The organism is Hydrogenophaga sp. PAMC20947 (assembly GCF_004795855.1).
Classification (GTDB): Bacteria; Pseudomonadota; Gammaproteobacteria; order Burkholderiales; family Burkholderiaceae_C; genus Hydrogenophaga.
Window position 1 is genome coordinate 344,505 of sequence record NZ_CP039252.1, and the last position, 922,746, is coordinate 1,267,250.

Here is a 922,746-nt window from a genome sequence, read left to right on the forward strand (position 1 = left end):
CTTGCTGCCGTCTGAGGTGGCAGGCTGAGGAGGACTCTGCGCATGGCTTTGCTGGCCCGGCGGAGTGAAGCATGCGTTTGGCCGGCCTCAAGAGTGGCCGCCAGATGTCGAAAGAGAGAGAAACGAGACATCTCTACATCTCTATGCACAAAGCTGTTCATCTGTCACATGCGTCGAGCGTTGCACGCTCTGCCGCCTGCTTGCTGTTATGCGCCGGCCTAACGGCCGCGTTTCCGGCCGGAGCCGCCACAGATGTGACCACACTGAGCCTGGAGCAGCTGCTCGACCTGACGGTGGTGGGGGCTTCCAAGTACGCGCAGAAACAAGGGGAAGTCGCTGCCGCCGTCAGCATCATCACGCGCGATGAGATTCGTGCGTTCGGGTGGCGCACCCTCGACCAGGCCCTGGCGACGCTGCCGGGCGTTTACACCACCTACGACCGCCAGTCCAGCCACCTGGGCACCCGAGGTTTCAGCGTGCCGGGGGACTTGAATACGCGCCTGCTCGTCACGATCAACGGCAATCGCGTCAACGACCTGCTTTTTGACACCGGTCCCACCGGTCGGGATTTTCCGCTCGATCTCAATCTGGTCGAACGCATCGAGTTCATTCCTGGCCCGGGCAGCGCCGTCTACGGACAGAACGCCATGTTCGGTGTGGTCAACGTGGTCACACTCACTGGCGCTGCTTTGGACGAGGGACAAATCGCGGTGGGGGTACAGCACCCCCAGGGCATGAGCGAGGGTCGAGCCACCTGGGGCAAGCGGCTTGACAACGGCCTTGATGTGCTGGTTTCTGCTTCGGGCATGCGCGCCCATGGCGAAGACCGCTTCATGGAATATGGTGCCACCGGCCTATCGGGGACAGCTCAAGGCCTGGACGGCGAACGCGACCAGGAATTTTTCGGTCGCCTGGGTTACGGGCCATGGACACTCGAACTGGTCCACGGGGACCGCCGCAAGGACGACCCCACCGGTATCTACGGATCCGATCCGCTCGTGGCCGGCCAGTACCAGGGCAACCTGTATACGCTGGCGCAGGCGCAATACGACGGCCGGTTTCGCGACGATACCCTGCAAGTGATGGGGCGCCTGTTTGTGGGGCAGAACCGTTACAGCAGCCGGTTGAACTATGGAACGCCATTCGATTTTCCGGGCGTGGGTGACTGGACCGGTGGCGAGCTCCGCCTGCTGTCCACGGCACTGAAAGGGCACAAGCTGATGCTGGGACTGGAGGTTCAGGACATCACCCGCATCGACCAGGCGGTCATTGATCCGGCTGATCCGGCCAACAACTTCCTGATCCAGAGTCCCTCCAGACGAATCGGTGTGTATGGCCAGGACGAGTGGCGCTTTGCCGATACCCTGACCGCCACGTTGGGCGTGCGCCTGGACCACAACAGCACAACCGGCGGCAACACCAGCCCCCGCGTGGCTTTGATCTGGCAGGCGGCTCCCACGACAAGCTTGAAGGCCTTGGCCGGACGTGCCCACCGGGCGCCCAACGCCAACGAACGCGACTACTACGACAACCTGGTGCTTGTGGCCAACCCTGCGCTCAAGGACGAAACCGTTGACACCATGGAGCTGGTCGCCGACCACCGAGTCAGCGACGACTTGCGCATACAAGCAGCGGCGTACCGCTGGATCATGCGAGACCAGATCGTGCCGGGTGTGGATCCGGTGAGCGGGCTGTCGCAGTTCCAGCCGGGCGGGAAGGTCTTGGCCAACGGCCTGGAGCTGTCGGCTGACAAGACCTGGTTCTGGGGTGGCCGATTGCGCGGCAGTGTGTCTTTGCAAGACGCCCGGATGGCCGATGGCGACAAGCTCGCCAACTCGCCGCAGCGCATGGTCAAGCTCAATTTTTCTGCACCCTGGCGAGCCGCCGGTGTGTCCCTGGGCTACGAATTGCAATACGACAGCCAGCGGCAGACCCTGGACAGCACCTGGCTGGGTGGCCGGGCCCTATCCAATCTTCATGTCCGCACCGACCGATGGGTCGAGGGAGTTGAATTGGGGCTGAGCGTGCAAAACCTGTTCAACAAGCGTTTCGCAGTGCCCGGTGGGACGAGCAATTGGCAGAACGCCCTTGAGCAGGATGGCCGCAGCTTGCGCCTCGAAGCGCTGGTCCGTTTCTGACGTTTTTCCGAAGCGGTCGGGCGGCTGTTGCTTTGGAGAACCACTGCGCGGTGCGGCAACAGGCCCTGTTGAAGGCCTTCCGATCACTTCGAATCCTGTGTCCGACTCCGATGTGCCTGCGGGGCCGTACCCAGGACCTGGCAAGCCTTATGCTGTTTTGGGGGACTCGGTCCGCGCTGCTTCGGCGGGAGAGGGGACACCCTGCCCCAATGCATCCAGCACATCCCAGCAAGCCCCAGCCGTGTGGTAGTCCACCTTGCCGGCCGGGCTTTTTTCATCGCTGATCTTGCTGTTGTCCGCGCGCAAGATACGCCACCAGGCGCCGTGTTCGTGGTCCACAAAGTGTTCCCAAGCGTAGGTCCAAATGCGATCGTAGATGTCCCAGTATTTGGGCTCGTTGAGCACAATGGCCAGACGGGCCGCAGCCGCGAGGGACTCGGCTTGAACCCAAAAATACTTGTCGGTATCGCAGGCGCTGCCGTCGGGCGCAAAGCCGTAGAACAGGCCGCCGTGTTCGGTGTCCCATGACTTTTCCATGGCCACATCGAAAAAATGGCGGGCACGCGCAACATGGTCTGTACGAGGGCGGCGCTCGTTGAGCAACAGCAACAGCTTGGTCCACTCGGTGAGGTGACCGGGCTGAAATCCCCAGGGACGGAAGATGTTGGACTTGTCGTCGCGGTTGTAGTCCCAGTCCACCGACCAGTCAGCGCGGTAGTGTTCCCAGATCAGGCCGTCGGCCAGCGCCGCCTGGCGGATGCAGATGTTGTCGGCCAACTGCTCGGCGCGATCGAGGTAACGCGCTTCGCCGGTGGCGTCAAAGGCCGCCAGCAAGGCTTCGCACAGGTGCATGTTGGCATTCTGACCCCGGTAGGGTTTGAGCTGCCATTGTGCGTTGGCCTCGTCGGCGTACAGCCCGTGTGCAGGCTCCCAAAACCGTTTTTCCAGCAATTCGAAGGTGGCCAGAATGCCGGCATGGGCGTTGGCAAGGCCGGCCATGTGGGCGTGCGAATGGGCGAGCAAGACAAAGGCCAGGCCATAGGCGTGGTTGGTGTCGTCCAGCACGGTTTTATGGCCATCGCGCCAGTCCAGCGACCAGGCATAGCCTCCCGATGCCGGGTCGTGGTGGACTTTGAGGAAATCAAACGCCTGCCGCAATGCCTGCAGGGCGGTCTCATCGCCGCCGCTGCGCACGGTCATGGCCATCGTGTACACAAAGCGGGTGCTGCTCACCAGGTGGCGTGTGTGGCGGTCGTAAATGCTGCCGTCGTCGCGCAGAAAATGAAACAAGCCGCCGGTGGTGTCTAAGGCCCTGGGCAGGTAAAAGCCCATGGTGTGGCGAACATGGGTGCGCAGGAACTCGGGGGAGCGGAAGTCGGGCAGGTGGGCGGGCATAAGGAATGGACGCAGGCTGGGTGGTTTGGGTGAAGCAGCGGCTGGCGCGGCCGTGTTGCGAGCGTTGGCGGTTTTCAGTTGCGGTATCGATCGGACATCCGAGGGGCGTTTGATTCCGTCAATTTGGCTTGATGGGTTTCAGCGCAAGGTGATTTTGTGTGCATCGTAGTTGAAGCCCAAAAAAGGCCAGGTGGGGCCCCCTTCAACCAGCCACAACGGGTGATTCGAAAGCCAGTTCCAGCAACCTGCATCGCTGTGGGTCAGGGTCGCTCAGAGCAGGCGGGAGAAAAGGCGGCGTTCGCATTCGGGGTCGCTGCACCGCTCGCAGGACCAGGCCGCTGCAGCGCTCTCGATCGACGGTTGTTTGGGGCTCAACGGGGGTTTCAACGCCTGTTCCACGATGCGCAAGGCTGCCTGGAGGCGGGCAGGACCCAACCCGTACACCGTGTGGAACGGCAAATCGGCGGTTTGCAGCTGATGTCTGAGAACTTCGTCTGTGCGCTCTCTGAGGGCCGGGCCATCTCGAAACAGGCCGTCGGGTACCCAGGGCACATCGAGCCCCATCAAAAGATGGAGGTCGGCATGCCGTTGCCAAGCCAGGGCCGCGGGATACAGCGAAGTGTCCTGAAAATAGAGCTCGCTGTACGCGGCGATCATCAGGGGCGTGGTGTCTGCGATGACGACCTGCACAGGGGGCTCCGAGCGCACTGCTGCGTCGACCTGATGGCCCTGTTCCCCAGCCAGCCGGGCCTGATCGGATTGGCTGGGGGCCCGACCTTGGGTTGCACACCACGTGCGCAAGTTCTCAGTGACGAGCGCCGTGGCGATGCCCTTTTTCGTCAGTGCTGTCTTCAGATCTGCGGCGAGGGTGGATTTCCCGGTGGATTCACCGCCGAGCAGCGCGATGACCAGCACCACACGCGGGAGATCAGGGCTTGCCGTGGGCAATCTGAACAAAAATCTCGTTGGGCTTCACCATGCCCAGATCCTGGCGAGCCAGCTCTTCCACCATGTCCAGTCCGTCTTTCAGGTCACGGACTTCGTTGCCGATCTGGCTGTTGCGCTGATCGGCCTCGTGGTTGCTGAGCTCCAGTTGGGCCAGTTCTTTGCGCATGTCACTGACCTGCGGCACGCTGCCCCGACCCACCCACAGCTGCGCTTGCACGATGACGAGCAGGGTGATCAGAAAGGCTGGGACGAAGCGGGACGCCATGGCTGGAGTTTAGCGCGAGCACATGTGAGGGCAAGAGGCACACGCGCTACATCAAGTCGGCGCGTGTGAAATCGATCACTTGAGGTTGTAAAACGCCGACCGACCGGGGTACACCGCGACTTCGCCCAGGTCTTCTTCGATGCGCAAGAGCTGGTTGTATTTGGCCATGCGGTCAGAGCGGCTGAGCGAGCCGGTCTTGATCTGGCCGGCGTTGGTGCCCACAGCGATGTCGGCAATGGTGCTGTCTTCGGTTTCGCCCGAGCGGTGGGAAATCACGGCGGTATAGCCCGCACGCTTGGCCATTTCGATAGCAGCGAAGGTTTCGGTCAGCGTACCAATCTGGTTGATCTTGATCAGGATCGAGTTGGCGATGCCTTTGTCGATGCCTTCTTTCAGGATCTTGGTGTTGGTGACGAACAGGTCGTCGCCCACGATTTGCACCTTCTTGCCCAAGCGGTCGGTCAGGATCTTCCAACCATCCCAGTCGCCTTCGGCCATGCCGTCTTCGATGCTGATGATCGGGTACTTGTCCACCCAGGTGGCCATCATGTCGGTCCACTCCTGGGCGGTGAGGCTGAGGCCTTCCCCGGCCAGCTCGTACTTGCCGTCTTTGTAGAACTCGGAGGCCGCGCAGTCCAGGCCCAGGGCGATTTGTTCGCCAGCCACGAACCCGGCTTTGTCGATAGCTTCCAGAATCATCTGGATCGCTGCTTCGTGGTTGGCCACGTTGGGCGCAAAGCCGCCTTCGTCGCCCACCGCGGTGCTGATGCCACGGTCATGCAAGATCTTCTTGAGCGCGTGGAACACCTCGGCGCCGTAGCGCAGCGCTTCGCGAAAGCTCGGCGCGCCGATGGGGATGATCATCAGCTCTTGCAGATCGAGGTTGTTGTTGGCGTGCTCGCCGCCGTTGATGACGTTCATCATGGGCACCGGCATTTGCACCGCGCTCATGCCGCCAAAGTAACGGTACAGCGGCAGACCGGCTTCTTCGGCCGCGGCGCGGGCCACGGCCATGGACACCGCCAGCATGGCGTTGGCGCCCAGGCGGCCTTTGTTGTCGGTGCCGTCCAGATCGATCAGCGTCTTGTCCAGGAAGGCTTGCTCGGAAGCGTCCAGACCCAGGACGGCTTCGCCGATTTCGGTGTTGATGTGTTCAACGGCTTTGAGCACGCCCTTGCCGAGGTAGCGGCTCTTGTCGCCATCGCGCAGCTCGATGGCTTCGCGCGATCCGGTGGACGCGCCCGATGGCACGGCCGCACGGCCCATGACGCCGGATTCCAGCAACACATCGCATTCCACGGTGGGGTTGCCGCGGCTGTCCAGAATTTCACGACCGACGATGTCAACAATGGCGCTCATAGTGATCCTTCAAAAAATCCAAAATAGACAAGAACAAACTGCCTCAGGACGAATACGTAAACCATCCCGGCGGATGGTTTACACGCCCTCGACCGCAAACATGCGGATGGAGCCAGCCCCTTCACGCACCTTGCGCGCCTGGGTGTAGGTTTCCGAATGGTAATAAGCCTGCGCCGCGTCAAGATCATCGAACTTCAACACCACGACTCGGCTGGGCGCCCAGTTTTCTTCCAGGGGCACCACTTTGCCGCCGCGGACCAGCACCTCGGCGCCATGCTCCTGCATGGCGCGCGAGCTCCACTCGCGGTACTGTTTCATTTGCTCTTCGTTGGTGACGGTGACTTCGGCAATGATGTAGGCAGGCATAGGAGGTTCAGGCTTGAAAGTGGTTTTCCAGGAAACCGTTTTTCTTGGTGACGGTGTCGAGCGCGAGCAAGGTTTCCAGCAAGGCTTTCATGTGTTTGAGCGGCACTGCATTGGGCCCATCGCTCATTGCCTTGGCTGGATCGGGGTGGGTTTCCATGAACAGACCCGCCACGCCCACGGCCACCGCAGCCCGCGCCAGCACCGGCACCATCTCGCGTTGCCCGCCGCTGCTCGTGCCTTGACCGCCTGGCAGCTGGACACTGTGGGTCGCATCAAACACGATGGGCGCGTTGGACTCGCGCATGATGGCCAGCGAGCGCATGTCGCTCACCAGGTTGTTGTAGCCAAAGCTGGCGCCGCGTTCGCAGGCCATGAAATTGTCTTCTTCCAGGCCCGCTTCTTTGGCCGCTGCACGCGCTTTGTCGATCACGTTTTTCATGTCGTGCGGGGCGAGAAACTGGCCCTTTTTGATGTTCACCGGCTTGCCCGACTGGGCCACAGCGCGGATGAAATCGGTCTGGCGGCACAGGAAAGCAGGGGTCTGCAAGACGTCGACCACCTGTGCGGCGGCGGCAATGTCGTCTTCGGTGTGCACGTCGGTGAGCACCGGAATCCCCAGCTCGCGTTTGACCTTGGCCAGGATTTCCAGCCCCTTTTCCCGGCCCGGGCCACGGAAGGTGGTGCCGCTGCTGCGGTTGGCCTTGTCAAAGCTGCTCTTGAAGATGAACGGGATGCCCAGGCTCGCGGTGATCTCTTTGAGCTGACCGGCCACATCCATTTGCAGTTGCTCGGATTCGATCACGCATGGGCCTGCGATCAGGAAGAAGGGCCGGTCCAGGCCGATGGGGAATCCGCAGAGCTGCATGGGTGCTGTCTTTCCTTCAGGCCACGGCCTTGAGTTTCTGTTCGCTCTTGTGGTCCAGCGCCGCACGGATGTAGGCATTGAACAGCGGATGGCCATCCCAGGGGGTGGATTTGAACTCCGGGTGGAACTGCACGCCCACGTACCAGGGGTGAACGCTCTGCGGCAACTCCACCATTTCGGTGAGGTGTTCGCGCTGCGTCAGCGCCGAGATGACCAAGCCAGCGTCACGCAGGCGGTCCAGGTAGTGTTCGTTGGCTTCGTAGCGGTGGCGGTGGCGCTCGGTGACCACGGGGCCATAAATCTGATGGGCAATGGTGCCTTCGGACACATCCGAACTCTGTGCGCCCAGGCGCATGGTGCCACCCAGATCCGAGTTGGCATTGCGTTTCTGGATCGAGCCGTCAGCGTCTTGCCATTCGTCGATCAAAGCGATCACGGGGTGGGGCGTGCTGGAGTCGAATTCGGTGCTGTTGGCGCCCTTGAGGCCCGCGACGTGGCGCGCGTATTCGATGGTCGCCACTTGCATGCCCAGGCAGATGCCCAGGTAGGCCACTTTGTTTTCCCGGGCGTACTGGGCCGCGCAAATTTTGCCTTCCACGCCCCGGGCGCCAAAGCCGCCGGGCACGAGAATGGCATCGAAACGGCCGAGTTTCTGGGCCACGTTGCCAGCATCGATGGTTTCGGAGTCCACGTACTCGATCTGCACCTTGGCATGGTTTTTCATGCCCGCATGGCGAAGCGCCTCGTTCAGCGATTTGTAGCTGTCGGACAGGTCAACGTATTTGCCCACCATGGCCACCGACACCGTGTACTGAGGGTGTTCGACTTCGTAGACCAGATCGTCCCATCGCTTGAGGTTGGCGGGTGGCGTGTTGAGGCGCAGCTTGTCGCAAATCAGGCCGTCGAGGCCTTGCTCGTGCAGCATGCGCGGCACTTTGTAGATCGTGTCCACGTCCCACATGGAGATCACGCCCCATTCGGGCACGTTGGAAAACAACGAGATCTTGGCGCGCTCTTCATCGGGCACCGGGCGGTCGGCGCGGCACAGCAGCGCGTCGGCCTGGATGCCGATGGCGCGCAGCTCTTTGGCCGTGTGCTGCGTGGGCTTGGTCTTGAGCTCGCCGGCGGCGGCCAGCCAAGGCAGGTAAGACAGGTGCAGGAACGCCGAATTGTTGGGCCCCAGGCGCAAGCTGAGCTGGCGCACGGCTTCCAGGAACGGCAGCGATTCGATGTCACCCACGGTTCCACCGATTTCCACGATGGCCACATCCACCGCTTCGGGCGTATCAACGCCTGCACCGCGCTTGATGTAATCCTGGATTTCGTTGGTGACATGGGGAATAACCTGCACGGTCTTTCCCAGGTAGTCGCCACGGCGCTCTTTTTCCAGCACCGACTGGTAGATCTTGCCAGTGGTGAAGTTGTTGGATTTCCTCATGCGCGTTTCGATGAAACGTTCATAGTGACCCAGATCGAGATCGGTCTCGGCGCCGTCGTCGGTGACGAACACCTCCCCATGCTGGAAAGGCGACATCGTGCCCGGATCCACGTTGATGTACGGGTCGAGCTTGATCAGGGTGACTTTGAGGCCGCGCGACTCTAGGAGCGCGGCCAAGGATGCTGCAGCAATGCCCTTGCCCAGAGAGGACACGACACCGCCGGTAACGAACACAAATTTGGTCATGTCTCGGGCGAGCCGGTGCTCGCAGGAGGTGGAAATGGGGATTATAAAGGGCGACCTCGCGCCAGCCGCCGTATCCCCTGCAAAGGGGGTGGCTGGTTCAGCCTCGGTTCACTGGCGGCCGCGAACTTGCAGCACGAAACTGCGGGTCAATTTCCCCTTGCCGTCGACCACCTGGGCCGTGACATTGATCTTGAAATGCTCGGGGTTGACGTTTCGGTTGTAGTAACAGTCTGGAAATCCCGAGCAGAATTGCGTGATCAAACCGGTTTCGGTGTCGATCTTGAGGTTGTTTCTCAGCTCGGTGACCGCAGCGGACGTGGCGCCAATGCCCTCGATGTCGATGGCGTAGCTCAGTGTGCTGTCGCTTTGGGCGGTCGTGGCAATGGCCCAGCGCGAGTTGAGTTTGTCGTTGGGTTTGAAGGCCGGGTTGACGGTGCCAAAGTCAGCCTCGGCGCCGGTAAAGAGGCTGCCATTGGCCCGCGATTTGTCCAATGGGAAGTAGCCGTCGTTGTCGGCAAACCAGACGTCGGCCAGCGCCTCGCCGGTGGGGTCGTTTTCGCTGCTGTCGCTGGAGCCACCGCCACATGCGGAGATCAAAGCGATTGCGCCGCCGAGCGCCAAGGACTTGAGGGAGCGGGAGAATTTCATGTGTACTTCTGGGTTGGGGCCAATGACGCTTCATTATCGATGGTACTGACAAGCGCGCTGTATCACCCCTTTGGGGCTGCCCGAACGGGTTTCAAACTGATACATTGGGCCCATGAACGAACTCGCCGGAAAACACGTGGTCCTGGGGCTCTCAGGCGGTATTGCTTGTTACAAGGCGGCTGAGTTGTGCCGCAGCCTTGTCAAGGCGGGTGCCACGGTCCAAGTGGTCATGACCGAAGCCGCAGAGCAGTTCATCACGGCGGTGACCCTGCAGGCCCTGTCGGGCAGACCGGTCTTTACCTCGCAGTGGGACGCACGCACTTCGGGCGGGGTCGACAACAACATGGCCCACATCAACCTCAGCCGAGAGGCCGATGTGATTCTCATTGCGCCGGCCAGTGCGGATTTCATGGCCAAGCTGATCCATGGGCGCGCCGACGACTTGCTCAGCCTGATGTGTCTGGCCCGTCCTCTGGACAAGGTGCCCCTGGTGCTGGCGCCGGCCATGAACCGGGAAATGTGGGCCCACCCGGCCACCCAACGCAATGTGGAGCAGTTGCGCTCCGATGGCGCCACCGTGCTGGATGTGGGCGCGGGTGACCAGGCCTGCGGTGAAACCGGTGACGGCCGCATGCTGGAGCCCGAGGAGCTGCTCTATGACATGGTCCGGTTTTTTTCGCCCAAGGTGCTGGAGGGTCAGCATGTGCTGGTGAGCGCCGGGCCTACTTTCGAAGCCATCGATCCCGTGCGGGGGCTGACCAACCTGTCCAGCGGCAAAATGGGGTTTGCGGTCGCGCGGGCCGCGCACGAGGCCGGTGCCCATGTGACCCTGGTCGCTGGCCCCGTCAGCTTGCCCACACCGCGCGGGGTGGGGCGCATCAATGTGAAGTCGGCGCTCAACATGCAAAAGACGCTCAACGTGCTGAGCCAGACGGCCACGGTGTTTGTGTCCACGGCAGCCGTGGCGGACTGGCGACCGGTGGAAGCAGCCGAACACAAGATCAAGAAAGATGGTTCGGGGCAGGTCCCGACCTTGTCGTTTGTTGAAAACCCCGACATCCTGGCCGGAATTGCGGCGGGGGCCCGGGCGCGCAACCGCCAGCTCTACTGTGTGGGCTTTGCGGCTGAGAGCGAAGACCTGCTGGCCCATGCGCAGGCCAAGCGCGAGCGCAAAGGTGTGCCGCTGCTGGTGGGCAACATTGGCCCCGATACCTTTGGGCAAGACGACAACGCCTTGTTGCTGGTCGACGAAGCCGGCGCGGTGGAGATGCCGCGGGCGTCGAAGCTGCAGCTGGCTCGGCAGCTGGTGGCCGAGATCGCGCGGCGGTTGGCGGCCTGATTCCGTCCCGCCATCTGGGTTGCTTGGCGGGGTGTTGTGCTCAGCGCACCATGGCCACGCCCTTGATCTGAGCGAAAACCTCGGACCCGGGCGCCAGCGACAGGTGCTGCGCTGAGTACTGGCTGATCCTGGCAAGCAAGACCACGGCGCTGGTTGCCTGACCCAATCTGAGGTGAACGAGCAACTGACCGGGCCCGTCTTCGTGCAAGGCTGTCACGGTGGCCGGCAGGATGTTGAGCACGCTGGTCTGTGTCGGGTGTTGCAACGACAGGCTCACGTCTCGGGCCTGGATGCGAAGGCGCACCGATTGCCCAGGCGCTTGCACAGACACCGCGCTGTCGGGCATCAGCAGCTCGCCAGCGGCAAATGTCAACACACACAGGCCCGGCCTTGGCGGGTGTGAGGCCACTTTTGCGGTGATCATGGCGCAGGCCTGGTCGCCGAACGCGAGGGGCAGGTCGGCACGCGCGAGCATGTCGGTCACCGGCCCGCTGGCCAGCAGCTTTCCCTGCTCCAGCACCACGAGGTGATCGGCCAGGCGCACCACTTCATCGATGGAGTGGGTCACATAGACCACCGGGATGTCCAGGTGCCGGTGCAGTTTCTCCAGCCAGGGCTGGATATCGGCCTTTCGCTGGGCGTCGAGTGCGGCCAGGGGCTCATCCATCAGCAGCACCCTGGGACTGGCTGCCAAGGCGCGGGCAATGGCCACCCGTTGGCGTTCACCACCCGACAGGGTCTGGGGTCGGCGTGACAGCAAATCGGTGATGCCCAGCAAGACCAGGCCATGGTCCCAGGCATACCGCCTGTCCTGGGCTGGCGTGCGCTGGTAGCCAAACTTCAGGTTGCCTTCTACCGTGAGGTGGTCGAACAGGCTGGCTTCCTGAAACACATACCCGATGGCGCGCTCGTGGACCGGGCGGAACACGTTGAATGAGCTGTCTTGCCAGACTTCGCCGTTGACCGCCACGCGTCCGGTGGCCCGGGGTTCCAGGCCGGCGAGCACACGGAGGCAAGAGGTTTTGCCTGAGCCCGAGGCCCCCCAGAGCACGCTGACCCCTTGGGCCGGCAAGCTGAGGTTCACGTCCAGCGAAAACCCGCCGCGCACCAGCTGGCATTGCAGCTGAATACCCGTGTTGTGTGCCGCGGTCATGCGGTGGCCCGCCGGCGCTGCGGGTTCATCCACTGCAGGGCGAGAAGCACGACAAAACTGAAGCCCAGCATCACGGCGGCCAACCGGTGGGCATCGCTGTATTCGAGCGCCTCTACGTGATCGTAGATCTGCACCGACACCATTCGGGTCACGCCCGGGATGTTGCCGCCCACCATCAGCACCACGCCAAATTCGCCCACCGTGTGGGCAAAGCTCATGATGGCGCCTGTGATCAGACCGGGTTTGCACAGCGGCAGCACCACGTGCACAAACCGGTCCAGGGGCGAGGCGCGGAGTGTGGCGGCCACCTCCAGCGGCCGATTGCCCATCGCCTGCATGGCGTTCAGCACCGGTTGAACCATAAAAGGCAGCGAGTAGATCACTGAGCCGACCACCAAGCCGGCAAAGGTAAATGGCAGCACACCCAGGCCCAACGCCTGGGTCCACTGGCCGACCCAGCCTTGCGGCCCCATCAGGACCAGCAGGTAAAAACCAATCACGCTGGGCGGCAGCACCAGCGGCATGGCCACCAAGGCGCCGACGGGCTTGCGCCAGATGGAACGGGAGCGCGCCAGCCACCAGGCCAGCGGCACGCCGATCGCCAGCAGGATGAGGGTGGTCAGGGCCGCCACCTGGAGGGTGAGGCCGATGGCTTGCAGGTCTGAGGGGGTGAGTCCCATGCGACTGAGGATCAAGGCTCGTAGCCGTAGGCGCCGATCAGCGTCTGGACCTCAGGGCTCTTGAGCAGTTTCATCAGGGCCACGGCGGCCGGGTTGTCGGATCCCCGCTGGAGCAGCACCGCGTCTTGTTTGATGGGGGCGTAGAGGTTTTGGGGCGGCTGCCACATGGAACCACCCTTGAGTCGGCCGCCCTCCAGCACCTGAGAGAGGGCCACAAAGCCCACGTCGGCGTTGCCGCTGTAGACAAACGTGTAGGCCTGCCCGATGCTTTCGCCCATGACGAGGCTCGGCGCCAAGGTCGCGCTCAACCCGAGGGCGTCCATCACCTGAAGGGCCGCCGCGCCATAGGGTGCGGTTTTGGGGTTGGCGTAGGCCACTTTGCCCAGATCCGGTCGTTTGAGCACCGCGCCGCTGGGGTCAACCCGGTCGGGGCGGGATGACCACAGCACCAGTTTGCCCGTTGCGTAGGTGAACCGGCTTCCCGGTAGGGCCAAACCTTCGTTTTCCAGGCGCTCGGGCGCCTCGGTGTTGGCGGCGAGAAAGGCGTCAAACGGTGCACCGTTTTTGATCTGCGCATACAGCTTGCCGGTGGATCCCAGCGTGATTTGCACGGTATGGCCGGTGGTTTTGTTCAACAGTTCCGCCACGGCCTTGATGGGCTGGGCGAAGTTGGCCGCTACGGCGATCTGGGCCTGCGCGGCGGTTGCATGACTCGACACGGCAGAAGCGAGCACTCCGGAGAGGAAGTAGAGACAATGGCGGGTGAGGGACATGGGCAAACGGTCCTGTAAACCACAAACAGGCGCTATTCTAAATTGGAATAGCGCCTGTTTGTGGTTTACCGGCATGGGGGCTTGCCCGGTGGCCAGCGGCGGCTGCCTGACAAGTGTCCCAGCGCATGCAGAAAGCAGCCGCGGGCGACTGCCTCTGCCGATCGGATGCCGTTTTCGGGTTCAGGGCTTGATGTAGGCGTAACGATCGCGAAATTGCAGCTGGCCGATGCGGACCACGCCCGAGGGGGTGAACCCCGCGTCCAGCACAAACTGGTCTTTCTTCAGGTCCATGGCGCGCATGGTGAGTTCGCAAATTTCGAAGGTCACGCCTTTGGCGACGAGGTCGGAAATCAACGGGCCGTATTGGAGGTCGTTGTTCTTTTTGTCCTTGGCACCCTCCAGCAGGAAACGCACGCCGTCGCCCAGGGCCACGACCACGATTTGGGTGTCGGGCGCCGTGTCCATGTAGTTGCGCAGCGTGCGCAAGCCTGCGGTGGCCTGGGCCTCGGTGTTGTCGAAGTGGTAGACCACTTTGACCTTGTCCTGGGCCAGGGCAAAGCCCACGCTGAGCATGAGTGTCAAGGCGGTCAGGAAAGAGCGGATGGACATGGTGGGCTCCGATGCAAAAAAGGGGGTGAAAGTAAAAGCGATGCTTCGCTACAAAACACCGAATTGCTGAAGTCTAGTCCCCTTGATCGGTGCGTGGGCTCGACTGCCACAATGCGGCCATGCATCCAGACGCCTTGAACGAAGCCTTGGGCCACACCAGCAGCGACAAACGGCTGGAGGTGTTGCGCCGGGTTGCGCAGTCGGGATCGATTTCCCAGGCGGCGCGGGAAACCGGTGTCAGCTACAAAGCCGCTTGGCAGGCGATCGACACGCTCACCACCTTGAGTGGAGCAGAACTGGTGGAACGAACGGTGGGCGGCGCTGGCGGCGGTGGCGCCAGGATCACACCAGACGGCTTGCAGCTGTTGGCGCTGGCCGACGAACTGGCGCAGGCCCGCCGACACGTGTTGGCGCAATTTTCTGGACATCCGGGGCTGGCAGGGGGCTTGGGTTTGCGCACCAGCATGCGCAATCAGTTGCCCTGCACGATTCTGGCGGGGATAGAGCAGGCCGATGCCGGTCTCCTGGTCACGGTTCGGTTGCGCACTGCAGGTGGGTTTCACCTGTCAGCGAGCGTGACACGGGAGAGCTCGGACTTGCTTGGTCTGCATGCGGGACTGTCGGTGCTGGTCATGTGCAAGGCGACGGCAGTGGCTGTGCACCCAGCTGTGCACGACGCGTTGCCCACCGCGGTGAACGAAATGTGCAGCCTGCCAGGGCGCGTACAGCGTTGTTCATCTGGAGCGCGGCGCCAGGAGGTTTCTTTGGCGCTTGACGGAGGCGGGTCCTGGGTCGGATTCACTGAGCAGGGTTTGAGCTTGCAGGTGGGTGACGCGGCGTGTGCCTGGATGGCTGCATCGGCCCTGGTCATTGGTTTGTCCTGACTGGATCGGATGGGGATGCCTCGAGCGCATGGCGTTTCACACCCGATCGCGGTGGTCCGGCACCGCAAAGTATGGCCAGGCTGGCTGCTTTATCGTTGCCTTTACAGGCCCTTTTTCTCCAGCTGGCGCATCACCTCGGCTTGAAAGTCCTGCCCCTGAGCGGCGGCCATGAAGTCGGGCAGGGTGCCATCAAACCGCACCGAGCCCTGGTGCAGCAACAACAGCCGGTCGGCCACTTGCGCCTCTTCAATCAAGTGGGTGGCCCAGAGCACTGCCATGCCGCGCTCGCGGCAAAGGCCGCGCACGGTCTCGAGCAACTGCTGGCGCGAACCCGGGTCCAGGCCCACGGTGGCTTCGTCCATCAGCAGCACCTGGGGGCGGTGCAGCAGGGCGCGCACCAGTTCCACCTTGCGTCGCGTGCCGCCTGAAAGGCTGCGCACCACGGCGCGAGCCTGATCGTTGATGCCCATGGTGCTCAGGCCTTCGTCGATGCGTGCGCGGGCGATTGCGCGCGGTATGCCATGCAAGTCGGTGTGGAACAACAGGTTGGACATCACGGGCAAATCCATGTCCAGCGCGCTTTGCTGGAACACCACGCCCAGGCCTGAGAGCGCCTGTGCCGGGTGGGTGCGCATGTCATGGCCGAGCACTGTGATGCGCCCTTGATCGGGGCTGAACAGGCCCGTGAGGAGTTGCAGCAGCGTGGACTTGCCAGCACCATTGGGGCCAAGCAGAGCGCACATTTCGCCCGCCTCTAGCGACAGATTCACGCCTTTGAGCGCGGGCTTGCCGTTGTAGGCTTTGTGGAGGTCGGTGGCCTGGAGCAGGGCGGATATTGTCATTGAGGGGGCTTGGCCAGCAGGTTCATGCGGCCCAGCAGTTGTCGTTCTTGTTCCACCGTTTGTAGCACCGCAGCCCGGTAGTCAGCGGTGTTGAGGTAGTTGATCGATTGGTCAAAGCGGGCCAAGGCTTCGCGGTGGCGTGGGCTGAACACGGCTTGACGAAAGGCATCGTGCAGCTTGGCAATGACATCAGGGGGCGTGCCTTGCGGCGCGGCGAGGCCCCAGGGTGAGGTGTAGACCGCCTGCGGGTAACCCAGCTCGCGCATCGTAGGCACCTCGGGCCAGCGCGGGCTGCGCTCGGCGCTGAAGAGGGCAAGGATGCGCATCTTGCCCTGATCGACCCAGGGCGCGAACCCTGTCGAATTGACGCCCGCCATGAGACGGCCGCTGGCCACGGCCAGCATCTGGTCGGCCGTGCCTTTGTAGGGAACGTGTACGTATTCAACCTTGTGTTGCCGCAGCAGTTCCTCCGTGGCAAGGTGGGCGGTGGTGCCCACGCCGGTGGAGCCGAGGATGAGTTCGCCTGGGTGCTTCTTGGCCCAGGCGACCAGATCCGCCCAGCTGTTCCAGGCGCTGCTGCTCGGGACCAGCACGCCAAAGCTCACGCCCGAGACCTGCAAGATGGGGCTGAGGTCTGCCACCGGATCCCAGAGCACGTTGTGCATCAGCGCGTAGCGGTAGACCGTGATCGGCACCTGGCCGATGGTGTAGCCGTCGGGATTGGCCATCTTGAGCGCCGGGGCCACCTGCGTGCCTCCGGCGCCGGGTTTGTTCATGACGACGATGGCTTGCCCCAGCCATTTTTCGGCCTCGTCAGAGAGGATGCGCAAGGTGAGGTCGGTCTGGCCGCCAGCGGGCCAGGGCACGATCAGGGTGATTGGCCGCTCAGGCCATGAGCGGTGGGTCGCCGCCCGGGCCGGCCATCCTGCGGCGGCGAGCACAGCGCTGCCCAGGCCCAAGCCCAGCCATTCGCGGCGCGAGGTTGGCCGGGTGCCTGCGTAGGGTGGTCGGGGGCTTGGAAAATCGGTGCGGCGCATGGGCGGCCTTTCGGTGTAGCGTTGTCTCGGTGTTGTGTGGCTGCGCGGCAGTCTTGTGGTGCCGGGTGTGGGCCAGTTTTGTCTCTGTGCTTCTGGCACTGTACTTGCAGCCCGAGTGTCCCGTGGCGGCACAGGCGACAGGCGAATCCAGACAGGGGTGGCGCCAGCCGGTACGATCATCGATGACAAAAAACAAGGAGACAAGCTGGATGACAAAGACCATTCATCGATCCGCCCCGGCCCGGCGCGCCTGGGCTTTGTGGGCCGTGTTGTGTGCTGCTGTTGCCAGCGGGGCTCAGGCACAGGGCGCAGGCACGGTGTATGTGTCCAGTGAGAAGGACAACGCCATCTACGTGTTCAACGCGCAGGGCGATCGCCAGGGCCAGATCGATGTCTGCAAGCGCCCGCGCGATATGGCCTTCAGCCCGGACCACAAGCAAATCATGGTGGTCTGTGGCGACAGCAATGCGCTCGGGCTGGTCGATGTGGCAACAGGCCGCTTGGCGGGCAGTGTTCCATTGGGGGACAGTCCGGAAATGTTTGCGCTCAGCCCAGACGGCAAACTGGCCTATGTGTCGATTGAAGACGAGAACGTTCTGGCTGCCTACGACCTGGCCACGAAAAAGCTGGCGTTCGAGGTCCAGACCGGTGGGGAACCCGAAGGTGTGCTGGTGACACCTGATGGCAAGACGGCCTATGTGACCTCCGAGGTGGCCAATCTGGTTCATGAAATCGATCTCACGACCCACAAGGTGGTCAAGAACATCAAGGTGGGCAAGCGGCCGCGCCGCTTCGTGCTCGCCGCCGGGGGCGCCGAGCTGTGGGTGACCAACGAGCTGGATGCGTCGGTGAGCGTGGTCGACACCAAGACCCGTTCGCTCAAGCAAACCATCCAGTTTGAGGTGAAGGGCATGCGGACCAGCGACATCACGCCAGTGGGCATGACCATCAGCCCCGATGGCCGCTCGGTCTGGGTGGGCCTGGGCAAGGCCAATCACGTGGCCGAGGTCGACGCCGCCACGCACGCCGTCAAGCGGCTGGTGCTGGTGGGCAAACGGGCCTGGGGGTTGCGTTTGCATCCCGACGGCAAGACGCTGTACGTGGCCAATGGCCTGTCCGATGACTTGACCCTCATCGACACCGCCAGCGGCAAGGCGATCAAGACGGTGCCGGCTGGTCGCGTGCCGCACACGGTATTGGTCAAATGACCGGCTCCCCCCCTTCGCTTCGCTCCGCCCCACAAGGGGCAACGCTGGCGGCCCGGCGGAGCCGGTTCCACGGCGTTCTGGGTTGGTGGTACTCGCGCGCCGTCGTTGTGGCGTTGCTCTCGGCCGCTTGCTTTGTCTCGACTGCTGCAGAGGCCGTCACCAAGGTCACAGTTGCCGTGATTTCTCTGGCCGACGATGCGCGCTATGGCGCGCGGCGAGAGGAGCGTGCTTACCCGGGCCATCCCGCGGGCCGGGCGGTTGATGGGGCGCGGTTGGGTGCGGACGATTCATCGTTCGAGCTGGATGCCGAGGGCATGGCGCTGGAGGTGCGCGATGTGGTACTGCCCAACGCGGCAGCTTTGCCCAAAGCCCTGGCGGAGCTGAAGGCGGCCAAGGTACAGCATGTGATCGCCGACTTGCCCTTGGCCGCCATGCGCCAGCTGGTTCAGACGGCGCCGGCCGCGCTGGGCGGCGCGGTGGTGTTCAACGCCGGACTGGACGACGACAGCCTTCGCGCCGAAGACTGCGCCGCCGCCTTGCTGCACACCTACCCCAGCCGACTGATGATGAGCGATGCGCTGGCGCAGTACCTGGCCGCGCGCAACTGGCGCAAGGCGCTGGTGTTGCAGGGCCCGCTGCCGGGCGACGCGTTGCAGGGCCAGGCCTGGGCGCGCTCGGCCAAGCGTTACGGCATCAAGACCACGCAAACGCGGCCTTTCAAGCTCAGCGGTGATCCGCGCGAACGCGATCTGGCCAACACACGCTTGCTCACCGGCGACCGCGATCACGATGTGGTCGCCGTGATGGACAGCGATGGCGAGTTCGCGCGAGCCTTGCCCTATGCCACGCAATGGCCGCGTCCGGTCGTGGGCGCCAACGGGCTGATGGCGATGGCCTGGCATCCGCAATGGGAGCGCTACGGTGGACCGCAACTCTCGCGCCGCTTTTTCAAGCTGGCGCAACGCCCCATGCGCGGGCAGGACTGGGCGGCCTGGATGGCGGTGCGCTCGGTGACAGCCGTCTTGGTGGACAACCCCAAGGCCACTGTGGGCCAGCAGCTCAAGGCCCTGCGCGGCGGTACGGTTTTTGTGGACGGTTTCAAAGGGACGCGCCTGTCGTTTCGGCCCTGGGACGGGCAGTTGCGCCAGCCGTTGTTCCTGAGCCATGTGGACGGCGTGGTCGCCACCGCTCCGGTTGACGGCGTCTTGCACCCGGTTGAGGTGCTCGACACCTTGGGGGTTGATCAAAAGGAAAGCACATGCAAAGCCCAACCCTGACCTCCGATCTCGCGGCGCCTTCGCTGCCCATGCATCTGGCGCGGGCGCTGCGTGCGGTCGTGGGCCGTGAACTCAACCGCTTTTTGAGACAGCCTTCGCGTCTGGGCTCGGCGCTGGTTCGGCCGCTGTTGTGGTTCGTGGTGTTCTCGGCGGGTTTCAGCAATGTCTTTGGTGTGGCCATCGTGCCACCCTATGAAACGTACATTGAATACAAGGCTTACATGGTGCCCGGCCTGCTGGGTATGGTGGCTTTGTTCAACGGCATGCAGAGCTCGCTTTCCATGGTGTACGACCGCGAAATGGGTGTGATGCGCCTCCTGCTGACGGCGCCGCTGGCGCGCGCCTGGCTGCTGGCGTTCAAGCTGCTGGCGGGCACCTGCCTCTCGGTCTTGCAGATGGGGGTGTTTCTGGTGATCGCCGCGCTGTTCGGCGTGGAAATACCCTGGGCCACAGTGCCACCGCTGCTGTTGGCCATGATCAGCGCGGCCACCATGTTGGCCGCGCTGGGGCTGATGTTGTCGGTGTATGTGCGGCAGCTGGAGAACTTCGCGGGCACGATGAACTTCGTGATCTTCCCTATGTTCTTCATCAGCTCGGCCCTGTATCCGCTGTGGAAACTGGAGGAATCGGGCGCCTGGTGGCTGCTGAAGCTGGCGGAATTCAACCCGTTCACCTACGCCGTAGAAGCCATCCGCTACGCCAGCGTGGGCCAGTTTCATGGTCTGTCCTGGGCGGTGGTGCTGGGTTGTGGGGCGGTGTTTTTTGTGCTCGCGCTGTGGGGCTACGACCCGCAGCGGGGCTGGATTCGGCAAAAAGGATCGGCCTGATCGGCGGGGATCGCCGAGGCTTCTATGGGCTACTGGCGTGAAGGCATTAGGGCTGCGCCCCCGGCGCTAGCGGCTCACCAACAAGTGACTGGCCGTGTCAGGTGTCTTTTGCGGCCGGGTGCAAATGGCGCGATGCATCGTCGCTTCGGAACACAATGGGGATGTTGCGTCGCGCGGGGGCTTGCTTCACCAGCTGAACCACCTTGTCGTGGTGGGGCGATTTGCTGCACACCGGGTCGGCTGCTGCTGCATCGCCGGTGATCATGAAGGCCTGGCAGCGGCAACCGCCAAAGTCTTTGTGGCGCTCATCGCAGCTGCGGCAGGGGGCTTTCATCCAGCTGTCGCCCCGGAAGGCGTTGAAGGCATTGCTGCGCTGCCAGATTTCGGCGATGGAGGTGTCCTTGATGTTGGGCAAGGCGAGGTTGGGCAGGTCGCGCGCGTTGTGGCAAGGCATGGCCAGGCCATCGGGTGCGATGCTGAGAAAAACCGAGCCCCAGCCGTTCATGCAAGCCTTGGGGCGCTCCTCAAAATAGTCGGGCACCACGAACAGCACGCGCGTTTTGGGCCCGGCTTTTCCTTCCTGGCTTTCGCGAAATCGGGTGACCACGGCCTCGGCTGCTTCCAGTTCTTCTCGCGTGGGCATCAGGTGGTCCCGATTGACCCAGGCCCAGCCGTAGTATTGGGTGTTGGCGAGCTCCAGGTATTCGGCCTCGAGCGCCACGGCCATCTCGATGATCTTGCCCACATGGGGCAGGTTGTGGCGGTGCAATACGCAGTTGAGCACCATGGGCCAGTCATGCTCCTTGATCAGGCGCGCCACGCGCTGCTTGAGTTCAAACGTTTTGGTGTGGCTCAGAAAGTCGTTGAGTTCCTGGGTGGAGTCTTGGAACGAGAGCTGTACGTGGTCAAGTCCGGCGTCTTTGAGCGCTTGCGCCTTGGCGGGCGTGAGGCCGACGCCTGAGGTGATGAGGTTGGTGTAGTAGCCCAGGCGGTGCGCTTCTTGCACCAGTTCCACCAGGTCGTCGCGCAACAGCGGCTCGCCGCCTGAGAAGCCCAGCTGCGCCGCGCCGAGCTTGCGCGCCTGCTGCATCACGCTCACCCATTGCCCAGTGGTGAGCTCTTCGCGGATGTGCGCTTGCTGTGTGGGGTTGTAGCAAAACACGCAATGCAGCGGGCATTTGTAAGTCAGCTCGGCGAGCAACCACAGGGGGGGGCCGGCAGCAACAGGCGATGTGTTCACAGCTTGGGTTCCTGGGCCGAGCGCGATGGCGTAGCCGAGGCGGTCACGGTGCTTTTATTCGATCCAGCCACGGCGCTGTCCTTCCTCGAGCAATGACACGACTTGTGGCTTCAGGTCTTGAGCGCCGAACGCCGTTTCCAGCTCGGCAACAATCGCCTGCAAACTGCGCAGGCCATCGCAGCGCTTCAAGATTTCCGCCGCGCTGTCGTTGAGCTGCACCATGCCCTCGGGGTAGAGCAACACCCAGCGGCTTTGCGCTTCTTCATACTGCAAGCGGAAGCGGCGCGAAAGCTTGGGCCGATCAGGTATCAAAGAAGTTTCACTCATTTCGTATTCCAGATTGTTGTGCCAACGCATGGGGTGCGACCCAGCACACACCGTGGAACTGGCTTTTCCCAGGCCACCGGTGTGGTCCCCCTTGCAGGGGGAAGACGCAAAGCGGCACAGGGGAACTCATTGTTGACTGGCTTTTTCAATCGCATCCAGCATGGACCACAAAATGTCCAGCTTGAACTGAAGGATGTCGAGGGCGCGGTGTTGCTGGGCGCGGGTGGTGAAGTGTTCCAGCGTGACGCGCAGGCCGTGTTCCACATCGCGACCGGCGAGCGGGATGCGGCTGCGGAAATAGGTGAGGCCGGTGGCTTCGATCCACGGGTAGTGCTTGGGCCAGGTGGCCAGCCGGTCTTTGTGGATTTGCGGTGCGAACATTTCGGTCAGCGAGGAACAGACGGCTTCTTGCCAGGGTGCCTTGGCGGTGAAATTCACGTAGGCATCGCATGCGAAGCGCACGGCGGGCGCCACGCCTTGCAACGACCACAGGTCTTCGCGCGAAATACCCACAGCTTCGCCCAGCCGGGTCCAGGCTTCGATGCCGCCGGCGGCATCGCCTTCAAAATCACCATGGCCATCGTGGTCAAGGATGCGCTCTATCCATAGGCGGCGGTGGGCGCGGTCGGACATGTTGGCCAGGATGGCCGCATCTTTGCGCGGGATGCAGATCTGGTAGTAGAAGCGGTTGGCCACCCAGCAGCGGATCTCGTCGGGTGTGCAGCCACCCGTGTTCATGCGCACGTTGAATGGATGGTGAATGTGGTAGCTGCGGCCTTTGTCGCGCAGCTGTGCTTCAAATGCGGTTGGATCCCAGGCGGGCAAGTGGCCGTCGGTGCGAATGGAATGGGCAAGCTCCACGATCGGATTCCTGTCGAGATGTATTTTGAGGGCGGCGGCGGTCAACGGAGCTTTCAATTCATGCTTTGGGACGGACCTTTGGCCCGCTCATGGCCACAGTCCCTCCGAGGCGACGCAGGGGCGTCACAGCACCACCTCCATGCCATCGAAAGCGACTTCGATGCCGTGTTCGGTGAGCAAGGCGCGCTCTTTCGAGTCTTCGATCAACATGGGGTTGGTGTTGTTGATGTGAATGAGAATCTTGCGAACCGATTTGGGCAATTTGTCGAGTTGCTCGATCATGCCGCCTGGCCCGCTTTGCGGCAGGTGGCCCATGTCGAGTGCGGCCTTTTTAGAGAGGCCTTCCCGTTGCATTTCGTCGTGGGTCCAGAAGGTGCCATCGACCATGATCACATCACAGCCACCCATGATGTCGAGCAGCTCGGGCGTGACGGCGGCCAGGCCGGGCGCATAGAACGCTTTCGCACCGGTGGCAGGGTTGTGCACCAGCAGGCCGATGTTGTCGCCCGGGCGAGGGTTGCCACGGAAGGGCGAGTACGGTGGAGGCTTGGATGACAGCGCCACGGTCTGCACCTGCACGCCGGGCAGGCCGGGAATATCGGTGGTGCGGCCATCGATGGGCAGCTCGGTGGGGGCCACCTTGCAATAGTGCGAGAGGATGCGGGTGATCGGAAAGCCATCGGAAATGTCGGACAACACTTCGGGTGTGGCCAGCAGCGGAAGCGGGGTCTGCCGCTCGCGCAGCATGAGCAGGCCGGTGACATGATCGATCTGGGCGTCCATCAGCAAGACGGCGGCGATGCCACTGTCGCGAACGGCGCGGGCGGGCTGCAGCGCCGGCGTTTGCGCGATTTGCTGGAGGATGTCGGGCGATGCGTTGACCAGCAGCCAGTCTTGGCCGGTGGCGCTGATGGCGATTGACGATTGGGTGCGCGCGCGGGCCTGAATGCGGCCTTGGCGCAGACCATCGCAATTGGTGCAATTGCAGTTCCACTGCGGGAAGCCGCCGCCCGCGGATGAGCCGAGTACCTGGATGCGCATAGACTGCCTTGAACCTCTACAAGTGAATCGGGAAAATCAAAAAGAGAAAGCGCACGCGTTGTACACCCGTGCGCTTTTCAAAGAAACCGCTGAATTTCAGCGGTTCGCGATGTACATCGTGATTTCGAATCCGAAGCGAAGGTCGGTGAAGGTCGGGGTGGTCCACTGCATAGTCGGTCTCCTGTTGAAGCTGGCTTGAAACATGAATGTTTGCTTGACTGCAATTTTGCTGGGCAAGCGCTTTCAATATACGCAACATCAAAGGCAGAAACCACCCCCGTCGTGACTTCTCAGGGTAACTACTCAGATTGACCGAACATGCCCTCTCCATCTTCATCATTCACCACTTGGCCTGCACCCGAATTTCTCGCTGTTGCGCCGCTCCATCGCATGGCTTATCGTGTGGTGGGCAACCGCGCCGGCGAGCCCTGGTTGCTGTTGCATGGGGGGCCGGGCGCGAGCGCTCAACCGGGCATGTTGCGGCCCCTGGATCTCACCAGGCATTGGGCTATCGCACCCGATCAACGCGGCGCTGGCGCCAGCAAACCCAAGGGTCGAACGGTCCGAAACACAACGGCTGCGCTGGTTTCCGACCTCGAAACATTGCGCCAAAACTTGGGTGTTGAGCGGTGGAATGTGATCGCCGGATCGTGGGGCACCGTGGTGGCATTGGCTTATCTGCTGCGCCACCCGCAGCGCGTTGAGCGCATGGTTTTGCGAGGCGCGTTTGCGGTCAGCCGGCGCGAGCTGGCGGGGCTGTTGCAACCCAGGCAGCGTGTGGCGCAAGTGGCAGGGCCGGATGCGGGCTGGCCGCGCGCGCCGGGCTATGGCGTGCCAGGGGTTTTAGCTGTTTTGCGCCGACTGGTTCAAAGTGGAACACTTGGTGTTGCATCGCTGCGCGCTGTGCGTCGGTGGAACATCCTGGAGATGGCCTGCGCGGTGCTGGGTTTGCGCCGCAGCCTGCGCCATGCTGCGGCGCAAGGTGATGCGCGACTGGGCGTGCGCATCCGGCGCGACGCGGCGGCTTTGAGCCGCGGCCTGCGCCGCGCCAAGGCGCAACGCGCGTCGCCGCGCAGCTCGCCCATGGACCGGCGGCTGCGCGCCAAATATCGCGTTCAAGGGCATTACCTGAGCAAGCGCGGCTTTGTGCGGCCGGGTGAGCTGGACCGCGCGGTGCGCACTGCGGTCGAGGCTGGCGTGGCGATCGACTGGGTGCATGGCCGGTTCGACGCGGTTTGTCCCAGCGCCAACAGCCAGGCGTGGGCCGCCATGGGGTCGCGCATCGCCGAAATCCAGCGATTGCACCTGACCCGATCCGGCCACCTGGGCACTGAGCCCGATACGCTGGAGGTGTTGCGCCGTGTGGTTCGCCGCGCAGGAACGGGCTTGCCATGAGTGGTAGGGGCCCCTGGCGTGGCGTGGTTCGCTGAAGAGGCTTCATCAACAGGGCATGGCCCCCGCCGCACCGTGACGCCGTGCAGCTGATCGCTCAGCTCAATGGTTTTTTTGACTGCAAGCGGCGGTAGACCGTGGCGCGGCTGATGCCCAGCACCCGCGCTGCGGCTTCGACATTGCCTTGTGCGTCTTCCACAGCCTTGCGGATGATCGAGGTTTCGTGGTCCCTCAGCGGCACGGCCTGGCCAGGCATGCCGTGGCCTATGGGCGCTGACGAGTGGGGTTGGGCGAGCGCGAACAGGCGCAGACCCGACCACAAGGGCACTTCAAAGGCCCCCCGATGCTGGTTGGCGGCATCGAACAGTTCCGCGCAGTTGATCGCGAACACGCTGTCCGCGTGCGCCGCCATGGTTGCCGGCGTTGCGCTCAACATCTCGGTCGCTGACCGGTTCATGCCGGTGAGGTAACCATCGGCGTCCAGGCACACCAGCCCGTCGCTGTCGTCGCCCAGGACGCGACCCGGCCAGTTCAGGCGCAAAAGCAAGCGGTGGGGTTGCGCCAGGGTGAGCGCGTTTTCAATGCTGCGGGCCGATTGCGTGACCAGGTGCTTGAGCGCGGGTTGTTCAACCACATTGATGCCGGTGAGGTCGAGCATGCCCACGCAGCGGCCATCGGGCCCGCAGATTGGCGCGCCTGCGCAGCTGAATACCACGTTGTCCTGGAAAAAATGCTCGCCCCGGTGCAGCCAGACGGACTGCTGTTCGGCCAAGGTGGTACCGATCGCCGTGGTGCCGACGGCCGTTTCCGACAGGTCAATGCCCAAGCGGGCCAGAGCGGCCGCGGGTGGATCGCTGCGGTTCACCGGGCCATGCACATCGATGACCACGCCGTCGGCGTTGGTCAGGATGGCGAAGTAGCGGGTGTGCAGCATGGCCCGGGTGAGCGTGCGCACCACCGGAGCCGCCGCCTGCAGCAGAAGGCGGCTGGCATCGAGTGCGCGCCGGGTGCTGCCCTCGGAAACGGCGTTGAAGGTGACCGGGCGATCGGGTTCGTGCCCCATCGCCAGGCAGCGTCGCCACGACCGCTCGATGCCTGCGGCCAGACTCGGCGGGGCACGGTCGCTTCGGGCACGCAGCACTGATTGCCGGGCCTGTTCGATGGCGTCCAGCCGTTGAGGCTCGGTGGACAGTGTGGGGCTGCTGTGGGGCATGCGAAAGTGCGGCTCTTTTGGATGGATCAGCCTGGGTGTCGGCGCGGTAGAAGGCGCATCGGTTGCAATCCACGATAAACCAGTCTCCTGCGGTACCCCCTGCTGCGCCCAGAGGCCCACCCTGGGCTTGTCGGTAGCACCACACAATCCTCGGTTTTCGCGCATTTTGCTTCGATGCCTTCTGCCGCGCAGGCTCCCGGCCCTGTCAGAAGCAGGTCGACTGACATTTAATCAGTTTTGTGCGGCTTGTGCATGGGCCTGCGCGCGCTGTTGATCAAGGGTTTTCCCGGATTTTGTCCGGTATTGGGGGCCATTTTCGGTCCTGCCCTGTGGCGTCTCTCAACGCTTGCAACTCGACATGGCATTCAAGATTGCAGGTGTTTGGCGCGCCATTGTTTGATTCTGCAAAGCTGGCCCGCCGCCACCGCCCTGGACTTGCGTTCAGAGCACGATCACCGTTCGATTTGCTTGCAGCCTGGATGAGGCGAGGCGCCAGCGCTTCTGACTGGACTGGCCGCTGGCATGGATAGCGCCTGTTGGCTGCTGCCTTATCCCCGAACCCGCGACAAGGATCACGATGCAGGGCGCGGGCGGTAGTGCTGATTTCAAGCGGCCCGTTGGCTGGAGAAACACACGGCTGCCGAGCCGGTTCCCGGGTGCAGTTGTTCCTTCGCGGGGCCGACCTGCATGTCGCGCGGCAGGGGGACGGCGTTCTTCAGAGCCAGGACTTCGGCCATCACACTCACCGCGATCTCGGGGGGGGTCTTGCTGCCGATGTAGATGCCGATGGGGCCGCGCATGTTGGCCAGGCTTTCTTCGGTCTGCTCGAAGTGTTCAATCATGCGGGCGCGTCGGGCTTCGTTGTTGCGGCGCGACCCGATCGCGCCCACATAAAAGGCTTCGCTGCCCAAAGCTTCCAGCAGGGCGAGATCGTCGAGCTTGGGGTCGTGGGTGAGGGCAATGACACAGGTGCGCCGGTCGAGATTGAAAGCGGCAACCACGTCATCAGGCATGCCCGCTTCGAGCTTCACCCCCGCCACCTGCCAGTTGCCGCGGTATTCCTCACGCGGGTCGCACACGGTCACGGCAAAGCCGCAAAACAACGCCATGGTGGCGAGGTATTCGGTGAGCTGACCGGCGCCGATCAACAGCATTCGGTACTCGGGGCCGAAGCTGTTGCGCAGGGTGGTGCCATCGTCGTGCAGGGCCTGCGGCTGGGTGGCGGGCACCAGGGTGACTTGCCCTGTGGCGATCTGGGTGTGGCGCTCCATCATGTGACCTTCGGTCAGCGTCTGCACCAGGGTCTCGAGCGGCGCCACATCGGGGTTGAATTCCAGCAGCAACTCCAGCGTGCCGCCGCAAGGCAGGCCGAACCGGTGGGCTTCGTCGGCGGTGACGCCGTAGGTCACACGCTCGGGTGGGCCTGCAGGGATGTCGTGGGTGATGCCCACCACAGCAACCGATCCCTCTGGCGTGTTGGCGCGGCTGTAGCGGTAGATGAGGTCGTCTTCGATGCAACCGCCCGAGACCGATCCCACCACGGCGCCGCTTTCGCACAACGCCATGATGGAGCCGACCGGGCGGGGGGATGAGCCCCAGGTGCGGACCACTGTGGCCAGCAAGGCCTTTTGCCCTTGACGGCGCCATTGCAGGAGGTGACGCAGAACGGTGAGATCGAGGTTTTCCATGTCGGTGGTTTTGGTCTTGTCAGCGGGAGGCGAGCCAGATGATGACAACAAGGGCCACGGCGCCTGCAGCCCATACCCAGGTGGGCATGCCGCCCACACCGCTGCTGGAGGAGACGATGGCGGTTTGTGCCGCGCCATTGTCGGCCGCCCCGGCATTGTCTGCTGGTGGGAAACGCTTTTCCAGTTCGGCCTCAAAGCGTTTGAAGAAGTCTTCGGCCATGTTTTTCGCCACACCGTCGATCAGGCGCTGCCCCATTTGCGCGATCTTGCCGCCCACGGTGGAGTGCACGGTGTAGTTGAGTTCACAGCCGTCGTCCAGCGGTTTGAGTTCGACCGACGACTCGCCTTTGCCGAAGCCGGCCACGCCGCCTTGGGCGTCGAAGTTGAGCTTGTAGCTGGTGGGGGCCACGATGTCGGTGAGTTGTACGTTGCCGTTGAAAGTGGCGGCCACAGGGCCAATCTTGATGCCCGCGGTGACGGTGTAGGCGTTGTCGCCAGCAGGTTCGAATTTCTTGCAGCCAGGGATGCAGGCTTTCAGGATCTCGGGGTCGTTCAAGGCTTCCCAGGCTTGTTGCTGGGAGGCCTTGAGTACGCGTTGTCCGGTCATGTCCATGGTGGGTATCTCCAGTTGGATCGATTGTGAGAATATGGGGTCAGCGCCGCATGAGCTGGGCCATGGCTTGCGCCAAGTCTTCCAGGCGGCTGAGGTTGTGCACGGCGAGCATGCCATCGGCGTGTTGGTGCAAGACCTGAGCACCACTCGCCAAAGGCGCGTAGCCATCAAAGCGCAGCAGCGGGTTGAGCCACAGCAGCTGTCGGCAGTGGCGCTTGAGCCAGACCACTTCTTGGTTCAGGGCCTCGGGCTCACCAGTGTCCAGACCATCGCTGATGAGCAACACAACCGTGCGCCGGCCCACCAGTGTGCGCGCATGGCGTTCGCGCAAGGTGGTCAGCGATGCGCCCAGGCGGGTGCCCCCGGCGAAATCGGCGATGGCGGCATTGGCCATGTCCAGCATGTGGTCGGTGTCGCGTTGGCGGAAAGCCGGCCGCAGATCGGTGAGGTCGGTGCCGAAGGCAAAAGCGGCGCGCGGGCGGCCGTGTGTGGCGTTGTGCAGAAAAGCCAGCAACAAGCGCGCGTAGCGTTCCATGGAGCCAGAGATGTCCACCAGCACCAGCAGGGGCAAGGCTTGAGGGCGGCGGGACCTTTTGGGCAACCAGAGCAGCTCGCCCTCGAAGCGCCGGGCTTGTTGCAGGGCGGCGGCCCAGTGTGGGCGCTGGCCCCGCGTGCCCGCCCGCGTGCGCCGGCCGGGCACCGGGGGCAAGGGCATGGGCACATCGCGCACCAGCCGTTCGATCAGGTGGAATTCGCTGGCGTTGAGCGTGGCAAAGTCCGCATGGCGCAGGCGCTGCTGATCGCTCGCAGTCATGGCCGCATCCAGCTGAATTTCGCTCTCTTTGCGCGGACCTTCGGCGGGCGTCCTGGCCGCAGCCAAGGCTTCCTGCACGCGGGCCTTGCGCTTTGGCGGCTGGCCCTGGCGCACCTTGGGCAACATCTGGGCGAGCAGCTGTTGCGCAAGCTCTGGATTGCGAAAGAGGGCATCAAACAACTGATCAAAGACCTCAAGGTCTTGTTGGCGGCTCACGAAGACCGCGCGCAGTGCCGCGTGCAGATCGTCTTTGCGCTCGATACCGACCAGACCGACGGCATCGATGGCCAGGGCGATGCGGCTGCTGTCCACCGGCACACCCGCGCGGCGCAGCGCACGGCCAAAACCAGTGATGTTGTCGGGCAGCTTGCCGCTGCGGGCGTCGCCGAGCTTCATCATGGGGATGGCGCTTCTATGCGGGATCGGGTTGCAGCAACTCGTCGATCAGTGGGATGAGCGCGGCCACGTCTTCACGCTGTTTGAACAAAATGCCGGCCGTGTCTTGCACCACCTCGGGGTCGAGCGTGAGCGTGTCCAGCGCCACCAGTGCTTTGGCCCACTCCACGCTCTCGGCAATGCCGGGGCTGCGCTGAAAGGCATTGACAAATGGCATGGAGCGCAAGCGCGAGACGAATTGCGTGATCTGCTCGGTGAGCGCTGGCCCGGCTTCGGGCACCTGGCTTTGCACGATGGCCAGCTCGCGTTCGCGCTCCGGGTAGTCCATCCACTGGTACAGGCAACGGCGTTTCACGGCGTCGTTCAGGTCGCGCGTGCGGTTGCTGGTGAGAATGGTCAAAGGGGCGACTTCGGCTTTGATTGTGCCCAGCTCCGGGATGCTCACCTGGTATTCGCCCAGGTACTCCAGCAGGAACGCCTCGAAGGGCTCGTCGGCCCGGTCGACTTCGTCTATCAGCAACACCGCGCCCGGCGCGGGCGCCTGCAACGCTTGCAGCAGCGGTCGGCGAATCAGGTAGCGGGGCTGGTACACCTCGCGCTCGATCTCATCGGCGGTGTTGGTGTCTTGTGCCGCGCGCATGTGCAGCAGCTGTGCCGTGTGGTTCCATTCATACAAGGCCTCGCGCTGTTCCATGCCGTCGTAACACTGCAGTCGCAACAGCGGTCGACCCAGCACTTTGGCCAGCGCCTTTGCCAGCTCGGTTTTGCCCACGCCCGGCTCGCCTTCCAGCAGCAGCGGGCGCTGCAGCTTCATGGCGAGATAAACGGAAGTGGCGAGCTGGCGCGGCGCGTGGTAACCCACGCCTTGCAGGGCGTGGGTCAGTTCATCGATGCTTGCAAATCCGGAAACAGGTTCAACCATTGGCTTGCTGCACTGCTTTCTGGGTTTGAACCTTGACCAACTGCGCGCGGTAAGCGGCACTGGCGTGGAGGTCGCCATTGAGCTCACCTGCATCGATGGCCACGCCTTCAACCGCCTCAGGGGTGAAGCTCTTGGAAAGGGCCGCTTCCAGCCCCGCATGGCGGAACACGCCATTGCCTGCGCCCGTGATCGCCACGCGCACACCGTTGGCCGTTTGTGCGACAAACACGCCGACCAGTGCAAAGCGCGAGGCCGGCTGGCGGAACTTGGCGTAGGCCGCTTTTTGCGGGGCAGGGAAGTGGATCGCGGTGATCAGTTCGCCTTCTTCCAGCGCGGTTGTGTACATGCCTTGAAAGAAGTCATCGGCGGCGATGCTGCGTTTGTTGGTTTGCACGGTGGCACCGAGGCCGAGCACGGCGCTGGGGTAGCACGCAGCCGGATCGTTGTTGGCCACCGACCCGCCCATGGTGCCCATGGCCCGCACCTGGCGGTCACCGATGCCGCCTGCGAGTGCGGCGAGCGCGGGGATCATGGCTTGCACATCGGCGCTGTCGGCCACGGTCTCATGGCGCGTCATGGCACCAATCACCAGTGAGTTGCCGTCTTTTTTGATGCCGCTGAGCTCGGCGACGCCGGCCAGGTCGATCAGACTTTCCGGCTGGGCCAGACGCTGCTTGAGCGAAGCGATCAGGGTCTGCCCACCGGCCAAGGCTTGGCCACCGGCCGAGATCTTGGCCAGCGCGTCTGCCATGGAGGCGGGGCGTTCGTATGCGAATGCGTACATGTGTATTCTCCTCAGGCTTTTGCGTTTTGGATGGCTTGCCAGACCCGGTTCGGGCTGGCGGGCATGTCGATGTCTTTCACACCGAGCGGCGCCAGCGCGTCAAGCACGGCGTTGATGACGGCAGGCGGTGAACCGATGGCCCCCGCTTCGCCGCAACCTTTGGTGCCGAGCGGGTTGGTGGTGCAAGGCGTGCACACATGGCCGATCACGATGTTGGGGAAATCATCGGCGCGAGGCATGGTGTAGTCCATGTAGGAACCGGTCACGAGCTGGCCCGTTTCGCGGTCGTATACGCAGTGTTCCATCAGCGCCTGGCCAATGCCTTGCACCACACCGCCGTGCACCTGGCCTTCAACCACCATCGGGTTGATGATGGTGCCGAAGTCATCCACAGCCGTGAAACGGTCCACGCGCACCACGCCGGTGGCGGGGTCGATCTCCACTTCACAGATGTAGGTGCCGGCCGGAAAGGTGAAGTTGGTCGGATCGTAGAACGCGGTTTCGTTCAGGCCCGGCTCCAGCTTGTCGAGCGGGTAGTTGTGTGGCACGTAGGCGGTCAACGCGACCTGGCCGAAAGTGACCATCTTGTCGGTGCCTTTGACCTTGAATTCGCCGCCGGCAAAGTCGATATCGGTGTCGCTGGCCTCCATCAGGTGGGCTGCAATTTTCTTGGCCTTGGCTTCGATTTTGTCGAGCGCCCGCATGATGGCCGCGCCGCCCACCGAGATGGAGCGCGAGCCATAAGTGCCCATGCCGAAAGGCACGCGACCGGTATCGCCGTGAACAATATCAACCTGGTCGGGCGTGAGGCCCAGGCGAGCGGCCACAACCTGCGCGAACGTGGTTTCGTGGCCTTGGCCATGGCTGTGCGAGCCGGTGAACACCGTCACGCTGCCCGTGGGGTGCACGCGCACTTCGCCACACTCGAACAGGCCAGCGCGCGCGCCCAGCGCACCCGCCACGTTGGACGGAGCCAGACCGCACGCTTCGATGTAGCTGGAGTAGCCCACACCACGCAGCAAGCCTTTGGATTTCGACTCAGCCTTGCGAGCCTCCAGACCGGCGACATCGGCCAGCTCCTGGGATTTGTCCATGCAGGCGTTGAAGTCGCCCGTGTCGTATTGCAGCGCCACCGGGGTTTGGTAGGGGAACTCGGTGATGAAGTTGCGCCGGCGAATTTCGTCTTGCGACAGACCCATTTCCCAAGCCGCGCGGCTCACGATGCGCTCCAGCAGGTAGGTGGCCTCAGGGCGCCCGGCGCCTCGGTAGGCATCCACGGGTGAGGTGTTGGTGAACCAGGCGTCTACCTCCACATACACCTGTGGCGTCTTGTACTGACCGGCCAGCAGCGTGGCGTAAAGAATGGTTGGCACCGCCGGCGCAAAGGTGGACAAATACGCGCCCATGTTGGCGTCGGTGTGCACACGGAAAGCGAGAAACTTGCCGTCTTTGTCCATGGCCAGCTCGGCGTGACTCACATGGTCGCGGCCATGCGCATCGCACAAGAACGCTTCCGAGCGGTCACAGGTCCATTTGATGGGGCGGTTGAGCTTTTTTGATGCCCAGGTCAGGCACACGTCTTCGGCGTACAGGAAAATTTTCGCTCCGAAACCACCGCCCACGTCGGGCGCGATCACGCGCACTTTGTGCTCGGGCAGGCCCATCACGAACGCCGTCAACAGCAGCCGCTCGACGTGGGGGTTTTGGTTGGCGACGTACAACGTGTAGTCGTCACCGGCCCGGTTGTAGTGCCCGATGGCCGCGCGGGGCTCCATGGGGTTGGGGGCGAGGCGGTTGTTGACCAGGTCGAGCTTGGTCACATGGGCAGCGCCCACAAACGCCTTGTCCACTTCCCCTTTGTCGCCAATGGCCCATTTGTAGCAATGGTTGTCGGGCGCGATTTCGTGCGAAGCTGGCGCACCAGCGGCCTGTGCATCGCGCACATCGACCACGGCGCCCAGTGGCTCGTAATCGACTTCGACCAACTCAGCCGCATTGCGCGCTTGCTCGAGCGTTTCGGCCACCACCATGGCCACGTGGTCGCCCACGTAGCGCACGGTGTCCAAAGCCAAAATGGGGTGAGCGGGCTCTTTCATCGGCTGGCCGTCGGTGCTGGTGATCAGCCACCCGCACGGCAACCCGTTGATCTTGTCGGCGGCCACATCCTGGCCGTCCAGGATGCCGATCACGCCGGGCGCGGCCAGTGCAGCGGTTTTGTTGACGCTGCGGACTTTGGCGTGGGCGTGGGGCGAGCGCACGAAGTAGCAATGGCTCATGTTGGCCAGCACGATGTCGTCGGTGTATTGACCGGCGCCGGTCAGAAAGCGGTAGTCCTCCTTGCGGCGGACGGATTCCCCGATGTGGGGCAAATTGGCAAAGTCGGAAGCACCCATGTTTGTTCTCCTTAAGACTTCATGGCCGCTGCACCCTGCAGCACGGATTTGACGATGTTCTGGTAGCCAGTGCAACGGCAGATGTTGCCCTCCAGCCCCTCGCGCACCTGTTGTTCATTGGCGTTGGGCTGGCGTTCGCACAGGTCCATGGCGCTCATCACCATGCCGGGCGTGCAGAAACCGCATTGCAGGCCGTGGCATTCCTTGAATGCAGCTTGCATCGGGTGCATGGTGCCGTCGGCTTCGGCCATGCCTTCAATGGTTTTGACTTCAGAATCCGCTGCTTGCGCGAGCAGCATGTTGCAAGACTTGACCGCCTTGCCGTTCATGAGCACCGTGCAGGCGCCACATTGCCCCGTGTCGCAACCCACATGGGTGCCGGTGAGTTTGAGGTGGTCGCGTAGCGCTTGAACCAGCAGCGTATTGGGCGCTGCGTCGATGGCCACGGCTTTTCCGTTGACCTTGAGTTGAACCTGCATGCTTGTCTCCTGTTGGTGGAATTCCTACAACAGTGAAACATGGCTCACATCAGGTGACCTTGGGTGTAACCCTTGGGTGGGCCAACCTGGGCGCAAGTTTTCTCAAATTGAGACGGCGCCCGACCCCAAGGTGGGCTCGCGCTTGCCCAGGCGGGCGCGGCAAGCTGGCCGCGCCGGTGGGGGCATCAGACCGTTTCGACTTCCGGCTCGGGCAGGGCGACCGAATCGTCGGTGGAGAACTGGTAGTCCTTGAACACGTGTTCGGCGGTCAGCAGCTGGTAAGTGCCATCGTCCTTGCGCAAGGATGTGTCCTTGAGGCGCCAGGCACTCTGGCCGCAGGTCCAGATGTCGAAATTGCGCATGTGGGTGCACAGACAGGTTTTGTCTTTCACCGCAAAGCGCTTTTCGTCTGGGTGCAGCGCCAGCTCGCGGTTGTACGAGGTCACGTAGGCACATTTGCCGTTGGCGTCCAGCAGGTAGCCGTAGGCTTCGCAGTTGGGGCGGATGCCGTCGCCAATGCCCGGACTGGCCTTGATCATGCGCATGGGGTAGCCCGTGGGCGAGATCTCGTTGACTTCCAGATCGTCTTCCTCGGCCTTGAAATACTCTTGCTTGATGTCATCAGGCAAGCCGCATTCTTTGGTCACCGTGAAGCGCGTGGCGACCTGCACACCTGAAGCGCCGAGCTCCATGAAGCGCACAGCATCGGAGCCGGTGAAGATGCCGCCGGCGGCGATCACCGGGATGGCGAGCCCCTCGGCTTTCATCCAGGTCACGATCTCGGTCACGATGGTTGCCAGGTCGTATTCGGCCCAGTCCATGCCAAAGCCCAAGTGTCCACCAGCCAGCGGGCCTTCAACCACCACGTAATCCGGGTTGCGTTCCAGGCGGCTGTTCTTCTTCAGGAACAGCTGCAAGGCGCGCAGCGAAGAAACGATGATGCCGATCTTGGCCTCGCGAAAGCGGGGATGGTCGGCAATCAGGGCCATGGAGCCCAGGTGCAGGCCAGCGGCCAGGGTGATGCCGTCGATGCCTGCGTCCAGCGCGGAATTCATGCGCACCTTCAAGGTCTCCTTGGGCGCGTTCATGGTCAGTTTTTCCATGCAGTTGATGAAGATCAGGCCCGAGCCTGTCTTGCGCTCCATGGTCTTTTCCACGTGCATGCGGGTGGCTTCGGCCAGGTGTTCCAGATCGAACTTCACGTCCGACTTGTCTTCCGACGCCACGTTGTACTGGTATTGCTTCTGCTTGGCTTTGACGAATTTCGTCTTGTAGCGGCGATCGGTCACGGTTTTCACCATGGCGTCGCTGATGTGGCCCACGCCACCCAGGCGCGCGGCTTCCAACGCCAGATCCGACGAAGAAATGTCCACACCCATGCCGCCAATCATGATGGGCACCAGCTCGTGGCTGCCCATGCGCATGCGGTAGTCGTCCAGTTGTCTCGTCATGTGTCCTCAGCTTTGTAACGGCACGTCAAGCTTAACCGCATCGGTGTCCGGGTTGACCCCCATAAGCGCACCGGCGCCGTGGGTATCGAACAGGCCGATTCAGCGGTCGGCAGGAACGCCAACCAGACAGCATTTTCGGACAAAGTTGTGACAGTTGCGCGCGCGTCCCAAAGAGTTCTTGCGGCAGGTCAAATCAACGGCCGTTTTTCAGCGCTAGGCTTGTTGTGATTCAACGCCTTCTCAGGAGATTTTTCATGAGCGAAAACGCCAGCGTCACCATCACCCGCCAGTCGGGCTACCAGTTTTTGGTCGATTTTGGGCACGATTTGCCCACTTTATTGGCCGATGAGCCCACACCCCTGGGCGAGGGCAGCGGCCCAGCCCCTGACCACATGCTGCTCGCCGCCGTGGCCAACTGCCTGAGCGCCAGCCTGCTGTTCGCGCTGCAAAAATTCAAGCAAGACCCCGGCACCCTGGTCGCCACCGCCACGCCAGTGATGGGGCGCAACGCCGAGAAGCGCCTGCGCATTGAAGCGATCAACGTGAAACTGGAGCTGGGCCAGCCTGCCAGCGACATTGAACACCTGGACCGCGTGCTGGATCAGTTTGAAGCGTTTTGCACGGTGTCCATGAGCGTTCGCGAGGGGATCGCGATCAATGTGCAGGTGCAGGATGGGGCGGGGGTTTTGATCAAAGGCTGACCGGCCACAGGCTGGCGACCGAGCGCATGCCGGCCCAAGTGAGCAACAGTGAGCCGAATACATGCAAGCTGGTGGTGCCCATCGCCAGCATCCAGCGCCCGTGCTGCAACATGCTCACCACTTCCACAGAGAACGTGGAAAACGTGGTCAAAGCACCCAGAAAACCGGTCACGATGGCCAGGCGCCAGACCGGGTCGATCTGGGTCTGGTTCTGGAAATAGACCACCGCCATGCCGATGATGTAAGCGCCCACCCAGTTCGCGACCAGCGTGCCCCAGGGGATCAGGGCGTGGCCGTGGTTGAACCACAGGGCCAGCCGCCAACGCGCCAGAGCGCCCAGCGAAGCACCGAGACAGATGGCGATGGCGGCGGGCATGGTGGCGGTGGCTCAGTGGGCAAGGGAATCAGAAGGGTGCGTCGCCTTCGCCCACCGCGGTCACGGCTTCGCCGTGGGGCTTGCGGGCGTTGGGGCTGGCTTCAACTGCTGACCCGGTGGTTCCGGTGGGCATTTCGCCAAAGGCGAGTTCGCCACCCAGGGCTGCGATCAGCTCGGGGATGAGCTTTTGCAGCTCGCCGGTGCTGAGCGCCACGTCGGTGTCGAATCCGCTTTCGTCGTCGCTGGCGCGGTCGTCGAACACGCCTTCCAGAAAGGCGATCTTTTTCAGCTGCATGGCTTCGGTGAGCATGAACCCAATGCGGCCTTCCCAGCTCATGGCCAGTTTGGTGGGCAGCTTGCCCTCGGTGATGTGTTTGCGCACCTCTTCGGTGGCGAGGTTGTGGCGGGTGAATTTGACGACCGACTTCTCTTCGTCGCCCGACTTGAGCTCACATTCCCGCTCAATGTTGAAACCCTTGGGCCATTCGTCGGGCGATTCGGCAGACAGCCAGTTCGTCATGGACGTTTGCGGCGTGACGGCGGTTTGCAGCAGGGTGACGTTCAGGTCGTTGAACACGTTGACTAGGGAGGTCACCAGTTCGTCCACCTTGCTTTGGCTGCTGGCGTCGGTGACCAGCAGGCCGTTGACCGGGTCGATCCAGACCCACACGCTGCCGCGGCGCGGAAAAGCCATGGGCAGCAAGGCCTGCAGCGCGTCTTCGCGCAGGCTTTTGGTTTCTTTCTTGCCAGGCTTGCGGCCGGTGGTTGCTTCGATGTGGTCGGCTTCTTCCTGGGCTTTTTCGCGCACGATGTCGCCGGGCACGGCCTTGGTTTCCATCACGAATTTCAGGATGCGCTGGCCAGCGACCGATTCCACCAACGGGCCATGCGCTTCTCCGCGTGGCTCCGTCCAGCCCACCGATTTGTCTTGGGAGGCCCCACAAGGCACAAAGCGCAGCGCGTCGAGTGCGGCTTCCATGGCCTCCAGTGTCGGGGCCCAGCCGGGCGCGATGCGGTAGACGGTCACATTTTTGAACACAATTTTCCTTTGATTTCTTGGCGGTGGACTTCCCGATGGAAGTGCAATGGGTTGATCTTAGAGGATCGAGCAGGGTGGTTTCGCGTGCGCTCGGCTGTGGGGGCATGCGGGGGCGCCTTGGCGGCCAAGCAAAGCCCGACCTTCGGTGCCCTCGAACGACTTCCTCTCAAAGGGTGGAAGACCGGCGCGACGTGATGCCGATGTCAGGATGCCGTGGAACCGCCCTTCGACAAGCTCAGGACGGGCCGCCAGCATCGCCCCTGTGGGTGACGCCTAAGGCGGCGCGGGGGGTCACAATTCTTCGACTCTTCTGGCCGGGTAGCTGTCCCAGCTTTGGCAGCCTGGGCATTGCCAGAAGTGCTGGCGCGCTTCAAACCCACAGGCTGCACAGCGGTAGCGTTTGAGTGGGTTGCTGGCTTGTTCCAGCGCATGGAGCACTTGCTTTTGGGCCTGCGGATTGGACAGGGTTTCGCCCGTTAACCACTGCGTGGCGATCACCAGCGAAGGCTCGCGTTCGAGGTGACCGAGGTAGCGTGCACGGGCGGTGGACGCATCCGGCGCGAGTTTGGCCAGTGCTTCCGTGATGTCGAGCGAGGGCGCATGTTCATGCGCCGCTTGGAGCAAGACCGTGGTTTCCGTCTCTTTGTGCAACTGCTTCGCCAGTTCGGCCAAAGGCGCTGCCGCCAGGGGCAGTCCTTGAGGCGCTTGTTGGGCCAGACGCAGCAAGACGCTGTAGGCCCCCGCAGCGTCACCCTTCTGGGTCTTGATCGCTGCGAGCGCGAGCCAACCCCGCGCCAGTTGAGGCGCACGGCGGGTGGCGTCTTCGAGCAAGGCCAGCGCTTTCTCTGAATCTCCGTTGGCGCGCGCGAGCTCGGCTTCTTCACAGAGGTAGTGAGCGAGTCGGGGCGTGAAGGAGCCCTGCTCAGCGGCTTCGAGCTTTTGGGCCACCACTTGGGCTTGGGGCCAGTCGCGCGACCGCTCGTAGATCGACAGCAGGGCCAGCAGCGCCTCGCCCTCAAAGGCGGTGCCATCGAGCTTGTGCAAAGCCGCTTCGGCACGGTCCAGCAGGCCAGCTTTCAAAAAATCGAGCGCCAGGGCATGTTGGGCGCGATCGCGGTCTTTGTGGTTGATGTCTGCGCGGGCCAGCAAATGCTCGTGTACCCGCACAGCACGGTCGTAGTCGCCACGCCTGCGGAACAAGTTGCCGAGGGCAAAGTGGAGCTCTGCGGTGTCTGGATCGCCTTGTACCGCCTCGATAAAGGCGTCGATGGCCTGATCCTGTTGCTCGTTGAGCAGGTGGTTCAGACCACGGAAGTAGGCTTTGGGTGTCTGGCGGCTCTCAATGCGCCACTGGCGCAGATCCAATCGGGAGGCCACCCAGCCCAGAGCGAAAACCACGGGCAATCCCCACAGCAGCCAGGTGTAGTCGATATCCATGTGGCGTCAGAGCGTGGGCGAAGCAGAAGCGTCGGTGGACTGGGGCGTGTCGTTGGGTTTCAGGGCGGGGGGCTTGGGTGAAGCCGGTTTTCGTGCCCGCAACCACAGAGGCAGCATCACGAAGACGCCAAGGCCTACGCCGACCAGCAAAGCCGAAAACAGTGCGAGCACCAGCGGTACCTGCCATTGCGCACCAAAGAACAGGTGCACCGTGATGGCTTCCTGGTTGTTCAGCGCGAAAGCGAAGAGTGTAAAAAAAATGGCTGCGTTGAGCAGCCACATCAGGTATTTCAAATCATTCCCTCAGTGGTGGAACGATTGTAGCGATCCCAGCCGCGCCTTCAACTGGGCGTCTCGGAGTCTCGGGCGCTCGTCTGAGTATTTCGGCCGTCTTGGCGTCGACCTGTTCACGCAAGGCCTTGCCTGGCTTGAAATGGGGCACCCGTTTTTCCGGAATCATCACGCTTTCTCCCGAACGCGGGTTGCGCCCGATGCGGGGCGCGCGTCGGTTGACGGAGAAGCTGCCAAAACCACGGATCTCGATGCGATGACCTTTGACCAGCGCATCGCCCATGGCGTCCAGAATCGCCTTGACGGCAAATTCGGCATCGCGCTGGGTCAGTTGGCTAAAACGGGCAGCCAATGCCTCGACGAGGTCGGATCGGGTCATGGGATGGACTTGGCGGAGCTGAACTGTATTTATTCAATGGACCGGCCACCTGGCCGCCCCCGATGCGCAGGGCATCAGAGGCCGCCAGGCGGCCAGGTTCAAGGCTTTATCAGCTGTTGTTGTCCAGCTTGGCGCGCAACAGAGCGCCCAGGCTGGTGGTGCCGGCGTTTTCGCGGGAAGACTGCTGGCTCAGGGTCGACATGGCTTCTTGCTGGTCGACAGCATCTTTGGCCTTGATCGACAGCTGGATGTTGCGGGTCTTGCGATCCACGTTCATCACCACGGTTGACACTTCGTCGCCCTCTTTCAGCACGTTGCGCGCATCTTCCACGCGGTCACGGCTGATTTCGGAAGCACGCAGGTAACCCAACACGTCTTCGCCCAGGTCGATTTCAGCGCCCTTGGCATCCACGGTCTTGACCTTGCCGGTCACGATGGAGCCCTTGTCGTTGATCGAGACGAAGGTGGTGAACGGGTCGCCATCCAGCTGCTTGATACCCAGAGAGATGCGCTCGCGCTCGACGTCGATCGCCAAAACGATGGCGTCCACTTCCTGGCCCTTCTTGAAATTGCGCACAGCGGCTTCGCCGGGCTCATTCCAAGACAGGTCAGACAGGTGCACCAGGCCGTCGATACCGGCAGCCAGACCCACGAACACGCCGAAGTCGGTGATCGACTTGATCGGGCCCTTGACGCGGTCACCGCGCTTGGTCTGCTCGGCAAACTCGTGCCAAGGGTTGGCGCGGCATTGCTTCATGCCCAGGGAGATGCGGCGCTTGTCTTCGTCGATGTCCAAAACCATGACTTCGACTTCGTCGCCCAGCGACACCAGCTTGGAAGGCGCAACGTTCTTGTTGGTCCAGTCCATTTCGGACACGTGCACCAAGCCTTCGATGCCTGGCTCGAGTTCAACAAATGCGCCGTAGTCGGCGATGTTGGTGATCTTGCCGAACATGCGCGTGCTTTGTGGGTAGCGGCGGGCCACACCCATCCAAGGATCGTCACCCATCTGCTTCAAGCCCAGAGAAACGCGGTGCTTCTCGGTATCGAACTTGAGAATCTTGGCGGTGATTTCCTGACCAGCCGTGACCACTTCCGATGGGTGGCGAACGCGGCGCCATGCCATGTCGGTGATGTGCAGCAGGCCGTCGATGCCACCCAGGTCCACGAACGCACCGTATTCGGTGATGTTCTTGACCACGCCGTTGACGATGGCGCCTTCTTTCAGGGTCTCCATCAGCTTGGCGCGCTCTTCGCCCATGGAGGCTTCCACCACGGCACGGCGGCTCAGCACCACGTTGTTGCGCTTGCGATCGAGTTTGATGACCTTGAATTCCAGGGTCTTGTTCTCGTAAGGCGTGAGGTCTTTGGTTGGACGGCTGTCCACCAGTGAGCCTGGCAGGAAGGCACTGATGCCGTTGACCATGACCTTGAGGCCGCCCTTGACTTTGTTGCCGGTGGTACCGGTCACGAAGTCGCCGGACTCCAGGGCTTTTTCCAGAGCCATCCACGAAGCCAGGCGCTTGGCCTTGTCGCGGGACAGCAGTGTGTCGCCAAAGCCGTTTTCCACGGAGTCGATGGCCACGGCGACGAAGTCACCGACTTGCACTTCGAGCTCACCTTGGTCGTTCTTGAATTCAGCCAGAGGCACATAGGCTTCCGACTTCAGACCTGCGTTGACCACCACGTGGCTGTGTTCGATACGAACGACCTCAGCGGTGATGACTTCGCCTGAGCGCATTTCGGAGCGCTTCAGGGATTCTTCAAAGAGGGCGGCAAAAGATTCAGACATTGAGTTTCCTAAGACCGCTCATCGTCGGGACGCACCAGCTCTCCAGGAGATCCGGGCGAGGGTAACGACAGACAAAACGGTGTTGACGTTGCGGTGCAAAGCACCGCGGGGTTAAGTAAAAAAACAACCCTCCGGCCTGCGGGTTGGGAACACCCGGCTGTGCCTTTGGGGCCATCAATAGTGGCGATCTCAGGGGACTGAGAACGCCGATCGGCTTTGCCACCAGTCCAACACTTGCTGCACCGATTGCTCGATGCTCATGTGGGAGTTGTCCAGTTGCAAGGCATCTTCAGCAGGCTTGAGCGGCGCATGGGTGCGGGATGAATCCCGGACGTCGCGCGCCATCAAATCCGCCAAAAGACTTTCAATATTAGCAGGAATTCCCTTTGAAATCAACTGCTTATGGCGCCGTTGGGCCCGCTCCTCAGCGCTGGCGGTCAAAAACACCTTGAGCGCAGCCTCAGGGAAGATCACCGTGCCCATGTCGCGCCCGTCCGCCACCAGCCCGGGCAGGCGCCGAAAACTGTGTTGCAGGCGCAACAGCGCCTCACGAACTTCAGGCAAGGCAGACACCCGAGAGGCCGCCATACCGGCTGACTCGGTTCGCAAGGCGTCGGTGACGTCTTCGCCGTCAAGCCAGATGCGCTGCTGCAAGAAGCGCACTTGCAGGCTGGCGGCCAACGCACCCAGACGCTCTGCGTGAGCCGGTTGCTGCAGCGTGAGGTCGTCTGTTGCCAGACCTTGGCGGTCGGCAGCCAGGCCGACCAAGCGGTACAGGGCGCCGGAATCCAGCAGGTGGTAGCCGAGCCGATTGGCAATGTCTTCGGCCAGCGTGCCTTTGCCGGAGGCTGTCGGACCATCGATGCACATCACCGGAATCTGGTTGGGTGCCGCCTCGCAAACCGAGAAGAGGGTTTCGAAGTAGTCCGGGAAAGTCTTGCCCACACATTTGGGGTCTTCGATTCGAACCGCCAGCCCCGCCGGATTGAATGCTGCCAGGGAAAAACACATGGCGATCCGATGGTCGTCATAGGTGTGGATGGACGCGGCTTTCCAGTCTTGAACACTCGCCGGAGGCGTGATGCGGATGAAGTCGGGCCCCTCTTCGATCACGGCACCCAGCTTGCGCGACTCGATGGCCATGGCCGCGATGCGATCGGTTTCCTTGACCCGCCAGCTGGCAATGTTGCGCAGGATGGTGGTGCCATCGGCGAAGAGCGCCATCACCGCCAGGGTCATGGCCGCATCGGGGATGTGGTTGCAGTCGAGGTCAATGGCCTTGAGGGGCCAGCTGCCGCGGCTGATGTGCAAGCGGTTGGCTTCGCTGCGAATATTTGCGCCCATGAGGCGCGCTGCTTCCACAAACCGGATATCGCCCTGGATGGACGATTCGCCGACGCCTTCAATGGTGATGCCGGTGTGGCCGGGCAGGGCGGGGGCAAGGGCGCCCAGCGCAATGAAATAACTGGCCGAAGACGCATCGCCCTCCACTGCAATGCGGCCCGGGGATCTGTAGCGACTGCCCGCCGGGACCACAAAACAGGACGGGCCTTCGGTGCGGATATCCACACCGAATTTGCGCAACAGGTTGAGCGTGATGTCGATGTAGGGGCGGGAGATCAATTCCCCGACCACTTCAATCACCACATCCTGGGCCTGGGCCACCAAAGGCAAAGCCAGCAGCAGTGCAGTGAGGAACTGGCTGGAGACATCGCCCCGAACCCGGATCGGTGCGTCCAGCGACAGGCGGTGCTGATGGCCGTCGCCCAGTTTGAGAGGTGGGAAGCCTTCGAGCGCCAGGCATTGCACCGGGCATCCCAGCTGCCGCAATGCATCGACCAGATCGCCAATGGGGCGCTCGTGCATGCGGGGTACGCCGCTGAGCTCGAAGCTGGCACCCTGGGTACTGGCCAGCAGCGCCAGCGCTGCCGTGAGCGGGCGCATGGCGGTGCCCGCGTTGCCCAGGAACAGCGATGCCTCTGAGACCTTGAGCTGTCCGCCCAGGCCACCGATGCGCAAGATGCCCTCGGCCGGGCGATCGATCGGGCAGCCCAGTTGGGTCAGGGCCTGCAACATCACGCGGGTATCGTCCGAATCGAGCAGGTCAACAATGTCGGTCTGGCCTTCGCTCAGTGCGGCCAGCAGCAAAACACGGTTGGAAATGCTCTTGGAGCCGGGCAGGCGGACCGTGCCGCCAGCCATGGCAAGGGGAGGGACGTCGAGGTGGTCGATGGAATACATGCGCTCGGGATTGGGGGGCAGGGCGCCCAGGGCGTTGTTGGGCGTTTTCAGCTCTTGGGTTTGTTGGTACTCATGCGCCAGTGCGCACGAGCCTGGCTGGCCTGGTCGATCAGGGTTTCCAGGGCCTCGGCGTTGCTGCCAGAGAGGGTCTGCTCCAGCGCGTAAAGTGCGCGTTGAAAATGCCGGGATTGGGCCAGCAGCTCTTCCCGGTTGGAGATCAGGATGTCCCGCCAGACGTGTGGATCGCTGGCGGCTATGCGCGTGAAGTCCCTGAAACCAGGGCCTGCCAGCGACAAAAATTCATCTGCCTCGGCCTGTCCTTTGATGGCGTTCATCATGGCGAAGGCGATCATGTGAGGCAGGTGGCTCACGGCTGCGTAGGCAGCGTCGTGCGCCTCGGGCGACATGAGTTTGACGTCACAGCCCAAGGCTGTCCACAGCTTTTGCGCTTTGTCGATCTGCGTGGTGAGGGTGCGTTCGATGGGCGTGAGAATGACCTGGCGACCGCGGTACAAATCGGCGTCGGCGTGTTCAACACCGGCCAGCTCCTTGCCCGTGATGGGGTGGGCCGGAACAAACACGCCCACCTGGTCGCGCAGCACCCGCCGCGCCGCATCAATGACTTCGCGTTTGGTGGAGCCGACATCCATGACCAGGGTGTCCTTGGTCAGCAGGTGCCGAATGGCTTTGAATGTGGCTTCAGTGGCCGAAACCGGGACCGCCAGCAATACCAGATCGGCCCCCGACACGGCCAGCAGGGCCGAGGGTGCCTCGACGTCGATCACCCCCATCAGCCTCGCGCGCTCGGTGGTGGATGGCGATTTGCTGTAACCCACAACGCGCTTGACCAGGCCGGCGCGTTTGAGCGCCAGTGCAAACGAACCACCCATCAGGCCGCACCCGATCAGGCCAAGTTGATCAAACATGGGACTCCATCCACAGCTGGCCGTGCGCGCTCAACAGGCGCGAGGCCGTGGTTTTATTCAGGCAACAAGACAGGGGCATCATTCGCTCACCGGGTACGCACCCAGCACCTTGTAGAAGGCGCAAAGGCCTTGCAATTCTTTCAAGGCTGCGGCGACGTTCGGCTGCGAGGGGTGCCCGGCCAGGTCGATATAAAAATAGTATTCCCACTGGCCCGATTTGGCCGGGCGAGATTCAAAGCGGGTCATGGAAACGCCGTTGGTTTTCAACGGAACCAGCAGGTCGTGCACAGCACCTGGGCGGTTGGGTACCGAGACCACGAGGCTGGTGCAGTCCTTGCCCGAGACCGGTGGCATGGCCATGGTCTGGGGCAGGCTGATGACGGCAAAACGCGTGCGGTTGTAGGCCTCGTCTTGCACCGCGTGGGCCACGATGTGCAGCGCAAACTGGGCTGCGGCTCGCTCGCTTGCCAGGGCGGCCCAGGTGGGATTGGTCGCAGCCAGTCGGGCCCCTTCGGCATTGCTCGATACAGCGCGGCGCTCGGCGTTGGGCAGGTGTTGTGTCAGCCAGTTCTGGCACTGAGCCAGGGCTTGGGGGTGGGCCAGGACCACCTCAACGCCGTCAAGCGAATTGGTCTGGCGCAGCAGGTTGTGGCGGATCAGCAGGCTGACCTCGCCGACCACGTGCACGGGTGATCGCAGGAAGAGGTCAAGCGACCTCGCCACCACGCCTTCGGTGGAGTTTTCCATGCCCACAACGCCATACTGGGCCGTGCCCGCAGCGGTGGCGTGAAACACCTCGTCGAAATTGGCGCAATAGATGAGGTTGGCTGCACCGCCGAAAAACTCCACCGCAGCCTGCTCGCAGAACGTACCGGGGGGCCCCAGGACGGCCACGCGCTGAGGGGCTTCCAGAGCCAGGCAGGCCGACATGATCTCGCGCCAGATCGAGGCCACATGCTGGTTCAGCAGGGGCCCGCGGTTGGAGTCCTGAATCTTGTCGATCACCTGCGCCACGCGATCGGGCCGGAAAAAGGGCGAGCCCTCGGCGCGTTTGATCTCGCCCACCTGTTCGGCCACACGTGCACGCTGGTTCAGCAGCGACAGCAGTTGTTGGTCGAGGGAGTCGATTTGAACGCGCAGACCTGCCAGCGCGTTGGATTGGGTCGGTTGCGTCATGGGTCAGGCCTGGGTCTTCTCAAAATCGCTCATGTGGTTCACCAACGCCTGCACGCCTTCGATAGGCATGGCGTTGTACAGGCTGGCCCGCATGCCGCCGACCGACTTGTGGCCCTTCAGCTGCAGCAAACCCGCAGCCTGTGCGCCGACCAAAAAGGCTTCGTTGCGCGACTCGTCGCGCAGGAAGAAGGGCACATTCATGCGCGAGCGGCATCCGGTGGCGACGGTGTTCCGATAAAGCTGCGAACCATCGATGAAGTCGTACAGCAGGGCTGCTTTGGCGATGTTGCGTTGCTCGATGGCTGCTATGCCGGAGGCGCTGTCTGCGGTCTGGCGCTTGAGCCACTGGAAGGTCAGGCCCGCCATGTAAATGGCATAGGTGGGAGGCGTGTTGTACATGGAGCCGTTGTCGGCCACCATCTTGTAGTCAAACGCGCTGGGGCACGCGGCCAGCGCATGGCCCAGCAAGTCTTCGTGCACCACCACCAGCGTGAGCCCGGCAGGCCCGAGATTTTTCTGTGCACCACCAAAGGCCAGACCGACACGCGACCAGTCCACCGGGCGCGAAGCCACGTGGGATGAAAAATCGATCACCAGCGGCGCTTCGCTGCCCAGGGCCTTGAGGTCGGGCAGTTCGTGAAACTCCACGCCGTTGATGGTCTCGTTGCTGCAAATGTGCACGTACTGCGCGTCGGCGCTGATTTGCCATTCGGCCGGGGAGGGCAGGCGGGTGTGTGCATCGGCTTCGTTGCTCGCCACCACCTTGGCTGTGGCGTATTTGCGGGCTTCCTTGGCAGACTTCTGGCTCCAGCTGCCAGTGACCACAAAATCAACCACGCCGCCCCGCGAGAGGTTCATGGGGACGATTGCGTTCTCCGCCAGTCCGCCACCTTGCATGAACAGGATGCGGAAGTTGGCGGGCACCGCCAGCAGCTCGCGCAGGTCCCGCTCAGTGGTTTCGATGATGGACATGAAAGCTTTGCCGCGGTGGCTCATCTCCATCACGCTCATGCCGCTGCCTTGCCAGTCGAGCATCTCGGCGGCTGCTTGCTGCAACACCGCCTCGGGCATGGCGGCAGGACCGGCTGAAAAATTAAACGGTCGCCGCATCATTCGGCATCCGTTCCTTCGCCGTCCGCTGCCGGTTCCTGGCTTTCTTCGTTTTCGGCGGCCTCGCTGCCATCGGCGATTTCGGGCACATTGGCGTCGTTTTCAACAATGCGTTGCAGGCCAGAGAGTTCAGACCCATCGTCCAGTGCGATCAGGGTGACGCCTTGCGTGGCCCGGCCCATTTCGCGGATCTCGCTCACGCGGGTGCGCACCAGAACACCGGTGTCGGTGATCAGCATGATTTGATCGTCGCTGTGCACCAAGGTGGCCGCAACCACCTTGCCATTTCGCTCGCTTTGTTGAATGGCGATCATGCCTTTGGTACCCCGGCCATGGCGGGTGTATTCGCCAATGGGTGTGCGCTTGCCGTAACCGTTGATGGTCGCGGTGAGCACGCTGGTGCGCGCAGAAGCAGCATCCTCACCCTGCGGCTCGTCGCTTTCGGCGACCAGCATGGCGATCACGTTTTGTGTTTCATCGATGGCCATGCCACGCACACCGCGCGCATTGCGGCCCATGGGGCGCACATCATTTTCATCGAAGCGCACGGCCTTGCCGCCGTCGCTGAACAGCATCACGTCGTGCTTGCCGTCTGTCAGCGCTGCCCCGATCAGGAAGTCGCCCTCATCCAGGCCCACGGCAATGATGCCGGCCTTGCGGGGGTTGCTGAAGTCGGCCAGTGGTGTCTTTTTCACGGTGCCCATGGAGGTTGCCATGAACACATATTGGTCGTCGGGGAACTTGCGCGCCTCGCCGGTCAGCGCCAGCACCACGTTGATCTTTTCGCCTTCGTCGAGAGGGAACATGTTCACGATGGGGCGGCCACGTGATCCGCGCGAACCCGCAGGCACTTCCCAGACCTTGAGCCAATACAAACGCCCACGGTTGGAGAAACAAAGAATGTAGTCGTGCGTGTTGGCGATGAAGAGCTGATCGATCCAGTCGTCTTCTTTGGTGGCCGTGGCCTGCTTGCCGCGGCCACCCCGCTTTTGCGAGCGGTATTCGGAGAGCGGCTGGCTCTTGATGTAACCGCTGTGGCTGAGCGTGACCACCATATCGGTGGGCGTGATCAGGTCTTCGGTAGAGAGGTCTTGAGCGCTGTGCTCGATTTCGCTGCGGCGGGCACCCAGCTTGGTCTGGCCGAATTCGGTCTTCACTTCAATCAGCTCGTCGCCAATGATGATGGAGACGCGCTCGGGTTTGGACAGGATGTCGAGCAGATCATCGATCACGCTCATGACATCCTTGTACTCCACCACGATCTTGTCCTGCTCCAGGCCGGTCAGGCGCTGCAGGCGCATTTGCAGAATCTCTTGCGCCTGGGTCTCTGACAAGCGGTACAGCCCGTCGCTGCCCATGCCAAATTCCCGCTCCAAACCATCGGGGCGGTAGTCGTCGGCGTTGATCACATCGCCATCGGCCTTGGCGCGGGTGAGCATTTCGCGCACCAGTGCGCTGTCCCAGCTGCGGGTCATCAGCTCGGCCTTGGCGACCGGCGGCGTGGGCGACTCGCGGATGATCTTGATGAAGTCATCGATGTTGGCCAGTGCAACCGCCAAGCCTTCCAGCACATGGCCGCGCTCGCGGGCCTTGCGCAGGTTGAACACGGTGCGCCGCGTCACAACTTCACGGCGGTGCTCCAGGAAGACCTGAATCAGGTCTTTCAAGTTGCACAACTTGGGCTGCCCGTCGATCAGGGCCACCATGTTGATGCCGAAGGTGTCTTGCAGCTGCGTTTGTTTGTAGAGGTTGTTGAGCACAACCTCGGGCACTTCGCCGCGCTTGAGCTCGATCACCAGGCGCATACCCGATTTGTCGGACTCGTCCTGGATGTGGCTGATACCTTCGATCTTCTTTTCGTGCACCAGCTCGGCAATGCGCTCTTGCAGCGTCTTTTTGTTGACCTGGTAGGGCAGCTCGTCAACGATGATGGACTGGCGCTGGCCTTTGTCGATATCTTCAAAGTGGCACTTGGCGCGCATCACCACACGACCGCGCCCTGTGCGGTAGCCGTCTTTGACGCCCGTCATGCCGTAGATAATGCCGGCCGTGGGGAAATCGGGGGCGGGGATGATTTCCATCAGCTCATCGATGGAAGCTTCCGGGTTCTTGAGCAGGTGCAGACAGGCGTCGATGGACTCGTTCAGGTTGTGCGGAGGGATGTTGGTGGCCATGCCGACCGCGATGCCACCCGAGCCATTGACCAGCAAATTGGGGAAGCGCGCGGGCATCACCAGCGGCTCTTTTTCCGAGCCGTCGTAGTTGGGGCCGAAGTTCACTGTTTCTTTGTCGAGATCGGCGAGCAACTCGTGGGCGATCTTGGACATGCGAATTTCGGTGTAGCGCATGGCGGCAGCGTTGTCGCCGTCAACCGACCCGAAGTTGCCCTGACCATCCACGAGCATGTGGCGCAGTGAAAAATCCTGCGCCATGCGAACGATGGTGTCGTAGACCGCGCTGTCGCCGTGCGGGTGGTATTTACCGATCACATCGCCCACGATACGCGCCGACTTTTTATAGGGGCGGTTCCAGTCGTTGTTGAGCTCGTGCATGGCAAACAACACGCGCCTGTGCACCGGTTTCAAGCCATCGCGGGCGTCAGGCAGAGCCCGGCCCACAATCACGCTCATGGCGTAATCCAGATAGCTGCGGCGCATCTCCTCTTCCAGGCTGATGGGCAGGGTTTCTTTGGCGAACTGTGTCATGTGATGTATTTGGAATGCGTGGCAAGGTCCGGAAACAACCTTTCATTTTAGGCGCCCCGCCGAACCCGCTCAAAAAGCCCTTTTTGTTGCTGCGACGCAACATTCTAGGCTGATGAGAACAAACTCGTTACACCCCCTGCCCGGGGGCGACCTTGTTTGTAACCGGGCTTGTGGCACAATAAATTAAGCGTTTTTAGTGGTGGTCACTTCAAGCGTCCATGTTGATTTACAGCCCTGACGGCTGCTCACTCCAAGAGGAAAACCATGAAAAAACTGAATAAAGTGGCAATGCTGATTGCATCCGCAACCGTGGCGTTCGCTGCCAGCGCTCAGTCCAACGACAACTGGGTGAACGGCAGTGGCGACCTGCAGTGGAAAAACGGCGACGGTTCGCTGTGCTGGCGTGATGCCGCCTGGACCCCAGCCACGGCTGGCAAGGGTTGCGATGGCGCCATCGTTCCTGCAGCCGCTCCGGCTCCAGCACCGGTCGCAGCCGCACCCGCTCCTGCTGCAGCTGCACCCGCACCTGTTGCCGCTCCAGCACCCGCTCCTGCCGCCACCAAGGTGACCTACGCTGCCGATGCCTTCTTCGACTTCGACAAAGCCGTGGTCAAGCCAGAAGGCAAAGCCAAGCTGGACGACCTCGCTGGCAAAGTCGGTGCGATCAACCTGGAAGTTGTGATCGCTGTCGGCCACACCGACTCGGTGGGTTCGTCCGCTTACAACCAGGCTCTGTCGGTTCGCCGTGCTGAAGCTGTGAAGGCTTATCTGGTGAGCAAGGGCATCGAAAGCAACCGCGTTTACACCGAAGGCAAGGGCCTGACCCAGCCAGTGGCTGACAACGCAACCCGCGAAGGCCGCGCTAAAAACCGCCGCGTGGAAGTTGAAGTTGTGGGCACCCGCGCCAACTGATGCTTGAAAGCTTCCTGCGTCGCTGACGCAGAAACCCCAGAATTCGTTCTGGGGTTTTTTTTCGTCCTCAAGTGTCTCTCCGTCACCTGTTGAAGGCCGTGGTCAGGCGAGCCGGTCTTCATAGATTCGGGAAACAACAACCCTGTCTGACGGGAATCACCACCGGTGGCGTGTAAAAATCGGGTCTATGAACACTGTCAATGCCGATCCGGCCGAACTGGCCAAATTCTCAGAGCTGGCCCATCGCTGGTGGGATACAGAAAGCGAATTTCGCCCCCTGCACCAGATCAACCCCTTGCGGCTGAACTGGATCGATGGTCTGGCCCCGCTGGCAGGCAAGCGTGTCCTGGACATCGGTTGCGGCGGCGGCATATTGTCGGATTCGATGGCGCGCAAGGGTGCGGAGGTGACCGGCATTGATCTGGCCGCCAAGGCGCTTCGCGTGGCGCAACTGCATGCGCTGGAGGCCAGTACCACGGGGGTGACCTACCGGGAAATCAGTGCTGAGGCCATGGCCGAGGAGCAGCCTGCATCGTTTGATGTGGTGACTTGCATGGAGATGCTGGAGCACGTGCCGGACCCTGCGTCGGTTGTCAAAGCGTGCGCCCAGTTGGTCAAGCCGGATGGCTGGGTCTTTTTCTCAACCATCAACCGAAACGCCAAGGCCTTTCTGATGGCCATCGTCGGAGCGGAGTACGTGCTCCAGATGATCCCCAGGGGCACCCACGAATACGCCAAACTGATCAAGCCCAGCGAGCTGGCAAGCTATTGCCGGTCGGCTGGGCTTGAGCTGGGCCTCACGCGTGGTCTGGAGCACAACCCGCTGACGCAGCGCTATTGGCTCAGCGATGACACCAGCGTGAACTACATGATTTCCACCCGCAAGCTGTAGGAACAACATGTCGACTGTGATGCGTGGTGTTCGCGCCGTGTTGTTTGACCTGGACGGCACCTTGCTGGACAGCGCTCCAGATCTGGCCGCTGCGGCTGACCAGTTGCGGGTGCGTGGCGGTTTGCCGTCGTTGCCGTTGAACCAATACCGTGCCCATGCGGGAGCCGGTGCCCGGGGCATGCTCCGTGTCGCCTTTGATATCGGTCCGGAACACGCAAGCTTTGATCAACACAAGGCGGCGTTTTTTTCCCTCTATGAACGGTCACTCACCGAGCGCACAGTCGCGTTTGACGGGGTGGACGCCATGCTGGCGGCCTTGAACGCAAGTGGGCTGGCCTGGGGCGTGGTGACCAACAAAGCGCAGCGCTTTGCATTGCCGTTGACCGGAGCGATGCCCATGTTCAACGGGGCGGCTGCGATTGTGTGTGGAGACACCACGCCACACGCCAAACCCCACCCGGAGCCGGTGCTGGAAGCTGCGCGGCGGGTCGGCTTTGCCCCGGCAGACTGCATCTACGTGGGCGACGACTTGCGGGACATCCAGGCGGGCAAGGCGGCGGGTATGCGCACCGTGGCTGCTTGCTATGGTTATCTCGGTCCGGACGCTGATGTGGACACCTGGGGTGCAGACGCAAAAGTGAATTCTCCCCTTGAGCTATTGAAATTGCTGGATCTGCCTTAAACTAGAGGTTCAGGGGCTGCACTGGTTTCGACGTGGGTTCGGACGCGTGGCAGGGCATGTCGAGGTTCTGTTACCTCGTAAAACCGCAGAAAAAAAACTAACTGCAAACGACGAACGTTTCGCACTCGCCGCTTAATTGCCGGTGAGCTTTGCAACAGCAGGCCTATGGGCTGGGCAAGGGTTCGAACGGCGCAAGCCGCGAGAGTCCAGGCTGCAAAGATAATTTAGTAGGCTGGTCGTGCGTCGGGTAACTTGGCGTGCGGTGAGATCTAAGGTTGCTGGCTTTCCTTTCAGCGTGTCGCTGCGCGGCTTGGGAAGTGAGACTCAAATCAGACGACTACACATGTAGAACTGTACGAAGAAGGCTTGCGGACGGGGGTTCAAATCCCCCCAGCTCCACCATACCCTGTGACAAAGGCCGCTAGGAATAACCACCTAGCGGCCTTTTTCTTTGGAAAATCAACGGCTTAGCGTGCAATGGCGTCTAGGGGCGTACATGGACAGCTAACCCCCGTTTCGCGCGCGCAGGGGTGACCTCGCTGTTCGCTTAAGGCCGCTTCGCCCAGTCGCGCATTCGCTTCGAACCGTGCCGCGGGCGTCCCGGGGGTGGTGCCCGTGATTCAAGTTGCTCGGGCTTCTTGCCGATGGTTGAAGGAAGCTCCCCAGGGTTTTCGCCTTGTGCGCCAAGTGCGCTTTCGAAATGGTCCTTCAAGGCGAGAGCTCGGCGGCCGCTACTTGCATCGCCGCTTGTGCCTTCGCGCATGCCTGTGTGCGGCACCCTTGCGGCGCGCTCGGAGCTTGCTCAATCAATCACACAAAGGAGTCGTCATGGATGTATCGCCGGCATTGTTGGTCGATCGTGTCCTTCAGACTCAGCAGGGCAGTACCGTTCAAGCGGGGCAGTTTCGTCTGATGAAGGAGGCCATGAACATGCAGGAATCGGCAGCCCAGTCCTTGCTGAACGCTGTGGCTGGGGACTTGCCCCTGGCCACCGATGGCACCTTGGGAACCCAAGTCAACACCATGGCCTGAAGCGGGACGGGAGGAGCACGGTTTGTAGACACTGGCCTGGGTGCAGAGGCATCCTCACCTAAAATGGAGCCCCCCGCAGGCCGGGACAACGCTTAGCTTCGCCGCCGATCCCTGGATTGTGGCGAAGCTTTGAAAGGTGCTCGCCTGTCTCTATTCATCCAATCGATCGTTCGACATGCTGGCGCTCCAGGACATTCTTTTTTCACAAGGTTTTGGTACCCGCCGTGTTTGTTCGGGGCTGGTGCAGCAGGGATGGGTGCAGGTGGGTGAGGGGCGCGAGCCTTGCAACGATCCTGTGCAAGGCTTCGATCCGCAGGGCTTTGTCTTCTGGGTGCAAGATCAGCGCTGGACCTACCACGCGCTGGCGTACCTGGTCTTGAACAAGCCGGCGGGTTATGAGTGTTCGCAAAAGCCGAGCACGTATCCCAGTGTGTACACCCTGCTACCAGGGCCGTTGCGTGAACGGGGTGGCGGTGCGGCGGCTGGCGTCCAGGCGGTCGGCCGACTCGATCAGGACACCACGGGCTTGCTGCTGATGTCGGACGATGGCAAATTCATTCACCGGATGACGTCACCCCGGCACCATGTGCCCAAAGTCTATGAAGCGCAGCTCAAGCATCCGATCACGCCTGATCAGGTGACCCGTTTGCTGGAAGGGGTGGTGCTGGACGACGATCCCAAGCCGGTGAAGGCCCAGGCTTGTTCCGCCGAAGGCGAGCGGCACTTGCGCTTGACTCTGACCGAGGGCAAGTACCACCAAGTGAAGCGCATGGTAGCGGCTGTTGGCAATCGCGTTGAATCGTTGCACCGCTCCACAATTGGAGGACTGAGTCTGGAGGGGGGGTTGGCCGAAGGGCAGTGGCGATGGCTGACCGATGCGGAGATTCAGGCGCTGACGCTCAAAGTGCCGCCCCAATCGACTTCACCCGTTCAGCCCACTGCCTGACCTGGAATTAGAGCAGGTCGCCCTTGCGGCTGTCGAGCGGGATCAGGAACGAGTTGTCTTGCCACTGGGAGCCCAGATCGCCGGCCCGTGTGTCGCCAGTGGTGCTGCTGGGCCAGTTGGACAGGGGGCTGAAGTCGCTGTTGCGGCTGCCGCGTTGTTTGTTGAGCGCCGACCTCAAGTTGGCCTGTGCAGAGATAAGGGCGCGCTCTTCCAGCTCCCGTTCGCGCATGGTTTGCGCCGTGGGCGTCTCGCCGAGAAATTCGCTCCGAATTTCAGTGACGGTGGGCAGGCTGCTGGATCTGACCACCCAGTAGGGCAGCTCACATTGCGTCAGCAAAGAGTGTTTAAGCAAACGGGTGCTGCGCGGCAAGGCATTTTTGCCTGGCACATCCAGGCAGCCCACCACACGACCATCGGCCTTGCAAATGGTGAAGGTGCAATACACCCCGCCGAGCAAGCTGTACCAGTCCATGCCTTGTTCTTGCTCGCGGGGCATGGTGAAGCGGGTCACCGGCAGCTTGATCATCACGTGATGATCGTAGAAGGCCCGCGACAACCAGTGCCACACGCGGGCTTCTTCGCTGTTGGTGATCGAGCGCACGCTCAGTGGCCAGTGTTTGGGAATGCGTCTGCGTGACTGGATTTTCCGTTTGTTCCAGACGTGGTGCAGCCCAGCTCCGAGCACCAAGAGTGCCGGTGCCAGTACAGCCAGCAGCCAGGGGTTGTTCCACACAGTCGTTTACGGGCGCACGGCCCATCCTTGTAATAGTTGTATCAAATGTAATCAATTGCTCGAGGTTTCGAGCGATTGCGGGCCCGACGAAGCGCCATTAGCGTGAAATCTTTGGTGAAAGGTGGGGTCTTGTGGACCTTCTTTGCGCTCGAGGGCGTGTTTCGTCGCGAGTGCTGTCCAGTTTTATGGGCGTGGTGCGTTGAGAGGAGGGCAGAAAGGGCCGTTCAAACACCTGAAAAACCGGATTTGGGGCGGAGGAGGTCTGATTGTGCCGAGGGTGGGCGGGTGCGGCTATCCCCCAAACAGGGCAGCAAAGCTGGCGCCAGACTTACGGGCAGCTGTCCACGAAAGCACGAATGGCTTCAATCGCGGCGTCTGGCGCGTCCCGGTGCGGGCTGTGGCCACAACCGGGGAGGAGTCGCGTCTGGGCTTGGGGTGCTGCCTGGGCGATGTCATGCAGTTGACGCAATGAGCCGTATTCGTCGTCCAGTCCTTGCATCAAAAGCAACGGTGCGGTGAGTGCGCGGCAGTTTGGGCGGATATCGAAGTGGCGAAAAGCTGCGCTGAGCCAGATGTCGTTCCATTGCCAGAAGGCGTTGTCTGCGTCGAGGTGGTGGCGCGCGAGCTTGGTCCGCAGCGTTGCGTTGTCTGCCAGAAAACTGTCTCGGGCATGCTCGATGGACCGGATGGTCATGTCTTCAACGAAGGCATGGGGTGCCATGGCCACGCAGGCGCTGACGGAGTGGAGGCTGGCGTGGATCAAGGCAATGGTGGCGCCGTCGGAATGACCGACCAGGAGTGGGGCGGTGATCCCCAGCGTTTTGAACAAGGCGGGCAAAACGCCCACGGCTTCACGGTGCATGTAGTCGGGCGCATGACGGCCCGTGGACCAGAGCGGGGATGTGCGGTCCGGGGGGTGATGCGGGCTGCGCACATCGGGGACGGGGTCTGACTGCCCGTAGCCCCGCCTCGAGTACAGCCATCCGGCCCGTCCGGTGGCTGCGCACAGTTCGGCTGGCCAGTTCCGCCCGCGTTGCGTCCACGTGGAAATGCTGCCCAGGCCCTCGTGCAGAAAGACCAAGGGCGATTTTGCGCTGGGCCCGGCGATGTGGGCCACCTCGATGTGGACGCCTTCGAGCTCGATGTGGGTCATGCGCGCATCTTAGTGGTCTGCCCTCGGCGCATTGCCCGGGGGCTCTCAGGTCCATCGCCGTCTGTGGGCTGGACGTGCGGGCCCCTGTCGGGCCGTCCGAAAACCTGTATTCTTCTCCGCATGAAACTGATGTTGGATTCGTTCTGGCGGGCGGCGGCCTATTGTGTGCATCCACGGGTGATCGGCCTGTCTTTTCTGCCGCTGGTCTTGATGGTGGTGGCGTCGTTTGGGCTGGGGTATTTTTTCTGGGAAGACACGGTGGCGTCGGTGGCTGCCTGGTTGGAGAGCTACCAGCTGATGCAGGCGTTTCTGGGGTGGCTGGAGCGCATCGGCATGGAATCGCTGCGCACCGTATTTGCACCTTTGTTTGTGCTGATTCTGGCGACGCCGGTCATCGTTGTCGTTTGTTTGCTGCTGGTCGCGGTGTTCATGACGCCCACGATGGTGGCCATGGTGGGGCGCCGGCGTTTTGCCGGCCTGGAGCTCAAACAAGGGGGCTCGCTGGTGGTGAGCATTCTCTGGTCCCTGGGATCGACGTCGCTGGCCGTGCTGGCGCTCGTTGTGTCGATGCCTTTGTGGTTGATCCCTCCGTTGGTGCTGGTGTTGCCTCCGGTCATTTGGGGGTGGTTGACCTACCGGGTATTTGCCTTTGACGCGCTGGCCAGCCATGCCAGCGTCGAAGAGCGCAAGACCCTCTTGCGCGAGAATCGCAGCAGCCTCTTGCTGATGGGGATACTGAGCGGGTACATGGGCGCAGCGCCCAGTCTGCTGTGGGCATGGGGCGCCTTTGCGATCGTGCTGGCGCCTGTTTTGGTCCCCGTGGCGATCTGGATATACACCTTGGTGTTTGCCTTTGCGTCGTTGTGGTTTGCCCACTTCTGCCTGGCGGCCCTGGCCAAGCTGCGCGGCCTCGGGGACGTTGACGTGCTGGATGCCGACCCGACGCAGGCGGCGGCTCGCCCGGAGCTGCCATTGTTGGAGCGGGTACCGCCGCAAGACGCAGACGGTGCTACTGCGCGTTAAAAAAAATTCATTTGCATGTTTCTGCTGGTTCTATGACTGCTTCTTCTGCACCGGCCTTCGGCCTGATCATCATTGGTGACGAAATCCTGTCGGGCCGACGTGCCGACAAACACCTGCCCAAAGTCATCGAGTTGATGCAAGCGCGGGGGCTTAACCTGTCTTGGGCGACGTGTGTCGGGGACGACCGGGCCCGCATCACGGCCACTTTGCGCGATGCGTTGGGCTCAGGGGACGCCGTGTTTTCCTGCGGTGGCATCGGGGCGACACCCGACGATCACACCCGTCAGTGCGCCGCAGCGGCGCTGGGCAGCGAGCTGGCCTTGCACCCCGAGGCGCGCACCTTGATCGAGCAGCGCATGCGGGAGGTGGCGCTGGAGCAGGGGAAAGTGTTTGATCCAGACCGAGCCGACAACGTGCACCGGTTCAACATGGGCGTGTTTCCGCAGGGCGCACGCATCATCAACAACCCGTACAACAAGATTCCCGGTTTTTCGTGCGATGGGCCGGGTGGCGGTTCGGTGCATTTTGTTCCGGGTTTTCCGGTGATGGCCTGGCCCATGATCGAATCGGTTCTTGACACCGAGTACAGCGCCTGGCACCGAGCCGACGCCTGGCAGGAACGCTCTGTCGTCGTGATGGGGTCCATGGAGGCTGCGCTCACGCCCTTGATGGAGCAGATCGAGCGGGATCACGCGGTGAAGGTGTTCAGTCTGCCGAGCGTGGACCACCCGCAATACGGGCGCCATATTGAATTGGGGGTCAAGGGGGATCCGGTCGCTGTGGGCGTGGCGTTTGACGTGCTGCTGGTTGGCCTGGCTGCACTGGGCGCCGAGTTGGGCCCCGAAATGGTGCGTTGATCGAAATTCACCAAATGGGTGCGTTTCAGGTTTTTCGCTCTTTTTTGGTGCATTTGGACGGCGGGCGGTCCTTGGTCATCGAAAGCGGTGCAATGCGCCCGTGTCCAGAGTGGCTGCGCCCTGTGTCTGCGCGATAATTCTGAATGAAGGTCGTCTGCGCCGGTTTGCCAGCGTGCACGGTCAGAGGGCTGGCACAGAAACTGCGTGTCATGCCAAGTCGTAAGTTCAATCCCTCATTCAGAAACAGGAGTATTTGATGGCCAAGACCGTCGCAGACGTGATGCAAATGGTGAAAGACAACGAAGTCAAATTCGTTGATTTCCGTTTCACCGATACCCGTGGCGCACAACAGCACACCACGGTGCCAGTGTCCCATTTTGATGAAGAGAAATTCACCTCGGGTCATGCGTTTGATGGCTCGTCCATTGCTGGCTGGAAGGGCATCGAAGCCTCTGACATGCAGCTGGTTCCCGATCCCAGCACTGCCAATATTGATCCCTTCTACGAAGAGACCACGCTGATCCTCACCTGCGACGTGATCGAGCCCACCGATGGCAAGTCGTATGACCGCGATCCGCGTTCCATCGCCAAGCGCGCTGAGGCTTACCTCAAGGCCTCCGGTCTGGGCGATACCGCTTTCTTCGGACCAGAGCCAGAATTCTTCTTGTTTGACGGCGTGCGCTGGAGCACGTCTCCAGGCCACACCTTCTACGAAATCGAAGAGTACGAAGCTCCCTGGAACAAGGGCGCCAAGCTCGAAGGCGGCAACCGCGGCCACCGTCCCTCGGTCAAAGGCGGCTATTTCCCTGTGCCTCCCGTCGACAGCACGCAAGACATGCGCGCCGAGATGTCGCTGATTCTCGAATCGTTGGGCATTCCGGTCGAGGTGTTCCACCACGAAGTGGCTGGCGCCGGACAGAACGAGATCGGCACGCGCTTCAGCACCTTGGTGCAACGCGCTGACTGGACGATTTTGCAAAAGTATGTGGTGCACAACGTGGCCAATGCCTATGGCAAAACCGCGACCTTCATGCCCAAGCCCTACGCCGGCGACAACGGCAGCGGCATGCACGTGCACCAGTCGGTCTGGAAAGACGGCAAGAACCTGTTCGCTGGCGACGGCTACGCGGGCCTGAGCGAATTCGCGTTGTACTACGTGGGCGGTATCATCAAGCACGCCCGTGCACTCAACGCCATCACCAACCCGGGAACCAACAGCTACCGTCGTTTGGTGCCTCACTTCGAAGCACCTGTGAAGCTGGCTTACTCGGCGAAGAACCGCTCGGCTTCGATCCGCATTCCTTACGTGGCCAACCCCAAGGGCCGCCGCGTGGAAGCCCGCTTCCCCGATCCACTGATGAACCCCTACCTGGGTTTCGCCGCGCTGTTGATGGCCGGTCTGGATGGCGTGGAAAACAAGATCCATCCGGGCGAAGCCGCCACCAAGGATCTCTACCACCTGCCACCCGAAGAAGACAAGTTGATCCCGACCGTGTGCCACAGCCTGGACCAGGCGCTGGAGTACCTTGACAAGGATCGCGCGTTCTTGACCAAGGGCGGTGTGTTCACCGACTCCATGCTCGATGCCTACATCGAACTGAAGATGGCCGAAGTGAACCGCACCCGCGTGGAAGTGGCACCTGTCGAATACGACATGTACTACAGCCTGTGATGCAGGGCCCGGCGCCTGCCGGGCCATGAGCGGCACTTTAGTGACCGCGACACCCCTAAAAAGGGACGGTGCAAACCGTCCCTTTTTGCATGGAGTGCAGCATATTCGCAACCCGTCAGGGGCAAACTGGCACTTTTTCGGCGGAATTCGGTCATACTGAAAATTGATCGAATTTGCGCTGTTGGGCGCCCGGAGATGCTGTGAAGTTGATGTCTGTACAAAAAATGTCCCCCTGTTCATGGATGGCTGCCGCCCTTGCGGCGGCAGCTGGCTTGATGCTCGCGACTGCGGTGCAAGCCCAGGAAAAAATTTATCGCTGTGGCAACGAGTACATCAACAACGCCAACGAAGCCAAGAACCGGGGTTGCAAGCCCATGGAAGGCGGCAACATCACCATCATCCAGGGCACCGCACCCCAGCGCGCCAGCGCGCCCAGCGCGTCTAAAGCGAGCTCGGCGCCACGTGCCAGCGGTTCGAGAATCGACACGTCAGAACAGCGCTCACGCGACAGCGATGCCCGGGTCATTCTGGAGTCGGAGCTGAACAAGGCCGAGGATCGGCTGGTGCAGGCCAAAAAGGCCTATGCGAATGGTGAGCCCGAGAAAGAGGGCATTGAGTCGCGCAACTACCAGCGCTACCTCGATCGTGTCGCGGAGCTCAAGGCGGCCGTGGCACGGGCTGAAAGTGATGCGATCAGCATTCGCCGCGAATTGGACCGCCTCGGCCCGGCAAAAGAGGCCAGTTCTGCCGCAAAATAGGCGGCTTGAAAAAGCCTGACCCCACCCCCGAAATCCCCTCTGCCGCTCGCCGCCGCACGGTGACCGCTCCTCGCGCTTCGCGCGCAAAGACGGTGCCTGCTGTGCAACGGTTCCAGACCCTGGACTTGTTGGCCACGCTGGTGGCGGTGGTGGCCTATGACGGCACGGTCCTGTTTGCCAATGCGGCGCTGGAAGATGCCCTGGGCATGTCGCGCCGCAGCATCGGTGGGTCGCGCTTTCAAGAGCACCTGACCGAGCCCGCTCAGCTTGATAGCGCACTGCAGGGCGCGAGTGGAAACGAGTTTGCGGCCATGCGCTACGACGGCTGGCTCAGGCGTCCGGGATACGAGGCGCTGCCCGTGCACGTGGTGGTCGCGCAAACCGATACCGATGGCGAGGTGATCGTGGAACTGTTGCCCCTGGAGCAGCAAACCCGCCAGGAACGCGAAGAGCGCCTGATGGATCAGGCCCAGGCCAACAAAGAATTGATCCGCAACCTCGCCCATGAAATCAAGAACCCGCTGGGCGGCATCCGTGGGGCGGCGCAACTGCTGCAGATGGACCTGGAGTCCAAGGATCTGATCGAATACACGCAGGTGATCATTCACGAGGCGGATCGCCTGCAGTTGCTGGTGGACCGATTGCTGGCGCCCCACCGCAGTCCGCACGTGGTGGGCGATGTCAATATCCATGAAGTGTGTGAGCGGGTGCGCTCGCTGATCCTGGCCGAGTTTCCCAAGGGTCTGCGGGTGGTGCGGGACTACGACGCGTCCATTCCGGAGTTCAGGGGTGACCGGGAGCAGTTGATCCAGGCCGTGCTGAACATCGTCCACAACGCCGCACAGGCGCTTGCAGACCGCATTTCAACGCAGGATGCGCAGATCATTTTGCGCACGCGGGTCGGGCGCCAGCTGACTTTCGGCAAGCAGCGGTACCGCCTGGCATTGGAATTGCATGTGATCGATAACGGGCCTGGCATTCCAGACTCGATCAAGGACCGCATCTTCTATCCCCTGGTCTCGGGGCGCGACGGTGGGTCTGGCCTGGGGCTGACGCTGGCGCAGACGTTTGTGCAGCAACACCACGGCTTGATCGAGTGTGAAAGTGTGCCGGGCCAGACGGATTTCAAGATCTTGATTCCGTTGCCTTAAAACGATCAACACGCTCGCTGCCGAGCGAAGGGAAACACACACATGAAGCCCATCTGGATAGTGGATGACGATCAATCGATCCGCTTCGTGTTGGAAAAAGCCCTGTTGCGCGAGAACCTGCCCACCCGCAGCTTCACGCACCCCCAAGAGGTGCTCAAGGCGCTGAACGATTCGCCTGAGAGCGAGGGGCCACAAATTCTGGTGAGTGACATCCGCATGCCGGGGGGCTCAGGGCTGGATTTGCTCGCCCAGGTGAAAGAGAAATTGCCAAGCTTGCCGGTGATCATCATGACGGCGTTTTCCGACCTGGACAGCGCGGTGTCGGCCTTTCAAGGGGGCGCATTCGAATACCTGCCCAAACCGTTTGACTTGCCAAAAGCGGTGGAGCTGATCCGGCGTGCCGTCGAGGAGAGCCAGCGCGAAGAGGTCGCGGAGGAGCGCATGACCGCAGCGCCCGAAATGCTGGGGCAGGCGCCGGCCATGCAGGACGTGTTTCGTGCCATTGGTCGCTTGAGCCAGAGCCAGGTGACGGTGTTGATCACCGGGGAGTCGGGTTCGGGCAAAGAACTCGTGGCCCGTGCCTTGCACAAGCATTCGCCCCGGGCGGGGGGGCCATTTGTGGCCATCAACACGGCGGCCATTCCCAAAGATTTGCTGGAATCCGAGCTCTTCGGCCATGAACGTGGGGCCTTCACGGGTGCCCAGGCGATGCGCCGAGGGCGTTTCGAACAGGCCGATGGCGGCACCCTGTTTCTGGACGAAATCGGAGACATGCCGTTTGAATTGCAGACGCGCTTGTTGAGGGTGTTGTCCGACGGGCATTTTTACCGGGTTGGCGGCCACAGCGCGGTGCGCACCCATGTGCGGGTGATTGCCGCAACCCACCAGCATCTGGAGCAGCGGGTCAAGGAGGGGAGTTTTCGCGAAGACTTGTTCCACCGCCTCAATGTGATCCGCCTGCGGTTGCCGGCCTTGCGCGAGCGCCGTGAAGACGTGCCCATGCTCTCGCGGTTTTTCATGCAACAGAGCGCCAAGCAACTGGGTGTCGATCCCAAGCGCATTTCCGAAGGTGCACTTCGCTTGTTGTCCGGCTTTGACTTCCCGGGCAACGTGCGTCAGCTGGAGAATCTTTGCCATTGGCTGACCGTGATGGCACCGGCCCAGGTGGTTGAGATCAAGGATTTGCCCCCCGAAGTGCTGGCGGTTGCGCCCGCTGCTGTGGCCGCGGCGGCAGACCTCTTGCCCGCTTCTGCTGCGGTCGCCTCCGCCGCTTCCAGGCCTGTTGCGGAGGCTTCAGCCGAACCCGCCACCGGTGTTCAGCCCGCCGGTTCCGAACAGCCCCTGATGCCCGAGGGGGGTGCTGGGGGCGCGCCTCAGCCAGCTTTGGACTGGGCTGCGGGACTTCAAGTCGAGGCCGCCGCGCTGCTGGAGTCGGGTTGCCCTGAGGTTTGGGATGTCTTGACGCGGCGGTTTGAATCGCGCTTGATTCAGGCAGCCTTGGCCCATACCGGTGGCCGGCGCATCGAAGCAGCCCAGAAGCTGGGCATCGGGCGCAACACCATCACCCGCAAGATCCAGGAGCTGGGGCTGGACGAGGCCTGAGTTGCGCGCCGACACGGTTCAAGGGGCCTCTGAAGATGGGCCTGAATTGGCGCGCACGCCCCACCGTACACGGGCCCACAAGCGTTCGTGGATCACATAAGTGACCAGGCCCATGCCGGTGAGCAGGGCCGACAAGCCCATGCTTTGTTGCAGATTGCCCAGAAACAGGTAATTCACGCCGATCATGATGATCAGGCCAGATGTTTGCCAGGTGAGGGCTTTGGCCCAGGTGCGTTTGTTGTTTTCCATGAAGGCAGTTTGGCAAAAATGCCATCGTGAATCAACGTTGCGTTTGCAATCAAAACGCCGCATACGGTGATAATGGTCACCATGAGTGAGCCGTCCCAACGTATGACCCGCAGCGAGCGGGCCCGCCTTTTCCGAGACCGGTTGAGTGAAACGATGCAGTCGCAATGGCTCAACCGGAGCACGCTGGCCGAGCGTGCGGGGGTGGACCGCTCGACGGTCTCGTTGCTGCTGTCGGAGCAGCAGACGCGCCTGCCTTCCGGGCATGTGGTCGCAGACCTGGCCGCGGCATTGAATGTGACCACCGACTGGTTGCTGGGGCTGACCACGACCACGCGGGCACCCGGCGAAATCTTGCGTGAATCGATGCAGGTGGCCGAGAGAGCGCCCGGCCGAAGTGACGCCAACATCGAACGGTGGTTGAAGGACGCGGGCGATGCCAAGGTGCGCAATGTACCGGCATCGCTGCCCGAATTCATGAAAACCGAGGCGGTGATGACCCTGGAGTACGCAGACTACGCAGGTAAATCACCCCAGCAGGCGCTGGCGGAAACCCAGGCCCGGCTCACCATCAGCCGCATGCCTGGGAGCGATGTTGAGGTGGTCTTGCCTCGACAGCGCCTGGAGGACTTTGCGCGGCGCGCCGGTATCTGGGCCGACTTGAGCGTTGAAGACGTGCGCGAACAACTGGACCACATGGCCAATCTGTGTGATGAGCTGTACCCGAGCGTGCGTCTGCACCTCTTCGACCAGCGCCAGCACTACAGCGCCCCCATCACCGTGTTTGGCCAGCGCCGCGCCGTGATCTATGTGGGCAGTTCGTACTTCGTGTTCAACACCCAGGAACATGTGCAGGCACTCACCCGGCATTTTGACCAACTCGTGAGAGATGCCCGCGTGCTCAGCCATGAGGCTTCGGCCTGGTTGCGCTCGCTGAGCGCCCAAACGGGGTGATCAGTCTGCGAGCGTGATGACCACGGGGGCGTGGTCGCTCGGGCGTTCGTTTGCGCGCGGCACTTTGTCGACCACACAAGCGGTGGCACGGCCTCTGAGCGCCTCGGAGATCAAGATGTGGTCGATGCGCATGCCCTGGTTGCGGCGAAAACCACCGTTGCGGTAGTCCCACCAGCTGTAGTTCTTCTCGGGCTGGGGGAACTGGCGCACAGCGTCGGTGAGACCGAGGCCGATCAGTGCCTGAAGATGGGTGCGCTCTTCGGTGGTGCAGTGAATGGATTCACGCATGCCCACGGGGTCCCACACGTCGGCGTCGTCGAAAGTGATGTTGTAGTCGCCCATGAGCACGAGGTTGGGGTGCTGTTCTATCTCGGCGCGAACCCAGTTGCGCAGGGCGTCGAGCCAGCGCATCTTGTAGACAAATTTGTCGCTGTCGGGGGCCTGTCCATTGGGGAAATAGGCCCCGACCACACGCACGCCACTGACTGTGGCACACAACACCCGAGATTGTTCGTCGGGAAATCCGGGAATGTTCTTGATCACATCGGTGGCGGGTGTCTTGCTGAGCAGCGCCACACCGTTGTAGGTCTTCTGGCCAAACCATTGCGACTGGTAGCCCGCTTCGCCAAAGGCAAGCGTGGGGAACTTGTCGTCGGTGAGCTTGAGCTCTTGCAATGCCAGCACATCCACCGGGTTGGCGGCCAGCCATTCCAGGACTTGCGGCAGGCGCACATTGAGAGAGTTGACGTTCCAGGTGGCGAGTTTCAAAGTAATCCTAAGTAATTGTTTTTATTGAAGTTTTTAATTCAGATTTGAAGAGATACCCCCACACATACCCCCAAAAAACCTTGCTGCGAACCCGATTGACGCTATGGTCCTGAAATTAGATGTCGCAATCTTGCCAGCGGTCGCCTGAACCTGCTCCTAAATTCAGGTCATGGCGAGATGATGCCTCAAGAGCCGGTGACCGCTGCGCGGAAGTCAAGGGACACAGCATCCGGAGCCGACTCAGCAAAGACCCTGATGGCCACCCCAAACTGCTCCACTTATGGCCGGTCAAACTGCTCCAGGCAGGACGGGCGAATGATGACTATACGGGAGTGATGGCGATGCGTGTGGCGGCCTCCTTCAAACGGTAACTCTTGCCCTCGAACTCCAGCATCGCGCAGCGGTGCATGAGTCGGTCCAAGATGGTGGTGGCCGTCAGGGGGAAGGGCGGTGATTTCGGGGCGACTTTGAATGTCCGGTCCCTCTGCAGTCGGACTCACGCAGTCGACCCTGAACTGCCGGTCGATGTCCTGCCATCAAGGACGGGAATGCAGCGATTGCCGTCGGTCGCGGCCGGGAGCTGGGTTCACGGTGCTTGGCACGAAGCCGTCATTGGCTCAGCCGGCAGCGAGGCGACATGAATGACTGGTATCGAGCGGGCTGCAGTCATCCAGCTTGGCAGGCCGCAGGTACCCCTTCAAATCGCGGTCGAATGTCAGCTGCTCGAAGGGCTGAACTCACACTGTCGACCCCAAGCAGACAATTCCGCACTTTCTGCAAAGCGGTCAACCAAACCTGCAGCCTATGAAAAACCGTACCCAACACGCATAGACCTGCACGGTGCTGAGGCTATAGTGCATCTACCGAATACGCGAGATCAACTTGACCAAAATTCAGGTGCACTTCATCGGAAGGCTGCTGGATTTCACGGAATTTTTCTAACTGGACGTATATCCGGCATATTTGCGAGCCAGCCAAGCTGCAAGTCCCTTTCAAGAGGAATCAATTCCCAACTTATAGAGCCGGTTTTGCTCTGGACATAGCATTTAGCCTAAGGACAAACTCTCTTGCCGCTCTCAGCACTTTCTTCAGCCCCAGATGACTTCGACTTTGTTGTCGGAGACTGGTTTGTAAAACATCGTCGCCTCGATAAGCGCTTGGCAAACTGTCACGACTGGACGGCGTTCGATGGCGAAATGTCAACCCACAAGGTACTTGGAGGCTTCGGCAACCTTGAAGACAACCTGCTGAAATTCCCAGGCGGGGAATTTCGCGCCATTGCCTTACGCGCTTTCGACAAAGAGTCAGGAACTTGGGCCATTTGGTGGTTGGATGGTCGCTTCCCTGGCCAATTAGATGTGCCGGTAAAGGGCCGCTTCAAAGATGGCGTCGGCAGCTTCTACGCGGATGACATCCAAGACGGAACTGCGGTCAAGGTTCGTTTCCTTTGGTCCCGTTCAGGCCTCAACACTTTGCGCTGGGAGCAAGCATTCTCAGCGGACGACGGTGTAGTTTGGGAGACCAACTGGACAATGGACTTCACGCGAAAGCCATAGGTCCAAAAAAACGTTCGAGGCGCACTGCTGCGCCGCAGCTCAATTCCATCCTTGAACGGCTGCTCTCCCGTTTGAACACCGACCGCTCATGGCCGGCAGTGTGAGTAGGAAACTGAACCCGGAAGCTGACCTTCGATTCGCAGGTCCCGTTAGGCCGAAGTCAGGTTTTCGCAGTCGCAATGGAAACCCGGTTTCGGCCATGAACAGCCCTTGAGACCACCAACTTGAGCGTCGGGTCAAGACTGACTGCGGTCGGTCAATTTCTGACGATAAGTGACAGTTGCGGCCGCGACCTGCCACTCACCATCACGCGAGCCGTCTGACTGCTGTTCATCAGGCGCCTGAAAGTCAAGCGCGATCAAGCCCAAGAACGGATCACTCAGGCGCACATCGCCGACCAAAGGCAGCTTTCTCAGAAGTTTACGAGGGCTACCGACCGGCCTCCGCCAGGCAAGACATTGAAACTCAGCAGCAAAGCTGGCATCGTTGAGCGTTAGCTACTCGCCATGAAAACGGACCAGGCTTAAGCGCCGTTGTGCCAAGGCGCCTTGAGCTTGAAAACGCCTTGTCCGGCATTCTAGGTATGCACACCTGCGCGTTTTCGGGGCGGATCATCCTAAAGTGCACAGCAGAGTCTGGCGCTATGGAACGACAGAATCACATCCGGCGCCGGCTGGCACGTCTGCAAATACCCACTTCCAATGAAGCAACAATCTCCCTACTGGCGGTGCCGGTTAGTTTGACACTCTCACGCTCGCCGCGCACGATGCAGATGCGTCAGACATCCGCCGATGTAGAACTCGCACCCCCTCAAGATCCTTAAGTTGCATTGGTTCCTTTCATGCCCTGGCGCAGAAAGGCAATCTCGTGTTCAACAAGAACATCAGCGACCCGAAGGTCTATGAACTCACGATCACGCTGCTCGGAAATAGCGAACTGATCGAAGATGCAGAGTTCGGCCGGCCAGCCGGCTTCGTGCTGAATTCGGCAGCGTCCGGCGCAACGCAGCAGGCTGTGACGCTGGTAGAAAAGCGCCGCACGACACGCATGAAGGTTCTCCCTACGCCCCCGCAGTTGAATGGTGAGGCCGGCACCGCGGTCGCCGCCAACGTCACGCGCTTTTCGGCTTGCAGTTGTCGATATCCTCCCTTCATCCTCACACCTCACCGGTTGGCTAGGTGTTGCACTTCAAGCTTGAGACCGATCTCCCTATCCTCCGACATATTTTGTTGTGATGTGGCAGTGTGACTAAAAACGAGAGGACATCAATGGCCGCCGATCAAACCGACACAGCGCCGACATTCCGGGCCACAGGCCTTGTGGTTGAATCTGAAACTCGCGAAGGGTTGCCTAGTCTGATTGTCACGCTCTATCAGACCGAAAAGCCTAGCGGCGCGTTTGGTCTAGCGGGTGCCGCAAGGCTTGCGGAAACTGGGCACCGCCTGGGTAGTGTGATGACGGATGCTGATGGTGTTTTTCAAATAGCGTATGTGCCTCGTCTGAGTGACGCGGGCGGGCCGCATCTGGTTTTGGTCGTGGCTGGGCCGGACGATGGTTTGGCAGAGGGTGACGGCGTGCTGCATGTGTCAGCCAAAGCGCGACGCAGCGCAGGACGGGTTGAAACCTTCAGCATCGCCATTGCAGGCAAGCAGTTGGCCCTCTCTGGGCTGGGCGTGCGGCCCACAACCCAAAGCCGCGTCGCCTCATACAAAGATGACTGGGCCGCCGAGCAGAACTTCTCTGCGGACATCGCTGACTTCCACAAAGAAGAAGTCAAGGCCGAGATCGAGGACCGCGAGCAGTTCCGCAAAGAGTTGCTGGATCAGGTGGCGACCGACACCTCGATTGCGACGTTCCCCGGCGCGGTTGTGACCGACAACAAGATCGATGAAAGCCTGAACGCGGTGATCGAACGCTCGGTTACCAAGGCCAACAGCACGATTGCGAACGCGCGCGGCGTTCCAGTCAACCTTTACCTCACCGCAGATGACCGCTCTAGGCTGCAACCATTTTTTGACGCCGCCGTTGACGGGTTTGCCGCCATCCCTGAAACCGCGCTGCGTGACATTTTGTTTCGCGCTCAAGCCTCGGAAAACCCAGGCACGCTGCTGATCCACAACAACCCCATTGCGCGGTTCTGCGCCGAGCAGACCTTTGGCGAAATCTGCGCCTCGCGCCACACCGATTTGGCCGAACCAGTTGACGTGGAAGGGGATGACACGGTTGATGATAGGGGCGGGCAGGGAGATGACACAGTCCCCGCCATCGCTCCTCTGACCAACGAGACTGTGCCGCTTTATGCCGCACGGTTTCTGGACGGTGCTCGCTCGCCCGATGACGTACTCTCGGAGACGTTGTCTGGAAAGCGGCTCAGCAAGGAAGGTCTGGAGGATGCGGTTGATGGGTTTTCGCTACGCGTCGGCCCCGCCGATGTGCCCGCCTACTACGATTTTCAAAGCCTGCAGATCGCCTTTGATCACGTCTGGAAGGTGTTGCTCGACGAAGAGGTGGTCGACACCGCCGTGCGGCTGAACAAGGCCTATAAGAAGAAGACTGGCTTCAGCTTGTCGCAGCGCTTTGGCGGATCAATAGTGGAAACGGTCAATTCGCCGCAAGTGGCTTATGAATCTGTGCCCCGCGTGGTGCCTGCGGTGGTCATGGCGCAGTTTGACATCACGCTGCCAGAATGGACCGATCTGAACGCCACCTATCAGGCGAAACTGCGCGAGATTGCGACCGAGCTTGAGGAGGGCTGCAAGACCACCAGAACATCTTCACTTTCAAACGACGGCCGGACCCAGACAAATATCATTAACACCATCGGTTCGTCGCATGCCTGCGAAAAGCGCCGTCAGGATCGGCGTGAACAGGGCGAAAGGCTGATCGACAGCGTGCGGCACGATGATTACTACACGCTTCACAAAACCCTGCGCGACCTTAAGGCGCGGCTGGATGCGGATTACGAATTTACCGTGTTTGCGGCCAACCGTTCAAGCCAGGCGGTGAATTTTGGCCTTCTGAATGACTACCGGCAGGAATGGACGCCGATCAATTACCAGGCGGGCAAACTGGTCAAGACCATCCCGCTGACCCCCAAGGAGGAGCGCCGCTATTCGATGAAGGTCATGCGCAAGCTAAGCCATTCCCAAAAAGAGGCGGTCAAAAACAACTCATCTGTGTCTGCCGAGCAAAGCTCAACCTCGCGGGTCGAGTCTGAGATCATGGAGAAGGCGCAGAACAAGACGGATTTCAATTTGAACGCGTCGGGCAGTTACAACGTCGGTGTATCCAAGGGCAAACAGACCACAACCTTTGGCGTTGAAGCGCAGCAGGAATCGTCATCCGCGCGCAAGGATTTCCGCGAAGCGGTGCTGAAGGCCACGCAGGAATACAAGGACGAACGCAGCGTCCAGATAGACACCGAAGAATCGGAAACCAGCGAATACACCGAGTCCGGCATCATCATTAATCCCAACGATGAGCTGTCGGTCACCTATCTGTTCTACGAGTTGCAACGCCGCTACCGCGTGTCCGAACAGTTGCACCGCGTGCAGCCGGTGGTACTGGTGGCGCAAGAGGTTCCCGCCCCACATCAGATCACCGAAAGCTGGGTGATCTCGAATGACTGGATCATCAACCGCGCGCTGCTTGATGACAGTTTCCGCATGGCGCTTAGCTATTTGGGCACCAAAAGCGTGGGTGACGATTTTGCCCTGCGCGAATTGCGTCGCAACCTGCGCCAGCAGCGCAATCTGGTGGAAACGCTGCGCCTTGAATACGCGATGGCAAGTCGGGAGGCCGAGAACCGCTATGCTGCGCTGGAAGGGGCGATCTCTTCGCGGATCGGCGAAGAGGAAGAAGAGGCAACCGACGGCTGGTTCAGCGATATCGGTGATTTCTTCGGGGGCGGCGGGCAGGATCCCGAGGCCGCCAAGGCGCGCGAACTGGCTGCTAAGGATGCCCACCAGCGCGCGCTGGAGCGGGCCGAGAAACAGGGTGCGGCGCTGAAAGGCGAAGTGCGCACGCTGCATTCCATCACCCGCGAATACAACGAAACCCTGCGCACCCATCTTGACAATGAGACCCGCGTAAAACGGCTGCTGGTGCATATCCGCAAGAATATCTTTCATTACATGCAGGCGATCTGGCGGATGGAGCCGCCGGATCAGCGTTTCATGCGGCTGCACAAGGTCAAGGTGCCCACCGTTGAACTGGCCACGGTGCCCGATCCTCAGAACCCCGCCATTCAGGTGCCCAACCGCACCTATTTTGTCGACGTAGTCGCGCGCGAGGATATCTTTGCCGATTTCCGCCCCGCAGGCACCACCAAGCACCGGGCCTTCATGTCGGGCACGGTCCGAAAGGGCCTTGCACCGCGTCCGTTGGTCGAGGTGGCGGATCTGGACTCGATGCTGGGGTTCAAGGGCAATTACATGATCTTCCCGCTGAAAGAGCACAACGCCCTGACAGAGTTTATGGCAGCACCCTATATCGACGCCGCCTTCGGCGCGATGGACCCGGACGAGCTAAGCAATGTCAGTTTGAAGGATTACAGCCGCTATGTCTGCTGCCTGCATGACACGCTTTCGGAAGAGGCGTTCACCGCGCTCAAGCCCAATCTGAAGAAATGGCTCAAGGCGCTGCTGTCCGATCCGCTGCGCAATGGCGATGAGATCGTCGTGCCGACCGGGTCTTTATTCATAGAATCGCTGCCGGGCACGCATCCGCTGCTCGAAGACTTCAAACTGCGCCACCGCGAACTGGACGTCTACAAAGCGCAGAACGAGGTGCGCCATGGTGGGCTTGAGGCGCTGCGTCTGGCCGCTCGGCTGGTCAATTCCGAACGCGGTGATCCCGATGTGGACAAGACCATCGTCGTCGAGGGCGGGCTTGCGCCACATATCGGTGTCGAAGACGCGTGAGGATGACGGGCGCTTGCGTCAGCGCGGAGGTGCCCCATGGCGGATAACGACGCGGATGACGCAGCCGCAAAGACGGTTGCGCCGACAGATGCCGAACGCGGCACCAATACCGCTTGGCTTGGCATCCCCTACAAGCCTGTCGAGACGTTTCTCAGTGTCTATGACGCCAAGGCGGGCACCATGGTTGTGTGCCACGATGTCACGTTGGACATGCTGGAAAATAGGGCTGCCGCGCTGCCACGCGGCCCTGTCAATTGGCCGCGCGAGCAACCGGAGATCCTTTACGGTCGGAGGGAGCTGGACAGTCTCCTGTTTCACGGCTGGCTGGCCACAGCCCTGACCGGCCCTACCCCGTGCCTGTTTCGCCTGCTGTGGCTTGTGGATGACGCGCTGACCATTTCTACCCACGCGACCTATCCGCGCAAGTTCATGGACCTGGCTGACATGGCCCTGCGCATCGCCGCCACGATTGAGGCACGGACCTCCAAACCCTACCGGGTGTCTTTTCGTGACAATCCGGCCCTTGATCCCGCGATCCTCAAGGTGCCGCCGATGGACCGGCTGCCCGACTGGCAACGCTTTGCCGATCTACGCAGCGGACGGGCACGCTCTGCTGTGACGAAGGACACCTCGGCCGCAAAAATAACGCTGGAAGACCGCGAAGCGTGGGCGGATCTGATGGACAAATTCGCCGATGAGTTGCGAAACACCATCGGCAAGGGCCGTATCGCTGTTGAAACCCGCGGCACGCGCACACCGGTCATCTCGCGCGCGCTTGCCACATTGCGCGGGCTCACCTTTGGCGATGCGGGAAAATCCTCGCACTTGCGCGTCACGGCACAGTGGGCAGACAAACCCATCGGCTCAACCGTCGGCATCATCCTTTACAGCAGCGTCTATTCGGTGGTGCTGGACGGACGCGGCGAGCCGGTGACCCTACCCGGCATCGCGCCCTATTCGCTGCTTATTCAGGGGCCGGGGGAAAACATGCTGCGCAGGCTTCCTCACCCGGGGCTTTATGTCAGCCTTGGGATACTTGCCAGCTATCAGCTGCGCGTGACCGGGCCACACAAGACACAGGTGCTGGTCCATGGCAGTATGTTCGGATTGCAGCGTGAAGTCATGGGGTTCAGCCGGCAAGGGCTGGGCGCAGAGGCCTCGACACACCCGCTGCAGAACCGGTTGCAGAATTATCTGGACCGCACACATCGCGGACATACGCTGGTATCGATTGTCACGCCGGACGCCTTCGCCTCAGGCTCGCTCAGCTTCGCCAGGCTCAAGAGTACGATCTACAAGCTGATCCCGCTGATGGCGGAGTTTGCGCTGAAATACGTCAAGGCCGAGCTTGCCAAGCTGCCCGAGACCTACAAAGACAAGATCGCGCAGATCGCCGCCGATTTCATCCCCGATGCCGTCAAGGATGCGGTCCGCGCTTGGGCGATCAATTGGCTGATCAAGAAAGTTGGTAAAACGATCATTCCCGGGGTCAACCTGATCTCTGCCATCGCCGACGCGATTGATGATGACGGAGATGCCGAGCGTATACGCAATATCGCCGCCTGCCTGACTATGGCAACTCTCAGCGGCAAGTCCGATGACATGGTCATCACCTCGAAAATCCTGTCAAAAATTGCCGTGAATGAGGTTGGCAAGCGGATTGTGCAGAAAGTCATCGCCGAGACCGGCAAGCAGGTAAGCAAGCAAGTTGGCAAACGCATGGCTGCAAGGGACACAGGTCAAATCGAAACAGACCAGATCGACGCGCCGGATGTTGAGGGTGCGCCGCCGCCAAGGGCCGACGCGCCCGTACCGTCGGCGCCGGAAACCCTGCCGCCAGAGATGCGAGCCCCCGCTCAGAACCCACCACGCGCCAAAGCGCTCGCGCCGAATGCACCTGATCCTGGTGCGGATCCGCGTGGCAAGGAGCCGCCCAAGCCGCCCGCGTCAAGCCCACCCGCAGATCCCGATGCTGCCCGCAACATCCAGGATCGCGGGTTGGGTAAACCCGAAGAGGCCGCCGAAAAGCGCGGCGTGGCCGCGAAAACCAGAGCCAATACGCCGAGCACTGAGGCGCCCCAACCCGCTGCGAAAAAAACCAATGGCACGCCACCGACCCGCCGTCGGGGTGCTGAGGCCGCAGAGGCGAAAAAACACCGCGATGCTGAGAAGGCGGAAGGCGACGCGCTCCTGAAACGCGCCAAGGCCCATGAGGCGGCCATGCGCGCAGAAGACGCCCGCGCGCGCGGCGAAACCGCCGCCGATACTGACCTGCGCGAAACCCATGACGCCCATACTGAAGGCACAGGGACGGGGCAGGCGCGCAAGGCCATCGGTCATCGGGAAAAGGAAGATCAGGGGCTTGGCGTCATAGACAAACCCAAAAAGGGGGAACCCACGGGCAAGGACAGCGGGTTGATCGGCGAGGGGCGGGAACAAGAAAATGCCGGTATCAAACGTGAGGTTCCGGAGTATTCGAAAGCGATCTCGGGGCCCACCAAGAAAGACCTGCGACGCGAGATCCTAGTCAGTGTAGCGCGCGGCAAACGCGATGGTCTGATCAAGTTCGCAGAGAAAATCGGGCTATCGAAAGACGGGCTTCGCGAAGTTGAAATCCCGGCTCCGCATGGCACCCGCAAGGTACGTCGCTATGACCGCGCCTACCGCGATGACAAGGGGGTCGTGCTGGTCGAGGCGAAAAACTACATGAAATCAACTCTGCGTCCGATCGACATCAAACAGCAACTGGCCAATGATCAGGCGATCATGCAAAGCCACGACGTGCGCATCGAGATGTATCTGGAAGGCAATGTTCATCCCGATACGATGGATCGATTAAATAGGATCGAAAAGAAATTTCCGGAACAATTCCTCATCCGCAAGGGCGAAACCTTCGAATATAAGCCCAAGAGGGAGGCCCTAAAGAAATACAGGGAGCGACGTCGGAAAGGCAAAGAAAAAAAATAGCCCCATGGTGTTATCGGAAATGGAACCGTTCGGCGAGGCCATGCTTGAGGGCGAAGTGGACCAGCTCGGCGTCGGTGTGCAGGCCCAGAGTTTCCATCATCTGGTACCTGTGGAACTCCACAGTGCGCGGCGAGATCCCGAGAACTGACGCGATCTGCTTCGCCGGCTGGCCTTTGACCGCGAGTTACAGTGCCTCGCGCTGCCTCGCGCTGCCTCGCGCTGCCTCGGCGCGAGGCAGCCGAGTGATCCGCTGCCATGCGCCGCTAGCTGGTACGTGAGATAGGTCTTGCAGTCATGCGCGGACCGCAAGGTCAACGCCAGTTCGACCGTCGAGGCTCGCCGTGGTAGATCTGCTCTCAATTGAGGTCCAATTCTCCGCGGTGACTGGCGATGTCGGCAGCACGTCGAAACCGGCCACCGGGAGCTAGCAATCGTCGAGTCTTGGATGCCCGCTTGGCCTCCAAAACCGTGAGTTCAGTCGACGAGGGCGGCCTACTGCAACCGCTGCATTCCCGTCCTTGGTGGCAGGACATCGACCGGCAGTTCAGGGTCGGGAGCACCAGTTCACCTTCGGCGTGAGCAGTCGTTCCAGCGATCTTGTCTGCCTGGCCTCAGTTGGATGACCGGTCTGGGTGGTCAACCGGCCGCTCGGTGCCTCGTTCCGCGAATGACAGGTTACGAAGCTCGCGAGCGTTCAGGCGTCAACGTCCTATGTCCGCACCCAGCCTTTACTCGCCACTCAGCTTGCTGGTCTCAGGTGCCGTTCATGGTCGCAATCGCTGACGAGCTTATCCGTTTGTCTTTGGATCCTTGGCCCCGGCGGTGCCCACAGATCAACGGCTTTTGCGTAGCGCTGGTGACGGCACCACGCCCAGCGCTTGCTTCATCCAGGCCGTCATCGGCTTATCGGTGGCGAGCGTTTGGGCGATGGTGGCCTGGGCTTGTTCGGTTTGCTGGGTATTGCTTGCCGCGTCGATGGCGAGTCGGTGGGCCTCCTGCACATCCAGGCTGGTGAGTTCGTAGCCGTGGCCGGTCGACATCCAATGCAGGGCGGCCAGGGCGCACTGCATCGCAAAGGTTGGTTGGGTTTTCAGGTGGTCGCGTGCGGCACGGGTCAGGGTCTTGGGGTCACAGGGTGAGGCCCAGGCCAGCTGGGTGGCCTGATCAAACAGTTTCAGCGTCTTGGCGGTGGCGAACCACTTGCCGGGCGCATGGGGGGTGGACCCGACCAGGTGGCCCAGCAGCTTGTCTGGCGCCAACTCGGGGTATTTCTTCGCCAAGGCCCTGAACGTCGCGAGGTGGGTGTGGGCCTGGTTGGCCCTCAGCGCGTACTGGTCGAAGGCTTCATCCCGCCGGCCGGCCTTGAGCAGCAGGTCTTCGGCAAAGCGGGCGAGGACTTCTTCGTTGGTGTGGATGCCCGCTCGATCGCGAGCATAGGCGATGGCCTCATCGATTTGGCCTCTGGCGGCCAGCACGCGGGCGCCCCAGATCAGATAGGACCAGATCGGGTGGCGGTCTTGGCTCAGCAGTTGCAGGATTTCTTCGTGGCGGCCAGCCTTGAACAGGGCGCTGTAGCACAGGCTTGTTCCCGCAAAGTACGCAAACGTGTCGCTGGCGCGCTCGCGCAGCACGTTGATCTGGCTGGGCAGCAACCGGTCGCTCCAGTCCGAGGCCAGTTCCTTCGTGGCGCAAAGGTCGCCCCAGTGATCACCGAGGGATTCGATGTAGGGGGGATCGTCTTCCTGGATGGCCTCAAACAGGCGGTCCAGCCATTTCTGGCGCACGGAGGTGCTCACCGGTGCGTTGCTGATCAGCGGTGCCAGTTCTTGCACGGCCGCATGGGCAGCGCTGCCCAGGGCGCCCGACGAGCTGTCGACCTGGCACAGGGCGGGCGAGAGCTTTTCCAGCAGGAACACGGCCCCTTCGCCCGCACGGGCGGGGTCGATCCGGGCTGCCGCCCGGATCTCGATCAGCGCCTCGTGGATGCGTTCAATGGCCAGCCGGGAGGCTTTCCAGCCGAAGGCGCTGCGGCGAAACCGGGTGCGGAAGGCCCAAGGGGTGGCGGCAGCGGTGGTAGTGGGGACTTTCTTCATGGCGTGGGGCGCTTGCTTTGATGGGATTGTCTTCGGTGGCGTTGGCTGCGGCCGTTGGCGTGAGTCGATTGTCGTCATTGCGTCCCGGCGTGCCGCCGTCGGGCTCTGCGGGCTGTGCCCCGCGCCCCGTGCCGGGTCGCGGCCATGCGGCTGCGATCCCTGACGCCTACCGCCGTCGGTGGGCCCTCGGCCTGCGCGCTGCGCTTGCCTGTCTCACGCGGGCTTGTGTGGTGGGGCTGGCTTGCTGTTCCCTTCATCCTTGCACACCGTTCTCGCCGTCAAGGTCTGCGCGCACGGTGTGCGCTGGCGGCCTGGCGGCCGTCTTCGAACCTGTGACTGCTGCGCTGCGGCGTGCCGGTTCCGGTCTCGGGCAATCCCGCCCGATCACTGGAGTTCGTCATGCAGCACGATCTGTTTTCTTCCCTCGATTCTTTTCAGACTCTCTCGGTGGGCGCTTCTGCGCTGTTGGTGCGCGATGTCGCCGGTGGGTACCGTGCGGCCGAGGCCGACGAGGTGCTGTTGGCCGCGCAGCGCTTGCTGGCCGCGCATGTGCGGGGCAGCGACGTGATGTCTTCGCCTGCGGTGGTCAAGGACTTCCTGCGCACGCGCCTGGGGACTTTGCCGCACGAGGTGTTTGCGGTGGTGCACCTGGACGCTCAGAACCGCGTGCTGGACTACGTCGAGATGTTCCGGGGCACGGTAAGTCAGACATCGGTCTACCCGCGCGAAGTAGTGCGCGATGCCCTTCTTCGCAACAGCTGCGCTCTGTTACTCGTGCACAACCATCCTTCGGGCGTGGCCGATCCTTCTAAGGCCGACGAATTCCTGACGCAAACGCTGAAGCAGGCTGCAGCGCTCATCGATGTGCGGGTGCTGGACCACTTCATCGTGGCGGGCAGTGCGGTGCAGTCGATGGCCGAAAAAGGTCTGGTCTGACCCATGGGCCCTCGGGCCCATTTTTGTTTTGTGTTCAACAGCGCGCGGTGCGCGGGCACAGGGGAGGGCGGAGCATGGCCGGATCCCCTGTTCGCCTTTCCTCGCACCGACTGCTTTGTCACTCCGAGTGACAAGTCGACTGGGTTTGCCATTGTGCAGCGCAAATGCGATACACTGAATTTATGAAAACCGCCACCATCCCCTCCGTTCGCGTGGACCCCGAGTTCCGGGCCGAGGTTGAGTCGTTGCTTGGCGACGGCGAGACGCTCTCCGAGTTCGTCGAGGCCTCGGTGCGGGCCACCGTGCAGCGCCGGCGTGTCCAGGCCGAGTTCATTGCCCGCGGCCTGCGTTCGCGCGACGAAGCACAACGCACCGGCGACTATGTCGACGCTGATGTTGTGATCGAACAATTGCAGCGCAAGCTGGACGCCGCACGCACCCGCATCGCGAAGACAAAGAAGTGAGCTTTAGGGTTCGCTTCACCCGCGAGGCCCAGGCCGATCTCGAACGGCTGTTTGACTTCGTGCTGGAGCGGGAACTGGCGCGCGACGGTGGCGACCTGGCCCTGCCCGAGCGGGCCTTGCTGGCCATTCGCGCCGGCGTTGCCACCTTGCAGACTTCGCCCTTCACCTGCCGCAAGGCGGGGAACAGCCCTTTCTTGCGCGAGCTGATCATCCCGTTTGGGCGAACGGGTTATGTTGCCTTGTTCGAAATCGAAGGCGCCGCCGATGTGGTGGTCACCGCTTTGCGCCATCAGCTCGAAGACGACTACCACTGAGTCGCCGTGCCAGGAGAACGACCGGCGCCTTTGGCACAGACCACCTCGGAGCAGCAGCCAACCCGTGAACCCGGCTGGCTTTGTCCATCGGAGTGACAAGTCTGCGGTTCAGCGCTACCTCGCCAATATGGAAAGTCGCGTCAGTCATGTCTGGACGGGGCCAGTGTTGTCACTCCGAGTGACAAACCGCGGTTCAGCCAAGCCCTGTACTGGATGGGCGGGTGCGCTTTGGGCCCGCCTGCATGGGGCCAGCGTTGTCACTCCGAGTGACAAACCACGGTTCAGCCAAGCCCTGCGATCGATGGGAGGGTGCGCTTCAGGACGGCCTGAACGGGGCCAGTGTTGTCACTCCGAGTGACAAACCGCGGTTCAGCCAAGCCCTGTACTGGATGGGCGGGTGCGCTTTGGGCCCGCCTGCATGGTCCAGCGTTGTCACTCCGAGTGACAAACCGCGGTCCATCCTAGCCTTGTGCTCGATGGGTGGGTGCGCTTCAGGGCAGCCTGAACGGGGCCAGTGTTGTCACTCTGAGTGACAAACCACCGCTCAGCCAAGCCCGGGGCGCTTCAGGGCGTGTGCGCTTCAGGTCAGCCTGCACGGGGCCACTGTCACTCCGAGTGACAAGCTGGGCCTCTCGAAGTGGTTGTCCTTCCGATGGTTCGTCGAAAGAAAGCTGCCCTCAAAACTCGGTCCACTTTTGGGCCGGTTTCAGTCCGCTTTTGGGCCACTTTCGGTCCGCTTTCGGTCCACTTTCGGGCCAGGTGACCCGCGTGTCACAGCGGCAGTCCGATGATTTCTCGAGCGGAATCATCGATCCTGAGACCGCGATTGCCGCCAATACTGAATGCGTAGGTGAGTGCAGGATAGGCGCGGTGGCGCCGGTTGTCTGACACGCTCACCCAAGGGGTGATCAGTTGTCAGGAGGCTCGGGATGGAACCCTCGTCACGGAACCGCATCAGCGTCGACTTGCATGGCCTGAAGGCCTTGCTCATGGAGCGCGCTCAAGCCCTCGGCGTGTCGCCTTCGGAGCTGGTTCGAAAGGCACTGGCGGACGAACTGGACCGGTCTGCAGAGAACATGACCGAGCCATCCGAAAAGTACACAGTGAGGCGCGCAAGCGAGCGTGCGCGCCTTTGCCTGCGCATGGGGAGCGACGAGTCCGCTGCAACGTTGGCAGCGGCACGGCGGGCAGGATTGAGCCCAGGGCGCTACGTGGCCCAACTGGTGGCAGGCGTGCCCGCGATCCTGGAAGGTGGGCGGCATGCCGACCATGTTGCGGCGCTGATTGCCGACAACGCTGAGCTGTGCACCCTCAGCCGCAACATCCACCACCTGACCCACCTGCTGCGCCAGGGTGATGTGGTGCCAGCGCTGGCCTATCGAGACATGCTCAACACACTGGACGGGGACATCCGGCGCCACCTGGCACTCGCTGCTTGCGCACTGGCCGATCTGCGCCCGCGCAGCCATCAAGCCCGGCCAGCACAACAACGCAACCATTGACGAAGAAGGAGCAATCCATGGCCCAAACCCCCAACCTCGATGGCGTCCTGATCCAGTGGGGCGACCGGTTGTTCTATCCGGGCAACCGGGTGGTGAAAGTCAAGCCTCAGCCCAGGCTGGACGCCGGGGCGATGCGGCAGAGGGCTGCGGCCATCCGAGAACGCATCGAAGCCACAGTGGTGCGGCGTGCACCCCAGGTGATGGTCAAGGTTACCGGGGGAGGGCGGGGCATGCAAGCCATTGCCGCCCACTTTCGCTACATCAGCAAGAACGGCCGGCTCGACATGGAAGATGAACGGAGCGAAACCCTTCGGGGCCAAGATGCAGTGCACGAACTCACCGAAGACTGGCGCTTTGGCGGCAGCTTGATCGACGAAGTTGGGTACCGGCGCGAGGCCTTCAACATCATGCTGTCCATGCCGTGCGGCACCGACCCGCTGATCGTGCAGCGTGCGGCGCGCGAATTCGCGCAGGCCGAGCTGGCCGACCACAAGTACGTGATGGTGCTGCACGACCACCAGGCCAATCCGCATGTGCACATCAGTGTGCGGGCTGAGTCCAGACATGGGCGGCGCCTCAACCCCAGAAAAACCGATCTGCACCGCTGGCGCGAGACCTTTGCCGATAAGCTGCGTGGGTACGGGATTGAAGCGGAGGCCACTCGGCAGGCAACGCGTGGTCAGAACATGAGTCATCCCGACCTCTGGCGCCTGAAGGCCAAGGAAGATGGGCGATTGAGAAAGGTTCGTCCCACCATCAGTTCTGGCGACAAGGTGGGCGCCAGCAGGGCGGAAACCTTGAAGGGCTGGATGCACATCGGGCAAGCCCTGGCGGGATCAACCGATGCCCGGGACGTGAAGCTGGCTGGATCAATTGCTGCCTTCATCCGGGAGGCGACTTCGTCGTGGAAGCGGCGGAATGAGTCGCACGAGATTGGCAGAGAGCTGCAACGTTCAGCTCTCGTTGTCGATCCCCAGATTCGCCGTTGACGCCGTAAGTATCCTTGCCCCCAAAAATGTTTCAAACTGGCCGGCAGGTTAAGGCTGACTGCAGGCATAGGAAATTGACGCCTGAACGTTCGCGAGTTTCGTAACCTGTCATTCGCGGAACAAGGCCCCGAGCGACCGGTTGACCACCCAGACCGGTCACCCGACTGCAGCCAGGCAGACAAGGTCGCTGGAACGACTGCTCACGCCGAAGGTGAACTGGAGCTCTCGACCCTTATGGGTCTCAACCATACGTGGTTGAAACCTACGCATAGGGTTCACTGTGGACGGCTTTGTTTGCATAGCGACCCAACGCCGACATTCGTTTCGCTCGATTGGGCGCGTGCCCGTCACCCCTCCCGTCTAACACCTTGCGCCGAGGCGCAGATGGCTCACCGCTAACGCCAGGCACAACGGCCTATGTTTTTCTCCCAATGTGCGCGTTTTTGTCAAATATCAGACAGTGCCGGCAGGCGTTGCTGAATACACTTGCACCCCCAAGCCCATCAACCGGCAAGCCCGGCTGTGTCTGTGGCTGCCAGGTGCCGGGAGCTTGTCCCCATAACCGCAACCTGCCGCCATGAACCACACATACCGCTCCGTCTACAACGCCGCCCTGGGCACCTGGGTGGCCGTCTCTGAAGCCGACGGCGCCCGGCGCAAAGGCAAACGCCTGCGCAGCAGCGCCGCCGTGCTCGCAACGGCCCTCACGCTGTCCGCCCACGCCGGGCCCATTGGCGGCACCATCGCCGCAGGCACTGGCAGCGTGGAACAGACCGGCTCCACCACCACCATCAACCAGGGCAGCCAGAACCTCTCGCTCAACTGGCAAAGCTTCAACACCCAGGCGCAAGAGACGGTGAACTTCGTGCAGCCGTCGGCCAGCGCCATCGCGGTCAACCGCATCGCCGACACCAACGGCACACAGTTTCTCGGGCGCTTGAATGCCAACGGACAGGTGTATCTGATCAACCCCAACGGCATCCTGTTTGGCCAGGGCGCACAGGTCAACGTGGGCGGCCTGGTGGCCTCCACGCTCGACATCAACGACGCCAGCCTGAACAGCGCCAGCCGCAGCTTCGCCGGCAGCGGCACCGGCAGCGTGGTCAACCAGGGCACGATCAAGGGCCACTATGTGGCGCTGCTGGGCAACACCGTCAGCAACCAGGGCAGCATCACCGCGACCTCGGCCGCCGGCCAACCGGGCGCCGTGGCGCTGGGCGCGGGCAGCGCCGCCACGCTCACCTTTGCCGGCAACAGCCTGGTCCAGATGCAGGTGGACGAGAGTACGCTGAACAACCTGGCCGACAACGGCGGGCTGATCAAGGCCGACGGCGGCAAGGTGCTCATGAGCGCGGGCGCCAAAGACGCTTTGCTGGCCAGCGTGGTGAACAACACCGGCGTGATCGAAGCGCGCACGGTGGACGACCAGGACGGCACCATCATCTTGCTCGGCGGCATGGCGGCGGGCACCACCCAGGTAGGCGGCACGCTGGACGCCAGCGCGCCCGATGGCGGCAACGGCGGCTTCATCGAAACCTCCGCCGCCCATGTCAGGGTGCTCGAGGGGGCACAGATCACCACGCTGGCCGCCAGCGGCAACGGTGGAAAGAGCGGAAAGAGTGGCACATGGCTGATCGACCCGGTGGACTTCACCATTGCCGCCAGCGGCGGTGACATGACCGGCACCCAGGTAAAAACCGCCCTGGAGGGTGGTAACTTCACCATACAAAGCACCCAAGGCGCCACCGGCACAGCAGGCGACATCAACATCAACGCCACGGTGAGCTGGACCGCCAACAAGCTCACGCTGAACGCGCAGAACAACATCAACATCAACGCCACCCTGGACGTCAGAGGAGGCGCCAGCCTGGCGCTGGAATACGGCCAGGGCGCAGTGGCTGCGGGCAACACCAGCAAGGTCATCACCACTGGCGGGGCCGTCTCCCTGCTAGCGGGCACCACCAACTTCACCACCAAGCAGGGTTCGGACGGTGCGGTCAAGAACTACACCGTCATCACCAGCCTGGGCGCAGCGGGCAGCACCACGGCCACCGACTTGCAAGGCATGAACGGTGCACTGAACGGCAACTACGTGCTGGGTGACGATATTGACGCATCCACGACTTCAGGCTGGAACGCGGGCGCAGGCTTTTCACCCGTGGGCACCCTTTCCACTGGCTTCACCGGCACTTTCGACGGCCTGGGCCACACCATCAGCGGTCTCACCATCAGCCGGTCTTCGACAGATTACGTCGGCCTGTTTGGCGCAACCAACACGGGCGCCGTCATCCAGAACATCGGGTTATTGGGTGGCAGCGTGAGCGGAAAAGACTACACCGGCGGGCTGGTGGGCAGCAACAACGGCACGATCAGCGAAAGCCACGCCACTGGCATCGTCAGCGGGAAGACGAACGTCGGCGGGCTGGTGGGCTACAACGGCAGCAGAATCAGCGACAGCTACGCCACGGGCAGCGTGACCGCGACGGGAGTCCCCCTCGGTTTTGGTAGCAACTTGTCGGCGTTCGGCGGGCTGGTGGGCAGCAACGACAGCGGCACGATCAGCAACAGCTACGCCACGGGCAACGTGACCTTCGCGACTTCTTTAGCCGTCGTCAGCCTGGGAGGACTGGTGGGCAGCAACGACAGCGGCACGATCAGCGACAGCTACGCCACGGGCATCGTCAGCGGGAAGAGGAACGTCGGCGGGCTGGTGGGCAGCAACAGCACCAACGGCACGATCAGCGACAGCTACGCCACGGGCAAGGTCAACGGAAACGAATACACCGGCGGGCTGGTGGGCAGCAACAGCACCAACGGCACGATCAGCGACAGCTACGCCACGGGCATCGTCAGCGGAAACTTATTTACCGGCGGGCTGGTGGGCTTCAACAGCGGCACGATCAGCGACAGCTACGCCACGGGCATCGTCAGCGGAACCTCCCCCGTCGGCGGGCTAGTGGGCAGCAACAGCAGCGGCACGATCAGCAACAGCTACGCCAAAGGCAACGTCAGCGGAGCCACCTCCGTCGGCGGGCTGGTGGGCAGCAACAGCAGCGGCACGATCAGCAACAGTTACGCCACAAGCATCGTCAGCGGAAACTCCTCCGTCGGCGGGCTGGTGGGCATCAACAACACCAACGGCACGATCAGCGACAGCTACGCCACAGGCAGCGTCAACGGAAACGACTACACCGGCGGGCTGGTGGGCTACAACAGCGGCACGATCGACAACAGCTACGCCGCAAGCAGCATCAGCGGAACCACCTCCGTCGGCGGACTGGTGGGCATCAACAACAGCAGCGGCACGATCAGCAACAGCTACTGGGACACCCAAACCTCAGGGACGACCCTCTCCGATGGCGGCACCGGCCTGACCACCGAGCAGATGCGGCAGCAGAGCAGCTTTGTGGGTTGGGACTTCGCCAACACCTGGGTCAACTACGACGGATTCACCTCGCCGCTGCTGCGCAACTTCCTCACCCCCTTGACGGTGACCGCCAACGACACCACCAAGGTCTACGACGGCGCAACCACTGTGGCCACCGGTGTGAGCTATTCCAGCACCCCCAACGCCGACCTGCTCGGTAGCTTCAACTGGGGCGGTGAGACCGATGTGGGCAGTTATGCCCCCAGTGGCCTGTACTCGAACCAGCAGGGCTACCTCATCAGCTATGTCGGCGGCAACCTGACCGTGACGCCGACCAGCACAACGCCTCCGACGACACCAACGATACCGGTTACTCCAGTTACTCCAGTTACGCCATCGACGCCCGTCACCCCCACACAACCCACCGACCCTGCCGCCAGCGTGGCCGCACCCGTGCAACCCACGCCCGCATCGCCAACGCCCACCCCCCAGGCGGTCAACGGCGTGCGGACCTTGTTGGCGAACCTGCTGCCTCCTGTACCCGGTCCATCCACCACCCTGACCGTGCAGCAAATCAACAGCGCCGGCAACGGCATCAGCCCCGACAGCGCGCTTGTTGTGGCGTCTGGCGACAGCCCTGCAGGCGATCCCACCCTCGGGACCGCTGGACCAGGCCCCACGCTGCGCGTTGTTGACGGCGGCGTGAAGCTGCCCAGTACCGTGATCTACATCCAAAAATAAAACCATCCCCATGCAAGCCTCCCTCCTCTCCGGCTTTCCTCGCCGTCCCACCGCCGTCGCCACCCCACCGCTGCCGGTTCTGCTGATCTCGCTGCTCGCCCTGTCCACGCTGGGCGGCCAGAGCGCCCTGGCCGCACCCGCCGCGCCAGACGCCGGCGCCATCTTGCAGCAGGTCAATCCGCCCCAGCCCGCGGCCCCTTCGTCTGTCGCTGCGCCCTTGAGCATCGAGCGCGAAGGCGCTGCCGTGCTGCCGCCGTCGGCCCCCTTTGAGGTCAAACGCATCGAGGTCTCGGGCAACACCCTGTTCGATGCCGCCACCCTGCACGCCCTGGTGAGCGACGGTGAAGGCCAGAGCCTCACCCTCATCCAGGTCGGCGAGCTGGCCAGCCGCATCACGGCGCATTACCGCAGCCAGGGCTACCCGCTGGCGCGCGCCTTCATCCCGGCGCAGACGATCCGGGAGGGTGCCGTGCGCATCGAAGTGCTCGAAGCGCGTTACGGCAAGGTCCAGCTCGACAACCGCAGCCAAGTCAGCGACGCCTTGCTGGCGGCCACCCTGCAGCCGCTGCAAAGCGCAGACTTCATCGCCCAGACCACGATGGAGCGCTCTTTGCTGCTGCTGTCGGACATCCCGGGCGCCCAGGTCAACGCTGTCTTGAAGCCCGGTGAGGCCACCGGCACTTCCGACTTGCTGGTGGGCGCTGCGCCCGGCCCGGGCGTCTCGGGCCAAGTGACGCTGGACAATTCCGGCAACCGCTACACGGGCAGAGCGCGCATCAGCGCCACGGCCAACGTCCTCAACCCGCTGCACCACGGCGACGTTCTGAGCGTGACCGGGCTCAGCTCGGGCGAGGGCTTGAATTACGGGCGGGTCAGCTATGAGTCGCTGATCAATGGCCAGGGCACCCGGCTGGGCGGATCGTATTCGGCGCTGCGCTACACCTTGGGCGACCAGCTCGCATCCCTGGATGCGAACGGCACCGCCAAGGTGACGAGCCTGTGGGCCAAGCACCCTTTCGTGCGCAGCCAGGAGGTCAACCTTTATGGAACGCTCCAGTACGACGGCACCCAACTGCGCGACCACATTGAATCGAGCGCGCTTTACACGGACCGCAGCCTGAAGAGCTGGACGGCCAGCCTCTCCGGGGATGCGCGCGATGCGTTTCTGTTGGGCGGCGTGACCGCCTGGCGCCTGGGCGTGACAGCGGGTGATGTGGGCTTTGACGATGCGCAAGCGCAGAGCTCGGATGCAGCCACCGCCAACACACAGGGCGGGTTCTCCAAATGGAATGCGAACCTCACCCGCTTGCAGGGCCTGGGTTCAAAGGACTCCCTGTACCTGGCCTACACCGGCCAGTGGGCGAACGACAACCTGGATCCGGCTCAGAAAATGACCGCAGGCGGCCCCTACACCGTGCGCGCCTATGACGCCGGTGCCCTGTCGGGCGACAGCGGGCACCTGATCAGCGCCGAATGGCGACACGATCTGGGCGCAGCCTGGCAGGGCCAATGGCAGACCGTGGCCTTTATCGACAGCGCCCAGATCAGGGTCAACAAGGCGCCTTGGGCCACCGGGGTCAACAGTGCGAGCCTGAGCGGCGCGGGCGTAGGCCTGAACTGGTTAGGCGCCAAACGGTGGAACGCCAGGCTCAGCATCGCCACCCGGATCGGCTCGGTGCCCAAATTGCTCGCCAGCGGCGCGAGCACCCGCGGTTGGATCGAAATCGGTGCGAGCTTCTGAGCGGTCAGCCAGTGCCCTGTGCCGCTTGAAGCCGCATGGCGAACATGGCGGTTCCGGGAGCAGCCCATGACACGCTCGGGCCGTTGCGCCGGCACCACCTTGTGATCGTTGGCCACTTTGCGCATCTTGGCCTGGTTGTTACCGCTGCACGCTTGCCGATCTCTTGTTTCAAATCGGCGCTCAGTCGCTCCTGACCATGCGTGCCTGGCAGACAACGTGCTCTGATCAAGGGAGGTTGTAGACAAAGTCTACGAAGTTGCCGTCAGGAAATCTGCTGGCGCAGCTGGCCGCACAGGCTTGCCAAGCGGCTCAAGGTGATGCGGCGTCAACCTGCTCCCGGGAACCCTATGACCGAAGTACCTCATACAGCGGCCATTCGGGCCAGCTCAGGTCGCTGTACCCAACTGCTGCTCTTTGGCAGTCAGCGTGAGTACGCCTGATGGCAACCACCGGCAGCAATCGCTGCAGACCAGTTGCTCAGGCGGGTGGCGCCACCAGCGCAGCGGGTATGAATCCCTCGTCCGTCAGCGCGCGCACCACACCACGCAACAGCATGTTGTGGCTGAACCCGATGCTGTATTGCCGTGCCCCGGGCTTGGTGGGCTGCAGCATGCCGCTGTCCACCAGCTTGCGAAGCTGGTAGGTGCGCTGGTTGGCGTTGAGGTCGGGCATGGCCGCTTCTAGGTCGCCAGCCTTTACCGTGCCAGCTTTAATGGTGGTGGTCAGCACCGCCTGTTCCAGGGGGGTGATCAACTGGCGCTCGCGGGCGTGGTTCACTGCAGGCAGTAGGACCTTGGCTTTGAGGTGCTCGTAGTTGGCCAGTCTGTCTACCTTGGTTAGCTCGTCGCGCACGCCAGAAAGCACATACACACACCAGCGCTCCAGCGCCGGCTCGGTGCCTGCATCAGCATCGCCCAGCCTTGCATAGTAGGCGTTGCGGTCTGCACAAAAAACCGCGGCCGGGTTGAGCAACCGCCCTTCGGCGTTTACGCGAAAACCGTACTTGATCAGCATGGCGTAGGTGAGCAGACGCACCACCCGACCATTGCCGTTGCCAAATGGATGCACCCAAGCGAACCGGTGATGCGCCAGCGCCACTTTCATTAAGTCGTATTTGGGCGGATCCGCCCGGTTAATGAATGCCACCAGCTCGGTCATGTAGTCCGGCACCTGGGGCGCTTCGGGCGGCAGGTGTTCGGCCTGGGCAATCTTTACCGCACCTTGGCGGTAGGCGCCAGGGTTGGTGTCGCCCTCGCGCTTGAGGCCATCCACCGTGGTGGCGTGCAGGCCGCGCAGCATGTGCTCGGTCACCGGTGCTCCGGGCTCCACGCTGTCTTCGACCTGCTGCATGGCGCGCTCGATGTTCGCGATCTCCTGCAGTTGCTCGGTCCGGTTCGGGCCGTCCAACACTTTGGCTTCGACGTAATCGGCCAGTGTGGTGTGGTTGCCTTCGATGCGCGCCGAAGCCAGGCTCTCCAACACGTGGAACACCTGCTTGAGCTGCATGAACACCGGCAGTGGCGTAGTGACCTGGATTTGCAGGCGTCGCAGGTGCTCCAGGTCTGTCAATACATCCAGTAATGGCGAGTCAAAGCTCGGGTTGAGCAGCCGAAGAGGATGGTGAACAAACTGAACCATGGTTGCTAGCATCTGAAATGAAAATAAATGGTATCTGTACTTTAAGGCAAAAAGTCGTTTTTAAACAAAGTGTTTATGGTCTTTCCTGATTCAGGATATCTTGAAATATCCCGGTATCGGAAGTGGAAGAAATCTAATCAGGAAACTGGAAGTGCCCGCACGGGGTTCCCCGCCGTGCCGGCCATCACGGCGGGTGGTACCGATTGAGCCTTCAGTTGGCGCTGCGGCAGAGCGGGCAAGTCGCCGAGCGTTGGGCTCCAACTCCAGGAAGGGATGTCGGGGTTGGGTGTGGGCACTGTGAAATCGGCCAGCAAGAGCGCAGCCGAGTAGTGATCGCGGTCAATGCACAAAGGGCAGAGCGAATCACCGCAGTCCAGCAGGGTGGCACAGACCAGCGCCTGGGTGCCCGGCGTGTTGTACCGCAGGATTTTGACAAAGCTGCGCCCCTGACGCACCAGCGCTCCAATCAGTTGCTGGTCCCAACCGTCGTCCACCGGCAGCCACTGCGCGGTGGTCAGCATGAGGGACAGTTCCAGAATGTCAGGCGTGCCAGCCTCGATCACCACGAAAAGTGGCGATCATGATCAGGTGCAGGTCGGGCTCCGTGCCCCAGAGGGTGAGTTCGCTTTCAAAACTTCTGCACAGGCGTCAGTACAGCACATCGTCCAGAGCGAAGACCTGGTCAGGGAGGTGTTTGATGACGGCTTTGTGCCCGAAGCGTGAAGGCGAAATCTCTCTGACTGATGTACTTCAGGAGTCACGGCGCCCGGGGCGTTTGCAGATAAGCTGGGCTAGCTGCTCACTGGTGACCATCGGTCACTGTTCGAGTAGTGTTTAGAAGTCCATGAGACCACTTGAGCTCCACCGACCACACATCATGCGAGTCTTGTTTATGAAAACCCATCACGGTGTGAGCCGAGCACTGCGCTGTGCGCTGCTGGCTTTGACGCTGGTGATGGTTCTTGGGTACGGGGTGCGTGTGACGCTGACAGCCGTGTTGGACAGGTTGCCGTCGCTCGTGGAGATGATCAGCGTTGCGTTGCTGCTGGGCTTGCTGGTGGTCGTGGCAGTGAGATGGCACCACAACCGGCGCATGCGGCGGGTGACCGTGGACTTGCAAGACTCTGCGCTTTGGTGATTCGGCATGACGTCACCTGGGGCGAACCGCGCCCAGGTGGGGCAGGGCGCATTTTCGTTGCGGCGCGCATGCAACGGATCTTGAATTTTGTTGACGGCCATTCATGGATCGTCAAACTGGCACCAGACTGGCACCAAGCCCTTCCAGAAAACAAAAAAGTCAGCAGGCGCTAACCTGCTGACTCTCTATTTACTTGGCTCCCCGACCTGGACTCGAACCAGGGACCTGCGGATTAACAGTTCGCTTTCGATTTCGAGCTTGGTGCCGGTACTTTGGACGGCAAACCGGAGCGCAACTGGTCCACGCACGTGGCCCAAGCCTGGAGCATCTCGCGGCGCTCGGCCCGATACCCATGTCGGTTGTACGCCGCACGCACCCGATTGCCGGGTACATGGGCAAGGCAATGCTCGATCACGTCGATGCTCGCGCCAATCGCGTTGAAGTGCGTGCTGAAGGTAGCGCGCATGCCATGAGGGGTGCCGTCGCCGCTGAAGCCCAGTCGTTCCATCAGCGCATTGAGACTTCTGTTTGCCATCGGACGATCAGGATCGAGGCGATTGGGAAACAGGTAGACGTTTTCCTCTGGAACGAGTGCCCGTAGTTTTTGAAGCAACTTCACAGCCTGGCGGGAAAGGGGCACCCAGTGGGCTCGCCCAGCCTTCATCCGTTCGGCAGGGACCTCCCACTCTGCTGCCTTCAAGTCGATCTCGCTCCACTTTGCACCGGTGACTTCGGCCTTGCGACAGGCCGTCAACACGACGAGCAGCATCGCGATCCGGGTCTGCTCGTAGATCGTGTCTATGGCATCCAGCTTGCGCAGGAACTTACCGAGCAACTCGAGCGAAAGGGCAGGGTGGTTCTCCTGGTTGCGCTTGCGGAGCACGCGAACTGGCGGCACGGGGTTGTCAGCGATCAGCCCGGAGTCGATGGCGTGCTCGAAGATGCCCCACAGGTAGTTGCGCAGGTTCCGCGCGACCTCGGGCGCTCGCGCCTCTACCTCCTTTAGTGCAGTGGTCAGCTCGAGGCGCGTGATCTTCGAAATCGGCCGGTCCTTGAAGTGGGGTGACAGGTCCTTCTCGATCTCCCGGTTGCGCTGCAAGACCGTCGCTGGCCGAAGGTCCGCGCCCGTCGCGGTTTTCCAGTCGGCGCACACCGCGCCAAAGCTGCCCTTGACGCGGTGCAGTTCCTCCTGGGCGCGGCTCTCGCGTTCTTCGCGTCGAGCCTGGACGGGGTGAATACCCTTGGCTATCAGCTTGCGCGACTCTGCGTGCGCGTGCCTCGCGTCGGCTAGCGTGACCTCGGGAAAAGCACCCAACGCTTGCAGACCTTCCACACCGTCCAGCCTGAACTTGTAGCGCCAGAGCTTCGAGCCGTTGGGCTGAACGAGGACGAACAGGCCGCCCGCATCAGCCAGCTTGAATGCTCGTTCCGCCGGCTTGGCCGACTTTATTTGTAGAGTGGTCAGCACTTGGGGGTATGGGTCAATCCGTACCCCCAACCTTACCCCCAGGCGATCGGGATTTCAAGAGATCAACTGGAAAGGCCTGAGACAATATGTGTCGCTAAGTTATTGTCACGTATAGGGTTTTTCGGACGATCTGGGACATCCTGAAATCGCCTGAGACTCCCATGCACAGTTCAGGTGGCGAGTTGCATGGGGTGTTGAGCGGGGCTTCAGGCCGCGCGGGTGTAGGTCACGAAGGCGAACAGCAAGCCGTTCACGGCGGTGTGGGGTTCGCGGCGGGTCTCGGTCCACTCGGGCCCGAGCCTGGGGGCGAACGCATCACCTTCGTAGTGGTGGCCGATTTCGGTGACCACCACCGTCGTTGCCAGGGGCAAGGCCAGCGCGTAGATCTGTTCACCGCCAATGACCCAGGCATCGCTGCCGGGCTCACAGAGCGACAGGGCGTGATCGATGGAATGGGCCACCTTGGCGCCAGAGGCCCGCCATTGGCCATTGCGCGTGATCACGATGTTGTCGCGCCCAGGCAGTGGGCGGAAGCGCTCAGGCAATGAATCCCAGGTTTTTCGACCCATGAGCACGGCGCACCCTTGGGTGGCGCGCTTGAAATGGACCATGTCTTCCGGCAGGTGCCAGGGCAGGCCGTTGTTTTTCCCGATCACGCCGTTGGAAGCGCGGGCGTAGATCAGGTGCAGGCGGGCCGGTGCTTGAGGGGAATGTGTATCAGGCATGTGTCGATTGTGCCGCGCTCAGCGATTTCGTGCGACGGGCAGGCCACAACACGCTGGCGATGGCCATCATCACAAAACCCATGGCCAGCCAGTCGCGCCAGTGGGGCACCTCACCCAGGATGAAGGTGGCGCTGAGGGTACCGACCAGCGGAATGGCCATGATGCTCATGGCACTGGTGGCCGGTGGCAACGTGCGCGCCATGCCGAACCAGATCAGTTGGGCGAAGCCGTAGTTGATCACCACGCCGTAGACCAGGCTGACCCACATGGGCAGGGAGAACCCCGAGATGTCAGGCAGGGGCTCCAAAGCCAGGGCCAGCGCCCAGACCGCCACGCTGCCGAGCAGCAGCATCCAGACGGTCACCACCAGCGGGGCGAGGGTGAACTGCGCACGGCGAAACATCAGGGTGCCCAGCGCCCAGCAGACGGCCGCGCTCAGCATCCAGGCGATGCCGGCCGGGCGACCACTGATACGGGCCACCTCGTGCCAGAGCAGCAGGGCGATGGCGATGGAGGCGCAGACCACGGCGACCCGCACGCGCGGCGTGATGCGCTCACCAAAAAAGGCGGCGCCGAGCAGCACCGTGAAGATGGGCATGGTGAAGCCCAGGATGGCGGCGCGCCCCGAGGCCAGCTCCTGCACGCCAAAGATCGACAGCGTGTGCCAGCCCAGTACGTTGGGCAGGGCCAACACGGCGATGGCGGCCCACTCCCGGCCCGCAGGCCACATGCGTTCACCGGAGCGGTTGACGTAGAAAAACAGCCAGCCCGCGCCCAGCAGCATGGTGGTAGCCCGGAAGAAGAGCGGGCTCATTTCCTGGAGTGAGAGCTTCATCATGGGCCAGTTCACGCCCCACATGAGGGTGAGGGCGAGCAGGGCCCAGACTTGTTTGCGGGACAACATGGTTTGAAGCGGGTGGTGGCGTCGGGTGGGGGCAGGCGTGCAAAACACCTGCGCCTGGGGTCAAGTTGGGGGCGCGCTGCGCGGCGGCAGAGGGTCAGACCGCGACCGGTGCCTTGATGGCGGGGTGGTGGTCGTAGTCCAGGACCTCGAAGTCCTCGAGGTTGTAGTCGAAGATCGAATCGGGACGGCGTTTGATGTTGAGCGTGGGGTAGGCCATGGGCGAGCGGCTCAGCTGGCGCTCGACCTGCTCATGGTGGTTGCTGTAGATGTGGCAATCGCCACCGGTCCAGATGAAGTCGCCCACGTCCAGATCGCATTGCTGGGCCACCATGTGGGTGAGCAAGGCGTAGCTCGCGATGTTGAAGGGCACGCCCAGGAAGATATCGGCGCTGCGCTGGTAGAGCTGGCAGCTGAGCTTGCCCCGGCCGCCCGGGGTGGTGGGCGGGGCGACATAAAACTGGAAGAACGCGTGGCACGGCATCAACGCCATTTGCGAGAGCTCGGCCACATTCCAGGCGCTCACGATGATGCGCCGCGAATCGGGGTTGGTCTTGAGTGTCTGAATGACGTCGGCGATCTGGTCGATATGGCCGCCGCCAGGCGTAGGCCAGCTGCGCCACTGCACGCCATACACAGGGCCCAGGCTGCCGTCTTCGCGGGCCCATTCGTCCCAAATCGAGCAGCCCCTTTCCTGCAGCCATTTCACATTGCTGTCACCGCGCAGAAACCAAAGCAGTTCCACGATGATGGCCTTGAGGAAAACCTTTTTGGTGGTCACCAGGGGAAAGCCTTCGTTCAGGTCGAAGCGCATCTGGTGACCGAAAACGCTGGTGGTGCCGGTGCCGGTGCGGTCACCCTTCTGTACGCCCGTGGTGAACACGTGGCGCATGAAATCTTCGTATTGGGAGCGGACGGGGTGGGCGGCGGCGGTATCGGTCATGGCAGCAGTCAAATTGAAGCAGAGGGCTAGCCTGAATTGTGCCTTGCAGCGCGACAGCGGTTGGGCCGCACCGACTTCAACCTTTTTCAGTGCGCCAGAATCGCTCCATGGAGAGGTAGGTGAAGGACGCGGACCAGGCAATCATCAGCAAGCCAGCCAAGGCCTCCGTGCCCACCAGCATGCGCACCGGCCCGACCGGAGTGAGATCTCCGAAGCCCAGCGAGGTGTAGGTTTCCGCTGAAAAATACAGACAGGTGGTCCACGAAGACCCGGCCAGTCCTGTCAGCTGGCCCGCCCCCCACCAGGTCACCAGCGCGTAGAAAGTGGCACCATACAAAAGCATTTCCAGCAGGTGTGCCGCGAATGCGCCCAGGATGACGACCACCACTTTCAACCGGTCGGGCACGCGCATGGATGGCAAGCGGTTGTTGAGGGTGCGCAAAACCTCATAGTGCAGCAGGGTGCATGCGATCAGAAGCATCACGCAGGCGAAAAGGGATTGCAGCATGGGGGAGGCTCCGGTCGTTGGCAAAGCTCAATTTCAAGGTGCGATGGTGGTGGCTTTCGCTTAGCATGGGCTGAAGTGCGACAGTTTTCGCGTTCATGTTCCAACTTTTTCAGGAGTCCACATGGGTCAACTTCAGCTCTACACCAACCCCCAGTCCCGTGGCCGAATCGCTCACTGGATGATGGAGGAGTTGGGCTTGCCGTATGAAACGGTTTGGCTGGAATATGGCACCACCATGAAAGCGCCCGACTACCTGGCGATCAATCCCATGGGCAAGGTGCCAGCCTTGAAGCATGGCAGTGCGGTGGTCACTGAGGCGGCGGCCATTTGTGCCTATGTGGCCGATGCCTTCCCTGATCAGGGGTTGCGGCCCACGCCGGGGACTCCTGAGAGCGCCGCTTACCACCGGTGGCTGTTTTTTGCGGCGGGACCGCTGGAACAAGCGGTGGTGGCGCGCTCGCTGGGGTGGGCGGTGCCTGAAGGGCGAAACGCCATGGTGGGTTTTGGCAGCTACGAAGACACGCTGAACGCGCTGGAGCGGGCCTTGAGTGCCGCGCCGTATGTGTGTGGGGAGCGATTTACGGCGGCGGATGTCTATGTGGGGTCCAGCGTGAGCTGGGGCCTGCAGTTTGGCACCATCGAGAAGCGACCGGTCTTTGAGGCGTATGCCCACCGCTTGCAAATCCGGCCGGCAGCGATTCGGGCGCATGCACTCAATGAAGCGCACCTGGCTCATCAGGGCTGAGCGTGCGGGACAGGTGGTTCAGCTCAGCTGGTTGAGCCGGCGCACCGCGAGTGCCAAAACGATCAACATCAACACCACCATGGGCATGACCGCCTCCAGCCCCAGCCAGGTGGCGATCAGTCCAAAGGCTGCCGGGATCACCGACCCCCCGGCATATGACGCCATCATTTGCCAGGCGATCACTTTGCGCGCCACCTCGGGCGCAAAGCGGCGGGCGGGTTCATGCATGAGCGAAGGAAACACCGGCGCACAGCCCAGCCCCATCAACACCAGGCCCGCGAGGTTCAACGCATGGGGCAGTGTGGGTAGGGCGAACAGAAGTGCACCCACGGTGGCCAGTGCAATGCCCAGCGCGATCAGGCGCCGGTTGCCCAGGTGGTTGGCGAACAAGCCAGCACTGAACCGGCCGAGGGTGATGGATGCAAAATACACCGACACCCAGATGCCCGCCTCGGGCAGGCCGATGCCCCGGTTGCCCACCAACAGGCTTGCCGCCCAGAGGTAGGTGCCCATTTCCGCAGCAACGTAGAGCAAAAAACACAAGGGCGACAGCCACAGCGCTTGCATTGCCAAGGGCTTGAAGGCCTTGGATGCTCCGCGAATGGGCTTGTCGTCTGGGTCATTCGATGCCGAAGATTTGCCCGGGCTGTGGCGCCACAAGGGCAAAGCAAACCACAACACAACACCCAGGCCCAGCTGGATCAGTCCGATGTGGCGTGCACCCACCGCCCAACCCCCTGCGCTGGCGAGGGCCAAACCCATGACCACAGGGCCTGTTGCGGCGCCCATCCCCCAAAAACCGTGTAGCCAGTTCATGTGGCGCGACGTGTAGTGCGCCGCCACGAACTGGTTCATGCTGGCGTCGACAGCCCCGCCCCCTGCGCCCAGTGGAACTGCCAGCAGCACCAGCCAGCCAAACGAGGGTGCGACCGAGAAGCCGCACAGCGCGAGACCGGTCAATGTGCAACTGCCCGCCACCACCGCGCCTGTGCCCACCACCGCCACCAGGCGCGGTGTGAGCCAGGCGCTGGTGACCGCGCTGGCCATCAGGGTGATGGTGAGAATACCCATGGCAGCCAGGGGCTGGCCCATCTGCAGGCGCATGGCCGGCCACGCCACGCCCATCACCGCATCGGGCAAACCCAGGCTCACAAAAGACAGGTAGACGATGCCCAGCAGCAGGATGCTGGCGGCCCGCGCAGAGGCCGCGGGCGGCATCGAGGTCATCGCGAAGGGTTCAGCGGGTGCAGCACGCGCCCTGGGTTGAGCAGGTTGGCGGGGTCAAGCGCGTGTTTGATCGATCGCATCAGAGCGAGCGCCACGGGATCCTTGAATTCGGGCAGCTTGTCGGCCTTGAGGCTGCCGACGCCGTGTTCGGCACTGATCGAACCATCAAAGCGGGCCACTTGCTGGAACACCAGCGCGTTGACCTGCGCTTCCTGCTGGCGCAGGAACGTGGCCGCATCGCCATTTTCAGGGGCTTGCACGTTGTAGTGCAGGTTGCCATCGCCCAAGTGGCCGAAGTTGACCAGCCGCACGCCGGGGATTTCCCGCTTCAGCAGCGCATCGGTCTCAGTGCAAAAAGTGGGGATGCGGGAGACGGGGATGCTGATGTCGTGTTTGATGTTGAGGCCTTCTTCGGCCTGCGCCAGCGGGATGCTCTCGCGGATGTGCCAGAGCCCCTGGGCCTGTGCCAGGCTCTCGGCCACCACGGCATCGCCCACCACTTCCTGTTCAAAAGCGGTTTCCAGCAAGCGCTCCAGTCGGCTTCTTGCATGGGCTTCGGACTCGCTGCTGCTGTTCTCCAGCAGCACGCCGTAGCAGGGCGCCTGTGCGGCTCCAGCGGCCATGAACGGCACGCGCAGTGCCGGGAAATGCTTGTTGACCAGGCTGAGTGCGAACTGCCCCATGACCTCAAAGCCGGTCAGGCCTGCGCCGAGCTGCTGATGGGCCAGGCCCAGCAATGCAACGGCTGCGTCCAGCGACGGGACGGCGGCCCATGCCGTGAGTTGCGCGGCAGGCTGGGGGTAGAGTTTGAGCGTGGCCGCGGTGATGATGCCCAGGGTGCCCTCACTGCCGATGAAGAGGTCCCGCAGGTCGTAGCCGGTGTTGTCTTTGCGCAGGCCGCTAAGACCATGCCAGATCTCGCCTTGGGCGGTCACGACTTCCAGTCCCAGGCAGAGGTCGCGGGCATTGCCGTAGCGCACCACCTGGGTGCCACCCGCATTGGTGGCGAGGTTCCCGCCAATGGTGCAGCTGCCTTCGGCGGCGAGGCTGAGCGGAAACAGAAAGCCTGCGTTGTCGGCGGCTGTTTGGAGGTTTTGCAGGATGCACCCGGCCTCGACCGTGATCGTGAGATTGGCGGCGTCCAGAGATCGAACAGCCTGCATGCGACCCAAGCTCAGGACCACCTGGGTACCCGTGTCGTCGGGCACCGAGCCCACGACCAGACCGGTGTTGCCACCCTGGGGCACGATGCTGGCGCCGGCCGCGGCGCAGGCCTTGACCACGGCGGCCACTTCGGCCGTGCTGCCGGGGCGAACGATGGCCAAGGCGCGCCCTTGGGCCCGTTTACGCCAGTCGTTTTCCCAGGCGCTGAGATCGGCTGTCGGGTCTTCGTGGGTCAGAACGTGGGCATCGCCCACGGTGGCGCGCAGTTGTGCGATCAGGGTGGGGTTCATGATTTTACGGGTTTGATGGGGTCGGCGGCTGCGCCAATGGCGGCGGCGTGGCGCAGTTTGTCGGCCTCAACAGCGGCTGGACCGGCCGCTTTCAGGCGCGTGCGCACATGCAGGGCGCAGGCAACAAACAAAGAGACGCAAAGGGCAACCTCGATCCCGGCCAGGGCTGCCGACAAACCTTTGTCGCTCCACGCACGAACCACACCTTCGGTGAAGTAGATCCAGACGATCAGACTCACCCAGCGGTAGGTGTACATGCGGTTTTTCAGCAAACCGGCGAGTGGCAGCGTCAGGGGCAACACCTTGAGCACCAGCCAGGAACCGCCCGGGCGCAAAGGCGCAAGCCACATTTCCCACAACAGACCCAACACGATGAGGCCCACCAGGCTGCCCACTGCGAGCGTGCGCGTGAACGCGACGGTGCGGGCTGTGGCCGCGGAGGTGGGTAAGGGTTGTTGGCTGGTTTCTGGCATGGGTCGGTAGATCGGTAGCAGCAGGGGCAGGGGCAGACGGTCGGGGATGTGGACAGAGGGCGATGTGGGGGGTGAATCCATGCGACTGGAGTGACCGTTCCAACGCAGCCCGTCGCCCACTGGGTCCCTGAGTACTCCGCGTGCAGGGGAGGACAATCTGGGATGATACCGGGATGACCCTGAACGAACGTTGGCAGCAGCTGGAAACCCTGCTGCAGACCTTGTGGCGCGACACGCTCAATTTCCCCTGGCGCAACACCGCGGCGACGCTGCGCGAGCGCTTCGACGAAGACCAGTTGGGTGTGACCGCCAGCAGCCTGACTTTCACCACCACGATTTCGCTGGTGCCGCTGTTCACCGTCGCGCTGGCCATCTTCAGCGCTTTTCCCATGTTTGCGCGCATGCAGGACAGCGTGCAGAGGTGGTTGATCCAGAGCCTGGTGCCCGACAACATCGCCAAACAGGTGCTGAGCTACCTCAACCAGTTCGCGGCCGCGGCGGGCGAAATGGGGTGGGCGGGCGCCATCGCCCTGCTGGTCACGGCGCTCGCGCTGATTCTCACCATTGATCGCAAGCTCAACGACATCTGGCGGGTGCGCGAGAGCCGGCCTTTCACCCAGCGGGTGCTGGTTTACTGGGCCGTGCTCACCTTGGGTCCATTGATCCTGGCGGGCAGTCTGAGCTTGACGTCTTATGCGCTGTCTGCATCCAAGGGTTTGGTGACGACCTTGCCGGGCGCAGTGAAGTTCTTGCTGAGCACCTTGCAGTTTGTGTTGATGGGCGTGGGCATGGCGGCGCTGTACCGCTATGTGCCCAACACCCGGGTGCGCTGGAGCCATGCGCTGGTGGGGGGGCTGTTTGTCGCGGTGGGGCTTGAGCTCGCCAAAAAACTGCTGGCGTGGTATCTCACGAGCGTGCCCACCTATTCGGTGGTGTACGGGACGTTTGCCAGTGTGCCGATCTTGCTGGTGTGGATCTATCTGGCCTGGGTGATCGTGTTGCTGGGTGCGGTGGTGACCGCCTATTTGCCGAGCTTGTTGTCGGGCATTGCGCGCCGTGCCGACACGCCGGGCTGGAATTTCATGCTTGCGCTGGAGAGCTTGCAGTTGCTGCGCCAGGCCCGGTCGAACGACGATCGAGGCATGAGCCTGGAGGCGATTGCCCAGAGGCTGCGGGTTGATCCGCTGAACCTCGAAGGTCCCGCCGGCCACATGGTGGCACTGGACTGGCTGGCCCGCTTGAATGAAGAGGATGAGCGCTATGTGCTGTTGCTTGACCTCGAACACATGCCCTTGGCTGCATTGGCCGAGCGCCTGTTGCTGGGCCGCGTAGCCAGCACCCAGGTGTTTTGGACAGCCAGTGGCTGGAACCACATGAGCGTGGCCGATGCGCTGGCGCCGGGGGCTCCCATGCAAATGCCCTTTGCCCGTCCGACCACGACCTGAAGGAAGGCGAACAACCTGTTGAAGGAATTGCGAGCCGCCATTGACCCTGCACCCTGATCAGGCGGAGGCCAAGGCCTTGTGCGGCCTGACGACCGTTCTTGTGGGATGTGGGTGGTGGTGGCATCCGGGTCGCAGCACAAAACCCATTTGGCCATCGGTTGGGGTTTGGCCAGCACCCCGGTCTCGACCCTTCAAGCTTGCATTGAGGCCCGGGCCTGTTTGCCGGCGCGGGGCTTCAGAGCTTGACGTTGCCCAACCACATGTCCTTGTACATCACCCAGTCGCCCATGAAGCTGTAGAGCGGGCGTTTGAAGCTGGCGGGTTTGTTTTTTTCAAATACAAAGTGACCAACCCAGGCACACGCATAGCCCGCCAGCAAGCCGTAGGCGAGGTACTGCAGTGAGCCGGTGTAAAACACCAGGGCCAGGCACACCAGTCCCAGTGAGCTGCCCAGAAAGTGCAGCCGGCGGCAGTTTGTATCACTGTGTTCGCCCAGGTAGAAGGGGTAAAACTCGGCAAAGGTCTGGAAATGCTGAGCAGAGGGTGCTGCTGTTTCGGAGGTGGCTTCGTTCATGGATCTCTCCTGTTGTTGTTCTGCAAAACGGGCTGATGAGCGACGATACCGTCCAACGTGTGCTGCCCATGACACAGGGTTTGCACCGCGTCACACTCAGTCAGCACGTTTTCAGTTTAGACCGTGGCGAAAGGGGCGTGCAAGAAACCCCTGAAACGTGCGCGACCGCCTCGCACGGGTGGCGCTGTCAGGTGGTAGCCGGGAAACCGTTGCAGAAAGCGACCGATGGCGATCCGCCCTTCGAGTCTGGCCAAGCTCAGGCCTGCGCATTGGTGGATCCCGAAACCAAAAGCCAGGTGCTTGTTGGGGGAGCGCTGCAGATCGAGCGTTTCGGGCAACGCGAATGCCGCTGGATCGCGGTTGGCTGCACCAATGCACAGGGTGACCAGGCTGCCGACCGGCAAATCCACGCCACTCAACTGGGTGGCGTGGACCACGCGGCGGTTGCCCAGCTGGTTGGAGGATTCGTACCGCAAGAACTCGTCCACCGCTGCCGAGAGCACGGCTTCGTGGGCCGCTGCATCGTGGTCCACTGCGGCCATGTTGCGCAGCAGCTTGTCTTTGGTTTCTGGAAACTCCTGCAGCAGGATCAGGCCATTGCCGATCAGATTGGTGGTGGTTTCATGGCCGGCGTTGAGCAAGAAGATGCAGTTTTGCAGCAACTCGACTTCGCTCAATTGTTCGCCGTTCGCCTCGCCCTGGACCAGGCGGGTGAGCACGTCGCGCTCGGGGTCACCGGGGCGAAGCCGTCGCTCGGCCACAAGACCTTTGAGGTAGGTCAGCATGGCGGTCACGCTGCGGTCGCCTTCGACCTGCTGCGCCGGTGTGATCACGGGTTCCAGGGCCCCCAGAATGGACAGCGACCATTGGCGCAACGGGCCGCGCTCGCCCTCGTGAATACCCAGCAAATTGCCGATGATATCCACGGGAATGGCGGAGGCGAAGTCTTCGATCAGGTCGCCACCCCCCTGGGCTTCGATGCGATCCAGCAGCTTGTCAACGAGCTGGATGAGGCCGGGCTCCATGTCGGCAATGGCTCGGCGGGTGAGCGCGCCCATGATGAGTTTGCGCACGCGGGTATGCAGCGGCGGATCGTTGAACACGAGGCTGGTGGTGTGGTGCTCAAACAGCGGCGAGCCAGCGCCGTATTTGGGCGCGAATTCCACGTGTTTGTCGGAACTGAAGTGCTGAGCATCGCGGTACACCGCCATCAGATCCGCATGGCGGGTCAGAAAGACCGAACCGTCGGGCATGCGCTTGATGGGTTCGGTCTCCCGGAGCTCGGTGTAGACCGGGTAGGGGTTGGCCAGGAAATCGGGTGGCAGGGCCCGCAGGTCAAAGCCGGATGCAACGGCCTGAGCGCGTTCCCGGGTCATGGCGGGCGTGATGGTTTGTGGGGCGAGGGGCGTGGTCATGGTGCCATTCTGGCAGTGCTGACCGGTTTTGCCGCACAAGGCCGGTCAACCGCGGGCGCGCCCGAGACTGCAAAACCCCTTACCATCCGGGCCCTCTTGTCTGCTGGGGTGTATGGCGGTGTAGGCTTCGGTTTCTCTACCGTGATGGTTTCCCGCATGGTGAATAATTCACTCACTTTTCTCGCCTGTTGTTTGCCATGCCTCCCCCTGCTCCCGAGCCACCCATCGACATCGTTTACCTCTGGGTAGATGGCAACGACCCTGTCTGGCGGGCCAAGCGGCACCAGGCAGCCTTGTGCATGGGTGCCGCAGAAACACAGGCGCTGGCGCCCTTTGGCAATGTGGAGGGACGGTTTCGGGACAACGACGAGCTGCGCTACAGCCTGCGAGCACTGGAGCGGTTTTTCCCCGGACATGGCCATGTCTACCTTGTGACCGATGGGCAGACGCCGCCGTGGCTGCGTGCCTCCAGCCGCCTCACGTTGGTGGGCCACAAGGACCTGCTGCCGGCCGACCGCCTGCCCACGTTTGATTCCGGCAACATCGAGTCCTACATCCATCGAATTCCGGGGCTGTCCGAACGCTATTTTTACCTCAACGACGACGTTTTTTTTGGGGCCCCCGTGCAGCTGGACCACTGGTTCTGGCGGGACGGCTTCTATGCCGCTTGGTCTGACGATCCAGACGTGCCTGAAGGCCCGATGCGTCCCGACGACAACTCGCTGGAAAATGCCAGCCGCTTGTCGGGACAGTGGCTGAACGATCTGCCTTCGCTCATGGCCGCGGACTATTGCCACACGCCCCGCACCTTTGCGCATTCGCCCCGGCCCATGCTGAAGTCGCTGCTGTTTCGGCTGGAAGCCGAAGCGCCCGAGCTGTTTGAACGGGTGCGTTCGGGCGTGTTCCGCGCCTGGGACAATCCGACCCTGGTGTCCGACTTTGTGCTGCGCTGGGCGCTGGCGCACGGCGTGGCCAAGATTCGGGAATACGCGCACCTGTACGTGGCCACAGGCGATACCGATCAATCGGACCAGCTCGCTGCGCTGGTGCGAGACAGTGGGCGGCTGGACTTTTTTTGCGTCAACGACACCACCGACGATGCACATGGCCAAGACCCCCGGCTGGCCCAGGTGAAGGCCTCGTTGCAGAGCCTTTTTCCGCAGGCCTCGCAATTCGAAACCGACCAGAGCCTGGGCGTTGTGCATGCCACGCACAAAGGGACGCAGCACACCCGGGCACACCCGCCCCGGCAGCCAGAGAAACCTGGCCAGCGGGTGCGCCGATCAGGGTCTTGATCTTTTGCCCCGTTGTTCGGGCGCTCGAGCTTGCCGCGCGTGACTCGCCCGGCGGCGCTGGGTGGCGGGGTGGCGCTGCGTGGCGTGATTGGTGGTGCGGCCCGCCATCCGCTCGCGCCACATTTTGAATGAGCGCAGCTTCAATTCCTGCCGCGCAAGGACCACCTCGGCGGTCTCGTTGAGCCGAAACCGACGCTCAATGGCTTCAAGTGGCGTCCGGTCTTCTTACGCCATTTCAATGACCCGAGACACTTCGGCTGGGCACCGCGGGCCAGCTGGCGGGTTGCTCATGTTTTCAGAAAGTCTCGAATCGCAGCCAGGGTTTCGTCGGGCGCTTCGGTCATCTGGTTGTGGCCGACCGGCACTTTGACCACTTGGTGAATCTTGCCCGCTGATTGAGCCACCTTGATCAAACCCTGGGCGGCTTTGGGGTGGTCATCTGGTCGACGGCGCCCAACAAGAACAGAACAGGGCAGGTCACCTTCTCCATGGCTGCCTCGCCGCCCGCGTAGGTGTCGCAGGCCACAAAGCCTCGGTGAAAGACGTTGACCTGGGTATTGCTGGCGAGCACGCGGCGGCCCAGTGCCATGCCGGCGCCATAGACCCAGGTACCAGGGCCCAGCGCGGACGGTGGGGGGGCCAGCGTGCTTCGAGAAAACACGTTGACCATGGTCATGGCTTTGACCGGATCGTTCAGCGACGCTTCGATCAGCGCCGGAGACACTTTCATGGGGTAAGCCGTACCGACCAGCGCCAGATGGCTCACCCGTTCTTTCAGGCGTGCGGCGGCTTCCAGCGCGATCAAAGATCCCCAGCTGTGGCCGACCAGTGCGGCCTTTTGCACGCCGGCCGCGTCCAGCAGGGCCGCAATGAAATCAGCCGCTGCCTCGACCGTGGCGGGCGCTTCGCCCTCGCTCTTGCAGTGGCCGGGCAGGTCAACGGCCAGTACGTTCCAGCCGTGGTGGGCCAGGTAACGGCTTTGCAGTATCCAGACGCTGTGGTCGTTGAGCACGCCGTGGATGAAGACCACGGTGGGCTGGGCGGGGTCGAAGGGCTTGCCGCCGGTGTAGCAGTAGGTTGGGGCGCCGTTGACTTGGAGGAACATCAGACACCTGCCTTTTCTGCGGCCTTGAGCGCGCGCTTCAAATCATCGATCAGATCGTCGGCATCCTCCAGCCCGATGGACAGGCGAATGGTGCCCGGGCCGATGCCGGCCCCCGTCAGTGCGTCGTCGCTCATGCGGAAGTGGGTGGTGCTGGCGGGATGGATCACGAGTGAGCGGCAGTCGCCCACATTGGCCAGGTGGCTGAAAATTTTCAGCGCTTCAATGAAGGCCTTGCCCTGTTCGCGCGAGCCCTTGATGTCAAAGCTGAACACGGCGCCTGCGCCTTTGGCGCCGTGGCGCAAGAGCTTGTTGGCCAGCGCATGGCTGGGATGTGTTTCCAGGATCGGGTGGCCCACGCGGCTCACCAAGGGGTGGCTGGCGAGGAACTGCACCACTTTTTCCGTGTTGGCCATGTGGCGGTCCATGCGCAGCGACAGGGTTTCGATGCCCTGCAGGATGAGCCAGGCGCTGTGGGGCGAGAGGCAGGCGCCGAAGTCGCGCAGGCCTTCTCGGCGGGCGCGCAGCAGGAAAGCGCCGACGGTGCTCTCTTCGCTGAACACCATGTTGTGAAAGCCTTCATAGGCTTCGGTGAGCTCGGGGAATTTCCCCGATTTTTCCCAGTCGAAACTGCCGCCATCGACCAGCACGCCGCCGATCACGGTGCCGTGGCCGCTGAGGAATTTGGTGGCTGAGTGGTAGACGATGTCGGCGCCGTGATCGAGCGGCTTGATCAGGTAAGGCGTGGTCAGGGTGGAGTCGACCAGCAACGGCACTTTGGCTTCGTGCGCGATCTGCGCCACGGTCGGGATGTCGAGCACATCCAGGCCCGGGTTGCCCACGGTCTCACCAAAAAACAGCTTGGTGTTGGGCCGCACAGCGGCGCGCCAGCCATCGATGTCACCCGGTTTCACAAACGTGGTGTCGATCCCGAATCGGCGCAGCGTGTAGTGCAGCAGGTTCTGGCTGCCACCGTAGAGCGCGGTGCTGGCAACGATGTGTGAGCCCGCTCCCATGAGCGTCGCAACCGCCAGGTGCAGCGCGGCCTGGCCGCTGGCGGTGCTGATGGCGCCAATGCCGCCTTCGAGCGCGGCCATGCGCTGCTCGAACACGGCGTTGGTCGGGTTGCTGATGCGGCTGTAGACATGCCCGGGTCTCTCCAGATTGAACAGGGCCGCCGCGTGGTCACTGGATTCAAAGACGAAGGACGTCGAGAGGTGAATCGGCACGGCACGGGCACCCGTGGCGTCGGGCGCTGCACCCGCATGCAGGGCCAGCGTGTCGAAGCCGGGATCGGAATATCCGGACATAGGTCTGTGTCTCCAGAAAGGTTTCAAAGGCTTCACGAAGACGCTCTGGCCCGGGAGCCGCCATGGGCAGCAAGGGCCATGGTCGCGCAGGCGGCGGCTCTTCGTGGGTTTTTCCACGATTGTGGGCTATATTCGTTCCCATGCCAGACGGGCTGGCGACAACGCACCTCAGAGGAGAACAGCCATGAAAGTCAGTGACATCCTTCGCGTCAAAGGCGGAACCCTGTTCACATGCCACCCCGACGATCCCCTGACCAAGGCAGTGGAAAGCATGGCCGATCGCGATATCGGCTCGCTGGCGGTGATCGAGCACGGGGAGCTGGTGGGGATGTTGACCTTCCGGGAGTTGATTCATACCCTGGCGAAGAACGGCGGCAACGTGGGCGACCAATCGGTGCGGGCGGTGATGGACGATCACCCCATGAGCTGCACGCCCCAGACCGAGCTGGAACAGGTTCGCCCCTTGATGCTGGAGCGCCACACCCGATACATGCCGGTGATGGACAACAAGATGCTGATGGGCGTCATCAGCTTTTACGATGTGGCCCGGGCCGTGGTGGATAGCCAGAATTTTGAGAACAAGATGCTCAAGGCGTATATCCGTGACTGGCCCCAGGAAGAAACCACGGATGGCAAAAACGAACCCAACTTCCCCTGACGTTTGAGCGCAGCTGGAAACAGAAATGCCCCGTTTTCCGGGGCATTTCTGTTTCTGAGACGATTGAGTTCAAGCCGCGTTGGCGTGAATCATTTCCCTGACCCGCGGGTAAATCTGCTGATTCCATCGGCGCCCGCTGAACACGCCGTAGTGACCGACACCCGTTTGAACATGGTGCGTCTTGCGGTAAGGGCGCACGCTGCTGCACAGGTCTTGTGCGGCAACTGTCTGACCGACGGAACAGATATCGTCCCGCTCGCCCTCTACCGTCATGAGCGCGGTACGGCGGATGGCGGCTGGATTGACCGTGCGGCCCTGGTATTGCAGCGCGCCGCGCGGCAGATCGTAGGTTTGAAAGACTTTTTCCACGGTATCCAGATAGAACTCGGCCGGCAGATCGTTGACCGCCAAGTATTCCTCGTAAAAATTCTGGATGGTGGCGGCTTCTTCGGTGCGCCCGTTTTCCAGGTGGTCGTAGATGTTGCGAAACGACTGTTTGTGGCGTTCCGGGTTCATGCTCAAGAAAGCGCTGAGTTGCACGAAACCGGGATAAACGCGGCGCATGAACCCTGCGTGGGGCAATGGCACATGGCTGATCAGATTCTTCTTGAACCACTCGATGGGCTTGCTGGTGGCGAGCCTGTTGACTTCGGTGGGGTTGACACGGCAGTCCACCGGGCCGGCCATCAGCGTGAGACTGCTGGGTTGGGCCGGGTTGTCGTCTTCGGCCATGATGGCGGTGGCCGCCAATGCCGCCACGCAGGGCTGGCAGACCGCCACCATGTGCACGCCTGGGCCGATGGCCTCAGTGAACCGGATCATGTAGGTGACGTAGTCGTCCAGACTGAAGGCGCCGTGGCGCAAAGAAACATCGCGGGCGTTGTGCCAGTCGGTGATGTAAACATCGTGGTCCTGCAACAGGGTGCGGGCAGTTTCGCGCAGCAGGGTCGCAAAGTGGCCCGACAGCGGGGCCACCAGCAACACCGGGGGGTGCGAGGGCAGTGTGCTGTCGTCTTTGCGGAAGTGCAGCAGCGACCCAAAAGGCAGGGTGAGCACACATTCTTCCACGATGGGCACCTCGCTGCCTTCAGAAACCACACGCTGGATGTCATAAGGAGGGCGGCTGTGTGTGAGTCGCAGGCGAGATAGCACGTCGCAAGCGGCGGTCACTTTGCGCAACACGCTGCGCTCGGTTTTTTCCATCCAGAGCGACTGACTGAGGTGCTGCGCCGTGAGGCGCATCGGTGACATCAGGTCGGACTGCAGTTGGTAAGCCTGATACAGCATGGGTGTCTCCGTTGATCGATATGGGGGTCTCACGCAAGGATCAGGCCAAGTTTGTATGCCCCAATTTTGTGCAAATGGCGGTCAAATCGTGGCACAGGGCTTGCTCAGTGTGTCGCTTCTCAAGGAGAAATCAATGACCAAAGCGGTTTTAACGATCAGCAGCAAGAACTACGGGGCATGGGCATTGCGGGGGTGGCTGATGGCGCGCCTGGCCAAGCTGGATTTCGAAGAGCACGTGATTTCCCCGGACGACCCTGCCATGAAGGCGGAGATGTTGTTGCTCTCCGCTTCCATGCGCGTGCCGTCACTGGATCATGACGGCGTGCATGTCTGGGACACGCTGGCCATTGGCGAATACCTCAATGAAATCAAGCCCAAAGCCGGGTTGCTGCCGATGGATCGCAAGGCGCGTGCCCATTGCCGGGCGATTTGCGGCGAAATGCACTCGGGGTTTTCAGCGCTGCGTGCCTCGTTGCCCATGAACATCAAGGCGCATTTCCCTGGATTCAAGGTGTGGTCACGTGCCCAGACTGACGTCGAGCGCGTTGAGGCGATCTGGAGCGAATGCCTGACGACCTATGGCGGGCCATTTCTGTTTGGTGCAAAGCCGTGCATCGCAGACGCAATGTTTGCGCCCGTGGTCACACGGTTCATGACCTACGACGTGCCACTGGATCCCCCTTGCGTGGCTTATTGCGAAGCCGTCATGGCGCTGCCCGCCGTGAAAGAGTGGGTGGCTGCGGCCGAAGCCGAGTCGGATGAGATCGACGAGCTGGACGCGGAGTTTTGATTTTTCTGGCCACATGGGCTGCTTGCGGCCCCTCGAAGGGGGCTGTGTCTTTGACCCGGAAACGCCGAGGTCAAGGCCATGTTGCTGGGGGTTTGGCGTCTTGCCCCAGCGGTACACCGGTGCTTACTTCCAGGGCGCGGGCTCAGGAATGTCGCACGCTGGTGCCTCGACGCTGACCGTTTTGAAATCGGCGGGCGAAACGATTTCGAGGTATTCCATATCGGGTGAGTAATCGAACAGGAAGTGGCGGATACCGGGGCGCTGGTGCACGCAGTCGCCCGCTTCAACCAGCGTGACCTTGTCTTCGTACATGAATTTGGCCCAGCCTTTGACCATGATCACGATCTGAAAATCGGCTTCGTGGCGGTGCCATCCTGTGCCTTTGTCGGGGGCTTGATTCGCCTTCACCAGATGGGCAATGACCTTGCCATGGGTGGCTTCTGCGATACCGAGATCGCGGTAAAGGAAAAAGTCGCGCAGGCCACCGGCCACGTAATCTGTGTCGGCAGGTTTGACGTGGGAGAACTGGGTGGTGGTTCGGTCCAACATGGTGCACTCCTAGGGGAAGACAGCAGCGATCTTGCTGCAATGCAGCATAAAGCACATCTCATGCCGCAGGATGTTGACGGGTCAAATGTGGCGGGCGACTTCAAGCGCTTCCTTGATCAGCGGCGAAAACACGGCGCGAGGTTGGTCTTGCACAGGCAACCTGGCACCCTGAATGCCTCTTGGGCTGAGCGCGGACACAAAAATGGCGCCCCTTGGCGCCATTGTTTGAGCCCTGGGGGCACCCAGACTGACGCGATGATCAGCCCAGAAAACGCCCGTTTCTCGACAGAATGCCCAAGTCGACATAGTCCGAACCCACACGGGTGGACGGCGCCGAATAGTCGACCCGGAAACCGCCGAGGTCCATGTTGCGGATGTCGCCAATGGCCTCGCGGATTTTGCTTCGGTTGGGGTTGGTGCCCGCTTTTTTCAGGCCTTCAATCATCAGCTGGGCATTGACGTAGCCTTCAAGGCTGCTGGGATTGAAGTCGGACTGGTCCAGGGCGCGCATGGCTTTTTGGTAGCGCCGCACAATCAGGTGTTTTGCAGCCTGCGCGTCGGGCATGATCATCGTGAGGGCAATCCCCGAAGCGCTGTCACCCAGCTGGGTGATGCCGGCCGCGGTATACGTGACGCTCAAGCCTGCGATCGGCAGCCCTGGCGAAACTTTTCGGGCCGCTGCAGTGAGGGCGGCAGACACGCTGCCCGCCGTGAACAACAGCACAGCTGAAGGTTTGGAGGCCAGGATTTCGTTCACGGCGCTGTCGACGTTTTTGCCATCGGTGGCGACCGCCACCTGTGCCACGGCCTTGAGGCCTTTGGCGGACAGCGCGGTCAGGCCTACCTGCAGCAGCTCTTTGCCGAAGCCGTTGTCCAGGTAGGCAATGGTCAGATCGCGCAAATTCATCGACACCAGGTTGTCGACCAGGCGCTTGACTTCGTCGTTGTAGCCTGCGCGCACATGGAAGACGTTTTTGATGGACGGTTTGCGCAGGCTGGCTGCCCCTGTCAGAGGACCCAGGTGCACCACGTCGCTGGCTTCGATCAGCGGCATGATGGCGGTGTTGTTGGGGGTGCCCATGCAACCCATCAGCGCCAAGACCTTGCTGCTGGACAGCAGTTGTTTAACGTTGTCGACACTGCTCTCGGGCTTGTAGGCGTCATCGATCAATTCAAAATGCAGCGGTCGGCCGTTGATGCCACCCTGCTCGTTGACTTCGGCAAAGGCAGCGTTGACACCTTGTTGAATACCCTGCCCAAAGCCGGCCAACGGGCCAGTCAGTGCGGCCGAGCAGCCAACGATCATTGCGTTGTTGGGGGGGGTTGTGGCGGCTCGGGCGAAGCGTGTGCAGAAAACGGCGGGCAAGGTCAGCGCAGAGGCGCTTGCAAGGAAATGTCGGCGTTGCATGGGTTTGAAGGTGGGTCAGTGAAGTCTGAGGGCCTGCGTTGGCGGTAAAGACGACCGCGCGCCGGACGGATGAACCGCTGGTGCAGATTGCATCTGCTCAAGGGCTAAGGGGGTTTTGTTCCCAATCCGGCATTCTCTGTGGCTTTTCACACGCTGGTTGCCTAAAAAGGGGTGGCCGGACGTTCTGGCACGACACGCGGCACGGGTTCTTTGTACAGAGGGCGCCTCTGGGATAATCCATGCATATGAGCGGCAACACCTTCGGCACCCTATTTGCAGTCACCAACTTTGGTGAATCCCACGGCCCGGCCATCGGCTGCGTGATCGACGGGTGTCCACCCGGCATGGCGCTCAGTGAGGCTGATATCCAGGCGGATCTGGACCGCCGCCGCCCGGGCACCAGCAAGTTTGTGACCCAGCGCAACGAGCCCGACGCAGTGGAAATCCTGTCGGGGGTTTATGAGGGCAAAACCACGGGCACGCCCATTGCGCTGCTGATCCGCAATACGGACCAGCGCAGCAAGGACTACGGCAACATTCTGCAGACGTTCCGCCCGGGACACGCCGACTACACCTATTGGCAAAAATTTGGCATCCGCGATCCACGCGGTGGAGGGCGCTCATCCGCTCGCCTGACCGCGCCCACCGTGGCGGCGGGGGCGGTGGCCAAAAAGTGGTTGAAGGAGAAATTCGGCACCGCGTTTCACGCCTGCATGACGCAGATCGGCGACGTGGTGATTCCCTTTGAGAGCTGGGACCACGTGCCTCAAAACCCGTTTTTTGCGCCCGTGGCCGATGTGTCGGCGCTTGAGGCCTTCATGAACGAGCTGCGCAAGAGCGGCGATTCGTGTGGTGCGCGCCTGCGTGTGGTGGCCAGCAACATGCCCGTGGGGTTAGGGCAACCGCTGTACGACAAGCTCGATGCCGACATCGCCTACGCGATGATGGGTCTGAACGCCGTCAAGGGCGTGGAGATTGGCGCGGGCTTTGCCAGCGTGAGCGATCGGGGCAGCACACACGGCGACTCGTTGACCCCCGGTGGCTTCCAGGGCAACAAAGCCGGTGGCGTGCTCGGTGGTATCAGCACAGGGCAAGACCTGGATGTGTCGGTGGCCATCAAGCCCACGAGCTCCATCCTGATCCCGCGCGATTCGATCGATGTGAGCGGAGCGCCCACCGAAGTGATCACCAAGGGACGCCACGATCCCTGCGTGGGCATTCGCGCCGCTCCGATCATGGAAGCGTTGCTGGCCCTGGTGGTGATGGACCACGCCTTGCTGCACCGGGCCCAGTGTGGCGACGTGAAGGTGGGCACGCCCGATATCGCTGCCGCCGGGCGCGGCTGATGGGGTGACCCGGCCTTTCTCAACAGGCTGGGATTCGGTCCCGTTGCCTCCAGTCCTGAGTGTGCGCGCGGCCAGTCGGTACGCCAGCATGCGTCGGCACAGAGCTTGGGCCGCCGCATGACAACCCGGCGGCAGTTGTTGCCCTTTGCGGCTTTGTCGGCCAGCTATTTCGCGCACATCGGTTTCTTCAATCCCTACCTGCCTCTGTGGCTCAAGGACCTGGGTTTCAGCCTGATCGCCATCAGCGTGCTGACTTCGGTGCAGTCGGCCACACGCCTGTTTGCGCCTTACGCCTGGGGCACGCTGAGCGATCGCACCGGCGAACGCGTGAAGCTTTTGCGATATGGCGCGACCGTGGCCTTTTTGCTGTCGCTGGCTCTGTGGACACCGCTGGGTGGGGTGGGGCTGTTCTTTGTGTTGTTGCTCATGTTCACGCACACCAGCGCCATGATGCCCATGAGCGAAGCTGCGCTGGCGCACCTGGTCAGCCAGGACGGAATTTTTGATGCCCGGCGCTACGGGCGTGTGCGGCTTTGGGGGTCGCTTGGATTCCTGGTCACGGTGGTGGTGGCGGGCTGGTGGTTCGAACGCTATGGCATGGGGCACTTCCCGGGATGGACGCTGGCCACGCTGAGCGCCGTGTTGATCAGTGTGTGGTGTTTGCCGGATTTCAAAGAGGCCTCAACGACTGAGTCCGTTCACCCGGACATTCGTCCCGTGCTGCGACAGCCCGCTGTGCGCTGGTTTTTTGCGGCGGCCTTTTTCCATGTGTTGGCGCACATCTTCATCTATGTTTTTTTCTCGCTCTACCTCGACGAATTGGGGTACAGCAAGACCGTGATCGGTTTGCTGTGGGCCGTGTCGGTGGTGATCGAAATCGGCTGGTTTTTCACGCAAGGGCGTTGGTTGCCCAGGCTTGCACTGTCGAGCTGGCTGGTGCTGGCCGCCGCCTTGATGGCGGTGCGCATGGCGCTGACCGCCGGTTTGCCGCTGGTGTGGCCTCTGTTGCTGCTCGCGCAGGCGATGCACGCGATCACGTTTGCCGCGCACCACACGGTGTGCATCGCCCTGTTGTCCCACCATTTTCCGGGCCGCCTGCGCGGGCGGGGCCAGGCGCTCTACACCGTGGTGGCCTATGGGTTGCCGGGTGTGCTGGGTGGCGTGGGTGGGGGGGTATTGAGCGCATCTTTGGGCTTGTCCAGTGTGTTCTGGTTGTCCTCAGTTTGTGCGGTGGTGGCCGCTTTTTGCGCTCTGCGCATGCGCGGGCTGGATCGCGCGCGGCAAGCACCGTTGCCTTGAGCGATTCAGGGTGGCCGGCGCGATGCGGCGTCAACCCCGCATCTTGCGCAGCAGCAGGTCCCGCATGGCATGGATCGGCGCCTCGCGACCACGGCCGCGCCGGGTGACCAGCGAGAACTGCGACTGGAAGCCGAAGGCCGCAGGCAGCAGCACCCGCAGGCGGGCCTGGTCGACCCAGGGCTGGGCGAAGTGCTCGGGCAGGTAGCCGACGTAGGCACCGGACAAGATCAGGATCAGCAGGGCCTCCATGCTCTCCACCGTGGCCACACTGCGCTTGAAACCATGGCGCCCCAGTTCGGCCTGGCTCCAGTAGCTGCGCCGCACCACGTTCAGCTCCGACACCAGCGCCTCCGGAATCTGGCGCTCCTTGTACAACGGGTGCCGGTCGCTGCAGTACAGCCACTGCTGCTCACGGTAGAGCGGATGGAACACCAGGCCGGGCGCGCGGCTGGGGAAAAAGCCCACGGCCAGGTCCAGGTCGTTGTTCAGCACGCCTTCCTGCAGCTCGTACGGGCTTTTCACGAACAGGCTCAGGTGCACCGCCGGATGGCGCTGGAAGAAGGTCCCGATGGCCTCGGGCAGGGGCAGGGTCTGGTCGGTCACGGTGGAGTCCAGCACACCGAGCTTCAGGTTGCCCGACAAATCGCCTTTGAGCGAGGACGCATAGGCGCCGAACCCGTCCAGTTCACCGATCAGGCGCTGGGTTTCCACGAGCAGGCGTTCGCCTTTTTCCGTGAGTGAGAAGCCGCTTCGGCCCCGCTCGCACAGCTTGAACCCCAGTTGGGATTCAAGCTGGCCCATGTAGGTGCTGATCGCCGAGGTGCTGAGGTTGAGATCCTGCTGGGCTTTTGCAAAGCCCTGGTGGTGGGCAACGGCGACAAAGATGCGCAGCAGTTTGAGATCGGGTGGGTGGAACATGGCGATGGGATGGTTTTGATTTTTCAGAACTGAATATTTGGTTCTGAGCATTTGTCGTGCCAGCACATGCTTCAAAAATGCAATCCAAGCGATTCATTTGTTGATGTGCCAGGAGCCCGACCGACATGACACCCACCCTGAACCAGCCGCAGAGCGGCAACGAAATGCCCCGATTTGCCGGGCGCGGCACCATGTTGCGGCTGCCCGCCGCTGACAGCCCGCAAGGGCTCGATGTGGGTTTTATCGGTGTGCCGCTGGACATCGGTACCTCGCTGCGCGCCGGCACCCGGTTTGGTCCGCGCAGCATCCGCAACGAGTCGGTGATGATCCGCCCCTACAACATGGCCACGGGTGCTGCCCCCTTTGATGCGCTGCAGGTGGCCGATCTGGGCGACGTGCCCATCAACACCTACAACCTGCTGGAATCGGTGCGCATCATCGAAGCCTATTACGAGGCGCTTTCTCCGTTCCCGGTGGTGCCCTTGACGCTGGGCGGAGACCACACCATCACGCTGCCCATCCTGCGTGCGCTGGCCCGCAAGCATGGGCCGATCGGCCTCATCCATGTGGATGCCCACACCGACACCAACAACGACATGTTCGGCGAGAAGATCGCCCATGGCACGACGTTCCGGCGCGCGGTGGAAGAGGGCCTGCTCGATTGCCAGCGCGTGGTGCAGATCGGCCAGCGCGCCCAGGGCTACACCAGTGATGACTTCCAGTGGGGCGTGAACCAAGGCTTCAAGCTCTTCACGGCAGAGCAGTGCTGGCACCGCTCGCTCAACCCGCTCATGGAAGAGGTGCGCACCACCTTGGGGCAGGGGCCGGTCTACCTCAGCTTCGATATCGACGGCATAGATCCTGCGTGGGCTCCTGGCACAGGCACGCCGGAAGTGGGGGGCCTCACCAGCATCCAGGCGCTGGAGATCGTGCGGGGCTGCAAGGGCTTGCAACTGGTCGGCGGCGACCTGGTGGAAGTTTCTCCCCCTTACGACGTCAGTGGCAACACATCGCAACTGGCGGCCAACCTCCTTTTCGAAATGCTGTGCGTCTTGCCCGGCGTGGCCTATCGCTGATCCCAGGAAACCTTCACCATGACTTCATCCACCTACCCCCAACCCGAAGACGCTGCTCAGATCCCGCGCTATGCGGGGCTGCCCACCTTCATGCGCTTGCCCATGTGGTCCATGGACCGCTTGTCCGAGCTGGACATCGCCTTGCTCGGCATCCCCTGGGATGCGGGCACGACGAACCGGGCAGGTGCGCGCCATGGCCCACGCGAGGTGCGCAACCAGTCGAGTCTGATGCGGCGTGTGCACCATGTGAGCCACATCGCACCGTACGACCTGGCGCGCGTGGCCGATGTGGGCGACATTCCCCTCGCACCGATGGACGTGCAGGCCGGGTTGGACAGCATTGACGCCTTTGTGTCCAGGCTCAACAAAGCCGGGGTTCGACCCTTGTCGGTCGGAGGCGATCACCTGATCACCTTGCCGGTGTTCCGCGGCATCGCACGTGGAGAACCGCTCGGCATGGTGCACTTTGATGCGCACTCCGACACCAACGACAGCTATTTTGGTGGCCAGCGCTACACGCACGGCACGCCGTTCCGCCGAGCGGTGGAAGAGGGCTTGCTCGATCCCAAGCGCACGGTGCAGATCGGCATTCGCGGCTCGATCTACGATGCCGAAGACCTGGCATTTGCCCGCGACACCGGTATTCACGTGATCTTCATGGAAGAATTTGCCCGTCGTGACATGGACGATGTGATTGCGCAGGCGCGTGACATCGTGGGTGATGGGCCCACTTACGTGAGCTTCGACGTGGACTGTCTCGATCCCTGTTACGCACCCGGAACCGGCACGCCGGAGATCGGGGGCATGACCACCTTGCAGGCGCAGCACATGGTGCGCGGCCTGCAAGGGCTGAATCTGGTGGGGGCCGATGTGGTGGAGGTGAGCCCGCCGTTCGACCTCGGGGGGGCGACGTCCCTGGTGGGCGCGACCATGGCCTTCGAACTGCTGTGCCTGCTGGCCGACGCCCACGCGACCCGGGGGCGTTTGCCTGTGCTGGAGGCTGCAGCATGAACATTGATCTTTTCCGTTCTCTCTGGGGCTGGCAAGGCGATTGGGGCCAGTGCGCGGCCGAGCTGCGTGCCGTTGGTTGCATGGGTGTGGAAGCCCGCTTGCCCATCGAAACCGGTGCTGTTCAGGCGCTGCGCCACACGCTGCAGCAGGAAGACCTGGCGTACATCGCCGTGGTGTTCACCGGCGGCGATGTGATTCCCGACCAGCGCTGGACGATGGAGCAACACTGGGACCGGTTGCGCGCGGCGCTGGATGCCGCGCAAGTTGCCCAGCCGCGTTTCCTCAACATCCTGGCGGGCAACGACCGCTGGAGCCTGGATCAGCAAGTGGCGTTTTTCGGACACGCTCTGGAACTGGCCGATGTGGCGGGCGTGGTGTGCAGCTTCGAAACCCACCGCGCCACCTCGCTCTACAGCCCCTGGCTGACGCTGGACCTGATCGCCCAGTTGCCCCAGCTGCGCTTCACCACCGACATCAGCCACTGGGTGGTGGTGTGTGAGCGCCTGCTGAACGATCCCGTGGACGATCTCACGCCTTTCATCGAGCGCGTGCACCACGTGCAGGCCCGCGTGGGCTATGCACAAGGCGCGCAGGTCCCGCACCCGGCGGCGCCGGAGTACGCCAGTGAGCTGGCTTTCCACCAAGACGTGTGGGAGCGCGTCTGGGCATCGCAGCGCGCCCGAGGCTATTCGGTGACCACGCTCACGCCCGAGTTCGGCCCCGATGGCTACACGTTCCGGCTGCCGTTCACGCAGGCGCCAATCGCCGACGTCTGGACGCTCAACCAATGGATGACCCAAACCGAAGCCGAGCACTTCGCGCGCTGGAGCGCCGCCACTTCGGCGACCACTTCTGCCTTGAATCGTTAAAAACCCGCACCACACCATGACTCAAAACGCTCAACCCAACTTCGAATCGCTGCCGGTCATCGATATCCGCGGCCTCTTCAGCGAAAACGTGGCCGACCGGCAAGCCGTGGCCGATCAGCTCGGCGATGCCGCGCGCAACGTGGGCTTTTTCTACATCAAGGGCCACGGCGTTCCCGCCGAGCACATCCGGGGTCTTCGCGACGCCGCCGTCCGGTTCTTCGCACAGGACCTCGACTGGAAAATGGACCACTACATCGGCCTGGGCCGTGGCCACAAAGGGTTTGTGCCCGAGGGTGAAGAAATCTACGGCATGGGCAAGCCCGATCACAAAGAGGCCTATGACATCGGGTTCGATGCCGGCGACGACCACCCCATGGTGCAAGCAGGCCTTCCCTTGATCGGGAGCAACAAATGGCCTGAATTGGCCGGCTTTCGTGAGGAAACTTCCCTCTATTACGACAGTGTGTTTGGCTTGGGTCGACGGCTCATGGGGGCCTTTGCCCTTGCACTGGGTCAAGCCGAAGATGCGTTTGACGCCTATGTCACCTGTCCGCCCTCCAAGTTGCGTTTGATCCACTACCCGGTGGATGCCACGGCGGAAGACACCCCGGGCATCGGCGCCCACACCGACTACGAGTGCTTCACGCTGCTGCTGGCCGACCAGGATGGGCTGGAGGTGCTGAACGACCAGGGCACCTGGGTCGATGCGCCGCCCCTGACCGTGGATGGCGAAGAGCTGTACGTGATCAACGTGGGCGACATGCTGGAGGTGATGTCCGCCGGTGCCTTCGTGGCCACCACGCACCGGGTGCGCAAGGTGCGGCACGAGCGCTACTCGTTCCCGCTGTTTTTCGCCTGCGACTACGACACCCGCATCGAGCCGCTGCCGGCCTTCGACCCGACAGGCGAAGCCCGCGCCCGCTATGGCGACATCACCATCGGTGAACACATGTGGAGCATGGCGCTGCAGACCTACACCTACCTGCGCGAGCGCGTCGCCAGCGGTGAGCTGCAACTGCCGGCCCAGGCTCGCGGCACCACCAGCTTCGGCCAGTTCAAGACCCTCAAAGACGCACCGGCCGCCGAGGCCCTGGCGCCCTGAGCACGGTCCGTAACCCCTTCTTTGTTCGGTTTCCCCTCTGTCTCTTCCTTTGTCTTTCCTTGTTGTTCCCTTCTCTACAGGAGTTCTTGCCATGTCCCAACTGACCACTTCCTTCACCCGCACCGCGCTGGCCACCCTCATCGGTTTCGGCTGCCTCGCTGGGGCTCAGGCGCAGACCCTGGCGCCCGGCGTCCTCAAGGTGGGTATGGAGCCCACCTACCCACCCTTCGAGTCGTACGACGGTGACAAGATCGTCGGCTTCGACCCGGATATGGCCGCCTTGTTGGCGCGAGAGATGAAGCTCAAGCCCGCACTGACCGACGCCAAGTTTGTCAGTCTGGTCCCTGGCCTGGCCGCAGGTCAGCACGATGCCGTGATCTCCGGGCTCTACATCACGCCTGAGCGTCTGGCGCAGGCCGATGCGGTTCCCTATGCCAGCACTGGTGCCCTGATCATGGTGGCCAAAGACAGCAAGGTGCTGCCCAAGACCGAGAAGGATCTGTGCGGCCTGAAGGTGGGTCTGCAGGCTGGTACCTCCTGGGTCAAGCAACTCCAGACCCTGTCCGATGAATACTGCAAGGCCAACGGCAAGAGCGCCATCAAGGTGATGGAGTTCCCGACCGCCCCCGAAGTTTCGCAGGCCATGATGTCGCGCAGCGTCGACGCGCAAATGGAGATCGCGGGTGCGGCCAAGATCATCGTGGAAAAAACCAAGGGCCGTGTGGCGATCAGCTCGCCCGGCCTGGTGTACCCGCAGACCCTGGGCATCTACGTGAAGAAAGGCAATGCCGAGCTCAAGCAGTCGTTCGAAACCGCAATGGCGGCGATACACAAGACCGGCGAGTACGACGCGCTGATCAAGAAATACGAACTCACGCCGGTCAAGTAAGCCGCCCACCCGCCAAGCCTCAGGACGCTCGCCATGCAACTGGACTGGACCTACTTCTTTTCGCTGTTCTCCATGGGGGCGTTCTACCGGGCCAGTGCGACCGTGATCGCGCTGGGCTCCTTGTCGTGGCTGTTCGGACTGGTGCTGGGCTTCGGCCTGGCCCAGGCCGATGCCTCACACGCGCGCTGGTTGCGCTGGCCGGCCCGCTGCTACATCTGGTTCTTTCGCAGCGTGCCGTTGCTGGTGCTGCTGGTGTTTGTCTACAACTTGCCGCAGATTTTTCCCGCCACCGGGGTGGTGCTGAGCATTCCGTTTCTGGCCGGTCTGGTTGGCCTGGTGTTGACCGAAGCCGCCTACATGGCCGAAATCCACCGAGGCGGCTTGCAGTCGGTGGTCAAGGGGCAGCGCGAGGCGGCCCATGCCCTCGGGCTGGGCTGGTTGGCCACCCAGGTGCGCATCGTGTTGCCGCAGGCATTTCGCATCGCCTTGCCATCGCTCATCAACGAGTTCGTCACCATCATCAAGCTCACCTCACTGGTGTCGGTGATTTCCCTGCCCGAACTGCTGTTGACTGGCCAGCGGCTGTACACGCAGAACTTCCTCATTCTTGAAACCCTGCTGGCTGTGGCCGTTTACTACGTGGCCATCGTGACGGTGTTCGGGGCCATGCTCAATGCGCTGGAGCGCCGCCTGGAGCTGGGTCGCCGCCAGCCCGATGCATTGCTCGAGCCCATGCTGTCCGAGCTCCGCGCGGGCCTGGGCAGCGCGCCGCTGGTCGCTGCTGCCGTGCCCGGCAGCGGGGCGCCACCGGCGCTGGAGCTGCAGAACATTCACAAAGCCTACGGCGCTCACGCCGTGCTCAAGGGCGTGAATCTGAAGGTCTCCACCGGCGATGTGATCAGCATCATTGGCCCCTCGGGTTCGGGCAAGACCTCACTCATTCGCACCGTCAATGCGCTGGAGCGCATCGACCAAGGCGAGATCGTGCTGTTCGGCGAAAGCTACATCAAGGGCGGCGCACCGGTCGATGCCCAGCGCACACGGCAAGGCATCCGCCGCATCGGCATGGTGTTCCAGAGCTTCAATCTGTTCCCGCATCTGACCGTGCTGCAAAACATTCTGATGGCGCCTGGCCTGCATGGGCAGGGCAGCCGCGACGAGCAACGGGCCGCAGCCTTGCGCCTGCTCGACAAGGTGGGCTTGCTGGCCCATTCCAGCAAGTACCCGCACCAGCTTTCGGGCGGGCAGCAGCAGCGTGTGGCCATCGCGCGGGCACTGGCGTTGCGCCCCGACGTGATGTTGTTCGATGAACCCACGTCAGCGCTCGACCCCGAACTCGTGGGGGATGTGCTCAAGGTGATTCAGGATCTGGCTGCGGAAGGCATGACCATGCTGATCGTGACGCACGAGATGGAGTTTGCGCTGCAGATCTCGCGCCGCATCGTGTTCATGGAGAACGGCTTGCTGCAGGTCGATGTCACACCCGACCAGTTGCGCCATTCCGGTGCGGAGCCGGGCGACGCGATGGCGCGTGTGCGCCGTTTCATGGGCCTTGAGATGGTTGCCCAGTAGGCACCGCCACTGGCCCGCAACACCCCATCATTCTCAGGAGGCACCATGCCCGCGATCGCGGCTCAACCCTTTGATTTTCCTTACGATGGTCGCCTGGACCCGAAGACCACAGCGCTGGTCGTCATCGACATGCAGCTGGACTTTTTGTCGCATGAAGGCTATTTCGCCCGGCAGGGCTACGACCCGTCCCGGCTGCGCGCCATCATTCCGGTCGTGGCTGAACTCATCGACGCCTGCCGCACGGCCGGTGTCCGGATCATCCACACCCGCCAGGGCTATCGGGCCGACCAGGCCGACATGACGCCCTACGAACAATGGCGACGCCGACAGCGCGGCCTGGAGGGTGTGTTGTTGCGTTCCAGTCCCGGTTTCCCGATCATCCCCGAGCTGGACGTCCGGGACGAAGACATCATCGTTGACAAGACTTGCAACAGCGCCTTCACCTACACGGATTTCGAGCACATCCTGAGAGCACAGGGGATCACCCATTTGCTGTTCTCGGGGTGCACCACCGATGTTTGTGTCCACACCACACTGAGGGATGCTTGCGACCGAAACTTCCAATGCCTGACGGTGGCGGATGCCTGCGCAAGCGGTGACGCCTATGCCCATGAAGCGGCTTTGCATATGGTGACGGTGGAGTTTGGTATCTGGGGCACGCTGGCCGATTCGGCGGCGGTGTTGCATGGATTGCGCACGCTGCAAGCCAGCGCCACCTGACCTTTTTTGGAGTTCACATGAGATCGATTTCGAGTACCCAAGAGGCTGGCTTGCGGCGCGATCTGGCGGCTGCCTACCGTCTCGCAGCCCGGTTCGGCTGGGACGACACGCTGTACACCCACTTTTCGGTGCGCCTGCCGGCGACCCGGGCCAAGAAAGAGCGGTTCCTGATCAACCCGTTCGGCCTCATGTTCGACGAGGTGCGGGCCAGCGACCTGATCGTGGTGGACCTGGACGGACAAGTGGTTTCCGGCGACGCTGCCTGCAACCCAGCGGGTTTCACCATCCACAGCGCGGTGCACATGGCCCGCGAGGATGCGAATTGTGTCATCCACACGCACACGCTGGCCGGAATGGCGGTGGCAGCCTGCGAACAGGGCCTGTTGCAGCTGAATCAGATTTCTGCTGAGTTCTATCAGTCGGTCGGTAGCCACCCCTATGAGGGCGTGGCGTTCAACCATGAAGAGCGTTCGCGCATCCAGACCGCATTGGGCGACAACATGGCGTTGATCCTGCGGCACCATGGATTGCTGAGTGTCGGGCCCACTGTGGCCGATGCCTTTTGCATCATGTTTTATCTCAATCGAGCTTGTGAAATCCAGCTCGCTGCTGCCCAGTTGGCATCGCTGGCAGGCCCAGTCACCCGCATTCCGCCCACGGTAAGTGCCTATGTGCGCAAACAGTTCAAGGGGGTGGAGCACGAGCGTTCCCAGGTGTGGGCAGCCTGGTTGCGCCGGCTCGATCGAACGGATCCCGGCTACAAGGACTGACATGACTTTGCAGGCGCCCCTTTTTAATCCCCATCCGACCTTGCTCCTGTGCAGCGAGACCGATGACCTGGGGGACTTGCTTCCCCACTTCGAGCAGGCGGCGGCCGAACTGTGCCCGGAACTGAACGTGGCGCTGTGGTCCGAGCGCGAGCCATCGGGGGGAGTGAAACCGGAGTCTGTCGTGTGCCTGGCCAGTTGGTTTGCGCCTTTGGGCTTGCCCGCTTCCCTGAGTGGGTTGGGATTGATCGCTTCAATCGGTGCAGGCGTTGAGCACGTGTTGCGTGACCCCGGTTTGCCCGCTGGCTTGCCGATAACCCGTATCGTGGATGCAGCGCAGACCCAAGGCATGGTCGACTTCGTTTTGTGGGCAGTGCTCCACTACCACCGCGGCATTGATCGGGTTCAGCAACAACAAGCGCAGCACCTGTGGCGCATGCCAGTCCAGCATGCTACGGCGCGCACGCATGTCGGCGTGATGGGTTTGGGCACCATGGGGGCCGAGGTTGCCTTGGCCCTGGCCGCGCACGGATTCACGGTGAGTGGCTGGTCGCGAACCCAGCGTGAGCTGAACGGTGTCGCCACATGGGCTGGAGAGGCAGCACTGGAGCGTTTTTTGCAGCCGCTCGATGTCGTGGTTTCCCTGTTGCCCTTGACGCCCGAAACCCGCGGCCTTTGCAATGCAAGGTGGTTTGACCAACTCAAGCCAGGCGCCGCGTTTGTCAACTGTGGACGGGGAGAGCAGGTGGTGGTGTCCGATCTGCTGGAGGCACTGCGCAGCGGTCATCTGCGGGGAGCCGTGCTGGACGTTTTTGAACATGAGCCATTGCCACCCGATCATGATTTGTGGGATGAACCTCGGGTTGTGATCACGCCGCATATGGCGTCTTCGGTTTCCCCGGAATTGATGGCCCGCCAGATTGTGGCCAGCACCGCCGGTGTGTTGGCGGGTCGCCAGCCATTGAACGTCGTGGACCCGAAGCGCGGGTACTGAGGCGTTCGGTGCTGGGCCTGTCGCCGGCATTCGGCTTGGCAGACGTTCTGGTTCTGTGGCGGTCGTTGCGCCGAAGCCAGGCTTCCGAATATGCCTGCTCGCACACCAGCGCAGCCAGTTGGGCAGGTCCACCTCGCGCAGGCGCGAAGCGGGGGATCAGCGTGGTGTTTATTCAGTGGGAGTCACTGCACTGGAGTGTTGAACACCATCGGAAAATTGTCACAGGAGTGGGCGTTTTTAGCTGCAATTGCACGACACCGCCAGTGAATACATCACGGTTTTGAGCGGCCTCATCTCACAGAACTCTTTGCGCTGCGGCCGTAAGCTTTCCCCATCAAAACGAGGGAGGAGGGCGTCATGCAGATGGGTACACCATTCCGCCACTTTGATCCTCCTGTGGCCTCGAAGCTTGCCGGCGATCGCTGCAAAGCCAGTTGCTTGGCTGTCTTCCATTGCATCGGATCAACGCATTTCGGTCAAGCGAAGTCCAGAGGTGCAGAAATGCCATGGACCGTGTCAATGTCCGCAATTCCTGGTCGTGGTCCGTGCCTGGCGATTCGTCATGAGTGATTCCCGGGCCTTGCCGTCCTACCTGAGTCCGGATGCGTCCGCTCGCGAGGAGCGGAGTGCGGTCGTCTCGGAGCCGCAGGCCCAGCCTTCAGGCCACCACACCCAGTTCCTTCAGTTCGCCGGGCTTTCCGCGGGCTATTTCGCTCACATTGGGTTCTTCAATCCCTACCTGTCTTTGTGGCTCAAGGAGTTGGGCTTCGGTTTGATCGCCATCAGCGTGCTCTGCTCGGTTCAGGCTGCAACCCGACTGTTTGCGCCCTATGCCTGGGGAGCGCTGAGCGATCGCACTGGGGAGTGCGTCAAGCTCTTGCGGTATGGCGCCTCCGCGGCCCTGGTGTTTTCAACCGCTTTGTGGTTTCCGCTGGGCGGCATGGGCATGTTCATCGTCTTGCTGCTCCTGTTCATCCACACCAGCGCCATGATGCCCATGATTGAAACGGCGCTGGCGAATCTGGTCAGCCAAGGCGGCGCCTTTGATGCCGGGCGCTATGGCCGGGTGCGGCTGTGTGGTTCGCTGGGATTCCTGATCACGGTTCTGGCGGCAGGCTGGTGGTTTCAGCGCTTTGGCATGGCGCATTTTCCGGCTTGGGCAGAGGTCACTTTGATCGCGGTTGTGGTCAGCGTCTGGCGCTTGCCCGATCACAAAAAACCGGCCCCCAGCAAAGACAGTCACCCCGATATCGGGCCGGTGCTGCGCCTGCCGGCGGTGCGCTGGTTTTTCGCGTCGGCATTTTTCCATGCGTTGTCGCACATTTCAGTTTTCATTTTCTTCTCGCTGTACCTTGACTCGCTCGGCTACGACAAGTCGGTGATTGGCCTGTTGTGGGCGGTGTCTGTGGTGATTGAGGTGGGCTGTTTCTTCACACAGGGGCGTTGGCTTTCCAAGCTGCCGCTCACCGCCTGGCTGGTGCTGGCTTCGGCGCTGATGGTGTTGCGCATGGGGTTCACAGCGGGGTTGCCTCTGGTGTTGCCCATCTTGTTGCTCGCACAAGCGATGCACGCCATCACGTTTTCTGCACACCACACGGTCTGTATTGCCTTGTTGTCTCGCCATTTTCCGGGCCGAATGCGGGGGCGAGGGCAGGCCCTGTTCACCGTGGTGGGCTACGGATTGCCAGGCGTCATCGGTGGGCTGGGAGGCGGACTTCTCAGCGCTTCTATGGGTCTGGACAGTGTGTTCTGGCTCTCGGCAGGCACCGCAACGCTGGCTTTGGGATGTGCCTACAAGCTTTGGCGCCTGCAACGCGCTGGCGGTGAAGCAGGATGAAGGCGCTCACCCCGACGCAAGGGCCGTCTGGTGCGATGGCTCGCACAACCCGCCCCGCACGTCACCCGCGTTGAGGGAAACGCGGTGCTGGAAACGCAATGCGCCCATGGGGTGTTTCGTTCGCCCTTTCCCAGGGGGTTCTCAGCCCTGCGCAGCCGCTCTGCGCACAAGAGCGTCCAGCGCCATGGCATAACCGTCCGTTCCGAAACCAACGACGATGCCCGCCGCTGCCGGCGAAATGTACGAGTGGTGGCGGAAGGCTTCTCGCGCATGCACATTGGAGATGTGGACCTCGATCACCGGCAGCGGTTTGACCCCCTGAATGGCATCGAACAAAGCGATCGAGGTGTGTGTGAACGCGCCGGGATTGAACACCACGCCCAGCAAATCACCCGCCGCGAAGCGCTGGCCTGCCGCGTGAATCTGGTCGATCAGCGCGCCTTCGTGGTTGCTTTGAAAACACTCGGCCTGAAAACCCTGAGACCGGGCTTGCACCGTGAACTGGGCTTCGACATCGGCCAAGGTTGCCGAGCCGTAGACGCCGGGTTCGCGGGTGCCCAGCAAATTGAGGTTGGGGCCGTTGAGCAACAGGAAGGATTTCATGGCGAGTCCGTAAGTGAGATCAGATTCGAGCTTAAACGAGCGGCACAGTCAATTGCTTTATCACAGGTGCGGTGTCGGGGCGCACGCCACGCCACCAGGCAAAGGCCTCGGCTGCCTGCTCCACCAGCATGCCCACGCCATCAGCCACCTGCTGCACACCAGCTGCCTGTGCTTGCTTCAGGAAAGGCGTGAGGCCTTTGCCGTAGACCATTTCGTAGGCCAAGGCACCGGGTGCGAACACGCCGAAGGGCAAGGGCAGGGTGTTGTGCGACAGACCGGTGGACGTGGCGTTGATGATCACGTCAAAGCATTCACCTGCCAATGCTTCGTAGCCGCCAGTCTGTAGCCGGGCATGGCCGGAAAAATCGTTGGCCAACTGGTGTGCGGTTGCTGCGGTGCGGTTGGCGACGGCCAGCAGAGCGGGCTTTTGCTGGGCGATGGGCAGGATTGCGCCACGCGTGGCTCCGCCTGCACCGCAGATCAGTACGCGCTTGCCCGCCAAAGCCCTGCCCAAATTGAGCTGGAGGTCGTTGACCAGACCCACGCCGTCGAAGTTTTCAGCCCAGATGCGATCGCCTTCAAATTTCAGTGCGTTGGCCGCACCCGCCAGGCGGGCGCTGTCGGCAGGGTCTGTGGCCAGTTCGAACGCTTGCAGTTTGAACGGCATGGTCACATTGGCCCCCAAACCGCCAGCAGCACGAAACTGGTTCAACACGGCAGCGAACCCGTCGACTGGGGCTTCGATGGCGGTGTACTCCAGGGTTTGCGCCGTGGCTTGCGCAAACAGGCCGTGGATCAACGGCGATTTGCTCTGAACGATGGGGTGGCCAAATACGGCGTAGCGGTCGGTCATGGACGCATGGATGAAAAGTGGGCGGGCGGTGGTCATTGTCACCCAAGGCCCCATGGGTACCCGGGTTTTCTGGACAAACCCGCCGCCTTGTGGCTTGGCGCGGGCGTACCATCGTGGGATGACTACTTCACTCAAAATCGATTTTGTCTCGGACGTTACCTGCCCCTGGTGCGCAGTGGGACTGGGCGCCCTGGAGCAGGCGCTGGGCAAGCTGAAAGCCGAAGTGTCGGCCGACATCCATTTCCAGCCCTTTGAGCTCAACCCCCACATGGGCGCCGAAGGCCAGGACGCCAGCGAGCACCTGACCGAGAAATACGGATCCACGCCAGAGCAGCAAGCCCAGATCCGCGAAACCATCCGCCAGCGTGGCGCGGAAGTGGGTTTTGGATTCAAGGCCGAAGGCCGTGGCCGCGTCTGGAACACGTTCGACGCCCACCGCCTGCTGCAGTGGGCTGAGGTAGAGGGCGCCGCTGGCCAGCAGCCTGCGCTGAAGAAGGCCTTGCTCAAGGCCTGTCACGGCCGCGCGGAAAACATGTCGTCCCACGCGATCCTGGCCGACGTGGCCGAGTCTGTGGGCCTGGACCGTGCGCGGGCCGAAGCCATTCTGGCCAGCGACGAATTCGCGGCCGAGGTGCGGCAGCGTCAGCAGTTTTATGCCAGCCAGGGCATCCGCTCGGTGCCCGCCGTCATCATCAACGACAAGCACCTGATCTCGGGCGGCCAGCCGGCTGAGGTGTTTGAGCAGGCGCTGCGGCAGATCGCTGCCGAAGCCTGAAGCCCGAAGGCGCCGGTCATGCTGGCCGGACCGCTGGCTTGCCGTTTGTAGCGGGAAGGCGTTGCGGTTTGTTCTTCTGAGTCGGTTCACGTTTTGTGTTGGGCGACTCGTCAAGCCGCCGATCGGGCTCAAGGCGCTTCTCCAGCTGGAGGGCGGTGGCGCATTGGGGCTGTGTTGTTGAAAGCGCGTTCGGCTGTGCCCACAGTTCCCGTTAGGTTTTAAGGATCGATCTTGAGCACTGAACCCAATTCCACCCGTTTTGGTAGCGGCCAGGCTGTGCGCCGCCTTGAAGACGAGAGCCTGTTGGCGGGCACCGGCCGGTACGCCGATGACCTGAGCCTGCCTGGACAGGCCCATCTCGCTTTCGTTCGTTCGCCGTACCCCCACGCGGCGATTCGCTCCGTTGACACCGACGCGGCAGCGGCCATGCCCGGCGTGCTGCGCGTGATCACAGGGGCCGATCTGGTGGCCGCTGGCGTCAAGCCGATGCCCGGTGCGCCCGCCTTCAAGCGTGCCGACGGCGCCGATGGAGCAACGCCGCCCCGGCGAGCCCTTGCGCACGGGCGCGCCCGCTTCGTCGGTGAGCCGGTTGCGGCTGTGATCGCCGAGACGCTTCAACAGGCCCGGGATGCCGCCGAGGCCGTGGTGGTCGATTACGACGATTTGCCCATGGTGGTTGACCTCAAGGGTGCCACCGCCGAAGGCGCGCCGCTGCTGTGCGACGAGGGCACCGGCAACATCGCCGCCGAGGTGCGCTACGGCAGCGCCGACGCCACGGCCGCCGCTTTCGCCCAGGCCAGCCACGTGGTCAAGCTGGACATCACCAACCAGCGTGTGGCCGCGCTCACCATCGAGCCGCGCACGGTGTCCGTCGACTACGACGCCTCCACCGGGCGCCTCTTGATCCGCATGAGCACGCAGATGCCGTCGGGCGTGCGCGACGCGGTCTGCAACGCCATCGGCCTGGCGAAAGAAAGCGTGCGCGTGGTGGTGGGCGATGTGGGGGGTGGCTTCGGCATGAAAACCGGTGCCTACCCCGAAGACATTGCGGTCGCTTATGCCGCTCATGCCTTGCAGCGCCCCGTGAAATGGGTGGCCGATCGCAGCGAAGAATTCGTTTCTTCATGCCATGGCCGAGATGTTGAATCCCACGCCGAACTGGCGCTCGACGCCAGCGGCAAGATTCTCGGCCTGCGGGTGAAGTCGCACGCCAACGTGGGCGCCTATGCCACGGGCACCGGCGTGGCGATCCAGCTGCTGCTCGGGCCCTGGGTGCAAACCAGCGTTTACGACATCCAGACCATCGATTTCCATATCAAGGCCGTGCTCACCAACACGGCACCCACCGGGGCCTACCGCGGCGCCGGCCGGCCTGAAGCCATCTTCATCATCGAGCGCCTCATGGACGAAGCCGCCCGCCAGACCGGTATCGACCGCGTTGAACTGCGCCGCCGCAACTTCATCCAGCCAGAGCAGATGCCCTACAAAATCGCCATGGGGCAGGTTTACGACACGGGTGCCTTCGAGTCCATCATGGACCAGGGCCTGGCGCTGGCCGACTGGAGCGGGTTCGACGCCCGCGCCGCCGCTTCGGCGAAACAAGGCAAGCAGCGCGGCCTGGGCATCGCCACCTTCCTGGAGTGGACCGGCGGCAACGTGTTCGAAGAGCGCGTCACCGTGGCGATCAAAGCGGGCACCACGCCCGAAGACGACGGCACCATCGAAATCTTCACCGCTGTCAACGCCATGGGGCAGGGCATTGCCACCTCGCTCGCGCAACTCGCGGTCGATGCCTTTGGCGTGCCGATCGAGCGGGTGCGCATCGTGTTAGGCGACACCGACCGGGGCGACGGTTTCGGCAGCGCAGGCTCGCGCTCGCTGTTCACCGGCGGCTCGGCCGTGCGGATCGGCGCCGAGCGAACCATTGATAAAGCACGGCAACTCGCGGCCAAAGAATTTGAAGCCGCCGCCGACGATGTGGTGTACGCCAATGGCGTCTTCACCGTCGCCGGCACCGACCTCACGCTCGACCTCTTCGCGCTGGCCGGCAAGCAGCCCGAGAGCGAAATTTTCATGGAATCGACCAGCGCCGTCGCCGGCCCCTCCTGGCCCAACGGCTGCCACATCTGCGAAGTCGAAATCGATCCGTCCACAGGCGAGGTAGCCGTGGTGGCCTACAGCTCGGTCAACGACGTGGGGCGCGTGGTCAACCCCATGATCGTGCGCGGCCAGCTCGAAGGCGGTGCCGTTCAAGGCATCGGCCAGGCGCTGTATGAACACATGGTGTACGACGTGGAAACCGGGCAACCGATCACCGGCAGCCTGATGGACTACGCCGCGCCGCGCGCCGATGTGCTGACCTCGATGTTCCGCATGGAAATGGACGAATCGACGCCCTGCAAAAACAACCCGCTGGGTGTGAAAGGCGTGGGCGAACTCGGCACCATCGGCGCCACGCCGGCCATCGTCAACGCGGTGGCCGACGCCTTCGCGCGCAACGGGCTTGCAAAGCAAACGCCGCACCTGCAGATGCCGCTGAGCCCGGCGCGCCTTTGGCAGGCGATGCAGCTACCGTCGAACTGAGTTCTACGATCGGCGGACCAGCGTCAGTCGCCGCTCGTGGCCTTTGTGTCGCAAATTAAGGGATGCGCTATCGGCGAGGGCTTCTGTGCGGACGCTTGGTCAGATATCGACCCTAAACGGTCATACAAGGACCCAAAGAGTAGCGGTCACTGGGCAAAAGTGGCTGCCGGGTTTCGTGGTTTACTTATACCTGTACGAAGAATGGAACCTAGCCTTTAACCTGTTGATCTGGTTGTTTTTTTAGGAGGTTGAGATGGCCAACTTATGGAGCAGGTTCTGCTCTGGACATTACGTTAGGTTTCACAACTCATGACTTCCGCACTCTTCATCAATGGTGTCTTCGAGTCCACTCTGGCCGAGATCGAGAAGACGCAACAGAACACCGCTGGGAAGCGTTGCTATCTTCAGCCCTATGCCAGTGAGCGCATTAAGCTACTTGTCGACAACTCTCCGAGCCCTGAAAATCCGATAACCCTGTATCTCTCCCTAACGGACTCTTTGTCGTATGTCTCTTTTCGCGCAAAGATAGTCGGTTGGCAAGACAAGCGAGAACTCGCGAAGGATCAAACTGCACTCGATGTTCTCAACCAACACATCAAGGCGTATCAACCATCGGAGAACGACATCTACTTGACTACCGACGACGGAAAGCCCTGTGTCAATCTAATTGCCATTGTAGAAGTCCATCGTCTCGAAACGAAGATACCAGTCTCCTGCTTCGTGAAGATCAGCGATGGAACGCCGCTGAGTATGAAGCGCTCACGTGCCGGTGGATGGTCTCCAGTACGCGAACAGTATGAGTGGCTTGGAACCAGTACTGAAGCCGTGAAGGACGACCTTGATGCATCGCTTCAAAGTGAAGTTCTCAAGTCCCTCAACGACCCCTCGGCTGCAAGGCAAGAACGCCTGGCGGCGGCCGCAAAGCTGCCAGCGTCTATTCAGGTCATTTCGCGCGCATTTCTACGCAACCCTGATGTAATTGCCGAGGTCTTGGTACGTGCGGATGGCACTTGTGAAGAGTGTCTCGCTCCAGCCCCATTCATACGCACCGCAAACAACACACCCTACCTGGAGGTTCATCACCGCAAAATGCTCTCGGAGGGAGGAGAAGACTCTGTCGCCAATGCCGTTGCGCTTTGCCCAAACTGTCATCGCAGGCTTCACTTTGGCGTTGGCTGAGCCGCGATGAGTGAAACCTAACCCAACGTATATGGACTCCCCCACAAGGGCAAGAAACTGATTGATGTTTTGGCTGTTGGGGAATCGCCTGCAGTCGTATATCCGGCATCTGAGGTGGACTCTGTTGTGGTCCGTGCCAGCATGGAATCTGCGGGACCGGCGCGCCAATCGTTACAAGCGGCAGGCAAGCTGCCGGAAGGGTTATCGGCGTCAGACGGTCTGGGGTGTGCCCGGTTGGCCATGTGGGTCAATCAATCTCGTCGCAAGCGGCGTGGGTGGAAACAAAACTCTTTTTGGGTGACGGCTGTTCGGTGGGTGTCTGCCACTCAGGCAGGCATCACAAAACTCTCTCGGTTGATCTTTCTGCTCAGCCGTTCGGTTTCACCGAACGGTACCTTGTCCCTGAGCGTGGCGTAGCAAATACGCGCCAGCTTGTTGGCCAGCGCACAGGCCGCCTTGTTGTGGTTCGACCGACGCTGCACATCCAATGCCCAGCGGCGCACCCCACACACCTCGCGCTCTGCTGCCTCAGCCACCTTGGCCGCTCGCAACACGCTCCTGGCGCCGTGCGTGAGCAACATGCGCAAATAGCGGTCCCCACGCTTGGAGATCGAGCCAAGAAAGCGATTGCCTCCAGATGAATGCTCGCGCGGCGTGAGACCGAACCAACTGGCAAAGTGGCGCGCATCCTTGAAGTGCGTCACATCACCCGAGGTGGCCGCCACCAGCGCCGTGGCGGTGAGCAAACCGATCCCCGGAATCGAGAGCAGCGTGGTGCAAGCTGGGCTCAGCCTGGCCAGGGCGGCCAGCTCCCGTTCCAACTGGGCGATGCGAGCTTCGAGCAGGCGCACTTCTTCGACCAGCAAGCGGGCCGTGCCCCGGATCAGCTCAGGCACAGCGGAACCCGGATCGGCCAGCACCCGGCTGATCGCCTCCAGCCCGGTGCGAGCACCCACGGGAACCGCGATGCCAAACTCACGCAGGAAACCGCGCAAAGCGTTGATGCGCGAAGTGCGCGTGCCCATCCACAGCGAGCGCACGCGGTGCAAGCCTTGCAAAGCTTGCTGCTCGACCGACTTCACGCGCACCGGGCGCATGTCGGAAGCGCGGGCGGCTTCGAGCAAAGCCGCCGCATCGGTGGCATCGGTCTTGTTGCGGCGCACATAGGCGCGCACGTATTGCGCGGGCAGCAGGCGAACCTCAATGCCCAGGCCATTGAGCCAGCGCGCCCAGTGGTGGGCCGAGCCGCAGGCTTCCATGACAACGAGAGATACAGCCCGATTTGCGAACCAGCGCTCGAACTGCAAACGCGTGAGACGCTGCGTTTCAACGATGCGCCAATGCTCATCGGCCACAGCTATTTGGAAAACGGATTTGGCCAGATCGACGGCCACAGTAGTAGCATTCATGTCGGACTCCTTTCGTTTGGATGAAGACCTGATCCCCACGCCCATGAAGACCAGAGCGCGAATGTCGCGCAAACAAACGGGGGAGTCCATCCCATCATTCAACCGGACCGCCAACGGCTTGCTGCCAGGGCCACGCTGCAGTGCAGGGGTGCATTTTCTGCAGCGTGGCCCTGGCAGCAAGCCGTCGTCGGCCGGTTAACTCTACGTTGAACTCGCCAATGCCGACTGATACCCTCAACATTCACATCGACCTGAGCGCGCTGCAAGCGACCTTCTTTCGTCGTCTCCAGCATCAGCTAGATGTGACCAAAGTGCTGCAAGTCGGCTGCGAGCAAGTGACTGCCGAGCAAGTTGCGGAATACGGAGAGTTTGGCACCTTCGTGCCGGCCAATGGCGCGCAACTCAAACACGACGACGCCAAAGCCGAAGCCCAAGATTGGCTGCTACGCGGATTCCTTCGAGACGCGATTGAAGGAGCGGGCTTGTTTCTAGACGAGTGCCTCCAAGTCTGCGAGGTACTACCAATGGCGGCGAAAGGTACAGCGAACGCCGCTGAGCTTCATCGGGTCCTCCACGAACTGCCTCGCTCAAATCACAAGCTGCACTTCCCACAAAAGCTCGAGAAGCTCGAGCGACAGTTCGGAATAGCAACTCGTTTCAACGCGAACGTCTTGAGCCTCAACAAGGCTCGCACATGTGTAGTCCACAGACTTGGGGCGGTATCGCCTCTCGACGTTGACGACACAGGGGTCCTAAAGATCACCTTCCAGCATGCAAGGTTCGTTGCCCGAGGACAAGAGACTGGCCAAGAACTCGTACTTGACCGGCCAGGCATAGTAACCACGGAAGAGTCCATGCTCGAGCTGCACTTCGTAGACAACGAGCGGCAATTCAAGATTGGCGACCGTGTGCGGTTGCAGGCTCACGAGTTGTACGACACGATCATTACCCTCTGGCGCTTCGGACTTGCCGCAGCACAGGAAATAGAAGCCTATGGCAAGTCACTCGGCATACAGTTTCCGGTCCCGCCGAGCGAGGCCTAACTCGAACGTTGAGCGACTGCTTTCCCATTTGAGCATCGGCCGCTCCTGGCCGATTTCGGTCGTATGTGGGCTTCCATCTTCAGACCGGAATTCACAATCGCCCTGCCGAAAGCGCTTCCCTTTGTGAAGGTGTCGTTCCGCTGCCCGGTGCTCAGTCAACCCTGCTGAGCCAGCGCCTTGCCAATCCGCCCGCGCTTGACGGTGGACCGGGGCACTTGCATGGGCAGGTGCTCAAACCAGCGCCGCACGTCGTCTTCCACGCACAGGCCGTGCATGTAGTTGTAGATGGCTTTGCGCAGTCCGGCGCCCAGGGCGTCGTGGTCTACGCCGGTGGGGTCGATGAAGCCGATGTCGTTCTTGGCGAAGGTGACCGGCGGCAGCGGGATCAGCTCGATGCCGTAAGCGGCCGGGTCCTGGCCCACGGGGGAGTGCACGGTGCAGCTGAAGCGGTGGAAGAAGCCGCTCTGGATGCAGCCATTTTCAAACAGTTGCCGCACGTATTCGAGGGCGTCCACGGTGTCTTGAACCGTTTGCGTGGGAAAACCGTACATGAGGTAGGCGTGCACCAGGATGCCCGCGTCTGAAAAGCCTTTGGTCACCTGCGCCACCTGCTCCACGCTCACGCCTTTTTTCATGAGCGTCAACAGCCGGTCGCTGGCCACTTCCAGGCCGCCGCTCATGGCGATGCAGCCGCTCTGGGCCAGCAGCTCCGCGAGTTCGGGGGTGAAGGTTTTTTCAAACCGGATGTTGCCCCACCAGCTGATGTTGAGGTCGCGGCGGATGAGCTCTTTCGCCAGGGCCTTGAGCGCTTTGGGCGGGGCGGCTTCGTCCACGAAGTGAAAGCCGGTCTGACCGGTTTCTTCGACGATCTGCTGGATGCGATCCGCCAGCTTCTCGGTGGAAGCGGTTTCATAGCGGCCGATGTAGTCCAGGCTCACGTCGCAGAAACTGCACTTTTTCCAGTAGCAACCCTGGGCCACGGTGAGCTTGTTCCAGCGCCCATCGCTCCACAGGCGGTGCATGGGGTTGAGCATGTCGAGCAAGCTCAGGTAGCTGTGCAACGGCAGGCCGTCCCAGGTGGGGGTGCCCACCTCTTCAAATGGGATTTCGGGCTCGGCGAAGTTGATGTATTGCACCTGGCCTTCGCTGTTGCGAACGAAGCAACGTTGCAGGCGCTGTGGGCCGCGAAGGCCATTCAGGTGCTCGATCAGCGAGAGCACCGGGCGCTCGCCCGAATCCAGGGTCACGAAATCCACGAAGTCGAACACGCGCGGGTCTTTGAGCTCGCGCAGCTCGGTGTTCACATAACCACCGCCCAGCGCAATCTTGACCTGGGGGTGTGCTGCCTTGATGGCCTGGCCCATGCGGAATGCCGCGTAGACCGAGCCGGGGAAGGGCACCGAGAGCAGCACCAGGGTGGGTTGGTGCTTGGCCACCTCGGCCAACGTGAGTTCGGTCAACAGATCGTCGATCAGCGTGGTGGGTGCGGCCAGCGCTTTGGCGAGGGGGTCAAAGCTGGGCTGGCTGCTGGCCAGCGATTCGGCGTAGCGCACGAATTCAAAGCGTTTGTCGACCGCGTCGCGCAAGACGTCGGCCAGATCGTTGAGGTAAAGCGTGGCGAGGTGGCGGGCTTTGTCTTGCACGCCCAGGGCACCGAAGGCCCAGGCCAGCGGATCACCGGTACCGCCATCGCCGAGGTCCACGTCTTCGTACACATCCAGCGGGACGAAGCGCGGGCCCTCGGGCAATAGGCCTCGCGCGGCGATGCGGTGGGCCAGGGTGGAGTCACCACCTTGCAGGAAGCGGATCACGGGGCCGATGGTGGCGCGGTAGGCCGCGAACTGGTCGATGAAGGCATGCACGCTGCCCGACCGGTCGGCCTCGGGCTGGGCTTGGGCGCAGGCCTGCACCTCATCCAGTCCCTGAGGCGTGAACAGCCGCAACACCAAGGCCAGCGCCAGATCGGCCTGCTCCGCGTCGATCCCGCGCGAACGCAGGAAGCCGGTGAGGTAGGCGGTAGAAGGGTAGGGCGTGTTGAGCTGCGTCATCGGGGGGATGAGGCTCAGCACGCGCTGGTGGGTCTGGGGCATGGCTGGCGAAAAAAGGGGTGTCAGGGGTTGATCTTACGGGTAGGGGCTTACCTTGTTGGTGCGCAAGGCCGCCTTAAACTGGTGTGATGAACCGAATGAACACATGGCCAGCTTTGCGCGGGGGGGTGTTGGCCCTGGCGGCAGCGGCCCTGTTTGGACTCAGCACGCCCCTGGTGCAGCGTTTTGGGGTTGGTCTGGGCGCTTTCACCACGGCCGCTTTGTTGTACGCGGGTGCCACGCTGGTGGCGTTGTTTTCGCGCCGGCAGGCGGACCAGGAAGCGCCCTTGCGCCGCTCCGATGGGGGCCGGTTGTTGGCGATGGCTGCATTTGGGGCTGTGCTGGGGCCGGTGGCGCTGGCCTGGGGTTTGCAACACACCAGTGGATTCAGCGCCTCGTTGATGCTGACCCTGGAGGCGCTGTTCACCGCGGTGCTGGCCTGGCGCTGGTACGGCGAAGCCATGGACAAGCGCATTGCGACGGCCATGCTGATCTTGCTGGCCGGTGGATTGGTGTTGGTGGTGGAGCAGGGCAGCTCGGGCGGCACACAAATGCTGGGTTTGCTCGCGGTCTTGCTGGCCACGGCGGCCTGGGGCGTGGACAACGCCTTGTCCCGCGGGGTGGCTGATCGCGATCCGGGGCAGGTGGTTTGGGTCAAGGCGGCGCTCGGCGCGGGAGCGACGGGCTTGCTGGCCTGGTGGTGGGGCGATCCCTTGCCCGACCTCGGCCCGGCGCTGGCCCTGGTAACGATCGGTGTCACCGGGTATGGTTTGAGTTTGCGTTTTTACCTCCTTGCACAGCGCGCTTTTGGTGCTGCGCGCACCGGCTCGGTGTTTGCCTTCGCCCCCTTTATTGGTGCCATGGGGGCTTTTTCCCTGGGTGAGCGCGCAGGGTCCTGGGGCATGTTGCTGGGCGGGGGGCTGATGCTGGTGGGCGTGGTGCTGCATTTGTCTGAATCTCATGCCCATGGCCACGCACACGAAGCGCTTTCACACGAACACGCGCACACCCACGACGATGGGCACCATCTGCACTCGCACGATCCCATGCCAGCGGGCGCTCACAGCCATGGGCACAAGCACGTGGCCCTGGAGCATGAGCATGCCCATGTGCCCGACGCGCACCACACCCACAGGCATTGATCCTTGAAAGAGGCGGTGCTGGTCAGCACTCCACGATGTTCACGGCCAGGCCGCCGCGAGCGGTTTCCTTGTATTTGGTCTTCATGTCGGCACCGGTTTCGCGCATGGTCTTGATGACTTTGTCGAGGCTCACATGGTGGGTGCCGTCGCCGCGCAAGGCCATGCGCGCGGCGTTGATGGCCTTGACCGAGGCGATGGCATTGCGCTCGATGCAGGGGATCTGCACCAGGCCGCCCACGGGGTCGCATGTGAGCCCCAGGTGGTGTTCCATGCCGATCTCGGCGGCGTTTTCCGCCTGGGCGGGTGTACCGCCCATGACGGCGCACAGCGCCCCTGCGGCCATGGAGCAGGCCACGCCGACTTCGCCCTGGCAGCCCACCTCGGCGCCGCTGATGCTGGCGTTTTCCTTGTAGAGGATGCCGATGGCGGCGGCGGTGAGCAGGAAGTCGATCACGCCTTTGTCGCTGGCTCCCGGCACAAAACGGGTGTAGTAGTGCAGAACGGCGGGCACGATGCCTGCGGCACCGTTGGTGGGGGCGGTGACCACGCGGCCACCGGCGGCGTTTTCTTCGTTCACGGCCAGCGCGTAGAGGTTGACCCAGTCGAGCACTTGCAGCGGGTCGCGCAGGGCCGCTTCAGGGTTGGCGCACAGGTCCGTGTACAGCTGCGGTGCACGCCGCTTCACCTTGAATCCACCGGGCAGCACGCCGGGCGTGTTGCAGCCGCGGACCACGCAGTCTTGCATGACCCGCCAGATGTTCAGCAGACCGCTGTCGATGTCTTCGTCGGTTCGCCAGTGGCGCTCGTTGGTGCGCATGACCTCGGCGATGCTGCAGCCGTGTTGCTGGGTCAGCGCGAGCAAGTCGTCGCCACTTCGAAACGGCAGCGGCAAAATGGCTGCGTCGGGGGCAATGGCTTTCATCTTGCTGCCGTCAGCAGCCACTTCGTCGCTCACCACGAAGCCACCGCCCACCGAGTAGAACACCCGATTCACCAGCTCCACACCCGCCGCGTCGAAAGCTTGCAGGCGCAAACCATTGGTGTGAAAAGGCAGGGTTTCGCGCCGGTAAAACAGCAGATCGTCGCGCTCCTTGAACGCGATTTCGTGCGTGCCGGCGAGGCGGAGTCGGCCGGTTTCACGCACCTGACTCAGCAAGGCTGGAACCAGGTCCACATCCACGGTGTCCGGAGCATGCCCTGCCAGGCCCAGCAGCGCCGCCTTGTCTGTGCCGTGGCCTTTGCCCGTGGCGCCCAGGGACCCGTACATGGAGCAGACCACACGGGCCGTCTGCTCCAGCTGGCCGCTGGACTGCAAGCCCCCCACAAAAAGCCGGGCGGCGCGCATGGGCCCGACCGTGTGCGAGCTGCTGGGGCCGATACCGATCTTGAACAGGTCAAACGCTGAAATCGCCATATGGGCTCCTGGAGGGGTCGGACGTCAGGGGGTTGCCGTGACCGGTGTCGAGACCGGTCTTTTCTGCAGCTGGGCCTGGAGCATCTGCTCGGCCACCATGTCTGCGGTGACGGCAGACAGGGTCCAGCCGAGGTGCCCATGCCCCGTGTTGTAGAACACGTTGGCACGGTTGCCAGCGCCCACGCGCGGCATCATGTTGGGCAACATGGGTCGCAGGCCCGCCCAAGGCACCACATGGCGCGTGTTGATGCCGGGGAAGCACTGGTTGACCCATTCGGTCAGGGGGCGGATGCGGTCGGCGCGGATGTCTCGGTTGGCGCCGTTGAACTCGGCGGTGCCTGCGACGCGAAAGCGGTCGATGCCGAGGCGGCTGGTGACGAGTTTGGTTTCGTCATCGAGCAGGCTCACATTGGGTGCGGCCTGCTGGCTGGCGGCATCGGGCAGGCTCACGGTGATGGAATAGCCTTTCACCGGGTAGACGTTGACCCGGTCGCCGAGCTGGGCGGCGAAGTCGCGGCTGCCGACGCCTGCGCACACCACCAGCGCATCAAACGTGCGCACGTGCTCACCCTGGTCGTCGCGGGCGGTGACGGTGGCCTGTTGGCCATCGCTGTGCAGGTTCACCACGTCTTTGCCGTAAAGGCACTTCACGCCCAGGCGTTCGGCTGCGGCTGCGAGTCCCACGGTGAACTTGTGGATGTCACCGGTGGCATCGCTTTCGGTGTAGAAACCGCCGAAATACGTGCCGGCCAATGCGGGCTCGATGGTGCGCATTTCTTCCGGTGTCACCGCTTGGCGCGGCAGACCGCCAAGTGCCAGCATCTTGGAGACCTCGGCCGCGTGGTCGAAGCCCTTTTTGTCGCGGTAGATATGCAGGATGCCTTGTCGCTTGAGGTCAAAATCCACGCCTTCGGCTTCGGCCCAGGCAAACAGATGATCGCGGGCTGCGATGGCGAGTTTGGTGGTCGCGATGGTGTTGGCGCGGTAGTTCGGGATGTTGGCGATGAACTCGGCGAACCACGAAATTTTGTGCCAGCTGGGCTTGGGGTTGACCAGCAAGGGGGCGTCGCTTTTGAGCATCCACTTCAGGCCCTTGAGGATGGTGGACGTGTGGTTCCACACCTCGGCGTTGGACGCCGAGAGCTGCCCGCCGTTGGCGAACGAGGTTTCCATCGCGGCGTAGCGGTGTTGCTCAAACAGGGTGACGTCGAATCCGCGCTTGGCGAGTGCGTAGGCTGTGGTGACACCGGTGATGCCACCGCCGATAACGGCGATTGATTTCATGTGAAAAGCTCCAGACGTCAGAAGGGTTGGGTGTGACTAGCAACATGCGCGCCACACGCCCCCTCTGTTTGGAACCTGAGAGATTCACAGCACGCTTGGGCGCTGCTTGCTCCTGCGGTGAGCCGATCGACGAAACCGGCTGCTCTTCAGAGATTCAATGCTGTCGACCGGTCCTTTTGCCTGAGAGTTTCCGGGGCGGTTGCTCCTTCGGCGCTGGTGCGGCTTGGCCGTCCAGTCTCTCCCGATCGATGCCGGATTGTAGGCGGGGCTTCGCAAAGCGCAAAGCCCCTTTTCCCATCAGGTGGTCATGCGAGCTCGCTGATCGGCACGCAGCTGCAGAACAGGTTGCGGTCGCCATACACGTTGTCCACACGCCCGACCGGTGGCCAGTACTTCTGGTTGGCGCGGGTCGAGGTGCTGGCCGCACCCACTTCGCGCGAGTAGGGGTGGGCCCATTCGCTGGTCAGCAAGCTGGCGGCGGTGTGCGGCGCGTTCTTCAAGGGGTTGTCGTCTTGCGGCCATTCACCGGCTTCGACCTGGCGGATTTCGTCTCGGATGGCGATCATGGCGTCGATGAACCGGTCCAGCTCTTCCAGCGTTTCGCTTTCGGTCGGCTCGACCATCAAGGTGTTGGCCACGGGGAAGCTGAGCGTGGGGGCGTGGAAGCCGTAGTCCATCAGGCGCTTGGCCACGTCTTCGGCCATCACGCCGCTGGTCTCTTTCAACTGGCGCAGATCGAGAATGCACTCGTGGGCCACGTGGCCGTTGGCCGACGCGTACAGCGTGGGGTAGTGGTCTTTGAGGCGCTTGCTGATGTAGTTGGCGCTCAGGATGGCGGTTTCGGTGGCGTGCTTAAGACCCTCGGCTCCCATCATGCGGATGTACATCCAGCTGATCGGCAACACCGCTGCATTGCCCAGTGGTGCTGCACTGACGGCGCCGACACCGCTCTTCAAACCGCTGGTCTCGTGACCGGGCAAGAAGGGCACGAGGTCTTCCACCACGCACACAGGGCCCACACCCGGGCCGCCGCCGCCGTGGGGGATGCAGAAGGTCTTGTGCAGGTTGAGGTGGCTCACATCGCCACCGAACTCGCCTGGCGCGGCCACGCCGACCAATGCGTTCATGTTGGCGCCGTCCACATACACACGGCCGCCGTGCTGGTGCACCAGGGCGCAGAGTTCTTTGACCGTGGTCTCGAACACGCCGTGGGTGGACGGATAGGTGATCATCGCGGCGGCCAGGTTGGCGCTGTGCTGTTCGCACTTGGCCTTCAGGTCGGCCATGTCCACGTTGCCGTTTTCGTCGCACTTGGTCACCACCACCGTGAGGCCCACCATTTGCGCGCTGGCGGGGTTGGTGCCGTGGGCAGAGGAGGGGATCAGGCAGATGTTGCGGCGGCTTTCGCCCTTGGATGCGTGGAAGGCACGGATGGCCAACAGGCCGGCGTATTCGCCTTGCGAGCCTGCGTTGGGTTGCAGGCTGATGCCGGCGTAGCCCGTGGCCTGGCAGAGCCAGGCGCGCAATTGCTCGTCGAGCTCGGCGTAGCCCAGCTGCTGATCGGCGGGCGCAAAGGGGTGCACATTGGCGAATTCGGGCCAGGTGATCGGGATCATCTCGCTGGTGGCGTTGAGCTTCATGGTGCAGCTGCCCAGCGGGATCATGCTGCGGTCGAGCGCCAGGTCTTTGTCGGACAGCGCGCGAATGTAGCGCAGCATGCCGGTCTCGGAGTGGTGGCTGTCGAATACCGGGTGTGTCAGGAAGCCGGTGGTGCGGCGCAAGGCGACCGGAATGCGGGGCTCGATGCCGTTTTCAGATTCCACGAAATTGGGCAGTGCCTGGCCATGGTGCGCGAAGACGTTCCACAGCAATGTGATGTCTTCGCGTGTGGTGGTCTCGTCCAGCGAGAGGCTCACGTACTCATTCCACGACAGGCGCAGATTGACGCCCGCGCCGCGGGCCTTGGCCATCAAGGGTTGGGCTTGCTCGCCGCACTTGAAGGTGAGGGTGTCGAACGACGACGTGGACGTGGCTGTCCAGCCCATCTGCTCAAGGCCTTTGGCCAGAATGGCGGTGTACGACGCCACGCGCTGGGCAATGCGGGTCAGGCCCTGGGGGCCGTGGTACACCGCGTACATGCTGGCGACCACGGCGGGCAAGACCTGCGCCGTGCAGATGTTGGACGTGGCTTTTTCGCGGCGAATGTGTTGCTCGCGCGTTTGCAGTGCCAAGCGGTAGGTGGGTTGCCCATGGACATCAACGCTAACGCCCACCAGGCGGCCGGGCAGCGAGCGTTTGAAGGCGTCGCGGCAAGCCATGTAAGCGGCGTGCGGGCCGCCGGCGCCCATGGGCATGCCGAAGCGCTGGGTGGTGCCGACCACGATATCGGCGTCAAATTCGCCTGGGGGCACGAGCAGCGTGAGCGCCAGCAAATCGGCGGCCACGATGAAGGCGGCGTTCTTTTCGTGCACCTTTGTCACATCGGCGCGCAGGTCGTCGATGCGGCCGCTGGTGCTGGGGTACTGCGCCAGCACGGCAAAGTAGTCGTCGCCATTCAGCGCAGCGTGCCACTCTTCGGCTGAGTTGGCCAGCTTGACCGTGACGCCCAGCGGCGCAGCGCGTGTCTGGATCACTTCAATGGTTTGCGGGTGGGCATCACCGGCCACCACGAAGGTTTGCCCTTTGGATTTCACTGAGCGCATGGCCAATGTCATGGCTTCGGCCGCGGCCGTGGCTTCGTCGAGCATGGAGGCGTTGGCGATGTCCATGCCGGTGAGGTCCGTCACCATGGTCTGGAAGTTCACCAGGGCTTCCATGCGGCCTTGCGAAATTTCGGCCTGGTAGGGCGTATAGGCCGTGTACCAGGCGGGGTTTTCCAGGATGTTGCGCAGGATCACGCCGGGCGTGTGGGTGCCGTGGTATCCCTGACCGATGAAGCTCTTGAGCAACTGGTTTTTCTGCGCAATGGCTTTCAGCTCAGCCAACGCAGCCGCCTCGCTCGCGACCGCTGGCAAGTCCATGCCCTTGCTGCGCACGATGGAGCGCGGCACGATGCTGTCGATCAAAGCGCGGCGCGAGGCCTCACCGATCACGGTCAGCATGTGGGCTTCTTCGGCGCCGCTCACGCCGATGTGGCGGGCGATGAATTCGGACGGGTTTTCGAGTTCGATGAGAGCTTGGGTCATGGTCAGGAGGCTTGCTGGGCTAGGTAGGGGTGCTGCCAATGCGGCAGTTGGCTCATGTCCGACAACCAGCGTCGCACATGGAGAAAGGGTTGAAGGTCAAGGCCTGCTTCGTCGGCCCAATGCAGGTAGCTGGCGCAGCTGATGTCGGCGATGGAAAAGCCCGAGGGCAACAGGTAGGTTTGGCTCGCCAGATGCCGATCAAGCGTGGCGAGATCGGCGAGGGCTCGCTGGGTCAGGTAATCGATCACCGGCTCAGGCTGTGGCGCCCAACGCTTCGCAAAACGCAGGTTGGGCACGGCAAAGTTGATGCGGTTGGGCTCCCAAAACAACCACTCGACAATGGTCTGCCATTCGCCCTCCGCACCACTGAACTGGCCCGTTTTCTGGGCCAGGTGCATGAGGATGGCGTTGGACTGGCAAAGCACCTGCTCGCCGTTCATCAATACCGGCACCTCGCCAAACTTGCTCACCGCCTGAAACGCCACCGGGCGCTCGGCGCGCGGTTGGCTCAGGTCGATGCGCTGGTATTCATGGGCCACCTGTGCCATGAGCAAAAACAGCCTGACTTTGTAGGCATGGCCTGAGTCTTCGTGTCCATAGAGCAGCATGGCAGGGCAGGCCAGTGGATCAGGCGTTGGCCGAGAAGGCGTTGTAGGCGGTTTCGTCGAGCAAGGCGTCGACTTGGGCAGGCGCTGACAGCTTGACCTTGAAGAACCAACCGGTTTTCAGCGGGTCGCTGTTGGCCAGCGAGGGGTCGGCGCGCAGCGCTTCGTTGACTTCGGTGATCTCGCCGCTGATGGGCATGTACACGTCGGCGGCGGCTTTCACTGATTCGACCACGCCAGCGATGTCTTTTTGCTCAAACGACTTGCCCACTTCGGGCAGGTCGACAAACACCACGTCGCCCAAGGCATCTTGTGCGTGTACGGTGATGCCAACGGTGGCGATATCGCCGTTCACGCTGATCCATTCGTGGTCTTCGGTGTATTTGGTGGTCATGGTGGGCTCCTAAAAAGAATTGAAAGTTGCGAGCGAAGGTGGAATTCGTTTCGGGGGCTACCGCAGAACCGGCTTTGCCGGGCTGTTGGTGGCGTCCCCCTGTCAGGGGGAAGACGCGAAGCGGCGCAGGGGGTTATCCCCTGAAATACCGGTTGGGCACAAACGGCATGGCACTCACCTCCATGGGTACAGCTTTGCCTCGCACGATGGCGTTGATGCGGGTGCCCATGGTGGCGTGCTCGGGGCTCACATAGCCCATGGCCACTGGTTTGTCGATGTTGGGGCCGAGCAGGCCACTGGTCACTTCGCCGATGACCGTCCCGTCCAGCGATTGCAGCTCCACATGTTCGCGAACCGGGATGCGCTCCTGCGCGATCAGGCCCACGCGCTTTTTCATCAGCGGATCGGTGCCGTCGAGTTGGGCCAGCACACGCTCTGCACCCGGGAAGCCGCCGGCGCGCGCGCCCCCGGTGCGGCGCACTTTTTGCATGGCCCAGTTGAGCCCGGCTTGGACAGGTGTGGTGGTGGTGTCGATGTCTTGCCCGTAGAGGCACAGGCCCGCTTCGAGGCGCAGTGAGTTGCGAGCGCCCAGGCCCACAGGTTTCACTTCGGGCTGTGCGAGCAGGGCTCGGGCGAAATCGGTGGCGATGTCGGCGGGCAAGGAGATTTCGAAGCCGTCTTCGCCGGTGTAGCCGCTGCGGGTGACGTAGAGATCACCGCCGGCCCACTCAAAGGCGGCGCCTGTCATGAAGACCAGCTTTTCAACGCCCGGCAGGATGCGCTCCAGGGCAGATACCGCTAGCGGGCCTTGCAAGGCGAGCAGGGCGCGGTCAAATTGTGCGTTCACATGGCACAGCGAACCGATGGTGGCCTGTATGTGGGCCAGGTCGTCGTGTTTGCAGGCACCGTTGACGATGACGAACAGGTCGCCCCCATTGGCCACGTCGCGGTTGACGAACATGAGGTCGTCGATGATGCCGCCTTCTTCGGTGAGCAGCAGGCCGTAGCGTTGCTTGTTGATGCCCAGATCGACCACATCCACCGGCATCAGGGTCTCGAAGGCCGCCGCCGCATCAACACCCACCAGCCGCAACTGGCCCATGTGGGAGACGTCAAAGAGGCCTGCGGCCTGACGGGTGTGCAGGTGTTCCTGCATCAGGCCCATGGGGTACTGAACGGGCATGCTGTAACCCGCAAAAGGCACCATGCGGGCGCCCAGTTCGAGGTGCAGGGCGTGCAGTGGCGTGTGGAGCAGTTTGGCGGTGTCGGACATGGCGGACTTTCAAAAAATGAAATGGAGGCTGACCCGATGTGGGGTGCTCTTGCAGAACACCGCCCGGGTCACCACGGTTCATCCGTGGGCTGCCTCACTGTCCGCTTTACCTGAGAGATTCACGCGGGCGATGCCGCATTTGCTCCTTCGGTGGGCTTTCCAGAAGAAAGCCTCTCTCCAGTGGGGAACACCGCCGTTCAAGGCGGTGGTTGCCAGTCCTTTTGCCTGAGCGTTCTAGAACCAAGCGAACCAAGCAGCCCACTGTCATTCTCTGCGCCTTCGGCGAATCTGGCCATGTCCTGAACCAGATTTCTCTCCTGACGACGCGAAGTTTACCGGAACGCGGCCGTCCCCAAGACGGCTACAGATCAGAAAATTGGTAAATTGCCTGCGCTTCATTCCAGTGGACCTGCCTGTGCGCTCTTGGCGCACTGGCTTCGACCACTTGTGCATTGAGTGCATCGTTGTTGGCAATCCAGTCCATCGATTGCGCCCGGCTGCGACCAAATTGCATGTGGCGCAGTACCAACCGCTCCAGCCGCAGAGCGGGTGCGACGCTCAGAAACCAGACTTCGTCGAGCAGCCCGGTCACAGGGGCCCACGGACCCTCTTCGAGCAGCAGGTAGTTGCCTTCGGTGATGACGAGTGGCGTCTGGGCAAAGACAGGCAGCGTGCCGGCGATAGGCTCTTCAAGGTCGCGGCGAAAATCGGGGGCATACACCACCTCGCTCGCGGGCTGTTGCTTCAAGCGCCGCAGCAACGCCGAGTAACCCGCGGCATCAAAGGTGTGCGGCGCCCCTTTGCGATCCGCGGTACCCAAACGGATCAGTTCGGATTGCGCAAGGTGGTAGCCGTCCATGGGAACGGCTTGAGCGCGTTCGCCCAAGGCCTGTACCGCCAGCGTCGCGAGAGTGGACTTCCCCGACCCTGGTGCGCCGACGATACCCAGCAAACGCCTTGAGCCGCTGCTGAGCTCCTGCAGCCGCTGCAGCAGGCTGGGGTGCAGGGAGGCGGCGGTCACATGCCCGCGTAGTTGGGTCCACCGCCGCCTTCAGGGGTGACCCAGACGATGTTTTGTGTGGGGTCTTTGATGTCGCAGGTTTTGCAGTGGACACAGTTTTGCGCGTTGATCTGCAGACGGTCCTTGCCATCTTCGGTCTTCACGAATTCGTAAACCCCTGCTGGGCAATAGCGCGCTTCGGGGCCCGCGTACTTGGCCAGATTGATGCTCACCGGCACGCTGGCATCCTTCAGCGTGAGGTGGGACGGCTGTTGCTCTTCGTGGTTGGTGTTGGAGACAAACACGCTGGAAAGGCGGTCGAAGGTCAGCTTGCCGTCGGGCTTGGGGTAGCTGATCTGCGGCATCTCGTTGGCCGGGCGAAGCATGGTGTGGTCAGCCGCGGTGTGGTGGATGGTCCACGGCGGGGTGCTGACGCCGATCTTGGGCAAGAACCACTGTTCGACACCAGTCATGAGCGCGCCGATCGTGCTGCCTTTTTTGAACCATTGCTTGAAGTTGCGTGACTGGTGCAGTTCGGTGTGCAGCCAGCTCTTTTCGAACGCGGCGGGGAAGGCCGTGAGTTCGTCGCTGGTGCGGCCAGCGGCCACGGCCTCGAAAGCGGCTTCTGCCACCATCATGCCGCTCTTGATGGCGGCGTGGCTGCCTTTGATGCGGGCGGCGTTCAGGAAACCCGCATCGCAGCCGACGAGCGCACCGCCTGGGAACACGGTTTTGGGCAAAGACAGCAGGCCGCCGGCCGTGATGGCCCGGGCGCCATAGCCGAGGCGTTTGCCGCCTTCGATGTGGGCCTTGATGGCCGGGTGGGTTTTCCAGCGCTGCATCTCTTCAAAAGGCGAGAGCCAGGGGTTCTTGTAGTCCAGGCCCACCACAAAACCCAGCGTGACCTTGTTGCCCTCGAGGTGGTAGAGGAAACCGCCGCCATAGGTTTCGCTGTCCATGGGCCAGCCGGCGGTGTGCACCACCTTGCCTGGCTGCGCTTTGTCTGCGGGAATTTCCCAGAGTTCTTTGATCCCGATGGCGTAGCTCTGAGGATCCTTGCCTTCGTCCAGCTTGAACTTGGCAATGAGCTGTTTGCCCAGGTGGCCTCGCGCACCTTCGGCGAACACGGTGTATTTGGCATGCAGCTCCATCCCCAGCTGAAAGTTGCCGGTTGGCTCGCCGTCTTTGCCCACACCCAGGTTGCCCGTGGCCACGCCCTTGACGGAGCCGTCTTCGTTGTAGAGCACTTCTGCGGCCGCAAAGCCGGGGAAAATTTCCACGCCCAGGGCCTCCGCCTGCTCGCCCAGCCACTTGGTGACAGCGCCCAGGCTCACCACGAAATTGCCGTGGTTGTGGAAATTGCGCGGCACCAGGGCGTCGGGGGTGCGCTTGTGGCCACTCTCGGAAAGGAACAACACGTCATCACCAGAGACGGGTTGGCTCAGCGGCGCGCCAAGTTCTTTCCAGTTGGGAAAGAGTTCGGTGATGGCCTTGGGGTCCATCACCGCGCCGCTCAAGATATGGGCGCCCGGCTCGGACCCTTTCTCCAGCACACAGACGTTCAGCTCGCTGCCCTTCTCGGCAGCGAGCTGCTTGAGGCGAATGGCTGTGGACAGGCCGGCGGGGCCGCCACCGATCACGACCACGTCGTACTCCATGGCTTCGCGTGGGCCGTAGGTGCTCAGGATTTCGTCGTGGGTCATGGTGTCAAGCCTCTGTTGTCGGATTCGTGGGCATGCAGAACCGGTGGCCGGTCTGCAAGGCGTGAAGACAAGGCGGAACCGGCCCGCTTGTCGTGGTTGCGACCGATTTTAGTGGTCCAGGGGGCACAATCAGTGTCACACACGCCGCGCGGGTGTGTGAGAACCGCATTTTTGAGAGAGGACTCTAAATGGCATACAGCTTGGATCTATCGGGGCGCGTCGCGCTTATCACGGGCGCTTCGGGTGGCCTGGGTGAACAATTTTCCAAGACCCTGGCCAAGGCCGGCGCAGCGGTGGTGCTCGCCGGGCGGCGCACAGACCGTCTGATGGCCCTGCGCGCACACATTGAGGCCGATGGGGGGGATGCTCATGTGGTGGCCCTGGATGTGACCGATCTGGCGTCGATCAAGGCGGCGATCGCCCACGCGGAAACGGAAGTTGGCGGGATTGATATCCTCGTCAACAATTCGGGTGTGAGCACCACTCAGCGCCTGCAGGATGTGACCGAAGAAGACTACGATTTTGTCTTGAACACCAACACCAAAGGTGCCTTCTTTGTGGCTCAGGAGGTTGCGAAGCGCATGCTGGCCCGCGCCAAGGGTTCGGCGCCGGGCACCTATGTGGGCGGGCGCATTGTGAACATCGCCTCGATGGCCGGTCTGAAGGTGCTGCCGCAGATCGGTGTCTATTGCATGAGCAAGGCCGCTGTGGTGCACATGACCAAGGCCATGGCCGTCGAATGGGGCAAGTACGGCATCAACGTCAATGCACTCTGCCCTGGCTACATCGATACCGAGATCAACCACAAGCATTGGGAGACCGAGCAAGGCCAGAAGCTGATCAGCATGTTGCCTCGCAAACGCGTGGGTCAGCCGTCGGATCTGGATGCGGTGCTGGTCATGCTGTGTTCCAACGAAAGCCACTTCGTCAATGGCGCTGTGATCGCTGCTGATGATGGATTCGGCGCTTGAAGTTCCCCCCGCGCCGGCTTCGCGGCATCCTCGGCTTTGCTGCCCTTCTTTGACCGCGTTGACGGGGCTGCGGTGAATGCATCGGTGGTTTCTGTGAGGCCAGGCCTCTCGCCCGGCATGGGCACGGGCATCTTGGCTGGCTTGGGGGCGGGTGCTTTTTGGGGCATGGCTTTTGTCGCGCCCCTGATGGCGCCCAACTTCAGCTCGGTGGATATCACAGCAGGGCGGTACCTGGCTTGTGGGCTGGTGTCGCTGCTGCTGATGCTGTGGTCGGGTGCGCGCCGGCAACGCATCTGGCCCACCTGGCGCCAGGCGGGGGCGGCGTTGTGGCTGAGCGTGCTCGGGTACACGGGTTATTACCTGTTGCTGTCGCTGGCGATTCAGACGACTGGCGCCACCTTGCCGGTGTTGGTGATTGGCACGATTCCGCTGTGGATGATGTTGCTGGGCAAACCTGAAGGCCTGCTGTGGCGCAAGCTGGTCCCTGGCTTGTTGCTCACCGTCATGGGCATGGCGCTCATGATGCACGCCACGGCGAGTGGGTTGGGGGCGGTGGGCGCGGGCGCTGATCTGTGGCTGGGTGTTTTTTATGCGGGATTGGCCGCAGCGTCCTGGGTGCTGTTTGGCTTGCTCAACAAGCGTTGGCTCCACCAGCACCCCGAAGTGAATTCCACCATGTGGGCCAACTGGATGGGTGTTGCCGCTGGCCTGGGCGCTGTCCCCATCTGGTTGTGGGCGGGCAGCCCGCTGCAAATCATGGTGGATCGCGATGGTTTTGGCACCTACGTTTTGGTGTGCGGTATCACGGGCGTGGGTGCGGCGTGGGTCGCTTCGGTGTTGTGGAACATGGCCAGCCGCCGCCTGAGCGCCAGCCTGGCGGGGCAGCTCATTGTGAGCGAGACGGTTTTTGGCCTGCTGTATGGCTTTGTCTGGAATGCGCACTGGCCGGCTGCGATGCAGTGGCTGGCTTGCGTGTTGTTTGTGGCGGGTATCTTGGCTTCGATCAAGGCCCATCGATAAGGATGGAAGTATGAAACTCGAATTGCCGGAAAAAAAACGCCTGGTGCACAGCGTGGTAGCGAACATCCGTTGGGGCGACATGGACGCCATGGGCCATGTCAACAACACCATTTACTTCCGCTACATGGAGATGGCGCGGCTGGACTGGTTTTTTGGCATGGGGCTGCCCGCCAAGCCCCAAGGCGAAGGCCCCGTGATCGTGAATGCGTTTTGCAATTTCATCAAACAGCTGGAGTTTCCGGGCGATGTGCTGGTGCGCACCTATGTGGGTGAGATGGGTCGTACATCATTCGACACGTACCACGAGCTGTTGCGCACCGATGACCCTGACACGGTGTGCGCCAGCGGTGGTGCAACCGTGGTCTGGGTGGATTTCCCGAAACAGAAATCTGTGCCGATGTCTGATCATGCCAGGGCGTTGATCCAAGGATCGGGTCAGCCGCCCCGGCTTTCCGCGTCCTGATTTACTTCACCTTCGGCACCCGACCCATCAGGTAAAACTCGGGGTTGGGCATCATGCCAGCGAAGTTGGCCATGCGGTTGGACAGCCCGAAGAAGGCCGTGATGGCGGCGATGTCCCAGGCGTCTTCATCGCTGAAGCCGTGGACTTGCAGCGCCTCAAAGTCGGCGTCTTCAATGGACTGGGCGTCCAGGCAAACCTTCATGGCGAAATCGAGCATGGCACGTTGGCGGTCGCTGATTTCGGCCTTGCGGTGATTGACGGCCACTTGGTCGGCCACCTGCGGCTTCTTTTCGTAAATGCGCAGGATCGCTCCATGGGCCACGACACAGTAGAGGCAGTTGTTGGCCGCGCTGGTGGTGGTCACGATCATTTCTCGATCGCCCTTGGTCAGGCCCGAGGTGCGCCCTGCCGTTTCTGGCGTCATGAGGGCATCGTGGTACGCGAAGAAAGCGCGCCACTCGGCTGGGCGGCGGGCGAAGGCCAGAAACACGTTGGGCACGAACCCTGCTTTCTCCTGGACTTCGAGGACTTTGGCCTTGATGTCATTCGGGAGGCTGTTGATGTCGGGCAAAGGGAAACGGGGGGTATTCATGATGGAGTCTCCTGTTGTGGTTCTTGAGGTCAAGCCTCAGTTTATCCTTGGACTTTTCAACCGCCTGACACTTGGAGCACCGCATGCAAGACCAACAATTCCACAAGGGCCTGGCCACCCGTCGCGAAGTCATGAGCGATGAGTTTGTTGACCGGGCATTCGCCCAGGCAACGCCTTTCACGATGCCGATACAGGAGCATATTTCCCGCAACGCCTGGGGCGATGTGTGGCAGCGTGAAGGGCTTGACCGCAAGACCCGCAGTTTGGTGACCGTGGCAATGTTGACGGCGCTGGGCAAGCAACATGAGCTGAAAGGCCATGTGCGCGGCGCTCTGAACAACGGCGCCACAGTGAGTGAGATTCAGGAGGTGTTGCTGCATGCTGCCGTGTATTGCGGCATTCCCGCGTCGGTCGATGCGTTTCGCACTGCGGCCGAGGTGGTCGATGCACCCGCGACGTGACAAAAAGCCGGTTGGATGCTCCAGGCCACGGCTTCAGCGATTTTGATTTGATTTTTTGCACAGTTCAGGAGTATTCATGAGTCGTTTCCGTCGAACCTGGCTGCAGCACAGCCTTCGGGCTGCGCTGGCCTTGGGCGCCACATTTTCGCTGGGGCTGGGCAACGCACAGGCCGCGAGCACCACCAAGATACTGGTGGGATTTCCTGCGGGGGGCGGCTCAGATGCCATTGCACGCATCCTGGCCGAGCGCATGCAGATCGAGCTGGGCAGCAACGTGGTGGTGGACAACAAACCCGGCGCGGGCGGGCAGATCGCTGCTCAGGCCCTCAAGGCCGCAGCACCCGATGGGCAGACGCTGTTTCTCAGTCACGACCACAGCATCACTATCTTGCCCATGGTGACCCGGAATCCGGGCTATGACTCGGCCAAGGACTTTGTGCCTGTGGCGGGAATCGCCACGTTCGTCAACGCGTTTGCCGTCTCGGGCGGGACGACAGCCAAGACTTTCCAGGCCTATGTGGCGCAGGTGAAGCAGCAGGGCGGTGGCAAAGGGGTGGTGGGCATTCCGGCGCCGGGTTCCGTGCCTCAGTTTCTGGTGCAAGTCATTGCCCGCAAAAATGGACTGGACCTGGTGGCTGTGCCTTACCGGGGCAGTGCGCCGATGATGTCCGACATGCTGGGCAACCAGATTCCTGCAGGCGTGGCCTCCATTCCGGACTTCATTGAAAACCACAAGGCCGGCAAAGTGCGGGTGGTTGCGGTGATGGGCACCCAGCGCCAGGCATCGATGCCCGAAGTACCCACCTTGGCCGAACTGGGTCTGAGCGGGTTTGAAGAGGTGCCTTTTTACGGCGTGTTTGCGCCGGCTGGGACACCGAAGGCCACGCTCGACAAATTGGCATTGGCGATTCAAAAAACCATCGCCCAACCCGACGTGCGCGACAAGCTCACCACCATGGGCCTGAGCGTTGGTTTCATGTCTTCCGACGAGCTGGCCGCGCGTGAGCGCAGCTACGCCAAGGTGTGGGCCAAGATCATTCAGGAGAGTGGTTACCAGCCGAACTGAGCAAGGGGAGGGCCAGCCAGGGCCCCTGGTTTGCCAGACCTCTTCAGCCTGCCAGCAACCGGTGCACCAGGTCTGGCGTGCTGTGGGCCTCGTACTTGCGCATCAGGCGGGCGCGGTGGATTTCCACCGTGCGGTGGCTGATGCCCAGCGCTTTGCCGATCTCTTTGCTGGTGAGGCCATCCATCAACAAGGCCGCCACTTCGCGCTCGCGCCCCGTCAGCTCGGAGCGGACCGCGCGCCTTGAGCTGAGGTCTTCGAAGCTCCAGATGCCCGCTTCGTGTGGGGCCCCAAGGTGCAGGGCCCGCCCGGTCACATGGCACCAGAACGGCTCACCTTTGAATCGGCCGTCTGCGCGTTTCATCACGCGGTCGTCCGCATAGGTGCCGTTGCGGCCCAGGATGGGTTCGATTCGGGCGCCGGTGCGCTCGTATTCGGCAACGCTGGGGTACAGCAGTTGAAAGCTCTGGCCGACGAGCTGCTCGCGCGAGGTGCCGAACATTTCGCACAGGGCCTGGTTGCAGTCCACCATGGTGCGCTGGCGCGAGAGCGCCATGCCCAGTGGCGCCAGGTCGAAGGCGAGCCGGTAGTCAATGTCGGGCATGGGCATGGGCGGGGGCGTGTTCGGGTTAGCCATTAGGTCAAACTACGTATGCAGTTACGTAGTATCGTAGCGGTTTGCAGAGCACACTCCCGTGTTCATCCATGGAGCCAACGACGTGAACAAGATTTACCCCAGCGCTGCCGAAGCCCTCAAAGGCGTGGTGGCTGATGGCCAACTGATCGCCGTGGGCGGCTTTGGCTTGTGTGGCATTCCCGAAGCCCTGATCGACGCGCTGCGTGATTCGGGTGTGAAGAACCTGACCGCGATTTCCAACAACGCTGGCGTGGACGATTTTGGCCTGGGCAAGTTGCTGCAGACGCGTCAGATCAAGAAGATGATCTCCAGCTACGTGGGCGAAAACAAGGAGTTCGAGCGACAGTACCTGGCGGGGGAGCTTGAGCTTGAATTCACACCGCAAGGCACGCTGGCTGAGAAGCTGCGCGCCGGTGGTGCCGGCATTCCTGCCTTCTTCACGAAGACGGGCGTGGGCACGCTGGTGGCCGAAGGCAAGGAGTTGCGCGAGTTTGACGGCGAAACCTACGTGATGGAGCGCGCGCTGATGCCTGCGGTTGCGCTGATCAAGGCTGATGTGGCCGACATGTCGGGCAACTTGCGTTTCAACAAGACCGCCCGCAACTTCAACCCTGCCGCTGCGACTGCCGGCAAGATTTGTATCGTGGAAGTTGAGCGCATCGTGCCCACGGGTGACATCGAGCCAGACGACGTGCACCTGCCGGGCATTTATGTGCACCGCATCGTGCTCAACGCTTCCCCTGAGAAGCGCATTGAGAAACGCACCGTCCGCGACCGCAAATAAGGAGAAAAAAATGCCTTGGACCCAAGATCAAATGGCCGCGCGTGCGGCGCAAGAGTTGGAAGACGGTTTCTATGTGAACCTCGGAATTGGTATCCCCACTCTGGTGGCCAACCACGTACCCGACCATGTCGAGGTGTGGCTGCAGAGTGAAAACGGCATGCTGGGCATCGGCCCGTTTCCGTACGACGATGAAGTGGATGCCGACCTGATCAACGCCGGCAAACAGACCGTCACCACCATGAAGGGCTCGGCCATTTTCGGCAGCGATCAGTCATTTGCCATGATCCGTGGCGGCAAGATCAACTTGTCCATCCTCGGCGCCATGCAGGTCAGTGCCAAGGGCGATTTGGCGAACTGGATGATCCCCGGCAAGATGGTCAAAGGCATGGGTGGTGCCATGGATCTGGTGGCGGGCGTCAAGCGCGTGATCATCCTGATGGAGCACGTGGCCAAGAAAAAAGACGGCACCGAAGATTTGAAGATCATCCCCGAGTGCACCTTGCCACTGACGGGTGTGGGTGTGGTCAATCGCATCATCACCGACCTCGCGGTGATGGACGTGACGCCAGAAGGTTTGAAGGTCGTGGAGATGGCGCCCGATGTCACCCTTGAATTTTTGCAGTCCAAGACCGGCGTGACGCTGATCTGACACCCTTGCTGCCCTTTTGAACAAGGCGCTTTAGGGCGCCTTTTTCACGCTTGCGTGGGTCCGCTTTTGTCAGCGCTGAACAGCGGGCGAGGGTGCCAGGCGGCCCGTGGCCACGCTGAGTTGCGTGAGGCTGGTGATGCGTTCGACTTGAGCGGCCACCCGCTGGCGGCGCGCGTCGGCCAGCGCCGATTGGGCATCGAGCACCTCAACCACCGATCCCACACCGGCCTTGTAGCGCCCCTGTGCGACCTGAAACGTGCGCTCGGCCGAGGTGAGCAGGCTGGCGCTGGCCTGCAGGCTTTCCTGGCTCACCATCACCGCCTGGTGCGCTTGCCATAGCTGGTTTTGTACGTCGCGTTTCAGCGCCTCCATCTCGGACTGCCGCACGGTGATCTGGGCTTGCACCTGGGCTTTCAGTGCCTGCGTTTCACGACCGTTGAACAGCGGGAAACTGGCCACAATCGCGCCATTGGTGGTGGGCAAAATGCCCTCGCCAGCAGCACCCCAGTTTTTGGAGGTCCCGGCGCTGGCACTGATGCTGACGCTGCCTTGGGATGCCCCGGACACCACCCTCAAGCGGGCTTCCAGTGCCGCCACCTGGGCTTTGACGTTCTTCAGGCGTGGGTGCTGTTCCAGCGCTTCTTGGTTCAAACGGTCAAGGTTGTCCGGGGGCGGCGTTGCCCGGCCCCAGGTTTCCCAATCGCTCAATTGCAGGGCTTGACTGGGGGCGGCCCCCAAGCTGAGCGCAAGCGCTGCCCTGGCGTTTTCCCACACGCCTCGGGCGCGGACCCGCGCCAGTTGCGCCTGGGCCAAAGCGGTTTGCGCCTGCAGCCATTCGATCTGGTTGCCCACTTTCGCGTCGTACCGTGCCTGGGCTGCTGCTGCCGTCTGGCCTGCGGCATTGAGCGCCTCGGTGGCTGCTTCGAGCGCAGCGGACGCGGTCACCGCTTCGCCATAGGTCAGAACCATGGCATTGACCGCTGTGAGCACGGTGCTGCCCTGGGCGGCCATCGCGGCCGTCAAGGTGAAGCGCGCGGCCTGGATACTGGCGCTGCGCTGACCGAAGTCGAACAGGATCCAGGACAAGCCCAGAGAGCCACCCAGGGTCCGGCCAGAGCTGCCGCTGGAGTTGAAGTTGCGTGACGCGCTGTAGTCGGCGTTGGCACTGAAGCGGGCGGATTGTTCGATCTCGGCGAGTTCCACGCCCGCAGCCTGTTCGCTCACATCGGCCAGGGCCTGGCGCAAACCCGGGCTTTGGCACAGCGTGTGGGCCAGGGCCGCGCTCAGCGTGAGGTGGCTCCAGGGCGGAGAGCCCTGTTCATCGCAGTCGCTGCCGCCCGGTATCCAGCGATCCGCATGGCTGGCCCAGTGGGGGTCGGGGGTTGAGGGGCCGGAAGGGGCGAGCGTCGGCACCTGCCTGAGCTCGGTCGTGAGGCGCAAAGAGGCGCCCGGTTCTTCGGCCTGCACAGGCGTTGCGCCGAGCACAGCCAGCAAAGCCGACGCGATCGGCACACAACGCCGAACCCAGCGCTTGGACCGGCCTGTCATGCGGGCGCTCGCGTAGGCAAGCCCAGATGTGCAAAGTAGGCGTCGGGTGTACCGTCAAAGCTGACCTGTCCCGCGTGAATCTCCAGCACACGGGGGGCAGACCGGATGGTCTCGGGACGGTGGGCCACCACAATGCGGGTGATGTTGAGCGAGGTGATGGCTGCGTTGACCTGCGCTTCGGATGCGACGTCGAGGTGGCTGGTGGCTTCGTCCAGAATCAGCACCTGAGGCTGTTTGTACAGCGCGCGAGCCAGCAGCAGCCGCTGTTTCTGGCCACCGGAGAGCACGGTCCCCATGTCGCCGACCAGGGTCTGGTACCCCATGGGCATTTTTTCGATGTCGTCGTGCAGCGCGGCCATTCGGGCGCATCCGACCATGCGCTCAAAATCAGGGTGGATGTCAAAGAAACCGATGTTGTCGCTGATCGAGCCGGCAAACAGGGTGTCGTCTTGCATCACCGTGGCCACGCCCTGCCGCCAGCGGTCGATGCCAATTTGCGCCAGGGGCACGCCATCGGCCGTGATGTGGCCTTCCAGCGGCTGGAACGTTCCCAGCAGCAAGTTGACGAGGGTGGTCTTTCCGCAGCCGGAACGCCCTGTGATGGCTACGACTTCCCCCGGAGCGATGCGCACAGTGAGTCCGTCGAGCACCCAGGGCGTATCGTCGCTGTAGCGGTACCGAATGTGGTCCAGCACCAGATCGGGGCTGCTGCGATCGGCCTCGCCGGATGCCCGGCCAGCGACCAGCTCCCGCGCGCTCAGGCGCCCGGCCTGAGGGGTGGCCGGGGTCAAGACCACGTCGGCCAGTCGTTCGGCGTGCAGCCGCAACATCTTCAGGTCAATGGCCTTGTCGATCAGCGAAATCACGCGACTTTCGAACTGGCTTCGGTAGGCCATGAAGGCCATCAGCATGCCCACGGTGAGCTCGGTGGCCACAATCTGCCGAGCTCCCAGCCAAACGATAAGCAAAGCCATCAGGCCGCCGAGGATGCCCCGCACCAAGCCATAGAGGATTTGCAATTTTTGCACTTTCAGCCGTGCGTTGGTGGCGCTCACCTGCAAGGTTTGCCAGGCACCTTGGCGCTCGGTCTGGCGCCCGAAGAGCTGGATCGCGCGCATGCCCCGGATCGATTCCAGGAAGTGGCTCGCCTGGTTGGCGTCGCGCACCAGGGTTTCTTCCGAGGCGGTGTACAGGGGGCGGTACCAGATCAGCCGGATGATGAGGTACAGGGCGACCGCGATCAGCGCGATCCAGCTCAACTGCGGGCTGTAGACAAACATCAGCACGAGGGTGAGCACGACCAGCAGCCCGTCAAAAAGGGCTTCGACAAAGGTGGCCGTCAAGGTGCGCTGGATTTCTTCCACCGAGTTGGCCCGGGACACGATGTCACCCAGGTGGCGGTTCTGAAAATACGACAAGGGCAGGCGGGTCATGTGGGCGAAGACATTGGCCTTCCACTGTAGGCCAACGGAGGTGTTGATCACCATGAGAAGCCAGGAGCGCACGAGTCCGGTGGCTTGTTGCACCAGCATCAGCAAACCGAACCCCAGCGCCAGTGTGGTGAGCAACTGCAGATCGCGGGAGACCACCACGTTGTCGAGCACCCACTGCATGAACAGGGGCGATGCCAGACCGAACACCTCGAGCGCCAACGAGAGTAGCAACACGCGGGCCAGGGTGGGCCAGAACCCCGAAATCTGACCGATGAGCTGGGTCAGCCGCACCCGGGTTTTTTCTTCGCGCGGCGCAAAGCCGGGGTTGGGCCATAGTTCGAGCGCCACGCCGGTGAAATGGCGTGAAGCGTCTTCCAGGGTCAGGCGCCGCTCGCCAAAAGCCGGGTCGTGTATGACCACGTGATCGCGTCCCACCGATTTGAGCACCACAAAGTGGTTGAGATCCCAATGCAGGATGGCAGGCAGACGCAATTGCGGGAACTCGTTGAGCTCCAGCCGCAGGCCACGGGTCCCCAGTTGCTCTTTTTGCGCCATGTCGGTGAGCGTGCTCAGCGTCATGCCTGTGAGCGAGACGTGATGGCGCGTGCGCAGGGCGGACAGGTCGGTTACGACACCATGGTGATTGAGCACCATGGCCAGGCAGGCGAGTCCACATTCGGCGGCCTCGGTCTGCAAGATGACGGGCAGGCGGCGGCCCAAGCCAAAAGAGAGTCGGTCGGTCCAGGTCAAAGGGTTCTCCAGGCGCTGGTGTTCAAGGCTCAACGCGCCGGGTGACGCTGAACAGCGGCTCCAGCATCCATTCGTAGAGTTTTCGTCGCTCCTGCAGGATGTCTGCCTCCAGCAGCATGCCCGCCTGAAGCGCCCGGGCTTGTCCGTTGGCGTCGATGGTGTTGCTGTGAAGCTGGACCTGGATCGCAAACATGGGCTCGGTGGTGGTCGCGGGCGCGCTCGGCAAGCTGCCGAGTTCGCTGGCGCTCACCGCTGAGGTCGAGACGGTTTTCACCACACCGACTTGCTGGCCAAACTTCTGATACGGGAAAGCCTGGTACCGCAGCAAGACCGTGTCGCCGGGTTGCACGAAGCCGATGCTGCTGCTGGGGGCATACAACCGCGCCTCGAGGTTGCCGTCAGCGGGCACCAGAGTGACCAGGGGTTGGTTGGTGTCAATGGTCTGGCCCACCTCGGCGGTCACGAGCGTTGTGCGGCCACGCTCAGGTGCCACGATCACAACGCGGCGCCGGCTCTCTACTTCGGTGAGCTGCTGGTCGGTGCTGGATATCTCGCGCTGCAGCTGTGCCACGGCGTTGTCGTGGCGAAGCTGGCTGCTGTCCATGTCTTGTTGCAGTTGCACCAGTTCGCGCTGCACGCCCAGGGCTTCCCGTTCCAGCCCGCGCAAGCGGGAGCGTTGCTCGGTCAGGTCGATTTCCTTCTGCAGAAATTCCTCCTGCGCGATGTAGTCGCGGTCGGCCAGGCTCTTGTAGCGGCGGCTGGCATCTTCGGCCAGTCGCAGGCGCGCTTGCTGCTGCGCGACCTGGGCGGCAATGGCCTGGCTCTCTGCGCGAAGCGTGTTCGCACGGCGCTTCAAGCTGAAGAGTTCCTCGGTGTGCATGCGCTGCGAGCGCTGAATTTCGATTTGCAGCGAGGTTTTGCGCTCGCCCACCTGCCGCGCAATCTGGGCTTGAATCTGTTGGCTGCTGTCGCCTGGTCGGTCGCTGCTGAGCACATACATCACCTCGCCCTTGCCCACGTCTTGCCCGTCGGTCACCCGCTTGTCCAGCACGACGCCTGCCTGTGGCGTGTGCACCCGGATGAGTCCACCCTGAGGCATGAGCTGGCCTGAGACCGTGACGCGGCGTGTGTGGCTGCCCAGGGCCAGAAACGCCACCACGGCGAGGGCGATGGCCGCCGCTGCGAGGCTGAGCCAGAGGGTGGAGAGCCGGGGCGTGAGGATGATGCTGCCGAGCAACTGGGTGCGCTGGTTGTCCAGCGCCTCTGGCCGGAACAGGCGGTTGGCGGCGTGGGGGTCGGCTGGCATGGTCGAGGAGATGAGGGGCGCGAGGTAACAGATCGAAACAATTGCTGTAATCGAAAGTGTACGGGCATTCAGCGATGCCGGGCGCTGGGTCGGGCTTTGTACCCACCTCGTCGGGGTGTGGGGTGCGCCAATCGGTGGGTCTTGAAGCGCGGGCTACGGGCTGCCGTTGCTGTCGCAGCGCCAGGGGACAGGCGCAAAAAAGGCCCGTGAAGGGCCTTTGACGTGGAATTCCGCTGGAGCGGGTGAAGGGAATCGAACCCTCGTCAGTTGCTTGGGAAGCAACAGCTCTACCATTGAGCTACACCCGCGAAGCTGTGGATTATAGAAGCCTCTGGGTGCCCACTCAACAAAGTAGTCAGGGGCGGACGTAGCTCCAACCTTCTTTTTGCCGCTTCATGATCTCCACCACGCCGGCTGGCACGTAGCCGACACTGGCTTGCATATCGGTTTTGGTGAGCTTGAGGGCGTCCATGGTGTTCTGGCAGGCGACCACATTGACGCCGGCCTTTGCGGCCTCAGCGACACGGTTGCTGGTCACGCTGTCGGCCTTGAGCATGTGGATCCCGGGGCCGTAGGCGACAATTTCGATATCAACCTGGTCGGCACCGTAGTCGGCCTGCACATTGCGGGCGTTGTTCAGTGCCAGGTTCCATTTGGCCGGATCGTTGTCGCTGACCTGGAACACCACGGCTGGGCGCTGGCTGTGGTTGCGGGCGTGTTGTCCGCCTGGGCCGTGCATGGCGCAACCTGCAAAGGCTGTGACGCCGATGGTCAGCAGGCTGGTGCGCAAGAAGGTGGCTCTGTTCATGGGGTCTCCTCGGAGTGGAAAGGTATCGCAGTGCTCCCTGCATCTGTGCATCGTTGAATCGGTGTCTGCTTATATTTTGAGCGGGTCGGGCAACACCGGGAAGCGGTGTTTGCCCTGATGCTGTGCTTTTTAGGGCGCGCTGTGGACGGTGCGCCGAGCGGGCTGGGTGCCTGCCACGAAGTAGGTGGCCGTTGAACGTGGCAGCGGTGCGCGGCCCCTGATCTTGTCGGCGATTTTTTCGGCCATCATGACCGTCGGTGCGTTCAGGTTTCCGGTGGTGATCTCCGGCATGATGGACGCGTCCACGACCCGCAGCCCCTGCAGGCCATGCACACGGCCTTCGCTATCGACCACCGCCATGTCGCCCACGCCCATGGCGTTGGTGCCACAGGGGTGGTAGGCGGTTTCGGCGTGTTGGCGCACATAGGCATCGAGCTCGGCGTCGCTTTGCGCGGGCTCACCGGGCGTGATTTCGCGGCCAGCGAAGGGCTTCAACGCTGGCTGGCGCATGATTTCGCGCGTGATGCGGATGCCGGCGCGAAACTCCGCCCAGTCTTGTTCGGTGGACATGTAGTTGAACAAAATGCTCGGGTGCTGGTGCGGGTCTTTGGAGCGAAGGTGCACACGACCCCGGCTCGGTGAGCGCATGGAACCCATGTGGGCCTGGAAACCGTGGATCTTGATCGGGTTGCTGCCGTTGTAGTTGATGGCCACGGGCAGGAAGTGGTACTGGATGTTGGGCCAGTCAAACTCATCCGAGGTGCGGATGAACCCGCCGGCTTCAAAGTGGTTGGTGGCACCGATGCCCCGGTTGAGGAACAACCATTCGGCACCAATGGCCGGCTGGTTCCACAGCTTCAGGGCGCCCACCATGGAGACGGGTTGCAGGCACTCGTATTGCTGGTAGATCTCGAGGTGGTCTTGCAGGTTGGCGCCCACGCCGGGCAGATCGTGCACCACCGGAATGTCCAGCGACTTCAGCAGCGGTGATGGCCCAACGCCGGAGCGCTGCAGGATCTGGGGTGAAGCGATGGCACCCGAGCACAACAGCACTTCACGCTTGGCATTCGCTGTCACAGCCTGATCACCGAGCAAATAGGCCACGCCGATGGCGCGCTTGTCAGCAAACAGGATGCGGTCGGTCAGCGCGTGGGTGACGATGGTGAGGTTGGGGCGCTGGCGGGCCAGGTCCAGGTAACCACGGGCCGTGCTGGCGCGGCGGCCTTTGGGCGTGGTGGTGCGGTCCATCGGGCCGAAGCCTTCTTGCTGAAAGCCATTCAAGTCGTCGGTGCGCGGGTAGCCGGCTTCAACGCCGGCGTCGACCATGGCCTTGAACAGCGGACTGTGGTCTGGTTTGGGCGTGGTCACGCTCAGCGGGCCGCTGTCGCCGTGGTAGTCGTTGCCACCGATGTCGCGCGATTCTGCCTTGCGGAAATAGGGCAGGCAATCAAGGTAGGTCCAGTCTTCCAGGCCGTCGCGCTTCGCCCAGCCGTCATAGTCCATGGCGTTGCCACGGATGTAGCACATGCCATTGATCAGCGACGAGCCACCCAGGCCTTTGCCGCGCCCGCATTCCATGCGGCGGTTGTCCATGTGGGGTTCGGGCTCGGTCTCGTAGGCCCAGTTGTAGCGCCGGCCCTGCAACGGGAAGGCGAGTGCCGCGGGCATCTGCGTGCGGAAGTCGAGGCGGTAGTCGGGGCCGCCTGCTTCGAGCAGCAAGACGCTCACGTCGGCATCTTCGGTCAGGCGCGTGGCGAGCACGTTGCCCGCCGAGCCGGCGCCGATGATGATGTAGTCAAATTCTTTGTTGGCCATGGGGCTTCGTTCTTTCTATCGGGCTTAGAACACCGACGCGTACGCGCCGAGTTCGACCTGAATGGACTTGTTGCGGGTGTAGGCCTTGAGCGTTTCAATGCCGTTTTCCCGGCCCACGCCCGATTGCTTGAAGCCTCCCACCGGCATTTCGGCGGCGGACTCACCCCAGGTGTTGATCCAGCAGATGCCGGCTTGCAACTGGTGGATCACACGGTGCGCTGTGTTGAGGTCTTGCGTGACCAGGCCAGCGGCCAGACCATAGGCCGTGTCGTTCGCGCGGCGGATCACCTCGGCTTCGTCGTCAAAGGCAAAGATGGCCATGACCGGTCCGAAGATTTCGTCACGCGCGATCTTCATCGTGTCGGTGCAGTCGGTGAAGACCGTGGCTTGCACGTAGGCGCCTTTGGCCAGGGCCCCCTCGCTGGCGCGTTCGCCGCCCACCAGCAGCGTGGCGCCTTCAACCTCGCCCGATGCGATGTAACCCAAGACCTTTTCCATGTGTGCGTGGCTCACCAAGGGACCAAAATTGGTGTTTTCATCTTGGGGATTGCCCAGGCGGATGCGCTTCACGCGCGCCACGACTTTCGCTTCAAAAGCCACCTTGATCGAGCTGTGCACGAACACACGGGTGCCGTTGGTGCACACCTGACCCGAGCTGTAGAAGTTGGCCATCAGCGCGATGTCGGCCGCGCGGTCCAGATCGGCATCGGCGAAGACGATCAGGGGCGACTTGCCGCCCAGTTCCATGGTCACGTCCTTGAGCGTCGAGCTTGAGGCGCTGGCCATGACCTTTTTGCCGGTGACCGTACCGCCCGTGAACGAGATCTTTTCGATGCCCGGGTGCTCGGTCAGCCACGTGCCCACGGCGGCGGCGCCGTTGACCACGTTGAACACGCCATCGGGCAGGCCGGCCTCGGTGTAGATTTCGGCCAACTTCAAGGTGGTCAGCGGGGTGACTTCGCTGGCTTTGAAGATCATGGCGTTGCCCGCTGCCAGTGCCGGTGCGGATTTCCAGAGTGCGATCTGGATGGGGTAGTTCCAGGCGCCGATACCTGCCACAACCCCGATGGGCTCGCGACGGGTGTAGACGAAGGCGCTGTCGCGCAGCGGCACCTGCATGCCTTCAATGGCGGTGGCCAGTCCCGCGTAGTACTCGAGCACATCGGCACCCGTGACGATATCGACAAAGCGCGTTTCAGACACCGGCTTGCCGGTGTCCAGCGTTTCCAGATCGGCGAGTTCGTCGTTGCGCTCGCGCAGGATGTCGACCGCTTTGCGCAGCACGCGTGAGCGCTGCATGGCCGTGTAGCCAGCCCATATCCGCTGGCCGGCTTGGGCGCTGGCTACAGCCGCGTCCACGTCTTGCTTGGAAGCGCTTTGCACGGTGGCGAGCACAGCGCCAGTAGCGGGGTTGATGGTGTCGAAGGTGTCACCACTGGTGGCGTCCACGCGGGCGCCACCGATGTAGAGTTGTTGCAGGGGAATGGCAGACATGGGCGTCTCCTTGTTCGGTGTTCAAAAATGCAAAAAGGCGAAACAAAAAAGCGAAACGGCCCTTGACGGGCCGGTCGCCGGGGCAGACACGGAGGTCAGCCCATGGCTTTGCCCAGCAGAGCGTGGTAGAGCTCACGGTCACCCAGGATGCCGACCAACTTGTCGCCATCGTTGAGCAGCAACTTCTGGCCGGTCTGATAGCGAATGTGCAGCGCATCGCGCATGCCAATTTTGGCGTTGACCACGGTAGGCTGTTGCGGCTTGAGCGCCTCAATGGTGTCACCGGCAGACCAGTGCTGCAAGCTGAGGGCCTCGGTGCCACGGCGTGCGCCTTGCAATGCGCCCTGGCCATCCAGCTTGAGCCAGATATCGGCCTCGTTGTCGAGACAGATCTCGCCATCGTGTTGCTCGCATTCGGCCAGTGGTCGCATCAAGCTGTGGCCGCTGAGCACGTTCAACGGGTTGGTGTGCGCCACAAAGGCGCGCACATAGTCGTTGGCCGGCTTCAGCACGATGTCTTCAGGCTTGCTGTGTTGAACGATCAGGCCGCCCTTCATGATCACAATGTTGTTGCCCAGCTTGAGGGCTTCATCCAGATCATGGCTCACGAAAACGATGGTCATGTTCAGTTGGCGTTGCAGATCGAGCAGTTCGTCTTGCAGGCCCTGGCGAATCAGCGGATCGAGCGCCGAGAAGGGCTCGTCCATCAGCAGGATGTCGGCGTCCATGGCCAGTGCACGGGCCAGGCCTACGCGTTGTTGCATGCCGCCCGAAAGCGCATCGGGGCGTTTGTCGCGCCATTGGCTCAAGCCCACCAGTTCGAGCTTGTCGTTGATGCGCTTCTTGCGCTCGCCGCTGGGCAATCCCTGCATCTCCAGGCCCAGGCTCACGTTCTCGGCCACGGTGAGCCATGGCATCAGGGCGAATTTCTGGAACACCATGGCAATGCGCTGAGTGCGCATGGCTTTCATCTGTGCGGCCGAGCAATTGGCAATGTCCACCTTGGCACCTTCGTGTTCGATCAACAGGCGGCCACGGCTCACGGTGTTGAGGCCGTTGATGCAACGCAGCAAGCTCGACTTGCCCGAGCCCGACAAGCCCATGAGCACGCAGATTTCACCGCGTTCAACCGAGAGGTTGGCCTTTTCAACGCCGACGATCAGGCCGGTCTTTTTAAAGATCTCATCGCGCGACAGGCCTTGGTCGAGCAGGTCGAGCGCGGGTTTTGGCGAGTTGGAAAAGACAACGTCGAGGTCTTGAATTTGAATCAGGCTCATGCGGCACCGCCCTTCGATGGGGAGCGCTGTTTGCAGACGCGGTCCAGCACAATGGCCAGCAACACAATGGCGAGACCGGCTTCAAAACCCACCGCAATATCCGCCGTGTTCAAGGCGCGAACCACGGGCTTGCCCAGGCCATCAGCACCCACCAAAGCGGCGACCACCACCATGGACAGCGACAACATGATGCACTGCGTGATGCCAGCAGAAATGCTGGGCATGGCGTGGGGCAATTCGATGCGGGTGAGCAACTGGGTGCGCGAGCAGCCAAAGGCTTTGCCGGCGTCCATCAGGTCGGTGGGCACATCGTGAATGCCGAGGTAGGTCAGGCGAATGGGCGCGGCCAAGGCAAACACCACGGTAGAGATCAGGCCGGGCACCACACCCAGGCCGAACAGGGTCAGGGTAGGGATCAGGTAGACAAAGGTTGGCACCGTCTGCATCAGGTCCAGCACCGGCTGCATGGCCATGTAGAAGCGGGGCTTGTGGGCTGCGTAAATGCCGAGCGGAACACCAATGATCACGCACACCACGGTGGCGAACAGCACTTGTGCCAGCGTTTCGATGGTTTCTTGCCAGTACCCCAGATTCAGGATCAGCAGAAACGAGGCAACGCAAAAGAGGGTCAGCATCCATTTGCGTTGGATGCCGTGGGCGATCAAGCCAAAAATGGCGATCAGCGCCACAGGGTGGAACCAGAGCAGCGCCTGGGTGGACCCGTTGATGGCCGCGGAGAGGGTGTCGGCGAAGGCGTCGAAATAGTCGGCGCCGTGCAGCGTGAGCCAGTCGATGAAGCTGGCGATGTAATCGCCAAGCGGTATTTTTGGGATGTCCATGGAGTAGAAGCAGGTCGCCGCTGGGGCGGGCTCACCCAGGGATGCGGGTGAGAATTTAAAAACCCCATGCTGGCTTGTGGCCATCATGGGGTTCAGGGCAAAAGCCTTACTTGGCCAGTGCGGCCTTTACCACGTCGATGGCGGGCTTGCTGCCATCAAAGGTGGTCACGCCGTTGAGCCAGGCTTCCAGCACTTGCTGGTTGGCCTTGAGCCAGGCGGTGGCTGCGGCACGGGGCTTCTTCTTGTCGTTCAAGACGGCGCCCATCAAGTCGTTTTCCATCTTCAGGCTGAACTCGAGGTTGTTGAGCAATTTGCCCACGTTGGCGCACTCTTCAACATAGCCCTTGCGCACGTTGGTGTAAATGGTGGCGCCGCCAAGGTTGGGGCCGAACACATCGTCACCACCTTCGAGGTACTTCATCTTGACCTGGCTGTTCATGGGATGTGGTTCCCAGCCCAGGAACACCACCCACTTGTTGCGGCGCTCAGCACGCGACACTTGCGACATCATGCCGGCTTCGCTGGACTCGACGATCTTGAACTCGCCCAGGTCAAACTTGTTGTCGTCGATCATGCCTTGAATCAAACGGTTGCCGTCGTTGCCGGGCTCGATGCCGTAGATCTTGCCGCCCAGTTCCTTCTTGAACTTGGCGATGTCGGCGAACGACTTCAGGCCGGCGTTGTATGCCGCTTCAGACACGGCCAGCGTGTACTTGGCGCCTTCGAGGTTGGCGCGCACGGTTTCCACACTGCCTTTTTCGCGGTAGGGGGCGATGTCGGCTTCCATGGTGGGCATCCAGTTGCCCAGGAACACGTCGATGTCCTTGTTTTCCAGCGACTTGTAAGTCACAGGCACCGAGATCAGGCTGGTCTTGGTTTTGTAGCCCAGGGTGTTCAGAATCTTGCTGGTGACTGCGGTGGTGACCGTGATGTCGGTCCAGCCCACATCGGCGAAACGAACCCTCTTGCAAGAAGCGGGTTCAGCGGCTTGAACCACCAGAGGCGCGCAAAGCGTGGCGGCGAGCAGCAGGGTGCGGGACATAGTCATACAGAGTTCCTTTGAAATAGCCATGCACGGCATGCAGGCGCACGCCGTTGGCACGTGAAAAAATTTGACCCGTCAATGCAAGGTAAGCATGGGCCGCCGCAGCAACAAGGTGCTGGCAGCGACGTCAAACCGATGGACGCGGGACACAAAACAGCAAAAGCGCTGCTAAAAAATCGGTCAGAAATCTGGGGCAAAGCTGCGCCAGCGTTCATGACCAGGTCACTGGGCAGCTACCGCTACCGCTATCGAAAATCGCCAAAAAATGACGGGTGATAGGTGACCAGCTTCAGACCCAGAGTTACCGGGCGGAAGCAATCGGAAACATCTATTTTAACACCGCGGCCCCAAAACCATGGCCCTGGTGGCTTGGCGCGGGCCACCAGGGCACATGGTCCAAACGCGGATCTGCCATGAAAAAGGGCCCCGACGGGGCCTCTTTTCTGGGGGGGTAGAGCTGGCTTATTGAAGGATATCGCCCACGCAGAGGTACTTGATCTCCACGTAGTCGTCCATGCCGTGGTGAGACCCTTCGCGGCCCAGGCCCGACTGCTTCACACCGCCAAACGGCACGTGCTCGGTGGCCAGGATGCCCACGTTGATGCCGACCATGCCGTATTCCAGCGCTTCGGCCACGCGGAATATGCGGCCCACGTCGCGGCTGTAAAAGTAACTGGCCAGGCCAAACTCGGTGTTGTTGGCCGCGTCGATGGCTTCTTGCTCTTCTTCAAATTTGAAGACAGGGGCAAAAGGCCCAAAGGTTTCCTCTTTGGCGCACAGCATGTCGGCCGTGGCATCGGCCACCACCGTGGGCTCGAAGAACTGGCCGGGCAGGCGCTTGCCGCCGGCCATGACGCGCGCGCCTTTGGCGACGGCGTCGGCCACATGGCGCTGCACCTTTTCCAGTGCCGCCTCTTCGATCAGCGGACCCTGGTTCACGCCGTCTTCAAAGCCATTGCCCACCTTGGCTGTTTTCACCTTGGCCGTGAATTTCTCAACGAACTCGTCGTACACACCGCTTTGCACGTAAAAGCGGTTGGAGCAGACACAGGTCTGGCCGGCGTTGCGGTACTTGCTGGCAAAGGCGCCTTCGACGGCGCTGTCGATGTTGGCATCGTTGAAGACGATGAAAGGCGCGTTGCCACCCAGCTCCAGCGACATTTTCTTGACCGTGGGGGCGCTCTGCGCCATCAGGATGCGGCCCACTTCGGTGGAGCCGGTGAAGGAAATGTGGCGCACCACATCGCTGGCGCAAATGACCTTGCCCACCGCGATGGACTGGTCGGCGTCGGCCGTGATCATGTTGAGCACACCGGCGGGAATGCCGGCGCGCATGGCCAGCTCGGCGGCGGCCAGCGCTGTGAGGGGGGTCAGCTCGGCGGGTTTGATGATGACGGTGCAACCGGCGGCCAGGGCCGGGGCGACCTTGCGCGTGATCATCGCCAGCGGGAAGTTCCACGGCGTGATGGCCGCGCACACGCCAATCGGCTGCTTCAAGACCATGAGGCGGCGGTTGTTGTCGAACGTGGGCAGGGTCTCGCCGTTGATGCGCTTGGCTTCTTCGGCGAACCATTCCACGAAGCTGGCGCCATAGGCCACTTCGCCTTTGGCTTCGGCAAACGGTTTGCCCTGTTCGGCGGTCATGATGCGGCCCAGGTCTTCCTGGTTGGCCATGAGCAGGTCGAACCACTTGCGCAGGATGATGCTGCGCTGCTTGGCGGTCTGGGCACGCCAGGCGGGCCAGGCGGCGTTGGCGGCGGCAATGGCGGCCTCGGCGTCGGCTGGGCCCAGGTTGGCCACGTCGGCCAGTTTGCGGCTGGTGGCAGGGTCGGTGACATCAAAGCGGCTGCTGCCTTTGATCCACTCACCGTTGATCAGCGCATCGGTCTTGAGCAGGCTGGGGTCTTTGAGTTGGGCCAGTGGGGAGGTCTTCATGTCCATGGAATATTTCTTCGAAAGGTTGGAATTCACTTCAGCAGATCAGCGGAGTTCAATTTCAACGAACACGACTTCGTGCCCGGTGGGATTGATGACATTGTGTTCGACACCCTCATTGCGGGTGTATGACTGCCCTGGGGTGAGCGGTGTGGTCCGGTTGCCTTCGGGCATTTCCAGCAGCAGCTCACCACCTGTCATGGGCACGACCACATAGTCGTGACCGTGTTTGTGCCAACCGGTTTCCGCGCCTGGCGGAAAACGCCATTCGGTGACGATAACGCGTTCGTTGGAAATCTGCACGGTCGGGACGGCTTGGGGACGGGACATGTAAGGGGTATCCAGGTGTTAACGGTAGGCCACGCCAGGCAGCACGCAGAGCATTTCAAACAGCAGGTTGGCGCCGAGCAGGGCGGTATTGCCGCTGGCGTCATAGGCGGGAGCCACCTCAACCAGATCACAGCCCACCAGGTTCAGGCCGCGGCACCCTCGCACGATCTCCAGCGCCTGGGGCACGGTCAGACCGCCGACTTCGGGTGTGCCGGTGCCGCCGGCGTAGGCTGGGTCGATACCATCGATGTCGAAGCTGAGGTAGGTGGGGGTGTCGGGGCCGATCTTGTCGCGGATCTGAGCCATCAGGGGCGAGAGTGACTGCCACCAGACTTCGTGTGCCGGCACCACGGTAAAACCTTGCTGGCGCGGCCAGTCAAAATCTTCTGCCGAATAGCCACTGCCGCGCAGGCCGATCTGCCAGACCTTGTTGCCCTGCAGCAGCCCTTCTTCCACCGCGCGGCGGAAGGGCGTGCCGTGGGCGATGCGTTCACCGAACATGTCGGGGTTGACGTCGGCATGGGCGTCGACATGAACCATCGCTACCGGCCCGTGTGTGGCTTTCAAGGCGCGCAAGATGGGCAGGGCAATCGTGTGGTCACCGCCGAGCGTGAGTGGAATGCAGCCCGCTTCAATGATGGGCCGGTAGTGTTGCTCGATGATGTCAACCGACTTCTGCAGGTTGAAGGTGTTGATGGCCACATCACCCAGATCGGCCACCTGCAGCGCGTCAAACGGCGCCGCGCCTGTGGCCATGTTGTAGGGCCTGATCAGGCAGGATTCGGCGCGGATCTGGCGCGGGCCGAAGCGGGCGCCGGGCCGGTGGCTGGTGCCGATGTCCAGTGGCACACCGATGAAGCCGGCATTGAGACCGGCCGGGCTCAACGTTGCGGGCAGGCGCATCATGGTGGCCAGCCCGCCGAAGCGGGGCATTTCGTTGCCGCCTTGCGGCTGGTTGAAGCGTGTTGGGGTCATGGTCGGGGCTTGCGCAATTGGTGGTCGAGGTGGGCACTCACCGTGGGCCACTCGCTGGCGACGATGCTGTAGACGCAGGTGTCGCGCAAGGTGGCGGGTGCATCGGGGTGTTTGTTGACCTGGTGGCAGCGCAAGGTGCCGTCGAGTTTGGCCCCCAGGCGCTCGATGCCTTTGCGGCTGGCCTGGTTGAAAAAGTGGGTGCGAAACTCCACCGCGATGCAATCGAGCCGCTCAAACGCCTGGGTGAGCAGCAAGCGTTTGCACTCGGTGTTCAGCGGGGTGCGTTGCATCGACTGGCGGTACCACGTCGAGCCGATCTCAACCCGGCGGTTGGCCGCATCGATGTTCATGTAGGTGGTCATGCCGACCGCGCGGCCGTTGGTGCCGAGCACGGCGAAGGGCAGCATGCTGCCCGCCTTTTGCAAGGCCAGGCGGCGCTGGATCTCTGAGGCCATGGCCTCAGGTGCCGGAATGGCGGTGAACCAAAGTCGCCAGAGCTCGCCGTCTTTCACCGCGTCCACCAGATCGTCGTGGTGTTCGGAGCGCAAAGGGACCAGGCTGGCATGCTGGCCGCTCAGGGTTGTATCGGCGGTGAAAGGCATGGTGGTGGGTACAAAGGCTGCGGCGGTGAATCCCTGGGGCCGCAGGGTTGACCGGAGGACTATTTGCGGCGTCCGCGCAGCCACTCCAGTGTCAGCATCAAGGTGGTGGTGAAGAGGATCAGCAGCGTGGCCACCGCGGCGATGGTTGGTGAAATGTTCTCACGAATACCGGTGAACATCTGGCGCGGGAGCGTCACCTGATCGGGACCGGCCAGGAACAGCGTGACCACGACCTCGTCGAACGAGGTGGCAAAGGCGAACAGCGCGCCCGAGATCACGCCGGGCGCGATCACCGGCAGCGTGACGCGGAAGAAAGTTTCCAGCGGGCTGGCGCCCAGACTCATGCTGGCTTTGACCAGGTTGTGGTTGAAGCTTTGCAAGGTGGCCAGCACGGTCGTGACCACAAACGGTGCGCCCAGTGCGGCGTGCACCAGGACGAGGCCGAGGTAGGTGTCGTTCAGGCCCAGCTTGGCGAAATAGAGATAGCTGCTCACGCCGACCACCACCACCGGCACCACCATGGGTGCGATCAACAAGCCGGTGATGAAGCCTTTGCCGAAGAACTGGGTGCGTGCCAGACCCATCGCGGCCAGCGTGCCCAGCGTGGTCGCGAGCAAGGTGGCCAGGGGGGCGACGATGAAGCTGTTCTTGGCCGCGCGGATCCATTCGTCGGCGTGCCACATTTCTTCGTACCACCGCATCGACCAGCCTTCGATGGGATAGGCCAGAAACGAGCTGTCGCTGAAGGAGAGCGGAATGATGACCACCACCGGCAGCAACAGGAATACCAGCACGCCGATGCAGCCAAGGCGCAGCGCATACCAGCCGATCTTGTCGAGCAGGGTGTAGTAAGCGGGGAAGGTGGGGAACATGGCGGAAAACATGATGGCGTCCGTGGGTCAATGGCTTCGCGCTACAGCGCAAGCGGGTGAGGGAGCTCCACCGCGCACACCGTGGAGCCGCCCTTCGACAAGCTCAGGACGGGCCACTGGTGGGGTGCCCCTTTCCAGAGGGGAAGACGTGAAGTGGCGCAGTGCGGTCATGGGGTTATCCGAGGCTCAGTTCGGCCTTGCCCAGCTTGCGGTAGAGCGCATAGAGCACCATGGTGCAGGCCAGCAGCACCGAGCCCAGCGCGCAGGCCATGCCCCAGTTCACCACGACGTTGGTGTACTGGGCCACGTAGTAACTCAGCATCTGATCGGCCGGGCCGCCGAGCAGGGCGGGCGTGACGTAGTAGCCAATGCAGGTGATGAAAACCAGCAGGCCGCCAGCCGCCACACCGGGGTAGGTCTGCGGCAGGTAGACGCGGAAAAAAGCGGCCAGCGGCGAACTGCCCAGCGAGATCGCCGCACGCAGGTAATTGGAAGGTACAGATTTCATGACGCTGTAGAGCGGGAGGATCATGAAGGGCAGCAGGATGTGGACCATGGCGATGGTCACGCCCAACCGGTTGAAGAGCAACGGAATGGGGGCGTCGGTGATGCCGATCCACATGAGAAAGCGGTTGATCAGCCCGTTGTTTTGCAGCAGCACGATCCAGGCGGCGATGCGCACCAGCACCGAGGTCCAGAACGGCAGCAACACCAAAATGAGCAGGATGTTGGCCTTGCGGTCGCCCAGGGTGCTTAGCCAGTAGGCGAGCGGGTAGCCCAGCAGCAGGGCGGACAGGGTAACGATGGCGCTGATCTTGAAGGTGCGCACCAGGATGTCGCTGAAGGCGGCCGCATTGGGCCCCACCTTGACAATGTTGCCTTGCGCGTCGCGTTTCAAGTCGATGGAGGCGAGCAGGTAGTCGGGCGTCCAGCGGGAGCTGTTTTTGGCAATCGTTTGCCAGTAGCGCAGGTCGGCCCATCGCTCGTCTTGTTCGAGCAGTTTTTCGCGGGCTTGTTCGGGGCTGAGATTTTCTCCCAGCGGCAGGGCGCGGTAGGTGCCCATGACCAGCGAGCGGGCGCCGGCCACTTCGCTGTTGAGCCGGCGCGCCAGGGCGCCGGCTTCAGCGGTTTCTTCAAAGGCGGTGAAATCGTCGAGCAGGGCCGCATAAGCGACGGCTGGCGGCGCGCTTTTGCGGTCCCAGCCGGACAGTGCCTGCCCCGTGCGGGGCAGGGCGTCGGCCACTTCCGGGTTTTCCACGGCCCGGATGAGCAGGGATGCCAGCGGCACCAGAAAGAACACCACCAGAAAGGCCAGCAGCGGCAGCGTGAGCGAGAGCGCACGCAGCTTCCTGCGGCGCTCAGCGCGCCGCAGTTGCGCGGCCAGGCTGTCACCTGACAGGGTTGGGGTGTTGTTCATCGTGGTTCCGCTGGCCATGCTCATTTCGCTGCCCAGGCCGAGAAGCGTTTCTCCAGGGCCTCACCCTGGTCGGCCCAGAAGGCAACGCCGAACTGCAAGGCTTCTTTGCTGTTGGCCGGCGACGTGGGCAACATGTCCAGCACTTTGGCATCGAGCTTGGCCAGCGCCTTGTTGTTGGTGGGGCCGTAGCTGATGTTCTTGGCGTATTCGGCTTGCGCATCTGGCGAACTGGCCATGGCAATGAACTTCAGCGCTGCGGCCTTGTTCGGCGTGCCTTTGGGCATGACCCAGTAGTCCAGGTCGTAGATGCCGCCGGTCCAGGTGATCTTCAGGTTCTTGCCCTCGCGCTGGGCAGCGTCGATGCGGCCGTTGTAGGCGGTGGTCATGGTCACATCCCCGGCGACCAGGAACTGGGGAGGCTGGGCACCGGCTTCCCACCACTGGATGTTGGGCTTGAGATCGGTGAGCTTCTTGAATGCGCGCTCAGCACCGTCTTTGGTGGCCAGCATCTTGTACACGTCCGCTGGCTTGACGCCGTCGGCCATCAGAGCGAATTCCAGGTTGTAGCGTGCACCTTTGCGCAGGCCGCGTTTGCCGGGGAATTTTTTCACGTCCCAGAAGTCGGCCCAGGTGGTGGGCGCTGTTTTGAGTTTGTCGCCGTCATAGGCCATCACGGTGGACCAGACGAAGGTGCCCACGCCGCACTCGTGCACGGCGGCTTTCTGGAAGTCGGCCTTGTTGCCGACTTTGCTCCAGTCGATGGTCTCGAACAGGCCTTCGTCGCAGCCGCGGCTCAGGTCTGGGCTCTCAACTTCGACCACGTCCCAGGTGACGTTCTTGGCTTCGACCATGGCCTTGATCTTGGCTTGCTCACCGTTGTATTCCACGGCGGTGACTTTGCCGCCCGCTTTTTCGAAGGGCGCCATGTAGGCCACTTTCTGAGCAGCGCCGTTGGCGCCACCAAAGTTCACCACGGTGAGGTTCTCGGCCATGGCGGGCAAGGCGAGCAGGGCCGAAACGGCCAGCAGGATGGGTTTGAGTTTCATGTGACAAGACTCCTAGGGTTTTTTGAGGGACAGGGGAAATGGATAGCGAAAGAGGAGGGGGGAGATGGAGCGGCAGGACACGGGAGCCGGTTGAAGCTCAGCGGTAAATGCGCAGGTGTTCTGGGGGCACGTGCAGTGTCACGGTGGTGCCCTCGTGCAATTGCCCGGCGAATTGCAGGGGCAGCTTGACGCTGAGTTCGGGCTGATCGCTGGTCTGGCAGCGCAGCCGCAGGTGATCGCCGAAATAGATCACGTCGGTGACTTTGGCCTGCAACTGGTTGCCGGTGGCGCTGGCGTTGGCGCCCAGGCCGATGCGCTCGGGACGCACGCTGCATTGCACGTTGTCGCCGACTTTGACCTGGTTGACATTGATACCGGTCAGGCGCGCGCCATCGGTGAGGGTGACTTCACACTGCTCGCCGCTGGCTTGCGTGACCTTGCCATCGAGCACCGAGTTGTCGCCCACAAAGCTGGCCACAAACCGGTTGACTGGTGTTTCGTAGAGGCGGTCCACCGGATCGACCTGCTGGATCACGCCTTCGCTGAACACGGCCACGCGGTCGGACATGGTGAGCGCTTCGGACTGGTCGTGGGTGACGTAGACAAATGTCACACCCAGGCGGCGGTGCAAGGCTTTGAGCTCCAGCTGCATGTGCTCACGCAGTTGTTTGTCGAGCGCCCCCAGGGGTTCGTCCATCAGCACCAGCTGGGGGTCAAACACCAGAGCGCGGGCCAAGGCCACGCGTTGCTGCTGCCCGCCTGAGAGCTGGCCTGGGTAGCGTTCGCCCATGTGGCCCATTTGCACCATGTCCAGGGCATTTTTCACCTTGTCTTCGCGCGCCGATTTCCCCAGTTTTCGCACCGTCAAGGCATAGGCGATGTTGTCGGCCACGGTCATGTGCGGGAACAGCGCGTAGTTCTGGAACACCATGCCGAAGTTGCGCTTGTGGGGCGGTGTGCGGGTGATGGGCACGCCGTCCAGGCTGATTTCGCCGGCCGTTGGCGACTCAAACCCGGCCAGCATCATGAGCGTGGTGGTTTTGCCCGAACCGGAAGGGCCGAGCAAGGAAAGGAATTCACCTTTCTGGATCTCCAGATTCAGATCACGCACCACCAAGATGCGGCCGTCATACGTTTTTTGCACACCGGTGAAGGTGACGAGTGCGTTGCTCTGGGACATGGATGAGGGCGTTCGTTCGTACAAGTTTGGGTTCACTGGGCAGGGGTTTGCCAACAGGCTGTGTGGGCATTGAGTCCGGGGGGTGGCTGGTTGGAGACCAGGCGATGACCATCCATCAGCATGGGGTTGGCCACCATGGGCGGATATAGGGGTTCACCCGAGTCCATCCGCAATTCGCGTGCCAGGACGTGCGGATGCGACATCACTTGCGCGATATCCAGAATGGGCGAGCAGGGCACGCCGGCCTTGTCGAGCAGCGACACCCAGTCGCTGGTGGTTCGCAGCAAGGTCCAGCCCGTGATCAGGGGCACCAGGGCGTGCCGGTTGCCCACCCGGGCCGGGTTGGAGCAGTAGCGCACGTCCCGCGAAACGGCGGGGTGGCCCGCTGCGTCGCAGAGGCGTGCGAACTGGCCGTCGTTGCCCACCGCCAGCACCATGTGACCATCCTGCGTTGGAAACACCTGATAGGGCACGATGTTGGGGTGGGCGTTGCCCATGCGGGCCGGGGTTTTGCCACCCACCAGCTGGTTGGCGCCCTGGTTGGCCAGCATGGCGACTTGGACATCGAACAGCGAGGCGTCGATGACCCGCCCGCGCCCGGTGGTTTGGCGCTCAAACAATGCCGCCAGAATGGCCGTGGTGGCATACACGCCGGTCATCAGATCGGTCACGGCCACGCCCACTTTTTGCGGTTCACCATCGGGTTCACCCGTGATGCTCATCAGACCGGCTTCGGCCTGAATGGCAAAGTCATAGCCGGCTTTGTGCGCCAGCGGTCCGGTTTGCCCATAGCCCGTGATCGAGCAGTACACCAGGCGCGGGTTGAGTGTTTGCAAACTTGCCGCGTCGAGGCCGTACTTGGCGAGTTGACCCACCTTGTAGTTTTCGATCAAGACATCGGCATCGCGGGCGAGCGCTCGAACCTGCTGCAGGCCTTCAAGGCTGGATAAATCGATGGCTACAGACCGTTTTCCACGGTTGGCGCACGTGAAATAGGCGGCCACCCGGGTGTCCCCCTCACCCCACCAGGGCGGGCCCCAGGAGCGGGTGTCGTCGCCGGTGCCCGGACGCTCGACCTTGAGCACATCCGCACCGTAGTCCGCCAGCAATTGCCCAGCCCAAGGGCCGGCCAGCACGCGGGACAGGTCCAGGACGCGCACGCCGGCCAATGGTTTGGGTGGTAATGCCGGTGCGTGGTTGGCACCGCCCCGAGCCGGATCAGCCCCCTCGGGGGGCAGCGACCCGTGCAGCGGTGGAGCGTGGGGGTGCAAGCGATCCGGCGCCGGGCCGCCCCGAGCCGGATCAGCCCCCTCGGGGGGCAGCGACCCGTGCAGCGGTGGAGCGTGGGGGCTCATCCCACCAGCAGAGAGTCGAGGGAAGCCGCGATGATGGCGAGGCCTTCGTCGAGCAGGGCATCGCTGGCGGTCAGGGGCACCAGAATGCGCACCACGTTGCCATAGGTGCCGCAGGTCAACAGGATCAGGCCGCGTTTCGTGGCCTCGGCCGCAATGGCCTTGGTGAGGTCGGCATCGGGCTGGTGCGGGTCGCCGTTCTTGCAGATTTCCATGGCCACCATGGCGCCCAGACCACGCACCTCTGCGATGCATGTGTGTTTCTTCGCCATGGCTTGCAGGCCTTTGGTCAGGCGGGCCCCCACGTCTTTGCTGCGCTGCAACAGGTTGTGCTTCTCAAACTCGTCGAGCACGGCCAATGCCGCCACGCAAGACATAGGGCTGCCAGCGTAGGTGCCACCCAGGCCACCGGCGGCGGGTGCGTCCATCACCTCGGCGCGGCCGATCACGGCGGAAATCGGGAAACCCCCGCCCATGGACTTGGCCATGGTGATCAGATCGGGCGCGACGCCCGAATGTTCGATCGCCAGCCAGGTACCCGTGCGCCCGGCGCCCGTTTGCACTTCGTCGACGATGAGCAAGATACCGTGTTGATCACACAGTGTGCGCAGGCGTTTGAGCAATTCGGGTGGGGCCACGTTGAACCCGCCTTCGCCTTGCACGGGCTCGATCACGATGGCTGCCACACGCGTGGCCTCGATGTCGTTCTTGAAGATCTGCTCGACCGAAGAAATCGCGTCGTTCACGGTCACACCGTGCAGTGCGTTCGGGAAACGTGCGTGGAAAATGTCGCCAGGGAAAGGCCCGAAGCCGGCCTTGTAGGGCATCACCTTGCCGGTCATGCCCAGGGTGAACATGGTGCGACCGTGGTAACCGCCGGCGAAGGTGATCACGCCGGAACGACCGGTGTGCGAACGGGCGATCTTGACCGCGTTCTCCAGCGCTTCCGCTCCGGTGGTGAGGAACAGGGTCTTCTTGGCGAAGTCCCCAGGCGCCTTGGCGTTGAGGCGCTCAGCGAGCTCCACATAGGGCTCATAGGCCAACACCTGGAAGCAGGTGTGGGTGTACAGGTCGAGCTGTGCCTTGACGGCTTCGATGATGGCCGGATTGCGGTGGCCGGTGTTGAGCACGGCAATGCCACCGGCAAAGTCGATGTAGCGCCGACCCTCCACATCCCAGATTTCGGCGTTTTCGCCTTTGGCGATGAAGATCTGGTGGCTGTGGCCCACGCCTCGCGGGATGGCGGCGTTGCGGCGGGCCATGAGCATGGCGTTGGTGGCTTGGGATTCGCGTTGCATGGAAACTCTCCGCAGAGGTAAAACAAAGGATCAATTGACTGAGCGACACTCTAGGCACAAGTGGCCGCCGGTACCATATACAGACAGCCGATTGCTGCCAATGCACTGTGCTGCTGATGCTGCCGCTACACAGAAACCCTAGGTATGTGCCATGTTCACCGTTGACCCCAAAGCCGCATCGCCCCTGGTGGCACAAATCGTCGAGGGATTTCGCGAAGCCATCCAGCGCGGTGACCTGCGTCCCGGCGCCAAAGCGCCGTCGATCCGCCAGTTCGCCCATGCCCAGGGCGTGAGCGTGTACACCGTGGTGGACGCTTATGACCGCCTGGTGGCACAGGGTTACTTCGCCTCACGCCCACATTCCGGGTTTTTTGTGCGCCAGCGTGAAGCGTTGGCCAGGTTGGGTCCCGATCAGACGCCGGTTGAGTCCGTCAACCACAATTTTGATTCCATGTGGTACCTGCGCCGGGTGTTTGAGAACCGGGCGCTGCGCATGAAACCCGGCTGTGGCTGGATCCCCGGCGACTGGCTGTTCCAAGACGGCTTGCGCCGCAGTCTGCGCTCGCTGGCCGCCGACAACGCCGAGCTGGGCGGCTACGGCGAACCCAAGGGTTACCCCCCGTTGCGCCAACTGGTGCGCGATCTGCTAGCCGAGCAGGAAATCGCGGTGACCACCGATCAGGTCTTGCTCACGCATGGCTCCAGCCAGGGGCTTGATCTGGTCGCGCGCTGCCTGGTGCGCGCTGGCGATGTGGTGCTGGTGGACGATCCGGGTTATCCCAATCTGCTGTTTTCGCTGCGCTTTCTCGGTGCGAAGCTGGTGGGCGTGCCCCGCACGCCCCACGGCTACGACCTGGCGGCGTTGGAAGCGCTGGTGATCGAACACCAGCCCAAGGTGTTTTTCACCCAGCCGCGCCTGCAAAGCCCAACCGGGTCGGTGGCCAACCTGGCGCATCTGCACCGTGTGCTGCAACTGGCTGAAAAGCACCACTTCACGGTGGTGGAAAACGACATCTACGCCGATCTCGATCCCGAGCCTCGCCCGTCGCTGGCCAGTCTGGACCAGTTGCAGCGTGTGGTCTACCTCAGCAGCTTCTCCAAGACCATCTCGCCCAACCTGCGTGTGGGCTTCATGGCCGCACCGCCCGATTTGCTGGAGGATTTTGCCCAGCTGAAAATGATTTCGGGGTTGACCTCGTCCGAATTCAGCGAGCGCCTGGTGTGTGGCGCGCTGCTGGACGGGCGCTGGCGCAAACACCTGCGCGGCCTGCGCGACCGTTTGGCCGCAGCCCACCAACGCGTGGCGCAAGCGCTGGAAAACAAAGGTTTTGAGATCTTTGCAGAGCCCAAGGCGGGTTTGTTTCTGTGGGCGCAGCACCCCGATATACACGACGCTGCCGAACTGGCCTACAAGGCCGCCGAACAAGACATTTCGCTCGGCCCGGGCCACTTGTTCACCCCCAACCTGACACCCAGCCGGTGGCTTCGTTTCAATGTGGCCTACTCCGATGAGCCGCAGGTTTGGGCCTTTCTGAAAGAGCAAACTAAGGCTGCCTGATCCCGCAACGGCCCTCTTTCGACCGATGCCCCCACAGTTTGCGAAAATACAGGGGTTTATGGGCGCCAATGCCCACCCTCGTCTCCGACTCCTCACAAGGCCACCATGACCCGCCCCGTCACCGCTGTTGCATCTGTTGCCGATATCCGCAAGACCTTCCTGGACTTCTTTGCCTCCAAGGGCCACACCATCGTGCCTTCCAGCGGCCTGGTGCCCGGCAACGATCCCACGCTCATGTTCACCAACTCGGGCATGGTGCAGTTCAAGGATGTGTTTCTCGGCACCGACAAGCGCCCCTACACGCGCGCCACATCGGTGCAGTCTTGCCTGCGGGCGGGCGGCAAGCACAACGATCTGGAAAACGTGGGTTACACCGCGCGCCACCACACCTTCTTCGAGATGCTGGGCAACTGGAGCTTTGGCGACTATTTCAAGCGCGAATCGCTGAAATGGGCCTGGGAGCTGCTGACCGAGGTTTACAAACTGCCGGCTGACCGCCTGCTGGCCACGGTTTACGAAGAAGATGACGAGGCCTACGACATCTGGACGAAAGAAATCGGCCTGCCACCCGAACGCGTGATCCGCATCGGTGACAACAAGGGTGGGCGCTACAAGAGCGACAACTTCTGGATGATGGCCGATACCGGTCCCTGCGGTCCCTGCTCGGAGATCTTCTACGACCATGGCGACCACATTGCGGGCGGCCCCCCCGGCAGCCCTGATGAAGACGGCGACCGCTTCATCGAGATCTGGAACAACGTGTTCATGCAGTTCGACATGGCCGAAGACGGCTCGGTCAAGCCGCTGCCCGCACCCTGTGTGGACACCGGAATGGGCCTGGAGCGCCTGGCTGCGATCTTGCAACATGTGCACAGCAACTACGAAATCGATATCTTCGACGCCCTGATCAAGGCGGCTGCGCGTGAGACCGGTTGCACCGACCTGGCCAACCCGTCGTTGAAAGTCATTGCCGACCACATCCGCGCCACCGCTTTCCTGGTGAGCGATGGCGTGATCCCGAGCAACGAAGGCCGGGGGTATGTGCAGCGCCGCATCATCCGCCGTGCCATTCGCCATGGCTACAAGCTGGACAAAAAAACGCCGTTTTTCCACAAGCTGGTCGCCGATCTGGCGAAGCTCATGGGCGGGGCCTATCCCAGCCTGGCCTCGCAGGAGCAGCGCATCACCGAGGTGCTCAAGACCGAAGAAGAACGTTTCTTTGAAACGCTGGCCACCGGTATGGAAATACTGGACAGCGCTTTGGCGGGAGGGGTAAAGCAATTGCCCGGCGAAGTGGCCTTCAAACTGCACGACACCTACGGTTTTCCTCTCGACCTCTCGGCTGACGTGTGCCGCGAGCGCGGGCTGTCGGTTGACGAAGCCGGCTTCCACGCGGCCATGGCCAAACAAAAGGCCGCCGGCCGCGCCGCAGGCAAGTTCAAGATGGACAAGGCGCTGGAGTACACCGGCGCTGGCAATGAATTCGTTGGTTACGAAAAACTGGAGGCGCCGGGCAAGGTGGTGGCGCTGTACTTTGAAGGCACGGCTGTGGCCGAGTTGAAAGCCGGTCAGAGCGGTGTGGTGGTGCTCGACACGACGCCTTTCTACGCTGAGAGTGGTGGCCAGGTGGGCGACGAAGGGATGATCCTCACGGGCGAGAAAGCCGCGCTCGCGCGCTTTGAGGTGGCCGATACGCAGAAGATCAAGGCCGATGTCTTTGGGCACCACGGCACGCTGGAGCTGGGAACCCTGGCGGTGGGTGACTCTGTGACGGCTCAGGTGAACACCGCGCGGCGTGGCGCGACCATGCGCAACCACTCGGTCACCCATTTGATGCACAAAGCCCTGCGCGAAGTGCTGGGCACCCATGTGCAGCAAAAGGGCAGCCTGGTCGACGCCGACAAGACGCGCTTCGACTTCACCCACAACGCCCCGGTGACCGACGAGCAGATTCGCGAAATCGAACAACGGGTGAACACAGAAATCGTGGCCAATGCGGCGACGCAGGCCCGCGTGATGGACATCGAGGCCGCCCAGAAAACCGGCGCGACCATGTTGTTTGGTGAGAAGTACGGCGAGACCGTGCGCGTGCTGGACATCGGGTCCAGCCGCGAGCTGTGCGGTGGCACCCACGTGGCTCGTACGGGCGACATTGGTTTCTTCACCATCACCGCTGAAGGCGGCGTGGCCGCGGGCGTGCGCCGAGTGGAAGCCGTGACGGGCATGAATGCGGTGAACTACGTGCAAGGCATGGAAACCACCTTGGGTGGCGTGGCCGGTACGCTCAAAGTCACACCGCAAGAGGTGCCCGCCCGCGTCGGCGCCTTGCTGGAGCAGATGCGCGATCTGGAGAAGGAAATGGGCGCGCTCAAGAGCCGCCTGGCCTCTGCCCAGGGCGATGAGCTGGTCGGCCAGGCGGTGGATGTCAACGGGCTGAAATTGCTGGTCGCGGTGTTGCCCGGCGCTGATGCCAAGGGCCTGCGCGAGACCATGGACAAGCTGAAAGACAAGCTCAAGACGGCGGTCATCGTTTTGGCCGCAGTCGATGGCGACAAGGTGCAGATCGCTGCGGGCGTGACCGCCAACAGCGTGGGCAAGGTCAAGGCCGGCGAGCTGGTGAATTTTGTGGCCCAGCAGGTGGGTGGCAAGGGTGGCGGCAAGCCCGACATGGCCATGGCCGGTGGCACCGATGCCAGCGGTTTGCCCAAGGCCCTGGCTTCGGTGCAGGCCTGGGTGGCCGAGCGGGCTTGAAGCTTTTTAACCTCGCGGGTGTGTGAGATGCGAACGGCTGTGACGCGCTTTGGCCTTGGGTGGCCGCTCATGGCGATGTTGATGCTGGGCAGTTTGAGCGGCTGTGCCGTGGTAGCGGTGGTTGACACCGCTGCCTCGGCGGTGATCGGTGTGGGCGGCCTGGTGGTGGATGCGGCCGTGGGCACGGTGCGCATCGGCGGCAAGGTGGTGGGCGCCGGTGCCGATATGGTGCTGGGCTCCGACAGCGACGAGTGAGTTCAGAGCGGGGCCTGGAGCCCGTTTGCCCTCATGGCAGTAGCTGCATTGTTCGGCCTTGCGGTCCTGCACCACGGTCTGAGGGCGCTCGCTGTTTTCTCACTTTGAATTGAGCCCGGTTTGAGCCGCATCCTTGGGCCACTCCAGGTTTCGCTCGCTCTGAAACGCCCGCACGGCTCCGGTGATCGGATCGGTGAAACCGATGTGCTGGGCCAGCAGCTGCAACGGTTTCGAAAAATCCTCCAGATCGTCGGGTCCGTGCTGCACGGTCGGGTAGAGCTGGTCGCCTGCAATGGGCAGGCCCAGGGCGTTCATGTGAACCCGCAACTGGTGCCGTTTGCCCGTGACGGGTGTCAGTTGATAGCGTGCCCAGTTGCCCCGTTGCTCCAGCAGGTTCACGTGTGTTTCGCTGTTGGGCGTTGAAGTTTCGTCGGCCTCGCACATGCGGTAGAACTCGGTCGGGTGCTCCACCAGGCGGCTTTGGCGGATATGGGGCCAGGTCAGTGCGCAAGTCGCGGCCGCGATGGCCTCGTAGGTTTTGTGCATTTCGTGTCCACTGAACAGCGCATGGTAGGCGCCGCGTTCTGCGGGTTGCACGGCGAACAGCACCAGCCCGGCGGTTTCCCGGTCAATGCGGTGCAAGGGCGCGAGCGCTGGCAGGTTCAGGCGCCGTTGCAGACGCACCAGCAGCGTTTCCTGCACAAATCGCCCGCCCGGCGTCACCGGGAGAAAGTGGGGTTTGTCGGCGACCACCAGGTGCTCATCCTGAAACAGCACGGTTTCCTCGAAGGGCACCGCTTGTTCGTTCGGCAGTTCGCGGTAGTAATAAACGCGGTGCCCCCCTCGAAACGGCTCGGTGGGCAGCAGCGCTTCGCCGTTCTCAGAGAGCACCAGGCCGCGGGCAAATCGCTCGGTCCATCCGTTGTGCGAAACCGCCGGCATTCTGTGGGCCAGGTAGTCCAGCACGGTGGCCCATGGCGCGGGCTTTGTGGTGGGCAGGGCCACGCAGCTGGCGGCCACGCCATGGAGCGCCGGGATATTGGGGTTGCCGGGACTGCGAGACATGCGGTGGGTTCAGGGAGATGGCCGTGAAAGCGGCCTTGTGCCGACCTGAGCCGTCAGACCCGCTGGTAAATCAGATCCCAGACCCCGTGGCCGAGTTTGATGCCGCGGTTCTCGAATTTGGTCAGCGGACGGTAGTCGGGCTTGGGGGCGCAGCCGTGGGGGCCAGGCTCGGCAGCGGTGTTGACCAGCAGCGGCTCGGCCTTCAACACCGCATGCATCTGCTCCGCGTAGGGCTCCCAGTCGGTGGCCAGGTGGAGGTAACCGCCCGGTTTGATGTGGCGCGCCAGGCGGTTCACAAACGGGCCCTGGATCAGGCGGCGCTTGTGGTGACGGCTTTTGTGCCAGGGGTCGGGAAAGAAGATGTGCACCCCGTCCAGGCTTTGTTCGCCGAGCATGTGGTCCAGTACTTCCACCGCATCGTGGCGGAAGATGCGGATGTTCTCGATGCCGTTTTCGCCGATCAGTTTGAGCAGGGAGCCCACGCCCGGCTCATGCACTTCACAGCAGATGAAATTGTCGTCTGGTCGCACCTGGGCGATGTGCGCGGTGGCGCCGCCCATGCCGAAGCCAATTTCCATGAACAGAGGCGCGCTGCGGCCAAACGCCGTTTCGACGTCCAGCGGCTCAGGCTGGTAAGTCAAGAGGTATTTGGGGCCGTGCTGCTGGTAGGCCCTGGCTTGCCCCGGGCCCGTGCGCCCGGCACGCAGCACGTAGCTCTTGATCACCCGCATGTAGGGCTTGTCGCCGTCGGGAGCCCCTGCTGGCGCTGGTGTGGTCTCTTCGGGGGAGGGTGGGGCGGACGAGGGGTTTTCGTGTTCGGCGTTCATGGCAGGGGAGAGAGGTCGACCCCGATTGTAGGCGGGGCCGCGATCTTCACGCCCACGCCCACGCCCACAAAGATGCACAAGGCACCGACCCAGGTTCAGGCGGAGCCAACTGCATGGCCTGGCAAGACGGAGCCTTCGGGCAGGTGCATCACCATCTTTCGGGAATCGGCGCCCAGCAGGTCCAGCGATTTCTCCAGATGCGAGAGCACGCGGCGCTCGTCCGGCGCTTCGGTGTGTTCCAGGATGGCTGCACCTGCGGGCAGCAGGATCGACACCATGCGAAACCGCAAGTCCAGGTCGCCCGGCAATATGGAGGTTCTTTCCAGCCCCTTGACGACAAAGTGCTGGGCGATGAGTTTGATCTGTGGCAAGGCCACGGGGCCTTCAATCAGAATGGTAAACCGGGTATTGGCCATCCGGCAGACCGTGTCCACATCGCGCACCACGCGTGAAAGCTTGGACGCCGCGATCACCAGCGCCCTGTCCCCCACTTCCCGCCCTTCGACCGCCACAATTTCCGCGTGGTTGGCCAGCTCGACGACCAGCACGGCGCATTGGTGCCCATAGCGCTCCGCCCGGCGCATGGCGTCGCGCATGCGCAGCCGGAGCACGGGCATGACGGTCAGGCCCGTCAGGGGATCGGTGCTCTCCAGCGTGCGCAGCCGGGCCCGGTTTTCGTTGAAGTGCTTCGCCCGGTGGTGGAGGATGTAGAGCAGCACCGGGATTTCAATGGCCGAACCGATCAACACACTGTATTGCGTGGCCCAGCTGTCTGTGATCAGGCCTGCCGCGCGCAGGGCGGGGAAAAAGTAGCCTATTTGCAGCGGCAGGAAGCCCAGTGCCAGCCAGCCCGCGTAACGTTCTCCCCGGCGCCAGGCCCAAATGGTCATGACGGGGCCAATCACAACCGTGAGCAGGCCGTAGAGATTGAGAAGCAGCAGTGCAGTGGCGTTGTTCAGGGTTAGGTACACCACCGGGTACAGCAGGCCCACCACAGAGAAAGCCAAAGCCGCTGTCGCCGCTCGCTGGCTGTAGCGAGCGATGGCACACACTTCGGCCACAAACCAGTTGCCGGTAGCGGCCAGCCAGAGCATGAAGACGGCGGGTGAGGCGTTGTTCCACCAGGCCCAGTCTGGCCAGAAAAACAGGCCCCCGATACCCGTGAACGCGAGCTGAAATCCCAGCATGCAGCCCACGTAGACCATGTAGATCACGAACGCACGGTCGCGGTAGAGGCGCGCGTGCACCCATCCCAGGAACATCACCAGCAACCCGAAGCCCAGGTAGCCGCCGAGCATCAGATAGGTCCAGTGGCGCTTGCTTTGAAGATCCGACTGCGAGATGAGGTGGTAGCGCGGGCTCAGCGGGGTGGGCTTGCTGGCCATGCGCAGCCACGCGGTGTAGCCACCGGCACCCACTTCGAACACGGGAGATCGGTCGGGGATGGACCATTGCGCCACCGGCAGTGAGTCGCCCGCCCGGTTGATCTTCCATCCTGCGTTTCCATCGGGCAGGTACAGGTTCACGCTGTCGATGAAGGCTGAAGAATCAAACAGGAGGTGCCAGCGTTCGGTGGGGTCCAGGGGGGGCAAATCCAGCCGCACCCAGAGTGCAGCTTCGCCCAGGCGAAACGCCTGATTCGGTTGCAAGGCTTGAAATTCGGTGGGCGCAAACTGGGCCACCTGCTCGATGGTGGCTTGCCCGGAGGCATCCACCCAGTAAGGGCTTTGCGCCGCGATGTTGTGAGGCGCAGCCCCGGCTGCCGATGCCAGCCCGGGCCACCACAGTGCGATGCTGGCCAGCATCAGCAAAAGGACGAATCGGGCAGGAAAGAACACAGTGGAGCGGATGTGCATGGTTCGAAAGGGCCGCATCAGGTGTTGCGCCAGGGCCCCGCCGTGGTGAAACGGTCTTCAAGGCGGTTGAGCCAGGGCAGCGCATGGGGATCGTCGCTCCATTGGGACACGGTGTCTTGCATGGCATTGATCACGTGGATCGGCAAACGCAGTGGGCGGGTCTGGTCAAGCAGAAATCGGGTGAGCAGGTGGTAGCCGATGATGCGTGTCAGGAGGCGGGAGAGGGAGAACCTGGGGGACACCCAGCGGACCACGGTGTCGATCGCGCGCGTCAAACCCAGGCCGAGCAGGAACACCACCCAGGTGAACCACGGCACCTGCTGGTTTATGCCGACGGACTTCGCTGTTTTCATGCCAATGAGCCACTGGGTCAGCGGCACCGGGATGTGCCGGATCACCGGCAGCTTGATGGCATCGGCCATGGTTTGCATGAGCGCTTGTCCGAGGGCCGGGCGCGGATCGGGTGCTACGCGCTGCTCACGCGCCTGTGCGTGCTGTCGAATGCGCTCGAACAACGCCTGCGCTTCGGCCACCGTGTGCACCATCAGCTCGCGCCGGATTCCCAGCACATGGCCCATGACATTCCAGGTATGCAGATAGGCCTCTTCGTCTTGGGGTGACAAAGGCAGGCCCAGACGGCGCATGCCTTGCAGAAAACTGTAGCTGAAGGTGAGCAGGGTATAGGCCAGTTCCACCTGGTTGCACGGCAGGCCCTGGGTGTCGGTATTCCACCCGTGCGACATCAGGGCTGCGTAAAGGTTGGGCTGAGGCGTGTGGGTGTTCACGGGGGGCATTGCACCGATGACCGAACCGGGATGCCCCCGCAAGATGAGGTGCCGGATGGTCGCGTGAATCAGCCGGACCTTGAGGACCTGGGCCACGCCGGAGCCCTCAGGGCTCAATAGTCCGCCGCGCATCATGACCGGAAACACCATGGCGGCGGTCTGGCGAATGCGGTGCTCGGTGTGCGCTTCCAGCTGGCCCGCAATGTGCAGCACTTCGGCCAGGTCGGGCAGCACGTAGCACTCGGGCAGGCTGGTGCAGAACAGCAGGGTGCACGACAGTGGGCCGTGGTCCATGAACAGCTTTTCGGCTCTGGCCACTTTGGCAGGGTCTGCCCACTCAGGCAGGACCGCACCTTCGGCCAGGTAGTCCTGCAGGGCCTTCACGGTGTGTGGGTCGGTTGCAGCACCTTCGGGCTGCCAGCCGCTCAGCGCGCCATTGGTGGTCCAGCTCGCCATGAGCCGGGTGGCCAGTGTCAGCCCGGTGGTGTCCAGCGGATCATGGGTTGCCATGAAGGCGGCCACGGCGTCATCGGCCAGGGGATCGGCCATCCGTTCCAGCGATTCGATCAGGGGGATGGGGTTCACGCAAGGGTTCCTTGTGTTTCTGGGACGGCGACCGGAGCGATTCCCTCGGCCTCGGCGAGGCAGGTGAATATGTTACAGGTTGTTCGTGCTGGGGCCGTCAAAGTGTTGCCGGGTGTTTGTTCGTTGCCGGTGTACAAGCCCAGTCTTTCAGCCAGGTTTGCAGGCTTTCAGGCACGGTGCCCGGGCAGGACGGTAACCCCAGATGCGCAGCTGCCTGACGGAGCGACCCCGCGGGGTCGTTGAGATCGAGTGCCTGTGCACCGTTTTGCTTGCTGAGCTTTTCACCGTTCTCGCCCAACACCAGGGGAATATGTCGGTAGCGGGGTTGTGGCACCTCCAGCAGCAACTGCAGCACGATCTGACGGGGGGTGTTGTCGAGCAAGTCCTGACCGCGCACGACATGGGTGATGCCTTGATCGGCGTCGTCCACCACCACCGCCAGCTGGTACGCCCACAGGCCGTCGGCGCGTTTGAGCACAAAGTCACCAACGGCCTTGCCCACGTTCTGGTGCTGCGGACCCAGTTGCAGGTCGGTCCAGGTGATATCAGACGGCTCAGGCACGGCCAGACGCCAGGCTCGGGCGGGTTTGCCTTTCAGGCCACCGTTTTCAGGCCTGCAAGTGCCAGGGTAGACGGCTGAGTGGTGTCGATCCGTGTGCAGACCCCGTGATGCCAGGGTCTCTTCGATGTCTTTCCGGGAACACCCACAGGGGTAGGCATGCTGGTGCTGCATCAGGCGGTCAAGTGCGCGCTGGTACATCGATGCCCGTTGCGATTGGTACAGCACCGGCTCATCGCTCACCAGCCCACAGGCTGCCAGTTGTTGACGGATGAGCGCATCGGCGCCAGGGATGCAGCGCGGGGTGTCCACGTCTTCCATGCGCACGATCCAGGTGCCGCCATGGGCGCGTGCATCCAGCCAGCTGGCCAGCGCCGCCACAAGGGAACCCGCGTGCAGCGGGCCTGTGGGGGAGGGGGCAAATCGTCCCCGGTAGTTCATGACAATGCCCCCACGCTCCGCCGCTGCGCGGGTCGCTGCCCCCCGAGGGGGCTGACCTGGCTTGGGGCGGCCCTGCGCTGCGGTCGATGGGCCCCCACGCTCTGCTGCTGCGCGGGTCGCTGCCCCCCGAGGGGGCTGACCTGGCTTGGGGCGGCCCTGCGCTGCGGTCGATGGGCCCCCACGCTCTGCCGCTGCGCGGGTCGCTGCCCCCCGAGGGGGCTGACCTGGCTTGGGGCGGCCCTGCGCTGCGGTCCTGGCACCCCCACGCTCCGCCGCTGCGCGGGTCGCTGCCCCCCGAGGGGGCTGACCTGGCTTGGGGCGGCCCTGCGCTGCGGTCGATGGGCCCCCACGTTCCGCCGCTGCGCGGGTTGCTGCCCCTCGAGGGGGCTGACCTGACTTGGGGCGGCCCTGCGCTGCGGTCGATTGGCCCCCACGTTCCGCCGCTGCGCGGGTTGCTGCCTCTCGAGGGGGCTGACCTGGCTTGGGGCGGCCCTGCGCTGCGGTTGATTGGCCCCCACGCTCCGCCATTGGGTGGGTCGCTGCCCGCGAGGGGGTTGACTTTCTTTGGGCCGGCTCTGCGTTGGGATTGATCGCCCCGCTGAAGAACGAAGATGGCCTGGGTCTGATCCCGCGCCAAAAGGATCGCAGCCTGCGGGACTCACGCCATCGCCAGCGCCAGCTCCAGTCCGGAGACGAAAGCGTCTTCTACGCGGTGGCCCAGGCACCAGTCGCCACACAGGCCGATGCCCAGTTCGGCGTCCAGGATGAAAGGCCGGCCCAGTGGTTTTTGGGTCTGGGCGAAGCGCCAACGGTGCACCACGGCATGGGCCGGGGTCACCCGGATGCCGGTGATTTCGGCGAAACCCTTGAGGAGCTTGGCTTTGACGCGCTCGGCGTCGTCTTCCAGGTGTTTGGCGGACCAGGCAGGGCTGGCCTGGATGGTCCAACGCTCAATGCGTTCACGGCCAGGCTTGCTGTTTTCCCGGGCCAGCCAGCTGATGCGGTGGTGGGTGCTTCGTGCAGCGTTCCACTGGGGCCCAATGTGTGGCAGGTTAGGCTGCATCGCGTTCGGGTAGGCCACCATCAGGGTCCAGCAAGGCGCGACTTGCACCGGCTTGAGTTGCTGGCGCAGTTCGGGCGAGTGGCCCGAGGCCAGCAGCAGATCGTGGGTTTGCAAATGGGGCATGGCCAGCACCACCCGGTCGAAGCCCCCCACAACTTGCTGGCCGCCATCGTCGCCTTCAGCGCGCAACTGCCATTGTTCGGGATTGAGCGCATCGCGCTCGATGAGGGTGACCCGGACGCCGGTGAGTGTGGTGGCCCCCGTGACGTTGTGGCGTTCCGGATAAACCAGGGGCTGGGCCCAGTGGTTCACCAGACCGCTCATGCCCGGCACCGCCACGAAATGGGGCTCGGTGGGCGGTGGTGCGCTGGCGAGCACATGGCCCAGTTCGTCGAGCACCCTCACGGTGCTCACGCTCCAGGCCTTGACCTGGTCTTGCGCGGACAGCAGCACCTGGGCGAATCGTTTATCGCGCACGGTGAAGTACTGTGCGCCATGATCAAAGCCACCGAACTCGGTGCTGCGTGTTGCCATGCGCCCACCAAATCCCTGGCTCTTTTCAATCAGCGTGACACGGTGTCCCGCTTGCAGCAGCGTTCGGGCGCACACCACGCCAGCCATGCCGGCGCCGACCACGGCGATGTGCATGGGCGTTTTCACCGCTGCGGGTTTCTTTCGGGCGGTCGATTTGACCGGGGTTTTTCGCGGGGTTCTGGACGGGGCACTGCTGGGCTTGCTCTTGTTCATGTCTCTTTGCCGGTTGACCTATGTGGGTCTGACTGTATCAGCCCTGACGCGCGCACGAACACAGTGGAAACAAGAAAGTGACGGGCTCAGCTCTGGTGGTGGTTGTGGAGCAAGGCTTCGCGGGTTTTTGCGTGTTGCAGTCGGGCCAGCCACCAGTTGAGGGCGCGACCCCTGTCGCCGGCGTTGCGTGTGTTGCGCCAGGCGTAATTGAGGCGGAAGGGATCTCGGGGTTGCTCCACCGCTTTGACGATCAGACGCCCGGCAGCAATGTAGGGTTGTGCCAAAGGCAATGGCAAGTACCCTGCACCGATGCCTCGAAGCTGGGCTTCAAGTTTGTGCTGCATGGTGGGCACGGTGAGCACGTCCTGCCCTGCAAACAAGTTGTGGGTGATGCCGCTGCCTTGCCGCGCCGTGTCCGCGACAGCCACCGCGCGGTGGCTGCGCATCTCTTCATCGCACAGCGGATGGTCCAGCGCCGCCAGAGGGTGGTGGGGTGCCACTGCGTACACGAATTGCACGGTGCCCAGCAGGGCTGTGTGGATATCAGGTACAGCTTCGGCGGCACCCACACCCAGCGCCAGGTCGGCTTGACCTCGCTGCAAAGCTTCCATGGTGCCCGACAAGGTTTCTGCGCGAATCTTGATGCGGGTGGGCGCACCCTCCGCATAAAAAGCCTCACACAATTCAAACAGGGTGGCCCGCGCGACGATGGCGTCGACCGCCAGCGTGAACTGGGGCTCCCAGCCCGTGGCGACACGCTTGACCCGCTCGGCCACGGCATCCAGCTCCAGCAGCAAGGCCTGGCCAGCCCGAAGCAGCTCTGCCCCCGCCGGTGTCAGTTGGGCGCGGCGCGCGCTGCGATCGAACAGCAAGACGTCCAGGGCATCTTCCACCTGCCGCACGCGGTAGGTCAGCGCGCTCGGCACCATGCCGTATTCCCGTGCAGCAGCGGCCATGCTGCCCAGCCGGTGAATGGCTTCAATCAAGCCCAGGTTTTCCGGGGACAGGGCTGCACGTGAATTGGGCTTGGACATGTATGAAGAGCGGTTGTTTGTTCAATTAATTTGAATGATGCCATCAACCGCGTGCCCCCTAAGTGGGCCTCGACGATTTCACAATGGATCTCAGTCGCTCTGGTTCAGTCACCGGTCTTTCACCGGCAAGCCAGGCGCACCCAGAAGGACTGTTCACCATGATGCACATTCGCCGTTCCGAAGCCCGAGGTTTCGCCGATCATGGCTGGTTGAAGAGCCAGCACTCATTCTCCTTTGCCGATTACCATGATCCGCAGCGGATGGGCTGGGGCAATCTGCGTGTCATCAACGAAGACCGCATCGCTCCGGGCATGGGTTTTGGCGAACATGGCCACAAGGACATGGAAATCATCAGCTACGTGCTGCAGGGCAACCTGGCCCACAAGGACAGCATGGGCAACGTCAAAGGCATTCCCCCCGGCGATGTGCAGCGCATGAGTGCAGGGCAGGGTGTGCGCCACAGCGAGTTCAACCACGCGCCGGACCAGACCACGCATTTCCTGCAGATCTGGATCGAACCCAATGTGCGCGGCATCGCGCCGGGCTACGAACAGAAGACATTTGCCGACGCTGAGAAACAGGGCCAGTTGCGGCTGGTGGCCGCGCCCGATGGCGCTTCGGGGGCGGTCACCATCCATGCCGACGCAGCCCTGTACGCAGGTTTGCTGAACGAAGGCGATGTGGTGAATCTGCCGTTGGACCCTTCGCGCAAGGCCTATGTCCATCTGGTGCGCGGTGCGCTCAGTGTCAACGGTGAGGCCCTGAAGGCGGGTGACGCCGTCGCACTGGCCCACGAGCCTTTGCTGAAGCTGGATGCCGCGGACCAGGCCGAAGTCCTGGTGTTCGACCTCGCGGCTTGAGGCGTTGGCCCGTGCGGCTGCTGCCTGGCAGCCGCTGACTTTTTCGTTTTTTCTCAACCAGCACGTCGACCGATGTGCATCCCTGGAGTCTTCCCTGTGAGCAAGATTGTTGTTGTTTTCCATTCCGGCTACGGCCATACCCAGCGCATGGCCCAGTCGGTGGCCGATGGCGCCAACGCCGAGTTGCTGGCCATCGATGCCGATGGCAACCTGCCAGAAGGCGGCTGGGAGCTGCTGAGCGAGGCCGATGCCATCATCATGGGCAGCCCGACTTACATGGGCTCCGTGAGCTGGCAGTTCAAGAAGTTCGCGGACGCCTCCAGCAAGCCCTGGTTCAGCCAGCAATGGAAAGACAAGCTCTTCGCCGGTTTTACCAACAGCGCCGCCATGAATGGCGACAAGCTGTCCACGTTGAACTACCTGTTCACGCTGGCCATGCAGCACGGCGGCGTGTGGGTGGGCTTGGGCATGTTGCCCAGCAACAGCAAGGCGGCCCAGCGCAACGATGTCAACTATGTGGGTTCGTACAGCGGGGCCATGGCCCAGAGTCCTTCGGATGCGGGCGCCCATGAAATGCTGCCGGGGGATCTGGAAACAGCGCGCCTGTTTGGCGAACGCGTGGCGACCACGACGGCCCGGTTCAAGGCCTGATCAATCGTTTGGCGTGCCCGTTGCGGCGACCGGGCTCAAGGGCTCGGGCGCCAGCATCGCGGATGTGTAGCTGGGATCCGGTTTGACACCTTCACAGACCTGGATCGCCAAACGCGCCTGATCGCGCAAGCGGATGTTGTCAATGACCTCTCGGGCCTCAGTCTCATCCAGCCCGAGGTGCTCCAGGGCTGCGCAGCCGAGCGAAAGGGCCGATTCCAGTGTCTCGCGCATCTGAACGTCGGCGCCGGCCTGGAGCAGCTCGATGGCGTGGTACCGGTCGTAGGCGCGGGCCAGCACGGCGGCCTGCGGGAATTCGCTTTTGACCAGCTCGACAATGTGCTTGCAGGCATCGCGGTCGTCGACGCAAACGAGGACCACCTGTGCATGTTGTGCACCCGAGGCATGCAGGATGTCCAGGCGTGCGCCGTCTCCGTAATACACCTTGTAGCCAAAACGCGCGGCATCCCGAATCCGGTCGGGGTTGTTGTCGATGGTGGACACTTCGTATCCACGCGCCAGCAATCCCTGGCTGGCGATCTGGCCAAAGCGGCCAAAGCCGATCAGCAAAACTTTGCCTTTGAGGTCTTGGGCCGCTTCCGTCTCGTGCATGGACGGCGTTTCGGCCGGCGTCAGTCGTTTGGCCAACAGCAGCACCAGCGGCGTCAGGGCCATGGAGAGAATGATCACGGCCGACAGCAAAGCCTGTGTTGGCGCATCGATGAGGCCTTGTGTTTGTGCGGCTGCGAACAGGACGAAGGCGAATTCCCCGCCCTGAGCAAAGAGCGTCATGCGCGCCAGCGCCACGCGCCGGTTGCTGCCAAAGAGCCGTGCCACAGCGTAAATACCCAGCGCCTTCACCGCCATGTAACCCAGCAGAATGACGATGATGGTGTGCCACTGTTGTGCGACCAGAGCCAGGTCCAGTGACATGCCCACGGCCAGGAAAAATAGCCCCAGCAAGATGCCCTTGAACGGCTCGATGTCGACCTCGATCTGGTGGCGGTAGCTGGAGCCCGAGAGCAACACCCCCGCCATGAAGGCGCCCATGGCCATGGACAAACCGCTGGCCTCCATGAGCAAGGCCGCCCCGAGCACCACCAGCAGGGCACCTGCCGTCATCACTTCACGCACCCGCGACGCGGCGAGCAACGCGAACACCGGGTTGATCACCCACCGGCTGGCCGCGACCAGCAGGCCCACCGCCGCCAAAGCCACGCCCAACGAGCGCCACTCGCTGCCAGGTGTGGCGACATGGTCGGGTGCCAGAAACGCCACCAGAATCAGCAGCGGAACCACGGCCAGGTCTTCCAGCAGCAGGATGGACACCGCCTGCTGTCCCGCGATCGTGTGGGTCTCGCCGCGCTCGTTGAGCACCTGCGCCACCACCGCAGTGGAAGAGAGCACGAAACCTGCAGCGCCGACAAAAGCCACCAGGGGCGAAAGGTTCAGGAGCAGGCCCAGCGCAGTGAGCAGGGCCGTGCACAGCAGCACCTGCGCCAGGCCCAGGCCAAAAATGTCGCGGCGCATGCTCCAAAGCCGTTGCGGGCGCATCTCCAGACCGATGATGAACAGAAACATCACCACGCCCAGCTCTGAGAAATGCAGGATGGCCTGGGGATCGGTGAACAGGCGCACGCCCGAAGGCCCCACCAGCAAGCCCGCCGCAAAATAGGCGAGCACCGAGCCCAGCCCCAATTTTCGGAACAGGGGCACGGCGATCACTGCAGCCGACAGCAGGGTCACGATGGGCCCCAGAGTGGCGGAGACGTTGCTGGACATGGTTTTCCTCGGAAAGGTATTGGGCGTCAGGCCGCGATCGGCGCTTTTCCCCATTGCAAAGACCGCAGAGACAGCCAGGCAAACAGAGTGCCAACCGCCGCTCCGGCGATCACATCCCAGGCCACGTGCTGGCGGGTGGCCATCGTGGACCAGGCGATGGCAGCGCAATGCACCACATTGATCCAGCGCAACCAGGCTGGCGCGTTCACGGTGGTGAGCACCCGGTGCAGCCAGAAGGCGGAAAACACGGCAGAGCCCACGTGCAGGGAGGGCAGGGCGTTGCCCGCTGCGTCCATGCCCTTGATCAGGGAGAGGCCAGGGTAGAGGCTCCAGTCGATGTCCAGGACAGGCGTTTGCGTCGGCACACACCAGAAAATGGCCAGACAGAACAGGCACAGTGCCGAGACCCAGAGGCCGTAGTGCAGCAATGCGCGGAGGTTGGAGATCAGCGCCGGCGCCAGTGACACATACACCCACAGTGAAATGTAAACAGCGAAAGCAGCAGGCGCCAGCGGTACCCAGGCGTCAAGCCACAGGGTGGGCACCACCACAGGTTCCCGCAACGGATGCTCAAGAACCGTGAAGTAAGCCCAAAAGAACAAGGTCATGAACGCGGCGGTGCCCACCATTTTGAGCAGCCAGAGCGTGCCCATGCGGTGCGCTATGGCGCGGGTCCAGTGAGTGGTCATTGTCTGCCCCGATGCAGTGTGAGGGGCAGGGGGGGCGGCGAGAGAATTGCGTATCCAGCGGAAGAGGCCATGGGCGGGCGGTGGCGGGGTGTTGGGTTGGGGAAACCGGGAGTGGCTGACTGTACAATCAACTGCTTAAAAAATACGCAAACGATGCGCCTTCCGGGGCGTTTTCCATGGGGCCTCACGGTTCGGAACCGTCCTTGGGCGTGGCTCGATGCCATTTCCTGGGGATCCGTCCGGCGGCTCACGCTCAAATGTATGCCATGCAATCGATCGAACTGATACGCAACTTTCTGCAGGACCGGCTAGGTGCAGACCCAGAGCAGGTGGTACCCGCCGCTGTGCTGTCCGACCTGGGAGTCGACTCCCTCATGCTCGCTGAACTGATGTTTGAAGCCGAAGACAATCTGGGCATTTCCATCGATTCCAGCGTTGAAATCCCCAAAACCGTGGGTGAGATGCTTCGGTTGCTCGACAGTTTGATGGCCGCCAAAGCTGCTGCTCCATGACGCGCCGCCGTGTGGCTGTCACGGGCCTGGGCGTGGTGAATCCTTATGGTGACGGCGGGGTGCAGGCGTTTTTCGACCACCTGGTCGCAGGCGATTCCGCCATTCGCCTGCTGGTCACGCAAGACAAGCCTCGACCCTTGAACATGCCTTTTGGGCTGTGTGCCTCTTTCGATCCTGAACAGGTCTTGGGCAAGCCCTTGGCCAGCATGATGGAACGGTTTTGCCATCTGGGCGTGGCCGCAGCTTTCGATGCCTGGGCCGATGCGGGCCTGGTGCGCGGCGTCCAGCCCGATGGTCAACGCGATGACTGGGCCTGCCTGTGGGGTACGGCGCTGGGCGGCATTCTTGCGTTTGAAAAAGGCTACCGCGACATGTGGCAAAACGGCCGCGAGCGGCTGTCGCCTCTGGGTGTTGTGATGGGCATGAACAATGCCGTCAATGCCCATGTGTCCATTCAGCTGGGGCTGGGTGGCGCCAGCTCTAGTCACACGGCCGCCTGCGCGTCGGCTTCGGTCGCCATTGGCGAGGCGTTTCGCCGGATCCGTGCCGGTGATGCCCAGGTGGTGATTACAGGCGGATCCGACGCTTCTCATGCCTACGGTGTGGCGCGCGCTTGGGAAGCCATGCGCTTGATTGCTCCGGGTGACGCCGACACCGCGCCCATGGCATGCCGCCCCTTTGCGGCCGACCGCCGAGGGCTGGTGCTGGGTGAAGGTGGCGCGGCGCTGGTGCTGGAAGACTGGGACCACGCGGTGCAACGCGGTGCCCGCATCCACGCGGAAATGGTGGGCTATGGTGCCACCTGCGATCACAGCCACCTGGTGCGCCCGGATGCTGCCGGGCAGGTGCGCGCGATCCGCGGGGCCTTGCTCGATGGTGGCCTGTTGCCTGAGGACATCGGGTATGTCAATGCACACGGCACAGCGACGACGGAGGGGGATCCCACCGAAATTGCGGCACTCAAAATCGTGTTCGCAGAACGTGCCGCCGCCTTGCCGGTGAGCGCCACGAAATCCATGCACGGTCACCTGCTGGGTGCCGGCGGCGCCATTGAGGCGGTGGCCACTGTGATGAGCCTGCGCGAACAGGCGATTCCACCCACGGCGCATTTGGCCGGCCGGGTGGATCCCGCCTGCGAAGGCGTGGATCATGTGTTCGAAGGCCGGCGCGGTGTGCCTTTGCGCGCAGCGCTGTCGAATTCCTTTGCCTTTGGTGGCAGCAATGCGGTGCTGGCCTTTCGCCGCGCAGAAGTCGAACCTCGTGAAGGCCAATCGTGATCGAATTGAATGCGCCAGCTGACCTTGACGAACTGATCCCTGAAGTGGCGGCCTTGATCGTCGAAGCTTTGAATCTCGATGTGGCGTCGGACGAAATCGAACCCGATGGTGCCTTGTATGGCGACACCCTGGGACTCGATTCGATCGACATGCTGGAGATGTCATTGACGGTATCAAGGCGCTACGGATTCCAGCTTCGCTCGGACGGCGAACAGAATCAGTTGGTTTTTGCATCCCTGCGCTCTCTGTGTACTCACATCGCCCAACACCGCACGAAATGAGGGTGATTTTCGTGAGCCTGTTTCCTGGAGTCTTGAGGTGACCACAACTTTGCTGCCACTGGTCAGCAGCTTGACCCTTGACGATGTTCTGGCGTTTCGCCCGGAAGGACCCGTTCTGGTGCGGGATTTTCTGGCCGATGCCTGCCGGGTCGCCAAAGCCTTGCCACCACCCGCCTGGGTCGTGAATCTTTGCGAAGACCGTTACCACTTTGCCGTGGTGTTTGCTGCCTGCCTGTTGACGGGAAAAACCAGTTTGCAACCCGCTTCACAGTCCAGCCAGACGCTGGGGCAGCTGGCCCGGGACCACGCGGGCGCCTTCGCGGTCACTGACAGCGGTTTTGAAGAGCTGCCACTGCCGCGTGTGGCGTTTGCCGGCCTCAACACGGGCGAGGCTGAGCCCGTTCTCGAGATACCGATGATTGCCGGCGACCGCGTTGTTGCGGTGTTGTTTACCTCGGGCTCGACGGGTTTGCCCCAGGCGCACGGCAAAACCTGGGCCATGTTGGTGGCCAACGGCCGCGCGGAGGCCGAGGGTCTGGGGCTGCTGGGCAGCCACACCGCGCTGGTGGGCACGGTGCCGGTTCAACACAGCTACGGATTCGAATCGACGTTTTTGATGGCGTTGCACGGCGGCTGTGCGTTTTGGAGCGGGCGACCCTTTTATCCCCAGGACGTGGTCGAGGCGGTGCAAGCCGTGCCGAGACCGCGCATGGTGGTGACCACCCCCTTTCACCTGGCCAATTTGCTGGCCTCGGAAGCGGTATGGCCTTCGGTTGACGCATGGCTGTCCGCCACGGCGCCGCTGGAGGCGTCGGTGGCAATACGGGTCGAGGCACGGAGCGGTGCGCCGGTATTTGAGATCTATGGTTCCACCGAGTCGTCGCAACTCGCCTGGCGCCGGACCACAGACGGACCCGTCTGGCGCTTGCTGCCCGACGTGCGGTTGGTGCAAAACGGGGATGAGACCTGCGCCGAAGGCGGGCATGTGGGCGGCAGCGTGCCCTTGTCGGACCTGATCGAGCTGCAGGCTGATCGGCAGTTTTTGCTGCACGGCCGCCATGCCGATTTGATCAACATCGCAGGCAAGCGCACCTCGCTGGCCTATCTCAACCACCAGCTGCGCGCCATAGATGGGGTGGACGATGGCGCTTTTTATATGCCCGATGAGCCCGCTGAAGGCGCAGGTCTGCATGTGGTGCGGTTGGCTGCATTTGTGGTGGCGCCTCAGCTGGCGCGGTCGGGGCTGGTGGCTGCCTTGCGCGAGCGAATCGATGCGATCTTCATGCCGCGCCCGCTGGTCTTGATCGATGCCTTGCCGCGCAACAGCATGGGCAAGCTACCGCGCTCGGCTCTGCAGTCGCTGTACGAGCAAAGCAAGATGGCTTCGACATGAGTGAGCGGTGCTTCGTCTGGCAGGTGCCTCTGGCGCATCCTGCGTTCGCCGGCCATTTTCCTGGTCGGCCCATCTTGCCGGGCGTGGTCTTGCTCGACCAGGCCATTCTTTTCGCCCAAGCGCAGGTGAATGCGACGGTGGGCGTGGACGAGGGCCATGGCGGCATGGACAGTTGGACGGTGTCGCAGACCAAGTTCTTGAGCCCTGTTGCGCCGGGAGAGAGTCTCACTTTCACCCTGACCCCTGACCTCCGTGGCGGTTGCAAATTTGCCATTCATGCATCCGATGCGCGCGCCGTGGCCACCGGCAGTCTGGCACCACGCAAGGCATGACCGAAGACGGGCAAGCCGACTGGATGCAGCAAGAGGAACGCAGCCACGCGCTGGTGCTGCGCTTCATGGTCTGGCTGTCGCTCACGTTCGGCCGGCGGCTGGGGCGCGTCGTGCTGCACATCATCACGGCTTACTTTGTGCTGTTCGCGCCCAGCGCGCGCCGCGCAAGCCGCCATTACCTGGAACGGGCCCTGGGGCGGCCCGCGGGCTGGCGTGATGGCTACCGACACGTGCTGGGTTTTGCCAGCACGATTCACGACCGCATTTACCTGCTCAACGACCGCTTTGCCGATTTTGACATCAAGGTCTACGGTGTGCAGGAAGTGCGTGGCACGCTGTCGGATGGCGTCGGCGCACTGCTGATCGGTGCACACTTTGGCAGCTTCGAGGTTTTGCGCGCCGTGGGGTGGGGGGCTGGCGGGCTGAAGGTGGCCATGTTGATGTACAAAGACAATGCCCGCAAGCTGAACGCATCCCTGGCCGCCATCAACCCCAAGGCCATGCAAGATATCATCCCTTTGGGCCGTATCGAGTCGATGCTGGAGGTGCGCGACAAGCTGGACCATGGCTACATGGTGGGCATGCTGGCAGACCGCACGCTGGGTGATGACGCCATGAAAATGTTCGATTTTCTGGGGCATCCGGCGCCGTTTCCTGTCGGACCATGGCGGTTGGCAGCGATGTTGAAGCGCCCCGTGTTTTTCATGACCGGGCTCTACCTGGGCGGCAACCGATATGAGCTGCATTTTGAGCCGTTGGCCGATTTTTCCCAGGTCGAGCGCGCGGATCGCCAGGCCGCGATTGAGCAGGCCATGGCGCGTTATGTCAGTTGTCTGGAGCGTTATTGCAAGCGTCAGCCCTACAACTGGTTCAACTTTTTCAATTTTTGGCGTACGAAATGAATCGATTTTTTCGGTGGGCTGTTTTGGGGCTGGGCCTCGTGGGCTCTTTGGCGCATGCCGCCTACAGCGTGGACCAGTTGATGGCCGATCTGGCCCAGAACAAGGGCGGACGGGCGCGCTTTGTGGAGACGCGGTATGTCGCGCTGCTGGACAAGCCGGTACAGGCTTCGGGGGAGATGGTGTACAGCCCGCCCGACCGCTTGGAAAAACACACCTTGTTGCCCAAAATGGAGTCCATGGTGCTGGACAAGGACACCCTGAGTCTGGAGCGCGACAAACGCCGCATGTCCATCAACCTCTCCAGCCGGCCTGAGGCGCAGGCGTTCGTCGAGAGCATCCGCAGCACGCTGGCCGGCAACCGCCAGGCGCTGGAAGCGCACTACAAGCTGGAGCTCACGGGAGAAAGAGCAGACTGGATGCTCACCTTGCTGCCCACGGAGCCCGCCATCGCCGCCTTGTTGCAGCGCATCAAGGTCAGCGGCAGCAAGAAGCAGGTGCGCAAGATCGAGTACTTTCAGGCCGATGGAGACCGTTCTGAGCTCGCCATCGAGCCGATCGACCAGCCATGATGTCACCGAGGGTGCGGGTGTTCCTGGTCTGGCTGGTGCTGATGTGCGCTGGCGTGGCTGTGGTGTCCCAAAGCCGGTTTTCGGCTGATATTTCGTTTTTTCTGCCTTCACGTCCGACGCCAGAGCAACAGGTGCTGGTTGCGCAACTGAAAGACGGCTCGGTCTCCCGATTGCTCATGGTCGCCGTGGGCGGCGGTGACGCCAAACAGCGCGCACAGGCATCACAAGCCATGCGGCAGCAACTGGCCGGCGGGGGTGGATTCTTGTCGGTGCAAAACGGTGCGGCGGCAGCCATGGACAGCGAGCGTGACTTTTTCCTGCGCCACCGCTACCAGCTCAGCCCTGCGGTGAACGCGGAACGTTTCACAGAAGCCGGCTTGCGCGATGCGGTGGGAGAGACGATTGACGGCTTGTCCTCTCCATTGGGCATGATGGTCAAGCCTTTTCTGGCCCAGGATCCGACCGGCGAGTTGATGGCCATACTGGAGCAGTTCAACCCAGGCGCACAACCCGAGATGCGCGCAGGCGTGTGGGCCTCTCGCGATGGCGAGCGGGCCATGCTGTTGCTTGAAACACAGGCGCTGGGTTCCGATATCGACGGACAGGCGCAAGCGGTGGAGCGGGTGCAAGCGGCTTTCGACACAGCCAAGGCCAAGGTTGAGGGCACACCGAACCTCGACCTGCAACTCTCGGGCCCCGGGGTCTTTGCCGTGAAGTCGCGCGAATCGATCAAGGCAGAGGTTTCCCGCTTGCTGGTGATCAGCACCATCGGCATCGTGGGCGTGTTGCTCTGGGTCTACCGCTCGCCTCGCCTGCTGGCACTGGGCCTGCTCCCCATGGTGAGCGGTGCGCTGGCGGGTGTGGTGGTGGTCAGCCTGGTGCATGGTGAGGTGTTTGGCATCACGGTGGGCTTTGGCTCGGCCTTGATCGGGGAGGCGGTGGACTATGCCATCTACTTCTTTGTTCAATCAGGTCGCATGGGGCTGTCCACCTGGCGCCAGACTTTCTGGCCCACGATCCGGCTGGGCGTGATGACTTCGGCGCTGGGATTTGGCGCCTTGCTGTTTTCGGGTTTTCCTGGCCTGTCGCAACTGGGCTTGTACGCCTTGTCGGGGGTGGTGACGGCGGCGCTGGTCACGCGCTTTGTGCTGCCCACGCTGGCTGGGCAGGTGGTGAGTGTGCCCGAGCCAGGTCCCTGGGTGCACCGTGCGCTGGGCTGGTTGGGTCAGGCCTACCGGCTTCGGGTGTGGGTCGCCATCGCGGCCGTTCTGGCGGGTGCATACCTCTGGCAGCAGCGCGACAGCTTGTGGGACGCCAATTTGTCGGCGCTCTCCACCGTGAGCGCGGACGAAGCCGAAGCCGATGGCCGCCTGCGAACCGATCTGGCTGCGCCCGATGCGCGTTACCTGGTGATGGCTTCGGGCGCAGACCAGGAGGCGGCGTTGCAGGCCGCGGAGCGCGTTGGCGCCCGGCTGGATGCGCTGACCGAGGAAGGTGTCATAGGGGGCTACGACAGCCCGGTTCGCTTCCTGCCCAGTGCCCGGAGCCAGCAGGCCCGTCTGAACCATTTGCCCGACCGCGCCGTGCTGGAAGTCCGCTTGAGGGCGGCTTTGGTCGACGCGCCCTTGTCAGCGGACAAGCTGGGCCCGTTTCTGGACGGCGTGGCCGCAGCCCGTGAGGCGGGGCCTGTGCGGCGAGCCGATCTCGACGGGTCGGCCATGGCGCTGGCCGTGGATGCGATGCTCACGCCAGGTGCCAAAGGGTGGAATGTGGTGATTCCCCTGCGGCCGCCGGCCGCCGGTGTCGACATGCCGGTGGACCGTCTTCAGGCGGCGCTGGCAGGCAGTGGCGCTTTGTTTGTGGACCTCAAAGGCGAGTTTGACACCTTGTATGGGGGTTATGTGGGTGAGGCGGTGCGCCTGGCGCTGGCGGGTTGTGCCTTGATCGTCTTGTTGCTGGGTGTGACTTTGCGATCGGTGGGGCGTCTCGCGCGCGTGCTGATTGCCTTGGCGCTCACGGTGGTCGGCGTCCTTGCGGCTTTGCACCTGGCGGGCGAACGCTTGCACTTGCTGCACCTGGTGGGCATGTTGCTCATCGTGGCTGTGGGCTCCAACTACGCGCTGTTTTTTGACCGCGCGGCGGGTGGTGAAGCGCTGGACGCCGCCACCCTGATGTCGTTGGGCGTGGCCACCCTCACCACCGCGATCGGGTTTGGCACACTGGCGGCCTCTCACGTGCCGGTGTTGCAGGCGATCGGTGTCACGGTCGGGCCCGGCGCCTTGCTGGCGCTGCTGATGGCGGCGGTGTTTGTGTATCCACCCCGTCGCACATGAGCCGCCCGGACGCCCTGACCGCATTGCGCGGCGGATCTGCGCTGATGGTGTTGTTGCCCGGGGCCTTGATGAAGCCTCAGCACATGGTCGATGCCGGGATGTTCGATGCGGTGGAACAGCGCCACCTTGATCTGGATCTGATGGCGGTGGATTTGCAGGCCTTGGGGGGCTGCAACCGACAGGCTTTGCAGGTCTTGCGCGATGACGTGCTGGCGCCAGAGCGCGCCCGTTACGCGCAGATCTGGCTCGCTGGCATCTCGCGCGGCGGACAACTGGCTTTGTCGTGTCTGGCCGAAGAGACGGCGCCGGTGGATGGCGTCTGTTTGCTGGCCCCTTACCCGGGCAGCCGGCTGACCATCAACGCCATCCGGCGCGCAGGCGGACTGGATACTTGGGTGCCCGATGCCACCGAGCTGGAGGACCCCGAGTTCCGGCTGTGGCGCTGGCTCAAACAACCCGTGCTCGAAATGCCTTTGTTCGTGGGCTACGGTGCCCAGGACCGTTTTGCGGACAGCATGCACACCCTGATAGAAAGGCTTCCCATGGCGCAAAGGGTCGAGGTCGAAGGGGGACACGACTGGGCTGCCTGGATGCCGCTGTGGTCACAGTTTCTGGACGTCGGACATTTTGGGAGGCAGTCTTGAGTCGGCCCTCATTCTGGACACCAGCGTTGCAGGCGTCTGCAGCGCTGCACGGCGCGGCCGCGCTGGGTGCTGCGTTGGTGCCTGGGGCATGGCCTTGGGGGCTCGCCGCCGTGGTCGCCAACCACGCCACCTTGACGGTGGCGGGTTTGCTGCCACGCTCTCAGTTGCTGGGCTCCAACTGGGTTCGTTTGCCTTCCAGCGCACAAGCCCGGCGCGAAGTGGCCATCACCATCGATGACGGCCCCGACCCAGAGGTCACACCGTTGGTGCTGGATCTGCTCGACGCTGCTGGTGTGAAAGCGAGTTTCTTTTGCATCGGTTGGCGCGCCCGGCAGGCGCCTGATCTGTGCAAAGAGATTGTCGCGCGAGGGCACCGGGTGGAAAACCACGGGGATTCACATTCCCATGCCTTTTCGCTCTTTGGCCCTCGGCGCATGCGGGCGGACATCGCAGCCGCGCAAACCACGCTGACCACGCTCAGTGGGCAAGCACCCCGGTTCTTCCGTCCGACGGCCGGGTTGCGCAACCCGTTTCTCGATCCGGTCTTGCAAGGGCTGAATTTGCAGTTGGCGGCCTGGACTCGGCGCTCGTTCGACACGCGCCGGTCCGATCCAGATCAAGCACTGAGCCTCCTCACGCGGGGGCTCGCCGCGGGCGATATCCTGCTGTTGCACGATGGCCACGCAGCGCGGGGCGCCGATGGGCAGCCCGTCATCCTGGCGGTTTTGCCACACCTCCTGCGCGCCATCCAGGAAGCGGGGTTGCGCCCTGTCACGCTGGAGGCCGCTCTGCGATGAGGCCCTTTTCCGGGCCTTTGACGACGGGGCGCCGACCCGCACATGGCCTGATTTTGGTGCGCGCAACAACCCCATCCTCTAAGATCAGCGTTTTGAACGACCGGTTGTGCCTGTGTATCCCTTGTTACTCTCCGCCTACACCCTGACCACCTGCCTGGGCCAAGGTCTGGACGCCCACCGTGATGCCCTGAAGTCCGAACGATCGGGTTTGAAGCGATGCGACTTCGAGTCGGTCACGCTTGACACCTGGATTGGCGAGGTCGAGGGCTTGAACCAGGTGCAGTTGCCCGAGGCGCTGGCGCGCTTTGATTGCCGCAACAACCGCCTGGTGCAGTTGGGCCTGGAGGCAGATGGTTTTGCGCAAAAGGTGCGCGCGGCGTCTGAGCGTTATGGTGCGGACCGGGTGGGCGTATTTCTGGGAACCAGTACCGCCGGTATCTTGCAAACCGAGCTGGCCTACCGACAGCGTGATCCGGTGTCTGGTGCGTTGCCCGAGGGGTTTGACTACGGTGGAACCCATAACGCCTTTTCCCTGGCCGCATTCGCCCGGGAATACCTGGGCCTCGAGGGCATGGCCATGGCCGTCTCGACCGCCTGCTCTTCCAGCGCCAAGGTGTTTGCCGCCGCCGCGCGCCAGATCAAATTGGGCACCATTGATGCAGCCGTGGTCGGCGGAGTCGACACGCTGTGCCTGACCACCTTGTACGGGTTTGCATCCCTGCAGCTCACCTCAACGTTGCCGTGTCGCCCCTACGACCCAGAACGGGATGGTCTTTCCATTGGTGAGGGGGCCGGTTTCGGCCTGCTGGAGAGGGCCGACAACGCGACACCGGGTGCCTTGCTGGTGCTCGGCGTGGGGGAATCCAGCGATGCGCACCACATGTCCGCGCCCCACCCGGAAGGCCTGGGCGCCCGCATGGCCATGGACGCCGCCTTGAACAGCGCTGGCCTTGGCGCTGGCGATATTGACTACATCAACTTGCACGGGACCGCCACGCCGGCCAATGACGCGGCAGAAGGGCTGGCAGTGAGCACCGTGTTTGGCGACCGCGTGGCCTGCAACTCAACCAAAGGCGCCACGGGCCACACGCTCGGAGCGGCTGGGGCCATCGAGGCGGTCATCTGCGCGCTGGCACTGACCGACGGGCGCATGCCCGGGAGTCCGGGCACCGGGTCGGTAGACCCGGCCTTGCCGCTGCGTTACCAGCGACACAGCGAAGCAGCGCCTTTGCGCCGAGCTTTGTCGAATTCGTTTGGCTTTGGCGGCAGCAATTGCAGCCTGATTCTGGGAGTGCAGGCATGAGCACCGTGACCCACGCCCCCCTGCGCGCCTGGATACAGGGCATTGGATTGATCGCGCCGGGTATGCCCGACTGGCCCACGGCCCGTGCCGTGCTGGCAGGCGAGCAGGCGTATGTGCCCGCGCCGTCGGTGCTGCCCGTGCCCAGCTTGTTGCCCACGGCGGAGCGCCGCCGCGCCAGCCGGGTGATCAAACTCAGTCTGGGTCTGGGCCTGGAGGCTGTGGCCCATGCGGGTGCCGACGCCAGTACGCTGGCCACCGTCTTCAGTGCGTCGGGTGCCGATGGCCACAACTGCCATGCCTTGTGCGAGCAGTTGGCCAGCGATGATCGACAGGTCTCGCCCACCCGTTTTCACAACTCGGTGCACAACGCCGCCGCTGGCTATTGGGGCATTGCGACCCGCTGCATGGCGCCGTGCCAGGTGATTGGTGCGTTTGACGCCAGCCTGGGCGCGGGTCTGCTGGATGCCATGGCACAAGTGGTCTGCACGAATGAGCCGGTCTTGCTCGTGGCCTACGACAGCGAGTACCCTCAACCGCTGTTTGCCAAGCGTGACACACCCGATTGCGCTGGCGTGGCCTTGCTGCTGACGCCTCAGCCGTCAGGACAATCCTTGGCCTCCATCGCGTTGCGCACCACCCGCGCCGCGGCCGCCACCTTGCAAGATCCCGGGCTGGAGCAATTGCGCCAGAAAGTGCCCGCCTTGCGCTCCTTGCCTTTGCTGCAGCGGCTGGCGCAGAGGTTGGCCGGCCCCGTGGTGCTGGATTACCTTGCACCCCAGCAGATTGAGCTGGATGTGCAGCCGTGTTAGACCATGCCTGGATCGCCGCCCACATCCCGCACCACGGCAACATGTGCCTGTTGCATGCTGTTCGGGAATGGGACGAGCACCACATCGTGTGCGAAGCGCTGAGCCATGAAGCGGTCGACAACCCATTGCGTGCGTCCGGGCGCCTGGGGGTCGCGACCGGTGTCGAATACGCTGCACAGGCCATGGCGGTGCACGGGGGGCTGCTGGCGCCCGCTGGCGCCGCGCCCACCCAGGGCTACCTCACCAGCGTGCGCGGCCTGACTTTGTACGTGCCGCGCCTTGACGACTGCGCCGGCCCTTTGCGTGTCTCGGCCGAGCGCCTCTCGGGTGATGCGCGGCTCATCCTGTACCAGTTCCAACTCCACCACCGGGACCGCTGCCTGCTTGAAGGCCGGGCATCGGTGGTGCTCGACGCCTCTTCCTTAGCGATATGAACGATACAAAAAAACCCAAACGTGCGCTGGTCACTGGAGGCAGTGGTGGCCTGGGCCGGGCGATTTGCCAGCAGCTGGCGGCGGACGGTTTTCACGTGATCGTGCACGCCAGCCTAAGCCTGGACAAGGCGCAGGGGGTGGTGGACCAGCTCCGCACCGCCGGCGGCAGCGCCCAGGCGGCGGTCTTTGATGTGACCGACCGGGTCGGCACAGCGGCCGCCCTGGCGGGCCTCACCGAAGAGGGCTCGGTGCAGGTGATCGTCAACAACGCAGGCATCCACGACGATGCCGTGTTCCCGGGCATGAGTGGTGATCAATGGGACCGCGTGATCGATGTGTCGCTCAATGGTTTTTTCAACGTGACGCAGCCATTGACCATGCCCATGCTGCGCACCCGCTGGGGCCGCATCATCAGCATTTCATCGGTGGCCGCAGTCGCTGGCAACCGGGGGCAGGTCAACTATGCGGCGGCCAAAGGTGCTTTGCACGCGGCCAGCAAGTCGCTGGCGCTGGAGCTCGCGAGCCGCAACATCACGGTCAACGTGGTGGCGCCTGGCATCATCGACAGCGGCATGGCCGAGGGGCAGTTCGATGCCGATGTGATCAAAAAAATGGTGCCCATGCAACGCGCCGGGCGAGCCAGCGAAGTCGCCGATTTGGTTTCCTTTCTCGCCTCAGATCGTGCTGGGTACATTTCAGGCCAGGTGATTTCGATCAATGGCGCCATGATTTGAGCCTTGGGCGGCTTATTAGAAATTTTGGTTGACAATAGAGGGTTGTGTTCGCCAATGGGTGGTCCGTGTTTCCACCTGCGAATGCCTTTCCTTTCTGTCATCCCACGAGGTCGATGACGGCGCTTCAATTAAGCCTGCCTGACATGATCTTGAAAAAACGCGTGCTGGTCCTGCTCTATTCGCAAACAGGGCAGCTCTCCGACGTGGTCGAACAAATGCTTGCCCCTTTGAAGGCGGACCCTGCCATCGAGGTGAGCGTGCATGCGTTGCGACCGGTCAAGCCGTTTCCCTATCCGTGGCCATTTTTTCCCTTCATGGATGCTTTCCCTGAGTCGGCATTGATGCGCCCTTGCGCGATGGAGCCGTTGGACATCGCAGAGGATGCGTCATTTGATCTGGTGATCTTGCCGTATCAGGTGTGGTACCTGGCGCCCTCATTGCCAGTGATGTCGTTTCTGAAGAGCGAACAGGCGGCTCGATTGCTCAAGGGCAAGCCCGTGGTTACCGTGATCGCTTGCCGCAACATGTGGTTGATGGCCCAGGAAAAGGTCAAAGGCTTGCTGCTCGATGTGGGCGCGAAGCTGACCGACAACGTCGCCTTGACCGATCTGAGTCCCACACTCGCCACACTCATCACCACCCCCCGCTGGCTGTGGTTTGGCAAAAAAGCCGGGTTCTGGGGGCTGCCCCCGGCGGGTCTGACCTCCGATCAGGTTTCGGGCTCACGCCGGTTCGGAAGAGCCTTGTGCGAAGCACTGCGCAAGGATGAGGAACAGACCGGCGCACCCATGTTGTCGGGCCTGGAGGCCGTGCAGGCCAATCCTCATTTGCTGGTGAGCGAGCGCGCCGGAACCCACAGCTTCCGCATCTGGGGCGGGTGGATCAGCGCCCTGGGCGCTCCGGGTGCACCGCAGCGCAAGCCGTTGCTGGCTACCTATACAGCTTTTTTGATTCTGCTCATCATCACGGTGGTTCCGATCAGTTTGGCGGTGCAGGCACTGCTTCGTCCCTTCATGAGCAAGCGCTTTGCCAAACTCAAAACCGAATTTGAACTGCCATCAGGCAGCTCCGGCGAACGTATGGCGATGTTCAGTGATGCAGCAGAGGCATTGTTGCCAACCTCGAACGCGGCTTCCAAGTCCGGCAGTCTGCTGGAAGAAGAGCAACCGCATGCCCATCCGTTGATATGAGTACCCCCGTTTACATCACGCGCACCGCAGCCTATTTGCCCTTTGCCCCGGTGGGCAATCACGAAATGGAGTCGGTGTTGGGCAGGGTGGCCGATCGTCCCTCGAGGGCCCGTGCCTTGGTGCTGCGCAGTAACGGCATCACGTCTCGCCATTACGCCATTGACCGTGCCACGGGCCAGACGGCCATGAGCAACGCACAACTCACTGCCAATGCCATTCGCGCTTTGGGCGATGCCGAAGGGATTGAGGTGCTTGCGACAGGGACTTCAACGCCGGATCAGCTGTTGCCCAACCATGCGGTGATGGTGCACGGCGAGCTCGGTTGGCCACGCCTGGAAGCGGTGGCTTGTGCGGGCATTTGTTTGTCTGGCATTGCGGCGCTCAAACATGCGTGGATGTCGATTGCCGTCGGGGGCGCGAACAAGGCGGTGGCCTGCGCGTCAGAGCTGGTGTCGCCCATGATGCGAGGACACCGGTTTGAGGCGGAGGTTCAGCACAAGGTGCAGGCGCTTGAGCAGCGCCCGGAGATCGCCTTTGAAAAAGATTTTCTGCGCTGGATGCTGTCGGATGGCGCAGCCGCGTTGATGCTGCAGAGCACGCCCGGTGCTGGCTTGTCTTTGCGCATTCGGTGGATCTCGCTCTCATCCGCGGCCCATGAGCTGCCGACCTGCATGTACGCGGGCGCCGACAAGGCATCCGATACCGATGCCCTTCAAGGCTGGTTGGCGTTCACGCCGCAACAGCATCAAGAGCGCTCGGTGTTTGCCATCAAGCAAGATGTGAAATTGCTCAATGCCAACATCGTGCGGGCCACACTGGCCGAGCCCCTGGAAACGTTGGCGAAAAAGCATGGACTGAAGGCCGACGACATCGACTGGTTCTTGCCCCACATTTCATCCATGTATTTTTATGAACCGGTCATGCAGGCGCTTGCGGCAATCGGCTTGCCCATTCCCCGCGAAAGGTGGTTCACCAACCTGACCAGCAAGGGCAACACAGGCTCGGCCGCCCCTTACATCATGCTCGACGAATTGTTTCAGTCGGGGCGCATTCAGCGGGGCCAGACGATACTCATGTTCATTCCCGAGAGCGGTCGTTTCTCCAGTGGATTTGTTTTCATGGAGGCTTGCTGATGGATCTCCAGGAGGTACCCCAGGAGCGCAACACCACGCTGGATGGCCAACGCAAGGTGGTTTACGCGAAAGACGCGCAAGGGCGCCTGCGGCTCGCACCCAGTCAAGGCTGGGAGGTTGAAGAAATCGTCACGACCCAAGCGCTGTCCAGCTTGCACCATCTGTCGACCCAGGCGCTGGAGCAAGTGCGAACTGGCCAGGCGTCGTCATTGGCCTACTGGATGCATGAGCGGCGCATGGATGAAGCGCTTTTGGCGCAGAGCACGGGGTTTTGGCGGTGGCGCGTGCGCCGGCACCTGAAACCACAGCCCTTCGCCAGCCTGAGTGCCTCCCAGCTTGAGCGCTATGCGCAGGCCCTGGGCCTTTCTGTCAACGCCTTAAAAACTGTTCCGACCTGAGCAGGTGAATGCCATGAAACGCCACCACGACCTATGCTGACTCCCACGCGTCCGCGCACCCATGCGGAGTTCTCCCATCAGCACGCCGGGCATTGTGAAAGCGGCGTGGCCTCGGCCTTGCTGCGGCACAGTGGTTTCGATATCTCTGAGAGCATGGCTTTTGGCCTGTCCTCTGGTTTGGCGTTTGCCTACCTGCCTTTTGTGAAGCTCTCGGGTTTGCCCCTGATTGCCTACCGCACACAGCCCAGGGCCTTGATCAAGGGATTGCGCAAACCGCTGGGTGTCGATTTCTCCTTTGAGACCTTTTCAGGTCCCGAACGTGGACAGGCCCGTTTGGACGAGTTGCTTGCCCAGGGCCATGTGGTGGGGCTGCAAACCTCGGTCTATTGGCTACCGTATTTCCCGCCTGAAATGCGGTTTCATTTCAACGCACACAATTTGCTGGTGTACGGAAAAGAGGGCGACGAATACCTGATCAGTGACCCCGTGTTCGAGGCCCCTGTGCGTTGCAAGGTGGAGGACCTGAATCGCTCCCGTTTCGCCAAAGGCGTGTTGGCGCCAAAGGGGCTTTTGTACATGTTGAATCGGCCGGCTGACCAGACGGAAGTCAGCCCCGCTGCATTGAGAAAAGCCGTCGCCAAGACCTGCCGGGGCATGTTGGCGCCGGTCCCCATTGCAGGGGTCAAGGGCATGCGTTTGCTGGCCAGCAAGTTTGAGAAACTGCCCAATGCCGACCCTGCCACGGCCGACTTCATCGGCCATCTGGTGCGCATGCAAGAAGAGATCGGTACCGGTGGGGCAGGGTTTCGCTTCATCTACGCAGCGTTTTTGCAAGAGGCGGCCGATCGGGCGGGCAACAACGCCTGGGCGGATTCTGCCGATCGATTGATTGAAATTGGCGATGGCTGGCGCGCCCTGGCATTGTCCATCGCGCGAATGATCAGAGCGAGGGATCCGATGGACACCGGGCGGTTGGCGCAGATGCTCAGAGGCCAGGCCGATGCGGAAGAGGCGTTGTTTCGAGCGCTCGCCAAGACCACAGGCTGAGCGCCGCAAACATCGATGGCTATCACGGCGCGTCCCTTGTTGGAGATCTTGCATCTGGGTTTTCGGTACCCAAGCGCGTCAAAGGCTGCGTTGACCGATGTGTCGTTGAAGGCCGATCGCGGTGAGATCCTGGGACTGCTCGGCCCCAACGGCGCCGGGAAAACCACCCTCATTTCGCATTTGTCGGCGGGGCTGGCTGTGCAAACCGGATCGATCAGCATCGATGGGCAAGCGTTTGCACAGGTGCACAAAGCCCATCCGACACGGGTATCGGTGGCGCCTCAGGAGTATGCGTTTTACCCCATGCTCACCGTGCGGGAGAACTTGCAATGTTTCTCGGCGGCGTGCGGACTCGCTTCAGCACCGAGGCGCCAGCGGGAACAGGAAAGTCTTGACTTTGCCCAGTTGAACCAGTTTCAGAAAACACAAGCCAAAAACCTCTCTGGTGGGTTAAAGCGCCGGTTGAACCTGGCCATCGCGGTCTTGCCAAAACCCGACCTGTATGTGTTCGATGAACCCACCGTGGGGGTGGACCCCCAGTCGCGCGCCTTCATTCTGGACGCCATCAAAGCGCTTGCGCAGCAGGGATCCGCCGTGATCTACACCTCGCACTACATGGAAGAGATTGAGGCGGTCGCAGACCAGGTGGCCATTCTTGATGGGGGCCGGATTCTGCGCAACGACAGTTTGGCCAACCTGTTGCAAGCCGGGTCGTTGACCGTGCGCTTCACTTCGAACAAGGCGTTGTCGCCCCCCGTCCAAGAGGCGCTTGCCGCGATGGGGGCGGTGACACAACAGGGGTCCATCATTGAAATTCGCCCGAACACCCACACCAAGCTCAGCGCCATCATTTCGACGCTTGAAGCCAGCGACCAGGATGTCAGCGATTTGCAGGTGGGCAGGGCAACCCTGGAACAAGTTTTCCTAGCCTTGACCGACCGCCAGCTGAGGGACGAATGATGTCCCTGCTGATGGCCTTGATCAAAAAGGAAATACTGGCCTTGCTGCGCGATGTGCACGGATTGGCCGCATTGCTGCTGATGCCGGTGTTGTTCATCGTGATCATGTCGCTGGCGTTGAAAGACGTTTACAACCCGCCGAGCCAGGTCTTGTCTTACGCTGTGGATTCCAAAGATGCTGGCACCCTGGCGCCAAGCCTGCTGGAACACTGGGCGGTGGACCACGGAGCCGCCAAAGCCTTGCCGGCCGACTGGAACCAGGCGCTGCTCTCCGGTGAGTTGAAATATGTGATCGTGCTGGACGCCGGTACATCGGACCGCCTGATGCCCGCGTTGTCCGCTGACATCAGCGAAACCCGGGCACCGCCCATTCATCTGGTGGTTGAGCCGACGATGGACAAGGCGTTGTTGTCCAGCCTGCAGGCCCAGATGACGGGCCTGGTTTCGGCGGTGCAGTTGCGCACCCTGGGTGTTGTGGTGAAGGCCATGTCGGGCGGTGGAACGCCGTCAAGCGCAGCGCTCACTGCCGAGGAACGGGGGCCGTGGACGCCGCTGGTCGAAGTGAAGCGCACAGGGAGCCTGCAGATCAAGCCCACTTCGGTGCAGCAAAACGTGCCGGCATGGCTGGTGTTTGGCATGTTCTTTGTGATGTCGGCCGTGTCCGGCCTTTGGCTGGTGGAGCGGGACAACGGCGTCATGGCGCGCCTGCGCAGCTTTGGTGTGCCCGACCACGCGATACTGCTGTCCAAAATACTGCCTTACCTGGGTGTCAATGCGCTGCAAGCGGCCTTGATGCTGGCGGTCGGTGTGTGGCTCATGCCGTTGCTCGGTGCCGATGCACTGCAGTTGGGCGGTATCCATTGGCCGGCCTTGTTGTTGGTGCTGGCGTCGATCAGCGCTGCCGCTGTGGGGCTCGCCATTCTGGTGGCCTGCCTGGTTCGAACCCAGGCGCAGGCCGGCGCTGTGGTGCCGATCGTGAATGTGTTGATGGCCGCGATCGGCGGCATCATGGTGCCCAAGTTCGTGATGCCTTCGTTCATGCAACAACTGGCCGAGCTTTCACCCATGAACTGGGGGCTGGAAGGCTTGTTGACGGTGTTGCTCCGTGACGGAGATGCCAGCGCCGTGTTGCCCTATGCCTCCCGACTCCTGTGGTTTGCTGGCCTGACCTTTGTTTTCGCCTTGATGCTGTTGCGAAGCAGCCGTTTGAAAAATGCATGACGACACTTTTGTTTCGGCGCTGAAGGCGCTCGTACTGGAAGCCGCCGAAAAGCCCGAACCACCGGGGGGCTTGTTGGACGACGAGCCCTTGTTTGGGCGCCACGCCCGAGTAGATTTCGACTCGCTCGACGCTTTGCAAATTTCCATGGCCATTCAGAATCGGTACGGTGTTCGAATGAACGACAGCAAAGAGACGCGCCGGGCGATGGAAACCATCGAACACCTGGCCGCGTACTTGCAAAAAAACATGCCGAAGAAAAACCCGGATGCAGCAAACCCGTCATGAGCGAGGTGTTCCTTTGTGGCGCAGGATTGCAATCCTGCCTAGGCAGCAGCCTTGCCGCATCTGTTCAAGCCCTCTCGGGCAAGGCGGTCCAACCATTCAAGGTAGGACTTCCGGGTGAACAAAGCCGCCCTTATTGCCTGATGGCGGGGGGGGAGGCCGCAGCTTCGCAAGGGCCTGGCCGTTCGGATTGGCCAATCAGGGCCATTGACTCGGTGCATGCGGTGGTTGAAGAGTGTCTGGGATCGCGCGCTGCTGCATTCGACGGTAGCGCCGTCTTTCTCGCATCTTCGTCCCTCGACCGTGGAGATGCCCATCAGGTGTCAGGTCAGGTCGTGCCGCTGAGCGGGTTTGCCCTTCAACTGGCCTTGGCTGAAGGGTGGCCTGAGACCCCCATGATTGTGAATACCGCTTGCACGTCGGCATTCAATGCCTTGCACCAGGCGGCCATTCAAATCGCTGCCGGGCACCAAACCGAGGCTTTGATTCTGGGTGTTGAGACTTTCAATCCCTACGCGCTGTTTGGCTTTGAATCCATGCAGTTACTGGCGCCTGAACGCGCCGAGCCGTTGGGCAAAGACCGCCAAGGGATGGTGCTGGGCGAGGCGGTTGCCGCCTTGCGGTTGACCAGCAAGCCTTCCCTTGCCGACTATGCAAACCCGTTGGGGGTGTGGAGGGTCCTGGCTTACGCGAATGTGGTTGACGGCACCAACCCCACGGGCGCAACCGAAGCAGCTTTGCTCGAAGCCTGCCAGTCGGCCTTGCGCGACAGTGGCTTGGAGGGATCCGATATTCACCTGATCAAGCTTCAGGCGGCGGGGAGCCCCATCAACGACGCGGTGGAAATGGCGGCGTTGCGCCGCCTGTTTGAGGTGCTGCCACCTTGCGTGTCTTTCAAATCGGTGCTGGGCCACACGCTGGGCGCCTCTTGCGCAGCAGAAACCGCCCTGTTGCTGGCCTGCCTGGAGCGCGGTTTTTGGCCTCAACTGAACTACGTCTTGGAACCAGACGCGGACGGCGTTGTGGTGTCTTCAGATCGACCCTTGGCCGCCGCCGGCGTTGACACTGTATTGCTGGTGGGCCTCGGTTTTGGTGGTGGCCACAGCGTGTTGATTTTGAAACGGCACCCGGCATGATCGATCGCGCCCCCGCCGCCATCTCAAGCACCGGCGCCGAGCCAGACCGTGTGGCATTGCCAGCCGATTGGCGCGAACAGCTTGTCGAACGGTTGGGAACGCGCCCGCGGCGCATTGGCCTTTGGGCGGAAATGGCGCTGTTTGGTGCTCGCCAGTGCCTTGACTCGAACGGGATTGACAGACTGCCCAGTCACGCCGTCGTGCGGGTGACCAGCTCTTCGGGGCCCTTCGAAGCGTTGGCTTTGGTGGGGGAGGCTTGCGAAGCCGGCCTCTTGCCCATGCCGTTTGATTTTTTGCAGAGCCAACCCAGCCAGATGTTGGCGGCGCTGAGTTTGCATCTGCAGTGGCGAGGCGATGCCTCCTTTGTGGCCCTGAACGATGGGTGTGCGCTGTTGGCACGGGGAGAGGTGGAAGCGGCGGTATTGAAGCGGCGCGCTGTGCAAGCAAAAAGGCCTTGGGCTGGGCTGCTGTTGGGTCGGGTTGATCTGGGGCCTGTTCCCAGAAGTCAGTGGCTTTGGATGGCATGAACAAGACCCATTGGCCACCGATTCAGGTCGCCGCTTTTGTGCTGCTTTCGGGGGTGTTGATATTCCTCTCAAGAAATTCGCTGCGCGACAAGGCGGCACACGGGTTCACGCGGTTTTTTGCTTGGGAGGCGATTCTGGCCTTGCTCGTCTGGAATGCACCGGTCTGGCACGACGACATGTTTTCGGTGAGGCAAATCGCTTCGTGGTCCCTGCTGTTTACCTCGCCCGTGTTCGCTATTCTGGGTCTGCGCGCCTTGAAGACCGCTGGGACGACCACTGAACTCAGGCAAGACAAAACGTTGTACGCATTTGAAAAGACAGGGCATTTGGTGACCACTGGAATATTTGCACGCATTCGCCATCCCATGTACGCGGCTTTGATTCTTCTGGCGTGGGGTGCCTACCTGAAAGGTGTGACCCCTTGGACCACCGGCCTGGTGGTGTTCGCCAGTTTTTCGATGTGGGTGACCGCCAGGCGAGACGAGGCTGAGTGCCGGGATTTCTTCGGTGAGGCGTATGTCGAGTACATGAAGTCCACCAAACGTTTTATTCCGTACATCATTTGATGCCCTCCCCCTGAATTGAGCAAGGGCGACCGATTTGTTGAGGGCTCTTGCTTCCGGGTGGGTGGGCTATATTTGAAGGCAGGGGATCGCTATCAGTGCCACCATATTTGAGCGCTGGTCTGCGCGAATCGCCGCAAGAAAACCATCGCACATGAACCTCACGATCTTTGCCCGCTCCTTTGTTCGGTTGGCCGCTTTGTCATCGTTGATGCTCCCGTTGGGGGCTGCACATGCTCAATCCGTTGTGCGGGTGGCAGACGATGCCTTCGCCTTGAACGGCTGCCTCACAGCATGGGGCAACCATCCATTTGGCAGCCACCCGGTCTACACCCGCTTTTCCACGTCGGTGAAGATCTCAGGTGTGGGCATGGCGAGCGAAGATCGCTCGGTCACCGATCACCCCAGCCTGATCCTGGTGGATCCCTTGGTGAATGTGCAGGGGGATGCCAGCCTGGCGCTCACCAACCCCAACGGCTGGTATTGTTTGCGCGCCCCGGCGAATGAGCTGGGGGCTTTGAACATCCAGCTGCATTGCCGTGCGCGCATGGCCGCAGCCTCTGGCGGAGCGACGGTCTGGGGCTCCGGCCATGGTGCACCTGGCGTGACGATGATGGGCCCCATGCAGGTGGAACGCATCGGCTGCGACGGCTCCTGAACGCCGACAGGGCGATCGATCGGGGCGGGACTCAGGGGCGAATTTCTGGCAGCTGCTGTGTGGGCACCTGCTCCGCGTCGTTTGCTTCCAATGCATCCGGGATGGCCCGCTGACCCGGGAGGCGGCGGGCGACCATGGGCACCGTCAGCATGGTGCTGGCCACCGCCATCAAGAGCAGGGCTGTGAAGCTCGCGTCGGTGATGACCTGCTTGTCCAGCAGGATGTTGGCGAAGATGATCATGATCAGTGCCTTGGTCTGCAGCAACCAGCCTATGGTGCGGGCTTCACCCGGGGCCCAGCGAAGGATGCGGCCGGCGAGGTGCACGCCCAGCAGCTTGCCGCCGACCGAGGCAGCGAGCAACAGCGCAGCGGCCGCCAAGACTTCAACGCCGCCCATGCTCCAGTTGGTCCGCAACCCGGTCGAGAGGAAAAACACCGGCATGACCACCAGCAGCACATGGTGGCGCAGCAGGTCCATGCGGGTCTGGTCAAACCAGTGCGCGTCCATGACCGCGCCCGCCAGGAACGCGCCCACCATGAAATGCAAGCCGGCCCAATCGGCGCCCAGGCTGCACAAAGCCAGCCAGGCCAGCGCCAGATACCAGCGGTCGGCCTCGGGCAAACGTGCCATCAGGCGTCGAAAGGCCCAACCCACCACGGCGAAGGCGAGCAGGAAGCCCACTTGTTTGCCCACCCGGGTCCAGTCCATCAGGATGAGCGCGAGCACGCCCCAGATGGCGATGTCGTCCAGACTGGCGTAGCGCAGGATGCGCTGGCCCAGTGGCTGGCGCAGGATGTCGAGTTTTTCCATCAGCAGCATCAGGATGGGCAGGGCTGTGACCGCACACGCCATGCCGATGCCCAGCACAAACTGCCAGCGCTGTGCGCCGGCGCCTTGCCAGCCACCGAAACCCAGCATGACGCCGGCGGCGGCGCAGCCCATGAGCAGGGGAACGCCCAACGCCAGTCCTGCGGTGATGCCACTTTCGCGTCGATGGGCCCAGGTGGCCTTCAGATCCAGCTCGATGCCCGCGATCATGACAAACAGCATCACGGCCCACCAGGCGATGCCGTTGAGCGATTGCACCACCTGGGGCGTGAACACGAAGCCATACGCGTCAGGAAACCACCGCCCCAGCACCCCCGGGCCCAGCAGAATGCCGGCGATGATCTGCACCACCACCAAGGGTGCGGCATGGTCGGTTCGGCCCACGCGCCAGATCAGCCAGGGCAGGCTGAAAATGACCAGCATGGCCAGCAGAAAAACTTCGGTGGTGCTCATGACTGTGGTCAGCCTCGGGGTTTAAGACGGTCGGTCTTTGAGGCGCCGCGCGATGAGCAGCGGCAGTCGAACCAGAAATCCGAGAAACAGGCGCGTGTGCATCCAGGTCAGCAGGATGTTGTCGCGCAGGTACTTGAAGTGGGAGACCCCGCCTTCTTCGGCCGACAGGTAGCGCACCGGTGCGTCCAGGTTGACCGGGGTGACACCGGCCCAGCACAGGCGCACCACCGCTTCGGGATCAAAGTCAAAACGGCGCATGAACGCGTTGTTTCGCATGATCTTTATCAGCGGCTGAATGGGGTAGACGCGAAAGCCGTACAGCGAGTCGCCCACGCCCATCCACAGGGTTTCCAGATTGGCCCAGCCGTTGGACACCTTGCGACCGTTGACGCGCAGGGCAGGGGCTTCAGGGCCAAACACCGGCTTGCCCAGCACCATGGCCTGGCGCCGGGCTTGTGAGGTGGCCATGAAATGGGGGATGAGATCGGCGGGGTGTTGGCCGTCGCTGTCCATGGTGAGCGCGTGGGTGAAGCCCGCCTGGGCCGCGCGGCTGATGCCTTCGAGCACGGCGGCCCCCTTGCCCTGGTTGTGGGGCAGCAGGATCACTTCCAGCCCGGCGTCCTGCGCGGCCAGCGTTTGCAGCTGCTGGGCCGTGCCGTCGGTGCTGCCATCGACCACGACCCACACGGGGTTCCATTGGGCGCGTGCCTGGCGCACCGTCTCCAGCACTTGGCTGCCCGGGTTGTAGCTGGGGATCAAGACCAGGTGGGTGGGGTCGGGCTGGGCGTGTGGCTGTGGGGCGTTGAGGTGATCAGACATGGGCATCATTGGACTTGGTCCAGACTGGCTGGGCCTCGCGCCGGAAATACGCTTCCAGCTCGTCGGTGAAACGGTTGTGGTCGGTCATGGCCTCAAACCGCTGTCCCAGCCGAGCGCGGCAGTGGAGCGGCAGTTTGGGGCGGCGAAAAAGGGGCCAGTTTTTGCCCAGGTACGGCGTGGAAAACTCCAGGAACACCGTCTGTACGGCAACGCCGGACCGCCATGCGATGAGGCCCAAACTGGGGGTGAAAAGATCGACTGGAAAACGTTGCGTACGTGATCCTTCGGGAAACATCACCAGCTGCGCGCCTTCGGCCAGTGAATCGCGGCTGTTCGTGATCATGGGCAATGCGCCGTTGTTGCGCACGTAGCCCGCGAGGCGAGCGGCAGCACCCAGCAAGGGGTTGTCCATCAGGCTGGCTTTCATCACACAAATGGCATTGGGCAGGCGCGAGACGATCAGCACCGCGTCGAGCAGCGAAGGGTGGTTGGCGGCCACGATCAAGGGGCCTTGATGGCGCAAGCTGTCCAGCTCAGACAAATCCAGCCGGCAGGCACACAGGCGGGAGAGGATGCGCAAATACAGCCGGAACCCGGCCGAGATCACGCGCCGTCCGATGGCCTGACCCAAGCGGCGCGGCAAGATCAGCTGCAACGCCAGCGCGGGCGGCAGCCAAAGCAGGCACAGCAGCCCCAGGCTGCCCAGCCCCACCACCATGGCGATGGACTCGTAGAGGGTCCAGAGGATGGAGGCGTGGCGCCGCTGCTCACTCATCGGCCATCACGCGGGTGGAAGACTGGCCCAGCACCCATGAGATGGCCACACCGGCCGCCACGTAATTTTTGGTGCGCACCAGTGGGCTGCTGGCAAAGGTGGCTCCGCTCAGGTTATCGTAGCGGAGGAAGGCACCGACCCAGTGGCTGTCAAAGCGTTTGGACACACCCACGAGGTATTGCATGCCCGCGAAACCGCTGCGCGCTTCGTATGCGGGCCTGTCGTTCGTGGCGTAGGCGGAGTCCACGCCGTAAAAATACTGGTGCTGCCGTCGATCGCCAAACAGCGCGCCGGCTTGCAGGCCTACGTTCCAGCCCGGCAGGGCGGGCAAGCTGCCCATGTCAAGGTTCAGCTTGGGATGGAACACCCAGCCGATGCTCTTGGGTTGGCTGTTGAGCGTGAACGCCGCGCGCAACGGCAGCAGCAGCTTGAGTTGGCGCGATCCGTGTTCGGCCTCCCACAGTTTCAGGTTCAACTGGGGTCCAAACTCAAGGTTGGCATCCAGATCGGGCATACCGAGTCGAACCCGAATATCGTCGCTGGAGGCGGGCGGTGACAGCGCGCCCGAGACCGTGAGTTCTGCGAGGTCCGATTCGAACAGCTCGGCGCGCATGCCCTCTCGGTCTGCTTTGAGGAATTCGCCCCGGTAAACGAAGTAGGGGGTGGGCAAGACAAACAGGCTGCGCTGGTCAGAACCCCGGTAGGCCGGAAAACTCACAGCCGCCACGCCGAGACCGGCTTCCCACAGGGGTTTTTCTTCGGCTGCTTGCGCGGCCAGGCTCGGCAGGCCGAAAGCCAGGGCTGTTGCAAGCGCCAGCGTTGCGCCGGACAGGGGGTGTGGTGGTGATGGGTTCATGGGGATTCAGGCGTTGTAGAGGGCGGTGTCTTCGACCGCGCGGATGTTGTGCCGGCGGCGTTTCCAGGCGGTATAAGCCCGGAAAGGCTGGACGAAGTTGCCAGCGTAATAGATCGCCTTGAAGGCGAAGAGGGACGGCCAGATGGGCGTTTTGCCGAAAATGTCGCCGGCCAAAACCGACAGCAGCGCTTCCTTGACCCGGAAGTCGTTGCGTGGCGTCATCAGCAGATCCCGCATGATGGGATTGGTCATGCGGTAAATGATCCAGGAGAACGCCCTGGGACCGTGTCGCATCACCCTGTCGAAGCGTTTGAGCGCAGCCTGGGCTTGCTGGGGTTGCCGCAAGCAGGTGTCGATGGTTTGTGCGCCCACCAACCCGCTGTGCATGGCCAGCCAAACGCCCGACGAAAACACCGGATCGATGAACGCATAGGCATCGCCCAGCATGAGGTAGTTGGCCCCATGACAACGCTTCGAAATGTAGGAAAAATTGCCGGTCGCTTCGACTTTGCTCACCAGCTGGGCATGGGTCAATCGCTCCTGGAGCTTGGGAGATTGGGCGATGTTGTCGAGAAAAAACTGCTCGAGGCTGCGCTGGCCGCGCGATTTCATGTGGTGAGGCCAGGTGACCATGCCGATGCTGGTGATGCCATCGGCCAGCGGGATGAACCAAAACCAGCCCTGTTCAAACCAGTGGACCGCGATGTTGCCCTCAATAGCGCCTTCATTGCGCACGGCATTGCGGAAATGACCATACACGGCCGAGCTGTTGTGGCGGGGATTGCGTTCTTTGATTTTGAACCGGTTGGCCAGGAACGTGTCTCGACCTGAGGCATCCACCACAAAGCGCGCTGCCCATTGGCGCTCAACCCCATCGTCGTTGCGCGCCGTCACGGTGGCGCCTTCGCCATCACCTTGAAACTCAACACCGATCACCTTGCAGCCTTCGTGCACAGTCGCGCCTTTTCTGGCCGCGTTTTTGATCAGAATATGGTCGAACGCGGCCCTGGGCACCTGGTAAGCATGGGGCATGGATTTGTCCCACGCCTCAGCGAACTCGATACGCTGGGTCCAGCGGTGGTGAGGCGAGACAAACTCGGCTCCCGCTTTGTACATGCCGATGGCTTTGACTTCGTCGGCAATGCCCATGCGCTCGAACAAGGGCAAATTGGCGGGCAGCAGCGATTCGCCTATGTGGAATCGGGGATGATGGGCCTTTTCAAGCAAGACCACCTGGTGTCCTTGCTCGGCCAAGAAGGCGGAGACGGTGGAGCCGGCGGGCCCGCCGCCAATCACCAGCACATCGCAGGTGCTGACTGTGGAGGTTTCAGAGGCTGGGGTCATGCGCGTTGAACGTTTCGTGTCTTTGGGAAGCGTAGCCGCCTGCACCACGCTTGCGGATGCGTGGGGATGATAGACCGGGCAGGCGTCTGTTCTCTCGGCAAATCATGTCACTGCCATGGCGCATGGCAGCATGGTTTCAAAACCGCCCCCTGGTGGAGAGCTCGCGGCACTGCGGGTGGCTTCGGTCGATCGGCGCAGCGGTGTGAGGTCAAAAGCGGGCAGGTCGGGGTGGTCTTCGTGTGCGCGCTGAACAATTTCTGCAGCCAGCCGGCTGAGCTGCGCATTGGCATCGCGGATGCGCTGGACAAAACTGGGGGCGTCCAGCGTGTCCGAGAGACTGCGGTTGAGTTCGGCGAACCAGGGCATCTTCGCCTGGTCGAGCATCACGGCGGGGTTGCGTTTTTCACTGACCGCAGACCAGGCGCGCAGGAAGTCTTGTACCGAGCGGTTGAGCTGCTGGCAGTGGTTCAGTTCGCTGCGCAAGGCGGCCAGACTGGAAAGATCGGTCAATCGGTCGTGGAAGAAAAACTGGGCCAGCACGCCCCAGTAGTAGGTGTAGTCCCACACCACCTTGACGGGCAAAACCTCGGGATCACCAAAAATGGGGTATTGCCCCTGATACAGCGCCAGGGTGCCTTCGTAAAACGAATGAAGCACCTGGTCAAAGGCCGATGCCCGTGCGCGCAAGCGTTGCCCCTGGCGATCCAGCGTGACCAGCTCGGTGATGTAGGTGTTGCTGATGGCGATGAAATCGCTGCCTGGGGAGTAAAACGGGTCAATGAACAGACCGGCTTCGCCCGTCAACGCCCATCGGTCGGCCGAGAACACCTGCTTGCAACCGTAAGAGAACCGCTTGAAGAACGCGAAATCTTGTAACAATTCGCGCCGGATATCGAGTGCATCGAACAACAGGGGCTGGTACTCGGCCAACCATTCCATGGCTTTGTCGAAGCTGCTCATGCGCTCCAGCGGGTGGATCGCAGGGTCGGCCACGATGCCAATGGAGTGCGAGCCGCAAGACAGAGGGATCAGCCAGACCCAGTAGCCAGCGCCCATCAGGTGGTTGGTGGACAGCCACCGGGTCTGAGGGGGGCAGCGTTCGCGCCAGAGGGGGTTGTCGCTCCATTCATCCAGGTTGATGCGGTCTTTGATCCGGAACCACACGGCATGACACGCGTGGTCGTTGGGTTCGGCCAGGTCGAGTTTGCGTTTGATCAGGCCGGCACGACCACAGGCGTCCACCACCCATCTCGCCTGAACAGTGTGGGTTTGGTCTTCGCGGGTGTACGTCACCTCGTGTGGAGCCTGCGGACCCAGGTTGTCTTCGGTGAGCGAGAGCTGGCGCACGGTGGCCCCTGTCACGACTCCAATGCCGCGGGCACAGGCTTCTTTGGCCAGGTAGTTCTCGAAGATGCCACGGTCGATCTGGTAGCTCGGCATCGTCAGATGCCGGCTGGGGCCGACTTCCGTGACCTGGTCAATGTCCCTTCGGCCTTCCGAGAAGAAAAAGCGAAAACCGAATTTGCGCAGCTGTTGCTGTTGCAGGTGTTCTTTGAGGCCCAATACCTCGCCGAAATAGTGGGCGCCGATCTCGACGGTGGATTCCCCGACTTTGTGGATGGCTTCGGGTGCAGGGGTTGCTCTGCGTTCCAGGACGAGCACGTCGATCGCCGGATCTCTGCGTTTGAGTTGTAAAGCGAGGGTCAAACCAGCCAGACCACCGCCAAGCACCACCACATCGTGGCTGTTGAGCGTGTTTTGCATCCCCCAAGTATCGCTGTTTGAGCTTGCCTGGAGTGACCCTGTGCGGCCCAGATGCCCAGCTGCGGGTGGCGTGCGTGATCGCGCGGGGTGAAATGTGCAACCATTTGTTAAATGAGCGGGTCCATCGAGCGTTTCGCTGCGCTTTCAGCGGTCAAAATGCTGGAAAAAGGGCCGTGCCTGGGGCATGCCATTGGACGGCCAACTGCGCCCTGCAAGGGGTTGCGGCTCAGATACTTGTGTGGCTGGTTGCCGCAGGATCCCGTCTGTTGGGTCCATGGCCGGGTTGCTTGGCCAAGGATTTCGCGCATCGCACCCCATCCCGAAAAAGCCACGCCGCGCACCGCGTGGGCTGTGCTGATCTTCCCCGGACGGCGCCCGGTAAAATCACGGGCTTAGTTCTTTGCCCCGGAATGCACTCAATGGTGTTTCAAGCGGGCGCTCAATTTGGACCTCTATGCCCCACGAAATTTCTTCCCCCGCCGTTGAGGCGTTGATTCCTGAGGTGTCCGCCTTGATCGTTGAGGCGCTGAACCTGGAGGTGGCGGCGGCCGACATCGATCCCGATGCGTCCTTGTTTGGCGAGGGTCTGGACCTGGACTCGATCGATGTACTGGAAGTGGCCCTGGTCGTGTCCAAGAAATACGGTTTTCAGATGCAAGCCGATGATGGCAACAACGAAGCGATTTTTGCGTCGTTGAGGGCACTGACCGCCCACATCGCCAACCATCGAACGGTCTGAGCGTGCGGATGTGGCCGGTGGTGCGCGCGGTGAGCGCCGGCCTGATGGCGGTGGCCTGGGCCATTGCGTCCTATTTCAACAGCGCCAGTGGTCAAGCCTCCCACTGGGGTGTTGCCTTGGCGCTGGCGCCGCTCAGTCTGGTGATTTTTTTGGGCTTGTGGCGCATGCCGCAGCGCCTGCTGGCGGCGGCTCTGGGCTTGGTGCTGGTGGGCGTGCTGGTTGGCTTGTGGCCCTTGCTGACCCAACGCATCGCGACGCTGTATTTCCTGGAGCACATGGGCGTGTACACCTTGCTGGCGGTGTTCTTCGCGCGCACCCTCACCGGTCCCGGCGAGTCGCTGGTGACGCAAATGGCACGGCGCGTACATGGCGGCGTCTTGAGTGAAAACCAACTGCGCTATACCCGGCAGGTCACCCAGGCTTGGAGCCTTTTTTTCGCGGCCATGGTGCTGGTTTCGGTGGGCTTGTTCATTTGGGCGCCTTTGCCGGTCTGGTCGGCGTTTGCCACGTTGCTGGGCGGCCCATTGATCGGGGTGATGTTTGTCGGCGAATTGCTGGTGCGGCGCTGGATCCTGCCCAATGAGGTAAATGCCTCCCTGGGGGAGACGGTTCGGGCTTGGCGCACCCATCGTTCAGAACACGAGCAGTGAACCGAGCAAGTCTTTAGACCTTCCCAGCCGGTTGCAAGGCCTTTGATCTGAGAAAATGGGGGCATGTTCATACACCTGCGCCTGCACACCGAGTTTTCTGTCGTCGATGGAACCAACCGCATCGATGAAGTGGTGGCCGCGGCTGCGGCCGATGGCCAGCCAGCCTTGGCCATCACCGACCTCAACAACCTGTTTGGCGCGGTCAAGTTTTACAAAGAGGCGCGCGGCAAAGGGGTGAAGCCCCTGCTCGGCGCTGAAGTGTTGCTGCAGGGCTTCACCGAGCAGACGCTCAATGCCATGCCCGGGAGCCATCAACCGGCTGCGCCCAAAGTGATTTTGCTGGTCCAGGACACGCAGGGTTACCTCAACCTGTGCGAATTGCTCGCCCGAGCCTGGACACGAACCGACGGGCGCGGGCCTGCGGTGTTGCAGCGAGCGTGGCTGGAAGAGCTCAATGGGGGCCTGCTGATGCTTGCCGGTGCCCAGGCGGGGCCGGTGGGACAGGCACTCCTGCAAGGAGATACCCAGCGCGCGGCCGATGTCGCCTTGCAGCTGTCCAGCCTTTTTACCCACCGCTTTTATATTGAAGTGCAGCGGGCGGGTCGACCGGACGATGAGCGCCATGTGACCGCTGCGGTGCAGCTGGCGGCCCGCCTGCATTTGCCTGTGGTGGCCACCCATCCGGTGCAGTTCCTCACCGAGGAAGACTACGAAGCGCATGAAGCCCGGGTGTGTATCTCCGATGGTGAAATCCTGGGCAACCGGCGCCGGGTGCGCCGCTTCACCCGCGAGCAGTATTTCAAGAGCGCAGAGCAAATGACCGCTTTGTTTGCCGATCTCCCCTCGGCTGTGGCCAATACGCTGGAAATCGCCAAGCGCTGCACGCTCACGCTGGTGTTGGGCAAGCCGCAGCTGCCTGATTTCCCCACGCCGCTGATCGATGGTGTGCCCATGCCCATGGCGGACTTCTTCCGCCAGTCATCGTTTGAAGGCCTGGAAGATCGCCTGGTCCACCTGTACCCGGATGCGACCAAACGCGAAACCGAGCGTCCTCGTTATGTGGCGCGTCTGGAGTTTGAGATCAACACGATCCTGAACATGGGCTTCCCCGGCTACTTCCTGATCGTGGGCGATTTCATCATCTGGGCCAAGAAAAACGGTTGCCCGGTCGGACCTGGTCGAGGTTCGGGCGCCGGTTCACTGGTGGCTTATGCGCTGAAGATCACCGATCTGGATCCGCTGCAATACAACCTGCTGTTTGAGCGCTTTCTGAACCCGGAACGGGTGTCCATGCCCGACTTCGACATCGATTTTTGCCAAAGCAACCGCGATCGGGTGATCGATTATGTGAAGGACAAATACGGCAAGAACGCCGTGAGCCAGATCGCCACCTTCGGCACCATGGCAGCCCGCGCCGCCATCCGCGACGTGGGTCGTGTGCTTGATTTTTCCTACGGCTTTTGTGACGGCATCTCCAAGCTGATCCCGAACAAGCCGGGCAAACCCATCACCATCCAGTACCCGCCGCCAGACGTCAAGGACGATGACAGGGAAAAGTACGCCATGCTGGCAGAGCCCATGCTGGCCGAGCGGATCCAGAAAGAGGAAGACGTCAAAACCCTGATCGAGCTGGCCCAGAAGCTCGAAGGCATGACGCGCAACATCGGCATGCACGCCGGGGGCGTTTTGATCGCGCCCGGCAAGCTGACCGACTTCTGCCCACTCTATGCCCAGCCGGGCAGTGATTCGGCGGTGAGCCAGTACGACAAGGACGACGTGGAGGCCGTCGGCCTGGTGAAGTTCGACTTCTTGGGCTTGGCCACGCTGACCATCCTGGAGATCGCCCGCGAATTCATCGCCACGCGCCACAAGGGACAAGAGGATTTTTGCTTCGAAAACGTGCCGCTGGACGATGCCAGAACCTATGCGCTGTTTTCCCGCGGACAAACCGAAGCGGTGTTCCAGTTTGAAAGCCGGGGCATGCAAGGGATGTTGCGCGATGCCAAACCGTCGCGCCTGGAAGACCTGATCGCGCTCAACGCCTTGTACCGGCCCGGGCCTATGGACCTGATCCCCAGCTTCGTGGCCCGCAAGCACGGGCGCGAGGTGATCGAGTACCCGCACCCGCTGGTGGCCAATATGCTGTCGGAGACCTACGGCATCATGGTCTACCAGGAGCAGGTGATGCAGACCGCCCAGATCCTGGGCGGCTATTCGCTGGGTGGCGCCGACATGCTGCGCCGTGCCATGGGCAAGAAGAAGGCCGAAGAAATGGCCGAGCACCGCACCATCTTCCGCGCCGGTGCGGCGAAAAACGGTATCGATGAGAAAAAGGCCGACGAAATCTTCGACTTGATGGAGAAGTTCGCGGGCTACGGCTTCAACAAGTCCCACGCCGCCGCTTACTCCCTGCTGGCGTATCACACGGGCTGGCTCAAGGTGCACTACGCGGCCGAGTTCTTCTGCGCCAACATGACGGTGGAGATGGACGACACCGACAAGCTCAAGGTGCTGGTGGACGACGCCCACAAAATGGGTCTGAGCTTCGAAGCGCCCGATGTGAACCGCAGCTTCTACCGCTTTGAGCCCATCACCGACAAGGCCATCCGCTATGGCCTGGGCGCCATCAAGGGCACCGGGCAACTGGCCATTGAGGCTATCGTGGCCGCTCGCGAGGGCCGCGGCGAAGGCGCCAGCGGCAGCGAGGAAGGCCCGTTCAAGAGCCTGTTTGATTTCTGCCGGCGGGTGGACCGCAGCCGCTTGAACAAGCGCACGGTTGAAGCACTGATCAAGGCCGGCGCCTTTGATTCGCTGCACCTGAACCGCGCCGAGGTGCTGGCTTCGGTGGAGCGCGCGTTCAACTTTGCCGCTGCCCAGCAGGTGAACGTCAATCAAGGCGGGCTGTTTGACACGATGGGTGCCGACGACCATGGCTCCAGCACCCAGGAACCCGATCTGGTGCCCACCACGCCCTGGGGTGTGAAAGAACAGCTGACGCTGGAGAAGACCGCCATGGGCTTCTACTTCTCGGGGCACCTGTTTGACGAGGTGCGACGGGAGGTGCGGCGGTTTGCCCGCACCGCGCTGGAAGATGTCAAGGAAAGCCGCGACCCGGTGATTCTGGCGGGCATCGTCAACGACTTTCGCGTGATCAACGGCCAGCGCGGCCGCCTGGCCCTGTTCAAGCTGGACGACAAGACGGCGGTGCTGGAAATCAGCGCCGATGAAACCCTCATCAACTTGCACCGCAACCTGCTCAAGGACGACGAGCTCATCGTGGTGCAGGCCGTGGCGCAGCCTGATCGCTTTTCAGGGGGCTTGCGGTTGAAGATCCAGCAGATCTGGGACCTGGCTTCGGCGCGTTGCCGGTTTGGCAAGTACCTGCGTGTCGCCGTCAACGGGCATGCGCCTTCGGTGGTGCAACTGGTGCGGGACTTCCCGCCCAAGCGGGAAGTGACCGATCAGGGGGAGCTGGTGCGTGGCCTGCCGGTCCGTCTGGCCTTGATGCGCGAAGGTGCCCAGTGTGAATTGCAACTCGACGACAGGGCCTTGTTTTTCCCCACAGACGCGGCCTTGGCGAGCTGGATGGCGCAGGCACACGAACAGCGGGCCGAGATCGTCTTTGATTGATCCTATCGGCAGCTCAATGAGCTGCCCCAAAGCCAAGCCGATACCCCCGGGTGTTGCAAGGATCTGACGGGCCGATGGTTCAAAACGCGATCTAAAAATGGCGCATTGAATATTTTTAAGTTATCACCGATAACCTAAGAATGTTCTCCATTCGCTATAAAGCTTGGGCGCTGGTGGTTGTCACGGTAGCTGTGCTGACCACTGTTGCAGTCTGGTTTTCAAGTCAAAGCATTTCCACCTCTTTCTTGGTGCTGGAGAAGGCGCGCGCTGAGCAAGATGGTGAACGGGCGCGGCGGATGCTCCAGCAAAACCTTGCCAACCTCTCCGCATCGGGTAGGGACTATGCCTTCTGGGTCGACACGGTTCGTTTCGCCACCGGCAAAAATCCCAGCTTCTTGAAGGACAACTTTCCCTCGGAGACCATGCAATCGCTGCGGTTGTCCGGCGTGCTGGTATACGACGCAAAGGGTGTCTTGGTCGGAGGCACATCGTTGACCGCTGAGGCCACGCTGGTGAAGCCCAGCCCAGAGGAAGAGCAAGTGGCCCATGCACTGATTGGCTCCGTGTTGAGCGATCCCCACAGTGAGACTTTGATCGAAACCTACCGACAGATTGATGGCACGTTGTACTTGTTGTCGGTGGCTCCGGTGCGAGAACAGTTGGCTGTCGGGACCCCGCCCAAAGGCGCGCAAGTGGTGTTTCGCCGTTTCGGCGCATTCGAACATGAGCGCTTTGCGCAGGTGATGCTGAACCCGGTGGACTTTTCCTTTGACACCGGTCAAGTGAGATGGGTCGACCTGGAACTGCGGGTCTTGGGCGATAGCCGCGCAGAAGCGAGGGCGGGGGTGATGGACCACCAGAACCAACCAGTGGCCCATTTGGTGGTCAGCCTCGACCGTTTGCTGCATCAAAAAGGGCAATCGCTGATTTGGGCCACGGCGGTGCAGGTGGCCCTGGCGGGGCTGGTGATGGGTGCCTTGTTGGTGCTGTTGCTCGATCGGCTTTTGTTGCGGCGGCTCAAGCGCATGCACCAGCAGCTCATCGCCATTGGCGAGCAGGGTGCCCAGACCGGAGTCCCGATCGAAGAGTCTGGCCATGACGAGCTCAGCGATCTGGGTCGCGGGCTGAACGAGGTGCTGGTTCTCTCCCGCCAGATGGTCATGCAGCGAGAAAACCACGCTGTGCAGGAAGCTGAACAGGTCAAGCTGGCTCAAACCGAGAAGGCCGAAGCGCTTCACCGGTTCGTTGGCGGCATCGCACACGACTTCAACAACGCCCTCGCAGGCATATCGGGCTGGACTCGGCTGGCGATGGAGGATCTGGACAAAACCCATCCTGCCTATGAATCGCTGCAGCATGCGCTCAAGGGATCGCGCCACGCCTCCAACCTCATCCGGCAGTTGCAGGCCTACAACCGCAAGGCTGCGCCTGTGCTGCAGTGGCTGTCGCTTGGCGATCTGATTCAACCCTCTTTCAGCCTGCTGGATCCGTCCCAAGCACGGCGCTGTGAACTGCAGGTTGTCAGCCTGAACGGGCACGCGTGGGTCAAGGCCGACCCGACGCAAATGCAGCAGGTGCTGACCAACCTGCTCGCCAATGCAGCAGACGCCATGAACGGTACAGGCAAGATCACGGTGACCGTGGATCATGTTGACCTGCCTGCCCCATCGGGTGTTTTGATGGTGGCAGAGGCCGCTGTCTTGCCCGCAGGCCGCTACGTTTTGCTCTCGGTGGGCGATGAGGGGCCCGGTATTGCCCCCGGGAATCTGCACCGCATTTTCGACCCTTTTTTCACCACCAAGTCGGTCGGGCGAGGCACTGGCCTGGGGCTTTCGGTCTCGCAAGGCATTTTGTCGCGGCATGGCGGCGTCATCGGCGTGGTCAGCCAACCGGGGCAGGGCACCACTTTCCATGTGTACCTTCCCGCTTGTCTGGAGCCCGGTGAGCTGGCGGTTCCTTTGCCGGCATCGGATGCGCTTGTGTGTGGAGGGCGGCTGTTGTTTGTGGACGATGACCACCTGGTCCGGACCGCCTGGTCGGCCTTGCTGGAGCGAGCAGGATGGGATGTCACCCAGGCCGTCGATGGCGAGGCTGCCTGGGCGATGTTTCAGCAAGGCGACCAGCGCTGGGATGTGGTGTTGACCGATCTCGCCATGCCCCGTCTGGATGGCGTGGAGCTGGCGCGACGCATCCGCAGCACGTCCGGTGCGCCGCCCATTGTTTTGATGAGTGGCAATGTGGGGGCCGAGGAGGGTGCTCGGCTGGTCCGCGGGGACTTTGCCGCCGTTTTGCACAAGCCGGTGGATCCGGAAGCCCTGAACAAGGTCCTCGCCGAGGTACTGACGAAGGCCACCTCCCTTTAGAGGGTGTTCGCGCACCTGACACAACCCGGGTTCAGCCCCCGGCTTTGGCGTTGTGTCGCGCCTCGCCACGCACGGTCCGGCCCGTGGGTCTGCGAGGTTTGTCAGGGGTCTTCGGGTTGCCGATGAAATTCCTGGGAATAATCGCGCCCTAAATGGGTCACCGGGGTTGATGCACCCTGCTTCAGGCGACCCGGGCTGCTGCTTTGCCCGGGTATGGGTTGCGGCACCCGGATGACCCTCCATGGCATTCAGGGAGTCAACACATGTCCGAAGTTTTGTCCGAGCCTGGGCAGGCGCGCCTGCTGGAGGCGTTTTCTGATGCCCGTCTGGGCTTTCATCTGGGCCGCCACGCCTTCAAGGTGTTCCGACTGGGGTCCTGGCAGCGCCTGAATTCTGGTGAACCCCTGGCCCAGCGCAGCCCCTGGTCGGTGCATGTGCTGCTCTCGGGGCGCCTGATGGGGGCCAAGAGCCTTTGGCTCGGGCCAGGCAACCACTTTGCGGCCTCGCGCGAGCCGCTGCTGGCCCTGGATCACGACACCTGGGTCTGGACACTCGAGACCAGCCAGGCGGTTTGGCGGGCGCCTGACAACCGTGAGTTGCGGACCATCTGGGCCCGAGCGGTGGCCGCCGCGCAGACCGATGAGTCGGCGGCAGGCCCGCCGGCCACGCTGCCCGATTCCGCCGCCCTGTGCGATCTGGAGCACCCGGCCATTCAGACCTTGGCGGGTCAGCTTCGCAAGGACACGCCGGCGGCCACTGCCGAAGCCGTGTTCCACACCATCCAGCGCATGCCCTACCGTTTTGGCTTGTGGCAGGAGACCGCTTCTCGAACCTTGGCGCGTGGCAGTGGCATGTGCACCACCAAAGCCAACCTGCAGGTCGCGTTGTTGCGGGCGCTGGGCCTGGAGGCGGGATTCGTCGAAGTGCCGCTGGAGATCGGGGTGCTGGGGGTGTTGATGCCCGACGCTTGGCGTGGCCTGATGCGCAGCCACGTCAAACACTACTTTGCAGCGGTCAAACTCAATGGCCGATGGCATCCCGCCGATGCTTCGTTTTGTGAAACGAGCTGTATGCTGTTCACCGATGCTGTGCCCGATCTCGCAGCCCTGGTGCCGGCGTGGTTCCAGGAAGGGCGACCCTACCATCCGGTGTCGCGCATCCAGGGCTCGGATCCGTTTGCCATTGAGGTGCTGCCCCACCTGCATGCGGAAATGGGCAAGGCCAGCCGATTCCTGCCCAGGCACTTTGAGGCCATGAACACGCAGCTGGATCGGCGCGCTCGGAGCGGGCTTGTGGATGGCCCTGCCCGCACCGAAATACCTGCACCAATCAAAGACCAAGGACACCACGCATGAGCCGATACGACTGGGATTTTTCCGCGCCCACGCCCAGCCCCATGGGGGACCACGATGTCCCCATGGTGTCGCAGCGCCTGGCCGGCCGGCGCATCGCGCTGCTGGTGACGGGTGGCATCGCGGCCATGAAGACGCCGCAGTTGGCGCGAGGCCTGCGCCGCCACGGTGCCGAAGTTGTGGCGTTTGCTTCGGACGATGCCCTGCGGTATGTGGCCCGAGAAGCGCTGGAGTGGGCCACCTGTGCGCCCGTGGTCACAGGCCTGACCTGGGCCGCCGAACACCTCTCCGATGGCGCGCCCTTTGATGCCTATCTGGTGGCTCCCGCCACGCACAACACCATCGCCAAGATGGCCTGTGGCATTGCCGACACGGTGGTCACCTCGGCGCTGGCATCGGCATTGGGTCGCATGGAGCAGGGGCGCACACGCATCGTGGTCGCGCCGACCATGCACGGCACCCTGCACAACAGCGTGCTGGTCGACAATGCGCGAAAACTGGCTGGCATCGGGGTTCAGTTTGTGGCACCCCACGACGCCTACGGCAAACACAACTTGCCCAGCACCGAAACCCTGTGCATTGCCGTTGGTCGGGCGCTCAGCGACTCACCGCTGGCAGGGCGCCACATTCTCGTGACAGCAGGCCCCACCCCGGTGCCCATTGACGGCGTGCGCCGCATCGTGAACCGCTTTCGCGGGCGCCTGGGCGCCGATATCGCTGATGAACTGATCTGGCGCGGAGCCGAAGCCGAGTTGCTCCTGGGTGACGGCGCCTGGCGGCCCTCTGCCCCCTTGCCCCTCACCATCGCCCGTACCTTCGACGAGTACCGGGACACCGTGGTCAAACGTGCGCAAGGCGGGCTCTTTGCCGGGGTGTTTTCGGCTGGCGTCGCCGACTACCGCCCGCGCCAGGCGGTGCAGGGCAAGATTCCCTCGGGTCAGGCCAGCCTGCAGCTGGATCTCGAACCCACCGAAAAGGTGATTGATCTGGCGTGTGCAGCCGATCCCGCCATGGCGTGTGTGGCCTTCAAGTACCTGGAAGGCGTGAGCGAAGCCGAGTTGCTGCAAGTGGCCGCTCGCCGCCTGGGCCGGGCCTCGCTGGTGGTGGCCACCCGCGGCGAAGACACACGCGGGTCGGCACAGCGGGCTTTCATGGTGCAGGCCAGCGGCGTCACACCGATGGAGGGCAAGCAGCAAATCGCCGCGTTTGTGGCCGATCACCTGGAAGGCTTGGCCCGCCGCTGATCGCCGCGTTGGGCCTCCGAACCTGCCCCATGGGCGCGGCCTTGCGCCGTGCCAGAGGCGGTGCTGCGGGCGTTTTTGGTGGTTATTGGCTGGATACCGTTAAAATCGAAGGTTGGGTCCGCTGACTTTAAGGCCCTGTGTTGAACCCAACTCGCGCCTTATCGGCTTGTGGTCAGGGTCACTTCCGGTCTTGCTCAAGGTGGCGCTACTGGTGGTCCGGATGCTTCAGGGCCTTGTCTCTGAACCCAGGTCCTTTTCCCGGTTGAAGTCGATCGCGGAGATCGGGTCGTCAAGGCGTTTCGCGCCATTCACCGGCATTTTTCTCATCTGTTGAGCTCCCGGCAATGTGTCGCACACGCTGCTGCGGGCTGGAGTACTGGATTTGTTCCAAAATTTTCGCCAAGACTGGCTGTCCAACGTCCGCAACGACGTGCTCGCAGGCCTTGTGGTCGCGCTGGCGCTGATCCCCGAGGCCATTGCGTTTTCCATCATTGCGGGTGTGGATCCCAAGGTGGGGCTCTATGCCTCGTTTTCGATCGCGACCATCATTGCCTTCATGGGTGGGCGCCCCGGCATGATCTCGGCGGCCACAGGCGCCATGGCGCTGGTGATGGTTTCTCTGGTCAAAAGCCACGGACTGGACTATTTGCTGGCCGCCACCGTGCTCACGGGTGTGTTGCAGGTGATCGCCGGCTGGGTGCGGTTGGGGGTGCTGATGCGCTTTGTTTCGCGCTCGGTGGTGACGGGCTTTGTCAACGCCCTGGCGATCCTGATTTTCATGGCCCAGTTGCCTGAGCTGACCAACGTGACCTGGCATGTGTATGCGATGACAGCAGCCGGCCTGGGCATTATTTACGGGCTGCCTTATCTGACCAAGGCCGTGCCCTCCCCGCTGGTGACGATCGTGGTGCTGACGGCGTTCGCCATGCTCATGGGTCTGGACATTCGCACGGTGGGTGACATGGGCGAATTGCCCGACAGCCTGCCGGCTTTTTTGATTCCTGACGTGCCTTTCACCTGGGAAACGCTGCAGATCATCTTCCCGTACTCGCTCACCCTCATGGTGGTGGGCCTGCTGGAGTCCCTGATGACGGCGACCATCGTCGACGACCTCACCGACACCAAGAGCGACAAGAACCGCGAGTGTGTGGGGCAGGGCGTGGCCAACGTGGCCACCGGCTTCATCGGAGGCATGGCCGGCTGCGCCATGATCGGCCAGAGCGTGATCAATGTGAAGTCGGGTGGTCGCGGGCGTTTGTCCACGCTGGTCGCCGGTGTGGTGTTGCTGATTCTGGTGGTGTTCCTGGGCGAATGGGTCAAGCAGATTCCCATGGCTGCTCTGGTGGCCGTGATGATCATGGTGTCCATCGGCACCTTCAACTGGGGTTCGTTCCGCAACCTGGGCGAGCACCCCAAGAGCTCCAGTGCCGTGATGATCGCCACCGTGATCGTGACTGTCGCCACGCACGATCTGGCGAAAGGCGTGCTCACGGGTGTGCTGTTGTCGGGCTTTTTCTTTGCCCACAAGGTCGGCCAGATCCTGCGCGTGAACTCACTCGCGCAAGACGAAGGACGTCAGCGCAACTACCGCATCAGCGGCCAGGTCTTTTTTGCTTCGGCCGAGCGTTTCATCAACGCGTTTGATTTCAAGGAAGTGATCGATCGGGTGCAGATCGACGTCAGCCGGGCCCATTTCTGGGACATCACGGCGATCAGTGCGCTCGACAAAGTGGTGATGAAGTTTCGCCGCGAGGGCACCGAGGTGGAGGTGGTCGGTCTCAACGAAGCCAGCGCCACGCTGGTGGACAAGTTCGCCGTACACGACAAGGACGGCGCCGCCGACCTGATCACCGACCACTGACCGGAGCTCCACATGACACCCGAACAACGCGTTATCGCCTGCGTCGACCAGTCTGCGTATGCGGACACCGTGACCGACCACGCCGCCTGGGCCGCCTTGCAGATGGGCGCCCCTCTGGAGCTGCTGCACGTCATTGACCGCCATCCCGAGACAGCGCAAAGCAGCGACCGCAGCGGGGCCATTGGCCCCGATGCGCAGCAGGCATTGCTGACCCAGCTGAGCCAGGAAGATGAAGCGCGCGTCCGCGCCGCCCGCGAGCAGGGGCGGCTGTTTCTCAACCGCTTGCGCGAGCGTGCGCTGGCCGCCGGTGTGCCTGTGGTGGATGTCCGCCAACGCCTGGGTCACCTGGATGAAACCTTGCAAGAGGTGCAAAACGAGGCCCGCCTCGTGGTCATGGGGCGCCGCGGCGCATCAGCTGCCGAGGGTGAACGCTCGCTGGGCAGCAACGTTGAGAGTGTGGTGCGCGCCTTGGCTCGCCCCATCCTGACGGTGGGGCAAAAAGCCTTCAAAGCACCCGAGCGTGTCTTGCTGGCTTTTGATGGCAGCGCCATCACCCGCAAAGGTGTCGAGATGGTCGCTGGCAGCCCGCTGTTTCGCGGCCTGCCGGTCCACCTCGTGATGGCGGGGCTGGATGCTTCAAGCGGTCAAAAGGACATGGACTGGGCCATTGCGCATTTGCGAGAAGGCGGCATCGATGCACAAGGCGTCTGTGTGCCCGGGGATCCCCAGGAGGTCATTTTGCGGTCCATGGAAGCGCAGGGCGCCGACTGGCTGCTGATGGGTGCCTACACCCATTCACCCTGGCGCAAGCTGTTTTCCAAAAGCCGCACCAGTGGCTTGTTGGCATCCGTGGGCAAGCCGACGCTGTTGTTGCGCTGAGCGGGCCGCGCCGGAACTCGTCCGGGGCTCTGCGTTTCTTCAGTCGCGGGGCCGCATCACTATGGTCAGCTGCGAAGGCACCCGGCCGTCCACGTCGCGTGGCATCTTGCCCGTGCGATCGATCGCCGCCAGCGCGGCTTTGTCCCATGCGGCATTGCCGCTGCTGCGATCCAGGCGCCGCGAGATGATCGTGCCATCGGGTGCGCTGCGCACCTCAATCTCAGCCTTGGGGTTGCCAGGCGTATCTTCGGTCCACAGCACATTGGGCCGGACTGCGGCGTTGACCCGACCTGCGTAGCTGCTTGAAGGGCCGCTCGAGCGCTGGGCAGTGCCGGTGGCATTGGCGTCGCCGGTGGCGCCCGCCTGGCCCATCATGCGGCGCATGTTTTCTGCGCGCAGTTTTTCAGTCGCCGCTGCGGCCTGCTGTTCGCGCTTGGCCTTGTCGTCAGCTTTTCTTTGCTGATCGGCCAGTTTCGTTTCTTTCTCTTTCTCTTTATCCAGCCGTTCCTGTTTGGCTTTCTCCGCCTTTTCGGCCTTTTCGGCTTTGTCCTTCTCAGCCTTGTCTTTTCGAGCTTTCTCCGCCTTTTCGTCCGCGGCGCGTTTCTGATCTTCGAGCTTTTTCTTTTTCGCTTGTGCCGTGGCGATATCCGCAGCCCGGGTGTCGGGCTCTGGAGCCTCTACCTTGGGCTCAGGCTTGGGTTCGGGTTTTGGCTCGGGCTTGGGTTCAGGTTTCGGCTCGGGCTTGATCTTGGGCTCACGAACCGGCGGCGGTGGCGGTGGCTCGACCGCGCGGGGTGCTGCGCGCTGGGCCACGGCCGACCACAGCTCAACGTCAAAACTCACCGGTTCCGCATCCGTCTTCCAATGCACGCCCCAGGTCAAGGCACCGATCAGCAAGGCATGGGCGGCGAGCGCCAGCACCAGCGGCATCGACCAGCGCGAGGTACGTGGTGGTTTGAGGTCGAGGGTGTCGGCGGTGATCTGCATGCAGTGTGTCGGGGCTGGATCGGGTGTCAGCGCGTGGTTTGCACCGACAGGCCAATGCGGCTCATGCCGGCGCGTTGCAGGGTGTCCATGGCTTTCACCACGGTTTCGTATTTGATGCTCTTGTCGGCGCTGATCACCACGGGCACCTGGCTGGCTTCAACGCCTTCACTGGCGGCCGCTGTCTGCAGAGCCTTCACCTCTTCGGCCAGCCGATCGATCTTGATTTCGCGGCCGTCGCCTTTGGCATTGCCTTCGCTGATCTCAATGATTTCGTCTTTGTCGATGCTCACGCTGACAAACGTTTTCGGCGTTTCCTTGCCTTGCCCCACACTGGGAACTTCAATCTGGCTCGGCGAGATCAGGGGGGCTGTGACCATGAAAATGATCAGCAGCACGAGCATGACATCAATGAACGGGACCATGTTGATCTCGTTCTTGGTGCGGCGCACCCGCCCGCGGGCGTATCCAGAAGCCATATCAGAAGCTCACAATCCAGAAAAAGGGGCGTTGGCTTGTCTGCGCCATCCTCAATGACCTGACGCCGACTGGTGGTTGCCCAGGTTGCGCTGCAGGATGTTGGAAAACTCTTCCATGAAGGTTTCCATGCGGTTGGCCACGCGGTCGATATCGGTGGCAAAGCGGTTGTAGGCCACCACGGCCGGGATGGCCGCAAACAAGCCGATGGCGGTGGCCACCAGTGCTTCGGCGATGCCGGGGGCCACGGTAGCGAGGGTCACTTGGGTCATGGCGGCCAGGCCGGTGAAGGCGTGCATGATGCCCCAGACCGTGCCAAACAGGCCCACGTAAGGGGCGACCGAGCCCACCGTTCCGAGGAAGGACAGGTTGGTTTCAAGCACGTCGAGCTCGCGCTGGAAGCTGGCGCGCATGGCCCGGCGGGCGCCGTCAAGCAGTGTGGGGTTGTCGGCGATCTTGCGCTCACGCAGTTTGTGGTACTCACGCATGCCGCTGGCGAAAATACGCTCCATCGGGCCACCGTGGCGGGCGCTCTGCGCTGCGGCCGCATACAGGTCATTGAGGTTGGCGCCCGACCAGAATTCGCGGTCGAAATCTTCGTTGTGGGCGTTGACGCGCTTGAGCGCGAAAACCTTGCGGAAGATGGCGGCCCAGCTGACGATGGACACCAGCATCAGAATCGCCACCACGGCTTGAACCACCCAGCTCGCGTTGAGCATCAGCTGGACGATAGAAAGGTCTTGGTTCATGTGGGATGGGAGCGGTTGAGAAGGAAAAGGTTCAGGATACCAAGTGGCGCCAGTGGCACCAATGGATCAGTCGGCAGAAACGGCACCGGGCACGATCTGGCGCAACACCGCTGTCGGAATGCGCCGGGGCCGCATGGCAGCGCCGTCCACCCACCCAATGCGGATGGTGCCTTCGCAGAGCACGATGTTAGCGTCTCCAGCGTGCTCGGGTTTCAGGAGCACACGCTGCACCATTGTGAGGGATGCGCGGCCGGCTTCTTGAACGTGCGCCGTAACCAAAAGCAAATCGTCGAGCCGTGCCGGACGCAAGTAACGCAGGTGTGTGTCGGTGACCACAAACATGCCACCGGTTTCATCTCGCAGGCGCTGCTGCCCTATGCCCAGGCTGCGCAGCCATTCGGTGCGTGCACGCTCGAAAAACTTGAGGTAGTTGGCGTAAAAGACGATCCCGCCGGCGTCGGTGTCTTCCCAGTAGACCCGTACGGGCCAGGTGAATGTTGCCCCCACGCTTGCCGCTGCGCGTGGTTCGCTGCCCCCCAAGGGGGCTGAGCTGGCTTGGGGTGGCCCTGCGCTGCGCTCGGTCGCCCCCACACTTCCCGCTGCGCGTGGTTCGCTGCCCCCCAAGGGGGCTGAGCTGGCTTGGGGCGGCCCTGCGCTGCGCTCGGTCGCCCCCACACTTCCCGCTGCGCGTGGTTCGCTGCCCCCCAAGGGGGCTGAGCTGGCTTGGGGCGGCCCTGCGCTGCGCTCGGTTGCTCTCTCGCTCTGCGCTGCGATGAGCGGCGTCTTCACAGAGCGGACTCCAGGCGGGCGATCGCTTCGCGCAGCTGATCCATGCTGTTGGCGGTTGAAAACCGGAGGTAACGCCCCGGATCAGCCTGGCCAAAATCCCGCCCGGGCGTGGTGGCCAACTGGCAGCGCTGCATCAGCTCGAAAGCGAGGGCCCAGCTGCCACCTTCGGGCCGATCGGCCGTGGCGGGCGGCAAACCCCAGCGTTCGCACAGAGCCGAGACATCGGCCCAGGCGTAAAACGCACCATCGGGCATCACGGGTACCGTCAGGCCCAGGCGGTTGAGTTCCGGTATGAAGTAGTCGCGTCGGGCTTTGAAGGCGGCACGGCGGCGTTCGTATTCTTTGAGGCTTTCAGGATCGAAGCAGGCCAGCGCGGCGTGTTGCGCGATGGTGCTGGCGCAGATGAACAGGTTTTGTGCCAGGCGCTCGGCCACGGGCACCAGCGCCGGCGGCAGCACCAGCCAGCCCAGGCGCCAACCGGTCATGTTGAAGTATTTCGAGAAGCTGTTGATGCTGATCACATCATCGCCCAGCCCATCGGGCAGGCCCAGCGCGCTGTGGCCGTAGGCATCGTCGAAGCTCAACCCTAGGTAGATCTCATCGACCAGGGTCACACCGCCGCGCTCGCGCACGAAACGGGCGATTTTCTCCAGCTCCTGCCGTGCGATCGAGGTGCCCGTTGGGTTGGACGGCGATGCCAGCAGCACCCCCCGTGTGGCGGGGCCCCAGGCCTGCTCCACCTGGGCCGCACTGAGCTGAAAGCGCTCTGCGGGCCCGGAAGGAAGCAAGACCGCGCGGCCTTCCGCTGCCTGCACAAACTGCCGGTTGCAGGGGTAGCTCGGGTCGGGCATGAGCACTTCATCGCCCGCTTCGACCAGGGCCAGACACGCCAGCTGCAGTGCGGCCGAGGCGCCTGCGGTGACCACGATGCGCTGGGGGTCGATGTCCAGTCCAAAACGGCTGGCATACCAGCCGCTGATCGCGCGGCGCAAGGCTGGCAGGCCGGTGGCCTGGGTGTATTGGCTGCGTCCGTCGCGAATGGCACGGTTGGCAGCCTCTTGAACCAAGATGGGCGCGGTGAAATCCGGTTCGCCGATGTTGAGGTAAATCATCGGCCGCTGGTCCGGTCCGGCCTGAGCGGCCATGTCTGCCGCAGCTTTGGCCAGCTCCATCACATAAAACGGCTCCACGCGCTGAGCGCGCTGTGTGATGCGCATCGCCGGGGAGGACTCAGGCGCTCTGGCGTTCAAAGGTTGCTGCCTTCAGGGGCCGGCGCTGGTTTGCCACGTGGTGCTGCCGCTGCGACCTCCAGCGGACGCAACTGGGCGGCGAGCTTGTGCAAAACGCCGTTGACGTATTTGTGGCCATCGGTGCCACCGAAAGATTTCGCCAGCTCGATGCATTCGTTGAGCACCACGCGCCAAGGCACGTCCAGGCAATGCTGAAATTCGTAGGCGCCCATCCACAGGACCCCGCGCTCAATCGGCGACACCTCCACCAGCGGCCGGTCGAGCATGGGTGTGATCAACGCGTCGAGCGAATCGGCCTGGGCGATGCAGCCGTGCAACACAGCGTCGTAGTGCACGCTGTCGGCCTTGTGAAAGCCCGCCAGATCGCGTGTGAACAGATCGATATCGGTGGCATCGTTGCGACCCACGATGTATTGGTACAGCGCCTGCAGCGCAAATTCACGGGCGCGGGTACGGGCCGATTTGTCGGATGCCTTGCGCGCCTTGGGCGTGCTATCGGCGTGGGAATCGGTCATGTTCATTATCCAATCTGTTCCAGCACATGGGCCATTTCAACCGCCACGCGTGCTGCGTCACGGCCTTTGTCTACCTGGCGGGCCACCGCCTGCTCCAGGTTTTCAGTGGTGATGATGGCGTTGGCGATCGGCACCTGGTAGTCGAGCGACAAGCGTGTCACACCGGCGCCCGATTCGTTGGCCACCAGCTCGAAGTGGTAGGTTTCACCGCGGATGATGCAGCCCAGTGCAATCAGGGCGTCGAAATCATCGCGTTCGGCCATGGCCTGCAGCGCCACGGGAACTTCCAGTGCCCCGGGGACCTTGACGTGGGTGATGTGTTTTTCCAGCACACCCAGCTGGAGCAATTCATCGTGGCAGGCTTGGAAGAGCGCATCGGTGATGCCCTCGTTGAAGCGCGCTTGAACGATGCCGATGGAGAGCTTCTTGCCATCGAGCAGGTTGGAGGTGCCTTTGTCTGCGCCAAACATGGTCAGTTCCGTTTCTTGTTGTAAGGGGGTCAGGCAGCGTCGCGCGCCAGGTAACCCGTGATTTCCAGGCCATATCCCGTCATGCTGGGCATGCGGCGGGGATTGCCCATGAGCTGCATTTTTTGCACGCCGCATTCGCGGAGAATCTGGGCGCCCACACCGTAAGAGCGCAGGTCCATGCGGCCCCGCTCAGGTGCGTGTGCCGACCGCGCTGTGCCGTCAAATTGGGCCATCAACTGATCGGCGGTTTCGCCGCAGTTGAGCAAAACCGCCACGCCCGCGCCCGCTTCACTGATGTGGCGCAGGCTGGCCTCAAGGCTCCAGCTGTGCATGGAGCGGCCGACTTCCAGCGCGTCCATTGCCGACAGCGGTTCGTGCACCCGCACGGCAACGCTGTCCTCCGCCGTCCAGCTGCCTTTCACCAGAGCCAGGTGCAGGGCGCCGCTGGGCTGATCGCGAAAGGCCGTCGCGGTGAAGTTGCCAAACGCCGTTTCCAGCGCACGGCTGCTGACCTTTTGCACCAGGGACTCGGTGCGGCTGCGGTGTTCGATCAGATCAGCGATGGTGCCGATCTTCAAACCATGTTCTGCGGCAAACAGCTGCAGGTCGGGCAGGCGTGCCATGGTGCCGTCATCTTTCATGATCTCGCAGATGACGGCCGCCGGCGAGCAGCCAGCCATGGCTGCCAAATCACAGCCCGCTTCGGTGTGGCCGGCGCGCATGAGCACCCCCCCCTCGACCGCTTGCAACGGGAAAATATGTCCGGGCTGCACCAGATCGGTCGGCAAGGCCCCAGACGCCACAGCGGCCTCGATCGTGCGCGAGCGGTCGGCCGCCGAGATGCCGGTGGTCACGCCTTCCGCCGCTTCAATCGACACGGTGAAGGCCGTGCCCTTTTTGTCGCCATTGCGGGCCACCATGGGCGGCAACTGCAGGCGCTCGCAGCGTTCGCGCGTGAGTGTGAGGCAGATCAGGCCGCGCCCGAAACGGGCCATGAAATTGATGGCCTCCGGGGTGACCTGATCGGCCGCCAGCACCAGATCGCCTTCGTTTTCACGGTCTTCTTCGTCGACCAGAATGACCATGCGGCCAGCTCGCATGTCGGCCACGATGTCTTCGATGGGTGAGACTGCAACCGGCGTGTGGTGCGCCATCGATTCGGGTGCGTTCATTCGGATGGGTCCTTGCGTTGGAAAGTGGTGGTCCCGGCGCTGAGCATGCGCTCAACGTAGCGGGCCACAGTATCGATTTCGAGGTTGACGCGGCTACCGGCCTGAAGCTGGCCCAGCGCGGTGTTTTCCACGGTGTGGGGAATGAGGTTGATGCTGAATTCACAGCCTTCGGCGCTGTCAGCGACCTTGTTGACCGTGAGGCTCACGCCATTGATGGTGATCGAGCCTTTGTAGGCCAGGAATTTGCCCAGCTCAGCGGGCGCCATCACGCGCAGCTCCCAGCTCTCGCCCACTTGGGCGAAACGGGTTATTTTGCCGATACCGTCTACATGGCCGGACACAATGTGGCCGCCCAACCGGTCGTTTGCCCGGAGCGCCTTCTCGAGGTTGATGCGGCTGCCGACATCGGCCAGGCCGCTGGTGCGGGCCAGCGATTCAACAGAAATGTCGATGGTGAAGCGTTGCTGGGGCAGATCCAGCGAGGTGACGGTCATGCAGGCGCCATTGAGCGCAATGCTGTCGCCCAGGCCCGCGTCGTCGAGGTAGCCCGGAGGCGCCTCTAGGGTGAGTCGCTTGCCGTGGTCCAAAGAGCTGCCCAGGTCGTGGAGGGCGGCGATCCGTCCCACGCCGGTGATGATGCCGGTAAACATCCGGCTATTTTCGCAGGGTTTCCAGGCCCTTTTGGTCGGACAGGCCTTCAAGGGAGGAAATAAACCCGGGGGGACGGCCGGATGAGGGGCGTCAAGGCTCGCCGGAAGCCACCTCTCAATCGAGAAAGCTGTCGTGTCCGGCTGTCCGAGCCAGCACCCTCAGGTCTTCACCGACCCTGTCGACGGCGTGAAAGCGCAACGACAGCCCATCTTCCAGTCGGGTGAGGGCTGTCATGTGCGACATGCCCATCCCTGGCCCCAGCAGTTTGGGCGCCAGATAGACGAGAAATTCGTCCACCAGCCCTTCGCGCACCAGCGATCCATTGAGCTTGTGCCCGGCCTCCACATGCAGCTCATTGACCTCTCGACGGCCCAGATCCAGCAGCATGGCGGCCAGATTCACCTTGTTGCGGGTGGCCTCGGTGAGTCCAGGCAAATGGATGACGGTGGCGCCCCGTTGCTCCAAGGCCGCGCGCCTTTCAGCATCGTCTTGGGCACAGTAAATCCAGATCTGGCGTGGGATGGCCCCTTGGGCGGGCTCGCCTTCGGTGTCAAACAGCTTGGCCGACACAGGCGTTTCGAGGCGGCTGTCCACAATGACCAGATGGGGCTGGCGTGGGGTGTCCACCAGACGCACGTTCAGGCGGGGGTCGTCTTCGATCACCGTGCCGATGCCGGTGAGCACCGCGCAAGCCCGGGCACGCCAGGCGTGGCCATCGGCCCGGGCCTCAGCCCCCGTGATCCATTGGCTGACGCCATTGTTCAAGGCGGTGGTGCCGTCCAGGGATGCCGCGGTTTTCATGCGCACCCAAGGCTTGCCCCGGACCATGCGGCTGAAGAACCCCAGGTTCAGTTCCCGGGCTTCGCGGGCGGGTGCGCTGTCGGTCGGCATGACTTCAACGTCAATGCCGGCCGCCCGCAAACGCGCGAGGCCTTGGCCGGCGACCAGCGGGTTCGGGTCCAGTGTGGCGATCACCACCTTGGCAACACCCGCCTTGATGAGCGCATCGCAGCAGGGCGGGGTCCGACCATGATGGGAGCAAGGCTCCAGGGTCACATAGGCGGTGCAGCCTTGCGTGGTATTGCGCCGTTCTTGCGCATCGCGCAGGGCCATCACTTCGGCGTGAGGGCCGCCTGCACGCTGGGTGGCGCCTTCTCCGATCACTTCACCATTTGCGGCGAGTAGAACGCAGCCCACCCGGGGATTGGGGTTGGACAGGGACAGGCATGTGCGGGCATGCCGCAGTGCTGTCAGCAAAGGCGAGGGGGACTGATGCGCAGAAGTGCCGCTCAACGCTTCCAGCACTCATCCGTGGTCAAGGAGCCCGAGACCGTGCGTGCGCCGGTATTGCTCAGGGTCATGGTGCCGCATTTGTCGGCGGTTTGTCCGTCAACGCCGGTGGCCGTGAGGGTATATGTGTTGGCGGCAGACACCACCGTCATGGTGTAGCGGCCACCCTCAACGGTCAGCACGCCCGACGGAACATTGGCTGTGACCGGGTAGGCGCCTTGCGCAGTCGCGGCACGCTCCATCCATTGGGCGGTTTGCTGCAGCCCTGATTTGGCCTTGGCGCGGTTTGAGCGCAAGATGTATTCGGAGTAGCTGGGGACGGCAATGGCGGCCAGAATGCCAACCACCGCCACCACAATCATCAACTCGATCAATGTAAAACCACGCTGGCGCAAAAAACCAGAGGAGCCGAATTTTGAATGCTTCATATGGGGCTTCCAGAGATTAGCGGAGCTCACGCCAGTCGGTGCGGGCACCAAAGAGACCAGGGATGCAAAGATCAGCGATCGCCCCTGGGATCACTGTGCCACAGGTGCTCGAGATACAACTCGATCCGGTGCAGGCGCAATCGGCTCCTACGCACTGGCACAGTTTGCTGTTGCACACACAGTCGGCACCGCTGCAGGTTCCACCACAGTTTTCACCAGCGGGGCAGGTGGGGCCATCACAGCCTGTACCGGCTTCACAGTAGGCACCGCCGGTGCCGGTGCCCGTACCGGAGTTGGAACTGGTCGAGCAGTCCGAGCCCGTGCAATTGGCGTCGCTTGATATGGCCCTCTGGCGGCCATTCTTGATGTCGGTCAGCGAGGCGAATTCACCCGTACCAAACGCGGTTCGAGTGGCTGTGGGCGCGGCTTCGCCGAACAGGGGTGTAGAGCCTGCTTTGCCGCTGATGGCGTTCAACGCGGTGATGTAGCCTTTGTCCACAGCGGAAGACAGATCGCAGGTTTCGCCCTCAATGGCCTCTTTGGGCACCACGCTGCCCACCAAGACGGTCGACTCACCGAGGTACAGCGGGTTGGACAAAACCCGCTCGCCCGAGATGGGCAGATCGAGGTACCAGCCGCGTTTGGCGCTGCTGTCGGTGAGGGAGTAGGCGACGGTGTTGCTCGAGGTGCTCACATAGCCGCTGCTGTCGGTGGAGGTCACGGTTTGTGCGACCAGGGCACTGCGCCCGGTAGAGATGCTCGCACCCGACCCCTCGGAGCTCAACACGCTGGTGCCGCTCAGGGCGTAAGTGGTTTTGTCCCAGACCGAATAGGTGGTCTGGACTTGCGGCGAACTGGCGTCCCGGTCAGAGGCAATGAGGTCCTTGCCGGTACCGAACACGACCTGCTTGCCACCGTAGGGGTGGTTCAGCACCACGGGTGCCGCTGTGATGGGCTGGGTAGCGCCACCGGATGTCTTCGCGACATACAGTGGCTGGCATGAGGTGGAGTTGGAGCACACCGAGTCGCCAGACCAGGCACTCACGCCCCAATTGGTGTCACTGGTCTTGATGAGGTTGAACTTCCAGAGGTTGCCTTTGAGGTCACCAGCGTAAACGACGTCCATGGTGCCGTTGCCGTCAACATCCACCGCGCGGGGTGCACCGAGGCCGTTGGTTTGTCCTGTGCTGCTGTTCGCGACAATGGGCTTCAGTTCCTTGGCGCCGTCCAGGTACTGGATCAGCAAAACGGGGCGTTCGTTGGTGCTGTTGTAGCCATTGCCCATGAGGACGGCCCAGCGGCCGTTGTTGAGCTTTACGATTTGCTGAGAAATGCTTTGGGTTCCGTTGTCCAACGTCGGGGCCGCGAAAATATGTCCGATATCCGCGTGCGTCGTGGCGGTGTTGTCCAGGATCACGACGGAACTGTCGCCCGTGCCGGGGTCGGTGAAAGCTGGGCTGGTCACGTCCAGGATGAAATAGCCTTTGCCGCCTGCGCCAAGCGCGCCCACCAAATAGGTCTTCCAGCTGCTGCCGTTGTAGGCATCGCCCGTGAACGGGTGGCCGTCAACGAAATAGCTGTGTGAATAGTCTGTCTGTGTGAAATTGCGCAAATTGGCATAAGCGCCGAGTGGCACATAGGCCAGCACTTCCTTGCCGGTGCTGGCATTGAAACCGTGCAGCATGCCGTCGTTGGCGCCCACATACAAGACCGGCGTCCGGCCGGAGTTGGACGAGCGGAAACTGGCGTGCCCGGTGTAATCGGTGTCCATGCGCAATGGCTTGCCGGTGTACCAGATGTTGGAATTGACAATATCACCCAGACGGGAGTCTCGGTTGCGAAGATAACCGCCGGTTTCGCGCTGTTCTTTGGTGCGATCCCCCCGGAGGAAGTCCACGCGCGCTTCGCCCACCGTGGTGGTGTCGCTGGTCCCATTGCGCAGGACGCTCTTTTGAGTGGCGTCGAGATTGGCCCATTTGAAGCCTTTGCCCACCGTGCCATTGTGTGTCAGCACCACCCGGGTCGATGGGTTAAAGACCGACAGGTCGGTGCTGTTCATCAGCGTGCTGGCGGTCCATGTCGCGGATGTGCTGGGCAGGCCTGTCTTGCTCGCAATGGCATAAGCGGAGAGATCGCCCGTCCAGTTCTCGGAATTGAACTTGGCGATGTAAGCAAATGCACCTGTGGTCAGGCGGGTAGAGCTGGTGGCGATCGAGACCAGCGGCTTGGCCGTTTGCGCGAGAATGTTGCTGAGGATGTCCTGGAAAGCGGCTTGAAGGTCGCTCGGGGTGCGCGCCGGGTAGTATTTACCGCGCCCATTCAAGGCTGCGTGCCAGAGATCAGAAGCGCGTCGTGTGTCGGAACCGGACATCACATCAAGCCAACTCACGGTGCCGTTGAACAGATTGGCGTAGTCGCCACCGTAGTTATCGTCCGTCGTTGCATCCCAGACAGGCGTGGCGCCCCAACTGGTGGCATCGTCGCCAAAACCAATGGTGTATTGGGTAACACCTTGCCAGGTCATGGGGTTGTTTTTAGGGTTCCAGTAAGTGCTGACCGATAGGGCGCCGACCGTTTGTGCCGTGGTGACATCTTTGATGGCGCGAACATCGTTCGCCAAACTGGACTGGAAGTCGGTCGCCCAGTTACGCATGGCCCAGTCGGCCAGTGTTCCCTTGCTGCCACCAAAGCTGTCTCTGTAGAGGCCAGTCTGAGGGTCGGTTGTGCTGTAGGTGGTACCGTCAGGCAGGGTGCGGGTTGTGCCGTCGTAGTTGCCTGCATTGGGTGAAGCCGAACCTGTGTTGTTCCATGCACCGTCGGTCATCAGGATGTGATAACTGCGTCGGCAGGAAAGGTACGGGCTGGCCGTTACCGTGGGTTCCTTGGCAAACAGACTGTTCACCCCTGTTGGGGTCGACATATAGCCATAGACATTCGCCAGCATTTTGTGAGATGGGGTGCCGTTGCTGGGCGTCAGACTGGTGATGAAGTTGTTGAAGTTCGTCCGGTGTGTGCCCGAAAATACTTTGACACTGTTGATTGCGCCTGCACTCAGCGTGGATTGATCGTTTCGTTGGTCCGACGGGCGCGAGTATCGCCCGTTGTCCCACATGGTTTGCCAGCCCAGGCGAATCCGGTCATCGACAATGATGCCTTTGGTGCCGGCAGTGGGGTTTCCAAACGTGTTGATCATGGCCGCTTTCAGGCTGGTCATGCGGGTGGGGATGTCCCAACCCATGCTGCCCGAATCGTCCACCGATACGATGATGTTGGGTGCAGGCTCCCGGGCTCCAGCGCCAGGAGGGGTCTGGCTGAAGGTCATCTGCCCGGCGTGCGCCGAGCTGGTGGCCATCAAGAGAATGGCCGCTGCGGCCAAGTGGTGTCGTTTGAAACGATTCATGGCTGGAATTCCTGTTTTCATCTTTTTCTCCCACTTAAGAGCCGGTGGAGACATTGGGCACAAACAACGAGCGGAGCACCACGCGTGTACCCGGTTTGAGGCCGTTCACCATGGCCGTGATCCGGTAAACAAAGGGTTGGCTGTCGGCCGGTATGGGCACACCCGCAACGGGTACGCCTACCGCAGAATCTGTGTTGTAGGGCAATACCTCAACCCAATACCAGGCGGCAAAGTTGCCATCTGCGCGTTGCCTCAGCAGCGGGTTGCCGGTTTGTCCGGTGCTGTCTGACAGGTTGGCGCGGGTGTACTGCCCGTAGTTCGCGGGCACGCCGGCCGCTGTCATGGCGGTCACTCTGGCCGCGTCGTTCCACCAGTTTGCGCCCAAGGCCAAGTCGGTGGCCGGATCGGAAATGCAGATGCCGTTGCGGCACTGTGCGCCTGCGAGATTGGCCACGGCATCGTCGAGATCGTAGGTTTTTGTGGATGGAAAGAAGGGCAAGCTGTTGCCGCGGTCCCTGCAGCCGTCAAATCCGGCATCCGTGCGGCAAAGCGCGCCGCCCAATAAGGTGCCGCGGATATCCGTTTCGGCGTCTCCAATGAGGGCTTCTGCCGCCGTATAGGCACGCTGGTAGTCGCTTTCGTTGCCCACCAGCGACTCGTTGAGCCAGTTGGTGCGGGAGGCGCTCAACACGAGGATGGTGCCCAGCAAGAGCATCACCATCACCACGATGAGCGAAATCCCCCGTTGTGATTGGGTAGGGCGGAGTGAATGGCGGGTCATGACAGGGACTGGAGGTTGCGCAGGGTGAAGACCTGCCGGAACACGCGGCGGATGCGTCCGTCGTCTGCGATGTTTTCGTTGTTGCAGCCCACCGTGACCTGGCCACCTGTGGCGTTGTTGGCCGTGGTGCCCGTCATGCGCACACAGACTTGAACCGCCTCGACTGCGGTCCAGTCGGCGACGGTGTTCGCAGCGCGGTACTGGAGCTGGCTGGGTGTCACGCCTGCCACACGCACCGCGTACCAGAACTGAAGGTCTTCGACGTTGTCCAGGAAAGGTTGGTTTTGCGCGGCCGCAGCGCCCGTGACCGGTGTAGCGCACCGGAATGCGCCGGCCAAGACCTGGAAGATGCTGGTGATGTTGGTGGCGGTTGCGTCGGGTGTTTGACCGAAACAGTTGCTCACGCCGGCGGCACCATTGGGCGAAACGCTGTAACTCACCGTGAGCTCGTCGGGCGCACCGTTGGTGCCGGAGACGGAAACGGGACTGGCCGCAACAGGGATCACCCCCGCAATGCCTGAGTAGGTGCCCAGGTACTTGAACTTGCCGAAGCCGCTTTCCACCACCGGCACAGCACCCGCCTGTTTCAACTGACGGCCAATGACCCGCATGACGGTGGCGGCGTCTTGTTGGAGGCGCACGGTGTCGCTGACCGTGGTGGTGGCAACGCGGTTGTATATCAGGGTGCCGACGGCGGCGATGGACACCAGCAGGCCGATGGTGATGCCCACCATCAACTCCACAAGCGTGACGCCGCGCTGCTTGTGCATCGCCCCCGTGGGTCGGCTGAATGATTTTTGGCGGATCATAGTGGTCGGATCACGGTCAGGTGACACAGCGAATTGGCGGGGCAGGCCACGCCAGCTACATTGGTGTTGGTGGCGAATGGCGCCACATAGTCCGCCAGATCGGCGTCTGCGGCCGTACTCTGGTTGTTCGTCCAGCTCACCAGCACGCCGAACTGCCGGGTATCGTCGGGGGATGCAAAAACGCGAGCATCACCGCCTGGCAGAGCAGTAGAAAGGGTTGCCTTCCATTGGGCTATATCGAAGGCGGCGAGCTGGGCGGCGGTACAGGCGGCGGTGTTGCAGTCCACGGGTGCAGCAGCGGCAGCACCGAAATCCACCAGGTAAGGATTGGGCGCCAGGGACTGGGCCTCAACGTTGAGCTTCATGCGTTCCTGGATGTCACTGGACATGCGGATGGCGGCGGCACGGGCATTGGTCAACCGGGTATCGGTCAAGGTACGGGTCTGTATGCCCGCCAGGCCGAGAATGCCCAGGGCCAAAACCAACAAAGCCACCAGGGACTCGATCAGGCTGATGCCGCGCTGTGCACGGCGCAAAGTCGGGGTTTTCATGGAATGGTCGCGCATGGGTTTATGGGCACTCGCCGGTGCCGGTCGTGCGGTTCACCCGAAGCAGGATGCTGAGGGCCAGACTCGCGCAACCAATCGAGCTTGAGTTGTTCACAGGCCCGAACCTCAGGGTCTGAAAAGCATTGGGTGCCTGGCCGAAATTGTTGATGACAATGGTGTCGGGCGTTCCGCCATTGCTGGTGATGGAAACGCTGGGTTGCACATCGGTGGTTTGCAACAACAGGTCGTCAGTGGGGTTCGGGCCCGGCTCTAGGGTGAGGTTGCTGTTGACGTCCCGGAATACCTGCCATCCGCAACCCCAATTGTTGGTCGCGCATCCGACCTGCCGCCTAATGACAACTTGTTGGTTGGATCGAATGGCTTCGACCCGGGCCAATTGCAGGCTGGCATTGAATTCGTCTACGGCCGCGTCGACCCGGTAGCGTTCAAAGAAACTTTGAAAGCTGGGCGCTGCCAGAGCAGTCAGGACGCCCATGATGCCAATGGCCACCATCAGTTCAATCAGTGTGAAGCCTGATTGCAGTGTTGCGGAGCGACGGATGCCGGAGGGGTAAACGGGTGACATGGTGCAAATGTAGTCCCCCCTGTTTGGGTGGGAACGGTCAGGGGCCGACCGGGCGCAATCACGCGACGGGCGGTCATAAGTATTCGCTTTTGTGACGGAAATCACTCAGCGTTTCACCTCATCCACCAGCGCACGGAAGTCATCGATGTCTTCGAAACTTCGGTACACGCTGGCAAAGCGGATGTAGGCGATCTTGTCGAGCTTTTTGAGTTCGCGCATGACCATTTCACCCATTTTGTGGGCGGGGACTTCGCGCACACCGAGGTTGAGCAGTTTCTCCTCGATGCGCTCGATCGCCGCGTCCACCTGTTCGGTGCTGACGGGCCGTTTGCGCAGGGCGAGCGCAAACGATGCGCGCAGCTTGGCGGGAATGTAGTCGACCCGGCGACCGTCTTTCTTCACCACGGCCGGGAAGCTGACTTCGGGTCGTTCGTAGGTGGTGAACCGTTTTTCGCAATGGCCACATTGGCGTCGGCGGCGAATGAAGTCGGCGTCTTCAGATATGCGGGTCTCCACAACCTGGGTTTCGAGGTGGCCGCAAAATGGGCATTTCATGGTCTGACTACCCTGAAGGAAGTGGAGCTGCTTCCCGGTATCCCTGAAAAGCAACCTCGCCAATGGAGCGCCCCAGCCGGGCTGTCGATGCCAAAAGCTGGGGCGGGGACTTTGCCGTCAAGCCTTTTGGGCTGAGATCTTATTTGTAGACAGGGAAGCGCGCGGTCAGGGCGTTGACCTTGGCTCGCACCGTTTCGATGTTGGCCGCATCGCGCGGGTTGTCCAGCACGTCAGCGATCAGGTGGGCTGTTGCTCGGGCCTCTTCGTCCTTGAAGCCGCGAGTGGTCATGGCGGGGGTGCCGATGCGCACGCCGCTGGTGACCATGGGCTTTTCGGGGTCGTTGGGGATCGCGTTTTTGTTGATGGTCATGTGGGCGCTGCCCAGCACGGCCTCGGCTTCCTTGCCGGTGATGCCTTTGGAGCGCAGGTCGACGAGCATAAGGTGGCTCTCGGTGCGGCCGCTGACGATGCGCAGACCGCGCTCGGTCAGGGTTTCAGCGACGATCTGGGCATTTTTCAACACCTGGGCCTGGTAGACCTTGAATTCAGGGGCGAGCGCCTCCTTGAAGGCCACGGCCTTGGCTGCGATCACATGCATCAGGGGGCCGCCCTGCAGGCCGGGGAAGATCGCGCTGTTGATGGCTTTTTCAAACTGGGCCTTCATCAGGATGATGCCGCCGCGAGGGCCGCGCAGGCTCTTGTGGGTGGTGGAGGTCACCACATCGGCGTGGGGCACGGGGTTGGGATACACGCCAGCGGCAATCAGGCCGGCGTAGTGCGCCATGTCGACCATGAAGATCGCGCCCACGTCTTTGGCCACCTTCGCAAAGCGTTCGAAGTCGATGCGCAGGCTGTAGGCCGAAGCGCCGGCGATGATGAGCTTGGGTTTGGATTCGTGGGCCTTGCGCTCCATCGCGTCGTAGTCAATGGCTTCGTTCGCATCGAGGCCATAGCTGACGACATTGAACCACTTGCCGCTCATGTTGAGGGGCATGCCGTGGGTGAGGTGACCGCCTTCGGCCAGGCTCATGCCCATGATGGTGTCGCCGGGTTTCAGGAAGGCCAGGAACACGGCTTCGTTGGCCGATGCGCCGCAATGGGGCTGCACGTTGGCAGCGTCGGCGCCAAAAATCTGCTTGACTCGATCGATGGCGAGCTGTTCTGCCACGTCCACGTGTTCGCAGCCGCCGTAGTAGCGCCGGCCGGGGTAGCCTTCGGCGTACTTGTTGGTCAGCTGCGTACCCTGCGCGGCCATGACGGCGGGCGAGGCGTAGTTTTCGCTGGCGATCAGCTCGATGTGCTGTTCCTGGCGCGCATTTTCTGCCTGGATGGCGGCAAAAATCTCGGGATCGGTTTGCTCGATGAGGATGTTGCGGTCGTACATGGTGTTGACGGTCTTGGGTAACGTGGATCCATAGCAGAGGTGCGTGGGTGCACCACTGCAAGGAGTTGCCCAGGCGAACGGCTGATCGCCCGGGCACTTGAATGTTGTCGGGCGGTACGCTTCCCAGTGGTTGTCCCGGCGGTGGCGCGAGCGCCAGCAGGGGGGCCACGTCAGCACCCAAGCATCAGAGTCTCGCTCCGGTGCCAGGGCGCCTATCGCCAGTTGCGTACCCCGCGAGTTTAGCCGAGGTGGGTGGTTGGCGTGGCGCAATCCGCAGCGGGGTCGCGCCTGTCAGGAGCGCAGGGGGGCGGTGTCGGCCGTCGGTGCCTGGGGCTTCACCAGGGCCTCGGCATCGAGGACCGGGACAATTCCAGACGCAGCGGCCGTTGACGCTTCGGTTTCTGCGGGGGCGACGACCGGAATGGGTCGGTACACCGGGAAGCTGCGGGGCATGGGTTTGCCCAGGGCCACGCTCTGAATGCGCAGGTGTTCCGCAATCACTTTGTTGATATAGCCGCTGCCATCGGTGGTGACCGCGCCCACGTACAGCTTCAGCCCTCCCTCGACGGACCCCCCAGCGCGCTGGATGCATTCGCGCAGCACCTGCGCGCCAACACGCAAATTGGTGACCGGGTCGAATGCAGCGAGCTGTCCGCCGAAATCATCGTACTTGTCGGTGTGGACCCGGGTGAGCACCTGCATCAGCCCTTGGGCGCCCACAGGACTCTGAGCAAAGGGGTTGAATCGCGACTCGATGGCCATGACCGCCAGGATCAGTGTGGGGTCGATGCGGGCCTTTTCGCCCACTTCGAAGGCTTCTGCCACCAACACACCCAGTGGCTCGGGGGCGACGCGGTATTTGCGGCTCAACCAGTAAGCCACGTTGGCTTGCTGTTTTGGTAGGGTGCTGGTGTGCAGGGCGGTGACGCGGTCGATGGCGTCTGGGTCGGGCGAAAAGGCCGCAGCGCTATCAATGGCAGGCTCATGGCGTTCTTGAAGCCAGGTGAGGGCTTGTTGTTCGATGTTTTCGCGCCAGTCGCCACGGGTCGTGAGGGTGAGGGCGCCCACCACCAGTCCGAGACCCACGAGGGCGAGGCCGTTGTGGGTCAAGTCAATGAAGCCTCTGTAGGCGTCTTGGGTGATGGTCTTCAGCGGCGCGACTTTGTGTCGCTTTTGGCCGCTATCCGTTTGGGATGTTTGGGTCATGTGTCTCTCCTGCATGTCGAGGGTCTGAGGCGTCGGGCGTGTCCCAGGATGGGGGCACGTCTGCCAAGCCTTGTGGGCCTGGCGCTCGAATCGATCTGCCTCAGGGTGGGACGACTCGGGTAAACCCGTATGGGTCAAGCCGGCGAATGTTATGTGGGGTTTCATACCAAGTCAATGGTTAAGAATGAATTTCTTATAACTTATAGATCTTAAAAGGGGTCTAAATCCGCCAGGATAAACAAAATGACTAGCGCGAAAATCAACCTGCCGGGGCGTTTCACGGGTGCGTGCAGAGGGATGGGCTTCGGTTGTGAAAGCTTCGCCGCCTGTCGGGGATGGGCACGATCAAACAACCCCATGAACGTGATTGAAAAACGTCATCGCCTCTGGGCGGAATGTGCTTGCTTCCTGCGCATCGGAGGCGTAGGCTGCATTTACCGGTCCCAGACTGGTATTGGCTGAAAGCCTTGTTTGCCGCAAATGCGGTGGTTGGGGTGATCGGTCGTTTACGGAAGCAATCTCTTGCTTCCAGGTTGGTGAGACATCTAACTCTCGCCACCAAAATCGACGGCAAGTGCAGATTGCCCGCCGTCAACCCCGGTGAGCCTGGCTCACCGGGGTTTCTTGTTTTCTGGGCTTTGCACAGCATTGGTCAAACAGCGGCGACAATAGAAGACTTGACCCGCTGCTGGTGCAGCTTGGGGTCGATTCCTCTTGTGAGCCCTGCCTTCATGTCGCTGTTTTCTTTGCGCAATCCTTTTTCCTCCACCTCTGCCCCGGAATCTGCTGTGAATCCGTCTGAATCGACCAAACCTTCGTCCACCGCGCCCCATCCTCTCGATGGGTTGACTGGTGGGGCTTTTTCCGCCCCGACATCTGGTGAGCGGGCCTCTCGTTTGCGTGACTGGCTGTTGACCGAGCCCACCCATGAGCAGATGAGCGAGGTGTACAAGGAGCTGTCCCAGCGCGATCGGGGCGCAGCCAAGCCGCTCAAGGAAAAGCTGGACGAGCTCAAGCGGCAAAAGGCTCAAGAACTGATGGCGGCCGAATGGACGCAAAAGGCTGAAGGCCTGTTGTTGCAGTCCCGTCTGAACCTGGCCGATGCCATGGCCTGGCAGCGTGATGCGGCGCGCGCTGGCGCACCTTTGTCCCGCGAGCCGCTGGCCGGGCTGAAGCAGGCGCTGACCGAGCGTGTGAAGGCTGTCGAAGATGTGCAGCATCAGGTGCAGGTCGAGCGAGAGTCTGCGGTGCTGATGGCGCAGCGCATTGAAGTCATGTCCACCAAGCCCTGGCGCGATGCCCAGCACAATGCTGACGGTTTGCGCTCGGACGTTGCAGCCTGGCAGAAGCACGCCGCCAAACTGACCGAAGACCCCCAGTGGGCGAGCGTCGAGCCCAAATTCTTGACCATGCTGGACAGCTCGCGCAGCCAGTTGCAGCTGGTCTGGGATGCTTTTGATGCTGCATTGGGGCAGGCGGTTGCGGCCGACGCCAATGCGCAGGCGCCGCTTCCAGCCGTGCCGGTGTGGGCCGACGAATTGCGTGTGGCCCGCGGAGAGCCGGCGCTGGCCGCTGCCGAGAAGGCTGCAGGGGACAAGCAGGCGAATCAGGAGCGTCGGGCCAAGGTCGTGGCAGAGCTGGAGCGCGCCTTGGGCGTGCTGGAGCGCGAGCTGGGCGAAGGGCACGGAAAAGCCACCCCGAAGGCGGCGGCCGATGTGCGGTCGGTGCTGAAGTCACATGGCCGCCTGATCGGCGTTGAGCTGGAGACGCGTGCTCATGCCGCACTGACCCAGGCGGGTGACATGGAGGATTGGCAGCGCTGGCGGGCAGACCAGCTGCGCGAAGAACTGGTCAAAAAAGCCGAGGCTTTGCTGCAGCCTCCAGAAGGGCAGCGCCTGGGCGGGCGAAAGCTGCAGGAGACCCTGCGCCAGCTCCGTGACCAGTGGAAGACCACCGATCAAGGCGGTCCTGCCAACCATGCTTTGTGGAAGCGTTTTGACGAGGCTTGCACCGAGGCCCATAAAGGTGTCGAAGTCTGGCTCGCTCAGGTGCGCCAGCAGGCAGACGCCCACAAAGCCCAGCGTCTGGCCATCATTGATGAGCTCAAGCAGTGGACCCAGGCCCACGAGAGCCACACCGAGTGGAAATCCCAGATCCGTGAACTCCATGCGTTTTCCGAGCGTTGGCGCTCAGCGGGGCATTTGAGCGAAAAAGCGTTTGCAGAGTTGCAGCCCGTGTGGAAAGCCGCGATGTCGCAGGCCCATGCCGGTCTGGAAGGGGCCCAAAAAGAGAGCCTCGATCGCCGCCGCGCGCTGATCGACGAAGCCGTGGCCTTGGGTGCTGCGCCACAGCTGCGCATTGACGCGGTCAAGGCCCTGCAGCAGCGCTGGCAAGCTGAGGCGCATGCGGTGCCTCTGGAGCGCAAGCAAGAGCAAAAACTGTGGGAGGCTTTCCGCCAGCCTCTTGATGACGCCTTTGCCCGCAAGAGCAGTGAGCGCGAACGGGCCAGTACGGAACTCAACGCTCACGATCAACGTGTGCTGGAGGCTTCTCAGGCTTTGGACGCGGCATCCGCTGCCGGCGAGGCACAGCAGATCAAGGCGGCCATGGATGCGCTGGACACTGCCTTGCGAGGTCAGGCCGAAGCCCTTGCCGCCGAAGGTGGCGCCACGAGTGCCTCAGCTGCTGGGGCAGTGGTTCCAGCCGAAGCCAGCGGAGCGGACGGCACCGAAGGTGTGCAGGCCGAGGCTGCGCAGCCAACCAAGCCGGCGCCGGCGAAAAAGCTGGTGGCGATGCGCGGCGACGACCGCCCCGGCATGAAAAAAGCGGAGCCCGCTGGGCGCGATGATCGCCGTGGCCAGGGCCGCGATGGTCGGGGTGATGCACGGGGTCCTGGTGCTGGGCGGCCTGGCCGCGGTGCACCCGGGGATACCCGTCCTTCAGGACGCTTTGACCGTTTTGACCGAGGTCCTGTGGCCCCGCGGCTGGGCGATACCGCATTCAGGGCCCAGCGCCAGGCGGTTGAGCAAGCCGAGGCGACCCTGCGCAAACTGGCCGCTCAGGCACACGGCGAAGTGCTGGTGCAGGTGCTGAAGGCCTGGGAAGAGCGCGACCCCGCTCAGTTGCCCGTGGCCCAGGCGTTGGGTGCTGGGGTGAATGCGGCGACCCGCACCCAATGGACCCAGCGGCTTTCGGCGGCGCCAGAAGCGGTGCCGGCAGAAGCCTTGCTCCGATTGGAGATGGCCGCTGAGGTGCCCACGCCGGCTGAACACCTGAGCGAGCGGCGCATGTTGCAGCTCCAGTTGCTCACCCGGCGCCACGCTGCGGCACCTGCCGAGACCTGGACCGAGGACGTGGGCCAGATGTTGGCTACGCCGTTTGATGCGGCCGCAGCGCGTCGCTTGCAAACGGCTTTGAAGGTGCTGCTCAAGCGCTGATACGGGGGGCTTGCCTTTCCCGGCCTCTCTATGGTGGGCGGGCTTGGTTGGGCTTTCCGGGTTCCTCATATCGCCGATTGGAGGGACCCCGGGGACCCCAGGTGCACTCAGCAAACCGGCTTGAAGAACCCGTCGTACAGGCGAAGAAGGGCTGGGAACTCCTGCTCGAACTTGGCGCGATTGACGAAGTACGCCTCGCAAGTCACCGCAAAAAACTCGGCCGGGTGGGTGGCGCCATAAGCATCCAGCCAGGGCCGTTCAGCGCCGAAACGCTCGGCCATGGACAGGGCCTCACGAAAATGCTGGTAAGCCTCGCTCATGGTTTCGCGCCAGTGGGTGCGGGCGGCTTCGCCGCTGAGGCTGCCCAGGCAACCGTGTGACCAGTCGGGTGCGCCGTCTGCGGGCTGGCCTACCCGGGTGCCTCGCATGTCCATTTTGTGGATGAACTCGTGGATCACGACATTGCTGCCTTGCGCAGCAGCAGCCGGTGCGCGTTGAACTTCGGTCCAGCTCAGCATCACCGGGCCGCCTTGCATGGCTTCTCCCGCCAAGGCCTCTCGGTAGTGGTGCACAACGCCACTGGCATCGGTGATTTCACGCTGCGCGACGGCTGCACCGGGTTGCACCACAATGCCGACAAAATCGTCGTACCAGTTCAAGGCGTCCAAACGATCGAGACCCACGGTCGTTTGCCCCGGACCGGGGAGGTGCAGCAGTGGCCGGCATGCTTGTGCTGCGATGGCGATCGCCATTGAATCTGTGATGGTCAGGCCGTGGGCACCGTAAAACTCTTTCTCGTGCAGGAAGTGCGCGACCAGCCGCTGCAGCATCGTTTTTTCCGCATCGGTCAGGGCATGCAAGAACGGATGGGTTCTCAGCGTGGATTGCCAAAGACGCTCAGGCAGCGCAGCAACCCGTCGCCATGGACGGGGCAGCCAGGTTTGTACCCAGTCAGGCAGCCAGACTGCCATACACCGAATGGCGTTTTAGGCCTTGTGTGGTGAGCCGCAAGTAGTCGGCCCGGGGTGGCATGGCGTTGGCGTCCCAGTCGCTGAGCACGACGCGCTCACACCCCTGGCCGAGTTCGTGCCGGTTTGCCCGGTGGGTATGGCCGTGGATCAAGGTGGTGGCACGGGCCGCAGCCAGCCATGCGAGGGCAGCTTCGCCATCCACGTCAACCCAGGCCGCTGGATCGCGGCCTGTGGTCTGTTTGTGGGCTTCGCTGCGTTCACGCAGTTCCCGGGTGATCGCAAGGCGTTCGGACAGCGGCTTGGCGAGAAACTGGCTTTGCCAGTCGGGCGATCGAACCATGGCGCGAAAGCGCAAGTAGTCGGTGTCTGCGAGACACAATGCGTCGCCGTGGCTGAGCAAGTACCGCTCGCCATGAAAATCGAGCACGGTTGGATCATCGAGGAGCGTCAACCCAGCGGTGCTTGCGGCAGCGGCGCCCAGCAGGAAATCGCGATTGCCGTGCATGAAGTAGACCGGTCTCTCGCTGCTGTAACGCAGAAGCACCCCAAAGCAGGTGCGCCAGAAATCGCTGTCGCCGACGCCAGCATCGGCTCGCAACAGGTCATCGCCGGCCCAGACTTCCAGAAAGTCGCCGAGGATGACCAGCGCATCGGGTTGTTCATGGGCTGGGCGTTCCATGAACGCACGCCACAGCTGGAAAGTGGCAGGCTCTGAGGCCTGCAGGTGCAGATCGGAAATGAAATCGACCGCTTGCCAATGCGCGGGTGCGCGCAGAGGAGTCCAGCGGTCGAGAGCGGTCAAAGACATGGGGCCGGGCCGTGGGCAACGGCCCCATTGGCTGTTTAGATGACCACAGCCTTTTCGATCACAACGTCTTCCTTGGGCACGTCGTCGTGAAAGCCTTTGCGCCCGGTAGGCAGGCCTTCGATTTTTTTCACAACGTCCGAACCCGAAACCACTTTACCGAACACGGTGTAGCCCCAGCCTTGGGCGCTGGGTGCTGTGTGGTTGAGGAAGCCGTTGTTGGCGACATTGATGAAGAATTGCGCCGTCGCCGAATGGGGGTCGTTGGTGCGAGCCATGGCGAGCGTGTAGAGCTCATTCTTGACGCCGTTGTTGGCTTCGTTCTGGATCGGCGCATCGGTTGGTTTCTGGGTCATGCCGGGCTCAAAGCCACCGCCCTGAACCATGAAGCCTGGAATCACGCGGTGAAACACGGTGTTGTTGTAGTGGCCCTTGTTCACGTACGACAAAAAATTGGCGGCAGACAGCGGCGCCTTTTCAGCGTCGACCTCAACGGTGATGACGCCATGGTTGGCGATGTGCAATTCGACTTTGGGGTTGGCCATGTTCATTTCTCCAATGTGGCTTTGAGGATGGTGATCGGCGTGGTGGGCACGTTTTGAAACATGCCCTGGTTGCCGACCGGAACCGATTTTATTTTGTCAACCACGTCCATCCCGGCAATCACTTTGCCGAAGACGGTGTAACCGTACCCATCGGGACTGGGCGCATTCAAAGGCGCGTTGTCCACCAGGTTGATGAAAAACTGCGAGGTCGCTGAATTGGGGTTGGATGTGCGGGCCATGGCGACTGTGCCACGGTCGTTTTTGAGCCCATTGCTGGCCTCCAGGGCCACCGGCGCGCGTGTCGCTTTTTGCTTCATCTGCGTTGTGAAACCACCGCCCTGGATCATGAAGTTGTCGATCACGCGGTGAAACACCGTGCCTTCGTAGTGTTTGTCCTTGACGTATTGCAGGAAGTTCTCTGCCGACAGGGGGGCTTTGGTTGCGTCCAGTGCGATGACGATGTCACCCATGGATGTGGTCAGGCGCACACGCGGTGAAGCATCCTGTGCCCAACCCACCGCAGGGATGGCGAGCGCCAAGGTGGCGCCTGCAATCAACCGATTCAGGCGGCGGCGGGCAGAGGCGGGGGCGACGGGCTTCAAGGTGGCGCTGGCCAGGAAATCGTGACGAAACATCAAACCGGTCCTTCGTAAAAAATCTTCCATTGGTCTTCTTCCCGAATCCAGTACTGGCGTTTGGTCAGGCCGCGTGTCTGGCCTTGGGCCACTTCGCCGAATGTGACCACCATGGTGTCGTCTTTGTCGCGCCAGTTGAGCATGGACAGGTCCTTGAGCTGGACTTCGCGGGCACCCTGCGCCTTGACCTCGCTGGTCATGTGGGGCCACCAGTCATTCAGGTTTTGCCCCTGGTTGTTGAACTGCTCGGAATAGTGCGTGCGCAACTGGTCGAGGTTGCCTTTGCTCTTGGACTGCCGCCAGGCTTCCAGCGATGCCTCAAAACGGCGGCGGTCCTGATCCAGGGCCGAGGGATCCACCCAGTTCAACTCGTTGGCGATCACCACAGGGGTGGTCCGGGTTTCAACCCGCGCCAAAATGCTTTCGAAATCGGGGTTGGACAACACCACACAGCCTTCGGAAGCCAGTGGAGGGCGCGCAAATTGCTCGGAAGGAGAGCCGTGCAACCAGATACCGCTGCCCGTCTTGCCCCGTTGGACATCGAGCGCATTGGGGTAGTTGATGGGCAAGGCTCCCGATCCGTACAGATCGGGGAGTCTGCTGGGGTCGAGGCTGCTGGTGATGTAGTACACCCCGACAGGGGTGCGCAGATCCCCTTCCAGCAGCTTGTCGATGCCGGATTGGCCCACCGAAATGTAGTAGTCCCCAATCAACTTCAGGCGGGCCGGGCTTTGCGTTTTGTCTGCACCACCATCGGCTCTGACACTGATGTTCTCAAACAGATACAGGCGGGAGCGAGAGGCATCTACTGCAATGGCATGGCGACTCTGGGTCGACAGGCTGAGGAACTGCGTGGGAACGGCGCCCTCGGGTGGGCGCTCGGTCAAAGCGAGCAGCCTGCGCCGCGATTGCTCGCGCAGTACGCTCAGTTGTTGTTCCGCGGCCAGGGCCTTGGTGTCTGGCACGTCGCCCAACGTGCGAAGTGGCCGGGTTTGCAGGGTGAGTAAATCGCCCAGAACCAGCTGGGCCAGCTGGAAGTTGGGGAGGTCCTTGGTGAGGGCCTCGGCCTGCTCCAGAGCTTCCCGGTGGCGGGCCTGTCGAATCAGTTCGTAGATGCCCACCAGACGCGCCTCGGCCTTGCCCATCAGGGGTTCCGTGCGTTTGAGCGAGTCTTCTGAGAGATCCACGCTCATCAAGCCCGATGCCCGGGTTGGACTGCGCTGGATCTTGGCAAGGGCACTGTTGAGCAGGGAGGGGGCCGGAGCGGATGCGTCGGTTGACGGCGCGCCGCTGGCCATGGGGGCAGCAGCGTCGTTCGTGCTTTCCCTACCCAGATACGACGAGATCAACCACATGGCCGCAGCAGCAGCGGCCAAGCCACCCACACCCACGGCCCAGCGGTAGGATCCGCCGTGGCCCGAACCGGGGAAAGTGGCGGAAACGCTGGCGTGGCCTCTTTGGAAATACCGGCGACCTGCCATCAGGACCCCGTGGCTTCGCGAACGATCAACCAACGCCCGCCACTCTTGACGAAGTCCAGGGTCTTGCGGCTGGTGACGTTGAAGGTATCTGAGCTGTAGTCCTGGCGGAACTGGGCGGAGGCCCGGTCACCGGTGACGGTCACGCTCAGGTCGGTCACTTCGACTTCGATGCGTGAGCGCGGGACGATGCGGGCTTTGCGTTCAGCTTCCCAGGCGCTGCGCGACTGGCCATCGCCTGGCGTGAAATTGGGGGCATAGGCACCCAGATAACCGGTCATGTTGCGGCTGGACCACGCTTTGGCCCAGACGGCGACCGCCGTTTCCACGTCGCCCTGTGCATTGCCAGCGTCGGCCTTGGTTGCGGCGGGCGCAGGCGCAGTGGCCGGCTTGGCGACCGGGGCCGCAGCTGGTGTGGCGGCCGCCACGGTGGCAGGAGCTGGGGCACGGGCGGTCTTGCTGTCCGCGCTAAACAGGTTGCGGATCAAGCTGAGCTTGGGAGCTACGGCGGTGTTGCCGGCGTCCAGTTGCAAGGCCTTGCTGTAGGCCTGGCTGGCGAGCTTGGCGTAGACATCACCCAGGTTTTCATGAGCGGTGGCGTAGCTTGGGTTGGTGCGGATGGCCATCTCCAAGGCCGCGCGGGCCTTGTCAAACTGACTCTGGCCTGCGTACAGCACGGCAAGGTTGTTGTAGGGCTCTGGCAGCTCAGGGAATTCCTCAGTCAGCTTCGAAAAAGTGGCGATCGCATCGGCGGGTTTGCCGCTCTCGGTCTGGATCACGCCTTTGAGAAAGCGCATCTGGGGATCTTTTGGTTTGGCAACCAGGTAGGCATCTACCTTGGTCTGGGCGTCGCTGAGCTGGCCAGCACGCATCAGGCGGTTCACTTCTGCGTAGTCGTCGGACTGTGCCATGGCCAGCGGAGCGCTCAAGGCTGCTGCGACCGCTACCGAGAGCGCCATCAGGCGCAAAGGGGCAGAAATCAGGGCTCGGTGGTGGCTGCGAACCGAGCGTGACAGAAAGGACAGGTGTTGAGCGGGTTGGGACATGGGACCTCAGATGGCGAATGCGGGCAAACCGAAGACCGCGAGCGGGTCGGAAGAGGAACTATAGCCGCTGGAAGGACGCTGGGGCGCAGCCCGGCTGGCTATACTGAAGGATTGTATCTGAGGGTGTAAGTCCAACGACCTCCCAGGTGGCAACGATCTGTCAATGGGCCGCACGTCCGGTGCCGCCATCCCCGGGCTCTGCTGGCTGTTCCCAAGGCCGCGTGGCTTGTTCGTCGCGGGGTTTTGGTTTTTCAGCAACGCCCGGCAGCTGGTTGATCAAGGCGTTGGGCACCGTTACATATTCTTCTCAGGCAACCCCTTCAAGCCTTTCCATTTCTCATGACCCTTCGCCTTTTTAATTCCTTGTCGCGCCAAGTCGAGGATTTCCAGTCCATCGAGCCCGGTCACGTGCGCATGTACGTGTGCGGCATGACCATCTATGACCTCTGTCACATTGGCCATGCCCGGATGATGATGGCGTTCGATGTGATTCAGCGCTGGTTGAAGGTCAGTGGCTACCGCGTGACGTATGTCCGCAACATCACCGATATTGACGACAAAATCATCCAGCGTGCCGTGGCCAGGGGGATTACGCTCAAGGCGCTGACCGAAGAGATGACCGCCGCCATGCACCAGGATATAGCGGCCTTGGGCATTGAGCCACCGTCGCTGGAGCCGCGCGCGACCGCCTATGTGCCGCAGATGTTGTCCCTGATTGAAACGCTGGAAGAGCGGGGCCTGGCCTACCGTGCCACTGATGGTGATGTGAACTTCGCTGTGCGCAAGTTTCCAGGTTACGGCAAGTTGTCCGGCAAATCTCTGGACGATTTGCGGGCGGGCGAGCGGGTGGCTGTGGCCAGCAACAAACAGGACCCGCTGGATTTTGTGCTGTGGAAAGCGGCCAAAGCGTCGGAGCCTGCTGAAGCCCAGTGGGACAGCCCCTATGGGAAAGGGCGTCCCGGCTGGCACATTGAATGCTCGGCCATGTGTGGCGCCTTGCTGGGAGAGACCTTTGACATTCATGGCGGCGGAGCAGACCTGCAGTTCCCTCACCACGAAAACGAAATTGCACAGTCCGAAGGCGCACACGGCAAGCCTTTGGCGCAGTACTGGGTGCACAACGGGTTTGTGCGCGTGGACAATGAAAAAATGTCCAAGAGCCTGGGCAATTTCTTCACGATTCGCGAAGTGTTGGAGAAATACGATGTGGAAACGGTGCGGTTCTTCATCGTTCGAACGCACTACCGCAGCGCGCTGAACTACAGCGATGCGCACCTCAATGACGCACGCGCTTCCTTGAAGCGCCTGTACACAGCATTGGGCAGCGTGCAACCTGCGGAGGTGACGCAAATCGATTGGCAGCAGGACCATGCCCGGCGCTTCGCCAGCGCCATGAATGAAGACTTTGGCACGCCGGAGGCGGTGGCCGTGTTGTTTGAGCTGGCGGCCGAAATCAACCGCAGCGCTGATGTGGCCTTGGCTGGGTTGTTGAAGGCATTGGGCGGCACGCTCGGCCTGTTGCAGGGCGATCCCCAGGCCTTTTTGCAAGGTGGGGGTGCATCTTTGGGCGCGGGTCTGGATGAAGCGGCCATTGCCGCCTCGATTTCGGATCGCGCCGCGGCCAAAGCCGCGAAAAAGTTCGCGGAGGCCGATCGCATCCGGCAGGTTTTGCTCGCGCAAGGCGTTGTATTAAAAGACAGTGCAATCGGCACGACTTGGGAGCGCAACTGATGGCGCCCACCGGTTTGTCCGAATTTGGCGCGGATGCGCCCCCTTATTGGGCAGAAGCCTGCCGCCACCTGATGAAGCGCGATCGGGTGATGAAGAAGCTGATACCGCTGCACAGCGGCGTGAGCCTGCAGTCCCGCGGGGATGCCTTTGTGACCTTGGCACGCAGCATCGTGGGGCAGCAAGTTTCGGTCAAATCCGCGCAATCGGTCTGGGAGCGCTTTGTTCTGTTGCCCAAGAAGCTGGTGCCGGCCCAAGTGTTGAAGCTGAAGGTTGACGACATGCGCGGCGCTGGCTTGTCTGCCCGCAAGGTGGAGTACCTGGTGGACTTGGCGCTGCACTTCGCCAACAACCAGGTGCATGTGGATGGCTGGGCAGAGATGGACGATGAGGCCATCATTGCCGAGCTGATAGCGATACGGGGCATTGGTCGATGGACGGCCGAGATGTTTCTGATCTTTCACCTGATGCGGCCCAACGTGCTGCCGCTGGACGACAACGGTCTGCAAAACGGCATCAGCCGTTGTTATTTCTCGGAGGAACCTGTGAGCCGCAGCGAGATTCGCGAAGTCGCGGCGTCGTGGGCACCGTACTGCAGTGTGGCGACTTGGTATATTTGGCGCTCGCTGGATCCAGTCCCTGTGGCTTACTGAGCAGCTTTTATCGCTGTTTCACCGCAATACTGCGCGGCATTTGATGCATGAACCCCGTGGCCGGCCGCTGGAGCTGCCGAGCGCTGGGTCCAGGCAAGACCAAGATTTTGGAGTGACACCTTGGCCAAAAAGAATTTTCTCGACTTTGAGCAACCGATTGCTGAGCTCGAGAGCAAGATCGAAGAGCTGCGTTATGTGCAGACCGAGTCGGCGGTCGACATCTCTGCGGAGATCGAGCAGTTGGCGGGCAAGAGCCTGCAGCTGACCAAAGACATTTACAGCCATCTCACGCCTTGGCAGATCACCAAGATTGCTCGCCATACAGACCGCCCTTACACCCTTGACTATGTGCGCGACATCTTCACGCACTTTCAAGAGCTGCACGGTGACCGGCATTTTTCCGACGATCTGAGCATTGTGGGCGGGTTGGCCCGTTTCAACGGCCAGCCCTGCATGGTGCTCGGCCATCAAAAGGGCCGCGACACCAAGGAGCGTGGTTTGCGCAACTTCGGCATGACCAAGCCCGAGGGTTACCGCAAGGCGCTGCGCTTGATGAAGCTGGCTGAGAAGTTCAAGTTGCCGGTGTTCACCTTTGTGGATACCCCGGGCGCTTATCCGGGTATCGATGCGGAAGAGCGTGGGCAGTCCGAGGCCATTGGCCGCAACATTTTTGAGATGGCCCAGCTGGAGGTCCCCATCATTTCCACCATCATTGGTGAAGGGGGTTCGGGTGGTGCGCTGGCGATTTCGGTGGCCGATCAGGTGTTGATGTTGCAGTACTCGGTGTACTCGGTGATCAGCCCGGAAGGCTGTGCGTCCATTTTGTGGAAGACCAGTGACCGGGCCAGTGATGCGGCCGATGCGCTGGGCATCACCGCGCACCGTCTCAAGGCGTTGGGGCTGGTCGACAAGATCGTGAACGAGCCGGTGGGCGGCGCGCACCGCGATCATCGTCAGATGGCGGCCTTTCTCAAGCGCGGTCTGGCCGATGCCTGGCGCCAGCTGTCCGATCTCAAGGTGAAAGAGCTGGTTGACCGACGCTATGCGCGCCTCAACAGCTACGGTCGCTTCACCGACACCAAAGCCGACAGCAAATCGGACAAGCGTTGACGTGAACAGGTCGGCCAACCCCTGCGATGGGGCGCTGGCCCAGTGGTGTGAGCGCTGGCAGTTCCACCCGGATGGCGAAAGCACCATTGTCGCTGTGGCCTTCAGTGGGGGAGCAGATTCAACGGCTGTGTTGCTGGCGGCCCACCGGCGTTGGCCGGGCCGGGTTGTTGCATTGCACATTCACCATGGCTTGCAGGTTGCGGCCGACGATTTTGTGCGACACGTGCGGCAGGTGTGTGGGCAGTTGGGCGTTGAGCTGCTCGTAGAGCACGTTCAAGCCCATGCTGGGCCAGGGGAGAGCCCCGAAGATGCGGCCCGCCGTGCGCGCTATGCGGCCTTGAGCCGCATGGCGAGCGCAGCCTCGGTATCTTGTGTGCTGCTGGGGCAGCATGCGGACGACCAGGCTGAGACTGTGGTGCTGGCGCTGAGCCGGGGCTCTGGCTTGCCGGGAATGGCCGGGATGTCCGAGCGGTTTGTGCGCGAAGGGGCAAGCTTCGGGCGACCTGTTCTGGCGGTGCCCGGCAGTGCCTTGAGATCCTGGCTGGACGAGGCTGGGCAGACCTATGTTGACGACCCCACCAATGCCGATGAGCGTTTCACCCGCAATCGGATCCGTGGCCGCCTGATGCCAGCCTGGGCCGAAGTGGCACCCGGGTACTGTGAAGCTTTGGCGCGAAGCGCGCGCCATGCGGCGCAAGCACAAGCGTTGCTCGACGAGCTGGCCGATCTGGATCTGGCGCACCTGGGCTGTCCGCCACGGATTCGGGAATTGCAGTCCCTGAACCGCAACCGGCAGGGCAATGCCCTGCGTCGATGGCTCAAGCAGGGCTGGGGAGTGGCCCCCAGTGAGGTGCAGTTGCGTGAGCTGTTGCACCAGGTGGGCGCCTGCCGCACGCGCGGACATCGGATCGACCTCAAAATTGCCAATGGGCGCATCACACGCGAAGGCGATCGGCTGGATTACGCCCCACCGATATAATTTAGAGCTTTGTCCGAGGCCGGCTACTGGGTACACAATGCCTGACAAGCTGGCTGATTTTCGAGCTGACAACTGGTTTCATTTTTTAAATCAACCCGACTCCCAACCGATGGCATTGATAGTTCACAAGTACGGCGGCACCTCGATGGGGTCGACCGAGCGCATCCGAAACGTGGCCAAGCGCGTGGCCAAATGGCACCGCGCCGGTCACCAGATGGTGGTGGTTCCCAGCGCCATGAGCGGCGAGACCAACCGCTTGCTGGGTTTGGCCAAAGAGCTGGCACCCTCGAATTCTGGCGATGCTTACGGACGAGAACTCGACATGCTGGCCGCCACCGGTGAACAGGCTTCTTCGGCTTTGCTGGCCATTGCCTTGCAGGCAGAAGGTCTGGCGGCAGTCAGCTATGCGGGCTGGCAGGTGCCCATCAAGACCAACAGCGCTTTCACCAAGGCGCGGATCGAGTCGATTGATGATGTGCGTGTACGCGGCGATCTGGATGCGGGCAAGGTCGTGATCGTGACCGGTTTTCAGGGCGTTGACCCCGATGGCCACATCACCACGTTGGGGCGGGGCGGCAGCGACACCTCGGCTGTGGCGGTGGCCGCGGCGCTCAAGGCGGCCGAGTGCCTGATATTCACCGATGTGGACGGTGTCTACACGACCGATCCACGCGTCGTGCCTGAGGCGCGACGCCTGTTGCGTGTGAGCTTTGAGGAAATGCTGGAGATGGCCAGCCTGGGCAGCAAGGTATTGCAGATCCGCTCGGTGGAATTTGCGGGCAAGTACAAAGTGCCGTTGCGTGTGCTCTCGAGCTTCACGCCCTGGGATATTGACCTGAATGAAGAAGCCGCATCCGGCACCCTGATCACTTTTGAGGAAGACGAACAAATGGAACAAGCCGTCGTTTCCGGCATCGCATTCACCCGCGACGAAGCCAAAATTGCTGTGTTGGGGGTGCCCGACACCCCAGGCATTGCCTATCAGATTCTTGGCGCGGTGGCCGACGCCAACATCGAAGTCGATGTGATCATCCAGAACGTGAGCAAGGAAGGCAGGACCGACTTCAGCTTCACGGTGCACCACAATGACTTCCAGAAGGCGATGGACCTGCTCAAGTTGCAGGTGTTGCCCAAGCTGGGTGCAGCCGAGGTGGTGGGCGATCCACGTATTTGCAAGGTGAGCATTGTCGGTATCGGCATGCGCAGCCACGTGGGCGTGGCCAGCCGCATGTTCAAGTGCCTGAGCGATGAAGGCATCAACATCCAGATGATCTCGACGTCGGAAATCAAGACTTCAGTGGTGATCGACGAGAAGTACATGGAGCTGGCGGTGCGTTCTTTGCATCGAGAGTTCGATCTGGATCAGCCGGTTGACACCATCACCGCTTGATTTTTTTGATTGACCGGGCCAGATTTTTGGCGCGGATCTGAGGCATAATGTGAGGCTCCGGAGCGATGACCGAGTGGCCGAAGGTGCTCCCCTGCTAAGGGAGTATGGGCTTTAAATCCCATCGAGGGTTCGAATCCCTCTCGCTCCTCCAGATACGACAACCCGCCTGCGTCCAAGATGCAGGCGGGTTTTCTTTTGGGGCTTTGCGCAAGCGACACCCCTTTGGCGCTGGGGGTGTGGACAATCGCGCCATGTCTGCGCCACCCACCCTATCGCCTCGCCTCACGGGCACCGCTTTTGCCACGCTGCTGTTGATCGCCTTCATGATGGGCGCCAATCACGTGGCGGCTCGCCTGGCGTTTGATCATGGCGTGGAGGTGGTCACAGCCGTGGCGTTTCGCAGCGGTGTGACCGCTGTGGTGGTTGCGTTGCTGGTGTTGTGGCAGGGCGTGAGCTTGGCGCTGACGCGGAGACACCGGCAGGTCTTGCCCGTGATTGGCGCTTTGGTCGCGATTCAAAGTCTGTGCCTTTATGCGTCTGTGGCGAGGCTGCCCGTGGCGCTGGCTTTGCTGGCGTTCAACACCTATCCTTTGTGGACGGCGCTCTGGGCGCGACTGATCTATGCGCACCGACCTGAAGGGCGGGTGTTGCGTGCCATGCCTTTGATGCTGGTGGGGCTGGCGCTTGCCCTGGACGTGTCTGGTGCGGCTTCGGGCCTGGGGCTTTCAACCCAGTGGGCCCAGATGGGCGCGGGGGTGGCCTTCGCGCTGGCTGCAGCTGCCACGTTTGGCCTCGCGTTGGTGTTGACACAGCATGAAGCGGCGGATGTGGACGGACGGCTTCGCACGGCCATCACGATGGCGATGGTCGGATTGCTTGCGCTCGGGGGCGTGGCCTGGCAGGGCGGTTTCCACTTGCCTCAAGCACCCTTGGGGTGGGTGGGGCTGATGGGGCTGACGGTTCTCTACGGCACCGCTTTCACGGTGATGTTCACGGTATTGCCCCGTCTGGGCGTGGTCGGTAACTCGGCCATCATGAATGTAGAGCCGATTTTTGCACTGGTGCTGGCCTGGCTGGTGTTGGGACAGACCATTGCGCCCTTGCAGGTGGCGGGTGGTCTGCTGGTCGTGGCCACGGTGATGTGGCTGGGTCTGGCTCGACGGTAAAGGCAAAAAAAGGCGGCCCGAAGGCCGCCATGGGGGTTTGCATCGATTTCAGGTCAATCGGATGTACCGTCGTTGTGACTTTCGGGGATCACCATGCGCTTGGGGGTCACGAACTTGGCAATGAAAATCGGCAAGACGAAGCCAGCAATTGCCATCGCCAGGAAGGTGACTGCCAGCGGTGAGCCATAGAGGATGGACATATCGCCATCGGAAATGGTCAGGGCCCGGCGCAGGTTCTTCTCCATCAGCTCACCCAGCAAGATGCCCAGGATCACCGGCACCATCGGGATGTTGAGCTTGCGCATCAACCAGCCAAAGACACCAAAAGCAATCATCAGCATCAGGTCAAAGGTGGAGTTGGTCAGCGCATAGATGCCGATGAAGGAGATCATGGCGACGGCCGGCATCAGGTAGTAAGGCGGAATGCGCAGGATGCGCGCAAACAGACCCACCATGGGCACGTTCAGCAGCAACAGCATGATGTTGGCGATGAACAGCGCGGCGATCAGCCCCCAGACCACATCCGGGTTGTTGGTGAACAGCAGCGGGCCTGGCGTGATGTTGAGCGAGAGCAGCATGGCCAGCAAGACCGCTGTGGTGCCGGAGCCGGGCACGCCCAGTGCCAGCATGGGCACCAGTGCGCCACCAGCGGCAGCGTTGTTGCCCGCCTCGGGAGCGGCGACACCGCGAGGGTCTCCTTGGCCAAATTTGCCGTTTTTGCCGACGACTTTCTTTTCCACCGTGTAGGCCAGGAAAGAGCCCAGCGATGCGCCTGCGCCTGGCAGAACGCCGGCGATGAAGCCCAGAACGGTGCCGCGCGCCATGGAGCCACTGGTTTGCTTGAGCATGGACCAGGGTGGAATGGAACGACCAATCGAGGTGACGGGCTGGGTGGAGGTGCTGTTCTTCTGGCCGCGCTCTTCGATGAAAACCAGAACTTCGGACAGCGCAAACATGCCGACGATGGCGATCAGGAAATCGATGCCGTCGTAGAAGTGCACATTGCCGAACGAGAATCGGGGCACACCGGTCTGGCCGTCCACGCCGACAAAAGCCAGCGCCAGTCCGATGGCCGCGGCAAAGGCGGCTTTGGCCTGGTTGGCACTGGTCACACCGCCCAACGTGGCAAAGGCGAGGGTGAACATGGCGAAGTACTCGGCAGGGCCGAACAGCAGGGCCAGATCGACGAGCTGGGGGGCGAGAAACACCAGACCCCAGGTGGCGAAGAATGCACCGACGAAAGACGCGATACCGGAGATGGCCAAGGCTTCGCCGGCTTGCCCGGCGCGCGCCATGGGGTAGCCGTCCAGCGTGGTCATGAGCGCTGGCTCATCGCCGGGGATGTTCAGCAGGATAGAAGAGATACGGCCGCCGTACATGGCGCCGTAGTACACGCTGGTGAGCAGAATGAGCGCAGGCGTGGCGGGCAGGCCGAGGCTGAAGACCACGGGGATCAGAATGGCCACGCCGTTGGATGGGCCCAGGCCGGGCAGGGCTCCGATCAGTGTGCCCAGGAAGCAGCCGATCAAGGCCAGAAACAGGTTTTGCCAGGTGAGCGCAATGGCAAAACCATTGGCCAGGGAGTTGAAGGTATCCATGAGTGTGTTGCCTGTGAAAGGTCAGAAGCCCCAAGGGCCCTTGGCCAGGTTGAGACCCAGAACGTGCTGAAAGACGGCGTAGATACCGACAGCGATCACGACGCCACCGATCAGCGATTGGCGGGTTGTGCCGCCCAGGCGCCAGACGAGGAACGCCGTGGCCACGGCAGTGCTCAGGACGAAACCTGCGATGGGCAAGGACTGGGCGTACGCAACAAAGACGCCCACCGTTGCCACCAATTCGGCCAGTTTGACCAAGCCGGGCCAATGGGGCTCAGCGTCGGGCTTGAAGATCATCACCAGGCCCGACAGGCCCATGATGCCGGCGATCACCAGGGGGAATGCTTTGGGCCCCAAGGGGTCCTGGATAAAGCTCTCTTCGATCAGGCCGGTGGCCCACACCATCAGCAGCGAGAGCACGATGGTTGCGCTGCCAAAAATTCTGTCACTCATGGCTGTTCGCCTCGGGTTGTAGTGAAAAGAGGAGGTTCGAAAAAAAAGGATCGTGCCACCACAGCACAGTCCCTTTTTTTGCTGATCGTCTTATTTCTTGACGATGCCGATTTCGACCGACAGTTCGTGGATTTCGTCTACGGACTCTTTGACGAATTTCTGGAATGCGACGCCACGCAGATTCAACGGCGCCATGCCGTTGTTGAGCATGACTTCTTTCCACGCTTTGGAGTCGTAGGCCGCGCCGATGTTCTTCACCCAGTAGTTGTAGGCGTCGTCGCTCATCTTGCCTGGGGCGTAGAAACCGCGCCAGTTGGCGCCCACCACGTCAAGGCCTTGCTCTTTGGCCGTGGGGTACTTGGCAAAGTCACCGGCCAGGCGCTCGGGTGCCAACACGGCCAGCACCTTGATCTTGCCGGCGTCGACGAAGCCTTTGACTTCAGAGATGTCACCGGTGAAAGCCTGCACGCTGCCGGCGAGCAACTGCGTCACGGCTTCGCCGCCGCCGTCAAACGCCACGTATTTGATGGTGCGGACGTTGGTCACGCCAGCCTTGCGCGAGGCCATCAGCACCTTGAGGTGGTCCCAGCCACCCACTGCAGAGCCGCCGGCGAAGGCCACCGTGCTGGGATCGGCTTTCACTTTGGCCATCAGTTCGGGCAGCGTCTTGATCGGCGAATCGGCGGCCACGGCGATCATGCCGTAGTCGGCGCCCACGGCTGCGATCCAGCGCACCTGGTCCATGGTGTTGCCGGGGTAAGCACCTTGCCCCAGGCGGGTTGACGTGGCGGCCGAAGCGGCAACGATCAGGTTGTTTTCGGTGTTGCGTTTGTTGACCACTTCGGCAAATGCCACGCCGCCGCCGCCGCCGGCCTTGTTGGTGACTTGCATGGAGCCGGGGAACAGCTTGAGGTCTTGCATGGTCTTGCCGACCATGCGGCAGGTCATGTCCCAGCCACCGCCAGCGCCTGCAGGGGCGATGCACTCGGTGCTGCCGGGCTCAAAGGCGCTGGCAGGCATGGAGACCGCTGCGAGCGTGATTGTGATCGGGGCAGCCCAGCGGGCCAGGGGTTTGAAATGGGTCATGAATGTCTCCAGTCGGAATCCGCCGGTTGGCGAAAAGGGGTGAACAAGTTCCGGGAAATGACAGCAAAATGCCAGTTCCCGGTCATGTAATGGCATGTCACCATGCACACTTGATATGGTCGGCAACCAAACTGTCAATCACCTGTCCATCGCTTGGGGTTTTCCCTGATGGATGACCGAATCGCTGGATTTTTTGCACGTCCACCAAGCCATGAAGCTGCTGTTGATCGAAGACGACCCTTCCCTGCGGACCACGCTGGCGCGCACGCTGGGGCGCCGCGGCTGGGACGTGGCCACATGCGAAGACGGTGGGTTGGCCTTGCAGCAATGGGATGCCGTGCAGCCCGATGTGGTGGCGCTGGACCTCACCTTGCCGCATGTGGATGGGTTGCAGTTGCTCACGATCGCGCGGCAACGGGGCTGGTTGACCCCTGTTTTGATCCTCACGGCTCGGGGCACGGTCGGGGACAGGGTCATGGGCCTGAACACGGGCGCCGATGACTACCTGGCCAAGCCTTTTGACCTGGATGAGCTGGAAGCACGCCTGCGCGCTTTGTGCCGCCGGAGCGTGGGCGTGGCGGCGGCGGGCGCCACAGGTGGCGTGGTTGACCGCGGTCATGCGCTGGGAGCGCTGCGGCTGGACCCAGAGAGTGGAGCGGCCTATCACGGCGATGCCATTCTCGACATGCCTCCCAGAGAGCTGGCCCTGTTGCAGGCGCTGATGGCGCGCCCGGGACGGGCCGTGGCCAAGGAGCGGCTGTTTGAGCTGGTCTTTCCCGGTGCGCTCGATGTGCAATACGAGGCCATTGAGGTCGTGGTTTACCGCTTGCGCAAGCGCCTGGACAGCACGGGCGTGGCCTTGGTGACTTTGCGTGGCCTGGGGTATTTGCTCAAGGTCGATGCATGACCTCATTGCGTGCGTCGCACCCGCCTTCGCTGCGGCGGTATTTGCTCGTCGGCATCCTCGTGCCCGTGCTCGGGCTGGTGGTCCTCAACACGGTGAGCCTGTACCGCGAGGCGCTGACCACTGCCACCACCGCCTACGACCGCACCTTGCTGGCCTCGGCCAAGACGATCAGCGAGCAGCTGGATGTGCACGGGTACGATGCGCAGGCCCGGTTCACCGCGCGGGTGCCCTACGCTGCGCTGGAGGCTTTTGAGACGGACAACCAGAGCCGCATGTACTACAAGGTGTCGACGCTGTCGGGCGAGATGGTGTCGGGCTATGAAGACCTGCCCTCCTGGACGGGCAAGGTGCCGTTGCAGCCGGCCTACGCAGCCTTGGTGGATTTTTACGATGCGTCCTACCGCGACAGTCCGGTGCGGGTGGCGGCACTGGTACAACCTGTGGCCAGTGTGCAGGGGCGGGGCATCGCGCTGATCCAGGTGGCCGAGACGCTGGAGTTGCGTGAAACGCTGGCGCGCGAAATGCTGATCGACACGCTGTGGCGGCAGGGCTTGCTGGTGCTGGTGATTGCGCTTGTGGTGGTCTGGGTGGTGCAGCGTGCGACCCGGCCCGTGCGGGATTTGTCCGAGCAACTGAGGCGGCGCCCGGACAACGACCTCCAATTGATCCGCACCGAGGGTTTGCCTCGCGAGTTGTGGCCCCTCACCAATGCCACCAACCAGCTCATGGAGCGCCTGAGCCAATTGCTGGAGCACCAGCGGCGCTTTGTGCGGGACACCTCGCACCAGTTGCGCACACCCCTGGCTGTGCTCAAAGCACAGGTGCAATCGGCCCAACGCGGGGATCAGCCGGCACAAGAGGCTTTGTCGGAAATCTCGCAAACGGTGGACCGGGCCACCCGGATGGCGAACCAGATGCTGGCGCTGGCCAAGGTGGAGCAATTGCGCGACCAGGCGCAGAGCCTGCCGAGCCAGCTGGATCGGCTTGTGCGCGAGGTGGCGCTGGATCTCGCCCCATTGGTGGCGGCCAAAGACATTGATTTTGATATCCGCACCGAGCCTGTGACCGTGCAGGCGCACGAGTGGATGCTCAACGAGCTTTTTCGCAACCTGTTGCACAACGCGATCAAACACACGGCGGCTCACGGGCGGCTGCTGGTCGAGGTGGCGCTGTCGCCGGGTGAACAGGCCTTGTTGCGGGTCCGGAACGAAGGCCCGGCTTTGTCCACGGCCCAGGTCGAGCGCTTGTTCGAGCCCTTTGCGGCCATGGGTGGGCAGCAAGGTGCGGGATTGGGTCTGGCGATTTGCCATGGCATTGTGCAAGCGCTGGATGGGCGAATCGAGCTGCTCAGCGCAGAGGCCACGCCTGAGGAGCCCGCTGGCGTGGAAGCCCGCGTGTGGCTGCCCTTGCGCCGGGCTGATTTCAGGCCAATCCGGCCTTGAGCAGGACTTCCCGCAAACTCTCGAATTCCCGGTCGACGAAGTCTTCGAAGGCCTGCCCGATCAGCGGGTCGGGCAACCACTGGTGCCGTTGCACCGCCGATTGCCAAGCCTGCGACAGCAGGGCTTGGCGGATGGCATCCTGCGCCGCCAGCAGTTCGGAAGGGCTCAGGCCCGCTGGCGCGCACAGGCCGCGCCAGTTGCCGATCACCACATTGACGCCCAGCTCGGTGAGGGTGGGTGCACCGGTCCCTGGCAGGCGCAGGCTTGAGGTGACTGCGACTGCGCGCATGCGCCCGCTGGTGATGTGGGGCAGGAATTCGCTGAACCCGCTGCCGCCAACCGTGACATACCCGGCCATGACAGCCGCCGCCGCTTCGCCGCCGCCTCTGAACGGCACGTAGTTGATGCGGTTGGGCGCAACGCCCATGGCCTTGGCCAGCATGTGGATGGCGATGTGTTCGGTGGAGCCGCGGGAGCCACCGCCCCATTTGATGCTGCGCGGGTCGTTGCGAAACTGCTTCAGCACTTCCGCCATGTCCGCAAACGCTGACCCGGGCGGCAGCACAAACACGTTGTATTCGTTGGTCAGTCGGGCGATGGGGCGCACCTGGGCCAGCCTCACAGGCGGGGCGCCGGTGATGATGCCGCCGAGCATGACCGATCCCATGACCATCAAGGCATGGGCATCGCCTCTGTAGCCGTTGGCGAACTGGGCCAGGCCGATGGTGCCCGCCGCGCCACCGCGGTTTTCAAAGCTCACCTCTGATGCCTGCCCGCTGGCGATCAGCGCCTGGCCCAAGGCCCTGCCTGTGAGGTCCCAGCCTCCCCCTGCATTGGCGGGGATGAGAATGCGAAACCGGGGGGGCGTTGGCTGGCCCGACTGGGCGTACGCCGCAGTCGATGCCAGGGCCACACCGGCGCCCAGGGCTTTCAGAAAAGCGTTGCGGTTCAGCCTCATTGATCGTCGAGCGAGGCGCTCCAGCGCGCATCCCAGTCGGGCAACCGGGGTTCATCGCGCAGGGTGTTCATGTCGCGCCGGTCGCGCTTGGTGGGTCGACCCTGTGTCATGGAGAGGGCGGGCTCCGGCGCGAGCCGACGGGATTCGGCCGCAACCTGGCGCAGCTTCACCGACTGTGCCGTTTCTTCATAGAGCAGGGCCGCAACAGGAGCAGGGCCGCGGACACCCGACAGCGCCTTGACGATCACGGTGCGCAGGATGGGACCCTGGCGGAGCTCCAGGGTGTCTCCGACCTTCACCTCTTTGGCGGGCTTGGCGTGCTGACTGTTGACCAGCACCCGGCCTTTGTCGATCTCTTCGCTGGACAGCCCGCGCGTCTTGTAGAAACGGGCAGCCCACAGCCATTTGTCCAGACGAACCTTGCCTTGGGAGTCATTTGGAGTGGCCATGAGAGGGGTTGCGCGGGGGCTTTCGATGGAAGTTGGGAGAATAGGCATTGTGCCTCGCCTGAAATTGTGCGAGTGGCTTCGTTGCGCGGTTACCATGCCGACATGATTCCGGACGACCGCCTGCCGCGCGACGCACAAAGCATTCTCGAACTCGCTGCGAGATCGATGTTCGACCTGTTTGCCAACGCCAGCGAGGGCATGATGCTGGTCGATCGCCATGCGCGGGTGGTCTGGATCAACGACCTGTACCGCCGTTACCTGCCAGCGCTGGGCTTTGACCGCGAAGAAGATTTCGTGGGCCATCCGGTGTCCAACGTGGTGCAGAACACGCAGATGCACCAGGTGCTGGCCACCGGCAAACCCATTCTGATCGACCTGCTGACCAACAGGGCTGGTACGTTCGTGGTGAGCCGCATTCCTTTGCGCGATGACGCTGGTGAAGTGATCGGTGTGTTGGGCATTGTGCTGTTTGACCACCCTGAAACCACGCTGCAACCCCTGATTGCCAAATTCGCGCGGCTGGAGCAAGACCTGAACGATGCGCGCCGGGAGCTGGCCAGCCAGCGGCGCAGCAAATACACCTTCGCCAGTTTTGTCGGAACGTCGGCAGGCGCGATGGAAGTGAAACGCCAGGCGCGGCGCGCGGCGTTGTCGTCGAGTCCGGTGCTGCTGCTGGGCGAAACCGGTACCGGCAAGGAGTTGCTGGCCCATGCCATCCACGCCGCGTCGCCCCGGGCCGGACGGCCCTTTGTGAGCGTCAACATGGCGGCGGTGCCCGAGTCGTTGCTGGAAGCCGAGTTTTTCGGCGTGGCGCCGGGCGCCTACACCGGAGCAGAGAAAAAGGGACGCGACGGCAAATTCAAGCTGGCCGACGGAGGCACGCTCTTTCTGGATGAGTTGGGCGATATGCCGCCTTCGGTGCAAGTTAAATTGTTGCGCGCGTTGCAGGAAGGTGAGGTTGAGCCGCTGGGGTCCAACAAGCTGGTGCAGTTTGATGTGCGGGTGGTGGCAGCGACCTCGCGCGATCTGCGCCAGATGGTGCGCGACGGCAGCTTTCGCGAAGACCTTTTTTACCGGCTCAATGTGTTGCCGATTCGCGTCTCGCCTTTGCGTGAGCGGTGCAGCGATATCCCTTTGCTGACCGAGACGCTGTGCGAAGACATCGCCGTGCGCAGCGGCGGCCACCACATGGAACTGAGCGTCGAGGCCCAAGCCCTGCTGGCTGCACAGCCCTGGAGAGGCAACATCCGTGAGCTGCGCAACGTGCTGGAGCAGCTGGCTTTGCGTTGTGATGCGCCGTTGATTGATGTGGCCGATCTTCACAGTGTGCTGGAGGCCGGTGGGCAGGCGCCTCAACCCGTGAAAATTGGGCCACCCGGTGGCGGGGACCGGCCCGCATCAAGTTTGAGTGGGCGAGAGATACGGCCACTGGCTGAGCGCATCGCCGAGCTGGAGCACGCGGCCATTGCCGAGGCGCTGCTCCACACGGGGGGCAACCGGACTGCGGCGGCGAAAGCGCTGGGCATCTCCCGCGCCTGCTTGTACGACCGGCTGGAAGCCATGGGCGATTTGTCTGAAAAAAACACAACCGTCTGATAATTGGGCGCATTAAAGTGACTGAAAAACAGGCGGCTCGAATGGATTGTCAAAAAAACCCTTTTGAATCAACGTGATTTGAGGTGGCATGAATTCTGCGTAGTGTTGGCGCGGCGCTCAGCGCTGTGATTATTCCAACAGGAGACAAGACATGACCCTCACCAACCGCCGCCTCGCGGTGATCGCACTCGCCTGCTCGGCATCGTTTTTTTCCACCGCCGTACTGGCGCAATCGGGCGGTGAAATCCGCATTGCCCACGTGCACAGCCTGACGGGCCCACTGGAAGCCTACGGCAAGCAGACCACCACGGGTTTCCAGATGGGCCTGGAATACGCCACCGGCGGCACCATGATGGTGGCCGGCAAAAAGCTGGTCGTGATCGAGAAAGACGACCAGGGCAAGCCTGATCTGGGTCGCAGCCTGCTGGCCACGGCCTATGCGGATGACAAGGCCGACATTGCCGTGGGCCCAACGTCTTCCGGCGTCGCGCTGGCCATGCTGCCGGTGGCCGAGGAATACAAGAAAATTCTCGTGGTTGAACCCGCTGTTGCCGACTCGATCACCGGAGAGAAGTGGAACAAGTACATCTTCCGCACCGGTCGCAACAGCTCACAAGATGCGATTTCCAATGCCGTCGCCCTGGACAAGGCCGGCGTGAGCGTGGCCACGCTGGCGCAGGACTACGCGTTCGGGCGTGATGGCGTCTCTGCTTTCAAATCGGCGCTGAAAAATGCCAAGCTGGTCCATGAGGAATACCTGCCCACCGGCACGACCGACTTCACGGCAGGTGCCCAGCGCCTGATTGACAAGCTCAAGGACCTCCCCGGGCGCAAGGTGATCTTCATCATCTGGGCCGGCGCAGGCAACCCGTTCAAGATCGCCGATCTGGACCTGAAGCGCTACAACATCGAAATCGCCACCGGCGGCAACATCTTGCCCGCCATGGCCAGCTACAAGAACTTCCCTGGCATGGAAGGCGCGACCTACTATTACTTTGGCATCCCGAAAAATCCGGTGAATGAGGCCTTGGTAGCGGCGCACTACAAGCAGTTCAAGAGCCCGCCCGATTTCTTCACCGCCGGTGGGTTCGCGTCTGCGATGGCCGTTGTGACTGCACTCAAGAAGACCAACGGTGACACCAGCACCAACAAGCTCATCAAGACCATGGAGGGCATGAGTTTCGAGACGCCCAAAGGCACCATGACCTTCCGCAAGGAAGACCACCAAGCCATGCAGAGCATGTACCACTTCAAGATCAAGGTCGATCCGGCCTTTGCCTGGGGTGTGCCAGAACTGGTGCGCGAGATCAAGCCGTCTGAAATGAACGTGCCGATCCGCAACCAGCGATAAAGCGGCACGAGCAGGCCCACCGGCGCAGGCCTGCTCTCTCCCTAACGAAGACCCGGTTTGCGTGGCCCGGTGTGCAGGACTTTGATCCTGCACCGCCGGGTTCTTTAGCGCGCGGGGCGGCCGCCCCTTTTTTCCAGTGACCAGACGAATGAACCCCCGGGCACATGGGGGTGGGTAAGTGCTTTCCCAACTATTCCAGGAGACAAGACATGACCTTCCCTCGGTTTTCACGGGTATTTATAGCGGCGGCCGCCACAGCGTTGACATCGGGCGTGGCGCTGGCCGCCATCACGCTGCCTCAGTACAACATCGACACCAGCAAGATCAGCGTGTCGGGCCTGTCTTCGGGTGGGTTCATGGCCAACCAGCTGGGTGTGGCGTACTCCACCACCTTCATGGGCGTGGGCATTTTTGCCGCCGGCCCTTACATGTGTGCCGGCCACAACAATTACACGGCCTGCATGTACAACGCCAGCATCAGCGCGAGCCAGCAGACCACGTTGCAAAACAGCCTCAACAGCTTCAGCAGTGCAGGCACCATCGACAACAAATCGAACATTGCCAGCCAGAAGATTTACATCTTCACCGGCACGAGCGACACCACAGTGGGCCCCAACCAGACCACTGCGCTGCAGACCCAGTACCTCAACAATGGCGTGCCCGCAGCCAACATTTCGTATGTGCAGCGCGCCAGCACGGCGCATGTGTTCCCGACGGACTTTGACAGCACCGGCAACAACAGCTGCAGCAGCGCCCTGTCACCCTTCATCAGCAACTGTGGCTACGACGGCGCCAAGGCCGCACTCACGCACTTTTATGGCGCACTCAACCCGCGCAATGACACACCCGCGGCGGGCAATTACATCGAGTTCAATCAGAGCACGTACACCGCCAGCAATCCCGGCATGGCGGCCAACGGTTGGCTGTATGTGCCCTCCAGTTGCGCCACTGGCAGCACCCAGTGCAAGCTGCATGTGGTGCTGCACGGCTGCCAGCAAAGCACCGACAAAATCGGCGACAAATATGTGAAGAACACGGGCTATAGCCGTTGGGCCGACACCAACAACCTGATCGTGCTGTTCCCTCAGACCAAGGTGGACAACACCAGCCGCAGCACCGCAGCCAGCGGGTCGCTTGCCAACCCCAACGCCTGCTGGGACTGGATCGGCTGGTATGGCAGCAACTTCGCCAAAAAAGCCGGTCCGCAGATGGCCGCCATCAAGGCCATGGTGGACCGCATTGCGTCGGGCCCAGGCTCGGGCAACGGTGGGGGTGGCACCAACCCCCCTGCGGCCTTGCCTGCGCCCACGGGCGTCAGCACTTCGGGCGCCACGGCCAACAGCATGGTCATCGGCTGGAACGCCGTGACCGGTGCCGCCAGTTACAACGTGTACCGCAGCGCCAACAAGGTCAACGCACTGCCGGTGTATGGCGCCAGCTACAGCGACACCGGACTGGCGGCATCCACCGCGTACAGCTGGACGGTTCGCGCCGCTGACGCCGAAGGCGCCGAAGGCGCCACGTCCTCTGCGGCATCGGGCACCACGCTGGCAGGCTCAGGCGGTGGCACGGGCGCCTGCACGACGGCGAGCAACTATGTCCATGTCCAGGCAGGCCGGGCCTACCAGCAGGGCGGCTATGCATACGCCAAAGGGTCGGCGCAGAACATGGGCTTGTGGAACCTGTATGTGACCAAAACCCTGAAGAACACGGGGCCGAACTATTACGTGATCGGTACCTGCCCGTAATCTCGCAGGGGCGTGTGGCGGTGGCCCCATGGGCCTTGGACGCACGTCCCCCTTCAACCCTCATTTCTGATTGATGGCGACCGTGAAAGTGAACATCCACCCATGAGCACCTTGGCCACCAAGGACTTGACCATCCGCTTCGGCGGCCATGTGGCAGTCAATGGCGTGACCTGCTCGTTTGAGCCGGGCACGCTGACCGCCATCGTTGGCCCCAATGGTGCGGGCAAGACCACTTATTTCAATCTCATTTCGGGCCAGCTCAAGGCTTCGGCCGGGGGGGTGAAACTCAATGGCGTCGACATCTCTTCGTTGGGCGCCCCAGCGCGTGCCCGAGCTGGCCTCGGCCGGGCCTTTCAGTTGACCAATCTGTTTCCCAATCTCACGGTGCGTGAAAACGTGCGGCTGGCTGTGCAGGCGAAAGCGGGCGCCGGGCTGAACCTCTGGCGCATCTGGAGCGACCGGCGCGATCTCGTTTTGAGGGCCGACGAGGTGCTGGAAGCCGTGGCTTTGGCCGACAAAGGCGACCAGCTCGCGTGCAGTCTGCCGCACGGCGACCAGCGCAAGCTGGAGGTGGGCATCTTGATGGCACTCGAGCCACAGGTGTTCATGTTCGACGAACCGACGGCAGGCATGAGCGTGGACGAGGCGCCAGTGATCCTGAACCTGATCCGCAACCTCAAGGCCGACAAAACCAAAACCATTTTGCTGGTGGAGCACAAGATGGATGTGGTGCGTGAGCTGTCGGATCGCATCATCGTCTTGCACAACGGCGAACTCGTGGCCGATGGCGAGCCTGCGGCCGTGATTGCTTCACCGGTGGTGCAGCAGGCCTATCTGGGCATCAACCCGGAAGAAGAGGAGTTGGCATGAACCACCAAGGCCAGCGCGGAACCGGGATTGCCGGGCCGCAGATGGCGCCCCCCGGGGGGGTGACGCCGAAGGCGGCGCGGGGGGGCTTCTTGTCCTGACCGATGTGCATACGCACATCGGCGCGTACCACATCCTGCATGGTGTGAACCTCACCGTGCCCAAGGGTGAGCTCACCATGCTGCTGGGCCGCAACGGCGCCGGCAAAACCACCACGCTGCGCACCGTCATGGGCCTGTGGCATGCCAGCCAGGGCCGTGTGATGCTCGACGGGCAAGACATCACGCAACGCCCCACACCCGACATCGCGCAAGGGGGGGTGGCTTATGTGCCCGAGAGCATGGGCATCTTTTCTGACCTGTCGGTGAAAGAAAACATGCTGCTGGCCGCGCGCGGGGCGAGAACGATTGACGACATCGACACCACGCGCCTGGAATGGATCTTTGGCCTCTTTCCAGCCATGAAGAAATTCTGGAACCACCCCGCCGGCAAACTCAGCGGCGGGCAGAAACAGATGCTTGCGGTCTCGCGCGCCATCGTTGAGCCTCGCCAGTTGCTGCTGATCGATGAGCCCAGCAAGGGCCTGGCACCCGCCATCATCCAGAACATGATCGAGGCCTTCCGCCAGCTCAAGGCGGCACAAACCACGATCTTGCTCGTTGAGCAGAACTTCAATTTTGCGAAGCAGCTGGGTGACAGCGTGGCCGTGATGGACGATGGCCGCGTGGTGCACAGCGGCTCCATGGCTGAACTGGCCGCTGACGAAAATTTGCAGTCCAAATTGCTTGGCCTGTCGCTTGGAGCGCATCAATGAGCCCCCACGTTCATCACTTCGTGTATTCACTGCCCCCCATGGGGGTGCGCGTCACCCTTGGGGCGGCCCTGCGGGAGACGCATCCATGATCACCCTGAAAGAACTCGACTGGAAGCCGATGGCGTTGGTCCCGGTGCTGGCGTTGATGGCCTTGCCCCTCACGGGCAGCGCTTCGACCTGGCTCACGCTGACTGTGGCGGGCCTGGCCATGGGCATGATCATCTTCATCATCGCCTCAGGCCTGACGCTGGTGTTCGGACTGATGGATGTGCTCAACTTTGGGCACGGGGTGTTCATCGCGCTGGGCGCCTTTGTCGCCACCACCGTGTTGGCCAGCATGCAGACCTACACCACGGCCGACAGCCTGTGGCTCAACCTCCTGGCGCTGTTTCCAGCCATGCTGGCCGCGATGGCGGTGGCGGGTGCCCTGGGCCTGGTGTTCGAGCGCCTGATCATTCGCCCCGTCTACGGCATGCACTTGAAGCAGATCCTGATCACCATGGGCGGCATGATCATTGGCGAGGAGCTGATCAAGGTGATCTGGGGCCCCGCGCAGATTCCGCTGCCTTTGCCCGAAGCCCTGCGCGGCTCGCTCATCTTTGGCGATGCCGCGGTCGAGAAATACCGCATCCTGGCCGTGCTGGTGGGCACGGCGGTGTTCGCCGCCATGGTCTGGACGCTGAACCGCACCAAGGTTGGCCTGCTGATCCGGGCCGGCGTGCAAGACCGCGAGATGGTCGAGTCGCTGGGTTACCGCATCAGGCGGTTGTTTGTGGGCGTGTTTGTGGCGGGCAGTGCGTTGGCCGGCCTCGGCGGCGTGATGTGGGGCCTGTACCAGCAAAGCGTGATCCCGCAGATGGGTGCACAGGTCAACGTGCTGATCTTCATCGTCATCATCATCGGCGGCCTGGGCTCAACCCTGGGTGCCTTGATCGGTGCTTTGCTGGTGGGGCTGATGGCGAACTACACCGGTTTTCTGGTGCCCAAGGTGGCGATGTTTTCGAACATCGCGCTGATGGTGGTCATCTTGCTGTGGCGGCCGCAGGGTGTTTACCCGGTCACGAACCGGTAATGGGCTCCCCCCCGCGTCGCCTCCGGCGTCACCCCAAGGGAGCGCAGCCTGTGGCCCGGCAAAGCCGGCTCCACGGCTGCTGCTGGGGGACGGCACGCCTTGTCCAACACCCGTCATTCAATTTGAGAGAACTTGCGCATGATTCGACGACTCCTCTCTGACGACATGCCGCGCAGCCGCTGGCTCGCCGCCTTGTTGATCATCCTGTTCCTCGGGCTGGCATTGGCGCCGTTCCTGTTCCCGGGTGTCAAGGCCCTCAACGTCGCAGCCAAGGTGCTGATTTTTGTGGCGTTGGTGGCGAGCTTCGACTTGCTGCTTGGCTATACCGGCATTGTGAGCTTTGCGCACACCATGTTTTTTGGCATCGGTGCCTATGGGGTGGCGATCTCCATGTCATCGGTGGAAGAACCCACCTGGGGTGCTCTGGCGCTGGGCGTGGGTGCGGCCTTGCTGGTGTCCTTGTTGCTTTCGTTGTTGATCGGCTTGTTTTCGCTGCGGGTGCGGGCCATCTTCTTCGCCATGATCACGCTGGCGGTGGCCTCGGCGTTTCTCACGCTGGCCTCGCAGCTCTCGCAATTCACGGGTGGCGAAGACGGCCTGAGCTTCTCGGTGCCTGAGCTGTTATCCCCTTCGTTTGAACTGATGGAGGATCCCATCACCACCCCACTGGGTGAGGTGTACCTGGATGGCAAGCTGATCAGCTACTACCTGTTGTTCTTGGTGGTGACCGCGATTTTCCTGACCATTCTGCGCATCGTGAACTCGCCATTTGGGCGGGTGCTGCAAGCGATTCGAGAAAACGATTTCCGCGCCGAAGCGCTGGGCTACCAAACGGTCATTTACCGCACGCTGTCGAACGTGCTCTCCGCGTTGTTCGCCACACTGGCCGGTTGTTTGCTCGCACTCTGGATCCGCTACAACGGCCCCGACACCTCCCTTTCGTTTGAAATCATGATCGATGTGTTGCTCATCGTGGTGATCGGCGGCATGGGCACGGTGTACGGCGCCTTGATCGGCAGCGTGTTGTTTGTGCTGGCGCAAAGCTACTTGCAAGAGTTGTTGCGCGCGGCCGGTGAGGCTGCAGAAGGCATACCGCTGTTGCCTGCTTTGCTCACGCCCGATCGATGGCTGCTCTGGCTGGGCGTGCTGTTTGTCTTGTCGGTGTACTACTTCCCGACGGGGTTGGTCGGCAGGTTGCGAGAGCGCGCTGTGCTGGCCCAGCTCAAGCGCATGAAGGAGTCACCATGAACACCTCGCCCCTGGCCCTTGCCCGTTCGCGCTACCTCCAGTGCGCGGGCCGCGAAACCCACTTCATGGACTGGTCGCCTGCCACTGGCATGCCCGACCAAGGCGCCGTGATCGCGTGGCACGGGCTGGCTCGCACCGGCCGCGATATGGACCCCTTGGCGGTCCACCTGAGCGCCTTGGGCTATCGGGTGATTTGCCCCGACACCATCGGGCGCGGCCTGTCGCAATGGAGCCCGGAACCCGAAGTCGAGTATTGCCTGGATTTTTACGCCCGCATCGCCACCGATCTGGTCGAACAGCTCGGTCTTGAACGTTTCCATTGGGTGGGCACCTCCATGGGGGGCGCCATCGGCTTGGTCTGTGCCGCCGGGACGCTTCGTGACCGGATCACGCGGCTGGTGCTCAACGACATCGGCCCGGAGCTCGCTGCGCCGGCCATTGAACGCATCCGTTCCTACGCGGGCAGCCCGGCTTCGTTTGCCACGGTGAGCGAACTCGAGCAGTATTTCCGCACGGTCTACAAGCCCTATGGCTTTCTGACTGACGCGCAATGGACACTGCTCACCGAGAGCTCCACGCGCCGCCTGCCCAATGGGTGGGTCACACCGCACTACGACCCGGCCATGGTGATGCAGTTCACCCACCATCCCGACGACTATGGGCTGTGGGACGCTTACGACCGCATCGGTGTGCCGGTGTTGTGTTTGCGGGGCGCTGATTCGGATCTGCTGCTGGCCGAGACCGCCGAGGCCATGCGCGAGCGCGGTCCGTGCGCACAGCTGGTGACCATTGAAGGGTGTGGCCACGCGCCGGCGCTCAATGTGCCGGATCAGCTGGGGCTGGTGCAGCACTTCCTTGCTACTCCCCGTTGTTCAGCGCCCTGAAGCCACTGCGCGGCTTACTGACCCTGTTTGATGACGCCAGAGTCCTTCTTGTACTGGTCGTATGACTTGTCAGCTTCTCGCATGCACTTCAGCCGTTCCTGAGCATCGATGATCTTGATGCACTGGTTGCGTTGCCAGTTCTGGACGCTGGCATAGCCCTGGCGCGCGCTGCATGCAGCCAGCCCGCTGAGCAGCACCAAGACGATGGCGGGCATCAGGTAGCGGGTGTGTGTGGACGGGGGCGTGGGCCTGACGATCAATCTTTGGATCCCAGCTCCAAGGCGCGCTCGCGGCTGGCTTTCAATGCCATCGGGTCGTCGGCCTGAAGCGTCGGCCAGCCTTGCAGATGGCGCTCGGCCAAATCGGCGAGCGCCCGGATCCAGTCGGGGCTGTCGTTCACGCACTCGATGTAATTGAAGGTTTGGCCACCGGCGTGCAGAAAGGCTTCGCGCGCCTCCATGTTGATTTCTTCCAGCGTTTCCAGGCAGTCGCTGGTGAAGCCGGGGCAGATCAGGTCCACGCTCTGCAAGCCTCCCTTGGCCAGTGCCTTCAGCGTTGGCTCGGTATAGGGCTCCAGCCATTTCGCCTTGCCAAAGCGCGACTGGAAGGTGACCAGGTAGCGGTCTTTGGACAGGCCCAGCCGCTCGGCCAGCAAACGCGCGGTCTTGTGGCATTCGCAGTGGTAGGGGTCACCGAGTTGCAGGGTGCGCTCGGGCACGCCGTGAAAGCTCATCACCAGTTTGTCGGCCTGGCCGTTGTGCATCCAGTGTTGGCGAACTTTCTTGGCCAATGCCTCGATGTAGCCGGCGTCGTCGTGGTAGCGGTTGATGAACCGAATTTCGGGCAAGTTGCGGATGTTCAGCCCCCAGGTGGCCACGGCGTCGAACACGCTGGCGGTCGTCGTGCCGCTGTATTGCGGGTAGGCTGGTACGAAGAGCACACGCGTCATGCCCTGGGCTTTGAGCTCATCCAGCACAGCGGGAATCGACGGGTTGCCGTAGCGCATGGCGTAGCGCACGGTGACCTGGTGGCCGCGCTCGCCCAGGTAGCCGCGCAGCAGCGTGGCCTGCTTTTCGGTCCAGACCTTGAGCGGCGAGCCTTCCGGCATCCAGACGCTGGCGTACTTGGCCGCCGATTTCTTGGGGCGCAAGCGCAGAATGATCCCGTGCAGGATCAGCCACCAGACAGGTTTGGGAATCTCCACGACCCGGTGGTCGCTCAGGAACTCTGCCAGATACCGGCGCAAAGCGGGTGCCGTGGGCGCGTCGGGCGTGCCGAGGTTGCACAGCACAACAGCCGTGCGCTGCGACTGGCCATGGGAGAAGGGGGGTTCTTTTTGGAAGCTCATGCGCTATTCTCCCGCAGACATGAAGACCTTTGAAACTGCCAACATGGCCTTTCCCCCTGCCCACACGGATCAGGGACTCGATGTGGGGCGCATCCGCGCCATCACCATCGATCTGGACGACACCTTGTGGCCGATCTGGCCCACGATTGCCCGCGCCGAATCGGTCCTTCAGGCCTGGATGGACGAGCGCGCGCCGGCAACGGCCGCGCTGGGGCGTGACAAAAACACCTTGCGTGAAGTGCGCAACCAGATGGCCACGCTCCGGCCCGATATCGCGCACGACATGAGTGCCTTGCGTCGGGAGTCGATCCGTTTGCTGCTGAACCGTGCGGGCGAAGACCCGGCGCTGGCCGAGCCCGCTTTCGAGATTTTCTTCGCCGAGCGGCACCGCGTGGACCTGTTTGAAGACGCTTTGCCCGCGCTGGAGTTCCTGTCCAGCCGCTTTCCGGTGGTGGCTTTGTCCAACGGCAATGCCGATGTGCACCGGGTGGGGCTGGGTGAGCATTTCCACGCTGCCTTGAGTGCACAGAGCTTTGGTGTGGGCAAACCCGACGCCCGGATATTCCACGCGGGCGCTGCAGCCGCGGGCGTGGCGCCACATGAGGTCTTGCACATCGGCGATGACGCCCACCTCGATGGGCTGGGCGCGATCCAGGCCGGCATGCAATTCGCCTGGATCCGCCGGGAAGGCCAGGCTTGGGAACACGCGCCGCTCACGCCCCATCTGACGATAACGGACCTGTTGGTCCTGTGTCGCGCAATGAGCTGATACCAAGGAACACTCAGTGCTGTTTCTGGCGTTGTCTGGCAGCCTGCGGCGCGCATCGATCCACAGTGCGGTGTTGCGAGCCGCCGCGCGATTGGCGCCCCCATCCATCGAGGTACACCTGTGCGCGGTGCTGGGGGACTTGCCGCTGTTCAATCCGGATGATCTGGATGCGCCGGGTGACGCAGTGCAACGGTTGTGGCGAGCTGTCGCTCAGGCCGACGCCCTGATTTTCGCAAGCCCGGAATACGCGCACGGGGTCTCTGGCACGATCAAGAACGCGCTGGACTGGCTGGTCAGTTTTGGGCCATTTGCCCTCCAGCCGGTGGCGGTGATCAACACGTCGCCGAGGGCACATCACGCTGACGCAGCGTTGCGAGAAACCCTCACGACCATGGCTGCACGCCTGGTTGAGCCCGCTTCGGTCTCGCTGTCTGTTTTGGGCGCCCACCTGGACGAAGACGGCTTGGTTGATTCGCCGGAGCTGGCGCCCGCGATCCGCGCTTTGTTGCTGGCGCTGGCTGATGGCGTCGAGCGGGCGCGGGGCCTGGACGCAGCGCTCCCGCGTCACGCACTATGAACCCTGAACAATGGAGTGTTTCCCCATGAGCCTCACGATATACGGCATCCCCGCCTCTCGGGCCATACGCCCATTGTGGGCTGCCACCGAACTGGAACTGGACTTTACCCACATCAACCTGGACTACCAGGGCGGAGGTACGCGCACCCCGGCGTTTCTGGCGATCAACCCCAATGGTCACGTCCCAGTGGTGGTTGACCAGCGGCCAGCCGATCAAGGGGGCGAAGTTGTGGTGTGGGAAAGCATGGCTTGTGCCCTCTACCTGGCGCGCCACCATGGCGCTGCCGATGGGCAGGGCATCACGCCCGCCAACCCGGCAGAAGACGCCGAGGCCTTGCGGTGGAGTTTTTGGGCCGTGAACGAGGTCGAGCGCGATGCGTTGACGGTCTTGATGCACCGCATGGTCATGCCGGTTGGGCGCCGCAAGGCTGAGCTGGCGCAAGCGGCCGAGCGCCGGCTCGTCGCGCCGTTGGGGGTGATCGAGCAGCAGCTTGAACGGCAACAGGCCACGGGGGCCCAATTCCTGGCAGCCCAGCGCTTCACGGTGGCCGATTTGTGTGCTGCCAGTGTGCTCAATTGGGCTCGCCCGGCAGGGCAATTGATGTCCCAACACCCGTTGACGCATGAGTGGATCATCCGTTGCATCGGGCGTCCAGCCTACGTGCACGCGAAAAACAGGGGTGTTTTACCCTGATCAAATTCGGTATGTTGGCGGGTTGCGGTATATGAAATTTCACAGGTTGTTGCCTTCTATCTAAATAAAACCGTATAATCAAAGGCTGATGCTGAACAACGCCCCCTGGCTTCGATTGCGAAACCGCATCCTTTCCGGATGCGCCTTCGGATCCCGGCACCCGGGGTAAACAGAACAGCTGTTCACTTTTGCTGACACGACGCCAGTCGTGTGGAGCCCAACCTTAGAAGTCGGAGAAATCATGAAAAAGTCCCCTCAAATTGCCTTGGCACTGATCGCTGCAGCCACTTTGCTGGCCGCCTGTGGCAAGAAAGAAGAAGCACCTGTTGCCGCCGAGCCTGCGGCAACAGAAGTTGCGCAAGCTTGCGGCAAGGTCACCGTGGCCAACATGAATTGGCAGTCGGCCGAAGTGCTGGCCAACATTGACGACATCATCCTGACCAAAGGCTACGGCTGTGAAGTCGAGCTGGTGCCTGGTGACACCATGCCAACGCTCACCGCCATGATGGAAAAAGGCCAGCCCGATGTGGCGCCTGAAGCGTGGGTGAACGCGGTGCGTGAGCCGCTGGACGCCGCTGTGAAAGAAGGCAAGCTGCATTACGGCGCGCTGTCGTTGACCGATGGTGGCGTTGAGGGTTTCTGGATTCCCAAGTACGTGGCGGACGCCAACCCAACCATCAAAACCATCGAAGATGCCTTGAAGCACCCAGAGCTGTTCCCGTCCTCGGAAAACAAGGGCAAGGGCGCTGTTCACAACTGCCCATCCGGCTGGAACTGCCAATTGAGCACAGACAATGCGTTCAAGGCTTGGGAAGGCGAGAAGAATGGCTTCGTGCTGCTTGATACGGGTTCCGCTGCCGGCCTCGACGGCTCGATCGCCAAGGCTTATGAGCGCAAAGAAGGCTGGCTCGGCTATTACTGGGCCCCAACCTCCATCCTCGGCAAATACGAGATGGTCAAGCTCGATGCCGGTGTGCCACACGACCCTGAGGCATGGAAGAACTGCAACTCGATAGCCGAATGCGACAAGCCGGTCAAGAACGACTGGGCGAAGTCCGAGGTTTACACCGTGGTGACCGACCGCTTCGAAAAAGCCGGCGGCCCTGCGGTTGCTTACCTGAAGACCCGCGCTTGGGGTAACGACACGGTCAATGGTTTGCTGTCGTGGATGAGCGACAACCAGGCGACCGGTGAAGGTGGTGCCATGCATTTCCTGAAAACCCAGCCAGAAGTCTGGTCTGCGTGGGTGCCTGCCGATGTGGCCGAGAAAATCAAGGCTGGCCTCTGAACCCGTCGATTTTCTGGCTACGATCTGCTTGCGCCTTGATGGCGTAGGCGCCGTATGGCGACAGAAACCTCTTTGGGGTTTCGGGTCGCCATTTTTTTCCCCACAACAAGGTTCCCTATGTCTTGGCTAAGTGAATTTCCCTCTTTGGGCTCGGAGCAGTTGAGTGCGATGCGTCGCACCATCGACGGCGTCTTCCGTGGATTTACCCGCGAATACGGCGAGATGATCGAACGCCTGTTTGACCCGCTGCGCGACTTCCTGCTTTTCTCTGAGCGTTTGCTCACCCAGTCGCCTTGGCCTTTGGTGATTGCTGCCATTGCGCTGATCGCCTGGCTGGGTTCCCGCTCCATGAAGATCGTGGTGGGCACGATTTTGACCCTGCTTGCCATCGGCTACTTTGGCATGTGGGACGACACCATGAAGACCGTTTCGATGATTTTCGTGTGCACGGTGGTCGCTCTGACGATCGGCCTGCCCATCGGCATCGCGATGAGCCGCTGGGACCGCTTGCAGAGGGTCGTGCTTCCCTCGCTGGACGTGATGCAGACCATGCCCAGTTTCGTGTACCTGATTCCGGTGGTGATGCTGCTGGGCATCGGTCGCGTGCCCGGTTTGCTTGCCGTGGTGATCTACGCGATCCCACCGGTGATCCGTTTCACCAACCTGGGCATCCGGCTGGTTGATACCGACTTGCTGGAGGCCGCAGATGCCTTTGGCGCCTCTACGTGGCAAAAAATGAGCAAGGTGCAGTTGCCGTTGGCATTGCCGACCATCATGGCCGGTGTGAACCAGACCATCATGCTGTCGCTGGCCATGGTGGTGGTTGCTTCGATGATCGGTGTGCAAGGCCTGGGCCAACCGGTATTGAAAGCGATTTCCAACCAGTACTTCACCATGGGTGTGTTCAATGGCTTGGCCATCGTGGGCATTGCCATCATCTTTGACCGCGTGTCGCAGGCCTATGGCAAGCGCTTGCAAAAACACTTGGAGGTGGTCCATGGTTGATCAAAATACCGCAACAACGCCAACGACGGCGACCGCAGAAACGCCAGCCAACAGCTTTGGCATTTCGATTCGCAAGCTCTACAAAATCTTTGGTCCTGCGCCACAGCTGTTTCTGGAGCGCGTTCAAAACGGCATGACCAAGCAGGAGCTGCGCGATGACCACGGTCACGTTCTGGGCCTGAAAGACATCAATATCGACATGCCCGCAGGTGGCATTCAGGTGGTGATGGGTTTGTCGGGTTCGGGCAAAAGCACGCTGATTCGCCACATCAACCGCTTGATCGAGCCCACTTCGGGTGAGGTGATTGCGGGCACCGAAGATGTGGTGAAGATGAACCACAGCGAGCTGCTGCAATTCCGCCGCGAGAAAACCGCCATGGTGTTCCAGAAGTTCGCGCTGTTCCCCCACTACACGGTGCTGGAAAACGCCGAATACGGACTGGAAGTGCAGGGTCTGTCGAGCAAGAAACGCCGTGAGCGCTCGATGCGGTGGATCGAACGCGTGGGCCTCAAGGGCTATGAAGACAACTACCCGAACCAGCTCTCCGGCGGCATGCAGCAGCGCGTGGGCCTGGCCCGGGCGTTGTCCAACGATGCGCCCATCTTGCTGATGGACGAAGCGTTTTCCGCGCTGGATCCGCTGATCCGCAGCGACATGCAAAGCGTGTTGCTCGATCTGCAGCAAGAGATCGGCAAGACCATCGTGTTCATCACCCACGATCTCGACGAGGCATTGCGCTTGGGCGACAAGATTGCCGTGCTTCGCGATGGTGAAGTGGTGCAGCAGGGCACGGGTCAAGATATTGTCTTGAAGCCGGCCGACGATTACATCGAGAGCTTTGTGCAGCATGTGAACCGCGGCCGTGTGATCCGTTGCCGCACGCTGATGCAGCCGGGCGCTCGGGTGAATGGTCCGGATGTGGATCCCAGCCTGGTGATCGAAGAGGCCGCACGTTTGCTCACCGTTGACAACATTGAAGCCGCGAACGTGGTGACCGCCAGGGGCAAGCACCTGGGTGTGATCACGATGAACGACATCATCGGCGCCATTGTGCCGCCCAAGCCTGAAGTGGCCGAGGGTGCAGAAGCCGCGACGGCCGCGAACTACTGATCACTGTTGTTGATCGCGCACAAAAAAAGCAGGCCATTGGCCTGCTTTTTTTTTCGTGCTTTATGGCAATGGGGTGCTTCAGAAGCCCCAGAGCAGCTTTTGAGAAATCCAGCCCCGCTTGCCGTCGGAGCGAACCACTTGCGCCCAGCCACCGCGCTTGGTGCGGGTGCGCAGCAGTTCGCCATATTCGGCCTTGCCCACGATGGCGTGGTTGGTGCCGGGGCCTTTGCGCATGTTGGCCGTTTTGGACTTCACCACGAAATGTGGTGTAACGCCGGTGAGGGAGCGAGCTACCCAACCGCGATCGCCTTCAAAATCCACCACTTTGATCCAGCGGCCTTTGCGTTGCAGCACTTTGAGTGGATAGCCTCGCTTGAGCTCCCACATGATTTCGGTCTTGGTGTCGGGACCTGTGCGCATATTGACGGTGCTGCCTTTGATGCTGATCATGCTTTGCGCATGGGCGGTGGTCAGCGTGGCAAGGCAAAGACCGACAGCGATCAAAAACGGGCGAACAGTGGTGGTTCCAAACATGCGGCGGGGCTCCTTTTCTCAGGGATTTAAATGAATATGTGCAGTGGGAAGTCTAAAGGCTGAAAAAATTCCCGCCAAATTTCATTCATTTCAACTTTTTTTCAGAAGGCTGTAGCCGAGATCAGCCCTGCTCACACGGATGAAGATGGCCGTCCGCCCAGCGGCCCATAGGGCCTTGCCTCCTGGCAGGCGCGACGGTAGCCGTTCAGGGTGTGCTCGGCACGGGTCAGCACGGTCTCTGGTGGGGTGCTGGACTGGGCGCAGGCCGGATCGCCCGAGGCTGTGTGGGCGGTCAGCAGCGCCAGTCCTTCGAGCACATGCTCGGCTGCATGGATGTGAAACTGACCGGCCTCGACGGCACTCACCACTTCGGGGTCCAGCATCAAGTGATTCACATTGCGCGCCGGTATCAACACGCCTTGCCGGCCATTGAGGCCCGCCGACAGGCAAACGCGGTACCAGCCTTCGATTTTTTCGTTGATGCCGCCGACCGGCAGCACCTCTCCGTGCTGGTTGAGGGCACCGGTCACGGCAATGCCCTGATCCAGAGGCGCGTCGGCGAGCGACGACAACAGGGCAAACAGTTCGGCGCAGGAGGCCGAGTCGCCTTCGACGCCGCTGTATTCCTGTTCGAAAACCACGGAGGCATTCATGGCCAACGGAGCCAGGTGCCCAAACAGAGCGCTCAGGTAGCTGTGCAAGATCAGCACGCCCTTGTCGTGGATGGGGCCAGACATTTCAACTTCTCGAGCGATGTTGAGCAGGCCTTGGTCGCCCGCGTGCGTTCGGGCTGTGATCCGGATGGGCAGGCCAAACCGCCAGTCGCCCAAATCGATTTGTGTGAGGCCATTGAGCTGACCCACCCGCTCGCCCTGCGTTGAAATCAGGCGAATGCCTTCCTGGATCGATTCGAGCAACCTTTGCTCAGGGTAGTCGTGTCGCATGCGCCGCGCGGCCAGGGCAGCGTCGACATCGCTGCGCTCGACCAGTTTGGCGCCGCGCTGGCGGCACAGCGTGGCGCTTTCGGCGAGCAGGTTTTCCGTGCGCGCGAAGATGGCGCTCTGCCGGGTCTGGTCTTCGACCTCGCGGTGGGTGGTTTCCAGCAGTCGGGCCACAGCACCCGCCGTGAATTGGGGCAAGCCCAGCTTGTGGCAGCTGCGCGCAATGAACACGGCTGTGGCTTTGCGAGTGCTGGCGTTGGCGGTGAAGCTTTCGGCGAAATCCACCTTGACGCAAAAACGCCGACCGACTTCCGGATCGGCTTCCATCAAGGTGTAGTAGAGCTCGTCGGAGCCGATGAGGATGATCTTGACTTCGGCGTCCACGGCCTCGGGCCGCATCGAGACGGCGGCCATGGGCATGAGCGAGCTGCCAGGCTCTTCGATATTCGCCTGCCCGGTGCGCAGGTAACGCCGCATGCGGGCCCAGGCGCCCTCATCGCCGGCGAGATCGGCGAGCTGAACGATCAAGTAGCCGCCATGGGCTTTCAGCAGACTTCCGGCGCGCACGCGCATGAAGTCGGTCATGAGCATGTCTTCTTCGGCCTGGTATTCAATGCTGCCAAACAGCGCATGTGTGCTGGGGTTGTCTTCAACGATCACCGGGGCGCCCGAGAGGGCGGCGTTGTCGACCACCACATTGACGCGGTAGCGCGCGAGCAACTCCACCAACGCAGCCTGGCGCACCTCGTCTTCGCTGTCCAGCGCGAGAAAGAGCTCCAGGTTTTCCAGCACGTCCTTGTCCACTTGATCGAGGTACGAGCCGAGCTTGACCGAGTCTTTGATTTGCTTTTTCAGGTTGGAGCGGATGGCTTGCAGCTCGTGGTCCAGGAGCGGCTTGACCATTTGGCGCCGCAAGGCGGCAAGCCCCTCATTCATGACGCGCAACATGGGGCGGGTTTTATCGAGGAATTGGGCAATGGCTTCGCGCAGCGCTTGCTCGGCGAGATCGATTTCAGCCCTGCGCTCCTTGGGCAGCGCGTGGGCTTCGGCTTCGGTGAGCGAGTTGCCGTTGTCGCCCAGCAAGGTGAAGACCAGGTGCCCCGCATCTCGGTAGAGATTGAAATGGCGCGCTTCGGCAAAAGCATCCAGCTCGGCGTAGGCTTGGGCTTCTGCGGCTTTGTACGTGTCCTGAATGCGTTCGCTCTCGGCCTTGAAGGCTTCGCTGCCCAGTCGCTCGGGAATCTCTGTTTGCAAGGTGCGGCAGAGATCGGTCATGAGCTGGCGAAGCTGTCGGCCTTGACCCGTGGGCATGCGCAAGGCCCGCGGCTGTTCTGGTGCATCGAAGTTGTGCAGGTAGCACAGGTCCGGCGGTACCGGGCGCTCGGCAGCCACCGATTGGGTCAGCTCGCGCAACAAGGTCGATCGCCCGCTGCCCACCTCGCCCAGTACAAACAGGTTGTAGCCGGGGAGCTCCATGGAAAGGCCAAATTGGGCGGCTTTTTGCGCCCGTTCCTGTCCGATCCAGGGCAGGGGCTGGGATTTCAGCTCGGTGGTGTCGGCAAAGCCCAGCGAGTCTGGGTCAATCGTGAGGCGCAGTTGCTGTGGCAAGAGCGTTTGAATGGGCATGGTTTGATCAGAGGTGGTGCGGTTCTGATCATGATGCGCGGGTTGCCCCGGGTGACGCAAGTGCCTGGATCAAATAGCCAGGCGAAACCGGCGCTGAAGAACGTTCATGGGGTCATCCGTTCAACCAAGGTGCCTGGTCTGCCCTTGGCAGGCGGCCTGGGCCGCTGCCACGCCGCTGCGCACGGCGCCTTCCAGCGTGGCCGGGTAGGGGCCCTCCACAAAATCCCCTGCGGCCCACAAAGCCGGGGCGATGGCCATGCCCGGTCGGCGCAAGCCGGGTGTGCAGGCAAACGTGGCCCGTTTCTCCACCACGGTTTGCAGCACACGCAAGGTTTGCAGTCCCAACTGGTCGCAGGCCTGTTGCAGTACGCGGCGCTGGAGATCCGCCCGATCACCCTCGCTGGCACTGACCACAAAAGCGAGCATGCCATGTTGCGTGGGGTCGCCCGGGCTCAGCAGGCCCCGGTCGAACACAAACTGGGCGGGCGCCGCATGGGCATCGGGCTGTGCCCGCAGCGCCATCATGGGCCGTTGGAGCCGCGCGCCGGGTGCATGGGCATAAACGGTCGTGATGGCAGCGTGAGGCAGTGCGCTGGCCGTCCGTGACCAGTCCAGCAGGGAATCTCGGGTCTGCTCGGGTTGGCCGTCTTGCTCGGCCGTGTTGGCCATGGCCTGGGCAGCGGGAACGGCGCCTGTTGCCCATATCACCTGATCAAAACAGGTGGACCCCGCGCCTTCGAGCTGCCAGCCAGAGGGGGTCGAGCGCAGGCCATGGACACGGGTGCTCAAATGGATTTCGACGTGGTCGCCGTGGCGCGACGCCAGCCACTCGGTCGCCGCTTGCGGGAAAAGCTGCGACAAGTCGGTGCGCGGCATCAGCAGGTCGGACGCGCCGAACCCGGGGTGGCCCCGGCCAAACAGGGCGTCCTGCATCACCCGCAGGAACACGGCTGCGCTGGCTTCTGCGCCCGGCGTGTTCAGCGCCGACACGCACAGCGGTTCGATCAGCTCATCGATCACGCGCGGAGGCAAAGCGACACAGAGTTGGGCCACGGTCAGCGTGGTCTCACACAGGAATCCCGCGCGTTGCCAGCCCAACGACGCCCGAACCAGGGCCAGTTTGTCGCGCCAGTGCCAGCCTTTGGCGGTGGCGATGGCAGCCACGGCGTTGAGGGGAGCTGGCCATTGTGCGGCCCATGCGGGTGTCTGCAAGCCTCGGCCATCCGGAAAAACCATGGCCAGGGGCTGACGCAGCAAGGCTGTCTGGGGGGCTACGCCCACCAGCTGCATCAGCCTCAAAGTTTCCGTATAGGCACCAATGAGGATGTGCTGGCCGTTGTCCACGGTGATGTCGGTGCCACCGGGCGTGGGCAGGCTGAGTGCACGTGCGCGCCCGCCCAGATTGCGGGATGCCTCGAAAATGGTGACCTGTGCTCCAGCCTGCGCGGCCGTGACCGCGGCGGCCATGCCGGCCCAGCCGGCCCCGACGATGGCAAGCTTCACGGGGCGGGTTTTCCGTGGGAAAGGGGGGCCGGCATCACAGGCGGCCCAGGGCCTGGACTTTCCAGGCCAGCCAGAGCTTGCGCAGCGGCGTGAGGCTGACCCGCTGTGTGAGCACCAGCACGGGTTCTGCCGCAATTTCATGCAGCAGGGTTCGGTAGATGCTGGCCATCATCAGGCCGGGTTTTTGCGAACGCCGGTCGGCCTCGGGCAGCATGACCAAGGCTTCATCGTAGGTTTGCAGCGCCCGCTGGCACTGGAATGCCATCAGGGCCTTGAATCGGCGTTCGAAATCCGCCGTGTCGCCCCCGGGGCCAGGACCGCGCTTGAGCAGTTCGTGGGCTTTGACATCGAAGCGCTGCAGGTCGTTGACCGGCAAATAGATGCGCCCACGCGCGGCATCTTCGCCAACGTCTCGCACGATGTTCGTGAGCTGAAAGGCCAGGCCGAGCCGGTGGGCGAAGTCGGTCGTGGCTGGCTGGGTTTGTCCGAAGATGCGTGCGGCGACCTCGCCGACGATGCCCGCGACAAGGTGGCAGTACTGCTGCAGGTTGGCGAAGTCGAGGTAGCGGTTCTGGTCCAGATCCATCTGGCAGCCATCAATCACCGCGAGGAGATGCCGCGACTCGATGCCGAAGACCGGCGCGTGGGGCATCAATGCCTGCGTCACCGGATGGTTGGGCTGTCCTTCAAAGGCCTGACCCACTTCCTGGCGCCACCAGGCCAATTTGGTTTGCGCCACACCCAGGTCCCGTGTTTCGTCGACGACGTCGTCTACCTCGCGACAAAACGCGTAAAAGGCGGTGATCGCTGCCCGGCGCTCAGGCGGCAGGAAGAGGAAGGCGTAGTAAAAGCTGCTGCCGGAAGCCGCTGCCTTTTGCTGTGCATAGTCTTGTGGGGTCATGGGTCGTTCGTGTTGCGCCAAGTTTAATGGCGCGCCGAGGCTTGCATGGCTGCGGTGCGTGTATGGGGTGTGTGAGGGATAAACTTTGCGGTGCAAGGCCTTGGTCGGGGTCGCCATTGAAAGGGATTGTGATGATGCTTAGGCGAGCGTGGATGTTGCGCGTGGGTGGGGTGGGTTTGTGGGGCTGTGTTGCGGCGCTGGGCCGCAGCGCATGGGCCGAGGAGCAGAGGTTTCCAGACGTGGTGGGCGTTCGCATTCGCGCGAAAGGCCCCAGCACATTTGATCTGGACGTGACTGTGTCGTCACCCTACGACACCCCTCAGCGCTATGCCGATGCCTTTCGGGCGACCAGTGAAGACGGGGCAGTGGAGTACGGCGTGCGCCCGCTGGCGCACGACCACGCGGGCGAGCAGCCGTTCACCCGCGATTTGCGTGGCCTTCAGATTCCGCTCGGCGTGAGGAAAATACGGGTTCAGGCGCGCGACCTGCAGCATGGCTGGGGTGGAGGCACCCGGGTGGTCGCGCTGCCTGGGCGCTGAGCATGGGTGCGTTGGGCTGGATGTTGCTGTGGACCCTCGCGGCCGGCGCCTGCATTCCCCTGGGCGGCTGGTTGGCGAGCGTGGAGCGGATACGACCAAAATGGCTGGAACAGGAGCTGCGGCATTTTGTGATGGCTTTTGGCGGCGGCGTTTTGTTGGCCGCAGTGGCCCTGGTGTTGCTGCCCCAGGGCATCGGTGCCTTGGGGCAGCAGCCCTGGGCCGTGGTCGCTTGGATCATGGCCGGCGGCGTTGGCTTTTTTGCGCTGGAGCGCTGGCTGGGCATGCACCAGCAGGCAGCGCCTCAACTGCTCGCGATGCTGCTGGACTTTGTGCCTGAGGCCCTGGCCCTGGGCGGCATTTTCATTTCGGGGTCGCCAGCCGGTCCTTTGCTGGCGGTGTTGATCGGCTTGCAAAACCTTCCCGAAGGCTTCAATGCCTACCGCGAAATGGTCGCCAAAGGTCGCACATCCAGCGAAGTGCTCAAGCGGATGGTGCTGCTGGCCGGACTCGGGCCCCTGCTCGCCTGGGGCGGCTGGACTTTGCTGGCATCGGAGCCGCAGGTATTGGGCAGTCTGATGCTGTTTTCTTCGGGGGGGTTGCTTTACCTGGTTTTTCAGGATATTGCGCCCCAGGCGGTCTTGCGGCGCCATTGGTTCCCGTCGCTGGGGGCGGTCAGTGGCTTCAGTCTTGCCTTGCTGGGTCAACTGTTGTTCGCCGCCTGACTGGGCTGTCCTAACCCATCCAGAGCGAGCGCCACAGCAGGATCGGGACGTCCAGCTTGCCGACTTTGACCCGCTTCTCCCAGCTGCGGTGGCGTTGCCGGCTCACTTTGTCGAGGATGCGCAGGCCGCCCTGCACAACCAGTCTCAACTCCCAGCCCGCACGACCCGGCAAGCGCAGTGCCAACGGGGCTCCCTCGCTCATGCGCGCCCGGGCGTCGTCGCACAGGCGAGCCACCAGCTTTTGGCGGCGAACGTCCACGGCGGGTTCAACGACAGCGCCGGGCAAAAAATCCTGCCGTTGCAGGCCATGCCGGTCCAGCAGGTCGGCGGGCAGGTAATGGCGGCCTCGGGGCAGGTCTTCGCTGAGGTCTTGCCAGAAATTGATCAGTTGCAGCGCGCTGCAAATGCGATCGCTTTGGGTGAGCGAGACGCTGTCGTTGACGCCATACAGGTGCAGCATCAAGCGGCCCACCGGGTTGGCGGAAAGCTTGCAATACGCCAGCAGCTCGTCGAGATGCGCATATCCCTGTGCGCTGGCGGTGAAGCGGACGTCCTGTTCGAAGGCGCTGATCAGATCGCGCAGCAACTCGGTGGGCAGGTCGTGGGTGCGCACGGCCAGAGCCAGGGGCTCGAAAACGGTGCGCCATCGGGGGGGCGCACCGTTTGTCGAGGGTGACAGCGTCGCGGTGAGGCAGGCCCGGTATTCGGCGAGATCGGCCAGACGTTCTTCGGCGCTGGCAGGCCCTTCGTCGGCGATATCGTCCGCTGTCCTGGCGAAATGGTAGATCGCCGCCACCGCTGGGCGCAGCGCCGGCGGACACAGCCATGAAGCGACAGGGAAGTTCTCGTAGTGGCCCACTTGGCCCGACAGTGGCGCGGCTTCAGCGGGTGGGGTATGCGGCGGGAGGGCGTCTGGCATGGGGTTCGAGGGTGTCGGGTCTGGGGTTGGGGGAGGGTGGCGCAGCTGTCAGCTCTGTCAGGGTGCAGCGGTCCAGTGAGGGTGGACCGTGCAGAGTGTCTGGCGGTGGGTGTCGCCCGTTGGGTCTGATTGGACTACAATTTTGATTACTAACCGGTCAGTCATTAATTTTCCGGCCTTCTGCAGTCCTCCTCCGGGCACTGCTGCACGCTCATTTACACGCCCTGGTATGCATTTCACTCCTCTGGTCCTGTCTGCCGTTGTAGCGCTTTCGATGGCAGGGTGCTCCCGCCCCGAGGCACCTCCCGAGCCCATCCGATCGGTCAAACTGATCACGGTAACCGCCAGCGGCGTGACCGCCCGCCAGGAGCTTTCCGGCGAAGTGCGTGCCCGTACCGAGTCGCGATTGGGCTTCCGGGTGGGTGGAAAACTCATTGAACGGCCAGCGGAAGTGGGGCAAATGGTGAAAGCGGGTCAGCTGCTCGCCCGCCTCGATGCCACCGACCTCAGGCTGGCCAGTCAGGCTGCTCAAGCCCAAGTGACTGCGGCCCAGTCGCAGCGCGACCTGGCTGCGGCCGACCTCAAGCGTTTCACGGATCTCAAGGCCCAGGGCTTTGTCAGTGGTGCCGAGATCGAGCGCCGCCAAGCCACATTGCAAGCCGCTGACGCGACATTGCAGCAGGCGCGGGCCCAAGGGTCTGTGCAGGGCCACCAGGCAGACTACACCCGTTTGCTGGCCGATGCCGCCGGGGTGGTGGTGTCGGTGGACGCTGAGGCGGGCCAAGTGGTGGCCGCTGGAAGTCCCGTGGTCCGGATCGCACGCGACGGTGCGCGCGATGTGGTGTTCTCAATACCGGAGAGCGATCTGGCGCTGATCAAGCCTGGGCTGCAAGCCCAGGTGCGCCTGTGGGCCAATACAGCTCAGGGGCTGGACACGCCGTTGCTCGGGGAGGTGCGGGAAGTTGCCGCCAGCGCGGATCCCGTCACCCGGACTTTCCAGGTCAAGCTGGCGCTGCCCGTGGATGCGGTCGCACCCTTGGGTGCCACAGCCTATGTGGTGTTGCCGCCCGCATCGGGTGACGCACCCGTGGTGATCAAGCTGCCCACCAGTGCCCTGATGTCCGCGAATGCGGTTGACAAGAAGAGCTCGGCGGTCTGGGTGTTTGATGTGGCCACCAGCACCGTACAGTCAAGACCGGTGCAAGTCGGCGGTGCCGATGGCAATCAGATGGTCATTCTCTCGGGCTTGAAGCCCGGTGACGAAGTGGTGGTGGCCGGGGTGCATGTGCTGTCCCCCGGTCAGCACGTGATCCGCTTCGCTGCCGCTGCGCGCTGAGGTGGGCATGAGCAAAACAACGCCGCCGGCAGCAGAGTCGGCTTCCTGGGTTTCGCGTTTCAACCTGTCGCAATGGGCCCTGGACCATCAGGCCTTCACACGGTATCTGATGATCGTCCTGATGTTGTTGGGCGTGGCCGCCTACTTCCAGTTGGGACAAGACGAAGACCCACCTTTCACCTTCCGGGCGATGGTGGTTCGCGCCTACTGGCCCGGGGCCACCTCACAGCAGGTGGCCGAGCAGGTCGCTGACCGGCTGGAAAAGACCCTGCAGGAAGTGCCCTATGCCGACAAGATCCGAAGCTATTCCAAGCCGGGCGAAGCCCAGATCATTTTCCAGATCAAGGATTCGTCGCCACCTGGGGAGGTGAATCAGGTCTGGTATTCGGTGCGCAAGAAAATTGGGGACATGCGCTCCACGCTGCCGGCAGGGGTGATCGGGCCGTTCTTCAATGACGATTTTGGAGACGTTTACGGCGTGATCTACGCCTTGCAGGGCGATGGTTTTTCGCCAGCTGACACCAAGCGGGTGGCCGACGAAGCGCGGCAGCGGTTGCTGCGTGTGAAGGACGTGAGCAAGGTCGCTCTGTTTGGTACGCAAGACGAGAAGCTTTATATCGAAATTTCCCAGAAACGCCTGGCGGTACTGGGGCTGGATGTTCAGCAAGTGCTGGCTGCGCTTGGGCAGCAGAACGCGGTGGAGTCGGCAGGGACCGTGCAGTCCCCTCTGGATGCCGTGCAGGTCCGGGTGGATGGTGCGTTCAATTCCGTCGATGACCTCAAGGCCATGCCCATCCGTGCGCCCAACGGCACGCAGATCCGGCTGGGTGACCTGGCCGAGGTGCGCCTGGGGTATGCCGATCCCATGCAGGTCATGGTTCGCCACAACGGCAAGGAGAGCATTGCGCTGGGCATTTCGATGGCCAAAGGGGGCGACATCATCGCCTTGGGCGAGGCGCTCAAAGTGGCCGTTGCCGACATCCAGCGCAACCTGCCCGCGGGCATGGAGCTGCTGCAGGTGCAGGACCAGCCGGCTGCGGTGTCCCGCTCGGTCGGTGAGTTCGTCAAGGTGTTGATTGAAGCGGTGGTGATTGTGCTGGCCGTGAGCTTTCTGGCGTTGGGTCTGCACAAACGCGAAGGAGGAACCGGCTTTCGCCGCTATACACTGGACATCCGCCCCGGCCTGGTGGTGTTCATTACCATCCCGCTGGTGCTGGCGATCACCTTCCTCGTGATGCGGTACTGGGGCATTGGTTTGCACAAGATATCGCTGGGTTCGCTGATCATTGCGCTGGGCCTGCTGGTTGACGACGCCATCATTGCGGTGGAAATGATGGTGCGCAAGCTGGAAGAAGGGTATTCCATGATGAGGGCAGCGACCTTCACCTGGGAAGCCACCGCCATGCCCATGCTCACCGGCACGCTCATCACAGCCGCTGGCTTTTTGCCCATCGGCATGGCGAAGTCGACCGTGGGTGAATACACGTTTGCCATCTTTGGGGTGACGGCTGCGGCCCTGATCATTTCCTGGGTGGTGGCGGTGATGTTTGTGCCTTACCTGGGTGTGCGCCTGCTCAAAGTCAAGGCCCACGTGGGCCCTGCCCAGGAAGTCTTCGACGGCCCGTTCAACGACCGATTCCGAGCGCTGGTGGACTGGTGTGTACAACACCGGTGGATCACCATCGGGCTGACCATCGGCACCTTTGTGCTGGGGGTCGTGGGCATGGGTCAGGTGCAGCAGCAGTTTTTCCCCGACTCGAACCGACCAGAAATCATCGTCGACGTGTGGCTGCCCGAGGGGACCAGCATGGCGGCCAATCTGGCGATCACCCGTCGCGTGGAAGCCCGCCTGGCCGAAGAGCCGGGCGTCAGCAGCGTCACCACCTGGGTGGGCTCTGGCGTGCCGCGTTTTTACCTGCCGCTGGACCAGGTATTCCCCCAGACCAACGTGTCGCAGATGATCGTTTTGCCACGGGACCTCGAGACACGTGAGCGATTGCGCAAGGCCTTGCCAGCTTTGCTGGCGGCCGAATTTCCTGAAGTGCGAGGCCGGGTGAAGTTGCTGCCCAACGGCCCGCCAGTGCCGTACCCGGTTCAGTTTCGTGTGGAGGGGCCGGATCCTGCCGTCTTGCGCGGGCTGGCGGACGAAGTGAAAGTGGCCGTGCGGAAAAACGACCACATGCGCGGTGTCAACGACAACTGGAACGAATCGGTCAAGGTCTTCCGCCTCGAGGTGGATCAGGTCAAAGCCCGTGCCCTGGGCGTGTCGAGCCAGTCCATTGCCCAGGCATCCCGTGCCATCGTGAGCGGCACCACCATTGGCCAATACCGCGATGGCGACAAGCTGATCGACATCGTGTTCCGCCAGCCCTTGTCGGAGCGCGACGCTATTTCCAGCCTGGCGAATGCGTATTTGCCTTCCGCATCGGGCAAGAGCATTCCCTTGCTGCAAATCGCCAAACCCGTGTTCGACTGGGAACCGGGGGTGATCTGGCGCCAAAACCGCGAGTACGCGATCACCGTGCAGGGCGACGTGGCCGAGGGCTTGCAGGGCGCTACCGTGACGGCAGAGTTGATGCCAGGCCTGAACAAGATCAGCACGGACTGGGCGGAGCGTGGCTTGCAGGGCTATCGTGTGGTGGTCGCTGGTGCGGTTGAAGAGAGCAGCAAAGGGTCGTCGTCGATTGCGGCGGGCGTGCCCATCATGTTGTTCCTCACGTTCACCTTGCTGATGCTGCAGTTGCAGAGCTTCAGCCGCTCCTTGCTGGTATTTTTGACGGGACCGCTTGGATTGGCCGGTGTTGCAGGCGCCTTGCTGTTGCTGAACAAGCCGTTTGGTTTCGTGGCGTTGCTGGGCGTGATCGCCTTGATGGGCATGATCCAGCGCAATTCCGTGATCCTGATTGATCAGATTGAGCAAGACCGATCCCGGGGCGTGCCCGCCTGGGAAGCGATCGTGGAAGCGGCTGTGCGCCGCATGCGACCCATTGTGCTGACCGCTGCGGCGGCCGTTTTGGCCATGATCCCGCTGTCTCGCAGCGTGTTCTGGGGCCCGATGGCCGTGGCCATCATGGGTGGGTTGATCGTGGCCACGGTGCTGACACTGTTGGCTCTGCCCGCCATGTACGCCGCCTGGTTTAGGGTTCAACGGCCTGAAGCCGTGCACTGAAGCAGTTTGGGGTGGGGTGGACTTGAAACGTCTGTTTCTTTATACTCATAAAGATCGAGATGTTTCAATTCCATTGATTTGCCCCTGCACCAACTCACCCAGCTGATCGACCGCCACTTTGAGGCCCTGAGCCCTGAGTTGCAGCGGGCGGCGCGCTGGGTGCGCGAACACCCCTCGGCTTTGGGCTTGCAGTCCATGCGCCATTCGGCGCAGGCAGCAGGGGTAGCGCCCGCCACCATGACGCGCCTGGCCCAGGCGCTGGGCGTGGGCGGTTTTGAAGGGTTGCGCGCGCCGGTGATTCAGCACCTGAGCGAAACCTCACGTCGCTCCAGTCCGATCAATGAACAGGCCACGTCGGATGGCGCTCGCGGTTCGCTGGGTCATCTGGTGCGCACGCAAGTGGCCAACGTGCATTCCATCGAGAGCAATTCACCCGCCGCCTTCAGCGCCGCCGCCCAGGCCATCCTCGCCGCGAGGTCGGTGGGATTTCTGGGCTTGCGAGCCAGTTTCGGCATCGCCCACCACTTGCAATACACCTGCGACTGGCTCCGTCGGGACACCTGGCTCGTCGTAGAGCCTGTCCTCGGCGGCAGTGACCGACTGAGCGATCTGGGGGAGACCGATCTGCTGGTGGTGGTCAGCCAGGCGCCTTACACCCGTCCGGTTGTCGAGGCGGCGCAAGAGCTCCATGCACGGGGTGTTCCTGTGTTGGCCCTCACCGACAGTCCGCTGTCCCCGCTGGCCGGGGCCGCCCGCTGGGTGCTGTTGTTCGATACCCATGCTTCGGGGTTCTTCCATTCCATGGCCGGTGCACAGGCGTTGGCTGAAGTGTTGATGAACGAAGTCGCCACCATGGGAGGCGACGCCGTGGCGCTGCGCCTGGCTCAACGACAACAACGCCACCGCGATGCCCGCACCTATTGGGAGCGCGGTCCACGAACCCCTCGCATGGTCAAAACACCCACCACTGTGGCCTGACCCTGAAAATCTCCTCGGCTGCCATTTCCAGTTCCAGTTCCCTTTTTCTTTAAGCACCACCATGAACGCACGTCCGACATCCTTCAGTCCCCAGGACACCAAAGTCTTTCACCGCCAGTTGCGCAGCGGCCTTCCTGTGGCGGTTGCAGGGCAGGGCGTTGAGTTGGTCGATGCAACGGGCAAGCGCTATATCGACGCTTCGGGCGGTGCGGCCGTGTCATGCCTGGGCCATGGCCATCCCGATGTGATCGCGGCGATGCATGGGCAGATCGACCGCCTGGCCTATGCCCACACCAGCTTCTTCACCACCGAAGTGGCTGAAGAACTCGCCACGCTGCTGATCGACAGCGCGCCGCAGGGCATGAGCCATGTCTATTTTGTGAGCGGTGGCTCGGAGGCTGTGGAAGCCGCGCTCAAGATGGCCCGGCAGTATTTTGTGGAGCTGGGTCAGCCCCAGCGTGAGCATTTCATCGCCCGCCGCCAGAGTTACCACGGCAACACCCTCGGGGCGTTGGCCGTGGGGGGCAATGCCTGGCGCCGTGAGCAGTTCAAACCGTTGCTGATCGATGTCACCCATGTCTCGCCCTGCTATGAGTACCGCGACCGGCGGGCCGACGAAACCCCGGAGCAGTACGGGCAACGCCTGGTGGCCGAGTTGTCGGACGCGATTGATCGACTGGGTGGCCAGAATGTGATGGCCTTTGTGGCCGAAACCATTGGTGGCGCCACAGCCGGCGTGCTCACGCCGGTCCCTGGGTATTTCAAGGGCGTGCGCGAGCTCTGCGATCGGCACGGCATCTTGCTCATTTTGGACGAGGTGATGTGTGGGATGGGTCGCAGCGGCACGTTGCATGCGTGTGAACAAGAAGGCGTGGTGCCCGATCTGCTGACGATCGCCAAGGGCCTGGGCGGTGGATACCAGCCCATTGGCGCAGTGCTGGCGCAAGGCAAGCTGGTGGAGGCGTTTCGCCGGGGCAGTGGCCTGTTTCAGCACGGCCACACCTACCTCGGCCATGCGGTGGCTTGTGCGGCCGCACTGGCCGTGCAGCGCGTGATCATTCGCGATGGCTTGTTGTCTCAGGTCGTAGCGCGCGGCGCGACTTTGCAAGCCTTTCTGCAACAGCGATTCGGCGATCACCCGCATGTGGGCGATATCCGGGGTCGCGGACTGTTCTGGGGCGTCGAGTTGGTGGCGGACCGAGCGAGCAAACAGTGGTTTGATCCAGCCCGAAAGCTGCATGCCCGCATCAAGGTCGAAGCCATGACCGAAGGGCTGATGGTCTATCCCATGAGTGGGACGGTTGATGGGGTGCGGGGCGACCATATCCTGCTGGCGCCCCCGTTCATCACCAGTGAGGCCGAATTGGCACAGATCGTGCATCGTCTGGGGGTGGCTGTGGATCGCGCCATTGCGGTCACCGCCTGAAACAACGGCATCTGACCTTGTATAAGTTAACTTACTGGTGCATTACAGATGCAAATCTCATGGTGAGACCCGAGAAGACAACGGCGAGAGTCGGGGTAGCATCGGGTCTTGCGTGCGGTCGTGGACCCGCCCAATGCGTTTGAATGTGAGCGCGCTGTTCAGGTCCACTTGACCAACGAAGAACCGCAGAATTCTGCTGGTTCTGTTTATTGAAATCTAGAACAAGGAGTCTGTATGACCATTTCTCTGAAAGCCACTCTCTCCAGCATGTCGATTGCTGCCGCAGCGATCACCATGGGCCTGCCCATGGCCGCGCAAGCCCAGCAAAAATTCATGACCATCGGTACCGGTGGTGTGACAGGTGTGTACTACGCAGCGGGCGGCTCAATCTGCCGTTTGGTCAACAAAGACCGCAAGACACATGGTTTCCGCTGCACGGTGGAATCCACCGGGGGCTCTGTGGCCAACATCAACACCATCAAAGGGGGTGACCTGGACTTCGGCGTTGCCCAGTCCGACTGGAACTTCCACGGCTACAAAGGCACCAAGGCCTTTGAGGCCAGCGGTCCATTCAACGACCTGCGTTCGGTGTTCTCGCTCCACCCCGAGCCGTTCACCGTGTTGGCCCGCGCCGATGCCAACATCAAGAACTTCTCTGACCTCAAGGGCAAGCGCGTGAACGTGGGCAACCCCGGTTCGGGCACCCGTGCGTCCATGGACGAGTTGCTGGCCGCCCAAGGCATGAAGCTGTCTGACTTCGGTCTGGCCGCAGAGCTCAAGGCCGACGAACATGGCGCCGCGCTGTGCGACAACAAGATCGACGCTTTCTTCTATGGCGTGGGTCACCCCAGTGCCAACATCCAGGATCCCGTGACCACCTGCGGCGCCAAGTTGGTGAACATCACTGGCCCTGGCATCGACAAGCTGGTGGCGGCCAACTCGTACTACGCCAAAGCCACCATCCCAGGCGGCATGTACAAAGGCAACGACGCGCCGACCCAGACCTATGGTGTGTTGGCCACACTCGTGACCTCGGCCAAGCAGCCCGATGACATGGTCTACACCTTGGTGAAGGCCGTGTTTGAGAACTTCGACGACTTCAAGAAGCTTCACCCTGCCTTTGCCAATCTGAAGCCTGAGAACATGGTCTCGGACGGCTTGTCGGCCCCGTTGCACCCCGGCGCTGCCAAGTACTACAAAGAAAAGGGCTGGATCAAGTAATCCACTTCCGCCTCTGGTAGCCACCCCATGCGCGGTACTCGCTCATGGGGTGGTTTGTTTTTGGGGTCGCGGACGCACGGCGAAACCCAGTCTCAGACCATGACCGGTCAAGGAGCTCTTGCATGAAAAGTAAAGACACAAATCCACCTGAAGTCGATGTCAACCAGCTGGTTCAAGACAACGATTCTGGCGGGCGCCAACCGGGCCCGTTTATGCGCCGCCTGCTTCTGGTCGTCGCGGTGGCCTGGTCGCTGTTCCAGTTGTGGATCGCCTCGCCCTTGCCCTTCAATCTGGGCATTTTTGTGCTCAACGACACCGAAAGCCGCGCCATTCACCTGGCTTTCGCCGTATTTCTTTCCTTCATGGCCTATCCCGCCACGAAGCGGTCGCCGCGCGACCACGTGCCCATCCTGGATTGGGTGTTTGCCCTGGTGGGAACGTTTTGCGCCGCCTACCTGTTTATTTTTTACCGGGAGCTGGCAACGCGTCCCGGTCAACCGATCCCGTTTGACGTGTGGTCGGCCGTGGTGGGTATCGTGCTCCTGCTGGAAGCCACGCGCCGTGTGCTCGGCTTGCCGATGGTGATCGTAGCGTTGGTGTTCCTTGGCTACACCTTCGGTGGTCCCTATATGCCCGATTTGCTGGCACACCGGGGCGCTTCGCTGGACCGTGCCATGACCCATCAGTGGTTGACCACGGAAGGCGTGTTTGGCGTGGCGCTGGGCGTTTCCAGCGGCTTCATCTTTCTGTTCGTGCTGTTCGGTTCGCTGCTCGACAAAGCGGGTGCCGGCAACTACTTCATCAAATCTGCGTTTGCGTTGCTGGGCCACATGCGTGGCGGCCCCGCCAAGGCGGCGGTGGTCGCCTCTGCGGCCACCGGGATCATCTCCGGCTCGTCGATTGCCAACGTGGTCACCACCGGTACCTTCACCATCCCGCTCATGAAGCGGGTGGGGTACCGGGGCGATCAAGCCGGCGCTGTTGAAGTGTCTTCTTCGGTCAATGGCCAACTGATGCCTCCGGTCATGGGCGCAGCGGCGTTCCTGATGGTGGAGTACGTGGGCATTCCCTACATCGAGGTGATGAAACACGCCTTCTTGCCGGCCATCATTTCCTACATTGCCCTGTTCTATATCGTGCACCTGGAGGCGCTCAAGGCCGACATGCAAGGCTTGCCACGTCGCGTCCAGTCCACTGGCATGCAGCGTCTCGTGTCGTTTGTGACCACGGTTGCGGGCTTCTTTGTGCTCGCTGGCGCCACTTACTACACCATCAGCTTCATCAAAGCTTCAATGGGTGCTGCGGCGATCCCGGCCATTGCCGTGTTGTTGATGGCGGCTTATCTGGGCTTGCTCTGGGTCAGCTCACGCCAGCCCGAGCTGCAATTGGACGATCCCAATGCGCCCGTGTTTGAGTTGCCAGAAACTGGTCCCACCGTGCGCTCGGGGCTGCATTACCTGCTGGCCGTTGTCGTGTTGGTGTGGTGTCTGATGGTGGAACAGCTGTCGCCAGCGTTGTCAGCGTTCTGGGCCACCATGTTCATGGTCTTCATCATCCTCACGCAAAAGCCGATCATCGGGGTCATGCGTGGTGCCCACAACATCGCGGGTGATTTCAAGAATGGGGTGGTTGATCTGATCGCAGGCCTGGAAACGGGTGCGCGCAACATGATCGGTATCGGCGTGGCCACCGCAGCCGCAGGCATCATTGTGGGCACCGTATCGCTCACCGGCGTGGGCCTGGTGATGACCGAGCTGGTGGAGATTCTGTCCGGCGGCAACCTCATGCTGATGTTGGTGCTGGTGGCGGTGATCAGCCTGATTCTGGGCATGGGACTGCCCACGACAGCGAACTACATCGTGGTCTCGACCCTGATGGCCCCTGTGGTGGTCGAGCTGGGGGCGCAAAGCGGCCTCATCGTGCCACTGATCGCTGTGCACCTGTTCGTGTTCTATTTCGGTCTCATGGCCGACGTGACGCCGCCGGTGGGATTGGCTTCCTTTGCCGCTGCGGCCATCGCGCGCCACGACCCGATTCAGACCGGTGTGACCGCGTTCTTCTACAGCATGCGCACGGCCATCTTGCCGTTCCTGTTCATCTTCAACACCCAGTTGCTGTTGATCGGACTCGACGGGCCACTGCACCTGATCATGACGGTGGGCACGGCGGTGATTGCCATGCTGATATTCGCGGCGGCTACGCAAGGCTTCTTTATCGTGCGCAGCCGCTGGTACGAATCACTGGCCCTGCTGCTGGTGTGTTTCACACTGTTCCGCCCCGGTTTCTGGATGGACATGATTCATCCGGCGTTTGACGAGGTCAAAGGCGAGCAGATGACCCAGGTCATTTCGGACGCGCCAGCCAACACCAGCAAGCGGGCGTGGATTGAAGGCATGAACTTGAACGGCGATGAGATCCGAAAGGGCGTATTGCTGCCCCTGGGTGAGCCCGGTGATGTCAAGTCGCGCTTGGGTACTTCGGGCTTGTCGGTCATGGCCGATGGCGATGAGTTGATGGTGGTGGGCGTGAAGTTCGGCAGCCAGGCTGAAAAACTCGGCATCGAGCAAAGCTACCGCATCACCTCGATGGAAGTGGCCGCCGATCGTCCCGCCAAAGAGTGGCTCTACCTGCCTGGATTTGCCGTGCTGGGCTTGGTGGTCTTCTTGCAGCGCCGCCGTCGCCCGGTGCCCAAGACTGCATGAGCGGGCATCTGAACGAACGCTTGGGCGCGCCGCGTGTGGCACTGATCCACGCGCTGGCGCATTCCGTGAACCCGATCAACGAGGCCATGCAGCGCACCTGGCCTGAAGCGGTGTGCATGAACTTGCTGGACGACAGCCTGTCGGCGGACCTGGCCCGCAACACCGCTGCAGGTGGGGTTGGACTGGACGACGCGATGCACCAGCGCTTTGAGGCGCTGGCGGCCTATGCGGAGCGCACGGGTGCGCAAGCGCTTTTGTTCACCTGTTCCGCGTTTGGGTCGTGCATTGAAGCGGTCGCGGCCCGGCGGCCTTTCATGCCTGTGCTCAAGCCGAACGAGGCCATGGTGGACGAAGCCGTGGCGCTCGTTGCAGGTGGGCGCATTGGCTTGATCGCTTCATTTGCCCCGACCCTGGCCTCGATGCCGTCTGAGTTTCCATCCAGGGTCGATCTGGTCACGGCCTTGTCCGCTGAAGCCATGGACGCCTTGAATCGCGGGGAAGGCGATCTTCACGACGCGCTCGTGGTCAAAGCCGCCCAGACGCTGAAGGATCAGGGCTGTTCCGTGATCGCGCTGGCCCAGTTCAGCATGGCCCGTGCGCAGGCGGCTGTGGCGCAGGCGGTGGGCTTGCCGGTGCTCACCACGCCGGGTAGCGCGATCCGGGTGCTGCGCCAGCGGCTACAATCAAAGGTTGCCGTAAAGCAGGCTTGAAGCCTAGGGGGTGCCATGTGCACCTGATTCAAGCCTGAGATTCAGGAGCGCGGGTGGCGAAATTGGTAGACGCACCAGGTTTAGGTCCTGACGCCAGCAATGGTGTGGGGGTTCGAGTCCCCCCCCGCGCACCATCTCATTGACGAATACACATTCACCGGTTGGCACTGGCCGACCGACTTTTTTGCTTTGGAGAAACGCATGACCGTGACCGTTGAAACCCTGGAGAAGCTCGAGCGCAAGATCACGCTCACGCTGCCCGCTGAAGTGATCCAGAACGAAGTGGCCAAGCGCCTCAAGAAGCTGGCTCGCGATGTCAAGATGGACGGCTTCCGCCCAGGCAAAGTGCCCATGAACGTCGTGGCCCAGCGCTACGGCTATTCGGTGCACTACGAAGTCATGAACGACAAAGTGGGTGAAGCTTTCGCCACTGCCGCCGCAGAGGCGCAAGTCCGCGTGGCCGGGCAGCCCAAGATCACCGAAAAAGAAGAAGCGCCCGAAGGTCAGCTGGCTTTTGACGCGGTGTTTGAGGTGTATCCCGAAGTCACGATCGGCGATCTGTCGGCCGCTGAAGTCGAAAAAGTGAGCGCCGATGTCAGCGATGCTGCCATCGACCGCACGCTTGAGATCCTGCGCAAGCAGCGCCGCACCTTTGCCCAGCGTGCCCAAGACCAGGCTGCAGCCGACGGTGACCGCGTCACCATCGACTTCGCTGGCAAAATCGATGGCGAAGCCTTTGACGGCGGTAAAGCCGAAGGCTTCCAGTTCATCGTGGGCGACGGCCAAATGCTCAAGGAGTTCGAAGACGCCGTGCGTGGCATGAAGTCTGGCGAATCCAAGACCTTCCCCCTGGCTTTCCCTGAGGATTACCACGGCAAGGACGTCGCCGGCAAGACCGCCGATTTCCTTGTGACGGTCAACAAGATTGAAGCGGCGCATCTGCCCGAGATCGATGAGGCGTTGGCCAAGTCGCTGGGTATCGCCGAAGGTACCGTTGACGGCTTGCGCGCCGATATCCGCAAAAATCTTGAGCGCGAAGTGAAGTTCCGCGTGCTGGCCCGCAACAAGCAGGCCGCCATGGATGCCCTGGCTTCGAAGGCCGAACTCGATCTGCCCAATGCCGTGGTCCAGTCCGAGCTGGAGCGTCTGGTGGAAGGTGCGCGCGCCGATTTGAAGCAGCGTGGCGTGAAGGACGCTGAGAAGGCGCCGATCCCTGAAGATCTGTTCCGTCCCCAAGCCGAGCGCCGCGTGCGCCTGGGCCTGGTGGTCGCCGAGCTGGTGCGCACCAACGACCTGCAAGCCAAGCCTGAGCAAATCAAGGCGCACATCGAAGAGCTGTCCGCCTCCTACGAAAAGCCCGCAGACGTGGTGCGCTGGTATACCAGTGACAACCGCCGCATGGCTGAAGTTGAGGCGATCGTGATCGAGAACAACGTCGCTGAGTTCGTCTTGGGCAAAGCCAAAGTGACCGACAAAAAGGTCGATTTCGACGAGCTGATGGGCCAAGCCTAAGGGAAGGGCGGCTTTGGCCGCACAGCACCCAGCAAGGGGCGGAGTGATCCGCCCTTTTTTGTCTGCGGTGCTTGTGAAACGCCTTTTGCCCGCCATATGGCAGGGACCAGATGCCCGTACCAGCGGATCGACCAAGACAGGTTGGTTACAGTACAGGCAGAGTATTCGATCAATTCATGGAGAAACGCATGAGCGCAATGGACATTCAAGGCCTGGGCATGGTGCCCATGGTCATCGAGCAATCAGGTCGTGGCGAGCGCGCATACGACATCTATTCGCGCCTGCTCAAGGAGCGCGTGATTTTTCTGGTCGGCGAAGTCAACGACCATTCCGCCAACCTGCTGGTCGCGCAGTTGCTCTTTCTGGAGAGCGAGAACCCCGACAAGGACATTTCCTTCTACATCAACTCGCCCGGTGGGTCCGTGACGGCTGGCATGGCAATTTTTGACACCATGAACTTCATCAAGCCCGATGTGTCCACGCTGTGCGTGGGCTTCGCCGCGAGCATGGGTGCGTTCTTGCTGGCAGCCGGCACCAAGGGCAAGCGCTTCTCGCTGCCCAACTCCAAGATCATGATTCACCAGCCCTCGGGTGGCAGCCGTGGTCAGGCCACCGAAATTGAGATTCAGGCGCGTGAGATCCTCAAGACCCGCGAACAGCTCAACAAGATCCTGGCCGAGCGCACCGGGCAGCCGCTGGAGCGCATCGCGCGCGACACCGAGCGCGACTACTACATGACGGCATCTGAGTCGGCCGAATACGGCCTGATCGACAAGGTGATCGACAAGCGCGCCAGCGCCGCTTGATGCCGTGCAGGCTTTTCAAAGCCACTTTTCGCGTCAATCCGCTTGAAATGGGTCAAAAGTGGCCCTTTTTCCAGCCATTCATGGTTGGGCGGCTTGAACTATCATTGTTCCCAGTGAAACACACAACGTCCTAGACGACCCAATCCCTCAATGGTAGACAAAAAAGCCACCTCTGGTGAGAAAGCGCTCTATTGCTCCTTTTGTGGCAAGAGCCAGCACGAGGTCAAAAAACTGATCGCCGGCCCTTCGGTGTTCATTTGCGACGAGTGCATCGATCTGTGCAACGACATCATCCGTGACGAGTTGCCCGGACTTGAAGCGGTCAAAGCGGCTGGAGACGAAGTTCCGACGCCGGCTGAGCTCAAAGCCAATCTTGACGGCTACGTGATTGGCCAGGAGCCTGCCAAGCGCGCATTGGCGGTGGCGGTGTACAACCACTACAAGCGTTTGCGGCACAAGCAAACCGCCCGCAAGGACGAAGTGGAGCTCGCCAAGAGCAACATCTTGCTGCTCGGCCCCACGGGATCCGGCAAGACGCTGCTGGCGCAGACCATGGCACGCATGCTCAATGTGCCTTTTGTCATGGCCGACGCCACGACGCTGACCGAAGCCGGTTACGTTGGTGAAGACGTGGAAAACATCGTCGCCAAGTTGCTGCAAAGCTGCAACTACGATGTGGAGCGGGCGCAGCAGGGCATTGTCTACATCGATGAAATCGACAAAATCACCCGCAAGTCCGACAACCCATCGATCACCCGAGATGTGTCGGGCGAAGGGGTTCAGCAGGCCTTGCTCAAGCTGATTGAAGGCACGATGGCTTCGGTGCCGCCGCAAGGTGGGCGAAAGCATCCGAATCAGGATTTCCTGCAGGTCGATACAACCAACATTCTCTTCATCTGTGGTGGTGCGTTTGCTGGTCTGGAAAAGATCATCGAGAACCGCACGGAAGCGTCGGGCATCGGTTTTGGCGCTGTGGTCAAAAGCAAAAAACAGCGCAGCCTGACCGATGCCTTCAAAGAAATCGAGCCAGAGGACCTGATCAAGTTTGGTTTGATTCCCGAGCTGGTGGGGCGTGTCCCGGTCATCGCGGCCCTGTCCGAGCTGAGCGAAGACGCGCTGGTCCAGATCCTGACCGAGCCCAAAAACGCTGTCGTGAAGCAATTCACCCGTTTGCTCGCCATGGAGGGTGCCGAGCTGGAGGTGCGGCCTGGCGCGCTCAAAGCAATAGCCCGCAAGGCGCTGGTCCGCAAGACGGGGGCTCGTGGTCTGCGATCCATTCTGGAAAATGCGCTGATCGACACCATGTTCGATTTGCCCAGTATGAGCAACGTGGAGAAGGTGGTGGTGGACGAGTCCACCATCGACGAAAACAAGCCGCCCCTGCTGGTGTACCGAGAAACGGCCAAGCAGGCCTGAGACGGGCGCCGCCCGGCGCCCGGTCCCTTCGCTTGACGATGTGTCCGGTTGATGTGAGTGTCATCAACCCCATCTGCTCTTTTTGTTGAGGTTGAAGAAAATGTCCGGACAAACTCCCCTGCCCAGTTCACCGGTGGAATTGCCCCTGTTGCCGTTGCGCGATGTGGTGGTGTTCCCCCACATGGTGATCCCGCTCTTCGTTGGGCGCCCCAAGAGCATCAAAGCGCTGGAGGCCGCGATGGAGGCCGAGCGCCGCATCATGCTGGTTGCCCAGAAGGCCGCAGCCAAAGACGAGCCGTCTACCGATGACATGTTCGAGATGGGCTGCGTCGCAACCATTCTTCAGATGCTCAAGTTGCCCGATGGCACCGTCAAAGTGCTGGTCGAAGGCCTGCAGCGCGCCAAGGTGATGTCGATCACCGAAGGCGAGACCCATTTCCTGGCACAGGTAACGCCAGTGGATCCCGAAGGGGAGAGCTCTGGCGCTGCCGCGACCGAGCTCGAAGCCCTGCGGCGCGCCGTGATGCAGCAGTTTGACCAGTACGTCAAACTGAACAAAAAAATCCCTTCGGAAATCCTGACCTCGATTTCCAGTATCGACGATCCCGGCCGACTGGCCGACACCATCGCAGCCCACCTGCCACTCAAGCTGGAAGCCAAGCAGGTGGTGCTCGATCTTGATCCGGTGAACAAGCGCCTGGAGAATCTTTTCGAGCAACTCGAGCGCGAAGTCGACATCCTCAACGTCGACAAGAAAATCCGCGGGCGTGTGAAGCGCCAGATGGAAAAGAACCAGCGCGATTTCTACCTCAATGAGCAGGTGAAAGCCATCCAGAAGGAGCTGGGCGAAGGTGAAGAGGGCGCCGACATTGAAGAGATCGAGAAAAAGATCAAGGCCGCTCGCATGCCGGCCGAAGCGCGCAAGAAAGCGGAAGCCGAGTTCAAGAAGCTGAAGTTGATGTCGCCCATGTCGGCTGAGGCCACCGTGGTGCGCAACTACATCGATGCCCTGGTGAGTTTGCCCTGGAGCAAAAAGACCAAGATCAAACACGATCTGGCTGCGGCGGAAGCCGTGCTGAACGAAGACCATTACGGCCTGGAGAAAGTCAAAGACCGCATCCTTGAATACCTCGCTGTGCAGCAGCGTGTGGACAAGGTCAAAGCCCCTATCCTGTGTCTGGTGGGGCCACCCGGCGTGGGCAAAACCTCGCTTGGGCAGTCGGTGGCCAAGGCCACCGGGCGAAAATACGTCCGCATGGCATTGGGCGGCATGCGCGATGAAGCCGAAATCCGGGGTCATCGGCGCACCTACATTGGCGCGATGCCGGGCAAGGTGTTGCAGAGCCTGAGCAAGAGCGGCACCCGCAATCCGCTGTTCTTGCTCGATGAGATCGACAAGTTGGGCACCGATTTCCGCGGCGATCCCTCCAGTGCCTTGCTGGAAGTGCTGGACCCGGAGCAGAACCACACCTTTGGCGATCACTACATCGAGGTCGACTTTGATTTGTCCGACGTGATGTTCGTCGCGACGTCCAACTCGATGAACATTCCGCCAGCCTTGCTGGACCGCATGGAAGTGATCCGTTTGTCGGGTTACACGGAAGACGAAAAAACCAATATCGCGGTGCGGTATCTGTTGCCCAAGCAGCTGAAGAACAATGGTATCCGCGACGGTGAGGTGGAGATCAAGGAAGAGGCGGTTCGCGACATCGTGCGTTACTACACCCGCGAAGCGGGCGTGCGTTCGCTCGAGCGTGAACTGGGCAAGATTTGCCGCAAGGTGGTGAAGGGTGTGCTGCTCAAGAAGTACACATCCACCGTGGTCGTCGACAGCAGCAACCTCAGCGATTTCCTCGGCGTGCGCAAGTACTCCTATGGCCGCGCCGAAGCCCAAAACCAGGTGGGTCAGGTGGTCGGTCTGGCATGGACCGAAGTGGGCGGCGATTTGCTCACGATCGAAGTGGCGACCATGCCCGGTAAAGGTGTGATCACCCGTACAGGTTCCCTGGGCGACGTGATGAAGGAATCGGTCGAAGCCGCGCGCACTGTGGTGCGCAGTCGCTCACGCACCTTGGGGATCAAAGATGAGCAGTTCGACAAGCGCGACATACACATCCACGTACCCGATGGCGCTACCCCCAAGGATGGTCCGAGCGCGGGCGCTGCGATGACCACGGCTCTGGTGTCGGCTTTGACCGGCATCCCGGTGCGGGCCGATGTGGCCATGACGGGTGAAATCACCCTGCGGGGCGAAGTGACGGCCATCGGCGGGTTGAAAGAGAAGCTGCTGGCCGCACTGCGTGGGGGCATCAAGACCGTGATCATTCCTGAAGAAAATGTCAAGGATCTTGCCGATATACCGGACAACGTCAAACTGGCGCTGGAAATTGTTCCTGTGAAATGGATCGACAAAGTGTTGGCCATTGCCCTGGAGCGCCTGCCCGTGCCGCTGACCGAAGAAGAGGTGGCAGCCCAGGTTGCAGCGGCTGCGGCTCGTCCCGCAGTGGCAGCCTCTGACACGGTGAAACATTGATGAATAATTTTTCGGCTGGCTTGCAAGGTCGCAATTTTCCAAGCTATAATTTCAGCTTCTGACGAACACTCCAACACGTTAGAAATAAGCGGGATTAGCTCAGTTGGTAGAGCGATACCTTGCCAAGGTATAGGTCGAGAGTTCGAGTCTCTTATCCCGCTCCACATTCAAAAAGGGAAGCCAGTGCTTCCCTTTTTTGTCGGTAGAGCAGAGGTCGGTTGCATGCCGATTTCGACATGGCGCGATAGCAAAGCGGTTATGCAACGGATTGCAAATCCGTCTAGCCCGGTTCGACTCCGGGTCGCGCCTCCAGTCTTCCTCAAACGCCCCGTTCAGTCACCTGTCCGGGGCGTTTTTGTTGGGCTGTTGCCGCCGCTTGAACCTGCGACAATGACAAGCTTGCCTCGATGGTGAAATTGGTAGACACAGCGGACTTAAAATCCGCCGGCTGTAACGGCCATACCGGTTCGATTCCGGTTCGAGGCACCAGCAGCAGGTTGGCATCGCTGGGTCGTCCGCCTCGCTGCGAGGCCTGGGCTACCCTTGGTTTTTCCCGGTTTCACCGGTACAGTGAGAGTTCATGACCCGATACAACGCACCCTTCGAAATTCACGTGCACGGCGATGTGCTGTTGCGTGAGGATGTGGTCTTTGCCCAGATTCAGGATGCGCTCAAACCACTGTGGCAGTACGCGGGTGCGCGTTCGTTGGCGGCGGCTTCGGAGAGCGCGTACGAAGACGAGCCCGGTATCCGCTTTGATGCCAATGCCCATCTGCTTCAGATTTGCTGGACCGTTCCAGGCGATGAAGACTTTCGCCAGGTGATGGAAGAGGCCTGCATGGGGCTCAACGAAATCGCATCAACAGGCGCGCCACTGGAAGTGTCCTTCTACGACACCGAGTTCGACGAAGAAGAGGAAAGCACTGAGGCGGAAGCACGGGACGATTTCATGATGTGCTTTGTCGGCCCGACGCCTGCCGCCATCATGCAGGTTCAACGCGACTTGCTGGTGCAGGATGTCGTGCATGTGATGGAGCGGCACTTTGATGCCGCCGAACTGGGCGAGGTGGTCGCATCGATCGACACCCTGTTCACCCAGCGCTTTGAGTCCTTGGTCAACTCCATGCAGCTGGGTCGTCCGCCCCGGGGGCATGGCGGCTCGGGACATGGCGGTGGGCGCAAGCCCCGCCACTTGCACTGACCACTGCATGGGTTCGTTTGCTCTGGCACTGCTGGCCAGTGCCACGCCGGCCCTGCGTTTGGCGCCATTGCCATGAAAGCCATGGTGGCTGATACCTTGCAACCCGGCGTGCGCAAGCGCGAGGTGTTTGGCTGGGCCATGTACGACTTTGCCAACTCGGGCTACACCACGGTGGTGTTGACCGCGGTTTTTGCGGCCTATTTTGTGGGTGCTGTCGCAGACGGCGCGGTCTGGGCGACCTTTGCCTGGACGGCGGCATTGAGTGTGTCCCATGCGGTGGTCATGATCACCATGCCGTTGATGGGCGCCTGGGCCGATCAGCATGCGGCCAAGAAGCGGCTGTTGTTGTTCAGCACGATCGGATGTGTCCTGGCGACGGCTTCATTGGCCTGGGTGGGCCCAGGAGCGGTGGCGCTGGCTGTCGCGCTGATCATCGTCTCCAATGTGTGTTTTGCCTGGGGTGAGTCGTTGATTGCATCCTTCCTGCCTGAGCTGGCCCGACCCTCTGCGATGGGGCGCGTCAGTGGCTGGGGCTGGAGCCTGGGCTATGTCGGCGGCATGCTTTCTTTGGGCTTGTGCCTGGCCTATGTGTTGTGGGCCCAGGGGCAGGGCCAGCCTGCCGGTGCCTTTGTGCCGGTGACCATGTTGATCACCGCAGTGGTGTTCGCGCTGGCCGCTTCGTTGACCCTGATGCTGCTCAAGGAGCGTGCTCGCCCGACGCATTCCTCGAGTGAACGCATGGGGTTTCGTGCTTCGCTGTCGCAGCTCCAGCGCACGTTTCGAGAGGCGAGCCAATACCGCGACTTCATGTGGCTGCTGGCGTGTGCAGTGGCCTACCAGGGTGGCGTAGCCGTCATCATCACGCTGGCCGCGATTTACGCTGAGCAGGTGATCGGGTTTGTGCAGCAGGAAACCATGGTGCTGATCTTTGTATTGAACATCGCCGCAGCGCTGGGGGCGTTCGTGTTCGGCTACGGGCAGGACCGCCTGGGGCACAAGAAAGCCCTGGCTCTCACCTTGGTGGGGTGGGTCATCACCTGTGTGGTGGCCGCGCTCACCACCACCAAAGGCGGTTTCTGGTACGCAGCGGCCATTGCTGGTGTGTGCATGGGGTCCAGCCAGTCATCGGGCCGGGCCATGGCCGGTTTGCTTGCGCCGCCTTCCCGCGCAGCCGAATTTTTTGGCCTGTGGACGTTTGCCACCCGCCTGGCCAGCATCATCGGGCCGTTGAGCTATGGCGCCATCACCTGGATCACCGAAGGCAATCAACGCTTGGCGATCGCGTCCACCGGTTTCTTGTTTTTGCTGGGATTGCTGCTGTTGTTGCCGGTCAATATCGAGCGCGGCCGCGAACAGGCCATGCGAGGCGAAACGGGCAACGCCTGATCAGGGGGCGTGACCTGGATCTGTGGCGATCCAGGTCCCAGGAGTTCAGGCGCTCAGTAGGCGAGGGCGCGGGGCAGCTCTTTGGCCTGTGCCACCCACTTGGTGACTTCGGCCTCGGTGGGTGCGCGGCGAACGAGGCTCTTCTGGGCGTTGAGTTCCGCCATGGCCTTGCACAGGTTGTCAGGCCGCCTGCGCGCCAGTTCGGGCACCGTGTCCACACCCGCGGCTTCCAGCAGTTCCGCGTATTCCGAACCAATCCCGTTGACGCGGTAGAGGTCGACCATGTTGGCAAATTTCAGGATCTGTTTGCCGGTGAGACCCGTCTGACCAGCCAGCGATTTTCGCTGGGATGGGGTCTTGCATTGGGTGAGCATGCTGTTGGTGTCTTTAACCCCGGCAGCGATCAACTTGTCGCTGATGATGGGGCCAATGCCTTCGACGTCGCTGATTTTTTTGTTCGCCATGCTGATTGCATCCTTCGAGTGGGGGTTGAGGGTGGCACCGGCGGTGCACGGATCAACTGTACTGAAAAGGTGTTGCCGATGCCAGTGTCTGATGCGGCAATGGCTGTCGAATGTGACTTTTTTGGGGTTGAACCCACCGATCGGACGTCAGATGCACGCTTGATGGGCGGATGCGTCCAGCGACAGCCAACGCAGCGCGGCCCGCTCCAGAGTGGCGATGTCGCCGGTGGTGATGAACTTGGGCGCCATCAGCGGGGCGGAACGCGCCAGGTCGTGGCCTGCTTGCGTGAGCAAATTGTGGGCTCGGCGCGATACGGGTCGCCCTGTGTCCAGCCAGTGGATGGCGGGCTCGCAACAGGCGCGCAATGTGTCCAGGGCAAACGGGTAATGGGTACAGCCCAGCACGATGGTATCGATGCGGTGTGCCTGAGGCGTGGCGCGCCACAGCGCTTCCAGATAACGTTGGCCCAGGGTTTTGATCGCTGCGCTATCGTGGCGTTCGATGGCGTCGGCCAAACCGTCGCAAGGCTGGCATACGAACCGCATCTCGGAGGGGCTTTGGTCTCTCACATGGGCCATGAGGCGCGCAAACCGATCGCTGTTGAGCGTGGCGCGGGTGGCCAATACGCCGATGCATCCGGTCTGGCTGAGCAGCGCGGCCGGCTTGAGCGCCGGCTCGACGCCGATGATGGGCAGGTCGGGATGCTCGGCGCGCAGAGCGTCAACGGCATGGGCCGTGGCCGTGTTGCAGGCGATGACCAGCGCGTCGATGTGATGTGTGGCGCGCAGGTAGCCCGCCATGCCTGACGAACGCTTCCGGATCGTCTCCACGTCGCGCTCGCCGTAGGGCGCAAAAGCGTTGTCGGCGAGGTAGACGCAGTGCACACCGGGCATCTGCTCGCGCAGATCCCGAAGCACACTCAAGCCACCGACGCCGCTGTCAAAAACGCCCAGGGTGGTCAATCGGGCCTGTCTCGGTTCAGCCGCCGGCGACCGAGATGCCTTTGAACTCGCCGGTGGCGATGCGCTGGCTCCATTCAGCCGGGCCGGTGATATGGACGCTGGTGCCGCCCGCGTCAACGGCCACGGTGACGGGCATGTCGGTCACATCGAATTCGTAGATGGCCTCCATGCCCAGGTCTTCGAAGCCCACCACTTTCGCGGTCTTGATGGCCTTGGACACCAGGTAGGCGGCTCCGCCCACGGCCATGAGGTAGGCGCTCTTGTGGTTCTTGATGGATTCGATCGCGACCGGGCCCCGCTCGGCCTTGCCGATCATCGCGATCAGTCCGGTTTTCTCCAGCATCATGTCGGTGAACTTGTCCATGCGGGTGGCGGTGGTCGGACCGGCGGGGCCTACGGCCTCATCGCCCACCGGATCGACCGGGCCGACGTAGTAAATCACGCGGTTGGTGAAATCCACAGGCAGGGGCTCGCCCTTGGCCAGCATGTCCTGGATGCGCTTGTGTGCGGCATCGCGCCCGGTGAGCATCTTGCCGTTGAGCAGCAGGGTCTGGCCTGGCTTCCAGCTCGCGACCTCGGCCTTGGAGAGTTTGTTGAGGTCCACGCGCTGGCTTTTCTCTGCGTCGGGGGCCCAGTTGACGTTGGGCCACAGATCCAGGCTGGGCGGATCGAGGTAAACGGGGCCGGAGCCGTCCATGACGAAATGGGCGTGGCGCGTGGCCGCGCAGTTGGGGATCATGGCAATGGGTTTGCCTGCCGCGTGGGTGGGGTACATCTTGATCTTGATGTCGAGTACGGTGGTCAGGCCACCCAGGCCCTGTGCGCCAATACCCAGGGCATTGACTTTGTCGAGCAGCTCCAGTCGCAGCTCTTCCACCTGGGTGAGCTTTTCACCCTTGGTGGCTTTTGCTTGCAGTTCGTGCATGTCGATGTCTTCCATCAGACTCTGCTTGGCGAGCAGCACCGACTTTTCTGCCGTGCCGCCAATGCCGATACCGAGCATGCCCGGCGGGCACCAGCCCGCGCCCATGGTGGGCACCGTCTTGAGCACCCAGTCGACGATGCTGTCGCTGGGGTTGAGCATCATCATCTTGCTCTTGTTTTCGCTGCCACCACCCTTGGCTGCCACGGTCACATCGATGGTGTTGCCGGGCACGATTTCCGTGTAGATCACCGCGGGCGTGTTGTCGCCGGTGTTCTTGCGGGCGAACAGGGGGTCGGCCACGACGCTGGCGCGCAGTTTGTTGTCCGCGTTGTTGTAGCCCTGGCGCACGCCTTCGTTGATGGCGTCTTCCAGACTGCCCGTGAAACCCTCCCAGCGCACGTCCATGCCCACCTTGAGGAACACGTTCACGATGCCGGTGTCCTGGCAAATCGGGCGGTGGCCTGTCGCGCTCATCTTGCTGTTGGTGAGAATCTGCGCGATCGCATCTTTGGCCGCTGCGCTTTGCTCACGCTCATAGGCGCGAGCCAGATGGGCGATGTAGTCGGCGGGGTGGTAGTAGCTGATGTACTGCAGGGCAGCGGCGACGGATTCGATCAGGTCGGCCTGGCGGATGGTGGTGGTCATGGGGGCTCCTGTTGGACTTGGGTGGGCTGGTTGTGGGCGTTTCAGTGGCCCTTGCTGCCTTTGGGGCTGGACATCAGGCGATCGGTGAAGGCGATGGCCATGGCACTGAGCAGGAAGACCACGTGGATGATGGTCTGGTACATCAGCACTTTCTCTTCGTAGTTGGCGGCGTTGATGAAGGTCTTGAGCAGGTGGATCGACGAAATGCCGATGATGGCCGTGGCCAGCTTGACTTTGAGCACCGAGGCGTTTACGTGGCTGAGCCACTCGGGCTGATCAGGGTGGCTTTGCAGACCCATGCGGCTCACGAAGGTTTCGTATCCACCGATGATCACCATGATCAGCAGGTTGGAAATCATCACCACGTCGATCAAGGCCAGCACGACCAGCATGATGATGGTTTCGTTGAGCGCGGTGACATCGATGGAGTCTTTGTAGCCCACACTCTTGACCAGCGCGGCGAGTGCGTTCTGGTTGCCAAACGCGGCCTCTACCAGGTGCACCAGTTCCACCCAGAAATGGAAGACGTAGATGGCTTGTGCAGCGATGAGTCCGATGTAGAGCGGCAACTGCAGCCAGCGGCTGGCAAAAATCAGCTTGGGCAAGGCACGGATGACAGGGGGATTCTGGATCGGATCGGACATATGGGCATTCAGCGGGGAAGTGCCCCGATTGCGTGAAAAATGAGCAGGGGGTATTGTAGGGTGCAGGCGTGCCTGGCCGCGGCTCCGATCCACCCTGTAAGTGGCTCGTAAGAGCCCTTGCGCACAGTCGCCGGGTTCACTGTTGAGACAACACATAGAGGAGACCGCCCATGTCCACACCGTCAAACGCCATCCAGTCCACGTTGGTTGAGAACCGCGTTTTTGAACCCTCTGACGCCATGCGCCAGTCGGCCCGCATCTCGGGCATGGCGAGCTATGAAGCCCTGTGTGCAGAAGCGGAAAACGATTTCGAAGGTTTCTGGGCCAAGCGAGCCCGTGAAACCCTGAGCTGGCACAAGCCGTTCACCAAAACGCTGGACGCCTCGGACGCGCCGTTCTACAAGTGGTTCGAAGACGGGGAACTGAACGCCTCGTACAACTGCCTGGATCGCCACATGGGCACGCCGGTCGAAAACAAGACGGCCATCATCTTTGAAGCCGATGGCGGTGAAGTCACCAAGGTCACCTACAAGGAGCTGCTCGCCAAGGTGTCGCAGTTCGCCAATGCGCTCAAGGCCAAGGGCGTGAAGAAAGGTGACCGTGTGGTCATCTACATGCCCATGACCGTCGAAGGCGTGATCGCCATGCAGGCTTGCGCACGCATTGGCGCAACCCACAGCGTGGTATTCGGTGGCTTCTCAGCCAAGGCCGTGCAGGAGCGTATCCAGGGCGCCGGCGCGGTGGCGGTGATCACCGCCAATTACCAGCTGCGTGGAGGCAAGGAGCTCCCGCTCAAGTCCATTGTGGACGAAGGCATTGCCATGGGTGGCTGTGAGTCGGTCCAGAGCGTGATCGTTTTCCAGCGCACACCCACAGCGGTCAACATGGTCGCCGGTCGTGACAGCTTCATGCACGAGGTGATGGCCAGTGAGTCCACCGACTGCCCGGTCGAGATGGTGGGCGCTGAGCACCCGCTGTTCGTGCTGTACACCTCGGGTTCCACCGGTAAACCCAAAGGCGTGGTGCACAGCACCGGCGGTTACCTGCTGTGGGCCAACCTCACCATGCAATGGACCTTCGACCTGAAGGACGACGACGTTTTCTGGTGCACCGCCGACATCGGCTGGATCACCGGTCACACCTATGTGGCCTATGGACCACTGGCTGCGGGTGCCACGCAAATCGTTTTTGAGGGCGTGCCCACCTACCCGAATGCGGGACGCTTCTGGCAGATGATCGAGCGCCACAAGTGCACCATCTTCTACACCGCGCCGACCGCAATCCGCTCGTTGATCAAGGCCGCCGAAGCCGACGAGAAGGTGCATCCCGCACGTTCCGATCTCACCAGTCTGCGCATCCTGGGTTCGGTGGGCGAGCCCATCAACCCGGAAGCCTGGATGTGGTACTACAAGCACGTGGGTGGCGAGCGCTGCCCTATCGTGGACACCTTCTGGCAGACCGAAACCGGTGGCCACATGATCACACCACTGCCGGGCGCCACGCCGCTGGTGCCGGGTTCGTGCACGCTGCCGCTGCCAGGCATTGCCGCGGCCATCGTTGACGAGACCGGCAACGATGTGCCCAATGGTTCGGGCGGCATCCTGGTGGTGAAAAAGCCCTGGCCTTCGATGATCCGTACCATTTGGGGTGAGCCTGAACGCTTCAAGAAGAGTTACTTTCCCGACGAGCTCAAAGGCTACTACCTCGCGGGCGACGGTGCCGTTCGCAGTGTCGACCGGGGCTATTTCCGCATCACGGGCCGCATCGACGACGTGCTCAACGTCTCAGGCCACCGCATGGGCACGATGGAGATCGAATCCGCGCTGGTGGGCAAGACCGATCTGGTGGCCGAGGCGGCCGTGGTGGGCCGGCCCGATGATGTGACGGGCGAAGCGATTGTGGCTTTCGTGGTACTCAAGCGTTCGCGTCCCACAGGCGACGAAGCCAAGGCCATTGCCAAGGAATTGCGCGACTGGGTGGGCAAGGAGATTGGTCCAATCGCCAAGCCCAAGGACATCCGCTTTGGTGACAACCTGCCCAAGACCCGCTCGGGCAAGATCATGCGCCGTTTGTTGCGCTCCATCGCCAAGGGCGAAGAGATCACCCAAGACACCTCGACGCTTGAGAACCCGGCCATTCTCGACCAGCTGTCCGAGCGCATGTAAACCGTTAGCGGTCCGTGTCGCAGAGGTGAGGCACTTCGGAAGAGGCTGCCTTCACCGTTCGGCGGTGTGAATCTCGTGCTGCCAAAAAAAACCCGCTGAATTCAGCGGGTTTTTTTTTGGCGTGGCGCCAGCGGTTAATTCAGGCTCAACACCCAAGCGGCCAGTTTCTTGGCGTCGGCTTCAGACACCTGGGTGTTGGCTGGCATGGGAATAGCACCCCACACGCCCGAACCACCCTTGACGATCTTTGTCGCCAGCATGTCGACCGCTTTGGCATCACCAGCATATTTCTTGGCCACTTCTTTGTAGGCAGGGCCGACCAGTTTTTTGTCCGTTGCGTGGCAAGCCATGCAGTTCTTGCTTTTGGCCAGCGCCTCATCAGCAAAAGCTGGGGCGGAAATCGCGGCCATCGCGGCCATAATCAAGAGAGTGCGTTTCATGGTGTTGTCCTCGTGGGTCATTGGAATGGGGTCACAGGGTTGAATTTTACCCACGTACACTGGCTAGAAACGATCGGTTACAGTTTCTTGCCCGGCTTTATCGGACCTTTACTGGAGGCTGTGATGTATTTGCTGTTGTTGGGCATTGCCCTGATGCTTTTGAAGTATTTCGAGATAGGCTTTGTGGCCGATCTGTCGTGGTTGTGGGTGCTGTCACCTTTTGCGCTGGCCGTCGCTTGGTGGGCATGGGCCGATGCGACGGGCTACACGAAACGCAAAGTCATGGAAAAAATGGATCAGAAAAAGAAGGATCGCATCGAGAAGCAGCGCGAGTCGTTGGGCATCAAGCCCCGCCGGCGCTGATGCCCGTGACCAGGTGACCGATCGGGTCGGCCACCTGGGCATTCAGTTCCCAAAGTCGTCCAGGACCGCGCCCTTGCTGGCACTCGACGCATTGAACGCGAATTTGGCTTGTACGCCGCGGGTGTAGCGCGGCGCCGGTGCCTTCCAGGCCGAGCGCCGTGTGGCGATTTCTTCGTCGGTCACGTGCAGTTCCAGCTGCAGTTGGCGTGCGTCGATGGTGATGCTGTCACCTTCGTGCACAAAGGCAATGGTGCCGCCCACGGCCGCCTCGGGCGCCACGTGGCCAACCACCATGCCCCATGTACCACCCGAGAACCGGCCGTCGGTGATCAGGCCCACGCTCTCACCCAGCCCTGCGCCGATGAGCGCGCCGGTGGGTGCCAGCATTTCGGGCATGCCCGGGCCGCCCTTGGGGCCGAGGTAGCGCAACACCATCACGTCTCCGGCCACGATTTTTCCGTCCAGAATCGCCTGTAGCGCCGTCTGTTCGTCGTCAAACACGCGGGCCGGGCCGGTGATCACCGGGTTCTTCAGGCCGGTGATCTTGGCCACGCAGCCTTCCGGGCTCAGGTTGCCCTTGAGGATGGCCAGGTGGCCTTGGGCGTACATGGGCTTGTCGATGGGGCGAATCACCTGCTGGTCAGCGCTTGGCGCGTCAGGGACCTCCTTCAACACCTCGGCAATCGTCTGGCCGCTGATGGTGATGCAGTCGCCGTGCAGCAATCCGGCGTTGAGCAGCATCTTCATGACCTGCGGAATGCCTCCGGCGCGGTGCAGGTCGACTGCCAGGTACTGCCCGCTGGGCTTGAGGTCACACAGAACCGGGACCTTTTTGCGCATGCGCTCGAAGTCGTCGATGGTCCATTCCACTTCCGCCGCGTGAGCGATGGCCAGGAAGTGCAGCACTGCGTTGGTCGACCCACCGGTGGCCATGATCACGGCCACGGCGTTTTCGATCGCTTTGCGGGTGACGATGTCGCGTGGCTTGATGTCCTTTTTGATGGCTTCAATCAGCACCTTGGCCGACTCCTTGGCCGAGTTCATCTTTTCGTCGTGTGGATTGGCCATGGTGGAGGAGTAGGGCAACGAGATACCCAGGGCCTCGAAAGCCGAGCTCATGGTGTTGGCGGTGTACATGCCTCCGCAAGAGCCTGTGCCCGGGATGGCGCGCTTTTCGATCTCCAGCAGATCTTCGTCACTGAGCTTGCCCGCGGCGTTTTCGCCGACGGCTTCGAACACGCTGACGATGTTGAGGTCTTTGCCCTGGTAGCGCCCGGGCAGGATGGTTCCGCCGTATACATAAATGGCCGGAACGTTGGCACGCAACATGCCCATCAGGCCGCCGGGCATGTTCTTGTCGCAACCACCAACGACGACCACGCCGTCCATCCATTGGCCTTGAACGCAGGTTTCCACGCAGTCGCTGATGACTTCGCGGCTGACCAGCGAGTACTTCATGCCCTCGGTGCCCATGGCCATGCCGTCGGAAATGGTGGGTGTGCCAAACACCTGGGCGTTGCCGCCGGCTTCTTCAATGCCGGCAATGGCGGCATCGGCCAGTTTCTGCAGACCGGAGTTGCACGGGGTGATGGTGCTGTGGCCATTGGCCACACCCACCATGGGTTTCTTGAAATCGTCTGCCTCATAGCCCATGGCGTAGTACATGGAGCGGTTGGGTGCGCGCGACTTGCCCTGGGTGATGTGGGCACTGCGCTCGTTGATGGCTCGGATGGTGACGGTCTTGCGTTCTGTCATGGGTGTGTCTCCTGTGTTGTAGGGGTGCTGAGGTGCATGGCTTCGTTTGCTGGTGCACGCAGGCCGTGTGTCGGCTCCCGTTATAGCGCAGAGGTCAAGGCCCTGACGAGGTGTGGGCGATAATGGAAAGAGGCGAAAGCCGCCCTATGTCCAACCCCTGAAACAGCACTGCCATGCCCGCTTATCGCTCAAAAACCTCCACCGCCGGACGCAACATGGCCGGTGCCCGCTCACTCTGGCGAGCCACGGGCATGAAGGATGGGGATTTTGAAAAACCCATTATCGCGATAGCCAATTCGTTTACCCAGTTTGTGCCGGGTCATGTGCACCTGAAGGACATGGGCCAGTTGGTGGCCAGGGAAATTGAAAAAGCCGGTGGTGTGGCCAAGGAGTTCAACACCATTGCAGTGGACGATGGCATCGCCATGGGTCACGATGGCATGTTGTATTCCCTGCCCAGTCGGGATCTCATTGCCGACTCTGTGGAGTTCATGGCCAACGCGCATTGTGCCGATGCCTTGGTGTGCATTTCCAACTGCGACAAAATCACGCCCGGCATGCTGATGGCCGCGATGCGACTGAACATCCCGGTGGTTTTTGTCTCGGGAGGGCCCATGGAGGCGGGCAAAGTACGCCTGGCGAATCCGGAGACGCAAGTCATGGAGTTCCGCAAGCTGGATCTGGTGGACGCCATGGTGATGGCGGTGGACGACAACGTGTCCGATGCCGATCTGGCGGAAGTGGAGCGCTCGGCGTGCCCGACCTGCGGATCTTGTTCGGGCATGTTCACGGCCAATTCGATGAACTGTCTCGCCGAGGCGCTGGGCCTGGCGTTGCCAGGCAACGGCACGGTGGTGGCCACCCACGCGGATCGCGAGCAATTGTTCCTGGGTGCCGGTCGCTTGATCGTGGAGCTCTGCAAGCGCTATTACGAACAAGATGACGCTTCCGTGTTGCCACGCTCCATGGGATTCAAGGCCTTCGAGAATGCAATCACGCTGGACATCGCCATGGGGGGCTCTACCAACACGATCCTGCATTTGCTGGCCATCGCCCAGGAAGCCGAGATTGACTTCACCATGGCCGATATCGACCGCGTATCGCGCGACGTGCCGCAGCTGTGCAAGGTGGCGCCCAACACCAACAAATACCATATCGAAGATGTGCACCGCGCTGGCGGCATCATGGCCATCCTGGGTGAGCTGGACCGCGCAGGCAAGCTGCACACCGATGTGCCCACGGTGCACGCGCCCACGATGAAGGACGCCCTCGACAAATGGGACATTGCCCGCGCGCCCAGCGAAGCTGTGAAAACCTTCTACATGGCCGGCCCGGCCGGTATTCCCACCCAGGTGGCTTTCAGCCAGGCCACACGCTGGCCCAGCCTGGATGTGGACCGCGCAGAAGGCTGCATCCGATCCGGTGAACACGCTTTCTCGCAAGAGGGGGGCTTGGCGGTTTTGTTCGGCAACATCGCGCTGAACGGATGCGTGGTGAAGACCGCGGGTGTAGACGATTCGCTCCTGGTGTTTGAAGGCAATGTGCACGTCACCGAATCACAAGACGAAGCCGTGGCCAACATTCTGGATGACCAGGTCAAGGCGGGCGATATCGTGGTGGTTCGCTACGAAGGCCCCAAGGGAGGCCCAGGCATGCAGGAAATGCTCTACCCCACCTCATACATCAAGTCCAAAGGCCTGGGCAAGGCCTGCGCTTTGCTGACCGACGGCCGTTTCTCCGGCGGCACTTCGGGATTGTCGATTGGCCACGTATCGCCCGAAGCGGCGGCGGGTGGTGCCATTGGGCTGGTCCGCAACGGGGACAAGATTCGGATCGACATTCCCAACCGCAGCATTCATGTGCTGTTGTCAGACGAAGAGCTGGCCAAGCGCCGCGCCGAACAGGATGCGCTGGGCTGGAAGCCGGCTCGTCCGCGCCCGCGCAAGGTGTCGGCCGCGCTCAAAGCCTATGCGTTGCTGGCCATGTCGGCCGACAAAGGGGCTGTGCGCGATCTGTCCATGCTGGGTGGTTGAACTGGCGTTGAACAAGCAGGTGCTCCAACGGGTTATGTTGTGTCGTGCTGAAGCAGGCATGGCTTGCGTGCACAATCACCAGCCATGCTGATTCATCCCCAAATCGATCCTGTCGCCCTCCAACTGGGGCCACTGGCCATCCACTGGTATGGCCTGACCTACCTGGCCGCGTTCGGCTTGTTTCTGTGGCTGGCCAATGCCCGGCTGAAACACGAGCCGTTTGCTTCCGTTCGTGTGCCCCAGCCCTGGACCCGGCGCGACGTGGAGGACATTCTCTTTCTGGGTGTGATGGGGGTGGTGGTCGGCGGTCGGGTGGGGTATTGCCTTTTTTACAAACCCGCCTATTACCTCTCGCATCCGTTGGAAATTTTTGCGGTCTGGCAAGGTGGCATGAGCTTCCACGGCGGACTGCTCGGCGTGATGCTGGCCATGGTCTGGTATGCCCACAGCCGCCAGCGCGCATTTCTGGACGTGATGGACTTCGTGGCTCCTTGTGTGCCCACGGGCCTGGCCGCTGGCAGGGTGGGCAACTTCATCAACGGTGAGTTGTGGGGTCGTGTCGCTGATCCTTCATTGCCGTGGGGCATGGTTTTCCAGGGCGCAGGCGAGGCACCTCGACATCCCTCTCAGATCTACCAGTTTTTGCTGGAAGGGCTGTTGCTGTTTGTGTTGTTGTGGTTTTACGCACGCAAGCCTAGGGCCCGGGGCCGGGTCTCGGCGATGTTCCTGGTGGGCTATGGCTGCTTCCGGTTCATCGCTGAATTTTTCCGGGAGCCCGATGCGTACCTCGGTCTGTTGTCTCTGGGGATGAGCATGGGCCAATGGCTTTGCGTGCCGATGATCGTGGGCGGGGTGGGGTTGTGGTTGTGGTTTGGCCGGCAGGCGGCCAACCCGGCCACGCCTGTCGCGCGCAATTCAAAGGCTTGATCGGATATGGCCGGACAGGTGTTGGTTCATCGTGACAGTGCCGTCTTGCGGGTCACCTTGAGCCATCCTGGCAAGTTCAACGCGATGTCCCGCGCCATGTGGCGCGAGCTGAAAAGCGTGTTCGATGCTGAAGCCCATCGAGAAGACCTTCGGTGTGTGGTGATCGCCGGTGAAGCGGGCCATTTCTGCTCGGGCGGGGATATTTCGGAGTACCCCACCTTTCGTTTTGATGAAGCGGCCTTGCGCCAGTTTCATGAGGGCGAGGTGTGGGGCGGATTGCAAGCGGTGCTGGATTGCCCAGTGCCCGTGCTGGCGCACATTGAAGGCAACTGCATGGGTGCGGGTGTGGAAATCGCGAGCTGTTGTGATTTGCGCGTGGCGGGGCAGGGCGCGCGCTTTGGGGCTCCGATTGCCCGCCTCGGGTTTCCGATGGCGCCGCGCGAGGCTCAGCTGGTGGCCCGGGAAGCTGGCGCCGCGGTGGCTCGGTCCATGTTGCTGGAAGCCGCAGTATTCGATGCGGATCAGATGCTGACCCACGGCTTTTTGAACACAGTTGTGCCTGACACGGATGTCGCGCCTGATGTGAACCGGCGCGCAGCGAACATCGCTCAGCTGGCTCCGCAAGCCGCGCGGATGAACAAATCCACACTGCGTCTCCTGGCGTCGAGCGGGATTTCCGAAGCGTTGCTGAGCAGCGCCTATGCCTTCGCCGACAGCGCGGAGCACCGCGAAGGCATTTCAGCCTTTCTCGCCAAGCGCCCGCCCGTCTTTTGACACCGAGGTGCTCAGCCCTTTGAGCATCCCATGAGCACGGTTGGTGCGCGTGGGATGCGCGCGAGCCTTACCTCAACACCAAGACCGGAATATGGGAATGCGTCAGCACTTGCTGGGTCTCGCTGCCCAGCAGCAAGCGCTTGAGCCCTCGGCGGCCGTGAGAGGCCATCACGATCAGATCGCATTTGTTGCGCTTGGCCGCTGCAATCACCGCTTCCGAGATCAGATCAGACTTCACCGTAACGGGCTTGACCTTGACCTCTCGCAATTGCCCGGCCGATTTCACGGCGTTCACCACGGCCATGGCCTCGTCGTGCCATTGTTTTTCAATGCGCGCCACTTCCGAGGCTGCGAGTGCGACGCCCCCTTCAAAGTAGGTTTGCGGGTAGCGCGGCACCACTTTGAGAGCCACCACGTCTGCGCCCGTGATGTCGGCCAACTGGATGGCGTGTTCCACCGCTTTATTGGACAGCTTGGAACCGTCGGTTGCCACGAGAATACGCTTGTACATGAAGATCTCCCCAAAGGATTGTGATGAATGAACCGTACCCAACCCTTAGGCTACCAAAGCCGGCGCGGCAACGGTTGACTTAAATCAAGCGGATGAAACCTCTTCTGAATTATCCTGAGGACATGAACGAGGCCGTCGCTGCGCCCCCTGCCGGGCGTCACCTGGGAACAGATTTTCGCGATCCCGATGTTGGCGGGGGTCTTGCGCCCACCGAGGGTGTGTTTGGTGCGCACCGCGGACCGCTGACGGTGACCGACAGTTTTGCGGTCCTTGATGACCCCGTGGAGCAGCGGGATTTCACCGAGTACGCCGAGGTGGACGGCCGGCCACTTGCCGAATCCGTGTTGATGGTGCAAGGCATGTACTGCGCGGCCTGCGCCGACACCGTGGAATGTGCCCTGCAAGATGTACCCGGCGTGGAAAAGGCGCAAGTCCACGCAGCGACCCGGCGGCTGACCGTGCGCTGGGACCCCGCTCAGGTGCCGATGTCCCGGTTGGCGCAATTGGTCGGTGAAACCGGCTATCGGCTGCTGCCCATGCACCAGGCCTTGTCCATCAGCGAACGTTTGCGGGAAACGCGCCACGCTTTGTGGCGCCTCTTCGTGGCTGGTTTCTGCGCGATGCAAGTGATGATGTATGCCTTGCCCGCCTATGTCACCGTGCCGGGGGAGATTCCGGCCGATATCGGCCAGCTGTTGCGCTGGGCGAGCTGGCTGCTCAGTTTGCCCGTGGTGTTTTTTGCGTCGGGGCCTTTTTTCAGCAGCGCCTGGCGCGATCTCAAGCATGGCCGTGTCGGCATGGATACCCCGGTATCCATCGGAATTCTGGTGAGTTTCCTGGTGAGCTCAGCGGTGGTGTTTGACCCGGCTGGTCCCTGGGGGCACGAGGTCTGGTTTGACTCCCTCACCATGTTTGTTTTCTTTTTGCTGGGTGGCCGCTACCTGGAGCTCAAGGCGCGCGACCGCACCGCTGGCGCCCTGGACAGTTTGATGAACCGGCTGCCGGAAGTGTGTGACCGGCGCAAGGTCGACGGCAGCTTCGAGTCGGTGTCCGCTCGGCGTCTGGTGCTGGGCGATGAAGTTCGTGTTCAGGCCGGGCAGGCTTTTCCGGCAGATGGCACCGTTCTGAGCCACAGCGCTACCGTGGACGAAGCCTTGTTGACGGGAGAGTCACACCCTGTTGTCCGCCAGCAGGGTGAGTTGGTGGTGGCTGGGAGTTTCAATTTGGCTGGACCGGTGGAGCTTCGCGTCGATCGGCTGGGACGGGACACGCGTTTCGCACAGATCGTGTCGCTGATGGAAAAAGCCAGTACCGAGAAACCACGTCTGGCCATTCTGGCCGACCGGATTGCAGCCCCTTTTCTGGTCCTGGTGCTGTTGGGAGCCGCCTTGGCCGGGTGGTATTGGTGGCAGATCGATCACACCAAGGCGCTGGCCGTGGCGGTTGCCGTGCTGATCGTCACATGCCCTTGCGCGCTTTCGCTCGCAACCCCTGCGGCCATGTTGACTTCTGCGGGGGCTCTGGCACGTCGCGGCATTCTGGTGCGCCGACTGCAGGCCCTGGAAACCTTGTCTCGCATCAATGCCGTCGTTTTCGACAAAACGGGGACGTTGACCCACGACCGCCTGGAACTCGACCGGGTGAAGACCCGTGAGGGCGTGCGATCCGAAGAGGGCCTGGCGCTCGCTGCCGCGCTGGCGCGTGGCTCGCTCCACCCGGTTTCCCGCGCTTTGGTGGCTGCCGACAGCGATGGCTCGCCCGACCGCGCTGGCGCTGCCGAGTTGACGCAAGTGGTGGAATTGGCAGGCCAGGGTATGCAGGGCGAGCGGGTCGACGGCCGTTGGATCAAGCTGGGATCGGCCGCATTCTGTGGGCTTCAGGGATCGGTGCTGGATGCTGACACCGAAGCCAGCGTGTACCTTGCGGATCAAGACGGCTGGCTGGCTTCATTTGAACTCCGGGAAAGTTTGCGGGAAGACGCTCAGCAGGCGGTCCAGGCGCTCAAGGCGTTGGGGCTTGAGACCTGGTTGCTCTCGGGGGACCGTGATGCCGCTGCCCAATGGGTGGGACAGGCGGTGGGCGTGGATCATGTGATCGCGGGAGCCTCGCCGGAGCAAAAGCTCGCCGAAGTGAGCGATTTGCAGGCGCGCGGCTGGCGCCTGGCGATGGTGGGCGATGGCTTGAACGATGGGCCTGTCCTGGCCCGCGCCGACACCTCGTTTGCCTTGGGCCATGGCGCACCTCTGGCACAGGCGCAGTCCGATTGCGTGATCCAGGGCGGGCGGTTGATGGATGTGGCCCTGACCGTGCAGCAGGCGAGGGCGACCTTGCGCATTGTCAAACAAAACCTGGCTTGGGCCGCGCTGTACAACGCTGTGAGCATCCCCATGGCCCTGGTGGGCTGGATGCCGCCCTGGCTGGCCGGCTTGGGCATGGCGGGCAGTTCATTGCTGGTGATCGCGAATGCCTTGCGACTGACGGCCTATGGCGGGGTGACTGGGTCGGATACCCCGGCGATCCAGGGCGCAGTCGCATAATATCCGCCAGTGCTTATTCATTGACAATACGTCCGTTTGCGGCCGTGCTTAGAGGTGCCTCATGGATATCTTGTACTTGCTGATCCCTGTGTCGGTGTTGCTCGTGTTTTGCATCATCGCTATGTTCTGGTGGGCCCTGCAGGCGGGTCAATTTGACAACATCGAGCGCGAAGGCGAGCGCATTCTTCGTGACGATTGATTTAAGTCAAGGCGATAGCGGTTGTCAATAATCACACTCTCAGTAGTGACATTTGTGAGGAGTTCTGTATGTCCGTGACAGCAAAGACCAGCCAGGCGGCGGTCTATAACGATAAAGTGGTCAGGCAATTTGCCGTCACGACCATCATCTGGGGTGTGGTCGGCATGCTGGTGGGCGTGTTCATTGCCGCTCAACTGGCTTGGCCTGACATGACGCAGGGCATCGAGTGGTTGGCTTATGGTCGCATCCGCCCCTTGCACACCAGTGCGGTGATTTTTGCGTTCGGCGGGTCGGGTTTGATCGCGACCAGCTATTACGTGGTTCAGCGCACCTGTCAAACACGTCTGATCTTTGACAAGCTGGCCGGGTTCACCTTTTGGGGCTGGCAGGCGATCATCATTTCGGTGGTGATCACGTACCCCCTGGGCCTGACGGAGAGCCGCGAATACGCCGAGATGATCTGGCCGATTGATGTCTTGATCGCCGTGGTCTGGATCGCCTATGCCATCGTGTTTTTTGGCACCATCAGCGCGCGCAAGGTTCGCCATATTTATGTGGCCAACTGGTTCTACGGTGCGTTCATCATTGCCATCGCGCTGTTGCACATTTTTAATAACCTCCAGTGGCCAACCAGCTTGACCCACTCATACTCCATGTATGCCGGTGTGCAAGATGCGATGGTGCAATGGTGGTACGGCCACAACGCGGTGGGCTTCTTCCTGACCGCTGGCTTCCTGGGCATGATGTATTACTTCATCCCCAAGCAGGCCGAGCGTCCCGTTTATTCCTATCGCCTGTCGATCGTGCACTTTTGGGCGCTGATCTTCACCTACATGTGGGCAGGTCCTCACCATCTGCATTACACCGCTTTGCCCGACTGGACCCAGTCGGTTGGCATGGTCTTTTCGCTCATCTTGTTGGCTCCCAGCTGGGGCGGCATGATCAACGGCATCATGACCCTCTCGGGCGCCTGGCACAAACTGCGTGACGATCCCATCCTGCGCTTCCTGATCGTGTCGCTGTCGTTCTATGGCATGTCCACCTTCGAAGGCCCGATGATGTCGATCAAGACCGTCAACGCGCTGTCCCATTACACCGACTGGACCATTGGCCACGTGCATTCTGGTGCCCTGGGCTGGGTGGGTCTGGTGACCATGGGTTCCATGTACTACATGATTCCGCGCCTCTTTGGCCAGAAGAAGATGTATTCGGTCCCCGCCATCGAAATCCACTTCTGGGTGGCGACCATCGGTATCGTGCTCTACATTGCTTCGATGTGGATCGCGGGAGTGATGCAGGGTTTGATGTGGCGCTCGGTCAACCCCGACGGCAGTCTCACCTACACCTTCGTTGAATCCGTGAAGGCGACTTTCCCCTTCTATGTGATCCGTTTGTTGGGTGGTCTGCTGTTCCTGAGCGGCATGTGCATCATGTTGTGGAATGTGCTGAAAACAATCGGCCAGGGTCGGATTGAAGAAGTGCGCATCCCTGCTCTCAATCCTGCGCACGCTTGAGGACAATAAAAATGGCAAACCAAGCAAAACCCAAAGGTTTCACGCACGAGCGCATTGAAACCAACAACTTCCTGATGATCGTGCTGATCACCATCGTGGTCTCGATTGGTGGTCTGGTGGAAATTGTTCCCCTGTTCTTCCAGAAGTCCACGACCGAGCCGCTGCCAGGTGTGAAACCCTACACGGCGTTGCAGCTGGCTGGCCGGGATGTCTATGTGAGCGAAGGTTGCTACAACTGCCACTCGCAGATGATCCGCCCCTTCCAGGCCGAGACGCTGCGTTATGGCCCATATTCTGTGGCTGGTGAGTTCGTGTACGACCGACCATTCCAATGGGGTTCCAAGCGCACGGGACCTGACCTTGCCCGAGTGGGTGGCCGTTACAGCGATGAATGGCACCGCATTCACCTGAACAACCCGCGTGATCTGGTGCCCGAGTCCAACATGCCGGCCTACAGCTGGCTGGACAAGAAAATGGTCAATGCGGAAGACTCTCCAGGCCGTATGGAGGTCTTGCGCAAGCTGGGCGCGCCCTACACCGACGAAGAAATCGCCAACGCGGTTGCTGAAGTCAAGGGCAAGACGGAGATGGACGCCGTGATCGCCTATCTCCAGATGCTCGGTACGGCTCGATCGGCTGCGTCTATGGCTGCGGCCACTGAGGCGGCGGCAACGCCTGCGGTTGAAGCCAAACCCCAATAAGGAGTTGCATCATGGACATCAACGATCTGCGCAGCGCGATAACCGTCGTCAGTTTGCTGACCTTCGTGGGCATTGTTGCCTGGGCTTGGTCCCGTCGCAACCAGGCGGATTTTGACGAGGCAGCGCAGCTGCCTTTCCAGGACGAATAAAACCCGCTACGAACAAGAGAAACATCATGAGCGACTTTACGAGCGAATTCTGGAACTACTACGTGATCGGCTTGGTCACCCTGAGCATCATCGCTTGCGCGGTATTGCTGTGGATCAGTGGCACCACCAAGGTGGTTTCAGCGGCTGACAACACCACGGGCCACGTGTGGGATGGTGATTTGCGTGAAATGAACAACCCTCTGCCAAGGTGGTGGGTCTACTTGTTCATCATCACGGTGATTTTTGCCTTTGTGTATGGTGCCCTTTACCCCACGTTTGGGCGCTACCAGGGCTTGCTGGGCTGGTCTTCTGCCGGTCAACACGCGGCGGAAGTCAAGAAGGTTGAAGCTGCGATCGCACCGATCTATGCGAAGTTCGATGGCATGACCCCAGAACAAATGGCCGGGGATTCCCAGGCCATGGCTATCGGTGAGCGTTTGTTCATGAACTATTGCGCGCAGTGCCACGGTTCTGATGCTCGCGGAGCCAAGGCTTTTCCTAACCTGACCGATGGCGACTGGCTCGGCGCTGGCGATCACGCGTACATCAAAACCACCATCACCCAGGGCCGTACCGGCGTGATGCCTCCCATGGCCGCCGCTGTTGGTAACGCTGATGACGTCCGCAATGTGGCGAACTATGTGCTGAGCCTTTCAGGCAGCCCGCATGACAGCATTCGTGCCTCTCAGGGCAAGTTGAAATTCGCGGCTTGTGCCGCGTGTCATGGACAGGACGGCAAAGGTATGGCGGCCATTGGTGCCCCCAACCTGAGCGATGGTGTCTGGTTGCATGGCTGGGGGGAAGAGGCCATTATTTCGGCGGTCAACAAAGGCTTCACCAATGCCATGCCTGCACAGGCGGCCTTGTTGAATGAAGAGCAGATCAATGTCCTGGCGTCCTACGTCTGGGGCATGTCCAACAAGTCTGTCGCTGCCAACTGAGCGTTTTCTTGACGAGGCCTTTCGGGGCCTCGTGGTATTTTTAAGTCAGGGATTTTGTGAGCTCTACTACGCCAGACGCTGCTTCCAGCCCTCTTGCGCCGGTCAGCAACACCCCCAGCGACACGCCAAAGGGCATTCCGCCCGATGACGAAGTGATGGTGTCGTTGTATGCGTCAAGCAAGAAAATTTATCCGCGATCGGTCAAAGGCCTGTTTTCGAACTGGCGTTGGGCAACGGTCTGGCTGACGCAGATTGTTTTTTACGGTTTGCCCTGGCTGCAGTGGAATGGTCGCCAGGCCGTCTTGTTTGACTTGGAAGCGCGCCGATTTTTCATCGGTGGCTTGGTGCTTTACCCGCAGGACTTCATTTACCTGACGGGTCTTCTGGTGATCTCTGCACTGGCGCTGTTTTTGTTTACGGCGGTGGCCGGGCGCTTGTGGTGCGGCTACGCCTGCCCCCAGACCGTTTACACCGAGATTTTTCTCTGGATAGAGAAAAAGGTTGAAGGCGATCGTTCGGCGCGCTTGCGGCTGGACAAGGCCGCATTCTCGGGTGAAAAGCTCGGCAAGAAGTGGCTTAAACACGCTTTGTGGATCTCGTTTGCCTTGTGGACAGGGTTTACCTTTGTTGGGTATTTCACCCCCATTCAGGAGCTCGCGGCGTTGTCTCTTGCGGCGTCGCTGGGCCCTTGGCAAATCTTCTGGGTGTTTTTCTACGGCTTTGCGACCTATGGCAACGCGGGTTTCATGCGCGAGCAGGTCTGCAAGTACATGTGCCCCTATGCGCGCTTCCAAAGTGCGATGTTCGACAAAGACACCATGATCGTCACCTACGACGAGGCGCGTGGAGAGCCCCGTGGGCCGCGGTCCAAGAAGGCCGACCCCAAAGCGCTCAACCTCGGCTCTTGCGTCGATTGCACTTTGTGCGTTCAGGTCTGCCCCACGGGTATCGACATTCGCAATGGCCTGCAATACGAGTGCATCGGCTGCGGCGCCTGCATTGACGTGTGTGACGAGGTGATGGAGAAGGTGGGTTATGCCAAGGGGCTGATCAAATACTCCACACAGAACGGCATGGCCAATGGGTGGTCTACCGCCCAAATGATCAAACGCGGCCTGCGCCCTCGGGTGTTGGTCTACACAGCTATCCTGATGGCGATCACCGCAGCCGTGATGGTGAGCCTGTATTTGCGCACGCCATTGAAAGTCGACGTGATCAGGGATCGCGGTGCGCTGGCACGCATGGTGGATCAAGGGCGCATTGAAAACGTGTTCCGCCTGCAGGTCATGAATGCCACGGAGTCGCCTCAGACCTATGTGATCACGGTTTCTGGTTTGGACGGCGTAACGATTGCGTCCGAGTCCGAAATCACAGTGTTGCCCACCGAGGTTCGATCCGCCGTGCTGCGGGTTCAGATTCCACCGAACTCGGCAAAAACGGGGTCGCACACCATCCATTTTGATGTCCGCTCTACCGGCAAGGATGTGTCTCAAGTCTCCGAAAAGGCGGCCTTCCTTGTGCCCCGTTGAAATGCAACCTATGTCCTATGTCCAGGAGAACCCCATGACCTCGAACTCAACCGATCCTGTGCCTCCCGTTGCTTGGTGGAGTGTTCCCCACATGTGGATGGTGGTGGGTGGCCCGGTGGTGGTTGTGATCGCAGCCATTGCAACGGCTGTGATTGCGGTGAAGTACCAAGATCCGGTCCTGAACAAGAACGACTATGAACGCGACCTGAAAGCGGCCCATGCCCTTGAGGGCAAAGCGCGCGAGGCGGCTTTGTTCAACATGATGCCCGCTGGCCAGGCGCGCAATCACGCCACCACCCAGGTCGCACCGCCCGCAAATTGAATACGCTGCACAGACATTGCTCTGACAGCAATACAGGAGAGTGACCCATGAAGGCAAAGCGTTGGATGTGGATCATGTGGCCCGCTTTTTTGATGGCCGCGGTGTTGGAGATGTTGGTCTTTGCCTTTGTGGATCCCAGCGAGATGCATTGGCAAGGACAAAGCCTCAGCCTTTCGCGTGAAGCCATCTACACAGGGGCATTTTTCATCTTTTGGATGGCTACGATGCTCTCCAGCGCCTTGACAACTTTGTTGGCGATGTCGCCGTTTGAGGTCAACCGTTGCCCGGTCCCTGAGCAGGATCGCCCGCGTGAATGTGCGAAGAATGCTACCTGTGATCGAGCTTGATCTTCTCGATAAAAAAATGCCCCCTGCGGGAAATTCTGCAGGGGGCTTTTCTTTTTGGCGGAGCGGTTCGATTCGGTGCTTTATCCGCAGGTCTGCGGATTCACAATGCGCCGCAATCCGTCGGTGTCCTTGATGTGAACGTAGCGCTGCTTGACCTCAATGATGCCATCTTCAACAAACTTCGAAAAGGTTCGGCTCACGGTTTCCAGCTTCATGCCCAGATAGCTGCCGATCTCCTCGCGTGTCATGCGCAGGATCAGTTCGGACTGTGAGAACCCGCGCGCGTGCAAGCGCTGCACCAAATTGAGCAGGAAGGCTGCGAGCCGCTCTTCCGCACGCATGCTGCCCAGCAGCAGCATCACGCCATGGTCGCGCACAATCTCGCGGCTCATGATTTTGTGCATGTGATGCTGCAGGGTGGTGAATTCGCGCGAGAGCTCTTCGATCTGGTCAAAAGGCATCACGCAAACTTCAGCGTCTTCCAGGGCAACCGCGTCGCAGGAATGAAGGTCGTTCACGATGCCGTCCAGCCCGAGAATTTCCCCCGTCATCTGAAAACCCGTCACCTGGTCGCGCCCATCCGCCGTGGTCACACAAGTCTTGAAAAAGCCAGAACGCACGGCGTACAGGGATGTGAATTTTTCACCCGTGCTGAACAAGGCCGTGCCGCGCTTGATGCGGCGGCGAGAAGAGATGACGTTGTCCATCTTGTCCATCTCCTCTGGATTCAGGCCCATAGGCAGGCACAGCTCACGGAGATTGCAGTTTGAGCAGGCGACTTTGATGCTTTGAACGTCCATATTTTTCCCCGGGTAATCACTGGGGACTTTACAGCACCGCCAGTGCATCAGGCCATAAACGCCGGGAAACACTGGATTTCTCTTGCGGGCAGCTTTTCGGGGCATACCTAGGCTTGACAAAGATCAAAGGGCGCCCTGGCGTCTTGGGGCACATTCAATGCTCAGTATTGGAGAAAAGTCAGTGAGCCACACGATCCCCGACGAACTGCTAAAGCGGTTCGATATCCCAGGTCCCCGTTACACCTCTTACCCCACAGCCGACCGCTTTATAGAGGCTTTTGGTGAGGCGGATTACATCCAGGCGCTGGAACAACGCCGGGCAGGTTCCATGGCGTTGCCCTTGAGCCTGTATGTGCACATTCCGTTCTGCGAGTCGGTCTGTTATTACTGCGCCTGCAACAAGGTCATCACCAAACACCACGAGCGCGCGGCCGAGTACCTTCGCTACCTGTCCCGAGAGGTGGAGCTGCAGGTTGAGCACTTCGGCAAAGGGCACAACGTTTCGCAGCTGCACCTGGGTGGCGGCACCCCAACCTTCCTCTCCGACGAGGAGCTGGAAGACCTGATGACCATGATCCGCCGCAATTTCACCCTGGTACCAGGAGGGGAATACTCGATCGAAGTTGATCCGCGCACGGTGACCGATCAGCGCCTGCAAACGCTGGCGCGCCTCGGGTTCAACCGGCTCAGCTTCGGGGTGCAGGATTTTGATCCGGCGGTTCAGAAGGCGGTGCACCGTGTGCAGCCCGCTGAGCAGGTGTTTGCGCTGGTGGCCGCGGCCCGAAAAATCGGCTTCGAGTCGATCAACGTGGATCTCATTTACGGCTTGCCTTTGCAAACCCCCGAGTCGTTCGCGCGCACGCTGATCCAGATCAACGAGTTGCGCCCTGATCGCATTGCGCTGTACGCCTATGCGCATCTCCCGACCCGTTTCAAACCCCAGCGGCGCATCGTGGCCGCTGAGCTTCCCAGCCCCGGTGACAAACTGTCGATGTTGTCCGCTTCACTTGATGCGCTGATCGAGGGCGGCTATGTGTATGTGGGTATGGACCACTTCGCGCTGCCCACCGACGCGCTGGCCGTGGCCAAACGCCAAGGGCGCTTGCACCGCAATTTTCAGGGGTACAGCACACAGCCCGATTGCGATCTGATCGCCCTCGGCGTTTCGGCCATCGGGCGCATCGGTGCCACCTACAGCCAAAATGCCAAAACGCTGGACGAGTACTACGACGCCCTGAATCAGGGTCGACTGCCCATCGTGCGCGGGCTGGCCTTGTCCCGTGACGATCTGCTGCGCCGGGCGGTGATCATGTCCATCATGTGCCAGGGAGAACTCGACTTCGAGTCGATTGAGCTCGGACACCTCATCAAGGTCAAGGCGTACTTTGCGCGAGAGCTCGAAGTGCTGGCCGACATGCAGGCCCATGGACTGGTCGAGGTTCACGACAGCAGTGTGAAGGTCACCGCCGCTGGCTGGTATCTGGTGCGGGCCATTGCCATGGTGTTCGACAAAAACCTCCAGGTCGATCTGGACCGGGCCCGTTTTTCCAAGATCATTTGAGTGGGTTTGTCGTTTCAGCCTCTGCGGCCACTGCGCAATGGGTAGAGTAGGGCCATGCAAACATCAATGGCCGTGACGGCCCTGTTCATGGGTTTGGTGGGCGGGCCGCATTGTGTGGCCATGTGCGGTGCTGCCTGTGCGGGCATCGGGCGTGCGGCTGGGGTGCACAGCACCAGGGCCTTGTGGTCTTTTCAGCTGAGCCGCATGGTCGGCTATGCCCTGCTGGGGGCTTTCGCGGCCGGAACCGTGCAAGGGCTGGCCCTGTTGGGCACGCAAACCATCACCATCCGTCCTTTGTGGACCATGTTCCATGCCGCCGCGTTTTTGCTGGGTGTTGTCCTGATCTGGCGGGCGCGCCAACCCGCGTGGATTGAAACCCTGGGGCAGGGCGTGTGGCGCAAGGCGCGACCCGCCTTGAACCGTTTGGGGGGGAAAGCGCCCTTCATCTTGGGCGGTGCATGGGCACTCATGCCCTGCGGCTTGCTTTATTCGGCACTGCTGGTGGCGTCACTGTCAGCCAATGCTTGGGAAGGCGCCCTCATCATGGCGCTTTTTTGCCTCGGCACATCGGTTTCGTTGACAGCGGCGCCGTGGCTTTTGTTGCGCTTGCGCGGCGCAGCGTCGGGCTCTTGGGCGATTCGCCTGGCGGGCCTGGCATTGGCCGCAACCTCGGGATGGGCGCTCTGGATGGGTCTGACCAATCCGACGGGGCTGTTTTGCCTGTAGTCGCGATCAGATGAGAGGGCCGACCCCGGTTGGCTTGCGGCCAGGCAAGGTTGCCAGCACCAGACCAAACAGGGCAATGCCAAACGCAAGCAGTTGCATGGTGGTGAGTTGCTCGCCCATGAAGAGCACGCCGATGGCGGCCGCGCTCAAGGGCAGCATCACGGTGAACACCCCTGCGCGAGACGCCGGCACGACCTTGAGTCCCGTCATCCAGAGCCACACGGTCCACATGCTCGCGGCCAGACCGTAGAACACCAGCAAGGTCCAGATGTTGAGCGGGACGGCTGAAAAATCGTAGTGCCAGGCGACCCACAAACCCATGGGTGTGACCAGCGCAAACCCCCACAGGTTGATGATGGCCGAAATGCGCTTGGGCCCCAGGCCTTCGGTGAGGAGCTTGCCGATCACCACGTACGAAGCCTCACAAACCACGGCAGCAAAAATCAACAAATTGCCCCACACCGAGAGCGGCACACCGATGAAGTGTGCTTCGGCGTTGGCTTGTCCTGCGCCCTCAGGCTTTTGCAGGGAGAACAGGCCAATGCCCACAGCCGCACAGGCGATGGCGCCGAGGGTGCGCAAGTCAATGCGTTCTTTGAGGAAGATCCGGCTGAGCACGGCCACCACGGCCGGTATGGAAGACATCACCACGCCAGCGGCCACCGCCGTCGTGAGGCTCACGCCAAACAGCATGCAGATGGAAAACAGGAAATTGCCGAGAAACGACTCGAGAAACAGCAGACCCTTGGTTCGCCGGGACATGGCCGGCTCTTTGGGCGGCTTGCGCAGCCAGCGCCACATGGCCAGTCCCCCGATGCCAAACCTGAGCCAGGCGAGCAGAAACACGGGGAACACCACAACCAGCGGTTTGGACAGAGCGACATAGCTGCCGACCAAAGACATGCTGAGCGCCAAACAGACATAGGCCTGCCAAGGTTTTGGGGTGAACGACGAATGGGGCATATGGGAGGCGATCATGCCTCAAGGGCAGGGGCCCGCTCGCACATGAACTGCCCTGTCGTTGAGCAACTGTTGATTTCACATGGCGGATGTATCGGTGTATATCGTGAAAGCATGCGATGCTGCAACGCATCATATTTTCTCAATGCAGGAAATCGAATGTCACATAGAGAAATGCAGTAGATATCCCTTTGATTTTATTAAAGAAAATTTTTGTCTTATATAAGACATAAGAGCTTCCTAAAGTCTTCTATAAGACTTAAACTTGTTCCATCGGCGCTTCTTCAGCTTGTTGCCGTCCTGTTTCTTATCAACTTCATGGAGAGTCCCAAAATGCCTCAATCCCTCAACGAACAACTGAGCCGCCAGCAGCAAATCGAAGCGCTGGAAAAAGACTGGGCCACCAACCCACGCTGGAAGGGTGTGAAGCGCGGTTACACCGCAGCCGACGTCGTGCGCCTGCGCGGCAGCATGAACATTGAGCACACCCTCGCCAAGCGCGGCGCAGAAAAGCTGTGGGACAAGATCAACGGCAGTTCCAAAAAAGGCTATGTGAACGCATTCGGTGCGATCAGCGCCGGTCAAGCCATGCAGCAGGCCAAAGCAGGCCTGGAAGCGGTGTATCTCTCGGGCTGGCAGGTCGCCGCCGATGGCAACTCCAGCGAAACCATGTACCCCGACCAGTCGCTGTACGCCTACGACTCGGTGCCCACCATGGTTCGCCGCATCAACAACACGTTCAAGCGCGCTGATGAAATCCAGTGGGGCCGTGGCGTCGAGCCAGGTTCGAAAGAGTTCATCGACTACTTCCTGCCCATCGTGGCCGATGCTGAGGCCGGTTTCGGCGGCGTGCTCAACGCTTTCGAGTTGATGAAGAACATGATCACGGCAGGCGCTGCCGGTGTTCACTTCGAAGACCAGCTGGCCGCAGTGAAGAAGTGCGGTCACATGGGTGGCAAGGTGCTGGTGCCAACCCGTGAAGCCTGCGAAAAGCTGATCTCTGCGCGCTTTGCCGCCGACGTCATGGGTGTGTCCACCATCGTGCTGGCCCGCACCGATGCAGAAGCAGCCAACCTCATCACCAGCGACCACGATGCCAACGACAAGCCATTCCTGACCGGTGAGCGCACGCCTGAAGGCTTCTACCGTGTGAAAAACGGTCTGGAGCAGTCGATCAGCCGTGGTGTGGCTTACGCCCCCTATGCCGATCTGGTGTGGTGCGAGACGGGTGTGCCCGATATCGGTTTTGCCCGCGAATTCGCGCAAGCCGTGCACGCCGCTTGCCCTGGCAAGTTGCTCAGCTACAACTGCTCGCCTTCGTTCAACTGGAAAAAGAACCTCAACGACAAGCAGATCGCTTCTTTCCAGGAAGACCTGTCTGCGCTGGGTTACAAGTTCCAGTTCATCACACTGGCCGGTATCCACATCAACTGGTTCAACACCTTCAAGTTCGCCAAAGCCTATGCCCAGGGCGAAGGCATGAAGCATTACACCGAAATGGTGCAAGAGCCTGAATTCGCTGCGCGTGAGCAGGGTTACACGTTCGTGTCGCACCAGCAAGAAGTGGGTGCGGGCTACTTCGACGACGTGACCACGGTGATTCAAGGTGGTGCGTCCAGCGTGAAGGCCTTGACCGGCTCGACCGAAGAAGAGCAGTTCCACTGACCTCGCCGGCGGGCTTTCTGAGCCCGCAGGTTTGATCCGAGGAGTCGCACCCTGGCGCACACCGTGTGTCCAGGGTGTTTTTTTGTCGCCAATATCCGACAACAGATGGTTTCAATTTCGGCTTGGCGTGTGACAATCAAAAGAGGTGGGTAATTGAACTGCGCCAGACATCAAAAGGAGAGATCCAAGTGCTGAAGAACTGGAAACTGGGTATCGTGTTGGCCGCTGCGGCCGTCCTGGGTGCTTGCGGTGGGGGTGGAGATCCCACGCCGCGTGGTGCGATCGCCGTAGATGCCGGTAATAGCGTGGGTGCGATTGTGGTTAGCTACACGTCCCAAGCCGAAGCCAATGGGGATGCATTGGGCGAGTGTGGGCTGGCAGGCTGCTCGGTGGTGTTGGAGTTTTCGGGCAATGGAACTTGTGGATCGCTCGCGTTTAGCAGCAATGGGGCATACGGCGTTGCCAGCGGCTCCTCCAAGGAAGAAGCTGACACGCGTGCTGTTCAGTCGTGCGCAAATCGTGGTGGTGCGTCCTGTACGATTCCCACTTCGCTTCGCACGCAGCAATGCAATTGACCCACTGGTCGATGCGGCAACTGCGAAGTGGATGTGTTTTGGCCGGGACAAGAATGCTGTGAATGAGCGGTCGCATTGTGTTCAAGTTGCGAGCGATAGAATGAGAGCAGCGTCTGAGAAACAGGCAGGAGTGTTCATGACACTCCGAACTTGGGTTCGGCCTCTTTGGTGATGTCCTGACCTGCTTGCCTGGTTTTCTTTCAATCTGAAAGCGCGGTTTTACCCGCGCTTTTTCTATTTTCTAACGACACCATGTTGCATATCACCCTCCCCGATGGCTCCCAGCGCAAATTCCCCGGACCGGTCACGGTGGCCGAAGTGGCGGCTTCCATCGGTTCGGGTCTTGCCAAAGCTGCACTCGCTGGCAAAGTCGGCGAAAAGATTGTGGACACCAGCTTCCAGATCACCGAAGACTCTCCGCTGGCGATCATCACGGCGAAAGATGCCGATGGTTTGGGTGTGATTCGGCACTCAACGGCCCATTTGCTGGCCTACGCCGTCAAAGACCTGTTTCCCGAGGCGCAGGTCACGATTGGTCCGGTGATCGAAAACGGTTTCTTTTATGATTTTTCATACAAGCGGCCTTTCACCCCCGAAGATCTGGTCGCGATTGAAAAGCGCATGACCGAGCTGGCCGCCAAAGACGAGCCGGTCACACGCCGGGTCCTGCCCCGCGACGAGGCGGTCGCCTATTTCAAAGGCTTGGGTGAGCACTACAAGGCCGAAATCATTGCCAGTATTCCGGGCAACGAAGATGTGAGCCTCTACCGCGAAGGTGCGTTTGAAGACCTCTGCCGCGGCCCGCACGTGCCCAGCACCGGCAAGCTCAAACATTTCAAATTGATGAAAGTCGCCGGCGCTTATTGGCGGGGGGACCACCGCAATGAAATGTTGCAGCGCATTTACGGCACCGCCTGGGCCACCAAGGATGAGCTGCAGCAGCACCTGACCATGATTGAAGAGGCCGAGAAGCGCGACCACCGCAAACTCGGTCGCGAGCTCGATCTCTTCCATATCGATGAGCATTCGCCCGGCACCGTGTTCTGGCATCCCAAGGGCTGGAGTGTGTGGCAAGAGGTCGAGCAGTACATGCGCCGTGTGTACCGCGACAACGGCTACCAGGAGGTCAAAGGCCCGCAGATTCTGGACAAGGGTCTTTGGGAAAAAACAGGCCATTGGGACAAGTACCGCGACAACATGTTCACGACGGAAAGCGAAAAGCGCGAGTACGCCCTGAAGCCCATGAACTGTCCGGGTCACATCCAGATTTTTAAACAGGGCATCAAGAGTTACCGGGATTTGCCATTGCGCTATGGTGAGTTTGGCCAATGTCACCGCAATGAGCCGTCCGGCGGCTTGCACGGCATCATGCGCGTGCGCGCTTTCACGCAGGACGACGGCCATATCTTCTGTACCGAAGACATGATCCTGCCCGAATGTGTGGCCTACACCGAGTTGTTGCAGAAGGTTTACAAGGACTTCGGTTTTACCAACATCATCTACAAGGTGGCCACGCGCCCTGAGGCGCGTATCGGCAGTGATGAAAGCTGGGACAAGGCCGAGCACGCCTTGATCGAGAGCCTGCGCCGCTCGGGCTGCGAATTCGAGATCTCACCGGGTGAGGGCGCCTTCTATGGCCCGAAAATCGAATACACGCTCAAGGACGCGATTGGGCGTCAATGGCAGTGCGGCACCATGCAGGTCGATTTTTTCATGACCGAACGGCTGGACGCCGAGTATGTGGGAGAAGACGGTGCGCGGCACCGCCCGGTGATGCTGCACCGCGCCATCGTCGGCAGCCTGGAGCGTTTCATCGGGATTCTCATCGAAGAACATGCGGGAGCGTTGCCTGTTTGGCTGGCGCCTGTGCAGGTGGCGGTGCTCAATATCACCGATTCCCAGGCCGATTACTGTCGCGAAATCACCAAGGCGTTGCAAAATCAAGGGCTTAGGGTGGAGGCCGATCTGCGCAACGAGAAGATTACGTATAAAATACGGGAGCACGCGTTGCAAAAGCCACCTTACATCCTTGTCGTGGGCGACAAAGAGAAGGCGGCTGGTGCTGTGGCGGTGCGGGCTCGAGGCAATAAAGACCTCGGTGTCATGTCGCTGGAAGACTTTTCCAAATTGATCGCGGCAGACGTTTCATCCAAAGTTTGATTCTCCAAACGGTTCGGTTGATGCCCCCACGGCTGTGGCGCACGGCGTTGGTGCGCCCGGCTTTGCGCTTTGTGCTCAGGGCCTTTTTGTTTAACTGGCCCACACGAAGGAACTCACCATAGCTACCAACTTTCGCGATCGCCGCCACCGTGAAGAGCGCGCACATCGACTGAACCGTGAAATCATGGCCCCAGAGGTGCGCCTCAATGGCCCCGAAAACGAGCCGCTGGGTATCGTCAGTTTGCAGGATGCGCTGCGCATGGCGGGTGAGGCTGATGTTGATCTGGTCGAAATTGCCGCCACTGCCGTGCCGCCTGTCTGCCGGTTGATGGATTACGGCAAATTCAAGTACCAAGAACAGAAAAAAGCCGCAGAAGCCAAGGCGAAGCAGACGGTCATTGAGATCAAGGAAGTCAAGTTTCGCCCGGGCACCGATGATGGTGACTACAACATCAAGATGCGCAATATCCGGCGCTTTCTCGACGATGGTGACAAGTGCAAGATCACGCTGCGTTTTCGCGGTCGTGAGATCACGCACCAGGAATTGGGTTTGGCGTTGCTCAACCGCATTCGTGATGAGCTGGCCGATGTGATCGTGGTGGAGCAGTTTCCGAAGCTGGAAGGCCGCCAGATGATCATGATGATTGCGCCGGGCCGCAAGAAACCAGCTGCGGCCAAAGCCGTTGTTGAAGGAAGCTCGTCAGCCTCCTGAGAGGGTGGGTTGACCGGAAGATCAAGATTGGACGGGCAGGGTAGTCTCCTGCTGGTTCGAGGCGAAAGGGTGCAAGCCACGACGCCGAACTGAACCGCCGCAAGGGGGTTCATCAAAAGTGGCTCGGGGCCAACAAGACTGCGAATAGGTTCGCAGGCGCCTCACGAGCACAAATGAAAAGGAGCATGAAGATGCCCAAAATGAAGACCAAGAGCAGCGCGAAGAAGCGATTTCGCGTTCGTCCAGGTGGCACCGTCAAGCGCGGTCAAGCCTTCAAACGTCACATTCTGACCAAGAAGACCACCAAGAACAAGCGCCACTTGCGTGGAACAGTGACTGTGCATGACTCGAATATGGGTTCTTTGTCACAGATGCTGCCCGGCATGGGTATTTGATCAACGACGAACAAGGAGTAATTCATGCCTCGCGTCAAACGTGGTGTCACGGCTCGTGCCCGACACAAAAAAGTTCTAGCCCTTGCAAAAGGTTTCCGCGGTCGCCGCGGTAACGTCTTCCGCATCGCCAAACAGGCGGTGATGAAGGCCGGTCAGTATGCCTACCGTGACCGCCGCAACAAAAAGCGCGTCTTCCGTCGCTTGTGGATCGCGCGTATCAACGCCGGTGCACGTGCTTGCGGCCTGACGTACAGCCAGTTCGCCAATGGCCTGAAGAAGGCTCAGATCGAAATCGACCGCAAGGTTCTGGCTGATCTGGCCGTCAACGACCCGGCTGCCTTCGGCAGCATCGTGGAACAGGTCAAAGCCAAGCTGGCCGCTTGATTCACGACGGGCCTCCTGACGTGATCGAAAGATCGCGGGCGGAGGCACCAGTCGCTTAAAGGGGTTGAGGCTTGAGGGATTTCCCTCGCGGCGCTCAACCCCTTTTTTATTGCATTTCAGCAAACGAACACGATTCAAACAACATGAACGAGTTGGACGCCCTGGCCCAGAGTGCTCGCGAAGCTTTCGCACAAGCCGCTACACCGGCCGATCTGGAGAACGCCAAAGCCCTCTTTATTGGCAAGGCCGGCCGCATCACCGAACTCATGAAGGGGTTGGCCGCTTTGCCGGTCGACGAGAAAAAGGCGCGGGGCGCTCAGATCAACCAGGCCAAGCAAGCTATTGAAGCGGCTTTGTCTGAGCGTCGTCAGGCCCTGGCCGACGCGGAGCTGGAGCTTCAGCTCAAGGCTGAAGCGCTGGATGTGAGTTTGCCTGGCCGCCAGCGTGGGCAGGGGGGGCTGCACCCGGTGAGCCTGACGCAAGAACGGATTGAGGCGGTTTTTGGTTCCATGGGCTTTGACGTGGCTGAGGGTCCGGAGATTGAATCCGACTGGTACAGCTTTACCTCGCTCAACAGTCCGCCGAACCATCCTGCGCGTTCGATGCAGGACACCTTTTATATCGATGGCAAGGGGGCCGATGGCATTTCGCTGAACCTGCGACCCCATACCAGCCCCATGCAAGTGCGTTACGTGCATGCCCATGTGCGTCGGCATGGCGACGGTTTTGATCCCCGTTCGGGGGCGCTGTTCAGTGGGGCTATGCCTGAAGTGCGTGTTATTGCACCGGGTCGCACCTATCGAGTCGACAGCGACGCCACGCATTCGCCCATGTTCCATCAGTGTGAAGGCCTTTGGGTGGGGGAGAACGTGAGCTTCAAAGACCTCAAGGTGGTCTTCACAAATTTCTGCCGAACTTTCTTTGAGAGCGAAGACCTGGTGTTGCGATTCCGACCCAGTTTCTTTCCGTTCACAGAGCCCAGCGCCGAGATCGATATCCAGTTTCAAAGCGGACCGTTGTCGGGGCGCTGGCTGGAAGTCGCTGGCTCTGGCCAAGTTCATCCGAACGTGATTCGCAACATGGGCCTGGATCCGGAGCGCTATATCGGTTTTGCCTTTGGCATGGGCATGGACCGGTTCACGATGTTGCGATACGGCGTGAACGACCTTCGCCTGTTCTTTGACGGCGATATCCGTTTCCTGAGTCAATTCCGATGACCCCCTGCGCCGCTTCGCGCCGCCCGCCAGAGAGCAGCACCTGCGGCCTGGCCAAGCCAGATCCGCGGTGTTCCTGAACGAAGTCCTTGCCGCACCAACGTACCGAGTCCATTCATGCAGTTTCCTGAATCCTGGTTGCGCAGTTTCTGCAACCCCAACATGTCCAGCCAGCAGTTGGCCGATACCTTGACCATGGCGGGTCTGGAGGTGGAAGAGCTGACGCCCGTGGCGCCACCTTTCACCGGAATTGTTGTGGGGCAAATCCTGTCCGCTGAACAGCATCCCAACGCCGACCGCCTGCGCGTGTGCCAGGTGGATGTCGGACAGGCCGCGCCGCTGAATATCGTTTGTGGCGCACCGAACGCTCGCGTGGGCATCAAGGTCCCTTGTGCCACGGTGGGCGCCGAGTTGCCTCCGGGCGAAGACGGCAAGCCGTTCAAGATCAAACTGGGCAAATTGCGTGGTGTGGAGAGTCAGGGCATGTTGTGCTCTGCCAAAGAGCTTCAGACTTCGGAAGAGAGTGACGGCTTGCTGGAGCTGGCTGAAGATGCTGTGGTGGGCCGGGATATCCGAGAGCAGCTGTCGCTGGACGACATGCTGTTCACCCTCAAACTCACACCTAACCTGGCGCACTGCCTGAGTGTTTACGGCATTGCGCGCGAGGTGTCCGCGTTGACGGGTGCACCTTTGCTGCAACCCACGTTTCCGGCCGTTGCGGCCACGCTGACCGACCGGTTGCCTGTTGACGTTCAGGACAAGGACCTTTGTGGGCGTTTCAGTGGGCGTGTGGTGCGTGGCGTGAATACGCGCGTACAAACGCCTGCATGGATGATCGACAGGCTGGCCCGATGTGGGCAGCGCAGCGTGTCGCCGCTGGTGGATATTTCAAACTACGTGATGTTTGAGCTGGGTCGTCCTTCGCACATCTTCGATCTGGACAAGATCCATGGTGGATTGCAGGTGCGATGGGGCAAACCAGGAGAGCAACTCAAGCTGCTCAACGGCAACACGGTGTCGGTTGATGCGCAGGTGGGAGTGATCGCAGACGATCAGGCTGTGGAGTCGCTCGCTGGCATCATGGGCGGAGATGCCACAGCGGTATCCGACGAAACAACCCATATATTCATTGAGGCCGCATTCTGGTGGCCGCAGGCCATTGCCGGTCGCTCGCGTCGATTCAATTTCAGCACCGATGCTGGCCACCGTTTTGAGCGGGGTGTGGATCCGTCCACCACCGTCGAGCATGTTGAGCGGATCACGCAACTGGTGCTGGACATTTGTGGTGGGCAGGCGGGACCGCTGGACGACCAGACGCTGGCGCTGCCTGAAGGCAAGCCGGTTACCTTGCGCGTGGCGCGAGCGGTCAAAGTGATTGGCATGCCGCTCACGCAGGAACAGTGCGCTGGTGCGTTGCGCCGCCTGGGCCTGGATGTGAGCGAGGGCGATGGCACGGTTACCGTGGCACCGCCAGCTTTCCGCTTTGATTTGCAGATCGAAGAAGATTTGATCGAAGAGGTGGCACGGATCATCGGGTACGAGATGTTGCCCGAGACGCCGCCACTCGCGCCCATCACGCCCAAGCTTCGCGTGGAATCGCGCCGGGGGCCGTTTGCTGTGCGCCGGCAGCTGGCCCAGCTGGGCTATCAGGAAACCATCAACTTCAGCTTTGTCGAAGCCCGTTGGGAGCAGGAGCTCGCGGGCAATCCTGAACCGGTGAAGTTGCTCAACCCCATCGCCAGCCAGATGAGCGTCATGCGTTCCTCGTTGCTGGGCAGCCTGATGGCGGCGTTGAAGTTCAACCTGGACCGCAAGGCCGAGCGGGTGCGGCTGTTTGAGGTGGGCCGCGTGTTTTTCAAGGATGCCTCGGTCAAGGACAGTGACACCACGGTGGCAGGATTCCATCAGCCCATGCGTGTGGCGGGTTTGACCTATGGGCCAGCCGATGCCGTTCAATGGGGCGTGAGCTCGCGCGGTGCGGATTTCTTCGACATCAAGGGTGAAGTGCAGGCATTGCTCGCACCTTTGCAGGTGGAGTTTCGCGTGGGTGATCACCCCGCCATGCACCCTGGCCGCTGTGCGGCCGTGTGGCGGGAGGGCGAGTGCATCGGACACGTTGGGGAGTTACACCCCAAATGGCGCCAGGGTTACGAGCTGCCCCAGGCGCCGCTGATGTTTGAGCTTTCGCTGGAGGCGGTGCTTGCCCGTGAGGTGCCGGTGTTCCAGGCAGTGAGTCGCCATCAACCCGTGGAGCGCGATCTGGCGATCGTGGTCAAGGAGTCTGTGACCCACGCCGCGGTGATGCAAGCCATTCGCAGCGCGGACAGCCTTTTGTTGCGTGATGCCTTGCTGTTCGACGTTTACCGCCCCAAGAAGGCCACGGACGCCTCGGTGAGCGGGAGTGTGGCGGCGGATGAGAAGAGCCTGGCGGTGAGGCTGGTGTTCTCGCGCGACGACGCTACACTGACCGATGTCGAGATCGACCCGGTCGTGAAGATGGTGTTGGCTCAGCTGGAGCAACAGGTGGCAGCCCGACTGCGAGCCTGATCAGATCAATCCCTATGGAGACCGCTTTGATGGAACTCGCTGTAGAGAGCCTGGAAACACCCGCCTTGACCAAGGCGCAGCTGGCTGAATTGCTCTTTGACCAGATTGGTTTGAACAAGCGCGAGTCCAAGGACATGATTGACGCGTTTTTTGACTTGGTGACCGATAGTCTGGTCGAGGGCACCGATGTCAAGATTTCTGGTTTTGGCAATTTCCAGATCCGAACCAAAGCCGCTCGTCCGGGACGCAACCCGCGCACAGGTGAGCCCGTGGCGATTGAAGCGCGGCGCGTTGTGACGTTTCATGCAAGTCCGAAGCTGAAAGAACAGGTGCAGACCGCGATTGTGGGTACTTGAGCGGTAATCTTCTTTTGCATGCGATTTTTCGTTGCATGAAGCGCGCGGAGCTTTCACAACGCTTGCGCTCCGCGACAAATGCAACAAATCGTAGGGAAATTTTGAGCAAGGCTCCCAGAGGTTGCCCAGTTAGAGTAAATTTCAAGGTTCGCACCGTATCGCCTTGATTTTGATGGAAAAAGCGCTCCCCCCAATCCCCGCCAAACGTTACTTCACCATCGGTGAGGTAGGGGATTTGTGTGGCGTCAAGCCTCACGTGCTGCGGTATTGGGAGCAAGAGTTTACCCAGCTGCGGCCCATGAAGCGGCGTGGCAACCGGCGCTACTACCAGCACCATGAGGTGCTGATGATCCGCCGGATCCGAGAACTTTTGTATGAGCAAGGTTTCACGATCAGTGGTGCTCGCAACAAGCTGCAGGAGCTGGTCCAGGCCGATCGCGATAAACGCCGCCATGACGAAGTTGAAGAGGCGCTATCGCTGCCTGCCCTGGATGGGCACCATGCGGTTCCCGAAGGCATGAACCGGGCCTCTGTTGAGGCTGCTCAGGTCCCTTCGTCGGGTGCGGCCATGAGCAACTGGTTGGCAGTCCGGCAGGAATTGGTGGAAATTCGTGAACTTCTGAAGATCTCCATCTGAAACGAGGATTTTAGTGGCTATAATTCGAGGCTTGTCGGCGCGTAGCGCAGCCAGGTAGCGCACTTGCATGGGGTGCAAGGGGTCGCGAGTTCGAATCCCGCCGCGCCGACCATATGAATCAAGGACTTAGAGCAGAAATGCTCTAAGTCCTTTCTTCTTTGTGGTGCTCCGGGGGTAAACCGGGGGGTAAACCGGTCAACGGCTGTCGCGACGGTTGGGTCCTTACAACAACCCAGATGCTTGCCGCCGCCAGGATTTGAATGTCACGTGATCACGCCGACAAAATCATCCGTAGGGATCAACTCCTGCGAGTTGGAAATGCCTCGGGTCCTGTGCAGTTCTCCAATGGTCATTTCTAGCGCAAAGCCTGAAACCCGGACATGGTGGATTCAAGCCCATCGTTAGCATGCCACCCTCAACCCTTGAAACCCACAGGGTGACCCAGTTCCTGCGAGAACCTTTTATTGACCGGAGGGCTTGGAATTGCCATCGCTGCGTGACTGGAAGCGCCGTTGCCCTCTGCATCATTCCACCGGTATTCGTCACCACACCCAAAGGTACAGCGTTAGCGTGCAAGTGACGGAAGACGTGACCACAACAGTCGCTGCGTGCGTCAGCCAGCCTTCCCAGGGGTGTTCCACACGGTGCAGCAGCTGGTACATGGGCGCGGCAAGCCGTTGCAGCGTGGGCTGAATCTCCTCCTTGAAAAGCACCTGCGCAGCTTCGCTCATGGCCTTGGTTTGCAGTCGCACCAACTGTCGTGTGGCTTCGTCGGTGCGGGCCTGGATGTGTTTGGCGGTGTGCACCTTGGCGTGCTCCGTGAAGCCGACCACCTGAGCTTCGAAGGTGGCCAACTGTTGAGCAAGCTGCGCATGGGCATCGAGAAGCGCTTGGCGCGATTCGAGCATGGCCGGCTGCAGTGCCTCGGCCCGCTCGAGCAGGTGCGCCAGATCGCCCAGGGCCTCCGCGATCAGCGCTTCGCGGGCCGAGCCATGGGGGTTCATGGCACTGCCCTCGCGCGCGTCTGCTTCGGCTTGGCCTCGGGGGCACTCGCATTTTCATTGAGGCGCAACGCCACGAAACAGGCATTGAGCTCGGGCACAACACCGCTGGCCAGACGGCGTGTGGCCAGACGTTGGGCCAAGGCCAGCCGCTCGGTGCTGTCGGTGGCTGCGGCGATGAGCGCCTTGTAGTCGGCCGGATCTGTCGCCAGCGCCGACAGGTCGGCGCCGGAACCGTTGATCCGGCCATAGATTTCGTTGCTGCCCAGCCTGCATTCCAATGAAATGCGGGCCACGGGCGAGCTGCTCACGAACGCGAGCACGGGGTCGAACACGCGTTGAATGTCGCTGCCATCCTCGACCATGTTGAAGACGATCCTCACCTTCTCCGAGAGAATGCCGATTCGCGACAACTCCGCCAGGGTCGCAATGGTGTCCTGCTGCTGCTTGCCCGCCGGGACCGTCGGGACAATGAAATAGTCGAAGTCCTCGTGGCTGCCGCGGTAGCGGCGCATGAGGGCGAGCAACTCTTCGACGTTGCTCGCACCGATGTCCACCACTACGTCTTCGACCACCTGCAGGTACTCCTGCAGTTCGGCAAACTGGCGACCCCGGATGACATGTTCCTGTGGATCCTGATCCTGGTCGGCGTTGATGCTTTCGATGGAGATCACCCGGGCACCGGGCATTCGGGGCAGCAGCAAGTGGCGTGCGACCGTGGTCTTGCCGACATTGCCTGAGAAATTAATGACTGCAATTTTCATCTTGGTTCCTTTCCTGGATCAACGGATTGCTCACCCGGCGATGCATGAACGCCTCGGCGATCTCTTTGCCGCTGCGCGAGTCCCCTGCGAAGGAGGAGGGCGCCTTCACGACGTCACCGGCCACCGCTGGGGTCGAGACCACCGAGGGCCGCACAACGGACCCCTGCAGCGCTGTCCTGGCGGCGACCAGCCCTCTTGCCGCCTCGCGCTTGACAGTGGTCAGACCGACTTTCAAACCTGCTTCCAGCAGTGCCATGCGGATCGCCTCGAAGCTGTAGCCAGCAGTCCTCAGTCGGTTGATCTCGGCGGAAAATGCCAGGGCCTTTCGATTGGGTCGACCCGGCGGGAGCTTGGGAGTGAGGTTCATGCCATCGGACCCTGTCATCGACGTGTTGAGTCTGGGCTTGAGCGGCCTTGGGCATACCGATGATTTGAAGCCAAATTTCATCGCTGGGACGTCTTGGGACGCACGCAGTTTTGCCATGGTCCACTTTTGGGCCGGTTTCAGTCCGCTTTCAGTCCGGTTTCGGTCCGCTTTTGGGCCACTTTCGGGCCAGGTGACCCGCGTGTCACAGGCGCAGACCGATGATTTTTGGAGCGGAATCATCGGTCCTGAGACCGCGATTGCCGCCAATACTGAATGCGTAGGTGAGTGCAGGATAGGCGGCTTGCCGCCAGTTTCACAAACGTTTCGCGTCGCTCGCATTTGCACCCTTCGGTCGGATCATGAACAACCATCAACCTGGCTTCGTCACGGTCGATATGCGCGACCTCAAGGCCGCGTTGGTCGCTCGTGCGCAGGCGCAGCGGGTCAGTGTTTCGGTCCTGGTCAGGCGGGCCGTGGCCCGCGAATTTGGGTTGGAAGAATCGTTCTCACCGCAAGCCCTCGAAGCCGCGAGAGACTCCGCACCTGCAGACGCCATCGTCAAGTTGTCCATCAGAGTGACAACTGCCGAGGCTGAGCGCTTGGCCGCTGGTGCGCGTTTGGCGGGCCTATCGCGCGGTGCCTATCTGGCCGGCCTCATCGCAGGCATCCCCGCTCTCACATCCGGAGTTAGCCGACCCGAGCAACTCGCAACGCTCACCGCATCCAACGCGGAGCTGTCCACCCTCAGCCGCAACATCCACCACCTGACCCACCTGCTGCGGCGAGGCGATGTGGTGCCAGCGCTGGCCTACCGCGACATGCTCAACACGCTGGACGGCGACGTCCGGCGCCACCTTGTCCTCGCCGCGGGCGTGTTGGCCGACCTGCGCCCGCGCAGCCATCAAGCCCGGCCAGCACAACGACGCAACCATTGACGACGAAGGAGCAAACCATGGCCCAAAAAACCGACATTGATGGTGCGGGGTCAATATTGCGTGGAAATCAACAGGCTGTGCTATCCAAGACTGCGCACACGTATTCAGAGCTTGGAGCTGTGTGCCGTGCTGGCCATATGCGTTTTTCTCTGCGCATGCGGTACGAGATTGGCGATCCCTGGCTGCCCGGGGGCGCTGTCCCACATGGAGCTGAAGGGCTGCGGACTGTCAGATCTAACAGGTCATTGAATGCTTCGGTGTTACTCCTAGCAACAATCGACGCTTTTTGAGTCAAGTGATGGTCGCTCTGAGACTTTGACGGTTCTGTGTTGACGGGCCGAGCAGCAGAGCGGCGAAATCCAACCCCTAAATCCCCCAGCGATGAACCGCACACTCTTACGTTCTTTGGTTTTGATAGCTGCAAACACAACCCTTGCTGCCTGCGGCGGCGGTAGCTCTGGGGGTGCAGAAGAGGGCTTTGGCCGACGCCCTGACACGTTGACTGGTGCTTACGTAGGCCGGATTGCGGTTGTCGAGACCAGTTGTTCTGGGATTTCCTCGGGCGCGACGATACCCATCAACTTGGAAGTGATCCAAAGCGGCGACGTGGTCACCGCAGAAGAAACGGGTAACAGCTATACAGGGAAAGTCCTGAAGGAATCCTATGGCTTTCAGGTTGCTTCTCAATCCCTGGGTGGGCAGTTCGCAGAACAAAGAACTTTCATTTACAGCGGCAACGGGAGCAAATTCAACGTCACTATGGTTGTTGCCGACAAGGCGAAGAATTGCGCTGGTACCTATAGTGGGACCGTGATTTATTATTCTTGACAATGCGTTAATTTACAGTATGCAAACGCACGCTATCGACAACGGCAGAGAGTTGACGCTCACAATTAAATATTTACGTATCGTTCCGCTGAGCGCGGAGACCAGTATCCGCAATTCGGCCAGTGGGCCGACGGTACCATGTGGCAAAGATCCGATTGTGTTTGTAGCTGCATGGTTCGGTACGGATCCTTTCTCAAAAATGGGTATTGATTCCATGCGGCTTCTATTGAAAGAATACTCTTGAATTCAAAAAAACAACACACAACCGATCTAAAGTCAGCAATGCGCGATCCCTTTGGCGTCGCAATTGTTGCTTATTATCTTGTGATGGCGGTGATCGGCATGTTGATCCCGGATGACATCATGAGTCACCAATGGGCGAGAGAGTTCAGTGACTTTATGGCGGGTATTGTGCCACAGATTGATCGCATTACTGCACTCAATATAAAACCGGATATTAATCGGTTTTATTTCTCGTTGCTTTGGGCTGGCGCTCCAATATGTGCTGTGATTATCATTTTGGGGGCGTTGGTTCGTGGTGTGAACGAGGACTTTGTTGAATATGGGAGGCCTATACTTAAGCCGATGATTGCTGTTTTAGCGTTGGGGTTGGCCAGTCTTTGGTTGCTACTTTTACCTGGGGTGCAAAATACTGATGGAGTTATTTTCGGATTGATTGGGAATTTTTTTGCTCGAGGATTGATTGCGCAAGTTATTTTTGTTAATGGACCGCTGATGCTTTGTGTCGGTGGGTTCATTTTGTTTCCGTACTTTCTTTTGACGGGAAAATACCAACAAAAATCAATATAACTTTTGCTAAACTGATTTTATAACATTTGGGCGAGTTTAATGTCAAGCGAGCAAAATCCTACGGTCAATGTTGGTAACGTTTTCTCGGCCGCTGGTGCTGGTGCATCCGTGGTGTTTGGCGCTGGTGGCTTGCAGGTTAACGCAGCGATCCGCTTGGATGTCCCCTCAAGGGCGCCGACAACAGAGGTGCTCTCCGATGGGCCCTCAGCGGGCGTCGCGGCGATTGAGGCGGGTGCAACCAGTGCTGTTACCAATTTACCCAGTTTGGCGGTCATTGCGGGGCGGGTTGCACCAGTGGCAGTTTATGTTGGCGCTGCCAATGACGCTATCAACGTAGGGCAACACGTTGTTCAGGGAAATAGTGCTGAAGTTGTTACCGAGGTGTTGGGTGTTGTAGGACAGACAAGTGGCGCCATGGCTGGTGCAATAGCAGGCACATCTGTAGGTACATCAGTAGCCCCAATTCTTGGACCCTTGGCCCCATTCGCACCACCTGCGGGTGCCTTGATTGGTGCCGGCATAGGCGCTTATGGCGGCGCAAGCGGTTGGAAACAAATCGGAGCCCTCCTGACCGGAGGAGACACGCCAGACAAGTTGGGGCCGCCTCTTACTTTGCCCATCGATACACCACTCAAGCCAACGGTTGTGACGTCTGATGGCACTCAGTATGCATTGGTCGAAGTCAACGGCAGATACACTTGGTTTGCCATGCTGGACAATTCTAATCTGGTGTTGCCTTCGCAGTTTGTGGAGGTGACCCGTGGGCCGCAAGTGGCCGAGCTCACGAACACCTACTTGAGAGCGGCAGGATTTGAGCAACAGTTGACAGCGCACACCTCCCAGGTGGCCTTGCAGAATTCTGCCCAACAACAACAGGTATTTCTGCAAAGCGAGATCCAGTATCGCAACAACAGCGAACAGGTCGCAACCCACTTGAGAAACGGCTTGGCGCCAGACGGCACGCCTATCGGTGTGCAGCAAAACTCCCCCGCAGGATCGAGTGTGGTGTGGACCAAAGATCCTGCGACAGGAGATTTGATCAGGATATCAACGTCTGGCACCGGCAACTCCCTGACTGCGGTGGAGCAACGGTATGACCCGGTGACTGGTGCGCCGCGAGATGGGGTGATCTATCAACCGGACGGCAAAGGGGGATTCATAAAAACCCCGTTCGGCTCAGGAGCGACCGTTGGCGCAGAAGCCGACGGCGTTGCTCCCAGCCTTGAGGCAGCCCTTCCTACACGACCTTCCTCCGGCAGCTTCGTCCACATTGCCGGCACGCACTCGGTCACACTCAACCCTGGAGGCACGCTCTCTGACATCGTGCTGCTGCAAGGACGAGCGGGCAATTCGATCACCGTTGCCGATATGTTGGCGGCTAATCCGCAGTACACCGACGTCACCAAGATACCAGTTGGTGCAACGCTCAATGTGCCAGTGCGCTCGGGTGACCTCCTGACCATCTACCAAAGCAGTGGGGCAGTAGAGACCATTGACAGCCGCACAGCAGAGATCACCTCCACCACGCGCGATATCCAGGGCAACACCCATGTGGTCATCAGTCGCCCCGACGGTGAGAGCGGGCGCATCTATGTCGAGAGAACGCTGCATGCGAGCTCGGGTGAAGAGATTTCGTCCAGTGCCGTTCGTGTTGACACCATCACAGGCGAAGTGACGGCTGTTGACCCAGTGACGTTGGTCCCGCTGAGTACAGACGCGGGCATGGAAGAGGGTGCAGCCCCAGACGGATTCACAACGTTGACGCCAGAGCAGATCGAAGCCTTGGGCACTCCACCCACCCCCGGCGACCCCATCGCCGTGATCGCTGATGCCGGCGAAGGTACGATGACCGACGGTGGGCTGCAAAATGGTCTTGGCCTTGGTTCACAAAACACCGACCCACCAAGCCCAATCATCCACACCGACGAAGCCACCGGGTGGAGCTGGTTTGAAGATGAACAGGGCAACACGACCTACCTCAGCCCGAGCGGCCAAGCGGTGAGCCAAGCGCAATACAGCGAAGCAGCGCTCACAGATGGAGCGGGCGCGCTCGGCGTGGTCAGCAGTGTCTACAACAGCATAGAGAACTGGGCCAGCCTGGATGACGGCGAGCGTCTTGGGGCGTTGGTTGGCCTATACAGCCAGATAGACAACCTGGGCTCGGCATTGAATAGCCTGGATATAGGCTCGGCCGCAGCAGCCGGCAACTTGCCGGGCAGCTTGGGTGGCGCAAGCAGCGTGATCAGTTTGATCAACGCACTGAACAATGGCAATGAGCAAGCCATCGTCACAGGTGGCTTGCAGGTGGGCAGTGTGGCGTTGAACCTGTATGCCGACATGCTCACCGATCAGGCCATGGCGCTCATGGACCAAATGGTCAACAGCTCTGTGGTTGACGCAGCGACCAGCGCCGCTTTTGATGCTGCGGCACAAGGCGCCAGCACCGCAGGGGGAGTAGCCCAGATGATGGGCGAGGCAATACCCTACGTCAATCTGATCTATTCGCTCACGACGGTTGAAGACAACCCTTGGGGCACGGTGGCCGCAGCAGCGGCGTGTTTTCCGCCGGTGGGCACATTCATTGCAGCCTTCATCACCGTTATCCAGATCGCCTTCCCCACCGACATACCGCCCTCGATCGGCGAAGCCGAAGTCCACATCGACCCCGACGGCAACGTCAACGTCAACACCACGATCGACGAAGAAGGCGGGGGTGGAACGGCGGCACACTGGGCCGAAGCCCTGGCCCACATGGCCGTGGCCGCCGGCATGACGGCGCCGCAAGCAGGGGCGGCAGCACAACACCTGCCCAGCGTGGGCTACTACTTTGACCCCGATGGGGTGAATTTGTCGGACACCAGCGGCCAGCTCGAGTTGCGCTGGGTGGATGAAAACGGCAACCAGCGCCAGCGCATCTACGATGCCACCGGCATGGCCTGGGACGGCAATTCCGTTGAGGGACAGAGCGACATCATGCGCGACTACCAGTTGCTGATCACCAACCTGGAGCCGCGCTGGCCGCCGGTGATGTACCAGGAAGTGGCCGGGGGCATCTTGCAGCTGGACTACGGCGTGGCCACGGTGTTGTACGCCACAGCGCTGGGCAGCTTTGACGGGCAAATCGCCCACACCCATGGGGGTGAAGAAGACACCGATGGGGGCGTGGTGGAGCTGGGCGCAGACAGCGCGTTGATCTACAGCCTGCAAACCCACACCATTGCCAACAGCAGCGAGCAGACTGAGCAGACGCTCACGGCGCAGGATTTGCGCAGCGTTCCTCCGAGTACGGGTATCGGCAATTCGGCTAATGGTCCACAGATACCCCGTGGCAAAGATCCGATTGTATTTGTGCCGGTGCAGGCTATGGTGGGCAACCGCACGGTGAACGGATCAAGGGCGGCCGGACCTTGTGGCCTTCGAGCGACACCTAAAGCCTCAATAAATCACTCAGCAAAAAACGTGCGCAGCATGTCACGGCTCAGATGCTTTGCCCCCCAATTTTGGGGATAGTTTCCTAAAGTTTGCGCTGTATAAACGAGCGCTTGTTTGACTGAGTACTCTTGTATTTTTTGATCTTGGTTTGAGGATGAGTAGATTGCTCATGAATAGAATCCAATGTTTGGATTCAAAGGTGATGGAAATGTTAAATAAACTAATGAGTTTGGTGCTGGCATTGCTGCTTTTCGGGTGTGCATCGGTGAGCTCTGGGCATTCATTTCAGTTCTTGATGATTGACAACAAGAATGTGAAGCTATTGGATTGGAAGTATTCAAATCAAGAAGCACCATCGTATTATGTGAAGATTGCGCAGTCTGGAGGAGCTGGCTTGTCTGGCGCAAGAACAATTGGTCTAAAAGATGTAGGCGAATTCTTGTACGTCAAGTGGCAAGTTCCTCCCGATTCGAAGATTTATGAAAAAAAAGTGGATCTGCGGCTGTTGCTGCCTTGGAATATGAATGGTGCAGAAATCCGCCCATCTTTTGGTCAAGATAATGAACTTGAAATTTATTTAGCAGTTCCTGATCCGAGTGCTCCAAATGTTACTCGGTTTAGAGGTAGCAGTTATTTGAAGTCAAGTTTCCAACAAATCTATCCGATCGTTCGAAAAAATTTGATCAATTGATCAGGGGGCCAAGAAATGAGCGATATCTACCAAAACGGAGCGCCTACTTACGAGCAGCCACCAGAGCGCGTGGTTCCAATTGGTGATTCCCGACCAGTCACGCCAGCTGAAATTCAGCAAATCCGGAACAATCTGCAAGCTGCGGCCCAACAGGAGGCTGCGCCTTCAAGACCATTTACGTTTCACGCCGCTTTCGACGGAACTTGGAATAACCAAGAAAACCGCGAGTTGTCCGGGAATCAAACGATCACAAGTACTGCGCAACTCAGCAACATGATCGAAAGTCAAAAGAATCCAAATGCAGTGTCCGTTTACCTCCCCGGTGTTGGAACCAATGGCATTGTCAGCCAATACGTGGCGGGCAGCATTTTGCCCACCGAAGAGGTTCGTGCGCAAGCATTGGAGATGCATACTCTGTTGATTAGGCAGGCAGATATTTGGCAGCAATCCAATCCAGACGTTCCATTGGACATCAACATCACGGCCATGGCATTCAGTCGTGGAAACCCGGCCATGGTCATGTTTGGACACATCCTCAACGAGCAAGGCATTCCTGACCCCTCTTCCGCTTACACAGTGGAGGTGCCCAACGGTTTTGGAGAAGCTGATACGTTTACAACGGAAACGCGTTACAGCCGAACGCTCGCACCTCCGGGTATTGGCCTGAGCATGGTTGCGCTTGAACCTGTTTCTGCAGCTGTATTCGCGGGAGAGCAAAATTCATTATCGTCCAACGTAAGTCGCTTCGACGTGGTTTATGCCAACGACGAGCATCGAGCATCGTTTGGGCCGTCAAGGTATTCTAATCCTGACAATCCAGACCCACGAGTGAATGAGTATTTTTCTCCAGGAGCCCATACTGATATAGGAATGGGCTATGACTTTCGTGGAGTTGGCGCAGCCAATCTGGAATTAGCGCATATTTTGCTTGGGAATAGAGGGGTGCCTTTGCCGGCGCTGGCGGAGGATTCAAAATACGTTGAATCTGAATTGCTTGTTCATGATTCGGCGATAGGCTTGTTTGAAAACAATTGGATATTGAGCCGTCCTTATCGTGAAAGCTGGATCGAGGACATTTTTAGTCCGGAAAAGGACCCGGATACCTCAGTGGAAGGAGATGACCTCAGCTTCACCCTTCCCGACATAGGCCAACCCCCCACCCCTGGCGACCCCATCGCCGTGATCGCTGATGCCGGCGAAGGCACGATGACGGACGGGGGATTGATCAACGATTATGGCGCCAGCGAGCAAAGAGCCGATCCACCAGACCCAGTGATCCACACCGACGAAGCCACCGGGTGGAGTTGGTTTCAAGACGGCGAAGGCAACACCACTTATGTCAGCCCGAGTGGGCAAGTGGTGACGCAAGCGCAATACGAAGCGGCGAACTACCAAGACAACGCGGCTGCCCTCAACATCATCAGCAGTGTTTACAACGGAGTAGAAAACTGGGCCAACCTCAACGATGTGCAACGGCTGTCTACTCTGGCCAACCTGTACAGCCAAATAGACCAGCTGGGCTCGGCCATCAGTGGCTTAGACTTGGGCGCTAAAGTCGCTGAAGATGGCAACCTGCCCGGTGAGCTGGGAAGTACAGCGGGAGGCCTCTCGGGAGCGCTCACCTTGTACAACGGCCTTGAGAACGGCAATGCCCTGCAAGTCATCTCCGGAGGCATCCAGCTTGGCAACGCCGTGGGCTCTCTAGTGGGAGACGGCAGCAGCAGCATCGTGAGTAACGCGATTGCCGACTCCACCATTGGCCAGAGCATAGGCATTAGCGCTGGGCAAGTGGTGCCTATCATCAACCTCCTCATTTCGCTGGACGACGTTGAAGACAACCCCTGGGGCACGGTGGCCGCAGCGGCGGCCTGCTTCCCCCCCATAGGCACCTTCATCGCGGCCTTTATCACGGTGATTCAGATCGCGTTCCCAACCGATATCCCACCCACGATAGGCGAAGCCGAAGCCCACATCGACCCCGACGGCAACATCGCCGTCAACACCACGATCGACGAAGAAGGCGGAGGCAGCTACGCGGCGCACTGGGCCGATGCCCTGGCCCACATGGCCGTGGCCGCCGGCATGACGGCGCCGCAAGCAGGTGCGGCAGCACAGCACCTGCCCAGCGTGGGCTACTACTTTGACCCCGATGGGGTGAACCTGTCGGACACCAGCGGCCAGCTCGAACTGCGCTGGGTGGATGAAAACGGCAACCAACGCCAGCGCATCTACGATGCCAACGGCATGGCCTGGGACGGTAATACCGTTGCGGGGCAGAGCGACATCATGCGCGACTACCAGTTGCTGATCACCAACCTGGAGCCGCGCTGGCCGCCGGTGATGTACCAGCAGGTGGCCGGAGGCATATTGCAGCTCGATTACGGCGTGGCCACCGTGTTGTATGCCACGGCGCTGGGCAGCTTTGACGGGCAAATCGCCCACACCCATGGGGGTGAAGAAGACACCGATGGGGGCGTGGTGGAGCTGGGCGCAGACAGCGCGTTGATCTACAGCCTGCAAACCAACACCATCGCCAACAGCAGCGAGCAGACTGAGCAGACGCTCACGTCGCAGGATTTGCGCAGCGTTCCTCCGAGTACGGGTATCGGCAATTCGGCTAATGGTCCACAGGTACCCCGTGGCAAAGATCCGATTGTGTTTGTGCCCGTTCAGGCGATGGTGGGCAACCGCACGGTGACGGACGGCATGGTCAGCAGCCTGGGCGCCAGCGATGCGCAATTGGCCGCGCTGGCCATCGCCATGGGCGCGGGCGGTTTGCCTTTCATGGCCCATGCACAAGGGCAAACCGGAAACGCCACAAATGGAGGCGACGGGCAAGACAGCGTATCGGTCAACCTGTCGGCAGGTCAGACCGGTGGCTATGCTTGGGGCATTGCTGGGGCCGATCTGAACACCCCAACAGGTGCTGTGTTGACGCCCGGTGGCTGGACAGATGCCAATGGGCAGGCCATAGACACGCCGCCTCTCACAACGCCAGCCACGCCATTGGGCGCGGGGGCAGTTCAAACGCCTGAACTGGTGAGCGAACCGCCTGCCTTTGAATTTGATGGAAAGGGCAATACGGTGGGCCTCAATGGCACGCCACTGGGGGTCACAGCCACTTTGCCCGACGGCTATGGCTCGCAAGACAACCTGGGCAATACCGCTGCGGTGTTGGAGCCCAACAGCGATACGGTGCTGGACTTCCCCACCGTGCAAGACGATCACCTGCAAGGCACAGAAGACCAAACCCTGCGCTTCAGCGCGCAAGACTTGCTGGGCAATGACAGCACGCCCAACCCCGTTCCAAAAGGGTTGAGTGGCGATTATTTCAATGGCATGCGGATCGTCTCGGTAGGCGATGCCAGTCATGGCAGCGTAGGGATTCAGAATGGGCAACTGGTCTTCGTGCCCGATGCCAACTACAACGGCCCGGCAGGCTTCAGCTACACCATTGTGGATATGTATGGCCTGACCCATAGCGGCACGGTCACGGTGATGGTGGCGGAGGTGAACGACAGGCCTGAGGCCCGGGGCGAGAGTGCCACGGGAAGCGAAGACACCGACCTGGTGTTTACTGCAGCGGCGCTGTTGGCCAATGACCGCGACATCGATGGCGACAAGCTGAGCATCAGCCGCGTGGGCGAGGCCAGCGGCGGCACGGTGTTGTTACAACCCGATGGCAGCGTGCGCTTCGTCCCAACCCCCAACTACAACGGACCGGCGGGTTACACCTACTGGGTGAGCGATGGCCAGGAGCAGGTGCCCGCGCGGGTGAACCTCAACATCTTGCAGGTGAACGATCTGCCTGTGGTGCAAGGTGAGTTGGTGGCCAGCGATGAAGACGTGGTGTTGAATTTCCCGTTCAGCGTGCTGCTGGCCAACGACAGCGATATCGATATCGATATCGACCCTGTATTGAATCAGGCAGGTGCGCAGGTGCTGACCATCTCTGCGGTGGGCAATGCGCTGCATGGATCGGTGGCGATTGTGGACGCTCAGGTGCGCTTCACGCCCGAGGCCAATTATTTTGGTCCGGCCAGCTTTGATTACTTGGTGGATGATGGCGCGGGTGGTCAGGTGAGCACCACGGTGGTGCTGAACCTGGCACCGGTCAACGATGCTCCGGATGTCATGGGCGAAACGGCCACGCTGGCCGAAGACAACACGTTGATCTACACGCAGGCGGAGCTGCTGGTCAACGACAGCGATGTGGACAATCCGCACGGGGATCTGGTGATTTCCCAGGTGGGTGGGGCGCAAAACGGGAGTGTGGAAATCTTGCCCGACGGGCGCATCCGCTTCACACCCGATGCCGATTACTTTGGCCCCGCGCAGTTTGACTATCTGGTGGACGACGGTGTGGGTGGGCAAAGCCTGGCCACGGTCGCGTTGGACATTACACCCGTCAACGATGCACCGCGCCTGGTGGGTGAACAGGTGAGCCTGGACGAAGACACGGTGGTCACCGTGAGCACCGCTGATTTGCTCGCCAACGACAGCGATGTGGACAACCCGCATGCCGATCTGCAAATCACGGGGGTAGGCAATGCCGTGAACGGCACAGTGACGCTGGACGCCAGCGGCAACGTGAGTTTTGCTCCGACGCTCAATTTTTATGGGCAAGCCAGCTTCACCTACACGGTGTCCGACGGCGTGGGCGGTACCAGCACCACCTCCATGGTCTTGGATTACGCTTCGGTCAATGATCTGCCCGTGGTCAACGATGAGCTGCTGTTGGGCAAGCGCAACAACACCTACATCTTGACGGCAGAGTCTTTGCTGAGGAACGACACCGATGTGGAGCACCCCACGGGCCTGCAGATTGTGGCGGTGGGCAACGCAGAAAACGGCACGGTCAGCCTGTTGCCCGACGGGCGCATCCAGTTTGTACCCGAAGGCGACTACGCGAGCTGGGATCCGTCCCAGTTTGGGCGGTTCGAATACACCGTGAGAGATCCCGATGGGGGCGAAACCGTGGGTCACGCGGATATTGACTACTCGCGCGTCAACGTGAACCCCATTGCGGTGGATGACCACTTTCAGGGCTACGAAGACGTGCGTCTGGAAATCAATGTGGGTGAATTGCTGCGCAACGATAGCGACCCTGACACCACGGGATTGACCAGTTTGCAGGTCACGGCTGTGGCGGGTGCGACGCACGGCACTGTGTCTCTGAACAACGGGGTGGTCACCTTCAACCCCACGCGTGACTACTCTGGCGCAGCGCAGTTTCGATATCAGGTTGATGACGGTGAGGGTGGTACCACCTGGGCCACGGCCTACATCGATCTCGAGCGAGAAAACCGACCGCCCGTGATCGACTCCCTGGTGTTCCTGGGCGGCACCTTGAGCACCCCCGGCAACACCAGTCTGACGTATGCCGATCCAGGATTTTGGGACAATCCCGTTTTCTACATTGGCAACACCATCAGCGTTCGGGATGACCACTTGGTCAACGGGCGCATCTATGCCCACGACCCCGATGGCGATGCGCTGACGTTCAGCATATCGCCCCTAAATGCGCCTGGGCACGGACAAGCATTTATTGGTGAACACATCACTACCGACGCCCCTAGGGGCCTGACGCTGGCTCAGTTGCAGGGACGGCTTCCGACATTCGGCTTTGAGTCCGGCTATCAGCAGACTTTCACGCCATCTCCAATCGGCACGCGCCCTATTGTTGGGTTGGACCCCGCGAGGCCCTATGGAGGCGCTCACGATTACTTTGTTGACGATGAACGAACGACCGGCGCCGCATATTCTGCCTGGCAGTATGTTTACACCGATGCGAGGACGGGAGGTGCCTCAGACCAGTTCATCATCACCGTCACCGACAGCCGGGGAGCTTCGGTCACCCAGGTGGTGACGCTGAACTGGGGCGGCGCTGGCTATGCACCCATTGTTGTGGACATGGGCAACAACGGTCTCGATCTGCTGCCCGCCAACTATTCGATGCGCTACATGGATGTGGATGGCGACGGCGTTGAGGAGCGTCTGGGGTGGGTGGCTTCGAGCGATGCCTTGCTGGCTTTCGACAAAGACAACAACGGGCTCATCACCGACTCAGACGAGATCAGCTTTGTGGGCTACACACCTGGTGCCCGCACCGATCTGGAAGGACTTGCCGCATTTGACACCAACGGTGATGGCCACCTGACGGCAGAAGACGAGCAATGGAAACAATTCGGCCTTTTGCAGGATGCCAACGACAATGGCGTGCAAGACGAGGGAGAGTGGACGACTTTGACCGATGCTGGATTGACCGGCATGGACTTGCAGCGCGAGGGAACTCCCGAACTCAACAATGGCAACGTGGTGTTTGGTACGACCACCCTGACCTATGCCGATGGCTCCACCTTGACGGCGGGTGATGTGATGTTCGCAGGTGAAGGCGTCGCCATGCCAGACTGGGCCACTGAAGGGCTGAACGTTGCGGCCTTGGATTCCACTTCGGTTTTGCCCGAGCAAGGTGCAGAAACCCCCGGCGCAGCCGCTGCGCAGGTTGACGCGAATCAGCCACTTGAGCCCCTGGAGGATGGGCTCGCGGGTGCCGCTGCGGTTGAGACCTTGCCCGCGGTGCAGTCCTCTACCTCGGAACCAATGGGCGCGCACCTGGGTATCACTGAGGACACGCAGTCTTCTTTGGCCTCCCCTGGGGCGACTTTGGCAGATGATGCCGCCATTGATCGCCAGGCACAGCTCTTTGTGCAAACCGTGACCACGCAAGACCAGACATCCGAGCCCTTGGGCTTCGTGGATGCCAGCGACATGAGTTTGTCGCCTGGGGACGACTTGCTGGTCTCGGCAGACCAGGCGGCTGTGCTGCCGGCGGTTGACGTGAGCAGCCCGTCAATGATGCCGGCCTGATCGCGCCGAGGTTCACTCCACTTTCATTTCTTTCTACGGCCTCTGTCGCTGGCTCCATCGTGGGCCTGAGACAGAGTGGTTTGTGTGCGTATTTTTTCATCCAACAGATATGAGATCCAGGGAGCATTCCAGCCATGAGTAATACAACACCGGCGTCCGAAGCCGAGGCGACGAACAGCCACGGCCCGCGTTCAGCCCAAGCCATCGACTTGCTGCGCTTGTACTGCCAGCTCAACGATTTTCCGGTAGACGCTGGCCAACTGCGCCACCGCTGGCTGGACAACGAAGAAGCGTTTGACTTCGCCATGTTCAATCTGGCTTTGCAGGAGTTGGGCTTTGACTCTCGTGCCATGCGAAGCCCTTACCGCGACCTGAGTCGGCGAGCGCAGCCCGCTGTGGTGCAGCTGAAGGACGGCTCTTTGGCCATTGCCGGGGGATTCTCCGAACAGGGGCTGGTGTTGCAGAAACAGGGCCAGTCTGAGCCCGAAAAAGTGGATGTGGCCACCTTCGAAACGCTTTGGGGTGGTCATTGGCTGGATGCTCGACGGCGCGCGACCACCCAGGCCGAAGTGGGCTCTGTGCCGGAAAAGTTTGGCGTGAGCTGGTTTCTGAAGGCCATGAGCAAGTACCGATCTTTGCTGGCCGAAGTGTTGATGGCCTCGCTGTTTGTGCAGGTGTTTGCTTTGATGACACCGCTGGTTTTTCAGGTGGTGATCGACAAAGTGTTGACGCACCGCAGCTTGTCCACGTTGGATGTGCTCGCGCTGGCGTTGGCGGCGTTGGCGGTGTTCGAGGTGGTTCTCAGCGCCATGCGGCACTATCTGTTCAGCCACACCACGAGCCGGTTGGATCTGGAGTTGGGCAGCAAGTTGTTTCGGCACCTGATGCGTTTGCCGATGAGCTATTTCGAGAGTCGCCGTGCAGGCGATACGGTGGCGCGGGTGCGGGAGCTGGACAACGCACGCGCCTTCCTCACGGGGCAGGCCTTGACCAGTTGGATCGACCTGCTGTTTGCTGTGGTGTATTTGGTGGTGATGTTCTATTACAGCCCCATGCTCACGGGCATCGTGCTGGCGGCTTTGCCGGTGTTTTTTGCCGCTTCATGGGTGGTGACGCCGATCTTGCGAAAGAACCTGGAGGACAAGTTTTCTTTGGGCGCAGAGAACCAGGCATTTCTGGTCGAGACGGTGACCAGCATGGAGACGCTCAAGGGGCAAGCCGTTGAACCGCAATGGCAACGTCAATGGGACCGCAGGCTGGGCGAGTACGTGGAGAGTTCGTTTCAGGCGGGCCACATCGGAAATGCCACCAATCAGTTCATCGGGTTTGCCAGCAAGGTGTTGACTGTCCTGTTGTTGTGGTTTGGGGCCAAGGCCGTCATTGATGGCGATTTGACGGTAGGTGGTTTGATCGCATTCAACATGCTCAGTGGCCGAGTCAATGCACCCATTCTGAAACTCGCCTCCTTGTGGCAAGAGTTCACGCAGATGAAGGTTTCGATCAAGCGTTTGGGCGAGATCATGGATGCCCCCCCTGAGCCGGGGTTTCAGGCGCAAAGGGCCGTACCGCCTGATGTCCGCGGTGCGGTCACCTTTGACCATGTTGGCTTCCGTTATCAGGCCAATGGACGCGAGGTGTTGAGCGACGTGTCGTTTGAGGTGAAGCCCGGGGAGATCATCGGGATTGTGGGGGTCTCTGGTGCCGGTAAAACGAGTTTGCTTCGATTGATTCAACGGCTCTACACGCCGCAGCAAGGCCGAATATTGGTCGATGGCATGGACCTGAATCTGCTGGACTCGAGCTGGTTGCGACGCCAGATTGGGGTGGTGGCCCAAGACAGTGTGCTCTTCAACCGCAGTGTGCGGGAGAACATTGCCTTGTCGGACCCGAACGCATCCATGGAAGTGATCATGGACGCCGCCAAACTGGCGGGTGCGCACGAGTTCATTCTCGAGATGCCCGAAGGCTATGACACGCTGATTGGCGAGCGCGGTGGGCGCTTGAGCGGTGGGCAGCGGTCGCGCCTGGCGATTGCGCGCGCATTGGTCACCAACCCGCGCTTGCTGCTGCTCGACGAAGCCACCGCCTCTTTGGACTATGAAAGCGAACGCGTGATCCACGACAACATGGCGGAGATCACCGTGGGGAGAACCACCTTCATCGTTGCCCACCGCCTTCCTACTTTGCGCATGGCCAATCGGATCCTGGTTTTCGAAGGTGGGCGGCTGATCGAGTCAGGCAGCCATGGCAGCTTGATGGAATCCCGTGGGCGCTACCACGCGCTGTACCAGGCCCATCTTGTGTTGGAGACCGTTCTGAAAAAAGCTGCAGCTGAAGAGGCAACCCATGTCTGAAACAAATACAACCGGAAAGCGTTCAGGTTCCGATCTTCATCAGCATTGGGGCGCCTTCACTCCCGCTTCGATTGCCATGCAGCAGCGGCCCCCCAGGTTGCTGGCCCGCATGGTCACATTGAGTCTTTGCGGCATGGCCGTCGCCACTGTGGCTTACGCCTATTTTGCGCAGGTCGACGTTGTGGTCAGCAGTCAAGGCAGTGTGATGACGCCTGGGCGCAGCAAGGTGCTTCAACCGCTGGAAGCCAGCGTGGTCAAGGCCATTCGGGTGCGGGACGGGCAACGCGTGAAGGCTGGCGACGTGTTGGTTGAGCTCGACCCGACGACCAGCTCAGCCGACATGGAGCGCCTGGAGCGTGATTTGCTGGAGGCCCGCGCAGATGTCCAACGGCTGGAGGCGTTGCTTGACGGTCGAGATTGGATGGAGGTGGATGACAGCATGCCTGATGAGATGGCGTACAACCAAGAGGCCCTGCTGCACAACCGACAGCTCGAGATGAAGGCGCGCCTGTCGTCCCTCGAGGCTGACATCGGAAAACGCCGGGCGGATCGTGAGGCGATCGCCACGAATCTGCAGCAACTTCAAGCGACAACCGCTTTGGTCCGCAAGCGTCACACCATGCGCGAAGAGTTGGCTGAAACCGGCCACATTGCCGAGCTGGGCCTGATTGAGACCCAGCTGGAGTTGTCCAACCAGGAAAAGGAAGTCGCTGTTCAGAGGCAGCGGCTGGAGGAGGCTGGTATGGGCATTTATGCGGCAGGGCAGCAAAAAGCGCTTGCTGCGGCCGAGTTCAAAAGCCGCCTGACCACTGAGCTCGTAGAGGCCACCAAGAAGCGCGATGCGACCGAGAAAGAGCTCGTGAAGGCGCGTCAAAGGGCTGGCATGCAGTTGATGCGCGCTCCCATTGATGGCGTGGTTCAGCAGCTGGCGGTGTTCACCGAGGGAGGGGTTGTGACGCAAGCCCAGGTGTTGATGACCATCGTTCCGGAACACGAGGCGCTGGAGGTTGAGGCCAAAGTGCTGAACCGCGACATTGGGCACGTGCAGGTGGGTCAAAGGGTGATCAACAAGATCGAGACCTTTGATTTCACCCGCTATGGCTATATCGAGGGCGAAGTGCAATGGGTGGGCAACGATGCGGTGGTCGACCAACGCCTTGGCCCGGTTTACCCGGTGCGAATCAAGCTGACCCAGAGTGAGACACCCAACGTGGTTCATGGTCAAAAAGGGCAAATCACTGCGGGCATGAGCGTCACATCGGATATTCGCATCGGCGAGCGTCGGATGCTGGAGTATTTCCTGGCACCCTTGTTGCGCTACAAAGAAGAAAGTTTGAGGGAGCGTTGATGCAAGCCGATATTCATTTGAAGATGTTTCGACACAGACCATGGGCGTGGCGGCTTGCTCCATGGGCTTTGGTTTGCACGGTGGCAACCGCAGGAACAGCCTGGGGTCAGAACCTCTCGGATTTGTATGCACTGGCCCGTGAGCACGACGCCGAGTTTCTGGCTGCGCGCCATTCCCTGGATGCTGCGCGTCAGCGATCGCCCCAGGCCTGGGGTGCGTTGCTGCCTCAGTTGAGTTATTCGACCAGCCGTCAGACTCAAAAAGGAACCCTCCATTTTGCGGATGAGGAACCCGTTGCAAAGGATGTGGAGTCACGCAACCAAGGCTGGCAACTCACGCAAGGGATCGTGCGGCCTCAACAGTGGGCGGCTGTGCGTCAAGCAAACGCTTTTGAGGCGCAAGCGGAAGCCGAATTTGTGCGGGCGCAGCAGGATTTGTCGATGAGATTGGTGCAGGCCTATCTCGATGCGTGGGTAGCCAGTGAGAGTGTTCGGGTGTCTGCCGGACAACTGGAGGGTGTCAAAGCTCAGCAGGGTTTGGCGAAGCGGAATTACGAAGTCGGTGTGACCACGATCACAGATGTCTACGAGGCACAGGCCAAATTCGATCTCACCGAGGCGCAGTCTATCGGTGCTCTGAACGATTTGAACGCACGTCTCGCTGAACTCGAGCAGATTCTGGGGAGGCCTGTTCAGCAGCTCCATGGCATTGCCGAAGACGCTGTGCTGCCAGGATTGACTGGTGAGCCGTTGGCCGCATGGGTCGATCTCTCGCATGACGCGCAACCCGACGTGCTCCTTGCAAAAGCCTCGGTTGATGTCGCCAAAGCGGGTCTATTGCAGCAAAAGGCCGCGTTCTTGCCCACGGTGGATCTCACCCTCAACAATGGGACTGACCGAAGTACAGGGAGTGTCACCGCTCCCGCCGATGTGGGCTATCGAACGCGTACCCATCAGGCCGCATTGACTTTGAACTGGAGTCTGTTTGATGGTGGTCAATCGTACTTTCGCACCCGTGAAAGTGCTTACCAATTGAGCAAGGTGCAAGCTGATCTGGATGCGGCACAACGGCGAGCGACCACTTCTGTTCGCCTGGCCTATGCAGGCATTCGCAGTGGTCAAGCCCAGATTCGGGCCCTGACTTCGGCCGTTGCATCCAGTAAAAAGGCGCTGGATGCCAGCAAAGTGGGATACAGAATCGGCACCCGGATCAACATCGATGTGCTGAATGCAGAAAACCAGTACTTTGCCGCTCAGCGTGACTTTGCCAAAGCGCGGGCAGATACGGTGATGCAATGGGTTCGGCTTCAAGCGGCATCAGGGTCATTGACCGACGACAGCATCGATCAGATCAACGCCTGGTTGGCGCCCACGGGACAGCCAATCAAATTTGAGATGACAGATTTCGCCAATGAAAGTATCAAGGCCGATGAGCCTAGGAGAGTAAAGCCGTGAAAGACAACGCCCCCATCATGACTGCCGAAGATGCGCAAAAGGTCATTGACTTTGCCAAAGGGCAAGCCTCAAAGATGTTTCATAAGCTCCCGCTACTGGGGCCTGTGACCTGGCTGATGATGCAGCAGGCCCACACGCGCCATACGCTGCTCAGTGAGCTGGAGTGGCGGGTGATACCCGCCTTGATGCTGGATCAGGCAAAACTCTACATGCGCGATGAATCGCCTTTGGCCTACGTGTCCTGGGCGCGTTTGTCTCCTGAGGCAGCACAGCGCTACCGCACGCTTCCGCACCAGCTCTCGTTCAACGACTGGAACAGTGGGAATGAAACTTGGCTGGTCGATGTGATCACTCCCTTTGGCGGACTTGCGAAGGTGATGGAGGAGCTGCGCAAAGGGGTGTTGGCGGGGCAGGCCGTTCAGCAGTTGGCTCCCACGTCAGGCGAGCCAAGTAAGGCTGTGACTTGGCCCCCTTTGTGACTGGAAGACGTCGGTTGTTGGGGGCGACCGACAACTGACTTATAGATTTAGGCGTTCTTAATCAGGGGCTGCCGTCGTTCAGGATGCTGTTCCGCAAAGGCATGCCCCAAAAGCTGCGGTACCCCTGAAACCGGTCACCAGGCTTGTGAGGCCACGCACCTCCCGGTGGGCGGCTTTCTGTCGCAGACTGCGACTCCGCTGTTCGGATACCACCGCCAGCAACTGCCGCAAAGCCGAGATTGGACACTTGAAAGATGCCTTCAGGGCTGGTTTCAGTCATTTGAACGTGACGGCTGAACGTTCGCGAGTTTCATAACCTGTGCCTATCACCCTAAGTGGGCCACGCCCGGAGGTTGTTTGTTCCAATTTTACGTCGAGTGTTTGCATTCGACGAAATTACGGAACATACTGCGGCATGCTCCCCGTGACCCATACCCAGCGTGTCCTTGATCTGGTTGCCCAGAGAGGACTTTTGCGTGCCAGCGATCTGGATGCTATCGATGCACCACGGGTCGTCCTCACGCGGCTGAATGCCGCCGGGCTGCTGGAGCGGGTCGGGCGTGGCCTCTATCGCCTGCCGGATGCACAAGTGTCTGAGTTCGAGAGCCTTGGCACAGTCGCTGCAAAGGTGCCACAGGCCGTGTTCTGCCTGCTCACCGCACTGCAGTATCACGAGCTGACCACCCAACTGCCGCGCCAGATCTGGGTCGCTATGCCACGCGGTAGCCACCCACCCCGGATCGACTACCCGCCGATCAAGATGGTGCAGTTCACGGGCGAGGCCTACTCCGCAGGGGTCGAAGAAGTTGAACGCGACGGTGTCAGGCTGCGGGTCTACGGCGTGGCCAAGACGGTGGCGGACTGTTTCAAGCACCGAAACAAAATCGGCCTCGATGTGGCCCTTGAGGCACTCAAGGACGCTCGTTCGAGGAACAAGGCGTCGGTGGATGAGATCTGGCGCTACGCCAAGGTCTGCCGTGTCGCGAACGTGATGCGGCCCTACCTGGAGAGCATCGGATGAGCACTGCCGGTCCGAATGTCGCCGCATCTGTCCGCGCACGGCTGCTCAACGTGGCCAAGGGGCAGGGCGTCGATTTCAACCAGGTGCTGGTGCGCTTCGCGCTGGAGCGCATCCTCTACCGGATGACCCAGTCAACACACGCGGCTCGCTTCCTGCTGAAGTGGTTGACGACAATTACCGTGCAGAGCGCGACGACCTCAGTTCTGTGCCAGCTTCAGGCTTCCTGCGTCGCCGCAAGTGCGGGCGCTGCGGGCGAAGACGGATTGATCTGCCCCAGGATGGCGTCAATCCGTTGCCCCAGCTTGTCCCAGGCCGCTTTCTTTTCATCTGCGAACTCGTGGTGCATGTAGTGCCGCCGCACCCGGCTGCCGGCCATCACGTGGTTCTGACAGCGGTCGATGATGTCGGGCAGGATGCCCAGCGCCTGCATCATGGTGGCGCCGGTGCGCCGCATGTCGTGCGGTGTCCATTCGCGGTGGCTGCCGCTCTTGAGCACCAGTGCGTTGTCATTGGCCCGGCGTGAGAGGTCTTTGCGGTTCTTGAACTGGATTTGCCGGTCGCCCACCTGTTTGGATACTGTTTTGACGCAAACATGGGTGGACTCTTTGTGGTTCCTGGCTGGGAAGCAGTAGGGCGATGTTCCTGTCAGGGCCTTGAGCGCCTGGAACTGACACAGGGAGAAGTCCGAAAGGTACACCCGGTGACCCTGCTTCTTTCCCATCGGCCCTTTGACGTTCTCGACTGGGATGGTCCAGTAGCGCCCCACCATGTCCACGTCTTGCCAGCGTGACATCAGGAGTTCGCCGATGCGGCATAACGTGCCCAGGCAGATCCAGATCGCCAACTGGGTTTCCTGCTTTAGGGGGCGCTGCGCTTCGTACTTGTGGCCAGCAGGAGTTTCTACGTAATCCACCTCCATCCTCTCAAAAATCGACCGCAATTCCTGCAACTCTTTGGCAGACAGCACGCGGTCGCGTTCGTTGACCATGTCGAAGTCCTTCGACACGATCTTGCGGATCTCGATCAGGTCGGCCGGGTTGCCCTCGATCAGATGACCGCGCCATGGCTGGCGCTTTTCGGCCCAGGCGAACAGCTGCACCAGATCCTGGTGCACGCGCACGGACATGCGGTTCACGCCACGGGACACCATGGTCCGAAGGACCTTTCGCAGGTCGTGCTCGGTGATGCTCCTCACTGGTTTGTCGCCCAGCATTGGCAGCACGTCCTTCTCGAAAGAGCGGCGCAGTTCGGCGTTGCCGTCCTTGCGGGCAACGCCGTCAGCCAGCCAGGCGTCAAACATTTCCTTGAAAGGCTTGTTCAAATTTTCTTCGGCCGCAGCGCGGGCAAGCGTCGCCTCGACCGCAGCCTGGTTCTCGATGCGTTCGGCTTTTCTGCTGTCTTTGGGATTGACGCCGGAGCGAATGCTTTCGCGGGCCTCATCGCGTTGTCGGCGGATCTGCTCCATGGACAAGGCAGGCCAGGTTCCGCAGTAGTGCCAGGCCACTTTTGCGTTCCATTTGAAAGCGAATTTGAAGTGGATGGAGATGGTCCGGTCACCGACGACCCGGACTTCGCCGGTCAGTCCATCGCCGTCGCTCAGCATGTCACCGCGCCATGCCGAGGTCACGGCCTTGAGCTCCAGCGCCGTCCACTTTTTGCCTTTTCCGGACTTTGGATATCGCGTCATACAGGTCCTGGGGGGTAAACTGGGGGGTAAACCGGGGGGTAAACCGAGGAAACGCTTGCAGTGTATTTTGTGAGACGCTAAAAGACAAAAAATGTTTGTAACTATATGATTTATATAGATAAACTTCGTCCAATAGCATCCCAAGAGATTTCGTAAGATTTCGCGTTTAATCCGATGGGGTGCAAGGGGTAGCGAGTTCGAATCCCGCCGCGCCGACCAATAAAATCAACGGGTTAGCTCATTCTTGAGCTAACCCGTTTTTCTTTGCGCGGTCCGTGGGGTAAACGTTGGGGTAAACAGGTGTGCGCCTGTGGCCCAAGTGCCGGCATTCGAGCTCAGCCAATGAAGTGCCGAATGGGATTCCCATTCACCGTGGGCTGAATCGCAGCGGCTTGTTGCGATCAAGCAACGATGCCAGCCTTCTGTTGTGAGAAGGCCGACATGAACGTGTTGTCGAATTCCCATTTTGTCGACAGATTTTGCGGACGTGTTGCTGCCAAGAACATGTTGTGTACGTCAGAACGTCCGAAGGGTGAGCCCTGACATGCCCAGTATCGGTTGAAAGCGCGCTGCTGCCGATCTGGTGATGTATCCGTCTGGTCGTTGCCAACTATCTTGGCTGGCGCAACCAAGAGCCGAAATTGCCCCTGCTGATGCGCTACCGGGCCCTACTGTTCGGTCTGGTCGGGGCGCTGCAGGTGGCGCCAGCGCTTCAGCCGGGTTTGTCGGGCGCGGTGGATCGTTGGCGGACGAGTCAATGTGCACCGGTTAATGGCGCGGCATTGGCAGGGTATGACGCAACTGCAAAGGCAATGGCGAATCGGAAGCTTGAATTTTCATCGACGGCGGGCCGCTTCTGCCGTCCCAGAATTACCGGCCTCGACTGCCTCTGGCCGACACTCTGCGGCCCTTCGGCTTGACGGCCCAAGGTCAGCAGTGCAGCGATTGCCGTCACCAGTTCGCGCACCATGACGTCACGCTCAGTACCCGGAAGCCGTCATCAGAAAATATGGGGACTTGCGGGAACGATGACCGGTTTCAGAGACACAGCCGACTTTGGAGAGACGTCGCTGCGAAATCACTTTGAACGACCGCTGTCCCTGACTTGGAAAGGGTGCTCTTTACCCGCGAGGGTCGATGGACTTCTATCAACTTCGAAGTCGGAGTTCATAGCTGTCTAGCTAGGAAAGCAAAGGTTTCCCTATCCGTTCCGAGCGCCATCGGGAGCTGCGATCCCAGTCGTTGCGGGTCAAGGCGGAGATCGCCAATGAACGCAGCATGCGGACCATCGTGCAGACCCTCAACTTGTTGGGTGTGCGCGTGGAGGTGTGTCGGTATCCCGCCTTGTCACCGTCGGTTAGTGCTGAGGGGCCCAACCTACCAGGGCAGAAGGAGTGTGTGCGGATTTTCGGATTGCACAGGCAATGGAGTGAAGATTGTTTGAGTGCACGCTTCGACGTGGCCTCATCGGATTTCTGGATGTTCCAGACGGTGCGATCCGACGAGTTGGACAGGCAGCGCAGCTGGCTCACCCAGATCAACTACGGCCCGTTTGCGTCCAACACTCTGGAGTTGTGGGTCCGGGACCGGGCCTTCTTGAAAAAACTGCCCGCTGCACAACGGCTGCTCATGATCTGGAAGGGCGTATGCGAGTTCGAGTGAATCTGGGCAGGTAGTTGAAAACTGTCTAGTGACGCAGGTGAAGGCCAAGGCTCGCAGCCGATGTCCTGATGTCAACTCTGATAGGAAGGTTTTTTGAACATATTGTCGACAGCACAGCCTCACCGTTGTAGGATACGTCCAGCGACAAGAAATTGTCACCTCACAGTTAGCAGTTGACTGCCAATATTGCCAGTCAGCCGCAAGGCAAAAAAAGCCCGAACCAATTTATTTGGTTCGGGCTTTTTTTTTCGTTTGTTTTTCGTAGTTTTTGATGGATTGTGCTGGCAGCTGCGGCGTAGCGTCACCTTCAGATACCACGGTTGGCAACGCCTGAGGGGGGGATTGCATCGTTGGTTTGCTTTGTTGGACCACGCGCATCGTTTTGGTTGGTGGGTTGTTTTGAAAGCGTGTGCCTTTTTGCACATAGAGAGGATCAGCAGATGACATCGACAGCGGGAATTGACTTGATGCGGGGACGTCCAACGCCCGCCATCGGCACGACCGAAGCCAAGCTTCAGCAGCGAAAACTGGATGCACTGCGCCGTGGTGTGCACCGCATCGCCGACGCATCAACACTGCCCTACGGCGTGCACGTCATTGGCGTTGGCGGCGCAGGCACACGTGTGGTGGAGCAGATGCTGCGGGATGCCCCTGACGACTTGCTGGCGACCGACGGTTCACGCATCACTGCGCTCGCAATCGACATCGGCGATTGCAATGGCGAGAGTGATGAAACACTGAGCCGCATACAGGGCATGGCGCAGCGCTTCCCTGCCGACCGGGCGCAAATCGAGACGGTGTCACTGCCGATGCCCCCGATTGCCGAACTTCAGGACTCGCTCGGTCGGTATCGCGACTTCCTGAAACTTGAGTACCCGCTGTACCACTGGAATCCGGACTATCAGTCTTGGCTCGATGCCGACCAGGTGCTGCCAAAAGCGGGTGAGCGAGTGCCTCGCGCAGTAGCGAAGGCTGTCTACGGTCGAGCGTATTACGACGGCGACAGGCCGATGGCTGCGACGCTCCGCCGTTTTGCCAAGAGCGTGGAAGCGACGCAGGGCGATGTGGTGGTGTGCATCGTCTTCGGACTTGGCGGTGGAACGGGCAGTGGCATTGCGCTCGATCTGGCGCGCCATCTGTCAAATGGCATTTTTGGCCGCCGGGTGCTGGTTACCGGCATTGGCATTGCACCTTGCGATGGCGACCCCGACGGGCAAGCGGATGCCAACCTTTACCCGGTGCTCAATGAACTTGATTGCCTCTGCGACGAGACCAAGAATGTGGGTGTGGTTCGCTCTTGCGGTGACTTGTACAAGAACCCCTTCACCGCGGGTTTTCTGATGGTGCCGCAGGAACCGGTGTGGCAAGGCGTGCATGACCTGGCGGCCACGCATCAGCGCGTAAACGAAGAACTGGCCGCGCTGTTGACGCTGCGCCATGGCGCCAACTTGTGGGAGGTCTTGCGCCTGTTGAACTGGGTGGCAGCACCATCAACACAACACTCGGCGGCGCGCACACCCTGGGGAGCGCAGTGGATGCATCTGTGCGGTTTCGTCGATCTGTCGGGAGAACCGCTGTCGCTGGACCCGGAGCTTCCCGGACAACTCGGGCTATTGCCAGGCTACACACCCGAATTCATCGAATTGCGTGTGGCCCGTGCGGCGGATGCAAGCACCCAGGCACTGGCGACGGCCCTGCAATCGCTGTTCTCGCCCGAGGCCACACCGAATGCGGCTGAAGGTGGCCGAGAGGGCTCCGCCCAATTCACGCTGCCGCGTGTGGCCAAGACCGACCTGAGCTGGTTTTTCGCCGCCCGTGACGCATACGAGGCAGCCACGCCACAGGCGCGATTGCTTGGCCATGCGCTGTTGCTTGAGCAGGGCGTGTTGCTGTGCGAACCCTCGACACGCTTTGAAGGCATGGCCGGGGCCGGCATAGGCGCGAGCCAGAACTGGGTCGCAGTGCCGTTCGCAGATCTGCGTGGCGAGTTCCCCACGGCTGACGCAGCCTAGACCGCTGCAACCCGAATCCACACGGTTATTCATTTTTAAGGAGCACCAACATGCCACTCGACTGGTCAAAAGTTAAGGACAAATACGGCGATGGCTTCATGGTTCCGACCGTTGCTGGAGGCAAGTTTCTGAAAGTTGCGCGGGTCGATGACGAAGCGATCCACATCGAATCGCCGATCTGGACCGCAAAGCTGCACAGGGTCAATCTCGAGAAAGGCGTGGCGCTGATTGAGGACGGCACGATTTCCCGCGACCCAGGCCTGTTCGTCGAAGACTACATGCTGTACGTGGCCAATGAGCGTGCCACCTCGGTCGCGCACGTCTTGCGGGATCTCGACTTTCTCGACTACACCGAAACATTCTCCGTTCGCTGTTGAACCACACGATGGATCACCGACGCGCGAAGTTCTCCAGTTACGACCTGCAAATCACCATCCCACCGGGGCGTCCGCCCTTTCTTCACCGCAACCCACTAAACGATCGGAGTAAGTCATGAGCTCTTCCCTTTACAACAGTGCCACTGGCGTGCAGGCGCCACACTGTCTGCATGCTATCGGCATCGGCCGCACAGGCATGGCCTATATAGAAGCGTTGTTACGAACAGGCGAAATCGAAGACCTGTTGACGGACCCGCGCGCGACCTTCGCTGCCATGGTGGTCGACATCGGCGATCAGGACATGGGCATCGTCACTGACTACGCCAACTCGTTCAAGAAACGTCTGGAATCGCGTGGCATCCCGGCCGAGCGCTTCCAGTTTCAGGCGATCGCGATGCCGGTGCCGGAGCGAGACGAATTTTTCGAAGGCATGAACCGCACCCGTGAGTTTCTGAAGATCGAATACCCGCGTTACTACTGGAACCCGAACTTCGAGTCGTATGTGCCGCACAAGTACGAATTGCCGAAGGCCGGCAACCATTTCCCGCGCGCGGTGGCCAAGGGCATCTACGCCAACGCCTATTACGCTGGTGAGCGGCCGATGGACGTTGCCTTGCGCAACTTTGTCGACCAGGTCGAGGCGGCGACCCTGCCTTCCATGGTGATGGTTTGCTTCGGCATGGCAGGCGGCACCGGCAGCGGCATGGTGGTTGACCTCGCACGCCACCTGTCGAACGTCAAGCTCGGCCGACGCATTCCGGTCATTGGTGTGGGTCAGCTCAGCCACAGCGGCGATCCAGCCGAATACCACAACAACGCTACGCAATACACGACGCTGAACGACCTCGACTGCATGCTCGATGACGACAAGAATGCCGGCGTCACGACAGTCTGGGGTGACCTGTACCGCAGCCCGTTCACCGGCGGATTTTTTGTCGTCAACCCTGAGCAGAGCTGGCAGCGCCTGACCGCTTACACCAAGACCGGTGAGAAGGAGGTCCGGCAGAACTTCAAGCAGATGGTGACCAACCGATTCACTGCCGACTCTTTCATGCGTTTTGCCGTTCTCGACAGCGGTCGGGTGCTGTTCAAGGCGATGCGTCCGGCTGGCTTCACCGGTGCACCGCACGAAACCCTCTCGGCGAAATCACGCAACTGGACGCTGTTCGACGTCGCCAAACTGACCCACCCTGGCGTGCAGGTTCTGCCGGGCGAAGCGGGTTCGAAGTGGGATGCTGTGCTTGCTCAGTGGATTGACTTCGTGCCCAAGTACAGCGGCCTGAGGGACGGATTCCAGACCGACTATGCCGAGGTTCATGTGTACGCCTCGCGCGACATGGGTTTCGACCTGATCAGCAAGGGCATGAGAGACCTGGTCACCAAGCAGTACCTGCTGGAAGGTGACTCGACCTACCAGACCGAGAACCATGAGTTCTTCGACGCTCTGACGGCCTACGCCATCGCCATCCTCCCGGGCGTGGCAAAAACCGACCTGAATGCGTTCTGGGAATCCCAGAAGACCTACGACAAGATGACCTGGGAAGACAAGCTCAACGAGCACGCCTGGTTGATCGATATCGGACCGATGTTGTCCGAGCCAGCCATCCGCTTCGAAGGCATGGCCGGCGAGTGCATCTGGGGTTGCGCGTGCTGGGTCGTGGTGCCTTACGACCAGCTCCGTGGTGACAAGTTGCCGCCACCGAACCGCAAGGTGATTCTGGAGGAGGCCATCGACATGATGACCAAGACCGTGGTCAAGACACCGGGCGGTGACGCGAAGAAGCTCGCCAAGGCGCACGCTTAAGCGGGCTGGGTGTCAAGGGGTTGGGCGACCCATGTGTGTGGGTCGCCCAGGCCCGATATTTACTTTCGTGCAAACAGAGTTTTTTGATTGGTAGTCCCATGGATGACGCGATTCGCCCGTACCTGATCGACAGTGAACCGTACTACCGCGCTGCGGGCAGTGAGGTGGCATTGTTCGAGGCAGCCTGCTCGCGTGGCCTGCCAATGATGCTGAAAGGCCCTACTGGCTGTGGCAAGACTCGCTTTGTCGAGCACATGGCCTGGCGGCTGAAGCTGCCATTGATCACGATTGCCTGCAACGAAGACATGACCGCGTCTGACCTGGTCGGTCGTTTTCTGCTCGATGCGCAAGGCACCGTCTGGCACGACGGTCCGCTCACGTTGGCCGTGAGGTATGGCGCAATGTGTTACCTGGACGAGTTCGTCGAGGCGCGCCAGGACACCACCGTGGTGATCCACCCATTGACCGACGACCGTCGCCTGCTGCCGCTGGACAGGCGTGGCGAGGCGGTGCGGGCTCACCCTGACTTCCGACTGGTTGTTTCCTATAACCCTGGCTATCAGAGCGCAGCCAAGGATATGAAGCCCTCGACCAAACAGCGCTTCGGCGCGATCGACTTCGACTTCCCCGCAGCTGACGTCGAGACCGAAGTGGTGGTGCACGAGGGGGGCGTACCGCACGATACGGCGGCCAAGCTGGTTGCCGTCGCGCAGCAATCGCGCGCACTGCGTGGGCGTGGGCTTGATGAGGGCATCTCTACGCGCATGCTGATTCACGCCGCACACCTGATCGCTGAACATATCGACGTGCACGACGCGTGCCGTTTGGCGATGGCCGCGCCCGTAACCGACGACCGCGACCTGATGGCGGCTCTCAACGGCTTCGTCGAAGCCCAGTTCGGGCCGAAAGCCTGATGAACACCTCCGCAGCTCCATCGACCCCACCGTTGGCGCGGCGACTGGCCGTGTTGCGTGGTATCGACGAAGCGATCCACACTGCGCTGCGCGCTGTTCTGCCGGCGCTCGCGGAGCACGCCGACGAAGATGAGCTGGAAGCCTTGGTCGATCTGCTGTGCCAGACCGGTACCGAAGAGCCCGCTGGCACGCTGGCGTTGATCGCGCGCCTTGATGGACTGGTGCCAGATCCCGTGAGCGTAACGGCGCTGCGTCGATGGGCCTTTGACGGCTTGCAGCGCCACAGCACCTCGCCGGCCAAGCGGCTGCAGCATTTTGAGACCGGTGACCCATTGAGCTTTGCCGATCCGGGTGCCCAGAGCGATGCCGATCACATTCTTGCCCGCCGCGCGGCACTGCAGCACTACCTTGCCGGTTTCGGTTTCCCGGATTTCCGGCTCGAATTGCATGCACCGCAGCGCGGACAGGCGGCGCCAACGCGGGTGACCGTGGGCGATGATGTGCTGCTGGTGCCGAGGCGCTGGTCTGGTGTCGGCGAAGGGGGTGTCGACACACGAGATCGGCTCTACCGCGCCGCCATGGCGCATGCCGCAGCACACTTGCAGTATTCGCCACGCCAGAGGCCTGCTGGCAATCGACACCCGATGCTTCTGGCGATGCTGGCACTCATTGAAGACGCGCGTGTCGAACGACTGATGCTGCGTCAATACCCGGGCCTCCACGCGCTGTGGGGCGAATTCCATGTGGCGACCCGCCTCAGCGTCGGCTTTGATTTGAACGGGCTGGCCGCAAGGCTGGCACATGCATTGCACGAACCAGCGTATGCCGACAGCAACCCCTGGGTGCTGCTGGGACGGCAGATGTTCGAAGAGGCTGCGGCCGACCTGCACGACGTTGCTGCATTTGCACCCATCGGCCGGCGCCTGGCGGTCGAGTGCACGAAGATGCGACTGCCATTCGACGCCGAGCGCTACCGCGTTGTGCCGGCCTACCGCGATGACAACGCCCTGCTGTGGAACCTCAATGCGTTGGAATCAGACGACGAAGTCAATAGCTTGGAGCGCGAACTCCTGGCGTCGCGTGAACCACAGAAAGAACCATTGGATCCGCTGCTCACCGTCGAGATCGACGTGCGTCGGCGGCGGCAACACCCGGAGTGGGACTACAAGCTTGAAATGCTGCGCGAAGACTGGGCGACCGTCATCGAGGCGGCCGTGCCGAACCCACGCGAATCCTCGCGACGCCATTCGACCGCGTCCGCACGCCGCAGCCCGCTTCGCTTCAATGCACTGGCACACATACCGGATCGATCCGTGCGACTGAAGCGCCTGCACGAGGGCGATGAGCTCGATCTCGATGCAACCGTCGACAGCTTTGTGCAGCGCGCTGGCGGACTGACACCCGACCCGCGCATTTTCATGCGCCATGGTCGCCGGCGCAGGTCGACCGCCATCGTGCTGTTGATGGACTTGTCCGTATCCACCACGCGCTTCGTACCCGGCAGCTTCACCAGTGTGCTCGATATCGAGAAGCGCGCTGCAACATTGGTGGCCGGGTCGCTGGATGCCTCGCGCGACCGTGTCGCGGTGCATGGCTTCTCGTCGAATGGGCGTCAAGAAGTGCATTACGTCCGAATCAAAGATTTCGACGAGCCGTTCGGTCCTGCGCAGCAAGCGCAGTTGAAAGCGCAAGAGGGCCGCTTGTCTACCCGCATGGGCGCGGCCTTGCGCCATGCGAGCGAGGCACTGGCAGCCGAGACAGCCGAGCGCAAGTTGATCCTGTTGCTGACCGATGGCGAGCCGTCGGATATCGATGTTTTCGAGGATGACTATCTGGTTGAAGACGCGCGCCACGCCGTCGCTACCGCCTCTGCCAGTGGCGTCGAAACGTTTTGCCTGACGCTGGATCGACAGGCCGACGGCTATGTGCGGCGCATCTTTGGTGGGCGCAATTACCTGATTGCCGACCAGGCCGCAACCTATTCCGATGCCGCCGGCCAGGCACTGGCCAAACTGATTGCGCAATGACATGACCTCTGACACTTCCAACAACGCCGAGAATGCCGCCACCATGGGCGTCGGTACGCCTCAGGACTGTGCAGCGGCACCGGCCACCTTGTTCGTCTGCATCACTTGCCGCATGTCGCTCGAGCCTGGCGTTTCAGCGACGATGACCACCGACGGCCGAGAGCTGTTTGATCTGGTCGGCCTTCTGCACAACACACACCCTGCTGCCGACCAGGTGATGGTGCGGTCGGTCGAATGCCTTGGCAGCTGCGACCAAGGCTGCACGGCAGGCATCGGCGCGCCCGGGAAGTTCGCCTACCTGCTCGGTGGTCTTGAACCCACACGCGAACACGCCGCCGCCATTCTCGATTGCGCGCTGCTGCTGGGTCAGCAGTCTGGTTCTGTGCTTGGTCGTCTCCAACGACCACCCTTGCTGCGAAACCGCCTGCTGGGCCGTATGCCGCCCTTACCTTTGTCCAACCCGAGGAACACCGCACCATGAATACTTCAACACCCAATACCAAGATACCGGTCACCGTGATCACCGGCTTTCTCGGCTCGGGCAAGACCACCGTGCTCAACCATGTGCTGAGCGAGCAGCATGGTCGCAAGGTGGCTGTGATCGTCAACGAGTTCGGCGAGGTCAGCATCGATGGTCAACTGATCGTCAAAGACGAAAACGAGGAGCTCATCGAATTCAACAATGGCTGCCTGTGCTGCACCGTACGCGGTGATCTGGTGGAGACCATCAACAAACTGCTGCAGCGCGCCGATAGGCTGGATGCGATTCTGATTGAAACCACGGGACTGGCGGATCCGGCCCCGGTGGCGTCAACCTTCTTCGTGGCCGACGGGGTGCGCGAAGGCACACGGCTCGACTCCTTCGTCACCGTTGTCGATGCCGTGAACATCGAGCAGAACCTCGAACAAAGCCACGAAGCACAGGAGCAGGTCGCGTTTGCCGACATCATCCTCGTCAACAAGAGTGACCTGGTGTCGGACGAAGCCATCGCGGCAATAGAACGCCGTATACGGTTGCTCAATCCGCTGGCGCGCATGCACCGTACGGAGCAAGGCGTGGTCGACCTGGCGAAGATCCTTGACACCAACGCCTTCCAGCTTGAGGCCAAGCTACAGGTGGACCCCACGTTCCTGAGCGACCTCGATCACGAGCACGATGAGGCCGTGACTTCCATCGTGCTGCGCGAGCCGCAACCGATAGACATGAACCGTTTCATGGCCTGGATCACACCGCTGCTGCAAGAGCAGGGTGGCGATCTACTGCGCACCAAGGGGGTGTTCAATGCCCAGGGCTTCAACCAGCGCATTGTCTTCCAGAGTGTTCGCATGCTCACCACGATGAGCCGCTTTACCGACTGGGAGCCGAGCGAGACGCGCGGCACCGAATACGTTGTGATCGGCCGCAATCTCGATCGCGATGCCTTGCAAGCAGGCCTCACTGCCTGTCTCGTTCGCTGAAATCGTCAATCAACTCGAAAGGTAACCATGAACGCCGATCTCATTTCATTCTCCGGCATCGTGTTGATGTTTGTGCTTGGCCTGCGGCACGGGCTTGACCCGGATCACATCGCCTGCATTGACGGACTGACATGGAGCACGCTGGACAACAATCAAAAGCTTGCGCCCTGGGTTGGTACCCTGTTCGCCCTCGGTCATGGACTGCTCGTCACGGCTATCGCCGTGGGCGTCAATCAGCTCAGCCGTGGCATCCATGTGCCCGATACCGTTGTCACGGTTTTCGGGTGGGTTCCCACCTTGCTGCTGTTGCTGGTGGGCACGCTCAATCTGCGCCAACTGCTGATTCCTGGCCAAGCCTATCAGCCAACCGGCTGGAAGATGCGACTCATCCCGCGCAGGCTGCGCAACAAGTCGAACCCTCTGGCGATCGTGCTCATTGGCGTCCTGTTCGCCTCCGTATTCGACACCGCCACCCAGGCATCGGCCTGGGGTTATGTTGCAACCAACAACGGCGGAATTCAGGCAGCCATGGGCGCGGGGCTGGTGTTCACGCTGGGCATGATCATCACCGACACGGTGGACGGACGCCTGTTGTGCCACATCGTTCGGCGAGCCGACGGCGAAGCTGCCGGCCGGCGCTATCGGCGCACCCTCGGCTGGCTGATCGTCGCACTCTCGTACAGCGTGGCTGCTTACAACATCGGCAAGGAAATCGTGCCCGCAATCGAACTCGGCGAGTTCGGCTACTCGATGGCCGGTGCTTTGCTGCTCGCTGTCGTGTTCGTGATGTGGGCCTGGACCTATCGAAGCAGACTGAAATTCGTCTGATCTGACGACAGCTGACCCAATCCAATCACCGGAGAACGTCATGAACATCAAGCAAGGCGACTACATCTCGGACGTGCCTTCCAGGCGATGCGTTGCGGCGGATCTCGTCAAGGGCGAAAGGGTGGCCGTGTTTGGCCTGACCGCCGGTCAGTCCGCATTTTTTTGAGGTGATCGATCGTTCCGGCATGGCACGGGCGGTCGGCATACGCAATACGGAATTTGAGTGAGTCCGTTCATTCCTGACCGTCGAGGCAGGGTTTTAATCAAACTAGGAGTAAGTAATGCGACATGGTGATATTTCAAGCAGCAACGATTGCGTCGGTGTAGCCGTAGTCAACTACAAAATGCCGCGACTGCATACCAAGGCCGAAGTCCTTGCCAACGCGCGCAATGTTGCCGAGATGCTCGTCGGCATGAAACAAGGCCTGCCTGGCATGGACCTGGTGGTTTTCCCGGAGTACTCCACCCACGGCATCATGTACGACCCGAAAGAGATGTACGAGACAGCGGTAACGATCCCTGGCCCAGAGACTGACATCTTCGCCGAGGCATGTCGAAAGGCCAACGTATGGGGTGTGTTTTCGCTGACCGGTGAGCGACACGAGGAGCATCCGAACAAGGCGCCGTACAACACGCTGATCCTCATGAACAACAAAGGCGAGATCGTCCAGAAGTACCGGAAGATCATGCCATGGACACCGATCGAGGGCTGGTATCCCGGCGACTGCACTTATGTCTCCGAAGGACCCAAGGGCATGAAGATCAGCCTGATCATCTGCGACGACGGAAATTATCCGGAAATCTGGCGTGATTGCGCCATGCGTGGAGCCGAGCTGATCGTCCGCAGTCAGGGTTACATGTACCCCTCGCAGGAGCAGCAAGTCATGGTTTCCAAAACAATGGCCTGGATGAACAACGTCTATGTCGCCGTGGCGAATGCCACAGGCTTTGACGGTGTGTACTCCTATTTCGGTCACTCGGCCATCGTCGGCTTTGACGGCCGCACCATGGGCGAATGCGGTACGGAGGACATGGGCATCCAGTATGCCGAGTTGTCCATGAGCCTGATCCGCGACGCACGGAAGAATTCGCAGTCGAATAACCATTTGTACAAGTTGCTCCATCGCGGCTACACCGGCAAGATCAATTCCGGCGAAGACATCAATGGCGCCGCGGCTTGCCCGTTCGAGTTTTACGGCAAGTGGATCAATGATCCGGAAGGCACCCGCAAGATGGTCGAGGGATTGACGCGCGAGACACCGGGCACGCCTGAATGCCCCATTGAAGGCATTCCAAACGAGGCGGCCAAACACCGCTGAACGTTGTTGCAACCTGGGCGGGTGACATGCTTGGGGCAGCACCCGTCCGCATTGACAGGATTGATGTACATGGATTCCAAGCTAGATGCTTATCGGCTTCAGGCCGAGCCGTTCTACCGATCGGCAGGCAATGAGGTTGCTCTGTATGAACATGCGTATACCCATCGCTTGCCCTTGATCATCAAGGGCCCTACCGGCTGTGGCAAGACACGGTTCGTCGAATACATGGCCTGGAAACTCGGCCGCCCTTTGGTGACGCTGGCCTGCAATGAAGACATGACGGCCTCTGATCTCATCGGGCGCTACCTGCTCGATGCGCAGGGCACCACGTGGCACGACGGTCCACTGACGCTCGCCGTTCGCCACGGCGCGATCTGTTACCTGGACGAGGTGGTCGAGGCGCGGCAGGACACAACGGTCGTGATTCATCCACTGACCGATGCGCGTCGCATTCTTCCGCTCGAAAAGAAGGCGGAGGTGGTTCATGCCCATCCCGATTTTCAGCTGGTGGTTTCATACAACCCGGGCTACCAGAGTCGAAGCAAGGATATGAAATCCTCGACGCGTCAGCGTTTCGCTGCGCTGAAATTCGATTACCCCGACGAGGTGGTTGAAGCAGAAGTCGTTGCGCACGAAGCCGCGATCTCGATGGACCTTGCCGTTCGCCTGGTTGGCATTGCGAACAGGTCGAGGGCGTTGAAGAACCATGGTCTGGATGAGGGCATTTCCACGCGCATGCTGATCTATGCCGGTGTGTTGATTCGCTCTGGCGTCGATCCCAGGGAAAGCTGCGACATGACAATGACGCTGGCGCTCACCGACGACCCTGACATGGCCATGGCGCTGCGGGGTTTCGTTGAAGCCTACTTCGAATAATGATTGAGCCCCGACAATGACGGAAGAGGACTGCCTTGAAACGCTGAAGCCGCAGCAGCAATGGTCGGGGGTTCGAGAGCGCTGGCATGACGGGGGTCTCAGCCAGCTGGCAGACACGTTCGATGGCCAGATTGCCCAACTTGCCGACAGCTACAGCGCCGAACAGATCGGCGCCATTCTGCATTGGCTCGAGGCGCTCGGTGAAGAAGACCCTGTGTGTACGCTGGCGGTGGTCGACTCTCTCAACAGACTTTTGTCAATCGTTGGTGCCGAGGGTTTTGGGCGCTGGATACTGACAGGACTGCGAATGTACCCAGGCGAACAGGTGCGTCAGAGGGCCTACTTTCGGCTGGAAGACCCACGCGCGGTCGAGGCGCTGCACGGGGAGGCTGGTGCGGGCGATCTGGCCGCGTCACTGCCGTCCCTGGCGCTTTTGCTCACGGGCCTTGCAGAGGTCGAACTGCAACTTCTGCCGCGCCATCAGACTGCGCTGAACGGCTTGCCCTTGCGACCCATTCTGACCGCTGGCCATTTGTTTTTGCCAGACGATTACACCGCTTTGGATGGTCAGGACCGCTATCCTATCTATAGAGCAGCTGTCGCGCATGCAGTCGCCCACTTGCTGTACTCGACGCCAAACCAGCCCAGCAATACGTTGAAACCCATGAGTGTCGCGGTGGTCTCCGCTATCGAGGATGCCCGTGTTGAGCGCTTGCTGATTCGCGATTACCCGGGGGTGCGGGCATGGTTTCTGCCAATTCTGAGGCGTGGCGTCAAGCCGCAGGGGTTGGAGTTTTCAGCGTTGATCGGGCGCATGAACCTGGCGTTGATGGATCCGCACTACCAGGATGACAACTACTGGGTGAACAAGGCGCGTCGACTGTTCGAGGAACAAGCGGCAGACCTTCACAACTATGCCGAGTTTCGCCAACTGGCTTCCATACTGGCCAATGACCTCGGGCAGATGCGGGTTCCGTTTCGTGCGCAGCAGTATGTAGTTCCTGAAGCTTACCGAGACGACAACAGCTTTCTCTGGAATTTCGAGGACGTCGACCCCTCCCCACCTGAGCCGCTGGACCTGCAAGTGCAGGCGCCGGAACAGCAGCAGGGACAGGCCTCGGTGGATGCCTCCCCCAGTGTTGTGCCGGCGACAGAGATCGAACTGGGACGCTACAGCTATCCCGAATGGGACCGTCGGTCTTCGCTCATGCGCACCGATTGGTGCACCGTCATCGAAAAGCGGCCGACCTTGCCGGGTATGCGTCCCCTGCCAGTCCGCGACAAGGCGGCTTCTGCTACGCCAGCATTGGTTCCGCTGCCTCACGCGCGGCGCGTGAGCCGAGCACGGCGCCTTAGGCGTCAGTGGGAGGGCGATGACATCGATCTGAATGCGGCGATCGAAGTGATGATCGACAAGCGCATGGACTTGACTCCGGACCTGCGCCTTTTCATGCGCGCGGGGAGCGAAGATCAGCAGTCGAGCGTCCTGGTTCTGCTCGACTTGTCAGAGTCGACGAACGATTGTGTGGGCGCCAGAATGGAGTCCATCCTGGACATCGAAAAGAAGGCGGCACTGCTGCTGGCGCAGTCGGTCGTGCAGAGCAATGACCGAATTGCCGTGCACGGGTTCTCCTCGAACACCCGCGCCGAGGTGAACTATTACCCTTTGCTGGAATTCGGCGCAGCGCTCGATGCGAACGCAATCAGCATGATTCGCTCAGTGCCGGGTCGCTATTCGACCCGTATGGGAGCGGCATTGCGACATGCGACTGCCCGACTCGCGCATGAACGCACCGATCATCGCGCGATTCTGATTATTGGTGATGGAGCACCGTCTGATGTGGATGTCCACGAGCCGCAGTATCTGATCGAGGATGCCCGCGCGGCAGTTCACGAAGGCAGGCGGTCTGGTGTGCAGGTCTTTTGTGCGGCGCTGGATCCCCAGGCTGAACCGTATGTGCGCAACATTTTCGGGTGGAACAACTACCGCATTGTTGATGATCCGCATCGTTTACCTGCCCATTTGTCCGCTCTGTATGGCCGACTAGCGGTACCATGAAACCAATCTCACAAATTATCAACAATAGGCTGTCATGTAGCGTCAAGTCGCTACATCGATGACGAAAGGTTAGCAACTGTGGCAAACAAGGATCCGATACGTGTTGGCATTCTCTACCCAGAAACCGGAGTGATCTCGACGATCGGCTGCTCGCAGATACAGGGCTCTTTACTGGCCATTGACGAGATCAACCAAGCTGGCGGCATTGACGGACGCGAGATCGTGCCCGTGCGGTACGACTCCCGGTCCACCCCCGCTGTCTATGCAACGCTTGCCGAGCGACTTATCGTTGAGGACAAGGTCAACGTCATATTCGGCTGTTACATGTCCAGCAGTCGAAAGGCGGTATTGCCGATCGTCGAAAAATGGAACAAACTTCTTTTCTATTCCACCCTGTACGAGGGATTCGAGTTCTCCAACAACATCATCTACACGGGAGCGGCGCCTAACCAGAACAGTGTCCAGCTGGTCGAGTTCATGACGTCGAATTTTGGTGCGTCCGTCTACATGATCGGATCCAACTACATCTATCCATATGAGTCCAACCGCATTGTGAGTGACCTGACTCTGAAGCTTCCCAACAGCAGGAAGGTCGCGGAGCGGTACGTGAAGCTCGACGCCTCGGAAAAGGATTTTCAAAAGATCATGACCGATGTTCGCAACAAGCAGCCCGACTTTATTTTTTCGACTGTCGTGGGTGACGCTACTGCCAACCTCTACCGGGCATATGCTGACGCGGGCTTTGATCCAGCGACCATGCCTATCGCCAGCCTGACCACCTCGGAGACGGAAATATCGCAGATGGGGAGCGATGTTGCGAAGGGGCACTTCACCTCTGCGCCTTACTTCCAGTCGGTAAATTCGGACGCAAATGCCCGTTGCCTCGAGCGCTACCGCCGCCAGTCCAATGCCATCTGTGTGCCAAACATGTGCTGGGAATCCACGTATTTCCAGATGCATATCTACGCCAATGCATTTCGCAGGGCAGGGAGCGATGAAATAGGTCGGATCCTGCCCCACATCCTGGGAAGCGAGTTCGATGCACCTCAGGGTCGGGTGCGCATCGATCCCACAAATCACCACACGTCACTGTATCCGCGTATCGGCGTGGCAAACGCAGAAGGCCAGTTCACCATTGTTCGCGAGGCCACCCGACCGGTGCAACCCGACCCCTATATGGTCACGCATTCCTTTGGTGACTGGACGCAATCACCGAGCTCGGTGGGCTGGTAAATTGGAGAACGTGACCAAACGACGGGTGGTGCGGGCAACACCTCCGCTTGTAAAGGAGCTTCGCTCACTCAAGGTTGGAATCATTCATCCGGACGATGACGATGGGAGGCTACTTGCCCAACAGTTGCAGCGAATCGGATGCCAAGCTCAAGCCTTTTGGCCACCACCGGCTGCGCTGCCCGAAGGTATCGATGTGTTGTTCTTGGCTGTGCAGCCGGAGAGCACCACCACCGGATTCGAGTGGCTCAAAGGGGACGATGCTCCCACCATCATTGCCATCGTGACGTATGAGAACCCAACCATTGTTGAAATGGTCCTTCGAATCGGCGCCCAAGCCGTACTGCCGTCTCCGATCCGCTCATTCGGCTTACTGTCAGCACTGGTGGTTGCACGCGGGTTGCATGGAGATCGAAAAAATCTGCGTCGCCGCGCGCAAAAGCTCGAAGCCAAGTTGTTGGGTGTGCGCCAGGTTGCCGATGCCAAGAGCATCCTTGCGCGCACGCGACAAATCACCGAGGCCGCTGCGTACAACCTGATCAGAGAAAGGGCCATGAGCAAACGGGTGAGTACAGAAGACATCGCCGCAGCCATTGTCAACGCCAACGAAATCCTGGGAATTGATCCACCCTGAACTGGCCAGGTTTTCGTGGCGGCCGGTTGGTTTAAGTCAAACCACCACTGTGGTGGTTTGACCGGCGAGTTTCCTCAGCTTCTGCAGGCGAGATATATCCGAAGGTGACCCGCCCCCAACGGCCGTATCAAGCTGAAGTTGGTGTAGTTCGTCAACCACCAGGGGAATGACGGATATAAAGAGGAGCAGATATACCGAAGCGAAGATCATCGGGTTCCTACGGCTGGCCTAGGCCGGGATGCTGCTCAAGGACCTGTGCTGCACCGCCGGATTCAGCGACGCGACGTCTTACAAGTGGCGGGCCAAGTTCGGCGGTATGCTGGTCTCAGATGTCCAGCGTCTACTCCACGCAGGCTGTGTAGATCTAAGTCTCCGACTAAGGACCAAAACTCACCGTTCCGCACAGCTGCATTGGGTCGACCAGTTGGCGCAGCCCCCGCGCCAACTGGCGAGCGGTTTGTGGGGTGTAGCGCTGGTAGTAGGAGATATTGTGTGGGCCCACACCATGTTCGGCACTGAAGCTGCCGGCAAATTCCTGTACCACCATTGCATAGATTCGGTCGCGCAGCTTCGTGACCACAGCTTCGTCGTATGTTTGCTCGGAATCACTGCTCCAGATCACATTCAGGTGAACGCCTCCGTCGGCGATGTGGCCGAAGTCAACCACGTGAAGGAATGGAAACTCCGCTTCAATCAGCTCGCGCGCCGCACGGCGAAACGCCATGATCTGAGATCGCGGGACGGAGACATCAAAAGCAATGGGTTTTCCCAACGCTCGCGCTCCTTCACTGATGCTGTGTCGCAGCTTCCAAAGCTCGTGGCCGTTGCCAATCACCGCATTTTCTATTGTTTGCTCGAACTGGTCTTGGAGAAAACTATTGAGGGATTCCTGTAGATCCACACCGGTATAAGCCTTGTTGCTGGCCGTTTCCAACTCAATCAGGACTGCAAATTCAGGGACCGGATCGGGCGAAAGCGGGTTGCGCAGACCGGGCACATGATCGATTGCCGCCTGCATCGCGTTGCCGGACAGGCCTTCAAACGCACTCAGGTAGTCCCCTAAATCATGCTCTAGCGCCTGAAGTAGTTGCAGCACGGCGTCATCGGATGTGGGCACCACGAGGGCGGTGGCCGACTGGGTGGGACGTACATGAACTTCCAGTGTTGCACGCGTCAGAATAGCGCCAGCTCCTGAACTGCCGACAAACAGTTGCTTGAGATCCGGACCTGTGTTGTCCTTGCGCAGGGCACGGCCCATGTTGATCAATTCTCCGGCTGGCGACAACAGTACTGCCTGCAAAGCAAGCAGGTTGTGGCGAACGTCGCCGTAGCGGATCAGCCGTGTACCACCGGTGTTGGTTGCGACCATACCGCCCACCGTGGGGTTGGCCCCCAAATCAATGGGGAACCATAGGCCGTGCGGCTCCAATTGATCGTTTAGCTCCTGTAATGTCACCCCTGCATCGACGGTCACGCTGCGGTTGGCCACATCCACCTCACACAGACCGCGTAGTCGGCTGGTGGACAACACCACCTGAGTGCCACTGGCATCGGGCGTGCTCGATCCCACCAAGCCGGTGTTGGCCCCCTGGGGCACTAGGCGGATACCATTTTCGGAGCACCAGCGCACCACGGCCTGTACTTCTTTCACACTGGCAGGGCGCACCACGCCGAGTGCCTGACCTTGGCCGTAGCGTGCGCCTTGTTCGTAGGCGGTCATGTCGACAGCTGGCAGTAGGCCGCGGTCACCGACCAGGGCGTGAAGCCCACATGTCGCCATGCTGGCGGTCAGACCGCTCATACAGTTACCTCAGCGGCCCGGCCGCGCAAGGCTGCGCGCACTTGAGCGATGGAGCGTTGTTGAGCTGCTTCGTATAGTTTGATTTCATCATGCACCGGGGCGCCCAGATCGGCTTCGAACGCTTGCTGGGCCGCATTGGAAACGTAGTGCACTTGTTCTTGGCCGCCCAAGTTGGATTGGAAAATGCCCGCTGCGCTCACTGGCAGAAAGTCTTCATAGGTGATAGGTTCGGCCTCTACTAGGCCGCGCTCGAGCAGGGACGATAGATCCGCTTCTGCATCTGTGGCAGTGCTGTCCAGGGTCTTACCTTGCTCGGTCAAGGTGTACCGGTAGAACGCTAGATTCTGAGCGCGCAGAGCAGCATGTGTGTCGGGGAACTTGGCAAATACTTGTTCCAGGCGCGCGCCATATTCGAGCGCAGATCCGCCTGCACTGCCCATCTCATGTACTTCAGCAAGCAGTTGGTCGTACAGCAAGCGGCCTTCACGCGTGAGGGCCACGCCGCGTTGCTCGATCTCGCCAAAGCGTGCTGCGTGCGCGCCAGATCGATCTGTGAAATGCACTGACTCTTCCATCGCCTTAAAGCTGGTCTGACGCAACAGAATGGGGCAATCTCGCCGGGGAGGTCCTTCCACTACGTCCTTGGCGTCCATGCCGCGTGCAGGCATCTTGGCTTGGGCCGAGTCAATATCCAACGTGCAGGGCGTCAGGTGGTTGATGTGCGGGCCCTTAAAGCAGACAACATCGGCAATAAGTCGGTGTGCATTTTTCAGTTTTTCGTAGGTGTCGGCATTCACCGTGGCTTCGCTGTGCCAACGAAAGGTCTCCAGGGCTTCGCGAACAAAGTCATCAGCCTTGGCGCTTTGGAGTCCTCCCATGGTTTCGCTGTGGGTAATCAGCTCCAGTACGCGTGGCGTGAAAATGTGTCGCTGCGCCAGGATGCTGGATGCAGTTGCACGCAATGCGTCATCCGCAATCAGGTCCAGTCGCAGAAGAGACGTGAATACCCGAAACGGATTGGATCTCAGGGCTGCATCGCCGACAGGGCGGAAGGCCGTGGAATGAACCGGTACGCCCGCAGCTGAAAGGTCGTAGTAGCCCACTGGCTCCATGCCCATGATGGCGAACAGTCGGCGCAACATGCTCAGCTCCGCAGCAGTGCCTACGCGGATTGCTCCGTGGCGCTCCACTCGCAGGCGGTCCAGCTCGCCTGTGCGTTGCATCTTTTCGTACAAGGCGGGTTGCTGCTCGAAAATGCGGGCGTTGATGTCGGCCACAAGCTCGACCAAGGTCCCGTACTTCGGTACTTCCTGCCGGTACATCTCGGACATGGCTCGTGAAAAACGCATGCGGATTTCGCCGCTTGAAACGATTGCAGGGGACACGATGGGCTGGTGCGATGAACTCATGATTGGGGCGATAGGTGGGGGCTCAAAAGATATGGTTTTCACCACAAGGAGCTGGTTACTTCGTGCACTACCGGAATGGGCTGGTTTGCAAACGGAGCAACCGATCTCATGCGCTGTGCTTGTTGTACATGCGAGCTGTGCGTCTTGTTGCAAATAGAGATGTGTGTGTGTTCAAAGAACTTTCCAACGCGGAATGATTTTCTTTCGGCTGGAAATTGCTTTCGGACTGTCTCAATTGCTAGTCCAAAAAGCAAAGTGAATCGGCTTGTTTCTCCGATCCTGACCTCAAGGAACACACGTGCTCAGGGTTGCTCTCTTGTTTGCACCGGCATGAGTCAGTTTTGCTGCTTGCTACAGTTCCGGGTAGTGCCGTTCGTCACTGGTACGAATTTCGAGTGCGGACGCAATCCGCATCGCGGAATCCTCCTGGTATCCGCGACACAAGATTTGTAGGGACAATGGCAACCCTGCATGGTTATACCCACTCGGCATCGCCACACCACACAAGCCGAAGGTGTTGCCAAAACGGGTAAGCAAGCTCGCATTCGGGCGTGTACCAATGCCGCTCAGCGGCACCGCTGGAACTTGGGAAGTTGGTAAGATGAAGGCATCAAGGCCAATCAAGCGACGGTGGAAGTCCACAGTCTGTGCCGTCATGACTTCACGGATCTTCAGATATTCAGTCGCCGATACGTTACCGCCGAGCACCCGTTTTCGCACTTGGGGATCCATAAGGCTGGATGGGTCCTGCGCCAGCTCGCCGTAGAGCGCGAATGCCTCGACCGCCATTGGGGTGGGTTCGGCATAAGAAATCAGAGGACGCTCCAACGTCAGTATGACGATACTGGCGCCAAGGCTCTCCAGCAAACCCAAGCAACGGTCGTAAGCTGCTAAAACATCTTCGTCGATGCCAACGCGATCGACCTCGCATAGACAGGCCAGGCGCAGATCCGACAAATCATCCAGCGGGAGTGTGGTGGGTACCGGCTTAGGTCGAGACCAGGTTCGCGGGTCCAGATCGTCGTGGCCTTGTAGCACCCCATAGATCAAAGCAGCATCGGTGACCGACCGGGCAAGGACCCCGGGGGTGTCGAGCGTCTGGCTCAGTGGGATAACACCGTATGCACTGATTCGACCCGTGGTGGTCTTGAGTCCAACCAAGCCATTGAACCCTGCAGGAATTCGCACTGATCCGCCGGTATCTGTGCCGATTGCAACTGGAGCCATGCACGCGGCGACAGCCACGCCGCTGCCGCTGCTTGAACCGCCAGGCGTATGCTGGACTTGAAGGTCCCATGGATTCCAGGGCGTGCCCATGTGTTCGTTGTCACCCCAGGCTCCAAAGGCGAATTCAGCGGTGTGCACCTTACCGAGTAGCACCGCACCTGCGTCGACCAATCGATTGGCAATGGTGCTCGTGATGGTCGACGGCGGTAGACCTCTCCGCGTGGCGGAACCCGCCGTGGTGTCATACCCCGCCAGCTCGATCAAGTCTTTGAGTGCGATTGGCAATCCTTCCAACGCACGAGCAGTGCTGGCACGATACCGAAGATCCGAGGCCTCGGCCTGCGCGCGGGCTTCGTCGGCAAGCACGATCACGTAGGCGTGCAGCTTCGAATCGAGTCGAGCGATCCGCGCCAAGTAAGCATCGACGACCTGGGAGGGCTGAAACTCACCAGCCAGATAGCCGTCGAGCAAGGCCTGTGCGCCGAGACGGCATAGAGATTCGTCCTCGCCGCTCATGAGATTTTTTCAAGGTAAGAATGGAAGACGCCGACATGGACGTCTGCCTCTTCGACCGCACCGGACCACAAGTCGGTGCTCTTGAAACACACGTCATAAGTCCGTTGGCGGGCGCTGTGCAAGCCGTGTGCTGCTGCATCGGGGAAAGGGTATTCTGGCGACTGGCCGACGATAAGACCAGCCATGCCCCTGGCATAAGCAGGCATACGCACGTGTCCACCCACGAAGTCCATCTTGACCCGCACTGTGTCACCGATGGCCAGCACGGGGAGCTCGGATTCAGCCACGCGACCGGGCTTCGCTGGCCCAGCCAGCGGTACGCTTTCCCCCGCCGCTGAGTCCAGCTCCTCGACCGTGAAGATTCCCTTCTCAACGCAGAGTGTGACCACTGCGGTGTACACCCGCTCGTAGTAGGAGGCGGCCATGTAGTGGCGCGGATCCATTCGTTCGATCGCGTGGCGGTATTCGTCCATGTTGTAGACGCTCTGGCCCACCAATCGGCCGGAGATGGCATTGATTTTCTTTTCCCAATACTCGTGAAATGCCTCGCGGTCTTCTGGGGAAACCTTGCCAAATCCCTGGCGTCCGCCTAGGTCATGTATGCCATCCATTGAGTTTTCCTCCGGTCAGTTGGGAGTGGTCGTATAGGGAGCTTCGAGGCGAGCCACACCGATGAGCGCCTCTTGCGTCACCAGGTCGGCCAATGCCTCTTCACTCCAGCCTTCAGTGTGCGTGGGGCGCATCGGAAGAATCATGTAACGGGTGTCAGCGGTGGTGTCCCAGATACGGATACCCACGGTTGGCGGTAAGACAAGCCCAAGCTCGGCGAGCACGGTTCGTGCTTCACGCACGATGCGTGCACGGTAGTCCAGATCCTTGTACCAACCTGGTGCCATTCCGATGATGGTGAAGGCGGTACAGGAGCACAGGGTGCAGCAGATGACGTTATGCACGTTGGCGGTGTTCTCCTTCACCTCCAAGCTGCCGTGATGCTCAGGCATAGCAAACCCTAGCTCGGCCGCGGCGGCCTTGCCATCGGTCAATAAGCGGTCCTTGAAAGCAGCGTCGGTCCAGGCCTTTGCAACCAGGCGACCGCCGTTCATCGGCAACCATTGTTCGTCCACGAAGTGTTCGTAATCGTCGATAGTGGATGGCATCAACAGGCCGCGTGCCTCCACCAGTTTTTCTACGGCATCGACACGCGTCGGCATGTGTAGGGTCATGGAAATCTCCTTTGATTGAGGTCAATATTTCAGCTATTCACGCTAGCTTCTTAACCTTGACACGAGTCACATCGAAGGTGCCTGCTTTGGTGTCTTGGTCGGCCTTGGAGGAAATGTCAGTGTTCACGAGCTGCTTGACACTCGGTACCCGCGGCAGCAGCTTTTCGCCAAATCCCCATTGCGCCATCTTTTCCATGCTGGCGATGGCTTCAGGCTTGATGGTGCAAGAAACGTCAGCGAGTTTCTTGATCGTCCACTGCGGATCAAAAGTGGAAGCCTTCTCGATCACATTCTCAGGAATGCTCTTTGCTGGCTCCAAGGAGCGGAACCAAGCGTTAGCCTGCGTATGGTTCTGGCTGGCCCAGAACAGAGCTTCATTGTGTGACTTGAGAAAACGACGCAGGACATCTGGTTTCTCCTTGATGAAACTGGAGTTGGCCTGCAGCACCATCGATGGCGAGGTGTTCTCGGCCATGGGCGTGGCTAAGCCCGCGTCCTCGAACAGGGCCAACCAGGGGTCCCACATGAAGAAGGCGTCGATGCGCTGCGCTCGGACCGCATCGGACAACTCGGGCGTGTTGATGTTGACGAAATTCACGTCCTTACCGACGATCAGTCCTGCCTTGGTGACGGCTTCTTGGGCATTGAGGTATGCAGTGATGCCGAAGGTGCCGTAGATTGCTTTCCCTTTCAGGTCCGCCAGCGACTTGATGCCAGATTTCTTGGTCACCATGATGGCCGATCGAAAACTCGACTGGTGCGCCACAGGCACGATGGGCGCACCAGCTGCCATGATGGTCACTGCGCTGAAATCAGACACGGTGCCCATGTCAACCGAGTTGGATGCAATGGCTTCGGTGACTGCTGGACTGTTCATCAACTGGGGCATTTCCAGCTTGATGCCGTTGCGTTCAGCGATGTCCGTGTTCTTCAACACGTGCATAGTCTGTGCGGACACCACCACTGTGTTGGTCCAGCCGAAGCGAACCACATCCAACGACGAGGCTGCGCGCACGATGGCTGGAGCTCCGAGGATGGTGGCGGCTCCAGCCAGTGAGAATTGATTGAAATTGCGACGAGTGATCATGTTCAAATTCCTTCGGCTTTTTGCCATTCGGGCTTCAGGGTTTCCCAAAGCGAGCTAACGGTGGATACAAACCAGTCTCCTGTGCGTACTTCCGCCGTTCTGGGACGGCCTAATTCAACTAACACTTCTTCGCGCACCCGACCCGGGCGCGGGCTCATGACCACCACTCGGTCGGCGAGGAACACCGCCTCGTCAATGCCATGAGTCACGAAAATTACAGTCTTGCCGCTGTCTGATGAAATTCGGGCGATTTCCTCTTGCAGCAGCACACGGGTCTGAGCATCCAGAGCACCAAAGGGCTCGTCCATAAGCAGTACTTCAGGGTCTGGAGCCAACGCTCGGGCGATGGCCGCGCGTTGTTTCATTCCGCCAGACACCTCGTGCGGGAACTTGTTTTCGAATCCAGTGAGCTGCACCTTGGCGAGGAGTTCACGCGCATATTCAGCTCGCTCTTTCACCCCCACGCCCTTGGCCTTCATCCCGAATTCAACATTCTTTTGCAGGTTCATCCAGCCGAACAGTGCGTAGTCCTGAAACACCACCGTGCGTGATGGATCGGGTCCGACAATTTCCCGGCCGTTCTGCAGCAACACTCCGCTGGTGGGTTTATGGAAGCCAGCCAGCATATTCAGTAAGGTCGACTTGCCGCATCCTGAAGGACCGAGCAGCGAGATAAATTCCCCCTTCATCACCTTCAGCGATACGTCGCTCAGTGCAATAACTGATGAGTCGTCGCGTGGCGAGTGAAAGGTCTTGGATACGTTTGAAATCTCAAGGTGTGCGGAAGGTGTCGTCATAGATCTGAGCCTCAGTTGCGTTCGGACGGTGCCCAGGCGATTACCCGGCGCTCGACCCGTTCGAGGATGTTGGACATAAGGAAACCGACGAGCCCAATGGTGGCCATACCGGCTACTACGTTCTGGATCTGGAAAACCATGCGCGACTGTTGGATGAGGTAGCCCAGGCCAGTCTGCGCAGCAATGAGTTCAGCGGTCACGACACACATCCAACCAATGCCCAGGGCCAGACGCAGGCTGGGCATCACTGTTGGCAGTGAGGCAGGAATCAGCACATCGCGCAGCATCTGCCAGCGCCCGGCGCCCAGACTTTGAGCGGCATTGAGCTGATTTCTGTCGAGCGAACGCACAGCGGTATACGCGCCGAAGAACAGTGGAAAGACACACCCTAGAAACACTAGAAAGTAAGCGGAGGCATCACCAAGCCCAAACCAGAGGATGGAGATCGGCACCCAGGCCAGCGGCGGGATCGGGCGCAAGGCTTCAACCACCGGACGCACGAAATCAGAGACATTGCGCACCCAGCCACAAAGAAAGCCGAATGAGAGACCCACCACCATCGCGAGGAGGTAGCCCACAGCAACACGAAGCAGGCTGGCTCCAAGGTGGGTCATGAGGGTGCCGTCGAGAAGCAATATCCACAACGCCTGCAAGACACCCCAAGGTGAGGGCAGTACGAACGAGTTGATGAACCCCAGAGCGCTGAGGAGTTGCCACAACGCAAAAAATGCAATCAAACCACTAACGTTGCGCAAAAGTACAGGATTAATTTTCATAAGGCTTCTTTAGTCGATGTAATCAGTCGGTTCGCTCTGGGACCAGATGCCCTCGTACATGGCGCGCATCATGTGGGCGTACTCCTCACTCTCGATCACCATGCCGTAGCACTCTTTTGTGGACGACATCAAGGCCACCCGCGAGCCATAAATGATGAAAGTCATAGACAAAGTCATTGCCGGAGGTGTGAAGCGCAACTCACGATGTAGGGCGTGGCTCGACTGCCATATTTCGGCGCGGTCACGGCTTCGAGAGCGCACGACCCGCATGGATTTTTTTCGACGTACGCGCTCTGCCATGTATTCGTCGATGGCTGACAGGCCTGGAACCTCCATCAGATCGGCCATGGAAAAAACGGCCTCCATGTTGGGAGCGTCGCCGGAAAGAGAATCCCAAAGAGCGGTTTTCACACCCGCTTCCCCTTCATAGAAGCGGATGTTTGGCTTTCCCTGCGCGCGGTGGTACATCGCACGGAGTTGAGGCAGCACTTCGGTCAGCATTTGTTTGCGAGCTTCAACATGCTCCAACAACACACTCGGCTCGTTCGCCTGCACTCGTCGCAAGCCTTTGCCTTTCCATTCGGCGATCAGACCTTCTTGCTGCAAGCGATCGAGCGCGCCATAAACCGTAGCCTTGGGCAACCCAGTACGTTCGATCACATTGGTCACCGGGACGTCACCAAGTTCGATGGCTGCCCGGTAAACCTTGTAGAGATTGCCCGCGATGCCGAGGCGGGCTAGCGCATTTTCCATACAGACTCACAGTCATTTGGGTTTTGGTCGGTTTTTGCCGACCGATGTCTTTTTTGACCTTCATAGGTAAAAAAGGGCTGTTCGCACCAAAAAAGGAAATTTTTTGAATTTGGTCCGATTTGTACGACTAGTAAGCATGAGGCGTGCCAAGATGGGTTCTGAGCTGCCTTTTGCGTGCATACGGGCTTGCTCAACGGGCTGACGGTCGACGAATAGAGCGCGGACAGAGCGTTTGTCGATAGATCTAGGAAAACGGGGGGGCAGCTTGCAGCGTGGCGTTTGTAGGTATCGCACCCTGATGGGGCTCTGCGGTTTGAAAATCTGGCAACGGAACAAATGCATGCCCCAAAATGTTGCCGCCGATGCAAGACTGACCAGCTCGGGATGACGATTCAAATCTGACTGGGGTGTCCAGCTGACCTGGTGGTACTTTCAGCAAAGGTTCAAGCAGATTGGTGGAATGCATCCACTTAGTGATGCGACGTCTAGCTGCCAGTGGACTGCTTATGAAAAGAGCTGTCATTCGCTCGGCAGGCAGCTGCTCGAATCGCCCGTGTTTTCGTGGTGGGCAAGCTGGTTTAGGTCAGGCAACCACTTTGATGGGTTGCCTGCGAGCTGCCGGTAGTCGTTTGTCTCATCCTCTGCAGGCGAGACATGTGAGAGGGGTCCGATCAGGCGGTGATGGTTGGCCCTGGGAACCCCTTCCTGCATGGTCAGCTCCACCAGTTCTTGATGTGGTTAAAACCGGCGCTGTTTCATTTCGGCCTTGTACCGCTAATTGAGCGGACTGGGCCGAGGCGTTGCTGCAGAGGACACTCTTGGCGCTTTCCGAAGGCTCAAACCCCGCAGCAGTCTGCCGCTCGACGAAAAGAGAGCTGACGCATTGGGCGAATCTAACTGGTCGTCCTACACGTTGATCATGGAGATATTTCGGGCAACCTAGGGGGTGCATGCAGAAGGTGACGGGACGCACGTCAACCGGTCGCTCGGTGCATTGTTCCGCGAATGACAGGTTACGAAGCTCGCGAACGTTCAGGCGTCAATGTCCTATGTCCGCGCCCAGCCTCAGGCGGTCAGCGCACGTTTAGCGCTGAGCGGCTGTTCTTGGTCGGCAGTGTAAATACGATGCTCTGCTCGGCAGCTGACCACCGGTGCAACACCCCTCTCAGCCAAAGTCAGCTTGCGGAGACCTTCAGGGCCATCCCTTCCAGGCCAAGCGCAGTCATCAGGAAAAGAGCCGTGCGGCTAAAGCCGCAGCGCCGCAGCAGAGGCGCCTGGAGCGAAAAATAACTACGTTGAACCGACCAACAACATATCGATCTGGTCAAAGTGCTACTTGTCGCGGCGTCTGTCAATCAAACGACGTCGAGCTTGGCCTAGGTGAAACTGCATAGCTACCCGAGCCTGCTCGCCGTCGCGGGCGCGAATTGCAGAAACGATTGCCGAGTGTTCGTCGAGAACAGTTAACGCTCGCTTCTTGGACGCTGTGCGAGTGAGTCCTAGCGTCAGACGCATCAGGCCGACCATGGCCTCATGGATATTTTCGAGCGTGTTGGCGTAAAACTCATTGCCGCTGGCTTGCGCGATGCGAGCGTGAAAATCCAGATCCGCAGCCGGAGTCAAATCGCCACTGTGCACACCGATTGAAAATGTCTCGTGAGCGGAAACAATAGCGTCCATCTGTTCTTCTGTGTGACGTTCGGCAGCTAGCCTGGCGGCATCACCTTCAACAGTAATTCGCAACTCTTGACATCTCAAGTAGGTGGCGATGTCTTGCGCCTTCGCATAGACCTTTATGCGCAGTGCCGGTTGATGGCTGACAAAGGTTCCCATGCCCTGGCGTGACGTGATCAACCCGTCGACCCGCAAACGCAAGAACGCCTCCCTGACAACCGGCCGGGATACCCCAAACTTCTCTGCGATTTCTACTTCAGAAGGAAGCTGCTCACCCAGTTTGAACCGGCCTGAGGTGATCTGCTCAAAGACTTTGCCGTAGAGCTGATCAGACAGGCGATTACGCGGTCCTGATTCGCTGGGGCTGCCCACCAAGGCTTCATGTGCAATCCCTGTTGTTTGCGCGGCTGTGGAATCAGTGTCTTTGCTGCGAGCCATGGATGTGACTGAACCTTGTCGTGAGTCGGATGTTGATTATAGAAACCGCCCAATATACGAGCACGTCAACCCAAGGGTCAATTTTTTCCGCTCTGGAGCTCACGATCCGGCGCAAGCAGGGCCGTGAGGTCATGCCGGACAAGCCTTATGTCGGCAGGACACGTTTGCCGTCCAGCAAGCGAGATACATTTGTGGGATGGTTGTCCCGCAACGTTTCGGGAAGCAACGCTTGAGGAAAATTCTGATAACAGACTGGACGTAGGAAGCGTTGAATCGCGGCAGTTCCGACAGACGTTGTGCGCGAATCGGAGGTCGCTGGGAAAGGGCCACCGTGCACCATTGCATGGCTGACTTCAACGCCTGTTGGCCATCCGTTGACCAGCAAACGCCCAGCCTTGTCTTCAAGAATGGGCAGCAGCTCCGAGGCGCTCGCTAGGTCACTGTCGTCCATCAGCAGGGTGACAGTCAGCTGCCCTTCGATCGAATGGGCAACGCGCTTTACCTCGGCCCAGTCATCACACTCAACAATCAAGGATGTCGCGCCAAACACTTCGTTGCGCAGGGCCTCATCGCCCAGGAAGTCGACGGCATTCGTGACAAACAGCCTGGCCTGGCACTGGCAAGGACCGTTTGTGGTGATGCCCTTTCCAGATTCGCGTACCTTGGCGTGGGAGGACAGTGCCTCTACGCCAGCTGCATATGCAGCTTGGATACCAGGAGACAGCATGGTTTGGGGCGCCACTTTTGTGGTCGCCTCTGTTGCCGTTTCGATAAAGCGGCTGAGCGCATCCCCGCGCAAGCCCACCACCAGACCAGGGTTGGTGCAAAACTGACCGGCCCCCATAGCCAGTGAAGCGACAAATGCTTCGGCCATTGCAGGCCCACGGTTTTGCAGAGCATCGGGAAGCAGAAACACCGGATTGATGCTGCTCATCTCCGCGTAGACTGGAATGGGTTGAGGACGGGCCTGTGCCGTTTTCATCAAAGCAAGACCCCCGTTGCGGGAGCCGGTGAAGCCCACGGCTTTGATGCGGGCGTCTGAGACCAGCGCCTGACCCAGCTCATTGCCCGAGCCAAACAGCAGGGAGAATACACCTTCTGGCAGACCACACTGGGCCACCGCCGCCTGGATGGCCCGGCCGACCAGTTCGGATGTGCCAGGGTGGGCAGAGTGGCCTTTTACGATGACGGGGCAACCCGCCGCCCATGCCGAAGCCGTGTCGCCACCGGCCACGCTGAAAGCCAGTGGAAAATTGCTGGCGCCGAACACGGCAACTGGACCCATGGCGATATTCTGCAAGCGCAGATCGACCCGCGGCAAAGGTTTGCGCTCAGGCAGCGCAGTATCCACCCGCACGTCCAACCACTCGCCAGCTTGAACCAGCGAGGCAAATAAGCGCAATTGGCCGCAGGTTCGTCCGCGCTCGCCTTCCAGTCGTGCCCGTGGAAGGCCTGACTCCAGCATGCAGAGCTCAATCAGCGCGTCACCCAGCGCCTCTATCTGCACAGCGACCGTCTCCAGGAACCCGGCACGCACGTCGAGCGAGGTGTTACGGAACGCCACTGCGGCCGCCTCGGCCAGTGCGCAGGCCCGATCCACTTCCTCAGCGCCTGCGCCTTTGAATACAGGTTCGATGGGTTCGCCCGTGCTCGGGTTAAAAGCCCGAATCGATGCCCTGTTTCCAAAAACGCTTTCGCGACCAATCAACATCTGTCCGGTAACTTGCATGTGTGTGTTCCTAATGGAGTGAGTTTGTGCGTTGCTGTTCGTCATTTCGACTGAGCATCTGCGCCTGCAATAGGCAGCTTTGCGGGCTTTTTGATGCTGAGGAAATAGACAAAAACCAGGGTGAGAGCCACGAAAAATAAGCTGTCAGGGCTCGTGATGAACGTCAGAGGATTGCCGTTCGAAATGGCCAATGAACGGCGGAAAAATTCTTCGAGGTTGGGCCCTAGGATGAACCCCAGGACAAGGGTGATGATGGGGAAGCCGTTCTTGCGCATGCAGAAAGTGAGCACACCCATGGCCAGCGCAACCGCCATCTGAAAGACGGAGTAGGTCGACACAAAGCTGCCCAGCACTGCCAGCAAGGCAATTGCGCCGTAGAGCACACCCCTAGGGATGGCTACCACCTTGACGAAATACGGACCCAGCAGGTACATGGTCAATGGAATCAGGATGACCGCACTGAAGAGCAGGGAAGACAACATGGGGGCGATCAATTCAGCCTGGTTGCTCATCAGCTGGGGACCGGGTTGAATGCCGTTGATGACCAGCACGCCGAGCATGATCGCCATCACCGGGTCGCCAGGAATGCCGAACGTCAGCGTCGGCACCAGCGCCCCTCCACAAACAGCGTTGTTCGCGGTTTCGGCGGCTGCAATGCCTTTCGGATTGCCTTTGCCGAAGCTACCAGGGTTCTTGGACGTGCGAACCGCTTCGACATACGCGAGAAAGCTGCCCATCGATCCGCCTGCACCCGGCAGAACTCCGACCGCGTAGCCAATCAGGCTGGACTTGATATAGCACCCCCAGCCGACTTCTTTGATCTGTGACAACGGTGGAAAGAAGTCGCGCCTGCGGATCGTAACTTTGCTAAGCGCACCGACGATCTTGCGGGCGGCTTGTTGATCACCCGCTTGCATCAGAATTTCGCTGATCGCAAAAGCCCCGATGATTACGGGCATCAGATCGATGCCGCTGGTGAGGTCGCTCAGGCCGAACGTGAAACGGGCCAAGGGCTCTACGCCGTCCAGCCCCATGGTCGCGAGCATCATGCCCATGCAGGCAGCGAGCGCTGCCTTGAGGATTTTTCCGCGCTCTGAAATGACGATCACTACGATCGCAAAAGCCAGCAGAGAGAATTTGCCACTGGTCTTGACCAGCAGCGAGATCTCCGCGACCAGTGGCGCCATCAGGATCAAGAGAATGCAACCAAAAGCTCCACCCACCATGGAGCCAAAGGCCGCATGGCCCAAAGCCAAGGCGCCCTTGCCTTGCTGTTGCATGGGGTAGCCGTCGAGCGCGGTCATCATGGACGACGGCGCTCCCGGGATGTTGACGGTGATCGCGGTGATGCTGCCGCCACACATGCCCGCCATGTAGATGCTTGCACAGGCCATCAAGGCGGTGGTCACATCGAGGCTGTAGGTGAGCGGCAGCAAGAGTGCCAACGCCAAAGTGGCAGTGAGCCCCGGTATCGCAGCAAACACGGTACCAATCAGGAAGCCGAGCACAACGTAAAGAAGGGTCAGGGGATCAAGGAGCATGCCGAAGCCGCTCCCAACAAGGCCAATGAATTCCATAATTTATCCCCACAAAGTCGGCAATCGAACGCCAAACAATTGTTCAAAGACGACGTAGCCGAAGGCAACAATGGCGGCCGATGTGGCGAGCTTGGAAAGCCACCTATCGGGGGCTGAAAAGATCACGATGATGGCGAAGACAAACACCATCGAAGACAGCACATAGCCCAAGGTCGTGAACAGTGCGATGTAGATCGAAATCGCCACGATCGTCAGCACGGCTGGCTTGATCGACGAAGCATCCTCTACCGCTGCAGCGCCGTTGTCCGACGTTTCCGCTTCGGTATCCGGTGGTGCTTGCTCCCTGACGGATTTGATGGTCAGGATGAGACTGAACAGCGTTGACAGCGCACCCAAGACCTGCGGAACGAAAGAGGGGCGAATGCCTGCATCCACAACGGGCGCACCCATCCTGATGGCTTCAATCAGGTAGATAACCGAAACCACCAGAACGAATAACGGAAAAATCGATTTTTTATTCAAAGTCATCTGAATGAACCTCCACCCTGCCTCGGGCCTGAACCCAGGCAGGGCCTTGTGTGGTTTAAAGGCTCAAGTCATCCATGACTTTGAAGGTGGTTTTCTGCAGTTGATCGATCCACTGCTGCACGCCAGCCGAGCCCAACCAGCTAGGCGTCACACCAATGGTGCCCAACCAGGTCTGGAACTCTTTGCTGTCGTAAGCCTGTTTGAAAGAGGCTTCGAGCTTGACGATGGCTTCTTTGGGCGTGCCCTTGGGAGCAGCAAGAAGAATGAAGCTGCCGGTTTCAAGTTCGTAGCCCAGCTTGCTGATGGGCGGAACATTCGGGAACGACGGATTCTGCTCGGATGACAATTCCACGACACCCATGGCATCGCCAGATGAAATGATGCCGCTGAAGTCGCCCAGGCTGGAAATCGCTGCATCGAGTTCGCCCGACAGCAATGCCTCGGCTTCCGCGCTGGAAGACCCAGCGTAGCTGATCACATTGAAGGTCACTCCCGTCATTTTCTCCAGGCGGCGGACCGCGAGAAAAGGTCCGGAACCCTTGGGTGCAACGCCGACGCGTACCGAATTGGGCTTGGCCTTCGCTGCGGCAATCAGCTCCTGGAAGCTTTTGAATCCAGACTTTTTCGAGACCACAATCGCATCGGCTTCTTTGGTGATTCTGGCGATCGGCGTCATTTTCTCCAGCGAGTAGCCTGGAACCATCTTGCCGCGCGGCAAGGTAATGACGCTGTCGTAGGTCAGCACACCAATGGTGTGACCGTCTGGCCTGGCCTTGCTCATCTGCATGAGGCCGGTGGCCGTCACAGCGCCTCCGATGTTCTCAACGTAGATGGATTTGCCCAGGCTCTTTTCGGCGATCTGACCGATCTTGCGTGAAATGCCATCGGCGCCACCACCGGCTGGCCATGGCACGATAAGGCGGATGTCTCGCGCAGGGAAATCGGCCGCAATAGCCGAGGCAGCGAACACACAATGGGCTGCCGCAATGATGATGCCGGTCTTCAAGGATTTGATGAACATGATGTCTCCGATAGTTTTAGAAATATGGGCAGCGTGTGGCTACCCGGTACGGGAAACGGGTGGGTAGCCTGTGTCAGGCTTTGGACTGGGTGTACGCATCAAGGGCAGCTTCGTTGGGTGGATACAGACCAATTACGGCTTCGCCTGCACCCACTTTGCCCAAAACGTAGGTTTCGAATTGCTCCATCTTTGAAGCCTCTTCTGCAATCTCGTCCACGATTTCGAGGGGAATGACGATGACGCCATCGCCATCGCCCACGAGCACGTCGCCAGGGAAGACCGGAACCCCCCCACAGCCAATTGGCACCTGAATGTCTACGCCATGGTGTTTGGTCAGGTTGGTGGGGGCACTGGGTTTCGCACAGAAGATGGGCAGAGCCATCTCGGAGGCATCGTCGAAATCCCGAATACCTGCGTCTGAAACGAAGCCAGCGCATTGGCGGACCTGCAGGCGCGTGAGGAGAATGCTGCCGGCCGATGCGGCGCTGGCATCCTGCCGACAATCGGACACGAGGATCATGCCGGCCGGCACCGTTTCCACGGCCAGACGCTGCGGGTGTTTGGGGTCTTTGAATGCCGCGACGGTGTCGAGATCTTCTCTGGCGGGGATGTAGCGCAAGGTGAACGCCTGTCCCACCATCTTCAGCTTCGCGGTGTTCATCCGGCTTACGCCCTGGATGTAGGTGTTCCGAAGACCCTTCTTGAACAAGGCGGTGTGCAAGGTCGCGGTGGACACCCGTTCCAGGGACTTTTTCGTGGAGTCTTTGAGGGACTCGAATGTGTAGGTGGCGCTCATGGATTGATCCTTCTTTCTAAATGGATGGAAGTGGTGTGTAGGGGCCGTCGATCGACGGTGCCGAGGGCGAAGAGAAAGCGGCTGTAGCAGGTTCGCCGAGGTTCGACGCCCAAAAAATCGCGGACTATCGTCTGCGAAGAGTCGGGAAAAAAACCGAGGGCAAAGGCTGGCCCGACCAAGGCTGCACGACGAACAGTCGGTGCGAAGAGCCTTCGAGGTTGCGGATGGGGCGCAACTCATTGCTCGCCATCGGACGAACAGGCCTGGCTTCGTGGTGGCAGGCTATCGCGCATCGAGTTGATGGGATGTCATGGATCAAGGTCGGCTCCTTCGCACAAAGGCGTTGTCTCTTGGCTCTACTTTTTTATTTCGGATGAGCTGCGCTGCCGTTGCAGTCTCTATCGATGGATCGGAATATATGTTGTCTTACCAATGATGTCAATAACAAAGAATAGGTATTACAACTGGTGATGGTCACGATCCAAGCCAACCGATGACTGTTGCTGATCAGCCCCCAAGTGTTCGATCCAGGGTGCAGCAGGACATCGCCGCAGTGACCGAGGTATTTACAGCGCTGGTGCCAGACTGCCCGCGTGCGCGCTGCGGTTCTCCAGTGAAAAGTCATCCGACACTTCGCTACCGCTGCTGTGAAATGTCCATCGTTGAGTGATGGACATCCTTGAAGAGGAGTGCCGGCTTCGTCACACGGCGCATGAGTGTTGCATCGGTTGGTTCGCTACCGACACCAACTTAGGGCGGGCTTGAGTACCACTGGTTGCCTTTCTTGGTCTGGTGCATCTCAGGATCGCGCTCGCCGCTGTTGTTCTTGGTCGAACTGGGTGCGGCAATCAAGGTGGCATCGACCACCGTGCCACTTTGAGCAACAGACCTTTGGCGGTCACAGTGGCCAGGGCCTGGAGGCCCAAATCGTTGGCTTCGATCAGATGGCGGAATCGAAGAATGGGGCTCTCATCGGGCAAGTTGTTTTCACCCGCATCAAGTTCTGCAAACTCACGAAACAGGGGGCGTGTCGTACATCGCCTCTTCCATCGCCGGGTCAGAGAGGTTGAACCATTGCTCCTGAGATCGCGAAGTGCCGGTCCCCTTGGCGGGAAAGAGTCGCTCGACACTTCGTACGGCCCATCGCTGCCGAGTGGCCGCTGCTGAAGGTGCAGCGGTCGGCCGCCTTGCAGGATGACGAATGGCAGGTCCCAGCGGCGGCTGTCATCCGGCTGCAGAACCTGACCGGCTGCAGTCAGCCTTCATGCGACCTTCGTTTTTTTCAAGTTCGGCTGTGCAGCGGTTGCAACCTTTGATGTTGCCCCCGTGAATTCACGGTTTGGGCTTCACAGCTGCGTCCTTGCGGCTCAATGTACCCTCAGCACCTCAAACCGCTGTCGGACTGGAGCGACTTGTATCGACACCTCATCACCCTCGCATTTACCCAGCATGGCCCTGCCCAAAGGGGATTCGCTGCTGATGACCTGAACGAGCTGAGCGCCGCTGACCAACTTCATGCTGCCCCCCTCCGGGCCGAGGAAGAGCTGTTTCTGCTTGTCCTCGGAATCGACCAGGCAGACCAGCGCGCCGAGCTGTATACCTATGCTGGCGTCGTAGGGGCTCGGGCGGAATTGGCGCCAATGGGCCATCACCTGGCTTATGGCTGCGGCGCGACGAGCTTGGCCGGTGGCCAGGTAGGCGGCTTCGAGTCCCAAAGTGTCGTATTTGTTTTCAGCGATGTTTTCTTCGTGAGTCGCCGTTTCATGGGCCGCCCGCACTGCCTGTTCGGCTTGCAGCAGGTCTTCGGCGAGCCGTTCCAGCACCTGCTGCTGCAGCAAGAATTTATCCATGATGAAAGATCGGTCTATCGAACAAGTGGGGGCAGGCCTTGATTATGAAGGGCTCCACCAGCCTTCGACGCTTCTGTTGGCTGCAGGTCAACTTCAGCCATGGGTGGTTCCGCCGGTGGACAGGAGCAGCAGGAGTCATCCGAGGGCAGATGGGTAGGCTGCGCTGCGCGAGTGACCGGTCAGGGAGGCGGATTCAGAGTGTTGCATCGACCGGTTGAATCCGCCGAAGCACAGTTGCCGTTGCTCGATCGCCGTCGCTGGTGAGAAAACCTCTGAAGCAAACCAAACAACCCATGGCGGCCAACACGACAGCTCAAAGACATTCGCCATTTGACTTGCTCGCATGTATCGTATTGGTGCAGCGTGCTAGAGGGTTTCTTGGTGTGGCAACCGAGAACAAGCGGTGGGGCAATAATGCTCAACTGACGACCTGAATCCTTAACCGCTCGGGTAGCCAACATTTGTGGAAGTATCTGAATGCGCATCCTGCTGGCCGAAGATGAACGCGAACTCGCGCAATGGCTCGTGCGGGCTCTCCATCAAAGCGACTTTCAGGTCGACTGGGTTGACGACGGCCGCATGGTTAGGCACAGCGTCAAGGCAACGCGTTACGACGCACTGATCCTGGATCTGGGCCTGCCAGGGCTGGGCGGACACGAGGTTCTGGCCGATCTGCGCGAGGCCGACGAACGCCTGCCGATACTGATTTTGACTGCGCGCGATTCGTTGATCGAGCGGGTCAGCAGCTTGCGCGAAGGCGCCGACGATTTCCTCGCCAAACCTTTTGAGCTGGAGGAACTGGAAGCCCGTCTGATGGCGCTGATCCGGCGTGCCCGAGGGAGTGATCACCCCCGCTTTGCCTGCGGGGCGCTGACCTACGACGCTGCCAGCAAGCAGTTCACCTTGCAGCACGAAACGCTGCCACTGACGCCACGCGAACACGCTGTATTGCGTGCCTTGATCCAGCGCAGCGGTGAACCCATGACCAAACATGAAATTCTGGACCGCGTGTTCTCGGACGAGCAAGACGTCAACCCAGAGGCGGTCGAAGTGCTGGTGCACCGATTGCGAAAGCGGCTGGCACACAGCACAGTTCGCATCACCACCCTTCGCGGGTTGGGTTACGTGCTGGAGGGCGACGCGTGAACTTGACAAGGCTGCATCGCATGGGCCTGCGGCGAACCTTGCTGTTGGTGCTGTTTCCGGGCCTGATGCTGGTTGCAGCGGCTCAACTCTGGCTGGCCTGGCGTACCTCCGTGGATGCAGCAAATTCGGCATACGACCGTTCGCTTTTGGGCGCCATCAAGTCGATGGATGCAAACATCTCTACCGCCAGCGGGGGGCTCGGTGTCGAGCTGCCTTACATCATGCTCGAGTTCTTTCAATTGACGGCCAGCGGGCAGGTTTTCTATCGGGTGGCAACGGAGGATGGATTGATCGAAATTGGCAGCCCCGACTTGCCAGCCCCGCCGAATGTCCTGGCCACCGGCAAGCCTCAGTTCAGTGATGCCGTCTACTTCGGCGAGCCGGTTCGGATCGGTTCCTACGCGCGCCTGCTGGACCGCCCGCTTTCAGGCCACGCAAGCGCTCAGCGTGTGATCATTCAGGTTGCGGAGACACTGGAATCCCGTCATGAGTTCACCCGCGCACTGGTGTTGCAGGCAGTGGCACGCGATGTGATTCTGATTCTGACGGCGACCATCTTGCTGGTCCTGGCTGTGGGTTGGGCGTTGCGGCCCTTGGCGCATTTGCGCAATGCGGTGGTGGCCCGAAAGACCGAGGATTTGACGCCCATTTCGGCTCCCGACATTCCTGCCGACGTGCAGCCGCTGGTTGATGCGATCAATTTTCACATTGAGCGCAACCGCCGAATGGTCGAAGCTAGGCGGCGCTTTGTCGACGATGCCTCGCATCAGCTTCGAACGCCATTGGCCACTTTGGCCACGCAGATCGCCTACGCATTGCGTGAACCCGATCAGGACAAGCTGCGAGGTGCTGTGGCGGCCATCCGGCTGCAACTGGATGAAACGGTGCGCCAGACCAACCAGATGCTTGCGTTGGCGCGGGCCGAGAGTGCCGAGTTTGTGGTCGAACACATCGATGCCGGCGAACTGGCCCTTGAGGTGACCCAGAAGTGGTGGAGTGAATCCCGCGATCGGGGCGTCGACCTGGGCATCGAGCAGACAGACCAAGCGCTGCCGGTACTGGCCCAGTCAGGTTTGTTGAAGGAGGCCCTGTCTAACCTGGTTCACAACGCGTTGCGTTACACCCCCAGGGGTGGACAGGTGACCGTGCAAGTATCGCGACAGGGAGCAACGGCTTTGATTGCTGTGGTGGACAACGGGCCTGGCATTCCGGAAACGGAGCTGAGCCGTGCCGGCGAGCGGTTTTTTCGCGGCAGCAACATGAGCGAGCCAGGGACGGGTCTGGGTCTGGCGATTGTCCGGTCGATCACCGAACGGCTGGGTGGCTCCTTGCTGCTTGCTCCCGGCGAGGAAGGGCGCGGGCTGGTCGCGACCATCACCCTTCCCCTGGTCGGGCCAGCGTCGCAAGCCTAGGGTTACCCCGTATGTTTTCGCGTATTTTCTGAAAGCTGCTTGAAAGCGCCGCCTCGGTAAAGTTTCTGCATCCCCGGCGATTCCACGTTTTTGGGGACTCACCAACAACCGATGGAGACTTTCCGATGAATTTCAAATTTCCCATGATGGCCCTTGTCCTTGCTTGCTCAGCCGTTTCCGCAACGGCAGGCCCGCTGGACAAAACTGAATGCATTGCCCCCGCGAAACCGGGTGGTGGTTTTGACCTGACCTGCAAGCTGGTACAGACCGCGCTGCTAGACGGAAAGTACATCGCCGACCCTATGCGTGTGACCTACATGCCCGGTGGCATTGGCGCCGTTGCCTACAATTCCGTGATTGCTCAGCGCCCGGATGAGAACAACACCATTGTTGCGTTCTCGGGTGGTTCGCTGCTGAACTTGGCTCAAGGAAAATTTGGTCGCTACAACGAGAACGATGTCCGCTGGTTGTCGGCGATTGGTGCAGATTTCGGCGCGATCATTGTCAGCGAAAGCTCGCCCTACAAAACTTTGAAAGACGTGCTGGCAGCCGTGAAGGCCGATCCGACCAAGGTGGTGTTCGGCGCGGGAGGCACTGTGGGGAGCCAGGACTGGATGAAAGCCGCGCTGACCGCCAAGGCCGCCGGCGTTGACCCCAGGGCCATGCGTTTTGTTGCCTTCGAAGGCGGTGGCGAAGCCATCACCGCATTGCAAGGCGGTCACATTCACGTCTACTCGGGCGATGCGTCTGAGGCAGTTCAGCAGCAGCTCGCAGGTTCGAAGATCCGCGTGCTGGCGGTGATGGCTGACAAGCGTCTTCCGGGTGCATTGGCTTCGATTCCGACAGCAAAAGAACAGGGTGCCGATATCCAGTGGCCCATCATCCGCGGCTTTTACATGGGGCCAAAGGTCAGCGATACCGACTTCAAGACCTGGAGCGACACCTTCAAGAAAATGATGGCCACGCCCGCATACGAGAAGCTGCGTGCAGAGCGCGGATTGTTCCCGTTTGATTTGGTCGGTGCAGAAGCCGATGCCTACGCGAAGAAGCGGGTCGGTGAGTACCGCCTGCTGGCGCAAGAATTCGGTTTGGCTGTCACGCCCCCCGCCAAGTAACCCTCGCCTGACATGGGCGGTCGATCGACGATCGCGCCGCCCATGCATGCCCTCGAAATGGCAGTTGGCCCACTCGGAGCCGAATCCGCTGCCGTCCACTTAAGAGAGATTTTCATGAGTGATCGCATCCTCGGGGCGGCATGTGTTGTGCTCGCCATTGCAATGGCGTGGTTTGCGCAAGCCTACGCACCACCCATTTCGTATGAACCCGTCGGGCCTCGAGCGTTCCCTCGCTTGCTGGCGGGTTTGATGGCCATTGGTGGGGCGTGGCTGGTCTTCAAGCCATCCTTCGTCGAGAACCCGTTTCAAGGCGGCGCAATCAAGCTCATCGCCTTGAGTGTTGTGACCGTCTTTTTCTATGCGTTTCTTTTTCAGGTGTTGGGCTTCACCTTCGCAACGGCCTTGATGGCGGTGCCTGTGGGCATGGCTTTCGGCGGCACCTGGCGCCAGTCTTTGCTCGGCGGTGCCGGGCTCGGCATCGGTCTGTTCCTGCTGTTTGACAAGGCACTCGATGTCGTGTTGCCGACCGGCATTCTCAGTTTCATTCTCGGGGGCCGCTGATGGACACCTTGCAACACCTCTTTGCCGGCTTTGTCGTCGCGCTGTCATTGCAAAACCTGCTGGTTGCCGCGCTCGGCGCCTTCTTGGGCACCGTGGTGGGCATGTTGCCCGGCCTGGGTCCGATCAATGGCGTTGCCATCTTGATGCCGCTGGCCTTCGCGCTCAAATTGCCTCCTGAAACGGCCTTGATCCTGCTCGCGGCGGTCTATGTTGGCTGTGAGTACGGTGGGCGCATTTCGTCCATCTTGTTGAACGTCCCCGGGGACGCCGGCGCCATCATGACCACGCTGGATGGATACCCTCTTGCGCGCAAGGGCATGGGAGGGGTTGCATTGTCGCTCTCAGCCTGGAGTTCTTTTGTCGGATCTATCGTCGCGACCATCGGCATTGTGGCGTTTGCCCCCTTGCTCGCGCGCTGGGCACTGGCCTTCGGCCCAGCTGAATACTTCGCGTTGATGTGTTTTGCTTTCGCCTGTATTGCTGGCCTGATGGGCGACGCGCCGATGAAGGCGGCGCTGGCTGCCGTCATCGGCCTCTCGCTCTCAACCATCGGGCTTGACTCCAATTCGGGGGTCTACCGCTTCACCGGCGGCGACGTGCACCTGTCTGACGGCATCCAGTTCATCGTCGTTGTCATCGGCGTGTTTTCGATCAGCGAGATTCTGCTGATGCTTGAGTACCAGTTCAGCAGCGCGGGCATGATCAAAGAAACGGGCCGCAATCTGTTTAACTGGGTCGAGATGAAATTCACCTGGTGGGCTACCTTGCGTTCGAGCGTGGTCGGATTCGTGGTTGGTGTACTGCCTGGTGCTGGCGCGACCATTGCCAGCGCGATGACCTACTCAATGGAAAAGCGCATGGCCGGCGACAGCGGCACCTTTGGCGAAGGCGATCTTCGTGGGCTGGCAGCGCCCGAAGCTGCGAACAACGCATCGGCAGCCGGATCATTTGTTCCCATGCTCACACTGGGTGTGCCCGGCTCGGGCACCACGGCGGTGATGGTTGGTGCACTCTCGCTGTACAACATCACGCCAGGGCCGGCACTGTTCACACAGCAACCCGGACTGGTCTGGGGCCTGATCGCGTCATTGTTTATCGCCAACGTCATGCTGCTGTTCATCAACATTCCTCTGGTCGGTGTGTTCACCAGAGTGCTGCGCGTTCCGAACTGGATGCTGGTGCCGGGCATCCTGGCGGTGAGCACAGTCGGCGTTTACGCGGTGCATGCGACCACGTTTGACCTGATGCTGATGGCCGGGTTTGGCCTGGTGGGGTATTTGCTGCGCAAGCAAGGTGTTCCGATGGCCCCGCTGATTCTCGGCTTCGTTCTGGGCGACATGATGGAGCAAAACTTGCGACGTGCCCTGTCCATCACCAATGGCGAGTTCGGCATCTTGTTCGAGAGCCCGATAGCGATTGGCCTCTGGGTTTGCGCCGCTGCGATGGTCATCCTGCCTCCAGTGATTCGCAAGTTGAGCAAATCGAAGGCACAGAACTTGACGTCTTGATCATCAGCAAGGCTGACTCTGATTCGTTCTCGCTGCACAGGGTTTAGAGCACTTCTATGCTGAGCAGAGGGGATCCTCGATTCGAGGAAACGCTCGAACTCGCTGATCTCGCGTCTGACGTCCAAGGTTTGACTCAGCCCGCTTTCAGCTGGCGTGTGCGACCCGGTACCGCCACCCGTTTGAAAACTGAGCAAGGCTTCATAGTTTGTGGGTGGTTCTCGAATCTGCCAGGCGCTGCTCAATGCCTGGTGGCTGCTTCTGAGCGTTCATCGCACCGGGTGGCCACTTGGCTGTTACAGCTTTGCCTAGTAGAGCGGTCCGCCGGTTCGAAAAGTACCACCGCCTGCTAGGGGTCGAGAGCTCCAGTTCACCATTAGCGTGAACAGTCGTTCCAGCGATCTTGTCTGCCTGGCACCTGTCATGTGACCGGTCTGGGGGGCGGATTCAACCGGTCGCTCGGGTCCTTGTTCAGCGAATGACAGGTTACATAACTCGCGAACGTTCAGGCGTCAAATTCCTATGTCTGGACCCAGCCTTGAGCCGACCTTGGCTGCACCTCGGTGAACTGCCGTTCATGGCCGACAGTGTGAGTACGAAGCGGCTCCGGGAATCTGACTTCCGGTGCGACGACCCTGCCGGCCAAAGTCAGCTTGCGGCATATCCAAGGGAAACTCTTGACAACGCTGTTCACTGTAGAAGCCAAGCTCAGCGTTCGATGATCAACCTGCAGCCGTCTCCGCAATCAGCACATCGGCCGGGATGCCCAGGCTCTTGTGCAGTCTGCGGATCATGGCCAGCGTCAGCGGGCGCTTGCGGCTCAGGACCTCGTAGACGCGGTTGCTTTTGCCAATGATCGGCTCAAGATCTTTGACGGACAGACCGCTCTGATCCATCCGGAATTTGATGGCTTCCACTGGATCAGGCGCGGTGATAGGTACGTGCTTGGCCTCGTAGGCCTGCACCAGCGTGGCCAGAATGTCCAGACGATCGCCCTCCGGCGTGCCCAGATCAGGGTCGGAATCCATCAAGGCTGAAATTTCTTTGAGAGTGGCCTTGTAGTCTGCTTCGGTGTGGATAGGGCGGATGTCCATGTTTTCCTCCGTGGCCGGTCAGGCCATTTCAACGGTTTCTGCGTCCACTGCGCCGTACTCCTTGTGGGTGCCGACAAACTTCACGTAGACGATCTGTAACTTGTACGCAATGGCCACGATCAGCCGATAGTCATTGCCTTTGATATTGAAGACCACGCGACGGTTCTTCAGCACGCTGGCGCTGCGGTACTGCAGCTTGATGTCAGCCGGCTGGGTCCAGGTCGCACTCGTGGCTTCCTCGTACCAAGCCTTCAGCGGCTGCCCGGCGTCGGGATAGCGCACCCAGAAGGCCCGAAGGGTAGACACGGCAATCACTCGCATCAGTCGAAGTGTAGTCCCAAAATGGGACTTGGGCAAGCGGCATCCAGGCGCGGCGGGTGATCAAGGCGTCCAAGATTGGCTGTGAATGGGCGTGTTTGCGGTTGTCCGATCTGGCGCAGCGTTGGTCAGCCGGATTTCCGAAATGCCCGTTTGGTACAGGTGGGCACCCATGTTGGGGGGCAGACAAAAACTTGGACGACCAGGACATCGTCCAAGTTTTTGTATGAAGATCGCATAGCAATCCACGTTTTCATCCGCGCCCCCAGTGGGTCAAGCTTCCATCGGCGCCAACAGCTGTGCCATCTTGTCCACACGGGATGTGGCTTAGGCTGTTGATAACTTGATGAACAACTGCCAGAGGGCCCGTATCCACTGGCTTTGCGGATGGTGCCTAAAGATTGGGCAGACAGCTGCCTGATCTGCACTTTTAGAAAAGGCTGTTCCGATGACCGGCCCACAAAACACCGGGCGTTTCGGAGTACGTGGGCGCTTGAATCGCCGCCCGGATCCGACAGGGCCCACCGGGTGACCGTCCTGGGCACCCTCAACGGCAGAAATGGCTTGGCATCGGTTCATGTGGCCGGTGCTGACCACGCGGGTCCGATGTGTACATGGGTGGGAGATGGCGGCGGCAAAGGCGCAGGCCTCACCACAGGGCTTCGTGATCGGTTGCGCCGGTGGCATGCGTGCGACCCGCCGGCCAGGCGGACATCGGGTGTCAGGAATTTGGTGCAATCCCAGCAGACAGTGAGGAAAGATGATCGATCTGAAACAACTTCAATTTGAAGTGACCAAGGCCGCTTTGCAGTTGGCCATCTGGGAGTTTTTGAGCTATGTAGCCTTCATGGTGGTGCTGTACTTCGTGGTGAAAGCCGCCGTCCGCGATGGTGTGAATGAGTCCCGAATGGGCGTTGCGCGTGAACGCCGTGGCGGGCGGGACCCCGAAGGATGGGGTCACCCCGTGGAAGTGGCCAAGGTTCGAGATGTGGCCGACAAAATGCCACCCTTTCGAGCCGACTGATTGGCCCTTGACGGCGGCCCCATTCGGGTGACAACCCGCCTCTGTGATCGGCCCTCGGGCACCAGGAAGCGCGTCAATCCTTGAAATGGGCTCGGAATGACCACCACGCCAGGTCAGGCGCGGTGTTTCAGTGCTTTGTCGACCCTAGAAGGAAAAATGCTTCACGGTTTGGACGGGTGACTGGGGCGCTGCGTTTTCTTTCGATCTTCATTTTTTGTGGGAGGTCGTTGAAATGAAGGCTGCCAGCCAAAGCACTCCCTGCAATCTGCACGCGCCCACGGATCAGCGGCTTTTGGGGGCCGTGGGTGACGTTGCCATGCTCAGGGCTTGTTTCATCCAGGTCGTGGTCGGTGTATCGGTGGCGAGCATTTGGGCGATGGTGGTGTGGGCCTGTTCGGTTTGCTGGGTTTGGCTTGCCGCGTCGATGGCGAGTCGGTGGGTCTCCTGCACGTCCAGGCCGGTGAGTTCGTAACCGTGGCCGGTCGACATCCAATGCAGGGCGGCCAGGGCGCACTGCATCGCAAAGGCTGGTTGGCTGGTGAGGTGGTCGCGTGCGGCGCGGTTCAATGTCTTGGGGTCACACGGTGAGGCCCAGGCCAAGCGGGTGGCCTGATCGAACAGTTTCAGCGTCTTGGCGGTGGCGAACCACTTGCCGGGCGCAGTGGGTGTGGAGGCGACCAGGTGTGAAAGCAGCTTGTCCTTGGCCAGTTCGGGGTACTTTTTGGCGAGGGCCCTGAACGTCGCGAGGTGTGTGTGGGCCTGGTTGGCCCTCAGCGCGTACTGGTCGAAGGCCTCGGTCCGCCGGCCGGCCTTGAGCAGCAGGTCTTCGGCAAAGCGGGCGAGGGCTTCTTCGCTGTTGGTGTTGATGCCCGCTCGATCGCGGGCATAGGCGATGGCCTCGTCGATCCGGGCACTGGCGGCCAGGACGCGCGCGCCCCAGATCAGGTAGGGCCAGATCGGGTGGCGGTCTTGGCTCAGCAGTTGCAGGATTTCCTCATGGCGGCCGGCCTTGAACAGGGCGCTGTAGCACAGGCTGGTGCCGGCAAAGTAGGCAAACGTACCGCTGGCGCGCTCGCTCAGAACGTGGTGCTGGCTGGGCAGCAGTTGGTCACTCCAGTCCGAGGCCAAGTCCGACGTGGCGCACAGGTCGCCCCAGTGATCACCGAGGGATTCGATGTAGGGGGGATCGTCTTGCTGGAAGGCCTCATACAGACGGTCCAGCCATTGCTTGCGCACGGGGGGGCTCACCGGTGCGCTGCTGATCAGCGGCGCCAGTTCTTGCACGGCGGCATGGGTGGCGTTGCCCAGGGCACCCGACGAGCTGTCGATCTGGCACAGGGCGGGCGAGAGCTTTTCCAGGAGGAGCACGGCCCCTTCGCCCGCACGGGCGGGGTCGATCCGGGCTGCCGCCCGGATCTCGATCAGCGCCTCATGGATGCGGTCAATGGCGAGCCGGGAGGCTTTCCAGCCGAAGGCACCCCGGCGAAAGCGGGTGCGGAAGGCCCAAGGGGTGGCGGCAGCGGTTGTGGTGGGGGCTTTTGTCATGGCGCGTGGCGGTTTGGGTGGTCTGCTGGTTGTCGGTGGCGTTGGCTGGCATGCCAGCGGGCATGGTGCCCGAGCGGGGCGGGGCGGTCGAGTGCGGGGTGGCGCCATGGCGGGCATTCGGAGCATACAAACATTGGTGTGTTGCGTGTTTTCAGCGCGTCCCGGCGTGCCGCCGTCGGGCTCTGCGGGCTGCGCCCCGCGCCTTTGCGCGTCGCGGCCATGCGGCTGCGATCCCTGACGCCTTCGGCCGTCGGTGGGGCCCCGGCCTGCGCGTTGCGCTTGCCCATCTCACGCGGGCAGGTGTGGTGGGCTGGCTTGCTGTTCCCTTCATCCTTGCACACCGTTCTCGCCGTCAAGGTCTGCGCGCCCTGTGGGCGCTGGCGGCCATGCGGCCGTCTTCGAACCTTTGACCGCTGCGCTGCGGTGTGCCGGTTTCGGTCTCGGGCCATCCCGCCCGATCACTGGAGCTTGTCATGCAGCACGATCTGTTTTCTTCCCTCGATTCTTTTCAGGCCATCTCGGTGGCCGCTTCTTCTTCCTTGTTGGTGCGCGATGTCGCGGGCGGGTACCGTGCGGCCGAAGCCGACGAGGCATTGGCGTCGACTTGGAGCATGCCAAGGGCGGGCAGCGAGAGTGGTAACTGAAGCTAGAAAACGCGAACAATACCCAAGGTATGGACACAATTGAGCAAAACATCAGTATTTCAGCCTCAATGCCATGGACATCAGGAGTTTTGCAAATATTGATTCCTGCAGCGAAGTTACCAGCATGTCCATGAGCAGCTACTCGTGGGTAGCGTGTACCCGCGCGAGGTGGTGCGCGATGCGCTGCTGCGCAACAGCTCGGCTTTGCTGCTGGTGCACAACCATCCCTCGGGTGTGGCCGATCCGTCAAAGGCGGACGAGTTTCTGACGCAGACGCTCAAGGCTGCGGCGGCCCTGATCGATGTGCGGGTGCTGGACCACTTCATCGTGGCGGGCAGTGCGGTGCAATCGATGGCAGAAAAGGGTCTGGTCTGACCCATGGGCCTTCGGGCCCATTTTTGTTTTGTATTCAACAGCGCGCGGTGCGCGAGCACAGGGGAGGGCTGAGCATGGCCGGATCCCCTGTTCGCCTATCCTCGCACCGACTGCTTTGTCACTCCGAGTGACAAGTCGACTGGGTTTGCCATAATGCAGCGCAAATGCGATACACTGAGTTTATGAAAACCGCCACCATCCCCTCCGTTCGGGTGGACCCCGAGTTTCGGGCCGAGGTCGAGTCGCTGCTCGGCGACGGCGAGACGCTCTCCGAATTCGTCGAGGCCTCGGTGCGGGCCACCGTGCAGCGCCGGCGTGTTCAGGCCGAGTTCATTGCCCGCGGCCTGCGCTCGCGCGACGAAGCCCAACGCACCGGTGACTATGTCGAAGCTGATGTTGTGATCGATCAATTGCAGCGCAAGCTGGACGCCGCGCGCACACGCATCGCGAAGACAAAGCCGTGAGCTTTCGGGTTCGCTTCACCCGCGAGGCCCAGGCAGACCTCGAACGGTTGTTCGATTTCGTGCTGGAGCGGGAGCTGGCGCGCGACAGCGGCGATCTGGCCTTGCCCGAACGGGCTTTGCTGGCCATTCGCGCCGGCGTTGCCACCTTGCAGACTTCGCCCTTCACCTGCCGCAAGGCGGGGCAAAGCCCGTTCTTGCGAGAGCTGATCATTCCGTTTGGGCGAACGGGTTATGTCGCCTTGTTCGAGATCGAGGGCGCCGCCGATGTGGTCGTCACCGCTTTGCGCCATCAGCTCGAAGACGACTACCACTGATCCGTTGCGCATGGCGATTGAGCGCTGCCCTTGACGCAGGTGTGGCAACGCAACCAACCCGTGAACGGGGCTGGCTTTGTCCATCGGAGTGACAAGTCTGCGGTTCAGCGCTACCCCGCCAATATCAACAGGTGAGTCGCGTCAGGCATGTCTGGACGCAGCCTGTGTTGTCACTCCGAGTGACAAACAGCGGCGCAGCCAAGCTCTGCGGTCGATGGGCGGGGCGCTTCAGGCCATCCTGAACGGGGACTCTGTTGTCACGCCGAGTGACAAACCGCGGTTCAGCCAATCCCTGCACTCGATGGACGCTCTGGGTATCGAAGATTTCAACATTGCTTTGGCACTGATCCCAGCCTGGCGAAGGCAACACCTCCGGACACAAAAAGAGTCCTTGCTGAAGCTGGCTTCCGTCATCGCACAAAAAAGTTTTGTTCCTAAGCCGATTCAAGTACGTGAAGAATCAGTTGGCCCACTCCCCAGGCGAGGACTGATCGGAGAAGGCGCTGCAAGTTGGTCGGCCGGGGTTGCACACTGACCCCAGTTGGTGGGTTCGAACATAGGTTGTTGGAACGTTACATTGATGGTGTGCAAGGGGTAACGAGTTCGAATCCCACCGCAGCGACTATTTATCTCAAAAGCCCGTCACCGAAAGGTGACGGGCTTTTCTGTTTGTGCAACCCCATCGTGGTTTGCTGGTGCCCTGCGTTTGGAAGCGGTCTTGAGCGGTTGTGATCCCGTTGGGGATCTTGCGTAGACGCCGGGCGCCAAGGGAGGTCTGAGGGTGGGCTGTCAAGCCTCTTCGTGGTTGGACTCAAATTGGTCGGCGTTCTTGCCTTTGAAGGGTTTGTAGAAGGCCTTGATGACGGCCATGTCCGCATCAACATGGCCCGTGGGCACAAATACTGGCCCCAGACCGCTGCGTTTGCGCCCGTAGTCCATGAAGGCCAGGACGATGGGGACCTGGGCATTGAGCGCGATGTAGTAGAAGCCCGTTTTCCAGTAGCGCGTCTTGCTGCGTGTCCCTTCGGGCGGCACGATAAGTTGCAGGCTGCCGTCGGCGGCCCGAATGGCCTGAGCTGAGGCTTCGACCAGATTGCTCGCCTGTGATCGGTTGACCGGGATGCCGCCTAGCCACCGCATGAGGCCGGCAAAAGGAGGCTTAAAAATGCTTTGTTTGCCCATCCAGTAGGGATTCAACCGCAGCGCGAAGGCCACCATGAGGGTGTAGGGGAGGTCCCAGTTGCTGGTATGGGGTGCCGCAATGAGCACGCTCTTGCGGGCGTGGTCGGGCAGAGCGCCTTCAATGGTCCAGCCAGAAAGCTTGAGAAATCCCAGGGACAAGAGCCGAAACACGGTGTTGACACCGGGTGTGGTGAAGATGGTGCGCTGCATGGGTTGCAGTATCGTTGATGCCAGCGGACCCATTTGATTCACCTGGGTGACTTGCTTGCGGCCTGTTTCGGCTTTGAGCAAGCTAGGATGCAGTGTCTGACGTTCCCGGAATGAAATAGATGCGTGAAACGATGCGGCTGCAAGGCCTGGATGTGGTGATAGAGGGTCAAGGCCCGACGGTGGTTTTTCTACATGGGTGGCCCGACACGCTGGCCTTGTGGGATGACACGGTGCAGGCCTTGCACGATGGCTACCGGTGTGTGCGTTTTTCGCTGCCGGGATTTGATTTGTCCCAGCCACCACGCCCGCAGTCCGTGGACGACATGTGCGCACTGATCGGCGCGGTCGTGGATGCGGTCAGTCCGGGTGAGCCGGTGGCTCTGGTACTTCACGACTGGGGCTGCTTTTTCGGCTATGAGTACGCCGCCCGCCATGTGGACCGCGTTGCACGTGTGGTCTCCGCCGATATTGGGGACACCAATTCGGGGGCCTATCTGGCCGCATTGACTGCCAAAGAAAAACGCATGATCGCTGGATACCAGATCTGGCTGGCCCTGGCCTGGAAACTGGGCTCAATCTGGCCCGCCATGGCCGATCGCATGACCCGCTATATGGCCCGACGCATTGGGTGCAAGACCGAGCCGAGCCAGATGGGGTGGCAGATGAACTACCCCTATGCCTTGCAATGGTTGGGCAGCTTTGGGGGTCTGAGGGGGGTGGCACGCGTGGACAAGGTCTTTGGTCCCAAGGTGCCGACTCTGTTTCTGTTTGGAAAACGCAAGCCCTTCATGTTCCATTCGGCTCGCTGGTTGGCTCAGCTGGCCACCACACCGGGCTGCGCGGTGCAGGGGCTGGATGCTGGGCACTGGCTGATGCGGCAGCAGCCTGAGGTGTTCAATCGAGCGGTTCGACAATGGTTGGATGCTTCCAGGGTCGCAGCAGAAGGGGATGCATGAATGCCGGAGATCTGGAGCGCCTGCTGACAGTGGAAATGCCCTTTGGCAAACACAAGGGTTGCTTGATCGCGGATTTGCCAGGCAACTACTTGAACTGGTTTGCGCGGGAAGGCTTCCCTTCGGGTGACATCGGGCGCCTGCTGGCGTTGATGCACGAGATTGACCACAATGGCTTGGAGGACCTGCTCAAGCCTTTGAGGCGTCAGCGCTGACGGTCGTGGGCAGGTCCAGCAAGGCCTGGTACACCCAGGCTGCTGCGTAGGCGTCATTGGCGGCGTAGATGAGCTGGCCTTCGCTCAGTTGTCGAGAAGCCCAGTTCGATGTGGCCGCTTTTTTGCTTTTGATGAAGCGCTGGGAGAACAACGCGGCTACAGCGCCTTTCACCCCCACCTCTTTGCGGTAACCACGCTCACGAAACCAAGCGTTGAGTTCGACAATGCCCTGGGGCGCTACCCCAAGCTTGTGCACGATGCGTTTAACGTCATCGCCCAGCCCGAACCCGGCCAGCGCGCGCCCTGGTTCACCCAGCCATTGGGAGACCTGCTCGCGGCATTCCGGGTCGTGCAATTGAAAGATCCAGGCGTGTCGCAAGCTGGCCAGCTGAACGACGTGGGGACCTTCGGACACCTGGTCTTTGAAAAAGGTGGGTTTGGATTCGGTGTCGAATCCCAGCGCAGGGTGGTCGCGCAACGCGGCGCAGGCTTCACGGGCTTGCTCCCGGGACTGGACCAAGGTGATCTGCCCCAATGCCAGGCGGGGAAATTCGGGCAGGGCGGCAATGGCGTCGGCGTCGGGTATGTGGCGTTGGTTGTGCATAAGGGCGGTGCGAGGCCGGAGAAGATAATGTTTGCATTGTGCCCTTGCCCCTGAATCTGGCCCCATGACCTACACCCTCAAGCTTTACGTCCCCGATGACACCACCCCGGCGCAGAAGGATGCAGCGCACCGAACTTTTCGGGATGCGCTGGAGGCTGCTTTGGGGGGCGCCGACCTCGTCTGGCCCATGCTTTCTATCTACCGCGGCATCGTGCAGCAGTATGGGGAGGTGCCCGATGACGACGACCTCAATACCGAACAGCGTTTGGTGTTTGAGGCCTGGCAGCAAGCCGAAGCCGCGGCCTTGCAGGCTGTTTGGGGGCCGTACCGCAACCTGGATGAAGGGGGCTACGAGATTTCGCCCCTTTGAGCGGCGGTCAAGCTGGGGGCCTGATAATCAAGCATTGATGTTTGCCTCCTGACCGGGCGAGCCAACCCCCTTGAAGGACTGTTGAGATGAGAAAAACCTTTGTTTTGCGCCCGGAGGGCAAGAACCCTGAACGCGTGCTGGAAGCGCTCAAGCACGAGCTGCGCAAGTACATGAAGCGTGAGCGTCGCCGTGATCTGCCGGCGGATGCCGATTTTTGGGATTTTGATTGCAAGCTGGGCGTTGATCAAGCGGGCGCCGCGGTTGTTCACCCGAACGAGCTGACGGCTCAACTCGATGAGCTGGTCAAGACGGGTGCCGAGCAGGTTTACGTGGAGTTGCTGGCCAAGCCGGCCACGCGCCAGCGCTGGGCCGACACCGGTGAGAGCGGCGATGCTGGTTCTTCAGCTGGTGATGATTCCCAGGACGACGGCGACGACGACCAGTCTTAATCGTCGGGTTGTTGTGGGGCCGCTGCGGCGGCGCGCAACTTGTCTTTTTTGCTCGGGCGCTTGCCTTTGACGCCGCCTGTGCCCTCTAGGTCTTGGGTGTTGACAGGCGCCACGTCGGTGGGCTCAAACCCAGCCAGCTGTTCGCGCGGCAGGCTCAACCCCTGACGCTTTTCGATCACGCGCCAATGGGCTTCGCCGGCGGCTGTGACGAAGCTGATGGCCAATCCACTTTCCCCTGCGCGGCCGGTGCGGCCGATGCGGTGGGTGTAGTCGGTGGCCGAGCGGGGCAAATCAAAATTCACCACCACGGGGAGCTGATCGATGTGGATGCCTCGCGCGGCCAGATCGGTGGTGACCAGCACGTCCCAGCGTTTTTCCTTGAATTCTTGCAAGGTTTGCTTGCGTGCGCCCTGGCTCAAGCCGCCGTGGAACGACGTGGCAAATATATCGGCTTTGTGCAGCTTGGCCGCCAGGTGTTCGGCCGCGTATTGGCTGGCCACAAAGACCAGCACACGCTCCCAGCCGTGGTTTTTGATCAGTTGGCGCAGCAATTGGGTTCGGCGTTTTTCGTCAACTTCAAACACCCGTTGTTCGATCACGGCGGCATCGTTGGCCACGGTGGGCACGTCCACCCGTTGTGGCTCGTGCAGCATTTGACTGGCCAGCGATTCAACAGCGGGCGCGAATGTGGCTGAAAAAAGCAGGGTTTGGCGTTGCGTGGGGAGTTGAGCCAGTACACGACCCAGCTCGTCGGCAAAGCCCAGGTCGAGCAGGCGGTCGGCTTCGTCCAGCACCAGGTGTTTTACGCCGCCCAGTTTGATCGCGTTGTTGTCCAGCAGGTCGAGCAGTCGCCCGGGTGTGGCCACCACGATGTCGGCGCCACCGCGCAAAGACATCATTTGGGGGTTGATAGAAACGCCGCCGAATGCAACCACGATTTTGGGCCGCTGAGCCAGCGGTTGGGCCAGGCTGCGAATCACTTCGCCCACCTGCGCTGCCAGTTCGCGCGTGGGCACGAGCACCAGCGTTTGCAGCGGGCGCGTGTTTGCTGCTGGCGGGTTTGATAGCCAATGCTGCAGCAGGGGCAAAGCAAATGCCGCGGTCTTGCCGGAGCCGGTCTGGGCCGTTGCGAGCAGGTCGACGCCGTCCAAAACGATGGGGATGGCCGCCGTTTGAATCGGTGTGGGCGCGGTGAAGCCGAGATCGGCGGCAGCTTGGGAGAGGGGGGGCACTAGGCCTAGAGATGTAAATGGCATGTGGCAGTCTTTGCGGGCAGTGTACCGGGCGATGGCGTACGATGCCGGCCATGAAAAATTCGTTTGTGAACGCCGGGCTGGTTTATTCCACTGAATCGGGTCGCATGTGCCCCGATTGCCGGCAACCGATGGCCAGTTGTGCTTGCAAGGCGAATGCACGCACGCTGGTCCCCGCCGGCGATGGCCTGGTGCGCGTATCGCGTGAAACCAAGGGACGCGGCGGCAAGGCGGTCACCTTGGTCAAAGGCGTGGCGCTGGACGCCGCCGGATTGGCCGCACTGGGCAAAGCGCTCAAAGCAGCGTGTGGAACCGGTGGCACAGTGAAGGAGGGCGTGATTGAAATACAGGGTGACCACATTGATCGAATCATGGCCGCGTTGCAGGCCAAAGGCCACAAGGTGAAGCGCGCGGGCGGATGAAGTCTCAGAAAGCGTTGGCCCACCACAGGCGCCAGCGCATGCCGATTTCGCTGGTGTAACCCACCGAAGCGCCGCGCAATTGCCCCTGGGCATCAACGACCAGAAAGCTGGGCACTGCTTTCACGCCCAAGGCCCGGGCCAGTTCACCCCTGTCATCCACCGCCGTCCACCAGGGCATCTGGCGTTTGTTGAGCACGTTGGCCACCATGTCAGCTGGGCCAGATTGCATCGCGATGGTCAAGACCGGGTGGTCGGCCGCCACGCGATGCACGTTGTGTTCTTCTGCTTTGCAGATCGGGCACCACTCAGCCCACACATGGATCCCGACCGCTTGCCCGGGGTACTGGGCACGCCATTGGGCCAGCGTGGTTTCTGCGCGCGATCCGTCGGGCGACAGAAGCACAAAGGCAAGCTCAGGCGCGGAGCCTGATGGAACATCGCGGGTTTGCCAGAGATGCACGCCAGCGAAGACCGCCAGTGCGATAGCGACCGTGCCCAGATGGGGGCGCACTCGCAGCCAGAGGCGTTCAAAAATAGGCGTATTGTGTGTCAAGTGGGGTGGATTCTGGGCGCAGTTCTGGGCTCTGCCGTGCGCCGGGGAACATTGAACCGGCTTGGGCCTTGCGTTTACTGAAGTACTTCCAGCAGGCGGTCGAGACCACCTTCGTTGATCGACACCATCGCCTGCTCGCGTACCTTTGGCTTGGCGTGGTACGCCACAGAGAGGCCAGCGGCGCCCATCATGGGCAAATCGTTGGCGCCGTCACCCATGGCGATGCATTGTGATGGCTCAATGCCCAGCAGGGAGGCGACTTCCAGCAGCGTGCGCCGCTTTTCAGCGCCGTCGCAAATGTCGCCCCAGGCTTGGTCGACCAGGCGGCCCGTGAGCTGGCCGCAGTTGGGGCCACTTTCGATTTCCAGGATGTTGGCGCGGGTGTAGTCGATACCCAGTCGCTCACGCACACGTTCGCTGAAAAAGGTGAATCCGCCGGACACCAGCAACACCTTCATGCCCGCCGCCTTGCAGGCTGCGATCAACTCGGCTGCACCGGGGTTGATGCGCAGGCGTTCCACATCGACGCGCTCCATGTCGGCCACAGTGACACCCCGCAGCAGCGCTACGCGGCGGCGCAGGCTTTCTTTGAAATCGGTGATCTCGCCGCGCATGGCGGCTTCTGTGATGGCGGCGACTTCGGCCTTGCGGCCCACGGCATCGGCGATCTCGTCCACACATTCGATGTTGATCAGCGTGGAGTCCATGTCAAAGGCGATGAGCTTGAAGTCGCTCAAGCGCAGGGGCTTTTTCAACCCTTGCAGGGTGAGGCCAGGGGCGAGTTCGGTGGAGGATGTCATGTGGGAATTATTGCGGATTGCCGAGACCGGTTCGCAACCGGGTCAAGGTTGGATGGGCTTTTCGGTGGGTTAGTTGATCGTTTGCATCTGGGGAAATACGCCCACCACCAACTTGCCCGTGATGGGTGTGTGGGTGCGTTTGACGATCGGCGTGATCCAGGGTGAGTGGAGATTGTTTTTCACTTCAAATCCATTGATGCCCGGTAACAGCCCCGGCATGGTCGAGGGTTTTGAAAAAAATGGACATGTTGATAAACGCTTGGCAAGGCGCAATGGTGGACACGGCTCGTCAGACCTTCGCCGTCTCCGGTGGTTTCACCGGCTGCCCCAGGTTGCGCAGCACATCGCGCACCAGCAACACGCGGTCTTTCACCTCGGGCAGTTCCCGCTCGATGCGCAGCTTCTCGTTCCCCGCCAGCTTGATGTGGCGGTTCTTCTGAATCAGCTCGATGATCTTCATGGGCTCAATGGGTGGGTTGGCTCGGAAGGTGATGTTGGTCACCCCGGGCGCGGCGTCCACTTTCACCACGCCGTAGGGTGTGCTCAGCACCCGCAGGCGGTGCACGTCGATCAGCGTCTGCGCCTGCACGGGCAGCTTGCCAAAACGGTCCACAATTTCTTCCAGCAATCCGTCCACCTGGTCGGTGGTCTTGGCCGTGGCGAGTTTTTTGTAGAACGACAGGCGCAGATGCACATCACCACAGTAGTCGTTGGGCAGGAGCGCAGGGGCGTGCAAGTTGATGTCGGTGGTGACCGAGAGAGGGGAGAGCAGGTCGGGCTCGCGCCCGGCTTTGAGTGAGGCTACGGCTTCGCTCAGCATCTCGTTGTAGAGCTGGAAACCCACCTCGAGCATGTTGCCGCTCTGGCTTTCACCCAGTACCTCGCCGGCGCCGCGGATCTCCAAATCGTGCATGGCGAGGTAAAAGCCGCTGCCCAGCTCTTCCATTTGCTGGATGGCGTCCAGGCGTTGTGCGGCCTGTTTGGTCAGGCCCTCGATGTCGGGCACCATCAGGTAAGCGTAGGCTTGATGGTGGCTGCGGCCCACGCGACCGCGCAGCTGGTGCAGCTGCGCCAGACCGAACTTGTCGGCCCGCGCCATCACGATGGTGTTGGCCGTGGGCACGTCAATGCCCGTTTCGATGATGGTGGAGCAGAGCAACACGTTGAAGCGCTGCGCCACAAAATCGCGCATCACGCGTTCCAGCTCGCGCTCTGGCATCTGACCGTGGGCAATGGCAATGCGCGCTTCGGGCAGCAGTTCTTCGAGCTTTTGCTTGCGGTTCTCGATGGTGTCGACTTCGTTGTGCAAGAAATAGACCTGTCCGCCGCGCTTCAGTTCACGCAGTATGGCTTCACGGATCACACCGTTGCTCTCGGAACGCACAAAGGTCTTGATGGCCAGGCGGCGCTGAGGCGCGGTGGCGATCACGCTCAGATCGCGCAGCCCTTCCAGCGCCATACCCAAGGTGCGAGGGATGGGGGTCGCCGTGAGGGTGAGCACATCGACCTCGGCGCGCAGTTGCTTCATCTGTTCTTTGTGGCGCACGCCAAAACGGTGCTCCTCGTCGATGATGAGCAGGCCGAGGTCTTTGAACTTGGTTTTCTCCGACAGCAGTTTGTGTGTGCCGACCACAATGTCCACCGTGCCATCGGCCACACCTTTGAGCGCAAGGGTGATTTCCTTTTGCGAGCGGAAGCGGCTCATCTCGGCGATCTTCACCGGCCACTTGGCGAAGCGGTCCACGAGCGTCTGAAAGTGCTGCTCGGCCAGCAGCGTGGTCGGGGCGAGGAAGGCCACCTGACGCCCGCCTGTGACGGCCACGAAGGCCGCGCGCAGCGCCACCTCGGTTTTTCCGAACCCCACATCGCCGCAGACCAGGCGGTCCATGGGCTGGGGGCTGATCATGTCCTGGATCACGGCGTGGATGGCTGCGTTCTGGTCGGCCGTTTCGTCAAAACCGAAGTCGTTGGCGAATATTTCGTAGTCCTGTGCCGAGTAGCGAAAGGCATGGCCCTGGCGCGCGGCTCGTCGGGCGTAGATGTTGAGCAACTCGGCGGCTGCGTCGCGCACCTGCTCGGCAGCGCGGCGCTTGGCTTTTTCCCATTGCCCGCTGCCCAGTTTGTGCATGGGGGCTTCGTCCGCACTCACGCCGGTGTAGCGGCCGATCAGCTGCAATTGGCTCACCGGCACATAGAGCACCGCCTTGTCGGCGTACTCCAGGTGCAGAAACTCCATCAATGCGGGCGAACCGTCGGGGTTCTTGTCGCCCATGTCCATATTGATCAGGCCACGGTAGCGCCCGATACCGTGGGCGTTGTGCACCACCGGATCACCCAGATTGAGCTCAGACAGGTCCTTGATCAGCGCATCGACATCGCTGACCTGCTCCTGCTTGCGGCGCCGTCGAGCCGACGGTCCGGCCGCAAACAGCTCGGTTTCGGTGACGAAATCGATGCGGTCTTCCACCGACGAAAAGCCGACCGTCAATGCGGCGGTGGCGATACCGACCTTCTCCGCACTGGTCTGAAACTCGGCGAGCGAGTCAAACGCGGGCGGATTCAACCCGCTGGCACGCAAGAAATCGAGCAAGCTCTCGCGCCGACCTTCGCTCTCGGCCAGGATCAGCACACGGTGGGCCGTGTTGCGGATGTGCGCTTGCATCCGCGCCAGTGGATCCTCTGCACCGCGCACCACCGAGAGGTCACCCAGCTTTTGCGCAAAAGCGTTGTCGGCGACATCTTCCAGCGCGGGACGTACCGCCAGCTGCGCGTGGGCATTGGCCTGGCTGTAGAACTGCTCGGCGCTCAGGAACAGCGATTCGGGTGGCAAGGCAGGGCGCTCCGGATCGGTGCGCACGATGCGGTAGCGCTCCTGCGTGTCTTGCCAGAAACGTTGGAAAGCGGGCTCCAGATCGCCGTGCAATACGACCGTGGCGGCTTCACCCAGGTAATCAAATACGGTGGCGGTTTCTTCAAAGAAGAGGGGCAGGTAGTACTCGATACCGGCGGTTGCCACGCCATTGCCCACATCTTTGTAGATGCGGCTCTTGGTCGGGTCGCCTTCCAGCAGTTCGCGCCAGCGGCTGCGGAACTTGGCCCGTGCGGCATCGTCCATGGGGAACTCGCGACCGGGCAGCAAACGCACCTCGGGCACCGGGTAAAGGCTGCGTTGGCTGTCGGGGTCGAAGGTTCGGATGCTGTCGATCTCATCGTCGAACAAATCAACGCGGAAAGGCACCAGAGAGCCCATGGGGAACAGGTCGATCAGGCCGCCGCGCACGGCGTATTCACCTGGGCTGACCACCTGGGTGACGTGCTGGTAACCCGCCAAAGTGAGTTGGCTCTTGAGCTTGGCCTCGTCAAGCTGCTGCTTGACCTTGAAGTGGAAGGTGTAGCCCGCCAAAAACGAGGGGGGTGCGAGCCGGTAGAGCGCTGTCGTGGCAGGCACGAGCACCACATCGGCGCTGCCTTCGCTGTGCTGGGCGTCGCCTCGGGTGTGGATGCGCCAGAGTGTGGCCAGCCGCTCCGAGATCAGGTCCTGATGCGGTGAAAAACTGTCATAGGGCAGGGTTTCCCAGTCGGGGAAAAGTGCAATGCGCAGATGGGGTGCAAAAAAGCCGATTTCATCGATCAGGCGTTGGGCGTCGCTTGCGTCGGACGTGACGATTGCTGTCAGGCGCCCTTGGGCTTTGTCGCGCTGGGCGAGCTGGGCGAGCAGCAATGCATCAGCCGAACCGCTGGGACGGGGCAGGGTAAAGCGTTTACCGGGGTTGAGCTTGGGCAGTTCCATGGGCGGAGAGCAATCTATGGTTCGTGTGGCGGGCAGGGATGTGCACGCCAAGACGAACACCCCCCGTCCAGCAGGAAGGGGGGTGTCACACCCGTGATTTTAGAATGGTGGATCTTTGACCGCAGGCGCATCTTCTTTGACCTCTCCATCTGCTCCCCGTTGTTTTGTCTTGTTGCCTTGCGCGGGCACCGGTTCGCGCGCCGGCACCGCCACACCCAAGCAATACCAACCCTTGCTGGGATTGCCCATGGTGATGCACACCTTGGGTGCCTTTGAGCAGGTGCCGCGAATAGGGGCCGTGTGGCTGGTGGTGGCGCCTGGTGACCGCTTCTTGACACTGGACGATGACAGTGCCGTGGTGCTGAAACGCTGTGGCGGGGAGAGCCGGGCAGAGAGCGTGCGCAATGGCTTGTTGGCGTTGTGCGAAGGCGGCGCCCATGAGGCCGATTGGGTGCTGGTGCACGACGCCGCGCGCTGCATGGTGACGCCGGAGCAGATCAATGCGTTGATCGACGCCTGTGTGGATGATGCCGTGGGTGGCCTGCTCGCCCTCAAGCTCCCAGACACCCTGAAAGCGGAAGTCGGCGGACGCGTTGCGGCGACGCTGGACCGTTCGGACAAGTGGCTGGCACAGACGCCACAGATGTTCCGCATCGGGCCCTTGCTGGTCGCGCTTCAGAAACAGGCCGCGTCAGGGTTCGCTGGAGTCACCGACGAAGCGAGCGCCATGGAGATGGCGGGCTTCGCGCCGAGGCTGGTGCCCGGCAGCGCACAGAATTTCAAAGTCACCTACCCCGAGGATTTCGCATTGGCGGAAGCCATCCTGAGGAGCCGTTCATGACACAACCAACGTGCCCGCCATTTCGCGTGGGTGAGGGCTGGGATACCCACATTCTTGTCCCCGGGCGTCCCCTGATTCTGGGGGGCATACAGGTGCCCCACAGCATGGGTCTCATGGGGCATTCCGACGCAGATGCCTTGTTGCATGCCATCACGGACGCTTTGTTGGGAGCCGTCGGGCTGGGGGATATCGGCCGACACTTCCCGGACACCGACCCCAACTTCAAAGGGGCCGACTCGGCCGTGTTGCTGGGCGAGGCCATGAAACGCGTGCGGGCGGTTGGTTACGAGCTGGGCAACCTCGACGCGACGGTGATTGCCCAGGCGCCCAAGTTGGCGGCCCACATCCCGGCCATGTGTGAGCGCATTGCTGCCGTGCTGGGCGTATCGCTGCCGCAAGTGAACGTCAAAGCAAAGACGGCGGAAAAACTGGGCCCGGTGGGCCAGGGGCTGGCCATGGAGGCGCGGGCGGTTGTGCTGTTGTTTGCAAAGCCGCAGCCCTGAGGGAGAGACGGCCCAAGGCGTCAGCTTCCCTTGGCGAGCCGCAGCTTGATGTGGGCGGACAAGCCGCCTGTGCTGCTGTTGGCCAAAGCGAATCGGCCACCCATGCGCGCCACTGCCCGCTCGACAATGGCCAGGCCCAGCCCGGTGCCGGTGGCGGATGTGCGTGAAGCATCGCCCCGGAAGAAGGGTTGCGTCAGCTGGGTCAGCATGTCTGGACTGACCCCTTTGCCGTAGTCACGCAATTTGATCAAAACCCACTCGTTCTTGATTTTTGCGGCGATCTCCACCCTCGCGACGGCTGTGATGGGATCTTTGCCGTAACGCATCGCGTTTTCCAGCAAATTGGAGAACACCCGGTGCAACTCTACGGCGTCGCCCATGACATGGAGCTCCTCCGGAACGCTGCAGGTGACCGTGGCATCCGGTGGGTTGCCCATGGCGAAAACGGCTGCTTCGATCACCTGGTTGAGGTGAACCCTTTCTGGTTCGAGGTGGTCCGGACGGGCATAGTCGAGGAACTTGTCGATGATGGCATTGACCTGCTCGATGTCCGCCGCCATGTGCTCGCGGGCCTGAGGGTCGGCCACACTCATTTCGGTTTCGAGGCGCAAGCGGGCCAGCGGAGTGCGAAGATCGTGGGAGATACCCGCCAGCATCAGCGCCCGGTCTTGTTCAATTTTGGACAAGCGCTGCGCCATGCGGTTGAACCCAATATTGACCTGGCGAATTTCACTGGTGGCCACCGTTTCGTTGAGCTGGCTGGAGCTGAAATCGCCTTCTCGCACACGGCTAGCCGCAAACGACAGTTTTTTGAGCGGGCGGTTGATCAGACGTGCGATCAGGGCTGCGCCGGCCATGGACAGCAAAGCGGCCGTTCCCAGCCAGATCAGCCATGTCGTTCCTGCAACCAGCTCAACCCTTGAAGGGTCGGTTTGCAGCCAGTACGGGTCACCATCAATGCTGAAACCAATCCAAAGCCCAGCCACATTGTTGACTTCGCTGGCCACCACGGTGCCCTTGCCCAGCCGGGCCTGAAGCAATTCGCTGATCCGGCGGCTCAGCGTGTCGGCGTTGTACAGGCGGTAGGCGTCGGCGGGTTCGCGCGGCGCAATGCGCACTTGTTCTTCATCAGCCAGGGTTTTGACCAGCGAGACGCGCGCAATCGAGTCGGAATGGACCAATGCCGCTCGAGTGAGGTTGACCAGCGACGCCAGTTGCTGTGCGCTTTGCAGGGACCGGGGCTCAAATTCCAGCGCCCGGAAGGTCTGCAGCCAGGCCACGATGCAACCCAGCAGCAGCAAGGCGAGCAGGAAAAAGGTGCGCCAAAAGAGGCTCAGTTCGCGAGGGGGACGCGAATCCAGCGGGGCTGGAAGCGTCTCCAGCATCGCTGGCTGGGTTTCAAAGGGCGCGCGTGATTCGTCTGACATCAAGCAGCGCCGTCTGGGACAAACACATAGCCCACCCCCCATACCGTTTGGAGGTAGCGGGGTGACGCTGCGTCTTCTTCGATCAGCTTGCGCAGGCGGGAAACCTGGACATCCAGGCTGCGGTCGAAGGGCTCAAACTCGCGCCCACGCGCCAACTGGGCCAATTTTTCGCGCGACAGCGGTTGCCTGGGGTGGCGCACCAGTGCCTTGAGCATGGCAAATTCGCCCGTGGTCAGTGGCAAGTCCGCACCGTCTTTGCGCAAGGTGCGCAGACTCAGGTCAAACTCAAAAGGGCCGAAATTGACGGTTTCGGCATCCTGAGAGGGCGCCCCTGGCACTTCGGTCGGTGGCCGACGGCGCAACACGGCATGGATGCGGGCCAGCAGCTCACGGGGGTTGAAGGGTTTGCCCAAGTAGTCGTCGGCACCCACTTCCAGGCCCACGATGCGGTCCACGTCCTCGCTCTTGGCCGTCAGCATGATGATGGGGGTGCGATCGGAGTTGGCGCGCAGGCGCCGGCAGATGGAGAGGCCGTCTTCGCCGGGCATCATGAGATCCAGCACGATCAGGTCCACAGCGTCCCGCTGCAGAACGCGGTTCAGCGCTTTTCCGTCTTCGGCCAACATGACCTCAAAGCCTTCTTGCATGAGGTAGCGCCGAAGTAGGTCCCGGATGCGAACATCGTCATCCACGACCAGAATTTTGTTGGGGCGGGCATTGGCTTGTGGCATGACAGCAACTCTCTTGAAATGTAACAACGGCCATTGTGGCAGCGCCAAGTGCTTGTCAGGCCTCGTTTTTTGCGGTTTTGACAGTGTGTTACAAATGTTGCCCGGTCTGGGTGTCTGGAAATCTCGAATCGACGCAGAGAATGATCTGATCCTTGTGAATTCGTACACCCATGAAGTTGCCTTTCTTCCTTGTTTTGACTTGCGCCTGTGGTCCGGCCACTTGGGCCCAGTCAGCTGCGCCGATCCAGCCTGCTGTTGGCGCAGATGCGGTCGCGTCTGTACAAGAGACAGGGGTGGCCCGTGAGGCCGCCGCGCCATCTCCCCGCCTGCGCGATGTGTTTCTAACCGCAGTCAGCAAATCGGAAGAGCCGGCCAAGCCGTATCGATTGACCGCCGAAGAGCGGCTGCGGCTGCGAGAGCAGGTGCGGGGACAGTTCGCGTTTGAGGCTCCCAAGCAATGATCCGCTTGGGACAGGCGGGCCGCCGATGGTTGGCATGCATCGGGATGTTGGCGTGGATTGGAACGGGCAGTGCCCAGGCTCAAGCAGTGATGCCTGCACCCGTGAGCGCAAACGTGGTGCAACTTGCAGCCAGCGGGTTCCTCGATGTGCAGCAAGACTGGATGACGCTGCGTCTGTCAGTGACCCGCGAAGGCGCGGATGCCGCGCAGGTTCAATCTCAGCTGCGAACAGCGCTGGACAGCGCGTTGGGGATCGCCAAAGGCGCAGCCGCCGAACAGCAATTGTTGGTTCACAGCGGAAATTTCGGCGTGTACGCGCGCTACGACAAAGCCGGCAAGGTGTCGGGCTGGCAAGGCCAAGGCGAGCTGGTGCTGGAAGGGCGAGATTTCACCCGCATTGCGCGCACGGCTGCCCAGATGCAGCCCTTGGCGGTATCGAACATGGTTTTTTCGTTGTCACGCGAGGCGCAGCAGCAGCTGGAGTCCGATGTGCAGGCTTTGGCTATCGAGCGCTTTCAACGGCGTGCTGGCGAAGTCGCCAAGGCCTTCGGATTTGGTGCGTATGAGCTGAAAGAAGTCAGCATTTCATCAGCTGACACCGGTGACGAAAGGGTCTTTCGGCGCCAGACTATGGCCATGGAGGCGGCTTCGTCCTTGGACAAGGACCCCTTGCCCGCCGAGCCCGGGCGAAGCCAGCTGACCGTCACGGTTTCGGGGGCGGTCCAGCTCAAGTAAGCGCAGCACTCGCGTTTCAGATCCAAAAAAGAGAAAGCCCGCAAGGCGGGCTTTCTCTGTTGGGTGCTTGAAAAACGGTGGGTTATTGAGCCACCCAACCCCCGTCCATGTTCCAGGCCACGCCACGGATGTTGTCGCCCGCAGCAGAGCAGAAAAAGACCGCCAATGCACCCAGCTCTTCGGGCGTGGTGAATTGCTGTGAAGGCTCTTTCTCGCCCAGCAGCTGTTTCTTCGCGTCTTCATTGGAGATGCCGAGTGCGGCGGCTTTAGCGTCAACCTGTTTTTGTACCAGCGGCGTCAGCACCCAGCCTGGGCAGATGGCGTTGCAGGTGACGCCCGAGGTGGCGTTCTCCAGCGCTGTTACTTTGGTCAGGCCAACGACGCCGTGTTTCGCCGCGACATAGGCGGATTTTTCTGCCGAGGCGACCAGGCCGTGCACGGAGGCCACGTTGATGATGCGGCCCCAGTTCGTCTTCTGCATCGCCGGCAGCGCCAGTCGCGTGGCGTGAAAAGCGCTGCTGAGGTTGATGGCCATGATGGCGTCCCATTTTTCCGTCGGGAAAGCCTCGATGCGGGCCACGTGTTGAATGCCGGCGTTGTTCACCAGGATATCTACCTGACCAAACCGCTCAGCGGCAAATGCCATCATGGCCTCGATCTCGGCGGGTTTGCTCATGTCGGCACCGTGGTAGGCCACCGGCACGCCCAACGCCGCGATTTCCTTTTGAGGGGTCTCGGCATCACCGAAACCGTTCAGCACGATGTTGGCGCCCTGGCGTGCCAGCGCTTTGGCAATCCCGAGGCCGATCCCGCTGGTCGAGCCTGTGATGAGGGCGGTTTTGTTTTTGAGCATGGGTGATCTCCAGTTCCATTACGATAGGTTGAACGAGCTTTCAGCCATTATCACGGACAGATATTCATGGACGACGTCACCACGCAGCCCCAACTTCGCCATTTCCCCATGGGCGGTGCCGCCGCGCGTGGCGGCGGCCAGCGCCACATGGCCTATTGGGACTGGCCTGCCCGGGCAGAGCAGGGCGCACAGCATGTGGTGATCTGCGTGCATGGGCTGTCGCGCCAAGGGCGAGATTTTGATGCTTTGGCCCGTGCGTTGAGCTCTCAAGCGCAGGTTTTGGCAGTGGATGTGGCCGGGCGCGGGCACAGCGACTGGCTCGCCGATCCGATGCAGTACCAGGTGGCTCAATATGCGGCCGATCTGGCGACTTTGGTCCTCCGGGTGAAGCGGGATTCGCCCGATGCCGTGATTGACTGGGTGGGGACCAGCATGGGGGGACTCATCGGCATGGCTATTGCGGCCCAGCCAGAGCTGGGTATCCGGCGACTGGTGCTCAACGATGTGGGCCCTGTCATCCAGTGGCAGGCATTGCTGCGCATCGCGACCTACCTGGGACTCAATCCGTCGTTTGACAGCGAGCAATCGGCCAGTGACTACCTCGCATCCATATCCACCGGTTTTGGACCCCATACGCCTGCGCAATGGGCGGAACTCTCGCGCCCAATGCTGCGCGAGCGCGAAGGCCGGTGGTGGTTGCATTACGACCCGGCGCTGGCGGTGCCGTTCAAAGCGCTGACCGAGTCGGCCGATGGGGAAGCCGCAGCAGAGGCCGGAGAGGCGGCGTTGTGGGGTTTGTACGATGCGATCAAGGTGCCCACCCTGCTGCTGCGGGGGGCGTCGTCTGATTTGCTCTCACGCGATGCTGCACAGGAAATGGCCCGACGGGGCCCCAAGGCTTCGTGTGTGGAGTTTGAGGGCGTCGGGCATGCCCCCACGCTGGTGGCGGCCGATCAGATCGCTGCCGTGCAGTCGTTCTTGCTGGGGTCATGAGGGCTGGCGATTTGCAATGAAAACCGTTTCTGAGTCCGTCGACTCCCGCTCCGACCTGTCCGACACGCCTGGCGCAGCACCGTCAGCGATTGTGGCCGCCACCGCCAGCAGCCTGCCGCATCAGGTGCAGGCGCTGTCCCGTGCGCGCGCGTTCGCCGAACCACTGCTCGCAGGCGAACAGCTTGATACGGGTGAGAACGTGTTGGACCACGCCGATGCCGTGGCCGAAATCCTGCGCGGCATCGGTGGCTCGGAAGCGATGCAGGCGGCCGCCTACCTGGTGTATGCCTGTCAGCACCTCAACCGCCCGCAAGAGGTCATCACCAAGGCGTTTGGCGAGCATTTTGCGGCGCTTGCGATGGAGACCACCAAACTGGTGCAATTGCAGAGACAGGCCAGGATCAAGGCCGCAGCAGCCCAGGCCAAAAAGACGGAAGAGCGGCAGGTCGCTCAGGATCTGGCCCTGCCTTTGCCAGCGCTGAGCAAGGCCCCGGTGTCGGAGCTGGCCGCAAGTCAGACCGAAAACGTGCGCAAGATGTTGCTCGCGTTCTCGCGCGATATGCGGGTGGTGATGCTCAGGCTGGCCTCACGTCTTCAGACTTTGCGCTACTTCGCTCAGACCAAGGGTGACCCGGGCCAGGCGTTGGCCAGTGAGTCGCTGCATGTCTTCGCGCCTCTCGCCAACCGCCTGGGTATCTGGCAGATCAAATGGGAAATGGAAGATTTGGCCTTCCGTTTTCTGGATCCCCAGACCTACAAAGAGGTGGCGGGGTGGCTGGATGAAAAGCGGGTTGAGCGTGAATTGCATGTTGAGCAGGTGCGCCAGGAGCTCGAGCTGGCCTTGCAGCAGCAAGGCATTCAGGCCTCCGTGCAGGGTCGTCCCAAGCACATTTACAGCATCGTCAAAAAGATGCGTGGCAAATCGTTGGATTTTGAGCAGGTGTTTGACATCCGCGCTCTGCGGGTCGTGGTGCCCGCCACCGATGACTGCTACGGTGTGTTGGCATGGGCTCATGCCCACTTCACGCCGGTGATTGAAGAGTTTGATGACTACATTGCCAAACCCAAGGCCAACGGCTACCAGTCGCTGCACACGGTGGTGCGCGACGAGCAGGGCAGGGCATTCGAGATTCAGATTCGATCTCAGGCCATGCACGACCATGCCGAACACGGCGTGGCTGCTCATTGGGCCTACAAGGAGGCTGGAACCAAAGGTTACGCAGGAGTTTCAGCCAGCTCCGCATACGACGCAAAGATTGCGGTCCTGAGGCAGCTCCTGGCGTGGGAACGCGATCTGAGTGGTGGCGTCCACGGCCTGTTCGATGACCGCATCTATGTGTTGACGCCCGACGCAGCCATCGTCGAGTTGCCCCAGGGGGCGACCCCTGTGGACTTTGCTTACACCGTGCACACCGATCTGGGGCACCGCTGCCGAGGTGCCCGGGTAGACGGCGCCATGGTGACGCTCAACACGGTCTTGCAAAACGGCCAGACCGTTGAGGTCACGGCGGCCAAGGAAGGTGGGCCATCCCGAGACTGGCTCAACAGCGAGTTGGGGTATCTGGTGAGCCACCGCGCCAAGAGCAAGGTGCGCGCCTGGTTCAATGTGCTGGCGCTTGAAGAAACCATGGCCCGGGGCCGAGAGGCGGTCGAAAAGCTGTTGCAACGCGAAGGGCGCACCTCGATCAAGCTGGAGGATCTCGCTGGGGCCATGGGCCTGAGCTCGGCCAATGAGCTCTTTGAGCAGGTCGGCAAAGATGAGTTGTCTTTGCGTGCGATCGAGATCCAGCTGCGTCCACCAGAGCCCACCGCGCCGTCGGCCGAATTGCCGTGGCTGAAAAAGCCACGGAAGGTCAGTGGGAAATCGGGTGGGGGCGTACTCGTGGTGGGTGTGGATTCGCTCATGACGCAGCTGGCGAAGTGCTGCAAGCCTGCGCCGCCCGACGACATCTGCGGGTTTGTCACGCGCGGGAAAGGCGTCAGCGTGCACCGCAGCGACTGCACCGATTTTGCGCACTTGCAGCGTTGCAATCCAGATCGTGTGATCGATGTGCAGTGGAGTGATCCCGTTGGCAGCGTTGCGCGTGATGGTCAGCAACCGGTTTACCCGGTTGATGTCGGGGTGGAGGCGCTCGATCGCCAAGGCTTGTTGCGTGATATTTCCGAGGTCTTTGCGCGGGAAAAAATGAATGTGATCGGGGTCCAGTCTCAAAGCGTCAAGGGCGTGGCCTGGATGACGTTCACCATCGAGTTGACCGATGCCCGCCATGTGGCCAGGGCCATGTCGGTGGTGGGCGATGTGGGTGGCGTTCGCTCTGTTCGAAGAAAATGAGGGTAGGTGGCCAAAGTGGAGAATTTGCTGATATAATTCGAGGCTTCGGACAGTTTGTAGGCGCGTAGCTCAGCTGGTTAGAGCACCACCTTGACATGGTGGGGGTCGTTGGTTCGAGTCCAATCGCGCCTACCAAATCTCGTTCGAAAAAATCAAGGGTCCGGCCAATTGCCAGGCCCTTTTTTTTGCTCTTCAGGCCCTGCGCAGCCGTTCCTTTTGGGTTGCGGCCAAAGAAGCCCCGGCGCTGCTTTGCGGGACTTTTCCGGGGAGTGCCCCGGTTGCGTTTCGCGCTTTGTGCTTGGTTCTGTTGATCCGCAACGCATGTTGACCATGGTGTGAGCACGGCCCTGGCTCGCCCCTGCACGGGTTCGCAGAGGTCTTGCTTGGACTGCACAGGGAAATCCTGCAGACGGTTTTCGAATTCGTTTCCTACAATGTGTTGAAATCTTCATGCATGCGCTCGTCGAGCAAAGCAGATTGTTTCCCCACCGAAAGTGTCGTAGTGCAAAAAAGCAAGGCAGATGGCGCCAACGCCCAGACGGGCGTTGTCCGCATGATCAAGAAATACCCCAATCGCCGTTTGTACGACACGGATACGTCGTCCTACATCACTCTGGCAGAGGTCAAGACGCTGGTGATGGACAACGAGCTGTTTGTGGTCAGGGATGCCAAGACCAACGATGACCTCACCCGCAGCATCCTGTTGCAAATCATTCTGGAGGAGGAAACGGCTGGCGTGCCCATCTTTACCGAGCAGGTGCTGGCCAATATCATCCGCTTCTATGGCCATGCCATGCAGGACTTCATGGGTTCTTATCTTGAAAAGAACGTCCAGATTTTCATGGACATGCAGCACAAGATGACCGAACAAACCAAGGGCCTCAGCCCTGAGGTCTGGAGCCAGCTCACGAGCGCCCAGTCGCCCATGATGCAAGGCATGATGGGTACGTACATGGAGCAGTCGCGCAGCGCATTCACCCAGATGCAGGAGCAAATGCAGAAAAACAGCGAGCAGATGCTCTCGGCAATGGGGCTAAAGCGCTGAGTCACTTCGCCAAATGGCTTGCTTTTTGCGAAGTCTGGGGCCTGTTGTTGCGTGCAGATGTGGGCGGTGTTGCGCGCACCGCCCTGGGCTCTGAGACAATCGGGTGATGAATCAATCCGTTGTTGTCCCGGGCGCCCCCGCGCCCAAAGTCGGGTTTGTGAGCCTGGGCTGTCCCAAGGCCCTGACCGACTCCGAACTTATCCTCACGCAACTCAGCGCAGAGGGCTATCAAACTTCGAAAACCTTCGCCGGTGCCGATCTGGTAATCGTCAACACCTGTGGCTTCATTGACGATGCCGTCAGGGAAAGCCTGGATGCCATTGGTGAGGCGCTCGCCGAAAACGGCAAAGTGATCGTCACGGGTTGCCTCGGCGCTCGCGAAGGCGAAGGCGGTGGCAACATGGTGCGCAACATTCACCCCAGCGTGCTGGCGGTGACCGGGCCCCATGCCACCCATGAGGTCATGGAGGCGGTGCACACCCATCTGCCCAAACCCCATGACCCCTTTGTTGATCTGGTGCCTCCGCAGGGCATAAAGCTCACCCCCCGCCACTACGCGTATCTGAAGATCAGCGAAGGTTGCAACCACCGTTGCACCTTTTGCATCATCCCTTCCATGCGCGGTGATCTGGTGAGCAGGCCGATAGGCGATGTGCTGACAGAGGCGCGCAAACTGTTTGAGTCGGGTGTGAAAGAGTTGCTGGTGGTGAGCCAGGACACCTCCGCCTACGGCGTGGATGTCAAATACCGAACAGGTTTTTGGGATGGCAGGCCAGTCAAAACGCGCATGCTGGATCTGGTGCAGTCTTTGGGTGAAATTGCCAAAGGGTTTGGCGCCTGGGTGAGGCTGCACTACGTGTATCCCTATCCCCATGTGGACGATGTGATCCCGTTGATGGCCGAAGGTTTGTGCCTGCCTTACCTGGATGTGCCGCTGCAACACAGCCATCCTGAAGTGCTCCGCCGGATGAAACGTCCCGCCAGTGGTGAGCGCAATCTTGAGCGCATCGCCCGTTGGCGTGAGCTGTGCCCTGAAATCGTGGTGCGCAGCACCTTTATCGCCGGGTTCCCGGGCGAGACCGAGGCCGAGTTTCAGCATTTGCTCGATTTTGTTCAGGAGGCCCGCATTGATCGCGCCGGATGCTTTGCATATTCGCCTGTCAATGGCGCGGCGGCCAATGCGTTGGCCGATCCGGTGCCTGCCGAGTTGCGCGAAGAGCGCAGGGCGCGCTTCATGGCTGTTGCGGAGGCTGTGTCGGTTGACAAGTTGCGTGAGCGCGTGGGTGCGACCATGCAAGTGCTAGTGGACGCTGCGCCAGGCATGGGCAAAAAGGGAGGGGTGGGGCGCAGTTACGCCGATGCTCCCGAGATCGACGGCGTGGTGAGGCTGTTGCCACCCGAGAAGATCAGCAAGACGCTGAAGGTGGGTGAGTTCACCAAGGCGCGTATTGTCGCGGCCGAAGGTCACGATTTGCTGGCAGTTCCATTTTGACCCTGCCCGGCATTTCGCCACAATCCCACCGCTTGGCAGCGGTGGTTTTTCAAACCCTGAAGATGTCAGTTCATCAGCCGATCACCGTGGGTGATCGTGCGATTGAAAACGGTTGTGACGCGGCCATGAAAAAAGGGCTTGCAAACACATGTTTGCAAGCCCTTATGATCATGGTGCCCAAGAGAGGACTCGAACCTCCACGCCTCTCGGCGCTAGTACCTGAAACTAGTGCGTCTACCAATTCCGCCACCTGGGCATCTCAGGAAAACGCTAGTATAGCAGAGAAATTTCAGAGTAATACGTGAACGAAAAAAATAGCCCATTGGCAGAATTTGAAGGTGTCGTGTCTGGTCATCGTGACGGACACGGCTTTGTTATCCGCGACGATGGACAGGCCGATATTTACTTGCCGTCCAACGAAATGCGGGCGGTATTGCACAAGGATCGGGTCAAGGCCCGTATCGTGCGGACGGACCGAAAAGGGCGCCCTGAAGGGCGGGTGACCGAGATCGTGGAGCGCTCCGACTCGCCCATCATCGGTCGTTTGCTGCAGGAAAGCGGCGTCTGGCTGGTGGCACCAGAAGACAAGCGCTATGGCCAGGATGTGCTGATCCCCAAGAACGCAACGGGGCAGGCCAAGCCTGGACAGGTGGTGGTGGTGGAACTCACCGAACCGCCGGCCTTGTATGGCCAGCCAGTCGGACGGGTGAAGGAGGTGCTCGGGGATATTGATGACCCCGGCATGGAAATCGAAATCGCGGTGCGCAAATACAGCGTGCCGCACGAGTTTTCAGACGCGGCCTTGGCTCAAGCCCGGTTGCTGCCGGACCATGTACGTTCTTCGGACCACAAAAACCGTGTGGATCTGCGCGATGTTCCCCTGGTCACCATTGATGGTGAGGATGCCCGTGACTTCGATGACGCCGTGTACTGTGAGCCCGCCAAAGTCGGTCGCGGTAAAGGTTGGCGTCTCTTGGTTGCGATCGCCGATGTGAGTCACTATGTGGAGACTGGCGCGGCCATCGATGTGGACGCCTACGACCGAGCCACCTCGGTGTATTTCCCGCGTCGCGTGATTCCCATGCTGCCAGAGAAACTGTCCAACGGCCTGTGTTCGCTGATGCCCGGGGTCGAGCGTCTGTGCATGGTCTGCGACATGCTGGTGAATGCCAAGGGCGAGGTTCATGCGTACCAGTTTTATCCCGCAGTGATGTTCAGCCATGCGAGGTTTACCTACACCGAGGTCGCCGCGGTTTTGCAGAACACGCGAGGCCCTGAAGCAGCGCAGCGCAAGCCCTTGGTGCCCTATCTGCTGAACTTGCACGACGTGTACCGGGCTTTGCTGGTGGCTCGCCAAGCGCGTGGTGCGGTGGACTTCGAAACCACCGAGACGCAGATCGTCTGTGACGAATCGGGTCGTATCGAAAAAATCGTGCCGCGTACCCGCAACGATGCACACAAGCTCATTGAAGAAGCGATGCTCGCGGCCAACGTGTGTTCGGCAGACTTCATCAGTCAGAGCAAACATGTGGGCCTGTTCCGGGTGCACGAAGGACCGACGCCTGAAAAGCAGGAGATCCTGCGCACCTATTTGAAGGCGATGGGCATTCCCCAAACCATCAGCGACAACCCGCAACCGTCTGAGTTCCGGCACATTGCCGAAATGACCAAAGACCGGCCAGAGGCTCAGCAGATCCACATGATGCTGTTGCGCTCTATGTCGCAAGCGATCTACACGCCGAACAACGAAGGCCACTTTGGCCTCGCGTTCGAGGCCTACACCCACTTCACCAGTCCGATTCGGCGGTATCCCGACCTGTTGGTGCACCGGGTGATCAAGGCCATCTTGCTGCACCAGCGCTACCAGTTGCCCAACCTGCCGACGCCAGGCGAGGCCCATGCCAAGCTCAGCAAGCGCCTGGCCAGTCGGGTGAAGCCGCCGAGCGACAAGCCGGTGAAAAAGCCTTCGGTAGATACCTTGGCGTGGCAGGCTGCAGGCTTGCATTGCAGCGCCAATGAGCGCCGTGCGGACGAAGCGAGTCGAGATGTCGAAGCCTGGCTCAAGTGCAAGTACATGCGCGAGCACCTGGGTGAGGAGTTCTCGGGCGTGGTGAGTTCGGTGACCAGTTTCGGCTTGTTCGTGACGCTGGACGCAATGTACGTAGAAGGTCTGGTTCACATCACCGAGCTGGGGGGTGAGTACTTCCGGTTTGACGAGGCGCGCCAGGAGTTGCGCGGCGAGCGCACAGGCATCCGCTACGCTTTGGGCACCAAAGTGAATGTGCAGGTCAGTCGGGTTGATCTGGACGGCCGGCGCATCGACTTCCGCCTGGTGACCGGTGAGGACGAACTCTTGTTGCGCGCCAAGCGCGACAAAACCGGTAGTGGTCCTGATGACGACGGCCCGTCTGGTGGGGCCGAGCGCGCAGGCAAGTCACGCCGCAAGCGTGACGGCGGCGGTGGAACACCCCGGCCGGCCAATGGCGCAGCCGCGCAGGTGCTGGAAGTCAAGTCTGCTGTGAAGCGCTCGGCGCCCAAGAAAGAACCGCGCGGTGGTGATCGCGCGAAGAGCAGCAAATCTCGCAAGAGTCGGCGTTGAGCAGGGGTAAACAATGAGGGTCATGCTGTTTCTGCTGGATACTGTGTTTTTCTTTCTGGTGGCCGCCGCGCTGCTGCGCGCATGGATGAACCACCTGCGCGTGCACATGTCGGCCCAGCCCGGCCGTTTTGCCATGGCTGTCACCAATTGGTTGGTGCAGCCCGTGCGCCGAATTTTGCCCAGGGCATTGACGCAAAGCCGATTTGATTGGGGCAGTTTCATGGCCGCAGTCCTGTTGGCGCTCGTCTACGGTGGGCTTTGGCTGGTGCTGGTCACGGAGATGACGGCCACATCGGCTTCGCCATTGGCCATGGTGGCGGCGATTGCGACTGTGGCAGGCAAGCTGTTGATCCGCGTGGTCCTCCAGGGCTTGATGATTCTGCTGCTGGTCTTTGCCGTTTTGTCCTGGGTTCAACCGGGCGCGCCGGTCATGGGCACTCTGGACCGGCTGTGTGCGCCCGTGCTGGCGCCGTTGCGGCGCTTCATTCCTCAGATCGGTGGCGTGGACTTGTCGGTGCTCGTGGCCATTATTCTGCTGCAGATCGGGCTGATCGTTTTGGGCGGTTGATCCGTTTTGGGGCGCTTGCGGAGCGGGTTTTTGGAAGGCATCTCAACAGCCCGCACCACGTGCGCTGGATGCTGTTGCCGTGGTGCTCCTTCCGAGCACTCGCGCGCAGCTCGCACCGCGAAACAGCGTCAACCAAAGCCTGGATCGATCAGTCAGACCGGCCGGTTGCCAGCTGGCTCGCGCTGAGGTGGCGCCTGCCCTGGTTTTTGATCCAGTGATCGGCGATGTGGCCATGCTGAAAGACGGCCGCAGCCACGCATCGGAGAGCGGTCGCTTGCTTTCCGGGGGAGGCCAGCGCCGCACCGATCATGCCGGCGAGAACATCGCCGGTTCCGGCCGTGGCCAGTGATCCGTTGCCACTGGCATTGATCAGCGGTGCCACGCCGGGCGCGCTGATCACACTGCCGGAGCCTTTGAGCACGCAGATCACGCCCCAGCGTTCGCTGATGGATTGCGCGGATGCCAGGCGGTCGGTCATGACCGTTTCGGTCGTCGCTGCGAGCAGTCTGGCGGCTTCCAGCGGGTGGGGTGTGACCACCGTGGTCCAGGCCCGGTGGCGCCGTTGCTCCAGCAATTGCTGTAGGGCTTGGTTGTCGGCGATGGCGTTCAAGGCATCTGCATCCAGCACCAGCATTGGGGCGCGCTCCAGCAAGGCTGGCAGGAAATCGGCGACAGCACGTCCGCCCCCGCACCCGCACACGACGGTACTGCGCTCCACAAGATCTCCCGACAGGGCTGCTGACGTGCTGCGCAGCATCAGCTCCGGGCAGACAGGGTCCCAAGTCAGGCTTGGCGCAGTGGCCTGGATGAGGCTGAGGTAGACGCGCCCGGCGCCTGCGTGCAAAGCGGCTCGGGCGGCCAGAATGGCCGCTCCCGACATGCCGATGCCATCGGTTTCCATGCTTTGGCCGCCGAGCACCAGCACTTCGCCGTGCTTGCCTTTGTGGGTGGCATGTTTGAGCGCGGGTTCGAAATCGGGGCCGGGTTGGCCTTGCAACCAGGCATCGGGTGGCACCATGGCTGCCATTGGAGCGGCCAGATCGTCAAACCAGACTTCTCCCGCAAAGTCGCGTCCCTGCGCGGTGAAAAGACCGGGTTTGAGCGTCAGCAAAGACAAGGTGAAACGAGGGCCTGCTGGGACTTGTGACTTGGATGACGGGTCCAGCAGTGCGCCCGTATCGGCCTTCAGACCGCTGGGGACATCCACGCTCAACACCGGGGCGGTGGCATGGACCAGGCGATCCCATTGCTCGGACAACTCCCCCTCCATGGGACGGGTGGCGCCGATGCCCAGCAGGGCGTCGATGGCGAAATCAAAGGTGTCCGGCGGGGCCTTCGACAGCGACAGCCCCGCTGCTTGTGCCCGCTTCCAGGCGTGCGCGGCGTCCTTGGGCAATCGTTGCAGGTCGCCAACCAGTGTGGTTGTGATGCTGAGCCCCAGCCCTGATGCTTGACTGTGCTGGTGCAGCCAGGTGGCGGCAACCAGCCCGTCCCCGCCATTGTTGCCGGGCCCGCAGGCCACCCAGATGCGTCGCGCGTGAGGCGCCAAAGCGCGGGTGAGGCTGGCGATGGACAGCCCGGCTCGGGCCATCAATGCGTGAGGAGGCAGTTCGGCGGCCGTGGCCCGCTCCAGAGAGCGGGTGGCCGCCGTGCCGTGCAGTGGCTCGGTGCGCTTGCTGTCGAGCCGCCGCATGGGTTATCAGGCCGCAGGAATCCGGAGCACCTGGCCTGGGTAGATCTTGTCCGGGTGGTTCAGCATGGGCTTGTTGGCCTCGAAGATCTGGGGGTACTTGTTGGGCGTGCCGTAGAACTCTTTGCTGATCTTCGACAGGTTGTCACCTTTGACCACGGTGTACCACTTGGACTCTGGCTCGGGTGCCGAGACCGTCATCATGTCGTTGACGGCCGTCACGTTGGCCACGTTGCCACAGCAGAGCACCACTTTTTCGCGTGTGGCTTGATCGGGGGCCACGCCAGCGACCGTGACCGTCTCGTTGGAGCCGTCGTATGCAACGTCCAGGCCTTCAACGTTGAGCTTCATGCTTTCAATGTAGGTCGCGATCGCCTTCGCAGCACCTTGGTTGAGCTGCGCTGCGTGTTCCGCATTGGGGGCTGCTGCGGCGGCGGGCGCTGCCGCCTCGGCCTTGCCGATGCCAAACAATTTTTCGCCGGCGTCTTTGATGAAACTGAACATACCCATGGTTTTTCTCCTGTAAGTGGGGTTGGAAAGACCTTCGCATCGTGTGGTCTGCAACCCCGTTGGTCAAGGCGCTCCTGTCCCTGGGCGTTGCAAAGTCACGGAGGTAGCGCATTAGTTTGCACCCGAGGGCTGGCCTGACGGCATTTCACCACGGAACGGCCCATTCAGGATGCCAGGGCCGCGCTGCACAATTTGCGCCGTACGCGGCGTGGCTTTTCCCGGGTGGTGTGCAATGCGCCAGATGGGAGGGTGCTTGGGTCTTTGGCTGCCTTGGCAGGTGGCTGCTATAATCGAACGGCTTTGCGGGGCGTGAGCGCTGCAAAGTAATCTCAAACCAGCCCAACCGGGTGTTGCTGACATCTCATGGAGAGGTGATTGGTGATCGGGGCTGGATTTAAGTCTTAACCTTTGGAAATCAAGTCATGTCTATTACCATGCGCGAAATGCTGGAAGCCGGTGTCCATTTTGGCCACCAAACCCGCTTCTGGAACCCCAAGATGGCACCGTTCATCTTCGGTCACCGCAACAAAATCCACATCGTCAACCTCGAGAAGACGTTGCCGATGTTCGAAGACGCCGCCAAGTTTGTGCGTCAGTTGACCGCCAACCGCGGCACCATTTTGATGGTGGGGACCAAGCGCACCTCCCGTGACACCGTGGCTCTGGAAGCCCGTCGCGCTGGCGTGCCTTTTGTCGACCAGCGTTGGTTGGGTGGCATGCTGACCAACTTCAAGACGGTCAAGACCTCGATCAAGCGTCTGAAGGACATGCAGGCCCAGCAAGAAGGTGGTCTGGAGACCATGAGCAAAAAAGAGCAACTGATGTTCGCTCGCGAAATGGAAAAGCTGGAAAAGGACATCGGTGGTATCCAGGACATGACCGCATTGCCTGATGCCATTTTCCTGATTGACGTGGGTTTCCACAAGATCACCGTGCTGGAAGCGCAGAAGCTGGGCATCCCGCTGGTGGGTGTTGTTGACACCAACCACTCCCCCGTCGGTATCGACTATGTGATCCCGGGCAACGACGACTCGGCTCGCGCCGTGGCCTTGTACGCCCGCGGTATCGCTGATGCGGTGCTCGCAGGCCGCAACGACGCCGTGAGCGGTGTTGTGAAGGCTGTGGCCGCAGAAGGCTCCGACGAATTCGTCGAAGTGAAAGAAGGCACTCCAGCCGCCTAAGCTGGGCTGCCGCGCGAAAGAGGGGCTCCAGTAGCCCCTTTTTCACAAGCAAAACCGATTATTGACCCTCCGCCAGCGTGTTGCGGCGGAACAAGGAGAACCCCAATGGCAATTACCGCAAGCATGGTCGCAGAACTGCGCGCCAAGACCGATGCACCCATGATGGAGTGCAAAAAAGCCCTGACCGAAGCCGAGGGCGACATGGCCAAGGCCGAAGAGTTGCTGCGCGTCAAGCTCGGCACCAAGGCTGGCAAGGCCGCCAGCCGCGTGACCGCCGAAGGTGTGGTTACCAGCTTCATCGACGGCACCACCGGTGGCATGATCGAAGTGAATTGCGAAACCGACTTCGTGACCAAGAACGACAGTTTCCTGGCTTTCGCCAATGCTGCCTCTGAGTTGGTGGCCAAGCACAATCCAGCCGATTTGGAAGCGCTGGGCGCTTTGCCTTACAGCCAGGACTCGTTCGGCCCCACGCTTGAAGACGTGCGCAAGGGCTTGATTGGCAAGATTGGCGAGAACATGAGCTTCCGCCGCTTCAAGCATTACAGCGGTGGCGCCAAAGTTGTGTCCTACGTGCACGGCACGCGCATTGGTGTGGTGGTTGAGTTTGAGGGGGCAGATACACCCGCCAAAGACACGGCTATGCACATCGCTGCCATGAAGCCTGTGGCTTTGACCAGCGCTGACGTGCCTGCCGAGTTCATCGAGCGTGAGCGTTCGGTTGCGACCGCCAAAGCCGACGAAGCCAACAAAGAGCTGGTCGCTGCCGGCAAGTCAGAGCAGAGTGCCGAAATTGTTGCCAAGCGCATCGACGGCGCGGTTCAAAAGTACCTCAAAGAGGTATCGCTGTTCAACCAGTCCTTCGTGAAGAACGACAAGTTGACCGTTGAGCAAATGCTCAAGGCCGAGGGCACCACGGTGAAGGGTTTCACCATGTATGTGGTGGGCGAGGGCATCGAGAAGAAAGTCGACGATTTTGCGGCCGAAGTGGCCGCCCAGGTGGCTGCTGCCCAGGGCTCGTGATCCGGGGCTGGGCCGGGCCCAGCCTTATCGCCAGACAAAACAACCGGGCCGCAAGGCCCGTTGTTTTGTGTGAGTGTTATTTTTTGCCGGGCAAGTCGACGGCATGCTTGGGCAAAGGTTCTGTGCCTCGCTACACTTGGAGGCTGAGCCTCCGTCATTCGAATCGAGAAAGTTGCCTATGCCAGCGTACAAACGAATCCTGCTGAAACTCTCTGGTGAAGCCCTGATGGGTGATGATGCTTTCGGCATCAACCGTGCGACCATCGCGCGCATGGTGGAAGAGATTGCCGAGGTGACTCGCCTGGGCGTTGAAGTGGCAGTGGTGATCGGCGGCGGCAATATTTTCCGTGGCGTGGCGGGTGGTGCTGTGGGCATGGACCGCGCAACCGCCGACTACATGGGCATGCTGGCCACCGTGATGAACTCACTGGCACTGGCCGACACCATGGAGAAAGCAGGCCTGATCGCCCGGGTGATGTCGGCGATTGCGATCGAGCAAGTGGTGGAGCCCTACGTGCGGCCCAAAGCCCTCCAGTATCTGGAAGAGGGAAAAGTGGTGGTCTTTGCCGCGGGTACCGGCAACCCGTTTTTCACCACCGATACCGCCGCTGCCTTGCGCGGGGCCGAGATCGGGGCCGAAATCGTGCTCAAGGCCACCAAGGTGGATGGGGTGTATTCCGCCGACCCCAACATAGATCCCAACGCCACACGCTATACGTCGATTTCATTTGACGAGGCCATGGCGAAGAATTTGCAGGTGATGGATGCGACTGCGTTTGCGTTGTGCCGCGATCAAAAGTTGCCTGTGAAAGTGTTTTCGATATTCAAACCAGGTGCCTTGCGCAACGTTGTGCTGGGCGGGGACGAAGGTACCCTGGTTCACGTTTGAGACAAACGACCCGTTGATTTGAGCTGAAAGAGGAATTGTCATGAGCATTGCTGAGATCCTACAAACCGCCGAACACAAGATGGAGCAGTCGCTGGAGGCGTTCAAGGGCAACCTGTCCAAGGTCCGCACGGGTCGCCCGAATCCTGCGCTGCTGGACACGGTGCATGTTGAGTATTACGGCTCCATGTTGCCCTTGTCGCAAGTGGCGAATCTGAGCTTGCTGGACGCTCGAACCATTGGCGTCGCACCTTGGGAAAAGGGCATGGGCGCCAAGATCGAGAAAGCCATTCGAGAGTCTGACCTCGGCCTGAATCCTTCGAGCCAAGGTGATTTGATCCGTGTGCCCATGCCCCCATGACCGAAGAGCGCCGCAAAGAGCTCACCAAAGTGGTGCGCAACGAGGGTGAGGCGTCCAAGATCGCCATTCGAAACCTGCGCCGCGATGCCAACGAGACGGTCAAGCGGTTGGTCAAGGACAAGGAAGCCTCCGAGGACGACGAGCGCCGCTCACAAGAAGATGTTCAAAAACTCACCGACCGGATGATCACGGAAGTGGATCGCCTGGTGGCCTCGAAAGAGCAGGATATTCTGGCCGTTTGATACGGGCAGGTTCCCTTTTTTACATCTATCCACCTCAAATCCGATTCGATGCCCTCGGTCCATTCTGACAGTTGTTCACCTGTGGCCATAGGATTGCCGCGTCATGTGGCCATCGTGATGGATGGCAATGGTCGGTGGGCCAAACAGCGCCATTTGCCGCGTGTCGCGGGACACAAGCAAGGCGTGGATGCGCTGCGCCGCACTGTCAGGGCTTGTCTGGAAAAGGGTATAGCGGTCCTGACCGTCTTCGCGTTTTCTTCCGAGAACTGGAACCGCCCGGTAGAAGAGGTGTCTGGTTTGATGGAGTTGCTGGCTCTGGCACTCACGCGTGAGGTGCCCAAGCTGCACAAGAACGGCGTTCGGCTGCATTTCCCAGGTGACAGAGCCGGGCTCTCTGCTCGGGTGGTGCAGGGCTTTCAAAAGGCTCAGGAGATGACGGCGGACAATGAGCGTCTGGTGCTCAATGTGTGCTTCAACTACGGCGGTCGCTGGGATATAGCCCAGGCGGCGCGCCGCCTGGTGGCCGAGGGGCGCGAAATCACCGAGGCGGCGCTGAACGAAACCACAGTGTTGGCCCATGTTGGTGACCCGGATCTGGTGATTCGGACCGGCGGCGAGATGCGCATCAGCAACTTCCTGTTGTGGCAGGTGGCCTATGCAGAGTTGTATTTCTCAGCGTGCCTGTGGCCAGACTTCGATGGCGATGAGCTGGATCGGGCCATTGCCGATTTTGGTTCTCGTGAGCGCAGGTTTGGACAGACATCCGAGCAGGTGAAGGCCATTGATCCAATCGGCATGCCATCGGCCGATGGCTCCCCGCATGCTTAAACAGCGCATCATCACTGCGCTGGTCTTGTTGGCGGTCTTGCTGCCGGCCATGTTTTATCCATCGATCGAGCCTTTTGTTCTGGTGACCGTCTTGTTGCTGGGCGCCGCGGGCTGGGAGTGGGCTCGCCTGAACGGGCAGGGGCCGGTTCCTGCTCAGGCCGCGGGTGTGGGGTTGGGCTTGCTGCTCATGGCGTGCTGGTGGATGGGTGTGCTGGACCAGTCATGGCCCGTCTTGTGGCGCGTGGTCGCCTTGGCGTGGTTGTCGCTAGCGCTGGTGATGCTGAGGCGCGGTGTGTCGGGCTGGCAAGCGTGGCCGGTGGCCTGGCGGCTGTGGGGTGGTCTGTTTCTGTTGGCTTGTGCCTGGCTGGCCTTGGCGCAAGCTCGGATGATGGGTTTGGGGTTTTTGTTGTCGGTACTGACACTGGTGTGGATGGCTGACATCGCTGCTTATGCCGGTGGAAAAGCGTTTGGCCGCCGCAAGCTGGCGCCCACCTTGAGTCCGGGCAAGAGCTGGGAGGGTGCGGTCAGCGGCATGCTGGGCGTGTTCTTGCTGGGTGCGGGCTGGCTGTGGATTGATGCCGGCCGTGCCCCTCAGGACGCCAGTCTGTTTACCCGGCTGTGGTCCTTTGGCCCTGGGGTGGCAGCGATCGGTGTGATCCTCTTGGGCGCGATGAGCGTGGTGGGTGATTTGCTGGAGTCGCTCGTCAAACGGGGTGCTGGCATGAAAGACTCCAGCCAGTTGCTCCCGGGCCATGGAGGCGTGCTCGATCGCGTCGATGCCTTGCTGCCTGTCCTGCCCCTGGCCATGCTGTTGGCCACCTTCTGAAACGCAACGATTCATGTCAAGACAACGCATTGCCATTCTGGGGTCAACCGGATCGGTCGGAACCAGCACCCTCGATGTAATCGCCCGCCATCTGGACCGCTTTGAGGTCGTGGCATTGACGGCGGCCACCCAGGTGGACTTGCTGCTGGAGCAGTGCCGCTTGTTCTCTCCGCGCTTTGCGGTCATGGCCAGCGAGCCGCATGCCGCACAGCTGGCGGATCGGGCGAAGGCCGAGGGTTTGTCGGTCCAGGTACTCAGTGGCGCAGATGCGCTGTGCAGGGTATGCACTGACGCAGAGGTTGATACGGTGATGGCGGCGATCGTTGGCGCCGCGGGTCTGGCCCCCAGTCTCGCTGCGGCCAGGGCAGGGAAAAAGCTGCTGTTGGCCAATAAAGAGGCCCTGGTGGTGGGCGGTGAGCTGTTCATGGCCGCCGTTCGAGCCGGTGGTGCCACGTTGCTGCCGATCGACAGCGAGCACTCCGCCATCTTCCAGTCGCTGCCCGATGATGTGTCGAGCTGGACCCGCCGTGTGGAGAAAATCATGTTGACGGCCTCTGGTGGACCCTTCCGCCAGCGCGATCCAGAGACCCTGTCCACGGTGACGCCCGACGAAGCCTGCGCCCACCCGACGTGGGTGATGGGACGAAAGATTTCAGTGGATTCCGCCACGATGATGAACAAGGCTCTTGAGGTGATCGAAGCGAGCTACCTGTTTGGCCTGAAACCCGAACAGATCGAGGTCGTGATCCACCCGCAGAGTGTGGTGCACTCCATGGTGCAGTACCACGACCGTTCTGTGGTTGCACAGATGGGCACGCCCGATATGCGGGTGCCGATTGCCTATGGCCTTTCCTGGCCCGAGCGGATCGAGTCGGGCGCGCAGGCCCTGGATTTCGCGGCCTTGGGTGCATTGACTTTTGAGCCGCCCGATCACGCGCGTTTTCCGGGACTTCAATTGGCCTGGGACGCATTGAGGGCCCCGAGTGGCACCACGGCTGTGCTCAACGCGGCCAACGAGGTCGCTGTGGCTGCATTTCTGGAGGGGCGTCTGCGTTTCGACCAGATCCACGCCGTCAACCATGCAACTTTGACGATGCTGTTGCCTCCCACACCTGGCAGCCTTCAGGATCTGCTGGCCATCGACGCTGAAGCGCGGTCGGTGGCAGACTCTCTGGTTACCCGCCATTTGAGCTGAGAGCGTTTCGCAACTGCGGTGGTGGCGGGTTCATATTGGAGCCTGTCCCGGCAGTTTTTCACACAGTTCGCACGCGTCCAATCGGTGTGAACAGGCTTCAGTACCCGGATCGCCGGGTGAATCCAGGAAATTGATATGTTGACCGTCATTGCGTTTGTAGTGGCCCTGGGGCTGCTGATCACCGTGCACGAATATGGCCACTACCGTGTGGCTGTGGCCTGCGGGGTGAAGGTTTTGCGGTTCTCTGTGGGGTTTGGAAAACCTTTGTTGCGCTGGCAACCCAAAGGCAGTCCGACGGAGTTTGTGCTGTGCGCTCTGCCGCTGGGCGGCTATGTGCGCATGCTGGATGAGCGCGAGGCACCTGTGGATGCTGCTGACCGCCATCTCGCCTTCAACACGCAGCCTTTGAAATCCAGGGCGGCCATCGTTGCAGCGGGCCCAGTGGCCAATCTGCTGCTGGCCGTGGTTTTGTATGCCGTGGTCAATTGGTCCGGGGTCGAAGAGCCCCAACCGGTGCTGGCGGGACCGATAGCAGGCTCATTGGCCCAGGAGGCCGGCTTGAAGGGGGGCGAGTGGGTGGCCCAGACTGCTGCGGGCGACGCCGAACCAGAGGCGGTGGTGTCCTTTGAGGATTTGCGTTGGCGTTTGACGCAGGCCGCCCTGTCTGACGACGACATCACCCTGTGGGTGTCGGCGCAAGAGGGCGGAACCACCCGCGCTGTGACCTTGCCTTTGAGCAACCTGGATGTGAGCGAGGCCGATGCCCAGCTCTACCGCAACATCGGCATCCTGTCGCCCTGGACGGCGCCAGTTTTGGGCGACATCTTGCCCGATGGAGCGGCCATGGCCGCTGGGTTGTTGGCCGGGGATCAGGTCACCCATGTGGATGGCCATGCCGTGGCCGACGGTCTGGCGTTGCGCAACGCCATCCGTGAGGGCGTCGGGCCCGCTGGTGAGCCCCGGGTACAACAATGGGCGCTGCAGCGCCGTGGCGAAAGCCTTACTTTGGCGGTCCACCCCCTGCCTGAACAGCACGAAGGTGCCTGGATGGGGCGAATTGGTGCGTATGTAGGGGCTCCACCGGCCATGCTCACCGTGCGTTACGGAGCCATCGACGGCCTGACGCAAGGGGTGGTGCGGACCTGGGAAGTGTCGTGGTTGACCCTCAAAATGATGGGCCGAATGGTCATCGGTGAGGCTTCACTCAAGAATCTGAGCGGCCCGTTGACCATCGCCGACTATGCGGGAAAGTCGGCCAGCATGGGGTGGACCTACTACCTGGTTTTCTTGGCATTGATCAGCGTGAGCTTGGGTGTACTAAATCTGCTGCCGCTGCCCGTCCTCGATGGGGGGCACCTGATGTATTATCTTTGGGAGGGTGTGACGGGTCGCAGTGTATCTGCGGTCTGGATGGAGCGCCTGCAGCGCGGGGGCGTCGCCATTTTGCTGGCATTGATGTCCGTTGCCTTGTTCAATGATGTGGCCCGCTTGGCTGGCTGAACACCTGTTCCTCATGAAATTATTCCCTAACCGCCTGCGTGGCTTGTCAATTACGGCAGCCGCATCTTTGATTTTGACCGCCTTGCCAGCCTGGGCGGTAGATCCGTTCACACTGAAAGATATCCGGGTCGAAGGCCTGCAGCGTGTGGAGCCGGGTACGGTGTTCGCATCATTGCCTTTCCGCATCGGTGAGCAGTACAACGACGAAAAGGGTTCCTCAGCGATTCGCTCGCTGTTTGGCCTGGGTCTCTTTACCGATGTGCGTCTCCAGGTCGAGGAGGGTGTCCTGATCGTGATCGTTGAGGAACGCCCGACGGTCGCAGACGTGAGCTTCAGCGGGATCAAGGAATTCGATGCCGAGGTGTTGAAAAAGACCTTGCGCGACGTTGGCCTCGCCGAAGGCCGTCCCTTTGACAAGGCCTTGGCCGACAAGGCTGAGCAAGAACTCAAGCGCCAGTACATCAACCGCAGCATGTACGCCGCTCAGGTGGTGACAACCGTCACCCCTTCGGAGCGCAACCGGGTCAACCTCAATTTCAATGTGATTGAAGGCGATGTGGCCAAGATCAAGGACATCCGCATCGTGGGCAATCAAGCCTTCAGCGAGTCCACCTTGCGCGACCTGTTCGATCTGGATACCGGCGGCTTCATGAGCTGGTACACCAAGTCGGACCGCTATTCGCGTGCGAAGCTCAATGCCGACCTCGAATCGCTGCGCTCGTATTACCTGACGCGCGGCTACCTTGAATTCAAGGTGGACTCCACACAGGTGGCCATCTCGCCAGACAAACAAGACATGTCGATGACCATCAACGTCACCGAGGGCAAGCGCTTTGTTGTCTCGTCGGTGGTCTTGCAAGGTGAGTATCTCGGCAAAGACGATGAGTTCAAAACGCTGGTGGCCATGCGGCCTGGCGAAGCCTACAACGCTGAAGACGTGTCCAAGACTGTCAAGGCCTTTACCGACTACTTTGGATCCTTCGGCTATGCGTTTGCCCAGGTAGAGGCCACGCCAGATATCGACCGCGCCAACAACCGGGTGGCCTTTGTCTTGCGTGCCCAGCCTGCCCGCCGTGTCTATGTCCGCCGGATCAATGTTGAAGGCAACAACCGCACGCGCGACGAAGTCATTCGCCGGGAATTCCGCCAGCTCGAGTCGGCCTGGTACGACAGCGATCGCATCCGCCTGTCCCGCGACCGGGTAGATCGCCTGGGGTATTTCACCGAAGTCGGGATCGGTACCGAGCCGGTGCCCGGCTCCAACGACCAGGTGGATCTCACCATCTCAGTGGCGGAAAAGCCCACGGGTAACCTCTCCATTGGTGCCGGGTATTCGCAGGCAGACAAACTGTCTTTCATCGGCAGCATCAAGCAGGAAAACGTGTTTGGCAGCGGCAACTACCTGGGCTTGGACCTGAACACCAGCAAGTACAACCGCCAATTTGTGCTCAGCACCACCAACCCGTATTTCACGGCCGACGGCATATCGCGCACGCTGGACGGGTACTACAAAACCACCCAGCCCTACGACGCGCAAGGTGGGGACTACGAGATCGCCACAAAGGGTGTCGGTATCAAGTTTGGTGTTCCGTTCACCGAGCGAGACACCGTGTATTTTGGCGTTGGTGCGGAGCACGTCAAAGTGACTTCGGGTGACGAGTTGCCTGAAGCCTACCTCGATCAAGGCGGTACCTACCTGCCAGCGACCGTCGGATGGGCGCGTGATGAGCGTGACAGTGCGCTGGTTCCAACCGCAGGGCGTTTGCAGCGCCTCAATACCGAATTCGGTCTGGGGAGTGATCGCCAGTACGTGAAGCTCAGCTACCAATTCCAGCAGTATGTGCCCCTGACGCGTCAGTACACCCTGGCGTTCAATACCGAGGTCGGCGTGGGCAAAGGGCTGGGCAGCAAGTCCTTCCCGGTGCTCCGCAATTTCTACGGTGGTGGCCTGGGTTCCGTGCGAGGCTTTGAGCAAGGCACTCTGGGCCCAACCTCTGCGGTGATCGGCTCCACCACGGGTGAGACGGTCAATATCGGCGGCGCTCGCAACCTGGTGTTCAATGCCGAGTTCATTGGTCCGTTCCCAGGGGCCGGCAACGACCGTACCTTGCGCTGGTTTGCATTCGCTGACGTTGGCAATGTTTACGGTGAGTCCGAAAGCGTTGATCTCAGCAAGCTGCGTGCATCGGTTGGTGTGGGACTGAGCTGGATTTCTCCGATCGGTCCCCTGCGGTTTGCTTATGGCACGCCAGTCCGCAAATTCGACGGCGACAGTATTCAGAAATTCCAGTTTCAGATCGGAACCTCCTTTTGATGACGTTTATTACCCCTCGCCTCGCGACCCGTGTTGCGCTGGCTTTGGCAGCAAGTGCCTTGGCGGTATCGGCCATGGCGCAGGACTTTCGAATTGGTTTTGTGAGTACCGATCGCATTTTGCGAGAGGCCAATCAAGCCAAGTCGGCCCAGACCAAGCTTGAGCAGGAGTTCTCCAAGCGCGAGAAAGAAATCCAGAGCCAAGCGGCTCAGTTGAAGTCCGTTTCGGAAAAATTTGAGCGCGAAGCGCCCACTTTGCCTGAAGCCCAGCGTGTGACACGCCAACGCCAGCTCGTGGACCAGGATCGTGATTTCCAGCGCAAGCAGCGCGAGTTTCAGGAAGATTTGACGCTCCGCAAGAATGAGGAGCTTCAGCTAGTATTGGAGCGGGCCAATCGCGTCATCAAGCAGGTGGCGGAAAACGAGAAGTACGACCTTATTCTGCAAGAAGCGGTCTACATCAACCCCAAGCACGACATCACCGACAAGGTGCTCAGTGGCTTGAACAGCACCAAGTAGGGCGGGCTCCATCGTGTCAACGACCTTGGGCTTGGTGGTCGAGGCACTGGGTGGAGAATTGCTGGGCGATGGCGCTGCCGTCATCGCGCGCCTGGCTCCCCTTGCCACGGCTCAGCCGACCGAAATTGCTTTCGTCGCGCAGGCACGTTATGCCCACCAGATTGAATCCACGCGTGCCGGCGTGCTCATCGTGCCGCCATCGCTGCAGGTGGCCGCAAGCGCTCGCGGGGCCTGCATCGTCGCAGATGACCCATACCTTTATTTTGCCCGGCTTACGCAATGGTGGCGTGCGCAACACGCGCCCGTTCTGCCACCCCGTATCCACCCGCAGTCCGCCATCGATCCCGATGCGACGATCGCTGAAGGGGTGGATGTTGCGGCGTTCTGTGTCGTCGGTCCGGGCGCCCGAATCGAAGCCGGCGCGCGGCTCGGCCCACACTGCGTTGTGGGTGCTGGTGCAGTGGTCGGTGCGGGCTCCTGCCTGTCCGCACATGTGACGATCGGGGAGGGGTGCTCGCTGGGCCAGCGCTGCATCGTTCACTCGGGCGTGGTGATCGGCGCCGATGGATTTGGCTTTGCTCCCCACCAAGGTCAATGGGTCAAGATCGAGCAGCTCGGTGCTGTGCGCATTGGAAATGATGTCGAGATTGGTGCCAACACTTGCATCGATCGCGGGGCGCTGGACGATACGGTGATCGAAGACGGCGTGAAGCTGGACAACCTGATCCAGATCGGACACAACGTGCACATTGGTGCCCATTCGGCCATGGCGGGTTGCGTGGGCGTGGCAGGCAGTGCCCACATCGGAGCGCACTGTACGGTGGGTGGGGGCGCAATTGTGCTGGGCCACTTGACGTTGGCTGACCGGGTGAACATTTCGGCCGGTACGGTGGTGACACGCTCCATCAACAAACCGGGGCACTACACCGGCATGTTCCCGATCGACGACAATGCGTCGTGGGAGAAGAACGCTGCCTCCCTCAAACAACTCAACCGCTTGCGAGAGCGCCTCAAGGCGATCGAGCAAGCCCTTGCACAAGCGGCACAAGAGCCGTCTAGAACCCCATGATCGATATCCACCAGATTCTCAAGCTCCTGCCCCACCGTTATCCGATTCTTTTGGTGGATCGCGTGTTGGAGATCGAGCATGGCAAGCGCATCAAGGCCATCAAGAATGTCTCGATCAACGAGCCGTACTTCATGGGGCATTTTCCGCACCGCCCCGTGATGCCTGGCGTGTTGATGCTGGAAGCCATGGCTCAGGCCGCGGCCATCTTGTCATTTGACGCCATGGGCAAGACCTTGGATGACAACAGCGTGTATTACTTCGCTGGCATCGATGCTGCACGCTTCAAGCGCCCGGTTGAGCCCGGTGATCAGCTGCTCATGGATGTCACGCTGGAGCGCTCCAAAGCTGGTATTTTCAAGTTCAAAGGCACCTGCTATGTTGGCGAAGCCGTGGCTTGCCAGGCAGACCTGATGTGCACTATGCGCACCATCGCCTGAGCGCGGAGGGCGCAACGTGAGTCGAATTCATTCCACCGCCGTGGTGGATTCAGCCGCTGAGCTGGACAGCTCCGTGACTGTGGGTGCATTTACCGTGGTGGGTCCACATGTGCGCATTGGTGCGGGCTCTTCCATTGGCCCGCATTGTGTGGTCGAAGGCCACACCACCATTGGGCAGGACAACCGGATTTTTCAGTTCAACTCCATTGGTGCAATTTCGCAGGACAAGAAGTACGCTGGTGAGCCTTGTGAGCTGGTCATTGGCGACCGCAACACCATTCGCGAGTTTTGCACTTTCAATATCGGCACCGCGCAAGACGCGGGCGTCACCCGGGTGGGCGATGACAACTGGTTCATGGCCTATGTCCACATTGCACACGACTGCCAGCTGGGCAGCCAGATCACCATGGCGAACAACGCGACGCTGGGTGGCCACGTCAAGGTGGGCGACTGGGTCACCATTGGTGGTCTCACGGGCATATTGCAGCGCATGAAGATCGGCGCGCACAGCATGATCGGGTTTGCCAGCCATGTCGGGCAGGATGTGCCCCCGTTCATGATCGTCGACGGCCATCCACTGGCGGTGCGCGGTGTGAATCTGGTCGGGTTGCGCCGCAGGGGCTTTTCGCCCGGTCGCATCGCTGCTGTCCGCGAGATGCACAAACTGCTTTACCGCCAAGGCAAGACCCTGGCCGATGCGCGTGTGGCCATCGGCCAACTGGTTGAAAACACGCCCGAGGCGGCCGATGATGTTGCCTTGATGGAAGGCTTTCTGGGCCACGCCACCAATGGCATTGCGCGCTGAACCCGATGGAGTCCATCCGTGGTTGATCGGCCGTTTGCCATGGTCGCAGGGGAAACGTCTGGCGATCTTCTCGCGGGCCTGTTGCTCGATGGGTTGAAGACGCGGTGGCCAGCTTTGCGGACGCAAGGCATTGGTGGGCCTGCCATGCAGGCCCATGGGTTTGAGAGCTGGTGGCCGCAGGAGAAACTGGCTGTTCGGGGCTACATTGAGGTGTTGCGCCATTACCCTGAGATTGCCGGTATCAGGCGCCAGCTCAAGCGTCGCTTGCTGGCCGATCCGCCGGCCTTGTTTGTGGGCATCGATGCGCCGGACTTCAACCTTGATCTTGAGACGGGACTGCGAGAGCAGGGCATCAAGACGGTGCACTTCATTTGCCCCTCCATTTGGGCCTGGCGTGCCAATCGCATCGACAAGATTCGTGCGGCGGCCGACCACGTACTGTGTATTTTTCCTTTTGAACCTGACTTGTTGGCGCGGCACGGGATCGCGGCCAGTTATGTGGGTCATCCACTGGCGAATGTGATCCCACTGGTGCCGGATCGGGCCGCCGCCCGTCGGCAGCTGGGTCTCGGAGACGAAGACACGGTGGTGGCCTTGCTGCCTGGCAGCCGGTCCTCGGAGATTGCCTACGTTGGTGAACGCTTTCTCGATGCCGCGGCTTTGTTGCTGAGGGCCCGACCGGGCACGCGCTTCGTCTTGCCTGCGGTGCCCGCGCAACGAGAGCGGCTGGTGGCGATGGCCAGCGCCAGCGGGTTAGGCGCATCCATTCAGGTGCTCGCGGGGCAGTCCCACGCTGCCTTGGCAGCCTGTGATGTGACCCTCATTGCCAGTGGCACAGCCACGCTGGAAGCCGCGCTGTTCAAGCGGCCCATGGTGATCGCCTACAACATGCACCCCTTGTCGTGGCGCATGATGAAACGCAAGCAACTGCAGCCTTGGGTCGGGCTGCCCAACATCCTGAGTGGGGCGTTTGTAGTACCTGAATTGCTCCAGGATGCGGCCACACCGCAGGCTTTGGCGCAATCTGTGATCGAATGGCTGGATTCTCCTGAGAGAATCGCTGCCTTGCAGCACCGCTTTGAAGCGTTGCACCATACCTTGAAGCGTGATACCGCCCGTTTGGCTACCGATGCGATCGAAAAAGTTCTTGAATGCTGAGCAGGCAAAGCTGGCCTGGGATGTGCCCGGGCTGGTGGCTGGCGTGGATGAGGCTGGGCGAGGTCCGTTGGCTGGCCCCGTGGTGGCCGCTGCCGTCATATTGGATGAGCGCTCGCCAATCAAAGGGCTTGCCGACTCGAAGGTATTGACCGCGGCGCGGCGTGAGCAGCTCTACGACGAAATTCGCGCCAAAGCATTGTGTTGTTCGATCGCGCTGGCGTCTGTAGAAGAGATCGACCAGCTCAATATTCTGCAGGCCACGATGCTGGCGATGCAACGGGCGGTCAACGGTTTGCGCTTGAAACCAACCAAAGTCCTGGTGGATGGCAACCGTTTGCCTGCGCTCAATGTTTTGGCCGAAGCCATTGTTTCAGGCGATGCGCTGGTGCCCGCGATCTCGGCGGCCTCGATTCTGGCCAAAGTGACACGCGACCGCATGCTGGAGGACTTGCATGTTCGGTTTCCTGACTACGGTTTTGATCGTCACAAGGGTTATGGCACGGCGCAGCACCTCAAAGCGTTGGAAGAACACGGGCCGCTGGACATCCATCGGCGATCGTTTGCGCCTGTGGCCAGGGCATGGGCGGCGCGCTCAGGGGGTGTGGCATGAGTGAACCTACATCCATCACTTCTCGCGACAACCCGTTGCTGAAGCGCTTGCGGATTCTGGCGCAAGACAATACCGCCTACCGCAAGCAGGGCCAGGTGTGGCTGGAAGGCGACCACCTGTGCCGGGCACTGCTGGCACGCCAGCACAGGCCGGCCATTGCGTTGTTTGCCGACTCGGTCTGGGCCACTGCGGACCCCGCCCTGAAGCACGCAGCGCCCAAAGTGCATCTTGTTTCGGACGCCTTGATGGCGGGCATCAGTGGGCTGGAGTCACCGGCCGGCATGGGCTTCGTCTGGGACTTGCCTGCCGACGAAGGTGTGAAGCCGGGCGTCGCCACCGTGGTGTTGGATCGCTTGCAGGATGCGGGCAATGTGGGTTCTATTCTGCGCAGTGCCGCAGCCATGGGGTTTGCCCAGATCCTGGCGATCAAAGGCACGGCCGCATTGTGGTCGCCCAAGGTGTTGCGAGCCGGAATGGGAGCGCATTTTGGCTTGCGGCTGATCGAGGGACTGGCTGCGGAGGCGCTGGATTCGCTGCAGGTGCCCCTGCTGGTGACCAGTTCACACGAGGGTGAATGGCTGCACCTAACCGATTTGCCTTGGCCGTGCGCCTGGGTCATGGGTCACGAAGGGCAGGGCGTGGGCGCGGCGGTGGCTGCTTCGGCCACTCGATCGGTACGCATCATCCAGCCCGGGGGCGAAGAATCGCTCAACGTGGCCGCCGCCGCCGCCGTGTGCCTGCACGCGAGCGCTTGCGGAGCCTCCCGGCAAGCAGTCAGCCTCTCTGCCTAGCGTATACGCCGGTGATTCCGGAACCGATCACGCTATAATCCCGAGGTTTACCCGCAATCAGGGCAAACCCTTGTCCTCGCTTCGGGCCACAGCCACTTGTGCGGCGCAATCGTGAGTGTTTTCAGTCAGACTGAGGGCACATCCAGCGGCACAGAGCCTTCCCAGCTGTGTGTTCAGGCGATCTGCGGCCGCGCCCAATACCCTCTCTGGAGAATCCCGTGCTTCCCGTTCACCCGAAAGCCCTTCTCGCGCTCGCCGATGGCACGGTCTTTACTGGCATCGCCATCGGTGCCACTGGTCAAACCGTGGGCGAAGTGGTGTTCAACACCTCGCTCACCGGCTATCAGGAAATTCTCACCGATCCCAGCTACTGCCAGCAGATTGTCACGCTCACCTACCCACACATCGGCAACACCGGTGTGAACGAAGAAGACGTGGAATCCAGCCGCATCCACGCTGCGGGCTTGATTATCAAGGACCTGCCGCTGTTGGCGTCCAACTTTCGCAGCCAGGAAACGCTCTCGCAATACCTGGTGCGCGAGAACACGGTTGCCATAGCCGACCTCGACACCCGTGCCTTGACCCGCCGCCTGCGCACACACGGTGCCCAGAATGGTTGCATTCTGGCCTTGCCTGCAGGCGTCGCCATCACAGAGGCGCACCGTGCACAGGCCTTGGCGGCTGCCAAGGCGGCGGGCAGCATGGCTGGCCAGGATTTGGCCAAGGTCGTGTCGGCCACCGAACCCTATGTGTGGACACAAACCGAGTGGCAGCTGGGTTTTGGTTATGGCGAGCAAATCGCGCCCAAATTCCATGTGGTGGCCTATGACTTCGGCGTCAAGTACAACATCTTGCGCATGCTGACCCAGCGTGGCTGCAAGGTCACGGTCGTGCCCGCGCAGACGCCGGCAGCCGACGTGATGAAGCTCAAGCCCAATGGCTTGTTTTTGTCCAACGGCCCTGGGGACCCAGAGCCATGCGATTACGCCATCGCGGCTGCGCGAGAGTTGATCGACAGTGGTATTCCGACCTTTGGTATCTGCCTGGGGCATCAGATCATGGCGCTCGCCAGTGGCGCCAAAACGTTCAAGATGAAGTTCGGCCATCACGGGGCCAACCACCCGGTCAAGGACATGGACAGCGGCCAGGTGTGTATCACCAGCCAGAACCACGGTTTCGCCGTTGACGAAAAGACACTGCCCGCCAACCTGCGCGCGACCCACGTCAGCTTGTTTGATGGCACGCTGCAAGGCTTGGCCCGCACGGACAAGCCCGCGTTTTGTTTTCAGGGACACCCGGAAGCTTCTCCCGGCCCCCACGACATTGGTTACCTGTTTGACCGTTTCATCGGTCTGATGGAAAAAGCCGCATGAGCTTTTACGGGGTCACCGACATCTGGACTTACGCGTTGGGCGCTCTGGGCATCATCTTGCTGCCCGGACCAAACTCCCTGTTTGTTCTCTCGGTCGCGACGGCGCGCGGTGTAAAAACGGGCTACCGGGCCGCCCTTGGCGTGTTTCTGGGAGACACCATTTTGTTGTTGCTGACCGCCATGGGCGCAGCCACCTTGTTGCGCACTTACCCGCCGTTGTTTGTGGTGGTGAAGTACGTGGGTGCGGCGTATTTGGCCTGGCTGGGCTTCAACTTGATTCGCAGTGCCTGGCGGCAAGGGTTTGCCAAGCTGGCCGAGGTGAAGGCGCACGCCGATGAGGCGCAGACCCAGGTCGGGTCGGCCGACCCGTTTCAGCGTGCGCTGGTGATCAGCTTGCTCAACCCCAAGGCCATCCTGTTTTTGCTGTCGTTTTTTGTGCAGTTCATTGACCCGAGCTACGCCACGCCGGCCGTGCCGTTCTTGATTCTCAGCAGCATCGTGATGCTGTTCAGTGCGCTGTACCTCTCTGCTTTGATTCTTGGCGGCGCCCATTTGGCACAGGCGTTTCGCTCAAGGCGCCGTTTGTCCGCCGGCTTGTCCAGTGGCGTTGGCGCTTTGTTTGTGGGCTTCGGTGTCAAACTGGCTTCGGCCAGCTTGGGTTGAGGCTGAGCCGTGACAAAACCGCTGATAAGCGCTGACATAGGAACACCATGAAACTCTTCAGTTTTCCCGCCTTCGCCGTGGAAAAAGCGATCGCCAAACGCATGCTGACTTTGGCTTCACCGCACAAAGAATGGTTTTCTCAGCGTTGGGCCCAGAAGCCCTACAAAAAGAGCTTTGTGGAGAACAAGGCCATGCCCTTGGTGACTTTGCTGGCCAAGGGGAAAACCTGGGATGACGAGACCTTCAACGCCGAAATGGCCGCCTGGGACGCCTTGTTCTACGAGGCCGAGGTGGAAGTGTTGCGTCCCATGATCGAAGGCGACGGCCTGATGCAGTTGATGCAGAAAAACGTGCCTGCCGAGCGCGTGCAGGCGTTGCTGAACAAGCTGGAAACCCAGCGGCACAGCTGAGCGACCCTCGCTTTACGCTGGCTCCGAAGTAGACCCGAACCGACAGATTGATACCGCCATGGCCAAAAGAACAGATATCCACACCGTCCTCATCATCGGCGCAGGCCCCATCATCATTGGCCAAGCGTGCGAATTTGACTACTCGGGCGTTCAGGCCTGCAAAGCCTTGCGGGAAGAGGGTTACCGCGTGGTGCTGATCAACAGCAACCCCGCAACCATCATGACCGATCCGGCCACGGCCGACGTGACCTATATCGAGCCCATCACCTGGCAGACGGTTGAAAAAATCATTGCCAAGGAGCGCCCAAGCTGCACGGGCGGCTTTGCCATTTTGCCGACCATGGGCGGTCAGACCGCGCTCAATTGCGCGCTCGATCTTTGGCACAACGGCGTGCTTGAAAAGTACCAGGTCGAGCTGATCGGTGCGACGCCTGAGGCGATTGACAAGGCCGAAGATCGACTGAAGTTCAAGGAGGCCATGACCAAAATTGGTCTGGGTTCTGCCCGTTCCGGAATTGCTCACACCATGGACGAAGCCTGGGCCGTGCAGAAGACGTTGGGCTTTCCGACGGTCGTTCGCCCCAGCTTCACGCTGGGCGGCACCGGCGGCGGTATCGCCTACAACCCGGAAGAGTTCGAGACCATCTGCAAACGCGGCCTGGAGGCTTCGCCGACCAACGAGCTGCTGATCGAAGAATCGCTGCTGGGTTGGAAAGAGTACGAGATGGAGGTGGTGCGCGACAAGGCGGACAACTGCATCATCGTTTGTTCGATTGAAAACCTGGACCCCATGGGCGTGCACACCGGTGACTCCATCACAGTGGCGCCCGCCCAGACGCTGACCGACAAGGAATACCAGATTCTGCGCAATGCGTCTCTCGCTGTGCTGCGCGAGATCGGTGTGGACACCGGTGGATCCAATGTGCAGTTCTCGATCAACCCGAAAGACGGCCGCATGGTCGTGATCGAGATGAATCCGCGTGTGTCGCGTTCGTCGGCCCTCGCATCCAAGGCGACCGGTTTCCCGATCGCCAAGGTGGCGGCCAAACTGGCCGTGGGTTATACGCTGGACGAGCTGCGCAACGAGATCACCGGGGGTGCCACGCCCGCCAGCTTCGAGCCCAGCATCGATTACGTGGTCACCAAGATCCCGCGTTTTGCTTTTGAAAAATTCCCCACGGCCGACAGCCGCCTGACCACGCAAATGAAGAGTGTGGGTGAAGTCATGGCCATGGGCCGTACCTTCCAGGAGTCGTTCCAGAAAGCCTTGCGTGGCCTGGAAGTCGGCGTGGACGGCATGAATGAAAAAACCCAGGACCGTGAGATCCTGGAGCGCGAGCTGGGCACACCCGGCCCGGACCGAATCTGGTACGTGGGCGACGCGTTTGCCGCTGGCTGGTCGCTCGACGAAGTGCACCATTTCACCAAGATCGATCTGTGGTTCCTGGTGCAGATCGAAGAGATTGTGAAGATCGAGCTGGCGTTGGAACAAACCACTCTGGAAGCGCTGGACGCTGAGACATTGCGCGGGCTGAAGAAGAAAGGGTTCTCGGATCGCCGTTTGGCCAAACAACTCAAGACCACCGACAAAGCGGTTCGCGAGCGTCGCATCGCCGAGAACATCCGGCCGGTGTACAAGCGCGTGGACACCTGCGCTGCCGAGTTCGCCACCGACACAGCCTACCTGTACTCGACCTACGAAGGACATGGCGATGGTGAGTGCGAAGCCGAGCCGACCAACAACAAGAAAATCATGGTACTGGGTGGTGGCCCCAACCGCATCGGACAGGGCATCGAATTCGACTACTGCTGTGTGCATGCCGCTCTCGCCCTCCGCGAAGACGGCTATGAAACCATCATGGTCAACTGCAACCCTGAAACCGTGTCCACCGATTTCGACACCAGCGATCGCCTCTACTTTGAGCCGCTGACGCTGGAGGACGTGCTGGAGATTGTGGACAAGGAGAAACCAGTAGGTGTGATCGTTCAATACGGTGGTCAGACGCCTTTGAAGCTGGCGTTGGACCTGGAGGCCGCAGGCGTGCCCATCATCGGCACCAGCCCCGACATGATTGACGCGGCGGAAGACCGCGAGCGTTTCCAGAAACTGTTGAATGATCTGGGTTTGCGCCAGCCACCCAACGCCACCGCGCGCACCGAAGCGGCTGCGCTGGAGAAGGCCGCCGCCTTGGGTTATCCCTTGGTGGTGCGCCCCAGCTATGTGCTGGGTGGTCGTGCGATGGAAATCGTGCACGAGCAGCGCGATCTCGAGCGCTACATGCGCGAAGCGGTCAAGGTCAGCCACGATTCGCCGGTTTTGCTGGACCGATTCCTGAACGATGCCATCGAATGCGATGTAGATGCCATACGCGATGCCTCAGGCCGTGTGTTCATTGGTGGCGTGATGGAACACATTGAGCAGGCGGGCGTGCACAGTGGCGATTCGGCTTGTTCGTTGCCACCGTACTACCTGTCCAAGGAAACCGTCGACGAGCTCAAGCGCCAGACGGCCGCCATGGCCGAAGGCCTGAATGTGGTTGGATTGATGAATGTACAGTTCGCCATTCAGGAAGTGGATGCTGAAGGGGCCAAGAAGGATGTGATCTTCGTGCTGGAGGTGAACCCCCGTGCGTCGCGAACTGTTCCGTTTGTGTCCAAGGCCACCGGCATTCAGCTGGCCAAGGTCGCAGCACGTTGCATGGCAGGTCAGACCCTGGACAGCCAAGGCATTGGCGCCGAAGTGACGCCGCCCTATTTCAGCGTCAAGGAAGCCGTGTTCCCATTCGTGAAGTTCCCGGGCGTGGACACGATTCTTGGCCCGGAGATGAAGTCGACTGGCGAAGTCATGGGCGTGGGCAAGACCTTTGGTGAGGCGTTTGTAAAAAGCCAGCTGGGCGCCGGCACGCAGCTGCCACGTGCCAAGAAAGCCGATGGCTCGCCTTCAGGCAAGGTGTTCCTCACGGTTAAAAACAGCGACAAACCACGCGCCGTAGAGATTGCGCGCCAACTGGTGGCCATGGGGTTTGAGCTGGTCGCGACCCGTGGCACCGCGGCGGCCATTGCGGCGGCAGGGGTGGCCGTCGACACGGTGAACAAGGTGACCGAAGGCCGCCCGCACATCGTCGACATGATCAAGAGCGATGGCATCGTTTTGGTGATCAACACGGTGGAAGAGCGCCGAAACGCGATCGCGGATTCGGGTGCGATTCGCACTTCAGCGCTGCTGGCCCGTGTAACCACCTACACCACCATTGCCGGCGCTGAGGCCGCGGTGGAGGGCATGGCCTACATGGACAGCCTGGGTGTCATTTCCGTGCAGGAAATGCACGCCCAACTGACCGCCTGACATTCTGCTGGCGCTTGGGCAGGGTCTGCGTGAGGCCCTGGCCGAGGTATGCATAATGTGGGTTGAATCACCGCCGACCGGTCACGCTCGGCGGTTTCCTTTTTTTTCGGCGCCACCGGACAGCGATGGCGCCCATGACAAGTCTGCTGGAGAGATCCCATGTCCACAATTCCAATTACCCGGCGCGGTGCAGAAAAGCTCAAGGCCGAGTTGCATCAGCTCAAGACGGTAGACCGCCCTTGGGTGATCAATGCCATTGCCGAAGCCCGGGCGCAAGGCGATCTGAGTGAAAATGCCGAGTACGAAGCAGCCAAAGACCGCCAAGGCTTCATTGAAGGCCGCATCGCCGAGGTGGACGGCAAGTTGTCAGCCGCCCAGATCATCGATCCGACCACGCTGGACGCTTCTGGCAAAGTGGTTTTTGGCGCCACGGTAGATCTGGAGGATGAAGACAGCGGCGCCAAAGTGACCTACCAGATCGTTGGTGAAGACGAGGCCGATATCAAGAAAGGTTTGGTCAACATCGGTAGCCCCGTTGCTCGAGCCTTGATCGGCAAAGAAGAGGGCGATGTGGCAGAGGTGCAGGCACCCAGCGGCAACCGACGCTATGAAATAGTGGCCGTTCGTTACGAGTGAAGCGGTTTCAATTCTGATCGGACAGGTATGAATTTGCAACGCGTCTCGGTGTTGGTGGCCGCCCTGTGGTGGGGCGCCTTGTCGGGCATGAGTTTCCTGGCCGTTCCGATGATATTTGCCAAGCTGGGCCCCGCGTTGGCCGGTCCGGTCGCCGCCCAGTTGTTTTCCATGCAGTGCTGGATGGGGCTGGGCTTGGGCTTGGCGTTGTTGCTGATCCTGAGGAAGGAGCGTGAGGTGGCTTTGGGTGCGCTGGGCGCTGCGCCTCCAACGGCTGATGGTTTAGCCCACATGCAGGCCACCGTCGGGACCATGGGTTTCGTGTTGCTGGCCATGTTGTTGGCCCTGGTGCAGGACTTTGGCGTGGCCCAAAAAATCGTCACGGCCCGTGCCGGCGGCGGCGACCTTCGCCTGTGGCACAGCCTGGGCAGTGTGATGGTGCTCGGGCAATGGCTGTGCGCGGGCACCGTGCTCTGGCGCCTGTCTCGACCGGGCAAACCATAACCGACTCTCCGGCGCGATGTGGCCCTCACTGAGGGCTCCGCGGAACTGGCATTGCCAGGCCGCCAGTGCCGCCGCGGGGGTTAAGCCCTTTCGGCCGATTCCAGCGTGTTGACCATCAGCATGGTGATGGTCATGGGGCCGACACCTCCGGGCACAGGGGTGATGTAGCCGGCGACTTCTTTCACGCCAGCAAAATCCACGTCCCCGCAGAGCTTGCCTTCATCGTTGCGGTTCATGCCCACATCAAGCACAACCGCACCTGGCTTGACCATGTCAGCGGTGAGCACGTTGCGTTTGCCCACGGCGGCCACGATCACATCGGCTTGCAGCGTCAAGGCTTTGAGGTCTTTCGTTCCGCTGTGGCATACCGTGACGGTGGCATTTTTTTGCAGCAGCATCAATGCCATGGGCTTGCCCACGATGTTGCTGCGGCCAATGACCACAGCATGTTTGCCTTTGAGCTCGTAGTTGATCGACTCCAGCATCTTCATGCAGCCATAGGGCGTGCAGGGCCAGAAGCCGGGCAGCCCCGTCATCAGTGCGCCCGCGCTGGCGATGTGGAACCCATCCACATCTTTTGCGGGGGCGATGGCCTCAATGACCTTTTGAGCGTCAATGTGGGCCGGCAAGGGCAGCTGGACCAGAATGCCGTGAATCTTGCTGTCGTTGTTCAGTGCTTCGACCCGCGCCAGCAAATCGGCTTCGCTCATGTCGGCGGGCCAGGTTTCCAGCACGGAGTTCATGCCCGTGTCTTCGCAGGCTTTCACCTTGTTGCGCACATACACCTGGGAGGCTGCGTTGTCGCCGACCAGAATCACCGCCAGACCTGGCGTGATGCCGCGTGCCTTGAGTGCGGTTACACGGGTGGCGACATCAGCGCGAAGTTGGCGGGAGAGGGCGTTGCCGTCAATCAGTTGGGCAGTCATGGGCATAGCGGGTCAGAGGGCTTGAAGCGGAAGCGCCCACAGGGGGAACCGGTGGGCGCAGTGGTGGGGGGAGCGTCAACGATCAGACTTTGACCGTGGTTTGGCCCAGTGCGATTTTGAGCAAGTCGGCCACGGTGTTGGCCCCGAGCTTCTCCATGATGTTGGCGCGGTGGGCTTCGACGGTCTTGATGCTGATGCCGAGGTCATCGGCAATCTGCTTGTTGAGCCGCCCTGCGACGATGCGTTCAAGTACCTGAGCCTCGCGACCGGTCAGCTTGGAGAGCAGGGCATCGCGGCTGGCGGCTTGCTGGTGGGTGGCAAACGCGTCTTTGGCCGTTTCCAGCATGCGTTCCACCAAAGAGACCAGCTGGTCCTCCTTGAAGGGTTTCTGGATGAAATCCAGTGCGCCTTTTTTCATGGAGTCCACCGCCATGGGCACGTCGCCGTGGCCCGTGATAAACACGATGGGCAAAGGCGACTGCCGTTCAAGCAGGCGCTCCTGGAGCTCTGTGCCCGACATCCCGCCCATGCGGATGTCAGCGATCAGGCAAGCAACTTCCCGTGCGTCGTAGCGACTGAGAAAGGCCTCGGCCGATTCGAAGCAACGTACCCGGTAGTCTTTGCCTTCCAACAACCATTGCAGTGAGTCTCTTACCGCCTCGTCGTCGTCGACAACATAAACAGTGCCTTTTTTGGGAATCAAACTCATCTCGTGCTTTCAGTGTCCGACAACGATGTGGGTGGGGTTGCTTCAGATCTCAAACGGGAAACCACAGGAATCCAGAAGCTGAAACAGCAACCCACGACCTCGCTGCCATTGTAGATGTTCTCAACCTGCATTCGCCCGTGGTGAGATTCCACGATGCTGCGGCACAGCTTTAGGCCAATACCCATGCCCTCGCTTTTGGTGGTGTAGAACGCCTCGTAGATGCGTTCGATCATTTCTGCTGGCACACCGATGCCTGAATCCCTGACCGAGAACTCGATCACCTCTTCTTCATTCACGCGCTTGGGGCCCACGCGGAGCTCCACATACCGTTCGCCTGGGGGCCGGCCCGCCTGTGCGATGGCTTCACCCGCGTTCTTCAGCAAGTTGATCAGCACCTGCTCAATCAAAATCGGGTCAACCATCAGGCTCGGCAGGCGAGCCGCAACATAGGGTGCCAGCCTGACTTGCTGGCGGCGCAGCTCGATGTCGGCGAGCTCAATCGCATTGCTCACCATCTGGGCCACATCCGACTGGGACGGGTTGGGCTCACTGCGCTTCACAAAAGCACGGATGCGGTGGATGATCTGGCCGGCCCGTTGGGCCTGGCGCGCCGTTTTGTCCAGAGCCGCCAGCAGGTCGGTCTGGTTGATGCGGTCTTCTTGCAGGCGTGAGATCATGCCGTTGCAATAGTTGCTGATGGCCGTCAGTGGCTGGTTCAGTTCGTGAGCGACGCTCGACGCCATTTCGCCCATGGTGATCAGGCGGCTTGCCGATTGGGCCCGCTCGGCTTGCAGCGCGGCTTGAGCCTCGGCATTGCGGCGCGTGGTGATGTCGCTGGCGATGACCATCTGGGCGAGGCGTCCATCGACCCAGGTCAGGTACCGGGTTCGCACTTCCAGCCACCTGTCCAGCTCCTCGACGAACACTTCGGAGTTTTCGGATCCTGCGTCGGTGAGGGTTTCGGTGGGCATGCCGGCGAAGGCGTCGACGGCGTCGCCATCATCGGGGCTGGGCGAGGGTTGCCGGCCAGCCAGGTCGACCAGACGGCGATGACCCAAGCCGCGCGTGCCAAACCACAAACGGTACATCTTGTTGGCAAACAGCATTTCGTCGCTGCCCAGCGGCGCCACGGACACTGCGGAGTCCAGGCTTTCGAGCACGGTGGTGAAGCGCTCGTAAGAAGCTGACAACTCCTCGCGGATGCGTTTGGGTTCGGTGATGTCGGTCATCGAGGTCATCCAGCCGGTCTGGTGCCCGTTGGGATCGATCAGGGGCGACACATACATGCGCGCGTCAAATATGCTGCTGTCGCGGCGCTGGACCCGCACTTCGAAGCCACCGGGGGTAGATTGACCGCTGAGCTCGTCTTCCAGCCGGGCCGCCAGTTGGTCGTGGTCATCGTCCGGCCAATATGGGAATGGCGCTGTTCGGCCCACGAGCTCGGTTTCGGTCCAACCGGTCATGGAGCAAAAGGCCGGGTTCACGTAGGTGATGCGGCCTTGCATGTCCAGCGCACGCATGCCGGTGAGCATGGAGTTCTCCATGGCCCGCCGGAAGTTGGTCTCGGCCACCAGCGCCTGTTGAGCTTGAACCCGACGACGGGTGTGGCGCCAGGTGCCGATCAGCATCCAGACAGTGAGGGCACTGAGGGCGCCAATCACCCAGAAGAACCCGTTGCCGACGATGTCTTGCGAGGTGCGGTAGCCCTGGGCTTTCAGCAGCAAGCCATTGCCAACCGGTGAAACGGGGACCTCATGCTCCAGGGGTTGCTCTGACCAGGGCAGCAACCTGAACACGGGATTTGGTGTTTGCAGCGTGCCTGCGAGTACCCGGTTGCGGTCGTCGACCAGGGCCACGGCGTAGCGAGAAATGATTTCCGGCGGCATGCCAAAGCGCATCAGGCCGTCGATGGAGTACTCGCCCATGATGGTGCCGGCGAAACGGCCTTGTTCGCTCAGGGGAACATGCACCATGAGAGTGGACTGGCGAGGTTCATCCCCGAGCGGGCGCGAATAAATGGGCTGTCGCAGGTCGCGGGCGAGGTCAAACGAGCCGTCCGTTTCGTTGGGGTCCAGGGTTGAGCCCACGGGGCGCATCAGGTGTGTGGGGGCGCTGGGAGAGGCGTAGGTCGCGAGCACATTGCGGCGCGCGTCAACCCAGGTCACCGCCAGCAATTCGGGAAACTGGCTGATCAGCGATTCCACCTGGAAAACAAATTCATCGGTGGAGATTTCCTTGTTGTCCACGTCGCGTGCCAGCCGCATGAGCTGTTCCTGTCGCTCCAGAAGGCGCAGGCGCAGCCGCTGTTGCGCGTACTCGACATCCCGGGTCACCGCTTCTTGCTCGCGCTCAAGTTCCTCGTAGCGGAGGTAAGAGATGGCGACAACGATGGCAGAAAGAAACAGCAGGACGGCGAGCAATGGCCCCAGGGTTGCGAAGCGGTCCTGGCGCGAGGGCGGCAGGCGCCGCCACCAGCGTTTCCACCAGGCGGAAGAAGGGCGTGGGGTGGCGGCAGAAATAGAGGCAGGAGGAAGCGGCGTCATGGACCTTGAAGTCTACGTGAGCTGGGCTCCCGATACGGGATGATCTGGATGGTTCAGCCTTGCCTTTCAGGCACACTGACGGTTCGCATTCAAATTGCTTTTGAAATTTCATTATGTGAATTCAAAAAGCACATATTGAAAAATCAAGGAATATGTACGAGAATCCGTGACACAGCGTCGAGCCCGCTTTAAGCTCATTTCAAACACCAACCGGAGACAAACATGGCAGCGTCAAACGCTCTCGATGGCCGCGGAACCCCAGATATGGACAGCCAGGAAACCCGCGAATGGATGGAGGCACTGGTCGCCGTGATTCAGCGTGAGGGCCCTGAGCGCGCGCATTACCTGCTGGAACAATTGCTGGAAGAGGCTCGGCAAAACAGTGTCGATTTGCCGTTTTCGGCCAACACCGGCTATGTAAACACCATCGAACCCGGCCAGGAGGCACGCTCGCCTGGCAACCTTGAGATCGAACAACGCTTGCGCGCCTACATGCGCTGGAACGCCATGGCCATGGTGGTCAAGGCCAACAAGCTCAATCCGGCCGATGGCGGCGATCTCGGTGGACATATCGGTTCTTTCGCCTCTTTGGCCAGCCTCTTTGGTGCGGGCTTCAACCATTTTTGGCACGCTGAGAGTGAGAATCACGGCGGTGACTGCCTCTATATCCAGGGCCATGTGTCGCCCGGGGTGTATGCCCGTGCCTACATGGAGGGTCGGCTGACCGAAGAGCAGTTGCTCAATTTCCGCCAGGAAGTGGACGGCAAGGGCCTGTCCAGCTACCCGCATCCCAAGCTGATGCCCAACTTCTGGCAGTTCCCGACGGTGTCCATGGGCTTGGGCCCTTTGATGGCCATTTACCAGGCGCGTTTCCTGAAGTACCTGCACGCCCGTGGCATTGCCAACACCGAGAACCGCAAGGTGTGGGTGTTCTGTGGCGACGGCGAGATGGACGAAGTCGAGTCGCTCGGCGCCATTGGCCTGGCCGCACGCGAGAAACTGGACAACCTGATCTTCGTGATCAACTGCAACCTTCAGCGCCTGGATGGTCCGGTGCGCGGCAACGGCAAGATCATCCAAGAGCTCGAAGGCGAGTTCCGGGGTTCTGGCTGGAACGTCATCAAGCTGGTCTGGGGCAGCCAGTGGGATCCGCTGCTGGCCGCCGACAAAGACGGTGCGCTGCGCAAGATCATGATGGAATGCAACGACGGCGACTACCAGGCATTCAAGGCCAACGATGGCGCTTATGTGCGCAAGCATTTCTTCGGCCGCGATCCCCGCACGCTGGAGATGGTCGCCCACATGAGTGACGAAGAAATCGGCAACCTGCGCCGCGGAGGTCACGATTCGAAGAAGGTCTACGCGGCTTTTGACGTGGCAGTGAAAACCACCGGCCAGCCGACGGTGTTGCTCATCAAGACCGTCAAGGGTTTTGGCATGGGCAAAGTGGGCGAGGGCAAGAACACCGTTCACCAGACCAAGAAGCTTGGAGCCGAAGACATCAAGGCCTTCCGCGATCGTTTCAACATTCCGATTCCCGACAGCGAGCTGTCCAAAATTCCTTTCTACAAACCGGCCGATGACACGCCGGAAATGAAGTATCTGCATGAGCGGCGCAAGGCTTTGGGAGGCTATTTGCCACATCGGCGCGTCAAAGCGGACGAGACCTTTGTTGTTCCCCCGCTCGAGACCTTCAAGGCGGTGATCGAGCCCACGGCCGAAGGTCGCGAAATTTCGACCACGCAGGCCTACGTGCGCTTCCTGACGCAGCTGCTGCGTGAAAAGGAAATCGGCCCCCGCGTGGTGCCTATCCTGGTGGACGAAGCCCGTACCTTTGGTATGGAGGGCCTGTTCCGCCAGATTGGCATCTACAACCCAGCAGGTCAGCAGTACACACCGGTCGATAAAGAACAGGTGATGTACTACAAGGAAGACAAGCAGGGCCAGATCCTGCAGGAAGGCATCAACGAAGCCGGCGGCATGAGCAGCTGGATTGCGGCCGCCACCAGCTACAGCACGAGCAACCGGATCATGATCCCGTTTTACGTGTATTACTCCATGTTCGGATTCCAGCGCATTGGCGATCTGGCCTGGGCTGCGGGTGACATGCAGGCTCGTGGCTTTCTGCTGGGCGGCACCTCGGGCCGCACCACACTGAACGGCGAAGGCCTGCAACACGAAGACGGCCACAGCCATATCCTGGCCAACACCATTCCGAACTGCATCAGCTACGACCCGACCTTTGCACACGAAGTCGGCGTGATCCTGCACCATGGCCTCAAACGCATGGTTGAGCAGCAGGATAACGTGTACTTCTACATAACGCTGCTCAACGAAAACTACGCGATGCCGGGCCTCAAGGCGGGCACAGAAGAACAAATCCTCAAAGGCATGTACCTGTGCAAGCCAGGCTCGAAAAACAAGAAACGGGTACAGCTGCTGGGTTCGGGCAGCATCCTGCGCGAGAGCATTGCGGCGCAGGAGCTGCTGGAACAGGACTGGGGCGTGGGCGCCGATGTCTGGAGCTGCCCGAGCTTCAACGAACTGACCCGTGAGGGGCAAGACGCCGAGCGCTGGAATCTGCTGCATCCGCTGGAGACGCCGCGCGTGTCTTTCGTGGCTCAGCAACTCGAGAAGCACGTGGGTCCGGTGGTTGCTTCGACCGATTACATGAAGGCCTATGCTGAACAAATCCGGTCGTTCATTCCCAAGGGCCGCACCTACAAGGTACTGGGCACCGATGGCTTTGGGCGCTCCGATTTCCGCGTCAAGCTGCGTGAGCACTTTGAAATAGACCGCCACTACATCGTGCTCGCGGCTTTGAAGGCGCTGAGCGAAGAGGGTACGGTGCCGGTGACCAAGGTGGCTGAGGCCATCAAGAAGTACGGCATCAAGGTGGACAAGATCAACCCGCTCTATGCATGAGGTTGACTCCCCCTGCGGCGCCTTTGGCGCTAGCCCCCAAGGGGCGAAGCCGGCCGACTGGCTGAGCCAGATCGGCAGCTTCCTGGGTTGAAGAGCTCGCGCCTCGCGCAACGACTATCTGATTGGAGACAAACATGGCAATGGTAGAAGTGAAGGTCCCGGACATCGGTGACTTTGATGAAGTAGCGGTGATCGAATTGCTGGTCAAGGTGGGCGACACGGTCGCTGCCGAGCAATCACTCATCACGGTGGAATCCGACAAGGCTTCGATGGAGATTCCGTCGAGCACGGCAGGCGTGGTGAAAGAGCTGCGTGTGGCCATTGGCGACAAGGTGAAAGAAGGTTCGGTGGTGTTGATGGTGGAAGCAGCCGCTGGTGCCGCTGCTCCCGCACCAGCACCAACACCAGCTTCAGCTGCTGATGCGCCAGTGGCGGCGGCGCCTGTGGCCGCCTCAGCACCGGCGCCGGCTGCTGCCGCTCCGCCGGCCAGTGGGCCCGTGAATGTGATGGTGCCGGACATCGGTGACTTCAAGGACGTGGCAGTGATCGAGGTGCTCGTCAAAGCTGGCGACGCCATCAAGGTCGAGCAGAGCCTGATCACTGTCGAGTCCGACAAGGCCTCCATGGAGATCCCGTCGAGCCACGCGGGCGTGTTGAAAGAACTCAAGGTCAAGGTCGGCGACACGGTCAACATCGGCGATTTGCTGGCTGTGCTCGAAGGTGTGGCCGGCGCTGCTGCGCCTGCGTCAGCCGCAACTGCGCCAACCGCAGCACCTGCGGCCGCGGCTCCAACTGCTGCTGCTGCTGCTGCTGCTGCGCCTGCCGCAGCCACCGTTGCCGCACCGGCGCACAACCCGAGCGGCAGCCCTGCACTGGGCCTGCCCCATGCGTCGCCTTCGGTGCGCAAGTTTGCGCGTGAATTGGGTGTGCCCTTGGCCGAAGTCAAAGGCTCGGGGCTCAAAGGACGCATCACGGCGCTGGACATCCAGACGTTCACCAAATCTGTCATGAGCGGTGCAGCACAAACGGTGGCACAAGCTGGGAAAGCGCCCGCGGGCGGTGGCGGATCCGAGTTGGGCCTGATTCCTTGGCCCAAGGTGGACTTCGCGAAGTTCGGTCCCATTGAACGCAAGGAGATGGGACGCATCAAGAAGATCAGCGGTGCCAACCTGTTGCGCAACGCGATCATGATTCCGGCAGTCACCAACTTTGATGATGCCGACATCACCGACCTCGAAGCCTTCCGGGTGTCCACCAACAAGGAAAACGAAAAGAGCGGTGTCAAGGTCACCATGCTCGCCTTCTTGATCAAGGCTTGTGTTTCCGCCCTGCAGAAGTTCCCCGAATTCAACAGCTCGCTGGACGGTGATGCCTTGGTCTACAAGCAGTTCTGGCACATCGGTTTCGCCGCCGACACGCCGAATGGCTTGATGGTCCCCGTGATCAAAGATGCCGATAAAAAGGGCGTTGTTCAGATCAGCAAAGAAATGGGCGAATTGGCCAAGAAGGCCCGCGAAGGCAAACTGAGCCCGGCAGAAATGACGGGAGCCAGCTTCACGATTTCCAGTCTGGGCGGCATTGGGGGGCGGTATTTCACGCCCATCATCAATGCGCCCGAGGTGGCGATTCTCGGCGTTTGCAGAAGCAACATGGAACCGGTATGGGATGGCAAAGCCTTTGTGCCCCGCCTGATGTTGCCGCTGTCACTCACGTGGGACCACCGCGTGATCGACGGTGCCGCCGCTGCGCGCTTCAATGCCTATCTCGGCCAGATCCTCAGCGACTTCCGTCGCGTTCTTCTTTAAGGAGCGCCAGATGTCCATCATGGAAATTCAGGTTCCCGATATTGGCGACTTCGATGAAGTTGCGGTGATCGAGTTGCTGGTGAAACCCGGTGACACCGTCAAGGCCGAACAAAGCTTGATCACAGTCGAAAGCGACAAGGCCTCCATGGAGATTCCGTCGTCCCACGCAGGCGTCGTGAAAGCGATCCAGGTCAAGATTGGCGACAAGGTCAAACAAGGGTCGGTGGTGCTCACGCTGGACGCAGCCGCCGAGGGCGTCTCTGCGCCTGCAGCGCCTGCCCCGGCGGCTGCAGCCGCATCGTCCGCACCTGCGCCAGCCGCTGCACCGGTGGTGGCCCCCGTGGCCTCCAGCTTCGCTGGCAGCGCGGATGTTGAGTGCGATCTGCTCGTGCTGGGCGCAGGCCCTGGCGGCTACTCGGCGGCTTTCCGCGCTGCCGATCTGGGCCTCAAGGTCGTGATCGTGGAGCGTTATGCACAGATCGGAGGCGTCTGCCTCAACGTGGGTTGCATCCCCAGCAAAGCGTTGCTGCACGTGGCCGCCGTGATGGACGAAGTGAGCCACATGGCCGACCTCGGCGTGGACTTCGGTGCACCCAAAGTCGATATCAACAAGCTGCGCACCCACAAAGAAAAGGTGATCGGCAAGCTGACCGGCGGTCTGGCGGCCATGGCCAAGATGCGCAAGGTCACCATCGTGCGCGGTTACGGCGCGTTTGTGGGCGCTAATCACGTCGAAGTGGAAGAAACCACAGGCACTGGCCAGGAAAAGACCGGTAAAAAGCAAACGGTTGCATTCAAGAAGTGCATCATTGCCGCCGGGTCCCAAGCCGTGCGCCTGCCCTTCATGCCCGACGATTCTCGCGTGGTCGACTCCACCGGCGCCCTCGAGCTCAAGGAAGTGCCCAAGCGCATGCTGATCCTGGGTGGCGGCATCATTGGCCTGGAAATGGGCACGGTCTACAGCACGCTGGGCGCACGCCTGGATGTGGTGGAAATGATGGACGGCCTGATGCAGGGCGCCGATCGCGATCTGGTCAAAATCTGGCAAAAAATGAACGCCAAGCGCTTTGACAACATCATGCTCAAGACCAAGACGGTGGGGGCCAAAGCCACGCCCAAAGGCATTGAGGTGTCGTTCGAGAGTGCCGAAGAGGGCGGTAAAGCGCCGGATCCCCAGGTGTACGACCTGGTTTTGCAAGCCGTAGGACGCACGCCCAATGGCAAGAAGATCGCTGCCGACAAGGCAGGCGTCGCCGTCACGGATCGCGGGTTCATCAATGTTGACATCCAGATGCGCACCAACGTGCCCCACATCTTCGCCATTGGTGACATCGTGGGACAACCCATGCTGGCGCACAAGGCTGTGCACGAAGCGCATGTGGCAGCGGAAGTGATTGCAGGCGAATTGCAAGGCAATGCTGAGCTGGCCAGCGCAGCTTTCAACGCCCGCGTGATCCCCAGCGTGGCGTACACCGACCCCGAAGTGGCTTGGGTGGGCCTCACCGAAGACCAGGCCAAGGCCCAGGGCATCAAGGTCAAGAAAGGCCTTTTCCCCTGGAACGCCTCCGGCCGCGCGATTGCCAACGGTCGCGACGAAGGCGTCACCAAACTGCTGTTCGACGATTCACCCGAGGCCCATGGCCACGGCAAGATCCTGGGCGGCGGCATGGTCGGCACGCACGCGGGCGACATGATCGGTGAAGTGGCGCTGGCCATCGAGATGGGCGCTGACGCCATCGACATCGGCAAGACCATCCACCCGCACCCCACGCTGGGCGAAAGCATCGGCATGGCGGCGGAGGTGGCACACGGGTCTTGTACGGATCTGCCGCCTGCGCGGAAGTAGGCCACCTACGCAGTCCCTTGGAAGGCTCTGTCTTGACACCACAGAGCCTTTTGTCCTTTCATTGGGCTCTTCGCAGTTTTGGTTCGCTTCTTGGGCATGGATCAAACGCGCGTTGGCCACAGCAGCGGGTCGCCACGCCTTGAGTTAAGCGCTGGTGATCGTTCAACTTCAAACTATCCCCAGATAGATTTCAACTTTGCCAGACACCGCGCAGCAAACCGCTTTTCCCGAAACGACCGCGACTCCTTTGAAAACCGCTAATGCCGCATGGATCGCGTTCGCCATTGCGTCGTTGTTTTTTCTGTACGAGTTCGTGACACGGGTTGAGCCCAGCTTGGCGGCGGACCCGATCAAGCAGTTCTACCAGTTGTCGGAGGCGCGCTTTGGCACGGTGTCCAGCCTGTTTTTCTGGGTGTATGCGCCGATGCAGATCGTGGTTGGCCTGTTGCTGGATCGCTATGGCGCACGGCGCTTTGTGCTGCTGGGGAGTTTTTGTTGTTCGGCAGGGGTGCTGCTTTTTGCGGCGACCGACCATGTGGTGGTCGCCGAGATGGGGCGGATGCTGACGGGTTTTGGTGCGTCGTTCGCCTTTGTCGCTGCGCTGTGGCTGGTCAATCACTGGTTTGCGCCGGAGCGTTTCGCGTTGCTTTCCAGCATCGTCAATGCGGTAGGGATGCTGGGCGCGGCCATTGGTGGTGTGCTGCTGTCCGGACTTATGGTCAGCGCGGGATGGCACTACGTGTTCGTGGCCACCGGTGTGGCGGGCATGGTGATTTTTTTGCTCGCACTGGTTTTTCTGCATGAGCCGCCGTCACCGGCAGCCAGCGCCACGGCGCCTGTGGGCACCCATGTCAGACAGAGCCTGTTGGCGGTGATCGGCAACCGCCGCACCTGGGCGATCGCGGTCATTGGCCTGCTTTACTACGTGCCGGTCAATGTGTATGGCGGTTTGTGGGGCGCAACCGAACTGGTGCACAACCACCACGTCTCGGCGGTTGCGGCGGAGACGCTGGTTTCGTTGGTTTTCTGGGGAATGACGGCGGGCAGCGTTTTTGGTGGCTGGCTGTCGGACAGGCTCGGTCACCGCAAGTGGCTGGTTTTTTCGGGGTCGCTGCTCACGGCATTGGCCTATGTCGGTGCGCTGTATTTGCCCGGCCCCACTTGGCTGGAAGCCAGCCTGTTGTTCGCGGCCGGGTTTTTTGGTGGGCTGCAAATGCTGACCTTTGCCATGGCCAAGGAGGGGCATGCAAACGAGTTGACCGGCACCGTGGTGGCATTCGTCAACATGATCGGCATCGCCGGCGCGATGGTCTTCCAGCCGCTGGTGGGTTATCTGGCCGATATCAGCGGCGGCGATTTTCAGATGGCGCTGACGGTGGTGCCCCTGTGCGCGGGATTGGCCGCCTTGCTGGTGTTGTTCCTGCCCGAGTACCGCCATCCCGATCACCAGCCGGGGGCCCGTCCCCTTTGACTGCACGTGGAGCGCTCGCTTGGAGATGATGGACAGCAGACGGGCAACGCCGCCTTGCCGTATCGGCGCTGTATCCACAGCAACCCGCCTCAGCGCCAGAAGGCACTTGGCGGCTGTCCCATGGCTTGCTTGAACATGGCCGTAAAGGCGCTGTCGCTGGCGTAGCCGCTGGCTGCAGCGACCTCACTGATCGGGGCACCGCGGGCCAGCATCGGCAGGGCCCTTGCCAATACGACCTGTTGGCGCCATTGCTGGAAGCTGGTGCCCAACTGGCTGCGAAACAGCCGGGCGATGGTGCGCTCGCTGGCGCCCACGTCACGCGCCCATTCGCCGAGCGTGGCGCATTCGGCAGGTGCACGCAGCACCGCGTCGCACAACATGCGCAAGCGGTGATCGCCGGTCAGCGAATGCGGCAAGGGCACCCCGAGCTGCTGGGTTGGCGCTTGTTGCAGTTCGTCCAGAACCAGCGCGGAAAGCAGCGATTCTCGGGCGATGCCCAGCGGCTGGTTGGCGGTTGGGTTCGCCAGCATCGCGCCCACTTCATCGAGCGCCTGAATCAGTTCCCGCAACAACGGCGAGACGATGGTCATTCGCCCACTGTGCCAGCCCGGCGGAGCCGCAGCAGCGTGGATGTACAAGGTGCGGAACGCGGCATCTTCCAGCGCATGTACCGCATGCAGCGAAGCCGGTGCGATCCACACCGCACGCGAGAAGGGAACGATGCAGCTGATTTCGTCCTGGGCGTTTGCGGCCAATGTTGCTGTCACCTGCAACACGCCGCTGGCGCAATAGGCGAGTTGTGCCCACTGGTGTTGGTGCGGTTCGAAATGGGTATCTGCCGGCAGGTAACGGGCCCGCACCCGCACCGGTCGTTCGACGCTGGGCCGGAACGGGTCGGTGTTGCCCACTGCCATTCGTGGTGCTGTAGCGAAAGGGGGGCGGCGGGCCATGAAGTTTGGCGGAATTTCGACGATTGTTGGCGATTCATCGTGTACGCGAATCAAGGCGCCATCTTACGATAGCCGCCATGAATGCCACCGTTGCCCCAGCGGGCCCCCATTTGTCCGACAACACCGTGTCCCAGGACGCGACCGTGATCGGGCTTGTTGGCGCCGCCCACCTGATCAGCCACTTCAGCCAGCTGTTGCTGGCGCCATTGTTTCCGTGGCTGAAGGAAGTCTTCCAAGTGAGCTACACGGAACTCGGCTTCCTGATGACGCTGTTTTTTTTAGTCTCATGTGCGGTGCAGGCCGCTTCTGGATTCTTGGTCGACCGTTTTGGACCACGGCCGATTCTGTTCGTCGGTCTGGGCCTGATCGGGCTGGCTGCGATGGGTTATGCCAGCAGCACCAGTTACACGATGCTGGCCGCGTTCGCCATCGTGGGTGGCATTGGCAACGGGGTATTTCATCCGGTTGACTACACCTTCTTGAACCGCAAGATCAACCCGGTGCGCCTGGGCCATGCCTACAGCGTGCATGGCATCACCGGCAGCCTGGGCTGGGCGCTGGCGCCAGCCATGCTGGTGCCGATCACCCTGTTCGCGTCCTGGCGCGTGGCGTTGGTCTGTGCGGGCGCGCTGGCCTGGGCTGTCCTGGCGCTGGTGTGGTTCAAACGCTCGAAGCTCGTGCTTGAACCCACGGTCAAGCAGTCGGCGCCTGACGCGGTCTTCGCCAACCAACGCCCGGAAGGCGATCTGGACTTTTTGCGCATTCCGGCGGTGTGGATGTGTTTTGCGTTCTTTTTCTTCTACGCGATGGTGCTCAGCGTGATCCAGGCCTTTGCCCCCGAAGCGGCGCGGCATCTGCATGATTTTCCACTGACCCTGGTGGCGCTGTGCCTGAGCGTCTACATGGTCAGTGCGGCCGGTGGCATGGTGTTGGGTGGGTTTCTGGCGTCCGATCCTTCGCGCTGCGAACGCATCGTTGGCGTTGGGTTCGGTATGGCCGCCTGTATCGCGGCCATCATCGGGTTCACGTCGGTGCCGGGTGCGTGGATTCCGGTCCTGTTCGGTTTGATGGGTTTTGCCAGCGGCATTGCGGGCCCTTCACGCGACTTGCTGGTCAAGAAGTCCACGCCGGAGAATGCGACTGGCCGCGTCTATGGCGTGGTGTACGCTGGCCTGGATATCGGTCAGGCCGTGGCGCCACTGATATTTGGCCGCCTGATGGATCAGGGCAACTACCACGGCATCTGGGTGGGGCTGGTCATTCTCCAGGGCATCCTGATCGCCAGCGCGTTCCGGGTCCGCCGGGCCCGGCGCACGCTGTTGGTGCCGGCCTGAATCGGCTGGCGCCTTCCTCGCGTTGCCACCTTTTGGCTGTGGAACAACCTCTAGCTCACCGCAGCCAGCAAGCCCCAGGTCCACAACCCAGCCGCAGGCCTGCGGGAATCGATGATGCCGTCGCCGATCATTCTGCGGTCGTTGAGCAGATCCGTGGTTGGTGTCAGCCAGTCGCAGAGATGGAAGGCCAGCAGCTGGTTGCGACCGGCGCGAGCGATTTGAGTCTGCAGTTTGGGATCCCTCCTCACGTGGTACATGCTGACCGCAACGCCGAGACCGGCCGTGGCGCCAGGAGCAGATTCGCGAAATGGGTCCAGCGCAGCGCACAGATCGATCGCCATTCGCGGATGGTTCTTGTCAGAATCTGCCGCCGGGCAAGCGGTAACCTCATCCGTCAGCGAAAAGCCACTGGGCCGCTGGGTTCACTGGTTTTTTTGTGCTCGAGTGATTTCTCAGGCGTTCAAGGCGATACGCTTGGCAGAGGGGTTGTGCCGCAGCAGCTGAAGCACCTTCAACCGCCCAATCCGGGCGTGTGAAACGCCATTCTTGAACGATGTCGCTCGCTGTTGCAGTGCACAATCAGGGCTTTGTCGCGAAAGTCAGTGAAGGCTAACGCATCACCTTTGTGAGTGGATGGTCGGATGACAGTTGTTAAGGGAAAGTGGGCTCGGGTCTTCTTCTGGTCCAAGCTCCTGCTGGTCGCTACACTGATCCTGTTGATGGCTGCTGCGGGGTGGCTGGTGATCAGGGAATTGCGCACTTCGGCGTACCAGGCCCGTTTTTTTTCACGCCTGGCTGACAAAGCCCAGTTTGCAGTCGGAGATGGGCGCAGCGAAGCTGTTCGCTTCCCAGCCAGCGCACCCTATGACGACCGGATGGGCTACGCCAAGTTGCCCCAGTTTTTGGACCGTTTGACGCAGCGTGGTTTTGATGTGGAAACACAGGCCCGCATGTCACCGGGCATGCTGGATCTGGTGGATCAAGGTTACTTTGCGCCTTACCGGGAAAAGGTGCAGGGCGGTCTGGCTGTGAACGATTGTCGGGGTGCTTCGTTGTATCAACAGCGGTCCCCTGAGCGTGTGATCCAACGGTTTGCCGACTTGCCACCTCTGTGGGTACAGAGCTTGCTCTTCATTGAAAACCGCGAACTGCTGGACCCCGCTGAGCCCAAGCGCAACCCGGCCGTGGAATGGGCGCGGTTGGCCGTAGCGGTCTTTGGAGCCGTTCGAACGCTGGGGGGCAACGCGGGCGAAACGCCGGGCGGCAGCACCTTGGCCACGCAGATTGAAAAGTACCGCCACTCACCCAACGGACGCACCGCTTCGATGGGCGACAAACTCCAGCAAATGGGTTCTGCAAGTTTGCGTGCCTATTTGCAAGGCGAAGACACCACCGCATCCCGGCAAGCGGTCGTGGTGACCTACCTCAACACCATGCCTTTGTCGGCCAAAGCGGGTTTTGGCGAAGTGCACGGCATCGGCGACGGGCTCTGGGCCTGGTATGGACGAGACTTTGCAGAGGTTCAACGCATTCTCAAAAATCAGCCTGCAGACGGTACCGTTGATGCCGATGCGGCACATCTGTTCAAAGAGGTGCTCAGCTTGCTGATTTCGCAGCGGCGGCCCTCGTACTATCTGGAAGCCCCCACCGAAGAGCTTGAAGCGATCACCAACACGCATTTGCGGTTGTTGGCCAACGCCGGCGTGATTCCGGTGGAGCTGAAGGATGTGGCGCTGGCATCACCCTTGACTCGCCGTGTGGGGCGTGTGCCTTCATCAAGCGCTGGATTTGTCCAGCAAAAGGCATCCACCGCCGTGCGCACGCACCTGGCGGGGCTGCTCGGCAACAGCCTTTACGAACTGGACCGGCTGGACCTGCGGGTTGAGACCACATTTGACAGCGAGGTACAACAACAGGTGACCGAATTTCTGCGTGGGCTGCGCGATCCTGAGCGGGTCAAGGCCTTGGGCCTGAACCAGCGACATTTGTTGGCCAAAGGCGATCCGGGCGAGGTGATCTACAGTTTCAACCTGTATGAGCAAATCGGTGGGCGCAATGTGCTGCGGGTGCAGACGGACAACTTGAATCAACCGCTGAACATCAACCAGGGCAGCAAGCTGGATCTGGGCTCGACGGCCAAGTTGCGCACCTTGGTGACCTACCTGGATATTGTTGAGAAGCTGCACCGGCGGCTTTCAACGCTCGACGACTCGCAATTGCGTGAGCTGAGTTTCGACCGCAGGGATGTGCTGTCGACTTGGGCTGTGTCCTATCTGCTGCAGCCGGCCACAGACAAGTCACTGCGCCCGATGCTCGACGCGGCCCTGGCGCGCCGTTATTCGGCCAACCCGCAAGAGGTATTTTTCACGGGGGGCGGGGAACACCGGTTCGGCAACTTCAGCGCGGCGGACAACAACCGGGTGGTGTCGGTTCAAGAGGCCCTGCGCAATTCCATCAATCTGGTCTTCGTTCGCCTCATGCGCGATGTGGTTCAGCACTACATGTTCCTGGTGCCGGGCTCTTCGGCGCAGATTCTGCGAGATGCCGATGACCCTCGGCGCACACGCTATCTGGAGCGCTTTGCCGACCAGGAGGGCCAAGTGTTCCTCCGCCGTTTTCTGACGAAATACGGCGGTAAAAGCCCCCAGGCGCAGCAAGAGCTGTTGTTGGAGGGGCTGCGGCTGAGTGACTCTCGGTTGGCGGCGGTGCATCGCAGCATTGCGCCTCAAGCCCCGTTCGATGTGTTCAAGGCCTTTGTGGTGGGTCATTTACCGACAGGTCGCAAGGACGCTGATTCAAAACGCCTTGAGCGCCTTTATGAACAGTACGCACCCGACAACATGTCGCTCGCCGATCGCGGCTACCTGGCGGGCGTGCATCCGCTGGAGCTCTGGTTGCTGGGCCATTTGCAGGTCCACCCGCAAGCGACGCAGACTCAGGTGATGGAGGCCAGCGTGACCGAGCGCCAGGCGGTATACAAGTGGTTGTTTTCAACCCATCGAAAAAGTGCGCAAGACCGCCGTATCCAGACGCTGCTGGAGCGAGAGGCCTTTCTGGAGGTGCACCGCCAGTGGTCCAGTATGGGCTATCCCTTTGGCACCCTGGTGTCTTCTTACGCCACAGCGCTCGGTGCGTCGGCGGATCGACCGGGCGCTCTGGCGGAATTCATGGGCATCCTGGTCAATGACGGGAATCGCCTGCCCCAGAACCGCATTCGCAGCATTCACTTTGCGGAAAAAACGCCCTACGAAACCTCTTTGCAGCCGAGACCGTTGGAGGGCGACCGCGTCCTGGAGCCCGAGGTCGCCCGGGCCGTGCGAGAGGCCATACTCGATGTGGTGGAAGAGGGGACGGCGCGAAGGGTGCTCAATGCGTTTGTGGGCCAAGACGGTACGGCCTTGCCCGTTGGCGGCAAGACCGGCACCGGTGACCAGCGCTTCAACACCTATGGCGAACGCGGCCAATTGCTGGTCTCCCGGGTGGTCAACCGTTCGGCCACGTTCGTGTTTTTGATTGGCGACCGCTTCTACGGCACGATCACAGCGTTTGTGCCCGGTGAAAAGGCCGCCCAGTACGGGTTCACGAGCGGCTTGCCGGTGCAATTGCTCAAACAGCTTGCGCCCACGTTGATGCCCTTGCTGGAGCCGAAGCGTGATTTGAGCGGTGAAGCCCAAACTTGCCTGGGTTGAGCGAAGCGATTTCGGCAAGCTCGGGCATGGGGCTCGCTCGCTGGCTGGAAGACCGCGCGGAAAGTGGGGCAAGGGGTTTGTGTGAGACTGTGTCTTTCAGTTTTCATCTGGCCTGGGCGACCCAGGCTCGCACCCATGTCCATCACTTCACTCGATAAAAGCAAAATCCGGATTCTATTGCTGGAAGGCATACATGCCTCTGCGCTGGATGCATTGCAAAAGGCAGGGTATTCCCAGATCGAATCCGTTTCGGGCGCCTTGCCTGATGAGGAGCTGAAGGCAAAGATTGCGGATGTGCATTTTCTGGGCATCCGCTCGCGCACCCAGCTCACCGCTGACGTTCTGGTCCATGCGAAGAAACTGGTGGCGGTGGGCTGCTTTTGCATCGGCACCAACCAGGTGGATCTGGTCGCGGCGCGTGCGCAAGGTGTTGCCGTGTTCAATGCGCCGTACTCCAATACCCGTTCCGTGGCTGAATTGGTGTTGGCCGAAGCCATTTTGTTGCTGCGGGGCATTCCCGAGAAGAACGCGGCAGCGCACCGTGGTGGCTGGATCAAGTCCGCCGAGAATGCCTATGAGATTCGAGGCAAGGTGCTGGGGATCGTGGGCTATGGCTCGATCGGCACGCAGCTGTCTGTTCTGGCCGAAGCCCTGGGCATGCAGGTTATCTTTCATGATGTGGTCAGCAAGCTGCCCCTGGGCAATGCGCGCCAGGTTCAGGGATTGCCGGAACTGCTCTCGCAGAGCGACATCGTGAGCCTGCACGTCCCCGAGTTGCCTTCGACCCAATGGATGATGGGTGCGGATCAGATCGCGGCCATGAAGCCTGGGGCGGTGTTGATCAATGCCGCTCGAGGGACACTGGTTCGCATTGAGCCTTTGGCCGAGGCCTTGAAAGCACGCAGGTTGCTGGGCGCTGCGATTGACGTGTTTCCTGTGGAGCCCCGTGGCAATCAGGAAGAGTTCCTGTCGCCGTTGAGAGGGCTGGACAATGTCATTCTGACCCCGCATGTGGGGGGCTCCACCATGGAAGCTCAAGCCAACATCGGACTGGAAGTCGCTGAGAAGTTGGTGAAGTACAGCGACAACGGAACGACCACCTCAGCCGTGAATTTCCCTGAAGTCGCATTGCCGCCTCACCCAGGCAAGCACCGGTTGTTGCACGTGCATCACAACGCACCGGGCGTGCTGTCCAACATCAACCGCATCCTGTCTGACCATCAAATCAACATCTCTGCTCAGTATCTGCAGACCCGTGAGGACGTGGGTTATGTGGTGATGGATCTGGATACCGCCTCTTCGGGCCTTGCGCTGGACATGCTGGCGCAAGTCCCGGGCACCATCCGCAGCCGCGTGCTCTTCTAAGCGGTATTTTCAGAACGCTGGCCTTGTGGCGAATGGCGTTGTGCGATGAGGGACCCAGTGCGCCTTCCTTGGGTCGACGCGGGCGAGCTTGTGGCGTGCTCGAATTGGGGGGGCAAGTCCGCAAGGGAAACGCCACCTCAACCACCCCGTGTGCGGCGAGGGTCGACGCGGGACGCGTGATTTCCAGGGACTGCCCGGACAGTTGACCCGACCGGGCAACAAAGCCTGCATTCGGCACAGCGACCTCCAGACCCACATCCCGCAGGGCTCGCTTACAGGTCTGCAACGCCAATTGTTTGCTGGCCCGGGCAGGCCGGCCGATTTTTGTGCGCTGGTGTCAATCGCGCATCGCATTCGCTTCAATACCGTCGAGGCAGGGCGTCCCTGAGCAGCTGCGGCTTGACAATGGCATCGGACCACCAGCCCTGCTGAACGGCCATCGTTTTTTAGGCATCCTGTCCCACGCAAGAGTTGCGCGGGTGGCGCAGCTTGTTTTCGTGCTTGTCCACAGGGTGTTGCACCAGCGCGAACACAACTGTCGGCGCGGTGGTGCACAGGACGAGCAAAGAACCCGTTGGACCGGTCCCGCGCGTGCGGTCACCAATTTTCCTGGTGTTGACCCAATCGCAGCTCGGCTGTCCGAGCCACCGACAAGACCTTGGCGAAGCTTGGTCGGACGCATCCAAACCACCTTCAACCGTTGGCTGCGCCATTGCGCTCGCCCCTCGGCGCGGCGTTTGGTGGGGTTGTCTAAGGACCCTCTGCAAAACCACGGACCGCCAGGGTTCGGCCAAAAACGCGCGGCTGACGCACCTGTTGGCTTGCGTGTGCCCAGTGGCACACGACGCGCCAGGCAGGCACACCGGTCATCTCGTTTTGGATCCGAACGCGCATGGCGGAGGTGATGCAGAGGGTCCCTAGACGAAGTACTACAAGAGTAAAGCCCGGAAATGAATGATTTTTAACGCTTTAATTATTGGATCATAATACAATTAATTAGAGTGTAACAAAATGTATTTCTATTTAATTAATTGGCTAATGGGTCGAAACAACTGTTGTCTTAGAAATAAAGACGGAAGCACCCAATCAACCGATGTTCCAAATTAGGGGAATAGCATGAAGCACACCAACTTGTTCCTGTCACTTGTCGCTGTGGGTGCTCTCGCTGCCTGCTCGACACCCGTGGCACCGCAGCCCGCCGCTCAGGCGCCGATGTCTCGCGTCTCCAATTACTCTCAAGCAGAAGTTGACGAAGCGGCCTCTGCCTACGTGTCCCTATTCAAGGAAACCATCGAGCAGAGCGTTTCCCGTCGCCAATACCAGGAAACCTTGGCTTACAAGCACATGAGTGCGGAGGCCTGCTTCGAAAGCCGTGCCAAGCGTCTGCTGTCCAAACAAGTGACCCAGGAAGAAAAGGACACTCTGATCCTGTCCCGGGTTTCCCAGGATCAGCTGAAAACCTACCAAAAACTGTCTGCGGGGTACGTCTACCGAATCAATGGTTTGGAGATGTTGACTTGTGACACGGCCGGTTTGAAGGTGGCTTACAAAACCGCCATGTACTGAAGCGCTGAACGTGTCCCCGGAATACATGCCCCACCCGCGCCGTGCGCGGGGGAGCTGTTCGGGGTTGATGTTTGGCATTCTTGGATGATCCGGTCTGTCCTGGCGGCGCTGCTTTTGCCGCAGCACGCGTTTGACGCCATCTCGGGTACGTCTCGCCAGCCACCCCTCTGGGGACGCGCCAGCGCACCACCGCACCAGATCCCCCCCGCATTCCTGCCTTGAGTCATTTCGCAGGGGACCGGCGTGCGGGGCTTGGCCGGACGTTCGGCTGTGGCGGTCGACTGCCAACTCTGCCAGGGGGGCTTCTGGTTTTCGCCTTCACCGCTGGGCGTTGTCCGCAGTCAGGGCGCCGGCATGGCCCGAGCCCAGGGTGCAGCAGGCGTTTCAGGGGCGTTGGCCGACGCATTGGAGGGGCCAGGGCGCGCCACGGCATTCACGATCGCAGAGTGGGTGGTCTGGACATCCTGGTGAACGAGGCAGGCATCCAAGTGACCGCACTTGTGTGGGACATTGGCGCTGAAGCGTTGCCCCGCATGTTGGACGTCAACGTCGTGGGGACTGCCCTGGGCATGATGCAGGCCTTCCGTGCCATGCAGCCGGGGGATGCTGCGGGGCAGGGGGGTGCGCAACGTGGCCCCAGTGGCCGCCACGATCACGGTCCCCGCCATTGCGGATGATTCCGCCAGCAAGGCCGCCATTGAGCGGTTGACCCGTGTCGCAGCCATGGCGTCCGGCAAGCTGGGCTGCGGCGTGCGGGTGAACGGCGTGTACCCTGGGCTGGTGCCGACCGACATGGGTATGAAGCCTGCGACCGATGAGGTTGCCGCCGGGCTTTTCCCCACGCCAGACGCCGAGGTAGGCGCCAGCATTGAGCAGACCCCTTTGGGACGATCGAGGACTTGGCGGATGCCGTGGCCTTTTTGTGGTCCGATGCGTCTCGCTCCATCACAGGCGCAGGGTTGCCTGTGGATGGTGGATTGGGTGTAGTCAGCCGGGCCGCTCTGGGCGGCTTTGGGTCAGCGCAGGGCTGGTTCGTTCTGGCTGCTCTGCAGGGGCACGCGGCGAGCACCGTTGAACCGCGTATCCCAGTAGGTGGCACGCATGTCCTCCACACGCACGTGTCCGCCAGTGCGCGGCGAGTGGATGAATTTGCCTTCGCCAATGTAAATGCCCACATGGCTGAAGGCGCGCTTCATGGTATTGAAGAACACCAGGTCACCGGGTTTGAGTTCGCTGCGATCAATGGTTTCGGTGGCGGCAGCTTGTTCGGACGAGCGCCGGGGGAGCAATTTGCCAACCGATTGCTCGTAAACCGCGCGCACAAAGCCGCTGCAGTCCACGCCGGATTCCATGTCGTTGCCACCATAGCGGTAGGGTACGCCGAGGAAGCCCATGGCATTGATGACGAGGCCAGAGGCGCGCTCGCTGACGCTGTCGCGAGCGGCTTGAATCTGGGTTCCCAAACGGGACATCAGACCCTTTTCTGCCAGCAGCGTGTCCATGGCCGCATAGTCTGGCTCATTGGGCGCAGCATGGACCAGCGCACAGGCGCTGCTCAGCAACAGAATGGAAACCCAAGTTTTCATGGTGGCGCAGGCTATCTGCTATTGCGCTCGAAGTCAAGTTAAATAGGGCGCATAGGACGTTGATTTCATGAATGAATGTGGATCTTCAAACTGGTCAGCGCTGGGGGTGGTGGTCATGGGCCAGGCTGGCCCACACTGGGGCGGCCAGCTTTGCTGGACTCTTGGCTTTGCGCTGGCACACGCTTGATGCGCTTGCATTGCAATCGATGTGAACGTTGTTCAATAAAATGATTTGTCTTTAAGTAATCGACAGTTGAATATTGGTTTGGCGGTGGTTTGAATATGTCTGTGAAGTTTGATGCAATCTCGCCGCAGCCCCCGCGCGATGAGGAGCGTCGCGCGCTTGCGCTTCGGCAAGGCCGCAGGGAGCGGCAGGCGCGCGCCGCGCAAGTTCGTCGCGGGCAGCTGCTGGAGGTTGCGTGGCAATTGCTTCAGGAGCAGGGCCCCGCCCGTTTCAACATGCGAGAGTTGGGGCTTCGTGCCGGCTACACGGCTGGTGCCATGTACGGGTATTTCGCCAGTCGTGAACACATCCTTCTGGCTTTGCGTCAGCGCTGGGTGGATGAGGTTGCCATTGCCGTGGCCCAGGCCAAGCTCCCGCGCCGTCTGCGGCGATCAGCGTCGGCAACGCCTTCCACGCGATTGGCCACCAGCCAGGAACTTGACACGGATGCTGCTGCGGACGCACGGGAGCGTTTTTTGGTCCGGTCCGAGGTTTGGTGGCGCAGCCTGACCCGAGAAGCCTTCGCCATCCCGTTGCTGCTGCTGCCGGGCCCCCTTCGGGAGGTGCGCGAAACGGCGGACGCCATGGACGAAGGGCGTGGTGAAGCCGTGCAGGGGGCCTGGATGCCGCTTGATGCTCTGGAGCACGCCACCCGGGCCTGTGTTGATGATCTGGAAGCCGCAGGCTGGGCTCCGGACCGCGCACGCGGCCTGCAACGGGAGGCACTCTGTCTGGGGTTCGGTCTGGCCACGTTGGGATCGCTGTCTGGCCACGGGGGGGATCGGGCTGGCGCGCCGTCGGCGGTTAACGGCTTTCGGATAACTTTGGAACGGTGGCTCGCCCATGGGGTGGCGTTGCCTTCTGCGCAAGCGCCATTGCAGGCAGCGGGTCAGCCAGATCTGTTTGCCCGCTGATCTTTGCCGGAGTGTGTGGGTGTTCAGCTTTTGCCCTCCCCACCGCAACCGCTCTAAGATCGCACCATGGCGTTGGGCGCCTCCGTCTACTGCGGGCCGCCGCACTGGTGCACCAGCAATGCAGGCTTCGCCCCCAGTCCCTTCAAACAAACGAGAAACGAGTAAACACCATGATGTTAGATGTCGACGATTCCCAGTTGGTGCTGGTGGACTACCAGGCCCGTCTGATGCCGGCCATCCATGAAGGCCCCCTGGTGCTGGCCAATGCGTTGCGCTTGGCCCGCGCTGCCCAACTGATGCAGGTGCCGGTGTGGGGTACCGAGCAGAATCCCGACAAACTGGGACCCAACGATGAGGCGCTTCGGGCGGCTTGCCGGAAAACGCTGTCCAAGATGAGCTTCAGCGCAGTGTCCGAAGGCCTGGTCGACTTGCTGCGGCCGCCGGCCCGGCCTGCGGGCGGTAATGCCCGCAGCCTGCCCAAACACTTGCAAAAGCCTGCTTCACAGACCCTTGAGCGCAACACCGTGGTGCTGGCAGGTTGCGAGGCCCATGTCTGTCTCTTGCAGACGGCGCTGGAGTTGATCGAGCAGGAAGTGGATGTTTGGGTTGTGACCGATGCCTGCGGCTCCCGCACCGAACGCAACCGCGATGCCGCGTTTGACCGCTTGGCCGGCGCCGGTGCAGAACTTATGACCACTGAAATGGTGGTCTTCGAATGGCTGCGCACGGCGGATCACCCCGTGTTTCGAGAAATGCAAGCCCTGATCAAGTAGCAAGAGGGCGGCGCGTCCGGTTGCGGGCAGGCGTTGGGGTGTGGTGGGGGTTTGCGCGGGGCGGATACATCCGGGGGTTTTGCGTCAGGCTGGCGCAAGTCTGATTCTCATAATTATGAATTCAGTTTGAGGCAGCCCCAATTTGCGACCACAGCGAACGGGCGAGACCCTTTTCCAGCCCGCACACACCCACCCGAGGAGACATCCATGGCTCACCCAGAGGCTTACGCCGACTTCCACCGCCGGTCCATCGAAGACCGTGATGCTTTCTGGGCCGAGCAAGCCCAGCTCGTTGATTGGCACAAACCATTCGACCGGGTCTGCAACTACGACAAGCCCCCGTTTGCGCGCTGGTTCGAAGGGGGGCTGATCAACCTGTGCCACAACGCAGTTGACCGGCATCTCAAGGACCGCGCCGATCAGAACGCGCTCATCTTTGTCTCGACCGAGACCGATGTCGAGAAGACCTACAGCTTTGGCCAGCTGCACGCTGAAGTGCAGCGGATGGCCGCGGTGCTGATGGCCCAGGGTGTCAAGAAGGGTGATCGTGTCCTGATCTACATGCCCATGATTCCTGAGGCGGCATTTGCCATGCTGGCCTGCGCTCGCCTGGGCGCCATTCATTCGGTGGTGTTTGGCGGCTTTGCCAGCCACTCGCTCGCCAGCCGCATCGAAGACGCCTCCCCCTTGGTCATTGTGAGCGCCGATGCAGGTTCGCGCGGCGGCAAGGTGGTGCCCTACAAGCCCTTGCTCGACGAGGCCATTGTGCTGTCCAGCCACAAGCCGGCGCATGTGGTGATGGTCGACCGCGGGCTGGTGGCGTTCAACCGCGTTGAGGGGCGCGACGTGGACTACACCAGTGCGAGGGCCCAGGTGATGGACCAGTTGGTGCCCTGCGAGTGGGTTGACGCGACCCACCCCAGCTACACCCTCTACACCAGTGGCACCACGGGCAAGCCCAAGGGTGTGCAGCGTGACACAGGGGGTTACGCGGTGGCGCTGGCCGCCAGCATGAAGCACATCTACATGGGTGAGCCCGGCGAGACCTACTTCTCCACCAGCGACATTGGCTGGGTGGTGGGGCACAGCTACATCATCTATGGGCCATTGATCGGCGGCATGGCCACGATCATGTACGAGGGCCTGCCGATCCGGCCCGACGCGGGCATCTGGTGGAATCTGGTGGAGCGGTACAAGGTGTCGGTCATGTTCAGTGCGCCCACCGCTGTGCGCGTGCTGAAGAAATACGACTCATCCTTCATCAAAAAGTACGATCTATCCAGCCTCAAGGCACTGTTCCTGGCGGGAGAGCCGCTGGATGAACCCACGGCCAAGTGGATTTCCAGCGAGCTGGGCAAACCCATCATCGACAACTACTGGCAAACCGAAACAGGCTGGCCCATCTTGTCGCTGTGCAATGGTGTCGAAGCTGCACCCAGCAAGTTCGGATCACCCGGCAAGGCCGTCTACGGCTACAACGTGAAGTTGCTGGACGACCAGACCGGCGAAGAGCTGCAGGGCGCGAATCAGAAAGGCGTGGTTGCCATTGAAGGGCCATTGCCACCGGGTTGCCTGCAGACCATCTGGCAAGACGATGAGCGTTTCGTCAGTACCTATTGGTCCAGCGTGCCCGGCAAGCTGGTGTACAGCACCTTCGATTGGGGCATTCGGGATGCCGATGGCTATTTCTTCATCCTCGGTCGAACGGACGATGTGATCAACGTCGCCGGACACCGCCTGGGGACCCGCGAAATCGAAGAAAGCATTTCCAGCCATCCGAAGATCGCCGAGGTGGCGGTGGTGGGGGTTGCCGATCAGCTCAAGGGCCAGGTGGCCATGGCCTTCGCCGTGCTGAAAGATGCCTCTTTGCTGACCGACGACGCATCGCGTCTCAAGCTCGAAGGCGAAGTGATGAAGCTGGTCGATGATCAATTGGGGGCTGTAGCCCGCCCGTCCCGTGTCCGGTTCGTCAGTGTCTTGCCCAAGACCCGCAGTGGAAAGCTGTTGCGCCGGGCCATCCAGGCCGTCTGCGAAGGTCGGGATCCTGGCGATCTGACCACCATGGACGATCCCGCGGCGTTGCAGCAGATCAAGGATACCCAGGCTTGATGCACCGTGTCCGCTCCGATGGACCACTTTGGAGCGGCGCGGGTATGTCAAGGGATGGCAAGCGCTTGGCCGGCCCAACAGGGGTGCTGCCGAGCGCCGCCTTTGGCCTGCAGGGGCTGCGCGCCCGTGGCTTTGTCAGTATGATGCATGCTTATATTGTCAAAGCGTGGTGCACGATGGAGCAACTGATCGGATTTGAAGCCAATGTGGAAAAGGCCCGCGTGTTTGAGCTCGCGGCGGAGTTGTTCGGTGTGCTGGCCACACCCATGCGCCTGCGCATCCTCAGCGCTTTGTGCGACAAAGAGAAGTCGGTTTCCCAGTTGCTGCAGGAAATCGAAACCACCCAGCCCAACCTCTCACAGCACTTGAATTTGCTGTACCGTGCGGGTGTTTTGGCCAAGCGCAAAGACGGCACCCAGGTGATTTACCGAGTGCAGAGCGAAAAAGCCGTGACCTTGTGTCGCACCGTGTGCACCCAGATCGCCATCGAGATGGGTGAGCCCAGTGCTGTGCTGGCCTCGGAGCGCCTGTCTCCCCGCATCGTTTCTCAGTAGCGCCTTGTCGCCTTTTCAGGGCACCGGCGCGCGGTGCCCGCGGTCCTGGAGCCGTCTTCACGCCATGCCCACGGTGCATCAAAGCCGTGCAAAAAACGCACTGAATGTGTGCGCCACCCCGTTTTTTTCTCCACGATGTGCCTCACGGTGGCACAATCATGGATTGCAGTCACGCCCTTCCACAGTCACTGTCGCATCCGCCAACCGGTCAAGCCGTGTCGCGGAAGGTTTCCTTAACCAACTTATGTTTCCCCGAGGGAAACGGAGGTCAGCGGATTTATGAGCGATTCCTCATCCGGCAACGTTTACGTCGCCTATCAAAATAACTCGTACCTTTTCGGCGGCAATGCGCCGTATGTCGAAGAGATGTACGAAAACTACCTGGCCAGCCCCGGTAGCGTGTCAGAGTCCTGGCGCGAATATTTCGATGCACTGCAAAACGTGCCCGCCGCTGACGGCTCTGATGCCCGCGACGTCCCCCACCTCCCGGTTGTCAATGCGTTTGCCGAGCGCGCCAAACAAGGCGGAACCCGTGTGGTCATGGCCGCTGGTGCCGACTCCGATCTGGGGCGCAAGCGTGTCGCTGTTCAGCAGCTGATCGCCGCTTACCGCAATGTCGGTTCACGCTGGGCCGATCTCGATCCCCTCAAGCGCGACGAACGCGACAACATTCCCGAGCTGGAGCCGTCGTTCTACGGCTTCACCGATTCCGATTTCGAGACCGTGTTCAACACCAGCAACACGTTCTTCGGCAAAGAAGTCATGTCGCTGCGCGACCTGCTCAATGCCCTTCGCGAGACCTATTGCGGTACCGTGGGCACCGAGTACATGTACACCTCCGACCAGCGCGAGAAGCGCTGGTGGCAAGAGCAGCTGGAGAGCAAGCGCAGCAAGCCGGTGTACGACGCCGACAAGAAAAAGGAGATTCTGAAGCAACTGACCGCTGCCGAAGGCCTTGAGCGTTACCTGCACACCAAGTACGTGGGGCAGAAGCGCTTCTCGCTGGAAGGTGGCGAGAGTTTCATTGCCTGTATGCACGAGCTGGTGCAGCTTTCCGGCTCGCGCGGCGTGCAGGAAGTGGTGATCGGCATGGCCCACCGCGGCCGCCTCAATGTGTTGGTTAACACCCTGGGCAAGACGCCCGCCGGCTTGTTTGCTGAGTTTGACCACACCGCCGTTGAAGATCTGCCATCCGGTGATGTGAAGTACCACCAGGGTTTCAGCTCGGACATCGCCACCCCTGGTGGCCCGGTCCACCTGACGCTGGCGTTCAACCCGTCCCACCTGGAAATCGTGAACCCAGTCGTCGAAGGCTCGGTGCGTTCGCGCCAGGAGCGCCGCAAGGACACGGACGGCGACACCGTGTTGCCGATTCTGGTGCACGGCGATGCCGCTTTTGCCGGCCAAGGCGTGGTCATGGAGACCCTGGCCCTGTCGCAAACCCGTGGCTACTACACGGGCGGCACGGTGCACGTGGTGATCAACAACCAGATTGGTTTCACCACCAGTGACCCGCGCGACACGCGCTCGACGCTGTATTGCACCGATGTGGTCAAGATGATTGAGGCCCCCGTGTTGCACGTCAACGGTGACGATCCCGAAGCGGTGGTGTTCTGCACGCAGCTGGCACTGGACTACCGCCAGGAGTTCAACAAAGACGTCGTGATCGACATTGTTTGCTTCCGCAAACTGGGTCACAACGAGCAAGACACACCAGCGCTGACGCAACCGCTGATGTACAAAAAGATCGCGCAACACCCGGGTACGCGCAAGCTGTATGCCGATCGCCTGGCCGCGCAAGGTCTCGGTGACACGCTGGGTGACGAAATGGTCAAGGCCTACCGCCTGGCCATGGACGAAGGCCGCCACGCCAAAGAATTCACCATCACCAACGCGCACAACAAGTTTGTGGTGGACTGGTCGCCTTACCTCAAAGCCAAGTGGACCGACAACGGTGACACGAGCCTGCCTGAGAAGGAATGGAAGCGCATCGCCGAGAAACTGACCACCATTCCCGGCAATGTGACGGCTCACAATCTGGTGAAAAAGGTCTATGACGACCGCGCTGCCATGGGCCGCGGGGACGTCAATGTGGACTGGGGCATGGGTGAGAGCATGGCTTTCGCCACGCTGGTGGGCGCCGGTTATGGTCTTCGCCTCTCCGGCGAAGATTGCGGGCGCGGTACCTTCACCCACCGACACTCCGTGATCCACGACCAGAGCCGGGAAAAGTGGGACAGCGGTACCTACATTCCCCTGCAGAACATCAGCGCCGATCAAGGCCAGTTCACCGTCATCGATTCCATCCTGTCGGAAGAAGCGGTGCTGGGTTTTGAATATGGTTTTGCCAGCAACGACCCCAACACCTTGGTGATCTGGGAAGCCCAGTTCGGCGATTTCCTGAACGGCGCTCAAGTGGTGGTCGATCAGTTCATCGCCAGTGGTGAAGTGAAGTGGGGCCGCTTGAATGGCATCACGCTGATGCTGCCCCATGGTTACGAAGGCCAGGGCCCTGAGCACAGCTCGGCCCGTATCGAGCGCTTCATGCAGCTCGCTGCCGATACCAACATGCAGATCGTGCAGCCGACCTCGGCCAGCCAGATCTTTCACGTGTTGCGCCGCCAGATGATCCGCCCACTGCGCAAGCCGCTGATCATCTTCACGCCCAAGTCCCTCTTGCGCAACAAGGATGCCACGTCGCCCCTGGCCGAATTCACCAAAGGCCAGTTCCAGACGGTGATTCCGGAGCAGAACGAGGCGGTGGTGAAAAAGGCCGACAAGGTCAAGCGCATCATTTGTTGCTCGGGCAAGGTTTACTACGACCTGGTCAAAAAACGCGAAGAAATGGGTACCGACGATGCGGTCATCCTGCGTGTTGAGCAGCTCTACCCCTTCCCGCACAAGGTGTTCTCGGCCGAAGTCAGAAAATACCCGAACGCCACCGACATCGTGTGGTGCCAGGACGAGCCACAAAACCAGGGCGCGTGGTTCTTTGTGCAGCACTACATCCACGAGAACATGCTCGATGGCCAGAAGCTGGGTTATGCGGGTCGCGCGGCTTCGGCTTCGCCTGCGGTGGGCTATGCCCATCTGCATCAGGAACAACAAAAGAACCTGATCGAAGCCGCTTTCGCCAAGTTGAAGGGCTTTGTCCTCACGAAATGATGCGATGACCGAATGACTCCCCGGTTGCGTCGCTGCCCAGCGCGCAACCCCGGGGCCGGCTGCACGGCGGCGTCATCAACCCCATATTAAAAAATTCTGAATCGAGATATCCCATGGCAATCGTAGAAGTCAAAGTCCCACAGCTCTCTGAGTCGGTGGCCGAAGCCACGCTGCTGCAGTGGAAAAAGAAGGCCGGTGAGGCCGTTGCGATCGATGAAATCCTGATCGAAATCGAAACCGACAAGGTGGTGCTGGAAGTGCCTGCGCCTTCGGCCGGTGTGCTGATAGAGATCGTGCAGGTCGATGGCGCGACAGTGACTGCTGAGCAGCTGATTGCGCGCATCGATACCTCGGCCGCGGCTGGCGCTGCCGCGCCTGAAGCGGCGCCTGCGCCGGCTGCTGCTCCCGCACCGGCTGCCGCACCGGCAGCAGCCGCTGCTGCTGGTGGCAGCAAAGCCGGTGTGGCCATGCCCGCCGCCGCCAAATTGATGGCCGACAACAAGCTCGCGGCCGGCAGCGTGGCCGGCTCCGGCAAAGACGGCCGCGTGACCAAGGGCGATGTGCTGGCCGCTGTGGCTGGTGGCGGCGCCAAGGCGGTGTCCGCGCCCGTGGCCATCCCCACTGGTGCGCCCACCAAGGTGTTGCCGCAAGTGGCCATGGTGGCCCCTGATCTGGGTGACCGTCCGGAAGAGCGCGTGCCCATGACGCGTCTGCGTGCCCGCGTGGCCGAGCGCTTGCTGCAGTCGCAGGCCACCAACGCCATCCTGACCACGTTCAATGAAATCAACATGGCTCCGGTCATGGAGATGCGCAAGCGCATGCAGGAGCGCTTCGAAAAAGAACATGGCGTCAAGCTGGGGTTCATGAGTTTCTTCGTCAAAGCGGCTGTGCATGCGCTGAAGAAGTTTCCCGTGATCAACGCATCGATCGATGGCACCGACATCGTGTACCACGGTTACTTCGATATCGGTATCGCGGTGGGCTCGCCCCGTGGTCTGGTGGTGCCGATCTTGCGCAACGCCGACCAGATGAGCTTTGCTGACATCGAGAAGAAGATCGCTGATTTTGGCCAGCGGGCCAAAGACGGCAAGATCACCCTGGACGACATGACCGGGGGTACTTTCTCGATTTCCAACGGCGGCACCTTCGGCTCCATGATGTCCACCCCCATCATCAACCCGCCCCAGTCGGCGATCCTCGGCGTGCACGCAACCAAAGAGCGTGCCATGGTGGAGAACGGCCAGGTCGTGGTTCGCCCGATGAACTACTTCGCCATGTCCTATGACCACCGCATCATCGACGGCCGCGAAGCCGTTCTGGGTCTCGTGGCCATGAAGGAAGCGCTGGAAGACCCAGCCCGCCTCCTTTTTGATATCTGATCAGACAAGCGAAACAGCAGACGCCCCTTCGGGGGCGTTTGTCCAACTTCATTCAGGAATAGAACATGTCTCAAGCATTTGACGTCGTCGTGATCGGCGCAGGCCCCGGCGGATACATCGCCGCCATTCGTGCCGCCCAGCTGGGCTTCAAGGTTGCGTGTATTGACGAGTGGAAGAACGCCGCTGGTGGCCCTGCACCCGGCGGTACCTGCACCAACGTGGGTTGTATCCCATCCAAGGCGCTGTTGCAGTCCTCTGAGCACTTCGACCACGCCAACCACCACTTTGCCGAACATGGCATCAGCACCGGCACCGTCAAGATGGACGTGGCCAAGATGCTGGGCCGCAAAGACACCGTGGTGAAGCAGAACAACGACGGCATCCTGTATCTGTTCAAGAAAAACAAGATCACCTTCTTCCATGGCCGTGGCTCATTTGCCCAGGCCAACGCCGAGGGTTATGACATTCTGGTCAAGGGCGACAAAGAAGAAACCATCAAGGCCACGCAGGTGATCGTGGCCACGGGATCCAACGCCCGTGCTTTGCCAGGTGCAGACTTCGATGAAACGCAGATTCTGTCGAACGATGGCGCGCTGCGCATTGGCGCCGTGCCCAAGAAGCTGGGCCTGATTGGCGCTGGCGTGATCGGTCTGGAGATGGGCTCGGTGTGGCGCCGTCTGGGCGCAGAAGTGACCGTGCTCGAAGGCCTGCCCACATTCCTGGGTGCCGTGGACCAGCAGATCGCGAAAGAGGCCAAAAAGGCCTTCGACAAGCAAGGTCTGAAGATCGAAATGGGCGTCAAGGTGGGTGAAATCAAGACCACCAAAAAAGGCGTCAACGTCGCCTACACCACCGCCAAAGGCGAAGAGGTGTCGCTCGATGTGGACAAGCTCATCGTCTCCATTGGCCGTGTGCCCAACACGAGCGGTTTGAACGCCGAAGCGGTCAAACTCAAACTCGATGACCGTGGGGCTGTTGTTGTGGACGACGAATGCCGCACCAACCTCAAGGGCGTCTGGGCGGTCGGCGATGTGGTTCGCGGCCCCATGCTGGCACACAAGGCTGAGGAAGAGGGCGTGGCTGTGGCCGAGCGTATCGCGGGCCAACACGGCCATGTGAACTTCAACACCATCCCCTGGGTGATCTATACCCACCCCGAGATCGCTTGGGTGGGCCGCACGGAAGAGCAGCTCAAAGCCGATGGTGTGGCCTACAAGGCGGGCACGTTCCCTTTCCTCGCCAACGGCCGGGCGCGCGCCCTGGGCGACACAACCGGCATGGTCAAGTTCCTGGCTGACGCCACCACCGACGAGATCCTGGGGGTGCACATCGTCGGCCCCATGGCATCCGAATTGATCTCCGAAGCCGTGGTGGCGATGGAGTTCAAGGCCAGCGCTGAAGACATCGCGCGCATTTGCCACGCCCACCCTTCTTTGTCGGAAGCGACGAAAGAGGCTGCTTTGGCAGTGGACAAGCGCACGCTCAACTTTTGACCCACCCCCGCGCCGCGCTGGCGCGCGTCACCCCCCCCCCGAAGGGGCCATCCCTGTGGCCCGGCGTTGCCAGTTCCACGGGATGCCTGGCGGGAAGTCCGCGCGCCGGTCAAAGCCTCTTCACCGGCCCAGCCCATGTCCGTTCGACAAACCTATGAAGCCGCGCTCAAAGAGCGTGGCTACACCACCGATCCAGCCCAGCAACGCGCGATAGAGGCGCTGGAGCGGTGCGCGACCGAATGGACGGAGTACAAGCAGCGACGTTCCAATTCGCTGAAGAAGCTGTTCGTTAATCCCGAAATTCCGCGTGGGGTTTACATGTTCGGTGGTGTCGGGCGCGGGAAAAGTTTTCTGATGGATTGCTTTTACAACGCGGTTCCCATCAAGCGGAAAACGCGCCTGCACTTCCACGAGTTCATGCGTGAGGTGCATCGCGAGTTGCGCGAAATGCAGGGCACCGTCAACCCGCTGACCGAGTTGGGCCGGCGCATGGCCAAGCGCTACAAGCTGATCTGCTTTGACGAATTTCATGTGGCTGACGTGACCGACGCCATGATTCTTCACCGCTTGTTGGCCGCGCTGTTCGATGCTGGCGTTGGTTTTGTGACCACCTCCAACTTTCATCCGGACGGCTTGTATCCCGATGGCTTGCACCGCGACCGCATCTTGCCCGCCATTGAGTTGCTCAAAGGCCGGCTGGAGGTGATCAACGTGGACAACGGAACCGATTACAGGCAGCAAACGTTGGCCCAGGTGGATCTGTACAAGACCCCGCTTGGCCGCGATGCAGATGCAGCCATGCAGCATGCGTTTGAACGATTGGCTGAGTCGGCCGATCAAGAGCCCGTGATGCATCTGGCTTCTCGCAAGATCCCTGCGGTGCGACGCGCAGGTGGGGTGATCTGGTTCGAGTTCCGTGCTCTTTGCCAAGGTGCTCTGTCCCAGAACGATTATCTGGAAATCGCCACGCAGTTCCACACGGTGCTGTTGTCCAACGTGCCGCAGATGGCGGTTCGACAGGCCTCGGAAGCCCGCCGCTTCACCTGGCTGGTAGACGTTCTATACGATCGCCGCGTGAAGCTCATCATGTCTGCAGCTGTGCCGGCCGACGAGCTCTATGTAGAAGGCCCGATGTCGCACGAATTCCCGCGCACGGTCTCGCGTTTGAGCGAGATGCAGTCGGCGGAATTTTTGGCGCTAGAACACCGTTTGGTGGACACCGCACTGACCTGAGGACCAGGAAACCGGAACCGGGTCGCTGACCCGGTCGAAATTCTAGGACGCCTACCCGGGCCGCTGGGTGGTGTGTGACCTTGGCAGACGCCAAAACCACCCTGCGATCGCAGGGATGGGATGGGCGGCGTGTGCTGGCCGATCAGCTCAAAGGGTCAAATTTGACGATCACCATGGAGAGGTTGTCGCCCATGCCTTTGGCTCGGGTGCGCGCTTTCTGGATCAGGAATTCGCAAGCCTCACGGGGCGAGAGCATGGTCACTGTGCTGGCCAGCTCTTCCGGGGTGAAATAGTGCCAGACACCATCGCTGCAAGCGAGCAGCACGTCGCCAGCGGTCAGGTTGCGGGTGACGTGGATGTCCACGGGCGGGTCGTTTTCGGTGCCCAGACACCCCATCAGGATGTTGGAGTGCGGATGATCGAGGGCGTCTTCTTCACTGATCTCGCCCTGGTTGACCAGCGTCTGCACGTACGAGTGATCCATGGTCCGAAATACCATCTTGCTGTTGCGAAAATGGTAGATCCGGGAGTCGCCCGCGTGGATCCAGTGGGTGTCTCCGCCCGGGTTGATCAGAAAGGCTGCGATGGTGCTGTGGGGCTCTTGCTCCGCAGAGACCGCCGTCAGTTTGATCACCAGATGCGACTCTTCTACGATCTGGCGCAAGATCGCTGAGGGATCGTCGACTTGGGGATCAAAGCGGTCAAACAGCTGGCGCGTTGTCAACATGACCTGATCCGAGGCCTTGCGGCCACCGCTGCGACCGCCCATGCCATCGGCGACCACGGCCAGGAGGCAGCCGTCGATACGGGCATGATGCAACAGGCAGACTTGGTCTTGCTGGTAGTCACGATCGCCCCGGTGGATACCGGTGGACGCGTGGATGCGATAGCCTTTGGACATTTGGGGATCAGACAGAGTGAAACAATTGTGACGTTCTTCGCCGTGTGCACACAGATAGTAACCATGAATCGCTACTCCGATGGAGACTATCATCATTTTCAGTCACGGCTTCCCGCGCGGGATACCGTGAGTGGGCCCGTGTGCAGCAGCCCTGTACGTGGCTGGGCTGCTGTGGTTTGGGGTGTCGTCTGAGCGCGCTTGCGGCGTTGGTGCAGGCGGCTTTTTCCCAGGGTGGCGCTGCATTGGTGGCCCGTCCCGCTCAGGTGGCCATGGCCGTGGCAGTTGCTGAGACATTGGATGCTTGCGGTGTTCTGGTCGTCGAGGCGGGTACGGGCGTTGGCAAAACCTTTGCGTACCTCGCGCCTTTGCTGCTGGGGGGGCGGCGTGCGTTGGTGTCCACGGCAACCCAGGCGCTTCAAGACCAGCTGTTCCACCGCGACATCCCTGCATTGACGGCCTGGCTGGGCTTGCCCGTGCGGGCCGCCTTGCTGAAGGGTCGCGCGAGCTATGTGTGTGTCCATCGCGTGGACCTTGCGCGACGGGGCGAGATGGGTGGGGCGCGACTGGATCCAGCCCATGCCGCGGCCCTTGAGCACGTGCACCGCTGGGCGACGTTGTCGGCGCAAGGTGATCTGGCGGAGCTGCCGGGTCTGGATGACAACTCACCATTGCGCCCCTGGATCACTTCCACCCGGGACAACTGTCAAGGGAGTCAGTGTCCGCGCGTTGCCGATTGTCATGTGAACCGTGCCCGTGCCAGTGCCATGGCTGCCGACTGGGTGGTGGTCAACCACCATCTCTTTTTTGCCGATCACCTTGTGCAGGCGGAGGGGCTCGCCGAATTGTTGCCAGGTGTTGATGCGGTGGTGCTGGATGAAGCCCACCGGGTGAACGATATCGGTCTGCAGGTGTTGGGCCGCTCGGTGGGCGCACGCGATCTTCAGGTACTCGCTCGTGAGCTCCGGGTACAGGGTGAGCGGTGGGCCAGGGGTTTGCAGCCCTGGGGGCATTGCGCCTTGCTGCTGGAACAGGCAGCGCAGGCGCTGGATCGCCATTTGCGACCGGTGCTGAGTGCGGCGGCCCGGGTGCGCTGGACAGGGTCAGCCCCCCAAGGCGTGGATCCGCTGACCTGGTCCAGGGATGTGGCGGCTGTGAGTCTCGCCCTGGCGCAGGCTGCGCGGGTACTGGAGTCCGCAGCGGACGCCGCTGAACCCTTGAGGCGGTTGCACGGGTTCGCACACCAGTTGAGCCGCCAATGGCGGGCGCTGGGGCAGGCCACGGGTGGCACAGAGCAGGGGGTGCGCTGGGTGGACAGCGATGGTTCGGATGGCCCATGGCGTCTGCGTGTGGCATTCATGGACGCCGCCCATGCCTTTCACCGCTTGTTTGAAGCACGATCAGACTCGCTGGCCTGGGTCTTCACCTCCGCCACCCTGGGCACTGAGCCCGAGCTGCGCTGGTTCACCGAACCGCTTCGATTGGCGGAAGACGCTCGGACGCGGTGCCTTCGTCTGGACAGTCCTTTGGATCATGCAAGGCTGGGGCGGCTTTTTGTCCCCACCAACCTGCCGTCGTCGTCAGATGCGCAACACAGCCGCCAGTTGGCCGCAGCAGTCGCTCGCTGGGCTGAGCGGTTGGGCGGATGCACGCTGGTGCTCACCACCAGCCTGAAAGCCATGCAGGTGATTGGTGAGGTGCTGCAGCGCGGCGTAGCCCAGGGTCAGTGCGGGCCTTTGCGGGTGCTGGTCCAGGGGCAGATGTCCAAGCGGGCCCTGCTGGCCGGATTCCGGCAGGCGGGGGAGGGTGGTGGCCCTGGTGCGGTGCTGGTGGCTTCGATGTCGTTCTGGGAAGGCGTTGACCTGGTGGGGGACAGTCTGCAGTTGCTGGTGATCGACAAACTGCCCTTTCCCGCGCCCGACGATCCGCTGATGGCTTTGCGGGCCCAGCGAGCAGAGGATGCCGGTGGATCGGTGTTTCGATCGTGCCATTTGCCGCAGGCCGCCATGGCGCTCAAGCAGGGGGCAGGCCGATTGATACGCAGTGAGACCGATCGGGGAGTGCTTGTGGTCGCCGACGATCGCCTGCTGACCCGGTCTTATGGTCCGGAATTGTTGGCCGCTTTGCCCCCGATGTCCTTGCTCGAAAGCGAGGCAGGACTGGCGGCCGAACTGGACCGTCTGAGGCTTACCAGAGCTTCCACCAGGGCCCGGTCACGCTCTTCACGCCCGAACTGAGGAATCCGCTCGCGGGGTAGTTGGTCTGCATGACCCGCTGGGCGTCGTCCCTGAGCTGGGTCATACCGAGCGCGTCGTAGCTTTTCATGAGGATGTACAGCGCTTCTTCCAGGGCTGGCGCGTTGGCGTAGTCCGTCAATGCCACCTGCACGCGGTTGATCGCAGCCAGGTAGGCACCGCGTTTGTAGTAATAGCGGGCCACATGCACTTCTGAATCGGCCAGCGAATTCACGATGTAGGTCATGCGTTCGCGCGAATCGGGCGCGTACTTCGACTCGGGAAATCGTGTCACCACTTCGCGGAATGACTCGAAAGAGGCCTTGGCCGATTTCTGGTCACGCTCGGACAGGTCTTGCTGGGCCAAGGAGCCGAACAGACCCAGGTTGTCGTTGAAGTTGACCAGGCCTTTGAGGTAGATCGCGTAGTCCAGCGCTGGGCTGGCGGGGTGCAACCGCAGAAACCGGTCCAGCACGGCCAGCGCCTGCGCCTGCTCGTTGCTCTTGTAGTAGGTGTAGGCTTTGTCCAGCTCAGCTTGCTGGGCCAGTGGAGTGCCTGCGGCGCGGCCTTCGAGCTTTTCGTAGAGCGTGATAGCTTTGTCGAAGTTGCCCACAGCGCGCTCTTGGCTGGCTTCTGAATAAATCTTCTCGGGGCTCCAGCCAATGGTTTCGTCCACAGGCGTGGTGTTGCAGGCCGTCAAGGCCAGCACGGTGGCCAGTGTGCCGAAAGACACAGCCGATAATCTGAAACAAAGCATCTCGCTTGCACCTTTACAACGGAAAGACAGGTCTTGGCAGCTGAAATTATATCGACGGTACTCTCCTCCGACGGCGACGAGGACGGACTGGCAGTTGACAGTGGGGACATGGATGCAACATCGCTCGATGTTGAGGTCCGTGATCTGACCATTCCTGCGGAATGGCATGGCGAGCGCTTTGACCGCGCATTGGCGGCCCTGATCCCGGAATTCTCCCGCTCCTACCTCCAGCAGTTGATGGCGGACGGCGCTGTGTTGCTGCGAGGAGCCGCGCCTCGCAAGCCTTCGGTCAAGGTCCAGGTGGGCGACCCTTTGCGGGTGGAGTTGCGGCCCACCCAGCAGGCGATGGCCTTCGTGCCTGAAGCGATGGCCCTGGACGTGGTCTATGAAGATGAGCACCTGCTTGTGGTCAACAAACCCGCAGGGCTGGTCGTGCATCCCGCAGCCGGCCATTGGAGCGGGACCTTGCTCAACGGCTTGCTGGCTCACCATGCGGGCGCCGCCAGCTTGCCGCGGGCAGGCATCGTGCACCGGCTGGACAAGGACACCTCAGGGCTGATGCTGGTGGGCAAGAGCCGGCAATCGGTTGAGGCGCTGGTGCGGGCGATCGCCGCACGCGACGTGAAGCGGGAGTACCTGGCGCTGGCGCTCGGGCGCTGGCAAGGCGCAGACACCTGCCTGGTGGACCAACCCATCGGCCGCGACAACCGCAACCGGTTGCGCATGGCGGTGATCCGCGAAGAGGTCGGCTCGGGCAAGCCTGCCCAGACCACCGTCACCCTTTTGGAGCAAGGCGAGCAGGTTTGCCTGGTGCATTGCAAGCTCCACACGGGGAGAACCCATCAGATCCGGGTTCATATGGGCTGGTTGAGTCACCCCTTGCTGGGCGATACGCTGTATGGGGGCAAGTCGTTGTTGGGGATGGAGCGCCAAGCTTTGCACGCTGCGCGCCTCTCCCTGGCCCATCCGGTCTCCGGGAAAGCGCTGGCATTTGAGTCAACGCCGCCAGCCGATTGGATGGCCGCGCTGGATCAGGCAGGGCTCCATTACAATCGGGGGTCATCGGTATAAGTCTTACCGATCGTCCCCACAACTCAGCGCCGGACACCGGCTGTCAGCGTTCAAGCGGCTTTCTGCCGGTTCAGCGCGGGCGTGCCGAGCGTTGACGCCTGATACAGCCCTATCCGCCTAGCCTGTGCGGAGGCTCAGGCCCTGATTGCGATTCCCTGTCCCCGGTGCTTTGGCCCGGTTCAAGTCTGACACCAACAATGAACACCACGGATGCCCGACGCGTCCTCGAGACGGCCCTGATCTGCGCCTCCCAGCCACTCACCGTGCGTGAGCTGGGGGTATTGTTTGACATGGAGCTGTCCGCGGATACGATCAAATCGATGCTGGCAGACCTGCAAATGGAATGGGCTGGGCGGGGCGTGGAGCTCGTACAAGTTGCGTCTGGATGGCGTTTTCAGAGCCGCCCCGAAATGCGGACTTTTCTGGATCGCCTGCACCCGGAGAAGCCACCGAAATACACGCGCGCTGTCATGGAGACTCTCGCGATCATTGCCTACCGCCAACCCGCCACGCGCGGTGACATGGAAGACATTCGCGGGGTGACCATCAACTCGCTCATCATCAAGCAGCTCGAGGATCGCGGCTGGGTCGAGGTGATTGGACACCGTGAAACGGTGGGTCGCCCCGCCTTGTTTGCGACCACCCGGCAGTTTCTCGACGACCTTGGCCTGTCTTCGCTGGACCAGTTGCCGCCGCTGGACGGCAACGATGTTCAAGAGTCTGCTCTGGACCGACTGGATTTTGAATCTTTTGCAGCCGGGGTACCCGAGCCCGATGGTGCGCAGGATAGCCTGCTGGATGCACCTCTTGAGGTTCCGCTTGATGCGGCTCCAGCAACGCCAGCCCAGCCCTTGGCAGCAGTCGTGGATGCGACGCCCGTCGTGTCTGCCGATGCGGATGCGTCCGCTGAAGAGACTGCTGCTTCGAACCCCCTCCCACTGAATGGCGCAGCGTCGCCGACCGATCACCCACAGGACAACCATGACACCGGTGCCCAAGAAAACCCCCAAGCCTGACCCCTCTTCCCCGGGTGCTGTCGAGGACCCCTCTGTTGCAGGGGCTTCCGAAGCCCCTGCTGAGGACTCCGTGCCCTCCCATGCAGGAACCGATGCGCTGCGTTTTGATGACGTGATCAGCGGCGCATTTGATGCGGTGCAAGAGCAGGAAATTCCTTTGCCCACCAAGCGGGTGTTGGAGCCGCAACCCGAGTCGCCCAAGCTGCACAAAGTGCTGGCCCAGGCAGGCATGGGTTCGCGTCTTGAAATGGAGAAAATGATCCTGGAAGGTCGCATCTCGGTGAACGGAGAGCCCGCCCATGTGGGGCAGCGCATCCAGTACAACGACGTGATCAAGGTCAATGGCAAGCAGGTGCGCGTTCGCATGACGCCGCCGCCGCCGCGCGTCCTCGCGTACCACAAGCCTGCAGGCGAGGTGGTCTCTCACGACGATCCACAAAACCGGCCCACGGTGTTTCGGCGATTGCCCAAGCTCTACCAGGGCAAGTGGCAATCGGTCGGCCGCCTGGATCTGAATACCGAAGGCTTGCTGCTGCTGACCAGTTCAGGTGAGCTGGCCAACCGTCTGATGCACCCGCGTTTTGGTTTGCAGCGCGAGTATGCGGTTCGGGTGTTGGGCGCTTTGTCCAATGAAGAAAAGCAGCGGTTGCTGGACGGGGTTCGTCTGGACGATGGCATGGCGCAATTTGCGAGCATCGAAGCCGGTGGCGGTGAAGGCGCCAACTGCTGGTACCGCGTGACCATCGGCGAGGGACGCAACCGCGAAGTGCGGCGCATGTTCGAGGCCGTGGGCCACGCCGTCAGCCGATTGATCCGTATCCGCTATGGCGCCATGATGCTGCCACGTGGACTGAAGCGCGGTGTGTGGGTTGAGCTGGATGAGCTCGACATCGCCAAATTGACTGCAGCGGCCGGTATGGAGGTCATTGAAGAGCCCGCTCCGCGAGGACGTCGCCCTGTGGGGCGCGGCAATGAGGCCACCGGCGGGCGCAATTTTGGCCATACACCCAGCAGTCGAGGTGATGCGCCGACCGGCATCCGCCGCAGCAGCATGTTTGCGCCCCAGCCCAAGCCCGAAGGCGGTGGCGACAAGTCCGGCAAAGGTCGATCCAGGCAGGGTGGGCAACCCGATCCGTTGAAGACGTCGCAAGGCTATATTGGTCAGGACGCTCTGCAACGCAGCCGTGAGCAAGACGCCATGCGGGGCAAGAGCGGCACGGGTCGTCGCAAACCCAGTGGTGGCGGTGGCCGAAAGGGTGGCCGCTGAGCGGTGCCTGACACCTCGCCGATGTAGAATCATCGGCTTTGCTGAAGCGTAAATTCAGCAATCTTTTTTATCCGTTATATCCAGGAAAATCCATGGCCATCGAACGCACCCTTTCCATCATCAAGCCCGACGCCGTTGCCAAGAACGTCGTTGGCCAGATCTACGCCCGTTTTGAAGCCGCTGGCTTGAAAGTCGTGGCGGCTCGCATGGCCCACCTGTCGCGCGGCGAAGCCGAAGCTTTTTACGCTGTGCACAAAGCGCGTCCTTTCTTCAAAGACCTGGTTGACTTCATGATCTCCGGCCCGGTGATGATCCAGGCCCTGGAAGGTGAAGGCGCTATCGCCAAGAACCGCGATCTGATGGGTGCAACCGATCCCAAGAAGGCCGATGCCGGTACCATTCGCGCAGATTTCGCTGACAGCATCGACGCCAACGCCGTGCACGGCTCCGACGCGCCTGAGACCGCTGCCATTGAAATCGGCTTCTTTTTCGCTGGCATGAACGTTTACTCAAGCTGAGATCGTTCGATTGCGCATGACCCTCTCCATTCGCCCAGGTGCGCTGATCGCCAGTGGGTTCGTCGCTGGGCTGGAGAGACCAGATGAGGAGGGCGTGCGATGAAAACCAATTTGCTTGAGTTTGACCTGGCCGGCTTGTCGGCCTTTTGCGAGCAGTTGGGCGAAAAGCGCTTTCGCGCCGTCCAGCTGTTTCGCTGGATCCACCAAAAGGGCGCGGCCCGCTTCGATGACATGACCGATCTCGCGCGCAGTCTGCGCGAGAAGCTGCCGTCTGTCTGTGAGGTGGTGGATCTCCCGGTGCTGTCCCGTCAGGAGTCGACCGACGGCACCATCAAATGGTTGTTCGACGTGGGCGGAGGCAACGCGGTGGAGACCGTGTTCATTCCCGAAGACGACCGGGGAACCCTCTGTATTTCTTCCCAGGCCGGTTGTGCCGTGGGCTGCCGCTTTTGCTCCACCGGGCATCAGGGCTTTTCACGCAACCTGACCACGGGTGAAATTCTGGCGCAACTCTGGCACGCTGAGCACTTCCTTCGCCGGCACCTGAAAACCAGCGAGCGCGTGATTTCCAATGTGGTCATGATGGGCATGGGCGAGCCGCTGCAGAACTATTCGGCGCTGGTGCCCGCCTTGCGCGTGATGCTGGATGACCATGGTTATGGCCTTTCACGCCGGCGTGTCACGGTATCGACGTCTGGCGTTGTCCCGATGATGGATCGCCTGGCGCAAGATGTCCCGGTGGCGATGGCGGTGTCCTTGCATGCGCCCACCGATGCGCTGCGTGATTCGCTGGTGCCCCTGAATCTGAAGTACCCCATTGCCGAGTTGATGGACGCCTGCTTGCGCTACCTGCCTGCAGCACCTCGCGATTTCATCACGTTCGAATACTGCATGCTGGACGGCGTGAATGATCAGCCTGAGCACGCGGAAGCGCTGTTGGCACTGGTGAAAACCCACGGTGGGCGAGGTGTGCCCTGCAAGATCAACCTGATTCCGTTCAATCCCTTTCCGGACTCGGGTCTCAAGTGCTCACCGAAGCCAGTGGTTCAGCGTTTTGCCAAGATCCTGGTGGACGGGGGTCTCGTGACCACGGTGCGCAAGACCCGAGGTGATGACATTGACGCCGCTTGTGGGCAGCTGGCGGGTGACGTGCTGGACCGAACAGACGCGGCCCGCCGCCTGGCGCAGCGGCGCCAGACCACCGAGCAGCCCATTCGATTTGTGACCCTCTCAAAGGAAAAACAGCCATGAAGATGTCAATGCGATCTGAGGTTCTGTCCGGTGGACAAGTGCCTTGTGCCGCCAAATCGGGTGGTCAAAGTGCCGTTGGGGCAGGGCGCGAAGGTCGGCAGTCGATGTGGTTCCAGAAGTTCACGATCGCAGCCCTGATGGGTGCGGGTGTTCTGCTTTTGAGTGCTTGTGCTGGTGGTGGGGCCCGTGGCCCGTCGACCACCGCAAATGGTGGATCCCGAGCAGAGCCAGTGACCGAGTCGGACGAGCCCGAAAACACCAAGCGGGCCCGTCTCCGCGTTACGCTGGCGGCCAATTATTTCGCTGAGGGCCAAGACAAGGTGGCGCTGGACGAGGTCAAGCAGGCGTTGGTGGCCGAGTCCAATTACGCCCCTGCCTACGTGCTGCGCGGGATGATTTATATGCGCCTCAACGACGACGTCCGCGCGGAGGACAGCTTCAAGCGTGCGCTCCAGATCAATCCCCGCGAGTCGGATGCCCTGCACAACTACGGATGGTTCCTGTGCAGCAAGGCACGCTATGCGGAAGGTCTGCGTTATTTTGAAGCGGCACTGGCCAACCCTCTTTATGGCGGTCGCGCGAAAACCCAGATGACCAAAGGCATCTGCGAGACCCGAGACGGGCAGTTGGCCGCTGCGGAGGCCAGCTTCGTCCATGCCTACGAGCTGGATGCCGCCAATCCCATCACCGGTTACAACCTGGCCGCCTTGTTGTTCAAGCGCAAAGAAGACAGTCGTGCTCAGTTTTACATTCGCCGTCTCAACAACTCTGAGCTGGCCAACGCCGAGTCCTTGTGGCTGGGGATCAAAGTTGAGCAACGTCTGAAAGACACCGTGGCGATGGCGCAACTGGCTCAGCAGCTGGAGCGCCGCTTCCCCACGTCCAAGGAGTGGGCTTTGTACCAACGTGGAGCGTTCTATGAGTGAGGGGTTGTTGCAAGAAGCCTCAGCAGGCGATGAACTTGAGCAAGCCCCGTTCAACGCAGGGCCTCCGGTCAGGTTGCGCCAGATTCGGGAAGCTTCGGGTTTGCACATTGCTGCGCTCGCCGCGTCACTCAAAGTTCCTGTGCGCAAGCTGGAAGCATTGGAGGCAGGGCGCTACGATGAGTTGCCTGACCTGACGTTTGCCCGAGCACTGGCGTCCAGCGTTTGTCGGCAGCTCAAGGCCGACCCAGCGCTGGTGTTGGCGGAAATTCCGTCCGGTCGCATGCCCCAGCTGGGTGACTCCAATCAGGCCATCAACGCACCATTCAAGGGTGATCCGGGTGTCGTGGCCTCCAGTGCCATGGGGTGGTTGCGCCGTCCTTCCGTGCTGATTGCCCTGCTGGTGCTTTTGGCCGCATTGGGCCTGGCTGTTCTGCCCGCCTGGAAGGATTTGCCGGGACAAGATGCCTGGAATTCGTTCACGTCGTGGTTCGAAAGCAGCACGGCGCCCGCGTTCTCTGCTGCAGAACCCACGGAAATGGTGTCCGTGCCGTTGGCGGTTCCCGACATGCCCGCCGCTGCTTCCATACCCGCGGCAACGGGCCTGACCCGTGAAATTACCTTGCCCGCCGATGTGCAGGAAGCGGCTCCTTCAGAGGAGGAAAACGACGGTGCGCCGGCAAAACCTGGCGCGGGTCTCTTGTCTCTGGAAGCCACCGGGGATTCCTGGATCGAGGTGATCGACGGTGCCGGGAAAGTCCAGATCCAGCGCGTGCTCAAAAAAGGTGACGTGATCAGTTTCTCCGCCGCGCCTCCTTACTCGGTGGTCGTGGGGCGGACCGACAGTGTGAACGTGTCGGTGCGCGGCCGGGACTTTGACACGACGCCGTTTGCCCGCAATGGTGTGGCCCGCTTCGAGGTGAAATGATCATGAACGCGCCGCAGTTATCTGATGTGCAAGTCCCTGTGCCGCTGGCCGGTGCGCTCGCGCGGCGGTCACGCCAAGGCATTGTTGCCTGGGGGGATCACCGAGTCACCGTGGGCGGCGACGCGCCGGTGCGCTTGCAGTCCATGACCAACACGGACACAGCCGATGCCGTTGGCACGGCGATTCAGGTCAAGGAGCTGGCGCTGGCCGGGTCTGAGCTGGTGCGCATAACGGTGAACAACGATGAGGCCGCGAAGGCGGTGCCCTACATCCGCGAGCAGCTCGATCGAATGGGCATTCATGTGCCGTTGGTGGGTGACTTTCACTACAACGGTCACCGCTTGCTGACCGATCACCCGGCTTGCGCCGAGGCCTTGTCCAAGTACCGCATCAACCCAGGCAATGTCGGGCGCGGCGACAAAGGCGACCGCCAATTCGCTCAGATGGTTGAAATTGCCGCCCGGCTCGACAAAGCCGTGCGCATTGGCGTCAACTGGGGCAGCCTCGATCAAGATTTATTGGCGCGCCTCATGGATGAAAACGCCCGGCGCGCGCAGCCTTGGGACTTGCGTCAGGTGATGTACGAAGCCCTGATCACTTCTGCGCTGGATTCCGCTGCCAAAGCCGAAGCCATAGGCCTCAATGGCAACAATATTTTCCTGTCCTGCAAAGTCAGCAGTGTGCAAGACCTGATCGCGGTCTACCAGTCGCTGGCTCAGCGCTGCGACTACGCCTTGCATCTGGGATTGACCGAGGCGGGCATGGGCACCAAGGGCGCAGTCGCTTCCACAGCCGCCCTGGCCATCCTCTTGCAACAAGGTATCGGAGACACCATCCGGGTGTCGCTCACCCCCCAGCCCGGTGAGGCACGCACCCAAGAGGTGCTCATTGCAGCCGAAATTCTGCAGTCGCTTGGGTTGCGTGCGTTTGTGCCCAGCGTGACCGCTTGCCCCGGTTGTGGCAGAACCACCAGCACCACCTTCCAGGTACTCGCCAAGCAGATTGACGACTACCTGCGCAGTTCCATGCCAGCGTGGCGTGAGCGCTACCCCGGCGTGGAGAACATGAAGGTGGCGGTGATGGGGTGCATCGTTAACGGACCGGGTGAGAGCAAGCATGCCGACATCGGGATCAGCCTGCCTGGCACCGGTGAGGCACCTGCGGCCCCCGTGTTCATCGATGGTGAAAAAGCCCTCACGTTGCGCGGCACTGGCATTGCGGACGAGTTCCAGATAATTGTTGAAAACTACATTGAAAAGAGGTTTGGTACCGCTTGAGACCGTGGTCGCAGCCTGAACAGGCGTGCGTTGGACTCAGTGAAAGCCGCCTCGAAAATCCCATGGCTGACAAACTCAGTGCCGTCAAAGGCATGAACGACATTGCCCCCCCTGTGTCCGCACACTGGGAGTGGTTGGAAGACACTTTGCGCCGCCTGATGCAGCGCTACGGCTACCGCAATGTGCGCACGCCCATCGTGGAGCACACAGCCTTGTTTGTCCGAGGCCTGGGCGAGGTGACCGATATCGTCGAAAAGGAGATGTACTCCTTTGAAGACCGCCTGAACGGTGAGCATCTGACACTGCGTCCCGAGAACACGGCCGGGGTGGTGCGCGCTGCGCTGGAACACAACCTCCTGTACGACGGTGGCAAACGGTTGTATTACATGGGCCCCATGTTTCGGCACGAGCGACCGCAGCGTGGGCGCTATCGCCAGTTTCACCAGGTTGGTGCAGAAGCGCTCGGCTTCGTCGGTCCCGATGTGGATGCCGAGCTCGTGGTGTTGGCCTGCGATCTCTGGCGCGAGCTGGGGCTGGAAGGCATCGAGCTGGAAATCAACAGCCTGGGCCAACCGGCCGAGCGGCAGGCCCACCGCCAGGCTTTGATCACCCACCTGGAATTGCATGCAGATGTGCTGGATGAGGATGCAAAGCGGCGCCTGCACAGCAACCCGTTGCGGATCCTGGACACCAAAAATCCAGCCATGCAGGCTGTGGTCAATGCCGCTCCGCACCTGATGGATTTTCTGGGCGCCGAGTCGCTGGCTCACTTCACCCGCTTCCGCGAGTTGCTGGACGCACACGGCGTGGCCTACCGGATCAATCCCCGTCTGGTCCGTGGCATGGACTACTACAACCTCAGTGTGTTTGAGTTTGTCACCACGCAGCTGGGTTCTCAGGGCACCGTCTGTGCCGGCGGACGCTACGACGGCCTGTTCGAGCAGGTGGGCGGGAAGCCCGCTCCGGCTGTGGGTTGGGCGCTGGGTATGGAGCGAATCCTGGAGCTGCTGAAAGAGCAGGGCAAGTTGCCCGAACAGCCGGCACCGGATGCCTACGCTGTGGTGCCCGATGCCGCCAGCGTGGGGCAGGTCATGCCTGTCTTGCGGGCTTTGCGCCAGCAGGGTATTGCGGTACAAATGCATGCCGGCAACGCCGATGGCATGGGGAGCATGAAGTCCCAGTTTAAAAAGGCCGATGCCAGCGGTGCCCGTTTCGCGTTGATCTTTGGTTCCGACGAGCTGGCGCAGGGCCGCGTGGCGGTAAAACCCTTGCGGGGGCCTCGACCTGAAGACGGCGATGCGGGTGCCGCAGCCCAAACGCTGCAGCCTCTGGACGACCTCGCTGCCTGGGTCGAGATCCTGCGCAGCCGCTGACTTTCCCTTCGTCTCTCGCCGGCGCCTACAATTCCCCTTTATTTTTCCGAGTTTTTCATGGCCAAACACCTCGACCTCGAAGAGCAAGAACAGCTCGACCAGATCAAACACTTCTGGGCCCAGTACGGCAACCTGATCTCCTGGGTGCTGATTGTGGTCTTTGGCAGTTTGGCCGCCTGGAATGGCTGGAACTACTGGCAGCGCTCTCAGGCCACCCAGGCCTCCGCCATGTTTGAAGCGGTGGAGCGGGCCACCCTGGCGAACGACGCCGACAAAGTTGAGCGAGCCTTTACCGAGTTGAAAGACGGTTATGGCGGCACGGTTTATGCTGCTCAGGGCGCATTGCTGGCGGGCAAAGTCCTGTCCGATGCAGGCAAGACCGACGCTGCGCGTGCTGCGCTGGAGTGGGTGGCTGAAAACGGCGCAGACGACGCATTGCAGGCCGTGGCCGCTTTGCGTCTGGCGGGCATGGATATAGAGAAGCAGGCTTATGACCAGGCGATGAAACGCCTGGACGGCGCAATGCCCGAGGCCTTTGCCGGCTTGGTGGCCGACCGCAAGGGCGACGTGTTGCTCGCTCAAGGCAAGGGCGATGCAGCCAAGGACCAGTATCTTGTCGCCTGGAAAGCCATGGGCGACCGGGTCGAGTACCGCCAGTTGGTGGAGGTCAAACTGGCATCGTTGGGCGTGGAAGCCTCCACGCTGTCAGCTGGTGCGGAGGTTGCACGGTGAAATCAAACATCTTGTCGATCAAGGCCCTTGGAGGCCTTCCTTTGCGTCGCGCCGGACTGGCGCTGGCCGCAGCGATGGCCCTGGCGGCCTGCTCATCCGGCCCTGCCCGGGTGGAGCCTGCTCCGCTGGCGCCACCTGCTACAAAAATTGCAACCCAGCTGGCGTGGACCGCCAAGGTGGGTGAAACCCAGTCGCCATTGACTCTGGCAGTGGCGGGTGGGCGTGTGTTTGTGGCCAGCACCTCAGGCACGGTCGCCGCACTCGATGCCGCCACGGGAGGCGATGTCTGGCGGATGAACGTCGGTGGAACCCTGTCGGCTGGTGTGGGTTCTGATGGTGAAACCGCTGCTGTGATTACCCGCGAAAACCAGCTGGTTGCCATTCAGCAAGGTCGGGAATTGTGGCGGGTTCGTCTGCCGGCGAGCTCGTTCACCGCACCGCTGGTGGCCGGTAAACGTGTGTTCGTGCTGACCGCTGATCGCAGCGTATATGCCTTCGATGGCGCCAATGGCGCACGCCTGTGGACGCAGTCGCGGCCCGGTGAGCCGCTGGTGCTGAAGCAAGGTGGTGTGTTGCTGGCGGTAGGGGACACCCTGGTGGCGGGTCTTTCGGCCCGCTTGACCGGCCTCGATCCTTTGAATGGCACGGTGCGCTGGCAAACGCCGGTGGCGACGTCTCGGGGCACCAATGAGGTGGAGCGATTGGTCGATCTGGTGGGCAGCGTGAGCCGAGAAGGCAACAGCGTGTGTGCCCGGGCTTTTGGCGCTGCCGTGGGCTGTGTGGATGCCGCTGCGGGACAGACCGTGTGGAGCAAGACCGCAGAAGGTACCCAAGGTATTCATGGCGATGAACGCATCGTGGTCGGCAGCGAGTCCGACGGACGCGTCCTGGCCTGGCTGCGTGCCAGCGGCGACCGGGCCTGGGATGTAAGCCGGTTCAAATACCGCAACCTCACTGCGCCTCTGGTGCTGGGGCGTGTGGTTGTCGTGGGCGACAGCAATGGATTTGTCCATGTGTTGTCCACCGAAGATGGCAGCGACATGGCGCGCCTGAGCACCGATGGCTCGGGCATTGCCGGGGCTCCGGTTGTCGCTGGTCAAAATGTGGTGGTGCAAACGCGTCAAGGGGCTGTTTACGCCTGGCGTGCACCCTGAAGTGGAGCCGGTTCTGGCTCTTGTGTGAACGGTCACGGAATGCCTGCTGGGGTTCCGTCCCGGGCAGGAAGGGCGCACTCTAGGTCGCCCGACCGTTAAAAAGGATAGTTTCGTGAAACCCGTCATCGCTTTGGTGGGGCGGCCCAATGTGGGCAAGTCCACCCTGTTCAACCGTTTGACGAGCTCTCGCGATGCCATCGTTGCCGATTTTGCGGGCCTGACCCGCGATCGCCACTATGGCAATGGTCGCCAGGGTCGGCGCGAATACATCGTTATCGACACCGGAGGCTTCGAGCCCGATGCGACCGAAGGCATCTACCGCGAGATGGCCAAGCAGACCCGGCAAGCCGTGGCCGAGTCTGATGTGGTGATTTTTGTCGTCGATGCCCGTGCGGGCATCAGCGCGCAAGACCACGAAATCGCACAGTACCTGCGCCGTCTGGGCAAGCCCACGGTGCTGGTGGCGAACAAGTCCGAGGGCATGACCCAGGGCCTGCAGCTGGGCGAGTTTTTCGAGCTGGGGCTGGTGGGTGATGTGATGCCGGTGTCCGGTGCTCACGGGCAGGGTGTGCGCTCCATGCTGGATGCCGCATTGGAAGCCATTCCGGGCCTGCCACCGGAAGACGAAGAAGAGCCCGAGGTCGATACCAGCGTGATCCGTCTGGCGGTGGCGGGGCGTCCCAACGTGGGCAAGTCCACACTGATCAACGTGTGGCTGGGGGAGGAGCGCTTGGTGGCGTTCGACTTGCCGGGAACAACACGCGATGCGATCTCCGTTCCCTTCGAGCGGGATGGTCAGAAGTTTGAACTGATCGATACCGCCGGACTGCGCCGCAAGGGCCGCGTCTTTGAAGCGATCGAGAAATTCTCAGTGGTCAAGACCTTGCAGGCGATCGAAAACTCCCATGTGGTCTTGCTGCTGCTGGACGCGACACAAGGCGTGACCGATCAGGATGCCCACATTGCGGGCTACATCCTGGAGAGTGGTCGCGCCGTGGTGCTGGCCATCAACAAATGGGATGCGATTGATGCGTACCAGCGCGAGCAAATCGAGCGCCAGATCGAAACCCGTCTCGCGTTTCTGAAGTTTGCTTCGCTGCATCTGATTTCAGCCAAGAAGCGCCAGGGGCTGGGCCCGGTCTGGAAGTCCATCATCAAGGCGCAGAAGTCGGCCATGTGCAAGATGACCACCCCTGTGCTGACCCGCTTGTTGCTGGAAGCCACCGCTTATCAGGCGCCCCAACGCAGTGGCATGTTCCGCCCCAAGTTGCGTTACGCGCACCAGGGCGGTATGAACCCGCCGGTGATCGTCATCCATGGCAACTCACTGGACAAAGTGCCCAACGCTTACACGCGCTTTCTTGAGGGTCGGTTTCGAAAGGCCTTTGATCTGGTGGGCACTCCGCTGCGTATCGAATACAAAACTTCTGACAATCCATACAAGGATTGAGGGCCGAATTGGCAGTCCCTCTGGGCGCGGTGGGCTGTGGTATCGTTGCCCTCTTATCAACTTTTTTGAACACGGAGCATATCGTGAGCAATAACAAAGGCCAACTTTTGCAAGATCCTTTCCTGAACCAATTGCGTCGGGAACACGTGCCGGTGTCCATCTATCTGGTCAACGGCATCAAGCTGCAAGGCCAGATCGAGTCGTTTGACCAGTATGTCGTGTTGTTGCGCAACACCGTGACCCAGATGGTCTACAAACACGCGATCTCCACGATTGTCCCCGGCCGCCCTGTGCAGTTTTCGGCTGCACCTTCTGAGGAAACCCCAGCTTGACCGGTTGCTGGAAACCTGCTGAGCCCATCCGGCAACGGACCGGGTCAGCACCGCCTTGAACGCCCCCACTTCTTCCAAGCCCTCGCTGCCCTCGGTCATTCTGGTCGGGGTGGACTTTGGGCATGCCCATTTTGACGGAGAGCTCGAAGAGCTCGGTCTGCTCGCAAAAACGGCGGGTTTTGCCGTGGCCGACCGTGTCAGCTGCAAGCGCCGGGCCCCCGATCCCGCCTTGTTTGTGGGTTCGGGCAAAGCGCAAGAAATCAAAATGCTGGCCCAATCCACAGGGGCCAGCGAGGTCCTGTTTGATCAGTCCTTGAGTCCGGCCCAGCAGCGCAATCTGGAGCGGGAGCTGGGCATGCCAGTGAACGACCGCACGCTGCTGATCCTGCAGATTTTTGCCCAGCGCGCCCGCAGCCACGAGGGCAAGCTCCAAGTGGAGCTGGCGCGTTTGCAGTACCTGTCAACCAGGCTGGTCCGCCGTTGGTCGCACCTGGAGCGCCAGAGCGGTGGCATCGGGATGCGCGGGGGCCCCGGAGAAACCCAGATCGAGTTGGACCGCCGAATGATCGGAGATTCGATCAAGCGCACCAAAGAGCGGCTGGAAAAAGTCAAGAAGCAGCGGGCCACCCAGCGTCGGCAGCGCGAGCGCCGTGACGCGTTCATGATTTCCTTGGTGGGCTATACCAACGCCGGCAAGTCGTCGCTGTTCAATGCCCTGGTGAAAGCCCGTGCATACGCCGCTGATCAGTTGTTCGCCACGCTCGACACCACCACCCGACAGCTGTACCTCGGCGAAGCGGGCAGGTCGGTGTCGCTATCGGACACAGTGGGGTTTATCCGCGATTTGCCCCACGGACTGGTGGATGCGTTTGCCGCCACCCTGCAGGAGGCCGCCGATGCCGATCTGCTGCTGCATGTGGTGGACGCAGCCAATCCCGCGCACCTGGAGCAGATCCAGGCCGTGATGGGCGTCTTGCGCGAAATCGGCGCCGGCGATGTGCCGCAGGTGCTGGTGTTCAACAAGCTTGACGCCATGGACGCCAACCACCTACCGCGAACGCTGGACGATCAGATGGAGCTTGACGGGGTATCGGTGCCACGGGTGTTCGTGAGTGCCCTCGCCGGCACGGGCCTCCCCGAGCTGCGTGCCCTGCTGGCCCAAAGGGTGATGGCTTGCGCACCCGCAGATGCCCTTCAAGCCGAGGGGCCGATAAATGAATTTGAAGACCCTGTGTCTTGATTGGGCACAATGTGACTGTATTGAACCGATTCGAACCGAACCTAGTGCAAACCATGGATGTGAACCTGCCCTCAGCGGCACCCGGCCACCCGCCTCAAAAACGACAGCCCTTGACGCCGCTCAAGCGCTTTTTGCTGGGTGTCTTCAATCTCAATGACCCTCGGTGGGGCAAGGACGAAGGTGCAAGTGGTGGTGACAAAGACGACAACGGCGACCGGCGCGGTGAAGGTGCCGAACCGGGTCGCCAGCCACCCCGTGAACAGCGTCCGCAACAGGGCTCCAACCAGGGCCCGCCCGACCTCGACGAGCTGTGGCGCGACTTCAATCGCAAGCTCGGCGGCATGCTGGGCGGTAAAGGTGGCAAGGGTGGAGGCCAAGGCAATGGGGGTTCGGGTTTCAACCCCAGTCCCAAGAGCACGGGCATTGGTGCGGGTCTGATCGCTGCCGTGGCGGTGGTGATCTGGTTGGGCACTGGCTTCTTTATCGTTCAGGAAGGTCAGCAGGCCGTGATCACCCAGTTCGGCAAGTACCGCAGCACTGTGGGCCCAGGTCTCAACTGGCGCCTGCCGTATCCGGTGCAGCGCCACGAGACCGTGTTCGTGACGCAGATTCGATCGGTCGATGTGGGCCGCGACACCATCGTGCCGGCGACCGGTCTGCGCGATTCGGCGATGTTGACGGCCGACCAGAATATTGTCGAAATCAAGTTCGCAGTGCAGTACCGCCTCAGCGATGCACGCGCTTTTCTCTTTGAGAGCCGCGATCCCGATGCGTCGGTTGTGAAGGTGGCAGAGACTGCGTTGCGCGAGGTGGTCGGCAAGATGACGATGGATGATGCGCTGGTGGGCGAGCGCGATCAGATTGCACCCCGAGTCCGCGCACTGATGCAAACGATTCTGGATCGCTACAAAGTGGGCATTGATGTGGTGGGCATCAACCTGCAACAAAACGGTGTGAGTCCACCTGAGCAGGTCAAAGCCGCGTTCGATGATGTGCTCAAGGCAGGTCAAGAACGTGAGCGCGCGAAGAACGAAGCGCAAGCCTATGCCAACGATGTGGTGCCCCGTGCCCGTGGTGCGGCGTCGCGCTTGACAGAGGAGGCTGAAGGCTATCGGGCAAGGATCGTGGCGCAGTCCGAGGGTGACTCGAGCCGTTTCAGCTCGGTGCTGACCGAGTATCAGAAGGCGCCGCAAGTCACCCGTGACCGGATGTACGTGGACACGATGCAGCAGATTTACGGCAACGTGACCAAGGTGATGGTTGACAGCAAGTCGGGCTCCAATCTGCTGTATCTGCCACTGGACAAGATCATGCAGATGACCGGCCAGACTGCGTCGCCGGCTTCCGGCACCAGCGCCAGCACATCGAGCAGCACACCCGCTGCAGCGCCGACGCGCTTGCCCGACAACTCCGCCCGCTCGCGTGAACGCGAATCGCGCTGAGCAGCGCCTCTACATTGGTGAATCAAGAGTCCTCACATGAATAAACTGGGTTTTGTCCTGACTTCGCTGCTGGTGGCTTTGGCCATCGCCAGTTCGATGTTGTTTGTTGTTGATCAGCGGCAGTTCGGCGTGGTGTTCCAGCTCGGACAGATCAAGCAGGTTGTCAACCAGCCGGGCTTGAACTTCAAGCTGCCGCCTCCGTTTCAAAATGTCTCCTACATCGACAAGCGCTTGCTGACGCTGGAGAGTTCCGACACCGAGCCGACGCTGACGGCCGAGAAGCAGCGGGTGGTGATTGATTGGTACGTTCGCTGGCGCATCAGCGAGCCCGAGCAGTACATCCGCAACGTGGGTATCAACGAAGGTGCGGGTGCGGTTCAACTCAATCGCGTGGTTCGCAACTCCTTCCAGCAAGAAGTCAACAAGCGCACGGTCAGTGAGTTGCTGTCATCTCGGCGCGAGGAGCTGATGGAAGATGTGAAACGCCAGGTACTCGCTGCGGTGCGCGGGGAGGAGAAGCCCTGGGGTATGGATGTGGTGGATGTTCGCATCACCCGGGTTGACTACGCGCAAAGCATTACAGAGTCGGTCTATTCCCGCATGGAAGCCGAGCGCAAGCGAGAGGCCAATGAATTGCGCTCTACGGGTTTTGCCGAGGGTGAGAAGATTCGCGCGGATGCCGATCGGCAGCGTGAAGTGATTGTTGCCGATGCGTACCGCGATGCCCAGAAGGTCAAAGGTGATGGCGACGGCAAAGCGGCGGGCATTTATGCAGAAGCATTTGGGCGTGATCCTTCGTTCGCCCAGTTTTACCGCAGCCTGGATGCATACAAAAGCAGCTTTTCGAGCAAGTCGGACGTGATGGTGGTGGATCCAACCTCCGACTTCTTCAAGGCCATGCGCAGCAGCGCTGCAGCTGGCAAGTAAGGCGGGGCCGTTGTCTGACACGGTCTGGGCAGCGCTGGCGCTGGTCCTGATACTCGAGGGCTTGCTGCCCTTCATCTCACCCGGTGCCTGGCGCCGGGTTTTTTCTGAGATGTTGCAGATGCGCGATGGGCAAATCCGGTTCTTTGGCCTGATCTGCCTGGTCGCGGGAGCCAGCCTTTGGTGGGCCGTGGCCTGAAGTCCTGGGTGCTTTTTTGCCTGGGACCATGCCAGTCTTCACGCCTGCTGTTGTTGAGCTGAGCCAAGGCTGATTCGACAGCCCTTTGCCGTCTGGGTCGGCCAACCGGCTTCAGACCCCGCAGAGCTGCGTGACATGACATGCCGAGGTCCGGGCGCTGATCTGGGCAGGGCTCAGTCCCTCACGGCAGCCGAGCACAAACGGGAGGCCCTTTGGCGGGTCTCGGTGGAGCCCTTGCTGGCACGGGCCCAAAAGGGCGTGCAGTGTTTTGGGCCGAACCCTTGCGGGCCATCGCTTTTCGGGCGGTGCGCTTCGTTGTGAAATGGGATCGGTCGTCCAGGGTGGGTCTGAAATTCGAACCTCGCGCCTCACGCCGCAAAAGCCACGCCGAGCGTTTTGAATACCTTCCTCAGGTAAATAGGTATTCTGCTGAAGGCGTTGGGCCATTCGCCCGCAACGCGTGAGGCACCCATTGTGGCCGTACTCCCGGTGTTTAAATCAGGTCGCGATCGGGAGCGCATTGGGAGCCCGGTAAAATCGCTGTTTTAACAGCTGTCTCATCATGCCCTTGTCTGCCTGGGTCCTTCCGGATCACATTGCCGATGTCCTGCCGTCCGAGGCCCGGCACATCGAAGAACTTCGTCGGGGTTTGCTGGACACCGCCCGTCGCTACGGCTATGAGCTGGTGATGCCACCACTGGTCGAACACCTGGAGTCTTTGCTCACGGGTACTGGCGAAACCCTCGATTTGATGACCTTCAAGCTGGTTGACCAGCTTTCGGGGCGTACGCTGGGCCTGCGCGCTGACAGCACGCCTCAGGTCGCTCGCATCGATGCCCACCTGCTCAATCGGCAGGGCGTGGCCCGCCTGAGCTATTGCGGCCCGGTGGTGCATACCCGCATTGACCGCCCCTTCGCCAGCCGCGAGCCGCTTCAGTTTGGGGCGGAAATCTACGGACATTCGGGCCTGGAGGCCGACCTGGAAGTTCTGGAGCTGGCCCAGGCCAGCCTCAGGGGTGCGGGCATCCAGCGCTTGTTGCTTGATCTGGCCGATGTGCGCGTGATCGACGCGGTGTTGTCTCCGCTGGCCTTGGAGCCGGCCCAGAATCAGGCGATCCACGCAGCATTGGCCGCCAAGGATGTCGCCGAGCTGAGGGTCTTGTCGCATGGCCTGCCCGCAGACGTTCAGGCAAGCCTGTGTGCTTTGCCCGGGTTGTTTGGCGGGGTGGCGGTGCTGGAAGAGGCGCGGCGTGTGCTCAAGCCTTCCGCTGAGCTGAGCGAGGCGCTTGACAGCCTGGGCTGGCTGGCCGCGCAGGTTCAGGGGGTGGATGTCTCCATTGACCTGGCGGATTTGCGTGGGTACGCCTATTACACCGGCATGCGCTTTGCCATGTTCAGCCAGACCGAGAGTGGTGAAGCCGTGGAGCTGGCGCGAGGCGGCCGCTACGATGAGGTGGGCGCCGTGTTTGGCCGCAAGCGCCCCGCGGTGGGCTTCAGCCTGGACTTGAAAGAATTGGTGACCACCGTGGCGCCCCGGCCGCTGGAGGCCGCGGTTCGTGCGCCCTGGGGTATGGATGCAGGCTTGCGGGCCGCCATTGCCCAGTTGCGTGCCAACGGCCAGACTGTGGTGTGTGCTTTGCCCGGACACGGGCACGAAGTAGATGAATTCCTTTGTGACCGCGAGCTGGTGCAAGACCCGGCCAACAGCGGTGCATGGATCGTGAAGACTCTTTGATCGGAAACAGCAGATGATGAACAGCAAAAGCGCCGTGGTTCCAGGGCGCAACGTGGTCGTGGTGGGCACCCAATGGGGCGACGAGGGCAAAGGCAAACTGGTCGACTGGCTCACCGAAACCGCTCAAGGCGTGGTGCGTTTTCAGGGCGGCCACAACGCCGGTCATACCTTGGTGATCAACGGCGTGAAAACCGCATTGCACCTGATTCCCAGCGGCATCATGCGCGCCGGCGTGAAGTGCTACATCGGCAATGGTGTGGTGCTGTCGGTGGGCAAACTGTTTGAAGAGATTGCCGGGCTGGAGAAGGCCGGCGTGGAAGTCCGCTCGCGCCTGCGGGTCTCCGAAGCTTGCCCGTTGATTCTGCCGTTCCATGCGGCCATCGACATCGCGCGCGAGGCCGCCAAAGTCAAGGCGGGCACGGAAAAAATTGGCACCACGGGCCGCGGCATCGGCCCGGCCTACGAAGACAAGATTGCCCGCCGCGCATTGCGTGTGCAGGACTTGAAATACCCTGAGCGGTTTGCGACGAAGTTGCGCGAGTTGCTGGCGCTGCACAACCATGTGCTACTGACCTACCTGCATGCAGGCGACATGGTCTGGGACGACCAGCTGGCCGCTTACATGAAAGATGGCGCGATTCAGTTTGAGGCGGTGTATACCGAAGCCATGGAGCAAGCCGAGCTGCTCAAGCCCATGATTGCTGACGTGTCGCGTGAGCTCAATGCAGCGCATCAAGAAGGAGTGAACCTGTTGTTCGAAGGTGCCCAGGGCACTCTGCTGGACATCGATCACGGCACCTATCCGTTTGTGACTTCCAGCAACTGCGTGGCGGGCAACGCCTCTGCCGGTGCTGGGGTGGGGCCAGGCTTGTTGCACTACGTATTGGGCATCACCAAGGCCTACTGCACGCGTGTGGGCGGTGGTCCGTTTCCCACCGAACTGGATTGGGAGAAAGAGGGCACACCCGGCTGGCACATGGCCACGGTGGGTGCCGAGAAGGGTGTGACCACCGGTCGCAGCCGCCGCTGCGGCTGGTTTGATGCGGCGTTGCTCAAACGCTCGGCGCAGGTCAACGGCCTGACCGGCCTGTGCATCACCAAGCTGGATGTGCTGGACGGCCTGAAAGAGCTGATGCTGTGTACCGGCTATGAGCTCGATGGCGAAATCATCGATATCTTGCCCATGGGGGCCGACGATATTTCGCGTTGCAAGCCGATCTATGAAGTCATGCCGGGCTGGAGTGATTCTTCCGTGGGTGTGACCGACTACGACAAGCTGCCAGAGAACGCGCGCCGTTACCTGAAACGCATCGAAGAGACCACGGGCGTGCCGATTCACGTGGTGTCGACGAGTCCAGACCGGGACCACACCATACTGTTGAGCCACCCCTACCACGCACCGGCTTGATGATGGCCACCGTATTCGTGCAGAATCCCCTAACCGCATCCCACCCGGAGCTCTCATGCTGACCGAAGACGGCAAACACCTCTACGTCTCTTACGACGAGTACCACAACCTGATCGAAAAGCTGGCCCTCAAGGTGTACCAGTCGGGTTGGGAATTCGATACCATTCTGTGTCTGGCGCGGGGCGGCATGCGCCCGGGTGATATCCTGTCGCGCATTTTTGATGTGCCGCTGGCCATCATGTCCACCAGCTCCTACCGGGCCAATGCTGGCACGGAGCAGGGAAGCCTGGACATCGCGCGCTACATCACCACGCCCAAAGGGGAGATTGCAGGCAAAGTCCTGCTGGTGGACGATCTGGCCGATTCGGGCAAGACGCTCAATACCGTCATCGGGCAGCTCAAGACCAGCTACAAACCCATCACCGAGTTGCGCAGTGCCGTGATCTGGACCAAAGAGCTGTCCACTTTTACGCCCGACTATTCGGTCGAACACCTGCCGACCAACCCGTGGATCCACCAGCCTTTTGAAAGCTACGACAACCTGCGCCCAGCAGAATTGCTGGAAAAGTGGCAGCTTTGAGCGAGCTCGAACGCGCTGTTTTTCTGCGGGTTTCCTCATGCGGTAGGCTTCAGGGTGGGCATGACCCATTGAAAGCCTGCTATCCATGAGCGAACTCTCCACCAATCTCATTCACCACCCCTACCGCGCACCTGCGGGCTTTGACGCCGTCGCACCGGGCGTTCACAAAGCATCGACCGTCATTTTTCCCAACGTGCACGCCTTGCGCACGCAGGAATGGGTTGACAAAAGTGGCTACACCTACGGTTTGCATGGCACGCCCACGACGTTTGTTCTGGAAGAACGCATAGCCACGCTCGAGGGCGGCTTGCACTGCGTGCTGGCGCCCAGCGGGCTGTCGGCCGTGTCTTTGGTGGACATGGCGTTTTTGCGCCAGGGCGAAGAACTGCTGATCCCCGACAACGCTTACGGCCCCAACAAGTCATTCGCCAGCGGCGAATTGTCCGCATGGGGCATCACCCACCGGTTTTACGATGCGCAGAATCCACAGGATCTGGCCGACAAGATCGGGCCATCCACCCGCCTGGTGTGGCTGGAGGCTCCCGGGTCGATCACGCTGGAGTACCCGGATCTGCCGGCCTTGGTGGCCGTGGTGCGCCAAGCCAATGGGCAGCGCGCTGAGGGCGCGCGCGCCGTTATCACGGCACTCGACAACACCTGGGGTGCTGGCATCGCCTTTGATGCGTTTGAGACGGGCGTGGACGTGTCCATGCAGGCACTGACCAAATACCCCAGTGGCGGCGCCGATGTGCTGATGGGTTCGGTGGTCACCCGCGACGAACACTTGCACCGCCAGGTGCTCATGACCCACATGCGGCTGGGACTGGGTGTGAGCGGCAACGACACCGAACTGGTGTTGCGCGGCCTGCCCAGCATGGCACTTCGCTACCAGGCACAAGACGCGAGCACGCGTGCGCTGGCCACCTGGATGCAGAGCCAAAAAGGCGTGAGCCAGGTGTTGCACCCGGCTTTGAAGGGGTCGCCGGGGCACGATACATGGCTACGCGATGCCAAGGCGGCGGCCTGTTTGTTCAGTGTGGTGTTCGACGAGCGGTTTGACGCCACACGGGTTGATGCTTTTTGCGACAGCTTGCGGCTCTTCAAGCTGGGCTGGAGCTGGGCGGGGCCCATCAGCCTGTGCGCGCCTTACGATGTGTCTTCCATGCGCAAGGCGCCATGGCCTCACAAAGGCGGACTGGTCCGCTTCGCGGTGGGTCTCGAGGCCGTTGCAGATTTGCAGGGCGATCTGACCCAGGCGCTTGATCGACTCAACGCCTGATTTTCTTTTTTCTCACCTATTCATTTACCTACTCAAGAAAGACTGTTTTGGCCACTCCCAATTACGGATACGAAAAACGCCAGCGCGAACTCGCCAAGAAAAAGAAGAAAGAAGAAAAGGCCCGCGCCAAAGCTGCGGGCAAGCCCTACGACGACGGCCAGGAAGAGCCCATCGAGAACCCGATGGCACCGCCTCCAGAGGCGCCTGCGAAAGACCCAGCGGCCGGTTGACGCTGGAGGCGTTGTTGGCAAATCAGTAGCCACACGGTATCGGGCGTTTTGGTTCTGCTGCCCATGCCACGACAAGCCAGGTCAAGGCGCATATTTCACCAACCACGCTCGCACGTGGTTGTTGGCGGCTGGTTGAGCATCCACACCTTCGCGCATGGCCCATGCCAGGCAGCCGCGGGGGAGGCGATATCACCTTGGTCAGCCTGCGCTAACAAGCGACAAACTAGAGAACGACAGCCTGGATGCGGCCGAGCTGGACGCCGTGGCGGCCAAGACCGCAGACAGCTACAGCAAGGGGGTCTGGAGCGCCAACAAGCGATCGCCAGAGGCGTGACCTTCAGCGCTTTGCTGCGCGGCCAGCAAGCCAGAAAGAATCTCGACTGCTCAGAGAATTCAGCCTGGGCGACCCCGGCGGTGTGCGCGCCTATGCCCGCGGCGACGAAGGCCGGCTCGGCAGCCTGGAGCTGCGCTACGCCTTGAACAATGCATTGGGGTTCAGCGTGTTCCACGATACCGGCCGCACCTCGGTCAAGGCCAAACCGTATCAACACGCACCCAACACCCTCAAACGCAGCGGCACCGGCTTGGGCATGCAAGGTGGCTGTGTCGGCTTTGATTGGCGGGGCTCGGAGGCGACCACCGGAGAGCCGGACAAATCGCTGCGCGCGTGGAAGCGGGCGGGGAGGCGTTTCTAAAGTGCTGATCGCGCCATTGCGAGGCAGCATCGGGCTGGCGGGGACGGCGTGGGCATTGCCCGTTTCCACCGGGACTCATACAGCTCCAAAGAGGTGCGGCAGGGGGCGGTTCGAACGCTTACTGATGAGCCAAAGGTCTCAGCGGCACAGCGATTCAGCCGCTTTGTCGAGTGAGGCCTCAGAGCGGTCTGCCAATACGCAAGCCTGTGCCTGCCCGTACTGCGTGAAATTGCGTTTGATGGAGGCTGAGTACATGGGGTCGTAGTGCATTGTCAGCAGCTCCAGCACCACCTCGGGCGTTTTCCCGGCCGCGACCTTCTCGACCCAGCCATCCACCACGGCTTTGCCACGCAACTCGACGAGTGCTTGCAGGCGCTCGCAAAAATGCTCGGGGTCCTTCACGAAGAAATCGTAATCTTCCAGCAGCAGGGCCACGCGTTCGGTGTCGGGCAACTGCAGGTCGATGCAGGGGCTTTCGCGCATGGCGTTGATGAGGGCGTCGGGCACGCGCACATTGCCCACTTTTTTGCTCTCACTTTCCACGAATACGGGCCGTGCCGGATCCAACTTGCGCAGCGCGTCCCAGATCAGGCTGTCGAAGCGTTTCTGGCTGGGCTGGGGCAGGCCGGGGATGTGACCGAGCACCGAGCTGCGGTGGTTGGCCAGGGCCTCGAGGTCGAGCACTTGTGCGCCTTGGGCGGCCAGGGCCTGCAGCAAGCGGGTTTTGCCACTGCCGGTGGGGCCACAGATCACGCGGTATTGCAGGCGCTGGGCCTGGGACGGGAGATCTTCTACCAACGCCGCGCGCCAAGCTTTGTAGCCGCCTTCGATGAGCGTGACATGAAAGCCAATGGCCCCCAGGATGGTGGCCAGGGAGCCGCTGCGGTTGCCGCCGCGCCAGCAATACACCAAGGGCTTCCAGTTCCGGGGCGCTTCGATCAGTTCCCGCTCGATGTGGGCGGCGATGTTGCGCGCGGCCAGGGCGGCACCACGCTTCTTGGCTTCAAAGGCGTTGACCTGCTTGTACATCGTGCCAATGACGATGCGTTCGGCGTTGTTCAGCGTGGGCCAATTGAGCGCACCCGGAATGTGGTCGAGCGCGTGTTCGTCTTCGCTGCGGGCGTCGATGATGGTTTCAAACTGGTCGAGCTGGCGCAGGGCTTCGGCGGCGGGCAGGGTATGGACAGGCATGCGCTGGATTATCGTTTCGGAAGCAGTTTCTGCAGCGCTGGCCAGACGTTGTCGGCCAGCAGGGGTTGGGCGGTTTCGTTGGGGTGGATGCGGTCGCTCTGAAACAGCGTGAGCGCATCGGGCCGATCGGCCACGCCGGCCAACAGGAACGGCACCAAGGCGGTGTTTTCCTCTTTCGCCACCGTTTTGAACAAATCGCGAAACTGTTGGGTGTACCGGGCGCCGTAGTTGGGTGGCATTTCCATGCCCACGAGCATCACGTCGGCTCCGGCTTCCTGACTGGCGCGGGCCATGGTGGCGAGGTTGGCCTGGGTCGTGGACAGCGGCATGCCGCGCAAGGCGTCGTTGCCGCCCAGCTCGATGATGACCACGCTGGGCTTGTACTGGCGCAGCAAAGCTGGCAGGCGGGAGCGGCCGCCCGCAGTGGTGTCGCCACTGATGCCGGCATTGACCATGCGCTCCGGGCGTTTGGCGGCGAGCAATCTTTCTTGCAGCAGCGAGACCCAGCCGGTTCCCCGCTTCACGCCATATTCAGCGCTCAGCGAATCGCCGACAACCAGAATGGTGGGGTTTTTCGCCTGCGCCAAGGCGGTGATGGGCGATGCCAATGACCCCAGAGCGAAGCCGATGGGGAGCAGGGCGTTAAAGTGACGTCGTTTCAACTTGCGAAGCCTTTACTGGCCAAAGCCATGTCAGATGTGATGATTGAGGTGCAACACGTGTTCAAGTCGGTGACCGACTCCACGGGGACGTTGACCATTTTGCGCGATATCGATTTCTCCTTGGCAGCAGGGGAGACTGCGGCCATCGTGGGTGCCTCGGGTTCGGGCAAAAGCACCTTGTTGTCCATCATTGCAGGTCTGGACACCCCCAGCCAGGGAACGGTGCTGATCGGTGGTGTGGATTTGTACACGCGCACCGAGGATGAGCGGGCCGCTTTGCGGGCTGAAAAGGTGGGGTTTGTGTTTCAGAGCTTTCAGCTGCTGGCCAACCTGTCTGCTCTGGAAAATGTGATGCTGCCGCTGGAGCTCTCCGGGCGCAAGGACGCTCGAGCCGTTGCAACCCAGATGCTGCAACGGGTCGGACTGGGCGAACGCCTGAACAGCTACCCCAAGGTGCTTTCAGGGGGCGAGCAACAGCGCGTGGCGCTGGCGCGGGCCTTTGTGGTGCGCCCCGCCGTGTTGCTGGCCGATGAGCCCACGGGCAGTCTGGATTTCGCCACCGGGGCCAAGGTGATGGAGCTGATGTTTGAGCTCAACCGGGAATTGGGCACCACGTTGGTGCTGGTGACCCACGACCTGGCGATTGCGCAGCGCTGTGAGCGGCGCTTGACCATTGAGGCGGGCGAGTTGGACGGCGACGAGCGGGAAGATCAAGTGGCCGCAACCGAGGCCTGATCACGGGGGATAATCCCCCCATGTCATCCCATAAAGTGCTTTTCGGCTTCCACGCCGTCGGCGTGCGCCTCAAAACGGCGCCGCAATCCGTTGTAGAGATTTACTACGAGCCCACCCGCCGTGATGCGCGTATGCGCCAGTTCCTGGATCGGGCCAGAGAGGCCAACGTGCGCCTCATCGAAGCCGATGGCATGCGCCTGGCGAAACTGGCCGGCAGCCACGGTCACCAAGGGGTGGCCGCTCGGGTGCAGGCTTTGGAGCAAATCCACTCGCTGGATGAACTGCTTGAAGGTTTGGAGGCCCAGGGCATAGCGCCCTTGTTGCTCGTGCTCGACGGCATCACCGATCCGCACAACCTCGGCGCCTGCCTGCGCGTGGCCGATGGTGCCGGGGCCCACGCTGTGATCGCGCCCAAGGACCACGCTGCGGGCATCAATGCCACCGTGGCCAAGGTGGCCAGTGGTGCGGCCGAAACGATGCCGTACTTCATGGTGACCAACCTGGCGCGCACCCTGAACGAGCTCAAGGAGCGCAACATCTGGATCGTGGGCACCAGTGACGACGCGCCCAAAACGCTTTACCAGGCCGAGTTCAAGGGACCCACGGCGCTCGTGTTGGGCGCTGAAGGCGAGGGCATGCGCCAACTCACACGCAAGACTTGTGACGAATTGGTCAGCATTCCCATGGCCGGCGCGGTGGAAAGCCTGAACGTGTCGGTGGCCAGCGGCGTGTGCCTTTATGAGGCGCTTCGCCAGCGGGGACTCTGATGGAAATGGGGCGCGATACGGTTCGCGTCTGGATCAACGAGGCGCGCCATGTGGCTGTGCTGACGGGTGCAGGCGTCAGCGCCGAGTCGGGCGTACCCACGTTTCGCGATGCGCAAACCGGATTGTGGGCCCAGTTTGATCCCCAGGAACTGGCCACCGAGGCCGCTTACCGCGCCCACCCCGAGCGGGTCTGGGATTGGTACGCACACCGCCGTGCCATGCTCACGAAGGCCGAGCCCAATGCCGGTCATCTGGCGCTGGCTGCTTTTGCCCGACGCCATCCGGGCCGCTTGAGCCTGATCACGCAAAACGTGGACGGACTTCACCAGCGCGCTGGCCAACCCGACACGATGGCCTTGCACGGTGCGTTGGGGGCAGACCGTTGGCTGGATGCTCCTCGGGCCTGCTGTGAGGCCCAGGCGCCCCAGGACGGTCGCCCACCGGCGTGCGCGACCTGCGGCAATCTGCGCCGTCCGGCGGTGGTGTGGTTTGGCGAAAACTTGCCAGCCGATGCTTTGGGTGCGGCCGAAAGCGCGGTCGCAGACTGTGATCTCATGCTGGTTGTGGGGACGTCCGGGCAGGTGTATCCGGCCGCAGGGTTGGCATTGGCCGCCCAGCAGCAAGGCGCTCGCCTGGTGATGATCAACCCCGAGCCCACCGAGCTCGACAGCATTGCCGATGCTTGTCTTCGCGAGCCTTCGGCCCGCTGCCTGCCCTATTTACTGAAGGAGTTTTTATGAACGCATCTGTTCGACGTGTGTCCCTGATGGTCGGGGTGATTGCTTTGCTCGCACTGGCGGCCTGTACCCAAGAGCAGCAGAACCAGATCAGCCGAGGCATCCAGAACTGGACAGGCACAAACGGGGTGCTGGAGGTGTACGCGGGGGACAAGCTGGTGCGCCGATTCATCAAGGTGGACAAGATCAGTACCGCGCTGGGGACCGATGATGGACAAGCACGGGCGTACCGCTACGGTTACGGCGTGCTGGACGAAAACCTCAACATGGTCGTCGATGCGGGTGAAAAGAAGGTGTATTTCGAAATCAGCGACTACACCAACACCGTGTTTTTTGAAAGCCCTCGCTGAGGCCCTGCCGGCGTTTCGGCCCCGCTTGGCGGCCTTGAGACCCCCTGGCGCATTTGTCCCACATAAAGGGGACGCAATGTAATACGTTTGCCTTGTGTAGCAACATAATGCAAGTTGGTACCGTGATTGCCTCAAAGGAGCCCCCAATGAATCTGATTCAGCGCGTTCAAGACATCTTGCTCAAACCCAAGGTCACTTGGCCTGTCATTGCGGGTGAGCCATCGGATGTCAAGGCGATTTACACCAATTACCTCGTGTACCTCGCCGCGATACCGGCCATTGCCACGTTCATCGGCATGAGTGTTATTGGCATGAGCTTCTTCGGTACCACGATCCGGGTACCGTTCTTGTCGGGGCTCATGAACATGGTCGTGGGCTATGTGATGTCACTGGTGATGGTGTATGTGCTGGCACTCATTGCCAATGCGCTGGCCCCCACTTTTAAAGGCGAAAAAGACTTGCCCAGTGCGTTCAAGCTGGTGGCTTACGGCGCAACAGCTGGCATGGTGGGGGGCATTTTCAGTTTGTTCCCTGTGCTGTCCATGCTGGGATTGCTGACCGCTTTGTATTCGGTCTACCTGATTTACACCGGCATTCCCGTCTTGATGAAAGCACCTGAAGACAAGGCAGTGGGCTACACCGCGGTGCTCGTGGTCTGCGGGGTTGTCGCCGGGCTCATCCTCGGTGCGGTCAGCGCCATGTTCTCCAGCACCGGGCACAGCAGCATGATGGGCCGCGCCGGTGGCGACGACGCCAACATCTCGATCAAGGTGCCGGGCACCGAGATTTCCATTAACACGGCCAAGCTCGAAGAGGCCGGCAAAAAGATGGAAGAAGCCAGCAAGCAGATGGAGGCCGCGCAGGCCAGTGGCGACCAGGATGCTGCCAGCAAGGCCATGGGGGCCATGCTGGGCGCGGCGATGGGCAACGATGGCGCCAAGCCTTTTGCGCCTGAGAAGCTGCAGTCTTTCGTGCCCGAAAACCTGGCTGGAATGCCTCGCACATCGATCGAAGCGCGCACCGACACCGCCATGGGCCTGAGTTTTTCCAGTGTGGAGGCCCTGTATTCGAAAGACAGCCAGTCCATCAACATCAAAATGCAGGACATCGGCGCCGCGAAGATGCTGGCCCTGGCCATGGCGGCCTGGGCTTCTTCCACCGTGAACCGCGAAACCACGGACGAGGTGGAGCGCATCTACAAGAAAGATGGCATCGCTTACAAAGAGGAATACCGCAAAGACGGCAGCCACGCCAGCCTCAGCATTATGCTGCCCAACGGCGTGTTGGTGGATGCCACCAGCCAGGGCGCCGACATGGACACGGTGCGTGCCGCTTTGGCTTCGATGGACATGGCCGCGATTGGAGCCCTGACGCGCGAGAAGTGAGACCACTGGCAGGGCTGAGGCGGATGTTCCCGTTTCAGACCCAGCCCAAAGCCCCCAGCAACGCGCCCACACCAATCAGCCACAGCAGGTGAATGCGGGTGCGCCACACCAGCAGGGTGGCCACGCCAGCGAGCAGCCAAAGGGGCCAGTCTTCCTGTGCTTGGTCGTGTGCGGCCATGAGCAGCCAGCCTGTGGCCATGAGCAAGGCGATCACAATGGGCGCCAAGCCGGCCTTGAAGGCGCGAACCGAGCGGAAATGCCGGTTGGCATGGGCCCAGCGCGTGGCGTTGTAGCTCACGATGGAAGAGGGCAGCATGATGGCCACCATGGTGACCACCATGCCCACCAGGGCCAGCGCCCAGGCCATGCCGCCCACGCCGGGCCCGCCTCCCGCGTTCAGGCCCACGTTCCACCCCAGCAGTGCAACGAACAGCACATTGGGCCCGGGCGCGGCCTGCGACAGCGCAATGGAAGATGTGAACTGCGCTTCGCTGAGCCAGCCTTGTTCGGTGACCAGGTAGCGGTGCATATCGGGCGCTGTGGTGATCGCGCCCCCCACGGCCAGCAGGGACAGTGAGGCGAAGTGGTTGAAGAGGTCGATCCAGTTGGAGACCAGGGGCGCCATGCTCATACAAACGCTTTCATGCAAACGCTCATGCCGAGGCCCTCCTGGCTCGACGCTCCTGGCGCAGGAACAGGCGGTAGGTCCACAAGCATGCGGCCCCGCCGATGCCCAGCAAAACCCAGACGAGTGGCCAGCGCAGAATGGCAATGGCCACAAACGTCAACAAGGCCAGCGCCATGCAAAGCCCCATGCCCATGGGGTTCTTGTCCAGTGTGGCAATGAGCTTCATGCCGGTAGCGGTGATGAGCCCGGCTGCCACCGCGCCCATGCCGCGCAGTGCGCCTTGGGCCGTGGGCGTATCGGCCACACTGCCATAGAGCACCGCCAGCAGCAACACGATCACCAAAGGTGCCAGCAGCATGCCCATCAAGGCCGCCATGGCGCCCCCCAAACCATGGTGGCGGCCGCCGATCATCATGGCCAGATTGACAACGTTGGGGCCCGGGAGGATCTGGGCCACGGCCCAGTCTTCAATAAATTCGTCGCGGGTGAGCCAGCGCTTTTTCTCCACCAGTTCGCGTTGCACCACCGCGAGCACACCGCCAAAACCCTGCAGCGCCAGCCAGTTGAACGATAGAAAGAGTTCGGTCTTGGAGCTGGGTTTCTGCGGGGGCAGAGGTTCAGGCAACAGTGCAACAGGGGGTGTGGTCGGCATGGGCCAATTATCCGCCCTTGCCCGATGTCAAGCGCCCGGCGGGGCCATCAGTGCTTTGACCTGCTCGGAGGTCAGTGGCTTGGTCACATAGCCTTGGATGACAGGCAAGGTCAGGGCCCGTTCCTTGTCGGCGGGCGAACCCGAAGAGGTGAGCATCACCACCATCACGGTGGGCTTTTTTTCGATCAAGGGAGCGGCGTTCTCGGCCACCTCAAAGCCGTCCATCATGGGCATGTTGATGTCCAGAAAAACGCAGGTCGGCACGGCGTCCAGGTCGTGGGTGAACCATTTCAGCGCATCGATGCCATTCTCAAAGATCAGCACTTCGCCTGTGAATCCCGCACGGCGAATCATGATTTCGTGGAAAACATTGTCTGCTTCGTTGTCGTCGATCAGGATAAATCGCTCAAAGGGACTCATGGTCATTCCTTTTTTCGGTGCCTCGGGGAGCGGTTGGCAGTGTCAGTGTGAAGCAGCTGCCCCCGCCGGATTCGGACGTGACGGCGATCTGGCCGCCGTGCAATTCGGCCACACGCCGAACAATCGACAGCCCCAGACCCGTGCCCTTGTATTTTTTGCGCGTGTGCAGGCGTTGAAACATATCGAAGATCCGATGGGTCTGATCGTGGGCCATGCCGATGCCGTTGTCATGAACGGAAATCACCACCCGTTCAGATTCAATCGCGGCCTCGATCCTGACCTCGGGCTCAATGCCGTCGGCTGTGAACTTCAAGCCGTTGGACACCAGGTTTTGCAGGGCGATTCGCAGCAGCGATGGCTCACCATAGACCACCGGCAGGGGCCCGAACTCGATGCGTCCACGGGAGCTGGCAAGTGTGGCAGCCAGATCATCGCGAATCTCTGAGGCCAGGCGGGCCAGGTCGACCCGCTGTTTCTCCACGGCGTGGTGTTCGAGTTGCAAAAAACCCAGCAGATCGTCGAGCAGGGTCTTCATGCGCTCGCCGCCAGCGGCCACAAAGGCGAGATAGCGCTTGCCGCTTTCGGACAAGCCTGGTTCGCTGTCGCCGGAAAGCAATGACGTGAAGTTGTTGATGGTGTTGATGGGCTCGCGCAGGTCGTGTGAAACGATATGGATGAAACGCGCTTGCTCCAGCGTTTTGTGCTCCAGCATCGCCACGGTGTCGCGCAACTGGTCTTCTCTTTGCTGCAGCGCGTGGATGCTGTGGGCGCGCACCACGACGCCCGTGATATTGCCGCTTTCGTCCCGGGCCGGCAGATAGGTGATTTCCACATGGCGTGGGCCGACGCCCAGAAAATCAACCGTGGCTTCGAAGTCCACCTGCTGTCCTGCAAGCGCCCGGTCAAAATGGGGCTTGACCTTTGTCTGGAACAGGTCATCGCCCACGAGCTCGGCCACACTTTTGCCCACGATGTCTTTTGGATCTCGCGCCCAGTATTGCAGGTAGGATTTGTTGACGTAGCGGTAGATGTAGTTCGCATCCACGAAGGACATCAGGTCCAGACCGGAGGCGGTCATCGCCGTGAGGTATTCGTTGCGGCTATTCACCTCGGCCGACTGGGCGAGGCGCTCGTCTCTGCTCCGCTTCTCATGCGCGACCAAAGTCACGACGAGGTTGGCGAGTGAACGCAGAGACTGCAGTTGCGATGGGTCGAGTTGCCGGGATTGTCGGTCGACAACGCAGACAGCACCCAGCGCGAATCCATCGTCTGTGACGATGGGTGCCCCGGCATAGAAACGGACTGAGGGGTCTTCGCTCACAAACGGGTTGTCGTGGAAGCGCGGATCCAGGGTGGCGTCTTCGACGACCATGACCTCGTCTGGATGCAGGATGGCGTGGGAGCAGAAGGCCACTTCGCGTGGCGTCTGGTCTATGTCCATGCCCACGCTTGATTTGAACCACTGGCGGTCTCTGTCAATAAAGGAGATCAGGGCAATGGGTGTTCCGCAGATCGCCGAGGCGAGTGCGGTGATGTCATCAAAGGCCCTTTGCGGCAACGTGTCCAGAATGCCCAGGCTGTTCAGCTTGGCCAAGCGCCGTTCTTCGTTCTCGGGTAAATCGGCAATGCGCATGGCCGTTCATTGTAGAGAGTCGAGTGGGCGAATAAAGCGCAAACAGCCTTGCGTTGTGCGGGCGTTCCGCCAAGGTAGTTCAAAGGAATTAATCCCAGTGTGCAAGCTGCACCCTGGGTATGCCTGGCGCCCCAATTATTCGGGCCACCGACTCGGTTGCCTCAGACCGACATGCCGCCCGACACTTCGATCACCGCGCCGTTGATGTAGCTGGCCTCGTCGCTGGCGAGGAAGGCGTAGACATTGGCGATTTCCTCGGCTTTGCCGAGGCGGCGCAGCGGTACGCGCTGCTCCATCTCCTGGATCACTTTCTCTGGAATGGTTGAGAGAATCGGGGTTGAAATGAAGCCGGGCGCCACCGCATTGACACGCACGCCCTTGGGACCGAGCTCCCGGCTCCAGGTCTTGGTGAAACCGATCACGCCAAATTTGCTGGCGGCGTAATTGGTTTGTCCGAAGTTGCCGTAGATGCCGACCACCGAGCTGGCGTTGAGAATCACGCCGCTGCCTTGCGCGGTCATGGTATCGGCCACGGCCTGGGCGCAATGGAACACGCCGCGCAGGTTGACATCGATCACGCGGTCGAATTGCTCCAGCGTCATTTTTTGCAACCGAGCGTCTTGTGTGATGCCAGCGTTGTTGACCAGGGTGTCGATGCGGCCAAAGCGTTCTTTGACCTGGGCCACAACGGCGTCGACCATGTCGCGTTGGGTCACGTCCATCACAAAGCCGACGGCTGTGGCGCCCAGTGCCTCGCATTGCTTCACAGCGTCGTCCACGGCGGCTTGCTTGACATCGCAAATGATGACCGTGGCGCCTTCGGCGGCGAACTTCAGCGCGGTGGCCAGGCCGATACCTTGTGCGGCGCCGGTGATGATTGAAATTTTTCCGTCAAGACGTTTCATGGTGTTGGGTAGAAAGAAGGTTACAAAGGAGGCTGACAGCGCGGCTACGAGAGTGCGCTCGCGACAAGGGACATTTTGCGGCAACCACCCTTTGCGACGCTGACGACCTCGAGCCCGACGTGACAGCATCTGCCTATCGCCGCCACAAACCACAGGAAGCACCATGAAGCTCACCGCCGCCGTTGTCCAGACCGCATCCGTTTTGTTCGACACGCCGGCGACGGTGTTGCGCGCGCTTGACCTCATGTCCGAAGCGGCGAAGCAGGGCGCCCAAGTGGTGGTGTTTCCCGAGGCGTTCATCGGGGGCTACCCCAAGGGTGCTGATTTCCACATCTACATCGGTGCACGAACACCCCAGGGCCGCGCCGAATACCTGCATTATTTCAAGGCCGCTGTTTCGATGGACGGCCCTGAGATCGCACAGCTGGCCAAGGCTGCGGGTGAGCACAAGCTCTACGTGTGCATGGGCATCATCGAGCGCGATGGGGGCACGCTGTATTGCACGGCGGTTTACCTGGGGCCCGATGGGGCGGTGCTGGGCAAGCACCGCAAGCTCATGCCGACTGCGTTGGAACGCCTGGTCTGGGGTTTTGGGGACGGTTCCACGCTGCGGGCGGTGGACACCCCGTTTGGCAAGCTGGGCGCGGTGATCTGCTGGGAGAACTACATGCCAGCTTTGCGCATGGCCATGTACCAGCAGCGTGTCACGCTGTACTGCGCACCAACAGCCGACGACCGCGACAGCTGGGCCAGCACCATGCAGCACATCGCGCTGGAAGGCCGGTGCTTTGTGCTGTCATCGTGTCAGCACTTGCGGCGATCGCAGTTCCCCGGCGATGCGATGAACAACCGATTGCCCGAAGCACCCGACACGGTGCTGATGCGGGGAGGCAGCATGATCATCGACCCGCTGGGCAAGGTGTTGGCCGCACCGGTCTACAACGCCGACGCGCTGCTCACCGCCGAACTTGATCTCGATACCGTGGCCCAGGCCCAGATGGATTTTGACCCGGTGGGCCACTACGCGCGGCCCGACGTATTTTCACTGCGTGTGAACACCGCGTCGCAGCAGGCGGTGCGGCTGGAGGGCAGCTGACGTTGACGTTCAGTACACCGGCTGGTGTTGGCGCAGCGTGACCCTTACCGCGTCGGTGAGTGCGAAGCCCTTGCCGAACTGGGTGGCCAGCACGGCACAGCGCTGTTCGAAGGCATCCACACCCATGCTGTAGATGAATTGCAGGGCGCCGCCAGTCCAGGCAGGGAAACCGATGCCGAAAATGGAGCCGATGTTGCCGTCGTGCACGCTGGTGAGCACGCCTTCGCTGAGGCAGCGCGCGGTTTCCACCGCCTGGCGGTAGAGGAGGCGGTCCTTCACTTCCTGCAGGTTCCATTTCACGTCGGCTTTCTCGTACAGCTTCTTCAGCTCCGGCCACAAGACTTTTTTCTGACCCTGGGGGTAGTCGTAGAAGCCGCCACCCGCCGCGCGACCGCTGCGCCCGTTCTGTTTCACCATCTGTTCCACCAGCGTCTCGCCCGGCGTGGCCGTGTACTGCCCGCCTTCCTGTTGCACGTCGAGGCGGGTCTGCTCCAGCACATGCACCGACAGTGACAGAGCGGTTTCGTCCAGCACCGCCAGCGGCCCCACGGGCATACCGGCCTGCATGGCCGCGTTTTCGATCACCGGTGCGGGAATGCCTTCGCCCAGCATCGCCGCGCCTTCCATCACGAAGGTGCCAAAGGTTCGGCTGGTGTAGAACCCGCGTGAATCGTTCACCACGATGGGCAGCTTGCCCAGGGCCTGCACATAGTCGTAGGCGCGGGCCACCGTTTGATCATCGGTGCCTTTGCCACGGATGATCTCCACCAGCTTCATTTTGTCGACCGGGCTGAAGAAATGGATGCCGATGAACTTGTGTGGCTTCGCACTCGCTTGAGCCAGCCCGGAGATGGGCAGTGTGGATGTGTTGCTGGCGAAGAAGCCGTCTTCGGCCAACATGGGTTCGGCTTCTTTCGTCACCAGGGCTTTGAGCTCGCGTTGCTCGAACACGGCTTCGATGATGAGATCGCAACCCTTGAGGTCGATCGCACTGGCGGTGGGCGTGATCAGGTCAAGCAAGCCTTGCTGCTTCTCGGTGCTCATCTGGCCCTTGGCCACGCGTTTCTGGGTGAGTTGGGCCGTGTAGGCCTTGCCTTTATCCGCTGCTTCGGTTGACACATCTTTCAGCACCGTGGTGATGCCGCGGCTGGCTTGGGCGTAGGCAATGCCGGCGCCCATCATGCCGGCGCCAAGAATGCCGACCTTTTTCGGCTGGTAGCGCGGGGCGTCTCCAGGGCGGCTCTGGCCGCTTTTGATGGCGTTCATGTTGAAGAAAAAGGTGTTGACCATGTTCTTGGCCACCGGGCCCACCGCGATGCGCGCCAGATAGCGCGACTCGATGCGCAGCGCGGTGTCGAAGTCCACCTGTGCGCCTTCCACCATGGCGGCCAGCGCGGCTTCGGGCGCAGGGTAAAGACCCCGCGTGGTCTTCTTCAGCATGGCGGGCGCCACGGTCAGTGCGGCGGCGACCTTGGGGTTGCTGGGCGTGCCGCCCGGCATCTTGTAGGCCTTGTCGTCCCACGGCTGGATCGAGACAGGGTGCGTTTTGATCCAGGCCAATGCCTGGGCTCGGAGCTCGGAGGCATCGGCCACCAGCTCGTGCACCAGGCCCAGCTCCATCGCCTGTTTCGGGTTGAAGAGCTTGCTTTCCAGGATGTAGGGCTGAGCGGCCATGAGACCCAGCAGGCGCGTCATTTTGGTGATGCCGCTGGCGCCGGGGATCAGGCCCAGCGTGATCTCGGGCAGGCCGAGCAGGATTTTGGGGTTGTCCACGGCGATGCGGTGATGCCCGATCAAAGCCACTTCCCATCCACCCCCGAGGGCCGAGCCGTTGATACAGGTCACCACGGGCACACCCAGGGTCTCCAGCGTGCGGAAGCACCGCTTCATCTGTTCAACCCCGTTGAACACTGCCACCGCATCGGTGGCCTTGTTGCGCATCAGGCCCTTGAGGTCGGCTCCCGCAAAAAAGGTTGTCTTTTTTGCCGAGGCGAGCACGATGCCTTTGACCTGCTCCTTGTCCTTCAACACCTGAGCCGTGACTTCGGTCAGGTCTGCCTGCCATTGGGCGCACATGGTGTTGACCGCAGAGTCCGGCTCATCGAAGGTGAGCGTGGCAACGCCATCGGCGAGTTCGTAGCGAATGGTTTTCATGCAGTTGATTTCCGTGGGATCCGTTGGCCCTGAGCCTGTCGAAGGGCTGGCGTGGTGTTTCGCAGGTGGGCTTTGACAGGTTCAGCCCGAACGGGGGTGGTGTGTGGTGGTCGCGTCAGGCGCGCTCAACAATCGTTGCGATACCCATGCCACCGCCCACGCAGAGCGTTGCCAGGCCATAGCGTTTTCCGGTGCGGTGCAGCTCGTCGATCAGGGTGCCCAGAATCATGGCGCCGGTCGCACCCAGCGGGTGGCCCATGGCAATGGCGCCGCCGTTCACGTTGACCTTGCTGTGTGGCACACCCATTTCCTGCATGAACTTCATGGGCACGGTGGCAAAAGCCTCGTTCACTTCAAACAAGTCGATCTGGTCGATGGTGAGCCCGGCCTTGGCCAGTGCCTTGCGCGCGGCCGGCATCGGGCCGGTGAGCATGATGGTCGGGTCGTCGCCCGAGAGCGCCACCGCCACAATGCGCGCCCGCGCTTTCAGTCCATGCGCCTTGCCCGCTGCCTCAGAGCCGATCAGCACAGCGGCTGCGCCGTCCACGATGCCGGAGGAATTGCCGGCGTGGTGCACATGGTGGATGCGCTCGACCTGCGGGTAGCGCTGGAGCGCCACAGCATCGAAACCCATGGCGCCCAGCTGCTCGAACGCGGGCTTGAGCCCGCCCAGGCCTTCCATGGTGGTGTTGGGCTTGATGAACTCGTCCTCAGCCAGGATGATCTGGCCCAGAATGTCTTTCACCGGCACGATGGAGCCAGAAAAGCGCCCCTCAGCGCGGGCCAACCCGGCGCGGCGTTGCGACTCCAGGGCGAAGGCATCCACATCGGTGCGGCTGAAACCGGCCATGGTGGCGATCAGATCGGCGCCCACGCCTTGCGGCACAAAGAGCGTTTCGCTGTTGGTTTCCGGGTCTTGCGCCCAGGCGCCGCCGTCCGAGCCAATCGGCACCCGGCTCATGCTCTCCACACCGCCCGCCACCACCAGGTCTTCCCAGCCGCTCTTGACCTTCATGGCGGCCATGTTCACGGCCTCCAGGCCCGAGGCGCAGAAACGGTTGAGTTGTACACCCGAGCAGCGCCAGTCCCAGCCTGCCTTGAGTGCGGCCACCTTGGGCAGCACCGAGCCCTGTTCGCCGACCGGTGAGACCACGCCCATCACGATGTCGTCCACTGCAGCGGTGTCGAAATCGCTGCGGCGCTGCAGGTCGCGCAACACGCCTGCCAGCAAGTTGACTGGCTTGACTTCGTGCAGGCTGCCGTCCTTCTTGCCTTTGCCACGGGGGGTGCGGATGGCGTCGTAAACGAATGCTTCGGACATGGGCTGTCTCCTGTAGAGCCGGCGAGTCAAAGGCCGGCTAGGCGAATGGATCCGATCAGTATAGACTTTTGCCAAGCAATCGCTTTGTATAAATAGGCCGACACCCATCAAACCAGTCAAGAAAGTGACAGCGCCATGATTGAAAGAACCCTTTTCACCCCCGATCACGAAGCCTTTCGCGACAGTTTTCGCCGCTTCATGGAAAAGGAAATCGCGCCATTCCATGACGCTTGGGAGGAGCAGGGCTATGTGGACCGCGAGGTCTGGCGCAAAGCCGGGCAAAACGGATTTCTGTGCATGACCATGCCCGAGGCTTACGGCGGCTCCGACGCCGACAAGCTGTATTCCGTGGTGCAGATGGAAGAGCTGGCCGCAGGGGGCTTCAGCGGCATAGGCTATGGATTGCACAATGAAATCGTGGCGCCGTACATCCTGCGCTACGGCACCGAGGCGCAGAAAGCCAAATACCTGCCCTTGCTTGCAAGCGGTGCGATGGTGGGCGCCATTGCCATGAGCGAGCCGGCCGCTGGCAGCGATCTGCAGGGCGTGAAAAGCACCGCCATCAAGCAAGCCGACGGCAGCTACCTGCTCAATGGCAGCAAAACCTTCATCACCAACGGATGGCACGCCGATCTGGTGATTGTGGTCGCCAAGACCAACCCGGCAGCGGGAGGCAAAGGCACCAGCCTGTTTCTGGTTGAGCACGGCACACCGGGATTCGAGAAAGGCAAGCGGTTGAAGAAGTTGGGGTTGAAGGCGCAAGACACCAGCGAGCTGTTCTTTGACAACGTGAAGTTGCCGGCCGAACAGCTGCTGGGCGGACCCGAGCAAGAGAACCGGGGCTTCATCTGCCTCATGGAACAGCTGCCCTGGGAACGCCTGCAAATTGCGATCGGTGCCGTGGCGGCCGCGCAGGCCGCGATCGGCTGGACCGTGGACTACGTCAAGGAACGCAAGGTGTTTGGTACAACCGTGGGCGCCATGCAGAACACCCGGTACAAACTTGCCGAGATGCAGACCGAGGTGCAGGTGGCGCGCATTTTTGTAGACAAATGCTGCGAGCTCATCGCTCACGACAAGCTCGACACGGCCACCGCCAGCATGGCCAAGTACTGGTGCAGCGACTTGCAGTGCAAGGTGATGGACGAATGCGTTCAGCTCTTCGGCGGCTATGGCTACATGTGGGAATACCCGATCACCCGTGCTTATGCCGATGCGCGCGTGCAGCGCATTTACGGTGGCACCAACGAGATCATGAAAGAAGTGATCTCCAGGGGCATGGGGCTGGGCGGGCGTTGAACGGCTGCGGGTCGCAGCCGGCGTCCCGGTAAAGACAGAGATGGGGTGACGCGCCACCGCTCAGCGGTCTACGATGCAGGGCGCCCTTTTCGGGCGCGCCATCACAGGAGGCATCCATGCATTACGTGCTTGCACGCATCACCGTTCAACCCGGCGCTTCGGCCCAGACCGCCACGATCCTGGAGACCTTGGTCTCGCTCTCTCGACAGGAGGCGGGTTGTGTGTCCTACGAGCTGTACCAGCAAGCGGATCATCCCCATGTCTTTCAGACGGTTGAAGTCTGGCGGGATGCAGAAGCGGCCCAAACGCACATGAGCACGCCACACCTGGCGGCAGCAGTGGCCGAGGCCACCCCCTTGTTTGCCGCGCCACCGGAAATTCTGGCGTATCAAAAACTGGCGTAAACGATCATCTGAAGCGGCCGTACTGATCTGAGGCCCCCCGTCTTCTCTGATTGGCGGCTGGGGCGAACAGGCTTTGGTGAACCTCGGTCAGGGTTTTTGCTGGTCCAGCCAGGTCACCAATTGCTGGGCTGCGGCGTCGGTGGCTTGCGTCAGTGCACGCACGCCGCCCGCAGCGTCGTTGGTCGGCGCCACTGCGGTTGAACGCACGCGGATCTGATCGACCAGCTGTGAGCCATTGAGCAGCGTGGCGCGCAAGCTGACCCGGCCCAGGCTGGACTGCGGCTGCTCAAACACCTGGACAAACTCTTCGAGCTCAATCTTGAGTGAGTGCGATGGCGAACCCTGCCCCTCAGCCAGCACAGGGCCTCGGGCATTCAATGCGAGCTTGAGTCTTTGCTGCACCAACTGGGCAGGGGCCATGCTCCAGCGCGCCAGTGCATAGGGGCGGAGTTCCTGGTCGTTGTCGTAGCTCAGGCGGTATTGCACGGCGGTGGCGTTCAGCGCCATGGGGGCTTGCACATCGGCCAGCAGCAATGCGGCAGCTGGCGTGGCGCGGGGCGGCGGCGTCCCGACAACCGAGGGCGTGAGACCAAAGTCGTAGACCGTCTTGGTGGCCGGCGCCTGGGGCGTTGAGCAAGCCGCCAGCACGGTCAGGGACAGCGCTGCGATCACTTGGCCGGTTGCGCGCAGGGCACCGTGCGACGACCGGACAGCGGGCGAGACAAGAAGTGGGGTGTGCATGGTGTCAATCCTTGGCTGCGGGCTGCGGAGCCACAAAGCCCGGCTCTCCGGGCCCGGGAGAGGGGTTTCCGGGGCCAAACAGCAGGCTCTGCGGGTTGTCATTGAAGGTGTCGACGGCGCGGTCCAAGCCTTGTGCGGCGCGGGTGGCGGCGTCAGCGGTGCGCGCGGCGCTGTCGGCGGCGCGAGCTGCATTGGGTAACACGGTCTCGTTGATGGCACGGGCGCTGTCGGCCAGGGCTTTGCTGGTATCGCTCAAGTGCTCCAGCATGCCACCGGGGGCGGCGATGCCTTGCGCCATCTGGGTGAGGGATTGTGCGGTTTGGGTGGCGGCTTTGGCCGTGGTGTTCAGCTCGGCGACGGTGGTTTGCAGTGTGCTCATGGTGGCTCGGGCGTCACCTATGAATGCGGGGATGTCGGTGCGTTGCGGTCCGAGCTGCGCTTCAAGAATGCCCTGAATGCGTTCGGAAGCCGCGCCAAGTTGCGTGGCGCTGTCGCCGATGGCTTTGACGCTGCCTATGATGGCTTGCTGGTTGGCGGGTGACAGCAGTTCGCTCACCCGTTCCGAGACCTGCTGCACCTGCTCCAGAATGAAGGAGCCCTGGTCGGCAAACTTGCTCAACAAACCTGGCCGCAATGGGATGCGGGTGGGCTCGTCTTCATTGGTGGTGAGGGTGACATCGGAGTCGCCATCGTTGTCGAGCTGCACAAATGCCAGCCCGGTCACACCCTGGTACCCCAGGGTGCCATAGGCGCTGCGGGTCAGGGGCAGGCCCTTGTCGACGTTGATGCGCAGCAGCACGTGACCTTTGTTGAGTGGGTCGAATCCGATGTGGGTGACTTTGCCCACGGTGATGCCCCGGAAGCGGACCGCAGCCTGTTCCGACAATCCGGTCACGGCGTCGGACGTTGAAAGTTCGTAGACATCGCCGACCTGTTTGTCGCGCGACAGCCAGGTCGCCAGGCCCAGGAGGAGCGCGGCCACCACCAGGACAAATGTCCCGGCGGCGAGTGCGTGTGCTTTGTTTTCCATAGGGGGAGTTCCTTTACGCGTGGGGCGCTGGTGCGCCTTGAGCAGGTTCGTCCAGCAAGACCATGGCGCGCTGTCCGCGACCGCCGCCGAAGTAGTGCTGGATGAACGGGTGAGGTGTTGCGATGACTTCGCGCGGGGGCCCTGCCACCACGACTTTTTGATCGGCGAGCACGGCGATGCGCGTGGACAGTTCGAGCAAGGTGTCCAGATCGTGGGTCACCATGATCACGGTGAGGCCCAGTTCCCGGTGCAGGGAGCTCAGCAGTTTGCAGAAGTCATCTGCGCCCTCTGGGTCCAGGCCGGCGGTGGGTTCGTCCAGCAGGAGCAAAGGCGGGTCCATGATCAAGGCGCGGGCCAGAGCCACCCGCTTGATCATGCCGCCCGAAAGGTCGGAGGGCATTTTGGTCGCGTGTTTGGCTTCCAACCCGACCATCTGCAGTTTGGTGAGTGCGGCATCGCGCATCAGCCCCGACGGCAAATGGCCCACCTCGCGCAATGCGAAGGCGATGTTGTCCAGCACGCTGAAAGCGGAGAACAGCGCGCCTTGCTGAAAGAGCATGCCGACGCGGCTGGCCGCGGTGCGAGGGTCGGCATCGGAGAGCGCTTGGCCCATGACGGTGATGCGCCCCTTTCTGGGCGTTTCCAGTCCCAGAATTTGCCGCAGCAGGGTTGTTTTTCCGGTGCCCGACCCGCCGACCAACGAGAGAATTTCCCCCTGGGCCACTTGCAGGTCAAGATCCTTGTGGACCACAAATTCAGGTGAGTTGCCGCCGCCATAAACCGTCCAAAGTCCTTGAACGTCGACGGCGAGGGTCGGGTCGGTGCCGCGGGTGGGTGCAGTGCTCATACGCCAATGTCCCTGAATGCAATGGCGAACAGCGCGTCGACAATGATCACCACGGTGATCGACGTGACCACCGAAGCGGTGGTACCTTTGCCCAGGCTTTCTGTATTGGGCTCCACGCGCAAGCCGAAGTGGCAACCAATGAGGGCGATGAGCAGACCAAAGACCACGGTCTTGCCCACCGCCAGGGTGAGGTTGGCCACGTCCACCGCCGAAGGCAACGCCTGTACGAAATAGGTGGGGGAAACGCCCAAAGCAATGTCGGCGGCCACCATGCCACCCAGCAGGGCCACCAGGGTCGTCCACACGCTGATCAACGGCATGGCAATGGCCAGCGCCAAGGCGCGTGGCATCACCAGGCGAAATCCCAGCGGAATCCCCATCACCCGCATGGCGTCGAGTTCTTCGGTCACCCGCATCACGCCGATCTGTGCCGTGATGGCAGAGCCGGAGCGGCCCGCCACCAGGATGGCCGCCAGCATGGGGCCCAGCTCACGCACCAGCGAGACGCCCAACAAGTTGACGATGAAGGCGTCGGCGCCGAACTGTTTGAGCTGCTGCGCACTCAGGTACGCCAGAACCACGCCGATGAGAAATCCGACCAGTGCGGTGATGGGCAAGGCGGTGGCACCGAAATGGTACAGGTGGCCCGAAATGTCACGCCAAGGCCCGCGCCAAGGCGCGCGCAGCAAACGGACCAAGTCCAACGCCAGTTGCCCCAGCAGCAGAACGAAGCTGTGCAGGTGGGACAGCAGGCCGAGCACACCGTCGCCGAGTGAGAGGTATCGCTGCCACAGCGTGACGGTTTTGGGTGGATCGGGCGCCCGGGTGAACCGCGCCACGCGTTCCAGAAGTGCCTGCTGGGCAGGGCTGATTTCCAGGTGTTGCGGCCAGCGCTGCCCCCAGCGGCCCCACAGCATCTGAGCACCGACATGGTCGATGGCCTCGGCGCTGGTCAAGTTCCACGGGGTGGCATCGCCTGCCGCAGCAGTGTCGGGCCATGTCGCTTGCAAGGCGCGCCACTGCGGCGCGTTGGCCAGCTTAGCCGCGGTCCACCTTCCAAGAACCCACCACGCTGGGCCGCCGGGGCCGTCCCGGCGCTCAACGCGCGGCGCGTTGGCAGAAGGGTCGGAGGCCAGTGGGGGGGCGGCGTTTTTGGGTTGGGCGTTTGACATGGTTGGAAGGGAGGGCCAGCAAGCACAGAGCGTGTGCTGACGGCTCGCGGTCTCATCATATGCGTTTGATCCTTGAGTTGTTTTCTGGCCAACTGTCAGATTTCACCACCTCGCGCGACTCATCTCCATACGGTGGCGGCGCTTTGATCGCCGAGTTTTGTCTTTTGAAATGGCTCCAGGGGAGCCGAGAGGAATACCAACATGCCCAGTCAACGCATTGAATTCACCGGTAGCCAGGGCGAGCCGCTGGCCGGAAGGCTGGATACCCCCGATGTCCACCCGCAAGCCTGGGCCGTGTTTGCGCACTGTTTCACTTGCTCCAAAGACAGCAAAGCTGCGGCCTTTGTCGCCCGTGCGTTGACCGAGGCGGGTTTTGGCGTCTTGCGGTTTGATTTCACCGGCCTGGGCGGCAGCGGCGGCGACTTTGCCAACACGCATTTCAGCTCCAATGTGGACGACCTGGTGGCCGCAGCCGACTGGTTGCGGGCGCAGCACGGCGCCCCCGCCCTGCTCATCGGGCATTCCCTGGGCGGTGCGGCGGTGTTGGCCGCCGCGGCGCGCGTGCGCGATTGCAAAGCTGTGGCCACGCTGGGCGCGCCTTGTGACCCCGCCCACGTCACCCACCAGCTGGGCGGCGAGCTCGCCGTGATCGAATCGCAAGGCGAGGCTTCGGTGCTGTTGGGTGGCCGCCGGTTCACGGTGAAGCGCTCGTTTGTGGAAGACCTGGCGGACCAGCCGCAAAGCGAACGCATCCGGAACCTGGGGCGCCCATTGCTGGTGTTGCATGCGCCTGACGACGACACCGTGAACGTGGAGAACGCGCGCCGCATCTTTGACGCCGCGCGGCACCCCAAGTCTTTTGTGGCCCTCGATGGTGCCGACCACTTGCTCAACCGTGCAGAAGATGCGCGATTTGCTGCCGGTGTGATTGCGGCCTGGGCCCGCCGTTATGTCGACCCAGCCGAGCTGCCTGTGGCCCCGAAAGGGGCTGCCCAGGCGGGGACTTCTGCGGCCGACGATGGGGTGGTGCTGGTGTCCGAGCGTGGCACGGGCCGATTCACCCAGACCGTTGCGGCGGGGCGCCACCAGTTTCTGATGGACGAACCCGCTTCCATGGGTGGTGACGACGAAGGTCCTGCGCCCTACGAAATGCTCAATGCCGCACTGGGCGCTTGCACCGCCATGACCGTGCGCATGTACGCCAACCGCAAGGGCTGGCCGCTGGAATCGGTGCGGGTGGCGCTGGTGCATGACAAGGTGCATGCCAGTGACTGCGCCGCGTGCGAAACCGAAGACGGCCGCATCGACCGCATCGTTCGGGTGGTGGAGCTCAAGGGCGATCTGAGCGAAGAGCAGCGCGCCCGTTTGATGGAGATGGCCGATCGCTGCCCGGTTCATCAGACCTTGCATGCCGAGGTCGAGATCATCACCCGGGCGGGTGAACTGTGAGGGCAGAGCCTTACAAATCGATCACGCAGGCCAACGGCACATCCGCTGGCGCTTCGTAGTCGGCCAGCACGCAGGCGCGGCTCGGGTGCTCACCCATTTCTTGCAGCACCTCGCGCAGCAAGCGCATCGACGGGCCGTCCAGCGCGGCAAAGGGTTGGTCGATCAGAATCACCGGGGCGCCTGACGCAAATGCGGCGCACAACCAGGCCTTGCGTCGACTCCCTGCCGACAGCATGTACAGCGGCTTGTGCAAATGAGGGGTCAGGGCAAAACCCGCGATCAGATCGCCCAGCACGGTCTTGTTGAAGTCGCTGAAGCGCGTGGGCAGACCCTCGAACCACGCGCTCGCGCTGGTCTGGTCCAGCGCGTCGCTGAAGGGATCGCAGCGAAAAACCAGCCGCTGGTAAAGCGCCAGTGAATGGGTTGGCGACTGCCCAAGTGTTTCGATCTGCCCGGCGTCCGGCAGGACCTCGCCCGCCAGCAAGCGCAGCAACGTGGTCTTGCCGGTTTGCTCATCGCCACGCACCAGCGTGACACCAGCCGGGATGCTCAGATCCAGGCCCACCAGCAGGGGGCGGCCCTGCCAGCCATGGGACAGGGCATGGGTGCGAACAACGATCGCTGGTGTGGAGGCGTTCATGGCGGTATGTCAACGGACGGCAGCCAAGCTGGCCATCGGCGAGCAGAGGACTGCGCTCCTGGTGCAGATTCAGTAGTTGATGTTGAAGCGTGTGCCGCGGTGGTTGAACACGGCACTGCGTGGGCCGATCACCTCCAGGGTCAGCCCGGGCGAGAGTTCTTGCCCTTCTTTGACCACCTGGCCGTTTGCAATCAACATGCGGTGTTCTCGGTTCGTCGAGTAGGAAGAGCCGCTGACCTGGATCTCGGGCAAGGCAGCTCGGGCAGAGGCGGACAGCTCAGGGAGCGCTCCAGGGGTCGCGGGCACTTCGGATGGTGGGCGCGTTAGTGGCTGCAGCGGCTGGGTCTCAGTGGGCGCTTCAGGTGCAGGCGCTTCTGAGGGGGGCACAGGGGGCCGCGGTGGCGGCGGTGCGGGCGGAGCCTTGGCGAGAACCGGCAGGATGGGCGCGGGAGTGGTGGCCGGTGCAGGTGTCGTTGCTGGCGTGGGCTCGGGCGCGGCAACAGGTGGTGGCGCGACCGGTGGGGCCGATGCGCTGTTCCCTGCTGCATCCGCAGATGCTGTGGCCGAGGTCATTGGGTTGACTCCAGGCGCCATCCCTCCCCAGCGCTGCCAGCCCAGGGCCGCAGCCCCGCCCAGCAGCAGCACCGCGATCAATACGCCCCAGGCGCGCCGGTTGCGCCGCGCCGGCTGTGGCGATGCGCCGGTTGGGTTGCTGGCGTCGGTTGCGGGCTGGGACAGCGCATGGGTGGGGTTTGCGCCGCGTTCGGCGTCGGCCCGTTTCAAGGCGTCAAGGATGTAGGACATGCGGGATTCAGGGTTTGGCGAGCGCCAAACGAGGCTCTTCCACGCCGGTAGCACGGTTGATCATGATGAGGGTGGTGGGGCTGGCCCTTCCGTTGACTTCCAGACCCTGGGCGGCCTGGAACGCCTCGACCTTGTCTTTGAGCGTCTTGGCCGTGGCGGGCAGTTGTTGTGCCGCTTGCAGGGTGTCCAGGCGTGCTTCCATCCATTCGGCGGCAGGCCCCACAAAGCCGTTGTTGAGGCGGCCCTGTTGCCCTGGCGGTGTGCGCCACAGGGTCACGTAGTAGCCCGACCAGACGCTGGAGAGTGCGGTCAGTGGCATGCGCCACTGCTGCGATCCATTGCTGAGTTCCACAGCGGTATCGGAAATAGTCGTCGCCAGAACAAACCCGCTGCCTTGGCCCGGCAGCTGGAGTTTCAGCGCGGCGGGGCGGTCCAGTTGGCGCAGGCCGTTCACAGTCATGCGAGGCGTGCGGTAACACTGCAGTCGGTGCTCGCGTGCTTCCAGGCAAGGCTCTTTGCGCACCAGTGTGGTGCCCCAGCGCAGGCCCAGAGCGCGAAATGCTTCGTCTTCGCTGGCGATCCAGGCCTCTTTGGGTGGCGGGCCCGGCGGCAGGCGATCCAGGTTGGGTTCAAGCACGGCGGTCGAATTTTCGGATTCTTCGGAGGTTGCCTTGGGGTTGGACGGTGTTTCTGCTTTTGTGGACGGTGAAGCCAACGCCGGTTGGGCTGAGTTGGCCACAGCGGCCACAGCACCCGTTGCCGCTGGAGCCTGCCACCACCACGCCAGTGCACCTGCGGCCACAGCCCCCGCCAGTGCACCCAGTGCCAAACTGCCCCAGCCGAAACGGTTGGCGGAGAAGCGGGACGAGGTGCCTTGATGGGGCTGCTCGCCAAAGACTTCGCTTGCGGCCTGTTGGACCATCTTTGCGCTGACCTGGTTCTTCTTTGACGCGTAGGCACCCAGCAGCGCCCGGTCACACAACAGGTTGATGCGCCTGGGCACGCCCCCCGTCAGCTTAAAAACCAGGCGCAGCGCATCGGGTTCCAGGATGGCGCCTCCTTTCCAGCCGGCGACCGCCAGCCGGTGGGCCACATATTGCCCAGTTTCGCTTTCGTTGAGCGCACCCAGGTGAAACCGCGCGATCACCCGCTGTGTGAGCTGCTCCAGCTCGGGCCGGGCCAGCATCTGTCGCAGTTCCGGCTGCCCGATCAAGATGATCTGCAACAGTTTGCGTTCATTGGTCTCTAGGTTGGTGAGCAGGCGAAGCTGCTCCAGCACGTCGGGGGAGAGGCTTTGTGCCTCGTCGATGATGAGCACGTTGTGCTCCCCCGCGGCATGGCTGGCCAGCAGATGGGCGTTGAGCGGGTCGAGATAGTCCTTGATCGTTGCCGGGCCTGGCCCTTGGGGGTGCACCGCGACACCAAACTCGTGGCAGATGGTTTGCAGCAGGTCGCCAACCGTGAGCTTGGGATTGAAGATGTAGGCAACCCGGGCTTGCGCGGGCAGCTGTTCCAGCACCGCGCGGCACACCGTGGTCTTGCCTGCGCCGATTTCACCGGTCAGCAGCACGAAGCCGCCGCCGCTCTCCATGCCGTAGAGCAGATGTGCCAATGCCTCCCGGTGGCGCTCGCTCAGGTAGAGATAGCGCGGATCAGGGGCAATGGAGAAGGGTGGTTGCGTCAGACCAAAAAACGCGGCGTACATGCAGTAAGCATAACGGGGCGCGTATGTGAAATTTACCTTGCTCGATAAGGCGCTCTGCGAAAGAAGGGTCGCTTGTGGTGCCATGCATCGCACCCGGTTCTTTCGCGTACCTCTCTTGTTGTAGCGGACAAGGCGTGGTGGCTTGACGTGAGGCGCTTGCGGCGGGATTGCCCACCGACAGGCCTCTCGGCCGTTCATCTGGTGTGGCGCTCTGGGTGGACAGGGAGCGCGGGTCCCTGAGACCAATGCCACGAGAGATCGCCCAATGGTTGCACCAGGCGGAAATGCCAACGGCCACGCAGGGTGGCCGTTGGAAAAATCAGAAAGCCATTCTTGCCTTCAAGTCGCGTGGCGTGAAACCGCGATCAGTCCTTGCGCCATTTGGCCAGCCAAAGATCGGCCAGGTTCACGGCCCGATGGACCTAAATGGTGGAATGTCTTTCCGACGGTCAGGCGGCCAAGGCCATCGATGGCTTGCTGCCGCTGCCGGTGCTGGTGGCGGTGCTTGAGGATTTGCTTGCTGTGGACACCGAGCATTCGATGTCGCCCGACAGTTGGCCGCCTTCTTCGATCACGACCTTGCCGTAGCGGATCTTGCCTGTGACTTTGCCGGTGGCGTAGATCACCAGCTTCTGGCGCACGGTCAGGTTGCCGTCGAACACGCCCCGGATCTCGGCGATATCGATTTCTGCTGATCCCTTGAACGCACCTTGCTCAGCGATCTGGATGACCCGGGAGTCCATCGTGGCTTCGACCAGGCCTTCGACCACGAGCGTGTCGCAGTCGGTGATTTCCACGCCCTTGAGCTTGATATTGGGCCCGACTGTCAGCTTGCTGCCGCCTTCGGCGGTGTGGCCGGAGCTCTGGCTGGCTGAGGACACAGGGGTGTTTGTCGCCGGGCTGTCATTCTGGCTGCTCGACGGGGTGGTCACCGCAGATGCGCCGGTGCTGCCCATGCCATAGCGCTGGGGGGTGTTCAAGCCTGAATTCAGGGGCTTGGCTTGTTCGGTTTCGCGTTTTCCAAAATGCAGTGCCATGCGTGGTGCTCCTTCTAAAGTGAAGCGTCCATGCTAAAGGCCGCGTGGCTTACATTCTGGGCTGTACCGTAAGAGTGGTAACGGGAAGCACAGTACATCCTGTTGCGGCAAGGGTATGCGCTCGCGGCGCCCCTCAGGCAAGGTGGCTCCGTTGATCGGTTGAATGCCCTTTGACAAGCACGTGCATGCCATGAACCTTACACTTGAAGGTTACCCCAGAGGTTCTCCCTATGAACGCCCCCGTCGACGTTTCCTTTTTCGCGCGCGCCGCCAAACCCATCAACAGCTACCGCCCTTACTGGGCGAAGCGGTTCGGGGTTGCGCCATTTTTGCCTATGAGTCGCTTTGAGATGGAGCAGCTCGGCTGGGACTCGTGCGACATTATTCTGGTCACGGGCGACGCCTATGTGGACCACCCCAGCTTCGGCATGGCGGTGATCGGGCGCGTGCTGGAAGCCCAGGGCTTTCGCGTGGGCATCATTGCCCAGCCCGACTGGCAAAGCGCTGAGCCGTTCAAGGTATTGGGCAAGCCCAACCTGTTCTGGGGCGTGACCGCGGGCAACATGGATTCCATGATCAACCGCTACACGGCCGATCGAAAAATCCGCAGCGACGACGCGTATACCCCCGGCGACATCGGTGGCAAGCGCCCTGATCGCGCGGCTTTGGTCTACAGCCAGCGCTGCCGCGAAGCGTTCAAAGAGGTGCCCATCATTCTGGGTGGCATCGAAGGCAGCCTGCGCCGCATTGCCCATTACGACTACTGGAGCGACAAAGTGCGCCGCAGCATCGTGGTCGATGCCAAATGCGACTTGCTGCTCTACGGCAACGCCGAGCGCGCGCTGGTTGAAATTGCCCACCGGCTGGCGGGCAAAGAAACGGTTGATCAGATCACCGATGTGCGCGGCACAGCCTTCGTGCGCCGCCCGGCCGACCCGACGTCCGAAGGCTGGATCGAGATCGATTCCAGCGAGGTCGACATGCCCGGCCGCGTGGACGCCCACATCAACCCGTACCAGACCACCAGCGAACAAGCCCAGGCCCAAGGCCAGAGCTGCGCCAAGGAAGAGGGCGAATCAGCGCCGAATGCCTTGGAGCAGGGCGCCAAGGTGATGCAGTTTGTGGCCAACCCGGCCTTGGCTGGGCGCCTCAAGGTGCCGCCGCGCGACAAGTCGGTGATCCGCTTGCCGAGCTACGAGAAGATCAAGAGCGACGCCGTGCTCTACGCCCACGCCAACCGCGTGATGCACCTGGAAACCAACCCCGGCAACGCCCGTGCGATGGTGCAGGCCCACGGCGAAGGCACCACGGCACGCGATGTATGGCTCAACCCGCCACCCATCCCGCTGACCACGGCCGAAATGGATTTTGTGTTTGACCTGCCTTACGCTCGGGGGCCTCACCCCTCGTATGCCGACGAACACGGCAAGCACGACGGCGCCACCAAGATCCCCGCCTGGGAAATGATCCGCTTCAGCGTGAACATCATGCGCGGCTGCTTCGGCGGCTGCACCTTTTGCTCCATCACCGAGCATGAAGGCCGCATCATCCAGAGCCGCTCCGAAGACTCCATCATTCGCGAAGTGGAAGACATGCGCGACAAGGTGGAAGGCTTCACCGGCATCGTCTCCGACCTTGGTGGCCCCACGGCCAACATGTACCGGCTGGGCTGCAAGACCCCTGAAATCGAAGCCGCTTGCCGCAAGCCCAGCTGCGTCTACCCTGGCATCTGCTCCAACCTGCACACCGACCACGCGCCGCTGGTCAAAATTTACAAACGCGCCCGTGAGCTGCGCGGCGTCAAAAAGGTGTTGATCGGCTCTGGCCTGCGCTACGACCTGGCGGTGAAGAGCCCGGAATACGTGAAAGAGCTGGTGCAACACCACGTGGGTGGCTACCTCAAGATCGCACCCGAGCACACCGAAGGTGGCCCGCTTTCGAAAATGATGAAGCCCGGCATTGGCAATTACGACAAGTTCAAACAGATGTTTGACAAGTACAGCGAAGAGGCGGGCAAGAAACAGTTCCTGATTCCGTACTTCATCGCCGCCCACCCGGGCACCAGCGACGAAGACATGATGAATCTCGCGCTCTGGCTCAAGCGCAACGGTTTCCGCGCTGATCAGGTGCAAACCTTCTATCCCAGCCCCATGGCCACCGCCACGGCGATGTACCACACCAACATGAACCCGCTCAAGGGTCTCAGCCGCGACCCCGAGCGGGCCGAGCGGGTGGACATCGTGCGAGGCGACAAGCGCCGCCGGTTGCACAAGGCGTTTTTGCGTTACCACGACGCCAACAACTGGCCCTTGTTGCGCGATGCCTTGAAAACCATGGGCCGTGCCGACCTCATCGGCAACGGCAAACACCACCTCATTCCCACCTTCCAGCCCATGACGGACGGCAGCTATTCGAGCGCGCGGCGCAAGAACAGCACGCCCGTGGGCAAAGCGGCAGTCCAGCCGTCCAAAGGCCGCTTGCTCACGCAACACACGGGCTTGCCACCGCGCGAAAAAGGCGGTCCAGCCAAGCCGGCCGCAGGCCTTGGCAAGAAACGCCGCAACCCCTGAAGGTCTTCGCTGGCTCCTGGCCCAATCAACGATTCAAAGGGGGGCCAGCGATGAAGAAGGCTGTGTTCGCGCTGATGGCGCTGCTGGCATTCTGTGCGGGGCCGGTAAGTGCTCAAGCACAACGTGGAACCTGTCCACCGACCGCCAGTTATTCTCAAGCGCTGTTCACCAAGGCCGCCTTGCAGGCGCGAGATCGCGGTTTTCTATGGCGTATCGAGCGCAATGGAAGATCATCTTTTCTCTACGGCACCATGCACGTCGGCAAGGCCGAATGGATGGGCCTGGGGCCTGGAATGCGCAAGGCCTTGGATCAGGTGGACACCGTGGCGTTGGAGGTCGACATGACCAGTGACGAAGCGCAGCAGCAGTTGCAGCAGGTCGCCGAATTGGCGCCGCGCGTGATTCCTCAGACGCTGCGGGAGCGCCTGGAGCGCCTTTGGGTGGCCGAGTGTTTGCCGTTGGACCAGTTGAGCAGCGGCCCGGTCGAGCTGCAGGCCATGACCTTGGTTGCCCTGATGGGCCGGCAACAAGGCTTTGATCCGGCTTACGCCTCGGAAGTGATGCTGACCATGACTGCCCATGCAGAGAAATTGCCAGTGGTTTCGCTGGAGAGCGTGAGCTCACAGCTCAATTTGATGCTGTCGCCCGACGACGCAGACGCCACCGAGGCGGTTTCTCAAGCGCTGGATCAGCTTGAAATGCCGCAAACCCGCTCGGTGCTGACCAAGTTGACGGTTGCCTGGGAGCACAACGATCTCGACGTGTTGGCGCACTACCAAGACTGGTGCGATTGTGTTCATACCGAGCGTGAGCGGGCCGACATGAAGACGCTGCTCGACGACAGAAATCCGGGGCTGGCCAATGGCATTGAGCGCCTGCATGCAAGCGGCCAACGGGTGTTTGCCGCTGTGGGGGCGCTGCACATGACCGGACCCTTGGCCCTGCCGCGCCTTCTGGCTGCACGGGGATTCACTGTGCAGCGGATGCACTGAACGGCATTGAGGACTGCACCTAGGGTGCTGCGCCCCGCCAGCCCACATGGCTGGCCAGAAGCGGATGCTTCAGACCGGTGTCGCCTGAAGCGCTGGCCAGATCAGCCAGGCCAGCAAGCCGAGGATGTTCAAGCCCACTGTGGCCCAATAAACAAGCCTGAACGCCTGTTTGCTGGATTTGTGCCGCAGGATTTGCTGGGCAAACCAGGCGCCAGGCCAGCCGCCCAGCAAGGCCAGCCCGTGCAGCTGGTTTTCGCTGGCGCGCCAGCTGCCTTCTATGGCGGCCTCTTTGTCTCGCCAGTACACGTAAAACGTGGCGAGGTTGAGCAGGGCCAAACCGGTGAGCACCACCCATGGGAAGCGGCCCAACCCGATCCCGATCAACCACAGCAGCAACCAGAATCCCATCAAACCCAGCGCGGTCCAGTACAGGCGCTGCTCACGCCGCTTCAGGTGCAGGGGTTCGGAGCGGTCGGCCTGTTCCGCGCGCGGCAGCAGCTCGGCCGTGGTGTCCTGCGGCAGGACTGCCGCGGTTTCAATGCGGTTTTTTGCGAGCTCGATCTTCAGCGCGCGTGGCCCTTTGCCACCGACATGGATCTCGTCAAAGGTGACCGCCTGCCCGATCGCCGGGGGACGGTTCTCCTGCAAATCCTTGCGGTGGAAAAAAATGTCCGCATCGGTGTCGGGGCTTCGGATGAACCCAAATGCCTTGTCGCTGTCCCACTTGACCACGGTTCCCTGTTTTTTCATGTGATGCTCAGTCTCTGTGTGTCGATTCGGTTTGGCCTCTGCGGCGGCCGTACAAATAGGTCGATTGCACCAAGTTGCCGATTGGCGCATTTTGGCGCAAAATGAACCAAGTCCGCAGCGTTAGCGGATCAAGATTCCAGGAGGCCTCATGTCCAAGCCCCATGCGTCCACGGTCGGTCCGTCGGTCAGTGTTCCAGTCGTCTCGAATTTTGCCTCAGTCAAGCTGCCTGCCTCGCTGGTGCAGCAGGCGCGGGAGGCTGCGTTGCCTCAGCGCCGCTCTGTGGCCGGCCAGATCGAATACTGGGCCACACTCGGCCGCATTGCCGACGAAACTGGACTCACCGTGCAGGAAGCTCGCGAAGCCATCGCACAATTTGATGCCCGTCAACAAGCCGATGAACCGTTGGACGAATCGCTGGATGCCATCGAAGCCCGTTTTACCCGTGCCCAGACCAATGGTCGCCTGGTGCAGGCGGTGCGCGATGCGGTGCTGTCCAATCGCCAAGACGCTTCTGACGCCCGCCGCGCGGCCTGAGCGAATCTCAAGCAAGACAGCAAACGGCGTTGAAAACGAGGACAGCGAGTTTGGCGCAACCCGTGTTCTATCTGCTCGCCGGGCCCAACGGCGCCGGCAAGTCCACGCTCTACAAGGCGTCCGTCGTCGAGGGCCTGATCCCGCGAAACGCGCCTTTTGTCAATGCTGATTTGCACGAAGCCGCAGCGCTGCAACACGTCCTGGATCCAGTGGCCCGCTCAAAGGCCGCTCGAACCTGGGCAGACGCTGAGCGCGCCCGCTGCCTGACCGCGGGTCGGTCTTTTGCCAGCGAAACCGTTTTCTCTCACACCTCAAAACTCGATCTGATGGCCGCAGCCCAACGCGCAGGCTTTGCCGTGGTTTTGCTCGTGGTGTGTGTGGATGATCCGAAAATGCTGCTGGGCCGTGTGGCCCAGCGTGTGGAAGAGGGTGGTCACCCGGTGCCACCAGAGCGCATTCTCTCGCGCTATCCACGCACGGTGCGGCATTTGGGCGTGGCGGTGCGGCGGGCCGATATGGCGCTGCTGTACGACACCTCGGCCCCGCCGGGAGAGGACGTGCAACCGCCTCGCTTGGTCGCGCGGCTGCGGGCCGGAACCCTGGTGTGGACCAGCGACGCGATGCCGCTGTGGGCCATAGGAATGGTTGCAACGCCCAAGCGGGTCTGATGCCCCGCTCAAACCGATGGGGTCAACACCGGTTGCCCCATTGACAGAACGACGGCATGATGATTCGCGGGTTCGCAGACCGAGCGCAATGACCACGGGAAATTTCGGGCGTGGTTCAAGATTCGGCGCGCACCCAATGCGGTGATGGCTAGGCCACCACCTTTGTCATCTTCACGCTGTAGCCGGGCAACCGCTGCGCGGTCGATGACAAGCCACTGCGGATGCATCAAGGGGAGCAGGTCATGGGAAATTCGCCGTTGTTCAAACAGATAGCCTGTTTGTTCGTTTCGTGGTCACTGGTGGTCACGCCCGTTTTTGCCGCTTCCGGCAAGCAAGCCGATGCACCCAAAGCCGACCCGAGCAAACCGGACATATCGGCAAAGTCGTCAAACCCGGCAAGGTCGGCGGACCCGGCAAAGCTCCAACGCAATCTCAACGCTTATTTCGACACCCTGAAGGCCGCAAGGAAAGAGATAGATCGATCCAGTTTCGACCTGGATGCCTTGACAGAAAAGCTGGATTTTGATGAGCAGAAGATCATCCAGTTTGTGCAGAAAGAAATTGCCATTGAACTGTACCCGGGCGTATTGCGCGGCGCCCGGGGCACCCTGATGAGCCGGGCAGGCAACGCACTGGACCAATCTTTGCTGCTGGCAACTCTGCTGAAAAACGCCGGGGCCGATGCGCGCATTTTGCGCGGTGAATTGAACCCGGAATGGGCGAAAAAACTGGTTGATACCCTCCAGCCCACAAAAGCCGCCGAACTGTCTGCCGGGGAAAGGAGCCGAATCCAGGCGCATTTTGTTCGTTTTGCGAAAACCGCGACTGGCAAGGACATGTCTTGGGATGAGTTGCAACAGCTCAACGGGCCACTGGTTCCACTCAAATCGTCGCCCCTCTTCAAATCCGCCACTAAATCCGCTCAATTTATTCATGACCAGCTAAAGAAGGGTGACATTTCACTTTCTGCAGCCATTGCGCCGGCCGATGCGATGATGGCTAAAGAAGCGCGTGACTATTTTTGGGTCGAATACCGAAAAGGCCCTGCCGATGCATGGGCCGCGGTACACCCGGTCTTCACCCCTGAGGTCGGCAAGCTGTTGTCTCTCAAGGCCAGTGAAACGTTCAAAGACTCCATTCCCGAATCGTTGCAGCAAACGTTGGAAATTTCGGTGGCCATTCAGCAACGAATTCAGGGAAAAATCACCGACAAACCAGTGATGGCTGCCTGGAAGCGGCCTGTTTCCAACTTTTATGGTGAGCCGCTCACGTTCGTCAACATGCCCATCAGCGCGCCCGCGCCAAATGATCCAGCCAAAACTGGTGACTGGTTCAAAACAGCCACGACATTTGTGCCATCGCTCAATCAAAGCGCTTCGCCAGGCGCTGTGGCCTTTGACATGAGCGGGCAAACCGTGTCGCAGGAAGACGCCGCGAGCGCATACGCCGCTGTGATCAAGACCGTTGGCGACAAAGCGAACAAAGCCGCTGGTGCTTTGGCAGGCATCGGCTCTGCGCCTGCAACCGATGGGAAGCCAGCTGCATCGCGTGCGATGGAGCTTGAGGGGCAAACCCTGAGGTTGAAATTGTCGGCGCCTGGCCGGCCATCGGTGAGCTACAGCCGAACCATCGCCAACCGCACGGATGGATTTTCCGCAACAGGGCATGTGACCCTCCCCAAGCGAGCGTTCGACGATACCGACATGGCGCTTTCCCTGACCAGCCAATACACGATCATGGTGGGAGCCGGCCACGTTCCAGAAAGCTATTTGCTGGATAGGATATTGGAACGGATGCTCGCTTTTGAGGCAATGATCCGTCAAGTGGCAGCGCCAGATTTTGGCAAGGCGAGTGCTAAACGCAATAATGTTCCGGCCGATTGGTCAGGATTTTTACCGCTACTTGTTCTGTTGGACAGTTATCCATTGCCAGATAGAGTGATGAGCTTTCGTCCGCAGCCTAGTATTATTTTGCATAACCAGCAATTGAGCACTGACGGTGGCTTTTTGGAGCGTATCGATATCGTTCGAAATGCCCGTATGGTTCTGGATCGGCAGAATACTGGCTTGCGCACCAGACCCGATCTGAATATGGCTCTGGGGGTGTGGGATACCTATATGGAACGCCATGCCATCACTGATCGGGTTCCATCGGAGTCTTTTAATGCCATTGATGCATTTGATAAGGCGATGAAAACCGGTCAAAGGGTTTCTTTAATAGTTGATCAACAGGCTTTGTCCGGATATAAGTCTCAGTTGCCTGCGGCCACTTTGCGCGCAATTCAGAGAGATCTGAATGACGGGTATTTGGTTTTTTTGCCTGATCCGGAGTTATCGAAATTTTCTGAAAATATAGCTTGGTGGCGCGTAAATTCCAGAACAGGTGAGGCCATCGGTATGGGTGGAGATGGTCGTGGCTCGGAAATTGCTAAGTATTTTACGCTAGCTAATTTTATTGCACTTGGGCTAATTGGTGAGGTTGTCGGGATGTGCATTGGAGCTGCTCAAAAACAACTTGGCAAGAATAAGGTTCGAAGCTGTATCGGTTTTGGAATAGGAATTGGATCAATTTATCCGCCTCTTGCATTTCCTTTTTGGGTTGCTGGGGGTGTTCTAGGTCTTGTGGATGTCATTTTCTTCTGATTATTCTGCTTGTCAGGTTTTGGTGCGGGCTTTGCTTTTTCGCATTGATTTGCAATGGATGCTATATATGTAATTTTTCATTATTCATCGTTTGAGAGGATAGATGAATTTTGGTATGTCGGGATCAACCCTCAAAGGGCTTCGATGAGAAGATTTCTTTCTGAATTGTTATTGCTGTCAGTGTTGGTACTTGTTGCCACGCACTCATGGGCGCAATCCAGCGTCTACGAAGTCGAGCCCAACAACACCCCCTCAACAGCCAACAAAGTATCCGGCGCTGTGCAGCTCATCGGCACCATGGACGCCAGCGATCAGGATGCCTTCGAGTGGAGCGTGTCGGATGTGGATGCGGCCAAGCGCTGGACCTTTGAGCTGCAGGGGATTCCGGGTGAACTGACCATTGTTGAAGTCATGCGGGTGGAGTACGCCGAGAACGGTGTGGATGTGCGCAGCCGGCAAAAGCTGTTCACCATGGGCACGCGCGATGGCTCCAAGCCGTCTGTTCACGAAGACCTGTTGTTTGAGCCGGGCGAGTATGTGCTCGGCATTGCCCACAACGGCAGCGGGGGCGGCTTCAGGCCGCCGGCGGGCAGCCTCGAATTTGATCGCGCAGCGGCTGGGGGGCAGGCCGCGGCCAAACAACCGCCGGGCGCGTACCGGCTGAGCATTCGCGAAGGCGATGCGTTGCGCCTGAAGCAAGGCAGCGAATCGGCAGCCACGCGGGTCAAAGCGCTGAAGATGCGCCCGGGTACCCAGAGCGCGCTGTTGAGCGATTCGGCCGACTCGTGGTTTCAGGTGGACATGGGCGAAAAAGATGCCCTGCAAAAGTGGGACGTCAGTGGCCAGGTCCCTGTGGGCCGCAAGGCGAAGGCGACCTTGTTCGCGCCCGACAACACCCCGCTGGCCACTGCCGATGCAGACGGTAAGGGCAAGTTTTCGTTGCCTGACCTCAGCCTGGGCAAGGGCGCCTATTTCATCGAGATGAAGGCGCCCGAGAGCGGCTTTATCCGAAGCTTGCAGCTCAGCCCCGCTGGCCTGCGCATTGAAGGCGCGGAGGCCGAGCCCAACGACAAATGGGCCCAGGCCAACCGGGTGATGTTTGCCCAGGCCGTGACCGGGAAGCTGGCGAAGCGGGGTGATATCGATTACTTCCGCTTTGCGCTCGGCGCACCGGTTGCGGAGCAGATGCTCACGCTGCGGTTGGAAACCGCTGCCGATTCGAAATTGACGCTGTGTTTGACCGACGGCAAAGGGCAAAAATTGCAGTGCCGGGAGAACACCGGCGTGGTCGAGCTGCCTGACCTGGTGCTCGAAGAAGGCGGCTGGGGCTTCGTTGTGGAGCGCGGCAAGGTTGGCTCCGTATATTCGGTGGCGCTGGTCGAGCAAGGTGCGATCACCCAGGGCACGGAGGTTGAGCCCAACGACAAGATTGAAAACGCCGCAGCGATTCCGGACAACAACCGCACCAAGGGGCGTTTCACGGGGGACGACACCGATTTTTACAAAATTTTGGTGAGCCAGGATCCGCAGCTCTGGCGCATCCAGGTCATCGGTAAGGAGCTGTCTGAGCTGGCCTATTACGACGGGGCCGGGGCTGAGAAGCAGCGGTACCGGGTACCCAAGGGGCAAAGCCGGGTTCGGCTCGACAACCTTTTTCTGCTCCCCGGCCTTCATTACATCAGGGTCTCGGGACGCGATGGGGGGCAATACACGCTGCTGGCAAAGCCCATCGGAGCGCCGGACCCCAACGGTGAACGGGAACCAAATGACGATGCAAGCCGAATGCATTCGCTGCAATTTGGGCAGACCCGGACTGGGCTGTTGGAGGATTCACAAGATGAAGACAACTACCGGTTTCACCTCGCTAACGTGGACCGGATTCAACTGACCCTGGAGCCTCCAGCGGATGGTGCGATCACTGCAATGCTGCATTGGAATGGCGGTGTTTTCAAGAAATTCAACAAACCAGAAGGGGGCAAGAAGGTCGTGCTCGAGGGCTTGTTTCCTCCAGGCGACTACCGCTTGGCGCTGGCCGCCAAGAAAACCAGTGAAACCGAATACAAGCTGACACTCAAGCGCTTGCCGCGTTTTGGCTGCCCTGTCGATTGTGAGCCGAACGACAACCTGGACACGGCCAACGCGCTGCCGGCAGACGGTATTCTGCAAGGGGTGACGCAGGACTGGCTTGACAGCGATTGGTACCGCTTGCCTGTGTTCGATGTGCCGACCACGATCACTTTCACGTCAGAGAAAAAGCCCGTGATCGAGTTGGTGACGCGTGAAAGCGGGGCGAACCTGTTGGGTTGGGACAATGCGACCAGTCAGTTGAAAGGCACGGTACCGGCGGGGACAGAAGCGTATGTCTGGATCAGGAGCAACGGCGCCTATCGCATCGCGGTTGATTTCCCATCGAAGCCAAGCGTACTCAAGGCAGTACAGCAGCCACCGGTGGTGATGAGTCTCAAACTGGTCACCAACGAAGTAGCGGCATACCGCCTGTATGGGCAGAGGGTGAGTGGCGAACTGAAGTTGAAGAACAGCGGTTCTGCGCCAAGGCAGGTTCAGCTTGAATCAGCGACCAGCGACGCGCGCTGGACCACGGATGTGGACAAGAAGCGCGTCACGGTTCCAGCCGCAGGGGAGATCACCGTACCGATTGCGCTTCGCGTGCCGGCAGATGCCTGGGCAGTCACCCCGGTGCGACTGAGCATTTTGGCGAGCACCGACGACGGCGCTCAGAGCGAAGCGTTCGCTGAAATTCGGGTGGGGCGCGATTCCGGCGCGGTCAACCCTGTGCAAGCCTGGCGCATTCCGGATGCGTTGCGCGGGGGCTTCAATGTGGCTTGGTCAGGGCTCGGCGGCCGTTGGCTCGACGGCCTTGACACGGGTGTTGGCAGGGGTTTTGACGAGCTGTTTGACGGGATCGCCGTCAAGGACAAAGGCATGCAGCTGCGCGGGCAGGCGAAGCGGGAACCTGTCAATGTGGATGTGGCACTTGCGGGAAACGAACCGGTTGCTGTTGCTGGAATCGCCATCAGCGAACTCGCACTTTCGGCTGCGCCTCAGTTTCTGAAAAATGTCGATTTTTCGGTTTCGCTGGACGGAAAGAACTACACGCCTGCACTCAAAGGCGAATTGCTCCCGATCCTGTCGGAGCAGGTGTTTGTGTTGGAGCAGCCGGTGCCCGCGCGTTTTGCTCGATTGACGTTGAAAAATGGGTTTGACGGAAGAGCCGGGTCGGCGTTGAGTTTCGGCGAGTTCAAGGTGATTGCCACACCTGGGCTGGACATTTCCAATGGCAAAGGCTTCAACCTCGTCGATGCGAGCCGCGGCGGCCATGTCGTTTGGTCGCGCCCTGGGGCGAAAAACGATGAGTTGTTGAAAGACGATGGCGTATTCGAACGCCAGCGGGTGCGGGAGGGCGAGGCATACGAGGTGGTCATTGGTTTCCACCATGACCGGGCCGCGCAGATCACCCGGCTGGAGTGGGTCGACGGGAAAAAGCGCCCTCGGGACCAAAAGATCGAGAGAGTCACGGTCTCTGTCAGCAACGATTCCCCCATTGGCCCTTGGCAGACCATTGGAGACTGGACGCTGTCACCAAAAAGCGCAGAGTCGGTTCTGGATCTCAAGACCCCGACCTGGGCACGGTTTGTGAAGTTGTCGGTGGCCGCGCAAAACAAGCAGGTGACGCTGGCACTGGCCGATGCCATTCGCATCTGGGAGCGCCCAACGCAGGAAGGCTATCGATCGATACTGGCGGAGTGGGGCGATGCAAGCCAGGCCGCGATTTATGAAGCCTTGCATCCCCTGCAGCTCGCGCCAGACTTTGTCCCCGCTGGCAACGACTCGAAAGCACGGGCAGCCCAGTTGGGGTTTGACCAACAGGCGGGCGGTCAGGTGTTGCTTGGCAAACACTTGCACTGGTACCGGATCGAGGTGCCAAGAGGCCAAAACCTTCTGAGTCTCAAAATCGGTGGAGACCCGACGGTGAGGGCGTCGGTGGCGATTGAGACGGGCGACGGTTCAGCCGTCCCTGTTGTCAAGAACAACGCACAAAGCACGCCGCAGTTGCACGTCTTTGAGGCCTTTGTGGAGCCTGGCGGGACCTACTTCCTGAAAGTGGAAGAGCCGCCGCGCAATGTGCTTTTTCTTTGGGATACGAGCGCCAGCGTTGGTGCGTATTTGCCTGTGATCTATAACGCGATGCTGGGGTACGCGAAAGATGTTGTACCTGGCAAGGATGCCGTCAATCTGCTGCCCTTTGGTGGTCAATTGCTGAGCAAGGACTGGTATGGGCAGCCGTACATTCTGCAGACCATCCTCAACGACTATCCGCGCAAAGAAAGCTCGAGCGCAGCCGAGGAGACGCTTGAAAAGGCGTCGAAGGCGCTCGCACCCAGAGCAGGCACCAAGGCGATTGTCATGGTGACCGATGCCGCAACCAGCGCGCACCCACCGGTCTGGCAGGCGTTTCAAGAGGTACAGCCGCAGATTTTTGCGCTCGGTGTGGGTTCGCAAGGCGCCTGGGGGCGAAACCCGGTGCGAGAGCAAGACCTGATGCAGGACTGGTCTCGCGTCAACGGCGGTCACTACAGCTACATGGAAAGCGAAGGTGCGATGGAGATCGCGTTTGATCGCGCCATGACGATGTTGCGCCGCCCGGCTGCTTACACGCTTGAGGCTGGCACAGCCTATAAAAAACCACTCGGTCCCGGCAAGCTGCGGGTCGCTCGCGGCAGCAAGGATAAAAGCAGTCAAGCGGCCATTGAGCTGATTCTTGATGCCTCCGGCTCCATGCTCAAACGGCTGGATGGCAAGCGTCGAATGGCCATTGCCAAAGAAGTTTTGACAGAGGTGGTGAGCAAGCATATTCCACCGGGCACGCCCGTTGCACTTCGGGTCTTCGGGCACAGGCAGGCCAACGCTTGCCGCAGTGATCTTGAGGTGGCATTGAAGCCTTTGAATTCAGCATCCATGCTGAAGGCGATTCAATCGGTTGAAGCCATGAATCTCGCGAAAACACCGATTGCCGCTTCGCTGGCAGCCGTGGAATCCGATCTGAAGGGCGCCAAGGGGCGCAAGATCGTGGTGCTGGTGACAGATGGCGAGGAAACCTGCGAAGGTGACCCGGCAGCGACCGTGCAGAAACTTCGAGACAAAGGGGTTGATGTCACGCTGAATATCGTCGGATTCGCCATCGACAGCGCTGAGCTGGAGTCGAATTTTCAGAGCTGGGCAAAGCTGGGTGGCGGCCGGTACTTCCGGGCAAGAGATCAGCGCGGGCTGAGCGCAGCGGTTCAAGACGCTGTCATGGTTCCCTACAGTGTTTACGACCAGGCCGGCACGCTGGTTGCCACAGGGCTGGTCGGGGGCGAAGCCGTGCTGCTCGAACAGGGTCATTACCGTGTCGTCGTTCAAGGTTCGCCAGCAAAGAGCTATCCAAAAGTTGAGGTGACCGCCGGAAAAGAGTTGCTGTTGGATTGACCCGGTGACCGTGCGATGAGGCCTTTCACGCACGCTGTTGGAACGGGGTGGCTACCTGGCAAGTCGACTCCTTGGCTGCCTGGGCACCAGGGAGTTTGAGCCCTGACGCACCAGCATCGCGCCACATGAGTCCTCGACGCCTGATCGTTGAATCGATGCCCCTGGCGGGGTTTTCGGTGGCGCAGGACGCGGGGACGCTGGGTCCGGTCCGCTGTATGTGATGCAAAGGTTCTCGTATTTCGCCCGTTTGTCCATGCGCTCTGGTTCAGGGTGTACCGCTATCGAAAAAGCAGGTATGCTGCAGTGCAACATGGAGCGGATATGAACAACCCGTGGCAAATTGACGATCTGCTGGCCGGCCTGTACGACGCCCGCAAACGCGGCGACCTGGGTCGCCTCGCTTTCCTTGCGTACTGCGATGTGCGCCGCTGGGCGCGCGAGGAGGGCCGTCAGGGCCTTGCGGAACTGGCGGCAGGCCTCGTGACCCAAAGCCCACACCTGAGCCGGGAAGTCTTTCTGGATCAGATCGACCTGCTGGTGAAGCAACTCGAGTCGTTGCAGCGCGCCAGCGAAGCCAGCGGTTCCGGGCCAGCGCCTGCGGCTCTATGGCTGGGCAATCCCCAATTGGCTTGAGCCGTTGTCTGGTTTTTTGCTCGGCGGCGGCGACACACCCTTCATCGGGGCTCCTTCAGGCCGTCACAGTGGTCCCGGTCGGCCTCTGAGCGGGAGCACTCGAAGCATCCACTCTCGTCCTGGACCCTTCGAGTGGGCCATTGAATTGGTGGGTCGGAGGATCAGACCGTCAGCTCGAGAGTGTGCACAGCGGAATGTCTTTGCTCGCCGCCAGCTTGTCCAGTTGTTTGCGCGTCTTGCTGGCCAAAAAATCGGCAATGATTTGATGCGTTTCGGGTTTGAACAGGGCCCCCATGGTGGCTATCTCCACCCCAGCGGCCGCGCACAAGCCCGCCGCGAAATGCGGCTCCAGCGCAGCCACCGCCACACGGCCGTTTTTGCAAGGGTAGATCTTGTAGCCTGCATGGGCGCCACCCACCGCACCTTGTGGCCGGGTAAGGCCCCAGCTGCGGGGCAGGGCGAGCCAGTTGGCAGCCTCTGACAGGGCCACCTCTTGAAAACTGCTTTTCCCTGTGGTCTTCTGGTGCAGCACCGCTTGAAGCGCCGCTTCGCTGGCCATGAGCGAGCCGCCCATGTCGGCAAACAGGGTGGCGGGCAGTTCCAGGCCGTTGACCAGACCTGCCTCGGCCAGATAGGTCAGGTCGTGCCCAGGTTCTTCGGCGCGAGCGCCAGGTGCCCCGACGATGGCCACCATGGACAACGCCGGGTATTGTTTGTGCAGAACCGTCCATCCCAGACCCAGCTTACCCAGCGCTGAAGGCCGAAATGAGGTCAGCAACACATCGGTGCGCGCCAGCTGCTTGTGCAGCAGCGTCTGGCCTTTGTCGGTTTTGAGATCCAGGGTGATGACTTTGATCCCCTCATGCATCGCGTCATAGGCTGCGAGGTTGTAGGCCCCCATGGGATCACCACTGCTCGACGGGTCCTTGCCCGGTGGCTCTGCCTTGGTGCAGGTGGCGCCCATGGCGCTCAGGCGCATCAACGCGGCAGGCCCGGGCAGGTTGAGCGCCAGGCTCAGGACGCGTACGCCGCGCAAAGGTTTGAGTGGTTTGGACGGGCTGGAAGGCATCATGAATGGGTTTCGGCAGTTGTCTGATTGATGATCAATTTAACGCATGCCAGGCCTCACCCGTGAAAACGCTGCGACAGCGCCGTCCGCTTGATGCGTCAAGGGGATCCGATCGCAAAAGCATCACAGCGAACGGCGTGTTCCAAACCGGGAACGCCGCAGGTCCGACTCTGCCGGCCTGCCTGCGTTGGCCCCTGGGGGGGGTGACGGCACAGCCGGCGCGGGGGGATTTACTCCGCGAAATCCAGCGGCAAGCCCACGTAGTTTTCGGCAATCGTGCGTTGGCCCGCTTCTGAGTGCATCAGGTAATCGAGCTCGGCTTCCTGCAGCTTGGTGTTGATGGTGCCTTCTTCAGGGAAGTTGTGCATGATCGACGTGAACCACCAGGAGAAGCGCTCGGCGCGCCAGATGCGCTTGAGGCAGCGCTCTGAATATGCGTCGATGCCGGCTTCTGATTTGTCCTGGTAAAACGCCACAAACGCGTCCATCAGGTACTTCACATCGGTGGCCGCCAGGTTGAGGCCCTTGGCGCCCGTGGGGGGCACGATGTGGCCTGCGTCGCCCGCCAGGAACATGCGGCCAAAGCGCAAGGGCTCGGTCACGAAGCTGCGCAGCGGGGCAATGCTCTTTTCGATGCTGGGCCCGGTCACCAGCTGTTCCGCCGCTTGTGGGTCCAGGCGCAATTTGAGCTCTTGCCAGAAGGCGTCGTCGCTCCATTGTTCGATCTTGTCGGTCAACGGCACCTGCAGGTAGTAGCGGCTGCGGGTTTCGCTGCGCTGGGAACACAGGGCAAAGCCACGGGGGTGGTTCACGTAGATCAACTCGTGGTGCACCGGCGGTGTGTCTGACAGCACGCCCAGCCAGCCAAACGGGTACACCTTTTCGAACTCCTTGATGGCGCTGCGCGGCGCGCTGGCCCGGCACACGCCGTGGAAGCCGTCGCAACCGGCGATGAAATCGCAATCAATGGTGTGGCTCTGGCCATCCTTTTCGTAGGTCACGCGGGGTGATTTGGTGTCGAAGTCGTGCACCTGCACATTGCCTGCTTCGTACACCGAAGGCAAGCCGGCTGCTGTTCGGGCATCCATCAAGTCGCGCGTGACCTCGGTCTGACCATAGACCATGACCTTTTTGCCGCCGGTCAGTTTTTCCAGATCGATGCGGTGGCGCACACCGCCAAACAGCATGTCGAATCCGCCGTGTACCAGGCCTTCCGTGTGCATGCGCTGGCCCACGCCCGCTTCGTCCAGCAAATCGGCTGTCACTTGCTCCAGCACGCCGGCGCGGATGCGCCCGAGCACGTACTCCGGACTTTGCCGTTCCAGAATGATGGCGTCGATGCCTGCTTTGTGCAGCAACTGGCCGAGCAGCAGGCCGGAAGGGCCTGCCCCGATGATGGCAACTTGTGTTCGCATGATTTGGCTACCCCCGCGCCGCCTTTGGCGCCACCCCCTGGGCGGGCGCGGACCTGGCCGTTGTGCAAAGCCGGTTCGACGGTTCCCTGGGTTTGGGCGCTGGCGCGCGGGGTCTGTCTCTGGTTGATTGATGTGCATGTAGCGTAAGCAGGGTCGTTCTTCAGGGCAACAACGTTCAAACCTTCTTGCGCGATCATCGGCCTCTATGTGCGATCATCGCGCAACAAGTTTTCGCCGGAGCATCCACCATGAGCAACCCCCCCATCGCCAAAGCCGATCTCATCGAAGGCATGGCCAAAGGCATGGCGGTGCTGGAGAGCTTCGATACCGAGCGCCAGCGGCTCAACGCCACACAGGCGGCCGGGCGGGCCGGGCTCACGCGAGCAGCGGCCCGCCGCCATTTGCTCACGCTGGCCCACCTGGGCTACCTCGATACCGATGGCAGCCATTACTGGTTGTCTGCCAAAGTGTTGCGCTTCTCGGGCAGTTACCTGGCATCGGCGCGCTTGCCGCGCTTGCTGCAGCCCACGCTGAACCGCCTGGCCGCACAAACCCGTGAATCGTTTTCAGCGGTGGTGCTCGATGGCGACGAGGTGGTGATCGTCGCCCGTAGCGCTTCGGTGGGTGGGCAACGCTTGATGGCCTACGGCTTGCACTTGGGCGCGCGCCTGCCTGTGCACGCCACGTCCACCGGTCGCGTGTTGCTGGCCGCCATGCCACGCGCCGAATTCAGTGTCTGGCTCAAAGGTCGCGAACTGGCGCGGCTCACGCCCAGAACGATCGTGGACCACAAAGCCTTTCGCGCCTCGATCACCCAGATACGCGCCGATGACTTGGCGCTGGCCAGCGAAGAGCACGAGCTGGGGGTGCACGCGCTAGCCGTACCGCTGCGCAACATGAAAGGCCAGACGGTGGCAGCGCTGAACGTGGTTGCTGCGCCTGAGCGGCTGGCGCCAGAGGTGCTGCGCAAGGATCTGTTGCCGCTGCTGCAGGAGGCGGCGCGGGAGTTGCGGTCATTGCTTTGATGAAGTGAAAGGAGGGTGGCCAGTTGACTGCGCCGATCAACGAATCGGCAGCCGCCATCGGCAGCCAAATGCAGTCCCACTTAGAGGGTCGCAGGACCGAAGCGGGGATGCGCAGCCGCCAGAGACGGACTCACGCAGCCTTCTGGTCTTCCATGGTGATGCCGATGCCATCCGGGCTCGCCAGGCGCGTCCGGGCAAAGGCTTCGGGCTGGTTTTCGGCCAGCCAATCCAGAATGGCCTCCCGGATTTCGCATCTCAGGTCAAACAGGGTTGGTGAATCTTTGGCGCTCATCAACAAGCGAACTTCGATGGCGTCGCGCTGGGTATCGGTCACCTGGGTCACTTGAACCCGCCCATCCCACAGGCGGTTGGCTTTGATCAAGCGTTCATATTCCTGCCGGATGGGCCCAATGCGGGTGCTCGGATCCAGATACAGCTTGACCGCGCCAAGCAATTGTGCGGTCGATTTGGTCCAGTTTTGGAATGGCTTCTCGAGGAAGTAACTGGTGGGCACGATCAAGCGGCGTTCGTCCCAGATTTTCACCACCACATAGGTGGTGTGAATGTCTTCAATCCAGCCCCATTCACCCTCCACGATCACCACATCGTCGATGTTGATCGGTTCTGTAAGCGCCATTTGTATGCCCGCAATCAGCGACTTGAGCGCGGGCTGCGCCGCAGCCCCCACCGCCAAGCCCGCAAGGCCAGCCGAAGCGACCAGCGTCACGCCAATATCCCGCACACCGGGGATAGACAGCAGCACCAGCCCAACCACTACAAACACCACAATGAAGGTGGCGAGCCGGTTGAGCATGGTCAGCTTGGTGCGCTTGCGCCGAGCCTTGAGGGTGTCTTCAACCGTTGTGTTTGCCCGCAACTTCATGGTTTCGACCAAGGCGCGCAAGATGGCCAACACCATCCACCCCACCAGTATCGGCATCACAAAGCTGGCCACCTTGGCCCACACCGCCTCCAGCATCGGAACCTCCCTGGCCACCAACACCAGCGCAAGCGCGACCAGCGAAACCCGGGTTGGGCTCGACAAGCGCTTGAGGAGCACGCCATCGCTCTCGCTGTCGCTGCGCTCGGCAAACCGCTTCATGATCCGGAAAACCACCGCGTGCAAAACCAGTGCAATGCCCACCGCCAAAGCGGCGGCGATCAAGGCCGTGAGCGGGTCGGGCAGTAGGATGGTGAGGGGCACAGTCGGTTCCTAATGGTCAGGCTTTGTCTTTTGCATTCAACGAAAAATTGAATGCAATGCGTCTCTTTGGGTGTTGGTGTGGTGAGGTGAGGTGAGCAGGGTCCACTGTAGCCGCTTGCGCTTTTTGACCAAAAGGCGGTGGCCTGACCCCACATTCGTGTGGCAGTGACCCGCAGCGTGTGCATGGGCGGGCGGTGGCGCATGCCTCTGGCTTGCACGCCACGCGTTCACCGTGTTTTTGGCAAACATGAAAGGCCAGATCGGGGCCGCATTGAATGCCGTGGCGGTTCCGGCGGGACTGGCGCCAGAGGGTGATGAAACGCGATCTATTGCCGCTGTTGCTGGACGCGGCCCGTGCGCTGCGGCTGTGAGCGAGCAGGGTCAGGGGTGCCGCTCCATCCAGTCCACCAGGCGATGAAAGTTGCCGATCTCCATCGCCTTTGTCAGCTTGCCGTCGACGCAGCCCGATACGGTCGATATCAAAATGCGCGGGGGAAGGACTGGTTCGGAGGGTTGAAACAGCACTTCTGGAGACCCTCGGTGCGATACCCGGATGTCCATGATGACTGTATCGCCGGCCTCGACCGGAATTTCGCGCACGCGCGCTTCATCCGTTGGCTCGCTGAAGGAGTCGCTGTTCAGCGATGTCTGCTCAAGGTGCGAACCTTCGATGACCTTCAGGGAGGCGCCTTTCTGGAGGTACAGCAGCGCTTTGTAGACGCCGCCGTCATCGGTATTCCAATAGGTGGACTCGTCGCCGAGGTGGTGGCGGAACTTTCCTCTCAACAAATCCTTGTGCCAGTTCTGTGATCGGTTAATGGTGATGTCCGACAGACCGATGGTTCGCACCCTGCCGCTTTTGACGGAAGCTGCGAGGAGGTCTAGGACCGCCTCATTTGTGGCCAGATTGGTGTGCAGCGATTCCAGTTCGGGAAAGCGGTGGAATCCAGCCAGGTGCAATGAGGACGGGTTGGAACGGGTGTTCTTGAAAAGCGCATGGTTGGCCAGAATCTGTGACCGTGCTTGGACGATCTCGTCCTGCGCGAACACGCCCCTCAAAACTGTGTATCCCTGCTCCTTGAGTTGCCGGACCTGTTGCGGGATCATCATCATGCGGTGGAGCCTTTCCCCAGGTTGGAAGCAGGGCGACGAATAAATCGTGCTGGGGGACTTCTGCAATTTGATCTGCAAACGCTCAATCTCATGCCTCTGCGCGAGGTCCTCGACATCTCCGTCGAAGGGGTGGTGTTCAACGACGACCTTGTGCACCGTCCTGCAAGTGAGCCGGTTGGACCTCCCCAGCTCGGGAACGATGACGTCGACGTTGTTGTCGATGGTCTGGAAGTTCCTCAGGAGCTTCTCCGCGCCCTGCCGGCTGACGTAGTAGGCCGCGAATCCGTAGACTGAGGGGTCGTTCACAAAGATGTCCAGCTCAGGACTTTGAAGAATCTCGTCCCGGAACGCCTTGTGCAGGTGGATGCGAAGCCAGTCGATGTCCGGCCGGCGCGAGATGGATTCGGCGATCTCGCGCAGATGGCCACTGTCTTCCACATAGATGTCGTCCTCGAACACCATGGCGCCGTCGTGCACGCTGTTCAGCAGGTTTTGCCAGAGGCTGATATGACTCAGCGTGCAGCACGCCTGTCCCTTTCTGCAGGCAGTGAGATAGCGTTCGGTAAAGCCGTAATCGGGGTGCTTGCTGATGAAATCGATCGCAGATGACTCATTCTTCCAGTAGATGGCCGGCACAATTTCGACCGAATCAAACAGACGAAGTGAGTTCAGGGACTGCTGCAGGTTTTCGGCATCCTCTACCCGTTCAGGAACATCGGTCACTGCGAGGATGTAGGCGGCAAGGTTGGTCATTGTTGGGCAGGTTGTGATCGAGTTGCGGCGGTGTGACCGATCGACATTTTATGCATGGAGCGATAGCCTCATCGGGGCGATCACCGCTCTCGGCCAAGGTGCCAAGGCATTGCTCGAGCAATTTCAGTTTCGCCAGCACCTCATCCGATCCGCTCTCAACCGCCACCTCACCCCTGACCCGGGTCGTGCAGCGGTCGACGATCTGGATGACGTGTTTCCAGTTTTTGTCCCCGACGGCGCTGCAGATGCCGCTCTCGCGGATGACGCAGCAGATGGGCCAAATCTGGGCCGCTGGCGGCGATTTCGCGTCTTCTTCCTGGCTGGGACGAACTTGCCAACTTTTCTTTCATGCTCAGCCCGTCGAAGTGACCCCGGCTTTCGGGCTCCTGGGCGATGCCCTGGCGGGCCATCGCAAAGGTGGCCGCACCGGGTAGGGTCCGGGCTTTGATGGTCAGGTTGCCGTCGCTGGACTTGGCGGTGTCCATGGTGGATTTGAGGCGTGTGGTTTTGCCCATGGCGTGGCAGGACTTTCGCGAGTGGACTTGCGGCTCGTTTCTCTCCACAAAGGACCCGTGCCGTGCCGTGCCTTTGGCATTCGATCCCCGCTCAGGGCGAGCTGGGTAAGATGGCGTGTCAAAGCCAACAAACGGGGCAGCAGCAGTTCAGTGCTGCGATTGCCGGCGGTTGCCCAAGCTGGAAATTCTGGGCCATGGCGCTGCGCTGCCGCGCCAGCGCTATGGTGGCTGAACGCCGTCGTGTGCGCCTCGCAATTTGTAGTCCGTTTATACGAAGGAGCCTGCCATGTCTCACCCGCAAGATGATCACCACAGCCACCCGCCCGGCGAGCCCGCGTGGAAACACGACGGTGTGCGCGTCGTTCCGGGCAACCAGCTCGACGGCAACGTGCCGAGTACACCGGGCATGGACAGAAAAGCGGCGATCAACTTTGCACGCGTCGGCGCGCAAAAGCTTTGGGCTGGCACTGTCACCATCCACGCCGACGCCAAGACTGGCGCTCACCACCACGGCCCGCTGGAGAGCGTGATCTACGTGGTCAAAGGGCGGGCACGCATGCGCTGGGGTGAAAAGCTGGAGTTCACAGCCGAGGCCGGGCCGGGCGACTTCATCTATGTGCCGCCCTTTGTGCCGCACCAAGAGATCAATGCCAGCGCCACCGAGGTGCTGGAGTGCGTGCTGTGCCGCAGCGATGGTCAGGCGGTGGCGGTGAACCTGGACATTGACCCGGTGGAAAAACCCGAGCACGTGCTGTGGGTGGACCCCACGCATCCGACTGGCGCCGTCTGAGACCGGCCGCCGTTGACGTTCCCCTTCTCTGGCAATCGGCTCAAGGGAAATGCGACCCTTGGTCAGAAATTCCAAGGTGAGCGTTCCTTTTGCTTTGTTCGCGATGGGTGGGCTAGTCGCGACACCCGTCGGGCCTTTAGACCCCCAAATACAACTCCAGCAACTCAGGTTTCGCCAACAGCTCATCTGAGCTGCCCTCAAACGCCACCTCACCCTTGAGCAGGATGGTGCAACGGTCGGCGATCTGGGTGACGTGTTTCCAGTTTTTGTCCACGATCACGCTGCTGATGCCGCTCTCGCGGATGACGCCGCAAATGCGCCAGATCTCGCGAGCGATGAGCGGTGCCAGCCCTTCCGTGGCTTCATCGAGGATGAGCACGTCGGGGTTGGTCATGAGCGCGCGGCCGATGGTGAGCATTTGTTGTTCACCGCCGCTGAGCTGTTGGCCGCCGTGGTTGAGTCGTTCAGCCAGGCGGGGGAAGGTGTCGAGCACGCGCTCGTAGGTCCAATCTCGCTGGCCTTTTGTGCCAGGGCGGGCGGCCATGTTGAGATTTTCCTTGACGCTCAAGTTGCCAAAAATACCGCGACCTTCGGGCACGTAGGCGATGCCTTGCTTTGCAATCTCGAAGGTGGCCGCGCCCGTCATGACCTGGCCTTTGATCGTTACGCTGCCGCCGCTGGGTTTGACGATGCCCATGATGGATTTCAGCAGCGTGGTTTTGCCCATGCCGTTGCGGCCCATGAGCCCGATGGTCTCAAAGGGCTTCACGGTGAAATGAATGCCACGCAGTATGTGGCTGGCGCCGTAGTGGGTGTTGAGGCCCTGGGTCTGGATGAGGGGGTGGGTCATGCCGCGTGCTCCTCGCCCAGGTACGCGGCCTGGACATTCGAGTCTGCGCGAACCTGCTCGGGCGTTCCCGTGGCGATCACCTGGCCGTTGACCATCACGGTGAGCTGATCGGCCAGGGCGAACACGGCGTCCATGTCGTGCTCCACCAGCATGATGGCGTGGTTCTTTTTGAGCTTTTGCAGCAACTCGATCATGCTTTCGGCTTCGGCTTGGCCCATGCCGGCGAGCGGTTCATCGAGCAGCAGCACCCGTGGCTCGGTAGCCAGCGTCATGGCAATTTCAAGTTGGCGTTGCTCGCCGTGGCTGGTGTTGCCGGCCACGGTTTGGGCGCGCAGCGTGAGGCCGGCGAGTTCCAGGGCGCGTTCGCAGCGTTGATTGACCGTGCGGTCGTTGCGCGCTGTGCTCAACCAGTGGACCGGGTTCCACGGTGCCTGACGCTCGACCGACTGGGCAGCAAGACGCACGTTGTCCCACACGGTGAAGGGCAGGAAAATGTTGGTCTTCTGGTAGCTGCGGCCCAGGCCCAGGCGCGAAATGCGCTCAGGGCTCTTGCCCGCAATATCGGTGTTCCCCAAGCGAATCTGGCCGGACGTGGGCGGCAGATCGCCTGAGAGCAGGTTGGTGAGCGTGGATTTGCCGGCCCCGTTGGGGCCGATCACGGCGTGGATGCGGTCGCGGAACAGGTCCACCGACACACCGTTCACAGCGGCCAGACCGCCGAAACGCTTGGTGAGCTGGATGGCGCTCAGCAGCAGTTCGCTCATGGCGCCTCCTTGGTTTCTTTCATCTTGTCCGGTTTTTCCTTTTTGCCAGTGAGGCGGTCAATCAAACCCAACAGCCCGCGCGGCGCGAACAGCACCACGAGCACGATGAAGCTGCCCATGAGCAGCTGCCAGTGTTTGGTCATGTCTTTGAAAAGGTGCATCACCCATTCAAAGGCAAACGCGCCTACGATAGCGCCGCCGAAGTTGCCCATGCCACCCAGGATCACCATCATGATCGCGTGGGCGCTCAGGTGAAAGCCCATCAGCTCGGGGTTCACATAGCCCGTTTGCGCGGCCCACAAATAGCCGGCCACGCCGGCCAGGGCACCCGCCAGCGTGAAGGCGGTGAGCTTGTAGCCAAAGCTGCCGTAGCCCACGGCGCGCATGCGGTGCTCGTTGACCCGAATGCCCGAGAGCGCGCGGCCAAAGGGCGAGAAGAGCAGACGGCGCAGAAAGGCGTAAATCAACACCAGCAGCGCCAGCGTGAAGTAGAAGAAGGTTGTTTTGTCTTCCAGATCGATGCCGCGCCAGCCAAACAGCGTGGCATCGGGCCGGAAGTTCACATAGAGCCCGTCGGAGCCACCCAGCACGGCGTTGTCGAAGAACAGATAGAACACCATCTGGGCAAACGCCATGGTGACCATGATGAAGTAGATGCCGTGGGTGCGCACCACGAAAAAGCCGATGACCAGCGCGGCCAGCCCGGTGCCCAAGGCCGCCACCGGGAGCGACCACCAAAGGCTCACCGGGACATCGGCGGGCGTGAGAAAAGCCAGTGCGTAGCCGGCGAGCCCGAAGTAGGCCGCATGGCCCAGCGACACGAGGCCGGTGACGCCCTGCAGCAAATCCAGGCTCATCGCGAAGATGGCCAGGATCATCATCTGCGACAGCATCTGGACGTAGTAGCCCGAGCTTTCCATGGGAATCAAGGGAAAGACGGCCAGGCCCAGTGCACCGACCGCCAACAACACCTGAACGCTGCGCGGCAAGATTTCGAGCTGTGCGTTGGCTCCGCTCATGATTTGAACAAGCCTTCGGGTTTGAACAACAACACGGCAGCCATGAGCATGTACACCGCCATGCCGGCGATTTCCGGCACCAGTACCTTGCAGAAGGTGTCGACCAGTCCGACCATCAGCGCGGCGACCAGCGCCCCGCGCACCGAGCCGATGCCACCGATCACCACGACCACAAAACACATGATGAGCACCGAGCTGCCCATGCCGGGGTACACACTGGAGATCGGTGCGGCGACCATACCGGCCACCGCCGCCAGACCCACGCCCAGCGCAAACACGATGGAATGGATAAAGCGGATGTTGATGCCGAGCGACTCGGCCATTTCGCGGTTGAAGGCGCCAGCGCGGATCTTCATGCCCAGGCGGGTTTTGGAAATCAGCAGGTACAGGCCCAATGCCAGCGCGGCGCAGACGGCCGACACCACCAGGCGGTAAACGGGGTACGAAAGGTTGTCGGTGAGCTGGATGGCGCCATTGAACAACTCGGGCACCGCAACCGAATGCACATCGTCGCCCCAAAGGATCGAGCGGGCTTCCTGAAAGATGTAGATCAGGCCGAAGGTGAGCAAGACCTGATCGAGGTGGTCGCGCTTGTAAAAGTGGCGAAACAGCAGCCACTCGAGCGCCCAGCCAAAGGCGACCGCCAGCAGCGCGCCCACCACGATGGCCAAGAGCAGGTTGTCAAACTGCGCCGTGAGGAACCAGGCGAGGTAAGCGCCGAGCATGTAAAAGGTGCCGTGCGCCAGGTTGACCACGCCCATGATGCCGAAGATCAGGGTCAGACCAGCGGCGAGCATGAACAGCAGCAAGCCGTATTGCACACTGTTGAGCAGCTGGATCAGGAAATTGGCGAAATCCATGGGTGGGGGAATAGGGTAGGCATGCAGCAAACCCGCGCCCCGTGGGGCGCGGGTTCCGACGCAGAAAACAAGACAGTCGACTCAGGTCATGCGGCAGCCGGTGGCTGGATCGGCCACGGCCTTGCCAGCAATACCGATCACCTTGTTTTCACCCTTGACCACCTGGCGCAGGTACATGTCCTGGATCGGGTTGTGGGCCGGGCTCATGGTCCACTTGCCGCGTGGGCTGTCGATGGTCACGCCGTCCATGGCCGCGTAAAGCGCTTTCTTGTTGGATAAGTCGCCCTTGACTGCGTTGGCACCGATAACCAGCAGCTGGCCCGCATCGTAGCCTTGCACCGCATACACGTCGGGTTGGGCTTTGACCGATTTGGCGTAGTCAAGCCGGAATTTCTTGTTGCGCGGTGTGTCCAGGGAGTCGCTGTAGTGCATGGTGGTCAACACGCCTTCGGCGGCGGGACCAGCGGCTTCCAGCACACCTTCGGTCAGGAAGCCGGAGCCATACAACTGGATGGTCTTGCTCAAACCGGCGGCGTGGAAATCGCGCAGGAATTTGGCGGCGCCACCTCCGGCGAAGAAGCAGGCCACGGCATCGGGCTTGATGGCCGCGATCTGGGTCAGCAGAGCCTGGAACTCGACGCTTGGAAAGGGCACTGCGAGTTTTTCGACGATCGTGCCGCCAGCTGCGGTGTAGCCTTGTTCGAAGCCTTCAAACGCTTCGGCGCCGGCCGAGTAGTTCCAGGTAATCCACACCGCTTTCTTGTGGCCGCGATCCACCATGGCTTTGCCCAATGCCAGCGTGGGCTGGGAGTTGGAGAACGAGGTGCGGTACACATTGGGTGCACATTGGGCACGGGTGGCGATTTGCACGCCTGCGTTGGGAATCAGACTCAGCACGCCGCTTTCCCGGGCCACTTTGTGGATGCCCATTTGCACGCCAGAGTGCACGGTACCCACCAGCACGTCGACCTTGTCGCGCTGCACCAGCAGGTTGGCGTTTTCAATGCCCTTGGCCGGGTTGGACTCGTCGTCCACCTTGAAGAACTCAACATCGCGGCCGCCCAGCTTGCCGCCTTGTTCGTTCAGCGCCATCATGAAGCCGTTTTCGATGGACACGCCCAGCTGGGCATAGGTGCCGGTGTAGGGGAGCATGAAGCCTACTCTGACTTTGTCTGACTGCGCACGCGCCAGTTGGGGCAACAACAGGCCGCTGCTGGCGGCGCCAATCACAGCGGCGGTTCGGGTAAGGACGAGTCGGCGTGTGGTCATGGTGTCTTGTCTCCTGTGGGGTTGGAATAGTCAGTTCACTGTAGGCGGCGGTGCAGAACCTGACGATAGTGAATTACCCGTAATTGACAGCTAAACAATTGATGTTCAAACAACTTGTATGCTGCCGAGCGGCGTAAGGGCATGGAAATATGCATTTTGATGCACGGCCATCCCGGATGGATTGATGCAATATAGTGCATCAATCGCCAAAGGTTCTGCGGATAAACCCTTGATGTCGCCCATGTGGTGGCACCGGCCCGCGCGCACGAGGGCGATTTTCGCCGCGCGTGGTCGCGTACGATTCGTTGGGTGGGAGTGGCTGCCGAGGGACTTGAACCCCTTTATGAGATCCTGGCGCGTCGGTGTTGGCGCAACTCCTGGGCGCCCACTTTGGTTGGCACCGGCAAGGGAAAACCACCGCTCAAGTGCAAGCGCCCGGCCCTTCGGAGGCTGGAATGCCAACTTCTGCAAGAATCCGGAATGGGCCAGTCTCGGCGTCCCTGGAGCCTCGAACCGCTTCAAATTGGCCCCTGGTGCTGGGCACGTCCCCGTGCGCGCTGGATGGGCAAGAAGAGGGCTGTCTGGATTATTTTTCTTTGGCAGAAATGTGTGGCGTATAGGAATCGAACCTATGACCTGCCCCTTAGAAGGGGGCTGCTCTATCCAGCTGAGCTAACGCCACCCAAAGAACTATGGGTATCGTACACAAGATGCACCTGAAGAATCGGCACGGAGCAGCACTTTGTCGGCGCTCAGAAACAGCGTTTGCCTAGGTTGGTAGCGGCTCTCAGACGGGACCGTCGAGGAGGCGCAATATGCAACTCAAACAACCTGCAAGAAGAACCCCCGGCCTGCTGCTTGGAAGGCAACTGCTCTATCCAGATGAGCTGCGGGTAGAAAAGTGCAAAAAGCTGCAGAGACAAAAAAGGCCCACACTGTGGGCCGTTTTTGTTCTATAAAAGAATGGTCGGAGCGGCGGGATTCGAACTCGCGACCCTCTGCTCCCAAAGCAGATGCGCTACCAGGCTGCGCTACGCTCCGACTAAGCTGCGAATTGTACCTGCGGAAAAGCCCACTTTTGGGAGACAGGCAAATTTCTTCATCTTTTTTTGTATTGGCCCTTGCCGAAGAGTGCGTTTCGGGCTTTGTCGTCGGTCAGTGGCTTGCGTGCATCGGCCAACACCGCCACACCACGTTGCACGGCCGGGCGCGCCTCGACGCGATCGAACCAGTCTTTGAGGCGGGGGTAGTCCTTCCAGTCAATGCCCTGGTTCTGCCAGCTGCGCAGCCACGGGAAAATGGCCACATCGGCCACGCTGTATTGCTGGCCAGCGATGAATTTTCGACCGGCGAGTTGTTTGTCCATCACCCCATACAGGCGTTTGGCTTCGTTGGTATAGCGGTCGTAGGCGTAGTCGATTTTTTCGGGCGCATAGATGCGAAAGTGGTGGGCTTGCCCGAGCATCGGCCCCACACCGCCCATCTGAAACATCAACCACTGCAACACCTCGAATTTCTGTCGGTCTGACTTGGGCAGCAGCTTGCCTGTCTTGGCCGCAAGGTACAACAAAATGGCGCCGGATTCAAAGAGGCTGATCGGCTTGCCGTCGGGCCCGACAGGGTCAACCAAGGCCGGGATCTTGTTGTTGGGGCTGATCTTGAGAAACTCGGGAGTGAACTGGTCACCTTGCCCGATGTTGATGGGGTGCACTTGCCAATCCCGGCCCAAGCGCAGTCCGCATTCTTCCAGCATGATATGGACCTTGTGTCCATTGGGTGTGGGCCATGAGTAAACGTCGATCATGTTTGGGCTTTCGGTGATGAAAATGCCCTCGCGGGCGATGGATGTGACTCTACAAGCGTTGGAGGAACCATGTTTGAGCGATTGAAAAAGGCATTCTCCGCGGCCCCTTCGCCCCGAGAGCTCGACGACGGCTTGGCGCAATGGGCCATTAGCCACATGCTCAGCCACCACCGCCTTCCCAATGGCGCAACGGCTGCCGAAGGTTTGTTGCACGACAAGGCTTTCAAGGCGGGCTGCGCGCCGTCTACCCGTCCTTATATCGTGGGTGTCGAGCTCTTGGCCAAGGCCGAGCTGGATCTGCGCGAAGACGTGAACATTATCGTGATGCACCGCACGCTCAAGCGCGCGCTGGACAAAGCTGCGGTGAACCTGTTTGCTGAAGTAACCGACACGTTGCGCACCACAGACCGACCGCTGCCCGAAGAGCTTGCCTGGTTGTCCATGTACCGCGATGCGGGGTGGCCGGGGCCTTCAACCGATTTTTGGTCGCGCTACTGCGTGCTCACCGATGCGCCGGAAGCCGCTCGCGAATGGCTGGATGAAGAGTCGATCGAGCTGCTGATGGACATGCCCGTCGAACTTCGCCCGGTGACGCCGTTTCTGATTGCGTTCACGCGGGGCAAGTTGTATTTGCACCTTCAGATGGAGCACGCCGATGACGGCGTGATCAGCCACCCGGTGCTGGATGCCGTCGAGGCTCTCAGCGCCCGGGCCTTGCGGCTGTTTGGGCGCTGAGAAGCTGCGAGGCGAGGGGTGGGTCAGCTGCCGCGGGTGACGGGCATGTCGACTTCGCCCTTGATGGCCATGTGCTTGGCCAGTTCCAGTTTGGCGATCGAAACACGGTGCACTTCATCCGGGCCATCGGCCAAGCGCAGAGTGCGTTGTCCGGCATAGCTGTAGGCCAGCGGGAAGTCGTCGCTGACGCCGCCGCCGCCATGGGCCTGGATGGCCATGTCGATGATGTCGCAGGCCATGTTGGGCGCAACCACCTTGATCATGGCGATTTCAGCCTTGGCGATCTTGTTGCCCACGGTGTCCATCATGTAGGCGGCTTTCAGCGTGAGCAGGCGCGCCATCTCGATGCGGCAGCGTGCATCGGCGATGCGCTCATGCCACACCGATTGGGCCGACACCGGCTTGCCAAATGCGACACGGCTGTTGAGGCGCTTGCACATAAGTTCCAGGGCGCGCTCAGCGGCCCCGATGGAGCGCATGCAATGGTGAATGCGACCAGGGCCAAGGCGACCTTGGGCGATCTCGAAGCCGCGGCCTTCGCCGAGCATCAAGTTGGCCACGGGCACGCGCACGTTGGTCAGTTTCACTTCCATGTGGCCGTGGGGCGCATCGTCGTAGCCAAACACCGACAGTGCCCGGACCACTTCAATGCCGGGCGTATTGGCCGGCACCACGATCATCGATTGCTGCGAATGGCGAGGCGCATCGGGATTGGTCTTGCCCATCACGATGTAGACCTTGCAACGTGGATCGCCCGCGCCCGACGACCACCATTTGGTGCCGTTGATCACATATTCATCGCCATCGCGCTCGATGCTGCACTCGATGTTGGTGGCGTCAGACGATGCCACGGCGGGCTCGGTCATCAGGAATGCTGAGCGGATCTCACCGCGCAGCAGGGGCTCCATCCATTGGTCTTTGATTTCCTCGCTGGCGTAACGCTCCAGGGTTTCCATGTTGCCGGTGTCGGGCGCGGAGCAGTTGAACACCTCGGAGGCAAACACCACACGGCCCATGATTTCACACATGGGGGCATATTCGAGGTTGGTCAGGCCTTCAGGGGCTCGGGCGCTGCTGGGCAGGAAGAGGTTCCACAGACCTGCGGCGCGGGCCTTGGGCTTGAGCTCTTCCACAATTTTGGTGGGCAGCCAGGCGTTGCCGTTTTTGCGGTTTTCTGCGATTTCCGCAAAGAAGCGCGCTTCGTTGGGATAGATGTGCTCGTCCATGAAAGCCAACAGGCGTTCACGCATGTCCTTGACCTTGTCGGTGTAGTCGAAATTCATCTTGTCTCCTGAGTGTTGTCGCTGCGAAAGGGTGAGCGGGTCGGGTGAAAAAGCGGGGTGGATCAGCTTGCGGCGGTGGCGTAGCGCCAGGCCATCTGTGCCAGTGGTCGGGCGCCGGCCGCAGACGACACCGCCTGTGCGCTGGACGCTGTGCCCATTTCGACTCGCTTGGCAATCCCTTGCAGAATGGCGGCGAGCCGGAACAGGTTGTAGGCGAGGTAAAAATTCCAGTCGGCCTTGAGCTGATCGGGTTGGGCCAGACCGGTGCGCTCGCAATAGCGGGCGATGTATTCGGCTTCGGTCGGAATGCCGAGTGAGACCACGTCCAGCCCGCCGATGCCGCGGAAGGCGCCAGGCGGGATGTGCCAGGCCATGCAGTGGTAGCTGAAGTCGGCCAGGGGGTGGCCCAGCGTGGACAACTCCCAATCGAGAATCGCGAGCACGCGGGGCTCGGTGGGATGGAACATCAGGTTGTCGAGGCGGTAGTCGCCGTGGACGACGGTCACCATCGACTCGTCGCGCGCCATGGCCGGGATGTTTTGCGGCAGCCATTCCATCAGCTTGTCCATCTCGGGGATGGGCTGGGTGATGGAGGCCACATACTGCTTGCTCCAGCGGCCAATCTGCCGTTCAAAATAGTTGCCGGGTTTGCCGTAATCGCCCAGGCCAATTTCTTGCGGCTTCACGCTGTGCAACGCCGCCATGACGCGGTTCATTTCATCGTAAATCGCGCCCCGCTCAGCCTTTGTCATGTCGGGCAGGGATTGGTCCCACATCACCCGGCCTTCGACGCACTCCATGATGTAGAAGGCACGCCCGATGACGGACTCGTCTTCACACAGCGCATACATCTTCGCCACTGGCACACCGGTGCCCTGCAAGGCGCTCATCACCCGAAACTCTCGCTCGACAGCGTGAGCGGACGGCAACAGCTTGGCCACGGGCCCAGGTTTGGCGCGCATCACATACGCCTTTTGCGGCGTGATGAGTTTGTAGGTCGGGTTGGACTGACCCCCTTTGAACATTTCCACGCTCAAAGGGCCCTCGAACCCGGCCACCTGATCACGCATCCAGCGCGTCAGGGCTTCGGTATCAAAACGGTGTTGGTCAGCGACCGGCTTGGTGCCGGTGAAGATGTGGGATTCGTTCATCGGCAGGCAGGTCTCATTTGAGGTGCAGGGGAGCCAGCGCGAGCGCTGGTCGTACGGATGCGCGCCAGCGCCCGCATCCTGGAAAGTGTCAGGATTCGGCGTCGGCAATGCGCATCAACATGTCGCGGTTGCGGACCACGAGTCCACCTTGCTCGATGCGGATCGCTTCCTCGCGCTCCATCGATTTGAGTTCCTGGTTCACGCGCTGTCGCGAGGCTCCCAGCAACTGGGCCAATTCCTCTTGCGCCAGCTGCAGCCCGATGCGCATCTCGCTGCCATCTGCCAGGCAGGGCACCCCGTAGCTGCGCACCAGGTGCAACAGCTGTTTGGCCAGGCGAGCGCGCAATGGCAGGGTGTTGAGGTCTTCCACCAGGCCGAACAGCGTTCGAATGCGCCGGGCCTGCAAACGCATCAGTGCTTCGTAGAGCTCTACGTGTGAGGCCAGCACCTTCTGAAAATCGTTGCGAGAGATGCAGAACAGTGTCGTGAGGCCGTGGGCATACGCATCGTGGGTGCGCTGGTCCCCGTCGAACATCGCCACATCGCCAAACCACACACCGGGTTCCACGTAAGTCAGCGTGATCTGCTTGCCCGACAGCGAGGTTGAGCTGACGCGCACGGCCCCCTTGGCCACCCCTATCCATTCGGAGGGTGGGTCGCCGCGGGCAACGATCAGATCGCCGTCCTTGAATCGCTTGACGTAAGCACATCGAAGTATGTCGTGTCGGAGTGAAGGTGAAAGGCTGTTGAACCAGCGACCACCATTGATCGCCTCTCGTTCTTCCATTGTCAGAATTGGTTCGTCCATCGTGTGTCTTATGAGTGACTGGGAGTGCTGTCATTGTCGCCACAGGGACGGCGGCACTGCACCAGGGTTGGGGTCAAGATGTCTCGTAGGCGTCCCGGGTACGGGCTGTAAGAGGGCACCACGTCTTCGGAAAATCTGGGTCAGCGGTACTGCGCGGGTCTTTTTTCCATGAATGCGTTGATACCTTCGCCTGCATTGCGGTGGTGCAGATTGCGCACGAAATGGTCGCGCTCGGCGGACAGTTGGGCATGCAACGTATTGCTCAATGCATCGTTGCTCAGTTCCTTGATGCTGGCCAGTGCATTGGGCGCGCGCGCATCGAGACGCTCGGCGAGTGACAAAGCGTCGTTCAATGCCTCGGCGGTGCCGCTGACCTGTGAGATCACCCCCAGATCCAGCAGGCGCTGCGCTTCAATGCGGTCACCGCACAGCAGCAATTGCATCGCGGTGGCGCGAGGCAAAGCGCGCATCAGACTCCAGCTGGCACCGCCATCGGGGGACAGGCCCACGTTGGTATACGCCATGACGAAGATGCTGTTGTGAGCCGCCACAATCAGGTCGCAGGTCAGCGCCAGCGAAAAACCGGCGCCTGCGCAAGAGCCTTCGACCGCCGCGATCACCGGCTTCGGAAATGCGCGGATGGTTTCAATCCAGTTGTGCAGCCCCTCGATGCTCTGGACTTGCACTTCTGGAGGCTGCTGCCGGTTCGCCAGCAGGCGCTGAAGGTTTCCGCCCGCGCAAAAATGGGCGCCTTCCCCCGTGATCACGACGCTGCGGATCTCGGCATTGCCTTCGGCAACGTTCAGCGCCTCGACGCCCGCGGCATAGATATCGGGGCCGAGGGCATTGCGGTGGTCCGGGTTGCTGATGGTCAGGACCATGGTCTGACCATGGCTGTGGCTCTTGAGGCTGGCGTTCATGCGGTGTGGGGGTGTCCGAATCGGGGTGGTAGGGCGTCAGATTTCTTCATGCGCGAGGCTCAGGCCCAGTGCGCCTCGGCGGCGCAGCCACGGCGAGGGCCGGTAACGGGGGTCACCGTACACGGTTTGCATGTTGAACAGGATCTCGAGGACATTGGTGGGGCCGATGCGGTCCCCCAGGGCCAGCGGTCCCACGGGGTAGCCCAGGCCCAGCGTGACTGCAAGGTCCAGGTCTTTGGGGGTGCACACGCCTTGCTGGCACATGTCAGCCGCGATATTGATGATGGTTGCCACCACGCGCTGGCTCACAAACCCGCCGCTGTCGCGAACCACGCTCACGGCCTTTCCATCCTTGGCAAAGAGGGCGTGCGCTGCGTCGCGCATGTCGATGCGCGTGGCCGGGTTGGTTGCCAGCACGCGGCGCCGCGTGGAGGCGTCTTCCAGCATCATGTCGATGCCGACGGTGCGGGAGGCGTCGAGGCGCTCGACGGCGGCGAGCGTTGTCACATCCAGGCCCAGGGGGGCCACCAGGATCAGGGCGCCAGAGGAGGGCGCTGCCGTTGTTTCAATCTGGGCGCCCAGCGTTTTGAGCAGCTGGTACAGCTCGGTCCGCCTCGCCGCTTTGGGTGATACCCAAACAGGAGGCAGGCTTGGGATCGTTGGTATGGCGGGTTCGGGCGGGATTTGCGCCACTCCTTGCTCGTAGCGGTAAAAGCCCGCGCCCGTTTTCTTCCCCAGCACACCGCCAGCCAGACGCTGTGCCGTGATCACGCTGGGACGGTAGCGGGGCTCGTCGAAGTACTGCCGGTAGATGGATTCCATGACCGGATGCGATACGTCGAGTGCGGTGAGGTCCATCAGCTCGAAGGGGCCCAGTTTGAATCCGATCTGGTCGCGCAGGATGCGGTCAATGGTGGCAAAGTCGGCCACCCGTTCCCCCACCACGCGCAGGGCTTCGGTGCCGTAACCGCGCCCTGCGTGATTCACGATAAAGCCCGGGGTGTCTTGTGCCGATACCGGTGTATGCCCAAACTGTTTCGCAAATTCTGCGAGTTGCTCGCAAACAACAGCGCTCGATCGGAGTCCTGCGATGATTTCAACCACGCGCATCAATGGAACAGGGTTGAAAAAATGAAAACCTGCGAAGCGCTCCGGGTGGGTCAAAGCAGCGGCGATGGCGGTGACGGACAGCGAAGATGTGTTGGTGGCCAGCACGGTGTCAGGGCCGACAATGGGCTCGAGCTCGGCAAACAGCTGTTGTTTGATATCCAGCCGTTCGACCACCGCTTCAATCACCATCGCGCAGCCTTCAAGCGCTTGCAGGCTGTCGATCACGCTGATTCGGCTGATCAGAGCGGTTTGTTCTTCGCTGCCCAGCTTATTCTTGGCGACCAGTTTGGACCAGGTGTTCCAAAGGCTGTCCTTCGCGGCTTGAGCGGCACCGGCCTGTACGTCGTACAACCGGACCTCACTACCGGCCTGAGCAGCCATTTGCGCGATGCCCCGGCCCATGGCACCGGTACCAATCACGCCAACTGAGGGGAAAATTGCTTGCATATAAAAGTATTATTCGGGGAGGGATTGCGTCAAGCTATGACAAAATGTTCCGACCTAGGAATGAAGGGATCTTGACGTGCGCCAAATCTTGGTGGGCTCTATTTTGCTATCAACTGCCCTGAGCAGTCATGCTGCGACGCTTGGCCGTCACAGTGGCGCAGCCATTCTTGGTCGACCTCTGGACGTCAGAGTACAGGCATTGCTTGGCCCGGGCGAGGAAGCCGGTTCGCTTTGTATCCAGTCGGAAGTGCTTTACGGCGAAGTGGCCGTTCCTTCGGGCGCGATCAGCACGTCGATGCAGCGCTCGGCTCCTGATGCCCAGGCATCGGTGCGGGTGCAGGTCACCCAGCCAGTGAACGAACCGATCGTGACCGTGGTGGTTCGGGTGGGTTGCTCGGCTCCCTTTTCGCGCCGCTTCGTGCTTCTTGCCGATCCGATCAGTGAGCCGCTGGCCGCTGGCGGTGCTTTGATTCCCAGCACCTTGCCTGCTGTAAGACTCCCGCCGTTGGCTGCGGAGACCCGTTTAAATGCCCGTGCGTCGCGCTCCGACCGCGATCCTGTCTCCGCAGACGGGGATGCATCGGGCGGCACCAACACCGCTTCTGCCGCCACCCGCAAGAAGCCCGAGCCCCAACGCTCACGTCCTGCCAGTGTGGTGCGCAAGCCGGCGCCCGAAGCCACGCCACCTGCAACACCGCGCCTGCAGCTGGATCCTGTGGATCTGAGCTTGGCGATTGAGCGCGATCCAGTGCTCAGGCTGTCACTGGCCATGCTGAGCGAGCCGACAACCTCTGAAGAAGAGCGCGCCGCGGCTGGCCTGTTGTGGAAAGCAATCAATGCCACGCCAGAAGAGATTTTGAGGGATTCGCAAAAGCTGGCGGTGCTGGAAGCAGAATCCAAAGGCCTGCGTGAGCAAGAAAAGCAGGACCGGGCTGCGATCACGGCAATGAAGTCCCAGCTCGACTCCACCCGCTACATGACCTGGCTGGCCTATGTGTTCGGCGCTCTGTTTCTGCTGTCCCTGGCGGCACTGTTGTGGCTGAGTCGCCGGCGCAAGGCCGAGCAGGCCACCGATGACCGCGGCGCCTGGTACGCCGGTGCGACCAAGCCGGCTCGGACGGCTCGAGCCGCGGCCGCCTCGGCGGGCGTGCTGGAGGTCCGCGAAGAGCCTCAAGGCATCGACATTGATCTCAACCTCGACGGAGATTTTGACGATTACCAGTCGCTGCACGATTCCAGCATGGCGTTGATCGATGGTGTGCCCGCTTCCAGTGGGCAGGCAAAGTCTGGCGCCGGGGGCGCTGGCGCCTCGACCTACGTGTCGCGATCGGTGGCGACCGAAGAGCTGTTCGATGTACAGCAACAGGCGGACTTCTTCGTATCGCTGGGGGAATACGACCAGGCCATTGGCGTGCTCAAGGGCCATTTGGCCGAAAGCCAGGAACCTGGCGCTTTGGCTTATCTTGACTTGTTCCGCATTTACCACCAGCTGGGGCGGCACGACGAATACGAACAATTGCGCGAGGAATTCAACCTCCAGTTCAATGCGGGGGCTCCTCCGTTTGAGAACTACTCCGATGACAGCAAGGGCCTGGAGTCGTATGAAACGGCCTTCGGCCGTATTCAAGCCTTGTGGCCGCAGCCCCGTGTGCTTGATGTGATCGAAAAATCGATTTTCAAGGAGCCCAACGATCCCGATGGCGAGGTGTTTGATCTCGAAGCCTATCGCGAGTTGTTGTTGCTGCACGCAGTGGCCAAGGAAATGATCAGCCGTGACATAGCCGAGTTGCCCGAGCAGGTGGATTTTGAGCACACCGCCATCAAACCCTTGAAAGCGGCGGCGCCTCGCAAGGTGGTTTCAGGATTCGGCGCATTGACGGACATGGCGGGGCAGACTGTGCCGCAAGAAGACGTCCCCCACGCCTCGCCTCGTCTGGGTCTGGACGTTGATCTGGATGCTTTGTCGGAAATGTCGGCCTTTGAAGCCTCGTTGCCCGAAGTGCCTGTGGCGGTCGAGCCGTCTTCCAAGCCCACCCCCCCACGGGGTACGGTGCAAGAAGAGGGCAACTTGATCGATTTTGAAGTGCTTGACTTCATGCCACCCGACGAGCCCGGGGTCGACCTGGATCTGGACGGAGAGAAAAAGGCGGACTGACCGTGCTCAGCGTCGTCTCAAAGCCGGGCAGTGCCCGGCTTTTTCTTTGTCATGGGGTGTTGTGCAACCGAGAAACCCACAGGACACAGGCTCGAAGCGATTGGTGTTGCATGAATTCTGCGTGGATCGATTTGGGCTCGGTACAACTGAGCGAGAGGGGCTGTGAACAAGCCGGGGTTGCTCGCTGCGAGCGGGGAAGAGTCGGCCTGAGCCCCTCGCAAAAAGAACTCAGCGCCGCACTTGTAGCGCACCTGGGTTGACGATGTTGGTGGGGGCTCCATTGATGTAGCTCACCACACTGTCAAAGGCACTGCTGAACAACTTTTCGTAGTTGTCGAGTTCGACGAAGCCGATGTGGGGCGTGCACACGCAGTTTTCCAGGCGCAAAAGAGCGTGGCCTTGCAAAATAGGCTCCGATTCGAAGACATCGATGGCGGCCATGCCCGGGCGACCGCGGTTGAGCGCGGCGAGCAGGGCATCGTTGTCGATCAGTTCGGCGCGTGAAGTGTTGACGAGCAAGGCTGTGGGCTTCATGCGCGACAAATCCTCCAGAGACACACATCCCAAGGTGCCCTCTGCCAACCTCAGGTGCAGGCTGAGCACGTCAGCGATTTCGAAGAGGGCTTCGCGGCTGGGCGAAATTTCAAAGCCATCGGCCGCTGCTTCAGTGCGCGAACGCTCGCTGCCCCAGATCACCACACGCATGCCAAAAGCGCGCCCGTAGCCTGCGACAAGCTTGCCGATGCGACCGTAGCTCCACACGCCCAGTGTTCTGCCGCTGAGCACCATACCCAGGCTGAAGTTGGACGGCATGGACGACGCCTTGAGCCCCGATTGTTGCCAGGCTCCATGTTTCAAGCTGGAAACATATTGTGGAATGCGGCGCATGGAGGACAAGATCAATGCCCAGGTCAACTCGGCAGTGGCCACGGGCGAACTGGTGCCCTCGGCCACAGCGATGCCCCGCTCGGTACAAGCAGCGATATCGATGTGCGCACCGGCGCGGCCGGTTTGCACGATCAGCTTGAGTCGTGGCAATTTTTCGACGAGTTGTCGGGTGATTTGTGTTCGCTCCCGAATCAGGACCAGGACATCGGCATCCCTTAGCCTGATCGACAGTTGTCCTACGCCCTTCACCGTGTTGGTGAACACCTTGGCCGGATAGGCCTCCAGCTTTTCGGCGCAGGCCAGCTTGCGGACCACGTCTTGATAGTCGTCGAGAATCACAATATTCATGTCCACTATTGTGCCCTCATGCACCACCCGTCTGGAGCCTCCTTTGGCAGTTGCTGCACCCTGGGCGCAGGATCACGCGACCGCAGGTCTGTTGTGGCCCGTTGGATGCTCCAAGGCAGCGAGCCGATCGAGTTCGGCACACACGTCACCGATGCGACCGGACAACGCGAGGCGCCCGCCCAAGGCCTGTGTGGATCGACTCAAGTCGGGCACGCTGTGCACCCTGACATGGCGGGGGTGGGACTGCGTGCTGGCGACCTGGCGCGAGGCGGATGAAGGGCAGGGGTTGACCGGTGTTCTCGGCGTGCCAGCAGGCTTGAGCCAGCCTGCGCGGGCAAACTGCTGCAAAAACAGGGGTACGGTGCGAGGCGAGGCTGTGCGTGAAGGTTGCAGCGGTAACCAGCAGTCAATCAACTGCAGAGGGGCGCGCCAGGTGTTGGTGTTGAATCGGATTCCCATGAATAACTCCGTGAAGGGGGTTGAACACAGGCAGGATTGATGAATTTGCGCTCTCACGGGGTTGTGTTGGTGCACTTTGGGCGCACCGAACCAAACGCCCGCCACCCGCGGGAGCGATACAGACCGTTGCTGGTCAGTTCTGGAAGCTGTTTCGGATCAATCCGACGGCCAGTCCTTCGATTTCGAAGGCTTCGCCCGGCTCGACCACGATGGTTTTGTAGTCGGGGTTTTCGGCGAGCAGCTCGATCGATTGTTCGCGCCGCATGAAGCGCTTGACGGTGACGTCATCGCCCAGACGTGCGACCACAATTTGGCCGTTTTTGGCTTCTTTGGTGGCCCTGACAGCGAGCAAGTCACCGTCGATGATGCCGACATCGCGCATGGACATGCCGCGCACTTTGAGGAGGTAGTCGGGCTGCTGCTGGAACAGGCTGCGCTCTACCTGATAGGTCTGGTCGACATGCTCCTGCGCCAGGATGGGTGAGCCCGCCGCCACTCGCCCGATCAGAGGCAGCATCAGCTGGGTCAGACTCGGCAGCGGCAGTGTAAGCTGGCGGCCCCGGGAGTCATTGATGTGGCGAAGGTCTTCGCTGCGCAATCGGATGCCCCGCGAGGTGCCGCTCACGAGTTCGATCACACCCTTTCGGGCCAGGGCTTGCAGATGCTCTTCGGCCGCGTTGGCCGATTTGAATCCCAACTCACTGGCAATCTCTGCGCGCGTTGGCGGAGCACCGGTGCGTGCAATGGCGTTCTGGATGAGTTCCAGAATCTGTTGCTGGCGGGCGGTGAGCTTGGGAGCGTGAAAAGGGGCGTCGTTCATGGCTGCCTCGTGAATCAAGTGGGTTGCTACCCATCGGTATGGGTCATCAACGGATACTGGACGGATCAGCAAGCTGTTTTCTTATCCAGTGACTGTATTTTTAGCCAGTTTTAAGGTTTTGGCAAGTGGTTCAAACAAAGAAGGCTTCCATTCGTGTGATTCTCGGGACAGGCGGGACCATCGCCGGGCGCGCGACGGCGATGGCGGACAACGTCGGCTATGTGGCTGGCGAGGTGGCGGTGTCCGATTTGCTGGCGGCTGTGCCGCCTCTGGCTGGGCTCGCGCTGGAGGCTGAGCAGATAGCGCAGGTGGACAGCAAGGACATGACGTTTGCCATCTGGCGCCAGCTGGCCTTGCGGGTGGCGCACCACCTGGAGCGTGCTGAGGTGCAAGGCGTGGTGATCACGCATGGCACTGACACGCTGGAGGAAACAGCCTGGTTTCTGCAATCGGTGCTGCAGCCCCGCAAGCCGGTGGTGATGACCTGTGCGATGCGGCCGGCCACGGCGATGGTGCCCGATGGCCCCCAGAACTTGCTCGACGCTGTTGCCGTCGCCGGGAGTGAAGACTTGGTGGGCGTGGTGGTGGTGTGTGCGGGACAGGTGCATCGGGCTGAACACGTGGCGAAAGTGCACAGCTACCGCCTGGATGCCTTTGGCTCAGGCGATGCCGGGCCGATGGGGTGCGTGGAAGAGGGGGGCGTGCGCTGGTTTCATGGTTTGCCTCCGGCTCAGGGTGGTGCGGTGGTGAACAGGTTTCAGCTTGACCGCGTCGCGTCTGCCGCTGTTTTGCCTCGAGTGGCCGTGATCACCAGCCATGCCGACAGCGATGGGGCGGTTGTTGAGGGCTTGCTGATGCTGGCTGAGCAGGATCCCACCCGCAGGGTTCGCGGCATCGTGGTGGCCGCGACGGGCAACGGCACGGTCCATGTTGCACTTGAGAAGGCGTTGTTGCAGGCCCAGGCAAGCGGTGTGAGGGTGGTCAGGGCCACCCGTTGTGCGCGTGGAAGGGTGATCCCGGGCGTGCGTTCAAGCTTTCCGGATTCGGCGGGGTTGTCGCCGGTCAAGGCCAGGCTGGCATTGGCTTTGGATTTGATGGCCGAAGACTCTCTTTGACGTGGCCACAAAAAAGCCCGGTTCAAAACCGGGCTTTTTGACCGCAAAGTGCTGGGCAGGGTCAGTGTGCCAAGGCTTCCATGGCGCGACCGGTGATCTCTTCCACGTTGCCGATGCCGCTGATGGCACGGTACTTGGGCGCTGCGGCCGCTTCTTTTTGAGCCCATTCGCTGTAGTAGTCCACCAGTGGGCGGGTCTGGGCGCTGTACACCTCCAGGCGCTTTTTGACGGTTTCTTCCTGGTCGTCCGCGCGCTGGATCAGGGGCTCTCCCGTTTCGTCATCCACGTTTTCCACTTTGGGTGGGTTGAACTTGACATGGTAGGTGCGGCCCGAAGCAGGGTGTGAGCGGCGACCGCTCATGCGTTCGATGATGGCCTCGAAAGGCACATCGATTTCCAGCACGTAGTCGAGCTTGACGCCTGCGGCCTTCATGGCGTCGGCCTGAGGAATGGTGCGTGGAAAACCGTCAAACAGGAATCCGTTGGCGCAGTCAGGCTGCGCAATGCGTTCCTTGACCAGGTTGATGATGAGCTCGTCGCTGACCAGTCCACCCGACTTCATGACCCCGTCGGCTTGCAGACCCAACGGGGTACCCGCTTTGACAGCCGCGCGCAGCATGTCACCGGTTGAAATCTGAGGGATGCCATATTTCTGGCAAATGAAGGTGGCCTGGGTGCCTTTGCCCGCTCCGGGCGCTCCCAACAGGATCAGTCTCATCGGATTCCTTTTATTGAAGTTTCAATGTCGAAGCCGCTGTCTCCGGCGGCGGCCCTCGGGCATGGGCTCCGGGGCAACCGGCCGAGGATAGCATGCAGCAACCCGCGACTGACTTACAGCTTTCGAGGCTCTTGCAGGGCCGCTTCAGAGGGGCTCTGCCCCTATGGGAACCGGGCGCGTACCCGGGCCAGATCCTCGGGGGTATCAACGCCCCCCGCAGGGGCCCCGGCCGCCATATGAACGGCGATGCGTTGGCCATGCCACAAAACGCGCAGTTGCTCCAGGGCTTCGGTCCGCTCCATGGGGGCGGGCTCGAGACTGGGAAAACTGCGCAAGAAGGCGGCACGGTAGCCATAAACCCCGATGTGGCGCAGTGGAGCGGGGTTGGTCAACGCGGTGGGAAGCTCCCCGGGACGCATGCCGTCGCGCCACCAGGGCATGGGCGCACGGCTGAAATACAAGGCAGTCCGGTTGCGGTCGGTCACCAGCTTGACCACGTTGGGGTTGAGGAAATCTGCCACGCTGTCCAGGGCGTGGGCTGCGGTGCTCATGACGCAATCGGGGCGTTGGTGCAGTTCGTTTGCCACCGCCTGGATCAGCTCAGGGTCGATCAAAGGCTCGTCACCTTGCACGTTGACCACCACGGTGTCGTCGTTCAGACCCAGCAACTGGCAGGCCTCGGCCAAGCGGTCGCTGCCCGAGGCATGGTCGGTGCGGGTGAGGATGGCCCGCACGCCGTGGGTTTCGCAGGCCGCGATGATGCGTGGGTCGTCTGCGGCGACGACACAGCTGTCTGCACCACTCAGCTGTGCCTGCCGGGCCACGCGAACCACCATGGGCAGGCCACCAATGTCGGCCAGCGGTTTGTCCGGAAGCCGGCTGGAAGCCATGCGCGCCGGAATCAAAACGGTGAAGTTCTGAGCGTGGGGGCTCCCCGTGCTCATGGGGCAGGGCTGGGCGCGGGCGGGCGGGCGGCTTCTTCTTCGGTGATGGGGCGCGCTTCGTGTTCCAGCAAGACGGGTATGCCGTCGCGGACAGGGTAGGCCAGGCGCGCGCTGCGCGAAATCAGTTCCTGGGTCTCGCGCTGGTAGAGCAAAGGCCCTTTTGTAACCGGGCAGACCAGGAGTTCAAGCAATTTGGTGTCCATGCCGCAATGATAGTCGGCCGAGGCCGTTAAAACAGGGAAGAAAGCTTTGTCAGCCGTCGGTCAACGTCCTCAAAGAATCCTGGGTCGGGGCGCAGTTCGAGCGGGATGGTCCAGATTTGCGGGCGAGAGTCTTGCGGGGCGGCTCGCCAGATCGGGAACAGCTTGACGGCATCTTTTTCGGTGCAGATCAGGGTGCCGCTACAGGCCTGCAGCGTGGCTGAGAGTGTGGCGTTGTCCGCGTGGTCGGGCAGGGCGAGTGTTTGTTGCAACTGCAGGCCGCGTTCGCGAAGCATTTCGAAAAACGTTTCAGGCAGAGCGATGCCGGCCATGGCGACCAAAGGGGTGCCACGCAGCGCGTGCAATTCGATGCACTGTTCTTCTGGCCCCCAGGCGCGGTCGGCCAATCGGCGCTTGGCCTGGTAGATCAGGGCACAGGCCGCAGGAATCGGTGCAGGTTGCGCCTGACCCTCGGCGGTTTGCTGCAGGATCAGGTCTGGCTGGAAGGGTTGGTGCTGTCGCGGTGGCCAAGGCTCACGCAGCAGGCCTGCTGGCAACAGCCACCCATTGCCCACCCCGCGGCTATCGAACACGGCCACCGACAGATCGCGGCCCAAAGCCAGATGCTGCAGGCCGTCATCGCAAAGCAGCAGGTTGACCTCAGGGTATGCGGAGAGCAAGGCGCGAGCGGCCTCGACGCGCCTGGCACCGACGAACACGGGGACCTCCGAGCTGCGTTTGATCAAGGCCGGCTCGTCGCCGCTGTCCACCGCTGGCGTTTCTGCCCGTACTTCGAGCACACCGCCGCCCTGGCGCCCATGACCGCGGGATACCACACCTGGACGCCAGCCTTGGGCTTTCAAATGACTCAGCAGCGCCAGCACGGTTGGTGTCTTTCCGGCACCACCCACCACCACATTGCCCACGACCACAACGGGCACAGGCAGGTGGTGGACGGTGAACAGGCCTCTGGCGTAGAGCGCTCGCCGGATGACGTTGATCAGACCGTAAAGGCAGGACACAGGCCACAGCACACGGGCTTGCCAACCGCGCTCGCGCCAGACAGCTTGCCAGCGCGCTTGCCCTAGGTCCTGGCTCATGGGCAGAGGCGTGTGAGAGCCGTCAGGGCTTGTTGCGCCCGGACTTGCCACCCGATTGCTGGGTGGCAAACGTGATCTGCACCAGACCGGCGCGGCGAGCGGCGTCCATCACGTTGATCACCGACTGGTGTGTGGCGGCAGCGTCCGCGCTGATGATGATGATGGTTTCCTTGCTGTCCTGAGCCGATTGCATCAGTGCGCGGGTGAGCACTTCCACGGTGGCTCCCTCGACCAGATCCTTGTTGACCGCGTAGCGGCCATCGGCGCTGATGGAGACAATGACTTCCTTGGGGTGCTCGCGCTGCGCTTGCGCGTCGGCCACAGGCAGGTTGACCTGCAATTGGGTGAATTTGCTGTAGGTCGTGGTCAGCATCAGGAAGATGAGAACGACCAGCAGGATGTCGATGAACGGAATCAGGTTGATTTCCGGCTCGTCGCGGGTGCCAGGGCGGAAGTTCATGGCTTGCGCAGACTCACCAAATGGCGTGCAAAGCGTTCGGAGGCGATCTCCATGGCCAGCAGGAAGTCGTCCACGCGCGCCCGGAAGTAGCGCCAGAAAATCAGCGCGGGGATGGCCACAATCAGGCCAAAAGCGGTGTTGTACAGGGCAATCGAAATGCCGTGGGCCAGTTGCTCAGGGTTACCGCCGCCGGGAACTGTGCCCATGCCGCCGTCGCCCCCCTGGGAGCCGAAGATCTCGATCATGCCTATCACCGTTCCGAGCAGCCCAAGCAAAGGCGCGGCCGAGGCGATGGTGGCGAGTGCGCCCAGATAGCGCTGAAGCTTGGCTGCACCCTGGCGTCCAGCACCTTCCAGTGCGGAGCGCAAATCGTCTTCGCTGGCCCGCGGGTTGTTGTTGAGGGCACGGAAGCCACTGGCGAGGACTTCGCCCAGCACCGAGTTTTGCTCAAGCTGGCTCACGACATCGGCACCAGGCACGCCATTTCGAGACACCATGATGGCCTCGTCCAGCAACTGTGGCGGCACAATTTTGGCCGTTTTGAGGCTGACAAATCGCTCGATAACCAGGGTCAAGCCCAGGACAGAACAGATGATCAGCGGCCAGATGGGCCAGCCGGCCGCTTGTATGATGGAAAACAAATCGGAGCTCCGGAGATGGGTGGCCGCTCGTGCCACCGGACTGCAATCTTTGGGATTATGTCTCAGCCGATTGTGCCGATGGCTGCGCACCCTTCCGGGCGTCCGCGAGTCCACTCCCTATCCAACCTCGATTTCATGCACAGAAACTGTGGATAACTTTGTGAAGAACCTGAGGCCGGAGAGGCCCTTGGCCGCGCCAGGGCTCGTTTTCAACAGATCGATGACAAAACAGGCAGTGCAAAACGCTTCTAAATCAATAGCTTGGCGCGCAGCCCTTGTCCTGCGCGCACTTTCGCCCTACCAGCCCAGAAAAGCTGTGGGCTGTGGACACTTTTTCACCGGAGCGCCTTGTGCCTGATGCTTTTCAAGGCGAAAACCCCGCAGGACAGCGCTTGATCTGGGCGGTTGGGCCGCTCATGCGTGCCATTGCAGACACGTTGTCTGCCCGGTTCAACCCGGTGGCCGTCCGCGGCGAAATATCGGGATTTTCCCGTGCGGCCAGTGGCCACTGCTACTTTTCCTTAAAAGACGAGGCCGGGCAGATCCGCTGTGCCATGTTTCGCCGCAGCGCAGACCAGCTGAACTTCGCGCCCCGGGACGGGCAGGTGGTTGAAGCCCATGGGAAACTGGATGTTTACGGGCCGCGGGGTGACTTGCAGCTGATCGTGGAGGCGCTGAAGCCCGCCGGGCAAGGCAATCTGTTTGAGCAGTTTCTCCGTTTGAAGGCGAAACTGGAAGCTGAGGGGTTGTTTGACAACGCCCGAAAGCGGGGGGTGCCGTCACAACCCCGCAGCATTGGTGTGGTGACTTCGCTGGGGGCGGCCGCCTTGCGGGACGTTGTCACAGCGTTGCGCCGCCGTGTGCCTCACATCCCGGTGGTGATCTACCCAGCGGCCGTACAGGGCTCGCAGGCACCCGCCGAGCTGTGCGCAGCCCTGCGCAAGGCCTACCAGCGGCATGCAGCCAAGGGTGAGGCCGAAGTCTTGCTGCTGGTGCGCGGCGGGGGCTCGCTGGAAGACCTGTGGTCGTTCAACGACGAAGGGTTGGTGCGTTGCCTGGCTGAAGCGCCGATGCCGGTGGTCTGCGGCGTGGGTCACGAAACGGACTTCACATTGGCCGATTTTGTGGCCGATTTGCGCGCGCCCACGCCGACCGCTGCGGCCGAGATGTGTGCCCCGGCACGCGAGGTTCGGCTTGGGGAGCTGGCGTATTTCCAGGAGCGCCTGACCGATGCCGTCTGGAGCAGCATGGATCAGCGTGCGCAGCGCCTGGACCGTTTGGCCCACCGAATGGGGCGGCCTTCAACCCGGTTGCACGATAGCCGGCAAAGCTTGTTGTCGCTGCAGCACCGGCTCCAGCGGGGCCTTGCTCTGACCGTTCAGGCTCAGCACAATGCGTTGCAGCGGCTGGACGGCCAGTTGCCACGCGCCGCACAGCAGTGGGTTGAGCTTCAGCATCACAGGCTAGAGCACGCGCAAGCCCGCCTGTCATCCCTCGATCCGCAGCGGGTTCTGGAGCGCGGATATGCCTTGCTGACAGACTCTAGTGGCGAAGCCATCACGCAGGCAGGGCAGGCCCTGGCAGGTCAGCAGGTCCAGGCTCGATTGGCGGACGGATCCCTGGATCTGCGGGTTGAAACCGTTTCGGAATAAAAACCTTGGTCACATTGACGGCATGGTCGATGCCTACAATGTCTGGTGCTTTGCTTGATTGCCAAGCCCAATACGTCCCACACACACAGAAAGAGGAATCCCATGGAACATACCTTGCCCGTTTTGCCCTATGCCATCGACGCGCTGGCACCTCACTATTCCCAGGAGACGCTGGAATTCCACCATGGCAAGCACCACAACGCCTATGTGGTCAACCTGAACAACCTGCAAAAAGGGACCGAGTTTGAAGCGATGGACCTGGAGTCCATCGTGAAGAAGGCCAGCGGCGGTGTTTACAACAACGCGGCCCAGATCTGGAACCACACCTTCTTCTGGAGCTGCATGAAGCCCAATGGCGGCGGCGAGCCCTCAGGCGCGCTGGCCGCGGCGATCACCGCCAAGTTCGGCAGCTACGCAGCATTCAAGGAAGCTTTCGTCAAGAGCGCCGTGGGCAACTTCGGCTCGGGTTGGACCTGGCTGGTGAAAAAGGCCGATGGTTCGGTCGATATCGTCAACATGGGCGCTGCCGGCACCCCGTTGACCACGGGCGACAAGGCTTTGCTGACCGTGGACGTGTGGGAGCACGCCTACTACATCGACTACCGAAATGCCCGTCCAAAGTTTGTTGAAACCTACCTCGACAAGTTGGTCAACTGGTCGTTTGCTGAAGCCAATTTCGCTTAAGCCATCGTGACGGTTTGAATGAAAGCCCGACGGCCTGGCCCTCGGGCTTTTTTCATGGGGAAATTGCACGGCGCCCCCGGCCCAGGAATGCTCACCTCCCCTGGTCGACCGGTGTGAGCATCAAAAAAACAGCCGCTATTTTTCGAAAACTTTCACGATGTGAGATATCACTTCAAAAAATGAAGTTGAGGTCAGTGCATTGAAAGCAAAATCTTGGACTATCCGCATGTTCTGCTGACGGCACAACCGGACAGCGGGGTCCCGATAACGATTCACGGAGCAAATTCATGAGCCAAAAGCAACCCACCATCATTTACACGCTGACCGACGAGGCACCCTTGCTCGCGACCCGCGCTTTTCTGCCCATCCTCCAGGCCTTCGCTGCGCCGGCTGGCATCAACGTCGAGACCAGCGATATTTCGGTGGCGGCGCGCATCTTGGGGGCCTTCCCCGAGTGCCTGACTGAAGAACAGCGTGTCACCGACAACCTCGCCGCGCTGGGCAAGCTCACCTTGCAGGCCGATGCCAACATCATCAAGCTGCCGAACATCAGCGCCTCGGTGTCGCAGCTGATCAGTGCAATCAAGGAACTGCAGAGCAAGGGCTATGCCTTGCCCGACTACCCCGAATCGCCCAAGACGGAAGAAGAAAAAGCGCTCCGTGCGCGCTATTCCAAATGCACCGGTAGCGCGGTGAATCCAGTGCTGCGTGAAGGCAACTCAGATCGCCGTGCGCCACGCGCAGTGAAAGAATATGCCCGCAAGAATCCGCATTCCATGGCGGACTGGAGCCAGGCCTCGCGCACCCATGTGTCCCACATGCACGGCGGCGATTTCTACCATGGCGAAAAATCCATAACGCTCGACAAGGCGCGCGACGTCAAGATGGAACTGATCACCAAGAGTGGCAAAGCCATTGTGCTCAAGGAAAAGGTGTCGCTGCAGGACCGCGAAGTCATTGACAGCATGTACATGAGCAAGAAGGCCTTGCTGGAGTTCTACGAAAAGGAAATTCAGGACGCGTACAAGACGGGCGTGATGTTCTCGCTGCACGTCAAGGCCACCATGATGAAGGTGTCGCACCCCATCGTTTTTGGCCACTGCGTGCGTATTTTTTACAAGGATGCCTTTGAGAAGCACGCCAAGCTGTTTGAACAGCTGGGTGTGAACGTCAACAACGGCATGGTCAACCTCTACGACAAGCTGGCTACGCTGCCCCAGTCGCAGCGCGAAGAGGTGATTGCCGATCTGCACGCCTGCCACGAAGGCCGCCCCGAGCTGGCCATGGTGGACTCGGCCAAGGGCATTACCAACTTCCATTCGCCCAACGACGTGATCGTCGACGCTTCCATGCCCGCCATGATCCGCAACGGCGGCAAGATGTGGGGTGCCGATGGCCGCCTGAAGGACGTCAAGGCTGTGATGCCGGAATCGACCTTTGCCCGTATCTATCAGGAGATCATCAACTTCTGCAAATGGCATGGCAATTTCGATCCCAAGACCATGGGCACCGTGCCCAACGTGGGACTGATGGCGCAGCAAGCCGAAGAATACGGTTCGCACGACAAGACCTTTGAAATGGCAGAAGACGGTGTGGCCAACATCACCGACATCGCCACTGGCGAAGTCTTGTTGAGTCAAGACGTGGAAGTGGGCGATATCTGGCGCATGTGCCAGGTGAAAGACGCTGCCATTCGCGACTGGGTGAAGCTGGCAGTGACCCGTGCACGCAATTCCGGCATGCCCGTGGTGTTCTGGCTGGATGCTTACCGCCCGCACGAAGCCCAGCTCATCACCAAGGTCAAGATGTACTTGCACGAGCACAACACCCTGGGTCTGGACATCCAGATCATGAGCCAGGTGCGTGCCATGCGCTATACGCTGGAGCGCGTGGTGCGCGGTCTGGACACCATCAGTGCAACAGGCAACATCCTGCGCGATTACCTGACCGACTTGTTCCCCATCATGGAGCTGGGCACCAGCGCCAAGATGCTGTCCATCGTGCCCTTGATGGCGGGTGGCGGCATGTACGAAACGGGTGCCGGCGGCTCTGCGCCCAAGCATGTGCAGCAGCTGGTAGAGGAAAACCACCTGCGCTGGGATTCGCTGGGTGAATTCCTGGCGCTGGCGGCTTCGCTGGAAGATCTGAGTGTGAAAACCGGCAACACCCAGGCCAAGATCCTCGCGCAGACATTGGATTCAGCGACAGGCAAGCTGCTGGACAACAACAAGAACCCTTCACCCAAGACGGGGCAACTCGACAACCGCGGCAGCCAGTTTTATCTGGCCCTTTACTGGGCGCAGGCGCTGGCGGCCCAGACCGATGACGCTGCGTTGGCCAAGCAATATGCGCCACTGGCCAAACAGCTGACCGACAACGAGAAGGTCATCGTGGACGAGCTGGCTTCGGTGCAGGGCCATGCGGTGGATATTGGTGGGTATTACCAGCCCGATCTTGCCAAGCTGGATGCGATCATGCGCCCCAGCAAAACCCTGAACGGGGTTCTGGCGGCGGTCAAGGCCTGATCGAACCGGCGTTCGCAGCTGAAGGCGGTGCAGTGATGCACCGCCTTTCTCTATTTGCGTGCCTGGAATCCGCCCAGCCGGCTGCCCGCAGCCATCCCCCGTTTGGCGAACCAGCCCTGGTTCATCTCCAGCACGAAGCGCACAGGCTCTGTCGAGCAGTGGGAGTCGGTGGTCTGGGGTTTCATGTCCACCAGATTCACGATGCGGCCGTCTTCGGCCACAAAGGCTGCGGTCAAGGGCAGCAAGGTGTTTTTCATCCAGAAACACTGGGTGGCTGGCTGCTCGAAAACAAACAGCATGCCCTCCTGAGTGGGCATGTTTTCCCGGTGCATCAAGCCAATCTGGCGTTGCTCAGGGGTCTGGGCGACCTGCGCGTCGATCAGGTGCATCCCGGCCGTGAGCTTCACGCGCGGCAAGCCTGATTGGGGTTGTTCCTGGCTCATTGCAGAGCCCACGCAGGTCAGGAGAAGTGCGGCAAGAAGCGGGCGCAGGCAGTTCATGGTGAATAGGCAAGGGCTAGAATGATTTGAATGACCCGCGAGACCTTAGAAAGTTGCGTGGGTTTGTACCTTCCATCGTATCGAAACCAGAGACAGGCTTCCATGTACCAACACATCCAAGTGCCCGAAAAGGGGCAAAAGATCACCGTCAACGCCGACATGTCGCTCAATGTGCCCGATGAACCCATCGTGCCGTTCATCGAAGGTGATGGAACTGGCAAGGACATCACGCCGGTGATGCTCAAGGTGGTGGATGCTGCCGTGGCCAAAGCCTATGGAGGCCAGAAGAAAATTCACTGGATGGAGGTGTACGCGGGCGAGAAATCAACGCAAGTCTATGGCCCTGATGTCTGGCTCCCTGAAGAAACCCTGGCCGCTTTGCGGGAGTTTGTGGTGTCGATCAAGGGCCCCTTGACCACGCCAGTGGGCGGCGGTATCCGCTCTTTGAATGTGGCGCTGCGTCAGGAGCTCGATCTTTACGTTTGCCTGCGCCCGGTTCAGTATTTCAAGGGCGTGCCATCGCCGGTGAAAGAACCCCAAAAAGTCGACATGGTGATCTTCCGCGAGAACTCGGAAGACATTTACGCCGGCATTGAGTACGAGGCCGAGTCCGACAAGGCCAAAAAGCTCATCAAGTTTCTGCAAGACGAGATGGGCGTCACCAAGATCCGTTTCCCCAACACCTCGGGTATTGGCATCAAGCCTGTGAGCCGCGAAGGCACAGAACGCCTGGTCCGCAAAGCCATCCAGTACGCCATCGACAACGACAAACCCAGTGTGACCATCGTGCACAAGGGCAACATCATGAAGTACACCGAAGGTGGCTTCCGCGACTGGGCCTATGGCCTGGCACAGAAGGAATTTGGTGCTCAACTGGTGGACGGCGGCCCCTGGTGCAAGTTCAAGAACCCCAAGACCGGCAAAGACATCACGGTCAAGGATGTCATCGCCGATGCTTTCTTGCAGCAAATTTTGTTGCGCCCCGCCGAATACTCGGTGGTCGCCACGCTGAACCTGAATGGCGACTACATCTCCGACGCATTGGCCGCTCAGGTCGGGGGCATTGGCATCGCACCGGGCGCCAACCTGTCGGACTCCGTGGCCTGTTTTGAAGCCACCCATGGCACAGCGCCCAAATACGCGGGCAAAGACTATGTGAATCCAGGCTCAGAAATTCTGTCGGCCGAGATGATGTTGCGTCACATGGGCTGGACGGCCGCGGCTGATCTGATCATCAGTTCGCTTGAAAAGGCCATCCTGTCCAAAAAAGTGACCTATGACTTTGCCCGCCTCATGGAGGGCGCAACCCAGGTCAGCTGCTCTGGCTTCGGCGAGGTCATGATCGATCAGATGTAAGGTGATGGGTGGCCCTTGCAGGCACCGCGCTGAAAGCCCCGAAGCCATTCGGGGCTTTTTTCTTGGGCAGTCCCCATTCGAGGGGTTTGGAAACACCATGGGCAGCCCCCGGACGCGATGGGCAGGGCAGACTGGGTACTGAGACACTGGCGGCGAAAGCTTTGTAAAGTGGAAAAACCTGCCAGAAACAGCCCAAATTAGGCGCTTGAGCCCGAGCGATAGCGCCACAATGGCACATGGCTCAGATCAATCTTGACCCAAACAGCGGGGCGACCGACCCCTTGTCGAGGCTTCCGTTTAGTCATTCGGCAGGCGAGGCTTTTGGCGGACCGCTAGAATCGATTTCATGGCCACCCAGAAACCCAAAACACCGGAGAACCCGGTTGCCCCACCCGGCACCGGCAGCGACGATGCAGTTGTGCTCGAGCGCCGGACCCAGCGCACCCAACCACCGCAGATGTTCCAGGTGGTGCTGCTCAACGACGACTTCACCCCCATGGAGTTCGTTGTTCATGTCATCCAGGAGTACTTCAGCAAGGACAGGGAAACAGCCACCCAGATCATGCTCAAGATTCACCTGGAGGGCAAAGGCATTTGTGGGGTCTATTCCCGCGATGTGGCCAGTACCAAAGTGGATCAGGTGTCGCAGGCCGCCCGTCAATCCGGGCATCCCCTGCAGTGTTTGAGTGAACCGGTTGAATAAATCGGTATCCACCCCAATTGATGGTCTCTTCCGTCGAAAACCACCGACCTTCGTTCGCGTAGCAGAACTCTCACCAGCACAAAGGAAGTGTCCATGATTGCCCAGGAACTTGAAGTCAGTTTGCATATGGCCTTTGTTGAGGCACGGCAGCAACGGCACGAATTCATCACCGTCGAGCATTTGCTGCTCGCCTTGCTCGACAACCCCAGCGCGGCCGAAGTGCTGCGCGCCTGCTCGGCCAATGTGGACGACTTGCGCAAATCGCTGACCAATTTCATCAAAGACAACACGCCGCAGGTGGCGGGTTCGGATGAAGTTGACACACAACCCACGCTGGGCTTCCAGCGTGTGATCCAACGCGCCATCATGCACGTGCAGTCCACGGGCAATGGCAAGAAGGAAGTCACCGGCGCCAACGTGCTGGTGGCGATCTTTGGTGAAAAAGATTCTCACGCCGTCTATTACCTCCACCAGCAGGGTGTGACCCGCCTGGATGTGGTGAACTTCATCGCCCACGGTATCCGCAAAAGCGATCCACCCGAGGCGGCCAAGCCGGGCGAAAGCGCGGCTGAGAACGAAGAAGCTGGCGAAGCCAAGTCGAATGAAAAGGCTTCGCCGCTGGAGCAATTCACGCAGAACCTCAACCAGATGGCCAAAGACGGCAAGATCGATCCGCTGATCGGCCGCGAGTTCGAGGTCGAGCGCACCATCCAGATTCTGTGCCGCCGCCGCAAGAACAACCCGCTGCTGGTGGGTGAAGCCGGCGTGGGCAAAACCGCGATTGCTGAAGGCTTGGCCTGGCGCATCACCCAGGGTGAAGTGCCCGAGATCCTGGCTGAGGGCATCGTCTATTCGCTCGACATGGGTGCATTGCTGGCCGGCACCAAATACCGTGGCGATTTTGAGCAGCGCCTGAAGGGTGTGCTCAAGTCGCTGAAAGACAAGCCAAACGCCATCCTGTTTATCGACGAAATCCACACCCTGATCGGCGCCGGCGCGGCCTCCGGCGGCACGCTGGACGCCTCCAACCTCTTGAAGCCAGCACTGTCCAGTGGCCAGCTCAAGTGCATTGGTGCGACCACTTTCACCGAGTACCGCGGTATTTTCGAAAAAGACGCTGCCCTGTCGCGCCGCTTCCAGAAAGTTGACGTGGTGGAGCCGACCGTGCAGGAAACGGTGGACATCCTCAAGGGCTTGAAGTCGCGTTTTGAAGAGCACCACGGCGTGAAGTACGCGTTGGCCGCCTTGCAGGCTGCCGCCGAGCTCAGCGCCAAGTACATCAACGACCGTCATTTGCCTGACAAGGCCATCGATGTGATCGACGAGGCCGGTGCAGCGCAACGTATCCTGCCGGTATCCAAGCGCAAGAAAACCATCACCAAGGCTGAGGTGGAAGAGATTGTGGCCAAGATCGCCCGCATTCCCCCGGCCAACGTGTCCAACGACGACCGGGGCAAGTTGCAAACGCTGGAACGCGACCTCAAGAGTGTGGTGTTCGGACAAGACAAGGCCTTGGAGGTCCTGGCGGCCAGCGTCAAGATGGCGCGCTCCGGTCTCGGCCGGGCCGACAAGCCGATTGGTGCATTCCTGTTCAGCGGACCTACGGGCGTGGGCAAGACCGAGGCCGCCAAGCAGCTGGCCTACATCATGGGTATCGATCTGTTGCGCTTCGACATGTCGGAGTACATGGAACGCCATGCGGTGAGCCGCCTGATCGGCGCGCCTCCTGGCTACGTGGGTTTTGATCAAGGGGGTTTGCTGACCGAGGCCATCACCAAGAAGCCGCATTGCGTGCTGTTGCTGGATGAAATCGAGAAGGCACACCCCGATATCTTCAACGTGTTGCTGCAGGTCATGGACCACGGCACGCTGACGGACAGCAACGGACGCAAGGCCGATTTCCGCAATGTCATCATGATCATGACGACCAATGCGGGAGCCGAGACCATGAACAAGGCGAGCATTGGCTTCACCAATCCGCGCGAAGCCGGTGACGAAATGGCTGACATCAAGCGCCTGTTCACGCCCGAGTTCCGCAACCGTCTGGACGCCATGGTGGGGTTCAAGGCGCTGGATGAAAACGTGATCATGCGTGTGGTGGACAAGTTCTTGTTGCAACTGGAAGTTCAGTTGACCGAGAAGAAAGTCGAGGTCACTTTTACCGATGCCCTGCGCAAGCACCTCGCCAAGAAGGGCTTCGATCCGCTCATGGGTGCGCGCCCGATGCAGCGCCTGATCCAGGACACCATTCGCCGTGCCCTGGCCGACGAACTGCTGTTCGGTCGCTTGACCGATGGTGGGCGTCTGACGGTGGATCTGGAACTCAAGAAAGACGACAAAGGCGTGGAGACGTCCGAAGTCAAGCTCGATATCCAGCCGCTCCCCAAGAAAGAGGGCAAGTCCAAGCCGGCCGAAGTGCCCGCTGCGGCTGCTGACTGAGGCCGCTCTTCAGCGCGAAAAAAGGCCCGGTGATTCACCGGGCTTTTTTTTTGTGGATTCACGCCCCGTTCGAAGGGGGCAGCGGGTGCGCCGGTCGCTGTTGTGGTTGGCTTCGCCATCGGGGATGGGTTCAGCCGAGGGCATCATGCGCAAGGCACCGCCGTCATTTCCTCAACTGTTGACGCGCGCCGCCGCTCAGCCATCGGCGGGATCGTCGCTGCTGCCACCGCTCAGTACCGCGGCCAGGGGGCATGGGCGTGCCGATTGGGTGTCAGTGCGGGGCGGTCAGTGTGTTGAAGCCAAAGGCATGGCAGTGCTCATTGGCTTTTAAAGGGCAGCGTAGGCTGAGCGCAAGGCTTCGATCCGGTCGCGGTTGGCGCCGAAGTCATTTTGGCCGAGGCGGCTCGCGCTGCGCAGCTCGATCACCTGACGCTCTGGATTGATCCAGAACTCCAGATCGTCTGTGAACTTCAACCAGTGTGTTTGTGCCTGGGCGCGAAGGTAGCCGGGGGTTTGTTCGACGATGCTGACGCCGTCCATGCCTTGCAGGGCCTGGGTGAGTGCAGTCAGGCTGGCTTCGGAGCCGCCCGGCTTCAAGGGCAGCGGATCGATCTGGGCAAAACTTTGCTGGGCATGCCCGGGATACAGCGCGGCCTGGCTGGAGACGCAGTTGGGTGCGTTGGACAAGGCTTTCAAGCGGCCCTCGGTGACCCCCAAACCAGCGGGCACTTCACCACGAAGCCATCCCGCCTGACCGGCCACGAACACCAGCAGAGGCAAGGCCACAACCAACAAAAGAAACCACTTCATGATCGTTCGCCCCATTTATCGCTTCCCACCGAGCAAACCACCCAAAATCCCCCGAACCAACTGACGACCCAGACCGCTGGCGACGCTGCGTGCCGCTGTCTTGGCCATGGTCTGCACCAACCCATCGTACTGACCACCCCTGGGGCCGGTCCGGCCGAACAACGCCTCGTTCACCATGCTACCGAAACCACCGCTGTCTTTGGCTTCTTCCTGCTTGGCGGCGCCTGGGATGCGGGGCGTTTTAGGCGCATCACGGGCTTCGGCCTCTGCCTGGGCCAGGTTGGCTTCGGTGCGGGTGTTAAAAATTTCGTAAGCACTCTCGCGGTCAATGGTCTTTTCGTAGACGCCCGCCACCAGCGACTCCTTGAGCAAGGTTTGGCGCTGCGCTGCCGTGATAGGGCCGAGCTGGCTGCCGGGGGGCAGCACAAACACCCGCTCTGTTTCGCTGGGGCGCCCTTTGGCATCAAGGAAGCTGATCAGGGCCTCACCCACGGCCAGCTCGGTGATGGCGGCTTCGATATCCAGTCCCGCCTTGGGGCGCATCGTTTCCGCCGTGGCTTTGACCGCTTTCTGGTCCCGCGGTGTAAAAGCGCGCAGGGCATGCTGCACCCGATTGCCGAGCTGCCCCAGCACACTGTCAGGCACATCCAGGGGGTTTTGCGTCACGAAATAAACGCCCACGCCCTTGGAGCGCACCAAGCGGACGACCAGCTCAATGCGCTCGATCAGGACCTTGGGTGCGTCGTTGAACAACAGGTGGGCCTCGTCGAAGAAGAACACCAGCTTGGGCTTGTCCGGATCGCCGATCTCGGGCAGCATTTCAAACAGCTCGGACAGCATCCACAGCAAAAACGTGGCGTAGAGGCGGGGCGCGTTCATCAGCTTGTCGGCGGTGAGGATGTTGATCACCCCTTTGCCACCCACGGTCTGCATGAAATCGCTGATGTTGAGCATGGGCTCGCCGAAGAACTGATCGCCCCCTTGCTGTTCGATCTGCATCAGGCCGCGCTGGATGGCGCCGATGCTGGCCGCACTGATGTTGCCGTATTCCGTGGTGAATTGTTTCGCGTTGTCGCCGGTGTGTTGCAAGATGGCCCGAAGGTCTTTCATATCCAGCAGCAGCAATCCGTTGTCGTCCGCAATCTTGAAGACCAGGTTGAGCACGCCCGACTGGGTGTCGTTCAAATCAAGCATGCGCGACAGCAACAAGGGTCCCATGTCGCTCACGGTGGCGCGCACCGGGTGCCCTTGTTCTCCAAACACATCCCACAAGGTGGTGGGGCAAGCCATCGGATCGGGCAGGGCGATGCCACGGTCTTTCAAAATGCCCGCGATCTTCTCGCCAAAGGCGCCCTTCTGGCTGATGCCGGTCAAATCACCTTTGACGTCCGCCATGAACACAGGAACGCCCAGGTTGGAGAACTGCTCGGCCAGCGCTTGCAGCGTCACAGTCTTGCCAGTGCCGGTGGCTCCGGTGATCAGACCGTGCCGGTTGGCCAGGCCTGGCATCAGGTGGCATTGGGTCTGAGCGTTCTGGGCGATGAGCATCGGTTCGGCCATGTGGGGCATCCTTCAGGGGCGTTGTTCGGGGCGCGTTCGGGGGTAATCGTAAAATCGCAGGTTATTAGACCAAATTCCGGTCAGTTAAAAGGATTCTCTCGTGGCTGGACACAGCAAATGGGCCAATATTCAACACCGCAAGGGCCGGCAGGATGAAAAGCGGGGCAAGATCTGGACGCGGGTGATCCGCGAGATCACTGTGGCCGCACGGACCGGTGGTGGTGATCCCGCCATGAACCCGCGGTTGCGGCTGGCCATCGAAAAAGCCAAATCGGCCAACATGCCGGCCGACCGCATCAAGTACAACGTTGACAAGGCTTCGGGCAATCTGGAGGGGCAGGCGCTCGAAGAGATCCGTTACGAGGGTTACGGCATCGCTGGCGCAGCGATCATCGTTGACACGATGACGGACAACAAGGTCAGGACCGTGGCCGAAGTGCGCCATGCCTTCAACAAATACGGCGGCAACCTGGGTACCGATGGTTCGGTGGCTTTCCAGTTCAAGCACTGTGGGCAGATCATTTTTGCCCCTGGTACCTCGGAAGAGCTGGTCATGAATGTGGCCCTGGAAGCGGGCGCGGAAGATGTCATCAAGGGCGACGATGGCGCCATCGAGGTGCTGACCGCCGCGCCGGATATGGAAGCGGTGAAAGAGGCGCTGGAAGCCGCAGGGCTGATCGCAGAAGTGGCCGAGGTCACGATGCGCTCCGACAACACGATTGAGCTGTCTGGCGATGACGCAGAGCGCATGCAAAAACTGCTGGACGTGCTGGAAGACCTGGACGATGTTCAGGAGGTGTTTCACAACGCAAGTCTCTAGATTTGCCCACCCCTGCGCCGCGCTGTTCGCGTCACCCCTCAAGGGGGTGCTGCTGGCAACTTGGGCTGGAACATTTCGCGCCCAATGGGGTCGGGTGGCTTGCCCGATGAAAATTTGATTTGGAGATCGATTTGAAAGTTTTGGTGATTGGCGGCGGTGGCCGCGAGCATGCGTTGGCCTGGAAGCTCAAGCAGTCTGAGGGCGTGAGTCAGGTGTTTGTCGCGCCGGGCAATGCGGGAACGGCCGGAGACGCCCAATTGACCAATCTGCCCATCACAGACAAGGTGGCGTTGCGCGAGTGGGCCCAAGCCCAGGGGGTGGCGTTGACGGTGGTCGGACCAGAGGCGCCGCTGGCGGCTGGGGTGGTGGACGAGTTTCGGGCCCACGGGTTGGCGATTTTTGGTCCCACACAGGCGGCCGCCCAGCTGGAGAGCTCCAAGGCTTTTTCCAAGGCCTTCATGCAGCGCCATGGCATCCCCACCGCCGACTACGAAGCCTTCACCGATCCCGTGAAAGCCCATGCCTATGTCGAGGCCAAGGGTGCGCCCATTGTTGTCAAGGCCGATGGACTCGCAGCGGGCAAGGGCGTTGTGGTGGCGATGAGCTTGGCGGATGCACATGAAGCCATTGACTTCATGCTGGTGGACAATACCTTGGGCGTCACGCACAACGCGGGCGGAGCCCGTGTGGTGATTGAAGAGTTTTTGGTGGGCGAGGAAGCCAGTTTCATTGTCTTGTGTGATGGCGTGAACGCGTTGCCGTTGGCCACCAGCCAGGACCACAAACGATTGATGGACGGCGACCAAGGCCCGAATACCGGCGGTATGGGGGCTTATTCACCCGCACCTGTGGTCACGCCCGCGGTTCACCAGCGCGCCATGGAAGAAGTGATTTTGCCAACCCTGCGCGGCATGGCCGCCGATGGCATTCCATTCACGGGATTTCTTTATGCGGGCCTGATGATCACACCCGAAGGCGGCGTGAAAACACTGGAATTCAACGCCCGTATGGGGGACCCTGAAACCCAGCCCATCCTGATGCGCCTGCAAAGCAGCCTCGCCCAGGTTTTGCTGGCCGCAACGCGCACCGAGCTCGACCAGGTCACCCTGGCATGGGATGCCCGCGTCGCACTGGGCGTGGTGCTGGCCGCAGCCGGGTATCCCTTGCACCCCCGCAAGGGCGACCGCATCAGCGGGCTGCCCGACGATGCGCCCGACGCCATGGTGTTCCATGCTGGAACCACCTCAGATGCCCAGGGAGGCGCCGAGGTTTCGGGTGGTCGTGTGTTGTGCGTCACGGCGCTGGCCAATACCGTAGCGGCCGCGCGCCAAAAAGCGTATGGTGTGGCCGAAGCCATTCAGTTCGACGGCATGCAATTTCGTCGCGATATCGGCTACCGCGCCCTGTGAGCCAGTTCCCATCCATGAGCCACAAGCCTTCTGACGTTCGCGAATACCTGACGGGTCTGCAAGACCGCATCACTTCCACAGTTGCACTGGTCGACGGCGGCACCTTTGTGGTAGATCACTGGAAAAAGCCCGCTGGCGAAAAGCTTCAAGGGCAGGGCATCACGCAGATTCTGGAAGGCGGTGCTGTTTTTGAGCGCGCAGGCTGCGGTTTCTCCCACGTCACAGGCCCCGCCTTGCCCCCTTCCGCCACACAGCACCGGCCGGAGTTGGCCGGTGCGCCGTTTGAGGCGATGGGCGTTTCTTTGGTGTTTCACCCTCGCAACCCCTATGTGCCGACAGTTCACATGAATGTGCGCATGATCGCCGCCAAGCCCTCCAAAGGGGCTGCGGTTTGCTGGTTCGGCGGTGGCATGGACCTCACGCCCTACTATGGTGTCGAGGAAGATGCGGTGCATTTCCACCGCACTTGCAAACTCGCTCTGGATCCGTTTGGGGTGGACAAATACCCGCGCTTTAAAACCTGGTGCGACGAGTATTTTTACCTGAAGCACCGCGACGAGCAGCGGGGCGTGGGGGGGGTGTTCTTTGACGACTTCTCCGAGCTGGGCCAGACCGGCAGCTTTGCCATGATGCGCTCGGTGGGGGATGCCTTTCTTGAGGCCTACCTGCCCATCGTCGACCGCTGCAAAGACACCGCTTTCACCCAACGCGAGCGGGATTTCCAGTTGTACCGGCGAGGGCGGTACGTCGAATTCAATCTGGTCTGGGATCGCGGCACCCATTTTGGCTTGCAGTCGGGTGGCCGCAGTGAGTCCATTTTGTTGTCCATGCCACCGCTGGTCAGCTGGTCCTACGATACGGTTTTTGAGCCTGGCTCACCGGAAGCTGCATTGACTTCGAATTTTCTGGTTCGCAAGGACTGGCTTTGATCTCGGGCGCTGACGCTTCCGTTGTCCTGGGGTCGGTTGCCGAGCAAGGCTTTCCGCTCGTCCAGCGTGTGGGCATGTTTGGCGGCGCCTTCGATCCTCCCCACGTGGCCCACCGGGAGCTGGCCGAGGTGGCGCTGACGCAGCTGGGGCTGGACGTATTGCATATCTTGCCGACCGGGCAAGCGTGGCACAAGGCCCGGCCACTGACGTCGGCTGAGCACCGGCTGGCGATGTGCGAACTGGCTTTTGGTGACCTGCCCAAGACACGAATTGATCCGCGGGAGACGTTGCGGGCCGGTCCAAGCTACACTGCAGATACTTTAACTGAGCTCGCCGAGGCGTATCCGGGCGCCGAACTGTATCTGGTGATGGGCGCCGATCAGCTGCTGGCGTTCAAGCAGTGGGTCCGGTGGACCGAGGTGCTGGACCTCGCGCGGCTTGCTGTAGCCCACCGGGCACCTCTAATTTCTGTGCTGGATCCCCATCCCCTGGATTTGGATGCAGCCGATCTGTCGGGTGTGGATGTGCCGTATGTGGCGCTGTCCATGCCCCTGCACCACGTCAGTGCGACGTCGATCCGGGCCAGGGCATCCGGCGCCTCACAACACGACCCCAGCCTTGATCGCCTGGTGTCTGCCGACGTTGCAAGCTATATTTCACTTCATCACCTTTATCAAGATCCTTCATGACCAGCGAAACTTCCGCCAAAAAAGACATCCAGAAACTCCAGCGCGCCATTGTCGATGGACTCGAAGATGTCAAAGGGCAGGACATTGTGGTGTTTGACACCGAGTCCCTGTCGCCGCTGTTTGAGCGGGTCATCGTAGCCAGCGGCACGTCCAATCGCCAGACCAGGGCGCTGGCGGCCAGCGTGCGTGATGCGGTGCGCGAAGCAGGTTTTGACAAGCCCCGCATCGAAGGCGAAGAGAACGGTGAGTGGATCATCGTGGATTGCGGCGCTGCCGTGGCCCATGTCATGCAGCCTGTGATCCGCCAGTATTACCGCCTGGAAGAGATTTGGGGTCAGAAGCCCCTTCGCCTGAAGCACGGTGCGCCCAAGCCTGCGCAGGCCACCACCACAACGAAGACCCCTGCGGCCAAGAAAGCCGCGGCGAAAAAGACGGCGGGCAAAACCGCTGTGGCGCCGGTGTCGGCGAAAACGGTGGTTCGCAAAGCGGCCCAGACAGCAGGGAAGGCCGTGGTGGCCAAGACGGCCGCTTCGACTGCAGCCAAGAAAGCGCCGGTCAAGAAGACAACGGCAGGCAACGCAAAACCAGCGGTGAAGACCATGGTCGTGAAACCCAAGAGTGCGACCAAGCCCGTCGCCAAGGCTGCCAGGTCGGCCAAGCCGGCCGTCAAGTCCGCCGCCAAACCTGCGGCCAAGAGCGTGAAGCCGATGGCCAAGCCCGCAGGCAAATCACCGGTGAAGGCGCCTGCTCGCAAGAAGGCATGAAACTGTTGATCGTCGCAGTCGGGCAACGCATGCCCGACTGGGCTCAGACCGCCTACGACGACTACGCCAAACGGTTTCCACCCGAACTCAAGGTGGAGCTCAAAACCGTCAAGACCGAGCCACGTGCGTCCAAAACACGGGAAACCTTGGTGGCCGCCGAGCGCGAGCGCATCCAGGCGGTTCTGCCCCGGGGTTGTCGCGTGGTGGTGCTCGACGAGCGCGGCACGGCGCTGACGACCAAGGCCTTGGCGGAGCAACTCAAGGGCTGGCAGTTGGAGGCTGATGATGTTGCGTTGATCATCGGCGGCCCTGATGGGCTGGAGCCAGCCTTCCGGGATGCTGCGCACCAGCGGATTCGTTTGTCCGACCTTACGTTGCCCCATGCGATGGCCAGGGTGCTGTTGATTGAGCAGTTGTACCGAGCCTGGTCGGTCAATGCCAATCACCCCTACCACCGCGAGTGATGGTGCGGCATGGGGGCCGTTCGCGGCAAGTGCGTGTGCCACTTGGCCAGCCTGTTGCAGTTTCATGCCCTTGTTTTTGTGCTTTTCTGTGCCCCCCATGAACGTCCCATTCATTTACCTCGCTTCTCAAAGTCCACGCCGCAAACAATTGCTGGAGCAGTGGGGCGTGCGTTGTGAGTTGCTGTTGCCAGACGCCGAAGAGGATGCTGAATCGCTGGAGCAGGTGCTGCCGGGCGAGGCGCCTGCCACCTATGTGCAACGTGTGACCGGGCTCAAGCTCGAGGCTTCCCTGGCCCGCCTGAAACGCCGTGGCTTGACGCCCGCGCCGGTGTTGTGTGCGGATACCACGGTGGCGCTTGGGCGTCGCATCATGGGAAAACCGGGCGATGCAGCGGAGGCCCGGGCCATGCTGAGCGACCTGTCGGGTCAGCGCCACCGTGTGCTGACGGCCGTGGCCGTGGGCAAGGCGGCCCGCCGCGGAGCGGCCACCGTGTGGTCGGCACTGTCCACGTCCCAAGTGCATTTCGATGCCATTTCGGCTGCGCAGATACGCCGCTACGTCGACAGCGGTGAGCCCATGGGCAAGGCTGGTGCCTATGCGATCCAGGGTCAGGCGGCCATGTGGACCACGCAGATCAGCGGCAGCTATTCGGGCATCATGGGTTTGCCCGCATTTGAAACAGCGCAGGTGTTGGCCGCTGCCGGTATGGACCTGCTGTGAGCCACCTCCCTTCAGACGCCAGAACCGAGATGACGTGATGAGCCAGGATATTTTGATCAACTGGGCCCCGCAGGAGACGCGTGTCGCTGTTGTCGAGCAGGGCGCGGTGCAGGAGGTGCATTTCGAACGCACGCTTGAGCGTGGTCTCGTGGGCAACATCTACTTGGGCAAAATCTCCCGGGTGTTGCCAGGCATGCAGTCCGCTTTCATCGACATTGGCCTGGATCGTGCGGCTTTTTTGCATGTCGCCGATCTCATGCCCAACATCGTGGCCAAACACGCTACGCCGCGCGATCGCACGCCCGCAACAGCATCGGCTGAGGGCGGTGCAGGGGTTGCGGGCGAGGTGCAGGCCAACCCTCGGGTGCTCACGCCCGATCCGGTATTGCCAATCGAGCGTCAGATTTTTGAGGGCCAGGCCCTGATGGTACAAGTGCTGAAGGACCCAATCGGCTCCAAAGGTGCGCGCCTGACGGCCCAGATCAGCATTGCCGGGCGTTTGCTGGTGTACCTTCCGCAAGACAATCATGTTGGCGTGTCCCAGAAGATTCCGCCTGCTCAGCGTGAGTCCCTGCGGCAGCGGGTGCTGGGTCTGGCGCAGGGCAAGGATGGGGTGTCTGCGGGTGGGTTCATTTTGCGCACCAATGCCGAAGACGCCACCGACGCAGAACTTGGCGAAGACATCGCGTATTTGCGCAAGACCTGGCACCGCATCAAGGATGCGGCCGCCCGGCAGCCTTCAGCCACTGTGTTGCATGAAGATCTCAACCTCATTCAGCGCGTGTTGCGCGATCTGGTCAGCAGCGAAACTCAGTCCATCCGAATCGATTCGCGCGAGCAGTTTGGCTTGTTGCAGGGCTTTGCGGTGGAGTTCATGCCTGACACAGAGGCCAAGTTGCAGCTCTACACCGGCGAGCGCCCGATTTTTGACCTGTTCAGCATTGACGAAGACATCGCCAGAGCCTTGAGCCGCCGGGTGGATCTCAAGTCGGGCGGTTATCTGGTGATCGACCAGACCGAGGCCTTGACCACGGTGGATGTGAACACGGGTGGTTATGTGGGCGCGCGTAACTTTGACGACACGGTGTTTCGAACCAACCTGGAAGCCGCACAGACGATTGCCCGCCAATTGCGTTTGCGCAACCTCGGGGGCATCGTGATCGTGGACTTTATTGACATGGTGCGTGAAGACCACCGGGACGCGGTCATGGGCGAGTTCCGCAAGCAACTGTCACGTGATCGGGTCAAGACCATGATTGGCGGCTTCTCGCAGCTGGGATTGGTGGAGATGACGCGCAAGCGCACCCGCGAATCACTGGCGCAGATGCTGAGCGAGCCTTGTGGTGCCTGCAAGGGAAAAGGCATTGTCAAAACGGCACGAAGCGTTTGTTACGACGTGCTGCGGGAAATCCTTCGCGAAGCCAGGGCCTTCAACCCACGGGAGTTTCGTGTGGTCGCCGCACCCCAGGTGATTGAACTGTTTCTCGATGAAGAGCGGCAGCACCTGGCCGGCCTGTCGGATTTCATCGGTAAGCCCATTTCACTGCAGAGTGAAGGCTCCATGACACAGGAACAGTACGACATCGTGCTGCTCTGACCGCTTCGGTGGCCAGAAGGTCTGCCAATTCCTTCACACCCGTGTGTGCAGGACACAGCTGGAAACAACCGAAACACGCAAATGGCCGCCCGTCCTACATGCTTGAGTGGAAGTGCAGGCGATAATCCGTTGGTGTTATTCGGGAAAACCCGATTAAGCGAACTTTTTTTAAAAACCAACCAAAATCCATTGGAGATTGCATGAAATTGAAGAAACTGAACGCCTTGATGTTGTTGAGCGGTGCAGCCGTTTTCCAGGCGCACGCTGGCATGGTGCAAGACGCCAACGGCAACGTGGCCTATGACACCGCAGCTGAATGCGACGCTGCTGTTCAAGGCGGCCAGGCCCGTTTCTACCAGCCCTCGACCAAGATGGCTGCCCAGAAACGCAAAGGCGAGGCCACCGTGCGTGTGGTGCGCCTCGACGAGGTGGATGCTCAGTACAAGCTGGGTGCATGTGATCTGGGTGTGGGCCGCAAATTCGGTCGCAACGGTGTGGCCAAACCCCTCCAAGGCAAGTACGTGCCCTTCAGCCCTGCGATGCCTGTGCAGGTGTACGCCAGCAAGTCCGGCGAAACCATGCGTGTGAGCATGGCCAAGTGCGACAACCGTTTCTCCGATAACCTGCCGCGCGCCGTGCCAATGCCCGTCGCAGCACCCGTGCCAGTGGCGGTTGCGCCAGCACCTGTGCCCAAGGCTGCGCCCATGGCTGCACCCGTGGTGGCGGCCCCCGCTCCAGCACCTGTTGTGGCGGCGCCTGCTGCCCGCATGACGCCCTACGTGTTTGGCACCGTAGGTGCACAGCGTGACCTGATCGGCAATGGTCCGATCGACGGTCTCGCACAATTTGATGACCACGACACCAAGCTCGCGGCACAAGGCGGTGTGGGTGTCCAGTTTGGCCCTCTCTGGGGCATTGAAGGCTTCGCTCAGGGGGGCAAAGGCCATTCGTTCGAAAACGGCAGTGAATACAAGACGCGCGTGCTCGGTCTGCGCGGTACCGTTGGCCAGGACATCGGCTCCTCAGCCCGTGTGTTTGCCAAGCTGGGCGTGGCCAGTGTGACCCACACTGGCGACAGCCCAAGCGCTTCCCAGACCCGCCCTACCGTGGGCCTGGGCATGCTGATGCATCTCACCGAAAACCTCGCCTTGCGCGGTGACTTCGATCATTACGTCAAGAAGAGTGGCGGTTCCGGCGCCAGCTGGAAAGCACTCAACTACGTTGGCGTGGGTCTGCAGTACTCGTTCATGCCCTGATCCCGGCAAATAGCCGCACGGTCAGCAAAGGCCGCCTCAAAACCACCTCGCCGTGGTTTTGCTGGCGGCTTTTTTTCGCCTGTTCTACCCGAGGGGGATGCCCTCGCCAGGGCTGAGGATCAAGCCTCAGGTGTGAAGTTTTGTGAATGCAGGCGGGCGTACAGGCCGTTGGCCTGGATGAGCTGCTGGTGGGTGCCTTGTTCGCTGATCTGCCCGTTGGCCAGCACGACCACACGGTCCGCGTGTTCGATCGTGGTCAGCCGGTGTGCGATGACCAGTGTGGTGCGCCCAGCCATGAGGCGCGAGAGGGCTTCCTGCACCAGGCGCTCGGATTCGTTGTCCAATGCCGATGTGGCTTCGTCCAGAATCAGGACCGGCGCATCCTTGTAGATGGCGCGCGCGATCGCCAGTCGCTGGCGCTGGCCGCCCGACAATTCGGCTGCGTTGTGGCCCACTGTGCTGTGCATCCCACGGGGCAGCCGTTCGAGCAGCTCCCCGAGGTTGGCCGACATCAGCGCAGAGCGCACGCGCTCTTCGTCGATGGTGGGATCGTTGGAGCCCAGCGCTACGTTGGCCGCCAGCGTGTCATTGAACATGATCACTTCCTGGCTCACCATGGCGAACTGGCTGCGCAGGTTGCGCAAGTCCCAGTCGGGCAGGGCGACTCCATCGAGCAAGACTTCACCTTGATTCAGCTCGACAAAGCGCGGCAAGAGGTTGGCCAGGGTGGTTTTGCCAGATCCGGACGGTCCGACCAAGGCCAGGACTTCGCCCGGCTGGATGTCCAGACAAATCCCTTTCAACGCGGCCCGGTTCGATGCTCCGCTCGGGTCGGAGGGGTCGCCATCTTTGGTTGGGTACCTTACCCACACGTCTTTCAGCTGGATGGCGCCTTTGACCCGATCCACGCTGTGGCTGCCAGAGGACTGCGCCGGTATGTTTTCGATCAGTTCCAGGCCACGCTCCAGCGCGGCCAATCCGCGGGTGATCGGGCCAGCAATCTCTGCCAGGTGGCGGATGGGTGCGATCAGCATCAGCATCGCCGTCACAAAAGCCACAAAGTTGCCGACGGTCACGCCACTCTGGCTGCTTTGCCAGAGTGCCACCGCGATCACGGCCGACAAGGCAATCGCAGCCAGCATCTGGGTCAGGGGTGTCATGGCGGCCTGTGCGACCGTAGATTTCAGGGCCAGCCGGCGAAGACCGACGCTCAACACGTCAAAGCGTTGCCCCTGGCGTTCCTGAGCCCCATGCAGGCGGACCATGCGGTGCGCCAATGCATTTTCTTCCACCACATAGGCCAGTTCGTCGGTCGCTTGCTGGCTGGATCGGGTCAGACGGTACAGGCGTTTGGACAGCGTGCGCATCACGATCACCAGGGCCGGAAACAGGAACAGCACGATGAGCGTGAGCTTCCAGTTGAGGTACATCAGGTACCCCAGCAGTGCCAGCAGGGTCAGGCTGTCCTTGGACAGGCCCAGAAGGGCGTTGACCAGCATGGTGGAGCCGGTCTGCACTTCGTAAACCAGGGTGTTGGACAGCTTGCTGGCGCTTTGTTGCGAAAACAGGTTCAGCTGCGCATCGTTGAGCCGCTGGAACATCGCTCGCCGCAAATTCAACAGTCCCAAGCTGGCGGTGTATGACAGCGCGTATTGCGCCACAAAGCCGGCCAGCCCGCGAATCCCGAACAAGGCCAGCAGGGCGGCAGGCACCATCCAGAGGTCGATGTCCCCTTTTCCAAAGCCTCGGTCGAGCAAGGTTTTGAGCAGGGCTGGGATCAGTGGCTCGGTCAAGGCGCCAATCACGGTGCTGATCGCAGCCAGCACGATGCCCAGTTTGGCCGACCGGAAGTAGGGCCAGAACTGGCGCAGCCGGTGGGTGATGCTGCTGGTGTCGGGGGCGGGTGTGGCAGAAGTTTCGGTCAAAACGGCGAAAGGTGACGTTGAAAGGGAACTCACAGCGGACAAACTGCTCGACTCCACGGAGGTTGTACAGTCAAGGCACATCTTGTCACGGCTGGTCTGAACGCTTCCGTTATTATCCGCTGGGTACCGATTCGGTTCTGAATCCCAGGTTTCTGGCCATCCAACACTCTTACTGAATTGAATGCAGGCATTGAATCGATCTGATTGGCATCCTTCGCGGCGGACTCTCCTGACCCAGGCCACCGCTCTTTCCCTGACGGCGCTTCCCTTGGCGGATGCGCTGGCCCAGTTTCGGGTAGAAGTCTCCGGGGTGGGCATGACCCAGATCCCGTTCTCGGCCGTGACGTTTCGCGACAACGGCATGGCGAGTGAGGACATGGCGGCCATTGTTCGCGCCGACCTCGAGCGCAGTGGGCAGTTCCGGTTTGTTGAGCCCTTGCCTGGCGGCATGGATGAAAATTCCCGGCCCGATCTCGCTCCTTGGCGTGCCAAATCCAGTGATGCGCTGTTGACAGGCAGCATCTCCAAACTGTCGGACGGCCGTTTCGATGTGCGTTTTCGCTTGTGGGACGTCGTGCGTGGGCAGGATCTCGGCGGCCTGAGCTACCCGGCCAGCGCGGCTGAATTGCGCCTGGCCGCTCACAAGATCGCCGATTTTGTGTACGAGAAACTCACTGGTGAGAAGGGTGTGTTTGCGACCCGCATCGCCTATGTGTCCAAAGCAGGGCAACGCCACACGCTGCTGGTCGCCGATTCGGATGGCGAAAACGCCCGGGCCGCATTGACCAGCGCAGAACCCATCATCTCCCCCAGCTGGGCCCCGGGCGGCCGTCAGCTGGCTTACGTGTCGTTCGAGTCGCGCAAACCCGTGATCTATTCGCACGATGTGGCCACTGGCAAGCGCCGTTTGCTGGCCAATTTCCGTGGCTCCAACAGTGCACCCACCTGGTCGCCCGATGGGCGGCAGTTGGTGGCGACCTTGTCTATTTCGGGGAATGCGCAGATTTATGCCATGGATGCCGATGGCGGTTCGCCCAAGCGCCTGAGCCAGTCCAGCAGCATCGATACCGAGCCCGCGTTCAGCGCAGATGGCAACACGATTTTCTTCGTGAGCGATCGCGGCGGTTCGCCACAGATCTACCGCATGGGTGCTCAAGGCGGTAACCCTCAGCGTGTCACGTTTGCGGGCAGCTACAACATTTCGCCGTCGCCCAGCCCTGATGGTCGCTGGCTGGCCTTTATCTCCCGTGTCGGTGGGGGGTTCAAGCTCCACGTCATGGAGCTGTCTACCGGGACCGTGACCGCACTCAGCGACACCAGCGCCGATGAGAGCCCCAGCTTTTCGCCCAACAGCCGTCTGATCATTTACGCCACCCGCGATCGCGGTCAGGAGGCATTGATGACCAGCACCGTGGACGGCCGTATCAAGACACGCCTGGCGAGTGCGCGAGGCGACATCCGCGAGCCCGAATGGGGCCCGTATGCCCGTTGAGTCGCATTTGTTCGGCCCTTATTTTTTTCTCATTTTTCCATCGATCCAGAAAGGGACCCCCGCATGATCAATACCCATCTTTCCGCCACCGCTGACGCCCGCTCGAGCACCATTCGCACCTGGACTTTGCGCCTGGCCGGCTTGGCGGTGGTTGTCAGCCTGGCTGCTTGCAGCTCAGGCGTGAAGCTGGATGAGGTACCCGTCAAGGATCTCAATTCTGGCTCGGCCACCCAGGGTCAAGGCGCGAACGGCTCTGGAGCCGCTGCCAACGGCGTGGCCGCGGTCGAAGTGCCGGGTAGCAACCTGCAGCAGCCCGATGCCATGGCTCGCACCGTGTACTTTGATTACGACAGTTTTGAAGTTCGCGCTGAATACACGGCCACACTCGAAGCCAACGCCCGTTACCTCAAGGCAGACGCAAATCGCAGGTTGGCCCTGGAAGGCCACACCGACGAACGCGGTGGTCGCGAGTACAACCTGGCACTTGGTCAGAAGCGCGCAGAAGCCGTGCGCCGGTCGATGTCGTTGCTGGGCGTGAGCGAAGCCCAAATGGAGCCGGTGAGCTTCGGTGAGGAAAAACCCGCAGCCTTTGGTTTCGACGAAGAGTCGTTTGCCAAAAACCGCCGCGTTGAGCTGACCTACCGTTGAAACTGTTGCGCCCCATGACACTGAACGTTCGATCTTTGTCTTCTGCTTTGGCCGCCCTCGGGTTGGCCGGGGCAGCCTTGTGGCCGCTGCAAGCCCATGCCCTCTTCGAAGACGATGAGGCCCGCAAGGCCCTCATCGAGCTGCGCAACCGGTTTGACGCACATCGGCAAGCCACTGAGAGCACCTTGTCGCGCTTGCGCGATGAGTCGCGCGAAGGCAGTGTCACGGAGCAGCGCAGTTTGCTGGAGATGGCCAATCAAAACGAGCAGTTGCGCGCCGAGATCGCCCGTTTGCGCGGGCAGGTGGAGCAGCTGACTCAGGATGTGGCGCAAGTTCAGAAGCAGCAGAAAGACGTGCAAGCCGGGGTGGACGAGCGCTTGCGCAAAGTTGAACCCGCGACCGTCAATCTGGACGGGCGGGAGTTCGCCGTGGTGCCAGAGGAAAAACGGGATTTTGATGCGGCGATGGCGCTCTTGCGCGGCGCTGAGTTTGGTCCTGCTTCCGCCTCGTTTGGCGGCTTCTTGAAACGTTATCCATCGTCGGGCTACCTGCCATCGGCGTTGTACTGGCTGGGCAATGCCCACTACGCCAACCGCGCGTACAAGGAGTCGATTGCCAGCCATCGGCGATTGGTCACCGAATTTCCGGACCATCTGCGCACGCCCGAAGCGCTGTTGGCCATGGCCAACAGCCAGATCGAGCTGAAAGACACCAAAGCCGCCGAGCGCACATTGGCGACCTTGCTGAAAAATCACCCCAACTCTGAAGCCGCGGCCGCTGGCCGCGAACGGCTGGCCCGCTTGCGCTGAAGGGTCTCACGCTCTTTCGGCTGGGAGGTCCTGCCCCTGCCAGACCGAAGGCCATTGGGCATCTCCTTACAATTGGCGCCCATGGAAATCGCTGCCCTTCAAAATTTGCAAACCCAGGTCCTGCTGGCCGCATTCGCGGTCGCAGTGGCTTTTGGGTTTATTGCCCAACGCACCCAGTTTTGTACGATGGGGGCCATCAGCGACATCGTCAACATGGGCGCCTGGACGCGCATGCGGATGTGGGGCATGGCGGTTGGTGTGGCCATGGTGTGCTTTTACCTGATGGGCTGGCTGGGCTGGATCGACACCGCCAACACCATCTACTCTTCCGGGCGCGTAATCTGGTTGTCTGCCCTGGTCGGCGGTTTGCTGTTTGGCTTCGGGATGGTCCTGGCCTCGGGGTGCGGCAGCAAGACACTGGTGCGCATCGGGGCCGGTAGCCTGAAATCCTTGGTCGTGTTTTTTGTCATGGGATTTTCGGCCTACGCCACGCTCAGTGGCATTCTGGCGGTGGTGCGGGTGAACACCCTCGATCAAGTGGTATTCACCATCGCTGCGGGCGGTACTTTGCCGATGTGGCTCAGCGCAACGCTCAACATCGCCCCCTCTCAGACGGGGTTGCTGGCTGCCGCATTGATCGGCGGCGGTCTGATGGTGTGGGCGCTGTCCAGCCCCGCGTTTCGCGAGCGCGAAAACCTTTTGGGCGGTGTTGGCCTTGGCCTCACCGTGGCCGCCATGTGGTGGGTGAGCGGCCATCTCGCTTTTGTGGCGGAACACCCGTTGACGCTCGAACCCGCTTACCTGGCAACCGACACGGGTCGCCTGGAGTCGTTGACTTTCACCGCCCCCATGGCCTACGCGCTGGACTGGTTGATTTTGTTCAGCGACGCCTCCAACCTGCTGACGATTGGTGTGGTGTCGGTGGCGGGAGTGGTCACTGGCGCTTTTGTTCAAAGCGTCATGAGCAAGTCATTTCGGTGGGAAGGTTTTCGCAGCACCCAGGACACTGCCTTGCACATGGTGGGCGCGTTCTGCATGGGTGTGGGTGGCGTGACGGCATTGGGCTGTACGGTGGGGCAGGGCATGTCGGGCCTGTCCACGCTCAGCTTGACCAGCGTGATTGCCGTGTCCGGAATCGTCCTCGGCGCCATCCTGGCCCTGCGGTTTCAGATCTGGTTGCTTGATCGTGAATGAATTGATGCAAACACCCGGTGTCTCGTGTGAGGCTGTCGATTTCGAGCGGCGATTCGGCGGCCTGCGTCGCCTCTATGGCGTGGCCGGCGCTCAGCGCATTTTTGATTCGCATGTGGTTGTGGTTGGCATCGGCGGTGTGGGCTCGTGGGCCGTTGAGGCACTGGCCCGCAGTGGGGTTAGGCGCCTGACGCTGATCGACCTTGATCACGTGTCCGAGTCCAATATCAACCGGCAGATCCACGCCATGGAGCCCACCCTGGGACAGGGCAAGGCTCAGGCCATGCGCGAACGCATTTCACTGTTCCACCCGGCCTGTGTGGTGGATGTGATTGAAGAATTTGTTGACGCTGACAACTGGCCGTCGTTGCTCGGCTCCTTGACGCTGCCTGCCGGCACCTGGCCCGACGCTGTGATCGATGCTTGCGACCAGGTTCGCGCCAAGGCGGCTTTGGCTGCCTGGTCGCTGTCGATGGGCTTACCCATGGTGAGCGTCGGAGCCGCTGGGGGTAAAACGCTGGCCCATGCAATCGATGTGGGGGAGCTTGCACAAGTGACCCACGATCCTTTGCTGGCTCAGCTGCGCTACCGCTTGCGAAAACACCACGGCGCGGCGCGCACGGGTGCCATCGGTGTGGCCTGTGTGTTCAGCCGCGAAACGGTGCGCCCTCCCGATGCGTCGTGTGGCATTGAAGCGGGTGACAGTTCATTGAACTGTCACGGATATGGCTCGGTCGTCAGCGTCACCGCTGCCTTTGGCATGTGCGCTGCCGGGTGGGTGTTGAACGCCCTGTCTGCGAATTCTTCAACTTCTTTGAGTTCGGCTTTGAAAACGGGAAAAAAGACGCTATAATTTGAGGCTTCGCAGGGTAGTTAATTACTGCTTCAGCGAAAACAGTGGGACGTTAGCTCAGTTGGTAGAGCAGTGGACTTTTAATCCATTTGTCGTGGGTTCGACCCCCGCACGTCCCACCAAAACATCAAGCCCTGATCGCAAGATCAGGGCTTTTTTGTTGGTCGATCGAAGGTGACTCCAGGGCACTTGCAGTCGGGTCTGCTGGGTCACCAGACCCGACTGCGCAAGTGGGTGGCGGGGCCGAGCCTTTGAGAGCCGGGCCCCGACGTTCAGCCCCCCGCCACGGGCATGAGGGGCACGATCAGCAAGGCCACGATGTTGATGATCTTGATCAACGGGTTCACAGCCGGGCCAGCTGTGTCTTTGTAAGGGTCGCCCACGGTGTCTCCCGTGACAGCGGCCTTGTGGGCTTCGCTGCCCTTGCCACCATGGTGCCCGTCTTCGATGTATTTCTTGGCGTTGTCCCAGGCGCCACCGCCGGTGCACATGGAAATCGCCACAAAGAGGCCCGTCACGATGGTGCCCATGAGCAAACCACCCAGTGCCTTGGGACCCAGGAGCATGCCGACCAGAATGGGCACCACGACAGGCAGCAAACTGGGCACCACCATTTCCTTGATCGCGGCCGAAGTCAGCATGTCGACGGCGCGGCCATATTCGGGCTTGGCCGTGCCTTCCATGATGCCGGGGATCTCTTTGAATTGTCGACGGACTTCGACCACCACGGCACCCGCAGCGCGACCCACGGCCTCCATGGCCATGGCACCAAACAGGTAGGGGATCAAGCCGCCGATGAACAGGCCCACGATCACCATGGGATCACTGAGATCGAAAGTTACCGAGTGCCCGTAGGTGTCCAGCTTGTGGGTGTAATCGGCAAAGAGCACCAGGGCCGCGAGGCCGGCTGATCCGATGGCATAACCTTTGGTGACGGCCTTGGTGGTGTTGCCCACAGCGTCGAGTGGATCCGTCACGTCGCGCACGCTGCTCGGGAGTTCGGCCATTTCGGCAATACCGCCCGCGTTGTCGGTGATGGGGCCGTAAGCATCAAGCGCCACCACGATGCCTGCCATGCTGAGCATCGAGGTGGCCGCGATCGCGATGCCGTACAAGCCGGCCAGGTTGTAAGCCAGCAAGATGGCCATACAAACGAACAGGACGGGCCACGCGGTTGATCGCATGGACACACCCAGGCCCGCAATGATGTTGGTGCCGTGTCCGGTGGTGGACGCCTGAGCAATGTGTTGCACGGGCGCGTATTGGGTGCCGGTGTAGAACTCTGTGATCCAGACCAATGCGGCGGTGAGGACCAAGCCGACCGCGCAGGCGCCAAACAGGCGCATGTGGCTGCCGGTTTCGCTGATGGCGTTGTCGGGCATGACCATGGAAGTCACAAAGTAGAACGCGATCAACGACAGAATGCCAGCGATGGCCAGGCCTTTGTAGAGCGCAGGCATCACGTTTTTCATCCCCGGGCTTGCTTTGACAAAGAAGCATCCGATGATGGACGCAATGATCGACACGCCGCCCAGCGCAAGGGGGTAGAGCGCCGCCTCCATGGGCGCGCTGGTCACCATGAGGGCCCCCAGCACCATGGTGGCGATGAGCGTGACCGCATAGGTCTCGAACAGATCTGCGGCCATACCGGCGCAATCACCCACGTTGTCCCCCACGTTGTCGGCGATCACGGCAGGGTTGCGGGGGTCATCTTCAGGAATACCCGCTTCGACCTTGCCCACAAGGTCTGCGCCCACATCGGCACCCTTGGTGAAGATGCCGCCGCCCAGCCGGGCAAAGATGGAAATCAGCGAGGAGCCAAACGCAAACCCGATCAAGGGATTGAGCAATTTGGCCAGTTCGGCACCTGTGCTGGCCGAGCCGGTGCTCAACAGGTAGATGAAGAACCCTGTCACGCCCAGCAGACCCAGCCCGACGACAAGCATGCCGGTGATGGCCCCCCCTCGAAACGCCACGTCCAACGCTGGCCCAATACCTTTGGTGGCGGCCTGCGCCGTGCGCACATTGGCCTTCACCGAAACGTTCATGCCGATAAATCCACAGGCACCGGAAAGGACCGCACCCAGTACAAATCCCACACCGGTCTTGGCATCGAGAAACACCGCGATCAGCACGGCGAGCACCGCACCCACGATGCCAATGGTTTTGTATTGCCGGGCCAGGTAGGCGGCGGCGCCCATCTGAATAGCGCCAGCAATCTCCTGCATGCGCGGATTGCCGGGGTCCTGGGAAAGGATCCAGCTGCGAGACCAGAAACCATAGGCCACGGCGATCAGCCCGCAAACCAGCGCGAATATGAGCGCAGATTGTCCAACCATAAAGAGTTCTCCTGCTTGTTTTTGACTTGGAGGGGGCAACGCTTGGAGGCGACCCCCGCTGCGTTGCTTCCTCGAGTCCTGGGCTGTGGTGGGATGCACACAACGGAGCAGGGCGATTGGCCAACGCTTTGAATTTAGCCTGTATTGCCTCACTTGGGCAGGCGTCTGGCAGAAGAAGTAAGGCTGGAATCAGTAAAATCAGGGTAAATCCCTGCAACGCGCAAACTTGCGTTGTCCCGAATCACCGGCTCCCTGGTGCTGTAGCGCCAGCGTGGGTCGCCTTGTTCTTCAACCTACTTTCTGAGAAGCCTATGTCTCTTGACAACGTCACCCCCGGCAAAAACGCGCCCGAAGCTTTCAACGTGGTCATCGAAATACCGATGAACGCCGACCCGATCAAATACGAGGTGGACAAGGAAACCGGCGCCATCTTTGTCGATCGTTTCATGAGCACCGCCATGCATTACCCGACCAACTATGGCTACGTCCCGCAGACGCTGTCGGGCGATGGCGATCCGGTGGATGTGCTGGTCATCACGCCGGTGCCGCTGATTCCGGGTGTGGTTGTGACCTGCCGCGCTATCGGTATCCTGATGATGGAAGACGAAGCTGGCGTGGACGGCAAGGTGTTGGCGGTGCCCGTCGACAAGATCTTGCCAATCTACACCCAGTGGCAAAAGCCCGAAGACATGAACCCCATGCGTCTGAACACGATCCAGCACTTCTTTGAGCACTACAAAGACCTGGAGCCCGGCAAATGGGTGAAGATTCTGGGCTGGGAAGGCAAAGACTCCGCCATCAAGGAAATCACCGACGGTATGGCCGCCTACAACAAGGAAAAGGCGAGCCAGAAGGCCTGATGTTTGAAGATGCGGCGGCAGCGCAAAGCCGCTAGCTGCCCGCGAAAGAATGCCTGCACGGATTCACCGTGCAGGCATTTTTTTGTTTTGGCTCTGGTTGATGCACCAAAACCTGTTTTCGAGCTTTCGTGTTGGTGCCTCAGACGTGATCTGCGTCGATGTCCCCGCGGTATTCGATCTTGCCGCGCACGCGGGCACGGGGGTGCATGTCGATCAGCTCGTCGTAGCTGGCATCGCCCAGCAGGGTGGCAGACCCCGTGATTTCCAGCGCTTTGCGGGCGATCACGGTACCGATGACTTTGCCTTCAATGAAGACGTAGTCGGCTTCCAGTCGGGTGTTCTCGATCACGCCGGTGGCGCCCACATGCAGGGTGCCGCCGCTTTCAAACGTGATATTGCCCTTGAGTTGCCCGTCGACTTTGATGCCTTGATCGCGGGTGGTGTGAAAATTGCCGTCGAAAACCGCACCTTCAGCGATCAGGCTGGTGATGGCCGAGAGGCGTTCGGCTGGAACGAGGCGGGTGGAGGTCGGGTTTTGGCTCATGAAATCAAGGCTCCTTGCTGTGCAACCAGTTTTCGGGTTTCAGATGGGGTGTGAAAGGGGTGGCGGCGTCAGGGGTTGAAGCCGCCGGTAGGGCGGAAGGAACGTGGCGAGGCTGTGGCTGTAGAAGCGCAGCGTCTGGCCATGCCGGATCGAAGCGCAGTCTGACGCCAGGGTCGTCTTGCGCGGCCTTGGTCGGCATGGGTGCCGGTATGGATAGAGAGGGTGAAACCGGCATTTCGGCCGCCGTCTCGCTGGGCCAGCCCAAAACAACGCTCCATGTGAATGCCAACACAGCGATAGCGCCCAACGCAGGCAGGCCGTAGCGCCAGCCGAACCAGGCCAGCCATCGCAGTGCAATGCGGCGCTTGGCGACCCAGCGGTCGCGTCGCCAGCTGGCTTGCAATGCGGACAGGCGCACAGCTTCCCCCTCCGGCACCAAAGGTGTCAGGGAGGGGGCAAGTGTTTTGGCAGATTGTCGCCACAGCATGGAAAACCGTCAGGTCCCGGTTTTCTTCACGGTCGCTCGCTCCAGCGTCGCGTTGAGATCGGCGCCGTTGACCTGGATGCGACCGTACCGGACCAGGCCATGAACACTGGCCGTGTCGTGCAGGGAAACCTCGCCCTCGCCTGAGTCCAGGACACCGTCGGTATGGCCCATCACAGAGATCTTTTGCGCCGTGATGTCGCCTTTGACGCGGCCGGTTTCGGTCACCACCACAGCCACCAAGGCGCCCATGGCCTGTGTCAGGTTGCCATCGACCGCACCGGCAACGCTGCAGGGGCCTCGCAGCTCGGCATTGCCGACGAAATGCATACCCTCGGCAACCATGCTGCGTGCCTGTCCGGATTCGAGCCCTTCGTTGAGTTCGGTTGATGCGCCTGCGCTTTGCAGCACGGGCATCTTTGAAGGTTGGCTGGGTGGCATGGCATTGCCTACATCGACCTCCATCGAGGGTGAGCTGGGTGTGCCTGGATCGGGCTCAAATGCCTCGGTGGGCGTGTCGGGCGCATTGTGGGTGTCTTGTGAGTTGTCCATCGATCGATCAGGTTGACGGGGGCGAAAAGATTGTTTGTTGGCTTTCATGTCAGGCGTCTCATCTCCAGGTTTCAACGGGAAGCTGGCTGCACATCATGCAGCACTGGCAGGTTGTCTCCGAGTTTGAGCGTCTTGAATGGGCCCTGCAAGTCAGCACCTTCATAAAGCTGTAAGCGTCTGGCCATGAGCGTGCCGGTGGACACGGCGGTCTTGGAGACATAGGCCATGCCCGTGCATTCAAGGCGGGTGTCTTGCGGGCCAGCGCCGGTATCGCCGAGCTGGCCAAACAGGTACAGGTCACCGGTGACGCGGATATGGCCTCGAACTACCCCTCCGGTCCAGACGATCAGGCGACCATTGACGCGCATGCTGCCCGAGACTTCGCCTTGCACCAGCAAGCCGCCTTCAAAGTAGTTTTCACCCTTCAAATGGCTGCCCGCTGCGACCCGGCTCACCACATTCATGGCGATGGGATCAAGTGTGAGGGTGTCTTGAGGTGTCTTCAGTTCCATGCGGTGAGCCCCCAGACAATCAAAGAAGCGGCGAGGCTGGTCAGGCCGAGCAAGGCGATCAACAGAGCGTGGCGCTCCATGATGCGCCTGGTGCGACCGGGGCGCCGGCGGGTCTGGCCCGCTGGGTCGTGGGCATGGCTGAGCACCAACCACTCTCGCCACAGCCGCGTCAAGCGAGATTCGCCTGTTGAAAGGCTCAGCTCCAGGCCTTCAGGTGTCGGTGATGCTTTCGACTGTCGACGGCCCAGCAACACCGTGAAGGGCGGGCCTACGATGGTTTGGGTGAAAAATGCGTCGCTGTCATCCATGGGGCGAGAGTGTAACTAGAGTGTAACGAATTAATACAAAACCGCGCTATTTCAATAGACCAACTGTGTCGTATTGCTCGATGCGGGTCTGCTCAACTTGCATTGTCGGGCAAGCAGGATTCGTTGCCCTGCAGGATCGGCCTCAAAGGAGAGCGTTGCTCTAGGTGTTCGAGGTATTGCCCAATGCCTTCACCTTCGCGCTGCAGAAACCGCTCGACAGCGTCAGCAAAAGAAGGGTGCGCCAACCAATGTGCACTGGTGGTTTTTACGGGCATCAAGGCACGGGCCATTTTGTGTTCGCCCTGGGCGCCGCCCTCAAATCGGCGGATGCCATGGTCGATGCACCAGGCCAAGGGTTGGTAGTAGCAGGCCTCGAAGTGCAAACAGTCCACCCGCTCCAGGGCACCCCAGTAGCGACCGTAAGCCACTCCGTGGTCAGCGTCCAAACCAATCAAACTGGCTGCGATGGGTTGGCCGTCGCGTTCGGCAATGAAAAGCAACCAGTGTTCGGGCATGTCAGACGCCATCCGGATGAAAAAGGCCGGGCTCAGGTAGGGCGCGTTGCCATGCTCCAGGTAGGTGCGCTCGTAGCACCGGTAAAAAAATTCCCAATCGTTCTGGGTGATGTCGTGACCGCGTGTCCAGCGAAAGGAGACGCCGGCTTCGGCCACTTTGCGCCTTTCCTGCCGGATTTTTTTGCGTTTTTCCTGTTGAAGCGTGCTCAGGAAGTGATCAAAGTCCCGGTAAGGTTCGCCGGAAAGATCGCTGCCCGACCAGTGAAATTGAACCGTGTGACGCAACATCAACCCGGCGGCCTGACAAGCTGCGGTGTCCCGAGGCGACAAAAAAAGCAGGTGCAGGGACGACAGGTCTTCGGTTTTTGCGTGAGCCATCAGGGCATGGATCAGGGCATCGCGGGCGGCATCGTCTCGTGCCAGCAGGCGTGCGCCGGGTACCGGGGTGAACGGTACCGCAACCAGGGCCTTGGGGTAGTAGCTCAGACCATGTTGCTCGTACGCGTTGGCCCACGCCCAGTCAAACACGTACTCGCCGTAAGAGTGCCGCTTGAGGTACATCGGGCATCCGGCCACCAGCGCCTCGCCTTCCCACAAGGTGACGTACTGTGCCTGCCAGCCCGTCCCGGCCACAGCGGCGCCCGTGGTGTGCAGCGCTGCCAGGTATTCGTGGCACATGAAAGGACTGGGATCAGATTCCAGGGCGAGCAGGGCGTTCCAGTCCTCAGCGCGAACTTGTCCGGGCGCGCTCAATACCCGGGTGACATAATTCGACGCAGTCATTCGGGCGCTCCAGGTGAGCCGCTTCGTTCATGGTCTCCGGCAGATTTCACCTGTGAGTTGTGTTCCGCCGCGGATTTCCCGTTTTTTGCCAATTCTTCCGATTTCATGACGCTCAAAGTTTGTGTTGCCCAGTTCAATTTTGTGGTGGGTGACATGGTGGGCAATGCCCGAAGAATCATTGATGCCGCCCACAAGGCCCATGCCCAAGGCGCGCAACTCTTGCTCACGCCGGAGCTCGCACTGTGCGGTTACGCGGCAGAGGACCTTTTTTTGCGTCCAGCCTTCATCGATGCCTGTGATGATGCCCTGAAACAGGTTTGCGCAGAGACCGCTGCGCTCAATGGCCTGACGATTGTGGTGGGACACCCGGCGCGCCACGTGTCGGGCATGGCGCGCCGTGAAAAGAGTGTCTCGGTATCGGCCCTGTTCAATGCGGCGAGCGTGGTGACGCAGGGTGTGGTGCGGCAGACCTATGCCAAACGGGAATTGCCCAACTACCAAGTGTTCGATGAGCGCCGCTATTTTGTGCCTGGCCAGGCGCCCTGCATGGTGGCTGTGCCCGATGCTGACGGGCACATTGTGCAGGTGGGTATCCTGATTTGCGAGGACGCCTGGTTTGATGCGCCTGCGGCGGAGCTGAAGGCGGCTGGGGCAGAGGTGCTGGCGGTCATCAACGCTTCACCGTTTCACACCGGCAAGGGTGGCGAGCGGGAGGCCACGATGCGCGACCGAGTGCTGGCCGTGGGTTTGCCCATGGTGTATGCCCACATGGTGGGAGGCCAGGATGAGATCGTGTTCGAAGGGCGCAGCTTTGTGCTCGGCGCCGACGGCAGCCTGCTGGGCCGCGCCATCAGTTTTGAGGAAACGCTGTTTGAAGTGGCCCTGAGGCGTGCGCCAACTGGCTGGGTTGCGCAAGCCGTCATGGACCCACCGCACAGTCAGGAGGCCGATCTGTGGCACGCGCTGGTGCTGGGGGTGCGCGACTACATTGGGAAAAATGGGTTTCCCACGGTCTTGCTGGGGTTGTCCGGGGGGATTGATTCGGCGCTGGTGCTGGCCATCGCCGTGGATGCACTGGGCAAGGACCGGGTGCGTGCCGTGATGATGCCATCGCCCTACACGGCTGATATTTCCTGGATCGACGCGCGCGACATGGCCAAGCGCATGGGCGTGCGCTACGACGAAATTGATATCGCACCGCATTTTGAGGCGTTCAAGAGCAGCCTGGCCCTGGAGTTCGCCGGACGGCCCGAAGACACCACCGAGGAAAACCTTCAGGCCCGCATCCGCGGCACATTGCTCATGGCGTTGTCCAACAAGTTTGGCGGTATCGTGCTGACCACTGGCAACAAGAGCGAAATGGCCACCGGCTATTGCACGCTGTATGGCGACATGGCGGGTGGGTTTGCCGTGATCAAGGATGTGGTCAAGACACTGGTGTTCCGTCTGGCCAATTGGCGCAACCAGCACGACCCCTACCGCACGGGCAGTGAACCCATCCCCGAGCGCATCATCACGCGGCCACCCAGCGCCGAGCTGCGGGCCGATCAGAAAGACCAGGACAGCCTGCCGGCCTACGAGGTGCTGGACGCCATCATTGAGCGCTACATGGAAAACGATGAGAGCCCGGCCCAGATCGTAGCCGATGGGTTTGAGCGGGCCGATGTCGACAAGGTGGTCCGCCTGATTCGCATCAATGAGTACAAGCGCCGCCAGTCGCCTGTGGGCATTCGCGTGACCCACCGCGGCTTTGGCCGCGACTGGCGCTACCCGATCACGAGCAAATACCGGGCTTGATGCGAAGCGGTAGGGGGCCGGTCCCCTGCGTTGCGCAGAGCCGGGCTCGGCTTTTCCTCGCGCCTTGGCGCTCAGGTGAGCGTCAAGGCTTTTCGAGTTGCAGCATGCTGCGCATCTCGCCCACCTCGATCCCTGCCGCATTTTTCATGGGCGGAGGCAGCATCGCCCGCAGGGCAGAGCGGCTCTCGTCGTCCGTCCAGCCCAGCTGGTCCAGCGCATCGGCCAAGGCCACCATCAAAGGCGCCAGGCTGCCATCGCTGCATTTGGCCGCGATCCCGACCCCCCGGCTGAAGCTGGCGATCGCCTGCACACCGTCTGCGCCCACCTTGCTGACCCAGTCGCCGCGTCCTGCAGACATCAACACGAGGTCGTTGCGGCCGCGTCCGCTGACCAGCTCGGGGTAGCGGCTCATCGCACGGGCAATCCGCTGCGGAGCCTGGCCATAGAAGGCATCGGGTTCGGTGATCGTGAGCTTTGCAAACGCATGGGCGAGGCCCGTCAGCGGCACGGCGTAGTTGGGTGCACTGCAGCCATCAATGCCCCTCACCAGCTCAGATTCATGGATGCCGCAAAAGTGGCTGACGCTGCGTGCGATCGCCTGTTGCACGGCGTGGGAACCCTCCAGGTAGCCCGACAAGGGTTGCGCCAGCATGTGGGCGAGTAACAGCATGCCCGTGTGTTTGCCGGAGCAGTTGTGTTGCAGTCGGGAGTAGGTGTCGCCCGGCATCGGCATTTGACCGGTCGCCGCGTAGAAGTAGGGCGTGTGGCAACCGCAGGCCAGGTCGCGCTCACTCGCGCCGATCTTGGCCAGCAGCCGGGCTGCGCGCTCGGTGTGCATGGGCTCACCGTTGTGGCTGGCGCAAAGCAGGGCGATATCGGGTTCGTCCAGGCCCAGGGAGTCGCCGATTTGGGCAATCAAGGGCATTGCCTGGAAGGGTTTGAGCGACGAGCGAGTGAACATCGGGAAGCGCTGATCCCCCGCGCTTGCCAGCAGCTTGCCCTGGGCGTTGACCACCGCAAAGGAGCCGTAATGGACATTTTCCGGGTGCCCGCCCCGGAAAGTGGCGGCGATGGGGGTGTGTCGAGGCAAGTTGAAGAGCTTCATGGGGGCGATTTCAACACAGCATCTCGCGCGGGGACAAAGAGGGGCGTTGTGGATCAGCTGCCCGGTCAAGCGATCCACGTGATAAAGTTTTGCCTTTTCCTTTTCGCTCTTTTGGAGTTCAGTGCATGAAGCAGATCACCGCCGTCATCAAACCCTTCAAGCTTGAAGAAGTGCGCGAATCGCTCGCCGAACAAGGCGTGACCGGCTTGACGGTGACCGAAGTCAAGGGTTTTGGCCGCCAGAAGGGCCACACGGAACTCTACCGTGGTGCAGAGTACGTGGTTGATTTCCTGCCCAAGGTCAAGTTGGAAGTGGTCGTGAAATCGGAAGATGTGGATCGCTGCGTAGAAGCGATCATCAAGGCGGCGCACACCGGCAAGATCGGTGATGGCAAGATTTTTGTGACCTCGGTCGACCGCGTTGTTCGCATCCGCACCGGCGAAGAAGACGAAACCGCCGTCTGACCGACCGCACCCAGCCCGTCTGAAATCAGGCGCCACCGATCACTGAGGTCGGTGGCGTTTTGTTTTTGTTGGCGCTCAGCCGTGGGTGGGAGCGCATCCGCGTTTGTCAAGGCCTCGGGGGTGAAACAAGCGAGCCCCACAGGTCGAGGGGATCACTTCAGACGGCGTCCAGCCGGTCTTCAGGGGCCAGTCCTGCCGCCTGGATCAAGGCTGGCAAGAGACGCGCAGCGTCGTCGTCCATTTGCATCAGATCCATCTGCCAGTCGCCCATGAATTGTTGCTCTACGCTGTTGTTCAGAAACCGCATCAGACCGTCGTAATAGCCGGCGATGTTGAGCAGGCCCACTGGCTTGTCGTGGTAACCGAGCTGGCGCCAGGTCCAGACCTCAAAGAATTCTTCAAAGGTGCCGATGCCGCCGGGCATGGCCAGGAAGGCGTCGGAGTGCTCTGCCATGAGGCGCTTGCGCTCGTGCATGGTGTCCACCACGATGAGCTCGGTGCAATTGTGGTTGGCCCATTCCTTCTCAACCAGGGCCTTGGGGATGATGCCGATCACGCGGCCTCCTGCATCGAGCGTGGCCTGGGCCACGGTGCCCATGAGGCCGTTGCATCCGCCGCCGTACACGAGCTGACCGCCGTGCTCACCGATCCAGCGGCCCACCTGAGCGGCGGCCTGGGCAAATGCCGGGTCAATACCCGGTTTCGATCCGCAGTAAACGCAGAGTGAGAAATTTGTGTTGTCCATTTTGTGGCTTCCTTACTGGGCCAAGTGAGTCCAAAGGGCTGCGATCCAGATACCTCCGCAGCCCAGCAGACTCAGCAGGACGGCCGCGCTGCCCATGTCTTTGGCGCGTTTGGCGAGCGCATGCCATTCAGGCCCGATGCGGTCAATGGCCGATTCGATGCCGGTGTTCAGCAGCTCCACAACCAACACCATCAGCACGCTGCCCGCCAGCAGTGCAGCTTCAACCCAGTTTCTTCCCAGCCAAAAGGCAGCGGGGAGCATCACCATCGCCGCCAGGGCCTCTTGACGGAACGCCGTTTCGCCCCAGCCGGCACGCAAGCCGGCCATGGAGTAGCCGAAGGCGTGGCCCATGCGGGACAAGCCCTTGCGCTGTTTTTGCGCGTCCGTGGCTTCGTGCTGGCTCATGATTTGAACAAAGGTTTGCGCGGCTTGGCGGGGGGGCCCACATGGTGCACCAGTCGGGTGCCCGCCAGCGCATCGTGCGGAAACTGCCGCTGCACGTGAAACCGTGACAGCAGGGCCCAGATCGCAATCCAGCCCAGGCTGATCACCCCGATTTCAGCACCGCTGAGGCTGAAAGCGTAGCCCGCGGCCAGGGGCGGTAGAAACCACAGCCAGCTCAGCACGTAGCGCAACAGAGCCCGTGTTTGCGTGAGGGCTTTGCCTTGGCTGTCGACCACGCGGATGTGCCAGGTTTTCATGGCCAAGGTCTGTCCCCTGGACCAGAACCAGGTGAAGTAAATACCAAACACCACGAACAGGAAGGCCTGCTGCCAGTGGCGGTTGTCCAGCGCATTCCGGGTCTGGGTCAACGTTGAAAACAGGTAGCCGGCGATGAAGACGACGCCGAACATCAACATGCCTTCGTACAGCCAGCAAGCCATGCGGCGGGTCAGGGGTGGTGCCAGGAGATTGGGCAAGGCGGTCGGGTGTGGGGATTCGGCGGTCATGGGTGGGGCAAAAACAAGCTGGCTGGATTGTCGCATCGCAGCAATTTGGTTCGAAAAATGCCACTTTCATTGCGTATTCGACCGAGGGGGCATGTTGCAGTGCGATAATGCGCGTTGCAATTCAACAGGCAAACGGGTCTGGGTCCGGCGGGTTATGTGTCCGCTCATGGCTTCAGGTCTCAAGTTTCGACACCGCTTCACAAGAGTGGGTGAAGAGGCACCCAAGGTATTTCGTCAGAGAAATTCTCGAAAGGTTCATCATGGAAATCAACAAGGCCGAACTGGCCGCTGCTGCCGCATCCGGCGCAGCCCCTCAAGAACTCCGCGGAGCAGAAATCCTCATCAAGTCTTTGCAGGCTGAAGGGGTCAAGTACATCTGGGGTTACCCCGGTGGTGCTGTTCTGCACATCTACGACGCGTTCTACAAACAAGACACGATTCAGCATGTGCTGGTGCGCCATGAGCAGGCGGCTGTGCATGCTGCAGACGGCTATGCTCGCGCCACTGGCGATGTTGGTGTGGCCCTGGTCACGTCTGGCCCGGGCGTCACCAACGCCATCACCGGCATTGCCACGGCCTACATGGACAGCATTCCCATGGTGATTGTCTGTGGGCAGGTGCCCACGGCCGCGATTGGTCTGGATGCTTTCCAGGAATGCGACACCGTCGGCATCACCCGCCCCATCGTCAAGCACAACTTCCTGGTGAAGGATGCGGCCGACATGGCCATGGTGATGAAGAAGGCTTTCCACATCGCGCGCAGTGGCCGCCCCGGCCCTGTGGTGGTGGACATCCCGAAAGACGTCTCTTTCAACAAAGTGCCTTTCGCGGGTTACCCCGAGACGGTGCACATGCGTTCCTACAACCCGGTGCGCAAAGGCCATGGCGGCCAGATCCGCAAGGCCTTGCAGCTGTTGTTGACCGCCAAGCGTCCGTACATCTACACCGGCGGCGGTGTGTTGCTCGGCAACGCGGTGCAAGAGCTGCGAACGCTGGTGGATCTGTTGGGTTATCCGGTGACCAACACCCTCATGGGCCTGGGGGCCTACCCAGCCTCTGACAAGAAGTTTCTCGGCATGCTGGGCATGCACGGTACGGTCGAAGCCAACAACGCGATGCAGAACTGCGACGTGTTGCTGGCGGTGGGTGCCCGGTTTGACGATCGCGTGATCGGCAACCCCAAGCACTTTGCTCAAAACGAACGCAAGATCATTCACATCGATATCGATCCGTCCAGCATCTCCAAGCGGGTCAAGGTTGACATTCCGATCGTGGGTGACGTCAAAGACGTATTGACCGAGCTGATCAACATGATCCGCGAGACCACGACGCGCGTGGAACCCAAGGTGTTGGCCGACTGGTGGACCACCATTGAAGCTTGGCGCTCCACGGATTGCCTCAAGTACGACCATGGTGACGGCAGTGTGATCAAGCCGCAGTACGTGATCGAAACCCTGTGTGATATGACCAAGGATGTCGAGGCCTACATCACCTCCGACGTGGGTCAGCACCAGATGTGGGCGGCGCAGTACTACAAGTTCAATGAACCCCGCCGCTGGATCAATTCCGGCGGTCTGGGCACCATGGGCGTGGGCATTCCTTATGCCATGGGCATCAAACTGGCCAAGCCCGAGAGCGAAGTGTTTTGCGTCACGGGTGAAGGCTCGGTGCAGATGTGCATTCAGGAGTTGTCCACCTGCCTGCAATACAACACGCCGATCAAGATCTGCGCGCTGAACAACCGCTACCTTGGCATGGTGCGCCAGTGGCAAGAAATCGACTACGAAGGCCGCTACAGCCACAGCTACATGGATGCGCTGCCGAACTTCGTGAAGCTGGCCGAGGCCTATGGTCACGTGGGTATGTTGATCGAGCGTCCCCAAGACGTTGAGCCTGCGCTGCGCGAAGCGCGCAAGCTCAAGGACCGCACAGTGTTCATGGACTTCCGCACCGACCCCACCGAGAACGTGTTTCCCATGGTCAAAGCCGGCAGGGGCATCACCGAGATGCTGCTGGGGTCCGAAGACCTCTGATCGGCGCTTCATCACAATCCTGCCCGCGGCGCTGACGCACCGCGGGCCTCCCTTAGACGAATCTATTTGCAGCCAAGCCTGCGCATTACCGTGCGCCGGGGAGGGCTCAGAAAAGAGGAATCCTCATCATGAAACACATCATTGCTGTCTTGCTCGAAAACGAAGCGGGCGCCCTCTCCAGGGTTGTGGGCCTGTTTTCGGCCCGTGGTTACAACATCGAGTCGCTCACTGTGGCGCCCACCGAAGATCCATCGCTCTCGCGCATGACGATCCACACGGCGGGTTCCGAGGAGACCATTGAGCAGATCACCAAACACCTGAACCGCCTGATCGAAGTGGTCAAAGTGGTTGACCTGACCGAAGGGGCTTACACCGAGCGCGAGCTCATGTTGGTCAAGGTGCGCGCTGTGGGCAAAGAGCGCGAAGAAATGAAGCGCATGGCCGACATCTTTCGCGGCCGTGTGATCGATGTGACCGACAAGAGCTACACCATCGAACTCACAGGCGACCAAGGCAAGAACGACGCCTTCCTGGAAGCGATCGACCGCGCTGCGATTCTGGAAACGGTACGCACCGGTTCCTGTGGCATCGGCCGAGGTGAGAGAATCCTTCGCGTCTGATTTTTCAAGGCTCAGCCCTTTTACCCGTTCGGGCTGGGTCTGTCGAAGTCCGGTCGCTCACGCAGCCGGCACCTGAAGTCCTTCGACAGGCTCAGGGTGAACGGGATGACAACACAACCTTTATTTTTTGGAGTACCCCATGAAAGTTTTCTACGACAAAGACTGTGATCTGAGCCTGATCAAGGGCAAAACGGTTGCCATCCTGGGCTACGGCTCGCAAGGCCACGCCCACGCCCAAAACCTGAACGACAGCGGCGTGAAAGTCGTGGTCGGTCTGCGCAAAGGTGGCGCTTCCTGGGACAAAGTCGGCAAGGCCGGCCTGACCGTGATGGAAGTGAACGACGCGGTGAAAGCGGCCGACGTGGTCATGATCCTGTTGCCCGACGAGAATATCGGCGAGGTCTACAGAAACAATGTGGCGCCCCATCTGAAGCAGGGTGCCTCGCTGGCTTTCGCCCACGGTTTCAACGTGCATTACAACCAGGTTGTGCCCCGCGCCGATCTGGACGTCTGGATGGTCGCGCCCAAGGCGCCTGGCCACACGGTGCGCAACACCTATGCACAGGGTGGTGGCGTGCCTCACCTCGTGGCAGTGCATCAGGACAAGAGCGGCAAGGCCCGTGACCTGGCCTTGAGCTATGCCATGGCCAATGGTGGTGGCAAGGCCGGCATCATCGAGACCAACTTCAAAGAAGAAACCGAGACCGATCTGTTCGGAGAGCAGGCCGTTTTGTGCGGTGGTGCGGTGGAACTGGTCAAGATGGGCTTTGAGACGCTGGTGGAAGCCGGTTATGCGCCTGAAATGGCCTATTTCGAGTGCCTGCACGAGTTGAAGCTGATCGTTGACCTGATCTATGAAGGCGGCATCGCCAACATGAATTACTCGATCTCGAACAACGCCGAGTTCGGTGAATATGTGACCGGCCCAGAGGTGATCAACGCCGAAAGCCGCGAAGCCATGCGCAATGCCCTGAAGCGCATCCAGAACGGCGACTACGCCAAGATGTTCATTCAGGAAGGCCAGCTGAACTACCCGAGCATGACCGCCCGCCGCCGCAACACCGCCGATCACCAGATCGAGGTGGTGGGTGAAAAGCTGCGCGCCATGATGCCTTGGATCGCCAAGAACAAGCTGGTGGACCAGACCCGCAACTGATCTGGCTGTCTGTGCGGCTCGCATGAGCGGGCCGGTCGCAGCTTCCCGACCCAAAGGCCACTTCGGTGGCCTTTGTCATTGGTGCTGAGCTGATGCGCAGTAGCTGATCCGTGGCTTACACTGGTACCCATCAGCGCCCCGCGATCCCTGGGACCCCGTGGGCTTGTTTACACACGAGAACTCTTGATGCAAGACGACGATACTTTGAATGCTTCGGCCCCTGAGGGACGAAAGCGGACCAAGGGCATCTACATGGTGCCCAACATGATCACCCTGGCGGCGTTGTTTGGTGGCTTTTATGCCATCGTGATGGCCATGAATGGCCGCTTCGAGATGTCCACTGTGGCGATTTTTGTGGCCATGGTGCTGGACAGCCTGGATGGCCGCGTGGCCCGCATGACCAACACGCAAAGTGCGTTCGGCGAGCAGATGGATTCACTCTCGGACATGGTTTCGTTTGGTGCCGCACCCGCGCTGGTGGCGTACATCTGGACCCTCAATTCGCTGGGACGTTGGGGTTGGATTGCTGCCTTTGTGTATTGCGCCTGTGCCGCCTTGAGATTGGCCCGTTTCAATGTCAACACAGGCGTGGTGGACAAACGCTATTTCCAGGGGTTGCCTTCGCCTGCCGCAGCAGCCATCGTGGCAGGCTTTATCTGGTTGGCCACTGACGCTCGCCTGGATCCACACGCCATGCGCTGGTTCCTGTTTGGTATCACCCTGTTCGCAGGCTTGACGATGGTGACCAATGTCCCGTTTTACAGTTTCAAAGACCTGAGCCTCAAACGCAGCGTGCCTTTTGCCGCCATCGTGTTGGTGGCCTTGGGCATTGCTGTGATCAATATTGACCCACCCACGGTGCTGTTTTCCTTGTTTGTGCTGTACGGCCTTTCAGGCTATGCCATCCTGATCTGGCGCAAGGCCAAAGGCCGTCCATCGAGTTTGATCAGCACATCCACCGATGAGCCCGAAGAGCGCGGCATGCACGAATAGGCCGTTGCCATGGACGCGATTGTCAAGCGCTATCGAGCTGGATGACGTGGTGTGATACATTGCTTCTCATGAAACAAGTTTCGTTCTCGCTACTAATGGGTGTCCACCACGGGCATGCTTGGTAACGCGCGAGCGATCTCTCCAAACGGCCCGTTTGCACCTGCAGCGGGCCGTTTTTGTTTTGGGCTGTGGGTTTGAGTAACATTGAAAGAGCACCATGTTGAAGCAACCAGCCAGCAAGTACCCCGCCTTTCAGGTGATCGGTCTGAAGGACCGTACCTGGCCTGATGCTGTGATCACACAGGCGCCTTGCTGGCTGAGCACCGATCTGCGAGACGGCAACCAGGCATTGATCGAGCCCATGACCGTCGAGCGCAAGCTGCGCATGTTCGAGCTGCTGGTTCGGATTGGATTCAAGGAAATCGAGGTCGGTTTTCCTTCGGCCTCACAAACAGAATTCGACTTTGTGCGGCGCTTGATTGAGGAGAATCTCATTCCGGGCGATGTCACCATTCAGGTACTGACGCCGGCGCGGGAGCCCTTGATTCGGCGCACGTTCGAGGCGTTGGAGGGTGCCCCACGGGCCATTGTCCATCTCTACAACGCGGTTGCGCCGGTGATGCGGCAGGTGGTGTTGGGCATGGACGAAGATGGCATCGTCGAACTGGCGACACTCCATGCCCGCCTGGTCAGTGAGCTGGCGGCGCAGCGCCCCGATGTGCATTGGACTTTTCAGTACTCGCCTGAGATGTTTTCGAGCACCGAGCTCGCCTTCTCCAAACGGGTTGTTGATGCTGTGACCGAAGTTTGGCAGCCCACGGCCGAGCTCAAATGCATCATCAACCTCCCTTCGACCGTCGAGCACAGCACACCCAATATCTTTGCGGACATGATCGAGTGGATGCATCGACACCTCGCGCGGCGCGATGCCATCGTGTTGTCGGTTCATCCGCACAATGATCGCGGCACGGGTACGGCTGCCGGCGAGTTTGCATTGATGGCCGGCGCGGACCGCATTGAGGGCTGCCTTTTCGGCAATGGTGAACGCACGGGCAACCTTGATCTGGTCAATGTTGCACTCAACCTCTACACCCAGGGCGTATCGCCGGGACTGGATTTCTCCGACATTGACGAGATTCGCAGAACGGTTGAACACTGCAACCAGTTGCCAGTGCATCCGCGTCACCCCTATGTGGGCGATCTGGTCTACACCTCATTCTCCGGCTCACACCAGGATGCGATCCGCAAAGCGTTTGCCGCGCGTCAAGGCAATGAACCATGGAACATCCCCTATTTGCCCTTGGATCCCAAGGACCTGGGGCGCAGCTACGAAGCGGTGATTCGCGTCAACAGCCAGTCTGGCAAGGGTGGTATTGCCTACCTGCTCGAAAGCGAATACGGACTTGAATTGCCACGCCGCTTGCAAATTGAATTCAGCCAAGTGGTCCAGGCAGCCATGGATGTCAGTGGCAAGGAGTTCGAGGCCAGCGATCTCTGGGGTCTTTTCGGTCGTGAATATGGCTTGACTCAAGCGCTTGCGCCATTGCAGCCTGTCTTGGAAGATGTCGGGGGGCAGCGCGTGCGCGTTGCAGCCCAGGTGCCTGTAGCCGGCACCACTGTGGCCGTCGATGCACAAGGGGCTGGCCCCATTGATGCCTTTGTCAACGGGCTCAATGCGGCGCTGGATCGCCAGATTCGCGTGCTGGATTATCACGAGCATGCGATGGGCTCCGGAGCGCAGGCACGTGCGGTGGCCTACGTCGAGATGCGGGTCGACGAGGCGCGTACCGTTTTTGGCGTAGGCATCGATTCGAGTATCGTTTCAGCATCTTTCAAGGCCATTCTTTCTGGGGTGGACCGGGTGAGCCGGCTGCACGCCAAGAATCCTGAAGCCCAGATTTTCTGATATCAACCCGATCAACGACAACAACCATCAACGGAGTTTTCCTATGAGCGACAAACTGATTATTTTTGACACCACCTTGCGCGATGGCGAACAATCGCCCGGAGCGTCCATGACCAGGGACGAGAAGCTGCGCATTGCACGCCAATTGGAGCGCCTGAAGGTCGACGTGATCGAGGCTGGTTTTCCCGCCAGCTCCAATGGCGATTTTGAATGTGTGCAGGCCATTGCCAACACGATCAAAGACTCGACGGTGTGCGGGCTGGCGCGTGCGAACGACCGCGATATCTCTCGAGCAGCGGAAGCCCTCAAGGGTGCCCATCGCGGACGCATCCATACCTTCATCGCCACCAGCCAGTTGCACATGGAGAAGAAGCTGCGCATGACGCCTGATCAGGTGTTTGAGCAGGCCAAGCAATCGGTGCGCTTTGCGCGCAACCTGGTCGATGACATCGAGTTCAGCCCCGAAGATGGCTACCGCAGCGATATGGATTTTTTGTGTCGTGTGCTTGAGGCGGTGATCAAGGAGGGTGCTACCACCGTGAACATTCCTGACACGGTGGGTTATGCGATCCCTGAGCTGTACGGCGATTTCATTCGCACGTTGCGCGAACGCGTCCCCAATTCCGACAAGGCGATCTGGTCGGTGCATTGCCACAATGATCTGGGCATGGCGGTCGCCAATTCGCTGGCGGGTGTGAAAATTGGCGGCGCACGCCAGGTAGAGTGCACGATCAACGGTCTGGGTGAGCGTGCGGGAAACTGCTCGCTGGAGGAGATCGTGATGGCGGTGCGTACCCGGCGCGACTACTTTCAGCTCGACGTGGGGGTGGACGCGACGCAGATCGTGCCTGCGAGCCGCATGGTCAGTCAGACCACCGGATTCGTGGTTCAGCCCAACAAGGCCGTGGTCGGGGCGAACGCGTTTGCACATGCGAGCGGTATCCACCAGGACGGCGTGCTCAAGGCGCGCGACACCTACGAGATCATGCGCGCTGAAGACGTGGGCTGGAGCGCCAACAGGATCGTGTTGGGCAAGCTCAGTGGCCGCAATGCATTCAAGCAACGGCTCCAGGATCTCGGCATTGAAATGGCGTCCGAGAGTGAGATCAACACGGCATTCGCGGCTTTCAAGGAGCTGGCCGACCGCAAAAGTGAGATCTTTGACGAAGACATCCTTGCGCTGTGCAGCGACGAAAGTGTCACGGCAGAGAAAGAGAAGTACGGCCTGGTCTCGTTGGCCCAACACAGCGAGACCGGTGAACGCCCACAGGCCGAGGTGGTGTTCACCATCAACGGCAAGGAGTTCCAAGGCTCATCCGATGGCAACGGCCCTGTGGATGCTTCGCTCAAAGCCATTGAGATCCACGTCAAGAGCGGGGCGGAGTTGTTGCTGTATTCGGTCAACGCGATCACCAGCGGATCGACAGAGAGCCAGGGCGAAGTCACCGTGCGTTTGCAGCACGGCGGGCGGGTTGTCAATGGTGTAGGTGCCGATCCCGATATCGTTGTAGCCTCGGCCAAGGCGTACCTGAGTGCGCTCAACAAACTGCAAAGCAAAGCGGATCGCGTCGCAGCACAGGGTTAAAGTTGTTAAAAATCAAAGACTTGTAACAGTTTTATGGGTGGATCTGAAGCCTGATGCCGAAAGGAGCACCTGTTCTACCGATCAATTAGGAAGTTCGCGCAAGTTTTTGATATTGCTAGTTTTTTTCACATCTTCTATACTCCACCTCAGTGCATTGCCCTTGCCTGGAGTGGAGTTATGAATTTGTTACAAAATCGCGGTCGAAAAGTATGGCAAGCCTTGTGCTGTTCGATGCTCGCTACGGTTCTGGTTGTGCCGATGGGTGCCTTTGCGGCATCTGGCAAAACGGCCCCCAGCAAAAAGCAACGGGTTGTGGCGTCCAAAGCGACTGAGCGTCGCAAGGTTGTAACGACACACAAAGTGAAGTCTGGCAAGGTGGCCGTCAAGTCTTCGTCCAGCAATCCTGCACGCTTGAGCCGTGAAGATGCTCGCAAAGTGCAGCGTTTGGCGCAACGTGCCAAAGGCAAGGTGCGGGTTTCCAGCAAAACCAGCACCAAGGTCAGCAGCAAAGCCCGTTTGTCTCTCGCCGCCCATTTGCCATCGGTCAAGTCGTCCGTGATGCGGGTGTCGGCAGTGCCGCAGTTGTCGCGCGGCGATCAGCTGGGTCTGCGCGGCGCCAACGACGCTCTGGAGCTCAATTCCAATGTGGCCTTGGTGATCGATCAGGAAACGGGTGAAGTGTTGTTCAGCAAGAACGATTCGGCCGTGTTGCCCATCGCGTCGCTGACCAAGTTGATGACCGGCCTGGTGATTGCCGATGCGCAGCTGCCCATGGACGAGATGATCACCATCACCCAGGATGATGTGGACACCCACAAATTCAGCCGTTCGCGCTTGGCCGTGGGCACAACGCTGAGCCGGGGCGAGCTGATGCATCTGGCTTTGATGTCCAGCGAAAACCGGGCTGCCAATTCCTTGGGCCGCACGTTTCCGGGGGGCTTGGCTCGTTTTGTGGCCTTGATGAACAGCAAGGCTCGCGACCTGGGCATGAACGACACCCGCTACGTAGAGCCCACGGGTTTGATGAGCCAGAACCAGTCCAGCGCCCGAGATCTCGCGACCTTGGTTGCCGCTGCCTATGAGCGCCCGATCCTGCGTGATTTGTCGACTTCTCCCAGCCATGAACTGGCGCTGGGAAGCCGCACGCTGCGATTCAACAATTCGAACCGTTTGATCCGCAACCCCGAGTGGGATATCGGTCTGCAAAAAACCGGCTATATTTCCGAGGCTGGCCGCTGCATGGTGATGCAAGCCAAGGTGGCCGGCCGCAAATTGATCATGGTGTTTCTGGACTCTGACGGACGTTTGGCGCGCTCCCAAGACGCTGAGCGTGTTCGCCATTGGGTTGAGGCCCAGAGCTACCAACGTCCAGCCGTTCGCCCTCAGGGCTGACCTCAGTCCTCAGCCGCAGCGCGCGCGCTTTGGCTTTCGCTCCGATGCAGAACAGAAAAATGGCCCCTCGCGGCCATTTTTCATGGAAGCCTGTCGGTTCTCAGCGCACTTGCGTTTGAATGCCTTGGACATGACTGGGGCAGCCCAACGCCGTGGATATGTCCAAAGCGGTGGCGCGCAATTTGGGTACCCAGCTCTCATCAATCCGGTCGGCCGGAGCTGAAATGGACAAGCCTGCGACCAGCTTGGACTGGTCGTCGTAGATGCCAGCTGCCATGCAGCGAACGCCCAATTCAAGCTCTTCGTTGTCGCGCGCAACGCCAGCCTGACGGCACTGGTCGAGTTCACGCTCAAGTGCCGTCAGTTGGGTGAGGCTGTTTCGGGTGTTTCCAGCCAGTCCTGTCCGCGTGGCATAGGCGCGGACCCGCTGTGGCTCATCTGCTGCGAGAAAGAGCTTGCCCACCGATGTGAGGTGCAAGGGGGCTCGCCCACCAATGGCGCGAACGACCTGCATGCCCGAACGCTCGCTATAGGCACGCTCCACGTAGACGATTTCATCACCTTGGCGCAGGCTCAGGTTGACCGGTTGCTGGATCAGCTTGTGCAGTTCGCGCATGGGTTGGAGCGCGGCGTCCCGAACACTGAGTCGGGCTTTGACAAGGTTGCCCAATTCCAGCAAGCGCATGCCCAGCCGGTAGCTGCCCGCTTCAGGGCGATCCACGAAGCGACCGATGGTGAGATCGTTCAGAATGCGGTGGGCAGTCGAGGGGTGCAGGCCGGTGCGTTCACTGATGTCTTTGAGCGATACCGGTTCTTCCCGGGCCGCCAGCACCTCCAGCAGATTGAACATGCGTTCCATCACCTGGACGGTGGGTGTTGCGGGCAGGGAGTCGGAACGTTTGGTCATGGCATCTCGTGAGTTGCCAAGATTTTACAAGATGAAATCGAATTGCAGGATCGCGCCTGGGACTCTGCCTCAAGGGCTGAGCCAAACGCCGTTGAGCAGCACCTCGTGGGGGCTGAAAGTCGCCTTGTAGTTCATCTTGGGACTCTCCTGGATCCAGTAGCCCAAGTACACATGGGGCAGCTTGAGGGTGCGAGCCTGTTCGATTTGCCAGAGCACGCTGTAGGTGCCATAGCTGGCGCGGTCATCCGGTTCGTAGAATGTGTAAACCGCCGAGAGACCGTCGTTGAGCACGTCGACGATGGAGACCATTTTCAGTTGATCGGATTCACCGGACGCGCCCGGTTCGTAAAACTCGATCAGACGTGAGTTGACCCGGCTCTGGAGCAGGAACTGGGTGTATTGGTCGATGCTGTCCTGGTCCATGCCGCCACCCGCGTGTCGGCTGTTCTGGTACCGCAGGTAGAGCTGGTAGTGCTCCGGGATAAAGCACAGCTTGAGCACCCGCGTTTGCAACTGTCCGTGGCGGCTAAGGCAACGGCGCTGGCTCCGGTTGGGTGCAAAGAGGTCCACGGGGACTCTCAACGGGATGCAGGACTTGCAGTTGTCGCAGCTGGGCCGATAGGTGAACATTCCGCTGCGTCGAAAGCCGTGGGTCACCAGATCGGAATACGCGTCGTTGTGGATCAGGTGGCTGGGGGTGGCCACTTGCGAGCGCGCTTGCCGACCCTCGAGGTAACTGCAAGGGTAGGGCGCTGTGGCATAGAACTGCAGCGCTTGGAGCGGGAGTTCTTTGGGATGGGTCACTCGGAAAGCGAAAGCTGTGGCAGCAGATGATTCCAGTATACGGCTTCAAAATGCCAGCGAGGGGCTGGCAGGCCGGTTAACCGTTTGACCTGCCGGATAAAAGCCGCCCGTGGCATCAGTTCACCCCCCAGCGAAGTCAGGTGTGGCGTGTTCTGCTGGCAATCGATCAGGGGGAGCGCGTGGTGGCGCGCCATGGCAACCAAGGCGGCCAAAGCAATTTTTGAGGCGTCGCTCTGGCGAGAGAACATGGACTCTCCGAACACCATGCCGCCGAGATTGACGCAGTAAAGACCGCCGGCGAGCTCACCGTCTATCCAGGCTTCGACGCTGTGGGCGTGGCCGGCTGTGTGCAGCTTGAAATAGGCTTGCACCATCGCCGGCAGTATCCAGGTGCCGTCCTGTCCATCGCGGGGCGTGTGAGCACAAGCGCGGATGACGCGTTCAAAATTGTGGTCCATGCGGATCACCAAGCGTTGCTCGGTCAGCAATTTCACCAAGGTTTTTCGCAGCGATCGGTGAAGCTTGAAGGCTTCCGGTCGCAAGACCATGCGGGGATCCGTGCTCCACCAGAGAATCGGCTGTCCAGCGCTGTACCACGGGAAAATACCCTGACTGTAGGCCTTGACCAGGGTGGGCACGTCCAGCATGCCGCCTGCGGCCAGAAGGCCCGGTGCGGGGTCAGCAGGGCCCCAGGCGTGCTCCGGAGCAGGGAAATCCTGTCCTGGCTCTAGCCATTCGAGGTGCTGCAGGGGAGGGGATTGCGCCATACCTGCCATTGTCGCGCGCGGTTTGCCAGGTGAACTGAAAAGATGGCCGGAATTCCCTGTCTAGATCCCGCATCACTCGCGTGCTGCAGGGTTGTGTGCAAACCGTTGAGCGAGCAGCATGACCAAGGCAATCCCAACGGCATCGGCGATCCAGTCCCACCCGTCCCCCTGGCGCCAGGTGGTGAATGATTGCGCGAGTTCGATGGCGGCGCCAAAGGCCAAAAGCCCCCAACCCAATGATCGGTATCGGCGTGGGTAGGCGGCAAGGCCGGCCGCCGAGAGCAGCATGAAGCCGACCGCGTGTTGTGCTTTGTCCCAGATATGCAGCGTTTGCGGAGGCAGTTGGTCTGTGGTTAGCAGCGAGAGCACGGCAATCAGGGTGCACAGTAGCCAGAACGCTGCTTTGAACAAAAACGACACCATGATCTGGAAGGCGGGGCGCGCAATAAACAAAGCCGGAAACGACAAAGGCCTTCCGAAGAAGGCCTTTGTTTTTTGCAGCTTTCGCTGCGCTGTGGTTGGCTCCCGGACCTGGACTCAAGCCAGGGACCTACGGATGCGCTCATTGTAGTGGTTATTTGAGCCCTGAATCGAACGGGCGGGTGGGGCTTCGATGCTGGCAGGAACTGAGGGATCAATCCACACCCCATCCCACTAAACACCCCCAAAGTTGCGCAGACCATCCGCCAAAATTGGAGCCTACGGCTGAAGCTCCTCCTGTCTCAAGTGGCAAACATCAACAAGAAGTTTCTTGCGGTCTTGAACCGACCCTTCCAACCCACACCAGCCCGTCACTCCTCGGTAGCGGCTGTCGCATGAGCTGAGCGAGACCCGCAGGATCGGTGGCAACATCTTGCCCTAGTGGGGAATCCGTATACATTGGGCCAGGCCGCACTTTTCGCTTGCGCAATTGGCTCAAAAGCCTTCTCAACACTGTGAGTGCGGCCCTTTTGGTATTCGAACTCAGCGCGTGCCAATATCAACCTTGGCAGAGTCAAACATCAAGTGCAACACCGGTTTATTGAATCTTGAAGTTCGTCCAACTTCTGGGGGGCAGTTCAAATGCGGGGCGGTTCATATCTGTTCCACCTCTGCGGACTCTGGAAATCGAGGGGATTAACCGGTGTTTCGGATCAGAACGGTGCCGTGTGAAATGATGCGGCATGTCACTGACTTCCGAAGACCTGCAACACATCGCCGCGCGCACCCTGGCGCACTACGAGCAGCACGCCCAGAGCTACTGGGAAGGCACGCGCGACCACGATGTCAGCCAGAACATCGCGGCGCTGCTGAAGCACATACCCGGACCACCGCCCTTTGACCTGCTCGATTTCGGCTGCGGGCCCGGACGCGACCTGCACACCTTCAAGGCGCTGGGCCACCTCGCTGTGGGCTTGGAGGGCGCGCCCAGCGCGGCGGCGCTGGCCCGCCTCCACAGCGGCTGCGAGGTGCTGGAGCAGAGCTTCCTGCACCTCGAACTGCCCGCGCAGCGCTACGACGGCGTGTTTGCCAATGCCGTGCTCTTCCATGTACCCCGCCAAGTGCTGCCGCAGGTGCTGCTTCAACTGCAGGCCTGCCTGCGCCCGGGCGGCGTGCTGTTCAGCTCCAACCCGCGCGGCGATGGTCAGGAGGGCTGGAACGGTGAGCGCTATGGTGCATTTCACGACTGGCCAACCTGGCGCGCCTTGGTGACGGCCGCCGGCTTCGACGAAGTGGATCACTTCTACCGACCGTCGGGCCTCCCGATCGAGCAACAGCCCTGGCTGGCGAGCGTGTGGCGCAAGTGCTGAACCCTGGTTCCACGGCACTGTGCAACTGCTGATCTCGCCGCCGCAGCAAGTGCAGCCGAGGCCGGGTTCGTGTGGCGGCAGCGGTTGCACCAGCCTACGACGGCTCTGCGCTTGACTGTCTGGGCGGTCGGAGCCTGGTTGGGGTCGGCACGCGATCGTCAAGGTCGGCGACAGCGGTCTTTCGATCCGGTGCATTCCCAAGGATTCAAGAGCCCAGGCCAGAAACGTTGGCTCCCTGAAGGCAGAAAGCCAACTTTGCTCTGCAGCGGTAGCCCGCTCCACGCATTGACGGTTGAGACTTTTCCCATTCCGCGCAAGCTCAGACCCGGACCACCTCGGCCTTCATCGACCAGAGCACGCCGAGCACCTCGTTGCGAACGGGCGGCTCCACACCGCACGTGGTCAGCGCCGCGATGGCGTCGTCGATCACGCTGACAAACTCTTGCTCGCTGATGTTCATGCCACGGTGTGTGTTCAGCATGTCCTTGCCGGCGTAGTTGTTGGGCCCGCCCGAGCCGGCACAGAAGAAGTCAATCACGTTGCGCTCAGTTTGATCCATGTCTTTGATCTGCCCGAAGCGGGTTTGGACCAATGGGTTGGCCAGGTGGTTCTTGATCAGCTCGTGCGAGATGCGCGCGATGCCTTCGCGGCGCCCCAGACGGTCGTACAAGGTGGATGCAGTGGATGTGGTTGTTTCGCTCATGTCGTGCTCCTTGGATGGATAGATGGTGGGTTCGAAGAGGGTTGCGGGCATCACAAAAGCGTCAGTGGGCCATGGCGGCCAGCCGTTGCAGCCACGACGCGTATTCGATTTGCCCTGGCTCAAGTGCCTCGGCGCGGGTCTCGCGTTGCAGATTGCGCAGCGCGGCCGTTAGCGAGTGCTCGAGTTCCAGCAGGGCCTCTGGCGCCAGCGGTTGTGGCAGAGTCAAAACGGCGGGACCGTTGCCGGGCAAGGGGAAGGTCATTTGTCTGGCGTTCATGGTGTGCTCCAAATGCGTTGGGCGGGCCGGAATTGACCCGCTGAATGCATCTTGGCAAGGCAGCGTTCCTCAAGTGTTCCTGACGCTGAAGGCCCTTGCGTACACCACCCAACTGCTTCAGACTGGCTGACATGGAAACGCTTTTGCCCCGTTTGGATGCCGGCGATCCGCCATCGCAGCTGGACATCGCTCTGCTGGGTCGATTCGAAGCGGCCGTCGATGGCAAGGCCATCGCTGCGGATCGCTGGCCCAGCCTGCGCGCGACGCACCTGGTCCAGTTGCTCAGCCTGCAGCCCGGTCACCGGATCTTGCGCGATCTCGCCATCGACGCCCTGTGGCCACAACTGGACCCCGAGGCTGGCGCCGCGAATTTGCGCAAGGCCATGCACCATGCCCGCCAGGCGCTGGGCCGACACGACGGCATCACCCTGCAGAGCGGTGAGTTGTTGCTCTGGTCTGAACGCCCGGTGGTGGTCGACACCGATGCTTTCGAGGCCCGTGCCTCGGGGGCCCTGCGTCACCGTGATCCGGCCGAGTGCTCGGACGTGGCCGGCGAATACGGCGGCGATCTGTTGCCCGGCGCGCGCTATGAGGCCTGGACCGAGCCCCACCGCGAACGCCTGCGCGCGCTCTATCTGGATTTGCTGCGCGCCAGCGCTCAGTGGGAGCGCCTGGCCCAGCACGAGCCGACCGACGAAGCCTCGCACCGGGCCTTGATGCAGCGCGAACTGGAGGCGGGCAATCGCGCCGCCGCCTTGCGCTGGTATAGCCGCCTGCGTGAGTCGTTGCAACATGCCCTGGGCGTGACGCCCGACACGCGTACCGAGGCGCTGTACGAACGCTGCGTGGCCGGCCTGCAGGCCGTGGGGCCACCCTTCGTGGGGCGCTCGCAGGTGCTCGGCCAGGTCACGGCCTGGCTCGGCATGCCGGTTGACCAGCGGCCCGGTGGCGTCGTGTTGCGGGGGCCGGCCGGCATCGGCAAGAGCGCCCTGTGCGGCGAAATCGGCGCGCAGGCGCGCAGCAGAGGCTGGACGGTCTTGCGGCTGGACGCGGCAGAGACCGGCCGCGCCTATGGCGCCATGGCTGCTATCGCCGAACGCGTGATGCTCGAAGACCGCAGCGTGCTCGATCGCATCGGCGCACCGGCACGCGCCGTGTTGGCATTGCTCAGTCCGCTGGCTTCTCCCGCCAACGAACCGCAGGGACCGCTGGGGCGTCATCAAGTGGTTGGCGCTATCCGGCGGCTGCTGCTTGCGGCTGCGCCCAAGACCAACATCCTGTTGCAGGTGGACGATGCCCACCTGATCGACGACGCCGATGTCGAGGTGCTGGTGCAACTGGCCATGGCGGGTGGGCCGCTGTGCCTGCTCATCGCCACCCGACCGATGGCGGCGACTGCGGCGCTGGCCCGCGGTGTGGCACGGTTGCAGCGCGCCGGCGTATTGCGCCCGCTGGAGCTGGCGCCGATGGACGCTGAAGAGTGCCGCCGCTTGGTCACCCTGGTGTTGGCCGCTCCCTTGCCCGACGCTGTGGTGGCGCGCATTGTGCAGGCTGCCGAAGGCAACCCGTTCGCAGCCATCGAACTGGCCCGTTGCACCTTGGGCGACAGCAAGCGCCTGCCCGGCAATGCCGCCGAGGCCATCACCGATCGGCTGTGTGACGTGCCATCGGATGCGCTGGCGTTGTTGCGCTGGCTCGCATTGAGCGGCGGCGAATGGAGCGTGCGAACAGTGGAGGCACTGGCCACGCTGGCACAGGTGCCCACCCATGCCGCACTCGACCGCGCGTTGCAAGCTGGGGTCCTGGTGTTCGCAGGCGGCCACTACCGTTTTCGCCACGAACTGGTGCGCCAGGCGCTGCTCGACCAGGTGCCGCCCCACCACCGAGAGAAGATGCACCGCGAGATCGCGGTGCGACTGGCCGACATGGACGCCGTGCCGGCCTATGTGGCCCGCCACTGGATCGAAGCTGGCCGGCCGGGTGACGCCTTGCCTTGGTTGCTGGCCGCCGCGCGCGATGCCGCGCGCCTTGCTGCCTTCAGCGATGCACTGCGCCACCTCGCTCCGGTGCTGGCGTTCGAGGCTGGGCACTGCGAAGCCCTGCGCCTGCGCGCGGAAGCGCTGGACGCCACGGGCGACCCGGCCGCCATGGCGGCCTACCGGCTGGCCGCCCAAGCCGCCGGTGAACCCGACAGCCAGAACCTGCTTGCCAAGGCGGCTCTAGCGCAGGTCAAACAAGGTGATCCCAAGGGCGCGCTGCAAGCGCTGCAAGGCTTGTTGCCGACCTCGGTGGACGGCCGCCTGAGCGAAGCCCTGGCCTACGCGGGTGCGGCCGCGCTTGGTGCCGCCGACCCGGCCATGGGCACAGCCAAGGCCGCTGAGGCACGCCGTCTGGCGCTGGAGTCGGGCGACACCGCCTCGTTGGTCATAGCTTCGTGGGCGCAGGCTGCCGCTGCGCATGCGCGAGGCGAGCTGCACCGCAGCGTGTGGGCCGATCTGCAGGAAACCAGCCACGTGCCGCACCTGGCTCTGCGTGTTTTTGATGGCCATTTGTGCATCACGCAGCGCTTTCTATACGGTGCCCGGCCCTATGCCGAGGTGATCGAGTTCGCCGATGCGCTGGCCACCGAAGCCCAGCGCCTGGGCGCTGCGCGTGGTCATGCATTTGGAATCACCCTGCGCGGTGAGGCCGAGTGGTTGTCGGGCGATCTGGTTGCGGCACGCGAGCACCTGCGCGAAGGCGCGCGCTTGCACCGGGCCATTGGCGGTCCGGTGGGCGAAGCCTTGTCGCTGCAGCGCCTGGCCGAAGTGGCGCTGCATGAAGGTCAGCGCGGCGAGGCCAGAGCACTGATCGACGAAGCACTCGATGTGGCGCGGCAAACCGACATCGGCTTTCATCTGATGGACCGTATCTACGGAACCCGCATCAACCTGCACCAGGACGATCCAGCTGCCGCGTTGTACGTGATGGAAGATGCCAGCCTTTCGGTGCGCGGCCCGCTGGAAACCTGTCCCGGCTGCCGCATCACCTTTGCCGTGCCCGCGGCCATCGCTGCTGCGCGCGCAGGTGAACTGGACCTGGCCGACCAGCATGAGCAGCAGTGTGCCTATTTGGCCAATGTGGTCATGCGGCTGCCGGCTTGGCACGCCGCACATGAGGAGGTGCGGGGCCATATTGCTGCTGCGCGGGCGCCACACGCCGTTGACGCGGTGAGGCAGTTTTCAGCGGCAGCAGTCCGCTTCAGACAGGCTGGCCAGCCGCTGGACGCGCAGCGCTGTGAGCAGTTGGCGATGGAGACCATGAGCGGTTCCAGGGTTCGCTGACCTGGCCGGCCGGCCATTGACGCCATGCACTCACCCGCCTGGAGCGGACCCAGCCAGGGGGGTTGTGTTTCTCGGAGGCAGCCAGCAGCGACCGACCGGGGGGGGGGGGCTTGCTGAGCGGTCACTCAGCCTGGTCGAGGGAAGGACCGCAACTGGTCGAGTGCACCAGCACATCGTTGGCGTGACCCGCAATTCCAGCTGTCTTGCCTGGCTCGCCTCGGTTGGGTGACCGGTTGAATCCAAGGCCTAAACCAGTCCGAAAGCCAAGCAAGGTGAAGGGCCGCTGGTGGTCGACAAGGGACGTCGCTCAAAACCCCGCCGCCGCTGGCCCGATTCGACGGCGACTCCACCCGCCTCGACTTGACCTCTAGACAGGGCGTGTTCCAGAGCGACTTGCCTTGCGCTTTGCAGCGATCGGCGTAGCATCATTCCTTTCATCACTCAGCGCGGCTCATTCTGTCGCCGCAGCAAAGCGTCACGCTTGGGCGGCGGCTGTGCGCGCAGACTTCAAAACGGTTCGCTGAGGGTGATCTCGGGCAGCGTCGGGGAGCCGTGCCAGCTCGAGTCTTTTCGCATGGCTCCCTTGTTTGTCTCAAGAGGGGAATAGCATGGTCACCTATATTGGCTTGCTGAGTTTCACGGACAAGGGTATTCAAGGTATCAAAGACACAACCAAGCGTGCTGCCGCTGCAAAGGAGGCGGCGAAGAAGTCCGGCGTCAACATTCGCGAAATGCTCTGGACGATGGGCGATTGCGACATGGTTTGTGTGCTTGAGGCCGAGGACGAGACATCGCTTGCTGCTTTTAATCTCGCCACGGCCATGCAAGGCAACGTGCGTGCGCGCTCCATGCGCGCATACGCAGCCGCCGATATGGACAAAATCCTCGCCAAGCTGCCGTAGCACGGCGACGCCGCAGCGCTTCAGTGCGGCTGCGGCCGCACGGAGGCTCTGGTCGGGTCATCCGTCGCGGTCGTTCAAGTGTCGGCGCGCCGGCAGTGGAGTCGGGCCAACGCTCGCGACCAGCGAGCAGATCCATCAACGCACCTCCATCCGGCCGAGCGGATTCTGATGCACGTACGATCGGTCAGAAGACGCTGCACCAGACAATCACGATCCGCCAGAACTGCAAGGGGCATCCGACTGCAACAGTCAGCGGTCCAGCACCCACAAGTCGGATATCAAGCTTCGGGCTTGGAACCCAGTGGGCGGTCCAACCAGCGGCTCAGACGACTCGCGCTTTCGGCCAAGTGCCGCCTTTCGGCTTGTCGGACCGAATGGCTGTTCCCCCACAAAAGGAGTTGGCCACAAAAGGCGGCTTTCTGACCGCCAAGTTCGAAGCATTCAGAAGCCGTTGGTTGCGTTCGCCAACCTCCCCAATCTGGAGGCCAGTCAAGACAAAGGCAAGTCGTTCGCATCGATCGTGACTTTGGCCCCGAGATCAAGCAATTCCGAGTCGCTTTATAGGAAGATACAAGGTCAGATTGGTGCCGGCATCGCTTGATATCCAGCGGACTTCAGCCCCGATGGATTCGGCTCGTCGAATCTGGTTTCCAAGCCCTTTCCCGGGTTTGTTGGCCCCTTGCGCGACCGAAAAGCCGGCGCCATTGTCAATGATCCTGACCAAAACACAGTCGTGTTCGACCGCGGTGATGACGCGGATCTCCGTGGCGTGAGTGTGTTTGATGATGTTGGTAAACGCCTCCTGCAGAATTCGAAGAATGTGCAGTGCGTTTCTCGGGTCAATCCAGTCCAATGGCGGGACGTCTTCAATCTCCCAGCGCAAAACAATGCCAGCGCTTTCCAGGCGTGGCCCTAACCGGAATCGAAGGGTGGCCAGCAAAAGCAGCAAGTCGGCCTGCACGGGCTCCATCGAGTCGATGGCCAGCTTCAGGTCGTCGATGCAATCCTTCAGCACTTCGGCCACCACGGCAGCGTCGATTTGACCCCTTTCCACCGCCAGAAGTGCACTGAGCAGTGATGAGCCCATGCCATCGTGCATGTCCTGCGTCAGGCGTTGACGTTCGTCGCTCAGCGTTTGGCGGTGAGCAACTTCGCGCAGTCGCTGGTGGCTTTTCAGCAACTCATCTTCGCGCTCTTGCAAGCGCAGCTGCAGGCTTGCATTCACTTGTTTGACTTCAGCGTTTGCCGCAACGTAGCGGCGAAAGATGATGTGCATGAAGAGCAGAAAGGCCACAATGTTGCTGAACGGGCCCAGGTAAATGCTTTCAATGCCGACGTAATTGTTTTGCAGCAACCAATCGTATCCACCCAGCACCATGCCAGCCAGAGCCCAAGTGCTGAGCAAGGTGCCGTCGCGAGAGTGCGCCTGATGGGACTGGTAGAACCCGATACCGCCAACCAGGGAACCCATCAGCAGCAGGGCGACATACACCAATGGAGAAAGCGCATAGGCGTTGAAGAACTCCGCAAAGACCGGCAAGGTCAGGACGCCGATGCCTAGCGTGATACCGCTGACTGTAGGGGTCAGCCAGATCAAGGGCCGACGGTGCAGGTAGTTCAGGAAAAGGTGTGTGGTCAACAACATCCAGTAGAGCGAGTTGATCGTGACCCAGGTGAACCAAGCGTCGGAAATGGCCAGTTTGTCTTCCCCCACATAAAAATGCAGGGTTCGCAGAAACGAGGCCACTGATATGCAGAAAAAAAGCAAATATTCTGTTTCCGCACGCAGCCTGAACCATACAAACAATGAGAACAGGCCAACAGCCAGGAATGCGGCACTGCTTGCAGACGGCAATTGGACTTGGATGAAATAGCGCAATCTGTAGCGCCAATTGAGGCTGTCACTGTCCCCCAGCCACACCGATGAAATGCCACCACCGGAGTCTCTTGGACTCTCGACCCGCAGCAAGATCATTTTGGGTGGTACGGCGTCGGCCGTGCTGTCCAAAGCGACAAGCAAGGGAATGTTCCAGCCGTTCCAGAAAATATTGGCGTGCGATTTGTAGAGCAAGCGGCTATCGCCATACACGGCGAGTTGCCCGTCGGTTTTCCAGCGTGGAATGTAGAGGTAGCGTGGACTGACGGCGGGGGCCAAAAACGGCACCCGCAACCGGTACCAGGTCACCACGGTTGCTGGGTTCAATGCGTTACCCCGTTCAGATTCGGGCACCAGCTGCCGTGTCAACGCATGGGGCAGTGCAACGGGTTGCCAGGTTCCGGTCAGCTCCGCGATAGGGGCTTCATAGGGTGGCAGACCATAGCCATGGCCCTGAATCACGAGTATCTCTGCCGTCGTGAGATGCAAGGGGGCTTCGGCCAGCGCTGCGGGATGCCAAAGTGTCAGGAAAAATAGCCCCAGATTGAGGCAACGCAACAGAGCCTTAAGCACCCAGCAGACCTTGGTTGCGCGCCTCGAAAATTGCCTCGGTTTTGGAATTCACCTCCAGTTTTCTGTAAATGCGCCGCACAAAGGTCAAGACGGTGTGCCGCGAGATCGACATCAAGCCGGCAATCTCTTCTGAGGTGAAGCCTTTGGTGATGAATTCCAGCACCTCTTGCTCCCGGCCAGACAAAATGGCACGGGTCCGTTCTGATCGAACCTGGGACGGTGCGGGTGGATTTTGTTCTTGCCACCGAAAACGCATCAGAATCTGCCGCGCAATCAGCGGACTGATGGGGCTGCCACCCGCGTGCAGGCTCCGGATTTCGGCCACCATGCTTTTGGCTGCACTGTCTTTGAGCAGGTAGCCCGCCGCACCCGCCTCCAGAGACTGCATGACATGTATCTCATCGCCAAAGGTGGTGCTGACCATGATGGCGCAACTGGGCCACCGGGCGTGCGCTGCACGAATGACATCGATACCTGAGCCGTCAGGCAGCCCCAGGTCAACAAGCAGCACATCCATCGGCCCGTCGCTGACCGCCTTCAAACCTGCTGCCCGAGTGCTGGACGCAGAGACCAGCGTCATGTCGGGCGCGGCGTCGATGGTGGTGCGCAATACCCGTTGAAAGTCCACGTCGTCTTCCACGAAGGCCACGCGAATGGGAGAGCTTTTGATCGTTGTAGGCATGCTGCAGGAGTAGACCCGTCCCTAGCAGGATGCGAAGAGCGTGGCCAAGTGTCACACATTTGTTGGGCCACGGTTTGGCTGGCGGTCTGTCCCCACTAATGGGGACAGACATGGAACCTTTGTATTAGTAACTTCAATGAGGCTGGTGAGAGCTTGTGCGCGAAGTAAATGTATGGATTTCAACCGCATCCACGACGCACGAAGCCAAAGCCAATCACCTTTCAAACTGGTCATCAGGGAGTTCTTGTGGGTTCAATGATTTTTTATGACAAGCCGGTTGCCCTGAACCGCGAGCGACACCGCAATTTGAAGCTTCAGCGCAAGCAAGGTGACTTGTCATTTGCAAAAAACACCAATTCCGTCCTGCTGGCCGCTACCGAAATGGCCGAGGCGGCGAAAGACTATCCGATCGTTTTCATTGGCAAGGAAAACGGTCCATTCACCTTGGCGGCGATGGTCGGCCTGCGCGACGGGGAAAACCTGTTCGTCGAAAGCAATGGGCAATGGCAGACGGGGACTTATGTGCCTGCATTCGCTCGACGCTACCCCTTTGTTTTGGCGGAAAACGATGAAGACGACACCCATCTGACGGTGTGTGTAGACGAGTCCTGCGCCGGTCTGAGTGAAGAGCAAGGTGAGCCCCTGTTCGACAAATCGGGCAAGGAGTCGGCGTTGCTGCAAGGTGCAGTTGATTTTCTCAAGCTGTTTCACACCGAAATGCAGCGCACCAGGCAGTTGGGCCAACTGCTGTCGGCATACGGATTGCTTGAGCCGAAAGTCATCGAAATCAACCGGGGAGGCAAAAGGCAGGTGCTGGACGGCCTCTACATCGTGAACCGGGACAAGCTGAACGCCCTGGACGACGAAAAGACCCTGATCCTGTGCCGCAACGGTGCCATGGGCTGGATCCACGCCCATCTGATTTCCCTCAGCCACATCGAGCGCATGGCAACGCGGCTCGCAGAGCGCCCGGTTGCGCTGCCAGGGGAGCCGGCCACGGCTTCTGCGCCGGCGATCAGCGCGCCTTGATCGTCGCTTTCCGCTTTTTTTGCGGCAGCTATCAGCCCCTGATCGGGTCTGCGCTGGCTTAACCACTCCGGAACGCGCTGGTACCTCAGCGACTCCGCCCCAACATTCAGCAGCCGAGGCCTTTCATGCACACCAACTTACCCCACCTAATTGCTGCTGGAACCTCTACCGCGGCGAAGTTGCCCCGTCTGCACCGAAGGACCAGTCTCGCGCTGGCATTGGCCGCCATTTTTGGCACCGGCGCCTCGTCTGTTCAGGCTCAGAACCAGATCATTCCGACCGAAAAAACCGCAACCCAGTTGCAAGTCAACGGCAGCGTCACCAACATCACGACCGGCACGATCAAGGGCGTAACGGGATTCAATTCTTTTTCGCGATTCGAGGTTGATCGCAACAACACGGTCAATCTGATCCTGCCGGGCGCGACGCAGAATCTGGTCAATCTGGTGACCGACCGGGCGATTGAAATCAATGGCGTGGTGAACAGCTTGAGAGACGGCCGCATCGGCGGGAATGTCATTTTTGCAGACCCCAACGGCATGTTGGTCGGCGGCTCAGGGGTTTTGAATGTGGGCAGCTTGTCGGTGCTGACCCCGACCCGCGGGTTCGTGGATGGCGTCATCGGTATCGACGGGACCGTCAGCGACCTGGCCGCTGGCAGCCTGTTGCGGGGCGACGCCGAGCGTTCGTCTGGCGGACTGATCCGCATCGACGGCCAGGTCAATGCACTCGAGCAAATCCGTCTGAACGCTGCCCAGATCAACATCGGCGGCACGCTTGCCGCAGGTGCTGATGTGGTGCATCGCGCCGCATTCAGCGACGCCGTGAATGCCGGCGGCCTGCAGCCATCATCGGGTCTGATCGACAGGGGCGGCGCCATCGAACTCGTCGCCGGCGGCGCCCTTCAGATCAGCGGTTCACTTGATGTGGCGCGGCGCGAAGGGGGCGGCAGCGGTGGCACGTTGACGGTCATGGCCGACAAAATCGAGCTCACCGCAAATGCACGTCTGGATGCCGCCGGTACCAGTGGTGGCGGCCAGATCCAGGTGGGCGTGATGGCCGGGGCGGGGGGCGCGGCGCAGCATGCCAACAGCACGGTGGTCAACCAAGGCGTCAGCCTGACGGCCGACGCCATTGAGGCGGGCGATGGCGGCCAGATTCTGGTCTGGGGCGACCACGGCAACAACTTTGCGGGCCAGGCCACCGCGCGTGGTGGTCGTGACAGTGGCAACGGCGGCATGGTCGAAGTCTCAAGCGTTACGGGCCTGCGCATCACGGGTGCCGTAGACACCTCCGCGGCCAAAGGCACCGCAGGTTCCCTGCTGATTGACCCCGAGAACGTCGAGATTATCGATGGCGCAGCAAGCGCTACCACCGACAACGTCGTTACGGTGGGCTGGCTGCAGTCTCGGGTCAACCAGAATACGACGGTCGCCGCGTCCGCCATTCTGACCGTGGGCGGTGCCACTGGGACCAGCACCAATCTCGATCTGACCAATACCCTGACGCAGAACACATCCACACTGACCTTGAGCGGCTCAGAGGTGGTCCTCAACACGGGTTCCAACATCAGCACCAGTGGCGGCAACGTTCAACTGAATGGCAGCAAGATCACCCTCAATGCCGGCTCGACGATCAATACCGGGGTAAACGTCACTGGAAGCAGCGTAGGCAACATCACGGCCACCGCCCTCAGCGAGGACATCAGCACGGTGATGGGCAACCGCAACGCCGATGCCAGCATCCTCGCCAACGGCACCCTGAATGGCCATGTCATCACGCTGAGCGCAACCGCCAAAGCGGAAACGACCAACCCCGATTTGTTTATCGACAGCAGCGTGGTGGATGCCAAAGACAGGGCCACTGGGTTGCTCGGATTCAAATGGGTTGAAGGGGTCTCCAGTGGCACCGCCAGCGTCACGATCGGAAGCACCGCAAGCCTGACCGCCGTCGACAAGATCGATATCAGTGCAACGGGCTCGCAGGTCTCCAAGCTGGATGTGAAACTGGGCGACAGTGCCAATCCGCTTTTCAATACCGTTGCTGTGCACGGGACGGTCGAGGGCGGGGCGAGCGCGCTGGTCGAAAGCGGCGCCAAGCTCACTGCCGGTGGCGACCTCTCGGTCAAAGCGACCAACAGCAGCGTGCTCGATGTTCAGGCCAAGGTGTTCAGCTACAACGAGAACATCGGGGTCAGTTTTGCGTATGGTGAGAGCGACGTGAAGACTTCCGCCATCGTCCAGAAAGGGGCGGACCTCAAAATCACGGGCGGGATCGATGTGATCGGCCTCAGCGAGGCCAGCTATTCGGTTCAAGCCAGCAGCAGCGCCTGGGGCACCGGCAAGGCGGGCATTGCGGCCGCCATTGGCGACTTGAGCAACAGCAGCGTGGCCGAGTTGAATGCCGATGCAACAACGGCCGGCGGCAATGTGCGGGTACAGGCCGAAAACCTGACCTTGAAAAACTTCACCAAGGCTTCAACCGAAACCGGCAGCGGCATCGCCGCCAAATATCTTCCCAATAGTGTGATGCAAGCTCTTGCGGGGGGCTCCGATGTGCTGACCAGCGCCAGCAGCATCATCACGAACAAGTTGGCTGCGTCGACCAAGAGCGCCAACAAAGCCTCGGGCGGCAGCACCGATCCCTCGACCACCACGTTGAAAATTGGCTCTGCCTTGTCGTTGGTCAACGCGAATTTCAGTGCCCACGCATCGATTGGTCCGTCGGCCAAAGTTGAGTCGACGGGGGGGGATGTGGTGGTGTATGCGAATGTTGAAGACCATGTGGTGCACAACATCGCTCAGAGTGCCGTCAGTTCGGCGACAACGACCGCCGATGGGACCGCTGCCGATCCTGCCGCGCAATACAGCGCCAGCGCCGGGGTGGCGATGGCTTTCCTGAAACACGATGCACAGGCGCTGATCGGTCAACGCGCCGACATCACGGGTCAAGCGATTGTTGTTGACAGCAATGTTGCCCAGCCGCTGGACATCACTTGGGCCCAATGGGATGGCTTCAGTGCGATCACCAACAAGCTCAGCCCCAAGTTGGGTCTTCCCGAAGAGGTGCTGACCAGCTACGCAAACGCCTCGGCGGACGCGACGGGTGCTGCGCTGGCCGGGTCCGTCAACTGGTTCGATGTTGCCAACACCAGCCGGGCTTGGGTAGACCAGAGTGCGCAACTGACCGCAAAGGGTTCCAGTGGAGCGCGCACCGTTGCGCTCGACGACGGCCCATCGAGCAGCCCATCTCGCAGCCTGACTGTGGCCCAGCCCATCAGCATCGCTGCGCACAGCCATGTTGAGACGATCGATGTGGCCGGCAATCTCTCGGCAAAGATGATCAGCGGCACCGGCGGCGGTGCTGACACCACAGCGGTGGGTGGTGCCTTTGTGGGTGTGAATTACGCGAACAAGACCCGTGCCGGGGTCGATGACGGCGTCTCCCTCACAGCCACCAGCGGCGGCATCTCGATACTCGCCGACAGTGACGACAAAGCCTATGTGATTGCACCGTCTACCGGGGAAGGCTCCTCCATCAGTGGCAATGGCGCAGGGGCCTATACCCATATCAACAATGAGACCCAGGCGGCCCTCAGCAATCGGGCCATTGTGACCTCAGGCAGCCTGGACATCGCCGCGCAGGAATCGATGGAAGTGTGGACCGTCGCCGGCGCATTCAACAGCAGCTCCGGCACCTCCGTTGGCGCCAGCATCGCGCTCAATGACTTGAAAACCACCACGGCCGCGCTGATCGGAGATGTCTCCGCTCTGCGCGCGAGTTCCACCCAGGTCAATTTGACTGGCGCAGGCAAGTTAACCCTGGACAGTCTCAGTGTGAAGGCTGAGACGCAGGGGCAGGCCGGTGCGCTCAGCATCGCCGCTGCCCGCGCAAAGAGCGAGCCAGCGCCGCCCAAGTCAGCCGACGATGCGGCGCAAACCAGCGAAACCAAGGCCCAGACGGCTACGCAACCCATCACCGACAGCAGCGCCAGCAAATTGGCCGAAGCTGATGCAAAAGTCAGCGAGATCACGCAGCCGCTTCGCGAGGCCCAAGACCTGGCGAAGAAGGCGGATCCGCAGCCCGATCAGCCCACATTGAACCTGTCTGCCGCGGGCAGCGCCAGCGTCAACAATTCCCATATCACCGCCTCGGCCACGATCGATGCGGCCACCGACGCAACGGTTGCCACGCTTGCGCTGACGGCCAGCAACAACACCAACCTGATCGCCGTCAGCGGTGGCGCGGCACTGACCATGGCCGGTGCGCCGAGCGTGGAGAGAAGTGGCGCGCTGGCTGGCGCTGTGGCGATTGATCTTGAAACCGGCAACACCCTTGCCGGCACCACCGGCAGTACCTTCAAAGGTATCGAGTCGGTGGACATCAACGCCTGGACTTCGGGCCAACACGTTGCGGTTGGCCTTGGCCTGGCTTCCAATTCCGAGACGAAAGATTCAACCACGCTGGTGGGCTCGGTCTCGCTGGCCCAGGTCAGGAACACCACCGAGGCGTTTGCCAGCCAAAGCGAATTCACCGCCAAAGCCAATACCCCCAATACCTCCAGAGGCATCAAGGTACTGGCCTACGACGGAACCTTGCTGGGCATTGGTGGCGGCGCGCTGGCCATCGGTGGCTCAACCGCGGTGGGTGTCGCAATGAGTTTGGGCGACGTCAGCAATGCCGTGAGCGCCCACCTTGATGACACCACCATCAACAGCGGCTTCGATAGCCTGACGGTGGCGGCGTTGAGCCCGACCACCATCGTGGCCACAGCCCTGGAAGTTGCCGGCACCACGGGCAAGACCGCGGCTGGCGCAAGCACCGCCGTGGCCTTGGTGCGCAACCACACCAACGCATCGATCAATGACAGCGAAGTGACGGCCGACAAGACCCTCGTGGTCGCCACCGATAGCCCGTCCAAAGAAGGTTTGAGCGATCTGCTCACCCAGGCCGATGTCGCGCTGAGCGGTTCACCCCAGAACGGTGGCCAGAATGTGGTCGATTTCTCCGACACGGGGCTGCTTAACGAAACACCCGATGGGGCCTCCATCATTGCCATCGCGGGTTCGGTGCAGGCCGGGAAGTCGGCGTTCGGTGCATCGGTGACCTACAACGATGTGCAAAACGAGACCACCGCGCAGCTGTCTGGCACGGTCGATGGCAGCGTCGATGTGCGCGCAGCCGACCACACCAGTGTGATCGGTGTGGCGCTGGGCGTCGCCGTTGGCTCCAGCGGCAACGCTGCGGGGGTCGGGTCCGCCACCGTCAATTTGGTGCACAACACCACGCTGGCCCTAATCGGCAACGATGACGTCAGCGCGGCGACCACCCAGGTGACCGCCAGCAACAGCTCGGGTGATCCGATCGATCTGGTGGCTGTGACGGCCACCTCCGCGACCTCAGTCTGGTCGGTGGCGGGGTCCGCCAGTAAATCGAAATCGGGCAACAGTGGTGGCGCGGCCATCGCGTACAACACAAGCGACAGCGACACTCAGGCCAACGTCGTCAATGCCGCTATCACCGCTACCTCAGGTGGCGTCAAGGTCGATGCGCAGCATGAAGCCAGCCTGCACACCATCGCTGCCGCAGTGTCCCAGTCGGACGAAGCGAATGCCGTGGGCGGCTCGTATGCGCAAAATGTGATCAAAGACTCCCTCGACGCCACTGTGTCGGGCAGCACCATCAGCGCCAAAAGCCTGACGGTTAAGGCTGGAGATGCCGACGGCACCAACGCATCGATCCAGGCCTTGTCTGGCGGGGCAGCGCTTGCCTTGAAAGGCAACTCAGCCGGCGTGGGTATCTCGGTCAATGAGGTCGGGCTCAAGCAGTCGGCACAGGTGAACGACAGCAGCTTGACGGTCGACAAGGTGGTCAACATCGAAGCCACCACCAACACCCAAATCAGCGCCATGGCTCTGGGCGTCAGCGTGAGCAAACAGGCGGGCATCGGCCTGTCGTCCACGGCCAACACCATCGCCAACAAGACCAGCGCCGAACTGACCGCCTCAAGCCTCGCAGGCAGCAGTGTCAAGCTGACGATCAAGGCCCAAGACAGCTCCGCCATCGAATCGCTGGCCGGGGCCTACGGTTCCGGCGAGACTGCCGGTGCCGGTGCTGCAATCGCCGTCAACCGGATCGCCAACGAGGTGAATGCCACGCTGGCAGGTGGTCAGCATGTGGTTGGCACGGCCGACACGGTGCGTGTTCAAAACGCGTGGATTGAAGCCCTGTCGAACGAGACCACGCACAGCATCGCGGTCGGCCTCGGTGGCGCTGCCGGTGGCACCACCGGGCTGGCCGGCGGCGGCTCGGTGGCCGTCAATCAATCTGGCAGCAAAACGCGTGCGGCCATCGACGCCAATGCCGATGTGGATGCCGCCAACAACGTTGGCGTCATTGCCAGCAACACCAACGAAGTGGCGGCGCTGGCCGGTGGCGCAGGTTTGTCGCTCACAGCCGCAGGCGTTGGGATGTCGACCTCGGTGAATTTGCTGTCGGACGAAACCTCAGCGACCGTGGGTGGCAACGATGATGCCGGGCAGAGCGCCACTTCGGTCATCGCCAGGGGCGCCGATGCCAACGATACGATGAGCATCAATACCGGCGAGCTTCAAAACACCGTTTCCTTGCTCAGTAGCTTGACCGCCTCGGCCACTTTCAAGCCGGCGGCGCTCAAGGAAAAAACTTTCGAAAAAAATGGTCTGGGTATGAATGGTCTGGCCGTCAATGCGACCAGCCTTCAGACACTGAGTTCTGCCGCCGTATCTGTTGGCGCTGGAAAAGATGGTGCCGCGGCGCTGACCACGGTCACCAACCATATCGGTGGCAGCACGACCGCTGAAATCACCGGCGCGCAGATCAACCAGGTGGCTGGCGCCTTGGCGTTGGTGGGCAAGGATGTCGATGTCAAGGCCAGTACCCACGCCGCCAGCTCCAGCCTCGTCGGCGCGGTGGCCCTCTCGGCGGGGGCCTCGGGTGGCATTGCCATCGATACCGAGGTGATGTCTGGATCGACCACGGCGCGCGTGACCGACAGCGATGTCAACGCGGCTGGCCTGTTGGGCATCCATGCGCAAAGCAGCGCCACCATCGGTGCGCTGGCGGGCGGCGTGGCCATTGGCAGTGACGCTGGCGGTGCCGGTACCGGACTGGTCGCCGAGCTGAGCGGCAACACCGTTGCCGCGTTGATTGGCGGCGAAGCCGATGTGGGCAGTCTCGCGATCCATGCGAACAGCCAGCAATCGGTCAACCTGATCGGTGGCTCGATTGGCGGCGGCGCCAGTGTCGGCTTGGGTGCGGTGTTTTCCGTGGTCGATTCGCGCCAGACCACCCAGGCGTACATCGGCGATGCCTATGCGCCCACCAATGCATTGGGTGTGGCCCAAGCCTATACACCGAAAGACACCGAAGTCACCTCCCTCGGTGATGTGGGTGTCGAAGCCACCACGGGGATGAACAACGCCCTTTACATTGCCTCGGCTGGGGTCAGTGGCTCGGTTGGCATCGGCCTGACTGCCGGGGTGCTGCTCAACGAGAACAAGACCGAAGCGCAGGTCGCTTATGTCGGCCAAACGGGCTCCACGGGTCTCTCGGCGGGTGGCAAATTGAGCGTAAACGCCGCCGAAACCGATTTAAACCTGCAAGGTGCTGGTGCGTTGGGGTTCGGCGCCAGTGCCGCCGGCATTGGTGCGACAGTGGCGGTAACAGTCGCGAAGGCGCAAGTGCTGGCGCAAATACGCGACAGCCAGGTGGAGAGTGCCAGTCTTAAGCTCTCGGCTGACAATGACCAGGCGCTGTCCAGTACCGCCATCTCGGTTGGCGCTGGTGCGTACGTTGGCGTGGGCGCTACCGTCTCGCTGATCCAGCTCGGTTCCGGCGATGCCGCAGTGCCAGATGGCCTGACCGGTAGCGGTGGTGTATTGGGTTCGGTCAATGCCCTGACCTCCCGCAACAACACCGGTGACGCAGGTGGCACGCTGAGCACCGCAGAGCTGGCAGCGCTCGACCAGAGCACCCGCGTGAACCTCGATACCGAGGGAGCCCTCACCGCAGGCAACCGCAACAGCGCCGTTGCCCACATTGCGTCCAGCACGGTCACGACCACCGACGCAGTTGGCGACCTCGAGGTGTTGGCCTCGGCCACCACCAACATCACGAACAACGCCAGTTCTGCTGGCGTCGGAGGGGTTGGCCTTGGCGGCTCGGTCACCGTCAGCAGCGTCTACAACAACGTCGAAGCCGGGACCGACAGCCAATCGACATTGGTCGCCGCAGGCAACCTGAAGGTCAGTGCGAGCAACGAAAACGGCAGCAGCTCAGACGGCATCACATCCACAGCCATCGCCGGTGGGGGCGGAGTGGTTGGTCTGGGCGCTGCCGTTGGTCTGGCGACCCTCAACAATCAGGTGCTGGCCGATGTGGGTGGCCATGTGACGGCTTCGGGCAATGCCACCGTGTTGGCAACCGACAGCAGCAGCATCGATGCGCAAGCGGTGAGCGTCGCGGCAGGCTTCGTTGGCGGTGGTCTCACGTATGTCGATGCGACAAAAACTGGCAGTGTGCAGGCCACATTCAACCCCGCTTCAGCTACCGGGGTCGCACAGGCCGGCGGCATGGTGGCGCTCGGGTCTGATGGGCTCAAAATCGAGGCCAGCAGCAGCGGCCGTGTGAACGCCAAGGCGCAAGTCGGCACCGGCGGCATAGGCGCGGCCTTGGGCGGCAACCATGCGGCGGCCACCGACAGCGTGAATATCACGGCCGACATCGGCGCTGGCGCAGCAGTCGCAGCGAAGACCATCAGCGTATTGGCCACGCGCACGCCGCAGGTCAAGGCGGACACCTCTTCGTTCGGTGTGGCTGGCGGTGTGCAGGTGGGTGTTTCGGAATCGGATGCTCAGATCACCGGCAAAACTTTGGCTAAAGTGGGCGACGGCGTCGTCTTTGGCTTGTTGATGGCCTCCAACGGCGATGTGTTGCCTTCCTCGTTGGCGGTCAAGGCCCAAACCCTGAAGCCTGATGGTGCAGAGAGCGCCGATGCCAGTGCCTTTGCGGCCGGCGGCGGTGCATTGGCCGGTATCAATGGCGCGCTGGCATTTGCCACCAACAACAGCGACACCGAGGCCCTGGTGGGCAACAACGTCACCTTGCCCTATGGGGATGTGGCGATCAGCGCACTGGCCGATTCGTCTCAGTTGGCCAAGGCCAGCGGGATCAGTGTTAGTGGCGTGCTGGGGGTGGGTGCGGATTACGCGCAGGCCAGCTCCAATCGCACGACCCGGGCGGCATTGGGCAGCGGAGCCCATGCGCTGCTTTTCATCGGCGACCTGACCATTCAAGCCGACGGCACGGATGACAACCAGGCCTATTCCGAAGCCGGCGCCGGCGGCATCCTGGCGGGCGCGGCCGCCATCGCGGCCACCTCGACCAAGGGCAGCACCACCGCAGAAATCGTGGGCGCCAATGTGGCCGGCCCCACATTGTGGGCCGGTGACGTCAGCCTCTCGGCCAAACACGCCAGCCAATTCTTCAGCCAGAGCGATGCCGTACAAGGGTCGCTGGCCGGTGGCAGCGGCGCCAGTTCCACCGGAGCGGTGGACTACACGGTGGCCGCAGACATCGGCAAAAACGCTTCACTGAATGCCACCGACATTCGCATCGAGGCGCTGAATGCCACCGTCGAAAGCGACTTGGGCGACAACGCCAAAGGGGCCAGCGGCGGCGCCGTGGCAGGGGCGGGCATGAGCAGCGTCAACGACATCACCACCCACACCCGAGCCAACATTGGCGATGATGCATCGCTGGTGGTCAGCGGCAATCCGCTGTCGTCCACCCACGGGGATTTGGTGGTGGTGGTGGGCAACACGGTGGTTGCCACCGACTCCGCCAGCGTCAATGCGGGCGGGGCTTTCGCCGGGCTCACCGCCAAATCGATCACCCGCGTCAACAGCGTCAACAGCATCACGGTTGGGGAACGCAGCGTGCTCAGCAGCGTAGGCAATCTTGACTTGGGCACCTACAGCACCGCCAACATCAAAAATGATTCCTACGCACATGGCTATGGCTTGGCCGGCGGCGCAGGGGGCAATTCAACCTCCGATATCAATGTTGATCAAAAGGTCAACATCAATGCCGACGCCAAGCTCGATTCGTGGGGCAACCTGAGCCTCGCAACCGGCAAGGCCGATGGCGGCAGCAAGAGCAATGTGTTGCAGGCCAAGGCCACCAACCAGGTGTACTTTGACGGCGCCTTCAACGGCACCGACCCACATGGTGAGGCCAATATTCACAACAACGGCACAGTCACCGTGGCGGACGGCGTCACGCTCGACAGCGTGCGCGATATTGCGCTGGCTGGCGTGGCAGGGGTGACCAGCGCGGCAGCTTCCGGGAGCGGGCATTACACGATATTGGGCATACCGGTGTCCAACAGCAGCCAGTCGACCAGCAACGACGGCCAGCAATCGCTGAGCTTCAACGGCACCGCCGTGGCCGGTACCCGGCACGAGGTGTCGCTGGATGTGGATGCTTACGGCAACATCACCGACCAGAAGAATCTGGTCGATGCCGTAGACAAGATTGCCGATTACAAGCCAGTGCAGAACCTGATTGACCAGGTCAACCGACTGGGTGTGCTCAAAGCCTCATCAAGTAGCACCTCGGAGCAAGCCGATGCCCAGGCGCAGATCGATACCCTGAATGCGCTGATCCAGACCCTGAACGGCCGTGGACTGAACGCCTCGACTCAGATCAGTGCCATCGAAGTCAAAGACACCATGGCCGCTGGCGGCAATATCGACATCACCGCCGACCAGATTGAAGGCTCGGGCAGCATGACGGCTTGGGGCGGCCCGACGATTTCGCTCCACAATGCCAGCGCCGATTTCCTGGTGGTGGACCAACTGTTCATTCCGAATGAGTTGGGCGGCAACATCCGGCTGCGCGGCACTGGCCAGGCGCCAGTTGGCCTGATCACAACCGAAAACAACAAAGACGGCGCGGCATCGATCGATATTCGCAATACCTTTGATACCTCGGTGCCAGGCCAGGCTCCAGTTACCGCCCCCGCCATCTTCTTGACCAACAGCATTGAGAGCGCCGGCGGCTCGCTGTCGATCTTTAACCAATCGGGCGATCTTGGGCAATTCGGCGCTGTGTCCGTCAGCAGCCTTGATGTGCAGGTGCCCAACGGAGCGTTCATCGTCAATTCACCCACGGCGGGCTATTTCCTCACGGGGGATCCGCAGGCGACATATGGTGCGGCGGGCGCGATTTTGGATACAAGCACCAAATTTTTAGGTAACTTGTGGAACGCCTCGAATGGGTCAACTGTCTTCCTGCCCGGCGGCAGCAACCCTTTGGGCAACCGAAGCTCATTGACTTCGGACGGCGGCGGTGGACACGGGACTGTGGGGTCTGCCGATGAGGCGATTACTTTGGTGGCCAACTATTTTGCCCAGCACCAGTCAGACTACACGAGTGCAGACTCCGCATCAAACGAGGCCCTTGGGATGTTCTTGGCGGGGTCGCCAGGAAACTATTGTGGTGGTTCATTCTTTTGTTTTGGGTACGACGGGCCAACCAACGGAACCGGCTACATGTTCATGTACCCGGGCAATGGCTATTACGCAGGATCGAGCGATTCCTACAAAGAGACCTATGGCAGCGACACCAGTTATTACGTCAACCGCTACGCCCTGCCAGCTATCGGCGTGCGCAAGTTGGTCAATACAGTAACGACCCTGCCCGAGGCGGCAACGACGTCGACCATTGTGGTCGGCACCAACGCGATCATCAACGCCAAATACATCGACATCAACGGCAGCATCAAGGCCGGGCTGGCGCACGATTTTTCGGCCACCATCAGCGACGTCATTGGCACGAGCAGCAACGGTATTCCCGCAGGGAAGAATTTCATCGATTGCATCAACGACGCGGTGTGCCGGCCCAGTGTCAGCAGCTTTCTGACCGCCAACGGCCTCTACAAATACCCCACCTCGGGCATTGCGGTTGCCAGTGGGGCTACCGCGGTCGATGTGTATTACGACCCGAGCATCAAACAACTGGTGCTGCAGAATATTTCTGGCGGCGGTGCGGGCTCTGTGAGCCTGCGCGGCCAAATCATCAATACCAACAACTCGACCAGCAGCGGCAGCTCCATCGAGGTGGCCACCGGCTTTGCCAAGGTCGATATCGTCAACAACACCGGGGCCATTCTGCAGACGGGCGACATCAACACCGGCAATGGCAACGTGGGGGTGATCAAGATTACCGACACGCTCAAGCACGACAGCCAGGGCAACGCCCTGACAACCTGGTATGTGAACCGCCTTGGGCAAGGCACGAGCCAATATCAAAGCCACACGGCAACCGACTACGCGGGGCTGACTACCAGCGTTTCCAACGGCCAATATGCACCTGCCGAGGGCGCCCGCTATCAATGGCAATACGATGCCGACCTGAGTCGCACGTTCACGGTGACGGGTGGAGACTGGCCAAGCGCGACCACTACGGCCTGGACTTGGACGGAGTTGAAGTCAAACACTGCCGATTCGCTGGGCGATGTCTGGAAAATCACCAAGGGGGTCATAACGGACGCCTCACTGGTTGATACGGCATTCCAGCAGAGTTTTACCGGCTCCGCGACAAGCAATGTCTACAGTGTCAACTACACGTATGGCGGTGATTGGAAGTGGAACTGGGATGTGATGACGAGCGCCCACATCGCCTCGACCGTCAGCCTGAAAGCCGATTACGGCATCAAGATCGGTTTTGATGGGGGCCGTGAGGCGGGTGAAGTGTCGGTTGCGTCAGCACAGTCGTCCATCTTGCTGGGTGGGAACATTCAAAACATCAACGGCCTCACCTCGCTGACCGCCAATGGGGTGGGGGCCACGGTGTCGGCCAATGCCAATGGCGTGATCAACACCCAGTCGCTTGCCATCCAGGCCGACAGCAGCATTGGCGCACTGAACGATCCGCTGAAAGTCACGCTGACCAACCCGTTGGTCGCAGCCGCTGGGTTGAACAAGGTCTCGGCCATCAGCCACAGCGGCGATATTGGTCTGGCGCTCAGCGGTGCTGATGCGATCTTGTCCGACATTCGCACCAATGCCTCTGGCGATGTGCTGGTACACGCCAACGGCAGCATGCTGGGTGACGCGGCGCTTCCCGTGGCGCTTCCCGTAGCGGTCACCGGCCGCAACATCACGCTGCTGAGCGACAACGGCAGCATTGGCAGCATTGCAGCGCCGCTCATCATTCAGACGCTGGCCAGCACCAACGCCCAGACGGGCGCCATCACTGGCGGTGTGCTCAACGCGGATGCGCTGGGCGATATCGGTATTTGGCAAAACGCGGGCGACCTCTATCTTGATCACGTCACCACGGTGGGGGATGTCAAGCTGGTTGCGGCGGGCAATTTGCTCGATGGCCGCACCGCGCAGCGCTCGGACAACAGCGCCGAACTCGCGGCGGTGTGGGACAAGATGAGCCTGCATGCAAGCAGCAACGACCTCACGGCGATCACCGCCTTCGAGAACACGGTCAATGGCAACTACGCGAGTTATTGGGCGTTGATGGGCCATGGCGCCGTCGTCAACGGTGGCTTTGTGCTTGACGCTGATGGCATCAAGGCGCTGCAGGCGCAAGCCGACCAGAGCCTGCAGGCGCAGGCAGGGCAGAGCTATGCACCCGGTATGTCGTCGGCCTTGCCTTTGGTTTCGGCCACGGCGCAGCAGGTCATGGACTACGCCCAGGCGCGCTACCTGGCGCTGTCTTCCGCCATCGTCGCCGCGAACGGCGGATCGTCGAGCAGCCTTGCAGGCACATCGCAAGACTATTTTTCGGCCATCGTGGCGCGTACCTACAAGCCTTTCACGGCCAGCAGCGATCAGGTGGATGCCCTGACCCGAGGGCAGTATTGGACCGACGATGCCTTGCTGTATCAGATCAATGCCTCGGCCTTGCAACCGGCCAGCAGCGCGGTCACTGCGGTCAGCGATATCAACATCAAAGGTCGCAGGGTGGAGCTGGTCAGCACCGGCGCCGGCATCGGCAAGCTCGGTGATGCGGTTTCGTTTGACCTCAGCAGCGGCGGATTGAGCGGCGCCAGCCTGTCTGTTGAACAGAAAGCCGCATTGGCCTCGGCCAACTCAGCGGGTGACCTGATCAATCTGAAATACGCCGGCAGCAACGGTCAGGACCCCAATGCCTGCAGCGCAGCGATTGCGGACTGCAAACTGGTGAGCTTTGATATCAAGCCGACCAGCCCGGTTTTCGTGAACGTCGGTCAGGCGTTTAGTGGCAGCGCCGCTACCGACGCTTACATTCAGGCGCAGGGAAGCCTGCCCTTGGCGGGCTTCAGCGCCGGACAAAACCTGACCATCGTGAGTGAAAGCGGCATGAGCAATGCCGCCGCCAGCGGTGTGACGGCGGTCAAGGCTTCCACGCTGAATTTGCAGAATGGCAGTGGCTCCATCGGCAGCGCGGCAGCGGCGCTGACCCTGGAGGTGAGTGGTCCGTTGCAAGCGGCGCGCAGTGGCAATGCACAGGGCGGCGACATCCACCTGGATGTGGTGAAGGGGAACCTCAGTTTCCTGGACTTGTTTGCGGCCAACACCTTGTCCATCAAGACCAGCGATACGGCGCCTGGCATGGGCAATGTGTTCAGTACCCATGCGATTGGCGGCGCTCCGGCGGTCTCTTTGGCGGCGCAGAATTTGGCGCTGGACACCACCGGAAGCGTTTACCAGGAGGTCAACGGGGTCAGAACGCAGCTGATTGCGCGTCTGGGCAGCGACGCGGCGCCAGGAGAGGTGCTCGGCACGGTGGGCCAGGACCTTGATTTGTTCAATGAGAATGCGTTCACCGTTGGCACGTTGGCGGTGGGCGGCAACGCGAGCCTGTCGACCGACAGTGCGGACATCACGGTGGATGCGCTCAGCGCTGGAAACGTCGATCTGAGCTCGGCCAGCGGAAAAATCCTGGGCCTGCAGCGATCGACGGGGTCTGCCGAAAATGTCTATTCGACGGGCACCGTCACCCTGAACGGCGGCACACAGCATGCGCAGACCAATACCAACGGCGGCGGTATTGGCCAGGACAGCGATCACCGGTTGGTGGTGTCAGCGCAGAATCTCGACGCGACCACGGGTGCGGGCGATATCTTCATTGGGCTGGCGAACAACCAGTTCACGGACCGCACCGCAAGCATTGTCGGGAAAGCGGGCACGGCGATCGATCTGAGTTCATCGGTCGATTTCATTGCTTCCAAAGTGGCTTCTGCAACGGGCAGCAACAGCGCCACCAGCAGCGACACGGGGAGCGATATCCGCTTGTCCAGCACCGGCACGGCGAAGATGCGTTTGGCCGATGTCAGTGCTGGCCGCGACCTGCTGCTCAATTCGGGCGATGGCGCTTTTGTGATCGAACCCAATGCCCGCATTGCAGCGGCGCGCGACATTGTGTTGACGATGACCGGCAACGGCACCATGACCGATGCCACCGCCAACAGCACGTCGACCAGCAGCATTTCAGCGGGTCGCAACATCGGCATGAATGCGGCGGCGATCAGTTTGCATGCGCTCACGGCGGCCGGTGGCATCGACCTGACCGCCCGCACCGGCGACATCGACTACACCAACCTCAACGCCATCGGCGGCTCCTTGAGCGCGACCGCAAAGGGCAAGATCACCGGCAATGCGGGTGGTCAACTCAACGCGGGTGGTGATGCCACGCTGAGCGCGAACGCTGTTGCGTTGGCCGATGTGAAGGCCGGGCAAGACTTGGTGATCACGCTGGATGGTGGCGATTTTTCTACCCTTGCGGGCAGCAAGGTGGCCGCCGCACGCGACCTGCGGATCACGCTGGGCGGCAGTGCGGTGCTTGACGATAGCCGCGCCAGCGGCCTGACCACCGGCCGCGATGCTTTCCTCGAAGCGTCGGCGCTCCGGCTTGACAACTTCACCACCGGGCGTGATCTGAATTTGATCGCCAAGGCTGGGGATATCCATTACGCGAACCTGAATGCCGGCGGCAATCTGCAGGCAACCGTGCGCGGAGCGCTGATCGGCGATGCCAGCAGCCTGCTGCAGGCTGACGGGAACGCCTCGGTGGTGGCCGACTCGGCAAGCTTCGACCGGGTCACCGTTGGCGGCACGGCCGACTTGACCAGCCTGGTTGGTGGGTTGACCGGCAGCGGTTTGCTGCAAGCCAGCACCCTCACGGCCAACGCCCACACCAGTGCCCAATTGAACGCTGTCAAGACAAGCGGCACAGCGCTCGACCAGATCACGGCCGCTCAGGTATCCATAGCCTCGCTCGACACCGCACAGTCGGTGGCGATTCGCTCGGCTGGCGATATTGCGCTCGGCAGTGTTCAGGTGGGCAGTGCGGCACATGCTGCCGACCTGAGCGCGAAGGCCACCGGGGCTTTGAGCGTGATGAGCGGTGACGTCTGGCGCGATCTCGATGCCAGTGCGGCCACGATCGATCTGCATGCGTTGCGCGTGCATGGCAATGGCGTGGTGAGCGCATCGGGCGACTTCAAAGCAGGCGTTCTGACGGTGGACGGCAATTTGAACGCGACGGCTGGCAACACCTTCACGGTTGATACGCTGGGCGTGGGTGGCAAGCTGGATCTGAATGCAGCGGTTCGGATTGACGTTGGCGTTGCCAGCGTTGGCACCGATGCCGTGCTGAAGTCGGGAAGCGTGAGCATTGGCACCCTGTCGGCCGGGAACGATGTGTTGTTGACGGCGACGCAGGGCGATCTGACTTACAACAACCTGAGCGCGGGCCGTGATCTGAAGGCTCAAGTCAGCGGCAAGCTGGTGGGCTCGTCCACTGGCGTGATGCAGGCAAGGCGCGATATCACGGTCGCCGCAGACAGTTTCGAATTTGGCTCCATGAGGGCGGGTGGCAACCTGTCGATTGCGACATCGCAAGGACTGAGTGGCAATGTGTTGGCCGCCGGTGGCGCACTGGATCTGGCGGCTGGGAGCACGGTTGCGGTCAGAGATATCGAAGCTGGCGGTTCGTTGCAGCTGCGCACCAACGGCAATATTGATCTCGACCGACTGACTGGTGAGACGCTTGCGTTGACGACCCCAGGCAACATTTCCATCAATGAGGTGCGCCTCGGGAAATCCCTGTCATTGGCTGCCAACGGCATTACCGCTGGTGTCACCGCATCGGGGCCGAACCCGGTCCAGATCGACGCGACCGGTTTTGGCGGCGGTATTGCGTCGAAGGTGGTGTTGAAGGTGGATGCCCCGGCGGGCCTTGAGTTCAAGCGCCTGTATGCGAACAACGCCTCTATCGACAGCACCGCTTCCCACAACGCCATGGCCGATGCCCGCATCGGCACCTTGCTGAAATACCGGACTCCCGCTGGCGCGTTCGAGGTGAGTGGCTTTGTTCCGGCGTTTGTGCCGGGCTTGCTGGCGCAGTTTTACCAGCCGTCACTTCGCCCGTTCTTTCAGACACTGGACGGTCGCAACTTCCTCACCAATGCCTATGTGCTGCAGTTGGATCGGTCGGCATACGCCAATTCTGCGAGCTACAACCGGGATCACCGCGACAGCGATGTGTTGGGGTTGAACGCGAGTGCGCTGCGCGACGCCTTGTTGCTCAGCCCATTTGACTGGGCGCGACAGTGGGACGTGGTGACGCCGCCGACCCAGGAAAAGAAGAAACCGGTGCGGCTGGATGAGGACAGCATGGATGCGGTGAATCTCGGCCAGCTTTAGGCTTTGAAGCGCGGACAGGCGTGAGCCATGAGCCGCAGCAGCGAACAGATGTAAAAGGAAATGTGATGCGATGTCAGTTCAATAGAGCAGCAATTTGTGTGGTGTGGGGTTGGTTCGCCATGTTGCCGCTCGCCACGCGGGCACAAGCCGTGCCGCCATCTCAGGCGCCGCAAATTGATCCCGCTGCCTTGCAGCGCAATGACGCTGATCGGCGACGCTATCTGGAGCAACAACCGCAGGCCCAGCCGCCAGGACCGGTGTTGGTTGACGAGCAACCCGTTGCCGCTCCCGAACAGGGGAGCCAAGTTCGGTTCATATTGAAGGAGCTGCGCTTTGATCCCAGCTTCTTTCTGACCCAAGAGCAGTTGGCGTCGGTGGCCGCCAAGTATGTCGGGACTGAAATCAACTACGGTGGCCTGTCGGCCATCGTTGACGACATCAATGCCCTGTACAGAGAACGCGCCATCCTGACCGGGCGTGCGATTCTGCAATCGCAGCAGATCACCCAGGGCGTGGTCAAGATCAGCCTGGTTGAGGGCCGACTTGGTACCGTCACGGTCGAGGGCAACAAGCGGTTGTCTACTGCCTATGCCGTTAACTGGCTGCAGGCCGAACCTGCGAAAGTTCTTGATACCGCGGCATTGCAGGAAAGGATTGAACTGTTCAATCTGTCCGATCGATCGCGTATGGAAGCCCGTTTGCGTCCAGGTGCAGATTTCGGGATGACCGACATCCTGCTCGAGCTGAGCGAACCGCCTTTGGTACCGTTGCGCGTGTTTGCCGACAATGAGGGGGCTGAGAGTGTCGGACGGGAGCAGGTTGGCTTTGAGACAGGTCTCAATGGCTTGCTGGGTATCGATGACCGAATTTTGCTGAACGCAACGCACTCCAAGGGGTCGACGCCGATTTCGATGTCTTACAGCATCCCCCTGAATCAGTCAGGTGGGAGGGGGACGCTGTCTCACAGTGACATCAAGACCAGCGTGATCGCCGGCCCCTACCGCGCGCTTGATATCACGGGACAATCCAAGACCACTCAGCTGACCATTTCGCAGCCGCTCGCGAAACACGATATCTGGCGCTACGATGGCGCGGTTTCGGTCGGCCATACCAGTGCCAGCAATTTGATTTCAGGTGAAGTGCTGAGCAACACCAATATTGACAACTTGACCCTGGGCTTGAATGCCATCGGCCGTGATCCAAACCGAACTTTGGCAGCAGGGCTCAACACCACCCTGGTGAGTTTTGCGTCGCTAGGGCAAGCGCGTCATAGCGCCAGCGCCACCCAGCTCAGCGGTACCTGGCTTGAACGGATTGGCGCAAACGGCTATTCGATTTTGCGCTCCACGGTTCAATATTCGACCGCGAATGTGTTGCCATCGACCATGTTGCTCCAGCTTGGCGGCACTACCTCGGTGCGAGGCTACACATCGGGTGCGGTTTCCGGCACCGACGGGTATTTCCTGAATGCCGAGTACCACCATGCGCTGAATGCCAGTGTCTCAGGCATCCTTTTCGTCGATAGCGGAAATGTACGTTCAGCGGGCGTTGCCTCTCAGCGCCTCAGTTCTGCGGGGTTTGGGTTGGATTGTCAGTTGGCAAAAGGGGTGAGCCTGAACTGGATGGCTGCCCGTGCGTTAAAAACCGTGCTGCCAGATCAGGTCAATTGGCAAACGACTGCGCGTATTTCTTGGGAAATTCTCTGATGCCAGTTCTTCAATCTTGAAGAACGAATCACTGGAGACTTGAGGCCGGGAATGGGCCAAGGGGTGCTCCTGAGAATCAAAGGCAAGCAATGCCAGGATGCCAACAAACACCTACCGATGCCAGGCCAAACACCTTGGCGGACGACCGGCATTTTTCAAATTCGGTGTGTCAGAAGCGCATGCTCCATCCGACCCGATCAAAGAAAAAATGGTGCCAGGGGGCGGTACTGGTTGGGCGATTTCGCAGATCTGCAGATCCACTTTCCCCACATTGCAGTCGCCTTTGGACGGGAGGCGAGGGGCCGCAACGGGTCGAGCGCACCTGTTCATCCTTGGCATGAGCAGTCGTTCCCGATACCTTGTCTGGCTGGCCTCGGTCGAGTGACCAGTCTGGGAGCCCAAACAGGCGACTGGAGTCTTGTTCCGCGAAAGACCGGTGGGGGCATTTGAGAACTTTCAGGCGTCTGTTTCGTATGCCTGGACCCAGCCTTGAAGGGTTTTCAAATTTTCCAGCTTCGGCTTTGCCGCGTTAGCTGTCGCCCACGACAGGCAGCTGTAGGGAAATTCAATTAGACGGTTCGTCAGCCCACTTTTCCATAGGTTTGTTGGACTTTGTTTGTGGACTGCTGAAAAGCGCCTTCCGCAGGGCCTTTTCACCTCTCGCTCACAGCCCTGCGTGCCCTGACAGCCAGGAAAGCGGAGCAGCCGGACAATTCCATCACCAGCCTGTGTATTCAATGCAGCGTGATGTCCGCGCCTGGCAGTCGCGGGCTGAAATTCACGAACTGAACTGCCTGGCCAAGCATGACGATGCTGCCTGGCTGTCGATTATTGCCAGTGTCACTGTGCTCAAAAGTGTAGGTGCGTTTGAGTGTGAGGCGTCCGCCTTCGTCACGTGCCAGTTTGATATTTGCGAGGGAGACAGTATCGTCGAGGAATTGCACCTCATTCACATGACATTGGCTGCGGGCGCGCTCCACGGCGATCTCGTGGACACGGGTACTGTCGAACCATAGCCAGAAAAGACCTCCCAGAATGGCGACGCTGATGATTTCAATCCATGACATGATGAAAAAGGGTGAGCCTTCTGCCTGAAGGGCTAGAGGTTAAAGATCATGGCACCTACGGGTAGGCGATATTCGGGTAAGTTGACATTGCAATTTTCCCCGCTGCGATAGCCCATCGTTGTGCGCGCGCAGAAAACAAAGACAGGCGAAGCCTTGTGAATTTTTGACCCGTCTGCCGCATAGACTCGATGCTGAAGGCTGCGAATTCGTCGAGGACAACGAGTCACTCAGCATTGTTCGGAGTGGTCGATCTGCCCGCTGGGAAACTTGCGGGAAGGATCGTAAGCCTTGCTTGCACGAAGAGCGAGAAGGGACTGCCAGCAATATCCATGGAATGGCTCGGATGTTTGCCGAGAGCAGCACTTGCCCAAAGAAGCTGCCCGATGGCGCCTTTTTCTGCAGATGGACTTCCCCCGCTTCAATCGACACCTGTTAGGGGAAAAATGAAATGTGTGACGTCTCTCCAGAGCGAAGCCACTGAAGCGCATCGCTTCGCCGCCTAGCCTCATTGGAAGGCTGCTCGGGCGTCCTTAGCTTGGCAGGGTACTCTGATTTTCTCAGGCAATCAGAGTGGTATGCGGCGTCCGCGCAGCATCGGTGTCGTGGTGGGGGAGCCCCAGCTTCAACTTGAGGTTGTTTACCTTTCCCGACCAAGCGAGCAAACTGTGCTGGTGAGCGATGCCACCCACTTCGCTCCAGACCACGATCCTTCGAGGGGAAAATCATGAACACTGTTGCGCAGATTCTCAGCTCCAAAATCGACCAGGTTACCTACACAATGGAGCCGAGCACCACCGCCCACGAGGCGGTTCGCTTGATGGTCGAGAAGAACATCGGGGCTCTGGTGGTGGTTGAAAACGGAACGGTCGTTGGCATCGTTTCAGAGCGGGACTATGCACGCAAGCTCGTGCTCAAGGCTCGCTCGCCCATGGACACCCTGTTGGGCGACATCATGTCGAGCCCGGTGATGTGCGTTCGGCCCCACCAGACGAGCGACGAGTGCATGGCCTTGATGACTCAAAACCGCCTGCGCCACCTTCCGGTGATGGAGCATGATCAGCTCATCGGTCTCATCTCGATCGGAGACCTGGTCAAAGCCACCATCACGGAGCAGCAGTTCATCATCGAGCAACTTGAGCACTACATCATCGGGCAGCGGGGCTGACGCCAGGCAGCACGGTTTTCCCTGCCATGGACGACGTCTCCAGGATCGAAACGGTGATGCGCTATCACGAGCGAACCAAGCATCACTTCAACCGCTACGCGCCCGGGCCAGGTGAACTCGATTGGGCGAACCAGCCGAATCCGTTCCGCCGTTTCGAAGGCGCACCGTTGGTGCGTCTGCCGCTGCTTGGCCCCGACGACGAACCGAAGTCACCCCAGTACGAAGACCTGTACCGCCGTGGTGTGGTGCCAAGCATGCCGCTCACGGTTCGCTCGCTATCGCGGTTGCTGCAATACGGGCTGGGCCTTTCTGCCTGGAAGCAAGCCGGCACCACGCGCTGGGCGTTGCGCTGCAATCCGTCCAGTGGCAATCTGCATCCGACCGAAGGGTACCTTCTGATTGGCGCGCTGCCTGAACTCAGCGACACGCCGGGTCTGTACCACTATGCACCCCGCGAGCACGGGATCGAACGCCGAGTGGACTGCAGCGCTGACCTGTTCACGGCGTTGATGGGTGAGTTTCCGGCGCAGACCGTTCTGCTTGGGCTTTCGTCGATCCACTGGCGCGAGGCATGGAAGTATGGCGAACGAGCGTTCCGCTATTGCCAGCACGACGCGGGACACGCGATCGGCGCATTGCGCATCGCCGCTGCGACGCTGGGCTGGAGCGCTTCGCTGCTAGATGGCCTGGCAGACGAGACCATAAACGACCTGCTCGGATTGAGCCGAGCCGAGGACTTCGAGGGTGTCGAGCGCGAGCACGCGGTTGCAGTCCTGGCCGTTTGGCCGACCCATGTCGGTGAGCGCCGACAGGCCTGCGCGCAGCGTGCTGTTCCCAGGCACCTCGATTCTGCCCTCGTGCAGGACCTGACTCGGGCTGGTTGGCACGGCGCCGCGAACCGGCTCAGCCGCGATGAGCCGGTGCGCTGGGAGGGGATTGAAAAAGTTGCCGCTGCTACGCTCAAACCGACCGGTGATGCGCCAGGTTTCGAGACGTTCGAATTGCCGGGGGCCGAGCACAACGGCCTCGCAAGTGAAGGCGGTCCGCAGGCGGGACAGATCATATTGCAACGGCGAAGTCTTCAGGCCTGCGACGGTCAGACGGCGATCACGGCCACAAGCTTCTACCGGATTCTCACGCGCTTGATGCCACTCGTCGAATTGCCCGCGAGTCGGCGCCCGATGCCCTGGGATACGATGGCCGAGGATTCGAACATCCAGCTCGGCCTGTTTGTTCATCGCGTGACGGGGCTCGAGCCTGGGCTGTACCTGCTCGTTCGCGATCCGACCAAGATTGGCAACCTGAAACGCGCAATGAACCCGGACTTCGACTGGTCAACGCCACCAGGCTGCCCGGCCGAACTGCTGCTGCGCATGCTCAAAGCCGGTGATGCGAGACGACTTGCGACGCAACTCAGCTGCCATCAGGACATCGCCGGCGACGGCGTCTTCTCGCTGGCCATGATTGCCCAATATCAGGAACCCCTGTTCACACATGGAGCATGGTTCTATCGAAGGCTGTTGTGGGAAGCGGGGCTGATCGGGCAGGTCTTGTATCTCGAATCCGAAGCCGCAGGCGTGCAGGCCACAGGTATCGGCTGCTACTTCGACGATCCAGTGCATCGCATGTTCGGGATCGAGGATCTTGCGTACCAGTCGCTCTATCACTTCACAGTTGGCGTCGCGATCGAGGATCTGCGCCTGACCACTTTGGCGCCCTATGGCACCGGTGCAGACCGGCAGGAACGCGGCATCGACCGACCCTGAACGATAGATTCAGGCCGCGCACAGCCACACAGGTTGACGCGCTCCACAAGATCACACCGGAATCAGGTCAGGCTGGAGGCTGCTTTCTGGCGTTGATTTTGAAGTTTCTGCCCCTTACCCTCTGGCGTTGAGCGGCTGCTGTTCCCTTGGCCCACCGGCTGCTCCTGGCCGATCTGCGACGCTCACGTTGCGGCCACTGGCGGCGGGGCATGAGCAATGCTGGTCTGCTGCTCGGGCACCAGAGCAATGGCCGGGGTGCCCTGTGGCGGCAAGGCCCGCAAATGCGTCAACCGATCCGCTCGCAAACCGCCTCTGTCGCCGCCGCAAAGCCAGCCTCGACGGCGGCCAGATCGTACGCTTCCGGCACAGCTTCTCGCGCCCCTCTGACGATCATGCCGGCGTGGCGCTGGAGGCAGGCCGCATCCTGCGCAGATTGCACGTGGCCTGCGATCTGGATGAGGGCATCGAGCATGCGGATCGCCACGGCCGGGTTCGAACGGGCGTTTTGCCGGATCTGGTTAAAGGCCAGGTCCAGGATCCCCGCAAACGAAGATCCCGGCGCCACCAGCCGCAGCCGTCCCTGAGAGTCGAACCGAAAGGGTGATGGCATGTCGCGCCGGGCCAGGCGGCACAGGGCCGATCCCAGTCGATCCACGCAGGCGATCGCCGTGAACGGGTCGTTGATGCCCGGCGACAGAGCCCGCACGGCGATTTCGACCAATTGGTGGAACGAGAACTCGATGTCCTGGGTGGCGGTGCGCTGGTTGCCGAGCACGAAGGCGGCGTTCATCTTGTCCACCAGGGCTTCGGTGACCCGATCCCCCGGCCAGACCATCACCATCGCCCGGCCCTTGACGAGGTAGTGCCCCGGCCGGCGTTCCAGCCGAAGCAGCAGATCTTCCTCGCAGGCCAGATCCATCAGGGCCCCGGCATCGATCAGCTGGAGATAGCCGTCCCCGGTGGCGCCCACTGGCCTGGCCTCGCTCGCAAACGCCACTGGCAGGTCGGTTTCGCCTGACACTATTGGGACTTCGGAGCCAAGCTCGCCAACGTGGTCGGGAAACAGCTTGTCGATCGCGTCATCCAGTTCCTTGCCGATACGTGCCACGACCTGATCCGCCTGGATCGAGACGGAGATGTGGTGGATGAAGTAGATCAGCACCCCAACGCTGACAATGGCCAGCAACACACCGATGCTGACAGAGAGATGCGGGACGAAGGCCGCCTCGCCGGTGCGCCGGATGGTGCGCAGGACGAGCAGGCAGTACACAAACGTGGCCACAAAGGTGCCCAGAACCACCTGGTTGGTGGTGTCGCGCATGAAGTTGCGCAGCATGCGCGGGCCCAACTGGGACGAGGCGAGCGACAGCGCCACCAGCGTCATCGAGAAGACGGTCCCGGCAATGGCGATCATCGAACCGGCCACGGTGCTTAGCAGCAGGCTTGCACCCTCTGCACCCCCCGAATAGCTCCAGTTCAGGCGCTGTAGCCAGTCGTCATCGACGGCCTTGTCGAGCTCCACGGCGAAGAAGGCCAGTGCCACGGCCAGGCATGCCATGGCCGCTGGCACGAACCACAAACTGGATCGAAGTCGATCCCAGTATTTCAGCAGCCATGTTTTCATGAAACCTCACTTCAGCTCGTAAGCCAAGACAGAATCGCCCGACGTGGTGCCGAACGGGCCATGGCCACCCGCCGCGACGACCACCATCTGTCGGCCAGGCATGCGGTAGGTCATTGGGATCGCCTGGCTCCCAGTCGCGCGAAACCGGCACGAGCGGCGCTGGTGCCGTCTCGCCCGGCCATGTTTCGCTGCGGCACTGCGCATCGGGCCGCGGATCAGGCGCGCGCCAACACCACGCCAGATGCATCCGACAGCAATTTTCCGTAGACCCATCCCAGCACGGCGCCGAAGACGAGGTGAAGCACCAGCGTCATCATTGGCGCCATCAGGCCCATGTTCATGCCGAACAGCCCAGCCCCGGCCATGGGCATCACCGTGACCATCATCAGCAGCCAGCCCACGATGCCGATGATCACGCCGTGAACGGTCCGGCTGCCACCAGGCAAGCGATCGCTCAGAAATGCCATACCAAGGCCATAGCCGACGATGCCGATCATGAAGTGAATCGCCCAGCCGAGCATCGGCGCGTCGGGCGAGCCCATCATGGCGGCGATCATCTTCGGCAAGTCCAGTTCGGGCATCACGCCCATCACCGTCTTCATCACCATGAGCGCCGACAGCACCAGCGTTGCAGCCAGTCCGGCAAGCAGACCTTTATAGATATTGGACATCACAAACTCCTTTTCAAGTGGGACAGGATCGGCCCCCTTTGCGATTGCATGTTGGGCTGTCGAAGCCAACAGGTCTGTTCGTTATCGCACGTTGGCCCCGACAACGCTCCTGGCGCCAGCGGCACATTCGCGCCAAAACTGCGTCAGGCCGCGGCAAGTGGTTTGCGGCGGTCAATGATCGTGGGCAGGAGCTCGGTCACCGTGGGGTGCACCGGCAAGGCCTCGCGCACTTGGCGCCAGCTTCCCCCGCTGGCCATGACCAGCCCGATGGCCTGGATCACTTCGTCGGCGGCCATGCCGAGCATCGTGGCGCCGAGAAAATGCCCGCTGTCCTCGTCGATCAGCAACTTGATGACCCCGATGGTTTCGCTTTCCTCTTTGGCGCGGCTCACATCCGCCATGGCGTACACGGCCTGGCTGATGTGCCGACCTTCCTCGGCCACGAGGCGCTTCGCATCGGCCTCGTACAGCCCCACGTGCGCCAGGGGCGGATCGGTGAACATGGCGTAGATGCTGGTGCGCGCATCCGCGCTGCGTTGCCCGCCGTCGAGGTTCTCGGCCAGGATATCGTGATCGTGGTAGCTGGTGTGGGTGAAGGCGCCGCGGTGATTGATGTCACCCAGTGCCCAGATGCCCGGCACGCCGGTCTCGAGCCGTTCGTTGGTGAGGAGATAACCACGCTCGTTGGTCTCAAGGCCGACACTCTCCAATCCCAGATCGCCGGTGTTGGGTGAGCGCCCGACGGCCACCAGCAAATGGCTGCCTTCGATGATGCGACCGTCGGCCATCTCAACGCGGGCACCGCTTTCGGTGTTGCCCGGCAACACGCGCGCTATGTCCACGCCCATCTGCAGTTCGATGCCCTCGCCACGCAACATGTCAGCGATGGCAGCGGACACGTCCCCGTCTTCGCGCGCTGTCAGCCGCGGCCCGATTTCGATGATGCTCACCTCGCTGCCCAGGCGCCGGAAAATCTGCCCCATTTCCAGGCTGATGTAGCCGCCGCCGATGATCACCAGTTTGCGCGGCAACTCCCGCAGTTTCAGCAGGCTGTCGTTGTCAAGATAGGGGATTTCCTCCAAGCCGGGAATGGGCGGCACGAAGGCCCGCGTGCCGGTGTTCAACACGACCATGGGTGCCTGCAGCGTGCGCGAGCCCGCTTCCACGAGGAAGTCATCGCCCGAGCACCCCGCCAGCCTGCCGTGCGCCTTGACGATGGTCAGCCCGTTCAACCCGCCCAGCCAGGACGTCAAACCCGCACGCGATTCGTCCACGCGCGTTTGCATGCGCTGCATGGCCACTTCGAAGTTGACATGAACCGGCCCGACCTCAACACCGAACTCGGCCGCGCGGCGAGCGAGATGCGCCACCCGGGCTGATTTGCGCAGGGTCTTGGTCGGCGTGCAGCCCCGGTTGACGCAAGTGCCGCCCAACTCGTGGGACTCCAATAGCGCCACCTTGCGGCCTTCTGTTGCCAGCTTGGCGGCCATGGAGGGACCGGCCTGTCCTGCGCCGATGACGATGGTGTCGAACGTTTCGGCCGCCATCACGCCACTCCCTGCGCACCGTGCCAGCAGGCAGTTCGGTTGGTCGCCTGCTCGGCAACGGCGGATTCTTTACAGATTGCTTTCATCAAAATCTCCTCTTGGTGGTGAATGAACCATGACATGGGTTGTTGCCCGTATTGTTTGGCGGCATGCGTGGGTGATGAACCCATAGGGCACGCCACGGCCACTGGCATGGACCCTTGGCTGGATCGAAGCCGGTCCCCGGAATGCAGCAGCCGTGTTGGCATGAAACTTCATTTCAACTCGTAAGCCAAGACAGAGTCACCCGTCGTGGTGCCGAACGAGCCATGGCCACCCGCTGCAACGACCACCATTTGCTTGCCTCCGATGCGGTAGGTCATGGGGGTCGCCTGGCCGCCCGCAGGCAGCCGGCTTTGCCAGAGCTTGCGCCCCGTCGTCACGTCGTAGGCGCGCAGGTAGTTGTCCAGCGTTCCGCTGTAGAAGACCACACCGCCGGCCGTGATCAAGGGTCCACCCAGGCTGGCCACGCCCATCGGGAAAGGAATGGGGAGGGCGCTCGGCATTTGATCGCGCACGGTGCCGTGGCGGTGCATCCACGCGCGCTCGCCACTGCGCAGATCGACCCCGGCGATCGCGCCCCAGGGTGGCACCTGGCAAGGCAGGCCGATGGGCGACAGGAACGGGCCGATTTTGACCGCGTAGGCCGCACCGTTGTTCTCGTTCCAGTGCTCACTGGCACCGGCGCTGACGACGTTTGTCGTGGCATCGGGGCGCGGAATCAACTGGAACGTAAAGGCCAGGAAAGCGGGTGTGCCGACCATGATCTGGCGCACCGGATCAACCGCCACGCCGCCCCAGTTGAAAACCCCCAGATTGCCCGGGTACACCAGCGTGCGCTGCGTCGAGGGTGGCGTGTAGGGTCCGTCATATCCCATTCTGCGGAGTTCGATGCGGCAAATGAGCTGGTCCAGCGGTGTGGCGCCCCACATGTCTTTGCCGGTCAGGGCGGCTGGCATGAAGCTCAGCGACGAATGGGGTTGTGTTGGCGCGGCGAACTCGCCGGGCACGGTGCTGGGCGGGGCCGGAAACTCGCGCACCGGCAGGATCGGTTTGCCGCTGCGGCGGTCCAGCACGTACAGGTCGCCCTGTTTGGTGGGAGCGACCAGCGCCGGCACCACCTTGCCGGCTATCGTCAGGTCGATCAATGATGGCTGCGCCGGCACGTCGCGGTCCCACAGGTCGTGGTGCACCGCCTGGAACAGCCAGCGCAGTTTCCCGGTCGCCACGTCGAGCGCGATGATGGCGCTGGAGAAGCGCTCGACCTCTGCGCTGCGGCCAGCGCCCAGTTGGTCTGGCGACCGGTTGCCCAGTCCGATGTACACCAGACCGAGCTGCGCATCGACGCTGGACGGCGCCCAGTTGTTCGGCGCACCGGCCGAATAGGTCTGGCCCGGCAGCAGCGGTTCGGTGGCGTTCGGGTGGCCTGGATCGAAGTTCCACACCAGGCGCCCGCTGCGCGCGTCGAACGCGCGTATCACGCCAGACGGGTTGAGCACCGACGCGTTGTCATTGATGGCGCCACCGACGATCACCACGCCACCGGCCACCACAGGGGGTGAGGTCTGCATGTAGGCGCCAGGCGTGAGGTTCGGCATGCCGGCGCTGAGGTCGACCACGCCTTTGTCCCCAAAGTCGAGGCAGGGTTCGCCGGTCTGCGCGTCCAGCGCGAACAGGCGAGCGTCAATGGTGGGCAAAAATAGGCGGCGTGCACACGTTGGCGGCTCAACCGCGGCGGGCGCGCTGTCCTGCGCTGGTGCCGGCGCCGGCGCCGGCGATGCCGCTGCCGATGCCGATGTGGCGCCGGTGCCGTCGTAGTAGGCCAGGCCACGGCAGGTCAGATGCTGGCTGCTGTGGCCCACGTCGATGTGTGGGTCGAAGCGCCAGCGCTCCTGTCCGGTGGCGGCGTCCAGGGCGATGGCGTGTTGCCGCACGCTGCACAGATACAACAGATCGCCGATTTTCAAGGGCGTGACCTCGAACGTGCGCTCGACCGGGTCACTCGGGCGGGGGGCTTCGCCGGTGTGGAAAGTCCACGCCAGATCCAATCGGCTCACATTGTCGGGCGTGATGTCGGCCAGCGTCGAGTAGCGCTGGCCCAGCCCGGTGCCGCCATAAGCCGGCCAGTCGTCGCCCGCGGCACCAGGGGCACCTGGGTTATTCACGCGGCCTTGCGCCGCAGCCGCAGGTGAATCCGGCAAGCTTCCCGCGACATCGAAGGGGTCGCGCGTGATCGAAATGGCCGTCAGGGCAACCACCAGCAGCATGGCGCCTGCCAGCCAGCCGCGTGGACCGCGCCACGACGATCGCGCAGGCGTCTGCGCCGTGCCCGCTTTGCCCAGCGAGCGGCTGATCCAGGGGGCCAGCAGCCACAGGCCGACGACGGCAAGCAGGGCGCCCCGGGGAATCAGCGCCCAACGATCGAACCCCACTTCCCACAGCGACCAGACGGCCATCGCCACAAGCAGTGCGGCATACACCCCCAATGCCATGTGCCGGCGGCGAACCAGCAAGGTGCCGCACACCGCCAAGGCAATGCCCGCGACGCCATACGCCCAGCTACCGCCCAGCGATGCCAGCCAGAGCCCCCCTGCGCCGAGGGCGGCGCCGAGGAGGATGAGGATCCATGCGGTGATCAATGTCAGAACCATTTCGGGGTGCTCCTTGTTGGGCGAGTCCGGGACAAACGACGATGGCATCGCCTCGCCGGACCCGTGTTTGCGACAGCGCAGGCTGCTGTTCGAGCGGATCGAAGTTCCTCGCCGTTGAAGCTTGACTTTTCTAACCGAAACGCTCTGTTCGTTATCGAACAGACGCGCACATTTGCATCCCCTTAGCCTAGAACAACGTGCAGCGGGAGATGCACCTTGCTGTGCATCTGCTGGTCCTGTCCTTGTTGAACACTTTGCGTTCAACACATTTGAAAGTGAGAACCCCATGCTTCGCCAATCCAAGGACCTGCAAAATCTCGCCATCAGCGCCACAGATGGTGCCATCGGCGACGTGAAGGATCTCTACTTCGATGACGAGGCCTGGACGATTCGCTACCTCGTCGTCGATACCGGGTCGTGGCTGGCCAGCCGAAAGGTATTGATCTCGCCCATTGCCGCTGGGCAACCCGATTGGGCTGCCAAGCTGATGCCAGTTTCGCTGACCCGCGAGCAAGTCAAGAACAGTCCCGACATCGACACCGACAGGTCGGTCACGCGCCAGCACGAGACCGACTATCTCAACTACTACAGCTACCCGTACTACTGGGGTGGCATGGGCACATGGGGCACCGGCCAATTGCCGCAGCCCTATTTGCCCGGCTACGCAGGCTACGGTTCGACCACAGCGGCCCGCGCTGAAGCGGACAAAGCCCAGGCTCGAACGGAGGCACGCCAGAGCGACGGCGATCCGCACCTTCGCAGCTGCAAGGCCGTGGTCGGGTACCATATCAGCGTCATAGATGGCGAGATAGGACATGTGCAGGGCATGCTGGTTGATGAAGAGAGCTGGACCATCCGCTACTTCGTGGTGAGCACCAGCAACTGGTGGCTTGGCCACGATGTGCTGGTGGCTCCGCAGTGGATCACTGGCGTCAACTGGGTCGATCAGACCGTCTCTGTCGACCTGACGCGAGATGCCCTGAAGCAGGCACCCGAGTACGACCCGGCAGTGCCACTCACGCGCGAGATGGAAATCGCCGTGTTCCAACACTACGGACGCGCAGGGTACTGGTCCGATGAGACGCACGACCCGAAGGACGATGTCCCAAATCGGGGCGAAGCCTGACCCGAAACAAGGCGCCGCTTGGCATGGCGCCCGTCATTGATGGCCGCTGTCGATCTGGCGCTGGCATGCAGGCCGGGATGGGAAGCCGCGCAGCTGCGCCTGAATTGAACCCACACTTTGGGCGCATCGGCGAGACTCGCTTCACCTCGCAGCGCTTCATGCCGGGCTTCAATGCGTGGCCTGGATGTGCCACGCCGCGATGAACATCGCCGCGACCGTCGGGCCGACAACGAAGCCATTCAGACCGAGCACCGCAATGCCGCCGAAGGTGGAGATCAGCACCAGGTAGTCGGGCATGCCGGTGTCGCGGCCCACCAACAGAGGCCGCAGCAGGTTGTCCACCAGGCCGATCGCCAGCACGCCCCAGGCGATCAGCGCCACGCCAGACCAAGTGTGCCCCGTCAGGAGCAACCACACCGCCATTGGCCCCCAAACAAGGCTGGCGCCCACGGCAGGCAAAAGAGACAGCACAGCCATCAGGACTGCCCAAAGAAGCGCACCGCCGACACCCAGCGCATAAAGCGCCAGGCCGCCGAGCACGCCCTGCACCAGCGCGATCACCAGGTTGCCCCTGACGGTGGCGCGCAGCACGGTACCGAATTGCGCAACCAGAGCCTGCTTGTGGCCTTCAGCCAGTGGCACGGCCTGCTGCACGGTGTGCACGATGCCTGCACCGTCGCGCACAAGGAAAAAGGCCAGAAATACGGTGATCAGCAGGCTGACGCTGAGGCTGAAGGCATCTTGTCCGACGCTGAGTGTCTGCGTGGCGATGAGGCTGCTGCCCTGGGTCAGTACCTCGGCCAGCTTGCGCTGCACGACGTCGAATTCCGACCAGCCGAAACGGGCCAGCAGCGACATCAGTCCCTCGGGCAATGCATCGAACAGGCCCCGAAGCAGCAGGGCAGGGTTCAGCTCGCCAGACTTCAACTGCTCGACCGCTGTGGCGGCCTGGCGCGCCAACGCGGTCAGCACCAGCACCTCCGGCAGGATGACCATCACCGAAGCGACGACCATGGTCAGTACCGCCGCCACCGTGCTGCGCCCTTTGAGTCTGGGCACCAGCCAGCCAAAAAGCAGCCTGAACAGCAGGGCGATGACCGTCGCCCACAGGATGGCGCCGTAGAACGGCAGCAGGATCCAGACCAGTGCCATGGACACCGCGGCCAGCAGCAGGTGCATCGTGCGCCGCTGAGACCCGGGGGGTGGAGGGCCGGTGTCTTCAGGCGCGCTCAAGGCGCAACCCGCCTGCGGTGACGGTCGAACAGGCCCCGTCTCGGCGTTCGTGCTTCGCCAGTTGGGTGCATGACCCGTGACTTCGCGGCAACCGCCGCGGCTGCCGCACCAGGCGAGAAGGCGGTTCCATCCGGGATGGTTGGGAATGGGGCCATGTAGGGGTGCTTAAGAGGGGGGCTGATGATGGTTCGCAGCCAGAGGCTCGGGAGGGCATCGGCAACTCCGAACGAGCGTAGCGAGCTACGGGGGGGGGCTGTGCGCTATCGTACGCAGGCGAGGGCCGCGCAACCCTGGCGTGCCAACGCCGCTTTCTGTCCGGCTTGTGTCCGCCAGCGCACAGACCTTGCCTGCGCTTGCTGCTTCACTCGTGCTACTGCCCATACTCGGAGCTCCGATGCCTGACTCTTTCTCAGCCGCTGTGCTGCATTTGTTTCCATGATGACTGTCGAAGCTGCACCACCATTGCCACTTTCGGCAGACCCCTCATTGACCGATGTCGCCGCGCTGGTCACGGCGCTCGGCACCGATCTGGACCACGGCCTCGGCGCCGACGAGGCTGCCAAACGGCTGCGGGCGGACGGCCCGAACGAACTGCGCGCGGCGCCACCCGTGCCCGTCTGGCGTCGCGCGTTGGCGCAGGTGCAGGATCCATTGGTTTACCTGCTGGCAGCGGCGGCGGTCGTGGCCTTGGCCGCGTGGTGGTTCGAGGGGCGGGGCCAGCCAGGCGCGGCGGGCTGGCCGCTGGACGCCATCGTCATTCTGTTCGTGATCGTGCTGAACGCCGTGCTGGGCTGGCTGCAGGAAGCCAAGGCGGCGCAGGCGGTGGCGGCACTGGCGAAGATGACCACCGCCACCTCGGCCGTGTTGCGCGATGGCGCCGTGGCCCGTGTGCCCAGCGCTGAGCTCGTCAGGGGCGATGTCTTGGTCCTCGCCGAGGGCGACGCTGTGGGCGCCGATGCGCGTCTGGCGCAGGCCGCTGCGTTGAAGCTGCTGGAGGCGCCGCTCACCGGCGAAAGCGGGGCGGTGCTGAAGGATGCCGCGCTGCTGCCCGGGCCTGTGGCATTGGGCGACCGGCTGAACATGGTCTTTAAGGGCACGGCGGTCGCGCAGGGCACTGGCCATGCTGTCGTCACCGCCACCGGCATGCAGACCGAGATGGGCGGCATCGCCACACTGCTGGACACCACGCCCGACGCGCCAACGCCGCTGCAAGTCGAGATCGCGCATCTGGGCAGGGTGCTGGGCATTGCGGCGCTGGCGATCGCCGCGATCGTGGTGGCCACGATCCTGTTCATCTCGGACGTCCATGGCGTGTCGGACGTCGTCGCGGTGTTGCTGCTCGGTGTGTCGCTGGCCGTGGCCGCCGTGCCCGAAGGCCTGCCGGCGATCCTGTCGGTGGTGCTGGCGATGGGGGTGCGCCGCATGGCTCGCCACCATGCCATTGTCAAGCAGCTGGCCTCGGTCGAGACGCTCGGCTCGGCATCGGTCATTGCGTCGGACAAGACCGGCACGCTGACGCGCGGCGAGATGACGGTGCAGCGGGTCATGACGGCCTCGGGGCGCATCGACATCACCGGCGTGGGTTATGCCCCCGAGGGCGGTGCCAAGCAGGCCGGTGCCGAATTGGCCGAAGGCCCTCTGCTCGGCGAGTTGCAGGCCGTGCTCCGGGGCGGCAGCCTGGCCGGCAACGCCCAGCTGCAGCAGGACGAAACCGACAGCTGGGTTATCCAGGGCGACCCGACCGAAGCCGCATTCCTGGTGGCCGAACACAAGCTGGGCAGCAGCACAGCCGCGCCCGAGCGCAAAGAACGCTTCGAGCGCATCGGCGAAATACCCTTCACCTCGCAGCGCAAGATGATGTCGGTGCTGGTGGTGGACCATGCCAATGGCGACGCGCACGTGCTCTTCACCAAGGGCGCGCCCGATGTGTTGCTGGCGCACTGCACCCAGGCCCGCCGCGGCGAAGCCACGGTGGTTCTTGATGAAACACTGCGTGCGCAGGTGCTGAAAGACATCGGTGCGATGACCGATGACGCGCTGCGCACATTGGCCGTCGCGCGCCGCACGCTGGCCCCCGACGCGCAGATTCCGACCGATGCGCAAGAGGCGGCCGCGCTGGAACAGGATCTGGAATACCTCGGCACCGTGGGCATCATCGACCCGCCCCGCAAGGAAGCCGCCGTGGCCATCGAGGAGGCCCGCCAGGCCGGCATCCGGGTGATCATGATCACCGGTGACCACCCGCGCACGGCGGTGCGCATTGCGGCCGACCTCGGTATCGTCGACAGCGGTGCGCCGGTGCTCACGGGCATCGAGCTCGACAAGCTGGACGAAGTTGCCTTCGCCGCCGCGGTGCAAAAAACATCGGTGTTCGCCCGCGTGGCGCCCAAGCACAAGCTGGGCATCGTGCAAGCGCTGCAGGCCAACGGCAACGTGGTGGCCATGACGGGCGACGGCGTCAACGACGCCCCGGCGCTGAAGGCCGCCGACATCGGCGTGGCGATGGGCATCGCGGGCACCGAGGTGACCAAGGCCGCGGCGCGCATGATCCTGGCCGACGATCACTTCGCCACCATCGTGCTGGCGGTGCGCGAAGGCCGTGGCGTGCTCGACAACATCCGCAAGTTCCTGCGCTACCTGCTGTCGTCGAACCTGGCCGAAGTGCTGACGGTGTTTGTCGGCGTGGTGGGGGCGGGTGTCATCGGTCTGAAGGCCACGGCCACCGGGTCGGGTGGCGCCGTGGTGCTGCCGCTGCTGGCCACCCAGATCCTGTGGATCAACCTGGTCACCGACACCGGGCCGGCGCTGGCCATGGGCGTGGACCCGATTGCCGACGATGTCATGGCGCGCAAGCCGCGCCCGCGCAGCCAGCGCATCATCGATGCGAAGATGGGGCAGGGCGTGCTTGAGGGCGGTGTCGTGATGGCGGCGCTGACCCTGCTGACACTGGACCTGTTCCTGCCCGGCGGGCTGATTGAACCGGTTGAAGCCTGGCTGGGCACAGGCCCACACTCTGTGGAGCTGGCGCGCACCGCCGCCTTCACCGTGCTGGTGCTGACCCAGCTCTTTAACTGCTTCAATGCGCGCTCGGAAACAGCCTCCGCGTTCCGGGCCTTGTTCTCGAACCATTGGCTGTGGGCCGCGGTGGCCTTGTCGACAGCGCTGCAAGTGGCGGTGGTGCACCTGCCTTTTCTCAATCTCGCCTTCGGTACTGTGCCGCTTTCGGTGGGCCAATGGGGGGTGTGCGTGGCCATGGCCAGCGGCGTGCTCTGGTTCAGCGAAGGGCGCAAGCTGCTTCGACGACTCTGGACCCGGCCTTCGCCCGCTCCGACCGGGCCATGAGCGCACGGAGGTGCTGCGTTCAGTGGGCTGGCGCCATCGATTTCGCTCGCTGCCTTGAACTCGGGGTCCAAACCGATACCATCAGCCCGATGATCGCGGCCGGACGCCACGCGCCCAGCTGTATGACCAGCGCATGGAGTGCATTGGGATCCAGGATCGTCGTCAGCGTACCGCTCTCATGGAACACCCAGTACACGCAGGCCAGTAAATCCACCACAAGAGCGCCTGCCAACAGCCTGTTCCCAACCTTCATGTGGTCTTCTGTAGAGTTGGTCAGAGTGGAGAGGCGGTCTGACCCAGTGCGACATCGCTGTCTTCCTGCTCGACTTCGCCATGGGCGCCCCGCGCAGCCTTGTGTTCTAGCGCTTGAACACGCGCGTCGGGAAGCCGACATGCCCGTGCATCACCGCCCCGTCACTTATTCAATCGCAGCAGCCGTGCGTTGACGGCCACGATCACGGTGCTCGCGGCCATCAGTGCCGCGCCCAGGGCCGGCGACAGCAGCACGCCCCAAGCGTAGAGTGCGCCGGCCGCCAGGGGGATGGCAATCACGTTGTAGCCCGTGGCCCAAAAGAGGTTCTGGATCATCTTGCGGTAGGTAGCGCGGGACAGCTCGACGATGGCCACGACATCCAGCGGGTTGCTGCGCACCAGAATGATGTCAGCGGTTTCCACCGCCACGTCAGACCCGGCACCGATGGCGATACCGACATCGGCCTGCGCCAGTGCCGGCGCGTCGTTCACGCCGTCGCCGGTCATGGCCACCAACACGCCGCGCGCCTGGACCTCCTTGACCTTGGCGGCCTTGTCCTGGGGCAGCACTTCGGCGAAGAACTCGTCCAGCCCGACCTGGTCTGCAACCCACTTGGCGGTCGCCTGGTTGTCGCCGGTGAGCATCATGCAGCGGATGTCGAGTGCCCTCAGCGCTTCAATGGCTTTCTTCGCCTCTGGCCGGACGATGTCGGCCAAGGCGATCGCTCCCTTCAACTTCCCGTCGACCAGGATGAACACGACGGTCTTGCCTTGCGCCTGCAGGGGCTCGATGCGCTCGTCCGCCAGTTCGATGTTCTGTTCGCGTAAATAGCCCGGGCTGACGACCTTGATCTCGCGGCCATCGACCTTGCCCTCGACGCCTTTGCCAGGGATGCTCTTGAAATCTTTGACGGCCAGCTTCGCGTCCGATGCGTCGGCGATTGCCTTGGCGATGGGGTGTTCGGAATTCGCGTCCACCGAGGCCGCGTATTTGCGCAGCGTCTCTTCATCGATGTCCTGGGCCAGCAGCAAGGTATCGGTGACGCCAAAGCGGCCTTCGGTGAGGGTGCCGGTCTTGTCGAAGATGACGGCCTGCAGCTTGCGCGCGCCTTCGAACGCCCCACGGTTGCGGATCAACAGGCCGTTGCTTGCGGCCAATGCCGTGGAGACGGCCACCACCAGCGGCACGGCCAGACCGAGCGCATGCGGACAGGTGATCACCATCACGGTCACGGCGCGCTCTATGGCGAACGCCAGTTCCGTGTCCATGAAAAGCAACCAGACCAGGAAGGTGCCCGCACCGCTGACCAGCGCAATGAGGGTGAGCCACATCGCTGCGGTGTCGGCGAGGTTCTGCGTTTTCGATTTGCTTTCCTGGGCTTGCTTGACCAGGTCGATCACCTGCGACAGGAACGAGTCCTTGCCGGTCCCTTTGACCTCGATGGTCAGCGAGCCTTCGCCGTTGATGGCGCCGCCGATGACCTTGCCGCCGCTTTTCTTGGTGACCGGCGTCGACTCGCCGGTGAGCATCGCCTCGTTGACCGAGCTCTCGCCCTTGACGACGGTGCCGTCGGCCGGGACTTTTTCGCCCGGCTTGACCAGCACCTTGTCATCGACCGACAACTCGTTCAGCGGCACGTCTTTCACGCTGCCGTCGGGCATCAGTTTGTGCGCGTCGGAGGGCATGAGCTTGGCCAGTTCCTCGAGCGCCTTGGAGGCTCCCATCACCGACTTCATCTCGATCCAATGCCCCACCAGCATGATGTCGACGAGCGTGGCCAGTTCCCAGAAGAACACCTTGCCGGCCAAGCCAAACACCACGGCACTGCTGTACAGGTAGGCGGTGCTGATGGCCACGGCCACCAGCGTCATCATCCCGGGCTTGAGTGCCTTGAGCTCCGTGATCAGGCCCTTGAGGAAAGGCCACCCGCCGTACCAGAAGACCGCCGAGGAAAAACCGAACAGGACGTAAAGATCGCCAGGGAAGCGGACAGCTTCACGCAGACCCACCAGCGTTTGCAATAACGGAGACAAGGCGAGGATCGGCAGGGTCAGGACCAGTGAAATCCAGAACCGCTGGCGAAAGTCCGCCGCCATGTGGCCATGGTGGCTCTGATGGTTTTTGTGCTCCGGCGCAGCCGCCGGAGAGGTCGCAGGCTCTGCAGGCTGACCACTGGGTGCCGGGTGGCCCTCGTGACCCGCATGGTCTCCGTCTTTGGAAGCATCCGGCGCTGCCTTGGGTGCTTCGGGTGTGGGCGTTGGTGTGGGGGGCGGCGCGGCTTTTTCGTCTGGCGCCGCCGCGACCTTGCGCGCCGGTTGGTGTTCGCCTTCTATTTCAGGCACTGATTCACCGGCAGGCTCATGGCCGCGCTGATGCACGATCGCCTTGATGTCCGCGACCTCGAGCCGGGTTTCGTCGTAACGCACCGTGGCGTTGCCCGCGGCGAAGTTCACTGTCGCGCTCTCAACACCGGGCACGTCGCAAAGGCGCTTTTCCACTTCGTCGAGGTTCAATACCGCCAACATGGTGTGAACTTCAATGACACTGGTTTTCATTTCGACTCCCTGGGTTTCGTTGCCGGCGCAACACCTTCACCTTCTCAACTTTTAAGCAGCCACGCCCCCTTGCGGATGGCCACCGTTCCTGCGGTTCTTTCGCCACCGCTCAACACCAGCTGGCCCGGTCGCCGGGGTCGACCAGCAACTCATGGATGCTGGCCTCGACGATCCGGTAGCCGACATTGCCATAGAGCTTCTGCCGCCCTTCGTTGAGCACGAACGTGGGGCTGCCTTCGACCTGCTGGCGGTCCTTGGCATCGAAGTCCGCGCACAGCGCCGCATGGGCAGCGCCACTGTCGATCTGCTGCTGGATGGCGGCAAGGGGCAATTCCATGTCAGAAGCCATTGCTTCCTGAACCTTCCGATCGGCGATGTCCTGCAGGTCGCGGAAGAAAGCCAGCCGGCAGCGCCACACGGCCTCTTCGAAGGCGCTCTTGCCGCCGAACCGCTCTTCGGGCGCCGCAGACACTTCACCTTGCTTCTCCAGCAGCTGGATGGCTTTGAGAAACAGGTGGCAACTCACCGACGTGGGCGGAACATTCCGGGTCCAGATCTCTGGGTGGATAGCGATGTGATCAAAGCGCACCGCCATCTTTTGCACCTGCCGCGAATAGCCCGCCGCGCCACCTTTGTCGCCCCAGCCTGTCTCTATGCGGGCCGCGACGTCCCCGAACAGGTGGAGAAAGCGGTACTCGACACGGATCTGGTCACCGAATTGCCGCTGCAATTCATCGAGCTTGACTTGGGCCGCGTAGGCCCAGACGCAGAGCACATCGGAAAAGTAGGAAACGGTCAAGGTTGGCTGCATGGGGGCGCTCCGGTTTCGTTGAAAGGCATTTCGATAGAGGGTCCAGAGCGCTGGATCATTTGCGCTTTTGCAAGATGGCCCAAACGACGACGCCGACAACGACGGCGAGGAGGATCGGCCCCCAGTAGCCGCCATACCCACCCATCCAGCCATCCGTTGCCCCACATGCCGCGACCATTCATCCTGTTGCCGCTCTGCGCAGACGACACGCCACTGGCGAGGATGGACGACGAGCCAACAGCCATGGCAATCAAGAATTTCATGGAACCTCCTGTGTGAAGTAGAACGTCTGAGCAATCGCTCCACGCACCTTTGTGCCAGGCAGAAAAAAGGTTCGCTGCAATGTCCGCGCACGGATTTGCACACGATCAAGCCTCAAGGAGCAATCTAGGCCACGACGCTGTTGAGGTCTGTTCGACAGCGCACAGACTTCGCAGTGGGTACCGGTCAACCTTCACTTCGGGTACCGCGTGAAGCGTGTGCCTCTGGCGCGCAGCTGGTTGGGGCTTGTACTTTCATGCCCGCAGGGCCACGCACGGCTGATTTCGGAAGATTCGCGGCGCACACCGGGTGGGTTGCTTCTTCTTCTGGTTCCCATATTTCGGAGTACTTCATGACCGCTTCCCCTGCCAACCCAGCGACGGCCTCTTACGGATTTAACTGCGAGCTCACCGGCATGGGATTCGACCAAGCCGTCACCCGCGTCACCGAGGCGCTCAAGGCCGAAGGCTTCGGTGTGCTCACCGAGATCGACGTCAAGGCCACGATGAAGGCCAAGCTTGACCTCGATGTCCGTCCGTATCGGATCCTTGGCGCGTGCAACCCGCCGCTCGCCCACCGCGCTTTGACCGCCGAGCCCGACATCGGATTGCTGTTGCCCTGCAACGTGGTCGTGCGCGAAGAGACGGACGGGCGCCTGGTGGTCGCGTTCATGGATCCGGTGGCCGTGATGCAGATGACCAGCAACGCCGAGGTCGCCGAAGTGGCGCAAGAAGTGCGTGCACGGCTGCAGCGTGTGAAAGCCGAATTGACGCGTGGTGGATGAATTGAGTGGGCCCAGGCCCGCACCCGCTGCTTGAATCGCACCGAACCCATGTTCGGAAGAACCAGGAGCCTTGCATGTCGGTTACCCGTATTGCGATCGGCGCACTTTCCGCACTGCTGCTGGTCGTCTCAGCAGCCTGCCAGCCGACCGAACAGCAGAATTCGATGCCCGCCTCAGCCAGCGGGCTCGAAGGTCCCGTCGGGAACGGCGCGCGTATCTATTTCACAGGGGCGAGCGAGCGCGGCACCACCGTGACGAACACGGGATCCGCCAACATGGGCGGCGGGATGATGAGCAGCTTTGGCCAGTTTCTGACTTGCGCGGCATGCCACGGCCCGGAAGGTCGCGGCAGCACGCACCTGATGCACATGCGGGTGATGACGGCGCCCGATATCCGCTATGTGGCCTTGAGCACCATGCCGGAAATGAAAGACCGCCAGCGTCCGTACGATCTGGACGACTTCCGCACCACGGTCGAGCAGGGTCGGCATCCCGACGGCGAAGAGGTCGATGCGGACATGCCGCGCTGGAAGATGAGCGAAGCGGACCTGTCCGACCTGTTTGCCTTTCTCAAGGCTTTGCCCGAATGACAGCGCCCACTTGAATCCGCCACCCTGTGAGACTAAAAAAATCCATGATTTGCCATTTTTTAGTGGTCGATCAAGTCCGAACTTGAATCCAGCGGCTTCTTCGCGACCCGTGGCAGTTCACATCGATTTTGCATCGGGGCTGAGTGGCCGCGTCTGATGTTCATTCCACAACACGATGGTGCGCCGGTCCGTATGGTGCGGGTCGATGCCCAGCAGACTCACCGATGCTGTGTGCAATGGGAAGTGCTGGCCTTCGACCAACGCCAGTCCGATCCAGCGCGCGGCCAGGGCAGCGCCGAATTGCCCGTGCGAAAACAGCGCCACCGTGCCTTGCATGGTGCAAAGGCGTGCGATGAGCCTGTCGGCTCGCGCGCTCACCGAGGCCGGCGATTCGCCACCGGGGCAGCCGTCGCGCCAGATGTTCCAGCCGGGGCTCTCCCGACGGATGTCCACGGAGCGCCGGCCTTCGTAGCTGCCATAGTTCCATTCGGACAAATCGGGCTCGATCTTGCTCGCCGCACCAAGGCCACTGTGCTCGCAGGTCTGGCGTGCGCGCAGGCGCGGGCTGACCAGCACCTGCGTGATGGCCAAGGTCCGCAAGCGGGGTGCCAGAGCGCGCGATTCATCTTCACCAAAGGCCGTGAGGCCGAGCTCGGTCACGCCGGTGTGCTGGCCGGTGAGGGTCCAGGCGGTTTCACCGTGGCGGATCAAGCAAAGCTTCATGGCGACAGTCCTTCCGTCTCCATCGCGGCCCGGTATTCGCCTCGCGCCGCTGCGCCATTGCAGCGGGCGCGGTGCAGCAAGGCGTTCTGGGCGAGAGTGCGGTGGGCATCGTTGCCAGCCCACAGGCGCAAGGCCGGCTGCTGCAGCGCCCGCCCGAACGAGAAGCTCAGCGGCCAGGGAAAGACAGGCGACGTGGACCCAGACGCATGGTTGCGCCGCTGCATGGCATTCAGCCGCGCGGTGGCCAACACGGCCGGCTGGCCACCGGACAGGAAGGCCACACCCGCCACAGCGGCTGGCACGGTGCGCAACAAACAGTTCAGCGTGGCGTCGGCAACGTCGTCCAGCGACGCGGCAACGTCGCTGGACAGGCCGGGCAGCACCATGTTCGGTTTCAGGATCATGGCATCCAGCGCAACACCTTGGTTGTGAAGCTGCTTGAAGACCTGGTGCAACACCTCGCTGGACACGTCGCTGCAGTGCGCCAGTGTGTGCTCGCCCTCCATCAGCACCTCGGGTTCGACGATGGGCACCAGCCCCACTTCCTGACACAGCGCGGCGTAGCGCGCCAGGGCGTGCGCGTTGACCAGGATGCAAGCCCGGCTGGGCAAGCCGTCTCCGATGGACAGCACCGCCCGCCATTTGGCAAAGCGCGCGCCCAGCGAGGCATAGTGGGCGAGGCGTTCGCGCAAGCCGTCCAGGCCTTCGGTCACCTTTTCGCCCGGGTGGCCCGCCAGCGCCTTGGCACCGGTGTCCACCTTGATGCCGACCACAATGCCAGCCTCGTGCAGGACATCCACAAAGGGCAGGCCATCGAGGGTCGCCTGACCCAGCGTCTCATCGAACAGGATTGCGCCGCTGATGGCCTCGGACAAGCCAGGCGCCGTGACGAGCAGCGCCCGATAGCGGCGACGCGCATCTTCGGTCTGCGCGATGCCAAACTCGGCGAGGCGCCGGTTGCAGGTGCCCACGCTTTCGTCCATCGCGAGCAGCCCCTTGCCCGGGGCCACCAGGGCCTGTGCAATGGTGATCAGGGGACTGATCATGCGGGTGGGGATTGCGGCAAGGCTTGCTCGACGCCGTCAAGCGCCCGTCGGATGGCCGCGACGATGAGCCGGTTCGCGAGTGGCTCATCGATGCCGGGCACGTCCCACTCGGCAATGGCGAGGTACTTGTCGACCAGGTCAACGACGTCCGCTTCCAGTTGGGCGCGGTGCGCCTCGAGTTCTATCTCTTCAATTTTGGGCATGGATGCTTTCTTTCATGGGGTGGCGTTCCAGCGCCAGTTGCGGATCTCGGGCATGTCCTGCCCATTCGCACGGATGTAGCGCGCATGCTCTTCGAGCTTGAGTTCGAGCTTTTCTTTCAACCTGGCGCCGGCAGCGCCGGTCTTGGGGAGGCGGTCGATGGCGTCCATCACCAGATGGAAGCGGTCCAGGTCGTTCAACACCGTCATATCAAAGGGCGTGGTGATCGTGCCTTCTTCCTTGTAACCGCGCACATGAAAGTTGCCATGGTTGGTGCGCCGGTAGGTCAGCCGGTGGATCAGCCAGGGGTAGGCGTGGAACGCGAAGATGACGGGCTTGTCGCGCGTGAACAGCGCATCGAAAGCTGCATCCGAAAGGCCATGGGGATGCTCACTCTGCGGTTGCAGCTTCATCAGGTCAACGGTATTGACGACCCGCACACGCAGGTCGGGCAGTTCTTCGCGCAGGATTTTCACGGCGGCCAGCGTCTCCAGCGTGGGCACATCGCCACAGCAGGCCATCACCACATCGGGATCGTCTTCGGACGCGCTGGCGGCCAACTCGTTGCCGGCCCAGTCCCAGATGCCGATGCCGGCGGCGCAATGTGCCTCGGCCGCGTCCATCGACAGCCACTGCGGCGCCGGGTGCTTGCCGGCGACCACCACGTTCACGTAGTGCCGGCTGCGCAGGCAATGGTCCATCACCGACAACAGGCAGTTGGCATCGGGCGGCAGGTAGACCCGCACGACTTCGGCCTTCTTGTTGACCACGTGATCAATGAAACCCGGATCCTGGTGGGTGAAGCCGTTGTGGTCCTGGCGCCAGACATGCGAGGCCAGCAGGTAGTTCAGCGAGGCAATCTTGGGCCGCCATGGCAGCTCGGCGCTGACCTTCAGCCACTTGGCATGCTGGTTGAACATCGAATCGACGATGTGGATAAAGGCTTCGTAGCAATTGAACAGGCCGTGCCGTCCGGTGAGCAAGTACCCTTCCAGCCAGCCCTCGCATTGGTGTTCGCTCAGCATCTCCATCACACGGCCCTCAGGCGCCAGCCACTGGTCGCCTGGTGCGGTGGCCGCGTCCCACTGGCGGTTCGTTGCCTCGAAGACAGCGGCCAGGCCGTTGGAGATGGTCTCGTCCGGGCCAAAGACACGGAAATTGCGCGCGGCGTCGTTCAGGCGCGCCACGTCACGCAGAAAGGGCCCGAGCACATGGGTATCACCGATGCCCGGAACGCCCGGTGCAGGCACCTGAGCCGCGTACTCGCGGTAATCGGGCAGATGGAGGTTCTTCAGCAGCAAGCCGCCGTTGGCGTGGGGATTGGCGCCCATGCGCCGGAGCCCGCTCGGCGCCAAAGCGGCCAGCTCAGGCTTCAGTTCCCCCTGTTCATCGAACAGCTCCTCAGCCCGGTAGCTGCGCAGCCAGTCTTCCAGCAGCTTCAGGTGGCCGGTGTGATCGGCCGGGTGCAGCGGCACCTGGTGTGAGCGGAAGTTGCCCTCCATGGGCTCGCCATCGACCTGTTTAGGTCCGGTCCAGCCCTTGGGTGAGTTCAGCACGATCATCGGCCAGCGAGGGCGCGCGGAGCGGCCGTGCTCGCGCGCCTGGCGCTGGACGCGCTGGATCTCCAGCACCGCCTGATCCATGGCTTCGGCCATCAATGCGTGCATGGGTCCGGGCTCATGCCCTTCCACGAAGATGGGCGTCCAGCCACAGCCGCGCAGGAACTGCTCCAGTTCCTCGTGCGTGATGCGGGCCAACACCGTCGGGTTGGCGATCTTGTAGCCGTTGAGGTGCAGGATCGGCAGCACAGCACCGTCGGTGGCCGGGTCCAGGAACTTGTTCGAGTGCCAGGCCGTGGCCAGCGGACCGGTCTCGGCCTCTCCATCGCCCACCACACAGGCCACGATCAACTCGGGGTTATCGAACACGGCGCCGAACGAATGGCTCAGCGAGTAGCCCAGTTCGCCCCCTTCGTGGATCGAGCCTGGGCATTCGGGCGAGGCGTGGCTGGGGATGCCGCCCGGAAACGAGAACTGCCTGAACAATTTTTTCAGCCCGGCCTCGTCGCGGCTGATGTCCGGGTAAACCTCGCTGTAAGTGCCCTCGAGGTAGGTGTTGGCGACCACCGCCGGGCCGCCGTGACCGGGGCCTGACACGTAGATCATGTCAAGGTCATGGGCCTTGATGACACGGTTCAGGTGCGCGTAGATGAAATTCTGACCCGGGGTCGTGCCCCAGTGCCCGAGCAGCATGGTCTTCACGTCGGCCAAGGTCAGCGGGCGCTTTAACAATGGGTTGTCCCACAGGAAGATCTGGCCCACCGACAAGTAATTGGCGGCGCGCCAATAGGCATCCAACTGTTGGAGCGAGGCGTGATCTCTTTTTTCGGTCATGGTTCAAGCCTGCGCGTCGCAGAGTGTCCGCGTCTGTTCGCTGCCGCACGTTGCGAAGTCCGCCGAATAGGCGCTGGGCGGCAATCCGCTTTTCTGCGTCGTGTCGCTCCTCGTTCGAAAAGACCTTGACCAGTTCCGGCATCAGAAACGCAAACATACTCACGGCGTGAGAGACCCAGTGCACCTCGGTGACGACCGCGATCCAATCGTTGCATATCTGTCCACATGCCGGAACAATTCTGACGCTTGAACAACAGCGTCAACACCAGGGCTCGATCAGCGGTAAACGATCCCGCCATCGATGAGGGGAGCCTGTCCGGTCATGTAGTCTGAATCGGGACCCGCCAGGTAGGAGACGAAACCCGCCACATCGTCCGGTGTTTCTGCCCGACCCAGTGCAATCCCTTCCACATACTTCTTGTAGGTTTCCCCTTTCGGCGCACCGGTCAGTTCCGCAAACCGTTCGTCAATCTCAACCCACATATCCGTTCCCACAATACCCGGGCAGTAGGCGTTGACCGTGATGCCGTCACTGGCATATTCGAGCGCCGCCGCCTGCGTGAGGCCGCGGATGGCGAACTTGGTGGCGGAGTACACGCCGAGCATGGCAAACCCGTTGTGACCGGCAATCGACGATGCGCTGATGATTTTTCCCTTGTGATCGCGCGCCTTGAATTTCTTGGCCGCAGCCTGGATTCCCCAGAGCACGCCCTCGATGTTCACCTTGAAAATAGCTTCCACCTCCTGTGGCGTGACATCGGCCAACGGCTGGACCTGGGCGATCCCGGCATTGTTGATCATGATGTCGAAGCCATCCAGTTCCTTTTCAGCATGGTCAACCGCGGCATAGACTTGGTCGCGATCCGTTACATCTGCAACGAAAACCGTGGCCTTGCGGCCCAAGGCTTGCACCTCTTTGGCAACGGCCTCCATTTTGTCTTTCTTCAGATCGACAATAGCAATGTTCACACCATCCTTCGCCAGCCTCAAGGCAATGGCCCGCCCGATTCCCTGACCGGCCCCCGTGATCAACGCAACTTTGGTTTGGGTATTCATTTTTCATTCTCCTTGAATAGGTTTCGGCCAATCAGCCGTTCATTTGAAGCTTTCGCTCGCTCGCTTGTGATGCGGTGCCGTGCTCATGTCACCGTTTCGTCCGACCCGGTGCCGACGCTCCGGCCCGTTTCAGGTAGCGGTAGTAGTCGCTGTCGGTTGTGAGGATCACCGTCGAATTTTTGTTCTGCCCCTCTTTGTAGGCCTCCAGGGTTCGCGAGAAGGCGTAGAACTCGGCGTCTGCGCCATAGGCTTCGCCGTACACGCGTGTGGCCTCGGCATCGGCCTTTCCGCGAACTTCCTGAACCCGCCGATAAGCGGAAGAACGGATCTGGCGCAACTCCTTCTCCATCGTGCCCAGGATTTCAGCGCTCTGGCCTTCGCCCTCGGACCTGAACCGGGCAGCGATCCGCTTGCGCTCGGAGATCATGCGGGCGTAGACCTTCTCGCGCACGCTCTCGACATAGTCCAGGCGCTTGATGCGCACATCCACCAGTTCGATCCCGTATTGGGGCACAACCTCGCTGGCCTTGGCCAGGATGGTGCGGGTCAGCTCCTCGCGTCCGCGCACAACCTCCTTCTTCAGCTCGGCCTGCACTTCGGCGGGCACTTCCTCCAGGAGCTCATCCTTGGGAACTGCCCAGGAGGCGCTGCGCACCAGCTCCACCAGTTCACTGCCCGACACCTGATCGCGTACGACGGAGTCGATGATGTCGTTCAGGCGCGATGTGGCGCCGGCCTCGGTCGCCACGCTTTCGAGGAACTTCTTGGCATCGGCGATGCGCCAGCGGGCCATCGTATCGACCCAGATGAACTCGCGTCCCTTGGTCGGAATCTGGTTGGGGTCGCCGTCCCAGACGAGGATGCGCTTCTCGAAACGCAGCACCTCCTGCACGAACGGCAGTTTGACGTGCAGCCCGGCTTCGGTGACCGGCGCGCCCACGGGACGGCCGAACTGCACGATCACCGCCTGTTCACCTTCTTCCAGCGTGTAAAAGGTGCCGAATACAGCCACCACGAGTGCCAGCCCAGCAAGACCACCGCCGATCTTCAGTGCATTCTTCATGGTTGTCCCCCTGTTGCATTGGCTACCGCGGCGCCCGCCAGGCCCTGGTCCGCCATCGCAGGCTCCTGCGGCGAGTCAAATCGGAGCAAGGGCAACAGCGACTTCTGGTCACTGTCGACGATGTACAGCGCCTTGGCCTGGGGCAGGATGTCTGCCATCGACTCCAGATACAGGCGCCGGCGCGTGACTTCCGGCGCACGCAGGTACTGCGCCAGGATTTCGGTGAAGCGCGTGGCTTCCCCGTTGGCGCGGTTGACCCGCTCGACGGCGTAACCTTCGGCCTCGGTGACCGTGCGGGTCGCTTCGCCACGCGCCTTGGGGATTTTGCGATTGGCCTGTTCCTGCGCCTGGTTGATCGTGCGCTCGCGATCCTGTCGCGCCTCGTTCACCTCGTTGAAGGCCGGCTTGACGGTGTCGGGCGGCGTCACGTCCTGCAACTCCACGGTCACCAGCCGAACACCGGTCTCGTAGGCGCTGAGGATCTTTTGCATCTCCATCTTGACCTCGGCGGAGACGGCCACGCGGCCGACGGTCAGCACGTCACTGCCCAGCCGGTTGCCGACAACCCGTCGCATGACGGCCTCGGAGACGTCGCGGATGGTCTGCCTCGAATCGCGAACCTGGAACAGGTACAGCACCGGGTCCTCGATGCGGTACTGCACGATCCATTCCACATCGATCACGTTCAGATCGCCGGTCAGCATCAACGAGACCTCCTTGAAGGCCGTCTTGTTGCCGACGTACTGGGTGCGCTCACCGGCCACGGTGGCAGCCGTGGCGAAACCGAATTCCTCCTTGAGGACGCGCGCCGTGGGGATTCGCCGGACGCTCTCGATGCCGACCGGCAGTTTGAAATGCAGCCCTGGGCCCACCGTGCGGTCCACCGCGCCGAAGCGCTGGACGACACCCGTCTCCTCGGGCTGCACCGTGAACCAGGTCGACCACAGAAGCACGAGCAGCAGCAACGCCGCGATGACCGCGCCAATCGGTCGCTTGCCGAGGGTGGCGGCGCGTTGTCGAAATGCCTCGACGTAGTACTCAGGGTCCTTATCGGGCATGCTTTGATTCCTTTACATTGAGACCTTCCTTGGTCCGGGGCTTGGCCACCGACGGCATCTGCACCGTGGCATTCGAGTCGACAACGGCTGCCCCACCATCCTTCTCGACGAAGCCTCTCTGTTCCCACGAGACGACCTTGTTGCGCGCCATCAGATTCGCATCAAGCGTGGCGTCCCGTTGGCAGACCGGCGCCAGCGCCTCAACCATCGCAGGCTCGGCTCTCGTCGCCACAGTCGCTTCTGCCTTGCCGCCGATCACCCAGATATTCCAGCTGAACCCGACGATGGCCAAGACCATCGTGCCGACTTTTCTTCGATCGAAATGTTCATGTAGCGGCTCTTTCTTGTCGTGATTGATGTGGGCGAGGACTGGGTTTTGCGTGAACAAACCGCTCAGTCTCGGAAGTCATGGTGGACCTTGAATGCCCTGCGTTCCGTGCGCTGTCGCACATAGCCGCGTTTCAGACCGCCGCCCTGACCACCGCCGGTCCACCGTGCCCGGACCCCGACACGCAGATCATGTCCAGGTCGTGGGCCTTGATGGCGCGGTTCAGGGGGGCACAAATGGAATCCTGACCCGGGTTTGTTCCCCAGGGGCCGAGCAGCATGGTCTTCACGTTGGCCAAGGTCAGTGGACGATGAGCAGCGGGTTGTCCCACAGGAAAATCTGGCCGGCCGACAAGTAATTGGCGGCGCGCCAGCAGGCATCCATGTGTTGAAGCGAAGCGGGGGTCTGTGCATCGGTCATGGGTTGACGCCAAGTCCTGCGAGGTGCCGTGTCCGTGCCCGTGTCCGCGCGCTGCCGCACCTTTCGAAAATGGTGCGAGTGACCCCAAGGCGCAGGCACTGGAGGCCGGTCGTTGGGTCACTTTCGCTTGTGCAGAATGGCCCAAATGGCCACGCCAATCACCACCGCCAGCCAGATCGGCCCCCAGTAACCACCGAAGCCACCCATCCAGCCGCCGCCCCAACCCATCATGTTGCCGTAGGCCATGGTTTGTTGGCCGCGATTTCAGCGACTGCCCCAGTGGCGGCGCAGCTTGTCCCGTTGATCCTGGGTCAACACGGCGTCGATCTGTTTGCGTGCGCCGAGTTGCAACTCGAACATGGCCGTTTGTGCCTCGCTCATCGAATTGAACGACTTGCGCGCGGCAGGTTCATCGAGCGGACCCGATCCGAACAGGCCTTGCATGTGGTAGCCCTGACCGTGCACGGTGCCCATGTGTTGCCACATCCCCTTGGATGCCTGCTTGTGGATGCTGGCGATGGACTTTTTCTGCTCTGGAGTGAGATCCAGGCCCGAATACGCTTCGTTCGTGTAGCCGAACATCATGCCGGGACGCATGCCGTATTCCTTGCCGCCCATCATTCCCGACCCCATGCCGTAGCCCCCACCATCGCCGCCCATCATGCCGGGTCCCATGCCGTCGGATTGCGCCACCGCCACGCCGGTCAGCGCCATGGTGGCCGCAAGGCCTGCGAAAACATGCTTCAGCTTCATTTCAAACTCCTGGGTTGATTCACGAGACCGGGCCCATGCCAACACCCCGGGCAAGCCAGCTGGGTGCCTGTCTCAAATGCACCCTATGCCTTCAAACGGTGGCGGTCTGTGCGTCAGCGCACACCCGAAGGCACGGGGCTGCCGGGCCGTTTGCGCGCGGCTTGCCGCAAGCTTCCCCAACGTTCCCCACCGCACAGACTTCGTGCTGAGAAGCGAGCAGTCTTCCCTCTTGTGTCGGTTGGCCTCTCGTTCGTCGGCACATGTTTTTGAGCGTCGCACCCTCAGCACAACGCGCCGAGACGCTTGCACCCTTCGCCACGCGGACCGGCAGGGTTGCTTTGTTCACGGGTCCCAGCATTCCGGAGTACTCCATGACCGCTTTCACCCATCCTCCAGCCCCCACCGCCTAGGGGCAACAGGCGACCAAATCACGGCGGCTGACGCCACTCCGAACCTTCATGAACCGAAGCGCTATCACATGAACCACCCCACACACGCCTTGCACCAACTCGGTCAGAGCCTCTGGCTCGACAACATCACGCGCGGGCTGCTGCAAAGCGGCACCCTGGCCCACTACATCAGCGAACTGTCGGTCACCGGTCTGACCTCGAACCCTACGATCTTCCAGCACGCCATCGGAAGCGGCGACGCGTACGACGATCGCATCCACGAACTCGCCGATGCCGGCCTTTCAAACGAAGACTTGTTCTTCGAACTCGCCATTGAAGACCTGGCTGAGGCCGCCGACTTGTTTCGGCCGGTGTTCAAAGCAAGCGGCGGCGTTGACGGGTGGGTCTCGCTTGAAGTTTCGCCCCTGTTGGCCGACCACGCGGCCAACACCATCCAGGCCGCGAACCGCCTGCATGTGAAGGCCGGCAAGGCGAATCTTTTCATCAAGATCCCCGGCACCCCACAGGGCATCGAGGCCATCGAACAGGTGATCTTTGATGGCGTGCCGGTCAATGTCACCTTGCTGTTCTCGCGCGAACACATGCTGAACGCGGCCGAGGCCTACATGCGTGGCCTGGAGCGCCGGTTGGCGGCCGGCCGTGATCTCAACGTGGCCTCGGTGTTGTCGCTTTTCGTCAGTCGCTGGGATGTGGGGGTAAAGCAGGAAGTGGCGCCGCCCCTGCACAACCGGCTGGGCATCGCCATCGCGATGCGCACCTACAAAGCCCATGGTGAGTTGCTGTTGTCTGAGCGTTGGCAGCGTCTTGCCAAAGCCGGCGCGCGGCCGCAGCGCCTGCTCTGGGCCAGCACCGGCACCAAAGACCCTGCGGCACCTGACACGCTGTACGTGCAGGCTTTGGCGGCACCCGACACGATCAATACCTTGCCCGAGAAGACGCTGCTGGCCTTCGCCGATCACGGCCTGGTCAACGGGGTGTTGCCGCTGGACGGCGGCTACGCCGAGGTGCTGATTGACGAATTCACGCGCGAAGGCGTGAGCGTGAACGCTTTGGCCGTGCGGTTGCAGCGCGAGGGTGTTGAAGCCTTCGCCAGGTCCTGGAGCGCGCTGTTGACAGGCATCCGCGAGAAGTGTGCGGCACCGGCACAGCGCTCATGACCGCCAACGAACTGCAAGAACTCGACCAGCGCTGCACCAACACGCTGCGCACCCTGGCCATCGACCAGGTGCAGAAGGCCAACGCCGGTCACCCGGGAACACCCATGGGCGCGGCGCCCACGGCCTACTGCCTGTGGCAGCGCTTCATGCGTTTCGACCCAGAAGACGCGGCCTGGCCCGACCGCGACCGCTTTGTGCTGTCCGTCGGTCATGCCTCGGCCTTGTTGTACGGGCTGTTGCACCTGTGCGGCGTGAAGGCCGCGACCAGCCTGGAACCCGCGCGCAAAGGCCTTGCTGTGGAAATGGCCGACCTGCAAAGCTTTCGCCAGGCCGGCAGCCGCTGCACAGGCCACCCGGAACACGGCTGGACCACCGGCGTCGAGACCACCACTGGCCCACTCGGCCAGGGTGTCGCCACCAGCGTGGGCATGGCCATCGCGCAAGCCTGGCTGGGCGCCACCTACAACCGGCCAGGCTTTGCGCTGTTCGAGCACCGCGTCTTCGCGTTGGCCGGCGATGGCGACATGATGGAAGGCCTGAGCGCCGAGGCCGCCTCGCTCGCCGGGCACCTGAAGCTCAACCGGCTGTGCTGGATCTACGACAGCAACCACATCAGCATCGAAGGGCCGACAGCGATCACCTTGACCGAAAACGTCAGCGCGCGCTTCATTGCCTGCGGCTGGCAGGTGCTGCAAGTGGCCGACGCCAATGACATCGAAGCCACAGCGCTCGCGTTGCGCACCTTTGAACACACGCTCGACCGCCCGACCCTGATCGTCGTGCAAAGCCACATCGGCTACGGCGCGCCGCACAAGCAGGATAGCGCTGCGGCCCACGGCGAACCGCTGGGTGTCGAGGAATCCCGCGGGGCCAAGGCGTTCTATGGCTTTGATCCCGACGCAAGTTTCGCGGTGCCCGATGGGGTTCGCGAACACTTGCACGCCAACTTTGCTCAACGCGGCACCAGGGCTCACAAGCTGTGGTGCGCCCGTTTTGCCGCCTACCGAGCGCAATACCCCGACCTGGCCGAGCAGATCGACCAGATGCAGCAACGCGAGCTGCCCGAAGGGTGGGATGCCGCGCTGCCTGTCTTTGAACCCGACGCCAAAGGCCTGGCTACGCGAGACGCCTCGGGCCAGGTGCTCAACGCCGTCGCAGCGCACGTGCCCTGGTTGCTGGGCGGCGCAGCGGATCTGGCGCCATCGACCAAGACCACGCTGATCTTCGATTTCGCCGGCGCGTTCGAGCCCGCATCGCATGCCGGCCGCAATTTCCACTTCGGCATCCGCGAGCACGCCATGTGCGCGGCCGTGAATGGCATGGCGCTCTCCGGCTTGCGCCCGTTTGCGGCCAGTTTCTTCGTCTTCAGCGATTACGCCCGGGGTGCTATCCGCTTGGCCGCGATGATGGGCTTGCCGGTGGTCTGCGTCTGGACGCACGATTCAATCGCCATGGGCGAAGACGGCCCCACGCACCAACCGATTGAGCAGCTGGCATCGTTCCGGGCGATGCCAGGCATGGTGACGCTGCGCCCCGCCGACGCCAACGAAGTGGTCGAGGCATGGCGCGTGGTCATGCGCCTGCGTGACCGGCCCGCGAGCCTCGTGCTGTCGCGGCAGGCGCTGCCCACGCTGGACCGCACCCGCTATGCGAGCGCCGCCGGCGTGGCGCGCGGCGCCTACGTGCTGGCCGACGCCCCTGACGGCCGCCCTGATGTGTTGCTGCTGGCCAGCGGCAGCGAAGTGGCCCTGTGCATTGCCGCCTACGAGCAACTGACGAAGGAGGGCGTGAAAGCCCGCGTGGTCAGCATGCCTTCCTGGGATCTGTTCGAGCGCCAGGACCCTGTCTACCGGGAGCAGGTGCTGCCCGAATCGGTGACGGCCCGCGTCTCGGTCGAGGCGGCCTCGCCGTTGGGCTGGGACCGGTACGTGGGCCGCCACGGCACGGTCATCGCCATGCACGGTTATGGGCTGTCCGCACCCGGCCCCGTGGTGCAGGCGCACTTCGGCTTTGACGTGGCCCATGTGCTCGATGCGGTCCGCGATCAACTCGCCTGGCATGGCCGGCGGCCTATCCAATGAGCACCCATACCAGCCCGCTGGCCGGCCAGTTGGCGCCGAAGTCCGTGCTCATTGATGTTGACAAGCTCGTGGCCGCGTACTTTTCGGAACAGCCCGACCCGACCGTGGCTGCGCAACGCGTGGCTTTCGGCACCTCGGGCCACCGAGGCTCGGCGTTCGATGTCTCGTTCAACGAGTGGCACGTGCTCGCCATCACCCAGGCCATCTGCAATCACCGCAAGGGCCAAGGCATCACCGGGCCGTTGTTCATGGGAATCGATACCCATGCGCTGTCGGTGCCCGCCTGCGTCAGCGCGCTGGAGGTGTTGGCCGCCAACGGGGTGGACGTGGTGCTGGCCGCGGGCAACGCATTCACGCCCACTCCGGCCATCTCGCACGCCATCGTGAAGCACAACCGCAGCGGCGAAGGCACATGGGCAGATGGCATCGTGGTCACCCCGTCGCACAACCCTCCGCAGGACGGTGGTTTCAAATACAACCCGCCGCACGGTGGGCCCGCAGGCCAGGAAGTGACCGAGGCCATCCAGGCGGCCGCGAACGGTTTTCTCGACAACGCCATGAAGGGCGTGAGGCGCGTGCCCCATGCCCAAGCCCTGAAGGCCGCCACCACGCACCAGCACGATTTCCTCGGCAACTATGTCGAGGATCTTGACCATGTGATCGACATGGCCGCCATCCGCGATGCCAAGGTGCGCATCGGCGTCGACCCGCTGGGCGGCGCTGGCGTGCACTACTGGGCCGCCATCGCCGAGCGCTGGAAGATCGATCTGACCGTGGTCAGAGAAACCGTCGACCCGCGCTTCGCCTTCATGACGCTGGACTGGGACGGCCAGATCCGCATGGACCCATCCTCGATCTATCCGATGCAACCGCTGATCGCGATCAAAGATCGATTCGACATCGCCGTCGCCTGCGACACCGACCACGATCGCCACGGCATCGTCACGCCCGCCGCCGGGTTGCTGCCGCCGAACCACTTTCTCGCGGTGGCGATTGACTACTTGTTTAATCATCGCCCCTTGTGGGGCGCGGACGCAGCCGTGGGCAAGACCGTGGTCAGCACGCAGCTGATCGACCGGGTTGTTGCGCGCCTGAAGCACCAACTCTATGAAGTGCCGGTCGGTTTCAAGTGGTTTTCGCAAGGGCTGCTGGACGGCAGCCTGGGTTTCGCCGGGGAGGAAAGCGCCGGCGCCGCCTTCCTGCGCCGCGACGGTACGGCCTGGACCACCGACAAAGACGGCCTCATCGCTGGACTGCTTGCGGCCGAAATCACCGCACGCTGCGGGCGCGATCCGGGAACGCTGTACCTTGAGCTCGCCAGTGACTTCGGCAGCCCGGTCGCCGAGCGCATCGATGCGCCGGCGACGCCACAACAGAAGCAACATCTGGCCGCGCTGTCGCCGCAAGCCATGGTCTCAACCGAACTGGCCGGCGAGCCTGTCATCAGCGTGTTGAGTCATGCGCCTGGCAACGGTGCACCGATTGGCGGCATCAAGGTCATGTCTAAAAGTGGCTGGTATGCGGCGCGTCCGTCGGGCACCGAAGACATCGTCAAGATCTACGCCGAGAGCTTCCAGGGCCCCGCCCATTTGCAGCGCCTGCTGGTGGCGGCACAGGCCACCGTGGATGCGGCACTCACTTTTTCTGACAAGGCAACCCCATGAACATCGACACCCAGACTTTCCAGGTTGGCGAAGGCGACGAAGTCGACCTTGGCCTTTGGACCACCAACATCAAACCCATCTGCAAGTCGAAAAAGGCTTATCACAAGCTGCTGAAAGACCACGTCGATGCGTTGAGCGACCAGCAGCGCCTGCTCTACGCGTCGAACAGCCACGCCTTGCTGGTGGTTTTCCAGGCCATGGACACCGCAGGCAAGGACGGCGCGATCCGCCACGTGATGTCGGGTATCAACCCGCAAGGCTGCCAGGTGTTCAGCTTCCAGCATCCGAGCGCCAACGAACTTCAACACGATTTCTTGTGGCGCACCACGCGCGACCTGCCGGAGCGTGGGCGCATCGGCATCTTCAACCGCTCGTATTACGAAGAGGTGCTGATCGTGCGGGTGCACAGCGAGCTGCTGCAAAGCGAGCGCCTCCCCGATCCTGCGGCCAATGAAACGGTGTGGCACGGTCGTTTTCGCTCCATCGTTGACATGGAAAGGCACCTTCGTGCCAACGGCACACGCATCGTCAAGGTCTTTCTGCATGTTTCCAAGGAGGAGCAGCGCCAGCGCCTGCTGGCCCGCATCGACAAGCCCGACAAGAACTGGAAGTTCAGCAAGGCCGACATCACCGAGCGAGGATACTGGGACGCCTACATGCAAGCTTATGGCCACGCCTTGAGCGCCACCAGCACGGAAGACGCACCTTGGTTCATCGTGCCGGCCGACGACAAACACAACGCACGCCTGATTGTTTCCCAAATCGTGCTCGAGGCACTGGAGGGCATGGAGATGAGCTACCCGGTGGTCAGCGCGGCGCGCACGCGCGAGTTGAAGGCGATTCGAAAGCAACTCGCGAAGTGAGTGAGTGAGTGAGCGGGCGGGCCGGGGCTGAGGGTTCCACGGTTCGTGCATCAACCCTCTGCGTGGCTACCGCCGTCAGACTTTGTCCGTGGGCATGCCTTCCAGCAGGTCGGCCAGCTCGTCCGCATGTTCCTCTTCCACCGCCAGGATCTGTTTGAGCAGGTCGCTGGTGGTCGGGTCCTGATCGCCGAGGTAGCGGATCATGTCGCGGTAGCTGTCGATGGCAATGCGTTCGGCCACGAGGTTCTCGCGAATCATGTCGGACAGCGTCTTGCCAGGCAGGTATTCGGCGTGGCTGCGCTCGCTCAGGCTGTCAGGCGAAAAATCGGGCTCGCCGCCAAGCTGCACAATGCGCGCGGCCAGCAGGTCGGCGTGGCCCTGTTCTTCGTTGGAGTGCACCAGGAACTCGGCGCCCACGCTCTGGCCGTGGATGCCACGCGCCATGAAATGGTGGCGGCGGTAGCGCAGCACGCAGACGATTTCGGTGGCCAGCGCTTCGTTGAGCATCTTCAAGACCTTGGGGCGGTCAGCGCTGTAGCCGGCGGTGACGGCACCTTGTTCGATGTGTTTGCGCGCCTGGCTGCGCAGCGTTTTGACAGGGGTGAGTTTGTGTGAGGAGGCCATGGGAAAGTCCTTAAAATTGAAATGTGGTGTATTGGCTTATGGGCTTACTGCTTGATCATCAGATCGTTCTTCACGCTGCTGGCGCCCTCGGCGGCGCTGGCCAACTGGCCGGCCAGGTCGATCTGGCTCTGGTTGTTGACGAAGCCTGTGAGCTGCACTTCGCCCTTGAATGTGAGCACGCTGATATCAAAGCTCTTGATCGCTGCATCGGCCAACAAGGCGGTCTTGACGCGGGTTGTCACGGCCGCATCGTCGATCTTGGTGCCCACGGTGCTCGAACTTCCTTTGAGGGTGACGTCGTTCTCGACGTTCACGACGCCTTGCACAGCGCTGGTCAGCGCCATGGCCTGGTCAATCTGGGCCTGGTTGTCGACAAAGCCGCTGAGTTGCACGACGCCTTTGCGGGTTTCGACCTGCAATTCAAAGCTTTTCACGAGGTCGTCGGCGAGCAGCGCCGATTTGACGGATGAGGTGACCACGGCGTCGTCCACCTGGGTGCCGAGCGTCATGGGCGGCGCTGGGGTGGTCTCGGCCTGGGGTTCGGGGGTTTTGCTGCAGGCGCCGACGGCGGCCAGGGCGGCGAAACTGGTGGCAAGGAAGGCAATGCGGATGGGGTGGCGAGATGTCATGAAAGGCTCCAAAGAAAAAGAAAAGGGGGTCAGCGGGCGAGGTAGCCGCCATCAACCGGGTAGTAACCGCCGGTGACGAAGGAGGCCCGGGAAGAGGCGAGCCAGACCACCAGCTCGGCCACTTCTTCTGGCAGGCCAAGGCGGCCGATGGGGTGGGCCGCGATCAACGCAGCCTTCAGGTTCGGGTCTTCTTCCAGCGCGCTGACCATGGGCGTGTGAATGAAGCCGGGGCCGATTGCGTTGATGCGCAGGCCTTGGCCGCTGTAGGCGATGGCTGCAGACTGTGTGAGGCCGATCACGCCGTGTTTGGCCGCGCTGTAGGCTGGCCCGGTTGCCATGCCCACCATGCCCAGAATGGAAGACGTGTTGACGATGGCGCCCCCGCCACCCTTCAACATCGCGGGGATCTGCGCCTTCATGCCGAAGAACACTCCCGAGAGGTTGATGTTGATCACCTGTGCCCAGGCGTCCAGCGGGTAGTCGGCCAGCAACGCCATGGCACCACCGATGCCAGCGTTGTTGCAGGCAACGTCGAGTTGACCGTAGTGCGCCATGGCCTGATCCACCAGCGCCTGGGCGTCTTCGGCCTTGCCCACGTCCGACGCCGCAAACAGGGCTTCCGCACCGAGGGCACGCACCTGCTTGACCGTTTCCTGGCCCGCATGGGCGTCGATGTCGGACAAGATGAGCCGAGCCCCTTCACGCGCCGCGACGAGGGCGATGGCCCGCCCGATACCGGAGGCGGCACCGGTGACGAGCACGACTTTGTTGTTCAGCATGAGGTTTCATCCAGCGAAAGGCAACCACGGCTGGCTGGTTGCGTTGACAGGCCTTGCGCGCTCAGGGGTCAGCGGCAAAGAGATGGCTGAACTGTAGAGACCTGCCCGGCGGGCGTCTGTGCGCTGCCAGACAAAGGAGCACCTTCACACGGAGCCGTTGCTATCGTTTCAATGGTTGTTTCAGCGGCCACGAAGCCTCAGCGCGTTGCCGATCATCGAGACCGAACTCAGGCTCATCGCCAGTGCCGCGCGTGAATGGGTACAGCACGCCCGCTGCCAAGGGAATACCGAGCGCGTTGTAAACAGAGGCGAAAGTGAGGTTCTGTTTCATGTTCGCCACCGCGTCGTTGGAGAGGGTGAGCGCCTGGGCGATGCCGCGCAAGTCGGCCTTGAACAGCGTGACCTGCCCGCTGTTCATGGCCACGGTGCGGCCTTCGGCTTGGAGCTGGCTCACCAGCGCCAGCTTGTTGGTGGGATTGACGCCGCGAAGCACCCCGTCAATGTGCAACTGCGAGGCGATGGTCTGCGCGGTGGTCAGGCCAGCGCCGGTGGCCATGATGACACGCCGAGGCCCGAAGCTTTCAGTGCCGCCAGCGCTTCAGCGGTGCTGGCTTTGACCGGGTCGGGTACGGCGGTGGTTGGCGGAAGGGTCCCGTAAAAGCGCCGCTGGAAGTCCCCTGTTCCTTGTTCTCGTCCTCGCCCACGGCGGGCATCGCCAGTTCCTGGGTCGTGCCGCACTTGGAGCCATCGCCGGGCTGTTAGGGGGTGTTTGCGCCCACTGTGCAGTTGGGTCTGCGCCACATCTGTCTGGTAGCGAAAACGGTTTCTTTTTGCCCTTCGTGCGCCAGCGAACAGACTGCCTGCCCGCAACAGCATCCAATGCGGGGATTCAGGTAACACAGATCGACCATGGTGTTCAACAGCGCAGACAACAGCAAAAACCCAGACACGCCAGACCCCCACGGGGTGGTGGTGTCGGTGCGCGGCAGCGTGGTGGACGTGCGCTTTGACGGACCTCTTCCCGCCATCCATTCGGTGCTGCACGCGGGCAAAGCCAAAGGCGAGGGCGGTGACATCGCCATCGAAGTGCTGACCCAGCGCGACCAGCGCCATGTGCGCGGTGTGGCGTTGACGAGCACAGAAGGCCTGGCGCGCGGCATGGCCGTGACCAACACCGGCGCCCCGTTGCAGGCGCCCGTGGGCAAGGCCATCGTCTCGCGCATGTTTGACGTGTTCGGCAAGACCATCGACGGTGGCGAGTCGCTGGCCGGTGTTACGTGGCGTTCGGTGCACCAGGCGCCGCCGCCATTGGCTCGGCGCTCGACAGCTTCGGAGGTGTTTGAGACCGGCATCAAGGTGATTGATGTGCTCACGCCGCTGGAGCGGGGCGGCAAGGCCGGTCTCTTTGGCGGCGCAGGCGTGGGCAAGACGGTGCTGTTGACCGAAATGATCCACAACATGATCGACCACCAGGATGGTGTGAGCATCTTTTGTGGCATCGGCGAGCGCTGCCGCGAAGGCGCGGAGCTGCACGCGGCGATGAAAGAAGCGGGCGTGCTGGACAAGATGGTGATGATCTTTGCCCAGATGAACGAGCCACCCGGTGCCCGCTTTCGGGTCGGTGACGCGGCGCTGACCATGGCCGAGTACTTTCGCGACGACGAGCACCGCGATGTGCTGCTGCTGGTGGACAACATCTTCCGCTTCATCCAGGCCGGCATGGAAGTTTCCAGCCTGATGGGTCAGATGCCCTCGCGCCTGGGTTACCAGCCCACCATGGCCACCGAACTGGCGGGGCTGGAAGAACGCATCGCCAACACCGACAGCGGCGCCATCACGTCGATCCAGGCGGTTTACGTACCCGCCGACGACTTCACCGATCCGGCTGCGGTGCACACCTTCTCGCACCTGTCGGCGTCCATCGTGCTGTCGCGCCAACGCGCCAGCGAAGGGCTGTACCCGGCCATCGATCCGCTGCAATCGAGCTCGCGCATGGCCACGCCTGGCATTGTTGGCGCGCGCCACTACGCGCTGGCCCAGGAGATCCGGCAGACGCTGGCGCAGTACGCGAAGCTGAAAGACATCATCGCGATGCTGGGGCTCGAACAGCTCTCGCCAGCCGACCGCAAGGTGGTGGCGCGTGCGCGGCGCCTGGAGCGTTTCCTGACGCAACCCTTTTTCACAACCGAACAATTCACCGGGCTGACGGGCAAGCTGGTGAGCCTGGCCGATGCACTCGACGGTTGCGAGCGCATCCTGCGCGACGAATTCAACGACCGGCCCGAGAGCGCGCTGTACATGATCGGCGCGATCGGCGAGGCCAAGGCCAAGCGCACCAGCAAGGCAGAGCCGGTGCCCGCCAAGACCCCGCCCATCTCAGGCAAACAGCCCGCCCAAGGGCACAACCAGGAGCCTGCGCAAGCAGTGTCCGCTGATGAGACTTAGGGTGTTGTTGCCTTCTCAGGTGTATGCCGATGAGCCCGACGTGCTGCGCATCGTGGCCGAGACCTCGGCGGGCTCGATGGGCGTGTTGCCGCACCGGCTCGATTGTGTGGCCGCACTGGTGCCCGGCATTCTGACGTACGAGTCGGCGGCGGGGGGTGAGGTGTTCGTGGCGTTGGACCAAGGCGTGCTGGTGAAGGCCGGCGCCGAGGTGCGGGTGTCCGCAAGGCGCGCCATCGGCGGCACCAACCTGGCGCGATTGCGCGAAGCCATCGCGCAGGAATTTGCCCAGATCGACGCACAGGAGCAGGCCCTGCGCTCGGTGATGGCGCAGCTGGATGGCGGATTTATGCGCCGCTTTGCGGCGTTGACAGATGACTGAAAAAACACCCAAATCCCCGCAAAGGGCGGAGGACATCGAATTGACCGAAAAGGTGGCCAGCAAGGCCGCGCGCAAGATCAAGGCGCGTCTGGATGGTGCGCCCGGCGTGTGGTTTGGCCTGGGCATGATGGGGTTGGTGGGCTGGTCGGTGGCTGTGCCCACATTGCTCGGTGCGGCCCTTGGCCTGTGGCTGGACAGCCGTCCCACCGGCACCCATTCCTGGACGCTGGCCTTGCTGATGGCCGGGCTCACGCTCGGTTGCCTGAACGCCTGGCATTGGGTGTCCAAGGAGGACCGCAACATGCACGAAGACAACGCTGACGTCAACGCCAAGGCGACGGACAAAGGCCACATAAGTCGCAGCAACCATGATGGTGGAGACCCGGGAGATGACCATGCTTGATGTGTTGTGGCCTCTCATGGCCGGTTTCGTTTTCGGCGGGGTATTCTTCGGCGGGTTGTGGTGGACGGTGCGCCATGCGGCCGATTTCCGCTGGCCAGGGCCTTCGATGCTGGCCAGTGTGCTGTTGCGCATGGCCACCGTGCTGGGCGGTTTGTATCTTGTGGGCAATGGCGAGTGGACACGCATGTTGCTGTATTTGCTGGGCTTGCTGATGGCGCGCCTGGCCGTCACCTGGGCCACGCGCTTGCCGCCGCCGGTTTCGCCATCGAACGCATCAGGGGAGGCCCGTCATGCGCCTTAGCCCCGACGAGTGGATCTTCTGGCAGAGCGGCTTCGTGAAGCTCAACGCCACCATCGTCTTCACCTGGGTCTTGATAGTGGGCATGGTGCTCGGATCTGCCTTGATCACGCGCAAGCTGTCGCACGGAGCCACCATCTCGCGCTGGCAAAGTCTGCTGGAGATCGTGACCACCGCGATCCAGACACAGATTCAGGAGGTGGGTCTGGAGAAGCCGCGCAAGTACCTGCCGTTTCTGGGCACGCTGTTCCTTTTTGTGGCCATGTCCAGCCTGTGCACCGTGATCCCGGGCTTCGAGCCACCCACGGGGTCGCTTTCTACCACCGTGGCACTGGCCGCTTGTGTGTTCGTGGCCGTGCCGGCCTTCGGCATCGCCGAACAGGGCGTGGGCCGTTACCTCAAAACCTACATCGAGCCCACCGTTGTGATGCTGCCGTTCAACCTCATCAGCGAGCTTTCGCGCACGCTGGCCCTGGCCGTGCGCCTGTTCGGCAACATGATGAGCGGAGCCATGATCGTGGGCATCTTGCTGACCATCACGCCGTTTGTTTTCCCCATCGTGATGACGCTGCTCGGTCTGCTGACCGGCATGGTGCAGGCCTACATTTTCAGCATCCTCGCGGCGGTTTACATCGCCGCGGCCACCCGTGTGCGACCCGCTGCGGCCAAGCCCGCCTGAGCGGAGCTTTTCTCAACGGCTCCAACCCCACAACCAACCCGAGAATCCCCATGGACAGTCTGACCCTCATCGCCGTTGCCTCCATCGTCATCGCCGGCATCACCACCGGCTTTGGCACCATGGGCCCGGCCCTGGCCGAGGGTCGCGCTGTGGCCCAGGCGCTCACCTCGTTGGCGCAGCAGCCCGACGCGTCGGCCACCATCACGCGCACGCTGTTCGTCGGCCTGGCGATGATCGAGTCCACCGCGATCTACTGTTTCGTGGTGTCGATGATCCTGATCTTCGCCAATCCGTTCTGGAACGCGGCGCTCGAGCAGGCCGCCAAGCTGGCGGGCAACTGAGCATGTTGATCGACTGGTTCACCGTGGGGGCGCAGGCGCTGAACTTCATCATCCTGGCCTGGTTGATGAAGCGCTTTCTGTACAAGCCCATCCTCAACGCCATCGACGCACGCGAAGAGCGCATCGCCACCGAGCTCGCTTCGGCGGCACGCAAAGAAACCGAGGCCCAGCAACAGCGCGACGAGTTTCAGAAGAAGAACGATGACCTTCACCAGCAGCGTGCGGCGCTGCTGAAGCAGGCCCGCGCCGACGCAGCCGAAGAACGCCAGAAGCTGATGGGCGCTGCGCGCGAGGCCGCCGATGCGCTCGCAGCCCAGCGCCAGGCGTCGCTGGTTGGCGAAGCAAAGAAGCTGGGCCAGGCTTTGCGTCAGCGCACCCAGACCGAGGTGTTTGCCATCGCGCGCCGAGCGCTCACCGACTTGGCTGGCGCCAGTCTGGAAGCCAGCGCCTGCGCCGTCTTCATCACCCGCCTGCATGACCTCGAAGGCGAGCCCAAGGCCGCGCTCGCGGCGGCTATGGGGGATTCCGAAAGCGGGGTTGTCGTGCGCAGTGCCTTCGAGTTGCCCAGTGATCAGCGCCTCGCCATTCAAAACGCCATCGCCGACAGCTTGGGCGTCAAGCCCGAGTTGCGCTTTGAAGTTGAGACCGCCCTCGTGGGCGGCATCGAGCTGGTGGCCCAGGGCCAGAAGTTGGCGTGGACCATCAGCGACTACCTCACCTCGCTGGAGCGCGGGGTGAGGGAGTTGCTGCAGGCACCCGCGGTGGCACCATGATGGCCGCCACGGTCGACAACTTGCAGGCCGGGCTGGACGGCGCCTTCGCGGCGTTGGCCGCTGGCCGCGAGGCCTGGGCGCCCCAACTGGTGGCCCGCGAAGTGGGCACGGTGCTGTCTGTGGCCACCGGCGTGGCCTATGTCGGTGGGCTGCCGGGCGTGGCCTACGCGGAAATGGTCCGCTTTCCCGGCGGTTTGCTGGGCCTGGCTTTCGATGTGGACGAAACGCAGGTTGGCGTGGTGCTGCTGGGAGACCATGCGCGCTTGCAGGCGGGTGCCGAGGTGGTGCGCGAAGGCCGTGTGATGGATGTGGCCGTGGGCGATGGACTGCTGGGGCGCGTGATCGACCCCTTGGGCAGACCACTCGACGGGCAGGCCACGGTGGCCAGCGAAGAACGGTTGCCCATCGAACGGCCAGCACCGGCCATCATGGACCGCGCGCCGGTCACGGTGCCGCTGCAAACGGGGTTGAAGGTGATTGATGCGCTCATCCCGATCGGTCGCGGTCAGCGCGAACTCATCCTGGGCGACCGGCAGACCGGCAAGACGTCCATTGCCATCGATGCGATCGTCAACCAGCGCGGCCGCGACGTGGTGTGCGTGTACTGCGCCATCGGCCAGCGCGCCTCCGCCGTGGCCAAGGTGGTGGCGCGCCTGCGGGAGCAGGGTGCACTCGGCTACACGGTGGTGGTCGTGGCCGACGGCAACGACGCACCTGGTCTGTCCTACATCGCGCCCTACGCGGCCACGAGCATCGCCGAAAGCTTCATGGCAGAGGGGCGCGACGTGCTGATCGTTTACGACGACCTTACCCAACACGCCCGCTCGTACCGGGAGATCTCGCTGTTGCTGGGTCGTCCGCCGGGGCGCGAAGCATTCCCGGGTGACATCTTCTACATCCACTCGCGCCTGCTGGAGCGTGCCACCCATTTGAGCGAGCAGCTCGGCGGCGGCTCGCTGACCGCTTTGCCTATCATCGAAACCGAGGCCGAAGACATCTCGGCCTACATCCCCACCAACCTGATCTCCATCACCGACGGGCAGATTTACCTTTCGCCCACGCTGTTCCAACTGGGCGTGCTGCCGGCGGTGGACGTGGGCCGATCGGTTTCCAGGGTGGGCGGCAAAGCCCAGCTGCCGGCCTTTCGGGCTGTGGCTGGCGACCTCAAGCTGGCCTACGCGCAGTTCGAGGAGCTCGAAACCTTCGCCCGCTTTGGTGCCCACATGGATGACGACACCCAGGCGTCGATCACCCACGGACAACGCATCCGCGCCTGCCTGAAGCAGCCGGAGCTGTCCCCCTTGTCGGTGCCGGCGCAGTTGGCCACTGTGCTGGCGCTGACCGACGGTCTGTTTGATGCGGTTCCGATGGACCGCATGGTTGAGGCCGAGCAGGCCGTGGTTGACGCCGCAGGGCGCGACATGCCTGAAGCGCTCGAGCAGCGTTTGCTGGCTTCCGACAAGCTGACCGACGAAGACCGCGCGGCCATGGTGAGCCTGGCGCGTACCGCCATAGCGGCGTTTCTGCCGGAACCGAAAGAAGGCGAAGAGGGCGAAAAGGGCGAAGAGGGCGAAAAGGGGCCCGCTGGGCCTGCGACAAAAGCGCCGCCGCCTGAGCGCGGCTGAGCGCAACGCCCACCGCCATGGCAGACAGCACAGCCCACCTTCGTCGAAAGATCGGCAGCGCATCCGACTTGCACGCGGTCGTGCGCGCCATGAAGGCCCAGGCGGCGGCCAGCGTGGGGCAGTACGCGCAATCGGTGGCCGCGTTGGGCGACTACGCGCGCACCGTCGAACTCGGCCTGGGCGCCTGCTTTCGACAAGAGCCGCTGATGCCACGGCCACACGCCGCCGCGCCTGCCGAGCGGCGCATCCGCGCCGTGGTTTTTGGCTCTGACCAAGGCCTGGTCGGCCGGTTCAACGACACGCTCGTCGAACACGCGCTGCCCACCCTGTCGGCCCAAGCTGCGACGCCCGCAATCACCCAGGTCTGGGCGGTGGGCTCCCGCATGCAGTCCAGCCTGGCCGACGCAGACATCCCCATGCAGGGCAGTTTTACCGTGCCCGCCACCGTCAAGGGCATCACCCGCCTGGTGACCGACATCCTGGTCGCTGTGATCGACACGGCCCCGGCCTCGCAGGAGCCTGAAAACCCGCCTGAGCTGCACCTGTTTTACAACCGGCCCACAGGCGGCGCGGGCTATTCGCCGGTGAGCCAGCGGCTGCTGCCGCTGGACGATGCATGGCGCCTTGAACTGGCCCAGCGCCCCTGGCCAACCGCCATGCTTCCCGAGCGTCTGGGCAGCGCTGCCGAGACGCTGCGTGCGCTGATCAACGAGTTTGTCTTCGTGTCGATTTACCGGGCCAGCGCCGAGTCGCTGGCCAGCGAGAACGCGAGCCGCCTGGCAGCCATGGACCGGGCCGACCGAAACATCGACAAGATGCTGCTGGAGCTGCAAGAGCGCTTCCACCGCTTGCGGCAAAGCAAGATCGATGAGGAGCTCTCCGATGTGATCGCCGGATTCAAGGCCTTGAGCGAGTAGCCCGGTGCCCGATACGATGGTTTTTCCCGATAGAACCGACCAGGCGTAAGCCTGCGCCATGAGCAAGATCCGCAGCGAAAGCGACAGCTTTGGTTCTATTGACCTGCCGGCGAAAGCCCTGTGGGGCGCGCAGACCGCGCGCAGCCAGCACTTTTTTGCCATCGGTGCCCAGCCATGCCGCTGGACGTGATCCACAAGCTGGCCTGGGTCAAGTGGGCGGCCACGCGGGTCAACGCCGATCTGCAACTGCTGGACACCACCAAGGCGCTGGCCATCGCGGAGTCGGCCCAGCGCGCCAAAACCGGCGAATTTGATGTTGAATTTCCACTGAGCGGGTGGCAAACGGGCCCGGGTACCCAAAGCAACATGGGTGTGAATGAAGGGGAGGCGAGCCTGGCATCCCTGTCCTTGGGCGGAGGGCGGGGCTCCGAACTCAGTGTGCACCCCATCGACGACGTGAACCTGGGTCAGCCTTCCAACGATGTGTTTCCCACCGCCAAGCACATGGCCGCAGCGTTGCACTCCCAGCAATCATTGCTGCCGGCCTTGCGAGGCTTGCAAGATGTGCTGTCGGCAACGGCCACCCAATTCAGCGGTGTGGTCAAGTTCGGGAGAACCCACTGGCAAGATGCAACGCCCGTCACGCGCGGCCAGGGGTTTGGTGGGAATGCCGCGCTGTGCACACAGCATCCAGCAAGCCCTGGAAGCGGTGCATGCCTTGGCGATAGGCGGCACCGCCGTGGGTACGGGGCTCAAAACCCACCCTGAATTTGGACCCCGCGTGGTCAGTCAACTGGCTGAAAAACCCGGTTTTTCCTGGGTGCAGGCCAACAATCTGTTTGCTGCCATGGCCGGCCATGAAGCGCTGGAGGCCTTGCACGGCAGCATCAAGATGCTGGCCATTGCGCTGACCAAGATAGCCAACGACATTCGCTCGATGGGCCGTAGCCCTCGCGCCGCACTGGGCGAGCTGTGGTGTTGCCCCAAAACGAACCGGGCAGCTCCATCGTGCCTGGCAAAGTCAACCCGACCCAGGTGGAGGCGCTCACCATGGTGTGTGCACAGGTATGGGCCACGATGCGGCGATCGTCTTTGCCACCAGCCAGGGCCAGCTTGAGCCGAACGTGTGCAAGCCCTTGATCGCGCCGAACGTACAGGACAGCACCCACCTGCTGGCCGACGCGATGCGCAGTTTCACCGCACACTGTGTGTCGAACATCGGCATCAACGCCGAAAGCATGGAAGCCTATGTGCAGAGCGCCCTGATGCTGGTCACGGCGCTGTCACCCCACATCGGCTGCGACCGGGCCGCCCGCATTGCCAAACATGCCCATGCCGAAGGCAGCACGCTGCGCGAAGCGGCGCTGGATCCGGGTTGGGTCAGTGCAGAGCAGTTCGATGGCTGGGTGTACCCGCGGTATATGCTGGGCAACGGAGCGTCCATTTCGCCGCCTATGGCCAGGCAGATCAAGGGTTTCAACCTGATTTGTAGTCACATCGGCACAAAGGCTTGGTTGTGGGCATGCGTCGGGGGCATTTGCCACCAGAACCCGCCCAAACCAGGGTGCAGTTGCCTACAATGAGAGACACGCTACCTAGCTGCTGCGCACTGGGATTTTTATGTTGACCAGAAACCCCATCGCCATCAAGCCCGGCAAGTCCGAGGCGACGAACCACCGGCAGAACCTCCTCCAGGGGGGCCGTTTTGTTTGACGCGCAGGAGCCTCACGGTGCCTCGGCTGCGGCATTTCCCATCGTTGGCATGGGGGCTTCAGCGGGTGGTCTGGAGGCTTTCGAGCAGTTTTTCCAGGCCTGCCCGGCGAACACAGGCATGGCCTTCGTGCTGGTCTCGCATCTGGACCCGTCGCACGAAAGCCTGTTGGCGGAAATTTTGCAGCGCTTGACCACCATGCCAGTGATGCAGGTGATAGACCAGACCCGGGTGGCGCCGGACTGTGTCTACGTGATTCCCCCCAACCGCGAGATGGACATCCTCAATGGGGTGTTGCAGCTGTCCATGCCGAATCCGGTGCGCGGCCAGCGTTTGCCCATTGATGCCTTTTTTCGTTCGCTCGCCGAAGACCAGGCCGAGCGGGCCATGGGCATCGTGCTCTCAGGCACCGCCAGCGACGGCACGCTGGGGCTGCGCGCCATCCTTGCAGTGGGCGGCATCAGCCTGGTGCAGGCGCCTTTGAGCGCCAAATACGACGCCATGCCGCGAAGCGCCATCGCCGCCGGCTGCGCCAGCCATGTGTTGCCGGTGGAGGAGATGCCGGCCTTGCTCCAAAAGCTGACCAGCCCATCGGTGTCGAGGCCCAAAGTGATGGCCGCCGAGACCGAGGGTGGCGCGCTGGGTGTGAGCGGCGTGAACCAGATTTTGCTGCAATTGCGCAAGCGCACCGGTCATGATTTTTCGCTGTACAAAAAGAGCACCATCGGCCGCCGGATCGAGCGGCGCATGGCGAAACACAGCATCGACAGCGCCGAGGTCTATGCCCGCTACCTGAAGGAAAATCCCGCCGAAGCGAAGGCCTTGTTTCGCGAACTGCTGATCAACGTCACCCGTTTTTTTCGCGACCCGGACGCTTTTGTGGCGCTGAAAACCACGGTGCTTCCCCCGCTGCTGGAGGGCCGGGCCGAAGGCGACGTGTTTCGGGTCTGGGTGGCCGGGTGCGCCAGCGGTGAAGAGGCCTATTCGATTGCCATCGTGCTGCGGGAGTTGACGGACGAGATCAAGGCCCGACAAGGGCATGAGATCGCGATCCAGATATACGCCACCGACCTCGACGACGAGGCCATCGCCTTGGCGCGGGCAGGGCGTTATCCCCTGACGATCAGCGAGGACATCAGCCCTGAGCGCCTGCGCCGATTTTTCACCCAGGACGATACGGGCTACAAGGTCACGCCCAACCTGCGCGACATGCTGGTGTTTGCAGTGCAAAACGTGGTCAAGGACCCAGCCTTCACGAAACTCGATTTTCTCAGTTGCCGCAACCTGATGATTTATCTGGAGCGGGAACTGCAAAGTCGGTTGGTTCTCAATTTTCACTATGCGCTCAAGCCTGACGGAGTCTTGTTTCTCTCCGCTTCGGAGAGCATCACCAGCCATCCGGATCTGTTTTTGGCGCTCGATCGCAAATGGAAGTTTTACCAGGCGAAACACAGGGGAGCGTCCACCTATGTCGGCGTGGTCAAAGAATGGCACCAAGCCGTCGACGCGTCCGACAGAAGCACTGGGGTGGTGGCCATGGCCCAACTGAAAACTCAAGGTGCTCGCAGCGTGGGCGATCTGAGCCACCGTGCGCTGCTGAAGCTCTATGCGCCGGCATCGGTCACCACCGATGTCAAAGGCAACATCCTTTTCGTGTTTGGCGACACCGGCAGATACCTTCGCCCGGCCCCAGGCCCCGTCAGCAACAATGTGATCGAGATGGCGCGGGAGGGGTTGCAGCTTGAGTTGCGCAGGGCCATCCTGGAGGCCACCACCGGGGCCGAGCCCACGATCGACCGGGCTGTCCAGGTGAAAACCAACGGCCATTTTTCCCGTGTCGGCTTCAGCGTGCACCGGCTGGCGGGCCATGCAGGCGGGGCTGAGCCCAAGGGCACAGCGCCACTGCTGCTGGTGAGCTTTCGAGAGCTCGCCGAAGCCGGCAAGCTCCACCGGCGCACCGCGAACAAACGTCAGGTCGTACAACTGCCCGATGAGCGTTCTCCTTCCAACCAAGAGGAGCACATCGACTTGCTTGAGCGCGAACTCGCGTTTGCCAAAGAAAACCTGCAAGCCACCATCGAAGAACACCAGGTGACCAACGTGGAACTCAAGTCCACCAACGAAGAATTGCAATCGGCCAATGAAGAGCTTCAATCGTCCAACGAGGAGCTTGAAACCTCCCGGGAAGAACTGCAGTCGCTGAACGAAGAAACCCACACGGTCAATGGCGAACTGAACGCCAAGGTTGAGCAATTGAGCGGCATTCAAAACGACATGAAGAACCTGCTCGACAGCGTCAACACCGGCACGCTGTTCCTGGACAATCAGCTCAGCATCCGGCGCTATACGCCCGAGGCGGTGCGGGTCTACCGCCTCATTCCCACCGATGTGGGCCGCCCACTGGGCGACATCAGGTCCAACATCCAGGGCGAAGATTTGCTGGTCGAGTTGCAATCGGTGCTGGATACATTGATCCCGCACAAGCGCGAATTGCGCACGCTGGACGGCTCATGGTATCTGGCAAGCATGAAGCCCTACCGCACGCTGGACAACGTCATCGCCGGTGCGGTGCTGACCTTCACCAATGTGACCGAGTTCAAGCTTGCCAGCATCCAGTTGGCGGAGGCGGAAGGCGCGCGCGCCCGCCTGGCCGAGGGCATCATCAACACCGTGGCCAAGCCCTTGATCGTGCTCGATGGGGCCTTGCAGGTGGTATCGGCCAGCCGCTCCTTTTATGAGCACTTCCAAGTCAAGGCCGAGGAGACGGTGGGGCGAAAAATTTACGCGCTGGGCAACGGCCAGTGGGACATTCCCGCCTTGCGCGATCTGCTCGAAGACATTTTGCCGCGCGAACAGGTGATGGAAGGTTACGTGGTCACCCATTCATTTCCGGTGTTGGGCTCGCGCCGCATGGTGCTCAACGCCCGCCGCATTGTGACCGCGACCGGCAACACCGACCTGATCTTGCTGGCGATGGTGGAGATTGAACAGCTGGAGCCCGCATGAAGTCCCACGATGACGAGAAGCAGAAGGACGCGCTGTTGCGCGCAGAAGCCGAAGACCGCCTGGCGGGCGCATCGAAGGCCGAGAGGGCTGCACGCCCGGCCGAGGACCTGTTGCATGAACTGCAAGTGCACCAGATCGAACTGGAAATGCAAAACGAGGCCTTGCGGCAGTCGCAGGTGGCGCTGGCCGAATCCCGGGACCGTTATGTCGATTTGTACGAGTTCGCTCCCGTGGGTTACCTCTCCCTTGGCGCTGAGGGGCTGATCGAAGAGATCAACCTCACCGGCGCCCTGCAGCTCGGGCGGGAACGCAAAAAGCTGCTGCAAACCCGCTTTGCTGCGCTGGTTGTGCCTGAAGATCAGGGGCGCTGGGTTCAGCACGTGGTGGGCGTGAAGCAAGGCGACTTGCAGGGCGGGCTGAGCCTGGGTTTGCGGCGCGGTGATGGCTCGGTGTTTCAGGCCCAGCTGCAATGTGTGCTTGCCAAAGGCCCATTCGATGAGCAAGCCGAAGGCCTTCCTGTGGTGCGCATCGCCGTGAGCGACATCACCGCGCGTTTGCAAGTGGAGCGGGCCGTGCGCAATGAACGCAAACGCATGCGAACCATTCTTGATGTGGCCGGTGACCCGATCTTCGTCAAAGACAACGAGCACCGCATCGTCTTGGCCAATCGGGCTTTCTATGATTTGTTTGAGCTGGATGAAAGCGCCGTGATTGGCCAAGTTCTGGCGGAGAACCGTCCATCAGATGAAGCCCGGCATTTTCTCGATGTCGACCGCCGGGTGCTCGACACAGGCATACCCTATGTGTGCGAAGAATCGCTCACGGTCAACCATTTCTTGCGCACCATCGTGACCAGCAAAACGCGCTTTGTGGAAGATTCCGGGGAAAAATTCCTGGTGGGCACGATCTTCGACATCACCGAGAGCAAGCTGGCCGCCATCAAGCATGCTTCGCTCGAAGCCCAGCTGCGCGAATCGCAGAAAATGGAGGCCATCGGAACGCTGGCGGGTGGCATTGCACACGATTTCAACAACATCATTGCTGCCATTCTGGGCAATGCGGAACTTGCACGGCAAGACGCATCTTCCAATGTGCTCGTGCTGGAGAGCGTGGAGCAGATCCGCAAGGCGGCCTCCCGTGCCCGAGACCTGGTGCAGCAAATTCTGTCCTTCAGTCGTCGCCAGCCCACCGAGCTCAAAGTGATCGCGCTGTCCCCTGTCGTTGAGGAAACTGCGCGCTTGTTGCGCGCCACCCTGCCGGCGCGCACCGTGCTGGAAACCCGTTGCCAGGAGGGCGTTCCGCTGGTGTTGGGCGACGCCACCCAGTTGGAGCAGGTGCTGATCAACCTGGTCACCAATGCCGCGCAGGCCATGGGTGGGCAAGCCGGTCACATCGATATTCACCTCGACACCATCACCGCCCAAGCCATGTTGGATCAAAAGCGAACGGCATTGGTGAAGATGCATGCCAGGCGGCCGGGGAGCGCGGTCCGCCTCACTGTGAAAGACGATGGCCCGGGCATGGATGGCGAAACGCTGGCCCGGGTCTTCGAGCCGTTTTTCACCACCAAACCGGTGGGCAGTGGCACCGGGCTGGGTCTGTCAGTGGTACACGGGATCGTGCGCAACCACGAGGGCGTGATCCAGGTGCACAGCGAACTTGGACATGGCACGACCTTCACGGTGATTCTGCCGCCTGCCGATGTAAAAACCGGTGCACGCACGCCGGAGACCAGCCAGAAGACGTCTGCATCGGTGGCACCGGTGAATAGCGGCCAACACATTCTCTACATCGACGACGATGGGGCGCTGGTCTCGCTGATCACCCGGTTGTTCAAAAGGCGCGGTTTTCGGGTGAGCGGACACACCGATCAGGATGCGGCGCTGCAGGCGCTGCGCGCCGATCCGGGGGCTTTTGATCTGGTGCTGACAGACTACAACATGCCGGGCCTGTCGGGCCTGGACGTGGCGCGCGAAGTGAAGGCGATCAGGCGCGATCTGCCGGTCGCGGTCACCTCTGGTTTCCTCGACGAGGAACTGCTGGCACAGGCCGAAGAAGCCGGTGTTCAGCATCTGATCTTCAAAGCCGATGACGTGGAGGTGTTCTGTGAATCGGTGCTGAAGGTGTGGCAAAAAGCGACCTGAAAGGCCTGGCACTGGCTCGCCTGCTGGAGGGGGCGCGGACACGTTGCGCGGACGAAACGCCCGTCCAGCACCGATCTCGCCCTCCGGGCGCTGAGATCAGACCTCGGCTGCCGCCTTGCCTGCGGCCAGCAGCACCGGGTCCCAGACCGGCGAAAACGGCGGTGCGTAGGACAGGTCCATACCGCCCATTTCTTGCACCGTCATGCCGTTCCACAGCGCCGTGGCCAGCACATCGATGCGCTTGCCCGCGTCTTCACCGCCAACGATCTGCGCGCCGAGCAAGCGACCCGTCTGGCGTTCGGCCACGATCTTGATGCGCATCGATTGGGCGCCCGGGTAATAGCCTGCCCGGTTCGATGCTTCGGTGGTTACCGCGAAGGCGTCGAGGCCGGAGGCGGCGGCCTCGTGCTCGGTCAGCCCGGTGCGAGCGATCTCCAATTGCTGGAACTTGGTGATCGCCGTGCCCAGCACGCCATCAAAGCGTGCTTCGCCGCCAGCGATGTTGGTTCCAGCTGCACGGCCTTGTTTGTTGGCATGCGTGCCCAGGGCCATCACGACACCGCGCCCGGTGACCCGGTGGCGCGATTCCACGCAGTCGCCAGCGGCCCACACATGTGGCGTGCCAGTGCGCAATTGCTCGTCGACGATGATGCCGCCGCTCTCTCCCACGGCGATGCCTGCGGCGCGGGCCAGTTCCGTGTTGGCGCGCACGCCCAGACCGATGACCACCAGGTCGGCTTCGACTGGCCCTGCCTCGGTTTCGACGGCGGTCACCCGACCGTCGCTCACCGTGAAGCCGGTGACGGAGGTGCCCAGTCGCAGATCGACGCCCGCGTTGCGCATTGCGTCGACCACAGCCGAGGCCATGTCCGAATCCAGCACCGCGCCCATGGGCGCGTCGAGCTTTTCAATCACCGTGACCGTCAGACCGCGCGCCAGCAGGTTCTCTGCCACTTCCAGCCCGATGTAACCAGCGCCCACCACCACGGCGCGCCGTGCCCCCGCATCGAGTGCCCGCTCTAGGTGGTCGGCGTCGGTGAGCGTGCGCAGTTGGAGAACACCTTTGGCATCGATTCCTGGCCATGGCGGGTGATGCCCGAAGCGCCAGTAGCGACGAGCAATTCGTCGTAATGGGTGACCGAGTCTTGACCCGAATCGAGATCGCGCACCGTCACCGTGGCCGCCAGGGTGTCGATGGCGGTAACCTCGTGCCGAATCCGCACGTCGATGCCTTTGGCCCGGTGCTCCTCCGGGGTTCGGGCCACCAGCTCGGCCGGGGCCTCGACCAGACCGCCCAGCAGGTAGGGAAGACCACAGGCCGCGTAAGAGGTGTGAACCCCGCGTTCGAATGCCACGATTTCGAGCGCCTCGGCTGACGCCATCCGACGTGCCTGCGCGGCCGCTGACATGCCTGCGGCGTCGCCGCCAATGATCACCAGTGTTCGTGTCATGCCCGTTCCTTCATTGTTGTCGAGTGGCTGCTGCGCGGCCAGGGTTTCATGCCAGGGCGCGTGATGCGACCTGTCCGATGCGGTCAAGCCTGATTTTCTCAACAGCAAGGCCAGTCTAAAGGGCATTGTCCCTTGCCGACCTGCCGACCTGCCGACCTGCCGACCTGCCGACCTGCCGTCGAGCTCGACGACCAGAACAGGCCGACTGCGCCCGCTTTGGCCCGTGGGATGTCCATCCACCGGCGCTTCAGCGGGCGATCAGCCTGCTGCGGTCGTCAGACAGCACGATCTCCACGCGGCGGATCAGCTGGCGACCCGTGGCGTTGTCGTTGCTGGCCACGGGAGAAGTCTCGCCGTAGCCGCGCGCTGAAACCCGCTCCATGGCGATGCCCTGGCGGATCAGCGCCGAGCGTACCGAATCGGCGCGCTCGCCAGACAGCGCCAGGTTGTGCCCAGCGCTTCCGGTGCTGTCGGTGAAGCCTTCGACCAGGGCGTAGCGCTGTGGAAACTCGTTCAGCACGGCAGCGAGTTGGTCTACCCGATGCAAGCCTGGTGCAAGGCGTGAACCTCGATCTGGTCGGCACATTGCCCCTCACCGAATGGTTTTCCTTGCTCGCCCGGGTGGGTGCGCAACACGCCTGGTCCAAAGACCGCTTCAGCAGCGCCGGCGCGGGTGGCGGCATTTCGTCTAGCGGCAAATACAACGACACCGACGTCAAAATGGGTCTCGGCGCGCCAATCGAAATCACACCCTCCGTTTGGATCCGTGGCGATTGGGCGCGTTACCGCATCGAGAACGCCACCGGCCGCCGCGCGAATGCCGGTCTTGCCACGGCCAGTCTGGTGTTTCCATTTGGTCGCGCACCGGCGCCCCGCGTCGCGGCCGCGCCAGCCTATATGGCCCCAGCACCGATGCCAGCGCCCGTCGTTGTGGCGGCACCGATGCCCGCTCCAGTGGCGGTGGACCCAGCGCCCCAGCGCGTGAGCTTCTCGGCCGACACGCTGTTTGGCATTGACAAAGCCAAAGTTCACCCTGAGGGCCTGGCCGAACTGGACAAGTTCAGCCAGCAACTGGGTGGCACCACCTACGATTCGATCAGCGTCGAGGGCCACACCGACCGCAAGGGCTCGGACAACGACCACCAGGCGTTGTCCAGCGATCGCGCCAAAACTGTCAAGGACTTCCTGGTGTCCAATGGAAAAATCGATCCAGCCAAGATCGGTGCGGTGGGCATAGGGGAATCTTCTCCCGTGACCCAGCTTGATGACTGATCGGACAAGCTGCCCCGTGCGCAGTTGATCGCCTGTTTGCCGCTGGATCGCCGGGTGGAAGTAGAAGTCACGGGTACCCGCTGAACCGAGGTTCCATCCTGTGGCTCTTTGGTGCCGCAGGACCCGGAGCGGCCCGCTGTCCACGATGGCAGCGGGCCTTTTTTTGGCCCGCTGCAGGCTTGCGCCGAGGTCAGGCGACAGGTCGGTGGCCAGCCCGCCAGTGCGGCGCCGAATGGGGGCAAGCCCACGCGAGTCAGGTCCTGCTGCGTTTGCGCTCGGCGACGTTGGGCCATTTGCTTGCCCAACTCGGTGGTGTCCAGCCCGGCCGTGCGCCTCTCCACAAACAGCACGCTTTGTGCAAGTGCCATGCCCGGCAGCACGCATCGCCGATGTTGGCCTCGGCGTCGTCCTAGCCGGGGTCATCAGGCTCCATTTCGTGCAGCCGGGCGATCAGACCGCGCAGCCAGGCGTGCACGCTCAGGGTGCTCTGCGCGAGCCCCGAGTCACCCAGCAATTGGCGCAACGTGGGGTAGAAGATTTCTTGCGCGATCAGTGTGCAAAGGCTCAGGGCGTCGCACAGTTGCTACACGATGGCGGCCTTGGCTTCAGGGCCCCCTGTGCCACCTTTGCCCCCTGTGCCACCTTGGCGCATGCGGTTGTGGTCGCAGCGAAGCTGATCCAGCGCGTTGCAGGCCCGCAGTTGGGGATTGGGGCGCATCGGCAGGCCGGCGCCTTGTTCAGGCTTTGCCCGCACCTTGCTCACCCTGCGGGGTGACGGGCAGGTGCAGGGTAGGGCGGGCGGTTGATGCCGTGGACGCGTCGGGCTTCGGGTCGGGCATCTGCCCCTCCAGCGGAGCACCTTCGTTGGTGATAGCGGGCTCCTGCTGCTCAAGGGGCTTTGGCGCAGGAGTGGCTCGGTTGGCGACTGTGATCATGTCTGGGTCCTGGTTCGGGGTCTCGCGGCATGCGTGACCCCATGAGGGTTTTTAGCTGTGCACACCGGGTGAAGTCTGTGCGGCAGCGCACGTTTCAGAGGGCCAAAGCCGATTGGAAGCAATTCACCTGCGACCCTCCCCGGTCGGCGTGGCCACCACGCGTCTGCCAACCAGCGTTGGTTGCGGGTATGTGACATGGGGCCGCTATGGCCCACTCCCTATCGAGGCAGGTCCATGCGCAGGGTTGCACAGAGGGCGCCTAAGCAGCCAGTTTGTCGGGCAGCAATCGGTCGTATTCGGTCTTCACCACGGCGTAACATTCGCAAACTCGTTTCTCCAGTGCGGGACGGTCGACCACGGTGATGTGGCCTCGCGTGTATTTGATGAGCCCGAGTTTTTGCAGCTTGAGCGCCGCTTCGGTCACGCCTTCGCGGCGCACGCCCAGCATGTTGGCGATCAGTTCCTGCGTCATCACAAGTTCGTTGCTGCTCAGGCGGTCCAGGCTCAGCAGCAGCCAGCGGCACAGCTGCTGGTCGAGCGAATGGTGGCGGTTGCACACGGCGGTCTGGGCCATCTGGGTGATGAGCGCCTGGGTGTAGCGCAGCAACAGGTGCAGCACCGGCCCGGAGCGGCTGAATTCTTCCTTGATGTCGGCCGCGCGCAGGCGGTAGCCCTTGCCCGCGCTTTGCACCACCGCACGGCTCGGCGTGGTTTCGCCGCCCATGAAGAGCGCAATGCCCACCAGGCCTTCGTTGCCCACGACCGCAATCTCGGCCGATGCGCCGTCTTCCATCACATACAACAGCGAAATGATGGCGTTGATGGGGAAGTACACATGGGTCATCTTGCCGCCCGATTCGTACAGCACCTGGCCCAGCGGCAGATCCACCGCCTCCATCAATGGCCCAATGCGCAGCCACGCGGGCGCGGGCATCGCGGCCAGCAATTGGTTGACCGATTGGTCGTGTGTGGTTCCCATGTGGGCCCTCGCGTTGCGGCGTTGTCGCCCTGTGGAACAAATGTGTGACTTATTTTGACTATCGTAAGACCAATTTGCTCCATCTGTGCGGAAACGCACATGCGGCCCGCCGATTGACCCGCTGCTGTTTTGTACGGCACTGCACAGACGCGCGGTCGCTGAACCGCCAAGATGTCACTTTGGTCCCGCTTTTGGGGCCTTCCCAAGGACCTTGCATGGCATTGTTTTCCATCGAACACAGCACCCTTGCTTACCGCGCCGACTTCGTTTTCTACGGCGCCGCCGTGCTTGGGCTGGCTGCCTGGTTGGCCCTGCGCGGACCGACGGGCATGGCCGCAGAGCTTGCTGCGCTGGTCGGCCTGGGTTTTTTGGCCTGGAGCCCGATCGAATACGCTTTGCACCGCTTTGTGTTGCACGGCCTGCCGCCCTTCAAAGGCTGGCACCTCGAGCACCACCAGCGCCCGACCGCGCTGATTTGTGCACCCACGCTGCTCAGCGCCACTTTGATCGGCCTTGTGGTGTGGCTGCCGGCGCTGTGTTTGCTGGGCGAATGGCGCGGCTACGCGCTCACGCTGGGCGTGTTGATCGGCTACCTGGGTTATGCCATGGTCCACCACGCCTTGCACCACACGAACCTGAAGATTGGGTGGGTGCAGCGCCGCAAGCACTGGCACGCCAAACACCACCACTTGTTGCAACCTTGTTGTTTTGGGGTGACCAGCGGTTTTTGGGACCATGTGTTGCGCACAGCCGGGCCCAAGGACCACGCCCGTGTGCACATTCCGGTGGTTCGCCGCCAGGGCTGAGGGCTGAGAAAAACAGCCATCAGGCCTCGGTGGGCAATGGAATGACGAAGCGGCTGTGCTGCGGCAAAGATTTCCAGCGCAAGTGCTCGCCGACATTCAACAACGATGCATTGGGCCCAGCGCCCGTGTCCAGCGCCTCTTCCGGGGTGGCCCGCACCAGCACGAAATGCATGGAACTGCCACCGCGCACGAGTGTGATTTCGGCGCGCGGCCAATGTGCGGGCAAACAGGGCGTGAACCACAGTTCATCGGCCTGCTGGTGCAGGCCCAGGATGGATTCCAGCGCGGCGCGGTGCAGCCAGGCCGCCGAGCCTGTGTACCAGCTCCAGCCACCGCGCCCGGCGTAGGGTGGCGCGCTGTACACATCGGCCGCCATCGCATAGGGCTCCACGCCGTAGGCCGCGCCCCACTGTGGGTGCACCGCCCGATGCGCGGGGCTCAGGTAGGTGAAGTAGCGGTAGGGCGTGTTGCGGGCAAAGGTATTGCCAGGTTCACGCAGCGCCAGGGTTGCCGCCGCCATCAGTGCCCAGACACCGGCGTGCGCGTATTGCCCGCCGTTTTCGCGCACGCCGGGCGGATAAGCCTGGATGTAGCCTGCGCTGGGCTCCGCGTTTTCCAGCGGCGGCGTCAGCAGCCGAATCAGTCCGTGATCCACGTCAACCAGCTGCGCCTCCACAGCGTCCATCGCCTGGCGCTGGCGCTCGGGCGAAGTCTGGTCCGACAACACGCTCCAGGCCTGTGCAATGAGGTCGATGCGTGCCTCTGGCTGGCTGGCCGAGCCCAGCGGGCTGCCATCGTCAAAGAAGGCCCGTTTGAACCAGGCACCGTCCCAAGCCTCGGTGCCCAGCGCCTCGAGCCAGCCGGCGAGCGCTGCTTCCCATCGGCGGGCCCGATCCCGCTCGCCGCGCGCTCGCGCCAGGGGCAGCCAGTCGTTGACGATGCTGCACAGGAACCAGGCCAGCCAGACCGATTCACCCCGGCCTTCGCTGCCGACGCGGTTCATGCCGTCGTTCCAGTCACCGGCACCCATCAGCGGCAAACCGTGGGCACCCACCGGCAGGCTGCGGTCAATGGCGCGCGCGCCGTGTTCGTACACGCTGGCCTGCAGCGCGCTGATGGCGGGCGTGTCGTAGCGGTCTTCGGCGCCTTCGGGCACCGGCGGGCCCTCGAGGAAGCTCACAGGCTCGTCCAGCAGGGCGGTGTCGCCGGTGGCCTGCAGGTAGTGCGTGGTGGCGTAGGGCAGCCACAGCAGATCGTCTGAAAAATGGGTGCGCACGCCCGCACCGCCGGGTTCGTGCCACCAGTGCTGCACATCCCCTTCTTCAAACTGGCGCGAAGCGCACAGCACGATCTGGGTGCGCAGGATGGCGGGCTGGGCCCAGACCAGCGCCATCGCGTCCTGAAGCTGGTCGCGGTAGCCCGTGGCCCCGCCCGCTTGGTAGAACCCAGCCTTGGCCCACAGACGCGAAGACACGGTCTGGTACAGCAGCCAGCGGTTGACCATGGTGTCAAACAACGGGTCGGGAGTCTTCACCTGGGAGGCGCCTAGCAAAGTGTCCCAGCGCGCCTGGGTGGCGCGTTCGCGTTCAGCGGCGTGGGTCAGGCGGGCTTGGCGCATGAGTTCTCGCGCTGTCTCAGGGTCGCTGGCGTAGCCGAGCAGAAACACCTGTTCGAGGCTGGCGCCCGCGCGCAAGGTGAGCGGGCGCGAGAGCGCGGCGCAGGGGTCCAGTCCGTAGCCACTGCGCTGCCCCAATCGCTGCGGCAGCGCGAGCTGGCCCCGGGCGTCAAAAAACGCGCTGCGATCGCAGGTCCAGTCCATGCCATCGGGGTCGCCGACAGCGTCCTGCGCCTCGCAGAAAAAGGCGGTTCCGCCGCCAAAGCCCGCAGCCGCTTCGGTCTGGGTGCACAGCAAGCCAAGCAGCCCCGTGCCTGGCAGGCTGACGAAATACGGTTTGCTCATCAAGGTGGCGCGGTCGCGGCGTTTCTCACCCATCATCCATTCGACCAGCCCGACGATGCGCAGGTGGGCCTTTCCCGGGCCATGGTTCGTCAGCTGGATGCGCACCTGCTTGACGGCGCTTTCCGCATCGACGCACCAGCTGACCGTCACGGCGAGTGGCCCGCGGCGGTGGCTGATGGTGGTGAGGCCCTGGGTGTGCACCACCTGGTAGCTCGTGGCCTCGGCGCCCCAGGCCGAAGGCGCCATGCTCCAGACCTCGCGGGTGCGGCGGTCCTGTAGCAAGAACCATTCACAGGGCGGGTCTGCCACGGCGTCGTTGGCCCAGGCGGTGAGCTGGTTCAGGCGGCTGTTGAGCGCCCAGGTGTTGCCGGCGCCGCTCTCGGACACGATGGTGCCGAAGTCGGGGTTGGCCAGCACGTTGGTCCAGGGTCGCTCCGGGGCCTGGCCGTCACCCACCTCAAAGGCGAAATCGCTGCGCTTGCCAGTGAATGCCCCCAGCGAGGGCGTGGGCGAGGTCTCGCTCACATGCAGCGGTACCGGGTCGGCCACTGCGGCCAAACCCGTCCACAGGCGCGGTACCGGGGGTTCCTGGCGGTCGCACCAGGCGCGCACATGGTGGAGCAGGGCTTGGCCGTCGGCCTGCAGTTGCACGCGCGCCAGGCTCTGCAGCGTGGTGATCTGCTCGGGCGAAAGATCGTCGGCGCGCAACAGGTGCAAGCCTGTGACGGCTGGCCCGGAGCGGGCTTGCTGGTCGGCGGTGTGTTGTTCGTGCAGCAGGGTCAGCTCGCTCTGCAGCGGCATGTGATACGAATGCACTTCGCGGCTGAGCACCACCAGATCGCAGGCCACACCGGCGCGCGACCATTCGCGCAGCAGCAGCGACAGCACGCGCAGCAGACCCAGCCCTTGCGGCGCACCGCCGTGGACCAGCAGCACCGGCCGGTCACCCGAGATGCCCAGCGGCCACAGCGTGCGCCGGTCGCTGCGTGGCGGCGCGGCGTTGACCGCTTCCGGTCGCGCCGCGTTCGCCTGGGGCAGGGTCAGCACCAGCGCGGTGGTGAGGGCGTGCAGCGCGGGCAGGTAGTCGGTGCGCGGGCGCTGCGGCAAAGTGGGGATGCCCGCCAGTGTGGCCGACATCACCGACGAGCGCTCCACGTAGCTGGGCAGGTTGTACTTGTCGATCACCGCCAGCAAGGTGACGTCGTCGTCGCTGGCGGCAGTGGCGAAGGTGACGGTGGCCTGCGCGCCCGGCGCGATCCGCAGGCGCACGCCGAGCACGGCCACCGGGTCCAGACCGGTGTCGAGCACGCAGGGCGCTTGCGGTACCGGGTCCAACTGCGCCAGCGGCTGGCCTGGCGTGTGCAGCCGGCCCAGCCATTTCGCGCGGTCGGTCTGGCAGCGCAGCCCCAACACTTCGCCTTCGACGCTGGCCACAAAATGCGCCGCCTGCAGCGCGCTCTCGGTTTGCAGGCGGGGCGTGCGCACGCAACGCAGCGCCTGCTGCTCGGGCAGCCAGTCGGTTTTCACAAACAAATTGGAAAACGCGGGGTGGGCTTCGTCGGCGGCGGGGCTGGCCAAGGTCAGGTCCAGCGCCGAGATCAGCTCCAGTTCGATCGGCTCGCTGCTGCGGTTGACGAGAAGTACCTTGCGCAGCTCGATGTCATCTTCCGGGCTGACCCAAACCGTGGTCATCACGCGCAGCTCAGGCCAGTTGGCCTCGAAACACACGCGGTCGGTGTGGAAGTGGCATTGGTAGCGGGCGTCGGGATCGGGTGCCGGATGGCGCGTGACCGACACCGGTGCACCGTTGCCGCCGAGGCGCAGGTAGACAAAAGCACCGCTGGCATCGCGCAGCGCGTCGTCGCGCCAGCGGGTGATGCCGGTCTGGTCCCAGCGGCTCCAGCCTGCACCATTGGAGCGCAGCGTGACGCTGTAGCGCCCGTTGGACAGCAAGTGGGTGGGCTCCAGCGCCTGGGCGCCCGGCGCGAGTGTGCGGAAGTGGTCGGGGGTTCGCCGTGGCAGGGTCTGCAATGGCCCGGGCATCGTGGCTTGCAACGTCGGCAGCTCCCGCGGCGCGCGCTCGTGCAGCAGCGAACACACCGCTTCGATGCGCGGGTGCGCCATGCCCCAGCGCTGGGCCACACCTGCAAACAACACATTGGTCAGCGCCACGATGCTCATGCCCTGGTGGTGCGCCATGAAGGTGTTGACTGGGGTGAAAGGCTCGCCATGGGACTGGCGAGACTGCGTGAAGTCCAGCGCCTCGATGAAGCCGTAACGCCCACGCGCGTTCAGCGCACTCAAGGCGCGCAGGTTGTCGCAGGCCAGGGCTGTGTCTACCTGGGTGGCAAGCGCGGTGGCGTAGGGTGCGATCACCCGCTCGGCCTCCGGCGTGCGTCGCAGGGCCAGCCGTGGCACGCCCTGCGGCGCGTACTGGTAGGCCAGCGTGTGGTCTTGGCCGGCGTAGGCGCACTCCGAAATGCCCCATGGCATGGCGGTGCCACGCACGAAGGCGATCTGCTCCTGCAGCGCCGATTGGCCAGCCTCGGTCAGGGCGCTGTCGCGCGGCTGCGCGACCACCAGGGTGGGCATCAGGTACTCGAACATGGACCCCGACCACGAGCGCAAAACCGCGCTGCGCCCGCGGGCGAAAAACGGTCGGCCGAGCGCCGCCCAGTGGCGCACCGGTACGTCGCCCTTGGCGATGGCGAGCAGGCTGGTGGTGCGCGATTCAGAGGCCAGCAGGTCGTAGAAGCTGGTGTCGAGCTGCTGCTCTTCGAGCCGGTAGCCGATGTGCAGCAGGTGGCGCTTGGGGTGGTAGAGGAATTGGAAGTCCGCGTCCCAGGCCAAGTTCTCCATTTGGACGGCCAACTCATTGAGGCGCCGGGTGGCGCGCTCGCAGCTGCCCGCACCGCGCACTGCAGCGTCCTGGCCCGCCGAGAGAAGCGTGGCCAGGTGGTCCGCCAGCAGCCAGCGCAGTTCGTCCTTGGGTGTGGTGGGGTGGTTGACGATGGCCGGGTTGCGCGCATGTTGCAGGCCCTCCAGCTCGGCCTGTGCTTGCAGCAGCAAAGCGTGGAAGGCGGCGCAGGCGGCGGCCTCGCACGGTTCGGGTGGCACGGCTTCGAGCATGCGCCCGATGGCGGTCTGGTGCAGCGGCTGGTGCAGAGCGGACTGCAGCAGCGGCAGGTGGGGCTGCAGGCGCTGGCGCGAACGGCCAATGGCGCGCAGGCTCGCGGCCGCTTCGTGTGGATCGTGCGCCAGTTCGCGGCAGGCCTGGGCCACCGTGAGCAGGTGCGCACTGAGGTTGCCGCTGTCCACGGTGGACACATAGCGCGGCAGCAGCGCCTGCAAGGTTTCGGTGTCGTACCAGTTCAGGAAATGGCCGCGGTGGCGCTCCATTTGTTGCAAAGTGGCGACGGTGGCTTCCAGACGTGCGAGCAGATCCTGTGTGCCGATCCAGCCGAACTGGCGCGCGCAGGCGGTGCTCAGAAGATAGAGCCCGATGTTGGTGGGAGAGGTGCGGTGCGCCACCATCTCGTAAGGTGCGATCTGCAGGTTGTCGGGTGGCAGGTGGTGGTTTTGCTCGTTCACGCAGCGCTCGAAGAGGCGCCAGGTGTCGCGCGCCACGCCGTCGAGCAGCTCGCGGTCGGCGGGTCGCAGCGCCGGACGGCGGCTGGGCCAGGGCGTGTTGGTCACCCACACCAGCAGCGGCGCGAGCGCCCACATCACGAGCACCGAGAGCGCCAGCGCACTCGGCGCGGGGATGAACAGCCACAGGCCGCCCAGCCACAACAGCGCGGCGATCGGCTCGGTGCGGTGGCGGCGCTGGGTGGCGAGCAGGCCGGTGGCCAGGCCCGCCTGGGCAGCTTCGGCGGTGGTCCATTCGAGCAGGTGCAGCCGGCTCACCGCGAGCCGGTGCAGTGTGCGCAGCATGGCGTCGAGCGACATCAGGGCTTGCTGCTGCAGCAGCGCGAGGTTCCAGAGTCCGCCGCCGATGGCGCGAACCAGATCCGGTGACGCGGCCGCAGAGAAGCGCGCGCCCAGCAGGGCCCAGTGGCGCGGCACCCAGCCCGCCAGCGCGCCCATGAGTGGGCCGGCGCTGTAGGCGGCCAGCGTGAGCGCCAGCGCCAGGGGCAACGGCAGGCCGATGCCAAGCATGGCCAGGCCGATGAGCAGCAGCGAGGCGGGGGCCACCAGCGAGCGGCGCAGGTTGTCGAGCAGCTTCCAGCGGTTGATCGCACCCAGCGGCCAGTGCCGGTGGCGCAGCAGGAAAGGCAGCAGCTGCCAGTCGCCGCGGACCCAGCGGTGCAGGCGCGATGCGGCGGCGTCGGCGTGGGCAGGGTCCGGTTCGATCAGGGTCACGTCGGTCACCACGGCGCAGCGCACCAGGGCGCCTTCGAGCAGATCGTGGCTGAGCACCTGGTCGGTCGGCAAGCGCTGGCCGAGCACAGCGTGCAAGGTGGCCACGTGCAGCAGGCCCTTGCCGGTGAAGCTGCCTTCACCGAACAGGTCCTGGTACACATCGGAGCTCATGGCGCTGTAGGGGTCGATGCCGCGCTGGCCGTCAAACAGCCACTGCCAGATGGTGCGCACGCCCTCGCCGGCGAGCGGTGGAACGACGCGCGGTTGCAAGATGCCATAGCCCTGCAGCACCCGCTGCCCGGTGTCGTCGAGGCGGGGTTGGTTGTGCGGGTGTTCGGCCACACCGACCAGCGTTCGCAGGCGGCCTGGTGGCAGCAGCGTGTCGCTGTCGAGCGTGAAGATGTAGCGCGTGTGCGGCGCCATGCGCGAGAGTTCGCCGAGGTCGAAAAATGGGCCGGTCGTGCCGGTGGCGAGTGCCGCGACCAGTTGCTCCAGCTTGCCGCGCTTGCGCTCCCAGCCGAGCCAGCGCCGCTGTGTGGCGCTGGGCGCGCGGGCGCGGTGCAGCAGCAAGAAGCGCGGGGGCTGGCCCGGGGCTTCGGGGTAGCGGTCATTGAGCGCGGCCAGCGCTTGCTGCGCGTGGGACAGCAGGGCCTCGTCTTCGGGCATGTGTTCGGTATCGGCGTCGGACCAGTCGCTCAGCAAGGCGAACTGGGCGTTGGCTTCGGTGTTGGCCAGGTGGTGCAGGTGCAGGCGGTGCACCACTTGCGTGATCGATTCGCGGTGGCTCAGCATCGCTGGCACCACCACCATCACGCGGGCGGCGGGGGGGATACCGTCGGCCAGCAGCAGTCGCGGCAGGTGTGAGGGCTTGACCGATTCGCAGATCAGCCGGTTGACCAGGGCCACCACCGCTTCGGATGCGGGCGCCAGCATCAGCAGGCCCGCCAGCACCGTGCCCAGTTGCGCGGGCCAGCCGGCGGCCAACCAGCCCGGTCGGTGCAGCAGCCAGGCCACCAGCAGCAGCGAGCCCAGCAACATGAGGCTCAGGTAGGCGAACGTGCGTGAGATTCCCGGCGCCGCACGCCACAGGCCGGCCGTGCGGTGGTGCTTCAGGCCCAGCGCCTGTTCCAGCGTCAGGCGCCCCTCGCCCTGCAGCCAGTGCGAGGCCAGCGCGGTGGGACCGGTTTGCTCGCCCATCAAGGGCAGCAACTTCTTCGCCACTGCGGCCTCACCCAGGCCGCTTTGAACGCTCAGTCGTTCGATACCGTGCAGCGTGGTGTCGCGGGTGGCGTCGTCTTCGGCCTCAAACACCGCCGAACCGAGCATCACGCGGATGACCCGGCTGGTGCGCGCCACGGTGTCGGCCCAGTCCGAGGCGCCAATCAGGCGCAGCGCGGTCACCGCGTTGCCCACGCTCAGGTGGTCGGCGGCCTGGGTCGCGTGTTGCTGGGTCTGCAGGGCGGCCAGATCGGGCACCTCTTGCTGCAGCCAGGTTCGCACCTGGACCAGCGCCGGGCCATCGGCCTCCTGCGTATGGCCCACCAGGCTTTGGGCCAGGTGCGACACAAACACCTCGCCCACGCCACGCCGGTCCATCATCCCGCGCATGTCCGTCACGGCGTCCAGGGAGAGCGTATCGATGTGGCTGGCGCACAGGCTGGCCAGTTCGCGCGCGGCCTTGTGGCTGGCGATGCGGTCGGCCAGGCGGCGCAGGTTTTCCACCAGCACCACGCGCAAGGTGGTGGGCAGCGCCCAGAGCTCGCCCTGGCTGAGTTCTCGCGCATCCTGATAGGCATTGAGAAAATGAATCAGCAGGGTTTCGTCGAAGGCGCTGTCGGTGTGGGCCACAAAGGCCCAGGCCACGCCGTAGATGCGCGGCAGGCCAATCAGCGGCGCGTCCTGTAGCACAGGCAGCGAACGGTAGTAGCGCGACGGAAGCCCTTCGCGGATTTCGCTCAGTTGGGCTTCGATCAGGTGGAAGTTGTCAAGCAGCCATTCGGCCGCGGGGCTGATGTCGTGCCCGTCGTGCGCTTCCAGCGCGATGTACTGGTAGGCCGCGCGAAGGGTGCGCACATTGTTTTGCAGGCGCGGGTAAAACGTGGCCTGACCCATGCGGGCGGGGCCCGCCCGGTGCGATGCACCCAGACTGCGTCCATGCTGCTCGAAACGCGCCAGCCCGAACAGCTCAGAGCGGATCGGCTCCAGCGCCGCGCCGCGCGTGGCGTCCAGCATGCGTTCAAGCCGCTTCGGGACCCAGGACCATTGCGCCAGCCAGCGGGCATCCACCATGCTTTACAGCAACAGCATTGAGCCACCGACCAGCAGCAAGATCACCAGCACCGAAGTGACCACCCGCCCGGCCACCATGTCGTGCAGATCGTCGGCGCCGGTCTGCAGAGTCTGCAGCGGGCCGCGCAGCGCACCACACTGGCTAAGGTGATCGCCCAGCGCCGAGCGCTCCAGAGGAGAGATTTCCGCCGTGTGGCCGAAGGAAGAGGTGTCCCAACTTGGCGTGTGGGAAGAAATTTTGGACATGGGCGGCATCGTCTTTCTGGGCAGTTGGAAGGGGAGCGCTATGGCGTTGCCTTGTTTGTAGTGCCACAGGTGCTGTGTGTCTGTGCGGTGACGAACACTGGGGTGCGGGTTGGGGGAACTGGAATGGGGTGTGCGTCAGCGCACAGACCACGCGCCGCGTGCGGCCTACTGTCAGGTTTTTTCCTACCAAGGAGTCACCATGCCCCATCAGACTTCCCGCCTTCTTTGGCGCTCGCCCACCACCTGGCTGGCTGTTGCGGCTTTGTCCACCCTGGCTGGTTGCGCCGCGCCGCATCCGGTGTATTCCCAGCCCGTAGCGCAAGCACAGCCACCCGTGATGGTCGCTTCGGGTCCGAATGGCCGAGGCGACCGTCCTTCGCGCGACTACCGCCGCCGCCACAACGAGGCGCTGTACCAGGCGGATGTCTTGTCGGTGCGCGCTGTTATGGGGCAGACCGAGCAGCGCTGCTGGATCGAGCGCGAAGCGGTGGCGCCACAGCGTTCCGATGCCAACGTGCCTGGCGCCCTCATCGGTGGCGTCATCGGTGGCATCCTGGGCCACCAGGTGGGAGGCGGTACTGGCCGCGATCTGGCCACGGTGGGCGGCGCAGTGGCCGGTGCGGTGATCGGATCCAACGTAGGCCGCGATCGCTACGGTAACCCGGTGGCCACGCAGGATGTGCGGCGCTGCACCAATGAGCCGGTGAGCAGCGAACCCGCCTATTGGGATGTGACCTACCAGTTCCGTGGCGTGACGCACCGCGCGCAAATGACGTCGCCACCCGGTCGCAGCATCATCGTGAACGCAGACGGCGATCCGCGGGAATAAAGGGGCGCCCCAGGGGGCGATGCGTGTGGCCCGGCGGAGCCGGTCCCACCGCATCCTGGGGTTGAGGCCCGGGCACAAGAACCTGAGCGTTCTTCTGGCGCGATTGCACAGGAATCACACTTTCGCGCCACAAAAAGAAAAGCCTGCTACCGATTAAGTAGCAGGCTTTTCAGTTGCCTTGCGGCTTGTAGTGGCTCCCCGGGAAGGCCTATCCTGAGAACTGGGAACTGAGTATCGTATTCGATCAAGACCGTTGAGGCAATATGCAATATCTCATGCACCCAAGGTACTTCGGTCTGCGATTGATCCCAAGGGCTGTTCGAGCACTTTATTCAAGCGAAGAACCACCTGACCTACATCCTTGGTGCGAACGATGTACAAGAAACATCGACTCTTTGGGATAGTCCAATTCTGGCAGGCATGCTGTCACCAGAACAAGTTTTTGCTGTACAAAATGTTCGCCAAAACACTTGTGACTAGTGAGCTCACCCATACCACTGCATATCGAGTAATTCCCCAGCGAGGTTCATTTTTAACCTTTTCATATCTCTCCCGGTCATGTTCGGTGAAAACGATATGGCCTCTTCGGATGAAAAAAACTGCTCCTTGTACGTATGTTTTTATCATCATGACAGTTATGCCCAATAGTGCAAGCGCAGGCACCGATTTGACAAAAAAGATGCTAGTGTCTTTTATGCTTTTTAGTTCGGCGGTGGTTGCGATTACTTTATCTATCCCAAATCCGGTCCAGATTGCTATGGAACAAAAGAAAACTATGTATGAAAAATATAGAACTAAATTGTCTGCGTTTCGATTGAAGAATTTTTCGAAAGCAGTGGGCGAATTTAGGACTGTGGATGCGTGATTCTTAAGTAGCCCGGCTATGTCGGTGGCCCAAGTTCGCTCAGTGTGTACTATCCTAAAGTCAAAATATGGGCCTCGAAAGAAGAACTTTCGAGGAAGTTCAGAAAACCCGCCCATGGATGCAAAGGTAACTTCAATCTCCTGTTTTTCAGGTGCATCATGACCGCGAAATTTTATTAAATACGTTGCAGAAATTTTCACCGCTGTGGGATGACACTGTGTCGTCGGATGAAAGCTCTCAAAATCGTTTAGATTATTGTGAACTACTGATTGTCCATCGTCATAGTAGACAGTTATTCCAAAGTAAATTAGAGATGCATCATTTTGCTTTGCCATTCGCTGCACGAGCAAATGGTAAACGTTCGTTATCGCGCTTGGTCCAATCTTAAATCCGCCTGCAACCTCTCCCCGGAGTTCTTGTGGTTTCCCAAGTAGCCCTCCAACAAATTTTTCGAAGTCCTTTATTTCACATGGAAGCATCACGTAGTACGGGCCTTCTCCTTGTGTCCTATTTAACTCAGTGTCTCCGTTCGAAGAGGTGATTCTTGGTAGATGTTGTTCGCTGTCTTTCACGATTTCTCCGGAGACCCCGTTCGAGTAACACGGGGGGTTGTAAATACGAAGAGCAAAGTATAGGACTTTTTGTTACATGTATCCATCCTCAAAGAGAGGGAGAGGGAGCGTCGCGGAGCGTGAGCCCGCGCGCTGCCTCTCCCTCTTTTGTTAGAAAAGTTGTTGACTGTCTATGAAATGTCAAATAACATTCGTAAAACTTTGGAGATCAAGCATGAAAGCGAAAGATTTGGCATCTGTCTGGGGCTCACCAGACAACAGTAGGCTCACCGCGAAGCAGTCTTCCTTCCGCCTGCCTGTGCACGTGGCTGCAAAGTTGGCTGCACTCGCAGAGATGTATCCGCAGAAGACAAAGACGCAAATGGTGGCTGATTTGCTTTCTGCTGCACTGACAGATTTGGAATCTGGACTCCCAGCTTTTCCCGGTGAGATCTTTCCTGAGACGGAAGACGGCGAACAGTTGTACGAGGCTGCTGGCCCTGCACAGCTCTTTCGAACACTCACAAACAAGTTCTATGCTGAGCTGGAGATGGAGCTGGGCAACGAAACTCCTGAACCTTTCTACAAAGGATCGTTGTTGGTCACGAGGGACGGGAAATGAAACTCCTTGCCTCTGGCCTCGACACGGTCGAGTGCGCCTACTACCTGCGCTGTGGCGAGATCAGCAACCTCGACTTCAACGTATTGAGGGCGCAGCGGGAGGCCATGCGCCAGTCCAAAAGACCTGAGGCGGGCGTTGTGGAACTTGGCGGCATGGAGTTCATGCTGTCACTCAACGGCACCAAGTCTGGTTATCCGTTTCTTATCTCTAACCCGGACTGCACCATCCAGTTTGGGGAGTTCAACGACCCAAGCTTCTTCGTCAAGTACAGCAGCTTTGCCTTGTGGAACAAGGGCGCCAGCTATTTGCATGAGCGCTTCCTGAACTGGGCTGGCTCGCTGGGTTTCATTGCAGTACGAGCAGAAGGGCTGTCTCGGGTCGATTTCGCCTTTGACTTCCACCTGGACGAGATCGACTTTGACGAGGACAGCTTTGTCACCTCTGCCGACAAGGACAGCCAACACCGCAAACACGGCAGCGTGCAAACCTTCACCTTTGGCCGAGGCGATTGGGCTTCCCCCAGTTTCCCGGACGGTTTGCTTAGCCCATTAAGCCTTGCTCAAAGTTGACTGGGCTGAGGAAGTCTAGCTTTGAGTGTTTACGCACCGGGTTGTAGAAGCGCTCGATGTAGTCGAACACGTCGGACCTGGCTTCTTCCCTTGTCCGGTAGACCTTGCGGCTGAGCCGTTCGGTCTTCATCGACGAGAAGAAGCTCTCCATCGCAGCGTTGTCCCAGCATTCACCTCGACGACTCATGCTGCAGGTGATGCCTTGTGCCTTGAGCAACCGCTGGAAGTCGTCGCTGGTGTACTGGCTGCCCTGGTCCGAGTGATGCATCAGCGAGCTGGGTTTGCCGCGCCGCCAAAGGGCCATCAACAAAGCGTCGCTCACCATCTTGGCCTGCATGGTGTCGCTCATCGACCACCCCACGATGCGGCGTGAGTACAGGTCCATCACCGCTGCCGCATACAGCCAGCCCTCAGCCGTCCAGATGTAGGTGAAGTCAGCCACCCACTTTTGGTTCGGACCACTGGCCTCGAAGTCGCGCTGCAGATGGTTGGGCGCGATATGGTTCTCAAGCCTGCTGCCCGTATCACCAGGTAGCCTGCGTCGCTTGTGGCGGGCTTGCAGCTTGGCCAGGTGCATCAGCCGGATGACCCGATTCATCCCACAGGTCTCCCCCAGCGCTCGAAGGTCGTGCCAGACGCGTGGACTGCCGTAGGTTCGGTCGCTGAGTTCGAAGCTCTCTCGGATGAGGCGGGTGAGCCTGGCGTCGTCTTGGCTGCGCTGGCTCGGCGCTCTGTCCATCCATTCGTAGAAGCCGCTGTGGGAGACCGCCAGAACCCGACACATGGTGCGGGTGGGCCAGACACTACGATGCCGCGCGATGAAGCCGTACTTCACTGCGGGTCCTTTGCAAAGTAGCCGAGCGCTTTTTTTAGGATGTCGCGCTCCGTGGTCACGCGGCGTAGTTCGCGTTGCAGCCGCTCCACCTCAGTGGCGGCCTCACTGCGAAGCGGCCGGTTCGGCCTAAGGTCCAACACTCCGCCACGTTCCTGGGTGACCCACCGCCTGAGCACGCTGGTCTGGATACCCAAGTCCCGCGCAATGTTCGTGACCGTGGCTCCTGGCTGCTTGCACAGCTTCACTGCCTCACGTTTGAACTCGTCCGTGAAGCTCCTTCGGGTTCTTGTCATACCTATCTCCTGAACACATCATGTCATTGGATGTGTCCGGGAAACTGGGGGAAGCCCATTGGTGCTTCCGTGGAGCCTGATACTTCGGCTGCGGCGTCAATCGCGGAATCAATGCATGCCCTCACAGCATCCGGTCCCTCATGCCAATGGAGGTCGTTGAAGTCGGTCATGTTGTTCACGCTGCGGTTGTCTTGAACACAGGTTTAGCCAGAGTGGCACCTGTTGCCTGCATGGCGGACTTGGCTTTGGTCAGGCCTGGGTTTCCGGGCGTGTGGCTGTCATCGTCGGCTGCGATGACGATTTTCAGTTCCGGGTACTTGCTGCGCAAAGCAAGAGCGACGGCTTCAAGGTTGGCGGCGTTGAATGCAACGGCGACCGCGTGGCCTGTGCATTCGTGAATGCTTGCGCCGGTGGCGAAGCCCTCGCACACGATCAATGCTCCCTTGGGTTTTCCGATGCCGAAGAAGCATCCTTTGACCTTGCCACCAGACGCAAACATCTTGGTGCCGTCCGGGGCAATGGTCTGCAGGCTGTGCACCGTACCAGCGGTGTCACGCAAAGGGATCAGAAGTTTGGCTCCTTCGATCTTTGTACCGTGGGGCAGGATGCCCTTGCGGGCGAGGTATTCATGCTGCGAACATGGCATGGCTGCGGTCCAGCGTTTGAATGCATCGGCAGCGGCCAATTGCTGGCGACGTGCCAGTTCTTCTTCGCGCTGGCCTTGCATGGCTTTGACGCGGTTACGGTGCGCAAGGCGTTCCACTTCGTTCATGGCGTGGGTCGTTTTTTTACACCAGTTTTGGGAAAACCCTTGGCGCCAGTCACCAAATGCACCAGCAGCGTTACCGTCTGTGTGCAGCATGTACCAGCCGCTTTGATGCCTCGTTTTGTCGGTGGTGCTGAAACGGTGGATGAGGCCGTCGCAGATGACTTCAGTCGGTGGCGTCAGCCCTGCGTCCGCAATGGCCAGCTTGAATTGGTCTGTCAGGTCGTTCATGGTGCGCGGCCTCTTACTTCTCCGAGTGGGTTTAGGAGGCAGCGTGCTTGGCTTGGGTGGTGCTCGTCATTCGGCCATTGGCGTTCATCCAGGCGTCAACATCGGATCGAAAGTAGAAGATGCGGCCGCGTTTGATGAACTTTGGACCTTTGCCGTTGCAGCGAAACATCGCCAAGGTCTTGTCGGAAAGACCGGTGTACTTCGCTGTGTTGCAAGTGTCCATGCGTCCGTCGGGGTAAGTGACGACTTCGATAACCTTGATCTCCGTGGGGGTCATGTAGATTCCAATGTGTGTTCTAAGATGGCACGATAGTAATCAAGCACCACATAGATTGTCAAAGAAGCTATGTGCTGATAGACTTTGTCAGAAGGTAGCAGAACTTTTGGACGAAAGGACATCACATGGCGACAGAAAAATTGGATGGCAAACGGAAGGCAGGCGGAGGCAAGCTCGCTCGATCTGAGACGGTCACGGTGCGCCTTGACCCGAAGCTGCGATACCTAGCCGAGCTCGCCGCGCTCAAGCAGCGGCGAACGGTCTCAAGCTTTATTGAATGGGCGATTGAAGACAGCCTAGCTCGCGTACAGCTTCAGGACGGAGGCTATGGCAACGATCCAGGCACTTCGGTGGCCGATGTTGCGTCGAAGCTTTGGGATGTTGACGATGCTGACCGGTTCGCCAAACTCGCTTTGAACTACCCTGATTTGCTCACCCACGAGGAGCAAAAACGTTGGAAATTAATCCGTGAGAACGGCCTTCTATGGCGAGGCAACTACGCCAGGAATGGTGGTAGCTGGACATGGAATGTCGCCGAAGAAGGCTTGCGATTTGACCTACTCCGTGAGCATTGGGACGTGTTTTGCGCTGTAGCGCGGGGCGACGCATTGCGGGAAAGCTTGCCAAAATGGGTAGACACAAAGGCAGCGCCAAAGAGTGGATTTGAAGACATGGACGACGACATTCCGTTCTAGTGCAAGGAGTCATCATGTCCAAAACCTTCATCAAACTCACCCGCCCAGCTATGCGCAAGCATGCTGCGGGTACCAAGCTCAACGAGCACGGCATTTCCTTTGAGCGACATAGCAATGGGGATGGTGTGTTCAGCGTTAACGTCATGGTTGATGGCCAACGCATCCACCGGGTCATCGGGCGCGAATCGGACGGAACCACGCGCACGCAGGCCGAGGAATTTATCGACAAGGCGCGCCAAGATGCGAAGGCCGGTCGCCTCAGCCTGCCCAAAGGCCGCAAGTTGGCTTTGACTTTCATCGATGCTGCTGCTCAATACCTGTCCAAGCTGGCTCTGGAGGATGGAAAAGACCTGCCTATGAAGGGCTACCGCCTGAACATGCACCTGGCGCCTTTTTTTGGCGCCACCCAACTTGCAAAGATCACCACTTTCGATGTGGAGCGGTACAAGAAGAAACGCGCTGGCGACTTGGTGGTGCGAACGAACGGACCGGGTGGGAAGCCGACGGTAGGAGGTGAAACCAAGCCTGCCACGATCAACCGTGAACTGGCCGCGTTGTCGCATCTCTTCAGCAAGGCGGTGGAATGGGGTTGGCTAGATCACAGGCCGGCCACCATTAAGCGCCTGAAAGAGCATTCTGGACGCATCACATACTTGACGGTAGAACAAATCGAGCGCCTGCTGAAAACTGCGGAGGGCGATCAGAACCGCCAAATCCACCCCTTCATCAGGATTGGGTTGGACACATCGATGCGGAAGTCCGAGATTTTGAACATCCGACGAGAGCACATCAACCTTGAGCAACTCGTGATCTACATCCCAAGAGCCAAGGCAGGGCCGCGTGAGCAGCCCATGACGGCGGGTCTTGGTGAATATCTCGCGACCTATGTCGGGTCTTTGCGACCCGGAGAGCAATGGTTGTTTCCGTCACCCGCCGCCAAAGAGGGAAGAACGGTGAATTTGGACAAGCCGTTTCGCCGTTGCGTTATGGCTGCGGGGCTTGATGTCAAACAGGTGGTGCGCCATACGCTGCGCCACACAGCGATCACGCATTTGGTTCAGGCGGGCGTTGATCTGCCGACCGTGAAGCGGATTAGTGGGCACAAGAATCTGAGCATGGTTGAGCGTTACAGCCACCAGAACGGCTCACATATCCAATCGGCAATGGACAAGCTGGCGGATCGGTACAAGGCGAAATCGGCCTAAGCGTTCTTCTGGCGCGGTTACACAGGAATTACACTTTCGCGCCACAATAAGAAAAGCCTGCTACCGATTAAGTAGCAGGCTTTTCAGTTGCCTTGCGGCTTGTAGTGGCTCCCCGACCTGGACTCGAACCAGGGACCTGCGGATTAACAGTCCGTCGCTCTACCAACTGAGCTATCAGGGAACAGCCTCGAATTATAGCGACATTTTCGCCATTTCCAAAAACCGACTCAAAAAAACCCAATCATTTTGCGAGCGGCTTGGTTTGAGTGGCCATGGATCTCGCTCAGTCGAATACAGGTGACTCCACGCCCAACACTTTGTGCAGTTTGGGGCTGGTGGTCGTGTACTGGAGAAACACCTTCTTCTCGGGGAAGATGATGGGCATAGCGCCAAATGCGGCCAGTGCACATTCATGGAAGCCAGACAGGATCAACTTCTTCTTGCCTGGGTAGGTGTTGATGTCGCCTACGGCGAAGATGCCGGGGATATTGGTGGAGAACTTTTCGGTGTCGACGACCAGTTGCTTGCGCTCGATCGCCAGGCTCCATTCAGCAATGGGGCCAAGCTTGGGCGAGAGGCCGAAGAAGACCAGCAAGGCGTCCATGGGCACCACACGGGTCACGCCGTCGGCACCGGTCACCTTGGCTCCCACGAGTTTGCCGTCGCGTTCGTCGAGGCCAGTGATCTGGCCCACGACGAACTGCATTTCGTAGGCGTCGCAAAGCTCTTTCATCTTGGCAACGCTGGCGGGGGCGGCTTTGAAGCCGTCGCGGCGGTGGATCAGGATGACGCTTTCGGCTTTGTTGGGGCCTTCTGCGGCAAAGTTGAGTGCCCAGTCAAGCGCGGAGTCACCACCGCCCACGATCACCAGATTCTTGCCGGCGAAATCGGCCGGGTTCTTCACCCGGTAAAAGAGTTGCGATCCGTCGTATTTTCCCAGGCCTTCGACCTTCAGCGTGCGGGGCTGGAATGCGCCCACACCGGCGGCGATGAAGATGGTTTTGGTGAGGAACTGCGTGCCCTTGGAGGTCTGCACGAAGAAACGACCATCGTCCTGTTTCTGAACCGTGGTGACTTCCTGACCCAAATGGAAGGTCGCGCCGAAAGGCTCGATCTGCTTGAGCAATGCATCGGTGAGCTCCTGGCCGGTGCACACGGGGATGGCAGGGATGTCGTAGATCGGCTTGTCGGGATACAGCTCAACGGGCTGGCCGCCTGGGTAGGCGAGCGAGTCGATCACGTGGGCCTTGATTTCCAGCAGGCCGAGCTCAAACACCTGGAACAGGCCCACGGGGCCGGCGCCAACGATGACGGCATCGGTTTCGATCGGGCCGTCGTGTGCAGCAGCGGTGTTCATCACTTCTTGGTTCAGTTTCGGTTCCATGTTTCTTTATCGCAGCATTTCGGGCAGCTTGCCCGTTTTGTCTTTCCAGTCTTCCGCGTCGGACAGCGGCTCTTTGCGTTTGGTGATGCTCTTCCAGCCAGGCTGGCGCGCCAGCTCTTCGTTGAGGGCGGTCATGTGGAGCTGATCTTTCGGCAAATCTTCTTCCGCGTAGATCGCGCTCACCGGGCATTCCGGGATGCACACCGCACAGTCGATGCACTCGTCGGGATCGATGGTGAGGAAGTTAGGGCCTTCGCGGAAACAGTCCACGGGGCAGACATCAACGCAATCGGTGTATTTGCAACGGATGCAGGATTCGGTGACGACGTGGGTCATGGTGATGGTGTGGGCAAATCGATGAAACCTCTGATTTTAGGGTTTTCGAGAGGGTAATGGCATCTGGCGCCTTTGGCCTTGACTTAAGTTAAAGGTCAAAGCGCCTGTTTGAAGCAAATTCAGTTGACCAACAGCGCCCCCGACGTCTTGTGGCTGGCCGTGTCTACGAGCACCATTGCCCCCAATGCCCGCGATTCGGCGAAGGGGCGGGTTGCCAGTGGCTCTTGCAGAGCCAGCTCGATATGACCAATGGCATTGGCTTCTAGCTGGTTGGCCGATTCCTCGGCCAACGTGTGGATATCGAGGCGGTGAACGATGCGCTGCACCTTGGCCTTGACCCAGCGGTGGCCGTGCAGTGCCCAGTACACGCGTCCCGCGATCAGTGGCTCGTCGTCCAGCCATGCGACGGTGGCGCTGAGGGATGAGGTGGCTGTCAGGGTGTCGTTTTCGTCATCAGCGGCCAGCAGCCAGTCGCCGCGAGAGACATCCAATTCGCGGTCGAGCACGATGCCTGCGCTGTGGCCTGCGGCAACCGGCTTGGGGTTGCGTGCGTGGTCCAGCACCTGGGCCACTTTGGCAGTCAGTCCGCTGGGCATGACTTTCACTGCCTGACCAACGGTAGCTTCGCCGGTGGCCACACGGCCCCAGAACACCCGTCGGCCCTGGCTGGTGTCTGAAGATGATGAAAACTTCTCCACCCACTGGACCGGAAATGACACGGGCAGGCTCACGTCTGCCGGTGTCACTGGCAGGTGCTCCAGGATGTCGAGCAGGGTGGGGCCGCTGTAACCGCACCAATGGGCGTCAACGGCGGCGTCGACCACATTCCAGCCTTTGAGTGCCGACACGGGCACGGTGGCGGTCACGGTCAGCCCTGCGGTTGCGGCAAATTCTGTGAGCGCGTTGCGAATGTGGGTAAATGCCTGCGTCGGGTCTTCGACCGCATCGAGCTTGTTCACAGCAAACACGATGGACGGCACGCGCAAGAGTTTGAGCAGCAGGCTGTGGCGCCGCGTCTGGGCCAGCAATTTGAGCGCGGCATTGCGCCAGTCGAGTTTGGTGGCGTCAACCAGCACCACGGCCGCGTCGGCGCTGGAGGCTGCTGTGACCATGTTGCGCGTGTACTGCTCATGACCGGGTGCGTCACCAATGATGAACTTGCGCGTCTCGGTGTTGAAGTAGCGGTAGGCCACGTCGATGGTGATGCCCTGCTCACGCTCGGCCGACAAGCCATCGGTCAGCAGCGCCAGATCGGTTTCACCCTGGCGCTGCACGCCGGCCAGGTGGTCTTGCAACACGGCCTTGCTGTCGACCAGCAAGCGGCCAATCAAGGTGCTCTTGCCGTCATCGACCGATCCACAGGTGATGAATTTCAGGGCGGGGCGGGTATCGGCGCCAACGGCGGGGGAAACAACTGTGTTCATGAAAATTGTCCGAGTGAAATGTCTAAACCTGGGGCGCCGGGGGTTAAAAGTAACCGTCTTTCTTGCGCTTCTCCATCGAGGCGTCAGACGTCTTGTCGTCCATGCGGGTGGAGCCGCGTTCGCTGACCTCGGCCGTCAAGGTTTCCAGCACGATCTGCTCTGGCGTGGCTGCTGTGCTTTCTACCGGGCAGGTGCAGGTGATGTCACCCAGGGTGCGGAAACGCACATCACGGGTTTGAACCGTTTCCCCGTCTTTCGCCGGGGTGAGTTCGGTCACGGGCACGAGCAGGCCGCGGCGGTCGATCACATCTCGTTTGTGCGAGTAGTACAGCGAAGGCAAGGCAATCTGCTCGCGTTCGATGTATTGCCAGACATCGAGCTCGGTCCAGTTGCTGATGGGGAACACCCGGAAGTGTTCACCGGGGGCCAGGCGCGTGTTGAACAGGGTCCACAGCTCTGGGCGTTGGGCCTTGGGTTGCCATTGTCCGAAGCTGTCGCGATGGGAAAAAATGCGCTCTTTGGCTCTGGCCTTTTCTTCGTCGCGGCGCGCGCCACCGATCAAAGCGTCGAAGCGGAATTCTTCAATGGCTTCGAGCAGCGTGACCGACTGGTGCACGTTGCGGCTTTCTTCTGGGTGCGACAGGCGCACGGTGCCGCGCTTCATGGAGTCTTCGACGTTGCGCACAATCAGCTCGGCTTGCAGCTCGCCGGCACGCAAATCGCGGAAGGCGGTCACTTCAGGGAAGTTGTGCCCGGTGTCGATCATCAACAGCGGATACGGGATACGGCCGACGCCAAAAGCTTTTTCGGCGCAGCGAAGCATCACCAGCGAGTCTTTGCCGCCCGAGAACAGCAGTGCAGGGCGCTCGAACGCGGCGGCCACTTCGCGCAAGATGAAGATGGTTTCTTCTTCCAGGGCGTCGAGGTGGGCATTGCTGAGGTGGTGGGCTGTTTCCAGCACGGCGTTGTCGATGCGGGCGTTCATGTGGGGGCCTTTTCAAATGGCGGCAGTTGGGAAGACGCGGACTGCGTATGCAGGCCACACTCTTTCGCGGATTCGTTCTCCCACCACCACCGGCCGGCGCGAAAATCTTCGCCCACGGAGATGGCCCGGGTGCAGGGTGCGCAGCCGATGCTCGGGAAGAACTGGTCGTGCAGCGCGTTGTATTCGAGCCCATGCAAGGCAACGAAGTGCCAGACGTCGCCCCAGGTCCATTCGACCAGCGGGCTGATCTTGATGCGTTCGGCCTCTTGCACGATGTCGGCCACTTCGGCCCGGGCATTGGATTGCTCGCGGCGCAGGCCGGTGATCCAGCCGTCTTTGCCAGCGAGCGCTCGAGACAGGGGCTCCATTTTGCGAATGTCGCAGCAACCCTTGCGCAACTCGATGCTCTCGAACATGGCTTCTTCGCCGTGGCTGCGCAAAAACCGGATGACCGATTCGTTTTGCGGCCTGAAGATCTCCACACTGCGTGCATAGCGGCGCTCGATCTTGGGAATCATGGCCAGGGTTTCAGCGTGCAGCTTGCCGGTTTCCAGCACAAAGATGCCTGCGTTGATGCCCGCGAGGTGGATCAGGTGGGTAACGACTGTGTCTTCCACACCCAGGCTGGAGGCCTGTGTGAGGGCCTTGTGTTCGGCGGCCACCTGCTGAAGCAGTGCAAGGCTGTGGGCCACCTTGGCTTCGAAGTCGGTTGAGGGGCGGTTGTAGAGATCGAGTGCGCTCATATTGGGCTTTCTGGCTCAGGCAGGCACTGCGGCGAAACGGGGCTGAATGGCCACGGCGTCACCTTGGTAGAAGCCGCTGTACTGGTTGAGCAATTGCTGACCGTGAATGAGGCTTTGGTCGGCGCGCAGTACAGCCTGGGAGAATCCACTGCGCTGCATTTGCTGCAATTGATCAATGAGCACATCGCCCGTGGCGCGAATATTGCCCGCAAATCCCAGGCGGCGGCGGAGCAAAAAAGCTTGGCTGAAAGCGCGTCCGTCGCTGAAGCCTGGGAAATTCAGGGTGACGGTATGCACGCCCGACAGATCGGCCTCGCGGGGATCGGCGTCGTTGGCGATGGCCAGGGTACCTGCGGCCTGGGATTCGGCATCCAGGCTGCCGGCGGGGAAGAGTTGGAGTTGTTGGGTCATGGCGATCAGGCTGTGGTTGTGGGACGGGCGGTGGCCACGCGCACAGCATTGGCAGCGGTTTTGAATGGATCGACGCCCACGCGCTTGAAGGTGTTGATGAAGGTCTCGCGCTCGTCGCGGTGGCTGCGGTAGGTGTCGAGCAGGGCCTCAACCACGTCGGCGACCTCAGCGGCGGCGAAGGATGGACCGATGACCTTGCCGGGAACGGCTTCGCCGGACAGGCGCGAACCGTCGGAGCCGCCCAGCGTGATCTGGTACCACTCCTGGCCGTCTTTGTCGACACCGAGTACACCGATGTGACCGCTGTGGTGATGGCCGCAAGAGTTGATGCAGCCGCTGATGTGCAAGTCGATTTCACCCAGATCGTGCAGCTCATCGAGATCCTGGTAGCGGGCCATCAGTGTGTTTGCGATGGGCAGCGAGCGGGCGTTGGCCAGATCGCAGAAGTCGCCGCCGGGGCAGGCGATCATGTCGCTGAGCAAACCGATATTGGGTTTGGCCAGGCCCAGGCGCCGTGCTTCGCGCCACAGTTCGGGCAGCTGGTCGCAGCGCACCCAGGGCAGCAACAGGTTTTGCTCATGGGTCACGCGGGCTTCGCCGGCCGAGAAACGATCGGCCAGGTCCGCTGCGCGCTCCAGCTGTTCAGCGTTGGCATCGCCGGGTGCAGAACCCAGGCGCTTGAACGACAGCGTGACGGCGCGCAGATCGGGATTCTGATGCGGCTTAACGTTTTGCGTGAGCCAGCGACTGAATTCCACGTCGTCTTCGGCAGCGGCTTTCAGGATGTGGGCGATCTTGGCATCGGCGCTTTTGCGGTCGCAGTTGAGGTCGGGGGCTGCGAAGAATGCGCTGACCCGGTCGAGCTCAGTCTGGGTGATGGTGTGGGGCGCGCCGTCGATCGTGAGAATGTCCTGGTACTCGGCTTCCACCTGGTCGGAGAATGCCTGCCCCTCGGCTTTCACCAGAATCTTGATCCGGGCTTTGTACTTGTTGTCGCGTCGGCCAAAGCGGTTGTAGGCACGGACGATGGCTTCCAGATAGTTCAGGACCTGGTTCCAGGGCAGGAACTCGCGGATCACGCTGCCGATGATGGGTGTGCGGCCCATGCCCCCGCCCACGCGCACCTGGAAGCCCAGATCGCCGTCCACATTGCGCAGCAGGCGCAGGCCCACATCGTGCCAGGCGCTGGCGGCTCGGTCTTCGCGGGCGCCAGTGATGGCGATCTTGAATTTGCGTGGCAGAAAAGCGAACTCGGGGTGCAGCGTGCTCCACTGGCGCATGATTTCTGCGAAGGGACGCGGATCGGCTACTTCGTCAACGGCGATGCCGGCCAAGGCATCGGTGGTGATGTTGCGGATGCAATTGCCGCTGGTCTGGATGCCGTGCATGTTGACGCTGGCCAGCAGGTCCATCACATCGGCGGCGCGGTTCAGCGGAATCCAGTTGTATTGCACGTTGGAGCGTGTGGTGAAGTGGGCGCATCGGTCGGGCAGGCTGGGCACATCGGCCAGTGCCACCACGGCGTTCGAGATGTCGTTGTCTTCCTTGTGGTCGAAATCGCGGGCGATCTTGGCCAGCACGCGGAGCTGGTTGCTGGCGATTTCGCCGTAGGGCACTGCCACGCGCAGCATGGGAGCGAAGCGTTGTACGTACCAGCCGTTTTGCAGGCGCAGCGGCTTGAAATCGTCTTCGAGCAGGGTGCCCGCAAAACGGCGATCGAGCTGATCGCGGAATTGTGCGGCGCGTTGCTGCACGAACTGGCGGTCAAAATCAGAGTATTGGTACATGGTGTCAGTGCCGAAAAATCAGAGAGAGATCAACTTGGTACCGGCATAAGCCAGCAGCAAAGAGAGGAGGGAGCGCACCACACGTTCGGGTGTGTGGCGCATGAGCCGGGTGCCGAGCCAGATGCCGGGCAGGGAGCCCACCAGAAGCGTACCCAGCAACGGCCAGTCGACCGATCCCAGGCTGGCATGTCCCAAGCCTGCGACCAGGGTCAGGGGCACGGCATAAGCAATGTCGGCCGCAACGATGCGGGGCAGCGGCAACAGCGGAAACAGCAGCAGCAGCACCGACACACCGATCGCGCCGGCACCCACCGAGGTGAGGGTTACCAGCGTGCCGATCACAGCACCGAACAACACAGGCAGACTCCAGTGGAGCGCGCGGCTTGCGCTGTCCAGATCGTCTGGGTTGAGGGTGCGCGGCAAAACTTTGCCGCGGGCCGCCTTGTAAAACATGGCGGCGGCGGTAAGCAGCAACGCGATGCCCAGGGTGTGGGTCATGATCGCCTGCACCCCTTCGGTTTCGGGGCCCAGATGGCGCAAGGCTGAGAGTGTGATCAGGGCTGCAGGCAGACTGCCGGCACTCAAGAGGCCCACCACCCGCCAGGGTACGAGGCGTTGCCGCGCCAGGCTCACGGTGCCGCCAGCTTTGGTGACTGCGGCGAACAGCAAATCGGTACCGACAGCGAGGTAGGGCTTGACCCCAAAGAAGAAAATCAGGATGGGCGTCATCAACGAGCCGCCGCCCACGCCGGTGAGGCCGACCACGAGGCCAACAAAGAAACCGGCAAAAATGAGTGCGAAATCGGGCATGGACGCCACTTTAAAAGCGTCTTGTTATATGACAAACGACTTTTTTTACATTTCTATATTCTAAATTCGTATATAGATAGCCTGACCCGATGGACAGGGCGCCTGATTGGGTCGCCTTTGTAGTGCTTTTTGCGAGCGGGCCGATACACAAGAGGTAACATCGCGCACCATGTTGAATCTCCGCATTCATGTCGGTGTGGTGGGCTTCTCTGATGTTGAGCGCCACGCCCTGAACACCATCTTTCGTCTCTCCGAGGAGCGCGAGGTTGCCTATGCGCCTTGGGTTCCTCTGGTGGCGCAGGGCTCTGGCATCTCTGTCACGGGGCCTGAGGTGGTGCTGGTTGATGGCGAAAGCGCTGAAGCGGTGCTGTTTCATGCCAAACCCTCACCCGAAGGGCAGCGGGTCATTTGGGTCGGCGATGAGGCGCCTGATCATGCCTGGCGGGTGCTGGGCCGACCCATGAGCTGGTCCAGCCTGCTGGAGGACCTGGACGCGGTGTACGCCGCGCGGCAGGTCGATTCAGGGTTCCTGGACCTGGATATCAGCAGTCCAGGCAGGCTGGACGAGTTGGTGGATCGGCCTAAGGTGCCGATTCGCCGGGCTTTGCTGGTCGGGCTGGACGCTGGAGACAGCGCCCTGCTGCAGAGCCAGCTGGCCGCGGTCGGCGTGGAGGAGGTTGACGCGCCCCGTTCTACAGAGCAGGCTGTCGATTGGATCTCGCGCCACGAATACCAGTGTGGCGCGTTCAATATCGACAACCACCAAGTGGATGCCTGGTTGTTGTCGCGCTTGTTTGCCGAGCGCAACCCCCACGCCATGAATCTCGGCCTGTCTGAACATGCCAGCCCTCTGGCCGCCTGGTGGAGCCGTCGCCGCGTGCGCAAGGACTCCCATCGGTCCGGTATCAATGCCTTGGTCTCGCGTCCGTTAAGCCGGGCGGAGTTGCTCCTGTGTATGGAGCGCCTGCGCTGAATTCAGGTGGATTGGCGGCGCGCTTGTCGCCAGGCGAAACGGGCCGGGTCAAGCGCTTGTACAAGGTCTGATTCCAGCGAAGGAGTCTCTCCGTCCATGAGGCTGGCCAGCAGCGTGCCCATGCTGTGGGCCAGCGTGATGCCCCGGGAGCCCAGCGCAGACAAGGTGTACAAACCCGAAACCCGTGGTACCTGCACCAGCGCCAACCGGTTCCGCCGTGGGCCAGCCTGTGTCATGTGGTGGTGCAAAGCGGCGACGTCGGGGATGGCCCCAACCAGGGGCAGGCGATCGAGCGATGCACAACGCACCTGAGCCCAGCCTCGAAGTTCACCGGCCTGCGCGGCCAGGCGCATGCTGTCGGTGCCCGCAGCGCTCAGCTTGGACAGGCTTTCTGCATTGCGGGTGTGGCCTTCTTCGGTCACGTGGGTCGTGTACTCGCCTCGCTCGTAGGTGGAGCCCATGGACCAGACCCTTGCAGGCCATTGCGGGGGCAGACCGCTGTCTTCATAACAAGGCACAAACACACCGTTGTCGCGCCGGGGGCGTGCCTCCTTCGGCTGTCCCACCAGAGGCCCGAGGCTCATCTGGCCTTTGACAGGCCTCAATGGCAATGCGTCGGCCAACGATGCACCGCCTGCCAGGCTGGCGCTCAGCAAGCCCAATGAACCCCAGGCACCGGCCACCACCACCGCGTCGCCTTGAGCGATGGACTGCCCCTCATCGTCCAGGGCCAGCCATTGACCCGTCTCGCTGCGTTCCAGGCGCTGGACGTTGGCGCCCCAGATCGGTTGCACCGTGGTGAGGCGACCTGCTTCGGCCAGCCAGGCTTGAACCAGAGCGGCAGGTCTGACCAGGGCGGCGGGCCAGCGGCCCGGATCGTGTCCGAGGTTGTCGATCTCGCAAGCCTGCCATCCCTGGCCGGGCGGCACCAGGCGCTTCAATTCAGCTTGTGTGTCGGCGACACCCGCGGCGCTCAAGCGCGACAGTGGTGTGGGTGCGCGCGTGACGTGGGGGCTGAGCATGCCCACCGGCAAGGCGGATGCCGCTTGTGCCGGCCCTTGAGCCGCATCGAGCAGCGAGATCGCCCAGCCGCGGCGGGCCAGTGCAATGCAGGCGGCAGCCCCGGCCAGGCCAGCGCCGATGACCATGGCTTGGCGCATGGGTTGGACCGTGTTCTTGGTTAGCGAGGAATGAGAATCAGAGGCGTGTGCCCTTGAGTGAGGCAGGGCCTCAGGCCGAGGGCGGTACGTAGCCAGCGGCCGCGTCTGCGCCTTCACCAAAAAAGTGCTTTTCCATCTGGCGTGCAAGGTATTGGCGGGCGCGGGCATCGGCCAGGTTGAGCCGGTTTTCGTTGAGCAACATGGTCTGGTGCTTGAGCCAGGCGGCCCAGGCTTCTTTGCTCACGCTTTCATAGATGCGCTTACCCAGTTCGCCAGGGTAAGGGGCAAAATCCAGGCCTTCGGCTTCTTTGCCGAGCTTGATGCAGTTGACGGTACGTGCCATGGAAACTCCTGTGAGGCTGAAAAACAATCCCCAAATTGTGCCTGCATTGGGAAACCCTTTTCAGGTTTGGTGTTCCAATGGGCGCTGGCTCGTTTTGAGCGAGCCCTGAAACACCGTAGTTATGCTCTTCATGATCCCGTTTTCTCATACCCGCTCTTGGCTCGCTCTGATTTCGGCCACCTGTGTGCCCTTGCTGGCCTATGGCCTGTACCTTCAGCACGCCGTGGGGCTGGTGCCATGTCCAATGTGTATCGTCCAGCGCTACGCCCTGGTATTGGTGGCCCTGATTGCTGGTGTCAGCGCGTTTTTTAAGCCGGGCTGGCTGCAAACGGGCGGTTTGGTCAAGATGGGCCTGGTGTCGGCTTTTGGCGCCTTTGTGGCAGCACGGCAAAGCCTGCTGCAATGGAATCCACCTGAAGTGATGAGCTGCGGCCGGGATTTCTACGGAATGATCGAGTCGTTTCCCCTCAAGCGCGCGATCCCCATGATCTTCAAGGGCGGCGGCGACTGTTCGGCCGTGGACTGGACCTTCCTGGGGCTGACCATCGCCAACTGGTCGTTCCTGTGTTTCAGCGGCTTTGTGCTCATGGCGGCACTGCTGTGGTGGAAGCGCGCGCCCCGGGCCGCCTGAAGATCCACCCCAGGCAAGGTTGTCTTTCCTGCTGTCGGGCCCAACTGCTGCCCGGCAGAGCCGCTATAAAATCACGCCGCCCGGGTTTTCGCCGCGTTCGTAGACCACATGGGCGCGTCCGACGATCAAAGAGTCGAGTTTGCCGATGTGCTTGGCGTCTTTGTTGGAGTAGGGCAGCTTTTGGAGCAGGTAGCGCATGGCGTTAAGCCGTGCGCGTTTTTTGCAGTCGCTCTTGATGACAGTCCAGGGTGAGTCGGCTGTATCGGTTTCAAAAAACATGGCTTCCTTGGCCTTGGTGTAGTCACCCCATTTGTCCAGTGACGCCAGGTCAATCGGGCTGAGCTTCCATTGCTTGAGGGGGTGGGCCTTGCGCTCCTTGAAGCGGCGGCGCTGCTCTTCGCGGCTCACCGAGAACCAGAACTTGATCAGGTGTACGCCGCTGCGCACCAGCTGGCGCTCAAACTGCGGCGCCTGGCGCATGAATTCGGTGTATTCCTCGTCGGAGCAAAAACCCATCACACGCTCGACGCCAGCGCGGTTGTACCAGCTGCGGTCAAACAACACGATTTCGCCGGCGGTGGGCAGGTGCTGCACGTAGCGCTGGAAGTACCACTGCCCGCGTTCGACTTCGCTGGGTTTCTCCAGCGCCACGACTCTGGCGCCGCGTGGATTCAGATGCTCCATCACCCGCTTGATGGTGCCGCCCTTGCCTGCGGCGTCGCGGCCTTCAAAAAGGATGACCACGCGTTGCCCGGTTTCCTTGACCCAGGCCTGCAGTTTGAGCAACTCCACCTGCAGCATGTATTTGTTGGCCTCGTAAACGCGGCGCGAGAGCAGATTTTTGTAGGGGTAGGCGCCACTGCGCCAGTCTCTGACCAGTTGCTCGTTGGGGTCCGCGTCGGCTGCCGCGTTGCGCCGGTTCGATTTGGCCTGGCCTTTGAGCAGTTGGCGGATCACCTTGGCATCGTCCGGCGCGGCACCTTCCAGAATCGCGCGCAAAGACTCGGCCTTTTCGGCCTTGTTGCTCTCTTTGGCCGCCAGAATGTCCCGCACGGCCGCCAGCTGTGAACCTTGGTGCGCGATCGTGGCTTTTTTGACCGTGTTCTTGCGGATGCGCTGGGGCACCGTGCTGCCGGTGGTGTCACCCAGCCTGACGCGTCGGGGTTTTTCGGCTTCGTCGGCGCTGGCGGCGGTGCGGGCAGACTTGCGTGCCGGCGCGGCTTTGGCCGGCCTGCTGCGGCTGGTCGCCCTTTTGCCGGGCGCAGGCGCATGGGATGGGCTGGCGCTGGCGGGAGACGGCGGCGTGCTTCTTTCGGTCATGGCTGTTCGCTGAGTGGTCGTCAAAACTCCAGTATGAACCATGCCTGCGCGCAGCGCACCCTCGGCTGTCAGGACAACTTTTTCACCAGCACCTGGCTCTTGCGGTCCCAGTTGTATTTGCGCTTGCGCGCCTCGGGCAACCATTCGGCGGGTACCTGCTGGAAACCGCGTTTGATGAACCAGTGCATGGTGCGGGTGGTGAGCACAAAAATGCTTTGCAACCCTTGGGCGCGAGCGCGGTTTTCAATGCGCTTGAGCAAGCGTTCCCCGTCGCCCTGGCTCTGTACCTGGGGGGACACCGTCAAGGCGTACATTTCACCCGTCATGGCCTCGGGGTACGTATAGAGGGCTGCGCAACCGAAGATGACGCCGTCGTGCTCGATGATGGTGTAGAAGCCGGCGTCCCGTTCGATCTCGGTGCGGTCGCGTTTGACCAGCGTGCCGTCTTTCTCAAACGGCTCGATCAACGCCACGATGCCGCTCACGTCGTCGATCGATGCCTCGCGCAGGCTCTCCAGTTTTTCGTCCACCACCATGGTGCCGATGCCGTCGTGGGTGTAAATCTCGAGCAAGAGGCAGCCCTCTACAGCAAACGGCAAGATGTGGCTGCGCTCCACGCCACCTTCGCAGGCCTTGATGCAGTGCTGCAAATAGAAGGCCGTGTCGGTCGGCTGGGTGGCGCTGGGCAAGGTGGCCAACATGCGTTTGGCCACGGCCAGGGGCAGCTCGGTGTCAATGGGGCTTTCAGGGTCATCGGCATCGGTTCGAATGCCGGGCACCTCGGTCAGGAACATGAGTTTGTCGGCCTGCAAGGCCACCGCCACCGAAGTGGCCACATCTTCCATGGTCAGGTTGAATGCCTCGCCGGTGGGCGAAAAACCAAATGGCGAGAGCAACACCAAAGCCCCCATGTCGAGCGTGCGCTGTATGCCCACCGCGTCTACCTTGCGCACCAGGCCCGAATGAATGAAGTCAACCCCGTCCATCAGGCCCACCGGGCGGGCGGTGATGAAATTGCCTGAAATCACCCGTACCGTGGCGCCTGCCATGGGTGTGTTGGGCAAGCCCTGGCTGAACGCTGCCTCAATTTCGTAGCGCAATTGGCCGGCCGCTTCTTGCGCGCAGTCCAGCGCCACCGAATCGGTGATGCGCATGCCGTGGGAATACTTGGCCTCATGGCCCTTGGCCTTGAGTTGCTCGTTGACCTGCGGCCTGAAGCCGTGCACCAACACAATTTTTACCCCCATGCTCTGGATCAGCGCCAGGTCCTGAGCCACCGTTTGCAGCTTGCCCGCTTCAATGGCCTCTCCCGAGAGGCCCACCACCAAGGTGTTGTTGCGGTGTTTGTGGATATAAGGCGCCACCGAGCGAAACCAGGGCACAAAGGTGAAGTTGAAGACGTTGGACATGGGCAGGTGCTGGGGCGGTCTGGGAGTGGAATGCGGGTCGGCCAGAAAATTGGCAACCCGTTGATTTTGACCGATGTTTTTCTTTGAGCACACCACCCTTGCAAAGGGTGCCAGCAGTTCATGGAAGGCGGGAGTTGCCCCGCTGGGGAACGCACAGAAGAAGACGTCCAGATGAGCCGCCACAAGAATGCCAGTTTGACGCTCCGACGGCGAAAACTGTTGATTTGACGCATGACCACCTTGGGGTTCGGTGCCGCAGCACGAACATGCGGTATCAGCCTTCTCACCCCCCTCAAATGAGATGCACATGCTGAGCCAGCTGGCCCGGCTGGCGTGTTGGGCCGCAGCTCGCGTTTTGTGTGCACCCGCAAGGGCATCGTTGCAGACCTGGCTTGCCGTATCGAGCAACGGCACTGGGCCCGAACGCCCATGCGCCGCATTGCACTCGTGGTGGGACGCATTGATGGCCGCCATCAGCCGACTTCAGTCCGGGTGCTGCTGCTCGCTGTGAGGGTTTGTAAAACCCTCACGAAATGGGCTGGTTTCTCCCCCGTGCTGGGGACAGCGTTCCCACTTCTTGGGGATGCCGAAAGGGGGCCTCAGTCCCAGACTGAAACCGGTCGTTTCCCATGGCGCAACTGGCCCCATTCGAATCGATCGCTCACCCCCACCCCGTCGCGAAGGAAAAAACATGGCTGATACCCAAAAACCGACTGCGGGCAACAAGGCCCGCAGTGCTGCGTTGCCCAGCGGCTCCGCTGCCTCGTCTGCGCTTGTGGACACTGCTTTTGATGAAGCCGAGTCGGCCATCATTGGCAAGCTTGGCGCCGCGCGCCTGGCGGCGCTCAGCGGAGCGCCGCTCAAACGCTTGGCGGGCGAGCCCATCGCCACCCTGAAGGCCAAGCTGGGCCATGTACTGGACCCGCGCGCGCTTTTCATGCAGCGGGTGTGCGGCAAGGTCGTGCGCACCGATGCCAACGGCGTGCGGCGCCCGGTGCCACTGGCCACTGTTCAGGTAGAAGACACCGATTGTTCGCTGCTGGCCTACCACCCGCCGGGCTCGCCCTTCAGTTGGCTTTTTCCCTTCAACTGCCGACGCGAAGTCATTGCCACCGTCAAGACCGACGCATGCGGCAATTTCTGCGTCTGGGTGCCGCGATTCGATATCGACTGGGTGTTGCGTTGGCGCACGCAGCGTGTGTGTTTCCCGGTGTTGTTCGAGCGACCCAACTGGCGCGAGCTGATTGAGGATTTGCGTGATTCCCTGTTGCCACGCCCGCCCGAGCCGGTCCCCGGTGGCCCGGGTCCGCTGCCCGACCTCACGCTGCTCGCCCGGCTGTCTCGCGACACCCGGTTGACCGAGGCGCTCAACCGCCTGGAAAAGTTGCCAGGGCGCGCCTTTGGTGACGACAGCGCGGTGCTCACGCGCGAACTCGATTCCCCTGCTCGCCTGGACTTGACACCCCCGCTGCCGGCAGAGTTTCTCGACCCTGCGGTGGGTGCGAAGGCGCCGCGCATCGCGCTGGAGAGCATAGCCAACCAGTTGCGCATCGATCCGAAGGCGTTCGACGGTTTCTCGCCGCAGCGCTGGATCGGTCCGATGCGTCGCTGCGTCGATGTTCATGTGCCAGAGTGGACGCCGATCATCGACGTACCCGACATTACCTTCCGTGTGCTGCAGGATGTGAACGGCGACGGCATTGAAGAGCAGATCTACGGTGAAACCCACTTCGACGTGCGCTGGAACGCCAGCGGCTTGGGCGAGATCGTGCTCGAGGCCAGCGCGATCGCGCGAACCGGACCGGGTTGCACGGCCGAGCCGCTGGTGCCCTGTGGCAATCAGCCGGCGCTGGTGCTGGCCGGGCGCATGCCGATCACAGGTGCACCCTCAGTCTTCGACAACACCACCGGTTACAACCTCACGGCCAACCGACCGCGCGCCAGTGGTGTTGCGGGCGGATCAGGCGACGGCCCGGCGCAGGCGCCTTTGCATGGTCTGCTGTCGCTCTTCGGCTGCCAGCGCACACATGCCCAGGCGACGCACTACCGCGTGATGTTCGAGTACCAGGCGCCGGGCACTGGCAGCTGGAGCAGCGCCGCGCCTTTTGTCGGTGTGAGCTGGTGGCTCTACCGCCTCAACGGCGCGGGCATCGGTGAATGGCACGCGCCCGCCAGCGACTCGAACGGCTGGTACCCGATCAACCTGCCGGCCGGGGCCAACCCCTGGCTGCCCAGCGAGCAATTGCTGCTGGACTGGCCCACAGGCGGCACCTATCCCGACGGCCAATACCGGTTGACGCTCGAGGTGGGCACGGGTGGCGCCTCGCTGGGCGCATCGCCTGCGGTGGTTGTGGCGGTTGACAACCGAGCGCCCGAGATGAGTCTGGCCGTTCAATGGCGCAAGGGCAACAGCGGGGACTGGCTGCCCATCGGCGGTGAATGTCCGGTCGTTCGGCGTGGCCTGGCTGCGCAGATGGTGCAGTTCCGCGTTCAATTCGCTGCGCAGAGTCGGCATTTCCGAGATGCTTACTTCCATCCCACGGTGTGTGGTGGTACGGCCATGAATTTCCTCAGCGGCAGCGGCGGCGCGCTGACCGCTCGGGGTTATGAGCACTGGTACACGGGCTCGGCTGACCAGGGAGGGCTCATGACTGCGATCTATGAACTGCCAGCCACAGCCTTGCAAGGCACCTACGGCTTTTGGGGCCGAAGCCACTCGCGCGCCGTTGACCCGGATGATGCCAACCCGCCACCGGCCGCTGCCTTCGAGCACGACCGTGCCCACGTTTGGCGGGACATCGGCCTGTCCTTCTCGGTGTTCAACGCAGACTGAGACCGGCCATGCCCGGCTTTGGCACGCAGCCGCCCTGGTTTGAAGCGGTGCTCGCTGTGCTGGCCGTGTGGCGCATTGCGCGCCTGCTGGCGCTGGAGCGCGGGCCATGGGACCTGGTCTCGCGCTTGCATGGCGCACTGGCAGGTCAGCGGCTCGGCGAGCTGCTGGCCTGCCCGCATTGTGTGGCGATGTGGCTGGCCGCCGCTCCTGCTGCCTGGTTGGCGCCGGGATGGGCGACGGGCTTGCTGCTGTGGTTGGCGATTTCTGGTGGCGCCAGTGCGCTCGAACTGGCATTGACGAATCGAGGTGAAACATGAACTGCTGTCAACGCGCGGATTCGTCGCGCCCATACGATCGGCGATGGACGGCTTTGGCCACGTCACCTGTGGCGGCGCCGGGGTCACCGGTCAGGCTGCGCTTTGTCGGCATGCGGTCACTCAGCCTACCGGCTGGTGCGCGCCGTGTGCTCGCGATACCCGGCGAAGAGGTTCTCGGCCTGAACGATGCCGAGCGCCTGGCACTGTGGCGTACGGGTTTGTTTGAGTCGGTGGACTGAGGGACGCCTCCCGGCATCTCTTTGCTCAGGGCGAGGTGCAAACCACGGCCATGGCGAGGATTTTCAACGACGCCATGGGCCAAAAGGCGCGACTCTGTGTGCCTGAAGGTGTGAAACAACCCACTGGAACGCTTGCGCGACAAGTCGCTCAAGCGTTCCAGTCACCATCCATCTCTGAAACCAAAAATACCAAGTTGGATGCCACACAAACTGCGCGAATACCGCAGCAGCCGCGCATCTTATCGAAATGGAAATCACGAAATCGAGACCAAAGACAGCGGAATCAGACACCAATGTCCATGCAGCGTCGGCCAAGTTGTTCGGTTTTCGAGATGCGATGGCCTGTCGCGGCGAAGGGGCCAGAATCACCGGGCAAACCTTGGCATCGCGCGTAGCCGGATAATCCCCCTCCATGTCTTTGTCCGATTCCGTCCGCCCACCGCCGCAACCGCAGCGCGCCGCTGTTACTCCAGCAGCATCCTTGAAGATCGAGTTTCCTGAGTCTTTGCCTGTTTCCGCCCGAAGGGAGGAAATTGAGCGCGCCATGCGCGAGAACCAGGTGGTGATCGTGTGCGGCGAAACAGGGTCGGGCAAGACAACCCAGCTGCCCAAGATCGCGCTCTTGATGGGGCGCGGCAAGCTCAATGCCAAGCCAGGGCAGCGCGGCCAGCTGATCGGGCACACGCAACCTCGGCGCATTGCGGCTTCCAGCGTGGCCAAACGCATTGCGGACGAGCTGAAGACACCGCTGGGCGACGTGGTCGGCTTTAAGGTGCGGTTCCAGGACCGGCTTTCGAAAGACGCTTCGGTCAAGCTGATGACCGACGGCATTTTGCTGGCCGAAACACAGACCGACCCTGATCTGCGCAACTACGACACCATCATCATTGACGAGGCGCACGAGCGCAGTTTGAACATTGATTTTTTGCTGGGCTATTTGCGACAGCTGCTGCCGCGCCGACCCGATCTGAAGGTGGTGGTGACCTCGGCCACCATCGATGCAGACCGGTTTGCCCAATATTTCACCTCGAAAAAGGGGCCGGCTCCAGTGATTCAGGTGTCGGGTCGAACTTTTCCCGTTGAAGTGCGTTTTCGTCCTTTTGAAGAAAGCCGCGAATACGACTTGAATGCCGCGATTGCCGATGGCGTGGACGAGTTGTGGCGTTCGCCCCAGGGCGGCGACATTCTGATTTTTTTGCCTGGCGAGCGCGAGATCCGCGAAGCGACGGACCACCTGCGCAAGCACCTTTCACACCAGCCGGTGTTTCGCAATGCCGAGGTATTGCCGCTGTTCGCGCGCCTGAGTCAGACTGAGCAGGACCGGATTTTTCAAGACCACAGCGGGCGGCGCATCGTGCTGGCGACCAATGTGGCTGAGACCTCGCTCACGGTGCCGGGCATTCGTTATGTGATCGACGCGGGCACGGCCCGGGTGAAGCGCTACAGCTTTCGCCAGAAGGTAGAGCAGCTGATGGTGGAGCCCATCAGCCAGGCGGCGGCGAACCAGCGGGCAGGGCGATGCGGCCGGGTGGCCGATGGTATTTGCATCCGCCTCTACGACGAGGCGGGGTTCAACGGCCGCCCGCGCTTCACCGATCCTGAAATCCTGCGCAGCTCGCTGGCGGGCGTGATCTTGCGCATGAAGGCGCTGCGTCTGGGCGCGGTGGAAGATTTTGCGTTCATCGAGCCGCCGCAAAAACGCGCCATTGTGGACGGCTACCAGTTGCTCAACGAGCTGGGCGCGGTGGACGACGACAACGCCCTGACGCGCATCGGCGAGACGCTCTCGCGCCTGCCGCTGGACCCCAAGGTGGGCCGCATGCTGCTGGAGGCCAAGGAGCGTGGCGCGCTGGACGAGGCGCTGGTGATCGCGTCGGCGCTGAGCGTGCAAGACGTGCGCGACCGGCCGCTGGAGAAGCAGGCACAGGCCGATCAGGCGCACGCGAAGTTTGACGACGAAAAGAGCGAGTTTTCGGGCACGCTCAAGCTCTGGAAATGGCTGGAGCAAAGCAAGGGAGGCCACGGCACCGACCACAAGCTGAGCCACCGGCAGTTTGAAAGCGTCTTGCGCGAAAACTTTATCAACGTGCGCCGCCTGCGCGAATGGCGCGACATCCATTCGCAATTGCACACAGTGGTGGCCGAACACAAATGGGTCATCAACACCCAGCCGGCCGGCTACGAGCAGCTGCACCTTTCGATGCTGTCGGGTCTGCTGGGCAACTTGGGCCAGAAGAACGACGCCGAAGACTGGTATCTGGGCGCGCGTGGCATCAAGTTTTACCGCCACCCTGGCGCAAACCTGAGCAAGAAACCCGGGCGCTGGATCGTGGCTGCCGAGCTGGTGGAAACCACGCGTCTGTTTGGCCGCGGCATCGCCGCCATCGAGCCGCAGTGGCTGGAGCAGGTGGGTTCGCACCTGATCAAGAAACAGCTGCTCGACCCGCATTGGGAGAAGAAGGCCGCGCAGGTGACGGCGCTGGAGCGCGCCACGCTGTATGGGCTGGTGGTTTATCACAACCGGCGCACCGACTATGGCCGCGTGGACCCTGCGGGGGCGCGTGAGATTTTCATTCGCGAAGCGCTGGTGGCGGGTGAGTGGGAAACGCGGTTACCGTTTCTCGCCGCCAACCAGAAGCTGGTGAAACAGGTGGCCGAGCTGGAGCACAAATCGCGCCGGCAAGACGTGTTGGTCGACGACGAGCTGATCTTTGCGTTTTACGATGCACAAATTCCGGCCGACGTGTTCAGTGGTTCGAGTTTTGAGCGCTGGTACAAGGACGCCCACAGACTCAACCCCAAACTCTTGCTGCTCACCAAAGAAGAGCTGATGCGCCACGAAGCGGCGGGCATCACCACGCAGTCGTTTCCCAAAACCTTGCGCCTGGGGGGTGTGGACTGCGCTTGTGCCTACCTGCACGAACCGGGCGATGCGCGCGATGGCTTGTCTGTGACCGTACCTATATTTGCGTTGAACCAGGTGAGCGAAGAGCGCTGTGACTGGCTGGTGCCGGGCATGTTGAAAGACAAAGTACAGACGCTGCTCAAAACCTTGCACCAGCGCCCACGCTCGCGCCTGGTGCCCCTGCCGGCCACAGCCGAAAAGTTCACGGCCGCGCTGACCGATCCCGCTGTCTTTGGCGGCGGCAGTCTGATGGATGCGCTGCTGAAGCTGGTGCGCGATGCCACCAGCCTTGACATTGTGCGCAACGACATCAAGGTGGACATGGTCAGTCAACACCATTTCATGCACCTGCGCGTGGTCGATGAACACGGCCGCCAGCTGGGTCAGGGCCGCAATCTGGGCGCACTCAAGGCCGAGCTGGGCAGCCAGGCGCGCGGTGCGTTTCAGGCGTTGGCATCCCTCAAGCTGGAGACCCTGCGGCCGGGCCCAGCCGAGCCAGCCGCCCAGGGGCAAGACAAGCTGAGCAAAAGTGCTGCGCCAAAGAAAACCAACGCTGTTGCGCCCACAAATGCCAACGTGCGCCACACGAGTTGGGATTTCGGTGAGCTGCCCGAGCTGATGGAGATCAGCAAAGGCGGGCAGACGCTGATCGGATTTCCTGCGTTGATCGATCTGGGTGACGCGGTGGCGATTGAAGTGTTTGACGAGCCCGAAATGGCCATGGACAAGCACCGCGAAGGCTTGCGCCGGCTCTTTTCCTTGCAGATCAAGGACGCGTTGAAATACCTGGAGAAAAACCTGCCCGGTCTGCAAACGATGGCCGCGGCCTACATGCAAGTGGGCAAGACAGACAGTGGTTCTGGCGGTGGCACGCAAGAGGAGTTGCGTAACCAGATCATTGAGCTGGCGCTGGACCGCGCTTTCCTGATCGAGCCTTTGCCGACCGACGAAATGGCATTCAAGAAGCGGGTGGATGAAGGGCGAGGGCGGCTGACGCTGATCGCGACCGAGATCGCGCGCCACGCAGGCACGATTTTGCTCGAATATGGCGCTGCTGCTCGCAAGCTGAAAGACAGCAAATCATCGGGTGACATGGTGAGCGATGTGGCGCAGCAGCTGCAGCGCCTGGTGCCCAAGCGGTTCTTGGTCAGCACACCTTACGCGCAGTTGCACCACTTTCCGCGCTACCTCAAGGCGGTGCAGGCGCGCATCGACAAGGCCCGAGCCGATCCGGCGCGAGACGCCGCCAAGCTGGCCGAGCTGCGGCCGCAAGACCAGCGTTTCTGGCGGCTGGTGGCCGAGCGCAAAGGGGTGCAAGACGCACGATTGCAGGAGGTGCGTTGGTTGCTGGAAGAGTTGCGCGTGAGTTTCTTTGCGCAAGAGTTGCGCACGCCTCAACCGGTGAGTCTCAAGCGGTTGGACAAGGCCTGGGCCCAGCTCAACAGCTGAGCCGGGCCAGCCCGGTCTGTTCGCCGGGCCGCATTCAGCGCCATGGCAGGGCCGGGGTCAAGGCTCACCGCGCTGCCAACGCGACCCGACCTGTAGCCACGCCCAGGGTGTCGTCGGCCTGGAGCCGCGCCAACACGCTTTGAGCGTCTGCCTGGGTTGCCAGGTCGTTGATCCGGACTTCGTAGCGGCCCTGTTTTTCGACCATGTCTGCCGGGTAACCGGCGGCTTGCAGTCGATCGCGCTGGGTCGACCCTGCGCCAGCAGACCTGTGCAGCCCAGCGACCGTGCGCCAGCGCCCACCTTCCAGCAACACCCCGGTACCCGCCTTGAGTTCGGCTTGGGCAATGAACTTCATCAACTCCCGGGGTGTGGCCTGGCCCGCGGGCTGCTCGGACTGGCCTGTGCGTGTGACCCAGAATGCGCCAGGCTGGCCCAGCTCAATGTCTGGCCGTTGGTCGCGTTCGACAACGACCCGGCCTTCAAACAGGCACACGGCGTCGTGGTTGGAGTCGGTCATGCTCCAGAAATCGGTGCCGCGAATGCCGACCGTGGCCGTCGCGAGCTTTAGATTGATGTTGCGGGTGTGGCCCAAGGCCTTGCTGGTGTAGTCGGTAGCGTAGCGGAACACGCCTGTGATCAGGCGCAAGACGGAAGTGATCTCGGACGGGCCAGCCACGCCTTGCTGTTTCTCGGCCAAGGTTTCGATCAAAAATTCGGTCTTTTCCCCAAGTTTGATGACGCTGCGGTCGGACAGACGCAACAGCATGCGAGAGCCTTCGGCTGTGACCGCTTTATCGTTGGCACGCAGCCGCTGTCCCGGTTGTGCGGGGCGGCGTTGCCCATTGCGCTCCACCCAGGCCGGCACCTGGACCGCCTCGATCACGGTCTCGGTCTCGGTGGGGGTCGCGGCATGCGCCACTGGGCTCAGGGAGGACAGCGTTGTGACCAAGGCCAGAGCAGCGATGGTGCTCAGCATCATGCGTCGGTGGAGGCGGGTGCCGGGCAAGACCAGGCGTTGAAAAGGGGTGCCGGAGGCGGCAATAGCTGGCATGGGTCGTCCTTTGGCGTCGTGTTTGCGCGCTGTATCGGCAAATGCACGGTATGGTTGAGGTACGCAGCCTAAGGTCAAACGGATGCGCTTTCAGGCGCAAAAAATGCTATTGGCGGGCCGAAATCCTTGCCTGCGTGACAAGCATCACAGGCTGGCGAGTCGCTTCAGTGCAGCTTGTAAGGTGTCATCGCGCTTGGCAAAGCAAAAGCGCACCACCTTTTGATCGAATCCGTTGCCATAAAAGGCCGACAAAGGAATGGCCGCCACACCCACTTCGCGGGTCAACCATTGGCAGAACTCGGCTTCGGGCAGGTCGCGCTCGGGCACCGCCAAGTCTTCGATTCCCACGCACTGGAAGTAGGTCCCTTGCCCTGGCAGCAGGCGAAACCGTGTGCCGCTCAAGCCCTGGCGGAACAGGTCGCGCTTGCGCTGGTAAAACCCGGACAACTCCAGATAGGGCGCAGGGGTGACCATGTAGGTCGCCAGCGCATGTTGCATCGGGGTGTTCACGGTGAACACATTGAACTGATGCACCTTGCGAAATTCGGCCATCAATGGCGCGGGTGCGACCACGGTACCGATCTTCCATCCGGTCACGTGGTAGGTCTTTCCGAAGCTGCTGACAATGAAGGCGCGTGCCGCCAGACCGGGAAAGCGCGCTGCGCTCTGGTGCTGTTCGCCGTCGAAGACCATGTGTTCGTACACCTCGTCGCTGATGAGCACGATGTTGGTCGGTTGCAGCAGGTCTTGCAGCGCCAGCATGTCGGGTTCACTCCACACCTGACCGCTGGGGTTGTGGGGGCTGTTGATGATGAGTGCGCGGGTGCGAGGCGTGATGGCCGCACCGATGGCGCCAAAATCGGGCCGGAAGCTGCCCGGCGTGAGCGGCACGCGCACCACCACGCCCCCGGCCAGCTCGATGTTGGGCACGTAGCTGTCGTAACAAGGCTCCAGCACAATGACTTCATCGCCCGGATGCACCACCGCCAAAATGGCAGTCAAGATGGCCTGGGTGGCCCCCGCGGTCACCGTGATGTCGGTTGCCGGATCGCAAGTGAGCCCATACAAAGCCAACATTTTGTCGGCCATGGCCTGCCGCAAGGCGGGAACGCCGGGCATGGGGGGATACTGGTTGTGCCCTGCCTGCATGGCCGCCGTCACAGCATCCACCAGCACCGGGTCGCAATCAAAATCCGGGAACCCCTGGCCCAGATTCACCGCACCCGTGTCAGCGGCCAAGGCCGACATGACGGAAAAAATGGTCGTGCCCACATTGGGCAGGCGGGAAACGAGGGTTGGCGTGAAAGCGGGATCTGGAGCAGACATGTCAAATCAAAAAAAATACAGCAGAAAAGATGGGAAGCTAAACCTATGGCCGCGCGGAACCGCCCTCCGACAGGCTCAGGACTGGCCCCCTGGGGGCGTGATTCGCGCAGCGTGGCGCAGGGGGATCAAAGTTCGTAATCGTCCGGTGTGCCGCTCATGGCCCGCAAAATTAGATCCCGTGAAAGGCGGTCGCTCAGCAGCTCGGCAAAGCGCAACACAAACTGCCTGAGATAGGCCCCGCGCTTGAAGGCAACTCGGGCCAGGTTGTGGCCAAACAGCGCACCCATGGGTCGAGAGACGAGGTCGGGGTTGATGTTGTTTTCCCCCTGCATGGCCATCTCGGCCACGATGCCCACCCCCATGCCCAGCTTGACATAGGTTTTGATCACATCGGAGTCGATCGCTTCGAGCACCACATTGGGCTTCAGGTGCCGCAAGGCAAAGGCCTGATCGATGCGGGTGCGCCCCGTGAAGCTGGGGTGATAAGTTACCAGGGGCAAGGGCGCGAGGTCTTCCAGCGTGATGCGTTCCTGGGCGGCAAGCGGGTGGTCAAAGGGAAATACGAGGACGTGCTGCCATTCGTAGCAGGGCAGGGTGATGAGCTCCGGATAGTTCAACAGCGATTCGGTGGCCACGCCAATTTCAGCCACTTCTTCCAGCAGCATTTTGGCCACTTGATCGGGCGATCCCTGGTGCAGACTCACCCCCACTTTGGGGTATGCCTGACGCAACTTGGAGACCGGCCCGGGCAAGACATAGCGCGCCTGGGTGTGTGTGGTGGCTATGGAGAGGGTGCCACTGTCCTGGGCCGAATACTGTTCGCCGATGCGTTTGAGGTTGTTCACCTCACGCAAGATGATTTCAATGCTTTTCAACACCTGGACGCCCGGCTCGGTCACCCGCTTGATGCGCTTGCCGTGCCGCGCAAATATCTCGATGCCCAGCTCGTCTTCCAATTCGATGATGGACTTGGAGACACCCGGTTGCGAGGTGTGCAGCGCTTTGGCTGCTTCGGTGAGGTTGAGGTTTCTCCGCACCGCTTCCTGAACAAACCGGAACTGGTGCAGATTCATTTCACCGTTTCCAGCGCAATTCGAGCCAGCAGGTCGGTCAAGCGGGGGTCTTCTCCGGCGGTTGCCAAGCGCTCAAAAGTGATCGTGGGATGCTTGTGCTGCAAGACCTGCAGCAGTTCAGGCAGATCTTCCCGTGCGTGTTTTCCCATGCCAAAAAAAGCGGCAGGATGCGCAGGCGGGTGGCCCCTTGGGAAATCAGATCCTGGGAGGCTGTGGCCAGATCGGGCTCACTCAATTCAAGGTAGGCACAGGTTACCGCTACCTTCGCGTCTTGAGCTGCAATCTGCCGGGCAACGGCTTCGACCGGCCCACGCCACAGCGGGTCGCGGGACCCATGGGCAAAAACAATCACACCCAACATCACATCACCTCCTGAGAACCAGCCAACCAAAAGCCCCGAGCGAAAACACCGAATAAATCATCGCCGGAGAAGCAGCCGCCAACCAGGGCTGCCACTGATTGAGGTTGCCGATATAACCAAACACATTGTTCAGCAAAAAGAAACTGATGCCGATCATGACACCGCCGAAGACGTAGCCAGTGATGCTGCCAGAGCGGAAATGCAAGTACGCAAAGGGCAGGGCGAGCACCACCATCACCAGGCAGCTCAATGGATAAAACACTTTGCGCCAGAACTCAATTTCGTAGCGTTGTGCGGTCTGACCATTGGCGTCCAGATGCTGGATATAAGCATAGAGGTCGGTGGTGCGCATGCGCTCAGGCTTGAGCAAGGCCACCGAAACCATCTCTGCGGATATGGAGCTGGGCCATCGGTATTCGGGCAGCTCGCTGCGCACAATGCGGGCAGACTGTTTGCCCGGCGCTTCGAACACGCGCCGCTGCACAGATTTGAGAGCCCAGGTCTCATCTGCGCCGATTTGCCCACTCTCGGCCTCAGTGGTCGAGACCAGCGATCCCTGGTTATCAAACTCGAAGATCCGCACTTCACCCAAGGAGCCCCTGGGTGAGAGCGAGCCCACATTCACGGCAAAATTGCTGGCAGTCTGCTTTTCTTTCAACCAGGCGCCCGTCTGTCCGAGACTGATGCGCCCCTGGTAGCGAGCTTTGAGCAGCTGGGCTGTCTTGTCAGCCAGGGGTGCCACATAGTCACCCACGGCAAAGGTGAGGGCGACAAACAACAGCCCCAGGCCCAGCAGCAATCGCAGTGCCTTCCAGGGGCCGAGTCCGCTGGTGCGCAAGATCGTGTATTCCGAGGTCTGCGCAAAGCGCGCCAGCACGGCAATGGATCCGATCAACACCGAGATGGGCATCAACTCGTAAACCCGATTCGGCATGAGCAAGGCGACATAGAGCAGCGCGTGGCGCACCTCGTATACCACCTCGGGTTGCAAGCGTGATGGCTTGCCCAGAGAGCCCAGCTCCTCGACAAAATCAAAAAAGAAAAACAGGGATAGGAAGGCCAACAACACAAAACCTGTGGTGATCAAGACCTCGCGGTAGATCAGTCGCCGAATGGTTTTCATGCTGCGGCTCCAGTGGGTGCGCCGCGACGCAAGATTCGTTGTGTCCAGCCTCTGAAGCTGAAGTTGCGGTGGCGTTTGAACAGCCAAAGGACGCACAGGACAAACACAGTTCCATGGAGCGCTACCAGCAACTGCACCACGCTCATCTGCCCAGTGCTCACTGTGCGCTGGCCGATGTTGAGCAGGTTGAAATACACGACGAAGGCAAACAGGGTGAACATCATGTTTCCGCCGCGCCCCGCCCGGGGGTTGCTCACTGTGGTGGCCACGGCCAACAGCACAAGATTGACAGCCGTCAGAGCCACGCCGATGCGCCAGACGAGCTCCCCTTTGTTCGGGAGACTGGGCTCGTTGATCAAACGCCAGGTGGTTCGGGCTTTGAGCGCGTCGCTGCTCACGCCGCGGACTTTGGTGGCGCCGATCTGGGCCCCGTACTCCTCAAAGTCACTGACTTTTGTGCGTCCGGTTTTTGCGTCGACTTCCAGGCGCTGCCCCTTGCGCAACACAAGGTATGACTGATCGCCCACGTTCTCCACACGCCCGGAGCTGGCCGATGTCACGGTCTCCCGCCCATCTTTTTCCAGGCTGGAGATGAAAACATTGCGCCCCTCAGCGCCGTCGGCCGTGTCTTTGTCGATAAAAAAGACCCGCCGCCCGCTAGACGATTCCTGGAACTGTCCTGGCGCAACGCGCTGCAAATCGCCGCGGCCGGTGAAGCGTGCGCTCAACTCTGCCGTCTGGCTGTTGGCCCAGGGCCAGACAAACAGAATCATCAGCGCGATCACCGCCAGAATGGGCCAGGCAAATCGGAAGACAGGGACCAGAAAGCCGGCGAGCGAGCGCCCACTGGAAAACCAGATGATCATCTCGCTGTCCCGGTACATGCGGGCCAGTGTCGACACCGTGGCAATGAACAGGGCCAGCGTCAGGATGGTCTGGGTGTAGCCGAGCACGGTGTAGCCCAACACCAGCATCACTTCTTCCGGGTTGACGCTGCCCCTTGAGGCAGCACCCAGCGTACGGATCAGCAGCATTGTCAACACGATGGTGAACAAAACCACCAGGGTTGCGCCGAAACTGCGCGCCAGCTCGGTTCTTATTGAAGAATGGAATAACATCGAAAAAATATTAAGGAATACACAATTATGGACTTCGAACTCAAATCCCTTTCGCTTGCTCAGGCAGATAAGCTCGCCACCGATGCTTTGGTGGTTCTGGTGCCTGACACCCCTGCTTTGAGTTCTGAGGCTGCTTCGGCGCTGCTTGAACTCACCCAGGGTGTACTGAAGCAAGGGGATCTGGAGCAAGGCGTGGCCAAGGCGCTCATGTGTTACAGGCCCGCCGGTGTCAAGGCTACCCGCGTCGTGCTGGTACGGGCAGGCGACGGGTCGCCTTCGTCGGTGCGCAAAGCCCTGCTCAGCGCGACCGCGCTGGTCAAAACCGCTGGTTTGAAGAAGATGGTGGTGTTCCTTGGTTTGCTGGAGTCAGAAACCGCAGCCATCCGCTCGGTCATGTTGGCCTGTGCCGATGCAACCTATGTCTACACCGCCACCAAGCCGACCGCCAAAGCGCGCACCTTGACCAAGGTCACGATTGGCGTCATGGACGTGGCCGCCGCAAAAGGCGAGTTCAACATGGGGCAGGCGGCTTTGTCGGGCGTTGAGTTCGCCAAAGAGTGGGCCAATCGCCCGGGCAACCACGCCACGCCAACCATGCTCGCCGATGCAGCCCGTCAATTGGGGCGCAAACCCGGTATCAAGACCGAAGTGCTGGGCCTCAAAGAGGTTAAAGCACTGGGCATGGGCGCTTTCATGGCCGTTGCCCAAGGTTCCGCTGAGCCGCTCCGTTTCATCGTGATGCACTACACCGGAGCCGCCAAGACCAGCGCCCCGGTGGTGCTGGTGGGCAAGGGCGTCACATTCGATACCGGTGGCATTTCGATCAAGCCAGCTGGCGAAATGGATGAGATGAAGTACGACATGGGTGGCGCCGCAAGTGTCCTGGGTACCTTTGCCGCACTGGCCGAGCTCAAGCCGGCCATCAATGTGGTGGGCATCATTCCCAGCTGCGAGAACATGCCCGATGGCCTGGCCATCAAGCCCGGAGATGTGGTCACCAGTATGAGCGGGCAAACCATCGAAATCCTGAACACCGATGCAGAAGGCCGGCTGATTCTTTGTGACGCTCTGACCTATGCGGCCCGATTCAAGCCCCGCTGCGTTATCGACATTGCCACCTTGACCGGGGCCTGCGTCGTTGCACTGGGCGCGGTGCGTTCCGGTCTTTTCTCCGCGAACGATGATCTGGCCGATGCGCTGGCTGCGGCGGGCGAACGGTCGCAGGACCTGTGCTGGCGCATGCCGCTGGACGACGAGTACAGCGAAGGGCTCAAGTCCAATTTCGCAGACATGGGCAACGTGGCGGGTCGCGCCGGCGGTGCCATCACAGCGGCCAAATTCTTGCAAAAATTCACCGGGACCCTAAATTGGGCCCACCTGGACAACGCTGGAACGGCGTGGAAGAGTGGAGCCGCCAAAGGTGCGACCGGTCGCCCTGTGCCCTTGCTGCTGCAATTTCTGGCGGACCAGGCCAGCCAGACAGCAGCAGCGCCCCGCAAGAGCGTCAGCAAGCGCAAACCCGGTACTTCGGTCGCTGTCAAAGCAACGCGCAAGTCCGCCGCGCGGTGATGTTCATGCCGGGCAATCATTCGGCGGGGGGGGCGGCTTCTTCCACTGTCACGTCCCATGCCTGATATCGCCTTTCACCTCAACGCACCGGACAAGCTGGGTTACACCTGCCGTCTGTTGCGCAAGGCCCATGCGCGCGGTGCGCGGGTGGTCGTCTTTGGGTTGGAGAGCGAACTCACCCAGCTAGATCAGGCGCTTTGGCGTCTGGAGGGCGCCGATTTTGTCCCCCACTGTGGGGATTCAGCTCCGTCCCATGTACAGAGAGCCTCGCCGATTTTTCTCACCGCGCAGGTTCCCTTGAGGCAGGACTTTGAGGCCAGCGTGTTGGTGAACCTGGATGCCGCCGTTCCAGAGGGTTTCGAGCGTTTTGAGCGCATCATTGAGGTGGTGACGGCCTTTGCGCCCGAGGTGGCTCAGGCCCGTGTTCGCTGGAAAGCTTACAAGTCCGGTGGTCAGGAACCGTATGCACACGATCTTGATCAGATTCGAGCGCCGAAGGCCTGAGGCCCTGGCGTGTCCAGATATGTTGCAAATGTGTTGCTAATGGTGCATTCCGCCGTCTGATTCGGGTGGGGGCAAACCCGTAGTCCACTGCACTCTGATGGGTACACTCGCGTCACGGGTGTCTTTTTCGGTTATCTTTATGGGTGTGGAGAAAAAAGTTCCCTCCGCGTCTTAACTTTCATTCCTTTCTGAGGATCGCTATGCACCTGAACCTGAAACTGGCCGTCATCGCAGCGGCCGTCGCCCTTGCCGCTTGTGGGAAAAAAGAAGAAGCTGCTGCACCCGCAGAAACCGCAGCTGCTCCAGTGGCCGCTGCAGCTCCTGCAGCAGGCGCTGTGATCAAAATTGGTCATGTGGGCCCAACCAGTGGCGCTATTGCCCACCTCGGCAAGGACAACGAAAACGGCGCCAAGATGGCGATCGAAGAGTTGAATGCTGCTGGCTTGACCATCAACGGCGCGCCCGCCACGTTCGAGCTGCTGGCCGAAGATGACGCAGGCGATCCAAAGCAGGGCACCGCTGCCGCTCAGAAATTGGTTGATGCCAAAGTCGCCGGCGTGATTGGTCACCTGAACTCCGGTACCACCATTCCAGCTTCCCAGATCTACAACGACGCTGGCATTCCACAGATCTCGCCTTCGGCAACCAACCCCAAGTACACCCGTCAGGGTTACGCTGGCGTGTTCCGCATGGTGGCTGATGACGTGCACCTCGGTGGCACGCTCGGCAAGTACGCAGTGGAAAGCCTGAAGGCCAAGAACGTGGCCGTGATCGACGACCGCACGGCCTATGGTCAAGGCGTGGCTGACGAGTTCGAAAAAGGCGTGGCCGCTGCTGGCGGTACCGTTGTGGGTCGTGAGTTCACCAACGACAAAGCCACCGACTTCAACGCCATCCTGACCACTCTGAAGGCCAAGAAGCCTGACGTGGTGTTCTTTGGCGGTATGGACGCCGTTGCCGGTCCCATGCTCAAGCAGATGAAGCAGCTCGGTATCACAGCCAAATTCATGGGCGGTGATGGCATTTGCTCGGCTTCCTTGCCCAAACTGGCTGGCGACGGCATGGCCGATGACCAGGTCTACTGTGCAGAAGCTGGTGGCGTTGAAGGCGAAGAAAAAGTGGGCATGGAGAAATTCCGCGCCGACTTCAAGACCAAGTACGGTGAAGAAGTTCAGGTGTACGCTCCTTACGTCTACGACGCTGTGAAAGTCATGGCCGCTGCGATGGTGGCAGCCAATTCTTCTGACCCAGTCAAGTACCTGCCAGAGTTGAAGAAAACCAACTACAAAGGTGTGACCGGTAATATCGCTTTTGACGAAAAAGGCGACATCAAGAACGGCGCTTTGACGTTGATGACATTCCGCGGTGGTGAGCGCACCACGCTGTCGGTTATTCGCTGATCGCGTTACTGGCGGTAGGCTCAGGCAATCGCCTGGGTCTGCTGCTCAAAAAGAGCCACTCGCAAGGGTGGCTTTTTTTTGTCTGCTTGTTGGGGCTGAGTGAAGGGCCCGTGCGCCGAGCCGAGCCTTTTGGCCCTGTGTATGCAGCAGGGATGCCCCGCATATCGTGGGGGTGGTCGCCATCACTGTTTTGAAGCCGGCCGGTACGCTTGATCTGGACGAAACCAGAGGCATCCACGCTCACCACCATGCGGCATTGATGCTGGAAGAGCCACTGGGGAAGCCACAAACAACAAACCCGGCCAGAGCCGGGTTGTGGTGTGGAATATTGCCCCTGGATGGAGGCCAAGCGAAACAAGCTTGTGAGGCGAGCTTCAAAACCGCCGGTTCGGCGGGGTTACCGACCGGCCAATCGGGCGGCTCCATCGAAGCCCGCTTTCGGTTGGGGGCCGACCGACGCTACCCCACAGGCTGACCGATCCGCGCCTCATACCCGCCGCCAGGCGTCTGCGCGGCAGATGGTACCGCAGCGAAACTCGCGAAAACCGAGGATCGCAGCCGATGTTCTTTCTGCCGCGCAGGCTCCCAAGTACAGCATGTCGAGTTTGGCGGGTGCTGCAGCAGCAGAAAATGCGCATGGGTCCTCTATCGCTCGCCGTACGGCGCCGGGTCATGAAAAAGGACCCCGTGGTTTCCACTCAGCTCAGGTGCTTGCCCACCAGCCCAGTCATCTCGAACATGGTGACTTCATCCTTTCCGAAGACGGCCTTGAGCTTGGCGTCCGCCAAGATGTTTCGCTTGTTCTTCGGGTTTTGCAGATTGTTTGCCTTGATGTATTCCCACATGAGCTTCACAACTTCGGTGCGGGGTTGCGGCGTTGCTCCAATCACAGCGGCTAGCTCGGCGCTGGGAGTGAGGGCACGGTTGAATGCGGTTTGCTTTTTGGCAGTTGTCATCTGATACTCATAAGTTGAAAAAAAGATTCTAGGATGTGCTTCCAGCCCCTTTATAACCCACGGCCACCGAGCAAGCGGAGTCAGGAATCTTGTTGTGCGAAGCTGGAGGGTGTTCGATGGCTACTTTGCGCAGGGCCCATAGCAATGGGTCCCCAGCGGCGACACCACCATGTGGGAGGGGCTGTCGAGCCAGTGCGTTTGAGCTCAAGCATGGGCTGTTCGGCGCCGTTGATCTGCACGCGTTCGTTGGCCAACGCCGGTCGCATGATCGACCACCACAGCTTTTCGAGACGCTTGTGCCCTCGCCGCCGCTGCTACGCACGGCCGGATCTAGGCCGAAACCTTGCTGCTCCATGCCCCGCGCCTGGGTGAAAGCGGCGTCTCGAGGCATCGTGCCTTGCCCAGTGAAGACCTTGCGGCACCGCGCGCAGGCTGATGTCAATGCGGTAAGGGCAGGCCGCGGCCTGTGCGTGTGTGCGCCGTCCGGGTGAGTCGGCGCCAGATGGGCCTGGCCGCTTCGTGCCGTGCGAGATCAGAGGCACCGTGGACTTCAGTCCACGTCAGGCATGATTTTCGGGATCCCAACTGTCCAACTTCTTGGAAGGCGGTTCAAAAGAAAAGCACGGTGAACAGCTTCACAGGGTGTTGACTCCACCAGCCGCTTCGGTGCAGACCTGCGTGCCTGCTGTGCCGGCGAGCATGCCTTCGATCTGATCGAGAGATCCGATCACAGCGCGTTGGCCTGTGGCGAGGACGAAGGCGCAAGCGGCCGCGACCTTTGGGCCCATCGAGCCCGCTGCGAAGTCGTGCTGGGCCAGAGCCTGCGGCGTCACTTTGTCAATGGCACGCTGCGTGGGCTGGCCCCAGTCGAGGTAGACCGCTGGGACGTCGGTGGCGATGACCAGCACATCGGCTTGAAGATCGCGTGCGAGCAGGCTGGTGCACAAGTCCTTGTCGATCACGGCCTCCACACCTTGCAGGCTTTCACCAGATCCTGTGCTCGCCACCGGAATGCCGCCACCACCGGCCGCAATGACGACTGCGCCGTGTTCCAGCAACCAGCGAATGGCCTGGAGCCCGAGCACGCGCAGCGGCTGGGGCGACGCGACGACGCGGCGGAAAGCATCACCGTCCGGCGCCATGACCCAGCCCTTGTCGGCGGCCACGCGCTCCGATTCGGCCTGGGTGTACACCGGCCCGATGGGCTTGCTGGGGTGGTGAAAGGCAGGGTCGTCTTCATCGACTTCCACCCGCGTGATGAGCGTCGTTACTGCTCGTGCGGCCGGCAGAAGGTTGGCCAGTTCCTGTTCCAGCAGGTAGCCGATCATGCCGTCGGTCTGGGCCCCCAAAACGTCCAGCGGATACGCGTCCACATTCACATAAGCCGCGGCCTGCAACGCGAGCAAACCCACTTGCGGGCCGTTGCCATGCGTCAGTACCAGATCGTTGTCCGCGGCCACGCGCGCCAATTGGGCCGCGGCACGGCGGATGTTTTCCAGCTGGTTGTCTGCCGTGGGCGGCTGATCACGCCGAAGCAGCGCATTGCCACCCAGTGCCACCACGAGTTTCATCTTGGCTTTGCCGTTGATTGCCATTTCAGCCTCCCAAGGTGGCCACCAGCACCGCCTTGATGGTGTGCATGCGGTTTTCCGCCTGGTCGAACACGATGGAGGCAGGGCTCTCGAACACCTCGTCGGTCACCTCCATGGCGGTGATGCCGTGCGTTTTCTCGATTTGAGCGCCCACTTCGGTCTCGGTGTTGTGGAAGGCCGGCAGGCAGTGCATGAAGCGCACGCGCGGGTTGCCGGTCTTCTTCATGGTCTCGGCGTTCACCTGGTAGGGCATCAGCAACTGGATGCGCTCGGCCCAGACCGCTTCGGGCTCGCCCATGGAGACCCAGACATCGGTGTACAGAAAATCGCAATCTTTCACGCCTTCGGCCACGTCTTCGGTCAGCAAAATACGGGCACCGCTTTCCTTCGCCAGCGTTTGCGCCTCGGCCACGATGCTGTCAATGGGCCAGAGCGACTTGGGGCCGCAGAGCCGCACGTCCATGCCCAGCTTGGCGGCTCCGATCAGCAGCGAGTCGCCCATGTTGTTGCCGGCGTCGCCGAGAAAACAGAAGGCGATTTCGCGCAGAGGCTTCTCGCTGTGCTCGCGCATGGTGAGCAGGTCGGCCAGGATCTGGGTTGGGTGGAATTCGTCGGTGAGGCCGTTGTAGACCGGAACGCCCGACCACTTGGCCAGCGTTTCCACCACGTTCTGACCAAAGCCGCGGTATTCAATGGCGTCGTACACGCGGCCCAGCACCCGGGCGGTGTCCTTGATCGATTCTTTGTGGCCGATGTGGGTGCCCGAGGGGCCAAGGTAGGTGACGGTGGCACCTTGATCGTGAGCCGCCACCTCAAAGCCGACGCGGGTGCGCGTGGAGCTTTTTTCAAAGATCAGCGCGATCTCTTTGCCTTTGAGCGTGGGTTGCTCGGTGCCGGCGTATTTTGCGGCTTTGAGATCGGCGGCGAGCTTGAGCAGAAAGCTGATTTCGCCAGTGGTGTAGTCGCGCAGCGTCAGCAGGCTGCGGTTCTTCAGATTGAAGCTCATGGATTGTTCCGGGTTCGTTGTGTGGAGGGTTCAGGGCGCCAAAGCTTCGCGCCAGAGCGGGCAGGTCATGCAGTGGCCACCGCCCCGTCCGCGGCCCAGTTCGCTGCCTCGGATGGTGATGACCTCGATGCCGGCCTTGCGCAACTGGGTATTGGTGTGGGTATTGCGGTCGTAGCCGACCACCAGGCCGGGTTCGAGCGCGATGACGTTGTTGCCGTCGTCCCATTGCTCGCGGGCCTGTTCGTAGCTGTCGCCGCCGGTCGGAATGACGCGCAGCTTCTTCAGGCCCAGACAGTTGGCCACAACGTCAAACAGCGGCTTCTCCTCTCGGCGGTATTCGATGCCACCCCGATCGGTTGGGTACAGGCTGTAGCAGACGATTTGGTTCGCCACTTCCACGAAACTGGTCACAGTGTCGCGGTCGCAAAATGAAAACACGGTGTCGAGGTGCATGGCCGCGCGGGATTGTGGCATCTGGCAAGCCACCACCCGGGTTGCCGCGCCCGCCTTGAACAGCGCCTGCGCCAACTGGCCCACGGCCTGCGGCGTGCTGCGCTCGCCCATGCCGACCAGCACCACGCCCTGGCCAATGGGCATGATGTCGCCGCCCTCGAGCGTGGCTGGGCCGTGGTCCACATCGGGGTCGCCCCACCAGACGGAGAAGTCGGCCTGCGCAAAAGTGGGGTGGTGGCGGTAGACCGCTGCGGTGAGCAGGGTTTCCTGGCGGCGCGCAGGCCAGTGCATGGGGTTGAGCGTGACGCCACCGTAAATCCAGGCGCTGGTGTCGCGCGTGAAGAGCATGTTGGGCAGCGGAGGCAGCACAAAGCCCTCTGCGCCCGTGTAGGGGCCAAACATGCCGTCCGGTTTGAACGGCAGGTCGTGCACCGCCACGCCGCCAATCAGGTAGCGCGCCAGATCGGCCGCAGGCATCTCCTTCATCCAGCCCCTGAGCTCGTCGAGCATGCCGACGCCGACCTGGTCGGGTGTGAGTTTGCGCTCCAGCACCCAGTCGCGTGCTTCGGGGATGGCCAGGGTCTCGCCGAGCAGCTCGCCCATTTCCAAGACTTCCACTCCGCGTTCTTCCATCTTGGTGACAAAGTCAAAATGGTCGGTGCGCGCTTGCTGCACCCAGAACACGTCGTCGAACAGCAGCGAGTCGCAGTTGGCCGGGGTGAGGCGCTCGTGCGCCAGGCCTGGCGCAGACACCAGCACGCGGCGCAACTTGCCGACTTCGGAGTACGCGCCCAGTTGATGGGGCGTTGCCACGGGTTTGGTCGGCGCGTTCACAGCAACACCGCCGCGCTGAGCGAAGCCATGCTGAGCAAGGCCAGCATCAGCATCAAAGGCCAGATGAAGCGCACCCAGCGCTGGTAAGGCACTCGGCCTATCGCCAGCCCCCCGACCACCACCGCGTAGGTGGGGGTCACCAGGTTGGTGATACCGATTGAGGTCTGGAAGGCGGTGACCGCGAGATGCCGCGGAACGCCGGCGAAATCCGACAGCGGCGCCAGAATGGGCATGCTGAGCACTGCCAGCCCCGAGGTTGAGGGCACCAGCAGGCTGAGCAGGCCTTCGGTGGCGAACAGCGCGTTGACATAGGCCACGTTGGACATACCGGTGATCCAGCCTTCGAAACTGTGCAGAATCGTGTCGGTGATCCTGCCCTGGTCCATGATGATCACGATGCCACGTGCCAGGCCGATCACCAGCGCCACGCCGAGCAGATCGCGTGCGCCGTCGACAAAGGCCGAGGTGAAGGGTTTTTCACCCATCCAGTCGACGAAGCCAATGACGACGGCCGATGCCAGAAACAAGGCCGACATTTCCGCCATCCACCAGCCTTGCATGGACACGCCCCAGATCATCACGGCAAAGGTGGCGCCAAACAATCCGAGAATGATTTTTTGCTTGCCACTGAGCAGGGCTCGGCGATGGCTTTCCTGGTCACGCAAAAAATGCGCTTCATTGCTCGTTTTGAGATCGGCCACCAGCGACTTTGACGGGTCTTTGCGTACCCGTTCGGCGTAGCGCATCACATAGGCCACGCAGATCAACCAGCCCAGCGCCAGAATCACCAGCCGCAAGGCCATGCCCTGGGTGAATGGGATGCCGGCCGCATTGGACGCGATGGCGGTCGAGAAGGGGTTGATGGTCGACCCCAAAACGCCCACCCCGGCACCCACCATGATCACCGCCACGCCGGTGAGCGCGTCGTAACCGACGGCGATCATGAGCGGGATCAGCAACACGTAGAAGGCCAGTGTCTCTTCGGCCATGCCGTAGGTCGAGCCACCGGCGGCAAACAGCAGCATCAAGACAGGGATCATCCACTTCTCGCGTCCCTTCATGCGCACCATGACGCGCTCGATGCCGTTGTTGATGGCGCCTGTGGCGTTCACCACCCCGAGAAAGCCGCCGATCATGAGCACGAACAGCGACACGTCGATGGCGTTGGCCATGCCCGTGGCTTGGTTGTAGAAACCGGAGATGGGCGCCATGATCACGTCAAGCGCACCTTGGTGTGCCGCCTCAACCACCTGATAGGTGCCAGGCACCGGTGCATCCTTGCCCAGCGCCGCATTGGCCGCCCGTTCGTACTGGCCCGCAGGCAACACCCAGGTGAGTGCGGCCATCACAGCGATGAGCGCAAAGAGGATGGTGTAGGCGGTGGGAAAGCGGTCTTTGACCGGTTCAGCGGAGGCCGGTTGGCTGCTCGCTTTGGGTACGTTGCTCATCTTGTCATCTCCTGAAGGTGTGCGGTTGCGCTGGCATCGGTGGGGTGCACGATTTCGTCCCAGCGCCGGTTGTATTTATGTCGAAGCCAGGACTTGTGGTGTGACATGGCACACGCGGTTCACACGGGTTGAGAGGACGCTCGCAATGGCTTGAGCTTCGGCCAGCGTGGTGCCCAACCTCAGGCGGACGGAGGGCTTTCCGCGCCAACCTGAATGCCCCGGTTCGATGACCGGTTCGCAGAAGCGGGTGATCCAGGGCCGGTCTGTCACCGTTGCGGTCGGCGCAAGCTCCCTGATGGTGTGGTCGCCCAATTCATCACTCGTTTGCGACATGCGTGTTCCTATAAACAAAGGGTGAGCCAAGGTAGCCTGGTGATGGGCAGCTGTCTGTGCGCCACCGAACATGGCTGTGTCCAGCCATGGACGTGACGCCATACCGAAACAGCAAGGCAAGCAGGTCTTGCGGACGACCGCCAAGCGCCGTGGAGCGCATGCCCGGCACGGCTCGTTTGAGGGGTTTTGGGGAAATGGGTGGACAGCCCAATCACGCAGTCATCGGGCATTGCGCGGTCCGGTGCCTGACGGAGCAGCTTTCGCAGTGTGTAGCAAGGCCTTGTGACCGTTAGCGGTCGTCGTGGTGGTCATTCGTCATTCGTTTTGTGGGGGTTCCGTTCCAGACAAGGGAAGGCCGGACGTTCTTTCGCGATGGTCGTGCAACCGCCCGAGCGTGCTGTCCAGCAGATGTGCCAGCTTCTGCGCCGCACCGTGCACCGCCTGCTCCAGCGTGGCGGCTTTGTCGGTCACCGCCACCGGCTGCCGGTCTTTTAGACGGGCCTCCAGCATGCAGCGGTGATCTTGCTGCCCACTCTTGTGGCCGTTTTCGTCGCTCAGATGCACTTCCACACGGGTGACGTATTCGTCGAAGCGCGCCAGCGCCTGCTCGACTGTGGAGCTCACCTGAGCGGCCAAAGCCTCGGAGCCGTTGATGTAGATATCGGTATTGAGTTGGACTTTCATGGGTTCTCCTGTGGGGTTGTGGACAAAGGCGGTGGGCGACGCGGCGCTGCCACCATGACAAAAAAATCAGTGGGGACGGATCAGTGGCGAAAGCTCGCCGCTGCACCGGTGCGGCAGGGCATGTGTGCGTCCGGCAGCACATGGACCTGGCCGCCCATCTTTTCAACCAGCGCGCCCAAGTCGTCGAGCACGTCGTCCACGCGTGGGTGCTCGAGCTCGCCGGGGTCGATGCGCCCGGTCGATGCATCGATCCGGCCTGCCACCTGGCGATCGGCCTCGATCAGCAGCGTCGCCACGCGGCCGGCCACAGCGGCATGGGCGATTTGTGCAAGGTTTTCGCTGCCCAGCCCCTTGGCTGCGGCGGCGGTGTAGGCATCGCCCCATGCGGTCTGCCGAGCCACCTGCTGCGGCGCTGCCACGTCCCAGGCCCGCTGGCACAAGTCACCCTGTGTCAGACCCTGGGGGTCGACCATCAGGCCGTTGATCATCAGGTAGGGGTTGTGGCTGACAGCGTGGAACAGGTGGTGGTGCTCGGGCAATGCCGCCAGCATCAGGGGCAGGCCCGATGGCTTGGAATGGTGTTCCAGCACGGCGCGGTCCACCGCGCGGAAAAATCGCTCGGCGTCGCTGTTGATCTCGTCTTTCTTGCCGCCCTGGCCATGGTGCATGGCCATGTGGCCACCACCGACGCCGCCATAAGACGACACGCTGCTGTGCGGTTCGGTGCGTTCGCTGCCGAGCGCGTCGGTCATCGTTTTCGGCACACCGGGCGCCAGCGCCACGGCATCAAGCACGCTGCGGTTGCCTTCGTAGAGCGCCACCTTGTGCAGACTCAGCGCCAGCACCTGGTACCGCCCTGTCGATTGCAGCCCATGGCGCAGCGGTTTGGTGTGAAAGCTGTCGGCCGCCACAGCCAGCTCGGCCACAGGCTTCTGAAGCAGGAACACACGGAACAGCGCGGGCGCGCCCAGCACCGCCAGGCCATCAAGGGTGTGGTTCCAGAAGCCGTGGTCCTGTGCGAGGGCCTCGAACGGCTGGATCAGGGTCTGGACGGTGTCGGCCGTGTGCTGGCCTTGCAGCGATGTCTCCAGCGCTTTCACCAGGCGCCGAAACAGCAACGGGTCTTGCTGGTTGTCCGGGTGGCGGCGGTGGGTAGGCTGGTAGAGCGACAGGCAAGGTCGTCCTTGGAACGACGCGAGTTCGGCCAGGTTGGCGAGGGTGAGTGTGTCGGGTGTGTGCGTGCTCTTCATGCTGCTTCCTTCTGTGGTGCCGGTTCGACTCAGATTCGGTGGCGGGTGGGGCCGGGGTCGAATCAACCGGCGCCAGGAGCGGTGCTGTGCGATGGCCTGGTGGTCGGCCGCAGTGACCTGTTCGCGATCGGCGCCGGTCAACTGAACGGCCTCGCCCAGTCGCTTGCCCAGGTCGTCAGGCAGCGCGTTGGCAGCATCCTGCACGGCCTGCCGGACGGCGGTCATGCGGTCCAGTGGCACGGCTGTCGAACAGCTTGGCGTTCAGCACCACTGCAGTCTGGTCCGCTCGTGTGCACACCGTCTGTGCGGTAGCGAACGGTGCTGCACACAGGGATCGCGACAATGTTCAAGGATGAGTCCCACGCCCAAGAGCCTTCCAATACGCACCCCGAGAAGCGGGTGCAACCACCCGGTGCGCGGTGTGGCCCCCCCACCATGAGCACGGGTGATCTGGCGCGTGATGAAGAGTTGCTGGACCGAACGAAGGCCGAGCGCACCGCGGACAACGTGGCAAGGCCGTTCCAGCGGTTCGCACAACGGCAAGCATCTGGAGCCACGGTGCTGCTGGGCTGCGCCATTTTGGCGCTCGCCTGGGCCAACTCGCCGTGGGCATGGGCTTACGAGCAGCTGCAGGGCATTCCACTCGCCATTTCACTCGGCGAACAGACGCTGCGGCTGGACCTTCGCCATTGGATCAACGACGGTCTGATGGCAATCTTCTTCTTCAGCGTCGGGCTTGAGATCAAGCGCGAGTTTCTGGTGGGTGAGCTGGCACAAAGGCGCAAGGCGATGCTGCCGATCGTGGCCGCCGTGGGCGGCATGGTGTTTCCGGCGTTGATCTACGCTGGCTTCAACTTCAACGGCGCCGGCGCCCATGGCTGGGGCATTCCGATGGCGACCGACATCGCCTTTGCGCTCGGCGCGCTGGCCGTCCTTGGCTCGCGCATCCCCGAAGCGCTGAAGGTTTTCCTGGTGGCCCTGGCCATCGTCGACGACATCGGTGCGCTGCTGGTCATTGCGATTTTCTATACGCCGTCGATCGAGTGGCAGGGCGTCGCCGTGATCGCCATGATGCTGCTGGCGCTGTGGGAAGCCAACCGCATTGGAGCGCGTCGAGCATGGATCTACCTGCTGCTTGGGCTGGGCTTGTGGGCCGGCTTTTACATGTCAGGCCTGCACGCGACGCTGGCCGGTGTGCTAACGGCGCTGTTCGTGCCTGCGCGCGTGAAGATCGCACCGGGCGCTCTGCCGCAGGTCATCCGCCGCGGCGCCGACGACATCCAGGCTCAGGCTCTTGACAACAAGCCCGACGCGATGGACCCCGATCGTGTCGCTATCATTGGTGCGATCGAGGGCAGCCTAGATGCCGGCACGACACCACTGCAGCGTCTCGAGCGTATGGTGCAGCCGTGGGTCGCCTACGGCATCTTGCCGGTGTTTGGTTTGTTCAACGCAGGCGTCGCTATCGATGCCACGGTGTTGCGCACGCTGCCAACGGCCGTGCCGCTGGGCATCATGGTTGGGCTGGTGTTCGGTAAATCGGTCGGCATCGGCCTGGCCAGCTGGTTGGCCGTGAAGACGGGGCAGGCCGAACTGCCTGAAGGCGCAACCTGGCCGCAACTGATTGGCACCGCCTTCCTGGCTGGCATCGGCTTCACCATGGCGCTGTTCATCAGCGGCCTGGCGTTTGCCGGCACGCACTTCGAGCGCGAAGCCCAACTGGCCATACTGATCGGTTCGTTGATCGCCGCAGCGGTTGGCATTGCCATTCTTCTGACGTCGAAGGCGGCGAAAGCACCCGATTCGAGGTGAGTGGCTGACTGTCGAACGGCGCCAAAGCCATTGCGATGCGCGACATCGATCTGCATGAAATGCGCTGGTTGATGAAACTGGCACTCGTTCAGCGGGCGGTGGCTTGATGGAAAGCAGATCAGATCGGGGAGTGTCGGTGCCCGACCCATCAGCGACATACGCTGCCGTGAATTCGACGCCCCGAAGCGGCCGGTCGCGTACCCGACATGGCCCTCGAATGTGTCCCCGCTGCAGTGGTCACACACAAGTAGGCGGTACACCGGGTGATTGAAGCGTAGCGCGCGGCTTGAGAACGTCCGAGGTCGCAACCTTGGGAGCCTCGCGTGCCAGCCATTGGCCGGCTGCACTAGGCGGTGTATTGCGTGTCCAACACACATCGATATAATCAAACATCGGTGCCCACCGTGCTTGCACACGAGCAAAAACAGGCTCACCCCTCTTGACTTATATTTTCTTCTTGGTTCGACCTCTTTTCAGAGTGCGTCGTCGAGATTTAAACGTGTGCGCATGCTCGACTTCACGTACTCGCTGAAGAAAGGTTTAATCATGAATGTCAAAGCGTTTGCCCACCAGACTCACGCCCGGATAGCAGCAGCCTCTGGGCTGACTCTAAAGCGTACCCACATCTACGAACTCACCGCCGCGGCCTATGGAGACAAGTCCTACGCTGCACTGAAGGCGCGAGGGCTGCTGTGCCCCATGCCTTCAGATGCATTGAAAGTCCGCTACGCTCAGCTCGATCCGTCAGCTGCTGAGCAGCGTGCCCAAATGCTGGGTTATTCCCCCGACGAGGCGTCACCTGTAGCTGCACTGATTTGCGCGGAACTGCAGTCGGAAAAGCTTGGAGTAGTCCCCATCGATGACGTGCTCCATCATCTCTTGTTCGGGCAATTGGAAATCGAGGCGAAATCAACGCCAACCGACACCGACTCATGGGAGTGGGATGAAGAAGCCCGGCATGAAGACAGTAATTACGATTACCCCCTAGGGCTGAACCTCCACAGTCAATGGATCGTGGAGGGGCTGCAGGCAGCAGCCAACGGCAATGACGGTCGAGCCCATGTGGCCCTAGCTCTCCTACTCGACTCCGAGTCTGACGAAGAAGATGATGAGGATGACTGGGAGCACGAGTCGGACAACCAATCAGGCCTCTACTGGTACGAGCTGGGCTTCCCCCAGTTTCCCGGACGGTTTGCTTAGCCCATTAAGCCTTGCTCAAAGTTGACTGGGCTGAGGAAGTCTAGCTTTGAGTGTTTACGCACCGGGTTGTAGAAGCGCTCGATGTAGTCGAACACGTCGGACCTGGCTTCTTCCCTTGTCCGGTAGACCTTGCGGCTGAGCCGTTCGGTCTTCATCGACGAGAAGAAGCTCTCCATCGCAGCGTTGTCCCAGCATTCACCTCGACGACTCATGCTGCAGGTGATGCCTTGTGCCTTGAGCAACCGCTGGAAGTCGTCGCTGGTGTACTGGGCGGATTCAACCGGTCGTCGCAACACCGGGTTGGTCAGCCGATTTTAGGTAGTCATTCAGCGCCTCTGCCGGAGTCTTCCAACCCAACGTCTTGCGTGGCCTGTTGTTCAAGGTCAGTGCCACGGCTTGAATCTCGTGCTCGCTCCAACGAGACAGGTCGGTGCCTTTTGGGAAGTATTGGCGCAGCAGCCCGTTTGTGTTCTCGTTCGTGCCGCGCTGCCATGGACTGCGAGGATCGGCGAAGAAGACTTTCACCCCGGACTCGATAGTGAACCGTGCATGGTCGGACAGCTCCTTGCCACGATCCCAAGTCAATGACTGGCATAGCTGGGTAGGCAGCTTCGTCACTGTTCTCTTGAGGGCGTTGGCCATGGTTATGGCTCCGTAGCCCGCCAGCGCAGGACCATTCTTTGTTCGAGGCGTTAGTCCATAGCCTTCCTCGCGCGGCAAGTGCACGAGCATGGTGAAACGGCTTGACCGTTCCACCAGTGTGCCAATGGCCGACCTGTCCAGGCCGATGATCAGGTCCCCCTCCCAGTGACCGGGGACAGCGCGATCTTCTATCTCAGCAGGGCGACTGGAGATCATCACCTCTTCACTCACATGTGCCCATGCCTTGGCTTGGGACCTGGCCCGTGGGGTGCGCAATGCACGCCCCGTACGCAGGTAGCTCACAAGCTCACGCTTGAGGGCACCTCTGCCTTGGATATAGAGCGCCTGATAGATGGCTTCGTGAGAGATGCGCATGGACGGATCATCAGGGAAGTCGACCTGCAGGCGGTTAGTAATCTGCTCTGGCGACCAGCCATTGACCCATTTTCGGTCACCACGATGAGGCTTGTTGCGGCCGATGAAAGGAGCTTGTCGAGGTCCAGCCACCTCCCGCCCTTGGGCATCGAGGATCTTGCCCTCCAGGCGGTCTTGGACATAGTCGCGCAAACGCTGGTTCGTCACAAGCTTGGCAGGCTTGGGCCTTCTGGCGACCAGATCGGACTTCCACTGCGCGACTGACGCCCGGTACTCGACCTTGCCACTGCGGGTCGCAGCGTTGCGCGTCAACTCCCGCGAAACAGTTGAAGGGCTTCGACCAATACGACGAGCTATCTCCCGCACACTGACATCTTGAGCTCGCAGAAGTCCAATCTCCTCTCGCTCCGCGAACGACAGATACCTTCCAGATACAGGTTTCGACATGAACAATGGCATGCCTCCACGATGCCGGAACCAGCGCGAGCCCACCGCCTGCGATACGCCTACCGCCTCGGCTGCCCGCTCACTGGTGATCCCGGTTGCAATCTGTACCCAGAACTGGCGCTCGACTTCTCGCCGAAGCGAAGGAGCCCCCGGAGAGCGCATCGCGTCTCTCCCTGTCAATTGCTTCATCCATCCTGCGGGTCGCCCCATAAACACCTCCTGGTTGAAGGTGTTGCGACGACCAGTTGAATCCGCCCTGGCTGCCCTGGTCCGAGTGATGCATCAGCGAGCTGGGTTTGCCGCGCCGCCAAAGGGCCATCAACAAAGCGTCGCTCACCATCTTGGCCTGCATGGTGTCGCTCATCGACCACCCCACGATGCGGCGTGAGTACAGGTCCATCACCGCTGCCGCATACAGCCAGCCCTCAGCCGTCCAGATGTAGGTGAAGTCAGCCACCCACTTTTGGTTCGGACCACTGGCCTCGAAGTCGCGCTGCAGATGGTTGGGCGCGATATGGTTCTCAAGCCTGCTGCCCGTATCACCAGGTAGCCTGCGTCGCTTGTGGCGGGCTTGCAGCTTGGCCAGGTGCATCAGCCGGATGACCCGATTCATCCCACAGGTCTCCCCCAGCGCTCGAAGGTCGTGCCAGACGCGTGGACTGCCGTAGGTTCGGTCGCTGAGTTCGAAGCTCTCTCGGATGAGGCGGGTGAGCCTGGCGTCGTCTTGGCTGCGCTGGCTCGGCGCTCTGTCCATCCATTCGTAGAAGCCGCTGTGGGAGACCGCCAGAACCCGACACATGGTGCGGGTGGGCCAGACACTACGATGCCGCGCGATGAAGCCGTACTTCACTGCGGGTCCTTTGCAAAGTAGCCGAGCGCTTTTTTTAGGATGTCGCGCTCCGTGGTCACGCGGCGTAGTTCGCGTTGCAGCCGCTCCACCTCAGTGGCGGCCTCACTGCGAAGCGGCCGGTTCGGCCTAAGGTCCAACACTCCGCCACGTTCCTGGGTGACCCACCGCCTGAGCACGCTGGTCTGGATACCCAAGTCCCGCGCAATGTTCGTGACCGTGGCTCCTGGCTGCTTGCACAGCTTCACTGCCTCACGTTTGAACTCGTCCGTGAAGCTCCTTCGGGTTCTTGTCATACCTATCTCCTGAACACATCATGTCATTGGATGTGTCCGGGAAACTGGGGGAAGCCCAAGCGTCAGCAACAAGGAGAAGTACTGACCGGCGTAGAAAAGGAGTGGGCGGACGGGTTTGCCGCTCGTTTGCAGATTGGGAGCAAGTCGAAAGCAGGGCGAGGCTCGCGTGCGAACACCGTCAAGTCGCTCTTGCAAAGAGGTGCGGAACTGGGGCAACACGATGCACTCCTTCTCCTGGCAGACCGATATGGAGATGATCGGTTTTTTGATCTGAAGGAGCCCAATGTGCACGCTGATCCACTGTGGATAGCCGATCTGGCAGACCGCGTCGGGCGCTACGAATGGACTCTCGCATGGACGGTATTGGCTGCAGAGCAAGGAAGTATCCCTGCCATGAAGCACCTCTTGCAAAGCGAACATCGGAATGATCCCCTGAAGGCGTGGACCTGGTTCAGCCTTGCGAAGCTCCTTGGGACAGACCTGACCCGGGACAACTATCAGGCTATTCACGAGGATGGCAGCGACTATGACGACGACGTTGGCGGACCGATGTTTGCAGACGGCGAAGATGGTGTGCTGCTACTCGCAGTTGACGAGCACACGAAAGCAAGTGCCAATACAGCGGCACAGGCTTTTTTTCAGGCGTTGCAACTTGCGCGCAACCCGTCCGCAAGCCGGTAAGTTCGAGGTAGCGGAGCACGAAGGTTTGTGCCCTTCTGCTCCCTGAACTGCCCGGGTTTTGAAGAAGTGGACTCTGTTGTGGTCTGTGACAGCATGGAATCTACGGGACCGGCGCACCAATCGATACGAGCGGCAGGCAAGCTGTCGAAAGAGTTGTCGGCGTCAGACGGCATGTGATCTGCTCAATAAAGCCTAGCGTTGATCGGCCGCTTTTCCCATGGTCCGCTGACTGGTTGTGGTCGATCTCCGACGCTCACGTTGCGGTCACTGGCGGCGGGGCATGACCAAATTCTGGTCCGCTGCTCGGGCACCAGAGCAATGGCCGGGGTGCCCTGCGGTGGCAATGCCCGTAGTCGCGTCAACCGAACCGCTCGCAAAGCGCTTCTATCGCCGCCGTGAAGCCAGCCTCGACGGCGGCCAGATCGTCAGCTTCCGGCACACCGTCTCGCGCCCCTCTGACGATCATGCCCGCGTGGCGCTGGAGGTGGGCCGCATCCTGCGCAGATTGCACATGGCCAGCGATCTGGGTGATGGCATCGAGCATGTGGATCGCCACGGCTGGGTTCGAACGAGTCTTTGCCGGATTTGGTTGAAGGCCAAGTTCAGGATCCCCGCAAACGAAGATCCCGGCGCCACCAGCCGCAGCCGACCGTGAGGGTCGAATCGGAGGGGTAAGGGCATGTCGCGCCGGGGCAGGCGGCACAGGGCCGCTCCCAGTCGATCCACGCAGGCGATCGCCGTGAACAGGCTGTGAGCCTAGCCACGGACCTCATAGGCAGGCAATCAACGTCAAATTCCTGAGCGCAGGTCAAAGCAGCCCCGCATATCTGAGTCTGGAGCCGAATGGTCCGAATTGTGTTCGGCAGCGAACAGAACACCGGCGCGCAAGCTCGTACGCTGAGGGCTTCACCGTTGAGTTGAGTTTCCGCGTCGTCCACGTTCCTCCTTTCTGGGGCGAACAATCGTCCCGGTTGCCAAGTCACTGATAGAGTCAATGCTCCGGCTGAGCGGCGCTTTTTCTTTCTGGAGAACACCATGAGTTTGGGCACACTTGTTTTGGTCGGTTTTGATCCTGTTGCTGGTCGGCGGCATCCCGACCTGGGGCCACAGCCGGAGCAGGGGTTATGCGCCCAGTGGCGCGATTGGGTTGCTGGTTGTCATCGTGATCGTGCTGCTGAAGGGGCGTCTGTGAACTGGCTGAACTCTCCAGCAAGCCCGACTGCTTGGTGATGCGCAGCAGATGGGCGGCCTTGTTGCTCGGCGTGGTGGCGGGCTGCAGCAGCCTTCCGACCATCGTTCCTGACCTGGCGCGAAGCAATGGCCCGGCGGTGTTACTCGAAGGCGCCCGCGGTCCCCTGTCGATGGCACAGAGCAAGGCCATCCTCGACGGACTGGCCATCCGCAGCCCAAACACCGACATCTTCGATCGCCATCTCGCCCTCGAGGAAGGCATCGCCGACAGCCCGCTGACCACCGGCAACCAGGTTTTGCTGCTGCAAGACGGCCCGGCGACCTACCAGGCCATGCTCGCGGCTATCGTGGCTGCCGAGGATCACATCAACATGGAGGTCTACATCCTCGACGACGACGAGGTCGGTCAGCGCTTCGCCCAGGCCCTGATGGCCAAGCAGGCCCAGGGCGTGCAGGTCAACCTGCTGCGAGACAGCATCGGCACGTTTGGCACACCGGCGGCCTTCTTCGAGCAACTGGTCGCAAGCGGTATTCAAGTTCACGAGTTCAACCCGGTCAACCCGCTCGCAGCACGCGATGCCTGGCAGCTGAATCAACGCAACCACCGCAAACTTTTGATCGTTGACGGGCACACCGCGTTCATGGGCGGTATCAACATCAGCAGCGTCTACTCGGGCGGCTCTTTCCGGAGCGGTTCGCGCGGCGCACCCAAGAACGCAGGCGACGACGGCACGGCGTGGCGCGACACCGACCTGAAGTTGCAGGGTCCGGTGGTGGCCGATTTCCAGAAGATTTTCCTCGATGACTGGGCCAAGCAGAAGGGGCCCCCGCTGGCGCCGAGGAACTACTTTCCGCCAGCGCAAACCGCAGGCAAACTGGTCGTGCGCGCGATCGGCAGCTCACCCGAGGAGCCCTTCAGCCAGATTTACGCCACGTTGTTGTCTGCGATTGGCAGCGCCGAGACCAGTGTGCGCATCACCAACGCCTACTTCGTGCCCGACCCTCAGTTGCTGGATACGCTCGAGGCGGCAGCGCAGCGCGGCGTCGACGTGACCTTGATTCTGCCCAGTCAGACCGATTCGTGGCTGGTCTTCCACGCCGGGCGTCGCCACTACGATCGGCTGTTGCTTGCGGGGGTGAGAATCTACGAGCGCCGCGGGGTCATCCTGCATTCCAAGGTAGCGTTGATTGATGGCGTTTGGGCCACCGTCGGATCGACCAACCTCGACTGGCGCAGCTTCCTGCACAACCACGAGTTGAATGCCGTGGTGCTCGGGGCCGACTTCGGTCACCAGGTGCAGGCGTTGTTCGACAAGGATCTGGCGGCTTCGGACGACATCGCGCTCGAGCAATGGCGCCGCCGTGGTCTCGGCGTGCGCGTGAAGGAGTTGTTCGCACGCGTCTGGGAATATTGGCTTTGAGCGTTGCGCAGCGGCAGGTTCACCGTCTGCGGATCGACACAGGTTCTTGCAGGGCTGGAGCTACCGATGCGTTGAGAAGCGGCGGAGCCGAGAACTGAGTGACTGGAATACATATCCAGCCCTCCACCAGCGACAGTTTTTTGGAGGTTCAATTCCTGGACCTTGCCTGCCCTGTCGGCGGTCGTGTGGACTTCGAGCAACTTCGAACCGGAAGTTGAAAACTGTTTAGAGATGCGGGTGAAGTCCACTGGTCAGAGTTTCTACAATCGAGCAGCGCGGTTTGCGCTTTACATCACTTGAAAGAATCTCTAGCCATGGCGACTGCAAAGAAACCCACTGCCGCGAAAAAGGCAACAACCGCTCCGAAGAAGCCCGTAGCAGCCCCCCAAAAGGCCGCTCCTGCGAAAAAAACGGCCACAGCTCTCGCACCACTCAAGCCGATCAAAACGGCCTTCAACAAGACCACGTTGCAAACTCACCTCGCAGACGTGGCCGGCGTCGAGCTCAAGGCCGTCAAAGCCGTGATGTCGGCGCTGGAAGCCACGATGGTTGCCTCCCTGAGCAAGAAAGGCCTGGGCGAGTTCACTCTGCCTGGGCTGCTCAAAATCACCGCACAGGCCGTGCCAGCGAAGAAGAAGCGTCGCGGTATCGACCCGTTCACCAAGGTCGAGCGAGAGTTCGCTGCCAAGCCGGCCACGGTGCGAGTGAAAGTCCGCTCATTGAAGAAGATCAAGGACGCCGCGCTGTAATGCAATTGTCCTGGGCGCTTGGGCTTGAAGTCTGGCGCCCATTCGATCGGGGCCCGTGGCACGTTGGCCGGCGACGCCAAGGGAAAGTCACGGGCGCACCTGCGAAATCACGGTACCGGACACAAACGAGTTTCCGCCAAGATGACGTGAACGACGGGTGAAGGTATTCGCGAACGCTCAGGCCTCAAGGTTGAATGTCTGAGGCCAGCCTTGAAGCGTTTTTCAAATTTCGGTTTTGCAGCGATTGCCGCCGGTCGCGGTCGGGAACTGAGTTCACGGTGCCTGACACGAAGCCGTCATCGGCTTGCCCGGCAGCGCAGCGGCATCAATGACTGGGTATCAAGGGGGCTGCATTCATCCAGCGAGGCAGGCCGCAGGTTGCCCCGCCAACTCGCGGTCAAATGTCAACTGCTCGAAGGGCTGAACTCACACTGTCGACCCACTGCAGTCCTTCGCCCTCGATCCACAAAGCAGTCCCTCAGGACCCGAGGGCAAGGGCATCCAGCGGACTGGCCGTACCGCCAGCAGCCACCTTGAGCACGTGGGTGTAGATCATCGTCGTTGAAACGTCGGAATGGCCCAGCAATTCCTGAACAGTTCGAATATCGGTGCCCCCTTGCAGCAAGTGGGTGGCGAAAGAGTGGCGCAAGGTGTGCACCGATACAGGTTTGTGAATGCCCGCCTTGGGCACAGCCACCTTCAAGGCACGCTGCAAACGTTCTTCGAACAGATGGTGCCTGCGCTCCACGCCGCTCCGCGGGTCAATGGAAAACGTGGGGGAAGGAAACAGCCAAAACCATCCCCACGAGTAGCCCACCTTGGGATATTTAACGTCCAAAGCATGCGGCACCTCGACGCCCCCGCGTTGCGCCTGCCGGTCGGCCTCCCATAGGGCACGGGCTGCCAACATTTGCAGACGCAGCGCAGGCGCCAATGATCGGGGCAACATCACCACCCGGTCTTTGCCGCCTTTGGCCTCTCGCACGATGACCACATGCCGGTCAAACTCCACATCTTTCACCCGCAGGCGCATACCCTCCATCAAGCGCATGCCAGTGCCATACAGCAGACGCGCCAAAAGGGCCGTAATCCCATCCATCTGCGCCAATAGGCCTGCTACTTCGTCTTTGGTGAGCACCGAAGGAATGCGCTTGGCCTGCTGTGGGCGCCCAATGTTGTTCAGCCACGGCAAATCAATATTCAATACTTCCCGGTAGAGAAACAGCAAAGCACTGAGCGCTTGATTGTGGGTAGAGGCAGACACCTTGCGCTCATTGGCCATCATGGACAAAAAAGCCTCCACATCCGCCACACCCATGTCACGTGGATGGCGCATGCCACCTGCCTGCGTGGCGCTCCAACGGATGAAAAATCGCACCCAATACAGGTAGGCCTTTTCGGTCTTGAGGCTATAGTGCATGTACCGAATTCGTTCGCTCACCTGATCGAGCAAGCGGGTTGACCGCAACAAAGGAGTGCCGGGTTTCATGGAAAATTTATACCTGTTTTTATATCCAGTGTATAGCCCTGCAACCCAGCAGGCAAGCGGGGCGCAGCATTTTTCTCGAAAAGATGTATCGTCAAGCGCCGGATGTATCAACCGGTCTTTGCCGTCTACATTACGTTAGGTTCCGCAGATGCAACCTTCGGATTTACAGGTCGCCGTCAGTCAAGGTGCTGACTTTCCATGGTGGGCATTGTTCGCTATCGTCAGCGCATCTGGAGTTGGCGCCTACCTAGCCACGTACCTGGCAAAAAAGGGGGAAGCCCGGGCACTTAGAGAGGATTTCGAGTCAATTCGCAGCCAACTCAAAGCAACGACGGCAGACGCTGAAGAGATCAAGCAGGCCTTGTTTGGGAAGTCATGGCGAAGCCAACAGCAGTGGTCGGCCAGAGAAGCACAGTATCGTGATCTCTTGGGTCAGCTCTACACGTTCAAAACCTTCCTCTTGGAACTGAGCGAGTTTTACCTGACCCCAGGTTCGGAACACACTCCCGACAACCAGATGGGGCCAAACTTCGAGAACGTCCGTGGCAAAGCAAAGACCGCCAGCACAGAAATATTTCGATCATCAGGTACTGCTGCAATGTATTTGTCGCCTGAGGCTCTCGCCTCTCTCGACAAACTGCGCTCTGAGCACTGGTTGCTTGAGAGTTTTGGTGCGGTATCCACCGCAGACTATGTACACGAGGCCTTCAAACTTGCATCTGAGGCATACGAGAACGTGCTCGCCGAAGCTAAGCAAACCCTTGGTCTTCCAGGCGGCGGAGCCTAACCCCTTGGTCAACCTGACCCGCTACGGCAGGCGCCGCGAGCCTTAACCGACACATCATGAGCAACAAACTACTCAACAAAGACGAGACTATCCCGGAGGTGTTCTACATCTTCGTTAACCAGCTCAACCCGATGACTGAGCACAACTTCAAGTTGATTGGTCATTTCTCGTCGGCGGCCTTTGGAAGTCTCAGTGATCCGGGCTTCCTAAAGAAGTACATCGAGGGCTCCGCAAGGTATCTGCCGTATGAGCCTTGCCAAATGGATCAGTTGGCGATCTCACCTTTCTTTCTGACTGCAATCAATGAGTACAGAGTTGAATACGACGTGGAGTCCTTTCGAGAGAAGCACGCCAGACTTCTACCATCTCGGCTGTCAGCTCTATATGCATTTGGTGACTACAAAACCTGCAAGTTAGTGAGTTCAACGTACAACTGGCCATTGAATTCGGTTCAACGTTTCAGGCTCAAACCACATCCACTCAACAGGGTCGCCAAAGTCAATATGGAACACATCTCGTTGGCTCGCCATGCCTACAGGGTCGCCTCGCTTCAAGACGTTGATGCGTTGTGGCAGAGCTACTGGAGCGGCGAAGCAAACTGCGTCTTCACTCTCCCAGCCGCAGGGTTCAGTCGCAAGACATATGAATCAGGAACGATATGGGAGTATCTGATTGAGGGCGTAGTGGAGCACTTGGATCGGCAGCAGGAAGTTGAATCAGCGAGCTGAACGCTTCGCTACGTGCCTGACATCAAAAGCAAATTCATGGGATTCAAAGCAAAAGTGGCCGAGCGTGGCAAAAGCGGCGCCTAACCCTTCATATATGGACTCCCCCACAAGTGCAAGAAACTGATTGATGTTTTGGCTGTTGGGGAATCGCCTGCAGTCGTATATCCGGCATCTGAGGTGGACTCTGTTGTGGTCCGTGCCAGCATGGAATCTGCGGGACCGGCGCGCCAATCGTTACAAGCGGCAGGCAAGCTGCCGGAAGAGTTATCGGCGTCAGCCGGTCTGGGGTGTGCCCGGTTGGCCATGTGGGTCAATCAATCTCGTCGCAAGCGGCGTGGGTGGAAATAAAACTCGTTTTGGGTGACGGCTGTTCGTTTGGGTTTGCCCTTCAGGCAGGCATCACAAAACTCTCTCGGTGGATCTTTCTGTTCAGCCGTTCGGCTTCACCGAACGGCGTTTTGTCCCTGAGCGTGGCGTAGCAAATGCGCGCCAGCTTGTTGGCCAGCGCACAGGCCGCCTTGTTGTGGTTCGATCGGCGCTGCACATCCAGTGCCCAGCGGCGCACACCGCACACCTCACGCTCGGCCGCCTCAGCCACCTTGGCCGCTCGCAACACGCTCCTGGCGCCATGCGTGAGCAACATGCGCAAATAGCGGTCCCCGCGCTTGGAAATCGAACCCAGGAAGCGAGTGCCTCCCGAGGAGTGCTCACGCGGCGTGAGCCCGAACCAGCTGGCAAAGTGGCGCGCATCCTTGAAGTGCGTCACATCGCCCGAAGTGGCCGCCACCAGCGCGGTGGCCGTGAGCAAGCCGATGCCAGGAATGGACAGCAGCGTGGTGCAGGCTGGGCTCAATCGTGCCAAGGCAGCCAACTCTCGCTCCAGCTGCGCAATGCGAGCCTCCAGCAAACGCACTTCTTCTACCAACAACCGAGCCGTTCCCCGGATCAGCTCAGGCACAGCAGAACTCGGATCGGCCAGTACCCGGCTGATCGCCTCCAGCCCGGTGCGCGCACCCACGGGAACCGCTATGCCGAACTCACGCAGGAAACCGCGCAAGGCGTTGATGCGCGAGGTGCGCGTGCCCATCCACAGCGAGCGCACTCGGTGCAAGCCTTGCAAAGCTTGCTGCTCGACCGACTTCACGCGCACCGGGCGCATGTCGGAAGCGCGGGCGGCTTCGAGCAAAGCCGCCGCATCGGTGGCATCGGTCTTGTTGCGGCGCACATAGGCGCGCAGGTATTGCGCGGGCAGCAGGCGAACCTCAATGCCCAGGCCATTGAGCCAGCGCGCCCAGTGGTGGGCCGAGCCGCAGGCTTCCATGACAACGAGAGATACAGCCCGATTTGCGAACCAGCGCTCGAACTGCAAACGCGTGAGACGCTGCGTTTCAACGATGCGCCAATGCTCATCGGCCACAGCTATTTGGAAAACGGATTTGGCCAGATCGACGGCCACAGTAGTAGCATTCATGTCGGACTCCTTTCGTTTGGATGAAGACATGATCCCCACGCCCATGAAGACCAGAGCGCGAATGTCGCGCAAACAAACGGGGGAGTCCATCCCATCAATCGAGAGGACGTCACCCGGCAAGCCGGTCGCCGCCTCTCATCTCAAACGTTAAGCCGGGCGGAATCAATAATCAAGTGCAACACCCAACCGGTAAGGTACCGCCATGGGAAAGCACTACGAACAACTCACCGCTGAAGAACGAGCGGCGATCATGATGATGAAGTTGAACAACTGCTCGGCGCGGCAGATCTCTTTGATGCTGCGCCGCGCGCCTTCGACCATCACCCGGGAGCTGGCACGCTTTGCGGCCTGGCCGGATCGGCATGCACAGACTGCCAACGCCCCTTCTGTGTACGACGCCCGCCTCGCCGGTTTGCGCGCTCGACGCGAGCGTTTCAAATGCCGCAAACGCTCCAAACTGACCACCGATACCGTGCTCTTCGGCGTGATCCAGCACTTTCTGACTCAGGGATGGTCGCCCTCGCAGATCGCGGGCACACTCAAACTCATGTGGCCCGATGAACCTCAACGCACCGTCTCGCACGAGACCATCTACAACTGCATCTACGCCATGCCCAAGGGTGAGCTGCGCAAAGACCTCATCGCCTGCCTTCGCCGGGCCAAAGCCAAGCGCATGCCGCGCAGCCGGGGCGAGGACCGCAGAGGCCAGATGCCCGATCTGCTGAGCATTCACGTGCGTCCGCCCCAGGCCAACGACCGCGCCTTCCCCGGCCACTGGGAGGGTGACCTCATCAAAGGCGCCGCCAATCGCTCTGCCGTGGGTGTGCTGGTCGAGCGCAGCTCTCGTCTGGTCATGCTGATCAAGCTGGCCGATGCAACAGCGGCCTCTGCCCTGGAAGGTTTCACGGCCAAGCTGCGCGGCGTCGCAGAACCGATGCGCCAGACCCTGACCTATGACCAGGGAAAAGAGATGGCCCGCCACGCCGAGCTGACAGCCAACACGGGCGTGATGGTGTACTTCTGTGACCCACACAGCCCCTGGCAGCGTGGTTCCTGCGAGAACACCAACGGGCTGATCCGCCAGTACTTGCCCAAGGGCACGGACTTGTCTGCTCACAGTCAGGAGCAGCTCGATGCGATCGCCGACCTTCTCAACAACCGCCCGCGCGCCGTCCACGGTTTCTACCCGCCGATCAGCGTCTACCAGGCCATGTTGGACAAGCTCAATCAACCCAATTCCTCAATTCAATAAATCAGTGTTGCACTTGGGACTTGACTCCGCCCCGCATAAACACATGCAAAATTTCTCCTTCGTCGTAGCCATCCGCATCTGGCATCCGAGCATTGATCCCGCAGTCATTTCGACAACACTTGGGCTCGTGCCGCAGCATCAATCCAAAGCGGGCGAGCCACGCGTAACTTTGAAGGGCAGACCACTCGGAGGAATCTACGCGGAGAGTCACTGGAGCTCAGACCCTTTTGCACGCGGCGAGTACCTGTCTCACGAGAACAGCGTCGAAGATGTATTCATGGATGTTGTTGAGTTTCTCGCACCCAATAAGGCGTTCTTGCTTTCACTCCGGGAACAAGGGGCAAGAATGCATCTCCAGGTCAGCACCCACAGCAACAGAAACTATGCTCTGGTGTTTGCACCGGAACTCCTTGCGCAATGCGCTCAGCTTGGTGTTTGCCTCGTCCACGATGCGTACCCCTATCCGCAAGACTGGTAGCACGAATGCGGCTTAACATGTTGTTCGTCTCGGACACGCAGCAGCAGAAGGCCGCTTCCCGGCGCGTGCTGCCCGCCGGACAACGCCAACGTTAGCCATCTATGTCCGAGGTGTTTGGATTCCCAGTCGCAATGGCAATTTCCATGCTCATGCTTGCAATTGCCTACTTTTTTGCTGTGCATAGCCCCGTGTTACTTGCTCTCTTCACGGTGTGGCGTCAGCGAAAAACAATGCGACGTCGCATCTTGTTCGTTGGCACCGTCATGGGCGCAACCTATGGCTTCCTTGTGGTCCTAGTCATGGCCATTTTTTTGCCCATTTCTGCATTTCTAATATTTATCGTGCCGGCACTCAAAGAGCAGGGGTATCTCAAGAACTCTCTCTTTTTGGCACTTGCAGATTTTGTCTTCGCTTGGTGGTGGGCACTCCTGCCGTTTGCTGTCCTCATTCCTGCCATCTTCATTTCACAGTATTTCGCTGCACGGTGGAACGGTATCGTTGAGGCTCTCAATGGCTAACACTTCGGTCAAGGCCGCTCCCTTCGGTCGCTGGACATTACGCGATAAAGCACCGCGCCACTTACCTATAACGTTGAGTGACAGCTTTCCCTTTTGACCACGGTCCGCTCATGGCCGAGACCACCAGTTCTCGCCTGTACGAGAAAGCTGACGTTAAAAGTGAATGGACTTTCATGCGTCGCACGCAAAGCTGCCTGTCAGCCCTCAAAGTCTATGTTGTCCAAAGGGCTCATACGCAACAAACGCCGCCTTGCGAACCTGACCGCGTCAGGAATTGATTCTGTGCTGGGTCTCACCAAGATTGAAAGCTCCTTGCTATCGAGGCCGTTGACTCGGTAGCGGAGTTGACTGTCAAGACTATATTTTATGATGCAACTGCTTGAGTCATGAGTGAGATCGGAGTGGAGGCAGTTGGGCACGAACGATATTTCGTGATGTGAAAAATAGATCTGAAGCGGGTAAAGAATAAAATTCAAATGCGCACAATCTTTGGTTTTTTATTTGGTGGCGGGAGGTTTTCGCGCGTCAGGCTGACGTTTTGGTATTTTTTTCCACTCTATCTCCTAGTATTGACCTTTTTGTTTTTAGCAGAATTTGTACCAGCAAGCATACCTTCCAACATTTCTGATCGATTTATTGTGATGTTTATGGGAATTTATATCATGTTGGGATTTTTGATCTCAGGATGGATAATTTACAAGACGCTTGGTGATAAAACACACCTCTCAGTAATGTTGCGGACATTGCTTGCTTTCGTTTTGGTTGTTTGGGGTGGCATGATTGATAGCGCGCTCTTTGGTAACATGTTTCGAGGTGTTCCGACGGAGTTGTATGGCGATGGACTTAACTGGATAAAAGTTTCAACTACGGAGGGGAATCGGCTTGAAGGCGCAGTCAAAACTGTTTTGGTTGTTTCTGGGTTTTATGTGGCGCTTAGCTTTATGTATAGCATCATCCCAGCATGCGTGATTTTGGTTTTAGTTGGGAAGAATCGCTCTTAACACAGTGTTAATACCGACGCTCAATCTCTAAGTCAGGAATCGACCCCAAGCAGACAATTCCGCACTTTCTGCAAAGCGGTCAACCAAACCTGCAGCCTATGAAAAACCGTACCCAACACGCATAGACCTGCACGGTGCTGAGGCTATAGTGCATCTACCGAATACGCGAGATCAACTTGACCAAAATTCAGGTGCACTTCATCGGAAGGCTGCTGGATTTCACGGAATTTTTCTAACTGGACGTATATCCGGCATATTTGCGAGCCAGCCAAGCTGCAAGTCCCTTTTAAGAGGAATCAATTCCCAACTTATAGAGCCGGTTTTGCTCTGGACATAGCATTTAGCCTAAGGACAAACTCTCTTGCCGCTCTCAGCACTTTCTTCAGCCCCAGATGACTTCGACTTTGTTGTCGGAGACTGGTTTGTAAAACATCGTCGCCTCGATAAGCGCTTGGCAAACTGTCACGACTGGACGGCGTTCGATGGCGAAATGTCAACCCACAAGGTACTTGGAGGCTTCGGCAACCTTGAAGACAACCTGCTGAAATTCCCAGGCGGGGAATTTCGCGCCATTGCCTTACGCGCTTTCGACAAAGAGTCAGGAACTTGGGCCATTTGGTGGTTGGATGGTCGCTTCCCTGGCCAATTAGATGTGCCGGTAAAGGGCCGCTTCAAAGATGGCGTCGGCAGCTTCTACGCGGATGACATCCAAGACGGAACTGCGGTCAAGGTTCGTTTCCTTTGGTCCCGTTCAGGCCTCAACACTTTGCGCTGGGAGCAAGCGTTCTCAGCGGACGACGGTGTAATTTGGGAGACCAACTGGACAATGGACTTCACGCGAAAGCCTTAGGTCCAAAAAAACGTTCGAGGCGCACTGCTGCGCCGCTGCTCAACTCCATCCTTGAACGGCTGCTCTCCCGTTCGAACACCGACCGCTCATGGCCGACAGTGTGAGGCCATGCAGAGTCCAGCAAGGTGGCATGCGGCGATTGCACCAGGGAGGAGGGCGGCGCTAGCTGGTCCCCGGAAGCGGGCACCCCGCGAGACGTCCCTGCGCCAGCCAACGGCGCGGCTCGACAACTTGACGGGGGAGGGGAATCTGTCCTCTGTGACCAGGCGGTAGATGCTCGAGCGGCCCAGGCCGGTCAACCGAGTGACCGCGCCAGCCGCAGAAAAGTCAGAGCATCCGTATGGTTGGACTCCATGGTGGGCGGTAGGTTGGTGCGCAGGTGCATACTCCAAATGATGGAAGTTCCCCAATGCAGGCAGTGGTCGACCGGGTCCGGTCGATGACTTTGCGGTAAAAATGGTCGCTCAGGCTGGGAATGTTCCTGCGGCAAGATCAGCCCTATGCGTGTTTGTCGATAAGCTGGGGTCACTGTCGACTGGTGACCACCAGCGGCATTCGCACAGCACCAAAATACCCACAAGTTAAACTGAGTTCGAGTACACACCCGTCATGCGAGTCCTGTTTTTGAAGGCCACCAAGGGTTTGAGCCGAGCACTGCGATATGCACTGCTGGCTTTGCCGCTGCTGATCGGTTTTGTGTATGGGGTGCGTGTGACGATGAGTGTCGTGTTGGACCGACTGCCTTCACTTTTGGAGATGACCGGAGTTGCGCTGCCACTGGGCTTGCTGGTGATTGGAGCCATGCGATGGCGCCACAACCGGCGCTTGCGGCGCGCTGTCGTGGACTTGCAAGACTCTGCACTTTGGTGAGTCGGTATCGCGCCACCCGGGGCTGTTGGCCCCCGGCACCGAAATGCCTCGGCTGCCGATTTCCGCGGGCTTACCTCATCGGTCTCCATACGCGCACGGCGAAACCATTTCAGCCTCTTCATCCTGGGTAAGGCAGTACCGGCTGGCGGTGTCAAGAAATCGGCGGAGGCAACACACCATCCGCTGACGGCAACGACTTTCCCCACCACACAGGCGTCCAGGAAATCGCTCCACGCCTGCATCATGTTGGCGCGCGGTTGCAGGTACAGGACATGGTTGTAGGACGCGCTGACCTGACTCCGCTGCTGGTGTGCCAGCTGTAGCTCAATGTGTTCGTGTGGCCAGCCTCGTTCGTGCAACAGCGTGGACGCGATGCCTCTGAACCCATGGCCGGTCATCCGGCCCGCGTATCCCATGCGATCAAGTGCGCCGAAGATCGTGTTGTTGCTCATCGACTTTTCATGGTCGCGCTCTCCGGGGAAGAGCAGGGCGCTGTGCCCGGTCAGGGTGTGCAGGCTGCGCAGCAGCGTGACGGCCTGGGTGGAGAGTGGAACGATGTGGGGCGTCGTCATTTTCATGCGCTCAGCCGGTATGTCCCACCGCGCGCCGTCCATGTCGAACTCTTCCCAGCGCGCACCGATGAGTTCATCGGTTCGTACGAAGGTCATCGCCATGAGTTTGATGGCCACGCGTGTGACGGTGCTGCCGTTGTAGACCTCGATCTTGCGCAACAACTCGGGCAGTTCCTTGCCGGCCAGTCGCGCATAGTTCTCCTTCTTGCGTGAGGCCAACACATCGCTCGGGCGAATGTCCACGGCCGGATTCCGTTTTGCAACGCCGTGAGCGATCGCGTACCGGTAGATCTGCGAGCAGGTTTGAAGAGCGCGTTTGGCGATGTCGAGGGCATCGCGCTTTTCGACGGCCTTCATCAGGGCGACCAGTTCGGGGGCCTCAATTTCTGCGATGGGGCGTGTTCCGATCGCCGGAAAAACGTCGGCTTCCAAGCGACGCCACACATAAACGGTATGGCTTTCACTGCGCGCGGCCTTCCAGCTTTCCCTCCATTTTTTTGCAACCGCCGCAAAGGAGTCTTCGACGGCCAGGCGTCGGGCGATGTTCTCGGTCTTTCGGGCGGCCATCGGGTCGGCGCCTGCGGCCAGCAGTTTTCGGACGCCGTCCACCTTGTCACGGGCTTGTGCAAGAGAAACGTCGGGGTAGGACCCCAAAGCCATGAGCTTCTGTTTGCCGTCGAACCGGTAGGCAAGTCGCCACAATTTCGACCCCAAATGCGTGACATGCAGCTGTAGGCCACGCCCGTCAGATAGCTTGTAGGTCGACTCCCGTGGCTTGCTGGACTTGATGGCAATGTCGGTTAAGGCCATGTTCACCCCTGTTGGTAGAGGAAATACCAACAGGACACCTTGGATGACAAGAGATGTTTTGGGACGTCCGGAAACAAAAAAGCCCCGGAACACGAGGTGAACCGGGGCTTTTAGGGTGTCTGGCGAGACGTCTTTCGACGCCCTGAGACTCATTTTTGGCGGAGCAGGCGGGATTCGAACCCGCGGTGGGGATAAACCCACACACGCTTTCCAGGCGTGCGACTTAAACCACTCATCCACCGCTCCACGAAGCCTTGCATTATAGCAGTCTGAGAGCCCCCTTTTTTAGGGAAGCACTCAGAATGTCAAAAACATCAGCTGGCCTTGCTCGTCCCCACCATTTTCATGGCTGAGGCAATCAGTCCGGACACCTCGGTCATGTTGCCGGGGATGATCAGCGTGGTGGTGGATTTGTCAGCCACCTGTGCATAGGCATCCACGGCACGCTCAGCCACTTTCAGCTGCACAGCCTGCTCTCCACCTGGCTGGCGGATGGCGGCGGCAATGCGCTCGATGGCCAGCGCTGTGGCGTCAGCCACCGCGGTGATCGCGGCTGCTTCGCCTTGCGCTTCGTTGATGGCGGCTTGCTTCTCACCCTCGGAACGGGCGATGAAGGCTTCGCGTTCGCCGGTGGCGATGTTGATTTGCTCTTGCCGGCGGCCTTCGGAGGCTGCGATCAGGGCCCGCTTTTCACGCTCTGCCGTGATCTGCGCTTGCATGGCATGAAGGATTTCTTTTGGCGGGGTCAGGTCCTTGATTTCGTAACGCAGGACTTTGACGCCCCAGTTGAGGGCTGCTTCGTCAATGGCCTGAACAATCTGGGCATTGATGATGTCGCGCTCTTCGAAGGTCTTGTCCAACTCCAGTTTGCCGATGACCGAGCGCAACGAGGTCTGAGCCAGTTGCGTGACTGCCATGATGTAGTTGGACGAGCCGTAGCTGGCCCGCATGGGGTCGGTCACCTGGAAGTACAAGATGCCGTCAACCTGCAGCTGCGTGTTGTCGCGGGTGATGCAGACTTGGCTGGGTACGTCCAGAGGAATCTCTTTCAGGCTGTGCTTGTAGGCCACCTTATCGATGAAGGGCACCAGGAAATTGAGACCTGGGGCGAGCGTGCCGTGGTATTTGCCCAGGCGTTCGACCACCCAGGCGTTTTGTTGAGGGACAACCTTGATGGCTCGAATGATGAAGATGGCGGCGATGACGAAAACGAGTGCTGCGACTTCCATGGGGGCTTGATCCTTGACTTGAGGGTTGAGTTAGGGGGAGTGTGTCAGGCTTTGTCGACCAGCAATCGATTCCCAATCAATTCCGCGACGCGATGTGGCCCTGGCGAGGGGTGTACACCTTCACGGACCATGACCGACCATTGTGCACCGCGGTATTTGACACTGGCTGTGCCATCGGGTTGCCAGTGGTCGACCTGAACCACTTCACCGACGTCGAGGTTGACGCTGCGCATCGCGCGTGCCGAGGGATCGCCATCGTGGCGCTTTTTCTTGAGGTACCACAAGACCACGGCCGCAGATCCGACCAGCGCTGCAGCGAGCAGTTGGCCCGTGGTGCTCAAGCCAGCGTGCGCTGCCAAGGCTGCCGCAGCCATGCCAATGGCCAGCATGAGCAAATAGAAGGTGCCGGTGAACAGTTCAAGCGCGACCATTGCGCCCGTGAGCAGCCACCACCAGGTTGAATCCGACATACTTGTTCCTTTTCTCGCGTCCGGGGCCTTGCGAATGTTGTAATTGCGTGCAACGTGCCACATTCTGAAGCATACGCAGGGTGTACTGAAAATATGTGTTGTGAGATTTCCGTACACTCCCGCGTTGCTTTGACAATTTTGATTCCCGAGAGCCGCTTTCCGGCTGGAGAACTCCATGAAATTTCGCTTTCCCATTGTCATCATCGATGAAGACTTCCGTTCCGAAAACTCGTCTGGCCTGGGCATTCGTGCCCTGGCTCAAGCGATCGAGACCGAAGGATTCGAAGTTGTGGGGGTGACCAGCTATGGTGACCTTTCGCTGTTTGCACAGCAGCAATCGCGCGCCAGTGCATTCATCTTGTCAATCGATGACGAGGAGTTCAGTGCTGGACCGGACGTCGATCCAGTGGTGCTCAATTTGCGCAATTTCATCGCGGAAGTGCGCCGCAAGAACAGCGATGTGCCGATTTACATACACGGTGAGACCAAAACAAGCCGGCACCTGCCCAACGACATCCTGCGTGAGCTCCACGGCTTCATCCATATGTTTGAGGACACGCCAGAGTTTGTGGCGCGCCACATCATCCGGGAAGCCAAGAGCTACCTGGAAGGCATTCAGCCGCCGTTCTTCAAAGCGTTGCTGGACTACGCCGAAGATGGCTCCTATTCGTGGCATTGCCCTGGGCATTCGGGCGGCGTCGCCTTCCTGAAAAGCCCCATCGGGCAGATGTACCACCAGTTTTACGGCGAGAACATGCTCCGTGCCGATGTGTGCAATGCGGTGGAAGAGCTTGGCCAGCTGCTGGATCACAACGGCGCTATTGGCGCGTCCGAGCGCAATGCCGCACGCATTTTCAACGCCGATCACTGCTTCTTCGTGACCAACGGTACCAGCACCAGCAACAAGATGGTCTGGCACCACACCGTGGCACCCGGTGACGTGGTCGTGGTGGATCGAAATTGTCACAAATCCATCCTGCACAGCATCATCATGACGGGCGCCATTCCTGTCTTTCTGAAGCCCACCCGCAACCACTACGGCATCATTGGCCCGATCCCGCAAAGTGAGTTCGAGATCGATTCCATCAAGGCCAAGATCCGGGCCAACCCGCTGTTGGCAGGTGTCGATGCCGATACGGTCAAGCCCCGTATCATGACGCTGACCCAGTCGACCTACGACGGTGTGCTCTACAACACCGAGACCATCAAGGGTTTGCTCGACGGATACATCGAAAATCTGCACTTTGACGAGGCTTGGTTGCCCCATGCGGCCTTTCACCCGTTTTATGGCAGCTTCCACGCCATGGGTCGCAAGCGCGCACGCCCCTTGCATTCGGTGACCTATGCGACCCAATCGATCCACAAACTGCTCGCTGGCATCAGCCAGGCCAGTCATGTGCTGGTACAGGACTCACAAGACACCAAGCTGGATCGCCACCTCTTCAACGAGGCCTACCTGATGCACACCAGCACCAGCCCGCAGTACAGCATCATTGCCAGCTGCGATGTGGCGGCCGCCATGATGGAGCCGCCCAGTGGCACTGCGCTGGTCGAGGAAAGCATCGCCGAGGCGCTGGATTTCCGCCGCGCGATGCGCAAGGTGGACGACGAGTTCGGTGCCGACGACTGGTGGTTTCAGGTCTGGGGGCCGGAAGATCTGGTGGACGAAGGCATTGGCCGTGCCAAAGACTGGGTCCTGAAGAAAACCGATGCCGATGGCGTGCAACCCTCGGACGGCGAAGATTCCTGGCACGGTTTTGGCGACATGGCGCCGGGCTTCAACATGCTTGACCCGATCAAGGCGACCATTGTCACGCCGGGTCTGAATCTCGATGGACGTTTTGAAGAGACGGGCATCCCTGCCTCGATCGTGACCAAGTACCTCGCCGAGCATGGCGTGGTGGTTGAAAAGACGGGCTTGTACAGTTTCTTCATCTTGTTCACCATCGGCATCACCAAGGGCCGCTGGAACACGCTGCTAACGGCTTTGCAACAGTTCAAGGACGATTACGCCAAGAACCAGCCAATGTGGCGGACCATGCCCGAGTTCTGCGCCAAACAGAGCCGCTACGAGCAGATGGGTTTGCGCGATTTGTGCCAGCATGTGCACCAGTTGTATGCCAAGTACGATGTGGCCCGGCTGTCAACCGACATGTACCTGAGCGATCACACGCCTGCCATGAAACCCAGCGATGCGTTCTCGCACATTGCGCACCGCACAACGCAGCGCGTTCCAATCGATGAGCTGGAAGGCCGCATCACGACCAGCCTGGTGACACCTTATCCCCCCGGTATCCCGCTCTTAATCCCGGGCGAGGTTTTCAACAAGAAGATCGTCGATTACCTCATTTTCAACCGTGAGTTTGCGCGCGAGTGCCCGGGTTTCGAGACGGATACCCACGGTCTGGTGCAGGTGACCGGCAGCGATGGTGTGGTGCGCCATTTCGCCGATTGCGTTGCGAAATGATCTGACGAGGATCAATGCACGATCTGGAAAGAGGCCGTTAAGATGATGCAGTGGGTGGGGTGCTTATGTGGTGGCGCCGCTCGCTTTGCCTGTTTCTTTTGTCCGATTTCCTGGAGGTTTGCCGATGTTCCCTGAATTCCGCGATCTGATCACCCAACTCAAGGGGCACGACGCCCACTTCACGCGCCTGTTTGACAAGCACAACGCGTTGGATCAAGTCATCTTGAACAAAGAGGCTCACATCGAGCCCGGCACCCAGATTGAGATTGAGCAGCTGAAAAAAGAAAAGCTGCTGCTCAAAGACCAAATCTTTGGGGTTTTGCGCGAGCGAAGCAAACAAGGCCAGTAAGACAGGTATCAGGCACTGCTGTGCCGTGCCTGTACTGCGTCAGGACACGGCTTCTCCGTGTTTCTGATGCCGCAAGCCTGGCTGAAACGGCCATCGGCCTAGGTCATTTTGGCGTTGCTCCCAGAGGCAAAGTCAAACATCAATCAGCAAAAACGCCGCAACCTTGCCCACCACCGAGGGCAGCATGCTGAAGTTTTTGATGCTGCTGGGGGCCAGTGTTTTGATGGGCCCTGCGCTGTTGCCATTCACGCGCTTGCCTTATCGGTCCAGAGACTCTGTGAGGTAGCGCACAGAGGTTTCCAGGTTGACGTTGTGCAAGCCCATGGCGTTGTATGGGGCAAGCCGATGGCGGGGACAAAGCCGTCAAGGCTGAGCCCTGAGCGGGACGGGTCGGCAAACAGGTGTTCGATCTGCGCACTGTCAGCCACATCACAATCAGCTGCCTGGCCTGAATCAAATTCAGCGGTGAATTCGGGGATGCGCCACTGGAAACGTTCCCCACGTATCTGAACGCGAGCCCGCCTTGTGCGCGTGGCAGGCCATGGCGACGCCCTAGGCGATCGATCAAAGGGGCAAGATACCCGTGAGCAGCAGTTTTTTGCCCGCCAAAAATCCCATTGCTCAAAACTCCGCCAAAAATCCCGCAGAATTGCTGCATGGGTTTATGTTCTGTTTTTTCCGTCGTTTGGGCGCAGCGCGCGTTGATGGGGGTGGCCATGGCCTTGTCGGTCAGTGCCGCCTGGGCTGCGCATGGCTATGGACTGTGGGGGGAATTGAAATACCCCGTCGGTTATCAGCATTTCGACTACGTTGATCCGGCAGCGCCCAAGGGGGGTGAGCTGCGCATGGTGAGCAACCTGCGCCTCTCCACGTTCGACAAATACAACCCCTTCACGTTGCGCGGGAGTTATCCAGCCTTTGTGACGTCCTTGATGTTCGAGGGCTTGTTGACTGGCTCACTGGATGAGAACGGCACCGGCTACGGTTTGTTGGCTGAAGATGTGAGCGTGGCGCCCGATCGCCTCAGCGCCACTTTTCGGTTACGCAGGGAGGCACGGTTCAATGACGGAAGCCCTGTGCTCGCAGCCGATGTCAAGCACAGCTATGAAACCTTGATGGGTCCTCATGTCAGTCCGAGCTACAAAACTGTTCTGACGGATGTGGCAGGGCTGGATGTGGTTGATGAGCGCACCGTGCGTTACCGGTTCAAAAAACCCAACCGTGAGTTGCCACTGACGGTGGGTGGGTTGCCGGTATTCAGCCGGGCCTGGGGCAACGAGGTCGATCCCAAAACAGGACAACGCAAGTCCTTTGACCAGGTGGTGGTGGACATGCCTATCGCCAGCGGCCCTTACACCATCGGGCCGGTGAAGTTTGGTCGCGACATCACCTATGTGCGCGATCCCAACTACTGGGCCAAGGATCTGCCGGCACGCAAGGGGTTGTTCAATTTCGACCGCATCACCGTCAAGATCTACAAGGACAACACGGCCAAACTCGAAGCCTTGAAGGCAGGCGAGTTTGATTTCATGCGCATCTTCTCTGCGGGTGACTGGGCGCGCCGCATCGATGGCAAACGTTTTGATTCGGGCGAGCTGGCGAAGGTCAACCTGCAGCACCGCTTGCCGACAGGCTTTCAAAGCTATGTGTTGAATACTCGCAAGCCATTGTTGAGCGATGTGCGTGTTCGGCAGGCGCTTGGCCTCGCACTGGACTACGAGTGGATGAACCGCCAGATGTTCTATGGCGGGTACCAGCGGGTGCAGGGGCTGTTTGGCAGCACGGATTGCGCGGCGAGCGGCCTGCCCAGCGAGGCCGAGTTGGCGTTGCTCAAGCCCTGGGCCAAAGAGCTGCCTGCCGCAGTTTTTGGCCCAATGGCCGTGGCGCCGCGCACCGACGGCGAACATTCGCTGCGCGGCAATTTGAAGCAGGCGCAGGCCATGCTTAAGGACGCGGGTTGGCGGGTGCGCGACGGCGTGCTTACCAATGCTGAGGGAACGCCGTTTGAACTGGAATACCTTGCCAGCGACGAAGGTGGCGTGCGATCCACCATGCCCTGGGTGCGGAATCTGGAAAAACTGGGCGTCAAGATGCGAGTTCGCGTGGTCGACTTTGCCTTGTACCAGGAGAAGTTGCGCACCTTTGATTTCGACGTGGTGACCCTGGCGTTTGGCGGCACGCACACGCCCGGCGCGGAATATGCTGAGCTGTTTGGCAGCGAGGCGGCCAAGACGCCCGACTCGGGCAATTATTTTGGGGTGAGCAGCCCGGCTTTGGACGATGTGCTGAAGAGGCTGGGGGAGGCCGATAGCCGGCCCGACTTTCTGTCGGCCTGCCGTGCATTAGAGCGGGTGGTGGCGCACAGCCATTTGATGGTGCCCCAATGGTCGGGCAACAGCCACCGCATCGTGTTCAACCAAAGCCGGTTGGCCTACAAGGCGCCAATGCCTGTGTTTGCTGAAGGGGAAGATTGGGTGTTGTCGTCATGGTGGAAAAAATGACCACCTTTGCCGCACTTCGCAGGCCTATTTTGAGGGGGCGATGCTGGTGGCATGGCGGACCCAGTTCCGCGGCCTCCTGGGTTTGTGTTCGCTCGCGCCGGTAGAGTATTCCCGTTTCCACTACAGCTCACCTATGTTTGCCTACATCCTCAAGCGCTTGCTGCTCATGATTCCGACGCTGTTCGGCGTCTTGTTGTTGACGTTTGTCGTGATCCAGTTCGTGCCCGGGGGGCCGGTGGAGCAGTATTTGGCCGAGTCGCGCACCGCTGCAGGCTCCAGCGCGGAAGGGGGTTCGGTGTACCGGGCGGCCCAGGGCGTGGATCCCAAGCGGCTGGAAGAGATCAAGGCCTTGTACGGCTTTGACAAGCCGCCAACGGAGCGCTTTGTGCAGATGCTGGGGCGGTTTGCGCGCTTTGATCTGGGGGAAAGTTTTTTCCAGAACAAGTCGGTGAGCGCACTGGTCTGGGAAAAGCTGCCGGTGTCGATCAGTTTGGGACTCTGGACGTTTTTCATCAGTTACCTGGTCGCTGTGCCCCTGGGGGTGGCCAAGGCGGTGAGGGCGGGGTCGCGGTTTGACCTGGTGACCACCCTGGTGGTCTTGGTGGGGTACGCCATTCCCGGCTTTGTGCTGGGCTTGGTGTTGCTGGTGATTTTTGGCGGTCAGTTGCAATGGTTTCCGCTGCGCGGCCTGACCTCGTCGAACTGGGAGGAGCTTTCCTGGGGCGCCCGCATCGTGGACTATTTGTGGCACATCACCTTGCCCGTTACGGCCATGGTGCTCGGCAGTTTTGCCGTCACCGCCATGCTGACCAAGAACGCCTTTCTCGAGGAAATCCGCAAGCAGTATGTGATGACCGCCCGGGCCAAGGGCTTGTCAGAGCGGCAGGTGTTGTGGAAACACGTTTTTCGAAATGCTTTGATTCCCATCGTGACGGGTTTCCCCGCAGCGTTCATTGGCGCATTCTTTACCGGGTCCTTGCTGATCGAAACCTTGTTTTCCCTCGATGGTCTGGGTTTGCTGAGCTTTGAGAGCGTGATCCGCCGGGACTACCCGGTGGTCTTGGGGACGCTGTTTCTCTTTACGCTGCTCGGTTTGATGACCAAGTTGATCTCCGACCTTTGTTATGTGTGGGTTGATCCGCGCGTGAAATTCGACTGAATATGATCCACCCCCATCGCTTGCGCACTGCGCGTCGACAACCCAGGCCCGACCGGTTCCTTGGGACAATACTGTTGAAATGGCAGAGTCAGATCCTCGGCCTGCTGGGTTTCGATGCCCCGGGCTGCTGTTGGTGTTTTTCATTGAGCGGTCGGGCATGACGGACGCAGCAGTTTCTCGCAGCCCCGCTGGTCGGGCTTGGCAACGTTTCAAGCGCAATCGCCTGGGCTACTGGAGCCTGATTGCCTTCGTTTCACTGGTGGTGATCAGCTTGTTTGCCGAGTTGATTTCCAACGATCGGCCTTTGATCGTGCGCTACGAAGGGGAAACCTACCTGCCGATGGTGCGCGATTATCCAGAGACGGTGTTCGGTGGTGACTTCGACACGGCGACCGACTACCTGGACCCGTTCATTCAAAAGCGCTTGTCACAAGACGGCAACTGGGCGCTTTACACGCTCAATACCTACGGCGCTAAAACGGTCAATTACTTCGCCAAGTCACCCAACCCGGCGGGTCCAACCGTGGATAACTGGCTGGGTACGGACTCCCAAGGTCGAGACATGCTGGCTCAGCTGCTCTACGGCTTCAGGGTGAGCGTGCTGTTTGCGCTGGCCTTGACGGCGGTCGGCACCCTGATTGGCGTCATCACAGGCGCCATCCAGGGATTCTTCGGCGGCAAGATCGATTTGGTGTTTCAACGCTTCATTGAGATCTGGGGCTCGATGCCCGAGCTCTATTTGTTGATCATTTTTGCTGCGATTTTTTCACCCAGCCTGCCGTTGCTGCTGGTCTTGCTTAGCCTGTTTGGCTGGATGGGCTTGTCGGATTACGTGCGCGCCGAGTTTTTGCGGAACCGGCAGCTGGACTACGTTCGCGCGGCGCGGGCGCTGGGCTTGTCCAACGGCCAAATCATCTGGCGCCATGTGCTGCCCAACAGTTTGACGCCCGTGGTCACTTTTTTGCCCTTTCGAATGAGTGGGGCCATCCTCGCACTCACGTCACTGGACTTTCTCGGCCTCGGTGTGCCACCGGGTACGCCTTCTCTGGGCGAGTTGTTGAGCCAAGGTAAAAACAACATCGATGCCTGGTGGATTTCGTTGTTTACCTTTTTGGTCCTGGTCACCACCTTGCTGCTGCTGACTTTCATGGGTGACGCGCTGCGCGATGCGCTGGATCCTCGAAAGGCCGATCAATGACGGCCACCAGGTTCCCCGCTGCGCGAGGTTCGCCACCCCCCGAGGAGGCTGGCCACACCTTGGGGCGGCCCAGCGGTGAGGTCGAGACGTCCAGCCCGCCCCAAGATGCTTTGCTGAGCGTTCGCAATCTGCGCGTGGGCTTTGGCGGGCGCGATGTGGTGCACGGTATCGATTTTCACATTGCTCCCGGTGAAAAGCTGGCGCTGGTAGGCGAGTCGGGCTCGGGAAAAACGGTGTCGGCCTTGTCGCTGTTGCGGCTGGTTCATAACGCACAAGTCAGTGGCACGGCCCGGCTGAACGGGCGCGATCTGCTCAGCTTGAGCGAACCTGAGCTGCGCGCCGTGCGCGGCGATGAGGTGGCCATCATCTTTCAGGAGCCCATGACAGCGTTGAACCCGCTCTACAGCGTGGGCAGCCAAATCGGGGAAATACTGCAGCTGAAAAAGGGATTGTCGGGCAAACAGGCATCGGCCGGCGTGGTGGAGTTGCTGGCTGCCACGGGCATTCCCGAGCCCGCCAGGCGCGCCAACGCTTTCCCGCATCAACTCAGCGGAGGCCAACGCCAGCGCGCCATGATCGCCATGGCGCTGGCCAGCGCGCCCAAGCTTTTACTGGCCGATGAACCGACAACGGCGCTGGATGTGAGCTTGCGCGGGCAAATACTGGATTTGCTGAGCGATCTGCAGCGCCAACACGGCATGGCGGTCTTGCTGATTACGCACGATCTGAATCTGGTGAGCCGGTTCGCCGATCGCGTGGCCGTGATGGAGCAAGGGCGCCTTGTGGAGCAAGGCAACGTGCGCGCGGTGTTTGAAGCGCCGACCCATGCCTACACACAGCGGCTGTTGGCCAGCCGCCCGCAACGCGATGTCGTCGAGACGCCCGTGGTCCAAGGCGAGAGGCCTGCGTTGCGCACGCAAGGGTTGCAGGTGAGCTATCCAGTGCCGCTGCCGGGTCTTCGTGGGTGGTTCAAGAAGGGCGCGTTTGTTGCGGTCAAGGGCGCGAACCTGGCCATTGCTCAAGGTCGAACGCTGGGGGTAGTCGGCGAATCGGGATCGGGCAAATCCACGTTGGCGTTGGCGGCCTTGGGCTTGCTGCCCTTTGAGGGTGAACTGCAGGTGGATGGGACCGACTGGAGGCAAGCCGAGAAACAGGGAAGAAGCAAATCGTTGCGCCAGCGCATACAGGTGGTGTTTCAGGATCCGTTTTCTTCGCTCTCACCCCGCATGACTGTCGAGCAAATCGTTGGAGAAGGGCTCACAGTGCATGCCCCTGAACTGTCGGCTGCCGAGCGGCGCGAGCGGGTGGAGCAGATGCTGGCTGAGGTGGGGTTGGTGACCGACCCGACGCAAGCCGGCGACTGGCTGCAACGCTACCCGCATGAATTTTCAGGTGGCCAGCGGCAGCGCTTGGCCATTGCACGGGCGCTGATCGTTGAGCCGAAGTTGCTGGTGCTGGACGAACCAACCAGCGCGCTGGATGTCACCGTGCAGCAGCAGGTGTTGCGCTTGTTGCAGCGGCTGCAGCGCGAACGGGGCCTCAGCTATTTGCTCATTACCCACGATATGGATGTGATTCGTGCCATGGCTCATGAGGTGGCCGTTATGAAAGAGGGCGACATCGTGGAATATGGCGCCTGCCTGAGCGTACTGGCCCGGCCGAAGCACAGCTACACCCAGGCCTTGGTGCGAGCCACCGACCCGTGAACATGCCCAAGCACTTGAGGTCTACCCGCCTGGGTTGACAATACCCAGATTGATCTTTGTCAAGACCGCCTGAGTGGTCACCGTCTATAACCGTGCACTTGGCGCCGCACCTTGTGTGTTTGCCGCGAGCTTTTTCATGTCCCATCCATCTGCTTCCCCAGCCCCTACGTCGCACGCCCAGCTGCGCAGCATTGACCTGCACTCGCCTTGGCGATGGCTGGCGTTGGGCTGGTCCGATCTGAGGCGCAACCCGGTGCCAGGCCTGTTGCATGGCTTCCTCCTGACAGGATTTGGCGCTTTGTTGCTGTGGGCCGCGCGTGATCAGTTCTGGTTGCTGGCCGGTGCTTTCTCCGGCTTTCTCATTGTTGCGCCTGTTCTTGCAACTGGCCTCTATCACGTCAGCAAGGCTTGCCAAGGCGGGCGCAGTGCTGGTGTGGGGGAAGTGGTGATGTTGTGGCGATCGGGTGACCGGCGCCTGGTGACCTTTGGCTTGTTGCTGGCACTGGCCGGCACAGGCTGGGTGCTGACCTCTGCGGGCCTGATCACCTTGTGGTCACCCGTTGCGATTCAGAAACCCGCGGATTTTCTGCGCCAGGTGGTTTTGGTGCGCGAAGTGGGTTTGTTCGAAGTGTGGCTGTTGTTGGGTGCCTTGCTGGCGGCGCCTGTGTTCGCATCGACCGTGGTGGCGCTGCCGATGCTGGTAGACACCTCGGTCCCCGTCAGCATGGCGGTGCTGGCCAGTTGGCGTGCCGTGGCTGAACATCCTGGGCCTATGGCTCTCTGGGCTGTGCTGATCGCGGTTCTGGTGGGCCTGGGCATGTTGACGGCTCTGCTGGGCCTGATCGTTCTGATTCCCATCATCGCCCACGCCAGTTGGCATGCCTATTGCGACCTCACCGGGCGGATCGGAGTGGCAACATGACATATTCCCGCCAGACGGCCACCCGCTGACCTTGTATGGAAGTTACCCTTTTCGGCTTCACCGAGGGCCAAATTGCTCAGTTTGGATTGACCTTCGGCGTCGGCGCATTCATCTTGTACATGTTGTTCATCGTTTTGAACCTTGCACTGGAGGCCAAAGCAGGGAAGTTCGGGACCTTCATTCTCTTTTTGGTACTCTCCTTGGGCATGCTGGGTTTTGTGGCAAAAAACGTGATTCAGTGGGTATTGGGAATTTAGCGTTTACTCTGGCCCGGATATTGCAAATAGAGGGCAATCCGGTCTATAATGCTAGCTTCACGACCAAATGGGCGGGTTACTACCGGCCCATTTTTTTTGGCTGAACGCTTTTTCGTTTTTGACATTGATCGGGTGCCCAGGGCGCCTCCACCAGGACAATCACCACACACAATGGGCTGGCAAGAAACCGTTACGCAAACCGTCACAGGGCTGGGTCTTGACCTGGTCGATCTGGAGCGATCCGCTGGCGGCTTGCTCCGTGTGACCATTGATCTGCCCTGGGTGCCGCCTCAGGAGGGGCAGCCTGCACCCTTGCCTCAATTTGTGACGGTGGAAGACTGCGAGAAAGTTACTCGGCAGCTGCATTATTTGTTGGAGGTTGAGGGCCTGGAGTACCGGCGTCTGGAAGTCGGGTCTCCTGGTATTGATCGTCCATTGCGGCATGAGGTGGACTACATCCGCTTTGAGGGTCAGATGATCGATCTGACGCTCAAAGCGCCTATTGGTGTCACCGATTCGGCTGTGGCAGCCAGTCGCAAGAAGTTTCGCGGCACGCTGGAGCGGGCCGAAGATGGGGTGTCTTGGCAAATCGTCTGGAGCGATGAGCCTGAGCGCAAGCCGGGGCAGCGGGTGAGCAAAAAGCGTTTGCCCCTGCCGATGCAGGCGTTGAATTTTGAGCTGTCGGATGTGCAGCAGGCGCGTTTGGCGCCGATTGTGAATTTCAAGGGCCGTCAGACCTCGGCGCCCGGAAGTGTTTCCGAGTGATGGGGTGATGGTGGGCTGTTTTATGCAAAAAATGTTTGTGACTCTGAATCAGAGCTTCGGAAAGGTGGGCCAGTGATATGAACCGCGAAATGTTGATGCTGATTGATGCCATCTCGCGTGAGAAAAACGTAGAGCGAGATTTGGTGCTGGGCGCCGTCGAGCTCGCGTTGGCCTCCGCCACGAAAAAGCTCTACAAGGGCGAGGTGGACATCCGTGTGGCCATGGATCCCGATTCTGGTGCCTACGAGACTTTCCGCCGCTGGCTGGTGGTCCCCGATTCGGCGGGCTTGCAGAATCCCGATGCGGAAGAGTTGCTGACCGATGCGCGCGATGAGTTGCCTGATATCGAAGAAGGCGATTTCATCGAGAAGCCCGTAGAGAGTGTGCCGATTGGCCGGATTGGCGCCATGGCCGCCAAGCAAGTCATTTTGCAAAAAATCCGTGACGCCGAGCGCGAGATGCTGCTGAACGATTTCATGTCGCGTGGCGACAAGATTTTTGTTGGTACTGTCAAGCGCATGGACAAGGGTGATCTGATCGTTGAGAGTGGCCGTGTTGAAGGTCGTCTGCGCCGCAGCGAGACCATTCCAAAGGAAAACTTCCGAACGGGTGACCGGGTTCGCGCCATGATCATGGAAGTGGATTTGACGCTGCGTGGCGCGCCCATCCTGCTGTCGCGCTCGGCGCCTGAATTCATGATTGAGCTCTTCCGCCAGGAAGTGCCCGAGATCGAGCAAGGCCTGCTGGATATCAAGACCTGCGCCCGGGATGCGGGTTCGCGCGCCAAAATTGCCGTGCACACCCATGACAAGCGTATCGATCCCATCGGTACTTGCGTCGGTGTGCGGGGTTCCCGTGTCAACGGCGTGACCAATGAGTTGGCCGGTGAGCGGGTGGACATCGTGCTTTGGAGTGATGATCCTGCCCAGTTCGTGATCGGCGCCTTGGCGCCTGCCAATGTGGTGTCAATTGTGGTGGACGAAGAGCGTCATGCCATGGATGTGGTGGTGGATGAGGAAAACCTCGCTATTGCCATCGGCCGTGGTGGGCAAAACGTTCGCCTGGCTTCCGAGCTGACTGGCTGGCGCATCAACATCATGACCGCAGACGAATCGGCCCAGAAGCAAGCCGAAGAAGCCGACGGCATCCGCAAGGTGTTCATGGCAAAGCTGGATGTGGATCAAGAGATCGCCGACATCTTGATCGAAGAAGGCTTTACCAGCCTCGAAGAGGTGGCCTATGTGCCGCTTCAGGAGATGTTGGAAATTGAATCGTTTGACGAAGACACTGTCAACGAGCTGCGGACCCGCGCTAAAGATGCTTTGCTGACGATGGAAATCGCCCGCGAAGAAAGCGTGGAAGAAGTCTCGCAAGACCTGCGCGACCTCGAGGGTATGACCCAAGAGCTGGTGGCCAAGCTGGCCGATGCCGGCGTGCACACACGCGATGAGCTGGCCGATTTGGCCGGCGATGAATTGACCGAGATCACTGGCCAGGCGCCCGAAGAGGCGACTGCAATGATCATGAAGGCTCGCGCTCACTGGTTTGCCGGTGACGAAGCCCAGGCCTCTAACTGAATCAGTGGAGGCCCACGCGGAGAAAAGAACCCATGACAAGTACCACCGTCGCCGAACTGGCTGCCGAGCTGAACAAGCCCACTTCAACCCTGCTGGAGCAACTCTCCTCTGCTGGGGTGCCCAAATCCGCAGGGACTGATGCGATCACCGAGTCCGACAAGCAAAAGCTGTTGGGCCACCTCAAGGCCAGTCACGGCACGGCAGGTGGCGAGCGCAAGAAGATCACACTGGTGAAAAAATCCACCAGCGAGATCAAGCAAGCCGATGCCACCGGGCGTGCCCGAACCATTCAGGTGGAAGTGCGCAAGAAGCGCACTTTTATCAAGCGCGATGACGAAGTCGCTGCCGTGCCAGAAGCGGAGCCAGAAGCAATCGTAGACACCACGCCCGTGGTGGACACGGCTGAGCTGGCCAAGCGGGAAGAAGAGGCGAAGCGTCAGGCGGAGCTGTTGCGCCGTCAGGCGGAAGAGTTTGCGCAAAAGCGCAAGGATCGCGAGGCCGAAGAGGCACGGGTGGCCAAGGTCGAGCAGGAGCGTGCCGCCGCTGAGCAGCAAGCTGCTGCCGAAGCCGCAGCGAAAGCGAAGGCCGCCGAGCCAGCGCCTGTGGCCGAACTCGACGCTGAGGGTTCTGCCGCAGCACGAATTGCAGAGCACGAAAAAGCCAAGCTGGTTTCGCTGGAGCGTGAATCGGTTGCGCGAGCGTTGGCTGAAAAGCAAGCAGAGACTCAGCTCGCGGATGATCTGCGTGCCAAAGATCTCGATGAGCGCCGCAGCAAGGCCGAGGCCGAGGCCGCCAATATCCGAGCCATGATGGCGGCGCCCGCCAAGACCATGGTGGCCAAGAAGCCTGAGCCGGATCCCAAGGCGATCAAAGGCACGCTGCACAAACCCGCAGGCACACCAGGTGCCAAGGTGGCTGGTGCTGCTGCCGTCGCTGGTGCAGCGGGAGGCAAAAAAGAGATCAAATCGGAAAACCTGTCTTCCACCTGGAAGGACGATGCGGCCAAGAAGAAAGAGATCAAGACGCGTGGCGACACGGGTGCAGGTCGTTCCAACTGGCGCGGTGGCCCGCGTGGAGGTGGTGGCGGTCGTCGCGGCGGTCGCGACTCGAGCAACGCGCATCAGAGCACGTTCGTCGCACCGACCGAGTTCAAAGTTATCGAAGTGCACGTGCCCGAGACCATCACCGTGGGTGAACTCGCTCACAAGATGAGCTTGAAGTCTTCTGAGGTGATCAAGCAGTTGATGAAACTGGGCCAGATGGTCACCATCAACCAGCCGCTTGACCAAGATACCGCCATGATCGTGGTGGAAGAGCTTGGCCATACCGCAGTGGTTGCGGCGCTGGATGATCCTGAAGCATTCCCCGAAGAAGATGGCGGGCAATTCACTGGTGAACTGTTGCCGCGTGCCCCTGTGGTGACGGTGATGGGTCACGTTGATCACGGTAAGACGTCTTTGCTGGACTACATCCGGCGTGCGAAGGTTGCTGCTGGCGAAGCCGGTGGTATCACGCAGCATATTGGCGCGTACCATGTGGAAACCCCGCGCGGCATGGTGTCTTTCCTGGACACCCCCGGCCACGAGGCGTTTACCGCCATGCGAGCCCGTGGCGCTCAGGCAACCGACATCGTGATTCTGGTGTGCGCAGCCGATGACGGCGTGATGCCCCAGACCAAGGAAGCCATCAAGCATGCCAAGGCCGCTGGAGTTCCGATCGTGGTCGCATTGACCAAGATCGACAAGCCAGGAATCAGCCTTGAAAAAGTGCGTGGCGAGCTGGTGTCCGAAGAGGTCATTCCGGAGGAGTTTGGTGGTGACGTTCCATTCGTGGGCGTCTCGGCCAAAACAGGCGAGGGCATTGACGCTTTGCTGGAGCAAGTGTTGCTGCAGGCCGAGCAGCTGGAGCTGAAGGCTCCGGTCGATGCCATGGCAAAGGGTCTCGTGATCGAAGCGCGCCTGGACAAAGGTCGCGGTGCCGTGGCCACGGTGTTGGTGCAGAGCGGTACCCTCAAGACGGGTGACGTCGTGCTGGTGGGGTCAACCTCTGGGCGCGTGCGTGCCATGCTGGACGAAGATGGCAAGTCCATCAAAGAAGCCGGTCCTTCCATTCCGGTGGAGATCCAAGGTCTTTCTGAGGTCCCGCAAGCCGGTGATGACTTCATGGTGATGAGCGACGAGCGCCGAGCGCGTGAAATTGCCACGTACCGTGCGGGTAAGTTCCGCAATACCAAGTTGGCCAAGCAACAGGCAGCCAAGTTGGAGAACATGTTCGCCGATTTGTCGGCTGGCGAAGTCAAGGTGCTGCCCATCATCATCAAAGCCGATGTGCAGGGTTCGCAAGAAGCCTTGGGCCAGTCATTGCTCAAGCTCTCGACCGAAGAAGTCAAGGTTCAGATCGTGTTCTCTGGCGTGGGTGGCATCAGCGAGAGCGATGTCAACCTGGCCATCGCGTCCAAGGCCGTGGTGATCGGATTCAACGTGCGTGCCGATGTCGGCGCGCGCAAATTGGCCGAAGGCAATGACGTCGATTTGCGCTACTACAACATCATTTACGATGCCGTGGACGAGCTCAAGGCTGCCATGTCGGGTATGTTGGCGCCTGAAAAGCGCGAAGAGATCATTGGCCAGGCGGAAATCCGCACAGTGTTCGTGGCTTCCAAGATCGGTACAGTTGCCGGTTGTATGGTCACGTCCGGTATGGTCACCCGTTCTTCGCACTTCCGTCTGCTGCGCGAAAACGTCGTCATCTACACCGGCGAGATCGATACGCTCAAGCGCTTGAAAGATGATGTGCGCGAGGTCAAGGAAGGCTTCGAGTGCGGTATCAAGCTCAAGAACTACAACGACATCAAAGAAAACGATCAGCTCGAGTTCTTTGAAGTCAAGGAAGTGGCGCGCTCGCTCTAATCGAATCGACCATGGCACGCAAATCGTCCTCCACCCCCAACCGCGGCTTTCGCGTGGCCGACCAGATCCAGCGTGATCTGGCTGAGTTGATCGCGCGCGAGTTGAAAGACAGGCGCGTGGGCATGATCACGATCAATGCGGTTGAGGTCACGCCTGACTATGCCCATGCCAAGGTGTTCTTCAGCCTTTTGACCGGAGATCCGGTGGAAACGCTGGAGGGTTTGACTGCCGCCGCGGGTTTCTTGCGATCGGGCCTTTTCAAGCGCCTGCACATCCACACCGTGCCGACGCTCCATTTTGTGTTTGACCGCACCACAGAACATGCGGCCGACATGAACGCCTTGATCTCCAAGGCGGTGGCCTCCAGATCCACGGACGACGAGGTCTGATCATGAGCATCACAGGGCTTCCCCAAGGTGCGAAAGCCCCCTTGGGGGGCTCCGGACCCTGTCTCGACGGAGTGCGTTCTGCTGCACCAAAAGTGCAACGCACGCGCGTCGTCCGACGTCCTGTGCACGGCGTTGTATTGCTGGACAAGCCGCTGGGCCTCTCCAGCAACCAGGCATTGCAGAAAGTGAAGTGGTTGCTTCGTGCCGAAAAAGCCGGACACACTGGCACGCTCGACCCACTGGCAACAGGTGTCTTGCCACTGTGTTTCGGCGCGGCGACCAAGTTCAGCCAATTGCATTTGGATGCGGACAAGAGTTATGAGACGGTGGTGCGTTTGGGTATCAAGACCACGACCGCCGACGCTGAAGGCGATGCCATCGAAACGCGACCCGTGACCTGTACGCCCGGCCAGGTGGTCGAAGTGCTGGATCGTTTCATGGGTGAGATCGAACAGATTCCACCCATGCACAGCGCATTGAAAAAGGACGGCAAGCCGTTGTACGAATATGCGCGTGAAGGTGAAACTGTGGAGCGCGCTGCGCGCCGCGTCACCATTCACGATCTGGATATATTGGATATGCAGCTCGACGGCGATGCGCCCAGTTTGCGGTTGCATGTGCGCTGCAGCAAGGGTACATACATCCGCACATTGGGCGAAGACATTGGCGAGGCCCTGGGTTGTGGCGGCCATCTGATTTTGTTGCGCCGTGTGGCCACCGGGCCTTTCAACGCGGAACAATGCGTGACCCTGGAAGCCTTGGAGGCCGAGACGGAATCTCAACGGCTGGCACATGTTTTGCCGGTGCCGATTTTGTTGCAAGGACACACACGGGTCACGTTAGACGAAGAGAATGCAGCACGCTTCCTGAGCGGTGTGCGCCGCCGGGGTGATTGGGCCAACGACGAACATGTGGCCGTTTTTGGTCCGTTGCCCCATTCCGATACAGAGAAAAAAGACACCACCTTGCTTGGCAGCGCGCACACCGCTGGCGGCGAATTGATCCCGGGGCGGCTGCTGAGCCCCATCGAAATACAGCAAATCTTGGAAACCTCACCATGAGCAAACAAATCCGTAACATCGCCATCATCGCCCACGTTGACCATGGCAAAACCACCATGGTTGACCAGCTGCTGCGTCAGTCTGGCACATTCGCCGATCACGAAAAAGTGGTCGACACCGTGATGGACAACAACGCCATTGAACGCGAGCGTGGTATCACCATTCTGGCCAAGAACTGTGCCGTCAGCTGGAAAGACACCCACATCAACATCGTCGACACCCCCGGTCACGCGGACTTCGGTGGCGAGGTTGAGCGCGCGCTTTCGATGGTTGATGGCGTTGTATTGTTGATCGACGCACAAGAAGGCCCTATGCCCCAGACGCGTTTCGTGACCAAAAAGGCATTGGCCTTGGGTTTGCGTCCCATCCTGGTGGTGAACAAGGTTGACAAGCCTGGTGCGCGTCCTGACTTCGTGGTCAATGCCGCCTTTGACTTGTTTGACAAGCTCGGCGCAACCGATGAGCAACTCGATTTTCCTGTGGTGTATGCCTCGGGTATCAATGGCTGGACGTCCATGGAAGAGGGCGCTCCTGGTGAGCAATGGGGCCCCGACATGTCGGCGTTGTTCGACACCGTGTTGAGCCATGTGCCTGCGCAAACCGGTGACCCGGAAGCCCCTCTGCAATTGCAAATCTCGGCGCTCGACTTTTCAACTTTTGTTGGCCGTATCGGCGTTGGCCGCATCAGCGCCGGCACCATCAGGCCCTTGACCGATGTGATGGTCATGGAAGGTCCTGATGGCAAGTCCTACAAGGGCCGCATCAATCAGGTGTTGACCTTCCACGGTCTGGACCGCGTGCAGGTGACCGAAGCCGGCCCAGGTGAAATTGTTTTGATCAACGGTATCAGCGACATCGGCATCGGTGTGACTGTGACCGACGTCAACAAGCCTGCGCCGCTGCCCATGCTGAAGGTGGATGAGCCTACGCTGACCATGAACTTCTGCGTGAACACCAGCCCATTGGCTGGCCGCGAAGGCAAGTTCGTCACCAGCCGTCAACTCTGGGACCGCCTGCAGAAAGAGCTGCAGCACAACGTGGCTTTGCGCGTGAGCGAAACCGATGAAGAAGGTGTGTTCGAAGTCATGGGCCGGGGTGAATTGCACCTGACCATCTTGCTGGAGAACATGCGCCGCGAAGGTTTTGAGCTCGCCGTGTCCAAGCCACGCGTGGTGTTCCGCGATATTGATGGTGTGAAGCACGAACCTATTGAAATGGTGACGGTCGACATCGAAGAAACACACCAAGGTGGCGTGATGCAAGCGCTGGGCGAGCGCAAGGGTGAACTGGTCAACATGGAACCCGACGGCCGCGGCCGTGTGCGTCTGGAATACCGCATTCCTGCCCGTGGGCTGATTGGTTTTACCAACGAATTCCTGAACTTGACCCGTGGTTCTGGTTTGATCGCCAACATCTTCGACAGCTACGAGCCGCACAAAGGCGATATTGGCGGCCGCAAGAACGGTGTATTGATCTCCATGGACGACGGTGAAATTTTCACCTACGCCCTGGGCAAGCTGGATGACCGCGGCCGCATGTTCGTGCGCGCCAACGATCCGGTGTATGAGGGCATGATCATCGGTATCCACAACCGTGACAACGATTTGATCGTGAACGCCACCCGTACCAAGCAGCTGACCAACTTCCGCGTCAGTGGCAAGGAAGATGCGATCAAGATAACGCCTCCGATTGATTGCACGCTGGAATACGGCGTGGAATTCATCGAGGACGATGAGCTGGTTGAAATCACACCCAAGAGCGTGCGTTTGCGCAAGCGCTTCTTGAAAGAGCATGAGCGCAAAAAGGCTTCACGCGACTGATAGAACCGGGTCGAGGTGCTGGTGTTGACCATCGCCCCGACCACGGTCGTTGTGAACAGGCCGTAAGCTGCCATGATGGGCCAGAACCGATCGCTCAGCCATACCCAGGCCGTCGCCTTGATGGTGGTCGCGGCTTTGCTGTGGTCTTCTGCTGGCGTCGTTTCGCGTCAGCTGGAATCGGCTGTGCGTTTCGAGGTGACCTTCTGGCGCAGCGCTTTTACAGTGCTGTCGCTGTTGTTCATGTTGCCCGTGTGGCGCCAGGCGACGCGTTCTCACGGAAAGGCTGAGGCTTCACCTTGGGCCGAGCGGCACCGCGCCACGCAGTGGGTGCACCACCATTGGGGCCTGTTTCCCGCGTCAAGAACCTTCTGGCTTTCCGGCGTGTGCTGGAGCGTGATGTTCACGGCATTCATGCTGGGTCTCACCTTCACGAGCGTGGCCAATGTGCTCATCATCATGTCGGTCGGGCCGCTCTTCACAGCGGTCCTGGCCTGGCTGGTGAACGGACAGCGATTGCACGCCCGCGTGTGGGGGGCCATTGTGCTGGCCGGTGGAGGCATGGCCTACATGTACGGCGGACAGGTGGTCGACTTGATGCAAAGCGATCAGGCCCAGGCCCATCAGCTGGTGCTGGGCTCCTTGATAGCCTTGTGTGTGCCCGTGGCCGGAGCATTGAACTGGACCCTCGTGCAACGCAGCCAGCAGCACGGTCAACGTATCGACCTGGTACCTGCGGTCTTGGTGGGCGCGTGTTTGAGTTGCGTCTACACCTGGATGCCTTCTCAGCCTTTTCAGGCAACGAGCGGCGACCTCCTGTGGCTATCGTTGCTGGGCCTGACGCAATTGGCCATGCCGTGCATGCTTGCCGTGATTGCAGCTCGCACGTTGAAGGCGCCAGAGGTGTCGCTGCTCGGTTTGCTGGAAGTGATCTTTGGCATTCTTTGGCCTTGGCTTTTCGTCCATGAGGCCCCTGGCAGTCAGGTGTTGTTGGGTGGCGGAGTGGTCATTTTTGCCTTGGTGGGCAATGAAATGCTCGGGTGGCATTCGCGGGTTGGCGCTTCACGCATCCATACCCTCTCGGCCTCTGCGCCCGAGTTGACGCCTGATGCCGAGAGCGGGGTTAGCGCCTTCCCCTCGAATGAATCCCTTGCACCGCATACAAGTGTTCACATGGCGATCAACGAAGCTGCGGCACCCCTGATGACGCTCAAAGATGATCAGCCTGGACGGCTGGTCTAAGCGCGATGCTGATGAATCCGATCCCCAAGCCACTTCTCATTGGGTCGAGGGCCATCACGAGCGGAATGGGGTACTGTCGAGGTGATTGACTGACTTCACTGCCTGCATTTCGCCACACGTTTCAGGACCTTCATCTCACAAAGCCCCTTTGGATCCGCAAGCCTCCCAGGCCCCGACCTTTTGCCACCGACACCACCCCGGAGTATTGCCCCATGAGCACCCCCTTAGCATCCGCCTCTGATTCTTTTGTGCAGACTGAAGTCAGAGGGCGTGTCGGATGCATCACACTGAACAGGCCAAAAGCGCTCAACGCCTTGTCGCTGGAAATGGTGCGGTCGCTGACCCAGGCACTGAAAGTTTGGCGAGAGGATACCCACGTATTGGCGGTGGTGATTCGGGGCATGGGCAAAGACGGGCCATTTGGTTCTTTTTGCGCGGGTGGCGATATTCGGTTTTTTCACGAAGCGGCGCTGGCGGGAGATGACCGTCTGGACGCATTCTTTACCGAGGAATATGCGCTCAACCACCTGATTCACACCTACCCAAAACCCTACATTGCATTCATGGATGGCATTGTGATGGGCGGGGGTATGGGCATCAGCCAGGGCGCCAGTCTGCGCATCGTCACCGAGCGCAGCAAGTTGGCCATGCCAGAAACCGGTATCGGTCTGTTCCCGGATGTGGGTGGCGGCTACTTCCTGAGCCGCTGTCCAGGCCATCTGGGTGAATACCTGGCTTTGACAGGCCATATGCTCAACGGTTCCGAAGCTGTGGCGGCGGGATTGGCCGACGCGCTCATGGAAAGCGGGCGACTGGCGGGCCTCTGGGACAGCCTGGGGCGCACGCCTTATGAAAGCGGAGAGGCCGTCGAGCGCTGGTGTCAGAACCACCTGCAAAAAAACGTTGAGCGAGCCAACCTGCCCTTGCTGGACATTAATCGTGTCTTTGCATTGGGTGACGTCCCGGCGATCCTGGTGGCTCTTGACGCCCAAGGCAGTAGCTGGGCCAACGAGACCGCGGCCACCTTGCGCAAGCGCTCACCGCTGATGCTGCACGTGGTGCTTGAACAAATCCGGCGCGCGAGAACCATGAGCCTGGCCGACGACCTGCGTATGGAGCGGGGTATGGTTTACCGCAGTTTCAACATGACCCACCTTGGCCGCAGCGGTGCGCAGACGGAAACCGTTGAGGGCATTCGGGCACTGGCGGTGGACAAGGATCACCAGCCTCGCTGGAATCCCGGGCGGATTGACGAAGTGACGCCCGCCATGGTGGGTCCGTTCTTCGAGAGTCCTTGGCCCGAACAAGAACATCCATTGCGCGGTCTGGTGTGAAAGCGTCCGCTCAGGGGGACGCGGCCATTCCGGCCCTGGGCAGCCACGCTCTTCCTGGCTAGAGTGGCCGAAGTGCCACTGTGGGGCCGTTAAACGCTCGCGCCGAGGTCCTTCCTGGCGGCTGGTCGGGCAGCGGGCCACCCATGCTCATCCACTTTTGATCAACCCAGTGCCTTGATGGCGCTCGGGAGCGTGCGCCCGCGCGCGATCCATTGTTTTTTGGTGCACACGGTGTAAGCCATTGGTTTCGTTGGCTTCACGCTTAATGTAACAATAAAGAATAAAAAAAGTGCCAGGTGCTCGCTACAAAAGCAGTACGATCAGCCTATGCTTTCCATCTTTGAAGCGCTGAAAGGCTAGGGCCTGCCGGCCACCGAACTGACCTGCCATGACTCTGCGGATATAGCAAGCAGCGCCCGCTCGATGGGTCATGTTCACGGTTTTCTGCGCTTTGAGATCGCTTTTCAAATAACCGTGTACACCGTGCACAGACTGGCTCTTGGCAGATGAAAAGCAAGGTGGGCTTTCGAGGTGTGTGGTGGTGGGTCCAGATGCGGGTGTCCACATGCTGCGATAGCGTAAAAAAAAACAGATTGAATGGGCAATCATGAAGAGTGTTCGCGTTGTTTCTGCTACCCGGGTGGTTGTCACCACCGTGTTGGTAGCCCTATTGCAAGCCTGTGCAGCACCTTTGGCAGTCGATATGGCCGACAACTGGAAACCCGTGAATGCTTTGGGCGATGTACCCAAGGAGATTCCGCTGAAGGAAGAGGCGGAGCTGCACAAGTATCAGATGCTGCCCACGGATTCCACTTTGCGCATGTTGCTGGAGCGCTGGGCCAAGGAAAATGGCGGGTCGCTGGACTGGCAATACCCGGCCGATCTCACCTTGGTGAGTGGGCTCGAGCCGATCAAGGACAACAACCTGCAACGCGCCCTGAATGCGGTGCGCCGCACCTACGCAGCCCAGAAGCTGCGCATACAAGTGTTGGGTAACAAGAGTTTGCTTGTGTCGCGCATGCCTTGATGTGGGCGTGCATTCGAAACACCGACAGGTTTGCAGGTTTTCAGGGGTGATATGGCAGTGTTCAAGCGTGGTTTGACTGAAGCGACTCAAGAAGTCTTGAAGAAGTCCATGGATTTTGAGTCGAACGTCGTGTCGATGGTCAAGCGCAGTGAGCGCAGGGCCTGGATTGTGGCGATGAGCTCAATGTTTGTGACGGTATGTCTGGTGGGCTCCATCGCATACATGCTGCCTCTCAAGGAAAAGGTTCCCTATCTGGTCACGGTTGACCTGAAGCGCAGCACCAGCACCGTGAGCTATTTGCGTGACGATGTCGCCGCTTCGGGCATTTACGCCAGTGAAGCCCTCAACAGAAGCTATGTCTCCCGTTTTGTCCAGGCGCGCGAAGGATATGACTGGGACACGATCAACGAACATGACTGGGAATACGTTTCCTCCATGTCGAACGATGCGGTTCGCGGGTTGTTTGTGAGCCAGTTTGATGGCACGGCAAACAGTCCCGAAAGGAAATGGGGACGAGAGAACGCCATCCGAATCAAGGTCAACAGCATTGTATTCAACGGGCTCGACGAAGAGCGAGGGGCGCGTCCAACGGGTGCCACAGTCCGGTTTGAGCAGTGGAAATTCGACAAACGCACAGGCAAGAGCGAGTACCTCAGTAGCCACGTGGCGACGTTGCGGTACGAGTTCAAGTCCAACCTCAAGATGAGTGAAGCCCTTCGAATGCGCAACCCGTTGGGGTTTCAGGTCACCGCTTTCAAAGTGGACGACGAGTTCAACGCACCGGTGTTCAAAGCGACACAGCAGGATGTGGGCATACCTCTGCTGAACGAGGAGGCGGGCATTCAGTTCCGCGGGGCCGACGCCGGCACCTCTGCCGAAACGGCACAGCCAGCCGCCAATACCTTGCCCGGCGCACCGGCCACGCCGCGTCAAGGGCCGTGATTGAAATGAACAGGGATTCTCAAACCATGAAAACACACAGCCGTCTGCTGCATTCCGTATGGGGTTCAATTCTGGCACCGACCCTGGTGTGGTCAGGGTTGACACAGGCGCAAGAAGTGCGCGAAGTGCCTTACCAGGTGGATCAGGTGGTGAGGGTCAACACTGGCCTGGGTATTGCGACCCAGATTGAAATCAGTCCGCAGGAGCAGATCAAGGACTTTGGCACCGGCTTCAGCGATGGCTGGGAACTGGTCAGACGCGACAACATTTTCTACATCCGACCAAGGAATGTGGACGTGGACACCAACATGTACATCCGCACCAACATGCGCTCGTATTTGCTGGACCTGCGTGTTTCAGCAACCAAGTGGAAGACGCTCGAAGAAGCCAAGAGTGCGGGCGTCTTTTACAAGGTGCGTTTTGTCTACCCATCGGAGGCGCCAGACAAGGCCAGCAGCATGGCCGCTGCCAATACCGTTCTGTCGCCATCGGCTGCTGCCCTGGACTCGCAGGGAACGTACCACCTCAACTACGACTACTCCACTGTCCGAAGCGATTCAACTATCGTTCCGACCCGGGTGTACGACAACCAGCAATTCACCTACATCCATTTGCCGCCGCTGGCCAATTTTCCAGCCGTGTTCGGGCGCAACGAGCGATCCGGCGATGAGTTTCTGGTGAACACGAAAAGTGAGAAGAACGTGGTGGTGGTTTTGGGCGTGTATCCCTATTTGGTGATGCGCATGGGCAGTGACGTGGTGGGCTTGAGGAGAAACAAATGAGTCAGCAATTCCCCAAACAGACAACGGGTCAGGGTCCGGTGCTCAACAACAACATGCCCAAGCTGTCGTCCGGTTTGTCGCGTGGCGTGAACAAGACCGCTGTGGCTTATATCGTCCTGGTCTCGCTGGCCGCGATCGGTATGACACTCTGGGTCGCCAGCAATGCGTTTTCTGCCGACGATGACAAAAAGCAATCGCAGACGTATGAAGAAGTGGTGGTACCCGAGAAGCCAATCCTCAAGCTGCCCCCCGTGGAGGAGCAGAAACTGGCCGCAGCCACGGCGCCGCTGCCCATGCCCATGCAGTCAGACACGGCAGTGGCCAGGCCGGAAGAGCGTGACGACCTGCTCCAGCGGCGCATGGCCAGCCAGGACAATCTGGTCGCGGCGAGCGACAAGGGCAAGAAAAATCCCTTCTTCCAGGATGAGTTCTCTGCTGTGAAGCGGGGTGCGGTTGAGGCTTTGGCCAATGCCGACTTCACGCTCACGCGTGGCACCTTCATCCGCTGTTCTCTTGAAACCAAAGTGGTTTCTACGCTTGCCGGCATGACATCCTGCATCGTGACCGAGCCAATCTACTCGGTCAACGGGCGCCGACTCCTGATCGACAAAGGCTCCAAAGTGAGCGGCGAATACAAATACGCAGACGAGCACTATGACCGGATTGGCATTCTTTGGACCCGAATCCTGACCACCACCGGGCTGGACGTCCGCATTGACAGTGCGGGTACAGACGCTTTGGGTGGCACAGGTGTGCCCGGTGAATACAACGGGCATTGGGGCGAACGGCTTGGCTCGGCTTTCTTGGTCAGCATGTTGGCCGATGCGGTCGATATTGGGGCGCAGAAATTTGCTGACCGCGAAAATGTGAGTGGCCAAACCACCGCCCAATACGACAGCGATGGGCGATTGGCTTCGGTCCGGGTGGATCCTTGGGAATCGCAGACGGTGAGTACCACCAAAAAAGCGGCAACCGATCTTCTTGCACGCTCAGCCAACCGCAAGGCCACGGTCACAGTGCTCAATGGCACGGTGCTGAACATTTTTGCCGCGCGTGATATCGACTTTTCGACGGTGATGCGCTGACGGACCTTGTTGCCAGCATGACTGATCAGTACAACGACGAACCGATAGCCAACATCTCCTCGGAGTTTCTGGACTACCAATACCATGTCCTGGGGATTACCGAGTTTCTGAGGGATCCAACCGTCACGGAAATTTGTATCAACCAGCCAGGTGAAGTCTTTCTGGAGACGGTGGCCGGATGGAGGTTGGTGAATGTGCCAGGCTTGACTTTTGATCGTGCCAGGCAGTTTTGCACCACGGTGGTCAACGAGAGCCGCACGGGCCAGCGCATCACCAACGTGGACCCGGTTGTGTCGTTGACCTTTCCCACCGGCCAACGGGCTCAGTTTGTGCTCCCGCCCGCTGTGCCGGCCGATCACGTGTCGATCACGATCCGGCTACCGTCAAGGTACACCAAGTCGTTGGCGCAGTACCAGGACGATGGCTTCTTTGATCAAATTTTGGAAGACGACGGGAGGATCACTGAGCTCGACCAGGAGCTGATCGAGCTCAAGCGGCAACGGAACTACCACGGCTTCTTCAGCAAGGCCGTGCACTACAAGAAGAACATCGTGGTGTCCGGTGCCACAGGCAGCGGAAAAACCACCTTCATGAAATCGTTGGTGACCCATATCCCCGACGATGAGCGGCTGATCACGATTGAAGATGCCCGTGAGCTGTTCATTGAGCAGCCCAACCGTGTTCACCTTATTTATTCTCGAGGCGGGCAGGGAACTGCCAATGTATCGGCTAAAGGGTGCATGGAAGCCTGTTTGCGAATGAAACCCGATCGCATTATTTTGGCTGAAGTTCGAGGTGACGAGTCGTTCTACTACATTCGCAACTGCGCGTCGGGGCACCCTGGCTCCATCACCAGTTGCCATGCCGGCAGCACCTCCCAGACCTGGGATCAAATGGCCTTGATGGTGAAGGCCTCGCCTGAGGGCTCCGGTCTGGCCTTTCCCGAAATCAAGCGGCTGCTGATGCTGACCATCGACGTCGTGGTCCACATCAAAGCGCACGCTGGAAAGCGCTTCATCACCGGGATTGATTTTGATCCGCAACGCAAGCTGACTCTCGACTCATGAGCATGAAACTCCAACGGCACCGCGTTTGGGTACACGCCCTGGCTGTATTCCTCGGCGTCCTCATGCCCTTGGGGCCGGCGCTCGCGCAGACGATCTCGGCGTTGACGCCTCTGGAGCTCCGTGGTGTCTGGTATCCCAAGAGCGAGCAGGGTGCTCAGCAATGTGCTCGGGTTCAACGCGAAGGCCTGGGTGAGTTGCATCCGGGAACCCTTCAAATCACCCACACACAGCTGCTCGATCTAAAAGGCATGGGGCAGCACACGGTCGTGTTCGTCACCGAATCGCGGCCGCGCAAGCGCAACATCTGGCGCCTGCAAGGGCTGGTGGATGTGTATCCCTACGAGGCGCCGAAGGTGCTGGAGACTTACATCATGGAGCTCGACAAAAAGGAGTTGCGGTGGTTCAAACGTTCTTTTGATGGGGTGGCTGAGCGAGTGGACTCCTTTGTGTACGAACGCTGTGTGTAGGTCGCTGAGGCAAAGGATCAGCGCGTTTTTTGGGCGCTTCCCCGGTGGGTGATGGCCGCAAGCTTTGTTGTAAATGGGAGAGAACATGGTTTTGATGTCGAGGGTGGGCAGGGCGATACGGTTTTGCGCGGCGGGGGTCGCAATCGCGGCGATTTCTGGGTGTGCCGGATGGATTCCGTCAGTGCTGGACCGTGGTTTTTCGCCCATGACACAGCAGGTGGGTGCCGATGGGCCTCCGTTGCATTTCGATTTTGAGTTGGGTGACGAACCCGGGCCCGATGAAAATGTCCTGGGCGCTGGCTTTATCGTGGTGAGGCGCGAAGGACGGGAGATTCAAGCATTGCCCCATGCTTTCGAAATGCCTAAGGAAGCCATTGATCGCAATCACTGGCTGTCCTTTAAGGATTTCAATGGCGATGGGCAGTTGGACTTCGTCGTGACCCGAATGCTCACAGGGGACACAGGCCAGGCGATCACAAGCCTGTACCAGATGGATGCGAAGACAGGCAAGTATTTCCAGGTGGTGCCGCTGTCGAATGTTGGCGCGATTTCGGCTGCTCTGCCCGGATGCGTGAACCTGAAGTCTCGGGACGAACGCGGGGCTGCTCGGCACCAGGTGTATTGCTACGCCAAGCAGGCATCGAAGTGGATTCACCAATCCGGCCTGGGCCGGCAAGAGGTCCCCGATCTCGCTGAGGCAGGGTGCGCGGGCTCCGCAGCGGGTTTGATCGATTGCCGAAAATCGCGCATCGAATTGGATCGCCAGTTGTTGTCCCTGCTGCGGGAGCTGCGAAACGGGCGGCGCGACAGCTTGTTGCAAGAGGTGAACAGAGGATATGCCTCCGCATATGCAAAACACATGGATCGCGGCCACCGCACCTGGTTGCTTTACAGGGATGCCCGTTGCACCACCCAAGTGCGCGAGCAAGCGGTTCCCGTTGGTGAACTCGGTGCTGCCACCGAGTCATGCCGATTCGAAATGGCGCGCGAGCAACTGACCAGTTACCAAAAGCGTTTGGTGGACTTGGCCGCCGGCCCGTCGCAGTAAGCCGATGACCGCTCTGCGTGTGGCTGTCGCTTGCCTGCTGCTGATTCTGGTCTTTTTCGCGGGTAGCTACCTCAGCGGAATGATCCTTTTCCTTAGGCTTGACCTGCCTCTGTCGAAGCTTGGGCCGTGGGACTTCGTCCGCTACTGGACGACCTTTGGGCAAGCTGCGAGCTACCGAGCAACGGTATTGAGCAGTGGGCTGGCTGGCTTTGCGGTACCGGTGCTCGCCGCTTTGGCCTTGGCCTTGAAGCTGCTTCTGAGCCATAAACCCCATCTGTACGGCGAAGCCAGGTTTGCCACCATGGGTGACTTAAGGTCGCGGAATATGTTGAAGGCTGATGAGACCGCGCTGGTGGTGGGGCGCAAAGACGGCAAATACCTCTACTTCAATGGCCAACAGTTCGTCATTCTGGCTGCACCGACGCGCTCAGGAAAAGGTGTCGGTATCGTCGTGCCCAATTTGCTGAGTTACCAACATTCCGTGGTGGTGCTCGACATCAAGCAGGAAAATTTCGATCTCACCAGCGGTTTCAGGGCCAAGTATGGCCAGGACGTTTTTCTGTTCAATCCCTTTGCGGAAGACCTCCGCACGCACCGCTGGAACCCGCTGGGCTATGTGTCCGCCGATCCCAATTTTCGTGTCAGCGATGTGCAGAGCATTGCCGCCATGCTGTACCCGGCCAGTGATCTGCACAAGGATCCCTTCTGGGCCAACCAGGCCCAGAATGCCTTCGTGGCTTTTGCCCTCTACGCGTTTGAACAAGCAGCCTACATGGCTGAGCACTTTGATGTTCCAGAAACGGAGCTTGCGCCGACCATGGGGGGGCTGTACCGGTTGACATCGGGCCGCCCCGGCCAGGACATCAAAGCCTACCTGAGCGACCTGGCGGCTTGGCCCCACTTGAGTTCGAGCGCTCGCACCGCGTTCTCGACCTTGCTCGGCCAGGCGAATGAAACATTGGCCAGCATCATGGGGACGTTCAAGGAGCCGCTCAATCCCTGGCTCAACCCCGTGGTGGATGCGGCAACCAGTGCCAACGATTTTGATCTGCGTGAAGTCAGACGCAAACGCATGACGGTCTACGTGGCCATCCAACCCAGCAAGCTGGCGGAAAGCCGCTTGATTCTGAATCTGTTTTTTAGCCAGTTGATCAACCTGAACACCAAAGATCTGCCCCAGTCGGACCCGAGCCTCAAGTACCAATGCCTGTTGTTGATGGACGAGTTCACCAGCATTGGTCGCATGGACATTGTCAGCAGTTCGGTGAGCTTCATGGCCGGCTACAACCTGCGGCTGATGCCTATTGTGCAGAGCTTGTCTCAGCTGGAAGCCACCTACGGCAAGGAGCACGCACGCACGATCATGACCAACCACGCGCTCCGTGTCATCTTTGCGCCACGCGAGCAACAGGATGCGAATGAGTACAGCGAGATGCTGGGTTACACCGGGGTGCGCAAGGACAGCATCAGCCGGAGCCGATCACGTGAGAGCAGCTACACCCGAAGCGAGAGCGAAGAGCGTCGCGCGCTGATGCTGCCGCAGGAGCTGAAGGCCATGGGCGATGACCGTCAGATTCTGATCGTGGAGGGCATGGCCCACCCGGTCATGTCCGACAAGATTCGGTATTACAAAGATCCGGCGTTTCAACAACGATTGCTTCCGAAAGTTGATGTGCCGGTGCTTGAGCTGCCTGTGCGGCGCCTTGCCTTGCCTGTGGAACCTTCGGTGGAGGCCCCACAGCGGCATGGGCCGCCCGACAGCGTGATGTCCATGGACGCCAGGGAGTTCCTCCATTCCCATGGGGAAGCCAGCGGCCCGCCCCGGGCAGAGCGGGCAGGGGAATACACCGGTTTGGCGGGCGTGGCTCAGGAGATCGACAAGGTCATGGACGCGCTCGGCCATCCGTGACCAGCGCGGACTGGTTGGCTTGCCTGCCCATCAGAATAGGGGTGCGATGCCTTGGGCGGCCCAGGGACCTCGGGCTGCCACGCGGGGCCAACAAAGCAAATAAAGGCCCGCCCAAGGTGCAAGTGGAGTCAGCGACTGCGGCTTTTCATCGCCCGTTCAACCTCGCGCTTGCCTTCGCGGTCTTTGATGGTGTCCCGTTTGTCGTGCTCGGCTTTGCCTTTGCCCAAGGCAATTTCACATTTCACCTTGCCATTCTTCCAGTGCAAGTTGAGTGGGACAAGGGTGTATCCCTTTTGTTCAATTTTTCCAATGAGGCGGCGAATCTGGTCTTTTTGCAACAACAGCTTTTTGGTCCGGACAGAGTCCGGGCTGACGTGGGTGGACGCCGTGTTGAGGGGGTTGATCTGGCAGCCGATCAGGAAAAGCTCGCCGTTGCGAACCACCACATAGCCATCGGTGAGCTGGACCTTGCCTTCGCGCAAGGCCTTGACCTCCCAACCTTGCAGCACCATGCCCGCCTCGAAGCGTTCCTCGATGGCGTAATTGAAAATCGCCTTCTTGTTGTCAGCGATTCGGGACTCCCCGCCCTTGGTCAGCGGGGTTTTGGATGGCTTGGTGGACATGGGTATTCAGATGCGGCCGAAACGGGCCAATACAATGGCTGCGAAATGCTGCCTGGAGGTCGCCCCAAGTGGGGCTGACATCTTTGATGGCCAAGTGATTGTATGAAAACGATTCAGAAATCTGTTTTGCTGTGGCACAGCGCACACGAAATGTTTGCGCTGGTGACCGACGTCCAGCACTATCCCGAGTTTTTGCCTTGGTGTGATCACAGCGAGGTGATGGAGCGCGAGGCCGGGGAGATGGTTGCGAAGGTGGGTCTGTCGATTGGAGGATTGCGTCATAGCTTCACGACCCGCAACACCCATGTCGAAGATCGGCAAGTCATGCTGCGCCTGGTCGATGGCCCCTTTTCGCAACTCGAGGGCTGTTGGGATTTCACCCCGCTGGGCGATGGCAGCCAACGTGCCTGCAAAGTCGAGTTTCGCCTGACCTATGGTTTCTCCAGCGCCACGCTGGCCAAACTGGTAGGTCCCGTTTTTGACAAAATTGCTGCAAGCATGGTGGATGCGTTTGTCAAGCGCGCTGATGAGGTTTACGGCGCATGAAAGTGATCTTGATGTATGCCATTGCGCCACGCCTGGTGCACGAGCAATCGATCGAGGTGGCCGAGGGGAGCACCGTGCAGCAAGCCGTTGATGCTGGCGGCTGGTGGCGCAGGTTTCCTGCCCTCGCTGAATCTGATGTGCGCTGGGGTATCTGGAGTCGGCTTGTTGAGCTGGACGCAGCCTTGCGAGAGGGCGACCGGGTAGAGGCCTACCGTCCGCTGCGCGTCGATCCCAAGGTCGCACGGCGTGAGCGTTTCACTGGGCAGGGGGCCAAAGGCGCAGGCTTGTTTTCGAAACGGCGCCCGGGCTCCAAGGCGGGATACTAGCGGCTGCGGCCCCCGTGTTAGTTCGTACCAGGGGGGGGCTAGCCGCTTTTGACTCGTCTTTACTGGGCTACCGGGCCACAGTCGGACTGGATGATTTCATTGAGCCGTTTGATTTGTTCAGCACGTTTGGCATCGTCCACAAACTCACGTTCACCTTTGGCGTTGGTAATCACAACGCGCACGCCGGAGTCGTAGGTGGCTTTGCCCTGTTTGGCTTGGACGCAATTGTCGGCGCGCGCCTTGGCAAGGCGGTCAGTCGCGGCCTTTTTTTCCGCTTTTGCGGCTACTTCAGCCTGTTTTTTCTTGGCCTCCAAGGCCTCATCCTTGCCTCCGGTAGACGGGTCTAAGGCTGGTGCAGACGCTGCGCCTGGTTTGGTTTTTTCGTCGGCAGCCGCAGAGGCGGTTGCCGTTGTGGCAGGAGACCGCGCACCGGGCTGTTTGAGAATGTTCTTGTCTGGAATACCCGGCGGCGGCGCAGTGTCGCTGAACACTTTGCGACCTGTGTTGTCGATCCACTGCCATTGTGCAAAGGCGGAGACGCTCATCACCGAGGTCATCAAGACCAGCGCCATCGATCGTGTGCGAAGAAAGAGAGGTTTTTGGTAAGCCATTTTTGAAGTTTAACGGCGCGCCCCGGTCTTGCGTGGACGCAAGAGCGATCTGTGTGCAATCCAGGGCTCAGCGGTGGCATTTTTCCGACGGCTGGCGGCAATGCCTCTGGGTGGGCCGGTCCTGAGGAGGGTATCCGGTGGCGGCTACAATAGTGTTTTTGGAGCTTTCCTCATGCGCCTACTCGGCAAAGCGCTCACCTTCGACGATGTGTTGTTGGTACCCGCCTATTCTCAGGTCCTTCCCAAGGATGCGTCGCTTGCGACCCAGTTTTCCCGCAACATCAAGCTGAATTTGCCGCTGGTCTCTGCCGCTATGGACACGGTGACAGAAGCCCGCTTGGCGATCGCCATCGCTCAGGAGGGGGGGATTGGCATCATTCACAAGAACCTGACCGCCCAGGAGCAGGCGGCCCAGGTGGCGAAGGTCAAGCGCTACGAATCGGGTGTCCTGCGCGATCCTGTGGTGATTTCGCCCCAGACTACTGTGCGCCAGGTCATGCAGCTGTCAGATGAGCTGGGTGTTTCGGGGTTCCCCGTGGTGGATGCGGGCAGGGTCGTCGGCATTGTGAGCGGTCGCGATCTGCGTTTTGAGACCCGCTACGACCTGCCGGTCAGCGAAATCATGACGCCTCGTGAGCGCCTGATTACGATGCCCGACGGGACCACGCCTGCCGAAGCCAAGACACTGCTCAACAAGCACAAGCTGGAGCGCTTGCTGCTGGTGAATGACAACTTCGAGCTCAAGGGCCTGATCACGGTCAAAGACATCACCAAACAGCTCAACTTCCCCAACGCCGCACGTGACGCCTCTGGAAAGCTGCGCGTGGGGGCTGCGGTTGGCGTGGGCGAGGGCACTGAAGAGCGTGTTGAAGCCTTGGTGAAAGCCGGCGTAGACGCGATCGTGGTGGACACGGCGCATGGCCACAGCAAAGGCGTGATCGACCGGGTCCGCTGGGTAAAACAGAACTTCCCGCAGGTCGACGTGATAGGCGGCAACATCGCCACAGGTGGTGCGGCCATGGCACTGGTCGAGGCGGGCGCTGACGGCGTCAAGGTGGGCATTGGTCCAGGTTCCATTTGCACCACACGTATCGTGGCGGGTGTGGGTGTGCCCCAGATCATGGCCATTGACAACGTGGCCTCGGCCTTGCAAGGCACTGGCGTGCCCATGATTGCTGACGGCGGTATTCGTTACAGCGGTGACATCGCCAAAGCCATCGCGGCCGGTGCCAACACCGTGATGATGGGCGGCATGTTTGCGGGCACTGAAGAGGCGCCCGGCGAAATCGTGTTGTACCAGGGGCGCAGCTACAAGAGCTACCGGGGCATGGGTTCAATCGGTGCAATGCAGCAAGGCAGCGCCGATCGTTACTTCCAGGAGTCCAGCACGGGCAACCCCAACGCTGACAAGCTGGTACCGGAAGGCATCGAGGGCCGTGTGCCCTACAAGGGCTCTGTGGTTGCGATCATCTTCCAGATGGCTGGTGGTTTGCGTGCATCCATGGGCTATTGCGGTTGCCCCACGATTGAACACATGCGCCACAAGGCGGAGTTCGTCGAGATCACCTCGGCGGGTATCCGCGAAAGCCATGTGCACGATGTGCAGATCACCAAAGAGGCCCCCAACTACCGGGCCGAATAACGCCCCCCACGCAGTCTGAAGCGTTGCACCACCCCTGGGGGCGGCACTGACGGCCCGGCGGGAGGGGTTCCGCGCTGCCCTGGGTTGGGGTCACGCACTCGTTGGGTCGTCTTTCTTGGCGGCCTTTCCTTTTTCTGAAGTCCACTGTCCAGCCATGCAACACCAGAAAATTCTCATTCTTGATTTCGGCTCCCAGGTTACCCAGCTCATCGCCCGGCGTGTGCGTGAAGCCAATGTTTACTGCGAAGTACATCCTTGTGATGTGTCGAGTGAATGGGTGAAAGAGTTTGCCGCTGACGGTCAGCTTAAAGGGATCATCCTGTCGGGCAGCCACGCCAGTACCTACGAAGACCAGGACTTGCGTGCGCCGCAGGCGGTATGGGATCTGGGGACGCCAGTACTCGGTATCTGCTACGGCATGTTTGCCATGACGGTGCAAATGGGTGGGCAGGTTGAGGCGTCCTCGCACCGCGAGTTTGGCTACGCGGAGGTGCGAGCTCGTGGCCACACGGCCTTGCTCAAAGACATCGCAGACTTCCACACCCCGGAAGGCCACGGCATGCTCAAGGTCTGGATGAGCCATGGCGACAAGGTCACCGAGCTGCCACCAGGCTTCAAGCTCATGGCGTCTACGCCCAGCTGCCCCATCGCGGGCATGGCCGACGAAGCCCGCGGGTATTACGCGGTTCAGTTCCACCCCGAAGTGACCCACACGGTGCAGGGCAAGGCCATGCTGGAGCGCTTCGTGCTGGATATCTGCAAGACCAATCCCGATTGGATCATGCGCGACCATATCGCTGAAGCGGTGGCCTTGATCAAGGAACAAGTGGGTGACGAAGAGGTGATCCTGGGACTGTCTGGGGGGGTGGACTCTTCGGTGGCTGCGGCGCTGATCCACCGTGCCATTGGCGATCAGCTGACCTGCGTGTTTGTGGACCATGGTCTGCTCCGCCTGAACGAAGGCGACATGGTGATGGACATGTTTGTCGGCAAGTTGCATGCGAAGGTGATTCGCGTGGACGCGGCCGACCAGTTCCTCGGCCATCTGGTGGGTGTGAGTGATCCTGAGGCGAAACGCAAGATCATTGGTCGCGAATTTGTCGAGGTGTTCAAGGCCGAAGCCGCCAAACTGATCTCAAGTGGTGCATCAACAAACGGCGCCAAGTGGTTGGCACAAGGCACTATTTACCCCGATGTGATCGAGTCTGGCGGAGCCAAGAGCAAGAAGGCCGTGGTCATCAAGAGCCACCACAACGTGGGCGGCCTGCCAGAACAGCTGGGGCTGAAGCTGCTGGAGCCTCTGCGCGATTTGTTCAAGGACGAAGTTCGGGAGCTGGGTGTGGCGTTGGGTCTGCCCCACGACATGGTGTACCGCCACCCGTTTCCCGGGCCAGGATTGGGTGTGCGCATTCTGGGTGAGGTGAAGAAAGAATATGCGGATCTGCTGCGCCAGGCCGATGCCATCTTCATCGAAGAGTTGCGTTCCACCATCGACCACAATTCTGGCAAGAGCTGGTACGACCTCACCAGCCAGGCATTCACCGTGTTCTTGCCCGTAAAGAGCGTGGGTGTAATGGGTGATGGTCGGACCTATGACTACGTGGTGGCGTTGCGTGCGGTGCAAACCAGCGACTTCATGACGGCTGACTGGGCCGAGCTTCCCTACCCGTTGCTCAAGAAAGTGTCAGGTCGCATCATCAACGAAGTGCGCGGTATCAACCGAGTGACCTACGACGTATCAAGCAAGCCACCTGCCACCATCGAGTGGGAATGAGTCAAGATGGTTCCAAGGTGTTTCCCGGCATCCCAAGAAAACCCGATTTCGCTGTAGGGACAAGGACTTAGCGTCTCACGGCGTCCCATCGAATCCAAGGACGTCCAAGGCGTCCTGACGGTTGACCTGACGGTATCCGGGCACCTAAGCTGGCAGGCCTGCAGTGATACCGTCAGAACCCATGACGGTATCGCGGTCCTGCGACAAGGAATGGATCGGAGATGTCATGGAAACCTCGATGGAACGGGCGCGGATTGGGTTGCCGAACGCGAGAGCGCGTCTCGGATTGACGGAAGCCAAGCTGCGAGAACTACAACCTGGCGAGCGGGCATACAAGGTCAGCGACGGAGGCAACGGTCTCTATGTCGTCGTCTCGCCCAGCGGCAGCAGGTCGTTCCGCTACGACTACCGGCTAAGCGGCCGCCGCGAGACGCTGACCATTGGTCGCCACGAGCCGGTTGCGCGTCACGCCCAGCGATCTCACCTCGCCTACGGCATGGACGTGACGCTGGAGGAGGCGCGTCTGCTGCTGGCTCGGGCACGTGTCGATGTCAGTTCTGGGCGGTCGCCGGCCCGAGCCAGAGTCGAGCAGCGCAGCGAAGTAGCCGACGCCATGAGCTTCGGGCGGTGGGCGACGCGGTATTTCGAGTTCAAGTCCGACGCCAAGAGCGGTGCCGAGCGACTGGCCGAAAGCACGCTGTCATTGCGGCGTTCGATCTACAACCGCATCCTGGCTGGCCCGTTCGGGAAGCTGAACCTCGATGAAATCAAGCCGGTCGCGTTGGGTGAGTTGCTTGATCGCGTCAAGACAGATCGAGGCCCAGGTCCGGCCGTGCACGCCAGGGAACTGGTGTTGCAGGTCTACCGGTTCGCCAATGGCAAGGGCGTCGATATTGCCAATCCGGCTGAGGCGCTCGCGCGGAAGGCCTACGCGACGTTTGTCCCGCGCGAGCGCAACCTGAGCCGCCATGAAATCAAGACCTTGATCGACGGACTGGAAATGACTGGCACCGCGCCGACACTGCGCCTGGCTGTGAGGTTCTTGCTGCTGACGGGTGTTCGCAAAGGCGAATTCATCGGGGCTACCTGGGCGGAAGTGGACTGGGAGCGGGCACAGTGGCGGATCCCTGCCGAGAGGATGAAGGCAGGCAAGCCGCAAACGGTGTATCTGGCAGAGCAGGCCCTGGACATCCTGACAACGCTTCGAACCTGCTTCCCATCGAGCAAATTTGTCCATCCAAGCCGCTATGACTCCGCCGAGCCGATCAGCCAGGCCACCCTGAACCGGACGATCGCTGCTTCGGTGACCCGGATCAACCAAGACCGAACATCTGGTCAGGATTCATTTCTGCCGGTTTCCGTCCACGACCTGCGCCGAACGTTCTCGTCACGGCTCAACGACGCGCTCTTCCCGGAGGCCTTGGTCGAAGCCTGCCTGGCCCACCAGAAAAAGGATCATGTTGCTGCAGCCTACAACCATGCTCGATTGTCGGGGCCTCGGCGGGTCCTCATGCAAGTATGGGCGGACATGCTGGACTGTTGGATGCGCGGCGAAACCGCGAGGGAGGTCATCGTCTCTGGTAAGGCGAAAATCGATGCGGCGGCGCACGACGCAGAAGGCATGAACTTGTAGGCCAAAGCAACACCCTGTGTAGCGCCTCGGGGAGTTTCTGTTGTTCGGTGCGTGGTTCTGGACCGTTCAAGCAAAAAGAGATGATGGCCACGCTTGCTGGCGCGATGTATGGCGGGATTGCGCGAGGGTTCGGTGCCCTGGGTGCCGATGCTCAGTACGGCGAACGATGTCCGTGGACCGGCCAAATTTAACCGATAAAACAAATTGTTTCTGTTTGGATAAACAGAAAGAAAGACTCAAGGCTTGCTGAATACCGAATCGATCATGCTGTAACCGTGGATCGAGGAAGGCGCATCTGGTTGAACGCAGTTTTTGAGAATTTTGATCTCGGTTTGGGAAAGCCCACCTACTACGCAAGGCACCAATGTGTTGCCGCCGATACCGAATTTCCCCCGGACTTTCGGCATAAACCTGTCCAAGTTTTCCGCCGCACCCCCCTAACAGATGTGGTCAAGAGGTCACAAGGACCCCCGAAATTGGCGTTCATCTCGCAGCAAGCCTTCTGCCCCGCAGGCTCCAAGCGCTGCACTGAGCTTCTGGCGCTTCACCCTCCGCTGGCCTCATCCATCACTCGAACTGCAGACCGCTGTTATGGCTTCACGCCAAGTCCGACCGCTGTCCTTGGAATTTGCCAATTTTGCTGACTTTTTGAAATGGAATGAAAGATTGTGAAAGGAAATGAAAGGGCTTTTCATTCCAAACTAGGAGACCCATTTCCTTAGCCTGTCCTCTTCACTGGAGCCCCCATGCAGTGTGCTCATGTTCCGTCAGTCGGCCGAATCGCTCCAGTTGGCATACCGTGTGGGGCCCGTGAGAGGGACCAGATGGGCTGCAGGCACAGGACTGCGGTTGCGGACGTCGCACATGGCACCTGTCTCCTTTGCCGATCTGGACGATATTCATCTCTTTCCAAAGACAGCACCAGACACAGAGGATCCCTAGGCCATTTGATGCTGCAAGCTTCAACGGGGTGGCGAACCTTGTGCACTCTGAGGTGTTTAGCAGTTGGGGAAATTGAAGCCTAGCTAAAGCAAAATTCGCGGTTCGGAAATTTTGTCATTGTATTAATACCAAAAAACTGACTTTTAAAACCATCTTGACGGCAATTTATTTGATTTTTGTGTGGTTCTACTGCGTCAATCAAACGGAATAATTTCACAGGACGAAGTGACGAAATGTTAGGAATTTTGGAAGAATTTATTGGCTTCAATCAAGTTGCAAATAACCAAATAGATTCGCCAAATGCCTAAAATTGTTCCCCCTTTAATCTTGAATATATGTCATGGAATAGAAAAATGTAGATGGAAATCTTCATCTGCTTAACAAGGGCAGTCGGGCATCACTTTCGTGGAGTTGGCGGTGATCGGTTTGATCATCGCTGCCATTGGAAATTGGAGAATGTGTGCAGAGCAACGCCGATTTCACCGAAGCCAAAGATATCCCGAGATTTCAATTTTTGTTGATTTTTGTCGTATAGAACCGCTCGGCTTAGAGTGGATTTTTTTGTTTTCGAGTGAGCGTTGAGGCTGGATAGATGAACGTCAAAAACAAGTCGATTTTCCGTGTGGACCTTCGGGCCCGATTTCTCCTGATCGCAATAGGCAGTTTTGCCTTATCGGCCTTCGCTCAAGGGGTACCCAGTGCCGTTCCACCCCAGGACTTGCTGAGGCAGGAGCAGGACCGGTTGCGCCTTGAGCAGCAACGAACCCAGCCTGCCGTTCGACCTTCGGGCGTCGACCTCAAGGAAGTGCTGCCAGAGGTCGTGGCGTTGCCTGAGAGCCCTTGCAAAGACATACAAACCGTAACCATTGCGGGGGCGGAATTGATGTCAGACCAAGAGAGATCGTCGCTGGCTGGTGGATATGTTGGCAAGTGCCTGGGATCCGTCGAAATCCAGCAGCTCATGGGTGACATCACGCTGTTTTACGTGACGCGTGGGTTCGTCACCACCCGTGCCTATCTTCCTGCCCAGGATCTGCGCACCGGCCAGCTCCAGGTGCTGGTGCAAGAAGGGCGGATTGAGCGCATCGACATGAGCGGAGAGGACAGTGATCGCGTTCACTGGGGCATGGCTTTTCCAGGGAAGTCGGGAGACCTGCTGAACATTCGCGATCTTGAGCAGGCGATTGATCAACTCAATTCGGCCAGGGGCAATGCCGTCACCATGCAATTGTTGCCCGGCAGCAAGCCCGGCTTGACCGTGGTTGAGTTGACGAATCGGGCGACCACCCCCGTTGAACTCAATCTCAGCACCGACAACATGGGCAGCGAGTCCACCGGTCGCCACAACGCGAGCACCACATTGACGACTGGGGGGCTGCTGGGTCTGAATGAATCTGTTTCCTTGACCTGGATCACCGCCGTGCCCAGGAAACGCAGTGCGTTTTCGGAGAGTCTCGGTGCCCAACTCAGCATTCCGTATGGCTACAACACCTTTGGCCTGAGATTCTCTCAGTCTCAATTCAGCATCGGTGCCGACATTCCCTACCGCGAAACGCCGTTCTACATCACAGGAAAATCCGAGTCCACCGAGGTGACCTTTGATCGACTTTTCTACCGTGACCAGTCCAGCAAGCATGCGGTCACGGCCAGTTTTGCGGACGGGGACAGCCTCAGCTACGTTGACGGGGAACTGGTCAAAGTGGCCAGTCAAAAATCGAAAACCCTGAGCCTCGGGGTGCAAAGTTCGATGGTGGTGGGAGGGGGCCTGTTGACCGCAGCCCCTCGGTTGGTGATTGGCCAGCGCAACCACTACGCACTGCCCGAGGAGCTGTTGTACGCCGCGCCCGATGCGAACTACCAGAAGCTGGCCCTCACGCTGAACTATGGCAAAGGCCTCAAATGGGCTGGCGAAAACACCAGCTGGAACACTTTTCTTCAGGGTCAGTACGCCGAAAAATCACTTTATTCGAGCGAGCGCATCAGCATTGGTGGCCTGGGTTCGGTGCGGGGATTCACCGACACCACGCTGGCGGGTGACTCGGGCTTTTATTGGCGCAATGAGTTGGCCTTGCGCCAGGGTGCCGATGTGATGGGACGAGCGGTCCAGTGGAAGTGGTACGCCGGTTACGACATCGGCCATGTGACCAGCCACGACGAAGAAGAGCCCGATGGAACCATGACCGGATGGGTCTTGGGCCTGAACACCCAAGTGGGGCCCACATCGCTTGATTTGTCTTGGACGCGCGCGCATCTGCGCCCCACCGGCATGCCCATTGACCCGAACGGACAGTTCTGGTTTCGCCTCTCTGCTCAATTTTGATCGATCTAGGAACCCATCATGAACCACGTCTACCGCGTTGTTAGGAACAAAAAAACTGGCCTGTGGATGGTCGCCTCGGAAATTGCGCGCTCGGCCGCGGGTTCAACGGGTGCGGTTGTGCTGGCCAGCGGCATGCTTGCCTTTCCGGTGGTTGCGCTCGCCCAGTCGGCCAGCGCGGGCATGGCCAGCGGCCAGGCGGGCAGGGTGTATGTGGCCCCCAACGGGAGGACGACGGTGGTGGACATCAACAATGCCTCCGGCGCAGGGCTGTCGCACAACATGTTCACCCAGTTCGACGTCAACAGCGGTGGCCTGGTGCTCAACAACGCGAACACCCAAGGCACGGCGATCACTGTCAACACGCAACTGGCGGGTGAGTTGCTCGTCAACATGCAGTTGGACAAGCAGGCCACCGTCATCCTCAACGAAGTGGTGGGCGGTGGCCAGTCTGGCTTGAATGGCTTCACCGAGGTTGCTGGCCAAAGGGCCAAGGTAATCATTGCCAACCCCAACGGCATCTCGGTCAATGGCGCGGGTTTCATCAATACTTCTGCCGTTACTTTGACCACCGGTTCGCCGCAAGTCGCTGGAGGCCGTTTGACGAGCCTTTCGGTCTCCGGCGGCGATATCGCGGTGACGGGCGCTGGCCTGAATGCCAAAGGGGTCGACGTGCTCAATTTGTTGAGCCGCAACCTCACCCTCGGCGGCAACATCAATGCCGAAGACTTGGTGGTCTTGACCGGGGCACAGAAGCACAGCATCGGGTCGGACGGGTTCTCCGTTTCCGGCTCGTCGGGGTCCAGTGCCAGTGGCGCTACCTATGCCATTGATGCATCCTCCCTCGGCGGCATGTACGCGGACACCATTCGCCTGGTTTCGACCGACCAGGGCGCAGGTGTGCGCATTTTGAGCAACGTGGCTGCATCGGGCGGCGAATTTTCTCTGACGGCCGCGGGGAAAATCGAGATTCGCGGCAAGATTTCAGCCAACAAAGACCTGCTGGTCCGCACCAGTTCCCTGGCCACTGGGCCCAACCCATCCGATGCAGCGCTTTTGTTTGGGAATGGCTCACTGAGCAGCAAGGGCGATTTGGAGATCGTGGTGGGTGGCAAGGCGATTTTGGAAGGGGGCGAACTGTTTGCCTCGAAGCAGATCAACATCCAGGCCGGTGAGCTGCAAGACAGCAGTTCTCAGAGCACCGCAGAAGGCAACAACAACCGCACCGCCAACGGCGGCGTGAATGTCAATGTGACGGGCGAAGCGGCGATCAGCGAAACCATCTGGACCGCCGGTCAAGATTTGACCCTCGCGGTCGGGCAGCTCAACGCTAGCGCGGCCAATACGCAACTGAATGCAAACCAAAGCGTCAATCTCACTGCCACCACCGGCGGCATGGATTTGGGCCAGGCCAAGGTGGTGGCGTACACCAACCTCAACCTCAATGCGTCCACATCGATTGACGTGGGGGCAGGGGCTACCCAGGGCATTCAAGCCAAAACCGGGTCGATGGCGATCCAAACCGGTACCACGCTGTCCAACGCGGGGGAAATTCAGGCCGCCAGCATGTCCAACGTGAATGTGGGTTCGGGGTTGACCAACTCCGGCTCCATGGTGTTGTCGACCGCTTCCACCGCTCAAGACATTGTTCATGTGGGGGCCAACCTTGTGAACCAAACGACCGCGGTCTTGTTGAGCGCTGGCGACGTCCAATACACCGTCGCCGGCAGCACCAGCAACGCTGGCACCGTGCAAAGCCAAGGCAGCACCACGGTGCAAACCAATGGGCTGACGCAGACCAGCGATGGGCAGATCATTGGCGGTGTGCAAGACGGCAAAAACGTGACGGTGACTTCCACCGGCAACATCAACAACGCCGGCTTGGTTCAAGGCGATGGCAACGTCAGCATCACGGCATCGAATCTGACGCAGAGCGGCAACGTGATCGCGGGTGCGGCGCGCGTGGGTGACCTGACCGTGAGCACGGGCAGCGGCGATGTGAGCAACACCGGGGTGATGCAGGCCTCGGGTGGGGTGAACCTCGCGGCCAGGAATCTGACGCAGACGGGCAGCGCCCAACTGTTGGCCGAAGGGCAGGCGGATCACGCCAGCCAAATCACCCTGAGCGGCAATTTGAGCAACAACGCCAGCACGGTTCAGGCCGGTGGGGCCCTCGCGTTGAGTGCGCAGGCGTTTGAACAAATAGGGGCCAGCGCTCGATTTTTGGGCGGCATGAGCAACGGCGGGGCCACGCAACTGAACCTGAGCGGCGGCTTGGACAACCAAGGCATTGTTCAGGGCGGCGGCGATGTGGACATCACCGCCGAAGGCCTGCTTCAACAAGCGGGAAGCCGCTTGATCGCGGGTGCCACGGCCACGGGAGACCTGAGCATCGACGCTGGTGCGCAGGATCTCGACAACCGCGGGCAAATACAAGCCTCGGGCGCGCTGAATGTGAGTGCCCGTGACTACACGCAAAGCGCCGCGGCCACCACCCTGGTTGACGACGCCAACAACAGCGGCAGCACGATCGACCTGGCAGGTGTTCTGAACAACGGCAACCTGCTTCAAACCGGTGGCCGCCTTGCTATCAACGCCGCTTCGCTGAACAACAGCGCCACGGCCAGCAAAATCATTGCGGGCAAAGAACATGTCAGCGACCTGGACGTTCAGCTCACTGGCGCCATGACCAACGCAGGCCTGCTCCAGTCGGGAGGCGACACCGCCATACAAGCCAGCGCTTTTTCCCAAGGCACCAGCGCCAAGGTGTTGGCGGGCGCGACCACCGCCGGTGGCGCCATAGGGGGCATTGAGCTCGACGTGGGAACCGGCAACATCCAGAACGATGGCCTGTTGCAATCCAGCGCGGGCATGGACATCGCCGGCCACAACTTCAGCAACGCGGGCAAAGTGGTGGCCGCGACCTCGGGGGCGGGCAGCAGCCAGGTGCAACTCACGGGCACACTGACCAACAACCTGCTGCAGGCGGGCGCCGCACTCAACATCAGTGCCGCGGCCTTGAGCCAAGGCACCACCGGCAAGATCTTGGGCAGCATGCAAGACAGCCAAGGCACAACCACCATTGCGCTCAATGGCTCGGGCACCTATGTCAACTCTGGCACCCTGTTCTCTGGCGGCGATCTGGCGCTCAGCGCCGCCGCCATCACCAATGCCAACGGCGCCCTTGTGGGCAGCAACGGCGACACGGCGATCACCACCACCACGGGCAGCCTGACCAACCACGGCGATTTGGTATCCGTGGGCGACATGGCGCTGAATGCCGCCACCAGCATCAGCAACTTGGCGACCACCCACACGGTTCAAGGGCGCTACCTTGGCATGCAAGGTTCGACAGCGCGGTACGAACTCAAGCAGGTTCTTGACAGCAAGGGCACCATCAATGCGATGGGCAGTTTGAGCATGACGGCGCAAAACACCGTGCTCAACGAGAGCGAGATCAGGGCCGGCGGCATGGGCGCGGGCAACATCACCATCACCGCCAACACCATCCGAAACGAAGTCAAAGGCGGCGACTCGCGGGCTTGGACTTCCGTCGACACGGTCACCAGCGACTTGCCTGATGCCGAGACCACGGCGGAGAACAGGGGGCTGGATTATGTTATCGATGACGAAGACAACAGCTACAACAACGGCGACAAGCACAAAATCACGACCTATACCGAGACTTGGCATAGAGATCAGTATTTCACAGCCGGTTTGGCGGCCTTGAAGCCGCTGATCAGCGGCTCAGGCACGGTGCGCTTGCAAAATTTCACGAACGGTAAGAACTTGGGCGGGGTCATTGAAGGGGCCAACGTCCTCATCAGCACCACCAAGCCGGGGGCCACATTCACCAACGATGCCCTCGCCGTTCAGCGGCAAAATTACACCCGCGAGACGGAGTATGAGATCCATTACGCGGCGTTGGGGCCTGCGAAATGGAGCGAAGGCTGGACAACAAACACCACCAGCAGTAGCTTGGTGGGTGTGAACACTTCGTACGGCGCCAGCATCGGCGCGTCGATTCGCGCGCCGGGCGCTGTGTCGATCACGGGTGTTGCCATGACCAATGCGGGCTCTGTGTTGCCTTCGTCGGGCTCCACGCCGGGCGGAGGGTCGGCCGGGTCGGCACCTGGGACGGTCAACGCCAGCGGCACCGACGCGGGCGCCTCTGGCATCGCGACCTTCGTTGGCGTGGCTTCGTTGCCGCGGTTCGACCCCCTGAATTGGCCGGGGCTCAACCTCAGCTTGCCCACGAGCCAGAACGGCTACTTCGTGACCAGCAAAAACCCGTCGGCGCGGTACCTGGTTGAGACCAACCCCTTGTTCACCAACAATGCTTCGTTGGGCTCTGATTATTTGGCCGACAAGCTGGGCATCGACCCAGAGCTGAGCATGAAGCGCCTGGGCGACAACAACTACGAGGCATACCTGGTTCAGCAACAGCTGATGGCCCAAACCGGCTCTTCGCTTTTGGCAGGCCTCTCGGGCGCAGGAGGGGTTTACCAACAACTGATGGAAAACGCGTTTTCCACCGGTGGCGAACTGGGCTTGACCTATGGCGTTGCGCCCACGCTTGAACAGCTGGCCAAGCTCACAGAAAGCATTGTCTGGATGGTGGCCGTGGAAGTGGGTGGTCAAACCGTGCTCGCGCCGGTTGTGTTCCTGGCGCCCAAAACACTGGCCTCGCTCAAAGGGGGTGCCGAAATCGAAGCCGATCAGGTAACGCTCAATGTGACCGAGCTGATGAACAAGGGGGGCAGTATTGCCGGGGCCACCAGCGTTTCGGTGAACGCCAAAGGCGATATCACCAACCTCTCGGGCAGCGTCATGGGCGGCAGCGTGGTATTGGCCTCTGTCGAGGGTGGCATCACCAATGCCACTTTCGTGGCCACGGCGGGCGATGAAGGCAACATGACCACCACCTTGGGCAAAACCGCCCAGATCGTGGCGACCGATTCCCTCAAACTTGACGCCAAGGGCGACATCCAAAACCTGGGGGCGCAGATGGGTGCGGGGGGCGATGCGTCCCTCAATGCCGGTGGTGCCATCACTTTTGACACCATCGAAGACAAGTCGTCGGTGTCGTCGGTTTCGTCTCAGAGTGGCTTTCTGTCGGGTGGCGTCACCAGAAACACCACGAGCACGGTCAACCAAGTGAAATCGGGCCTGGACGTGGGCGGCAGCCTCGCGATGAACGCGGGCAAAGACATCACCTTGGCGGGCACGGACGCCGACGTGGGTGGCGATGCGCAAATAGCGGCGGGTGGCGATGTGAACATCGTGGCGCGAGAAAACACGGTGACCTCCAACACCACTTCGACCATGTCCGGGCTCGGCGTGGGTGGGGGGGTGTACGGCACCAGTGAAACCAAGACCGACAGCTTCTCTAGCCGCAATGTGGGGAGCTCATTGAACATTGGCGGCAACGCCGATGTGAAGGCCGGGGGCGACATGACCGTTCAAGGCTCCAAGCTCAATGTGGGCGGCGATGCGGGTCTGGATGTCACCAACTTGAATGTCTTGGCAGGGAAAGACCTGGACACCACCACCACCACCACCAAAACCACCAGCTTTTTGCAGGTGGAGAACGTGGGCAATGGGCCGTCGAGCAGCAGTTCCTCGCAATCGGATTCGTCCAAAGGCAGCGAAACCAGTGGGCAGGCGGGCGGCGCGGCGGCCTCAACCTCGGCCAGCACACAGGCCAAAGCCAGCGCCGGCGCGGGCGCCAGCTATTCCGACTCGGCGGGTGTGACCTTGGCCAAAACCACCACCACGACCGATGCTTCGCTGTCGCAGCGCAGCGTGGGCTCGGAGTTGAATTTGGGTGGCAACGTCACCATCAAGGCCAAGGACACGGTCACGCTGCAAGGCTCGGAATTGAACGCAGGGGGCGATCTGGACCTCAGCGCCAAGAACGTGCAACTGTTGGCGGCGCAAAACATTGAAGAGACGTCGTCCACCAGCACGACCATCCGTCTGGGCCTCTACGCAACCACCGAAAACCAGGCAGGGGCTTCGGCCGAGGCCTCGGCTCAAACCCATGGCAACGCAGACGCGTCGGCCAGTGCGGGGGGCACTTCGGCCAGTTCTCAAGCCAACGCATCGGCGGGCGCCAGCGCCAATGCCGGCGCGCAAGCGGCAGCCAGCAGCAACAACACGGTGGATGTGTTGCGCATCGACAGCCGAGACAGCGAGTCGCTGAAAGTGACGAACACGGGGTCGGCGATCCGCTCTGGCGGCGATATGAAACTCGATGTGGCCGAAAAGCTGAGCACGGTGGGCTCCACCATTGAGGCCGAGGGCAATGTGGATCTCAAGGCCAAAGAGATGAGTTTTGAGGCCGCTCAAGACATCGACTACGCCAAAGAAAGCGCCAGCTCCACGCGTATGGGCTTGTATGCCGACGTGGGCACCAGCGCCGAAGCCAAGGCCCAGGCCAGCGCCGGGGTCGATACCAGTGCGACGGCCCAAGCCAAGGTCACGGGCGCCAGCGCCAAGGCCGGCGGCAGCGCAGAGGTGGGGGTGAGTGCCGAGGTCAATGCCCAGGCCAAGATCGGCGTCGGCCTTCAAGCCAAAGACACGCGTTCCACCACCGAGGCGGGATCGTCCACCGCGGTGACGTCGTCGATTGTTTCAAAAAGCGGCAGTGTGACGCGCACCGCCGAAGGGACCATCAAGGATGTGGGCACCAACATCGAAGCGGCCACCGATTTCAACCAGTCGGCGACCCGCATCGAAAGTCTGGCTGCTGAAAACAGCCAGTTCTTGAACACCACCAACGAAGAAACCACGGTCCGCGTGGGGGTGTATGCCGCTTCCGGCGCCGATGCCAAAGCCAGCGCCAGTGGCAGTGCCCAAGGCACGGCCAAGGCCGGCGTCACGGGTGCGCCATCGGCCAAAGGCAGTGCCGAGGGCAGCGTCAATGCCCAGGCCGGTAGCGAGGCGGTGGTGGGGCACGAGGCATCGATGACGCGCAATGTGGATTCCACTGCCTCCAAATCGACGCAAGCGGTGGTGTCCACCGTGAAGGTGGGGGGCGACGTGAACAGCGCCTCCAAAGAAACCACGGTGTTGCAGGGCACTCAAATTGAGGCCGGTGGAGCGGTCAACCTCAGCGCCGCAGAGCTCGAAGCCCGCGCCGCCCGGGATACGGCAGAAACCACCACTTCGTCGGAAACGGCCAGCGCCAAGTTGGCAACCAAGGTCGGTGTTGGAGCCAAGGCCGAAGCATCGGCATCGGCATCGGGTTCGTCCTCGGGCGGCGGCAGCGGTGGCGGCAACGCGGAGGCCGGAGCCGGGATTCGCGTGGGGGCATCGGCTGAGATGGGCTACGAAAATGATCAAAACCGAAGCGCCTCCACCACGGCGGTGGTGTCCAGTATTTCGGGCAACAGCATCAACATCAACACCACGGGCAAAACCACCTTGGAGGGCACGAACCTGAACGCTGGCGACGGTGGCATCATGATCGCGGCGAAAAGCCTCGACTACCAAGCCGCGCAGGATACGTTTGAAACCTCCGGCGAGTCGATCAAAGTGAACGCGTCATTGACCTTGGAAGTCACGGCGCTCGCTTCGGCGAACATCGATGCCAAGGCCGAGGCCAGCACGGCGGTGGGCAGCAGCCAGTCGTCGGGCACCCGTGCGGTGGTGGGCAACATCAACTCCGCCGGTGGGTTGAACATCACCACCCAAGGCGATACGCGATTGGAGGGCACACAGGTGGCAGTGGCAGGCGATACCAACGTGGCCGCTGGTGGCAGCGTGAAGATCGATGCGGCACGCAACACCTTCCAAGGCAGCGCCAACGAAGTGTCTGCCAGCGTGGGTTTTGACAAAGACGCGACTGCAGGCAACGTCTCGGTGGGGGTTTCCAAAGCCAATGAGAACCGTTCAGAGGCTGTTGTCTCCAATCTCGGTACCGGTGGATCGCTCAACATTTCTGCGGGCAACAACGTGGAAATCGAAGGGGCGAACATCGCGGCGGGTGGCGATGCGCAGTTGGCGGCAGGTGGCGATTTGACCTTCAAGGAAGCGCGCAACGAATCGACCGCCAGTGCGAACGACGTGAGCGTGAGCCTGGGGGCGAGGAGCAAGTCGTCAAACAACGCGGAAACGGGGAACACCACGGCCTCCAAAGGCGGCAGCGCAGGCGTTGACGTGAATGTGCAAAGCAGCCAGAGCTCGGAGGCGGTCACGGGTTCGATCAAGGCCGGCAACAACCTGACGCTGGCCTCAGGTGGCAACGCCACCTTTGTGGGCACCGAGCTCGCGGCGGGCAACAGCGCGACGGTGGTTGCGGGCGGCGATGTGGCCTTTAAGGCGGCGGAAAGCACGCGCAGCTCGGTGGGCGTAGGCGTTGGCCTGGCGGCTGCGGCCGAAAGCGACACCACGACCAAGACGGTGAATAACACCACCAATACCACCAATACTGGCAACACTGGCAACACTGGCAACGCCGCCAACAGCACCAACACCGCCAACACGGCGGGTGAATTCAAGAAGGAATCCAGCAAAGAGGCGTCGGGCAGCCTGAACCTTGATGCCGCCGTGGGCCAAGAGCAACGCGGTGCCACCTTGTCTGCCGGCGCGGGCGGCATTCAGATTGCCTCTGGCGGCAATGTGGAGCTGCAAGGCACACAGATGGCCACCGACGGTGCGGCCGACATTTCGGCGGCCGGAAAAGTGATTCAAACCGAGGCGACCAGTTCGTCCGTGGGATTGGGTGTGAACGTCAGTGGAACGGCCAAATCCAAGAAAACAACGGGCACCTTGGTCACCGACCCGGCGCCGGCCCAAGGGGGTGCCCCTGCCGAGACCGATGCCGGGCCAAAAGACGCGCCGGGCGCGACCAGCACTGGGGCCGAGAGCGCAGAAAAGACCGACAAGACTGGGAAAGTCGATCCGGCTGAGAAGGTGGAGAAGAGTGGTTCGGCGCCCGAGGCCGAGTCGACCGACGCGAAAGGTGCGCCACCCAGTGCGGCTTCCGCTGAGGCCAACGAAGAAACGGGCGATGCCAAGGCTGAAGCGCCCGAGCCAACCAGCGAGGGCAGCGTCAAGAAAAAATCCAGCCTGGAAACCAGCAGCGAGAGCACTGAAACCCGCATCGAGGCAGGGGGTGGTACCACGATCCAATCGGGCGTGAAACCCAAGTCGGTGATTCCCGGCGTGGTGATGACACTGAAGGGTTCGACCCAAACCGATGGCACCGTGAAGGCCCTGGTCCCGATTCCGGGCAACCTGCCTGCGGGCAGCAAGGTGGTCGCCCTTCAACCCGATGGCAAACCCTTGCCTGAATGGGTGAAGTTTGACGCGGCCACGGGCGCGGTCACCGGCACGCCACCTGCGGGCTTTGAGGGTGGTTTGAACATCGTGGTCAGCGTGCCGCAGGCGGACGGCAGCGTGCGCAAGGTGGGCGTGCAGTTTTGACGGGTGGCGGTGGGGTGGCCGACTCGCCAGCCCGCGCCTCGCCTGAAGCTCCCGATCAGCGGGTCAGCGGATGACTCGGGTCATCCGCTTTCTCACAGCAGCAGCGTGTAGCGGCCTTCGTTCAGCCCGGAGCTACTTTCTCTGAACCCGATGGTCAGGTGTTGTTCTGCGGGGTAGTAGGCGAACGGTGGTGGGTGAAGACATCGAACATATTTCGGACACGTGGCCTCGAAACGGGCCAGCACCCCGCCGTATGCAAGCATTGTCGGCGGGCTTCGATGGGGTGGCAGGAGTGACTACCGCGCTGTGCGCCAGACCGCTTTGCCTGTCCACGCCAATGTGAGGCCTCATTCCGAAATACCACTGCTGGCCCTTGCGCGTCTGGTGCATCTCGGGGTCGCGGGCCCTGTCTGCATTCTTGGTGGAACTGGGGGCTCCAATGATGGCGGCGTCCACTATGGTGCCGGTATTGACCTTGAAGTACCGGTCCTGCAATTGTTTAACCACCATGGCAAACAACGCTTCACCGAACTTGTTGTCAGTGAGCAGTTTGCGAAACTTCGCGATGGTGGTGGAGTCTGGAACCGGTTCGCGCCGGAGGTCTACGCCGACGAAGCGGCGCAGGCTGGCACTGTCGTACAAGGCTTCTTCACAGGCCATATCGGCCAGGTTAAACCAGTGCTGAATGACATGAATGCGAAACATGCACTCCAGCCCAAATGGACTGCACTCTGTTCCTGAGGTAAACATCAACGTCCACTCGGGATGATGTTCAAACCCAGCGCGGCGAAGTCCGCTTAGCAGAAGCCCAAACAGAACCCAGAAAGGTCACGACTTGTGCTTGAATCATCGACTTTCTCTCTCACTGAGCGCAACAGCGTTCCTGGCCTATGTTGTTGCACCGCCGACTTTCGCTACGAAGTTTCCTGACCTTCGCCTTGTTGGCGGTGTTGTTGCCCATTGTCTTGGCCAGTGGCAACTTCTTCTACCGTTCGGCCCACGCCGCAATGGAGGAGTACGCGCTGCAGTTGTCCGGTGAAGCTGCGGCCCGGACACGCGAGAAAGTGGACGCGTTTTTTGATGCGCCACAACGGGTCATTGCTTTCAACCTCGAACAGGCGCGCGTCGGCCAATTGATGTACCGGCAGCCCGATGTCTTGATGCGCCAATTCGCCCTCCAGATCGAACAGCGACCACAACTGACGTTCGTTTCCATGGGCTTGCCAGACGGGCAGTACTACGCTGGCGGCCGTTCGCCTCGAGGGAAGGACCAGGCCTTGCACACGCTGAGTTCCCGAATCAGCAATGGCCGAGCCATGGAAGTGATGCGGATCGACCCAGACACCCGAAAGGCCGTTCGCGTTTCTTTAACCGACTTCGGTTTTGATGCCCGTGATCGCCCCTGGTACCGCGCTGCGCTGGAGCGCACTGGCATGGCGTGGTATGCCCCGTATCGCTATTCAGGCTTCGGCAAGCAAACAATCCAGAGCACCGTAGGCATGGGCGTCTCTGCGCCTTTGCGGGCCAGCGACGGCAGCTTGATCGGCGTCTTGGCCGCCGATGTGGCCATGTCGAAGCTCAACGACTTTTTGGCAGAACTGGCTTTGGAATGGGGTGGCAAAGCTTTCCTCGTCGAAGCAACGGGTGAAATGCTGGCGTCATCTTCCTCCGACGACGCAGGCTTTGGCCGCACGGAATCGTTCAACCCGGACAAGGTGCACATGGACCAAAGCCTTGACCCCGTCATTCGGGCCTTGGGGCTTCACATACGGGCGACGGAACAGCCGGAAGGCAGCCAGTTCATGGAGGTGGACGGGGTTCGCCATCTCGCACGGTGGTGGAGTCATGCGCTGAACAACGGGCCGGTGCTCACCATGGCCATCATCCTGCCCGAGAGCCGCTTCAATACGCCACTGCGCGACGTGCTGCACAACACCGTGATCACCACCATCGCGGTCATGCTCGCATCGGTGTTTTTCGCCATTTTTGTGGCACACCGGGTGGCGTGGCCCATGCGGGCGCTGAGCGACTGGGCGGCCCGCCTGGCCCAAGCCGACTGGCATGCGCAGGCCCCGAAATTGAGCCCCATCCGCGAGCTGCGTGCGTTGGAAGAAACCATGGGCACCATGGCCAACCAACTCAAATCGCATGCCGAAGGCCTGGAGGACATGGTGGCGGAGCGCACGGCCGAGCTGGAGGATGCCGTTGCAGCCATCGAGCAGACGCTGACAGACCAGCGCCAATTCATCGCGATGATGTCCCATGAAGTGCGCTCGCCATTGGCGGTCATCAACGCAGCGGGGCAGTTGTTGGCCTTGCGCTCCAAAGACCTTCCGCCGCAGCAGGCGCTGGCGCAGCGGATCCTGCGTGGGTCTGCACGCCTGAGCACCTTTTTTGACAACTGCCTCACCGAAGACCGCATCGAGAGCCGAAACTTTGCGCTGGAGCCCGAGCCGGTTGACGTGGCGGAACTCGCACAATGGGTGACCGAAAACGGCGGTCAATTGTCGGGCGAACACCCTATAGAGCTCGACGTGGCTGACGGTCTGCCACCGGTTCAGGGTGACCCCGTGCTGCTGCGCGTGATGCTGGTGAACGTGTTGTCCAATGCCTTCAAGTATTCCGCGCCCGGAACACCGGTTTCCATGCAGGTGACTCGCCATGCCACAGGCTGTCGTTTCACGATCGAAGACGAGGGGCCAGGTATTCCCCTGGAAGAGCAAGCCGTGGTCTTCGAGAAGTACCGCCGGGGGCGAGGCGCCGAGGGCATCCCCGGCGCAGGCCTGGGACTTGCGTTGGTCAAACGCATCGTCGATCTCCATGGGGGACGGGTGTCCCTGGAACCCCGGGTCCCCAGCGGCACACGCTTCCATCTCGACATTCCCTTTATTGCACCCGAGGCGGCTGGCGATCAAGCGCATCTGACTCCAGCGGACCATGCACCATGAATTTGAACAAGCCCACCATTGCCATCGTCGAAGACGACATTGATCAGCGAAACACCCTTCAAGAGTTCCTGACGGACGCGGGCTACGACGTGTGGTGTGCGGGCAGTGCCGAGGCTTTCTACAAAGGGTTCACCGCGCATCCGGCCGATGTGGTCATTCTCGACCTGGGCTTGCCTGGTGAAGACGGCCTGAGCGTGGCGTCGTTGCTCAAGGCCAAACCCGAGGTGGGCGTGATCATCCTCAGTGCGCGGGACTCGTTGGACGACCGGTTGGCCGGGATGAGAGCAGGCGCCGACCGCTACCTCGTCAAGCCCGTCAACCTGCTGGAACTGTCCGCCAACATCGAGGCAACGGCCATTCGTCTGGAGCCCAAGTCCGGGCACCAAGCAAGCGTGCCCCAACTGCTGGTCGCCGAGGCGCCCTGGGTACTTGCGGTCAAGGACTGGGCGCTTGTCTCGCCCATGGGCAAGTCACTGCAACTCACCACCCTCGAGTTCATGTTCCTTCAGCAACTCATGCGCTCAAGTGGGCAACCCCAGGCCAAACGCGATCTGAGCACCCTCCTGTTCGGGCCCCGTGCCCAAAACGGTGCGGAGCGCCTCAACCTGTTGGTGGCCCGGCTGCGCAAGAAGTCGGCGCAAGCCTTTAACGAGACCTTGCCGGTCAAAACCTTGCACCAGATTGGGTACGCCTTCACGGCCGAGACGCACATCACGCAGGCGCCGCAAGCCCTGCACTGAGGGCTTAGGGCAGCTGCACTTGCCCACTGATATGCGCATCGCATGCCATGAATTAACCGCCAGCAAGATGCAGGCTGCAATACCTGCCGGAGCCCAAAAAGTAAGCCGCCCCATGACGCCTAACCGTTCGCGGTGAGCGGCTCGCTGCCGCCTGCCGTAGCGAGTGCGCTCGACTGATGGGATGGACTCCCCCGTTTGTTTGCGCGACATTCGCGCTCTGGTCTTCATGGGCGTGGGGCACCAGCCACCGCGTCAGCGGTTGAGTGACAGCTTTCCCTTTTGACCACGGTCCGCTCATGGCCGAAAGCGCTGGTTCTGACATCTGAGCGCGTGACAGCTTTGCTCGGGGCACGCAGGGGCGCACGATAGCGAGTTTGCCTGTGGCATCCACACCATGAACGTCAAAGACGTTCTTGGCGAGATCGATTCCGATAGTGACAATGGCAGACATGGACTTCCCCTTCCACAAAAACGAGTGAGTTGATGAAAAGTTCGACCTTCCCATCGTGGCACTCAGTTGCCGTTAACCGCAAGCCTCAGGGTGCGCGGCTCGCTCGGGACGGGGAAGTCTCTTTCATTCGTTAGACATCTGCTCGATGAACCAAGATGCTCGTTAGACAACACTAGATGCAGCCGAGCGTTCGCTACGATGACGAATACGCGACGTGCGTCAGTACGTTCGTCTGGCTGCGCGTGATGAGCGAAACGCTCGAGCCCGACTCAGTGACGCGGAGGCTGCATGTCCAGCCAACACGAACGCAATTGCGCGGCGCTTTGCCCGCACCAAACTCCAAGTACCCCTACAAGTACTCCGGGTGGTTTCTCGAGTCGGACGGCCAGGTCCAGAGTCGAGACGCTCGGCGTCACCTTGACTGGCTGCTGTCCCAGCTCACCGGGAAGGGCAAAGTATTCGCGGAGCTCATGGCCGAAGGTAACAAGGTGGATGTTTGCTGCAAGTGGGAGTCTGTGGGGCAGGGTGGTCCGCTTCTGAGCCCGCCGCAGCTGGAAGGCCTCGCCCAACTCGGCCTTGAGCTTTGGTTCGATGTCTACTTTGCGGGTCAAGACGGTGTCGTCTAACCCCTCCATCGAGCGGACGTGCCAAGGGACGCTTCGCGCCCCATGGCCCGCCGCTCATGTCGAACGTTATGAGTTTTTCTGACATGGCCCATATCACTTGTCCGGTATGCCGCACAGATCTAGAGGCAGAAGACGTCGACTTCTGCTGGAACTGCGGAAGCCCCACCAACCTATCGCCGGTGGAAGTCACCCGAATGAAAGAGTCCATCGCTCAAGAAAAAGACAAAGTTTCTTCCGGCTCGGATCATGTGGCTTCTAGCGAAAGCCAAACACCGCTCACTTGGGCTGACGCACTGTGGGCTTCCCCCAGTTTCCCGGACGGTTTGCTTAGCCCATTAAGCCTTGCTCAAAGTTGACTGGGCTGAGGAAGTCTAGCTTTGAGTGTTTACGCACCGGGTTGTAGAAGCGCTCGATGTAGTCGAACACGTCGGACCTGGCTTCTTCCCTTGTCCGGTAGACCTTGCGGCTGAGCCGTTCGGTCTTCATCGACGAGAAGAAGCTCTCCATCGCAGCGTTGTCCCAGCATTCACCTCGACGACTCATGCTGCAGGTGATGCCTTGTTCCTTGAGCAACCGCTGGAAGTCGTCGCTGGTGTACTGGCTGCCCTGGTCCGAGTGATGCATCAGCGAGCTGGGTTTGCCGCGCCGCCAAAGGGCCATCAACAAAGCGTCGCTCACCATCTTGGCCTGCATGGTGTCGCTCATCGACCACCCCACGATGCGGCGTGAGTACAGGTCCATCACCGCTGCCGCATACAGCCAGCCCTCAGCCGTCCAGATGTAGGTGAAGTCAGCCACCCACTTTTGGTTCGGACCACTGGCCTCGAAGTCGCGCTGCAGATGGTTGGGCGCGATATGGTTCTCAAGCCTGCTGCCCGTATCACCAGGTAGCCTGCGTCGCTTGTGGCGGGCTTGCAGCTTGGCCAGGTGCATCAGCCGGATGACCCGATTCATCCCACAGGTCTCCCCCAGCGCTCGAAGGTCGTGCCAGACGCGTGGACTGCCGTAGGTTCGGTCGCTGAGTTCGAAGCTCTCTCGGATGAGGCGGGTGAGCCTGGCGTCGTCTTGGCTGCGCTGGCTCGGCGCTCTGTCCATCCATTCGTAGAAGCCGCTGTGGGAGACCGCCAGAACCCGACACATGGTGCGGGTGGGCCAGACACTACGATGCCGCGCGATGAAGCCGTACTTCACTGCGGGTCCTTTGCAAAGTAGCCGAGCGCTTTTTTTAGGATGTCGCGCTCCGTGGTCACGCGGCGTAGTTCGCGTTGCAGCCGCTCCACCTCAGTGGCGGCCTCACTGCGAAGCGGCCGGTTCGGCCTAAGGTCCAACACTCCGCCACGTTCCTGGGTGACCCACCGCCTGAGCACGCTGGTCTGGATACCCAAGTCCCGCGCAATGTTCGTGACCGTGGCTCCTGGCTGCTTGCACAGCTTCACTGCCTCACGTTTGAACTCGTCCGTGAAGCTCCTTCGGGTTCTTGTCATACCTATCTCCTGAACACATCATGTCATTGGATGTGTCCGGGAAACTGGGGGAAGCCCACACACCCCCCATTCATGTTGACCATTAGCAGTCGACCGACTTCTGCCGAAGCTGGCGTTCGTCGAGTCCCGGCAATGGGCAGCGCGCCAATGCGTGCTCCGCACGACCAATTGGGCGACAGCTTTAAACAGTGGCACCCATCACCACACAAGCATCCACCCCGCTCACGAATTCACAGCGCGGAGGAGACCGTACGCTGGCTTGGGTCTCGTCGATCTCGATGCTGGCACCTTTCGTGAGGATCTAACCTTCTTTGACTATGCGCTGATGTGCGAGGTGGCGGTACCCGTCTCCACGACAGGTCGAGGTCAGATGATGTGGTCGTCAAGGCGGCGCGCAACGCCGGTCAAGCCAACAGCAAGGCCGCAGGCGACTCCAGCAGTTGGCGCACCGCCTGAATGAAGCGCGCGGCGTCCTGCCCGTCCACGATGCGATGGTCGAACGACGAGGACAGATTCATCATCTTGCGCGCGACGAACTGGCCACCGATCACCATCGGCCGCTCCACCATTCGGTTCACGCCGACGATGGCCACCTCCGGCGCGTTGATGATGGGCGTGGACACGATGCCGCCGAGCGCGCCAAGGCTGGTGAGCGTGATGGTCGAGCCGGTGAGTTCGTCCCGGGTCGCACGCCCGGAGCGTGTTAGTTCGGCCACCTGGACGATGGCGCGCGCGTTGGTCCACAGATCGCCATCCTGGGCATGGCGCAGCACTGGCACCATCAGGCCGGCGTCGGTCTGGGTCGCGATGCCCACGTGCACGGCGCTGTGCCGGGTGATGACGCCGATTTTGTCGTCAAACAGGGCGTTGACCTGGGGGAAATCTTCAATAGCCAGCACCATGGCACGGATCAGGAAAGGCAGCAGCGTCAGCTTGCCCCGGGAGTCCCCGAAGCGCATATTGAGTTGCGCGCGCAGCGATTCGAGTTCGGTGACATCGCATTCCTCGACATAGGCGAAATGAGGAATGCTGCGCTTGGATTCCTGCATCTTCAGCGCGATGCGTCGACGCAGCCCGATCACCTTGATGTCCTGCATGGTGTCTTCACCAGTGCGCGGCGTCGCCGCCGGCGCAGCGGCCGCGGGAACTTGCGGGCTATGTTGGGCAATATGCTCGTCCAGGTCAGCTTGCAGGATGCGGCCGCCGGCGCCGCTTGGTCGCACCTGGCTCAGGTCAACGCCCAGTTCCCAGGCGCGGCGGCGCAATGCGGGCGACGCAATCGGCTTGTGGTTGGGAGTGGATGGGGCCGCAGGCTTCTCCGGAGCGACGGGTTGAGGGGCTGTGTCGGGCGGCGCTTCGGCCTGGATCGGTGACGCTGTCTGGGCCGACTCCTTGGCAACTGCAGGTTCGAGTCCGGGTTTTTCGGTGATGCCGGAAGCACCTTTTCGAGTGGCCGGGACCGGGGCCAGGGCTTGGGCCGCAGGCGATGCATCGGCCGCGCCACCACCGTGCAGCGCGATGTCAATCAGCGTCGCACCCACCGCCAATACCTCGCCGACCTCACCGCCGAGCCGACTCACCCTGCCCGCCACAGGCGACGGTATCTCCACCGACGCCTTGTCGGTCATCACATCGGCCAGTATCTGGTCTTCTTTCACCATGTCGCCGACCTGCACATGCCAGGCCACCACCTCGACTTCGGTGATGCCTTCGCCCAGGTCGGGCATGCGAACGGTATGCACTCCCATGATCATGCCTCCATCACGCGTTGCAGTGCCACCGCGACACGTGCCGGCCCGGGAAAGTAGGCCCATTCCTGCGCGTGCGGATACGGCGTGTCCCAACCGGTGACGCGTTCGATTGGCGCCTCCAGGTGGTAGAAACAATGCTCCTGCACCAGTGCGATCAATTCGGCGCCAAAGCCACTCGTCCGTGTGGCTTCGTGCACCACGACGCAGCGCCCGGTTTTTTTCACCGACGCAACGATGCTGTCCAGATCCAGCGGCCATATGCTGCGCAGATCGATGATCTCGGCGTCGATGCCGGTCTCAGTCACCGCCGCCTGCGAGACATACACCATGGTGCCGTAGGTCAGGATGGACAGGTCCGCGCCTTCACGAAACACGGTCGCCTTTTCCAAAGGCACGGTGTAATGGCCTTCTGGGACGTCGGCCAGCGGGTGGTCTTTCCATGGGGTCACCGGTTTGTCGTGGTGGCCGTCGAACGGCCCGTTGTAGAGGCGCTTGGGCTCGAGAAAAATCACCGGATCGTTGTTCTCTATGCAGCTGATTAGCAGACCCTTGGCGTCATATGGGTTGGACGGCATCACGGTGCGCAAGCCGCTGACATGGGTGAACAGCGCCTCAGGGCTCTGGCTGTGTGTTTGTCCGCCGTAGATGCCGCCGCCACAGGGCATGCGGATTGTCAACGGCGCGGTGAAGTCGCCGGCCGATCGGTAACGCAGGCGCGCAGCTTCCGAGACGATCTGATCGCAGGCCGGATAAAAATAGTCGGCGAACTGCACCTCGACGACTGGCCGCAACCCGTACGCCGCCATGCCGATGGCCGTGCCGACGATACCGCCTTCGGAAATCGGCGCATCGAATACGCGCGAGCTTCCGTACTTCTTCTGCAGGCCGTCGGTGCAGCGGAACACGCCGCCAAAATACCCGACGTCCTGTCCATAGATCACTACGTTGTTGTCGCGTTCGAGCATGACATCCATCGCAGAACGCAGGGCCTGAATCATCGTCATCTGCATGGTGTTCAGCCTCCGAGCAATTCACGACGTTGCCGCTGCAAATGGGCGGGCAGGTGTTCGTACACATCGTCGAACATGGTCGCCGCATCGGCCAGATGCCCTCCTGTCAGTGAGCCAAAGGCCTCGGCCTTCTTGAGCGCTGCTGCGACCTGCGTGTCCAGCGCCTTCTGTGTCGATTCGTGCTCTTCGTCGGACCAGGCGCCCAGGCCCTGAAGGTGCTGGCGCAGGCGCGGAATCGGATCGCCAAGCGGGAAGTGCGACCAGTCGTCTGCCGGTCGGTAACGTGCGGGGTCGTCGGACGTGGAGTGCGCACCGCCCCGGTAAGTCACCCACTCGATCAAAGTCGGCCCCAGGTTGCTGCGCGCCCGTTCGGCGGCCCAACGCGAGGCGGCGTAAACAGCCAGGAAGTCGTTGCCATCGACACGAAGCGACGCGATGCCGCAACCCACGCCCCGCGCTGCAAACGTGGTGGATTCACCGCCGGCAATTGCCTGGAAGGTCGAGATGGCCCACTGGTTATTGACGACATTCATGATGACCGGCGCGCGGTAGACATGGGCGAATGTCAGCGCGGTGTGGAAATCCGCTTCGGCGGTTGCGCCATCGCCGATCCAGGCCGACGCGATCCTGGAGTCGCCCTTGATTGCCGAGGCCATACCCCAACCCACGGCCTGGATGACCTGGGTCGCCAAGTTCCCCGAGATGGTGAAAAATCCAGCACGTTTGTACGAATACATCACAGGCAACTGCCTGCCCTTGAGTGGATCGCGTTCGTTGGACATCAGCTGGCAGATCATCTCGACCATGTCGACGTCATCGCGGGCAAGCAGCAGGCCTTGCTGGCGGTAACTCGGGAAGTTCATGTCGCCGGGTTGCAGCGCCTGCGCGTGCGCCGCTGCAATGGCCTCTTCGCCCAAGCTCATCATGTAGAACGAGATCTTCTTCTGCCGCTGCGCGATCAGCATGCGCGCGTCATAGGCGCGGATTTTCATCATCGCGCGCAGGCCGCTGCGCATTTGCTCGGTGTCGATTGCGGGTGCCCAAGGCCCCTGCGCGAGCCCAGCGTCGTCGAGTACCCGTATCAGGCCATAGGCCAGGTCGCTGGTGCTCACCGGTGTGGCATCCACCGCAGGGCGCCGCACCTCGCCCGCTGCGGACAGGTGAAGGTAAGAGAAGTCCGTCGCATGCCCGGGGCGCCCGGTCGGTTCGGGAACATGCAACTGCAGGGGGGGCGCTGGACACATGGCTTCTTCCTCCTGCGCTCATCCTACCCCGCGCACAACCGAGCGGCAAACCCTCGCTCCGCGAGCGAGACCCCGGACACCCCGTCACTTCGCTGTTTGAACAGCAGAAAAGGAGATAGACACGAAAGACTTATACAAAGGTTTGAACCCCTGGGCAGACGTGATGCTCAGCCATTTTTTGATAGGCAAACTGGCCTATGACATCTCGCTGAAGGCCTGCGTTTCGCCGCTGAAAGTAGCCGATGTGGAACTGCCGTGCAATGAGCCCCGGCTCAATCCGCTCGAGTTCCACGGTCGGCGAAGTGAGAACGCCGTGGCGCGAAAAAATGCCGCAACCAAAAGGTGGTGCGCTGAGCGTTCGGCCTTCGTGCACATTTGTTGAATCACCCAAAGGAATACCGTCGTGAAAGGATTTCTACGAAAAAACCCATCAGCAGAAGTCGCTGGTGTGGAGTACTTGGCAAGGGCCATGGCCAAATGGCCGCCCTTCGCGCAGCCCATCGCAGCGTGTGGGCCCGCTGAGAAGCCTCGGCCGACGGCCGCCTCAGTCGGCATCGAGTACCGCACGAAAACAAGACTGCGCCGATGGTGGGGTCTTTTGGCATGGTGACGCGCCACACCAACCGGCCAGCAGGAGTAGGCTAGCTCTGTCCACGTAGGGCATCCGCATCCCAGCAGAACAAGGAGAACACACCATGCATCAAGACCCCATGGGTATCCGGGCCAGTTTGCCGACCGGGTCGGGAACCGCTTCCTACATCAGTCTCGCCAGCTTGGCGGCCAAGACCGGGGCGGATGTGGCACGCCTGCCGCACACCGTCAAGATCCTGCTGGAAAACATTGCCCGCCGGGCCGGCGGCCGCGATGTCTCGGTGAGCGACGTCGAAGCGCTCGCGCACTGGCCGAATGGCGGCGAAGCGCCACTGGCGTTTATGCCAGCGCGCGTCCTGATGCAGGATTTCACCGGCGTGCCGGCCGTGGTGGATCTGGCGGCCATGCGCAGCGCCATGCAGCGGGCCGGCGCCGACCCGCAGCGCGTCAACCCGTTCGTCCCCGTCGATCTGATCATCGACCATTCGGTGCAGGTCGACCGTTTCGGCAGCCCCGACGCCTACGCCGCCAACCTGGAATGGGAGTACGAACGCAATCGCGAGCGCTACGCGTTGCTGAACTGGGCACAGCAGGCCTTTGACGGCTTCCGCGTGGTGCCGCCCGGCATGGGCATCTGCCACCAGATCAACCTCGAACACCTGGGGCGCGTCGTCATCGAGCGCGATGGCTGGCTCTTCCCGGACACCCTCGTTGGCACGGATTCCCACACCCCGATGATCAACGGCCTGGGCGTGCTGGGTTGGGGCGTCGGTGGCATCGAAGCCGAAGCCGCGATGCTGGGCCAACCCATGTTTTTGCCCAAACCCATCGTCCTCGGCGTCCGAACGCGCGGCGAACTGCCGCCGGGCACCACGGCGACCGACCTCGTCTTGACCCTGACGCAGAAGCTGCGGGCGCACGGCGTCGTCGGCAAGTTTGTCGAGTTTTTCGGCCCTGGTCTGAGCAGCCTGAGCATCGCCGACCGAGCCACGCTGTCCAACATGTCGCCCGAGTTCGGTGCCACGGCCACCCTGTTCCCGGTGGACGCCAACACTTTGAAGTACCTGCGCTTGACCGGGCGTGGCGACCTGGTCGCAAACGTCGAGCGCTACACACGCGAGCAAGGCCTGTTCAGGATCGACGATGACGCCGAGCCTGCGTTCAGCGAAGTGCTGGACCTCGACCTGAGCCAGGTCGAGCCCAGTGTGGCCGGGCCGAAGCGGCCGCAGGACCGGGTCGCGCTTGCGGCGGTGGCGCAGTCGTTCCAGTCGGCGGCCGAAGGCGCGGCGGCGCAGGTGAGTGCGAAAGAGATCGCCAGACTGGACGCCGAAGGCGGCAGCGCAGTCGGTGAGATTCACAAAGCACCCAAGGAACAATTGGCACATCCGGGCGACGCAAACTCCGTCACCCATGGATCGGTTGTCATCGCGGCCATCACCAGTTGCACCAACACCTCGAACCCCTCGGTCATGATCGCCGCCGGTCTGCTGGCCAAAAAGGCTGTTGAAGCCGGCTTGCAATCGCGCCCATGGGTGAAAACTTCGCTGGCGCCGGGTTCGCGAGTCGTCACGCAATACCTCGACAAAGCGGGTCTGACGCCATACCTGGAAAAGCTCGGTTTCAACCTGGTGGGCTACGGCTGCACCACCTGCATCGGCAACTCCGGCCCCCTGCCCAAAGAGGTTGCCGAACTGGTCAAAAGCAATGACCTGACGGTGGCCTCGGTGCTGTCGGGCAACCGCAACTTCGAAGGCCGCATTCATGCGCAGATCAAAGCGAGTTACCTGGCATCACCGCCCTTGGTGGTCGCCTACGCACTGGCCGGCACGGTACTGGGTGACCTGACCCGCGACCCGCTGGGTGCGGACGGGGGTGGCAGGCCGGTGTACCTGAAGGACATCTGGCCGACCGCCGAGGAGGTCGAGACGTTGATCGCCTCATCGGTGCTGTCAGAGCAGTTTGAAGTGGAATACGGCCGCATATTCGAAGGCGACGACAAGTGGAAAAGCATGCCAGCGCCAACCGGCACCCTGTTTGAATGGACCGACGATTCGACCTATGTGAAAGAGCCACCGTTCTTCAAGGCTTTCGCCGATGAGCCGTCAGCGCCGGGCGACATCAAAGGCGCGCGCGCACTGGCCTTGCTCGGCGACTCGATCACCACCGACCACATTTCGCCGGCCGGGGGCATTGGCGCCAACTCGCCGGCTGGCAAGTACCTGGTCGAACAAGGTGTTCCTCAGGCTGAATTCAACAGCTTCGGTTCGCGGCGCGGCAACCACGAGGTGATGATGCGCGGCACCTTCGGCAACATCCGCCTGCGCAACGCGATGGCGCCGGGCACCGAAGGGCCATGGACGGTGCACCTGCCCAGCGGCGAGCAAATGAGCATCTACGACGCGGCCATGCGCTACCAGGCAGAAGGCACGCCGTTGGTCGTCATCGCCGGGCGCGAGTACGGCTCGGGCAGCTCGCGCGACTGGGCCGCTAAGGGCTCGGCACTGCTCGGCGTCAAAGCCGTCATCGCCCAGAGCTACGAACGCATCCACCGCAGCAACCTGGTCTGTATGGGCGTCTTGCCGTTGCAGTTCAAGAACGGCGAATCGGCCCACACGCTGGGACTGACCGGCGATGAATCTTTCGCCATCAGCGGCATGGCAGGTGGTATCGAGTCGCGTCAAAACGCCACCGTGGTGGCGACACGATCGGACGGCTCGAAAACCACGTTCGAGACCACGGTGCGTATCGATGCGCCGGCCGAAGTTGAGTATTTCGTCAACGGCGGCATCCTCGACATGGTGTTGCGCCAGCTGCTGCAATCAAAGGCGGAAGGCCACGGGGAAGGCCGCGCAGGTGATGTATGACGCAACGATCGCGTCTGAAACTCGGCGCCTTGCTGCCATGGGGACCGTGATGACGGTCGAGCTGGTGCTGTTGCTCAAGCAGGGCTCGTGGGTCAACTGAACGTCACCCGCTTCTCAAGGCAATTTTCAATTTTCGGTTTGTTTGGCCTCGGTCGAGTGACCGGTCTGGGGGAGCGGATTCAACCGGTCGATTGACATCTGGTCCCGCGAACGACCGGTTGCGGCATTTGCGAACGTTCAGCCGTCGAATCCGAATGGCTAACGTCAGCCTTCACCTGAGCTTGGTCGCGCCCGTGTGAACTGCGGTTTCTGGCGGGGCTGAGTCGGATGGTTAACCAGCCGAAAGCGGTCGCTGGGTTTGGGGGCAGCCGCCGCTCAGTTCATTCCCCCTTGAAGTGCCGTGGACGCCGCGGACGGTAGATGGGCACCGGAAGTCTCGATACCGTCACCGCAGTGCACAAATCCGTCATTGCGCCGACCGACGGGGCCGCCGATACCGTCAAAGCGTCCAACTCGAGCCCCGATCGCGTGGCAAGTTCCAAATCTCGACACTTCATGGCCAGTAGCTATAAACTGGCGTTGCTTTGTGCAATCGCAGGCGACGGGAAGCAAGTCGGTATTGACCTCGTTATGGGCCGCAGAGCCACGGATTTCAGCGATGAGCGGCGACCGGCCACTGACAATAGAGTGGGAATAGGCTCCACGCATGACGCGGTGGTGAGGCGGCTTCGGGTGGCAATCAGGGCCTGGTAGAGCGGAACAGGCGGGGTTTTGATCGGTTGTTTAGGCTCAAGCTGAGCGCACGATTGTCGATACTGGGGGGAGAGACAACGAAATCCCGCCCAATATGACTCCCGCCACCACCACCGACGCACCCGAGCCGCTAGTTGAGCTGCCCCCGCTGCCCCCGCAGCCGGCGCCGACGGTCTTGATGGTGGACGATGAGCCTTCGGTTCTGAGTGCACTGAGACGCCTGTTTCGACCCCAAGGCTACAAAATTTTGCAGGCGAACAGCGGTGCAGAGGGCCTGGAACTGCTGCGTGCCAATGCGGTGGATGTCGTGATCTCCGATATGCGCATGCCTGAGATGGATGGCGCGCGCTTCCTGGAGCTGGCTTGCAAGCATGACGCCGGCATTGCCAGAATTCTGCTCACCGGCTATGCAGACATCGCCGCGACCATTGCCGCCATCAATCACGGTGCCATTCACCGCTATATTGCCAAACCCTGGGATGACCAGGAACTGCTGGTGGTCGTGAAGGAGGCGTTGGACCGCCGCCAGCTCGAGCGCCGCAACGTGGAGTTGACCGAACTGGTCGGCACCCAAAATGAGCAGTTGCGGGACGTCAATCGCACGCTGGAGTCCCGAGTCGAAGCAAGGACCAGCGAACTGCAGCAAGTCAATGGCATGCTGGAGGCTTCTTACGAAGAGTTGGACAGCACTTTCATGGTGGCGGTCACGGTGTTTTCCGCGTTGTTGGAGATGCGGGAGACCAACACGGGACACTCGCGCCGTGTTGCCGATCTGGCGCGCAACACCGCCAAACGCCTGGGTTTGTCGGACCGGGAGGTGCGTGACGTTTACCTGGCTTCCTTGGTGCACGATGTGGGGAAAATCGGGTTCCCAGACAGCATGATGGGCAAACCGTTGTCGATGTACACGCCGGAGGAGACCATGCGCTACCGCCGTCACCCTGTGGATGGTGAAACGGCGCTCATGCCTTTAAGCCAACTGCAGGGCGCCGCGCGGATTGTGCGCCAACACCACGAACGGTTCGATGGCAAAGGCTTTCCCGAAGGATTGTCGGGATTGGAAATTTCGATCGGTGCACGCATTGTGGCGCCGGCCAGCGATCTGGATGCGCTCATGCACGGCGGTCTGGGCAGCTCCAAGATCAAGATCGACCAGGCTCGCCAAATGCTCCAGGGTGGCATTGACACGCGGTATGAGCGGCGGGTGGTTGAGGCGCTGCTGGAAGTCTTGGCGGAAGCTGAGGCGGCGGCCAAGGCAGATGTGCAGATAGAGGCACACGCGCTTCGACCAGGCATGGTGCTGGCGCGGGACCTGATGTCCAGCCAGGGCGCCATTCTTCTGGCGGTTGGCTATGTGTTCGACGAACGCATCATCAAACAGATTTCGGATTTCTCGCGCCGGGAAGGCGTACAGCTGAAACTGCATGTGCGGCAAGACTCGCTTCAACCACATCCGTCTACAGCGGGCCCCAGGCCATCGAAAGACCACCTATGAACGCTTCATCGCTTCGCCATTTTGATGCACGTGCGCAGAGCGTCCATGAGCTGGTCAATGCGGTCGCCGTGCCGATGGCTGTCCACGCAGGTGGCCCCATCATCGCGGCCAATGAGGCGTTTTGTCGGCTGGTGTCGAGATCCGAAGAAGCCTTGGGGCAACTTGCATTTGGCGATCTGTTGGGGGAGGACGATCGCGATGCGATCGTGGAGATTTGTCGCACGTGTCTGGATGGTTTGGGCCTGCCGCCAGTGACCTCTGGTGTTTTGCTGACACCCGATGGTGGCGAACGGCCAGTGGAGATGCATGCGCGCCCGGTGAACCTTGGGGGAACGCCAGCCGTGGTGATGACCTGCGTCGATCAAAGCGACATTCTCCATACCCAGACCAGCCTGATCGCCTTGAGCGGCATGCTGCGGCAAATTGTTGATGGGGCGCCGCTGGCCTCGTTTGTGATGGACCACAATCATCGCATCACCCACTGGAATACGGCTTGCGAGCGGTTGACGGGTTTGCCACGGCAGAAGGTGCTCGGGTCGAGGGAGGCATGGCGTGCGTTTTATGACGACGAGCGGCCATTGTTGGCCGACTTGATTGTTGACGGCGTCAGCGAAGCCGCCATCTTGGCGTTCTATGGCGATACCGCCCACCCCTCCAAAACCGTGCCCGGAGGGTTTGAGGTAGAAACTTTTTTCCCGCAATTTGGCCCACAGGGTGCAGAGGGCGCCTGGCTTTCTTTCACCGCAGCCCCGTTGCGCGATGCCGAGGGCCAGATCATTGGTGCCATCGAGACATTGCAGGATGTGAGCGTGCGGCGCCAGTCCGAAGAAGAACTGTTGAATCACCGCAATGATCTGGAAGAGCTGGTCAAGCAGCGGTCGGCGGAGCTGGCTTCAACCGCCCGTGAGCTGGAACGCTTTGTGTCGAGCTCCCCGGTGGGCGTGGCCTATTCTTCGGCAGGCAAGATCCAACGGGTCAACGCCGCGATGGCGGAAATGTTTGGCTATTCACAAGAAGCCATGACGGGCATGTCGGGTCGAAAAATCTACCTCTCCGAGGAAGACTTTGCCAGTCTGGGGCAGTTGGCCGGGAGACAACTGAGCATGGGCGAGCCGCTGCAGCATGAAATGTGGCTTCGGCATGCGGATGGTCGTGCCATCTGGGTTCAGATAGACGCCCATGTTGCCGACCGGGAAGACACCGCTCAGGGCACTTGGTGGATGATGCGGGACCGCACGGAAATACGCACCGCCCAAGAGCAGCTGGAGGCCAGGTTCGAGGAGCTGCGCGCCATCAATGGCCGTCTTGAAGAGGCACAGAACCAGTTGCTGCAGCAGGACAAAATGGCCTCGATCGGTCAGCTCGCGGCTGGCGTAGCACATGAGATCAACAACCCGATCGGGTTTGTCAGCTCCAACCTCAACTCTTTGCGTCAGTATGTTGATGGCTTGCTCTCGCTGAGCACAGCGTATGAAGCTGCTCTGGCCGCACCTGGTGACCCGTTGGTTGCGGCGGCCTTGGCTGCCAAGCGAGAAGAGGTAGAAATTGAATACCTTCGAGAAGACTTGCCACAACTGCTGGACGAATGCGGCGACGGACTGGGACGGGTGAAAAAAATCGTCCAGGATCTGAAAGATTTCTCGCGTGTGGATCAGGCCAACTGGCAAGAAGCGGATCTCAATGTGGGGCTAGAGTCCACTTTGAATGTGGTGCGCCACGAGGTCAAATACAAGGCGGAAGTCATCAAGGAACTGGCTTCGCTGCCACCCGTGATTTGTCTCGCAGCGCAGTTGAATCAGGTGTTCATGAACCTGATTGTCAACGCAGCCCACGCCATTCCCGATCAGGGCACCATTACTTTGTCGTCGGGGACCCAAAGCAAGTGGGCTTGGGTGCAGGTTGAAGACACAGGTTGTGGCATGTCGGAAGCGGTGCAGCGGCGGGTTTTTGAACCGTTTTACACGACCAAGGATGTGGGCAAGGGCACCGGCCTGGGGCTCTCCCTGTCATTTTCCATTGTGCAAAAACATGGCGGTGCCATCCGTGTGCGTTCGGAACCTGGCAAGGGTACGGCATTCCGGGTTTGGCTACCGATCGCCGGGCCAGAGTCGCTGGCCACAGGCGAGATCCCGCCAACGTGGAAAGATGTGGTGACCACATGACGACGGAAACCGTTGATCCAGTCCGCCGAGAGGCCTTGCTAAAGGCCCTCCCACAGGCGCTCTTGCGCAATGAGTGGGCGCTCAGCTACCATCCTCAACGCTGCCTGGTTCAGGGCAAAGTAGTTGGCGCAGCAGTTCAGGTCAATTGGGTATCCCCGACCCACGGGAACCTGAGCGCTGAGCTGCTTTTGCCTCTGATGGCCGAGGCTGGCCTGATCGATGAATTCAGTCGATGCGTGTTGCTCAAAGCTTGCGACCAGATGGTTCGATGGCAGGCGATTCAGCAGACCTCCATGCGGATCTGCATCGAGATGGGATCACATCAATGCGCTTCTCCTGCCTTGGCTGGCATGGTGGCCGAAGTGCTTGAAGAGACGGGTGTTCCGGCGGCCTTGCTGGCGATCGGCATACAGGCCCCCACGCTTCATAACCACCCTGCTGCCTTGGCAGCGTCACTGACGGCGCTGCGTGGGCTGGGGGTGGAAATCGTGGCGCAAGGATTCTGCTCGGAGCTGTCTCACCTGGACAGTTTGTGCAGTCATCCCGTCGATCGGGTACACCTGAGCCCTGCACTGATTCAAGGCCTTGTGGCCGATGGTGTGAGTGCGAAGGTCAGCGGCGCTTTGATTGAAATGGCCCATGGACTGGGCTGGCAAGTGCTGGCAGATGGTGTTGTGACGCAGACTCAGCTGGATATCCTCGTGGGCCAGGGTTGTGATCAGGCGCAAGGAGACTTCCTTGGACATGCCGTCGATGGCGATGACTTCGAGTCATTGCTTTTTGCGAGCCTTGAAGTCACTGGCAAACTGGAAGTGAGCCGGGCTGGCCAACGAACTTTGTTGCTGGTCGACGATGAGGAAAACATCGTGTCCTCGCTCAAGCGCCTGTTTCGCCGGGATGGCTATCGAATATTGACGGCCAACAGCGGCGCCGAAGCACTGGAGGTGCTGGCCGCCAACGACGTGAATGTGATCCTTTCTGACCAGCGAATGCCTGGCATGACGGGCGTTGAGTTCTTGAGGCAGGCCAAGGTGATGTGTCCCGCAAGTGTGCGCATCACCTTGTCGGGCTACACCGATCTGCAATCCATCATTGATGCGGTCAACGAGGGCGCCGTCTACAAGTTTTTGACGAAACCTTGGGAAGATGCCCGCTTGCGTGAGCACGTGACCCAGGCATTTGAACAGTTTGAACTGGCCAGCGAAAATGTGCGCCTGGGTATGGAGGTGCGCGCCATCAACCGGGATCTGGCCAGTGCCAATCACAGGCTGGAGCGCATGGTGATCAGTGCCGACGAGCGCAGGCGTGCCATGCAAAGTGCTGCAGGTGCGTCCAGGGACATGCTCGATCTGATCCCGGTGTCCATCTTTGGTGTGGGGTCTGAGGGCATTTTGGCCTACGCCAACCGTTGCGCCATCAGCGAATGGCCAGAGTTCGCTTCTGCGCTGGGCGAAGAGCCGGAAGAGCAGCTCACAGCATTGATGGACAAGCTGAATGAAGACGCCGCCTGCCAGGTGCCACAAGGGGTCTCGCTGGGGCTTTCGGGGCGCCGGGTGACTGCCTGGAAACGCACACTAACGGGCGCACAAGGCGAGTTGGGGTCCTTGATTATTCTCCACGCCAATCCAACGGCTCCCGTGGGCGAAATGGAGTTGTCGGCATGAGTCCATGCACCTCTTCGTTTGGCCTGGGAGGTGGGTCGTGTCCTGGCTGCCCGGAGGCCTGCACATGATCGCCGCGTCGAACGAGATCCAGTTGACCGAGCCACCCGACAGCAAGGTGCTGGCGCGTTGCATCGGGGAACTTCCGGCTTTGCCTCTGGCCTTGATGGTGGCGGTCCAAGCGCTGAGCAGTGACGATTTGCCTGCCAGCGCCTGCGTGGACGCCGTCGAGCGCGATCAGTCTTTGGCCGTGCGTTTGCTGCGACTGGCCAACTCTGCTTTCTATGGCGCCCGAGGGCACGTGGCGAGCGTCGAAGACGCGGTCGGCATGCTGGGTTTAAGAACCGTCGCCAGCGTGGTAGCCGCAGTTTCCATGCGGTCGACATTGGCCCTTGTACCCTGCAACGGGTTTTGTTTTGAGACGTACTGGCGGCATGCCCTGACGACCGCAATATTGGCGCGCGAGCTCGCGCGGCAAGCGGTGCTGGATCCGGGGGAAGCCTTTCTGGCCGGTTTGCTTCACGATGTCGGTCAGTTGCTCCTGGTCGTCGCCCATGCCGACTGGGCTGAACGTGCATTGCAAATGAGCCACGATGAGCAGATCGATCTGTGTGAGGCTGAGCGCAGGTTGATTGGCGTGGGACACGACGAAGTGGGCGCTGAAGTGATGCGCCATTGGCACTTCCCGGAGAGGCTGGTTGATGCGGTTGCCGCGCACCATGTACCGCTGCCAGCGTCACCTGGAGATCGCATGTCCCTGTCGGCACTGGTTCACCTGGCTGATCTGCTGGCTCATCACATGGACGCCGAGGATGGCGTGCCATTTTCAGTCGGCGAGCGGCCTGACTGGGACAGTCTGTGTGTGGATGAAGCGTTTTTGTCTTCCTTGCTGGAGCGCACCAAGAACGAGCTCTCCGTGTTCGAATCTGCTTGACGCCATGATCAGGAATCACCATGCACGCTGCTAATTCCCCACGAATTCTGTTGGTCGATGACGAACACTCCATTGTTCGCGCGTTGACCCGGGCGCTGAAGCAGGCATTCACGGGCACATTGCAGATTGAATCCTGCACCTGCGGGGCAGATGCTCTTGAACTCCTGCTTGGCCGGCGATTCGATGTCATCGTCAGTGACCTTCGCATGCCTGGCATGGGAGGCATGGAGCTGCTCGAACGCGCAGCTGCTCTTCAGCCCGATTGCGTCAGAATGATTCTGACCGGCACTTCAGACTTTGGGACCGCTCAACAAGCCCTCAACGGGTTTGGTGTGTACCGCTATCTGACAAAACCTTGGGAAACCGACGATCTCATTGCGCACGTCGGTGCGGCCGTGAAGCACGGCCAGCTGTTGCGCGCGCAGCGAGATCAGGCCCTGGAGTGGGCGGCGAGCCAAGGCAAAGTCAGTCCTCAAGATGTAGAACGCCAACGCCTTGAGTCCATGGAGCCAGGCATCACCAGGGTGGAATGGGACGAAGATGGTTGCCTGGTATTGCAGGCTTGGGACGACAAAGGATCCACGTTCTCCTTCTGAGCGGTTCGTCCGGCCTGCTGACCATCGGACAAAGCGGATACAGTGGTGGAAAAAGGTCCCCGCCCCATGTATTTGCCCCCGCAATTCACCGCCAAAGACCGCCAAACGGCCTGTGATGTGATGCGCACACATCCTTTTGCATCGCTCATTTCGACCGATGATGAAGGCTTGCCTTTTGTGACCCATATTCCTTTGCATCTGGTGGCCGATGACGCGATACCGTGGAAGCTGCTCGGTCATTGCGCCAGGCCCAATCCCCATTGGCGTTACCTGGAGGCCCGGCCACGTGCGGTTGTGACCTTTCTTGGCCCCCACGCCTATTTGTCGCCCAAGGTCTACCCCGATCTTGCGAGGGTCCCCACCTGGAATTATGTAGCGGTGCACGTCACGGTTGAGGCTCGAGTCATCCATGAGCCCGAGGAGAAGGACGCCATGCTCAAGTCTTTGATCGGCGACCACGAGCCCCCTTACGCCGAGCAATGGCAGGGTCTGGGCAGTGATTTTGCCGAAAAAATGCTCAATGGCATCGTCGCATTTGAGCTGACGATCACGCAGTTGCAATGCAAGCTCAAGTTGAATCAACACCGCCCCGAGGCATTCGAAGCCACCTTGGAAGCTTATGACGCGGGCGATCAGTCGAGTCGTGCGCTGGCGACTTGGATGCGGCGCCTGAACAACTCAGCGAAGGGATAATCGGATGCGGATGATTTTTGGCGCTTTGGGCTTGCTGGTGGTGCTGGGTTTTGTCAGCTGGCTGAACCGAAGCGCCGTTGAGGCGGTATCGACGCCGGTGTCCGTTCCGATGCCCGATGGCACGACCCAAGCCATGCACCCCAAACAGATTGAGCAACAGTACAAAAAAGCGCTGGAAGAGGCCATGAATGCTTCGCGCTCGCGCATGCCGGACGAATGAACAACCCACAAAGCGATACCCATTTCATGACCTTGGCGCTGGAGCAGGCGCGAGCTGCGGCTCTGGCAGGGGAGGTACCTGTGGGCGCGGTGGTGGTGCATCAGGGCAAGGTCATAGCCACTGGCCGCAATGCTCCCGTGCATTCACACGACCCCAGCGCACACGCCGAAATCGTGGCCATGCGCGCTGCTGCCCAGATACTGGGCAACTACCGGCTGGAGACTTGTGAGCTTTTCGTCACGCTGGAACCTTGCGCCATGTGCAGTGGCGCGATGTTGCATGCACGCCTTCAACGCGTGGTGTTTGGTGCGGCTGATCCCAAAACGGGCGCCGCTGGCTCGGTCGTGAATCTTTTCGCACAACCGCAACTGAACCACCAGACCGAGGTGCTCGGCGGGGTGCTGGCGGAAGAGGGCGCGCAACTGCTCAAATCTTTTTTCAAGGAGCGCCGATTGAATTTACATCCCTTGCGCGAAGACGCCTTGCGCACGCCCGACGTGCGTTTTGCAGCCCTGCCCGGCTACCCCTGGGCGCCGCACTACATCAGCGACTTGCCGGCCCTGGATGGCTGGCGCATGCACTACCTGGACGAAGGCCCGGTCGAGGCCCCCGTCACCTGGCTGTGCTTGCATGGCAACCCCGCCTGGAGCTATCTTTACCGCAAGATGATCCCGGCTTTTTTGCAGACGGGCGGCCGTGTCATCGCACCAGACTTGATTGGTTTTGGCAAAAGCGACAAACCCAAGAAAGAGGGCGCACACCACTTTACCTGGCATCGACAGGCGCTGCTGGAGCTGATCGAACGCCTGGATTTGCAGCGGGTGGTGCTGGTGGTGCAGGATTGGGGTGGTCTATTGGGGCTGACGCTGCCGATGGAGCACCCGGGTCGCTATCAGGGTTTGCTGGTGATGAACACCACCTTGGGCACAGGCGATGTGCCACTGTCACCCGGTTTTCTTGCCTGGCTTGAGATGTGCACCAAGAACCCGGAGTTTGATGTGGCGCGGCTGTTCGCGCGGGGCAACCCGCACATGAGCCAGGCAGAATGCGCCGCCTACAACGCGCCCTTTCCCGACAAGGGGCACCGTGCTGCATTGCGCCGGTTTCCCTCCATGGTGCCCGCTGGGCCAGACGATGAGGGCGCTGAGCTTTCACGGCGTGCCAGGCAATTTTTTCAAGAAGAATGGCAAGGCAAGACCTTCATGGTGATCGGGCAGCAAGACCCTGTGCTGGGGGAACCCGTGATGCGCAAACTCGCCAGCGACTTGCGCGGTTGCGGGGAACCCATGGTGCTGCCCGAGGCAGGCCATTTTGTTCAGGAACACGGCGAGGTTGTCGCTTTGAGGGCCGTTCAGTTTTTCGGCGATGATCAGGTCATATGAGTTACATCTACATTTTTTCCCCCTCCAGCGCCGTGCGAGACAAGGCAGCCTTCCGGCGCGGCATCAAACGCCTGCAAAAGCTCGGCCATGACGTGGAGGTGGACGCCGATGCCTTGAGCAGCCACACGCGCTTCGCGGGTGACGACGCAACACGTCTGGCAGCGATATCGCGTGCCGCCGCCAGTGGCGCCGACGTGGCCCTGATTTCGCGAGGTGGATATGGCCTGACCCGTTTGTTGCCCGATTTGCCCTATAAGGCGCTGGCCCGCTCGATCGAAAGAGGCACACAGTACGTGGGCCTGAGTGACTTCACGGCTTTCCAGCTGGCTTTGCTGAGCAAGACTGGCGCGTGCACCTGGGCAGGCCCGGCGCTGGGCGAAGACTTTGGAACTTCAGAGACGCCTGACGACATCATGGAGGCCTGTTTCGATGACATGGTCTGTGGTCAGGGCGAGGGTTCAGGTTGGCGCCTGCCGAAGGGGGATGAGCTGGCTTTGGTGAGCCGATCGCCAGCAGCAGCATCCGAGCTGGCTGTGCGCAATGCTTGCTTGTGGGGGGGCAACCTGACGGTGATGTGTTCCATGGTGGGAACGCCCTGGTTGCCGCCCATCAAAGGTGGTGTGCTGTTTCTGGAGGATGTCAACGAGCACCCTTATCGCATCGAGCGGCAGCTGACCCAATTGCTTCACACGGGCATCATCGATCAGCAAAAGGCCATTTTGCTGGGGGCCTTCAATCGCTTTCAGGTCAGCCCACACGACCGGGGGTTCAAGCTGCAAACAGTGGTCGATTGGTTGCGCAGCAAGACAAAGACGCCTGTCTTGACCGGGTTGCCCTTTGGGCACGTTCCCACCAAGGTGCTGCTGCCAGTGGGCAGAAAAATTGAACTGCTGGTTCAGGGGCGCGACGCCCTGATGTTCTGGGGTTGACGTCAGGAAGCGGAAGCGGGGAGAGTCTCGGCTGATTCAGCGCCTAGCCTGGCAGGCATTGAGCATACTTTTGGGCAAGAGGCCCTGAAAACCGGGGGAGAGGTTTCGCACAGTTTCTACCGCGCGAACCTCGCCATGCAACTGACTGAGCACGGCCACCATCTCCGAGCGCGCGTACCACAACGCATGCGCATCGTGCAGGTACAGCAACCGCTGCTTGAGCCTGGGGTTGAGCTCGGCGCCATCCGGCCCCAAGGCGGTCAACATGGCTTGTCGAACGGGCTCCAGAGCTTCAGGGGAATGCTTTCGCGCCTCCGAGCCTAGCAGCGCGGAGATGCTGTTACGCAATCCGGGTTTGATCCAACGCATGGGGATTTCCTCAACGACTTAATTTTTTGTAAGTCTCAGAATACGCCAGGCAGAGCCCTGGGGCAATCCTCGTATTTGCTTGAAGTCAAAAATACCACAGCGAAATCAGGCACTTACCCGTCTTCCTTGAGACCCTGCATTGAAAGGGTGAGTACATTGTTCATAGTAATGCGCCTCTTCACAGCGGTTGGCGCCTTGGAATTAATGGAATCGGACGCCCGTTGGGCTTAACCCATGAATATCGACCCCAGAGCGGGTGTTTCCCTTGTATATCTGGCAGTGGTTTTGTGATATGTGTCACGAGTGGATCAAAAAAATCGGCTTAGCACATGGTAGGGAAGTACCCTAAAGCTTGTGTTGTAATTGATTGCAAAATGCAGAAAAAACCATGGCAGAACTGACGATTGCTTTTGTTGATTTGACCGGCAGCGTGTCAGTTTTCGAGACGCTGGGCAATGACCGCGCGGCCAAGGCCGTGACCCAGCTGACCCAATGGATTGGCACGGTGGGTATTGAGCACGGGGGTACTGTCGTCAAAATGTTGGGCGACGGTGTGTTGCTTTCGTTCAAGAGCAACCGGCTGGCGGTCGAATGCATGAGCCATATCCAGCAGGAGCATTCGGAGCGCGTGGCCCGCTGGCCGAACCGTCTCAAGCTGCTGATGCAAATTGGAATGGCCCGAGGGCAGGTGGTGCAGGTCGATGGCGATTGTTTTGGCGATGCCGTCAATGTCGCGTCGCGCCTCAGTGATCTGGCCGGGCCGGAGCAGATCCTGGTCAATGACAAGGTGATCCGCACGCTGGGTGCTCGAAATGGGGTGCGCAGCCGCAGCCTGGGGCCCATGCGAATCAAGGGGCGGGTTGAATCTTGTGAGGTGTTTCGCATCGAATGGCAAAGTGAAATGCTATCCGAATTCCTGACTTTGCCCGGCGACCTGCGCACTTTGAGCAAGTCCACCGAGTCGGTGTTTGGCGGCATAGAGCTGGGCTGGCTCGACGCGAGTCATTCCTTCAATTTGACAGATCTTCCAGTGAAAATCGGGCGTGTACCCGAAGCGAATTTCGTCATCAACGATCCGCGCGTTTCGCGCCTGCATGCGAGCATCGACATCCGGTCTGGGAATTACATGATCGAAGACACCAGCAGCTATGGCACCTGGGTCCGGTTTTCGCGGAACAAGAACGTCATTTCGTTGCGCCGCCAGGAGTGTCTTTTGCACAGCGACGGGGAGTTTTCGATGGGTGCGCCTTTCACCGATTTCAGCGCGCCCACCGTCAGCTTCAGGCTCGTTGATGGCAACGTCAAGCTGGGCCATGGCCCGCTGCGCGACTGAACTTCCTCGACTGAAGTCGACCTCGGGTTTTTCAAACCTTGACGGCGGCTGGCGCCCTTGACGCGGATCAAACCTCCCACGTGGCAATATGCGGCCATACGAGGAGATACACATGCGACGGGTTCTGATCAGGCTATCGTGGGGTTTGTTGGCTTTGCTGACCATGGTGGCGATCGCTTTCAGCGTCTACGCTTACCGCACCCAGACTGTTGTTGACGGCACATTGCAACTCTCGGGTTTGCGAGGATCTGTCGATGTAAAACGGGATGCGAGCGATGTGACCCATATCCTCGCCAGCGACCCGAGAGACGCCTGGATGGCCATGGGCTATGTGCATGCGCAGGAGCGCGGTTGGCAGATGGAATTCAACCGCCGCATCATGCGCGGCACGCTCTCAGAGGTGCTGGGCCCAGCAACACTGGACACCGACCGCACCTTGCGCGCATTGGGCATTCACCAGGCTGCACGGGCGCAGCTGGCCGGCGCTACCGAAGAGGCACGGACCGCATTGCAAGCCTACAGCGACGGGGTGAACGCATTTTTTGCCCAACGAACCCAGACTTTGTCGCCGGAGTTTCAGGTGCTCGGCATCGATCCCCGGGAAGCCGCTGCCGCAGGGCGTTATTGGGAGCCGGTGGACAGCGCGGCCTGGTCGTTGATGATGGCCCTGGATCTCGGGGGCAACTGGGGCAACGAAGTGGCGCGACTGACCGCACTGCAAGTGCTGGACACGACCGCTCTCTGGGAGCTCTTTCCACCCTACCCAGGTGAAGCACCGGCGGCCAAGGCCGATCTGGCGAAGCTGTACCGCGACCTCGGTGTCTTCCAGCCGCAGGTGCAGACCTCATCAATGGGCGACGAGAAGGGCTCGTGGTTCGCGCAGGGCATCGGCCGTGAGCTGCGGGAGTGGACGCATGAGCTGGGCAATGTGGAGGGAAAAGGGTCCAACAACTGGGTGGTGGACGGATCACGTTCGGCCAGCGGGAAGCCTTTGCTGGCCAACGACCCGCACTTGGGGTTGAGTGCGCCGGCGATCTGGTACTTCGCGCATCTCAAGGCGCCCGACGTGAACGGGTTGAAGGGCATGGATGCCATTGGAGCGACATTGCCCGGCACACCCTTTGTTGTGCTGGGGCGTACGCCAGAAGTGGCCTGGGGGTTTACCAACACGGGCCCCGATGTGCAGGACCTGTATCTGGAGCAGCTGCACCCCCAAGATCCGCAGCGGTACAGGGTGCCGTCAGTGGACGGCTCGACCGAGCCCGTCTGGGCCAGCTTTGACACCCGAACCGAAGTGATCCGGGTCAAAGGGCAGGCCGATGAGGTGATGACGGTGCGATTGTCACGCCACGGGCCTGTGATCAGTGACGCGCCTGGACGGACCCATGACCTGATCGACAGCAGCCGGTACGCGCTGGCTTTGCGCTGGACTGCGCTGGACGTGGGCAACCAGAACGTGCAAGCTTCACTGGAGTCGAACCGGGTGCGCACGGTGGACGAGCTGATCGCGGCGTTTCGCCATTTTTACGCACCGATGCAAAACGCGGTCATGGCCGACCGCACAGGACGCATCGCCTACAAGGCGGTCGGCATGATTCCCGTGAGGGCACCCGACAACGATATTCGAGGGATTGCGCCTTCACCCGGCTGGGAATCAAAGTACGACTGGACGGGGTGGGTGCCCTACGAAGCCACGCCCGAAGACCGGGGCGAGCAGGGCTGGATCTCTACGGCCAACCAGCGCATTCATGCACCGGATTACTCTTATTTCGTGACCCAGGACTGGGCGCCGCCTTACCGCAAGGAGCGCATCGACGCGATGCTTGCCCAAACGCCCAAGCACACCCTGGAGTCCTTCCAGGCCATGCACGGAGACCAACTGTCGATGGCCACCGTGCGTTTGCTGCCGTTTCTGAAGAAGACCCCGTCTTCACACCCATTGGCTGCCGCGGCGCAGACGGCGTTGGTGGATTTTGATGGTGTCATGGACATGAACCGTGCCGCGCCCTTGATCTATACGGCCTGGGTCGATGAGTTCACCCGGGGTGTGATCGGCGCACGTCTGGAGCCAGCGCGGTTTGAATCCCTGTACGGCAAGCGCCTGTTCCGAAACGCAGTGGAAGGCATTCTGGAGCGCGACGATCTGGCCTGGTGTGGGGCCACAGGCTGTTTGGCCGCCAGCACTGCGGCACTGGACCGCGCGCTTGACCGGCTGGGGAGCATGCAGGGGAGGGATGTCAGCGCTTGGCAATGGGGCGACGCTCACCCCGCCATTTCGATTCACCGGCCCTTCAGCAATGTCGGTGCGCTGGCCCCCTTGTTTGAGGTGCGCACAGCGACGGGTGGTGATCCTTTTACGGTGAACGTCGGGCAGTACCACCTGGAAAAACATGACGCGCCGTTTGCCAACCGCCACGCCGCCAGCCTGCGGGCCATTTACGACCTGGCCGATCCTGAAAAGTCGGTCTTCATCTACCAGACTGGGCAAAGCGGCAATGCCTTGTCGCCGCGGTACCGGGACATGAGCGAAGCATGGGCGGAGGTCGGCTACCGGCCGCTTCAGATGCGACCAACCGAATGGCGCAGCTCGTTGGTGCTCAGGCCCTGATGAGCGCTGGATGCTGGCCAAGTTGTCTGGCGGCGCCGAGAGCAGGGCGCCGCCATCGCCCTCAAGCGGCCTGGCTGAGTTGGCTGGTGGAGAAGCTGGCCGTGGCGGTGGTGTTGTAGAGCTTCGAGGCAGCTTCCAGTTGCGAATTCATTTTGGTCGCAAAGGCGGCGATTTCAGTGCCACTGACCTGACCGTCGCCATCGCTGTCGAGCGATGCCATCAGGGATTCAATCGCATCCTCGTTCAGCACATCTGCTGAGGTGGCGCTTGCCGTGGTGGTCGCTGCGGTATCGCTGCTGGACCCAATGCCAAATTCGGCCATGGAGATGGCACCATCACCATCGGCGTCAAGTTCCGCGAAGCGTGTCTCGTCGCCGCGGTTTTGCACAAATGCCTGGGTACCGCTTCCGCCGAGCATGTTTTTGATGATCTGACCCACTTCGCTGCCGGTGAGCGAGCCGTTGGCATCGGCATCTACGCTGTCAAACATGGCATCGGCGTCGGCGGTGGAACCCGTTTCTACGCCCAGTTTCACGCCAACTTGTGCCAGGGCAGCCTGGAATTCGCTTTTGCCAACCGTGCCGTCGGCATCGGTGTCCATCTTCTTGTGCATTTTGTCCTGCAGGTAGTTTGCAGCGACGGCTCCGAAGGAAGAAAACATGCCGGAGATGTTGCTGCCGGCCGACTCGAGGGTGCTCATGGTGGTTCCTTTTCAACACTGGTGGGGGACAAGCCCTATGGCTAGGTGACCCTATGGTGCGAGAAAAGGCGGCGGTACAAGCGCGGCAACAACGGCCAAAGCACCGTGCTTATCGGCCGTTTGCGGCCCTCACTTGAGGTTACCCGAGAGAAACTGGGCAAGGCGTTCGCTTTTGGGGTGGGTGAGCACCTCGGTGGGAACGCCTTGCTCTTCGATCACGCCCTGGTGCAGAAAGATCAGGTGGTTGGACACCTCACGGGCGAATCCCATTTCATGGGTCACCACCACCATGGTGCGCCCCTCTTCGGCCAGGGTGCGCATCACGCGCAGCACCTCGGTGACCAGCTCGGGATCCAGGGCGCTGGTGGGCTCGTCGAACAGCATCACCTCGGGTTCCATGGCCAAGGCCCGCGCGATCGCCACGCGCTGTTGCTGCCCGCCGGACATGTGGGCCGGGTACTTGCTCTCTACGTCGTTCAGTCCCACCTTCTCCAGGTACTTGCGTGCCACTGCGACGGCTTCATCCTTGCTCTTGCCCAGCACATGCATGGGCGCTTCAATGATATTTTCCAACACGGTCAGGTGCGACCAGAGGTTGAAATGCTGAAACACCATGGCCAGCTTGGCCCGGGCGCGCTGAAGCTGTTTGTCGTCAGCCGCTTTGAGCATGCCGTCTTTGGCGGTGACCAGTTTGAGCTCTTCGCCGGCCACGATCAGCCGGCCTTGCTGGGGACGTTCCAGCAAGTTCATGCAGCGCAGGAACGTCGATTTCCCCGAGCCGGATGAACCGATGATGCTGATCACATCGCCGGCTTGGGCGGTGAGCGACATGCCCTTGATGACTTCGTGCGAGCCGTAGCTCTTGCGGATGTCGATGGCTTCTAGTTTGGTGGTCATTGTTCAGGCGTTGTGTGGGAAAGGCTGAGGTTCAGGGGCTCAGCAGGTTGCCCGCACGGATGGGGGTGTGCCCTGCAATGCGGCAGAGTTCCAGGTTGGCTGTGGCCCAGCGAAGGCTGTGGCGGGCGTAAATGACGCCATCGGTCGAGGCCACCACAGGGGTGGATCGATTGGACAATGGATCGATCACGTGGGCCAGTGTCTGCCCGGCGCGAACGTGGTCACCCGGTTTGGCTGCAAACGCGATCACACCCGGATGGGGGGCGTGCAACGACTCGGTTCCCGCCAGGGGCGTTGCTTCACACAGGGGCTCGGGCGGGGCGGGGGGCGTGCCGGCCACGATTCCCTGGTGCTGAAGGTAGTGAAATATGGCCTGGGCATCTTGAGCCGCGAGCTCGGGCGAGACATCAAGCTGCCCACGCAGCTCCACCGTGGTGCTGGCGCAGGCCAAGGGCACCGGCGCATGGTCGGCGAAGTGAGCCTTCAGGCGCCACCAGGGGCCCGACAGTGCCTCGTCAAATGAAATCGAGCCACCCGATCCATTGGCCCACAGCACGGCCTGGGCACCCAGGTAGGCGGCCAGCGGCATCATCTGGTCGAGCATGGGCTGTTCAACGTACAGGTGCAGGGCAGCCTCGAAGTCACAATGCAGATCGAGCACCAGATCGGCGTCGTGGGCCAGGCGCATCAGGGTGTTGCGCATGCTGTGCAGCTCGGTGGCCGGCTGTTCGGCCTGCAAGAACTGAAGCATGGCAAGGCGGATCACTCGCTTGTTTGCCTCCGCATCGTCCCCGAGCTGTTCGCCCAGCTGGTCTTTCAGCAGGGTGAAAAAATCGGGGTAGTTGCGGTTGAAGTTTTCCATGCTGGCCACCTCGAAACGGCCGAGCTGGTAGTGCATGGTGGTCTGATTCAAGCCGATGGGGTTGGCCAGAGGAACCAGAATGACCTCGCCCAGCAAAGCATTTTGAGCTTCGGCGGTTTCCAGCAAGGCGCGCAGGTGGTGCGCAACCAGCATGCCCGGCAGTTCGTCAGCGTGCAGGCTGGCCTGAATGTAGGCCTTGGGTCCGCGTCCGGATTGGCCAAAGTGCAGGCTTGTCAGCGTGCGCTGTGTGCCCAGAGCCGGGGAGAGGAGTGCGTGTTGGGAGGTTTGCATCTACGGAATGATCTCAGCCGTTTGGCTGCCTGAAGGCAGCCTTTGGGGACACGGGGTCGGGTCAGTGGGTGCGAGGCTTCAGGTAGGCCAGGAAGCGGCGCTCCAGCATTCGGAACGCGTAGACCAGCGTGAACGTGAGCATGAAATACAGCACCGCCACCACAATAAAGGGCTGGAAAGCCAGGTAGTAGGTTTTGTAAATGGCGTAGGCCGCGTTGGTCAGATCGTACAGCGCTGGCACCACACTGGCCAGCGAGGTGGCGTGCAGCATCATGACCACTTCGTTGGAATAGCCGGGCAGGGTGCGTCGCAAGGCACTGGGTAAAACCAGGCGAAACATCATGTTCCACTTGCCAAAACCCGACGCCTGCGCGGCCTCAATTTCGCCTACAGGGGTTTCCCGGATCGCGCCGGCCAGCATTTCGATGGTGTACGCGCAGGTGTTGAGCGTGAACGCCAGCACCGCACAGAAAAATGGATCCTTGAACCAGGTGAAAGGCCAGGTCGTGTCCCACAGACCTTGTACCCATTCCAACTGGGCAATGCCGTAGTAGATGAAATACACCTGAATCAGCAAGGGCGTGCCGCGGATCACGTAGGTAAAGAACCAGACCGGCTTCGACACCCAGGGATTGCTTGAAACCCGCATCAGGGTCAATGGCAAGGTCAACAGGCCGCCGGCGACCAGGCTCACGGCCAGCAGCTCCAGGGTGGCCAGGAAGCCGATCCAATACAGCTGCAGGTTCTGCGGCTCAAAAATGATGGCGAATTTGTCCATCAGAAATCCCCTCGCTTGACCCCAACGGAGTACCGCGCTTCTGCTTTGCGCAGCAGGATCAGGCTGATAGAGGAGATCATCAAATACAGGAAGCCGGCAAAAGCCATGAAGATGATGGCGGCGCCGGGAATGTCACCGCGGGCAGCTGCGCCCGCCTGTTTGGCGAGGTTGGTGATATCGGCCAGGCCAATCACCGACACCAGCGCCGTGGCTTTGAGCAACACCAGCCAATTGTTGGTGAAGCTGGGGAGGGCGAAACGCACCATCTGGGGCAACACCATGCGCCGAAAAGTATAGAAGCGGCTCATGCCAAAGGCCCAGCCAGCCTCTGATTGGCCCTTGGGCACACTCATGATCGCGCCCCGGAAAGTCTCGGTCATGTACGCGCCGTACACGAAGCCGATCGTCAGCACGCCAGCGACAAAAGGGTTGATCTGGGGGCCACTGCGGTAGCCCAAGGCTTCGGCAATGTCATTGACCATGATCTGGCCACCGAAATACAGCAACAACATCCACACCAGATCCGGGACACCCCGGATCACGGTGGAATACACATCACCCAGCCAGTTCAGCGGCTTGTAGGGTGAGAGCTTGGCCGCCGCGCCGGCCAGACCGAGCGCGGTGGCGACCACAAGAGCGCCCAAAGAAACACCAATCGTGACCAGGAGTCCCTGGAGAATATTCAAGAGATAACTGGTCATTGGACGGTGCTTTCGCTGGCGCTACCTGTGGCGTTCAAACGGGCTCAGGAGCCCCAGATGTCCACGCCTGGGACGTGCTTCTCGGCCAGTTCTTTCCATTTGCCGTTGTCGCGGATGGCTTTGATGCCTGCATCCAGTGCGTCGCGCAGTGCGGTGTCTTCTTTGCGCAATGCCACACCAGCGCCAGCACCGAAGTACTTGGCGTCAAATTCCACAGGCACGCGGGCACCTGCGCAGGCGTAGTCTTTGCCATCGGGCGTGGAGAGGAAGCCACCATTGACTTCGACCACGTCGGCCACGGTGCCATCCAGGCGACCCGACTTCACATCGAGGTAGACCTGATCTTGTGCGTCGTAAGGCACGATGGTTGCGCCTGCGGGTTGCAGTTCGCCCATGGCGTACTTTTCCTGGGTCGACGCTTTGAGCACGCCCAGTTTCTTGCCCTTGAAGTTTGCCGAATCAGCGCCCAGGTTCAAAGCGGACTTGACCACCACGCACGACGGCGTGTTGTAGTACTTGCCGGTGAAGTCCACAGCTTGCTTGCGCTCTTCGGTGATGGACATCGAGGAGATGATCACGTCGTATTTCTTGGCTTGCAGGCCAGGGATCATGCCGTCCCAGGCTTGCTCGACGAACACGCATTTGCTTTTCAGTTCGTCGCACAGGGCTTTGGCCACATCCACGTCGAAGCCAGCGGGTTCGCCGGCTTCTGTTTTGTAGGTGAAAGGTTTGTACGTGGCGTCGATGGCCACGCGCAGCTCTGGCCATTGGCTGGCTGCAGGTGCTTCGGCTGGGGCTGCCGCGGCTGTTGGCTCAGCGGCGGGAGCGGCTGGCGCCTCGGTTTTGCCGCAGGCGACCAAACTCGCTGCGCCAATCAGGCTCAAGGAAAGAAACAAATGCTTCATGGGGTTCCTAAATAAGAAGGTTAGAACGATCAGGGAGAAAGGCACAGGGTGCCTTTCGGGGTGGTTGATTGTAGGTCTGGGCGGCGGCGTTCCATCTTGGTGCATACAGGTGTTTCCCCGCATACGCCATCGAGCCAGAACCACCTTGACGCAAGAGCCATGCCCGTCGAAAAGGTCAGCAAAGCACCGGGTGTTTGATATGTCTCCTATCGTTTTATGATTTTGTTGGCGCAAGTTTCACGGAGATGTTTGACAAAGAAAAGTGACAGTTTTGTGGCGTTTTGCTTGATATCTTGTCTTTTTGATAGCCATGGGTGCCGTTTTGTCTATTGATTAAAGCCGCATCAAGGCGGGGCAGATCGAATGCGGCGCTGTGTGCTGAGAGCGGCGGTCCCAAGTCCAGCATCGCGAGGTCAACCACCGCCTCATTGAGTTGACCCACCAGCCCCTGGACAGGTCAGGATACGGCGGCGTGTACCACGGTGGCCTCTTTGGGCGTCGGGGAGGAGGGCGCGTGTACCTCATTCAAATCGCCGGAGTGCTGCCACACGCCTGGTCCTCGTTCGACCGTGCGCTGCACTGTCTGCGGGTGCGGCCTCCGAGCTTGAGCACCGCCCGACGACCACGCAGCTGTGCTGTTGCCTCGCCTCGCTCCATCGGATGGCGCAAAAAGATCAATTGGTGGGGCGGGATGACAGGGTTCGTGAGATCGGAGTCGAGAACGAGGGCCCGGGGAGCGCCATACAGGCGCACGCAGGCGCTCGTTGTACCCTATCTATCGGTAACTCGATTGCGCCAGATCAAAATGATCCGGCGGCTCGTGCAATATCACTGGGCTTGTCGTCGCCTGCGGGGGGCTGCGTGACATACTTGTCCATGCTTCCCACCCCCCCCCGTTCCGTCGCCCAGCACGTACGCATCGTGGCTCTGGGTGCTTCTGCTGGAGGTCTGGAGCCACTGGAGCAATTTCTGGCCCAGGTTCCGATCCGGAGTGGCCTGGCCTATCTTGTGGTGCAGCACATGGATCCCACCCACAAGGCCATGCTGAGCGATTTGCTGCAGCGAACCACCGAGATGCCTGTGCGGGAAGCCACCGAGTCACAGCCCATTGAACCCGACGCGGTCTACGTCATCCCGCCGAATGCCGAGCTCACGGTGAAGAATGGTGCAATTCACCTGGCCGTGCCGTCGCAGCCCCGCGGCAGGCGAATGCCTATCGACGTTCTGTTCAGTTCGTTGGCGCGTGAGCTGGGCGATCGCGCGATCGGCGTGGTCTTGTCAGGCATGGGCTCGGACGGCACGCTCGGTCTGCGCGCGATCAAGTCCCAGGGGGGCTTGACCGTGGCGCAAGCGCCCGAGTCGGCACAGTTCGACTCCATGCCCAAGAGTGCCATTGCCGCCGGTTGTGTCGACATCGTCACGCAGCCGTCCACGATGCCCCAAAGCATCCTCTCGGTCACGTTCGAACGACCGCGTTCCATGCCTGGCGCCGACGGGGTCGATGATCTCGATGCCGCGCCGTTGGCCGCCATTCTGAATCTGCTGCACGCGCACAGCAAGCACGATCTGAGGCAGTACAAAACGAGCACGCTGTTGCGCCGCATCGACCGACGCATGGCGGTGCATGAGCTCGCCACAATGGTCGCCTACGTGGCCTTCCTGCGGGAGAACCCCCAGGAACTGGATCTTCTCTTCAAGGAGATGCTGATTGGCGTCACCTCGTTCTTCCGCGACGGCAGTGTCTGGCAGGACCTGAAGGACTCGATGCTGCCACCTTTGCTGACGCGGCACCGAGGCGTCGCTGGATCGCTGCGCGCATGGGTCGTGGGATGTTCAACCGGCGAAGAGGCCTATACGCTCGCGATGTTGTACACAGAAGCGGTCGAGCATCTGCCCGTCTCACAGCGCTTGCCCTTGCAGATATTCGCCACGGATCTGAGCGCGGATGCGATTGCTGTGGCCCGAGCCGGCCTCTATCCGGCCAGCATCGCACGCGATGTCGAGCCCGAGCGCCTCGGGCGCTTCTTTCACCACAAGTCAAGCGGCTATTTGATTAATCAAGGCATTCGGGACATGGTGCGGTTCGCGCAGCACGACGTGATCCTCGATCCACCGTTCACCCGGCTCGATATTCTGTGCTGCCGCAATCTGATGATCTACTTTGATGCGGCATTGCAGCAACGGCTCATACCGCTGTTTCACTACAGCTTGCGCCCGGGCGGCGTGCTGCTGCTGGGTGGCTCGGAAACCGTTGGGCGGGCTCAGGCGATGTTCAAGCCCCTGCATCCCAAGACCAGGCTGTATTGGCGAATCGACAATGGTCCTGCCACCAAGATGGCGGTTTTCCCGACTCCGCGGCGCCCGACGGCGCGCAGCGCAACCCTGGAGACGCCTGTGGCGCACCTGAACACCGCTTCTGCAAACTTGCAATCGCTCGCCGACCAGGCGCTGCTGCAGGCATTCTCGCCTCCCGCCGTGCTCGTCAACGACAGTGGCGATGTGCTCTACCTCAACGGACGCACCGGTGTTTACCTGGAGCCGGCGGCCGGTAAAGCCAACTGGAACATCCATGTGATGGCACGCCCGGGCATCCGGGCGCAACTGGCCGTTGCGCTGCGCACGGCGCTAAAGGACAAGAAGCCGGTCGAGCTGCGTGGCCTGCGGCTCGATGACGAAACGCCGAAAATCATCGACATCACAGTGCAGCCGATCCTGCAGCCTGCGGGCATTGCAGGCATGGCATTGATCGTCTTTCGCGACGTTGTTGCGCCGATTCGAGGTCGGCGGCACAAGGCATCAGGGGTAGTGGATACGGCTGTCGGTGATGACTTGATCCGCTCGCGCGAAGAAGTCCGCGCACTGCGGCAGGACATGCAAGCCTCACAGGAGGAGCTTCAGGCGGCCAACGAAGAGCTTCAATCGATCAATGAAGAGCTGCAGTCGGCCAACGAAGAGCTGACCACCTCCAAGGAAGAAGCCCAGTCGATGAACGAGGAGCTGCAGACGGTCAACGGTGAGTTGCAGTCCAAGCTCGACGATCTTGCGCTCGCCCAGAGTGACATGCAGAACCTGCTGAACAGCATCGACATTGCAACCCTTTTCCTCGACAACGGCCTGAACGTGCGCCGTTTCACCGAGCAGATCGCGAGCGTATTCCATTTGCGCGAAGCCGATATCGGTCGGCCGCTGAGCGAGCTGGCGACCACGCTGATCTACCCGGAACTGCATACCGATGTCAAAGAGACGCTTCGCACGCTGATGTTCAGCGAAAAGGAAATCACCACCGCGGACGGCCACTGGTTTTCGGTACGCATCATGCCTTACCGCACGCAGGCGAACGTGATTCAGGGTGCCGTGATCACGTTCGTTGATATCACGAGCGCCAAGGAACTGGAATCCCGCCTGCGCAACGTATAGAGAAAAAATCCACACTGTCACCGGAGAAACCCATGGCCGATTCGATGCATACAACACCTCAGCTGGCGGGACTGCGTGAGCGTGCGAACGCGAGACTGAGCCCGGACACCCAGCCGAACCTCAAGCGGGGCGGTGCAAAGGACGCGTTGGCGGTCCTGCACCAGCTGGCGTCGTCACCAGACACCGCGGCCGACGCACTCGCGGTGCTTCACGAACTGCAAGTCCACCAGGTCGAACTGGATCTGCAGGCCGAAGAGTTGCATGCGTCACGCAGCGAGCTGGAATCCGCGCTTCGACGTCAGCTTGAGCTGTATGACCACTTGCCGGTCGGCAGTTTCACGATCGATCGCGCCTTGATCGTGCAGGAGCTCAATCTGACCGGTGCCAGAATGCTCGGAATCGAACGCGACGAGGCATTCGGCTGGCCCCTCGAGAGTTTCCTCGTGCCGAGCAGCGCACGCGCGTTGCGGCAACTGGTCTCGCGAGCGGTGTCTGGCGATCGAAACGCATCTGCGACCCTTCAGCTGGCCGGAAAAGCCGGCAAGGTCACCCTGGTTCAAGGCCATGTCAGCGCAGATCCCAGTGGTGACGGCGTGTTCGTCGTGCTCGCCGCCTGGGGAGGGCCCCATGTCACGTGATTGAGTCCACGGATCCTTTTTCATGCAGTTGGGCGCCATGGCGCTGATGGCACCCCGGTGTCTGTGGCGTGGATTGCGGTTGCGTTCATGCTTCAAGCAGCCGAAGAATGGCTCGCCAACAGCGTGGCCCCCTGGGTGCAGGAGGTAGTACCGTGCGAGACCGGTTTCTCGCGGGTTGCAGCCGATGCACCTTCTGCCGCGCAGGTTCCTCATATGGTCGCCACTGTCAATCGCCAGGGCATGGTTTGGTATTGGTATTGGTATTGGTATTGGTGTTGATGGAATCGATCAGGTGATGCGACACGAGCGTTGCAGCGACGATGAATCAGACTCATATCCGCGGATTGGTTACCAGCACTTCATCGATTCGTCGTGGGCCTGCCTCGCTCTAGAGTCGGGGATCAGCCTTGCGGTGCCCTGGTAGGAGCCTCGAGGGTTGCCCTTGTCGTTGCTCGTATCGCATCTCCAGATCGATCCAGCCACGTCTTGCCTTGCTTCAGTTGGGCCCGCTGTGCTCGCGCTGGGCCTGCATACCGATGGCCCAGATGAAGCCTGCCAGCTCCCGGGCCACGGCTATGCAGGCTTTGTTGGCCTGCAAGCCACGGGCATTCAATGCCGCATACCGCTGGGTCAGGCGCAACTGCGCCGCCCAGGCCATTCTTCGTATCGGCTCGGACAGCGTTTGCTGTCGAATCTGCGCTTGTTTGCCGATGCGCGCCTTGAAGCGGTAATTCCAGGCCGCCTCGGTCAGCAGCCTGCGTGCATGCGCGTTGCCCGTCTTGGTGATACTGCCGCGGCTCGTGCGCTCGCCACTGGAATGCTCTGACGGCGTCAGCCCGAGATAGCCCATGAGCTTGCGCGGATGGGCAAAGCGCGCGAGGTCGCCGATCTCGGCCACCAAGCCAATCGACGTAATGGCAGCAACACCACGCAGTGCCTGCAGCGCGCCCACCACCGGCTCAAACCGCCAGCCAGTGATTGAGCCCTCCAACGCCTTGGTCAGGCGCTCAACGCGATCATCTGCTGCTGTCACGGCTTGCCAGTATTCGGTGAAAGCCGTCTGGGCTGCGCCTGCGCCAAAGTTCAACGTCCCCAGCCAGCGGTAGTAGGCGCCGCACCAGGAGGTCTTGCCTGTGCAGCGCACGTCATGGCGCAGCAAGAAGCCCTTGAGTTGGTGACGGGCCTGAACGCGACTGTTGACCGCGTCTTCACGCGCGCGCGACAGGTCGCGAATAGCCTCGTCCTCTGGATCGGGAATCCACACGGCGCTCAACTGCCCCGCGCGTGAGCACTCGGCCAACTGCGCGCTGTCGCGTGCGTCGGTCTTGACCCGGTCGCCCGCACGTCGTGGGATCTGCGAAGGGGCAATGATCTCGCAGAGGTAGCCCCTGGCCTTGAGGGCGCGCTGCAGTCCAAAGCCCGTGGGCCCCGCTTCGTAGACGATGTGGAGTTGCTCGACGGTGCCCACCTTGGCAAGCACCTTGAGCAGCTTGTTCACATCGTGTATGACCTTGCCGATCAAGCGCCCGGGTGCTCGCCCAGGTTCGGCCGCAGCCACACTGATGCTGTCCTTGTGGACATCCAGGCCCACGTGAGTCTTGCTACTATCTTCCGTGGTCGGTCTCCTTATGTTGCTGACGACGCAAGTCACAGCATGTAGCGCTACGTCTTTGCACGCAACCTACGATGTCGGAGACCGGCCGCCTATCTGAGGGTGGCGACCATGATGTCTAGCCCAGGCAGCGCATGCTGGGCTCAAGGACGGTGGTGGCAGCGAACGCCACACGCTCAGGTCTCTGCGGTGGCGGTTGCCCGCCACCGCCACGCTGCCAGGCCGGTGAAGACCGGCAGCAAGGCGCTCAGCGACAGCACTTCCGGCGCGATCTCAGACCAGCTGGCCCCCAGCTGGTTCAGGGCCACAAAACCCTGGATGCCAGCGGTGGAGGGCAGCAACCAGCGCAAGCCCTGCAGCAGCGGCGGCAACGCCTGGCTGGGCCAGGACAGGCCGGCCACAAACAGGATGGGCATGGCCAGACCGATCATGAGTTGCACGCTGCGTTCCCGGGTGCGAAAGGCGCTGCCGATCAGGAGCGCCAGGCTGGCCAGGGTGGCTGAAAACAGCAGCGTGAAGGCCAGCAGGCCCGTCAGATTGCCGCCCCTCGGATAGTCCTGGAACCACAGCACAAAACCGAACCAGTAGGCGCAGTGCAGCGCCGCCGCGCTGGTCCAGGCCAACCACACGCCCGCGAAGCTGCCCAGGTCATGGGCCATCGGCCGCCCGCCGGCTTCGCGCCAGCCGCCCATCAGCATGGCCACGGCCATCAGCAGCGTTTGCTGCACGATCAGCACCGCCACACCCGGTACCAGGTAGGCGCCATAGCCCTCACGCACGTTGAACAACGGCACGGCGTTCAGCTGCAGCGGCTGGCGTTGCTCGCGGGCGGCCCGGTCTGAGGGCGTGCTGGCCGACAGCCTCTTGATCTCTATGCCGGCCGATACCGTGGCCACGGCTTCGGTCAAACCGGTGAGCGCCGCCTTGTTCAGCATCAGGTAGGCACCATGGCCGACCAGCGCAACCTCGGCCTTGCTGCCGCTCAGCGCCGCCGAGTTCAGGCCGGCCGGCAGCACCAGCGCGCCGGCCGCCTCGTTGCGCCACAGCAGTTCGTGGGCACGCGCCACGTCGGGCGTCACCTCCAGCAATTGCACCGCTGGGTGGGCGCGCACATAACGCGTGATCTGACGCGACAGCGCCGAGCGGTCCTGGTCCACCACCACGATGGGCGCTTGCTGCACGATTTCCTGCCTGTAGGGCAGCGGGTAGAAGAACGAATAGACCAGGCCGCCGCCAAACAGCAGCACCAGCACGCCCAAGTCACCCAGCAGGGCGCGCCAGGTGCCGGAAAACCCGGCCCAGACCCGGCTCATTTGCGCCCCCATGCATGCGGCTGGTGCGCCCGGCGCTGCAGCAACACCAAGCCCAGCGCGCCCAGACCCGCGGTCATCAACACCAGCACCAGCAGGTCGGTCATGCTGTAGGCGGCTGGCGCGCCCGCGAGCCAGTGGCGCGACTGCAGCTGCAGGTAGTGGGTCAGCGGCAAAGTCTCGGCCCACCAACGGGCTGCGGCCGGCATGGACTGCAGCGGGAAGCCCTGGCCGGCAAAGGCAAAGGCCGGCGCCGTGACAAAGGCCGCCGCAGACAAGGCACTGCGCAAGGTCAGCGTGGCACCGATCAACAGCACGCCCATGGCCAGCTGGGCCGCCACCAGCGCCAGCAATCCGGCCATCAGCATGGGCAGCGAACCCTGCACCGTCCAGCCCAGACCCAGCGCAAAAACGACCACGAACAACAGCGCCTGCAGGCCAAAACTCAGCGCCGGCCAGACCAGCTTGCCGGCCACCGCCAGCCACCAGCGCCCGCCGGCCGCCGCCAACCAGTCCGGCACCGTAGCGCGCCGCAGTTCCCGCCCGATGGCGCTGACCGCAGCCAGCGTGATGAAGATTTGCGCGATGGACGGCATCAAGGCCAGGCCCAGGAAGAACTCGTAGTTCGAGTTCTCGTTGAACAAGGTCTCCACGCGCAGGCGCAGGGGCTCAAGCTGTCTTCGGGCCACCACAGGCGCCGCACCCCGCTTTTCGCGCGCGGCCAGTTCGATGCCGGCCGAGAAGGTGGATACCACGGCGCGCACATCCCGCCCCAGACCACCGACATGCGACTGGAACTGGCCGTTGTAAAACCACTGCACCGTGGCGCTGCGGCCGGTCTGCAGGTCGCTGGCCAGTTGCTCGGGCAGGATCACCACGCCGTAGGCCTGGCGGCTTCGCAGCAGGCTGAGCGCTTCTTGCCAGTCCTGGGTGTGAGCCGCCACGCTGATGCCAGGCGAAGCATCCAGCGCGCGGTCCAGCTGGCGCGACACCGCGCTGTGGTCGAGGTCCATCACCACCACGGGCAGATCACGCGGCAGCCCGGCAAGAAAGATCCAGGCCACCAGCGCGCACACGCCCACCGGAATCACGCTGATCATTGCCAGGTCCCAAGGGCTGGCGCGCAACGCAGCCCACTCGCGCGCCAACACGGCGTACCAGGCCTGGGCCAAACGGGGGCGGTCAGGCATTCAGGACGCCGGGAAGACCACGCTCATGCCAGGGCGCAGACCCGGCAGCTTGTCCACCGGTTTCAAGCGGACCTCGAAGGTGCGCAAATCGGTGCCGCCGGGCCGGGCCGATCGCCACGTCGCAAAGTCCGGCATCACCGCCACGGCGCTGACCTTGAGGTTCAGGTCTTGCGCCAGCGCCGGCACCTGGGCGCGGTGCTCGCTGCCCGGCTGAAAGGCC

The 922,746-nt window shown here is 61.3% G+C and carries 790 protein-coding genes, 15 tRNA genes, 1 other RNA gene, 15 pseudogenes and 4 riboswitches (1 of these 825 cut by a window edge); of the genes and pseudogenes, 448 read left to right on the forward strand and 373 right to left on the reverse strand.

Annotation, left to right across the window (positions count from 1 at the left end; translation table 11 throughout):
- Nucleotides 1–254 precede the first annotated feature (254 nt).
- On the forward strand, nt 255–2,138 hold the full coding sequence (locus E5678_RS01575) for a TonB-dependent receptor (RefSeq protein ID WP_210731966.1): 1,884 nt from the start codon (nt 255–257) through the stop codon (nt 2,136–2,138).
- Between the two features lie 147 nt (nt 2,139–2,285).
- Here the strand turns inward: E5678_RS01575 and E5678_RS01580 are convergent, their stop codons facing one another.
- The 8 genes from E5678_RS01580 to E5678_RS01615 form a co-directional block, all read right to left on the reverse strand.
- Entirely contained in the window at nt 2,286–3,533 is a 1,248-nt protein-coding gene (locus E5678_RS01580; protein ID WP_136176909.1) for an AGE family epimerase/isomerase, read from the reverse strand.
- Nucleotides 3,534–3,803: 270 nt separating this feature from the next.
- Nucleotides 3,804–4,490, reverse strand: a complete 687-nt coding sequence (locus E5678_RS01585) for an ATP-binding protein (protein ID WP_247596878.1) — start codon at nt 4,488–4,490, stop codon at nt 3,804–3,806.
- The gene (locus E5678_RS01590; protein ID WP_136176911.1) at nt 4,462–4,746 is read right to left on the reverse strand and encodes a septum formation initiator family protein; all 285 of its coding nucleotides are present in this window, start codon (nt 4,744–4,746) and stop codon (nt 4,462–4,464) included. Before E5678_RS01590 ends, E5678_RS01585 begins: the two co-directional genes overlap by 29 nt.
- Before the next feature lie 75 nt (nt 4,747–4,821).
- Entirely contained in the window at nt 4,822–6,105 is a 1,284-nt protein-coding gene (gene eno, locus E5678_RS01595; RefSeq protein ID WP_136176912.1) for a phosphopyruvate hydratase, read from the reverse strand.
- A 78-nt stretch (nt 6,106–6,183) separates the two neighbouring features.
- Nucleotides 6,184–6,471 carry a DUF1330 domain-containing protein gene (locus E5678_RS01600; protein ID WP_136176913.1) on the reverse strand — a complete coding sequence of 96 codons (288 nt, stop codon included), beginning with the start codon at nt 6,469–6,471 and terminating at the stop codon, nt 6,184–6,186.
- Between the two features lie 7 nt (nt 6,472–6,478).
- Entirely contained in the window at nt 6,479–7,336 is an 858-nt protein-coding gene (gene kdsA / locus E5678_RS01605; protein WP_136176914.1) for a 3-deoxy-8-phosphooctulonate synthase, read from the reverse strand.
- Between the two features lie 16 nt (nt 7,337–7,352).
- Entirely contained in the window at nt 7,353–9,020 is a 1,668-nt protein-coding gene (locus E5678_RS01610; protein ID WP_136176915.1) for a CTP synthase, read from the reverse strand.
- Between the two features lie 108 nt (nt 9,021–9,128).
- Nucleotides 9,129–9,668, reverse strand: a complete 540-nt coding sequence (locus E5678_RS01615) for a hypothetical protein (RefSeq protein ID WP_136176916.1) — start codon at nt 9,666–9,668, stop codon at nt 9,129–9,131.
- Between the two features lie 112 nt (nt 9,669–9,780).
- Here E5678_RS01615 and coaBC point away from each other — a divergent pair, with 112 nt between their 5' ends.
- Entirely contained in the window at nt 9,781–11,007 is a 1,227-nt protein-coding gene (gene coaBC / locus E5678_RS01620; protein WP_136176917.1) for a bifunctional phosphopantothenoylcysteine decarboxylase/phosphopantothenate--cysteine ligase CoaBC, read from the forward strand.
- A gap of 40 nt (nt 11,008–11,047) precedes the next feature.
- Here coaBC and modC read toward each other — a convergent pair whose 3' ends face one another.
- From modC to E5678_RS01640, 4 genes are all read right to left on the reverse strand, one after another.
- Nucleotides 11,048–12,160, reverse strand: a complete 1,113-nt coding sequence (gene modC, locus E5678_RS01625; RefSeq protein ID WP_136176918.1) for a molybdenum ABC transporter ATP-binding protein — start codon at nt 12,158–12,160, stop codon at nt 11,048–11,050.
- A complete protein-coding gene (gene modB, locus E5678_RS01630) occupies nt 12,157–12,840 on the reverse strand; it encodes a molybdate ABC transporter permease subunit (protein WP_136176919.1) in 684 nt (227 codons plus the stop codon). The genes modC and modB overlap by 4 nt, the downstream gene beginning before the upstream one ends.
- 11 nt (nt 12,841–12,851) lie before the next feature.
- Nucleotides 12,852–13,613: a molybdate ABC transporter substrate-binding protein gene (gene modA / locus E5678_RS01635; RefSeq protein ID WP_136176920.1), complete on the reverse strand. Its 762-nt coding sequence runs from the start codon at nt 13,611–13,613 to the stop codon at nt 12,852–12,854.
- Between the two features lie 180 nt (nt 13,614–13,793).
- Nucleotides 13,794–14,222 (reverse strand): DsrE family protein, encoded by a 429-nt coding sequence (locus E5678_RS01640; RefSeq protein WP_136176921.1) that lies wholly within the window; start codon nt 14,220–14,222, stop codon nt 13,794–13,796.
- A gap of 119 nt (nt 14,223–14,341) precedes the next feature.
- Between E5678_RS01640 and E5678_RS01645 the strand changes: the two genes are divergently transcribed.
- On the forward strand, nt 14,342–15,106 hold the full coding sequence (locus E5678_RS01645) for a LysR family transcriptional regulator (protein ID WP_136176922.1): 765 nt from the start codon (nt 14,342–14,344) through the stop codon (nt 15,104–15,106).
- A gap of 101 nt (nt 15,107–15,207) precedes the next feature.
- On the opposite strand, the gene E5678_RS01650 is transcribed toward E5678_RS01645, so the two are convergent.
- Together E5678_RS01650 and E5678_RS01655 are read right to left on the reverse strand one after the other, a co-directional pair.
- Entirely contained in the window at nt 15,208–15,948 is a 741-nt protein-coding gene (locus E5678_RS01650; protein ID WP_136176923.1) for an ATP-binding cassette domain-containing protein, read from the reverse strand.
- Entirely contained in the window at nt 15,945–16,985 is a 1,041-nt protein-coding gene (locus E5678_RS01655; RefSeq protein ID WP_136176924.1) for a tripartite tricarboxylate transporter substrate binding protein, read from the reverse strand. Before E5678_RS01655 ends, E5678_RS01650 begins: the two co-directional genes overlap by 4 nt.
- Before the next feature lie 209 nt (nt 16,986–17,194).
- Between E5678_RS01655 and E5678_RS01660 the strand changes: the two genes are divergently transcribed.
- From E5678_RS01660 to E5678_RS01670, 3 genes are read left to right on the forward strand one after another with little or no spacing between them, the layout of a single operon-like run.
- The gene (locus E5678_RS01660; RefSeq protein WP_136176925.1) at nt 17,195–18,193 is read left to right on the forward strand and encodes a PQQ-dependent catabolism-associated beta-propeller protein; all 999 of its coding nucleotides are present in this window, start codon (nt 17,195–17,197) and stop codon (nt 18,191–18,193) included.
- Nucleotides 18,190–19,470 (forward strand): ABC transporter substrate-binding protein, encoded by a 1,281-nt coding sequence (locus E5678_RS01665; protein WP_136176926.1) that lies wholly within the window; start codon nt 18,190–18,192, stop codon nt 19,468–19,470. Before E5678_RS01660 ends, E5678_RS01665 begins: the two co-directional genes overlap by 4 nt.
- Nucleotides 19,452–20,297, forward strand: coding sequence for an ABC transporter permease (locus E5678_RS01670; RefSeq protein ID WP_210731967.1), 846 nt, complete (start codon nt 19,452–19,454; stop codon nt 20,295–20,297). Before E5678_RS01665 ends, E5678_RS01670 begins: the two co-directional genes overlap by 19 nt.
- Nucleotides 20,298–20,394: 97 nt before the next feature.
- On the opposite strand, the gene pqqE is transcribed toward E5678_RS01670, so the two are convergent.
- The 5 genes from pqqE to pqqA all read right to left on the reverse strand — a co-directional run bounded on the left by pqqE (nt 20,395) and on the right by pqqA (nt 23,937).
- A complete protein-coding gene (gene pqqE / locus E5678_RS01675; protein ID WP_136176927.1) occupies nt 20,395–21,537 on the reverse strand; it encodes a pyrroloquinoline quinone biosynthesis protein PqqE in 1,143 nt (380 codons plus the stop codon).
- Nucleotides 21,538–21,591: 54 nt separating this feature from the next.
- On the reverse strand, nt 21,592–21,864 hold the full coding sequence (pqqD, locus tag E5678_RS01680; protein WP_136176928.1) for a pyrroloquinoline quinone biosynthesis peptide chaperone PqqD: 273 nt from the start codon (nt 21,862–21,864) through the stop codon (nt 21,592–21,594).
- Nucleotides 21,865–21,990: 126 nt separating this feature from the next.
- Nucleotides 21,991–22,725: a pyrroloquinoline-quinone synthase PqqC gene (gene pqqC / locus E5678_RS01685; RefSeq protein ID WP_247596879.1), complete on the reverse strand. Its 735-nt coding sequence runs from the start codon at nt 22,723–22,725 to the stop codon at nt 21,991–21,993.
- Nucleotides 22,726–22,848: 123 nt separating this feature from the next.
- On the reverse strand, nt 22,849–23,766 hold the full coding sequence (pqqB, locus tag E5678_RS01690; RefSeq protein WP_136176929.1) for a pyrroloquinoline quinone biosynthesis protein PqqB: 918 nt from the start codon (nt 23,764–23,766) through the stop codon (nt 22,849–22,851).
- A 96-nt stretch (nt 23,767–23,862) separates the two neighbouring features.
- A complete protein-coding gene (gene pqqA / locus E5678_RS01695) occupies nt 23,863–23,937 on the reverse strand; it encodes a pyrroloquinoline quinone precursor peptide PqqA (RefSeq protein ID WP_136180578.1) in 75 nt (24 codons plus the stop codon).
- 219 nt (nt 23,938–24,156) lie between these two features.
- Here pqqA and E5678_RS01700 point away from each other — a divergent pair, with 219 nt between their 5' ends.
- Nucleotides 24,157–25,161, forward strand: coding sequence for an alpha/beta fold hydrolase (locus E5678_RS01700; protein WP_168708465.1), 1,005 nt, complete (start codon nt 24,157–24,159; stop codon nt 25,159–25,161).
- A 94-nt stretch (nt 25,162–25,255) separates the two neighbouring features.
- Here the strand turns inward: E5678_RS01700 and E5678_RS01705 are convergent, their stop codons facing one another.
- The 9 genes from E5678_RS01705 to E5678_RS01745 all read right to left on the reverse strand — a co-directional run bounded on the left by E5678_RS01705 (nt 25,256) and on the right by E5678_RS01745 (nt 35,911).
- On the reverse strand, nt 25,256–26,371 hold the full coding sequence (locus tag E5678_RS01705; RefSeq protein ID WP_136176931.1) for a helix-turn-helix domain-containing protein: 1,116 nt from the start codon (nt 26,369–26,371) through the stop codon (nt 25,256–25,258).
- A 605-nt stretch (nt 26,372–26,976) separates the two neighbouring features.
- Complete coding sequence (locus E5678_RS01710) at nt 26,977–28,059, reverse strand: XdhC family protein (RefSeq protein ID WP_136180579.1); 1,083 nt, start codon at nt 28,057–28,059, stop codon at nt 26,977–26,979.
- Nucleotides 28,060–28,078: 19 nt separating this feature from the next.
- Nucleotides 28,079–28,672, reverse strand: a complete 594-nt coding sequence (locus tag E5678_RS01715; protein WP_136176932.1) for a carbon monoxide dehydrogenase subunit G — start codon at nt 28,670–28,672, stop codon at nt 28,079–28,081.
- Nucleotides 28,673–28,712: 40 nt separating this feature from the next.
- Complete coding sequence (locus E5678_RS01720) at nt 28,713–29,882, reverse strand: VWA domain-containing protein (protein WP_136180580.1); 1,170 nt, start codon at nt 29,880–29,882, stop codon at nt 28,713–28,715.
- A gap of 16 nt (nt 29,883–29,898) precedes the next feature.
- Nucleotides 29,899–30,804 (reverse strand): MoxR family ATPase, encoded by a 906-nt coding sequence (locus E5678_RS01725; RefSeq protein WP_136176933.1) that lies wholly within the window; start codon nt 30,802–30,804, stop codon nt 29,899–29,901.
- Complete coding sequence (locus tag E5678_RS01730; protein WP_136176934.1) at nt 30,797–31,588, reverse strand: xanthine dehydrogenase family protein subunit M; 792 nt, start codon at nt 31,586–31,588, stop codon at nt 30,797–30,799. Before E5678_RS01730 ends, E5678_RS01725 begins: the two co-directional genes overlap by 8 nt.
- An 11-nt stretch (nt 31,589–31,599) precedes the next feature.
- Nucleotides 31,600–33,981, reverse strand: a complete 2,382-nt coding sequence (locus E5678_RS01735) for a xanthine dehydrogenase family protein molybdopterin-binding subunit (RefSeq protein WP_136176935.1) — start codon at nt 33,979–33,981, stop codon at nt 31,600–31,602.
- Between the two features lie 11 nt (nt 33,982–33,992).
- Complete coding sequence (locus E5678_RS01740; protein ID WP_136176936.1) at nt 33,993–34,460, reverse strand: (2Fe-2S)-binding protein; 468 nt, start codon at nt 34,458–34,460, stop codon at nt 33,993–33,995.
- Nucleotides 34,461–34,645: 185 nt separating this feature from the next.
- Entirely contained in the window at nt 34,646–35,911 is a 1,266-nt protein-coding gene (locus E5678_RS01745) for a nitronate monooxygenase (protein WP_136176937.1), read from the reverse strand.
- A gap of 254 nt (nt 35,912–36,165) precedes the next feature.
- Here E5678_RS01745 and E5678_RS01750 point away from each other — a divergent pair, with 254 nt between their 5' ends.
- Nucleotides 36,166–36,612, forward strand: a complete 447-nt coding sequence (locus E5678_RS01750) for an OsmC family protein (protein WP_136176938.1) — start codon at nt 36,166–36,168, stop codon at nt 36,610–36,612.
- Here E5678_RS01750 and crcB read toward each other — a convergent pair.
- The 11 genes from crcB to gyrA form a co-directional block, all read right to left on the reverse strand.
- The gene (gene crcB, locus E5678_RS01755) at nt 36,602–36,988 is read right to left on the reverse strand and encodes a fluoride efflux transporter CrcB (protein WP_136176939.1); all 387 of its coding nucleotides are present in this window, start codon (nt 36,986–36,988) and stop codon (nt 36,602–36,604) included. The genes E5678_RS01750 and crcB overlap by 11 nt on opposite strands.
- 28 nt (nt 36,989–37,016) lie before the next feature.
- Nucleotides 37,017–38,027: a recombination-associated protein RdgC gene (locus E5678_RS01760; protein WP_136176940.1), complete on the reverse strand. Its 1,011-nt coding sequence runs from the start codon at nt 38,025–38,027 to the stop codon at nt 37,017–37,019.
- A gap of 291 nt (nt 38,028–38,318) precedes the next feature.
- Nucleotides 38,319–39,464 carry a lipopolysaccharide assembly protein LapB gene (lapB, locus tag E5678_RS01765; RefSeq protein ID WP_136176941.1) on the reverse strand — a complete coding sequence of 382 codons (1,146 nt, stop codon included), beginning with the start codon at nt 39,462–39,464 and terminating at the stop codon, nt 38,319–38,321.
- 6 nt (nt 39,465–39,470) lie between these two features.
- Nucleotides 39,471–39,758: a LapA family protein gene (locus tag E5678_RS01770; RefSeq protein WP_136176942.1), complete on the reverse strand. Its 288-nt coding sequence runs from the start codon at nt 39,756–39,758 to the stop codon at nt 39,471–39,473.
- Between the two features lies 1 nt (nt 39,759).
- Nucleotides 39,760–40,134, reverse strand: a complete 375-nt coding sequence (locus tag E5678_RS01775) for an integration host factor subunit beta (RefSeq protein WP_247596880.1) — start codon at nt 40,132–40,134, stop codon at nt 39,760–39,762.
- Between the two features lie 109 nt (nt 40,135–40,243).
- A complete protein-coding gene (gene rpsA / locus E5678_RS01780) occupies nt 40,244–41,926 on the reverse strand; it encodes a 30S ribosomal protein S1 (protein ID WP_136176943.1) in 1,683 nt (560 codons plus the stop codon).
- Between the two features lie 189 nt (nt 41,927–42,115).
- Entirely contained in the window at nt 42,116–44,167 is a 2,052-nt protein-coding gene (locus tag E5678_RS01785; protein ID WP_136176944.1) for a bifunctional 3-phosphoshikimate 1-carboxyvinyltransferase/cytidylate kinase, read from the reverse strand.
- Nucleotides 44,168–44,214: 47 nt separating this feature from the next.
- Nucleotides 44,215–45,093, reverse strand: a complete 879-nt coding sequence (locus E5678_RS01790) for a prephenate dehydrogenase/arogenate dehydrogenase family protein (protein WP_136176945.1) — start codon at nt 45,091–45,093, stop codon at nt 44,215–44,217.
- A gap of 78 nt (nt 45,094–45,171) precedes the next feature.
- The gene (gene pheA, locus E5678_RS01795) at nt 45,172–46,269 is read right to left on the reverse strand and encodes a prephenate dehydratase (RefSeq protein WP_136176946.1); all 1,098 of its coding nucleotides are present in this window, start codon (nt 46,267–46,269) and stop codon (nt 45,172–45,174) included.
- Between the two features lie 3 nt (nt 46,270–46,272).
- The gene (gene serC / locus E5678_RS01800) at nt 46,273–47,379 is read right to left on the reverse strand and encodes a 3-phosphoserine/phosphohydroxythreonine transaminase (protein ID WP_136180581.1); all 1,107 of its coding nucleotides are present in this window, start codon (nt 47,377–47,379) and stop codon (nt 46,273–46,275) included.
- Nucleotides 47,379–50,084 carry a DNA gyrase subunit A gene (gyrA, locus tag E5678_RS01805; protein ID WP_136176947.1) on the reverse strand — a complete coding sequence of 902 codons (2,706 nt, stop codon included), beginning with the start codon at nt 50,082–50,084 and terminating at the stop codon, nt 47,379–47,381. Before gyrA ends, serC begins: the two co-directional genes overlap by 1 nt.
- A 264-nt stretch (nt 50,085–50,348) precedes the next feature.
- Here gyrA and ompA point away from each other — a divergent pair, with 264 nt between their 5' ends.
- From ompA to E5678_RS01835, 6 genes are all read left to right on the forward strand, one after another.
- On the forward strand, nt 50,349–50,996 hold the full coding sequence (gene ompA, locus E5678_RS01810) for an outer membrane protein OmpA (RefSeq protein WP_136176948.1): 648 nt from the start codon (nt 50,349–50,351) through the stop codon (nt 50,994–50,996).
- A gap of 187 nt (nt 50,997–51,183) precedes the next feature.
- Nucleotides 51,184–51,888: a bifunctional 2-polyprenyl-6-hydroxyphenol methylase/3-demethylubiquinol 3-O-methyltransferase UbiG gene (gene ubiG, locus E5678_RS01815; RefSeq protein ID WP_136176949.1), complete on the forward strand. Its 705-nt coding sequence runs from the start codon at nt 51,184–51,186 to the stop codon at nt 51,886–51,888.
- A gap of 16 nt (nt 51,889–51,904) precedes the next feature.
- The gene (locus E5678_RS01820) at nt 51,905–52,570 is read left to right on the forward strand and encodes an HAD-IA family hydrolase (RefSeq protein WP_136180582.1); all 666 of its coding nucleotides are present in this window, start codon (nt 51,905–51,907) and stop codon (nt 52,568–52,570) included.
- 12 nt (nt 52,571–52,582) lie between these two features.
- Nucleotides 52,583–52,972: a transfer-messenger RNA gene (gene ssrA / locus E5678_RS01825) on the forward strand.
- 426 nt (nt 52,973–53,398) lie between these two features.
- Entirely contained in the window at nt 53,399–53,602 is a 204-nt protein-coding gene (locus E5678_RS01830) for a putative motility protein (RefSeq protein WP_136176950.1), read from the forward strand.
- A 178-nt stretch (nt 53,603–53,780) separates the two neighbouring features.
- Nucleotides 53,781–54,548 carry a 16S rRNA pseudouridine(516) synthase gene (locus E5678_RS01835; RefSeq protein ID WP_168708640.1) on the forward strand — a complete coding sequence of 256 codons (768 nt, stop codon included), beginning with the start codon at nt 53,781–53,783 and terminating at the stop codon, nt 54,546–54,548.
- A gap of 7 nt (nt 54,549–54,555) precedes the next feature.
- Here E5678_RS01835 and E5678_RS01840 read toward each other — a convergent pair whose 3' ends face one another.
- Together E5678_RS01840 and E5678_RS01845 are read right to left on the reverse strand one after the other, a co-directional pair.
- Entirely contained in the window at nt 54,556–55,149 is a 594-nt protein-coding gene (locus tag E5678_RS01840; RefSeq protein WP_136176952.1) for a hypothetical protein, read from the reverse strand.
- Between the two features lie 460 nt (nt 55,150–55,609).
- Nucleotides 55,610–56,434 carry an alpha/beta hydrolase gene (locus E5678_RS01845; RefSeq protein WP_136176953.1) on the reverse strand — a complete coding sequence of 275 codons (825 nt, stop codon included), beginning with the start codon at nt 56,432–56,434 and terminating at the stop codon, nt 55,610–55,612.
- A gap of 120 nt (nt 56,435–56,554) precedes the next feature.
- On the opposite strand from E5678_RS01845, the gene E5678_RS01850 reads away from it, so the two are divergent.
- The 6 genes from E5678_RS01850 (at nt 56,555) to ntrC (ending at nt 63,497) form a co-directional block, all read left to right on the forward strand.
- Entirely contained in the window at nt 56,555–57,457 is a 903-nt protein-coding gene (locus E5678_RS01850) for an EI24 domain-containing protein (RefSeq protein WP_136176954.1), read from the forward strand.
- Between the two features lie 32 nt (nt 57,458–57,489).
- Complete coding sequence (locus E5678_RS01855; RefSeq protein WP_136176955.1) at nt 57,490–58,314, forward strand: molybdopterin-binding protein; 825 nt, start codon at nt 57,490–57,492, stop codon at nt 58,312–58,314.
- 256 nt (nt 58,315–58,570) lie between these two features.
- Nucleotides 58,571–59,986: a type I glutamate--ammonia ligase gene (gene glnA, locus E5678_RS01860; RefSeq protein ID WP_136176956.1), complete on the forward strand. Its 1,416-nt coding sequence runs from the start codon at nt 58,571–58,573 to the stop codon at nt 59,984–59,986.
- Between the two features lie 224 nt (nt 59,987–60,210).
- Nucleotides 60,211–60,744, forward strand: a complete 534-nt coding sequence (locus E5678_RS01865; protein ID WP_247596881.1) for a hypothetical protein — start codon at nt 60,211–60,213, stop codon at nt 60,742–60,744.
- 119 nt (nt 60,745–60,863) lie between these two features.
- Entirely contained in the window at nt 60,864–61,895 is a 1,032-nt protein-coding gene (gene glnL, locus E5678_RS01870; protein WP_247596987.1) for a nitrogen regulation protein NR(II), read from the forward strand.
- 42 nt (nt 61,896–61,937) lie between these two features.
- Nucleotides 61,938–63,497 (forward strand): nitrogen regulation protein NR(I), encoded by a 1,560-nt coding sequence (ntrC, locus tag E5678_RS01875; protein ID WP_136176957.1) that lies wholly within the window; start codon nt 61,938–61,940, stop codon nt 63,495–63,497.
- Nucleotides 63,498–63,515: 18 nt separating this feature from the next.
- Here ntrC and E5678_RS22220 read toward each other — a convergent pair whose 3' ends face one another.
- Nucleotides 63,516–63,746, reverse strand: coding sequence for a DUF2061 domain-containing protein (locus E5678_RS22220; RefSeq protein ID WP_168708466.1), 231 nt, complete (start codon nt 63,744–63,746; stop codon nt 63,516–63,518).
- Nucleotides 63,747–63,827: 81 nt separating this feature from the next.
- Here E5678_RS22220 and E5678_RS01885 point away from each other — a divergent pair, with 81 nt between their 5' ends.
- The gene (locus E5678_RS01885; RefSeq protein ID WP_168708467.1) at nt 63,828–64,697 is read left to right on the forward strand and encodes a helix-turn-helix transcriptional regulator; all 870 of its coding nucleotides are present in this window, start codon (nt 63,828–63,830) and stop codon (nt 64,695–64,697) included.
- On the opposite strand, the gene xth is transcribed toward E5678_RS01885, so the two are convergent.
- Together xth and E5678_RS22425 are read right to left on the reverse strand one after the other, a co-directional pair.
- Complete coding sequence (gene xth, locus E5678_RS01890) at nt 64,698–65,465, reverse strand: exodeoxyribonuclease III (RefSeq protein WP_136176960.1); 768 nt, start codon at nt 65,463–65,465, stop codon at nt 64,698–64,700.
- A gap of 322 nt (nt 65,466–65,787) precedes the next feature.
- A pseudogene (locus tag E5678_RS22425) lies at nt 65,788–65,898 on the reverse strand (ATP-binding protein); the annotation flags it as partial.
- Nucleotides 65,899–66,532: 634 nt separating this feature from the next.
- Between E5678_RS22425 and E5678_RS01900 the strand changes: the two are divergent.
- The 5 genes from E5678_RS01900 to E5678_RS22535 all read left to right on the forward strand — a co-directional run bounded on the left by E5678_RS01900 (nt 66,533) and on the right by E5678_RS22535 (nt 75,058).
- Nucleotides 66,533–67,021 carry a DUF1579 domain-containing protein gene (locus E5678_RS01900; RefSeq protein WP_136176961.1) on the forward strand — a complete coding sequence of 163 codons (489 nt, stop codon included), beginning with the start codon at nt 66,533–66,535 and terminating at the stop codon, nt 67,019–67,021.
- A gap of 867 nt (nt 67,022–67,888) precedes the next feature.
- Complete coding sequence (locus E5678_RS01905) at nt 67,889–68,269, forward strand: hypothetical protein (RefSeq protein WP_136176962.1); 381 nt, start codon at nt 67,889–67,891, stop codon at nt 68,267–68,269.
- A 20-nt stretch (nt 68,270–68,289) separates the two neighbouring features.
- Entirely contained in the window at nt 68,290–71,943 is a 3,654-nt protein-coding gene (locus E5678_RS01910; RefSeq protein WP_136176963.1) for a hypothetical protein, read from the forward strand.
- Nucleotides 71,944–71,979: 36 nt separating this feature from the next.
- Entirely contained in the window at nt 71,980–74,910 is a 2,931-nt protein-coding gene (locus E5678_RS01915) for a hypothetical protein (RefSeq protein WP_136176964.1), read from the forward strand.
- Between the two features lie 4 nt (nt 74,911–74,914).
- A complete protein-coding gene (locus tag E5678_RS22535; protein WP_247596882.1) occupies nt 74,915–75,058 on the forward strand; it encodes a hypothetical protein in 144 nt (47 codons plus the stop codon).
- A 685-nt stretch (nt 75,059–75,743) separates the two neighbouring features.
- Here the strand turns inward: E5678_RS22535 and E5678_RS01925 are convergent.
- A complete protein-coding gene (locus E5678_RS01925; protein WP_136176965.1) occupies nt 75,744–77,003 on the reverse strand; it encodes a hypothetical protein in 1,260 nt (419 codons plus the stop codon).
- A gap of 399 nt (nt 77,004–77,402) precedes the next feature.
- Between E5678_RS01925 and radC the strand changes: the two genes are divergently transcribed.
- The 7 genes from radC (at nt 77,403) to E5678_RS01960 (ending at nt 87,057) form a co-directional block, all read left to right on the forward strand.
- Complete coding sequence (gene radC / locus E5678_RS01930; protein WP_136176966.1) at nt 77,403–77,939, forward strand: DNA repair protein RadC; 537 nt, start codon at nt 77,403–77,405, stop codon at nt 77,937–77,939.
- 182 nt (nt 77,940–78,121) lie between these two features.
- Entirely contained in the window at nt 78,122–78,403 is a 282-nt protein-coding gene (locus tag E5678_RS01935) for a YlcI/YnfO family protein (RefSeq protein WP_136176967.1), read from the forward strand.
- Nucleotides 78,400–78,717 carry a type II toxin-antitoxin system RelE/ParE family toxin gene (locus E5678_RS01940; protein WP_136176968.1) on the forward strand — a complete coding sequence of 106 codons (318 nt, stop codon included), beginning with the start codon at nt 78,400–78,402 and terminating at the stop codon, nt 78,715–78,717. Before E5678_RS01935 ends, E5678_RS01940 begins: the two co-directional genes overlap by 4 nt.
- A gap of 929 nt (nt 78,718–79,646) precedes the next feature.
- Nucleotides 79,647–80,219 (forward strand): hypothetical protein, encoded by a 573-nt coding sequence (locus E5678_RS01945; protein ID WP_136176969.1) that lies wholly within the window; start codon nt 79,647–79,649, stop codon nt 80,217–80,219.
- A 17-nt stretch (nt 80,220–80,236) separates the two neighbouring features.
- Nucleotides 80,237–81,208 (forward strand): conjugal transfer protein TraS, encoded by a 972-nt coding sequence (locus E5678_RS01950; RefSeq protein WP_136176970.1) that lies wholly within the window; start codon nt 80,237–80,239, stop codon nt 81,206–81,208.
- Nucleotides 81,209–81,785: 577 nt separating this feature from the next.
- Complete coding sequence (locus E5678_RS01955; RefSeq protein ID WP_136176971.1) at nt 81,786–85,316, forward strand: GLUG motif-containing protein; 3,531 nt, start codon at nt 81,786–81,788, stop codon at nt 85,314–85,316.
- A 10-nt stretch (nt 85,317–85,326) separates the two neighbouring features.
- On the forward strand, nt 85,327–87,057 hold the full coding sequence (locus tag E5678_RS01960) for a ShlB/FhaC/HecB family hemolysin secretion/activation protein (protein WP_136176972.1): 1,731 nt from the start codon (nt 85,327–85,329) through the stop codon (nt 87,055–87,057).
- A gap of 477 nt (nt 87,058–87,534) precedes the next feature.
- Here E5678_RS01960 and E5678_RS01965 read toward each other — a convergent pair whose 3' ends face one another.
- On the reverse strand, nt 87,535–88,695 hold the full coding sequence (locus E5678_RS01965) for a Fic family protein (RefSeq protein WP_136176973.1): 1,161 nt from the start codon (nt 88,693–88,695) through the stop codon (nt 87,535–87,537).
- A gap of 137 nt (nt 88,696–88,832) precedes the next feature.
- Entirely contained in the window at nt 88,833–89,216 is a 384-nt protein-coding gene (locus E5678_RS01970; RefSeq protein ID WP_136176974.1) for a DUF1173 family protein, read from the reverse strand.
- Between the two features lie 356 nt (nt 89,217–89,572).
- On the opposite strand from E5678_RS01970, the gene E5678_RS01975 reads away from it, so the two are divergent.
- Nucleotides 89,573–89,833: a hypothetical protein gene (locus tag E5678_RS01975; RefSeq protein WP_136176975.1), complete on the forward strand. Its 261-nt coding sequence runs from the start codon at nt 89,573–89,575 to the stop codon at nt 89,831–89,833.
- Nucleotides 89,834–90,027: 194 nt separating this feature from the next.
- Here the strand turns inward: E5678_RS01975 and E5678_RS22225 are convergent.
- The 6 genes from E5678_RS22225 to E5678_RS02000 all read right to left on the reverse strand — a co-directional run bounded on the left by E5678_RS22225 (nt 90,028) and on the right by E5678_RS02000 (nt 94,378).
- A tRNA-Ser gene (locus E5678_RS22225) sits at nt 90,028–90,110 on the reverse strand.
- Complete coding sequence (locus tag E5678_RS01980) at nt 90,066–91,301, reverse strand: integrase arm-type DNA-binding domain-containing protein (RefSeq protein WP_247596988.1); 1,236 nt, start codon at nt 91,299–91,301, stop codon at nt 90,066–90,068. Before E5678_RS01980 ends, E5678_RS22225 begins: the two co-directional genes overlap by 45 nt.
- Before the next feature lie 206 nt (nt 91,302–91,507).
- On the reverse strand, nt 91,508–92,026 hold the full coding sequence (locus E5678_RS01985) for a dihydrofolate reductase (RefSeq protein WP_136176976.1): 519 nt from the start codon (nt 92,024–92,026) through the stop codon (nt 91,508–91,510).
- Nucleotides 92,019–92,930: a DMT family transporter gene (locus tag E5678_RS01990; protein ID WP_136176977.1), complete on the reverse strand. Its 912-nt coding sequence runs from the start codon at nt 92,928–92,930 to the stop codon at nt 92,019–92,021. The genes E5678_RS01985 and E5678_RS01990 overlap by 8 nt, the downstream gene beginning before the upstream one ends.
- A 94-nt stretch (nt 92,931–93,024) precedes the next feature.
- Entirely contained in the window at nt 93,025–93,870 is an 846-nt protein-coding gene (locus E5678_RS01995; protein WP_136176978.1) for a thymidylate synthase, read from the reverse strand.
- 76 nt (nt 93,871–93,946) lie between these two features.
- On the reverse strand, nt 93,947–94,378 hold the full coding sequence (locus E5678_RS02000) for a potassium channel family protein (protein ID WP_136176979.1): 432 nt from the start codon (nt 94,376–94,378) through the stop codon (nt 93,947–93,949).
- A 121-nt stretch (nt 94,379–94,499) separates the two neighbouring features.
- Here E5678_RS02000 and E5678_RS02005 point away from each other — a divergent pair, with 121 nt between their 5' ends.
- Nucleotides 94,500–95,123 carry a glutathione S-transferase family protein gene (locus E5678_RS02005; RefSeq protein ID WP_136176980.1) on the forward strand — a complete coding sequence of 208 codons (624 nt, stop codon included), beginning with the start codon at nt 94,500–94,502 and terminating at the stop codon, nt 95,121–95,123.
- An 18-nt stretch (nt 95,124–95,141) separates the two neighbouring features.
- Here E5678_RS02005 and E5678_RS02010 read toward each other — a convergent pair whose 3' ends face one another.
- Genes E5678_RS02010 through E5678_RS02020 form a run of 3 tightly spaced genes read right to left on the reverse strand, consistent with a single transcriptional unit; the run spans nt 95,142 to nt 98,277 of the window.
- The gene (locus E5678_RS02010; protein ID WP_136176981.1) at nt 95,142–96,350 is read right to left on the reverse strand and encodes an MFS transporter; all 1,209 of its coding nucleotides are present in this window, start codon (nt 96,348–96,350) and stop codon (nt 95,142–95,144) included.
- Nucleotides 96,347–97,804, reverse strand: coding sequence for an FAD-binding oxidoreductase (locus E5678_RS02015; protein ID WP_136176982.1), 1,458 nt, complete (start codon nt 97,802–97,804; stop codon nt 96,347–96,349). Before E5678_RS02015 ends, E5678_RS02010 begins: the two co-directional genes overlap by 4 nt.
- Entirely contained in the window at nt 97,801–98,277 is a 477-nt protein-coding gene (locus tag E5678_RS02020) for a DUF2069 domain-containing protein (protein ID WP_136180587.1), read from the reverse strand. The genes E5678_RS02015 and E5678_RS02020 overlap by 4 nt, the downstream gene beginning before the upstream one ends.
- 173 nt (nt 98,278–98,450) lie before the next feature.
- Between E5678_RS02020 and E5678_RS02025 the strand changes: the two genes are divergently transcribed.
- Nucleotides 98,451–99,722, forward strand: coding sequence for a YihY family inner membrane protein (locus E5678_RS02025; protein WP_136176983.1), 1,272 nt, complete (start codon nt 98,451–98,453; stop codon nt 99,720–99,722).
- Nucleotides 99,723–99,957: 235 nt separating this feature from the next.
- On the opposite strand, the gene E5678_RS02030 is transcribed toward E5678_RS02025, so the two are convergent.
- Both E5678_RS02030 and E5678_RS02035 read right to left on the reverse strand, forming a co-directional pair.
- The gene (locus E5678_RS02030) at nt 99,958–100,296 is read right to left on the reverse strand and encodes a DUF962 domain-containing protein (RefSeq protein ID WP_136176984.1); all 339 of its coding nucleotides are present in this window, start codon (nt 100,294–100,296) and stop codon (nt 99,958–99,960) included.
- Between the two features lie 116 nt (nt 100,297–100,412).
- On the reverse strand, nt 100,413–101,711 hold the full coding sequence (locus E5678_RS02035; protein ID WP_136176985.1) for a cytochrome P450: 1,299 nt from the start codon (nt 101,709–101,711) through the stop codon (nt 100,413–100,415).
- Nucleotides 101,712–101,908: 197 nt separating this feature from the next.
- On the opposite strand from E5678_RS02035, the gene E5678_RS02040 reads away from it, so the two are divergent.
- Nucleotides 101,909–103,006 carry a Stealth CR1 domain-containing protein gene (locus tag E5678_RS02040; protein ID WP_136176986.1) on the forward strand — a complete coding sequence of 366 codons (1,098 nt, stop codon included), beginning with the start codon at nt 101,909–101,911 and terminating at the stop codon, nt 103,004–103,006.
- Here E5678_RS02040 and E5678_RS22540 read toward each other — a convergent pair.
- The 3 genes and pseudogenes from E5678_RS22540 to E5678_RS02055 all read right to left on the reverse strand — a co-directional run bounded on the left by E5678_RS22540 (nt 102,995) and on the right by E5678_RS02055 (nt 105,418).
- Entirely contained in the window at nt 102,995–103,171 is a 177-nt protein-coding gene (locus E5678_RS22540) for a DUF2805 domain-containing protein (protein ID WP_247596883.1), read from the reverse strand. The two genes, E5678_RS02040 and E5678_RS22540, sit on opposite strands and share 12 nt — an antisense overlap.
- Before the next feature lie 122 nt (nt 103,172–103,293).
- Nucleotides 103,294–104,111, reverse strand: a pseudogene (locus tag E5678_RS02050) (alpha/beta hydrolase).
- A complete protein-coding gene (locus E5678_RS02055) occupies nt 104,111–105,418 on the reverse strand; it encodes an O-acetylhomoserine aminocarboxypropyltransferase (RefSeq protein WP_136176987.1) in 1,308 nt (435 codons plus the stop codon). Before E5678_RS02055 ends, E5678_RS02050 begins: the two are co-directional and overlap by 1 nt.
- Nucleotides 105,419–105,602: 184 nt before the next feature.
- Here E5678_RS02055 and E5678_RS02060 point away from each other — a divergent pair, with 184 nt between their 5' ends.
- Nucleotides 105,603–106,076: a CBS domain-containing protein gene (locus tag E5678_RS02060; RefSeq protein ID WP_136176988.1), complete on the forward strand. Its 474-nt coding sequence runs from the start codon at nt 105,603–105,605 to the stop codon at nt 106,074–106,076.
- A 69-nt stretch (nt 106,077–106,145) separates the two neighbouring features.
- On the opposite strand, the gene phaZ is transcribed toward E5678_RS02060, so the two are convergent.
- The gene (gene phaZ, locus E5678_RS02065) at nt 106,146–107,363 is read right to left on the reverse strand and encodes a polyhydroxyalkanoate depolymerase (protein ID WP_136176989.1); all 1,218 of its coding nucleotides are present in this window, start codon (nt 107,361–107,363) and stop codon (nt 106,146–106,148) included.
- Between the two features lie 133 nt (nt 107,364–107,496).
- Here phaZ and E5678_RS02070 point away from each other — a divergent pair, with 133 nt between their 5' ends.
- Nucleotides 107,497–108,153 (forward strand): glutathione S-transferase, encoded by a 657-nt coding sequence (locus tag E5678_RS02070; protein ID WP_136176990.1) that lies wholly within the window; start codon nt 107,497–107,499, stop codon nt 108,151–108,153.
- A 123-nt stretch (nt 108,154–108,276) separates the two neighbouring features.
- Here E5678_RS02070 and E5678_RS02075 read toward each other — a convergent pair whose 3' ends face one another.
- Nucleotides 108,277–108,702: a cupin domain-containing protein gene (locus E5678_RS02075; protein WP_136176991.1), complete on the reverse strand. Its 426-nt coding sequence runs from the start codon at nt 108,700–108,702 to the stop codon at nt 108,277–108,279.
- Between the two features lie 259 nt (nt 108,703–108,961).
- Nucleotides 108,962–110,110, reverse strand: coding sequence for an ABC transporter substrate-binding protein (locus tag E5678_RS02080; RefSeq protein ID WP_136176992.1), 1,149 nt, complete (start codon nt 110,108–110,110; stop codon nt 108,962–108,964).
- A 245-nt stretch (nt 110,111–110,355) separates the two neighbouring features.
- Between E5678_RS02080 and aroC the strand changes: the two genes are divergently transcribed.
- Nucleotides 110,356–111,456, forward strand: coding sequence for a chorismate synthase (aroC, locus tag E5678_RS02085; RefSeq protein ID WP_136180588.1), 1,101 nt, complete (start codon nt 110,356–110,358; stop codon nt 111,454–111,456).
- Between the two features lie 117 nt (nt 111,457–111,573).
- Nucleotides 111,574–112,755: an MFS transporter gene (locus tag E5678_RS02090; protein ID WP_136176993.1), complete on the forward strand. Its 1,182-nt coding sequence runs from the start codon at nt 111,574–111,576 to the stop codon at nt 112,753–112,755.
- A gap of 30 nt (nt 112,756–112,785) precedes the next feature.
- On the opposite strand, the gene E5678_RS02095 is transcribed toward E5678_RS02090, so the two are convergent.
- Entirely contained in the window at nt 112,786–113,673 is an 888-nt protein-coding gene (locus E5678_RS02095; protein ID WP_136176994.1) for a LysR family transcriptional regulator, read from the reverse strand.
- A gap of 125 nt (nt 113,674–113,798) precedes the next feature.
- Between E5678_RS02095 and speB (E5678_RS02100) the strand changes: the two genes are divergently transcribed.
- The 10 genes from speB (E5678_RS02100) to E5678_RS02145 all read left to right on the forward strand — a co-directional run bounded on the left by speB (E5678_RS02100) (nt 113,799) and on the right by E5678_RS02145 (nt 124,510).
- Nucleotides 113,799–114,749, forward strand: coding sequence for an agmatinase (speB, locus tag E5678_RS02100; RefSeq protein ID WP_136176995.1), 951 nt, complete (start codon nt 113,799–113,801; stop codon nt 114,747–114,749).
- An 18-nt stretch (nt 114,750–114,767) separates the two neighbouring features.
- Nucleotides 114,768–115,760, forward strand: coding sequence for an agmatinase (gene speB, locus E5678_RS02105; RefSeq protein ID WP_136176996.1), 993 nt, complete (start codon nt 114,768–114,770; stop codon nt 115,758–115,760).
- Nucleotides 115,757–116,629: a TIM barrel protein gene (locus E5678_RS02110; RefSeq protein ID WP_136176997.1), complete on the forward strand. Its 873-nt coding sequence runs from the start codon at nt 115,757–115,759 to the stop codon at nt 116,627–116,629. The genes speB (E5678_RS02105) and E5678_RS02110 overlap by 4 nt, the downstream gene beginning before the upstream one ends.
- Nucleotides 116,630–116,645: 16 nt before the next feature.
- A complete protein-coding gene (locus E5678_RS02115; RefSeq protein ID WP_136176998.1) occupies nt 116,646–117,731 on the forward strand; it encodes a 2-oxoglutarate and iron-dependent oxygenase domain-containing protein in 1,086 nt (361 codons plus the stop codon).
- Nucleotides 117,732–117,822: 91 nt separating this feature from the next.
- The gene (locus E5678_RS02120; RefSeq protein WP_136176999.1) at nt 117,823–118,620 is read left to right on the forward strand and encodes an ABC transporter substrate-binding protein; all 798 of its coding nucleotides are present in this window, start codon (nt 117,823–117,825) and stop codon (nt 118,618–118,620) included.
- A gap of 33 nt (nt 118,621–118,653) precedes the next feature.
- A complete protein-coding gene (locus E5678_RS02125; protein WP_136177000.1) occupies nt 118,654–120,192 on the forward strand; it encodes an amino acid ABC transporter permease/ATP-binding protein in 1,539 nt (512 codons plus the stop codon).
- Nucleotides 120,193–120,237: 45 nt separating this feature from the next.
- Entirely contained in the window at nt 120,238–120,912 is a 675-nt protein-coding gene (locus E5678_RS02130) for an isochorismatase family cysteine hydrolase (protein WP_136177001.1), read from the forward strand.
- Nucleotides 120,913–120,929: 17 nt separating this feature from the next.
- Nucleotides 120,930–121,682: a class II aldolase/adducin family protein gene (locus E5678_RS02135; protein WP_136177002.1), complete on the forward strand. Its 753-nt coding sequence runs from the start codon at nt 120,930–120,932 to the stop codon at nt 121,680–121,682.
- 1 nt (nt 121,683) lies between these two features.
- Entirely contained in the window at nt 121,684–122,673 is a 990-nt protein-coding gene (locus E5678_RS02140) for a glyoxylate/hydroxypyruvate reductase A (RefSeq protein ID WP_168708469.1), read from the forward strand.
- A 562-nt stretch (nt 122,674–123,235) separates the two neighbouring features.
- Complete coding sequence (locus tag E5678_RS02145; RefSeq protein WP_136177004.1) at nt 123,236–124,510, forward strand: MFS transporter; 1,275 nt, start codon at nt 123,236–123,238, stop codon at nt 124,508–124,510.
- A gap of 141 nt (nt 124,511–124,651) precedes the next feature.
- Here the strand turns inward: E5678_RS02145 and aroQ are convergent, their stop codons facing one another.
- Nucleotides 124,652–125,113: a type II 3-dehydroquinate dehydratase gene (gene aroQ, locus E5678_RS02150; RefSeq protein WP_136177005.1), complete on the reverse strand. Its 462-nt coding sequence runs from the start codon at nt 125,111–125,113 to the stop codon at nt 124,652–124,654.
- A 31-nt stretch (nt 125,114–125,144) separates the two neighbouring features.
- Nucleotides 125,145–125,966, reverse strand: a complete 822-nt coding sequence (aroE, locus tag E5678_RS02155; RefSeq protein ID WP_136177006.1) for a shikimate dehydrogenase — start codon at nt 125,964–125,966, stop codon at nt 125,145–125,147.
- Between the two features lie 118 nt (nt 125,967–126,084).
- Here aroE and E5678_RS02160 point away from each other — a divergent pair, with 118 nt between their 5' ends.
- The 3 genes from E5678_RS02160 (at nt 126,085) to E5678_RS22545 (ending at nt 130,503) form a co-directional block, all read left to right on the forward strand.
- Entirely contained in the window at nt 126,085–126,741 is a 657-nt protein-coding gene (locus tag E5678_RS02160; RefSeq protein ID WP_136177007.1) for a DsbA family oxidoreductase, read from the forward strand.
- A 231-nt stretch (nt 126,742–126,972) separates the two neighbouring features.
- Nucleotides 126,973–129,324, forward strand: coding sequence for a xanthine dehydrogenase family protein molybdopterin-binding subunit (locus tag E5678_RS02165; RefSeq protein ID WP_136177008.1), 2,352 nt, complete (start codon nt 126,973–126,975; stop codon nt 129,322–129,324).
- A 309-nt stretch (nt 129,325–129,633) separates the two neighbouring features.
- A complete protein-coding gene (locus E5678_RS22545; protein ID WP_136177009.1) occupies nt 129,634–130,503 on the forward strand; it encodes an HNH endonuclease in 870 nt (289 codons plus the stop codon).
- Between the two features lie 326 nt (nt 130,504–130,829).
- On the opposite strand, the gene E5678_RS02175 is transcribed toward E5678_RS22545, so the two are convergent.
- Nucleotides 130,830–131,912, reverse strand: a complete 1,083-nt coding sequence (locus tag E5678_RS02175; RefSeq protein ID WP_136177010.1) for an IS110 family transposase — start codon at nt 131,910–131,912, stop codon at nt 130,830–130,832.
- 218 nt (nt 131,913–132,130) lie between these two features.
- Between E5678_RS02175 and E5678_RS02180 the strand changes: the two genes are divergently transcribed.
- The gene (locus tag E5678_RS02180; protein WP_136177011.1) at nt 132,131–132,955 is read left to right on the forward strand and encodes a hypothetical protein; all 825 of its coding nucleotides are present in this window, start codon (nt 132,131–132,133) and stop codon (nt 132,953–132,955) included.
- A 155-nt stretch (nt 132,956–133,110) separates the two neighbouring features.
- Here the strand turns inward: E5678_RS02180 and E5678_RS02185 are convergent, their stop codons facing one another.
- Nucleotides 133,111–135,045: a radical SAM protein gene (locus E5678_RS02185; RefSeq protein ID WP_136177012.1), complete on the reverse strand. Its 1,935-nt coding sequence runs from the start codon at nt 135,043–135,045 to the stop codon at nt 133,111–133,113.
- Between the two features lie 86 nt (nt 135,046–135,131).
- On the opposite strand from E5678_RS02185, the gene E5678_RS02190 reads away from it, so the two are divergent.
- The gene (locus tag E5678_RS02190; RefSeq protein WP_136177013.1) at nt 135,132–136,184 is read left to right on the forward strand and encodes a DMT family transporter; all 1,053 of its coding nucleotides are present in this window, start codon (nt 135,132–135,134) and stop codon (nt 136,182–136,184) included.
- A gap of 22 nt (nt 136,185–136,206) precedes the next feature.
- Here the strand turns inward: E5678_RS02190 and E5678_RS02195 are convergent, their stop codons facing one another.
- The 8 genes from E5678_RS02195 to E5678_RS02230 all read right to left on the reverse strand — a co-directional run bounded on the left by E5678_RS02195 (nt 136,207) and on the right by E5678_RS02230 (nt 147,042).
- The gene (locus E5678_RS02195; protein WP_136177014.1) at nt 136,207–137,598 is read right to left on the reverse strand and encodes an L-serine ammonia-lyase; all 1,392 of its coding nucleotides are present in this window, start codon (nt 137,596–137,598) and stop codon (nt 136,207–136,209) included.
- Between the two features lie 24 nt (nt 137,599–137,622).
- Nucleotides 137,623–138,882: a D-amino acid dehydrogenase gene (locus E5678_RS02200; protein ID WP_136177015.1), complete on the reverse strand. Its 1,260-nt coding sequence runs from the start codon at nt 138,880–138,882 to the stop codon at nt 137,623–137,625.
- A 158-nt stretch (nt 138,883–139,040) separates the two neighbouring features.
- Nucleotides 139,041–139,136: riboswitch (glycine riboswitch) on the reverse strand.
- A 51-nt stretch (nt 139,137–139,187) separates the two neighbouring features.
- Nucleotides 139,188–142,067, reverse strand: a complete 2,880-nt coding sequence (gene gcvP, locus E5678_RS02205) for an aminomethyl-transferring glycine dehydrogenase (protein ID WP_136177016.1) — start codon at nt 142,065–142,067, stop codon at nt 139,188–139,190.
- A gap of 2 nt (nt 142,068–142,069) precedes the next feature.
- Nucleotides 142,070–142,675 (reverse strand): glutathione S-transferase family protein, encoded by a 606-nt coding sequence (locus tag E5678_RS02210; protein ID WP_136177017.1) that lies wholly within the window; start codon nt 142,673–142,675, stop codon nt 142,070–142,072.
- Between the two features lie 19 nt (nt 142,676–142,694).
- Nucleotides 142,695–143,066 (reverse strand): glycine cleavage system protein GcvH, encoded by a 372-nt coding sequence (gene gcvH, locus E5678_RS02215; RefSeq protein ID WP_136177018.1) that lies wholly within the window; start codon nt 143,064–143,066, stop codon nt 142,695–142,697.
- A 133-nt stretch (nt 143,067–143,199) separates the two neighbouring features.
- The gene (gcvT, locus tag E5678_RS02220; protein WP_136177019.1) at nt 143,200–144,339 is read right to left on the reverse strand and encodes a glycine cleavage system aminomethyltransferase GcvT; all 1,140 of its coding nucleotides are present in this window, start codon (nt 144,337–144,339) and stop codon (nt 143,200–143,202) included.
- Between the two features lie 87 nt (nt 144,340–144,426).
- Nucleotides 144,427–144,530: riboswitch (glycine riboswitch) on the reverse strand.
- A 12-nt stretch (nt 144,531–144,542) separates the two neighbouring features.
- A riboswitch (glycine riboswitch) is annotated at nt 144,543–144,669 on the reverse strand.
- Nucleotides 144,670–144,700: 31 nt separating this feature from the next.
- The gene (locus E5678_RS02225; protein WP_136177020.1) at nt 144,701–145,360 is read right to left on the reverse strand and encodes a nucleoside/nucleotide kinase family protein; all 660 of its coding nucleotides are present in this window, start codon (nt 145,358–145,360) and stop codon (nt 144,701–144,703) included.
- Complete coding sequence (locus E5678_RS02230) at nt 145,357–147,042, reverse strand: electron transfer flavoprotein-ubiquinone oxidoreductase (protein ID WP_136177021.1); 1,686 nt, start codon at nt 147,040–147,042, stop codon at nt 145,357–145,359. The genes E5678_RS02225 and E5678_RS02230 overlap by 4 nt, the downstream gene beginning before the upstream one ends.
- Before the next feature lie 188 nt (nt 147,043–147,230).
- On the opposite strand from E5678_RS02230, the gene E5678_RS02235 reads away from it, so the two are divergent.
- The 3 genes from E5678_RS02235 to E5678_RS02245 are packed head-to-tail and all read left to right on the forward strand — an operon-like array spanning nt 147,231 to nt 149,496.
- A complete protein-coding gene (locus E5678_RS02235; RefSeq protein WP_136177022.1) occupies nt 147,231–148,013 on the forward strand; it encodes an SDR family oxidoreductase in 783 nt (260 codons plus the stop codon).
- A gap of 36 nt (nt 148,014–148,049) precedes the next feature.
- Nucleotides 148,050–149,033, forward strand: coding sequence for a DMT family transporter (locus tag E5678_RS02240; RefSeq protein ID WP_348770360.1), 984 nt, complete (start codon nt 148,050–148,052; stop codon nt 149,031–149,033).
- A gap of 10 nt (nt 149,034–149,043) precedes the next feature.
- The gene (locus E5678_RS02245) at nt 149,044–149,496 is read left to right on the forward strand and encodes a thioesterase family protein (RefSeq protein ID WP_136177023.1); all 453 of its coding nucleotides are present in this window, start codon (nt 149,044–149,046) and stop codon (nt 149,494–149,496) included.
- Between the two features lies 1 nt (nt 149,497).
- Here the strand turns inward: E5678_RS02245 and E5678_RS02250 are convergent, their stop codons facing one another.
- Nucleotides 149,498–150,088 (reverse strand): peroxidase-related enzyme, encoded by a 591-nt coding sequence (locus E5678_RS02250; protein ID WP_136177024.1) that lies wholly within the window; start codon nt 150,086–150,088, stop codon nt 149,498–149,500.
- Between the two features lie 83 nt (nt 150,089–150,171).
- Here E5678_RS02250 and pcaC point away from each other — a divergent pair, with 83 nt between their 5' ends.
- Together pcaC and E5678_RS02260 are read left to right on the forward strand one after the other, a co-directional pair.
- A complete protein-coding gene (pcaC, locus tag E5678_RS02255; protein ID WP_136177025.1) occupies nt 150,172–150,549 on the forward strand; it encodes a 4-carboxymuconolactone decarboxylase in 378 nt (125 codons plus the stop codon).
- Between the two features lie 76 nt (nt 150,550–150,625).
- The gene (locus E5678_RS02260; RefSeq protein WP_136177026.1) at nt 150,626–151,615 is read left to right on the forward strand and encodes a Bug family tripartite tricarboxylate transporter substrate binding protein; all 990 of its coding nucleotides are present in this window, start codon (nt 150,626–150,628) and stop codon (nt 151,613–151,615) included.
- 43 nt (nt 151,616–151,658) lie between these two features.
- On the opposite strand, the gene E5678_RS02265 is transcribed toward E5678_RS02260, so the two are convergent.
- Nucleotides 151,659–152,216 (reverse strand): LuxR C-terminal-related transcriptional regulator, encoded by a 558-nt coding sequence (locus E5678_RS02265; RefSeq protein WP_136180590.1) that lies wholly within the window; start codon nt 152,214–152,216, stop codon nt 151,659–151,661.
- 115 nt (nt 152,217–152,331) lie between these two features.
- On the opposite strand from E5678_RS02265, the gene E5678_RS02270 reads away from it, so the two are divergent.
- Nucleotides 152,332–153,033: a CoA transferase subunit A gene (locus E5678_RS02270; protein ID WP_136177027.1), complete on the forward strand. Its 702-nt coding sequence runs from the start codon at nt 152,332–152,334 to the stop codon at nt 153,031–153,033.
- Between the two features lie 10 nt (nt 153,034–153,043).
- Entirely contained in the window at nt 153,044–153,682 is a 639-nt protein-coding gene (locus E5678_RS02275; protein ID WP_136177028.1) for a 3-oxoacid CoA-transferase subunit B, read from the forward strand.
- Between the two features lie 69 nt (nt 153,683–153,751).
- On the opposite strand, the gene E5678_RS02280 is transcribed toward E5678_RS02275, so the two are convergent.
- From E5678_RS02280 to E5678_RS02325, 10 genes are all read right to left on the reverse strand, one after another.
- Nucleotides 153,752–155,230 (reverse strand): TolC family protein, encoded by a 1,479-nt coding sequence (locus E5678_RS02280; protein WP_136177029.1) that lies wholly within the window; start codon nt 155,228–155,230, stop codon nt 153,752–153,754.
- On the reverse strand, nt 155,227–157,413 hold the full coding sequence (locus E5678_RS02285) for a peptidase domain-containing ABC transporter (RefSeq protein WP_136177030.1): 2,187 nt from the start codon (nt 157,411–157,413) through the stop codon (nt 155,227–155,229). The genes E5678_RS02280 and E5678_RS02285 overlap by 4 nt, the downstream gene beginning before the upstream one ends.
- A 22-nt stretch (nt 157,414–157,435) precedes the next feature.
- Nucleotides 157,436–158,719, reverse strand: a complete 1,284-nt coding sequence (locus E5678_RS02290; RefSeq protein ID WP_136177031.1) for an HlyD family efflux transporter periplasmic adaptor subunit — start codon at nt 158,717–158,719, stop codon at nt 157,436–157,438.
- Nucleotides 158,720–158,953: 234 nt separating this feature from the next.
- A tRNA-Gly gene (locus E5678_RS02295) sits at nt 158,954–159,027 on the reverse strand.
- A gap of 47 nt (nt 159,028–159,074) precedes the next feature.
- Nucleotides 159,075–159,527, reverse strand: coding sequence for a DsrE family protein (locus E5678_RS02300; RefSeq protein WP_247596884.1), 453 nt, complete (start codon nt 159,525–159,527; stop codon nt 159,075–159,077).
- 129 nt (nt 159,528–159,656) lie between these two features.
- Nucleotides 159,657–161,342 (reverse strand): choline dehydrogenase, encoded by a 1,686-nt coding sequence (betA, locus tag E5678_RS02305; RefSeq protein WP_136177032.1) that lies wholly within the window; start codon nt 161,340–161,342, stop codon nt 159,657–159,659.
- A gap of 24 nt (nt 161,343–161,366) precedes the next feature.
- Nucleotides 161,367–162,836 carry a betaine-aldehyde dehydrogenase gene (gene betB / locus E5678_RS02310; protein ID WP_136177033.1) on the reverse strand — a complete coding sequence of 490 codons (1,470 nt, stop codon included), beginning with the start codon at nt 162,834–162,836 and terminating at the stop codon, nt 161,367–161,369.
- 95 nt (nt 162,837–162,931) lie between these two features.
- Entirely contained in the window at nt 162,932–164,113 is a 1,182-nt protein-coding gene (gene choV, locus E5678_RS02315) for a choline ABC transporter ATP-binding protein (protein WP_136177034.1), read from the reverse strand.
- A complete protein-coding gene (choW, locus tag E5678_RS02320) occupies nt 164,110–164,952 on the reverse strand; it encodes a choline ABC transporter permease subunit (RefSeq protein WP_136180592.1) in 843 nt (280 codons plus the stop codon). Before choW ends, choV begins: the two co-directional genes overlap by 4 nt.
- Nucleotides 164,953–165,058: 106 nt before the next feature.
- On the reverse strand, nt 165,059–166,000 hold the full coding sequence (locus tag E5678_RS02325; protein ID WP_136177035.1) for a choline ABC transporter substrate-binding protein: 942 nt from the start codon (nt 165,998–166,000) through the stop codon (nt 165,059–165,061).
- Between the two features lie 54 nt (nt 166,001–166,054).
- Between E5678_RS02325 and E5678_RS02330 the strand changes: the two genes are divergently transcribed.
- Nucleotides 166,055–166,273 (forward strand): hypothetical protein, encoded by a 219-nt coding sequence (locus E5678_RS02330; RefSeq protein WP_136177036.1) that lies wholly within the window; start codon nt 166,055–166,057, stop codon nt 166,271–166,273.
- Between the two features lie 186 nt (nt 166,274–166,459).
- Here the strand turns inward: E5678_RS02330 and E5678_RS02335 are convergent, their stop codons facing one another.
- From E5678_RS02335 to gabT, 10 genes are all read right to left on the reverse strand, one after another.
- Nucleotides 166,460–167,938, reverse strand: a complete 1,479-nt coding sequence (locus tag E5678_RS02335; RefSeq protein ID WP_136177037.1) for an NAD-dependent succinate-semialdehyde dehydrogenase — start codon at nt 167,936–167,938, stop codon at nt 166,460–166,462.
- A 39-nt stretch (nt 167,939–167,977) separates the two neighbouring features.
- On the reverse strand, nt 167,978–168,262 hold the full coding sequence (locus tag E5678_RS02340) for a cupin domain-containing protein (protein ID WP_136177038.1): 285 nt from the start codon (nt 168,260–168,262) through the stop codon (nt 167,978–167,980).
- An 18-nt stretch (nt 168,263–168,280) separates the two neighbouring features.
- Nucleotides 168,281–169,237: an agmatinase gene (gene speB, locus E5678_RS02345; RefSeq protein ID WP_136177039.1), complete on the reverse strand. Its 957-nt coding sequence runs from the start codon at nt 169,235–169,237 to the stop codon at nt 168,281–168,283.
- The gene (locus tag E5678_RS02350) at nt 169,234–169,839 is read right to left on the reverse strand and encodes a GNAT family protein (protein WP_136177040.1); all 606 of its coding nucleotides are present in this window, start codon (nt 169,837–169,839) and stop codon (nt 169,234–169,236) included. The genes speB (E5678_RS02345) and E5678_RS02350 overlap by 4 nt, the downstream gene beginning before the upstream one ends.
- A 59-nt stretch (nt 169,840–169,898) precedes the next feature.
- Complete coding sequence (locus E5678_RS02355) at nt 169,899–170,711, reverse strand: ABC transporter permease (RefSeq protein WP_136180593.1); 813 nt, start codon at nt 170,709–170,711, stop codon at nt 169,899–169,901.
- A gap of 175 nt (nt 170,712–170,886) precedes the next feature.
- Nucleotides 170,887–172,128, reverse strand: coding sequence for an ABC transporter permease (locus E5678_RS02360; RefSeq protein WP_247596885.1), 1,242 nt, complete (start codon nt 172,126–172,128; stop codon nt 170,887–170,889).
- 20 nt (nt 172,129–172,148) lie between these two features.
- Nucleotides 172,149–173,174 (reverse strand): ABC transporter substrate-binding protein, encoded by a 1,026-nt coding sequence (locus E5678_RS02365; protein WP_136177042.1) that lies wholly within the window; start codon nt 173,172–173,174, stop codon nt 172,149–172,151.
- A gap of 97 nt (nt 173,175–173,271) precedes the next feature.
- Nucleotides 173,272–174,354, reverse strand: coding sequence for an ABC transporter ATP-binding protein (locus E5678_RS02370; RefSeq protein WP_136177043.1), 1,083 nt, complete (start codon nt 174,352–174,354; stop codon nt 173,272–173,274).
- A gap of 32 nt (nt 174,355–174,386) precedes the next feature.
- Entirely contained in the window at nt 174,387–175,514 is a 1,128-nt protein-coding gene (locus tag E5678_RS02375) for a CaiB/BaiF CoA-transferase family protein (RefSeq protein ID WP_348770361.1), read from the reverse strand.
- A 191-nt stretch (nt 175,515–175,705) separates the two neighbouring features.
- Nucleotides 175,706–177,004: a 4-aminobutyrate--2-oxoglutarate transaminase gene (gene gabT, locus E5678_RS02380; RefSeq protein WP_136177045.1), complete on the reverse strand. Its 1,299-nt coding sequence runs from the start codon at nt 177,002–177,004 to the stop codon at nt 175,706–175,708.
- Between the two features lie 151 nt (nt 177,005–177,155).
- On the opposite strand from gabT, the gene E5678_RS02385 reads away from it, so the two are divergent.
- The 3 genes from E5678_RS02385 (at nt 177,156) to E5678_RS02395 (ending at nt 181,568) form a co-directional block, all read left to right on the forward strand.
- Complete coding sequence (locus E5678_RS02385; RefSeq protein ID WP_136177046.1) at nt 177,156–178,562, forward strand: PLP-dependent aminotransferase family protein; 1,407 nt, start codon at nt 177,156–177,158, stop codon at nt 178,560–178,562.
- A gap of 105 nt (nt 178,563–178,667) precedes the next feature.
- Nucleotides 178,668–181,313, forward strand: coding sequence for an alanine--tRNA ligase (alaS, locus tag E5678_RS02390; protein ID WP_136177047.1), 2,646 nt, complete (start codon nt 178,668–178,670; stop codon nt 181,311–181,313).
- Between the two features lie 69 nt (nt 181,314–181,382).
- Complete coding sequence (locus tag E5678_RS02395; protein WP_210731969.1) at nt 181,383–181,568, forward strand: hypothetical protein; 186 nt, start codon at nt 181,383–181,385, stop codon at nt 181,566–181,568.
- A 99-nt stretch (nt 181,569–181,667) separates the two neighbouring features.
- Here E5678_RS02395 and E5678_RS02400 read toward each other — a convergent pair whose 3' ends face one another.
- From E5678_RS02400 to E5678_RS02435, 7 genes are all read right to left on the reverse strand, one after another.
- A complete protein-coding gene (locus E5678_RS02400; protein ID WP_136177049.1) occupies nt 181,668–182,633 on the reverse strand; it encodes a pseudouridine synthase in 966 nt (321 codons plus the stop codon).
- 53 nt (nt 182,634–182,686) lie between these two features.
- The gene (gene trmB, locus E5678_RS02405; protein ID WP_136177050.1) at nt 182,687–183,460 is read right to left on the reverse strand and encodes a tRNA (guanosine(46)-N7)-methyltransferase TrmB; all 774 of its coding nucleotides are present in this window, start codon (nt 183,458–183,460) and stop codon (nt 182,687–182,689) included.
- A 95-nt stretch (nt 183,461–183,555) separates the two neighbouring features.
- Entirely contained in the window at nt 183,556–185,316 is a 1,761-nt protein-coding gene (locus E5678_RS02410; protein ID WP_168708470.1) for a 7TM diverse intracellular signaling domain-containing protein, read from the reverse strand.
- 17 nt (nt 185,317–185,333) lie between these two features.
- Nucleotides 185,334–186,686 carry an oxygenase MpaB family protein gene (locus tag E5678_RS02415; RefSeq protein WP_136177052.1) on the reverse strand — a complete coding sequence of 451 codons (1,353 nt, stop codon included), beginning with the start codon at nt 186,684–186,686 and terminating at the stop codon, nt 185,334–185,336.
- 97 nt (nt 186,687–186,783) lie between these two features.
- On the reverse strand, nt 186,784–187,686 hold the full coding sequence (gene gluQRS, locus E5678_RS02420) for a tRNA glutamyl-Q(34) synthetase GluQRS (protein WP_136177053.1): 903 nt from the start codon (nt 187,684–187,686) through the stop codon (nt 186,784–186,786).
- A 658-nt stretch (nt 187,687–188,344) separates the two neighbouring features.
- Nucleotides 188,345–189,397, reverse strand: a complete 1,053-nt coding sequence (locus tag E5678_RS02430; RefSeq protein ID WP_136180594.1) for an FAD-dependent oxidoreductase — start codon at nt 189,395–189,397, stop codon at nt 188,345–188,347.
- Nucleotides 189,398–189,582: 185 nt separating this feature from the next.
- Nucleotides 189,583–190,530, reverse strand: coding sequence for a LysR family transcriptional regulator (locus E5678_RS02435; RefSeq protein WP_136177055.1), 948 nt, complete (start codon nt 190,528–190,530; stop codon nt 189,583–189,585).
- 158 nt (nt 190,531–190,688) lie between these two features.
- Here E5678_RS02435 and E5678_RS02440 point away from each other — a divergent pair, with 158 nt between their 5' ends.
- Nucleotides 190,689–191,390: a pirin family protein gene (locus E5678_RS02440; RefSeq protein ID WP_136177056.1), complete on the forward strand. Its 702-nt coding sequence runs from the start codon at nt 190,689–190,691 to the stop codon at nt 191,388–191,390.
- Between the two features lie 96 nt (nt 191,391–191,486).
- Nucleotides 191,487–192,041, forward strand: a complete 555-nt coding sequence (locus E5678_RS02445; RefSeq protein WP_136177057.1) for a flavodoxin family protein — start codon at nt 191,487–191,489, stop codon at nt 192,039–192,041.
- On the opposite strand, the gene E5678_RS02450 is transcribed toward E5678_RS02445, so the two are convergent.
- Complete coding sequence (locus tag E5678_RS02450; RefSeq protein ID WP_136177058.1) at nt 192,042–193,820, reverse strand: monovalent cation:proton antiporter-2 (CPA2) family protein; 1,779 nt, start codon at nt 193,818–193,820, stop codon at nt 192,042–192,044.
- Nucleotides 193,821–193,846: 26 nt separating this feature from the next.
- Nucleotides 193,847–194,509, reverse strand: coding sequence for a phosphatase PAP2 family protein (locus E5678_RS02455; RefSeq protein ID WP_210731970.1), 663 nt, complete (start codon nt 194,507–194,509; stop codon nt 193,847–193,849).
- 266 nt (nt 194,510–194,775) lie between these two features.
- Here E5678_RS02455 and E5678_RS02460 point away from each other — a divergent pair, with 266 nt between their 5' ends.
- The 25 genes from E5678_RS02460 (at nt 194,776) to E5678_RS02575 (ending at nt 215,944) form a co-directional block, all read left to right on the forward strand.
- Nucleotides 194,776–195,021, forward strand: a complete 246-nt coding sequence (locus tag E5678_RS02460; RefSeq protein ID WP_136177059.1) for an acyl carrier protein — start codon at nt 194,776–194,778, stop codon at nt 195,019–195,021.
- Nucleotides 195,018–196,298 carry a beta-ketoacyl-[acyl-carrier-protein] synthase family protein gene (locus tag E5678_RS02465; RefSeq protein ID WP_136177060.1) on the forward strand — a complete coding sequence of 427 codons (1,281 nt, stop codon included), beginning with the start codon at nt 195,018–195,020 and terminating at the stop codon, nt 196,296–196,298. Before E5678_RS02460 ends, E5678_RS02465 begins: the two co-directional genes overlap by 4 nt.
- Complete coding sequence (locus tag E5678_RS02470) at nt 196,295–196,579, forward strand: phosphopantetheine-binding protein (protein ID WP_247596886.1); 285 nt, start codon at nt 196,295–196,297, stop codon at nt 196,577–196,579. Before E5678_RS02465 ends, E5678_RS02470 begins: the two co-directional genes overlap by 4 nt.
- 37 nt (nt 196,580–196,616) lie before the next feature.
- Nucleotides 196,617–197,972 carry an AMP-binding protein gene (locus E5678_RS02475; RefSeq protein ID WP_247596887.1) on the forward strand — a complete coding sequence of 452 codons (1,356 nt, stop codon included), beginning with the start codon at nt 196,617–196,619 and terminating at the stop codon, nt 197,970–197,972.
- Complete coding sequence (locus tag E5678_RS22550) at nt 197,969–198,304, forward strand: hypothetical protein (protein ID WP_247596888.1); 336 nt, start codon at nt 197,969–197,971, stop codon at nt 198,302–198,304. The genes E5678_RS02475 and E5678_RS22550 overlap by 4 nt, the downstream gene beginning before the upstream one ends.
- Nucleotides 198,301–199,206: an acyl-CoA synthetase gene (locus tag E5678_RS02480; protein ID WP_210731971.1), complete on the forward strand. Its 906-nt coding sequence runs from the start codon at nt 198,301–198,303 to the stop codon at nt 199,204–199,206. The genes E5678_RS22550 and E5678_RS02480 overlap by 4 nt, the downstream gene beginning before the upstream one ends.
- Nucleotides 199,203–199,775, forward strand: a complete 573-nt coding sequence (locus E5678_RS02485) for a LolA-related protein (protein WP_136177061.1) — start codon at nt 199,203–199,205, stop codon at nt 199,773–199,775. Before E5678_RS02480 ends, E5678_RS02485 begins: the two co-directional genes overlap by 4 nt.
- On the forward strand, nt 199,772–202,108 hold the full coding sequence (locus E5678_RS02490) for an MMPL family transporter (RefSeq protein ID WP_348770362.1): 2,337 nt from the start codon (nt 199,772–199,774) through the stop codon (nt 202,106–202,108). Before E5678_RS02485 ends, E5678_RS02490 begins: the two co-directional genes overlap by 4 nt.
- Entirely contained in the window at nt 202,105–202,752 is a 648-nt protein-coding gene (locus E5678_RS02495; protein ID WP_136177062.1) for a hypothetical protein, read from the forward strand. The genes E5678_RS02490 and E5678_RS02495 overlap by 4 nt, the downstream gene beginning before the upstream one ends.
- Nucleotides 202,749–203,549 (forward strand): polysaccharide deacetylase family protein, encoded by an 801-nt coding sequence (locus E5678_RS02500; RefSeq protein ID WP_136177063.1) that lies wholly within the window; start codon nt 202,749–202,751, stop codon nt 203,547–203,549. Before E5678_RS02495 ends, E5678_RS02500 begins: the two co-directional genes overlap by 4 nt.
- A gap of 112 nt (nt 203,550–203,661) precedes the next feature.
- A complete protein-coding gene (locus E5678_RS02505; protein ID WP_136177064.1) occupies nt 203,662–204,852 on the forward strand; it encodes a beta-ketoacyl-[acyl-carrier-protein] synthase family protein in 1,191 nt (396 codons plus the stop codon).
- Nucleotides 204,849–205,661 (forward strand): beta-ketoacyl synthase chain length factor, encoded by an 813-nt coding sequence (locus E5678_RS02510; protein WP_136177065.1) that lies wholly within the window; start codon nt 204,849–204,851, stop codon nt 205,659–205,661. Before E5678_RS02505 ends, E5678_RS02510 begins: the two co-directional genes overlap by 4 nt.
- Nucleotides 205,662–205,702: 41 nt before the next feature.
- Nucleotides 205,703–206,095 (forward strand): 3-hydroxylacyl-ACP dehydratase, encoded by a 393-nt coding sequence (locus tag E5678_RS02515; protein WP_247596991.1) that lies wholly within the window; start codon nt 205,703–205,705, stop codon nt 206,093–206,095.
- Nucleotides 206,092–206,829, forward strand: a complete 738-nt coding sequence (fabG, locus tag E5678_RS02520) for a 3-oxoacyl-ACP reductase FabG (RefSeq protein WP_136177067.1) — start codon at nt 206,092–206,094, stop codon at nt 206,827–206,829. Before E5678_RS02515 ends, fabG (E5678_RS02520) begins: the two co-directional genes overlap by 4 nt.
- Before the next feature lie 143 nt (nt 206,830–206,972).
- Nucleotides 206,973–208,019 (forward strand): dialkylrecorsinol condensing enzyme, encoded by a 1,047-nt coding sequence (locus tag E5678_RS02525; protein WP_247596889.1) that lies wholly within the window; start codon nt 206,973–206,975, stop codon nt 208,017–208,019.
- Nucleotides 208,016–209,152, forward strand: coding sequence for a beta-ketoacyl-ACP synthase III (locus E5678_RS02530; protein WP_136177068.1), 1,137 nt, complete (start codon nt 208,016–208,018; stop codon nt 209,150–209,152). The genes E5678_RS02525 and E5678_RS02530 overlap by 4 nt, the downstream gene beginning before the upstream one ends.
- Nucleotides 209,152–209,550 carry a hypothetical protein gene (locus tag E5678_RS02535; RefSeq protein ID WP_136177069.1) on the forward strand — a complete coding sequence of 133 codons (399 nt, stop codon included), beginning with the start codon at nt 209,152–209,154 and terminating at the stop codon, nt 209,548–209,550. The genes E5678_RS02530 and E5678_RS02535 overlap by 1 nt, the downstream gene beginning before the upstream one ends.
- Before the next feature lie 33 nt (nt 209,551–209,583).
- Nucleotides 209,584–210,597 carry a BtrH N-terminal domain-containing protein gene (locus E5678_RS02540; protein WP_136177070.1) on the forward strand — a complete coding sequence of 338 codons (1,014 nt, stop codon included), beginning with the start codon at nt 209,584–209,586 and terminating at the stop codon, nt 210,595–210,597.
- Between the two features lie 15 nt (nt 210,598–210,612).
- On the forward strand, nt 210,613–211,557 hold the full coding sequence (locus E5678_RS02545; RefSeq protein ID WP_247596890.1) for an ABC transporter ATP-binding protein: 945 nt from the start codon (nt 210,613–210,615) through the stop codon (nt 211,555–211,557).
- The gene (locus E5678_RS02550) at nt 211,554–212,777 is read left to right on the forward strand and encodes an ABC transporter permease (protein ID WP_247596891.1); all 1,224 of its coding nucleotides are present in this window, start codon (nt 211,554–211,556) and stop codon (nt 212,775–212,777) included. The genes E5678_RS02545 and E5678_RS02550 overlap by 4 nt, the downstream gene beginning before the upstream one ends.
- A complete protein-coding gene (locus tag E5678_RS02555) occupies nt 212,770–213,063 on the forward strand; it encodes an acyl carrier protein (protein WP_136177071.1) in 294 nt (97 codons plus the stop codon). The genes E5678_RS02550 and E5678_RS02555 overlap by 8 nt, the downstream gene beginning before the upstream one ends.
- Before the next feature lie 392 nt (nt 213,064–213,455).
- Nucleotides 213,456–214,196 (forward strand): beta-ketoacyl synthase N-terminal-like domain-containing protein, encoded by a 741-nt coding sequence (locus tag E5678_RS02560; RefSeq protein ID WP_168708471.1) that lies wholly within the window; start codon nt 213,456–213,458, stop codon nt 214,194–214,196.
- Nucleotides 214,193–214,723, forward strand: coding sequence for a hypothetical protein (locus E5678_RS02565; protein WP_136177073.1), 531 nt, complete (start codon nt 214,193–214,195; stop codon nt 214,721–214,723). Before E5678_RS02560 ends, E5678_RS02565 begins: the two co-directional genes overlap by 4 nt.
- The gene (locus E5678_RS02570; RefSeq protein WP_136177074.1) at nt 214,720–215,289 is read left to right on the forward strand and encodes an isoprenylcysteine carboxylmethyltransferase family protein; all 570 of its coding nucleotides are present in this window, start codon (nt 214,720–214,722) and stop codon (nt 215,287–215,289) included. The genes E5678_RS02565 and E5678_RS02570 overlap by 4 nt, the downstream gene beginning before the upstream one ends.
- Before the next feature lie 151 nt (nt 215,290–215,440).
- A complete protein-coding gene (locus tag E5678_RS02575; RefSeq protein ID WP_136177075.1) occupies nt 215,441–215,944 on the forward strand; it encodes a hypothetical protein in 504 nt (167 codons plus the stop codon).
- Between the two features lie 31 nt (nt 215,945–215,975).
- On the opposite strand, the gene E5678_RS02580 is transcribed toward E5678_RS02575, so the two are convergent.
- From E5678_RS02580 to E5678_RS02605, 6 genes are all read right to left on the reverse strand, one after another.
- Nucleotides 215,976–217,226 (reverse strand): cation:proton antiporter, encoded by a 1,251-nt coding sequence (locus E5678_RS02580; protein ID WP_136177076.1) that lies wholly within the window; start codon nt 217,224–217,226, stop codon nt 215,976–215,978.
- A gap of 21 nt (nt 217,227–217,247) precedes the next feature.
- Nucleotides 217,248–218,045 (reverse strand): glycosyltransferase family 2 protein, encoded by a 798-nt coding sequence (locus E5678_RS02585; protein ID WP_136177077.1) that lies wholly within the window; start codon nt 218,043–218,045, stop codon nt 217,248–217,250.
- The gene (locus E5678_RS02590) at nt 218,038–218,820 is read right to left on the reverse strand and encodes a lysophospholipid acyltransferase family protein (RefSeq protein ID WP_136177078.1); all 783 of its coding nucleotides are present in this window, start codon (nt 218,818–218,820) and stop codon (nt 218,038–218,040) included. The genes E5678_RS02585 and E5678_RS02590 overlap by 8 nt, the downstream gene beginning before the upstream one ends.
- The gene (locus E5678_RS02595) at nt 218,813–219,676 is read right to left on the reverse strand and encodes a MipA/OmpV family protein (protein WP_136177079.1); all 864 of its coding nucleotides are present in this window, start codon (nt 219,674–219,676) and stop codon (nt 218,813–218,815) included. Before E5678_RS02595 ends, E5678_RS02590 begins: the two co-directional genes overlap by 8 nt.
- A 6-nt stretch (nt 219,677–219,682) precedes the next feature.
- Complete coding sequence (locus E5678_RS02600) at nt 219,683–221,020, reverse strand: NAD(P)/FAD-dependent oxidoreductase (protein WP_136177080.1); 1,338 nt, start codon at nt 221,018–221,020, stop codon at nt 219,683–219,685.
- A 102-nt stretch (nt 221,021–221,122) separates the two neighbouring features.
- Nucleotides 221,123–222,784, reverse strand: a complete 1,662-nt coding sequence (locus E5678_RS02605; protein WP_136177081.1) for a tryptophan 7-halogenase — start codon at nt 222,782–222,784, stop codon at nt 221,123–221,125.
- Between the two features lie 454 nt (nt 222,785–223,238).
- On the opposite strand from E5678_RS02605, the gene E5678_RS02610 reads away from it, so the two are divergent.
- From E5678_RS02610 to E5678_RS02645, 8 genes are all read left to right on the forward strand, one after another.
- A complete protein-coding gene (locus E5678_RS02610; RefSeq protein ID WP_136177082.1) occupies nt 223,239–223,523 on the forward strand; it encodes a phosphopantetheine-binding protein in 285 nt (94 codons plus the stop codon).
- A gap of 2 nt (nt 223,524–223,525) precedes the next feature.
- A complete protein-coding gene (locus E5678_RS02615; protein WP_136177083.1) occupies nt 223,526–224,173 on the forward strand; it encodes a hypothetical protein in 648 nt (215 codons plus the stop codon).
- Nucleotides 224,174–224,236: 63 nt separating this feature from the next.
- On the forward strand, nt 224,237–227,803 hold the full coding sequence (gene dnaE / locus E5678_RS02620; protein WP_136177084.1) for a DNA polymerase III subunit alpha: 3,567 nt from the start codon (nt 224,237–224,239) through the stop codon (nt 227,801–227,803).
- A gap of 140 nt (nt 227,804–227,943) precedes the next feature.
- The gene (locus tag E5678_RS02625; protein ID WP_136177085.1) at nt 227,944–230,166 is read left to right on the forward strand and encodes an ATP-binding protein; all 2,223 of its coding nucleotides are present in this window, start codon (nt 227,944–227,946) and stop codon (nt 230,164–230,166) included.
- A gap of 263 nt (nt 230,167–230,429) precedes the next feature.
- Nucleotides 230,430–231,521 carry a transglutaminase family protein gene (locus E5678_RS02630; protein WP_136177086.1) on the forward strand — a complete coding sequence of 364 codons (1,092 nt, stop codon included), beginning with the start codon at nt 230,430–230,432 and terminating at the stop codon, nt 231,519–231,521.
- Nucleotides 231,518–232,762, forward strand: a complete 1,245-nt coding sequence (locus E5678_RS02635; RefSeq protein ID WP_136177087.1) for a phosphopantothenoylcysteine decarboxylase — start codon at nt 231,518–231,520, stop codon at nt 232,760–232,762. The genes E5678_RS02630 and E5678_RS02635 overlap by 4 nt, the downstream gene beginning before the upstream one ends.
- Before the next feature lie 382 nt (nt 232,763–233,144).
- The gene (locus E5678_RS02640) at nt 233,145–234,623 is read left to right on the forward strand and encodes a SulP family inorganic anion transporter (protein WP_136177088.1); all 1,479 of its coding nucleotides are present in this window, start codon (nt 233,145–233,147) and stop codon (nt 234,621–234,623) included.
- Nucleotides 234,624–234,635: 12 nt separating this feature from the next.
- Nucleotides 234,636–235,502, forward strand: a complete 867-nt coding sequence (locus E5678_RS02645) for a universal stress protein (protein ID WP_136177089.1) — start codon at nt 234,636–234,638, stop codon at nt 235,500–235,502.
- A 39-nt stretch (nt 235,503–235,541) separates the two neighbouring features.
- Here E5678_RS02645 and tolA read toward each other — a convergent pair whose 3' ends face one another.
- The 20 genes from tolA to E5678_RS22555 all read right to left on the reverse strand — a co-directional run bounded on the left by tolA (nt 235,542) and on the right by E5678_RS22555 (nt 254,498).
- Entirely contained in the window at nt 235,542–236,489 is a 948-nt protein-coding gene (gene tolA / locus E5678_RS02650) for a cell envelope integrity protein TolA (protein WP_136177090.1), read from the reverse strand.
- Between the two features lie 26 nt (nt 236,490–236,515).
- Nucleotides 236,516–236,965, reverse strand: a complete 450-nt coding sequence (locus E5678_RS02655; RefSeq protein WP_136177091.1) for a biopolymer transporter ExbD — start codon at nt 236,963–236,965, stop codon at nt 236,516–236,518.
- Nucleotides 236,966–237,016: 51 nt separating this feature from the next.
- Nucleotides 237,017–237,712 (reverse strand): protein TolQ, encoded by a 696-nt coding sequence (gene tolQ, locus E5678_RS02660; protein ID WP_136177092.1) that lies wholly within the window; start codon nt 237,710–237,712, stop codon nt 237,017–237,019.
- Nucleotides 237,713–237,778: 66 nt separating this feature from the next.
- Nucleotides 237,779–238,219, reverse strand: a complete 441-nt coding sequence (gene ybgC / locus E5678_RS02665; RefSeq protein ID WP_136177093.1) for a tol-pal system-associated acyl-CoA thioesterase — start codon at nt 238,217–238,219, stop codon at nt 237,779–237,781.
- Nucleotides 238,220–238,497: 278 nt separating this feature from the next.
- Nucleotides 238,498–239,718, reverse strand: coding sequence for a pyridoxal phosphate-dependent aminotransferase (locus E5678_RS02675; RefSeq protein ID WP_136180601.1), 1,221 nt, complete (start codon nt 239,716–239,718; stop codon nt 238,498–238,500).
- Between the two features lie 29 nt (nt 239,719–239,747).
- Nucleotides 239,748–240,266 (reverse strand): transcription antitermination factor NusB, encoded by a 519-nt coding sequence (gene nusB, locus E5678_RS02680; RefSeq protein ID WP_247596892.1) that lies wholly within the window; start codon nt 240,264–240,266, stop codon nt 239,748–239,750.
- Between the two features lie 5 nt (nt 240,267–240,271).
- Nucleotides 240,272–240,736 carry a 6,7-dimethyl-8-ribityllumazine synthase gene (gene ribH / locus E5678_RS02685; RefSeq protein ID WP_136177095.1) on the reverse strand — a complete coding sequence of 155 codons (465 nt, stop codon included), beginning with the start codon at nt 240,734–240,736 and terminating at the stop codon, nt 240,272–240,274.
- Between the two features lie 29 nt (nt 240,737–240,765).
- A complete protein-coding gene (ribBA, locus tag E5678_RS02690) occupies nt 240,766–241,908 on the reverse strand; it encodes a bifunctional 3,4-dihydroxy-2-butanone-4-phosphate synthase/GTP cyclohydrolase II (RefSeq protein ID WP_136177096.1) in 1,143 nt (380 codons plus the stop codon).
- The gene (locus E5678_RS02695; protein ID WP_136177097.1) at nt 241,905–242,558 is read right to left on the reverse strand and encodes a riboflavin synthase; all 654 of its coding nucleotides are present in this window, start codon (nt 242,556–242,558) and stop codon (nt 241,905–241,907) included. The genes ribBA and E5678_RS02695 overlap by 4 nt, the downstream gene beginning before the upstream one ends.
- Nucleotides 242,559–242,673: 115 nt before the next feature.
- The gene (ribD, locus tag E5678_RS02700) at nt 242,674–243,816 is read right to left on the reverse strand and encodes a bifunctional diaminohydroxyphosphoribosylaminopyrimidine deaminase/5-amino-6-(5-phosphoribosylamino)uracil reductase RibD (RefSeq protein WP_247596893.1); all 1,143 of its coding nucleotides are present in this window, start codon (nt 243,814–243,816) and stop codon (nt 242,674–242,676) included.
- A 32-nt stretch (nt 243,817–243,848) separates the two neighbouring features.
- Nucleotides 243,849–244,277 (reverse strand): type IV pilin protein, encoded by a 429-nt coding sequence (locus E5678_RS02705; protein WP_136177099.1) that lies wholly within the window; start codon nt 244,275–244,277, stop codon nt 243,849–243,851.
- 16 nt (nt 244,278–244,293) lie between these two features.
- Nucleotides 244,294–247,677, reverse strand: a complete 3,384-nt coding sequence (locus tag E5678_RS02710) for a PilC/PilY family type IV pilus protein (RefSeq protein WP_168708473.1) — start codon at nt 247,675–247,677, stop codon at nt 244,294–244,296.
- 34 nt (nt 247,678–247,711) lie between these two features.
- Nucleotides 247,712–248,458, reverse strand: a complete 747-nt coding sequence (locus E5678_RS02715; protein WP_136177101.1) for a PilX N-terminal domain-containing pilus assembly protein — start codon at nt 248,456–248,458, stop codon at nt 247,712–247,714.
- A complete protein-coding gene (locus tag E5678_RS02720) occupies nt 248,455–249,267 on the reverse strand; it encodes a PilW family protein (RefSeq protein ID WP_136177102.1) in 813 nt (270 codons plus the stop codon). The genes E5678_RS02715 and E5678_RS02720 overlap by 4 nt, the downstream gene beginning before the upstream one ends.
- Entirely contained in the window at nt 249,264–249,818 is a 555-nt protein-coding gene (gene pilV, locus E5678_RS02725; RefSeq protein WP_168708474.1) for a type IV pilus modification protein PilV, read from the reverse strand. Before pilV ends, E5678_RS02720 begins: the two co-directional genes overlap by 4 nt.
- A 19-nt stretch (nt 249,819–249,837) precedes the next feature.
- Nucleotides 249,838–250,401: a GspH/FimT family pseudopilin gene (locus tag E5678_RS02730; protein ID WP_136177104.1), complete on the reverse strand. Its 564-nt coding sequence runs from the start codon at nt 250,399–250,401 to the stop codon at nt 249,838–249,840.
- A 105-nt stretch (nt 250,402–250,506) separates the two neighbouring features.
- Complete coding sequence (gene nrdR / locus E5678_RS02735) at nt 250,507–250,956, reverse strand: transcriptional regulator NrdR (protein WP_136177105.1); 450 nt, start codon at nt 250,954–250,956, stop codon at nt 250,507–250,509.
- Nucleotides 250,957–251,095: 139 nt separating this feature from the next.
- The gene (glyA, locus tag E5678_RS02740; protein ID WP_136177106.1) at nt 251,096–252,340 is read right to left on the reverse strand and encodes a serine hydroxymethyltransferase; all 1,245 of its coding nucleotides are present in this window, start codon (nt 252,338–252,340) and stop codon (nt 251,096–251,098) included.
- Nucleotides 252,341–252,400: 60 nt separating this feature from the next.
- Nucleotides 252,401–252,576: riboswitch (ZMP/ZTP riboswitch) on the reverse strand.
- Between the two features lie 55 nt (nt 252,577–252,631).
- Entirely contained in the window at nt 252,632–253,546 is a 915-nt protein-coding gene (locus E5678_RS02745) for a lytic transglycosylase domain-containing protein (protein ID WP_136177107.1), read from the reverse strand.
- A 652-nt stretch (nt 253,547–254,198) separates the two neighbouring features.
- Nucleotides 254,199–254,498, reverse strand: a complete 300-nt coding sequence (locus tag E5678_RS22555; RefSeq protein ID WP_247596894.1) for a hypothetical protein — start codon at nt 254,496–254,498, stop codon at nt 254,199–254,201.
- Here E5678_RS22555 and E5678_RS02750 point away from each other — a divergent pair.
- Nucleotides 254,482–256,983, forward strand: coding sequence for a DUF349 domain-containing protein (locus tag E5678_RS02750; protein ID WP_247596895.1), 2,502 nt, complete (start codon nt 254,482–254,484; stop codon nt 256,981–256,983). The two genes, E5678_RS22555 and E5678_RS02750, sit on opposite strands and share 17 nt — an antisense overlap.
- A gap of 107 nt (nt 256,984–257,090) precedes the next feature.
- Here the strand turns inward: E5678_RS02750 and E5678_RS02755 are convergent, their stop codons facing one another.
- The 6 genes from E5678_RS02755 to E5678_RS02780 are packed head-to-tail and all read right to left on the reverse strand — an operon-like array spanning nt 257,091 to nt 262,376.
- On the reverse strand, nt 257,091–257,954 hold the full coding sequence (locus tag E5678_RS02755) for a M90 family metallopeptidase (RefSeq protein WP_136177109.1): 864 nt from the start codon (nt 257,952–257,954) through the stop codon (nt 257,091–257,093).
- Nucleotides 257,935–258,762: a UDP-2,3-diacylglucosamine diphosphatase gene (locus tag E5678_RS02760; RefSeq protein WP_136177110.1), complete on the reverse strand. Its 828-nt coding sequence runs from the start codon at nt 258,760–258,762 to the stop codon at nt 257,935–257,937. Before E5678_RS02760 ends, E5678_RS02755 begins: the two co-directional genes overlap by 20 nt.
- 35 nt (nt 258,763–258,797) lie before the next feature.
- Entirely contained in the window at nt 258,798–259,304 is a 507-nt protein-coding gene (locus E5678_RS02765; RefSeq protein WP_136177111.1) for a peptidylprolyl isomerase, read from the reverse strand.
- A 2-nt stretch (nt 259,305–259,306) separates the two neighbouring features.
- On the reverse strand, nt 259,307–259,939 hold the full coding sequence (locus E5678_RS02770) for a peptidylprolyl isomerase (RefSeq protein WP_136177112.1): 633 nt from the start codon (nt 259,937–259,939) through the stop codon (nt 259,307–259,309).
- Nucleotides 259,939–261,420 (reverse strand): L,D-transpeptidase family protein, encoded by a 1,482-nt coding sequence (locus E5678_RS02775; protein ID WP_247596896.1) that lies wholly within the window; start codon nt 261,418–261,420, stop codon nt 259,939–259,941. Before E5678_RS02775 ends, E5678_RS02770 begins: the two co-directional genes overlap by 1 nt.
- Complete coding sequence (locus E5678_RS02780; RefSeq protein ID WP_210732038.1) at nt 261,420–262,376, reverse strand: tetratricopeptide repeat protein; 957 nt, start codon at nt 262,374–262,376, stop codon at nt 261,420–261,422. Before E5678_RS02780 ends, E5678_RS02775 begins: the two co-directional genes overlap by 1 nt.
- Before the next feature lie 426 nt (nt 262,377–262,802).
- Here E5678_RS02780 and cysS point away from each other — a divergent pair, with 426 nt between their 5' ends.
- The 7 genes from cysS to E5678_RS02815 all read left to right on the forward strand — a co-directional run bounded on the left by cysS (nt 262,803) and on the right by E5678_RS02815 (nt 269,489).
- Nucleotides 262,803–264,194: a cysteine--tRNA ligase gene (gene cysS / locus E5678_RS02785; RefSeq protein WP_136177114.1), complete on the forward strand. Its 1,392-nt coding sequence runs from the start codon at nt 262,803–262,805 to the stop codon at nt 264,192–264,194.
- On the forward strand, nt 264,194–264,844 hold the full coding sequence (locus tag E5678_RS02790; RefSeq protein ID WP_136177115.1) for a DNA-3-methyladenine glycosylase: 651 nt from the start codon (nt 264,194–264,196) through the stop codon (nt 264,842–264,844). The genes cysS and E5678_RS02790 overlap by 1 nt, the downstream gene beginning before the upstream one ends.
- Nucleotides 264,845–264,964: 120 nt before the next feature.
- Complete coding sequence (locus E5678_RS02795) at nt 264,965–265,954, forward strand: acetyl-CoA carboxylase carboxyltransferase subunit alpha (protein ID WP_136177116.1); 990 nt, start codon at nt 264,965–264,967, stop codon at nt 265,952–265,954.
- 1 nt (nt 265,955) lies between these two features.
- On the forward strand, nt 265,956–266,933 hold the full coding sequence (gene tilS, locus E5678_RS02800) for a tRNA lysidine(34) synthetase TilS (protein ID WP_247596897.1): 978 nt from the start codon (nt 265,956–265,958) through the stop codon (nt 266,931–266,933).
- Nucleotides 266,934–267,042: 109 nt separating this feature from the next.
- Entirely contained in the window at nt 267,043–268,323 is a 1,281-nt protein-coding gene (locus E5678_RS02805) for an aspartate kinase (protein ID WP_136177118.1), read from the forward strand.
- Between the two features lie 59 nt (nt 268,324–268,382).
- A tRNA-Ser gene (locus E5678_RS02810) sits at nt 268,383–268,474 on the forward strand.
- Nucleotides 268,475–268,574: 100 nt separating this feature from the next.
- The gene (locus E5678_RS02815) at nt 268,575–269,489 is read left to right on the forward strand and encodes a DMT family transporter (protein ID WP_136177119.1); all 915 of its coding nucleotides are present in this window, start codon (nt 268,575–268,577) and stop codon (nt 269,487–269,489) included.
- Nucleotides 269,490–269,542: 53 nt separating this feature from the next.
- Here the strand turns inward: E5678_RS02815 and E5678_RS02820 are convergent, their stop codons facing one another.
- The 3 genes from E5678_RS02820 to E5678_RS02830 form a co-directional block, all read right to left on the reverse strand.
- A complete protein-coding gene (locus tag E5678_RS02820; protein WP_136177120.1) occupies nt 269,543–271,087 on the reverse strand; it encodes a tripartite tricarboxylate transporter permease in 1,545 nt (514 codons plus the stop codon).
- Nucleotides 271,088–271,108: 21 nt separating this feature from the next.
- Nucleotides 271,109–271,540 (reverse strand): tripartite tricarboxylate transporter TctB family protein, encoded by a 432-nt coding sequence (locus tag E5678_RS02825; protein ID WP_136177121.1) that lies wholly within the window; start codon nt 271,538–271,540, stop codon nt 271,109–271,111.
- Nucleotides 271,541–271,630: 90 nt separating this feature from the next.
- Nucleotides 271,631–272,626 carry a tripartite tricarboxylate transporter substrate-binding protein gene (locus E5678_RS02830; protein WP_136177122.1) on the reverse strand — a complete coding sequence of 332 codons (996 nt, stop codon included), beginning with the start codon at nt 272,624–272,626 and terminating at the stop codon, nt 271,631–271,633.
- A gap of 211 nt (nt 272,627–272,837) precedes the next feature.
- Between E5678_RS02830 and E5678_RS02835 the strand changes: the two genes are divergently transcribed.
- Together E5678_RS02835 and E5678_RS02840 are read left to right on the forward strand one after the other, a co-directional pair.
- On the forward strand, nt 272,838–273,533 hold the full coding sequence (locus tag E5678_RS02835; protein WP_136177123.1) for a response regulator transcription factor: 696 nt from the start codon (nt 272,838–272,840) through the stop codon (nt 273,531–273,533).
- Nucleotides 273,530–274,975, forward strand: coding sequence for a sensor histidine kinase (locus E5678_RS02840; protein WP_136177124.1), 1,446 nt, complete (start codon nt 273,530–273,532; stop codon nt 274,973–274,975). Before E5678_RS02835 ends, E5678_RS02840 begins: the two co-directional genes overlap by 4 nt.
- On the opposite strand, the gene E5678_RS02845 is transcribed toward E5678_RS02840, so the two are convergent.
- Together E5678_RS02845 and E5678_RS02850 are read right to left on the reverse strand one after the other, a co-directional pair.
- Nucleotides 274,956–275,933: a tripartite tricarboxylate transporter substrate-binding protein gene (locus tag E5678_RS02845; protein ID WP_348770363.1), complete on the reverse strand. Its 978-nt coding sequence runs from the start codon at nt 275,931–275,933 to the stop codon at nt 274,956–274,958. The genes E5678_RS02840 and E5678_RS02845 overlap by 20 nt on opposite strands.
- On the reverse strand, nt 275,930–276,382 hold the full coding sequence (locus E5678_RS02850; RefSeq protein WP_136177125.1) for a S4 domain-containing protein: 453 nt from the start codon (nt 276,380–276,382) through the stop codon (nt 275,930–275,932). The genes E5678_RS02845 and E5678_RS02850 overlap by 4 nt, the downstream gene beginning before the upstream one ends.
- 102 nt (nt 276,383–276,484) lie before the next feature.
- Here E5678_RS02850 and E5678_RS02855 point away from each other — a divergent pair, with 102 nt between their 5' ends.
- The 8 genes from E5678_RS02855 (at nt 276,485) to E5678_RS02890 (ending at nt 285,962) form a co-directional block, all read left to right on the forward strand.
- Nucleotides 276,485–277,978: a sigma 54-interacting transcriptional regulator gene (locus tag E5678_RS02855; RefSeq protein WP_136180604.1), complete on the forward strand. Its 1,494-nt coding sequence runs from the start codon at nt 276,485–276,487 to the stop codon at nt 277,976–277,978.
- A 151-nt stretch (nt 277,979–278,129) separates the two neighbouring features.
- Nucleotides 278,130–279,329 carry a substrate-binding domain-containing protein gene (locus tag E5678_RS02860; protein WP_136177126.1) on the forward strand — a complete coding sequence of 400 codons (1,200 nt, stop codon included), beginning with the start codon at nt 278,130–278,132 and terminating at the stop codon, nt 279,327–279,329.
- A 209-nt stretch (nt 279,330–279,538) separates the two neighbouring features.
- Entirely contained in the window at nt 279,539–281,077 is a 1,539-nt protein-coding gene (locus tag E5678_RS02865; protein ID WP_136177127.1) for a PHB depolymerase family esterase, read from the forward strand.
- Between the two features lie 102 nt (nt 281,078–281,179).
- Nucleotides 281,180–281,947 (forward strand): ABC transporter ATP-binding protein, encoded by a 768-nt coding sequence (locus tag E5678_RS02870; RefSeq protein WP_136177128.1) that lies wholly within the window; start codon nt 281,180–281,182, stop codon nt 281,945–281,947.
- A gap of 103 nt (nt 281,948–282,050) precedes the next feature.
- The gene (locus E5678_RS02875; RefSeq protein ID WP_247596898.1) at nt 282,051–282,758 is read left to right on the forward strand and encodes an ABC transporter ATP-binding protein; all 708 of its coding nucleotides are present in this window, start codon (nt 282,051–282,053) and stop codon (nt 282,756–282,758) included.
- Nucleotides 282,759–282,843: 85 nt separating this feature from the next.
- Nucleotides 282,844–283,830 carry a branched-chain amino acid ABC transporter permease gene (locus E5678_RS02880; protein WP_136177129.1) on the forward strand — a complete coding sequence of 329 codons (987 nt, stop codon included), beginning with the start codon at nt 282,844–282,846 and terminating at the stop codon, nt 283,828–283,830.
- Between the two features lie 138 nt (nt 283,831–283,968).
- A complete protein-coding gene (locus E5678_RS02885) occupies nt 283,969–285,078 on the forward strand; it encodes a branched-chain amino acid ABC transporter permease (RefSeq protein WP_136177130.1) in 1,110 nt (369 codons plus the stop codon).
- Nucleotides 285,075–285,962 (forward strand): alpha/beta hydrolase, encoded by an 888-nt coding sequence (locus tag E5678_RS02890; protein ID WP_136177131.1) that lies wholly within the window; start codon nt 285,075–285,077, stop codon nt 285,960–285,962. The genes E5678_RS02885 and E5678_RS02890 overlap by 4 nt, the downstream gene beginning before the upstream one ends.
- A gap of 14 nt (nt 285,963–285,976) precedes the next feature.
- On the opposite strand, the gene E5678_RS02895 is transcribed toward E5678_RS02890, so the two are convergent.
- The gene (locus E5678_RS02895) at nt 285,977–286,177 is read right to left on the reverse strand and encodes a hypothetical protein (RefSeq protein WP_136177132.1); all 201 of its coding nucleotides are present in this window, start codon (nt 286,175–286,177) and stop codon (nt 285,977–285,979) included.
- 41 nt (nt 286,178–286,218) lie between these two features.
- Nucleotides 286,219–287,310, reverse strand: coding sequence for a ferrochelatase (hemH, locus tag E5678_RS02900; protein ID WP_136177133.1), 1,092 nt, complete (start codon nt 287,308–287,310; stop codon nt 286,219–286,221).
- A 43-nt stretch (nt 287,311–287,353) separates the two neighbouring features.
- Here hemH and E5678_RS02905 point away from each other — a divergent pair, with 43 nt between their 5' ends.
- The 6 genes from E5678_RS02905 to E5678_RS02930 all read left to right on the forward strand — a co-directional run bounded on the left by E5678_RS02905 (nt 287,354) and on the right by E5678_RS02930 (nt 292,754).
- Complete coding sequence (locus E5678_RS02905) at nt 287,354–288,079, forward strand: HAD-IA family hydrolase (protein ID WP_210732039.1); 726 nt, start codon at nt 287,354–287,356, stop codon at nt 288,077–288,079.
- A gap of 16 nt (nt 288,080–288,095) precedes the next feature.
- Nucleotides 288,096–288,656 carry an NADPH-dependent FMN reductase gene (locus tag E5678_RS02910; protein ID WP_136177135.1) on the forward strand — a complete coding sequence of 187 codons (561 nt, stop codon included), beginning with the start codon at nt 288,096–288,098 and terminating at the stop codon, nt 288,654–288,656.
- A gap of 25 nt (nt 288,657–288,681) precedes the next feature.
- A complete protein-coding gene (locus tag E5678_RS02915) occupies nt 288,682–289,350 on the forward strand; it encodes a glutathione S-transferase family protein (protein ID WP_136177136.1) in 669 nt (222 codons plus the stop codon).
- Between the two features lie 241 nt (nt 289,351–289,591).
- The gene (locus E5678_RS02920; RefSeq protein WP_136177137.1) at nt 289,592–290,638 is read left to right on the forward strand and encodes an ABC transporter substrate-binding protein; all 1,047 of its coding nucleotides are present in this window, start codon (nt 289,592–289,594) and stop codon (nt 290,636–290,638) included.
- Between the two features lie 117 nt (nt 290,639–290,755).
- Nucleotides 290,756–291,643 carry a proline/glycine betaine ABC transporter permease gene (locus E5678_RS02925; protein WP_136177138.1) on the forward strand — a complete coding sequence of 296 codons (888 nt, stop codon included), beginning with the start codon at nt 290,756–290,758 and terminating at the stop codon, nt 291,641–291,643.
- On the forward strand, nt 291,636–292,754 hold the full coding sequence (locus tag E5678_RS02930) for a glycine betaine/L-proline ABC transporter ATP-binding protein (RefSeq protein WP_210731973.1): 1,119 nt from the start codon (nt 291,636–291,638) through the stop codon (nt 292,752–292,754). The genes E5678_RS02925 and E5678_RS02930 overlap by 8 nt, the downstream gene beginning before the upstream one ends.
- A 78-nt stretch (nt 292,755–292,832) precedes the next feature.
- Here E5678_RS02930 and E5678_RS02935 read toward each other — a convergent pair whose 3' ends face one another.
- From E5678_RS02935 to hpnD, 4 genes are all read right to left on the reverse strand, one after another.
- Nucleotides 292,833–293,288 carry an SH3 domain-containing protein gene (locus E5678_RS02935; protein WP_136177140.1) on the reverse strand — a complete coding sequence of 152 codons (456 nt, stop codon included), beginning with the start codon at nt 293,286–293,288 and terminating at the stop codon, nt 292,833–292,835.
- 131 nt (nt 293,289–293,419) lie between these two features.
- Nucleotides 293,420–295,855, reverse strand: a complete 2,436-nt coding sequence (locus E5678_RS02940) for an ATP-binding protein (RefSeq protein WP_136177141.1) — start codon at nt 295,853–295,855, stop codon at nt 293,420–293,422.
- A 120-nt stretch (nt 295,856–295,975) separates the two neighbouring features.
- A complete protein-coding gene (gene hpnE / locus E5678_RS02945; protein WP_210731974.1) occupies nt 295,976–297,358 on the reverse strand; it encodes a hydroxysqualene dehydroxylase HpnE in 1,383 nt (460 codons plus the stop codon).
- Nucleotides 297,359–297,392: 34 nt separating this feature from the next.
- A complete protein-coding gene (gene hpnD, locus E5678_RS02950; protein ID WP_136177143.1) occupies nt 297,393–298,259 on the reverse strand; it encodes a presqualene diphosphate synthase HpnD in 867 nt (288 codons plus the stop codon).
- 131 nt (nt 298,260–298,390) lie between these two features.
- Here hpnD and E5678_RS02955 point away from each other — a divergent pair, with 131 nt between their 5' ends.
- Nucleotides 298,391–298,798 carry a hypothetical protein gene (locus E5678_RS02955; RefSeq protein WP_136177144.1) on the forward strand — a complete coding sequence of 136 codons (408 nt, stop codon included), beginning with the start codon at nt 298,391–298,393 and terminating at the stop codon, nt 298,796–298,798.
- Nucleotides 298,799–298,800: 2 nt separating this feature from the next.
- Entirely contained in the window at nt 298,801–299,520 is a 720-nt protein-coding gene (locus tag E5678_RS02960; protein ID WP_136177145.1) for a divalent cation transporter, read from the forward strand.
- Between the two features lie 10 nt (nt 299,521–299,530).
- Here the strand turns inward: E5678_RS02960 and hpnC are convergent, their stop codons facing one another.
- Nucleotides 299,531–300,439 (reverse strand): squalene synthase HpnC, encoded by a 909-nt coding sequence (gene hpnC / locus E5678_RS02965; protein WP_136177146.1) that lies wholly within the window; start codon nt 300,437–300,439, stop codon nt 299,531–299,533.
- A 229-nt stretch (nt 300,440–300,668) separates the two neighbouring features.
- Here hpnC and E5678_RS02970 point away from each other — a divergent pair, with 229 nt between their 5' ends.
- The 17 genes from E5678_RS02970 (at nt 300,669) to E5678_RS03050 (ending at nt 320,835) form a co-directional block, all read left to right on the forward strand.
- Nucleotides 300,669–301,775: an efflux RND transporter periplasmic adaptor subunit gene (locus tag E5678_RS02970; protein WP_136177147.1), complete on the forward strand. Its 1,107-nt coding sequence runs from the start codon at nt 300,669–300,671 to the stop codon at nt 301,773–301,775.
- 7 nt (nt 301,776–301,782) lie between these two features.
- A complete protein-coding gene (locus tag E5678_RS02975) occupies nt 301,783–304,944 on the forward strand; it encodes an efflux RND transporter permease subunit (protein WP_136177148.1) in 3,162 nt (1,053 codons plus the stop codon).
- Between the two features lie 78 nt (nt 304,945–305,022).
- On the forward strand, nt 305,023–305,922 hold the full coding sequence (locus E5678_RS02980) for a MurR/RpiR family transcriptional regulator (RefSeq protein ID WP_136177149.1): 900 nt from the start codon (nt 305,023–305,025) through the stop codon (nt 305,920–305,922).
- A gap of 61 nt (nt 305,923–305,983) precedes the next feature.
- Nucleotides 305,984–307,348 carry an aspartate aminotransferase family protein gene (locus E5678_RS02985; protein ID WP_136177150.1) on the forward strand — a complete coding sequence of 455 codons (1,365 nt, stop codon included), beginning with the start codon at nt 305,984–305,986 and terminating at the stop codon, nt 307,346–307,348.
- Between the two features lie 234 nt (nt 307,349–307,582).
- Nucleotides 307,583–308,569, forward strand: a complete 987-nt coding sequence (locus tag E5678_RS02990; protein ID WP_136177151.1) for a TAXI family TRAP transporter solute-binding subunit — start codon at nt 307,583–307,585, stop codon at nt 308,567–308,569.
- 122 nt (nt 308,570–308,691) lie between these two features.
- Nucleotides 308,692–311,271, forward strand: a complete 2,580-nt coding sequence (locus E5678_RS02995) for a TRAP transporter permease (protein ID WP_136177152.1) — start codon at nt 308,692–308,694, stop codon at nt 311,269–311,271.
- Nucleotides 311,268–311,981: an AroM family protein gene (locus E5678_RS03000; protein WP_136177153.1), complete on the forward strand. Its 714-nt coding sequence runs from the start codon at nt 311,268–311,270 to the stop codon at nt 311,979–311,981. Before E5678_RS02995 ends, E5678_RS03000 begins: the two co-directional genes overlap by 4 nt.
- A 47-nt stretch (nt 311,982–312,028) precedes the next feature.
- Nucleotides 312,029–312,115 (forward strand) — tRNA-Leu (locus E5678_RS03005).
- 67 nt (nt 312,116–312,182) lie between these two features.
- Nucleotides 312,183–313,493, forward strand: a complete 1,311-nt coding sequence (tig, locus tag E5678_RS03010; RefSeq protein ID WP_136177154.1) for a trigger factor — start codon at nt 312,183–312,185, stop codon at nt 313,491–313,493.
- 188 nt (nt 313,494–313,681) lie between these two features.
- On the forward strand, nt 313,682–314,299 hold the full coding sequence (gene clpP / locus E5678_RS03015; RefSeq protein WP_136177155.1) for an ATP-dependent Clp endopeptidase proteolytic subunit ClpP: 618 nt from the start codon (nt 313,682–313,684) through the stop codon (nt 314,297–314,299).
- Between the two features lie 150 nt (nt 314,300–314,449).
- The gene (gene clpX / locus E5678_RS03020; protein ID WP_136177156.1) at nt 314,450–315,715 is read left to right on the forward strand and encodes an ATP-dependent Clp protease ATP-binding subunit ClpX; all 1,266 of its coding nucleotides are present in this window, start codon (nt 314,450–314,452) and stop codon (nt 315,713–315,715) included.
- Between the two features lie 100 nt (nt 315,716–315,815).
- Nucleotides 315,816–318,248, forward strand: a complete 2,433-nt coding sequence (gene lon, locus E5678_RS03025) for an endopeptidase La (RefSeq protein ID WP_136177157.1) — start codon at nt 315,816–315,818, stop codon at nt 318,246–318,248.
- 88 nt (nt 318,249–318,336) lie between these two features.
- Nucleotides 318,337–318,412, forward strand: a tRNA-Gly gene (locus E5678_RS03030).
- A gap of 74 nt (nt 318,413–318,486) precedes the next feature.
- Nucleotides 318,487–318,560, forward strand: a tRNA-Cys gene (locus tag E5678_RS03035).
- Nucleotides 318,561–318,649: 89 nt separating this feature from the next.
- A tRNA-Leu gene (locus E5678_RS03040) sits at nt 318,650–318,737 on the forward strand.
- Between the two features lie 91 nt (nt 318,738–318,828).
- Complete coding sequence (locus tag E5678_RS03045; protein WP_136177158.1) at nt 318,829–319,449, forward strand: DUF6806 family protein; 621 nt, start codon at nt 318,829–318,831, stop codon at nt 319,447–319,449.
- 72 nt (nt 319,450–319,521) lie between these two features.
- Nucleotides 319,522–320,835, forward strand: a complete 1,314-nt coding sequence (locus E5678_RS03050; protein ID WP_136177159.1) for an MFS transporter — start codon at nt 319,522–319,524, stop codon at nt 320,833–320,835.
- Between the two features lie 53 nt (nt 320,836–320,888).
- Here the strand turns inward: E5678_RS03050 and E5678_RS03055 are convergent, their stop codons facing one another.
- The 4 genes from E5678_RS03055 to E5678_RS03070 form a co-directional block, all read right to left on the reverse strand.
- On the reverse strand, nt 320,889–321,299 hold the full coding sequence (locus tag E5678_RS03055; protein ID WP_136177160.1) for a DUF4332 domain-containing protein: 411 nt from the start codon (nt 321,297–321,299) through the stop codon (nt 320,889–320,891).
- 147 nt (nt 321,300–321,446) lie between these two features.
- A complete protein-coding gene (gene murI / locus E5678_RS03060) occupies nt 321,447–322,262 on the reverse strand; it encodes a glutamate racemase (RefSeq protein ID WP_136177161.1) in 816 nt (271 codons plus the stop codon).
- Between the two features lie 16 nt (nt 322,263–322,278).
- Nucleotides 322,279–323,832, reverse strand: a complete 1,554-nt coding sequence (locus tag E5678_RS03065) for a fumarate hydratase (RefSeq protein WP_136177162.1) — start codon at nt 323,830–323,832, stop codon at nt 322,279–322,281.
- Between the two features lie 41 nt (nt 323,833–323,873).
- On the reverse strand, nt 323,874–324,476 hold the full coding sequence (locus E5678_RS03070; protein WP_136177163.1) for a TIGR00645 family protein: 603 nt from the start codon (nt 324,474–324,476) through the stop codon (nt 323,874–323,876).
- Between the two features lie 170 nt (nt 324,477–324,646).
- Here E5678_RS03070 and acs point away from each other — a divergent pair, with 170 nt between their 5' ends.
- Nucleotides 324,647–326,641, forward strand: coding sequence for an acetate--CoA ligase (gene acs, locus E5678_RS03075; protein ID WP_136177164.1), 1,995 nt, complete (start codon nt 324,647–324,649; stop codon nt 326,639–326,641).
- Between the two features lie 134 nt (nt 326,642–326,775).
- On the opposite strand, the gene E5678_RS03080 is transcribed toward acs, so the two are convergent.
- Entirely contained in the window at nt 326,776–327,081 is a 306-nt protein-coding gene (locus E5678_RS03080) for a c-type cytochrome (protein WP_136177165.1), read from the reverse strand.
- Nucleotides 327,082–327,204: 123 nt separating this feature from the next.
- Between E5678_RS03080 and E5678_RS03085 the strand changes: the two genes are divergently transcribed.
- Nucleotides 327,205–327,444 carry a TIGR04438 family Trp-rich protein gene (locus E5678_RS03085; protein ID WP_136177166.1) on the forward strand — a complete coding sequence of 80 codons (240 nt, stop codon included), beginning with the start codon at nt 327,205–327,207 and terminating at the stop codon, nt 327,442–327,444.
- Between the two features lie 42 nt (nt 327,445–327,486).
- Here E5678_RS03085 and ilvD (E5678_RS03090) read toward each other — a convergent pair whose 3' ends face one another.
- A complete protein-coding gene (gene ilvD, locus E5678_RS03090) occupies nt 327,487–329,199 on the reverse strand; it encodes a dihydroxy-acid dehydratase (protein ID WP_136177167.1) in 1,713 nt (570 codons plus the stop codon).
- 173 nt (nt 329,200–329,372) lie between these two features.
- Here ilvD (E5678_RS03090) and ilvD (E5678_RS03095) point away from each other — a divergent pair, with 173 nt between their 5' ends.
- The 3 genes from ilvD (E5678_RS03095) to E5678_RS03105 all read left to right on the forward strand — a co-directional run bounded on the left by ilvD (E5678_RS03095) (nt 329,373) and on the right by E5678_RS03105 (nt 332,933).
- Nucleotides 329,373–331,232, forward strand: a complete 1,860-nt coding sequence (gene ilvD, locus E5678_RS03095; RefSeq protein WP_136177168.1) for a dihydroxy-acid dehydratase — start codon at nt 329,373–329,375, stop codon at nt 331,230–331,232.
- 84 nt (nt 331,233–331,316) lie between these two features.
- Entirely contained in the window at nt 331,317–332,159 is an 843-nt protein-coding gene (gene lgt, locus E5678_RS03100; RefSeq protein ID WP_136177169.1) for a prolipoprotein diacylglyceryl transferase, read from the forward strand.
- Nucleotides 332,160–332,165: 6 nt separating this feature from the next.
- Nucleotides 332,166–332,933: an enoyl-CoA hydratase/isomerase family protein gene (locus tag E5678_RS03105; protein WP_136177170.1), complete on the forward strand. Its 768-nt coding sequence runs from the start codon at nt 332,166–332,168 to the stop codon at nt 332,931–332,933.
- A gap of 67 nt (nt 332,934–333,000) precedes the next feature.
- Here E5678_RS03105 and E5678_RS03110 read toward each other — a convergent pair whose 3' ends face one another.
- Nucleotides 333,001–333,444 (reverse strand): universal stress protein, encoded by a 444-nt coding sequence (locus E5678_RS03110; protein ID WP_136177171.1) that lies wholly within the window; start codon nt 333,442–333,444, stop codon nt 333,001–333,003.
- A gap of 122 nt (nt 333,445–333,566) precedes the next feature.
- Here E5678_RS03110 and E5678_RS03115 point away from each other — a divergent pair, with 122 nt between their 5' ends.
- From E5678_RS03115 to E5678_RS22560, 9 genes are all read left to right on the forward strand, one after another.
- Nucleotides 333,567–335,981, forward strand: a complete 2,415-nt coding sequence (locus E5678_RS03115; protein ID WP_136177172.1) for a cation-translocating P-type ATPase — start codon at nt 333,567–333,569, stop codon at nt 335,979–335,981.
- A gap of 61 nt (nt 335,982–336,042) precedes the next feature.
- A complete protein-coding gene (gene ccoS, locus E5678_RS03120) occupies nt 336,043–336,180 on the forward strand; it encodes a cbb3-type cytochrome oxidase assembly protein CcoS (protein ID WP_136177173.1) in 138 nt (45 codons plus the stop codon).
- A 68-nt stretch (nt 336,181–336,248) separates the two neighbouring features.
- On the forward strand, nt 336,249–337,694 hold the full coding sequence (gene ccoN / locus E5678_RS03125) for a cytochrome-c oxidase, cbb3-type subunit I (protein ID WP_136177174.1): 1,446 nt from the start codon (nt 336,249–336,251) through the stop codon (nt 337,692–337,694).
- 11 nt (nt 337,695–337,705) lie between these two features.
- Nucleotides 337,706–338,395 (forward strand): cytochrome-c oxidase, cbb3-type subunit II, encoded by a 690-nt coding sequence (gene ccoO, locus E5678_RS03130; protein ID WP_136177175.1) that lies wholly within the window; start codon nt 337,706–337,708, stop codon nt 338,393–338,395.
- 11 nt (nt 338,396–338,406) lie between these two features.
- A complete protein-coding gene (locus E5678_RS03135; protein WP_136177176.1) occupies nt 338,407–338,544 on the forward strand; it encodes a cbb3-type cytochrome c oxidase subunit 3 in 138 nt (45 codons plus the stop codon).
- A gap of 26 nt (nt 338,545–338,570) precedes the next feature.
- Complete coding sequence (gene ccoP, locus E5678_RS03140; RefSeq protein ID WP_136177177.1) at nt 338,571–339,485, forward strand: cytochrome-c oxidase, cbb3-type subunit III; 915 nt, start codon at nt 338,571–338,573, stop codon at nt 339,483–339,485.
- 155 nt (nt 339,486–339,640) lie between these two features.
- Nucleotides 339,641–341,014 (forward strand): cytochrome c oxidase accessory protein CcoG, encoded by a 1,374-nt coding sequence (gene ccoG, locus E5678_RS03145; protein WP_136180606.1) that lies wholly within the window; start codon nt 339,641–339,643, stop codon nt 341,012–341,014.
- 34 nt (nt 341,015–341,048) lie between these two features.
- Nucleotides 341,049–341,336 (forward strand): FixH family protein, encoded by a 288-nt coding sequence (locus E5678_RS03150; protein ID WP_136177178.1) that lies wholly within the window; start codon nt 341,049–341,051, stop codon nt 341,334–341,336.
- Between the two features lie 47 nt (nt 341,337–341,383).
- On the forward strand, nt 341,384–341,683 hold the full coding sequence (locus tag E5678_RS22560; RefSeq protein ID WP_136177179.1) for a hypothetical protein: 300 nt from the start codon (nt 341,384–341,386) through the stop codon (nt 341,681–341,683).
- A gap of 80 nt (nt 341,684–341,763) precedes the next feature.
- On the opposite strand, the gene fnr is transcribed toward E5678_RS22560, so the two are convergent.
- Nucleotides 341,764–342,483, reverse strand: coding sequence for a fumarate/nitrate reduction transcriptional regulator Fnr (gene fnr / locus E5678_RS03160; RefSeq protein ID WP_136177180.1), 720 nt, complete (start codon nt 342,481–342,483; stop codon nt 341,764–341,766).
- Nucleotides 342,484–342,640: 157 nt separating this feature from the next.
- On the opposite strand from fnr, the gene hemN reads away from it, so the two are divergent.
- Nucleotides 342,641–344,044: an oxygen-independent coproporphyrinogen III oxidase gene (gene hemN, locus E5678_RS03165; protein WP_136177181.1), complete on the forward strand. Its 1,404-nt coding sequence runs from the start codon at nt 342,641–342,643 to the stop codon at nt 344,042–344,044.
- A 54-nt stretch (nt 344,045–344,098) separates the two neighbouring features.
- A complete protein-coding gene (locus E5678_RS03170; protein ID WP_136177182.1) occupies nt 344,099–344,770 on the forward strand; it encodes a sulfite exporter TauE/SafE family protein in 672 nt (223 codons plus the stop codon).
- A gap of 6 nt (nt 344,771–344,776) precedes the next feature.
- Here the strand turns inward: E5678_RS03170 and E5678_RS03175 are convergent, their stop codons facing one another.
- Nucleotides 344,777–345,673 (reverse strand): DMT family transporter, encoded by an 897-nt coding sequence (locus tag E5678_RS03175; protein WP_348770364.1) that lies wholly within the window; start codon nt 345,671–345,673, stop codon nt 344,777–344,779.
- Nucleotides 345,674–346,063: 390 nt separating this feature from the next.
- Between E5678_RS03175 and aceA the strand changes: the two genes are divergently transcribed.
- The 11 genes from aceA to E5678_RS03230 all read left to right on the forward strand — a co-directional run bounded on the left by aceA (nt 346,064) and on the right by E5678_RS03230 (nt 356,487).
- The gene (gene aceA / locus E5678_RS03180; protein ID WP_136177183.1) at nt 346,064–347,395 is read left to right on the forward strand and encodes an isocitrate lyase; all 1,332 of its coding nucleotides are present in this window, start codon (nt 346,064–346,066) and stop codon (nt 347,393–347,395) included.
- Between the two features lie 65 nt (nt 347,396–347,460).
- The gene (locus tag E5678_RS03185) at nt 347,461–347,970 is read left to right on the forward strand and encodes a DUF4189 domain-containing protein (RefSeq protein ID WP_136177184.1); all 510 of its coding nucleotides are present in this window, start codon (nt 347,461–347,463) and stop codon (nt 347,968–347,970) included.
- A 252-nt stretch (nt 347,971–348,222) separates the two neighbouring features.
- A complete protein-coding gene (gene thrS, locus E5678_RS03190) occupies nt 348,223–350,130 on the forward strand; it encodes a threonine--tRNA ligase (protein ID WP_136177185.1) in 1,908 nt (635 codons plus the stop codon).
- Between the two features lie 184 nt (nt 350,131–350,314).
- Nucleotides 350,315–350,842 (forward strand): translation initiation factor IF-3, encoded by a 528-nt coding sequence (gene infC / locus E5678_RS03195; protein ID WP_247596899.1) that lies wholly within the window; start codon nt 350,315–350,317, stop codon nt 350,840–350,842.
- Nucleotides 350,843–351,033: 191 nt separating this feature from the next.
- Nucleotides 351,034–351,237, forward strand: a complete 204-nt coding sequence (gene rpmI, locus E5678_RS03200; RefSeq protein ID WP_136180608.1) for a 50S ribosomal protein L35 — start codon at nt 351,034–351,036, stop codon at nt 351,235–351,237.
- 24 nt (nt 351,238–351,261) lie between these two features.
- On the forward strand, nt 351,262–351,621 hold the full coding sequence (rplT, locus tag E5678_RS03205) for a 50S ribosomal protein L20 (RefSeq protein ID WP_136177187.1): 360 nt from the start codon (nt 351,262–351,264) through the stop codon (nt 351,619–351,621).
- A 143-nt stretch (nt 351,622–351,764) separates the two neighbouring features.
- Nucleotides 351,765–352,838: a phenylalanine--tRNA ligase subunit alpha gene (gene pheS, locus E5678_RS03210; protein ID WP_136177188.1), complete on the forward strand. Its 1,074-nt coding sequence runs from the start codon at nt 351,765–351,767 to the stop codon at nt 352,836–352,838.
- A 114-nt stretch (nt 352,839–352,952) separates the two neighbouring features.
- Nucleotides 352,953–355,382, forward strand: a complete 2,430-nt coding sequence (gene pheT / locus E5678_RS03215) for a phenylalanine--tRNA ligase subunit beta (RefSeq protein WP_136177189.1) — start codon at nt 352,953–352,955, stop codon at nt 355,380–355,382.
- 29 nt (nt 355,383–355,411) lie between these two features.
- On the forward strand, nt 355,412–355,738 hold the full coding sequence (locus E5678_RS03220) for an integration host factor subunit alpha (RefSeq protein ID WP_210731975.1): 327 nt from the start codon (nt 355,412–355,414) through the stop codon (nt 355,736–355,738).
- A gap of 172 nt (nt 355,739–355,910) precedes the next feature.
- Complete coding sequence (locus tag E5678_RS03225) at nt 355,911–356,375, forward strand: MerR family transcriptional regulator (protein WP_136177191.1); 465 nt, start codon at nt 355,911–355,913, stop codon at nt 356,373–356,375.
- Between the two features lie 35 nt (nt 356,376–356,410).
- A tRNA-Pro gene (locus E5678_RS03230) sits at nt 356,411–356,487 on the forward strand.
- 430 nt (nt 356,488–356,917) lie between these two features.
- Here the strand turns inward: E5678_RS03230 and E5678_RS03235 are convergent.
- The 3 genes from E5678_RS03235 to E5678_RS03245 are packed head-to-tail and all read right to left on the reverse strand — an operon-like array spanning nt 356,918 to nt 358,624.
- A complete protein-coding gene (locus E5678_RS03235) occupies nt 356,918–357,379 on the reverse strand; it encodes a hypothetical protein (protein ID WP_136177192.1) in 462 nt (153 codons plus the stop codon).
- Nucleotides 357,376–358,140, reverse strand: coding sequence for a ParA family protein (locus tag E5678_RS03240; protein WP_136177193.1), 765 nt, complete (start codon nt 358,138–358,140; stop codon nt 357,376–357,378). The genes E5678_RS03235 and E5678_RS03240 overlap by 4 nt, the downstream gene beginning before the upstream one ends.
- Nucleotides 358,121–358,624, reverse strand: a complete 504-nt coding sequence (locus tag E5678_RS03245) for a hypothetical protein (RefSeq protein WP_136177194.1) — start codon at nt 358,622–358,624, stop codon at nt 358,121–358,123. Before E5678_RS03245 ends, E5678_RS03240 begins: the two co-directional genes overlap by 20 nt.
- 242 nt (nt 358,625–358,866) lie before the next feature.
- Here E5678_RS03245 and E5678_RS03250 point away from each other — a divergent pair, with 242 nt between their 5' ends.
- The 6 genes from E5678_RS03250 (at nt 358,867) to E5678_RS03275 (ending at nt 365,203) form a co-directional block, all read left to right on the forward strand.
- Nucleotides 358,867–359,442, forward strand: a complete 576-nt coding sequence (locus E5678_RS03250; protein ID WP_136177195.1) for a hypothetical protein — start codon at nt 358,867–358,869, stop codon at nt 359,440–359,442.
- Between the two features lie 381 nt (nt 359,443–359,823).
- A complete protein-coding gene (locus E5678_RS03255) occupies nt 359,824–360,270 on the forward strand; it encodes a hypothetical protein (protein WP_136177196.1) in 447 nt (148 codons plus the stop codon).
- A 19-nt stretch (nt 360,271–360,289) separates the two neighbouring features.
- Nucleotides 360,290–360,514 carry a hypothetical protein gene (locus E5678_RS22435; protein ID WP_136177197.1) on the forward strand — a complete coding sequence of 75 codons (225 nt, stop codon included), beginning with the start codon at nt 360,290–360,292 and terminating at the stop codon, nt 360,512–360,514.
- The gene (locus tag E5678_RS03265; protein ID WP_136177198.1) at nt 360,511–361,080 is read left to right on the forward strand and encodes a hypothetical protein; all 570 of its coding nucleotides are present in this window, start codon (nt 360,511–360,513) and stop codon (nt 361,078–361,080) included. The genes E5678_RS22435 and E5678_RS03265 overlap by 4 nt, the downstream gene beginning before the upstream one ends.
- Nucleotides 361,081–361,788: 708 nt before the next feature.
- Nucleotides 361,789–364,590 (forward strand): hypothetical protein, encoded by a 2,802-nt coding sequence (locus tag E5678_RS03270; protein ID WP_136177199.1) that lies wholly within the window; start codon nt 361,789–361,791, stop codon nt 364,588–364,590.
- A gap of 91 nt (nt 364,591–364,681) precedes the next feature.
- Entirely contained in the window at nt 364,682–365,203 is a 522-nt protein-coding gene (locus tag E5678_RS03275; protein ID WP_136177200.1) for a hypothetical protein, read from the forward strand.
- A 165-nt stretch (nt 365,204–365,368) separates the two neighbouring features.
- Here the strand turns inward: E5678_RS03275 and E5678_RS22230 are convergent, their stop codons facing one another.
- Nucleotides 365,369–365,749: a hypothetical protein gene (locus E5678_RS22230; protein WP_168708475.1), complete on the reverse strand. Its 381-nt coding sequence runs from the start codon at nt 365,747–365,749 to the stop codon at nt 365,369–365,371.
- 561 nt (nt 365,750–366,310) lie between these two features.
- Between E5678_RS22230 and E5678_RS03280 the strand changes: the two genes are divergently transcribed.
- The 7 genes and pseudogenes from E5678_RS03280 to E5678_RS22770 all read left to right on the forward strand — a co-directional run.
- Entirely contained in the window at nt 366,311–372,073 is a 5,763-nt protein-coding gene (locus E5678_RS03280) for a cadherin-like domain-containing protein (RefSeq protein WP_168708476.1), read from the forward strand.
- A 134-nt stretch (nt 372,074–372,207) separates the two neighbouring features.
- Nucleotides 372,208–374,427, forward strand: a complete 2,220-nt coding sequence (locus E5678_RS03285; RefSeq protein ID WP_136177202.1) for a type I secretion system permease/ATPase — start codon at nt 372,208–372,210, stop codon at nt 374,425–374,427.
- A gap of 76 nt (nt 374,428–374,503) precedes the next feature.
- On the forward strand, nt 374,504–375,775 hold the full coding sequence (locus E5678_RS03290; RefSeq protein ID WP_247596900.1) for an HlyD family type I secretion periplasmic adaptor subunit: 1,272 nt from the start codon (nt 374,504–374,506) through the stop codon (nt 375,773–375,775).
- A 23-nt stretch (nt 375,776–375,798) separates the two neighbouring features.
- Nucleotides 375,799–377,229 carry a TolC family outer membrane protein gene (locus tag E5678_RS03295; RefSeq protein WP_247596992.1) on the forward strand — a complete coding sequence of 477 codons (1,431 nt, stop codon included), beginning with the start codon at nt 375,799–375,801 and terminating at the stop codon, nt 377,227–377,229.
- Nucleotides 377,226–377,708 carry a toxin-activating lysine-acyltransferase gene (locus E5678_RS03300; protein ID WP_247596901.1) on the forward strand — a complete coding sequence of 161 codons (483 nt, stop codon included), beginning with the start codon at nt 377,226–377,228 and terminating at the stop codon, nt 377,706–377,708. Before E5678_RS03295 ends, E5678_RS03300 begins: the two co-directional genes overlap by 4 nt.
- A gap of 415 nt (nt 377,709–378,123) precedes the next feature.
- Nucleotides 378,124–378,729: a type IV toxin-antitoxin system AbiEi family antitoxin domain-containing protein gene (locus tag E5678_RS03305; protein ID WP_136177205.1), complete on the forward strand. Its 606-nt coding sequence runs from the start codon at nt 378,124–378,126 to the stop codon at nt 378,727–378,729.
- Nucleotides 378,726–378,890 (forward strand): annotated as a pseudogene (locus E5678_RS22770) (nucleotidyl transferase AbiEii/AbiGii toxin family protein); the annotation flags it as partial. The gene E5678_RS03305 and the pseudogene E5678_RS22770, both read left to right, overlap by 4 nt.
- Nucleotides 378,891–378,943: 53 nt before the next feature.
- Here the strand turns inward: E5678_RS22770 and E5678_RS22565 are convergent.
- A complete protein-coding gene (locus tag E5678_RS22565) occupies nt 378,944–380,416 on the reverse strand; it encodes a site-specific integrase (RefSeq protein WP_136177206.1) in 1,473 nt (490 codons plus the stop codon).
- A gap of 1,440 nt (nt 380,417–381,856) precedes the next feature.
- Here E5678_RS22565 and E5678_RS03325 point away from each other — a divergent pair.
- On the forward strand, nt 381,857–382,078 hold the full coding sequence (locus tag E5678_RS03325) for a hypothetical protein (protein ID WP_136177208.1): 222 nt from the start codon (nt 381,857–381,859) through the stop codon (nt 382,076–382,078).
- A gap of 225 nt (nt 382,079–382,303) precedes the next feature.
- On the opposite strand, the gene E5678_RS22445 is transcribed toward E5678_RS03325, so the two are convergent.
- A complete protein-coding gene (locus E5678_RS22445; protein WP_210731976.1) occupies nt 382,304–382,525 on the reverse strand; it encodes a hypothetical protein in 222 nt (73 codons plus the stop codon).
- A gap of 20 nt (nt 382,526–382,545) precedes the next feature.
- On the opposite strand from E5678_RS22445, the gene E5678_RS03335 reads away from it, so the two are divergent.
- The 15 genes and pseudogenes from E5678_RS03335 to E5678_RS22570 all read left to right on the forward strand — a co-directional run.
- The gene (locus E5678_RS03335; protein ID WP_168708478.1) at nt 382,546–384,090 is read left to right on the forward strand and encodes a tubulin-like doman-containing protein; all 1,545 of its coding nucleotides are present in this window, start codon (nt 382,546–382,548) and stop codon (nt 384,088–384,090) included.
- Between the two features lie 50 nt (nt 384,091–384,140).
- Entirely contained in the window at nt 384,141–384,467 is a 327-nt protein-coding gene (locus E5678_RS03340; protein ID WP_136177211.1) for a hypothetical protein, read from the forward strand.
- Nucleotides 384,468–384,582: 115 nt separating this feature from the next.
- On the forward strand, nt 384,583–386,271 hold the full coding sequence (locus tag E5678_RS03345; RefSeq protein ID WP_210731977.1) for a hypothetical protein: 1,689 nt from the start codon (nt 384,583–384,585) through the stop codon (nt 386,269–386,271).
- Nucleotides 386,272–386,369: 98 nt separating this feature from the next.
- Nucleotides 386,370–387,185 (forward strand): CbbQ/NirQ/NorQ/GpvN family protein, encoded by an 816-nt coding sequence (locus tag E5678_RS03350; RefSeq protein ID WP_136177212.1) that lies wholly within the window; start codon nt 386,370–386,372, stop codon nt 387,183–387,185.
- Nucleotides 387,185–389,212 (forward strand): VWA domain-containing protein, encoded by a 2,028-nt coding sequence (locus E5678_RS03355; protein WP_136177213.1) that lies wholly within the window; start codon nt 387,185–387,187, stop codon nt 389,210–389,212. Before E5678_RS03350 ends, E5678_RS03355 begins: the two co-directional genes overlap by 1 nt.
- A gap of 1 nt (nt 389,213) precedes the next feature.
- Nucleotides 389,214–389,693: a DUF1636 domain-containing protein gene (locus tag E5678_RS03360; RefSeq protein ID WP_136177214.1), complete on the forward strand. Its 480-nt coding sequence runs from the start codon at nt 389,214–389,216 to the stop codon at nt 389,691–389,693.
- The gene (locus E5678_RS03365) at nt 389,690–390,670 is read left to right on the forward strand and encodes a GTP-binding protein (protein WP_136177215.1); all 981 of its coding nucleotides are present in this window, start codon (nt 389,690–389,692) and stop codon (nt 390,668–390,670) included. The genes E5678_RS03360 and E5678_RS03365 overlap by 4 nt, the downstream gene beginning before the upstream one ends.
- Before the next feature lie 27 nt (nt 390,671–390,697).
- Nucleotides 390,698–391,498 (forward strand): nickel permease, encoded by an 801-nt coding sequence (locus E5678_RS03370; protein WP_136177216.1) that lies wholly within the window; start codon nt 390,698–390,700, stop codon nt 391,496–391,498.
- A 40-nt stretch (nt 391,499–391,538) separates the two neighbouring features.
- A complete protein-coding gene (locus E5678_RS22775) occupies nt 391,539–391,664 on the forward strand; it encodes a hypothetical protein (protein WP_281728092.1) in 126 nt (41 codons plus the stop codon).
- A gap of 115 nt (nt 391,665–391,779) precedes the next feature.
- On the forward strand, nt 391,780–392,817 hold the full coding sequence (locus tag E5678_RS03375; protein ID WP_136177217.1) for an aliphatic amidase: 1,038 nt from the start codon (nt 391,780–391,782) through the stop codon (nt 392,815–392,817).
- 69 nt (nt 392,818–392,886) lie between these two features.
- The gene (locus E5678_RS03380) at nt 392,887–393,693 is read left to right on the forward strand and encodes a CbbQ/NirQ/NorQ/GpvN family protein (protein WP_136180611.1); all 807 of its coding nucleotides are present in this window, start codon (nt 392,887–392,889) and stop codon (nt 393,691–393,693) included.
- Nucleotides 393,694–393,709: 16 nt separating this feature from the next.
- Nucleotides 393,710–395,752 (forward strand): VWA domain-containing protein, encoded by a 2,043-nt coding sequence (locus tag E5678_RS03385; RefSeq protein ID WP_136177218.1) that lies wholly within the window; start codon nt 393,710–393,712, stop codon nt 395,750–395,752.
- A 78-nt stretch (nt 395,753–395,830) separates the two neighbouring features.
- Entirely contained in the window at nt 395,831–396,985 is a 1,155-nt protein-coding gene (locus tag E5678_RS03390; protein ID WP_136177219.1) for a transporter substrate-binding domain-containing protein, read from the forward strand.
- A gap of 10 nt (nt 396,986–396,995) precedes the next feature.
- Nucleotides 396,996–397,616: an ANTAR domain-containing protein gene (locus E5678_RS03395; RefSeq protein WP_348770365.1), complete on the forward strand. Its 621-nt coding sequence runs from the start codon at nt 396,996–396,998 to the stop codon at nt 397,614–397,616.
- A 166-nt stretch (nt 397,617–397,782) separates the two neighbouring features.
- Nucleotides 397,783–397,959, forward strand: a pseudogene (locus E5678_RS22570) (transposase); the annotation flags it as partial.
- 33 nt (nt 397,960–397,992) lie between these two features.
- Here the strand turns inward: E5678_RS22570 and E5678_RS03400 are convergent.
- The 17 genes and pseudogenes from E5678_RS03400 to E5678_RS03480 all read right to left on the reverse strand — a co-directional run bounded on the left by E5678_RS03400 (nt 397,993) and on the right by E5678_RS03480 (nt 416,779).
- Nucleotides 397,993–399,336 carry an FAD-binding oxidoreductase gene (locus E5678_RS03400; RefSeq protein ID WP_168708479.1) on the reverse strand — a complete coding sequence of 448 codons (1,344 nt, stop codon included), beginning with the start codon at nt 399,334–399,336 and terminating at the stop codon, nt 397,993–397,995.
- Between the two features lie 77 nt (nt 399,337–399,413).
- Nucleotides 399,414–400,826: a VOC family protein gene (locus E5678_RS03405; protein WP_136180612.1), complete on the reverse strand. Its 1,413-nt coding sequence runs from the start codon at nt 400,824–400,826 to the stop codon at nt 399,414–399,416.
- 351 nt (nt 400,827–401,177) lie between these two features.
- Nucleotides 401,178–402,569, reverse strand: a complete 1,392-nt coding sequence (locus tag E5678_RS03410; protein WP_136177222.1) for an amidase — start codon at nt 402,567–402,569, stop codon at nt 401,178–401,180.
- Nucleotides 402,566–403,180: an SH3-like domain-containing protein gene (locus E5678_RS03415; protein WP_136177223.1), complete on the reverse strand. Its 615-nt coding sequence runs from the start codon at nt 403,178–403,180 to the stop codon at nt 402,566–402,568. Before E5678_RS03415 ends, E5678_RS03410 begins: the two co-directional genes overlap by 4 nt.
- A 15-nt stretch (nt 403,181–403,195) precedes the next feature.
- Nucleotides 403,196–403,792, reverse strand: a complete 597-nt coding sequence (locus E5678_RS03420) for a nitrile hydratase subunit alpha (protein ID WP_136177224.1) — start codon at nt 403,790–403,792, stop codon at nt 403,196–403,198.
- Nucleotides 403,793–403,829: 37 nt separating this feature from the next.
- Nucleotides 403,830–404,879, reverse strand: coding sequence for an NrtA/SsuA/CpmA family ABC transporter substrate-binding protein (locus E5678_RS03425; protein WP_210731978.1), 1,050 nt, complete (start codon nt 404,877–404,879; stop codon nt 403,830–403,832).
- 2 nt (nt 404,880–404,881) lie between these two features.
- Nucleotides 404,882–405,676, reverse strand: a complete 795-nt coding sequence (locus E5678_RS03430; protein WP_136177226.1) for an ABC transporter ATP-binding protein — start codon at nt 405,674–405,676, stop codon at nt 404,882–404,884.
- A gap of 11 nt (nt 405,677–405,687) precedes the next feature.
- On the reverse strand, nt 405,688–406,452 hold the full coding sequence (locus E5678_RS03435) for an ABC transporter permease (protein WP_136177227.1): 765 nt from the start codon (nt 406,450–406,452) through the stop codon (nt 405,688–405,690).
- A gap of 9 nt (nt 406,453–406,461) precedes the next feature.
- Nucleotides 406,462–407,205, reverse strand: coding sequence for a MarR family winged helix-turn-helix transcriptional regulator (locus E5678_RS03440; RefSeq protein WP_136177228.1), 744 nt, complete (start codon nt 407,203–407,205; stop codon nt 406,462–406,464).
- Between the two features lie 1,332 nt (nt 407,206–408,537).
- Nucleotides 408,538–409,317 (reverse strand): FadR/GntR family transcriptional regulator, encoded by a 780-nt coding sequence (locus E5678_RS03445; RefSeq protein WP_136177229.1) that lies wholly within the window; start codon nt 409,315–409,317, stop codon nt 408,538–408,540.
- A gap of 145 nt (nt 409,318–409,462) precedes the next feature.
- Nucleotides 409,463–411,046: an aldehyde dehydrogenase (NADP(+)) gene (locus E5678_RS03450; protein ID WP_136177230.1), complete on the reverse strand. Its 1,584-nt coding sequence runs from the start codon at nt 411,044–411,046 to the stop codon at nt 409,463–409,465.
- Between the two features lie 41 nt (nt 411,047–411,087).
- Nucleotides 411,088–412,587 (reverse strand): tripartite tricarboxylate transporter permease, encoded by a 1,500-nt coding sequence (locus E5678_RS03455; protein ID WP_210731979.1) that lies wholly within the window; start codon nt 412,585–412,587, stop codon nt 411,088–411,090.
- A 39-nt stretch (nt 412,588–412,626) separates the two neighbouring features.
- Nucleotides 412,627–413,112 carry a tripartite tricarboxylate transporter TctB family protein gene (locus E5678_RS03460; RefSeq protein ID WP_136177232.1) on the reverse strand — a complete coding sequence of 162 codons (486 nt, stop codon included), beginning with the start codon at nt 413,110–413,112 and terminating at the stop codon, nt 412,627–412,629.
- 55 nt (nt 413,113–413,167) lie between these two features.
- Nucleotides 413,168–414,133 (reverse strand): tripartite tricarboxylate transporter substrate binding protein, encoded by a 966-nt coding sequence (locus E5678_RS03465; RefSeq protein WP_136177233.1) that lies wholly within the window; start codon nt 414,131–414,133, stop codon nt 413,168–413,170.
- A gap of 73 nt (nt 414,134–414,206) precedes the next feature.
- Complete coding sequence (locus E5678_RS03470; RefSeq protein ID WP_136177234.1) at nt 414,207–414,929, reverse strand: ribonuclease activity regulator RraA; 723 nt, start codon at nt 414,927–414,929, stop codon at nt 414,207–414,209.
- A 768-nt stretch (nt 414,930–415,697) separates the two neighbouring features.
- Nucleotides 415,698–416,009, reverse strand: a pseudogene (locus tag E5678_RS03475) (transposase); the annotation flags it as partial.
- 287 nt (nt 416,010–416,296) lie between these two features.
- Nucleotides 416,297–416,779, reverse strand: a complete 483-nt coding sequence (locus E5678_RS03480; protein WP_136177235.1) for a GreA/GreB family elongation factor — start codon at nt 416,777–416,779, stop codon at nt 416,297–416,299.
- Between the two features lie 477 nt (nt 416,780–417,256).
- Here E5678_RS03480 and E5678_RS03485 point away from each other — a divergent pair, with 477 nt between their 5' ends.
- From E5678_RS03485 to E5678_RS03505, 5 genes are all read left to right on the forward strand, one after another.
- Entirely contained in the window at nt 417,257–417,925 is a 669-nt protein-coding gene (locus E5678_RS03485) for a response regulator (protein WP_136177236.1), read from the forward strand.
- On the forward strand, nt 417,922–419,337 hold the full coding sequence (locus E5678_RS03490; RefSeq protein ID WP_136177237.1) for a sensor histidine kinase: 1,416 nt from the start codon (nt 417,922–417,924) through the stop codon (nt 419,335–419,337). Before E5678_RS03485 ends, E5678_RS03490 begins: the two co-directional genes overlap by 4 nt.
- A 143-nt stretch (nt 419,338–419,480) precedes the next feature.
- On the forward strand, nt 419,481–420,452 hold the full coding sequence (locus E5678_RS03495; RefSeq protein ID WP_136180613.1) for a tripartite tricarboxylate transporter substrate binding protein: 972 nt from the start codon (nt 419,481–419,483) through the stop codon (nt 420,450–420,452).
- A 114-nt stretch (nt 420,453–420,566) separates the two neighbouring features.
- The gene (locus tag E5678_RS03500) at nt 420,567–421,013 is read left to right on the forward strand and encodes a tripartite tricarboxylate transporter TctB family protein (RefSeq protein WP_136177238.1); all 447 of its coding nucleotides are present in this window, start codon (nt 420,567–420,569) and stop codon (nt 421,011–421,013) included.
- Nucleotides 421,013–422,521 carry a tripartite tricarboxylate transporter permease gene (locus E5678_RS03505; protein WP_136177239.1) on the forward strand — a complete coding sequence of 503 codons (1,509 nt, stop codon included), beginning with the start codon at nt 421,013–421,015 and terminating at the stop codon, nt 422,519–422,521. Before E5678_RS03500 ends, E5678_RS03505 begins: the two co-directional genes overlap by 1 nt.
- A gap of 719 nt (nt 422,522–423,240) precedes the next feature.
- On the opposite strand, the gene E5678_RS03510 is transcribed toward E5678_RS03505, so the two are convergent.
- Both E5678_RS03510 and E5678_RS03515 read right to left on the reverse strand, forming a co-directional pair.
- Nucleotides 423,241–423,612, reverse strand: a complete 372-nt coding sequence (locus E5678_RS03510; protein WP_136177240.1) for a transcriptional regulator — start codon at nt 423,610–423,612, stop codon at nt 423,241–423,243.
- Between the two features lie 18 nt (nt 423,613–423,630).
- Nucleotides 423,631–423,933, reverse strand: a complete 303-nt coding sequence (locus tag E5678_RS03515) for a type II toxin-antitoxin system HigB family toxin (protein ID WP_136177241.1) — start codon at nt 423,931–423,933, stop codon at nt 423,631–423,633.
- Between the two features lie 757 nt (nt 423,934–424,690).
- Between E5678_RS03515 and E5678_RS03520 the strand changes: the two genes are divergently transcribed.
- Entirely contained in the window at nt 424,691–424,954 is a 264-nt protein-coding gene (locus E5678_RS03520; RefSeq protein WP_136177242.1) for a hypothetical protein, read from the forward strand.
- A gap of 282 nt (nt 424,955–425,236) precedes the next feature.
- Here the strand turns inward: E5678_RS03520 and E5678_RS03525 are convergent, their stop codons facing one another.
- On the reverse strand, nt 425,237–426,499 hold the full coding sequence (locus tag E5678_RS03525) for a hypothetical protein (RefSeq protein WP_136177243.1): 1,263 nt from the start codon (nt 426,497–426,499) through the stop codon (nt 425,237–425,239).
- Between the two features lie 473 nt (nt 426,500–426,972).
- Here E5678_RS03525 and E5678_RS22235 point away from each other — a divergent pair, with 473 nt between their 5' ends.
- The 4 genes from E5678_RS22235 to E5678_RS03540 all read left to right on the forward strand — a co-directional run bounded on the left by E5678_RS22235 (nt 426,973) and on the right by E5678_RS03540 (nt 428,296).
- Nucleotides 426,973–427,143 (forward strand): hypothetical protein, encoded by a 171-nt coding sequence (locus E5678_RS22235; protein WP_168708480.1) that lies wholly within the window; start codon nt 426,973–426,975, stop codon nt 427,141–427,143.
- A gap of 144 nt (nt 427,144–427,287) precedes the next feature.
- The gene (locus E5678_RS03530; RefSeq protein ID WP_247596902.1) at nt 427,288–427,518 is read left to right on the forward strand and encodes a JAB domain-containing protein; all 231 of its coding nucleotides are present in this window, start codon (nt 427,288–427,290) and stop codon (nt 427,516–427,518) included.
- Between the two features lie 182 nt (nt 427,519–427,700).
- On the forward strand, nt 427,701–427,982 hold the full coding sequence (locus E5678_RS03535; protein ID WP_136177245.1) for a YlcI/YnfO family protein: 282 nt from the start codon (nt 427,701–427,703) through the stop codon (nt 427,980–427,982).
- The gene (locus E5678_RS03540; protein ID WP_136177246.1) at nt 427,979–428,296 is read left to right on the forward strand and encodes a type II toxin-antitoxin system RelE/ParE family toxin; all 318 of its coding nucleotides are present in this window, start codon (nt 427,979–427,981) and stop codon (nt 428,294–428,296) included. Before E5678_RS03535 ends, E5678_RS03540 begins: the two co-directional genes overlap by 4 nt.
- A 789-nt stretch (nt 428,297–429,085) precedes the next feature.
- Here E5678_RS03540 and E5678_RS03545 read toward each other — a convergent pair.
- Nucleotides 429,086–429,688, reverse strand: a complete 603-nt coding sequence (locus E5678_RS03545) for a lysophospholipid acyltransferase family protein (RefSeq protein ID WP_136177247.1) — start codon at nt 429,686–429,688, stop codon at nt 429,086–429,088.
- A 119-nt stretch (nt 429,689–429,807) separates the two neighbouring features.
- On the opposite strand from E5678_RS03545, the gene E5678_RS03550 reads away from it, so the two are divergent.
- Nucleotides 429,808–430,644 (forward strand): alpha/beta hydrolase, encoded by an 837-nt coding sequence (locus tag E5678_RS03550; protein ID WP_136177248.1) that lies wholly within the window; start codon nt 429,808–429,810, stop codon nt 430,642–430,644.
- Nucleotides 430,641–430,856: a DUF3820 family protein gene (locus E5678_RS03555; RefSeq protein WP_136177249.1), complete on the forward strand. Its 216-nt coding sequence runs from the start codon at nt 430,641–430,643 to the stop codon at nt 430,854–430,856. The genes E5678_RS03550 and E5678_RS03555 overlap by 4 nt, the downstream gene beginning before the upstream one ends.
- Here the strand turns inward: E5678_RS03555 and E5678_RS03560 are convergent.
- Nucleotides 430,831–431,460 (reverse strand): 3'-5' exonuclease, encoded by a 630-nt coding sequence (locus tag E5678_RS03560; protein WP_136177250.1) that lies wholly within the window; start codon nt 431,458–431,460, stop codon nt 430,831–430,833. The genes E5678_RS03555 and E5678_RS03560 overlap by 26 nt on opposite strands.
- Before the next feature lie 64 nt (nt 431,461–431,524).
- Here E5678_RS03560 and E5678_RS03565 point away from each other — a divergent pair, with 64 nt between their 5' ends.
- Nucleotides 431,525–431,830, forward strand: a complete 306-nt coding sequence (locus E5678_RS03565; protein WP_136177251.1) for a hypothetical protein — start codon at nt 431,525–431,527, stop codon at nt 431,828–431,830.
- A gap of 86 nt (nt 431,831–431,916) precedes the next feature.
- Complete coding sequence (locus tag E5678_RS03570; protein WP_136177252.1) at nt 431,917–432,279, forward strand: DUF6172 family protein; 363 nt, start codon at nt 431,917–431,919, stop codon at nt 432,277–432,279.
- Here the strand turns inward: E5678_RS03570 and E5678_RS03575 are convergent.
- Nucleotides 432,276–433,535 carry a DEAD/DEAH box helicase gene (locus E5678_RS03575; RefSeq protein ID WP_136177253.1) on the reverse strand — a complete coding sequence of 420 codons (1,260 nt, stop codon included), beginning with the start codon at nt 433,533–433,535 and terminating at the stop codon, nt 432,276–432,278. The genes E5678_RS03570 and E5678_RS03575 overlap by 4 nt on opposite strands.
- A gap of 50 nt (nt 433,536–433,585) precedes the next feature.
- Between E5678_RS03575 and E5678_RS03580 the strand changes: the two genes are divergently transcribed.
- Entirely contained in the window at nt 433,586–433,954 is a 369-nt protein-coding gene (locus E5678_RS03580) for a translation initiation factor Sui1 (protein WP_136177254.1), read from the forward strand.
- A 4-nt stretch (nt 433,955–433,958) separates the two neighbouring features.
- Here the strand turns inward: E5678_RS03580 and E5678_RS03585 are convergent, their stop codons facing one another.
- From E5678_RS03585 to mfd, 3 genes are all read right to left on the reverse strand, one after another.
- Nucleotides 433,959–434,507, reverse strand: coding sequence for a redoxin family protein (locus tag E5678_RS03585; RefSeq protein WP_247596903.1), 549 nt, complete (start codon nt 434,505–434,507; stop codon nt 433,959–433,961).
- Between the two features lie 74 nt (nt 434,508–434,581).
- On the reverse strand, nt 434,582–435,307 hold the full coding sequence (serB, locus tag E5678_RS03590) for a phosphoserine phosphatase SerB (protein WP_136177255.1): 726 nt from the start codon (nt 435,305–435,307) through the stop codon (nt 434,582–434,584).
- Between the two features lie 289 nt (nt 435,308–435,596).
- A complete protein-coding gene (gene mfd, locus E5678_RS03595; protein ID WP_136177256.1) occupies nt 435,597–439,097 on the reverse strand; it encodes a transcription-repair coupling factor in 3,501 nt (1,166 codons plus the stop codon).
- Between the two features lie 136 nt (nt 439,098–439,233).
- On the opposite strand from mfd, the gene ispD reads away from it, so the two are divergent.
- Both ispD and ispF read left to right on the forward strand, forming a co-directional pair.
- Nucleotides 439,234–439,938 carry a 2-C-methyl-D-erythritol 4-phosphate cytidylyltransferase gene (ispD, locus tag E5678_RS03600; protein ID WP_247596904.1) on the forward strand — a complete coding sequence of 235 codons (705 nt, stop codon included), beginning with the start codon at nt 439,234–439,236 and terminating at the stop codon, nt 439,936–439,938.
- Nucleotides 439,935–440,441, forward strand: coding sequence for a 2-C-methyl-D-erythritol 2,4-cyclodiphosphate synthase (gene ispF, locus E5678_RS03605; RefSeq protein WP_136177258.1), 507 nt, complete (start codon nt 439,935–439,937; stop codon nt 440,439–440,441). Before ispD ends, ispF begins: the two co-directional genes overlap by 4 nt.
- 20 nt (nt 440,442–440,461) lie before the next feature.
- Here the strand turns inward: ispF and E5678_RS03610 are convergent, their stop codons facing one another.
- Both E5678_RS03610 and ompR read right to left on the reverse strand, forming a co-directional pair.
- Nucleotides 440,462–441,826, reverse strand: coding sequence for a sensor histidine kinase (locus E5678_RS03610; protein WP_247596994.1), 1,365 nt, complete (start codon nt 441,824–441,826; stop codon nt 440,462–440,464).
- 41 nt (nt 441,827–441,867) lie between these two features.
- On the reverse strand, nt 441,868–442,599 hold the full coding sequence (ompR, locus tag E5678_RS03615; RefSeq protein WP_136177260.1) for a two-component system response regulator OmpR: 732 nt from the start codon (nt 442,597–442,599) through the stop codon (nt 441,868–441,870).
- A 170-nt stretch (nt 442,600–442,769) separates the two neighbouring features.
- Between ompR and E5678_RS03620 the strand changes: the two genes are divergently transcribed.
- Both E5678_RS03620 and E5678_RS03625 read left to right on the forward strand, forming a co-directional pair.
- The gene (locus E5678_RS03620; RefSeq protein WP_136177261.1) at nt 442,770–443,060 is read left to right on the forward strand and encodes a hypothetical protein; all 291 of its coding nucleotides are present in this window, start codon (nt 442,770–442,772) and stop codon (nt 443,058–443,060) included.
- A gap of 44 nt (nt 443,061–443,104) precedes the next feature.
- A complete protein-coding gene (locus E5678_RS03625; RefSeq protein WP_136177262.1) occupies nt 443,105–443,794 on the forward strand; it encodes an SIMPL domain-containing protein in 690 nt (229 codons plus the stop codon).
- Nucleotides 443,795–443,876: 82 nt separating this feature from the next.
- On the opposite strand, the gene E5678_RS03630 is transcribed toward E5678_RS03625, so the two are convergent.
- On the reverse strand, nt 443,877–444,647 hold the full coding sequence (locus tag E5678_RS03630) for a 3-hydroxybutyrate dehydrogenase (protein WP_136177263.1): 771 nt from the start codon (nt 444,645–444,647) through the stop codon (nt 443,877–443,879).
- Nucleotides 444,648–444,794: 147 nt separating this feature from the next.
- Between E5678_RS03630 and E5678_RS03635 the strand changes: the two genes are divergently transcribed.
- The 5 genes from E5678_RS03635 to rimO all read left to right on the forward strand — a co-directional run bounded on the left by E5678_RS03635 (nt 444,795) and on the right by rimO (nt 450,509).
- Nucleotides 444,795–445,640 (forward strand): alpha/beta hydrolase, encoded by an 846-nt coding sequence (locus E5678_RS03635; protein WP_136180615.1) that lies wholly within the window; start codon nt 444,795–444,797, stop codon nt 445,638–445,640.
- Nucleotides 445,641–445,656: 16 nt separating this feature from the next.
- Nucleotides 445,657–447,972: a bifunctional (p)ppGpp synthetase/guanosine-3',5'-bis(diphosphate) 3'-pyrophosphohydrolase gene (locus E5678_RS03640; RefSeq protein WP_136177264.1), complete on the forward strand. Its 2,316-nt coding sequence runs from the start codon at nt 445,657–445,659 to the stop codon at nt 447,970–447,972.
- 58 nt (nt 447,973–448,030) lie between these two features.
- Nucleotides 448,031–448,107 (forward strand) — tRNA-Val (locus E5678_RS03645).
- A gap of 418 nt (nt 448,108–448,525) precedes the next feature.
- Nucleotides 448,526–449,017, forward strand: a complete 492-nt coding sequence (phaR, locus tag E5678_RS03650; RefSeq protein WP_247596995.1) for a polyhydroxyalkanoate synthesis repressor PhaR — start codon at nt 448,526–448,528, stop codon at nt 449,015–449,017.
- A gap of 106 nt (nt 449,018–449,123) precedes the next feature.
- On the forward strand, nt 449,124–450,509 hold the full coding sequence (gene rimO / locus E5678_RS03655; protein ID WP_136177266.1) for a 30S ribosomal protein S12 methylthiotransferase RimO: 1,386 nt from the start codon (nt 449,124–449,126) through the stop codon (nt 450,507–450,509).
- Between the two features lie 171 nt (nt 450,510–450,680).
- Here the strand turns inward: rimO and E5678_RS03660 are convergent.
- A tRNA-Leu gene (locus E5678_RS03660) sits at nt 450,681–450,765 on the reverse strand.
- A gap of 45 nt (nt 450,766–450,810) precedes the next feature.
- On the opposite strand from E5678_RS03660, the gene rnr reads away from it, so the two are divergent.
- Both rnr and E5678_RS03670 read left to right on the forward strand, forming a co-directional pair.
- Nucleotides 450,811–453,108, forward strand: coding sequence for a ribonuclease R (rnr, locus tag E5678_RS03665; protein ID WP_136177267.1), 2,298 nt, complete (start codon nt 450,811–450,813; stop codon nt 453,106–453,108).
- Nucleotides 453,109–453,130: 22 nt separating this feature from the next.
- A complete protein-coding gene (locus E5678_RS03670) occupies nt 453,131–453,676 on the forward strand; it encodes a YggT family protein (protein WP_247596905.1) in 546 nt (181 codons plus the stop codon).
- Between the two features lie 148 nt (nt 453,677–453,824).
- On the opposite strand, the gene E5678_RS03675 is transcribed toward E5678_RS03670, so the two are convergent.
- Together E5678_RS03675 and lysM are read right to left on the reverse strand one after the other, a co-directional pair.
- The gene (locus tag E5678_RS03675; RefSeq protein ID WP_136177269.1) at nt 453,825–455,369 is read right to left on the reverse strand and encodes an NAD(P)H-hydrate dehydratase; all 1,545 of its coding nucleotides are present in this window, start codon (nt 455,367–455,369) and stop codon (nt 453,825–453,827) included.
- 6 nt (nt 455,370–455,375) lie between these two features.
- Nucleotides 455,376–455,876, reverse strand: coding sequence for a peptidoglycan-binding protein LysM (gene lysM / locus E5678_RS03680; protein ID WP_136177270.1), 501 nt, complete (start codon nt 455,874–455,876; stop codon nt 455,376–455,378).
- A 422-nt stretch (nt 455,877–456,298) separates the two neighbouring features.
- Here lysM and rpsB point away from each other — a divergent pair, with 422 nt between their 5' ends.
- The 22 genes and pseudogenes from rpsB to E5678_RS03790 all read left to right on the forward strand — a co-directional run bounded on the left by rpsB (nt 456,299) and on the right by E5678_RS03790 (nt 478,548).
- Complete coding sequence (gene rpsB, locus E5678_RS03685; RefSeq protein ID WP_136177271.1) at nt 456,299–457,057, forward strand: 30S ribosomal protein S2; 759 nt, start codon at nt 456,299–456,301, stop codon at nt 457,055–457,057.
- Nucleotides 457,058–457,162: 105 nt separating this feature from the next.
- Nucleotides 457,163–458,080 (forward strand): translation elongation factor Ts, encoded by a 918-nt coding sequence (gene tsf / locus E5678_RS03690; RefSeq protein WP_136177272.1) that lies wholly within the window; start codon nt 457,163–457,165, stop codon nt 458,078–458,080.
- Nucleotides 458,081–458,258: 178 nt separating this feature from the next.
- The gene (gene pyrH, locus E5678_RS03695) at nt 458,259–458,969 is read left to right on the forward strand and encodes a UMP kinase (RefSeq protein WP_136177273.1); all 711 of its coding nucleotides are present in this window, start codon (nt 458,259–458,261) and stop codon (nt 458,967–458,969) included.
- A gap of 40 nt (nt 458,970–459,009) precedes the next feature.
- Nucleotides 459,010–459,569: pseudogene (frr, locus tag E5678_RS03700) on the forward strand (ribosome recycling factor).
- 48 nt (nt 459,570–459,617) lie between these two features.
- On the forward strand, nt 459,618–460,397 hold the full coding sequence (uppS, locus tag E5678_RS03705; protein ID WP_136177274.1) for a polyprenyl diphosphate synthase: 780 nt from the start codon (nt 459,618–459,620) through the stop codon (nt 460,395–460,397).
- A complete protein-coding gene (locus tag E5678_RS03710) occupies nt 460,390–461,223 on the forward strand; it encodes a phosphatidate cytidylyltransferase (RefSeq protein WP_136177275.1) in 834 nt (277 codons plus the stop codon). Before uppS ends, E5678_RS03710 begins: the two co-directional genes overlap by 8 nt.
- Before the next feature lie 13 nt (nt 461,224–461,236).
- Nucleotides 461,237–462,418: a 1-deoxy-D-xylulose-5-phosphate reductoisomerase gene (gene ispC / locus E5678_RS03715; protein WP_136177276.1), complete on the forward strand. Its 1,182-nt coding sequence runs from the start codon at nt 461,237–461,239 to the stop codon at nt 462,416–462,418.
- A 135-nt stretch (nt 462,419–462,553) separates the two neighbouring features.
- Nucleotides 462,554–463,918, forward strand: coding sequence for an RIP metalloprotease RseP (gene rseP, locus E5678_RS03720; RefSeq protein ID WP_136177277.1), 1,365 nt, complete (start codon nt 462,554–462,556; stop codon nt 463,916–463,918).
- 13 nt (nt 463,919–463,931) lie between these two features.
- Entirely contained in the window at nt 463,932–466,232 is a 2,301-nt protein-coding gene (gene bamA / locus E5678_RS03725) for an outer membrane protein assembly factor BamA (protein ID WP_136177278.1), read from the forward strand.
- A complete protein-coding gene (locus E5678_RS03730; protein ID WP_136177279.1) occupies nt 466,232–466,750 on the forward strand; it encodes an OmpH family outer membrane protein in 519 nt (172 codons plus the stop codon). Before bamA ends, E5678_RS03730 begins: the two co-directional genes overlap by 1 nt.
- Before the next feature lie 13 nt (nt 466,751–466,763).
- The gene (gene lpxD, locus E5678_RS03735) at nt 466,764–467,819 is read left to right on the forward strand and encodes a UDP-3-O-(3-hydroxymyristoyl)glucosamine N-acyltransferase (protein ID WP_136177280.1); all 1,056 of its coding nucleotides are present in this window, start codon (nt 466,764–466,766) and stop codon (nt 467,817–467,819) included.
- Nucleotides 467,816–468,256 carry a 3-hydroxyacyl-ACP dehydratase FabZ gene (gene fabZ, locus E5678_RS03740; protein ID WP_136177281.1) on the forward strand — a complete coding sequence of 147 codons (441 nt, stop codon included), beginning with the start codon at nt 467,816–467,818 and terminating at the stop codon, nt 468,254–468,256. The genes lpxD and fabZ overlap by 4 nt, the downstream gene beginning before the upstream one ends.
- A 16-nt stretch (nt 468,257–468,272) precedes the next feature.
- Nucleotides 468,273–469,061: an acyl-ACP--UDP-N-acetylglucosamine O-acyltransferase gene (gene lpxA, locus E5678_RS03745; protein WP_136177282.1), complete on the forward strand. Its 789-nt coding sequence runs from the start codon at nt 468,273–468,275 to the stop codon at nt 469,059–469,061.
- A gap of 39 nt (nt 469,062–469,100) precedes the next feature.
- A complete protein-coding gene (gene lpxB, locus E5678_RS03750) occupies nt 469,101–470,219 on the forward strand; it encodes a lipid-A-disaccharide synthase (RefSeq protein WP_136180616.1) in 1,119 nt (372 codons plus the stop codon).
- Nucleotides 470,191–470,829, forward strand: coding sequence for a ribonuclease HII (rnhB, locus tag E5678_RS03755; protein ID WP_136177283.1), 639 nt, complete (start codon nt 470,191–470,193; stop codon nt 470,827–470,829). Before lpxB ends, rnhB begins: the two co-directional genes overlap by 29 nt.
- Nucleotides 470,826–471,620, forward strand: a complete 795-nt coding sequence (locus E5678_RS03760) for an RNA methyltransferase (protein WP_136177284.1) — start codon at nt 470,826–470,828, stop codon at nt 471,618–471,620. Before rnhB ends, E5678_RS03760 begins: the two co-directional genes overlap by 4 nt.
- Nucleotides 471,621–471,838: 218 nt before the next feature.
- Nucleotides 471,839–472,993 carry a glutamine-hydrolyzing carbamoyl-phosphate synthase small subunit gene (gene carA / locus E5678_RS03765; protein WP_136177285.1) on the forward strand — a complete coding sequence of 385 codons (1,155 nt, stop codon included), beginning with the start codon at nt 471,839–471,841 and terminating at the stop codon, nt 472,991–472,993.
- The gene (gene leuE / locus E5678_RS03770) at nt 472,990–473,655 is read left to right on the forward strand and encodes a leucine efflux protein LeuE (RefSeq protein WP_136177286.1); all 666 of its coding nucleotides are present in this window, start codon (nt 472,990–472,992) and stop codon (nt 473,653–473,655) included. The genes carA and leuE overlap by 4 nt, the downstream gene beginning before the upstream one ends.
- Before the next feature lie 47 nt (nt 473,656–473,702).
- Entirely contained in the window at nt 473,703–474,065 is a 363-nt protein-coding gene (locus E5678_RS03775) for a hypothetical protein (RefSeq protein ID WP_136177287.1), read from the forward strand.
- Nucleotides 474,066–474,123: 58 nt separating this feature from the next.
- The gene (carB, locus tag E5678_RS03780) at nt 474,124–477,411 is read left to right on the forward strand and encodes a carbamoyl-phosphate synthase large subunit (RefSeq protein ID WP_136177288.1); all 3,288 of its coding nucleotides are present in this window, start codon (nt 474,124–474,126) and stop codon (nt 477,409–477,411) included.
- A gap of 159 nt (nt 477,412–477,570) precedes the next feature.
- Nucleotides 477,571–478,047: a transcription elongation factor GreA gene (gene greA, locus E5678_RS03785; RefSeq protein ID WP_136177289.1), complete on the forward strand. Its 477-nt coding sequence runs from the start codon at nt 477,571–477,573 to the stop codon at nt 478,045–478,047.
- A gap of 27 nt (nt 478,048–478,074) precedes the next feature.
- Entirely contained in the window at nt 478,075–478,548 is a 474-nt protein-coding gene (locus E5678_RS03790) for a DUF4149 domain-containing protein (RefSeq protein WP_136177290.1), read from the forward strand.
- Nucleotides 478,549–478,628: 80 nt separating this feature from the next.
- Here the strand turns inward: E5678_RS03790 and folD are convergent, their stop codons facing one another.
- From folD to E5678_RS03805, 3 genes are all read right to left on the reverse strand, one after another.
- Nucleotides 478,629–479,474: a bifunctional methylenetetrahydrofolate dehydrogenase/methenyltetrahydrofolate cyclohydrolase FolD gene (gene folD / locus E5678_RS03795; protein WP_136177291.1), complete on the reverse strand. Its 846-nt coding sequence runs from the start codon at nt 479,472–479,474 to the stop codon at nt 478,629–478,631.
- Nucleotides 479,475–479,556: 82 nt separating this feature from the next.
- Nucleotides 479,557–480,183, reverse strand: a complete 627-nt coding sequence (locus E5678_RS03800; protein WP_136177292.1) for a response regulator transcription factor — start codon at nt 480,181–480,183, stop codon at nt 479,557–479,559.
- On the reverse strand, nt 480,180–482,726 hold the full coding sequence (locus tag E5678_RS03805) for a PAS domain-containing sensor histidine kinase (protein WP_136177293.1): 2,547 nt from the start codon (nt 482,724–482,726) through the stop codon (nt 480,180–480,182). The genes E5678_RS03800 and E5678_RS03805 overlap by 4 nt, the downstream gene beginning before the upstream one ends.
- A 222-nt stretch (nt 482,727–482,948) precedes the next feature.
- Here E5678_RS03805 and aceE point away from each other — a divergent pair, with 222 nt between their 5' ends.
- The 4 genes from aceE to E5678_RS03825 all read left to right on the forward strand — a co-directional run bounded on the left by aceE (nt 482,949) and on the right by E5678_RS03825 (nt 490,773).
- On the forward strand, nt 482,949–485,651 hold the full coding sequence (aceE, locus tag E5678_RS03810) for a pyruvate dehydrogenase (acetyl-transferring), homodimeric type (protein ID WP_136177294.1): 2,703 nt from the start codon (nt 482,949–482,951) through the stop codon (nt 485,649–485,651).
- A 134-nt stretch (nt 485,652–485,785) separates the two neighbouring features.
- Complete coding sequence (aceF, locus tag E5678_RS03815) at nt 485,786–487,456, forward strand: dihydrolipoyllysine-residue acetyltransferase (RefSeq protein ID WP_136177295.1); 1,671 nt, start codon at nt 485,786–485,788, stop codon at nt 487,454–487,456.
- A gap of 10 nt (nt 487,457–487,466) precedes the next feature.
- Nucleotides 487,467–489,302, forward strand: coding sequence for a dihydrolipoyl dehydrogenase (gene lpdA / locus E5678_RS03820; RefSeq protein ID WP_136177296.1), 1,836 nt, complete (start codon nt 487,467–487,469; stop codon nt 489,300–489,302).
- Nucleotides 489,303–489,549: 247 nt separating this feature from the next.
- Nucleotides 489,550–490,773, forward strand: a complete 1,224-nt coding sequence (locus E5678_RS03825; protein ID WP_168708481.1) for an MFS transporter — start codon at nt 489,550–489,552, stop codon at nt 490,771–490,773.
- Nucleotides 490,774–490,862: 89 nt separating this feature from the next.
- On the opposite strand, the gene E5678_RS03830 is transcribed toward E5678_RS03825, so the two are convergent.
- On the reverse strand, nt 490,863–491,687 hold the full coding sequence (locus E5678_RS03830; RefSeq protein WP_136177298.1) for a helix-turn-helix transcriptional regulator: 825 nt from the start codon (nt 491,685–491,687) through the stop codon (nt 490,863–490,865).
- Between the two features lie 113 nt (nt 491,688–491,800).
- On the opposite strand from E5678_RS03830, the gene E5678_RS03835 reads away from it, so the two are divergent.
- Entirely contained in the window at nt 491,801–493,057 is a 1,257-nt protein-coding gene (locus E5678_RS03835) for an MFS transporter (RefSeq protein WP_136177299.1), read from the forward strand.
- Between the two features lie 50 nt (nt 493,058–493,107).
- Here E5678_RS03835 and E5678_RS22450 read toward each other — a convergent pair whose 3' ends face one another.
- Nucleotides 493,108–493,398, reverse strand: coding sequence for a hypothetical protein (locus tag E5678_RS22450; protein ID WP_210731981.1), 291 nt, complete (start codon nt 493,396–493,398; stop codon nt 493,108–493,110).
- Nucleotides 493,399–493,698: 300 nt separating this feature from the next.
- Here E5678_RS22450 and E5678_RS03845 point away from each other — a divergent pair, with 300 nt between their 5' ends.
- The 5 genes and pseudogenes from E5678_RS03845 to E5678_RS22785 form a co-directional block, all read left to right on the forward strand.
- Nucleotides 493,699–496,746 carry a transglycosylase domain-containing protein gene (locus E5678_RS03845; protein ID WP_136177300.1) on the forward strand — a complete coding sequence of 1,016 codons (3,048 nt, stop codon included), beginning with the start codon at nt 493,699–493,701 and terminating at the stop codon, nt 496,744–496,746.
- A 135-nt stretch (nt 496,747–496,881) separates the two neighbouring features.
- Nucleotides 496,882–498,111 (forward strand): phosphoglycerate dehydrogenase, encoded by a 1,230-nt coding sequence (serA, locus tag E5678_RS03850; RefSeq protein WP_136177301.1) that lies wholly within the window; start codon nt 496,882–496,884, stop codon nt 498,109–498,111.
- A 1,116-nt stretch (nt 498,112–499,227) separates the two neighbouring features.
- Nucleotides 499,228–499,677: a hypothetical protein gene (locus E5678_RS03855; RefSeq protein WP_136177302.1), complete on the forward strand. Its 450-nt coding sequence runs from the start codon at nt 499,228–499,230 to the stop codon at nt 499,675–499,677.
- A gap of 500 nt (nt 499,678–500,177) precedes the next feature.
- A complete protein-coding gene (locus E5678_RS22780; RefSeq protein ID WP_281728123.1) occupies nt 500,178–500,354 on the forward strand; it encodes a hypothetical protein in 177 nt (58 codons plus the stop codon).
- Nucleotides 500,317–500,427 (forward strand): annotated as a pseudogene (locus E5678_RS22785) (oxidoreductase); the annotation flags it as partial. The gene E5678_RS22780 and the pseudogene E5678_RS22785, both read left to right, overlap by 38 nt.
- A gap of 266 nt (nt 500,428–500,693) precedes the next feature.
- Here the strand turns inward: E5678_RS22785 and E5678_RS03865 are convergent.
- On the reverse strand, nt 500,694–501,263 hold the full coding sequence (locus tag E5678_RS03865; RefSeq protein WP_136177303.1) for a C40 family peptidase: 570 nt from the start codon (nt 501,261–501,263) through the stop codon (nt 500,694–500,696).
- Nucleotides 501,264–501,551: 288 nt separating this feature from the next.
- Between E5678_RS03865 and E5678_RS03870 the strand changes: the two genes are divergently transcribed.
- From E5678_RS03870 to zapE, 8 genes are all read left to right on the forward strand, one after another.
- Nucleotides 501,552–502,400, forward strand: coding sequence for a TetR/AcrR family transcriptional regulator (locus E5678_RS03870; RefSeq protein ID WP_168708482.1), 849 nt, complete (start codon nt 501,552–501,554; stop codon nt 502,398–502,400).
- 170 nt (nt 502,401–502,570) lie between these two features.
- The gene (locus E5678_RS03875; protein ID WP_136177305.1) at nt 502,571–503,173 is read left to right on the forward strand and encodes an isochorismatase family protein; all 603 of its coding nucleotides are present in this window, start codon (nt 502,571–502,573) and stop codon (nt 503,171–503,173) included.
- 207 nt (nt 503,174–503,380) lie between these two features.
- A complete protein-coding gene (locus E5678_RS03880; RefSeq protein ID WP_136177306.1) occupies nt 503,381–505,282 on the forward strand; it encodes a propionate--CoA ligase in 1,902 nt (633 codons plus the stop codon).
- Between the two features lie 176 nt (nt 505,283–505,458).
- Nucleotides 505,459–505,836 (forward strand): metalloregulator ArsR/SmtB family transcription factor, encoded by a 378-nt coding sequence (locus E5678_RS03885; RefSeq protein ID WP_136180617.1) that lies wholly within the window; start codon nt 505,459–505,461, stop codon nt 505,834–505,836.
- 279 nt (nt 505,837–506,115) lie between these two features.
- Complete coding sequence (locus tag E5678_RS03890) at nt 506,116–509,001, forward strand: 2-oxoglutarate dehydrogenase E1 component (protein ID WP_136177307.1); 2,886 nt, start codon at nt 506,116–506,118, stop codon at nt 508,999–509,001.
- Nucleotides 509,002–509,114: 113 nt separating this feature from the next.
- The gene (odhB, locus tag E5678_RS03895) at nt 509,115–510,380 is read left to right on the forward strand and encodes a 2-oxoglutarate dehydrogenase complex dihydrolipoyllysine-residue succinyltransferase (protein WP_136177308.1); all 1,266 of its coding nucleotides are present in this window, start codon (nt 509,115–509,117) and stop codon (nt 510,378–510,380) included.
- Between the two features lie 65 nt (nt 510,381–510,445).
- The gene (gene lpdA / locus E5678_RS03900) at nt 510,446–511,873 is read left to right on the forward strand and encodes a dihydrolipoyl dehydrogenase (protein WP_136177309.1); all 1,428 of its coding nucleotides are present in this window, start codon (nt 510,446–510,448) and stop codon (nt 511,871–511,873) included.
- Nucleotides 511,874–512,008: 135 nt separating this feature from the next.
- Nucleotides 512,009–513,106 carry a cell division protein ZapE gene (zapE, locus tag E5678_RS03905; RefSeq protein WP_136177310.1) on the forward strand — a complete coding sequence of 366 codons (1,098 nt, stop codon included), beginning with the start codon at nt 512,009–512,011 and terminating at the stop codon, nt 513,104–513,106.
- A 142-nt stretch (nt 513,107–513,248) separates the two neighbouring features.
- On the opposite strand, the gene E5678_RS03910 is transcribed toward zapE, so the two are convergent.
- Nucleotides 513,249–514,007: a protein phosphatase 2C domain-containing protein gene (locus E5678_RS03910; RefSeq protein ID WP_136177311.1), complete on the reverse strand. Its 759-nt coding sequence runs from the start codon at nt 514,005–514,007 to the stop codon at nt 513,249–513,251.
- A gap of 245 nt (nt 514,008–514,252) precedes the next feature.
- Here E5678_RS03910 and E5678_RS03915 point away from each other — a divergent pair, with 245 nt between their 5' ends.
- Nucleotides 514,253–516,241, forward strand: coding sequence for an ATP-dependent DNA helicase (locus E5678_RS03915; RefSeq protein ID WP_247596906.1), 1,989 nt, complete (start codon nt 514,253–514,255; stop codon nt 516,239–516,241).
- Here E5678_RS03915 and E5678_RS03920 read toward each other — a convergent pair.
- Nucleotides 516,192–516,995 carry an outer membrane protein assembly factor BamD gene (locus tag E5678_RS03920; RefSeq protein ID WP_136177312.1) on the reverse strand — a complete coding sequence of 268 codons (804 nt, stop codon included), beginning with the start codon at nt 516,993–516,995 and terminating at the stop codon, nt 516,192–516,194. The genes E5678_RS03915 and E5678_RS03920 overlap by 50 nt on opposite strands.
- Before the next feature lie 108 nt (nt 516,996–517,103).
- On the opposite strand from E5678_RS03920, the gene E5678_RS03925 reads away from it, so the two are divergent.
- The 23 genes from E5678_RS03925 (at nt 517,104) to E5678_RS04035 (ending at nt 540,019) form a co-directional block, all read left to right on the forward strand.
- Nucleotides 517,104–518,066 (forward strand): RluA family pseudouridine synthase, encoded by a 963-nt coding sequence (locus E5678_RS03925; RefSeq protein WP_136180619.1) that lies wholly within the window; start codon nt 517,104–517,106, stop codon nt 518,064–518,066.
- A gap of 197 nt (nt 518,067–518,263) precedes the next feature.
- Nucleotides 518,264–519,082, forward strand: a complete 819-nt coding sequence (gene scpB, locus E5678_RS03930) for an SMC-Scp complex subunit ScpB (protein WP_136177313.1) — start codon at nt 518,264–518,266, stop codon at nt 519,080–519,082.
- Nucleotides 519,048–520,349 (forward strand): pseudouridine synthase, encoded by a 1,302-nt coding sequence (locus E5678_RS03935; protein ID WP_136177314.1) that lies wholly within the window; start codon nt 519,048–519,050, stop codon nt 520,347–520,349. The genes scpB and E5678_RS03935 overlap by 35 nt, the downstream gene beginning before the upstream one ends.
- Nucleotides 520,350–520,441: 92 nt before the next feature.
- Entirely contained in the window at nt 520,442–520,867 is a 426-nt protein-coding gene (ndk, locus tag E5678_RS03940; protein ID WP_136177315.1) for a nucleoside-diphosphate kinase, read from the forward strand.
- 99 nt (nt 520,868–520,966) lie between these two features.
- The gene (gene rlmN, locus E5678_RS03945) at nt 520,967–522,118 is read left to right on the forward strand and encodes a 23S rRNA (adenine(2503)-C(2))-methyltransferase RlmN (protein ID WP_136177316.1); all 1,152 of its coding nucleotides are present in this window, start codon (nt 520,967–520,969) and stop codon (nt 522,116–522,118) included.
- On the forward strand, nt 522,115–523,044 hold the full coding sequence (pilW, locus tag E5678_RS03950; protein WP_247596907.1) for a type IV pilus biogenesis/stability protein PilW: 930 nt from the start codon (nt 522,115–522,117) through the stop codon (nt 523,042–523,044). The genes rlmN and pilW overlap by 4 nt, the downstream gene beginning before the upstream one ends.
- Nucleotides 523,037–523,969, forward strand: coding sequence for a helix-turn-helix domain-containing protein (locus E5678_RS03955; protein ID WP_136177317.1), 933 nt, complete (start codon nt 523,037–523,039; stop codon nt 523,967–523,969). Before pilW ends, E5678_RS03955 begins: the two co-directional genes overlap by 8 nt.
- 2 nt (nt 523,970–523,971) lie before the next feature.
- Nucleotides 523,972–525,246: a flavodoxin-dependent (E)-4-hydroxy-3-methylbut-2-enyl-diphosphate synthase gene (gene ispG / locus E5678_RS03960; protein WP_247596908.1), complete on the forward strand. Its 1,275-nt coding sequence runs from the start codon at nt 523,972–523,974 to the stop codon at nt 525,244–525,246.
- 62 nt (nt 525,247–525,308) lie between these two features.
- A complete protein-coding gene (hisS, locus tag E5678_RS03965) occupies nt 525,309–526,619 on the forward strand; it encodes a histidine--tRNA ligase (protein ID WP_136177319.1) in 1,311 nt (436 codons plus the stop codon).
- Between the two features lie 57 nt (nt 526,620–526,676).
- Nucleotides 526,677–527,351: a tetratricopeptide repeat protein gene (locus E5678_RS03970; protein ID WP_136177320.1), complete on the forward strand. Its 675-nt coding sequence runs from the start codon at nt 526,677–526,679 to the stop codon at nt 527,349–527,351.
- Nucleotides 527,348–528,505 (forward strand): outer membrane protein assembly factor BamB, encoded by a 1,158-nt coding sequence (gene bamB / locus E5678_RS03975; RefSeq protein ID WP_247596909.1) that lies wholly within the window; start codon nt 527,348–527,350, stop codon nt 528,503–528,505. Before E5678_RS03970 ends, bamB begins: the two co-directional genes overlap by 4 nt.
- 112 nt (nt 528,506–528,617) lie before the next feature.
- Nucleotides 528,618–529,955 carry a ribosome biogenesis GTPase Der gene (gene der / locus E5678_RS03980; protein ID WP_136177321.1) on the forward strand — a complete coding sequence of 446 codons (1,338 nt, stop codon included), beginning with the start codon at nt 528,618–528,620 and terminating at the stop codon, nt 529,953–529,955.
- A 65-nt stretch (nt 529,956–530,020) separates the two neighbouring features.
- Nucleotides 530,021–530,287, forward strand: a complete 267-nt coding sequence (gene hfq / locus E5678_RS03985; RefSeq protein WP_136177322.1) for an RNA chaperone Hfq — start codon at nt 530,021–530,023, stop codon at nt 530,285–530,287.
- Nucleotides 530,288–530,342: 55 nt separating this feature from the next.
- Nucleotides 530,343–531,527, forward strand: coding sequence for a GTPase HflX (hflX, locus tag E5678_RS03990; RefSeq protein ID WP_136177323.1), 1,185 nt, complete (start codon nt 530,343–530,345; stop codon nt 531,525–531,527).
- Nucleotides 531,528–531,580: 53 nt separating this feature from the next.
- A complete protein-coding gene (gene hflK, locus E5678_RS03995) occupies nt 531,581–532,969 on the forward strand; it encodes an FtsH protease activity modulator HflK (protein WP_136177324.1) in 1,389 nt (462 codons plus the stop codon).
- 36 nt (nt 532,970–533,005) lie between these two features.
- On the forward strand, nt 533,006–533,896 hold the full coding sequence (gene hflC / locus E5678_RS04000) for a protease modulator HflC (protein WP_136177325.1): 891 nt from the start codon (nt 533,006–533,008) through the stop codon (nt 533,894–533,896).
- Between the two features lie 10 nt (nt 533,897–533,906).
- Nucleotides 533,907–534,092, forward strand: a complete 186-nt coding sequence (locus E5678_RS04005) for a DUF2065 domain-containing protein (RefSeq protein WP_136177326.1) — start codon at nt 533,907–533,909, stop codon at nt 534,090–534,092.
- Nucleotides 534,093–534,660: 568 nt separating this feature from the next.
- Nucleotides 534,661–535,827, forward strand: a complete 1,167-nt coding sequence (locus E5678_RS04010; protein WP_136180622.1) for an ATP phosphoribosyltransferase regulatory subunit — start codon at nt 534,661–534,663, stop codon at nt 535,825–535,827.
- Between the two features lie 16 nt (nt 535,828–535,843).
- Nucleotides 535,844–537,235: an adenylosuccinate synthase gene (locus E5678_RS04015; RefSeq protein ID WP_136180623.1), complete on the forward strand. Its 1,392-nt coding sequence runs from the start codon at nt 535,844–535,846 to the stop codon at nt 537,233–537,235.
- A 55-nt stretch (nt 537,236–537,290) separates the two neighbouring features.
- The gene (locus E5678_RS04020) at nt 537,291–537,815 is read left to right on the forward strand and encodes a phosphoribosyltransferase (RefSeq protein ID WP_136177327.1); all 525 of its coding nucleotides are present in this window, start codon (nt 537,291–537,293) and stop codon (nt 537,813–537,815) included.
- An 85-nt stretch (nt 537,816–537,900) separates the two neighbouring features.
- Complete coding sequence (locus E5678_RS04025; RefSeq protein WP_136177328.1) at nt 537,901–539,094, forward strand: PLP-dependent transferase; 1,194 nt, start codon at nt 537,901–537,903, stop codon at nt 539,092–539,094.
- A 47-nt stretch (nt 539,095–539,141) separates the two neighbouring features.
- Nucleotides 539,142–539,324 (forward strand): hypothetical protein, encoded by a 183-nt coding sequence (locus E5678_RS04030; RefSeq protein WP_136177329.1) that lies wholly within the window; start codon nt 539,142–539,144, stop codon nt 539,322–539,324.
- 416 nt (nt 539,325–539,740) lie between these two features.
- Nucleotides 539,741–540,019, forward strand: coding sequence for a hypothetical protein (locus tag E5678_RS04035; RefSeq protein WP_136177330.1), 279 nt, complete (start codon nt 539,741–539,743; stop codon nt 540,017–540,019).
- A gap of 138 nt (nt 540,020–540,157) precedes the next feature.
- Here the strand turns inward: E5678_RS04035 and mnmH are convergent, their stop codons facing one another.
- Both mnmH and E5678_RS04045 read right to left on the reverse strand, forming a co-directional pair.
- The gene (mnmH, locus tag E5678_RS04040) at nt 540,158–541,210 is read right to left on the reverse strand and encodes a tRNA 2-selenouridine(34) synthase MnmH (RefSeq protein WP_136177331.1); all 1,053 of its coding nucleotides are present in this window, start codon (nt 541,208–541,210) and stop codon (nt 540,158–540,160) included.
- 8 nt (nt 541,211–541,218) lie between these two features.
- Nucleotides 541,219–541,827 carry an arylesterase gene (locus E5678_RS04045; RefSeq protein ID WP_247596996.1) on the reverse strand — a complete coding sequence of 203 codons (609 nt, stop codon included), beginning with the start codon at nt 541,825–541,827 and terminating at the stop codon, nt 541,219–541,221.
- 72 nt (nt 541,828–541,899) lie between these two features.
- Here E5678_RS04045 and E5678_RS04050 point away from each other — a divergent pair, with 72 nt between their 5' ends.
- The 5 genes from E5678_RS04050 (at nt 541,900) to E5678_RS04070 (ending at nt 545,846) form a co-directional block, all read left to right on the forward strand.
- The gene (locus E5678_RS04050; protein ID WP_136177333.1) at nt 541,900–542,607 is read left to right on the forward strand and encodes an ABC transporter ATP-binding protein; all 708 of its coding nucleotides are present in this window, start codon (nt 541,900–541,902) and stop codon (nt 542,605–542,607) included.
- Between the two features lie 20 nt (nt 542,608–542,627).
- Nucleotides 542,628–543,374 carry a 23S rRNA (guanosine(2251)-2'-O)-methyltransferase RlmB gene (gene rlmB / locus E5678_RS04055; protein WP_136177334.1) on the forward strand — a complete coding sequence of 249 codons (747 nt, stop codon included), beginning with the start codon at nt 542,628–542,630 and terminating at the stop codon, nt 543,372–543,374.
- A complete protein-coding gene (locus tag E5678_RS04060) occupies nt 543,374–544,114 on the forward strand; it encodes an NAD-dependent protein deacylase (protein WP_136177335.1) in 741 nt (246 codons plus the stop codon). The genes rlmB and E5678_RS04060 overlap by 1 nt, the downstream gene beginning before the upstream one ends.
- Nucleotides 544,111–544,461, forward strand: coding sequence for a hypothetical protein (locus tag E5678_RS04065; protein WP_136177336.1), 351 nt, complete (start codon nt 544,111–544,113; stop codon nt 544,459–544,461). The genes E5678_RS04060 and E5678_RS04065 overlap by 4 nt, the downstream gene beginning before the upstream one ends.
- Before the next feature lie 146 nt (nt 544,462–544,607).
- Nucleotides 544,608–545,846: a Yip1 family protein gene (locus tag E5678_RS04070; protein ID WP_136177337.1), complete on the forward strand. Its 1,239-nt coding sequence runs from the start codon at nt 544,608–544,610 to the stop codon at nt 545,844–545,846.
- A gap of 34 nt (nt 545,847–545,880) precedes the next feature.
- Here the strand turns inward: E5678_RS04070 and E5678_RS04075 are convergent, their stop codons facing one another.
- The 5 genes from E5678_RS04075 to fabG (E5678_RS04095) form a co-directional block, all read right to left on the reverse strand.
- Entirely contained in the window at nt 545,881–546,477 is a 597-nt protein-coding gene (locus E5678_RS04075) for a chromate transporter (protein ID WP_136177338.1), read from the reverse strand.
- A 22-nt stretch (nt 546,478–546,499) separates the two neighbouring features.
- Nucleotides 546,500–547,126, reverse strand: coding sequence for a chromate transporter (locus tag E5678_RS04080; protein WP_136177339.1), 627 nt, complete (start codon nt 547,124–547,126; stop codon nt 546,500–546,502).
- 27 nt (nt 547,127–547,153) lie between these two features.
- Nucleotides 547,154–547,546 (reverse strand): response regulator, encoded by a 393-nt coding sequence (locus E5678_RS04085; protein WP_168708483.1) that lies wholly within the window; start codon nt 547,544–547,546, stop codon nt 547,154–547,156.
- On the reverse strand, nt 547,533–549,179 hold the full coding sequence (locus E5678_RS04090; protein WP_136177341.1) for an ATP-binding protein: 1,647 nt from the start codon (nt 549,177–549,179) through the stop codon (nt 547,533–547,535). The genes E5678_RS04085 and E5678_RS04090 overlap by 14 nt, the downstream gene beginning before the upstream one ends.
- 161 nt (nt 549,180–549,340) lie before the next feature.
- Nucleotides 549,341–550,084 carry a 3-oxoacyl-ACP reductase FabG gene (gene fabG, locus E5678_RS04095; RefSeq protein WP_136177342.1) on the reverse strand — a complete coding sequence of 248 codons (744 nt, stop codon included), beginning with the start codon at nt 550,082–550,084 and terminating at the stop codon, nt 549,341–549,343.
- Nucleotides 550,085–550,247: 163 nt separating this feature from the next.
- Between fabG (E5678_RS04095) and E5678_RS04100 the strand changes: the two genes are divergently transcribed.
- On the forward strand, nt 550,248–551,180 hold the full coding sequence (locus E5678_RS04100) for a carbon-nitrogen hydrolase family protein (RefSeq protein ID WP_136177343.1): 933 nt from the start codon (nt 550,248–550,250) through the stop codon (nt 551,178–551,180).
- Between the two features lie 9 nt (nt 551,181–551,189).
- Here E5678_RS04100 and E5678_RS04105 read toward each other — a convergent pair whose 3' ends face one another.
- Both E5678_RS04105 and E5678_RS04110 read right to left on the reverse strand, forming a co-directional pair.
- A complete protein-coding gene (locus tag E5678_RS04105; protein ID WP_136177344.1) occupies nt 551,190–553,334 on the reverse strand; it encodes a 3-hydroxyacyl-CoA dehydrogenase NAD-binding domain-containing protein in 2,145 nt (714 codons plus the stop codon).
- 115 nt (nt 553,335–553,449) lie between these two features.
- Nucleotides 553,450–554,655: an acetyl-CoA C-acetyltransferase gene (locus E5678_RS04110; RefSeq protein WP_136177345.1), complete on the reverse strand. Its 1,206-nt coding sequence runs from the start codon at nt 554,653–554,655 to the stop codon at nt 553,450–553,452.
- A 135-nt stretch (nt 554,656–554,790) separates the two neighbouring features.
- Here E5678_RS04110 and E5678_RS04115 point away from each other — a divergent pair, with 135 nt between their 5' ends.
- Nucleotides 554,791–555,954, forward strand: a complete 1,164-nt coding sequence (locus E5678_RS04115; RefSeq protein WP_136177346.1) for an acyl-CoA dehydrogenase family protein — start codon at nt 554,791–554,793, stop codon at nt 555,952–555,954.
- A 116-nt stretch (nt 555,955–556,070) separates the two neighbouring features.
- Entirely contained in the window at nt 556,071–556,358 is a 288-nt protein-coding gene (locus E5678_RS04120; protein WP_136177347.1) for a putative quinol monooxygenase, read from the forward strand.
- Between the two features lie 87 nt (nt 556,359–556,445).
- On the opposite strand, the gene E5678_RS04125 is transcribed toward E5678_RS04120, so the two are convergent.
- The 4 genes from E5678_RS04125 to E5678_RS04140 are packed head-to-tail and all read right to left on the reverse strand — an operon-like array spanning nt 556,446 to nt 560,148.
- Entirely contained in the window at nt 556,446–557,099 is a 654-nt protein-coding gene (locus tag E5678_RS04125; RefSeq protein WP_136177348.1) for an ABC-type transport auxiliary lipoprotein family protein, read from the reverse strand.
- A gap of 4 nt (nt 557,100–557,103) precedes the next feature.
- Nucleotides 557,104–558,129 carry an MlaD family protein gene (locus tag E5678_RS04130; RefSeq protein WP_136177349.1) on the reverse strand — a complete coding sequence of 342 codons (1,026 nt, stop codon included), beginning with the start codon at nt 558,127–558,129 and terminating at the stop codon, nt 557,104–557,106.
- 13 nt (nt 558,130–558,142) lie between these two features.
- The gene (locus E5678_RS04135; RefSeq protein ID WP_136177350.1) at nt 558,143–558,976 is read right to left on the reverse strand and encodes an ATP-binding cassette domain-containing protein; all 834 of its coding nucleotides are present in this window, start codon (nt 558,974–558,976) and stop codon (nt 558,143–558,145) included.
- On the reverse strand, nt 558,973–560,148 hold the full coding sequence (locus tag E5678_RS04140; protein ID WP_136177351.1) for an ABC transporter permease: 1,176 nt from the start codon (nt 560,146–560,148) through the stop codon (nt 558,973–558,975). Before E5678_RS04140 ends, E5678_RS04135 begins: the two co-directional genes overlap by 4 nt.
- 201 nt (nt 560,149–560,349) lie before the next feature.
- On the opposite strand from E5678_RS04140, the gene E5678_RS04145 reads away from it, so the two are divergent.
- On the forward strand, nt 560,350–561,597 hold the full coding sequence (locus E5678_RS04145) for an alpha/beta fold hydrolase (RefSeq protein WP_136177352.1): 1,248 nt from the start codon (nt 560,350–560,352) through the stop codon (nt 561,595–561,597).
- A 10-nt stretch (nt 561,598–561,607) separates the two neighbouring features.
- Here E5678_RS04145 and E5678_RS04150 read toward each other — a convergent pair whose 3' ends face one another.
- The 4 genes from E5678_RS04150 to E5678_RS04165 all read right to left on the reverse strand — a co-directional run bounded on the left by E5678_RS04150 (nt 561,608) and on the right by E5678_RS04165 (nt 565,783).
- A complete protein-coding gene (locus E5678_RS04150) occupies nt 561,608–562,237 on the reverse strand; it encodes an ATP-binding cassette domain-containing protein (protein WP_247596910.1) in 630 nt (209 codons plus the stop codon).
- Between the two features lie 69 nt (nt 562,238–562,306).
- A complete protein-coding gene (locus E5678_RS04155; RefSeq protein WP_136177353.1) occupies nt 562,307–563,041 on the reverse strand; it encodes a general secretion pathway protein GspB in 735 nt (244 codons plus the stop codon).
- A 7-nt stretch (nt 563,042–563,048) separates the two neighbouring features.
- Nucleotides 563,049–564,746 (reverse strand): AAA family ATPase, encoded by a 1,698-nt coding sequence (locus tag E5678_RS04160; RefSeq protein ID WP_136177354.1) that lies wholly within the window; start codon nt 564,744–564,746, stop codon nt 563,049–563,051.
- Between the two features lie 449 nt (nt 564,747–565,195).
- Nucleotides 565,196–565,783: a polymer-forming cytoskeletal protein gene (locus E5678_RS04165; RefSeq protein WP_136177355.1), complete on the reverse strand. Its 588-nt coding sequence runs from the start codon at nt 565,781–565,783 to the stop codon at nt 565,196–565,198.
- A gap of 230 nt (nt 565,784–566,013) precedes the next feature.
- On the opposite strand from E5678_RS04165, the gene E5678_RS04170 reads away from it, so the two are divergent.
- Together E5678_RS04170 and E5678_RS04175 are read left to right on the forward strand one after the other, a co-directional pair.
- Nucleotides 566,014–568,353, forward strand: coding sequence for a YgiQ family radical SAM protein (locus tag E5678_RS04170; RefSeq protein ID WP_136177356.1), 2,340 nt, complete (start codon nt 566,014–566,016; stop codon nt 568,351–568,353).
- 50 nt (nt 568,354–568,403) lie between these two features.
- Complete coding sequence (locus E5678_RS04175; protein WP_136177357.1) at nt 568,404–569,345, forward strand: TraB/GumN family protein; 942 nt, start codon at nt 568,404–568,406, stop codon at nt 569,343–569,345.
- A 69-nt stretch (nt 569,346–569,414) separates the two neighbouring features.
- On the opposite strand, the gene E5678_RS04180 is transcribed toward E5678_RS04175, so the two are convergent.
- Entirely contained in the window at nt 569,415–570,095 is a 681-nt protein-coding gene (locus E5678_RS04180) for a cold shock and DUF1294 domain-containing protein (protein ID WP_136177358.1), read from the reverse strand.
- Nucleotides 570,096–570,243: 148 nt separating this feature from the next.
- On the opposite strand from E5678_RS04180, the gene E5678_RS04185 reads away from it, so the two are divergent.
- From E5678_RS04185 to E5678_RS04205, 5 genes are all read left to right on the forward strand, one after another.
- Entirely contained in the window at nt 570,244–570,630 is a 387-nt protein-coding gene (locus E5678_RS04185) for a hypothetical protein (RefSeq protein WP_136177359.1), read from the forward strand.
- Nucleotides 570,631–570,680: 50 nt separating this feature from the next.
- Complete coding sequence (locus tag E5678_RS04190; RefSeq protein ID WP_168708484.1) at nt 570,681–571,298, forward strand: zeta toxin family protein; 618 nt, start codon at nt 570,681–570,683, stop codon at nt 571,296–571,298.
- A 242-nt stretch (nt 571,299–571,540) separates the two neighbouring features.
- Entirely contained in the window at nt 571,541–573,940 is a 2,400-nt protein-coding gene (locus E5678_RS04195) for a hypothetical protein (protein WP_136177361.1), read from the forward strand.
- Between the two features lie 54 nt (nt 573,941–573,994).
- Entirely contained in the window at nt 573,995–579,427 is a 5,433-nt protein-coding gene (locus E5678_RS04200) for a VWA domain-containing protein (protein ID WP_136177362.1), read from the forward strand.
- A gap of 321 nt (nt 579,428–579,748) precedes the next feature.
- Nucleotides 579,749–580,060 carry a hypothetical protein gene (locus tag E5678_RS04205; RefSeq protein ID WP_136177363.1) on the forward strand — a complete coding sequence of 104 codons (312 nt, stop codon included), beginning with the start codon at nt 579,749–579,751 and terminating at the stop codon, nt 580,058–580,060.
- Between the two features lie 169 nt (nt 580,061–580,229).
- Here E5678_RS04205 and E5678_RS04210 read toward each other — a convergent pair whose 3' ends face one another.
- Together E5678_RS04210 and pobA are read right to left on the reverse strand one after the other, a co-directional pair.
- On the reverse strand, nt 580,230–581,129 hold the full coding sequence (locus E5678_RS04210; protein ID WP_136180625.1) for a CaiB/BaiF CoA-transferase family protein: 900 nt from the start codon (nt 581,127–581,129) through the stop codon (nt 580,230–580,232).
- Between the two features lie 230 nt (nt 581,130–581,359).
- The gene (gene pobA, locus E5678_RS04215) at nt 581,360–582,544 is read right to left on the reverse strand and encodes a 4-hydroxybenzoate 3-monooxygenase (RefSeq protein ID WP_136177364.1); all 1,185 of its coding nucleotides are present in this window, start codon (nt 582,542–582,544) and stop codon (nt 581,360–581,362) included.
- A gap of 248 nt (nt 582,545–582,792) precedes the next feature.
- On the opposite strand from pobA, the gene E5678_RS04220 reads away from it, so the two are divergent.
- Entirely contained in the window at nt 582,793–583,569 is a 777-nt protein-coding gene (locus E5678_RS04220) for an IclR family transcriptional regulator C-terminal domain-containing protein (RefSeq protein ID WP_136177365.1), read from the forward strand.
- A 130-nt stretch (nt 583,570–583,699) separates the two neighbouring features.
- Here E5678_RS04220 and E5678_RS04225 read toward each other — a convergent pair whose 3' ends face one another.
- The 3 genes from E5678_RS04225 to E5678_RS04235 all read right to left on the reverse strand — a co-directional run bounded on the left by E5678_RS04225 (nt 583,700) and on the right by E5678_RS04235 (nt 587,124).
- Nucleotides 583,700–584,773, reverse strand: coding sequence for a mechanosensitive ion channel domain-containing protein (locus E5678_RS04225; RefSeq protein ID WP_210731982.1), 1,074 nt, complete (start codon nt 584,771–584,773; stop codon nt 583,700–583,702).
- 381 nt (nt 584,774–585,154) lie between these two features.
- Nucleotides 585,155–586,639, reverse strand: coding sequence for a glycosyltransferase family 25 protein (locus E5678_RS04230; RefSeq protein WP_136177366.1), 1,485 nt, complete (start codon nt 586,637–586,639; stop codon nt 585,155–585,157).
- A 167-nt stretch (nt 586,640–586,806) separates the two neighbouring features.
- On the reverse strand, nt 586,807–587,124 hold the full coding sequence (locus E5678_RS04235; RefSeq protein ID WP_136177367.1) for a hypothetical protein: 318 nt from the start codon (nt 587,122–587,124) through the stop codon (nt 586,807–586,809).
- A gap of 316 nt (nt 587,125–587,440) precedes the next feature.
- Here E5678_RS04235 and E5678_RS04240 point away from each other — a divergent pair, with 316 nt between their 5' ends.
- Nucleotides 587,441–587,944: a cupin domain-containing protein gene (locus E5678_RS04240; protein ID WP_136177368.1), complete on the forward strand. Its 504-nt coding sequence runs from the start codon at nt 587,441–587,443 to the stop codon at nt 587,942–587,944.
- 136 nt (nt 587,945–588,080) lie between these two features.
- Here E5678_RS04240 and E5678_RS04245 read toward each other — a convergent pair whose 3' ends face one another.
- From E5678_RS04245 to E5678_RS04280, 8 genes are all read right to left on the reverse strand, one after another.
- The gene (locus E5678_RS04245; protein WP_136177369.1) at nt 588,081–588,794 is read right to left on the reverse strand and encodes an ABC transporter ATP-binding protein; all 714 of its coding nucleotides are present in this window, start codon (nt 588,792–588,794) and stop codon (nt 588,081–588,083) included.
- Nucleotides 588,791–589,558: an ABC transporter ATP-binding protein gene (locus E5678_RS04250; protein ID WP_136177370.1), complete on the reverse strand. Its 768-nt coding sequence runs from the start codon at nt 589,556–589,558 to the stop codon at nt 588,791–588,793. Before E5678_RS04250 ends, E5678_RS04245 begins: the two co-directional genes overlap by 4 nt.
- Nucleotides 589,555–590,577, reverse strand: coding sequence for a branched-chain amino acid ABC transporter permease (locus E5678_RS04255; RefSeq protein WP_136177371.1), 1,023 nt, complete (start codon nt 590,575–590,577; stop codon nt 589,555–589,557). The genes E5678_RS04250 and E5678_RS04255 overlap by 4 nt, the downstream gene beginning before the upstream one ends.
- Nucleotides 590,574–591,437 carry a branched-chain amino acid ABC transporter permease gene (locus tag E5678_RS04260; protein ID WP_136177372.1) on the reverse strand — a complete coding sequence of 288 codons (864 nt, stop codon included), beginning with the start codon at nt 591,435–591,437 and terminating at the stop codon, nt 590,574–590,576. Before E5678_RS04260 ends, E5678_RS04255 begins: the two co-directional genes overlap by 4 nt.
- Before the next feature lie 81 nt (nt 591,438–591,518).
- Nucleotides 591,519–592,706, reverse strand: coding sequence for an ABC transporter substrate-binding protein (locus E5678_RS04265; protein ID WP_136177373.1), 1,188 nt, complete (start codon nt 592,704–592,706; stop codon nt 591,519–591,521).
- A 608-nt stretch (nt 592,707–593,314) separates the two neighbouring features.
- Nucleotides 593,315–593,388: transfer RNA gene (locus E5678_RS04270), tRNA-Arg, on the reverse strand.
- Nucleotides 593,389–593,670: 282 nt separating this feature from the next.
- Nucleotides 593,671–593,747, reverse strand: a tRNA-Pro gene (locus tag E5678_RS04275).
- 58 nt (nt 593,748–593,805) lie between these two features.
- Nucleotides 593,806–594,510, reverse strand: coding sequence for a glutathione binding-like protein (locus E5678_RS04280; protein WP_210731983.1), 705 nt, complete (start codon nt 594,508–594,510; stop codon nt 593,806–593,808).
- Between the two features lie 69 nt (nt 594,511–594,579).
- Here E5678_RS04280 and E5678_RS04285 point away from each other — a divergent pair, with 69 nt between their 5' ends.
- Nucleotides 594,580–595,245 carry a hypothetical protein gene (locus E5678_RS04285; RefSeq protein WP_168708443.1) on the forward strand — a complete coding sequence of 222 codons (666 nt, stop codon included), beginning with the start codon at nt 594,580–594,582 and terminating at the stop codon, nt 595,243–595,245.
- Nucleotides 595,246–595,268: 23 nt separating this feature from the next.
- On the opposite strand, the gene E5678_RS04290 is transcribed toward E5678_RS04285, so the two are convergent.
- The 5 genes from E5678_RS04290 to E5678_RS04310 all read right to left on the reverse strand — a co-directional run bounded on the left by E5678_RS04290 (nt 595,269) and on the right by E5678_RS04310 (nt 600,964).
- Entirely contained in the window at nt 595,269–596,528 is a 1,260-nt protein-coding gene (locus E5678_RS04290) for an acyl-CoA dehydrogenase family protein (protein WP_136177375.1), read from the reverse strand.
- A 62-nt stretch (nt 596,529–596,590) separates the two neighbouring features.
- Nucleotides 596,591–597,679, reverse strand: coding sequence for a phosphotransferase (locus E5678_RS04295; RefSeq protein ID WP_136177376.1), 1,089 nt, complete (start codon nt 597,677–597,679; stop codon nt 596,591–596,593).
- Nucleotides 597,680–597,767: 88 nt separating this feature from the next.
- On the reverse strand, nt 597,768–598,487 hold the full coding sequence (locus tag E5678_RS04300) for a Crp/Fnr family transcriptional regulator (RefSeq protein WP_136177377.1): 720 nt from the start codon (nt 598,485–598,487) through the stop codon (nt 597,768–597,770).
- Between the two features lie 140 nt (nt 598,488–598,627).
- On the reverse strand, nt 598,628–599,407 hold the full coding sequence (locus tag E5678_RS04305) for an enoyl-CoA hydratase (RefSeq protein WP_136177378.1): 780 nt from the start codon (nt 599,405–599,407) through the stop codon (nt 598,628–598,630).
- A gap of 36 nt (nt 599,408–599,443) precedes the next feature.
- A complete protein-coding gene (locus tag E5678_RS04310) occupies nt 599,444–600,964 on the reverse strand; it encodes a 3-hydroxyacyl-CoA dehydrogenase (protein WP_136177379.1) in 1,521 nt (506 codons plus the stop codon).
- A 199-nt stretch (nt 600,965–601,163) separates the two neighbouring features.
- Between E5678_RS04310 and E5678_RS04315 the strand changes: the two genes are divergently transcribed.
- Nucleotides 601,164–603,119 (forward strand): tetratricopeptide repeat protein, encoded by a 1,956-nt coding sequence (locus tag E5678_RS04315; protein WP_136177380.1) that lies wholly within the window; start codon nt 601,164–601,166, stop codon nt 603,117–603,119.
- Between the two features lie 228 nt (nt 603,120–603,347).
- On the opposite strand, the gene E5678_RS04320 is transcribed toward E5678_RS04315, so the two are convergent.
- From E5678_RS04320 to lexA, 3 genes are all read right to left on the reverse strand, one after another.
- The gene (locus E5678_RS04320; RefSeq protein WP_136177381.1) at nt 603,348–604,355 is read right to left on the reverse strand and encodes a D-2-hydroxyacid dehydrogenase family protein; all 1,008 of its coding nucleotides are present in this window, start codon (nt 604,353–604,355) and stop codon (nt 603,348–603,350) included.
- A gap of 72 nt (nt 604,356–604,427) precedes the next feature.
- Nucleotides 604,428–604,814 (reverse strand): hypothetical protein, encoded by a 387-nt coding sequence (locus E5678_RS04325; protein ID WP_136177382.1) that lies wholly within the window; start codon nt 604,812–604,814, stop codon nt 604,428–604,430.
- A 133-nt stretch (nt 604,815–604,947) separates the two neighbouring features.
- Nucleotides 604,948–605,634 (reverse strand): transcriptional repressor LexA, encoded by a 687-nt coding sequence (gene lexA, locus E5678_RS04330; protein WP_136177383.1) that lies wholly within the window; start codon nt 605,632–605,634, stop codon nt 604,948–604,950.
- 125 nt (nt 605,635–605,759) lie between these two features.
- Between lexA and E5678_RS04335 the strand changes: the two genes are divergently transcribed.
- Nucleotides 605,760–606,749, forward strand: a complete 990-nt coding sequence (locus tag E5678_RS04335; RefSeq protein ID WP_136177384.1) for an asparaginase — start codon at nt 605,760–605,762, stop codon at nt 606,747–606,749.
- Between the two features lie 61 nt (nt 606,750–606,810).
- Here the strand turns inward: E5678_RS04335 and adk are convergent, their stop codons facing one another.
- The 6 genes from adk to E5678_RS04365 all read right to left on the reverse strand — a co-directional run bounded on the left by adk (nt 606,811) and on the right by E5678_RS04365 (nt 610,812).
- Nucleotides 606,811–607,467 carry an adenylate kinase gene (gene adk, locus E5678_RS04340; RefSeq protein ID WP_136177385.1) on the reverse strand — a complete coding sequence of 219 codons (657 nt, stop codon included), beginning with the start codon at nt 607,465–607,467 and terminating at the stop codon, nt 606,811–606,813.
- Between the two features lie 161 nt (nt 607,468–607,628).
- Nucleotides 607,629–608,411, reverse strand: a complete 783-nt coding sequence (gene kdsB / locus E5678_RS04345) for a 3-deoxy-manno-octulosonate cytidylyltransferase (RefSeq protein WP_136177386.1) — start codon at nt 608,409–608,411, stop codon at nt 607,629–607,631.
- Entirely contained in the window at nt 608,408–608,614 is a 207-nt protein-coding gene (locus E5678_RS04350; RefSeq protein WP_136177387.1) for a Trm112 family protein, read from the reverse strand. Before E5678_RS04350 ends, kdsB begins: the two co-directional genes overlap by 4 nt.
- Nucleotides 608,615–608,640: 26 nt before the next feature.
- Nucleotides 608,641–609,711, reverse strand: a complete 1,071-nt coding sequence (lpxK, locus tag E5678_RS04355) for a tetraacyldisaccharide 4'-kinase (RefSeq protein WP_136177388.1) — start codon at nt 609,709–609,711, stop codon at nt 608,641–608,643.
- A 22-nt stretch (nt 609,712–609,733) separates the two neighbouring features.
- On the reverse strand, nt 609,734–610,171 hold the full coding sequence (locus E5678_RS04360) for a biopolymer transporter ExbD (RefSeq protein WP_136177389.1): 438 nt from the start codon (nt 610,169–610,171) through the stop codon (nt 609,734–609,736).
- Nucleotides 610,168–610,812: a MotA/TolQ/ExbB proton channel family protein gene (locus E5678_RS04365; protein WP_136177390.1), complete on the reverse strand. Its 645-nt coding sequence runs from the start codon at nt 610,810–610,812 to the stop codon at nt 610,168–610,170. The genes E5678_RS04360 and E5678_RS04365 overlap by 4 nt, the downstream gene beginning before the upstream one ends.
- A gap of 416 nt (nt 610,813–611,228) precedes the next feature.
- Here E5678_RS04365 and xseA point away from each other — a divergent pair, with 416 nt between their 5' ends.
- The 3 genes from xseA to E5678_RS04380 all read left to right on the forward strand — a co-directional run bounded on the left by xseA (nt 611,229) and on the right by E5678_RS04380 (nt 615,673).
- Nucleotides 611,229–612,464, forward strand: a complete 1,236-nt coding sequence (gene xseA, locus E5678_RS04370) for an exodeoxyribonuclease VII large subunit (protein WP_136180628.1) — start codon at nt 611,229–611,231, stop codon at nt 612,462–612,464.
- Nucleotides 612,465–612,566: 102 nt separating this feature from the next.
- Nucleotides 612,567–613,148: a Fe-Mn family superoxide dismutase gene (locus E5678_RS04375; protein WP_136177391.1), complete on the forward strand. Its 582-nt coding sequence runs from the start codon at nt 612,567–612,569 to the stop codon at nt 613,146–613,148.
- A 287-nt stretch (nt 613,149–613,435) separates the two neighbouring features.
- On the forward strand, nt 613,436–615,673 hold the full coding sequence (locus E5678_RS04380) for an NADP-dependent isocitrate dehydrogenase (protein WP_136177392.1): 2,238 nt from the start codon (nt 613,436–613,438) through the stop codon (nt 615,671–615,673).
- 50 nt (nt 615,674–615,723) lie between these two features.
- Here E5678_RS04380 and E5678_RS04385 read toward each other — a convergent pair whose 3' ends face one another.
- On the reverse strand, nt 615,724–616,173 hold the full coding sequence (locus E5678_RS04385) for a DUF192 domain-containing protein (RefSeq protein WP_136177393.1): 450 nt from the start codon (nt 616,171–616,173) through the stop codon (nt 615,724–615,726).
- Between the two features lie 102 nt (nt 616,174–616,275).
- Here E5678_RS04385 and icd point away from each other — a divergent pair, with 102 nt between their 5' ends.
- The 3 genes from icd to clpA all read left to right on the forward strand — a co-directional run bounded on the left by icd (nt 616,276) and on the right by clpA (nt 620,671).
- Nucleotides 616,276–617,529: an NADP-dependent isocitrate dehydrogenase gene (gene icd / locus E5678_RS04390; RefSeq protein WP_136177394.1), complete on the forward strand. Its 1,254-nt coding sequence runs from the start codon at nt 616,276–616,278 to the stop codon at nt 617,527–617,529.
- A gap of 346 nt (nt 617,530–617,875) precedes the next feature.
- Nucleotides 617,876–618,232 (forward strand): ATP-dependent Clp protease adapter ClpS, encoded by a 357-nt coding sequence (clpS, locus tag E5678_RS04395; RefSeq protein ID WP_136177395.1) that lies wholly within the window; start codon nt 617,876–617,878, stop codon nt 618,230–618,232.
- A 93-nt stretch (nt 618,233–618,325) separates the two neighbouring features.
- On the forward strand, nt 618,326–620,671 hold the full coding sequence (gene clpA, locus E5678_RS04400) for an ATP-dependent Clp protease ATP-binding subunit ClpA (protein WP_136177396.1): 2,346 nt from the start codon (nt 618,326–618,328) through the stop codon (nt 620,669–620,671).
- Nucleotides 620,672–620,998: 327 nt separating this feature from the next.
- On the opposite strand, the gene E5678_RS04405 is transcribed toward clpA, so the two are convergent.
- Together E5678_RS04405 and E5678_RS04410 are read right to left on the reverse strand one after the other, a co-directional pair.
- Entirely contained in the window at nt 620,999–621,481 is a 483-nt protein-coding gene (locus E5678_RS04405; RefSeq protein WP_136177397.1) for a DUF1499 domain-containing protein, read from the reverse strand.
- Nucleotides 621,482–621,496: 15 nt separating this feature from the next.
- Nucleotides 621,497–623,041 (reverse strand): helicase HerA-like domain-containing protein, encoded by a 1,545-nt coding sequence (locus E5678_RS04410; protein WP_136177398.1) that lies wholly within the window; start codon nt 623,039–623,041, stop codon nt 621,497–621,499.
- Nucleotides 623,042–623,141: 100 nt separating this feature from the next.
- Between E5678_RS04410 and E5678_RS04415 the strand changes: the two genes are divergently transcribed.
- From E5678_RS04415 to E5678_RS04455, 9 genes are all read left to right on the forward strand, one after another.
- A complete protein-coding gene (locus E5678_RS04415; RefSeq protein WP_136177399.1) occupies nt 623,142–623,861 on the forward strand; it encodes a YebC/PmpR family DNA-binding transcriptional regulator in 720 nt (239 codons plus the stop codon).
- A 131-nt stretch (nt 623,862–623,992) separates the two neighbouring features.
- Nucleotides 623,993–625,270 carry a phosphoribosylamine--glycine ligase gene (gene purD / locus E5678_RS04420; RefSeq protein ID WP_136177400.1) on the forward strand — a complete coding sequence of 426 codons (1,278 nt, stop codon included), beginning with the start codon at nt 623,993–623,995 and terminating at the stop codon, nt 625,268–625,270.
- A 14-nt stretch (nt 625,271–625,284) separates the two neighbouring features.
- Nucleotides 625,285–626,199 (forward strand): oxygen-dependent coproporphyrinogen oxidase, encoded by a 915-nt coding sequence (gene hemF / locus E5678_RS04425; RefSeq protein ID WP_136177401.1) that lies wholly within the window; start codon nt 625,285–625,287, stop codon nt 626,197–626,199.
- A 74-nt stretch (nt 626,200–626,273) separates the two neighbouring features.
- Complete coding sequence (gene nadD, locus E5678_RS04430) at nt 626,274–626,888, forward strand: nicotinate (nicotinamide) nucleotide adenylyltransferase (protein WP_136177402.1); 615 nt, start codon at nt 626,274–626,276, stop codon at nt 626,886–626,888.
- Nucleotides 626,885–627,652, forward strand: coding sequence for a ribosome silencing factor (gene rsfS, locus E5678_RS04435; RefSeq protein ID WP_136177403.1), 768 nt, complete (start codon nt 626,885–626,887; stop codon nt 627,650–627,652). The genes nadD and rsfS overlap by 4 nt, the downstream gene beginning before the upstream one ends.
- Nucleotides 627,649–628,116: a 23S rRNA (pseudouridine(1915)-N(3))-methyltransferase RlmH gene (gene rlmH / locus E5678_RS04440; protein ID WP_136177404.1), complete on the forward strand. Its 468-nt coding sequence runs from the start codon at nt 627,649–627,651 to the stop codon at nt 628,114–628,116. Before rsfS ends, rlmH begins: the two co-directional genes overlap by 4 nt.
- A 97-nt stretch (nt 628,117–628,213) precedes the next feature.
- Entirely contained in the window at nt 628,214–628,837 is a 624-nt protein-coding gene (locus E5678_RS04445) for a Maf family protein (protein ID WP_136177405.1), read from the forward strand.
- Nucleotides 628,838–628,874: 37 nt separating this feature from the next.
- Nucleotides 628,875–630,434, forward strand: coding sequence for an Rne/Rng family ribonuclease (locus E5678_RS04450; protein ID WP_136177406.1), 1,560 nt, complete (start codon nt 628,875–628,877; stop codon nt 630,432–630,434).
- Between the two features lie 200 nt (nt 630,435–630,634).
- Nucleotides 630,635–631,690 carry an outer membrane beta-barrel protein gene (locus E5678_RS04455; RefSeq protein WP_136177407.1) on the forward strand — a complete coding sequence of 352 codons (1,056 nt, stop codon included), beginning with the start codon at nt 630,635–630,637 and terminating at the stop codon, nt 631,688–631,690.
- Between the two features lie 119 nt (nt 631,691–631,809).
- Here the strand turns inward: E5678_RS04455 and msbA are convergent, their stop codons facing one another.
- Nucleotides 631,810–633,615 carry a lipid A export permease/ATP-binding protein MsbA gene (gene msbA, locus E5678_RS04460; protein ID WP_247596911.1) on the reverse strand — a complete coding sequence of 602 codons (1,806 nt, stop codon included), beginning with the start codon at nt 633,613–633,615 and terminating at the stop codon, nt 631,810–631,812.
- 229 nt (nt 633,616–633,844) lie between these two features.
- Between msbA and tolB the strand changes: the two genes are divergently transcribed.
- The 6 genes from tolB (at nt 633,845) to E5678_RS04490 (ending at nt 638,730) form a co-directional block, all read left to right on the forward strand.
- A complete protein-coding gene (gene tolB, locus E5678_RS04465) occupies nt 633,845–635,107 on the forward strand; it encodes a Tol-Pal system beta propeller repeat protein TolB (protein ID WP_247596997.1) in 1,263 nt (420 codons plus the stop codon).
- A gap of 63 nt (nt 635,108–635,170) precedes the next feature.
- On the forward strand, nt 635,171–635,755 hold the full coding sequence (gene pal, locus E5678_RS04470) for a peptidoglycan-associated lipoprotein Pal (protein WP_136177410.1): 585 nt from the start codon (nt 635,171–635,173) through the stop codon (nt 635,753–635,755).
- A 14-nt stretch (nt 635,756–635,769) separates the two neighbouring features.
- Nucleotides 635,770–636,564: a tol-pal system protein YbgF gene (gene ybgF / locus E5678_RS04475; RefSeq protein ID WP_136177411.1), complete on the forward strand. Its 795-nt coding sequence runs from the start codon at nt 635,770–635,772 to the stop codon at nt 636,562–636,564.
- Between the two features lie 81 nt (nt 636,565–636,645).
- Nucleotides 636,646–637,758 carry a YeeE/YedE family protein gene (locus E5678_RS04480; protein ID WP_136177412.1) on the forward strand — a complete coding sequence of 371 codons (1,113 nt, stop codon included), beginning with the start codon at nt 636,646–636,648 and terminating at the stop codon, nt 637,756–637,758.
- Between the two features lie 4 nt (nt 637,759–637,762).
- The gene (locus E5678_RS04485) at nt 637,763–638,608 is read left to right on the forward strand and encodes a tRNA threonylcarbamoyladenosine dehydratase (RefSeq protein WP_136177413.1); all 846 of its coding nucleotides are present in this window, start codon (nt 637,763–637,765) and stop codon (nt 638,606–638,608) included.
- Nucleotides 638,609–638,654: 46 nt separating this feature from the next.
- Nucleotides 638,655–638,730, forward strand: a tRNA-Lys gene (locus E5678_RS04490).
- 150 nt (nt 638,731–638,880) lie between these two features.
- Here E5678_RS04490 and E5678_RS04495 read toward each other — a convergent pair.
- Nucleotides 638,881–640,947, reverse strand: a complete 2,067-nt coding sequence (locus E5678_RS04495) for a sodium-translocating pyrophosphatase (protein WP_136177414.1) — start codon at nt 640,945–640,947, stop codon at nt 638,881–638,883.
- Between the two features lie 311 nt (nt 640,948–641,258).
- On the opposite strand from E5678_RS04495, the gene ppa reads away from it, so the two are divergent.
- Complete coding sequence (ppa, locus tag E5678_RS04500; RefSeq protein ID WP_136177415.1) at nt 641,259–641,807, forward strand: inorganic diphosphatase; 549 nt, start codon at nt 641,259–641,261, stop codon at nt 641,805–641,807.
- Nucleotides 641,808–641,946: 139 nt separating this feature from the next.
- Here the strand turns inward: ppa and E5678_RS04505 are convergent, their stop codons facing one another.
- The 6 genes from E5678_RS04505 to E5678_RS04530 form a co-directional block, all read right to left on the reverse strand.
- On the reverse strand, nt 641,947–642,351 hold the full coding sequence (locus tag E5678_RS04505) for a polymer-forming cytoskeletal protein (protein ID WP_136177416.1): 405 nt from the start codon (nt 642,349–642,351) through the stop codon (nt 641,947–641,949).
- Between the two features lie 4 nt (nt 642,352–642,355).
- Entirely contained in the window at nt 642,356–642,769 is a 414-nt protein-coding gene (locus tag E5678_RS04510) for a hypothetical protein (RefSeq protein WP_136177417.1), read from the reverse strand.
- Between the two features lie 78 nt (nt 642,770–642,847).
- Entirely contained in the window at nt 642,848–643,387 is a 540-nt protein-coding gene (locus E5678_RS04515; RefSeq protein WP_210731984.1) for a polymer-forming cytoskeletal protein, read from the reverse strand.
- A 71-nt stretch (nt 643,388–643,458) separates the two neighbouring features.
- Nucleotides 643,459–643,899: a polymer-forming cytoskeletal protein gene (locus E5678_RS04520; protein WP_136177419.1), complete on the reverse strand. Its 441-nt coding sequence runs from the start codon at nt 643,897–643,899 to the stop codon at nt 643,459–643,461.
- A complete protein-coding gene (locus E5678_RS04525) occupies nt 643,890–644,207 on the reverse strand; it encodes a hypothetical protein (protein WP_136177420.1) in 318 nt (105 codons plus the stop codon). Before E5678_RS04525 ends, E5678_RS04520 begins: the two co-directional genes overlap by 10 nt.
- 92 nt (nt 644,208–644,299) lie before the next feature.
- Nucleotides 644,300–645,505 carry a GNAT family N-acetyltransferase gene (locus E5678_RS04530; protein ID WP_136177421.1) on the reverse strand — a complete coding sequence of 402 codons (1,206 nt, stop codon included), beginning with the start codon at nt 645,503–645,505 and terminating at the stop codon, nt 644,300–644,302.
- Between the two features lie 105 nt (nt 645,506–645,610).
- On the opposite strand from E5678_RS04530, the gene E5678_RS04535 reads away from it, so the two are divergent.
- The gene (locus E5678_RS04535; protein ID WP_136177422.1) at nt 645,611–647,302 is read left to right on the forward strand and encodes an NAD+ synthase; all 1,692 of its coding nucleotides are present in this window, start codon (nt 645,611–645,613) and stop codon (nt 647,300–647,302) included.
- 82 nt (nt 647,303–647,384) lie between these two features.
- On the opposite strand, the gene E5678_RS04540 is transcribed toward E5678_RS04535, so the two are convergent.
- Nucleotides 647,385–648,407 carry an asparaginase gene (locus E5678_RS04540; protein WP_136177423.1) on the reverse strand — a complete coding sequence of 341 codons (1,023 nt, stop codon included), beginning with the start codon at nt 648,405–648,407 and terminating at the stop codon, nt 647,385–647,387.
- A 125-nt stretch (nt 648,408–648,532) separates the two neighbouring features.
- On the opposite strand from E5678_RS04540, the gene E5678_RS04545 reads away from it, so the two are divergent.
- Entirely contained in the window at nt 648,533–648,871 is a 339-nt protein-coding gene (locus tag E5678_RS04545; RefSeq protein WP_136177424.1) for a P-II family nitrogen regulator, read from the forward strand.
- A 157-nt stretch (nt 648,872–649,028) separates the two neighbouring features.
- On the opposite strand, the gene E5678_RS04550 is transcribed toward E5678_RS04545, so the two are convergent.
- Genes E5678_RS04550 through E5678_RS04560 form a run of 3 tightly spaced genes read right to left on the reverse strand, consistent with a single transcriptional unit; the run spans nt 649,029 to nt 650,566 of the window.
- Nucleotides 649,029–649,616 (reverse strand): TIGR00730 family Rossman fold protein, encoded by a 588-nt coding sequence (locus E5678_RS04550; RefSeq protein WP_136177425.1) that lies wholly within the window; start codon nt 649,614–649,616, stop codon nt 649,029–649,031.
- Nucleotides 649,617–649,628: 12 nt separating this feature from the next.
- Complete coding sequence (locus E5678_RS04555) at nt 649,629–650,021, reverse strand: diacylglycerol kinase (protein WP_136177426.1); 393 nt, start codon at nt 650,019–650,021, stop codon at nt 649,629–649,631.
- The gene (locus E5678_RS04560; RefSeq protein ID WP_136177427.1) at nt 650,018–650,566 is read right to left on the reverse strand and encodes an RDD family protein; all 549 of its coding nucleotides are present in this window, start codon (nt 650,564–650,566) and stop codon (nt 650,018–650,020) included. Before E5678_RS04560 ends, E5678_RS04555 begins: the two co-directional genes overlap by 4 nt.
- Nucleotides 650,567–650,826: 260 nt before the next feature.
- On the opposite strand from E5678_RS04560, the gene E5678_RS04565 reads away from it, so the two are divergent.
- The 7 genes from E5678_RS04565 (at nt 650,827) to E5678_RS04595 (ending at nt 660,251) form a co-directional block, all read left to right on the forward strand.
- The gene (locus E5678_RS04565) at nt 650,827–652,599 is read left to right on the forward strand and encodes an acetolactate synthase 3 catalytic subunit (protein WP_136177428.1); all 1,773 of its coding nucleotides are present in this window, start codon (nt 650,827–650,829) and stop codon (nt 652,597–652,599) included.
- 128 nt (nt 652,600–652,727) lie between these two features.
- Nucleotides 652,728–653,219, forward strand: coding sequence for an acetolactate synthase small subunit (gene ilvN, locus E5678_RS04570; RefSeq protein WP_136177429.1), 492 nt, complete (start codon nt 652,728–652,730; stop codon nt 653,217–653,219).
- A 139-nt stretch (nt 653,220–653,358) separates the two neighbouring features.
- On the forward strand, nt 653,359–654,375 hold the full coding sequence (ilvC, locus tag E5678_RS04575; protein WP_136177430.1) for a ketol-acid reductoisomerase: 1,017 nt from the start codon (nt 653,359–653,361) through the stop codon (nt 654,373–654,375).
- A 186-nt stretch (nt 654,376–654,561) separates the two neighbouring features.
- Complete coding sequence (pssA, locus tag E5678_RS04580) at nt 654,562–655,368, forward strand: CDP-diacylglycerol--serine O-phosphatidyltransferase (protein WP_136177431.1); 807 nt, start codon at nt 654,562–654,564, stop codon at nt 655,366–655,368.
- Nucleotides 655,369–655,585: 217 nt separating this feature from the next.
- Nucleotides 655,586–657,274 carry a 2-isopropylmalate synthase gene (gene leuA, locus E5678_RS04585; protein WP_136177432.1) on the forward strand — a complete coding sequence of 563 codons (1,689 nt, stop codon included), beginning with the start codon at nt 655,586–655,588 and terminating at the stop codon, nt 657,272–657,274.
- A 43-nt stretch (nt 657,275–657,317) separates the two neighbouring features.
- Nucleotides 657,318–658,859, forward strand: a complete 1,542-nt coding sequence (locus E5678_RS04590) for a 2-isopropylmalate synthase (protein WP_136177433.1) — start codon at nt 657,318–657,320, stop codon at nt 658,857–658,859.
- A gap of 177 nt (nt 658,860–659,036) precedes the next feature.
- Nucleotides 659,037–660,251, forward strand: coding sequence for a serine hydrolase (locus tag E5678_RS04595; RefSeq protein ID WP_136177434.1), 1,215 nt, complete (start codon nt 659,037–659,039; stop codon nt 660,249–660,251).
- Between the two features lie 100 nt (nt 660,252–660,351).
- On the opposite strand, the gene E5678_RS04600 is transcribed toward E5678_RS04595, so the two are convergent.
- The 4 genes from E5678_RS04600 to E5678_RS04615 all read right to left on the reverse strand — a co-directional run bounded on the left by E5678_RS04600 (nt 660,352) and on the right by E5678_RS04615 (nt 663,152).
- On the reverse strand, nt 660,352–661,158 hold the full coding sequence (locus E5678_RS04600; RefSeq protein WP_136177435.1) for an IclR family transcriptional regulator: 807 nt from the start codon (nt 661,156–661,158) through the stop codon (nt 660,352–660,354).
- 69 nt (nt 661,159–661,227) lie between these two features.
- Nucleotides 661,228–661,962: an arginyltransferase gene (locus E5678_RS04605; protein ID WP_136177436.1), complete on the reverse strand. Its 735-nt coding sequence runs from the start codon at nt 661,960–661,962 to the stop codon at nt 661,228–661,230.
- Complete coding sequence (gene aat, locus E5678_RS04610) at nt 661,959–662,729, reverse strand: leucyl/phenylalanyl-tRNA--protein transferase (protein WP_210731985.1); 771 nt, start codon at nt 662,727–662,729, stop codon at nt 661,959–661,961. Before aat ends, E5678_RS04605 begins: the two co-directional genes overlap by 4 nt.
- A gap of 72 nt (nt 662,730–662,801) precedes the next feature.
- Nucleotides 662,802–663,152 (reverse strand): VanZ family protein, encoded by a 351-nt coding sequence (locus tag E5678_RS04615; RefSeq protein ID WP_136177437.1) that lies wholly within the window; start codon nt 663,150–663,152, stop codon nt 662,802–662,804.
- Between the two features lie 740 nt (nt 663,153–663,892).
- Between E5678_RS04615 and E5678_RS04620 the strand changes: the two genes are divergently transcribed.
- Entirely contained in the window at nt 663,893–664,519 is a 627-nt protein-coding gene (locus E5678_RS04620; RefSeq protein WP_136177438.1) for a class I SAM-dependent methyltransferase, read from the forward strand.
- A 319-nt stretch (nt 664,520–664,838) separates the two neighbouring features.
- Here E5678_RS04620 and E5678_RS04625 read toward each other — a convergent pair whose 3' ends face one another.
- Both E5678_RS04625 and E5678_RS04630 read right to left on the reverse strand, forming a co-directional pair.
- Complete coding sequence (locus E5678_RS04625; RefSeq protein WP_136177439.1) at nt 664,839–665,222, reverse strand: group 1 truncated hemoglobin; 384 nt, start codon at nt 665,220–665,222, stop codon at nt 664,839–664,841.
- Between the two features lie 61 nt (nt 665,223–665,283).
- The gene (locus tag E5678_RS04630) at nt 665,284–665,499 is read right to left on the reverse strand and encodes a hypothetical protein (RefSeq protein ID WP_136177440.1); all 216 of its coding nucleotides are present in this window, start codon (nt 665,497–665,499) and stop codon (nt 665,284–665,286) included.
- A 131-nt stretch (nt 665,500–665,630) separates the two neighbouring features.
- Between E5678_RS04630 and E5678_RS04635 the strand changes: the two genes are divergently transcribed.
- A complete protein-coding gene (locus tag E5678_RS04635) occupies nt 665,631–668,822 on the forward strand; it encodes an AAA family ATPase (RefSeq protein ID WP_136177441.1) in 3,192 nt (1,063 codons plus the stop codon).
- A gap of 608 nt (nt 668,823–669,430) precedes the next feature.
- Nucleotides 669,431–669,724 (forward strand): GYD domain-containing protein, encoded by a 294-nt coding sequence (locus E5678_RS04640; protein ID WP_136177442.1) that lies wholly within the window; start codon nt 669,431–669,433, stop codon nt 669,722–669,724.
- A 538-nt stretch (nt 669,725–670,262) separates the two neighbouring features.
- Here E5678_RS04640 and E5678_RS04645 read toward each other — a convergent pair.
- Both E5678_RS04645 and E5678_RS04650 read right to left on the reverse strand, forming a co-directional pair.
- The gene (locus tag E5678_RS04645; protein ID WP_210731986.1) at nt 670,263–671,699 is read right to left on the reverse strand and encodes an ATP-binding protein; all 1,437 of its coding nucleotides are present in this window, start codon (nt 671,697–671,699) and stop codon (nt 670,263–670,265) included.
- 466 nt (nt 671,700–672,165) lie between these two features.
- The gene (locus E5678_RS04650) at nt 672,166–672,855 is read right to left on the reverse strand and encodes a response regulator transcription factor (protein ID WP_136177444.1); all 690 of its coding nucleotides are present in this window, start codon (nt 672,853–672,855) and stop codon (nt 672,166–672,168) included.
- Between the two features lie 333 nt (nt 672,856–673,188).
- Between E5678_RS04650 and E5678_RS04655 the strand changes: the two genes are divergently transcribed.
- The 3 genes from E5678_RS04655 to E5678_RS04665 all read left to right on the forward strand — a co-directional run bounded on the left by E5678_RS04655 (nt 673,189) and on the right by E5678_RS04665 (nt 693,337).
- Nucleotides 673,189–673,884: a SapC family protein gene (locus tag E5678_RS04655; protein WP_247596912.1), complete on the forward strand. Its 696-nt coding sequence runs from the start codon at nt 673,189–673,191 to the stop codon at nt 673,882–673,884.
- Nucleotides 673,885–674,009: 125 nt separating this feature from the next.
- Complete coding sequence (locus tag E5678_RS04660; protein WP_136177446.1) at nt 674,010–691,631, forward strand: leukotoxin LktA family filamentous adhesin; 17,622 nt, start codon at nt 674,010–674,012, stop codon at nt 691,629–691,631.
- 20 nt (nt 691,632–691,651) lie between these two features.
- Nucleotides 691,652–693,337 (forward strand): ShlB/FhaC/HecB family hemolysin secretion/activation protein, encoded by a 1,686-nt coding sequence (locus E5678_RS04665; protein WP_136177447.1) that lies wholly within the window; start codon nt 691,652–691,654, stop codon nt 693,335–693,337.
- A 734-nt stretch (nt 693,338–694,071) separates the two neighbouring features.
- On the opposite strand, the gene E5678_RS04670 is transcribed toward E5678_RS04665, so the two are convergent.
- Nucleotides 694,072–694,404 carry a DUF3301 domain-containing protein gene (locus E5678_RS04670; RefSeq protein ID WP_136177448.1) on the reverse strand — a complete coding sequence of 111 codons (333 nt, stop codon included), beginning with the start codon at nt 694,402–694,404 and terminating at the stop codon, nt 694,072–694,074.
- A gap of 724 nt (nt 694,405–695,128) precedes the next feature.
- Here E5678_RS04670 and E5678_RS04675 point away from each other — a divergent pair.
- Both E5678_RS04675 and E5678_RS04680 read left to right on the forward strand, forming a co-directional pair.
- On the forward strand, nt 695,129–695,569 hold the full coding sequence (locus E5678_RS04675; RefSeq protein ID WP_136177449.1) for a CBS domain-containing protein: 441 nt from the start codon (nt 695,129–695,131) through the stop codon (nt 695,567–695,569).
- Nucleotides 695,570–695,595: 26 nt separating this feature from the next.
- Nucleotides 695,596–697,335, forward strand: a complete 1,740-nt coding sequence (locus E5678_RS04680; protein WP_136177450.1) for a SagB/ThcOx family dehydrogenase — start codon at nt 695,596–695,598, stop codon at nt 697,333–697,335.
- A gap of 286 nt (nt 697,336–697,621) precedes the next feature.
- Here the strand turns inward: E5678_RS04680 and E5678_RS04685 are convergent, their stop codons facing one another.
- The 4 genes from E5678_RS04685 to E5678_RS04705 all read right to left on the reverse strand — a co-directional run bounded on the left by E5678_RS04685 (nt 697,622) and on the right by E5678_RS04705 (nt 703,867).
- Entirely contained in the window at nt 697,622–698,959 is a 1,338-nt protein-coding gene (locus tag E5678_RS04685) for a DUF2254 domain-containing protein (protein ID WP_136177451.1), read from the reverse strand.
- 215 nt (nt 698,960–699,174) lie between these two features.
- Nucleotides 699,175–699,630 carry a DUF6789 family protein gene (locus E5678_RS04695; protein WP_136177453.1) on the reverse strand — a complete coding sequence of 152 codons (456 nt, stop codon included), beginning with the start codon at nt 699,628–699,630 and terminating at the stop codon, nt 699,175–699,177.
- A 143-nt stretch (nt 699,631–699,773) separates the two neighbouring features.
- A complete protein-coding gene (locus E5678_RS04700) occupies nt 699,774–701,177 on the reverse strand; it encodes a mercuric reductase (protein WP_247596913.1) in 1,404 nt (467 codons plus the stop codon).
- Nucleotides 701,178–701,431: 254 nt separating this feature from the next.
- Nucleotides 701,432–703,867, reverse strand: coding sequence for a membrane-bound PQQ-dependent dehydrogenase, glucose/quinate/shikimate family (locus E5678_RS04705; protein WP_136177455.1), 2,436 nt, complete (start codon nt 703,865–703,867; stop codon nt 701,432–701,434).
- Between the two features lie 286 nt (nt 703,868–704,153).
- Between E5678_RS04705 and E5678_RS04710 the strand changes: the two genes are divergently transcribed.
- Nucleotides 704,154–704,993: a PRC-barrel domain-containing protein gene (locus E5678_RS04710; protein WP_136177456.1), complete on the forward strand. Its 840-nt coding sequence runs from the start codon at nt 704,154–704,156 to the stop codon at nt 704,991–704,993.
- A 168-nt stretch (nt 704,994–705,161) separates the two neighbouring features.
- Here the strand turns inward: E5678_RS04710 and E5678_RS04715 are convergent, their stop codons facing one another.
- Nucleotides 705,162–706,226 carry an AI-2E family transporter gene (locus tag E5678_RS04715; RefSeq protein WP_247596914.1) on the reverse strand — a complete coding sequence of 355 codons (1,065 nt, stop codon included), beginning with the start codon at nt 706,224–706,226 and terminating at the stop codon, nt 705,162–705,164.
- A gap of 435 nt (nt 706,227–706,661) precedes the next feature.
- Here E5678_RS04715 and E5678_RS04720 point away from each other — a divergent pair, with 435 nt between their 5' ends.
- Complete coding sequence (locus E5678_RS04720) at nt 706,662–709,568, forward strand: cation-translocating P-type ATPase (protein WP_348770368.1); 2,907 nt, start codon at nt 706,662–706,664, stop codon at nt 709,566–709,568.
- 19 nt (nt 709,569–709,587) lie between these two features.
- Here the strand turns inward: E5678_RS04720 and E5678_RS04725 are convergent, their stop codons facing one another.
- From E5678_RS04725 to E5678_RS04740, 4 genes are all read right to left on the reverse strand, one after another.
- Nucleotides 709,588–709,821 carry a hypothetical protein gene (locus tag E5678_RS04725; protein ID WP_136177457.1) on the reverse strand — a complete coding sequence of 78 codons (234 nt, stop codon included), beginning with the start codon at nt 709,819–709,821 and terminating at the stop codon, nt 709,588–709,590.
- Nucleotides 709,822–709,982: 161 nt separating this feature from the next.
- Nucleotides 709,983–712,376, reverse strand: coding sequence for a heavy metal translocating P-type ATPase (locus E5678_RS04730; RefSeq protein ID WP_136177458.1), 2,394 nt, complete (start codon nt 712,374–712,376; stop codon nt 709,983–709,985).
- A gap of 109 nt (nt 712,377–712,485) precedes the next feature.
- A complete protein-coding gene (locus E5678_RS04735; RefSeq protein ID WP_136177459.1) occupies nt 712,486–713,187 on the reverse strand; it encodes a DsbA family protein in 702 nt (233 codons plus the stop codon).
- Entirely contained in the window at nt 713,172–713,450 is a 279-nt protein-coding gene (locus E5678_RS04740; RefSeq protein WP_136177460.1) for a hypothetical protein, read from the reverse strand. Before E5678_RS04740 ends, E5678_RS04735 begins: the two co-directional genes overlap by 16 nt.
- 413 nt (nt 713,451–713,863) lie before the next feature.
- Between E5678_RS04740 and E5678_RS04745 the strand changes: the two genes are divergently transcribed.
- Both E5678_RS04745 and E5678_RS04750 read left to right on the forward strand, forming a co-directional pair.
- The gene (locus tag E5678_RS04745; RefSeq protein ID WP_210732044.1) at nt 713,864–714,232 is read left to right on the forward strand and encodes a DUF302 domain-containing protein; all 369 of its coding nucleotides are present in this window, start codon (nt 713,864–713,866) and stop codon (nt 714,230–714,232) included.
- A 74-nt stretch (nt 714,233–714,306) separates the two neighbouring features.
- Nucleotides 714,307–714,822: a c-type cytochrome gene (locus tag E5678_RS04750; protein WP_136177462.1), complete on the forward strand. Its 516-nt coding sequence runs from the start codon at nt 714,307–714,309 to the stop codon at nt 714,820–714,822.
- Nucleotides 714,823–714,939: 117 nt separating this feature from the next.
- On the opposite strand, the gene E5678_RS04755 is transcribed toward E5678_RS04750, so the two are convergent.
- From E5678_RS04755 to E5678_RS04805, 12 genes are all read right to left on the reverse strand, one after another.
- Complete coding sequence (locus E5678_RS04755) at nt 714,940–715,545, reverse strand: histidine phosphatase family protein (protein WP_136177463.1); 606 nt, start codon at nt 715,543–715,545, stop codon at nt 714,940–714,942.
- Nucleotides 715,542–716,591: a class I fructose-bisphosphate aldolase gene (locus E5678_RS04760; RefSeq protein ID WP_136177464.1), complete on the reverse strand. Its 1,050-nt coding sequence runs from the start codon at nt 716,589–716,591 to the stop codon at nt 715,542–715,544. The genes E5678_RS04755 and E5678_RS04760 overlap by 4 nt, the downstream gene beginning before the upstream one ends.
- A complete protein-coding gene (locus E5678_RS04765; protein WP_136177465.1) occupies nt 716,588–716,794 on the reverse strand; it encodes a hypothetical protein in 207 nt (68 codons plus the stop codon). The genes E5678_RS04760 and E5678_RS04765 overlap by 4 nt, the downstream gene beginning before the upstream one ends.
- A 12-nt stretch (nt 716,795–716,806) precedes the next feature.
- Complete coding sequence (locus E5678_RS04770) at nt 716,807–719,185, reverse strand: phosphoketolase family protein (protein ID WP_136177466.1); 2,379 nt, start codon at nt 719,183–719,185, stop codon at nt 716,807–716,809.
- Between the two features lie 276 nt (nt 719,186–719,461).
- Entirely contained in the window at nt 719,462–720,241 is a 780-nt protein-coding gene (locus E5678_RS04780; RefSeq protein WP_136177467.1) for an acetoin reductase, read from the reverse strand.
- A gap of 88 nt (nt 720,242–720,329) precedes the next feature.
- Nucleotides 720,330–721,304 carry a protease modulator HflC gene (hflC, locus tag E5678_RS04785; RefSeq protein WP_136177468.1) on the reverse strand — a complete coding sequence of 325 codons (975 nt, stop codon included), beginning with the start codon at nt 721,302–721,304 and terminating at the stop codon, nt 720,330–720,332.
- Nucleotides 721,301–722,362 carry an FtsH protease activity modulator HflK gene (gene hflK, locus E5678_RS04790; RefSeq protein WP_136177469.1) on the reverse strand — a complete coding sequence of 354 codons (1,062 nt, stop codon included), beginning with the start codon at nt 722,360–722,362 and terminating at the stop codon, nt 721,301–721,303. Before hflK (E5678_RS04790) ends, hflC (E5678_RS04785) begins: the two co-directional genes overlap by 4 nt.
- Complete coding sequence (locus E5678_RS04795; protein WP_136177470.1) at nt 722,352–722,750, reverse strand: hypothetical protein; 399 nt, start codon at nt 722,748–722,750, stop codon at nt 722,352–722,354. The genes hflK (E5678_RS04790) and E5678_RS04795 overlap by 11 nt, the downstream gene beginning before the upstream one ends.
- A gap of 73 nt (nt 722,751–722,823) precedes the next feature.
- Nucleotides 722,824–722,970, reverse strand: a complete 147-nt coding sequence (locus E5678_RS22575; protein ID WP_247596998.1) for a hypothetical protein — start codon at nt 722,968–722,970, stop codon at nt 722,824–722,826.
- Nucleotides 722,971–722,990: 20 nt separating this feature from the next.
- Entirely contained in the window at nt 722,991–723,110 is a 120-nt protein-coding gene (locus E5678_RS22880) for a hypothetical protein (protein ID WP_348770369.1), read from the reverse strand.
- A gap of 117 nt (nt 723,111–723,227) precedes the next feature.
- Nucleotides 723,228–723,356 carry a hypothetical protein gene (locus E5678_RS22790; RefSeq protein WP_281728098.1) on the reverse strand — a complete coding sequence of 43 codons (129 nt, stop codon included), beginning with the start codon at nt 723,354–723,356 and terminating at the stop codon, nt 723,228–723,230.
- Between the two features lie 18 nt (nt 723,357–723,374).
- Entirely contained in the window at nt 723,375–723,863 is a 489-nt protein-coding gene (locus tag E5678_RS04805) for a Spy/CpxP family protein refolding chaperone (protein WP_136177471.1), read from the reverse strand.
- Between the two features lie 478 nt (nt 723,864–724,341).
- Here E5678_RS04805 and tal point away from each other — a divergent pair, with 478 nt between their 5' ends.
- Genes tal through E5678_RS04825 form a run of 4 tightly spaced genes read left to right on the forward strand, consistent with a single transcriptional unit; the run spans nt 724,342 to nt 730,038 of the window.
- Nucleotides 724,342–725,430: a transaldolase gene (gene tal / locus E5678_RS04810; protein ID WP_136177472.1), complete on the forward strand. Its 1,089-nt coding sequence runs from the start codon at nt 724,342–724,344 to the stop codon at nt 725,428–725,430.
- Nucleotides 725,427–727,511, forward strand: coding sequence for a transketolase (gene tkt, locus E5678_RS04815; protein ID WP_136177473.1), 2,085 nt, complete (start codon nt 725,427–725,429; stop codon nt 727,509–727,511). Before tal ends, tkt begins: the two co-directional genes overlap by 4 nt.
- Nucleotides 727,508–729,175: a phosphoglucomutase (alpha-D-glucose-1,6-bisphosphate-dependent) gene (gene pgm / locus E5678_RS04820; protein WP_136177474.1), complete on the forward strand. Its 1,668-nt coding sequence runs from the start codon at nt 727,508–727,510 to the stop codon at nt 729,173–729,175. The genes tkt and pgm overlap by 4 nt, the downstream gene beginning before the upstream one ends.
- Nucleotides 729,172–730,038 carry an ADP-polyphosphate phosphotransferase gene (locus E5678_RS04825; protein ID WP_136177475.1) on the forward strand — a complete coding sequence of 289 codons (867 nt, stop codon included), beginning with the start codon at nt 729,172–729,174 and terminating at the stop codon, nt 730,036–730,038. The genes pgm and E5678_RS04825 overlap by 4 nt, the downstream gene beginning before the upstream one ends.
- Nucleotides 730,039–730,113: 75 nt before the next feature.
- On the opposite strand, the gene E5678_RS04830 is transcribed toward E5678_RS04825, so the two are convergent.
- The 4 genes and pseudogenes from E5678_RS04830 to E5678_RS04845 form a co-directional block, all read right to left on the reverse strand.
- Nucleotides 730,114–730,662, reverse strand: coding sequence for a ferritin-like domain-containing protein (locus E5678_RS04830; protein ID WP_136177476.1), 549 nt, complete (start codon nt 730,660–730,662; stop codon nt 730,114–730,116).
- Between the two features lie 44 nt (nt 730,663–730,706).
- A complete protein-coding gene (locus E5678_RS04835) occupies nt 730,707–731,291 on the reverse strand; it encodes a BON domain-containing protein (protein WP_136177477.1) in 585 nt (194 codons plus the stop codon).
- Nucleotides 731,292–731,320: 29 nt separating this feature from the next.
- Nucleotides 731,321–732,070 carry an SDR family oxidoreductase gene (locus E5678_RS04840; protein WP_136177478.1) on the reverse strand — a complete coding sequence of 250 codons (750 nt, stop codon included), beginning with the start codon at nt 732,068–732,070 and terminating at the stop codon, nt 731,321–731,323.
- Nucleotides 732,071–732,250: 180 nt separating this feature from the next.
- Nucleotides 732,251–732,703: pseudogene (locus tag E5678_RS04845) on the reverse strand (HAD family hydrolase); the annotation flags it as partial.
- Nucleotides 732,704–732,979: 276 nt separating this feature from the next.
- On the opposite strand from E5678_RS04845, the gene atpD reads away from it, so the two are divergent.
- From atpD to E5678_RS04905, 12 genes and pseudogenes are all read left to right on the forward strand, one after another.
- Entirely contained in the window at nt 732,980–734,515 is a 1,536-nt protein-coding gene (atpD, locus tag E5678_RS04850; RefSeq protein WP_136177479.1) for a F0F1 ATP synthase subunit beta, read from the forward strand.
- A 1-nt stretch (nt 734,516) separates the two neighbouring features.
- A complete protein-coding gene (locus E5678_RS04855) occupies nt 734,517–734,894 on the forward strand; it encodes a F0F1 ATP synthase subunit epsilon (RefSeq protein ID WP_247596915.1) in 378 nt (125 codons plus the stop codon).
- A complete protein-coding gene (locus E5678_RS04860) occupies nt 734,887–735,297 on the forward strand; it encodes an AtpZ/AtpI family protein (protein WP_136177481.1) in 411 nt (136 codons plus the stop codon). Before E5678_RS04855 ends, E5678_RS04860 begins: the two co-directional genes overlap by 8 nt.
- The gene (locus E5678_RS04865; protein WP_136177482.1) at nt 735,284–735,598 is read left to right on the forward strand and encodes an ATP synthase subunit I; all 315 of its coding nucleotides are present in this window, start codon (nt 735,284–735,286) and stop codon (nt 735,596–735,598) included. The genes E5678_RS04860 and E5678_RS04865 overlap by 14 nt, the downstream gene beginning before the upstream one ends.
- Entirely contained in the window at nt 735,588–736,274 is a 687-nt protein-coding gene (locus E5678_RS04870; RefSeq protein ID WP_136177483.1) for a F0F1 ATP synthase subunit A, read from the forward strand. Before E5678_RS04865 ends, E5678_RS04870 begins: the two co-directional genes overlap by 11 nt.
- Before the next feature lie 50 nt (nt 736,275–736,324).
- On the forward strand, nt 736,325–736,615 hold the full coding sequence (locus E5678_RS04875) for a F0F1 ATP synthase subunit C (RefSeq protein WP_136177484.1): 291 nt from the start codon (nt 736,325–736,327) through the stop codon (nt 736,613–736,615).
- Nucleotides 736,616–736,617: 2 nt separating this feature from the next.
- Entirely contained in the window at nt 736,618–737,388 is a 771-nt protein-coding gene (locus E5678_RS04880) for a F0F1 ATP synthase subunit B (RefSeq protein WP_136177485.1), read from the forward strand.
- Nucleotides 737,388–739,013 carry an alternate F1F0 ATPase, F1 subunit alpha gene (locus E5678_RS04885; protein WP_136180632.1) on the forward strand — a complete coding sequence of 542 codons (1,626 nt, stop codon included), beginning with the start codon at nt 737,388–737,390 and terminating at the stop codon, nt 739,011–739,013. The genes E5678_RS04880 and E5678_RS04885 overlap by 1 nt, the downstream gene beginning before the upstream one ends.
- 17 nt (nt 739,014–739,030) lie before the next feature.
- Nucleotides 739,031–739,930, forward strand: a complete 900-nt coding sequence (locus tag E5678_RS04890) for a F0F1 ATP synthase subunit gamma (RefSeq protein WP_136177486.1) — start codon at nt 739,031–739,033, stop codon at nt 739,928–739,930.
- Between the two features lie 58 nt (nt 739,931–739,988).
- Nucleotides 739,989–741,360: pseudogene (locus tag E5678_RS04895) on the forward strand (class II fumarate hydratase); the annotation flags it as partial.
- A 275-nt stretch (nt 741,361–741,635) separates the two neighbouring features.
- A complete protein-coding gene (locus E5678_RS04900) occupies nt 741,636–744,647 on the forward strand; it encodes a chemotaxis protein CheB (RefSeq protein WP_210731987.1) in 3,012 nt (1,003 codons plus the stop codon).
- Complete coding sequence (locus E5678_RS04905) at nt 744,644–746,791, forward strand: PAS domain-containing sensor histidine kinase (RefSeq protein WP_136177487.1); 2,148 nt, start codon at nt 744,644–744,646, stop codon at nt 746,789–746,791. Before E5678_RS04900 ends, E5678_RS04905 begins: the two co-directional genes overlap by 4 nt.
- A gap of 96 nt (nt 746,792–746,887) precedes the next feature.
- Here E5678_RS04905 and E5678_RS22885 read toward each other — a convergent pair whose 3' ends face one another.
- The 3 genes from E5678_RS22885 to E5678_RS04915 form a co-directional block, all read right to left on the reverse strand.
- Nucleotides 746,888–747,772: an FAD-dependent oxidoreductase gene (locus E5678_RS22885; RefSeq protein WP_210731988.1), complete on the reverse strand. Its 885-nt coding sequence runs from the start codon at nt 747,770–747,772 to the stop codon at nt 746,888–746,890.
- Nucleotides 747,773–747,810: 38 nt separating this feature from the next.
- Nucleotides 747,811–748,242, reverse strand: a complete 432-nt coding sequence (locus tag E5678_RS22890; protein ID WP_210731989.1) for an FAD-dependent oxidoreductase — start codon at nt 748,240–748,242, stop codon at nt 747,811–747,813.
- 247 nt (nt 748,243–748,489) lie between these two features.
- Nucleotides 748,490–748,789: an OmpA family protein gene (locus E5678_RS04915; RefSeq protein ID WP_168708488.1), complete on the reverse strand. Its 300-nt coding sequence runs from the start codon at nt 748,787–748,789 to the stop codon at nt 748,490–748,492.
- Between the two features lie 14 nt (nt 748,790–748,803).
- On the opposite strand from E5678_RS04915, the gene E5678_RS04920 reads away from it, so the two are divergent.
- Entirely contained in the window at nt 748,804–749,514 is a 711-nt protein-coding gene (locus E5678_RS04920) for an OmpA family protein (RefSeq protein ID WP_136177489.1), read from the forward strand.
- 583 nt (nt 749,515–750,097) lie between these two features.
- Here the strand turns inward: E5678_RS04920 and E5678_RS22795 are convergent.
- The 3 genes from E5678_RS22795 to E5678_RS04930 form a co-directional block, all read right to left on the reverse strand.
- Nucleotides 750,098–750,232 (reverse strand): hypothetical protein, encoded by a 135-nt coding sequence (locus tag E5678_RS22795; RefSeq protein WP_281728100.1) that lies wholly within the window; start codon nt 750,230–750,232, stop codon nt 750,098–750,100.
- A gap of 19 nt (nt 750,233–750,251) precedes the next feature.
- Entirely contained in the window at nt 750,252–750,449 is a 198-nt protein-coding gene (locus E5678_RS04925; protein WP_136177490.1) for a hypothetical protein, read from the reverse strand.
- A gap of 259 nt (nt 750,450–750,708) precedes the next feature.
- The gene (locus E5678_RS04930) at nt 750,709–751,428 is read right to left on the reverse strand and encodes a Crp/Fnr family transcriptional regulator (protein ID WP_136177491.1); all 720 of its coding nucleotides are present in this window, start codon (nt 751,426–751,428) and stop codon (nt 750,709–750,711) included.
- Between the two features lie 215 nt (nt 751,429–751,643).
- On the opposite strand from E5678_RS04930, the gene E5678_RS04935 reads away from it, so the two are divergent.
- Complete coding sequence (locus tag E5678_RS04935; protein WP_136177492.1) at nt 751,644–752,234, forward strand: sterol desaturase family protein; 591 nt, start codon at nt 751,644–751,646, stop codon at nt 752,232–752,234.
- A gap of 19 nt (nt 752,235–752,253) precedes the next feature.
- Here E5678_RS04935 and E5678_RS04940 read toward each other — a convergent pair whose 3' ends face one another.
- The gene (locus tag E5678_RS04940; RefSeq protein WP_247596916.1) at nt 752,254–760,845 is read right to left on the reverse strand and encodes a glucoamylase family protein; all 8,592 of its coding nucleotides are present in this window, start codon (nt 760,843–760,845) and stop codon (nt 752,254–752,256) included.
- Between the two features lie 3 nt (nt 760,846–760,848).
- The gene (locus tag E5678_RS04945) at nt 760,849–761,091 is read right to left on the reverse strand and encodes a hypothetical protein (protein ID WP_136177493.1); all 243 of its coding nucleotides are present in this window, start codon (nt 761,089–761,091) and stop codon (nt 760,849–760,851) included.
- Between the two features lie 199 nt (nt 761,092–761,290).
- Here E5678_RS04945 and E5678_RS22800 point away from each other — a divergent pair, with 199 nt between their 5' ends.
- Nucleotides 761,291–761,920: a glycine zipper 2TM domain-containing protein gene (locus E5678_RS22800; protein WP_281728101.1), complete on the forward strand. Its 630-nt coding sequence runs from the start codon at nt 761,291–761,293 to the stop codon at nt 761,918–761,920.
- A 426-nt stretch (nt 761,921–762,346) separates the two neighbouring features.
- Here the strand turns inward: E5678_RS22800 and E5678_RS04955 are convergent, their stop codons facing one another.
- Complete coding sequence (locus E5678_RS04955) at nt 762,347–763,357, reverse strand: hypothetical protein (protein WP_136177494.1); 1,011 nt, start codon at nt 763,355–763,357, stop codon at nt 762,347–762,349.
- 214 nt (nt 763,358–763,571) lie between these two features.
- Between E5678_RS04955 and E5678_RS04960 the strand changes: the two genes are divergently transcribed.
- Nucleotides 763,572–763,958: a hypothetical protein gene (locus tag E5678_RS04960; protein WP_136177495.1), complete on the forward strand. Its 387-nt coding sequence runs from the start codon at nt 763,572–763,574 to the stop codon at nt 763,956–763,958.
- Nucleotides 763,955–764,527, forward strand: a complete 573-nt coding sequence (locus tag E5678_RS04965; protein ID WP_136177496.1) for a hypothetical protein — start codon at nt 763,955–763,957, stop codon at nt 764,525–764,527. The genes E5678_RS04960 and E5678_RS04965 overlap by 4 nt, the downstream gene beginning before the upstream one ends.
- On the opposite strand, the gene E5678_RS04970 is transcribed toward E5678_RS04965, so the two are convergent.
- From E5678_RS04970 to E5678_RS04980, 3 genes are all read right to left on the reverse strand, one after another.
- A protein-coding gene (locus E5678_RS04970) for an IS3 family transposase (protein WP_136177497.1) occupies nt 764,499–765,655 on the reverse strand; the annotation gives its coding sequence in 2 pieces (ribosomal slippage) (nt 764,499–765,388 and nt 765,388–765,655; 1,158 coding nt in all). The two genes, E5678_RS04965 and E5678_RS04970, sit on opposite strands and share 29 nt — an antisense overlap.
- 175 nt (nt 765,656–765,830) lie before the next feature.
- Nucleotides 765,831–766,652, reverse strand: a complete 822-nt coding sequence (locus E5678_RS04975) for a toprim domain-containing protein (protein ID WP_136177498.1) — start codon at nt 766,650–766,652, stop codon at nt 765,831–765,833.
- A gap of 31 nt (nt 766,653–766,683) precedes the next feature.
- The gene (locus E5678_RS04980) at nt 766,684–766,929 is read right to left on the reverse strand and encodes a helix-turn-helix domain-containing protein (RefSeq protein ID WP_210731990.1); all 246 of its coding nucleotides are present in this window, start codon (nt 766,927–766,929) and stop codon (nt 766,684–766,686) included.
- 125 nt (nt 766,930–767,054) lie between these two features.
- Here E5678_RS04980 and E5678_RS04985 point away from each other — a divergent pair, with 125 nt between their 5' ends.
- Together E5678_RS04985 and E5678_RS04990 are read left to right on the forward strand one after the other, a co-directional pair.
- Nucleotides 767,055–767,624 (forward strand): hypothetical protein, encoded by a 570-nt coding sequence (locus E5678_RS04985; protein ID WP_136177499.1) that lies wholly within the window; start codon nt 767,055–767,057, stop codon nt 767,622–767,624.
- Between the two features lie 14 nt (nt 767,625–767,638).
- Nucleotides 767,639–768,829, forward strand: a complete 1,191-nt coding sequence (locus E5678_RS04990) for a site-specific integrase (protein WP_136177500.1) — start codon at nt 767,639–767,641, stop codon at nt 768,827–768,829.
- Between the two features lie 105 nt (nt 768,830–768,934).
- Here the strand turns inward: E5678_RS04990 and E5678_RS04995 are convergent.
- The 9 genes from E5678_RS04995 to E5678_RS05035 all read right to left on the reverse strand — a co-directional run bounded on the left by E5678_RS04995 (nt 768,935) and on the right by E5678_RS05035 (nt 776,709).
- A tRNA-Asn gene (locus E5678_RS04995) sits at nt 768,935–769,010 on the reverse strand.
- A gap of 102 nt (nt 769,011–769,112) precedes the next feature.
- Nucleotides 769,113–770,213, reverse strand: a complete 1,101-nt coding sequence (locus E5678_RS05000) for an NAD(P)/FAD-dependent oxidoreductase (RefSeq protein ID WP_136177501.1) — start codon at nt 770,211–770,213, stop codon at nt 769,113–769,115.
- 6 nt (nt 770,214–770,219) lie between these two features.
- Entirely contained in the window at nt 770,220–770,549 is a 330-nt protein-coding gene (gene fdxA, locus E5678_RS05005; RefSeq protein ID WP_136177502.1) for a ferredoxin FdxA, read from the reverse strand.
- A gap of 119 nt (nt 770,550–770,668) precedes the next feature.
- The gene (locus E5678_RS05010) at nt 770,669–771,973 is read right to left on the reverse strand and encodes a GTP-binding protein (protein ID WP_136177503.1); all 1,305 of its coding nucleotides are present in this window, start codon (nt 771,971–771,973) and stop codon (nt 770,669–770,671) included.
- 43 nt (nt 771,974–772,016) lie between these two features.
- On the reverse strand, nt 772,017–772,958 hold the full coding sequence (gene cysD, locus E5678_RS05015; RefSeq protein ID WP_136177504.1) for a sulfate adenylyltransferase subunit CysD: 942 nt from the start codon (nt 772,956–772,958) through the stop codon (nt 772,017–772,019).
- Nucleotides 772,955–773,701, reverse strand: a complete 747-nt coding sequence (locus tag E5678_RS05020) for a phosphoadenylyl-sulfate reductase (RefSeq protein ID WP_136177505.1) — start codon at nt 773,699–773,701, stop codon at nt 772,955–772,957. Before E5678_RS05020 ends, cysD begins: the two co-directional genes overlap by 4 nt.
- Nucleotides 773,702–773,716: 15 nt before the next feature.
- Nucleotides 773,717–774,112, reverse strand: coding sequence for a DUF934 domain-containing protein (locus tag E5678_RS05025; protein WP_136177506.1), 396 nt, complete (start codon nt 774,110–774,112; stop codon nt 773,717–773,719).
- Between the two features lie 5 nt (nt 774,113–774,117).
- Nucleotides 774,118–775,899, reverse strand: coding sequence for a nitrite/sulfite reductase (locus E5678_RS05030; RefSeq protein ID WP_136177507.1), 1,782 nt, complete (start codon nt 775,897–775,899; stop codon nt 774,118–774,120).
- Nucleotides 775,900–775,917: 18 nt separating this feature from the next.
- Nucleotides 775,918–776,709 (reverse strand): sulfite exporter TauE/SafE family protein, encoded by a 792-nt coding sequence (locus tag E5678_RS05035; RefSeq protein WP_136177508.1) that lies wholly within the window; start codon nt 776,707–776,709, stop codon nt 775,918–775,920.
- 169 nt (nt 776,710–776,878) lie between these two features.
- Between E5678_RS05035 and E5678_RS05040 the strand changes: the two genes are divergently transcribed.
- The gene (locus E5678_RS05040) at nt 776,879–777,682 is read left to right on the forward strand and encodes a hypothetical protein (RefSeq protein ID WP_136177509.1); all 804 of its coding nucleotides are present in this window, start codon (nt 776,879–776,881) and stop codon (nt 777,680–777,682) included.
- Nucleotides 777,683–777,684: 2 nt separating this feature from the next.
- Here the strand turns inward: E5678_RS05040 and E5678_RS05045 are convergent, their stop codons facing one another.
- Nucleotides 777,685–778,842 (reverse strand): FAD-dependent oxidoreductase, encoded by a 1,158-nt coding sequence (locus tag E5678_RS05045; RefSeq protein WP_168708489.1) that lies wholly within the window; start codon nt 778,840–778,842, stop codon nt 777,685–777,687.
- 70 nt (nt 778,843–778,912) lie between these two features.
- The gene (locus E5678_RS05050) at nt 778,913–779,185 is read right to left on the reverse strand and encodes an oxidative damage protection protein (protein WP_136177511.1); all 273 of its coding nucleotides are present in this window, start codon (nt 779,183–779,185) and stop codon (nt 778,913–778,915) included.
- Nucleotides 779,186–779,315: 130 nt separating this feature from the next.
- Between E5678_RS05050 and E5678_RS05055 the strand changes: the two genes are divergently transcribed.
- Entirely contained in the window at nt 779,316–779,816 is a 501-nt protein-coding gene (locus E5678_RS05055) for a disulfide bond formation protein B (RefSeq protein WP_247596917.1), read from the forward strand.
- 63 nt (nt 779,817–779,879) lie between these two features.
- Here the strand turns inward: E5678_RS05055 and ppk2 are convergent, their stop codons facing one another.
- Together ppk2 and argA are read right to left on the reverse strand one after the other, a co-directional pair.
- Nucleotides 779,880–781,136, reverse strand: coding sequence for a polyphosphate kinase 2 (ppk2, locus tag E5678_RS05060; protein WP_136177513.1), 1,257 nt, complete (start codon nt 781,134–781,136; stop codon nt 779,880–779,882).
- Between the two features lie 68 nt (nt 781,137–781,204).
- On the reverse strand, nt 781,205–782,545 hold the full coding sequence (gene argA / locus E5678_RS05065) for an amino-acid N-acetyltransferase (RefSeq protein ID WP_136177514.1): 1,341 nt from the start codon (nt 782,543–782,545) through the stop codon (nt 781,205–781,207).
- A 691-nt stretch (nt 782,546–783,236) separates the two neighbouring features.
- Between argA and E5678_RS05070 the strand changes: the two genes are divergently transcribed.
- From E5678_RS05070 to E5678_RS05080, 3 genes are read left to right on the forward strand one after another with little or no spacing between them, the layout of a single operon-like run.
- Nucleotides 783,237–785,378 (forward strand): hypothetical protein, encoded by a 2,142-nt coding sequence (locus tag E5678_RS05070; RefSeq protein ID WP_136177515.1) that lies wholly within the window; start codon nt 783,237–783,239, stop codon nt 785,376–785,378.
- 8 nt (nt 785,379–785,386) lie between these two features.
- On the forward strand, nt 785,387–785,695 hold the full coding sequence (locus E5678_RS05075; protein ID WP_136177516.1) for a DUF1360 domain-containing protein: 309 nt from the start codon (nt 785,387–785,389) through the stop codon (nt 785,693–785,695).
- Nucleotides 785,692–785,934: a hypothetical protein gene (locus E5678_RS05080; RefSeq protein ID WP_136177517.1), complete on the forward strand. Its 243-nt coding sequence runs from the start codon at nt 785,692–785,694 to the stop codon at nt 785,932–785,934. Before E5678_RS05075 ends, E5678_RS05080 begins: the two co-directional genes overlap by 4 nt.
- A gap of 63 nt (nt 785,935–785,997) precedes the next feature.
- Here the strand turns inward: E5678_RS05080 and E5678_RS22595 are convergent, their stop codons facing one another.
- Nucleotides 785,998–786,480: a hypothetical protein gene (locus E5678_RS22595; RefSeq protein WP_247597066.1), complete on the reverse strand. Its 483-nt coding sequence runs from the start codon at nt 786,478–786,480 to the stop codon at nt 785,998–786,000.
- Here E5678_RS22595 and hrpA point away from each other — a divergent pair.
- Nucleotides 786,416–790,288 (forward strand): ATP-dependent RNA helicase HrpA, encoded by a 3,873-nt coding sequence (gene hrpA / locus E5678_RS05085; protein ID WP_247597000.1) that lies wholly within the window; start codon nt 786,416–786,418, stop codon nt 790,286–790,288. The two genes, E5678_RS22595 and hrpA, sit on opposite strands and share 65 nt — an antisense overlap.
- A 64-nt stretch (nt 790,289–790,352) precedes the next feature.
- Here the strand turns inward: hrpA and E5678_RS05090 are convergent, their stop codons facing one another.
- The 7 genes and pseudogenes from E5678_RS05090 to lptF all read right to left on the reverse strand — a co-directional run bounded on the left by E5678_RS05090 (nt 790,353) and on the right by lptF (nt 796,340).
- Nucleotides 790,353–791,339, reverse strand: a complete 987-nt coding sequence (locus E5678_RS05090) for a FecR family protein (RefSeq protein ID WP_136177519.1) — start codon at nt 791,337–791,339, stop codon at nt 790,353–790,355.
- Between the two features lie 144 nt (nt 791,340–791,483).
- Nucleotides 791,484–792,665 (reverse strand): pyridoxal phosphate-dependent aminotransferase, encoded by a 1,182-nt coding sequence (locus E5678_RS05095; protein WP_136177520.1) that lies wholly within the window; start codon nt 792,663–792,665, stop codon nt 791,484–791,486.
- Nucleotides 792,666–792,790: 125 nt separating this feature from the next.
- Nucleotides 792,791–793,738 (reverse strand): CysB family HTH-type transcriptional regulator, encoded by a 948-nt coding sequence (locus tag E5678_RS05100; protein ID WP_136177521.1) that lies wholly within the window; start codon nt 793,736–793,738, stop codon nt 792,791–792,793.
- On the reverse strand, nt 793,735–793,887 hold the full coding sequence (locus tag E5678_RS22895) for a CbiX/SirB N-terminal domain-containing protein (RefSeq protein WP_348770370.1): 153 nt from the start codon (nt 793,885–793,887) through the stop codon (nt 793,735–793,737). The genes E5678_RS05100 and E5678_RS22895 overlap by 4 nt, the downstream gene beginning before the upstream one ends.
- Nucleotides 793,888–793,946: 59 nt before the next feature.
- A pseudogene (locus E5678_RS22900) lies at nt 793,947–794,099 on the reverse strand (CbiX/SirB N-terminal domain-containing protein); the annotation flags it as partial.
- A 4-nt stretch (nt 794,100–794,103) separates the two neighbouring features.
- Nucleotides 794,104–795,222, reverse strand: coding sequence for an LPS export ABC transporter permease LptG (gene lptG, locus E5678_RS05110; RefSeq protein ID WP_136177522.1), 1,119 nt, complete (start codon nt 795,220–795,222; stop codon nt 794,104–794,106).
- Entirely contained in the window at nt 795,219–796,340 is a 1,122-nt protein-coding gene (lptF, locus tag E5678_RS05115; protein ID WP_136177523.1) for an LPS export ABC transporter permease LptF, read from the reverse strand. Before lptF ends, lptG begins: the two co-directional genes overlap by 4 nt.
- A gap of 27 nt (nt 796,341–796,367) precedes the next feature.
- Between lptF and E5678_RS05120 the strand changes: the two genes are divergently transcribed.
- The 3 genes from E5678_RS05120 (at nt 796,368) to E5678_RS05130 (ending at nt 799,813) form a co-directional block, all read left to right on the forward strand.
- Nucleotides 796,368–797,909 carry a leucyl aminopeptidase gene (locus tag E5678_RS05120; protein WP_136177524.1) on the forward strand — a complete coding sequence of 514 codons (1,542 nt, stop codon included), beginning with the start codon at nt 796,368–796,370 and terminating at the stop codon, nt 797,907–797,909.
- 57 nt (nt 797,910–797,966) lie between these two features.
- Nucleotides 797,967–798,413, forward strand: coding sequence for a DNA polymerase III subunit chi (locus E5678_RS05125; protein WP_136177525.1), 447 nt, complete (start codon nt 797,967–797,969; stop codon nt 798,411–798,413).
- Nucleotides 798,414–798,613: 200 nt separating this feature from the next.
- On the forward strand, nt 798,614–799,813 hold the full coding sequence (locus E5678_RS05130; RefSeq protein ID WP_136177526.1) for a branched-chain amino acid ABC transporter substrate-binding protein: 1,200 nt from the start codon (nt 798,614–798,616) through the stop codon (nt 799,811–799,813).
- Nucleotides 799,814–800,511: 698 nt separating this feature from the next.
- Here the strand turns inward: E5678_RS05130 and E5678_RS05135 are convergent.
- From E5678_RS05135 to E5678_RS05165, 7 genes are all read right to left on the reverse strand, one after another.
- Nucleotides 800,512–800,769: an SWIB/MDM2 domain-containing protein gene (locus E5678_RS05135; RefSeq protein WP_056275206.1), complete on the reverse strand. Its 258-nt coding sequence runs from the start codon at nt 800,767–800,769 to the stop codon at nt 800,512–800,514.
- A 635-nt stretch (nt 800,770–801,404) separates the two neighbouring features.
- On the reverse strand, nt 801,405–802,340 hold the full coding sequence (gene arcC / locus E5678_RS05140) for a carbamate kinase (RefSeq protein WP_136180637.1): 936 nt from the start codon (nt 802,338–802,340) through the stop codon (nt 801,405–801,407).
- 25 nt (nt 802,341–802,365) lie between these two features.
- A complete protein-coding gene (argF, locus tag E5678_RS05145) occupies nt 802,366–803,367 on the reverse strand; it encodes an ornithine carbamoyltransferase (protein WP_136177527.1) in 1,002 nt (333 codons plus the stop codon).
- A 30-nt stretch (nt 803,368–803,397) separates the two neighbouring features.
- Complete coding sequence (gene arcA / locus E5678_RS05150; RefSeq protein ID WP_136177528.1) at nt 803,398–804,633, reverse strand: arginine deiminase; 1,236 nt, start codon at nt 804,631–804,633, stop codon at nt 803,398–803,400.
- 17 nt (nt 804,634–804,650) lie between these two features.
- Nucleotides 804,651–806,102, reverse strand: coding sequence for a YfcC family protein (locus E5678_RS05155; RefSeq protein ID WP_136177529.1), 1,452 nt, complete (start codon nt 806,100–806,102; stop codon nt 804,651–804,653).
- Between the two features lie 648 nt (nt 806,103–806,750).
- Nucleotides 806,751–807,119, reverse strand: a complete 369-nt coding sequence (locus E5678_RS05160) for an HPF/RaiA family ribosome-associated protein (RefSeq protein ID WP_136177530.1) — start codon at nt 807,117–807,119, stop codon at nt 806,751–806,753.
- 80 nt (nt 807,120–807,199) lie between these two features.
- Complete coding sequence (locus E5678_RS05165) at nt 807,200–808,594, reverse strand: hypothetical protein (protein ID WP_210731991.1); 1,395 nt, start codon at nt 808,592–808,594, stop codon at nt 807,200–807,202.
- 210 nt (nt 808,595–808,804) lie between these two features.
- Here E5678_RS05165 and nhaA point away from each other — a divergent pair, with 210 nt between their 5' ends.
- Together nhaA and E5678_RS05175 are read left to right on the forward strand one after the other, a co-directional pair.
- A complete protein-coding gene (gene nhaA / locus E5678_RS05170; protein WP_136177531.1) occupies nt 808,805–810,181 on the forward strand; it encodes a Na+/H+ antiporter NhaA in 1,377 nt (458 codons plus the stop codon).
- A gap of 507 nt (nt 810,182–810,688) precedes the next feature.
- Nucleotides 810,689–811,381 (forward strand): hypothetical protein, encoded by a 693-nt coding sequence (locus E5678_RS05175; RefSeq protein WP_136177532.1) that lies wholly within the window; start codon nt 810,689–810,691, stop codon nt 811,379–811,381.
- Here the strand turns inward: E5678_RS05175 and E5678_RS05180 are convergent.
- From E5678_RS05180 to E5678_RS05195, 4 genes and pseudogenes are all read right to left on the reverse strand, one after another.
- Nucleotides 811,378–811,659, reverse strand: a pseudogene (locus tag E5678_RS05180) (integrase core domain-containing protein); the annotation flags it as partial. The gene E5678_RS05175 and the pseudogene E5678_RS05180 overlap by 4 nt on opposite strands.
- Nucleotides 811,658–813,034, reverse strand: coding sequence for an IS30 family transposase (locus tag E5678_RS05185; protein WP_136177533.1), 1,377 nt, complete (start codon nt 813,032–813,034; stop codon nt 811,658–811,660). The gene E5678_RS05185 and the pseudogene E5678_RS05180, both read right to left, overlap by 2 nt.
- Nucleotides 812,925–813,695, reverse strand: a complete 771-nt coding sequence (locus E5678_RS05190) for an IS3 family transposase (RefSeq protein WP_136177534.1) — start codon at nt 813,693–813,695, stop codon at nt 812,925–812,927. Before E5678_RS05190 ends, E5678_RS05185 begins: the two co-directional genes overlap by 110 nt.
- Nucleotides 813,692–813,988, reverse strand: a complete 297-nt coding sequence (locus E5678_RS05195) for a transposase (protein ID WP_136177535.1) — start codon at nt 813,986–813,988, stop codon at nt 813,692–813,694. Before E5678_RS05195 ends, E5678_RS05190 begins: the two co-directional genes overlap by 4 nt.
- A 30-nt stretch (nt 813,989–814,018) precedes the next feature.
- Here E5678_RS05195 and E5678_RS05200 point away from each other — a divergent pair, with 30 nt between their 5' ends.
- Entirely contained in the window at nt 814,019–814,669 is a 651-nt protein-coding gene (locus E5678_RS05200; RefSeq protein ID WP_136177536.1) for a hypothetical protein, read from the forward strand.
- Nucleotides 814,670–815,027: 358 nt separating this feature from the next.
- On the opposite strand, the gene E5678_RS05205 is transcribed toward E5678_RS05200, so the two are convergent.
- Complete coding sequence (locus E5678_RS05205; protein ID WP_136177537.1) at nt 815,028–815,213, reverse strand: hypothetical protein; 186 nt, start codon at nt 815,211–815,213, stop codon at nt 815,028–815,030.
- A 491-nt stretch (nt 815,214–815,704) separates the two neighbouring features.
- On the opposite strand from E5678_RS05205, the pseudogene E5678_RS05215 reads away from it, so the two are divergent.
- From E5678_RS05215 to E5678_RS05225, 3 genes and pseudogenes are all read left to right on the forward strand, one after another.
- Nucleotides 815,705–815,861 (forward strand): annotated as a pseudogene (locus E5678_RS05215) (DUF3309 family protein).
- 58 nt (nt 815,862–815,919) lie between these two features.
- Nucleotides 815,920–817,281, forward strand: a complete 1,362-nt coding sequence (gene cls, locus E5678_RS05220; RefSeq protein WP_247596918.1) for a cardiolipin synthase — start codon at nt 815,920–815,922, stop codon at nt 817,279–817,281.
- 314 nt (nt 817,282–817,595) lie between these two features.
- Complete coding sequence (locus tag E5678_RS05225) at nt 817,596–818,030, forward strand: HU family DNA-binding protein (protein WP_136177540.1); 435 nt, start codon at nt 817,596–817,598, stop codon at nt 818,028–818,030.
- A gap of 478 nt (nt 818,031–818,508) precedes the next feature.
- On the opposite strand, the gene E5678_RS05230 is transcribed toward E5678_RS05225, so the two are convergent.
- On the reverse strand, nt 818,509–819,519 hold the full coding sequence (locus tag E5678_RS05230) for an integron integrase (protein ID WP_136177541.1): 1,011 nt from the start codon (nt 819,517–819,519) through the stop codon (nt 818,509–818,511).
- Nucleotides 819,520–819,667: 148 nt separating this feature from the next.
- Between E5678_RS05230 and E5678_RS05235 the strand changes: the two genes are divergently transcribed.
- The gene (locus E5678_RS05235; RefSeq protein WP_136177542.1) at nt 819,668–820,306 is read left to right on the forward strand and encodes a hypothetical protein; all 639 of its coding nucleotides are present in this window, start codon (nt 819,668–819,670) and stop codon (nt 820,304–820,306) included.
- Between the two features lie 56 nt (nt 820,307–820,362).
- Nucleotides 820,363–821,034, forward strand: coding sequence for a hypothetical protein (locus tag E5678_RS05240; protein ID WP_136177543.1), 672 nt, complete (start codon nt 820,363–820,365; stop codon nt 821,032–821,034).
- A 388-nt stretch (nt 821,035–821,422) separates the two neighbouring features.
- Here the strand turns inward: E5678_RS05240 and E5678_RS05245 are convergent, their stop codons facing one another.
- On the reverse strand, nt 821,423–822,505 hold the full coding sequence (locus E5678_RS05245; protein WP_136177544.1) for an IS110 family transposase: 1,083 nt from the start codon (nt 822,503–822,505) through the stop codon (nt 821,423–821,425).
- Between the two features lie 202 nt (nt 822,506–822,707).
- Here E5678_RS05245 and E5678_RS05250 point away from each other — a divergent pair, with 202 nt between their 5' ends.
- The 5 genes from E5678_RS05250 to E5678_RS05270 all read left to right on the forward strand — a co-directional run bounded on the left by E5678_RS05250 (nt 822,708) and on the right by E5678_RS05270 (nt 826,604).
- The gene (locus E5678_RS05250) at nt 822,708–823,757 is read left to right on the forward strand and encodes an IS30 family transposase (protein ID WP_136177545.1); all 1,050 of its coding nucleotides are present in this window, start codon (nt 822,708–822,710) and stop codon (nt 823,755–823,757) included.
- 43 nt (nt 823,758–823,800) lie between these two features.
- Nucleotides 823,801–824,235, forward strand: coding sequence for a DUF4279 domain-containing protein (locus E5678_RS05255; protein ID WP_168708491.1), 435 nt, complete (start codon nt 823,801–823,803; stop codon nt 824,233–824,235).
- A 101-nt stretch (nt 824,236–824,336) separates the two neighbouring features.
- Nucleotides 824,337–824,753, forward strand: coding sequence for a hypothetical protein (locus tag E5678_RS05260; protein WP_136177547.1), 417 nt, complete (start codon nt 824,337–824,339; stop codon nt 824,751–824,753).
- Between the two features lie 476 nt (nt 824,754–825,229).
- Nucleotides 825,230–825,754 carry a hypothetical protein gene (locus tag E5678_RS05265; protein WP_136177548.1) on the forward strand — a complete coding sequence of 175 codons (525 nt, stop codon included), beginning with the start codon at nt 825,230–825,232 and terminating at the stop codon, nt 825,752–825,754.
- A gap of 361 nt (nt 825,755–826,115) precedes the next feature.
- Entirely contained in the window at nt 826,116–826,604 is a 489-nt protein-coding gene (locus tag E5678_RS05270) for a DUF1579 domain-containing protein (RefSeq protein WP_136177549.1), read from the forward strand.
- Between the two features lie 86 nt (nt 826,605–826,690).
- On the opposite strand, the gene E5678_RS05275 is transcribed toward E5678_RS05270, so the two are convergent.
- The 5 genes from E5678_RS05275 to E5678_RS05295 form a co-directional block, all read right to left on the reverse strand.
- Nucleotides 826,691–827,014, reverse strand: coding sequence for an AlpA family phage regulatory protein (locus tag E5678_RS05275; protein WP_348770371.1), 324 nt, complete (start codon nt 827,012–827,014; stop codon nt 826,691–826,693).
- A gap of 171 nt (nt 827,015–827,185) precedes the next feature.
- Nucleotides 827,186–828,856 carry an integrase arm-type DNA-binding domain-containing protein gene (locus E5678_RS05280; RefSeq protein ID WP_136177551.1) on the reverse strand — a complete coding sequence of 557 codons (1,671 nt, stop codon included), beginning with the start codon at nt 828,854–828,856 and terminating at the stop codon, nt 827,186–827,188.
- Between the two features lie 156 nt (nt 828,857–829,012).
- Nucleotides 829,013–829,102 (reverse strand) — tRNA-Ser (locus tag E5678_RS05285).
- Nucleotides 829,103–829,170: 68 nt separating this feature from the next.
- Nucleotides 829,171–830,085 (reverse strand): stomatin-like protein, encoded by a 915-nt coding sequence (locus E5678_RS05290; protein ID WP_136177552.1) that lies wholly within the window; start codon nt 830,083–830,085, stop codon nt 829,171–829,173.
- A 44-nt stretch (nt 830,086–830,129) separates the two neighbouring features.
- Nucleotides 830,130–830,555: an NfeD family protein gene (locus E5678_RS05295; RefSeq protein WP_136177553.1), complete on the reverse strand. Its 426-nt coding sequence runs from the start codon at nt 830,553–830,555 to the stop codon at nt 830,130–830,132.
- Between the two features lie 175 nt (nt 830,556–830,730).
- Here E5678_RS05295 and E5678_RS05300 point away from each other — a divergent pair, with 175 nt between their 5' ends.
- Together E5678_RS05300 and E5678_RS05305 are read left to right on the forward strand one after the other, a co-directional pair.
- On the forward strand, nt 830,731–833,022 hold the full coding sequence (locus E5678_RS05300; protein WP_136177554.1) for an arginine/lysine/ornithine decarboxylase: 2,292 nt from the start codon (nt 830,731–830,733) through the stop codon (nt 833,020–833,022).
- A gap of 124 nt (nt 833,023–833,146) precedes the next feature.
- Nucleotides 833,147–833,371, forward strand: coding sequence for a YdcH family protein (locus tag E5678_RS05305; RefSeq protein ID WP_136177555.1), 225 nt, complete (start codon nt 833,147–833,149; stop codon nt 833,369–833,371).
- Nucleotides 833,372–833,506: 135 nt separating this feature from the next.
- On the opposite strand, the pseudogene E5678_RS05310 reads toward E5678_RS05305, so the two are convergent.
- A pseudogene (locus tag E5678_RS05310) lies at nt 833,507–833,932 on the reverse strand (SDR family oxidoreductase); the annotation flags it as partial.
- A 143-nt stretch (nt 833,933–834,075) separates the two neighbouring features.
- On the opposite strand from E5678_RS05310, the gene E5678_RS05315 reads away from it, so the two are divergent.
- From E5678_RS05315 to E5678_RS05420, 22 genes are all read left to right on the forward strand, one after another.
- Entirely contained in the window at nt 834,076–835,872 is a 1,797-nt protein-coding gene (locus E5678_RS05315) for an extracellular solute-binding protein (RefSeq protein WP_136180640.1), read from the forward strand.
- A 133-nt stretch (nt 835,873–836,005) separates the two neighbouring features.
- Nucleotides 836,006–837,031, forward strand: coding sequence for an ABC transporter permease subunit (locus E5678_RS05320; RefSeq protein ID WP_136177556.1), 1,026 nt, complete (start codon nt 836,006–836,008; stop codon nt 837,029–837,031).
- A gap of 157 nt (nt 837,032–837,188) precedes the next feature.
- Nucleotides 837,189–838,229, forward strand: a complete 1,041-nt coding sequence (locus E5678_RS05325; RefSeq protein WP_136177557.1) for an ABC transporter permease — start codon at nt 837,189–837,191, stop codon at nt 838,227–838,229.
- Nucleotides 838,226–839,935 (forward strand): dipeptide ABC transporter ATP-binding protein, encoded by a 1,710-nt coding sequence (locus E5678_RS05330; RefSeq protein WP_136177558.1) that lies wholly within the window; start codon nt 838,226–838,228, stop codon nt 839,933–839,935. The genes E5678_RS05325 and E5678_RS05330 overlap by 4 nt, the downstream gene beginning before the upstream one ends.
- Before the next feature lie 136 nt (nt 839,936–840,071).
- The gene (locus E5678_RS05335) at nt 840,072–840,857 is read left to right on the forward strand and encodes a DUF2189 domain-containing protein (RefSeq protein WP_136177559.1); all 786 of its coding nucleotides are present in this window, start codon (nt 840,072–840,074) and stop codon (nt 840,855–840,857) included.
- Between the two features lie 35 nt (nt 840,858–840,892).
- A complete protein-coding gene (locus E5678_RS05340; RefSeq protein WP_136177560.1) occupies nt 840,893–841,114 on the forward strand; it encodes a DUF2788 domain-containing protein in 222 nt (73 codons plus the stop codon).
- Between the two features lie 171 nt (nt 841,115–841,285).
- Nucleotides 841,286–841,879, forward strand: a complete 594-nt coding sequence (gene rimP, locus E5678_RS05345; protein ID WP_136177561.1) for a ribosome maturation factor RimP — start codon at nt 841,286–841,288, stop codon at nt 841,877–841,879.
- 77 nt (nt 841,880–841,956) lie between these two features.
- On the forward strand, nt 841,957–843,456 hold the full coding sequence (gene nusA, locus E5678_RS05350; RefSeq protein ID WP_136177562.1) for a transcription termination factor NusA: 1,500 nt from the start codon (nt 841,957–841,959) through the stop codon (nt 843,454–843,456).
- Between the two features lie 32 nt (nt 843,457–843,488).
- On the forward strand, nt 843,489–846,365 hold the full coding sequence (infB, locus tag E5678_RS05355; protein WP_136177563.1) for a translation initiation factor IF-2: 2,877 nt from the start codon (nt 843,489–843,491) through the stop codon (nt 846,363–846,365).
- A gap of 11 nt (nt 846,366–846,376) precedes the next feature.
- Nucleotides 846,377–846,754: a 30S ribosome-binding factor RbfA gene (gene rbfA, locus E5678_RS05360; RefSeq protein ID WP_136177564.1), complete on the forward strand. Its 378-nt coding sequence runs from the start codon at nt 846,377–846,379 to the stop codon at nt 846,752–846,754.
- 92 nt (nt 846,755–846,846) lie between these two features.
- Nucleotides 846,847–847,815, forward strand: a complete 969-nt coding sequence (gene truB / locus E5678_RS05365; RefSeq protein ID WP_247596920.1) for a tRNA pseudouridine(55) synthase TruB — start codon at nt 846,847–846,849, stop codon at nt 847,813–847,815.
- The gene (gene typA / locus E5678_RS05370) at nt 847,812–849,635 is read left to right on the forward strand and encodes a translational GTPase TypA (protein ID WP_136177566.1); all 1,824 of its coding nucleotides are present in this window, start codon (nt 847,812–847,814) and stop codon (nt 849,633–849,635) included. The genes truB and typA overlap by 4 nt, the downstream gene beginning before the upstream one ends.
- Before the next feature lie 72 nt (nt 849,636–849,707).
- Nucleotides 849,708–850,874 (forward strand): DMT family transporter, encoded by a 1,167-nt coding sequence (locus tag E5678_RS05375; protein WP_348770372.1) that lies wholly within the window; start codon nt 849,708–849,710, stop codon nt 850,872–850,874.
- 212 nt (nt 850,875–851,086) lie between these two features.
- Complete coding sequence (locus E5678_RS05380) at nt 851,087–852,208, forward strand: enoyl-CoA hydratase/isomerase family protein (RefSeq protein ID WP_136177567.1); 1,122 nt, start codon at nt 851,087–851,089, stop codon at nt 852,206–852,208.
- 607 nt (nt 852,209–852,815) lie between these two features.
- A complete protein-coding gene (locus E5678_RS05385) occupies nt 852,816–853,235 on the forward strand; it encodes a hypothetical protein (RefSeq protein WP_136177568.1) in 420 nt (139 codons plus the stop codon).
- A gap of 108 nt (nt 853,236–853,343) precedes the next feature.
- Nucleotides 853,344–854,177, forward strand: a complete 834-nt coding sequence (locus E5678_RS05390; RefSeq protein WP_168708492.1) for a VirB8/TrbF family protein — start codon at nt 853,344–853,346, stop codon at nt 854,175–854,177.
- Nucleotides 854,178–854,203: 26 nt separating this feature from the next.
- Nucleotides 854,204–854,959, forward strand: coding sequence for a TrbG/VirB9 family P-type conjugative transfer protein (locus E5678_RS05395; RefSeq protein WP_136177570.1), 756 nt, complete (start codon nt 854,204–854,206; stop codon nt 854,957–854,959).
- Nucleotides 854,956–856,044 carry a TrbI/VirB10 family protein gene (locus E5678_RS05400; protein ID WP_136177571.1) on the forward strand — a complete coding sequence of 363 codons (1,089 nt, stop codon included), beginning with the start codon at nt 854,956–854,958 and terminating at the stop codon, nt 856,042–856,044. Before E5678_RS05395 ends, E5678_RS05400 begins: the two co-directional genes overlap by 4 nt.
- 17 nt (nt 856,045–856,061) lie before the next feature.
- On the forward strand, nt 856,062–857,111 hold the full coding sequence (gene virB11 / locus E5678_RS05405; protein WP_136177572.1) for a P-type DNA transfer ATPase VirB11: 1,050 nt from the start codon (nt 856,062–856,064) through the stop codon (nt 857,109–857,111).
- A 2-nt stretch (nt 857,112–857,113) separates the two neighbouring features.
- Nucleotides 857,114–857,578, forward strand: coding sequence for a hypothetical protein (locus E5678_RS05410; RefSeq protein WP_210731992.1), 465 nt, complete (start codon nt 857,114–857,116; stop codon nt 857,576–857,578).
- Nucleotides 857,579–857,783: 205 nt separating this feature from the next.
- Nucleotides 857,784–858,626, forward strand: coding sequence for a DUF1311 domain-containing protein (locus tag E5678_RS05415; RefSeq protein ID WP_136177574.1), 843 nt, complete (start codon nt 857,784–857,786; stop codon nt 858,624–858,626).
- A 4-nt stretch (nt 858,627–858,630) separates the two neighbouring features.
- Entirely contained in the window at nt 858,631–860,535 is a 1,905-nt protein-coding gene (locus E5678_RS05420; protein WP_136177575.1) for a type IV secretory system conjugative DNA transfer family protein, read from the forward strand.
- Nucleotides 860,536–860,663: 128 nt separating this feature from the next.
- Here E5678_RS05420 and smpB read toward each other — a convergent pair whose 3' ends face one another.
- Nucleotides 860,664–861,158, reverse strand: coding sequence for an SsrA-binding protein SmpB (gene smpB / locus E5678_RS05425; RefSeq protein ID WP_136177576.1), 495 nt, complete (start codon nt 861,156–861,158; stop codon nt 860,664–860,666).
- 102 nt (nt 861,159–861,260) lie between these two features.
- Here smpB and E5678_RS05430 point away from each other — a divergent pair, with 102 nt between their 5' ends.
- Nucleotides 861,261–861,704: a type II toxin-antitoxin system RatA family toxin gene (locus E5678_RS05430; RefSeq protein ID WP_136177577.1), complete on the forward strand. Its 444-nt coding sequence runs from the start codon at nt 861,261–861,263 to the stop codon at nt 861,702–861,704.
- Nucleotides 861,701–862,030 carry an RnfH family protein gene (locus E5678_RS05435; protein WP_136177578.1) on the forward strand — a complete coding sequence of 110 codons (330 nt, stop codon included), beginning with the start codon at nt 861,701–861,703 and terminating at the stop codon, nt 862,028–862,030. Before E5678_RS05430 ends, E5678_RS05435 begins: the two co-directional genes overlap by 4 nt.
- A gap of 59 nt (nt 862,031–862,089) precedes the next feature.
- Here E5678_RS05435 and E5678_RS05440 read toward each other — a convergent pair whose 3' ends face one another.
- Nucleotides 862,090–862,602: a DUF4124 domain-containing protein gene (locus E5678_RS05440; RefSeq protein ID WP_136180642.1), complete on the reverse strand. Its 513-nt coding sequence runs from the start codon at nt 862,600–862,602 to the stop codon at nt 862,090–862,092.
- 211 nt (nt 862,603–862,813) lie between these two features.
- Here E5678_RS05440 and guaB point away from each other — a divergent pair, with 211 nt between their 5' ends.
- The 5 genes from guaB (at nt 862,814) to E5678_RS05465 (ending at nt 880,381) form a co-directional block, all read left to right on the forward strand.
- Nucleotides 862,814–864,283, forward strand: a complete 1,470-nt coding sequence (gene guaB / locus E5678_RS05445; RefSeq protein WP_136177579.1) for an IMP dehydrogenase — start codon at nt 862,814–862,816, stop codon at nt 864,281–864,283.
- A 154-nt stretch (nt 864,284–864,437) separates the two neighbouring features.
- Nucleotides 864,438–866,057, forward strand: a complete 1,620-nt coding sequence (gene guaA / locus E5678_RS05450) for a glutamine-hydrolyzing GMP synthase (RefSeq protein ID WP_136177580.1) — start codon at nt 864,438–864,440, stop codon at nt 866,055–866,057.
- Nucleotides 866,058–866,283: 226 nt separating this feature from the next.
- Nucleotides 866,284–867,690 carry a site-specific integrase gene (locus tag E5678_RS05455; RefSeq protein ID WP_247596921.1) on the forward strand — a complete coding sequence of 469 codons (1,407 nt, stop codon included), beginning with the start codon at nt 866,284–866,286 and terminating at the stop codon, nt 867,688–867,690.
- A gap of 1,534 nt (nt 867,691–869,224) precedes the next feature.
- Nucleotides 869,225–870,952, forward strand: coding sequence for a ShlB/FhaC/HecB family hemolysin secretion/activation protein (locus E5678_RS05460; protein ID WP_136177581.1), 1,728 nt, complete (start codon nt 869,225–869,227; stop codon nt 870,950–870,952).
- An 18-nt stretch (nt 870,953–870,970) separates the two neighbouring features.
- Nucleotides 870,971–880,381 carry a hemagglutinin repeat-containing protein gene (locus tag E5678_RS05465; protein WP_136177582.1) on the forward strand — a complete coding sequence of 3,137 codons (9,411 nt, stop codon included), beginning with the start codon at nt 870,971–870,973 and terminating at the stop codon, nt 880,379–880,381.
- A gap of 285 nt (nt 880,382–880,666) precedes the next feature.
- On the opposite strand, the pseudogene E5678_RS05470 reads toward E5678_RS05465, so the two are convergent.
- A pseudogene (locus E5678_RS05470) lies at nt 880,667–881,098 on the reverse strand (IS5 family transposase); the annotation flags it as partial.
- Nucleotides 881,099–881,271: 173 nt separating this feature from the next.
- Between E5678_RS05470 and E5678_RS05475 the strand changes: the two are divergent.
- Together E5678_RS05475 and E5678_RS05480 are read left to right on the forward strand one after the other, a co-directional pair.
- Nucleotides 881,272–883,329, forward strand: a complete 2,058-nt coding sequence (locus E5678_RS05475; RefSeq protein WP_136177583.1) for a sensor histidine kinase — start codon at nt 881,272–881,274, stop codon at nt 883,327–883,329.
- Complete coding sequence (locus tag E5678_RS05480; RefSeq protein ID WP_136177584.1) at nt 883,326–884,069, forward strand: response regulator transcription factor; 744 nt, start codon at nt 883,326–883,328, stop codon at nt 884,067–884,069. Before E5678_RS05475 ends, E5678_RS05480 begins: the two co-directional genes overlap by 4 nt.
- A 334-nt stretch (nt 884,070–884,403) precedes the next feature.
- Here E5678_RS05480 and E5678_RS05485 read toward each other — a convergent pair.
- Nucleotides 884,404–884,520, reverse strand: a pseudogene (locus E5678_RS05485) (IS110 family transposase); the annotation flags it as partial.
- Nucleotides 884,521–884,696: 176 nt separating this feature from the next.
- On the opposite strand from E5678_RS05485, the gene E5678_RS05490 reads away from it, so the two are divergent.
- Nucleotides 884,697–885,146, forward strand: coding sequence for a DUF4279 domain-containing protein (locus tag E5678_RS05490; RefSeq protein WP_136177585.1), 450 nt, complete (start codon nt 884,697–884,699; stop codon nt 885,144–885,146).
- A gap of 327 nt (nt 885,147–885,473) precedes the next feature.
- On the opposite strand, the gene E5678_RS05495 is transcribed toward E5678_RS05490, so the two are convergent.
- From E5678_RS05495 to E5678_RS05510, 4 genes are all read right to left on the reverse strand, one after another.
- Nucleotides 885,474–886,630 (reverse strand): IS3 family transposase gene (locus E5678_RS05495; RefSeq protein WP_136177586.1). Its coding sequence is split into 2 segments (ribosomal slippage): nt 885,474–886,363 and nt 886,363–886,630, totalling 1,158 coding nucleotides; the frame shifts between segments, so codons are not numbered across the junction.
- A 404-nt stretch (nt 886,631–887,034) separates the two neighbouring features.
- Nucleotides 887,035–888,378, reverse strand: a complete 1,344-nt coding sequence (locus E5678_RS05500) for a dihydrolipoamide acetyltransferase family protein (RefSeq protein ID WP_136177587.1) — start codon at nt 888,376–888,378, stop codon at nt 887,035–887,037.
- Nucleotides 888,379–888,380: 2 nt separating this feature from the next.
- On the reverse strand, nt 888,381–889,391 hold the full coding sequence (locus tag E5678_RS05505) for an alpha-ketoacid dehydrogenase subunit beta (RefSeq protein ID WP_136177588.1): 1,011 nt from the start codon (nt 889,389–889,391) through the stop codon (nt 888,381–888,383).
- A gap of 5 nt (nt 889,392–889,396) precedes the next feature.
- Complete coding sequence (locus E5678_RS05510) at nt 889,397–890,635, reverse strand: 3-methyl-2-oxobutanoate dehydrogenase (2-methylpropanoyl-transferring) subunit alpha (RefSeq protein WP_136177589.1); 1,239 nt, start codon at nt 890,633–890,635, stop codon at nt 889,397–889,399.
- A gap of 695 nt (nt 890,636–891,330) precedes the next feature.
- Between E5678_RS05510 and acnA the strand changes: the two genes are divergently transcribed.
- From acnA to E5678_RS05565, 10 genes are all read left to right on the forward strand, one after another.
- On the forward strand, nt 891,331–894,090 hold the full coding sequence (gene acnA / locus E5678_RS05520; RefSeq protein WP_136177591.1) for an aconitate hydratase AcnA: 2,760 nt from the start codon (nt 891,331–891,333) through the stop codon (nt 894,088–894,090).
- 847 nt (nt 894,091–894,937) lie between these two features.
- Nucleotides 894,938–896,338: an HD domain-containing phosphohydrolase gene (locus E5678_RS05525; RefSeq protein WP_136177592.1), complete on the forward strand. Its 1,401-nt coding sequence runs from the start codon at nt 894,938–894,940 to the stop codon at nt 896,336–896,338.
- Nucleotides 896,335–898,500, forward strand: coding sequence for a PAS domain S-box protein (locus E5678_RS05530; RefSeq protein ID WP_136177593.1), 2,166 nt, complete (start codon nt 896,335–896,337; stop codon nt 898,498–898,500). The genes E5678_RS05525 and E5678_RS05530 overlap by 4 nt, the downstream gene beginning before the upstream one ends.
- Nucleotides 898,497–900,164, forward strand: a complete 1,668-nt coding sequence (locus tag E5678_RS05535; protein WP_136177594.1) for an EAL domain-containing protein — start codon at nt 898,497–898,499, stop codon at nt 900,162–900,164. The genes E5678_RS05530 and E5678_RS05535 overlap by 4 nt, the downstream gene beginning before the upstream one ends.
- A 37-nt stretch (nt 900,165–900,201) precedes the next feature.
- Complete coding sequence (locus E5678_RS05540; RefSeq protein WP_168708493.1) at nt 900,202–901,095, forward strand: HDOD domain-containing protein; 894 nt, start codon at nt 900,202–900,204, stop codon at nt 901,093–901,095.
- A gap of 50 nt (nt 901,096–901,145) precedes the next feature.
- A complete protein-coding gene (locus tag E5678_RS05545) occupies nt 901,146–901,691 on the forward strand; it encodes a response regulator (protein WP_168708494.1) in 546 nt (181 codons plus the stop codon).
- A 66-nt stretch (nt 901,692–901,757) separates the two neighbouring features.
- On the forward strand, nt 901,758–902,384 hold the full coding sequence (locus E5678_RS05550; protein WP_136177597.1) for an FMN-binding negative transcriptional regulator: 627 nt from the start codon (nt 901,758–901,760) through the stop codon (nt 902,382–902,384).
- 4 nt (nt 902,385–902,388) lie between these two features.
- Nucleotides 902,389–902,604 (forward strand): hypothetical protein, encoded by a 216-nt coding sequence (locus tag E5678_RS05555; RefSeq protein ID WP_136177598.1) that lies wholly within the window; start codon nt 902,389–902,391, stop codon nt 902,602–902,604.
- Nucleotides 902,601–903,986 (forward strand): tRNA adenosine(34) deaminase TadA, encoded by a 1,386-nt coding sequence (tadA, locus tag E5678_RS05560; RefSeq protein WP_136177599.1) that lies wholly within the window; start codon nt 902,601–902,603, stop codon nt 903,984–903,986. Before E5678_RS05555 ends, tadA begins: the two co-directional genes overlap by 4 nt.
- Nucleotides 903,983–904,915: an LD-carboxypeptidase gene (locus tag E5678_RS05565; RefSeq protein WP_136177600.1), complete on the forward strand. Its 933-nt coding sequence runs from the start codon at nt 903,983–903,985 to the stop codon at nt 904,913–904,915. The genes tadA and E5678_RS05565 overlap by 4 nt, the downstream gene beginning before the upstream one ends.
- Nucleotides 904,916–904,951: 36 nt before the next feature.
- Here the strand turns inward: E5678_RS05565 and E5678_RS05570 are convergent, their stop codons facing one another.
- On the reverse strand, nt 904,952–905,284 hold the full coding sequence (locus E5678_RS05570; protein ID WP_136177601.1) for a hypothetical protein: 333 nt from the start codon (nt 905,282–905,284) through the stop codon (nt 904,952–904,954).
- Nucleotides 905,285–905,672: 388 nt separating this feature from the next.
- Here E5678_RS05570 and E5678_RS05575 point away from each other — a divergent pair, with 388 nt between their 5' ends.
- Together E5678_RS05575 and E5678_RS05580 are read left to right on the forward strand one after the other, a co-directional pair.
- Nucleotides 905,673–906,617 (forward strand): adenylate/guanylate cyclase domain-containing protein, encoded by a 945-nt coding sequence (locus tag E5678_RS05575; RefSeq protein WP_136177602.1) that lies wholly within the window; start codon nt 905,673–905,675, stop codon nt 906,615–906,617.
- 112 nt (nt 906,618–906,729) lie between these two features.
- Complete coding sequence (locus tag E5678_RS05580; protein WP_136177603.1) at nt 906,730–909,225, forward strand: penicillin acylase family protein; 2,496 nt, start codon at nt 906,730–906,732, stop codon at nt 909,223–909,225.
- A 61-nt stretch (nt 909,226–909,286) separates the two neighbouring features.
- Here the strand turns inward: E5678_RS05580 and E5678_RS05585 are convergent, their stop codons facing one another.
- The 6 genes from E5678_RS05585 to E5678_RS05610 all read right to left on the reverse strand — a co-directional run bounded on the left by E5678_RS05585 (nt 909,287) and on the right by E5678_RS05610 (nt 914,359).
- Nucleotides 909,287–909,925, reverse strand: a complete 639-nt coding sequence (locus E5678_RS05585; protein WP_136177604.1) for an EF-hand domain-containing protein — start codon at nt 909,923–909,925, stop codon at nt 909,287–909,289.
- Nucleotides 909,926–910,054: 129 nt separating this feature from the next.
- The gene (locus E5678_RS05590) at nt 910,055–910,822 is read right to left on the reverse strand and encodes an ATP-binding cassette domain-containing protein (protein ID WP_136177605.1); all 768 of its coding nucleotides are present in this window, start codon (nt 910,820–910,822) and stop codon (nt 910,055–910,057) included.
- Between the two features lie 31 nt (nt 910,823–910,853).
- Entirely contained in the window at nt 910,854–911,975 is a 1,122-nt protein-coding gene (locus E5678_RS05595) for a succinylglutamate desuccinylase/aspartoacylase family protein (protein WP_136177606.1), read from the reverse strand.
- Nucleotides 911,976–912,036: 61 nt separating this feature from the next.
- A complete protein-coding gene (locus E5678_RS05600) occupies nt 912,037–912,753 on the reverse strand; it encodes an ABC transporter permease subunit (protein ID WP_136177607.1) in 717 nt (238 codons plus the stop codon).
- Nucleotides 912,753–913,454, reverse strand: a complete 702-nt coding sequence (locus E5678_RS05605) for an ABC transporter permease subunit (protein WP_136177608.1) — start codon at nt 913,452–913,454, stop codon at nt 912,753–912,755. Before E5678_RS05605 ends, E5678_RS05600 begins: the two co-directional genes overlap by 1 nt.
- Nucleotides 913,455–913,498: 44 nt before the next feature.
- Nucleotides 913,499–914,359, reverse strand: coding sequence for a transporter substrate-binding domain-containing protein (locus tag E5678_RS05610; RefSeq protein WP_136177609.1), 861 nt, complete (start codon nt 914,357–914,359; stop codon nt 913,499–913,501).
- Nucleotides 914,360–915,235: 876 nt separating this feature from the next.
- Between E5678_RS05610 and E5678_RS05615 the strand changes: the two genes are divergently transcribed.
- Together E5678_RS05615 and E5678_RS05620 are read left to right on the forward strand one after the other, a co-directional pair.
- Nucleotides 915,236–917,776: a chemotaxis protein CheB gene (locus tag E5678_RS05615; RefSeq protein ID WP_136177610.1), complete on the forward strand. Its 2,541-nt coding sequence runs from the start codon at nt 915,236–915,238 to the stop codon at nt 917,774–917,776.
- 32 nt (nt 917,777–917,808) lie between these two features.
- On the forward strand, nt 917,809–918,414 hold the full coding sequence (locus E5678_RS05620; RefSeq protein WP_210731993.1) for a PAS domain-containing protein: 606 nt from the start codon (nt 917,809–917,811) through the stop codon (nt 918,412–918,414).
- A gap of 496 nt (nt 918,415–918,910) precedes the next feature.
- Here the strand turns inward: E5678_RS05620 and E5678_RS05625 are convergent, their stop codons facing one another.
- The 4 genes from E5678_RS05625 to E5678_RS05640 form a co-directional block, all read right to left on the reverse strand.
- A complete protein-coding gene (locus E5678_RS05625) occupies nt 918,911–920,044 on the reverse strand; it encodes an IS110 family transposase (RefSeq protein ID WP_136180645.1) in 1,134 nt (377 codons plus the stop codon).
- 158 nt (nt 920,045–920,202) lie between these two features.
- A complete protein-coding gene (locus E5678_RS05630; RefSeq protein WP_247596922.1) occupies nt 920,203–921,339 on the reverse strand; it encodes an ABC transporter permease in 1,137 nt (378 codons plus the stop codon).
- On the reverse strand, nt 921,336–922,526 hold the full coding sequence (locus E5678_RS05635; protein WP_136177612.1) for an ABC transporter permease: 1,191 nt from the start codon (nt 922,524–922,526) through the stop codon (nt 921,336–921,338). The genes E5678_RS05630 and E5678_RS05635 overlap by 4 nt, the downstream gene beginning before the upstream one ends.
- Nucleotides 922,527–922,746, reverse strand: the final stretch of a protein-coding gene (locus E5678_RS05640) for an efflux RND transporter periplasmic adaptor subunit (RefSeq protein WP_136177613.1). 845 nt of this gene lie beyond the right edge of the window; the window shows 220 of its 1,065 coding nt (coding positions 846–1,065); its start codon lies beyond the right edge, outside the window; the stop codon is at nt 922,527–922,529.

Coding starts and splice junctions, on each gene's coding strand:
- leuA (WP_136177432.1), top strand. CDS start 655,586: ATGTTGAAGCAACCAGCCAGCAAGTACCCCGCCTTTCAGGTGATCGGT.
- E5678_RS02840 (WP_136177124.1), top strand. CDS start 273,530: ATGACCTCATTGCGTGCGTCGCACCCGCCTTCGCTGCGGCGGTATTTG.
- E5678_RS03055 (WP_136177160.1), bottom strand. CDS start 321,299: ATGGCGAACAAAAAAATCAGCGACGTCGAAGGCATTGGCCCCATCATC.
- E5678_RS03560 (WP_136177250.1), bottom strand. CDS start 431,460: ATGCACAACCAACGCCACATACCCGACGCCGACGCCATTGCCGCCCTG.
- E5678_RS03150 (WP_136177178.1), top strand. CDS start 341,049: ATGACCTCGAACTCAACCGATCCTGTGCCTCCCGTTGCTTGGTGGAGT.
- E5678_RS02715 (WP_136177101.1), bottom strand. CDS start 248,458: ATGACCCGCCATTCACTCCGCCCTACCCAATCACAACGGGGGATTTCG.
- E5678_RS03000 (WP_136177153.1), top strand. CDS start 311,268: ATGAGCGGGCATCTGAACGAACGCTTGGGCGCGCCGCGTGTGGCACTG.
- E5678_RS02350 (WP_136177040.1), bottom strand. CDS start 169,839: ATGCCTTTCACCGCCGATACAACCCTGAGCGGCCAGCATGCCAGCCTG.
- E5678_RS04080 (WP_136177339.1), bottom strand. CDS start 547,126: ATGCCGACCACACCCCCTGTTGCACTGTTGCCTGAACCTCTGCCCCCG.
- ccoP (WP_136177177.1), top strand. CDS start 338,571: ATGAGCGACTTTACGAGCGAATTCTGGAACTACTACGTGATCGGCTTG.
- E5678_RS05230 (WP_136177541.1), bottom strand. CDS start 819,519: ATGAAACCCGGCACTCCTTTGTTGCGGTCAACCCGCTTGCTCGATCAG.
- E5678_RS05045 (WP_168708489.1), bottom strand. CDS start 778,842: ATGCGCCAAGCCATGGTCATCGGCGCTGGCCTGGCCGGGGCTGCCGCC.
- E5678_RS01775 (WP_247596880.1), bottom strand. CDS start 40,134: ATGACCCGATCCGACCTCGTCGAGGCATTGGCTGCCCGTTTTAGCCAA.
- E5678_RS04410 (WP_136177398.1), bottom strand. CDS start 623,041: ATGGCCGAACCGATGCTCATCGCCCAGAACGCTCAGACCCAATGCCAC.
- E5678_RS05440 (WP_136180642.1), bottom strand. CDS start 862,602: ATGGCGCTGGTCTTGATGACCTCGGTGATGAGCGTCTCCGCCTTTGCA.
- serB (WP_136177255.1), bottom strand. CDS start 435,307: ATGACATCCTCCACCGAACTCGCCCCTGGCCTCACCCTGCAAGGGTTG.
- ilvD (WP_136177167.1), bottom strand. CDS start 329,199: ATGACAGAACGCAAGACCGTCACCATCCGAGCCATCAACGAGCGCAGT.
- clpA (WP_136177396.1), top strand. CDS start 618,326: ATGATTGCCCAGGAACTTGAAGTCAGTTTGCATATGGCCTTTGTTGAG.
- E5678_RS03535 (WP_136177245.1), top strand. CDS start 427,701: ATGAAAACCGCCACCATCCCCTCCGTTCGGGTGGACCCCGAGTTTCGG.
- E5678_RS02575 (WP_136177075.1), top strand. CDS start 215,441: ATGAACCTCACGATCTTTGCCCGCTCCTTTGTTCGGTTGGCCGCTTTG.
- E5678_RS01945 (WP_136176969.1), top strand. CDS start 79,647: ATGGAACCCTCGTCACGGAACCGCATCAGCGTCGACTTGCATGGCCTG.
- E5678_RS02480 (WP_210731971.1), top strand. CDS start 198,301: ATGACCGAAGACGGGCAAGCCGACTGGATGCAGCAAGAGGAACGCAGC.
- E5678_RS03570 (WP_136177252.1), top strand. CDS start 431,917: ATGAGAAAAACCTTTGTTTTGCGCCCGGAGGGCAAGAACCCTGAACGC.
- rplT (WP_136177187.1), top strand. CDS start 351,262: ATGCCTCGCGTCAAACGTGGTGTCACGGCTCGTGCCCGACACAAAAAA.
- E5678_RS03405 (WP_136180612.1), bottom strand. CDS start 400,826: ATGAGTTCATCGCACCAGCCCATCGTGTCCCCTGCAATCGTTTCAAGC.
- nusA (WP_136177562.1), top strand. CDS start 841,957: ATGAACCGCGAAATGTTGATGCTGATTGATGCCATCTCGCGTGAGAAA.
- E5678_RS01740 (WP_136176936.1), bottom strand. CDS start 34,460: ATGCAGGTTCAACTCAAGGTCAACGGAAAAGCCGTGGCCATCGACGCA.
- E5678_RS05200 (WP_136177536.1), top strand. CDS start 814,019: ATGTGTCCGGGAAACTGGGGGAAGCCCAAGCGTCAGCAACAAGGAGAA.
- adk (WP_136177385.1), bottom strand. CDS start 607,467: ATGAGACTGATCCTGTTGGGAGCGCCCGGAGCGGGCAAAGGCACCCAG.
- pobA (WP_136177364.1), bottom strand. CDS start 582,544: ATGCGAACACAAGTTGCCATCATCGGGGCAGGCCCTTCCGGCCTGCTG.
- E5678_RS04195 (WP_136177361.1), top strand. CDS start 571,541: ATGGGAAATTCGCCGTTGTTCAAACAGATAGCCTGTTTGTTCGTTTCG.
- E5678_RS04870 (WP_136177483.1), top strand. CDS start 735,588: ATGCGCCTTAGCCCCGACGAGTGGATCTTCTGGCAGAGCGGCTTCGTG.
- E5678_RS02490 (WP_348770362.1), top strand. CDS start 199,772: ATGATGTCACCGAGGGTGCGGGTGTTCCTGGTCTGGCTGGTGCTGATG.
- E5678_RS03350 (WP_136177212.1), top strand. CDS start 386,370: ATGGATGACGCGATTCGCCCGTACCTGATCGACAGTGAACCGTACTAC.
- E5678_RS04965 (WP_136177496.1), top strand. CDS start 763,955: ATGAAACTCCTTGCCTCTGGCCTCGACACGGTCGAGTGCGCCTACTAC.
- E5678_RS02720 (WP_136177102.1), bottom strand. CDS start 249,267: ATGATCCGCCAAAAATCATTCAGCCGACCCACGGGGGCGATGCACAAG.
- E5678_RS02035 (WP_136176985.1), bottom strand. CDS start 101,711: ATGACCACGCCCCTCGCCCCACAAACCATCACGCCCGCCATGACCCGG.
- E5678_RS05510 (WP_136177589.1), bottom strand. CDS start 890,635: ATGTGTCCAGCGCCCCCCCTGCAGTTGCATGTTCCCGAACCGACCGGG.
- E5678_RS03345 (WP_210731977.1), top strand. CDS start 384,583: ATGAGCTCTTCCCTTTACAACAGTGCCACTGGCGTGCAGGCGCCACAC.
- E5678_RS04860 (WP_136177481.1), top strand. CDS start 734,887: ATGACTGAAAAAACACCCAAATCCCCGCAAAGGGCGGAGGACATCGAA.
- E5678_RS02235 (WP_136177022.1), top strand. CDS start 147,231: ATGGCATACAGCTTGGATCTATCGGGGCGCGTCGCGCTTATCACGGGC.
- E5678_RS02555 (WP_136177071.1), top strand. CDS start 212,770: ATGCATGACGACACTTTTGTTTCGGCGCTGAAGGCGCTCGTACTGGAA.
- E5678_RS02525 (WP_247596889.1), top strand. CDS start 206,973: ATGATCTTGAAAAAACGCGTGCTGGTCCTGCTCTATTCGCAAACAGGG.
- E5678_RS04085 (WP_168708483.1), bottom strand. CDS start 547,546: ATGAGTCCCTTTGAGCGATTTATCCTGATCGACGACAACGAAGCAGAC.
- E5678_RS01965 (WP_136176973.1), bottom strand. CDS start 88,695: ATGGTTCAGTTTGTTCACCATCCTCTTCGGCTGCTCAACCCGAGCTTT.
- E5678_RS02265 (WP_136180590.1), bottom strand. CDS start 152,216: ATGCCCGACATTGACTACCGGCTCGCCTTCGACCTGGCGCCACTGGGC.
- aat (WP_210731985.1), bottom strand. CDS start 662,729: ATGGCGCAATCCCCTCCCCTGCAGCACCTCGAATGGCTAGAGCCAGGA.
- E5678_RS04295 (WP_136177376.1), bottom strand. CDS start 597,679: ATGAACGAATCCCACATCTTCACCGGCACCAAGCCGGTCGCTGACCAA.
- E5678_RS03440 (WP_136177228.1), bottom strand. CDS start 407,205: ATGGAAAATGCGCTAGCCCGCCTCGGCATCGCGGGCAATCTCTACAAG.
- E5678_RS01710 (WP_136180579.1), bottom strand. CDS start 28,059: ATGGAAAACCTCGATCTCACCGTTCTGCGTCACCTCCTGCAATGGCGC.
- E5678_RS04280 (WP_210731983.1), bottom strand. CDS start 594,510: ATGATCGACGTTTACTCATGGCCCACACCCAATGGACACAAGGTCCAT.
- E5678_RS02745 (WP_136177107.1), bottom strand. CDS start 253,546: ATGACCCAAACATCCCAAACGGATAGCGGCCAAAAGCGACACAAAGTC.
- hisS (WP_136177319.1), top strand. CDS start 525,309: ATGGCTGACAAACTCAGTGCCGTCAAAGGCATGAACGACATTGCCCCC.
- E5678_RS02015 (WP_136176982.1), bottom strand. CDS start 97,804: ATGAACCCCACCCTGATCGCACAACTGCGCGCCACCGTGGGCGATGCC.
- E5678_RS05070 (WP_136177515.1), top strand. CDS start 783,237: ATGGCTGATACCCAAAAACCGACTGCGGGCAACAAGGCCCGCAGTGCT.
- E5678_RS02115 (WP_136176998.1), top strand. CDS start 116,646: ATGACTCAAAACGCTCAACCCAACTTCGAATCGCTGCCGGTCATCGAT.
- E5678_RS03445 (WP_136177229.1), bottom strand. CDS start 409,317: ATGGCTCGCAGCAAAGACACTGATTCCACAGCCGCGCAAACAACAGGG.
- ccoO (WP_136177175.1), top strand. CDS start 337,706: ATGGCAAACCAAGCAAAACCCAAAGGTTTCACGCACGAGCGCATTGAA.
- E5678_RS02355 (WP_136180593.1), bottom strand. CDS start 170,711: ATGTTCCCCACCTTCCCCGCTTACTACACCCTGCTCGACAAGATCGGC.
- E5678_RS02060 (WP_136176988.1), top strand. CDS start 105,603: ATGAAAGTCAGTGACATCCTTCGCGTCAAAGGCGGAACCCTGTTCACA.
- E5678_RS02465 (WP_136177060.1), top strand. CDS start 195,018: ATGACGCGCCGCCGTGTGGCTGTCACGGGCCTGGGCGTGGTGAATCCT.
- E5678_RS05500 (WP_136177587.1), bottom strand. CDS start 888,378: ATGGGAGTGCATACCGTTCGCATGCCCGACCTGGGCGAAGGCATCACC.
- lapB (WP_136176941.1), bottom strand. CDS start 39,464: ATGGATATCGACTACACCTGGCTGCTGTGGGGATTGCCCGTGGTTTTC.
- E5678_RS03465 (WP_136177233.1), bottom strand. CDS start 414,133: ATGTTCATCAAATCCTTGAAGACCGGCATCATCATTGCGGCAGCCCAT.
- E5678_RS02120 (WP_136176999.1), top strand. CDS start 117,823: ATGTCCCAACTGACCACTTCCTTCACCCGCACCGCGCTGGCCACCCTC.
- E5678_RS01950 (WP_136176970.1), top strand. CDS start 80,237: ATGGCCCAAACCCCCAACCTCGATGGCGTCCTGATCCAGTGGGGCGAC.
- E5678_RS02455 (WP_210731970.1), bottom strand. CDS start 194,509: ATGACCACTCACTGGACCCGCGCCATAGCGCACCGCATGGGCACGCTC.
- E5678_RS04110 (WP_136177345.1), bottom strand. CDS start 554,655: ATGTCCGAAGCATTCGTTTACGACGCCATCCGCACCCCCCGTGGCAAA.
- ccoS (WP_136177173.1), top strand. CDS start 336,043: ATGGATATCTTGTACTTGCTGATCCCTGTGTCGGTGTTGCTCGTGTTT.
- rseP (WP_136177277.1), top strand. CDS start 462,554: ATGTTGACCGTCATTGCGTTTGTAGTGGCCCTGGGGCTGCTGATCACC.
- pilV (WP_168708474.1), bottom strand. CDS start 249,818: ATGAAAACCCCGACTTTGCGCCGTGCACAGCGCGGCATCAGCCTGATC.
- ybgF (WP_136177411.1), top strand. CDS start 635,770: ATGACACTGAACGTTCGATCTTTGTCTTCTGCTTTGGCCGCCCTCGGG.
- E5678_RS02710 (WP_168708473.1), bottom strand. CDS start 247,677: ATGAATCGTTTCAAACGACACCACTTGGCCGCAGCGGCCATTCTCTTG.
- E5678_RS05385 (WP_136177568.1), top strand. CDS start 852,816: ATGAAGAGTGTTCGCGTTGTTTCTGCTACCCGGGTGGTTGTCACCACC.
- E5678_RS02765 (WP_136177111.1), bottom strand. CDS start 259,304: ATGGCCAACCCCAAAGTCGAATTGCACATCGCCAACCATGGCGTCATC.
- E5678_RS02400 (WP_136177049.1), bottom strand. CDS start 182,633: ATGTCTCGCAGTCCCGGCAACCCCAATATCCCGGCGCTCCATGGCGTG.
- E5678_RS03170 (WP_136177182.1), top strand. CDS start 344,099: ATGCAAACATCAATGGCCGTGACGGCCCTGTTCATGGGTTTGGTGGGC.
- E5678_RS03365 (WP_136177215.1), top strand. CDS start 389,690: ATGAATACTTCAACACCCAATACCAAGATACCGGTCACCGTGATCACC.
- E5678_RS03555 (WP_136177249.1), top strand. CDS start 430,641: ATGAATGCCGGAGATCTGGAGCGCCTGCTGACAGTGGAAATGCCCTTT.
- fabG (WP_136177342.1), bottom strand. CDS start 550,084: ATGAAACGTCTTGACGGAAAAATTTCAATCATCACCGGCGCCGCACAA.
- E5678_RS04185 (WP_136177359.1), top strand. CDS start 570,244: ATGTCCAAGCCCCATGCGTCCACGGTCGGTCCGTCGGTCAGTGTTCCA.
- ppa (WP_136177415.1), top strand. CDS start 641,259: ATGTCTCTTGACAACGTCACCCCCGGCAAAAACGCGCCCGAAGCTTTC.
- clpS (WP_136177395.1), top strand. CDS start 617,876: ATGGCCACCCAGAAACCCAAAACACCGGAGAACCCGGTTGCCCCACCC.
- dnaE (WP_136177084.1), top strand. CDS start 224,237: ATGTTCATACACCTGCGCCTGCACACCGAGTTTTCTGTCGTCGATGGA.
- E5678_RS01720 (WP_136180580.1), bottom strand. CDS start 29,882: ATGAAGCTCGGCGACGCCCGCAGCGGCAAGCTGCCCGACAACATCACT.
- E5678_RS01935 (WP_136176967.1), top strand. CDS start 78,122: ATGAAAACCGCCACCATCCCCTCCGTTCGCGTGGACCCCGAGTTCCGG.
- E5678_RS02830 (WP_136177122.1), bottom strand. CDS start 272,626: ATGACCCATTTCAAACCCCTGGCCCGCTGGGCTGCCCCGATCACAATC.
- E5678_RS02325 (WP_136177035.1), bottom strand. CDS start 166,000: ATGACTATGTCCCGCACCCTGCTGCTCGCCGCCACGCTTTGCGCGCCT.
- E5678_RS01670 (WP_210731967.1), top strand. CDS start 19,452: ATGCAAAGCCCAACCCTGACCTCCGATCTCGCGGCGCCTTCGCTGCCC.
- E5678_RS04515 (WP_210731984.1), bottom strand. CDS start 643,387: ATGGACAACTCACAAGACACCCACAATGCGCCCGACACGCCCACCGAG.
- E5678_RS01975 (WP_136176975.1), top strand. CDS start 89,573: ATGCGAGTCTTGTTTATGAAAACCCATCACGGTGTGAGCCGAGCACTG.
- E5678_RS02130 (WP_136177001.1), top strand. CDS start 120,238: ATGCCCGCGATCGCGGCTCAACCCTTTGATTTTCCTTACGATGGTCGC.
- E5678_RS05630 (WP_247596922.1), bottom strand. CDS start 921,339: ATGAGCCGGGTCTGGGCCGGGTTTTCCGGCACCTGGCGCGCCCTGCTG.
- E5678_RS03385 (WP_136177218.1), top strand. CDS start 393,710: ATGACGGAAGAGGACTGCCTTGAAACGCTGAAGCCGCAGCAGCAATGG.
- E5678_RS05165 (WP_210731991.1), bottom strand. CDS start 808,594: ATGACCGCCGTCCGGCAGGCCGTGCAGGATGCTGCCAACGCGCTGCCT.
- E5678_RS04260 (WP_136177372.1), bottom strand. CDS start 591,437: ATGGATTTCGCCAATTTCCTGATCCAGCTGCTCAACAGTGTGCAATAC.
- E5678_RS02845 (WP_348770363.1), bottom strand. CDS start 275,933: ATGAGGCTGAACCGCAACGCTTTTCTGAAAGCCCTGGGCGCCGGTGTG.
- tsf (WP_136177272.1), top strand. CDS start 457,163: ATGGCAATTACCGCAAGCATGGTCGCAGAACTGCGCGCCAAGACCGAT.
- E5678_RS01985 (WP_136176976.1), bottom strand. CDS start 92,026: ATGCCTGATACACATTCCCCTCAAGCACCGGCCCGCCTGCACCTGATC.
- E5678_RS05455 (WP_247596921.1), top strand. CDS start 866,284: ATGGAAACCTCGATGGAACGGGCGCGGATTGGGTTGCCGAACGCGAGA.
- E5678_RS22565 (WP_136177206.1), bottom strand. CDS start 380,416: ATGACGCGATATCCAAAGTCCGGAAAAGGCAAAAAGTGGACGGCGCTG.
- rimO (WP_136177266.1), top strand. CDS start 449,124: ATGAATCAATCCGTTGTTGTCCCGGGCGCCCCCGCGCCCAAAGTCGGG.
- E5678_RS01830 (WP_136176950.1), top strand. CDS start 53,399: ATGGATGTATCGCCGGCATTGTTGGTCGATCGTGTCCTTCAGACTCAG.
- E5678_RS01735 (WP_136176935.1), bottom strand. CDS start 33,981: ATGGGTGCTTCCGACTTTGCCAATTTGCCCCACATCGGGGAATCCGTC.
- E5678_RS04760 (WP_136177464.1), bottom strand. CDS start 716,591: ATGATCAGTCCCCTGATCACCATTGCACAGGCCCTGGTGGCCCCGGGC.
- nusB (WP_247596892.1), bottom strand. CDS start 240,266: ATGACCGATTCCCACGCCGATAGCACGCCCAAGGCGCGCAAGGCATCC.
- E5678_RS02185 (WP_136177012.1), bottom strand. CDS start 135,045: ATGCCCCAGACCCACCAGCGCGTGCTGAGCCTCATCCCCCCGATGACG.
- E5678_RS04695 (WP_136177453.1), bottom strand. CDS start 699,630: ATGTCCAATATCTATAAAGGTCTGCTTGCCGGACTGGCTGCAACGCTG.
- E5678_RS04450 (WP_136177406.1), top strand. CDS start 628,875: ATGAGCCAGGATATTTTGATCAACTGGGCCCCGCAGGAGACGCGTGTC.
- E5678_RS02655 (WP_136177091.1), bottom strand. CDS start 236,965: ATGGCTTCTGGATACGCCCGCGGGCGGGTGCGCCGCACCAAGAACGAG.
- lon (WP_136177157.1), top strand. CDS start 315,816: ATGTCCGGACAAACTCCCCTGCCCAGTTCACCGGTGGAATTGCCCCTG.
- fdxA (WP_136177502.1), bottom strand. CDS start 770,549: ATGACCCACGTCGTCACCGAATCCTGCATCCGTTGCAAATACACCGAT.
- E5678_RS04285 (WP_168708443.1), top strand. CDS start 594,580: ATGTTTGAGCGATTGAAAAAGGCATTCTCCGCGGCCCCTTCGCCCCGA.
- pheS (WP_136177188.1), top strand. CDS start 351,765: ATGAACGAGTTGGACGCCCTGGCCCAGAGTGCTCGCGAAGCTTTCGCA.
- aceA (WP_136177183.1), top strand. CDS start 346,064: ATGCCTCAATCCCTCAACGAACAACTGAGCCGCCAGCAGCAAATCGAA.
- E5678_RS03515 (WP_136177241.1), bottom strand. CDS start 423,933: ATGCGAGTGATTGCCGTGTCTACCCTTCGGGCCTTCTGGGTGCGCTAT.
- E5678_RS03885 (WP_136180617.1), top strand. CDS start 505,459: ATGGAGCAACTGATCGGATTTGAAGCCAATGTGGAAAAGGCCCGCGTG.
- E5678_RS03045 (WP_136177158.1), top strand. CDS start 318,829: ATGACCCGATACAACGCACCCTTCGAAATTCACGTGCACGGCGATGTG.
- E5678_RS04025 (WP_136177328.1), top strand. CDS start 537,901: ATGAGCGAACTCTCCACCAATCTCATTCACCACCCCTACCGCGCACCT.
- E5678_RS04160 (WP_136177354.1), bottom strand. CDS start 564,746: ATGTACGCCGCGTTTTTTGGTCTGACGCAACCACCCTTCTCCATTGCC.
- pgm (WP_136177474.1), top strand. CDS start 727,508: ATGAGCACCCATACCAGCCCGCTGGCCGGCCAGTTGGCGCCGAAGTCC.
- ompA (WP_136176948.1), top strand. CDS start 50,349: ATGAAAAAACTGAATAAAGTGGCAATGCTGATTGCATCCGCAACCGTG.
- E5678_RS01665 (WP_136176926.1), top strand. CDS start 18,190: ATGACCGGCTCCCCCCCTTCGCTTCGCTCCGCCCCACAAGGGGCAACG.
- E5678_RS01785 (WP_136176944.1), bottom strand. CDS start 44,167: ATGTATTCCATCGACCACCTCGACGTCCCTCCCCTTGCCATGGCTGGC.
- E5678_RS02815 (WP_136177119.1), top strand. CDS start 268,575: ATGTCTGCGCCACCCACCCTATCGCCTCGCCTCACGGGCACCGCTTTT.
- E5678_RS03220 (WP_210731975.1), top strand. CDS start 355,412: ATGGAACTCGCTGTAGAGAGCCTGGAAACACCCGCCTTGACCAAGGCG.
- choV (WP_136177034.1), bottom strand. CDS start 164,113: ATGAGCCTGATTCAAATTCAAGACCTCGACGTTGTCTTTTCCAACTCG.
- E5678_RS02705 (WP_136177099.1), bottom strand. CDS start 244,277: ATGAAGCATTCAAAATTCGGCTCCTCTGGTTTTTTGCGCCAGCGTGGT.
- icd (WP_136177394.1), top strand. CDS start 616,276: ATGTACCAACACATCCAAGTGCCCGAAAAGGGGCAAAAGATCACCGTC.
- E5678_RS05280 (WP_136177551.1), bottom strand. CDS start 828,856: ATGGCCTTAACCGACATTGCCATCAAGTCCAGCAAGCCACGGGAGTCG.
- E5678_RS03360 (WP_136177214.1), top strand. CDS start 389,214: ATGACCTCTGACACTTCCAACAACGCCGAGAATGCCGCCACCATGGGC.
- glyA (WP_136177106.1), bottom strand. CDS start 252,340: ATGTACGACCGCAACATCCTCATCGAGCAAACCGATCCCGAGATTTTT.
- guaB (WP_136177579.1), top strand. CDS start 862,814: ATGCGCCTACTCGGCAAAGCGCTCACCTTCGACGATGTGTTGTTGGTA.
- E5678_RS04750 (WP_136177462.1), top strand. CDS start 714,307: ATGTCGGTTACCCGTATTGCGATCGGCGCACTTTCCGCACTGCTGCTG.
- E5678_RS03545 (WP_136177247.1), bottom strand. CDS start 429,688: ATGCAGCGCACCATCTTCACCACACCCGGTGTCAACACCGTGTTTCGG.
- E5678_RS04680 (WP_136177450.1), top strand. CDS start 695,596: ATGGACGACGTCTCCAGGATCGAAACGGTGATGCGCTATCACGAGCGA.
- E5678_RS02410 (WP_168708470.1), bottom strand. CDS start 185,316: ATGCACATCCGCTCCACTGTGTTCTTTCCTGCCCGATTCGTCCTTTTG.
- E5678_RS02635 (WP_136177087.1), top strand. CDS start 231,518: ATGAGCCGATACGACTGGGATTTTTCCGCGCCCACGCCCAGCCCCATG.
- E5678_RS04090 (WP_136177341.1), bottom strand. CDS start 549,179: ATGCGCATTGCCGATTTACCCGAGAACGAAGAACGGCGCTTGGCCAAG.
- tolA (WP_136177090.1), bottom strand. CDS start 236,489: ATGCAGATCACCGCCGACACCCTCGACCTCAAACCACCACGTACCTCG.
- ilvD (WP_136177168.1), top strand. CDS start 329,373: ATGCCCGCTTATCGCTCAAAAACCTCCACCGCCGGACGCAACATGGCC.
- E5678_RS03135 (WP_136177176.1), top strand. CDS start 338,407: ATGGACATCAACGATCTGCGCAGCGCGATAACCGTCGTCAGTTTGCTG.
- E5678_RS03430 (WP_136177226.1), bottom strand. CDS start 405,676: ATGACGACACCTTCCGCACACCTTGAGATTTCAAACGTATCCAAGACC.
- E5678_RS05410 (WP_210731992.1), top strand. CDS start 857,114: ATGAAACTCCAACGGCACCGCGTTTGGGTACACGCCCTGGCTGTATTC.
- radC (WP_136176966.1), top strand. CDS start 77,403: ATGCAGCACGATCTGTTTTCTTCCCTCGATTCTTTTCAGACTCTCTCG.
- E5678_RS02190 (WP_136177013.1), top strand. CDS start 135,132: ATGAACCGAATGAACACATGGCCAGCTTTGCGCGGGGGGGTGTTGGCC.
- E5678_RS01915 (WP_136176964.1), top strand. CDS start 71,980: ATGGCGGATAACGACGCGGATGACGCAGCCGCAAAGACGGTTGCGCCG.
- E5678_RS04925 (WP_136177490.1), bottom strand. CDS start 750,449: ATGATCACAGTCGCCAACCGAGCCACTCCTGCGCCAAAGCCCCTTGAG.
- E5678_RS03935 (WP_136177314.1), top strand. CDS start 519,048: ATGACACCGGTGCCCAAGAAAACCCCCAAGCCTGACCCCTCTTCCCCG.
- E5678_RS05610 (WP_136177609.1), bottom strand. CDS start 914,359: ATGAAGCATTTGTTTCTTTCCTTGAGCCTGATTGGCGCAGCGAGTTTG.
- E5678_RS02135 (WP_136177002.1), top strand. CDS start 120,930: ATGAGATCGATTTCGAGTACCCAAGAGGCTGGCTTGCGGCGCGATCTG.
- E5678_RS02580 (WP_136177076.1), bottom strand. CDS start 217,226: ATGAGCACCACCGAAGTTTTTCTGCTGGCCATGCTGGTCATTTTCAGC.
- E5678_RS03835 (WP_136177299.1), top strand. CDS start 491,801: ATGAATGCCACCGTTGCCCCAGCGGGCCCCCATTTGTCCGACAACACC.
- speB (WP_136176996.1), top strand. CDS start 114,768: ATGACTTCATCCACCTACCCCCAACCCGAAGACGCTGCTCAGATCCCG.
- E5678_RS02340 (WP_136177038.1), bottom strand. CDS start 168,262: ATGTCCCGTCCCCAAGCCGTCCCGACCGTGCAGATTTCCAACGAACGC.
- E5678_RS02365 (WP_136177042.1), bottom strand. CDS start 173,174: ATGAAACTCAAACCCATCCTGCTGGCCGTTTCGGCCCTGCTCGCCTTG.
- E5678_RS22775 (WP_281728092.1), top strand. CDS start 391,539: ATGAACATCAAGCAAGGCGACTACATCTCGGACGTGCCTTCCAGGCGA.
- E5678_RS02090 (WP_136176993.1), top strand. CDS start 111,574: ATGACAACCCGGCGGCAGTTGTTGCCCTTTGCGGCTTTGTCGGCCAGC.
- E5678_RS01705 (WP_136176931.1), bottom strand. CDS start 26,371: ATGCCCCACAGCAGCCCCACACTGTCCACCGAGCCTCAACGGCTGGAC.
- E5678_RS03505 (WP_136177239.1), top strand. CDS start 421,013: ATGGACACCTTGCAACACCTCTTTGCCGGCTTTGTCGTCGCGCTGTCA.
- E5678_RS03460 (WP_136177232.1), bottom strand. CDS start 413,112: ATGACTTTGAATAAAAAATCGATTTTTCCGTTATTCGTTCTGGTGGTT.
- E5678_RS02995 (WP_136177152.1), top strand. CDS start 308,692: ATGAAAAGTAAAGACACAAATCCACCTGAAGTCGATGTCAACCAGCTG.
- E5678_RS04735 (WP_136177459.1), bottom strand. CDS start 713,187: ATGCAGCCAACCTTGACCGTTTCCTACTTTTCCGATGTGCTCTGCGTC.
- infB (WP_136177563.1), top strand. CDS start 843,489: ATGACAAGTACCACCGTCGCCGAACTGGCTGCCGAGCTGAACAAGCCC.
- E5678_RS05040 (WP_136177509.1), top strand. CDS start 776,879: ATGTTGAATCTCCGCATTCATGTCGGTGTGGTGGGCTTCTCTGATGTT.
- E5678_RS04530 (WP_136177421.1), bottom strand. CDS start 645,505: ATGACTGCGTCGAATTATGTCACCCGGGTATTGAGCGCGCCCGGACAA.
- E5678_RS02545 (WP_247596890.1), top strand. CDS start 210,613: ATGGCTATCACGGCGCGTCCCTTGTTGGAGATCTTGCATCTGGGTTTT.
- E5678_RS04180 (WP_136177358.1), bottom strand. CDS start 570,095: ATGAAAAAACAGGGAACCGTGGTCAAGTGGGACAGCGACAAGGCATTT.
- E5678_RS22895 (WP_348770370.1), bottom strand. CDS start 793,887: ATGGGAAAACACGCACGGGAAGATCTGCCTGAACTGCTGCAGGTCTTG.
- E5678_RS05175 (WP_136177532.1), top strand. CDS start 810,689: ATGCTCGACTTCACGTACTCGCTGAAGAAAGGTTTAATCATGAATGTC.
- E5678_RS04290 (WP_136177375.1), bottom strand. CDS start 596,528: ATGAATTTCGACTACACCGACAAGGTCAAGGACATGCGTGAACGCCTG.
- E5678_RS04840 (WP_136177478.1), bottom strand. CDS start 732,070: ATGCTGAACAACAAAGTCGTGCTCGTCACCGGTGCCGCCTCCGGTATC.
- E5678_RS04070 (WP_136177337.1), top strand. CDS start 544,608: ATGAATCTGATTCAGCGCGTTCAAGACATCTTGCTCAAACCCAAGGTC.
- E5678_RS03830 (WP_136177298.1), bottom strand. CDS start 491,687: ATGGCAGTGGGCAACACCGACCCGTTCCGGCCCAGCGTCGAACGACCG.
- E5678_RS04050 (WP_136177333.1), top strand. CDS start 541,900: ATGTCAGATGTGATGATTGAGGTGCAACACGTGTTCAAGTCGGTGACC.
- aroC (WP_136180588.1), top strand. CDS start 110,356: ATGAGCGGCAACACCTTCGGCACCCTATTTGCAGTCACCAACTTTGGT.
- E5678_RS02955 (WP_136177144.1), top strand. CDS start 298,391: ATGATGCTTAGGCGAGCGTGGATGTTGCGCGTGGGTGGGGTGGGTTTG.
- E5678_RS02630 (WP_136177086.1), top strand. CDS start 230,430: ATGTCCGAAGTTTTGTCCGAGCCTGGGCAGGCGCGCCTGCTGGAGGCG.
- E5678_RS04985 (WP_136177499.1), top strand. CDS start 767,055: ATGGCGACAGAAAAATTGGATGGCAAACGGAAGGCAGGCGGAGGCAAG.
- E5678_RS04885 (WP_136180632.1), top strand. CDS start 737,388: ATGGCCGCCACGGTCGACAACTTGCAGGCCGGGCTGGACGGCGCCTTC.
- E5678_RS04015 (WP_136180623.1), top strand. CDS start 535,844: ATGAACAGCAAAAGCGCCGTGGTTCCAGGGCGCAACGTGGTCGTGGTG.
- hflK (WP_136177469.1), bottom strand. CDS start 722,362: ATGCCCGATAAGGACCCTGAGTACTACGTCGAGGCATTTCGACAACGC.
- E5678_RS01790 (WP_136176945.1), bottom strand. CDS start 45,093: ATGTTTGATCAACTTGGCCTGATCGGGTGCGGCCTGATGGGTGGTTCG.
- E5678_RS05090 (WP_136177519.1), bottom strand. CDS start 791,339: ATGCCAGCTATTGCCGCCTCCGGCACCCCTTTTCAACGCCTGGTCTTG.
- E5678_RS22890 (WP_210731989.1), bottom strand. CDS start 748,242: ATGACACGAACACTGGTGATCATTGGCGGCGACGCCGCAGGCATGTCA.
- E5678_RS02885 (WP_136177130.1), top strand. CDS start 283,969: ATGATTCGACGACTCCTCTCTGACGACATGCCGCGCAGCCGCTGGCTC.
- E5678_RS05505 (WP_136177588.1), bottom strand. CDS start 889,391: ATGCAGATGACGATGATTCAGGCCCTGCGTTCTGCGATGGATGTCATG.
- E5678_RS04020 (WP_136177327.1), top strand. CDS start 537,291: ATGCTGACCGAAGACGGCAAACACCTCTACGTCTCTTACGACGAGTAC.
- E5678_RS02275 (WP_136177028.1), top strand. CDS start 153,044: ATGCCTTGGACCCAAGATCAAATGGCCGCGCGTGCGGCGCAAGAGTTG.
- E5678_RS22795 (WP_281728100.1), bottom strand. CDS start 750,232: ATGCGCCCCAATCCCCAACTGCGGGCCTGCAACGCGCTGGATCAGCTT.
- crcB (WP_136176939.1), bottom strand. CDS start 36,988: ATGCCCGCCGCCATCGCCATCTGTCTCGGTGCTTCGCTGGGCGCTCTG.
- E5678_RS05480 (WP_136177584.1), top strand. CDS start 883,326: ATGAATTTGAACAAGCCCACCATTGCCATCGTCGAAGACGACATTGAT.
- carB (WP_136177288.1), top strand. CDS start 474,124: ATGGCCAAAAGAACAGATATCCACACCGTCCTCATCATCGGCGCAGGC.
- E5678_RS02450 (WP_136177058.1), bottom strand. CDS start 193,820: ATGTCCAGCAACGTCTCCGCCACTCTGGGGCCCATCGTGACCCTGCTG.
- E5678_RS04520 (WP_136177419.1), bottom strand. CDS start 643,899: ATGGAACTGAAGACACCTCAAGACACCCTCACACTTGATCCCATCGCC.
- E5678_RS04590 (WP_136177433.1), top strand. CDS start 657,318: ATGAGCGACAAACTGATTATTTTTGACACCACCTTGCGCGATGGCGAA.
- E5678_RS02570 (WP_136177074.1), top strand. CDS start 214,720: ATGAACAAGACCCATTGGCCACCGATTCAGGTCGCCGCTTTTGTGCTG.
- E5678_RS03400 (WP_168708479.1), bottom strand. CDS start 399,336: ATGACCGCCTACGAACAAGGCGCACGCTACGGCCAAGGTCAGGCACTC.
- E5678_RS03425 (WP_210731978.1), bottom strand. CDS start 404,879: ATGATCACTCGTCGCAATTTCAATCAATTCTCACTGGCTGGAGCCGCC.
- E5678_RS05100 (WP_136177521.1), bottom strand. CDS start 793,738: ATGAATCTGCACCAGTTCCGGTTTGTTCAGGAAGCGGTGCGGAGAAAC.
- E5678_RS02915 (WP_136177136.1), top strand. CDS start 288,682: ATGAGCCTCACGATATACGGCATCCCCGCCTCTCGGGCCATACGCCCA.
- argF (WP_136177527.1), bottom strand. CDS start 803,367: ATGAGCTTCAATCTGAAGAACCGCAGCCTGCTGACGCTGCGCGACTAC.
- E5678_RS03485 (WP_136177236.1), top strand. CDS start 417,257: ATGCGCATCCTGCTGGCCGAAGATGAACGCGAACTCGCGCAATGGCTC.
- E5678_RS22235 (WP_168708480.1), top strand. CDS start 426,973: ATGCAGCACGATCTGTTTTCTTCCCTCGATTCTTTTCAGGCCATCTCG.
- lptG (WP_136177522.1), bottom strand. CDS start 795,222: ATGAAAACCATTCGGCGACTGATCTACCGCGAGGTCTTGATCACCACA.
- E5678_RS03510 (WP_136177240.1), bottom strand. CDS start 423,612: ATGGACATCCGCCCTATCCACACCGAAGCAGACTACAAGGCCACTCTC.
- E5678_RS02600 (WP_136177080.1), bottom strand. CDS start 221,020: ATGACCCCAGCCTCTGAAACCTCCACAGTCAGCACCTGCGATGTGCTG.
- arcC (WP_136180637.1), bottom strand. CDS start 802,340: ATGAAACTCGTGGTGGCACTGGGTGGCAATGCGCTGCTTCGGCGTGAT.
- E5678_RS04120 (WP_136177347.1), top strand. CDS start 556,071: ATGCATTACGTGCTTGCACGCATCACCGTTCAACCCGGCGCTTCGGCC.
- E5678_RS02125 (WP_136177000.1), top strand. CDS start 118,654: ATGCAACTGGACTGGACCTACTTCTTTTCGCTGTTCTCCATGGGGGCG.
- E5678_RS04560 (WP_136177427.1), bottom strand. CDS start 650,566: ATGACCGCCGAATCCCCACACCCGACCGCCTTGCCCAATCTCCTGGCA.
- E5678_RS01955 (WP_136176971.1), top strand. CDS start 81,786: ATGAACCACACATACCGCTCCGTCTACAACGCCGCCCTGGGCACCTGG.
- E5678_RS02460 (WP_136177059.1), top strand. CDS start 194,776: ATGCAATCGATCGAACTGATACGCAACTTTCTGCAGGACCGGCTAGGT.
- E5678_RS05490 (WP_136177585.1), top strand. CDS start 884,697: ATGCAGCCGAGCGTTCGCTACGATGACGAATACGCGACGTGCGTCAGT.
- E5678_RS05120 (WP_136177524.1), top strand. CDS start 796,368: ATGGACTTCGAACTCAAATCCCTTTCGCTTGCTCAGGCAGATAAGCTC.
- E5678_RS04405 (WP_136177397.1), bottom strand. CDS start 621,481: ATGAAGTGGTTTCTTTTGTTGGTTGTGGCCTTGCCTCTGCTGGTGTTC.
- thrS (WP_136177185.1), top strand. CDS start 348,223: ATGTTGCATATCACCCTCCCCGATGGCTCCCAGCGCAAATTCCCCGGA.
- hpnD (WP_136177143.1), bottom strand. CDS start 298,259: ATGACCCCACAAGACTATGCACAGCAAAAGGCAGCGGCTTCCGGCAGC.
- E5678_RS02985 (WP_136177150.1), top strand. CDS start 305,984: ATGAACGCACGTCCGACATCCTTCAGTCCCCAGGACACCAAAGTCTTT.
- E5678_RS02055 (WP_136176987.1), bottom strand. CDS start 105,418: ATGTCCGGATATTCCGATCCCGGCTTCGACACGCTGGCCCTGCATGCG.
- E5678_RS04200 (WP_136177362.1), top strand. CDS start 573,995: ATGGATGCTATATATGTAATTTTTCATTATTCATCGTTTGAGAGGATA.
- ntrC (WP_136176957.1), top strand. CDS start 61,938: ATGAAGCCCATCTGGATAGTGGATGACGATCAATCGATCCGCTTCGTG.
- ribBA (WP_136177096.1), bottom strand. CDS start 241,908: ATGAACGCACCCGAATCGATGGCGCACCACACGCCGGTTGCAGTCTCA.
- E5678_RS04555 (WP_136177426.1), bottom strand. CDS start 650,021: ATGAGCCAGCACGAAGCCACGGACGCGCAAAAACAGCGCAAGGGCTTG.
- E5678_RS04060 (WP_136177335.1), top strand. CDS start 543,374: ATGGAAATGGGGCGCGATACGGTTCGCGTCTGGATCAACGAGGCGCGC.
- E5678_RS02140 (WP_168708469.1), top strand. CDS start 121,684: ATGACTTTGCAGGCGCCCCTTTTTAATCCCCATCCGACCTTGCTCCTG.
- E5678_RS02895 (WP_136177132.1), bottom strand. CDS start 286,177: ATGCCCGCCATCGTCTTGGTGCTGCTCAGCGGGCTGGCTGCATGCAGC.
- E5678_RS02925 (WP_136177138.1), top strand. CDS start 290,756: ATGTCTTGGCTAAGTGAATTTCCCTCTTTGGGCTCGGAGCAGTTGAGT.
- E5678_RS02370 (WP_136177043.1), bottom strand. CDS start 174,354: ATGTCCCAGAGCAACGCACTCGTCACCTTCACCGGTGTGCAAAAAACG.
- gcvP (WP_136177016.1), bottom strand. CDS start 142,067: ATGACCCAAGCTCTCATCGAACTCGAAAACCCGTCCGAATTCATCGCC.
- E5678_RS04105 (WP_136177344.1), bottom strand. CDS start 553,334: ATGAAAACCATTCGCTACGAACTCGCCGATGGCGTTGCCACGCTCACC.
- E5678_RS02940 (WP_136177141.1), bottom strand. CDS start 295,855: ATGCCCATTCAAACGCTCTTGCCACAGCAACTGCGCCTCACGATTGAC.
- E5678_RS05185 (WP_136177533.1), bottom strand. CDS start 813,034: ATGAAGCAATTGACAGGGAGAGACGCGATGCGCTCTCCGGGGGCTCCT.
- E5678_RS04135 (WP_136177350.1), bottom strand. CDS start 558,976: ATGAGCACTGCACCCACCCGCGGCACCGACCCGACCCTCGCCGTCGAC.
- E5678_RS04230 (WP_136177366.1), bottom strand. CDS start 586,639: ATGACCAACCTTGCCGCCTACATCCTCGCAGTGACCGATGTTCCTGAA.
- E5678_RS01845 (WP_136176953.1), bottom strand. CDS start 56,434: ATGACCCACATCGAGCTCGAAGGCGTCCACATCGAGGTGGCCCACATC.
- E5678_RS02210 (WP_136177017.1), bottom strand. CDS start 142,675: ATGCTGCTCTATGGACACGAAGACTCAGGCCATGCCTACAAAGTCAGG.
- lpdA (WP_136177296.1), top strand. CDS start 487,467: ATGTCCATCATGGAAATTCAGGTTCCCGATATTGGCGACTTCGATGAA.
- E5678_RS05550 (WP_136177597.1), top strand. CDS start 901,758: ATGTATTTGCCCCCGCAATTCACCGCCAAAGACCGCCAAACGGCCTGT.
- E5678_RS05095 (WP_136177520.1), bottom strand. CDS start 792,665: ATGTCTGCTCCAGATCCCGCTTTCACGCCAACCCTCGTTTCCCGCCTG.
- E5678_RS05580 (WP_136177603.1), top strand. CDS start 906,730: ATGCGACGGGTTCTGATCAGGCTATCGTGGGGTTTGTTGGCTTTGCTG.
- E5678_RS02095 (WP_136176994.1), bottom strand. CDS start 113,673: ATGTTCCACCCACCCGATCTCAAACTGCTGCGCATCTTTGTCGCCGTT.
- E5678_RS02200 (WP_136177015.1), bottom strand. CDS start 138,882: ATGAAATCAATCGCCGTTATCGGCGGTGGCATCACCGGTGTCACCACA.
- E5678_RS04725 (WP_136177457.1), bottom strand. CDS start 709,821: ATGAAGGTTGGGAACAGGCTGTTGGCAGGCGCTCTTGTGGTGGATTTA.
- E5678_RS04205 (WP_136177363.1), top strand. CDS start 579,749: ATGAACAACCCGTGGCAAATTGACGATCTGCTGGCCGGCCTGTACGAC.
- E5678_RS04645 (WP_210731986.1), bottom strand. CDS start 671,699: ATGATCTTGCTGCGGGTCGAGAGTCCAAGAGACTCCGGTGGTGGCATT.
- pilW (WP_247596907.1), top strand. CDS start 522,115: ATGAAGATGTCAATGCGATCTGAGGTTCTGTCCGGTGGACAAGTGCCT.
- E5678_RS03480 (WP_136177235.1), bottom strand. CDS start 416,779: ATGGATAAATTCTTGCTGCAGCAGCAGGTGCTGGAACGGCTCGCCGAA.
- E5678_RS02935 (WP_136177140.1), bottom strand. CDS start 293,288: ATGTTTGGAACCACCACTGTTCGCCCGTTTTTGATCGCTGTCGGTCTT.
- E5678_RS04350 (WP_136177387.1), bottom strand. CDS start 608,614: ATGGACACCAAATTGCTTGAACTCCTGGTCTGCCCGGTTACAAAAGGG.
- E5678_RS03710 (WP_136177275.1), top strand. CDS start 460,390: ATGCTTAAACAGCGCATCATCACTGCGCTGGTCTTGTTGGCGGTCTTG.
- fabZ (WP_136177281.1), top strand. CDS start 467,816: ATGATCGATATCCACCAGATTCTCAAGCTCCTGCCCCACCGTTATCCG.
- E5678_RS05235 (WP_136177542.1), top strand. CDS start 819,668: ATGCAACCTTCGGATTTACAGGTCGCCGTCAGTCAAGGTGCTGACTTT.
- E5678_RS05435 (WP_136177578.1), top strand. CDS start 861,701: ATGAAAGTGATCTTGATGTATGCCATTGCGCCACGCCTGGTGCACGAG.
- argA (WP_136177514.1), bottom strand. CDS start 782,545: ATGTCCAACGTCTTCAACTTCACCTTTGTGCCCTGGTTTCGCTCGGTG.
- E5678_RS05030 (WP_136177507.1), bottom strand. CDS start 775,899: ATGTACCAATACTCTGATTTTGACCGCCAGTTCGTGCAGCAACGCGCC.
- E5678_RS04630 (WP_136177440.1), bottom strand. CDS start 665,499: ATGAACGCCAGACAAATGACCTTCCCCTTGCCCGGCAACGGTCCCGCC.
- E5678_RS02000 (WP_136176979.1), bottom strand. CDS start 94,378: ATGCTGCAATCCCTTTTCGCCTGCGTGATGCTTCTGATCGCATGCACC.
- bamA (WP_136177278.1), top strand. CDS start 463,932: ATGAAATTATTCCCTAACCGCCTGCGTGGCTTGTCAATTACGGCAGCC.
- trmB (WP_136177050.1), bottom strand. CDS start 183,460: ATGAACGCCGAACACGAAAACCCCTCGTCCGCCCCACCCTCCCCCGAA.
- ispG (WP_247596908.1), top strand. CDS start 523,972: ATGAACGCGCCGCAGTTATCTGATGTGCAAGTCCCTGTGCCGCTGGCC.
- E5678_RS04770 (WP_136177466.1), bottom strand. CDS start 719,185: ATGACCGAAAAAAGAGATCACGCCTCGCTCCAACAGTTGGATGCCTAT.
- E5678_RS02890 (WP_136177131.1), top strand. CDS start 285,075: ATGAACACCTCGCCCCTGGCCCTTGCCCGTTCGCGCTACCTCCAGTGC.
- E5678_RS04940 (WP_247596916.1), bottom strand. CDS start 760,845: ATGGTGGATGCCCGCTGGCTGGCGCAATGGTCCTGGGTCCCGAAGCGG.
- kdsB (WP_136177386.1), bottom strand. CDS start 608,411: ATGAGCACGGGGAGCCCCCACGCTCAGAACTTCACCGTTTTGATTCCG.
- E5678_RS03520 (WP_136177242.1), top strand. CDS start 424,691: ATGATCGATCTGAAACAACTTCAATTTGAAGTGACCAAGGCCGCTTTG.
- E5678_RS03875 (WP_136177305.1), top strand. CDS start 502,571: ATGATGTTAGATGTCGACGATTCCCAGTTGGTGCTGGTGGACTACCAG.
- fabG (WP_136177067.1), top strand. CDS start 206,092: ATGAACGATACAAAAAAACCCAAACGTGCGCTGGTCACTGGAGGCAGT.
- E5678_RS02930 (WP_210731973.1), top strand. CDS start 291,636: ATGGTTGATCAAAATACCGCAACAACGCCAACGACGGCGACCGCAGAA.
- rpsA (WP_136176943.1), bottom strand. CDS start 41,926: ATGTCTGAATCTTTTGCCGCCCTCTTTGAAGAATCCCTGAAGCGCTCC.
- ilvC (WP_136177430.1), top strand. CDS start 653,359: ATGAAAGTTTTCTACGACAAAGACTGTGATCTGAGCCTGATCAAGGGC.
- E5678_RS05195 (WP_136177535.1), bottom strand. CDS start 813,988: ATGACAAGAACCCGAAGGAGCTTCACGGACGAGTTCAAACGTGAGGCA.
- modA (WP_136176920.1), bottom strand. CDS start 13,613: ATGTCCCTCACCCGCCATTGTCTCTACTTCCTCTCCGGAGTGCTCGCT.
- E5678_RS05605 (WP_136177608.1), bottom strand. CDS start 913,454: ATGACCAGTTATCTCTTGAATATTCTCCAGGGACTCCTGGTCACGATT.
- E5678_RS02360 (WP_247596885.1), bottom strand. CDS start 172,128: ATGAACAACACCCCAACCCTGTCAGGTGACAGCCTGGCCGCGCAACTG.
- E5678_RS03550 (WP_136177248.1), top strand. CDS start 429,808: ATGCGTGAAACGATGCGGCTGCAAGGCCTGGATGTGGTGATAGAGGGT.
- infC (WP_247596899.1), top strand. CDS start 350,315: ATGGCCCCAGAGGTGCGCCTCAATGGCCCCGAAAACGAGCCGCTGGGT.
- E5678_RS03845 (WP_136177300.1), top strand. CDS start 493,699: ATGACAGTTGTTAAGGGAAAGTGGGCTCGGGTCTTCTTCTGGTCCAAG.
- E5678_RS04250 (WP_136177370.1), bottom strand. CDS start 589,558: ATGAGCGAACTGCTGCTGAGCGCCATCCAGCTCACCAAGCGTTTCGGC.
- E5678_RS22560 (WP_136177179.1), top strand. CDS start 341,384: ATGAAGGCAAAGCGTTGGATGTGGATCATGTGGCCCGCTTTTTTGATG.
- E5678_RS04650 (WP_136177444.1), bottom strand. CDS start 672,855: ATGCCTACAACGATCAAAAGCTCTCCCATTCGCGTGGCCTTCGTGGAA.
- E5678_RS22535 (WP_247596882.1), top strand. CDS start 74,915: ATGGTGTTATCGGAAATGGAACCGTTCGGCGAGGCCATGCTTGAGGGC.
- glnA (WP_136176956.1), top strand. CDS start 58,571: ATGGCCAAGACCGTCGCAGACGTGATGCAAATGGTGAAAGACAACGAA.
- E5678_RS04455 (WP_136177407.1), top strand. CDS start 630,635: ATGAAATTGAAGAAACTGAACGCCTTGATGTTGTTGAGCGGTGCAGCC.
- hpnC (WP_136177146.1), bottom strand. CDS start 300,439: ATGCCAGACGCCCTCCCGCCGCATACCCCACCCGCTGAAGCCGCGCCA.
- E5678_RS04150 (WP_247596910.1), bottom strand. CDS start 562,237: ATGAACGCCTCCACACCAGCGATCGTTGTTCGCACCCATGCCCTGTCC.
- E5678_RS01655 (WP_136176924.1), bottom strand. CDS start 16,985: ATGCGCCGCACCGATTTTCCAAGCCCCCGACCACCCTACGCAGGCACC.
- E5678_RS03675 (WP_136177269.1), bottom strand. CDS start 455,369: ATGCGGCGGCTCGACAGCAAGCGCACCGAGCCACTGCACGGCACGGCG.
- hflC (WP_136177468.1), bottom strand. CDS start 721,304: ATGAAGAATGCACTGAAGATCGGCGGTGGTCTTGCTGGGCTGGCACTC.
- E5678_RS03305 (WP_136177205.1), top strand. CDS start 378,124: ATGCTCCCCGTGACCCATACCCAGCGTGTCCTTGATCTGGTTGCCCAG.
- E5678_RS04945 (WP_136177493.1), bottom strand. CDS start 761,091: ATGTCCAAAATTTCTTCCCACACGCCAAGTTGGGACACCTCTTCCTTC.
- E5678_RS02750 (WP_247596895.1), top strand. CDS start 254,482: ATGAGCGAGGTGTACAAGGAGCTGTCCCAGCGCGATCGGGGCGCAGCC.
- E5678_RS01910 (WP_136176963.1), top strand. CDS start 68,290: ATGGCCGCCGATCAAACCGACACAGCGCCGACATTCCGGGCCACAGGC.
- modC (WP_136176918.1), bottom strand. CDS start 12,160: ATGACCGCGGCACACAACACGGGTATTCAGCTGCAATGCCAGCTGGTG.
- E5678_RS04380 (WP_136177392.1), top strand. CDS start 613,436: ATGAGCCAAAAGCAACCCACCATCATTTACACGCTGACCGACGAGGCA.
- rnhB (WP_136177283.1), top strand. CDS start 470,191: ATGCGATCGAAAAAGTTCTTGAATGCTGAGCAGGCAAAGCTGGCCTGG.
- E5678_RS02195 (WP_136177014.1), bottom strand. CDS start 137,598: ATGGCGATTTCAGCGTTTGACCTGTTCAAGATCGGTATCGGCCCCAGC.
- alaS (WP_136177047.1), top strand. CDS start 178,668: ATGACCCGCCCCGTCACCGCTGTTGCATCTGTTGCCGATATCCGCAAG.
- guaA (WP_136177580.1), top strand. CDS start 864,438: ATGCAACACCAGAAAATTCTCATTCTTGATTTCGGCTCCCAGGTTACC.
- E5678_RS04720 (WP_348770368.1), top strand. CDS start 706,662: ATGATGACTGTCGAAGCTGCACCACCATTGCCACTTTCGGCAGACCCC.
- E5678_RS04705 (WP_136177455.1), bottom strand. CDS start 703,867: ATGGTTCTGACATTGATCACCGCATGGATCCTCATCCTCCTCGGCGCC.
- E5678_RS03235 (WP_136177192.1), bottom strand. CDS start 357,379: ATGAACCCCCATGGCTCGGCCCGCGAAGCGCTGATCGCGGAGGCCCTG.
- E5678_RS03925 (WP_136180619.1), top strand. CDS start 517,104: ATGGATGCAACATCGCTCGATGTTGAGGTCCGTGATCTGACCATTCCT.
- hflK (WP_136177324.1), top strand. CDS start 531,581: ATGGATGTGAACCTGCCCTCAGCGGCACCCGGCCACCCGCCTCAAAAA.
- E5678_RS03580 (WP_136177254.1), top strand. CDS start 433,586: ATGAAAAATTCGTTTGTGAACGCCGGGCTGGTTTATTCCACTGAATCG.
- E5678_RS03760 (WP_136177284.1), top strand. CDS start 470,826: ATGAGTGAACCTACATCCATCACTTCTCGCGACAACCCGTTGCTGAAG.
- E5678_RS05155 (WP_136177529.1), bottom strand. CDS start 806,102: ATGAGCAACGTACCCAAAGCGAGCAGCCAACCGGCCTCCGCTGAACCG.
- E5678_RS03415 (WP_136177223.1), bottom strand. CDS start 403,180: ATGGATGGCATACATGACCTAGGCGGACGCCAGGGATTTGGCAAGGTT.
- E5678_RS05265 (WP_136177548.1), top strand. CDS start 825,230: ATGCGCACAATCTTTGGTTTTTTATTTGGTGGCGGGAGGTTTTCGCGC.
- nadD (WP_136177402.1), top strand. CDS start 626,274: ATGTTTGGCGGCGCCTTCGATCCTCCCCACGTGGCCCACCGGGAGCTG.
- E5678_RS04255 (WP_136177371.1), bottom strand. CDS start 590,577: ATGAGCGGAGCCAACGCACAGCTCGAAATCTTGCCGCGCAGCGTTCAG.
- pssA (WP_136177431.1), top strand. CDS start 654,562: ATGCAAGACGACGATACTTTGAATGCTTCGGCCCCTGAGGGACGAAAG.
- E5678_RS02870 (WP_136177128.1), top strand. CDS start 281,180: ATGAGCACCTTGGCCACCAAGGACTTGACCATCCGCTTCGGCGGCCAT.
- E5678_RS02160 (WP_136177007.1), top strand. CDS start 126,085: ATGACTACTTCACTCAAAATCGATTTTGTCTCGGACGTTACCTGCCCC.
- E5678_RS03275 (WP_136177200.1), top strand. CDS start 364,682: ATGAATAGAATCCAATGTTTGGATTCAAAGGTGATGGAAATGTTAAAT.
- E5678_RS02550 (WP_247596891.1), top strand. CDS start 211,554: ATGATGTCCCTGCTGATGGCCTTGATCAAAAAGGAAATACTGGCCTTG.
- E5678_RS04130 (WP_136177349.1), bottom strand. CDS start 558,129: ATGGAAAACAAAGCACACGCACTCGCCGCCGGGACATTTGTCCTGGTG.
- rlmB (WP_136177334.1), top strand. CDS start 542,628: ATGTCATCCCATAAAGTGCTTTTCGGCTTCCACGCCGTCGGCGTGCGC.
- rlmH (WP_136177404.1), top strand. CDS start 627,649: ATGAAACTGTTGATCGTCGCAGTCGGGCAACGCATGCCCGACTGGGCT.
- E5678_RS01660 (WP_136176925.1), top strand. CDS start 17,195: ATGACAAAGACCATTCATCGATCCGCCCCGGCCCGGCGCGCCTGGGCT.
- E5678_RS02430 (WP_136180594.1), bottom strand. CDS start 189,397: ATGCACATCGCCGTGGTCGGCGCCGGCATGGCTGGCGTGGTGTGCGCC.
- coaBC (WP_136176917.1), top strand. CDS start 9,781: ATGAACGAACTCGCCGGAAAACACGTGGTCCTGGGGCTCTCAGGCGGT.
- E5678_RS05530 (WP_136177593.1), top strand. CDS start 896,335: ATGAACGCTTCATCGCTTCGCCATTTTGATGCACGTGCGCAGAGCGTC.
- E5678_RS05080 (WP_136177517.1), top strand. CDS start 785,692: ATGAACTGCTGTCAACGCGCGGATTCGTCGCGCCCATACGATCGGCGA.
- pcaC (WP_136177025.1), top strand. CDS start 150,172: ATGCAAGACCAACAATTCCACAAGGGCCTGGCCACCCGTCGCGAAGTC.
- E5678_RS05525 (WP_136177592.1), top strand. CDS start 894,938: ATGACTCCCGCCACCACCACCGACGCACCCGAGCCGCTAGTTGAGCTG.
- E5678_RS04635 (WP_136177441.1), top strand. CDS start 665,631: ATGGAAACGCTTTTGCCCCGTTTGGATGCCGGCGATCCGCCATCGCAG.
- E5678_RS02560 (WP_168708471.1), top strand. CDS start 213,456: ATGATTGTGAATACCGCTTGCACGTCGGCATTCAATGCCTTGCACCAG.
- E5678_RS02260 (WP_136177026.1), top strand. CDS start 150,626: ATGAGTCGTTTCCGTCGAACCTGGCTGCAGCACAGCCTTCGGGCTGCG.
- E5678_RS04670 (WP_136177448.1), bottom strand. CDS start 694,404: ATGTCATGGATTGAAATCATCAGCGTCGCCATTCTGGGAGGTCTTTTC.
- E5678_RS05305 (WP_136177555.1), top strand. CDS start 833,147: ATGTTCCCTGAATTCCGCGATCTGATCACCCAACTCAAGGGGCACGAC.
- E5678_RS02145 (WP_136177004.1), top strand. CDS start 123,236: ATGAGTGATTCCCGGGCCTTGCCGTCCTACCTGAGTCCGGATGCGTCC.
- E5678_RS04905 (WP_136177487.1), top strand. CDS start 744,644: ATGAAGTCCCACGATGACGAGAAGCAGAAGGACGCGCTGTTGCGCGCA.
- E5678_RS04880 (WP_136177485.1), top strand. CDS start 736,618: ATGTTGATCGACTGGTTCACCGTGGGGGCGCAGGCGCTGAACTTCATC.
- E5678_RS03250 (WP_136177195.1), top strand. CDS start 358,867: ATGAACAACCATCAACCTGGCTTCGTCACGGTCGATATGCGCGACCTC.
- E5678_RS02970 (WP_136177147.1), top strand. CDS start 300,669: ATGCATTTCACTCCTCTGGTCCTGTCTGCCGTTGTAGCGCTTTCGATG.
- E5678_RS02385 (WP_136177046.1), top strand. CDS start 177,156: ATGTTCACCGTTGACCCCAAAGCCGCATCGCCCCTGGTGGCACAAATC.
- E5678_RS05260 (WP_136177547.1), top strand. CDS start 824,337: ATGTCCGAGGTGTTTGGATTCCCAGTCGCAATGGCAATTTCCATGCTC.
- E5678_RS01645 (WP_136176922.1), top strand. CDS start 14,342: ATGCATCCAGACGCCTTGAACGAAGCCTTGGGCCACACCAGCAGCGAC.
- gcvT (WP_136177019.1), bottom strand. CDS start 144,339: ATGTCCGACACCGCCAAACTGCTCCACACGCCACTGCACGCCCTGCAC.
- E5678_RS02530 (WP_136177068.1), top strand. CDS start 208,016: ATGAGTACCCCCGTTTACATCACGCGCACCGCAGCCTATTTGCCCTTT.
- E5678_RS04780 (WP_136177467.1), bottom strand. CDS start 720,241: ATGAATACCCAAACCAAAGTTGCGTTGATCACGGGGGCCGGTCAGGGA.
- E5678_RS05000 (WP_136177501.1), bottom strand. CDS start 770,213: ATGGAACCGAAACTGAACCAAGAAGTGATGAACACCGCTGCTGCACAC.
- E5678_RS04540 (WP_136177423.1), bottom strand. CDS start 648,407: ATGAAGCTCTTCAACTTGCCTCGACACACCCCCATCGCCGCCACTTTC.
- E5678_RS03855 (WP_136177302.1), top strand. CDS start 499,228: ATGAAGCACACCAACTTGTTCCTGTCACTTGTCGCTGTGGGTGCTCTC.
- E5678_RS02175 (WP_136177010.1), bottom strand. CDS start 131,912: ATGAATGCTACTACTGTGGCCGTCGATCTGGCCAAATCCGTTTTCCAA.
- E5678_RS02510 (WP_136177065.1), top strand. CDS start 204,849: ATGAGCACCGTGACCCACGCCCCCCTGCGCGCCTGGATACAGGGCATT.
- E5678_RS01995 (WP_136176978.1), bottom strand. CDS start 93,870: ATGACCGATACCGCCGCCGCCCACCCCGTCCGCTCCCAATACGAAGAT.
- leuE (WP_136177286.1), top strand. CDS start 472,990: ATGAGCTTTTACGGGGTCACCGACATCTGGACTTACGCGTTGGGCGCT.
- E5678_RS01640 (WP_136176921.1), bottom strand. CDS start 14,222: ATGTCCATCCGCTCTTTCCTGACCGCCTTGACACTCATGCTCAGCGTG.
- ubiG (WP_136176949.1), top strand. CDS start 51,184: ATGAACACTGTCAATGCCGATCCGGCCGAACTGGCCAAATTCTCAGAG.
- E5678_RS04990 (WP_136177500.1), top strand. CDS start 767,639: ATGTCCAAAACCTTCATCAAACTCACCCGCCCAGCTATGCGCAAGCAT.
- E5678_RS05330 (WP_136177558.1), top strand. CDS start 838,226: ATGACGGCCACCAGGTTCCCCGCTGCGCGAGGTTCGCCACCCCCCGAG.
- E5678_RS04445 (WP_136177405.1), top strand. CDS start 628,214: ATGAACGTCCCATTCATTTACCTCGCTTCTCAAAGTCCACGCCGCAAA.
- E5678_RS05380 (WP_136177567.1), top strand. CDS start 851,087: ATGAGCACCCCCTTAGCATCCGCCTCTGATTCTTTTGTGCAGACTGAA.
- folD (WP_136177291.1), bottom strand. CDS start 479,474: ATGACTGCCCAACTGATTGACGGCAACGCCCTCTCCCGCCAACTTCGC.
- ppk2 (WP_136177513.1), bottom strand. CDS start 781,136: ATGACCGAAAGAAGCACGCCGCCGTCTCCCGCCAGCGCCAGCCCATCC.
- E5678_RS04175 (WP_136177357.1), top strand. CDS start 568,404: ATGAAGAAGGCTGTGTTCGCGCTGATGGCGCTGCTGGCATTCTGTGCG.
- E5678_RS01855 (WP_136176955.1), top strand. CDS start 57,490: ATGACTGCTTCTTCTGCACCGGCCTTCGGCCTGATCATCATTGGTGAC.
- tkt (WP_136177473.1), top strand. CDS start 725,427: ATGACCGCCAACGAACTGCAAGAACTCGACCAGCGCTGCACCAACACG.
- hemN (WP_136177181.1), top strand. CDS start 342,641: ATGCTCAGTATTGGAGAAAAGTCAGTGAGCCACACGATCCCCGACGAA.
- E5678_RS01600 (WP_136176913.1), bottom strand. CDS start 6,471: ATGCCTGCCTACATCATTGCCGAAGTCACCGTCACCAACGAAGAGCAA.
- E5678_RS04875 (WP_136177484.1), top strand. CDS start 736,325: ATGGACAGTCTGACCCTCATCGCCGTTGCCTCCATCGTCATCGCCGGC.
- E5678_RS04640 (WP_136177442.1), top strand. CDS start 669,431: ATGGTCACCTATATTGGCTTGCTGAGTTTCACGGACAAGGGTATTCAA.
- E5678_RS02730 (WP_136177104.1), bottom strand. CDS start 250,401: ATGTCACCCGTTTACCCCTCCGGCATCCGTCGCTCCGCAACACTGCAA.
- rbfA (WP_136177564.1), top strand. CDS start 846,377: ATGGCACGCAAATCGTCCTCCACCCCCAACCGCGGCTTTCGCGTGGCC.
- E5678_RS05390 (WP_168708492.1), top strand. CDS start 853,344: ATGGATTTTGAGTCGAACGTCGTGTCGATGGTCAAGCGCAGTGAGCGC.
- phaR (WP_247596995.1), top strand. CDS start 448,526: ATGATCAAGAAATACCCCAATCGCCGTTTGTACGACACGGATACGTCG.
- E5678_RS02025 (WP_136176983.1), top strand. CDS start 98,451: ATGACCCTGAACGAACGTTGGCAGCAGCTGGAAACCCTGCTGCAGACC.
- E5678_RS02770 (WP_136177112.1), bottom strand. CDS start 259,939: ATGTTTCGTCACGATTTCCTGGCCAGCGCCACCTTGAAGCCCGTCGCC.
- E5678_RS22800 (WP_281728101.1), top strand. CDS start 761,291: ATGCCCCATCAGACTTCCCGCCTTCTTTGGCGCTCGCCCACCACCTGG.
- E5678_RS02775 (WP_247596896.1), bottom strand. CDS start 261,420: ATGGCAGGTCGCCGGTATTTCCAAAGAGGCCACGCCAGCGTTTCCGCC.
- rsfS (WP_136177403.1), top strand. CDS start 626,885: ATGACCAGCGAAACTTCCGCCAAAAAAGACATCCAGAAACTCCAGCGC.
- E5678_RS04930 (WP_136177491.1), bottom strand. CDS start 751,428: ATGGGAACCACACACGACCAATCGGTCAACCAATTGCTGGCCGCGATG.
- gabT (WP_136177045.1), bottom strand. CDS start 177,004: ATGCAACGCGAATCCCAAGCCACCAACGCCATGCTCATGGCCCGCCGC.
- E5678_RS03340 (WP_136177211.1), top strand. CDS start 384,141: ATGCCACTCGACTGGTCAAAAGTTAAGGACAAATACGGCGATGGCTTC.
- E5678_RS04375 (WP_136177391.1), top strand. CDS start 612,567: ATGGAACATACCTTGCCCGTTTTGCCCTATGCCATCGACGCGCTGGCA.
- E5678_RS04620 (WP_136177438.1), top strand. CDS start 663,893: ATGTCACTGACTTCCGAAGACCTGCAACACATCGCCGCGCGCACCCTG.
- E5678_RS04505 (WP_136177416.1), bottom strand. CDS start 642,351: ATGAGCCAAAACCCGACCTCCACCCGCCTCGTTCCAGCCGAACGCCTC.
- E5678_RS01850 (WP_136176954.1), top strand. CDS start 56,555: ATGAAACTGATGTTGGATTCGTTCTGGCGGGCGGCGGCCTATTGTGTG.
- E5678_RS05535 (WP_136177594.1), top strand. CDS start 898,497: ATGACGACGGAAACCGTTGATCCAGTCCGCCGAGAGGCCTTGCTAAAG.
- kdsA (WP_136176914.1), bottom strand. CDS start 7,336: ATGCAGCTCTGCGGATTCCCCATCGGCCTGGACCGGCCCTTCTTCCTG.
- mfd (WP_136177256.1), bottom strand. CDS start 439,097: ATGGAACTGCCCAAGCTCAACCCCGGTAAACGCTTTACCCTGCCCCGT.
- E5678_RS05225 (WP_136177540.1), top strand. CDS start 817,596: ATGGCGACTGCAAAGAAACCCACTGCCGCGAAAAAGGCAACAACCGCT.
- tal (WP_136177472.1), top strand. CDS start 724,342: ATGAACCACCCCACACACGCCTTGCACCAACTCGGTCAGAGCCTCTGG.
- E5678_RS02990 (WP_136177151.1), top strand. CDS start 307,583: ATGACCATTTCTCTGAAAGCCACTCTCTCCAGCATGTCGATTGCTGCC.
- lexA (WP_136177383.1), bottom strand. CDS start 605,634: ATGAACGACGCCCCTTTTCACGCTCCCAAGCTCACCGCCCGCCAGCAA.
- E5678_RS03670 (WP_247596905.1), top strand. CDS start 453,131: ATGCTGTTTCTGCTGGATACTGTGTTTTTCTTTCTGGTGGCCGCCGCG.
- E5678_RS04755 (WP_136177463.1), bottom strand. CDS start 715,545: ATGAAGCTTTGCTTGATCCGCCACGGTGAAACCGCCTGGACCCTCACC.
- E5678_RS04675 (WP_136177449.1), top strand. CDS start 695,129: ATGAACACTGTTGCGCAGATTCTCAGCTCCAAAATCGACCAGGTTACC.
- E5678_RS04485 (WP_136177413.1), top strand. CDS start 637,763: ATGCAAACACCCGGTGTCTCGTGTGAGGCTGTCGATTTCGAGCGGCGA.
- E5678_RS04740 (WP_136177460.1), bottom strand. CDS start 713,450: ATGAAATTCTTGATTGCCATGGCTGTTGGCTCGTCGTCCATCCTCGCC.
- E5678_RS05555 (WP_136177598.1), top strand. CDS start 902,389: ATGCGGATGATTTTTGGCGCTTTGGGCTTGCTGGTGGTGCTGGGTTTT.
- E5678_RS05565 (WP_136177600.1), top strand. CDS start 903,983: ATGAGTTACATCTACATTTTTTCCCCCTCCAGCGCCGTGCGAGACAAG.
- cysS (WP_136177114.1), top strand. CDS start 262,803: ATGACCCTTCGCCTTTTTAATTCCTTGTCGCGCCAAGTCGAGGATTTC.
- E5678_RS22450 (WP_210731981.1), bottom strand. CDS start 493,398: ATGGCGATCGATCTGTGCGCTGCGCTGGACCCATTTCGCGAATCTGCT.
- uppS (WP_136177274.1), top strand. CDS start 459,618: ATGCCCTCGGTCCATTCTGACAGTTGTTCACCTGTGGCCATAGGATTG.
- E5678_RS01745 (WP_136176937.1), bottom strand. CDS start 35,911: ATGACGAGACAACTGGACGACTACCGCATGCGCATGGGCAGCCACGAG.
- E5678_RS01865 (WP_247596881.1), top strand. CDS start 60,211: ATGTCCCCCTGTTCATGGATGGCTGCCGCCCTTGCGGCGGCAGCTGGC.
- E5678_RS02565 (WP_136177073.1), top strand. CDS start 214,193: ATGATCGATCGCGCCCCCGCCGCCATCTCAAGCACCGGCGCCGAGCCA.
- E5678_RS05600 (WP_136177607.1), bottom strand. CDS start 912,753: ATGGACAAATTCGCCATCATTTTTGAGCCGCAGAACCTGCAGCTGTAT.
- typA (WP_136177566.1), top strand. CDS start 847,812: ATGAGCAAACAAATCCGTAACATCGCCATCATCGCCCACGTTGACCAT.
- E5678_RS04975 (WP_136177498.1), bottom strand. CDS start 766,652: ATGAACGACCTGACAGACCAATTCAAGCTGGCCATTGCGGACGCAGGG.
- E5678_RS03175 (WP_348770364.1), bottom strand. CDS start 345,673: ATGTCTTTGGTCGGCAGCTATGTCGCTCTGTCCAAACCGCTGGTTGTG.
- aceF (WP_136177295.1), top strand. CDS start 485,786: ATGGCAATGGTAGAAGTGAAGGTCCCGGACATCGGTGACTTTGATGAA.
- E5678_RS03880 (WP_136177306.1), top strand. CDS start 503,381: ATGGCTCACCCAGAGGCTTACGCCGACTTCCACCGCCGGTCCATCGAA.
- E5678_RS05135 (WP_056275206.1), bottom strand. CDS start 800,769: ATGACAACTGCCAAAAAGCAAACCGCATTCAACCGTGCCCTCACTCCC.
- E5678_RS05010 (WP_136177503.1), bottom strand. CDS start 771,973: ATGAACACAGTTGTTTCCCCCGCCGTTGGCGCCGATACCCGCCCCGCC.
- pheA (WP_136176946.1), bottom strand. CDS start 46,269: ATGACGCAACCGACCCAATCCAACGCGCTGGCAGGTCTGCGCGTTCAA.
- E5678_RS05340 (WP_136177560.1), top strand. CDS start 840,893: ATGGAAGTTACCCTTTTCGGCTTCACCGAGGGCCAAATTGCTCAGTTT.
- E5678_RS05205 (WP_136177537.1), bottom strand. CDS start 815,213: ATGCTCGATGCCATCACCCAGATCGCTGGCCATGTGCAATCTGCGCAG.
- gyrA (WP_136176947.1), bottom strand. CDS start 50,084: ATGACACAGTTCGCCAAAGAAACCCTGCCCATCAGCCTGGAAGAGGAG.
- E5678_RS03290 (WP_247596900.1), top strand. CDS start 374,504: ATGCAGCAGCGGCCCCCCAGGTTGCTGGCCCGCATGGTCACATTGAGT.
- E5678_RS03450 (WP_136177230.1), bottom strand. CDS start 411,046: ATGCAAGTTACCGGACAGATGTTGATTGGTCGCGAAAGCGTTTTTGGA.
- E5678_RS04140 (WP_136177351.1), bottom strand. CDS start 560,148: ATGTCAAACGCCCAACCCAAAAACGCCGCCCCCCCACTGGCCTCCGAC.
- E5678_RS05245 (WP_136177544.1), bottom strand. CDS start 822,505: ATGAATGCTACTACTGTGGCCGTCGATCTGGCCAAATCCGTTTTCCAA.
- E5678_RS05460 (WP_136177581.1), top strand. CDS start 869,225: ATGAACGTCAAAAACAAGTCGATTTTCCGTGTGGACCTTCGGGCCCGA.
- E5678_RS04710 (WP_136177456.1), top strand. CDS start 704,154: ATGCTTCGCCAATCCAAGGACCTGCAAAATCTCGCCATCAGCGCCACA.
- speB (WP_136176995.1), top strand. CDS start 113,799: ATGACACCCACCCTGAACCAGCCGCAGAGCGGCAACGAAATGCCCCGA.
- E5678_RS03270 (WP_136177199.1), top strand. CDS start 361,789: ATGCTGGACAATTCTAATCTGGTGTTGCCTTCGCAGTTTGTGGAGGTG.
- E5678_RS04830 (WP_136177476.1), bottom strand. CDS start 730,662: ATGGCCTCCTCACACAAACTCACCCCTGTCAAAACGCTGCGCAGCCAG.
- E5678_RS04835 (WP_136177477.1), bottom strand. CDS start 731,291: ATGACATCTCGCCACCCCATCCGCATTGCCTTCCTTGCCACCAGTTTC.
- E5678_RS03080 (WP_136177165.1), bottom strand. CDS start 327,081: ATGAAACGCACTCTCTTGATTATGGCCGCGATGGCCGCGATTTCCGCC.
- E5678_RS05620 (WP_210731993.1), top strand. CDS start 917,809: ATGGCCGATTCGATGCATACAACACCTCAGCTGGCGGGACTGCGTGAG.
- E5678_RS01885 (WP_168708467.1), top strand. CDS start 63,828: ATGAGTGAGCCGTCCCAACGTATGACCCGCAGCGAGCGGGCCCGCCTT.
- mnmH (WP_136177331.1), bottom strand. CDS start 541,210: ATGCCTGTCCATACCCTGCCCGCCGCCGAAGCCCTGCGCCAGCTCGAC.
- gluQRS (WP_136177053.1), bottom strand. CDS start 187,686: ATGAACTACCGGGGACGATTTGCCCCCTCCCCCACAGGCCCGCTGCAC.
- aroQ (WP_136177005.1), bottom strand. CDS start 125,113: ATGAAATCCTTCCTGTTGCTCAACGGCCCCAACCTCAATTTGCTGGGC.
- eno (WP_136176912.1), bottom strand. CDS start 6,105: ATGAGCGCCATTGTTGACATCGTCGGTCGTGAAATTCTGGACAGCCGC.
- E5678_RS02280 (WP_136177029.1), bottom strand. CDS start 155,230: ATGACAGGCCGGTCCAAGCGCTGGGTTCGGCGTTGTGTGCCGATCGCG.
- E5678_RS02590 (WP_136177078.1), bottom strand. CDS start 218,820: ATGAGTGAGCAGCGGCGCCACGCCTCCATCCTCTGGACCCTCTACGAG.
- E5678_RS05635 (WP_136177612.1), bottom strand. CDS start 922,526: ATGCCTGACCGCCCCCGTTTGGCCCAGGCCTGGTACGCCGTGTTGGCG.
- E5678_RS02515 (WP_247596991.1), top strand. CDS start 205,703: ATGTGCCTGTTGCATGCTGTTCGGGAATGGGACGAGCACCACATCGTG.
- E5678_RS04320 (WP_136177381.1), bottom strand. CDS start 604,355: ATGAATATTGTGATTCTCGACGACTATCAAGACGTGGTCCGCAAGCTG.
- E5678_RS05025 (WP_136177506.1), bottom strand. CDS start 774,112: ATGACCCAACAACTCCAACTCTTCCCCGCCGGCAGCCTGGATGCCGAA.
- E5678_RS22550 (WP_247596888.1), top strand. CDS start 197,969: ATGAGTGAGCGGTGCTTCGTCTGGCAGGTGCCTCTGGCGCATCCTGCG.
- ndk (WP_136177315.1), top strand. CDS start 520,442: ATGGCCATCGAACGCACCCTTTCCATCATCAAGCCCGACGCCGTTGCC.
- E5678_RS04210 (WP_136180625.1), bottom strand. CDS start 581,129: ATGCCTTCCAGCCCGTCCAAACCACTCAAACCTTTGCGCGGCGTACGC.
- ilvN (WP_136177429.1), top strand. CDS start 652,728: ATGAAACACATCATTGCTGTCTTGCTCGAAAACGAAGCGGGCGCCCTC.
- E5678_RS02920 (WP_136177137.1), top strand. CDS start 289,592: ATGAAAAAGTCCCCTCAAATTGCCTTGGCACTGATCGCTGCAGCCACT.
- lpxK (WP_136177388.1), bottom strand. CDS start 609,711: ATGAGCCAGGACCTAGGGCAAGCGCGCTGGCAAGCTGTCTGGCGCGAG.
- E5678_RS01750 (WP_136176938.1), top strand. CDS start 36,166: ATGAGCGAAAACGCCAGCGTCACCATCACCCGCCAGTCGGGCTACCAG.
- E5678_RS02820 (WP_136177120.1), bottom strand. CDS start 271,087: ATGGATACCTTCAACTCCCTGGCCAATGGTTTTGCCATTGCGCTCACC.
- E5678_RS02440 (WP_136177056.1), top strand. CDS start 190,689: ATGATGCACATTCGCCGTTCCGAAGCCCGAGGTTTCGCCGATCATGGC.
- E5678_RS02290 (WP_136177031.1), bottom strand. CDS start 158,719: ATGCCAGCCGACCCCCACGCCGCCAACCGCCTGTTCCGGCCAGAGGCG.
- E5678_RS02230 (WP_136177021.1), bottom strand. CDS start 147,042: ATGACCCACGACGAAATCCTGAGCACCTACGGCCCACGCGAAGCCATG.
- E5678_RS03910 (WP_136177311.1), bottom strand. CDS start 514,007: ATGTCCAAAGGCTATCGCATCCACGCGTCCACCGGTATCCACCGGGGC.
- E5678_RS05020 (WP_136177505.1), bottom strand. CDS start 773,701: ATGAGCGCACTCGATCTCTACAACCGCCCCTCAACCGACTTCGAAGCC.
- betB (WP_136177033.1), bottom strand. CDS start 162,836: ATGTCTGCCATTCCCCTGCAACAACTCTACATCGGTGGCGCCCGCGTG.
- E5678_RS04700 (WP_247596913.1), bottom strand. CDS start 701,177: ATGGCGGCCGAAACGTTCGACACCATCGTCATCGGCGCAGGACAGGCC.
- serA (WP_136177301.1), top strand. CDS start 496,882: ATGTCCATCACTTCACTCGATAAAAGCAAAATCCGGATTCTATTGCTG.
- E5678_RS05035 (WP_136177508.1), bottom strand. CDS start 776,709: ATGCCCGATTTCGCACTCATTTTTGCCGGTTTCTTTGTTGGCCTCGTG.
- E5678_RS04625 (WP_136177439.1), bottom strand. CDS start 665,222: ATGAGCGAAACAACCACATCCACTGCATCCACCTTGTACGACCGTCTG.
- E5678_RS03335 (WP_168708478.1), top strand. CDS start 382,546: ATGCGGGGACGTCCAACGCCCGCCATCGGCACGACCGAAGCCAAGCTT.
- cysD (WP_136177504.1), bottom strand. CDS start 772,958: ATGAACGCCCGCATCGACAACGCCGTGCTGGAAACAGCCCACCACCTC.
- E5678_RS03065 (WP_136177162.1), bottom strand. CDS start 323,832: ATGACCACCACCATCCGCCAGGCCGACCTGATCGAATCCGTCGCCGCT.
- lptF (WP_136177523.1), bottom strand. CDS start 796,340: ATGTTATTCCATTCTTCAATAAGAACCGAGCTGGCGCGCAGTTTCGGC.
- nrdR (WP_136177105.1), bottom strand. CDS start 250,956: ATGAAATGCCCATTTTGCGGCCACCTCGAAACCCAGGTTGTGGAGACC.
- E5678_RS02780 (WP_210732038.1), bottom strand. CDS start 262,376: ATGGCGCTCTCGGTAGCGGTCGCAGCAGCCTTGAGCGCTCCGCTGGCC.
- E5678_RS04265 (WP_136177373.1), bottom strand. CDS start 592,706: ATGACCACACGCCGACTCGTCCTTACCCGAACCGCCGCTGTGATTGGC.
- E5678_RS04495 (WP_136177414.1), bottom strand. CDS start 640,947: ATGGTTGGACAATCTGCGCTCATATTCGCGCTGGTTTGCGGGCTGATC.
- tig (WP_136177154.1), top strand. CDS start 312,183: ATGACCGTGACCGTTGAAACCCTGGAGAAGCTCGAGCGCAAGATCACG.
- E5678_RS04480 (WP_136177412.1), top strand. CDS start 636,646: ATGGAAATCGCTGCCCTTCAAAATTTGCAAACCCAGGTCCTGCTGGCC.
- E5678_RS02540 (WP_136177070.1), top strand. CDS start 209,584: ATGCTGACTCCCACGCGTCCGCGCACCCATGCGGAGTTCTCCCATCAG.
- E5678_RS22435 (WP_136177197.1), top strand. CDS start 360,290: ATGCAAACGCACGCTATCGACAACGGCAGAGAGTTGACGCTCACAATT.
- lpxB (WP_136180616.1), top strand. CDS start 469,101: ATGGTCGCAGGGGAAACGTCTGGCGATCTTCTCGCGGGCCTGTTGCTC.
- E5678_RS03085 (WP_136177166.1), top strand. CDS start 327,205: ATGTATTTGCTGTTGTTGGGCATTGCCCTGATGCTTTTGAAGTATTTC.
- E5678_RS04300 (WP_136177377.1), bottom strand. CDS start 598,487: ATGGACGAACCAATTCTGACAATGGAAGAACGAGAGGCGATCAATGGT.
- E5678_RS02605 (WP_136177081.1), bottom strand. CDS start 222,784: ATGCAAAACACGCTCAACAGCCACGATGTGGTGGTGCTTGGCGGTGGT.
- E5678_RS02960 (WP_136177145.1), top strand. CDS start 298,801: ATGGGTGCGTTGGGCTGGATGTTGCTGTGGACCCTCGCGGCCGGCGCC.
- E5678_RS05125 (WP_136177525.1), top strand. CDS start 797,967: ATGCCTGATATCGCCTTTCACCTCAACGCACCGGACAAGCTGGGTTAC.
- virB11 (WP_136177572.1), top strand. CDS start 856,062: ATGACTGATCAGTACAACGACGAACCGATAGCCAACATCTCCTCGGAG.
- E5678_RS04115 (WP_136177346.1), top strand. CDS start 554,791: ATGATTGAAAGAACCCTTTTCACCCCCGATCACGAAGCCTTTCGCGAC.
- E5678_RS03420 (WP_136177224.1), bottom strand. CDS start 403,792: ATGACCCTACACATGCCGACGCGTGTCGATGCCGTAGAAAAACTGGTG.
- E5678_RS03115 (WP_136177172.1), top strand. CDS start 333,567: ATGAACGAGGCCGTCGCTGCGCCCCCTGCCGGGCGTCACCTGGGAACA.
- greA (WP_136177289.1), top strand. CDS start 477,571: ATGTCCACAATTCCAATTACCCGGCGCGGTGCAGAAAAGCTCAAGGCC.
- E5678_RS02245 (WP_136177023.1), top strand. CDS start 149,044: ATGAAACTCGAATTGCCGGAAAAAAAACGCCTGGTGCACAGCGTGGTA.
- lgt (WP_136177169.1), top strand. CDS start 331,317: ATGCTGATTCATCCCCAAATCGATCCTGTCGCCCTCCAACTGGGGCCA.
- E5678_RS22220 (WP_168708466.1), bottom strand. CDS start 63,746: ATGGAAAACAACAAACGCACCTGGGCCAAAGCCCTCACCTGGCAAACA.
- E5678_RS03890 (WP_136177307.1), top strand. CDS start 506,116: ATGAGCGATTCCTCATCCGGCAACGTTTACGTCGCCTATCAAAATAAC.
- E5678_RS04890 (WP_136177486.1), top strand. CDS start 739,031: ATGGCAGACAGCACAGCCCACCTTCGTCGAAAGATCGGCAGCGCATCC.
- E5678_RS03525 (WP_136177243.1), bottom strand. CDS start 426,499: ATGACAAAAGCCCCCACCACAACCGCTGCCGCCACCCCTTGGGCCTTC.
- E5678_RS03805 (WP_136177293.1), bottom strand. CDS start 482,726: ATGACGCCGCTTCCTCCTGCCTCTATTTCTGCCGCCACCCCACGCCCT.
- E5678_RS04615 (WP_136177437.1), bottom strand. CDS start 663,152: ATGGTGTCGTTTTTGTTCAAAGCAGCGTTCTGGCTACTGTGCACCCTG.
- E5678_RS02835 (WP_136177123.1), top strand. CDS start 272,838: ATGAAGCTGCTGTTGATCGAAGACGACCCTTCCCTGCGGACCACGCTG.
- E5678_RS02300 (WP_247596884.1), bottom strand. CDS start 159,527: ATGAACAGAGCCACCTTCTTGCGCACCAGCCTGCTGACCATCGGCGTC.
- E5678_RS05050 (WP_136177511.1), bottom strand. CDS start 779,185: ATGGCACGTACCGTCAACTGCATCAAGCTCGGCAAAGAAGCCGAAGGC.
- nhaA (WP_136177531.1), top strand. CDS start 808,805: ATGAGCACGGGTGATCTGGCGCGTGATGAAGAGTTGCTGGACCGAACG.
- E5678_RS03285 (WP_136177202.1), top strand. CDS start 372,208: ATGAGTAATACAACACCGGCGTCCGAAGCCGAGGCGACGAACAGCCAC.
- E5678_RS02395 (WP_210731969.1), top strand. CDS start 181,383: ATGGCGATGTTGATGCTGGGCAGTTTGAGCGGCTGTGCCGTGGTAGCG.
- pqqB (WP_136176929.1), bottom strand. CDS start 23,766: ATGCGCATCCAGGTACTCGGCTCATCCGCGGGCGGCGGCTTCCCGCAG.
- E5678_RS03470 (WP_136177234.1), bottom strand. CDS start 414,929: ATGAGCGCCACCTACACATTCGAGTCCCTCAAAGACTCCACGAAAAAG.
- E5678_RS05250 (WP_136177545.1), top strand. CDS start 822,708: ATGGGAAAGCACTACGAACAACTCACCGCTGAAGAACGAGCGGCGATC.
- E5678_RS05400 (WP_136177571.1), top strand. CDS start 854,956: ATGAGTCAGCAATTCCCCAAACAGACAACGGGTCAGGGTCCGGTGCTC.
- smpB (WP_136177576.1), bottom strand. CDS start 861,158: ATGTCCACCAAGCCATCCAAAACCCCGCTGACCAAGGGCGGGGAGTCC.
- E5678_RS05430 (WP_136177577.1), top strand. CDS start 861,261: ATGAAAACGATTCAGAAATCTGTTTTGCTGTGGCACAGCGCACACGAA.
- E5678_RS03790 (WP_136177290.1), top strand. CDS start 478,075: ATGAATTTGCAACGCGTCTCGGTGTTGGTGGCCGCCCTGTGGTGGGGC.
- E5678_RS02535 (WP_136177069.1), top strand. CDS start 209,152: ATGGATCTCCAGGAGGTACCCCAGGAGCGCAACACCACGCTGGATGGC.
- E5678_RS01715 (WP_136176932.1), bottom strand. CDS start 28,672: ATGGACATGACCGGACAACGCGTACTCAAGGCCTCCCAGCAACAAGCC.
- E5678_RS05315 (WP_136180640.1), top strand. CDS start 834,076: ATGGGGGTGGCCATGGCCTTGTCGGTCAGTGCCGCCTGGGCTGCGCAT.
- E5678_RS05595 (WP_136177606.1), bottom strand. CDS start 911,975: ATGCAAACCTCCCAACACGCACTCCTCTCCCCGGCTCTGGGCACACAG.
- E5678_RS02825 (WP_136177121.1), bottom strand. CDS start 271,540: ATGAGTGACAGAATTTTTGGCAGCGCAACCATCGTGCTCTCGCTGCTG.
- E5678_RS04245 (WP_136177369.1), bottom strand. CDS start 588,794: ATGACCCACCCCCTCATCCAGACCCAGGGCCTCAACACCCACTACGGC.
- E5678_RS03355 (WP_136177213.1), top strand. CDS start 387,185: ATGAACACCTCCGCAGCTCCATCGACCCCACCGTTGGCGCGGCGACTG.
- E5678_RS04865 (WP_136177482.1), top strand. CDS start 735,284: ATGACCATGCTTGATGTGTTGTGGCCTCTCATGGCCGGTTTCGTTTTC.
- E5678_RS03050 (WP_136177159.1), top strand. CDS start 319,522: ATGAAAGCCATGGTGGCTGATACCTTGCAACCCGGCGTGCGCAAGCGC.
- E5678_RS03225 (WP_136177191.1), top strand. CDS start 355,911: ATGGAAAAAGCGCTCCCCCCAATCCCCGCCAAACGTTACTTCACCATC.
- E5678_RS02790 (WP_136177115.1), top strand. CDS start 264,194: ATGGCGCCCACCGGTTTGTCCGAATTTGGCGCGGATGCGCCCCCTTAT.
- speB (WP_136177039.1), bottom strand. CDS start 169,237: ATGACCCCAACACGCTTCAACCAGCCGCAAGGCGGCAACGAAATGCCC.
- E5678_RS03620 (WP_136177261.1), top strand. CDS start 442,770: ATGAAGTTGCCTTTCTTCCTTGTTTTGACTTGCGCCTGTGGTCCGGCC.
- E5678_RS02865 (WP_136177127.1), top strand. CDS start 279,539: ATGACCTTCCCTCGGTTTTCACGGGTATTTATAGCGGCGGCCGCCACA.
- E5678_RS04385 (WP_136177393.1), bottom strand. CDS start 616,173: ATGAACTGCCTGCGCCCGCTTCTTGCCGCACTTCTCCTGACCTGCGTG.
- E5678_RS05415 (WP_136177574.1), top strand. CDS start 857,784: ATGACACAGCAGGTGGGTGCCGATGGGCCTCCGTTGCATTTCGATTTT.
- E5678_RS05420 (WP_136177575.1), top strand. CDS start 858,631: ATGACCGCTCTGCGTGTGGCTGTCGCTTGCCTGCTGCTGATTCTGGTC.
- E5678_RS04765 (WP_136177465.1), bottom strand. CDS start 716,794: ATGCCCAAAATTGAAGAGATAGAACTCGAGGCGCACCGCGCCCAACTG.
- E5678_RS02335 (WP_136177037.1), bottom strand. CDS start 167,938: ATGGACATGAAGACCTCCCCACTGGCCCAACTCAAAGACCCCAGCCTG.
- E5678_RS03630 (WP_136177263.1), bottom strand. CDS start 444,647: ATGCTCAAAAACAAAACCGCCCTCATCACAGGCTCGACCAGCGGGATC.
- E5678_RS01615 (WP_136176916.1), bottom strand. CDS start 9,668: ATGAAATTCTCCCGCTCCCTCAAGTCCTTGGCGCTCGGCGGCGCAATC.
- E5678_RS03920 (WP_136177312.1), bottom strand. CDS start 516,995: ATGCTTTGTTTCAGATTATCGGCTGTGTCTTTCGGCACACTGGCCACC.
- E5678_RS04980 (WP_210731990.1), bottom strand. CDS start 766,929: ATGACCCCCACGGAGATCAAGGTTATCGAAGTCGTCACTTACCCCGAC.
- E5678_RS05475 (WP_136177583.1), top strand. CDS start 881,272: ATGTTGTTGCACCGCCGACTTTCGCTACGAAGTTTCCTGACCTTCGCC.
- E5678_RS05570 (WP_136177601.1), bottom strand. CDS start 905,284: ATGCGTTGGATCAAACCCGGATTGCGTAACAGCATCTCCGCGCTGCTA.
- E5678_RS02010 (WP_136176981.1), bottom strand. CDS start 96,350: ATGACCTCGATGCCGCCCGCGGCCTCTGCGCGGGCCGCCAGCATCCTG.
- E5678_RS05335 (WP_136177559.1), top strand. CDS start 840,072: ATGTCCCATCCATCTGCTTCCCCAGCCCCTACGTCGCACGCCCAGCTG.
- E5678_RS04065 (WP_136177336.1), top strand. CDS start 544,111: ATGAACGCATCTGTTCGACGTGTGTCCCTGATGGTCGGGGTGATTGCT.
- lysM (WP_136177270.1), bottom strand. CDS start 455,876: ATGGGTATGTTCAGTTTCATCAAAGACGCCGGCGAAAAATTGTTTGGC.
- ccoN (WP_136177174.1), top strand. CDS start 336,249: ATGTCCGTGACAGCAAAGACCAGCCAGGCGGCGGTCTATAACGATAAA.
- E5678_RS03255 (WP_136177196.1), top strand. CDS start 359,824: ATGAACCGCACACTCTTACGTTCTTTGGTTTTGATAGCTGCAAACACA.
- E5678_RS05130 (WP_136177526.1), top strand. CDS start 798,614: ATGCACCTGAACCTGAAACTGGCCGTCATCGCAGCGGCCGTCGCCCTT.
- E5678_RS04660 (WP_136177446.1), top strand. CDS start 674,010: ATGCACACCAACTTACCCCACCTAATTGCTGCTGGAACCTCTACCGCG.
- E5678_RS04310 (WP_136177379.1), bottom strand. CDS start 600,964: ATGCAAGCAATTTTCCCCTCAGTTGGCGTGATTGGTACCGGTGCCATG.
- E5678_RS03955 (WP_136177317.1), top strand. CDS start 523,037: ATGAGTGAGGGGTTGTTGCAAGAAGCCTCAGCAGGCGATGAACTTGAG.
- E5678_RS04075 (WP_136177338.1), bottom strand. CDS start 546,477: ATGAGCATGGCGCCCCTGGTCTCCAACTGGATCGACCTCTTCAACCAC.
- E5678_RS04525 (WP_136177420.1), bottom strand. CDS start 644,207: ATGGATGACAGCGACGCATTTTTCACCCAAACCATCGTAGGCCCGCCC.
- E5678_RS03575 (WP_136177253.1), bottom strand. CDS start 433,535: ATGCCATTTACATCTCTAGGCCTAGTGCCCCCCCTCTCCCAAGCTGCC.
- E5678_RS01725 (WP_136176933.1), bottom strand. CDS start 30,804: ATGGTTGAACCTGTTTCCGGATTTGCAAGCATCGATGAACTGACCCAC.
- E5678_RS02080 (WP_136176992.1), bottom strand. CDS start 110,110: ATGCAACGCCGACATTTCCTTGCAAGCGCCTCTGCGCTGACCTTGCCC.
- modB (WP_136176919.1), bottom strand. CDS start 12,840: ATGGGACTCACCCCCTCAGACCTGCAAGCCATCGGCCTCACCCTCCAG.
- rlmN (WP_136177316.1), top strand. CDS start 520,967: ATGAAAACCAATTTGCTTGAGTTTGACCTGGCCGGCTTGTCGGCCTTT.
- E5678_RS02860 (WP_136177126.1), top strand. CDS start 278,130: ATGACCCTCACCAACCGCCGCCTCGCGGTGATCGCACTCGCCTGCTCG.
- E5678_RS05160 (WP_136177530.1), bottom strand. CDS start 807,119: ATGAAAGTCCAACTCAATACCGATATCTACATCAACGGCTCCGAGGCT.
- E5678_RS04730 (WP_136177458.1), bottom strand. CDS start 712,376: ATGAAAACCAGTGTCATTGAAGTTCACACCATGTTGGCGGTATTGAAC.
- ispF (WP_136177258.1), top strand. CDS start 439,935: ATGACACAACCAACGTGCCCGCCATTTCGCGTGGGTGAGGGCTGGGAT.
- E5678_RS02880 (WP_136177129.1), top strand. CDS start 282,844: ATGATCACCCTGAAAGAACTCGACTGGAAGCCGATGGCGTTGGTCCCG.
- E5678_RS03970 (WP_136177320.1), top strand. CDS start 526,677: ATGGCCAAACACCTCGACCTCGAAGAGCAAGAACAGCTCGACCAGATC.
- hemH (WP_136177133.1), bottom strand. CDS start 287,310: ATGAGCTTCCAAAAAGAACCCCCCTTCTCCCATGGCCAGTCGCAGCGC.
- E5678_RS05325 (WP_136177557.1), top strand. CDS start 837,189: ATGACGGACGCAGCAGTTTCTCGCAGCCCCGCTGGTCGGGCTTGGCAA.
- E5678_RS05375 (WP_348770372.1), top strand. CDS start 849,708: ATGATGGGCCAGAACCGATCGCTCAGCCATACCCAGGCCGTCGCCTTG.
- E5678_RS02625 (WP_136177085.1), top strand. CDS start 227,944: ATGTTCTCCATTCGCTATAAAGCTTGGGCGCTGGTGGTTGTCACGGTA.
- betA (WP_136177032.1), bottom strand. CDS start 161,342: ATGGCCAACAAAGAATTTGACTACATCATCATCGGCGCCGGCTCGGCG.
- zapE (WP_136177310.1), top strand. CDS start 512,009: ATGTCCGTTCGACAAACCTATGAAGCCGCGCTCAAAGAGCGTGGCTAC.
- lpdA (WP_136177309.1), top strand. CDS start 510,446: ATGTCTCAAGCATTTGACGTCGTCGTGATCGGCGCAGGCCCCGGCGGA.
- E5678_RS02005 (WP_136176980.1), top strand. CDS start 94,500: ATGGGTCAACTTCAGCTCTACACCAACCCCCAGTCCCGTGGCCGAATC.
- fnr (WP_136177180.1), bottom strand. CDS start 342,483: ATGGACGTTCAAAGCATCAAAGTCGCCTGCTCAAACTGCAATCTCCGT.
- E5678_RS02075 (WP_136176991.1), bottom strand. CDS start 108,702: ATGTTGGACCGAACCACCACCCAGTTCTCCCACGTCAAACCTGCCGAC.
- E5678_RS05295 (WP_136177553.1), bottom strand. CDS start 830,555: ATGTCGGATTCAACCTGGTGGTGGCTGCTCACGGGCGCAATGGTCGCG.
- E5678_RS02070 (WP_136176990.1), top strand. CDS start 107,497: ATGACCAAAGCGGTTTTAACGATCAGCAGCAAGAACTACGGGGCATGG.
- ompR (WP_136177260.1), bottom strand. CDS start 442,599: ATGCCACAAGCCAATGCCCGCCCCAACAAAATTCTGGTCGTGGATGAC.
- aroE (WP_136177006.1), bottom strand. CDS start 125,966: ATGACCGACCGCTACGCCGTATTTGGCCACCCCATCGTTCAGAGCAAA.
- acnA (WP_136177591.1), top strand. CDS start 891,331: ATGCATCAAGACCCCATGGGTATCCGGGCCAGTTTGCCGACCGGGTCG.
- E5678_RS04100 (WP_136177343.1), top strand. CDS start 550,248: ATGAAGCTCACCGCCGCCGTTGTCCAGACCGCATCCGTTTTGTTCGAC.
- E5678_RS04595 (WP_136177434.1), top strand. CDS start 659,037: ATGAATTTGTTACAAAATCGCGGTCGAAAAGTATGGCAAGCCTTGTGC.
- E5678_RS03635 (WP_136180615.1), top strand. CDS start 444,795: ATGGCCTATTGGGACTGGCCTGCCCGGGCAGAGCAGGGCGCACAGCAT.
- E5678_RS04360 (WP_136177389.1), bottom strand. CDS start 610,171: ATGAACTTCCGCCCTGGCACCCGCGACGAGCCGGAAATCAACCTGATT.
- E5678_RS04685 (WP_136177451.1), bottom strand. CDS start 698,959: ATGAAAACATGGCTGCTGAAATACTGGGATCGACTTCGATCCAGTTTG.
- E5678_RS02855 (WP_136180604.1), top strand. CDS start 276,485: ATGATTCCGGACGACCGCCTGCCGCGCGACGCACAAAGCATTCTCGAA.
- gcvH (WP_136177018.1), bottom strand. CDS start 143,066: ATGACCACCAAATACACCGAAGACCACGAATGGATCAGCGTGAACGGC.
- tolQ (WP_136177092.1), bottom strand. CDS start 237,712: ATGAACCAAGACCTTTCTATCGTCCAGCTGATGCTCAACGCGAGCTGG.
- E5678_RS04220 (WP_136177365.1), top strand. CDS start 582,793: ATGAGCAACCCCCCCATCGCCAAAGCCGATCTCATCGAAGGCATGGCC.
- E5678_RS03105 (WP_136177170.1), top strand. CDS start 332,166: ATGGCCGGACAGGTGTTGGTTCATCGTGACAGTGCCGTCTTGCGGGTC.
- E5678_RS02905 (WP_210732039.1), top strand. CDS start 287,354: ATGGCCTTTCCCCCTGCCCACACGGATCAGGGACTCGATGTGGGGCGC.
- E5678_RS03070 (WP_136177163.1), bottom strand. CDS start 324,476: ATGTCCGATCCGATCCAGAATCCCCCTGTCATCCGTGCCTTGCCCAAG.
- E5678_RS05585 (WP_136177604.1), bottom strand. CDS start 909,925: ATGAGCACCCTCGAGTCGGCCGGCAGCAACATCTCCGGCATGTTTTCT.
- E5678_RS04155 (WP_136177353.1), bottom strand. CDS start 563,041: ATGTCCTACATCCTTGACGCCTTGAAACGGGCCGACGCCGAACGCGGC.
- E5678_RS04550 (WP_136177425.1), bottom strand. CDS start 649,616: ATGGACAACACAAATTTCTCACTCTGCGTTTACTGCGGATCGAAACCG.
- E5678_RS05320 (WP_136177556.1), top strand. CDS start 836,006: ATGTTTGCCTACATCCTCAAGCGCTTGCTGCTCATGATTCCGACGCTG.
- E5678_RS04165 (WP_136177355.1), bottom strand. CDS start 565,783: ATGGCACTGCATTTTGGAAAACGCGAAACCGAACAAGCCAAGCCCCTG.
- hflC (WP_136177325.1), top strand. CDS start 533,006: ATGAATAAACTGGGTTTTGTCCTGACTTCGCTGCTGGTGGCTTTGGCC.
- E5678_RS01580 (WP_136176909.1), bottom strand. CDS start 3,533: ATGCCCGCCCACCTGCCCGACTTCCGCTCCCCCGAGTTCCTGCGCACC.
- E5678_RS04825 (WP_136177475.1), top strand. CDS start 729,172: ATGAACATCGACACCCAGACTTTCCAGGTTGGCGAAGGCGACGAAGTC.
- E5678_RS01730 (WP_136176934.1), bottom strand. CDS start 31,588: ATGTACGCATTCGCATACGAACGCCCCGCCTCCATGGCAGACGCGCTG.
- rpmI (WP_136180608.1), top strand. CDS start 351,034: ATGCCCAAAATGAAGACCAAGAGCAGCGCGAAGAAGCGATTTCGCGTT.
- E5678_RS04745 (WP_210732044.1), top strand. CDS start 713,864: ATGGGATTCGACCAAGCCGTCACCCGCGTCACCGAGGCGCTCAAGGCC.
- E5678_RS02760 (WP_136177110.1), bottom strand. CDS start 258,762: ATGTCTTTGACCGCTCTCGACCGCTGGACTCCTCTGCGCGCACCCGCG.
- pqqD (WP_136176928.1), bottom strand. CDS start 21,864: ATGAGTGAAACTTCTTTGATACCTGATCGGCCCAAGCTTTCGCGCCGC.
- clpX (WP_136177156.1), top strand. CDS start 314,450: ATGGTAGACAAAAAAGCCACCTCTGGTGAGAAAGCGCTCTATTGCTCC.
- pheT (WP_136177189.1), top strand. CDS start 352,953: ATGCAGTTTCCTGAATCCTGGTTGCGCAGTTTCTGCAACCCCAACATG.
- E5678_RS02850 (WP_136177125.1), bottom strand. CDS start 276,382: ATGGCCACTCCAAATGACTCCCAAGGCAAGGTTCGTCTGGACAAATGG.
- E5678_RS03565 (WP_136177251.1), top strand. CDS start 431,525: ATGACCTACACCCTCAAGCTTTACGTCCCCGATGACACCACCCCGGCG.
- tadA (WP_136177599.1), top strand. CDS start 902,601: ATGAACAACCCACAAAGCGATACCCATTTCATGACCTTGGCGCTGGAG.
- E5678_RS01990 (WP_136176977.1), bottom strand. CDS start 92,930: ATGTTGTCCCGCAAACAAGTCTGGGCCCTGCTCGCCCTCACCCTCATG.
- pyrH (WP_136177273.1), top strand. CDS start 458,259: ATGCCAGCGTACAAACGAATCCTGCTGAAACTCTCTGGTGAAGCCCTG.
- E5678_RS03775 (WP_136177287.1), top strand. CDS start 473,703: ATGAAACTCTTCAGTTTTCCCGCCTTCGCCGTGGAAAAAGCGATCGCC.
- E5678_RS05255 (WP_168708491.1), top strand. CDS start 823,801: ATGCAAAATTTCTCCTTCGTCGTAGCCATCCGCATCTGGCATCCGAGC.
- E5678_RS22595 (WP_247597066.1), bottom strand. CDS start 786,480: ATGGCGCGCTCAATTTCCTCCCTTCGGGCGGAAACAGGCAAAGACTCA.
- choW (WP_136180592.1), bottom strand. CDS start 164,952: ATGGACATCCCAAAAATACCGCTTGGCGATTACATCGCCAGCTTCATC.
- E5678_RS01970 (WP_136176974.1), bottom strand. CDS start 89,216: ATGCTGACCACCGCGCAGTGGCTGCCGGTGGACGACGGTTGGGACCAG.
- E5678_RS03625 (WP_136177262.1), top strand. CDS start 443,105: ATGTTGGCGTGGATTGGAACGGGCAGTGCCCAGGCTCAAGCAGTGATG.
- E5678_RS03800 (WP_136177292.1), bottom strand. CDS start 480,183: ATGAGTTTGATTCCCAAAAAAGGCACTGTTTATGTTGTCGACGACGAC.
- E5678_RS05615 (WP_136177610.1), top strand. CDS start 915,236: ATGCTTCCCACCCCCCCCCGTTCCGTCGCCCAGCACGTACGCATCGTG.
- E5678_RS04960 (WP_136177495.1), top strand. CDS start 763,572: ATGAAAGCGAAAGATTTGGCATCTGTCTGGGGCTCACCAGACAACAGT.
- E5678_RS05575 (WP_136177602.1), top strand. CDS start 905,673: ATGGCAGAACTGACGATTGCTTTTGTTGATTTGACCGGCAGCGTGTCA.
- E5678_RS02180 (WP_136177011.1), top strand. CDS start 132,131: ATGCCGACTGATACCCTCAACATTCACATCGACCTGAGCGCGCTGCAA.
- E5678_RS04805 (WP_136177471.1), bottom strand. CDS start 723,863: ATGAAGCTGAAGCATGTTTTCGCAGGCCTTGCGGCCACCATGGCGCTG.
- odhB (WP_136177308.1), top strand. CDS start 509,115: ATGGCAATCGTAGAAGTCAAAGTCCCACAGCTCTCTGAGTCGGTGGCC.
- E5678_RS22575 (WP_247596998.1), bottom strand. CDS start 722,970: ATGCTGCTCGGCCCCTGGGGAACAAACCCGGGTCAGGATTCCATTTGT.
- E5678_RS05300 (WP_136177554.1), top strand. CDS start 830,731: ATGAAATTTCGCTTTCCCATTGTCATCATCGATGAAGACTTCCGTTCC.
- E5678_RS04145 (WP_136177352.1), top strand. CDS start 560,350: ATGCCCAGTCAACGCATTGAATTCACCGGTAGCCAGGGCGAGCCGCTG.
- E5678_RS02110 (WP_136176997.1), top strand. CDS start 115,757: ATGAACATTGATCTTTTCCGTTCTCTCTGGGGCTGGCAAGGCGATTGG.
- rpsB (WP_136177271.1), top strand. CDS start 456,299: ATGTCTATTACCATGCGCGAAATGCTGGAAGCCGGTGTCCATTTTGGC.
- rimP (WP_136177561.1), top strand. CDS start 841,286: ATGGGCTGGCAAGAAACCGTTACGCAAACCGTCACAGGGCTGGGTCTT.
- xseA (WP_136180628.1), top strand. CDS start 611,229: ATGCGTGCCATTGCAGACACGTTGTCTGCCCGGTTCAACCCGGTGGCC.
- ccoG (WP_136180606.1), top strand. CDS start 339,641: ATGGTGTCGTTGTATGCGTCAAGCAAGAAAATTTATCCGCGATCGGTC.
- aceE (WP_136177294.1), top strand. CDS start 482,949: ATGGCAGCGTCAAACGCTCTCGATGGCCGCGGAACCCCAGATATGGAC.
- E5678_RS04305 (WP_136177378.1), bottom strand. CDS start 599,407: ATGAACGCCAGCCTCAAGAGCCACAGCCATGGTCAGACCATGGTCCTG.
- E5678_RS03110 (WP_136177171.1), bottom strand. CDS start 333,444: ATGTACAAGCGTATTCTCGTGGCAACCGACGGTTCCAAGCTGTCCAAT.
- E5678_RS05240 (WP_136177543.1), top strand. CDS start 820,363: ATGAGCAACAAACTACTCAACAAAGACGAGACTATCCCGGAGGTGTTC.
- E5678_RS03410 (WP_136177222.1), bottom strand. CDS start 402,569: ATGAGCGGCGAGGACGAATCTCTATGCCGTCTCGGCGCACAGGCCTTG.
- E5678_RS04935 (WP_136177492.1), top strand. CDS start 751,644: ATGGCATTGTTTTCCATCGAACACAGCACCCTTGCTTACCGCGCCGAC.
- E5678_RS02675 (WP_136180601.1), bottom strand. CDS start 239,718: ATGCGCATCACACAGCGCGCTCAGCGCGTGGAGCCGTTTTATGTGATG.
- E5678_RS05395 (WP_136177570.1), top strand. CDS start 854,204: ATGAAAACACACAGCCGTCTGCTGCATTCCGTATGGGGTTCAATTCTG.
- E5678_RS05055 (WP_247596917.1), top strand. CDS start 779,316: ATGATCCCGTTTTCTCATACCCGCTCTTGGCTCGCTCTGATTTCGGCC.
- E5678_RS22880 (WP_348770369.1), bottom strand. CDS start 723,110: ATGACCGATGCACAGACCCCCGCTTCGCTTCAACACATGGATGCCTGC.
- E5678_RS01925 (WP_136176965.1), bottom strand. CDS start 77,003: ATGAAGAAAGTCCCCACTACCACCGCTGCCGCCACCCCTTGGGCCTTC.
- E5678_RS03370 (WP_136177216.1), top strand. CDS start 390,698: ATGAACGCCGATCTCATTTCATTCTCCGGCATCGTGTTGATGTTTGTG.
- E5678_RS02805 (WP_136177118.1), top strand. CDS start 267,043: ATGGCATTGATAGTTCACAAGTACGGCGGCACCTCGATGGGGTCGACC.
- E5678_RS02040 (WP_136176986.1), top strand. CDS start 101,909: ATGCCTCCCCCTGCTCCCGAGCCACCCATCGACATCGTTTACCTCTGG.
- E5678_RS02975 (WP_136177148.1), top strand. CDS start 301,783: ATGAGCAAAACAACGCCGCCGGCAGCAGAGTCGGCTTCCTGGGTTTCG.
- E5678_RS02755 (WP_136177109.1), bottom strand. CDS start 257,954: ATGGCAGTCTGGCTGCCTGACTGGGTACAAACCTGGCTGCCCCGTCCA.
- E5678_RS04170 (WP_136177356.1), top strand. CDS start 566,014: ATGAACGCCCCCGTCGACGTTTCCTTTTTCGCGCGCGCCGCCAAACCC.
- E5678_RS03610 (WP_247596994.1), bottom strand. CDS start 441,826: ATGCTGGAGACGCTTCCAGCCCCGCTGGATTCGCGTCCCCCTCGCGAA.
- E5678_RS05075 (WP_136177516.1), top strand. CDS start 785,387: ATGCCCGGCTTTGGCACGCAGCCGCCCTGGTTTGAAGCGGTGCTCGCT.
- E5678_RS02030 (WP_136176984.1), bottom strand. CDS start 100,296: ATGAACGAAGCCACCTCCGAAACAGCAGCACCCTCTGCTCAGCATTTC.
- E5678_RS03865 (WP_136177303.1), bottom strand. CDS start 501,263: ATGAAAACTTGGGTTTCCATTCTGTTGCTGAGCAGCGCCTGTGCGCTG.
- ispC (WP_136177276.1), top strand. CDS start 461,237: ATGTCAAGACAACGCATTGCCATTCTGGGGTCAACCGGATCGGTCGGA.
- E5678_RS03640 (WP_136177264.1), top strand. CDS start 445,657: ATGAAAACCGTTTCTGAGTCCGTCGACTCCCGCTCCGACCTGTCCGAC.
- E5678_RS03295 (WP_247596992.1), top strand. CDS start 375,799: ATGTTTCGACACAGACCATGGGCGTGGCGGCTTGCTCCATGGGCTTTG.
- E5678_RS01650 (WP_136176923.1), bottom strand. CDS start 15,948: ATGACAATATCCGCCCTGCTCCAGGCCACCGACCTCCACAAAGCCTAC.
- E5678_RS03500 (WP_136177238.1), top strand. CDS start 420,567: ATGAGTGATCGCATCCTCGGGGCGGCATGTGTTGTGCTCGCCATTGCA.
- E5678_RS02610 (WP_136177082.1), top strand. CDS start 223,239: ATGCCCCACGAAATTTCTTCCCCCGCCGTTGAGGCGTTGATTCCTGAG.
- E5678_RS04600 (WP_136177435.1), bottom strand. CDS start 661,158: ATGACCAAACGTTCCGACTCCCTGCCCGCAACACCCACCGTCCAGGTG.
- E5678_RS02695 (WP_136177097.1), bottom strand. CDS start 242,558: ATGTTTACCGGCATCATCACCGGCGTGGGACGGATCGCCGCCCTCCAC.
- E5678_RS04325 (WP_136177382.1), bottom strand. CDS start 604,814: ATGGGAATCCGATTCAACACCAACACCTGGCGCGCCCCTCTGCAGTTG.
- clpP (WP_136177155.1), top strand. CDS start 313,682: ATGAGCGCAATGGACATTCAAGGCCTGGGCATGGTGCCCATGGTCATC.
- E5678_RS02485 (WP_136177061.1), top strand. CDS start 199,203: ATGAATCGATTTTTTCGGTGGGCTGTTTTGGGGCTGGGCCTCGTGGGC.
- E5678_RS02645 (WP_136177089.1), top strand. CDS start 234,636: ATGACACCCGAACAACGCGTTATCGCCTGCGTCGACCAGTCTGCGTAT.
- ribH (WP_136177095.1), bottom strand. CDS start 240,736: ATGTTTGGCGCAGACAAAGGCACCTCCAACCTGCTCGATGGCAAGAAG.
- E5678_RS01590 (WP_136176911.1), bottom strand. CDS start 4,746: ATGGCGTCCCGCTTCGTCCCAGCCTTTCTGATCACCCTGCTCGTCATC.
- E5678_RS01960 (WP_136176972.1), top strand. CDS start 85,327: ATGCAAGCCTCCCTCCTCTCCGGCTTTCCTCGCCGTCCCACCGCCGTC.
- E5678_RS04565 (WP_136177428.1), top strand. CDS start 650,827: ATGGAAATCAACAAGGCCGAACTGGCCGCTGCTGCCGCATCCGGCGCA.
- pal (WP_136177410.1), top strand. CDS start 635,171: ATGATCAATACCCATCTTTCCGCCACCGCTGACGCCCGCTCGAGCACC.
- E5678_RS02020 (WP_136180587.1), bottom strand. CDS start 98,277: ATGCCAGAAACCAGCCAACAACCCTTACCCACCTCCGCGGCCACAGCC.
- E5678_RS03435 (WP_136177227.1), bottom strand. CDS start 406,452: ATGAAAATTAATCCTGTACTTTTGCGCAACGTTAGTGGTTTGATTGCA.
- E5678_RS03375 (WP_136177217.1), top strand. CDS start 391,780: ATGCGACATGGTGATATTTCAAGCAGCAACGATTGCGTCGGTGTAGCC.
- E5678_RS04235 (WP_136177367.1), bottom strand. CDS start 587,124: ATGGACACCGCCAAGTCCAGCGACGGCAACCTGACCATCAAAGCCCGG.
- E5678_RS03245 (WP_136177194.1), bottom strand. CDS start 358,624: ATGGCAAAACTGCGTGCGTCCCAAGACGTCCCAGCGATGAAATTTGGC.
- E5678_RS04125 (WP_136177348.1), bottom strand. CDS start 557,099: ATGCACACCCCACTTCTTGTCTCGCCCGCTGTCCGGTCGTCGCACGGT.
- E5678_RS02435 (WP_136177055.1), bottom strand. CDS start 190,530: ATGTCCAAGCCCAATTCACGTGCAGCCCTGTCCCCGGAAAACCTGGGC.
- E5678_RS22545 (WP_136177009.1), top strand. CDS start 129,634: ATGACTTCCGCACTCTTCATCAATGGTGTCTTCGAGTCCACTCTGGCC.
- E5678_RS04240 (WP_136177368.1), top strand. CDS start 587,441: ATGTCTCACCCGCAAGATGATCACCACAGCCACCCGCCCGGCGAGCCC.
- hemF (WP_136177401.1), top strand. CDS start 625,285: ATGAGCCACAAGCCTTCTGACGTTCGCGAATACCTGACGGGTCTGCAA.
- E5678_RS03730 (WP_136177279.1), top strand. CDS start 466,232: ATGACGTTTATTACCCCTCGCCTCGCGACCCGTGTTGCGCTGGCTTTG.
- E5678_RS01700 (WP_168708465.1), top strand. CDS start 24,157: ATGGCTTATCGTGTGGTGGGCAACCGCGCCGGCGAGCCCTGGTTGCTG.
- E5678_RS03380 (WP_136180611.1), top strand. CDS start 392,887: ATGGATTCCAAGCTAGATGCTTATCGGCTTCAGGCCGAGCCGTTCTAC.
- phaZ (WP_136176989.1), bottom strand. CDS start 107,363: ATGCTGTATCAGGCTTACCAACTGCAGTCCGACCTGATGTCACCGATG.
- acs (WP_136177164.1), top strand. CDS start 324,647: ATGTCCACACCGTCAAACGCCATCCAGTCCACGTTGGTTGAGAACCGC.
- E5678_RS03240 (WP_136177193.1), bottom strand. CDS start 358,140: ATGAAAATTGCAGTCATTAATTTCTCAGGCAATGTCGGCAAGACCACG.
- E5678_RS02585 (WP_136177077.1), bottom strand. CDS start 218,045: ATGTCTGATCACCTCAACGCCCCACAGCCACACGCCCAGCCCGACCCC.
- serC (WP_136180581.1), bottom strand. CDS start 47,379: ATGCGGCGACCGTTTAATTTTTCAGCCGGTCCTGCCGCCATGCCCGAG.
- E5678_RS05590 (WP_136177605.1), bottom strand. CDS start 910,822: ATGACCACCAAACTAGAAGCCATCGACATCCGCAAGAGCTACGGCTCG.
- E5678_RS04535 (WP_136177422.1), top strand. CDS start 645,611: ATGACGCTCAAAGTTTGTGTTGCCCAGTTCAATTTTGTGGTGGGTGAC.
- E5678_RS02595 (WP_136177079.1), bottom strand. CDS start 219,676: ATGAACCCATCACCACCACACCCCCTGTCCGGCGCAACGCTGGCGCTT.
- E5678_RS01610 (WP_136176915.1), bottom strand. CDS start 9,020: ATGACCAAATTTGTGTTCGTTACCGGCGGTGTCGTGTCCTCTCTGGGC.
- E5678_RS05465 (WP_136177582.1), top strand. CDS start 870,971: ATGAACCACGTCTACCGCGTTGTTAGGAACAAAAAAACTGGCCTGTGG.
- E5678_RS05290 (WP_136177552.1), bottom strand. CDS start 830,085: ATGGAAGTCGCAGCACTCGTTTTCGTCATCGCCGCCATCTTCATCATT.
- scpB (WP_136177313.1), top strand. CDS start 518,264: ATGAACACCACGGATGCCCGACGCGTCCTCGAGACGGCCCTGATCTGC.
- E5678_RS04545 (WP_136177424.1), top strand. CDS start 648,533: ATGAAGCAGATCACCGCCGTCATCAAACCCTTCAAGCTTGAAGAAGTG.
- E5678_RS02495 (WP_136177062.1), top strand. CDS start 202,105: ATGAGCCGCCCGGACGCCCTGACCGCATTGCGCGGCGGATCTGCGCTG.
- atpD (WP_136177479.1), top strand. CDS start 732,980: ATGGTGTTCAACAGCGCAGACAACAGCAAAAACCCAGACACGCCAGAC.
- E5678_RS22445 (WP_210731976.1), bottom strand. CDS start 382,525: ATGTCATCTGCTGATCCTCTCTATGTGCAAAAAGGCACACGCTTTCAA.
- E5678_RS02250 (WP_136177024.1), bottom strand. CDS start 150,088: ATGAATACCCCCCGTTTCCCTTTGCCCGACATCAACAGCCTCCCGAAT.
- E5678_RS03455 (WP_210731979.1), bottom strand. CDS start 412,587: ATGCTCCTTGATCCCCTGACCCTTCTTTACGTTGTGCTCGGCTTCCTG.
- E5678_RS03495 (WP_136180613.1), top strand. CDS start 419,481: ATGATGGCCCTTGTCCTTGCTTGCTCAGCCGTTTCCGCAACGGCAGGC.
- E5678_RS22790 (WP_281728098.1), bottom strand. CDS start 723,356: ATGGCCTACGGCAACATGATGGGTTGGGGCGGCGGCTGGATGGGTGGC.